At 69.6% G+C, this 697,377-nt stretch carries 630 protein-coding genes, 31 pseudogenes and 4 riboswitches (1 of these 665 cut by a window edge); of the genes and pseudogenes, 289 read left to right on the forward strand and 372 right to left on the reverse strand.

The annotated features are described in order from the left end of the window. Positions 1 to 199: the 5' portion of an alpha/beta hydrolase family protein gene (locus SALPAC4_RS0121460; RefSeq protein ID WP_019872100.1), read on the reverse strand. Its footprint begins 1,517 nt before the window's first position; 199 of the gene's 1,716 nt are visible here — the first part of the coding sequence; its start codon is at positions 197 to 199; its stop codon lies off the left edge, out of view. 256 nt (positions 200 to 455) lie between these two features. On the opposite strand from SALPAC4_RS0121460, the gene SALPAC4_RS0121465 reads away from it, so the two are divergent. After that, the gene (locus tag SALPAC4_RS0121465; protein ID WP_019872101.1) at positions 456 to 890 is read left to right on the forward strand and encodes a MauE/DoxX family redox-associated membrane protein; all 435 of its coding nucleotides are present in this window, start codon (positions 456 to 458) and stop codon (positions 888 to 890) included. A gap of 42 nt (positions 891 to 932) precedes the next feature. Here the strand turns inward: SALPAC4_RS0121465 and SALPAC4_RS0121470 are convergent, their stop codons facing one another. Further along, a complete protein-coding gene (locus tag SALPAC4_RS0121470; protein ID WP_019872102.1) occupies positions 933 to 1,622 on the reverse strand; it encodes an ElyC/SanA/YdcF family protein in 690 nt (229 codons plus the stop codon). A 158-nt stretch (positions 1,623 to 1,780) separates the two neighbouring features. On the opposite strand from SALPAC4_RS0121470, the gene murJ reads away from it, so the two are divergent. Then, a complete protein-coding gene (gene murJ, locus SALPAC4_RS0121475) occupies positions 1,781 to 3,346 on the forward strand; it encodes a murein biosynthesis integral membrane protein MurJ (RefSeq protein ID WP_019872103.1) in 1,566 nt (521 codons plus the stop codon). A gap of 143 nt (positions 3,347 to 3,489) precedes the next feature. Here murJ and SALPAC4_RS0121480 read toward each other — a convergent pair whose 3' ends face one another. The 3 genes from SALPAC4_RS0121480 to SALPAC4_RS0121490 form a co-directional block, all read right to left on the reverse strand. Continuing rightward, complete coding sequence (locus tag SALPAC4_RS0121480) at positions 3,490 to 4,851, reverse strand: alpha/beta hydrolase (RefSeq protein ID WP_019872104.1); 1,362 nt, start codon at positions 4,849 to 4,851, stop codon at positions 3,490 to 3,492. Next, positions 4,851 to 5,546 (reverse strand): TetR/AcrR family transcriptional regulator, encoded by a 696-nt coding sequence (locus SALPAC4_RS0121485; protein ID WP_019872105.1) that lies wholly within the window; start codon positions 5,544 to 5,546, stop codon positions 4,851 to 4,853. Before SALPAC4_RS0121485 ends, SALPAC4_RS0121480 begins: the two co-directional genes overlap by 1 nt. Positions 5,547 to 5,691: 145 nt before the next feature. Then, a complete protein-coding gene (locus SALPAC4_RS0121490; RefSeq protein WP_019872106.1) occupies positions 5,692 to 7,275 on the reverse strand; it encodes a DUF6194 family protein in 1,584 nt (527 codons plus the stop codon). Positions 7,276 to 7,358: 83 nt separating this feature from the next. Between SALPAC4_RS0121490 and SALPAC4_RS0121495 the strand changes: the two genes are divergently transcribed. Beyond that, positions 7,359 to 8,087: a MerR family transcriptional regulator gene (locus SALPAC4_RS0121495; RefSeq protein WP_019872107.1), complete on the forward strand. Its 729-nt coding sequence runs from the start codon at positions 7,359 to 7,361 to the stop codon at positions 8,085 to 8,087. An 8-nt stretch (positions 8,088 to 8,095) separates the two neighbouring features. Here the strand turns inward: SALPAC4_RS0121495 and SALPAC4_RS0121500 are convergent, their stop codons facing one another. Further along, on the reverse strand, positions 8,096 to 8,683 hold the full coding sequence (locus SALPAC4_RS0121500; RefSeq protein WP_019872108.1) for a GNAT family N-acetyltransferase: 588 nt from the start codon (positions 8,681 to 8,683) through the stop codon (positions 8,096 to 8,098). A 287-nt stretch (positions 8,684 to 8,970) separates the two neighbouring features. Between SALPAC4_RS0121500 and SALPAC4_RS0121505 the strand changes: the two genes are divergently transcribed. From SALPAC4_RS0121505 to SALPAC4_RS0121520, 4 genes are all read left to right on the forward strand, one after another. Then, positions 8,971 to 9,495 (forward strand): ImmA/IrrE family metallo-endopeptidase, encoded by a 525-nt coding sequence (locus tag SALPAC4_RS0121505; RefSeq protein WP_027644959.1) that lies wholly within the window; start codon positions 8,971 to 8,973, stop codon positions 9,493 to 9,495. Then, a complete protein-coding gene (locus SALPAC4_RS0121510; RefSeq protein ID WP_019872110.1) occupies positions 9,492 to 10,751 on the forward strand; it encodes an MAB_1171c family putative transporter in 1,260 nt (419 codons plus the stop codon). The genes SALPAC4_RS0121505 and SALPAC4_RS0121510 overlap by 4 nt, the downstream gene beginning before the upstream one ends. Then, on the forward strand, positions 10,748 to 11,938 hold the full coding sequence (locus SALPAC4_RS0121515) for a cytochrome P450 family protein (protein WP_019872111.1): 1,191 nt from the start codon (positions 10,748 to 10,750) through the stop codon (positions 11,936 to 11,938). Before SALPAC4_RS0121510 ends, SALPAC4_RS0121515 begins: the two co-directional genes overlap by 4 nt. Before the next feature lie 281 nt (positions 11,939 to 12,219). Beyond that, positions 12,220 to 12,702 carry a helix-turn-helix domain-containing protein gene (locus SALPAC4_RS0121520; RefSeq protein WP_019872112.1) on the forward strand — a complete coding sequence of 161 codons (483 nt, stop codon included), beginning with the start codon at positions 12,220 to 12,222 and terminating at the stop codon, positions 12,700 to 12,702. Between the two features lie 264 nt (positions 12,703 to 12,966). On the opposite strand, the gene SALPAC4_RS0121525 is transcribed toward SALPAC4_RS0121520, so the two are convergent. Together SALPAC4_RS0121525 and SALPAC4_RS0121530 are read right to left on the reverse strand one after the other, a co-directional pair. Then, complete coding sequence (locus SALPAC4_RS0121525) at positions 12,967 to 13,842, reverse strand: PIG-L family deacetylase (RefSeq protein WP_223874815.1); 876 nt, start codon at positions 13,840 to 13,842, stop codon at positions 12,967 to 12,969. 37 nt (positions 13,843 to 13,879) lie between these two features. Further along, entirely contained in the window at positions 13,880 to 14,455 is a 576-nt protein-coding gene (locus tag SALPAC4_RS0121530; protein WP_027644960.1) for a hypothetical protein, read from the reverse strand. 465 nt (positions 14,456 to 14,920) lie between these two features. On the opposite strand from SALPAC4_RS0121530, the gene SALPAC4_RS0121535 reads away from it, so the two are divergent. From SALPAC4_RS0121535 to SALPAC4_RS0121590, 14 genes and pseudogenes are all read left to right on the forward strand, one after another. Beyond that, positions 14,921 to 15,298: a VOC family protein gene (locus SALPAC4_RS0121535; RefSeq protein ID WP_019872115.1), complete on the forward strand. Its 378-nt coding sequence runs from the start codon at positions 14,921 to 14,923 to the stop codon at positions 15,296 to 15,298. 290 nt (positions 15,299 to 15,588) lie between these two features. Continuing rightward, positions 15,589 to 16,722: a hypothetical protein gene (locus SALPAC4_RS0121540; RefSeq protein WP_019872116.1), complete on the forward strand. Its 1,134-nt coding sequence runs from the start codon at positions 15,589 to 15,591 to the stop codon at positions 16,720 to 16,722. A gap of 46 nt (positions 16,723 to 16,768) precedes the next feature. Next, positions 16,769 to 17,836, forward strand: a complete 1,068-nt coding sequence (locus SALPAC4_RS0121545; RefSeq protein ID WP_019872117.1) for a glucose-1-phosphate thymidylyltransferase — start codon at positions 16,769 to 16,771, stop codon at positions 17,834 to 17,836. A gap of 472 nt (positions 17,837 to 18,308) precedes the next feature. Next, positions 18,309 to 18,690 (forward strand): annotated as a pseudogene (locus SALPAC4_RS26975) (helix-turn-helix domain-containing protein); the annotation flags it as partial. Further along, a complete protein-coding gene (locus SALPAC4_RS27820) occupies positions 18,660 to 18,821 on the forward strand; it encodes a hypothetical protein (RefSeq protein ID WP_019872118.1) in 162 nt (53 codons plus the stop codon). The pseudogene SALPAC4_RS26975 and the gene SALPAC4_RS27820, both read left to right, overlap by 31 nt. A 265-nt stretch (positions 18,822 to 19,086) precedes the next feature. Next, complete coding sequence (locus SALPAC4_RS0121555; RefSeq protein ID WP_050565000.1) at positions 19,087 to 19,905, forward strand: helix-turn-helix domain-containing protein; 819 nt, start codon at positions 19,087 to 19,089, stop codon at positions 19,903 to 19,905. A gap of 166 nt (positions 19,906 to 20,071) precedes the next feature. Further along, positions 20,072 to 21,040 carry a DUF1702 family protein gene (locus tag SALPAC4_RS0121560; RefSeq protein WP_027644961.1) on the forward strand — a complete coding sequence of 323 codons (969 nt, stop codon included), beginning with the start codon at positions 20,072 to 20,074 and terminating at the stop codon, positions 21,038 to 21,040. Positions 21,041 to 21,144: 104 nt separating this feature from the next. Next, positions 21,145 to 22,119 carry a DUF1702 family protein gene (locus SALPAC4_RS0121565; protein ID WP_027644962.1) on the forward strand — a complete coding sequence of 325 codons (975 nt, stop codon included), beginning with the start codon at positions 21,145 to 21,147 and terminating at the stop codon, positions 22,117 to 22,119. Between the two features lie 91 nt (positions 22,120 to 22,210). Then, positions 22,211 to 22,399, forward strand: a pseudogene (locus SALPAC4_RS29180) (beta-ketoacyl synthase N-terminal-like domain-containing protein); the annotation flags it as partial. 3 nt (positions 22,400 to 22,402) lie between these two features. Beyond that, positions 22,403 to 22,591: pseudogene (locus SALPAC4_RS29185) on the forward strand (flavin reductase family protein); the annotation flags it as partial. A gap of 23 nt (positions 22,592 to 22,614) precedes the next feature. Then, positions 22,615 to 23,970, forward strand: a complete 1,356-nt coding sequence (locus SALPAC4_RS0121575; protein ID WP_019872123.1) for a cytochrome P450 — start codon at positions 22,615 to 22,617, stop codon at positions 23,968 to 23,970. A gap of 236 nt (positions 23,971 to 24,206) precedes the next feature. After that, a pseudogene (locus SALPAC4_RS25540) lies at positions 24,207 to 25,046 on the forward strand (FG-GAP repeat domain-containing protein); the annotation flags it as partial. A gap of 21 nt (positions 25,047 to 25,067) precedes the next feature. Beyond that, a pseudogene (locus tag SALPAC4_RS25545) lies at positions 25,068 to 25,670 on the forward strand (enediyne biosynthesis protein); the annotation flags it as partial. 160 nt (positions 25,671 to 25,830) lie between these two features. After that, positions 25,831 to 27,186, forward strand: a complete 1,356-nt coding sequence (locus SALPAC4_RS0121590) for an alpha/beta fold hydrolase (RefSeq protein WP_188116855.1) — start codon at positions 25,831 to 25,833, stop codon at positions 27,184 to 27,186. A 45-nt stretch (positions 27,187 to 27,231) separates the two neighbouring features. Here SALPAC4_RS0121590 and SALPAC4_RS28670 read toward each other — a convergent pair whose 3' ends face one another. From SALPAC4_RS28670 to SALPAC4_RS0121605, 4 genes are read right to left on the reverse strand one after another with little or no spacing between them, the layout of a single operon-like run. Further along, on the reverse strand, positions 27,232 to 27,840 hold the full coding sequence (locus SALPAC4_RS28670; RefSeq protein ID WP_223874816.1) for a hypothetical protein: 609 nt from the start codon (positions 27,838 to 27,840) through the stop codon (positions 27,232 to 27,234). Then, positions 27,813 to 28,172, reverse strand: coding sequence for a hypothetical protein (locus tag SALPAC4_RS28675; RefSeq protein ID WP_050565001.1), 360 nt, complete (start codon positions 28,170 to 28,172; stop codon positions 27,813 to 27,815). The genes SALPAC4_RS28670 and SALPAC4_RS28675 overlap by 28 nt, the downstream gene beginning before the upstream one ends. 15 nt (positions 28,173 to 28,187) lie before the next feature. Further along, positions 28,188 to 29,828 (reverse strand): GMC family oxidoreductase, encoded by a 1,641-nt coding sequence (locus SALPAC4_RS0121600; protein WP_027644963.1) that lies wholly within the window; start codon positions 29,826 to 29,828, stop codon positions 28,188 to 28,190. Continuing rightward, entirely contained in the window at positions 29,825 to 30,403 is a 579-nt protein-coding gene (locus tag SALPAC4_RS0121605; protein WP_027644964.1) for a DUF5987 family protein, read from the reverse strand. Before SALPAC4_RS0121605 ends, SALPAC4_RS0121600 begins: the two co-directional genes overlap by 4 nt. A gap of 306 nt (positions 30,404 to 30,709) precedes the next feature. On the opposite strand from SALPAC4_RS0121605, the gene SALPAC4_RS0121610 reads away from it, so the two are divergent. Genes SALPAC4_RS0121610 through SALPAC4_RS0121620 form a run of 3 tightly spaced genes read left to right on the forward strand, consistent with a single transcriptional unit; the run spans position 30,710 to position 35,487 of the window. After that, positions 30,710 to 32,263: a class I SAM-dependent methyltransferase gene (locus SALPAC4_RS0121610; protein WP_019872127.1), complete on the forward strand. Its 1,554-nt coding sequence runs from the start codon at positions 30,710 to 30,712 to the stop codon at positions 32,261 to 32,263. 35 nt (positions 32,264 to 32,298) lie between these two features. Then, entirely contained in the window at positions 32,299 to 34,158 is a 1,860-nt protein-coding gene (locus tag SALPAC4_RS0121615) for a KedN5 family methylcobalamin-dependent radical SAM C-methyltransferase (RefSeq protein WP_223874817.1), read from the forward strand. Positions 34,159 to 34,188: 30 nt separating this feature from the next. Beyond that, on the forward strand, positions 34,189 to 35,487 hold the full coding sequence (locus SALPAC4_RS0121620; RefSeq protein ID WP_019872129.1) for an extracellular solute-binding protein: 1,299 nt from the start codon (positions 34,189 to 34,191) through the stop codon (positions 35,485 to 35,487). Here the strand turns inward: SALPAC4_RS0121620 and SALPAC4_RS0121625 are convergent. The 7 genes from SALPAC4_RS0121625 to SALPAC4_RS0121655 form a co-directional block, all read right to left on the reverse strand. Further along, positions 35,457 to 35,690, reverse strand: coding sequence for a hypothetical protein (locus SALPAC4_RS0121625; protein WP_019872130.1), 234 nt, complete (start codon positions 35,688 to 35,690; stop codon positions 35,457 to 35,459). The two genes, SALPAC4_RS0121620 and SALPAC4_RS0121625, sit on opposite strands and share 31 nt — an antisense overlap. A gap of 150 nt (positions 35,691 to 35,840) precedes the next feature. Beyond that, positions 35,841 to 37,388 (reverse strand): FAD-binding oxidoreductase, encoded by a 1,548-nt coding sequence (locus SALPAC4_RS0121630; protein WP_019872131.1) that lies wholly within the window; start codon positions 37,386 to 37,388, stop codon positions 35,841 to 35,843. A gap of 27 nt (positions 37,389 to 37,415) precedes the next feature. After that, on the reverse strand, positions 37,416 to 38,120 hold the full coding sequence (locus SALPAC4_RS0121635; protein ID WP_019872132.1) for a DUF2306 domain-containing protein: 705 nt from the start codon (positions 38,118 to 38,120) through the stop codon (positions 37,416 to 37,418). Between the two features lie 63 nt (positions 38,121 to 38,183). After that, positions 38,184 to 38,609 carry an SgcJ/EcaC family oxidoreductase gene (locus SALPAC4_RS0121640; protein WP_019872133.1) on the reverse strand — a complete coding sequence of 142 codons (426 nt, stop codon included), beginning with the start codon at positions 38,607 to 38,609 and terminating at the stop codon, positions 38,184 to 38,186. A gap of 31 nt (positions 38,610 to 38,640) precedes the next feature. Beyond that, complete coding sequence (locus tag SALPAC4_RS0121645; RefSeq protein WP_027644966.1) at positions 38,641 to 39,822, reverse strand: acyl-CoA dehydrogenase family protein; 1,182 nt, start codon at positions 39,820 to 39,822, stop codon at positions 38,641 to 38,643. Positions 39,823 to 39,851: 29 nt separating this feature from the next. Next, positions 39,852 to 40,754, reverse strand: coding sequence for a TIGR03560 family F420-dependent LLM class oxidoreductase (locus SALPAC4_RS0121650; protein WP_027644967.1), 903 nt, complete (start codon positions 40,752 to 40,754; stop codon positions 39,852 to 39,854). 99 nt (positions 40,755 to 40,853) lie between these two features. After that, complete coding sequence (locus tag SALPAC4_RS0121655; protein ID WP_019872136.1) at positions 40,854 to 42,098, reverse strand: cytochrome P450 family protein; 1,245 nt, start codon at positions 42,096 to 42,098, stop codon at positions 40,854 to 40,856. Positions 42,099 to 42,409: 311 nt separating this feature from the next. Between SALPAC4_RS0121655 and SALPAC4_RS0121660 the strand changes: the two genes are divergently transcribed. From SALPAC4_RS0121660 to SALPAC4_RS0121690, 7 genes are all read left to right on the forward strand, one after another. Beyond that, positions 42,410 to 42,685: a phosphopantetheine-binding protein gene (locus SALPAC4_RS0121660; RefSeq protein ID WP_019872137.1), complete on the forward strand. Its 276-nt coding sequence runs from the start codon at positions 42,410 to 42,412 to the stop codon at positions 42,683 to 42,685. Between the two features lie 41 nt (positions 42,686 to 42,726). Next, on the forward strand, positions 42,727 to 45,972 hold the full coding sequence (locus SALPAC4_RS0121665) for a non-ribosomal peptide synthetase (RefSeq protein ID WP_019872138.1): 3,246 nt from the start codon (positions 42,727 to 42,729) through the stop codon (positions 45,970 to 45,972). A gap of 3 nt (positions 45,973 to 45,975) precedes the next feature. Beyond that, the gene (gene cmdF, locus SALPAC4_RS0121670; RefSeq protein ID WP_019872139.1) at positions 45,976 to 47,580 is read left to right on the forward strand and encodes a tyrosine 2,3-aminomutase; all 1,605 of its coding nucleotides are present in this window, start codon (positions 45,976 to 45,978) and stop codon (positions 47,578 to 47,580) included. Positions 47,581 to 47,637: 57 nt separating this feature from the next. Then, the gene (locus SALPAC4_RS0121675; RefSeq protein ID WP_019872140.1) at positions 47,638 to 48,390 is read left to right on the forward strand and encodes an SDR family NAD(P)-dependent oxidoreductase; all 753 of its coding nucleotides are present in this window, start codon (positions 47,638 to 47,640) and stop codon (positions 48,388 to 48,390) included. A 95-nt stretch (positions 48,391 to 48,485) separates the two neighbouring features. Then, on the forward strand, positions 48,486 to 49,877 hold the full coding sequence (locus tag SALPAC4_RS0121680; protein WP_019872141.1) for an FAD-dependent oxidoreductase: 1,392 nt from the start codon (positions 48,486 to 48,488) through the stop codon (positions 49,875 to 49,877). Between the two features lie 18 nt (positions 49,878 to 49,895). After that, positions 49,896 to 50,975, forward strand: a complete 1,080-nt coding sequence (locus SALPAC4_RS0121685) for a DUF2855 family protein (RefSeq protein WP_019872142.1) — start codon at positions 49,896 to 49,898, stop codon at positions 50,973 to 50,975. 13 nt (positions 50,976 to 50,988) lie between these two features. Further along, a complete protein-coding gene (locus tag SALPAC4_RS0121690; protein ID WP_027644969.1) occupies positions 50,989 to 52,554 on the forward strand; it encodes a 4-hydroxyphenylacetate 3-hydroxylase family protein in 1,566 nt (521 codons plus the stop codon). Positions 52,555 to 52,602: 48 nt separating this feature from the next. Here the strand turns inward: SALPAC4_RS0121690 and SALPAC4_RS0121695 are convergent, their stop codons facing one another. Genes SALPAC4_RS0121695 through SALPAC4_RS0121705 form a run of 3 tightly spaced genes read right to left on the reverse strand, consistent with a single transcriptional unit; the run spans position 52,603 to position 56,177 of the window. Next, on the reverse strand, positions 52,603 to 53,505 hold the full coding sequence (locus SALPAC4_RS0121695; RefSeq protein ID WP_019872144.1) for a phytanoyl-CoA dioxygenase family protein: 903 nt from the start codon (positions 53,503 to 53,505) through the stop codon (positions 52,603 to 52,605). A 51-nt stretch (positions 53,506 to 53,556) separates the two neighbouring features. Next, positions 53,557 to 54,924 (reverse strand): condensation domain-containing protein, encoded by a 1,368-nt coding sequence (locus tag SALPAC4_RS0121700; protein ID WP_027644970.1) that lies wholly within the window; start codon positions 54,922 to 54,924, stop codon positions 53,557 to 53,559. 47 nt (positions 54,925 to 54,971) lie between these two features. Continuing rightward, positions 54,972 to 56,177, reverse strand: a complete 1,206-nt coding sequence (locus SALPAC4_RS0121705) for an acyl-CoA dehydrogenase family protein (RefSeq protein ID WP_019872146.1) — start codon at positions 56,175 to 56,177, stop codon at positions 54,972 to 54,974. A 222-nt stretch (positions 56,178 to 56,399) separates the two neighbouring features. Here SALPAC4_RS0121705 and SALPAC4_RS0121710 point away from each other — a divergent pair, with 222 nt between their 5' ends. From SALPAC4_RS0121710 to SALPAC4_RS0121720, 3 genes are read left to right on the forward strand one after another with little or no spacing between them, the layout of a single operon-like run. Next, entirely contained in the window at positions 56,400 to 57,608 is a 1,209-nt protein-coding gene (locus SALPAC4_RS0121710; RefSeq protein ID WP_223874818.1) for an acyltransferase family protein, read from the forward strand. Next, positions 57,605 to 58,966, forward strand: coding sequence for an FAD-binding oxidoreductase (locus tag SALPAC4_RS0121715; RefSeq protein ID WP_019872148.1), 1,362 nt, complete (start codon positions 57,605 to 57,607; stop codon positions 58,964 to 58,966). Before SALPAC4_RS0121710 ends, SALPAC4_RS0121715 begins: the two co-directional genes overlap by 4 nt. A gap of 10 nt (positions 58,967 to 58,976) precedes the next feature. Beyond that, positions 58,977 to 60,350 carry an FAD-binding oxidoreductase gene (locus SALPAC4_RS0121720; RefSeq protein WP_019872149.1) on the forward strand — a complete coding sequence of 458 codons (1,374 nt, stop codon included), beginning with the start codon at positions 58,977 to 58,979 and terminating at the stop codon, positions 60,348 to 60,350. A 151-nt stretch (positions 60,351 to 60,501) separates the two neighbouring features. On the opposite strand, the gene SALPAC4_RS0121725 is transcribed toward SALPAC4_RS0121720, so the two are convergent. The 4 genes from SALPAC4_RS0121725 to SALPAC4_RS0121740 form a co-directional block, all read right to left on the reverse strand. Further along, the gene (locus SALPAC4_RS0121725) at positions 60,502 to 62,085 is read right to left on the reverse strand and encodes an MFS transporter (protein ID WP_019872150.1); all 1,584 of its coding nucleotides are present in this window, start codon (positions 62,083 to 62,085) and stop codon (positions 60,502 to 60,504) included. A 201-nt stretch (positions 62,086 to 62,286) separates the two neighbouring features. Then, the gene (locus SALPAC4_RS0121730; protein ID WP_019872151.1) at positions 62,287 to 62,631 is read right to left on the reverse strand and encodes a YciI family protein; all 345 of its coding nucleotides are present in this window, start codon (positions 62,629 to 62,631) and stop codon (positions 62,287 to 62,289) included. A gap of 97 nt (positions 62,632 to 62,728) precedes the next feature. Continuing rightward, on the reverse strand, positions 62,729 to 63,724 hold the full coding sequence (locus SALPAC4_RS0121735; protein WP_019872152.1) for an NAD-dependent epimerase/dehydratase family protein: 996 nt from the start codon (positions 63,722 to 63,724) through the stop codon (positions 62,729 to 62,731). 5 nt (positions 63,725 to 63,729) lie between these two features. After that, positions 63,730 to 65,079: a nucleotide sugar dehydrogenase gene (locus SALPAC4_RS0121740; protein ID WP_019872153.1), complete on the reverse strand. Its 1,350-nt coding sequence runs from the start codon at positions 65,077 to 65,079 to the stop codon at positions 63,730 to 63,732. Positions 65,080 to 65,276: 197 nt separating this feature from the next. On the opposite strand from SALPAC4_RS0121740, the gene SALPAC4_RS0121745 reads away from it, so the two are divergent. Genes SALPAC4_RS0121745 through SALPAC4_RS0121755 form a run of 3 tightly spaced genes read left to right on the forward strand, consistent with a single transcriptional unit; the run spans position 65,277 to position 68,912 of the window. After that, entirely contained in the window at positions 65,277 to 66,641 is a 1,365-nt protein-coding gene (locus tag SALPAC4_RS0121745) for an NDP-hexose 2,3-dehydratase family protein (protein ID WP_019872154.1), read from the forward strand. Positions 66,642 to 66,661: 20 nt separating this feature from the next. Beyond that, positions 66,662 to 67,903 (forward strand): class I SAM-dependent methyltransferase, encoded by a 1,242-nt coding sequence (locus SALPAC4_RS0121750; protein WP_020113550.1) that lies wholly within the window; start codon positions 66,662 to 66,664, stop codon positions 67,901 to 67,903. Positions 67,904 to 67,907: 4 nt separating this feature from the next. Beyond that, positions 67,908 to 68,912, forward strand: a complete 1,005-nt coding sequence (locus SALPAC4_RS0121755) for a Gfo/Idh/MocA family protein (protein WP_019872156.1) — start codon at positions 67,908 to 67,910, stop codon at positions 68,910 to 68,912. Positions 68,913 to 68,914: 2 nt separating this feature from the next. On the opposite strand, the gene SALPAC4_RS0121760 is transcribed toward SALPAC4_RS0121755, so the two are convergent. After that, positions 68,915 to 70,102 carry a DegT/DnrJ/EryC1/StrS family aminotransferase gene (locus tag SALPAC4_RS0121760; RefSeq protein ID WP_019872157.1) on the reverse strand — a complete coding sequence of 396 codons (1,188 nt, stop codon included), beginning with the start codon at positions 70,100 to 70,102 and terminating at the stop codon, positions 68,915 to 68,917. Positions 70,103 to 70,189: 87 nt separating this feature from the next. Continuing rightward, positions 70,190 to 70,759 carry an NUDIX hydrolase gene (locus SALPAC4_RS0121765; protein WP_223874819.1) on the reverse strand — a complete coding sequence of 190 codons (570 nt, stop codon included), beginning with the start codon at positions 70,757 to 70,759 and terminating at the stop codon, positions 70,190 to 70,192. 181 nt (positions 70,760 to 70,940) lie between these two features. Between SALPAC4_RS0121765 and SALPAC4_RS0121770 the strand changes: the two genes are divergently transcribed. The 3 genes from SALPAC4_RS0121770 (at position 70,941) to SALPAC4_RS0121780 (ending at position 75,140) form a co-directional block, all read left to right on the forward strand. After that, complete coding sequence (locus SALPAC4_RS0121770) at positions 70,941 to 73,484, forward strand: class I SAM-dependent methyltransferase (RefSeq protein ID WP_019872159.1); 2,544 nt, start codon at positions 70,941 to 70,943, stop codon at positions 73,482 to 73,484. A gap of 37 nt (positions 73,485 to 73,521) precedes the next feature. Further along, positions 73,522 to 74,688, forward strand: coding sequence for an acyltransferase family protein (locus tag SALPAC4_RS0121775; RefSeq protein WP_223874820.1), 1,167 nt, complete (start codon positions 73,522 to 73,524; stop codon positions 74,686 to 74,688). A 107-nt stretch (positions 74,689 to 74,795) separates the two neighbouring features. Next, the gene (locus SALPAC4_RS0121780; RefSeq protein WP_018731888.1) at positions 74,796 to 75,140 is read left to right on the forward strand and encodes a YciI family protein; all 345 of its coding nucleotides are present in this window, start codon (positions 74,796 to 74,798) and stop codon (positions 75,138 to 75,140) included. Between the two features lie 41 nt (positions 75,141 to 75,181). Here the strand turns inward: SALPAC4_RS0121780 and SALPAC4_RS0121785 are convergent, their stop codons facing one another. Then, positions 75,182 to 76,462 (reverse strand): nucleotide disphospho-sugar-binding domain-containing protein, encoded by a 1,281-nt coding sequence (locus tag SALPAC4_RS0121785; RefSeq protein ID WP_019872161.1) that lies wholly within the window; start codon positions 76,460 to 76,462, stop codon positions 75,182 to 75,184. A 153-nt stretch (positions 76,463 to 76,615) separates the two neighbouring features. Between SALPAC4_RS0121785 and SALPAC4_RS0121790 the strand changes: the two genes are divergently transcribed. From SALPAC4_RS0121790 to SALPAC4_RS29190, 4 genes and pseudogenes are all read left to right on the forward strand, one after another. Continuing rightward, a complete protein-coding gene (locus tag SALPAC4_RS0121790) occupies positions 76,616 to 77,926 on the forward strand; it encodes an RNA polymerase sigma factor (RefSeq protein WP_019872162.1) in 1,311 nt (436 codons plus the stop codon). 224 nt (positions 77,927 to 78,150) lie between these two features. After that, positions 78,151 to 78,312 (forward strand): hypothetical protein, encoded by a 162-nt coding sequence (locus tag SALPAC4_RS28035; protein ID WP_019872163.1) that lies wholly within the window; start codon positions 78,151 to 78,153, stop codon positions 78,310 to 78,312. A 359-nt stretch (positions 78,313 to 78,671) separates the two neighbouring features. Beyond that, entirely contained in the window at positions 78,672 to 79,496 is an 825-nt protein-coding gene (locus SALPAC4_RS0121805) for an SDR family NAD(P)-dependent oxidoreductase (protein WP_109746122.1), read from the forward strand. Positions 79,497 to 79,547: 51 nt separating this feature from the next. Continuing rightward, a pseudogene (locus tag SALPAC4_RS29190) lies at positions 79,548 to 79,748 on the forward strand (IS5 family transposase); the annotation flags it as partial. 302 nt (positions 79,749 to 80,050) lie between these two features. On the opposite strand, the gene SALPAC4_RS0121815 reads toward SALPAC4_RS29190, so the two are convergent. The 3 genes and pseudogenes from SALPAC4_RS0121815 to lexA all read right to left on the reverse strand — a co-directional run. Further along, a complete protein-coding gene (locus SALPAC4_RS0121815; RefSeq protein ID WP_016814328.1) occupies positions 80,051 to 80,446 on the reverse strand; it encodes a hypothetical protein in 396 nt (131 codons plus the stop codon). Positions 80,447 to 80,477: 31 nt separating this feature from the next. Continuing rightward, entirely contained in the window at positions 80,478 to 82,487 is a 2,010-nt protein-coding gene (locus SALPAC4_RS0121820) for a hypothetical protein (protein ID WP_019872165.1), read from the reverse strand. A 298-nt stretch (positions 82,488 to 82,785) separates the two neighbouring features. Then, positions 82,786 to 83,247, reverse strand: a pseudogene (gene lexA, locus SALPAC4_RS25555) (transcriptional repressor LexA); the annotation flags it as partial. A 756-nt stretch (positions 83,248 to 84,003) separates the two neighbouring features. Between lexA and SALPAC4_RS0121830 the strand changes: the two are divergent. Beyond that, a pseudogene (locus SALPAC4_RS0121830) lies at positions 84,004 to 84,282 on the forward strand (response regulator transcription factor); the annotation flags it as partial. Positions 84,283 to 84,334: 52 nt separating this feature from the next. Here the strand turns inward: SALPAC4_RS0121830 and SALPAC4_RS28040 are convergent. The 3 genes from SALPAC4_RS28040 to SALPAC4_RS0121845 form a co-directional block, all read right to left on the reverse strand. Beyond that, on the reverse strand, positions 84,335 to 84,505 hold the full coding sequence (locus SALPAC4_RS28040) for a hypothetical protein (RefSeq protein ID WP_018733659.1): 171 nt from the start codon (positions 84,503 to 84,505) through the stop codon (positions 84,335 to 84,337). 176 nt (positions 84,506 to 84,681) lie between these two features. Next, positions 84,682 to 84,930, reverse strand: coding sequence for a hypothetical protein (locus SALPAC4_RS28680; protein WP_033665026.1), 249 nt, complete (start codon positions 84,928 to 84,930; stop codon positions 84,682 to 84,684). 312 nt (positions 84,931 to 85,242) lie between these two features. Next, positions 85,243 to 85,563: an RNA polymerase sigma factor gene (locus SALPAC4_RS0121845; RefSeq protein ID WP_019872168.1), complete on the reverse strand. Its 321-nt coding sequence runs from the start codon at positions 85,561 to 85,563 to the stop codon at positions 85,243 to 85,245. 608 nt (positions 85,564 to 86,171) lie between these two features. Here SALPAC4_RS0121845 and SALPAC4_RS0121850 point away from each other — a divergent pair. Further along, the gene (locus tag SALPAC4_RS0121850) at positions 86,172 to 86,645 is read left to right on the forward strand and encodes a hypothetical protein (protein WP_019872170.1); all 474 of its coding nucleotides are present in this window, start codon (positions 86,172 to 86,174) and stop codon (positions 86,643 to 86,645) included. 236 nt (positions 86,646 to 86,881) lie between these two features. Then, positions 86,882 to 87,523 carry a hypothetical protein gene (locus SALPAC4_RS0121855; protein WP_018732149.1) on the forward strand — a complete coding sequence of 214 codons (642 nt, stop codon included), beginning with the start codon at positions 86,882 to 86,884 and terminating at the stop codon, positions 87,521 to 87,523. A gap of 394 nt (positions 87,524 to 87,917) precedes the next feature. Here the strand turns inward: SALPAC4_RS0121855 and SALPAC4_RS0121860 are convergent, their stop codons facing one another. From SALPAC4_RS0121860 to SALPAC4_RS0121875, 4 genes are all read right to left on the reverse strand, one after another. Then, positions 87,918 to 88,739 (reverse strand): sugar nucleotide-binding protein, encoded by an 822-nt coding sequence (locus SALPAC4_RS0121860; RefSeq protein ID WP_080640942.1) that lies wholly within the window; start codon positions 88,737 to 88,739, stop codon positions 87,918 to 87,920. 71 nt (positions 88,740 to 88,810) lie between these two features. Then, on the reverse strand, positions 88,811 to 89,860 hold the full coding sequence (locus SALPAC4_RS0121865; protein WP_019872172.1) for a S66 family peptidase: 1,050 nt from the start codon (positions 89,858 to 89,860) through the stop codon (positions 88,811 to 88,813). A gap of 173 nt (positions 89,861 to 90,033) precedes the next feature. Next, entirely contained in the window at positions 90,034 to 90,579 is a 546-nt protein-coding gene (locus tag SALPAC4_RS0121870; protein ID WP_019872173.1) for a DUF7010 family protein, read from the reverse strand. Between the two features lie 28 nt (positions 90,580 to 90,607). Next, a complete protein-coding gene (locus tag SALPAC4_RS0121875; RefSeq protein WP_019872174.1) occupies positions 90,608 to 91,288 on the reverse strand; it encodes an alpha/beta fold hydrolase in 681 nt (226 codons plus the stop codon). Positions 91,289 to 91,346: 58 nt separating this feature from the next. Between SALPAC4_RS0121875 and SALPAC4_RS0121880 the strand changes: the two genes are divergently transcribed. After that, complete coding sequence (locus tag SALPAC4_RS0121880; RefSeq protein WP_019872175.1) at positions 91,347 to 93,254, forward strand: S9 family peptidase; 1,908 nt, start codon at positions 91,347 to 91,349, stop codon at positions 93,252 to 93,254. A 76-nt stretch (positions 93,255 to 93,330) separates the two neighbouring features. On the opposite strand, the gene SALPAC4_RS0121885 is transcribed toward SALPAC4_RS0121880, so the two are convergent. Continuing rightward, positions 93,331 to 93,684, reverse strand: a complete 354-nt coding sequence (locus SALPAC4_RS0121885) for a DoxX family protein (RefSeq protein WP_019872176.1) — start codon at positions 93,682 to 93,684, stop codon at positions 93,331 to 93,333. A gap of 196 nt (positions 93,685 to 93,880) precedes the next feature. On the opposite strand from SALPAC4_RS0121885, the pseudogene SALPAC4_RS29025 reads away from it, so the two are divergent. Beyond that, positions 93,881 to 94,620 (forward strand): annotated as a pseudogene (locus SALPAC4_RS29025) (aminoglycoside phosphotransferase family protein). 82 nt (positions 94,621 to 94,702) lie between these two features. On the opposite strand, the gene SALPAC4_RS0121900 reads toward SALPAC4_RS29025, so the two are convergent. Together SALPAC4_RS0121900 and SALPAC4_RS0121910 are read right to left on the reverse strand one after the other, a co-directional pair. Beyond that, a complete protein-coding gene (locus tag SALPAC4_RS0121900; RefSeq protein WP_019872179.1) occupies positions 94,703 to 95,611 on the reverse strand; it encodes an alpha/beta fold hydrolase in 909 nt (302 codons plus the stop codon). Between the two features lie 1,142 nt (positions 95,612 to 96,753). Then, positions 96,754 to 97,101 (reverse strand): annotated as a pseudogene (locus SALPAC4_RS0121910) (phosphonate ABC transporter permease); the annotation flags it as partial. Positions 97,102 to 97,119: 18 nt separating this feature from the next. Between SALPAC4_RS0121910 and SALPAC4_RS0121915 the strand changes: the two are divergent. Together SALPAC4_RS0121915 and SALPAC4_RS0121920 are read left to right on the forward strand one after the other, a co-directional pair. Continuing rightward, positions 97,120 to 97,416, forward strand: coding sequence for a hypothetical protein (locus tag SALPAC4_RS0121915; protein ID WP_019872181.1), 297 nt, complete (start codon positions 97,120 to 97,122; stop codon positions 97,414 to 97,416). Between the two features lie 115 nt (positions 97,417 to 97,531). Next, positions 97,532 to 97,789 carry a hypothetical protein gene (locus tag SALPAC4_RS0121920; protein WP_019872182.1) on the forward strand — a complete coding sequence of 86 codons (258 nt, stop codon included), beginning with the start codon at positions 97,532 to 97,534 and terminating at the stop codon, positions 97,787 to 97,789. A gap of 337 nt (positions 97,790 to 98,126) precedes the next feature. Here the strand turns inward: SALPAC4_RS0121920 and SALPAC4_RS28045 are convergent, their stop codons facing one another. From SALPAC4_RS28045 to SALPAC4_RS0121935, 3 genes are all read right to left on the reverse strand, one after another. Further along, positions 98,127 to 98,264, reverse strand: a complete 138-nt coding sequence (locus SALPAC4_RS28045; protein ID WP_019872183.1) for a nucleoside triphosphate pyrophosphohydrolase family protein — start codon at positions 98,262 to 98,264, stop codon at positions 98,127 to 98,129. Next, on the reverse strand, positions 98,240 to 98,827 hold the full coding sequence (locus SALPAC4_RS27575; protein WP_223874821.1) for a site-specific integrase: 588 nt from the start codon (positions 98,825 to 98,827) through the stop codon (positions 98,240 to 98,242). The genes SALPAC4_RS28045 and SALPAC4_RS27575 overlap by 25 nt, the downstream gene beginning before the upstream one ends. Before the next feature lie 323 nt (positions 98,828 to 99,150). Further along, positions 99,151 to 99,744 carry a TetR/AcrR family transcriptional regulator gene (locus SALPAC4_RS0121935; RefSeq protein ID WP_019872184.1) on the reverse strand — a complete coding sequence of 198 codons (594 nt, stop codon included), beginning with the start codon at positions 99,742 to 99,744 and terminating at the stop codon, positions 99,151 to 99,153. Between the two features lie 124 nt (positions 99,745 to 99,868). Between SALPAC4_RS0121935 and SALPAC4_RS0121940 the strand changes: the two genes are divergently transcribed. Then, complete coding sequence (locus SALPAC4_RS0121940; RefSeq protein WP_018732171.1) at positions 99,869 to 100,729, forward strand: SDR family NAD(P)-dependent oxidoreductase; 861 nt, start codon at positions 99,869 to 99,871, stop codon at positions 100,727 to 100,729. A 43-nt stretch (positions 100,730 to 100,772) separates the two neighbouring features. Here the strand turns inward: SALPAC4_RS0121940 and SALPAC4_RS0121945 are convergent, their stop codons facing one another. From SALPAC4_RS0121945 to SALPAC4_RS0121955, 3 genes are all read right to left on the reverse strand, one after another. Further along, the gene (locus SALPAC4_RS0121945) at positions 100,773 to 101,492 is read right to left on the reverse strand and encodes a PP2C family protein-serine/threonine phosphatase (protein WP_020113552.1); all 720 of its coding nucleotides are present in this window, start codon (positions 101,490 to 101,492) and stop codon (positions 100,773 to 100,775) included. Then, a complete protein-coding gene (locus SALPAC4_RS0121950; RefSeq protein WP_019872186.1) occupies positions 101,489 to 102,061 on the reverse strand; it encodes a UTRA domain-containing protein in 573 nt (190 codons plus the stop codon). The genes SALPAC4_RS0121945 and SALPAC4_RS0121950 overlap by 4 nt, the downstream gene beginning before the upstream one ends. 130 nt (positions 102,062 to 102,191) lie before the next feature. Then, positions 102,192 to 103,352, reverse strand: coding sequence for a pyridoxal phosphate-dependent aminotransferase (locus SALPAC4_RS0121955; protein ID WP_019872187.1), 1,161 nt, complete (start codon positions 103,350 to 103,352; stop codon positions 102,192 to 102,194). 66 nt (positions 103,353 to 103,418) lie between these two features. On the opposite strand from SALPAC4_RS0121955, the gene SALPAC4_RS0121960 reads away from it, so the two are divergent. Further along, positions 103,419 to 103,964, forward strand: a complete 546-nt coding sequence (locus SALPAC4_RS0121960; RefSeq protein WP_188116856.1) for a helix-turn-helix domain-containing protein — start codon at positions 103,419 to 103,421, stop codon at positions 103,962 to 103,964. Positions 103,965 to 104,112: 148 nt separating this feature from the next. After that, positions 104,113 to 104,751 (forward strand): MIP/aquaporin family protein, encoded by a 639-nt coding sequence (locus tag SALPAC4_RS0121965; protein ID WP_019872189.1) that lies wholly within the window; start codon positions 104,113 to 104,115, stop codon positions 104,749 to 104,751. Between the two features lie 46 nt (positions 104,752 to 104,797). Here SALPAC4_RS0121965 and SALPAC4_RS0121970 read toward each other — a convergent pair whose 3' ends face one another. From SALPAC4_RS0121970 to SALPAC4_RS0121980, 3 genes are all read right to left on the reverse strand, one after another. Continuing rightward, the gene (locus SALPAC4_RS0121970) at positions 104,798 to 105,790 is read right to left on the reverse strand and encodes a tyrosine-type recombinase/integrase (protein ID WP_027644977.1); all 993 of its coding nucleotides are present in this window, start codon (positions 105,788 to 105,790) and stop codon (positions 104,798 to 104,800) included. Positions 105,791 to 106,106: 316 nt separating this feature from the next. Then, a complete protein-coding gene (locus SALPAC4_RS0121975; protein WP_019872191.1) occupies positions 106,107 to 106,850 on the reverse strand; it encodes a cation transporter in 744 nt (247 codons plus the stop codon). Next, positions 106,850 to 107,185 (reverse strand): ArsR/SmtB family transcription factor, encoded by a 336-nt coding sequence (locus tag SALPAC4_RS0121980; RefSeq protein WP_019872192.1) that lies wholly within the window; start codon positions 107,183 to 107,185, stop codon positions 106,850 to 106,852. The genes SALPAC4_RS0121975 and SALPAC4_RS0121980 overlap by 1 nt, the downstream gene beginning before the upstream one ends. Positions 107,186 to 107,532: 347 nt before the next feature. Here SALPAC4_RS0121980 and SALPAC4_RS0121990 point away from each other — a divergent pair, with 347 nt between their 5' ends. Together SALPAC4_RS0121990 and SALPAC4_RS0121995 are read left to right on the forward strand one after the other, a co-directional pair. Beyond that, positions 107,533 to 108,177, forward strand: a complete 645-nt coding sequence (locus SALPAC4_RS0121990; RefSeq protein ID WP_019872193.1) for a DsbA family protein — start codon at positions 107,533 to 107,535, stop codon at positions 108,175 to 108,177. Next, positions 108,174 to 108,806: a vitamin K epoxide reductase family protein gene (locus SALPAC4_RS0121995; protein ID WP_019872194.1), complete on the forward strand. Its 633-nt coding sequence runs from the start codon at positions 108,174 to 108,176 to the stop codon at positions 108,804 to 108,806. Before SALPAC4_RS0121990 ends, SALPAC4_RS0121995 begins: the two co-directional genes overlap by 4 nt. Positions 108,807 to 109,043: 237 nt before the next feature. On the opposite strand, the gene SALPAC4_RS0122000 is transcribed toward SALPAC4_RS0121995, so the two are convergent. The 3 genes from SALPAC4_RS0122000 to SALPAC4_RS0122010 form a co-directional block, all read right to left on the reverse strand. Further along, positions 109,044 to 109,538 (reverse strand): DinB family protein, encoded by a 495-nt coding sequence (locus SALPAC4_RS0122000; protein ID WP_019872195.1) that lies wholly within the window; start codon positions 109,536 to 109,538, stop codon positions 109,044 to 109,046. A 351-nt stretch (positions 109,539 to 109,889) separates the two neighbouring features. After that, a complete protein-coding gene (locus tag SALPAC4_RS0122005) occupies positions 109,890 to 112,283 on the reverse strand; it encodes an ATP-binding cassette domain-containing protein (RefSeq protein ID WP_019872196.1) in 2,394 nt (797 codons plus the stop codon). A 79-nt stretch (positions 112,284 to 112,362) separates the two neighbouring features. Further along, positions 112,363 to 113,091, reverse strand: coding sequence for an SDR family NAD(P)-dependent oxidoreductase (locus tag SALPAC4_RS0122010; protein ID WP_019872197.1), 729 nt, complete (start codon positions 113,089 to 113,091; stop codon positions 112,363 to 112,365). Between the two features lie 131 nt (positions 113,092 to 113,222). Between SALPAC4_RS0122010 and SALPAC4_RS0122015 the strand changes: the two genes are divergently transcribed. After that, the gene (locus SALPAC4_RS0122015) at positions 113,223 to 113,924 is read left to right on the forward strand and encodes a hypothetical protein (protein WP_019872198.1); all 702 of its coding nucleotides are present in this window, start codon (positions 113,223 to 113,225) and stop codon (positions 113,922 to 113,924) included. 73 nt (positions 113,925 to 113,997) lie between these two features. Here SALPAC4_RS0122015 and cydB read toward each other — a convergent pair whose 3' ends face one another. Both cydB and SALPAC4_RS0122025 read right to left on the reverse strand, forming a co-directional pair. Continuing rightward, positions 113,998 to 114,996, reverse strand: a complete 999-nt coding sequence (cydB, locus tag SALPAC4_RS0122020; protein WP_019872199.1) for a cytochrome d ubiquinol oxidase subunit II — start codon at positions 114,994 to 114,996, stop codon at positions 113,998 to 114,000. A gap of 16 nt (positions 114,997 to 115,012) precedes the next feature. Next, a complete protein-coding gene (locus tag SALPAC4_RS0122025) occupies positions 115,013 to 116,425 on the reverse strand; it encodes a cytochrome ubiquinol oxidase subunit I (protein ID WP_019872200.1) in 1,413 nt (470 codons plus the stop codon). A 165-nt stretch (positions 116,426 to 116,590) separates the two neighbouring features. Here SALPAC4_RS0122025 and SALPAC4_RS0122030 point away from each other — a divergent pair, with 165 nt between their 5' ends. The 4 genes from SALPAC4_RS0122030 to SALPAC4_RS0122045 all read left to right on the forward strand — a co-directional run bounded on the left by SALPAC4_RS0122030 (position 116,591) and on the right by SALPAC4_RS0122045 (position 120,359). Beyond that, complete coding sequence (locus SALPAC4_RS0122030; protein WP_019872201.1) at positions 116,591 to 117,358, forward strand: lysophospholipid acyltransferase family protein; 768 nt, start codon at positions 116,591 to 116,593, stop codon at positions 117,356 to 117,358. A gap of 62 nt (positions 117,359 to 117,420) precedes the next feature. After that, on the forward strand, positions 117,421 to 118,191 hold the full coding sequence (locus SALPAC4_RS0122035) for a glycerophosphodiester phosphodiesterase (protein WP_019872202.1): 771 nt from the start codon (positions 117,421 to 117,423) through the stop codon (positions 118,189 to 118,191). A gap of 20 nt (positions 118,192 to 118,211) precedes the next feature. Beyond that, positions 118,212 to 119,606: an MFS transporter gene (locus tag SALPAC4_RS0122040; RefSeq protein ID WP_018732189.1), complete on the forward strand. Its 1,395-nt coding sequence runs from the start codon at positions 118,212 to 118,214 to the stop codon at positions 119,604 to 119,606. Positions 119,607 to 119,660: 54 nt separating this feature from the next. Beyond that, on the forward strand, positions 119,661 to 120,359 hold the full coding sequence (locus tag SALPAC4_RS0122045; RefSeq protein WP_027644978.1) for a thymidine kinase: 699 nt from the start codon (positions 119,661 to 119,663) through the stop codon (positions 120,357 to 120,359). 32 nt (positions 120,360 to 120,391) lie between these two features. On the opposite strand, the gene SALPAC4_RS0122050 is transcribed toward SALPAC4_RS0122045, so the two are convergent. Beyond that, positions 120,392 to 120,850, reverse strand: coding sequence for an Rv0361 family membrane protein (locus SALPAC4_RS0122050; protein ID WP_019872204.1), 459 nt, complete (start codon positions 120,848 to 120,850; stop codon positions 120,392 to 120,394). An 82-nt stretch (positions 120,851 to 120,932) separates the two neighbouring features. Between SALPAC4_RS0122050 and SALPAC4_RS0122055 the strand changes: the two genes are divergently transcribed. The 4 genes from SALPAC4_RS0122055 to SALPAC4_RS0122070 all read left to right on the forward strand — a co-directional run bounded on the left by SALPAC4_RS0122055 (position 120,933) and on the right by SALPAC4_RS0122070 (position 125,109). Continuing rightward, on the forward strand, positions 120,933 to 121,937 hold the full coding sequence (locus tag SALPAC4_RS0122055) for a Gfo/Idh/MocA family oxidoreductase (protein ID WP_018734601.1): 1,005 nt from the start codon (positions 120,933 to 120,935) through the stop codon (positions 121,935 to 121,937). Positions 121,938 to 122,027: 90 nt separating this feature from the next. Then, positions 122,028 to 123,194, forward strand: coding sequence for a 3-dehydroquinate synthase family protein (locus SALPAC4_RS0122060; protein WP_019872205.1), 1,167 nt, complete (start codon positions 122,028 to 122,030; stop codon positions 123,192 to 123,194). Then, entirely contained in the window at positions 123,191 to 124,102 is a 912-nt protein-coding gene (locus SALPAC4_RS0122065) for a sugar phosphate isomerase/epimerase family protein (RefSeq protein WP_019872206.1), read from the forward strand. Before SALPAC4_RS0122060 ends, SALPAC4_RS0122065 begins: the two co-directional genes overlap by 4 nt. Positions 124,103 to 124,176: 74 nt before the next feature. Continuing rightward, the gene (locus SALPAC4_RS0122070) at positions 124,177 to 125,109 is read left to right on the forward strand and encodes an LLM class F420-dependent oxidoreductase (protein WP_027644979.1); all 933 of its coding nucleotides are present in this window, start codon (positions 124,177 to 124,179) and stop codon (positions 125,107 to 125,109) included. A 12-nt stretch (positions 125,110 to 125,121) separates the two neighbouring features. Here SALPAC4_RS0122070 and SALPAC4_RS0122075 read toward each other — a convergent pair whose 3' ends face one another. The 4 genes from SALPAC4_RS0122075 to SALPAC4_RS0122090 all read right to left on the reverse strand — a co-directional run bounded on the left by SALPAC4_RS0122075 (position 125,122) and on the right by SALPAC4_RS0122090 (position 129,119). Beyond that, positions 125,122 to 126,120, reverse strand: coding sequence for a tyrosine-type recombinase/integrase (locus tag SALPAC4_RS0122075; RefSeq protein WP_019872208.1), 999 nt, complete (start codon positions 126,118 to 126,120; stop codon positions 125,122 to 125,124). A 13-nt stretch (positions 126,121 to 126,133) separates the two neighbouring features. Continuing rightward, positions 126,134 to 127,105 carry a hypothetical protein gene (locus SALPAC4_RS0122080; protein WP_027644980.1) on the reverse strand — a complete coding sequence of 324 codons (972 nt, stop codon included), beginning with the start codon at positions 127,103 to 127,105 and terminating at the stop codon, positions 126,134 to 126,136. 186 nt (positions 127,106 to 127,291) lie between these two features. Next, positions 127,292 to 128,464 (reverse strand): MFS transporter, encoded by a 1,173-nt coding sequence (locus tag SALPAC4_RS0122085; protein ID WP_019872210.1) that lies wholly within the window; start codon positions 128,462 to 128,464, stop codon positions 127,292 to 127,294. Positions 128,465 to 128,615: 151 nt separating this feature from the next. Then, positions 128,616 to 129,119: a MarR family winged helix-turn-helix transcriptional regulator gene (locus SALPAC4_RS0122090; protein WP_019872211.1), complete on the reverse strand. Its 504-nt coding sequence runs from the start codon at positions 129,117 to 129,119 to the stop codon at positions 128,616 to 128,618. A gap of 31 nt (positions 129,120 to 129,150) precedes the next feature. Here SALPAC4_RS0122090 and SALPAC4_RS0122095 point away from each other — a divergent pair, with 31 nt between their 5' ends. Next, complete coding sequence (locus SALPAC4_RS0122095) at positions 129,151 to 130,236, forward strand: bifunctional NAD(P)H-dependent oxidoreductase/GNAT family N-acetyltransferase (RefSeq protein WP_033665027.1); 1,086 nt, start codon at positions 129,151 to 129,153, stop codon at positions 130,234 to 130,236. Between the two features lie 91 nt (positions 130,237 to 130,327). Here the strand turns inward: SALPAC4_RS0122095 and SALPAC4_RS0122100 are convergent, their stop codons facing one another. Then, the gene (locus tag SALPAC4_RS0122100; RefSeq protein WP_018745920.1) at positions 130,328 to 130,651 is read right to left on the reverse strand and encodes a GYD domain-containing protein; all 324 of its coding nucleotides are present in this window, start codon (positions 130,649 to 130,651) and stop codon (positions 130,328 to 130,330) included. 171 nt (positions 130,652 to 130,822) lie between these two features. Between SALPAC4_RS0122100 and SALPAC4_RS0122105 the strand changes: the two genes are divergently transcribed. Then, positions 130,823 to 131,422, forward strand: coding sequence for a TetR/AcrR family transcriptional regulator (locus SALPAC4_RS0122105; RefSeq protein WP_019872213.1), 600 nt, complete (start codon positions 130,823 to 130,825; stop codon positions 131,420 to 131,422). Here SALPAC4_RS0122105 and SALPAC4_RS0122110 read toward each other — a convergent pair. Genes SALPAC4_RS0122110 through SALPAC4_RS0122125 form a run of 4 tightly spaced genes read right to left on the reverse strand, consistent with a single transcriptional unit; the run spans position 131,386 to position 135,108 of the window. Beyond that, positions 131,386 to 132,684: a glycosyltransferase 87 family protein gene (locus tag SALPAC4_RS0122110; protein ID WP_019872214.1), complete on the reverse strand. Its 1,299-nt coding sequence runs from the start codon at positions 132,682 to 132,684 to the stop codon at positions 131,386 to 131,388. The two genes, SALPAC4_RS0122105 and SALPAC4_RS0122110, sit on opposite strands and share 37 nt — an antisense overlap. After that, positions 132,681 to 133,379 carry a class I SAM-dependent methyltransferase gene (locus SALPAC4_RS0122115; RefSeq protein ID WP_019872215.1) on the reverse strand — a complete coding sequence of 233 codons (699 nt, stop codon included), beginning with the start codon at positions 133,377 to 133,379 and terminating at the stop codon, positions 132,681 to 132,683. Before SALPAC4_RS0122115 ends, SALPAC4_RS0122110 begins: the two co-directional genes overlap by 4 nt. Next, a complete protein-coding gene (locus SALPAC4_RS0122120) occupies positions 133,379 to 134,098 on the reverse strand; it encodes a polysaccharide deacetylase family protein (RefSeq protein WP_019872216.1) in 720 nt (239 codons plus the stop codon). The genes SALPAC4_RS0122115 and SALPAC4_RS0122120 overlap by 1 nt, the downstream gene beginning before the upstream one ends. After that, positions 134,095 to 135,108 carry a glycosyltransferase family 2 protein gene (locus SALPAC4_RS0122125; protein WP_019872217.1) on the reverse strand — a complete coding sequence of 338 codons (1,014 nt, stop codon included), beginning with the start codon at positions 135,106 to 135,108 and terminating at the stop codon, positions 134,095 to 134,097. The genes SALPAC4_RS0122120 and SALPAC4_RS0122125 overlap by 4 nt, the downstream gene beginning before the upstream one ends. A gap of 346 nt (positions 135,109 to 135,454) precedes the next feature. Between SALPAC4_RS0122125 and SALPAC4_RS0122130 the strand changes: the two genes are divergently transcribed. The 7 genes from SALPAC4_RS0122130 to SALPAC4_RS0122165 are packed head-to-tail and all read left to right on the forward strand — an operon-like array spanning position 135,455 to position 144,326. Further along, entirely contained in the window at positions 135,455 to 136,771 is a 1,317-nt protein-coding gene (locus SALPAC4_RS0122130; RefSeq protein ID WP_080640979.1) for an aspartate aminotransferase family protein, read from the forward strand. Beyond that, the gene (locus SALPAC4_RS0122135) at positions 136,765 to 137,808 is read left to right on the forward strand and encodes an NAD-dependent epimerase/dehydratase family protein (RefSeq protein ID WP_019872219.1); all 1,044 of its coding nucleotides are present in this window, start codon (positions 136,765 to 136,767) and stop codon (positions 137,806 to 137,808) included. Before SALPAC4_RS0122130 ends, SALPAC4_RS0122135 begins: the two co-directional genes overlap by 7 nt. Positions 137,809 to 137,823: 15 nt before the next feature. Next, positions 137,824 to 138,825: a UbiA prenyltransferase family protein gene (locus SALPAC4_RS0122140; protein WP_019872220.1), complete on the forward strand. Its 1,002-nt coding sequence runs from the start codon at positions 137,824 to 137,826 to the stop codon at positions 138,823 to 138,825. Between the two features lie 14 nt (positions 138,826 to 138,839). Next, the gene (locus SALPAC4_RS0122145; protein ID WP_019872221.1) at positions 138,840 to 139,850 is read left to right on the forward strand and encodes a glycosyltransferase family 2 protein; all 1,011 of its coding nucleotides are present in this window, start codon (positions 138,840 to 138,842) and stop codon (positions 139,848 to 139,850) included. Beyond that, positions 139,847 to 140,869 (forward strand): glycosyltransferase family A protein, encoded by a 1,023-nt coding sequence (locus SALPAC4_RS25570; RefSeq protein WP_019872222.1) that lies wholly within the window; start codon positions 139,847 to 139,849, stop codon positions 140,867 to 140,869. Before SALPAC4_RS0122145 ends, SALPAC4_RS25570 begins: the two co-directional genes overlap by 4 nt. Beyond that, a complete protein-coding gene (locus SALPAC4_RS0122160) occupies positions 140,866 to 142,125 on the forward strand; it encodes an endonuclease/exonuclease/phosphatase family protein (RefSeq protein WP_019872223.1) in 1,260 nt (419 codons plus the stop codon). The genes SALPAC4_RS25570 and SALPAC4_RS0122160 overlap by 4 nt, the downstream gene beginning before the upstream one ends. Before the next feature lie 17 nt (positions 142,126 to 142,142). Next, entirely contained in the window at positions 142,143 to 144,326 is a 2,184-nt protein-coding gene (locus SALPAC4_RS0122165; protein ID WP_019872224.1) for a glycosyltransferase, read from the forward strand. Between the two features lie 348 nt (positions 144,327 to 144,674). On the opposite strand, the gene SALPAC4_RS0122170 is transcribed toward SALPAC4_RS0122165, so the two are convergent. Further along, positions 144,675 to 145,085 (reverse strand): hypothetical protein, encoded by a 411-nt coding sequence (locus SALPAC4_RS0122170; RefSeq protein ID WP_019872225.1) that lies wholly within the window; start codon positions 145,083 to 145,085, stop codon positions 144,675 to 144,677. Between the two features lie 293 nt (positions 145,086 to 145,378). Then, positions 145,379 to 147,262 (reverse strand): AfsR/SARP family transcriptional regulator, encoded by a 1,884-nt coding sequence (locus SALPAC4_RS0122175; protein WP_027644987.1) that lies wholly within the window; start codon positions 147,260 to 147,262, stop codon positions 145,379 to 145,381. An 849-nt stretch (positions 147,263 to 148,111) separates the two neighbouring features. Between SALPAC4_RS0122175 and SALPAC4_RS0122180 the strand changes: the two genes are divergently transcribed. Further along, entirely contained in the window at positions 148,112 to 148,678 is a 567-nt protein-coding gene (locus SALPAC4_RS0122180; RefSeq protein ID WP_027644988.1) for a hypothetical protein, read from the forward strand. 26 nt (positions 148,679 to 148,704) lie between these two features. Here the strand turns inward: SALPAC4_RS0122180 and SALPAC4_RS0122185 are convergent, their stop codons facing one another. From SALPAC4_RS0122185 to SALPAC4_RS0122200, 3 genes are all read right to left on the reverse strand, one after another. Further along, on the reverse strand, positions 148,705 to 149,484 hold the full coding sequence (locus SALPAC4_RS0122185) for an endonuclease/exonuclease/phosphatase family protein (RefSeq protein WP_019872228.1): 780 nt from the start codon (positions 149,482 to 149,484) through the stop codon (positions 148,705 to 148,707). Between the two features lie 163 nt (positions 149,485 to 149,647). Continuing rightward, positions 149,648 to 150,151, reverse strand: a complete 504-nt coding sequence (gene def / locus SALPAC4_RS0122195; RefSeq protein WP_019872229.1) for a peptide deformylase — start codon at positions 150,149 to 150,151, stop codon at positions 149,648 to 149,650. A gap of 104 nt (positions 150,152 to 150,255) precedes the next feature. Then, positions 150,256 to 151,680 (reverse strand): hypothetical protein, encoded by a 1,425-nt coding sequence (locus tag SALPAC4_RS0122200; protein WP_029126521.1) that lies wholly within the window; start codon positions 151,678 to 151,680, stop codon positions 150,256 to 150,258. A 278-nt stretch (positions 151,681 to 151,958) separates the two neighbouring features. Between SALPAC4_RS0122200 and SALPAC4_RS0122205 the strand changes: the two genes are divergently transcribed. Then, on the forward strand, positions 151,959 to 152,216 hold the full coding sequence (locus SALPAC4_RS0122205) for an alpha/beta fold hydrolase (RefSeq protein WP_019872231.1): 258 nt from the start codon (positions 151,959 to 151,961) through the stop codon (positions 152,214 to 152,216). Here the strand turns inward: SALPAC4_RS0122205 and SALPAC4_RS0122210 are convergent. Continuing rightward, positions 152,199 to 153,428 carry a chorismate-binding protein gene (locus SALPAC4_RS0122210; protein ID WP_080640943.1) on the reverse strand — a complete coding sequence of 410 codons (1,230 nt, stop codon included), beginning with the start codon at positions 153,426 to 153,428 and terminating at the stop codon, positions 152,199 to 152,201. The genes SALPAC4_RS0122205 and SALPAC4_RS0122210 overlap by 18 nt on opposite strands. 97 nt (positions 153,429 to 153,525) lie before the next feature. On the opposite strand from SALPAC4_RS0122210, the gene SALPAC4_RS0122215 reads away from it, so the two are divergent. After that, positions 153,526 to 153,726 (forward strand): DUF5999 family protein, encoded by a 201-nt coding sequence (locus SALPAC4_RS0122215; RefSeq protein WP_012013604.1) that lies wholly within the window; start codon positions 153,526 to 153,528, stop codon positions 153,724 to 153,726. Positions 153,727 to 153,849: 123 nt separating this feature from the next. On the opposite strand, the gene gcvP is transcribed toward SALPAC4_RS0122215, so the two are convergent. From gcvP to SALPAC4_RS0122270, 11 genes are all read right to left on the reverse strand, one after another. After that, complete coding sequence (gcvP, locus tag SALPAC4_RS0122220; RefSeq protein ID WP_019872233.1) at positions 153,850 to 156,666, reverse strand: aminomethyl-transferring glycine dehydrogenase; 2,817 nt, start codon at positions 156,664 to 156,666, stop codon at positions 153,850 to 153,852. A gap of 71 nt (positions 156,667 to 156,737) precedes the next feature. Next, positions 156,738 to 156,837, reverse strand: a riboswitch (glycine riboswitch). Positions 156,838 to 156,923: 86 nt separating this feature from the next. Next, positions 156,924 to 157,826 (reverse strand): NAD-dependent protein deacetylase, encoded by a 903-nt coding sequence (locus SALPAC4_RS0122225; protein ID WP_019872234.1) that lies wholly within the window; start codon positions 157,824 to 157,826, stop codon positions 156,924 to 156,926. 31 nt (positions 157,827 to 157,857) lie between these two features. After that, on the reverse strand, positions 157,858 to 158,418 hold the full coding sequence (locus SALPAC4_RS0122230) for a MerR family transcriptional regulator (protein ID WP_026271098.1): 561 nt from the start codon (positions 158,416 to 158,418) through the stop codon (positions 157,858 to 157,860). 200 nt (positions 158,419 to 158,618) lie between these two features. Then, positions 158,619 to 159,083: a bifunctional nuclease family protein gene (locus SALPAC4_RS0122235; RefSeq protein ID WP_018724884.1), complete on the reverse strand. Its 465-nt coding sequence runs from the start codon at positions 159,081 to 159,083 to the stop codon at positions 158,619 to 158,621. A 181-nt stretch (positions 159,084 to 159,264) separates the two neighbouring features. Beyond that, positions 159,265 to 159,960, reverse strand: a complete 696-nt coding sequence (gene ftsR / locus SALPAC4_RS0122240; protein WP_019872236.1) for a transcriptional regulator FtsR — start codon at positions 159,958 to 159,960, stop codon at positions 159,265 to 159,267. A gap of 50 nt (positions 159,961 to 160,010) precedes the next feature. Then, the gene (gene odhI, locus SALPAC4_RS0122245; protein WP_018742457.1) at positions 160,011 to 160,463 is read right to left on the reverse strand and encodes an oxoglutarate dehydrogenase inhibitor Odhl; all 453 of its coding nucleotides are present in this window, start codon (positions 160,461 to 160,463) and stop codon (positions 160,011 to 160,013) included. A 217-nt stretch (positions 160,464 to 160,680) separates the two neighbouring features. After that, complete coding sequence (gcvH, locus tag SALPAC4_RS0122250) at positions 160,681 to 161,061, reverse strand: glycine cleavage system protein GcvH (RefSeq protein WP_018732227.1); 381 nt, start codon at positions 161,059 to 161,061, stop codon at positions 160,681 to 160,683. A 61-nt stretch (positions 161,062 to 161,122) separates the two neighbouring features. After that, the gene (locus tag SALPAC4_RS0122255; RefSeq protein ID WP_020113553.1) at positions 161,123 to 162,067 is read right to left on the reverse strand and encodes a DUF881 domain-containing protein; all 945 of its coding nucleotides are present in this window, start codon (positions 162,065 to 162,067) and stop codon (positions 161,123 to 161,125) included. 10 nt (positions 162,068 to 162,077) lie between these two features. Continuing rightward, complete coding sequence (locus SALPAC4_RS0122260; protein WP_018732229.1) at positions 162,078 to 162,410, reverse strand: small basic family protein; 333 nt, start codon at positions 162,408 to 162,410, stop codon at positions 162,078 to 162,080. Continuing rightward, positions 162,407 to 163,318, reverse strand: a complete 912-nt coding sequence (locus SALPAC4_RS0122265) for a DUF881 domain-containing protein (protein WP_019872238.1) — start codon at positions 163,316 to 163,318, stop codon at positions 162,407 to 162,409. The genes SALPAC4_RS0122260 and SALPAC4_RS0122265 overlap by 4 nt, the downstream gene beginning before the upstream one ends. Then, entirely contained in the window at positions 163,315 to 163,923 is a 609-nt protein-coding gene (locus SALPAC4_RS0122270; RefSeq protein WP_027644991.1) for a CDP-alcohol phosphatidyltransferase family protein, read from the reverse strand. The genes SALPAC4_RS0122265 and SALPAC4_RS0122270 overlap by 4 nt, the downstream gene beginning before the upstream one ends. A gap of 365 nt (positions 163,924 to 164,288) precedes the next feature. On the opposite strand from SALPAC4_RS0122270, the gene SALPAC4_RS0122275 reads away from it, so the two are divergent. The 3 genes from SALPAC4_RS0122275 to SALPAC4_RS25575 all read left to right on the forward strand — a co-directional run bounded on the left by SALPAC4_RS0122275 (position 164,289) and on the right by SALPAC4_RS25575 (position 166,798). After that, entirely contained in the window at positions 164,289 to 165,170 is an 882-nt protein-coding gene (locus SALPAC4_RS0122275) for a universal stress protein (RefSeq protein ID WP_019872240.1), read from the forward strand. 144 nt (positions 165,171 to 165,314) lie between these two features. Beyond that, positions 165,315 to 165,782: a hypothetical protein gene (locus SALPAC4_RS0122280; protein ID WP_019872241.1), complete on the forward strand. Its 468-nt coding sequence runs from the start codon at positions 165,315 to 165,317 to the stop codon at positions 165,780 to 165,782. A 323-nt stretch (positions 165,783 to 166,105) separates the two neighbouring features. Continuing rightward, positions 166,106 to 166,798: a hypothetical protein gene (locus SALPAC4_RS25575; protein WP_397538000.1), complete on the forward strand. Its 693-nt coding sequence runs from the start codon at positions 166,106 to 166,108 to the stop codon at positions 166,796 to 166,798. A 4-nt stretch (positions 166,799 to 166,802) separates the two neighbouring features. Here SALPAC4_RS25575 and SALPAC4_RS0122290 read toward each other — a convergent pair whose 3' ends face one another. Next, positions 166,803 to 166,961 carry a hypothetical protein gene (locus SALPAC4_RS0122290; RefSeq protein ID WP_018732235.1) on the reverse strand — a complete coding sequence of 53 codons (159 nt, stop codon included), beginning with the start codon at positions 166,959 to 166,961 and terminating at the stop codon, positions 166,803 to 166,805. Positions 166,962 to 167,053: 92 nt separating this feature from the next. Further along, the gene (locus SALPAC4_RS0122295) at positions 167,054 to 167,251 is read right to left on the reverse strand and encodes a hypothetical protein (protein WP_018215551.1); all 198 of its coding nucleotides are present in this window, start codon (positions 167,249 to 167,251) and stop codon (positions 167,054 to 167,056) included. On the opposite strand from SALPAC4_RS0122295, the gene SALPAC4_RS25580 reads away from it, so the two are divergent. Together SALPAC4_RS25580 and SALPAC4_RS29030 are read left to right on the forward strand one after the other, a co-directional pair. Continuing rightward, positions 167,250 to 167,510, forward strand: a complete 261-nt coding sequence (locus SALPAC4_RS25580) for a hypothetical protein (protein WP_033775435.1) — start codon at positions 167,250 to 167,252, stop codon at positions 167,508 to 167,510. The genes SALPAC4_RS0122295 and SALPAC4_RS25580 overlap by 2 nt on opposite strands. Before the next feature lie 342 nt (positions 167,511 to 167,852). Then, a pseudogene (locus SALPAC4_RS29030) lies at positions 167,853 to 170,875 on the forward strand (Tn3 family transposase). 75 nt (positions 170,876 to 170,950) lie between these two features. On the opposite strand, the gene SALPAC4_RS0122335 reads toward SALPAC4_RS29030, so the two are convergent. Together SALPAC4_RS0122335 and SALPAC4_RS28050 are read right to left on the reverse strand one after the other, a co-directional pair. Next, positions 170,951 to 171,157, reverse strand: a complete 207-nt coding sequence (locus tag SALPAC4_RS0122335) for a hypothetical protein (protein WP_223874824.1) — start codon at positions 171,155 to 171,157, stop codon at positions 170,951 to 170,953. Next, positions 171,154 to 171,309 (reverse strand): hypothetical protein, encoded by a 156-nt coding sequence (locus tag SALPAC4_RS28050; RefSeq protein WP_019872246.1) that lies wholly within the window; start codon positions 171,307 to 171,309, stop codon positions 171,154 to 171,156. The genes SALPAC4_RS0122335 and SALPAC4_RS28050 overlap by 4 nt, the downstream gene beginning before the upstream one ends. Before the next feature lie 139 nt (positions 171,310 to 171,448). Between SALPAC4_RS28050 and SALPAC4_RS0122345 the strand changes: the two genes are divergently transcribed. From SALPAC4_RS0122345 to SALPAC4_RS0122360, 5 genes are all read left to right on the forward strand, one after another. After that, the gene (locus SALPAC4_RS0122345; RefSeq protein WP_223874825.1) at positions 171,449 to 171,601 is read left to right on the forward strand and encodes a hypothetical protein; all 153 of its coding nucleotides are present in this window, start codon (positions 171,449 to 171,451) and stop codon (positions 171,599 to 171,601) included. A 403-nt stretch (positions 171,602 to 172,004) separates the two neighbouring features. Then, on the forward strand, positions 172,005 to 173,219 hold the full coding sequence (locus SALPAC4_RS0122350) for a hypothetical protein (protein ID WP_223874826.1): 1,215 nt from the start codon (positions 172,005 to 172,007) through the stop codon (positions 173,217 to 173,219). Positions 173,220 to 173,316: 97 nt separating this feature from the next. After that, a complete protein-coding gene (locus tag SALPAC4_RS0122355; RefSeq protein ID WP_223874827.1) occupies positions 173,317 to 174,030 on the forward strand; it encodes an adenylate cyclase in 714 nt (237 codons plus the stop codon). A 198-nt stretch (positions 174,031 to 174,228) separates the two neighbouring features. After that, positions 174,229 to 174,504: a transposase gene (locus tag SALPAC4_RS25590; protein WP_019872250.1), complete on the forward strand. Its 276-nt coding sequence runs from the start codon at positions 174,229 to 174,231 to the stop codon at positions 174,502 to 174,504. Between the two features lie 252 nt (positions 174,505 to 174,756). Continuing rightward, positions 174,757 to 175,704, forward strand: a complete 948-nt coding sequence (locus tag SALPAC4_RS0122360) for a tyrosine-type recombinase/integrase (protein ID WP_019872251.1) — start codon at positions 174,757 to 174,759, stop codon at positions 175,702 to 175,704. 187 nt (positions 175,705 to 175,891) lie between these two features. On the opposite strand, the gene SALPAC4_RS0122365 is transcribed toward SALPAC4_RS0122360, so the two are convergent. Next, on the reverse strand, positions 175,892 to 177,040 hold the full coding sequence (locus SALPAC4_RS0122365; protein WP_019872252.1) for a geranylgeranyl reductase family protein: 1,149 nt from the start codon (positions 177,038 to 177,040) through the stop codon (positions 175,892 to 175,894). Between the two features lie 215 nt (positions 177,041 to 177,255). Here SALPAC4_RS0122365 and SALPAC4_RS0122370 point away from each other — a divergent pair, with 215 nt between their 5' ends. From SALPAC4_RS0122370 to SALPAC4_RS0122380, 3 genes are all read left to right on the forward strand, one after another. Next, positions 177,256 to 177,492, forward strand: a complete 237-nt coding sequence (locus tag SALPAC4_RS0122370) for a hypothetical protein (protein WP_018215553.1) — start codon at positions 177,256 to 177,258, stop codon at positions 177,490 to 177,492. A gap of 39 nt (positions 177,493 to 177,531) precedes the next feature. Beyond that, on the forward strand, positions 177,532 to 178,977 hold the full coding sequence (locus SALPAC4_RS0122375; protein ID WP_027644997.1) for an MFS transporter: 1,446 nt from the start codon (positions 177,532 to 177,534) through the stop codon (positions 178,975 to 178,977). A 93-nt stretch (positions 178,978 to 179,070) separates the two neighbouring features. Next, entirely contained in the window at positions 179,071 to 180,693 is a 1,623-nt protein-coding gene (locus tag SALPAC4_RS0122380) for an alkaline phosphatase D family protein (RefSeq protein WP_019872254.1), read from the forward strand. A 25-nt stretch (positions 180,694 to 180,718) separates the two neighbouring features. Here the strand turns inward: SALPAC4_RS0122380 and SALPAC4_RS0122385 are convergent, their stop codons facing one another. From SALPAC4_RS0122385 to SALPAC4_RS0122395, 3 genes are all read right to left on the reverse strand, one after another. Continuing rightward, positions 180,719 to 181,525 carry a hypothetical protein gene (locus tag SALPAC4_RS0122385; RefSeq protein WP_019872255.1) on the reverse strand — a complete coding sequence of 269 codons (807 nt, stop codon included), beginning with the start codon at positions 181,523 to 181,525 and terminating at the stop codon, positions 180,719 to 180,721. A gap of 429 nt (positions 181,526 to 181,954) precedes the next feature. After that, positions 181,955 to 182,884 carry an SDR family NAD(P)-dependent oxidoreductase gene (locus tag SALPAC4_RS0122390; protein ID WP_027644998.1) on the reverse strand — a complete coding sequence of 310 codons (930 nt, stop codon included), beginning with the start codon at positions 182,882 to 182,884 and terminating at the stop codon, positions 181,955 to 181,957. Further along, complete coding sequence (locus tag SALPAC4_RS0122395; RefSeq protein ID WP_027644999.1) at positions 182,877 to 184,361, reverse strand: flavin-containing monooxygenase; 1,485 nt, start codon at positions 184,359 to 184,361, stop codon at positions 182,877 to 182,879. Before SALPAC4_RS0122395 ends, SALPAC4_RS0122390 begins: the two co-directional genes overlap by 8 nt. A gap of 170 nt (positions 184,362 to 184,531) precedes the next feature. Between SALPAC4_RS0122395 and SALPAC4_RS0122400 the strand changes: the two genes are divergently transcribed. Next, on the forward strand, positions 184,532 to 184,972 hold the full coding sequence (locus tag SALPAC4_RS0122400; protein ID WP_019872258.1) for an archease: 441 nt from the start codon (positions 184,532 to 184,534) through the stop codon (positions 184,970 to 184,972). Between the two features lie 41 nt (positions 184,973 to 185,013). Here SALPAC4_RS0122400 and SALPAC4_RS0122405 read toward each other — a convergent pair whose 3' ends face one another. The 15 genes and pseudogenes from SALPAC4_RS0122405 to SALPAC4_RS0122480 all read right to left on the reverse strand — a co-directional run bounded on the left by SALPAC4_RS0122405 (position 185,014) and on the right by SALPAC4_RS0122480 (position 200,476). Then, positions 185,014 to 186,432 (reverse strand): RtcB family protein, encoded by a 1,419-nt coding sequence (locus SALPAC4_RS0122405; protein WP_019872259.1) that lies wholly within the window; start codon positions 186,430 to 186,432, stop codon positions 185,014 to 185,016. A 28-nt stretch (positions 186,433 to 186,460) separates the two neighbouring features. Beyond that, on the reverse strand, positions 186,461 to 186,967 hold the full coding sequence (locus SALPAC4_RS0122410; RefSeq protein ID WP_020113554.1) for a hypothetical protein: 507 nt from the start codon (positions 186,965 to 186,967) through the stop codon (positions 186,461 to 186,463). Positions 186,968 to 187,149: 182 nt separating this feature from the next. Beyond that, positions 187,150 to 187,877: pseudogene (locus SALPAC4_RS0122415) on the reverse strand (coenzyme F420-0:L-glutamate ligase). Between the two features lie 99 nt (positions 187,878 to 187,976). Next, entirely contained in the window at positions 187,977 to 188,546 is a 570-nt protein-coding gene (locus SALPAC4_RS0122420) for a kinase (RefSeq protein WP_019872262.1), read from the reverse strand. A 15-nt stretch (positions 188,547 to 188,561) separates the two neighbouring features. Further along, positions 188,562 to 189,224: a pentapeptide repeat-containing protein gene (locus SALPAC4_RS0122425; protein WP_019872263.1), complete on the reverse strand. Its 663-nt coding sequence runs from the start codon at positions 189,222 to 189,224 to the stop codon at positions 188,562 to 188,564. A gap of 686 nt (positions 189,225 to 189,910) precedes the next feature. Then, entirely contained in the window at positions 189,911 to 190,687 is a 777-nt protein-coding gene (locus SALPAC4_RS28700; protein WP_223874828.1) for a TrmO family methyltransferase domain-containing protein, read from the reverse strand. A 165-nt stretch (positions 190,688 to 190,852) separates the two neighbouring features. Continuing rightward, positions 190,853 to 191,113 carry a hypothetical protein gene (locus SALPAC4_RS0122440; protein WP_019872266.1) on the reverse strand — a complete coding sequence of 87 codons (261 nt, stop codon included), beginning with the start codon at positions 191,111 to 191,113 and terminating at the stop codon, positions 190,853 to 190,855. A 77-nt stretch (positions 191,114 to 191,190) separates the two neighbouring features. Beyond that, positions 191,191 to 191,325 carry a hypothetical protein gene (locus SALPAC4_RS28860; RefSeq protein ID WP_263404842.1) on the reverse strand — a complete coding sequence of 45 codons (135 nt, stop codon included), beginning with the start codon at positions 191,323 to 191,325 and terminating at the stop codon, positions 191,191 to 191,193. Positions 191,326 to 191,562: 237 nt separating this feature from the next. Continuing rightward, positions 191,563 to 192,432 carry a carbohydrate ABC transporter permease gene (locus SALPAC4_RS0122450; protein ID WP_033665045.1) on the reverse strand — a complete coding sequence of 290 codons (870 nt, stop codon included), beginning with the start codon at positions 192,430 to 192,432 and terminating at the stop codon, positions 191,563 to 191,565. Positions 192,433 to 192,500: 68 nt separating this feature from the next. After that, positions 192,501 to 193,556, reverse strand: a complete 1,056-nt coding sequence (locus tag SALPAC4_RS0122455; protein ID WP_019872269.1) for an ABC transporter ATP-binding protein — start codon at positions 193,554 to 193,556, stop codon at positions 192,501 to 192,503. Beyond that, positions 193,553 to 194,878 carry an ABC transporter substrate-binding protein gene (locus SALPAC4_RS0122460; protein ID WP_019872270.1) on the reverse strand — a complete coding sequence of 442 codons (1,326 nt, stop codon included), beginning with the start codon at positions 194,876 to 194,878 and terminating at the stop codon, positions 193,553 to 193,555. The genes SALPAC4_RS0122455 and SALPAC4_RS0122460 overlap by 4 nt, the downstream gene beginning before the upstream one ends. Beyond that, entirely contained in the window at positions 194,875 to 195,735 is an 861-nt protein-coding gene (locus SALPAC4_RS0122465) for a carbohydrate ABC transporter permease (RefSeq protein WP_019872271.1), read from the reverse strand. Before SALPAC4_RS0122465 ends, SALPAC4_RS0122460 begins: the two co-directional genes overlap by 4 nt. 25 nt (positions 195,736 to 195,760) lie before the next feature. Then, on the reverse strand, positions 195,761 to 198,556 hold the full coding sequence (locus SALPAC4_RS0122470) for a WD40/YVTN/BNR-like repeat-containing protein (RefSeq protein WP_027645000.1): 2,796 nt from the start codon (positions 198,554 to 198,556) through the stop codon (positions 195,761 to 195,763). Positions 198,557 to 198,677: 121 nt separating this feature from the next. Then, complete coding sequence (locus tag SALPAC4_RS0122475) at positions 198,678 to 199,448, reverse strand: ABC transporter permease (RefSeq protein WP_019872273.1); 771 nt, start codon at positions 199,446 to 199,448, stop codon at positions 198,678 to 198,680. Next, positions 199,445 to 200,476, reverse strand: a complete 1,032-nt coding sequence (locus SALPAC4_RS0122480) for an ABC transporter ATP-binding protein (RefSeq protein ID WP_019872274.1) — start codon at positions 200,474 to 200,476, stop codon at positions 199,445 to 199,447. The genes SALPAC4_RS0122475 and SALPAC4_RS0122480 overlap by 4 nt, the downstream gene beginning before the upstream one ends. A gap of 208 nt (positions 200,477 to 200,684) precedes the next feature. Here SALPAC4_RS0122480 and SALPAC4_RS0122485 point away from each other — a divergent pair, with 208 nt between their 5' ends. Further along, entirely contained in the window at positions 200,685 to 201,554 is an 870-nt protein-coding gene (locus SALPAC4_RS0122485; RefSeq protein WP_019872275.1) for a pentapeptide repeat-containing protein, read from the forward strand. An 80-nt stretch (positions 201,555 to 201,634) separates the two neighbouring features. After that, complete coding sequence (locus SALPAC4_RS0122490; protein WP_018819276.1) at positions 201,635 to 201,862, forward strand: hypothetical protein; 228 nt, start codon at positions 201,635 to 201,637, stop codon at positions 201,860 to 201,862. A gap of 29 nt (positions 201,863 to 201,891) precedes the next feature. On the opposite strand, the gene SALPAC4_RS0122495 is transcribed toward SALPAC4_RS0122490, so the two are convergent. After that, positions 201,892 to 203,223 carry a lycopene cyclase family protein gene (locus SALPAC4_RS0122495; RefSeq protein ID WP_019872276.1) on the reverse strand — a complete coding sequence of 444 codons (1,332 nt, stop codon included), beginning with the start codon at positions 203,221 to 203,223 and terminating at the stop codon, positions 201,892 to 201,894. Between the two features lie 205 nt (positions 203,224 to 203,428). On the opposite strand from SALPAC4_RS0122495, the gene SALPAC4_RS0122500 reads away from it, so the two are divergent. Continuing rightward, a complete protein-coding gene (locus tag SALPAC4_RS0122500; protein ID WP_027645002.1) occupies positions 203,429 to 204,637 on the forward strand; it encodes an MFS transporter in 1,209 nt (402 codons plus the stop codon). A gap of 87 nt (positions 204,638 to 204,724) precedes the next feature. Here the strand turns inward: SALPAC4_RS0122500 and SALPAC4_RS0122505 are convergent, their stop codons facing one another. From SALPAC4_RS0122505 to SALPAC4_RS0122515, 3 genes are all read right to left on the reverse strand, one after another. Further along, on the reverse strand, positions 204,725 to 205,969 hold the full coding sequence (locus tag SALPAC4_RS0122505) for an MFS transporter (protein ID WP_019872280.1): 1,245 nt from the start codon (positions 205,967 to 205,969) through the stop codon (positions 204,725 to 204,727). Positions 205,970 to 206,085: 116 nt separating this feature from the next. Then, positions 206,086 to 206,943, reverse strand: coding sequence for a slipin family protein (locus tag SALPAC4_RS0122510; protein WP_018742425.1), 858 nt, complete (start codon positions 206,941 to 206,943; stop codon positions 206,086 to 206,088). A 28-nt stretch (positions 206,944 to 206,971) separates the two neighbouring features. Next, positions 206,972 to 208,810: an AMP-dependent synthetase/ligase gene (locus SALPAC4_RS0122515; RefSeq protein WP_019872281.1), complete on the reverse strand. Its 1,839-nt coding sequence runs from the start codon at positions 208,808 to 208,810 to the stop codon at positions 206,972 to 206,974. A gap of 192 nt (positions 208,811 to 209,002) precedes the next feature. Here SALPAC4_RS0122515 and SALPAC4_RS0122520 point away from each other — a divergent pair, with 192 nt between their 5' ends. Continuing rightward, the gene (locus tag SALPAC4_RS0122520) at positions 209,003 to 209,875 is read left to right on the forward strand and encodes a hypothetical protein (protein ID WP_027645003.1); all 873 of its coding nucleotides are present in this window, start codon (positions 209,003 to 209,005) and stop codon (positions 209,873 to 209,875) included. A gap of 11 nt (positions 209,876 to 209,886) precedes the next feature. Here SALPAC4_RS0122520 and SALPAC4_RS0122525 read toward each other — a convergent pair whose 3' ends face one another. The 3 genes from SALPAC4_RS0122525 to SALPAC4_RS0122535 all read right to left on the reverse strand — a co-directional run bounded on the left by SALPAC4_RS0122525 (position 209,887) and on the right by SALPAC4_RS0122535 (position 211,500). Continuing rightward, positions 209,887 to 210,177 carry a hypothetical protein gene (locus tag SALPAC4_RS0122525; protein ID WP_018819269.1) on the reverse strand — a complete coding sequence of 97 codons (291 nt, stop codon included), beginning with the start codon at positions 210,175 to 210,177 and terminating at the stop codon, positions 209,887 to 209,889. Continuing rightward, positions 210,174 to 210,584: a DUF1622 domain-containing protein gene (locus SALPAC4_RS0122530; RefSeq protein ID WP_019872283.1), complete on the reverse strand. Its 411-nt coding sequence runs from the start codon at positions 210,582 to 210,584 to the stop codon at positions 210,174 to 210,176. The genes SALPAC4_RS0122525 and SALPAC4_RS0122530 overlap by 4 nt, the downstream gene beginning before the upstream one ends. A 109-nt stretch (positions 210,585 to 210,693) precedes the next feature. Then, complete coding sequence (locus SALPAC4_RS0122535) at positions 210,694 to 211,500, reverse strand: potassium channel family protein (RefSeq protein ID WP_018732284.1); 807 nt, start codon at positions 211,498 to 211,500, stop codon at positions 210,694 to 210,696. 38 nt (positions 211,501 to 211,538) lie between these two features. Here SALPAC4_RS0122535 and SALPAC4_RS0122540 point away from each other — a divergent pair, with 38 nt between their 5' ends. The 3 genes and pseudogenes from SALPAC4_RS0122540 to SALPAC4_RS0122545 all read left to right on the forward strand — a co-directional run bounded on the left by SALPAC4_RS0122540 (position 211,539) and on the right by SALPAC4_RS0122545 (position 214,060). Beyond that, the gene (locus tag SALPAC4_RS0122540; RefSeq protein WP_019872284.1) at positions 211,539 to 212,069 is read left to right on the forward strand and encodes a MarR family winged helix-turn-helix transcriptional regulator; all 531 of its coding nucleotides are present in this window, start codon (positions 211,539 to 211,541) and stop codon (positions 212,067 to 212,069) included. Positions 212,070 to 212,136: 67 nt separating this feature from the next. Next, positions 212,137 to 212,292, forward strand: a pseudogene (locus SALPAC4_RS29195) (DUF421 domain-containing protein); the annotation flags it as partial. A gap of 61 nt (positions 212,293 to 212,353) precedes the next feature. After that, positions 212,354 to 214,060, forward strand: coding sequence for an RCC1 domain-containing protein (locus SALPAC4_RS0122545; RefSeq protein ID WP_027645004.1), 1,707 nt, complete (start codon positions 212,354 to 212,356; stop codon positions 214,058 to 214,060). A 15-nt stretch (positions 214,061 to 214,075) separates the two neighbouring features. On the opposite strand, the gene SALPAC4_RS0122550 is transcribed toward SALPAC4_RS0122545, so the two are convergent. Next, the gene (locus SALPAC4_RS0122550) at positions 214,076 to 215,356 is read right to left on the reverse strand and encodes an amidohydrolase (RefSeq protein WP_019872287.1); all 1,281 of its coding nucleotides are present in this window, start codon (positions 215,354 to 215,356) and stop codon (positions 214,076 to 214,078) included. Between the two features lie 152 nt (positions 215,357 to 215,508). Between SALPAC4_RS0122550 and SALPAC4_RS0122555 the strand changes: the two genes are divergently transcribed. Further along, positions 215,509 to 215,685: a thiazolylpeptide-type bacteriocin gene (locus tag SALPAC4_RS0122555; RefSeq protein WP_018215603.1), complete on the forward strand. Its 177-nt coding sequence runs from the start codon at positions 215,509 to 215,511 to the stop codon at positions 215,683 to 215,685. Positions 215,686 to 215,912: 227 nt separating this feature from the next. Here SALPAC4_RS0122555 and SALPAC4_RS0122560 read toward each other — a convergent pair whose 3' ends face one another. Further along, positions 215,913 to 216,653 carry a MerR family transcriptional regulator gene (locus tag SALPAC4_RS0122560; protein ID WP_019872289.1) on the reverse strand — a complete coding sequence of 247 codons (741 nt, stop codon included), beginning with the start codon at positions 216,651 to 216,653 and terminating at the stop codon, positions 215,913 to 215,915. A gap of 12 nt (positions 216,654 to 216,665) precedes the next feature. Further along, entirely contained in the window at positions 216,666 to 217,901 is a 1,236-nt protein-coding gene (locus SALPAC4_RS0122565; RefSeq protein WP_019872290.1) for an MFS transporter, read from the reverse strand. Positions 217,902 to 218,063: 162 nt separating this feature from the next. On the opposite strand from SALPAC4_RS0122565, the pseudogene SALPAC4_RS27580 reads away from it, so the two are divergent. The 3 genes and pseudogenes from SALPAC4_RS27580 to SALPAC4_RS0122580 form a co-directional block, all read left to right on the forward strand. After that, positions 218,064 to 218,614: pseudogene (locus SALPAC4_RS27580) on the forward strand (MvdC/MvdD family ATP grasp protein); the annotation flags it as partial. A gap of 54 nt (positions 218,615 to 218,668) precedes the next feature. After that, complete coding sequence (gene tgmC, locus SALPAC4_RS0122575) at positions 218,669 to 219,814, forward strand: ATP-grasp peptide maturase system methyltransferase (RefSeq protein WP_027645062.1); 1,146 nt, start codon at positions 218,669 to 218,671, stop codon at positions 219,812 to 219,814. Positions 219,815 to 219,893: 79 nt separating this feature from the next. Continuing rightward, positions 219,894 to 220,520, forward strand: coding sequence for a DUF4291 domain-containing protein (locus tag SALPAC4_RS0122580; protein ID WP_019872293.1), 627 nt, complete (start codon positions 219,894 to 219,896; stop codon positions 220,518 to 220,520). 150 nt (positions 220,521 to 220,670) lie between these two features. Here the strand turns inward: SALPAC4_RS0122580 and SALPAC4_RS0122585 are convergent, their stop codons facing one another. Then, entirely contained in the window at positions 220,671 to 220,997 is a 327-nt protein-coding gene (locus SALPAC4_RS0122585) for a winged helix-turn-helix transcriptional regulator (protein ID WP_019872294.1), read from the reverse strand. A gap of 114 nt (positions 220,998 to 221,111) precedes the next feature. Here SALPAC4_RS0122585 and SALPAC4_RS0122590 point away from each other — a divergent pair, with 114 nt between their 5' ends. Then, positions 221,112 to 221,537: a YybH family protein gene (locus SALPAC4_RS0122590; RefSeq protein ID WP_019872295.1), complete on the forward strand. Its 426-nt coding sequence runs from the start codon at positions 221,112 to 221,114 to the stop codon at positions 221,535 to 221,537. Positions 221,538 to 221,601: 64 nt separating this feature from the next. On the opposite strand, the gene SALPAC4_RS0122595 is transcribed toward SALPAC4_RS0122590, so the two are convergent. From SALPAC4_RS0122595 to SALPAC4_RS0122640, 10 genes are read right to left on the reverse strand one after another with little or no spacing between them, the layout of a single operon-like run. After that, positions 221,602 to 223,572 carry a TOMM precursor leader peptide-binding protein gene (locus tag SALPAC4_RS0122595; RefSeq protein WP_019872296.1) on the reverse strand — a complete coding sequence of 657 codons (1,971 nt, stop codon included), beginning with the start codon at positions 223,570 to 223,572 and terminating at the stop codon, positions 221,602 to 221,604. Continuing rightward, entirely contained in the window at positions 223,569 to 224,324 is a 756-nt protein-coding gene (locus tag SALPAC4_RS0122600; RefSeq protein ID WP_018730403.1) for an ABC transporter permease, read from the reverse strand. Before SALPAC4_RS0122600 ends, SALPAC4_RS0122595 begins: the two co-directional genes overlap by 4 nt. Continuing rightward, positions 224,321 to 225,247, reverse strand: coding sequence for an ABC transporter ATP-binding protein (locus tag SALPAC4_RS0122605; RefSeq protein WP_019872297.1), 927 nt, complete (start codon positions 225,245 to 225,247; stop codon positions 224,321 to 224,323). Before SALPAC4_RS0122605 ends, SALPAC4_RS0122600 begins: the two co-directional genes overlap by 4 nt. Beyond that, positions 225,244 to 226,440, reverse strand: a complete 1,197-nt coding sequence (locus SALPAC4_RS0122610; RefSeq protein WP_019872298.1) for a zinc metalloprotease — start codon at positions 226,438 to 226,440, stop codon at positions 225,244 to 225,246. The genes SALPAC4_RS0122605 and SALPAC4_RS0122610 overlap by 4 nt, the downstream gene beginning before the upstream one ends. Continuing rightward, on the reverse strand, positions 226,437 to 227,504 hold the full coding sequence (locus SALPAC4_RS0122615) for a lantibiotic dehydratase C-terminal domain-containing protein (RefSeq protein ID WP_019872299.1): 1,068 nt from the start codon (positions 227,502 to 227,504) through the stop codon (positions 226,437 to 226,439). The genes SALPAC4_RS0122610 and SALPAC4_RS0122615 overlap by 4 nt, the downstream gene beginning before the upstream one ends. Continuing rightward, entirely contained in the window at positions 227,501 to 230,305 is a 2,805-nt protein-coding gene (locus SALPAC4_RS0122620) for a lantibiotic dehydratase (RefSeq protein WP_050565003.1), read from the reverse strand. Before SALPAC4_RS0122620 ends, SALPAC4_RS0122615 begins: the two co-directional genes overlap by 4 nt. Beyond that, positions 230,302 to 231,924: a nitroreductase family protein gene (locus SALPAC4_RS0122625; RefSeq protein WP_019872301.1), complete on the reverse strand. Its 1,623-nt coding sequence runs from the start codon at positions 231,922 to 231,924 to the stop codon at positions 230,302 to 230,304. Before SALPAC4_RS0122625 ends, SALPAC4_RS0122620 begins: the two co-directional genes overlap by 4 nt. 9 nt (positions 231,925 to 231,933) lie before the next feature. Then, positions 231,934 to 233,826 carry a TOMM precursor leader peptide-binding protein gene (locus tag SALPAC4_RS0122630; protein ID WP_019872302.1) on the reverse strand — a complete coding sequence of 631 codons (1,893 nt, stop codon included), beginning with the start codon at positions 233,824 to 233,826 and terminating at the stop codon, positions 231,934 to 231,936. Next, the gene (locus SALPAC4_RS0122635; protein ID WP_027645005.1) at positions 233,823 to 236,003 is read right to left on the reverse strand and encodes a TOMM precursor leader peptide-binding protein; all 2,181 of its coding nucleotides are present in this window, start codon (positions 236,001 to 236,003) and stop codon (positions 233,823 to 233,825) included. Before SALPAC4_RS0122635 ends, SALPAC4_RS0122630 begins: the two co-directional genes overlap by 4 nt. Further along, positions 236,000 to 237,793, reverse strand: a complete 1,794-nt coding sequence (locus tag SALPAC4_RS0122640; RefSeq protein ID WP_033665028.1) for an AfsR/SARP family transcriptional regulator — start codon at positions 237,791 to 237,793, stop codon at positions 236,000 to 236,002. The genes SALPAC4_RS0122635 and SALPAC4_RS0122640 overlap by 4 nt, the downstream gene beginning before the upstream one ends. Positions 237,794 to 238,476: 683 nt before the next feature. Here SALPAC4_RS0122640 and SALPAC4_RS0122645 point away from each other — a divergent pair. From SALPAC4_RS0122645 to SALPAC4_RS0122655, 3 genes are all read left to right on the forward strand, one after another. Next, positions 238,477 to 239,397: a LuxR C-terminal-related transcriptional regulator gene (locus SALPAC4_RS0122645; RefSeq protein WP_019872306.1), complete on the forward strand. Its 921-nt coding sequence runs from the start codon at positions 238,477 to 238,479 to the stop codon at positions 239,395 to 239,397. A 139-nt stretch (positions 239,398 to 239,536) separates the two neighbouring features. Beyond that, positions 239,537 to 239,683, forward strand: coding sequence for a hypothetical protein (locus SALPAC4_RS28055; protein ID WP_019872307.1), 147 nt, complete (start codon positions 239,537 to 239,539; stop codon positions 239,681 to 239,683). A 193-nt stretch (positions 239,684 to 239,876) separates the two neighbouring features. Continuing rightward, positions 239,877 to 241,109: an RNA polymerase sigma factor gene (locus SALPAC4_RS0122655; RefSeq protein ID WP_019872308.1), complete on the forward strand. Its 1,233-nt coding sequence runs from the start codon at positions 239,877 to 239,879 to the stop codon at positions 241,107 to 241,109. Positions 241,110 to 241,165: 56 nt separating this feature from the next. Here SALPAC4_RS0122655 and SALPAC4_RS0122660 read toward each other — a convergent pair whose 3' ends face one another. After that, positions 241,166 to 242,740: an MFS transporter gene (locus SALPAC4_RS0122660; protein ID WP_019872309.1), complete on the reverse strand. Its 1,575-nt coding sequence runs from the start codon at positions 242,738 to 242,740 to the stop codon at positions 241,166 to 241,168. Positions 242,741 to 242,963: 223 nt separating this feature from the next. Between SALPAC4_RS0122660 and SALPAC4_RS0122665 the strand changes: the two genes are divergently transcribed. Then, complete coding sequence (locus SALPAC4_RS0122665) at positions 242,964 to 243,317, forward strand: YciI family protein (protein ID WP_019872310.1); 354 nt, start codon at positions 242,964 to 242,966, stop codon at positions 243,315 to 243,317. A gap of 62 nt (positions 243,318 to 243,379) precedes the next feature. Here SALPAC4_RS0122665 and SALPAC4_RS0122670 read toward each other — a convergent pair whose 3' ends face one another. After that, a complete protein-coding gene (locus SALPAC4_RS0122670) occupies positions 243,380 to 243,958 on the reverse strand; it encodes a dihydrofolate reductase family protein (protein ID WP_019872311.1) in 579 nt (192 codons plus the stop codon). Positions 243,959 to 244,129: 171 nt separating this feature from the next. Between SALPAC4_RS0122670 and SALPAC4_RS0122675 the strand changes: the two genes are divergently transcribed. Continuing rightward, entirely contained in the window at positions 244,130 to 244,342 is a 213-nt protein-coding gene (locus SALPAC4_RS0122675) for a hypothetical protein (protein ID WP_019872312.1), read from the forward strand. 108 nt (positions 244,343 to 244,450) lie between these two features. Here the strand turns inward: SALPAC4_RS0122675 and SALPAC4_RS0122680 are convergent, their stop codons facing one another. Further along, positions 244,451 to 245,014 carry a GNAT family N-acetyltransferase gene (locus SALPAC4_RS0122680; protein WP_027645008.1) on the reverse strand — a complete coding sequence of 188 codons (564 nt, stop codon included), beginning with the start codon at positions 245,012 to 245,014 and terminating at the stop codon, positions 244,451 to 244,453. 137 nt (positions 245,015 to 245,151) lie between these two features. On the opposite strand from SALPAC4_RS0122680, the gene SALPAC4_RS0122685 reads away from it, so the two are divergent. The 3 genes from SALPAC4_RS0122685 (at position 245,152) to SALPAC4_RS0122695 (ending at position 248,848) form a co-directional block, all read left to right on the forward strand. Then, on the forward strand, positions 245,152 to 245,862 hold the full coding sequence (locus tag SALPAC4_RS0122685) for a siderophore-interacting protein (protein ID WP_019872314.1): 711 nt from the start codon (positions 245,152 to 245,154) through the stop codon (positions 245,860 to 245,862). Between the two features lie 43 nt (positions 245,863 to 245,905). After that, the gene (locus SALPAC4_RS0122690) at positions 245,906 to 247,417 is read left to right on the forward strand and encodes an MFS transporter (RefSeq protein ID WP_019872315.1); all 1,512 of its coding nucleotides are present in this window, start codon (positions 245,906 to 245,908) and stop codon (positions 247,415 to 247,417) included. 165 nt (positions 247,418 to 247,582) lie between these two features. After that, positions 247,583 to 248,848 carry an MFS transporter gene (locus SALPAC4_RS0122695; protein ID WP_027645009.1) on the forward strand — a complete coding sequence of 422 codons (1,266 nt, stop codon included), beginning with the start codon at positions 247,583 to 247,585 and terminating at the stop codon, positions 248,846 to 248,848. Between the two features lie 41 nt (positions 248,849 to 248,889). On the opposite strand, the pseudogene SALPAC4_RS25605 reads toward SALPAC4_RS0122695, so the two are convergent. From SALPAC4_RS25605 to SALPAC4_RS0122710, 3 genes and pseudogenes are all read right to left on the reverse strand, one after another. Then, a pseudogene (locus tag SALPAC4_RS25605) lies at positions 248,890 to 249,071 on the reverse strand (hypothetical protein). Continuing rightward, positions 249,068 to 249,295, reverse strand: coding sequence for a type II toxin-antitoxin system Phd/YefM family antitoxin (locus tag SALPAC4_RS0122705; RefSeq protein WP_019872318.1), 228 nt, complete (start codon positions 249,293 to 249,295; stop codon positions 249,068 to 249,070). The pseudogene SALPAC4_RS25605 and the gene SALPAC4_RS0122705 overlap by 4 nt, the downstream one beginning before the upstream one ends. A 140-nt stretch (positions 249,296 to 249,435) precedes the next feature. Next, positions 249,436 to 250,707 carry an MFS transporter gene (locus tag SALPAC4_RS0122710; RefSeq protein WP_019872319.1) on the reverse strand — a complete coding sequence of 424 codons (1,272 nt, stop codon included), beginning with the start codon at positions 250,705 to 250,707 and terminating at the stop codon, positions 249,436 to 249,438. 272 nt (positions 250,708 to 250,979) lie between these two features. Here SALPAC4_RS0122710 and SALPAC4_RS0122715 point away from each other — a divergent pair, with 272 nt between their 5' ends. Further along, positions 250,980 to 254,795, forward strand: coding sequence for a carbohydrate binding domain-containing protein (locus tag SALPAC4_RS0122715; protein WP_019872320.1), 3,816 nt, complete (start codon positions 250,980 to 250,982; stop codon positions 254,793 to 254,795). Positions 254,796 to 254,932: 137 nt separating this feature from the next. Here the strand turns inward: SALPAC4_RS0122715 and SALPAC4_RS0122720 are convergent, their stop codons facing one another. Together SALPAC4_RS0122720 and SALPAC4_RS0122725 are read right to left on the reverse strand one after the other, a co-directional pair. Continuing rightward, a complete protein-coding gene (locus SALPAC4_RS0122720; RefSeq protein ID WP_019872321.1) occupies positions 254,933 to 255,121 on the reverse strand; it encodes a DUF397 domain-containing protein in 189 nt (62 codons plus the stop codon). Then, positions 255,114 to 256,001: a helix-turn-helix domain-containing protein gene (locus SALPAC4_RS0122725; RefSeq protein ID WP_027645010.1), complete on the reverse strand. Its 888-nt coding sequence runs from the start codon at positions 255,999 to 256,001 to the stop codon at positions 255,114 to 255,116. The genes SALPAC4_RS0122720 and SALPAC4_RS0122725 overlap by 8 nt, the downstream gene beginning before the upstream one ends. Before the next feature lie 318 nt (positions 256,002 to 256,319). Between SALPAC4_RS0122725 and SALPAC4_RS27005 the strand changes: the two genes are divergently transcribed. The 3 genes from SALPAC4_RS27005 to SALPAC4_RS0122740 are packed head-to-tail and all read left to right on the forward strand — an operon-like array spanning position 256,320 to position 256,971. Beyond that, complete coding sequence (locus SALPAC4_RS27005) at positions 256,320 to 256,529, forward strand: hypothetical protein (protein WP_019872323.1); 210 nt, start codon at positions 256,320 to 256,322, stop codon at positions 256,527 to 256,529. Further along, positions 256,529 to 256,723, forward strand: coding sequence for a hypothetical protein (locus SALPAC4_RS0122735; protein ID WP_019872324.1), 195 nt, complete (start codon positions 256,529 to 256,531; stop codon positions 256,721 to 256,723). The genes SALPAC4_RS27005 and SALPAC4_RS0122735 overlap by 1 nt, the downstream gene beginning before the upstream one ends. Then, entirely contained in the window at positions 256,720 to 256,971 is a 252-nt protein-coding gene (locus SALPAC4_RS0122740) for a hypothetical protein (RefSeq protein ID WP_019872325.1), read from the forward strand. Before SALPAC4_RS0122735 ends, SALPAC4_RS0122740 begins: the two co-directional genes overlap by 4 nt. Here the strand turns inward: SALPAC4_RS0122740 and SALPAC4_RS0122745 are convergent. Further along, the gene (locus SALPAC4_RS0122745; protein ID WP_018737390.1) at positions 256,968 to 257,444 is read right to left on the reverse strand and encodes an NUDIX hydrolase; all 477 of its coding nucleotides are present in this window, start codon (positions 257,442 to 257,444) and stop codon (positions 256,968 to 256,970) included. The two genes, SALPAC4_RS0122740 and SALPAC4_RS0122745, sit on opposite strands and share 4 nt — an antisense overlap. Positions 257,445 to 257,521: 77 nt before the next feature. Between SALPAC4_RS0122745 and SALPAC4_RS0122750 the strand changes: the two genes are divergently transcribed. After that, complete coding sequence (locus SALPAC4_RS0122750) at positions 257,522 to 257,920, forward strand: NUDIX hydrolase (RefSeq protein WP_027645011.1); 399 nt, start codon at positions 257,522 to 257,524, stop codon at positions 257,918 to 257,920. Positions 257,921 to 258,028: 108 nt separating this feature from the next. Here SALPAC4_RS0122750 and SALPAC4_RS0122755 read toward each other — a convergent pair whose 3' ends face one another. From SALPAC4_RS0122755 to SALPAC4_RS0122765, 3 genes and pseudogenes are all read right to left on the reverse strand, one after another. Continuing rightward, positions 258,029 to 258,742 carry an esterase/lipase family protein gene (locus SALPAC4_RS0122755; RefSeq protein ID WP_027645012.1) on the reverse strand — a complete coding sequence of 238 codons (714 nt, stop codon included), beginning with the start codon at positions 258,740 to 258,742 and terminating at the stop codon, positions 258,029 to 258,031. A 308-nt stretch (positions 258,743 to 259,050) separates the two neighbouring features. Then, positions 259,051 to 259,605, reverse strand: a pseudogene (locus tag SALPAC4_RS0122760) (IS701 family transposase); the annotation flags it as partial. Continuing rightward, positions 259,605 to 260,825 carry a DUF418 domain-containing protein gene (locus SALPAC4_RS0122765; protein ID WP_019872329.1) on the reverse strand — a complete coding sequence of 407 codons (1,221 nt, stop codon included), beginning with the start codon at positions 260,823 to 260,825 and terminating at the stop codon, positions 259,605 to 259,607. The pseudogene SALPAC4_RS0122760 and the gene SALPAC4_RS0122765, both read right to left, overlap by 1 nt. An 80-nt stretch (positions 260,826 to 260,905) precedes the next feature. Here SALPAC4_RS0122765 and SALPAC4_RS0122770 point away from each other — a divergent pair, with 80 nt between their 5' ends. Then, positions 260,906 to 261,637, forward strand: coding sequence for a TetR/AcrR family transcriptional regulator (locus tag SALPAC4_RS0122770; RefSeq protein ID WP_019872330.1), 732 nt, complete (start codon positions 260,906 to 260,908; stop codon positions 261,635 to 261,637). A gap of 864 nt (positions 261,638 to 262,501) precedes the next feature. Continuing rightward, a complete protein-coding gene (locus tag SALPAC4_RS0122775) occupies positions 262,502 to 263,296 on the forward strand; it encodes an MBL fold metallo-hydrolase (protein WP_027645013.1) in 795 nt (264 codons plus the stop codon). A 128-nt stretch (positions 263,297 to 263,424) separates the two neighbouring features. Here the strand turns inward: SALPAC4_RS0122775 and ggt are convergent, their stop codons facing one another. Both ggt and SALPAC4_RS0122785 read right to left on the reverse strand, forming a co-directional pair. Continuing rightward, entirely contained in the window at positions 263,425 to 265,257 is a 1,833-nt protein-coding gene (gene ggt / locus SALPAC4_RS0122780; RefSeq protein ID WP_027645014.1) for a gamma-glutamyltransferase, read from the reverse strand. A 295-nt stretch (positions 265,258 to 265,552) separates the two neighbouring features. After that, positions 265,553 to 266,179, reverse strand: a complete 627-nt coding sequence (locus SALPAC4_RS0122785) for an SAM-dependent methyltransferase (protein ID WP_019872333.1) — start codon at positions 266,177 to 266,179, stop codon at positions 265,553 to 265,555. Positions 266,180 to 266,268: 89 nt separating this feature from the next. On the opposite strand from SALPAC4_RS0122785, the pseudogene SALPAC4_RS28705 reads away from it, so the two are divergent. Then, a pseudogene (locus SALPAC4_RS28705) lies at positions 266,269 to 266,511 on the forward strand (helix-turn-helix domain-containing protein); the annotation flags it as partial. Positions 266,512 to 266,656: 145 nt separating this feature from the next. Here SALPAC4_RS28705 and SALPAC4_RS0122790 read toward each other — a convergent pair. From SALPAC4_RS0122790 to SALPAC4_RS0122800, 3 genes are all read right to left on the reverse strand, one after another. Beyond that, complete coding sequence (locus SALPAC4_RS0122790) at positions 266,657 to 267,448, reverse strand: class I SAM-dependent methyltransferase (protein WP_019872334.1); 792 nt, start codon at positions 267,446 to 267,448, stop codon at positions 266,657 to 266,659. 298 nt (positions 267,449 to 267,746) lie between these two features. Beyond that, positions 267,747 to 268,604, reverse strand: a complete 858-nt coding sequence (locus SALPAC4_RS0122795) for a class I SAM-dependent methyltransferase (protein WP_019872335.1) — start codon at positions 268,602 to 268,604, stop codon at positions 267,747 to 267,749. A 54-nt stretch (positions 268,605 to 268,658) separates the two neighbouring features. After that, positions 268,659 to 271,268 carry an ABC transporter permease gene (locus SALPAC4_RS0122800; RefSeq protein ID WP_027645015.1) on the reverse strand — a complete coding sequence of 870 codons (2,610 nt, stop codon included), beginning with the start codon at positions 271,266 to 271,268 and terminating at the stop codon, positions 268,659 to 268,661. Between the two features lie 605 nt (positions 271,269 to 271,873). On the opposite strand from SALPAC4_RS0122800, the gene SALPAC4_RS0122805 reads away from it, so the two are divergent. From SALPAC4_RS0122805 to SALPAC4_RS0122815, 3 genes are all read left to right on the forward strand, one after another. Beyond that, positions 271,874 to 273,511, forward strand: coding sequence for a peptide ABC transporter substrate-binding protein (locus tag SALPAC4_RS0122805; protein WP_027645016.1), 1,638 nt, complete (start codon positions 271,874 to 271,876; stop codon positions 273,509 to 273,511). 279 nt (positions 273,512 to 273,790) lie between these two features. Next, positions 273,791 to 275,428 (forward strand): peptide ABC transporter substrate-binding protein, encoded by a 1,638-nt coding sequence (locus SALPAC4_RS0122810; protein WP_027645017.1) that lies wholly within the window; start codon positions 273,791 to 273,793, stop codon positions 275,426 to 275,428. Between the two features lie 172 nt (positions 275,429 to 275,600). Next, complete coding sequence (locus tag SALPAC4_RS0122815; protein WP_019872339.1) at positions 275,601 to 276,581, forward strand: DUF817 domain-containing protein; 981 nt, start codon at positions 275,601 to 275,603, stop codon at positions 276,579 to 276,581. On the opposite strand, the gene glpK is transcribed toward SALPAC4_RS0122815, so the two are convergent. Further along, positions 276,582 to 278,099, reverse strand: a complete 1,518-nt coding sequence (gene glpK, locus SALPAC4_RS0122820; protein ID WP_019872340.1) for a glycerol kinase GlpK — start codon at positions 278,097 to 278,099, stop codon at positions 276,582 to 276,584. A 265-nt stretch (positions 278,100 to 278,364) separates the two neighbouring features. Between glpK and SALPAC4_RS0122830 the strand changes: the two genes are divergently transcribed. Both SALPAC4_RS0122830 and SALPAC4_RS0122835 read left to right on the forward strand, forming a co-directional pair. Continuing rightward, positions 278,365 to 279,579, forward strand: coding sequence for a D-alanyl-D-alanine carboxypeptidase family protein (locus SALPAC4_RS0122830; RefSeq protein ID WP_027645018.1), 1,215 nt, complete (start codon positions 278,365 to 278,367; stop codon positions 279,577 to 279,579). A 325-nt stretch (positions 279,580 to 279,904) separates the two neighbouring features. Next, positions 279,905 to 280,644 (forward strand): annotated as a pseudogene (locus tag SALPAC4_RS0122835) (DUF2306 domain-containing protein); the annotation flags it as partial. Between the two features lie 23 nt (positions 280,645 to 280,667). Here SALPAC4_RS0122835 and SALPAC4_RS0122840 read toward each other — a convergent pair. The 3 genes from SALPAC4_RS0122840 to SALPAC4_RS0122850 all read right to left on the reverse strand — a co-directional run bounded on the left by SALPAC4_RS0122840 (position 280,668) and on the right by SALPAC4_RS0122850 (position 282,677). Further along, entirely contained in the window at positions 280,668 to 281,390 is a 723-nt protein-coding gene (locus SALPAC4_RS0122840) for a GAP family protein (RefSeq protein WP_019872343.1), read from the reverse strand. Between the two features lie 154 nt (positions 281,391 to 281,544). Then, a complete protein-coding gene (locus tag SALPAC4_RS0122845; protein ID WP_019872344.1) occupies positions 281,545 to 281,748 on the reverse strand; it encodes a hypothetical protein in 204 nt (67 codons plus the stop codon). A 308-nt stretch (positions 281,749 to 282,056) separates the two neighbouring features. Next, the gene (locus SALPAC4_RS0122850) at positions 282,057 to 282,677 is read right to left on the reverse strand and encodes an L-threonylcarbamoyladenylate synthase (protein ID WP_019872345.1); all 621 of its coding nucleotides are present in this window, start codon (positions 282,675 to 282,677) and stop codon (positions 282,057 to 282,059) included. Between the two features lie 72 nt (positions 282,678 to 282,749). On the opposite strand from SALPAC4_RS0122850, the gene SALPAC4_RS0122855 reads away from it, so the two are divergent. After that, positions 282,750 to 283,520, forward strand: a complete 771-nt coding sequence (locus tag SALPAC4_RS0122855; protein ID WP_019872346.1) for an FkbM family methyltransferase — start codon at positions 282,750 to 282,752, stop codon at positions 283,518 to 283,520. Between the two features lie 62 nt (positions 283,521 to 283,582). On the opposite strand, the gene SALPAC4_RS0122860 is transcribed toward SALPAC4_RS0122855, so the two are convergent. Both SALPAC4_RS0122860 and pdxY read right to left on the reverse strand, forming a co-directional pair. After that, entirely contained in the window at positions 283,583 to 284,935 is a 1,353-nt protein-coding gene (locus tag SALPAC4_RS0122860) for a nicotinate phosphoribosyltransferase (RefSeq protein ID WP_027645019.1), read from the reverse strand. Positions 284,936 to 285,066: 131 nt separating this feature from the next. Then, positions 285,067 to 285,918 carry a pyridoxal kinase PdxY gene (gene pdxY / locus SALPAC4_RS0122865; RefSeq protein WP_019872348.1) on the reverse strand — a complete coding sequence of 284 codons (852 nt, stop codon included), beginning with the start codon at positions 285,916 to 285,918 and terminating at the stop codon, positions 285,067 to 285,069. A 120-nt stretch (positions 285,919 to 286,038) separates the two neighbouring features. On the opposite strand from pdxY, the gene SALPAC4_RS0122870 reads away from it, so the two are divergent. Then, the gene (locus SALPAC4_RS0122870) at positions 286,039 to 286,374 is read left to right on the forward strand and encodes a hypothetical protein (protein WP_027645020.1); all 336 of its coding nucleotides are present in this window, start codon (positions 286,039 to 286,041) and stop codon (positions 286,372 to 286,374) included. A gap of 83 nt (positions 286,375 to 286,457) precedes the next feature. Here the strand turns inward: SALPAC4_RS0122870 and htpG are convergent, their stop codons facing one another. The 8 genes from htpG to SALPAC4_RS0122910 form a co-directional block, all read right to left on the reverse strand. Continuing rightward, positions 286,458 to 288,368 (reverse strand): molecular chaperone HtpG, encoded by a 1,911-nt coding sequence (gene htpG, locus SALPAC4_RS0122875; protein WP_019872350.1) that lies wholly within the window; start codon positions 288,366 to 288,368, stop codon positions 286,458 to 286,460. Between the two features lie 129 nt (positions 288,369 to 288,497). Next, positions 288,498 to 289,748 (reverse strand): D-alanyl-D-alanine carboxypeptidase family protein, encoded by a 1,251-nt coding sequence (locus SALPAC4_RS0122880; RefSeq protein WP_027645021.1) that lies wholly within the window; start codon positions 289,746 to 289,748, stop codon positions 288,498 to 288,500. Between the two features lie 85 nt (positions 289,749 to 289,833). Then, a complete protein-coding gene (locus SALPAC4_RS0122885) occupies positions 289,834 to 290,094 on the reverse strand; it encodes a hypothetical protein (RefSeq protein WP_018730448.1) in 261 nt (86 codons plus the stop codon). Positions 290,095 to 290,162: 68 nt separating this feature from the next. Beyond that, the gene (locus SALPAC4_RS0122890; protein ID WP_019872352.1) at positions 290,163 to 291,530 is read right to left on the reverse strand and encodes an aminotransferase-like domain-containing protein; all 1,368 of its coding nucleotides are present in this window, start codon (positions 291,528 to 291,530) and stop codon (positions 290,163 to 290,165) included. Then, a complete protein-coding gene (locus SALPAC4_RS0122895; RefSeq protein WP_019872353.1) occupies positions 291,479 to 292,576 on the reverse strand; it encodes an alpha-hydroxy acid oxidase in 1,098 nt (365 codons plus the stop codon). Before SALPAC4_RS0122895 ends, SALPAC4_RS0122890 begins: the two co-directional genes overlap by 52 nt. Then, positions 292,569 to 293,510, reverse strand: coding sequence for an alpha/beta hydrolase (locus tag SALPAC4_RS0122900; RefSeq protein ID WP_019872354.1), 942 nt, complete (start codon positions 293,508 to 293,510; stop codon positions 292,569 to 292,571). The genes SALPAC4_RS0122895 and SALPAC4_RS0122900 overlap by 8 nt, the downstream gene beginning before the upstream one ends. A 30-nt stretch (positions 293,511 to 293,540) precedes the next feature. Beyond that, positions 293,541 to 294,767, reverse strand: a complete 1,227-nt coding sequence (locus tag SALPAC4_RS0122905; RefSeq protein ID WP_019872355.1) for a cytochrome P450 — start codon at positions 294,765 to 294,767, stop codon at positions 293,541 to 293,543. Between the two features lie 59 nt (positions 294,768 to 294,826). After that, positions 294,827 to 296,098 carry an SGNH/GDSL hydrolase family protein gene (locus SALPAC4_RS0122910; protein ID WP_018730453.1) on the reverse strand — a complete coding sequence of 424 codons (1,272 nt, stop codon included), beginning with the start codon at positions 296,096 to 296,098 and terminating at the stop codon, positions 294,827 to 294,829. A gap of 304 nt (positions 296,099 to 296,402) precedes the next feature. Between SALPAC4_RS0122910 and SALPAC4_RS0122915 the strand changes: the two genes are divergently transcribed. The 3 genes from SALPAC4_RS0122915 to SALPAC4_RS0122925 are packed head-to-tail and all read left to right on the forward strand — an operon-like array spanning position 296,403 to position 299,937. Continuing rightward, entirely contained in the window at positions 296,403 to 297,968 is a 1,566-nt protein-coding gene (locus tag SALPAC4_RS0122915) for a class I adenylate-forming enzyme family protein (RefSeq protein ID WP_019872356.1), read from the forward strand. After that, complete coding sequence (locus tag SALPAC4_RS0122920; protein ID WP_019872357.1) at positions 297,965 to 299,200, forward strand: MFS transporter; 1,236 nt, start codon at positions 297,965 to 297,967, stop codon at positions 299,198 to 299,200. The genes SALPAC4_RS0122915 and SALPAC4_RS0122920 overlap by 4 nt, the downstream gene beginning before the upstream one ends. Positions 299,201 to 299,232: 32 nt before the next feature. Continuing rightward, positions 299,233 to 299,937 carry an SGNH/GDSL hydrolase family protein gene (locus tag SALPAC4_RS0122925; RefSeq protein WP_019872358.1) on the forward strand — a complete coding sequence of 235 codons (705 nt, stop codon included), beginning with the start codon at positions 299,233 to 299,235 and terminating at the stop codon, positions 299,935 to 299,937. 75 nt (positions 299,938 to 300,012) lie between these two features. Here the strand turns inward: SALPAC4_RS0122925 and SALPAC4_RS0122930 are convergent, their stop codons facing one another. The 12 genes from SALPAC4_RS0122930 to SALPAC4_RS0122985 form a co-directional block, all read right to left on the reverse strand. Next, positions 300,013 to 301,380, reverse strand: coding sequence for an ATP-grasp domain-containing protein (locus SALPAC4_RS0122930; RefSeq protein ID WP_020113556.1), 1,368 nt, complete (start codon positions 301,378 to 301,380; stop codon positions 300,013 to 300,015). A gap of 4 nt (positions 301,381 to 301,384) precedes the next feature. Further along, positions 301,385 to 302,350 carry an alpha-ketoacid dehydrogenase subunit beta gene (locus SALPAC4_RS0122935; RefSeq protein WP_019872360.1) on the reverse strand — a complete coding sequence of 322 codons (966 nt, stop codon included), beginning with the start codon at positions 302,348 to 302,350 and terminating at the stop codon, positions 301,385 to 301,387. Continuing rightward, entirely contained in the window at positions 302,351 to 303,322 is a 972-nt protein-coding gene (locus SALPAC4_RS0122940; protein ID WP_019872361.1) for a thiamine pyrophosphate-dependent dehydrogenase E1 component subunit alpha, read from the reverse strand. Further along, entirely contained in the window at positions 303,319 to 304,131 is an 813-nt protein-coding gene (locus SALPAC4_RS0122945) for a DUF3050 domain-containing protein (protein WP_019872362.1), read from the reverse strand. The genes SALPAC4_RS0122940 and SALPAC4_RS0122945 overlap by 4 nt, the downstream gene beginning before the upstream one ends. Before the next feature lie 3 nt (positions 304,132 to 304,134). Next, entirely contained in the window at positions 304,135 to 305,067 is a 933-nt protein-coding gene (locus SALPAC4_RS0122950; RefSeq protein ID WP_019872363.1) for a phytanoyl-CoA dioxygenase family protein, read from the reverse strand. Beyond that, positions 305,064 to 306,164, reverse strand: a complete 1,101-nt coding sequence (hppD, locus tag SALPAC4_RS0122955) for a 4-hydroxyphenylpyruvate dioxygenase (RefSeq protein ID WP_019872364.1) — start codon at positions 306,162 to 306,164, stop codon at positions 305,064 to 305,066. Before hppD ends, SALPAC4_RS0122950 begins: the two co-directional genes overlap by 4 nt. Positions 306,165 to 306,231: 67 nt before the next feature. After that, positions 306,232 to 307,476: a beta-ketoacyl-[acyl-carrier-protein] synthase family protein gene (locus tag SALPAC4_RS0122960; RefSeq protein ID WP_019872365.1), complete on the reverse strand. Its 1,245-nt coding sequence runs from the start codon at positions 307,474 to 307,476 to the stop codon at positions 306,232 to 306,234. Next, positions 307,473 to 309,089, reverse strand: a complete 1,617-nt coding sequence (locus tag SALPAC4_RS0122965; RefSeq protein WP_027645023.1) for a class I adenylate-forming enzyme family protein — start codon at positions 309,087 to 309,089, stop codon at positions 307,473 to 307,475. The genes SALPAC4_RS0122960 and SALPAC4_RS0122965 overlap by 4 nt, the downstream gene beginning before the upstream one ends. Next, complete coding sequence (locus SALPAC4_RS0122970) at positions 309,086 to 309,604, reverse strand: beta-ketoacyl synthase chain length factor (protein WP_019872367.1); 519 nt, start codon at positions 309,602 to 309,604, stop codon at positions 309,086 to 309,088. The genes SALPAC4_RS0122965 and SALPAC4_RS0122970 overlap by 4 nt, the downstream gene beginning before the upstream one ends. Continuing rightward, on the reverse strand, positions 309,601 to 310,680 hold the full coding sequence (locus SALPAC4_RS0122975; RefSeq protein ID WP_019872368.1) for a beta-ketoacyl-[acyl-carrier-protein] synthase family protein: 1,080 nt from the start codon (positions 310,678 to 310,680) through the stop codon (positions 309,601 to 309,603). The genes SALPAC4_RS0122970 and SALPAC4_RS0122975 overlap by 4 nt, the downstream gene beginning before the upstream one ends. After that, complete coding sequence (locus SALPAC4_RS0122980; protein ID WP_019872369.1) at positions 310,673 to 310,912, reverse strand: hypothetical protein; 240 nt, start codon at positions 310,910 to 310,912, stop codon at positions 310,673 to 310,675. The genes SALPAC4_RS0122975 and SALPAC4_RS0122980 overlap by 8 nt, the downstream gene beginning before the upstream one ends. Further along, positions 310,912 to 311,178, reverse strand: coding sequence for an acyl carrier protein (locus tag SALPAC4_RS0122985; protein ID WP_018730468.1), 267 nt, complete (start codon positions 311,176 to 311,178; stop codon positions 310,912 to 310,914). Before SALPAC4_RS0122985 ends, SALPAC4_RS0122980 begins: the two co-directional genes overlap by 1 nt. Before the next feature lie 15 nt (positions 311,179 to 311,193). On the opposite strand from SALPAC4_RS0122985, the gene SALPAC4_RS27015 reads away from it, so the two are divergent. After that, the gene (locus SALPAC4_RS27015) at positions 311,194 to 311,922 is read left to right on the forward strand and encodes a 4'-phosphopantetheinyl transferase family protein (RefSeq protein WP_080640948.1); all 729 of its coding nucleotides are present in this window, start codon (positions 311,194 to 311,196) and stop codon (positions 311,920 to 311,922) included. On the opposite strand, the gene SALPAC4_RS0122995 is transcribed toward SALPAC4_RS27015, so the two are convergent. Next, the gene (locus SALPAC4_RS0122995; protein ID WP_027645024.1) at positions 311,817 to 313,217 is read right to left on the reverse strand and encodes a class I adenylate-forming enzyme family protein; all 1,401 of its coding nucleotides are present in this window, start codon (positions 313,215 to 313,217) and stop codon (positions 311,817 to 311,819) included. The genes SALPAC4_RS27015 and SALPAC4_RS0122995 overlap by 106 nt on opposite strands. Positions 313,218 to 313,707: 490 nt before the next feature. Between SALPAC4_RS0122995 and SALPAC4_RS0123000 the strand changes: the two genes are divergently transcribed. Then, a complete protein-coding gene (locus tag SALPAC4_RS0123000; protein WP_019872372.1) occupies positions 313,708 to 314,115 on the forward strand; it encodes a hypothetical protein in 408 nt (135 codons plus the stop codon). 265 nt (positions 314,116 to 314,380) lie between these two features. On the opposite strand, the gene SALPAC4_RS0123005 is transcribed toward SALPAC4_RS0123000, so the two are convergent. The 9 genes from SALPAC4_RS0123005 to SALPAC4_RS0123045 are packed head-to-tail and all read right to left on the reverse strand — an operon-like array spanning position 314,381 to position 322,409. Further along, positions 314,381 to 314,740 (reverse strand): antibiotic biosynthesis monooxygenase family protein, encoded by a 360-nt coding sequence (locus tag SALPAC4_RS0123005; protein ID WP_019872373.1) that lies wholly within the window; start codon positions 314,738 to 314,740, stop codon positions 314,381 to 314,383. Beyond that, positions 314,740 to 315,984 (reverse strand): beta-ketoacyl synthase N-terminal-like domain-containing protein, encoded by a 1,245-nt coding sequence (locus SALPAC4_RS0123010; protein ID WP_019872374.1) that lies wholly within the window; start codon positions 315,982 to 315,984, stop codon positions 314,740 to 314,742. Before SALPAC4_RS0123010 ends, SALPAC4_RS0123005 begins: the two co-directional genes overlap by 1 nt. Then, positions 315,981 to 317,252, reverse strand: a complete 1,272-nt coding sequence (locus tag SALPAC4_RS0123015; RefSeq protein WP_018730474.1) for a beta-ketoacyl-[acyl-carrier-protein] synthase family protein — start codon at positions 317,250 to 317,252, stop codon at positions 315,981 to 315,983. The genes SALPAC4_RS0123010 and SALPAC4_RS0123015 overlap by 4 nt, the downstream gene beginning before the upstream one ends. 22 nt (positions 317,253 to 317,274) lie before the next feature. Then, positions 317,275 to 317,679, reverse strand: coding sequence for a cupin domain-containing protein (locus SALPAC4_RS0123020; RefSeq protein WP_019872375.1), 405 nt, complete (start codon positions 317,677 to 317,679; stop codon positions 317,275 to 317,277). Next, positions 317,672 to 318,391 (reverse strand): SRPBCC family protein, encoded by a 720-nt coding sequence (locus tag SALPAC4_RS0123025; protein WP_018736551.1) that lies wholly within the window; start codon positions 318,389 to 318,391, stop codon positions 317,672 to 317,674. Before SALPAC4_RS0123025 ends, SALPAC4_RS0123020 begins: the two co-directional genes overlap by 8 nt. Then, a complete protein-coding gene (locus SALPAC4_RS0123030; RefSeq protein WP_019872376.1) occupies positions 318,388 to 319,764 on the reverse strand; it encodes an acetyl-CoA carboxylase biotin carboxylase subunit in 1,377 nt (458 codons plus the stop codon). Before SALPAC4_RS0123030 ends, SALPAC4_RS0123025 begins: the two co-directional genes overlap by 4 nt. A 13-nt stretch (positions 319,765 to 319,777) precedes the next feature. Continuing rightward, on the reverse strand, positions 319,778 to 320,383 hold the full coding sequence (gene accB, locus SALPAC4_RS0123035) for an acetyl-CoA carboxylase biotin carboxyl carrier protein (protein WP_019872377.1): 606 nt from the start codon (positions 320,381 to 320,383) through the stop codon (positions 319,778 to 319,780). Beyond that, the gene (locus SALPAC4_RS0123040) at positions 320,380 to 322,080 is read right to left on the reverse strand and encodes an acetyl-CoA carboxylase carboxyltransferase subunit alpha (protein ID WP_019872378.1); all 1,701 of its coding nucleotides are present in this window, start codon (positions 322,078 to 322,080) and stop codon (positions 320,380 to 320,382) included. Before SALPAC4_RS0123040 ends, accB begins: the two co-directional genes overlap by 4 nt. After that, on the reverse strand, positions 322,077 to 322,409 hold the full coding sequence (locus SALPAC4_RS0123045) for a TcmI family type II polyketide cyclase (RefSeq protein ID WP_018730480.1): 333 nt from the start codon (positions 322,407 to 322,409) through the stop codon (positions 322,077 to 322,079). Before SALPAC4_RS0123045 ends, SALPAC4_RS0123040 begins: the two co-directional genes overlap by 4 nt. Positions 322,410 to 322,411: 2 nt before the next feature. On the opposite strand from SALPAC4_RS0123045, the gene SALPAC4_RS28060 reads away from it, so the two are divergent. From SALPAC4_RS28060 to SALPAC4_RS0123070, 5 genes are all read left to right on the forward strand, one after another. Beyond that, a complete protein-coding gene (locus tag SALPAC4_RS28060; RefSeq protein WP_019872379.1) occupies positions 322,412 to 322,552 on the forward strand; it encodes a hypothetical protein in 141 nt (46 codons plus the stop codon). 251 nt (positions 322,553 to 322,803) lie between these two features. Then, entirely contained in the window at positions 322,804 to 323,628 is an 825-nt protein-coding gene (locus SALPAC4_RS0123055; RefSeq protein WP_019872380.1) for an AfsR/SARP family transcriptional regulator, read from the forward strand. Positions 323,629 to 323,708: 80 nt separating this feature from the next. Beyond that, positions 323,709 to 324,056 carry a TcmI family type II polyketide cyclase gene (locus SALPAC4_RS0123060; protein WP_019872381.1) on the forward strand — a complete coding sequence of 116 codons (348 nt, stop codon included), beginning with the start codon at positions 323,709 to 323,711 and terminating at the stop codon, positions 324,054 to 324,056. A gap of 7 nt (positions 324,057 to 324,063) precedes the next feature. Next, on the forward strand, positions 324,064 to 325,416 hold the full coding sequence (locus SALPAC4_RS0123065; RefSeq protein WP_019872382.1) for an FAD-dependent oxidoreductase: 1,353 nt from the start codon (positions 324,064 to 324,066) through the stop codon (positions 325,414 to 325,416). Positions 325,417 to 325,623: 207 nt separating this feature from the next. Continuing rightward, the gene (locus SALPAC4_RS0123070; RefSeq protein WP_019872383.1) at positions 325,624 to 326,373 is read left to right on the forward strand and encodes a helix-hairpin-helix domain-containing protein; all 750 of its coding nucleotides are present in this window, start codon (positions 325,624 to 325,626) and stop codon (positions 326,371 to 326,373) included. A gap of 97 nt (positions 326,374 to 326,470) precedes the next feature. Here the strand turns inward: SALPAC4_RS0123070 and SALPAC4_RS0123075 are convergent, their stop codons facing one another. Further along, on the reverse strand, positions 326,471 to 327,910 hold the full coding sequence (locus SALPAC4_RS0123075; RefSeq protein WP_019872384.1) for a right-handed parallel beta-helix repeat-containing protein: 1,440 nt from the start codon (positions 327,908 to 327,910) through the stop codon (positions 326,471 to 326,473). A 419-nt stretch (positions 327,911 to 328,329) separates the two neighbouring features. Here SALPAC4_RS0123075 and SALPAC4_RS0123080 point away from each other — a divergent pair, with 419 nt between their 5' ends. Further along, complete coding sequence (locus tag SALPAC4_RS0123080) at positions 328,330 to 329,679, forward strand: hypothetical protein (protein ID WP_027645025.1); 1,350 nt, start codon at positions 328,330 to 328,332, stop codon at positions 329,677 to 329,679. 92 nt (positions 329,680 to 329,771) lie between these two features. On the opposite strand, the gene paaI is transcribed toward SALPAC4_RS0123080, so the two are convergent. After that, entirely contained in the window at positions 329,772 to 330,275 is a 504-nt protein-coding gene (gene paaI / locus SALPAC4_RS0123085; protein ID WP_027645026.1) for a hydroxyphenylacetyl-CoA thioesterase PaaI, read from the reverse strand. A 154-nt stretch (positions 330,276 to 330,429) separates the two neighbouring features. Here paaI and SALPAC4_RS0123090 point away from each other — a divergent pair, with 154 nt between their 5' ends. Further along, complete coding sequence (locus tag SALPAC4_RS0123090) at positions 330,430 to 330,945, forward strand: fluoride efflux transporter FluC (protein ID WP_019872387.1); 516 nt, start codon at positions 330,430 to 330,432, stop codon at positions 330,943 to 330,945. Further along, positions 330,942 to 331,307 carry a fluoride efflux transporter CrcB gene (gene crcB / locus SALPAC4_RS0123095; RefSeq protein WP_019872388.1) on the forward strand — a complete coding sequence of 122 codons (366 nt, stop codon included), beginning with the start codon at positions 330,942 to 330,944 and terminating at the stop codon, positions 331,305 to 331,307. Before SALPAC4_RS0123090 ends, crcB begins: the two co-directional genes overlap by 4 nt. Before the next feature lie 76 nt (positions 331,308 to 331,383). Here the strand turns inward: crcB and cobA are convergent, their stop codons facing one another. From cobA to SALPAC4_RS0123165, 14 genes are all read right to left on the reverse strand, one after another. Beyond that, complete coding sequence (gene cobA / locus SALPAC4_RS0123100) at positions 331,384 to 333,063, reverse strand: uroporphyrinogen-III C-methyltransferase (RefSeq protein WP_019872389.1); 1,680 nt, start codon at positions 333,061 to 333,063, stop codon at positions 331,384 to 331,386. After that, positions 333,060 to 333,650 (reverse strand): precorrin-8X methylmutase, encoded by a 591-nt coding sequence (locus SALPAC4_RS0123105; protein ID WP_018730493.1) that lies wholly within the window; start codon positions 333,648 to 333,650, stop codon positions 333,060 to 333,062. Before SALPAC4_RS0123105 ends, cobA begins: the two co-directional genes overlap by 4 nt. After that, positions 333,647 to 333,901: a DUF362 domain-containing protein gene (locus tag SALPAC4_RS0123110; RefSeq protein ID WP_019872390.1), complete on the reverse strand. Its 255-nt coding sequence runs from the start codon at positions 333,899 to 333,901 to the stop codon at positions 333,647 to 333,649. The genes SALPAC4_RS0123105 and SALPAC4_RS0123110 overlap by 4 nt, the downstream gene beginning before the upstream one ends. Further along, complete coding sequence (cobJ, locus tag SALPAC4_RS0123115) at positions 333,889 to 335,613, reverse strand: precorrin-3B C(17)-methyltransferase (protein ID WP_019872391.1); 1,725 nt, start codon at positions 335,611 to 335,613, stop codon at positions 333,889 to 333,891. The genes SALPAC4_RS0123110 and cobJ overlap by 13 nt, the downstream gene beginning before the upstream one ends. After that, positions 335,610 to 336,935 (reverse strand): bifunctional cobalt-precorrin-7 (C(5))-methyltransferase/cobalt-precorrin-6B (C(15))-methyltransferase, encoded by a 1,326-nt coding sequence (locus tag SALPAC4_RS0123120; protein ID WP_019872392.1) that lies wholly within the window; start codon positions 336,933 to 336,935, stop codon positions 335,610 to 335,612. The genes cobJ and SALPAC4_RS0123120 overlap by 4 nt, the downstream gene beginning before the upstream one ends. Then, positions 336,902 to 338,044: a cobalt-precorrin-5B (C(1))-methyltransferase gene (locus SALPAC4_RS0123125; RefSeq protein ID WP_019872393.1), complete on the reverse strand. Its 1,143-nt coding sequence runs from the start codon at positions 338,042 to 338,044 to the stop codon at positions 336,902 to 336,904. The genes SALPAC4_RS0123120 and SALPAC4_RS0123125 overlap by 34 nt, the downstream gene beginning before the upstream one ends. After that, positions 338,044 to 338,865: a precorrin-4 C(11)-methyltransferase gene (gene cobM, locus SALPAC4_RS0123130; protein ID WP_019872394.1), complete on the reverse strand. Its 822-nt coding sequence runs from the start codon at positions 338,863 to 338,865 to the stop codon at positions 338,044 to 338,046. Before cobM ends, SALPAC4_RS0123125 begins: the two co-directional genes overlap by 1 nt. Next, positions 338,862 to 339,605, reverse strand: coding sequence for a precorrin-2 C(20)-methyltransferase (gene cobI / locus SALPAC4_RS0123135; protein WP_019872395.1), 744 nt, complete (start codon positions 339,603 to 339,605; stop codon positions 338,862 to 338,864). Before cobI ends, cobM begins: the two co-directional genes overlap by 4 nt. Next, on the reverse strand, positions 339,602 to 340,960 hold the full coding sequence (locus SALPAC4_RS0123140) for a cobyrinate a,c-diamide synthase (RefSeq protein ID WP_019872396.1): 1,359 nt from the start codon (positions 340,958 to 340,960) through the stop codon (positions 339,602 to 339,604). Before SALPAC4_RS0123140 ends, cobI begins: the two co-directional genes overlap by 4 nt. Further along, positions 340,954 to 341,565, reverse strand: a complete 612-nt coding sequence (cobO, locus tag SALPAC4_RS0123145; RefSeq protein ID WP_019872397.1) for a cob(I)yrinic acid a,c-diamide adenosyltransferase — start codon at positions 341,563 to 341,565, stop codon at positions 340,954 to 340,956. The genes SALPAC4_RS0123140 and cobO overlap by 7 nt, the downstream gene beginning before the upstream one ends. After that, positions 341,565 to 343,787 carry a VWA domain-containing protein gene (locus SALPAC4_RS0123150; protein WP_019872398.1) on the reverse strand — a complete coding sequence of 741 codons (2,223 nt, stop codon included), beginning with the start codon at positions 343,785 to 343,787 and terminating at the stop codon, positions 341,565 to 341,567. The genes cobO and SALPAC4_RS0123150 overlap by 1 nt, the downstream gene beginning before the upstream one ends. Then, positions 343,784 to 347,452: a cobaltochelatase subunit CobN gene (cobN, locus tag SALPAC4_RS0123155; RefSeq protein ID WP_019872399.1), complete on the reverse strand. Its 3,669-nt coding sequence runs from the start codon at positions 347,450 to 347,452 to the stop codon at positions 343,784 to 343,786. Before cobN ends, SALPAC4_RS0123150 begins: the two co-directional genes overlap by 4 nt. A 339-nt stretch (positions 347,453 to 347,791) precedes the next feature. Further along, positions 347,792 to 347,922, reverse strand: a riboswitch (cobalamin riboswitch). A gap of 109 nt (positions 347,923 to 348,031) precedes the next feature. Further along, on the reverse strand, positions 348,032 to 348,376 hold the full coding sequence (locus SALPAC4_RS0123160) for a hypothetical protein (protein ID WP_018730504.1): 345 nt from the start codon (positions 348,374 to 348,376) through the stop codon (positions 348,032 to 348,034). 136 nt (positions 348,377 to 348,512) lie between these two features. Then, positions 348,513 to 349,721 (reverse strand): PucR family transcriptional regulator, encoded by a 1,209-nt coding sequence (locus SALPAC4_RS0123165; protein ID WP_027645027.1) that lies wholly within the window; start codon positions 349,719 to 349,721, stop codon positions 348,513 to 348,515. Positions 349,722 to 349,921: 200 nt separating this feature from the next. Between SALPAC4_RS0123165 and SALPAC4_RS0123170 the strand changes: the two genes are divergently transcribed. Continuing rightward, on the forward strand, positions 349,922 to 351,577 hold the full coding sequence (locus SALPAC4_RS0123170) for an FAD-binding dehydrogenase (protein WP_018736573.1): 1,656 nt from the start codon (positions 349,922 to 349,924) through the stop codon (positions 351,575 to 351,577). 138 nt (positions 351,578 to 351,715) lie between these two features. On the opposite strand, the gene SALPAC4_RS0123175 is transcribed toward SALPAC4_RS0123170, so the two are convergent. Beyond that, positions 351,716 to 352,930, reverse strand: a complete 1,215-nt coding sequence (locus SALPAC4_RS0123175) for an MFS transporter (RefSeq protein WP_027645028.1) — start codon at positions 352,928 to 352,930, stop codon at positions 351,716 to 351,718. A gap of 162 nt (positions 352,931 to 353,092) precedes the next feature. Between SALPAC4_RS0123175 and SALPAC4_RS0123180 the strand changes: the two genes are divergently transcribed. After that, complete coding sequence (locus SALPAC4_RS0123180) at positions 353,093 to 354,079, forward strand: LacI family DNA-binding transcriptional regulator (RefSeq protein WP_019872402.1); 987 nt, start codon at positions 353,093 to 353,095, stop codon at positions 354,077 to 354,079. Positions 354,080 to 354,107: 28 nt separating this feature from the next. Continuing rightward, positions 354,108 to 354,358 (forward strand): annotated as a pseudogene (locus SALPAC4_RS28710) (antibiotic acetyltransferase); the annotation flags it as partial. 333 nt (positions 354,359 to 354,691) lie between these two features. Here the strand turns inward: SALPAC4_RS28710 and SALPAC4_RS27825 are convergent. Continuing rightward, a pseudogene (locus tag SALPAC4_RS27825) lies at positions 354,692 to 354,874 on the reverse strand (MFS transporter); the annotation flags it as partial. 419 nt (positions 354,875 to 355,293) lie between these two features. Between SALPAC4_RS27825 and SALPAC4_RS0123195 the strand changes: the two are divergent. Continuing rightward, entirely contained in the window at positions 355,294 to 356,256 is a 963-nt protein-coding gene (locus SALPAC4_RS0123195; protein ID WP_019872405.1) for a hypothetical protein, read from the forward strand. A gap of 26 nt (positions 356,257 to 356,282) precedes the next feature. On the opposite strand, the gene SALPAC4_RS0123200 is transcribed toward SALPAC4_RS0123195, so the two are convergent. Both SALPAC4_RS0123200 and SALPAC4_RS0123205 read right to left on the reverse strand, forming a co-directional pair. Then, the gene (locus SALPAC4_RS0123200) at positions 356,283 to 357,905 is read right to left on the reverse strand and encodes an ABC transporter permease (RefSeq protein ID WP_019872406.1); all 1,623 of its coding nucleotides are present in this window, start codon (positions 357,903 to 357,905) and stop codon (positions 356,283 to 356,285) included. Further along, positions 357,902 to 358,828, reverse strand: coding sequence for an ABC transporter ATP-binding protein (locus SALPAC4_RS0123205; protein WP_019872407.1), 927 nt, complete (start codon positions 358,826 to 358,828; stop codon positions 357,902 to 357,904). The genes SALPAC4_RS0123200 and SALPAC4_RS0123205 overlap by 4 nt, the downstream gene beginning before the upstream one ends. 408 nt (positions 358,829 to 359,236) lie before the next feature. Between SALPAC4_RS0123205 and SALPAC4_RS0123210 the strand changes: the two genes are divergently transcribed. Further along, positions 359,237 to 361,018, forward strand: a complete 1,782-nt coding sequence (locus SALPAC4_RS0123210; RefSeq protein WP_080640949.1) for an N-acetylglutaminylglutamine amidotransferase — start codon at positions 359,237 to 359,239, stop codon at positions 361,016 to 361,018. A gap of 64 nt (positions 361,019 to 361,082) precedes the next feature. Here the strand turns inward: SALPAC4_RS0123210 and SALPAC4_RS0123215 are convergent, their stop codons facing one another. Together SALPAC4_RS0123215 and SALPAC4_RS0123220 are read right to left on the reverse strand one after the other, a co-directional pair. Continuing rightward, positions 361,083 to 362,219 (reverse strand): carboxylate-amine ligase, encoded by a 1,137-nt coding sequence (locus tag SALPAC4_RS0123215; protein ID WP_019872409.1) that lies wholly within the window; start codon positions 362,217 to 362,219, stop codon positions 361,083 to 361,085. Positions 362,220 to 362,338: 119 nt separating this feature from the next. Further along, entirely contained in the window at positions 362,339 to 362,761 is a 423-nt protein-coding gene (locus SALPAC4_RS0123220) for a Fur family transcriptional regulator (protein WP_019872410.1), read from the reverse strand. A 254-nt stretch (positions 362,762 to 363,015) separates the two neighbouring features. On the opposite strand from SALPAC4_RS0123220, the gene SALPAC4_RS0123225 reads away from it, so the two are divergent. Genes SALPAC4_RS0123225 through SALPAC4_RS0123240 form a run of 4 tightly spaced genes read left to right on the forward strand, consistent with a single transcriptional unit; the run spans position 363,016 to position 366,108 of the window. Then, positions 363,016 to 363,441 (forward strand): TOBE domain-containing protein, encoded by a 426-nt coding sequence (locus SALPAC4_RS0123225; RefSeq protein WP_018730517.1) that lies wholly within the window; start codon positions 363,016 to 363,018, stop codon positions 363,439 to 363,441. Next, complete coding sequence (gene modA, locus SALPAC4_RS0123230) at positions 363,438 to 364,205, forward strand: molybdate ABC transporter substrate-binding protein (protein WP_027645029.1); 768 nt, start codon at positions 363,438 to 363,440, stop codon at positions 364,203 to 364,205. The genes SALPAC4_RS0123225 and modA overlap by 4 nt, the downstream gene beginning before the upstream one ends. Beyond that, on the forward strand, positions 364,202 to 365,047 hold the full coding sequence (locus tag SALPAC4_RS0123235) for an ABC transporter permease (protein ID WP_018730519.1): 846 nt from the start codon (positions 364,202 to 364,204) through the stop codon (positions 365,045 to 365,047). The genes modA and SALPAC4_RS0123235 overlap by 4 nt, the downstream gene beginning before the upstream one ends. Next, a complete protein-coding gene (locus tag SALPAC4_RS0123240; protein ID WP_019872412.1) occupies positions 365,044 to 366,108 on the forward strand; it encodes an ABC transporter ATP-binding protein in 1,065 nt (354 codons plus the stop codon). Before SALPAC4_RS0123235 ends, SALPAC4_RS0123240 begins: the two co-directional genes overlap by 4 nt. A gap of 9 nt (positions 366,109 to 366,117) precedes the next feature. Here the strand turns inward: SALPAC4_RS0123240 and SALPAC4_RS0123245 are convergent, their stop codons facing one another. From SALPAC4_RS0123245 to SALPAC4_RS0123265, 5 genes are all read right to left on the reverse strand, one after another. Then, positions 366,118 to 367,908 (reverse strand): IucA/IucC family protein, encoded by a 1,791-nt coding sequence (locus tag SALPAC4_RS0123245; RefSeq protein WP_019872413.1) that lies wholly within the window; start codon positions 367,906 to 367,908, stop codon positions 366,118 to 366,120. Beyond that, a complete protein-coding gene (locus SALPAC4_RS0123250) occupies positions 367,905 to 368,471 on the reverse strand; it encodes a GNAT family N-acetyltransferase (protein ID WP_019872414.1) in 567 nt (188 codons plus the stop codon). Before SALPAC4_RS0123250 ends, SALPAC4_RS0123245 begins: the two co-directional genes overlap by 4 nt. After that, on the reverse strand, positions 368,468 to 369,754 hold the full coding sequence (locus tag SALPAC4_RS0123255; protein WP_019872415.1) for a lysine N(6)-hydroxylase/L-ornithine N(5)-oxygenase family protein: 1,287 nt from the start codon (positions 369,752 to 369,754) through the stop codon (positions 368,468 to 368,470). The genes SALPAC4_RS0123250 and SALPAC4_RS0123255 overlap by 4 nt, the downstream gene beginning before the upstream one ends. 35 nt (positions 369,755 to 369,789) lie before the next feature. Next, the gene (locus tag SALPAC4_RS0123260; RefSeq protein WP_019872416.1) at positions 369,790 to 371,391 is read right to left on the reverse strand and encodes a pyridoxal phosphate-dependent decarboxylase family protein; all 1,602 of its coding nucleotides are present in this window, start codon (positions 371,389 to 371,391) and stop codon (positions 369,790 to 369,792) included. Between the two features lie 124 nt (positions 371,392 to 371,515). Further along, positions 371,516 to 372,547: an ABC transporter substrate-binding protein gene (locus SALPAC4_RS0123265; RefSeq protein ID WP_019872417.1), complete on the reverse strand. Its 1,032-nt coding sequence runs from the start codon at positions 372,545 to 372,547 to the stop codon at positions 371,516 to 371,518. A gap of 65 nt (positions 372,548 to 372,612) precedes the next feature. On the opposite strand from SALPAC4_RS0123265, the gene SALPAC4_RS0123270 reads away from it, so the two are divergent. Genes SALPAC4_RS0123270 through SALPAC4_RS0123290 form a run of 5 tightly spaced genes read left to right on the forward strand, consistent with a single transcriptional unit; the run spans position 372,613 to position 378,235 of the window. Further along, a complete protein-coding gene (locus tag SALPAC4_RS0123270) occupies positions 372,613 to 373,713 on the forward strand; it encodes a FecCD family ABC transporter permease (RefSeq protein WP_019872418.1) in 1,101 nt (366 codons plus the stop codon). Continuing rightward, positions 373,710 to 374,738, forward strand: coding sequence for a FecCD family ABC transporter permease (locus tag SALPAC4_RS0123275; protein WP_018736588.1), 1,029 nt, complete (start codon positions 373,710 to 373,712; stop codon positions 374,736 to 374,738). The genes SALPAC4_RS0123270 and SALPAC4_RS0123275 overlap by 4 nt, the downstream gene beginning before the upstream one ends. Positions 374,739 to 374,764: 26 nt before the next feature. Continuing rightward, positions 374,765 to 375,574, forward strand: a complete 810-nt coding sequence (locus tag SALPAC4_RS0123280; protein ID WP_027645030.1) for an ABC transporter ATP-binding protein — start codon at positions 374,765 to 374,767, stop codon at positions 375,572 to 375,574. Beyond that, a complete protein-coding gene (locus SALPAC4_RS0123285; protein ID WP_020113557.1) occupies positions 375,571 to 377,679 on the forward strand; it encodes a penicillin acylase family protein in 2,109 nt (702 codons plus the stop codon). Before SALPAC4_RS0123280 ends, SALPAC4_RS0123285 begins: the two co-directional genes overlap by 4 nt. Continuing rightward, positions 377,672 to 378,235, forward strand: coding sequence for a GNAT family N-acetyltransferase (locus SALPAC4_RS0123290; protein WP_019872421.1), 564 nt, complete (start codon positions 377,672 to 377,674; stop codon positions 378,233 to 378,235). The genes SALPAC4_RS0123285 and SALPAC4_RS0123290 overlap by 8 nt, the downstream gene beginning before the upstream one ends. 209 nt (positions 378,236 to 378,444) lie before the next feature. Here SALPAC4_RS0123290 and SALPAC4_RS0123295 read toward each other — a convergent pair whose 3' ends face one another. The 8 genes from SALPAC4_RS0123295 to SALPAC4_RS0123330 all read right to left on the reverse strand — a co-directional run bounded on the left by SALPAC4_RS0123295 (position 378,445) and on the right by SALPAC4_RS0123330 (position 385,279). Continuing rightward, positions 378,445 to 379,197 (reverse strand): SDR family NAD(P)-dependent oxidoreductase, encoded by a 753-nt coding sequence (locus SALPAC4_RS0123295; protein WP_019872422.1) that lies wholly within the window; start codon positions 379,195 to 379,197, stop codon positions 378,445 to 378,447. Positions 379,198 to 379,648: 451 nt separating this feature from the next. Continuing rightward, positions 379,649 to 380,338, reverse strand: coding sequence for a RibD family protein (locus SALPAC4_RS0123300; protein WP_019872423.1), 690 nt, complete (start codon positions 380,336 to 380,338; stop codon positions 379,649 to 379,651). Next, a complete protein-coding gene (locus SALPAC4_RS0123305) occupies positions 380,331 to 380,975 on the reverse strand; it encodes a GTP cyclohydrolase II (protein ID WP_018736593.1) in 645 nt (214 codons plus the stop codon). Before SALPAC4_RS0123305 ends, SALPAC4_RS0123300 begins: the two co-directional genes overlap by 8 nt. Positions 380,976 to 380,986: 11 nt before the next feature. Further along, positions 380,987 to 381,934, reverse strand: a complete 948-nt coding sequence (locus SALPAC4_RS0123310; protein ID WP_019872424.1) for a lysylphosphatidylglycerol synthase transmembrane domain-containing protein — start codon at positions 381,932 to 381,934, stop codon at positions 380,987 to 380,989. An 85-nt stretch (positions 381,935 to 382,019) separates the two neighbouring features. Continuing rightward, a complete protein-coding gene (locus SALPAC4_RS0123315; RefSeq protein ID WP_019872425.1) occupies positions 382,020 to 382,868 on the reverse strand; it encodes a hypothetical protein in 849 nt (282 codons plus the stop codon). Further along, the gene (locus tag SALPAC4_RS0123320) at positions 382,865 to 383,899 is read right to left on the reverse strand and encodes a glycosyltransferase family 4 protein (protein WP_019872426.1); all 1,035 of its coding nucleotides are present in this window, start codon (positions 383,897 to 383,899) and stop codon (positions 382,865 to 382,867) included. Before SALPAC4_RS0123320 ends, SALPAC4_RS0123315 begins: the two co-directional genes overlap by 4 nt. After that, entirely contained in the window at positions 383,896 to 384,294 is a 399-nt protein-coding gene (locus SALPAC4_RS0123325) for a 6-pyruvoyl trahydropterin synthase family protein (RefSeq protein WP_018730536.1), read from the reverse strand. Before SALPAC4_RS0123325 ends, SALPAC4_RS0123320 begins: the two co-directional genes overlap by 4 nt. A 4-nt stretch (positions 384,295 to 384,298) precedes the next feature. Continuing rightward, complete coding sequence (locus SALPAC4_RS0123330; protein ID WP_027645031.1) at positions 384,299 to 385,279, reverse strand: zinc-dependent alcohol dehydrogenase; 981 nt, start codon at positions 385,277 to 385,279, stop codon at positions 384,299 to 384,301. 87 nt (positions 385,280 to 385,366) lie between these two features. Here SALPAC4_RS0123330 and SALPAC4_RS0123335 point away from each other — a divergent pair, with 87 nt between their 5' ends. Further along, on the forward strand, positions 385,367 to 387,745 hold the full coding sequence (locus SALPAC4_RS0123335) for a CDP-alcohol phosphatidyltransferase family protein (protein WP_019872428.1): 2,379 nt from the start codon (positions 385,367 to 385,369) through the stop codon (positions 387,743 to 387,745). Here the strand turns inward: SALPAC4_RS0123335 and SALPAC4_RS0123340 are convergent. After that, positions 387,705 to 388,604 carry a siderophore-interacting protein gene (locus SALPAC4_RS0123340; protein WP_019872429.1) on the reverse strand — a complete coding sequence of 300 codons (900 nt, stop codon included), beginning with the start codon at positions 388,602 to 388,604 and terminating at the stop codon, positions 387,705 to 387,707. The genes SALPAC4_RS0123335 and SALPAC4_RS0123340 overlap by 41 nt on opposite strands. Positions 388,605 to 388,860: 256 nt before the next feature. Here SALPAC4_RS0123340 and SALPAC4_RS0123345 point away from each other — a divergent pair, with 256 nt between their 5' ends. Continuing rightward, on the forward strand, positions 388,861 to 390,351 hold the full coding sequence (locus SALPAC4_RS0123345) for a coiled-coil domain-containing protein (protein WP_019872430.1): 1,491 nt from the start codon (positions 388,861 to 388,863) through the stop codon (positions 390,349 to 390,351). 43 nt (positions 390,352 to 390,394) lie between these two features. On the opposite strand, the gene SALPAC4_RS0123350 is transcribed toward SALPAC4_RS0123345, so the two are convergent. The 3 genes from SALPAC4_RS0123350 to SALPAC4_RS0123360 are packed head-to-tail and all read right to left on the reverse strand — an operon-like array spanning position 390,395 to position 392,972. Then, positions 390,395 to 390,952, reverse strand: coding sequence for a GerMN domain-containing protein (locus tag SALPAC4_RS0123350; protein ID WP_019872431.1), 558 nt, complete (start codon positions 390,950 to 390,952; stop codon positions 390,395 to 390,397). Continuing rightward, the gene (locus SALPAC4_RS0123355; protein WP_027645032.1) at positions 390,949 to 392,301 is read right to left on the reverse strand and encodes a sensor histidine kinase; all 1,353 of its coding nucleotides are present in this window, start codon (positions 392,299 to 392,301) and stop codon (positions 390,949 to 390,951) included. Before SALPAC4_RS0123355 ends, SALPAC4_RS0123350 begins: the two co-directional genes overlap by 4 nt. Then, the gene (locus SALPAC4_RS0123360) at positions 392,298 to 392,972 is read right to left on the reverse strand and encodes a response regulator transcription factor (RefSeq protein WP_018730543.1); all 675 of its coding nucleotides are present in this window, start codon (positions 392,970 to 392,972) and stop codon (positions 392,298 to 392,300) included. The genes SALPAC4_RS0123355 and SALPAC4_RS0123360 overlap by 4 nt, the downstream gene beginning before the upstream one ends. Positions 392,973 to 393,145: 173 nt before the next feature. On the opposite strand from SALPAC4_RS0123360, the gene SALPAC4_RS0123365 reads away from it, so the two are divergent. The 5 genes from SALPAC4_RS0123365 (at position 393,146) to SALPAC4_RS0123390 (ending at position 395,637) form a co-directional block, all read left to right on the forward strand. Further along, positions 393,146 to 393,490: a hypothetical protein gene (locus SALPAC4_RS0123365; protein ID WP_019872433.1), complete on the forward strand. Its 345-nt coding sequence runs from the start codon at positions 393,146 to 393,148 to the stop codon at positions 393,488 to 393,490. Continuing rightward, positions 393,487 to 394,014 (forward strand): STAS domain-containing protein, encoded by a 528-nt coding sequence (locus tag SALPAC4_RS0123370; RefSeq protein ID WP_019872434.1) that lies wholly within the window; start codon positions 393,487 to 393,489, stop codon positions 394,012 to 394,014. Before SALPAC4_RS0123365 ends, SALPAC4_RS0123370 begins: the two co-directional genes overlap by 4 nt. 72 nt (positions 394,015 to 394,086) lie before the next feature. Continuing rightward, positions 394,087 to 394,386 carry a BON domain-containing protein gene (locus tag SALPAC4_RS0123375; RefSeq protein WP_018730546.1) on the forward strand — a complete coding sequence of 100 codons (300 nt, stop codon included), beginning with the start codon at positions 394,087 to 394,089 and terminating at the stop codon, positions 394,384 to 394,386. 355 nt (positions 394,387 to 394,741) lie between these two features. Beyond that, entirely contained in the window at positions 394,742 to 395,182 is a 441-nt protein-coding gene (locus SALPAC4_RS0123385) for a hypothetical protein (protein WP_018742242.1), read from the forward strand. A gap of 71 nt (positions 395,183 to 395,253) precedes the next feature. Further along, complete coding sequence (locus SALPAC4_RS0123390; RefSeq protein WP_019872436.1) at positions 395,254 to 395,637, forward strand: hypothetical protein; 384 nt, start codon at positions 395,254 to 395,256, stop codon at positions 395,635 to 395,637. Positions 395,638 to 395,705: 68 nt separating this feature from the next. Here the strand turns inward: SALPAC4_RS0123390 and SALPAC4_RS0123395 are convergent, their stop codons facing one another. Continuing rightward, positions 395,706 to 397,232, reverse strand: coding sequence for a glycerol-3-phosphate dehydrogenase/oxidase (locus SALPAC4_RS0123395; RefSeq protein WP_019872437.1), 1,527 nt, complete (start codon positions 397,230 to 397,232; stop codon positions 395,706 to 395,708). 49 nt (positions 397,233 to 397,281) lie between these two features. Between SALPAC4_RS0123395 and SALPAC4_RS0123400 the strand changes: the two genes are divergently transcribed. Continuing rightward, the gene (locus SALPAC4_RS0123400) at positions 397,282 to 398,844 is read left to right on the forward strand and encodes an FAD-binding oxidoreductase (protein ID WP_027645034.1); all 1,563 of its coding nucleotides are present in this window, start codon (positions 397,282 to 397,284) and stop codon (positions 398,842 to 398,844) included. 35 nt (positions 398,845 to 398,879) lie between these two features. Here the strand turns inward: SALPAC4_RS0123400 and SALPAC4_RS0123405 are convergent, their stop codons facing one another. Further along, positions 398,880 to 399,185: a hypothetical protein gene (locus SALPAC4_RS0123405; RefSeq protein WP_027645035.1), complete on the reverse strand. Its 306-nt coding sequence runs from the start codon at positions 399,183 to 399,185 to the stop codon at positions 398,880 to 398,882. Beyond that, the gene (gene amcA / locus SALPAC4_RS29035; protein WP_317889001.1) at positions 399,182 to 399,355 is read right to left on the reverse strand and encodes a multiple cyclophane-containing RiPP AmcA; all 174 of its coding nucleotides are present in this window, start codon (positions 399,353 to 399,355) and stop codon (positions 399,182 to 399,184) included. The genes SALPAC4_RS0123405 and amcA overlap by 4 nt, the downstream gene beginning before the upstream one ends. 146 nt (positions 399,356 to 399,501) lie before the next feature. On the opposite strand from amcA, the gene SALPAC4_RS0123410 reads away from it, so the two are divergent. Both SALPAC4_RS0123410 and SALPAC4_RS0123415 read left to right on the forward strand, forming a co-directional pair. After that, complete coding sequence (locus SALPAC4_RS0123410) at positions 399,502 to 400,839, forward strand: hypothetical protein (protein ID WP_019872440.1); 1,338 nt, start codon at positions 399,502 to 399,504, stop codon at positions 400,837 to 400,839. Beyond that, entirely contained in the window at positions 400,836 to 401,411 is a 576-nt protein-coding gene (locus tag SALPAC4_RS0123415; protein ID WP_019872441.1) for a flavoprotein, read from the forward strand. Before SALPAC4_RS0123410 ends, SALPAC4_RS0123415 begins: the two co-directional genes overlap by 4 nt. Before the next feature lie 28 nt (positions 401,412 to 401,439). Here the strand turns inward: SALPAC4_RS0123415 and SALPAC4_RS0123420 are convergent, their stop codons facing one another. The 6 genes from SALPAC4_RS0123420 to SALPAC4_RS28065 form a co-directional block, all read right to left on the reverse strand. After that, positions 401,440 to 402,033, reverse strand: a complete 594-nt coding sequence (locus SALPAC4_RS0123420) for a TetR/AcrR family transcriptional regulator (RefSeq protein ID WP_019872442.1) — start codon at positions 402,031 to 402,033, stop codon at positions 401,440 to 401,442. 25 nt (positions 402,034 to 402,058) lie between these two features. After that, positions 402,059 to 402,949 (reverse strand): bile acid:sodium symporter family protein, encoded by an 891-nt coding sequence (locus SALPAC4_RS0123425; protein WP_019872443.1) that lies wholly within the window; start codon positions 402,947 to 402,949, stop codon positions 402,059 to 402,061. A 75-nt stretch (positions 402,950 to 403,024) separates the two neighbouring features. Next, the gene (locus SALPAC4_RS0123430) at positions 403,025 to 403,909 is read right to left on the reverse strand and encodes a hypothetical protein (protein WP_019872444.1); all 885 of its coding nucleotides are present in this window, start codon (positions 403,907 to 403,909) and stop codon (positions 403,025 to 403,027) included. A gap of 131 nt (positions 403,910 to 404,040) precedes the next feature. Continuing rightward, positions 404,041 to 405,699 carry an ABC transporter permease gene (locus SALPAC4_RS0123435; RefSeq protein WP_019872445.1) on the reverse strand — a complete coding sequence of 553 codons (1,659 nt, stop codon included), beginning with the start codon at positions 405,697 to 405,699 and terminating at the stop codon, positions 404,041 to 404,043. Next, positions 405,699 to 406,607, reverse strand: a complete 909-nt coding sequence (locus tag SALPAC4_RS0123440; protein ID WP_019872446.1) for an ABC transporter ATP-binding protein — start codon at positions 406,605 to 406,607, stop codon at positions 405,699 to 405,701. Before SALPAC4_RS0123440 ends, SALPAC4_RS0123435 begins: the two co-directional genes overlap by 1 nt. Before the next feature lie 110 nt (positions 406,608 to 406,717). Next, complete coding sequence (locus tag SALPAC4_RS28065; protein ID WP_019872447.1) at positions 406,718 to 406,885, reverse strand: hypothetical protein; 168 nt, start codon at positions 406,883 to 406,885, stop codon at positions 406,718 to 406,720. A gap of 87 nt (positions 406,886 to 406,972) precedes the next feature. Here SALPAC4_RS28065 and SALPAC4_RS0123450 point away from each other — a divergent pair, with 87 nt between their 5' ends. From SALPAC4_RS0123450 to SALPAC4_RS0123475, 6 genes are all read left to right on the forward strand, one after another. Then, positions 406,973 to 408,220, forward strand: coding sequence for a MalY/PatB family protein (locus SALPAC4_RS0123450; RefSeq protein WP_019872448.1), 1,248 nt, complete (start codon positions 406,973 to 406,975; stop codon positions 408,218 to 408,220). Between the two features lie 145 nt (positions 408,221 to 408,365). After that, positions 408,366 to 408,926, forward strand: a complete 561-nt coding sequence (locus SALPAC4_RS0123455; protein WP_019872449.1) for a sigma-70 family RNA polymerase sigma factor — start codon at positions 408,366 to 408,368, stop codon at positions 408,924 to 408,926. A 55-nt stretch (positions 408,927 to 408,981) separates the two neighbouring features. After that, on the forward strand, positions 408,982 to 409,764 hold the full coding sequence (locus tag SALPAC4_RS0123460; protein WP_019872450.1) for a zf-HC2 domain-containing protein: 783 nt from the start codon (positions 408,982 to 408,984) through the stop codon (positions 409,762 to 409,764). Between the two features lie 97 nt (positions 409,765 to 409,861). Next, complete coding sequence (locus SALPAC4_RS0123465; protein ID WP_019872451.1) at positions 409,862 to 410,449, forward strand: copper chaperone PCu(A)C; 588 nt, start codon at positions 409,862 to 409,864, stop codon at positions 410,447 to 410,449. Then, positions 410,446 to 411,672, forward strand: a complete 1,227-nt coding sequence (locus tag SALPAC4_RS0123470) for a Dyp-type peroxidase (protein ID WP_027645036.1) — start codon at positions 410,446 to 410,448, stop codon at positions 411,670 to 411,672. Before SALPAC4_RS0123465 ends, SALPAC4_RS0123470 begins: the two co-directional genes overlap by 4 nt. A gap of 16 nt (positions 411,673 to 411,688) precedes the next feature. Then, a complete protein-coding gene (locus SALPAC4_RS0123475; protein WP_019872453.1) occupies positions 411,689 to 412,291 on the forward strand; it encodes a copper resistance CopC family protein in 603 nt (200 codons plus the stop codon). A gap of 79 nt (positions 412,292 to 412,370) precedes the next feature. Here the strand turns inward: SALPAC4_RS0123475 and SALPAC4_RS0123480 are convergent, their stop codons facing one another. The 7 genes from SALPAC4_RS0123480 to SALPAC4_RS0123510 all read right to left on the reverse strand — a co-directional run bounded on the left by SALPAC4_RS0123480 (position 412,371) and on the right by SALPAC4_RS0123510 (position 418,365). Continuing rightward, a complete protein-coding gene (locus SALPAC4_RS0123480) occupies positions 412,371 to 413,231 on the reverse strand; it encodes an energy-coupling factor ABC transporter ATP-binding protein (RefSeq protein WP_019872454.1) in 861 nt (286 codons plus the stop codon). Further along, positions 413,228 to 413,968, reverse strand: a complete 741-nt coding sequence (cbiQ, locus tag SALPAC4_RS0123485) for a cobalt ECF transporter T component CbiQ (protein WP_027645037.1) — start codon at positions 413,966 to 413,968, stop codon at positions 413,228 to 413,230. Before cbiQ ends, SALPAC4_RS0123480 begins: the two co-directional genes overlap by 4 nt. A 1-nt stretch (position 413,969) precedes the next feature. Then, positions 413,970 to 414,287 (reverse strand): energy-coupling factor ABC transporter substrate-binding protein, encoded by a 318-nt coding sequence (locus SALPAC4_RS0123490; protein ID WP_018730566.1) that lies wholly within the window; start codon positions 414,285 to 414,287, stop codon positions 413,970 to 413,972. After that, positions 414,284 to 414,964 carry an energy-coupling factor ABC transporter permease gene (locus SALPAC4_RS0123495; protein WP_019872456.1) on the reverse strand — a complete coding sequence of 227 codons (681 nt, stop codon included), beginning with the start codon at positions 414,962 to 414,964 and terminating at the stop codon, positions 414,284 to 414,286. Before SALPAC4_RS0123495 ends, SALPAC4_RS0123490 begins: the two co-directional genes overlap by 4 nt. Positions 414,965 to 414,993: 29 nt before the next feature. After that, positions 414,994 to 415,164: riboswitch (cobalamin riboswitch) on the reverse strand. Positions 415,165 to 415,267: 103 nt separating this feature from the next. Then, on the reverse strand, positions 415,268 to 416,080 hold the full coding sequence (locus tag SALPAC4_RS0123500) for a methyltransferase domain-containing protein (RefSeq protein ID WP_019872457.1): 813 nt from the start codon (positions 416,078 to 416,080) through the stop codon (positions 415,268 to 415,270). Beyond that, on the reverse strand, positions 416,077 to 417,669 hold the full coding sequence (locus SALPAC4_RS0123505; protein ID WP_027645038.1) for a radical SAM protein: 1,593 nt from the start codon (positions 417,667 to 417,669) through the stop codon (positions 416,077 to 416,079). Before SALPAC4_RS0123505 ends, SALPAC4_RS0123500 begins: the two co-directional genes overlap by 4 nt. A gap of 132 nt (positions 417,670 to 417,801) precedes the next feature. Next, entirely contained in the window at positions 417,802 to 418,365 is a 564-nt protein-coding gene (locus tag SALPAC4_RS0123510; protein ID WP_019872459.1) for a PadR family transcriptional regulator, read from the reverse strand. An 86-nt stretch (positions 418,366 to 418,451) separates the two neighbouring features. Here SALPAC4_RS0123510 and SALPAC4_RS27830 point away from each other — a divergent pair, with 86 nt between their 5' ends. Together SALPAC4_RS27830 and SALPAC4_RS0123515 are read left to right on the forward strand one after the other, a co-directional pair. Next, positions 418,452 to 418,622: a hypothetical protein gene (locus SALPAC4_RS27830; protein ID WP_162562159.1), complete on the forward strand. Its 171-nt coding sequence runs from the start codon at positions 418,452 to 418,454 to the stop codon at positions 418,620 to 418,622. Further along, positions 418,619 to 419,644: an LLM class F420-dependent oxidoreductase gene (locus SALPAC4_RS0123515; RefSeq protein ID WP_018730571.1), complete on the forward strand. Its 1,026-nt coding sequence runs from the start codon at positions 418,619 to 418,621 to the stop codon at positions 419,642 to 419,644. Before SALPAC4_RS27830 ends, SALPAC4_RS0123515 begins: the two co-directional genes overlap by 4 nt. A 105-nt stretch (positions 419,645 to 419,749) precedes the next feature. On the opposite strand, the gene SALPAC4_RS0123520 is transcribed toward SALPAC4_RS0123515, so the two are convergent. Continuing rightward, positions 419,750 to 420,841, reverse strand: coding sequence for a Zn-dependent alcohol dehydrogenase (locus SALPAC4_RS0123520; RefSeq protein WP_027645039.1), 1,092 nt, complete (start codon positions 420,839 to 420,841; stop codon positions 419,750 to 419,752). A 99-nt stretch (positions 420,842 to 420,940) separates the two neighbouring features. Between SALPAC4_RS0123520 and SALPAC4_RS0123525 the strand changes: the two genes are divergently transcribed. Beyond that, entirely contained in the window at positions 420,941 to 421,615 is a 675-nt protein-coding gene (locus SALPAC4_RS0123525) for a TetR/AcrR family transcriptional regulator (RefSeq protein ID WP_019872461.1), read from the forward strand. A 74-nt stretch (positions 421,616 to 421,689) separates the two neighbouring features. After that, complete coding sequence (locus SALPAC4_RS0123530) at positions 421,690 to 422,616, forward strand: SDR family NAD(P)-dependent oxidoreductase (RefSeq protein WP_019872462.1); 927 nt, start codon at positions 421,690 to 421,692, stop codon at positions 422,614 to 422,616. A gap of 113 nt (positions 422,617 to 422,729) precedes the next feature. Here the strand turns inward: SALPAC4_RS0123530 and SALPAC4_RS0123535 are convergent, their stop codons facing one another. After that, positions 422,730 to 424,238 carry an aldehyde dehydrogenase family protein gene (locus SALPAC4_RS0123535; protein ID WP_027645040.1) on the reverse strand — a complete coding sequence of 503 codons (1,509 nt, stop codon included), beginning with the start codon at positions 424,236 to 424,238 and terminating at the stop codon, positions 422,730 to 422,732. Positions 424,239 to 424,483: 245 nt separating this feature from the next. Here SALPAC4_RS0123535 and SALPAC4_RS0123540 point away from each other — a divergent pair, with 245 nt between their 5' ends. From SALPAC4_RS0123540 to SALPAC4_RS0123555, 4 genes are read left to right on the forward strand one after another with little or no spacing between them, the layout of a single operon-like run. Then, positions 424,484 to 425,230 carry an enoyl-CoA hydratase family protein gene (locus SALPAC4_RS0123540; protein WP_027645041.1) on the forward strand — a complete coding sequence of 249 codons (747 nt, stop codon included), beginning with the start codon at positions 424,484 to 424,486 and terminating at the stop codon, positions 425,228 to 425,230. Between the two features lie 29 nt (positions 425,231 to 425,259). Beyond that, positions 425,260 to 426,102, forward strand: coding sequence for a CoA transferase subunit A (locus tag SALPAC4_RS0123545; protein WP_019872465.1), 843 nt, complete (start codon positions 425,260 to 425,262; stop codon positions 426,100 to 426,102). Further along, complete coding sequence (locus SALPAC4_RS0123550) at positions 426,099 to 426,830, forward strand: CoA-transferase subunit beta (RefSeq protein WP_019872466.1); 732 nt, start codon at positions 426,099 to 426,101, stop codon at positions 426,828 to 426,830. Before SALPAC4_RS0123545 ends, SALPAC4_RS0123550 begins: the two co-directional genes overlap by 4 nt. A 25-nt stretch (positions 426,831 to 426,855) precedes the next feature. After that, positions 426,856 to 427,944 (forward strand): NAD(P)H-dependent flavin oxidoreductase, encoded by a 1,089-nt coding sequence (locus tag SALPAC4_RS0123555; protein ID WP_223874875.1) that lies wholly within the window; start codon positions 426,856 to 426,858, stop codon positions 427,942 to 427,944. Here the strand turns inward: SALPAC4_RS0123555 and SALPAC4_RS0123560 are convergent. Further along, entirely contained in the window at positions 427,928 to 429,061 is a 1,134-nt protein-coding gene (locus tag SALPAC4_RS0123560) for an acetyl-CoA C-acetyltransferase (RefSeq protein ID WP_027645042.1), read from the reverse strand. The genes SALPAC4_RS0123555 and SALPAC4_RS0123560 overlap by 17 nt on opposite strands. 58 nt (positions 429,062 to 429,119) lie before the next feature. Between SALPAC4_RS0123560 and SALPAC4_RS0123565 the strand changes: the two genes are divergently transcribed. From SALPAC4_RS0123565 to SALPAC4_RS0123580, 3 genes are all read left to right on the forward strand, one after another. Then, complete coding sequence (locus SALPAC4_RS0123565) at positions 429,120 to 430,325, forward strand: acyl-CoA dehydrogenase family protein (RefSeq protein ID WP_019872469.1); 1,206 nt, start codon at positions 429,120 to 429,122, stop codon at positions 430,323 to 430,325. Continuing rightward, complete coding sequence (locus SALPAC4_RS0123570) at positions 430,322 to 431,461, forward strand: acyl-CoA dehydrogenase family protein (protein WP_019872470.1); 1,140 nt, start codon at positions 430,322 to 430,324, stop codon at positions 431,459 to 431,461. Before SALPAC4_RS0123565 ends, SALPAC4_RS0123570 begins: the two co-directional genes overlap by 4 nt. 392 nt (positions 431,462 to 431,853) lie before the next feature. Next, the gene (locus SALPAC4_RS0123580) at positions 431,854 to 433,485 is read left to right on the forward strand and encodes a GMC oxidoreductase (RefSeq protein WP_019872472.1); all 1,632 of its coding nucleotides are present in this window, start codon (positions 431,854 to 431,856) and stop codon (positions 433,483 to 433,485) included. 37 nt (positions 433,486 to 433,522) lie between these two features. Here the strand turns inward: SALPAC4_RS0123580 and SALPAC4_RS0123585 are convergent, their stop codons facing one another. Beyond that, entirely contained in the window at positions 433,523 to 434,749 is a 1,227-nt protein-coding gene (locus SALPAC4_RS0123585; RefSeq protein ID WP_027645043.1) for a cytochrome P450, read from the reverse strand. Positions 434,750 to 434,859: 110 nt separating this feature from the next. On the opposite strand from SALPAC4_RS0123585, the gene SALPAC4_RS0123590 reads away from it, so the two are divergent. After that, positions 434,860 to 436,023 carry a steroid 3-ketoacyl-CoA thiolase gene (locus SALPAC4_RS0123590; protein ID WP_018736633.1) on the forward strand — a complete coding sequence of 388 codons (1,164 nt, stop codon included), beginning with the start codon at positions 434,860 to 434,862 and terminating at the stop codon, positions 436,021 to 436,023. A 34-nt stretch (positions 436,024 to 436,057) separates the two neighbouring features. On the opposite strand, the gene SALPAC4_RS0123595 is transcribed toward SALPAC4_RS0123590, so the two are convergent. Further along, on the reverse strand, positions 436,058 to 436,852 hold the full coding sequence (locus SALPAC4_RS0123595) for an SDR family oxidoreductase (RefSeq protein ID WP_027645044.1): 795 nt from the start codon (positions 436,850 to 436,852) through the stop codon (positions 436,058 to 436,060). Beyond that, positions 436,849 to 438,009: an acyl-CoA dehydrogenase family protein gene (locus SALPAC4_RS0123600; protein WP_026324221.1), complete on the reverse strand. Its 1,161-nt coding sequence runs from the start codon at positions 438,007 to 438,009 to the stop codon at positions 436,849 to 436,851. The genes SALPAC4_RS0123595 and SALPAC4_RS0123600 overlap by 4 nt, the downstream gene beginning before the upstream one ends. 153 nt (positions 438,010 to 438,162) lie before the next feature. Here SALPAC4_RS0123600 and SALPAC4_RS0123605 point away from each other — a divergent pair, with 153 nt between their 5' ends. The 4 genes from SALPAC4_RS0123605 to SALPAC4_RS0123620 are packed head-to-tail and all read left to right on the forward strand — an operon-like array spanning position 438,163 to position 442,365. Continuing rightward, the gene (locus SALPAC4_RS0123605; protein WP_018734332.1) at positions 438,163 to 439,008 is read left to right on the forward strand and encodes an enoyl-CoA hydratase; all 846 of its coding nucleotides are present in this window, start codon (positions 438,163 to 438,165) and stop codon (positions 439,006 to 439,008) included. Next, positions 439,005 to 440,273 (forward strand): acyl-CoA dehydrogenase family protein, encoded by a 1,269-nt coding sequence (locus SALPAC4_RS0123610; RefSeq protein ID WP_019872475.1) that lies wholly within the window; start codon positions 439,005 to 439,007, stop codon positions 440,271 to 440,273. Before SALPAC4_RS0123605 ends, SALPAC4_RS0123610 begins: the two co-directional genes overlap by 4 nt. After that, the gene (locus SALPAC4_RS0123615; protein WP_018736638.1) at positions 440,270 to 441,277 is read left to right on the forward strand and encodes an acyl-CoA dehydrogenase family protein; all 1,008 of its coding nucleotides are present in this window, start codon (positions 440,270 to 440,272) and stop codon (positions 441,275 to 441,277) included. Before SALPAC4_RS0123610 ends, SALPAC4_RS0123615 begins: the two co-directional genes overlap by 4 nt. Then, a complete protein-coding gene (locus tag SALPAC4_RS0123620) occupies positions 441,274 to 442,365 on the forward strand; it encodes an acyl-CoA dehydrogenase family protein (RefSeq protein WP_027645045.1) in 1,092 nt (363 codons plus the stop codon). Before SALPAC4_RS0123615 ends, SALPAC4_RS0123620 begins: the two co-directional genes overlap by 4 nt. Here SALPAC4_RS0123620 and pip read toward each other — a convergent pair. From pip to SALPAC4_RS0123645, 5 genes are all read right to left on the reverse strand, one after another. After that, positions 442,356 to 443,321: a prolyl aminopeptidase gene (pip, locus tag SALPAC4_RS0123625; RefSeq protein WP_019872477.1), complete on the reverse strand. Its 966-nt coding sequence runs from the start codon at positions 443,319 to 443,321 to the stop codon at positions 442,356 to 442,358. The genes SALPAC4_RS0123620 and pip overlap by 10 nt on opposite strands. A gap of 65 nt (positions 443,322 to 443,386) precedes the next feature. Beyond that, a complete protein-coding gene (locus tag SALPAC4_RS0123630; protein WP_019872478.1) occupies positions 443,387 to 444,574 on the reverse strand; it encodes a lipid-transfer protein in 1,188 nt (395 codons plus the stop codon). Beyond that, on the reverse strand, positions 444,571 to 444,960 hold the full coding sequence (locus SALPAC4_RS0123635) for a hotdog family protein (RefSeq protein WP_019872479.1): 390 nt from the start codon (positions 444,958 to 444,960) through the stop codon (positions 444,571 to 444,573). Before SALPAC4_RS0123635 ends, SALPAC4_RS0123630 begins: the two co-directional genes overlap by 4 nt. Further along, positions 444,957 to 445,955 (reverse strand): bifunctional MaoC family dehydratase N-terminal/OB-fold nucleic acid binding domain-containing protein, encoded by a 999-nt coding sequence (locus SALPAC4_RS0123640; protein ID WP_019872480.1) that lies wholly within the window; start codon positions 445,953 to 445,955, stop codon positions 444,957 to 444,959. Before SALPAC4_RS0123640 ends, SALPAC4_RS0123635 begins: the two co-directional genes overlap by 4 nt. A 41-nt stretch (positions 445,956 to 445,996) precedes the next feature. Beyond that, positions 445,997 to 448,246 (reverse strand): acyl-CoA dehydrogenase, encoded by a 2,250-nt coding sequence (locus tag SALPAC4_RS0123645; RefSeq protein WP_019872481.1) that lies wholly within the window; start codon positions 448,244 to 448,246, stop codon positions 445,997 to 445,999. A 145-nt stretch (positions 448,247 to 448,391) separates the two neighbouring features. Here SALPAC4_RS0123645 and kstR point away from each other — a divergent pair, with 145 nt between their 5' ends. The 3 genes from kstR to SALPAC4_RS0123655 all read left to right on the forward strand — a co-directional run bounded on the left by kstR (position 448,392) and on the right by SALPAC4_RS0123655 (position 450,173). After that, positions 448,392 to 449,012: a cholesterol catabolism transcriptional regulator KstR gene (gene kstR, locus SALPAC4_RS0123650; protein WP_033664490.1), complete on the forward strand. Its 621-nt coding sequence runs from the start codon at positions 448,392 to 448,394 to the stop codon at positions 449,010 to 449,012. 235 nt (positions 449,013 to 449,247) lie between these two features. Further along, the gene (locus SALPAC4_RS28865; RefSeq protein ID WP_263404843.1) at positions 449,248 to 449,370 is read left to right on the forward strand and encodes a hypothetical protein; all 123 of its coding nucleotides are present in this window, start codon (positions 449,248 to 449,250) and stop codon (positions 449,368 to 449,370) included. 62 nt (positions 449,371 to 449,432) lie between these two features. Then, positions 449,433 to 450,173: a hypothetical protein gene (locus tag SALPAC4_RS0123655; protein WP_019872483.1), complete on the forward strand. Its 741-nt coding sequence runs from the start codon at positions 449,433 to 449,435 to the stop codon at positions 450,171 to 450,173. An 81-nt stretch (positions 450,174 to 450,254) separates the two neighbouring features. Here SALPAC4_RS0123655 and SALPAC4_RS0123660 read toward each other — a convergent pair whose 3' ends face one another. Then, complete coding sequence (locus SALPAC4_RS0123660; RefSeq protein ID WP_019872484.1) at positions 450,255 to 450,938, reverse strand: PaaI family thioesterase; 684 nt, start codon at positions 450,936 to 450,938, stop codon at positions 450,255 to 450,257. A gap of 277 nt (positions 450,939 to 451,215) precedes the next feature. Between SALPAC4_RS0123660 and kstD (SALPAC4_RS0123665) the strand changes: the two genes are divergently transcribed. From kstD (SALPAC4_RS0123665) to SALPAC4_RS0123680, 4 genes are all read left to right on the forward strand, one after another. After that, positions 451,216 to 452,865 (forward strand): 3-oxosteroid 1-dehydrogenase, encoded by a 1,650-nt coding sequence (kstD, locus tag SALPAC4_RS0123665; RefSeq protein WP_019872485.1) that lies wholly within the window; start codon positions 451,216 to 451,218, stop codon positions 452,863 to 452,865. A gap of 149 nt (positions 452,866 to 453,014) precedes the next feature. Then, the gene (locus SALPAC4_RS0123670) at positions 453,015 to 454,034 is read left to right on the forward strand and encodes a synaptic vesicle VAT-1 family membrane protein (protein WP_027645047.1); all 1,020 of its coding nucleotides are present in this window, start codon (positions 453,015 to 453,017) and stop codon (positions 454,032 to 454,034) included. 135 nt (positions 454,035 to 454,169) lie between these two features. Continuing rightward, entirely contained in the window at positions 454,170 to 454,931 is a 762-nt protein-coding gene (locus tag SALPAC4_RS0123675) for a glucose 1-dehydrogenase (RefSeq protein ID WP_019872487.1), read from the forward strand. 66 nt (positions 454,932 to 454,997) lie between these two features. Further along, a complete protein-coding gene (locus tag SALPAC4_RS0123680) occupies positions 454,998 to 455,480 on the forward strand; it encodes a pyridoxamine 5'-phosphate oxidase family protein (protein WP_019872488.1) in 483 nt (160 codons plus the stop codon). A gap of 375 nt (positions 455,481 to 455,855) precedes the next feature. Here the strand turns inward: SALPAC4_RS0123680 and SALPAC4_RS0123685 are convergent, their stop codons facing one another. Next, a complete protein-coding gene (locus SALPAC4_RS0123685; protein WP_019872489.1) occupies positions 455,856 to 456,611 on the reverse strand; it encodes an SDR family oxidoreductase in 756 nt (251 codons plus the stop codon). Between the two features lie 106 nt (positions 456,612 to 456,717). Between SALPAC4_RS0123685 and SALPAC4_RS0123690 the strand changes: the two genes are divergently transcribed. After that, positions 456,718 to 457,590 (forward strand): TIGR03619 family F420-dependent LLM class oxidoreductase, encoded by an 873-nt coding sequence (locus SALPAC4_RS0123690; protein ID WP_019872490.1) that lies wholly within the window; start codon positions 456,718 to 456,720, stop codon positions 457,588 to 457,590. Here SALPAC4_RS0123690 and SALPAC4_RS0123695 read toward each other — a convergent pair. The 5 genes from SALPAC4_RS0123695 to SALPAC4_RS0123715 form a co-directional block, all read right to left on the reverse strand. Continuing rightward, a complete protein-coding gene (locus SALPAC4_RS0123695) occupies positions 457,587 to 458,711 on the reverse strand; it encodes a sulfotransferase family protein (protein ID WP_019872491.1) in 1,125 nt (374 codons plus the stop codon). The two genes, SALPAC4_RS0123690 and SALPAC4_RS0123695, sit on opposite strands and share 4 nt — an antisense overlap. Positions 458,712 to 458,725: 14 nt before the next feature. Beyond that, the gene (locus tag SALPAC4_RS0123700) at positions 458,726 to 459,502 is read right to left on the reverse strand and encodes an SDR family oxidoreductase (RefSeq protein ID WP_019872492.1); all 777 of its coding nucleotides are present in this window, start codon (positions 459,500 to 459,502) and stop codon (positions 458,726 to 458,728) included. A 3-nt stretch (positions 459,503 to 459,505) separates the two neighbouring features. Beyond that, positions 459,506 to 460,663 (reverse strand): hypothetical protein, encoded by a 1,158-nt coding sequence (locus tag SALPAC4_RS0123705; RefSeq protein WP_019872493.1) that lies wholly within the window; start codon positions 460,661 to 460,663, stop codon positions 459,506 to 459,508. 131 nt (positions 460,664 to 460,794) lie between these two features. Next, complete coding sequence (locus SALPAC4_RS0123710) at positions 460,795 to 461,889, reverse strand: NAD(P)H-dependent flavin oxidoreductase (protein WP_019872494.1); 1,095 nt, start codon at positions 461,887 to 461,889, stop codon at positions 460,795 to 460,797. Beyond that, a complete protein-coding gene (locus tag SALPAC4_RS0123715) occupies positions 461,879 to 463,498 on the reverse strand; it encodes an acyl-CoA synthetase (RefSeq protein ID WP_019872495.1) in 1,620 nt (539 codons plus the stop codon). Before SALPAC4_RS0123715 ends, SALPAC4_RS0123710 begins: the two co-directional genes overlap by 11 nt. A gap of 63 nt (positions 463,499 to 463,561) precedes the next feature. On the opposite strand from SALPAC4_RS0123715, the gene SALPAC4_RS0123720 reads away from it, so the two are divergent. Next, positions 463,562 to 464,356: a crotonase/enoyl-CoA hydratase family protein gene (locus SALPAC4_RS0123720; protein ID WP_019872496.1), complete on the forward strand. Its 795-nt coding sequence runs from the start codon at positions 463,562 to 463,564 to the stop codon at positions 464,354 to 464,356. Positions 464,357 to 464,361: 5 nt separating this feature from the next. Here the strand turns inward: SALPAC4_RS0123720 and SALPAC4_RS0123725 are convergent, their stop codons facing one another. Then, complete coding sequence (locus SALPAC4_RS0123725) at positions 464,362 to 465,912, reverse strand: acyl-CoA synthetase (protein ID WP_019872497.1); 1,551 nt, start codon at positions 465,910 to 465,912, stop codon at positions 464,362 to 464,364. 89 nt (positions 465,913 to 466,001) lie between these two features. Between SALPAC4_RS0123725 and SALPAC4_RS0123730 the strand changes: the two genes are divergently transcribed. Genes SALPAC4_RS0123730 through SALPAC4_RS28070 form a run of 4 tightly spaced genes read left to right on the forward strand, consistent with a single transcriptional unit; the run spans position 466,002 to position 469,450 of the window. Then, complete coding sequence (locus tag SALPAC4_RS0123730) at positions 466,002 to 467,027, forward strand: Zn-ribbon domain-containing OB-fold protein (protein ID WP_019872498.1); 1,026 nt, start codon at positions 466,002 to 466,004, stop codon at positions 467,025 to 467,027. Next, on the forward strand, positions 467,024 to 468,082 hold the full coding sequence (locus SALPAC4_RS0123735) for a thiolase domain-containing protein (RefSeq protein WP_019872499.1): 1,059 nt from the start codon (positions 467,024 to 467,026) through the stop codon (positions 468,080 to 468,082). The genes SALPAC4_RS0123730 and SALPAC4_RS0123735 overlap by 4 nt, the downstream gene beginning before the upstream one ends. Continuing rightward, positions 468,079 to 469,236, forward strand: coding sequence for a thiolase domain-containing protein (locus tag SALPAC4_RS0123740; RefSeq protein ID WP_026323524.1), 1,158 nt, complete (start codon positions 468,079 to 468,081; stop codon positions 469,234 to 469,236). The genes SALPAC4_RS0123735 and SALPAC4_RS0123740 overlap by 4 nt, the downstream gene beginning before the upstream one ends. A 37-nt stretch (positions 469,237 to 469,273) precedes the next feature. Next, entirely contained in the window at positions 469,274 to 469,450 is a 177-nt protein-coding gene (locus SALPAC4_RS28070) for a hypothetical protein (RefSeq protein WP_019872501.1), read from the forward strand. A 66-nt stretch (positions 469,451 to 469,516) separates the two neighbouring features. Here SALPAC4_RS28070 and SALPAC4_RS28715 read toward each other — a convergent pair. The 4 genes and pseudogenes from SALPAC4_RS28715 to SALPAC4_RS0123760 all read right to left on the reverse strand — a co-directional run. Further along, positions 469,517 to 469,724 (reverse strand): annotated as a pseudogene (locus SALPAC4_RS28715) (hypothetical protein); the annotation flags it as partial. Positions 469,725 to 470,023: 299 nt separating this feature from the next. Continuing rightward, positions 470,024 to 470,669, reverse strand: a pseudogene (locus SALPAC4_RS27025) (IS5 family transposase); the annotation flags it as partial. Positions 470,670 to 470,702: 33 nt separating this feature from the next. After that, on the reverse strand, positions 470,703 to 471,602 hold the full coding sequence (locus tag SALPAC4_RS0123755) for an SDR family NAD(P)-dependent oxidoreductase (protein WP_019872502.1): 900 nt from the start codon (positions 471,600 to 471,602) through the stop codon (positions 470,703 to 470,705). Between the two features lie 306 nt (positions 471,603 to 471,908). Continuing rightward, entirely contained in the window at positions 471,909 to 472,844 is a 936-nt protein-coding gene (locus SALPAC4_RS0123760) for an SDR family NAD(P)-dependent oxidoreductase (RefSeq protein WP_019872503.1), read from the reverse strand. 104 nt (positions 472,845 to 472,948) lie between these two features. On the opposite strand from SALPAC4_RS0123760, the gene SALPAC4_RS0123765 reads away from it, so the two are divergent. From SALPAC4_RS0123765 to SALPAC4_RS0123775, 3 genes are all read left to right on the forward strand, one after another. Next, positions 472,949 to 473,614, forward strand: a complete 666-nt coding sequence (locus tag SALPAC4_RS0123765; RefSeq protein WP_018588607.1) for a TetR/AcrR family transcriptional regulator — start codon at positions 472,949 to 472,951, stop codon at positions 473,612 to 473,614. Positions 473,615 to 473,813: 199 nt separating this feature from the next. After that, positions 473,814 to 474,074 (forward strand): hypothetical protein, encoded by a 261-nt coding sequence (locus SALPAC4_RS0123770; RefSeq protein WP_027645048.1) that lies wholly within the window; start codon positions 473,814 to 473,816, stop codon positions 474,072 to 474,074. 394 nt (positions 474,075 to 474,468) lie between these two features. Next, positions 474,469 to 475,908, forward strand: coding sequence for an MFS transporter (locus SALPAC4_RS0123775; protein WP_019872505.1), 1,440 nt, complete (start codon positions 474,469 to 474,471; stop codon positions 475,906 to 475,908). Between the two features lie 56 nt (positions 475,909 to 475,964). On the opposite strand, the gene SALPAC4_RS0123780 is transcribed toward SALPAC4_RS0123775, so the two are convergent. Further along, the gene (locus SALPAC4_RS0123780; RefSeq protein ID WP_027645049.1) at positions 475,965 to 477,002 is read right to left on the reverse strand and encodes a DUF3068 domain-containing protein; all 1,038 of its coding nucleotides are present in this window, start codon (positions 477,000 to 477,002) and stop codon (positions 475,965 to 475,967) included. Positions 477,003 to 477,167: 165 nt separating this feature from the next. On the opposite strand from SALPAC4_RS0123780, the gene SALPAC4_RS0123785 reads away from it, so the two are divergent. Beyond that, positions 477,168 to 478,682, forward strand: a complete 1,515-nt coding sequence (locus SALPAC4_RS0123785; protein ID WP_019872507.1) for a FadD3 family acyl-CoA ligase — start codon at positions 477,168 to 477,170, stop codon at positions 478,680 to 478,682. Positions 478,683 to 478,698: 16 nt separating this feature from the next. On the opposite strand, the gene hsaB is transcribed toward SALPAC4_RS0123785, so the two are convergent. From hsaB to hsaA, 4 genes are read right to left on the reverse strand one after another with little or no spacing between them, the layout of a single operon-like run. Then, a complete protein-coding gene (hsaB, locus tag SALPAC4_RS0123790; protein WP_019872508.1) occupies positions 478,699 to 479,256 on the reverse strand; it encodes a 3-hydroxy-9,10-secoandrosta-1,3,5(10)-triene-9,17-dione monooxygenase reductase subunit in 558 nt (185 codons plus the stop codon). Further along, positions 479,253 to 480,152, reverse strand: a complete 900-nt coding sequence (gene hsaC / locus SALPAC4_RS0123795) for an iron-dependent extradiol dioxygenase HsaC (protein ID WP_019872509.1) — start codon at positions 480,150 to 480,152, stop codon at positions 479,253 to 479,255. Before hsaC ends, hsaB begins: the two co-directional genes overlap by 4 nt. Further along, the gene (gene hsaD / locus SALPAC4_RS0123800) at positions 480,149 to 481,000 is read right to left on the reverse strand and encodes a 4,5:9,10-diseco-3-hydroxy-5,9,17-trioxoandrosta-1(10),2-diene-4-oate hydrolase (RefSeq protein WP_019872510.1); all 852 of its coding nucleotides are present in this window, start codon (positions 480,998 to 481,000) and stop codon (positions 480,149 to 480,151) included. Before hsaD ends, hsaC begins: the two co-directional genes overlap by 4 nt. A 7-nt stretch (positions 481,001 to 481,007) precedes the next feature. Beyond that, positions 481,008 to 482,180 (reverse strand): 3-hydroxy-9,10-secoandrosta-1,3,5(10)-triene-9,17-dione monooxygenase oxygenase subunit, encoded by a 1,173-nt coding sequence (hsaA, locus tag SALPAC4_RS0123805; RefSeq protein ID WP_019872511.1) that lies wholly within the window; start codon positions 482,178 to 482,180, stop codon positions 481,008 to 481,010. 123 nt (positions 482,181 to 482,303) lie between these two features. On the opposite strand from hsaA, the gene SALPAC4_RS0123810 reads away from it, so the two are divergent. The 3 genes from SALPAC4_RS0123810 to SALPAC4_RS0123820 are packed head-to-tail and all read left to right on the forward strand — an operon-like array spanning position 482,304 to position 484,683. Further along, complete coding sequence (locus tag SALPAC4_RS0123810) at positions 482,304 to 483,437, forward strand: Rieske 2Fe-2S domain-containing protein (RefSeq protein WP_019872512.1); 1,134 nt, start codon at positions 482,304 to 482,306, stop codon at positions 483,435 to 483,437. Then, complete coding sequence (locus tag SALPAC4_RS0123815; RefSeq protein WP_019872513.1) at positions 483,434 to 483,697, forward strand: hypothetical protein; 264 nt, start codon at positions 483,434 to 483,436, stop codon at positions 483,695 to 483,697. The genes SALPAC4_RS0123810 and SALPAC4_RS0123815 overlap by 4 nt, the downstream gene beginning before the upstream one ends. Beyond that, entirely contained in the window at positions 483,697 to 484,683 is a 987-nt protein-coding gene (locus tag SALPAC4_RS0123820; protein ID WP_019872514.1) for a ferredoxin--NADP reductase, read from the forward strand. The genes SALPAC4_RS0123815 and SALPAC4_RS0123820 overlap by 1 nt, the downstream gene beginning before the upstream one ends. A gap of 52 nt (positions 484,684 to 484,735) precedes the next feature. On the opposite strand, the gene SALPAC4_RS0123825 is transcribed toward SALPAC4_RS0123820, so the two are convergent. After that, positions 484,736 to 486,328, reverse strand: a complete 1,593-nt coding sequence (locus SALPAC4_RS0123825; RefSeq protein WP_019872515.1) for an FAD-binding protein — start codon at positions 486,326 to 486,328, stop codon at positions 484,736 to 484,738. A 109-nt stretch (positions 486,329 to 486,437) separates the two neighbouring features. Between SALPAC4_RS0123825 and kstD (SALPAC4_RS0123830) the strand changes: the two genes are divergently transcribed. Both kstD (SALPAC4_RS0123830) and SALPAC4_RS0123835 read left to right on the forward strand, forming a co-directional pair. Beyond that, positions 486,438 to 488,111 (forward strand): 3-oxosteroid 1-dehydrogenase, encoded by a 1,674-nt coding sequence (gene kstD / locus SALPAC4_RS0123830; RefSeq protein WP_019872516.1) that lies wholly within the window; start codon positions 486,438 to 486,440, stop codon positions 488,109 to 488,111. Beyond that, the gene (locus tag SALPAC4_RS0123835) at positions 488,111 to 488,941 is read left to right on the forward strand and encodes a MaoC/PaaZ C-terminal domain-containing protein (protein WP_019872517.1); all 831 of its coding nucleotides are present in this window, start codon (positions 488,111 to 488,113) and stop codon (positions 488,939 to 488,941) included. Before kstD (SALPAC4_RS0123830) ends, SALPAC4_RS0123835 begins: the two co-directional genes overlap by 1 nt. Positions 488,942 to 488,944: 3 nt before the next feature. Here the strand turns inward: SALPAC4_RS0123835 and SALPAC4_RS0123840 are convergent, their stop codons facing one another. From SALPAC4_RS0123840 to SALPAC4_RS0123855, 4 genes are all read right to left on the reverse strand, one after another. After that, complete coding sequence (locus tag SALPAC4_RS0123840) at positions 488,945 to 490,087, reverse strand: acyl-CoA dehydrogenase family protein (RefSeq protein WP_019872518.1); 1,143 nt, start codon at positions 490,085 to 490,087, stop codon at positions 488,945 to 488,947. After that, the gene (locus tag SALPAC4_RS0123845; RefSeq protein WP_019872519.1) at positions 490,068 to 491,087 is read right to left on the reverse strand and encodes an acyl-CoA dehydrogenase family protein; all 1,020 of its coding nucleotides are present in this window, start codon (positions 491,085 to 491,087) and stop codon (positions 490,068 to 490,070) included. Before SALPAC4_RS0123845 ends, SALPAC4_RS0123840 begins: the two co-directional genes overlap by 20 nt. Positions 491,088 to 491,230: 143 nt before the next feature. Further along, entirely contained in the window at positions 491,231 to 491,662 is a 432-nt protein-coding gene (locus SALPAC4_RS0123850; protein WP_018731837.1) for a type II toxin-antitoxin system Rv0910 family toxin, read from the reverse strand. 238 nt (positions 491,663 to 491,900) lie between these two features. Continuing rightward, positions 491,901 to 493,844, reverse strand: coding sequence for a cellulase family glycosylhydrolase (locus SALPAC4_RS0123855; RefSeq protein ID WP_019872520.1), 1,944 nt, complete (start codon positions 493,842 to 493,844; stop codon positions 491,901 to 491,903). Positions 493,845 to 494,062: 218 nt separating this feature from the next. Between SALPAC4_RS0123855 and SALPAC4_RS0123860 the strand changes: the two genes are divergently transcribed. Further along, entirely contained in the window at positions 494,063 to 494,614 is a 552-nt protein-coding gene (locus SALPAC4_RS0123860; protein ID WP_018731835.1) for a DUF5872 domain-containing protein, read from the forward strand. Between the two features lie 58 nt (positions 494,615 to 494,672). On the opposite strand, the gene SALPAC4_RS0123865 is transcribed toward SALPAC4_RS0123860, so the two are convergent. After that, complete coding sequence (locus SALPAC4_RS0123865; RefSeq protein WP_027645050.1) at positions 494,673 to 496,841, reverse strand: carbohydrate-binding module family 20 domain-containing protein; 2,169 nt, start codon at positions 496,839 to 496,841, stop codon at positions 494,673 to 494,675. Between the two features lie 224 nt (positions 496,842 to 497,065). On the opposite strand from SALPAC4_RS0123865, the gene SALPAC4_RS0123870 reads away from it, so the two are divergent. Further along, a complete protein-coding gene (locus SALPAC4_RS0123870) occupies positions 497,066 to 497,902 on the forward strand; it encodes a serine hydrolase domain-containing protein (protein WP_019872522.1) in 837 nt (278 codons plus the stop codon). 24 nt (positions 497,903 to 497,926) lie between these two features. Here SALPAC4_RS0123870 and SALPAC4_RS0123875 read toward each other — a convergent pair whose 3' ends face one another. Together SALPAC4_RS0123875 and SALPAC4_RS0123880 are read right to left on the reverse strand one after the other, a co-directional pair. After that, positions 497,927 to 498,598 (reverse strand): response regulator transcription factor, encoded by a 672-nt coding sequence (locus SALPAC4_RS0123875; RefSeq protein WP_019872523.1) that lies wholly within the window; start codon positions 498,596 to 498,598, stop codon positions 497,927 to 497,929. After that, positions 498,586 to 499,875, reverse strand: a complete 1,290-nt coding sequence (locus SALPAC4_RS0123880) for a sensor histidine kinase (RefSeq protein ID WP_019872524.1) — start codon at positions 499,873 to 499,875, stop codon at positions 498,586 to 498,588. Before SALPAC4_RS0123880 ends, SALPAC4_RS0123875 begins: the two co-directional genes overlap by 13 nt. A gap of 131 nt (positions 499,876 to 500,006) precedes the next feature. Here SALPAC4_RS0123880 and SALPAC4_RS0123885 point away from each other — a divergent pair, with 131 nt between their 5' ends. Together SALPAC4_RS0123885 and SALPAC4_RS0123890 are read left to right on the forward strand one after the other, a co-directional pair. Next, entirely contained in the window at positions 500,007 to 500,630 is a 624-nt protein-coding gene (locus tag SALPAC4_RS0123885) for a DUF998 domain-containing protein (RefSeq protein ID WP_019872525.1), read from the forward strand. Positions 500,631 to 500,770: 140 nt separating this feature from the next. Continuing rightward, positions 500,771 to 501,166 (forward strand): VOC family protein, encoded by a 396-nt coding sequence (locus tag SALPAC4_RS0123890; RefSeq protein ID WP_018737833.1) that lies wholly within the window; start codon positions 500,771 to 500,773, stop codon positions 501,164 to 501,166. Here the strand turns inward: SALPAC4_RS0123890 and SALPAC4_RS0123895 are convergent. The 4 genes from SALPAC4_RS0123895 to SALPAC4_RS0123910 form a co-directional block, all read right to left on the reverse strand. Then, the gene (locus SALPAC4_RS0123895; protein ID WP_019872526.1) at positions 501,155 to 501,820 is read right to left on the reverse strand and encodes a helix-turn-helix transcriptional regulator; all 666 of its coding nucleotides are present in this window, start codon (positions 501,818 to 501,820) and stop codon (positions 501,155 to 501,157) included. The genes SALPAC4_RS0123890 and SALPAC4_RS0123895 overlap by 12 nt on opposite strands. 59 nt (positions 501,821 to 501,879) lie before the next feature. Next, positions 501,880 to 502,320: a cupin domain-containing protein gene (locus SALPAC4_RS0123900; RefSeq protein ID WP_020113562.1), complete on the reverse strand. Its 441-nt coding sequence runs from the start codon at positions 502,318 to 502,320 to the stop codon at positions 501,880 to 501,882. A gap of 117 nt (positions 502,321 to 502,437) precedes the next feature. Next, complete coding sequence (locus SALPAC4_RS0123905) at positions 502,438 to 504,888, reverse strand: ABC transporter permease (RefSeq protein WP_019872528.1); 2,451 nt, start codon at positions 504,886 to 504,888, stop codon at positions 502,438 to 502,440. After that, complete coding sequence (locus tag SALPAC4_RS0123910; protein ID WP_019872529.1) at positions 504,885 to 505,628, reverse strand: ABC transporter ATP-binding protein; 744 nt, start codon at positions 505,626 to 505,628, stop codon at positions 504,885 to 504,887. Before SALPAC4_RS0123910 ends, SALPAC4_RS0123905 begins: the two co-directional genes overlap by 4 nt. 148 nt (positions 505,629 to 505,776) lie before the next feature. Here SALPAC4_RS0123910 and SALPAC4_RS0123915 point away from each other — a divergent pair, with 148 nt between their 5' ends. From SALPAC4_RS0123915 to SALPAC4_RS0123925, 3 genes are all read left to right on the forward strand, one after another. Beyond that, positions 505,777 to 506,913, forward strand: coding sequence for a sensor histidine kinase (locus SALPAC4_RS0123915; protein WP_019872530.1), 1,137 nt, complete (start codon positions 505,777 to 505,779; stop codon positions 506,911 to 506,913). Next, positions 506,910 to 507,566 (forward strand): response regulator, encoded by a 657-nt coding sequence (locus tag SALPAC4_RS0123920; protein WP_019872531.1) that lies wholly within the window; start codon positions 506,910 to 506,912, stop codon positions 507,564 to 507,566. Before SALPAC4_RS0123915 ends, SALPAC4_RS0123920 begins: the two co-directional genes overlap by 4 nt. 672 nt (positions 507,567 to 508,238) lie before the next feature. Then, positions 508,239 to 509,096 (forward strand): SDR family NAD(P)-dependent oxidoreductase, encoded by an 858-nt coding sequence (locus SALPAC4_RS0123925; protein ID WP_019872532.1) that lies wholly within the window; start codon positions 508,239 to 508,241, stop codon positions 509,094 to 509,096. Here SALPAC4_RS0123925 and SALPAC4_RS0123930 read toward each other — a convergent pair. Together SALPAC4_RS0123930 and SALPAC4_RS0123935 are read right to left on the reverse strand one after the other, a co-directional pair. Further along, positions 509,047 to 510,669 carry an MFS transporter gene (locus SALPAC4_RS0123930; protein WP_019872533.1) on the reverse strand — a complete coding sequence of 541 codons (1,623 nt, stop codon included), beginning with the start codon at positions 510,667 to 510,669 and terminating at the stop codon, positions 509,047 to 509,049. The two genes, SALPAC4_RS0123925 and SALPAC4_RS0123930, sit on opposite strands and share 50 nt — an antisense overlap. Before the next feature lie 37 nt (positions 510,670 to 510,706). Continuing rightward, positions 510,707 to 511,375 (reverse strand): DUF899 domain-containing protein, encoded by a 669-nt coding sequence (locus tag SALPAC4_RS0123935; RefSeq protein WP_019872534.1) that lies wholly within the window; start codon positions 511,373 to 511,375, stop codon positions 510,707 to 510,709. A 140-nt stretch (positions 511,376 to 511,515) separates the two neighbouring features. On the opposite strand from SALPAC4_RS0123935, the gene SALPAC4_RS0123940 reads away from it, so the two are divergent. After that, positions 511,516 to 514,824 (forward strand): ATP-binding protein, encoded by a 3,309-nt coding sequence (locus tag SALPAC4_RS0123940; RefSeq protein WP_019872535.1) that lies wholly within the window; start codon positions 511,516 to 511,518, stop codon positions 514,822 to 514,824. Between the two features lies 1 nt (position 514,825). Here SALPAC4_RS0123940 and SALPAC4_RS0123945 read toward each other — a convergent pair whose 3' ends face one another. From SALPAC4_RS0123945 to SALPAC4_RS28725, 8 genes and pseudogenes are all read right to left on the reverse strand, one after another. Then, positions 514,826 to 516,511, reverse strand: coding sequence for a M16 family metallopeptidase (locus SALPAC4_RS0123945; RefSeq protein WP_027645051.1), 1,686 nt, complete (start codon positions 516,509 to 516,511; stop codon positions 514,826 to 514,828). Next, positions 516,511 to 517,452: a hypothetical protein gene (locus SALPAC4_RS0123950; protein WP_019872537.1), complete on the reverse strand. Its 942-nt coding sequence runs from the start codon at positions 517,450 to 517,452 to the stop codon at positions 516,511 to 516,513. Before SALPAC4_RS0123950 ends, SALPAC4_RS0123945 begins: the two co-directional genes overlap by 1 nt. Positions 517,453 to 517,575: 123 nt before the next feature. Next, the gene (locus SALPAC4_RS0123955) at positions 517,576 to 518,727 is read right to left on the reverse strand and encodes a TIGR04053 family radical SAM/SPASM domain-containing protein (RefSeq protein WP_019872538.1); all 1,152 of its coding nucleotides are present in this window, start codon (positions 518,725 to 518,727) and stop codon (positions 517,576 to 517,578) included. A gap of 98 nt (positions 518,728 to 518,825) precedes the next feature. Beyond that, on the reverse strand, positions 518,826 to 519,278 hold the full coding sequence (locus SALPAC4_RS0123960; protein WP_019872539.1) for a hemerythrin domain-containing protein: 453 nt from the start codon (positions 519,276 to 519,278) through the stop codon (positions 518,826 to 518,828). 210 nt (positions 519,279 to 519,488) lie between these two features. Continuing rightward, positions 519,489 to 520,571, reverse strand: a complete 1,083-nt coding sequence (locus SALPAC4_RS0123965; RefSeq protein ID WP_019872540.1) for a hypothetical protein — start codon at positions 520,569 to 520,571, stop codon at positions 519,489 to 519,491. Next, a complete protein-coding gene (locus SALPAC4_RS0123970; RefSeq protein WP_019872541.1) occupies positions 520,568 to 522,490 on the reverse strand; it encodes a CRTAC1 family protein in 1,923 nt (640 codons plus the stop codon). Before SALPAC4_RS0123970 ends, SALPAC4_RS0123965 begins: the two co-directional genes overlap by 4 nt. Before the next feature lie 404 nt (positions 522,491 to 522,894). After that, a complete protein-coding gene (locus tag SALPAC4_RS28720) occupies positions 522,895 to 523,281 on the reverse strand; it encodes a hypothetical protein (protein WP_019872542.1) in 387 nt (128 codons plus the stop codon). Positions 523,282 to 523,362: 81 nt separating this feature from the next. Next, positions 523,363 to 523,596 (reverse strand): annotated as a pseudogene (locus SALPAC4_RS28725) (MerR family transcriptional regulator); the annotation flags it as partial. Positions 523,597 to 523,935: 339 nt separating this feature from the next. Between SALPAC4_RS28725 and SALPAC4_RS25620 the strand changes: the two are divergent. Next, positions 523,936 to 524,706, forward strand: coding sequence for a helix-turn-helix domain-containing protein (locus SALPAC4_RS25620; RefSeq protein WP_027645054.1), 771 nt, complete (start codon positions 523,936 to 523,938; stop codon positions 524,704 to 524,706). 544 nt (positions 524,707 to 525,250) lie between these two features. On the opposite strand, the pseudogene SALPAC4_RS27035 reads toward SALPAC4_RS25620, so the two are convergent. From SALPAC4_RS27035 to SALPAC4_RS25625, 6 genes and pseudogenes are all read right to left on the reverse strand, one after another. Continuing rightward, positions 525,251 to 525,687, reverse strand: a pseudogene (locus SALPAC4_RS27035) (cytochrome P450); the annotation flags it as partial. Beyond that, the gene (locus SALPAC4_RS0123995; RefSeq protein ID WP_033664449.1) at positions 525,684 to 526,241 is read right to left on the reverse strand and encodes a flavin reductase family protein; all 558 of its coding nucleotides are present in this window, start codon (positions 526,239 to 526,241) and stop codon (positions 525,684 to 525,686) included. The pseudogene SALPAC4_RS27035 and the gene SALPAC4_RS0123995, both read right to left, overlap by 4 nt. After that, positions 526,238 to 526,675 carry an acyl-CoA thioesterase gene (locus SALPAC4_RS0124000; RefSeq protein WP_018737853.1) on the reverse strand — a complete coding sequence of 146 codons (438 nt, stop codon included), beginning with the start codon at positions 526,673 to 526,675 and terminating at the stop codon, positions 526,238 to 526,240. The genes SALPAC4_RS0123995 and SALPAC4_RS0124000 overlap by 4 nt, the downstream gene beginning before the upstream one ends. Before the next feature lie 2 nt (positions 526,676 to 526,677). Continuing rightward, on the reverse strand, positions 526,678 to 532,500 hold the full coding sequence (locus SALPAC4_RS0124005; protein WP_019872546.1) for a type I polyketide synthase: 5,823 nt from the start codon (positions 532,498 to 532,500) through the stop codon (positions 526,678 to 526,680). A 93-nt stretch (positions 532,501 to 532,593) separates the two neighbouring features. Continuing rightward, a complete protein-coding gene (locus SALPAC4_RS0124010; RefSeq protein ID WP_019872547.1) occupies positions 532,594 to 533,556 on the reverse strand; it encodes a DUF1702 family protein in 963 nt (320 codons plus the stop codon). A gap of 167 nt (positions 533,557 to 533,723) precedes the next feature. Next, a pseudogene (locus SALPAC4_RS25625) lies at positions 533,724 to 534,467 on the reverse strand (DUF1702 family protein). Between the two features lie 338 nt (positions 534,468 to 534,805). Here SALPAC4_RS25625 and SALPAC4_RS0124020 point away from each other — a divergent pair. The 4 genes from SALPAC4_RS0124020 (at position 534,806) to SALPAC4_RS0124035 (ending at position 539,158) form a co-directional block, all read left to right on the forward strand. Next, positions 534,806 to 535,375: a DUF5987 family protein gene (locus SALPAC4_RS0124020; RefSeq protein ID WP_019872550.1), complete on the forward strand. Its 570-nt coding sequence runs from the start codon at positions 534,806 to 534,808 to the stop codon at positions 535,373 to 535,375. After that, positions 535,372 to 537,006 carry a GMC family oxidoreductase N-terminal domain-containing protein gene (locus SALPAC4_RS0124025; RefSeq protein WP_019872551.1) on the forward strand — a complete coding sequence of 545 codons (1,635 nt, stop codon included), beginning with the start codon at positions 535,372 to 535,374 and terminating at the stop codon, positions 537,004 to 537,006. The genes SALPAC4_RS0124020 and SALPAC4_RS0124025 overlap by 4 nt, the downstream gene beginning before the upstream one ends. Before the next feature lie 100 nt (positions 537,007 to 537,106). Continuing rightward, entirely contained in the window at positions 537,107 to 538,198 is a 1,092-nt protein-coding gene (locus SALPAC4_RS0124030) for a carboxymuconolactone decarboxylase family protein (RefSeq protein WP_019872552.1), read from the forward strand. A 168-nt stretch (positions 538,199 to 538,366) separates the two neighbouring features. Continuing rightward, positions 538,367 to 539,158, forward strand: coding sequence for a TIGR03084 family metal-binding protein (locus SALPAC4_RS0124035; protein ID WP_019872553.1), 792 nt, complete (start codon positions 538,367 to 538,369; stop codon positions 539,156 to 539,158). A 164-nt stretch (positions 539,159 to 539,322) separates the two neighbouring features. Here the strand turns inward: SALPAC4_RS0124035 and SALPAC4_RS0124040 are convergent, their stop codons facing one another. The 3 genes from SALPAC4_RS0124040 to SALPAC4_RS0124050 form a co-directional block, all read right to left on the reverse strand. Beyond that, the gene (locus SALPAC4_RS0124040; RefSeq protein ID WP_018731799.1) at positions 539,323 to 540,321 is read right to left on the reverse strand and encodes a helix-turn-helix transcriptional regulator; all 999 of its coding nucleotides are present in this window, start codon (positions 540,319 to 540,321) and stop codon (positions 539,323 to 539,325) included. Positions 540,322 to 540,643: 322 nt separating this feature from the next. Next, the gene (locus SALPAC4_RS0124045) at positions 540,644 to 541,318 is read right to left on the reverse strand and encodes a nucleoside/nucleotide kinase family protein (protein ID WP_019872555.1); all 675 of its coding nucleotides are present in this window, start codon (positions 541,316 to 541,318) and stop codon (positions 540,644 to 540,646) included. Positions 541,319 to 541,548: 230 nt separating this feature from the next. Further along, positions 541,549 to 542,469, reverse strand: coding sequence for a LysR family transcriptional regulator (locus SALPAC4_RS0124050; protein ID WP_019872556.1), 921 nt, complete (start codon positions 542,467 to 542,469; stop codon positions 541,549 to 541,551). Between the two features lie 70 nt (positions 542,470 to 542,539). On the opposite strand from SALPAC4_RS0124050, the gene SALPAC4_RS0124055 reads away from it, so the two are divergent. Further along, positions 542,540 to 543,418: a dihydrodipicolinate synthase family protein gene (locus tag SALPAC4_RS0124055; protein ID WP_019872557.1), complete on the forward strand. Its 879-nt coding sequence runs from the start codon at positions 542,540 to 542,542 to the stop codon at positions 543,416 to 543,418. 451 nt (positions 543,419 to 543,869) lie between these two features. Here SALPAC4_RS0124055 and SALPAC4_RS0124065 read toward each other — a convergent pair whose 3' ends face one another. Genes SALPAC4_RS0124065 through SALPAC4_RS0124075 form a run of 3 tightly spaced genes read right to left on the reverse strand, consistent with a single transcriptional unit; the run spans position 543,870 to position 546,411 of the window. After that, entirely contained in the window at positions 543,870 to 544,538 is a 669-nt protein-coding gene (locus SALPAC4_RS0124065; RefSeq protein ID WP_019872559.1) for a response regulator, read from the reverse strand. Next, positions 544,526 to 545,683, reverse strand: coding sequence for a sensor histidine kinase (locus SALPAC4_RS0124070; RefSeq protein WP_019872560.1), 1,158 nt, complete (start codon positions 545,681 to 545,683; stop codon positions 544,526 to 544,528). The genes SALPAC4_RS0124065 and SALPAC4_RS0124070 overlap by 13 nt, the downstream gene beginning before the upstream one ends. Continuing rightward, positions 545,680 to 546,411 carry a YqeB family protein gene (locus SALPAC4_RS0124075; RefSeq protein WP_019872561.1) on the reverse strand — a complete coding sequence of 244 codons (732 nt, stop codon included), beginning with the start codon at positions 546,409 to 546,411 and terminating at the stop codon, positions 545,680 to 545,682. Before SALPAC4_RS0124075 ends, SALPAC4_RS0124070 begins: the two co-directional genes overlap by 4 nt. A 427-nt stretch (positions 546,412 to 546,838) precedes the next feature. Between SALPAC4_RS0124075 and SALPAC4_RS0124080 the strand changes: the two genes are divergently transcribed. Beyond that, a complete protein-coding gene (locus SALPAC4_RS0124080; protein WP_019872562.1) occupies positions 546,839 to 547,459 on the forward strand; it encodes a YdeI/OmpD-associated family protein in 621 nt (206 codons plus the stop codon). On the opposite strand, the gene SALPAC4_RS0124085 is transcribed toward SALPAC4_RS0124080, so the two are convergent. Further along, complete coding sequence (locus tag SALPAC4_RS0124085; RefSeq protein ID WP_239061326.1) at positions 547,408 to 548,427, reverse strand: helix-turn-helix transcriptional regulator; 1,020 nt, start codon at positions 548,425 to 548,427, stop codon at positions 547,408 to 547,410. The genes SALPAC4_RS0124080 and SALPAC4_RS0124085 overlap by 52 nt on opposite strands. A gap of 104 nt (positions 548,428 to 548,531) precedes the next feature. Between SALPAC4_RS0124085 and SALPAC4_RS0124090 the strand changes: the two genes are divergently transcribed. The 5 genes from SALPAC4_RS0124090 (at position 548,532) to SALPAC4_RS0124110 (ending at position 552,910) form a co-directional block, all read left to right on the forward strand. Next, positions 548,532 to 549,215 carry an alpha/beta fold hydrolase gene (locus SALPAC4_RS0124090; protein ID WP_020113565.1) on the forward strand — a complete coding sequence of 228 codons (684 nt, stop codon included), beginning with the start codon at positions 548,532 to 548,534 and terminating at the stop codon, positions 549,213 to 549,215. 119 nt (positions 549,216 to 549,334) lie between these two features. Further along, entirely contained in the window at positions 549,335 to 550,186 is an 852-nt protein-coding gene (locus SALPAC4_RS0124095; protein WP_019872565.1) for an ABC transporter ATP-binding protein, read from the forward strand. Further along, a complete protein-coding gene (locus tag SALPAC4_RS0124100; RefSeq protein WP_019872566.1) occupies positions 550,183 to 551,016 on the forward strand; it encodes an ABC transporter permease in 834 nt (277 codons plus the stop codon). Before SALPAC4_RS0124095 ends, SALPAC4_RS0124100 begins: the two co-directional genes overlap by 4 nt. Then, positions 550,974 to 552,278: a sensor histidine kinase gene (locus tag SALPAC4_RS0124105; protein ID WP_019872567.1), complete on the forward strand. Its 1,305-nt coding sequence runs from the start codon at positions 550,974 to 550,976 to the stop codon at positions 552,276 to 552,278. Before SALPAC4_RS0124100 ends, SALPAC4_RS0124105 begins: the two co-directional genes overlap by 43 nt. Next, a complete protein-coding gene (locus SALPAC4_RS0124110; RefSeq protein WP_019872568.1) occupies positions 552,275 to 552,910 on the forward strand; it encodes a response regulator in 636 nt (211 codons plus the stop codon). The genes SALPAC4_RS0124105 and SALPAC4_RS0124110 overlap by 4 nt, the downstream gene beginning before the upstream one ends. 47 nt (positions 552,911 to 552,957) lie before the next feature. Here SALPAC4_RS0124110 and SALPAC4_RS0124115 read toward each other — a convergent pair whose 3' ends face one another. From SALPAC4_RS0124115 to SALPAC4_RS0124140, 6 genes are all read right to left on the reverse strand, one after another. Further along, on the reverse strand, positions 552,958 to 553,425 hold the full coding sequence (locus SALPAC4_RS0124115; protein WP_019872569.1) for an SRPBCC family protein: 468 nt from the start codon (positions 553,423 to 553,425) through the stop codon (positions 552,958 to 552,960). Beyond that, entirely contained in the window at positions 553,422 to 553,766 is a 345-nt protein-coding gene (locus tag SALPAC4_RS0124120) for an ArsR/SmtB family transcription factor (protein WP_019872570.1), read from the reverse strand. The genes SALPAC4_RS0124115 and SALPAC4_RS0124120 overlap by 4 nt, the downstream gene beginning before the upstream one ends. 88 nt (positions 553,767 to 553,854) lie before the next feature. After that, positions 553,855 to 555,108: an MFS transporter gene (locus SALPAC4_RS0124125; protein ID WP_019872571.1), complete on the reverse strand. Its 1,254-nt coding sequence runs from the start codon at positions 555,106 to 555,108 to the stop codon at positions 553,855 to 553,857. After that, entirely contained in the window at positions 555,105 to 555,713 is a 609-nt protein-coding gene (locus SALPAC4_RS0124130; protein ID WP_019872572.1) for a winged helix-turn-helix domain-containing protein, read from the reverse strand. Before SALPAC4_RS0124130 ends, SALPAC4_RS0124125 begins: the two co-directional genes overlap by 4 nt. Positions 555,714 to 555,844: 131 nt before the next feature. Further along, positions 555,845 to 558,325, reverse strand: a complete 2,481-nt coding sequence (locus tag SALPAC4_RS0124135; RefSeq protein ID WP_019872573.1) for an HAD-IC family P-type ATPase — start codon at positions 558,323 to 558,325, stop codon at positions 555,845 to 555,847. 175 nt (positions 558,326 to 558,500) lie between these two features. Then, positions 558,501 to 559,034: a DUF6817 domain-containing protein gene (locus SALPAC4_RS0124140; RefSeq protein WP_019872574.1), complete on the reverse strand. Its 534-nt coding sequence runs from the start codon at positions 559,032 to 559,034 to the stop codon at positions 558,501 to 558,503. A gap of 165 nt (positions 559,035 to 559,199) precedes the next feature. Between SALPAC4_RS0124140 and SALPAC4_RS0124145 the strand changes: the two genes are divergently transcribed. Beyond that, positions 559,200 to 559,937 carry a class I SAM-dependent methyltransferase gene (locus tag SALPAC4_RS0124145; protein WP_019872575.1) on the forward strand — a complete coding sequence of 246 codons (738 nt, stop codon included), beginning with the start codon at positions 559,200 to 559,202 and terminating at the stop codon, positions 559,935 to 559,937. 382 nt (positions 559,938 to 560,319) lie between these two features. Next, on the forward strand, positions 560,320 to 561,423 hold the full coding sequence (gene mraY, locus SALPAC4_RS0124150; RefSeq protein ID WP_018737879.1) for a phospho-N-acetylmuramoyl-pentapeptide-transferase: 1,104 nt from the start codon (positions 560,320 to 560,322) through the stop codon (positions 561,421 to 561,423). Between the two features lie 230 nt (positions 561,424 to 561,653). Here mraY and SALPAC4_RS0124160 read toward each other — a convergent pair whose 3' ends face one another. From SALPAC4_RS0124160 to SALPAC4_RS0124175, 4 genes are read right to left on the reverse strand one after another with little or no spacing between them, the layout of a single operon-like run. Further along, the gene (locus SALPAC4_RS0124160) at positions 561,654 to 564,218 is read right to left on the reverse strand and encodes an FtsX-like permease family protein (RefSeq protein WP_019872577.1); all 2,565 of its coding nucleotides are present in this window, start codon (positions 564,216 to 564,218) and stop codon (positions 561,654 to 561,656) included. Further along, positions 564,218 to 565,027, reverse strand: a complete 810-nt coding sequence (locus SALPAC4_RS0124165; protein WP_020113567.1) for an ABC transporter ATP-binding protein — start codon at positions 565,025 to 565,027, stop codon at positions 564,218 to 564,220. The genes SALPAC4_RS0124160 and SALPAC4_RS0124165 overlap by 1 nt, the downstream gene beginning before the upstream one ends. Further along, complete coding sequence (locus SALPAC4_RS0124170; RefSeq protein WP_019872579.1) at positions 565,024 to 565,803, reverse strand: thioesterase II family protein; 780 nt, start codon at positions 565,801 to 565,803, stop codon at positions 565,024 to 565,026. The genes SALPAC4_RS0124165 and SALPAC4_RS0124170 overlap by 4 nt, the downstream gene beginning before the upstream one ends. Beyond that, positions 565,803 to 567,581, reverse strand: a complete 1,779-nt coding sequence (locus SALPAC4_RS0124175; RefSeq protein WP_019872580.1) for an MFS transporter — start codon at positions 567,579 to 567,581, stop codon at positions 565,803 to 565,805. The genes SALPAC4_RS0124170 and SALPAC4_RS0124175 overlap by 1 nt, the downstream gene beginning before the upstream one ends. 82 nt (positions 567,582 to 567,663) lie before the next feature. On the opposite strand from SALPAC4_RS0124175, the gene SALPAC4_RS0124180 reads away from it, so the two are divergent. Further along, positions 567,664 to 568,251, forward strand: a complete 588-nt coding sequence (locus tag SALPAC4_RS0124180; protein WP_027645057.1) for a TetR/AcrR family transcriptional regulator — start codon at positions 567,664 to 567,666, stop codon at positions 568,249 to 568,251. 56 nt (positions 568,252 to 568,307) lie between these two features. Continuing rightward, positions 568,308 to 568,814: an NUDIX domain-containing protein gene (locus SALPAC4_RS0124185; protein WP_019872582.1), complete on the forward strand. Its 507-nt coding sequence runs from the start codon at positions 568,308 to 568,310 to the stop codon at positions 568,812 to 568,814. A 143-nt stretch (positions 568,815 to 568,957) separates the two neighbouring features. On the opposite strand, the gene SALPAC4_RS0124190 is transcribed toward SALPAC4_RS0124185, so the two are convergent. Next, entirely contained in the window at positions 568,958 to 569,956 is a 999-nt protein-coding gene (locus SALPAC4_RS0124190) for a hypothetical protein (protein ID WP_019872583.1), read from the reverse strand. 56 nt (positions 569,957 to 570,012) lie between these two features. Next, positions 570,013 to 570,363: a PadR family transcriptional regulator gene (locus SALPAC4_RS0124195; RefSeq protein ID WP_019872584.1), complete on the reverse strand. Its 351-nt coding sequence runs from the start codon at positions 570,361 to 570,363 to the stop codon at positions 570,013 to 570,015. Between the two features lie 43 nt (positions 570,364 to 570,406). Between SALPAC4_RS0124195 and SALPAC4_RS0124200 the strand changes: the two genes are divergently transcribed. Next, the gene (locus SALPAC4_RS0124200) at positions 570,407 to 570,586 is read left to right on the forward strand and encodes a hypothetical protein (RefSeq protein WP_019872585.1); all 180 of its coding nucleotides are present in this window, start codon (positions 570,407 to 570,409) and stop codon (positions 570,584 to 570,586) included. Between the two features lie 24 nt (positions 570,587 to 570,610). Here SALPAC4_RS0124200 and SALPAC4_RS0124205 read toward each other — a convergent pair whose 3' ends face one another. After that, positions 570,611 to 571,024, reverse strand: coding sequence for a nuclear transport factor 2 family protein (locus SALPAC4_RS0124205; protein ID WP_019872586.1), 414 nt, complete (start codon positions 571,022 to 571,024; stop codon positions 570,611 to 570,613). Between the two features lie 135 nt (positions 571,025 to 571,159). Between SALPAC4_RS0124205 and SALPAC4_RS0124210 the strand changes: the two genes are divergently transcribed. After that, complete coding sequence (locus SALPAC4_RS0124210; protein ID WP_027645059.1) at positions 571,160 to 571,594, forward strand: DUF4259 domain-containing protein; 435 nt, start codon at positions 571,160 to 571,162, stop codon at positions 571,592 to 571,594. Between the two features lie 164 nt (positions 571,595 to 571,758). Here SALPAC4_RS0124210 and SALPAC4_RS0124215 read toward each other — a convergent pair whose 3' ends face one another. After that, positions 571,759 to 572,169, reverse strand: a complete 411-nt coding sequence (locus SALPAC4_RS0124215) for a hypothetical protein (protein ID WP_223874833.1) — start codon at positions 572,167 to 572,169, stop codon at positions 571,759 to 571,761. A 528-nt stretch (positions 572,170 to 572,697) separates the two neighbouring features. On the opposite strand from SALPAC4_RS0124215, the gene SALPAC4_RS0124220 reads away from it, so the two are divergent. Continuing rightward, positions 572,698 to 573,498 carry a glycine betaine ABC transporter substrate-binding protein gene (locus SALPAC4_RS0124220; RefSeq protein ID WP_019872589.1) on the forward strand — a complete coding sequence of 267 codons (801 nt, stop codon included), beginning with the start codon at positions 572,698 to 572,700 and terminating at the stop codon, positions 573,496 to 573,498. 56 nt (positions 573,499 to 573,554) lie between these two features. After that, complete coding sequence (locus SALPAC4_RS0124225) at positions 573,555 to 574,034, forward strand: VOC family protein (RefSeq protein ID WP_019872590.1); 480 nt, start codon at positions 573,555 to 573,557, stop codon at positions 574,032 to 574,034. A 156-nt stretch (positions 574,035 to 574,190) separates the two neighbouring features. Here SALPAC4_RS0124225 and SALPAC4_RS0124230 read toward each other — a convergent pair whose 3' ends face one another. After that, positions 574,191 to 574,838 carry an ABC transporter permease gene (locus SALPAC4_RS0124230; protein WP_019872591.1) on the reverse strand — a complete coding sequence of 216 codons (648 nt, stop codon included), beginning with the start codon at positions 574,836 to 574,838 and terminating at the stop codon, positions 574,191 to 574,193. A gap of 85 nt (positions 574,839 to 574,923) precedes the next feature. On the opposite strand from SALPAC4_RS0124230, the gene SALPAC4_RS27045 reads away from it, so the two are divergent. The 7 genes and pseudogenes from SALPAC4_RS27045 to SALPAC4_RS0124265 all read left to right on the forward strand — a co-directional run bounded on the left by SALPAC4_RS27045 (position 574,924) and on the right by SALPAC4_RS0124265 (position 586,580). Beyond that, the gene (locus SALPAC4_RS27045) at positions 574,924 to 575,079 is read left to right on the forward strand and encodes an ATP-binding protein (protein WP_019872592.1); all 156 of its coding nucleotides are present in this window, start codon (positions 574,924 to 574,926) and stop codon (positions 575,077 to 575,079) included. Next, positions 575,076 to 575,805, forward strand: a pseudogene (locus SALPAC4_RS25630) (response regulator). The gene SALPAC4_RS27045 and the pseudogene SALPAC4_RS25630 overlap by 4 nt, the downstream one beginning before the upstream one ends. A gap of 522 nt (positions 575,806 to 576,327) precedes the next feature. Then, a complete protein-coding gene (locus SALPAC4_RS0124245; protein ID WP_019872593.1) occupies positions 576,328 to 579,978 on the forward strand; it encodes a DUF4132 domain-containing protein in 3,651 nt (1,216 codons plus the stop codon). Next, positions 579,975 to 581,111 (forward strand): ATP-binding protein, encoded by a 1,137-nt coding sequence (locus SALPAC4_RS0124250; protein WP_027645060.1) that lies wholly within the window; start codon positions 579,975 to 579,977, stop codon positions 581,109 to 581,111. The genes SALPAC4_RS0124245 and SALPAC4_RS0124250 overlap by 4 nt, the downstream gene beginning before the upstream one ends. Continuing rightward, positions 581,111 to 583,390, forward strand: coding sequence for a DUF5682 family protein (locus tag SALPAC4_RS0124255; RefSeq protein ID WP_027645061.1), 2,280 nt, complete (start codon positions 581,111 to 581,113; stop codon positions 583,388 to 583,390). The genes SALPAC4_RS0124250 and SALPAC4_RS0124255 overlap by 1 nt, the downstream gene beginning before the upstream one ends. Continuing rightward, positions 583,387 to 584,520, forward strand: coding sequence for a VWA domain-containing protein (locus SALPAC4_RS0124260; protein ID WP_019872596.1), 1,134 nt, complete (start codon positions 583,387 to 583,389; stop codon positions 584,518 to 584,520). Before SALPAC4_RS0124255 ends, SALPAC4_RS0124260 begins: the two co-directional genes overlap by 4 nt. Beyond that, on the forward strand, positions 584,517 to 586,580 hold the full coding sequence (locus SALPAC4_RS0124265) for a hypothetical protein (protein WP_019872597.1): 2,064 nt from the start codon (positions 584,517 to 584,519) through the stop codon (positions 586,578 to 586,580). Before SALPAC4_RS0124260 ends, SALPAC4_RS0124265 begins: the two co-directional genes overlap by 4 nt. Positions 586,581 to 586,700: 120 nt before the next feature. Here SALPAC4_RS0124265 and SALPAC4_RS0124270 read toward each other — a convergent pair whose 3' ends face one another. The 4 genes from SALPAC4_RS0124270 to SALPAC4_RS0124290 all read right to left on the reverse strand — a co-directional run bounded on the left by SALPAC4_RS0124270 (position 586,701) and on the right by SALPAC4_RS0124290 (position 596,171). Beyond that, positions 586,701 to 587,957: an MFS transporter gene (locus SALPAC4_RS0124270; RefSeq protein WP_019872598.1), complete on the reverse strand. Its 1,257-nt coding sequence runs from the start codon at positions 587,955 to 587,957 to the stop codon at positions 586,701 to 586,703. Next, positions 587,954 to 588,526 carry an ArsR/SmtB family transcription factor gene (locus SALPAC4_RS0124275; RefSeq protein WP_019872599.1) on the reverse strand — a complete coding sequence of 191 codons (573 nt, stop codon included), beginning with the start codon at positions 588,524 to 588,526 and terminating at the stop codon, positions 587,954 to 587,956. Before SALPAC4_RS0124275 ends, SALPAC4_RS0124270 begins: the two co-directional genes overlap by 4 nt. 562 nt (positions 588,527 to 589,088) lie before the next feature. Then, positions 589,089 to 592,664, reverse strand: a complete 3,576-nt coding sequence (gene metH / locus SALPAC4_RS0124285; protein ID WP_019872601.1) for a methionine synthase — start codon at positions 592,662 to 592,664, stop codon at positions 589,089 to 589,091. A gap of 65 nt (positions 592,665 to 592,729) precedes the next feature. Then, positions 592,730 to 592,806, reverse strand: a riboswitch (S-adenosyl-L-homocysteine riboswitch). A gap of 86 nt (positions 592,807 to 592,892) precedes the next feature. Continuing rightward, positions 592,893 to 596,171, reverse strand: coding sequence for a BTAD domain-containing putative transcriptional regulator (locus SALPAC4_RS0124290; protein ID WP_019872602.1), 3,279 nt, complete (start codon positions 596,169 to 596,171; stop codon positions 592,893 to 592,895). A gap of 227 nt (positions 596,172 to 596,398) precedes the next feature. On the opposite strand from SALPAC4_RS0124290, the gene SALPAC4_RS0124295 reads away from it, so the two are divergent. From SALPAC4_RS0124295 to SALPAC4_RS0124320, 6 genes are all read left to right on the forward strand, one after another. Beyond that, positions 596,399 to 597,289 carry an NAD(P)-dependent oxidoreductase gene (locus tag SALPAC4_RS0124295; protein ID WP_019872603.1) on the forward strand — a complete coding sequence of 297 codons (891 nt, stop codon included), beginning with the start codon at positions 596,399 to 596,401 and terminating at the stop codon, positions 597,287 to 597,289. Positions 597,290 to 597,377: 88 nt separating this feature from the next. Further along, the gene (locus SALPAC4_RS0124300; protein ID WP_019872604.1) at positions 597,378 to 598,277 is read left to right on the forward strand and encodes a YunG family protein; all 900 of its coding nucleotides are present in this window, start codon (positions 597,378 to 597,380) and stop codon (positions 598,275 to 598,277) included. Positions 598,278 to 598,451: 174 nt separating this feature from the next. Continuing rightward, on the forward strand, positions 598,452 to 598,880 hold the full coding sequence (locus SALPAC4_RS0124305) for a hypothetical protein (RefSeq protein ID WP_019872605.1): 429 nt from the start codon (positions 598,452 to 598,454) through the stop codon (positions 598,878 to 598,880). A 24-nt stretch (positions 598,881 to 598,904) separates the two neighbouring features. Beyond that, positions 598,905 to 599,195: a hypothetical protein gene (locus tag SALPAC4_RS0124310; protein WP_223874834.1), complete on the forward strand. Its 291-nt coding sequence runs from the start codon at positions 598,905 to 598,907 to the stop codon at positions 599,193 to 599,195. A 235-nt stretch (positions 599,196 to 599,430) separates the two neighbouring features. Continuing rightward, positions 599,431 to 599,580 (forward strand): hypothetical protein, encoded by a 150-nt coding sequence (locus SALPAC4_RS28730; protein WP_223874835.1) that lies wholly within the window; start codon positions 599,431 to 599,433, stop codon positions 599,578 to 599,580. Between the two features lie 621 nt (positions 599,581 to 600,201). Next, on the forward strand, positions 600,202 to 600,420 hold the full coding sequence (locus SALPAC4_RS0124320) for a hypothetical protein (protein WP_223874836.1): 219 nt from the start codon (positions 600,202 to 600,204) through the stop codon (positions 600,418 to 600,420). A gap of 33 nt (positions 600,421 to 600,453) precedes the next feature. Here SALPAC4_RS0124320 and SALPAC4_RS0124325 read toward each other — a convergent pair whose 3' ends face one another. Further along, positions 600,454 to 601,548 (reverse strand): IS630 family transposase, encoded by a 1,095-nt coding sequence (locus SALPAC4_RS0124325; protein ID WP_027644775.1) that lies wholly within the window; start codon positions 601,546 to 601,548, stop codon positions 600,454 to 600,456. A 656-nt stretch (positions 601,549 to 602,204) separates the two neighbouring features. Next, positions 602,205 to 602,750 carry a hypothetical protein gene (locus tag SALPAC4_RS0124335; protein WP_027644776.1) on the reverse strand — a complete coding sequence of 182 codons (546 nt, stop codon included), beginning with the start codon at positions 602,748 to 602,750 and terminating at the stop codon, positions 602,205 to 602,207. Positions 602,751 to 603,010: 260 nt separating this feature from the next. Between SALPAC4_RS0124335 and SALPAC4_RS0124340 the strand changes: the two genes are divergently transcribed. After that, positions 603,011 to 603,787, forward strand: coding sequence for an SIR2 family NAD-dependent protein deacylase (locus SALPAC4_RS0124340; protein WP_019872611.1), 777 nt, complete (start codon positions 603,011 to 603,013; stop codon positions 603,785 to 603,787). Between the two features lie 38 nt (positions 603,788 to 603,825). On the opposite strand, the gene SALPAC4_RS0124345 is transcribed toward SALPAC4_RS0124340, so the two are convergent. From SALPAC4_RS0124345 to SALPAC4_RS27050, 3 genes are all read right to left on the reverse strand, one after another. Beyond that, complete coding sequence (locus SALPAC4_RS0124345) at positions 603,826 to 604,473, reverse strand: DsbA family oxidoreductase (protein WP_019872612.1); 648 nt, start codon at positions 604,471 to 604,473, stop codon at positions 603,826 to 603,828. A 271-nt stretch (positions 604,474 to 604,744) separates the two neighbouring features. Then, positions 604,745 to 605,056 carry a hypothetical protein gene (locus SALPAC4_RS28735; protein ID WP_223874838.1) on the reverse strand — a complete coding sequence of 104 codons (312 nt, stop codon included), beginning with the start codon at positions 605,054 to 605,056 and terminating at the stop codon, positions 604,745 to 604,747. 177 nt (positions 605,057 to 605,233) lie between these two features. Next, complete coding sequence (locus SALPAC4_RS27050) at positions 605,234 to 605,407, reverse strand: CPBP family intramembrane glutamic endopeptidase (RefSeq protein WP_019872615.1); 174 nt, start codon at positions 605,405 to 605,407, stop codon at positions 605,234 to 605,236. Between the two features lie 472 nt (positions 605,408 to 605,879). On the opposite strand from SALPAC4_RS27050, the gene SALPAC4_RS0124370 reads away from it, so the two are divergent. Then, entirely contained in the window at positions 605,880 to 607,052 is a 1,173-nt protein-coding gene (locus SALPAC4_RS0124370; RefSeq protein WP_027644777.1) for an acyltransferase family protein, read from the forward strand. An 89-nt stretch (positions 607,053 to 607,141) separates the two neighbouring features. Here SALPAC4_RS0124370 and SALPAC4_RS0124375 read toward each other — a convergent pair whose 3' ends face one another. Both SALPAC4_RS0124375 and SALPAC4_RS0124380 read right to left on the reverse strand, forming a co-directional pair. Next, complete coding sequence (locus tag SALPAC4_RS0124375) at positions 607,142 to 608,515, reverse strand: HAMP domain-containing histidine kinase (RefSeq protein ID WP_027644778.1); 1,374 nt, start codon at positions 608,513 to 608,515, stop codon at positions 607,142 to 607,144. Positions 608,516 to 608,526: 11 nt separating this feature from the next. After that, a complete protein-coding gene (locus tag SALPAC4_RS0124380) occupies positions 608,527 to 609,243 on the reverse strand; it encodes a response regulator transcription factor (RefSeq protein ID WP_027644779.1) in 717 nt (238 codons plus the stop codon). A gap of 339 nt (positions 609,244 to 609,582) precedes the next feature. Here SALPAC4_RS0124380 and SALPAC4_RS28740 point away from each other — a divergent pair. Next, positions 609,583 to 609,726: pseudogene (locus SALPAC4_RS28740) on the forward strand (methyltransferase domain-containing protein); the annotation flags it as partial. 266 nt (positions 609,727 to 609,992) lie between these two features. On the opposite strand, the gene SALPAC4_RS0124390 reads toward SALPAC4_RS28740, so the two are convergent. From SALPAC4_RS0124390 to SALPAC4_RS0124410, 4 genes are all read right to left on the reverse strand, one after another. Beyond that, entirely contained in the window at positions 609,993 to 610,346 is a 354-nt protein-coding gene (locus SALPAC4_RS0124390) for a hypothetical protein (protein WP_019872621.1), read from the reverse strand. 245 nt (positions 610,347 to 610,591) lie between these two features. Beyond that, on the reverse strand, positions 610,592 to 610,996 hold the full coding sequence (locus SALPAC4_RS0124395) for a VOC family protein (protein WP_019872622.1): 405 nt from the start codon (positions 610,994 to 610,996) through the stop codon (positions 610,592 to 610,594). Positions 610,997 to 611,460: 464 nt separating this feature from the next. After that, positions 611,461 to 611,910, reverse strand: a complete 450-nt coding sequence (locus tag SALPAC4_RS27060; RefSeq protein ID WP_027644780.1) for a hypothetical protein — start codon at positions 611,908 to 611,910, stop codon at positions 611,461 to 611,463. Positions 611,911 to 612,306: 396 nt separating this feature from the next. Continuing rightward, positions 612,307 to 613,185 (reverse strand): LysR family transcriptional regulator, encoded by an 879-nt coding sequence (locus SALPAC4_RS0124410; RefSeq protein ID WP_020113568.1) that lies wholly within the window; start codon positions 613,183 to 613,185, stop codon positions 612,307 to 612,309. Between the two features lie 202 nt (positions 613,186 to 613,387). Between SALPAC4_RS0124410 and SALPAC4_RS0124415 the strand changes: the two genes are divergently transcribed. Both SALPAC4_RS0124415 and SALPAC4_RS0124420 read left to right on the forward strand, forming a co-directional pair. Beyond that, positions 613,388 to 614,638: an ATP-grasp domain-containing protein gene (locus SALPAC4_RS0124415; RefSeq protein WP_019872625.1), complete on the forward strand. Its 1,251-nt coding sequence runs from the start codon at positions 613,388 to 613,390 to the stop codon at positions 614,636 to 614,638. Continuing rightward, positions 614,635 to 615,861 (forward strand): MFS transporter, encoded by a 1,227-nt coding sequence (locus SALPAC4_RS0124420; RefSeq protein ID WP_019872626.1) that lies wholly within the window; start codon positions 614,635 to 614,637, stop codon positions 615,859 to 615,861. Before SALPAC4_RS0124415 ends, SALPAC4_RS0124420 begins: the two co-directional genes overlap by 4 nt. A gap of 227 nt (positions 615,862 to 616,088) precedes the next feature. On the opposite strand, the gene rpsN is transcribed toward SALPAC4_RS0124420, so the two are convergent. The 3 genes from rpsN to rpmB are packed head-to-tail and all read right to left on the reverse strand — an operon-like array spanning position 616,089 to position 616,799. Next, positions 616,089 to 616,394: a 30S ribosomal protein S14 gene (gene rpsN / locus SALPAC4_RS0124425; RefSeq protein ID WP_027644781.1), complete on the reverse strand. Its 306-nt coding sequence runs from the start codon at positions 616,392 to 616,394 to the stop codon at positions 616,089 to 616,091. Between the two features lies 1 nt (position 616,395). After that, the gene (rpmG, locus tag SALPAC4_RS0124430; protein ID WP_018223708.1) at positions 616,396 to 616,563 is read right to left on the reverse strand and encodes a 50S ribosomal protein L33; all 168 of its coding nucleotides are present in this window, start codon (positions 616,561 to 616,563) and stop codon (positions 616,396 to 616,398) included. Next, a complete protein-coding gene (rpmB, locus tag SALPAC4_RS0124435) occupies positions 616,563 to 616,799 on the reverse strand; it encodes a 50S ribosomal protein L28 (protein WP_019872628.1) in 237 nt (78 codons plus the stop codon). The genes rpmG and rpmB overlap by 1 nt, the downstream gene beginning before the upstream one ends. 203 nt (positions 616,800 to 617,002) lie before the next feature. On the opposite strand from rpmB, the gene SALPAC4_RS0124440 reads away from it, so the two are divergent. From SALPAC4_RS0124440 to SALPAC4_RS0124450, 3 genes are all read left to right on the forward strand, one after another. Continuing rightward, positions 617,003 to 618,355, forward strand: coding sequence for a CobW family GTP-binding protein (locus SALPAC4_RS0124440; protein ID WP_027644782.1), 1,353 nt, complete (start codon positions 617,003 to 617,005; stop codon positions 618,353 to 618,355). Positions 618,356 to 618,360: 5 nt separating this feature from the next. Then, positions 618,361 to 618,621, forward strand: a complete 261-nt coding sequence (locus SALPAC4_RS0124445; RefSeq protein WP_027644783.1) for a type B 50S ribosomal protein L31 — start codon at positions 618,361 to 618,363, stop codon at positions 618,619 to 618,621. A gap of 86 nt (positions 618,622 to 618,707) precedes the next feature. Then, positions 618,708 to 619,205, forward strand: a complete 498-nt coding sequence (locus SALPAC4_RS0124450; protein WP_019872631.1) for a YcxB family protein — start codon at positions 618,708 to 618,710, stop codon at positions 619,203 to 619,205. Between the two features lie 227 nt (positions 619,206 to 619,432). On the opposite strand, the gene SALPAC4_RS0124455 is transcribed toward SALPAC4_RS0124450, so the two are convergent. The 3 genes and pseudogenes from SALPAC4_RS0124455 to SALPAC4_RS0124465 form a co-directional block, all read right to left on the reverse strand. Then, a complete protein-coding gene (locus SALPAC4_RS0124455) occupies positions 619,433 to 620,806 on the reverse strand; it encodes a hypothetical protein (RefSeq protein ID WP_050565044.1) in 1,374 nt (457 codons plus the stop codon). 247 nt (positions 620,807 to 621,053) lie between these two features. After that, positions 621,054 to 621,243: pseudogene (locus SALPAC4_RS25635) on the reverse strand (ISL3 family transposase); the annotation flags it as partial. Between the two features lie 190 nt (positions 621,244 to 621,433). After that, positions 621,434 to 622,807 (reverse strand): serine hydrolase domain-containing protein, encoded by a 1,374-nt coding sequence (locus tag SALPAC4_RS0124465; RefSeq protein WP_019872634.1) that lies wholly within the window; start codon positions 622,805 to 622,807, stop codon positions 621,434 to 621,436. 186 nt (positions 622,808 to 622,993) lie between these two features. Here SALPAC4_RS0124465 and SALPAC4_RS0124470 point away from each other — a divergent pair, with 186 nt between their 5' ends. Genes SALPAC4_RS0124470 through SALPAC4_RS0124490 form a run of 5 tightly spaced genes read left to right on the forward strand, consistent with a single transcriptional unit; the run spans position 622,994 to position 625,083 of the window. Continuing rightward, positions 622,994 to 623,554 carry a DUF2087 domain-containing protein gene (locus SALPAC4_RS0124470; RefSeq protein ID WP_019872635.1) on the forward strand — a complete coding sequence of 187 codons (561 nt, stop codon included), beginning with the start codon at positions 622,994 to 622,996 and terminating at the stop codon, positions 623,552 to 623,554. After that, positions 623,535 to 623,816 (forward strand): hypothetical protein, encoded by a 282-nt coding sequence (locus SALPAC4_RS0124475; protein WP_019872636.1) that lies wholly within the window; start codon positions 623,535 to 623,537, stop codon positions 623,814 to 623,816. The genes SALPAC4_RS0124470 and SALPAC4_RS0124475 overlap by 20 nt, the downstream gene beginning before the upstream one ends. Then, the gene (locus SALPAC4_RS0124480) at positions 623,813 to 624,049 is read left to right on the forward strand and encodes a hypothetical protein (RefSeq protein WP_223874839.1); all 237 of its coding nucleotides are present in this window, start codon (positions 623,813 to 623,815) and stop codon (positions 624,047 to 624,049) included. Before SALPAC4_RS0124475 ends, SALPAC4_RS0124480 begins: the two co-directional genes overlap by 4 nt. Then, on the forward strand, positions 624,049 to 624,576 hold the full coding sequence (locus SALPAC4_RS0124485) for an MFS transporter (protein ID WP_019872638.1): 528 nt from the start codon (positions 624,049 to 624,051) through the stop codon (positions 624,574 to 624,576). Before SALPAC4_RS0124480 ends, SALPAC4_RS0124485 begins: the two co-directional genes overlap by 1 nt. A 15-nt stretch (positions 624,577 to 624,591) precedes the next feature. Beyond that, complete coding sequence (locus SALPAC4_RS0124490; protein WP_223874840.1) at positions 624,592 to 625,083, forward strand: MFS transporter; 492 nt, start codon at positions 624,592 to 624,594, stop codon at positions 625,081 to 625,083. Positions 625,084 to 625,191: 108 nt separating this feature from the next. On the opposite strand, the gene SALPAC4_RS27835 is transcribed toward SALPAC4_RS0124490, so the two are convergent. Then, complete coding sequence (locus tag SALPAC4_RS27835; protein WP_162562140.1) at positions 625,192 to 625,449, reverse strand: hypothetical protein; 258 nt, start codon at positions 625,447 to 625,449, stop codon at positions 625,192 to 625,194. A gap of 237 nt (positions 625,450 to 625,686) precedes the next feature. Between SALPAC4_RS27835 and SALPAC4_RS0124495 the strand changes: the two genes are divergently transcribed. The 3 genes from SALPAC4_RS0124495 (at position 625,687) to SALPAC4_RS0124505 (ending at position 627,915) form a co-directional block, all read left to right on the forward strand. Further along, positions 625,687 to 626,103 (forward strand): hypothetical protein, encoded by a 417-nt coding sequence (locus SALPAC4_RS0124495; protein ID WP_019872640.1) that lies wholly within the window; start codon positions 625,687 to 625,689, stop codon positions 626,101 to 626,103. Between the two features lie 395 nt (positions 626,104 to 626,498). Further along, positions 626,499 to 627,629 (forward strand): condensation domain-containing protein, encoded by a 1,131-nt coding sequence (locus SALPAC4_RS28745; RefSeq protein ID WP_019872641.1) that lies wholly within the window; start codon positions 626,499 to 626,501, stop codon positions 627,627 to 627,629. Beyond that, positions 627,529 to 627,915 carry a RidA family protein gene (locus tag SALPAC4_RS0124505; RefSeq protein WP_223874877.1) on the forward strand — a complete coding sequence of 129 codons (387 nt, stop codon included), beginning with the start codon at positions 627,529 to 627,531 and terminating at the stop codon, positions 627,913 to 627,915. Before SALPAC4_RS28745 ends, SALPAC4_RS0124505 begins: the two co-directional genes overlap by 101 nt. Before the next feature lie 158 nt (positions 627,916 to 628,073). Here SALPAC4_RS0124505 and SALPAC4_RS27070 read toward each other — a convergent pair. Beyond that, a pseudogene (locus SALPAC4_RS27070) lies at positions 628,074 to 628,523 on the reverse strand (transposase). A gap of 178 nt (positions 628,524 to 628,701) precedes the next feature. Further along, entirely contained in the window at positions 628,702 to 629,961 is a 1,260-nt protein-coding gene (locus SALPAC4_RS0124520; protein ID WP_223874841.1) for a nucleoside-diphosphate kinase, read from the reverse strand. 636 nt (positions 629,962 to 630,597) lie between these two features. On the opposite strand from SALPAC4_RS0124520, the gene SALPAC4_RS0124525 reads away from it, so the two are divergent. Beyond that, positions 630,598 to 631,314, forward strand: a complete 717-nt coding sequence (locus SALPAC4_RS0124525; RefSeq protein WP_080640956.1) for a GAP family protein — start codon at positions 630,598 to 630,600, stop codon at positions 631,312 to 631,314. Between the two features lie 282 nt (positions 631,315 to 631,596). Beyond that, positions 631,597 to 632,544, forward strand: coding sequence for a hypothetical protein (locus SALPAC4_RS0124530; protein ID WP_019872647.1), 948 nt, complete (start codon positions 631,597 to 631,599; stop codon positions 632,542 to 632,544). 206 nt (positions 632,545 to 632,750) lie between these two features. On the opposite strand, the gene SALPAC4_RS0124535 is transcribed toward SALPAC4_RS0124530, so the two are convergent. Next, the gene (locus SALPAC4_RS0124535) at positions 632,751 to 633,554 is read right to left on the reverse strand and encodes an alpha/beta fold hydrolase (protein WP_019872648.1); all 804 of its coding nucleotides are present in this window, start codon (positions 633,552 to 633,554) and stop codon (positions 632,751 to 632,753) included. A 720-nt stretch (positions 633,555 to 634,274) separates the two neighbouring features. Here SALPAC4_RS0124535 and SALPAC4_RS0124540 point away from each other — a divergent pair. Beyond that, positions 634,275 to 635,462: an MFS transporter gene (locus SALPAC4_RS0124540; RefSeq protein WP_019872650.1), complete on the forward strand. Its 1,188-nt coding sequence runs from the start codon at positions 634,275 to 634,277 to the stop codon at positions 635,460 to 635,462. Between the two features lie 257 nt (positions 635,463 to 635,719). On the opposite strand, the gene SALPAC4_RS0124550 is transcribed toward SALPAC4_RS0124540, so the two are convergent. Then, positions 635,720 to 636,424 (reverse strand): hypothetical protein, encoded by a 705-nt coding sequence (locus SALPAC4_RS0124550; protein ID WP_019872651.1) that lies wholly within the window; start codon positions 636,422 to 636,424, stop codon positions 635,720 to 635,722. Positions 636,425 to 636,662: 238 nt separating this feature from the next. Here SALPAC4_RS0124550 and SALPAC4_RS0124555 point away from each other — a divergent pair, with 238 nt between their 5' ends. Beyond that, positions 636,663 to 636,965 carry a hypothetical protein gene (locus SALPAC4_RS0124555; RefSeq protein ID WP_223874843.1) on the forward strand — a complete coding sequence of 101 codons (303 nt, stop codon included), beginning with the start codon at positions 636,663 to 636,665 and terminating at the stop codon, positions 636,963 to 636,965. A 304-nt stretch (positions 636,966 to 637,269) separates the two neighbouring features. Here SALPAC4_RS0124555 and SALPAC4_RS27840 read toward each other — a convergent pair whose 3' ends face one another. From SALPAC4_RS27840 to SALPAC4_RS0124600, 8 genes are all read right to left on the reverse strand, one after another. Continuing rightward, positions 637,270 to 637,434 carry a hypothetical protein gene (locus SALPAC4_RS27840; protein WP_162562164.1) on the reverse strand — a complete coding sequence of 55 codons (165 nt, stop codon included), beginning with the start codon at positions 637,432 to 637,434 and terminating at the stop codon, positions 637,270 to 637,272. Between the two features lie 175 nt (positions 637,435 to 637,609). Then, on the reverse strand, positions 637,610 to 638,422 hold the full coding sequence (locus tag SALPAC4_RS0124570; RefSeq protein WP_019872655.1) for an ABC transporter permease: 813 nt from the start codon (positions 638,420 to 638,422) through the stop codon (positions 637,610 to 637,612). Continuing rightward, complete coding sequence (locus SALPAC4_RS0124575; protein WP_019872656.1) at positions 638,400 to 639,248, reverse strand: 2-aminoethylphosphonate ABC transporter permease subunit; 849 nt, start codon at positions 639,246 to 639,248, stop codon at positions 638,400 to 638,402. The genes SALPAC4_RS0124570 and SALPAC4_RS0124575 overlap by 23 nt, the downstream gene beginning before the upstream one ends. After that, positions 639,245 to 640,381 (reverse strand): ABC transporter ATP-binding protein, encoded by a 1,137-nt coding sequence (locus tag SALPAC4_RS0124580; protein ID WP_019872657.1) that lies wholly within the window; start codon positions 640,379 to 640,381, stop codon positions 639,245 to 639,247. The genes SALPAC4_RS0124575 and SALPAC4_RS0124580 overlap by 4 nt, the downstream gene beginning before the upstream one ends. 80 nt (positions 640,382 to 640,461) lie before the next feature. Then, the gene (locus tag SALPAC4_RS0124585) at positions 640,462 to 641,505 is read right to left on the reverse strand and encodes a 2-aminoethylphosphonate ABC transporter substrate-binding protein (protein ID WP_019872658.1); all 1,044 of its coding nucleotides are present in this window, start codon (positions 641,503 to 641,505) and stop codon (positions 640,462 to 640,464) included. Further along, positions 641,505 to 642,206, reverse strand: coding sequence for a phosphonatase-like hydrolase (locus SALPAC4_RS0124590; protein ID WP_019872659.1), 702 nt, complete (start codon positions 642,204 to 642,206; stop codon positions 641,505 to 641,507). The genes SALPAC4_RS0124585 and SALPAC4_RS0124590 overlap by 1 nt, the downstream gene beginning before the upstream one ends. After that, the gene (locus tag SALPAC4_RS0124595; RefSeq protein WP_027644787.1) at positions 642,203 to 643,321 is read right to left on the reverse strand and encodes a TIGR03364 family FAD-dependent oxidoreductase; all 1,119 of its coding nucleotides are present in this window, start codon (positions 643,319 to 643,321) and stop codon (positions 642,203 to 642,205) included. The genes SALPAC4_RS0124590 and SALPAC4_RS0124595 overlap by 4 nt, the downstream gene beginning before the upstream one ends. Positions 643,322 to 643,467: 146 nt before the next feature. After that, positions 643,468 to 644,208, reverse strand: a complete 741-nt coding sequence (locus tag SALPAC4_RS0124600; RefSeq protein WP_027644788.1) for a GntR family transcriptional regulator — start codon at positions 644,206 to 644,208, stop codon at positions 643,468 to 643,470. 152 nt (positions 644,209 to 644,360) lie between these two features. On the opposite strand from SALPAC4_RS0124600, the gene SALPAC4_RS0124605 reads away from it, so the two are divergent. The 3 genes from SALPAC4_RS0124605 to SALPAC4_RS0124615 all read left to right on the forward strand — a co-directional run bounded on the left by SALPAC4_RS0124605 (position 644,361) and on the right by SALPAC4_RS0124615 (position 647,854). Continuing rightward, positions 644,361 to 644,897, forward strand: coding sequence for an HD domain-containing protein (locus tag SALPAC4_RS0124605; RefSeq protein ID WP_019872662.1), 537 nt, complete (start codon positions 644,361 to 644,363; stop codon positions 644,895 to 644,897). A gap of 574 nt (positions 644,898 to 645,471) precedes the next feature. Further along, positions 645,472 to 647,154: a sensor histidine kinase gene (locus SALPAC4_RS0124610; protein ID WP_019872663.1), complete on the forward strand. Its 1,683-nt coding sequence runs from the start codon at positions 645,472 to 645,474 to the stop codon at positions 647,152 to 647,154. 40 nt (positions 647,155 to 647,194) lie between these two features. Further along, positions 647,195 to 647,854, forward strand: coding sequence for a response regulator (locus SALPAC4_RS0124615; RefSeq protein ID WP_019872664.1), 660 nt, complete (start codon positions 647,195 to 647,197; stop codon positions 647,852 to 647,854). 558 nt (positions 647,855 to 648,412) lie between these two features. Here SALPAC4_RS0124615 and SALPAC4_RS0124620 read toward each other — a convergent pair. Continuing rightward, positions 648,413 to 650,563 (reverse strand): MMPL family transporter, encoded by a 2,151-nt coding sequence (locus SALPAC4_RS0124620; RefSeq protein ID WP_019872665.1) that lies wholly within the window; start codon positions 650,561 to 650,563, stop codon positions 648,413 to 648,415. A gap of 865 nt (positions 650,564 to 651,428) precedes the next feature. Here SALPAC4_RS0124620 and SALPAC4_RS0124625 point away from each other — a divergent pair. After that, positions 651,429 to 651,773, forward strand: a complete 345-nt coding sequence (locus SALPAC4_RS0124625; protein ID WP_223874845.1) for a hypothetical protein — start codon at positions 651,429 to 651,431, stop codon at positions 651,771 to 651,773. A gap of 245 nt (positions 651,774 to 652,018) precedes the next feature. Here the strand turns inward: SALPAC4_RS0124625 and SALPAC4_RS0124630 are convergent, their stop codons facing one another. The 3 genes from SALPAC4_RS0124630 to SALPAC4_RS25650 all read right to left on the reverse strand — a co-directional run bounded on the left by SALPAC4_RS0124630 (position 652,019) and on the right by SALPAC4_RS25650 (position 654,662). Continuing rightward, positions 652,019 to 652,900: a TIGR01777 family oxidoreductase gene (locus tag SALPAC4_RS0124630; RefSeq protein WP_027644789.1), complete on the reverse strand. Its 882-nt coding sequence runs from the start codon at positions 652,898 to 652,900 to the stop codon at positions 652,019 to 652,021. 267 nt (positions 652,901 to 653,167) lie between these two features. Beyond that, positions 653,168 to 653,797: a response regulator transcription factor gene (locus SALPAC4_RS0124635; protein WP_019872668.1), complete on the reverse strand. Its 630-nt coding sequence runs from the start codon at positions 653,795 to 653,797 to the stop codon at positions 653,168 to 653,170. A gap of 61 nt (positions 653,798 to 653,858) precedes the next feature. Then, positions 653,859 to 654,662, reverse strand: a complete 804-nt coding sequence (locus SALPAC4_RS25650; RefSeq protein WP_019872669.1) for an ABC transporter permease — start codon at positions 654,660 to 654,662, stop codon at positions 653,859 to 653,861. 22 nt (positions 654,663 to 654,684) lie between these two features. Here SALPAC4_RS25650 and SALPAC4_RS28750 point away from each other — a divergent pair, with 22 nt between their 5' ends. After that, positions 654,685 to 654,855, forward strand: coding sequence for a hypothetical protein (locus SALPAC4_RS28750; RefSeq protein ID WP_223874846.1), 171 nt, complete (start codon positions 654,685 to 654,687; stop codon positions 654,853 to 654,855). 315 nt (positions 654,856 to 655,170) lie between these two features. Here SALPAC4_RS28750 and SALPAC4_RS29040 read toward each other — a convergent pair. Then, positions 655,171 to 655,974, reverse strand: a pseudogene (locus SALPAC4_RS29040) (ATP-binding cassette domain-containing protein); the annotation flags it as partial. 401 nt (positions 655,975 to 656,375) lie between these two features. On the opposite strand from SALPAC4_RS29040, the gene SALPAC4_RS25665 reads away from it, so the two are divergent. Further along, on the forward strand, positions 656,376 to 657,050 hold the full coding sequence (locus tag SALPAC4_RS25665; RefSeq protein WP_019872673.1) for an MFS transporter: 675 nt from the start codon (positions 656,376 to 656,378) through the stop codon (positions 657,048 to 657,050). A gap of 517 nt (positions 657,051 to 657,567) precedes the next feature. Here SALPAC4_RS25665 and SALPAC4_RS28075 read toward each other — a convergent pair. The 11 genes from SALPAC4_RS28075 to SALPAC4_RS0124710 all read right to left on the reverse strand — a co-directional run bounded on the left by SALPAC4_RS28075 (position 657,568) and on the right by SALPAC4_RS0124710 (position 671,935). Further along, complete coding sequence (locus SALPAC4_RS28075) at positions 657,568 to 657,762, reverse strand: hypothetical protein (RefSeq protein ID WP_019872674.1); 195 nt, start codon at positions 657,760 to 657,762, stop codon at positions 657,568 to 657,570. A 99-nt stretch (positions 657,763 to 657,861) separates the two neighbouring features. Beyond that, entirely contained in the window at positions 657,862 to 659,151 is a 1,290-nt protein-coding gene (locus SALPAC4_RS0124665; RefSeq protein ID WP_019872675.1) for an MFS transporter, read from the reverse strand. Then, positions 659,148 to 660,485: an ATP-grasp domain-containing protein gene (locus tag SALPAC4_RS0124670; RefSeq protein WP_019872676.1), complete on the reverse strand. Its 1,338-nt coding sequence runs from the start codon at positions 660,483 to 660,485 to the stop codon at positions 659,148 to 659,150. Before SALPAC4_RS0124670 ends, SALPAC4_RS0124665 begins: the two co-directional genes overlap by 4 nt. Beyond that, on the reverse strand, positions 660,460 to 661,548 hold the full coding sequence (locus tag SALPAC4_RS0124675; protein WP_019872677.1) for a C45 family autoproteolytic acyltransferase/hydolase: 1,089 nt from the start codon (positions 661,546 to 661,548) through the stop codon (positions 660,460 to 660,462). Before SALPAC4_RS0124675 ends, SALPAC4_RS0124670 begins: the two co-directional genes overlap by 26 nt. Then, positions 661,545 to 662,159, reverse strand: a complete 615-nt coding sequence (locus SALPAC4_RS0124680) for a GNAT family N-acetyltransferase (protein ID WP_019872678.1) — start codon at positions 662,157 to 662,159, stop codon at positions 661,545 to 661,547. Before SALPAC4_RS0124680 ends, SALPAC4_RS0124675 begins: the two co-directional genes overlap by 4 nt. 1 nt (position 662,160) lies before the next feature. After that, positions 662,161 to 662,445, reverse strand: a complete 285-nt coding sequence (locus SALPAC4_RS0124685; RefSeq protein ID WP_019872679.1) for a phosphopantetheine-binding protein — start codon at positions 662,443 to 662,445, stop codon at positions 662,161 to 662,163. Then, positions 662,442 to 663,965 carry an AMP-binding protein gene (locus SALPAC4_RS0124690; protein WP_027644792.1) on the reverse strand — a complete coding sequence of 508 codons (1,524 nt, stop codon included), beginning with the start codon at positions 663,963 to 663,965 and terminating at the stop codon, positions 662,442 to 662,444. The genes SALPAC4_RS0124685 and SALPAC4_RS0124690 overlap by 4 nt, the downstream gene beginning before the upstream one ends. After that, a complete protein-coding gene (locus SALPAC4_RS0124695) occupies positions 663,958 to 667,266 on the reverse strand; it encodes a non-ribosomal peptide synthetase (RefSeq protein WP_019872681.1) in 3,309 nt (1,102 codons plus the stop codon). Before SALPAC4_RS0124695 ends, SALPAC4_RS0124690 begins: the two co-directional genes overlap by 8 nt. Next, on the reverse strand, positions 667,263 to 669,566 hold the full coding sequence (locus SALPAC4_RS0124700) for a class I tRNA ligase family protein (RefSeq protein WP_019872682.1): 2,304 nt from the start codon (positions 669,564 to 669,566) through the stop codon (positions 667,263 to 667,265). The genes SALPAC4_RS0124695 and SALPAC4_RS0124700 overlap by 4 nt, the downstream gene beginning before the upstream one ends. Then, the gene (locus SALPAC4_RS0124705) at positions 669,547 to 670,614 is read right to left on the reverse strand and encodes an NAD(P)/FAD-dependent oxidoreductase (RefSeq protein WP_019872683.1); all 1,068 of its coding nucleotides are present in this window, start codon (positions 670,612 to 670,614) and stop codon (positions 669,547 to 669,549) included. The genes SALPAC4_RS0124700 and SALPAC4_RS0124705 overlap by 20 nt, the downstream gene beginning before the upstream one ends. Continuing rightward, positions 670,607 to 671,935, reverse strand: coding sequence for a lysine N(6)-hydroxylase/L-ornithine N(5)-oxygenase family protein (locus SALPAC4_RS0124710; protein ID WP_050565006.1), 1,329 nt, complete (start codon positions 671,933 to 671,935; stop codon positions 670,607 to 670,609). Before SALPAC4_RS0124710 ends, SALPAC4_RS0124705 begins: the two co-directional genes overlap by 8 nt. Positions 671,936 to 672,625: 690 nt before the next feature. Here SALPAC4_RS0124710 and SALPAC4_RS0124715 point away from each other — a divergent pair. The 11 genes from SALPAC4_RS0124715 to SALPAC4_RS0124765 all read left to right on the forward strand — a co-directional run bounded on the left by SALPAC4_RS0124715 (position 672,626) and on the right by SALPAC4_RS0124765 (position 683,345). Then, a complete protein-coding gene (locus SALPAC4_RS0124715) occupies positions 672,626 to 673,408 on the forward strand; it encodes a thioesterase II family protein (RefSeq protein WP_019872685.1) in 783 nt (260 codons plus the stop codon). Between the two features lie 18 nt (positions 673,409 to 673,426). Then, positions 673,427 to 674,281 (forward strand): isocitrate lyase/PEP mutase family protein, encoded by an 855-nt coding sequence (locus SALPAC4_RS0124720; RefSeq protein WP_019872686.1) that lies wholly within the window; start codon positions 673,427 to 673,429, stop codon positions 674,279 to 674,281. Continuing rightward, the gene (locus SALPAC4_RS0124725) at positions 674,278 to 675,204 is read left to right on the forward strand and encodes a beta-ketoacyl-[acyl-carrier-protein] synthase family protein (protein WP_019872687.1); all 927 of its coding nucleotides are present in this window, start codon (positions 674,278 to 674,280) and stop codon (positions 675,202 to 675,204) included. The genes SALPAC4_RS0124720 and SALPAC4_RS0124725 overlap by 4 nt, the downstream gene beginning before the upstream one ends. A 54-nt stretch (positions 675,205 to 675,258) precedes the next feature. Further along, positions 675,259 to 677,469: an iron-containing redox enzyme family protein gene (locus SALPAC4_RS0124730; RefSeq protein ID WP_019872688.1), complete on the forward strand. Its 2,211-nt coding sequence runs from the start codon at positions 675,259 to 675,261 to the stop codon at positions 677,467 to 677,469. 26 nt (positions 677,470 to 677,495) lie between these two features. After that, positions 677,496 to 678,698 (forward strand): acyl-CoA dehydrogenase family protein, encoded by a 1,203-nt coding sequence (locus SALPAC4_RS0124735; RefSeq protein ID WP_019872689.1) that lies wholly within the window; start codon positions 677,496 to 677,498, stop codon positions 678,696 to 678,698. A 43-nt stretch (positions 678,699 to 678,741) separates the two neighbouring features. Continuing rightward, on the forward strand, positions 678,742 to 679,878 hold the full coding sequence (locus tag SALPAC4_RS0124740) for a cytochrome P450 (RefSeq protein ID WP_188116859.1): 1,137 nt from the start codon (positions 678,742 to 678,744) through the stop codon (positions 679,876 to 679,878). 81 nt (positions 679,879 to 679,959) lie between these two features. Then, positions 679,960 to 681,024: a saccharopine dehydrogenase gene (locus tag SALPAC4_RS0124745; RefSeq protein ID WP_019872691.1), complete on the forward strand. Its 1,065-nt coding sequence runs from the start codon at positions 679,960 to 679,962 to the stop codon at positions 681,022 to 681,024. Then, a complete protein-coding gene (locus SALPAC4_RS0124750; RefSeq protein WP_080640957.1) occupies positions 681,017 to 682,186 on the forward strand; it encodes a saccharopine dehydrogenase family protein in 1,170 nt (389 codons plus the stop codon). The genes SALPAC4_RS0124745 and SALPAC4_RS0124750 overlap by 8 nt, the downstream gene beginning before the upstream one ends. A 156-nt stretch (positions 682,187 to 682,342) precedes the next feature. Next, positions 682,343 to 682,534, forward strand: coding sequence for a hypothetical protein (locus SALPAC4_RS27630; RefSeq protein ID WP_019872693.1), 192 nt, complete (start codon positions 682,343 to 682,345; stop codon positions 682,532 to 682,534). Positions 682,535 to 682,715: 181 nt separating this feature from the next. Next, positions 682,716 to 682,991, forward strand: a complete 276-nt coding sequence (locus tag SALPAC4_RS27845) for a hypothetical protein (RefSeq protein ID WP_162562141.1) — start codon at positions 682,716 to 682,718, stop codon at positions 682,989 to 682,991. A gap of 69 nt (positions 682,992 to 683,060) precedes the next feature. Beyond that, on the forward strand, positions 683,061 to 683,345 hold the full coding sequence (locus SALPAC4_RS0124765) for a DDE-type integrase/transposase/recombinase (RefSeq protein WP_019872695.1): 285 nt from the start codon (positions 683,061 to 683,063) through the stop codon (positions 683,343 to 683,345). Here SALPAC4_RS0124765 and SALPAC4_RS29045 read toward each other — a convergent pair. From SALPAC4_RS29045 to SALPAC4_RS0124780, 4 genes and pseudogenes are all read right to left on the reverse strand, one after another. Continuing rightward, positions 683,271 to 683,740 (reverse strand): annotated as a pseudogene (locus tag SALPAC4_RS29045) (radical SAM protein); the annotation flags it as partial. The gene SALPAC4_RS0124765 and the pseudogene SALPAC4_RS29045 overlap by 75 nt on opposite strands. Beyond that, positions 683,741 to 684,397 carry a 4'-phosphopantetheinyl transferase family protein gene (locus SALPAC4_RS0124770; protein ID WP_019872696.1) on the reverse strand — a complete coding sequence of 219 codons (657 nt, stop codon included), beginning with the start codon at positions 684,395 to 684,397 and terminating at the stop codon, positions 683,741 to 683,743. Then, positions 684,394 to 685,236, reverse strand: a complete 843-nt coding sequence (locus SALPAC4_RS0124775) for a metallophosphoesterase family protein (RefSeq protein WP_204149430.1) — start codon at positions 685,234 to 685,236, stop codon at positions 684,394 to 684,396. Before SALPAC4_RS0124775 ends, SALPAC4_RS0124770 begins: the two co-directional genes overlap by 4 nt. Continuing rightward, positions 685,233 to 685,913, reverse strand: coding sequence for a DivIVA domain-containing protein (locus SALPAC4_RS0124780; protein ID WP_019872698.1), 681 nt, complete (start codon positions 685,911 to 685,913; stop codon positions 685,233 to 685,235). Before SALPAC4_RS0124780 ends, SALPAC4_RS0124775 begins: the two co-directional genes overlap by 4 nt. Positions 685,914 to 686,326: 413 nt before the next feature. On the opposite strand from SALPAC4_RS0124780, the gene SALPAC4_RS0124785 reads away from it, so the two are divergent. The 4 genes from SALPAC4_RS0124785 (at position 686,327) to SALPAC4_RS0124800 (ending at position 690,311) form a co-directional block, all read left to right on the forward strand. Then, entirely contained in the window at positions 686,327 to 687,097 is a 771-nt protein-coding gene (locus tag SALPAC4_RS0124785; RefSeq protein ID WP_019872699.1) for a TIGR03089 family protein, read from the forward strand. A 305-nt stretch (positions 687,098 to 687,402) separates the two neighbouring features. After that, complete coding sequence (locus tag SALPAC4_RS0124790; protein WP_019872700.1) at positions 687,403 to 688,170, forward strand: thioesterase II family protein; 768 nt, start codon at positions 687,403 to 687,405, stop codon at positions 688,168 to 688,170. 47 nt (positions 688,171 to 688,217) lie between these two features. Then, on the forward strand, positions 688,218 to 689,621 hold the full coding sequence (locus tag SALPAC4_RS0124795; RefSeq protein ID WP_019872701.1) for an FAD-dependent oxidoreductase: 1,404 nt from the start codon (positions 688,218 to 688,220) through the stop codon (positions 689,619 to 689,621). A 27-nt stretch (positions 689,622 to 689,648) separates the two neighbouring features. Then, the gene (locus SALPAC4_RS0124800) at positions 689,649 to 690,311 is read left to right on the forward strand and encodes a class I SAM-dependent methyltransferase (RefSeq protein ID WP_019872702.1); all 663 of its coding nucleotides are present in this window, start codon (positions 689,649 to 689,651) and stop codon (positions 690,309 to 690,311) included. 378 nt (positions 690,312 to 690,689) lie between these two features. On the opposite strand, the gene SALPAC4_RS0124805 is transcribed toward SALPAC4_RS0124800, so the two are convergent. From SALPAC4_RS0124805 to SALPAC4_RS25680, 5 genes are all read right to left on the reverse strand, one after another. Next, positions 690,690 to 691,766: an HAD-IIIC family phosphatase gene (locus SALPAC4_RS0124805; protein WP_019872704.1), complete on the reverse strand. Its 1,077-nt coding sequence runs from the start codon at positions 691,764 to 691,766 to the stop codon at positions 690,690 to 690,692. Then, the gene (locus SALPAC4_RS0124810) at positions 691,763 to 692,896 is read right to left on the reverse strand and encodes an acyl-CoA dehydrogenase family protein (RefSeq protein WP_019872705.1); all 1,134 of its coding nucleotides are present in this window, start codon (positions 692,894 to 692,896) and stop codon (positions 691,763 to 691,765) included. The genes SALPAC4_RS0124805 and SALPAC4_RS0124810 overlap by 4 nt, the downstream gene beginning before the upstream one ends. After that, positions 692,889 to 693,170, reverse strand: a complete 282-nt coding sequence (locus SALPAC4_RS0124815; protein WP_019872706.1) for an acyl carrier protein — start codon at positions 693,168 to 693,170, stop codon at positions 692,889 to 692,891. Before SALPAC4_RS0124815 ends, SALPAC4_RS0124810 begins: the two co-directional genes overlap by 8 nt. Next, on the reverse strand, positions 693,167 to 694,024 hold the full coding sequence (locus SALPAC4_RS0124820; protein WP_019872707.1) for a 3-hydroxyacyl-CoA dehydrogenase family protein: 858 nt from the start codon (positions 694,022 to 694,024) through the stop codon (positions 693,167 to 693,169). Before SALPAC4_RS0124820 ends, SALPAC4_RS0124815 begins: the two co-directional genes overlap by 4 nt. A gap of 46 nt (positions 694,025 to 694,070) precedes the next feature. Beyond that, positions 694,071 to 697,377: type I polyketide synthase (locus SALPAC4_RS25680; protein WP_162562169.1), on the reverse strand; the 3,307-nt coding region annotated here is incomplete at its 5' end.

Consider the following 697,377-nt stretch of genomic DNA (forward strand, 5'->3'; position numbering starts at 1 on the left):
CGGTGAGGGCGGCGGGTGGTGTCGTCGGGTCGGAAGGGGTCGGCGGGAACGGTTGCCGTCGCCAGAGCCCGATCCCCGCCGGGTTCGCGTCGAACCACCAGAAGTGCCGGCCGTCTGGTTCGATGTCGTAGGCGGTCACGCCATTCGGGGCGGTGGTGCGGACCTGCTGCTGGTCGGTGCGCCGGTCCCAGGTCAGCACCTGGGTCAGGCCTTTGTCGACGCGGACTTCGACGGATCTTTCAGGCCGCTGGGCAGCGAAGGCAGGCGCGTAAGGAATGTGCACAGTCACCCCGATCCAGGACAGGCACCTACCGGATCGTAATCTATCAATTTCTCTCGGTAAATAGTCGGTCGAGAATTGCTGCCTGGCTTTTCGGAATAGTTCACGAAGCCAGCCGACCGTTTTTTACCTTGTTTTAGGTGATAAAGCTGGATTCTGTCGTTAGCGTCGACTCATGTGGCTTCGCGCTGTCCTGGGTGCCATCCTCACGGCGATGGGAGCCGGCCAGCTTGCTTCGTGGCCGGTGCTGCCGGACATCCTCGCCGCGTACGAGATCGCGCCCGCGGCGGCGTTGCCGTGGCTGGCCGCGGTGCTGATCCTGGCGGAACTGGCCGGTGGGCTCTGGCTGCTGACCCGACCGCGGTCGTGCGCGCTGACCCCGGTCTGGATCTACACCGGGGTGGCGGCGGCCTGGGCCGGTCTGGCGGCGCAGGCGTTCGTACGGGGGCTGACGGTCGACAACTGCGGTTGCTTCGGGCGCTTCCTGCCCCAGGGACTCGGCTGGTTCGTGCTGCTGCAGGACGCTCTGCTGCTGCTCTACGCCGGGCTGTTGCTGCGTGCCACCCGCAGGGCCCGGGCACGATCGGCAGCAGCCGCGGCGACCGGCTGAGAGAAGCGGCGCAGCGGAGCCGGCGCCGCCGCCCAGACCAGCTCAGTGCACGACCCAGCCAGACCCATGGCTGCTCCACAACCAGGAGAGGTACCGCCGCAGCTCCAGCGGTGTGGCGAGCCAGCCCTTGTCCTGGTAGGTGAGGATGCGTTTCACCTCGCCGGGAATCAGGTCCTCGGAGGTGACGCCAGTCTCCGGGATCGGCGTCTGTGGGGCGACGGCCGCGGGAGCGGGAACGACGGGTATGCGGATGCCACGTCGTTCCAACTCCTTGAGAACGGTGAGATAGAACCTCGGCAGATGGTAGGGGGAGGTGGTGAGTGCGATGCTGGTGATGCCACCCTTCTGCACCTGGTCAGCGATCCAGGCGGCCTGCCGGCCGGTGTTGGGCGACGGGTCCGGCTGTAGCTGGAGCCCTTCCCGGCGGCGGAGGCCGAGACCACGTAGGTAGTCGAGGGTGACCTCGGTGTAGGTCTTCTCCGCCGGGTTCCCGCTCGTGACCAGCAGGTGGCGGAGGCGGGGGTTTGCCTCCCAAGCCCGGATCGCATCGGTGAAGCGCCACTCTTCCCCCTGGCCGGTCGCCACTGCGACGGCGTCGACGTGGCTGGTAGCCGCCGGAGGTATGGAAAGGATCATCGTGGTGGCCTTGGTCACCTCGAGGAGTTGACTGGCCGAGAAGCCATCCAGTTCTTCGTCCTGCACAAATCGGGCAATCGTTGACTCGGTGCTCATCTGGGCCTCCAATCGGGGGCTGGGCTGGGCTGGGCTGGGCTGGGCAGGGCTGGGCTGGGCTGGGCAGGGCTCCGGGGTCCGGGGCGGGGTCCGGGCGCCCGTGCGCTAGGAAGGTCGCCATGGCAGAAGGATCTTCCCTTAGCAGCGCGGGTCGGACCATGGCGGTGGCGACGTTGGTATCCCGGGCCGTCGGCTTCGTCCGGCTGGTGGTGCTGGCCTCCGCGCTGGGAATGGGGAGTCGTCTGCTGGACAGCTACAACGTGGCGAACACCCTGCCCAACGCCGTCTACGAGCTTGTCCTCGGAGGTGCGATGGCCAGCGTGGTGGTGCCACTGCTGGTGCGGGCCGCGCTGACCGAACCCGATGCCGGGGTACGCTACGCCCAGCGGCTGCTGTCGCTGCTGGTCTACGGGCTCGGGGCGGTCACGTTGGTGGCGATGATCTCGGCCCCCTGGCTGGTCGCGGTCTACGCCCCGGGGTTCTCTGCCGAGCAGCACGAGCTGGCGGTGCTGCTGTGCTGGTTCTTCCTGCCCCAGATCCTGTTCTACGGCCTCAGCGCCACCGCCGGCGCCGTGCTCAACACCCGGGGCCGGTTCGCCGCGCCGATGTGGGCGCCGGTTGTCAACAGTCTGATCGTGATCGCTGTCGGGTTGACCTACCTGGCGATCGGCGGCACCACCAGCATCCCGTTGATGTCCACCGGGCAGCTGGTGTTGCTCGCCGGGGGCACCACCGCAGGCGTCCTCGCCCAGATGGCCCTGGTGGTGTGGGCGTTGGCACGCAGCGGCTTCACCCTTCGGCCCCGGCTTGACCCACGGGGCATCGGGATCCGCCGAATCGGTCAGCTCGGCGGCTGGGTCCTCGTGTCCGTCGTCGCCGCGCAGATCCTGCTCGCGGTGGCCACCCGGGTCGCCTCAACCAGCGGACCGGGCGGGGTGAGCGCCTTCCAGAACGCGCTCGCGGTGTTCCAGATGCCGTTCGGGGTCCTCGTCATGTCGGTGCTGACCGCCATGCTGCCCCGGCTCAGTCGCCACGCCGCCAGCCGCCAGCACGCCCACATCGTTGAGGATCTCTCCCAGGCGGTACGACTGGCTGTCGTCGCTCTCGCCCCGATAGCGGTTGCCATGACGGTGCTCGGCCCGCAGATCGCCACGCTGCTGTTCGCCTACGGACGCAGTTCACCGTCGGCGATCGCGCTGCTGGGCGCGGTGGTGGCAGCCTTCGGGGTGGCCCTGGTGCCGTTCACCGGCTTCATGATTCTGCAACGCGGGTTCTACGCCCTGCAGGACACCAAGACCCCCGCGATCATCACTGTCGGAGTCACCGCCGTCGGCGTGGCCGGATGCCTCGCCGCGTCGCGGCTACTGCCCCGCGCCAACGCTGTGGTCGGTGTTCCCCTCGCGTACGCGGTCGCGTACACGGTGGGCCTCGCCGCTGCCGCCCTTCTCCTGCGCCGCCGACTGGGCCGCATCGACGGGCACCGGCTACTTGGTACGGCGGCCCGGGTGGCGGTCGCCGTCGGCCTCTCCGGTAGCTGTGGTGGCCTCACGGTCTACGCCCTCACCCCGCTGCTCGATTCCCCGAGCAGTGGAGCGCTGATCATCGTGACCACGGCGGGCATCATCGGCTGCGCCGTCTACGTTGCGGTGGCCCGCCTGGTGCACCTCACCGAGCTGCGGCAACTCGTGACAACCGCCCTGGGGCCTGTGTCGAAGTCGGTGTAGCCACTCGTTGATCGCGGCAGCGGCCGAACACCACCTACGCCGCCGACCAGGGCCCGTAGCACGCCGGCATGTCCCGTCACGGCGCACCTACCCGGGTCCGCCACCACCGGCCGGGCCGCCCCAGGAGACTCCCTGGGCTGGAATCACCCGGCAGATATATCAGGCGTCGTGCACCGAACCGTCCGGTCCAGGAACTGTCGAATCTGACTATTCTTCCATCGGGCGACCCCGATACCAGACGCGTCGCCGAGGTGTCCCAACCATCGCAGAATGGGTAGTACGACGGTAGCGTCATGGAAGTCCAGGTGCTTCGTCCCGGGTGCTGTCATCTCGTGGAACTCGGCCTGTGCGGTGTCCCGTGCGAAATCGTTGCTGCCAGAGTTCAACTCACTGTAGATCATCAGGTACGGAACACTGAGTGGGTCGTGAGGGCGTTCACTGTAGAGCCCCCCATCGATGTTGATGGCTACGGTGCACCGGTTGTCGATCTTGCTGAGCTCGCTGGCGACCGCCCCGCCCAGAGATAGCCCCATCGTGGCGATCGGCTGTCCTGACCCCAGTTCGTCGGTGGGATATCCGGGAACAGTGGCCAGGATGCTGGGAAGCCGGTCAAGCACATGCTGTGAGTCTTCGGTGCGTCGGGCAACGACGGTAGCTGCGCTTGTGCTCAATTGGTAGAGCTCCGCAGAGATTCGGGCGCGCTCGGAGCGGGTGAGGTCACCCCGCAGTGCACGGTTGATTTCCTGGGTTCGGCTGGCTGTGGCCGGGGCGACGGCCGCGTCTGCTTCCTCCAGCTCGGCGCGTTGATCGATGTGCCTAACACTCACCACGACATAGCCGTGGCTTGCCAACGATTCCATCAGGAGCGAGTTTTCCGCGGTGATGGACACGAGCCCGGGCTGGTAGAGGATTACCGGTGCGGTAGCAGCGTGTCGGCTGGCGTGGGCCCCACGAATCGCATGCGTCCGTACCTGCTTCAGGTAGCCGGCGAGCCGCCGTAGCCCGGAGGGAATCCCGGGAGCTTCGTGGAATTCGAACCACAGGGCCTCGCCTTCCGAATGTCGTTGATTCAGGTTTGCTTCCGCCGGGTACCACGTGGTGACGAAGAGTCGCCTACGTCCCATGCGTGGTGCCGTTCTGACGTCACGCTCCTCCGTTGTTGTGATCACGCCGACCGCGAACGGGCCGTCGGGCTGCGGGAGGCTGGGAATGGGAAAGCCGACTACCAGCGCGGCAGACACTGTCGACAACACCAGAGCGACCAGCCCGCCGACGATGCGTACGCCGACGGGCAGTTCTGTGCCGACGGCGACGCAGAGCCAGGCGACGGCGAGGTAGGCCGGTGCCATCTGCCACCGGGCGCTGTTGTTGACCAGGCGGAGGATGCTGAGTGCGGTCACCGCGACGATCGCCGGCAGCGTCACGCTCGTCGGAGCGGCGAAGAGGGTCAGCGTCGTGGTGAGGGCGGTAGCAGTCAGAATGGCGCGTTCGACATAGGTCCACATCATCGATTCCGCCGGTCCGACGAGCCCGGGACGAGGGCGACACCGAGGTAGCCACAGACGAAGTCGGCGAGTTCCTCGGCGAACTCGTCGGCATCGGTGGGAAGGTTCCAGCCGGACATCCCCTCTGGGTGAAGCAGGCGCCCCAGGAACATCAGGTTGAAGAAGTACGCCGTCATGCTGGCCGCTCGGGCCAGGTCCGAATGCCGTATCTCGTCGGCGTGACTCTGTAGCAGTGAGCGAAAGCCGGACACGGCGACCTCCTCCCGGCGCCGCCAGTGCTCGTCAAGCAGGTCCGGGTGCAACCGAGACTGAAGGTAGGCCGGTCGCATGACATGGCGCAGGTCCTCGGATTGACGCCATGCCGCACGGCCAACTTGGACGAGTGCCTCACGCAGCGAGGTGTGGCTGCTCGGCTCGGGGTTGTCCCGGGTGAAGTCGTCCCACCAATGCGTCACCTTGCGCAGGTACAGGGCGACGAGGATGGCGACGGCGGCGTTCTGATTGTCGAAACGCTGGTAGACCGACGCCACGGACACACCGGCCCGGTTGGCGATCTGCGCGACGCTGATCTCGTTGAAGTTCTCTTCGAGCAGCAGTTCGTCTAGTGCGGTGATGAGCTTGTCCCGGGTCTCGCGGGAGCGCCGCTGCGTGGCGGGTTTGGCGCCGGGCGACGCACCGTCCACAGAACTAAACATGACTCAGGTTTACCTTATTCTTGGAGGGATCTCAACCGACTCGCCACGCTTTCGCCCGCGCCCTGCACGACGCGTTGATCACCTACCCGGGCGCGAGCGTCGCGGTGGCCGCGCACCGGCTGGGACGCCGACTGCCACCGCAGTGCTAGCCGGCAGCAGATTCTGCTGATCCGCTGCGGGAGCGAGCCCGAGCCACCAGCCGGGTCACCTCCGCCACGGTGGCCGGGCCCGGATTGACCACGCTGACCCAGCCCTGCTCGGCGTAGACCGGATGGGGCAGCAGGCGGTCCGTCTCCGCGAAGTCGAGCCGGTCGCGGTGTGCGGCGAACTCCTCCGGGCCGTAGCCGAACAGGTTGCGGAACTCGGTGCGTCCCACCTCGACGTTCAGCCGGTACCGTCCGGGGTCGGCCAGGCGGGACCGCTCGTCGAAGCCCGGGGTGTCGTGCCCGACGATTGTGGCGAACGGTCGCGCCCGGTCCGCGCCGGTGAAGAAGAACCGGTCGCCCCAGGTGCGCGGCGGGTGCTCAGGGCCCGGCGGGGTCCGGGTCTCGGTCACCCCCATCAGGCCAGCGATCCGGGCCGCGTCGGCCGCGCCCGGTTCGGAACCGATGTGCAGGATCGCGTCGCAGGTCCCGACCGTCGCCGCTGCAAGCGACGACAGCCCGAGCAGGTTGGCCGCGCGTTCACGGAGCTCATCGCCCTTGGGCGGCGGGAAGATCCCGGTTTCGGCGCCGAGTTGGTGCTCGTAGGTGCCGGGCTCCGGCGGCCCGAGACCGAGCGGCCCGCTCGCCCCGAGACTGCCGGCCACGTACACGTACCTTCTGCCGAGCGAGGCAGACACGATCGAGCCGGCGCCGTTCCACTGGAAGGCCAGGTCCTGGCCCTCCCAGTGGCTGTCCCACCGGCTCGGGTGCCGTTGCAGGTGGGAGTTGTGGGCGGAGACCAGGACCGGCCCCCGGTCCCGTTCGCGGGTGAGGATGTCCAGCAGATTTTGCGCCATCAGCGCATCCCGGACGGCGAGCAGGCGACGGATGCGCTGCGGCTGGGTGCCCGGTACGGCCATCGCGCCGTGGTAGGTGAGCAGGCCGACAACCACGCCGGCGAGGACCGTGGCGCGGTTCCAGGACCCCAGCGATGTCTCCCGGATCAGGCGAGGCGCGTCGGCGTACAGCTGTGTACGGAAGTCCTCGGCGATCCCGCGTAGCGTCGTCGCCTCCCGTGACCGGCCGGGAGATCGCGTCGCGTCGTACATGATTTCGGGGGCGGTCCAGCGCTCCTCAGCGCCGACGAGGCCGTCCAGGTCGGAGACGGCTTCGCCGAGGTAGTCGCGCAGTTCACGCAGCATCGGCCCGGGACTGGGCGCGCCGGTGATCTCGGTTGGGGCGTCGAAGCCGTGGAAGGTGACGCGCTCGTCGGGCGGCAGCTTCTCGTTGTGGGCGCGCAGCCAGTCGACCAGTTCGCGGCTGGCGGGGTGGGTGCCCCAGCCGTGGCTGATGCCGGTGCTCAGGTCCACCTCGTCGCGGCGGCCCTGCACATAGTCGTTGACGGTGAGCCCGGCGGCCCGGTCCGATTCGATGGCGATGGACCGGAAGCCCTGCCCGACGAGGGTTTCGAGGATCCGATTGCGTAGGTGGGGGAAGGCCGGCTCACCGTGGTAGGGCTCGCCGATCGCGAGCAGCCGCGGCCGGTGGGCACGGACAAGGGCCTGCAACTCCGTATCGAAAGCCATGACCTTAACCGTATCGTTGAACCTTCGGTTTAAACTGTGGCCATCGTTTACCGGGAGAATGGCTGTTGAAGTTTCAAAAGGCGGTGTACCGTCCGGTGGATCTGGCCCGGATGCACGGGCTCTCCGCGCAGGCGGTCCGCAACTACGAGGCGGCCGGAGTGATCCCGCCGGCTTCGCGGACGGCGACCGGCTACCGCAGCTACACCGACGACCATGCGGGAGCGCTGACCGCCTACGTCGCGCTTGTTCGGGGGTACGGTTTCCAGCCGGCCGGGGAGATCATGAGGTCGGTCCTCCGGGGCGACCTCCCATCCGCCCTGGCCGTCGTGGATGCCGCCCACGTACTGCTGCACCGCGACCGGGAGACCCTGGACCAGGTCGCCGCAGCGGCCGTCGTGCTGGCGTCCGAATCGACCTCGGTCGCGCCCGATCCGGCCTCGTCGGTCTCCGTCGGTGTTCTCGCCCATCGGCTCGGTGTCACCCCAGCGACGCTGCGTAAATGGGAGCGGGCGGGCATCCTGGCCCCAGCCCGGTCCCGGACCGCGCGGGTCTACTCACCCGAGGACGTACGCGACGCCGAGCTCGCCCACCTCCTGCGACGCGGGGGCTACCTGCTGCACCACATCGCCGCGGTGATCGAGCAGGTGCGCGCCGCCGGAGGGGCCGGCCCACTGGCGGCGTCGATCGAACAGTGGCAGGAGCGGATCACCGCCCGTGGCCGGGCGATGCTCACCGGGTCCGCTCGCCTCGCGGACTACCTCTCCTATCTTGAGCTGACTCGCGGGGACGCCGCAGCCTCGCCCGACGGGTGAACCGGCGCTCAGCCAGATTCGCGGTCCGTCCGGTTGGCCAGCCATTCCTGGCGGGTGGCCGCGTACTCAACCTCACCGTGCTCGCTGCCCGGCAGCGGGTCGTCGAAGTGCCGGTGGAAGGTGCGTACGTAGTCCAGCCCGATCGCGGCCATGGTCGCCCGGGAGGGCAGGTTCACTGCCATCGTCTCGGCGAAGATGCGGCGCAGGCCCAGGTCGGCGAAGCCGTGCCGGATCAGTTCACGGGCACCCTCGCTGGCCAGACCTTGACGCCAGTACCGGCGCAGTAGTCGGTAGCCCAACTCCGCCTGCCCCTCAACCGGCCCCTGATCCGCGCGTTCCGGCGGCTCCAAAATCCACCATCCGACAAACGAGCCCGCCACCAGCCCGGCCCAGAAACCGAGCCCGGGGACTGCCGAGGCGGCGGCCACTCGCCGCCGATGCGCCTGCTCGACCTCCGCCCGGTGCCGCGGCTGGCCCAGGTAGCGCATGACTTCCGGATCCGCGTCGAGCTGGACCTCACCGTCCAAGTGATCGTCGTTCAACGGCACGAGTTGGATTCGCGCGGTCCGCAAAGTCAGCTGAGTCACGAGCGGCATCCTGTCCTGGTCGAACGGGTCACCTCAATCGATTTAACCTGCGCCGGTTGCGTCCAGGGAAGTACTGGGTCTCGGCAGCGGGCGGTTCGGGTGGGGCGCGCCCGACGGACAGCAGCTGGTGGTGTCGCCCCCTGGCAGCGTGACGTTTCCGCACTGAAGGCTCCTATACTCGGCGAAGCCATGATCCCGGGCGGTTGTGCGAGGGACTCGGAGGCTGCGGGGGATGGTCGTCGTCAAGGGCCTCTGGTATCGCAGTGACAGAAGCCAAGCAGCTGGGGAGTGTTGACATGGGCAAGACAGCCCTTCGGCGGCGGTGTGAGCGGATCCTGTCCGGTCTTGACCTACCGGATCCATTCGGCATAGACGAGCTGTGTCTACAGCTGGGTGAGCAGCGAGGGCGACCCATCCACCTCATCCCAATCGAGCTTCCGCCGGGCGGGGCATGCGGCATGTGGGCGAGCACATCGGACTTCGATGCGATCTTCTACCAGAAGAACACCAGCTCGCTGCATCAGGCGCACATCCAGGCCCATGAGATCGGGCACCTGATTTGTGATCACAGCGCCGTCTCCGTTGACGGCGCGGGCGCTGTCCTGCTGCTGCCGGGTCTCGACCCCGCTCTGGTGCGGCGCATGATGAATCGGCGCGACTACACCGGTCGGGAGGAGCGGGAGGCGGAGGTGTTCGCGTCCCTGTTGCTGGAGCGCACCAGCTCGTGGACTCCCCAGCGAGCCAATCGTCCGCCGGAGGCCGAGTCGATCACCCACCGCCTCATCCGCTCGCTTGGTAACGGAGGCCAGGCGACTCAATGACCGCTGTCGAGCAGGCCACGGAGCAGTTCAACATTCTCTACCCGGTATGCGCGGTGGCGGCCTTCGCCACCGCGGCCTATCGGCTCTGGCGCCTGCGTCAGGACCCGGAAAACGTCGCGCTTGCCGGGCTGGCGGGATATCTGGCGTGCTTCGTTCTCGCGTTCACCTTCGCTACCCCGGTGGTCTACAGCAAAGTCGGTGCGCTGACTGGGATGACGAATCTGGCGACGCTGGTGGTGTATGTCGCCGTCATCGGGACCGCTCTCGCACAGACCGCCGTTCAGGCGTGGTGGCTGTATCCGCGGAATCGGGCGGTGCCCGCGATCAGACGGCGCCTCACCTACTTCATCGCGACGCTGGTGGCGATGGCAGTGCTCTTCGCCCTCGCGCCGGTTGACGACGCCGAGCATCCGGTCGACTTCGACGCGCACTACGCCGCTACCCCGCTCGCGGCAGCGTTCCTGCTTATCTACCTGGCGGCCTTCTCCGCCATGCAGCTCGACCTGGCCATCACCTCACGTCGGTGTGCCAGGGCCGTAAAGGATCAGACGTGGCTACGTCGGGGGCTGCACACCGTCGCCGCCGGAGGGCTGGTGTCTCAGGGGTACGCCGCCATCAAGGCCGGCACGCTGATCGGCCTGTGGGCCGGACCCGATGAGACCTTGGCTCGCTGGAACATCCAGGCTGCGCCGATCGTGGCCAGCCTCGCGGCGTTGCTGATTACCGGTGGCTGGATCATGCCAGCATGGGCGCGGCAGCTCGACGGGTTGTCGGCTTGGCTACGGCTGCTCCGGACCTACCAGCGCCTGTATCCGCTCTGGGTCGACCTGTGTCGCAGCACCGACAACGAGTACGCGTTGGACAAACCCACCTCCCGGCTGGTCGACACGGCTCGCGCGGCGCGGGACGTCAAGATGCGGACCTACCGTTTGATCATTGAGATACGCGACGCGCAGCTGGCTTTGCGGCCCTATCTCGATGCCGCCGAAGTCGACCGGGCCCGCCGTAGCGGTGCACGCGCCGGACTGGCCGGAGTCGAGCTGGAAGCCGTCGTCGAGGCGGCCGCCCTCGCCGCCTCGATCGCTGGCAAGCAAGGCGGCCACTCGACCGACGAAGAGTCGATGACCGGCCACACCGAGGTCGGCGGGGATCTTGCCAGCGAGGTTGACTGGCTGACCCAGGTGGCTCGGGCATACCGGGATTCACCGATCGTCGCCGTTGCCAAGCTCCCCCCGTCGGTCCGGGAGTTGGCATGACGGCACAACCGGCTCCCGTCTTTGACCAGCGCCTGCTTCGTGACCCGCACCGACGGTACAACGCGTTGCGGGACCAGGCTCCGGTCCATCGCGTCCGCACGCCAGATGGAGCCCCCGCGTGGCTTGTCACCCGCTACGACGACGTGCGAGCGGCGTTTACCGACCCGCGCCTGTCGGTCGACAAACGTTTCAGCGGTACCGATGGTGAGCACGGTTCGTCGCTGCCTCCCGAGTTGGATGCGCATCTACTCAACCGTGACCCGCCCGACCACACGCGGCTCCGACGCCTGGCGGCTGCCGCCTTCACCCCCCGTCGCGTCGCCGACCTGCGCCCCGCGGTGGAGAAGACCGTCAGCACCCTGCTGGACGGTCTCGCCGGCAACGACCACGCGGAGCTGATCGGCTCCCTCGCATCACCGCTACCGCTGCAGGTCATGCATGAACTCCTCGGCTTGCCCACCCAGACCAGCGTCGACTTTCGGACGTGGACGAACACGCTGCTGTCCGCCGACGCCAACCAGCCCGCCCAGTCCCGATCGGCCATGGCCAACATGCGCCGCTTCCTGATCGAACAGGTGGCGCACAAGAGAGCGCAGCCCGGCGACGACCTGTTGACCGGTCTCCTCTGCGTCCGTGAGGACGACGACGGGCTCACCGACGATGAACTCGTCGCGATGCTCTTCCTGCTGATGTTCGCTGGCTACGACAACACTGCTGCGCTCATCGGCAACGCCATCCACGCGTTGCTCACCAACGTGGAGCTGGCCGAGGCGGTACGCACCGGATCGCTTGCCGTCGACGAACTTGTCGATGGCGTCCTGCGGTGGAACCCTTCCTTCCCGCTCGCGGTGCGACGATTCGCCCGGGAACCGATCACCATCGCGGGCCAGACAATTCCCGCAGGGGATCGCATCTGGCTCTGTCTGGCCAGCGCAAACCGCGACCCCGCACACTTCACTGAACCCGATGAAATCGGCATAGCCGACATGCGACGCCCGCACCTGTCCTTCGGGCACGGCATCCATTACTGTCTGGGCGCACCACTTGCGCGCCTCCAGACGACCGTGGCCGTCGCCAGCCTGTTCGATCGCTTCCCCGGGATACGACTGGCCGTGCCGGTCCAGGACATACAGTGGCGGGAATCGTTTCGACTGCGCGGACTGGTCGCCCTACCGGTGTCCCTGTAGTGCGAAGGTCTTGGGCGCCGGCGCTCCGCGTTGACGTCCACGCGGCCCTCGTCGGGGGAGGACGCTGCTCCCTCGCGTGCGCCCCGTGTCGCGCGAGGGAGCACCCTCAGGCCTGCCGCAACACTGTGGTAGGCCACATCCCTGGTTCCCGCTACCCTGGTAGTTGATCGTGAACGACTTGCAGCATAGGCTCAAACAGGCCCACGCTCAACACATAAGTAGCCTACTCGTGGCATTAGCACCACTAGAGTGGCAACGGATTGCACAGCTGGGAGGATCGCATGGCTACCGCGAATAAGCCGAGCGCCGCACCACCCACCCTTCAAGACAAGATCAACTTGCTTGTTGAGTTACCCCTCCCCGCTGAGCTCGAACCGAGCGCACCAGGCAACCTGGACCGGGTCGGTGAGCGGGTCAGAGCGATCGCCGCCGCCGCCGGGATCTCCGAGTCGCTGATCAACGCGCTACGCAACGGGCAGCGCAGCAACCCCACCATGTCGACCATGCGCAAGCTGGCCGACCTCTACAAGATTGATCCCGCCTACTTCACTGACGGTCCGCTCGGTGCCCACATATTTAAGGAGCTGCGGCTCCTACAGACGTTGGCCGAGACTAAACGGGGGCACACATCGCAGCTGAAAATCGCTTTCCGCAACCACTTTGAGCTATCCGACAAAGGCGCCGCCACGGCGCTGCACATGTTGGAACACCTGCGTGACCTTGAAGCCCAGCACCTCGCCCCCGAACGCGAGGCTGACCGGTGAATGAGCAGCAGACCCGCAGCAACCGCTGGTGCGATAGGCGTGACGCTGGCGGCATCACCCAGGTGCTCATCGCACCGGACCTGGCCGCCGCACCCGCATCTGCTGCGAGGAGAGGGTGGGCGAAATCGCATCGGGCGCCCGGGTCATATCCATCGCCAAGCGTTCGACGGCGACCTTGACTACCTGCACTCGAACCGCTCAGGCGGCTGAGGGCGCAACCAAAGTCGGAGGTGAACAGGGCCCCGGTACCGGTCAGGGTTGATTTCACCGGGGGTGGAGCCGTTCGAAGCGGTCGGTGTGCCAGTCGGCGGCGTCCATGGCGAGCCGGACAAGGACCGAATCGCCGAGTCGGTCGAGGCGTTCGGCCAGTTCATGGTGCGAGTAAGTGCCCAGCCCAGGGGTGTATGCATCGAGGGCGGCTCTGCGGCGGCCAGCGATCTCACGTGGACATGTGATGAGATTTTCGACGGCGTCGTCGTTTCTTCCCTGGACTCGGCCGGAACCTACTTGCCGGTGCGGCAGTATCGTTTTAGCTAGGGCGTGTGCCGCGAGGACGTGGCGCCTTAGGAGCAGCGCTCCCCATGCTTGCCGGGGTCGCCAGCCGGGTGTCACCAGCGCGTCGCGGACCGCGTGGTTGATGGCGATGTGGTCAGGGTGCCCGGTCAGACCTAGGCAATCGACGGTCAGGATCGTCGTTGGCCTGATGTGATCGATGCAGGCCCGAACAGCGCTGGCGAGCACTGCAGGATCCTCGTCAGCCAAAGTCTCCGGCCCACTGTCGCCGGTGTCGACCCACCGGCCGGCTTCGGTGAGGTAATCCCAGTCGGCGATTCCCAGCAGACGGCAGGACCGGTCCAGTTGCCCGGCCCGCGTGTCTCGCGCGCGTGCCGCATCACCTTGATCGGCGGCGAGCAGCCCGGCTTCACCGCCGGTGCCCACTCGGAGAGAGACCTGGCACCCCTGCTCGGCCAGTGCGATGGTCGCCGCAGCCGTTGCGAAGACCTCATCGTCCGGGTGGGCGTGAATCACGAGGACACGGCCGATCGAGGGGCCGGAGTCGATATCCATGATCTGCCTGTTCATCGATGGGTTATGCGGATGGGTGGGCGGCCTGACGGTGTTGCCAGCCAAAAGTTCCATCGGTGTCAGGCGCGGCTCTGCCCCTGTTTGGCCAGCTTCAGCTGGGGGCCGCCGTTTCGGCGGGCCGGGCATCGGTCCACAGCCATTCGAAGTGCTCCAAGAGCCGACTGAACGGCCCCTCTTTCTTACGCTGCCGGAAGTGCTGTGTCAGCGAGTCGTGCCCCAGCCCCGCGCCGATGTGCGTGGCCAGCACCGCCTCGTCGTCGAAAATCCACACCGACGTGGCGATGTGGCGGTCGCTCAACCGCACGGGCATCAAGTCCGCGGCACCCGACCGGGCGACTTCCATCCGCGTCATGTTGATGCGGGTGGCCAGTTTGAGCGGGTGGGACTCGACGTCGTCTCTCGCCCGGGTGGCCATCGAGTCCGGGTCGCCGAGCAGCCACCGGATGTCCACCCCCTCGCTAGCTTTTGCCGCCAGGTGCGTGTGGGCTTGTGGCGCATCAAGCCACAGGAAGTATGAGGTGTATCCGCCGAAGTACATCCGCTGCCGAGCAGAGGTCATCATGTCCCGCCAGAAGTGGCGGGGAAGGTCGGCCCGTCGCGGGTACGTCGCAACCAACTCCCGGTCGGTGCCGGCTAGTCGGCGACGCATCAACTCGGGCCACAGCATCTCAGGGTCCTTTCCCAGGGGCTTCGAGACGGCTTGACGCGTGGGCAGATGAGGGACCATCTCTTTTGGTCTGATCCGTCGATCAGCGAACAGTGCGCCGAATTGGTCGCAGGGCACTCTCATGTTGGGGAGAGGGAGGCGGAGTGGCTTTCCCGCGATGTGGTTTGTGTGGTTGTGCCGATTGGCTGCCCCAACACGGAATCTCCTCCCTCGGGGCATCACTCCCTGCAGGGGCGCAGAGAAGTGCTGACCGTCGATGAATCGATGAGTTGGTACAGGGTTTGGTGGTCGGTTGTTGGGTCTGGGTCAGTGACGATCAGCTCATCCGTTGACGGTACGACGATGGGCCACCTGGATGCACTGGTCCGGGTGGTCCGCAGGCCAACTGACCGTCAATCGACCGGCCCGGCTGGCGCTGGACCGTGCGAGGATGTCGACCGTGATCTGGGGAGCGCGGTGCGATCAATGACGGCCGAGCTGGAGTGTGTTGTTCTGGACTGTCCGGATCCGCGCGAGCTAGCCGAATTCTACCAGGGGCTGCTCGGTGGGAAGGTGAACCAGGTTGATCCACGGTGGAACATTGACGACGACTGGGCCACCCTGCACACCCCCGCTGGGTTCGTCCTCGCCTTCCAACGGGTCGCTACCTATCGGCGGCCGCGTTGGCCCGCTCCGGAGCATCCGCAGCAGTTCCACTTTGACTTTCGGGTAGTCGATCTTGATGTGGCGGAGCGGCAGGTGCTGACGCTCGGCGGGACCGTGCTGGACCGCGACCGGGGCTGGCGGGTCTATGCCGACCCGGCCGGACACCCGTTCTGCCTCCTGCCAAACCGATCCACCTGATGTTGCCGAACGACGTGCAGGCTTAATCGGGTAAGCGTGACGAGTTGATCGGCTGGCATCGGTGCGGACGTCAGTCACGAGCACGGTGTCGATCCGCTGAGTACCGCGCTGCTGGCCGGGAACTTCCTCGCCGTGGTCACGGTCGTTGTGCTGCTGATCCTCCCGCCGCCGCCGCGGCGGACCTCGCCGCCGGGGCCCTGACCGCCGCGCGGCCCGGCATCTCGCGGCGTGCCAGGCCGCCCGCACGCCGCGAGATGCGGTGTCCACGACGGCACTGCGAGCCTGATCGCATGCGCCGAACGTCGACCGCCGACCCGGCCGGGCGCGCTCACCTCCTGGGCCGCTGGGCCGGCACCCTCGATCACCACACGGCAGCGCTGGCGGTGTGGCTCGCCGCCAGGCGCCGGTGCTGGTGGCGGCCGTTGCTGGCCGGGACGCCGGTGCTGGCGGTCACGCCGCAGCCGGACGGCCTGGTGCGCTTCGAACACCATCCGCGGCCACCGCTGGAGGCCCTCGGGCTGGAGCTGCGCTACGCCGACGACTGGGCCACGGCCCGCGGCGCCTATCGGCGGGAACTGGCCGAGAGCGGGGCGCTGGTGATCTGCGGCGACGCGTACAACGTGCCGTGGCAGCGCGGCCACCGGCGGTGGCACGCGCCGTACTGGTTCACGGTGCTGCGGGACGGCGCTGATTGGGTGGTCGAGGATCCCCTCTCGACGGAGGCGCAGGGGAGGCCGGCCGGCCCGCTGCGGGTTCGGGTTGAACCAGGCCAGCTCCTGCGCTGGTCCCGGGCGCCGCAGCTGTACACCGCCGTCCAGCACCTGCGCGAGCTGAGCGTCGTGGGTCACGGCCCGCCCGGCCTCGGCGTGCGCTACCGGTGGCTGGCCCGGGCGCGGGCGCCACATCCCGGCCGGCCGGAGCCCACCCGGCTGGTCGGTGCGGACGCCGTCAACGGGCTCGCCATCCGGTTCCGGACGGCGCCGCCGGACGACCCGATCCACCGGCAGGTCGACGACGTGCGCCACGTGCTGCGGCAGCGCGAGCTGGTGGTCGCCGCTGGCGGGGTGGACCCCGACCTGGTGCCGCCGCACGTGCGGGAGCATTGGCGGCTTGCGGTGGCCGGCTGGCGCCGGGTCGTGGCCGCGCTGGTGCAGGTCCGGTCGGGCACGGGCGGCGGATCGCCGGTCGACTCGCGCGAACTGGCCGATACGACGGGTGCGGTCGCCCGGTTCGAGACCGTTGCGTGGCGGCTCGCGGATGCCGGCGCGTCGCCGTGGCCGCCGGACGAGGACCTGTCCCTGACCGCGACCGGCGACGAGGCCGACCGCTGGCTGGACCTCGCCCAGGCGTACCGGGGCTCGCCCGGCCCGGGCCGGCAGCCGGGCCAGTTCGCCGGCCGCGCCACTGTCCCGCCAGAGCGCTGAGCCGGGCCGGCGCGCCGGATCCGAGTCACCTGAGGAAGGGCGGATTGTGAAAGCACTCATTCTGGCGGGCGGAACCGGCATACGTTTACGGCCGTTCACCTATTCGATTCCGAAACAACTCGTCTCGATCGCGAACCGGCCCGTCCTGGACTATGTGATCCAAAGTGTGCGCGACGCCGGAATCACCGACATCGGCCTGATCGTCGGAACTCGGGAGGACGCCTTCCGGGCCGCCGTCGGCGATGGCGCGCGGCTCGCGGTCCGTCTCACCTATCTGCGGCAGGATCGGCCGCTCGGCCTGGCGCACGCGGTGCGGCTGGCCCACCCGTTCCTCGGCACCAGCGACTTCCTTATGCATCTCGGTGACAACTACCTGTCTGGCGGCGTCGCGGCGGCGGTCCGGGAGTTCCGTGACCGCCGGCCCGCAGCCCAGCTGGTGCTGCACCGGGTGACGGATCCGCGGGCCTTCGGGGTCGCCGAGGTCCGGCCGGACGGGCGCGTCACGCGGGTCGAGGAGAAGCCGGCTCGGCCGCGCAGCGATCTGGCGGTCACCGGTGCCTACCTTTTCACCGAGGCGGTGCACAAGGCGGTGGAGGCGATCGAGCCGAGCGCCCGCGGTGAACTGGAGATCACCGACGCCGTCCAGTGGCTCGTCGACAGCGGCGCCGACGTGCGCGGCCGCGAGCACCACGGCTTCTGGCGGGACGTCGGCGGGGTCGACGACCTCTTGGCGGTCAACCGCGAGGTACTGGGCGGCCTGCCACCCGCCGTACGGGGCGACGTCGACGCCGCCAGCGAGTTGCGCGGCCGGGTGGTCGTCGAGCGAGGTGCACGGGTGATCCGGTCGCGCGTTGAAGGACCGGCGATCATCGGCGCCGGCACCGTGGTCGAGGACAGCCGGATCGACCCGGCCACATCGATCGGGCGCGACTGCGTGATCCGTACCGCGCAGCTCGCCGACTCGGTGGTGTTCGACGGCGCGCGCATCGAGGCGATCGGTGCCCTGAGTGGGTCGGTGATCGGCCGGCACGCCACGATCCGGACCGCGGAGCCGGACCGGACCGGACATCGACTGATCGTCGGTGACCACACCTACGTCGGGACCACCCGCTGACCGCCCTAGACGCCCGACATTTTCCAGAATGAGCTATTGAGTGTCAACCAGTGACGACCGCCGATGTTACGGATATGGTGCGTTCGTGCTAACGACACGCGGGACGGCCCGTCCGGGGGTACCGGCACCGCGCGATGCCCGACCGGGACCGTCGCGCGTGGCACGAATCGGGGTGACCGGCGACATCGTAGGGGCGGGTGCGACAGCGCGGTGGCCGGTCCCGGGTGCCGCCCGGGCGAGCCCGCTCGCTACCTCTGCGTAGCAGCACCTGGAGTGGGCCTGAGCCGGTTTGACGGACATCCGCCCGCCACGTGGTCGGCTGGGCCGTCGCCGGCCATCTACGCACCGACCTGGCCCTGTCCAACACCGTCGTATCACGACGCCCGGCCGGCCCGGTGGTGATCCACAGCGACAGGGGCTGCCGGGGCGGATTCCAGTGGTCGTCGCAACACCCTGATCGAGGGGGTGTGTGATGGGGAGACCTATGGGCTGGACCACGATGGTGACGGGCGGACCCGGCGATGCGGTCGCCGGGTCGGCCGCTCAAAGCGCAGGGCAAAGGTGTGTGGGAGATCAGCCGGGCGGTTGGTCGTGACGCGTCCACGATCTCGCGTGAACTGCGCCGCAACGCCGCGACGCGGGGCGGTCGCATGGACTACCGCGCCGTGAATGCGCAGTGGCATGCCAAGCGTCGCAGTCGACGCCCGAAGGTCGCCAAGCTGGCCGCAAGCGATCGGCTGCGTGACTATGTGCAAGAACGACTCGCTGGGGCGATCAACGATGCCGGGGGCAGGCCGATCCCGGGGCCGAATGCGACTGCGACATGGACTTCTTCGAGCCGTACGCGGAGGCGGCCGAACGCGTCGCGCGGCAGGAACTCGATATGGTGACCTCCTACGGGCCCGGTGACGGCGCGGCGATGATGGTACGCAGCATTCTGCTCGCGGTCGCCTTCTCCGCCATGCGTGTGCTGGCCGAGCAGTAATTGATCGCGGAGCGGCCGGACGGAGGCAATCGGAAGTAAAAGCGCCGATATCCATTTCTCTACTTCGATGTTGCCGTGCGCAATGCGGCGACCGCAGGGCGTGTTGCAATTTCCACGAGGGTCGGTTAGCCTTCCTACTGCCCGGTAATGGTCGATGAGGTCGGTGCAGTCAACTGCCAGTCGTCTCTGCTCGATCATTCGCAGAAACTTATTTTAGCGCGCTCCAAGATGGCGCTTCACCGTGCCCTGCATTCGAGGAGGGAACATGAAAGAGGAGCCTGTGGAGGGTGCGGATCCGGCCGAACGAGCGGTCCTGCGGGCGATTCAGGTGATGCGAGAGCGCATGGGTGAACAGCTCACCGTCGACGATCTGGCCCGTGCTGCCATGTTCAGCAAGTTCCACTTCACCCGGGTGTTCCAGCGGGTGACCGGAGTCTCGCCGGGCCGTTTCCTCTCGGTATTGCGCCTGCAGCAGGCGAAGATGTTGCTCGTCTCAACCGGAATGAGTGTTACGGACATCAGCACGTACGTCGGTTACAACAGCGTGGGCACTTTCAGCTCGCGATTCAGTCGGAGTGTAGGGATGTCGCCGACTATGTATCGCCGGCGATCGGGCTTCGCGCCGGTGCTACCGGTGCGCGGCGGCCGGACCTGCGAGGCCACATTGTCCTGCCGGGTGCGGCTGGCCGAACCGGATGACAAAGCCGTGGTGTTCGTCGGCATCTTCCCCGACCGGATCCCGGAGGGACGGCCGGTGCGCTGCGCGGTCCTGAACGACCGAGAGCAGGTCCGCTGGGCCGCGATCCCGCCCGGGACGTGGTATCTCCTCGCGCAGTCCGCGTCGCCGGACGAGCAGCTCCTGCCGGACGGCCCCGACGACGCCGGCCGGCCGGTGGCGGTCGCGACCCACGGCCCGTTCTTGGTCCACCCGGGATGGTCGGCCAGTCTCGACCTGGTGCTGCGGCCCACCCGCCTGTTCGACCCGCCGGTCCTGCTGGCGCTCCTCGACGCCCGGGAGTACGCGATGGGCGAACTGACCTCGGCCCGGCAGGCCGGGGTGGCGCTGCTGCCCACGGTCGCCTGACGGCGGACCGGCCCGATGATCCATGCCCGGCTGGCCTCGCCGCCGCCCGGCTGATCGGCGAGCGTCTGCCGCGTCCCGGCCGGTGGCCGCCGACGGCGCACGACCGAAGTGGCCCGGCCGCCCGGTGGCCGCCCACGATGGCCGCAACGAGTCCCGGGAGAAAGCCATGCCGACTATGTCCGGTTCACTGCGCAGGCTGGCGCTGACACCGTCGCTGCGCTCCGTCAGCTTTGCCGGTCGCGGGTTCCCGGACGCGCTGGGCGACGCGGCACGACGCCTGGAGGCGATCCCGCAGTCGGTGGTGGTGGGGTTCGAGTGGGGCATAGAGGTGCGGGATCTGTGGGAAATCGAGCGCCGGTTGGAGCTGGTCGAGCCGGAGATGCGCGGGTTCGCGTACGAGGGTGCGGCGATGGCCTTCACGGTGCGCGACAGCATGGCCGGCGGGCGCGGGCACCGCACCCGCGACCTGCTGGCCGGGCCCGGCGTGCCGCACATCTTCCTTACCTACATCGGCATCGGGTTCGCGATGGCCTGGCTGCCGCGTCCGCTGTGGAAGTGGGTGCTGCCCGACCTGACCGGTACGCCTTACTACCCGACGATGAGCTGGTTGGCGGTCGACGGGTACGGGTTCGACCGCGCCTACTTCGACACGGATAGCTGGGTGACTGGGCAGCGGCGGCCGCCCGCGTACCCGTGGCGGGGCCGCCCGGACTACTTCCTTCGGGCTGTCGACCAGGGCATCGGACGGGCGCTTTGGTTCATCCACGGTGGCCGGCCCGTGGACGTCGCGGCGTCCGCCGGCGCCTTCGCCGCGCCACGTCAGCCCGACCTGTGGAGCGGAGTGGGCCTGGCTGCCGCGTTCGCCGGCGGGTGCTCCGCCGAGGCACTTCGGGAGATGACCCGCTCGGCTGCGGAGCATCGGCCGCACGTCGCCCAAGGGGCGGTGTTCGCGGCCAAGGCCCGCCACTTCTCCGGGTTCGTGCCGGAGCACACCGAGGTCGCGACCCGGGCCCTCGCCGGGATGTCGGTCGCGGCCGCCGCCGCCCTCGCCGACGACGTGGCGGTCGGCGGATTCCCGCCGACCGGCGAACCGGATTACGAGATCTGGCGGAAGCGAATCCGTGACCGCCTGTAGGAAAACAGTTTCGGCGGCCGGATCCGACCGCACAGGCCAAGAAGACAATCTCCTCCGAGCGGTACCACAATCAGCTCGAACCAGCACTCGGAAGGTGCCGAGTAATGTCTTTTATGGGAACTCTGCGGCGGCGTGTACTCACGCCGGACATCACCGAGACCACGTTCGAGAAACGCGGATTTCACACCTGCCGGCCAGAAGCGCGCCGACGGATGGAAATGGTGGGCCGGTATTTTCTGGCCGGCTATGCTGCAGCCGCCGAGGTCGCCCGACCGATCGATGCGGAAACGACCCTCGAGAACGTGCCCGCCGGTTATCGGGGCTTCGCGTACGAGGGCGCCGCGATGGGCTTCGCCGTCCGCTACGCCCTGCCCGTCGGGGGACGCCGGCACGTGATCGAATTCCTGCACGGGCGTGCCGGCAGCCACGTCTATATGGTATATGTCGGTGTCGGCTGGGCGATGGCGCGCATTCCCCGTTTCCGGTGGCCGGCTCTGCACACCGCCGATCCGTTGCTGCGCTGGCTCGTCCTCGACGGGTACGGCTTTCACCAGGCGTACTTCCACACCGCGCGGTACGTGTACGGTCCGCGTCCGCAGGACGATGCCTGTCCGTGGCCGGCTGGGGAACACGCGTGGTACGCCCGGCGGGCCATCGACCAGGGCATCGGGCGGGCCACCTGGTTCGTCGCGGGTGGCGACCCCGAGCGCGTCGCCCGCCTGTTGGGTGACTTCCCGGCAGAGCGCCGCACCGACCTGTTCAGCGGCGTCGGCCTAGCCGCCACGTACGCGGGCGGGGTCGACCGCGTGAGCCTGGAGCGGTTGTGGGAGCTGGCCGGCCGTTACCGGCCACAACTGGCGCAGGGCGCGACGTTCGGGGCGCATGCGCGGGTCCGGGCCAACCTGGTGACGTCGTACAACGAGCAGGCGGCCGAGGTGTTCTGCGGCATGTCGGCGACCGAGGCAGCGAAGTTACCCGACGAGGCGCGGACCGGACTGCCGACCACCGGGCCGGTGCCGGCGTACGCCATGTGGCGTGACCGGATCAGCGAAACGCTAGCCGCGCGTGGGCGCTGCTGACGTCTCGCCGCCCACCCGAGGTCCGAGGAGTGCCGGGGCAGGCCGCCGGGTGCCGGTCGGGGTACGTGTGCACAGGAGAGGTTGAGATGCGATGACGAGGATCGCGGTCATAGGTATGGCGTGCCGGTATCCGGACGCGACATCGCCCCGGGAACTCTGGGAGAGCGCGATCGCCGGGCGCCGTGCCTTCCGCCGGTTGCCGGATGCGCGGATGCGCCTGGATGACTACTGGGACGGCGACCCGACGGTGCCGGACAAGTTCTACGGCGGGTCAAGCGCCGCGCCGTTGTTGGCCGACGCCGCCGCCCGGCTCGAGTGCGCGCAGTGGCACACGTACGACGGCGGGGACCACAGCATCTTCATCGGCCGGCTGCTGTCCTTCGAGCGCGTGCCCGACGCGGACGTCCTGCTTTTCCTCCACGGCCGGTTCGGCCGGCTGCAGCGGGAGGCGGCCGTCGATCTGACCACCTGACACCCGCCGGGAGGGCGAACGTCATGACGACCACGAGTATCGACCGCCGGCGGCCACCCGGTCCGCCCCGTGCCGCCGCCCTCAGCATGCTGCTGACGATGAGCCGCGACCGGCTGGGCATGATGACCGCCGCGGCGCGGGCATACGGGGACGCCGCGTGGCTGCCGGTGGGCCACAAGGCGCTGTACTTCTTCAACCACCCCGACTACGCCAAGCACGTGCTCACCGACAACAGCGACAACTACACCAAGGGCATCGGCCTGGTGCACGCCCGCCGGGCGCTCGGCGACGGGCTGCTGACCAGTGAGGGCGAGCTGTGGCGCGAGCAGCGCCGGGTGATCCGGCCGTCGTTCCGGAGCGGGCGGGCGCCGGACCAGGCGTCCGTAATCGCTGAGGAGGTCGCCAGCCTGGTGGAGCGGCTGCGAGCCCGAGCCGGCGGCCCTCCGGTGAACGTGGTCACCGAGTTCACCGGACTGACCCTCGGCGTGCTGGGCCGGACGTTGCTGGACGTCGACCTGACCGCGCTGGCGACCGTGGGCGACGCGTTCGCGGCCGTTCAGGACCAGGCGATGTTCGAACTCGTCACGCTCAGCGCCGTGCCCACCTGGATCCCGCTGACGCGGCAGCGGCGGTTTCGGCGGGCCCGCGCGGAACTGGAGCGCATCGTTGACGACCTCGTCGCCCGTCGGGGCGACGTGTCTGGCCGCGACGACGTGCTGTCCCGCCTCATCCTGTCCACCGGCGCCGAACCGGACGCCCGGGTGCGCCGGCAGCGGCTCCGGGACGAACTGGTGACGCTGCTGCTGGCCGGGCACGAGACGACTGCCAGCACCCTGGGCTGGACGCTGTACCTGATCGACCGGCATCCGCCGGTACGTGAACGCCTGCGCGCCGAGGCCGCCGAGGTGCTCGGTGACCGCCTGCCGGCGTACCGGGACCTGCCGGACCTGCGGTTCACCACGATGGTGGTGCAGGAGGCGATGCGCCTGTATCCGCCGGTATGGCTGCTGCCGCGCCGGTCGAGGCGGGCCGACCGGGTCGGCCCGTACTGGGTCCCGGCCGGCTCCGATGTGGTGGTCTCGCCGTACACGATGCACCGGCATCCGGGGTTCTGGCCGGAGCCGGACCGGTTCGACCCGCTGCGGTTCGACCCTCGCAACGCCGCCGACCGCCCGCGGTACGCCTACCTGCCGTTCGGCGCCGGTCCGCGCGTCTGCGTGGGGAGCAACCTAGGCATGACGGAGGCGGTCATCGCGGTGGCCATGCTGTGCCGCGAGTTGCGCCTCGTCCGCGTGCCCACGCACGCCGCGGTACCCGAGCCGATGCTGTCGCTGCGCATCCGCGGCGGGCTGCCGATGTCTGTCCACCTCGCCGACTAGAGGGCACGAATGCCGGCCGCGGTACTCCGCGCGGGCGCGGATCGCCGCGCGCGGGCCCTGCCGCATCCGGTGAGAAGACATCGGGAGGGCACCGCACCCAGGCTGTCCTCGGTCCGCATCGTCGTCACCATCCGAAGGGGCCCAGTTGCCGACACCATCCGCCGGGCTCGCGCGCAGGGCGCTGCCGGGTGTCTTCGCCATCCTGTGGGCCGGAACGCTGTTCCTCGTCGCCCGCATGCCTGGTGAACACCCACAGCGATGCCGTCGTCGTCACCCCGGCGCCGACCGCCGCAGACCGCTATCCGCCGTTCGTGCTCGACCCGGCGCCGCTGCCGATGGGCCCGGCGATCGCGCCGATGGGCTGCGTGCCGGGCGACTTCAACCTGGACGGCCGGATGGACCTGCTCGTCTACTACTGGGCCGCACCCCGGTGCTGTTCCTGCATCGGGCGGACGCGACCAGTCTGCGCCTCGCCTCGTTCCGGCCGACCGAGTTGGTGCCCCAGGCGCCGTCACCAGACGGCACCTACCACGGCCCGCTGTGGAACACGAACGCCGTCGCGGTCGCCGACTTCGACGGCGACGGTCATCCCGACATCTCGGTGCACAACTACTTCCCGGACTCAGCGGTCCTCGACCCGACCGCGCCCGCCAACACCCGCATGAACCACTCCCTGTCGAAGGCGAAGAACGCCGGCGGCGCCCACGTGCTGCGCTGGGTCTCGGCCTCCGGCGGCACCGAGCCGGAGGCCCATTACCAGGAGGCGCGGGGGCGATCGACCCGGACGCGGCCAGCGGCTGGACCCTGGGCATCGGATCGGCCGACCTGGACGGCGATCTGCTGCCGGAGCTGTACCTGGCCAACGACTTCGGCAACGACCACCTGCTGCATAGCGTGTCCACACCCGGGCGGATCAGGTTCCGCGAGGTAGAGGGCCGCCGCGGCGCCTTCACCCCGAAGTCGATGGTCCTCGGCCGTGACTCGTTCAAGGGGATGTCAATGGACTTCGGGGACATCGACGCCGACGGCGGCTTCGACTGTTCGTCAGCAACGTCAATTCCGCCCTTGGGCTGGACGTGCCGATTCCTACGCGTGGGGTCGCGTTCGCGGTGGTCGTGGCGATCGGGCAGAAGGCGGTGCTGCGGGCCCGATCAACGGCCGGATGCGGAACTTCATGAATCCGTCCAACCTCGGCATCACTGCGGCCCTGCTGGTTTTCCCATGGGTGAACATCGCGCCGCCGTACCACTTCACAGCGGAGGTCCCGGACGTCTTCTGCCTGATGGTCCCGTTCATCGTCCTCACCGCCGGCACGGTCCTCAACGCCATGCTCACCAAGCGGCTGCTGCTGACCCTGGGCTGGCTCGGCGGCTTCGTGATCCAGGCGCTGGTGCGGCACTTCGCCTGGGACGTCGCGCTGTGGTCGGCGCTCGGCGTGATGACCGGCGTCGCGTTCGTCCTGTTCACCAACTACATGATCACCGACCCGGGACGACGACACCGTCGAGTGGTCGGGCGCAGTTCATTTCGGCGCGTCCGTCGCCGCGGTGTACGGCGTACTGCTGGCCTTCAGCGTCGTCTACACCCTGTTCTTCGCGGTCTGCATCGTCTGCCTGGCCCGCGGCGGGATGTGGTGGGTGAAGGAGCTGCGCGAGCGTGGCCGCCGCCGGGCGGAGGCGTTCGTCCCGGCGACCGCCTGACCCCCCGGCGCCCCGGCGAGGGCGGACCGGCCGTGGGCCGGTCCGCCCTCGTGCGGTCCGCGGGGGCACAGCCACGGAAAACACCGGCATTCTCCGAGATGACCGCCGGGGCGGCGCGGCGAATGCTGGAAGTCCGAACGCCGATTCCGAGGGTGGCAAGATGCGTCCGTATCGCGTGGACATTCCCCGGGCCGCCATTGACGACCTGCGCCGGTTGATCACCGGCGCCCCGGCACACCTGCGGGACCTCGCCGAGCACTGGCGGACCGGCTTTGACTGGCGGGCCGCGGAGCGGCGGATCAACACGTACCCGCAGTACGTCACTCCGATCGACGGCGTGGAGATGCACTTCCTGCACGTGCGGTCGGCCGAGCCGGCCGCCGTGCCGCTGCTCCTCACGCACGGCCGTCCAGGCGCGTGCGCCGAGTTTCTCGGCGTGATTGAGGCGCTGACCGACCCGGTGCGGCACGGGGGACAGCCGCACGACGCGTTCCACGTCGTGGTGCCGTCGCTGCCGGGAGGCGGTCTGTACGCCGCGTCCGGCGAGAACACCGCAGCGGCGTGCGCCACGCTGATGGCCCGGCTGGGCCACCACCGGTACGTGGTGCACGGCGGGGACCTCGGCGCCGCGCTCGCGCTGCGGATCGGCGAGCGGGATTCGGGCCACGTCGCCGCAGTGCACCTGTCCGCGCCTGCGGCGGCGCCTGCGGTGGACCCGTCAGTGGCGGCCAACTCCCCGGTGGGGCACCTGGCCCGGATCGCCGCAGCCGCCGTTGACCGCGACGACCTGCTCACCGTCGCCTCGCTCTCCTGGTTTACCCGCGGCACCGGACCGGACGCCGAGCCCGACCACCCGGCGCGGGAGGTGCTGCGGCGGGTGGATCCGTGGTCGCTGACGATGCCGGTCGGCGTGCTGTGCGCCGCGGACCGGGCGGACCGCGCCGCGGCGGAGCAGGTGCTGCCCACGCTGAGTCACTGGCACGAGCACGACGGGGACGCGACCCTGCCGGCCCTGACGCGGCCGCAGCTGCTCGTTGAGGACCTGCGCCGCTTCGCCGGTGCGGTCCGCACGCCCGCCGGCGTCGATCCGGCCGCCCTCGGGCCGGCGGAGTTCGCCTCGCTGGTCCGGCGCGCCTCCTCGGAGGAGTTGCTGGGCCTGATGCGAGGCGAGCGGCGCCGGGCCGTCCTGGAGCGGATCTTCCTGGACATGCCCGCTGTCTTCCGGCCCGACTTGGCCGGCCCCGACCGCAAGATCGTGCACTGGCACGTCGGAGACCGCACGGACGGCGGGGAGGACGTCTTCGAGCTGGTGCTCGCCGACGGCGTCTGTCAGGTGTCCACCTCGCCCCGGCAGGCGCCGCGGCTGGTACTGACGATCGGCGCGGTGGACTTCCTCCGAGTGGTGACCGGCGTCACCAACCCGACGACGCTGTACCTACGGGGACGGATGAAGGCGAAGGGTGACCTCGGGCTGGCCATGCGGTTCCCGAAGCTGTTCGAGGTGCCCCGGTCGTGACGGCGGGCGGCCCGCGCGTCCGGTCCGGCCGGTCCGGCGTACGCGTCAGCCAAGTGACGTTCCGGTCAGCTCGCGCCGCAGCCGGTCGCCGACGCCGCGGGCCGCCGCCATGCTGCCCCACGCGGTGACCTCGACCAGCGCCCGGTCGTCCTGGCCCCGGGCCAGGAAGTCGGTCACCAGCGTGTCGGTCACCAGGTGCGAGCCGGCCGCGGCGAGCAGAGCCAGCCGGGCGGCCGGGCGGTCGTCCTCGCCGAGCGGGTCCACGGCATCGGCCAGCCAGGCCCGGCCGCTCAGCCCCGTCCGGTCGCCGGCGGCGAGGCGCTCGCTTACCAACCGGCGTGCCTGCTCCGGGACGGATCGGGCTCCGGCCTCATCCATCGCCGCGGCGGCCCGGGCGAAGACGTCCGCGAGGGCGGGCTGGCCGCAGGCCCACGACAGGTCGGCCGGCAGTGGCGCCGCGGGCAGCATTGCCGCGTGGTCCCCGGCCGGCTGCGGCACGGCGCGCGCCAGGCGACCGAGGAGGCGCGCCGCAGCCCGCCGGACCGGTCTGCGGACCGGTCCGGGCAGCGCGGGCAGCGGCGACTCGGACAGGAAGATGTTCACCATGCGGTTGTTGTAGTGGAACGTCACGACGAGGGCGATCGCCTCGGGCACCTCGGCCGGGCCGAGGGGCGGGACGGACGGCGCGCTCGCGGACGCGGCGGCCGGTTCGCTGCGGACACCTCCACGGCCATCGCCTCCTTGGCCGCCCGGCCGAGCCGGCCCGGCACGAGCAGCGACTCGCGCAGCATCAGCCAGGTCGCGGCGAGAGCCGGCGGAGCGGCCGCATGGAGCGTCAGCGGGGGCGCGAGCATGCCGAAGTCCCGTTCCACGGCCCGGTAGACCGCGGCCACCAGGCCGGTTGCCGCACTCAGCGGAACCGGCGTGAGGTGCCGGACGTGCGTCGTGCCGACCGTACGGGTCGCCCGCGCGAACAGTGACACCATGCGACCTGTCTCCTGTCAGACGACGTTCGCGGTGGCCCGGCGTCCGGAGGTGGCGCCGTCCGGGGACGGAGCGCCGTATCGGACGGCCATGCCGCGCTCCTGCGCGGCGCGGACGATGCCCGGCACGGCGCGCTCGGCGAGCGCGGCGATGGTCAGGGCCGGATTGACGGTCAGCGCGCCAGGCACCGCCGAGCCGTCGGTGACGAAGATGCCGGGGTGGTCCCGCAACTCGTGCCGGTCGTCGAGAGCGGAGGTGGCGGGGTCGTCGCCGATTCGGCACGAGGACAGGGGGTGCACCGTGTACGCGCCGATCACGTCGTTGGTCCACGGCGCCACCCGGGCCAGCCCGTCGCGTTCCAGGATGTCCTTGACCTCCGCGTCGGCCAGCGACCAGCCGCGCAGCGTGTTCGCGGTGGGCCGGTACCGCAGCGGGCCGAAGCCGAGCATCTGCTGCGACAACCGGGTGGCGTTGCCGGTCTCCGGCGGCGGCCCGAACACGCCCTCGTTGTCGTCCTCGGACATTGTGAAGACGGTCAGCCACGACTGCCACTGTCGCAGCATCTCCTTCTTGGTCGCGCCGAACCAGCTCGCGTCCGTGCTGACCCCGGGCACCTGGGCCAGGATGGTGCCCAGCCCGGGCGGGAAGTACAGCTGCTCGAGGGAGAAGCGCTCGAACTCGGGCAGACTCCCGTCCAGCCGGTCCCATGAGGCGACGGCGGGCCCGCGGCCGATCTGGTACGCCCGGTACGCCGTGCCGTCGCCCCGGTCCAGCCCGAGCACGTCGCGGACCCGGTCCTCGTCAAAGACCGCGGTGTTCAGCCGCTCGCCGTTGCCGGAGAAGTACCGGCCGACCGCGTGCGGCATCGGTCCGAGGGCGCCCTCGGACCGGCGCAGGATCACCGGGGTCGCGCCGGTGCCGGCGGCCAGCACCACCAGCTTGGCGTCGATGGCGCCGCTCCCGTGCAGGACCCGGTAGTCCTCGCCGTCAACGACCCGGTAGTGCACCCGGTAGCCGCCGTCGTGGTTGCGGGTGAGCTCCTGCACCTCGTGCAGGGGCCGGATCTCGGCGCCGTGGGCGAGCGCGGCCGGCAGGTAGTTCAGTAGCAGCGACCGCTTGGCGTCGAAACGGCAGCCGGACATCATCCAGTTGCAGTTGGTGCACAGGCCGGTGTCGACGGCGACCGGTGTCGGGTTGGCGGTGCGGCTCGCATGGGCGCAAGCCGAGGCCCACAGACCGCCCGCGTACGGCACCTGGTCCCACGGCACCGTGGTGACCGGCAGCGCCTCGCACACCCGGTCGTACCAGGGGTCCAGGGTGTCGCGGGCGATGGACCTCGGCCACATGCGGCGGCCGATGCTGCCGCGGCGCTCGAAGACGAACCGCGGGGCGCGCGGCATGGTCGCGAAGTAGACCACGCTGCCGCCGCCGACGCAGTTGCCGCCCAGGATGCTCATGCCGTCGCCCACGACAAAGTCGAAGATCCGGGTGCTCGAGGTGCCGAGCAGGAAGTCGTGATCGAACTCGGGCGCGGTCAGCCACGGCCCCCGTTCTAGCACCACCACGCGGGCGCCGCCCGCGGCCAGATGGTAGGCCGGGATCGCCCCGCCGAACCCGCTGCCGACGACGACGATGTCGGCCTGCTCCACATCAGTCATGCCGGATCACCCGTCTGTGTGGTCCGCGGATGCGTGCCGGCCAGCTGACGGCCGTAGGAGAAACGCGGAAATCGGTACAGCCCATCTGGGCCGGGCCGGCGGAAGCCGAGGAACGTCAGCCCCGGGTGCCCGGCGGCGAACGCGTCGGCCGTGTTCCGGTGCGCGGCGCTGTCGAAGGCCATGTAGCTGAACATGGCCAGCCCCACCCACAGCTGCCTCTCCGGGTGCTCCGGAGCGGTTAGCGTCCGGACCAGGACGGTCCGGTCCTCGAACGCCAGCGCGACGAACGCGGGCAGGCCGGGGTCCAGCCGCAAGCAGCGCGCCGCGGCGTACTGCTGCGCGTGGTCGTTCAGCGCGTCGACCAGCGCGTCCAGGGTTGGCGCCAGCCCGCTGCCGGTCAGCTCCAGCAATTCGACGGCGCCGCAGACGGCGGCTCCCGGCCCGGGTGACGCGCCGGCGACCGCGACGTCCCCGGGGAAGCGTTTCTCGCCGGGGAGGATCGTGTCCGCGTACGCCTCGATCGTCATCGTCCGAATCCCGGACAGCGTTTCCCGCGCCGGAGAATCGACTTCCATGTTGATATTTCCTCCTGCTCGCACGGTCACCCTAAGTTCTCGGGCCGCATCATGGTCCGTACCGGGCGCGGCGCCGGACAACTTCAGCAATGCGTTGCCGAAATTGTCGTGCGGTGCGGGCGACAGCACTGTGGATACCATTCGGCCACGGTAGTCAAGCCGAGCATTTTCGAAGAGGAATTCCCGCGACCGGCCGTGTGAGCATCGCAGCACGGATTCCCGGAGAAGGACGATCCGGACGGTCGCCGCGACGCTTCGGTGAATCGGACTCCCTCGTTGACTGCATTCGAGAAAAGGGGCGAGATCGTGGTTGATTCCGCGGCCCATTCGGTCACCGCATCGATCGACTTATTCGCCGGCGCGCCGGCGGATCGGCTGGCGGAGGCCTACCAGCGGCTCGTCAGCGAACTCTGGCGCGACGGTCGTGCGACCGAGCACACGTTGCCGGCGGTGCCGCATCTCGTGGCCTGCTTGGACCGGGTAGACGAGGCGCGGCAGGGACGCCTGGCGATCCTGCTCGGGCTGCTGGCCGAAGTGGAGCGCCCGGCCGCGCACGGGCGGGTGCACGCCGCGGTCCGCGCCCCGCTCGACCGCTACCTCACCCTGTGGCGGCGGGCACCTCGCGGACAGGGGCTTTCGCTGGCCCTGCAGTACCTCCTCGCCCACTTCCCGGAGGACCGCCACCGCGTCCTCGCGGTCGCCGACGACCTCAGTCTCGACGCCGACTACCGGTCCCGGCTGGACCGCGCTCTGCTCCGGTTCGACGCCGACGACCCGGAGCCGCAGATCGGCCGTGCGTTCCCGTACCCGACAGCCTGGGAGATGGACGAGCGCGAGCGCGCCCACGACCGGGCGCAGGTTGCGTCGCTGTCCGCCGAGCAGAAAGCGGCACAGTGGCACAAGGACACCAGCACCGTGCTGGGCTTCATCGGCGCCCAGGCGTATTGGGCGGTGCTGCACGACGCGCCGATACCGCCGATCGAGCCCGACTCGCTTCCGCCGCGCTACCCCGACCCGCCGGAGGCGGACCCGGAGATCTTCCGCCGGCACGAGGCGGCGTTCCGCTGCCCGAAGTGCGGCGAGAGCCTGCGGTTCACCGCCGCCGCCGCCCGCTGCACTGGCTGCGCCGGGGCGTATCGGATCACCCGGGGCATGCTCGACAGCACCGCGTCCGCAGGCGGCACGGGCGGCGCGGATTTCCTGTCGCAGCTGGTGAAGATCCCCACGATGGCCCACTTCATTGAGTCGAAGGCGCGGCCCAACTTTAAGCGGCTGTGTGGCTTCACCTGGGACGGACCGGTGACGGCCGGCGTCGAGGAGAAGCTCATCGCCGAGCTGGTGCACCCGGTGGACGGGCCGGTGCTCGACGTCGCCGCCGGACCGGGCGGGTTCACCCTGGCGCTCGCCAAGGCGGTCGGGCATCAGCGGGTGATCGCACTGGACCTGATGCCGCAGATGCTCGCCTCGCTGCGGCACCGGTTGCCGCAGGTGCCGGCGGTCGTGGCGAACGCGCGGACGCTGCCGTTCGGCGACGGCACCCTGGGTGCAGCGATGTGCTGGAACGGCCCGCACGCGTTCCTGTACGAGGACACCGCCCCGATCTTCGCCGAGATCAGCCGGTGCCTGCGGCCCGGAGGCACCTTCACCACCTACAGCTTCCGCGACTCCGGGGACCCGATCTACCGGTACTTCGTCGGATCGCACCACTTCCCGCAGTCCGAGCACGGGCTGCGGATGTACGACCTGGACGAGTTCAAGGGCTGGCTGGCGGACGCCGGGCTGGTTGTGCGCGAGGAGTCGGCCGTCGGACTGGCCTTCTTCATCACCGCGGAGAAGCAGGCGCTCGGGACGCGTGGCTGAGGAGTAGGAGAGATCCGGTGTTGAAGGTCCGATTAATGCAACAGGGCGCTTGGGACATGCCGGTCGACTCCATGCCGCTCGCCGTCGGCTATCTCAAGGCGGTGATCGACGCCGATGTCGACTTCCGCGGGGAGGTCGAGGGGACGATCTCCAACTTCCGTGGCGGCGCGCAGCTGCAGGACATGGCCAAGGAACTGCTGAGCGACGAGGTCCCCGATGTGGTGGCGTTCTCGGTGCTCGGCTGGAACTACCGGAACTTCGGCGCGCTGGCCGAGACGTTCAAGCAGGTCAATCCGCGCGGATTGGTGGTGTTCGGGGGCAACCACGTCGCCTACCAGTCCGAGCGGGTCTTCCGTGACTTTCCCTGGGTCGACGTGGTGGTCAACGGCGAGGGCGAGCACACCTTCCACGAACTGCTGACCCACGTGCTCGAGCACGACACGTTCGACCCGGTGCACGTCCGGGGACTGTCCTACCGTCGCCCGGACGGCGGGCACGTCACCACGCCCGACCGGGACCGGATCGAGAACCTGGACGTGGTGCCCTCCCCGTTCCTCACCGGCGCCATCCCGATGGCCGACGCGGCCGGGAACTTCCGGTACGACGTGGCGCTGATGGAGACGAACCGCGGCTGCCCGTACAAGTGCTCGTTCTGTTACTGGGGTGGTGCGGTCGGCCAGAAGATGCGGTCGTTCTCCAAGGAGCGGCTCGCCGCCGAGCTGGACATGTTCGGCTACCACCGGGCCCCGTCCCTGGTGCTCTGCGACTCAAACTTCGGACTACTCGAGGCGGACGAGGAGTTCGTTGAGCTGGTGATCAAGACAAAGGAGAAGTACGGGTACCCGCAGGCGCTGATCACCAGCTGGGCGAAGAACAAGTCGCCGCGCTTCTACAACATCGTCCGGCAGCTCAAGCGGCACGGCCTGCACGGCATGTTCACCCTGGCGCTGCAGACCCTGAACGACGCGGCACTGACCGACATGCTCCGCAAGAACATGAAGGTCAACCAGTGGGAGAGCATGGTCGACTGGCTCCACGAGGAGGGCCTGGAGTGCTACGGCGAGCTGATCTGGGGAGCGCCGGGCGAGACCGTGGAGTCGTTCCTGCAGGGCTATGACCGGCTTGCCAAGAAGGTCTCCCGGATCGCCGTGTATCCGATGCTGCTGCTGCCCAACACCGCGTACGCGGAGAAACGGGAACTACACGGGTTCATCACCATCCGCGGCGAGGACGACGACTTCGAGTATGTGCTGGCCAACCGCACCTCCACGCTGGCCGAGAACATGGAGATGCAGCGTTTCGTCTTCTGGGCCCGGATGCTCGGCGAGCAGCAGTTCCTGCGGCACGCCTGGCGGCCCCTGCTGGACGTGATCGGGATGACGCAGTCGCAGGTCATCCAGGGAGCCAAGGCCTGGTTCGAGCGATCTGACGATCCGGCCGCCGCCGCGTTCCTGGCCAAGCCGCCGGTGATCGCGGAGTCGCCGGCAATCGCCGAGGCGCTGCGCGACCTGCACCGCCGGCCGGAACTGCGCGAGCTGATCCGGCAGTGGTGGCGCGCGAGGATCGTGCCCGCGTTCCCGGAGCCCTGGCGGGACTTCGCGGAGGCGCTGCACGAGTACGAGAGTTGGTCGCGGCAGGTCTACGTCGAGCCGGGCGAGGAACTGCCCCCCGGCTGGCACACCGTCGAACGTGACGGCGGAACCTGGTACGAGAGCGACCCGGTGTCCTTCCCGTACGACATGCCGACGGCGCTGCACGACTGGTCCGCGACGCTGGAGTCGGGGCCCCGGCTGGAGCCGACGACGCTGGTCTTCTCCGCCCGCCCCGGCTACTACGAGAACCTCGACAACTACGAGACCGCCTCGATGCACCTGGCGACCCCGCGTCGGGTCTGACCCCACGCTGACCCGAGGAGAGGGCTACGCATGACCGACAAGATCGTCGTGGACGCCTGGCTGGCGGACCTGGCGTTCCCGCACTACATGGACGAACTGTTCCGGCTCGGCCGGGAGTTCGGACAGGCGCACCCCGAATATGAGATCAGGATCCGGGGCCTGGGTTTCCGGGACGGGGCTGCCGCGGTGGCCCGGGCGGCGGCGGAGGGCTCGCCGGCGACGATCGCCGAGTACTACTACACCGAGACGCCGGACGCGCTGGACGTGCTGGACGCCGCTGGCCGTCCGCTGTTCACCTCGGTGGAGAGGGCGGTGGCGGGCCGCACCCACGTGCTGGGCGAGCCGGTCGTCCTGGACGACCTCCTGCCCGCGCTCCGCGCACAGTACAGCCGCCACGGTGAGCTGTTCTCGCTGCCTACGGTGGCGACCACGTTCCAGCTGTTCACCAACGTGACCATGCTCCGGGCGGCGGGCGTGCCGGACATCCCGGAAACCTGGCAGGACCTGCGGGCGGCGTGCGAACGGCTGGCCGCGTCGCCGGGCGGGCCGCGGTACCCGATCACGTGGCCGAACAACGGGATACCGTTCCAGCACGCGATCGCGATGCAGGGCGGCGAGCTGGCCGACCACGGCAACGGACGGCTCGGCCGGGCCCGGACCGTCGACTTCACCACGAAGGAGATGCTGGCCTGGGTTACATGGTGGCGCGACCTGCACCGGGACGATCTGTACCACTACACCGGCGAGCTGGGCGACTGGTTGGGCACCTTCGAGCTCTTCACCGAGCAGCAGGTGGCGTTCCGGCTGAGTTCGACCAACGACATCGGTACGGCTGCAGAGGCCGCCGCCGAGGCCGGGTTCGAGTTCGCGGTCTCCCGCTTTCCCTACAACGCCGACGTCCCCTATCGGGGCAACGTGGTCGCGGGGACCTCGCTGTGGCTGGCGGACGGCCTGGACGAGGCCACCCGGGACGGCGCGCTGGCGTTCATGCAGTTTCTCGGCAACCCGCGCAACGCCGCGCGATACCACAAGGCGCACAGTTTCATCCCGGTCACCCGGTCCGCCTTCGCCCTATTGGAACAGGAGGGCTGGTTCGCCGAGCACCCCTACCACCGGTCGCCCAACGACCAGCTCGACCTGGCCGCCAGCGTGGACGCCGCCCCGGGCGCGCTGATCGGGGACTTCTTCGAGATCCAGGTGGTGCTCACCCGGGCCATGCACGACGTGCTGGTGGCGGGAGCCGATCCGCTGGAGCGCTTCGCCCGGGCGACCACGGAGGCGCAGGAGATGCTGGACCGCTACCTCGCCGAGCACCCGCCCTCGCGGTAGCGCACCGGGCGGGGGTGTCCCGCTGGACTCGGTCGCGCGGGGCCGGCGAGCGCGACCAGGAAGAACGCGCGTTCGAGCTGCTTGTTGAGTGCGGTCATGACCAGCTCGGCCAGGCGTTCTCCCATGCGCGAGGCGTTCTCGGAGGCGATTTGCTTCGCCTCCGGGTCGTCGTCGAAGCCGACCGGGATTTCTCGCTCGGCCAAGCCGTGCGCATCAGCTCCCGCGACAGCAACTGCCTCGGCCGCCGGCCCGGCGACATCACCCCCGGATCGTGCCGACGACAGGGGTAGCAAGCCATACCGGGCCGAGCGACCGAGCGGTCCCCGGCCGGGGACGATCCAGAAGGTGACGTGTCAAGCGGGGAGTTCGATCGACAGCGCGTGGTGGAACTCGTTGCGGGGGTCGTAGCGCTGCTTGACGCGCTGCAGGCGCGGATAGTTGTCCTTGTAGTACAACGTGGACCAGGGAACCCCGGAGGTGTTCCACGCGGGGTCGGCAAGGTCGCGGTCGGGATAGTTGATGTACGCGCCGTCGTTGTCCTCGTCGGGCACCGGCACGCCGCCGGTCTCGGCGTAGACGTCGTGATAGAGCGCGCGCAGGTCGGCGATGCAGGCGTCGTCGTCCCGCTCGTCGGACCACGCCGAGAGATAGGCCGCCTTGAGGATGGAGTCGCGCTGCGCGATCGCGGTGCTGTCCGGTGCCACGGCGTTCACCTGCCCGCCGTACCCGATGAGGATGAGGTTCAGCGACTTCTCGCCGTCGGTGGCCAGGTGGCGGTACGCCGTCCTGCTCTGCTGTTCGGTGTAGGCCCGGCGCAGGTAGGCCGACTTCAGCTTGAACCGGCGGGTGGCGATGTCGCCGGGTTCGCCGCGGTTGGGGAAGGTAAAGAAGTACAGCCAGGGCACGACCTCGTCGGTGTTGCGGGTGACCGGCTCGATGCCCACGTTGCGGGACACCTCGTCGAAGAAGTCGTTCGTCAGCTGCTCGGCGCCGGGGACGTCATCGTCGATCATCGACCCGACGACGATCATGCCGCCGGACCGGTGGGTGGCGGCGAAGAACCCGGTGAGGTTCGCGCCGGCGCAGCCGGGCTCGCTGTTGCGCTCGAACCAGCCGCAGACGTCGCGCAGCAGCCGGACGAACGCGTCCTCGGTCATCGTGTCCCAGGACCAGCCGATCAGGCCGTTGCGCCACCGGACCGGAGCGCGGGGGAGCAACTCGCGAGGGTCGGTGGAGGTGGCGCCGGGAGTGCGCACCCAGCACCGGGTCACCACGCCGAAGTTGCCGCCGCCCCCGCCGGTGTGCGCCCACCACAGGTCGTGGTGCGGGTCGCCGGGGTCGTCGGTGGCCACGACCGCCCGCGCCCGCCCGTCGGCGTCCACGACGACGACCTCGACCGCGCACAGGTAGTCGACGATGGCACCGAGCCGGCGGGTCAGCGGGCCGAAGCCCCCGCCGGTCAGGTGGCCGCCGATGCCGACCTCCGTGCCCTCGCCGGCCGGGAGGGTGACTCCCCAGCGCTTGTAGAGCCGGCGGTAGACGTCGCCGATCGTCGCCCCGGGTTGCAGCGCGAACGCGCGCCGCTCGGGGTCGAAGGACACCTCGTTCATCTCGGACAGGTCGATCAGGACGCCGCCGTCGGTCGCGGCGGAGCCCTCGAAGCCGTGGCCGCCGCTGCGGACGGTGACCCGCTTGCCCGCCACCAACGCGTCGCCGACCGCGGCAACGACCTCCCGGGTGTCAGCCGGCACGTACACCCGGTCCACGCCGGCCACGAACCGCTGGTTGTAACCGCGCAGCATGCTGTCGAAGCGCGGATCGGCGGCGGTGATGACGCTGCCCGCGTACGACGGTGTCCGCGCCGCCGCCGGCCCGGGGGGCCGGGTCTCGGTATCGGTCACGCTGCTACCTCCTCTCTCGATCTGCGCTCATCGCGGCAGGTACTCCGGCCGCTTGTCGGTGTGGTAGAGCCACAACTGCACGAGAATCAGGTTGACCACCCAGCCGACCCACCGCGCCGCCTCAAGCAGGTAGCCCACGTCGACGGGCTCCGGCAGCCGGAGCCCCACCGACACGATCACCGTGCCCCACACGTTGTTCATGGTGAGCGCGAAGGCGTAGAGCATGTACCGGCGGTGCACCGCGTACCGGCCCTGGCGCGCCCGGATGAAGCCGACCGTGACTACGATCAGCCAGAGGATGGTTGCCATCGACACCCCGATCTGTCCGATCGGCGGCGCGAACGGGACGATGGACAGGCCCAGCACCCCGGAGATCAGCGCGGCGACCACGTAGACCCGCCCGGTGATCCGGTGCACCCGCGGGTGGGTGCGCCGCATCCAGGGCCACACCTGAATGATCACGGCGAACACCGCGACGGTGCCGAACCCCATGTGTCCGAGCAGGCTCGGCCAGTACAGCGCGTAGCCGTCGTGCGGCGGGATTGGGGCGGTCGACTCGTTCAGGTCTTGGAACGGCAGGACGGTGTAGATCCACCAGCCCAGCGTGACCAGGAACAGTGGGACGATCCAGGGGCGGCGCCACCAGACCGGTCGCGTCCGGTTCGCCGCGGCCGGGCCCCGCTCGTCGGTCCGCACGATCCCGGCGGCTTCCTTCTTGATGTCGTACGTCATGTCTTCGACCTCCTGCTCGGACAGGCGATGCCGGAGTCCGAGCGGTCCCCGGCCGTCGTCGTCTCAGTTCGCGTTTGCTGGGGTGTTCTGGTATGCGGCGAGCCGCCACTGCCCGTCGCGGCGCACCACGACCCAGGAGGCCCGGATGGCGGCGGCCGGCGACACCTCGCTCTGGCCGGCCTCGAGCACCCCGCCGTGGGTGAGCAGGATGGCGGCGTCGGTGCCGAGCATCCGGATTCCGAGCGGCTTGCCGGTCACCTGGGTGCCCTTGTACCGGCCCTGGTAGGCCTCGCGGAGGAACGCGCGGATCTCTTCCCGGCCGTTGCGGTGGACACCGGCCAGAATCATGGTGCCGTCCTCGGTGAACAGGCCGGCGAAGCCGTCGGCGTCGTGGTAGGCCCAGGCCGCGATCACCTTCTGGGTGAGAGCGGCGATGCCGGCCTGGTCGGCGTCGGAGGGTTGGGTTGCCGGGGAAGTGGTTGAGGTCATGGCTCTGGTCTTTCTCTTCGTCCGGGGGGGGTCAGATGTACTGGGTGTTGGGGTCCAGGCCGCACAGCACGCGTCCGTACAGCTCGGTGTTGGTGTTCGGGTGCATCAGGGCGTGCAGGCTGATCGCCTGCACGTCACGCGCGATCCGCTGGATCGGCACGTCGGTGTAGATCGAGGAGCCACCGCTCGCGCCGGCGAGGATGTCCACCGCCTCGCGAACCAGCTTCACCACCGCGCCCATGTCGGCCCGTGCCCGGATGCGTTCCTCAATCTTCCACGGCGCGCCCTCGGTGCCCTTGGAGTCCACCTGGGTGGCCAGGCGCCGCGCGTGGAACTCGGCCGCGTCCAGCTTCAGCGTCGCCTCGGCGACCTGCAGGTGGGTCAGCGGAGCCGCGCTCTGGCTCTCGTAGTCGGTGTAGGTGATCTTGCGGTCGCCCAGCCGCTGCAGGAACGTGTCCAGGGCCGCACGGCCGAGGCCGAGCGCCGTGCCGACCGACGAGGCCGCGGCCACCGGGAGCAGCGGAAGCCGGTAGATCCGCGAGTCGGCGCTGCGCTGCGACGCCGGCTCGCCCTGAAGCACGGCGCCCAGGGGCAGCACCCGCTGCTGCGGGACAAACAGATTCTTGGCGACAGTGCTGACGCTGCCGGTGCCGCGCAGGCCGCTGGTCTGCCAGTCGTCAACGACCAGCAGGTCGGACATCGGGACCAGGGCCATGACCGGGTACGGTTCGCCCGCGGGCGGCACCAGGACGGCGAGAATCTCCTGCCAGTGGCTGTGGTGCGCCCCGCTGGTGAACCGCCACTTGCCGTCCACCACGATCCCGCCGTCGGCGGGGGCGGCCATCCCGGACGGGCTCAGGGTGCCGCACACCCGCACGTCCGGGGTGGCGAACACCTCGTCCTGCACCTCGTCGGGGAACTGGCACGCCATCCAGCCGGGGATCGCGTACACCGAGGCCACCCACGCGGCCGAGCCGTCGCCCCGGCCCAGCTCGGTGGTCACCTCGACCAGGGTGCGGGTGTCGGCCTCGTAACCGCCGTACCGCTTGGGCCGGCGCAGCTTGAACACGCCGGCGTCGGCCAGCCCGTCGATCACCTCGTCGTGCAGCCGCCGGTTCTCCTCTGCCCAGGAGGCGTGCTTGCGCAGCAACGGCGCCAGTTCGGCCGCCTTGCGGACCAACTGCTCGCGCGACGGAGTTCCGATTTTGGACACAGCTCTCCTCCTGTACGGGACGGGTTTTCTCAGGACTCGACCGGCGCCGGTCCGGCGCCGGCGACCACGGGGAGGACCTTCTCCCCGATGATCTCGATCTGCCGCAGCGGGTCGTCCGAGGACAGCAGGATGCCGACGACCGTGTGCACGCCCTCGTCCGCGAGCTGGTGCAGCTGGGCGATCAGGTCCTCGACCCCGGCGGCGCCGGGGCCGACGTCCAGAGGCAGGGCGCAGGTCTTCTCGATCGCGTCGTAGTCGCGACCGGCGTCCGCGCAGAGCCGGCGCAGCAGGTCGAGCTTGCCGGGCAGATCCGGGCCGGGGGAGAGGTTGCAGGCGTCGGCGTACCGCGCGACCAGCCTCAGCGTCCTTGGCCCGCCCCCGCCGAGCATGATCGGCGGATGCGGCCGGCTCAGGCTCTGCGGCAGATTCAGCGGCCGCTCCACCCGGTAGTGCCGCCCCTGGAACGGACGCTCGTCGCCCTGCTCGCCGTGCCAGTAGCCGCGCAGGATCCGCAGTGTCTCCTCCAGCATCTCAAACCGGGCCGCCACCGGGGGGAACGGAATCCCGGAGCCGGTCGCCTCGTCCTCGTACCAGCCGACGCCCAGACCGAGGGTGGCCCGGCCACCGGACAGGACATCCAGGGTGGTCACCGTCTTGGCTAGCAGTGCCGGCGGGCGGAAATGGACCCCGGCCACGAACGACGCGACCCGGCACCGACGTGTGTGAGCGGCGATCGTCGCGAGCGTGGTGAAGCACTCCAGCTGCGGCGCCTGCGGACCGCCGGCGTGCGGCCCCTGCCAGAGATGGTCGCCGACACCGACCAGGGCGAACCCGGCGTCATCAGCGGTCCGGCCGATCCGCGCCACCGTCTCTCCCGTCGCGGCCGTTCCGCCCTTCCAAGCGAATGCTCCCAGTGCCACTCCGACGTGCACGTCACCCTCCTTGCCGAATACGTGAGCCGTCCCGGATCCGAGAGTCGCACCCGCCCGCGGCCGGCCACTTCCTTGAGATTGCGTCGATCGCCGGGTGCCTCAGACGGCGGTCGCGGCTGCGGGGGCGGGGACCAGCCGGACCGGCAGGGCGCGGTGGCCGTTCATGATGAACGTGGGCAGCGGCTGCAGCTCCTCCGCCGGCACCGCCAGGCGCAGGTCCGGGAACCGCTCGAACAGCCGGGACAGGCCGATGGTTGCGACCAGCCGGGCGATCCCCGCGCCGAGGCAGTAGTGCGGGCCATGGCCGAAGGAGACGTGCTCCTTGTTCTCCCGGGTGACGTCGAACTCACCGGCGGTGTCGCCGTGCAGCGCGGGGTCGCGGCCTGCGGCGGCGTAGTTGATCAGGATGGGATCGCCCTGCGGGATGGTCACGCCGTCCAGCTCGATGTCGGTCACCGCGTACCGCAGCGGCAGACTGGCCAGCGGGCACTGAACGCGCAGCACCTCGTCGATCACGTCGTCCCAGCCGGCCCGGCCGGACCGCACAAGCTCCAGCTGGCCGGGGTGGGTGACGAGCGCGGTCACCGCGTTGTCCAGGAAGTTGATGGTGGTTTCCGAGCCGGCGCCCAGGATCGCGAAGATCGTGTCGGTCAGCTCCGAGTCGGTCAGCTGGCCGCCGTTCTCGTCGTCGCGCGCGGCGATCAGGTCGCTGGCGATGTCCTTGCCGGGTTCCCGGCGCTTGGCGGCGATGAGCTCGTCCATCGCGGTGCGCCATCCAGTGAGGATGGCCTGCGCCTGCTCCGGGCTGACCGTCGTGTCCACCATCAGGTCCATCGCCTTGGCGGTCTGCGCCCGCTGCTGCTCGGTCATCCCGATCAGATCGGCGATCAGCAGGGCCGGCAGCGGATAGCAGAACTTCTCCCGCAGGTCGACCACCTCGCCGGTTTCGGCGGCCAGCCCGTCGAGCAACTCGTCGACGAGCTTCTCCACCTGGGGCCGGACCGTCTCGACGCGCTGCGCGGTGAAAGCCTTGGCGATCAGCCGGCGCAGCCGGACGAGGTGCTTGCCGTAGGCGGTCACCATGTTGTCCATCGCGACCCAGCTGATCATCTCCCAGTCGGGCGGGATCTCGTCGTTGATGAACTTCGGCCAGTGGTTGCGGGCGTTCTTGGTGACGTTGCGGTCGAGCAGCAACCGCCTGACGACGTCGTAGCTGGTGATCGACCAGGCGTGCACGCCGCCTGGCAGCTCCACCTTGACCGCCGGGGCCTGCGCGCGCAGGCGGTCGGCCTCAGCGTGGATGTCCCTGCCGCTGGGGTCCAGGACAGGGCAACGGTCGGGCATGGGTGACTCCTTGTCGGTACAAACGGGACCTCGGCGGCCAGCGCCAGTCTCGCAGCGGCCAAATCCAGGGCGCACCTCGCAGATTGCGAGCATCGCCGGGCGGGTTGGCGCCCAGCCGTACCGGTCCGCATTCACAGAGAAGACCGGGCCGCGGGGCGATGCAACGATTCCGCAGGTAAGCCCCTTCGCCGAGCGCCTTTGCCCGCCACCGGAGGGCACTCGCCCCACCGCGGGCGCTCCACCACCTCACGACCGGGCCGTTCACCGTGCCCGAAGCAACCCGGAGTCGGCTCGACAGAGAAGGACCTGACATGAACGACACCCGCCACAGCGATTTGCGACTCCAGGAGATCGAGAACCGGGTCGGGGAGATCTGGAACCGCGTCCTCAAGGTGCCGGCGGGGATGCGCGACGCCACCTTCTTCGAGCTCAACGGGGAGTCGATCGCGGCCGTCCGGATCGTCACGTGGATCGAGGAGGAGCTCGGTGTCTTCGTCGACGTCGGCGACATCTTCGAGGAGGACCCCACCCTGGCGCAGTTCACCCGGACCGTCGTGGCCAAGGCGTCCTCGCCCTCGTCGCGCTGACGCGGCGTCGTGCGACACGAGGGAGAGGTGGGGGAGCGGGCATGACAGGGTCCTCCCGTACCCGCGGCGCCGGCTGGGCCGAGACGTCCGCCGCCCAGGATGGACTGTGGTTCCTGAACGCGTTGGACCCCAGCGCGCCCGGCCCCTGCGTGTGCCGGGCCTACCGGGTGACCGGCGATCTCGACCGCGGGGCGCTGCACGCCGCGTGGCAGGCGGTGGTGCACCGGCACGACGCCCTGCGGACCACGCTAACTGAGCGGGGCGGGGTACCGATGCAGCGGATCGTCGCCGTGCGGGACGCCCCGCCGTCGTTCGCCGACTCCGGCGCGGTGCCCGCCACCGACCGGGACGCGGCGGCGGCGTGGTGGATCGCGAGCCGGGCCGCCACGCCGATGCGGCCGGCCGACGGCCCGCTCGCCCGGCTCTCGGTGGCCCGGTTAGGTGCCCGGGAGCACGTTGTCGTCCTGCTGCTGCACCGGGCGATCGCCGACGAGGCCTCGATGTCGGTGGTGGTCGACGAGCTGTCCGCGGCCTACGCGGCCGAGTCGGCCGGTACCGGGGCGCGCAGCGCGGTGGCTGGCCGCGCGCCCGGGTTCGCGCGGTACGCCTGGTGGCAGCGCAAGCAGGCGTCCACACCGGAGTTCCGGCGGATGCTGCAGTGGTGGAGGTCGGCCCTCACGCCGCTTCCGCCTCCCCTGACGCTGCCGGTGGACCGCGCCCGTCCGGCCGAGCCCTCGTCGGCCGGCGGCATCGTGGAGTTCGACTGGGGCGGCGACCTGCGGCGCCGGCTCGACCGGCTGTGCGAGGCGGAACGGGCGACGCCGTTCACGGTGCTCCTCGCCGCCCTGCAGGCCCTGCTCTTCCGCTACGGCGGCGAGCAGCGCGTTGCGGTGGGCGCCGCGGTTCCGGTTCGCCCGCCGTTCGGTTCCGCCGGCCTCGTCGGCCCGCTGGAGAACCTCGTCGTCTGCTGCGCCGATCTGTCCGGGCGGCCCACCTTCCGGGAGCTGCTGCACCGGGTGGACCGGTCCGCCGGCGACGCGCTCGACCGCCGCGAGGTGCCGTTCCCGCATCTCGTCTCCACTCTAGACATCGGCCGGGACCTGCGCCGACTCCCACTGGCGGATGTGCTGTACGCGTTCCGGGGCACGCCCGGGGCCGAGCTGAAGCTCCCCGGCGCGGAGGTCCGGCCGGAGCGGATCCACGACGGCCGGGCCCGCACCGACCTCACGCTGACGGTGGACCGGATCTGGCCCTCGGTCGCGGGCTCGCTGGAGTACCGCCGCGCCCTCTTTGACGAGGCGTCGGCGCAGCGGATCCTCGAGCAGCTGCGCACCCTGCTGGCGGCCGCCCTCGTCGAGCCCGGCACCGCTGTAGACGCGCTGCCCCTGGATGGGCCCGGGCGGATCCGCGCGGCGGTGCGCGACGCCGATCGGATCGCCGACGCCCCGTCCGGTGTGCCGCCGGTCCACGAACTCGTCCACCGGCGGGCGCGGGAAACGCCCGCGGCGGTCGCGGTGGCGTGGGACGGCGACACCCTCACCTACCGCGACCTCCGGACCCGGGCCGCACAGGTCGGCGAGGCGCTGGGCGGGGTCGCGGGCGCGGCGGTCGCCGTCCGGATGCCGGCCGGTCCCCGCCGGTGCGCAGTGCTGCTGGCCGTGCTCGACGCCGGGGCGCACATGGTCTGCCTCGGCCCGGGTGACGCTGGGGAGCGGGGCCGGGCCATGCTCTCCGGCCTACGGCCCGCTTGCCTGGTGATCGACGGCGAGGAGCCGGGCGACGACCTGTGCGAGTGGTACCGCGCGGAACCTGGCGGCCGGGTGCTCGACGTCGCGACCCTCGGCCACCTTCCGGAGACCTCTCGGGCACCGGTGCCCGTCGCGCCGGACGACCGGGCGTACGTCGCCTACACATCCGGCTCGACCGGCAGGCCCAAGGGGATCGCCCAGTCCCACGCCGGCTTCGCACAGTTCGTCACCTGGCTGGCCGGGGAGTTCGGCATCGGACCCGGCTCCCGGGTGGCGCAGTGGGCCGCGGCCGGATACGACGCCGGCCTGGTGGAGACCTTCGCGGCGCTGGCCTCCGGCGCAACGCTGTGCCCGGTGCCGGAGCGGATCCGGGCGCATCCCGAGCGGATGGTGCGGTGGATCGAGGACGAGCGCGTCACCGTCTTCCAGACGGTGCCCAGCTTCGCCCGGGAGATCCTCGAGGTGATCGGCAGGCCGACGGCGGGAAAGAACGTTCCCGGCCGGCCCCTGACCGCGCTCCAGCACCTCCTGCTGGCCGGTGAGGCGCTGTCGGCCGACCTGGCCAACGGCCTGCGCGCCGCGCTGCCCTGGGTGCGGCTGGTCAACCTGTACGGCCCGACCGAGTCCATCCTGGCGACCCGGTACGAGGTAGCCGACACCGTGCACGGGGCGACCCCGATCGGCACGTCCATCCCGGGGCGGCAGGTCCTGCTGCTGGACGACCAGGACCAGCCCTGTCCCACCGGGGTGGACGGCACCATCGTCATCCGTGGACCCTTCGTCAGCCGCGGCTACCTGGGCGGCGCGGCCGCGGACGACAAGGCCTTCGCCCCCCTCCGCGGCCCGCGGGAGCTGGGGATCTCCGGTCACTGCTACCGGACCGGAGACCTCGGGCGCCGCCGGTGGGACGGCCTCCTGGAATTCCGGGGCCGCCGGGACTTCCAGATCAAGTTCCACGGCACCCGCCTGGAACTCACCGAGATCGAGGCGGCGCTGACCACTCACCCGTCGGTGGCCGAGTGCGCCGTCGTTCCGGTCACCCGGCCAGACGGACTGGTGGCGCGCCTGGTCGCGCACGTGGTGCCCCGGTCCGCACAGTCGAGTGCCGGCGACCCGGCGGCGTTACGGGCCGTGCTGCGCAGGCGGTTCGGCACTGCGATACCGCCCGTCTCGTTCCGCGAGGCGGCCGATCTGCCGCGCAACGCTGGCGGCAAGGTCGACCGGGGCCGGCTCACGACCGGGCGGTCCGCAGCCCCCTCGGCCCGGCCGCCGGAGACGGCGGCGGAGACGGCGATGGCCGCGATCTGGTCGGACCTGCTGGCCGGCGGGTGGCGCCCGCCGGTCCGCGCGGACGACACCTTCTTCCAGGCGGGCGGGCACTCCCTGCTGGTTCTCCGGCTGCTCGATCGAATACGCGAGCGGTTCGGCGTCGCACTTTCGCTCCGAGACTACTTCGACCATTCCTCGCTGGCCGACCTCGCGCGCATCGTCGCCGTGAGATCAGCCGACGCGGCCGCCCCCACGACCACGATTGGATGAGCCATGACGCTAGCGGAGACCCGGGTCCGGGTGGACATCGACGGCGAAAGCCTCGACATCGCCGGTGTCCGACGGATTGCCGAGGACCGAGCGCCGTGCGAGGTGCTCCCGTCGGCCCTGGCCCGGGCCGGCATCAGCCGGAAGAATTTCGAGGACACCGTCCGGCAGGGCGTGCCTGTCTACGGGGTGACCACCGGTTACGGCGAGATGATCTACATGATGGTGGACCGGTCCAAAGAGGTCGAGCTGCAGACCAACCTGGTCCGTAGCCACAGCGCAGGGGTCGGCCCGCTGTTCGCCGAGGACGAGGCGCGAGCCATCCTGGTGGCCCGGCTGAACGCCCTGGCCAAGGGTCACTCCGCGGTCCGGCCGGAACTGCTGGCACGACTGGCGCTGTATCTGAACCTGGGCATCACACCGGCCATCCCGGAGATCGGCTCGCTCGGGGCCAGCGGTGACCTGGCCCCGTTGGCGCACCTCGCGAGCACAGTGATCGGTGAAGGGTACGTCCTGCGGCACGGCCGGCGGGTGCCGACCGGCGACGTCCTGCGCGAGCACGGAATCGAGCCGCTGGAGCTGCGGTTCAAGGAAGGGCTCTCGCTGATCAACGGCACGTCCGGGATGACCGGCCTGGGCTCCCTGGTCGTGGGCCGCGCCCTGCAGCAGGTGCGCCAGGCCGAGATCGTCACGGCCCTGGTGCTGGAGGTCTTGCGCGCCTCGACCAGCCCGTTCCAGGCCGAGGGACACGACATCGCCCGGCCGCACCGAGGCCAGATGGACACCGCCGCGAACATGCGCACGCTGCTGCGCGGCAGCCGCTCCTCGGTGGACCACGTCGAACTCCGGCGGCAGGCCCAGGAGCAGCAATCCGGCAACGGTGTGTCGCGTACCGAGGTCTACATGCAGAAGGCGTACTCGCTGCGCGCCATCCCGCAGGTCCTTGGCGCCGTGCGCGACACGCTCCACCACGCCTTCGGCACGCTCGAGACCGAGCTCAACTCGTCCAACGACAACCCGCTGTTCTTCGCGGGCAAGGAGGTGTTCCACGGCGCGAACTTCCACGGCCAGCCGGTCGCGTTCGCGATGGACTTCACCACCATCGCGCTCACCCAGCTCGGCGTGATCTCCGAGCGCCGGACCAACCGGCTGCTGAACCGGTATCTCAGCGACGGGCTCCCGGAGTTCCTCATTGCCAGCGATCCCGGGCTGCACAGCGGGTTCGAGGGCGCGCAGTACCCGGCGACAGCGCTGGTCGCGGAGAACCGGACCATCGGACCGGCCAGCACGCAGAGCGTCCCGTCCAACAGCGACAACCAGGATGTCGTGAGCATGGGGCTGATCTCCGCCCGCAACGCGCGCCGGGTGCTGACCAACAACCACCGCATCCTCGCCGTGGAGCTCCTGGCGGCGGCGCAGGCGGTGGACCTGCTGGCCAGGCGCGACCGGCTCAGCCCGGCCGGCCGGGCGACTTACGACGAGGTGCGGTCGCTGGTGCCCACGCTGGAGCAGGACCGGTTCATGGCCGACGACATCGAGCTGGTGGCCGGCGAGCTGGCCGAGGGTCGGTTCGTGGACGCCGTCGAGCGCGCGGGCATCGAGCTGCGCTGACCGAGATACGCACTGCGGAAGATGCTGGTGCGGTGACGTAGGAGACACGCTGAACTCATGGCCGAATTCGAGGGAAAAGTCGTACTGATCACCGGCGGCGGCAGCGGCATAGGGTTGGCGACCGCGCGGCTCCTGCTGGACTCCGGGGCCCGGGTGGTGCTGGCCGGCCGCGGCGAGGATCGGCTCAAGACTGCGACGGAGAACCTCGGCGCCGGCGACCGCGTCCTGGCCGTGCCCGCCGATGTGGCCCGCACCAGTGACCTGGAGCACCTGATGGAGCGCATCGGGGAGCGTTTCGACCACTTGGACGGCGTGTTCGCCAATGCCGGGGTCGCACCGTTCGCCCGCAGCGCGGAAGTCACCGAGGCGGACGTCGACCACATCGTCGGCGTCAACTTTAAGGGCGTGTTCTTCACCGTGCAGAAGTCGCTGCCGCTGCTCGCCGACGGCGGATCGGTCGTGCTGAACTCGTCCTGGCTGACGCACCGGGGTATGGCCTTCACCTCGGTGTACGCGGCGACCAAGGCGGCGGTCCGCAATCTCGCGCAGACCCTCGCGGCCGATCTGGCGGGGCGGGGCATCCGGGTCAACGCGGTGAGTCCCGGATACGTCGTGACCCCGATGTTCGACAGCATCGCCACCACCGAGGAGGCCCGGCAGGCGTGCCGGAGCCAGGTGGCGCTGGGACGTCTCGGGCAGCCCGCAGACATCGCCGACGGCGTGCTGTTCCTGCTGTCCCCGCGGGCGTCATACATCACCGGTCAGGAACTTCTCATCGACGGTGGACTCATCAAATCGATTCCTTTCTAGAACGTGCGGAGGGCCGGCGCGGGAGGCCGGCCGTCGGTCCGGCGGATATCAGTCAAGGGAGTGACCGAATGTCTCACGAGACTCCGACTCGTGCCGTGGTGCTCGGCGGGAGCCTCGCCGGCCTGTTCGCGGCCAGAGTGCTCGCCGACGCCTACGACGAGGTGGCGATCATCGACCGGGACACGCTGAGCGGCGTGACCGAGGCGCGCCGCGGCTGCCCCCAGGGCCGGCACATCAACGGCCTGCTGACCGGGGGTCAGCGGGCCATCGAGGAGCTGTATCCCGGCATCACCGAGGAGATGCTGGCCGACGGCGTGCCAAAGGGCGACCTGGGCGGCACCGTGCGGTGGTACATGCAGGGTCGGCAGCTGGAACAGCAGCACGCCGACATGCTCTGCATCGGCCCCAGCCGGCCCAAGCTCGAACTGCACGTCCGCGAGCGTACGCAGGCGCTGAGCAACGTGACCTTCATCGAGCGCACCGACATCCTCGGCCTGGAGACCACCGCCGACCGCAGCCGGGTCACCGGGGTGCGGGTCCAGCACCTCGCCGACGGCGGGGCGGAGGTGGTGGCCGCCGACGTCGTGGTCGACGCGACCGGCCGGGGCTCGCGTACCCCGGTCTGGCTGGCCGAACTCGACTACCCGCAGGTCCCGGAGGAGCGGAAGAGGGTCGGGCTGGGATACGTGACCCAGTACTACCGGCTCAACTCCGATCCCTACCACGGCGACCTTTCCATCAACGTGGTCGCGCACCCCAACCTGCCCCGGGGCTGCATCTTCGCGAGGACCGACGGTGGCCGCGTCGAGATGACCACGTACTCGATCCTCGGCGAGCATCCGCCGACCGACCAGGAGGGCCTGTACGCCTGGATCGACTCGCTGGGTGTCCCCGAGTACTCCGACGCGTTGCGGGACGCCGTCCCGCTCACCGAGCCGGTGGCTTTCCGGTTCCCCACCACGATGCGCCGCCGCTACGAGGATATGCCCCGGTTCCCCGACGGGCTGCTGGTCACCGGCGACGCGGTGTCGTGCTTCAACCCGGTCTACGCGGGCGGGATGACGATGGCCGCGAAGGCCGCGCTCGTGCTGCGTGGCCACCTGCACACCGGGGCCGCCCCGCAGCCGCTGGACTACTTCAAGGATCTGGCGCGCGACGTCCTCGACCCGCACTGGGAGATGACCAACGTCATCGACCTGAGCTTCCCGGGCGTCGAGGGCAAGCGGACGCTGTCGGTCCGGATGGCCCAGGCGTTCCTCAAGCGGGTGCAGATCGCCGCGACCCGGGACGGCAGGGTCACCGCCGCCTACGTACGGGCCGCCGGACAGGTCGAGCGCCCGGAGTCGCTGCAGCGCCCCGCAATGCTGCTGCGCATCCTGCTGCAGTCGCTGCGCGGGCCGAAGAGCAGACCGCCGCACGTAGTGACCCGCCCGGTCCGGACGGCCACCGGGCAGAACGTCGAGCCGAGCGCCGCCACGGCGGCCTGACCGGGACGAGGAGACGACATGGGCGCCCGCGACGAGTGGGATGTGCTGTACAAGCGTGACGATCTGACGGTGAGCGAGGTCCGGAAGGTCTCCGGGAATCCCCTGCTGCCGGGCGAGGTCAGGCTCGCGGTGGAGAGGTTCGGCCTCACCGTCAACAACGCCACCTACGCCCGGTTCGGCGACGACTCGGTGATCGCCTTCTGGCGGGTCTTCCCCGGCCCGCCGGGATACGGGCGGGTGCCGGTCTGGGGCTTCGCCCGGGTCGAGGAGTCCCGGCATCCCGGCATCGCCGTGGGCGGCCGATACTTTGGCTACCTGCCGATATCCACGCATCACGTGGTGGCGGCCGAACCCGGAGACCGCGGGTTCGTCGACATCACGGCGCAGCGTGACTTCCTGCACCCCTGGTACCGGACCTACGAACTGGTCGGGGAGCCCGGGCCGTTGGACGACCGCTGGGCCCTGCTGCACCCGGTCTACCCCGCGGCGTTCAACCTGGCCGACCTCCTCGAGCGCCAGGCCGTGCTCGGCACCCAGTCGGTCGTGATCACCAGCGCGTCGAGCAAGGTGGCCCTCGCGCTGGTCGAGGAGCTGGCCGCACGGCAGGTCCCGATCCGGGCCGTCGGTCTCACCGCCGACCGCCACACCGCGTTCGTAAGCAGCCTGGAGTTGTACGACACCGTCGTCCCATACGCGTCGCTCCCGTCGCTCAAGGTCGCCGGACCGGCCGTGTTCGTCGACCTGACCGGCGACCCATCCCGGCGGGCCGCAGTCTGCGAGCGCTTCCGCGGCGAGCTGTGCCGGACCGTGCTCGTCGGCTTCACCCACCCCACGGCGACCGTCCTTCCACCGCCAGGGCTGGCCGGTCCCGAGCCCGAGGTGTTCTTCACGCCGGCGGTCGAGGCGGAGACCATCGCCGCCAAGGGTGCGGACAGCTATCACCTCCGGTACGCGGCGTCGGAGAGCCGCTTCGTCCGGTACACGCGATCGTGGCTCGACATCCGCGGCGGCCGGGGCCCCGAGGCGATCGTCGACTCCTTCCGCACGCTGATCGCCGGGGAGCAACCACCCGGCGTGAGTAGCGTGCTGCGGCCCTGAGAGGAGGGACCCGATGGCGGAAACACAGCCGCCCGAGAGGCGCCGGACCCGGCCGATGACCGGTGCCGAATACATCGAGAGCCTGCGCGACGACCGGGAGATCTACCTCTACGGCGACCGGGTAAAGGACGTGACCAGCCATCCGGCGTTCCACAATCCCGTGCGGATGACGGCGCGGCTGTACGACGCGCTGCACGATCCGGACAAGCGCACCGTGCTCACCTCGCCCACCGACACCGGGAGCGACGGCTGGACCCACAAGTACTTCACCACGCCCCGCTCGGCCGAGGACCTGGTCGAGCACCAGCGGGCGATCGCCGCCTGGGCCCGAATGAGCTACGGCTGGATGGGACGCAGCCCCGACTACAAGGCGTCCTTCCTCGGCACGCTCGGCGCGAACGCCGACTTCTACGAGCCGTTCCAGGACAACGCACGGCGCTGGTACCGGGAGTCGCAGGAAAAGGTGCTGTACTGGAACCACGCGATCGTGCACCCGCCGGTCGACCGCAACCGCCCGCCGGATGAGGTCGGCGACGTCTTCGTGCACGTGGAGAAGGAAACCGACGCCGGCCTGGTGGTGAGCGGGGCCAAGGTGGTCGCCACCGGCTCCGCGCTCACCCACTACAACTTCATCGCGCACTACGGGGTGCCCATCAAGGACAAGAGGTTCGCGCTGGTGGCGACCGTGCCGATGGGCGCGCCGGGGCTGAAGCTGATCTGTCGGCCTTCCTACACCGCCACGGCGGCGATGATGGGCAGCCCCTTCGACTACCCGCTCTCGTCGCGGATGGACGAGAACGATACCGTCTTCGTGCTGGACAAGGTGTTCATCCCGTGGGAGAACGTCTTCATCTACGGCCATCTGGGCAAGGTCCAGCTGTTCACCGGCCGCTCCGGCTTTCCCGAACGCTTCACCTTTCACGGCTGCACCCGGCTGGCGGTGAAACTTGAGTTCATCGCCGGTCTGCTCGCCAAGGCGGTGGAGGTGACCGGGACCGGGGATTTCCGCGGCGTGCGGAGCCGTATCGGGGAGGTTCTGGCCTGGCGCAACCTGTTCTGGGCCCTCTCCGACGCCGCGGCCCGCAACCCGGTGCCCTGGCACAACGGCGCGGTGCTGCCCAATCCGCGCGACGGGCTGGCGTATCGGTGGTTCATGCAGATCGGCTACCCCCGGGTCAGGGAGATCGTCCAGCAGGACATCGCGAGCGGCCTGATCTATGTCAACTCCAGCGCCGAGGACTTCCGCAACCCGGAGATCCGGCCCTACCTGGACCGGTTTCTGCGCGGTTCCGACGGCGCCGGTGCGGTCGAGCGCATCAAGCTCATGAAGCTGCTGTGGGACGCCGTCGGCACCGAGTTCGCCGGGCGGCACGAGCTCTATGAGCGCAACTACGCGGGCAGCCACGAGAACACCCGGATCGAACTGCTCTCCGCTCAGGAGGCGAGCGGTCAGATCGACGGCTACAAGGCGTTCGTGGACGAGTGCCTGGCCGAGTACGACCTGGACGGCTGGACGGTGCCCGACCTGTCCGCCTTCGAGCAGCTGCGCGAGGTCCGCGGCCGGTCGCTGAACGGCTGACTTGCACGCAACGGCTGACTGCACGCAACCGCCGCCGGTTGCGTGCAGTCAGGGTTTCCGTACGGCGCCGGCGAGGCCGGTGGTGTCGCCGGCCGTGCGCGGGCCGACCCCGCCGGGTCCGTCGCCCTCGAGAACGACGTAGGGGTCCTGCTGCTCGAACCAGCCGACGCCCGGCGGGCAGCGGTCGTAGCCCAGCAGGCGGCGGACCTCCTTGGGGTAGGCGAGCACCTGCTCCTTCGAAACGGCCAGGTACTGGTTCTCCTCCTGCCGGAGATTGCCCAGGTCCAGGGCGATCGTCATGCCGGTCCGCGGCTCGTGGGTGCTGTTGCGGCCTCCGCCGTGGTAGACGCCGCCGAGCCAGATGAGGCCCGAGCCGGGCATCATGACGGTCGGGATCGCCTCCTTGACGTCGGGGGCACGCTCATCGTCCCAGTGATGGCTGCCCGGAATGATCATGGTGCCGCCGTTCTCCGCGGTGAATGCGCTCATCGCCAGCATGAGCTGCACCCGGCTGGTGGGGCCGGGGTGGCGGCGCAGGTGTAGCGCGTCGTCGCGGTGCAGCGGCTGCCGGCCCTGCCCGTGGTGGATCTGGATCACCTGGGTGGTGCTGATCTGGATGTTAGGGGTGAGTTCCTGCCTCGACCGGCCGATCCAAATGGTCAGCGGCTTCTGCATGATCGCCCGCGCCGCGCCCAGGTAGAGCGGATGCGTGACCACGGGAGTCAGCCGCTTGGTGCGGTTGAACAGCGACGACACCCGCCGGGTCTGCCGGCCGTCGTACCAGTTGTCGCAATAGGCCTGGGCGTCCAGGGCCGGGCCGAGGTCGGCCCAGAGGCCGTCGAGCACGGACCGGTCGACGAAGTCCTCAATGACGACCGCCCCGTCGTGCTCCAGAGCCTTGACGACCTCGTCCAAAGCGGCTCCGGAGGTGAACTGGCGCAGGTGGGTCATGGCGTCCCTTCCTTCTTCAGCTGCCGTGGTGCGATCCGGTGAGCGGGCCCATCACGGCAGCGGGGCGTCCGGGGCGGACAGCAGCTCGCCGAGCAACGCGCGGAACTCCGCCACCAGGCTCTCGATGGTGTCCGCCACAAAAAGGTTGGTGTTGTACCAGAGACTGCCGGCCATCTCCCCGGACGGCTCGATGTCCAGGGTCCACAGCCCGCCGTCTGGGATCTCCGTGGTCACCGGCTGCGACAGGCGCCGGTGCAGCTCGGAGTACTCAAGTTCGCCGATGATCTCGCGCTCTAGGACGAGCGGGAAACGGAACACCTGGAAGGACAGCACAGCGGTACGGTCACCGGCGAAGGCGGCCCCCATCTCCGGTGCCTCCTGCAGGACCTGACCGAACGGTAGGGCGTGCGCGTATGCCTCGAAGCACGTCCCGCGGGCCCGCGCGATCACGTCGCGCAGGGTCCGGCAGCCGGCGATGTCCGTGCGTAGCGGGAGCTGGTCGATGCAGGGTCCGATGGTGCCCTGGAACCGCTCCTGGTCGCGGCCGGAGGTGAAGGTCGTTACCGTGAGGTCGGTAGCGCCGGTCGACCGCCGGAGGAACACCAGGTAGGCGGAGAGCATCACGATGAACGCGGAGCTCCGCGTCGACCGGGCGAGCGCGAGCACCGCGGCGGTCGTGTCCGCGCCGAGCACGAAACGGTACGCCGCGGTCGCCTTGGGAGCGCCGGCAGACCGCGCGATATCGGTCCGCGTGGGGACGAGCCGGGCGCCGCTCAGCTTCTCGCGCCAGTACGCCCGGGACCGGTCCGCCGCCGGTGATCCGTCACGTGCCCGGTCCCAGGCGACGTACTCCCGGTACTGGTGCACCTCGGGCGGGGTGAGTCGCTCGTGGCCTGCCCGGACGGCGTACAGCATTGCCAGGTCGCGGATCGCCACCTTCATAGACCACTCGTCAACCGCCGAGTGGTGCGCGATGAGCGCGAGCACTGCGTCGTCGTCGTCGAAACGGCCCAGCACCGCCCGGATCAGCGGCAGCTCGTCGGCGCCGTGGGCGGCGGTCTCCAGCTCGATGAGCAGTTCCTCCGCCCGGCGCTGCCGGTCGTGCGGGGCCACGCCCGGCAGGTCGCGGACCCGCAACGACGCGGACGACGGCGGGAAGACCCGCTGGTGCCTGTTCCCGGGGTCGCGGATCACCCTGGTGCGCAGCGCCTCGTGCCGGACCACCAGATCGTCGAGCGCCCGCTGCAGGACGTCCGCGTCGACCGTCCCGCGGACCCACCAGCCGCACACGATGGTGTACCGCGCACCGAAGGGCCCGTCCTCGCGGCCCTTGTCGAACAGGCAGAGGAACTCCTGACTGAACGAGAGCGGTATCTCCCCGGCCGGATCCGCCGGCCGGGTGCGCACATCCTCGCGCATCCTGCTTCCACCTGCCTCACCCATGCTGCTGCCTCCCCGGCATTCCGTCATCCGACGCCGAACCGTGCCTTGGTGTACTCGCGTTTCGCGATGGTGGAGAGGAAGACCGCGACCCCCGCGTGACTGTGCAACATGGACAGATCGCGCCACACGCGTTCGATGTGTTGTCCCCGGCGCACCGAGCTGGACCCGGCCGTCGGGAACAGCCTGCCCTCGACGGCCCGCCAGCACAGCTCGACCACCTCGCGGCAGATCAGAGCTATCCGCAGCTCGCGTTCCGGGGTGAAGGCCGCGGGGCCCTCGGCGCAGGCGTCGAGCCACTGCCGGACGACGTCACGGAACGCCGCCTCGCCGGTCGCGATCAGCGCGGCCGCCTCGCCGTACCAGAGCTGATGGTCCGGGTCCTCGATCCGGGGCACGCCCGCCGAGAACGGCGCGGTCCGGGCCGCCATCAGTTCCTCGTAGGCGTCGAGCGCCCCCTGCGCCATGCCCAGCGCGAGGACCGCGTCCTCCATGATCATGACGCTGAAGGGGCCGCCGCCGTACTCCGGGTTGCCGTGCAGGCGAAGCCCGGGCGTACCGCCGGTGACGGTGAGCCGGCTCAGGTGGCCGTTGAGGGTGAGCCGATCGGGGACGAAGCCGCCGGAGATCGCGATGCTGTGCGATCCGCTGCCCCGCAGGCCGAGCGACGTGCCCCAGTCGTCCAGCCGCTTCCATGTGCTGCGCGGGGCGACGAACAACAGGGGCTCCGGCGGACCTCCGTCCGGTGTGGGAGCCAGCGTGTGCCCCATGAAGTGCGTCGCGTACGGGGCTCCCGAGCAGTAGTTCCAGACGCCGTTCAGCATCCAGCCGCCGTCGGCGCGCTCGACGGTTCCGCTGGGCACGACGGTGGCCGGGCAGATGAAGTCGCCCCCGGTGAACACCTCGTCCTGCGCCCGCTGGGGGAACAGCGTGGCGACGGCGTGCGCGTGCGCGTGCCCCAGGCAGTACATCCACCCCGTTGACGGGCACGCCCGGGTCAGTGTCAGCACGACCCGCAGGAACGTGTCCATCCCGAGTTCCAGACCGCCGTAGCGACGGGGGACCAGGATCCGGTAGAAGCCCGCCTTCCGGAACGCCTCGTGTACGTCCTCGGCGTAGTGGGTGAGGTCCTCGGTCTCGGCCCGCCGCCCGGCCAGCACCGGAGCGAGGGCCTCCGCCTCGGCGACGACCCGCGCCGATGTGGCGCTGGCCGGGAAGGGCTCCTTCGACATGGCTGGTCCTCCGGTCACAGGTGGGTGCGGTCGGCTATCGCCAGCTTGCCGCGAGCCGCAGCCGGCGGCTTCCTGTGCCGTGCCTTTTCGGCGACCGGCCCCGGCAAACGACGACGCCCTGATCTGTCGAAAATTGGAGTCGGCATTCTGAGAGATGCCCCGGATCGGGCACGCGACCGAGGATCAAGAACGCAACCGTCCCCGCCGGCAGGAGGATGAGTTTTGAGCGGGAAGCGGAACGACCGCGGCGCTGCGGCGCCGAACGCCCGTGGCCCTTCTCAGCTGCCGTCCGCGACGGGTGCGCTGATCCTCGTGGTGACGACGATGTTCCTCGCCCGCGTCATGTTCACCCCGATCTTCGAGTCCCCGCTGTTCCAGATGATCCCCGACATGGGAGCCGTGGCGGTCGTCTTCTGGCAGGGAGCCTCCGCGGCCACCAGCTATCTGTTTCTGTTCAGTGGGGTCGCCCTGGCCTGGTCGGTGCGGCCGGGCGAGCGGTTGCGCCGATTCTGGCGGCGCCGGTTTCTCGAGCTGTACCCGGCTCACCTGATCACGCTCGTGGCGGCGATCGTCCTGTTCTCCTTCGTGCCGATGTTCCCGGTCGATCCCGGGGTGGCGGTGCTCAACGGCACTCTCCTGCACGCGTGGTTCCCGCAGCTGGAGATCTGGACGAGCTTCAACTCCTCGTCGTGGGTGGTCTCGTGCGAGCTGCTGTTCGCTCTCTGCTTCCCGGTGCTGATGGCACTGATCGGTCGCATCCGGCCGGAGCGGCTGTGGGCCTGGACGGGCGGCGTGGTGGCCCTGATCTTCCTCATGCCACTCGTCGCGACCGCGCTCCCGGACCATCTCGCCGCGCCCTATCCGGGGCACGAGTTCCTCGGGGTCCCGGACTCGCAGTTCTGGTTCGTCACGAAGTTTCCTCCGGTGCGGATGCTCGAGTTCGTCCTGGGTATCTTCCTGGCGCGCATCGTTCGGACCGGTCGCCGGCTGCCGTTCGGGGTCCGTGGAGCGACGCTGCTGCTCGTCGTCTCCTACGCCGTGGCGCCGCTGTTCCCACTGACGTACCCGATGGTGGCGGTCATGGCCGTCCCGATGGGCTTGGTCATCGCCGCGCTCGCCGCCGCCGACGACGCCGGGCGCCGGAGCTGGCTGAACAGCCGCGTCATGGTATGGCTCGGCGGGCACTTCTGGGCGGTTTACCTCTGGAGTTTGCTGGTCCTGAACGCGGGCGTGGCCCTGCTGGTCGGCGGCTTCGACTGGCTTACCGGGATCGCCGTCGTCGTCCTGCTCCTCGGCATTACCCTGCTTCTGGCGTGGCTGCAGGACGTCCTGGTGCAACGGCCGATCATGCGAAGACTCGCCGAGCCGGAAGGGCGGCGAGAGGCGGGGTCCGGCCTGGTGCGGGCCGAGGCGGACGGACCGCGGGCATGACCGCGCCGGCCGACGGCTTCGCCTTCCCCGGGAGCCCTGCCTACGACGAGGCGACGCAGGTCTTCAACCTGGCCGCTCCGCTCGCACCGGCGGCGGCGGCGACAGTCTGCACCGTCGACCAGATCCGGGGTGTGCTCCGCCGTGCCGAGCGCGAGGACCTGCGGGTCGCGGTGCACACCACCGGGCACGCCTCGGCGACCGCGCCGCCCCTGGATCGGACCGTGCTGATCCGGACCCGGCTGGACGGCGGGGTCGAGCTGGACAGCGCCCGCCGCATCGCCCGCATCCCGGCGGGTACCTGCTGGGGTGCCGTCGTCCGGGCGACCGCGGGGTCCGGGCTGGCCGCGCCGCACGGCTCGGCCGCGACCGTCGGCGTCGTCGGCTATCTGCTGCGCGGCGGGCTCAGCTTCTACAGCCGGCAGGTCGGGCTCGCCGTCAACAAGGTCCGCGCCATCGAGCTGGTCACCGCCGACGGCTCGGTGGTGCGGACGGACGCCGGCCACGACCCGGAGCTGTTCTGGGCGCTGCGCGGCGGTGGGGGCGGCTTCGGCGTCGTCACCGCGGTGGAGATCGAGCTGTTCCCCGCGACCCGGGTCGTCACCGGCGCGACTTTCTGGCCGGCGGAGCACGCGCCGCGGCTCCTGTCGATTTGGCAGCGGTGGACGCTGGACGCGCCCCGGGACGTCACGACGTCGGTACGCATCCTGAACCTCCCCGACCTGCCCGAGGTGCCGCTGGCCCTGCGCGGGCATCCGGTGCTGTGCATCGACGGCGTCGTCCTCTGCCCGGCCGAGGAGGACCTGCCGACCGCGCGTGACCACGCCGAGGAACTGCTCGGCCCGCTGCGGGCGGCAGCCGTACCGATGCTCGACACCTGGCAGGTCGCCGATCCCGCGGCCGTCCTCGACATCCATCTGGACCCGGCCTCTCCGGTGCCCATCGCCGGCGACCACATGCTGCTCGACGAGATCGGCGACGAGGGCGTCGCGGAGTTCCTCCGGACGACCGGTGAGTCCGGCTCGCCGCTGATCCTGGCCGGGTTGCGCCAGCTCGGCGGTGCCTGCTCGACCGCGCCGTCGGACGCGGGCGCGCTGGGTCACCTGGCGGGCCGGTACGTCTACTCGGCCGCGGGCGCACCGGCGGACGAGGCGCACGAGGCGGCGATCGCCGACCGGTGCGCGGCCATCCGCGCCGCCCTGAGCCCGTGGGACACCGGACGGACCGCACCGACCTTCGTGGAGAACCGCCGGCAGCCGCAGCGGCATCTCGCCCCCGATCAGACGCGGGCCGTCCACCGGGTCCGCGCACGAGTCGACCCGGACGGCCGGTTCCGCAACGACGTCCTTCCCCACTGTTAGGAAGCCAGCCATGCTCTCGCCCGACAAGATCAAAGAACTGCGTCCGCAGCTGGACGCCCTGATCATCATGCCCGGCGAGGTGAGCTACGACGAGGCCCGTGCGGTGTATCCCGCTGGGGTGGACCACCGCCCGGCCGTCGTCATCCGGCCGGACCGCGCCGCACAGGTCGCCGAGGTGGTCATGCTGGCCCGGGAGACCGGCTTGCCGCTGTCCGTGCGCGGCGGCGGCCACAGCAACGCCGGCCACGGCGTGAGCGACGGCGGGATCATGCTCGATCTGGCGCTCCTGCGCGGCCTCGACATCGATGTGGCGACCCGCACCGCGTGGGCCGGGACGGGCCTGTCGGCCGGTGAGTACACCGTTGCCGCCGAGGCCCACGGCCTGGCGACGGGGTTCGGCGACACCGGCACGGTCGGGATCGGCGGCCTCACGCTCGGCGGCGGGATTGGCTATCTCGTCCGCAAGCACGGGCTCACGATCGACAATCTCCTGGCAGCCGAGATCGTCACCGCGGACGGCCGGATCCGCCGGGTGGACGAGAGCAATCATCCCGACCTGTTCTGGGCGATCCGCGGCGGCGGCGGAAACTTCGGCGTCGCGACGCGGTTCCGGTTTCGCCTGCACCCGGTGCCCTCCATCGTCGGCGGCATGCTGATCCTGCCGGCCACGGACGAGGTGATCCGCTCCTTCGTCGCCGAGGCCGAGGCCGCCCCCGACGAGCTGTCGGCCATCGCCAACGTCATGCCCGCCCCGCCCATGCCTTTCCTGCCCGCGGAGCAGCACGGGCGGCTGGTCCTCATGGCGACCCTGTGCTACGCCGGCCCGCCGGAGACCGGTGAACGGATCCTCGCACCGTTCCGCGCGCTGGCCACGCCGCTGGCCGACATGGTGACCGCGATGCCGTACAGCGGCCTCTACCCGCCCGAGGACGACGACTTCCACCCCCTGGCGGCGTCGCACACGATGTTCGCCGACGCCGTCGGGCTGGCCAAGGCGGCAACGATCCTCGACTTCCTGCGCAGCTCCACCGCGATGATGCCGGCGGCGCAGCTGCGCGTGCTGGGCGGCGCGATGGCCCGCGTGCCCGCCGACGCCACCGCGTTCGTGCACCGCCGGAGCCGGATCATGATCAACCTGGCCGCGATCTACGAGGACGCCGTCGAAGCCGCGACGCACGAGGCGTGGATCCGGCGGTTCGCGGACGCGATCCGCGGTCGAGACCACGGCGCCTACGTCAACTTCCTCGGCGATGAGGGACCGGAGCGAGTCCGTGCCGCCTACCCCGGGCGTACCTGGAATCGTCTGCGGGAGATCAAGGCGAAGTACGACCCGGACAACCTCTTCCACCTCAACCAGAACATCCCGCCCGCCGCGGTCAGCTGACCACGGCCGTGCCCGCATCCGCGGCTCTGCAGCTTCCGGCTTTGCCGCAGCTCCCGCGCTCCAGGGCTTGCTGCGGTTCGCGGGACAAACCACAAGGGGCCTCCGGCGTCCTCCCGACGCCGGAGGCCCCTTTCCGGGAGCCGAGCATGGATCAGTGCGGCGCGGTCGCCTCCGCAGCCTCCGTCTTGTCCGCGACCGGGGCCTCGGTGTCCTGGATCGGCGGCACGTGACGCAGCCACACCAGCGTGAGCACCGTGATCGCGGTAAACAGGACGGCGCCCAGCAGGCCCACCACGTTGAGCGCGGCGGTGAACGCCTCACGGGCGGAGGTGAGCAGGTCGTCGGCAAGGGAGCCGCCGAGGTTCCCGGCCGCCTCCGCGGCGGTGGCGATGTTCTCCCGGGCGGCGGCGGCCGCGTCGGCGGGCAGGTTGGCCGGCAGCGTGAGTCGGTTCTGGTAGACGGCGGTGGCGATGCTGCCCAGGACGGCGATGCCGACCGCCAGGCCGAAATGACCGTTAGCCTCGGACAGCGCCGACGCCGAGCCGGTCCGCTCCGGCGGCACCGAGCCGAGCACCATGTTGTAGCCCAGCACGACCAGCGGGGCGAGACCGATGTTGATCAGGACCAGCGCGGTCACGGTCATGGCCAGGCCGCCGGCGCTGGGCACCTGGGACAGCACGACGCAACCCACGGCGGTCACCAAGAGTCCGCCCGCCATGACGTAAGCGGGCCGGCACATCTGGCCCAACTTCGGTGTCACCGATAGGGCGACGAGCGTGGCGACGACACCGGGCACCAGCCACAGGCCCGCCGCCCGGGGCGAGAGCCCCTCGACCAGCTGCAACTGGATGTTGATCAGCAGCAGGCTGCCGCTCATCATGACCCCGACGAGCAGGGCCAGCACCACGACGCTGCGGTAGACGCGGATCCGGAACAGGCCCAGGTCGAACAGCGGGTCGTCGAGCCGGCGCTGCCGGCGGACGAACAGGACACCAAAGACCACGCCGGTGAGTATGGTCGCGACGGCTGTCACCGACCAGCCGTCGCCGACGAACTCCTTGAGGCCGTAGATGATCGGGATGATGGTCAGCAGCGAGAGCCCGACGCTGAGCAGGTCGATCCGACCGGCGTCGGGGTTGCGGTACTCGGGCAGCAAGGACGGCCCGGCCACCAGCAGCAGCACCATGACCGGGACCGCCAGCAGGAACACCGAACCCCACCAGAACCAGGACAGCATCAGCCCGCCGACGATCGGACCGAGCACGCCTCCGAACATGAAGCAGCCAGACCAGACCGCGACGGCGGTGCCGCGCTCCTTCTCGTTCTTGAACATGTTGGAGATCAGAGCCATCGTCGACGGCGCCAGGGTCGCTCCGGAGATGCCCAGCAGCGCCCGGGCGGCGATGAGCATCTCCGCGCTGGTGGCGAAGGCCGCGATCAGCGAGGCCAGACCGAAGAGGGTACCGCCGATCATCAGCAGCTTGCGCCGGCCGATCCGGTCGCCGAGGGTGCCCATCGTGACCAGGAACCCGGCGAGCATGAACCCGTAGATGTCGGCGATCCAGAGCTGCTGGACGCTGCTCGGCTGCAGATCCTGCGTCAGGTGCGGGATGGCCAGGAACAGCACGCTCATGTCTACCGACAGCAACAGTGCCGGCAGGGCGAGAACGACCAGGCCGAACCATTGCCGGCGGCCCGCGCGGGCGGGCACCTCGTTCTCCGTACGGGTATCCATCGCAGATCCTTCCTCTGTCCTTGATGCGGCCTCGTCTATCCGTCCGACGAACGACTGGAAGCGCGATCGACAACCTCGGACGTGCGATTTCACTGTCTCATCAGGGGTTCGGTGGGCCGGGGACACCGCGGCGGGGACGCGTGCCGACCCAACCGCGCCGGCACGCGTCCCCACAGGTGCGGCCGGCTCCGGCCGCCGGTCTCAGTCCTCCGGCGGGACGAACAGCGGCCGAATCTCGACACCGCCGCCGTGCTGGGTGGCCGGGTTGAGCTTGCCGACCTTCAGCGCCACGTCCAGGTTGGGCGCCTCGATGACGAAGAACCCGGAGAGCACCTCCTTGCCGCCGTGGAACGTGCTGTCGGAGACCACGTCACCGCGGACCGAGGTGGCCGTGGTGCTGGGTTGGAACGCGAACCCGGTGACCGGCGTGGCGCCCAGCTCCGCAACCTGGTCGGGGTACGTCTCCAGCGCCTTCTCGTACTCGGCCGGCAGGTCCATCGGGTCGGCCGGCGCCGGCGCGTAGACGAAGATCCCGTACTGGGCCATGAGGCTCCTCCTCGGAGTCGATGTTTTGCCCTACGCCCGTTCCGACGCGCGGGCCGGACTGGATTCGACAGCCGGTCAGAAAAAAAATCCGCGGGGGTCAGCGGCCGCGCTCCGGCTGGACGCCGGTCTCGGGCAGGGCCAGCCACCAGGGGTTCCGCCGCGCCCACCCGATCGTGCGGGCGAGCCCGTCGCGTAGATCCGTGGTGGCCCGCCAGCCGAGTAGGCTGCCGATCTTGGTGGTGTCGGGCACCCGCCGGCGCAGATCCTGGTACCGGCTGCCGAGCCGATCCCGGGTGTCCACCGGCACGCCGATCCCAGCCCCGGTCAGTTCCGTGACGAGGGCGCTCAGCCGGGTCACCGTGGTCTCGGCAGAGCTGCCGACGTTGAAGCACTCGCCGACAGCCCGGTCGTCGGTACCGACCGTGATGGTGGCGTCGACCGCGTCCTGGACGTAGGTGAAGCAGCGCGTCTGGCCGCCGCCGTCGTAAACCACCGGAGGTTGGCCGTTCAGCGCCCGGTGCACGCTGCGGCTGACAACGAAGGCGGGCCGCTGCCGCGGACCGTACACGTTGAAGTAGCGCAGCACGGCGGCGCGGAGCCCTCGCTCGCGGGCGAAGGCGAAGGCGAGATGCTCGCCCAGCGCCTTGCTGGAGGAGTAGCTCCAGCGGTCCACGGCGGTGCTGCCCAGCACCCGGTCATCGTCCTCGCGCCACGGGACCGCCGGGTTCTTCCCGAACACCTCGCTGGTGCTCGCGACGACGACCTTCGCGCCCGCCTTCGCGGCGAGTTCCAGCACGTTCCGGGTGCCGAACAGGTTAATGTCGATGACGTCCAACGGACGGTCGAGATAGCGGTCCACCCCGACGACGGCGGCGAGGTGGTAGACCGTGTCGACGCCGTCGCGCACCACCTCGACCAGCCGTGCCGCGTCCCGGATGTCACCGGTGACATGGCGGACCGCGGGGGAGGGCGTGCGGTCGGGCGGCGGCGATCCGCTGTCGAACACGGTGACCTCGTCACCTCGCCGAACCAATTCTTCGACCAGGTGGCTGCCGAGGAATCCGCACCCGCCGGTCACCACGACCCGCGCCATGGCCGTCACCTGCCGATGCCGCGGTAGCCGAAACCGTGCCGCCGGAACCGGGCGATGGTCTCCGGCGGATAGTAGGCGCGGCCGTCGATGATGACGCACGAGGGCGCCACGGTCTCCCGGAGCTCGACGATGTCGATCTCGTCGAACTGGTCGTGGCGTGCCAGCACGGCGATGCAGTCGGCGCCGTCCAGTGCTTCCTCTGCCGTCCGGGCCGGGGCCAGCCCGAAGACCTTCGTCACCTCGGCGGCGTCGGCGAGCGGGTCGAAGAGGGCGACCTCGGCTCCGCCCTCCCGCAGCCCGGTGACCACCGGGAGCACCGGGGTCGCGCGCAGGTCCCCGGTGTTGTTTTTGAACGCCACGCCGAGCACCGCGATCTTCGCCTCGCCCAGGGACCGGCCGATCCGGTCCAGCTCCTCAACGATCAGGTCGACGGTGTAGCCCGGCATGGAGTCGTTGGCCATCCGGGCGACGGGGATGGTGTCCAACTCCACACCGCGGTCGCGGGCCGCCCGCCACACCATCCACGGATCCTTGGTCAGGCACGACCCGCCGACGCCCACGCTGGGCAGCAGGATGTTGACGTTGCCGGTGCCCTTGCGGATCGTGTTGGCGGCGGCGATCACCTCCAGAACGTCGACGTGCAGTGCGCCGCACAGCTTGGCCAGCTCGTTGGCCAACGCGATGTTGTGGTCGATCCACCAGTTGGTGGCCAGCTTCACCGTCTCCGCCGACTCCAGCGACGTGCAGGGGATGATCTCGGAGCCGATCATCCGCAGCCAGAACGCGGCCGCGGCGGCCGCGCTGTCCGGACACCATCCGCTCACGGCGATCGGCAACGTCCGCAGCTCGTGCAGGGCCCGCCCCTCAGACAGCCGCTCCGGGCAGAAGGCCAGCCCGAAGTCTTCGCCCACGGTCAGACCCTGGCTCTGCAGCAGGGGAGCGACGACCGTGCCGGTGACGCCTGGCGGCACGGTGCTCTTGAGGATTACGAGCTGGCCCCGGCGCAGCCGCCCGGCCAGTTCCGTGCAGGCCTCCCGCAGGTAGACATCGACCAGCTGGGTGTCCTGGACCGGCGTGCCCACCGCGATGATCACCACGTCGGCGTCGGAGACCGGGCCGTAGTCGGTGGTGACCCGCAGCCGGCCCGAGTCCAGGCCGCCGGCCAGCAGTTCGGGCAGCCCGGGCTCGCTGAACGCGCAGCGGCGGCGGGCCAGCTGGTCGACCCGGGCCGGATCCAGATCGACCCCCACGACGTCCGCGCCCTCGCCGGCGAGGGTCGCCGCCACGACCGACCCCACATAACCCATTCCGATAACCGCGATGCGTGGATTTCCCTGATCAGGCAGGAACTTCATGTCACTTCTCTCCAGGCATCCTGTGGGAAACGTACCGACAGCGTCACCGGCGTTCTCCGGCGACGCATCTTCCGTGGTGCCATGCCTCTGCCCGCCGAGCTCCGCAGAACAAGCCGAGCTCCGCAAAACAAAAGGTGCCGCCCGGATTTCGGACGTACGACGATGCACGCAGTCATACGACCCAGGGAGAGCCGTAGATGTTGGCGCGACTCGATCAGCTCGGCGGAAACGTCCCGGTGGACTCGGCCGCCCGCCTCGCCGTCTCGGCCCGGGCGACCGAGTCGCCGGTGAGCCCGGATATTGACGGCTGGCTCGCCGGCAAACGGCGGCAGCCGTTCGAGAGCACCGTCATCGCGCTCGACGAACTAGTCGAACCGGAGGGTTGGCGATTCGCTCCGGTGACAGGAAACCTCGAGCATCACAGCGGCCGGTTCTTCACCGTCGAGGGAATACACGTCCAGCGCAACAACGGTCCCGTCCGGGAATGGTGGCAGCCAATTCTCGTCCAACGCGACATCGCCATTCTCGGCATCATCGCCAAGGAGTTCGACGGCGTCCTACACTTCCTGCTCCAGGCCAAGATGGAACCTGGCAACGCCGACTTGGTACAGCTGTCGCCCACGGTGCAGGCCACGTCCAGCAACTACACCCGGGTGCACCGCGGACGGCGCGCACACTATGTCGAGTACTTCACCGAGCCGGGCCGCGGCCGCGTCCTCGTCGACGTCCTCCAGTCGGAGCAGGGCGCCTGGTTCCACCTCAAGCGCAACCGCAACGTCGTTCTCGAGGTCAGCGGCGACGTGCCGGTCGGTGACGACTTCCGCTGGCTGACCCTCGGGCAGATCCGCCGGCTGCTCCGGCAGCGCAACGTCATCAACATGGACGCCCGGACGGTTCTGGGGTGCCTACCGCTCGCGGCGGACGACCACGGCGGCGCGCATACGATGACCGAGGTCCTCAGCTGGTTCACCGGCCGCAAGTGCGCCGAGGAGATGTCGGCCCGGCTCGTCCCGCTGAAGGCGGTGCCGGGCTACTGGCGCGACGCCGACCGGGTCTTCCCGGAACAACGGGGGACGTTCGACATCGTCGGCGTCCGGGTGCACGCCCGGACCCGCGAGGTGCACAAGTGGAAGCAGCCGCTGCTGGCGCCGCACGGTCTCGTCCTGGCGGGACTGGTGGTGCGGCGCATCGGCGGGACGCTGCACGCGCTGGTGCGTGCCGAGGTGCTGCCGGGCCATCGGGACACGGTGGAACTCGGCCCTACCGTGCGGTTCATGATGAGCGGCCACGCCGGCGCCCACGCGGACCGGCGCCCGGAGTTCCTCGACGAGCTGCTGTCGGCCCGCGCCAACGTCCGCTACGACGTTGTCCAGTCCGAGGAGGGTGGCCGCTTCCTGCACGCCGAGACGCGCTACCGCATCGTGGAGGCCGACGACGTCCCCCGGCAGGTACCGCCGGACTTCCGCTGGATCGCGGTTGGGCAGCTGATGGCGCTGCAGCGGCACAGCTACCACCTCGGCATCGAGCTCCGGACCCTGCTGCTCTGCCTGAACATCCTGTGACCCGACGTGGGGAAGGCATCATGGACATCGCTGAATGCACCGAGTGCCGCATCTGTGGCAACCGAACCCTGCTGCCCGTGCTGGACCTGGGCACCCAGGCGCTGACCGGCATCTTCCCCGGCAGCCGGGACGAGGTGGTACCGGCCTCTCCGCTGGAGCTTGTCAAGTGCTCCCCGGACGGCTGCGGGCTGGTGCAGCTGCGGCACACCAACGACCTGTCGCTGATGTACGGGGACCGCTACGGCTACCGCTCGGGCATCCGGCCGTTCATGGTCCGGCACCTCCACGACAAGGTCGCCCGACTCACCGGCATGGTCGATCTCAGCCCAGCCGACCTGGTCGTTGACATCGGCAGCAACGACTCCACCCTGCTGCAGGGCTACCCCGCTGGCGGGCCCACGCTGGTGGGCGTTGACCCGACGGGGGAGAAGTGGCGTCACTACTATCCCGACCACATCGAGCTGATCCCGGACTTTTTCTCGCGGGAGGTCTTCGCCGAGCGGTACGGCGACCGCCGGGCCAAGCTCGTCACCTCGATCGCGATGTTCTACGACCTGCCCAACCCGACCACGTTTATGGCCGAGGTCCGCGACATCCTCACCGACGACGGCGTGTGGCTGATCGAGATGAGCTACCTGGGCTCCATGCTGGAGGTGCTGGCCTACGACGCGGTATGCCACGAGCACCTGGAGTACTACGCGCTGAGCCAGATCGAGTGGATGGCCGAGCGGGTCGGCCTCACCGTGACCACGGCCGAGATCACCCAGGTGAACGGCGGCAGCCTCTGCGTCACCCTGGTCAAGGATCCGGCCCGGCACCCGGTCGACGCCGCCGGGATCGAGCGTATTCGCCGGGGGGAGGCCGCGATGCGGCTGGACACCATGACCCCGTACGAGAACTTCGCCCGTCGCGTCCGCGAGCACCGCGGCCGGCTGCGTGCGTTCCTGGACGACTCGCGTGCCGCCGGCCGGCTGACCCTGGGCTACGGGGCGTCGACCAAGGGCAACGTGGTCCTCCAGTACTGCGGGATCGGCCCGGCGGACCTACCGTGCGTCGGTGAGGTCAGCCCGGGCAAGCACGGCCACTTCACGCCCGGGACCGGCATCCCGATCGTCTCCGAGGAGGAGGCCAAGGCGCGCCGGCCCGACCAGTTGCTGGTGTTGCCGTGGGTGCACCGCGCCGGGTTCGTGGAGCGGGAGCAGGAGTTCCTGGCCCGCGGCGGGCGGATGGTCTTCCCGCTGCCGACCGTCTCCGTGGTCTGACGGGATGCGCTCCCACCCCACCGACGGGCTGCGCTTCGGAGTGATCGGCTGCTCTGCGTTCGGCGCGCGCAGCATGCTGCCCGTCATCCGGGACAACCCCGCCACGGTGCTGACCGCCGTCGCCAGCCGGTATCGCGCCCGGGCGGAGGAATTCGCCGCCCGGTTTGGTGGCGACGCCGTGGCGGGTTACCGGAACCTGCTGGCCCGCGACGATGTGGAGGCCGTCTACATCGCGCTGCCCAACGCACTGCACCACGAGATGGCCCTGGCGGCGCTGGACCGCCGCAAGCACGTCCTGGCGGAGAAACCCCTGACCACTCGGCCTGAGGACACCGCCGAGCTGATCCGGGCGGCGGCTACCCACGGCCTGGTGCTGCGGGAGAACTACGGTTTCGAGCACCACGGTCAGCACGAGCGGGTGCGCGCCCTGGTACGGGAGGGCCACATCGGCCGGCTCCGGCACGTTGAGAGCTCGTTCTGCTACCCGTCGGTGCCCCGCGACGACGTTCGGTACCGGCCCGACCTGGGCGGCGGCGCCCTGCTCGACGTCGGCGTCTACCCGGTACGGGCGATGCAGTACTTCCTCGGCGACGACCTGACCGTCGCGGGTGCCGTGCTGCGCTGCGACCCGGCCCTCGGGGTGGACGTCGCGGGCAGCTTCGTCGTGCACGCCGCGGATGGCGTGATCGCCACGGGCAGCTTCGGGTTGGAGCACGGCTTCGGCTCCCGTTACCGGTTGTGGGGCAGCTCCGGCCAGCTCGTCGTCGAGCGGGCCTTCACCCCGCCGCCCGGGCACGCCCCGACCCTGCGCATCGAGTCGCAGAACCGCGTGGAGGAGCTGACCCTGCCCGCCGAGCACCAGCTCAGCGCTGGCGTGAGCGCCTTCGCAGCGGCGGTCGGCGCGGCCCGCGCGCACGGCCGCGACCCGGGCCACGAGCAGTGGGCGGGCACTGCCGCCGGCACCGCCGCCCTGGTCGCCCGCATCCGCGAGGTCGCCGTGCGGATTTAGGGTCAGAACGCCGCCGGTGCCGGGCGGGCCGCGACGCAGGAGCGCACCTCGGTGATGACCCGGTCGACGTCGGCGTCGGAGAGCGCCTGATGGATCGGCAGCAGCAGCGTCCGATCGGCGGCGGCCTCGGCGCGGGGCAGGACCGCGCGTGATCCGTAAGCGGCCACCTGGTGCATCAGGGGGTAGCGGAAGGTGGTGTAGATGCCGCGTTCGAGCAGGTCGCGCGCCACCCGGTCGCGGATGTCGTCCTCGAACTGCACCCAGTACATGAAGTACGAGGACGTTTGGCCGGCGGGCAGGGGCGGCGGGAGGCGCAGTCCGGCCACGTCGGACAGGCCCTCGTCGTAGGCCCGGGCGACCTCGCGGCGGCGGGCGACGAACTCCGCCAGCCGGCTCAGCTGGACCAGTCCGATGGCCGAGAGGACGTCGTTCGTGGTCGACCGGCCGGTGAACGACACCACGTCGTAGTCCCACCACCGGGTCGGTGAGCGCAGCGCCTGGTCGTAGCCGCTGTGGAAGAGTCCGGTCGAGCCGGCCGCGCGCTGTTCCAGGCCGAGGTAGGCGATCTTGGATGCCTGGGCGGCCAGCTCCGGGTCGCGGACGTATAGCATGCCGCCGTCCACCGTAACCACCATCTTGGCGTGGTCGAAGCTCCACAGGCCCATGTCGCCGAACGTGCCGCAAGCGCGTCCATCCACGGTCGAGGCGATTGCCAGCGCGGCGTCCTCGACCAGCCGGATCCCGCGGTCGCGGCACAGCTCGGCGATTTCCGCGACCGCGCCGGGCCGGCCGCCGTAGTGCAGGATGATCACGGCCTTGGTGCGCTCGGTCAGCACCGCCTCGACGTCGGCCACGGTCGGGTTGAGTGTGGCCTCGTCAACATCGCAGAAGACCGGCCGCGCACCGCGCCCGGCGATCGCGTTGCCGGCCGCCACGAAACTCACCGTCGGCAGCACGACCTCGTCACCGGGGCCGACGCCGAGCAGGTCGGCCGCGACGAACGTGGCCGAACTGCACGAGTTCGTCGCCGTGACGTGCTCGGGGCCGACGCCGAGGTGCCGCGCGAACGCCTCCTCAAACGCGGCGGTCCGAGGACCGCGGCCGACCCAGTTGCTCGCGAATACCTCCCGCACCGCCGCGAGTTCGCGCTCGCCAAGCGAGGGCTGTACGACGTTGATCATCTGATCCATACGGGCTCCTCGGCGTTCGCGGCGGGACGTCGGTCCTACGCTCGCACCGGGCGCGCGGGCCGCGCATCGCGCAGATTGCGGCACCGGTCAAGCGGTCGCCCGCTCGTGCAGGAGCAGCAGCAGATAGGCGGCCGTGGTGGAGTCGTCGCGGATGCCGCCCGTGCGGATCAGCCGCTCGAACTCCGCCCGCGGCACCCAGCGGTGGCGCATGTCCTGCTCCTCGTGCTCACGTCGCGGCACTCCGGGGCTCAGGCCGGTGGCCAGGAAGACGGTGAACTGCTGGCCGCTGGCGCCGTGCCAGCCGTGGAGCTGGCCGAGCGAGGTCCACGACGTCGCGCTGATGCCGGTCTCCTCGGCCAGCTCGGCACGGCCCAATTCCTCTGCGCTGCCGGTGCGGCCGGCCGGGAAGCAGCCCTGGGGGAACTCCCAGTACCGCCCGCCGGTTGGGTACCGGTACTGCTCGACTAGGTGGAACCCGCCGTTCTCGGCGGCTATCACCACGGCGTAGTCGGGCCGGTCGACCACCGAGTAGATGCCGCAGGTGCCGTCCGGCCGTTCCACCACGTCCTCGCGCAGCGACAGCCACGGGTTGCGGTAGATCTCCCGGGAGGAGACCGCCCGGATGACGCCGGGCATGAACTCCGCAGGCTCGGTCACCTCCACCACCACCGTTCCTCGTGCCCGGACCGCCGCGTCGAGGATAGCGGCGCTGCCGGCGGGAGGCCGACTTCACCGGTGCGATGTCCGGCCTCGCAGCCGCCGCGGAGATCGGGCAACCGAGGAGATGTGCGCGCCCGCTGCCCGCTGCGACGGTGACGGGGCCGAATGAGAGGTCTCCATGTTGCCGACTGCCGCCGCGACCCACCATCTCCTCACCCGGAACGGCGCTGACCGGGAGGCGGCGCGCCGGGCCGCGTTCCTCCACCAGGACGGCGTGCTGCTCTGCTCGACGGTCCGCGCTCTCGACGCCCTGGGGCTGCTGGACCCGGCCGGCCCGGCCGACCGGCCGGAGAACGGCTACCTACGTGTCGCCTGGCGCTCCCTAGCCGCAGTCGGCTGGCTGGACGAGTCCGCCCGGACGTGGACCGACGAGGGCCGGACCGCGATGCGCCACCGCGAGCGGTACGTGGCTGCCGGGCGTTTTCTGAGCCGCTTCGCCGACAACGACCCGGAAGTTTGGTCCCGGCCCTGGAGCACCGCCACCGAGAAGGCGTTCGCCGAGGTACTGGACGCCCACGAGCACTGGCGGTCCGGAGCCGACCCGGACGGGGTGGTCACCGCGCACCTCGACGGCGCGCTGGCCGTCCCCGCCCTGCTGTCGTTGCGCGGCACCGGACGGCTGCCGCAGCCGGAGGGCGACGTCGCGCGGCTGCTGTCCCTGCTCGGCTGGCGCGACGGTGACGGCTGCTGGACCCCGTCCGGGCGTGCCGGACTCGACCTGGTCGTCCACCTCGGGATGGTGGGCTCCTACCTGCCCATGCTCGCCCGCCTCGAAGAGCTCTGCCGGGGCGACCTGCTCGTCGAGCCTGGCGACGGCGAATGGCACTGCGAGCGCCGGCTCAACGTGCAGGCCAGCGCCGCCGCGCACCGGCGTTACTTCGCCGATGCCGACCCGGTGTTGACGGAGATCTTCAGCCGCACGCCGCGCCCCACCTTCGTCGCCGACATGGGCTGCGGCGACGGCAGCTGGCTGGCGCACCTCCATGACCTGCTGGGGGACGGCATCCGCTATGTCGGCATCGACACCAGCCGAGTGGCGCTCGACCGTACCCGCGAGGTGCTGGGGGCGGCCGGATTGCATGACCCGCTGCTGCTCCAGGGCGACATCAGCGACCCCGGCGCGTTGCGCGACCAACTCGCCGCCCACGGCCTGGCGATCGAAGACGGCCTGCACATCCGGGCGTTCCTCGACCATGACCGCCGTTACCTCGGCGGCGGCCAGGAGACCGCCCTGCCCGGCTGGTCCACCGGCGCCTACGTCGCCCCTGACGGGCGTCCGCTGGAGGCCACCGAGGTGGAAGCCGACCTCGTCGAGCACTTCCGCAGATGGGTGCCATACGTGCGCAAGCACGGACTGGTCGTGATCGAGGCGCACTGCGTGGCGCCGCACGTGACGCGGCGCCACCTCGGTGCCCTGCACTCGGTGGCCTTCGACGCCTATCACGGGCTCTCGCACCAGTATCCGGTCGAGCACTCCGCCTTCATGCGGTGCTGCCGGCTCGCCGGGCTGCAGCCGGTCAGCCACATTGAGCGCCGCTACCCCTCCACCCGGCCGTTCGTCGCGGTGTCGCTCAACCGCCTCGAACCCGTACGGTCGGCGCCGCGCCGCATCGTGACCGACCGCCGTGACACGTGGCGGCCCGGCCCGGGCACCGACCGGACGGACGGCAAGCAGCTGCACCGTCTCCTCTTTACTGACGGCGACGTCGCCCATCCGCGCCTGTGGTGTTCCGGCGCCACCGGGATCGTGGTCCGTGACGCGCTGCGGGCCGTTGAGGCGCGCATCGACAGCGCCGGGCGCGGCGACGTCGTCCGGGTCCTCGACTACGGCGCCGGCACCGGGCTGGCCTCGATCGAGCTGATCAAGGCCTGCGTCGCGCACGACGTCGAAGCGCGCCTCGCCGCCCGCGGCGCCACCTTCGAGCTGCACCTGGTCGACATCCCGACGAGCTGGTTCGCCCAGGGCTACGACCTGCTGTCCGGGCAGCCCTGGACGCGGTTCCACGCGTTGCGCACCGGCACCGCGTTCCGCCCGCTGCTCGACGTGACGGCGGGCGAGCGGGTCGACGTGGTGCTCGCCAACATGGTGTTCCACCTGCTGACCGACGGTGCGATGCGGCGGGCCGCGGAGTCCCTGGCCGGCGTGCTGCGGCCCGGCGGCCTGCTCTGCTTCAGCTCACCAGACCTGGGCCCGGCCGGTCCCCACGCGCTGCTCTTCCACGACCCCAACCGGTTGCTGCGCGGCCACTGGCTGGCCGCGCTCGACGCGGCCGAGCCACTCTCCCTGGCACCGCCGCTGCGCGACGCGGTGGCGCGCGTGCGGCCGGCCGAGCGGTCGAGCGCGCAGCGGCGTGCCGACCGGCGGATCCTGCCCACCCCGCAGACCAGGACATCCGTGGCGGCTGCCCTGGCGCCGCATTTCCGCGGCGCCGTCGAGCGGCGTACCTACGAGCTCCTGGCGGAGGAGTGCCTGATGACGGCGCTCGTCCCGGCCAACCAGGCGGAATACCTCGCCGAGATCGCCGACCGGGACCTGCGGGAGGCCGTCATCCGGCACCTCATGCGAGATCGCGTTCTCCCCGAGCTGATGCACGGGCCCGCCGGCACCGCGCTCGGTCTCAACGTCGAATGGGCGCTCGGAAGCTTTGAACGGTCGCGCTGAGAGGCGCGTTGGGAAAACAACGGAAATGGGAGCCCGGATGCTGCAGGAAGCGCCACACAGAGGTGCCTCGGAAACCACGCCCGTACGTTTGAACTCGCTGGCCGGGATGCGCTTTTTCGCCGGCCTCCTGGTGTTCTTCACCCATGCCCTCGTCGGGTCGATGCTGTTCGCCTCGAACTTCCAGATGGAGTACACCGGGCTGATCATCTTCGGCGGCTGGGCCGGGCTCGTCTACTTCTTCGTACTGAGCGGTTTCGTCATGACCTGGGCACGGCGGCGGTCGGACACCGCCGGTACGTTCTGGCGGCGCCGCGCCTTCCGGGTGTTCCCGAACTACCTGTCCACTCTCCTGGTCTACATCGCCGTGCTGGGCCTGATCCTGCACGTGCCTATCCAGGGCCGGACCGTGCTGGTGCACCTGCTGGCCCTGCAGTCGTTCGTCCCGGATCTGGGTAGCCGGATCGCCTTCAACCCGCCGGCTTGGTCGCTCTCCGCCGAGCTGTTCTTCTACCTTTGCTTCCCGTTCCTCATCCGGATGGTCGATCGGATCCGGCCGGAACGGCTGTGGGCCTGGGCGGGCGGCGTGGTGGCGGCCTGCTTCGTCACGCCGCTGCTGGCCCCGAGGCTGCTGCCGCCGTCCGCGCCGATCGAGGGCCTGGGCTGGCCGGAGCTGGAGATGTGGGTGATCCAGCAGTTCCCGCCGATCCGGATGCTGGAGTTCGTCCTGGGCATGCTGCTGGCCAAGATCGTCCTGTCTGGCCGACGGATCCCGCTGACCTTCGGCGCCGCTGTGGCGATCTTCGTGGCGATCTACGCTCTGTCCCCGCTGATCCCGGAGCGTCTGAACATGGCGGCGATCCATGTCGTACCGATCGGTCTGATCATCCTGACCGCAGCCACCCGGGACCGGCAGGGGTACGGCCCTGGCTGGTTGGGCAGTCGCGTGATGGTCAAGCTGGGGGACCTGTCCTTCGCCTTCTACATCTGGCACTACCTGGTGGTTATTTACGTTCGGCAATGGCTCGGCTCGCCCGAGGGCTGGAGTACGCCGGTAGGCTTCGCCGTTCTCGCCCTGCTCTTCGCGGTCACGCTGGGTCTGGCCTGGCTCCAGTTCACATTGATCGAGAACCCGATGTACCGGCGCTTCGCCACCGCCCGGCGCCGACGGACGCCGAAACCCGTTCCGGCCGCCGAGCGTGAATGAGGGGGTTGTGTGCGGCGCCGGTGCTATTTTCTGCGGGACCGTCGTCGACTCCGGCGGACAGCGTCCGCCGGAGCGGCAGTGAGAAGCATCAATTTGGAGGGGCACTGATGGCCCAGTACGGGATCTTGGTCTACCAGCCGGCGCCGGCCGACCCGATGGACCTCCCGGCCGACTACGAGAAGGCGCTGGAGAGCTACCCCGACCAGGTGGCGGCACTGGGGGTCACCCCGGTCACCGGATTCGCGCTGCAACCCAGCACCGTGACCACCTCGGTCCGCGGCGACGTGGTCATCGACGGCCCGTTCATCGAGGCCAAGGAGGTCGTCGCCGGGTTCTTCGTCATCGAGGCACCCAGCCCGGAGATCGCGCTGGAGGTGGCCAAGCTCAACCCGGCCACCCAGTACGGCGGCGGCGTCGAGGTCCGGCCGCTGTTCGTCCCGCCGGCCGAGTGACGCACGCCGACGCCGACGCCGCGGCGTCGGCGTCGGCGTGATCAGGCGTGCGACCCCCGGTGGTCGGCGGTCAGTTTTTCCAGCGCCGGCACAACGTCGGCCGGGGTCGGCATCCCCCTCGTTTCGGTGCGCAGCCGGGCGGCGTTGTCCGCGAACGACGGGTCCTCCAGCACCCGCCTGAGGCTGTCACGAAGGATGGCGGGGGTCAGGCTGTTCGCGTTGGCGGCATAGACGCCGGCCCCGCGGCTCTCCAGCCCGTCACTCATCGCCACCGGACCCCACCACTTCTCGACCTTGGCGTCGTGCGGGACGATGACCTGCGGAACGGCGTGCTCCGACGCCGTGGCGAAGCTTCCCACCCCACCGTCGTGAACGAGCGCCGCGCACGTCGGCAGCAGCGAGGTGAACGGGACGAAGTCGACGTTGCGCACGTTGTCCGGAATCGCCGTCGCCGGCCCGAGCTGCTGGGCGTTGAAGGTCGCGATCACCTCGACGTCGAGGTCGGCCACCGCCTCGAAGAGGCCGCTCACCGAGGCCGCCTCGCCGATGCCAGCGTCCCGGTGCGAGATGCCCTGGGTGATGCAGACGCGCCTACGGGCGGGCGGCTCGAACACCCACCGCGGCGTCGTCGCCGGGCCGTTGAACGGCACACTGCGCATCGGGACGTAGTGCACGCCCTCCGGCTGCCAGATCCACGGCGGCGTCGGGGCGATCGTCCACTTGCCGAGCACCGTCGTCTCGTCGAAGTCCCGGCCGTACCGCTCCAGGATCGGCTGCAGCCAGTCCCGCAGCGGATCTCCGGCGGTGCCGAGCCCGGCCCGGCAGGCCGCGCGCACCTGCGCCATCCGGTCCACGCTGAGGATGAAGCGGGCGTGCACGGCGCCGACGACCTGCGCCGCGACCGCGCCGGGAAAGGCACTGGAGTCCCAGATCACCAGGTCGGGGAGCCACGCGCGGGCGAAGCCGACCAGGTCGTCGGTCACCGCGTCCGGGAAGAAGACCTGATGGACGCCGAGGGTGAAGTCGCGGAGCTCGACGTGCGGGTCGCCCCAGCCGTAGTCGCTCTGCACCGACCTCCCGGTGCGGTCACCCCGCGGGTCGCAGGCGCCCGCCGGCGCCTCGAAACCCGCCACCCGCTCGTGCAGCGGGGGCATGTCCGCGCCGATCGCAACACCAGGCAAGCCGCAGTGCGCGATCGCCTCACTCAGCTCCGGCGGGGCGGCGACGCACACCTCGTGCCCCGCGGCACGGAGCGCCCAGGCCAGCGGCACCTGCGCATAGAGGTGGGCCTTGAAGGGATTGGTCACGAAGAGGACGCGCATGGCGCTCAGTATGGTGCCGGCGCCCGTTCCGGGTATCTCCAGAAATGCGCGCCCGGGAAACGGTTGGTCCGGCGCGCGTGTCACTCCCCTCGACCGCGCTCTGAGACCGGAGGCTACGGTAGTGACAACCCGATCGCTCATGCCTGGACGCCCATGCGCAAGCCCTCCTCTGACGACGTGAACAGGGACGACGACGAATCTGCGGCCGGCACCCACTCGGCCGAGGTCCGGCACGCCGTGGCTCTCGCGCACCGGCGGGAGTGGGGAGCGCTCCTCGCCTCGACGGCGCGGCTGCTGCGAGATCTCGACCTGGCCGAGGAGTGCGTGCAGGACGCGTACGTCTCCGCGCTCGACGCCTGGGAACGGCACGGCGTGCCGGAGAACACCGGCGCCTGGCTGTCCACCGCGGCACGCCGCAATGCGTTGGACGCGCTGCGGCGTGCCAAGACCCTGAGATCCAAGCTGCACCTGCTCGTCGAGCCCGAGCCCGAGGCCGACACGGCGCAGGCCGGCTCGGCACCCGGTCCGCTGATGTACGACGACCGGCTCCGGCTCATCTTCATGTGCTGTCACCCGGCACTGGCCCGCGAGTCGCAGATCGCGCTCACCATGCGGCTGGTTTGCGGCGTGAGCACCATCGACATCGCCAAGACCTTCCTCGTCAGCATGCCGACGATGGCGGCCCGGATCACCCGGGCCAAGAAGAAGATCATCAGCGCTGGCATCCTGTTCGGCGTCCCCGAGGCCGACGAGCTGCCGGAGCGGCTGCACTCCGTGCTCACCGTCATCTACCTCCTGTTCACTACTGGCCACACCGCACCGTCCGGTCAGACGCTGACCCGCGCCGACCCCGCCGAGAGCGCGCTCGACCTGGTTCGCATGCTGCGTGAGCTGATGCCCGGCGAACGCGAGGTGAAGGGGCTGCTCGCGCTGCTGCTGATCACTCACGCCCGCCGGGCCACGCGGACCGACGCCGAGGGCCGGCTGCTGCTGCTGGAGGAGCAGGACCGGTCAGCCTGGGATCGGGCCGCCATCGATGAGGGTCGCCGGCTCGTTGAGGAGGCGCTGGAGGGCGCGGCTCCCGGCAGGTTCACGCTGCAGGCGGCCATCGCGTCGGTGCACGCCACGGCGCCGGCCTACGCCGACACCGACTGGGGCCGGGTGCTCGTCTTGTACGACGAGCTGCTGAAGGTGTGGCCGTCGCCGGTGGTCGCGCTGAACCGGGCGGTGGCGATGGCGATGTACGCCGGACCGGCGAGCGCGCTCGCCGAGGTGGAGAAGCTGGAACACGCCGGTGGGCTGGCCGGCTACCACTACCTGCCAGCGGTCAAGGCCGATCTGCTGCGCCGCCTGGACCGGCGCCCGGAGGCCGCGACGGCCTACCGGCAAGCGCTCGACCTCGCCGACAATGAGGCGGAGCGGGCGTTCCTGGCCTCCCGGCTCGCCGAGATCGTCGACCCCTAGCCCTGCTCTTTCATGAGGGTCGTGGCGGTGGCTGATGCCGGGCCAGACGTCGATGTTCATAGATATTAACGGATGTGGGCGTGGTGGTCCGGACGACGTCGGGGTCGGTGTCCTCCGGGGGCCTTCCGGATTGTGGTGGTCGGGCGGGTTGTCTGGTCAGGTGGCGGGTCGAGGTAAGGCGGTCAGGCGGGTGAAGGCGGTGGCGAAGAGGTACTGCGATCACCATGAACGTGGCGGAGCTCGCGCAGCGGGGCGCCGCGCTGGAGGCGAAAGTCGGAGTGCGTCGTGGGGAAGCGACCGCGGCCAGCGCCGAACGCGGCGTCGCCGACGATGGTCCTGAACTGCGCGGACACGCCGGCCCGTTGCTGTCATGTCGGCTGCGGTGACTCCGGCCCGGGAGGTTGCCCTCGAGACGGGTCACCTGGTGCTCAGACCCTGGCGGGTAGCCGAGGCTGTCGTCCAGCGAAGGTCGGGTTCACCGAGACCGAGCGGAAGGAAGTGGACGCGGTCCACGGGACCACCCTGTTCACCACGATCCGACTCTGACACACCCGAGGTTTGGCAAAACGGCGACCCATGCTGACGCGACCCGCGTGGCGATGGCGATCGGGCTGATCAGGGAACGGGGCCGGGTGAGGCCGTTGCGGCCCAGGGTCGGCATGCTGATCTCACCGGGTGAGCGGGTGCTGTCTCGTTCCGATTGTCGGGGCATCCGAACGACTGGTGCTCCTGGCATGCTGGGTGCATGATCGACCTTGCAGGACAAGTGGTCCTTGTTACCGGCGCGGGACGTGGCCTGGGCAAGTCCTACGCTCGGCTGCTGGCCGCCAGAGGCGCGGACGTCGCCGTACACGATGGGGGAGTCGATCGCGACGGTAGCGGCAACGATCCTGCTCCCGCCCATGCTGTCGCCGGTGAGATAGCCGACGGTGGAGGGCGCGCGTCCGTGCACGTGCAAAACCTGGCGACGCGTCACGGCTGTGAGGAACTGATCGCTGAAGTCCTCGCCGAGCACGGACGCATCGATGCGTTAATTCATAATGCCGGCATTGTTCGTTACCACGGCATCAGCGAAGCAACTACGGACGAGTACGACACGACCATGGCGATCAACGCCCATGCGGCATGGTGGCTTTGCTCGGCGGTGTGGCCGCTGATGCGGAATCAGCACTACGGCAGAATCGTACTGACCACCTCGGACTTCGGACTACGCACCATCGACGGCGCTGACGTGGCCGCTTACAGCGTCAGCAAGGCGTCACAGTTTGGTCTTATGAACGCACTCGCCGGCGAAGGCCGAGCACACGGGATCCTGGTAAACGCGATCTGCCCGGTGGCTGCCACCCGCATCTTCCGTCGTGCCGTGCAACCGCACGAACTCATGCCCGCGTCGGTGGCTCCAGGAGTCGCCGTGCTTGCCTCCCGCGAGTGTCCCTTCACGGGACATGTCCTCCGGGCCGCCGGCGGCGAGTGGAGGATTTACCAGGTCACCGCAGTGCGGCAGGCTGACCTCGGCTACGATGCCTCACCGGAAGCCGTGCTGGCATGGGCGGCCCACGCCACCGGTTGAGCCGGATCAGCTTGTGCCGTAAAGCCGCCGGCCGGACGGCGTGAGGATGTCCAGGACGCCAACCGGCGCAAGAAGGGGTCGAAGGGCGGCCGGCCGCCGGCCTTCGACCCCGAAACCTACAAACAGCGTCACTGCGTGGAGTGCGGCATCAACCGACTCAAACGCCACCGCGCCGTCGCGACCCGGTTCGACAAACTCGCCGTGCGCTACGAAGCCACCGTGCACATCGCCGCGATCAACGAATGGCTGTGACCGACTTCGACACAGGCTAGGGCGACGCCCGGGACTGCGCAGGCCAGATGAGAGCCACACGACCAGCGTGGGCAGCCGAAATGAGAGCGACAGCCCGGGCGCCTCGACCGAAGCCTGGCCGGGCCGCGGTCGCAGGTCAATGAAACAAGTAGCCGATGAGAGGGCGTTGCGGGTCGCTGTTGTACCGATTTAGTTCGCCGAGAAGTGGCCGTTCAGTGCCGGCCTGGCCGCACAGGTCTTGCATAGCGACCGTACTTCTCGGCGATGTGCGGGCCTGCTGGCAGACGCTGATTGTCGGCGGGCTACAGGTTGTTGATTCGGGCCAGCAGCTCTGCCTCGGTCAGGTTCTCCAGGACCGCGTCCTGCTTGCGGCCTAGGACCGCCAGCAGCTTCTCCTTCTCCAGCTTCTTGGCCGCCGCTGCCTTCGCCGCCTGGTCCTCCGCGATGCGGATGGCGATGACGTGCTTGACGACCTCCAACTTGGTCTCCAAGGTCGCCTTGGCCGGATTGGTCTCGGTGGCCACGAACGACTCGGTGTCGATGGCCTTGAGCTCGGCGTTGACGGCCCTGGCCACGTCATCGAGGCTGAAGCCGGACTTGGCGGTCAGCGGAAGCTCCCACAACTGTTCCGTGGTCAGCAGGCCCTTGGCCGACGGGTAGCGGAACTTCTCTCGCGTGGCTTTCTCGAAAATGGTCACGGTGGCCTTTCTAGGGTGTCTGGGTGACGATTCAGAACTGGATGCTGATGAGACGACGCCGGCCGCCGGTCATGGTCACCTTGGCGATCACGGAGCTGCGGACCGTGGAGCTGAAGCCGAGGCCGGACAGCTGATCCGGGGACGGCTCGCACTTGGTGCGATCCCCGAGAACCTCGAACACCTTGCGGTGCGGTTGCAGGTCGCCGCGGAGGAACTCGTTGTAGATCCCCCGCGTCGGTTGGTCGTTCACGCACCCCTTCAGGATGAAGAAGTAGTGCCGGTTGCCGACCTCGCTGTCGTCGAAGAAGTTCGGTGAGTACATGATGGTGGACACCGGCACGAACTGTTCGGTGGTGATGCCCCACAACTCCTTGCTCGCACTGCCCGGCTGCATGCCCTTACCCGGCCGGAAAGCGGTGATCACCCCGCCGGCGACCGTCATCCGGCCCACCTCGACGGTTTCCTTGTGGCCGACCGCCCGCTCGTGGCTGTAATGCTCGATCTTCCCGTTGTTCTCAGTTTCGATCACGAAGCCGACGTCGGTGCTGTCCCGCTTGCGGTACTGGTTCACCTCGATCCGGTACTCACCGTCGGGGACACGTTCGGTCCAGGTGACGTTCTCGACCGGCTCGCGGGAGAGCGTTCCGCCAGCGTTCATGTCGACGTCCAGCTTGTTGCGCTTGTCCTGGTACCAGATGTGGTCGCCGTTGGGTTCGAACACGTGCAGGTCGAGGTCGTCGTGGTTGAACCAGGACAGGCTCACCCGCAGCTTGCCGGTGACGTTACCGCCGGCCCGCTTGACCTTCTCCTTGATCGAGTCGGTGACGTTGCCGTTGTAGGACCAGCCGAAATCGTTGTCCCAGGTGAACAGCCGCGGGGCGGCAGGATGCCGGCCCGTGGTGAGACTGACGAGGTGCGATTCGTGGCTGTTGGCCACCCACAGGTCGATGGTCGCGGCAGCGGGCAGGATGTCCTTCAAGAAGGAGACCACGGGAATCTCCTCCGGCTTCGCCTCCCGAAGGCCCGCACCTGCCGACCTGGTGGTGGCTGCCTGCATGAGCAGCCCTGCGATGCCGTCCTTCATCCGCGGCTGTGTGTCGTTGTCGACCCACAGCACGTTGGTGACCGACACGTCGGAAAGCCGCGCGAACCGTCGCTGCAACGACTCCTCAATGCCCAACTCGTCGATGGTCTTCATGGCAGCCTTGACCATGGCCGGGGTGATCAACGCCCTGGGGCGCTGGTAATTCTGCGGTGCCACCTTCGTCTCGAACGACCGGACCGCCTGCTCCAGGTCGACACCCGCGGAGAGGTCCTGGACGAGGGTGCCGATCACCGTGTTGCGGAACCGGGCTGCCGGGTTCATGGCGTTGGCGAAGACGAAGGCCCGCCGGTCGGTCGCCTGCGTCCACCGGTTCTGGAGCGACCGGAACTCGGTCACCGCCCGACGATGCTCCGTGCCGCGGTAGAGAACGTTGTCGTCGATAAGGTCGACGATGGTGTCCAGAGCGTGCTGGGTCAGCTCGGCCAGGCCACGCTGGAAGACCTGCACCGCGGCGTTGAAGTTGCCCTGTGCCGCGCCGACGTCTTCGATGCGATGCCGCTTTTCCACCCGGCCGTGCAGGTGGTGCCACACCTCGACCTGGCCGTCGCGCAGCGTTCGAGTGGTCTTCGTCCCGTACTGCGCCTGAGTGGACCGGAAGATGGTGGACAACGGCAACGAAAGAACGAACTCGTCCAGAGCGGCGGCGACGACGGAGAAGACCGGGTCGGAGGCCGACACCCCGGACCAGACGGTGCGGACCCGCCCGTCGTGGATCTCAACGACGTTGCCGAAGTGCTTGATGAAACCGCGGCAGGTCGAGCAGTCGTACGCGGACCGCTCACGGAACCGCAGATTGGTGCCGGCGGGGAACGAGTCGAGAAAGGTGAGCCAGAGCGAGTCCCGGTCGAGACCGTCGCCGACGACGTACAACTCACCCCTGGACATCGTGGACAGGCGCGAAGTCGCATCCGTCACGAACTGCTGGAAATCGTCCACCGCTTCATCCCCCTTGATCGCCGGAGATCCTACGGAGCGAACGCCAACCGGAGAAACACGTTTCCGGCTGGCCGCATGGCCACCGACGGGCGCCGGTGGACGGCGGCCAGTCGACCGGAGCGGGCTACGGCGGTGGGGTGCGGCCGATGGTCAGCAGTTTTCACCTGTTGGCCGACGGCGCCGTTGGGTACACCCCGGCTCACGCTGTGGCTGCCTCACCGGGCACTGGCAGGCCTGCGTGGTCGAACAACTTCTCAGGCACGCCAGCCTCGCACTTGCGCGCTACCGGCAGACACGCTCAGCTACGACGCAGCACACAGACCACCTTGCCGAGAATCGTCGCGCGGTCACCGGGGATGACGGGGTAGCGCGGGTTGCGGGGTAGCAGGTCCACGGCGCCATCGCAGATACGCAAGACTCTGACGGTGGCCTCGTCGTCGATCATCGCGGCGATGATGTCGCCACTGTCAGCCACCGCTTGCTGCCGCACCACGACGACATCCCCGTCTGCGATGCCAGCTTCGATCATTGAATCCCCGCGGACCTGCAGCGCGAACAGCCTTCCGTGGCCGACGAGCTTTCTGGGCGAGGTCAGGACTTCCTCGACGTACTCCTCAGCCAGAATTGGAGCGCCGGCAGCGATCGAGCCCAGCAGCGGTACCTGAACGCCAGAGCGCGGGTCCGGACCGCCAGAGGCGTCTGGGCATCGCGATGGGCGGACGTCAACGGCGCGTGGCCCGCGTGCAGCCCGGCGCAGGAAGCCGCGCCTCCGAGGATGTCATCTTCGGACGATACCCCTCGTGTTAGATCAAATGTACTAACCGCTCCGCGTCGCTAGCTCGGCCTACCAGGTACGTCACCCCCGGGGTTCGGCTCACCCAGGAGCGCCGGCACCCGTTTCACTGGGTCGGGTCGCAGCTAGCCGGGCCAACGACTCCACCTTCGGCGGGAAGTCTCAGATCTACTGGGACAGGACAACACCACTGGACCCCGCGGTAGCGACTGCGGACACTGATACACCATAACGGTCATTATGATGTACCGAGGTTTTGTCCGGTTTATCACTTCCTCGGGATTGCCGGATTACCAATAACAAAAATTCGATAATTGACCCGCTGGTGGTGCCTGAAGGTGGGGGAGAGGGCGCTCGCACCGATCGACGCCAGTAGGCAGGCAGGACCACCGCATCAACCAGGTGGCGGATTTTGGATCATCCGAATCCCAGGGGCCGGTGTGGCCGGCGGATCGATTCGGACGCGGCGCCGGGCCCAGACAGCGACCTGCACATCGACAGGCGCACCCTCGACGACGCGATCGTCGCCCTGACTGGCCGGCCCCTCGACCAGCCCTGTTCCGGATCGACAAAGAAAAGGTGATTATGGGCAAGCTTGCCGTCGTCGAAGTGAAGCTGCTGGCCAGGGAGCCCGGGGCGATCTTCACGCTGCTGATCCCGCTGTTCATCCTGCTGGCGTTCGGCAGTTCCATCGAGCCCGGCGACACCGTTGTCCTACCGATGGCTGCACGTGGCGAGGCGGTGCTGTCCCCGTCCGTCGCCACCCGGCTACTCGGTCAGGTGCGCACCCCGGTCAACGCGCTCAGCGCCCGAGAGCTGGAAGTCCTGACCCTCATCGCGGAAGGCACCACCAACCGTGAGGCTGCCAGGAGGCTGTTCATCAGCGAAGCAACCGTGAAGAGCCACCTGCTACACATCTACGCCAAGCTCGACGTCAACGACCGCGCCACGGCGGTCGCTGAGGCGTTCCGCCGGGGCCTATTCGCTGTGGACAGAAGCTGAGCTCAGCCCCAGCGGCCGGTGCCCATGCCACAGCTGCCGCCGACCACCGAAGCTAACCTCCCGTGATCGCCCAGGCGGCGAGAGCACCCACAAACGCGAGGGGCAGCGCCACCGCCGCGACCCCGACGAGACGCGGCGCACGCCTTTCGCGCTGGGTATATGACAGCAGCATCGCGATGGAGATCAGCATGCCGACGAGTGCGACGGTGACGTACCAGGGCATGCGTACTCTCCGTTTCACCAACTTGCCGCGCGAAGTGTTACCTTGCGCGGAACCGTCAGCCTCATTCCGGTAGGACCGCTTCAGGTGGCTGGTCCGCGCAACCCGGACCGCGCAGCGCCCGGAGGGCAACGGTCACGTCCGGGGTGTGGTGCGGCTTGCGGGCCCGGTTTCGGTGCTTACCGATGATGGCGGCCCGATCGCACGTGGTCAACCTGCTGGAGGGCGGCGGTCAACTGGTCCAGGCCCAGCGAACCCAGCTCCAGCGCGTGCCGGTCGCCGGGGAAGGACGAGCGGCCGGCCAGCCACACCCGCTCGCCCATCTTGTAGGCCAGCGCCTGCCCGGGCCGGCCCCAGGTAACGTCCGAGCTCGGCGACGGCGTACGGTCCCTGGTGACAGCGGTCGCGTAGCAGCTCCAGGCGTCCATACCGCTCGATCACCGAACGGTATCGGTAGTCGCAGGTGTAGGCCGACGTCGAGCACCACCCGGGCCGCTCGCAGGAGCTGCATGAACCCTCGTCCATGAACCGCTCGGCGTAGAGGGCCCAGCCCTCCTGGCTCGCGGAGAGGCCACCGAGTAGGTTCAGCCGCTGCCCGAGACCGCCCTGTAGCACCTCGGGAGCCGAGGTGCAGGTGCTAGCTAGCCTAGGACGGCGCCGGCCCGCGGTTCGGGACTTTTTCATGCCAGCCGGGCGCTCGGCCTTTCGAGGGCGACCGGCCACCTCTGGAGTTTCGGTGATCACAGGTCGGCCAGCCGTCCGCGCAGGAATGCCCGCTCCCGCTCGTTCACGGTGAGTTCGAGCGCTGTCTGGTAGGCCGTTGTGGCCTCCGAGGCCCGGCCGAGCCGGCGAACAGGTCCACTCGCGCCGGCCGGGAACAGGTGATAGCCGCGCAGCGCGTCGGCGTCCAATGCGCCCAGGGCCACCAGACCAGCCTCCGGGCCGTCGCGCATGGCCACGGCCACGGCGCGGTTGAGGGCGACCACCGGCGATGGGGACACCCGCGCCAGTACGTCGTAGAGCGCCACCTGCGCCAGCAGCGCGGAGGAGGTCGCAGTCATCGACGATATTCGCGGCCAGTAGCACTTTCGGCCCCGGTGTGACGCCGGATCTTCCTCGCGCACCGAGGTGAGTCCACAGCACCGAAGAGCACCGCCATCTGAGCAGATGCACGCGGATCCCGATGACTGCCAGCAGCGCGGTCGAGGCCCGCAGGCCCCACTCGGCGAGCTCGTTGGTGCTTTCGCGCCCGAGGCGACCCCGCAGGCGCACACCAGCAGGATCGCGGTCAGCGAGTACCACCGGCCTCGCCGCGAACGCGGGTCGGGCACCGAATCCAGGTAAGGCCGCAGGTCAGCGATCCGGCCGGTGTCCAGCGGCCCCAGTTTCACCTGCATAGTAGGAATGGAGAAGCTGCAGCAGCAGGCACGAGCCACCTCAAGATCATCGGGCTTAGGCACCACAATGATCACGAAGCTCGCACCTGCTTTGCTATGCACCCCAACCGGTCACTTCCCGACCAGCCGCACGGCCCCGGGACTTGCAACCGCCCTGGACCGGCAGGGGGCGTCTCGATCATTTGATCGAGGCTCATTTATTCACCGGGTGCTAACAAAGCGTTTTTAGGCTTCGGTGAATGAGTCCAATCCCTGTAGCATCTGGAGGTTCCATGCCCCGCATCCGTCAGTCGATATCCCGACTGATCGCCGCTGCGATCCTCCTGGTCGCCGGCCTGGCCGTCGCACCTGCGGCCGCCTACGGCGCTGCCCAATCGACCGAGCCTGCCACGCAGACGAGTGCTTTCTGGTCCTGCTCGGTGCCGTCTGGATACACCTACACGGCGGTACGGCGAGAGCTCAACGTCTGTAACCCCGGCGGCTTCGCCAACTCCTACTATGTCGTTGCCCCCAGCGACCGGCTCTGGGCCTGCACTGTTCCGTCTGGATACACGTACTCCTCCGTGCGGCGACAGCTCAACGTCTGCAACCCCAGCGGCTTCGCCAACTCCTACTACCTGCGCGTGCCCCAGGCCGGAATCTGGGCCTGTACCGTCCCACCCGGCTTCTCGTACTCCTCCGTGCGGCGACAGCTCAACGTCTGCAACCCCAGCGGCTTCGCCAACTCCTACCTCCTCGTTGGCTGAACCACCGCCGGACCACTCAATCCCACATCGAAGATCGACAGCTGCACATACAACGTACTGCTGTCAGTTTGCCGGCGCGTAACTATGCATAGTGGGCATTCCTGTCATCCAGTATTTCCGATGTGAGGGATGACCAGGGCCGCGCCAGCGCTCATCTCTAGGGCTTTTTCGCCATCCGGTGCCGCTCCCGGCATCACGAAACCGGCGTCGCCGACGCCGCCAAGGAGGAACAGCACATGCCCAGAATCACTGCAGGGCTCGCCGCAGCCGTCACGGCTGGCGTCCTCGCGATCGCCGGCACGGCCGCGCCTGCGGCCGCCCGGCCGAGTGTCACCGCCGAGCTGTCCAACTTCCGTGTCGGCATCCAGATGATCGACAACGGCAGCCAGATCGGGGATGCCGAGTACACCCCGTACTCCAACTTCGGCGGCGGATGCTCACCATTCGCCGGAGACACCAACACGTTCGACCCGGACGGCGCCCGGCTTTTCCTGGAGCCGCCGCCGCGCTTCACACCTCTGACACGCGACTTCCGGATCGGCGTTCAGGCCACCGACCATAACGGCAGCCAGACCGGTGTCCTCCAGTGGTCGCCTTGGGCCAGCGATGGCGGCGGCGTGAGCGACTTCGCCTTCGACACCAACGGGTTCGACCCCGACCAGGTCAAGGTCTGCCTGGAGACCCGCGACATGCCGGCCGGCGTCGTGTTCTACGACTTCCGGTTGAGTGTCAAAGCGGTCGACCAGGGCAGCGCCGACCAGGGCGGCACCCGTCAGTTCACGCCGTGGGCGGCCGACGGCGGGGGCGCCAGCCCATGGGCGTACGACTCCAACGCCTGGGACCCTGACGGCTTCGCGGTCGGCATCGAGGTCTACTGATCGCTGCCGAGCAGGCTCAGCGGCTACTGGGCCTGCTCGGTGCCGACCGGTGGGCGTCCGTTAAGGATCCCCCAACGGTGAAACGATCATCGCTGTCGTCCATGGCGCTGCGTATGCCTCGCACCGTCCTGGCCAGCAGACCGCGATCATCCAGCACCGCCGTCTCGCGCTACTGTGCAAGCTGGTCACCGACAACACCGGCGCCCTGCGCACCCGTGTCGCCGGGCACATCCGGGTCGACCGGGGTGCCAGCACCGTGGCCGGGGCGATGACGGTGGCCGCCACTCGGCGGGGCGTTGTTCCTGGTCGCCAACATCGCTGCCCTGGCCGGCGGCGCGGCCATCCTGGTCTATCCGGGACGGCCCATTCCGACCCTGGTTTCCAGCCTTCGTGTTCAATCGCTGGAGACTGACTCCTGGACGCCACGGAGACGGGTAGCCAAGATCGAAACAGCCTTCTCGGTGTTCAACCGCACATCTGCCGCTATGCGTAGACCCGACTCCGCGATGGTGGCCGCGGGGATCCGGGCCGGGTTGAGACCCATGCGACGGGCAACCAGAACGCCAAGGTCGTAGCGGCTGATGACATCGGGGCCGGCAACATTGAGGACACCCCCGTAGCTGCTGGCGGCGAGCTCAAGCAGCGCGTCGGCAAGGTCGTTGACGTGTATCGGCTTTCGGATCATGTCGGTGAACAGCGCGCCCTGGACCCTGCCGGCAATCAGGTCACGAGTAAGAATCTCGTGTTGTCCCCGGCCGTGGCCGAGGATCAACGATGTACGCACCACCGCAGCCGTAGGATCAACAGCGGCGACCGCTGTCTCCGCCGCCGCCTTCGCGGCTCCGTACCGGTAGACCGGGTCGGGCGGTGCGGCCTCGTCGTAGTCGATCTCCCGGCCAGAGAACACCGCATCACTGGAGACGTGCACCAAGCGGCTGCCCTGATCGGCAGCGGCGGCGGCGACGTGTGCGGCGCCATCAGCCATGGCCCGCCAATTATCCCGCCCGGCAGCAGTGTGGATCACCGCATCGGGACGAACCTGTCGTACCAGGTTACGAACCGCTGCGGCGTCGCGAATGTCCAACTGCGCTCCGGCGATGTCGCTGGCGGCCCGCAGGTATGTGCCAATGACTGACCAGCCCGCATCTGTCGCACGCTCGGCTACTCGTGCTCCCAGGTGACCAGTGGCTCCTGTGATCAAGATTCGCCCAGTCATGGCTACGCACCATACGCCAGCTCATCGCGTCAGCTCCGCGGCTACGCGAAGTCGGCTCAAGGTGCCGAGAACTATCGGTAGTTGGCGCGAACTCGGCGTTCGCGGCCATCAACGGTGATAGTGCCGCCGTGTGGCAGAATCCACTGTGGTCGCGTGTGGCCGAAGGGGATGCCGACACAGATGACGGCCTGCGGGTTGTAGTGCGTCACTACGTCCACGATCGCATCGCGTTGCTGGTTGCGCAGCAGCTTTCGGTCTTCGGCTGCGGGACGGTGGGTAAAGTCCGAGACCGGAGGGCGGGCCACCAGGACCGCGTCGACCGCGCCAAGAATGCCGCGTTCGCCGAGGGTACGGACGATCCATGCAACCTTTCGGGCAGGTAGGAGCTTCTCCGAGGTCTCGATGATCAGTACCCCGCCGTCCAGGATGCCGGGCGAAGGCGGGAAGCGCCCGGCACCCAGGATCCATTCGATGACCTCGAGGCAACCGCCCCAGGCCGTGCCAGTGACTGTGCGCCGAGGCCCGTGCCAAGTCCATGGCTCGGTGGGTTCCCGCTCGCCGAAGTGTTTCAGGGCTCGCGGGTCGGCCCAGTCGATTCCGACGTCCTCGGATTCGCCGGGATCGGTGATTTCCAACGTCTCCCCGGTCAGTAGGGCCGCCCGTAGGGATCGGGCGTGAATGTCGTCCACGCCCGGACCGGGACCGAGGTGGACTTGGGTGGACCCGCCGTAGAAGCTGGCGATGCCGAGCCCCCACAGCCAGTGGTGCAGGTTGGTGTTGTCGCTGGTGCCAAGGAACGGTTTCGGGTCGGCGCGGGCGAACTCGGCGTTCAGGTGGGGGATGACCGTGATCTGGTCTTCGCCTCCGGTGACGGCGAGGATGGCGCGGACTCGGGGGTCCGCGAAGGCATCGTTGATGTCGGCGGCCCGGGCTTCCGGTGCCGCACCGACCTGTCGAGTGGTCGGGTACTCCACCGGCACCAGGCCAGTGACCTCGGTAAGCCGTCGCATGGCTTGCTCGTGAATGTCCGGATAAGCACCCGCTGCTGCGAACGACGGTGAGATGACCGCGATGTGGCTACCCGGGTAGGCCTTGCGCGGGTGGACAATGTCCCACGTCATATTGAGATCCACCTGTAGTGCTGGTCGGATGCACGGAACATTTCGTACTGCCGGATCATACGGATCTCGAGGTGTTGTCGCTGCAGCGTCGGAGCTCCCTCGCAAGCTCCCGATCCTGGCCTGTGGTGGGTGGCGATGTCGTCCGCCTGGCGTTCCCGGTGCCGCCGTCCGGGTCAGAGGGCCAGTGCGACCGCTGCCCCGCTCAGCAGGACAAGCCCGGTCGACAGGCAGGTTCGGTACGCGCCGACGGTCGGGCCAGGGCCGCCTTCGCGTTCGGCGTGGCGGCTGACGAGCGCGGCGGCGAGCGAAATGGCGCCGCCTAGCACCATGTAGAGCGGGGTTCCGAAAAGCCACGAATAGGGCGCGAAGTGCACGACCAGCAGGATAACCGCGCCCAGCGGCACCAAGGTGTACCGCCTACTCAGGACCAGAAAGATGACGACCGGAAGGCCAAGCAGCTGACCGGTGGCCAATACCACCGACAGCGATTCGAGGGCGGCATGGCTTGGCCGGGGCGGGCCGGGGACCAGGAGCGTCAGGGCCAAAGCCGCTGGTAGCGCGACCATCCCCTGGAACAGCGTGACGATGGCCGCGGTCCGCGGACTGGCCTTCGCCCACGCCACGGCGGAGACAAGCCAGGTGCTCCCGTACGCAGCCAGGAACGCCCACCCGTATCGGTTCGCCGTGGCCAGCGCTCGCGTGTACTCCTCGACATCCATGGATCAATGCCTCCGGACCTGCCGGTCGTCAGAGTGAGGTTGTGCTGTGGTGCCGCAGGAACGGCACGACCGCCTCCAGGAACCTGGCCGGCTGGTCTCGGTGCACATGATGGCCAGCGGTGATCGTGACCATCCTGGCGTTCGGCATCCGTGCCGCTGCTGCCGCCAGCAACGCCTGCCGGTCGTCGCTGCTGGCCCCGTCAACTATCAGCGTCGGTTGCCTGACCGTCTCCGTCCCCTCCCACCAGGCCGGATCCGGATCGGTCAGTTGCGCCCGGATCGCGTTGACCACCGCAATGTCACACGGTATCGGCTCATCCGGTGCGACCAGCGGCGGCCGGTACAGATCTCCGGGCCGGGGCACGGTCGCGTCCTCCAACACCAGCTGCGTAACCCGGTCCGGGGCTGCCTGCGCGACCAGCACCGCCACCACCGCGCCCATGGAATGTCCGACCAGCGCGACGCGCGTCAACCCCACCGCATCCAGGAAGCCGAGTACGTCGTCGCGCATCAACTCGAACGAGTATGTACCAGGCCGGCTACTGGTTCCGTGCCCCCGCAAGTCCAGCACGAACACCTGGAAGTGGGTAGCCAGCTCCGCCAGCACGGGCATCCAATCCGGCCCACTGTCACCGAGGCCGTGCAGGAGCACCAAGGGTCGGCCGGCCGGACTCCCGGCCAGCTGGTAGCTGACGCTGACCTCACCCACATCTATCGAATCGATCATCCGCCCACTGTAGTGAGAGCCCAGGCGGCAAGATGCTCCCATGACAGCTCTAACCGCCGAACTCGTGGTGGATGGTCGCGCCCCACAGACCCCGGCGCTCGCCCCGAACGGCCGTACCATGTCCTACGTGCTGGCTCCCACCAGCCGAGTCGGCGACCATCTCGACACCGAGTTGTGGCTGGTCGATCCCGACGGTAGCGGTGCGGCACGCCGGGTGACCACGGACACCGCGACGGAGTCCCAGCCGCGCTGGTCCACGGACTCGGGCACACTGTTCTTCCTGTCCGACCGCGTCGAGCGCGGCGTCCCGCAGTTGTACCGGTTCACCCTCGCTGACGGCACCGGGACCGGGTTGACCGGTTGGCGGGCCGGTATCACCGACCACCTGCCCCTGGCCGACCGCAACCAGGTCGCCCTGCTCGCGCAGGATGAACCCACCGAGGAGGACGAGCGCCGCGCCCGGGACCGTGACGACGCTGTCGTCGTCGGGGCGCGGGAGCCACGAACCAGGCTGCGACTGCTCGACCTCAACACCGGCCGGGTCACTACGCCGAACGTGTTCGGCGATCGGCACGTCGTCGAACTTCGCCAACGACCGGACGGCGGCCCGCTCGCCGTGCTCACCCAGGCCAGCGCCGACAACGACTACGGTCCCCGCACCGCCCGGCTGCACCTGTTCGACCACCGCACCGAGGTCGCGGAGGACCTTGGGCCGGTCGCCGCCGACGCGCGCTCGCTGGCCTGGTGGCCGGCGGGGGACGGTTGGCACCTCGGCTACCTCGCCCTCACCCCACCGGGTCTACAGGCCGGTACCGCCGTGTTCGACCTTGCCCTGGGCACTCGTGTCGTGCGGAACCGCACCGCCGGGCTGCCGATGTGCCCCACCGAACTGCGCCAAACCGACGCCGCGGCACTGGTGGTGTTCGCCGACGGACTGAACACCACCCTGGCCCGGCTCGACCCCAACGAACTCACGCCCCTGTCGCAGCACCGGGGACGTCTCGACGGTCTCACCGCCAGCCGCACCGGCGCGGAGGTCACCGCGCTGACCGGCAGCCGGTATCAACTCACCAATGTCTACTTCGGGTCACCGGACGGGCCGCTGCGGAAAATCACCGACACCCGTCCGGAGCTGGCCGGGATACCGCTGGGCACGCAGCGACCACTGACCTACCACGCCGCCGACGGGCTCGCCCTGGACGGTCTGCTCGTACTCCCGGTGGGAAGGACCACGGCCGACGGGCCGTTCCCGCTGGTCACGATCGTGCACGGGGGACCGTACGACCGGCACGCCGACCGCTGCCAGTTGTTCTGGTTCCCCAGCGGCCAATGGTTGGCCACCGCCGGCTACGCAGTGTTCCTGCCCAATCCGCGTGGTGGGCAGGGCCACGGCCACCAGTTCGCCGCCCGCGTGGCGGGCCAGGTTGGCCGGGAGGAGTGGACCGACATTCTCACCGGCATCGACCTGCTCGTCGACCAGGGCATCGCCGACCCCGATCGGCTGGGCATCGCCGGGTCGAGCCACGGCGGCTTCATGTCCGCCTGGGCCGTCGGCCAGACCGACCGGTTCCGTGCCGCACTGGTCGGCGCCGGCGTCACCGACTGGGGCATGCTCGCCGCGACCGGGGAGAACGGCCAGTTCGAAGCCGCGCTCGGCGGCAGCACCGGCTGGTCCGGCATCGGACCACACCCACATGACGCGGTCAGCCCGATCTCCTTCGCCAGCCGCATCCGTACCCCGGTGCTGATAATGCACGGTGCCGAGGACACCAACGTCCCGCTCGGCCAGGCCGTGTATCTCCACCGGGCACTCCGCCACTTCGACGTTGAGCACGAGTTCGTGATCTATCCGAGGGAGGGCCACTCCATCCGCGAGCGCGCCCACCAACTCGACGTCCTACACCGCACGCGCGCCTGGTTCGACCGCTGGCTCTGCCCAGAACGATGATGTGCGCCGCCAGTACCAGCCGGTCGGGGCAGGGTGAGCTGTTCGGACCCGGCTGGCACTGGCGGCGCTTCGGAGATCAGGCGTTCAACACGTGCAGGACGGCCAGCGCGGCGGTGGCGAGCGCGAACACGACGGGGACCAGGACGACCGGGATCGGGTCCTTCGCGCGGGCATGGTAGCCCGCTGCCCCGATCAGCAGCAGGGTCAACCCGACGGCGGCAGCGACAGCGATCGGCCACCAGAGCAGGCCCAGCAGCAGGCCGGCGACCGCGAGGACCTCAAGGCCGCCGATCATCTGGGTGCGGGCGGGGGAGACCCCCAGGTGGGCCATCCGCTCCCGCATCTGGGCCTGGCCGGCGACCTTCGGTACGGCCACGGCCAGGATCACCGCAGCGAGAAGCAGGGTTAGAACGACGACGGGGATACCCACAACCTGTCCTTCGGGTAGTGGCGGACGATTTGCCGACCGTAACAGGGCCGGCCTAGGGGTTATGGTGCCGGCGAGAGTGCGACGACAGGCGTCCACATCGGCATCGCCCACGTCGAGGATGTGCAGCCAGTCAAAACCCGGCCTGATCCCGCTGATTGTGAGCCGCATGACTATTCGACAGGACTTCCGGGGCGGAGTGAACGTGGTACGCCGCCGCGGTGATGTCGTCCACCGGCCGGCGTCACCGGCGGCGCCGGCCATCCATCGGCTCCTGCGGCATCTGCGCGACCACGGATTCCACGGCGCGCCGGAGCCACGTGGCTTCGACAGCGACAACAACGAGGTACTCACCTTCGTCGACGGCGAGGTTCCCGAGACACTTCCGCCGCACCTGCGCACGCGGACGCTTCTCACCACCGCCGCCGGGCTGCTCCGGGCCCTGCACGACGCGAGCGCCTCGTTCCGTCCGCGCCCCGACGACCTCTGGCTGCTCCCCGCCCGGCAGCCGGCCGAGGTCATGTGCCACGGCGACGCCGCCCCGTACAACTGCGTGGTCCGGGACGGCGCTGCCATGGGCTTCATTGACTTCGACGCGGCTCACCCCGGACCGCGGGTCTGGGACATCGCCTACGCCGCCTACCGGTTCGCGCCACTACAGGCACCGAGCAACCCGGAGAGCTTCGGCAACCCGACGGAGCAGGGGCGTCGAGTCGCCGACTTCTGCCGCGCGTACGGGCCGCCGGTCGGCGCCGAGGTCATCGACGTCGTTCCGGACCGGCTGCAGGCGCTCATCGACGTCATGCGCGAGCAGGCCAGCCAGGGCAACGAGGCGTTCCAGCAGCACATCGCGGACGGGCACACCGATCTCTATGCGCGGACATCAGCTACGTACGCGCCCACCGCGACACCCTGCGGGCCGCGTTCGACGTGGACTGAAGCTGCCTTCGGGATGGGCTGCCGGCACTCGTTGGCGGTGTCGAGTGTCGGCGGCGGCCCACAGCGCGAGTTCGGCGTGGCGTCAGCTCGTGTGACGGATGACCAGGTCCGCGATGCGCTCGGTGAGTCCTGGTGCGAAGAACGGGTGGTGGCCCATCCCCGGCACGATCTCCAGCTGCGCCCCCGGAATCTGCGCCGCGAGGGCCACCCCGTGGGCCTGGGGGAACAGCGGATCATCGCTGCCGTGCAGGACCAGAGTCGCCGCGGTGATGCGGGACAGCGCGGCCCGCCGGTCATCGGCCCAGCGCTGTCCGGCGAGATCGTGGTTCGAGGCGGCAGCGACGTTGGTGGCACGGGCATAGCACTCTTCGACGAACCGCCGCGCGGCCAGCTCATTGAAGGGCAGGACACCGCCGTTGAGCACCCGCCACATGTGCAGGTCCGCCTCCATGCGCTGCTGGGCAGTGCCGCGAGGAGCCTTCGCCGCTACGGGCAGGTGGCTGAGGAATTCTGCCGTCGGGGGCGGGAGCTCGTCCGCCGCTGCCGGCTGACCGGCCAGTGCCCGCGCCCACGCTGGGCCGGGATTGTTCCCCATGGGTGAAGCGGCCAACGCCGTCAACGTACGGACCCGGGCTGGCTGATGTACGGCGAGCCACTGCCCGATCGCCGCGCCCAGCGATGTTCCGACGACGTGTGCGGCCGCGACGCCGTGGCTGTCCAGAACGGCCACCGTGTCGCCGGACAGGTCCGCCAACGCGTACGGATGCCGGGTGAAGTCGACGCAGTCGGAACGACCGGTGTCACGGTGATCGAACCGGATCACCTGTCGGCCGCTGCGCACGAGGGCTTGCACGAATTCGTCAGGCCAGCCGATGGCCGGGGTGGCGGTACCCATGACCAGCAGAACAGTGGGGTCAGCAGGGTGGCCGAAACGCTCGGTCCACAGCTGGACCTGCCCAGAATGAACGAACTTTTCCTCAGCGGTAAGCATGCCGGGCACCGTAGCGGTTACCAGGACAGCCAAAAGCCACTACCCACTGTAGTTGAAATTGATGCCCATGAGATAATGGACTGGTGGCAGCCCCAGACGGGCCGCCCGACTGGCAGGGTCAGGTAATCTAACTGTCTTGTATTCGCGTTGATGCCCGCTCCAGTAATCACGGTGCGTCACGCTGAATCCTGATCCTGATCCTGATCCTGATCCTGATCCTGGTTCTGGTGGCCAGATTGTCGCCAAGATCATGATCTGACGATGCGACGGCCACCTGGATGTCGGATTGACAGCGTTGATGTCGGGACGACTGGCGCGCCATGTCCACGGCAGGTCCGGACGTCTGAGCGTTGCCTTTGGCTGAAGCGAACTTGTCCCACCCCTATGCTCTCATTCCGTCGTGCATAGGGTCGTCTGTGGCGCACTCGTGGAGAACGGCGCGGTTGGCTGGACGCCCGGAAGGTCGACATCGGTGCCGACACGCACCGGCCCGCAGCGCGCGACGAGTTCCAGCGCTGAAACCAGCGAGTGAACCCGTGGTACCTCGGGTCATGCGTCGTCGCGGCGCGGCGGCTTCCGGCATGCGCGGGACGCACCTGGCAGGGTGCGCGGTCCCCGGTCGGGCAGGAACGGACAACAAATCCTGCCGGGACATGCAAACTGTGGCCGGCGCACCTGGGGCTACCGGCAGCGGGCCTGTCCCATGAGGTGAACACCGTCGACGCCCCCTGTACCCCGTATGCATGGGCTTGACCGGTTCCGTCGGATGTGCATAGCATGATCGCCCCGTTCGGCACGGATAGCGGCGCAGTCGGAGCGGGTCGAAGGCACGACGAGCATGGCTGAGGCGGGCGGCAGTGCAGAGCGAAGGATTCGGCGCGAGGGATCATTCCCGGAGTTCCCGGAGTTCCGAGAATGAGGAAGTGCTGGAGGCGGCCCGGGTCGTGCTCCGCTACCGCAGGATCGCCGCACGACGCAACCGCATCTCGCTGGTCTGCTTGTGACTGGCAGCGGGCCTGTCCGTGTACGCGGTCGCTGTCGTGCTCTTCTGACCTCCGGTCCGGTGAGAAGCCGGAGAATCCCTTCGCGGTGGCAGGCTTCCATACGCAGACCTCGTTAACCGGGCCGGTCGAGGTGGACGGTCACGGTGAGCCACCGGCGACTGCCCGACCACGGGAGATCCGGCCGAGAGCCAGCAACGCCACCAGCGTCGAGCCGAGCAGGATCAGCGTGGCCGCCGCCGCGTCGAACGTACGGCCCCGGTCGGTCAGGGTGAAGACGGTGACCGGCAACGTGCGCCAGGCCGGCGGGTAGACCATGATCGTGGCACCGACCTCGCCCATCGACAACGCGACCGCGAGTGCCGCGGCGGCCGACATGGCCGGCAGGCGCACCCGCCAGAGCAGCCCGAGCCCGACCACCACCGACGGGATGGCGACCGGTAGGTGCAGGAGCGCGTCGGCACCTCTGCGCAGCCAGCGGGGTGCCACAACGAAGAGCCGGCCGCCGTGGTGCTGCGCCAGGCGCTCGACGACGTGGGCTTGTCGGCGGTGCAGTTCACCACCCGGGTGATCGAAACTCAGGACGAGGCCGAACGGATCGGCTTCACCGGCTCGCCCAGCGTGTCTATCGACGGCAGGGACCCGTTCGTCGAGCCTGGACAGCTGCCGGCGCTGGCGTGTCGGTTGTATCGCGATAATGACGGAGGGTCCGGGGTGCCGCCGCTGGGTCCACTGCGCGAGGCACTCAGCTGGCCGCCGACCGGCGATCCCGGGAACGCTGAGGCTGTGCCGTTTCTACGATGACGGTGTAGGCGGCCTCGAATGCCGCGTCGGTGCCTACCCGGACTGGATCAGGACCGAATAGGCCCCGATCCGCGTCTGGAGCCCACCAGGGTACGTCAATTGGTAGCGTGATCCCATGGATCCGGCGCCTGAGCAGCACGACAACTGGGTGCCGGACCTGCGTACCCTGCGGTGGGCTGCCACTCAGGTCGACGCCGAAGGACTCGCTGCGGCAATCGCGCACGACGTCCCGCTACGGACTAACATCCCAGCCGGCCTGACGCAAGAACTCTGGCGCGCGGCGGCCGACGCGGCGTACGAGGCCACCTGGTGGCCAGTCCTGCAAGCCGCACAACAACTCCGGGAAGACCCCAGCCAAACGACCAAGAGTTGAGTGTATTCACTGACCGATCGGGGTGGGCATCACCGTCGTTCCTCTGTCGGGGTAGGCACGGCCACGGTGCCGCACATTCCCGGGGGCTCACACCCGGCCGGCATCCACCACCCGGTGATCTGCGAGTCGACGTCGGCGGGTGGCGGATCAGGCCCTCCACCATCGCCGCGACCTCCGCCGACGAGCACGTCTTGAGCTGGGAGTACACGCACACGGCCCCGTACCCCAACAGCCAAGCCGGCCCCGCGAGCACGAAACAACGCTGCGCGGGGCCGAGGGTTCGCCGGGAACCGTCAGCGCTGGTACGCCGGAGACCCGGGCAGCCGAGTTTCGCCCGTCAGGGGGTGAGTACCTCGTCGAGCCAGAGGCGTTGGGTGAACCCGCCGCGCTCGGCGCGCTTGCTGGCAGCCGCCTCCGCTACTTCCACCTCCGTGAAGCCACACGCGATCGTCAGGGCGGAGAGTACTTCGCGCACGTCGGCACGTTCACCAAGTCGCGCGATCCGTTCCCGCGGCCCGGAACCCCGCGCGCCTTGCCGTGACGCACGTGCAGCTTGCCGAACCGGCCCAGAGCCCACTTGATGTCATGCAGGTCAAGGCGGCACGCCTCGTTGACCCGTAGCCCCACCTCGGCCATCAGTCGGGCCGCAGCGTAGTTGCGGGCGGTGGGCGCGAACTTCCGGCACGTCGCCAGCTCTTCCCGCCACCCCGCGAACAGCACCTCGACCTCGGCCTCAGTCGGTGGGACGCGCAGCATCGCCTCGGCGCCGCCGCGCGGCCGATTGAGCTCGTCGATCGGGCACTCGAGCACCCGCCCGGTCAGGTTGTGGATCTCGACCTTGTGACGCAGTTCCAGGAACAGGAAGTACGTCTTGAGCGCCTGCGCCCGCACCAGCCGGGTGCCCTTGGCCGTCTCCTTCAGCACCCGACCGAAGTAGGCGTCGGCGTCGGCCGGCTCCATCTCCCACAGCGGCCGGCCGAACCAGGTCCGTACCTGCTCCAGGTGCCCGACATCGCCGCGGATCGTCGCGTCCGCCAACCCGGCCGAGCGCGGGCCAGCACATCGGTCTCGAACTCGGCGATGTCCTCCGGCCCCGGCTCGGCCCGGACCGCCCGCAGATCCCGCACGACCGCTAGTCCCAACCCGAGCCTCCTCGCCTTAACGGTGACATCAATCAGTCACCGACGACAACGACTCAGAATTTCTGAAGTGCCGTCAACCCGCACACAGTCACGTGAAAGACCGCAGACTCCTGTCCCGGCCAGGGGGAAACAGGATCAGACCTCAACAACCTGCCCCAGGAACTCCCGGGTTGTTTCTTAGACTGCCCAACCGCCGACTGTCCGCCCAATTCGGTCGTGTCAAGGGCGGGGGTGAAGGCCGTTGAGGGCGGTGGTGACGACACTGTCGGCGTACTCGATGGTGAGGGGGCCGCTCCGTTGTAGCCAGCGGTTGAGTATCGGCCCCCAGATGATGTCCACCGCCACGTCGAGATCGAGGTCCGCGGCGAGTTGGCCGGCCTGCTGGGCGCTGCGCAGCCGAGTTTGTTTGGCGTGCCGCATCGGCTTGTCCAGGCGTTCGGTGTAGGCGGCGGCCAGTTCGGGATCGTGCGTGATCTCGGTGGCCAGCGCGCGCAGTGGCTGGTCGTAGCGCGGGTCGTTGAGCTCCGCGACGGTGGCGCGCAGGACCGTGGTCAGATCTGCGTGCAGGTCGCCGGTGTCAGGAAGGAGCACCGGCTCACCCGCACCGCCCTCATTGCGCATGAGGAATGCGTCGAAGATGACGACGCCCTTGGAGGGCCACCAGCGATAGATGGTTTGCTTTCCTACTCCGGCGCGCTCGGCGATGCCCTCGATGGTGAGTTTGGCGTAACCGACCTCCTGTAGCAGGTCGAACGCGGCCGTGAGAATGGCCCGCCGGGAGCTCTCCCGCCGACGGCTGGGGTTGGGTGCCATCCCGTCATCATAGCTAGCGAGACGAATCGTATCGTCTTGCAGATGGGGATCACCGCGCGTAAGCTGCTTTACGAGACGGCGCGTCTCGTCTTATGCGTCACTCGTTGGAGGCAGGAGAAGCCCCATGCGCGACCCATCCGACACCGCTGCCCGCACCTGGTTCATCACCGGCGCCAGCCGCGGCCTCGGCCACGCCTTCACCACGGCCGCGCTCGAACGAGGGGACCGGGTCGCCGCCGCCGCTCGGACCATCGCCGCCGAAGACTTCGATGAGCGGCACAGTGAACGGCTGCTTACGCTGCCGCTTGACCTGACCGACCGAACGGCGGTCTTCGCCGCGGTAGCCACCGCGATCGAACACTTCGGGCGCCTCGACATCGTCGTCAACAACGCCGGCACCCTGTCCCTGGGCATGATCGAGGAATTCACCGAGGAGCAGGCCCGGGCCCAGTTCGACGTGAACCTCTTCGGCGCGCTCTGGGTCTCCCAGGCCGTCCTGCCGCAGCTCCGCACCCAACGGGCCGGCCACATCGTGCAGATCTCCAGCATCGCCGCCCTCGGGGGCTTCCCCAGCACCGGCCTGTACAGCGCGAGCAAATTCGCGCTCGAAGGCATGAGCGAAGCCCTTGCGCTGGAGGCCGCCGCCTTCAACATCAAGGTCAGCATCGTGCAGCCCGGCGGCTACTGGACCAACCTCTACCAGGACATGACCACCACCACGGAGATGGAGCCCTACGATCCGCTCCGCGCCCAGGTGCAGGCGCAGTGGGCGCACGGGTCGGTCGACAGCGAGCCCCGCCTCGCCGCCGAAGCCCTGCTCACCCTCGTCGACAGCGACGAACCACCGCTGCGGCTGCTGCTCGGCGGCACGGTCTACGATCTGGCCTTCGACCTCTCCCGTCGCCGGATGGACACCTGGGCCAGTTGGGAACAGGTCAGCCGGGCCGCCGAGCACGCCGTCCCAGCACCCGAAGGCGTTCGATAGCGACCTCCCACACCAGCGACCTCCCACACCTGCCCCGGCGCGGCTAGCGGTCGTCCCGGACGTGCAGGACGACCGCCGACACATCGGGGCCACCGTGCGTGAGCGCGGAAGCAGTCAACCGCTCCACCGCCTGCCGCGGAGTTGCTGCGGCCGCCAGGGTCGTGTGCAGGTGCTCAGGTGACACGTAGGAGCTGAGCCCGTCCGAACAGAGCAGGATCCGATCCCCGGAGGCCAGCGCCAACACGCTGATGTCGGGGGACCGGCCATCAGGATGGCCATCCAGGAAACGCGTCAGCTTGTCGGAAAGGTGGGGCACGCCGGCGGCGCCAGCGACCAGGTTCCGGTACAGGTGATCCTCGGTGATCTGGATGGTCCGATCCCGCTGCGGGCCCGTCGCCGGCAGGAGATAGGCCCGAGAGTCACCGACATTGGCCAGGGCGGCCACCGGACCGGCACTGAGCAGGGCGACCAGGGTGGTCCCCAGGCCCGCAAGGCTCGGTGCGGCGGCAACCTGGTGCCGCAACGCACTGTTCGCCGCGTGTACCGCTTCTCCCAGCACCACCGGCAGCGCCACCGGTTCCACGTCCCGGTCATATCGCCGCACTGCCTCGATCACGGTGGTGCTGGCGACATCGCCGGCACCATGGTTGCCGAGACCATCGGCGACCGCGAACAGACAGCGCCCCACGTGAATGGCGTCCTCGTTGCGTCGTCGACCGAGCCCCACGTGACAGCTCCCGGCAACGTCGATGCGCAGGCTCACCGTTGCGGGCCATCCTCCGGGCGCGCATTGATCATTTCAGGCCACGGCTCCCGCGCCGAATCACCACGATGCAGGAGGTGGATGCTCTCCACCCGGTCACTGGCGACCACGCACTCGGTCACCTCGACCGGCTCACCGTCGTCGCCAGAGACACCCACCCGAATGATCTCCAGCACCGGAAGGCTCACCCCGATCTCCAGCAGGGCGGCCTCCCGCGTACTGGGCATCCGCGCGCGGTGGATCTCCATCCAGGTGATCGGCCAGTGACCGCCGGCCTCCAGCCGGTGTTGCCAACCATCCGGCCCGGCGGCAGGGGAGTCCCACCCCGGTCCGTTCGCTGCCCGCGGGTGGATCCAGGAGGTAGTGACCTGGAAGGGCGGCTCCGTCTCGGGGCCGGTGACCCCGAACCGGCGCATCACCCGGGTACCGGGCTCAACCTTGAGCAGCTCGGCGACGCGCCGATCGTTGAGGGACTCCACCGCCGCCACCGGCGCGATGTGGTCCCGCCACACCTCCGGACGGGTAGCCGGCGGGAAGCAGTAGCCGGTGGCCGCGAGGTTCCGCTGCACCAGATCCCCTCGGGGCCGGCGTGGGCGGGCCGTTCCGTACCGCACGATGACCCCCGCTCCGCGACCCCCAAACCTAGCCGTCCCCTACTCCTTCTACACCCAGCCGCCGGCCGAGGTGACCGAACGCGGACTATCCGATGGCCTGACGGAAGCGGTCAGCCAGGCTGGAAAGCCGGTCGACTGGTTCGTTGGCGAACACGATCCGCAGATAGTGCGCCCCGCTAGGGCCCCAGCCATCCATCGCCGTGGCCGCCACCTTCGCCCGGTCGAACAAAAGCCCCGCCAGCGCGGCAGGTGTCAGCCCCAGGGGCCGGGTATCCACGAGCAGCGACCAGCCCCCGTGTGGCCGAACGACCGGATAATCCGAAAGCTGCTGCAGGACCATCTCGCAGCGCCGCTGCCACAGTTGGGTGGCGGCGGTGACATCAGCCTCGGCGTCGGGTGCGTCGAGCGCGGCCGCCACCGCCCCCTGCGCCAGCCCGACCTGGCAGACCACATTGGCCATACCAACGAGCTTGATGTCGGCGAGAATCGCGGCCGGGGCCACGACCCACCCGACCCGCCAGCCGATCAGCCGCAGTTCCTTCGATGCCGAACCGACGGTGATGGTGCGCCCGGCGAGGCCGTCATGAGCGGCTGGATGGCTGGGGCGAAGGCCGTCGAAACGGATCCGCTCCATCGCCGCGTCGTAGATCAGCCAGGCATCGTGTCGCGCACAGGCAGCAGACAACGCGGCCCAGTGTTCCGCGTCCAGGACCAGCCCGGAGGGCATGGCCGGGCCCATCATCAGCACCGCGGCGGTGCGGGGTCCGACTGCGTCGGCGAGGTGCTCCGGATCCACCACCCAGCCGGCCGGCGTGGGCTTGGCGGGCACGAAGCGCGGCACCCCACCGGCAAGCCGGACCCGATTGACCAGACCGGCGTAGATGGGGTCAACCAGCACCACCTCCTGACCCGGCTCCACGGTCGCCAGCAGCGTGTTCAGGACGCCGTTCAGTCCACCAGCGACGCTGACGCACTCGGTGTCGGGGTCGTATCGCCGGCCAGCGATGCGCGACACGTGAGCTGCGGCGGCCGCGCGCAGGGAACGCTGCCCCTGGAAGGGGAGATAGCTGTTGGCCGCGTCGTCGTCGATCGCGGTCCGGGTCGCGGCGACCGCCACGGCCGGTGGTCTCAGATCGGTGTCCAGATTCTCCAGGCGAAGGAAGTCCGGGTCGGCTACCGCGTCCGCGGCGTCGCCGACCAGATCAACGCCGATGCCCGGAATGTCGCGTAGGCGGCTGACGGTCATGTGACCCTCCTCAACGTCCCGCTCTGTTCGCTTCCCTGGAACGAACGTAACACTAAACTGGTACGCATGGATTTGGCGCGTACGGTCGGCTCGAATGTGCACCGACTGCGAAACACCGCAGGCATGTCCCTGGCCGACCTGGCCGCAGCCGGCGACCTCAGCAAGACCACCCTGCACAGCATCGAGCAGGGGCACGGCAACCCAACCCTCAGCACCCTGTGGGCCCTGGCCGCGGCGCTGAGGGTGTCGCTCGGCGAACTACTCGAGACGCCCACCCCCAAGACCGACGTCGTACGCGCCGACGATCCCCAACCACGCGTCAGCGGGGACGCCGTCAGCGCCCGCCTACTCCACCGCATCCAACTGCGCGGCACCGTGGAGGTCTACGACATCGACGTGACCCAGAGCGTCCAGCACTCGCCCGCCCACCTGCCCGGCGTGCAGGAGTGCATCATCCTCACCCACGGAAGCGTCACCACCGGCCCCACCGACGCCCCCGCCACCCTGGCCGAACACGACTCCATCCGCTTCGACGCCAATCATCCGCACCAATACCAGGGCCACGATCGGCACAACCGGGCGGTTTTGCTCATGTTGCACCCCGAAACCTGAACCCTCCGGGTGGCGCGACCGTCCGCCAGCGCTCCAGCATGACGCCCCCAACACCCAACGATATCTCTCAATCATGTCACTACTTCGTAAGATTTGCATTAATCAATGCGAGTAGTGTCGGCGAGAGGGATCAACAAGGGAGGCGGCAATGCGTCGGTACGCGACCGAACTCATCGGAACATACTTCCTGCTCCTGACGATCGGCCTGGCCGTCACCACGATGAACGCCCTGGCGCCAGTGGCAATAGGCGGAATACTCATGGTCATGATCTACGCCGGAGGACACATATCCGGGGCCCACTTCAACCCCGCCGTAACACTGGCCGTTCTCATCCGCGGCCGCATCAAAGGAGCCGACGCCGGGGGATACATCCTGGCCCAACTCCTCGGCGGCCTAGCCGGCGCGATGACCAGCCAACTCATCCTCGACAACGCAAAGCCGACAGCGCTGTCACCGACCGGGCGCGAGATCTGGATGGCACTGGCGGTAGAAGCCCTCTTCACCTTCGCCCTCGCCTACGTGGTACTCAACGTAGCCACCAGCCGCAGCCACCCGGACAATTCCTTCTACGGCCTGGCAATCGGGAGCACCGTCCTGGTCGGAGTAATCACAGTCGGTGGAATCTCCGGCGCGGCATTCAACCCGGCAGTCGCCTTCGGTGGCGCCGCCATCGGCCTCTTCGCCTGGTCCGCAATCTGGATCCACCTCCTCGCCCAAGCCATCGGAGCGACGCTCGCCGCGACGGCCTTCCTCGCCCTCAGTGAGCAAGACCGCGAACCCGCCTGACCCCGGCGGCGGCTGGCCCTGGCAGCGCTCGGGGCCAGCCGCCGCCTCACGTCGACAGCAAATCCGCCAGCACCCGATGGGTGCGATTCGAGCGCACCGCCGCCCGCTGTTGACCCGCCGTCACCTCGATGTATGCCTGCGTTGACGCCAGTGACACATGCCCCAGTAGCCGCATGATCTCCGCCGCGCTCGCACCGTCCTCCGCCAGCCGTGTCGCGAACGTGTGCCGCAGCGCGTGCAGCCGCGCCCCCGCCGGCACCCGGTCACCAATCCCGGCCCGCCGAAAGCAGGAGTCCACCAGATACTGCAGCCCACCCCGACGCAGCGGCCCGCCCCGCCGATCCAACAACAACGGCGCGTCGGGGCGCACACTGCGGGCACCAAACCGCCGGCGACAACTGTCCAGGTAGTCCGCCAACACCTGGTCCAACTCCGGCTCCACCGGCACCACCCGCGGTCGCCCACCCTTACCGGCCACATCAAGCCGCCGCTCGCCGACCCGCCCGGCCAGGGACGCCACCCGAAGCGCCAACATCTCGGCCAGCCGCAACCCACCGCACAACGCCAGCGCCAGCACCGCCACGTCCCGCTGCGGCCAGGGGTCTCGCTGCCGGCCGTCAACCCGGGCCACGGCGGTCAACAGCTGCTCCGGGGTATCCGCTCCACGCAGTGGCTTGGGCCGGGGTAGGGGCGCCTTCGGACGCCCGACCGCTGGCATCGGGTTGCCGGCCACGATCCCGTCCGCCACCAGGAACACGAAAAAGCTGTTCCAGGTGGACCAGGCGCGATGCACCGACGCGGCGGAGCGGGCAGCGGCAAAGTGGGCAAACGCCGACCGCAGCGTGCGGGAGTGGAGCGCCGCCAACGGCAGGGCATCCAGGGGGAGGGGAGGGGCGAGCGCCTCGGCGGCGATGCTCGCCACGGTGCGCAGGTCCCGCCGGTACGCCGCCACCGTGTGCGGGGAAGGTTTGCGGGTGGCGCGATCAGTCAGGAACTCCTCGATCAGCTGCACCACCGGTTCACCCGACCTATCCTGCATAAGGAACATTATGCATGAAACTCACGTTTTGGACAGAGGGTTGGTGGGTTTCCCTGACAGAAGGGGGGTAGAAGCGTGATAGCCCGACTGGGCTCACTCGCCAGCAGGGTGCGACGACAGTGCCGGCGCAGCTGGGCACCGGAAACCGCTCAACCAGCGGTTCGGTGTGCGGCGGCCGCCCGTGCCGCCAGACCGGTTGCGGCTCCACCATCAGCACGATCCGGCGGGCCACCACCTGGGCTCATATCCGGCACGGACTCTGACCCGAACGCCAGCGCCTGCCCGGCCAGGTAGATGGTCAGAGCGGCTGCAGCCATCACTGCGCCCCGGGCTTGGTTGCGCCGCAGCAGCCGTCGCCGCAGCCACCGGCGGTCGCATCACCAGTGGTAGCGACGGCCGGGGTTGCGTGCAGGGCGGCGTTGGGCGCGCAGCAGGTGTCGCCCTTCCACGCCTCGCGGCCTTCCTTAACGGCGACGGCGGCGATAATCAGGGCGGCGATCGGATCGGCCCAGGACCAGCCGAACAGGCTGTTGACCGCCAGGCCGACGAGTAGGACCGCAGACAGGTAGGTGCACAGCAGGGTCTGCTTGGAGTCGGCCACCGCCGTGCGGGAACCGAGTTCGCGGCCGGCCCGGCGCTGCGCGTACGACAGCACCGGCATCACCAGTAGCGACATCGCGGCCAGCACCAGGCCGACGCTGGAGTGCTCAGCCTCTGCGCCACCGAGCAGCGCGCGCACCGATTCCATGGTGATGTACGCGGCGAGGACGAAGAATGATACGGCGATGATGCGCAGCGCCGTCTTCTCCCGCGCTTCGGGGTCGCGGCCGGCGAACTGCCACGCCACCGCGGCCGCGGAGGCCACCTCGATGATCGAGTCCAGGCCGAAGCCGATCAGCGCCGTCGACGAGGCGAGGGTGCCGGCGGTGATCGCCACGACCGCCTCGATCACGTTGTAGGTGATCGTCGCGGCGACGAACAGCCGCACCCGGCGGGCGAGCACCGTCTGCCGCGCTGGCGTCGGTCCGGCCGGGGTGAGCTGGATCAGGGGCAGGCTCATCAGCAGCAGCCCTTCGCGTCAGAGTCTGGGCACGCGGCCGGGTCCACGGCCAGGACCAGGCCGAGCAGGTCGCCCAGGGCGTGCGCCAGCCGCGGGTCGGCCAACTCGTAGCGGATGCGTCGGCCCTCCGGCGCGGCGACCACCAGGCCGCAGCCGCGCAGGCAGGTGAGATGGTTGGACAGGTTCTGCCGGGTCGTGCCCAGCAGTTCGGCCAGCTCCGCGGGATATCCGGGCCCGTCGCGTAGCGCCAGCAGTAGCCGCGCCCGGATCGGATCCGACAGCGCGTGGCCGAAGCGAGCCAGCACTTGCCCGTACGTCAACGTCTCCACACCCACAACAGTACATCTGATGCTGTACTAACGGCAGTGGGATGCGTGCGGCCTCACAGGGAACCCCCAGCAGCCGCTCAGCCACTGAATAAAGCCGCCGCTGTATCCTCGCCGGGGTTGTGGAAGGGGCGCCCGAGCGGACGGGCCCGCCGGATGAAGGGACGCTGATGGGGACGAACAACGCTCGTAAGCGCACGGCCAAGGGGCCCTCGAGCGCCGGCGGCGCCCGGCCCGGTCGTCCAGGAACGGGTGTGCCTCACGGCGGCACGGGGTCCGCCCGCGCGGCGGGAGCGGCCCCGTCCAAGGCTGCCCAGTCGGCGGCCAAGGCAACGCGGAAGATCCGCAAGACGGGCATGAGCACGAACCTCAAGGTGACCCTCGGCGTGCTGGCCGTCGCGCTCGCCGTGCTGGCCGGCGTGGTGCTGGTCAACCGCGGCGGCGACAGTACGCCGGTGGCCGTGGCCGAGGCGGTCGTGCGCCCCGACAGCCACCGGCTGTCCACCGCGGTGGACAGCAAGACCACCGTGGTGGAGTTCCTCGACTTCGAGTGCGAGTCCTGCCTGGCCGCTTACCCGAGCGTGGAGAAGCTACGCGCCGAGTACGGCGACCGGATCACCTACGTGGTGCGGTACTTCCCGATCGCCAGTCACCCGAACTCCTACAACGCCGCGCACGCCGCCGAGGCCGCCGCCCGGCAGGGCAAGTTCGAGGCGATGTACAAGAAGCTGTTCGACACCGCCACGGTGTGGGGTCACCAGCAACAGTCGCAGGCCGCCGTGTTCGAGGGCTACGCCCAGGAGCTGGGCCTGGACATGACCCGGTTCAAGGCCGACGTGGCCAGCACTCAGGTCGCCGACCGGGTCAAGGCTGACGCCGCCGACGGCGAAACCCTCGGCGTGCAGGGCACCCCGACGTTCTTCATCAACGGCGAGAAGTTCACCGGCCGCCCCGACTACGCCGGTCTCAAGGCCGCCGTTGACGCCTCGCTGAACTCGTGACCGCGACCCTCGCCGACACCGCCGCCAAGCATCCGGCCGGTGACCCGCCCACCCTGGGCTACCGGGTGATCGGTTGGACGCTTACCGTCGGCGGGCTGATCGGCGCCCTCGCCGCGTTCGTCCTGACCGTCGAGAAGATCGCCCTGCTCAGTGACCCTGGCTACACGCCGACCTGCTCGATCAACCCGATCCTGTCCTGCGGCTCCATCATGACCACCGGCCAGGCCGAGGTGTTCGGATTCCCGAACCCGCTCATCGGCCTGGCCACCTTCCCCGTCGTCGCCGCTACCGGCGCCGCCCTGATCGCCGGCGCCCGGCTGCCCCGCTGGTGGTGGCTCACCCTGCAGGCCGGCGCCGTGTTCGGCGTCGGGTTCGTGCACTGGCTGTCCTTTCAGAGCCTCTACCGCATCGGCGCGCTCTGCCCGTACTGCATGGTCGTCTGGGTCGTCATGATTGTGCTGTTCACCTACACCACCCTGCACAACCTTGACCGCGGCCACCTGCCCGCGCCGCGACGGCTCACGAACACGCTGCTGCAGGTGCACAGCGCCATCCCCACCGTCTGGCTGCTGATCCTCACCGCGCTGATTGGTGTGCGGTTCTGGGATTACTGGCGCACCCTGCTCTGACCCCCCCGCCCAGGGCGGAGCCTCAGCCCCGGCGGGGGATCAGGTGGCATGCCACCTGATCCGGCACGGGGGTTTCGGTCGTCGGAGGGGAGCCAGCAACCGCTTACTTGACATAATGTGCATTATCGAATCTTGGCGGATGGGTCGAGGTAGCCGAGAAGCCTCATCACGGGGTGGGCCTCGGGGCTAGCTGTTCCGGCTGACCAGTGGTTGTGGCAGCTGGTGGCCGTCACAGGATCAACGGCCGGTGACGCCGTCGATGAGTTCGCGAAGGATGTCGGCGTGTCCGGCGTGCCGGGAGGTTTCGCTGGTCATGTGAGCCAGTACCCAGCGAAGCGTACGGGGCTCCTCGTTCACGGACTGGGCCGTGCGGACGTCGAGGTCACCAGCCGCGCGGATGTGCACGTCGCTGTCGGCCATCGCGGCGCGGTAGTCGGCAATGACCTGTTCGGCAGGCTGATCCTCGGCGACCAGCATGTCCATGTTGGCGTCGGCGTACTGGGGGTCACCGGCCACTGTGTATCCGAACCAGTACCGCTCGGCGCCGGTCAGGTGCTGGACCAGCCCGAGCATTGTCGTATCGGACGCCACCAGGCGGCGTCGCAACTTCTCCTCGTCCAGCCCTTCCAGCTTTTTCAGGACGCAGGACCGGCTGAAGGACAGAAACGCCAGTGCCGTATCCGTCTCGTTGTCGTCGTTGAACGGCACGGGTTCGCGCTGTGACTCGAGCATGGGCACGACCCTACGGTCACCCGCGCCGGCAAGCACTCCCACACCAGCCGCTGAGCGTCTCCCCGAACACTGAGGTCACCCGGGCCAACGGAGACATCCCTGGGATCGAGTTCAGGGATTCATCCAGTGCGGGCACGACGCCGCCACCCCGATCGACAAGAACCAGGGGCAGTCGCGGTAGCCCCCTCCACCTCCAGGTCGACAACGTACTTTCTCACCGCGCCATGATCGCCTACTCCCCCAAAATGACCAACTCGAATTCCTCGTGCCGCCATACGACGGCTACCAGTTGGCCGGGTGCGGCGTCCCCATCAGCACCGGACGAACTGACGCCCGGGCGCCGGCGGGTGCTCAGGGGCTGACGTAGGCGGCGAGATGCTCGCCGGTGCGGGTGCTCCGGCTGGTGACCAGGTCGGCCGGCGTACCGTTGAAGACGATCTGGCCGCCGTCGTGGCCGGCTCCGGGTCCGAGGTCGATGATCCAGTCGGCGTGGGCCATCACCGCCTGGTGGTGCTCGATGACGATGACCGACCGGCCGGCGTCAACCAGCCGGTCGAGCAGGCCGAGGAGTTGTTCGACGTCGGCGAGGTGCAGACCGGAGGTCGGCTCGTCCAGGATGTAGATATCGCCCTTGTCGCCCATCTGGGTGGCGAGTTTCAGTCGCTGTCGTTCGCCACCGGAGAGGGTGGTGAGTGGTTGGCCGAGGCTGAGATAGCCCAGCCCGACATCGGCGAGTCGATCGAGTATTCGGTGGGCGGCCGGGGTGCGCGCCTCGCCCGCGCCGAAGAACTCTCGGGCCTCGGTGACCGGCATCGCGAGCACTTCGGCGATGTTCCGGCCGCCGAGTGAGTATGCCAGTACGGAGGTCTGGAAGCGTTTGCCCTGGCACTCCTCACAGGTGGACTCGACGGAGGCCATGACGCCCAGTTCGGTGTAGATGCTGCCGGCACCGTTGCAGCTGGGGCAGGCGCCTTCGGAGTTGGCGCTGAACAGGGCCGGTTTGACGCCGTTGGCCTTAGCGAACGCCTTCCGGATCGGGTCGAGTAGGCCGGTGTAGGTGGCTGGGTTGCTGCGTCGGGAGCCGCGGATGGCGCTCTGGTCGATCATGATGACGCCGTCGCGGCCGGCGACGGATCCGTGGATCAGGGAGCTCTTGCCGGAGCCGGCGACTCCGGTGAGGACGCAGAGCACGCCGAGTGGGAGGTCAACGTCGACGTTGCGGAGGTTGTGCGTGGTCGCGCCCCGGATTGGCAGGGTGCCGGTGGGTGTGCGTACCGATGGTTTGAGGGCGGCACGGTCGTCCAGGTGCCGGCCGGTGATGGTGGCGCTGTGGCGTAGGCCGTCCAGGGTGCCTTCGAAGCAGATGGTGCCGCCGGTGGTGCCGGCACCGGGGCCGAGGTCGACGATGTGGTCGGCGATGGCGATGGTTTCTGGTTTGTGTTCGACGACGAGGACGGTGTTGCCCTTGTCTCGTAGGCGTAGTAGCAGGTCGTTCATGCGGCGGATGTCGTGCGGGTGCAGGCCGATGGTGGGTTCGTCGAAGACGTAGGTGACGTCGGTGAGTGCGGAGCCGAGGTGGCGGATCATCTTGGTGCGTTGGGCCTCTCCCCCGGACAGGGTTCCGGTGGGTCGGTCGAGGGAGAGGTAGCCGAGGCCGATCTCGGTGAAGGAGTCGAGGAGGTGGCGTATTCCGGTCAGGAGTGGGGCCACGGTCGGTTCGTCGAGCTCTCGTAGCCAGCTGGCCAGGTCGCTGATCTGCATGCGACACAGGTCGGCGATGTTCCTACCGTTGATCTTGGAGGAGCGGGCTTCGATGCCCAGTCGGGTGCCGTCGCACTCGGGGCAGGTGGTGAAGGTGACGGCGCGCTGTACGAAGGCGCGTAGGTGTGGTTGGAGCGTGTCGACGTCCTTGGCGAGCATGGATTTCTGGATGCTCGGGATCAGGCCGGTGTAGGTCAGGTTGATGCCGTCGATCTTGATTTTGGTGGGTTCTCGGTGGAGGAGGTCGTGTAGCTCCTGCTGGGTGTACTTGCCGATGGGCTTGTCGGGGTCGAAGAAGCCGCAGGCGCGCAGGATGCGGCCGTACCAGCCTTCCATGCTGTAGCCGGGGATGGTCAGCGCGCCTTCGTTGAGGGTGCGGGTGTCGTCGTAGAGCGCGGCCAGGTTGAAGTCGGTGACCGCACCCCTGCCCTCGCAGCGGGGGCACATGCCGCCGACGCGGGTGAAGGCGACCTTTTCGGTTTTTGTGCGGGCTGCGCCGCGCTCGAGGGTGACCGCGCCGCTGGCGGTCACCGAGGGCACGTTGAAGGAGTACGCGTTGGGTGGGCCCAGGTGTGGTTGGCCGAGCCGGCTGAACAGGATGCGCAGCATGGCGTTGGCGTCGGTGGCGGTGCCGACGGTGGAGCGTGGGTTGGCGCCCATGCGTTCTTGGTCGACGATGATGGTGGTGGTCAGGCCTTCGAGGAGGTCGACCTCGGGTCGGGACAGCGATGGCATGAATCCCTGCACGAAGGCGCTGTAGGTTTCGTTGATCATCCGCTGAGACTCGGCGGCGATGGTGGCGAAGACCAGGGAGCTTTTGCCGGAGCCGGAGACGCCGGTGAAGACCGTGAGCCGGCGTTTGGGTATGTCGACGCTGATGTCTTTGAGGTTGTTCTCGCGGGCGCCGTGTACGCGGATCAGGTCGTGGCTGTCGGCGACGTGTGGCCCGGCGGGCTGGTGTGCCGGGCTGGTGGCCGTGCTCATCGGGTCTCCTGGGTCGGGTGTGTGTGCTGGCTGGGCCTGGGTGCTGGCTTCGGTTGCTGACGGTTGGGTTGGTGGCGGGTCAGAGGCCGCCGGCGACGCGGAGGATGGTGCCGGTGGTGTAGCTGGCTTCGGGTCCGAGGAGCCAGGCGATGGCGGCGGCGACCTCGTCGGGTTCGCCGGCGCGTCCGAGTGGGATGCGGGCGGCGGCCTGGTCGGCTCGGTCGGGCTGGCCGGATTGGATGTGGATGTCGGTGCGGATGATGCCGGGGGCGACGGCGTTGACGCGGATGCCGCGGGGGGCGAGTTCTTTGGCCAGGCCGAGGGTGAGGGTGTCGGTGCCGGCTTTGACGGCGGCGTAGTGGACGTATTCGCCGGGTGAGCCGAGGGTGGCGGCGGCGGAGGAGATGTTGACGATGGAGCCACCGGCGGGCATCCGGCGGGCGGCCTGCTGGGCGGCGAGGATGTAGCCGATGAGGTTGACGTCGACGACGTGGCGTAGGTCGGTGGGGTCGAGGTCGACGAAGGGGCCGATGGGGCTGGTGACGCCGGCGTTGTTGACCAGGCCGGTGAGGTCGCCGAGGTCGGCGGCGGCGGTGAACAGGGTGGCGAGTTGGTCGGGGTCGCGGGTGTCGGCGGGGACGGCGATGGCGGTGGTTCCGGTGGCGCGTAGCTCGGCGAGGACGGCGTTGGCGGCGGTGTGGTCGCGTTGGTAGGAGAAGGCGATGTGGTGGCCGGCGTGGGCGAGGCGGCGGGCGGTGGCGGCGCCGATTCCGCGGCTACCACCGGTGATGACGGTGACGGGGTTCAAGGGGGCCTCTCCTGGTGTGGGCGGGTGTGTGGCGAGGCTACCTCGGGGGTGTGATGGGGTGGCGCACCTTGGTGGGGCGGCGGCTGGTATCAAGTACTGCTGTCGGACAGGTGTACGGAAGAGGGGGTGTGATGTCGGGGCAGGGTTTGTCCACCGAGGAGGTGGCGGGAATCCGGGAGGCGGTTGCCGCGGGCCGGAAGCCGAAGGTGGTGTTTACCGCGTCGGCGGGGCAGATTGCGGGGCAGGTCGGTCAGGTCGTGGCGTTGACCGACCCGGCGGTTTCTGACGAGTTCGTGGTGGTGCGGTTCGGGCGGGACGAGTTGCCCTTCTCCCCCGTTGATGTGGCGGTGGCGCCGCGGGGGGCGGGGCGGAAGGTGCCGTCGGCGGAGCGGCCGGCTGGGGAGCCGGCGGCGGAGCCTGTGGTGGTGCCGGAGCCGGAGTTCGTGTTGGACACGCCGCCGCCGGCACGGACGGTCGGGGAGGATGCCTCGGCGCGGGCGGCGGAGTCGGCGAAGCCGGCGCGGCGGGCGGTGAAGCCGGCGAAGGCAGCGAAGGCGAAGGGGCCGGCGGGGCTGACGGTGACGTTGGCGTATGCCGAGGGTGAGTGGACGGTGGCGGCGCAGCAGGGGGCGAAGGTGCTCGCCAAGCCGTATGTGGTGAAGCCGGCGGAGGCCCTGCGGATGGTCGGGCTGGTGGATGTGTCGGGGGTGCAGGAGGCGGTGGAGCAGATCCTCGCCGCGGAGCGGGCCGAGGCGGAGCAGCAGGCGGAGAAGCTGCGTTCGGAGTTGGCGGAGGTGGAGGCGCGGCTGGCGGAGCTGCGGGAGGCGGGCTGAGCGCCACAACGACGGTCGCCCGCCTCCCGAAACCCGGGGAGGCGGGCGACCGTCGTTGTGGTAGGGCGTGGGGTCAGTGTTGCGGGATGTGGGCCACGCCGATGCGCTTGCGGAAGACCCAGTAGGTCCAGCCCTGGTAGGCCAGCACGATCGGGGTGAAGATCACCGCCACCCAGGTCATGATTTTCAGGGTGTAGGGGGTGGAGGCGGCGTTGGTGGCGGTCAGGGTGCCGGCGGCGTCCAGGGTGGATGGCAGCACGTTCGGGAACAGGGCGGTGAACAGGGTCGCCACGGCCAGGCCGATCGCGGCGGCGGTGCCGATGAAGGCCCATCCTTCCCGGCGGGCGTAGGCGGCGGCGAGGCCGCCGAGCAGGGCTACGGCGGCGGCGACGGCGAGGGCGATGGCGGCTGTGTTGGCGCGGATGGTCAGGCTCCAGGTGAGGAACGCGACGGCGAGTACGGCGGTGGCGACGCCGACGCGGACGGCGAGGGCGGCGGCCCGGTCCCGGATGTCGCCGACGGTTTTGAGGGCGATGAACACGGCGCCGTGGGTGAGGAACAGGGCGCCGGTGGTGAGGCCGCCGAGGAGTGCGTAGGGGTTGAGGAGGTTGAAGAAGCCGCCGGCGTATTCGTGGTCGGCGGTGAGGGGTACGCCGCGCAGGATGTTGGCGAACGCGACTCCCCAGAGGATTGCGGGGAGTAGGGATCCGAAGAAGATGGCGTGGTCCCAGCGGCGCTTCCAGGATGCTTCGGGGCGCTTGTTGCGGTATTCGAAGGCGACGCCGCGGGCGATCAGGGCGAGCAGGATGAGCAGTAGTGGTAGGTAGAAGCCGGAGAAGAGGGTGGCGTACCACTCGGGGAAGGCGGCGAACATGGCGCCGCCGGCGGTGAGTAGCCAGACCTCGTTGCCGTCCCAGACCGGGCCGATGGTGTTGATCAGGACGCGGCGTTCGCGGTCGTCGCGGCCGAGGACCGGTAGGAGCATGCCGACGCCGAAGTCGAAGCCCTCGAGGATGAAGTAGCCGGTGAACAGCACGGCGACGAGGAGAAACCAGATGGTGGTGAGTTCCATGTGGGGGCTCCGCAGCTCAGTAGGCGAAGGCGAGCGGGCGCTCGGCGTCGTCGGTGTCGTCGGGGTCGGGGGCGGGGGTCAGGTCGGGTACGCCGGCCTTGGCGTAGCGGATGAGGAGTTTGCATTCGATGACGGCGAGGGCGGCGTAGATGAGGGTGAAGGCGGTGAACGAGGTGAGGACTTCGGCCATCGACACGCTGCGGGAGACGCCGTCGCGGGTGAGCATTTCGCCGAAGACGATCCAGGGCTGGCGGCCCATCTCGGTGAAGATCCAGCCGAAGGAGTTCGCGGCGAGTGGTAGCAGGGGCATGACCAGGCCGGCGCGGAGTAGCCAGCGGCTGGTGGGGGTGCGGCCCTTGCGTTGGCTCCAGAGCACCAGGAGGGCGATCGCGGCGGCGGCCAGCCCGAAGCCGATCATGAGGCGGAAGCTCCAGTAGGTGATCGGGATGATCGGGGTGTAGCTGCCGGCGCCGTACTGGGCGGTGTACTGGGCTTGGAGGTCGTTGATGCCGCTGACGGTGCCGTTGGGGTCACCGGTGCTCAGGTAGGACAGCAGGTAGGGGATCTTCAGGGCGAAGAGTTCGCGGCTGCCGTCGAGGCTGCCGACGGTGAGTACGGAGAAGGAGGCGGGGCTCTCGGTGTCGTAGAGGCCTTCGGCGGCCGCCATCTTCATGGGCTGCACCTGGGTCATGATCTTGCCTTGGATGTCGCCGGTGATCATGACGGCGGTGGCGGAGATCAGGGTGACCCAGGATCCGAACTTGGCGGCGAACCGGTAGGCCGGGGTGTCCGTGGAGTCTGGCCTGCGGATCAGGTGCCACAGGGCGACGGCGACGAGGAGGGAGCCGGCGACGAGGAAGGCACCGGCGATGGTGTGCGGGAAGGTGATCAGGGCGACCTTGTTGGTCAGGACGGCGACGAAGTCGGTCAGTTCGGCGCGGCCGGTGTCGGGGTTGATCTGGTAGCCGACGGGGTTCTGCATGAAGGAGTTGGCGGCGAGGATGAAGTAGGCCGACAGGTTGGTGCCGATGGCGGCGGCCCAGATGGTGGCCAGGTGTAGGCGTTTGGGTAGCCGGTCCCAGCCGAAGATCCAGAGGCCGATGAAGGTGGATTCGAGGAAGAAGGCGACCAGGGCTTCGATGGCCAGGGGGGCGCCGAAGATGTCGCCGACGAAGCGGGAGTAGTCGCTCCAGTTCATGCCGAACTGGAATTCCTGCACGATGCCGGTGACCACACCCATCGCGAAGTTGATCAGGAAGAGTTTCCCGTAGAACTTGGTGAGTTTGAGGTATTTCTCGTCGCCGGTTCGGTGCCACAGCGTTTGCAGGATGGCGACCAGGATGGACAAACCGATGGTTAGCGGCACGAACAGGAAGTGGTAGACGGTGGTGACACCGAACTGCCAACGGGCGACGTCTAACGCGTCCACCTGTGACCCCCAGATCTACAGACTTACTACGAAGCGTAGTAGATACTACAGTCGGTCGTAGAAGAATTCTCAGGGGCGGGGGGCCCGAGGTCCCGGGACCAATGGCCTCGATCATGGGGGTCAACAGCCCCGCGGGGTGTGCGCCCGTGCGATCATGAAGCGCTGATGGAGACTGGGCACCCCGAATGGCGAGCGCCGCTGATCTGGCGCACCGCACAACCGTTCGCCCGCGTCGTGGTCGGCGCCCTGGCCCGGCTGGAGGTGGCCGACGAGATTCCGGAGCGTCTGCGCCCCGGCCCCCTGCTGCTGGCCGCCAACCACATCAGCCCGTTCGACCCGATCGTGCTCGCCGCCGCCTGCCACTCGGTGCGGATCGCGCCGCGGATCATGGCCACCGGCGGGCTGTTCCGCGCCCCGCTGGTGGGTGCCGCCATGCGGCACGCCGGGCACATCCGGGTCGACCGGGGTGCCAGCACCGTGGCCGGGGCGATGACGGTGGCCGCCGACGCCCTGGCCGGCGGCGCGGCCATCCTGGTCTATCCGGAAGGCCGGATCGGTCTGGATCCGGGGCTCTGGCCCGAGCGGGGCAAGACCGGCGTCGCCCGGCTCGCCCTGAGCTGCGGGGTGCCCGTGATCCCGGTCGCACAGTGGGGCGCCCACGAGGTACTCCCCTACCGGGCCCCGAAAGGGCTGGTGGGCGCGCTCGCCCGCACCGTCACCCACCGGCGGGTGGTCCGGGTACGCTTCGGCGCCCCGGTCGACCTCACCGACCTGGCGCCCGGCGCGCCCGGCGTGGCCCGCCGCGCCACCGACCGGATCACTGACGCGATCACCGACACCCTGGCGCCGCTTCGGCCCGACGAACCCGACCGGCCCCGCCACGTCGACCCTGGGCGGCCGGTCGACACCAGCCGCTCCCACCGTCGCCGCTGACACCCGCCGCTTTCGGGCTGGCCCACTACCTGACGATCGCTTTGGCCGGCATACTTCTCGGCGTGCTGACCGGCCCCTGCCCCTACCTCGACACGCCAGCGCCACTGGCATTCGCCCACCGTGGTGGCGCTGCCGAGGGCGACGAGAACACCGCTGCGGCGTTTGCCCGGGCCGTCGGCCTTGGCTACCGGTACGTCGAGACCGATGTGCACGCCACCGCCGACGGCGTCGCGGTGGTCTGCCACGACCCCACGCTGCACCGGGTGACCGGCTCCCCCGGGCGAATCGCCGAGCTGCGGTGGGCCGACCTGGCGACGGTGCGCGTCGGCGGGGCGTCCCTCGTGCCCCGCCTGGATGAGGTGCTGCACGCCTGGCCGCAGGTGCGGTTCAACGTAGACGTCAAGGCCGGCTCCGGCGTCGAGCCGGCGGTGGCCGCCGTCGAGCGCGCCGGCGCCGGTGATCGGGTGCTGTTGGCCTCCTTCAGCGACGCGCGGCTGGCCCGGATGCGGGCACTGACGCAGGGCCGGATCGCCACCAGCCTGGGCATGCGCGGGGTGGCGCGACTGCGGGTGGCGTCGTTGACCGGCCGGCGGATGCGGCTGCCGGAGTCGGTGGTCGCCGCGCAGGTGCCGGTCCGGTACGGGCGGCTGCGGGTCACCGACCGCCGGTTTCTGGCCTACTGTCACCGCCTCGGCCTGCAGGTGCATGTCTGGACCATCGACGAACCCGCCGAGATGCACGAGTTACTGGACCTCGGGGTGGATGGCATCATGACCGATCACGTGGGCGTGCTGCGCGACGTCTACCGCAGCCGCGGCCACTGGGCCGCCTGATTTCAAGGGTAGATCCGGACATGTCGGCCACCGCCGCCCCCATCGTTGACGACACTCCCCCCAGCCCGCGCAGCAGCCGCCGGGAACGCACCGGTTGGTACTTCTACGACTGGGCGAACTCGGCGTTCCAGACCACCGTCATCACCGTGTTCCTCGGTCCGTTCCTCACCAGTGTGGCGGAGCAGGCGGCCGGCTGTGAGCTCGGTGCGGACAGCTGCATCGGGTACGTGTACCCGCTGGGGATCAAGGTCGCCGTCGGGTCGTACTACCCGTATCTGATCTCGCTGTCGGTGCTGCTCACCGTCTTCGTGTTGCCGGTTGTCGGCGCGGTCGCCGACCGGACGCGGCACAAGAAGCGGCTACTCGCCGCCGCGGCCTACGTCGGTGCCGGTGCGACAGTCGCGATGGCCTTCGTCACCGGGGAGCGGTACCTGCTCGGCGGGGCGCTGTTCCTGGTCGCCAACATCGCCTTCGGCGCCGCGATCGTGGTCTACAACTCCTTCCTGCCGCAGCTGGGTGGCCCGGACGACCGGGACGGTATCTCGAGCCGGGGATGGGCGCTGGGGTACCTCGGCGGGGGGCTGCTGCTCGCGCTCAACCTGGCCGTGGTCACCGCGTTCACCGAGGAGGGCAACCCGCAGCGCACTCTGGACCTGGCCCGCTGGTCGATCGTGTCGGCGGGCGTGTGGTGGGCCGCGTTCACTCTGGTGCCGCTGCGCTGGCTCCGCGAGCATCCCACCGCCGCGGCGCTGACCGGCGGCGGCAACGTGCTCACCGACGGTTTCCGGCAGCTCGGGCGCACCCTGCGGCAGCTGCGGGCGTATCCGTTGACGCTGTTCTTCCTGCTGGCGTTCCTGGTCTACAACGACGGCATCGCGACGGTCATTACCCTGTCCTCCCAGTACGGCACCGAAGAGCTACGGCTGACGCAGAGCACCCTGATCATCACCATTTTGTTGGTGCAGTTCCTGGCCTTCGGCGGCGCGCTGCTGCTCGGCGCGCTCGCCCGGCGGATCGGCGCGTGGAAGACCGTCTTGTTGAGCCTGGTGCTGTGGATCGCGGTGGTGATCGCCGCGTTCCGGCTGCCCGCCGAGGCGCCGCTGCCGTTCATGGCGCTCGGCGCAGCCATCGGGCTGGTGCTCGGTGGTAGTCAGGCGTTGAGCCGGTCGTTGTTCAGCCAGCTCATCCCCGCCGGCAAGGAGGGTGAGTACTACGGCTTCTACGAGATCAGCGACCGGGGTACCAGCTGGCTTGGACCGCTCGCCTTCGGGCTGGTGTTTCAGCTGACCAACTCCTACCGGGTGGGCCTGGTCTCGCTGCTGATCTTCTTCGTGGTCGGGTTTGTGCTGCTGCTGGCGGTGCCGATGCGTCGGGCGATCACGGCCGCGGGGAACCGCCCGCCGCGCGTGCTGTGAGGCCACCGATTGCTGCCGCCGCCGCGGCGGGTTGATGGGCTAGGCTGCCGGACCGTGACCGACCACACCCCCGCCGATTCGCCCTGCCCGGCCCCCGCGTCCGGACCGCCCGTGCCCGCCGGCGGACACGGGCGTCCGCTGCACGCCGCGGCGCTGCGGTTCTACTGGGGTCCGATGGACTGCGGCAAGTCCACCATGGCGTTGCAGATGAACTACAACCACGCCCGGCAGGGGCGGCGGGGCCTGGTTACCACCCGCATCGACCGATCGATGGGCCCGCGGGTGACCACCCGCGTCGGGTTGGCGCACGAGGCGGTTGAGGTCACTGCCGAGTTGGACCTGCGCGCGCTGGTTCGCAGCCGGCGGGCCGAGGGGGGCCGGGTCGACTACCTGATCTGCGACGAGGCCAGTTTCTACCAGGTCGAGCAGGTCGAGCAGCTGGCCGAGTTGGTTGACGACGACGACGTGGACGTCTATGCGTTCGGTCTGGCGACCGACTTTCGGTCCCGGATGTTCCCGGCCGCGCAGCGGCTGTTCGAGTTGGCGGACTCGGTGGCCCGGATCCAGGTGGAGGTGCTCTGCTGGTGCGGGCGGGAGGGGCTGCTCAACGCCCGCGTGGTCAACGGGCGGGTGGCGCGGGAGGGCGCGCAGGTGGTTGTCGGCGACACGGCCGAGACCGCACAGGTGCGTTACCAGGTGCTCTGCCGGCGCCACCACCGCGCCGGCGATCTGGGGCCGGGCACGTCCGGCTGACCGGCTGATCGGCTCATCCTCGGGGCGGTGGATTAGTACGGGTCGCCGCAGACCCGCCAGCCGCCGTCCTCGGTGATGACGGACAGGTCCCGCTGTTCGGTGGTGCCGCTGTCGCGAGTCAACCGTACGGTGACGGTGCCCTGCGGCCGGCCGCGGCGGCTGGTGACCGCGACGTCAAGAATCTCGTAGTCCTGTACGGTCGGCGGGGTTCGTACCCAGCTACTGAAGCCGATCCTGCTCCACCGGCTGCGGGAGTCGGCGCAGAGCTTGTCGTAGGCGCCGTCGGTGTCGCCGGTGGTGAGCTGCCGCAGGAAGCCGTCGGCGGTGTGTCGTACCGGCCCGGCGGCGCGCGTCACCGCCTGCAGGTTCCATGCGGCCAGCCCGGCGACACCCACACAGCAGAACAGGGCCACGGCGCCCGCGACGACCAGGCCGGACCGGAGCGGCCGTCGCGGCTGCGACGGCCGAATCCACGGCGGCTCGGCGTTCACACCCTGCGACGGTAGCGACCTGCCGCCGGGCGATGGTGCGGAATACCGCGACGCACAGCGGAAGTATTTCCATAATTACGGTATGCGTATCGCCGTTATCGGGGTGGGTCGGATGGGCGCCATCCACGCCGCCAACCTTCGCCGCCACGCCGATGTCACCTCGTTGGTGGTCGCCGACTCGGACCGGCGGCGTGCCCAGGAGGTGGCGCACCGCCTCGATGCCAGCGCGGCGGACTCGGTCGACGAGGTGTTCACCTCCTCAACGGAGGCGGTCGTCATCGCCGCCAACACCGCCGCGCACGCCGAGTTGATCCGGCAGGCGGCACGGGCGGGTCTGCCGATGTTCTGCGAGAAGCCCGTCGCAGCGGACCTGTCCGAGTCGATACAGACCGTGCACGAGGTGCAGGCCGAGGGCGTGACTTTACAGATCGGCCTCATGCGCCGGTTCGACGCGGGCTTTCAGGCCGGCCGGGAGCTGGTACGTTCCGGGCGACTCGGCCGATTGCACACTATTCGTTCTGTTGGCGCAGAGCCCGATCCCCCACCGGCCACCTACCTGTCGGCCTCCGGCGGGATCTTCTGGGACGCGCTGATCCACGACTTCGACCTGCTGCGGTGGATCACCGGCCGGGAGGTCGCCGAGGTGTACGCGTGTGGCTCGGACGCTGGGCCGCAGATCTTCGCCGAGCTGGGGGAACTCGACACCGCGATGGCGCTGCTGACGATGGACGACGGTACGCTCGCCGCCACCACCGCGGCCCGGTGCAACGGGGCCGGCTACGACGTGCGCATGGAGGTGTGCGGGGATGCGGACACCATCGCTATCGGGCTCGACCGGCACACCCCGCTGACCTCCGTCGAGCCGGAGGCCACGTTCCCGTCGGCGGATCCCGTACAAAGTTTCCTGGAGCGCTTCGCCCCGGCTTTCGAGGCAGAGATCGACACCTTTCTCCAGGTCGCCCGTGGGGATCTGGAGAACCCGTGTGACGGGCGGGAGGCGGTGGAGGCACTTCGGGTCGCGGAGGCGTGCTGGCGGTCGCAGCGGGAGCGGCGACCGGTCCGGATGACGGAGATCACCGGTTTCTGAGCCGGTCGTGGTCCGCGTGACCTGCTGGCCCGGTGTGCCGAGGTCCGGGCGGCGGTGGCATGGTTTCCAGCCCGGCGGGAACCAGGGTTCATGCCCCGATCCTGGAAGTGGGAGGCGCAGGTTTCCCGGCCGGTCGAGTGGAGCACCGCGCTCTACGACGGGTTGCTGGAGTTCACGCCCCGCGGCGACCCGGAGCTCTTCGGCGATCTGAACCACTCCCGGCGACGCTTCGTGGCCGTTGACGAGAGTGCGTGGGGGTTGTACCAGAAGGAGATCACCTCGCTGCTGGACCGCTACCGGCTCGAGTGGAACAACCCACCCAGCCTGCTGCCGGGCGGTGAGGACGCCAAGACTCGCGACAGCGCGAACCGGATCTCCGACGAGATGAACGCCTTCGGCGTCGCCCGATTCGGCGAACCGCCGATCGCTATCGGTGGCGGCGTGCTGCACGACGTGTTCGGCCTGGTGGCCGGCGAATACCGGCGGGGCGTGTCGTGGGACTTCATCGGCACGACGCTCGTGTCCGCCATCGATTCGATGTTCGCCCTGAAGTGCGGCGTAAGCGAGGGATGGAAGAACCGGGCCGGTCTCTACCATCCCGCGCGGTCGTCAATGACCGATGCCCGATTCTTCCAGACGTTGCCGCAGCACCAGATCAGGGACGGCTTCGCGGAGATCATCAAGATCGCTGTCGCCGGAGACTGCGCCCTGTTTCGGCTACTCGAGGAGCATGGACCGCGGGTCGCCGAAGAGCGCTTCCGAAGCGCCGACGGCCCTTCCGAGGAGATCCTCAGCCGGTCGATCTCGTGGATGATGCGGGAGCTGAAACGCAACCCGTTCGAGCGCGAGACAGCCCGGGCCAGCTACCTCGGACACAACATCTCGCCCGGGCTTGAGCCCACCGTGACGCACGGCCACGCGGTGGCGTTGGACATCGCCTGGACCAGCATGATCGCCTGGCGGCGGGGGCTGATCGGGCGCTTTGCCCGCGACCGGATCCTGCGCCTGATCCGCTCGTTCGGCCTGGACGTGTGGCATCCCGCGATGGCCGAGACGGACCGGCTGGTGGCCGCCCTGTCCGACGCCGTCCGACACCGTGGTGGTCAGCAGCTCATCCCGACACCGGATCGCGTGGGTCGGGTGACCTACCTGGGGGATGTCACGACCGACGAACTGCGGCGCGCTGTGGAGGACCAGCACCAGTGGGAATCCGGCGACCTGCGGTCAGACACCGCGAAGGACGGTGGTCGGCGATGAGTCCGTCGGACGGTCTGGGCAACCGGATCCAGGTTGGTTCGTCCCCGGACTCCTGGGGGGTGTGGTATGCGAACGATCCACGGCAGGTTCCCTGGCCACGCTTCCTGGACGAGGTAGCCCGGGCCGGTTTCGAGTGGATCGAACTCGGCCCGTACGGGTATCTGCCGACCGACCCGGCCCGGCTCGCCGGCGAAACCGCTCTCCGGGGCCTGCGGGTCGCCGCGGCGACGCTCTCGACGTCCCTGCACCGGGGCCACAGCGGCTGGCAGGAGACCTGGCCCCGGGTGGCGATGACCGCGGCGCTCGTGCGGGCGGTGGGCGGGTCCTGCATCGTGATCATGCCGGGCTACTGGCGCGACCCGTGGACCGGCGAGCCGACCGAGGAAGCACAGCTCACGGCGGCGCAGTGGCGGGACCTCACCGTGTTGACCAACCGGCTCGCCCGGCAGGTCCGCGACTCCTTCGGGTTACGCGTCATGCTCCACCCGCACGCCTACACCCACATCGACAACGAACCGGCGGTCACGCGCTTCCTCGACGCGACGGACCCGGAACTGGTCTCCCTCTGCCTGGACGTCGGTCACTACGCCTACTGCGGCGAAGACAGTGTGCGGCTGCTCGACACCTGTGGCGAGCGCGTCGGCCACCTGCACCTCAAGCAGGTCGACCCCGCGGTGCTCGCCGACGTTGTCGCCAAGGACGAGCCGTTCGGTACCGCGGTGGCCCGGGGGGTGTGGTGCGAGCCGCCGAACGGGCTCCCCGCGCTGGAACCGGTGCTGGCCGCCGCGCGACGACTCGACACCGACATGTTCGCCATCGTCGAGCAGGACCTCTATCCCTGCCCCGCCGACAAACCGTTCCCGATCGCGGAACGGACCCGTCGGCTCCTGCGTACCTATGGAATGTGACCCAGCAGCCGGGGCCGGACCTGAGGTTGGTGATTGCGCCGAAAGTGGGACCGGTCCGCGGGAAAACTGGGCGCATGCAGTGCCATGTGTTCACCAACCCGCAGCAGGGGGCGAGCTACGACGAGGTCGCCGCTACCGCCAGAGCGGTGGAGGAGCTCGGGCTTGACGGCTTCTTCCGCTCGGATCACTTCCTGGCGATGGCCGGCGCCGCGGGACTGCCCGGCCCCACGGACACCTGGGTAACCCTGGGTGCGTTGGCCCGGGAAACCCGACGCATCCGACTCGGGTCGTTGATGACCTCGGCGACGTTCCGGCAGCCGGGATTGTTGGCGGTCACGGTCGCCCAGGTTGACCAGATGAGCAACGGGCGGGTCGACTTCGGGTTCGGCACCGGGTGGCACGAGCCGGAACACCGCGCCTACGGTGTCCCCTACCCCGCCCTCGGCGAACGGTTCGACCGTTTCGAGGAACAACTGGACATCGTCACCGGCCTGTGGGACACCCCGCCAGGCGAGCTGTTCACCCATCATGGGCGGCACTACCGGTTGGCCGACGCGCCGGGGTTACCGAAACCGGCCCAGCAGCGTCCTCCGATCATCATCGGCGGTACCGGACCGACGCGGACACCCCGCCTGGCGGCCCGCTACGCCGACGAGTTCAACTATGCCTTCCCAACCCTGACGGAGATCGCGGAGCAGGGCGCGCGGGTGGACGCGGCCTGCGAGAAGGCCAGTCGGGTGCCGTCGAGCCTTCGCCGCTCCGCTGTGGTCCTGCTCGTCTGCGGCCGGGACTCCGCCGAGGTGGCCCGGCGGGCGGAACCCGTCGGTGGGCTCTTCACCCGGCAGATGATGGAGCACGGGCTGGTCGGCTCCCCGACGCAGGTGGTCAACCGAATCGGAGAGCTGGCCGAGGCGGGCATCAGCCGGCTCTATCTGCAGACGCCACACCAGTTCGATGTTGATCACCTAGCGTACTTCAGCCACCACGTCCTGCCGCAGCTGGACTGACCGGGCCGGCGGTCAGCCGCGGCGCCGGGACCGGGCCGCCCAGATCGCGTACGCCGGGTCCCGGTCGAGGTTGTGCCGGTCCCGGTCATAGCGACGGGTCGTACGCGGGTCGGCGTGCCCCATCGCGTCCTGCACGTCTTCCAACGGCACGCCCTCAGCGCGGGCGGTGGTGGCGAAGGAGTGCCGCAGCGAGTGCGGTGACAGCCGCGCCCAACCCGGGATCCCGGCTTCCCGGGCCAGCCGGCGGACCAGCCGGAACACGGAGTGCCGGTCCAGCCGGGCTCCGGTCGAGGTGACCAGCAGCGCACCGGTCAAGAGGTGCACCGGCACACCCGCGGCGCTGGCGCGCAGCGCCAGGTATGCGTGCACCGCCGCCGAGGCGTTCGGGGTGAGGGCCCGCCGCCGGGCCCGGCCACCCTTACCCGTGAAGCGGACACTCTGGTGGCCGCGTTCGGTGCCCAGGTCGCCGACGTCCAACGACACCAGTTCACCAACTCGCAGCCCGAGGTCGACCAGCAGCGCCACGGCTGCCCGGTTGCGGGCAGCGGTCGGGCCGGTGGCGCGGTCGGCGACGGTGAGCAGCGCGTTGACCTCCTCCGGGGTGAGCCCGATGGTCGCCGAGTGGTCGCGGTCAACGTGCGGGCGATCCGCGCCGGTCACCGGATTGGTCTCGACCGCCCGCAGCTTGACCAGAAAGTCGTACCAGCTGGACAGGGCGGAGAGCCTACGGGCAACCGTGGCGGGCGTCAGCGGCTTGCCGCTGCGGGCGTTCGGCGTCGACTCCAACCACCGGGCGTAGGCGTTGACGTGCAGGAATGTGGCCCGCAGCGGGTCGGCGTCGGCGTCGGCGCACCAGCTGAGCCAGCTCGTGACATCCCGCCGGTAGGCGTGTCGGGTGTGTTCGCTGAGCCGGCGGTTGGCCAGCCACGCCTCGGTGAAGTCAGCCGCGCCGACGGGCAGCACCGGCGTTGGTGTCGAGCGGCGCCGCGCCGGCACCTCGAAAGAGAGCATGCGCGAAAGGTTCTCAGGATGGGGTGGGCAACGGTCGGAGGCGCGCCCGCAGGAGCGCCGCGGTCACCGCCGCGAGGGTGACCGCAGCGACCGCGGCGAGCGCGGTCAGGGTCGCCAGGTCGGGGTGCAGGACTGACTGGCCCCGGCTGGCCTGCCAACTGCACACCACGAACACCCCGGTAACGCCGACGGCGGCGGCGCCGACGAGGTCGGCGCGGGTGCGCTCGTCGCGCAGCCGGGGCCGCCGGGCCGAGAGGGTGGCCAGGGCCCCGGTGAGCAGCAGCAGCCCCTGGATGGCGTGCATTCCCACGAAGTGCGGAACCCGTAGGTCCCCACCGGTCGTGCTCCACCGGGTGACCGGCATTCCGTTTCCGTCGGGGTCGCCGATGCCGTGCGCGCCGATCAGGGACACCTGGTGGCCGTTGGCGTCGGCCACCACCCGCGACGTCTGCCCCGAGCCACTCAGCCACAGGGCCACCACCATGCTGGCGAGCGCCAGGCCCAGCCCGACGCGCAGCGCCCGGGTCAGCGCGCGGTCACCGACGCGCTGGACCAGCAGCAGGATCGCCACGAAGAAGGTGGTCAGCAGCAGCGGCATGATGCCAACGGAGAACAACGCCTGTACGGTGCGGGCCACCGGGTCGGTGTTGTCGTTGAAGTGACTGAAGGTGCCGTTGGCGGCGGCGTAGGCGACGGCCGCCACATCCAGCACCCCGGCGAACGCGAAGACCGTGCCGAGCCACCAGCCGATGCGGCGGCCCCGGCGGAGCTTGCCGAGCAGCCACGCCAACACGAGGGCGTGCACGCCCATGGCAAACCCGAACTTCAACGGCTTCAGCCAGACCGGTTCGCCGACGAGGTGCCGGTCGTCAAACAGCAGGCCACCGACGGAAAGCAGGGCAACGGTGAACATGAAGGCCGCGTTCGCGAGCAGCGGCCGGTGCCACTCGGTCTGCACACGGTGCGGTGCGGTGATCGTACTCATGCCTCGCTCCGTCCACCCGGCGCGCACCCAGCCCGATGCCGGATGCGCTTTTTGAGCGTCCTCGAACGCGAAGCGCAGCACCATCCCGCAGGCCACCGGCCGGGCCGGGGGTTAACCCCCCCTTCCGCGGGCCCGGTCCAGGCGTGGTCATCGCGGCTGGTGTGATCGGGGTCGGCGGGTGAGGTGTCAGCGACGGCGGGTACGGGTCAACACGCGGACCAGGATGAGCATCGCGGTGGCCTGCGCCGCGGCGACCGCGGCGAAGAGCCCGGCCCGAGAAGAGTCGTACAGGGCGCCGGCGGCGACACCGCCGGCGAGCGCACCGGCGGCCTGGACGGCGGCGAAGACGCCGTACGCGGTGGCCCGGTGGGTCCGGGGCACAAGGTCGGCCACGAAGGCCTTCACGGTGGAATCCTGCACCCCCAGCGCGGCGCCCCACACCAGGACCCCGCCGGCGGCCACCGCCAGGCCGGAGGTGAACGCCAACGGGGGCACCACGGCTACCAGAACGGGCAGGGCCAGTAGGACCCGGGCGCCGATGCGGTCGTAGACCGCACCGGTGGCGAGCGCGGCAACGGCCGCCGCCGCCATCGCCGCCGCGTACAGCAGCGGCACCCCCGCCGCCGGCACCAGACCGGTCTGTGCCAGGTGGAACCCGATCAACCCGAAGGTCATCAGCCCCGCGGTGCACAGGGCGCAGGCCACCGCGAACCAGCCGAAGGACGCCGGCAGCGAGGCACGCCCGGCTGGGTTATCGCGCTCGTCCCGGTTGGAGACGGCAACGTCATGCGGGTGCGCGCGGCCGGCTCTGCGGCGCAGGAGTACGAGCAGGACCATCGCCAGCGCCCCCGGCACCGCCAGCCCGGCCAGCCCCGGCCACAGAAGCCCGCCGGCGGCGGTGGTGAGTGCTGCCAACAGCAGCGGGCCGGCGAATGCCCCGACCTGGTCCAGGGCCTTGTGGACGCCCATTCCACGGCCCATTCCCACCGCGCCGGCGGCGTCCGCCAGCAGCACCGACTTGGCCGGGGAGCGCACGGCCTTACCCAGCCGTTCAACCACGATCAACACCGCGGCCGTCATCAGCCCCGCGGCACCCAACCGCGGGGTCACTGCCAACAGCGGCACACACACCGCCGTCAGCGCGTAACCGGCGGTCGTCAACGTCCAGTAGCGGCGGGTCCGATCGGCCAGCGGCCCCGACACCAGCCGCAGCGCCAGCGCGGCCGCCTCACCAGCACCGGTGATCAAACCGACGATCAGTGCGGACGCACCCAACGATGCCAGTAGCGGCCCGTACACCGACCGGGCGCCCTCGTACACCATGTCGGCGGCGAGGCTCACCACCCCGAAGCCGATCACCGTCCGCCACGGCGACCATCCCAGCGCCCGTCGATCGTCGGGTTCTTCCGGAGCGCACGGCGCCGGCGTGGAGTCAGCAGTTAGCACAGCCTAACCTAATCGGAGCTCGGGCTATGCGGTCAAACCGAGACCCACGGACGCCTGGATGGAGTTACCGACCGAATGTCACGTCGCCGGGCCGGTCTTCGCTGCCTTGGGGCTCTTCCAGCCTGCCAGCGACCTGTTCGATGGCGATGAGGTCTGCGGGGGTGAGTCGGTCGATGAAGTGACGTCGTACCGATTCGACGTGGGCCGGTGCGGCGTCTTCGAGCGCCGTCAGCCCCTGTGCGGTGAGCACCAGGAAGCAGCCCCGGCCGTCATTCGGGTCGGGTGTGCGTTTTAGGAGACCGCGCGCCGCCATCCGGGTGGCGTGCCGGGATAGCCGGCTGCGTGACCAGCCCATCTTGTCGGCCTGCTCCCCCAGGGTGCTGGTGTGGCCGGGTCGTTCCGACAGGGTGCTCAGTACTTCGTAGTCAGGTTCGGAGAGCCCGATCGCGGCCAGGTCGCGCGCCGTGCCGGCTTGGACGGCGACCGTGATGCGCAGGAACGCCCGCCAGGCGCGTTCCTGGTCCGGGTTCAGCCAGCGTGGGGTTCCGGTCGGCGGTTTAGTTGACATGTAATCAAGCTAGCATCTACACTTCGTTTCCATGTCAACTAAACCGGTTCGCGTTCTTCTGCTGATCTGCAGCACCCGCCCCGGAGCTCTCGGTCCCCAGGTGGGCCAGTGGCTGGCCGAAGCGATCTCCCCACGCGCCGCGGAGCTCGGCGTGGAGCTGATGCCGGTGGCCCTCGGCGATTTGAACCTGCCGTTTCTTGACGAGGAGGCACACCCGTCGTCGGGCAGCTACCAGCATGAGCACACACGGCGCTGGAGCTCGATCGTTGACCGGGCGGATGGGTTCATCGCGATTACCCCGGAGTACAACTACGGGATGCCGGCGACCCTGAAAAACGCGCTGGACTATCTCCGCAGCGAATGGGCGTGGAAGCCGATCGGTTTTGTCAGCTACGGCAACACGTCGGCGGGCACCCGATCGGTTCAGCACGCCAAGCAGGTGGTGACCACGCTGCGTCTGGTGCCGTTGGGTGCCACGGTCGCGATCCGTCTCACTGACGCAACGACGGATGGACGACTACTACCCGATGCGGCTCGCGACCGAGCAGGCCTCGGTCTACTGGACGAACTGGTCCGGGTCGCAAACGCCCTGCGGCCACTGCGTGAACACGCACGGGTCGACAGCCGACCCGGACCGCTGCCAGGGTCCTACGTCAGACGGCTGAGCGACGACGACGAACCTGAGGTGACGGTACTGCAGCGATGCTGCTGGGTGGACGAGGCCCTCGCCAACGAGACCATGGACGTACCCGCCTTACACGAGTCGCCGGAACAGGTACGCGAATGGCTCGCGGCGTGGCACACCACAGGTCTGTGGCGGGACGGCCGCCTCCTGGGGATGGTGCGCGCCCGCCGCCTCGATACCGACTGGCACGTAGGTCGGCTCGCCGTCGTGCCCGACCTACGTGGCCAAGGGCTGGGCCGGTGGCTGCTGCGCACCGCCGAGGCCGACGCCGCCTCCGACTGCGAGCGCATCCTCCTGGCGACCGGAGCCAAGAGCCTGCGGAACCTCGAGCTCTATCACAGCGAGGGATACCACTCGGATTCGCTCGCCAGCCCAGACGGAACCACCTTCCTCAGCAAGGACGTGACTCACCCGCGCGCACGCCGCGCCTGAATTCAGGGCGGCTCCCGCGCTGGTCAACCAGGTAGTTGCCAGCACCACCTTCGCCAGCGGAGCCGGGCGAGGCAGGGTGTGCTGGCCGGCCTCACCCCGCCCGGCCGGGCGCCTGGTAGGTGACCGGAAGCTTCACCGCCTCGTCCAGCTCCTCCGGAGTCAACAGCGGCACCATGATCGTCTCCCCACCGCCGGCCGCGCGGACGGCGATGCTGAGCGCGGCCGCGACCACGTTGTCCCGCAGATCGCACAAGACGTACACGTCGTGCTCACCGAACGAGAAGTACAGCGACTCCACCTGTCCGCCGGAGTTCTCGATGAGCGCCCGGACCACCTCGGCCCGCCGCGTCCCTCCCTCCTTGCCCAGTCCGCTGACACCCTGGGTGGTGTAGGTCGCTATCGCCAGGAACTTCACTACGCTGGCACCACCTTTCACCGTCGCTGGTGCTCCCGCTGCCTCCGCCCTGTACCCGCAATCCATCCCGCCACGCCTCGCCGATTCGCGGCGGTACCGAGCAGGGGCCGGGCGGCCCGAGCGTGGGAGTCAATAGGTGTGCACCACATCCGTGTTGTTACCGTGGTGAACATGTATGTACCCGAGGATCGCACCGCAAAGGCGATCATTCGGGATGTCGCCCTGGAGCTGTTCGGCGAGCAGTGGCCGGCGGCGGCATCACTCAAGCAGGTGGCGGAGCAGGCGCAGGTCTCCCAGTCGCTGATCATCAAACACTACGGGTCCCGTGACGGTCTGGTCGCCGCAGTGGACACACACGTGCTGGGCCTGTTGGGCAACGCGTTGGAGGCGCTCGCCGACGGCGACGGAGCCGGTCGGCCCCACCGCTTTCTCGCCTCGGCCGACGCGCTCCGGGCACCGGCCACCACCCGCTACCTCGCGCACCTGCTCATCGGCGACTCCGCACGCTCGGTCGAGGCGTACCGCAGGGTGCAGGAGTTCACCGACTCGCTGGTGCGCCGGATGACCGAGGCCGGTGCGATCGCCGAGCAGACAGACCGGGCGCAGCTCTCGGTCGTGCTCCTGGCCCACGAGCTGTCGATCATTCTGTTGCGGGATCGCATCGCTGACGTGCTCGGCGTGGACCCGGTGGGCCGCGACGGCCTTCGCCGCTGGTGGGACACGATCGACCAGCTCTACTCGGGTACGGCGATCCGGAAGCCGTCCGGCTGACCGGGGCGCGACGCCGCCCCCGTTGCGCGGTGTGCGGCGCTTCGCCGGAGCAGCCAAGCGGCGAGCAGGACCAGCCCGGCGAGCGCGATCAACACGTACAGGTTGCTGTACACCAGGCCGAGGCCGGTGAAGTGCAGGTCCCAGCCGCCCGGCGCGGCCAGCACCCAGCTAGTACTGGCCACCAGCGCGAGCCAGACCGCGCCGAGCGCGGTGATGCCGAGACGGTGACCGTGCCGGCGGCAGCGGTCGGCGAGCAGCACCAGCGCGGGCACCCACCAGACCCAGTGGTGGTGCCAGGAGACCGGGGAGACCAGCAGCCCGGTGCCGGCGCACGCCAGCACCGCGATCAGGTGGTCTGCGGTACGAGCGCACCAGACGGCGAGGGCCGTACCGGCCGCGGCGACCAACGCCGCGGTCACCGCCCACACCCAGGCCAGGTCGGGGGTGTCGGCGATGCGGGCGAGAGCGCCGGCCAGCGACTGGTTCAGGATCGTGCGGGGATCACCGGTGACCCGGGCTGTGTCGAGCAGGCCGCCGCCGAAGAACCAGGCCGAGTCTGTTGGTCGCCAGGCGAACCCGATGCCGATGGTGGCCAGGAAGACGGCCGTGGCCGTGACTGCCGCCCGAATCCGGCCGGTGAGCAGCAGCAAGCCCACGAAGATCAGCGGGGTGAGTTTGAGCCCGGCCGCCAACCCGATGCCGACCCCGCACCACCGGCTGGCGCGGCCGGGTACCAGGTCGTGGAGCACCATCCACATGAGGAAGAGGCCGACCTGTCCGGCCTGCAGATGACCGGTTACGGGGAAGAGCGGCAGCACGGCGAGCACCGCGAACAGCGTCGCAAGCGGCCGGCGGTCAGGCTTGACGCCGGTGGCGTTCAGGATCAGCCCGACGACCGCCACCAGCGCGGCCGCCGACGCGGCCGTCCAGAGCCCGACGGCCACCTCGGCGGGGACGGCGGTCAGCGGTCGCAGCAGCAGGGCGGCGAACGGCGGATAGGTGAATCCCAACTCGATGCCGTCCGCGCCCCGGTAGGAGACCTGGTACAGGTTGCCGTCCCCGGCGGCCGCCGCGGCGGCGCCGGTGCGGTAGGCGGCCAGGTCCCCCCAGAACCGGCCGGTACCGCGGTGCACCAGCGCCGCCGCCACGGCCAGTAGGGCGACGATCCCCACCAGCGTCGCCCTCGACGCCGCCGCCGCCACCGGCGGGGTGGCTGGCGGCGTCCGGGACAGCTCGGAACCGGCGGTCGACGCGTTGGTCACCGCCGCTCCCCCGCCGTGCTCGTCCCGGTGGCATTCCCTGCCGTGCTCGACCTGGCGGCCTCGCCTGCCTGCCGACCCGCCGGTGCTGGGCCGAGCACGAACGTGCCCCCGGCCGGCACACCGTCGCGGAGCTGGATCTTCTCCTCGTGCACGGTCAGCCCGCAGCCCCGGATCCGGTCGGCCAGGGCGGCGTGCACGCCGCCGCTGTCGTACAACCAGACAATCAGGACACCGCCGGGGGTGAGCGCGCGGGCCATCCGGTGGAGCAGCTCGATGGCCTGGTCGGCTGGGAAGTAGTAGAGCACCTCCCGCAGCAGGATCACGTCGTACGCCTCGGCGGCCCGGTAGGTGAGTACGTCGGCGACCTGGAAGGAGCTACGTGGGCGGCGCAGCGAACGGGCGCGACGCAGGGCGGTCCGGCTGATGTCAACGCCGTGGTAGTGCCGGTAGCCGGTGGGCGGCAGCACAAGATTCACCGTGGATCCGCAGCCGAGGTCGAGGATCCGGGGTCGCGGCACCCACCGGTGGATGAGCTGCCCGATGGTGTGGTCGCCGGCCCGGTCCAGGTAGTTCCACCGGCCCAGGGCGTACTGCGTCTCCCAGAGCAACGCGTTGAGCCGAGGGTACGGGCGGATCAGTACCGCCAACGGCCAGTGCAGTACACGGGCGACGGCCCGCACCACGGCGCCGCCCATCAGCTTCGCCCCGCGTAACTCGGATGGCCCGGACCGGATGCGGGCGGCACCGGGACGAAGCGTAACCCGCGTCGCTGCAGCCGGGGGATCACCGCCGCCAGCGCGACCACGGTCTGCCAGCGGTCGCCGCCGCCGTCGTGGCAGAGCAGGACATGGCCGGAGCGGCTACGCGTCAACGTACGGGTGATGTGCGCTACGCCCGGCTGCTTCCAGTCACTAGAGTTGACCGTCCAGTCCACGGGGGTGAGCCCAGCCCGCGCCACCGTGTCGAGGACCCGGGGCGACCATCCGCCGCTGGGCGCCCGGAACAGCCGCGGTGCCTGCCCGACGGCGTCGGTGATCTGCTGCTGGGCCCGCTGCACCTCGTCGCGCAGCCGCGCGGTGGGCAGCGCGGCGAAGGGCATCGGGTGATGCATCGAGTGGTTGCCGATCTCATGTCCGGCCTCGGCGATCCGCCGGGCCAGCCGGGGGTGCTGCGCCACCCGTGCGCCGATGAGGAAGAAGGTCGCCGGCACGGCGTACGCCTCCAGCAGGTCCAGCAGGGCCGGGGTCCAGCGGGGGTCGGGCCCGTCGTCCACGGTCAGGGCCACCGCGCCGGGCGCGACCCGGAACATCGGCCACCGCCGGCGGGCCTTCGCGCTGGTCGGCCAGAACCGGTGGTAGGTCCGCACACCGAGGAAGGCCGCTTCCCAGGCCCGACCCGGCAGCGCCGGGGTCACGAGTCGACCCGCGCTGCGGCAGGACGGGACGGGCCGAAGTCCCGATCGGTCAGGAACCGCACCCCACCCACCGCCGCCCCGGCGATGATCGCCAGCTGCACCAGCAGGTGAGTGGCGAGGAAGAAGGCGAGAAACGCCGGGCCGCGTCGGCGTAGCACGAACCGTGCCAGCCCCGGGTCGGCCACGGCGAAGCCGAGCAGCGCGGCGGCGGGCAGGGCGAACAGGGCGGGCGCGAAGAGGCCCGCCGGAAGGGTGCCGACGGCCAGCGCCGCCGCCAGTATGCCGGCGCTGCGGTTGGCCCGCAGCCCCGCCGGGCCGCGTTCCCGGACGGCCACCGGCACGAGCAGCTGGGAGCGGCCGAACTGTTTGCGCAGCATCGGCCACAGTCGACTGTCATCGTCGTGCCGACAGGTCACCTCGGCGCTGAGCCAGATGCCGTGGCGGTCGGCCATCCGGTCGCTGAGTTCCACGTCCTCGGAGGCACGCAGATTCTCGTCGAAGACACCGACGTCGTCGAAGACCGTCCGGCGTACGGCGCAGAGCGCGAAGATGGCGGTACGGACCCGACCGGTGTTGCGGATGCGCCAGTAGTGGGCGTGCAGCAGGCGGTACGCCTCCACCGGCCCGTCGTCGAACAGCGGCTCGGTCAGGTAGATGCCGTGGACGCAGTCCACATCGGGGGTCTCGGTGAGTACCCGCAGCGCGTTGGCGAGCGCGTCGGGGGCAGGCGCGCAGTCGGCGTCCACGAAGAACACCACCTCACCCCGGCTTGCCCGGATGCCCTGGTTGCGGGCAGCGGCTGGACCCCGGTTGACCGGGTTGGGCAGCAGCACAACGGCCGGGAACTCCCGGGCGATCCACTGCGTCCGATCGGTGCTGGCATCGTCGACGACGATCACCTCGTGCGGCGGGTGGGACTGCGCGAAGACCGCGGACAGGCAGGCGCGCAGGGTCCGTTCGCTGTTGTAGGCGGGAATGACGACCGAGACGTTCGCAGGCACGAACACCACCTATGTCGAATGGCCGGGCGCCCGCCGGAACTCGTACGCGAACGCGGTGACGTTTCGTGCACGGTAACGACGTGGCGAGGTTCGTACAAGCGCCCCAACGAGGTGTACAGCCGACCTGTGGTGCGGTTCCAGTCGTCGTCCAGTCGCAGTTCAGTGCCGGTCGAAATAATGTCCGGGGGCCGTCGGGTCTGGTCGGTTGTCGAGGTGACCCCAGGCCCGCGCCAGAACTGAAAGAAGAGGGGGGTGTATGACGAGGTTACTCAGCGTCGAGGAGTGCGAGCGTCTTTCGGTGAAAGACGTGCACAGTCTGTACCGACGCTTTGTCAACCGAAGTCAGGTCGGCCTGATGACGTCGTTCGGATTTGGCCGGGAGCTGGTGGACCACGCCGAGGGCGCGTACCTGTATCTGCGTGACGGCCGACGGGTGCTCGACCTCACCGGCGGAGTGGGCGTGCTCAACCACGGCCACAACCACCCGCGCCTGCTGGCGACGCGTCGCCAGTTCGCGCAGCGGCGTCGGATGGAGGTACACAAGACCTACTTCTCCCCGTACGTGGCGGCGTTGGCGCACAACCTGGCCCAGGTGCTGCCGGGCGACCTGAACATGTCCTTCCTGCCGAACTCCGGGGCGGAGGCCGTCGAGGGTGCGGTGAAGTTGGCCTACAAATACCACGGCGGCCGGCGCAACACGATCCTGCGCGCCGATATCAGCTTCCACGGCAAACTGCTCGGCTCCGGCAGCCTGACTGGCGCCGCGCAGAATCATTTCGCGTTTCCGGGGATTCCCGGCGTGGTCTCGTACACCTATGACGACCTGGAGTCGGTGCGCGCCGCCGTCGCGGCGCACCCCGATGATGTGTACGCCATTCTCGTCGAGCCGTTCAGCGCCTCCACCATGCGTTCGTGTTCCGCGGAGTTCCTGCACGGGCTGCGCACCTTGTGCACCGAGCAGGACATTGTGCTGGTGTTCGACGAGATCTATACCGGCTGGGGCAAGACCGGCAGCATGTTTTACTTCATGCGCCACGCGGGGCTGCTACCGGACGTGGTGACCACGTCAAAGTCATTCGGCGGCGGAAAGTCGTCGATCTCTGCCTATGTGGCCCGGGAGCCGGTGTTCCGGCAGGCCTACGACAACCCGGTCGACGCCCTCATGCACTCGACGTCAACCACCTACTACGGTTTCGGCGAGGAGTGCGCCACCGCCATCGAGGCGATCGCCATCGCCGTTGAGGACGACTATCCGGCCCGGGCGCGACGCATCGAGCAACTCCTCGGTCCGGGCCTGCGGCGGATCGCCAAACAGCACCCCGAGGCGGTGGCCGAGGTCACCGGTGCGGGGGCACTGTGGGGGGTCTTCCTCGACGGCGGACCGAAGGTGCTGGACCTGGCCGCGAGGATCGCGCCCGCCGGTCTGGCCCGAGATCCGCGACTACGCACCAAACTGATCACCGCGTCGGTGATCAATGCGCTCTACCGGGAGCACGACATCTACACGTACTACACCCTCAACGGCGCCAGTCCGCTGGTGGTCGGACCGCCGCTGGTCGCCACCGACGACGACATCGAACACTTTCTCAACGCCCTCGACGCGGTCCTTGACCAGGGGCTCAACCGCCTCCTGAGCCGGTTTGTCGCGCAGAAGCTCGGCTCGCTGTGGTGATCGCGGTGACCGGCGCCGCCGGGATGCTCGGCTCGACCGTGGTGCAGCGGCTGACCGGCGCCGGATCCGCGGTAACCGGCGTGGACCTACGGGCAGCCCCCGACGGCCCCCACACACCGGGCTACCGGCACCTGGTCGGGGACATCCGCGACCCGGCGGTGCTGCGGGCCGCCTTCGACGACGCCGAAGCGGTCGTGCACTGCGCCGCCGCGCTCCCCAGCTACCCGCCGGAGCAGATCCGGGCCATCGTCGTTGACGGCAGCCGGGCCGTGCTGGACGCCGCCCGGGAAGCCCGGGTGCCCCGGTTGGTCTACATCTCCTCCACCGCCGTGTACGGGCTGCCCACCCAGGTGCCGACACCGGAGCAGCACCCGTACGCTCCGGTCGACGCGTACAGCACCGCCAAAGCCGACGCGGAGCAACTCGCGGTGGGCTACCGCGAGCATGGCCTGATCCTGCCGGTACTGCGGCCGAAGACCTTCCTGGGCCCCGGCCGGATGGGACTGTTCGCGATGTTGTTCCAGTGGGCACACGAGGGGCGTAACTTCCCGGTGCTCGGCGACGGCGGAGTGCGCATCCAGATGCTGCACGTCGCGGACCTGGTAGACGCCGTCGAAACGGTGCTACGGGTGCCCGCCGAGGCCGCCAACGACACGTACAACATCGCGGCGGCGACGTTCGGCACCCTCCGCGAGGACTTCCAGGCGGTGCTCGACGCTGCCGGACACGGCAAACGGGTGATCGGTCTGCCGGCCCGTCCCGCTCGGGCCGCGCTCGGGCTGCTCGAACGCAGTGGCCTCTCGCCGGTCTACGGGCGGCTGCTGCACAAGCTCATGGCCGACTCCTACGTGGACACCGACCGGGCTCGGCGGCGCCTCGGCTTCCACCCGCGACACAGCAACCAAGACGCGGTGCTGGAGACCTTCCGGTGGTGGCGGGACCAGCAAGCCACCACCACCGCCACGACGGCCAGCGGACCGACCAGCCGTGACCCGTGGCGGCAGGGAGTACTCGCCGCCGCCCGGGTCTTCTTCTAACGCAGGAGGTCAGCCATGACCGCGGTCGAGGTGACGGCGGAATCGATGCCGGGCGGGGCCCCCGACCCCGCCGCCGGCAGGCGCGATCCGACGCAGCCGGCGACCACGGCCGAGCGACTCGACCTACGCCTGGTCCGTTCCGCCGGCGACCTGGTCCTGCTGGCCCGGCCCCGCCAATGGGCCAAGACGGTGCTGGCCGTACCGCTGGCTCTGCTCGACACTCCGGCCTGGACGCTCGGCGGGCTCGCCCGCACCGGCTGGGCGGTGCTGCTGTTCACCCTCGCCTCGTCGCTGGTGTACGTCGTCAACGACATCACCGACCGCGACCTGGACCGGAGGCACCCGACGAAACGGGCCCGGCCGGTGGCCGACGGCCGGATCTCGGTGACCACCGCCGCCGGTTTCGCCGGCGTCCTCGCCGGACTGCTGGCCCTGGCGTTCGCCGTCGGCCCCGCGCTGCCCGGGTGGCCGCTGGCCGTCTACCTGGTGCTGAACGTGGCCTACAGCCGCTGGCTCAAGCACATCCCGCTGGTGGACATCAGCGTGGTGGCGACCGGCTTCGGGCTGCGGGTGGTGCTCGGCTATGCCGCAACCGGCGCGACCGTGTCGGTCTGGCTGCTCACCGCCGTCTTCACCGCCTGTCTGGTGCTGATCCTCGGCAAGCGACGCGGGGAACTCGCCGCCCAGGGCACCGGGTACCGACCCGCGCTACGCGGCTACACCCTGAACCTGGCCGATCACCTGATCAGCGTCAACGCCACCCTCACGGTCGCGGCGTTCCTGATGTACCTGCACACCGACGCCCCGATCGGCGCGCACCGCGAGGCCATCGTGCTCGCCGCCGTTCCCCTGACCCTCCTGGCCATCTCCCGCTACCTGCAGGCCGTCCTGGTACACCACGGCGGCGGAGATCCGGTCCGCACCCTGCTGCGGGACCGGTTGATCGTCGGCTCCGCCGCCCTGCTGGCGGCGGCCGTCGGCGCCGGTCTGCTCGCCACCTCCCCGCCAACCTCCTGAAAGCGGTCCGCCTTATGCCCGAACCCCTGGTCTCGGTCGTCGTGCCGAACTACAACTACGCCCGCGCGATCGGGCTGTGCCTGTCCGCGCTGCGGGCCCAGACCCACCGGAACCTGGAGATCATCGTTGTGGACGACTGCAGCACCGACGACTCGGTCGCCGTGGCGCGCTCGTTCGGCGTGCGGGTCGTGCGCACGCCGGCCAACGGCGGCCCGTCGGTGGCCCGCAACCTGGGCGCGGCACACGCCCAGGGTGAGATCCTTTTCTTCGTCGACTCCGATGTCGCGGCCAAACCCGATGCGGTGGCGAACGCGGTGGCGCTGCTGACCGAACGACCGCAGATCGGAGCGGTGTGCGGCAACTACGACCCGCAACCGTTGATCCGCGACAGCCTGCTGGAGGAGTACCGCTGCCTGCAACAGTCCTACTGGCTGATCGCCGACGAGGGACGCATCTACACCCTGTACACCGCGCTACTGGCCATGCGCGCCGACGTGTTCGCCGAGATCGGGCCCTTCGACCCCCGGCTGCGCGAGACCGAGAACGCCGACTACGGCCTGCGGCTGGCCCGCGCGTACGAGATCTGGCTGACCCCGGCCGTCCGCGGCGTCCACGACCACGACCACGACCTGCGCGTCCTGGTCCGCAAGGTCTTCACCCGCACCATGCTGCACATGCCGATGTTCGCGCGCGCATCCCGCTTCCCCGGTGGACTACGCAGCGGTCCGCGCGCCTGGAGCAGCGTCGCCGCCCTGGTCGTGCTCCTGACCGCGGCGACGCCGGTGCTGCTCGGCGCGGTCTGGGCGGTGCTTCCCGCGCTCGGGTTCGCCGGCTACCTGCGCCTCGACTGGCCGATGTACCGGTTCGTCGCCGGCCGCCGCAGCCCCCTGTTCGTCGCCTACTTCGTCGCCATGCACTTCCTGCTCAACCTGGTGATCGCCGTCGCGGCCGGCGTCGGTGTGTTCGGCCTGCTGACCTCGAGGACATTCCGGCGGCTGTACGACAAGCCCGCGGAGGCGCTGTGAACCCCACCCCGCTGGTCTCGGTCATCGTGCCGAGCTACAACTACGCCGCCTCGCTCGACGTCTGCCTGCGGGCCGTGCTCGACCAGACGTACCCGGCCATCGAGGTGCTCGTCGTGGACGACCACAGCACCGACGACTCGGCCGCCGTGGCCCGTTCCCTCGGCGTACGCGTGATCACCCTGCCGGACAACGGTGGCTGCGGTCGGGCCCGCAACGTCGGAGTCGCCAACAGCGCCGGCGAGATCCTGTTCTTCGTTGACGCGGACGTGGCGATGGCCCCCGACGCGGTCGCCGAGGCCGTCGCCGTGCTCACCGCCGAGCCGCAGGTCGGGGCGGTGTGCGGGATCGAGGACCCGGAGCCGCTGCTGCACGACACGGCGGTCGCGCGCTACCGGGGGTTGCAGTATCACCACTGGTCGGCCAGTGGGGAGGGGGAGGTCACCTTCCTCTTCCCGGCCATGTGCGCGATCCGACGGTCCGTCTACGACCAGGTCGGCCCCTTCAACCCGGCGCTGAAACAGACCGAGGAGGTGGACTACGGCTACCGGCTGTCCCGCCGGCACCGCCTGCTGCTCACCTCCCGGGTACGCGGCCGCCACGACCACGACCACGAACTGCTGCCGCTGCTGCGCAAACTGTTCCACCGGGCCCGGTTGCGGATTCCGCTGTACGCCCGGGCCCGGCGGTTCGCCACCGGGTTCGAGACGGCCGCGCGGGCGTGGGGGTCGCTGCTGGCGGCGGCCGCCCTGCCCGCGCTGCTGCTCGCCGTGCTGGTCGGGCCGGGGTGGCTGCTCGCCCCCGCCGCCCTGTTCGGCGCCTCGATCACCGTCGACCGCGCGATGTACGCGCTGGTGCTAAGGCGGCGGGGGGTACGTTTCTTGCTGTACTTCGTGGCCGTGCACTTCCTGGTCAATGTCACCATCACCACCGGAGTGGGCGTCGGGGTCCTGCAGTGGCTGACCTCCCGCCCGTTCCGCCAGTTGTACGACAGCACCTTTCCGGCCGAGGCCCCGGCGTGACGGCACCGCCCCGCGCGTCCGCCGCGGCGGCTTCCGCCGTGTCGGTCGCGGCGGAGGCCGCGACTATTCCCGCCGTGCCGGCCGCGGCGGAGGCCGCGACTATTCCCGCCGTGTCGGTCGCAGCTTCCGCCGCGGCAGTGGCCGACGATGAGCCGGTGCGGGTGGGGCAGGTCGGGTCAACGGTCGCTGGTGCGCCCACCGATCGGTGGTGGCGGCGCTGGCCGTGCCGGGTCCTGCTCGCGGCCGCGGCGCTGTGGCTGGGCTTCACCACCGCGCACCTGTTGCTCAGCGGCCGGCTCTGGTGGTGGCGGTTGGCGGATCTGTTACCGCCGATCGTCTTTCTCGCGACCCCGGTGCTGCTCGCGGTGGTCGCGGCCGGTAGCCGGCGGGCCCGCCGGCCGGTGGCGTTGCTGTCGCTCGCGGCCCTGCTGCTCGGCGCCGGTCTGACCGGATTGAACCTGCCGGGCCCGCTGCGGCCGGCGCCGCCGGTGCCGGCGGACGCGCTGCGGGTGGTGTCCTGGAACACCGAGTACTGGCATCCGGCGGACCGGGCCACCGAGTTCTACGACCTGCTGCGCGCCCAGCGCGCGGACGTGTACCTGTTGCAGGAGTACCTCGACGAGGTTGACGGGGAGGTGGTCCGCGCCGACGAACTCGACCAGGTTCGCCAGCAGCTGCCCGAATACCACATCGCGGTGGTGGGTGAACTGCTCACCCTCTCCCGGTACCCGATTGTGGCCGCCACGCCGCTGTCCGCCACCGGCCTGCCGCCCGCGCCGACCGACTTCACCGACTTCTGGAACCACCAGGTGCTGCGCACCGACCTGCTGGTTGACGGCCAGGTGGTTTCCGCCTACAACGCGCACCTGCCGGTTCCGCTCTGGGCCGGCGGTCCGAGCCTGTTCAGCGCCGCCTTCCACGAGGCGATCCGGACCCAGCACGAACGCCGGGTGCCACAGTTTGGGGCGTTAGCCGCCGACGTGGCGGACAACCCCCACCCGATCCTGGTCGCCGGGGACCTAAACACCTCGCCGGCGATGGGCGACACCCACCGGTTCCCCCCGCAGCTGCGCGATGCCGGCTACGCCAGCCGCTCCGCGTACCCCGTCTCCTGGTCAGCCGGGGGCCCGAGCCTGCTGCTGTGGCGGCTGGACTGGGCGCTGGTCTCCGACGACATCGAGGTGCACCGCTACGAGTTCCGGGATCCCGATGGCCACTCCGACCATCGGCTCCAGTTCCTGACGATCTCGGCCTGAACCCGGGGAGGAGTGCCATGACCTCGACGACCGGCGTGGCCCGGACGGCGCCCGGAGTCGGCAGCATCCGCGACGGATCCGAGCCGCCCGCACCGACGGTGTCGGTGATCGTGCCCAACTACAACAAGGCCGCCAGCCTTGCCGACTGCCTGCGCTCCATTGAGGAGCAGACCCGCCCGCCCGTCGAGATCATCGTGGTGGATGACGCGAGCACCGACCGGTCCCGGCAGATCGCGGCCGAATTCGGCTGCCAGCTGATCGCGCTGCCCACCAACCGGGGCGTCTCGGCCGCTCGCAACGTCGGTGCCGCCGCGGCCAGCGGCGACGTGCTGTTCTTTCTCGACTCCGACATCGCCCTCGCGTCAGAGGCGATCGCCACCGCGGTGCGGACCCTGCGCACGCATTCAGACTGCGCCGTCGTCCAGGGCATCTACGATGCCCAGCCGCTGCACGACGGCGGCCCGGTGGAGGTCTACAAGACTCTGTTCGAGCACTACTGGCGCCGACGTGGCGCCGGGGTGACCGATGCCACGTTGTTCGCGTTGACGGCCATTCCGCGACCGGTGTTCGAGGAGGTCGGCGGCTTCGACGAGACGCTGCGCGACGCCGAGGACATCGAGTTCGGCACCCGGCTGCCGGCCCGCTACGAGATCCGGATGAGCGCGGACGTACTCGGCCGGCACGACGACGTGGACCGGTTCTGGCCGTACCTGTCCGAACACGTCCGCCGCGCCGTGGGCTACGGTCGGCTGCTCGCCACCACGCTGGCCGGGCACCGTCGTGCGGCCACCGGCACCGCGGGCACCCGACCGGACGGGGGTCGGGCCGGGAAGACGGTGGACCGGGCTGCCGTCGCCGCTATGCTCTGTTGCGCCGGGGTGCCACTGGCCCTGCCGCTCGTGGCGGTCGCCGTCGAACTGATCGCCGTTCCCCTGCTGCTGGCGGCCGGGTTCGCCGTGGTCGACCGGGGCCTGCTCGGCTTCGTCCGGCGCCGCAAGGGGCACCTGTTCCTGGCGTACTTCGTCGGTATGCACATGCTCATGCACGCCACCCAGCTCGTCGGGATGGCCGTCGGCGCCGCTGTCGCCACCGTGGACTTCCGCCGCCGACGCGGTGCCACGGCAGGCCGGCCGCCCCCGGACCGTTCGGAACCGTCCGCGAGCGCCGACGCGGACCGGCTGCGGTGGGGTGGGCGCACGAACCGGCCGGCGACCACCGGGGCGAGGTGGCGGCGGCTACTGCACCGGGCCGTGACCGTGCTGTTCGTGGCGCTGTTGACCGTTGGTCTGGTCACCGTGCTGCGCGGGCAGGACTGGCGCCCCGTCCGGGAGCTGGCAGCGAGCCTGGACCTGGCCACGGTCTATCTCGCATTCGGCGCGGCCTTCACCATCAACTGCGTCGGCCTGGTATTCGGGGTGCTCTCCTGGCGGGCGCTCTTTGCTGACCTCGGGGCCCGAGTGGACCCGTGGACCGCCTCCCGGATCTTCTTCGTCGGGTTCCTGGTGAAGTTCGTACCCGGCCGCTTCGTCGCCCTGCCGGTGCTCCTTCGCCTGGGCAGGGCCGTTGACGTGGGGCCGGTCCGGCTCGCCTCGGTGTTCATGGTGAGCTGGGGCATCGTGGCGTTGACCGGGGTGACCGTCGGACTCGGCGCCGGGCCGGCGGTGGCCGGCACGCAGGCGTGGTGGCTGCTCGGGCTGGCAGCGTTGCCGGTGCTCGCGCTGCTGATCCGGCCGGACCTGCTCAACCTGGGCATCCGTACCGCCGCGCGGGTCCTCCGCCGGCCCGCCCCGACGTTCGCCGCGTCCCGGTCGGGGCTGCGGCGGGCCATCGTCACCCAGTCCCTGTCCTGGATCATCTCCGGGCACCATCTCTGGCTGCTCGCCGTGGTCGCGGGTGCGCCACCAGGACGCGCCTACCTGCTCTGCGTGGCCGGGTTCGCTCTGGCCACCGTGGCCGGTCTGGTGGTGATGGTGGCCCCGGACGGGATCGGAGTCCGGGAGGGGGTGCTCGCCCTGGCGCTGGCGACCGTCCTGCCGCTGCCCCTGGCCGGCACGGTGGTGTTGGCCAGCCGAATCGTCTCGGTGCTCAGCGACGTCGTCGTCGGAGCGGGCGGGCTACTGCTCGCCGAATACCTACACCGACGTCGAAGCCGACCGGCCGGGGGACGGACGCCGGACTCGTTGCCCGCTGACCACGTTTGACGGGTGTTCTCAGCGGTGCCCTCCCCCGCAGGTGCACTGAGACAAACCCAGCGTAGGAAGTCGTTCATTTACCCCGACAATCTTCCAGTTATCGGGCTCGTGCAACTCCTCGACTCACTGCTGGCCGTTGCGGTGGCCGTTCCGGATTCGCCGCCAGTAGCGATGACGGCGCCGTCTCGCCATCATCTGACCATTGGGAATAGTGGCATCAGCGCAGCAGAGTCGGTGACCCACCGGCCCTCGGCTGACCAGGGCCGGTGGGTCACTTCAGGCGCGGACACTCAGGTTAGCGTGGGCTGACATGCCGGCCGAGCCTGAAGACAGCTCTCCCCTAACCCGAATAGGGAATTAGAAATTAGTGTCGCCGGGGCACTGAATGAACGAACCGTTATCGTTCAGCAGATCATCCCGAATCCAACCACCCACTTTGGTCTCGACGTTGACGACGTAAGTCCAGGTGTATTCACCTTCAATTTCCAAGGTGTAACAATGGTAGTCGAGAGCCTGGCCCGGATACGAGAGGCCAGCCTTTTGGCAGACGGTACTGGAGCCGACACGCATGTTAGCCGCTTCGGTCGTTTCGTGGCCACCGGAGGTGTCGAGGTCAGCCGGCGCCGCCCTTCCGCAGCTCCAGTGCATCAGGCCGGCGTCCGTTGGCTTTTCCTTCGCAAGGGTTACCTGCGGCTTCTCCGTCTGCGCCGCCTGCGCCGGAACGGCCGCCACGAAGAGGCCCGCCGCAATGCCGGCTACTGCGAGCACCCGCCCGATCTGACGATTTGCACGTCGAGACACAGATATACCTCCCAAATCACCCAACACGTGGCTAGTCACGCGAAGTAGCCACAACCTAGCACAGTGGATAGCAAAGCCGCGACTCCTTACTAACTACATCGAATGCGGTCATCTGTTGATGCCACACCGCACCACCGCGAAAGTCCCGCCTCGATCCGATCCGGCCACGAGGGGCGCGTCCGGCACAAACAGCAGGTCACAAGTGGACTCAGATTGGGCCCGCCGGTTACGGCGGTCGATCAATCAGCCGGACAGACCGATCATGGCCGGCCGGTGTGCGCGTGCTCGGTCTCCACCAGGTGGCCGGCGTAGGCCCGCAGGAGCGCATGCATGCCGTAGCGGCAACCCGGGCCGCGCTGCACGAGGTGGGCGCGGGCCAGCAGGTCCAGCAGTCGCCACGCCTCCGCGACGGTGGTGCCGAGGATTCCGGCCGCGGCTTGCGGCTCCACGTCCGGGTCGCAGTGCCGGCCGAGTAGCCGGAACGCGCGGGCGGCATCCGCCGGCAGCCGCCGGTAGGACCAGGAAAGCACTGCGCGTACGCCGGTGCGGCGGTCGCCACCGGCGTCGAGCAGGTCCAGCCGGTGGCGTTGGTCGGCCAGTTCCTGGACCAGTTGGGCCAGCGGTACGCCCGGCCGGCTGTCAGTCATCTCGGCCGCCAGTCGCAGCGCCAACGGCAGCCGGGCGCACTGGGTGGCCAGCGCCGCCGTCGCGCCCGGCTCGTCGGTGAGCCGCGGGTCGGTCAACCGCCGGATCAGTACCACGGCGTCGTCCTGCGGCAGCAGGTCCAACTCGATGCGTCGGGCACCGTGCCGCGCCACCAGGGCGGCGAGTGAGTCTCGGCTGGTCACCAGGACGAAGCAGGACGGCGAGCCCGGTAGCAGCGGACGGATCTGCTCGGCGGAGACGGCGTTGTCGAGTAGCACGAGCATCCGCCGGCCGTCCATGCGGCTGCGGTACGCCGCGGCCCGCTCCTCCGTACTGGGTGGAAGGTCGGTACCGGTGACACCGAGCCCGCGGAGGAACCCGGCGAGGGCCTGCCGGGCCGTCACCGGCGGGTCCGCGTCGTGCCCCCGCAGATCCACATAGAGCTGGCCATCGGGGAACCAGTCGCGTACCCGGTGGGCCCAGCGTACGGCCAGGGCAGTCTTGCCTACCCCGGCTGTACCGGAGACGGTGACGAGCGCGGGCCCAGCCGCACCGGCGGAGGTCGGCCCTGGCCGTGCGGGCCGTTCGGCGAGGAGTCGGTCCAGGTGATGTAGTTCGGCGCCGCGCCCGGTGAAGTCGGGAATGTCGGCGGGTAGCTGGGCTGGCACCACGAAGATGTCGCCGGTGGCTTCCGTGGACGCTGCCGGGACGGTTGCGGGGCCGGGCTCGGCTGGTGCCGCCGGTGGCGCCTCGTCGTGCAGCAGCGCGGTGTGCGCAGTGGCCAGCTGTGGTCCCGGCCCCACCCCGAGTTCTTCGGTCAGCAACCGCCGCACCTGGTGATACCGGCTGAAGGCGCGGGAGCGCCGTCCAGCAGCGTGGTAGGCCCGGATCAGGCGGGCTTGGGCTGACTCGTCCAGGGGCTGGGCCGCGGCTGCCTCCTCCAACACGGGCAGTGCCTCCCCCGCCCGGCCAGCGGCGATCATCATGTCGCCGTAGCGGTCGAGCGCGGTCTGCCGCTCCGCGGCTAGGGCGACCACCTTGGGGTGGGCGTTCAGCGCTGGGATGTCGGCCAACGGCGAACCGTTCCACAGCGCAAGCGCTTGCCCAAGCAGGTCGGCCGCACCGTTGATCTCGCCCCGGTGGGCGAGGCCGGTCGCCGAGGTGACCTGGTGTCGAAACCGCGCTACGTCGACCGCGCTGGCCGGCACGTGCAGGGCGTAGCCATCACCGACCTGGCGCAGAATCTTGCTCGGCGCCCGTCGCCGCCGGTCCGGCTCGAGGATGGAGCGCAGGTGCTTGACGTGCGTCTGGATCACATTTCGGGCGGTGGGCGGCGGTAGCCGGTCGGGCCACACCGCCGCCAGGATCTCGGCGTGTGACACCGGTTGTCCAGAGACGATCGTCAGCAGTCCCAGCATGGCCCGTTGGGCGGCGGGACCGAGATTCAGGGGTTCGTGGTCGCGCCAGGCAGAGATCGGGCCGAGGATCTGAATTCGCACAGTCGCCACCCTCGCCAGTTGTGCCGGCGTCGCCGCCCGCAACGGTTAACTGTATTTAGTGTTCGCCGTAGTTCACGCTAATCAATGTCGGTGAACACTGCAACGGGCAAGAACGTTGCACCAGCGAATGACATGGCATCCATTGCAGTACTTCCGGGCGACTAGTGGTGTTTTTCCGATACGACCCAGTGGGCATGCTAACCCCGATCTGCCGCACCACTTAACCTCGCCGAAACATTGGATCGAAAAGATACGTTCATTGCTCAATAAGTGGGAAACTGCTCTTTACCGCCAGGGCGGAGACCCTCCCAGTGCGGGGTGTGGGAGCGCTACACCTCGACAAACATTGATCTTCCTTGCCAGGAAGAAGCGGCGGCTACTTGGGCGGGGCGATGAAGCCAGTCGGGCAATGAAGCGCGTCGAACGGTTGACCCGACCGACCTCAGCCAGCGTTCATTCACGTCGATTCGGGGATCCCCCATCCATCGATTGTCGTGGAGGCAAGTAGTCGGTTTTGGCGGTCGGATTGTCTACGACTTGGCGCCTCGCGTCGTAATTCGCCGCGCCAAATACGGCCCCTCGAATGCAAGCTAGATCGACGGAGTCGGAAGCCACCCCGGAGCATAATGGTCGGTTGAGATCGGCCCTGCGGTCCACTCCGGCAGCTGCCAGATTCGCGGGCCGCCGTTCGCATTCACGCGCCAGCCATCGGGTTGTGGAGGCCCACTATGAAACCCAATCAATCGACAGGGACGAAGCTGTGCAGGTCGTGGGCGCACTCGACAAGTGTCCAGATGTTTACTAAGGTGAACGAACATGCACCAGCTTGGGTGAAGGATGGAGATGCCCATGACAGCTCCCACGCCCCTGCCGCGACGCGCCACCTTGCGGCTCAACGACCTGCTCATCGCCCCCGGTGCCACTCGAGTGGAGGTGTGGCTCAGCTACCTCACCGCGGTCGTCGGCGCCGGCGTCGCCGCGGCCATCGGCGCCGCAGCGGGCTACCCGCCCCCGATCGTGGTGGTGCTGGCGGTCCTCGGATTCGACCTTTTCGGCGGGGCCGTGGTCAACGCCACCGCGTCGGTGTCGCGCCGGTTCCACACCGGCGCGACCGCCGCTCGCCGACAGGTGCTCTTCGTGGCGGCCCACGTCCATCTGCCCGCCCTGGCGCTGATCCTGCCCGCGTACCCGTGGTCGACCGCGATCACGCTCTACATTGGCACCCTCGCCGCCGCCGTGTTGGTCGCCGCCGCCGCTCCGACAGCCAAACGCCCGTTGGCGTTCGCCGCCGCGGCCGGGCTACTGGTCGCGGCGGTCACGCTCCTGCCCGCCCCACCAGCACTCGCCTGGCTGGCGCCGCTGCTGATCCTGAAGCTGGTTCTCGGGCACCTGCTGCCCGGTCCCCGGGCGACGTGAGCCCACCTTCGAGGCAGCGCCGCCGGTCAGCCGAGGTCAACCACGAGGGGCCGGTGATCGGAGATCACCGACAGTGGGGTTCGCACAGCCGTCACCGGTGGGAGTCGATGGTGGCCCTGCCGGTCGGCGAGGACGTGGTCGAGTTGGATGCGGGGTTGCCCAGCCGGATAGGTGGGTCGACGGCCAAGAGGCCGCCATCCGGTCAGGAGTCGGGCCGCCCCGGCGGGCAGGTTGAGGTCGCCGAGCAGGATCCGGGGTGCGGGCAGGGCCCGCAACGCACGGACGGTCTGGCATAGCTGGCGCGCGTTCCAACCGGGGACGAACGACAGGTGGGTGGCGGCGACCGTCCAGGGACCGTGCGGGGTGCGTAGGACCGCCGCGAGCACGACGCGGGGTTCGTCCCGGAGCAGCACGAGGCCACCGCGGGATCCGGGTACGTAGATCGGTGCGCGGACCGGGGCCGGTTCCAGCCGGATGACCTGCCAGGAAGTGACTGGGTGGCGGCTGACCAAGCCGACGCCGTAGCGGGGTTCGTCCTGGCCATCGTCATCGTGGGTCAAGGGGCGGACCTTTCCGCCGGGCTCACCGACGACGGCGGCGGCGAAGCGGTGTTCGTCGGCGGCGAGGGCCTGGGCGGCGAGGGCGGTCTGGTCCAGGTTGCCGCTGCGGCCCTGACCCAGGTCGACCTCTTGGAGGGCGAGAACATCGGCATCAAGAGCGGCGACGGCAGCTGTGAGGCGGTGCGACTCGACCAGCCCGTCGGTGAGCGACCGCCCGTGCAGCAGGTTGAAGGTGGCCAGGCGCACCAGGTCAGCGTAGGCCGTGGCATGGTGATCCGGTGGTGAAGGTGTTCGTGTGCTCTGTGCTGGTGTTCGTGGCGATCGGGTCACTGGGCCTGTTGCTGCGGCAGCGTCGGGGGCGCTGAGGTGAGCGTGGCCAACCGGTGGGTGCCCCGGCGAGGGGCGGCAGTCACCGGCTACGCGGCGCGTAGCTGCCGGCGCGCATCTCCCGCAGGGCCCGGCGGCGGGTCTCCCCGCGCAGGGTGTCCACGTAGAGGCGACCGGCGAGGTGGTCGGTCTCGTGTTGCAGAGCGCGGGCCAGGAAGCCGGTGCCGGTGATGGTCAATGGTTGCCCGTACTGGTCCATACCGCGTGCGGTGGCGCGCATGGCTCGCGGGGTCGGGAAATACAGGCCGGGAATCGACAGGCAGCCCTCATCGTCGTCCTGGCGGTCCTCGCCGAGTTCCAGCGTGGGGTTGATCAGGTGGCCGCGGTGGCCGTCGGCGTCGTAGACGAACACCTGGGCGGAGACGCCGATCTGCGGGGCGGCCACCCCGGCGCGGCCAGGGGCACCGAGCAACGTGTCCATCAGGTCGGTGACCAGCGCGCGCAGCTCGGCGTCGAAGCTGGTGACCGGTGCGGCGGGAGTGCGAAGCACCGGGTCGCCGATGATCCGGATCGGGCGCATCGTCATGGCCAGAGACTATCGCCTCACTCCGGGCGGGGACGGCGGCCCGGCGCCAGCGCGGGCAGCGAGGTGCCCCGGCGGTTACCGCCGGGGCACCTCGAGCAGGTCGGTCAGCCGAAGCAGGTTGGTACGGGGTTGGGGCTGCCGACGCAGTTGGTGGGCCGGTTGTTGATGATGATGACCTTGCCGAAGACGTTGATCACGCCGTTGTTGTAGACGCCGCCGGGTTCGTTCTGGGCGAGGTTGTCGGTGACGCGGACGTCGGTGAGGGTGAGGACGGTGGTCGGGTCGGACGGGTCGAAGAAGATACCACCGGCGAATCCCCCGGCCTGGTTGCCGGAGACGGTGGTGCGGCGCAGGGCCACCACGGGCTCGCCGACGATCGCGATGCCGCCGCCGTCGCCGCTGGTGGCGGTGTTGTACACGATCTTGCTGCCCTCAACGGTGACACCGAGATCGGTGGTGAGGTAGAGCCCTCCACCGGAGATGGCGGTGTTCTCGGCGACCTGGACGTGCTGGAGCAGGAGGGCCTCGTCGCCGTTGTCGTAGATGCCGCCGCCGAGGCCGCTGGCGGTGTTGCGGGTGATGGTGCTGTGGATGATGTCGGAGAGGTCGCCGTCATTGTCCACGCCCCCACCGTTGGCGGCGGTGTTGTCGCTGATCAGCGTGTGGCTGATGGTGGCAGAGCCCTCGTCGTTGGAGAACCCGCCGCCGGTGGTGCCGGAGGTGTTGTGGGTCAGCTTCGACTTGCTGATCGTGAAGGTGCCGTTGTCGCTGGAGACGCCGCCGCCCTCGTCGGTGGCGGTGTTGCGGGTGATGGTGCTCTTGGTGATCGTGACCTTGCTCCGGTCACCGGAGATGCCGCCGCCGTCGCCGTTGTTGCCGAGGGTCATGTTGTCCCGGACGGTGACGCGTTCGAGGGTCAGTCGGGTGCCTTCGCCGGCGAAGATGCCGCCGCCGTCGTCGTTGCCGCCCTCGAGCTTTCCGCCGGCGACGGTGAGGTCTTTGAGGGTGAGGTCGCCGCCGGTGACGACCTCGAAGATGCGGAAGTTGTCGGCGGCGGCGGCCCGGACGATGGTGGCGCCCTGGCCATAGATCGTGATGGGTTGGAAGACCTGGGGTAGTCCGTTGTCGTCCTGGTTGACGGTGAGGGTGTAGGTGCACTTCTCGGCCAGGCGGAGCGTGCCGCCGCCGGCCTGGTTCGCCGCGGTGATCGCGGCGATCAGCGCGTTGGGGTCGCAGGGCACCGGGGTGCCCTTGGCTTTCCCATCATCATGCGCACCCCGCTTCCAACCCGAGTGGCCGGCCTTTCCCCAGTGGCCACCCCACTCGCCGTCAACCTTCGACCATTCCCGGTGTGGTTGGCCGTCAGCGACGGCGTGCTCCGGCGAGGGCTGGGATGCGGTGGCTGGTCCGGCGCCGGCCAGGCCGGCGACTCCGGTGAGGGCCGCGGCGCTGACCGCCGCGACGGCCCGGGGGACGCGGCGTCGACCGCGCCCCCGGGACGGGCGGGGGAGTCTCCTGCTCTGCAACATTGTTCATCGCTTTCTATGCGGACGGTCCGGGTGCGGTGGCAGCGGTGCTGACGCCACAGCAGGAGTTAAGAACACGAAGACCCACAAACAACCCAGAGAGCGAAAAAACGAACCAGACGTGTGAAAATACCCCATATTAGATGTTTCTTGATGGTCTCGTCACCGGTGGTAGCTGATCGCCGCCGCTCTCGCGAAGCCGACGCGGGGCCCAACGGCGGCGGCCCACCCCTCCTGCGACCGCGCGGCAGGCCTATGCACCGTGATCGAAAACTCCGGTTATGCCCGATCTTGCCGAGCAGTACCGAGTCATCGCCGTGGATCTATGTGGCGGCGGCGATTCCAGCAAGCCCCAGTCCGGCTACGACAAGAAGACGATGGCCGCCGACATCGTGGGGTTGATCACCGCACTCGGCTACACCAAGGCGCACGTCGCCGGCCACGATATCGGGCCATGGCGCTCGTGGTCCTCGCGGGCCGGGCGGCGCGGACATCCTGGGCGAGGAGCCGAGGGTTCGCCGTCAGGGCCCGGCGGCTAGCACGGCGCGAACCGGGGCCGCCTTCGCCGCCGCCTCCGCGACCTCGGCCTCCGGGTCGCTGCCCCAGGTGATCCCACCGCCGGCCCACACGTGCAGGTGATCGTCGTCAGCCGCGGCGGTGCGAATGGTCAAACCCAGGTCGATCCGGCCGGAGGTGACCCAGCCCAACGCGCCCATGCTGGCTCCACGACCGACCGGCTCCAGGGCGGCGATGTGGTCCAGGGCGGCGAGCTTCGGGGCCCCGGTGACCGACCCGCCGGGGCAGACGGCGCGGAGCAGGTCCGCCAAGCCGAGCCCCTCCCCGACCGCCGCGGAGATGGTCGACTCCGCCTGCCACAGGTCGCACCAGCGACGGACGGCGAACAGGTCATCAACAGTGACGGTGCCGGTGCGGGCGAGGCGGGCCAGATCATTGCGCTGCAGGTCAACGATCATGACGTGCTCTGCGCGTTCCTTCGCGCTGGACAGCAGCGCGGCCCGGCCAGCCGGGGTGGCCGGGCGGGTGCCCTTGATCGGCCGGGTGATCATCCGCCCGTCGGTGACCTCCACGAGGGTCTCCGGGGAGGCGCAGCCAATCGTCCACCCGGCACCGGTGAGTACGCCCCCATACCGGGCGCCGGGCAGCGAACCGAGGCGGGCAAGGGCGGGCAGCGGGTCCCCGGCGTAGCGGGCGGCGGCGTGTCCCACCAGGTTGGCCTGGTAGACATCCCCGCGGCCGATTGCCGCGCGCACGGCACGCACCGCGTCGGCGTGCTGCTGTGGGGTCCAACTCTCCGCCCAGGCGCCGAGCCACCAGGCCGACGGCCGGCGGCGGGCCGGGCGGCCGCGGGACGTGGCAGCGTGGCCGTAGACGACGACAGCTACGTCGGGCAGGGCGGGGGCCGGTGTGGCCGGGCCAGGGCCGCGGCCGACCCCCAGCGCGCCGGCCGCGGCCGAGACGTAGAGGGCGGCCCCACAGACCCGCTCTGGAGTGCGCCCCGCCGGCCGAGCGAGGTCATCCAGGGTGAGGCCGTGGGCGGCGAGGAACTCCTGGACGAGCACCATCGGGTCACCGCCGTCGCCGATGCGCCACTCCCAGCGGGCGTGTTCGACGTGGGCGCGCCGGCAGTCCGGCGGCGCCGCCGGCGGCGCAGCTGTCACCCTCGCTGGAAGCGTTTCCACGCTATCCGGTCCATTCCGCCTCAACCGTTCAGTGGATTTTCCACGCGGCACGCGCACACCCGCTCGATGCTGGTCACTTGAACTTGGTACTGTGCGTCACTGGCCATGTGAACCATCACACAGTTCCCCCACCCTCCGGAGAACCCCGATGTGCCAGCACCAACCCACCTGCCCCTCTGCCGACGCCACCGACCGGGACGCCGCCAAGGTCATCGCTTGCTTCCCTGAACAGGGCTGGAGCTTGCTCTGCAACGGAGTCATCAGTTTCGAGGACACCGGCGAAATACTCCCCGACGGACGCAGCATCGCCCCACACCGCGGCCCAGCCCGCCACGCCCTCGTCGCCTGACGACAACGCACCGTAGTCATCTGGTTCCGTCGCCCCCAGGCTAGCCGCCCGAACAGGTCACCGGCCTGGGAGTCGACACCAACCGGCCGGGCGCCAAACCCCGCCCGGCCCGCCGGCCGCGTCTCACTCCTCGAAAGCCTGCGGTGCGGGACAAGAACACACCAGGTTCCGGTCACCGTACGCGCCGTCGATCCGCCGCACCGGCGGCCAGTACTTCCCCAGCCGACTCCCCGCCGGGTAGGCCCCGACCGACCGTGGATACGGATGCGACCACTGGTCGGCCGAGACCATCGCCGCCGGGTGCGGGGCATTCACCAACGGGTTGTCCTCCGCCGGCCATTCCCCCGACCCCACCTTGTCGATCTCGGCCCGGATCGCGATCAGCGCGTCGCAGAACCGATCCAACTCGGTGAGATCCTCACTCTCCGTCGGCTCCACCATCAACGTCCCCGCCACCGGGAACGACATCGTCGGCGCGTGGAAACCGTAGTCGATCAGACGCTTGGCCACATCATCGACGCTGACGCCCGTCGCCTTCGTCAACGGCCGCAGGTCCAGAATGCACTCGTGCGCCACCAGGCCCTTGTTACCCGCGTACAACACCGGGAAAGCGCCCCGCAGCCGCGCCGCCACATAGTTGGCCGCCAGCACCGCCACCCCCGTGGCCCGGGTCAGCCCAGCCGCACCCATCATCCGCAGGTACATCCACGGAATCGGCAGGATCCCCGCCGACCCGTACCGGGCCGCCGACACCGCCGGCCGAGGCGAATCCCCCGCGAGCGGATCACCGGGCAGGAATGGCGCCAGATGCGAACGCACCGCCACCGGCCCCACACCCGGCCCGCCACCACCGTGCGGGATGCAGAACGTCTTGTGCAGATTCAGGTGCGACACGTCAGCACCGAACCGTCCCGGCTTGGCGAACCCGACCAGGGCGTTGAGATTCGCCCCATCGACATACACCTGCCCGCCCGCGTCGTGCACCTTCGCACACACCTGCGCGATACCCGTCTCATACACGCCATGCGTCGACGGATACGTCACCATGATCGCGGCGAGCGTCTCCCGATGCGCATCGATCTTGGCATCAAGATCAACCAGGTCGATGTTGCCGTCGGCGTCACAGCCGACCACCACCACCCGCATCCCCGCCATCACCGCCGACGCGGCGTTCGTGCCATGCGCCGACGACGGAATCAGGCACACGTTCCGGTGCCCCGCATCCCGCGACCGGTGATACGCGCGGATCGCCAACAGCCCCGCCAACTCCCCCTGCGAGCCGGCGTTGGGCTGCACACTGACCGCGTCGTACCCGGTCACCTCCGCCAACCAGCCCTCCAACTGGGCGATCAGCTCCCGGTAACCGGCGGTCTGCGACTCGGGCGCCAACGGATGCACCTGCGCGAACTGCGCCCAGCTCACCGGCTCCATCTCGGTGGTCGCGTTCAGCTTCATCGTGCACGACCCCAACGGAATCATGCCGCGATCCAAGGCATAGTCGAGGTCCGCCAACCGCCGCAGATACCGCAGCATCGCCGTCTCCGACCGATGGGCGCTAAACACCGGGTGGGTGAGGAAGTCCGACGTACGGGCCAGCGCCGCCGGCAACGCCGTATCCACGGTGCCGGTGAAGACCGGCACCCCGAACGCCGCCCACACCGCCGCGAGATGCGCCTCCGTCGTGGTCTCGTCACAGGAAACACCGACCCGGTCGGCGTCCACCAGCCGCAGATTCACCCCCCGCCGCGCGGCTGCCTCCACCACCTCGGCCGCCCGCCCCGGCACCACCGCCGAGACAGTGTCGAAGAACAGAACATCCGCAACATCCACCCCACCCGCACGCAACCCGGCCGCCAACCGCGCCGCCATCGCATGGGTCCGCGCCCCGATCGCCCGCAACCCGTCCGGGCCGTGGTAGACCGCGTACATCCCGGCCATCACCGCGAGCAGAACCTGCGCGGTGCAGATGTTGCTCGTCGCCTTCTCCCGACGGATGTGCTGCTCCCGAGTCTGCAACGCCAACCGGTACGCCGACTCCCCGTCCGCGTCCCGCGACACACCGACCAACCGTCCCGGCAGCATCCGCTGCAAGCCCGCGCGGACCGCCAGATAGCCAGCGTGCGGGCCACCGAAGCCCATCGGTACCCCGAACCGTTGGGTCGTGCCGACAGCGATGTCGACGCCGATCTCCCCCGGCGGACGCAGCAGCGTCAACGCCAACAGGTCGGCGGCCACGGTCACGAACGCGCCCGCGGCATGGGCGGCGTCGACCACCGCGGCGTGGTCCCGCACCGCCCCGGACGCCCCCGGATACTGCACGTGCAGGCCAAAAAACTCCGCCGGCAACTCCGCACCATCAAGGTCAACCACCTGGACGTCGATACCGAGCGGCTCGGCCCGCCCCGCGATCACCGCCACCGTCTGCGGCAACGTGTCCGCATCCACCACGTACACCTGGCTCCGGCTGCGGCTCGCCCGCCGCGCCAGCGTCATCGCCTCGGCCGCCGCGGTGCCCTCATCAAGCATCGACGCGTTCGCGGTCGCCAACCCAGTCAGATCGGTGACCACGGTCTGGAAATTCAGCAACGCCTCCAGCCGCCCCTGGCTGATCTCCGGCTGGTACGGCGTGTACGCGGTGTACCAGCCGGGATTCTCCAACACGTTGCGCCGGATCACCGCCGGCGTGTGCGTGCCGTAGTAGCCAAGACCGATCATCGACACCGCAGCGGTGTTGCGCTCGGCCAGGGCCCGCAGCTGCGCCAACGCCTCCGACTCGCTGGCCGGCTCCGGCAGGTCCAGGGTGCCCGACCAACGGATAGCTTCCGGAATCGCCGCATCCATCAGCTCGTCAACAGAGCCGTAGCCAACGACCTCCAACATTCGGCGTTCGTCCTGCGGATCCGGACCGATATGACGGGCGGCGAACTGCTCAAGGGACATGGGGCGCTCCCCGGGGATGAGGTCGACAGGTCGGCCTCCCCCTCTGTCGCGCCCGCAGACGCTCCACAGTGCCTACCCGTGAGGTCCTTTTGCCTGAGAGGTTCCGGGGAGGATTTGCCCCTTCGGCGCCGCACCGGGTGGTTTCCGGGCGGTCTCTCCCACACGGGTGCGACCGGCGCGACCAACGCTACCAGCGGCCAACTCCACCCGGGCGTCCCCACCCAGGCCGCTACCGACCGCACAACAGCCCGCCACGGTCAGCCCACCACCACCGCTCCCCCCGCGCCGTCTTGGACGGCACCCAAGTGGTCCGCGCCGTCTTGGACGGCACCCAAGTGATCGGCCAACACCGGCAACACGTGACCCAGTGGAGCATCCACCGTCACCGCCGCATACGCATCACCGCGCGTCGCGCCCTGATTAATGATCGCCACCGGAATTCCCAAACTCGCCGCCCGCACCACAAACCGCCGCCCGGACATGACCGTCAGCGACGAACCAAGCACCAACAGCATCCGCGCGGACTCCACCATGGCGAAACACCGGGCCACCCGCGCCGCCGGCACCGACTCGCCGAAGAACACCACGTCCGGTTTCAACATTCCCGTACCGCACTGGGCGCAATCGACCGTACGAAAACCCGCCACCGCCGAATCATCGAGATCCACGTCACCGTCCGGATTAACCGCCGACACCCGCGCCGCGAACCCGGGGTTCGCCTCCGCCAACCGCTGATGCAGCTCCCACCGCGACACCCCCACACCACAATCCAGGCACACCACCTCATCCAGGCGGCCATGCAACTCCACCACGCCGCTGCTACCCGCCGCCGCGTGCAACCCGTCCACGTTCTGCGTAACAACCCCGTCAACCACGCCGGCCTGCTGCAAGCGAGCTACCGCCCGATGCCCGGCGTTCGGGACCGCCCGGGCAACCGTGCGCCACCCCAGGTGACTACGCGCCCAGTACCGCCGCCGCGCCAACGGATCCCGCGTAAACACCTGGTACGTCATCGGAGAGTGCCGCCGGGCCGCACCACTGGGCCCCCGGTAGTCCGGGATCCCCGACTCCGTGGACAGGCCAGCACCGCTGAGCACCACCACCCCACCAGCCGAGACCAGCCCCGCCAGCAATTCAACCTGTTCGCTCACCAGAACCATGCTGCCACGGCCACCTGCCCACTCGCGCCGCTCAGCTCACCCGCCGCCGTGCCCGCCGCGCCGCCAACTCATCCCCCGCCACCTGCACCGGAGCCGGAACCGCCGGCTGCGGCGCCACCGACTCCGCCGGCAGATGCGACAACGACCCCTGGATCTCCTTGAACGCCCCACCGATCGCGATCCCAAACACGCCCTGACCACCCTGCAACAGGTCAACCACCTCCTCCGGCGACCGGCACTCGTACACCGTCGTCCCGTCGGAAATCAACGTGATGCCCGCCAGGTCCGCCACCCCCCGCGACCGCAACGCCTCGATCGCCTTCCGGATGTTCTGCAACGACACCCCAGCGTCCAGCAGCCGCTTGACCACCTTCAACACCACCAGGTCCCGGAACGAGTACAACCGCTGCGTCCCCGAACCCGACGCGTCCCGCACTCCCGGCACAACCAGACCAGTCCGCGCCCAGTAATCCAACTGCCGGTAACTGATACCCACCGCATGGCAGGCCGTCACCCCCCGGTAGCCGACCTCGCCGTCACCGTCGATCGCCGGCACACCCGGCCCCGAATCGGAATCCCACGGCTCCTGCATCCGGATAACCTCCCCGCCGTGCGGTACCACGTCCACCTCGAGACGAGCACCCCTCGATACGGTCACCCTAACGCCGCACCCGACGGTTACCAGGCAACAACAACACGACACGCCGCGCGCACAACACGCCCAAAGAAACCGTCACCAACCGTGACGGCAGCACAACAGCTCATGACCACCGGATCCACCGGTCAGCCGAGTCAGCCGGCAAAGTCCTCCGGACTCACCTGGTCCAAGAACTCCCGGAACTTCTCCACCTCGTCCTCCTGCTCGTCCGGAATCACAATCCCGGCCTCGCTGAGAACCTCGTCAGCACACCGAATCGGGGCCCCCACCCGCAACGCCAACGCGATGGAATCACTCGGCCGCGCCGACACCCGCACCCCGTCACCGAGCAACAGATCAGCGAAGAAGACATTCTCCTTCAACTCGGTGATCTCCACCGCCTGCAACGGCGCCTCCAACGCCGCCAACACATCCCGAAGAAGATCGTGCGTCAACGGCCGCGTCGGCTTGACCCCCTGCTGCTCGTAGGCGATCGCCGTCGCCTCAACCGCACCGATCCAAATCGGTAGATAACGGTCCCCCTCGACCTCTCGAAGCAGGACGATCGGCTGGTTGCCCGGCAGCTCCACCCGAACCCCGACCACACTCAGCTCGCGCACCGCCGCCTCCGTGTCGTTGTCACCTACGCCGCACCCCTTCTGCACCGTACACGGACCGCGACCCGGCCGTCCCACGCGCGGCACGCACCGCAAAGGGGTTACCCCGGCAAGCCTACGGCACGCATCAACAGACAGATCTTTCCGCACACACCCACCCGGCCAGACACCACCGGGTGGCGGCTCACCGCCCCAACGTCGAGCGCAACCCCACCCGCACCAACGCCGCGTGCAACCGCTGCGACAACGCCACCAACTCCCGCGCCGTCTCCGCCGCCCGCGCCCGCGCCGCCGGATCACTCTGCCGCGCCAACGGCGTCACCAACTGGGCAAACAACCCCACCTCGCGGTCCGCCGCCAACCGATACCCCCGCAGATGCCGCGGCTCCAACCCGTACGCCGCCAGACCCGCCACCGCCTGCGCGATGATCAACGCATCCCCGTCATACCAGCCCGGCGGATCCGGCACCATCACACCCAGCCGCTCCAACTCCGCCAGCGTCGCCTCATCCACACCGCTGCGGGCAACCAACTCGGCCCGATCCAACCGCATCCGCGACGACTCGGCCTCCGCCGGCTGCCCCGGCACCTCACCACCCGGTCCCACCGCCACCAACGCCGGCCGAGAACGACCCGGCTGCTCACCGGTCGCATCCCAGACCGCCAGCTGCTCACGGATCACCCGCAGCGGCAGGTACTGATCCCGCTGCGCGGTCAACACAAACCGCAACCGCGCCACATCATCCCAGCTGTACTTCCGGTACCCCGCCGCCGTCCGCTGCGGTTCCACCAAGCCTTCAGCCTCGAGGAACCGCAACTTCGACAACGTGGCATCCGGAAAGTCCACCCGCAACTGGGCCAGCACCTCACCGATGCTCATCAACGGCTGCGGCCGGGATGACCCCGGCGCAGCTGACGCCGCAGGCTCACTCACCCCCGGCCGGCCCCCTCCTCGGGCCGCGGACCCGCAAGGAACACCACCCGGAACTTGCCGATCTGCACCTCGTCACCGTTGCTCAACGTGGCCGCCTCGACCCGCTCCCGGTTCACATACGTCCCATTCAGGCTCCCCACGTCCCGCACCGTGAACGTCCCACCATCCCGGTGAAACTCCGCGTGCCGCCGCGACACCGTCACGTCATCCAGGAAAATGTCACTGTCCGGATGACGCCCACTGGTCGTCACATCGTGGTCCAGCAAGAACCGGGCACCCGCATTCGGCCCCCGCCGCACCACCAGCAGAGCCATCCCCGGCGGCAACGAACCGGACACCCGGTTCGGCATCACATCGGGATCCGGCCCCTCCAGGGCCTCTTCGAGCGAACCGAGATTGAGCGTCGAAGTGACGTCGAGTGGGGGAAACTCGTCGTCTGGGCGCGTCATGGGGACCACCTCACGGATCTATTCGGTCAGCGTCGGGTAAGAGCGGGTTTGGCCGCCGGGCATTCTCGCACCCGGCGGCTGGCTCCCCGTGCCAGGAAGGCAACTACACAACGCTCAACTATCGGATTCTCGGTCGACTGGGCGAGCCTAGCCAGCGCCGAAAAGCAGGGCAACCGGACGCGCGGAACCAACCCCCGCACCGGCATAAGGGCACCACTCAGCCCTCGGTGAGCTCACGATACGCACCCGCCGACAGCAGGCCGTCCAGCCCGCCCCGATCAGCCACGGTGACCTCGAACAGCCAACCCGCAGCATACGGATCACTGTTGATCAACTCGGGAGTGTCGCCCAGCGCCTCATTGCACGCCGACACCGTCCCGGCGACCGGAGCGTAGATCTCCGACACACTCTTCGTCGACTCGATCTCACCCACCGAATCGCCAGGGGACACCGCCGCCCCCACCTCGGGCAGTTGGACGAAGACGATGTCACCCAGCGCGTCCTGCGCGAAATGCGTGATACCAACCCGCACCACGCCGTCGCCACCACCCGCAACCCACTCGTGCTCGGCGGTATACCGTAGATCCTCAGGAATCACCAGCTGCGTCCTTCATCCAATCGTGCGCCAACCCCACATGACGGCGCAGGCGCGCCACCAGTCACGTGATCGGACGGGCGTATTCCAGCTCGATCGGGGCGTGCAGCGCCGAAACCTCGGCCACCTCACGATCCTCAACGATCACCGTACCGCCGTCACCGTCGACCGTCGCCACCACCCCGCCAGGAATGTTCAACGCCGTACGCATCGTCGCTGGATCCCCGATCACCGTGATCGTGTACGGGCCCGTCAACAACCGCCCACCCACGAACAGGGAACCATTCTCCCCATCCAGGAAATACGTCGAGGCGATGATCCGCACCGTCACCCCGTCCGCACCGGAAATCTGCATCGCCTCCGCGCCTGAGCCCCGCAACTCCTGCACCGCGTCCAGCACCCGCATCGCCGAAATCGCCCCCGCGCCACCGGGCTCGAACCGCACCACCAACCCCGGACCCCGCGCCGGCAACGTCCCCGCCAAGATCCCCAACTCGTCCGCCCGCCGCGCCGCCTCCTCCAACGCGGCCTGTTGGCCCTGCTCCCCCGACAACAGCTGACGCTGGCTGTCCTCCAACGCCGCGATGTCCTGCCGCAGCCGCTTCTCCTGAGAGTTCAGGTCGTAGAGAATCCGCACCAGATCCTCCTGCCGCGCCGCCGAGGTAATCGGGTCCGTTGACGTCGTCCGCAACTGCTCCACCAGCGTGAACCCCAGCAACGCCAGCAAAACGAAGATCATCACGGTGGCCGGACTCGTCCGTCGCCACCCCCCGACCAGGGCAAGAGCGGAGGCGAACGGACGCCCCGCCGCGCGGTCCAGCCTCGACTCACCCGCCGTGGCCGGCGGCGGCTCCGGATCCACCTCCACCTCCGGCGCCAGCGGACTCAACTCGTCCGGGTCCGGCGCGTCCGGACGCGGATCCGGCTCCCCCGCGGGCCCCGTCGGAGGCTGCGGCCCCGGCTGCTTCGGCCAGCCCGTCCCCGTCTCGGTGTGCTCGTCACCACTCATCACGACCAACCTACGCCCGGAACAGGTGCCGACGGATCGCCGCCACATTCCCGAAGATTCGAACCCCCAACACCACCACGACACCCGTGGAGAGCTGGCTACCCACCCCCAACTGGTCCCCCACATACACGATCAGCGCAGCCACCAACACGTTGGAGATAAAAGACACCACGAACTGCTTGTCATCGAAAATCCGGTCCAGCTTCGCGCGCACCCCACCGAACACCGCATCCAGCGCCGCCACCACGGCGATCGGCAGATACGGCTGCAACGCCCCCGGCACTGTTGGATCGAGCCACAGCCCGAGCAGCATGCCCGCAACCAACGCCAACGCCGCAATCATCGACCACCTCCGGAATTGGGAGCAGACGTCCCAGGACTGACCGGCCGGCCCGACGGCCTCGGACTGGCCGGTGGCTGCGCGTACTCTAGCCGTGGATCCGGCGCAGCGGGCAGTATCAGGTCGTCGGCGTCCCACACCTCGAACGCCACCCCGGTATCCGCCGCCACCTGCTGCATCGTCGCCGCGATCCGGGTCTTCGCGAACCGCTCCCGCAACGCGTCCGGGCCGATCGCCGACACCTCGTACGGTCCCTTCACCGACTGGAGATCAACCAGAATCACCTGCCCTGCCGACCGAATCGTGGACGTTGCCGTCAACCGCTGCCCGTTGATCGAGATTGCCTCCGCCCCCGACGCCCACAGCCCGTTCGCGACCCCCTGAAGGTCGATGTAGAGCACCCGCGACGGCCCCAGAGCCGGATCCGGCACCATCTGCTCGTCGGAGGGCGCATCGGCCAACCGCACCACCACACCATCCCCACTCACTCGGCCCAAACCGGTGCCCGCCTCCAACTCGTGCAGCTGCGCCGCCTCCGTCCCCAGCGCAGCGGCCCGCTGCCGGGATACCTCCGCCCGCAACTCGTCGGCCCGCTCGGACAGCTGGTCGGTCTCACCCTCCCGCTGCTCGATCTGCGCCACCAGACCCTCCCGGGCCTGCTGGCGCCCCGGTGCCGCCGCCACCGTCTGGCGGTACGCCACCGCAAACAGAAACCCGAGCACCACGATGACGACGAGGCTCACGGCCCGGACCGACCGGCCCCACCTCACCGTGGCTCCCTGCCGCCGGCGTGCCGCCGCGTCGCCGTACCCCGGATCAAGCGGATTGCGAAACAGCTCGGTGAGGAAGTCCGGCGCGTACGTCCGGCCGGTCGGCTCCCGGCTCTCTGGTCGAAGCTGCGAGCCGGTCATCGTACCCTCGCTGCCCGCACCAGCCGCCCGGCCTGCACCACGTACATCGCGCCAGCGATCCAATACAAGGCCAGGCCCCACCAGGCCAGGCTCCAACCAACCGCGCTGATAGCTGTTGCTGGCACCGCCTTCGCCAGCAACAGGACTGGAAACGCGGCCAACAACAGAAACGTCGCCGTCTTGCCGACGTAGTGCACCGGCGGCGGCCCGTATCCGTAGCGACGTAGCGTGCCGAGGGAACCCAACAGCAGCACTTCACGGGCGAGCAGCGCAACCGTGAACTGCCACGGCACCACCTCGCGGACGGTAAACGCGACGAGCGTGGCCAAGATGTAGAGGCGGTCGACGAACGGATCGAGTAGCTCGCCCAGCCGGCTCACCTGCCGGAGCCGCCGGGCGACCCAGCCATCCACCCAGTCGGTGGTGCCGCCGACCGCCAGCACCGCGATCGCGGCGACATCGGCGCGGGCCACCAGGAGGAGATAGAGGAAGACCGGCACACCGAGGAGCCGGACGAAACTGATCACATTCGGCAGCGTGAAGACCCGGTCGGTGAGATGGCCGGAGGCCTGCGGAGTGCCAACTCGAGCCGGCCGCTGCGACACCGAACCTCCTCCACTGCGCGCCTCGGCGCCCGACCCAACATCTGCCAGCCGCGCTGCCGGGTCGGCCGGCACCGACACTGCGACCCCAGCGCGGGACCGACCCGTCGGACGGCCCGCGATCATCTGGGATCGCGGGCCGGTCCAGTTTGCGCTGCCACTATATCCGCCCTGTCCTGGCGTCGATGCCCTGTGTCAGGGCGGATACGTGCAGTGTCCGGGTGTGTGATGACCCACGTGGTCTAGGGCGACCTAGGATACTAGGGCTAGTTCATCGGCGGCGCCGGTGGCAGCCCAGCTGGGGCGAACCCACTGGTTACGGCTCCCGGCCATCCCACGGCCGCGATACTGACCGCGGGGGTGAAGGGGTGAACTCGTCGAACGGTGCCGCGGTGGTAGTCGGCGTGGACGGGTCCGAGCAGGCGCTGCGGGCCGTACGCCTCGCGGCCGCCGAGGCCGCCCGCCGTAACCGAATGCTACGGATCGTCCACGGATTCATCTGGCCGCTCCTCCACGTACCGGTGGGAGCACCACCCGGCGGACCGCCCGGATCGGGCCTCCGCCACCAAGCAGAGCAGCTCGTCGCCGACGCGGTCGCCGAAGCCGAAGCGACCGCCCCCGGCCTCCGCGTCTCCGGTGAGATCATTGACGGCGAGGCCGCCGCCGTGCTGGTCGGCGAAGCACCGAATGCCGTGCTGATCGTACTGGGTGACCGGGGTATGGGCGGTTTCGCGGCCCTGGTCGTCGGCTCTGTGGCGATACAGGTCGCCACCCACGCCGACTGCCCGGTCCTGGTCGCCCGCGGCACGGACCGCACCGCAGGGCCGGTGGTCGTCGGGGTGGACGGATCCGCGGTGTCCCCTCCCGCCATCGAATTCGCCGCCGAGCAGGCGTCGCTGCGCGGCAGCGACCTCATCGCGATACACGCCTACCTACACCCGGTCGCCAGCGAACCCGGCGACATGCAGCCTCTCGTCTACGACGAGGAGAAGCTACGCCACGAGGAACGCCAGTTACTCGCCGAATCCGTCGCCGGGCTGGCCGAGAGATGGCCGGATCTGACCGTCCAGCAACGAGCCGTCCGCGGCCGGCCCGCGCCGGCCCTCACCGAAGCGTCCCAGCAGGCCCAACTACTGGTAGTCGGCGGGCACGGACGCAGTGCGCTCACCGGCCTGCTGCTGGGCTCAGTCAGCCAGTCCGCGCTGCACCACGCCGACTGCCCCGTCGCGGTTGTCCGCGCTTCCGGCTAATCCGCTCGACGCGGTTGGTTGGTCACCACCCCGGGACGGGTAGACGCCCGGCGGACAACACTGGTGAGCGGACCGAGGAGGCACCCAGATGCCAGCACCACGACCAACGAGCGACGCGTACGGTCGACCCGGCGGCGACCCGATATGAGAGCCGGAGTCCTAGCCGACGGAGCGATCGCCGGTGCGGCCGGCACCACCGCCCTCAACGTCGTCACCTATCTGGACATGACGCTACGAGCCCGGCCCGCGAGTAACACCCCAGAACGCAGCGCCGGCCGGGTCGCCGAGGTGACCCACCTCAACCTCGGCCCCGAACCCCAGGCGACCAACCGCCGCTCGGGACTCGGCCCGCTACTCGGGTACGGCATCGGGATCGCCGCCGGAGTTGGCTTCGCCCTGCTGACCCGGGGCCGACCAATGCCGCCGGCCCTGGCCAGCGGGCTGCTCGGCGGCGGGGTGATGACCGCCTCCGGCAGCTCGTACGCCGTCTTCGGAGTTAGCGACCCACGGACCTGGAGCCGTGGGGACTGGCTGTCCGACCTCATCCCGCACCTGGCTTACGGTCTGGTCGCCGCGACGACCTGGAACCGACTCCGGATGCCACCCGCCTGAGGCTCAACCACCGGGCCGCCCGCCCTCTCACACGCCGGGCGGGCGGCCCGGATCAGCTGTCGTCCTCAGCAACCGGCTCGCCCGGGGGCCCATAGCCGGAGACCTGACCCCGGGGCACCGGACGCCCCCGGTCGCCCTGCGACGAGCCACGGTTACGAGGATGACCCGCCGGACCGGGTCCCTTGGTGTCCTGCACGTTCGAGCCCCGGGCGCTACGCCGGGCCTCCTGCTGCTGCGGGTTCGTCACCGCTGTCTCCTTCCGCTGGGTGGCGCCGTACGTGGCGGTTGCCGCCACCCTCGAATACCCACGGACGTCACCGGCCATGCAGCGGGCTAACTCGGCCTACGACGGGTACCCCCCGCCGGTGGGAGACAGTCACGAAACAGCACGGGTGCTGCTGGAACGACGAGGACAGACCTACACCGAGGAGGCCGGGATCCGGCTGGCCGACCGGCCCGGGCCGCTCTATCAGCTGTTGGTGCTCGCCACCCTGCTGAGTGCACGAATCCGAGCCGGCGTCGCGGTGTCCGCGGCCCGGGAGCTCTTCGCCGCCGGCTACCGCACCCCGTCGGCGATGGAGGCGGCGACCTGGCAGGACCGGGTTGACGCGCTCGGTCGCGGGCATTACCGGCGCTACGACGAGCGGACCGCCACGCTGCTCGGCACGGGTGCACGACTCTGCCTGGACCGCTGGCAGGGTGACCTACGCCGGCTACACCACACCGCGCAGGGCCAGCCGGCGCAGCTACGCCGCCTGCTCACCGCTTTTCCGGGCATCGGGCCCGCCGGTGCGGACATCTTCCTCCGCGAGGTCCAGGCGGTCTGGCCGGACCTGCGTCCCTTCGCCGACCGGCGTGCCCTCAGCGGCGCGGAGAGGTTGGGCCTGCCGCAAACCCCGCGGCGGCTCGCCGACCTGGTGGCGGAGGCGGAGTTCGGCCGCTTCGCCTCCGCTCTGGTGCGGGTCGCGCTCGGCGAGGAATCCGCTGGTGCGGTGACGCGGGCAGCGCGCCGGTGACCGGTCACTTCGTCGCGTCACCGCGAGGCCGGGTGAGGTACCACACCAGTAGCGCAGCGAGCACGGCCAGCGCGATCAGGCCGCTGGTGACGCCCTCACCGTCCGGTTGATCCCGACCAGTCGTTCCAAAGTAGATCACTGCTAGCCCGGCCAGTACCGCCACGGCGGTACGTACTCCTCGGTCCCTCACACTCGGTGACCCTAGCCAGCGCCGCCCGCAAAGGGTGGCGAACTACTTTTTTCCCCTGAACGGGGTCAGTCGACCTCCAGGTCGTCGAGCGAAATCTTGTGGCTCATCAGCCAGCGCGCCAACGCCGACATTCCGAACAGCCACAGCGGCGCCGACTCGGTCGTCCCACTGGTAGCAAAGATCGCGAACCGGAGGTCGGGCGCGCGGTAGGCCTCAATCCGCCACCGGTGTTGCCGGTCCCGCCAGATCGCTGAAGGGTCCATGCTCAGACGCTACCGAGCTGGCCCCGCGGGTGGGGCCAGCTCCGGGACCCGGCCAGCCCAGCACGGCTTCGGCTTCGGCTTCGGCTTCGGCTTCGGCTTCGGCTTCGGCTTCGGCTTCGGCTTCGGCTTCGGCGAGAAGAGCACCGCCCCCGAAGCCTGGGCTTCGGGGGCGGTGTGGGTGCCGGTGTGCAGGTCGCCTCTCGGCGCGTGGCGCGTGGCGGCTCCAGCCGAACGGTATTCCGCGACGGCTTATTGGTGAGGCCCGGGGACACTGGACACACCGACACCCGTCTCAACAGCGTACCCGCCCCGACCCTTCCTGCTGGACCCGTGACCGCGATCACCGCCGAGCCGGCACCCGGGGCGACAGCCGGGTCAGTCGCCCTGTTCCGGGTGCCGAACAACAGGTTGGGTGCTCCCCCGCTGGTTCTCGGTGGGACCCGGCACAACCGCTAAAGCATCCTAGGATCCTGGATGGCTAGCGGCCCGCCCGTAGTTTCCAGCCCAAAACAACGCTAAGAACTGAGGGTTGATCAAGCTCTGATCTGGCCCGTAGCGTCCCGTCCCGTTCGGTGACGATCGATGCTCGGGTGGTGGGGTTGTGGCGACTCAGGACGTGTTCTCGGCGGAGGACCTGGCGCGGCTTCGGGGGTTCCCGGAGATCAACCGGGCGGAGTTGATCCGGTATTTCACGTTGACCGGTGCGGATGAGGCGTTCGTGCGCCAGTTCCGTACGGGCCGCAACGTGTTGGGTGTGGCGGTGCAGTTGTGCACGCTGCCGTGGCTGGGGTTCGTGCCTAATGAGGTTGCGGCGGCGCCGGCGGCCGTGGTGGGCCGGTTGTCGCAGCGGCTCGGGATCGCGATGGGTGAGTTGCGTGGGTACGGGGAGCGGGAGCAGACCCGGACGGGTCATCTGCGGGAGGTGGCCGGCTATGCCGGCTGGCGGTCGATGGACACCGCCGGGTGGAAGGACCTCGACGAGTTCCTGTTCGCTCGGGCGATGGAGCACGACTCGCCGAAGCTGTTGTTCCGGCTGGCCTGCGAGTATCTGTTGTCGTCGCGGGTGGTGCGGCCTGGGGTGATCCTGCTGCTGCGGCGGGTGGCTGCGGCTAGGGCCCGTGCTCGGGGTGAGACGTGGGCGCGGGTGCGGCACCTGTTGACCGACCGCGGTGCGCGGAGTTGGACCTGTTGCTGGTTCCGGACGCCTACCTGGGCCGGACTCCGCTGGTGTGGCTGGGTGTGGGGCCGACGTCGTCGAGCCCTACCGCGGTGAAGGCCGAGTTGGAGAAGCTGACCTACCTGCGCCGGTTGGACGCGCACACGCTGGATTTGTCGATGTTGCCGGCGGAGCGGCGCCGGTTCCTGGCCGGGGTGGGTCGCCGGTTGACGGGGCAGGCGTTGCAGCGGCGTGAGCCGGAGCGCCGGTATCCGATCCTGCTGACCCTGTTGGCGCAGTCGGCGGTCGACGTGCTGGATGAGACGTTGCTGCTGTTCGACCAGGCGATCAGCGGGCGGGAGGCGGCGGCGAAGCAGAAGGTGGCCGAGGCCCTGGCCGAGCGGGCGAAGGGCGGGGAGAACCGGCAGGCGCTGCTGGACGAGATCCTGACGATCGTGCTCGACACCGGGATCGGAGATGAGCAGATCGGCACGCTGCTGCGCGGCCGGATCGGGATGGATCGGATGCGCGCTGCGTGGGCCGAGCGCCGTGAGCGGCTGCCGCGTGATCACGGGCAGCTCAGCATGCTGGACGCGTCGATGTCGTACCTGCGGCAGTTCGCCCCGGCCGTGCTCGCGGCGGTGCAGTTCGCTGGCGGGCCCGGCACCGAGCAGCTGCTGCAGGCGGTGAGTGTGCTGGCTGAGTTGTACGCCACCGGTGCCCGCAAGGTCCCGGCCGGCGCGCCGGTCGGGTTCGTGCCGACGAAGTGGGCCGGCTACCTGGTCGCCGCGGAGCAGGCAGGCGACGTCACCGCGTACCGCCGGTACTGGGAGATCGCCGTGCTGGTCGGCCTTCGCGACGGGCTGCGCTCGGGTGACGTGTTCGTGCCCGGGTCGCGCCGCTACGCCGATCCGGCGTCGTTTCTGCTCACCCCGGCGGCGTGGGCGCCGCAGAAGGTGGAGTTCTGCCACCTGGTCGGCAAACCGGTCGAGGCCGCCGACGCGCTCGCGCAGGCCGACGACGAGCTGCACACCGCCCTGGCAATCTGGAGACCCAGCTCGCGAAGGGCAACCCGGGCGAGGTGCGCCTCACCGACGACGGGGAGCTGATCATCCCGCCGCTGACCGCCGAGGACGTTCCCGCCGAGGCCGACGCGTTGCGCGCGGAGTTGGCCGGGATGCTGCCGCGGGTGCCGATCGCGTCGGTGCTGGTGGAGGTCGACGCGCGGACCGGGTTCACCGACCACCTGGTGCACGCCGGCGGGAAGGTGAACCGCCCGGCCGAGCTCAAGCGCAACCTGATGTACGTGATCATCGCCGAGGCAACGAACATGGGCCTGTCCGCGATGGCCGAGTCCTGCGGCGTGCCCTACGACGTCCTGGCGTGGACCGCCGAGTGGTACTTCCGCCCCGAGACCCTGGAGGCGGCCAACGCCGCGGTGGTCAACTACCACCACCGGCTGCCGCTGACCCAGGCGTTCGGGTCCGGCACCCTGTCGAGCTCGGACGGGCAGCGGTTCCCGATCAAGGGCAAGAGCATCACCGCACGTCACCTGTCCCGGTACTTCGCCCGAGGACAGGGCGTGTCCACCTACACCCACGTCTCCGACCAGCACTCCACCTTCGACACCAAGGTCATCGTGGCCACGGCGCCGGAGTCGCACTACGTCCTTGACGGGCTGCTCGGCAACGCCACCGACCTAGCCGTATTCGAGCACGCCACCGACACCCACGGCGCGACCCTGGCCAACTTCGCCCTGTTCGACCTGGTCGGCAAGCAGCTCACCGCGCATCCGCGACCTCGGAAAGATCACCCTCTACCGGACCGGGCCGAACGCCGAGCTCCTCGCCCGCTACCCACGCGCGGGTGGCCTGCTGACCCGGCGCCTGAACACTGACCTGATCACGAGCACCTGGGACGATCTGCTGCGCGTCGCCGCGAGCGTGCAGGGCGGCCACGCTACCGCCGCACTGGTCGTCGGGAAGCTGTGCTCCTCGAAACGGCAGCAGAACACGCTGACCAGCGCGATCAAGGAGTACGGGGCGCTGCGCCGCACCGTCTACGCCGCCCGGTACCTGGCCGACGAGACCTACCGGCGGCGTATCTCCCGGCAGCTCAACAAGGGCGAAAACCTGCACGCCCTGCGCCGCTCCCTCGCCTACGCCAGCGAGGGAGCGCTCCGGCGCCGCCACCATGAGCAGCAGACCGAGCAGATGTGGTGTCTCACCCTGGCCACCAACGCGATCGTCTGCTGGTCCACCGAGTACCACGGCCTCGCCATCGGCGCGCTACGTCGCGACGACCGCCAGGTCGACGACGAGGTCCTGGCGCACATCTGGCCCACCCACCACGAGAACGTGCACTTCTACGGCACCCACTCCGTTGACATCGACGGCGAACTCTCCCAACTCGACACCGACGGCTACCGGCCACTGCGGCTCGCCGAGGTCACCCCGGCGCACTCCTGAACTCGGGCTGCGCCCGGCGGTCCTCCGCCGGGCGCAGCGGCAGCAGCATGACGACGTGCGCGGCGTTCAGCCCCCTCACCCTTCGCAGGTCGGCACGTCCGCGCCATGTCCCGGGTGCAACCGGCGCACCAGTTCCCCGCCGGCCGTGTAGCCGTGCATACACTTGGCAAGCTCGGCCAGGGTGATACCCGGGTCCGCCGGCCGGGTCGGCTTCTTCTCCTCCCACCAGTACGACCTGCTTAACCGCTTCTTCCGCGTGGATTCCGGTCCGCGGCGCTTCACCGGCCGCCCCACCGCCTTGGCATGCAACCGGTCTGATCGTCGTCGATCGCGTGGATGCCGGTCGCGGCGGGCAGGGCCAGCGGCGGCTCATCCCAGTCATCGGTGTCGTCCGGGCCCTGCATGATGGCCACCGGGTCCGTGCCAGTTACCACCGCATGAATCCGGCCAGCGTCGCGACCGCGTACGCGCGAACGGGCGTGTACGGCACGCTGGTCAAGCTCGGTGACGGAAAGGCGAGTTGCCCGCCGGATGCTGGACGGGTTTGTCGTCTCGGTGAGGATGTGGTCCTGGGTGAGATGCGGCCCCGGTGGGCGAAGCTGCCGCCAGCGGAGCGGCAGCGCCGCGCAGAGCAGAGCCGACCGCGAGCAGGCCGCGATCGAGGACGCGATTCACCGCACCTTCTACGGCGGCGACATCAACTTCATGTCCAAAGATGATTGGTGACCCTAACCACCCGGGGAGGACGTGTTTACGTGCCTTGGCGGCCCGGGTGTCGGTGGCCGGCAGGTCGCCGTTCGCGCATCTGCTGCAAACCACTAAAAGGCAGCGCTAAGCATAGTCGGATCTCTGACAATAGCATCGACATTCTTCATTGTTTCCTGAAAGGTGCTGCCCAACGGGGAGGTTCTGCGGATGCGGAGCGGGCGATACAGCTGCTTTAGCTTAGATTACTTGCCGGGTTCGTTCCCGGCGCAGCGAGAAAGAAACCCGTACGCACCGATCGCATGCAGGGCCCACCCTTTACCTCCTGGTCGCAGCACGAGCCGCATTGAGCAGAGTTCTGAACGTCTTGCCGCTGCACGTCAGGAGGTCCCAACCCAACCCCTCGTAGTAGGAAGGAATCCGCGTGGGATCCAGCCATGCTATCCACACCCGATGGTACCGCCGCACCTTCGCGGCGGCAGCCGTGCTGCTGCTGACAACAGCAGGTGCACTGACCGGGCAGCCAGCCCATGCCAAGGAACCCGACCCCGCCGATGCCGCTGGGCAGGGGCATCCAAAGGTGGTTACGCTGCCGGCGAGGGTGGGCGTCCAGGATGCGTTAACAACCGCCTTCAAGGCTGACGTCACGGTCTTGGAACTGCGGTTCTCCGGCAACGGCGTGGTGGGCGGCCTCATGCCGACGGTCGGCGCGACAGCCAAAGATCAGGCTACCTGGGTGGAGTTGGCATTTCAGCGTCGGTTCAACCGGACTCCAGCAGTGTCGGCGTTGGTTGTCCCGCCATCGACGTCGGCCGCCCAGATCAACGCCCTGCAGGCTGCGATGGCGGCGGTACCGCAGGTTGTCGTCACTTCCACGCCGGCCGCCGCATCGAAGAAGCTGCCCGCCACGCATACGGGCAGTCCCATGCAACCCCTCGATGGCTCTATCGACGAGCACTTCCCGTCGATCTGGGAGGGCGACACCTATCGGACCGTCTATCCCCCAGTGCAGGCGGAGCGTCGGGCCTATGACTACTGGTTCACGTACGAGAGCGCCTATGGCGCGCAACCTTCGTCATTCCCTAATGACTGGGGCATGGAGATCGGGATAACGACCTGGAACGATTCTCTTCCGGGATGGGTCGTCCGCCCGTTCTGCCCGCCCGGCTTCGGTGACTCGGACTGGGACTTCTGGTCTGGCACCTACGAGATGGGTGGCATCTGGGGGACGAACGTCCCGGACGCCTCCGCACCCTACGCCGATTACAACATCGCGAGCGACGGCTGCGACGAAAACGGAGTGGAAGTCGGCATCGGCTTCCCGGGCCAGCTGGTCCAGGACACGCTGTACCTAGCGTTCGTCGAACTGTATCCCGGAACGCAGAGCGCTTCGCGAATGGCCGCATCGGTGAGCATGAAGAGCAACGACTGCAACGACCTTGGGCTGTCCCCACAAACCGACTGCATGGGCCTGAACACCAATCGGAACCCTCCAGCGGGATTCGACGGCAGCGCCACGTTGATCAACGCCACCCGGAACTGGACGGCGCCGGCATGCTTCCTGATGGGAGAGGGGTTCACCGCCCCAATCCGCTACGCCCCAGGTGAAAGCGGCTGCCCAACCGTGATCTATTACTGACATCTACGCTGGTAGTGACATCCAGGCAGCCATGGAGCAAACATGCTCCGTGGTTGCCTGGAATAGCAGCCGCTGTCAGCCTCGGAGGATGATCAGGATGTCGCAGCAGCGTCCTCGACACCGGTTCAGCCCGCACCAACTATTTTTCCTGTACCTGGCCATCGTCTGTACCGGCGGAGTGGCCGGCGCGGTCACTGGTGGGGTCGGGCTGTTGGTGATGTCCGCCCTGAGCGTCGGATGTCGCCCGGCCGGCGGGGATGCGCTGCCCGGGGCAGACATGCAGTGTCCCGACGGCACCGGCAAGCTGCTTCCAGCACTCTTGCTGGTGGGCCTCGGCTGCCTTGTCGTCCTGTCGGCAGCAGCGGTGCTGATCAGCCGACGGGCCGACGCCGCGACGATTGCCCGGATAGCCCGGCATGCTTTGTGGTTGGCCACCGGGGTGGTGGCGGTCCCGGCTTTGATCTGGGTCAGCTTGGTATTTACCTCCGCTGCCACAGCGGGAGGTATTTGGGGCGTCGCGGCGAGCGTGTTCGCAGCTACCGTTTTCGTAGCTATCCCTTTGATCACGTCGTACGTGTGGCCGGCACGCACGACTACCGTGTTGGCCGCGTGTCTGGCGGTCCCCGTTGTCGTCGTGCTGGTCGGCTGGTGGCTGCCGCTACTTGTGCCCATCGGCATGCCGCTAGCCGCCATCTGGCTGATCGCACTGTGGCTGTTGCGGGCAGCCCGACGGGTGAACCCACCGGCCAGTCCGACTGAGGTTCCCTCGGTATCTCGGAGAATGAGGTTCCCTCGGTATCTCGGAGAATGAGGTTTCCCCGGTATCTCGGAGACTTTCGATCGCGGTCTTATAGGCCCTGACCAGGAGGTTTCTGTGCCCGCCCTCGTAAGTACCCGGATGAACTGCGCCAGCGTGCGGTGTGGCTGTACCGGGAGTCCGACCCTAAGCCGGTGATCAAGCGTTTGGCCGAACAAATCGGTGTTGTCGGCTCCGCCTGAAAAGTTTGGGGTGGCGTTGACAGGTGTGCATCCCGAAGCGTTGCGTAACTGGATCCGCCAGGACGAGGCGGATCATGGTGAGCGCTTCGACCGGCCCTGCCCCGGCGAGGCCGACGAACTTCGCCGGCTGCGCAAGGAGAACGCCGAGCTGCGTAGAGCCAACGAGATCCTGAAAGCCGCCTCGGCTCTTTCGCATCGAAACTGTGCGCCCTGTAGCGCTGAGAGGGGTGAGAAACCCTTCTCGCCGGGTCGTCACAGCGGCCTGGTGAGCCTGAGGGCAGCCTGATCCGCAGCAGCAGCAGCGGCGGTGCGGGTGGCAAGCGGCCCTGACGGGGGCGGGACCGTGGTGGTCGACTCCGAAGCCGTGCAGTTCCAACAGTGGGGAGGGCCGGGCTGCGGTGAAGATCTTGTGACACAGAATCCCGTATTCTCTGTCACAAAGCCATTGATCCATCCGTCGCCACCTGAGGGACACCGTCACCGCGGCGAGGGCGACTCGGCCACATTCTATGTCACATCACCGGAAGAGGTCGCTGAGGTGTCCGTGATCCCGCTACCGACCGCCCACCGCCCGATGGCGCTCGTGGTCGCCGTCGACGCGTTCCTCGACCGGTTCCGTGACGACCCCGCCACCCGCGCCACCTACACCGAGACCCTGCGTCGGCTGCGCGAGACCGCCGGGGACCAGATGCCGGTCACCGGGCTCACCCCGCAGCTCTACGAGCAGACGATGGCGCGCTGGGACCAGGGCGCGGCGAACACCTGGAACAAGCACCTGTCCGTGCTGACCTCGTTCACCGCCTACTGCCGCCGCCAGGACTGGCTAACCACCGACCCCGGCCGACGCCTGGAACGCCGCAAGGTCACCCGAACCCGCGACAAAGCCATCCCCCGCGCCCGCCTGGAGCGGCTGTTCACCGACGACCGCCACCCGCTACGCGAGCGGGTCCTCTGGCGGATGCTCTACGAGACCTGCGCCCGCGCCGAGGAAGTCCTCAGCCTCGACGTACCCGACCTCGACATGGAGTTCCGCCGCGCCCTCGTCACCGAGAAAGGCGGCGACCGCGCCTACGTGCACTGGGAAACCCCGACCGCCCGCCTGCTGCCCCGACTGCTGGCCGGCCGCACCATCGGGCCGGTGTTCCTCACCGACCGGCGTGCCGCAGCAGCGGGGCGCCGCGCCCCGGCCCTGGGCGACATCTGCCCGGAAACCGGCCGCGGCCGGCTGTCCTACCCGCGCGTCGAGTACCTGTTCAAGCAGGCGTCCAAGCTCCACGACCCGCACGACGCCGGATACACCCTCCACCAACTGCGCCACTCCGGGCTGACCCACCTCGCCGCCAAGGGCCGCAGCGCCGCCGAACTCCAAGCCAAATCCCGCCACCGGCACCTGGCCACCCTCGGCATCTACGTCCGGCTCGGCGAAGCGACCTCCGCCCGCATCACCGCCGAGAACGACGAACACCACCGCCGACACCGACGCTGACCACCTGTTCAGGCTCTAGATCACCTTTTTGATCCCTGGTCTCGCATCCGTTAAGAAGCCCCGTCTTGAGGCAGTCACCCCAGGTCCAGACCTAGATCAACTGCTTACCGTTGTTTTTGGTCTGGAAACTACGGACGGGCCTAGCGAGGCAGGTGCGGGTGTCCGCGTCTCGCGGACACCCGCAGCGTCAGCGCGGGCGGGCGATTCTCCGCCGGGGCGGCCCCGCGAGCGCTCCCAGTGCCACCCGCACCGGCACCCGAGAGAGCAGGTCATCGAAGCCGGCCCGCCCCTGACAAAAGGCGACAAAGGTCCGCCAGCCCGGCGGCGTGGCCATCAGTCCGTGGAACAATCCCGGCCGGCGAGCGAACGTCTCCAGCAGCCGCTGGCCCGCCCGCATCGACGGGACCAGCTCCCCCGCAACCGCCGACTCGTACCGGCCCAGATCGTCAGCGGCGACCGCCGCCCCCGCCAGCGCACCGGAACGCAGGGCGTAGCTGATCCCCTCCCGGCTCCACGGCTCCAGCAGCCCCGCCGCATCCCCCGCCACCAGCACCCGCCCGCGACGCAGCGGCGAGTCCTCCCGCCGGCACCGGGTCAGGTGCCCGGAATCGTGCGCTGGCTCGACCCCGGCCAGACCCAGCCGATCCACGAACGACCGCAGATAGGCCCGGGTCTGCTCCCCCGTCCCCCGCGCCGCGATCACCCCCACCGTCAGCAGGTCGTCCTTCGGAAACACCCAGGCGTACGAGCCGGGTAGCGGGCCCCAGTCCAGCAGCACCCGACCCCGCCAGCGGGCCCGTTGGGCCGGTGGCACCGGCAGCTCCAACTCCAGCCCCAGGTCGACCTGCCGGTGCCGCACCCCCACATGCCGCGCGGTCACGCCCGAGGACCCGTCGGCGCCGATCACCGCCCGCGCGGTCACCGTCGCCCCGTCGGCCAGCCGCAGGCGGACCCGGCCGGGCTCCGACTCCACCGCCCGGACCCCGACTCGCTGACGCAGCGTGGCCCCGGCGGCGACCGCGGCAGCCCGTAGCCGGTCGTCAAACTCGTCCCGGCGCACCATCGTCACCAGCGGGCCGGTCGCGCTCCGCCGGGTGAACGCCCGCCGCCCATCCAGGGTGAAGGTCACCCGCTCCGCCCGATCCTGCGCGGGCACCTCGATCCGGTCCGCCAGTGCGGCCAACGAGGAGCCGATCAGGCCGCCACCACAGGTCTTGTAACGCGGATGCACAGCCCGCTCCAGCACGAGGGTCGCCAGACCCGCCCGCGCCGCGACGTAGGCGGCGGACAGGCCAGCCGGGCCCGCACCCACCACCGCAAGATCCCAGACCGTCACCGTTGCCAGCCTAGGGCTCACGTCAACGTTCCTGGCCGAGGCGCGGGCAGTTCCCGGCACCGTCGCGCCGGGTGACCCAGGCTCGGCGCAGGTCCCGCCCCAACCGACCGCCGGGCCTGGGCGGCATACCCGATCGGGGGAGCATCTTCGGTCGCCAGCCGGGTATCCACCGCCCAGGCCGACCGCCCGCGAGGCGGTTTCCGAAGGAGGACGACATGCGGCAGGTGCAACTGTCGGAACTCGAGGAACGGGTGTACGACGCGGTCGCGGTCCTGGAGGCCCGCGGCCAGGTACCGTACCCGGACCTGATCGCCGAGGAGACCGGGTTGACCGAGGAGCAACTGATCGCTCCCCTACACCAACTCACCGAGAAGAACCTGCTGCACCGCGAGGACTCGCCGATGGCCGGCCTGGACTTCGGCCCTCGGTTCTGCGCCCAACAGCTGACGTGAGGCCGCGGCACCCCGGCGCGGGCGGGCAACCGCCGCCGGATGGATGACCACCCTTCCCGGGGGCCGCGGACCTCCCGGCCCGGTGGTGCCCGGGTCGGGCGACAGCGTCGAGGGGCGGCGCTCGGTGTTGGCCTGGTAGCAGTGTTCATGACGGTGCTCGACGTGAGCATTGTCAACGTTGCTATCCCGTCGATGGAGCGGGCACTCGATGTCGCTCCCAGTGACGTTCAGTGGGTCCTCGCCGGCTACACGTTGATGTTCGGGTTGATGCTGGTGCCCGGCGGCCGGTTCGGCGACGGGCATGGACGGCGGACCGTCTTCGTCGTCGGCGTCGCGCTCTTCACCATCACCAGCGTGGCAGCCGGGCTGGCTCCTACCGCCCCCTGGCTGATCGCTTCCCGCCTGCTCCAAGGTGCCGCCGCCGGACTGATCAACCCACAGGTCACCGGATTGATCCAGGAACTCTTTCAGAGTGTCGAGCGGGGCCGCCCGTTCGGGCTGCTGGGGGCAGCGGTCGCCATCTCCACCGCGGTCGGGCCACTGCTCGGCGGCCTCCTCATCCACATCGGCGGCGCCGAGCACGGGTGGCGGTGGGTCTTCTTCGTCAACGTGCCGATCGGTTTGTTCGCCGCCGTCCTCGGCTGGCGCCTTCTCCCACACCGCCCTCAGGGCGCCCCCGACCGGTACCGAATCGATCCGGTCGGGCTGCTGCTGCTCGGCGCGGGTGTCCTGCTTGTCCTGCTGCCCCTGGTCCAACAGCACTGGCAGGGTCCGGCAAGGTGGCTGACGCTCCCGGCCGGTCTGCTGACGCTGGCCGCCTTCGCCGGTTGGGAGCGGTGGTACGGCCGCCGCCGTGAGCCCCTGTTCGACCCGCGGCTACTCGGCATTCGCTCGTACCGGTTCGGTGTCCTGATCGCCCTGCTGTACTTCGGCGGGTTCACCTCCATCTTCTTCGTCCTCACCGTGTACCTGCAGAACGGCCTCGGGCACAGCGCACTCGCCGCCGGGCTGGCCAGCACCCCGTTCACGGCTGGCTTCGCCATCGCCTCCGTGGTGGGTGGCCGGATCGTCAGCCGAGTCGGTCGGCCGCTGGTCGCCCTTGGTCTGGCCACCGTCGCCGTCAGCCTCGTCGTCGTGGTCCTCGTCGTGAACCGGGTCCCCACGGGCGCCACCGTGTCTTGGTGGACCGCCACACCGTTGCTGGTGGCGGGGCTCGGCAGCGGCCTAGTGGTCACCCCGAACCAGGCCCTCACCCTCGCCCAGGTGCCGGTGTCGCGTGCCGGCAGCGGCGCGGGCATGCTGCAGACCGGCCAGCGCATCGGGTCTGCCGCCGGCATCGCCACGGTCGGCAGCGTCATCTTCGCGGCACAGGGGGCCACCGGGGACTGGTCGGTCGCCTTCCACCACGCGATGCTCCTGATCAGCGGAATCACCATTCTCGCGCTCTTGCTGGCGCTGACCGACATCGTCAGCGACCGCCGCTGAGCGAAAGACGCGACGACACCCAACTGAAGAAACGGCGAACACGCCCGACACGGGGCAGCGGCCGGGCCCTACCGACCGGTAGAAACAGTGTCCATGACGAACACCCTCGACCGTCGGACCCTCCTGCGAATGGCTGGCGCCTCCGCCGGCACAGCCGTCCTCGCCAGCGCCGCCCTCGCCGGCCCGGCCGGGGCCACCGGTAGCGCCTTCCGGCATGGCGTCGCCTCCGGTGACCCGTTGCCCGACGGAATCCTGCTCTGGACCCGTCTCACTCCGACCGAGGAGTCCCAGCCGGGCTCGGGTGTCGGTCCGGAGGTGACTGTGACCTGGCAGGTGGCCACCGATCCGGACTTCGCCACCCTGACCGCGCAGGGCACCGTCGCTACCGGCCCGGCTCGGGACCACACGGTCAAAGTTCCGGTCAGCGGGCTCGCGTCGGCCACCACGTACTGGTTCCGCTTCGGATATGCCGGCGCCTGGTCCCCCACGGCCCGGACGATGACCGCGCCGGAGGCAGACGCCGACATCGACCGGATCCGACTGGGTGTGGTGTCGTGCTCGAACTGGGAGGCAGGCTACTTCGCCGCCTACCGGCACCTCGCCGAGCGGGGCGATCTGAACCTGGTGGTGCACCTCGGCGACTACCTGTACGAGTACGGCACCGGCGAGTTCGCCGCCGGGGACACGGTGGTGCGGTCGGTCCAACCGGCGCACGAAACGCTGACGCTGCAGGACTACCGCGTCCGGCATGCGCTCTACAAGAGCGACCCCGACCTCCAGGCCCTGCACGCGTCGGTGCCGTGGGCGATCACCTGGGACGACCACGAGGTCGCCAACGACCAGTGGTCGGGCGGCGCGGAGAACCACACCCCCGGTGCCGAGGGCAGCTTCACCGATCGGGTGGCGGCAGCGCGCCAGGCGTACGCGGAGTGGATGCCGGTGCGCACCGGGGCGGACGGTGCGATCTATCGGCGGTTGCGCTTCGGCCGGCTCGCCGACCTGTCCATGCTGGACCTGCGGACGTACCGGTCCGAGCCGGCGTCGGGCCTGGCCATTGACGATCCGGAGCGGACGATCACCGGCGAGGCGCAGATGGCCTGGCTGAAGGCGGGTCTGGCCAACTCGGACGCCCAGTGGAAACTGGTCGGCAACCCGGTCATGATCTCCCGCCTGGACGTGGGTGCCCTCCCCTCCTGGCTGCTCGGGCCGCTGGGCACCCTGCTCGGCATCCCGCAGAACGGCGCGGTGCTCAACCCCGATCAGTGGGATGGCTACAACGCCGACCGCAACGAGCTGATCGACCACCTGTTGGCGACCGACACCCGAGACGTGGTCTTCCTGACCGGCGACATCCACACCTCGTGGGCGAACGAGCTGACCACCCAGTCGACCGGGCTGACCAACCCGGCCGCCGCCGAGTTCGTGGTGCCGTCGGTGACCAGTGACAACATCAACGACTTCCTGGGAATGCGGGAGGGCAACACGCTCAGTGATCTGGCGTCGGGCCTGATCCGCTCGACCAATCCGCACGTACGCTGGACCGAGCTGGACGGGCACGGCTACGGGGTACTGGAGGTGACACCGCAGCAGTGCCGGATGGACTGGTTCCACCTGGATGACCGGACGCAGAGCAGCACCGGTAGCCGCTTTGTGACGGGCTGGTCGGTTACCGCCGGCTCGTCGCGGCTGCACCGGGAGAGCGCGCCGCTGAGCTGACGCTGACTGGAGAGCCGGCCGTTGCTCACCAGAGCTCGGCGACGAGCTCCGCTGCCTGCTCTTCCCACTGCGCGTAGTGGAACGGGTACGCGGACACCTGCACCGTCTGCGCCGCGACGGTCAGCGGCAGCTCCTGCCAGCCGTTGACGTTCTTGAGCGCCTCGAAGAACGCCGTCGCGGCGTACTGCGGGTCGGTGATCTGCTGCGGCGTGCCCCACCCGGTCGACGGGCGCTGCTGGAACAGGCCCTGCGAGTCGTGGTCGTTGTAGTAGCCCAGGTGGCCGAGGTTGTACAGCTTCGACTCCTGCAGCGCGGTCGCCACGCCAATGACCGCACCCCGCTCGCCGACCCCGGTCGCCTTGGCGACCTCGATGATCTCCTTGGCGTTCGCGCGCTGGGCGTCGTCAACCTGGATGTAGGACTGGGCGCCCTGCACACCGTGGGGGATCAGCTCTTCCCGGGTGGGCGAGTCGGTGCTGTCGGTGTCGCTCGCCGCCGTCTCGGGGCTCCGGTCCGGGTCCGGGGTCGACTCGGTCGGATCCGGCTCGAGGTCCGGGTCCGGGGTCGTCGAGTCGGTTTGGTCCGGCTCGAGGTCCGGGTCCGGGTCACCGTCTGCGGCCTGCTTGCCGGTGGCCAGCTCAATGGCGGCTACGGCGCCCGGGTCCGGGCCACTGGTCACCGATGCCGCAGCGGCGGTTGGCGCGAGCGCGAGACCTCCGATCGCTGCTACGCCAGCCACGCTGAGGACAAGCTTGCGGTTCGGCTCGGTCGAGAGCCATTGGTACGGGGTCTTCGCGATGGCCGGGAGCCATCGGGTGAAGTCATCCTTCACGATGTGCCCTTTCGGTCAGGCGAAGCGCTCCGGGTGAGCACTCCTCGGGGAACCGCCGCGCGGGGTTTGGGATCCGGCGGCACCGGGGACACAACCCGATCACCATGTCCGGCATTCCGGGATCGCCCCGGATGGGAGTAGCTGCGGCGCAGGTCACAGGCAGATGGCGACCTCCAGCAGCAAACCGGATAGAGAACGCAAAAGCACATGCTGGGACCCCGGAACCGCCGCACCGGGCGTTCCGGGTACGGAAGGCCGGGCCAGACCGCGCTACGGCCCTCCGCGGCGGGCTCGGAGGCTGCACCGGTGTACACGGCGCGAACCGGTTGGATCGCGGTCAGCTCACCGCCAACGCCCCGCCCTCGGCTGCGGCTGCGGTGGAAGCGGCCAGGGGCAGGACCGTCGGCTGACCAGGCCAGACGTCGGCGGTCACACCAGGTCGTCCGCCGGGGGTGACGGCGACGCCGGCGGCTGGTCGGCCGGCTGCGGTGCCGGCGCGGCCCCGGTGGTCAGCCGACGAGTCGGCGCACCGGCGGTCCGGTCAAGCCCGACCCGCAGCAGCCTCCCGTACGAGGCCGGTGCGATCCGGGCGATCAGGTCGGGCAGCTTCGCCGACCAACCGATCAGCACCCGGGGCCGGCGGCGTTCCACGCCGCGCAGGATCACCTCGGCGGCCCGGGCGGGTGGGATGCGGAGCAGGCGATTGAACTGGCGCCGGCCCGCCTCGTGGTCGTCCCGGTCGACGCCGCTGCCGAACCGCGCGTTCTCGGTGATCCGGGTGGCGATTCCGCCGGGGTGCACGGCGGTGACGCCGACGCCGTCGGCGACCAGTTCGTGGCGCAGCGCCTCGGTGAAGCCACGGACGGCGAACTTGGTCGCCGAGTAGGCGGCCTGCCCAGGCGGGGCGATCAGCCCGAACAGGCTGGAGACGTTTACCAGGTGCGAGCCGGGATCCGCCTTCAGAGCCGGCAGTAACGCGTGCGTGAGCTGCACGACCGCACGGAAGTTGATGTCGACCACCCACTGGAACTCGTCCAGGGTCACCTGGTCGAACCGACCGCCCAGTGCCACGCCGGCGTTGTTGACCAGGAGCCGGATTCGGGGATGGCGGACGCGGATCTGCTCGGCTGCCCCCGCCGTGGCCGCCGCGTCGGCGAGGTCCACGACGACCGGGTCCACCCGCCGGTCGGGGTACGCGACGCGGATCGCGCTCACCACGGTGGCCAGGCGTTCGGCGTCGCGATCGAGCAGGACCAGGTCACTGCCGCGCGCCGCCAGGCCATGGGCGAGGGCGGCGCCGATCCCGCTGGCGGCACCGGTAACCACAGCGGTCGCGCGGTGGTAGTCAAACCTACGCACGCGCGGGACTCCGCTCCGGCCTGCCCGCCCGAGAGAACCGGACTCCCGCGTCGGTGAGCCGGCCGTACCGCATCAGCAGCAGGTCCCGCGGATAGTTCTGGGGCAGCCGCCAGGGAGCGCGGTCGCCCTGCCGAGGCAGGGCGGCGAGGCCGCGCAACACGTAACCGGCGGTGAGGTCAAGAAGAGGGCGCCGTGCGTCGCCGGGCGGCGGCAACGGGGTGACGACCTGCTGTCCGGTGCGGTCAAGGTGGGTGAGGAGCCGACACACGTACCGAGCGATCAGGTCGGCCCGGAGCGTCCAGGAGGCGTTGACGTAGCCGATGGTCATCGCGAAGTTCGGGACGCCCGAGAGCATCATCCCCTTGTAGGCGACCGTGTTGGCTAGGTCGATCGGCGCACCGTCCACGGTGAGCTGGGCATCGCCGAGCGCAAGCAGCTCCAGGCCGGTGGCGGTGACGACCACGTCGGCGGCCAACTCATCGCCGGAGGCCAGCCGGAGCCCGGTCTCGGTAAAGGTGTCGATGGTGTCGGTGACGACCGAGGCCCGGCCCGCCGCGATCGCCTGGAACAGGTCACCGTCGGGAACAACGCAGAGGCGCTGGTCCCACGGGTTGTAGCGGGGCGAGAAGTGCCGGTCGAGGTCGTAGCCGGCCGGAAGTCGGCCTCGCACGGCCCGCCGCAGCAGCCGCCGGACCAGGTTGGGGGCCCGCCGGCTGAGCTGGTAATTCGCGGTGAGCAGCAGGATGTTCTTCCAGCGCACAACCGGATAGACCACCCCCTTCGGCAGCACCCGGCGCAGCGCGGCGGCGGCCATGTCCCGTGCCGGCAGCGCCAGGATGTAGGTGGGTGAGCGTTGCAGCATCGTCACGTGGGCGGCTCGCTCGGCCAGCGCGGGCACCAGGGTCACCGCGGTCGCACCGCTGCCGACCACCACCACCCGCTGGCCGGTGTGCTCCAGGTCGGCGGGCCAGTGTTGCGGGTGCACGATCCGGCCGGCGAACCGTTCCGCCCCGGGCAGTTGGGGGGTGTAACCCCGGTCGTAGCGGTAGTAGCCGGCACAGGTGTGCAGAAACGAGCAGGTGACGGCGACCTCCTCGCCGGTCTCCCGGCGGGCGTACACCGTCCACCGGGCGGTACGGCTGTCCCAGTCGGCGCGGACGACCCGGTGCTGGAAGCGGATGTGCTCGGTGACGCCGTACTCGCGGGCGGTATCCCGGACGTAGTCCCGAATGGACGGGCCGTCGGCGAGAGCCGTGGGGTCGCTCCAGGGCCGGAACGAGTAGCCGAGAGTGAACATGTCCGAGTCCGACCGGACGCCCGGATAGCGAAACAGATCCCAGGTGCCGCCGATCGCGTCACGCGCCTCGAACACGGCGTACGTCTTCTCGGGACAGTGCCGGATCAGGTGGCAGGCCGCGCCGACACCGGAGAGGCCGGCACCAACAATGAGCACGTCAACGTGGTCGGTCGTCGCCATGGCCTCTCCCGTCAACGAGCCGGTGCACTCGACCCTAGCCAGCACCAGCACCGCATTCAACACATTGAACTGGTCTGATATGTCGGCTCCGCGACGACGAGCCAGCAGCGCCACCCAGGCCCCGGAAGCCAACCGCGCCGAACCGGGTCCGGAGCAGGCGATCGTAGCGGATGATCGGGGGCGTGGAATCACGACCCGAACGCGGCCACCACTGCCTGCCACACACCGCCGACGTACGGATCGAAGCGTGGGCGCCGACGCGGGCGGAGTGCGTGGCCGAGGCGGTCACCGCCCTGGTGGACACCTTCGTCGACCCGGGCCCCGCGCAACCCACCGCCGAACGGGTGTACCACGCCCCCGCCGACGAGGACGCAGACCTCCTGGTGAACATCCTCGAGGAGGTGATCTTCCGGATGGAGACCAGGGGCGAGCTGCCACTACGAACCGAGATCCGCGACGAGGGTGCCGGCGGGCTACACGTACGTTGGCAGACCACCGACGCCGACGCGGTGGAGCTGATCGGCGCCGTACCGAAGGCCATCTCCCTGCACGAGCTACGCTTCGGCCCCGAAGGTCCCCGCTGGTCCTGCGCGCTCACCGTGGACGTGTGAGCCGGCGCAACCGCCAGATCCGCGCAACCAGCCCGGGGGCATCAGCCCTTGACGACGCCGATCGGCACCAACCGGGCGACCTTGCGGCACAGCCCGGCGCCCTCGGTCGCCTCGACCACGGCGTCGATGTCCTTGTACGCCGCCGGCATCTCCTCGGCCAGACCACGCCGGGAAGCACCGCGTACGGCGATGTCCCGCGCGACGAGCTGCTCGCGCGGATCCTGGCCGCGCTCGTCCCGCACCGCCTGCTTCCGGCTGCGCACCCGCCCGGCCCCGTGACAGCTGGAGGCGAAGGCCGGGGCGCCGGAGACCCCGGTCAGTACGTAGGACGCGGTGCCCATCGACCCGGGGATGAGCACCGGCTGCCCGACCTCGGCCAGCTCCGCCGGCAGGTCCGGATGTCCCGGAGGCAGCGCTCGGGTGGCGCCCTTGCGGTGCACACAGAGCGAACGCCGCTCGCCATCCACCCCGTGGGTCTCGATCTTCGCCTGGTTGTGTGAGACGTCGTAGACCAGGTCGAGGTTCGCGCCGGTTACCCGACGAAAGACCAGCCGGCTCACGTGGGTGAGTAGCTGCCGATTCGCCCGGGCGTAGTTGGCGGCGGCGGCCATCGCGCCGAGATAGGCGTGCCCCTCCGGAGACGAGACCGGCGCACAGGCGAGCTGCCGGTCCGGCACCTCGATGCCGTAGCGGGGCATCGCCTTCTCCATCCGGCGTACGTAGTCGGCGCAGATCTGGTGCCCCAGCCCCCGAGAGCCACAATGGATCATTACGCAGACCTGGCCGGGCCGGAGCCCGAACACCTCCGCGACACGCTGGTCATACACCTCCGTGACAGCCTGCACCTCGAGGAAGTGGTTGCCCGAACCGAGACTGCCCACCTGCTTCGCGCCGCGCTCGATCGCCCGTTCCCCGACCGCCTCCGGGTCGGCGTCGCCCAGCGCACCCTGGTCCTCGCAGCGTTCCAGGTCCCGCTCGACGCCGAAGCCGCGCCGCACCGCGTACCGCGACCCGTCGCGCAGCACCCCGTCCACGTCCGCGCGGCCCGCCAGGTGCCACGCCGCGCCCCGCCCCGCCCCGCGCGGCGTCGCCTCAGCCAACCCATCCATGACCGCGTCGAGCCGGGGACGAAGCCCCGCCAGATCGAGGTCAGCCGTGAGCAGCCGCACACCGCACGAGATATCGAAGCCCACCCCGCCCGGAGACACCACCCCGCCCGCCGCCACATCGGTGGCGGCCACCCCGCCGATCGGAAAGCCGTAGCCCAGGTGCACATCCGGCATGGCGAACGAGGCATCGACGATGCCGGGCAGCGTGGCGACGGCCGCGACCTGCTCCAACGACCCATCCGCCCCGATCTCCGGCAGCAGCGCCTCGGCCGCGAAGACCACTCCGGGAACCCGCATCGGGTCCCGCCGATCGATCCGGAAACGGTACGGCGACTCCTCGACCAGCTCCACCCGCGCGACCTACCCGGTCCGGTCCGGCTTACACGCGGGCCGGCGGACGACGCATCGCCCACACCCGCGGTCCCCCGCCCGGCACGGTCACCTCCCCGGTCACCTCGAACCCACACCGTCGGTAGAACCGCAGATTCGCCGAGGCGGACGTCTCCACCGTGGCCAGCAGGAACGCCGGCTCCGCAGCCCGCAGTGGGGCACAGGCCGCCTCCGCGGCGAGCATCGCCGCATGGCGGTCCCCGGCATACTCCGCGTTCCCGGCCGCCACCTCGACCCAGACCTCGTCGGGCACCGGCCGGTCCGACCGCAGCCACACCGCCACCGCCTGCGGGTGGCCGTGGGTGTCCAGCGCCGCCCAGACATCCCCGTACGGCAGGCCAACCGTGGTCAGGGTCATCGCGAAGAGGTGTGCCAGCCGTTCCCGATGCCGATCCGCGCCGACGGTCCACGCCGTCCAGGAATAGCCGTCAAACGCCTCGGCCAACACCCCGGCCGCCGCCTCGACCAGCTCCGGCCCGATCCGCCGTACCTCCACGAACGTCCTCCTCATCCGTCCCGATCCGAACGGCGATCCTCCCAGCACCGCAGCATCCGCCGCCGGGAATATTCGCGTCTCCCGGAAGCTGGCCAGCCCCGGACCCCCGAGCCGCTCAGCCAGAGCGGGAGGTCAGGGGCCGGGGTGGCCGATGGTCCCGGTGGCTCCGGTGAGCAGCAGTGTCACGGCCGGCGTTGAAGCATTGACACCACGCCCGCGTCACTGCTCTCGTAGCCGATGCCGCGCAGGACGGCGACCGGGGCCCCACGACCCCGCTGCCCGAGGATGATCCCGGCCGCCGCGGCGATCAGGTCGGTGAAGGTCTCCTCCTGCCGCTTACCGCCGTGCTCCGTGACACGCAGCGGCCCCACACCCGCCGCGCCGATCGAGATGACGGTCGCCCCACGCCGGTCGGCACGACCGTCGGAGTCCGCGACCACCACCGCGACAGTCGCGCCCGCGTGAGCGATCAACGCATCCCGCAGGGCGCGGGCGGAGGCGTCCGGATCCACCGGCAACAGCCACGCACCCTGCGGGCCGGCCCGGTCAATCCCGGCGGAGGTGAGCTGGAAGCCGAGCCGGTGCCGCGCGATGATCGGGCCCCTGTCCGTGGCCAAGAAGTAACTGTCACTGGAATCCACGATCAGCTGCACGACCTCGGCAGGCTTGCCCGTGCGAGCGGACAACTCCAGCGCCTCCGGACCCGGGACGACACCGGCCAGATCCACGTACCGATTCTCCGCGACACTCACGGCCTTGGAAGCCACCACCACCACATCCCCGTCCTGCAACTCGGTGCCAGTACAAGCCAAAACGCCGGTGATGGCGCCCGCCAGATCCGCACCCTGCTGGAGCTCGGAAAGGGTTCCAGCGCGAAAGCGGAGAAGCCGGAGGTCGGGACAGCGGTCATCGTCGGGCTCCTGCGGGAGTGAGGACAGCGGTGCACAGGCGGGCGGGTCCGACGGCGAGCCGCGCTGGAACGGCGAAGCCCTTAGCCGGCGGGACTGGGCTACGGGAACGGAGCGTGTGAAAGCAGGTCGTCGTCGCGTCCGGTCTGGGGAAGACCGGATGCAGCCGCTATGGCCTCGACGGCATCGTTCAGTCCCGTGGTCTCGGGCAGGACGAGTTCACCGGGCCAGCCGAGCACGTCGTGGGCGGCGTACAAGCCGCTCATGTGCTCGGCGGTGAACTCGCTGGCCTGCGGACGCGTGAGATGACGGCGCAGCGTCTCGGGCAGGGACACGTCGAGATAGCAAAACAGCGACCGGCCACTGTGGCCCGCCCGTAGGGCCGTCAGCATGCTGCGGTAGCGGCTGGTGTGCATGATGCCCTCCAGCACCACGTGGTAACCATGGTCCAGGGCGAACCGAACGGTCTGCGCGATCAAGGCCGGTGCCGCTCCGCCGGGCTTGTCCCGCTCGCGTAGCAAGATCCGGCGCAGGTAGTCCTGCTCGACCAGGGCGCAGCCCCGGCCGTGCCGGCGGCGTAGCTCGCGGGCGATGCTGCTCTTACCCGAGCCGGAGTTACCCCGGATACAGACGAGGATCGTGTCCGGGCTACCCGTGGCTTCACCGAGCACGACGACTCCTCGGCTTCAGTCGATTCGGACGGTCAGATTGAGGGCGGCGATGGCCAGCCGGGTGAAGTCAGGGAGTTGATCCTCGCCAAGGGTGACCCCGCGCAGATTGTCCAACGGCGCCCTGAGCCCGTGGAGGCAGCTTCCGCGAAGATCGGCACCGTCGAGGTGGCAGGCGTCCACCTCCAGACCGGCGAGGTCACAGGAGCGCAGCGCGATACGCGGCAGCCGACAGGAAGACCACTCGCCGTTGCTGAGAGTGCAGTCGGTGAACGCGACCGAGCCGACGGCGGCGACGCGCTGGAGGGTGGCGTAGTCGAAGCGGCAGCCGTCGAACAGGACATCCTTGAGACGTACGTCGGTGAACCTGGTGCCGGTGAACCGGGAGCCGATGATCGCGCACCGTTCGATGGTGATGCCGGTCAGGGTGGCTCCGGAGAAGTCGGTACGGGTGACCTCGCAGCCGAGAAGGCTCCCCGCCTCCCAGCTGCACTCGCCCAGGTCCACACCGGTGATCAGGCTGCTGCGGATGCTCACATCCGCAAGCTGCGCACCGCGCCACGCCGCACCCTCGACCAATGCCTCGGTCAAATCGCCGTCCAGGTCCGTTGTGGCATCAAGGTCGTCCGGATCGAGGTCCGGCAGCAGGACCTGCACCTCGCCGACCGTGGTGGTACGCATATGTCCTCAACCTGTGCAGGCGCGGGATGGGCACGCCGCCCCGCGCGTCCCGTTGGGCTACTTTCTCTTGTTCCAGTTATCCCAGCCAGGGCGGCTGTCGAATCTTCCTCGGTTGTCCAGGTGGGGCGGCGCGACGCGTCGCTCATCAGACGCAGGGACCTCCGGTCGGGCAGGTAGCAGACCGGCATCACCGACGACTCTGAAGCACCCCCTTCTCCGACCGAAGGTGTGGAGCGATGATGAATTTCGGAAAGGCGAAGAGCACAACACTCCAGTACAACAAGACTCCCAGGAGTGCAGGTGCAAGAAATACAACCATGACTAATTGTGCCCGAAATGAGGTGCCGCCTGATGGCGACAGAAAAAGGGAGAGCCCCGAGATGAATAGACAAGAACCCCCAACAAAAATCGTTGGCATTGCCCTAACATGCCCTCGCCGGAAACGCTCTGATCGATACCAAAACGCAACCTGGTGGTCATAATCACGAGTCTTCCCATGCCAATGCCGATAGCAGGCCACCGGTGACACCACCAGTAGAACAATACAGGCAATCGTCGCAAACAGTTCCACTTGCACCACAATCCCTTACTCTACAGGCCAAACGCTAATCGTTGTCAGACCAGCTCCGCTTCCAGTAGAGCGCGTTCGATAATGACTGCGCGGCTGGCTCGGAATTTCTCCACCGTCAAGCTCTCGCTGAGGGCTGGAAGTACTCCGACATCAGCTGGCTGACCCATTCCGGCTGCCGGACGTCTACCGGCAGGAACTCGGTCATCGTTGGCTTCAGGTCGATGACTGGGGTACCCGTGACCGCGTCAAGGCCGACCACCGTCAGTTCGCGGCCGCGCACGGATTCGATCGCGCAGCACGTCACCCCGATGCGGTTCGGTCGGCGGGGACCGCGACCGGCGAAGATCCCGACGGGCGGGAGGTCAGCGCGGCCGCGGTACGGGCGAGGCTCGCGGTAGTCGTCGCGTTCCGGGACCTGATCGAAGATAAACAGCACATCGATGTGGGTGAATCCCTCCAACCCTTGCAGACACGCCTCGCCGAAGCGCTCGTCGATGGTGATCGTGCTGTGGACAGCACCCCAGTTGTCCGTGTGCTGGACATCTGTCCGGTCATTGCGCACCGTACCGATCGGATTGATCTCGAAGCTGAACATGGAGAGGCTGTTTCCCTTCAGTGAACGCAATCTTCGGCCGAAGCGGCGTGACGCGTGGTCACATGACGAGGAGGAGCACGCTATCACCACCATCACTAGGGCGGTGGCAGCGTGCACGCCGTACGCAACTGCCTTGGGGCCGTCGCTGCGCAACACGATCATTGCATCGCCGGCGGGCATGCCGGAGGCCACGTCCGCCCGGGTAGCTGCGCAGCACGACACCGCTGACTCCGGCACCGCGCCGCTGGCCATCCTCAAGACCAGGAGGTTGGCAACGGCCAGGACGATCGCCACCACCGCCGTACGCGAAAAGGTGACGGCCGGCGGGTGACCACTGCGCAAGTCACCCGCCGGCTCTCCCGGTCATTCGTGGGCTACGGAGGGGACCCGACGCAACGCACTGTGTTCCTTCCACGGTGCGTTACCGAGCAAGCTGCGGTCCCCGCGGCGGGAGTCTTCGGATCAGGCGTTGCTGGGGCGGTTGCGGGTAGCTGGGCGGCCGGAAGCGAACCAGAGGATGATGCCGATCCCCGGGGCCAGGACGACCAGCCAGATCCAGCGCTTGCGGGAGCCGGAACTCAGCTGCGGCCGGAAGATACTGACCAGGGTGGCGCCGAAGAGAATCACGTGGATGGCCAGAAGGGTGCCCCAGAGGGCAATGCCGCCGAAAGTCTGCGCGAGGTCGGGGGCGGCGAGCGGGGCGCTAGCGGCGAATGCGGTCACTTCTCGATCCTTCGTGTTCGTCGGAGCGAAGGGAAGCGGAGCGGTCGGGGTCTGGGGCGCCGTGCCCGGGATAGGGGTCAGGCGGTGTCCCGGCGGTGGAAGGCGATCGCGCCGGCGCCGAGGGCGAGCAGGACGTAGCCGGCGACGACGGCGACGGCGCCACCCTGGGAGAGCGTAGGGGTAGCAGCGCAACACGACACTGACTCCGGCACCCACGCCGCCGGCCACCTCAGAACCAGGATGTTGGCGACGGCCAGGACGATCCGAAGTCCAACGGCTGCCGAGCACCCACTGAGCGACCAGCACCACCGCCGTACGCGAAAAGGCCCTGACCGGCACAGAAGTGCTAGGTCAAGGCCTTACTCGTTGGTGCGCCGCCAGGGACTCGAACCCCGAACCCGCGGATTAAGAGCCCGACGGAAGCCACGGAACCGACAGGCCCTGGGTGATCACAGCCGATAGAAGGCCCGGTAGCGACGGAACAGCCGCCACTGCAGCACCACCGCCGCCACCGTCAGCAGCATCATCACCAACGTCGCGGCGGCGGCATAGCCGTAGCGCAGGTACTCGAACCCGGTGCGGTAGATGAACAACGACAGGTAGGTGGTGGCATACGGCGGTGGGCCACCGTCGGTCACCACGAACGCCGGCACAAAGGAAAAGTGCAGGCTGGCGATCAGATCCCGCACCACCAGCAGCGCCAACACCGGCGCCATCAGCGGCAGGGTGACCCGCCGGAAGACGTCCCAACCGGTCGCGTCCTCCAGGGCCGCCACCTCATAGACATCCGCTGGCAGGGCCCGCCGGGCGGCGAGCAGCACCACGAAGGTCTCCCCCATGGTGAAGACGCTCATCAGGATGATCGCGGCGCGGGCGTCAGTGGGGTCGGTAAGCCACTGCGGCGGGGTACGACCGAGCATGGTCAACCCGTTCTCGCCACCGACCCGCAACAGCTGGTTGATCGGGCCGTACAAGGGGTTGAACAGCCAGAGCCAGAGCAGGCCATAGGCGATCTCGGGTACCGCGGTCGGTAGCAACGCCGCGACCCGTGCGGGACGGCTCCCGAACGACCGGCGATGCAGCAGCAGCGCCAAGCCCAGTGCGAGCAGCACCCGAAGCGGCACGGCCACCAACGCGAACACCAGCGAGTTGGTCAGCGCGACCCGGAACACCGGGTCCGTCACCAACTCGGAGACGTTCGCCAACCCGGCCCAGCTCGGCGGATTGACCAGGTCGTACTCGGTGAAGGCCAGGGCGAGCGTGACCGCTGCGGGGAGCAACACCAGACCGACCAGGCCGACCAGATACGGCGCGAGCATCACCGCCACCTGCCGGTGCCCGCGCGCCGCCGGCCCCACCCCGGCGCGCGACCGCTCCCTGCTCGCCCTCAAGCGGCACACCGGAGCCCGGTGGTGGCGTCGAAGACGTGCGTATCGGCCCAGTGGACCCCGACTCGCACCGCGTCGCCGCGCGCCGGCCGGTGGGCGGCGGGCACCCGGGCCACCACCGGGTTGCCGGCGCGGAGGGTGAGGTAGGCGTAGGCGTCCGTGCCGACCACCTCAACCCGGTCAACGGTCGCCGCCGCGCCGTCGGGCTCCCCCAACACCACCGCCTCCGGGCGGAATCCGATCTCGCGCTCGCCGGCCATCCCCGCCGGCGGAGCACCGGACGGCTGGATCGGGCCGGAGCCGGGAAGCACGTTCATCGCCGGGGAACCGACAAAACCGGCCACGAACCGGCTCGCCGGGGTGTGCCAGATCTCGTCCGGCGTACCAACCTGCTCCACCCGGCCGTCGCGCAGCACCGCGATCCGGTCCGCCAGCACCAGCGCCTCGGTTTGATCGTGGGTGACGTGCGCCATCGTGGCGCCGAGCCGGTCGTGCAGGGCCCGCAACTCGGCCCGCATCTGCACCCGCAGCGCAAGGTCGAGGTTGGACAGCGGCTCGTCGAGGAGGAAGACGTCCGGCTCCCGCACCAACGCGCGGGCCAACGCTACGCGCTGTCGCTCGCCACCGGAGAGCTGCCCGGGTCGCCGGCCGAGCAGGTGCGCCGCGCCGACCTGCTCGGCGGCGGTCCGGGCCCGCTCCCGGGCCGCCACCTTCGGGACGTCCCGCACCACCAGGCCGAACGCGATGTTCTCGGCGACGGTCAGGTGGGGAAAGAGCGCGTACGACTGGAACACCATCGACACGTTGCGCCGGCCGGGACGGTCGGCGGTGACGTCCCGGCCGGCGATCCAGACCCGCCCGGTGGTCACCGGTTCCAGGCCGGCCACCACCCGCAACAGCGTCGACTTGCCGGCACCGGAGGGGCCGAGTACCACCAGGAGTTCTCCCCGGGCCACGGTCAGCCGCAGCTGCTGCAGAACGGTGACGCCCCGGTAGGCGGCACTCACTCCGTCCAGAGTCAGTCCGGCGTCGTGGGTCAGATCCACATCGCTCACCCGTGCTCACCACGGGCGAACAGCGGGCGGGTCTGCTCATCGAGGGCGCGGATGACCTCGTCCAACCGGTCGCCCCGGTACAGCGCGTTCTCCAGGATCCCGGCGGTCACGTCCTCGACCTCCGGCCAGGTGGAGATGGTCGGCAACGTCCGGAGAGTGGGAATCGTGTCGAGGAAGACCGTCGCGTTGCGGGGTGGCTGGGCGGAGTCGAGGAATACCGGGGACTGCGAGACACCGACATGCGACGGCACCGTCCGCCCGGTGGCGGCGATGATCTGCTGCCCCTCGGCGGAGATGGCGAACTCCAGGAACCGCCACGCCGCGTCCTTACGCTTGGCCCCCCGGGTCATGCAGTACGCGTCCGAGTGCAGCACCCCGACCTGGTCCTGGTAGACCGGCAGTGGAGCGACGTCCCACTCGAAGTCGGTGATCGAGCGAAAGGTGGTGGTGGAGCGCCGCGAGGACATCAGCATGGCGAGTCGGCCGTTGGCGAAGCGGGACTCGTCATCCTCCGCCTCGACCTCCTCGTCGGTGGGCACCACCCCGTACGCCTGGCGGAGGTCAACCAGGTTCTTCAGCGCCTCCCGGCCGATCGGGGTGTCCAGGGTGAGCCGCGTCGGTCGGTCCGGGTCGTCGACGATCTCACCGCCGGCGGACCAGGTGAACGGGGCTACCCGGATGATCGACGGCTCGATGCCGAGCCCGTGCACGGCCGGGCGGGCGGCGGCCCCCTCGCTCTCGGTGCCCTTGACCACCACCCCACGGTCGTCCCGGGTCATCGCGATGGCGGTCCCGACCATGTCGTTCCAGGTCCAGCCCGCCTTCGGCTCGGGGACCTGGTATTTGGCGAAGAGGGTGCGGTTGTAGTAGACGGCGAGACTGGAGACGTTCTGCGGCAGGCAGAGCTGCTTGCCGCCCCAGCTGAAGGCCTCCATCGCCACCGGATAGTAGTCAGCGGGATCCACCTTCTCGGAGGCGGCGATCCGCTCGTCCAAGGGCTCCACCACGTTCTTCGCGGCGAACTGGCCGTAGAAGCGGTAGTTCATCAGGAACAGGTCCGGTGGGGCTCCCCCGGCGACCGAGGTGGCGAGCCGGGCAAGTAGGTCCTTGCGGTCGCTGGCCTCGATCAGCTGCACCTCGTTCCCGGGCCGCGCCTGACCGTACGCCTCGATCAGCGTGCGGTACGCGGCCAGTTCCTCCGGGGCACCGAAGACCAGCAGCCGCACCGGCCCGTCGGCGGCGGCCCCGGACCCGGACCCGCAGCCGGACCCGAGGAGCACAGTCGCGAGCAGCGCCGCCAGCAGCGCCTTGGGTCTTCTCATGGCCGGTTCCGTCCTGTCTGGTCATCGTGGTGGAAAAATCGGCGCTGGGCTAACCCGAAGACCAGCACGGCGGGGCCGGTTGCCAGGACCGCCCCGGCCAGGAACACCGGGAAGTTCGTCGGATCCAGCACCGACAGCGAACGCAGTGCCAAGGGCAGGGTGAACAGGTCGCGGTCGTACACATAGATCAGTGGATCGAGGAAGTTCGACCAGGTGAACACGAAGGTTAGGGCGGTGATCGCGGCGGTGACCGGACGCACCATCGGGAGCGCGAACCGCCACCAGATGCCCATCGGCGTCATGTCCTCCACCAGACACGCGTCGTAGAGGTCCCGCGGCAACGCCCGGAAGGCCAGGTAGTAGACCAGGACGTAGAGCGGGGAGGTACCCAACAGCGCCGGAGCGATCAAGGGCACCAGCGTATCGGTCAGCCCGAGCACGCGGAAGATCGCGAACCGGGGTACCAGCAGTGCGGTGGCCGGCACCATCAGGGCTACCAGGGAGGCCACGACGATGAGCGCGGCCCGCCGGGGCGCGAGCCGGGCCAACGCGAAGCCGGCCAGCGCGGCGACCAACACACTCAGCGGCACGGCGACGACCGCGACCAGCAGCGAGTTCAGCGCGGCCCGCAGCACCCCGCCGACCGCCAGGGCCTGTCGGTAGCCGGCGGTGGAGACGGGATCGGGGATCACCTGCGGGGTGGGGGACGGTGGCAGGCCGGGCTCGGTGAGCGAGCCCGAAACCAGTAGCAGGAGCGGCGGGACGAAGACGAGCAGGACGAAGAGCGAGCCCAGGGCGCGCCAGATCCGACCGATCCTCCCGGACAGCGGTGGGGGGCCGCTGGCGCGGCCCCCCACCCGGTTGGTGGTGTGAATGATCGACCTACTTCAGGTTGAGCCGCCAGGCGCCGAGGCCGTGTGAGGCCGCGTAGAGGACCCGCTCGCCCGGCACGATGGTCAGCCCGGCGACCTCCACATTCGGCATGGCGCCGCCGGCCTTGGTCCAGCTGGTCCGCCCCTCGACCAGCCGCAACACACCGAAGTCGGTCGAGGCGTACAGGTCACCGGTGACATCGTCCCGGACCAGGTCGGTGATCGGCTGGTCACCGAAGTCGTACGAGCGGTCGGTCCAGGTCGCCGTCGTGCCGGCGGTCGTCACCTCGAAGGCGTGCCCGAGCGTCTCCGGCGTGTTCGAGTTGAAGCCGCTGTAGGAGACCCACGCCCGGTTCGGGTCATCCGGGTCGATGTGGACACTGGTGACGAAGCGGTTCGGAGTCTCCGAGTCGTCGATCCGGGTCCAGGTCACCTCGGCGGCCGACTCGGCGTCAACGTTGTGGCTGACGAAGACTCGGCCCGTGCTGGTGGCCGCGTAGGCGGTGGCGGAGTCGGTGTCGACCCGCTGAACCACCGAGACCGCGCCGCCGGCCCGGTCCCCCCACGCCCCGTCGGTGAGCGGCGTGGAGCCCAGCTCCTCCCAGTCCCCGCACTGTTCCTCGAAGGTGCCGGTCCAGGTGTTGCAGATCCGGTTGGCCTCCTCGATGCTGCGGTCGCCCAGACCGAAGGTCTTCGTCCGGTACACCGAGCGACCGGTGCCGGCGAACATCGTGCCGCTGACCACCGGGTCGCTGATCACCGGGGCGTAGAAGAGGGTGCCCGGCTGGCCGTAGATCGGATCCGCGGTCCAGATCCACTCTGCGATGTCACCACCGGCGAAGTTCACCTCCGGTGACGCGTCGAAGAAGGTGTGGAAGCGGAACTCGGGCTTGCCGACGTCGAAGCCGGAGGCGCCGCCGTCACCGATCATCGTGTTCGACCAGCGCCGCCGCTCGCCGTTGTTCTCCCAGGTCCCGTTGTCCTGGGTGCCGCCCTGCAGCAGGTTCACGTCGTGCGGGCTGACCGACAGGCTGATGAACTGCAGCGTGTTCATGCCCTTGTTGACGCTCTCCAGCTTGCTCGGAATCCGGGAGAGCATCTGCTTGCAGCGATCCTGCTGGGCCGCCGTGGTCAGGTTGCGGTCCGGGTTGTCACACCAGGCGGACCGATCGACGAAGTCACCGCTGGAGCGCATGATCCCGCCGTCGTTGGCCTCGAAGAACTGGTACGGGTCCCGCGGGTTGGTCACGATCGCGTGCTGGTCCGGGTGCAGACCGTTCGGGTGCAGCTCGTCGGTGCCGTCGAAGGTCATGTCGGTGCCGCTGACCCCGGCGTCGGTGGAGAGGACGACCGCCCGCTTGTGCGCGACCGTCTCACCGTAGACGTAGGAGCCACCGGTGTAGACGATGTCTGGATGCCCGGCCGGGGTGTGCACGAACATGTCGTACCAGCACTGGCCGGTGCACTGGTTGTAGGTGGCGTACCCGGGGTCTGCCGGGTTCGAGCTGCTCAGGTCGGTGAACGTGGGGGTTCCGCCGGCCACGTCGTCGCTGCGCAGCAACCGCGAGTACGGGTTGCCGAAGTTACCCTCGTAGACGTACATCCGGGTCTTGCCGTCCGGCAGGGCGGTGACGTCGATGGCGGCCCGGGTCTGGAACAGGTCCGGGTTGAGCGAAGGCTTGATCTGCGTCCAGCTGGCTCCGGCGTCCGGGGAGCGCCAGACACCGCGGGCGTACGACGAGGCGTACACGATGTCGGAGTTCTTGGGGTCGAGCTTGACGTAGCGGACGCCGCGCGGCGAGCAGACCGAGTTGTTACCGAACTCCTCGGCGTCGCCGGTGCAGTCGGTGGCGGCGGCCGAACCGTTGTGGATGAAGTTCCAGTTCTCGCCACCGTCGGTGGTCTTGTAGAGACCCCACTTCTCGGCGTCGGGCACCGGTCGGGTCACGCCCGTGCAGCAGGCGCTGGACATGCCGCGCAGCGCGGTGGTGGTGGCGACGTAGATGGTCTTGGGGTCGTCCGGCTCGATGGTGATCTCGGCGATGCCCTTGCCGGCGAGCACCTCCTTGCCGAGCGGGCCCTGCCAGGTCAGACCGCCGTTGGTGGACCGGTAGAGACCGACACCGGCGACGCATCCGGAGCCGCAGATGTTGGCCTCACCGGTACCGACGTAGATGGTGAGCCCGTGCCGGTCGTTGCGGTCGATCTTGACCGAGCCGGCCGCGTTGATGCCCAGCGGCCCGCCCAGGTAGAACCACTTCGGCTCGGCGGCGAGGATGTTGAGAGTGCCCCAGACGCCACCACCGGAGGGCGTGGCGTACGCCCGGCAGAGCCACCGGTTGCAGTCGGGGCTGATGTCGAGGGAGGTCACCCGGCCACCGGCGACGTACTCGTTGGGCACGTAGTTGAAGGCGTTGCGATACTCGGTGAACGGGTAGACCGCCTCACTCGGCCCGACATTGCTCCACCACTGGCCGCCCCGGTACCGACGCTCCGCCGCCGAGAACGCCGCCTTCGAGCGGTCGACCTCGGCGAGGCTCACCTCGTTGGCCGGGTAGGCCCGCTTGAGGAACTCCTGCTGCGCGGCACCGCCCGGACCGTCCAGCGACATGCCGTCGTTGCCCGGTATCGACCGACGCATCTGCTCCAAGTGGGCCCCGAGGGCGTTCGGTAGCTCGCCGTCCCCGGTCGCCGCGGTGGCGGCCGGCACTTCAGTGCCGGCGAGGTGGATTCCGGCAACACCCGTCGTCGCGGCGAGGGCGACGATCGCTAGTCCTGCGAGTAGCTGGCGACGTCTGCGCTTCAAAGGTTCCTCCCGAAGAAGGCCTCGCCGCAGCGCGGCCTCCGGGATTGGCAACCGTCACTGGCAGCGGTCCATCCAGGAGGATGTCAGAGGAGGCCGGCAGCGCACAATCCCCTGCCGCAACTCAGTCGATGATTCTGGGCGAACCCTGCTCCCAGCGGAAGGTGCGAACCGCCAGCCACCCTGCTACGGCCGCGGTGCCGAGCACCACCAGGATCGAGAGCCACACCGGGTGCTGGGGTGAGCCGTCCGGCATCTGGGTGAGCATGAGGTCCGCGAAGAAGGTACTCGGGAGCAGGCCCAGGGTGGTGCGGACGGCGTCCGGCACGAGTTCCATGGGGAAGGCGAGGCCGCTGAGGAAGAGGGCGGAGAGCTGGACCAGCGTGCCCACATTGGTGGCGGCGTCCGGCGAGGAAAGGCGGCCGCCGATGAGGTATCCGACGGCGCCGAACATGGCCAGGCCCAGGAGGGCGATGCCGAACAGGGCGGGCAGCCGGGCCGGTGCCACCTTACCCAGGCCGGCGGCGACCGCGAGCAGGGCGATCATCTGGACGGTCACCATGAGGACCCGCGGGAACATGTGGGTGCGGATGAGGCGGGCCCGACCCACGGGGGTGGTGCCCAGGAGGCGCAGAGTCCCGTTGGTCCGCAGGGTGGCCAGCGGGCCAGCCGTGACGGTGAGCGCGGAGCTGGTGACGGCCAGGAAGATGGCCATCGGGATGACCAGCTGGATGAAGTCCGGAGCACCGCTCTCCTGTGGGACGACCGCGCCGATGCCGAGAAAGATGGCCAGCATTCCGAAGGGAAAGAAGAGCGCGAAATAGAAATACCGGGGCTCACGGAGGAGTTCGCGGGCATGGAGCATGGCCAGTTCGCGGGTGGCAGTGGTGATCATGCCGTGGCCCCTTCCGAATCGCTGTCTACCGGTGCGGCTTCGGCGGCGCTCTGGAACGGCACGCCCGTGAGGTGGCGGAAAACCGCCGCCAAGCCCGCCTCCCTGAGCTGGATCCGGGTGGCCGCGAGGGGGCCGACGAGCCGCCTGAGGACAAGGTCGGAGTCGCGGGTGTGAACGGTGACGCGGGTGCCGTCAGCGGTGTCGTGGGACTCCACGCGGGTAACGCCCTCGGCGGCGCGCAGGGCGGTGAGGTCGGTGCCGATGGCGACGGTGAAGCGGACCTCGCGTTCGGGTGCGTGGTGGGCGATGAGCTCCCGGGGCGCTCCGCAGGCGGTGACCTTGCCCTGGTGGAGGACGGCCACCCGGTCGCAGAGAGTCTCGGCCTCCGCCATGGAGTGGGTCGAGAGCAGAACCGTGCCGCCGCCGTCGCGGTGTCCGCGGATGGCGGACCAGAGTTCCTGGCGGGCATTGGGATCCAGGCCGGTGGAAGGCTCGTCGAGAATCAGGACCTGGGGGTGGGAGATGAGGGCGGTGCCGACGAGCAGGCGTTGGCGCTGTCCGGCGGAGAGCTTAGCCACGCGGACATCGCGGGAGTCGGTGAGGCCGATGCGCCCGATGATGACCTCGGGGGTTTCGGGCGCCGGGTAGAAGGAGGCCCACACCCGTAGGAGCTCGGCGACGGTCTGCTGCGGGAAGAGCGCTGCCTGCTGGGGCTGGATGGCGACCTGGCGGCGCACTTCCTCGCGCTTGACCGCGGGGTCAAGTCCCAGAATAAGCACGGTCCCGGAGGTGGGGCGGCGCAGGCCGGCCAGCAGCTCTATCGTCGTGGTTTTTCCGGCTCCGTTGGGGCCGAGGAGGCCGAAGATCTCACCGGGGCGGACCGCCAGATCGATCCCGTCTGTCGCGGCCTTCACCATGCCGTGGGGGCCGGGGTAGTGCTTGGTGACGGCGATGAGCCGGATCGCCGCGTCCCATGGCGGGTCCTCCTCGGGAATGGGTGCGGTGGTGTCGGTGTCCAGTTCGGGCATTTTCGAGTCAGCCTCTCGTGGGTACTGCTGAGGACCCGCCGAGTTCCACATGGTTCCGTGCCATGACAATCACCCTCCAACCCCTGCCTCGACCCGATCAATAATTGCGGGCGAGGTCAATATCGCAACGCCCCATAGCGGCACACCTCCGATGCCGTGGCAAAATCGGAGTTTCGCGTCGAGCGCCACGGCAGGAGGATCGGTCAGCATGACAGCGGTCGGTCCGGAGGAGCTGCGCGCCGACTGCTCCCGCTGCGTAGGGATCTGCTGCGTGGCGCCCGCCTTCGCCACCTCGGCCGACTTCGCGATCGACAAGCGGGCCGGGCATCCCTGCCCGAACCTGCGCTCAGACCTGCGCTGCGGAATCCACACCGAGCTGCGCAGCCGCGGCTTCCCCGGCTGTACCGTCTTCGACTGCTTCGGCGCCGGTCAGCGGGTGACCCAGGTGACCTTCGGGGGGCGGGACTGGCGGGACGACCAGCCCACCGCCCAGGCGATGTTCGACACCTTCACCGTGGTGAGGCCGCTCCACGAACTGCTCTGGCATCTGACCGAGGCACTGACGATGGAGCTGCCCGCACCACTGCGGGCCACGCTGGCCGAGGCGCTCGCCACCACCGACCGGCTGGCCGGCGGCGACCCGGAGTCGCTGCGGTCGCTGGCCGTTGACACGCACCGGAGCGGAGTCGTTCCGCTGCTGGCCCAGGCCGCTGACCATGCCCGGGCCCAGGGCGGCCGGCCCGGCGTCGACCGACGCGGTGCCGCCCTGCTCGGTGCCGACCTGCGCCGAGTCGACCTGCGTCGGGCAAGTCTGCGCGGCGCCCAGCTGGTCGGTGCCGACCTGCGCGGGGTTGACCTGACCGGCGCGGACCTCACCGGCACGGACCTACGGGGGGCCGACGTGCGTGGCGCGGACCTGACGGGCGCTCTCTTCCTGCACCAGTCACAGCTGGATGCGGCCCGAGGCGACCGGGCCACCCGTCTTCCACCGCGGCGCGGCCGACCCGCGCACTGGGCAGCCCCGCCGCGCGCCCGGGGCGGCTCCCCGCGTTTCTCCGGGCGGCGTCCGGGTAGGTGAGCCCGGGTAAGCCGACTTCGGTCACCGCGGCAGGTGCGGGGGCCGGGCGGTCACCGCGAGCCGACGGGCGGGAGTGCGCCATGACCGAGCAACACCGCTTCGACCTGGCCGACACGGACGAACCGGACGGCGCCACGGCGATGGAGGCGTCGCTTCGGCCGCCGGGCGAGTCGCTGCCGCAGACCGACGACGTCGGTGACGACTTCGCGGACCTACCCGCCGAAGACCGGCGATCGGCGCGGGAGATCAGTCGGGCCGGTTACGACGTTGCGGACGTGTCCGGGGCCGTCGACCCGAACCGGGAGTGAACCGCGGCACGTGCGTCCAGCGGCGTCGGTCACCCGCCCGGCTGGGAGCGCCGCGTCGCGCCGGTGACCGGCGGCGGGATCTGCCCGGCGGCGGGACGCCGCCACGGCCGGAGCCGGTCCCGCAGCCGGGCGGCGGCGTCACCGGCGGTGGCGGTGAGCATCGGTGCCAGCGGGGTGGTGCCCATCAGCGCGACCTCCTCGGCCGGGCTGGTGGTCCCGTCCAGGAAACGCAGCACCCGCTCGGCCGGGTTGCGGTCGAAGAGCCGGTCGAAGAAGTCGGGGCCGGCCAGCGGGCCACGGTCCAACGCGCGCAGCGCGACCGCGTCCAGCCACCGGTGCCGGCGGGGGTACGCGGGTGCCGGCACCGGCGCCCGCCCCTCGGCGAGGGCATCGGCGATCTGCCCCGCCTGCCGGTGCATGGCGGCGAAGGTGAAGCCGGTGGAGGGTCGGGTGGCGCCACCCCCGGTGCCGAGGCGGACCACCCGGGGCGAGGGCCGCGGGTGGAACGGACCGTCGGTCATCGGGATCACCCCGTTCTCCACCTCCCGCACTCGTAGCCGGGCCGGGTCCAGCCCGAGCCGGTCCCGGTACCCGGCCAACGCCGCGTCGTAGCCGGCGTCGGTGAGCAGGCCGGGGGTGAACTCGGTGTACTCGACCAACGCGTACCGGTCGTTGACCGGCAGCACGTACCCGAACGAGACCCCCCGGATCGGCTGCGGGGTGCGGAAGTCCATCAGCACCGCCCGACCCGGGTCGAAGAGCGGCCGGTCAGCCTCGAGCCACCAGCCACGGAAGTGCTGCAACCAGTTGGTACGCCCGGCCCGCCGGGGTGGGCGCGGCCGGGAGTCGAGGACCCAGGATGCCCGTAGCGTCGATCCGCCGGCGTGGACGGCGACCCGGTCGCCGTCGTCCTCGACCGCCTCGGCCGGGGCGCCGACGCGGACCGCGCCGAGCCGCCGCTCGGCGCGGGCGGCCCGCTCGTAGACGGGGGCCGAGCGAAGCATCGCGTACCGCAGTGGGGCGAGGTCGAGCACGCGGTGCCGCTCGGGGGTCGTCACCTCCACCTGGGACCAGCTCGCCGTCAGCAGCGGGTCGAGCCCGTCGTCGGGTCGGCCCCAGAAGGCCCAGGTCCGGTCCGCCCCGTGCCGGTGCACCGGATCGATCACCGCCACCCGGAGGCCACGCACACGCCGTTGGTCCAGGGCGGCGAGCACGAGGGAGCCCGCGCCGCCCCCTCCGACCAGGGCGAGGTCAACGTCGACGGTGGGCACCCGTACACGCTGCCACACCCACGGTCGGGTTCGCCGGCCGGACCGGCGGCAACCACCGGCGTCGCCGGGCCAGTCGAGCGATGCTCGCATCCCCGCCGATCACTGCTATCCTGCCCGCAATCCACAGTTAGGAGTTGGCATGCGCCAGGGCAAGGTCACGGTCACCGCTTCGCCGCGAGAGCACACCGCGCGCTAGCCGGTCCCACCGACGGGCTCGCACCCCACGGTGTAGCACTCCTCGCCGCGAAGCGGTCGTTCCCACGACGACCGTTTTTCCCTTGCTCGAGGAGCTATTTTGCGTGCCCTTGTATCCGCGCGTCTCGGCGCGGATTTCACCAAACTGTGGACCGCCTCGGCCGTGTCCAACATCGGTGACGGAGTCACCATGGCGGCCGGTCCACTGCTGGTCGCCTCCATCACCACCAACCCGGCGCTCATCGGTGGCGCTGTCTTCGTCCAACAACTGCCCTGGCTGCTGTTCGCCCTGATCAGCGGCGCCTACGTGGACCGGCTGGACCGCCGCAAGCTGGTGGTGGCCGTCAACGCGCTGCGCGCCGCGGCACTCACCGCGCTGACCCTCGCCGTCGCCACCGACACCGCCACGGTCGCTCTGGTCTACGCGGTGTTCTTCCTCCTCGGCACCGGGGAGACCCTGGCCGACACCGCCGCCGGCGCGTTCCTGCCCGCCATCGTGGCACCGGACCAGCTGGCCAGCGCCAACGCCCGGCTGATGGCGACCTTCACCATCGCCAACCAGTTCGTCGCCAAGCCGCTGGGGGCGTGGCTGTTCGTCATCGCCGCCGCCGCGCCCTTCGGCGTCAACGCCCTGACCTTCGCCGTGGCCGCGGCGCTGGTGGCGACGATCCGGCCGATCCCCGCGCTCCCGCCGGTGGCACCGCGCCGGAGCCTGCGGGAGGAGATCACCGACGGTGTCCGCTGGCTGTTCGGACATCGACTGCTGCGTACGCTCGCGGTGAGTATGGGGCTGGCGAACCTCGCGTTCTGCGCCGCCTTCGCCACCCTGGTCCTCTACGCCCGGCAGCGACTGGGCCTGTCCGACCTCGGCTTCGGCTTCCTCCTGACCACCTTCGCCGTCGGCGGGTTGGTCGGCACCGTCCTCGCGCCACGGCTACAACGAATCGTCGGGGCCGGCACCCTGCTCCGCGCGGGCCTCGTCGTCGAGTTCGTCACCCACGTCACCCTGGCGATCACCACAACCCCACTCGTCGCCGCCGCCATTCTGATCGTCTTCGGGATCCACACCATGGTGTGGGGCGTCATCGTGGTAACCCTGCGCCAACGCGTCGTGCCCGCCCACCTACTCGGCCGGGTGGGCAGCGTCTACTCGCTACTCGATCTCGGCGGAGCGGCTCTCGGTTCGCTCCTCGGCGGCCTGCTCGCCGGGGCGTGGGGACTCACCACACCGTTCTGGGCCGCCGCCGTCGTGCTGGCGCTCATCGCCGTCATCGCCTGGCGACCGCTGCGTACGGCATCGGCTGTCTGACGTGTCCGGGGCGCCCCGCTCCGCCCGGGCCTCGTCCTGGTCGGAGCGGGGGCGCCCGCGCGCACGGTGTCACATCCACGGCCTGGGTCATCGGCGGACCGGTCGTACGACGGCCACCAGCAGCGCCACGACGAGGTAGGGCGCCACCGTCACCGCGAACGCGACCCGGTTGCCGACGACGGTGGCGAGCAGGCCGTACCCGGCGTAGCACGCGATGATCGTCGTGTCGGTCGCCATCCCGGCGAGCGAGGTGACGGTGGCGCGGGCCGGGCCGACGATCCGCGCCTGGAGCCGGACGTCGGCGAGCACAGTGGCCAGTTGGAAACCGCAGAAGGCGACGCCCACCAGCAGGAACCCGACCGGGTGACCGATCAGCGCGCCGGCGGCGAGCGCCCCGGCGGACCCACCGATCAGGCCGGCATACCCGCGACGGCCCAGCCGCTCCCCCGCCGGGGCGAGCAGGCCGCCGACGGCGACCCCGACCCAGGTGAGTACGAGCAGCAACGGCACGGCCGGCCCGCTCGCCCCGACGTCTCGGGCCAACAGCGGAAGGTACTCGTCGAGCGCCCCCCATCCGGCGGCGACGGCGGCGACCAGCAGCACCGCCGCGCGCACCGTCCGGTCGGCGTGCGCCTCGGCCAGGCCGCCCCGCAGGGAGACCCACCAGCCGGGTTCACCGTCGTCGGGGTCGGCGCCCGACCCGGCGGCCGGCTCGCGCTGCTCTGGTAGGCGGGTGGCGACGGCGGCGGCCCCCAGGCAGGCCAGGATGCTCGCCACGCCGAGAGCGGGGTATCCACCGAGGGCGAGTACCGGCGCCGCCAACACGAGGGAGGCCAACACGCCGAGGGTTTCCGCGGTGCGGGCCCGGCCGATGACGCGGGCGTACCGGCTGGCCGCGCCGAGCCGGTCCAGGCCCGTGTAGACCAGGGCCTCCAACGCACCGGAGGCGAGCGCGCCGCCGACTCCCCAGAGCAGGAAACCCACCGCGAAGGCCGGGTACGAGGGCACGAGTGTCCAGAGCGCGAAGCCGGCGGCGGTGACCAGCGGCGCGAGGCAGAGCAGCAGCCGCCGGGAGACGGCGTCGGCCAACGCCCCGGAGGGGACCTCCAGCACGATCGAACTGGCCGACCAGATGACGAACAGGGTCGAGATCTGCCACACCGTCAGACCGGTGTCGGTGAACAGCAGCGGGTAGACGGGGTAGAGCAGGACGAGGTCGCGCAGGAACGCGTACCCGTAGAGGGTTGCCGCGAGTGACCGGACCTGCCGGTCGGGCGGGGCGATCGGGCCCGGGTGCGGGCCACCTCGCGGTGGGGTCGGATCGGAGGTCATCGCTTCTTCCCGTGGGGTGAGTGCGGACGCCGGAGGTACGGCGACCGCGGTGGCCCACGGGAAGGGCGCTCAGCGGTGGATCAATGTCGCCAGGTCATGCGGCCGATGGTAGCCGTTCACCGGGCTGGACGCGGCCCGTCGTCGCGGCGGTGCCCGTCACCGGCCACCGCCGCTGCCTGCTCCGCCACCGTCTCGTCCTGGTCGGTCGGGGCGCCGCGCGCGTACTTGTCGAAGAAGCGCAGCAGCTCCACCGGGAACGGCATCACCAGGGTGCTGTTCTTCTCCGCCGCCACATCCGACACGGTCTGGAGCAGCCGCAGTTGGTAGGCCCCCGGGGTGTTGGCCATGGTCTGGGAGGCGTCGGCGAGCCGCCGGGACGCCTGGTACTCACCGTCGGCGGCGATGACCCGGGCCCGCCGGTCCCGCTCGGCCTCGGCCTGCCGGGACATCGACCGCTTCATCCCCTCCGGCAGCGAGACATCCTTGACCTCGACCCGCTCGATGTTCAGCCCCCACGGCCCCTCGGTCGGGTCGTCGATCACCGACTTGAGGTCGGCGTTGACCTTGTCCCGGTCGGCGAGGAGGGTGTCCAGGTCCACCTTGCCGATCACCGAGCGCAGCGCGGTCTGCGAGATCTGGAGCACCGCTGCCGGATACTTCTCCACGTTCACCAGGGCCTTCACCGGGTCCACGACCCGGAAGTAGACCACCGCGTCGACCTTGAGGGTCACGTTGTCCCGCGTGATCGCCCCCTGTGCCGGCACGTCGATCACCGTGGTCTGCATGCTCACCCGGACCATCCGGTCCACGATGGGAATGATCAGCCGCAGGCCGGGTTCCCGGACGGGCAGCACCACCCGTCCGAAGCGGAAGACCACCCCGCGTTCGTACTGCTGCACGATCCGCAGGCTCAGGGCGCCGAGCAGCGCCAGAACGACCAGCACGATCACCGCGCCGATGAAGCCGGCTGCCATGGCACCCCTTCCGGTACGCCTGCCCAGCTCAGTGGCCCTGGTACAGGGCGTTGACGTCCTCACTGAAGTGTTCCTCGACCACACTTTTCTTGATCTTCAGAATGGGGGTGAGTTCGCCATCGGCCTCGGTGAGATCCCGCGGCAGGATACGGAAGGTCTTGACCTGCTCGGCCCGGGAAACAGTGGCGTTCGCGCGGTCAACGGCTGCCTGGATCTCGCCACACAGCTCCGGGTCGTCTCGCAGCTCGGCCACGGTCTCGTCGTCCGAGCGGCCGTGCTCGGAACGCCAGCGATCCCAGGCGGACGGGTCAATGGTGATCAGCGCGACGACGTAGGGGCGACCGTCGCCGATCAACATGCACTGGCTGACCAACGGGTGCGCGCGGATCGCCTCCTCGATCGGGGCGGGCGCGAGATTCTGCCCCGAGGCGGTAACTATGATCTCCTTCTGCCGCCCGGTGATCCGCAGAAATCCGTCCGAGTCGAGCTCTCCCAGGTCACCGGTCCGCATCCACCCATCCTGGGTGAACACCGCCCGGGTTGCTTCCGCGTTGTTCCAGTACCCCGGGAAGACCGGGTCGCCCCGGGCGAGGATCTCCCCATCGTCGGCGATCTGGATCCGCACCCCCGGCAGGGGACGTCCGACCGTGCCGATCCGCTGTGTCGTCGGCGTGTTCGCCGTCAACGCCGGGGAGGCCTCGGTGAGTCCGTACCCCTCCAGCACCAGCAGGCCCGCGCCCCGAAAGAAATGTCCCAGCCATTCGCCGAGCGGCGCGCCGCCCACGATCGCCGCGGAGCACCGACCACCCAGGGCGGCGCGCAGCTTTCGGTACACCAGCAGGTCGAACCCGCCGCGGGCGAGCCGGAGCAGGGGGTTCGGTCCCCAGGAACGATCGAGGCCGTGGCTGTACCGCACCGCCACCCGCTCGGCGAGCCGGAACAACCAGCCCCGGTGGCTCTCCTCGGCCTTCTGCCGGGCCCGACTGTGCAGCTTCTCGAAGACCCGGGGCACCGCCAGAACGAACGTCGGCCGGTGCCGGCCCAGCTGCTCCAGCACACCCGCGATGTCGGCGCTGTGCACCATGGTGCTCCGGGTCTGCACCACCCCGACCTGGATCATCCGGGCGAACGCGTGGGCCAGGGGCAGGAACAACACCGTGGTCGCCCCGGCGTGGAGCAGCTGCGGCAACACCGAGACCGCGGCGCTCACGTCGCAGTGGATGGAACGGTGGGTCAGCACACAGCCCTTTGGCCGACCGGTCGTGCCGCTGGTGTAGACGATCGTGGCCATGTCGCCGCCAGTCACCCGACGGCGCCGGCCGTCCACCACCGCGGCGTCAATCGCACGGCCCTGGCCAACCAGATTGATCAGATCACCGGCATCGATCTGCCACACGTCGCGCAGCGCCGGCAGGTCCGAACGTTGGCTGGCGACCAACTCGGCCTGACCGGCGGTCTCCACCACGCAGCCCACCACGCCCGCGTCCGACAGCACCCACCCGAGCTGGTCCGCGCTGGCCGTCTCGAAGACCGGCACCGACACCGCCCCGATCGCCCAGAGGGCGTAGTCAACCAGGGTCCACTCGTACCGGGTCCGGCTGACCAGCCCGACCCGGTCACCGTGCCCCACCCCGGCCGCGAGGAAGCCACGGGCGAGGCTGAGCACGTCGTCCCGGAACTGGGCGCACGTCACCGGCACATCCCCACCGCGCACCGAGCGCCGCGCGGGCCAGGCGCGGGACACCGGTGCGGGCCGGACGAACTGCACCGCCTCCGGTTCCTCCCGGGCGTTGGTCCACACCTGCTCGGCCAGCCCCGGCAACACCCCGCCGATCTCCTCCACCGGCGAGGCCACGACCTCCTGCACCTTGCTACCCCCGGTAGCTTCACCACCGGCACCTGGCGTGCCGGCGCTCCTACCTGCCCATCGTGCGACCGGCAGCGGCACCGGCGGCGGAACTACCGGCAAACCGGCCCGGGTGCCGCGCCGACGTGGTATGACGCGGTCAACGCTGGAAAAGCGCTCGGCACCGCCGTCGGAGCGGTCTATCTTTCGCGGATGCCCTTCCCCTCTCGCCCACCATTGCCGCCGGACGTGGACCCCGAGCTGTGGTTCGACACCGAGCAGTGCGGCCGGCACTATCTCCTCGACGGCAACCCCCACACGTTCCCCGGGCGGATGTACGCCTATTGCGCCGAGCGCGGTATCCGTACCCGGGTGTCGAAGGGTGAGATCAGCGACTGCTCCGCGCAGACCCGGTACTTCGTCCGTGGGTTCCTGTCCGGCAATGAGCCGGCGCCACCAGAATCCGACAGCCCCACCGAACCGGCCCCGCTCGCCTGGAGCGACGCGGCCGCTCGCTTCCGGGACACCGGGTACTGGCACGTCGATGCGAATGCCGACGCGGCGGGTGACGTCGATACCGACCGGTCAGAGGAGACCGATCCGGATCCCGACGGTGGCACCGACGCCGAGGCGGGAGAGGTCCCGCAGTGGATCCAGAGCTGGCTGCGAGAACAGGCGACCGCACGGGTGGCGCTGGTCGTTGACGTGCCGAACAGCAACGCGGACCACGCCATTGAGGTCGCCACGACACTCGCCAACCGGGTCGGTAGCCGGACCTGTGACCGCAGCGGTCCTGCCGAGATCAGCCGACCCGTTTCATTCACCCGGGTGTACGCACTGGTCGGTGTCACCGGGCACCGCCCGTGGGTGGCGGTGCACACGGCCATGACCGCGCTTGGTAGTAGCGGCTGGGCTCCCGCGACCGCGGTCGAAGGGGAGCAGTACGTGACTGCCGAGTTCCGGGCGGAGCGTGAGCCCAACCGAGGTCTCAACGCGCTCGGGGTGAGCGCGGTCGAGATCCACGCCGCCTACGGGCTGGGGCACGACCCGTCGCGTACGCCGGGCAGTTGGCGGCAGGACGACTGACGACGGTGCGCCTAGCGGACCGAAGGGCGCTGCGACAACCCACGCTCCGCTGGCCCGGGTTGGCCCCCGCCAGCGGTCAAACCCACTCGGACCACCTGGCGGATCACCATGATCGCCACTACGTAGAGCAGGTTCTCCCCCACTGGCGCCGGGGCGAGCCGCAGCAGACTGGCGGCCAACCACAGGTCAAGGCCGACATGCAGGGCCAAGCGCCCATCCCGGGATACCAGTAGGACCACCGCGGCCGAGCCGATGCCCGCGGCGATACAGGCCAGCGTGGCGTACTCGACCAGGGTGTTCACGTGGTGGGCTCCTTACCCGCCCGCTTCGGGTCGGCGGACCGGGGCGAGCCGAACTCGGCGATCTCGTGGCGCTCCTGCTTGAGCTCACGGGCGAGGAAGAAGTTCAGGGCGGTTCGGATCGCCGCCACCGCGGCCAGCTCGGAGATGTCCACCAGGGTTGGGGCGACCGAGGTGCGCATGATGTCGGAGGCGAGCTGAAACTCCAGCCCGAGGGTCAGGAACCGGCCGAGAGTCAGCCGGATCGGCACGAACGCCCGGCTCCGCCGATGCCACAACCCCACGAGCAGGAACCGGACGAACGCCAGCATCGCCCCGACGAAGATGATGAGGATGCCGGCGGCCTCCACCACTCGCACCAGGAGGTCCACCGCTTCCAAGAACCAATGCTGGTCGGCCATGCCATCCATACCAGCGGCTCCATGGCGGCGCGAGCGCCGGACGCCCGGACAACACCCGATCGCGTCGCCATCGGCCACTCCGCCCCGCCGGACGGTGTCATCCGCCGCTGGTCCCCCGTCAGGTGTGGGTCGTGCGGGCCGGCTGCACCGGCGGGGCCACCACGTCGGCGGATCCGGCACCCGCCGACGGGTCCAGCTGCTGGCGCAGCGCCGCGATCTCCTGGCGCAGCGCCGCGACGTCCTCGGCGGTCGCTGCCGGGTGCCGGTCCCGACCGGTCACCCGGTCAACGATCCAGGTGGCCAGCGAGCCGGTCACGAAACCGATCAGCCCAATGCCACCGATCATCAGGCCGACCGCCACCAGCCGCCCCTCCGGGGTGACCGGATAGAAATCGCCGTAGCCGACGGTCGTGATAGTCACGGCCGCCCACCAGAGGGCATCGCCGTAGTTGGTGATGGACGGGTCGGGCGCCGCCCGCTCGGCATCCAGGACCGCCAGGGAGGCCACCCCCACCAGCAACACGGTGGTCGCGGCCACGTAGATGCCGAGCCGGCCGCGAACCCAGGCCTCGGTGCGCCGGCTGAGCGAGAGCACCACCGTCACCAAGCGCAGCGCCCGCAGCGGACGGAGCATCGGCAGGAGCAGGACGGCGAGGTCGAACAGGTGCTCCCGGAGGAAGCGTCGCCGCTGCGTGTGCAGGATGAATCGGACAGCCATGTCGAGCCAGAACACCAGCCACGTGGTGAACGTGGTCACCTGACAGACCGTGATCCACGCCGAGCTGAGCTGCGGATCCAGGATCGGCGCAGCGTATGCGGCCAGGAACACCAGGGAGAAAACGGTCAACGGCAGCGCAGTCAGGCGCTCCCAACTCGCGGCCCGCTGCTCCCGCCGGCTGATGGAACCGGTGTCTTCCATGATCACCCCGACCGTGGTGCGAGTGTCCGTGTAACTATGGGCCGATGCGACTCTACGTGGAGCCAACGGGGTCGTCGACGGCGGTGGACGAGCCTCAGGTAGACGAACCCCTGGTAGACGCGCTGGCAGCGCTGTGCCGCTCGCTGGTCGGCGTCACCGTCCGCACCCTCGACGCTCTCGATGTCGACCTCACGATGTCGCAGTACCGAATCCTGGTCCTCCTCGTCTCCCCGGGGCCGGTCCGGGTCGTTGACCTCGCGACCAGCCTGCACGTCCATCCCTCCACCGTCACCCGCGCCTGTGATCGTCTGGTCCGACGAGGGCTGGTGGCCCGACGGACCGGCGAGAGCGACCGCCGGGTGTCCTGGCTCAGCCTGACCGTCGCTGGTCGAGACCTGGTCGGCGAGGTCGTCCGACGCCGTAGTGCCGAGATCCGGCGGCTGGTCGCGGTGACCGGCACCGCGCCCGACGTCGGGCTGATCGGCACACTGGAGGCGTTGGTGTCCGCCGCCGGCGAACCGGATGAACGGCGGTGGCGGCAGGACTGGGAGAGGTGCGGCGGCGCAACGCGCTGAGGCGGCGAACAGCACGGCGTCGGCCGCGCTCACCGGCAGACGCAGCCGTCGTCGGGTAGCCGCTGCCGTGGTCGACTGGCGAGCGGTCTTCACGCCGGACACCCCGCTGTTGGAGATCATCGTCCGGGGCAGCGTGATCCACCGCGACTCCGGCGCCCGGCCCGGACCTCAGCCATCAGTCTTGGTCACAGTGGCTGCGGCATTTCTCCACGAACAGAATGGATAGGTGGCTGACAATAGCGCCTGTCCTGTTAGCGGCTCTTGTCCACTTGAAGGTGGAAGCGATGCGGAAACTCGGCCAGCGGTCGGTCCATGACGTCGGCGCGCGCTGGACGCGATGGGCCATCGCCGGATGGTGTCTGCTCACGACGGCGGTAGCAGGGACGCAGGCGCTCGCCGTGTCGCCCGCGATCGCCGTGTCGCCCACAGCCGCCCAGAACACACTGTCACCGTCCACCGCCGCGTCGGACACCATCCTCGCCTGGGGTGACAATCTGTACGGTCAGCTGGGGGACGGGACTCGCGCCGACCGTGGCACACCCGTTCCCGTGAGTCTTCCCCCCGGCACCACCGTCACCGGCATCGCCACTGGCGACAATCACAGCCTGGCGTTGACGTCCACCGGCACCGTCCTCGGCTGGGGCAGAAACCGCTTCGGCCAGCTGGGCGACGAGACCAAAACCAGCCGCACCGCTCCCGTGGCGGTGAGCCTCCCCCCGAGCACCACGGTTACCGCCATCGCCGCCGGCCGCTCCCACAGCCTGGCGATCACCTCCGCCGGCACCGTCCTCGCCTGGGGCGACAACTTCCGTGGTCAGCTCGGCGACGGCACCACCGACGACAGCACCAAGCCGGTGGCGGTGAAGCTGCCCCCGAGAACCACCGTCACCGCCATCGCCGCCGGCGAGGACCACAGCTTGGCGATCACCTCCGCCGGCACCGCCCTCGGCTGGGGCAGCAACAGCGTCGGCCAGCTGGGCGACGGCACCACCAACGACAGCACCACACCCGTGGCCGTGAGCCTCTCCCCGGGCACGACAGTTACCGACCTCGCCGCCGGCCGCTTCCACAGCCTGGCGATCACCTCCGCCGGCACCGCTCTCGGCTGGGGCGACAACGTCCACGGTCAGCTCGGCGACGGCACCAACACCAGCAGCAACACACCCGTGACCGTAAGTCCGCCCACTGGCACGGCGTTCACCGCCGTCGCCGCCGGCCGCTTCCACAGCCTGGCAGTCACCTCCGCCGGCACCGCCCTCGCCGCCGGTGACAACCTCTACGGTCAGCTCGGCGACGGCACCAACACCAGCAGCAACACATTCGTGACCGTCAACCTTCCCCCCGATACCACGATCACCGCCATCGCCGTTGGCCGCTCCCACAGTCTGGGGGTCACCGCCACCGGCGCCGCCCTTGGGTGGGGCATCAATGACGATGGCCAGCTGGGCGACGGGAGCACCACCAACCGCACCACTCCCCAGGCGGTTGACCTGCCGTTGAGCACCACCGTCGTCGGCGGTTTCGGCCACAGCCTGGCCCTGGCCGCGCCACCGACGTCCACCACCGCGCTGCAGGTGACGCCACCGAGCCCGACGGCGGGTCAGGAGGTCACCCTCACCGCCACCGTCACCTGCACCGGCGAGCCCCCCACCGGCACCGTCACCTTCCGCACCAACACCACCGCCCTCGCCACCGAGCCCCTGACCACCGGTGCCACCGCCACCCACACCACCACTCTGCCCGCCGGCACCCACACCCTCACCGCCGGCTACACCAGCACCAACACCTGCCCCGACAGCGAGTCCATCTCGACCAGCATCACCATCCACCCACCACCCGACGATCCCGACCTCCCCATCACCGGCCCCGACCTCCCCATCACCGGCCCCGACCTGCCCACCACCATCGGCGCCGCCAGCCTGCTCATCGGCACCGGCGCCATCCTCATCCAGCTAACCCACCGACGCCGATCCGCACCCCGCCCACGCTGACGTGGGGGCTGCTGGTCAGCCGGCGGCGAACAGCGGTCGGGCCGCAGCAACCAGGGCCGTCACCCCGGTCGGCAGCGCCAGCTCAAGGCTGGGAGCGAAGGCCGGGCTGTGATTCGTCGGCAGACTGCCCAGCTTCTCGGCCGCGGTGGCCCCGGGCGCCCTGCGCCACTGTCGTGGCCCCACCGTGCCGAGCATCCAGTAGCTACTCGGTATCGCCCCGGCGGCCAGCAGCGGAAAATCCTCCGCCGCCAGGGACGGTGGCCACCAGCCCACCCGCTCCGACCCGAACACGCCCACGTGAGCGTCCCGGACCCGGGCGGTCACCGCCGGATCCCCCACATAGGCGGGGGTACGCGAGACGACACGTACCGTCGGCTCGCGCGGGCTGCCGGCGGCCGTACAGGCGGCGCGCACGATTCGGGTCACGCTCTCCAGCACCCGGTCCAGGGTCTGCTCACGCAACGCCCGAATCGTCAGCCCGAGGACGGCCTCGTCGGCGATGACTCCCGCATGGTGGCCGGCACGAAGCGTTCCGACGGTGAGCGCCACCTGATCAGCCGGGTTGACCTGGCGGGCCACCAGCGCCTGCAACTGCACGACGATGTTCGCGGCGAGCACCACCGGGTCCACGCAGAGATGCGGGGTGGCCGCGTGCCCGCCCCGTCCGGGTACGGTGACGTCCACAGTGACACAACCGGCTGTCATCGCGCCGGCGCCGTGGGCGACCATTCCCGCCGGTAGCGGGGCGGCATGCTGGGCCAGGAGCAGGTCGGGTCGGCCGAACCGCTCGTAGAGGCCGTCGGCGATCAGGGCCGCCGCCCCGTGCAGGGTCTCCTCGGCCGGCTGCCCCAGGATCAGTAGCGTCCCCCGCCAGCCGTCCCGGCCCTGGGCCAGGTGGGCGGCGGCGCCGGCCGCCGCGGCCAGGTGCAGGTCGTGTCCGCAGGCGTGCATGACCGGTACGGTCCGGCCGTCGGCGGCGACGCCGGTAGCGGTGCTGGCGTACGGCAGGCCGGTCTCCTCGGCGACCGGAAGCGCGTCGAGCTCTGCCCGGATCAGGACGGTCGGGCCGGCCCCGTTGCGGAGGACGCCGACCACGCCATGCCCACCGACTCCGGTTGTGACCTGGTATCCCACCCCGCGTAGCGCAGCCGCAAAGCGGGCCGCGGTGCGCTCCTCCGCCCCGGAGAGCTCCGGATGCGCATGCAGGTCGCGGTAAAGGCGGGCCGCGGCGGCAACGATCTCCCGACCGACCGGCGGGCCGGCCAGATCGGCGGCATCGGCTGCTACGAATGCCATGGGGTCAGCCAAGCCGACGCCGCTGTCATTCCACTGACATCGGGCGACAGTGAGGTGTGACCGCGACACCACACGATCGGTAAGCGCCCTGGGGTGTGCTTGCGGTGGGCCGACCGGAGAAGCCGGCCGGCCGCCGACCGGGAGGAGCCATCATGGAGCACGACACCGACCTCAACGCCCTCGCCGAGGAGATCATGGAGCTGGAGTCGGAGACCTTCGCGATCTCCGACTACGCCGACGCGTCCGAGGCGATCCTCGCCTCCTGCTCCTCGTCGGCCACCACCTCGACCTGCAGCAGCACCACCTCCACCACCAGTTGCTCGGCCTGAGCAACGGCAGTACGACGTCGGGCCATCCGGAAAGGGTGGCCCGACGTCGCATGCTGGGGCGGTCTATTCCGGAGAGAAGTTCTCCGCCCAATCGAAGACCGCCTTGAGCTCATCGTCAAGGTACGGCCCGTAACCGCCGCATCCCTAAGAGAGTTTGACTCCTCGTCGTCGGGTTGGGCTGGGCCGTCTACCCTCCTGGTGTTGGGGCGGGCATGTCGCGCAGTCGTTCATGGCTGATCGACATTGGCCAGCCGGGCGAGAAGCTCACGCTGGGCGTCGTTGAAAGCCATCTCCTGGTACGACATGAGCAGCGCACGGGTCCGCGGATCCAAATCCGTCCACCCGTCAACGCTCAGCTGGCCCAGGGCGAGGTGGTAGTCGACGACCAGCCGGTCGATCTCTTCATCGCCGGTGTCCGGCCCGAGCGCGGCGAACCGGGCGGCCAGCGCGGTGGTGGCCGCCAGCACGCCCGGCTCCGTGGCCTGACGGAGCAGCCCGATCAACTCGGCCCGGCCCTTGTTGTCCAGGAGGTGGTGCAGCAACAAGATCACTTCGCGGTCGTGGTTGAGTAGCTCTGGCGGCAGGTCCGGACCGCTGCTGCTGCCGATGCTCGCAAGCAGGCCGGCCAGTTCCGACGGCGTGTCCGCGGCGGCTCCGGCGGCGCGAAGCTGGGCGATCACCTCGCGGCGGGCGGTGAGCCGATCGATCTGGTCGGCCAGTGCGCTGTCGAGCTCGTCAAGGACGGCGTGGGCCCGGCCGCCGGCCTCCAGTATCGGCGGAATTTCGTCGAGGGGGATGCCGACCTCGGCCAGCCGCCGGATGCGCAGCAGCAGCACCAGGTCGCGCACCGTGTACTCGCGATAGCCGTTCGCCCGCCGCGCCGGCTCGGGAAGGACCCCAACCTGGTGGTAGTGCCGCAGGGTGCGGACGCTGACTCCGGCCAGCCGGGCGATCTCGCCACTGTTCATCGTTCCTCCAGGTCAACCTACTAGTTCGGCCTCGGGTGCCGGCCTTGGTTCCAGGTCGCGCAGTGACCGTGCGCCGAGCGCTACGACACCGGTGATGAGCCAGATGAGGGCGAGGACTATCGCGCCGGTCCGAGCGCTGAACTCCGCGACCAGCAGCGCGGCGCCGCCCATGCCGAGTGCCGGGGCGAGGGTGAGCAGCGAGTTCTGGAGGCTCATCACCCGACCGCGCATCGCGTCTGGAATTCGCTCGACCATGAGCACGCCGATCAGGCTGCCGAACAGCCCGTTGCCGAGCCCGACCAGGGCCGCAGCGCCAAGCACGATCCACGGGCTCGCCAGCGTCGCCATCGCGCTGAAGCCGACGATCATGATCAGCAATCCGGTCAGGAACCAGGTACGCCGGCGGCCCCGGCGGCCCGCCGCGGCGTACGTCCCGCCGCCGATCAGCAGTCCGACAGCAAGCGAGCTGAGCACCAGTCCGAGCAGCTCAGGCCGCTGCTGCAGGGTGAAGTATACCGGCAGGACCAGCGCCTGGAAGCCGGCCAGAACCACCACCACACCGACACTGATCAGGGTGGTGGCCAGCAGGAACGGCGAACGGCGCAGGGTATGCCAGCCATCGCGCAGCACCACCCGCTGCGGCGCGGCCCCGTCTGCCGGGATCACCGCAGCAGGGACCACGCCGGCCTCGCGCGGGATGAGCATCGTGACCGCCGCGGCCGAGGCCGAGGTCGCCGCGGTCACCCACAGCACGGCGACTCCGTCGAACGCCGCGATCAGCACCGCCCCGGTCGCCGGCCCGATCAGCATGACCATTGCGCCGAGCGCCTCGCGCAGCCCCAGCAACCGCTCGGCGCTCGTCCGCCCGGTCCGAATGATGCCCGGGATCATCGCTTCCCGGGCGGTCAGTCCCGGCACGTCGCCGAACGAGCCAATCACTGCGAACAGCACGAACCAGCCGAGCGCGAGCCCGACGGTGGCGTCGACCAAGGGCAGCGCGGCAATCGAGAGCGCGGAGATCACATCGGTGAGCACGGCGGCCGTACGTCGGTTGATCCGGTCGATCACCACGCCCATGACCAGCCCCGCGACGGCTGCGGGCAGCGCCGAGGCAACGGCGACCGCACCGGTGGCGAGCACGCTGCCGGTGGTCTGCAGGACCAGCAACGGCAGGACCACCCCGGCAATGGAGTTGCCCAGCATGGATAGGACGTAGGAGGCCAAATAGGCCCACGACACCTTGCTCATACGACCATCGCAAACCATGACGCTGCGTCGGGGTCAACTCCACAGCGTCCATCGGGGAGGTGTGGCGCTGCCCTTGCGGGCGGCGTGCCAGCAGACCCGGGGGCGTACCTCGGACGGGCAAGAGCATGGATTCTGACACCGACCACACCGAGGACTGAACCGGTGGGCGACGAGCGCACGGTGTTGGTGCTGACCCAGCCGTACGACGTAACCGCCGACTATGTGGTGGCGGAGCTGGCAGCACGGGACGTGCCGGTGTTCCGGTGCGACCCCGGCGACTTCCCGCAGCGGTTGACGCTCGTCGCGCGGTGGGGCGAAGGCTGGCACGGCAGCCTTCGCCTCCCCGGCCGCCGCACCCCGCTGCACAACCTCGGGTGCGCCTACTACCGGCGCCCGACGGCGTTCGAGCTTCCGGCGCACCTGACCGACGAAGAACGCCGCTGGGCTGCCCGCGAGGCACGCATGGGCCTGGGCGGGGTGCTCGCCGCGCACCCAAGGTGGCTCAACCACCCAAATGACATCGCCCGCGCCGAGTACAAGCCATCCCAGCTCGCCGCCGCTGGCTCGGTCGGGCTGTCCGTGCCCCGACATTGATCACGAATGAGCCGGCGGCGGCCGAGCGATTCGTGCGCGAGCACGACGCCGCGGTCGTCAAACCGCTCGGCTCCGGTGTGCTACCCGAGGCCGGCGCTGCAAAGCTGGTCTACACCAACCACCGGGCTGCCCATTTCCGCCGCGATAGCCGATGCTCTGACCAAGGAGACACGATGACGGCCACCGCCGAACGGACGCGCAACCGGCTCGTGCACGAGCTGACCGGCCACGGCCGGCTCACCGAGGCGTGGCGGGCGGCGTTTGCCGCTGTGCCCCGCCACCTGTTCCTGCCCCGCTTCTTCCGCCAGACCCCGGACCGCAGCCGGTACGAAGCGGTCGACGCGAACGATCCAGGGGCGCTGGAGCTGATCTACTCCGACCGCGTGCTCCCCACCCAGCTCGACGGCGACGACGCCCGCTGGGACGAGTCCCGGCGCCACGGCCCGATCGACGGCGTGCCGACCTGCTCCAGCACCCAACCGGCTCTCATGGCGGTCATGCTGGACGCACTCGACGTGACCGACGGGCACCGGGTGTTGGAGGTCGGCACCGGCACCGGGTACAACGCGGCACTCCTCGCGCACCGGCTCGGCTCGCCGCTGGTCACCACCGTCGATATCGATGCCGGGCTGGTGCGACGGGCGCGGCGGTCGTTGGCCGCTGTCGGCTACGCCCCCACGGTGGCCGCCACCGACGGCGCGGCAGGTCACCCCGGCAACGCCCCGTACGACCGGATCATCGCCGCCTGTTCGGTGCCGCAGGTGCCGGCGGGCTGGCTCGCACAGACCCGCCCCGGCGGGGTAATCCTGACCGGCTTGCACCGCGAGATCGGCGGTGGACTGCTGCTGCGGCTGACCGTGGACGAGACCGGCGCGGCCAGCGGGCACCTGCTCGACGACTACGGCTCGTTCATGCCGCTGCGCTCCTGCCCCACCGTGCGAACCTCGGCGCTCGTCCGCGCCGCCTCCCAGGCCACCGGGGACCGGCACGAGACCCACCTACCCGGCCCGCTGGCCGACGACGGCGAGGCGTGGACCGCGCTGGTGGCGCTACAGCTGCCGGATGTGGCCCGCCTCGACATCGACCGCCCGGACGGCCCGGTGCAGTGGCTTGTCCACCCGGATGGTTCGTGGGCGTACCACGACATCTCCACCCGCATGGTGGAACAGGGCGGCCCACGGCGGCTGTGGACCGAGGTGGAGGACCTCTACAGTCGGTGGAGCGCATATGGCAAGCCCCACCGCGCGCACATCGGTGTGACCGTCACCCCCGTCGGGCAGCAGGTATGGCTCACTGACCCCACCGAGATCATCGGATGACACGATCCGTGAGCGGCGCCGGTCACGCGCTCGCGCATATCGGTGGAGTAGTCGAGTCCTGATCGGTAAGGATCCGGTTGTGCTCGTTCCCGCCCACCAGATCCGCGCCCGCTACTCGACCGACACCATCACCGTGTACCAGGCGTATCCCCCGCAGATTGCGCTGCCAGCAGTGACAACCGGCCGTTTCGTGGCTCCCTTCAAGCGAGAACGGATGACGTGGATCAAGCCGTCGTTCCGGTGGATGATGTACCGCTGCGGCTGGGCCACCAAGCCAGGGCAAGAGCGCGTACTGTCCATCGACATCACGCGGGAGGGGTTTGAGTGGGCGCTGGCGCGAGCCTGCCTTAGTCGCTATGACCGAGACCTGCACGGCGACAAGGCGACCTGGTCGCGGCAGCTGAAGACCAGCCCCGTACGCGTGCAGTGGGATCCAGAGCGATCGCTGCAGCTGAAGGCGCTGCCGTACCGGTCGCTGCAGGTTGGGCTCTCCGGTGACGCGGTCGACCGGTACGTCGATGACTGGACGGTGGCCATCACGGACATCACCACGACTGTTCAACGCATGCGGGAACTACTGCGCCGCGGCGACGAATCGGCGGCAGCAGCTCACCTGCCGGTCGAACGTGCCTACCCGCTGCCGGCCCAGATCGCCACCGGCCTCGACGCCAGTCCGGACATCACCGCCGACGAAGTTCCTGGGTAGCAGCATGGACAGTGACGGCCGCTGGACAGGGTGGTCCGCAGACGTTGAGATGGTCTATTACTTGTGCCGGTTGAAGATCTTTCGGCCGGGCCCGCGCGAATTCAACCGCATGGTCAACCCCACCCCTGGCCGAGGACGGACCCGGAGTGTTCACCCTCGCCCTGAAACGGACCGATTACCCCAGGCCGCCCTCTCCCGGAGGAGCGCGTCGCCAGTGCGGTACAGCTCGATCAGGAGTGGCTTGAGGGTCCGGCCAACTGGGGTGAGTTGGTAGATGACATGAGAGGGGAAGCCCTTTTGGCGCTCGCACTCGACCAGGTCGGCCCGCGCCAGCGTGGCGAGCCGCTCGCTCAAGACCTTGGCGCTCAGCCTGGGCAGTGCGACCCGAAGCTGACTGAAGGAACGGGGCCCGTGCATCAGTTCCCGTAGGAGCAGCGTCGTCCATCGGCCGGCGACGGCAGCGAGGGCCACCTCCACCGGGCAGGTCGGCTCCGGATGTCTTGTTTCACCTCGGGTGTCTAGAACGAGGTCACGATCCCAGCCGTTGCTCACCATTTGGTTACCTGCGACGGGCTCGGTTTGACTGACCGCATGCCAACTGACTCCACCAACCATCCTTTCATTGTCGCTCTCACCGACGATGCCAACCAACACCCGCTGGTCTTCGCTCGAGCCTTCAACTCCGGGGACGTCGGTGCTGTTGAGCAGGTTTACGAACCGGACGGCGTCTTTGTCGCCACGCCGGGCCAACCTGTCACCGGCGCCGCCCGGGCCGCGGCCAATCAACAATTCCTCGGCCTGGGGCTACCAATCGACGTTCGCCCACGGCATGTGTACGTAGCCGACGACATCGCCCTGTTGATCGTCGACTGGACGATAGACGGCCAGGGTCCCGACGGGAAGCATGTGCACCTGGAGGGCACGGCTACCGACGTGGCACGGCGAGGGCCGGACGGCCGCTGGCGGTACGTCATCGACAACCCGTTCGGCACCGACAGGTCGAATCACCCACAATAGTTGTGGCAGTGAAACGTCGAAAGGCCGGCACGAGCGGTCGTTTCTGACGGGTGCGCGGTGGCATTTACGGGAAGGGGTGCGGCACGAGGCGGAGGTCGGCGTCGGTCAGTTCGGCGGGGGTGAGGCCCGCCACCGCGGGTGCGGTCCGTAGCCGCGGCAGGTGCGGAGCCCGCTGCCGAAGCCAGCCGAAGTCGATCGGAAGCAGGCCGGGCACGATCGTGCAGACCGAGCGGAGTCCGACCGCCTCCTGTTCTGGTGTGGTCTGGTCCACCGTGATCGCCTCAAGCCCCCGCGCAGCCAGCAGGTCGAGCACCCGGCGCAGGTCGTCGCGGAGATCCGGCGTGCCGGGGGGCCGGTAGCCGGCGAAGAGGTGCTCGATGGGGAGCGTGCCACGGTCGTCGAGGTAGCTCACGGCGTGCCCCGCCATCCGGGGTAGGCCGAAGAGTGCCGCGTGGTCCGGCAGCCGGCGGACGAGGGTGTAGTCGTCAGCCATCCGTTCCAGCTCGGCCCGGCGCCGACGCACCGTGGTGGGCTGGTGCGGGATGTAAGTGAGCGCCTCGGCGAGCGCGCCGGTGACCGCCTGCCGCGGGTCGAGGTGGGCGGCGGCGGCGAAGGAGAGCAGGCCGGGGCCGCCGTCGTGGCGGACGGCGAGGCTGGTGACCACGGGTACGTCGAGGTCGATCCGGTTGTCGAAGGCGTAGAGCCGGTAGCCCTGCAGCTCGGCCCGGTCGACCATCGCACGCACGACCGGCGGGCAGGTGTCGAGGTCGATCCGGGGCAGGGTCAGGTTGCCGTACCAGGCGAGCAGGAACGCGTCCCGCTCGATCAGCTCCAGTAGTCCGAACAGGACGGCCTCCGCTAGGCAGCTGCCGGTGGCGCAGCCACTGGAGGAGGAGAGGACGAAGGTGTCGCCGGCGGCGGGCGAGCTGTAGAAGCACAGCCGGCGCGGCACCAGTACGGGCCTGCCGGTGTGCAGGTTCTGGCCCCACACCCAGGGGATCGGTTGTTCTGGGTCGAACCGGCGCAGGATCGGGTCGGTGTCGTACACCTCGTCGGGGTGCCGGCCGCAGCGGTCCGGGTGTAGCGCCTCCGGGCCGAGGTCGGCGTAGGCGGCGAGGACCGGGGGGACGTTGCGCCGTCGGTGGGTCCCGGCGTAGCGCTCCAGCCCTTCGAGGTGGGCGAGCGCGCGGCTCGCGTCGTAGCCGCTGGACTGGCCGCTCCAGGAGACGTCGAGCAGCCCCCCGTAGCCGCGGATGAAGACGCTGCCGGTCACCGGGGCGGTGGTCGGTGACGTGATGGTGAGCGCGGTACCCGCACCGAGTACGCCGCAGACCGGGTTGACCAGCGCAGCCGCTGGCAACGGATAGTCGTCGGGGGTACGCAGCCGGTACGTGTCGGGGCACGGCTTGGGTCGGGGTTGGTGCGCGAGCACCAGCGGGTCGGGGCGCTCAGGGCTGTCCGGTCGTTGCCGGGTGCAGCTGGGGCAGCACGGCTCGGCCAGCAGCGGGTAGGTGCGGACCCGCAGGCTGGCCAGGTCGAGCTGGCTGACCCGGGGCAGCGGGGTGCTGTGCCGGTCCCAGCTTGGTGGCGACGGAAGTGGTGGGCCGGTGTGACTGGCGCGGTAGAGCTCCCAGGCGGCGTCGAGCTGGTAGGCGGTCAGCTGTGGCCACGGGCCGACCGCGGTTGTCCGATTGCCGACCTCCAGGGCGTCGCGTTGGCTGCGGCTGCGCAGCCGCTGCCACCGGATGGCCAGGCAGTGCCCGCAGGCCCGGCCGGCCGTGCCACCGAAGGGTCCGATCAGCACGGTGGCGGCGGTGAGGTGCACGGTGGCGGCGCACCGGTCCGGGTCGGCCACGGCGGGCGCGGGGGCGTCGCCCAGCGTCACCACCCGCGGCGCAGCCGTGGATCGCCGGGCCCGCCGGTCTTCGGCGGCACCCGTCGGCTGGGCCAGCCAACGGCGGCGCAGGTGCTGTCGGAGTTGGGCCGCGGCGGCGGCGAGAGGAGTGGGGTGCGCTGCCGCCGCGGTGCCGGTCATGAGTCGTTGCTCCAGCGGAAGGTCCGGACTCCGACGACCGCGAACACGGCGGTGAAGACGACCAGTGCGGCGCACGAGATCAGGTAGTCGGTCATGGTGCCAAAGCCGGTAAAGGCGTACGTGATGCCGTCGTTGACGTAGCGCATCGGCAGCACCCGGGAGACCTCCTGTAGCCAGGTCGGCATCAGCTCGAGGGGGTAGAACGAGCCGGAGAGGAAGGCCATCGGCACCACGACGCAGTTGGCGATTGCGGCGACGGCCTCCGGGGTGTTGGCCGCAGATCCGACGATCAGGCCGAGGGCGAGGAAGGCGGTCACCGCGAGCAGCATGATCGGGATGGCGAGCGGCCAGGTCTGGTCCGGGCGCATGCCGAAGACCGGCAGCATGGCGACGCCGACGAAGAGCACGCACTGCGCCGCCCCGATGCCCAGCGCGACCACGTAGCGGGAACCGATCACCGACCAGATACTGGTTGGGGAGAGTCGGATGATCCGCAGCAGGTCGTCGTTGCGCCACTGCATCAGGGTGAAGGCCACGCCGAAGAGGGCGGCGTTGGCCAGGCCCCAGGAGAGCACGCCCGGGGCGATGTAGTCGACGTATCCGCGGCCGGTGTCGGCGACCTCCTGGTTGCGGAAGATCAGCGCGAAGATGACCAGGAAGATCAGGGGAAAGGCGAAGGTGAAGAAGACCGTCGTGGCGTCGCGGACGGCCGCCTTGTAGACGGCTCGGGAGAGTGCGGCGTATGCGCTCATGCCTGCGGCGCTCCGATCAGCTCGAGGTAGACGTCTTCCAGGGTGGCCGGCCGGGTCTCCACGTCGTCCAGGTCGGCTTCACCGTCGAGGGCAGCGAGCACCCGGGCCGTGTGCGCGGTCTGCAGCACGAGCATGCCGTCCTCAACGGCGACCCCGTTGACGCCGTCGAGGGTGCCGGCCTGTTCCGGGCTGAGCCGGCCGGCGGGGATGACCAGTCGGGTACCGATGCCGGAGCGGGCGATCAGCTCGCGGGGGCTGTCGAGCGCGAGGACGCGCCCGGCGGAGAGGATCGCGACCCGGTCGCAGAGGGTCTGCGCCTCGTCCAGGTGGTGGGTGGTGTAGACGATGGTCTTGCCGATCGCCTTCAGGTTGCGCAGCATCTGGCCGAGGTCGCGGCGGGCCTCCGGGTCCAGCGCGGCGGTGGGTTCGTCCAGGAAGACCACCTCCGGGTCGTGGACGAGGGTGGAGGCGATGGCGAGGCGCTGGCGCTGACCGCCGGAGATCTTGGTGACCCGGACGTTCCCGGAATCGGTCAGCCCGACCAGGTCCAGCGCCTTCTCGGCGGTGGCTGGCGGGAGGCCGTAGAGGGCGGCGACGGTCACCAGGTGCTCGCGGGCGGTCAGCCGGGTGAAGAAGGCCGAACGCTGGGTCTGCACGCCGATCCGGGGCAGCAGGTCGAGGTTCCGCGGCGCTGGTGCCATGCCCAGCACGTGGATGGTGCCGGTGTCGGGGAGGCGCAGCCCCTCAATCATCTCGATGAGGGTGGTCTTGCCGGCGCCGTTGGGGCCGAGGAGGCCGAAGAACTCGCCGCGGCCGATCGAGATGGAGACCTCATCGGCCGCCCGCACCTCGCCATACGATTTACTCACGGCGTCCAGCACGATCGCCGGACTGTCGATGGATGACATCGGCTCGCCTTTCACTGGTTGTTCTCACTGGTTGGTGGTGCGGGAATCCGGTCCGCCGGGCGGGGTCGACCGGGTCGGGCCAGCCAGCCGGCGACGGTCAGACCGACGATGGCGGCCGGCAGGACGTAGGCGAGCGCGCCGAGGGAAGGCCGAAGCAGGGCGCCCAGATAGACGATCACGAGACTGGCGGCGGCGGTGCTCGCCAGCAGCCACCCGGCGCCGAAGAGCCCGAGGCAGACCGCGGCCCGTCGTGGGTAGCGGCGGCCGGGCCGGCGCAGCAGGCGCCGGGAAAGGGTCGCCAGGTAGCGGCGGCTCTCCGGGGCCAGGTCCAGCTGGTCCAGCAGGTGACTGAGGACCTTGTAGCCGTCCAGTGGCGGCAGCGCGATGACGTTGACCAGCGTCTGGGCCGCGCCGACCAGCATGAACGCGCTGAGTATCCGGTCGGCGAAGGCGCCGGGCAGCAGGATGAGGGCGGCGCCGGCGAGCAGCAGGACCAGCCCGTTGGCTACCGCACCGGCCGACGCGATCAGCACCTGCTGGGACCGACGCGGTAGGTAGAGGTAGTCCTCGACCTTGCAGGTGAGGGTAACCAGGTTGATCCGGTTGACGGTGGCACCGAAGTGGACGGCCACCACCCCGTGCGCGAACTCGTGCAGGGCCGCGCTCGACCAGGCGAGCAACGCCAGCGCCACCAGGCTGACCGGGTCGGTGAAGGCCGGGCGGGCGGTCTGCCAGAGCGGGCCGAGCCGCAGCCCGACCAGCACGAGCAGCGCGACGACGAGGACGGCGACCAGCGCGAAGACCGCCGGGCGCAGCAGGAACCGCAGCCGGTGCGCCCACCATCCCAGCGCGCCGGAGCGTCCCGGATCGGCCGTCGCCCGCTCGCCGTCGCCCGACGTGGTGGCGGGCTCGACGGGGTGAACGGCCAGCAGGTCCCGCTCGTGGAGGAGCCACAGCAGCCGGGTCCAGTGCGCGGCACCGAGGCGGCGACCGTACTCGTCGGCGTACTCGGCGCCGACCTCGCCGAGGGATCGGACGCCGTCGAGGCGACGGAGCAGGAACTGCTCCTTCGGCGGGATCTCGAACGCCCGGCCGGTGCGCCGGTCCTTGAGCAGATAGACCGTGTCGGGGCCACGCCGCAAGGGCCGCGAAAAGATCAGGTCTTCGCGCAGCCGAGGGCGTTTGGCCAGCAGGCCCGGAGGCGTCACGACGACACCGCCGACTCCCGCAGCACCCGGGCGAGCAGATAGGAGAGGTACGCCTCGTCGCGGATGGTGGCGTGCAGCCGATTGTTGGTCATGTGGAGGTACGGCGAGAGCAGGAATGGGAGGGCCTCCCCCGGGTCGGTGATGACCCGGTCGTCGCCGCTCCACCCGCTGACCGTCAGCTCGCCGGAGGTGGCCAGGGCGAGCACCTTCTCGCGGAGCTGGGCCGTGTGCTCGGCCCACCCGCGTAGGAAACCGGGGAGTCGCTGTGTCTCGCCCTGCCCGACGAGGGCGAGAATCTGTCGTACGCGACGGCCGAGCTCACCGGCGACGCTGTCATACATTCGCGTGTACTCGTCGATGCCGATGAGGTTGGTGCCGGCGAAGGCCTGGTGCCAGTAGTGGTGGTACCGGTCGAGGAAGTCCACCAGCTGTTCCCGATCGGGCAGGAAGGTGCCGGCGTGCACCGTCATCAGCTGCGCGGCGGTACCCAGCAGCACCGGGCGCAGGTGCAGGTTCATTGACGAGATGGCGTGCAGCACGGTGTCGCTGGAGTGCTGGAAGTGCCACTCGGCGACCTCGATGCCCGCCGGCCCGCCGTACTTGCCGTACTCCGGTGCGTACGGCCGGTAGCTGTATGAGTTGTTGGGGCTGAGCAGCATCTGTCCGGCGGCGTCGACCAGGTCCGCCGGCCGCCCGTCGGGGAACTCCAGCGCGAAGAGGATGTCGTAGAGCTCCCGCAGGTAGCCGGTGCCCATCGCGTACAGCGCGGGGCGGGTGGTGAGGAACCGGCTGACCGCCGCCTCGGCGCGCGCACGCACCGCCGGCGCGTCCGCCGGGGTACGCGGCCGCAGCCGCAGCCGCACGTGTGGCCCCTCCAGCCAGTAGTTGATGAAGAAGTGGCCGGCGAGCAGCTCCGCTTCGGTGAGTTCCCGGATGAGCGGGGCCACGCAGTCCACCAGCAACGGTTGTGGGTTGGCCGCGTAGAAGATGTGCAGCGAGATCCACTCTCCCCGCCGGCCGGCGGTCTCCTCGGCGTTGGTGGGCGCGGCGGCGGACGCGGTCATCGGCTGCTACCTCCGGATCGTGGTGCGGCGACGGTTCGCCGCGCGGGAACGCGGAAGGTCTCCGCGTTGACCCGAGAGGTCTCCGCGTTGACCCGGAAGGTCTCCACGGCCAGCTCGCTGACGTGTCCACCGAGCGCGCTGTGGGCAGCCAGTTCACTCGCGGCGGGCAGCAACTCGCGCAGGACGACCTGGTCGTCCGGATCAGTCAACGCGGCGCGCAGGGCCTGCAGCGAGAGCGCGCTACCGAAGTCGACGTACTGCGGCTTCGGGTTGGCCGTGCGCGGACCGGACCGGGCCGGGTAGACGGTGGCGAACACCTGCTCGGGCAGGCCGTGCCGGGCCCGCCACCGACGCCAGGCCAGGAACGCCGCCGGGTCGGTGCCGGGGTCACCCGCGTCGGGAAGCCCACGGACCGGCGCCGACCAGCTTCGGCGGCTGAGCACGACGTTGCCGAGGCGCAGCCGGGGCCGGACAGTAACACCGTCGCTGGTGGCCGCCGGCACCCCACGCCACACGTCGAGCCGCACCAGCGACGCCGGCGAGAGCAGCAGCAGGGTACGCGGGATCTGCGGCAGCGCCATCGGCACCAGGTAGCCCAGGTACACGGCGACGACCTCCTTGTCGAGGCGGGTCGAGCGCAGGACCACCCGATCGGTCTCCGGATCGTGGGCCAGGTAGAGGTCGTCAAGGGTGAGCTGCCGGTCGGCCGGGACGCTGCTGGTTTCGCCGGGACACACGATCACGTGGTCGGTGAGCCGGGCGTGCAGGTTCAGGTTGGTGGTGGCCGCTCCCCCGGTCAGCTCGGCGAAGACCACGCCCGGCGGGGTGAGCTCCGCCGTCTGGGCCCGTAACCGCTCGGCGAGGGTCGGGGTGTCGGCGTCGAAGCAGTGGGTGAACCGGCTGAACGGGAAGGAGAGTCCACCGAAGGACTGGTTGAGCACCAGCAGCGGGTCGGGCTCGCGGAGGGCCAGTTGCACGAAGTGGCCCATCGGGTGGACCTGGTGGGCGGTGGCGCCGAGCAGCGCGCCCACCTCGTCGAACAGCTCGACGGGCAGGGACAGCTCGGGGCACCGGGGGTCGGCGTCGGCGAGCGCCGTCACCCGCTTGGCGAAGAGCTGTCGGGCTTGGTCGAGCGCGGTCATCTCGGGCCGGCCCAGCCAGTTCTCCTCCGGCGTGTAGCTACCGTCCGCGGCAAACGGGCGGCGCCCCGCCGTGTACGAGGAGTACTGGTCGTAGAGGTCGTCGTGGAAGTCCTCGACCAGCCGCAGCAGGTCGTCGCAGCGGCCGCCGACGCCGAACCGGGCCAGGAAGAAGCCGTGGAACATAATCCGGTGCGACAGGTTCTGGTCGAAGGCGGGCAGGATCCGTTCCACGGCGGCGAGGTCCGCGCCAACCAACCGCTGCCAGGGTGGGGCCGCGATGGCGACCGGTTCCCCGGCCACCCGGCTGTCCTCGTATAGCAGCGTCTGCGGCAGGGTCGGGTTCTCCTCGCCGAGGGAGCGCATCACCGCGCGTACCGCGTCCCGCAGTCGGTGCCGCAGGTCGCGACGCCGGCCGAGGTCGCCCTGCCGGTAGGCGTCCACCAGCCGCATGATCTCGTGGAGTTGGCTGACGAGCTGTCCGGCCCACGGCCGGTCCAGGTGTCCCAGGGTGTCGGCGAGGGCGCGGATCGGGTCGGTGGCGTGCACGTCAGTGTCGAGACCGACCAGCCGCAGCATTCCCAACTCCAGCAGCGTCGACAGATAGGTCTCGCCATCCGGCCGGTCGGCCCCGGTGTCCCGGCAGAGCCGGTCCACCAGCTCGGCACAGCGCATCGTGCCGCGCTGCTGCAACAGGGCGGTGAGCCCGTCCAGGACGCCGCTGCGGCGAAGGAAGAAGAGACCGTCGCGGACCGAGTCGAAGCTGACCGTGGCGCTGTCGTCGCCGGCGGTGACCCAGTGCCGCACGTAGCGGATCCGGTCCGCGTCGCGGCGCCACCCTGGGCTCAGCTCCACCATCAGGTCGCCACGCCGCCGCGGGTCGGCGGTGACCAGCTCGGCGAGCCGGGCGACCAGGACGACGTTGAGGCGTACGTGCTGATGCCACTGCTCATTGACGGGGAAGTCGAGCTGGGATCCGGTGTCGGTGAAGCGGCCGAGGGCGACCGCGGTGAAGGTGCTGAACGGGCTGGTCTTGCCGGCAGTGCGGTACAGGTAGGACAGCAGCGAGCGCTCGACGCGGCGGGTCCGCTTGTTCGCCGGTCGGGTCAGCTCCGGTGTGCTCCCGGCGGCCAGCTGTTCGTCGAGGGTCGGTGAGGCGAGTTGGAGCCCACCGCGCAGGCGTGGCTCGTCGGCCAGCCGCCACAGCTCCGCACGGGCCTGGGCGAGGTCGGCGGCGAGGATCGCGCTGCCCTCGTCCTGGTGTCGGGCGAGCTGCGTGCGTCGCCGGAGCCAGCGCTGGACGACCGGCAGGGCCGCCGGTCGGGTCTGCTCGACCGCGGCGAGGGCCGACCCGGGCGCGGCTGGCAGGGCGTTGTTGAAGACCTGCCGGCGCAGCGTCAGCAGCCGTCGGCGGACCGACTCGTCCTCATTGTCGTTGACCAGCTCGTACAGGAGTTGGCTGAGCTGCTCCCCGTCGGTGCGCAGCTGACGCTCCAGGGCCAGTGCCTCGTCGGCCCAGGTGCGGGCTGCCGGGGAGCGGAGCAGGTCGACCGTCGAGAGGGGAAGACCGGCGATCCGGGCGGTGAAGTACGCACCGGTACGCCAGCCGGCGGGGGCGGCCACGGCCGGTAGCGGGCCCGGCGCTGGCACGGCCTGCCTCATCGCAGCTCGTATCGGTAGTTGCCGAGCTGCCCGCGCTCCTCGCCGGCGAGCATGATGAGCAGCGGGAACTCGTCACTGCCGGTGAGTCCCAGCTCCTTGACGTAGGAGACGCCGTCGAAGCCCAGCGCAACTCCCGCGCCCAGACCCAGCGCGGCGGCGACGGTGTAGAAGGTCTGGGCCATCGCGCCGACGGTGGCGTTGGCGAGGTTGTAGCCGCGGTCGCCGGTGGCGTCGAGCACCGCGTGCGTGCGGACCGTCGCGACGAGGACGACCGCTGCCTGCTCCAGGTTGTAGTTGGCCAGGGTGTAGTTGCGTTGCAGGAACGCCCCGGGTGGGCCACTGGTGATGGCGACGAGGCTGTGCTCCTGCGGGTCGTACGCGTACCCTCCGGCGGGCACGGCGGCCACGGCGTTGACGAAGGCGTAGATCCGCGCCAGCGGAGGGTCGGCGGGACCGTCGATCTCGGCTGGCACGGTACTGGCGGCGGTGGCCTTCAGCAGCGCGGCGAGGTGCTCCGCCGCCATGGGGCGGCTCCGTAGAAACCGGCCGAAGCTACTGCGGCGGGCGGTGAGGGCGGCCGCCACGGGCAGCGTCAGCGGCGCGGCAGCGGGGAGTGGCCGGCGGGTTCCGCCCGGCGGTACCGGGTGGGCGGCGGCGGACGCCAACGCCCCGGTGGCGGGCCGGTCGACCGCCGCGGCGGTGCTGCGGCTGACCCGCCGTAGGGTGTCGAAGTGGAGTAGCGTCCGCGACCGCTCCCGGTCGTGGTGCCGTACCCGGACCGTCGGTGACTCCCCGCGACCGGTGGTGGCGAGGGGCGTGGATGCGGGGGGCGAGGGCGCGGCGGGCGTGGGCGCGGCCCAGGTCAGGGGTACGGCGGCGAAGAGCGCCTCATCCTCGGGGGTGAGCCCGAGCAGGTCGGCGACGGCCGCCTGGTCGAACCAGAGCACGGGTCGGATCTGCCGGCCGTGAGCGCCGGCCCAGAGCCGCCACGACTGCAGCAGAGCACCCAGGTCCATCGATACCACGTGGTACGAAAAGTTGTTGTACTTGAAGGCGTTCTGCCAGTACTTCACCCCGATGATCAGAAACTGGCTGGCGGGGCGGGGTGGGGCGACCGCCGCGTTCACCCGGGCGCTGACATCACCACCGAGCAGCCGCTGCATCGCGTGCCGGGTGTGCGCGTAGTAGTAGACACCCGGGGTGACTCCGGCTCCGGGCCCGGCGACCCAGTAGACGCTGCACGGGTAGAGACCTCCACCAGAGGCGGCGCCGCGGTGCCAGTTCGCGTACGCGTACGACGGCAGCACTCCCAGGTCGGAGTTGGCCTGGATGCCGAGCCGCCGTCCGAGCAGCCCGTACGAGTGGTGCAGCAGACCGGCCAGCAGCGGCAGCGTGAACGGCTCGTCGGCGTCGCCGGGGCCCCGCAGCGCGGTGTCCAGGTCGGCGTCGGCGCTCGCCGGGGCGGGCAGCCCGAAGGCGGTCGCCTGCGGGTAGTACTTGCCGCGGCGGGGTGCGTCGGCCCAGTTCGGGGCGAAGTCGGCCGGCGGCATCGGTTCACGGCTGCGATGCAGGATCGCGGTCGCGTACGCGTGGGCGAGGCCGGGGTTCTCGGACGTCATGGCGGCACCTCACGGAAACGGGTGGGGAACGGAGTGGATTTCGTCGTCGCGCAGGTCGCGGTCGAGGAGCCCGGCGGTGCGGAACGCGGTCCGCAGCCGCCGCGCGTGCGGGGCGCGCTGGCGCAGCCAGCCGAAGTCGATCGGCAGGAGTCCCGGGACCAGCACACTCACCGTCGTCAGCCCCAGCTCACGCTGCTCGGGGGTGGTCTGATCCACGGCGATCACATCAAAGCCCTGCGCGGTCACCTGCTTCAGGCAGCCTTCGAGGTCGTCGCGGAGATCGGGGGTGACCGGTGGGGCGGGACGGTCCCGCTCGTACAGCTGGGTCATCGGGACCGGTGCGGTGCCGTGGTCGAGCAGGAAGGCGGCGTGTCGCGCCATCTCCGGCAGGCCGTAGAGCAGCGGGTGGTCGTGCAGGCCCTGCACCCGGGAGAAGTCGGTCGTCATCCGACGCAACCGGGTCTCGTCGGCGCGGGCGCGAACTCGCACCATCACCGAGTCGGTGGCGATTTCGCAGAGCGCCGCGGTGATCGCGGCCTGCGGGTCGAGGCTCGCCCCGCCGCCGAAGGCGAGGGTACCGAGACCGCCGTCCTCGCGGACGGCCACCGCGGTCACCACCGGGATGTCGAAGGTTATCCGGGTGTCGAAGAATCGGGCCCGATAGCCGTACATCGCCAGCCGGTCAACCATCATCCGGGCCCGTGGTCGGTCGATGCTGGCCGGGTCGAGCTCCGGTAGGGAACGGCCGCCGTACCAGGCCAGCAGGAAGGCGTCGCGCTCGATCGCCTCCATCAGGCCGTGGTAGATCGCCTCCACCATGGATCCGCCGGAGGCGCAGCCGTTCGAGGTCTCCTGGACGAAACGCTCCTCGACACTCGCCGCGTGGTAATAGGCGAGTACCTCCGGCACCAGCAGCGGGCGCTGGTCCCGCAGGGACCAGCCCCAGACCCACGTGATCGGCCGGTCCACGTCGAACCGGTGCAGGTACGGACTGGCCTGGTAGACGGCGTCGGGGTAGAGCCCACACTCGCGTGGGTCCAGGGCGTCGTCGCCCAGCTCGCGTAGCGTCGCCGTGACCACGGTGCGCTTGCCCCGCGGGCGCAGGCCGGCGGCGCGCTCCATTCCTTCCAACACCGCGATCCGGGCGCTGCGTCGGTAGCCGTCGGCGTGCCCACCGTAGAGCGTCTCCCGGAGGAAGCGGCCAGAACGCAGGGTGAACGAGCCGACCGCCGGGGAGGTGGAGAGCGAGGTGACGTCCTGCCACAGGCCGCCGCCGAGCGCCCCGCACACCGGGTTGGCGAACGCCGCGACGTTCAGCGGGTAGGCATCCAGGTCGCGGCCACGAAACGGGTCCGCCGCCGACTTCGGGGTGGCGGGTAGCTCGATCGCCGCCAGCTCCCGGGCATCGGCGACCATGGTGCCGCAGCCCGGACACTCGGGATCGGGCAGCAGTGGCACCTGCTGCACCCGCAGGGTCGACAGGTCAACCTGAAACACCGTGCTCGGCGTCCCTGCCCCGGTGCTGGCCGGTCCGGTCCCGGCGGTACGGCCCGCCACGATCAGCGCATGCAGGAAGTCCGCGACGAGCGGGGTCGCGTACGGCCAGGGACCCACCGCGGCCGTGTCACCGCCCAGCTCCACCGCGTCGCGCAGGTCACGGTGGCGCACCGCCTGCCAGCGCCGCGCGAGGCAGGTCGAACAGGCCGCTGCCGGCGGCACCGGTGCGATCAGCGCCAGCTGCCCGTAGAGCAGCACCCGCGGTCCGCGCTCCGGGCGGATGGTCGCGCGGAGCTCGTCCCGCACCCCCAGCGCGACCACGTCCGCGGCGCAGCCCCGCTCGGCGAGCAGCCGGGTCAACCCGGCACAGACCAGGTCATCGGTCGCGGCCGCACCGTCGCTCACCGGTCGCCTCCGGCGGCCAGCAGCACCCGGACCGCCACCAGCCCCCCCGCGGCCAGGTCCGCACCACCTACGGGGGCCACCAGCACGTCGTAGCCGAGGTCCGGTAGTCGCTGGAGCACGTCGGCCCAGCGATAGCCGGCTCCGGCGGCGTCCACCTCACCGTGTACCGGCACCGTGCCGGCGTCGAAGTCCACCAGCACCGGGTCGCCGGTGTCCGGTACGACCTCGGGGTCCTGCGCCCGCAGTTGAGCCTGACCGAGCACGTCGCGTAGCGCCGCCGCGGCCGCCGTCGTCCAGTCCGGATCGGCGGTGAGTGCGTACGTCCACTGGCCACGGCCGGGGTCGAAGGAGCGGGCCAGCAGCACCGCCACCGCGGTGTCGCGCTGCCCGCCGAGGTCGAGCAGTTCCACGGTGATGCCCAGGTTCGCCGCTGACCTGGTGAGGAAGAGCAGCTCGGGGGTGACGCCGACAGTGGCTGGCCGAACCTTGTGGATGGTCTCCTGCCCGACGACGACCTGTCGTAGCCGCTGCCCGGCGAGCGCCGAGGCGAGGCCCGCCCGGACGGCCTCGGTGAGGTCCCCGCCCGCTCCCCCGCCGGCGTTGGTCGGTTCGGCGCCGTGCCGACGGTTGGCCGCCCCAAACGGCTCCAGTACGGACGTCGGCACTGCCACCGCCTCGCGGGTGAACAGTGACCGGGCGGTGGCCCAGGCGTCCGGCTCGGCGGTAGCCCAGCCCGAGGCGAGGCCGAGCCGGGTGGCATCGACCCGCGGGAGGTCGTGGGAGGCGGGGACGACGGTCGCGATCCTGCTGGTGTTGACGACGGCCGCGATCCGCAGTGCCCGTAGCCGGGCCGCCGCGACGTGGTGGACATCAAACGCGGTCACCGTACGACGCTGGCCGGCGCCGTCGGTGAGCTCGACCGCGCCGACCTTCACCGGGGTCTGGTCCCAACGCTCGTCGTCGTAGCGACGAAACACCCCCAGATGCGGCTGGAGTAAGGGCTGGTGGGCCTCGAGCCGGGCGAGCGTTTCCTGCGCCTCGGCGCCCGGGTCGGCCCCGGGGCCGGTCTCGACAGGTGCGTCGTCCAGGTCACCGGTGACCCAGGCCGGTTCCGGCGGGGCCGGCCGGCAGAAGGCGCACCGGGGGTGCGGGAGCAGTTGCTCGGTCAGCACATCGAGTGCGGCGAGGTGCTGCACGATCACGCTCCCCTCGGTTTCGGCGGGTAGCGCGCCGGTGGTCAGCCGGAACACCTCGTACGCCAGCAGGTTGCCGATCATCGCCGCGAGGGGGCCGTCCGGCTCGGCGGTGGCTGGCGCGGCCCCGGACGGCAGTGCCGCCGCCTGCCACACCCGCCCGGCTCCACCGGTCTCGTCGTTGTCGGCGAGCCGCAGCATGACGCAGCACCAGCATCCGGTCCGGCCGACACCTTGGACCGGGCCGACCAGCATCCGCCCGCCGGCGACCCAGGCGGGCAGCAGAAGCTGGCCGGGGGGAATTCCGGCCGCGAGTAGCCGCAGGGTGTCGCGGGGCGCGTCGGCCCCGCCGGCCACGATCACGATCTCCGCCGCGGCCAGCTCGGACCAGCCGACCTCGGCGCCCGCGTCGGGTAGCGGCACGGCGGTCCCGGCGCAGCCCGCGGCGCTCAGCTCAGCCAACTCCGGGGTGAGTCGTGGTAGGACCGCCGGGGAACCGCTCACTGTGGCGGCGCCGTTGCGCAGGAGCCCGGTGGCGCAGGCGGTGGCGACCGGGCCGCTGCCCAGTACCGCGACCGAGGTGTTCCGGAAGGTGGCGAAGCGTTGTGGTGCCCGATCGGTGTAATGGTCGAGATAGGCGACCTGGCTCGAGAAGTGCGCGGCCACCGCCGGGCCCAGGATCGTCGTCGGGTCGACCTCCGCCTCGGGGACGTCTCGGGCGAAGCCGCGCGCGTAGAGCGCCTGCACCAGCTCACCGATCATGGCCCGCTGCCCGGCGGGCAGGCGGGCACAGATGTCCGCGAGCTGATGCCGCCCGTTCAGATGCGGGACGAGCAACGATGCCAGCCGGTACGCGGTCGCGGAGGAGAACCGGAAGCCACTGGTGGCATTGTGGAACACCACCCCGTCCTCGGCCCGGGTGAACAGCACGTCGTGGCGCACTCGAGGTCGGGTCTGCGCCACCGTGTCGTATGCCGTACTCATCGCGGGGATCCCTTCGCTCGGTGCGGCTGTCCCGGTGGACCGGGGTGGGGGGCGTGCCGTTCGGCTACCAGCTGGGCGTGTCGCCGCAGCAGGGCGCGTATCCAGTAGTGCTCCGCGGCCTCCTCGACCAGGCTGTGGTCAACCAGCCCGTCGAGCAGGTCGCGAGCCGTGGCCGGGTCAACGTCGAGCAGCTCGGCGGCGGCCGCGGCGGTGCGGGCGGTGGGAGTCGCGGTGGCCAGCCGGACGAAGGCCGCCGCCAAGGTTTCGCCGGCTCGGGCCAGGGCCTCGTCGAAGCGGTGGCCAAGTGACATGTCCGGTTCGCCGGGCAGACTCAGCCGATTCAGCGGGTCGGCACGCAGCCACTCCACCGCCGCCACGAGTCCCGTCCGGTTGCGCAGCAAAATGCGGGTGGCGGCGATGCGCAGCGCGAGTGGCAGGTGGTCGCAGAGCGCCGCGATCTCGGCGGCACTCTGCGGGTCGGCATCGACCTGCTCGGGTCCCAGCACGGAACGGAGCAACTGAAGCGAGTCAGCGGGGTCGAGCGGCTCCACCCGGTGCAGCCAGCCGCCAAGTCGGGTAACGGGACCAGAGAGGCTCTGTCGACTGGTCAACAGCAGCGCGTCGCCGGGTGCCAGCAGGGCCGGCATTCCTCGCAGGTGGCTGCCGTTGACCACGTCGTCGGCGATCAGCAGTCGTCTGCCCACCTGGACACCGTGACCTTGGTCAACCGGGGTGCGGAGCTGCCCTTGGGCGTGGTGCAGCGATGCGGTGGCCACCCGAAGTTGGCCGCCGGGGAAGTGGGGGGCTACGAGCTGCTCAACGTGCTGCGCCAGCGCGGTTTTGCCGACGCCGGGTGGGCCGGTGAGCACCACGATCGGGCAGTCCGCGCGGAGGCGGTCGGCGATGGTCTCACCGAGCGTGTCCCGTCCGATGAGGCTGGACGCGACCGGGTGCCGGGGCACCGCGACGGCGGTGGATCGGCCCACCGGCGCGACCGGAGTGGACGTTTCGCCGCGCAGAATGGTCAGCTCCAGCGCACGCAGGGTGGGGCCTGGAGCGATACCGAGTTCGTGGCGAAGGTGTTCCCGGATCCGGCGCAGTTCGGCCAGGGCGTCCGCCTGCCGACCGGTGCGATAGAGCACCGAGGCGAGTTGCGCGGAGAAGCGCTCGTTCGCCGGATACGCGCGGTTGGCGGTCCAGAGGTCCACCAGCGCGGAGCGGTCCCGACCGAGGCTGATCTTCAGATCGCACACCCGCTCGATCGCCTGGACCCGCTCCTCACTGATCCGCGGTACGACGTCCCGATGCAGCGTCTCGGAGGGCACGTTGGCCAGCATTGGGTCATTCCACAGCGCGAGCGCCTCCTCCAGCCTCGCCAATTCGGTCTCAGGCTCCGCGGCGTCGCGGGTGTGGCCGATCAGCTCACGGAAGCGCATCAGGTCGACGGTGGCGGCGCTAGCGGTGATCCGGTAGCCACCCGGTACCGTCTTGATCACGTTGCCGGTGATGCCGTGGCGGTGGAAGAGTTGCCGCAGCCGCAGCGTGCAGGTCTGCAACGCGGCCTTGGCCGAGGCGGGCTGCGCGTCGCCCCACACCGCCTGCTGCAGCGTGCTCACCGAGATCACCTCGTCGGGGTGCAACAACAGCGCGGCGAGCAACGAAGTCACCTTCGACGGTGGCAGTACCAGCGTGTCCCCGCCGCTGGCGAGGGTCAACGGGCCGAGCACCCGGAACACCGCCGGTCGGGCTGGCCGGTCAGCAACGAATGGGCGCACTGCAACAGGCGCCATCGCACTCTCCCGTCCACACCGATGCCCGGTACTCGTTCACCCCGGTGACGGCACGATGTGCTGCGTGAGATCGCCTCCTGCTGCCCGATGTGGTCTGCGACGAACCGGCACTTACGGCGGTACTGCACAATCTGGAGCAAATTAGAAAATGCGGTTGGGTAGCGCGATGCAGTGGCCTCACGGCCTGTTCACTTAATCGGATTCGCGATTGTTTCCCCACTGATTTCACGAATGTGTCGACCATCCACATCTGCCCGGTACGCATCGGGCACCTCCCCTCAGCCGCCAGCTGGCTCCTGGCAGCGCCGCTGCGATCATGGTGCGGTCCGGCGTCGTCCGCGTCAGCACTCCGGGCGTTGCCGGAACCGGCCGTGGCCGGTTCCGGCAACGCCCGGGCAGCCAGGACCGATGGGCCGGCCCGGACGACGGCGACGCTCCGGCACGGGGAGGCGGGGATGACACCGAGCCGGGTGTCCGGAGCGACCCGGGGTACCGGAGGCCGACCGACCTGGGCACGGGTCGCACCACGAAGGTCGCCCGATACCAACCAAAGGCGGGCCTCAATATCTGAGCCTTGCGAAGGGGGCAGATTTCACTAATGTGAACACCTGGTAGGACTGGTGGAGGCAACCTTGCTCGACAGGCTAGGCATATCGGCGGGAATCGAAGCCGTCTACTGGGCGATGGTGGAGCATCCGACCTGGAACGTCGATGAACTCGCCACGAGCCTGGACGTTCCGGAGGCGGTCATCCGCGATGCCTTCTCCGCCCTGGCCGACCAGGCAATCATCCCACCGCCGCCCCACCAGGAAGGCAGTCTGCGCTCGGTGAGCCTGCGGCTCGGCCTGCTCGCCCTGCTGCACCAGGCCGAGCAGCAGACGATCACGCAGCAGGCGAAGCTCCTGGCGGCCCGGGCCTCGGTGCTCGCCCACACTGCCAGTCACGACACCCACCGCGGGCGGGAGGAGATCGTGCGGCTGGAGGGAGCCGACACCGTGTGGGAACGCCTGACCGAGCACGCCTGCACCGCATCCGAGAGCATCATGACGCTGACCACCGGCCGGGCGATGCCACCGGGAAGCATCGAGACCGCCAAGACGCTGACCCGGATCGCCCTCTCCCGCGGGGTGACGATCCGCCACATATACCAGGAAAGCACACTGGACGACGCCGGTTCCCGAGCGTACGCCGAGCTGATGGCGGAACAGGGCGAGGAGAGTCGGGTGATGACCGAAGCGCCGATTCGGATGACCCTGGTCGACCGACAGTTCGCTCTCATCCCGATCGGGCCGCAACCCCGCCGGGGCGCGTTGGAGATCCGCGGTAGCTCCCTGGTCTCCACCCTGTGCCTCCTCTTCGACCTACTCTGGGAGAAGAGCAGAGAGTTCCCGAGGTCCGCCACGGCCGACGGGGACGGCCTAACTGACCAAACCGTCGCCATCCTCCGGCTACTCCGGCAAGGGCTTACCGACGAGGCGATTGGCCGCCAACTCCAACTCTCCGAGCGGACCGTCCGTCGCACCGTCCATGACCTGATGCGACGCCTCGAGGTGAAGAGTCGATTCCAGGCCGGAGTGGAAGTGGCACTGCGCCGCTGGATCTAACCCGTCGGCGGGCCACCGCGTCGACGGATCCGGCACCGGCGAACCGGGGTGAACTGCTGGCGCCGCCATTCGAGATCCTCGCCCGCGACCACCACGCTGCGCACGCTTGGAGAGGCCAGGCCGGCCGGGATTCGAAACGATGAGGACATCAGCTGCCGGCATCGCCGAAAGCTCACTGTTCGAATCGGCGGAGGTTCACACCTGGCTGGACCGGGCTGGCCTCACCGTTCGCCACCAGGACACGCCCGGAACGTTCCTGTTCACCACCGCGGAACGCCGGTCCTGACCCGCCCTGCCGGAGTACGTGCCCGCTCGTGCGCCGTCGTCGGTCCGGGTGACGGCGCCGGGCCCGGCTTCGGCCGGCCGGACCCGCCACCCGGTATGCTGATTTGGAGATCGACTACCGTCAGGGCAGCCCCGGCCGCCGTAACGATGCGGGAGGTACGGTGCGCACGCACGCGAGGGCGGACTCGCGGGTCGTGGAAGTGTTGCGGGAGACGGCGCCACAGGTCCTCGCGACCATGGTCCGGCGTTTCCGGCAGTTCGAGGCCTGCGAGGACGCCGTGCAGGAGGCTCTGCTCGCGGCTTCTCTTCAGTGGCCCGACCAGGGAATCCCGGCGAACCCACGGGCCTGGCTCACCACCGTGGCGGCACGGCGTCTGACCGACCAGTGGCGCAGCGACCAGGCGCGACGGCGGCGTGAGGCCACCGCGGCGGTACTCGGAACGCCCACCGAGTTCGCGGCGCCCGGCCCGGACGAGGCGCCCTCGGACCGCGACGACACCCTGGTGCTGCTGTTCCTGTGCTGTCACCCCGACCTGTCCCCGCCCTCGCAGGTGGCGCTCACCCTGCGCGCCTTCGGCGGACTGACCACCGCCGAGATCGCCCGTGCCCTGCTCACGCCGGAGTCGACCGTCGCCCAGCGGATCAGCCGCGCCAAGCAGCGGATCAGGTCGGCGGGCATCCAGTACCCCCTGTCGGGCGAGATGTACACCAGCCGACTCCGGATGGTGCTGCACGTGCTCTATCTGATCTTCAACGAGGGGTATACCGCCACCTCGGGCCCGGACCTGCTGCGCACCGAGCTGACCCGGGAGGCGATCCGGCTGACCCGGACGGTGTACCGGCTCCTGCCGGACGACGGCGAGGTCGCGGGCCTGTTGGCCCTGATGCTGCTCACCGATGCCCGCAGTGGGGCCCGGACCACCCCGGACGGTGCCCTCATCCCGCTCGACGAGCAGGACCGCACCCGCTGGAGCCAGCAGATCATCCAGCAGGGCACCGAGCTCGTCACCCGTGCGCTGGCCTCCGGCGGGCCGGTGGGCCAGTATCAGTTGCAGGCCGCCATCGCCGCGGTGCACGCGGAGGCGGCACGGCCGCAGGACACCGACTGGCGTCAAATCTCCGCGCTGTACCAACTACTCGAGAAGACCTCCCCCAACCCCATGATCACCCTCAGTCGGGCCGTGGCCGAGGCGATGGTGTGCGGCCCCGAGGAGGGCCTCGCGCTGCTGGCGCCCCTCAATCGGGACAAGCGGATGCGTGATCACCATCGCTTCCACGCGGTGCGCGGGCACCTGCTGGAAATGGCCGGAGATCTCAGCGCGGCCCGGGACTGCTACGAGGCGGCCGCGCAACGTACCAACAGCGTGCCCGAACAGCGCTACCTGGCCCTCCGCCGCAACCGGCTCGGCAATTCGACCCGCCGTTAGCTCGCACCCGGCCCCGGCGAGACCCGGGGCCGGGTGCGTGCTGCCCTCGGTGGCGCCTACCGGGCCGGCGTCGGCTGGGTACCCGACCCGGCCTCCTCCGCCGCGCTCGCCTCGTCGGCGCCGTCGCCGTCGCCGCGGAAACTCATGATGAGAGCCAGGACCAGAGCCACCATCACCGCCACGGCGATCGCGGCCGCGACGTTCAGCCCACTGGTGAACGCGTCGCGCGCCAGCGCGATGAGCCCCGGATCACCGCTGGCCGTGGCACCGCCGATCGTCTGGCGTGCGCTGTCGGCCACCGCCGACGGATAGGCGCTGAGGTCCGCGTCGGCCATCTGGCCGCGATAGACCGCAGCACCGGCGCTGCCCAGCAACGCCAGGCCCAGCGACGTACCGAACAGGTTGCTGGTCTCGGAGATCGACGCGGCAGAGCCGGCGCGCTCCGGCGGGGCGGAGCCGACCACGATCCCGGTGCCGAGCGCGAACAGCGGCCCAACGCCGAAGGCCACCACGGCGATCGACGTCACCACCCCAATCAGCCACCCGTTGGTCCCTGCCTGGGTGAGCACCAGCAACGCCGCCGCGGAACCGCTCACCCCGAGAGTGATCGCGGTCTGCGGCCGCATGCTGCGCACCAGGACCGGCGCCAGCAGGCTGCCCGCCGCGATACCCAGCCCGGTGGCGGACATCCAGAGCCCCGACTCGCTGGGCGAGCGCCCGGCGACGCTCTGAATGTACTGGGCGGTGAACATGCTGGTCCCGCCGAACGCGCCGGAGCCGACGAGCATCGCGGGCAGCACCACCCGGATCTTCCGTTGCCGCAGCAGGCTCAGGTCCACCAGGGGGTTGGGCAGGCGGAGCTGCCGGCGCACGAAGAGGACCGCGACAACCAGGCCGACCATGATCGCGCCGACCGCCACCGGCAGGTCGGTCTCGTCGGCGGCAAGGTTCTTGATGCCGTAGATGATCAGCAGGACGGCCGCCAGCGACAACGCCACGCTGACCAGATCGATCCGCCCGATCGCCTCCGGGTTGCGGTACTCCGGCAGCAACGACGGTCCGGCGGCCAGCAACACCGCCATCACCGGCACCGCGATGAGGAACACCGACCCCCACCACCAGTGGTCCAGCATGACCCCGCCGACTACCGGACCGGTGGCACCGCCGGCGAACAGGCAGGTCGCCCAGATGGAGATCGCGACACCGCGCTGCCGGTCGTCCCGGAACATATTGCTGATCAGCGCCAGGGTCGAGGGGGCGATAGTGGCCCCCGCGACACCGAGCAGTGCCCGGGAGAAGATCAGCATCTCCGGGCTGTTCGAGTACGCCGTCAAGACCGAGGCGAGGGCGAACCCGACCGCACCGATCAGCAACAGCCGGCGGCGGCCGATCCGGTCCCCCAGCGTGCCCATCGTGATCACGAAGCCGGCGAGCAGGAAGGTGTAGATGTCGGTGATCCAGAGCTGCTGGCTACTGGTGGCCCCGAGGTCGGCGCTCAGGTGCGGCAACGCCAGAAAGAGAACACCGATGTCGAAGGCCACCAGCAGGGTGGCGACGGCCAGAACAGCCAGGCCGGTCCACTCACGGCGCCCAGCGCGTTGATTCGGCGCAGCTGATGTCGCGTCTCGCATGCGAGTCTTCCTTTCTGCACGAGCCCCGGTCAGGCGAGGCATTACTTCCCTTATGAGTCGGACCCGGGCCGGTGATCTCGACATCTCCCTCCCCGGCATCACGGACACGCGGCGTTCCCGCGCCGTTCGTTGCCGGCGTACTGTGTCGCACGTAGAATTCGCACTCCCTGCCCGAAATGCGTAGCGCGCTGGGAGGCTGAGAAGGAGCCCGGACTTGAAGTACATGCTGCTCATCCACAATGACCCCGCCGCCATGCAGCGCCTCTCCCAAGCCGAGCAGGAAAAGATCATGGCAGATGTCGGCGGAATCATGAAAGAACTCACCGCCAATCGCGAGCTGGTTGGCGGCGCCGCTCTGACCGATGTCTCCCAGAGTCGAACCGTGAGGGTGGTCGACGGAGCGGTAGCGACGACCGACGGTCCATTCGCGGAGGTGAAGGAGCACCTGGCGGGCTACATCACGGTGGACGTAGCGAGCCTGGAGCGGGCCATCGAGATCGCCTCCCGGTGGCCCGACGCCCGTACCGGCGCGATGGAGGTACGCCCAATCCTCGACACGATCACCGTTGACGAGTAGGTAGCCGCCGACGAGCCTGCGGCGGCGGTGACGCCCAGGAACGCCACCGCCGCCGCAGGCAGTCAGCGCGCCGACGCCTCGTGAGCTGGCTGATACTGCAAGATCACCGCCGATGAGTCGGCGGTCCGCGCATTGACCAGCTGAAGGTTCACCCGCTGCTCCGGCTCGCGGAACAGCGGATTGCCTCCGCCGAGCACGACCGGCTGCACGGCGACGTGATACTCGTCGATCAGCCCCAGCGCCGTCAGCGCGGCCGGCAGCCGGGAGCCGCCGCTGAGCAGCAGGTCCTTGCCCGGCTGCCGCTTGAGCGCGGTCACCTCGTCGTGGAGGTTGCCCCCGATCACCCGGGTGTTCCAGTCGGCCTCCTCCAGGGTCCGGGAGAAGACAACCTTCGGCGTCTCGCGCCAGATCGGCGCAAATTTCAGATCGTGCTCGTCTTCCGAGATCGACTCCGCATTTGGCCAGTAGCCGGACATCATCTCCCACACACCCCGGCCGTACAGGAAGGTGTCCGCCCGCTCGTGTAAGCGGTCGCTGTACTCCCCGATCTCCGGGCCGAGCGAAGCCCAGTCGAACTCGCCATTCGGCCCGTCGACATACCCGTCCACCGACGTCATCACCCACTGGATGATCTTCCGCATGGGTGTATCCCCCTCTGCTGTCGCGATTCCGTCCAGGACGTGACACCTGGTGCCGAGCCCTGCGGGGGTAGGTCCCTCAAGTAACTCGAACCCGTCGGGCAGTTCTCGACAGTTCACGGCACATCACCTGATCGCGGGACCGCGAGGATCGGCAGAACCGGAGGTCACCGGGTGGTCAGTGGTGGTACGGGGCGCGGCGCGCTGCTCGGCGACTTCGCCGGATTCCAGACCGTGCTGACCCGGGCCATGCACGACGTCCTGACCGCTGACGCATCCGGGGACACCCGCTTCCGGCAGGCCACCGGTGAGGCGCAGCGCCTGCTCGACAACTACGACGACCACCTCCGCGGCCGGCGACCGCGCGGGCACATCCAGATCCACTGACCAACGCACCGGCCACTGGATCTGACCCAACGCAGCTTCAGCCGAGTCCATGTCACGTGTGGACTGATTCGGCCACCGCGTGAGCTCGCCGGTGGCGCAGCGGGTGACCTAGTTGACCGGGGTCGGATGGTCGGCTTCGAACCGGGCTCGGGTCAGAAAAGCCAATTGGGCCCGCTTGTCGGGCAGGTCGATCTCCGCGGCGAAGGTGAACCCTTCGATTCGCAGCCGGCGCAGCGCGGTCTCGTTGCGCACGTCCGGCTCCACCACGATCCGCTGGGTGGTCGGATCTTGCAGCAGAAACCGGGCCAGCGCGGGACCGACGGCCGCGGTGAGACCGCGGAGGTAGCGCCGGGGCGGGTTGAGCAGCAGGTGCATCCCCATGTCCCCCGCCTGCACCGGATAACGTTCCCCCACCGGGTCGGCCGCCGGCTGGTAGCTCTGGAACAGCCCCACCGGCTCACCGTCCAGCAGAATCAGGTACGCGTGATGGGTGTCCAACCCGTAAAGGAACGCATAGGTCTCCCGCACCTGGTCGAGCCGGTGCGACCCCATGCCCCAGAACTGGTTCCGGGGTAAGGTCACCCAGTCGTGCAGCAGTTCGGCGTGCCGGTCGGGGCACACCGGCTCCAGCGTCAGTTCGCCAAGGTCGGGGATTCGCTCCTGGTAGATCACGTAGTCTCGCCCTTCGTTGGGTGCGTGGGTGAGCATCGGGCCAGCAGTTTGGTGCCCGGCGGGCAGGAAGCGGTACCATCAGGACTTCCGCTTAGGTTACCCTCTCCTAACTTAGGCTGACCTTAGCTGGAGGTCTTGTGAAACGGAACTGGGAGGGCCTGGTCCTCCGGGCCATGGGCGGTCGGGACTTCCGGCTCACCGTGTTGAGCACCGAGTCGGTGGCCGGGCGCTACCAGCGGCTACTCCTCGACGACGGTGGGCTCCTGGCAGCGTGCGGCGCACACCCGACGATGTGGATCCGGCTCTGGTTCGATATCAACGGCCGGGCACACCAGCGGGCGTACACGCTGGTCGACCCAGACCCCGCAACCGGGCGGTTCACCCTGGAATTCGCCATCCACGACGGCTGCGCCGCCCGCTGGGCCACCACCGCGCAGGTTGGCGACACCATCGACGCGACCGTGCAGGGCAGCGCCTTCCAGCTGCCCGACCCGGCGCCGAAGCACCTCTACCTGGTCGGGGACGCGGCATCGCTACCGGCGGTCAACAGCCTCCTCGACGCTGGCGCCGACATCCCCGCAACGGTATGGCTGGAGTTCGCTCATGAAGACGAGAAAGCACTGACTCCGCGCGCCCGGGCGCACCACGACGTGACGTGGGTGCCGCGCCGCGACGACGGACAGCACCTGGTCGACACCGTCTGCGCCGCGCTACCGTCCGGCGAGACCGCGCACTACTGGGTGGCGTGCGAGGCGGCCAGCACCCGCCGCATCACCCGGCACGTACGACGGACGCTCGGCGTCGGCAAACACCAGCTCACCTCGCTCGGCTACTGGCGGGTCGCCTGATGGGCCTCGGCAGCCAGACCACGAACGACGAAACCGCGGCACGATGAGCAGCGCTTCAGCGACCGCGCCGGCGCCGGTCGACCTCCCCGTCGCGGGCGGCAAGGTCCCGCACCGCTGGCTGATCCTCGCGATCCTCTGCCTGACCCAACTCGTCGTCGTGCTCGACAACACCGTGTTGACGGTGGCGGTTCCGGTACTCACGGTGGAACTAGGCGCCAGCACCGCCGACGCGCAGTGGATGATCAACGCGTACGCGTTGGTGCTCTCCGGACTGCTGCTCAGCGCTGGCAGTGCCGTAGACCGGTACGGACGGCGGCGAATGCTGCTGGTCGGGCTGGTGCTGTTCGGCGTGGGCTCGCTGGCGGCGGGCCTCGCCGGTACCTCCGAGCAGTTGATCGCCGCGCGCGCCGGAATGGGCATGGGAGGCGCGCTGCTGGTCACCGCCACCCTCGCCGTCGCCATGCAGATCTTCGACTCCGCCGAGCGGTCCCGGGCGATCGGCATCTGGGCGGCGACCAGCGCGCTGGGCTTCGCCGCCGGACCACCGATCGGTGGAATCGTCCTCGCCCACCTGCCCTGGGGCGCGATCTTCCTGATGAACATCCCGATCGTGCTGGTCTGTCTGCTCGCCGGCCGGGCGCTGATCCCGGAATCACGGAACCCTGCCAGCGGCCGCCTCGACCTGGTCGGCGTGGCGCTCTCCACCGTCGGCCTGACCGCGATCGTCTGGGCGATCATCTCCGGTCCGGAGCTCGGGTGGACCTCAACGAAGGTTATCGGCGCGGGCATCGCCGGCGTGCTGCTGCTGGTGCTCTTCGTCCGCTGGGAACAACGGGTCGCCCACCCGATGCTGGACATGCACTTCTTCCGGAACCGCCGCTTCGTCGGCGCGGTCTGCGGCGTGGTGCTGATCACGTTCGGCGCCACCGGTGCGCTCTTCCTCCTCACCCAGCACCTGCAGTTCGTCCGCGGCTACCCGGCCTGGGAGGCCGGGCTACGGATGGTGCCGTTCGCACTCTCCATCGTGGTGCTCAACGTTGGCGGTATTGCCACGCGAATAAACCGCCGGCTCGGGCTACCGGCCGCCATCGCCACCGGAATGATCCTGCTCGCCGGCGGGCTGATGTTGGTTACCCACGTTCCCACCGAGGGCTACGGCACGCTGCTGGCCGGGTTACTCATCATGGGTACGGGCTGCGCGCTGGCGAACCCGGCCATCGTTGAGGCGGTGATGAGCGCGATCCCCACAGACAAGGCGGGCGCCGGCGCCGGCGTGGACGGCACCATGACCGAGGTTGGTAGCAGTCTCGGCATCGCCGTGCTGGGTGCGGTGCTCAACGCCCGCTTCGCCGCGCTGCTGCCCGCCGCGCTGGCCGGCGCCGGCTCCTTCCCCGCGGCCCTGGCCGCGGCGGGCCCGGAGCGGGCGGCGGTCACCGCCGCCTTCGCCGACGCGTTGCGTACCGGCCAGACGGTGGGGGCGGTGGCCGTCCTGGTCGGCGGCCTCGTCGCCGCCGCGCTGCTGCACCGCGCCGACCGCATCTCCGCCCGCGGCTGAGCAATCCGCCGCCGACGTGGTCGGGCTCCGTGTTCCCGCAGGGGCTCCCGATAAATCCGCTGTGATCGACGTCGCCCGTCGTCGGTACTCGGCCGGAGCCGAGCGACCGTAGATTCAGTGAATGGTTCCCCAGGAGGTCGCTACCACCCGCACTTTTGCCGGGCCATGAGCCGCCGGCCAGGAGGCTCGCCGATCCCGCCACCCGGGCCACTGCGGACCCTGGCCTGGGCAACGCTGACCAACACCGTGGGGATGGGGCTCTGGGTTGCCGGTTCGGCACTGTTCCTCACCCGGAGCGTCGGGCTGTCCACCCGCTCGGTCGGCATGGGTCTCACGATCGCCGCGCTGCTCGGGCTGATCGCCAGCGTGCCGTTCGGCCGGCTCGCCGACCGACGCGACCCACGTACGCTGCGGGCGGTCCTGCAGCTGCTGCAGGCCGTTGTCGCCGCGTCCTACCTGCTGGTTGACTCGGTCACAGCGTTCATCGTGGTCGCGGTGCTCAGTGCGCTGCTCGCCACCGGCAACCTCGCGGTTCGCGCCGCCCTGGTCGCGGCCGTCGGCGGCCCAGCGGGACGGGTATCCGCCTTCGCGACCCTGCGCGCGGTGGCGAACCTCGGCATCGGTGTCGGCGCGGCCCTGGCGGGGCTCGCCCTGATCGCCGACACGCGGGGGGCGTACCAGCTGCTGGTGCTCGGCAACGCCGCGACGTTCGCACTCTCCGCGATGCTGATCATGCGACTGCCTCCGTTTCCGCCCGGGTCGGTGCCGGCGGCACCGAAGCGTGGTCTCGGGCCAGCACTGCGGGACGCCCCCTTCCTCGCCGTCGGTGCCACCTCAGCGGTGCTCTCGCTGCACTCCGTCGTCCTCGCCTTGATCCTTCCCCTCTGGGTGGTGTCCCACACGGCGGCACCGACCGTCATCGTGGCGGCGATCCTGGTGACCAACACCCTGTTGACGGTGCTGCTGGCCGTACGCCTGAGCCACGGCGCGCAGACCGCCACACCGGCTGCGCGAACGATGCGCCGTGCTGGTCTGGCGCTGGCCGCGGCGATGCTGCTCTTCGCCGGCACCAGCGCGCTGCCCGCCGGCCCGACGATCGCGCTACTGCTGGTCGCGACCACGGTCTACACCATCGGGGACCTGTGGCACGCGGTCGGTGAGGCCGGGCTGGCCTACGACCTGGCCACACCGGAGTTCGTCGGCGAATACCAGGGCGTCGCCGGGCTCCTCAACGGCCTCGCCGGGGCGGTGGGGCCCGCGCTGCTGACCCTGCTGATCCTTGACGGGGGGCGCCTGGGTTGGGCCGCGCTGGCGCTGCTGTTCGCGATCACCGGCCTGTTCACCCCACGGCTGACCCGATGGGCGGTATTGACCCGCCGCCCACCCGCACCAACGCCGCAGCGGCCTCCCGTTCCGGCTGGTGGCGGGTAGGCCAACTCGGCTGGGCACCGAGTTACCGAGCGGATGACGGGTCAGACGTTGAGGAGGTCCACGTCGTACCGCGCAATCGACCCGTCGCGCGAGGCCAACGTCAGGCCTTCCGTAGTTGCCTGTGCCACCAGCATCCGGTCGAAGGGATCAAGGAATGCCGGTTCCAGGTTTGCTCGCCGGTAATGGCCCAGAGCGCGACGTGGGTATCCAGTAACAGGCTCATGCGCTGATGCCGAAGTCACCGGCGATCTCGTCATTGGTGTGGGCCGAGTCCCAATCACCGGAGAGATCCACCTGCCCGCGGAGGGAGCCGATCGCGGTGCGGTTGACCCGGCGCACCAACGGCACGACTTTCGCCACGGGAGTGCCCGCCCGGTCGATGAAGACCTCCTCACCGCCTTCCACCCGCTCGATGATGCGGGACAGGTGGGTCTTGGCGTCATGCATGTTGTAGTGCGCAGCTTCGGTCAACCTAACCACCTCCCAGATTAGCTAACGCCTTAGCCGAACGCGCCGGGTTGCTTCGCTGATCGCGCAGCAGTCCAGGCAACGGCCGGCACACTGCGAGTGGGGCACCCGGGAGTCAATCACGTCGCCGCCGTCGCCGGTAGTTCGCGTGCTGCCGCCAGCGGTGACAGGAAGGCCGGCAGGAACGCGGCTGTCATCCCGACCACCCCGATGAACAGTACGGCTTGGGCGCCGAGCAGCCCGCCGAGTAGCCCGCCGAGCAGTGCACCGATCGGCATGCTGCCCCATTGGACGAAGCGGACGGTGGCACTCATCCGGCCCAACAGTCGGTCCGGTGTGGCGGCCTGTTGGAGCCCCACCTGCGAGACCAAACGGATCACACCGCCGGCGGAGACCAGGGCCAATCCGGTCGCCGCGAGCCAGAGCGACCAGCCTGGCCGGGCGAGCGGCAGTATCGCGGCGGTCGGTGCCGTGCACAGTGTCGCCAGCCAGACCGCCGGGCCGGGGCCGATTCGGTCGATCACGCGGCGGGCGAGCAGCGCACCAGTGAGTCCGCCGGACGCCATCACCGAAAGCACCAGGCCGATGCCGAACGAGCCAAGGTGCAGGTGCTGGGAGAGGAACACCAGCAGCATGGTCTGGTACGTGATGAGGAAGAGGCTGAAGATGCCGTCGGTGAACAGGATCGGGCGTAACAGCGGGTGGCCGAGCACGAACCGCAGCCCTTCCCTGACCTCGCGGATGAGATGCCGGGTGACAGCATGCTGCGGCCGTGGCTCCGGCTTGCGGATCCGGAGCACGCCCAGCGCGGACAGCAGCATCCCGGCGGAGCTGACGACCAGGGTCAGCGGTGCGCCGAACCCGGCGACCAGCGGTCCGGCCAGGCCCGGGCCGCTGATGCTCATGGCGGAGCGGGCTGCGGCGATCTTTGCATTCCCCTCGACCAGGCGCTCGCGGCCGATCAGGGCGGGGAGATAGCTGGTGTAGCCGATGTCAAACAGCACGGTCATCATGCCGTGGACGAGCGCAACCGCGAACAGCAGCCCGATCGTCAACGCATCTGCCCACCAGGCCAGGGGTACGAGCAGCAGCAGCGCCGCCCGGACCAGATCCGTGCAGATCATGACCGGGCGCTTGCGCCAACGGTCCACCCAGGCACCCGCTGGAAGCCCGATCAGCAGTGAACCGGCGGTCGTCAGAGCTGTCAGTACGCCGACTTCGAACTCATCGGCGTCCAGCCAGACGATTGCCACCAGTGGCAGCGCGAGAAATACGAACCGGTCAGCGAGCTGACCGGCCAGGGTCGCGCCATAGAAGCGGCGGAAGTCCGCTACCCGAAACAGGCCGAGACGAGGCGATCGGGAAACCTGGTCCCGGGTTACCGAGGACATGTGTCGACTTCTGTCACATCAGCTCCGGAATGGACTGGAGGGCGCGACGGAGAGTATCACCGCCAATCGGCTCTCATCAGTGCCGCCGCCCCGAACGGGCTTGCGCCAAGGCGTGGCGACGGCGAGACCGGCGGCTGCGACAGGGTGTGGGCGACGCATCCACCCCTGCCGCTCGTTACCCACCTGTTACTTCCTGAAAACGGCGCGAGCCAATATGTTGTAGCTTACAACAATCGATGGGAGCGTTCCCGACCCCATCCACAGGAGGCACCGTGCATCCAGAACCTGATCGCAGGCGGGGCGGCAGGCGTACCCGAACCGCCGCCCTGCTCACCCTCACCCTCACCGGATCCCTGCTGGTCCTGCCCGGGGCCGCGCAGGCCCTGCCCGACCCAACCCCCGCCGCCAACACCGCCGTCGCGCCAGCGCCGGCCGGTGCCGTGCAGACCGTCGAGGACTACGAGGACGGCGTACCCCCCGAAGTCCTACTCTTCGCCTCCAGCGATCCCGAGCGGCCCGAGGTGGGCACCGTCGCGAGCGACGACCGGCCCGGCGCAGGCGGCGACAACGACGCCTTCTCCGTCCGGTACGACATCGAGGGCTGGGGTGGCTTCACCCACAACTTCATCGCGCCGGACGGCCACCAGGACTGGCGGGCGTACGACGGGTTCTCGTTCTGGGTGAAGGGGGACGGCAGCGGCCGGCAGGTCCAGTTCGAAATCAAGGACGGCGGCGAGCACGGTGAGGCGTCGGAGCTGTGGGAGTCGTTCTTCATCGACGACTCCACCGGCTGGAAGCAGGTCCGGACGACCTTCCCCAACTTCGCCTGGCGCACCAGCTACCAGCCAGCGGACGGCCCGAAAGACAAGGAACTGCAGCTCGACCGAATGTGGGGGTTCGCGGTCAACCTGCCGCAGGGCGCCGGTGAACTGCACTTCGACCAGGTGGAGCTCTTCACCAACGTGGCGACGGTCGCCGACTTCGAGGCCCCGCAGCCACAGCTCAACCCGCCCGCAGGGGAGCCCGGCATCATCACCTTCAGCGGCGATGACTCCCGCATCCCGCAGCTGAGCTACGTCGACGCGTCCCGCGACGGCACGCCCGCCGACAACCAGGCCCTCTCCGTGGCCATCGACACCACCACCAGCTGGGCCGGCTTCGGGCAGAACCTGAGCTTCAACACCGAACCGCAGGACTGGAGCAGCTTCGGCGGCTTCCGGTTCTGGTACTTCAGCCCGCTGACCGTGCCACCAGCCGCGCCCGGCGCCGGGCGCCGCATCGACGTGGAGATCAAGGACGGCGGGGCGGACGCCGAACACAGCGAGCTCTGGATCACCAGCTTCACCGAGGACTGGGTCGGCTGGCGCCTGGTCGAGCTCCCGTTCTCGCAGTTCAAGTACCGCACCGACTATCAACCCATCGGCGGCATCAACCAGGAGCTGGACCTCGACCAGATGTGGGGCTACGCGATGCAGCCCCGCTCCGGGTACGCCGACACCTTCCGCATCGATGACGTTGAGGTCTACGGCGTTCCGCAGGTCGGGCCCACAGTGCGAGTGGCGGCCGACCCAGCGGTCAGCCTCCTTGACGAGGGCGAGTCGACCACCGTCACGATCCGGCTCACCAACACCGATGACGCGCCACTGGACGACGAGGTGACCCTGCGGTACGCCACCGGCGCCGGCACGGCCACCCCCGGCGAGGACTACGAGCCGGTGGAGGGAGAGTTCGTCCTCCCCGCCGGCACCGCCTCCGGAACCACCCGACAGATCACCGTCCACACCCGCTCCGACGAGCAGGCGGAAATGGCGGAGACCATCCCGCTGACCCTCTCCGGCAACGGCATCGCCGTACCCGAGAACCCACCGAACATCGTGCTCAACGCGCACGACCTGCCGTACCTGGACGCCTCCCGGCCGGTTGCCGAGCGGGTCGCCGACCTGCTCGGGCGGATGTCGGTTGAGGAGAAGGTCGGCCAGATGACCCAGGCCGAGCGGAACGCCCTCGACTCGCCGAACGACCTGGCCACCTGGCGACTCGGCTCGCTGCTCTCCGGTGGCGGCTCGACGCCCACCCCGAACACCCCCGAGGCCTGGGCGGACATGGTCGACGGCTACCAGACGTACACGTTGCAGACCCGACTGCAGATTCCGCTGCTCTACGGCGTTGACGCGGTGCACGGCCACAGCAACGTCCAGGGCACCACGATCTTCCCGCACAACATCGGGCTCGGCGCGGCTCGAGACCCGGAGCTGGTCGAACGGGTCGGGCACGTCACCGCCGAGGAGACCCGGGCGACCGGTCCGCAGTGGTCGTTCGCACCCTGCGCCTGCGTCGCTCGCGACGACCGGTGGGGGCGCACCTATGAGGCGTACGGGGAGGACCCGGCGCTGGTGATCGCCAACGAGACCGTGATCGACGGGCTCCAGGGCCACGAGCTGGCCGACCGGAAGGACGCCGACCGGGTGCTCGCCTCCGTCAAGCACTACGCCGGCGACGGCGGGACCGAGTACCGGCCGGGCGACGGGGGGTACCCGATCGACCAGGGCGTCGTTGTCATGAGCCGAGAAGAGTTCGACCGGGTCCACCTGGACCCATACATTCCGGCGGTGCGTAAGCACAACGCGGGAACGATCATGCCGTCGTACTCCAGCGTCGACTTCACCGAGGACGGGGTCGGCAACCCGGTCAAGATGCACGCCCACAAGGAGCTGCTCACCGACGTCCTGAAGGAGGAGATCGGCTTCGACGGCTTCCTGATCAGCGACTACGCCGCGATCGACCAGATCCCCGGGGACTACGACAGCGACGTACGTATTTCGATCAACGCCGGGCTAGACATGATCATGGTGCCGAACGAGTACCAGCGCTTCGAGGAGACGCTGCTCGGCGAGATCGAGGCCGGGAACATCCCGATGTCCCGCATCGACGACGCGGTCAGCCGAATCCTCACCCAGAAGTTCCACCTCGGACTCTTCGAGCAGCCGTTCACCGACCGGACCAACCTGGCCGATGTGGGCTCGCCCGAAAACCGGGCGGTGGCCCGCGAGGCCGCCGCGAAATCCCAGGTGCTGCTCCGCAACACTGATCAGGTGCTGCCGCTGGCCAACACCGGCAAGCTCTACGTCGCCGGCGCCAACGCCGACGACATCGGCGCGCAGGCCGGCGGCTGGACCATCACCTGGCAGGGCGGCAACGGCGACATCACCCCCGGCACCAGCATCCTCGACGGCATCCAACAGGTCGCGCCGGACACCGAGGTCACCTACAGCGCCGACGCCTCCGCCCCGCTGGACGGGCACGACCGGGCCATCGTCGTGGTGGGCGAGCAGCCGTACGCGGAGGGCATCGGCGACGTCGGCAACAACGGCTTCACCATGACGTTGAGCGCCGCCGAGCAGGACACCGTCAACACGGTCTGCTCAGCGGTAGACGAGTGCGTCGTACTGGTGATCTCCGGTCGTCCGCTCGTGCTCGACGACGCGCTCGCCTCCGCCGACGCCGTGGTGGCCTCCTGGCTGCCCGGCACCGAGGGGGCCGGCGTCGCCGACGTACTCTTCGGCGAGCAGCCCTTCACCGGTCAACTGCCGGTCTCCTGGCCGCGTTCGTTGGACCAGGAGCCGATCAACGTCGGTGACGCCAGCTACGACCCGCTCTACCCGTACGGCTGGGGCCTGCGCACCGACGCGACCCAGGACCGGCTGCACGAGCTGCGGGCCGAGCTGGCCGGGATCGAGCAGGACGGCTGGACCCAGGCCGCGGTGCAGGTGCTGGACCTGTCGCTGCGCAACGACAGCTCCTGGCAGGACGACGGCTCGGTCCGCGACGAGCGGCGGGTGGTCACCGAACTGACGGTGGTCTCCACCCTGCTGTCCTTCAGCAGCCGGGACATCGCGGCACAGCACGAACTGCTGGTGTCGACGCTCCGAGATGTCGCGCAGGCGGCGATCGTACGGGAGGGTGTCACCGCCCCCTCGGCGACGCGGACCTCGACCCTGACCGCGGACGCGGAGCACGCGCTCCTGACCGGCAAGCCGACCACGGCGACGTGGAAGCTCGCCGCGGCCTGGCGGATCGCGGCCGGCTGACGGCACCCCAGTTGGGCGGCGCCCGGGGTCAACCGAACCCGGACGCCGCCCAGCACCACACGAAGGCCCGGCCCCCTGAATGGGCCGGGCTTTCTGCTGCCGTCGGGTTCCCCGGAAACCGGGCTTCCTGGGGCTGGTCAGTGCTGCTTGACGTGGCGCACGAAGACCCGCCACGCCACCGGACCGAACACCAGGGCCGGCCCGGTCGAATCCTTGGAGTCCCGAACACCCACGAGGTCAGGAAGGTTGTCCGCGACCTCCACGCAGTCGCCATTCGCGCCGCTGCGGGTGGACTTGCGCCAGACAGCGCCGACTAGGTTACTCACGGTTATTCATCTCCTCGATCAGTGTGGTTACAAACTTGTCTGTCTCGTCCGGGTCAAGAGCCTTTTTCGCTAGGTCTGCCCACACTGCATCGTACGTTTCGGTCTCGCCAGGCTTGTCGAGGTAGAGCGCCCCCGTCAGTGACTCACTGTATATGGTCGACGGCTCGTGTCTACCAGCCTCGTCTGGCGGGAAGTCCAAGACAGTGAACGCCCCCGAAACCGATGCTCGATGTGGCCCGACCCCAAGGGGCAGTGCCCGCACACTGACGTGGGGTCGCTCGTTCGCCTTGAGCAGGTGCCACAACTGCTGTGCCATTGCGCCTGGAACAGCGGGGGTGCGCCGCAGCGCCCCTTCACAGATGATCACTTCCAGATGGGGTGGCGGGGGGAAGTGACGCGACAGTAGGCCCTGCCGCTCCATCTTCACCGCCATGCGTCGCTCGACATCCGCATCTTCCAGGTCAGGCCGATCCGCTCGGACCACCGATTCCATGTACGCGTGCGCCTGAAGTAGGCCGGGGATCAACGCCGGCTCGTACTTGCGTATCCGGGTGGCCGCACCTTCTAGGCCCACATACAGCTCAAACCAACCCGGGACGGCATCCCCGTACGCGTGCCACCACCCTTTGGCCTTGGTTTCTCGTGCCAGGGCGACCAAACCTGCCGTCATGTCCGCTGCGACCTCGTAAAGCTGGCAGAGGATCTTGACGTCAGTAGCACGAACCGGGACGGATCCCTTCTCAATGCGCCAGATCTTCTGCGGGCTGCACTCCAACTCATCTGCAGCCGCCTTGATCGTGATGTTGGCACTCTCCCGTTGCGACCGCAGAAACCTACCGAGCTGCCTTCGAGGCACCGTGGATCCTGCATCTGATTCCATGATCCTCCTTCCATGGCGGAACACATGCACACGCTCGATGGAATACCTTCCGGGAAACTTCCGCCACGGTCAATATTCTCCAGCAAACACCGCCAGGGAATATTGCATGACCCTCCCCAAGTCCAGCATGAAGGCATCGACGTGCCATCAGGAGGATGAGGTGTCCGTAACTGCCGCCGCGTTGACACTGGCGATTGGCCTAGCAACAGGGCTGTTGATCTCTCGAAAGTCCGGCACTTGGTGCCCGACGTGCAGCGAGACGAAGCGCTGCCTGCGGTCCCACGACCACCCCCGCTCAAGGTTCGACAGGAGGCAACGATGATCATCCCAGCGGACCTACCAAAACGGGCAGCTCGGGCGGCACCCGCTGAATTGATCAATTCCCAGCGTCCGCCCATCACCTCTGAGGAGGAGCTTGATCGTCTGCTGTCCGGCCTTCGCGCGGTCGGTCGAGCCCGCGTTGGCTACACCCAGCACCCCACCGACGATGTCCTTGAAGCTGTGCTCACCGGGCTGCGGAGGCTCTGATGGCCGACCACAACCGGCCCGAAGAGTTGCGTCCCCGCCGTGATCCGTCCGGCCCACCCCGCTTGCCGGACGGCGACCGGGTGCACCCGGAGTTTCCGCCGGACATCAACCCACCCACTGCCCGCCAGAAGCTGCTTACCGCCCTGATCGTGGTAATCGTCCTCACCGCCATCGTGATCGGGGCATTCCGGTGACCGACCGGCCGCATCTGCCGATGCGGCCCCTGTGGGGCTGCGAGACCTGTCGAGCCGCGTGGCCATGCTCCTCAGCCCGAGTCGCCCTCCTGACCGAGTATCGCGACAACCGTGTCGCGCTCCGCCTCTACCTGGCGGCACTCATGGCCGAGGCGGACGCCCAACTCGCGCAGGTCCACAAGGCGTCCGACCTCTATCAACGCTTCCTGGCGTGGACCCAGCCACAGTGGCACAGCCACCGCCGCTAGCCGCTCCGCGCCTCGCACCAGGGGCCATCCGGCTGCAACGCGCGAAGCACGGTCACCAGCTCCGGCGGCTCGACTGGATCTGGAAGCGAGGTCAGATCCGTCCACGAAACCCACGCATGCGAATGCAGTTCGACCTGCTCGTTCGGGAGAAGACCGGTCCGGGTCAGCGCTGGCCGGTCCGCAGCGAAGTGCGCCACGAAGAAGTCCTCCGGACCGACATACCGCTTGCCCTTCCAGCGCACAGTCCGCTCGACCGGCACCGACCGGTCAAGGACCGCCCCGGGATCCAGTCCGGTCTCCTCCATCAGCTCCCGTCGTGCCGCCGCCAGCGGCGTCTCGCCTGGCTCGATGCCGCCGCCGGGCGGTTCCCACAGCCATACCCCGTCAACTGGATCATGCCAACGCAGCAGAAGCACACGGCACGCGGCGTCCAGACAGATCACCCGCGCTGCCGGCCGATAGATTGCCTTCATCACCGCGACCCTAGCTCGTCTCGCCCGGGCTGTACGTGATGACGGTCATGGACAGTCAGACCACTCCGGAGTGTCAATTGATCACCATCGACAAGATCGCCTGGATCCGCCTTGAGAACGGTGCGATCCTCAGCTCCCGATCACGCGGTAAGGACGTTTACTACATCCCGGGCGGCAAACGAGAACCCGGCGAAGGCGACCTTGACACGCTCGTCCGCGAGATTCAGGAAGAACTCAGCGTGACCATCACCCCCGACACCGCCACGCATGTCGGAACCTTCCGCGCCCAGGCCCACGGACACCCAGCCGGAATCACGGTCCAGATGACCTGCTACACCGCCGACTACCAGGGCCTCCTGCAACCCAGCAGCGAAATCGAGGAGATCGTCTGGCTCACCCACGCCGACCGTCACCGGGTCTCCCCAGTCGATCAAATCATTTTCGATCATCTACACGAGATGGCCCAGCTGCGCTAGCCACGGGTGCGGATCCATTCAAGAGCCCACCCCTGGCTGGTTGCGGTAGCTCTTGGGCTGGAGATCCGCCGCTCGCCGGGCAGGACTGTGGTCGCCCGCTGGCCGCTGTCAGGCGATGAAGTCGCGGACCTTGGTGTAGTTACTGGCGTCCTCGTTCATCTCGGTATGCTCTACGCAGCCCACCGACATATTTGCCGCACCATCGAGTTTTGCGGAAATGTCAGGATCGATGACTGCGTCGCAGGTGGACCAGAGGGTGGCGTAGCTCACGCTTCCCGGCGTCTCGTCTCCCGAGTTCAGGGAACGGAGGAAGCTACTCCCCCAGAACATTTCCCTGCAGGACTTGTAGACGGGACAGAACACGGACGCCTCGGTTCCGTCACCCCCATTGACCACGGGGAGGAATACGGCCACATTGGTTCCGTGGTTCACGCCAGCTATGGAAACGAAGTCGTCCACGGTTTCCGTCCCGCCCATGTACTTGATGTACCAGCGGGAGCTGAGGGCACCCATGGAGTGGGCGACGATGTCAACCTTCGTGGCACCGGTCGCGGCGAGCACCTCCTGCACCTTGGTCTGGAGTTGCGCAGCGGTGGTCGCGTTGGACTGTTTCCAGTCGTAGGACCAGGCGTATAGCTCGGAACTCTGGTAGCCGTCCGCCCTGAACCTGTCGATCCATGCGTTCCAATCGCTGGCATCGGTGGTCATTCCATGGACGAAGACGACGGGGTTCCGAGCAGCGGCGGCGGCGGACGACGGAGTAACCAGTGATGCCGCCACTAGCAGCGCGGCGACGACGGCGGTACGGATAGAACGTCGCACAGGGTTCCTTCCCACTGTAGTTGGCGGGAGAGCCCACGCCGGGCTGAAGCCCACCGATGGTCATGTTTAGAACGCCCGCATCGTGATGAACACGGATTCGAAACGTGCACGGGTGTCCGTGCGTGACCGACGCTAGTGACGAATACCGTTCAGGCCATCAGTTGGCGACCATGAATTTTTCGTCAGGGTTCACCCCGAGGGACCCAGAAGCCCACTCGCTCTAGTACTGCAGCGGCAGTTGGTCCGGGATAGCCGTGTCGTCGTTAGTGGCAGGTTCGGGCTTGGTGTTGGCGTCGTCGGCGCCAGCACTCGCGGGGGCCGTGGGCCCCGGCGCCGGCGGACAGCCGGCACCATGCTCGGGCCGGTAGGGCGGCGATCAGCTTGTCTGCTCGGCAGGTGCCCATCGTGGTGGTGATCATGTCGTCGTTGCGGCGGGTCGCGACCGCATAACCCACATCCCGGTGTTCCAACCACACCCGCAACGACTTCGACTGCCCGTAAGCCTCGTCCATCGTCACCCAGCTGACCGGTACTGCGGCGTCCAACGCGCGGCCCAGCATGTCCCGGGCCATCTGGACCTTCGTGGCGAACCCGACCTCGTCCGGGATCCCCGCGGCTCGACAGCGGTCCCGGTCATCGGTCCACGACGTCGGGAGGTAGAGCTGCCGGTCGATCAGGGCGTGGCCCTTCACGGACCGGTAGGCCAGGAACGTCCCGACCTGGCAGTTCTCCGTCCGCCCGGCAGTGCCGGAATACTGCCGTTGCACCCCGGCCGACCGGGTGCCCTTCTTCAGAAACCCGGTGTCGTCGACAATCAGCACACCGGCCGGGTCTGCGAGGTGCTCGATCACGTAGTCCCGCACTAATAGCCGCCGGGGGTACCGGTCCGCGCCATCCCCGGCCGTTCTCCGTTCGTCACCCACCGCAGCGCCCACTCCGCCGGCCCGTACCGCTGTCGTCGCAGCCACCACGCGCTTACCGCGAGCTGCACCGCGAAGATCAGCAATGCCAGCCCGGTCGTCCCCATTGGCGACACACTCCCGGCCAAGCCAAGCCCGACACCGCTGAAGATGAGCAGCCCAAGAAGCGATTGCCCCAGGTAGTTGGTGAGCGCGATCCGCCCCGCCGGTGCCAGGGCCGGCCGCACGAACGCCAGTCGCGGGCTGTGCATCATCCGCAGCAGCGTGGCCACGTACGCAGCCGTCAGCAGCGGCGCGGTCGCCGCGCTCACCGCCACGGCCAGCGTCTCGCCGTTGCCGCCACCCAGCGTGTACACCACACCGCCCGCGATCCCTACGGGGAAGCCGATCCACTGGATCCGCCGCAGCACCGGCTCGTGACCGCGCACGCCCGCGAGGAGCCGTCGCCGGCCGGCGACCATGCCCAGCAGGAACATCGCCAGCGCCGTTGGCCCCTGGAACGTCGCGGACTGGAGCACCAGGAGGGGGAGACCGGAGAGGTTGTGGCCGATGACGTCGCCCCATCCGCCGAGCATCGCGGCCGTTGCCTGCTCGCCGTTGGCCAACGCCTCGGCCTGGGTCGGCAGGAACGCGGAGGAGTCCACGAGGAGCCCGCTGGTCAGCAGGCTCAGCAGCACGATCCCGTAGAGCAAGCCGGCGACGCGCAGCGCCGTCCGGTCGCGTACCCGCCGCATCCCGAGGAGGGCCAGGCAGACCACCGCGTAGGTCATCAGGATGTCGCCGCCGTACAGGAACACCGTGTGCAGGGCACCGAGGATGAACAGGCCGGCGATCCGGCGCAGCATCCGCGGCCCGAACGCCGCGCCCGCGCGCTCCGCCGATGCCATCTGCAGGGTGAAGCTGTACCCGAACAGGAACGAGAAGAGGACGTAGAACTTCATGTCGACGAACACTGCGGACACGTCCCGCGCCAGGTCGTCAAAGAGCGAGGAGAACGCCGGGTCCGGAACGAGGTTGCCGGGGTAACCGGAGGCCATGAAGGTGATGTTCACGACGAAGATGCCGAGCAGCGCGAAGCCTCGCACGGCGTCAACGTCGTGGAGGCGCTGCCGGGCGGGCGCCCGGTTCGCCGTGGCGCCTATCGCGCTCGCTGATCCGTCCATATGCTTCTACTTCCACTCACGCAGTTAGTGTACCGGAGATACTATCCATGGGACACAATAAACCGTCAACCGCCGGAGAGGTGCCCGCCGACTTGGCGCGGCTCTGGCGGCTCTCGGCGTCCGCACGACGCGGCCGGCCCGCCGAACTCGACGTCGACCGGGTCGTCGGCGCCGCTGTCGACCTGGCCGACCGGGAGGGCCTGGACGGGGTGACCCTCCAGAAGGTCGCGCAGGCGCTCGGCTTCACCAAGATGTCGCTGTACCGGCACGTGGGCTCGAAGGAAGAACTCGTCGAGCTGATGGCCGACCACGCCACCGGGTCCGCCCCCGGGCTCGACGCGGACAGCTGGCGCGACGGCGTGCACTGGTGGGCGGCGGCGATCCGCGCCCGGTACGCCGAGCACCCGTGGCTCGTGGAGGTTCCGGTCGTGGGCCCGCCCCGAGGGCCGAACGCCATCGGCTGGATGGACGCGTTCCTGCGGGTCCTGTGCGACACCGGCCTGGATCCGGGGACGAAGGCAGGCGTCCTCGTCGTCGTCAGCGGATACGTGCGCAACGCGATCCAGCAAGGCCGGCAGATGGCGGAGGGCCGCCGCGGCACCGGGCTTAGCCAGGCGGATAATGAACAGAACTACGGCCGGGCCCTCGCTGCGCTCGTCCACCCCGAGCGCTTCCCGGAGGCCGCACTGCTGTTCAAAGCAGGCGCCTTCGAGACGGAGCCAGGCGAAAACCCAGAGGACCAAGACTTCGTTTTCGGCCTCGACCTGATCCTCGACGGCGTCGAGGCAGCCATCGCGCGAATCAATCGATGACGGGCGTCAAGTAGCCCCCGGGGTTCTGGTCACAGCTCGCCGACCCGCATCGGACCCCGGTCCGGCGCCGGACCGGCGTGTCACCAACTCGGCAAACCTCTGTGATCAGCGCACTTGCCGTCGGCTGCCCGGCGCAAAAGGCGATTTGAGGGCCACTTCAGACGGCCAGCCTCGGTCGGATAGGCGTTGGTGGCCGAGGAATACGATCCGGTGACTACCGCGAGCTGCCTTGCCCGACACCTGTTGACACAATCTGGTGAGCCCAGATAGCCGTTAAGCTGCGAAAACTCCCCACTGAAAGTCAGCCTCAGGCATCGCGATTCCCAGAGAATCAGCGACACGTCGTGCGCATCGCTGTTGCGGATCGTCGGCAACAACGTCGAGGCCTTCTCCTTCGTCCCGGTCGAACACACACCCGCAACAAACCTCAGCCGCGCAATCCACATGCCCGGACGCGCCGACGAACGCCGAGACGCCGACTCGTGCCCGGACCGCCAAGTTCAACGCACTCCACGACTCGCCATGCTGTGCAGAACCGGCTACCTCCCAGGCTACTCGACCCGAAGCCGGCCGAACCGTTTAACGAAATCCCGTAGAAGCGCGACGGCAATTCAGCAAAGCCTCAACGCTCAGCTTCGACTTTGGATTGCGAGCCAAACCCAATACTGCAGCGGTAGTAGCCGAATCGAGTTCGGTTCGCGTTCGTCGGTCCGATTGTGCCGGCCTCGTGGTCCTGCTACCCACCGCTCCGGGTACGCCGAGGCGGATCGAGCAGCTGTTCACAGTAGTGCCGTGGCGGTTGCGACGAAGTCGAACTACCGTCAAGTCACGGACAAACAGACGTTCCTCCGTGAGGAGTTGGTCGTGGCCACAGCTCACACCACCGCCGGGCAGTTCCCCGTCCGCGTCCTCGGCGGCCCGACCGCCCTCTTCGAGTACGGCGGGTTGAAGTTCCTCACCGATCCGACCCTCGACGCTCCGGGCGACTACTACGCGGCAGGCCAAAAGATCCTCACCAAAACCGCTCCCCCTTCCGGCGGTGTCGTCGACCTCGGCCACGTCGACGTGGTCCTGCTCTCGCATGACGAACATCCCGACAACCTCGACAACTCCGGCCGAGCCCTGCTCGCAGACGTCCCCCTCACGCTCACCACGCCCGAGGGTGCGCAGCGCCTGGGCGACGGGGCCATAGGGTTGGCCGACTGGCAGCCAATCAAGCTGGATCGCCCCGGCAGTGGCACGATCACCGTGACCGGCGTGCCCGCCATCCACGGACCCGGCGCGCGCGAGGATGTTGAACAGGTCACCGGCCAGGTCGTGGGCTTCGTCTTGACCGGCGAGGACCTGCCGACCTACTACGTCAGCGGCGACAACGCCTCGCTCAACCTCGTGAAGGAGATCGCGGAACGCTTCGGACCAATAGACACAGCCATCCTCTTCGCCGGTGCCCCGTGCTTCCCTGGCCTACTCTTCGACGGTGCGCCCATCGTCCTTACCAGCGCCCAGGCCGCTGAGGCAGCCAGAATCCTCGGCGCTCGCCGGGTGGTTCCCGCCCACTACGACAGTTGGGCCCATTTCACCGAGGGTCGCAACGAACTCGTCACCGCTTTCACCACCGCCGAGCTGGCCGACCGTCTGGACCTGGAGAGTCGACGCTGAACGGGGCAGTCCACAACGACGACCTGAAGTCCGTCGTTTGGACCGCCACCGTCGAGTCGATCCTGATCAGAGTCCGAGGTGGACGCGCAACACTCCAGCAAGTGGCTAACCAAAACTGAGACAGGACACTAGCTTCGCTCGGGGGGACAGTCCGGTGCCGGTCGCAGCACGGCGGCGGACCCGCCGCCGCGACGGGTCGGCTCCGCCACAGCCACCAGCCGGTGCCGGTCTTGGAACTCGATCGCGGTCGCCGCACCCAACTCGGCGACCGGTTGGAAGGATGGCTGACCGAGCGCGACGAGTCCCGACTCATAGTCGGCAATGAATGCTGGCTCCGCCGTCGGTGCGTCGCTGTTGCGCTGCGACGCGCGGGGAGCCGCGATCGCCTCAGGCAACGACATGCCCCGATCGATACGGTTGAAGAGGATCTGAAGCACCGTTGTGATGATCGTGGAGCCACCTGGGCTACCCACCGCCAGGAACGGCTTTCCGTCGTCGAGCACGATCGTGGGCGACATGGAGCTACGGGGCCGCTTTCCCGGCGCGGGCAGATTCGGGTCCGGCGGCGCTCCGGCCTGCTGAGCGAACGAGAAGTCGGTCAGCTCGTTGTTCAGGAGGAAGCCACGATCCGCCACCACCATGGCGTTTCCGCCGGTCTGCTCGAGCGTGAAGGTGTATTCAACGACGTTGCCCCAGCGGTCAGCGACCGTCAGGTTCGTGGTGCTCTTTCCCTGCTCGCCACCGGTGGACGCCGTAGCCGGGTGGAGGCTGCCGTACGGTTCGGGTAGCTGCCCGGGTGCGGCTGGTTTCGGCAGTGCCGAATCAGGCTCGAACCCGCCCCGGGTGGCCGCGAACCGGTCGGAGAGCAGCGTGCGCAGCACCCGCCGGTCGGTGTCGTCGCCGACGTAGGCGTTCCGGTCGGCGAAGGCCAGCGCGCTGGCGTCGAGGTAGACGCTGAGCATCTCGGCCGTGGACCAATCGCCTGGGTCGAACCGCTCCATGATGTTGAGCGCTTCACCAACAGCGGTGCCTCCGCTGGATGGCGTCGACATTCCGTAGATGTCGTAGCCCCGGTAGTCGGAGTGGGTCGGTGCGGGGAAGCGCAGCTCGTAGCGGGCAAGATCCGCGGCGGTCAGCCCACCCGCACGGATCGGGTGCGGCCAGGGCCGCGTCGGAGAGTCAGCGACCGGTGGGCGCTGCACGGTCGCTGCGATGTCGGCACCGATCGGCCCTGCGTAGAACGCTTCGACGCCGCGCCGCGAGATCAGGCGGTAGGTGTCGGCGAGGTCCGGATTGCGGTGGGTGCTACCGACCTCCGGTGCCCGCCCCCCGGGCAGGTAGAGCTGTGCCGAGGAGGTGAACTGCGCGAACATCTCCGCGTTCGCCACCACGTGTTGGCGGAAGGTGGCATCGACGGCGAACCCCCGCTCGGCGACCCTGATCGCGGGAGCCAACGACTCGGCGAGACTACGAGTGCCCCACTTACGCAGCGCCGCGTCCCAGGTCAACGGGGTGCCCGGCACCCCGACGGAGAGGCCGCTGACTCTGGCCGCCCCGAATGGGAGTGGTTGGCCGGTTGCCGGGTCGACGAACGTGTCCTCCCGGATCGACGCGGGCGCGTCCTCCCGGCCGTCAATGGTGTGCACCCGCCCGGACCGGGCGTCGTAGTAGACGAAGAAGCCGCCGCCACCGATGCCCGCCGAGAAGGGCTCTGTTACTCCGAGGGTCGCGGCGGCCGCCACCGCCGCGTCGACGGCGTTACCCCCGCGACGCAGCACGTCGCGCCCGACGGCCGTCGCGGTGGCATCAACGGTTGCCACCGCTCCGCCGGAACCGACAGCCGTGGAGCTGGAACTGACCGGTGGTGGCACCGCAGGCCCGGCCGCGACCACCGGTGTCGCCGCTGTCACCAGCCCCGCGGTGACGGCCACAGCGGTCAGCCCTACTCGAAAGGCCCTCATTCTGTCCCCTCACGTCGATGACGTTCTCGGTCTTCGCCAGCCGCCGGCTCGAACTTGGGTGACGGATGTAGCACATTGACAGATGTGGAGGCGACTCGTCCAAAATCATGACCGACTCGGGTCGCTGCTGAACGCTAAGCGCAGTAGCTCTAGTGGCTCGAACGTGCTGACGGCGGTTTGACGGCTGTGACGATGGTAGATGGTAGCTAGTGCCGTGTCACCACGTATGGCCTTTCTGTCCTGCTGTGGAGCTGCCTTCTGTCGTGCGATGGGGCTGGTGATGTCCTGCTGGTTGTCAAGCCGTGCGGCGGATGATTAGCACGTGATCGGCGACCTCTGCGGTGCTCCCGTCCGGTCCCGTTGCGACCCTGCGGGAGACGTCGGCCCGTTCGACCGTCCAGGTCGACGAGTCCAGCCCGATGTCCTCGGCGACCTCCTGCGGGCTCGGGAACCGGATGCTTGGGTCCTGGTTCCAGGACCACGGCGCGATTGAGCCGTGGTCGACGACCAGCATCCGTCCCTGTGGACGCAGGGCTTGCGCGGCGGAACGCAGAATGGGCGCCCGGTCAAGGTCAAGCGGGGTGTGTAGGTACTGAACAGAAATCAGATCGAACTTCCCGTGTGGGAACGAACTACTCAGATCACACTGCACGGCAACGACCCGGTCGGCGAGGCCCCGCGCACCGGCTAGGGTAGCCAGCCGCTCGACCGCGACAGTCGAGACGTCGGTAGCAGTGACGCGCCAACCTTGGCCGGCAAGCCACAGTGCGTCGCCGCCGTTGCCACAACCGAGGTCCAGCGCATCACTAGCCGGCAGGTGCGCGGCGATCTCGGTGAGGCAGACATTGGGTTGCGGGTTGGTGGCGGCCGGTCGGGACAAATACATGTCATTCCAGAACGTGACCGTGTCGGCGGCTGGCATCGGCGAAATCCTCCCGTTGGTGTCCACCCAGTCTCGGTGGGTCCCGGCGGAGTGACACGAAATTTTGCGCTTATGGCAAGCTAGGCTCCGTGGACCGTGATGCGGACGACGCGCTCGGTGGGGCCATGCTGCGTGCCTAGCGTCGGCACCGTAGCCGCACCCTCGCTGACGTCTCGACAGCAACCGTGTACCCGACGAGGGCACCACTGTCCCGCCTGGAGGGCGGGCAGCACCAGGCGACCCTGGAGTTGCCGCTCCCCCTGGCCCGCATTTACAACGTTCCGCGTGCTCAACGGGCAACTGCGACTGGCACTCAGAGAACGCGACTCACCGGGCAGGTACAGACCCACCTCGGCGTGGGCGTGCAATCGGCGGCGCGACCAACTACCGCACCCGTGGCTTGGCACGCGGTGGCCGTGTCGCCGGTGCGGCACGCCGGTTGGCGACACCTGCCGTCGGCCCCGCCACATCGGAGCTTCAGGAACGGCAGACAATCTCGCCATGCAGAACGACGAACCAGGCATCCGCTGCCGCAGCCCACTCCCGCCAGCCATCAGCGATACGGCGCAGGTCCCCAGCCGTGGCAGCGCCCGAGGTCAGCAACTGTCGGGCCAGATCCGAACTCCGGATCCGCTCGGCCCACATCTCACCCCACCATCGCGTCTCCGCCGACGTGGCGAAACACCACGTGCTCGCCGACGCTCGTACGTCAGTGAAGCCGGCGGCGTGGGCCCAGGAAAGTAGGCGTCGGCCGGCATCCGGCTCGCCTGCATTGGCGCGGGCGGCCTGCTGGTACAGGCCAAGCCACTCATCCAACGCAGGAACCCGAGGAAACCAGGTGAACGCCGCATAGTCGCTGTCCCGCACGGCGATAATTCCGCCGGGACGGGAAACCCGGCGCATCTCACGCAGCGCCCGGATCGGATCAGCGACGTGCTGAAGCACCTGGTGGGCGTGGACGACGTCGAACGCGCTGTCGGGGAAGTCGAGTGCGTGGACGTCGGACACCGCGAAGTTGATGTTGCGTTGACCCCGTGAGTCGGCCTCCGCGCGGGCGAGTTGGAGCGCATCACCGCTGATCTCTACGGCGGTGACGGGTCCGGGTGCAACGCGGGCCGCCAGGTCGACGGTGATAGTGCCCGGCCCGCAACCGATGTCGAGCACCGACATACCCGGCACGAGGTGCGGAAGTAGGTAGGCCGCCGAGTTCTCGGCAGTACGCCACCGGTGCGAGCGCAGCACCGACTCGTGATGCCCGTGGGTGTACACGTTCGGTGCTGCTGGCATGAGCGAATCTCCTCGACCGGGTGCGCCCACCATAGCCACGCGGTCCCTCGATCCGGCGGCGAATCTCGTCATTCAGTGGTTGCGGTTGGGGACAGGTCTGCCCAACGCGCTGGGCGCGGTGAAGGTGCTCAGCCGGATCGAAGTTGGGGCGGCAAGCAGGTCAGTCACGAGCCGTCACTCGCCACCAACAGCACTGCGGCTGTGCAGCCGGCTACGGTAGCGAACGACACGGTCCCGGGGCACAGCCGACTGCTCGAATCAGACGACGTGGCATCCATTCTCACAGCGCGGCCGCAGGTGCCGGGCCGCCCGGCCGGGGCACCGCGATCGTGATGCGTCCGACGGTGGTCAACATCAGGTCGCCCCCGGGCGCGCGAACGGATTCCAGCACCCGCGCCGCGTCGGTGGTCGCCGCGTCGAGCCGATCGGCCGGCAGGTGTTGTAGCAGTGCCCGCCCACCGTGCGACCACATCCACCGCATCCAGTGGTCCACATCCTGGAACCTGCTCTCGACCCGATGCTCACTGATCGCGGTGACGTCGAGGCCGGCCGCCGCCATCGTCGCCGTGATCGTCTGTTCATCGTCGAATGGGCCGGCGGTCGGCGCGGGCGGCGGCTGCTCCGCCGGTGGTAGGTGTGCGCCCAGGGCCTCCATCGCGGCGACGAAGGCCGGGTCGTACGCGCCGGGAGTGCTCACCACCAGCCGGCCCGTCGGACGTAGCAATCGCCCGTACGCCCGCAGGGCCTGCTCCGGCTCCGGCAGCAGAAAGACGACCATCCCGGCCAGCACCACGTCGAAGCTGTGGGGTGGAAGACTCGGCTGTTGGGCATCGCCAACCCGGACCTCGACCTGGGTCAGGCCGGCCCGGGCAGCGTCCTCGGCGGTGAGCTTCACCATCGTCGGGGCGAGGTCGATACCAGTGACGTGGCCGGTCGGCCCGGTGGCCGCGGCGGCGGGAAGGAGAACAGCTCCGCGACCACAGCCAACATCGAGGACCCGCTCACCCGGCAGAATGCCGGCACAACCGACGAGAGCCGCACCGAATGGTTCGAAGTAGGACACTCCGGTGCGGTCGTAGCTGGCGGCGGCCTGCTCGAACACCTCGACGATCGAGTTCGAGTGCGTACTGCTCGTCATTGACCCTCCTCCTCACCCGGCCCGGTGGGCCACGAGGGCAGAGTAGAACACCCGTCAGCAGTTCCGTTCGCCGATCGCGTCGGCGGGTGCGGCGCGCATCGCGAACCGGGTAGCCACCGTGATCGCTCCCCAGGAGAATGCGATGGTCACCGCGATAATCGCGATCGCCCCGAGGAGGGAGAAGCTCGGGGCGGCCGACTGGGTCAGCCCGAGGCTGAGGCCCACCAGCGGTGGGATCATGGCCAGTGCACCGAACAGCAGCGCCATGACGACAACGACCCGCGCCTCGCCGCTCACCATCTTGCGGACCTGGTCGCGACTGGCACCGATGAGTCGCAGCATCGCGAACTCACGCACCCGGGCCGTCGTCGCCATCACCAGCGTGTTCACGACGGCGATCGCGATGTAACCCAGCAACAGGGTCTGGAACAGCAGGTTGAGCGCCCAGTCACCGGTACCGCCAACCCCGGGCGCGGCCAAGAACCGCTCCCGCTCACCGACCTGGACGGTCGGAAAACGCGCGACCGCGCCGCGCAGCGCCTGCTGGAACGCCTTTTGGTCAGCCCCGTCGACGGCGCTGACCAACACCGCACTGTTGACCTGCGCGGTGGTGTGCGCAACCACGAGATCGTTGGGGAGGGTGACATCGCCGAAACCCAACCCGTTCTCGTAGATCGCCACCACCCGCGGTGTGAGCAGGTGTCCGTCGCCGAGGCGCAGCTCGATCGTCTCGCCGACGGTCCCGCGGACAGTCTCCGCGGCGATCCGGCTCAACGCCACTGTCTCGCCTCGTAGCTCGGTGATGTCGCCCTGGGCCACCGCGAGATCGATGGTCTCGGAGAGCCGGTCGGGTGTGACGCCCTGGGCGGCGAAAACCCTGGTCGCGGTGCTGTCCTCGGACGGGAAAGTCAACAACGCCTGACTCCGTGCCACCGGTGTGACCACGGCTGCCCCGGGTGTCTCCCGAACCGCGTCCACGACCTCTGGCGAGATCCCGGCGGCGGACGGGGCGGTCAGCGTGTAGTCAGCCCGCAGTCCCTCCGCAAGCTGCTGTTGTGCCCCGGCGAGCGTGGTGGAAGCTCCAAAAACCTGCACGGCGGCGAGCGTCACCCCCATCGCCAGCGGAGTGGCGGCCGCGCTGAGCTGCCGCCAGTTGGCCTGCGTGTTGGACCGGGCGAGGAAGGAACTGGCGGTGGTCCGTGGGTTCACCAACCGGCCGAACAACCGGAGCGCACCGTTGAACAGCAACGGTCCAAGACAGCCGAGGGCCACGACGAACAGCAGGACGGCGCTCGCGGCGGTATCGGCGGCCGAGTCGCCCGGCGACGCCACATTCCCGAGGGTGAGCAGCAGCCCGAGGGGGATGAGCAGGACACCGATGGTCAGCCGGACTTTCCCGAGCCGCTTGGGCTCGATCGCGACGTCGCCGAGCGCCTCAACCGGGCTGACCCTAGCCACCCGGCGGACGACCAACCAGCCGGCCAGTCGAGCGCTGATCACGCAGAGCACCAGCGCGGCGAGGAGCGGCAGCAATCCCACCTGCAGCGCGAAGTCCGGGGGCATCGCGCCGACGAGCACGAACACGCCGCGCATGGCGTAGGCGAGCGCGATGCCGGGGAGGGCACCGACCAACGCGCCGGCGAACGACACCAGGGTCATCTCGGCGCTGACCATTCCGTGAATCTGTCGCGGCGTCGTGCCGATGGCGCGCAGCAGGGCCAGCTCACGCCGACGCTGCCGTACCGAGAGCGCGAGGGTGCTCGCCACCACGAACACCACGATCAGCACCATGGTGCCGCCGAACGACGCGGCGGACTCCACCACCAGGCTGCGAGCATCTCCGACATCCAGGAACTCGACATCGCCGCGGTCGGCGCCGGTATGCACCACGACTTCGGGCACGGCGGCCTGGATGCGCTCGGCCAGGTCCTCCGCGGAGACCCCGGGTGCGGCCAACACGCCGATCGCGTCCACCCGGTCAGGGCGGCCGGAGAGCCGGGTCGCCTGCTCGTCGCTGAAGAAGAGGGCGGACTGCCGGTCGAGCGCGGCTGGCGCCGCCGCTATGCCCACCACCTGGTAGGCCGCCGGGGTGGAGCCGACCACGATCTGCGCGGTCGAGTCGACCGCCAGCCCGGCCCGAGCGGCCAGGTCGGCGTCGAGCACGACCTCTCCAGGCCCGGTCGGTGCCCGCCCCCGGTCTACGGTGAAGGGTGCGAGCGCCGCCGCAGACCAGCCGTGCCCGAGCACCGGGAAGTCGTGCGGTCCGGTCACCACGCCGCCGTCGGCGGCCAAGAGACTGACCTGGATATTGACATCTCCAACGGCCGAGGCGACGCCGGGAACAGCGGCGACCGCGGTGACCGTGTCGGCGGGTAGCGTCACCCGCTCGCGGTAGCGAACCTCCGCGCTCTCATCCAACCAGAAGGACTGCGGTGCACCGATCGTCACGGCCGCGCCCGCGTACCGCTCGGGGGTGACGCCGTTGCTGAGCCCGGACTGCAGCAGAACCCCGCACGCGGCGATCACGGCGGAGCCGACGACGATCGCGACGAAGGACCCGGCGAAGCCCCCCTTGTTTCCCTTGATCGTGCTCCAGGCCAACGCCAGGTCTCGGGGAAGCGGAAGCACGATGCGGATGAGCCGCCGGACGGCGCGGATCACCACTCGCCCAACCGCGCTACCGACCCACACCCGTTAGCCGCCGCGGTAGCGCGACTCGCGTGATCGACCAAGGTGACGTGTTGGAAATCTCTGGGCATATCGGCCAGCATGCCAGCCCTGAGCAAGGCCGTACCGCAAGCCTACTGTGGCACGGAGCTTCACCCCTGTCGATCGTGTTGATGGGCGTGGTCCGTAAGCCCCTCTCCGCCGCGATCTTGCCGGCGCCTGGACCGGAACCCCCGATCCGGACCTTGTTCCCCATCTCGCCGAATTCCGTTAATTGGTCAATCACACAGATAAAGCCTACGCATAATCGTATTCACGTCGCCGATCATCCACTTGGCTGAGCCACACCGCCCGCGGCACAAACCGATCAACGAGCCGCGCCAACTGTTCGGCGATGCGGCATCACCTGGTTGGACAATGGGTAGCTCCATAACCCCAGAACACGATTGCCGAATCTGCTGGATTAGTTCCGGGACGGGTGTACGGACCGTTCCGGCAAGGTACCGGATTGATAACGCGCCTGTTCGCCATCGCAATTTCGGTGTCACAGTGGCAAACACTTCGACGCCCTCGTGAGCCGAGCGCCCTAAGGAGGCACTCCTATGCGCGGGAAATTCCTGAAAGTAGTAGTAACGGCGACCGCTACCGCCATGCTCGCCACCGCCTGCACCGGCAGCGGCGACGACCCAGCGGAAGAAAAAGATCAATCCGGCGGCACACTGCGGGTTTACGCCTCAGAGCCGGCGTTTCTACGGCCCTCCGCCGCAGATGACCAGCCAGCGATCTACGTGATTCGTCAGCTTTACCGTGGTCTGGTCAAGTACAACGCCGACACCGGTGAGCCGGAGATGGACCTGGCCGAGTCGATCGAGTCGGAGGACCAGAAGCTCTGGACGATCAAGCTGAAGGACGGCTACACCTTCGACAACGGTGAGCCGGTCAACGCCGACGCCTTCATCCGCTCGTGGAACTACGCCGCCTACGCGCCAAACGCCGAGAACAACGGCTACTTCATGAACCGGATCGCCGGTATCGACGCGGTCCTGCCCAAGGACCCCGACGGCGACGGCCCAGCGCAGCCCCCGGCGCCGACGGCCGAGACACTGTCCGGGCTGCAGAAGGTCGACGACCTGACCTTCACCGTCGAGCTCAAGGCGCCGTTCAGCGGCTTCCCGACGATTGTCGGATACTCGGGATTCTTCCCGATGGCCCAGGCCTGCATCGACGATCCGGAGGCCTGCAACGAGACCCCGATCGGCAACGGCCCCTACAAGATCGACGGTCAGTGGGAACACGAGGTCGAGATCAACCTCGTCCGGAGCGACACCTGGAAGGGGGAACCGGGCAAGCCGGACGAGATCTACTACCGGATCTTCGCCGACGTGGACAGTGCCTACGCCGCCTTCCAGGCCGGCGAGCTGGACGTGATGTACACGATTCCGTCGGCGCGCTTCAAGGACGCCCAGGCCAGCTACGGCGACCGGCTGTACGAGCAGGAGGGCGACGTCATCAACTACGTCGGTCTGCCGCTGTACGACGACAGCTTCAAGGACAAGCGGATCCGCCAGGCGTTCTCGTTGGCGATCGACCGGCAGTCGATCATCGACGCCGTCTTTGACGGCCGGAACGTTGCCGCTACCGGCTTCATCGCGCCGCTCTTCGAGGGCGCTCGCGCGGGTGTCTGCACCTACTGCGAGCAGGACGTCGAGCAGGCCAAGGAGCTACTCGCGGCAGCCGGCGGCTGGCCAGAGGGCAAGAAGCTGACCCTGTGGGCCAACGCGGGTGCCAGCCACGAGGCCTGGCTGGAGGCGGTCGGCAACCAGATCAAGAGCGCACTGGGCATCGACTACGAGCTGAGGGTCAACCTGCAGTTCCCCGCGTACCTGGACGTTGCGGATAATCGGGGCTTCAACGGCCCGTTCCGGCTCGGCTGGGGCCCGGACTACCCGTTCCTGGAGACCTTCCTGACTCCGCTCTACGGCACCAACTCCGATGGCAACAACACCACCTTCAGCAACCCCGAGTTCGACAAGCTACTGGCGCAGGGCGACTCCGCCGCGACCACGGAGGAAGCCATCGCCTTCTACCAGCAGGCCGAAGACATCCTGGCCGAGGAGATGCCGGTCATCCCGATCTACTGGCGTAAGGAGACGGCGGTCTACAGCGAGAACGTCGACACCTTCGTCTGGAACCAGGTCTCCGGCGCTGACTACGGAGCGATCTCACTGAAGCAGAGCTGAGCCTCAGCAACCTGATCCAACCCGTGGGAAGGGGTGGCAGCAGCCGCGCATCGGCCCGGACGACTTGCGGGGCCGAAACCCAGCGGCTGCTGCCACCCCGACCACCACGCCGGCGCCGCCAACGGACGCGGTTCGGACAAATCGCTCTTGACTGATGTACGCACCGTCCCGGCCGGGTATCGGCTTGATAACACGCCTTCTCGAAATCGCGTGTCTGGTGTCACAGTGACAGGCACCTCACACCCCCTCGTGAGCCAAGCGCCCTGAGGAGGCACTCCCATGCGCGGGAAATTTCTGAAGGTGGCGGTCGCAGCGACCGCCACCGCCATGTTGGCCACCGCCTGTGGTGGTGGCAGCGACGATCCGGAGGACTCTGCCGGTCAGGCCGGCGGTCAGCTGCGGGTCTACGCCTCGGAGCCGGCGTTCCTGCTGCCATCCAACGGCGACGACGAGCCGTCGATCTACGTGATCCGTCAGCTCTACCGTGGTCTGGTCAAGTACAACGCCGACACCGGTGAGCCGGAGATGGACCTGGCCGAGTCGATCGAGTCGGAGGACCAGAAGCTCTGGACGATCAAGCTGAAGGACGGCTACACCTTCGACAACGGTGAGCCGGTCAACGCCGACGCCTTCATCCGCTCGTGGAACTACGCCGCCTACGCGCCGAACGCGCAGAACAACGGCTACTTCATGAAGCGCATCGCCGGCATCGACGCGGTCCTGCCCAAGGACCCCGACGGCGACGGCCCGGCAGAGGCCCCCGAGCCGTCCGCCGAGACGATGTCCGGGCTGCAGAAGGTCGACGACCTGACCTTCACCGTGGAGCTCAAGGCGCCGTTCAGCGGCTTCCCGACGATTGTCGGATACTCGGGATTCTTCCCGATGGCCCAGGCCTGCATCGACGACATCGAGGCCTGCAACGAGACCCCGATCGGCAACGGCCCCTACAAGATCGACGGTCAGTGGGAACACGAGGTCGAGATCAACCTGGTCCGGAGCGACAGCTGGAACGGTGAGCCGGGCAAGCCGGACGAGATCTACTACCGGATCTTCGCCGACGTGGACGCCGGCTACTCCGCCTTCCAGGCCGGCGAGCTGGACGTGATGTACACGATCCCGCCGGCGCGCTTCAAGGACGCCCAGGCCAGCTACGGCGACCGGCTGCACGAGCAGGAGGGCGACAGCCTCAACTACGTCGGCCTGCCGCTGTACAACGACAGCTTCAAGGACAAGCGGATCCGCCAGGCGTTCTCGATGGCGATCGACCGGCAGTCCATCATCGACGCCGTCTTCGACGGCCGGTACACCCCCGCCACCGGCTTCGTCGCACCGATCTTCGACGGCGCTCGCCCGGGTATCTGCACCTACTGCGAGCAGGACGTCGAGAAGGCCAAGGAACTGCTCGCGGCGGCCGGCGGCTGGCCCGAGGGCAAGAAGCTGACCCTGTGGGCCAACGCGGGTAACAACCACGAGGCCTGGCTACAGGCGGTCGGCGACCAGATCAAGAACGCGCTGGGCATCGACTACGAGCTGAAGGTCAACCTGCAGTTCCCCGAGTACCTGGAAAAGGCGGACAACCGGGAGTTCACCGGCCCGTTCCGGCTCGGCTGGGGCCCGGACTACCCGTTCCTGGAGACCTACCTGACTCCGCTCTACGCCTCCGGCAACGACAGCAACAACAGCACCTTCAGCAACGCCGGGTTCGACGACCTGCTGAAGAAGGGTGACTCCGCCCCGTCCCTGGAGGAGGCCATCGCCTTCTACCAGCAGGCCGAGGACATCCTGGCCGAGGAGCTGCCGGTCATCCCGATGTTCTGGCGGAAGGAGGCGGCGCTCTACAGCGACAAGGTCGACACCTTCGTCTGGAACCAGGTCTCCGGCGCCGCCTACGGCGAGACCTCGCTGAAGCAGAACTGAGCTTCAGCAACCTGATCCGTCGGAAGGGGTGAGCAGCAGCCACGGATCGTCCCGGACGATTTCCGGACCGAGTTCCAACGGCTGCTGCCATCCCGGACTCCAGGAAGGCAACAACGGCGCTGCGGCCCTGGTCGGTCAACACCGACCAGGGCCGCAGCGATAGCGTTCACGAATGACCCCACCCCGGTCCGAGGACAATGCGGTATTCACCGGACCGGAACGCGCCCTGGACCGCCGGGTGCACGCGTGGCTCGAGCACGCTCCGCGTACCGGCTGGAGAGCCTGGGCGGTTGAACTCGCCGCCTTCACCGCCAAGCAGGCGTGGGCCTGCGTGTTCGGCGCCGCGATGCTCGCGGTGGTTGTCGCGGCCCGACTGTGGTGGCCCGACGACGCTGCGCTGGCGCGCAACGACGCGCTGACGGTCGCGGCGCTCGCGATCCAGGTCGTCATGGTCACCACGCGGCTGGAAACACTGCGCGAGCTTCGGGTGGTGGTGCTGTTCCACCTCGCGGGTACCATCATGGAAATTTTCAAGACCGAGGTCGGCTCCTGGTCCTATGCCGACGATGGCATCCTCCGGCTCGGGCAGGTGCCACTCTTCTCCGGCTTCATGTACGCCGCGGTCGGCTCCTACCTGGTGCGCGTGTATCGCCTGTTCGACCTACGGTTCGACCGCTATCCACGGCAGTGGTTGACCGCGGTGGTGGCGGCGGCGATCTACGTCAACTTCTTCACCCACCACTACCTCGCTGACCTCCGCTGGCCGATCATGGTCGGGGTGGTCGTGGTCTTTGGCCGGTGCGTCATGCATTTCCGGGTCTTCCGGCGCCACCTGCGGATGCCGGTGCTCTGCGCGTTCGGGCTCGTCGCAGTCTTCATCTGGCTCGCCGAGAACATCTCCACCTGGTCACACGCGTGGACCTACCCCAACCAGGCCGAGGGCTGGCATCCGGTGTCCGTGAGCAAACTGGGGTCGTGGTTCCTACTAATGATCATCTCGGTGGTCTTGGTGGCGTGGGTGTATCCGCCCCGACCCGTCTCCAATTCGCCCGGTGCCGCAGGGGAACGGGAAGAGCGGGAGGCGGGAGTGCCCGGCCACCCGGGCTCCCGCCCAGCCTCCCCGGAGACGTCCAGCGCGACCAGACTGGGTTGATCAGTCGAGATCAACCCAGTCGAGGGTACGCTGCACCGCCCGCTTCCAGCGGTCATAGCCGGCCTCGCGCCGCTCCGAGGACCAGGTGGGTTGCCAGCACTGGCTCTCGTTCCAGTTCTCGCGCAGCTCGTCGGTACTGCGCCAGAAGCCAACCGCCAGACCCGCAGCGTAGGCGGCGCCGAGCGCGGTGGTCTCGGCGACCGTCGGGCGGCTCACCGGGACACCGAGGATGTCGGCCTGCAACTGCATGCACAGTTCGTTCTCCGTGACACCCCCATCCACCTTGAGGCGCCCCAGCGTTACGCCGGAGTCCTTCGCCATGGCCTCTGCGACGTCTCGGCTCTGGTAACAGATCGACTCGAGGGTGGCGCGGGCGATGTGGGCGTCGGTGTTGAACCGGGACAGGCCGACGATCACGCCGCGGGCGTCGGAGCGCCAGTACGGGGCGAACAGGCCGGAGAACGCGGGCACGAAGTACACCCCGCCACTGTCGTCCACCTGGCGGGCCAGGATCTCACTCTGCGCCGCCGAGTTGATGATCTTCAACTGGTCCCGTAACCACTGCACGGCAGACCCGGTGACGGCGATCGAGCCCTCCAGCGCGTACACCGGCGGCTGGCCGCCGAACTGGTAGCAGACCGTGGTGAGCAGGCCGGCCTGGGAACGGACCAGCTCCGTACCGGTGTTGAGCAGCATGAAGTTGCCCGTACCGTAGGTGTTCTTGGCCTCCCCTGGGGCGAAACAGACCTGACCGACGGTGGCTGCCTGCTGGTCGCCGAGATCCCCGGTGAGCGGGACCGCGCCGGTGAACGGGCCATGGGCGGCGGTGACACCGTAGGAGTCCGGGTCAGACGACGGTCGGATCCGCGGCAGCATCGCCCGCGGGATGCCGAAGAAGGACAGCAGTTCGTCGTCCCAGTCCAGCGTCGCCAGATTCATCAGCATGGTGCGACTGGCGTTGGTTGGATCGGTAACGTGCACGCCGCCCGCGGTGCCGCCGGTCAGATTCCACAACAGCCAGGTGTCGGTGTTGCCGAAGATGGCCTCCCCGCGCTCGGCCGCCTCCCGCACTCCGTCCACATTCTCCAGAATCCACTGGATCTTGCCGCCGGAGAAGTATGTCGCCGGTGGCAGTCCGGCCTTTTGACGGATCACCTCCCCCTTACCTGAACGTTCCAATGCGGAGGCGATCCGGTCGGTCCGGGTGTCCTGCCACACGATGGCGTTGTGGTAGGGCCGACCGGTCCGACGATTCCACACCACGGTGGTCTCCCGCTGGTTGGTGACCCCGAGCGCGGCGAGGTCGCTGACGGTGAGGCGATGCTCGTACAGCACGGTCCGGATCACCGTCTGGGTACGCTCCCAAATCTCCACCGGGTTGTGTTCGACCCAGCCGGGTCGCGGCAGGATCTGCTGATGCTCGAGCTGGTGGCGACCCAAGTCAGTACCAACATGGTCAAAAACCATGAAACGGGTACTGGTGGTGCCCTGGTCCACCGCGGCAACGAAATCGGCCATTCGAGTGCTCTCCTTCGCAGGTCGTCCGAACGAGTCGATCAGACGCGGCGCAGGAGGGGTACCGCAAATCAGACCAAAAATGGGACGGGCAGCAGGTCTGGTTCTGGTCGAATACGCCCCGAGGCTCCCGGAGTGGAAGAACGGTACGCCCGACGTGAATGCCGAACAGGCGGGTGCCCCCGTGCCCACCCTTCTCCCCGGCGCCGATTCGCCGCGCTTCTCCTAACCACCGCGGGCTCGGCCACGCCCCACTACCGTCCCTCGTGTGACTATCCGTCGAATCACCGTGCCAGCAGTCGTCGTGGCAGTCGGGGCCATCGTCGTGTCGCCCGCCGCACCGGTCACGGCCCACAGCCGGACAGCCAGCACCGGAGCCGAGCCATGCCCCACTGTGGCGGCACCGACCCGGCCGGCTGGCACGCCCTCACCGCCTCCGGTCGGCCCCGCCGAAGCCGCCGTCGGCGGTGCCGGGCTGGCCACCACCGGGTTGGTCGTGCCGGCCGGAACCCCGACCGCGCCGGCGGTCACCGCGACCTCCTGGGTCGTCGCCGACCTCGACAGCGGCCAGGTCCTGGGGGGCTGTGGCCCGCACCAGCACCGCACTCCCGCGAGTGTCCAGAAGCTCCTGCTCGCCGCGGCCCTGATGCCCCGACTCGACCCGACGACAGTCGTCGAGGTAGCCCGCGACGACCTGCACGACCTCGACCCGGCGAGCTCCCTGATGGGGGTGGTCGCAGGCGGCCGGTACACGGTCGAGGAGCTATGGCTGGGGCTGCTCCTGCAGTCCGGTAACGATGCGGCCAACGTCCTGGCCCGGCTCGGTGGTGGTGCCGACGGCCGGGAAGGCGGGGTAAGGGTGATGAACGAGGAGGCGGCGCGGCTCCGGGCCAACCAAACCCACGCGGCGACACCATCCGGGCTGGACGGTCCCGACCAGTACACCAGCGCCTACGACCTGGCGCTGATCGCGCGGGCCGCTTTCGCACGCGAGGACTTCCGCCGGTACATCGCCACCCGTGCGGCGAGTGTGCCATCCGCACCGGGCCGCTCCGCGCTCGCCCTCACCGGTGACAACACCCTGCTGGGCAGCTACCCGGGAATGGTCGGCGGTAAGACGGGCTTCACCGACCTGGCCCGACAGACCTACGTCGGCGTGGCCGAACGCGACGGCCGGACGCTCACGGTGACCCTGCTCGGTGCGGAGACCGCCCCACTGGGCAGCTTGGGTGAGGCCACAGCGTTGCTCGACTGGGGCTTCGCCCTCGCCCCCGAGAAAGCGGTCGGCGAGCTGGTCACGCCGGATCAGGGAGGTCAGAAGGAGAACGAGCAGGTGGTCGTGGCCGGTGATGAGGGCCCCGGGACGGGCACCTACTCCCGGTCGGTGATGTCGGTCGTGATCGGCACCGTAGCCGCCCTCGGTACCGTCCTGGTTGGCGTCTTCGCCGGATGGCGGCGGGCCAGTCGACGCACGGCCGCCTGAGGGCCGCCGTACGCGCGCATCCGCCCAGCCGTTGCATCGGCAATGCCCGTCCGGCGAACTACCGGCTACGCCAGCCGCGAACGCTCCACCCGACCCGGTCCGGCTCCCTCACTCACCCGGCGTGACCCTCCGTCGCTGGCGTCAGCTCGGAGCCAGGCCCGCACCCGGTAAGAGCGTCGGTATTCCGTTGCCAGGACTGCGACCAATCCACCTCGCTTGACAGTGTACGGCGTACACCCTACCGTTGGAGCAAGGTGTACGTCGTACACCTGGATTCGTCCCCAGCCGGGCGGATCACCGCGTCACAACGAACAAGGGGCATGCCGTGCCTACATCATCCAAGCGAGAGTGGCTCGTTCCGGCCGGGCTGATCGCGCTCAGCGCCATCCCAGTAATCGCCGGCACATTTCGCATCACCGAACTGACCAGCGATACAGCAGTCACCCCGGAGAACGCCCGCTTCTTTGCCTCACCAACACCGGTGCTGGTCCACATTGTCAGCTCCGCCGTCTACTGTCTGTTCGGCGCGCTTCAGTTCGCCCGCGGCTTTCGCCGCCGCAGGCCCGACTGGCACCGCATAGCCGGACGCATCCTTATCCCACTCGGGCTCGCCTCGGCCTTGTCCGGCCTGTGGATGGCGAGTTTCTATGATCGCCCGGCCCAGGACAACGAACTCCTCACCGGCATCCGACTTATCGCCGGGGCCGCCATGGTCGGCTGTCTCATCCTCGGCTTCACCAGCATCAGACAGCGGAAGATCGTCGGTCACCGCGCCTGGATGGCGCGCGCGTACGCAATCGGCCTCGGGGCGGGCACCCAGGCCCTGACCAACGCGCCCTGGATTCTGCTGACCGGCGAATCAACCGGAACCCCCCGGGCCTTGCTGATGCTCGCCGGCTGGCTGATCAACATTGCCGTGGTGGAGTGGGCGCTCCGCAGGAGACCCAGGCAGCCACGCCGCGCCGCTGGCGGCCGGACGCCACAAACGCGAGCCGCCGGACTTTCACGACCTACAGCCAGCAGGAGCGCCCAGGGATCAGAGACAAGAGCACGGCTCGTCTCGGACAGCGGTGCAGGCTGAGCGGCCCTCAGGTCGCCCTCGACAGCGCGGCGAAGAGCTCCAGGTGGTTGGCGGCGTCGCGCGCGAGGAGAATGCCGATGATGCCCACGATCCAGCCGGTGGTCTCGGCCGCGTGGCGAACCATCCACCGGTTGACCGCCGCGAGCACCGGCTGCACCAGCCCGGCCGCGACCAGGCGTGCCGCCAGCAACACAAGTGCGGGCAGCACCATGACGACGCAGTAGCCGGCGAGCACGGCGACGCTCGCGGGTAGCGTCAGCGCGGACGCGCCGAGCAGCCCGATGGCCGCCAGATAGGGAAGCATCGTGGTGGCCTCCAACGTCACGGCAGCCAGGGCCAGCCCGACCAAAGCCGGGGTGGATTCGCGCCCGCCCATGGCCCGCTCGCGCCAGCGCAGCAGGCGACCCGGCTGCGGTTCAGCCGACCCTCGCTTCCAGCCGATGACCAGGCCGAGACCGACCAGGCCGATCCCCACCGCGAGTTGCACCACCCGGAACGGCGTAGTTTCCAGCACGGGACGCACCTCGTCGAGCAGGGCCGCCGCACCGACGAGCAACACCACGCCGAGCACGAGATAGCAGGCGGCAACCGTGGCGAGGAAGACCAGCAGCCGGCTCGGGCGCAGCCGACCCGGCGCCAGCATCATCCAGATCGGGATGAGTAATGTTCCGAAGCTGGTGCTGTCGATCAGGGCCAGGACGACCAGCGATCCGATCAGGGCCAGGTCCACGGCGCGCTCCCCCTCCGAGTCACGAGTGCGATGCTACGGCGAGATCGCAACAGGGCTGTTCATGGCCCACGCCCTTGGGCACGGCCGGTCTTACCGGCTTCACCCATGTTGCACCACGACCGGAGGGCAAATACCGGCCACGGCTTTACTGAAGTCACTTCAACAGCTTGTCAGCTTCAAGCCAGGTGAAGTTAATCAGTCGACCGTTACAGGTGAAGAGAATTCCGACTCGGATCAGATCCACATCCACGTGCTCTTCGGTGAGCAGGACCGACAGCTCCCCCACCTCAGGGTGCGTGGCAGGGATGAAGAAGTTGGACCCCTGGAACGCCGACCCGCCACTTGGGTGGTCCGCCATTACTGGCATATCCCCGTAGTAACGTGCCGCCCTTTCCGCCAACCCTGATGACCCGAGGGAGTAGCCGTCACCTTGATACGCCCTCACCTACATGAACCCTGAGTGCGTCACATAGATAATGAAACGGAGGCGACAACCAGCGTGGCGATCACTATTGCCCAGCGTCGTTGCGCAAGCACGGCGGAAGTCCATTCCCTGGGATTCCCATGGCTCGCGTTTGGGACCCTACATTGATCTACCCGGGCAGACCACCCCGGGCGAATAGCTGACCGGTCGAGCAGATCATCGCCGCCGATGCGGCAACCCAGCTACTCGAAACGGGACGGGTCCCCCGCGCCATGCCGCAACACCTCTGGCTCGTCGCCCGACAGGTCAACCACGGTGGTCGGCTCCTTGCCGCAGTCGCCGGCATCCACCACGCCGTCGAGCACGTGGTCCAGCCGTTCCTTGATCTCCCACCCCTGGGTCAACGGCTCCTCCTCCCCAGGCAGGACCAGGGTGCTGGAGACCAACGGCTCACCGAGCTCGGCCAACAATGCCTGGGCGACGGCGTGGTCGGGCACCCGCACTCCAACGGTGCGCTTCCGCGGATGCAGCATTCGGCGCGGCACCTCACGGGTGGCCGGCAGAATGAAGGTGTAGCTGCCCGGGATGCAGGACTTCACCAAACGGAACACTGCGTTGCTGATCTGCACGAACTGACCGAGCTGCGCGAAATCCCGACAGACCAGCGTGAAGTGGTGCCGCTCGTCGAGCCGGCGAATCTCCCGGATCCGGTCCAGCCCGTGACGATCACCCAGCTGAGCGCCGAACGCGAAGCAGGAGTCCGTGGGGTAGGCGATCAAGCCACCGTTCCGGACCAGCCCGACGACCTGCCGCAGGGTCCGGGGCTGCGGGTTGTCCGGATGCACGTCGTAGTACCTCGCCATGGGCCGAGCCTAGTGGCTCGCAAGTGTGCCGCCGAGGTAGCCCGGCTCCGGCCCGGCGTCTAGGGTCCGTTCGTGCCCGTCAACCTCGAGGTGGTCGATGCTCTCCGGGCCGACCCCGCCGCCAGCTCCCTACGCCCCTCGCTCGACCTCTCGTACGGTGACCCCGGTCGCACCACCGCTATGGACCGCTTCCACACCCAGTTCGTCCGCCCCGACGATCTCGTCTTCGACATCGGGGCCCACGTGGGCGACCGCACCGCCAGCTTCCGCCGGCTGGGTGCCCGGGTGATCGCCGTCGAGCCGCAACCACTCTGCGCCCGGAGCATCCGGGCCCTCTACGGCGACGACGATCAGGTAACGGTGGTGGAGGCGGCGTGCGGCATGGCGACCGGCCTCCTGGAACTCCACATCAACTCGGCCAACCCCACTGTCTCTACCGTGTCACCGCACTTCGTCCAGGCCGCCGACGGCGCCGAGAACTGGCAGGGGCAGGTCTGGGACGCACGGCTGGCCGTCCCGGCCACCACCCTCGACGTCCTCGTCGCCGAGCACGGCCTCCCCGCCTTCGTCAAAATCGATGTTGAGGGCTTCGAGGATGCCGTCCTCGCCGGATTGAGTCACCCGCTGCCGGCGTTGTCGTTCGAGTTCACTACGGTCGCGCGGGCGGTGGCCCACCGAGCGCTCGACCGCGCCGTCGCGCTCGGCTTCACCCGCTTCAACCTGGCCCTCGGGGACGCGATGGCGCTGGCCGAGCCGGCCTGGCTGACCGCCCCCGCGCTGGGTGCGCTCCTCGACTCCCTGCCGCACTCCGCCAACTCCGGTGATGTCTACTGTCGTAGGTAGGCCACTATCGACCGGCGCTATTGACGACCCGCCAACGGCCGGGGGCAGACTGACGTGGGGCACTATCCCGACTGCCTGCCGGTGCGACCCGAGCGGGCTGCCGCTGCCACCCGCTCGTGCAGGCCGGCGAGCTCCGGGCTGACCGTCACGGCCGGCGGAACCGGTTTGGTCAGCCGTCGGGCTGGCTCGGGCAGCCATGCCAGGTCCGCCTCGAATCGGTCCCGCGCGGCCCGTACCGCCTGGGCCGCGGCAGCGGTGTCGAGCCGCCGTCCGGCGCGCATGACCGGCACGAGCAGCGGCTCCCGGCCTGGCGGCGACGCTTCGGTGTGCAGCCCGAGGAGGTCGCCGTCGGTGCCGCTGGGGTCCCGGAAGACCTGCTTCGCGCCCGGCAGGGTGACCTTGCCCGACGACAGCTTCACCACTGGTCGGTCGCCGTAGCTGACCAGCTTGTACGCGCTGTCCAGGGACGGCGCGTCCGCGGAGACCCCCATCCTGGTGCCGACGCCGTACCCGTCGATCGGGGCATCGGCCGCGACCAGCCCCGCGATGGCCTCCTCGTCCAGGCCCCCACTGGCCATGATCTTGACCTCGGTCAGGCCCGCCGTGTCGAGGATCTCGCGGGCCTGCCGGGCCAGCGCGGCCAGGTCCCCGGAGTCCAGCCGGACCCCCGCCGGACCGCTCCGTCCGAGCTCCGTGAGGACATCAACAGCAGCCTGTACGCCGGCTGGCGTGTCGTAGGTGTCCACCAGGAAGATCGGGTTGACCGGGAAGTCGCTTGCAAAGGCGCGGAAGGCAGCCCGCTCGTCCGGGAACGCCTCCACGTACGAGTGAGCCATCGTGCCGGACGGTCGCAGCCCGTACCGACGGGCTGCCTCCACATGACTGGTCGCGGCGAACCCGACGATCGCAGACGCCCGGGCGACGCCGGCACCCGCCGCCAGCCCATGGGTACGGCGGAACGAGAAGTCGACCAGCTCCGCGCCACCGGCGGCGAGCCGACACCGCGCCGCCTTACTGGCGATCGTGGTCTGGAAGGTGATCAGGTTCAGCAGACCGGTCTCGACCAGCTGCGCCTCGGCGAGCGGTGCCGTGACCTCGAGCAGCGGCTCGTCGGCGAAGACGATCCGCCCCTCCGGCACCGCCCGCACGTCTCCGGTGAACCGGAGCGGGGCGAGCGCCGCCAGGGCCGACTCGTCGAATCCATGGACATCCCGCAGGTACGCCAGCTCGTCGTCAGCGAACGAGAAGGTCTCCAGAAACGTCAGCGCCTCGTCGAGCCCGGCGGCCACCAGGAAGCCGCGGCGCTCCGGCAACCGGCGGGAGAAGAGGCTGAAGGTGGCGGGTGCGGTCAGGTCGTGGCGCAGGTAGCTGGCGGCCATCCGAAGCTCGTAGAGGTCGATCTGGAGACCGGTCATGTCGCCCTCCTCCACGGGTGTCCGGACCGTCCGACGCTGGGCGGTCCGGACACCACCAACTCTGGTCGAAGCAGGGTCGCGATGTGCCGGGAACGGCACATGCGCCGCCAGAGGTGTCGAGTAGCTCTGGATCAGCGCAGTCGGCGGGCGGTGAAGCCCGACGGCGGGCTGGCGATCGACTCCTGGGCCGCGACCAGTTGGAGCTCCCGGGTACCCGCCGCCAACGTGGCCTCGAAGATCCGGAAGATGCTTGCGCTGGTGCGCTCCAGCGCGGTCGCGGGCGAATCAGTGGTCCACAGGTGCGCGAGGTAGAGCGCGGCCGTGACGTCCCCGCCCCCGTTCGGACTGATCGGCAGCATCGGTGTGGTCACCGCCCAAGCCCCCTCCTCGGAGACAGCCACCAGCTCCAGTTGCTCCTCCGGCAGGTCCCGGTGGAGCACGCTGGTGACCAGCACGTGCCGCGGCCCGGTCGCCCGCACCTTGTCGACCGCCGCGAGTAGCTCCGCCAGCGTCTCGGTCCGACCGCCGGCGAGATACTCCAGCTCGAACTGGTTGGGCGTGATGATGTCCGCGTTCGGTACGACCGCGTCACGCAGGTACTCCGGGATTCCGGGACGAGCGAACATCCCCCGCCCCACGTCGCCCATCACCGGATCGCAGCAATAGACGGCGGCGGGGTTGACGGCTTTCACCCGGCGGACCGCGTCAATGATCACCTCACCCATCGCCGGGTCGCCCTGGTATCCGGAGAGCACCGCATCGGCCTGGGCGAGCACTCCGCGGTCGGCGATGCCCGCGATGACCTCGGCGACATCCGCAGGCGCCAGCAGCGGCCCACGCCATGCGCCGTAGCCGGTGTGATTGGAGAAGTGGACCGTCAGTACCGGCCACACCTCGTGGCCGAGGCGTTGCAGCGGAAAGACGGCGGCTGAGTTACCGACGTGGCCGTAGGCAACCGACGACTGGATAGACAGGATTCGCACCCGACCATCATCGTGGTTGGGGCCGCGCCAGTTCCCACTACCCCCGCCCCGACGTGCCCGTTCAGCAGAAGCGGCGCGGAGTGGAGGTAGTATCGCAGCAGCTCAGAAGGGGGGCCCGAGATGTCCGATACTACCAACCATCGGCCCGTAACCGGCAGCGGCCGTCCGAACGAGGTGAGCGACCCACTGCTGTGGGGGCTGGCCCTCAACGTGGCGGACGCGCACCAGCCGGACGCCGCAGGCACCGAATGCGTGAACCTGCTCTGCGCCGGCCAGGTCTGGCCCTGCACCGCCTGGCAGTCCGCCCAACGCGCGCTTCGGATGGCCCAGACACCACCCGGGCAGCGGCCCGCCGAACCGTGGCGCGGGCGGACGGACGAGTGGAGCGCCTCCCACGCCGGCCCGCCGCGTCCCATCACACCGGAGCAGCAGCGCCACCGCGACATCGCCGCCTGAGCACCGGTCGCCGCACGGCGACCGGTGCGTTCAGTGCCGCTACCCGGGGGCGCCGGCGCTGCCAGCGCCCCCGGCGGCGCGGATCAGAGGGTACGAGCGAGACGCTCGGCGAGGATCCGAGTGAAGCGGGACGGGTCGGCCAGTTCGCCCCCCTCAGCGAGCAACGCCATTCCGTAGAGCAGCTCGGCGGTCTCTTTCAGTGACTCCTCAGTGACACCCTGCTCCTGAGCCTTACGCAACCCACTGACCAGCGGGTGCGTCGGGTTCAGCTCGAGAATCCGCTTTACCTGCGGCACCTCGTGCCCCATCGCGCGGTACATCTTCTCCAGCGTCGGCGTGATGTCCTGCGCGTCACCGACCACGCAGGCCGGTGAGGTGGTCAGCCGGGCGGAGAGGCGGACCTCCCGAACCTGGTCGGCGAGGGTACTGCCCAGCCAGGTGAGCAAATCGGCATACTCGGTGCGCTGGCGCTCCCGTTCGGCCTCGGCCGCCGAGCGCTCCTCCTCGGTGTCCAGGTCAACCTGGCCCTTGGCGACCGAACGCAGCGTCTTGCCCTCGTACTCGCCGACCCGCTCCACCCACACCTCGTCAACCGGATCGGTGAGCAGCAGCACCTCGAAGCCCTTGGCCCGGAACGCCTCCATGTGCGGCGAGTTCTCGATGGTGGTGCGGTTCTCGCCGGTGGCGTAGTAGATGTCAGTCTGGCCGTCCTTCATCCGCGTGACGTAGCCGGCGAGGTCGGTCGGCTCGGCCGGATCGTGGGTGGAGGCGACGGAGAGGAGCTCCAGGAGTGAGTCCCGGTTCTCCGTGTCGTCGATCAGCCCTTCCTTGACAACAGCACCGAACTCGGTCCAGAAGGTGCGGTACTTCTCCGGCTGGTTGGCCTTGAGGTCCTTGACGGTGGCGAGGATCTTCTTGACCAGACGGCGGCGGACCACCTGGATCTGCCGGTCCTGCTGGAGTAGCTCGCGGGAGATGTTGAGCGACAGGTCGTGCGCGTCAACCACGCCCTTGACGAAGCGCAGATAGCCCGGCATCAGCGCTTCGCAGTCCTCCATGATGAAGACGCGCTTGACGTAGAGCTGCACACCACGTCGTCCCTGTGGGGAGAAAAGGTCCAGCGGTGCGTGGGTGGGGAGGAAGAGCAGCGCCTCGTACTCGAAGGTGCCTTCTCCCCGCATGTGCACGACCTCGAGCGGGTCGGCCCAGTCATGGCTGACGTGCTTGTAGAACTCGTGGTACTCGGCCGGCTCCACCTCGTCGCGGGACCGCGCCCAGAGCGCCTTCATCGAGTTGAGCGTCTGCACCTCGGTGGTCGGCTCGCCCCCGTCGGTGCCGGGCTGCTCGACCGCCATCCGGATCGGGTGGGCGATGAAGTCGGAGTACCGCTTGACGATCTGCCGAATTGTCCACTCGGCGGCGTAGTCGTGCAGGTTGTCCTCGGAGTCGGCCGGCTTGAGGTGCAGCGTGACCGCCGTTCCCTGCGGAACGTCCGCGGCGGAGGCGATCGTGTACGTGCCCTCCCCGCTCGACTCCCAGCGGGTGCCGTCGGTCGCTCCCGCCTCCCGGGTGACCAGGACAACCCGGTCGGCGACCATGAACGCCGCGTAGAAACCGACGCCGAACTGGCCGATCAGCTCCTGCGACGCCTCCGCGTCGGCTGACTCGCGCAGCTTACGGAGCAGCTCCGCGGTGCCGGACTTGGCGATCGTGCCGATCACCTGAACGACCTCGTCGCGGGACATCCCGATCCCGTTGTCCCGCACGGTCAGCGTACGTGCGTCCGGGTCGACCTCGATCGCGATGTGCAGGTCGGCGGTGTCGACGTCGAGGTCCTTGTCCCGCAGCGACGCCAGGCGCAGCTTGTCCAACGCGTCGGAGGCATTCGAGATCAACTCGCGCAGGAAGACATCCTTGTTCGAGTAGATCGAGTGAACCATCAGCTGAAGCAGCTGGCGTGCCTCCGCCTGGAACTCCAACGTCTCACTACTCACGCCGTGTCCTTTCGTCCCATGTCCGGATCGTCGGCAGACGGCAAGGCCCCCGACGACGTGTCGCCCGAAAGGATACGAGCCCCCGGCGCGGGCCGGGGCGGCGACGCCCCGGCCGTGCGTCGGGCCTGTTCAGGCCCGCCGCCGCCCCCGCCCCCGACGACGCCGCCCCGGCCCGCGCCGGGGTCGACGGGCCAGGCGCACGAACAGTACCGCCAGCCCACCCACCCCGATCACGGCCGCGACCAGCAGCGGCCCGGGGCCGGTCAGCCCGTCCGGGAGCGAATCCTCAGCGGCGGCCCGAGTGTCGGCGGCCGCAGGCGGGGCGGACGGCGAGGCGATCAGCTCACCCGGCTCGACGAGGTGACCGACCGACGCGTCCCGAGGCAGCGCGAAGCCCCAGTCGAGCAGAGTGGCACCCTGCTCCCAGCCACGCAACGGCCGCGCCTCGGCGCCCAGCAACGTGACCACCAGGCGTCGTCCATCACGCTCGGCCGCGCCGACGTACGTGTGCCGGGCCAACATGGTGAAGCCGGTCTTGCCACCGAGGGCCCCCGGATAGTGGTCGATGAGAGAGTTCCCGTTCTGGATCTGGAAACCCTTCCTGCCGAGCGCCTCCTGGTCGGGGATCTGGTGGGTTTCGGTCAGCGCGTACCGCTGGAAGGCCGGCTCGGCGAAACAGGCCCGGGCGATCAACGCGAGATCGTAGGCACTCGTGAACTGACCCTCCCCGTCCAACCCGGACGGTGTGACCGCGTGCGTCTGCCGAGCTCCCAGCTGCTCGGCGAACTCGTTCATCGCCCGGATGCCCCCAGCCCGACCCTCGGCACCGCCGCCGAGGCGGGCGAGGACATTCGCCGCGTCGTTGCCGGATTGCAGCAGCAGGCCAAGCCAGAGCGTCTCCACCGGATACTGCCCGCCGACGAGCAGGCCCACCGCCGACGAGCCGGGCTCGATGTCCAGATCCTCCTTCGTCACCGTGACCACCTGCTCCGGGTCGAGGTCCGGCAGTAGGGCGGCGGTCAGCAGCAACTTCTGCACACTCGCCGGGGTGGCGTACTCGTGCGGGCCACACGCACCCAGCACCTCGCCGGTGTCAAGATCCGCAACCAGCCACGAGGTCGCGGTCACCTCCGGCGGCTGGGCGCCATCAGCCGGGACCACCAGGCCGGGGGTGGCCAACGCCTCCCCGCCGACCACCTGGTCCGCAGCCACCGCCGGCGGCGGGGAAGGCCGGGGCGGCCGGGACGGCGTTGACGCCGGCACGCTGGCCTGCGGGCATGGCACCACCGTCGGCGAGGGTGCGGCGACGGTGGGCGATGCGGGCACCACGACGGGGAGCAGCAGGACGCTTGAGGCAGCGGCCAGTAGCCGATTTCTCACGTCCGGGATCCTAGCTAATAAAGATCAGCAAACCGGGCACAGGCACCACGACCGCGATCGGAAAGCACGCCGCCCGTGCCCGGCCTCAGGTCAGGGGCCGCTTGAGGTGATAGCGGTGCACCTCGGTGCTGCCCTGGACGTTGTTCACGTCCTCGGCCGCGGCGACCAGCTCCCACCCCTCGCGCCCGACCCGGTTGAGGTGGGCGATCGCGGTGTCGCCATAACTGGTGACATCTCGGCGGGATCCGTCTGGGCCATACCAGACGAAGCTGACGTGAAAGTTGCGGCCCTGCCCTTGGTAGCGGCGGACCAGCAGTGCGTATTCCCAAGCGACCATGGACTCCATTATGAGTGTCCATCGAGGACCACACATCAGGGGGTGGTCACCCTTTGCCATGCCGCAAACGCGAAGAGTCAGAACACCCCTGGTCCCGGGTCCCGCCGCGTCACCTCCGCCGCGACGAGCGCGGCGAGCCGACCCAACCCGCGGTCGATATCGTCCCGGGTGACCGCGCTGACCGACAACCGCAGCGCGTGCACCGGCACACCGTCGCCGTAGAAGTGCGCCATCGGGGTCCACAGCACCCCGTGCTCCCGGGCGGAGCGGTGCAGCAGCGCATCGTCCACCGGAAACGGCACGGTGACCACCACGAAGAACCCACCAGCGGGCACCGTCCACCGTACCGACGAGCCGGCCGGGAACCAACGAGCCAAGCCATCAACCAGGTAACGCAGGTTCTCGGCGTAGACGGCGCGCTGTCGGACCGTTGCCGCGACCAGGCTGCAATCGTGGGCGAGCAGCACACCGCCGACCACCGCCTGGGCCACCGGCGAGGTGTTCACCGAGACCATGCTCTTGACCTTGGCCAGCTGGTCGGCGAGGAGGCCCGGCGCACCGTCGGCGTCCCCCACCGACTGGTCGGCCACCACGTAGCCAACCCGTGCGCCGGGCAGCACCGTTTTCGCGAACGATCCCAGGTATACCACCTGACGATTGGTGTCCAAGGCCTTCAACGTGGGCAGCCGCCGACTCTGCGTGGCCGGGAAAAGTCCGTACGGGTTGTCCTCGATCAGGAGCAACTCCTCCTCGGCGGCCAGGTCCAGCAGCGCCCGCCGGCCGGCCAACGAAATGCTGGTGCCCGACGGATTGGCAAAGTCCGGCATCAGATAGCAGGCGCGCGGACGCAGCCCCTCCGCCCGGGCCCGATGCACCTGGCCGCGCAGGTCCGCCAGGTCCACCCCGGAGTCCGTCGTCGCCACCGGGCGGACCGGAAAGTCCAGCAGCCGTGCTGCTCCGGTAAGCCCCACATAGGTCGGCGCCGCCGCGAGCAGGACATCCCGGGGACCGGCGCGTAGCGCCCGCAGCACCAGGAACATCGCCTCCTGGCACCCGACGGTCACCACGATCGCCTCCGGGTCGACCGTCATCCCCTCGTCCACGGCGAGGTTCCGGGCGACCAGGTGATGCACGATCCCCTTGGTCCGCCCGTACTGGAACAGGGTGCGATGCACCTGCACCGGGTCCTGGCCGAGGTCATCGACCAGGTGCTGCCGAAAGATGTCCAGGTACCGGTGCAGTGCCGAGAACTCGAAAAACTCCTCGTACGGCCGGCCAGCGGCGAGTGACACCGCGTCCGGGTAGTCCTGCGCCACCTCGTTCAGGAAGTTCATCGAGTTCAGAGCCGGATCGTCTAGCGCCGGATGCAGGTCGGCCAAGTGCAGTTCCACGATCACTGCACCGTCGTCGTCCGCAGTCGCCGGGCCGCCGCCACGTCGGTGCACCCCGCCAACGTGAGCGCGTCCCGAAGCTCCTCAGCCAGCAGCGACAGGGCGGTCTCGGCCCCGGCCCGGCCACCGGCCGCCAGCGCCCAGAGCAGCGGGCGGCCCAGCAGGACGCCCCGCGCACCGAGGGCGAGGGCCCGCAACACGTCCACTCCGCCCCGAACACCGCTGTCCAGGAACACCTCGGCACGGTCGCCCACGGCGTCAACGACCGCGGGCAGCGCGGTCGCGGTGGCCGGTGCGCCGTCGAGCTGGCGCCCCCCGTGGTTGGAGACCACCACCGCGTCCGCTCCGGCCGTCACCGCGCGAGCGGCGTCACGCGGATCGAGCACCCCTTTGACGACCAGCGGGACCGCGGTCCGCTCCCGCAGCCACTCCACGTCGTCCCAGCTCACGGCCGGCGCGAAGACCGCGCCGGTGTGTGCGGCCACCGCGGATACACCCGGGGTCGCCGCGTGGGCGAGGCTGTCCCGGCCGGTGGGTAGGTTCGCGGCGATCACCTCCGGTGGAATGACGAACGAGTTACGCAGGTCCCGCAGCCGACGGCCGAGAATTGGCACATCCACGGTGAGCACCAGCGCGGTGCAGCCCGCCGCTTCGGCCCGGTCCAGCAGGTCGGCGACGAGCCCCCGGTCCCGCAGCCAGTAGAGCTGGAACCAGACGTCGCCGCCGGCACGCGCGACCTCCTCGATCGGAATGCTGCCAAGCGTGCTGGCCACATACGGGATGCCGGCCGCGCCGGCCGCCGCGGCAAGGGCAACCTCCCCGTCGGGGTGCAGCAGCCGCTGATATGCCATCGGCGCGACCGCCACCGGCAGCGCATGGACGGCTCCCAACAGCCGGGCGTCGGTCGGCGGCGTTGACGTACCGCACAACACTCGGGGCAGCACGCCGGTCTGGTCCAGGGCCCGTCGATTCGCCGCCAGCGTCGTCTCGGCGCCGCTGCCACCGGCCACGAAGTCCCACACCTCCGGCGGTAGTACCGCGCGGGCGAGGTCGGCGAAGTCGGCCAGCGCCACCGGCGGCCCGCCGGGCAGCTCAGCCATCGTCGGCCGGCGTCCGACGGAGGCGGCGGCGCAGGAAGGTCGCCGCCGCTGCCTGAGCCTCCCGCCCGGCATCGAAGACGCCGGGCATGGTGAAGAAGCCGTGGACCATGCCCGCGTACCGGGTGAGGACGGTCTGCACGCCAGCGACGCGAAGCCGGTCGGCGTACCGTTCGCCCTCGGCACAGAGCGGGTCGTGCTCGGCGGTCACCACGAACGCCGGCGGCAGACCGGTGAGGTCGTCGGCGAGTAGCGGCGACGCGAGTGGGTGTTGGGCGTCGGTCGGGTCGGCCAGGTAGTGGGACCGGTACCAGGCGACCGAGCGGCGGTTGAACAGCAGCGGATCCTCGCCACCGGGCGGCTCGATCGTCTGGTCGGTGTTCGGGTAGACCAACAACTGCGCTACCAGCCGGGGACCGTCCTTCTGAGCCAGCAGCGTGACCGCGGCGGCCAAGTTGCCACCGGCGCTGTCCCCGCCCACCGCGAGCCGCTCCGGGTCTGCGTCGAACTCCGCTGGATGCGCCGCGATGTGGCGCAGAGCAGCGTGGCAGTCGTGCACGGCCGCCGGGAACGGGTGCTCGGGGGCCAGCCGATAGCCGACAGTGATCACCTGGCAGGGCACCGCATTGGCCAGTCGCCGACAGACCCCGTCCGCGGTATCGATGCTGCCCAGCGTCCACCCACCGCCGAAGAAGTAGAGCAGTGTCGGCAGTGGCCCCGGCCCCGCGGGGCGGTACACCCGGACCGGGAGGTCACCGGCCGGTCCGGGGAGGCACGCGTCGCGTACCTCGTGGACCGGCTCGACCGGGCCGGAGCCAGCCCGGATCGCAGCGAGGTCGGCCGCGCGGGCCTCGGTGAGGGTCTGCGTGTACAGCGGCGGCGTACCGGCCGCCGCGCGGCCCGCCCGGTACGCCTCAGCCTCAGGATGCAGGCCCACGCCACCACCCCGTGCCGATTGGTCGCTCACTCACGGATGCTCCCTTCCCCCCGGGCTGACCGAGAGTTTGTCGATTCCACGTAGGAAGAGGCTGCCGCTGTAAACCGGCTGCTCTAGGATTCGCAGCCGCGGGAAACGGGACAGCAGCCGGGGTAGCGCCAGCCGGCCCTCCAGCCGGGAGACGGCGGCGCCGAGGCAGTAGTGCAGGCCGAGGCCGAACGCCAGCGAAGGCGGACCCGACCGCCGCGGGTCGAACCGGTCCGGGTCTGGGAAGTGGGCCGGATCCCGGTTAGCGGCGGCGATCAGCAACAGAACGTTCTGGCCCTGGGGGATCGATACCCCGCCGAGCACCGTGTCCCGCGGCGCGGCGCGGGCCAACAGGTGCACCGGCGTCTGCAGCCGCAGGATCTCGTCGACAGCACCAGCGGCCAGTTCTGGGCTGCTGGTCAGCGCAGCCGCCACCTCCGGATGCGCCAGCAGCACCGGCAAGCCGTTGCTGAGCAGGTAGACGGTGGTAACGAAGCTGGCGTTGAAGAGCACGATCAGGTTGCTGATTAACTCATCCTCGGTCAGCTCGACACCGCCCGCGTCAACCGCCTCCACCAGCCCGCTGATCAGGTCTTCGCCCGGCGTCCGGCGGCGATGTGCGAGTAGTTCCCGGTAGAAGAATCGCAGTTCGGCCCCGGCGGCGTTCGCCGCTGCCAGCCGCTCTGGTGTCTTGCCGGCCACGTCCAGGAACGCGTCAACCCGGTCCACCCGCTCCCGGTACCAGGCCAGCTCGGTCGCGGGAATACCGATGAACTCGGCCATCACCCGGGCTGGCAGTGGGTACGCGAACTCGGCGACGAAGTCCACCTCACCCGGCCCGGCGTCGGCCATCCGGTCCAGTAGTTCGTCGGTCACCCGGTTGATCACCGGTTCCAGGGCACCGAGTCGACGCGGCGTGAAGGTGCCGGCGAACACGTGCCGCATCCGGCCATGATCGGGAGGATTGATGAACATCATCGATGACTGAAGGATCCGGAGGATCTCCTGGTCCCTCCAGCCCGGCGGCGGCTGCTTGAACCACTCCGGGTCCCGCAGCACCGCAGCGACCAGGTCATAGCCGACCGCCACCGCGGCGACCCGCTGCCGCTCCGGCCGCGGCTCCAGCGCGGCGATCGCCGCCTTCGCGTGGAGGTCGGCGTAGACGGGATAGGGATCCTGCCGGCCCTGTGCACTGTAGAGACGGGCTAGTAGCCCCTCGATGTCCGGCACGGCACCTCCCTACGATACGGCGGTTCGGGCGGCGGAATTCGCCGCCGCCCGAACCAAGGTCACAGACCGAGCAGGCGCAAGGAGACGGCGCCGGCCATCGCCTGGTTGCCGGCGTCGTTCGGGTGAATGTGATCCCCCGAGTCGTACGCCGGCAACAGCCGGCTGGGCTGTGCCGGGTCACGCAGCACCCGATCGAAGTCAATGACCCCGTCGAACTCCTTACTGGTGCGCAGATACTCGTTCACCGCCTGCCGGGTGGCCTCCTTCTCCGGCGTCCACACACCCGGCTCGCCGTGCCCCTCGTACGGCGTCAACGTGCCCACCAGGCTCCGCAGGCCACGTGCCTTGACCTGCTGGTTGATCTGCCGGAGCGAGGTAATGATCGCCTCGGCGGAGTCGTCGGACATCCAGATGTCGTTGATACCCAGGTGGGTAACCACGGCTCGAGCGCCGTTCTGGGCGAAGATGTCCTCGTCGAGCCGGGCGAGCGCGTTCGGCCCCAACTCGTTGTAGCCGGGGAATCCGCCTGCTCCCGGCTCCGCACCCTCGTGGTTGAGGCGGTTCCCGGCGAGACTCATGTTGAGCACGGCCGGGGTCCGGGAGTCCGGACGGGCATCGATGAACCGGTCGGCCAACAGATCCGGCCAGCGCTTGTTGGCGTTGAGCGTGCTGCCGTTGCCGTCGGCGATCGAGTCACCGAAAACCACCACTGAGCCGGGACTCTTGCGGCGCTGCACATCGACGCCGGACAGAAAGAACCAACAGCAGTCCGCAAGCCTCGAGAGGCCGGCACCGGTATCCGAGGTCAGGTCCTCATCACCGATGAAGCTCGTCTGGCGGGAGGTGCCGTGGAAGGTCACCGGCCCGGTCAGGACCGGGTAGTAGACCGTAACCACCAGGTCCTGCTGGTCACCGACCGGGAAGTCGATCGGGTCGCTGATCAACTCGGCGCCCTGGTTCATCGTCGCCGAGGTCGCCCCAGAGAAGGTCAGCTCTCGCACCGTACTGGGGTCGATGTCGGACAGATCGTCAGGAGTTGTCTCGTCCGGTCGCGCGATTGTCGCCCGACCGACCTGGACGGGCTGCTCGCCGTACATATTGCTGAGCCGGACCCGCAGCACCGAACCACCGACGGTGGTGTGCACGATGTTCCGGATAGTTTGGTCCTCAAGGCCCCTGTTGGTCAGGCCGCCCGAATTGCCCCGGGCCACCGCGGTCGCCCAACTCGCGGCCCAGGTGTTCTTGCCATGCCTTGCCACCTCGGCTGACGAATCTGCGTTCGCCACCACGCTGGGGGTGGCGACCATCAGCAGCGCGGCAGCGGCCGCCACAAAATGCCATTTTTTCGGGGTCGACATTGAACCTCCATTGTTGGCAGCCCAGCGTCCGTCCCGGCCACTGCCGGCGTTCAACTGGGCGTGCTGCGGAACGTATCCGTCGCCGCGTGGAGGCGTCAATCAACCTGACCGGCGTGATCAAGTGTCCTGCCGGCCTGGTCGAAGGCCCCCTTCGGCTCGTGTTTCGTTTCCGTTGCCTCCCCTAGGCTCAGAACTGGTGGCGCGGTCGCTCGTGGCCCGCACCGTGCCCCGGGCACCTATCCCCGGGCACATCGCTGCCGTGAATGGGGGCGTCCGGATGGCCGACCGACCGCAGCCGAGCTACGTGCACCAGGCATTGGCGCTTTTCGCCGAATTCGGGGACCGCCTGGCAATCGTTAACGGTGCACAACGGCTGACCTATACCGACATACACGCCCAGATATGCGGATTCACCACGACACTGCTCCGCCACGGAGTCCGACCCGGCGCCGCGGTGCTGTTGTCGCTCGGAAATCCAGTGGAAGGCCCACTGCTACAGCTCGCGTTACACCTAATTGGCTGCCGTACGATGTGGATCGCTCCGGTGACCTCGCACCGGGAGATCAAGGAATTTGTCGCACTCGCCCAGCCCGACGCGCTGCTCTACGATGCCCGCGACCCGGCCAACGTCGGTGCGGAACTGGCCGCGGGGCTGGGTGACCGACCGGTGCTTCGCCTCGGCGTAGACCTGGTCCCCGCACCAGCCGCCGCCGACCTGCCCATCCAGGTGCCGGCAGCGGAGTCTCTCCTGCAGACCTCCGGCACCACCGGCACCCCGAAACTGGTGCGGCACCAGGAGAGCTTCTACACCCAGGTCCTCGCGCTGGCCGCCGGCTTCCGCACCGCCGGGTTGCCGCTGCTGCGACACCTCTCCTACTCCCCCATGTGGCTGGCCAGTGGCCAGATCACCACCTTGTTCAATCTCTTCACCGGCGGGGTGCTGTTTCCCCGCGAGGGCTGGGACGCGGTGGAGTTCATTCAGACCGTGCCGGCCGAGCAGATCACCTCCACCTTCCTGACCCCGCCGATGCTCTACGAGGTGCTCGATCACCCCACCCTGCCCGGTGCCGACTTCACCTCGATGTTCATGTTCAACGTGGGCGCCGGTCCCGCCGCACCCGCCCGGCTCCGCCAGGCGATCACTCGATTCGGTCCGGTGCTACGCATCGTGTACGGGCTCAGTGAGGCGGTGGTGGTCACCGCGCAACCGGGCCTGACCGAGGACCCGGCACACCCGGAGCGCCTGTACTCCTGCGGGGAGCCGTACGGCGACGTACGAATCGAGATCCGCGGCCCAGACGGGGATGTCCTGCCACCTGATGTGGATGGTGAGGTGTGGGTACAGACCGCACTCCGCTTCGCCGGCTACCACGGCAACCCGGACCTGACGGCAGACACCCTGGTGGATGGTTGGGTACGCACCCGAGATGTCGGCCACCTCGACGTGGATGGCTACCTGTACCTGGTTGACCGGTTGCAGGACCGGATCCTCACCCGCCGGCGTAGTTGGCCGATCTACTCCCGGCCGATCGAGGACGCGCTGGCGGGGCATCCCGACGTCCGGGCGGCGGCGGTGATCGGAGTACCCGACGAGGTGGCCGGCGAACTGCCGTGGGCTTACGTGGTGCCGAGGCCCGGTGCGGCGGTGACCGCCGCGGAGCTGATCGACGTGGTGACCGCCGCGCTCAGCGACACCTGGGCGCCCGGCGGGGTGGAGTTCGTCGCCGCACTACCCCTGAACCGCGCCAACAAGGTCGACAAACGGGTCCTCCGGGCGCGGCACGCGGCCAGCCACCCGTCGGCCGTCGAGCACCCGGAGGCGTCGATCGGCCGTCGCGCGTGACCCCACGGCGAGAACTGGTCGCGCTCGTCGGCGCCGACCTGCTCTCCAACCTCGGTAGCCGAATCTCGATCCTCGCCATTCCCTGGCTGGTGCTGGAGACGACCGGCAGCCCGGCGAAGATGGGGCTGGTCGCTGCCGCCGAGACCCTGCCCTACCTACTCTCCAGCGGCCTCGGCCCTCCGCTGGCCGACCGGATCGGCCTTCGCCGCACCGCTATCCTCGCCGATCTGGGTAGCGCCGCGCTGATGGTGGCGGTGGCACTCACCCCGTGGCTCGGCTTCGGCGCGCTGCTGATCCTGGTGGCCCTGGTGGGAACGCTGCGCGGAGTCGGCGACCGGGTCAAGCACGTGATGTTCCGCCCGGCCGCGTTAGCCGCCGGGGTCCGGCTGATCCGGCTCACCTCGGTCTACGACGGGCTGTCCCGGCTGACGACCCTACTCGGGGCGAGCGTTGGTGGCCTGCTCATCTGGTGGCTCGGAGCCACCCTGGCGATTCTCGTTGACGCGGCGACCTTCGCGGTCTGCGCGCTACTGGTTTCCACCCTGGTGCGTCGCAGCACCGGTAGGCCGGCCAGTTCGACGCCGGAACCCTATGCACGGGCACTCGCCGGCGGCCTCCGGTATCTCCGGCAGGACCGGATGGTGCTCACCATGCTGCTGGTGATCTCCGCACTGAACATGGTGGTGAATGCGAGTATCGCGGTCTACATCCCACTCTGGGTGGCTGACGTGTTGGGAAGCCCGGCCGGGTTGGGGCTGGTGCTCGGCGCCTTCGCCGCCGGATCCCTGCTCGGAAACGTGCTGTTCACCAGCTTCGGCTCGCGGCTCCGCCGGGACCTGACCTTCGCGGTTGGCGCCGCGGTCAGTGGCCCACCCCGGCTGCTGGTCCTGGCCCTCAGCGACAACCTCACGGTCGTGGTCGTGGTGACCTTCGTTTCTGGGGTCGGCATCGCCGTGGTCAACCCGCTGCTCGGAGTCGCGCTCTACGAACGTCCCCCGGCCGAGCTCCAGGCCCGGGTGATCGGGCTGGCCGGCGCGCTTGCCTTCGCCGGCCTACCCCTGGGTGCCCTGCTCGGTGGCGCGTCCGTCACCACCCTCGGCCTCCAGTCCGCGCTGCTGATCGCGGCCCTGTTCATCTTCACCGCCACCGCTGTTCCCCTCGCCGCTGTCCTGCGCCGGATCCGGACAACACCGTTGGTCGACTCCTCCGACCAAGGACGGATCTCCGCTTAGCACCCCGGTGTCTCCTGCGCTAACGTCCGTACATGGCAGCGACGCAGAGCGAAGCCACCGACCCTTACTGCCTATCGGCGCAGGAGAGCCACGCCCTGCTCCAGGGGCATCCGTGGCGACGCTTCGTGGTGCTGGGCGACAGCGTCGCGGAAGGACTCTGTGAGCCGGAAGACGGCTACCCGGATGTGCAGTTGGGCGACCGGATCGCCGCCGAGCTGCGCACCCGGGCGCCGGAATTCGCCTACCGCAATCTTGGGTTGCGCGGGCTGCGGGCGTACCAGGTCCGGGCCAGCCAACTCGGTCCGGCACTGGAGTTCGAACCGGATCTCGCCCTGGTCGTCTGTGGCGGCAACGACGCGTTTCGGCCCAGCTACGACGCCGCCGCGGTGGACGCCGAGCTCGCCCAGATGGTCGAGGCACTACAGCACGCCGGGGCGACGGTCATCACGGTGGGGATGTTCGACGTCTCGCACAGCCCCGCCGTACCGAAGGCGCTCCGCGCCGGCCTCGGTCTACGCCTGCGCCGACTGGCCGAACACACCCGGGCGGTGGCCCACCGACTCGACACGGTCCACGTACACCTGACCGACCATCCGTTGACCGCCGACCCCTCCATCTACAGCAGCGACGGCCGCCACGGAAGTGCCCGCAGCGACGCCGTCGCCGCGGCGGAGACGCTCCGTCGCCTCGCCCACCATCTCGGTGCGACGGGCACTGACCGGAGCAGTCTCCGCTGACGGGTGGCCAAGGCTGGCCGGTGGTCAGCCTTGGCGGGGCCGACTCCCGGTGAGAGTCCCGCACGACCCGGGGGGTCAGGAGGGCGGCGGGTCCGTCACCAGCAGGCCGGAGATGAGCACGCCGCGGGCCAAGTTGAGCACTCCCTGGCTGCCGGGGAAGCCGATGCGAACACAGGCGCCCGCCGGTTTACGGCCGAAGAGATACGGGGCGATGCTGTACGGCACCTCCGCCGTGACCAGGTCCCCGCTTTCCAAGTGCACGAACTCCACCGGCACGTCGTCAGCGCGCACATAGCGTTGCAGAATGAACCCGCCCTGCTGGGCGAACCGGCCCACCGCCTCCCGCCAGGCGTCCGCTTCGGTTTCCCGGCCGATCAGCACGTTCACCCCGGCGGATCCACCGGATGGCTTGACTACCAGGTCATGCCGGTCCGCCACCGCCTGCTCGACCAGGTCCGGAGTGAACAGCCAGGTCTGCGGCACATACCGGTGAATCAGCTCCCGGTCGACCACCGGCAACGTATCAGCGTCTGCCCAGAGCCAGGCGAGCACCTGCTTGTTCCCAAGCAGCCACGCTGCCGCCGACACCCACATCGGGACGGTTCCCGCCCGCACCGCCGCTTCCAGGGCCTCTACCCCGGCGCTGGGCGTGACCCGGTTCGGCACGAAGAGCCGGAACAGCCCGTCAACCGGGCCGCCCCGGACGACCAGCCGCCCCTCGGTGTCCTGGGTAGCCTCCCCAACCGGTGCGACGACCAGGTCCAGGCCGGCGACGGCGGCGCGGTCAACCACGGGTGCCAACTTCCGGTAGAAGCGCTCCGGGTTCTCCAGCCCCGGATACTCGGCGTCAAAGTCGATCAACAGTGCGAGCCGCGCCCCGGCCGCCAAGCCAAGACCGTCCCGAATCGCGGCAAACCGCATGTCCACCGCCGACGGCGCCGGTTCCATCCGGACCCGATCAAGGCCACGGCGCCGATAGAGATCAACGAAACGGCGCACCGTCGTGTCCGCGTCGAGTACCCCACCGAGGCTACTGTCGATGTTGTACTCCACTACCCGCGGCACCCCGTCGCTCAACAACACATCCGGGCGGAAACCGGCGAGCAACGCCTCCGTGAGGGGCTCGGACTCGTCAAGCAACCGGTTCTGCCCCGCCGGCATCCCGAGCAGGTGACGCAGCTCCCCCGCCGTCCTGGCCCGCCGCCGACACGCTTCGAAGATCAGCTGGGCGAGCCGGTCACAGACGGAGTTGAGCACCCGCAGCGAGACCCGGTCCATCACCGGTGGTCGGGCCAGCCGCCACTGCTGGTTGTACGAAGCCCGGCCATCAAAGACCTCGCGCCAGGACTCCACCCCGGCAGAGACCAGGTCGGAGCGGAGGTCAGCGGGCAGGTCCAACCAGGCCTGCGCGGTGGACGGCCAACGGTAGTCAACATCGGTCATGTGGTCATCCATCCTTGCTGACGTGGGCGATGGCGTGCCGCAGCAGCTCACGGCCCGGTTGTACGGCTCGGTCCAGGACCGGGGCGAACGGCAACACCGCGCCGTCCGGGCGGGTGACCCGACGCGGCGGCGCCTGCAGTCGGACCTGTTCGACCACGGTGGCGATGACCTCACCGGCGATGCCGCAGGAACGGTTCGAGTCGTCCACCACCACCAGCCGCCCGGTCCGGGCCACCGAGCCGAGCAGTCCGTCCCAGTCGAACGGGTACAGGGTGCGCGGGTCGAAGACCTCCACCGAGACCTCGCCGGCCAGTTCGTCGGCGACGGCGAGCGCATCGTGCACCAGATGCCCGACGGCGACCACCGTCACATCGTCGCCGGTCCGATGCACCCGCCCCCGCCCCAACGGCACCGGCACCGGGTCACTGACCTCGGCGCGGAGTTCCATCGCCGCCGCCGGGGCGAACACCACCACCGGGTCGTCACAGCGGATCGCCGACACCAGCAGTCCGTAGGCGTCCGCCGGGGTGGCCGGCACCACAGTGGTCACCCCGGCATGGGCGAAGAGGCTATACGGATGGTCGGAGTGTTGCCCCGCCCACCCGGTACGCGACCCGGACCCGGGCACCAGGTAGGTGACCGGCACCGCGCACTGGCCGCCGGTCATCAACGGGAACTTGTGCGCGTGGTTGACAATCTGTTCGAAGACCAGAAACAGCAGTGCCGGGATCTGGAACTCCACCACCGGCCGAGCCCCGACCAGGGCCGCACCGGTGGCGAAGCTGGTGAACGCCTGCTCCGAGAGCGGGGTGTCGCGGACCCGCTCGGGGCCGAAGCGCTTCAGTAGACCGGCGGTGACCGCCGACGCGGCGACCCGGATGTCCTCCCCGAGCAGGAACACCTCCTCGTCGCGGGCCAACTCGTCGGCGAGCGCCCGGTTGAGCGCCTTGCGGTAGGACAGCCGCGGCATCTATCCACCTCCGGTGCGGGCGGTCAGCCCACTGGCATACAGGTACTCCAGCGCGGTGGCGGGGTCGGGCTCGGCGGCGGCGAGCGCCTGCGCCACCGCCGCCTCGAGCACCGCCTCCACGTCGGCGTCGATCGCCGCCCGTTCGGCGGCCGGCAGCCGGGAGCCGGCGATCCGCACCGGATCCCGGGACCGCCCCCGCGCGACCTCCTCCGGCGAGCGATAGTCGAGGCGGACAGCGTGTTCGAAGGTGTGGTGGGCGTCAAACCGGAACGTGCGGGCCTCCAGGAACTCGGGACCCCCATCGGCGCGCATCCGGGCGAGGGCGGCAGCGGTGGTGGCGTGCACCGCTGCCGGGTCCTGACCGTCCACCGTGCTTGCCCGGATGCCGAAAGCCTCTGCTCGCGCCGAGATACTGCCCGCCACCGCGTCGGCCACCGGCATGGTGGTGGCGTAGCCGTTGTTCTCGCAGACGAACAGCACCGGCACCCGCCAGAGTGCCGCCAGGTTGAACGCCTCCAGCAGCATCCCCTCATTGACCGCGCCGTCACCGAGGAAGCTGACCCCCACCAGGTCCTCGCCGCGCCGGCGTCGAGCCCAGACAGCGCCGGTCACGATCGCACCGCCCGCGCCGACGATGGCGTTGGCCCCGAGTACTCCGGCGGCGAAGTCAGCGGCGTGCATCGACCCGCCCCGGCCTCGGTTCAGGCCCGTCACCCGACCACACAGCTCCGCCATCATCTGGCCCGGGTCAGCGCCCTTCGCGAGCACGTGCCCGTGCCCACGATGGGTGCCGGCGACCACGTCGTCGGGGCGCAGCGCCGCGCACACCCCGGCCGCGATCCCCTCCTGGCCCAGGTACGGATGAATGCCGCCGACGATGTCGCCGGAGCGGACCAGTTCGATCGCCCGCTCCTCGAACCGGCGGATCAGCCGCACCGTACGGTAGAGCCAGATCGGGTCGGCTCCGCTCACCCGTGCCCCGATGCCGCTGCCGGGGCACCCTTGACCGCGGCGAGGATGTCGTCCCACAACCGGGCGCGGGCGGTGAGCGCGGTGTTGACGACATCCGCGCACTCCTGCCACCTGGTGTCGTCGTCGCCACAGAGGTCGGCGAGCATCTGCATGGCCATGGGGGTGTGCTGCTCGCCATCGACCTCGATGTGTCGCTCCAGGTAGTCAACGAACCGGGTCAGTCGTCCGGACTGGTGGTTGACGGCGACTACCTGGGTGAACATCTCCGGGATCAGATCCTCCCGCCCGAACGCGAACGCGGCGGCCTGGCAGTGCACCGGCGTGGTTTCGATGATCCGCCAGGTGGTGCTGGCGAACGCCACGGACGGGGCGGGCACCCCGGCCGCCGCCAACGATTCGGTTACCGGGCGGCCGGCGCGCAACGACTCGATCAACTCCTCCACCGGCTTGGTGTCGGCGCCGGCCTCGGTCATGCCCTGCAGGTACAGCTCGAAGTGGCTGAGGTAGCCGGACCCCAGTTCGTCGCTCTCCTCCACCATCACGATGTCGTTGATCAGGCGGCGGCTGCCGGTCGGCCCGGTCGGGATCCAGGGCACCGTCACGCAGGTGAGCTGCCGCTGCAGCGACTTGAGCAGGGACATGAAGTCCCAGACCGCGAAGACGTGGTGCTCCATGAAGGTGACCAGCGCCGAATGGTTGTCGAGGCTGGCGTACAGCGGGTGCTTGACCACCCGGTCCCGACTGTCAGCCACCGCCCTTTCCAGCCGCTCGATCCCCGGGTGCGTCTTTCCCCAGTCGTACCGTGACATGACTCAGCCTCCCTGCTTGGCGCGGTGACGCCAGATGACCGGGCAGTATTCGGGGTCCGCGTAGTCCGGCCGCCCGTCGTCGGTACGGCGAACCAGCACGTCGTGGTTGTACGCGGCGTTCTCACCGGTGGAGAGCGGATACGCCCGCCACCGGTTGTCGCCGTCCTGCAGGTGCAGCGAGATCGCCTGGCGGGGCTGTCCGCTGACGTTCGCACCGCTGCCGTGGTAGGTCCGGCAGTGGTGGAAGCTCATGTGGCCCTTCGGGATGACCATCGGGATCTTCCGGACTTCGGCGTCGTTGTGTCCGGCGTTGCGGGCCAGCATGTCGTCGAGTTGGTCGCGGTCACGGTCAGCGAAGTGCCGCACCACGGTGTCGTCGGCACCGACCTCGGCCCACCGGTGTGAGCCGTCGACCATGACAATGGTGCCCAACTCCTCCCCGCAGTCGTGGAACGGGATGAAGGCGGTCAACATCCGCTCCGACGACGAGGACGCCCAGTAGTGCTTGTCGAAGTGCCAGGGCACGATGTTCGACGGCTCCCCGTCAATGGGTGGCTTGAGGATCAACGTGGACTGGAAGATTCGGATCTCGTCGGCCTGCGCCAGCCGGGCGGCGACCGCCCCGATCAGCCGCTTGCGCAGGATCGCCCCGAGCCCGTCGTGCTCGTGGTGGACGTAGTCGTTGTGCCGCTGCACCGCACCCTTGGCCGGCTCCCAGTAGGCGAGCTTCGGGGGCCGCACCGGTAACCGGCGGTGCCGTTCACCGGCGTAGTACCGGTCGGTAGCCGCGGCGAGGGCGTCCACCTCGTCGTCGGTGAGCAGTTTCTTCGACAGATACCAGCCGTGCTCGGCATAGAATTCCACGTCCTCGTCGGACGGGAGCAGCGACCTCTCCTCATCGGTCAGGCGTGATTCGAAAAAATCGGTAATAGTCATCCCGTCACCTCCTGGGTGGCGGCCAAACCCCCGGCGGAGGCCGCCACCGCCAATTCCCGCTCCTTGGCCTCATAGAGCGCCTTGATGTTGCCGCTACCGAAGGTCCGCGCCCCACGCCGCTCGATCAGCTCCAGAAAGAGCGTGCGGCGCACGTGCATCGACTCAGTGAAGATCTGCAGTAGTTGGCCGTCGTGGTCCCGGTCAACCAGCACCCCGAATTCCCGCAACTGCTCCACGGAGCCGTCGACCTGGCCGACCCGGCTCTCCAGGTCGTCGTAGTAGGCCGCCGGCGTGCGAGCGAACCGCACCCCGCGCTGGCGCAGCGCGCCGATCGCCCCGATGATGTCGTCGGTGCGCAACCCGAGGTGCTGCACGCCCGCGCCGGAGTGCTGGGCGAGGAAGGCGTCGATCTGCCCGGCCCGCCGCCGGGTATCCGGTTCAAGCAGCACCAACGTCACCCGACCGGACCGACTCTGCACCACGGTGGAGTTCATCGCCTGGCCGTCAACCTCCACGTACTCGTGGAAGATCTCGTCGAAGCCGAAGACCTCGCGGTAGCCACGAACCGTCTCGGCGAGTTGCCCGGGCGGCACGCACACCGCCAGATGGTCGATCTCGGCGAGCAGGTTCTCGGCGGCATTTACCGGCGGCAGCTCCGCCAGGCCCGGCAGGAAGTCACCACCGCCTCGACGGCGCTCGACCAACCGGTGCCGCACATCGGCGAAACCCGCCACCTCGGCGATGACGACCTCGGCGTCCGCGCTGGTGATGGTGGTCGGCGGCAGCTCACTGACCGCGCCCCGGGCCAGCAGTTCGGCGTACGCCTCGGCGGCGTCGTCAACCGCCAGGGCGACCACAGCGATGCCGTCGCCATGCCGCCGCACATACGCCGCCGCCGGATGATCGCCGGTCAGCCCGGAGGTGAGCAGCAACCGGATGTCCGCGTGCCGGAGCAGCAGCGACCGCTGCCCGGTCAGCCCGGTCTCCGGGCCACCCTGGCCGCGCGGCCGCAGCCCCACGGCGTTGCCGAAGTAAGCGGCTGCCTCGCGGGTGTCGTCTACGTAGAGTTCGATGTGGTCTATTCCACGGATGTCCATGTCCCAGCCTTTCCCACAGATCCCCCGCGCTGGTCGTGCGGGCGTTCCGCCCGCGAAGGTCGCACCGTCAAGTCCGCGGCCGGGTGGCTCGCGCGAGTAGCAGGCTCACGTTCTGCCCCCCGAACCCGAAGGAGTTGGTCAGCGCAAAGCCGGTCTCGGTCGCCCGGGGCTCCTTACGGATGTGATCAGCCGGGCACGCCGGGTCCGGGTCGTCGAGGTTCCAGGTCGGCGGAAGCAGGCCCCGCCCAAGTGCCAGGGCGGTCGCCGCCGTCTCCAGCACTCCGGAGGCCCCGAGCAGGTGGCCGGTGAGCGCCTTGGTGGAGCTGACCGGTACCCCGTGCACGCCAAAGACCTCGGCGAGTGCCGTGGTCTCGGCGATGTCGCCGAGTTTGGTTCCGGTGCCGTGCGCGTTGACGTAGCCGACCTCGGCCGCCGGCACCGGCACGCGGCGGCCGGTGAGCGCCCGCCGGATCGACTCGGCCGCGCCGGTGCCGTCGGGCCGGGGTGCGGTCGGATGGTAGGCGTCGGTCGTCACCCCGTACCCGGCGATCTCCGCGTACCCGGTGGCGCCCCGGGCCGCGGCGTGGGCGGCGCTCTCCAGCACCAGCAGGGCCGCTCCCTCGGCGAGCACGAACCCGTTCCGGCGAAGGTCGAACGGTCGGCTGGCCTCCGTCGGGTCGGCCCATCCGCGGGCGAGAGCGCGGGCGTTGCCGAAGGTGTCGGCGAAGGTCGGGAAGAGCGGCGCCTCGCTGGCCCCGCAGAGCACCACGTCTGCCTCGCCAGCCCGGATCAACCGAACGGCGTCGGCGACCGCCTGGACACCGGAGGCGCAGGCGGTGCCGACCGAGGAGCTGTAGCCCCGGATGCCGTGCCGGATCGCGATCCGGGCCGACGGCATGTTCGGCAGTACCCCGGTGAGCAGGTACGGGCTGACTCCCGCTCGCCCCCGGGCCGCCCGGGTGAGCACCTGCGTCTCCAGGGTGGCCAGGCCGCCGACCCCGCCGACGATGACCGCCGCCCGCTCCGGGGCAACGTCCCGGCCCACCTCGAGACCAGCATCGGCGAGGGCGTCCGCGGCGGTGAGCAGGGCGAGCAGCACGATCCGGTCCAGGACCTTGGTGTCCGGCCCGGACGCTACCGACCGCGGGTCGATCGCCGGTAGCACCCCGGCGACCTCCAGGCTTCCGGCGGCGGGGTGGTCGGCCGGCGGACGGGCCAGCCCAGAGCCGCCGGTGCAGAGCGCCTCGAAGGTGGCCGCAGCCCCTCGGCCTACCGGGGTGTACAAACCCATCCCGGTGATGACCGCGGTCATCGGGACACCTCACTCAGGTAGCGTTCCCGCAGCGCCACCTTGCGAACCTTGCCCGTCACCGTGACCGGGATGTCGGCGGAGCGGACCGGAACCACCCGCCGTAGGGTCGCCCCGACCTCCCCACCCAGCGCCTCCCGAACCGCCGCGGTGCGGTCCGTGGTCTCATCCGCGTCGGTGGCCAGTTCCAGCAGCACGTCGGTGACGACACCGGCCGGCTGGCGCACCATGACCACCGTGCAGTCGGTGACCTCGGGGCAGGCGGCGAGGATTCGTTCCTCGGAGAGCGCGGTGTAGAAGCGCTTTCCGTCGACCGAGTCGACCGAGTCGACCGCGCGGTCCAGGTGGTAGTACCAGCCGTCGGCATCGGCGTAGACCAGGTCCCCGGTCAGGTACCAGCCGCGCTGGCGGTAGCGATGGGTGGTGACCGAGTCGTTCCAGTAGCCGCGGAACAACGACGGCGAGTCGATACCCAGCCAGCCAGCTTCGCCCGTGGGCACCGGCTCGCCCGCCGTGTCCAGCACGGCGGCCCTCGTGAACTGGTACGGCCGACCGATGCACCGTCCGTACCGCTCGGTCTCCTGGGTATGGGTGATGTGGAACATGGAGTGTCCCATCTCGGAGGAGCCGAGACCGTCAATGAACACCGAGCCCGGCACCCGGGTGACCCCCCTGCGGGTCATCACGTCCCGGGAGCCGACCGCCACCAGGTGCCGGATGTGTGGCTCGTGCGACGAGTCACCGGTGTTGAACCACAGCCGTACCGAGTCCAGGTCGTGTCCGGCCAGATCGCACCGGGCCAGCTCGGCCCAGGTGACGGAGAAGCCGAACACCCCGTCCGGGCGCCAGCGCTGGATGGCCTCCAGAACCCGCTCTCCACCTTGTTCGGAGAGGAGGAGCATCTCCGCGCGGTTGCCGAGCACCTGGTTGACCATGAGCACGGTGGCGGTGTGTGGGGCGGGCAAGGCACTCAGGATCCGGCTGGTGCCCTGCGCCTGCGGCATACTCAGCAGGTGCCGCGTCGCCGCGAAGAGGCTGGCGTGCGAGTGCAGCACCGCCTTCGGCACTCCGGTGGTGCCGGAGGTGTGGGTGATCACGATCGGGTCGTCCGGGTGGTGCCGGTAGTGGGCGGGCGCCGCGTCCGGGTCACCGCTGCCGGCCTCGGCCGGGGTGCCCAGCACCGGGACCCCAAGGTCGTGTTCGGCGAGCAGCGTTCGGTGTGCCTCGTCGGCGAGCACCGCGACGCCCCGCAACCGCCGGATGTACTCGGCGGCGATGGTCGGCTGTAGCTGCCCGTTCATCAGCGCCGGGATCGCGCCCAGCCGGGTCAGCGCGAGGTAGCTCAGCACCATGTCAGCGACCGCGGTGGCCCAGACCGCCACCGGGTCACGGGGACCGATTCCCCGTTCGTGCAGCCAGGCGGCCCGAGCTGCCACCCGGCGGTCGAGCTGTCCCAGCGTGAGCGCCGTCTCCGCCGGGTGCCCGTCCAGCGCGGTGTCGAACGTCAGGCAGGGCGTATCCGGGTCGGTGCCATGCGCAAGCACCCGCTCGAGCACGTTCCCGGCGCCAATGTGACTATCGGCGGCGAGCAGCCCACGAATTCCCCGTGGTCTCATGGTCGGTCTCCTCCCCCCAGCAGCACGGCGACAGCTGACTCCACATCGCCGTCGTCCGGTGCCGTGTCGATCAGGATCAGCAACACCGCGTCGGCGTCGCCGTCGTACAGCAACAGGTCGGCCTGGGCGAACCCGGCCGCCCGTGGGTCGTCGGTCGGCGCGAGGCAGACCACCGGTCCACCCAGCCCCCAGCGGGCGGCTACGTGACCGGCCACGCTGTTCGGCACCGACTGGAAAAAGAACAGCGGTCCCGGCCGACGGTCGGCGGCGACCGCGGCCCGCACGTGCGCCGCGCTGGCCTCGTCGCCGGTCGGGCTGACCAGCACGATCGCGGTACGCTCGGCGTCGGCGGCCGGGGTGGCTCGGTACGCCCGGCGCAGGCAGCGATCCGCTACCGCCGCCACCAGCGGGTTGAACGCCGAGTGGACGAATCCTGGTAGCGGCGGTACCGCGTCGTCGCCCGGCTCCGGCCAGGCCGCCTGAGCCCGAATGGTCGGTCCACTCGGGCCGGTCACGTCGCCCCCACCAGCAGTGCGGTGCTCGCGCCGCCGAAGGCGGCGTTGAGGGTGAGCGCGTAGCCGGTAGCCGCCGGTCGGGGCGCGTCCCGGATGACATCGAGCGGGCAGTCCGGGTCCGGTCCGAGCCAGCCCGCGTTCACCGGCAGCTTGCCGCGCTGCAGCGCGAGCACCGTCACCACCAGTTCCAGTAGGCCGGATGCCTCCAGGGCATGCCCGTGCAGGGCTTTGGTGGAGCTCACCGGTACCCGCTGGGCCGTCGGGCCCAACGCGGTCCGCAGCGCCGCCGCCTCGGCCGCGTCGCCCGGCCCGGACCCGGTGGCATTGGCGTTGACATAACCGATGTCCGCTGGGTCACGGCCGGCACGAACCAGCGCGGCGGTGATCGCCCGGGCCAGGCCACGGCCCTTCGGTTCCGGCTGGCACGGATGGAAGGCGTCACCGGCCCGTCCCCATCCGAGCAGGCCGGCGATCGGTTGCCGGGCGGTGTCGGCGCGTTCCAGCACCACCGCCGCCACTCCGTCGCCGAGCAGCAGGCCGGTCCGCCCGAGGCTGAACGGTCGCACCGCCGCATCGGTGGCGAGTGCCCGGCCGACGTCGAAGAGGGCGTACTGGTCGGGCTCGACCAGGTAGCCGGCGGCGACCACGGCCCGGTTGACCTCGCCGCGACGCAGCAACACCGCCGCGTCGGCGACCGCATTGGTTCCCGAGACGCACGCCGTGGTGTATGTGCGCACGGCGGGGAAACCGGTGGCCGCGGCGAGGCCAGCGCTCAACGTCGGTACGGACCTCCCGCCATGCACCGCGAGCAGCAGTGCCGCCTCAGCGCGTTGGGACGCGGTGAGCCTCGCCGAACGGCACGCCATCATCACCGCCTCGGTCAGTTCGTCGGCGAGTGGACCGGTATCCGGCAGGGTGGCCGCCGCGTTGACCCGCCGGGGGCTGGTGTTGAACCGACCGACCGGCCGGAACGCGGGGATTCCGGCAAGCACCCCGGCCACCTGCGCCGCGGCACCCCGACCGAGTGCACTGGTCGCGTGGACACCGGTGAGGAGAACATCGGCCGGCTCAGCCATCGGCGACGGCCAGGGCGGTCTGGAATACCACCAGTGCGTCGTCAATGGTGCGAATCCCGGCGAGTTGGTCATCGGTGAGGTCGAGTCGCCGGTCATAGCGCTGCTCGACCAGGTGCACGAGCCAGGCCAGCTCCATCGAGCCGATCCGCTCGGGCTGGTCGGTGGGTCGGTCGGTGAGCTGGGCGAGCATGGCCACCAGGTCGCCTCGCGCCAGGTCGGGCTGACCGGCCATCAGGAGTGGTCGCTCGGCGCCCCGGCAAGCCGGTTGGCGACCATCGTGGTGAACTCGCCCACCGTCATCAGAGCCAGCTGCTCCGACTCCTCCTCGGCGAACGTCAGCCCGTACCGGTCCTCGACCCGGACAGCCAGGTCCGCGAGGGCCAGGGACTCCAGGTCCACTCCCGCAGGCCCGAGAGTGGCGTCGTCGTCGATCCCCTCCACGTCGTAGTTCATGTCGGTAAGTTGCTCGATGACGAAGGCGCGGACCTCGGCTCTCATGGTTAACCTCTCTCCGTGAACCTGTCACCGGTGTCGGGTCGGGACACCGTCTACGTCTGGATTGGTCGGGGTTCTGGCGGTCAGCCGGTCTCAGCCGAGCGGCTGCTGCGACAGGCCGCCGCTGGGGTGCTGGACTGTCCGGCGGCGGACCTCGTGGTGACCCACCGGCCCGGCGCGGCTGCGCAGGTCACCAGGGACACGGGCCGGAGCCGGGTCACCGTGCCGGCGAGTGTGAGCCGTGGCGGCGGCGTGACGGTGGTCGCCCTCCGGACCGGCGGACCGGTGGGGGTGGACGTCGAGCAGTGCCGTCAGCTGCCCGCGCTGGGCCTGGCCCGCCGCTGGTTCGACCCGGCCGAAGTGGCCTGGCTCGCCGCCCGTCCCGAAGCCGGACGGAGTCGGGACTTCCTGCGGTTGTGGACCGCGAAGGAGGCCGTCGGCAAGGCACTCGGCCTCGGTCTGCGCGCTGGGGGTCCGGGCCGGCGGATGCCAGTCCCCGGCCCCGGAGGGATGCGCCCGGTGCCGGCTGTCGCCGATGTCTGGGTCGGCCATCCCCACTGCCCCGGGACGCTGCTCCTGGCGGTAGCGGCGGTCGGCGGCGAAGCTGAGATGGTCGTCGTCGGGGAGGCGGAGCAACCTGGTCACGATGTCCCTGCCGTCCGCAGCGTGTCCACCGAGCGCACCAGCTTGCCGGTGGTCGTGCGGGGCAGCTGGTCGAGCAGCCGCAGGGTACGGGGCCGCTTGTAGCTGGCGAGCCGCTCGGCGAGCTGTTGGTCCAGGGTCGCCTCGGTGAGGGTGCCCACCGGCTGCACGTACGCGGTGATGCCGTCGTCCCAGACGACCACCGCGGCGGCGACCCCTGGCAGCTCGGCGACCGTATTCTCCACCTCGGTGAGATCCACCTTCATCCCGCCGACGGAGACCTGGGAGTCGAGCCGGCCGTGGATGGTCACCAGGCCGCTGGCCGGGTCCACAGTGCCCGCGTCCCGGGTGTGTAGCCAACCTTCGGACCAGCGAGATGGATCGGTGCCGCCGAGGTACGGGGAGGCAGGGCAGCTCACCTGCAGCTCGCCGGCGACCTCGCGAACCTCGAGGCCGGGGACGGGGACGATCCCTGGCCGATGTCGTCCATGCAGGTCAGTGCCGATGACTCCGACCTCGGTCATCCCATACATGTTGCCCAGCGGCACGCCGAACCGATCGGTAAAGGAGCGAACCGTGGCGGCCGGCACCAGTTCCCCACCGGTGATCATCCGGGCGAACATGGGCAGTGGCCGGTCGAGCTGGGTCGCGGCCAGAAGTCCGATATGGAAGGGAACGCCGAGAACGGTGGCTGGGCTGTCGGCGGCGCCGATCGCATCGAGTACCGCCGCGCCGCTGAGTCGTTCCGGTGGGACCAGTTCGACGCCGGCGTGCAGCCCGTAGAGCAGGCCGCCGACGAGGCCGAGCACGTGCACCATGGACGGAAGCAGGATGAGTCGTTCACCGGGTAGGGCCACACCATCGAGTTGGGTGTAGCGACGCACCTCAGCGATCAGGTCGGCGGCGGTCCGACCGATCACCTTGGCGGGCCCGGTGGAGCCGGAGCTGAGTTGGACCACCGCGTGGTCGGTGGCGGCCGGGCGGTCGCCGTACGAAGTGACTCCCTCGGTGACCTCGACGAAGACTCGTAGTGCCGCGCCACCGGTGCGGACCGGCGCCACGACCACCTGTGGGGTGAGCCGTCGCAGCGCGCGGTCGGCCTCGTGGTCGGTGAGGCGATGGTCCAGCAGGATGGCCTGGGCACCGCTCCGCCAGGTGGCGAGCAGGTTCACCACGTACGCCAGGGACGGCGGCAGCCGTAGCGCGACGGCACCCCCGGGGCGCAGTCCAGCGGCGCCGAGGCGGGTCTGCGCCTCGGTGACCAGCCGGTGTAGAGTGCCGCGGTCGACCGGGGCGGGGAGCCGGAAGCAGACGTCGGCCGGTTTGCCGGTAAACAGAAAATCGTCCACCCAGTCGGGATCGGTCGAATTGGAATAGTGGGACGAGGGTTTCCCGTTCACTGCCGTTCACCGCCCAGCGCAAATAAGGGCATTCCCGCCCTTGAGGAAGTTTCACTGAGATGCTGCGGCTGACCCTACGGCAGACTTCAGATCCGCTAACAGGTGCGAAAGGATAGATCAAAAAAAGCGGCTGGCCGGATTGCCGGCAACCACTTCGCCGTGCAGGATCGCGCGCGTGCACCCACACCGAAACCAACGGGTGACCCTTCATGCGTTAGGAGGACCTTCAATACCCGAACGCATGATGCGTCTGCCCCACGACCGCCTTCCCCGCCGATCGCATCCGCGTGCGGGGATACCCCATCCTCAAATATGACATTTATTCTTCCACACCTATTGCCCAAATACGCCGGGTAATAGGCAGCCGCGCTTCGTGAACCTGCTGTCGGAGCACCCTTGTGGGTAGACACGCTGGCGCGTCGTTGCGGGGCGGCTGCTTGCGGTTCGAACATGAACGACAACCGTCAGGGGTTGCCGTAGGGTCGAGGCCATGTCGCTGCCTGCACCCGACGGTGTCCTGGCCGCTGTGCGAGACTTCGTGGCCCGGATCGACGAGCTGGATCCGGACGCGCCCCCGCTGGGGGACCTGACGATATGCCTGAGCGGGCGGGAGTCGCGGCTGGCGCTGCGCGCCCCGGTCGCCCGGGCATTGGTGGAGGCGTTGCGGGGATACCACGATCCGCGGGATCGGGGTCGCTGCGACCATTGTGGTAGCCCGCGGCTTGACGACAACTTCCTGTGTCGGGACTGCGGACAACCCAACGGGCTATTCGGGCAGATGCTCGCGGAGCGGGCAGCGCGGCACATCGAGCCGGCCGCGATTTCGACCACGCCGGTCGACGAGAGCCGGCACGCGCGGCCGGCGGGTCAGTTCGGCCGCTCGGGCAACTCCGAGTAGCACTTCACCAGGTCGTTGAAGGGAAGGCTGCCCGCCCCGCGGTGCCGGTCGGCCGGCCTCCCGGTCGAGCGACTCGCCCAGCTTGTCCAGAGCCAGGTGGAAGCCGACGGCGCTCTGCGGGGACCGCGTGGGGCAAGGGCACACGCCACGGCCACGCCGGGCGGGCCGGCATGGCCGTGGGCGCTGCGCCAGTCAGTCGTGGCAGGAGCTCGCTGTCGCGTAGCCGGAGCTGTCTCGACCAGGGTGCGGAATGGCCGCGGTGCCGTCAGGACAGGGTGGGAGTCTGGGCAAGAATGTGGAAGCGCAGGGAGCGGGCATCGGTGAAACACTCCCGCATCGGGCGAACCAGGTCACGGTGCTCCGGGCTCCGCTCCCACGCCTCGAAGTCCCCCAGACTCGCCCACTCGCTGGTGATCAACCACTGCTCCGGGTCCGCCGCCGACCGGCAGACCTGGTCAACCCGGTGTCCCGGCACCCCGTCCGCGACGAGGTGGCGCACCGCCTCGTACGCGGCTAGGAACGCCTCCGTCCGCTCGGCCGGCACCCGCACCAGGAACACCACCCGCGCCTGTGCCGCACCCACGCCAGACCGGGTCGACGCCTTCCGTTCGTCCAGTTCGGTCACTACTCACCGCCGTCACTCGGCGCCGCCCCAAGCAGGACCAGCGCACTGTTGAATCCGTCGAAGCCGCGGGCGCAGACCAACGACAACCGGTTTACCGGCCGCCGCTGCTCCCGCAGGAAATCCAGCTCGCACCCCGGCGCGACCTCCTCCGGTCCCGCGGATGCGGGCAGCGTGTCATGCGCGAAGGCGAGCAGCGCGGTCGCCACGTCCAAGGCGGCTCCCCCCTGATGGGCCCGCCCGGTCAACGACTTCTGCGTGGTGACCGGGGGCAGCCGATCCCCGAAGACAGCACGCAACGCGATCGCCTCGCTGCGGTCGTAGCGCGGCACCCCCAACGCATCCGGCACCACCACGTCGACCGCGTCCGCGCCGACCCCCGCCCGGTCCAGCGCCAGCCGCATCGCCCGGGCGTACTGCACCGGGTCGCCCGCTGTGTCCGCAGTGGTGTGCGCGCCGTCGTGGGTGGCACCCCACCCCATCACCTCGCCGTAGATCCGGGCCCCGCGGGCCAGGGCATGACTCAACTCCTCCACGACGAAGACCGCGCCCCCCTCGGCCGGCAGGTAGCCACTCGCCGACGCGTCGAAGGGTCGGTACGCCCGTTCCGGGTCCGCCCCCTCGCTGAGCATCCCGGAGGCGAGCTGACAGGCGAGCGCGTACGGGCTCAACGGGCACTCGGTCGCCCCCGCTATCACCACCGGGGTCCCCCGGCGGACCGCCCGGGCGGCGTGCGCCAAGCTGTCCAGCCCACCGGCGGTCTCGGACACCAGCACCCCGCACGGCCCCTTGAACTGGTGGTGGATCGAGAGCTGACCGACGCTGGCGGCGTAGAACCAGGCGATCGACTGATACGCCCCGACCGTCCGGTTGGACCCGCCCCACAACCGTTGCAGCTCCCGCTGCCCAAACAGGTTCCCCCCGGAGGAACTGGCCAGGGCGACCGCGTAGCCGTACGGGTCCGGGGCCCGCGGGGGCAGCCCCGCGTCGGCCAGGGCCAGCCGGGTGGCGGCGAACCCGAGATGCGTCCACCGGTCGGTCTGCACCAACCGGCGGTTGTCGGCGTAGGCGGCGGCGTCGAACCCCGACACCTCACCGCCGAAACGGGTCGGGTAACTGGATGGGTCGAACAGGGTGATCGGCCCGGTGCGGCGGGTCCCGGTACGCACCGTCTGCCAGTGCGCGTCCGCGCCGATACCACTCGGGGCGACCACCCCGATCCCGGTCACCACCGCCCGCGCGGTCACGACGTCACCGCCGACAACCGCCGGAACACCATCGCGGACTGGAAGCCGCCGAAACCGCTGCCGACCGACAATGCCACATCCACCGGCAGTTCCCGCGCCTCGTTCGGCACGTAGTCCAGGTCGCACTCCGGGTCGCGGGTCGCCCAGTTGGCCGTCGGCGGGACCACACCGAACTCGATGGCCAGCGCACAGGCGGCCATCTCGATCGACCCGATCGCACCGAGGGAGTGCCCCACCATCGACTTGATTGAACTGATCGGCACCCGGTACGCGGACTCCCCGAGCGCCCGCTTGAACGCGGCGGTCTCATGCCGGTCGTTCTGTCGGGTGCCGGAGCCATGGGCGCTGATGTAGGAGACCTGATCGGCCCGGATCCGCCCCTGGCCGAGCGCGTCGGTGATGGCGAGCCCCATCTCCAGCCCGTCCGGACGGAGCCCGGTCATGTGGTAGCCGTTGCTGCGGCTGGCGTACCCGGCGACCTCGCAGTAGATGTGCGCGCCCCGCCGCCGGGCCCGCTCCTCCTCCTCCAGCACCAGCACCGCGGCGCCCTCGGCGAGGACGAAGCCGTGCCGGTCGGCGTCGAACGGGCGGGAGGCGTGCTCCGGGTCGTCGTTGTCCGGGCTGGTCGCCTGGATGGCGTCGAACGAGGCGACGGTGACCGGGGAGATCGGCGAGTCGGCGGCGCCGCTGAGCACCACGTCCGCCTCCCCGTCGGCGATGAGTTGGTGGGCGTAGCCGATCGCGTCGATGCCGGACGTGCAGCCGGTGGAGACCACCTGAACCGGGCCGTGCAGCCCGTGCCGGCAGGCTACGTCGGCGGCGAGGCTGCTCGGTACCAACGCCTGGTACAGGTACGGGCCACCCCGGGCGGCGTCAACCAGCCAGTTCCGACCGCCGTCGCTGACCGTGACGTACTCCTTCTCCAACGCCATCGTCCCGCCGACGGCGGTGCCCAGGACCACCCCGGTGCGATCACGCAACGCGTCGGTGAATTCCAGGCCGGCGTCAACGACCGCCTCGGCCGCGCAGGCGAGCGCGAACTGCACGTACCGGTCGGCACGACGTTGTTCGGGAATGCTGAGGCCGGCGGCCACCGGCTCAAAGTCACACTCGGCGGCGATTCGCGACCGGAACGGCGACGGATCGAAGAAGGAGATCCGCCGGGTCGCCGTACGCCCCTCGGTGATCGTCTTCCAGAACCTGTCCCGAGTGGCGCCACCCGGCGCGACCACCCCGACGCCGGTCACCACCGAGCGGCGCCCGGTCACGGCGCCACTCCGATCTTCACGGTCATGACCCACCTCGTTGCGTGACGAGTTCGGTATCGACGTGGCCCAGTTCGGGACGGGGAGCGAGCGGACCGAGGTGGAACACGACCTCGGCGTCCACGGTGCCGGTGTTGCGCAGGCGATGCCGGACGTTGATCGGGACGAAGAGCGCCTCGCCGGTCGCCAGCGGGACCGGCGCGTCGTCCAGGTCAACGGTGATCGCACCCCGTGCGACGTAGAGGAACTCCTCGCTGTAGGGGTGGTAGTGCTCGGCGATCCGCTCCCCCGGTCGCAGCGTCGCCACCCCCATGAAGCCGGAGGTGCTGCCGACCGTCCGCGGACCGAGCAGTACCCGCAGCTCGCCGCCGCGGCGGGTGTCGGCGGCCACGTCCGCCGCGGCCACCACCCCGGGCTCCCGCTCACTCATGCCCGGCTCCCGTCTCTTGCGCGGCCCGCCGTTCGATCTTCTCCTTGATCACCGCGAGCTGCACCGCGCTGTTGGCGTTGATCCGATCGGTCATCTCGGCGTTGGTCAGCGGGGCGGTCGGCTTCATGGCGAAGTCCTGCGTCCAAATCATCCGGGTACCACCGGCCTCCTCGACGTAGCGCCAGTGGATCCGCATGTACTCGAACGGCCCCGGCTCCACCCGCTGCGCGTGGACCTCCCGACCATCCGGATCGGCCGTGCGCTCGCTGACCCAGCTCCACGCGACTCCGTTCTCGTCGGGGTGCATGGTGAGCCGGAACCGGACGGTGTCCCCCTCCCGGTGCAGGATCTCGGCCACCGCGTACTCGGTGAACAGGTCGGGCCAACCGGCGACGTCGTTGGTGACCTCCCAGACCAGCGGTAGGGGCGCGGCGATCACGATCTCGTTCTCCGTGTGCCCGGCCGGCTCGACGCGGCGGGCGACCAGATCCGCGACGCCGGCGATGCTGAGCTGGCCGGTCTCCTCGGGAATACGCACCTGCCACCGGTCGGCGACCACGGCGGAGAGTTCGAGCAGGGCCAGCGAGTCCATGCCCAGCTCCTCCAGCGAGGCGGCCGGGGCGCGGGTGGCGGCGTCGGCGTCGAGCCCGCAGTGGGCCACCAGGATGTCGGTAATGTCGGCGGCCAGTGGGCGGCCGTCGGTAACGGTCATGCGTTCCTCCTCGGTTGCTTGGGCAGATCGGCGAGTAGTGTCTCGACCAGACCGGTGCAGTGGCGGCCCTTACGGAACCCGGCGTCGTCGAGCACCCGCCGGACGAACGGGATGGTGGTGTGGACGCCGGGGCCAGCGACGTCGAACTCGCCGAGGGCACGTTCCAGCCGGTTGAGGGCCAGCTCCCGGTCCGGAGCCCAGACCGCCACCTTGGCCAACAGCGAGTCGTAGTGGGGCCCGACGACGTAGCCGGGATACCCGTGGGTGTCGACCCGGGTGAAGGGGCCGCCCGGGGGGACGAACCGCTCCAGCCGGCCGGGAGTCGGTGCGAAGTCCCGATCCGGGTCCTCGACGTTGACCCGGCACTCGACCGCGACTCCGTGCGTCACGATCTCCTCCTGCCGCCACCGCAGCGTTCCACCAGCGGCCAGGTGCAGTTGCTCGTGCACCAGGTCGATTCCGGTCACCATCTCGGTGACCGGGTGCTCCACCTGGATCCGACAATTGATCTCCAGGAAGTGGAACTGTTCCGCCGGATCGACCAGGAACTCCACCGTCCCCGCACCGGTGAATCCGGCCTCCAGCGCGCCGCGCAGCGCGCTGTCGGCGATCGCGTCGAGGACGGTCGCGGACAGGGCCGGGGCGGGCGCCTCCTCCACGAGCTTCTGGTGTCGGCGCTGCACCGAGCAGTCCCGGGTGCCCAGGTGCACTCCGTTGCCGTGGGCATCGCAGAGCACCTGCACCTCCACATGCCGGGCGTTGCCGAGGTACCGCTCGACGTACACCCGGTCGTCACCGAAGGCGACCTGGGCGGCGGCCCGGGTCCGCGCGTACGCGCGCGGCAGCTCGGCCGGCGCGGAGACGACGGTCATCCCCCGGCCACCGCCCCCGGCGGCGGCTTTCACGATCACCGGGTAGCCCACCTCGGCGGCCACCCGGGCGGCGTCGGCGGCGGTCGGCACCGGTGCGATGCTGCCGGGTGGCAGCGGCAGGCCGGCGCGGCTCATCAGCGCCCGAGCCGACGACTTGTCGCCCAGGACGGCCATCACCTGCGGCGGCGGCCCGACGAAGACGAGGCCGTTGTCGGCGCAGATCTCGGCGAAGTCGGCGTCCTCGGAGAGGAAGCCGTAGCCGGGGTGCACCGCCTGCGCGCCGACCAGGCGGGCGGCCTCGACGATGGCCGCCGGGTTCAGGTAGCTGCGGCGGCTCGAGGCCGGTCCGATCAGGACCGCCTCGTCGGCGAGCCGCACCGCGGCCGAGTCAGCATCCGCCGTGGAGTAAACCACCGCGGTACGGATTCCCAACTCGCGGCAGGCACGCAGCACCCGCAGCGCGATCTCGCCCCGGTTGGCGATGAGTACCTTGCCGAACATCAGCCCACCCCCCTCAGGCCGGATCCACCGCGAGCAACGGCTGGTCGTACTCCACCGGTTGGCCGTCATCGGCGAGGACCTCGGTGATGCGCCCGGCGCGGTCAGCGGTCACCTCGTTCATCAGCTTCATCGCCTCTACAATGCCGACGACCTGGCCGGGATGAATCTGGTCGCCGACGGCGACGAACGGCGCAGCGCCGGGCTCCGGCGCCCGGTAGAAGGTGCCGACTATCGGCGACCGAACGGCGTGCCGAGCGACGGGCACGGCTGCTGGTTGCGGAGGGACGACCGGCGGCGCGGCGAGGAGCGGTTGCGGGGGGACGACCGGCGGCCCGGTGAGGACCGGTTGCGGGGGCGGTTGTCCGGCGTCAGCCGCCGCGTGCCACTCCACCTCCAGGATCGCGTCGCCGCTGCCCAGCCGGATCCGCCGGATCGGCCCGGCCAGCTCGGCGAGGAGTTCCCGGGCCTGTCGGCGCAGCCCGGTCAGCGCGGCGTCCGCCGCAACGTTGGATACCGCCGCCGGAGTGGCGTCGAAGGCGCCGGCGGCCCCTGGTTCCGTGTCCGCCGTCGCGTCACCGTTGAGAGTCGTGACGCCGATCGGCGCCAGTTCGGCGGTCATCGGGCACCCGCCTTGGCTCCGAGGCCAGCGGCACCGAACCGGCGGAACCGCCGCCTTCGCTGGCGAACCAGGGTCGCGGTGGGCACGTCGAGCAAGGGCATCAGGTGCGCCAGCACCGCCTCCCGCACCGCCTGCATCGCGGCCGGCGGGTCGTGGTGCGCGGCTGGTGCCGGTTCCGGCACCACCGCGTCCACCACCCCGAGACGACAGAGGTCGCCGCTGGTCAGCCGCAGCGCGCGGGCCGCCTGCGGCGCCGCGGACCGGTCCGGCCAGAGAATCGCCGCACACCCCTCCGGGCTGATCACCGAGTAGACGGCATGTTCCAGCATCAGCACCCGGTCGGCGACCGCGAGCGCCAGCGCGCCGCCGCTGCCGCCCTCACCGGTGATCACCGCGACGACCGGGGTTGGCAGCATCGTCAGGGTCAGGATGTTCTCCGCGATCGCCGCGGCCTGGCCTTGTTCCTCCGCGCCCACTCCCGGGTCGGCACCCGGGGTGTCGACGAGGGTGACGACGGGCAGCCCCCACCGCGCCGCCAGCCGGACCAGCCGGAGCACCTTCCGGTGCCCGGCCGGACTCGCCATTCCGAAGTTACGCGCCATCAGGTCGGCGGTGGTGTGGCCCTTCTGGTGGCCGACCACCAGGACCGGGCGGCCGGCCAGCTCCGCCACACCGCCGACGACCGCGGGGCAGTCCGAGCCCAGCCGATCACCATGCAGCTCGATGAAGCCGTCGAAGGCCGTCTCCAGATAGTCCAGGGTGGTTGGTCGACCCGGGTGCCGGGCCAGCCGGACCGTCTCCCAGGCATCCCGTCCGTCGGCACCGGGGCACGGTGCCGGCGGGCTCTCCACGGGTGGGCAATCCGGTTGGGGGCCGGCGCCCGCCCGTGGCCGCCCGCCGGATGCGGCGACGAGCAGGGTGGCGAGACAACCACGGAGGGCGTGCCGGGGCACCACCAGATCAACCTGGCCGTGCCGCAGCAGAAACTCGGCGGTTTGGAACCCGTCGGGCAGCTCCCGGCCGGTGACCTGGCGAATCACCCGAGGACCGGCGAAGCCCATCCGGGCGCCACTCTCGGCCACCACCACGTCGGTGTTGGTGGCGAACGAGGCGGCAACGCCGCCGTACGTCGGGTCGGTGAGCACACTGACGCTCGGCACTCCGGCCTCGCGCAATGCCGCGACGGCCTGGCTGACCGTCGCCATCTGCATCAGCGACAGCACCCCTTCCTGCATCCGCGCTCCGCCGGAGGCGGTCACCACCACCAGCGGAACCCGGTCGGCGAGGGCTCGTTCGGCGGCCCGGGTGATCAGCTCTCCGACCGCGCAACCGAGGCTGCCGCCGAGGAAGCGGAAGTCCATCACGGCGATCACACAGGGCGCGCCGGCTACTGCGGCGGTACCGCAGACGACCGCCTCGGCCAGCCCGGTGCCGTTGCGCGCGGCGGTGAGCCGATGTGGGTAGGGAAGTACGTCGACGAAGCCGATCGGATCCACCTCCGGCGCCGGGTCAGCGAGCGCGGTGAACGATCCGGGGTCCACCAGCTGGGCCAGGCGGGCCGGCGCGTCCAGCCGGGAATGTGCGCCGCACTCCGGGCACACGTCCAGGTTCCGCCGCAGCCGCTTGCGATACAGCAGGCTGGCGCAGCCGCCGCAGCGCGACCAGAGCTGCCCGCCCCGGGGCGTGGTCGGGTTCACGGCCGGGTTCCAGGAGCGTCGAACCGGTAGACACACCGGGCCATCGCGTCTCGCGGCTCCCGCCAGGTCGGCAGGTACGGCGAGACGTACGGACGCAACCGCTCACTGACCCGGACGAACTCCGGGTGCTGCCGGGCCCCGGCGACCGCCGTCTCCCCCGGTAGCTCCGTCTCCAGGAGGTGCAGGTACAGGTCTTGTAGCCGGTAGAGCGACCGGTGCTGGACCCCGGCCAGGCGAGGCAACTCGGTCGCGTCGGACTCGGCGAAGATCTCGGCGATCCGCTCCTCCGCGCTCGGGTCGACCTTCGCGACGATCAACGAACGCTCCATCGATGAACCTCCCCCAACGGCTGCGGGCGCCGGCGGCGCCGTACGCCGAAAAGCCGGATGACTATGCGCACCATGGCGGCGTCACCGTCACCGGGGCGTCACCGGAGCCGTCCCCGGCCCAGACTTTGGTGACGGTGCGTTGACGCTGACTGTGTAGGAGCTGTGACATGCAACCTGCACATAGTGGCCTATCCCCAGTTCAGAGTGGGTTTCACAGCAATTACACACCGATCGGGGATGTTGACGGTGCGTGACTAGATTGATAATCTCCGTCACGGTTAACCCGGTGGCCGTGACCCGACGCCGTGCCGCGGGACCAGCTACCCCGACCTGTGGGGTCACGGGCAGCCGCGCCGGGGGACACAACCGAGGAACATTCCGCAGGGGGTCCGCCATGGCCGCTGGTCCGTCCATGCCGACCGCCGGGGACCGTCCGGGTACTCCGATCCGGCTGCACCTGCTGGGCGGGTTCCGGCTGTTGCACAGCAACGCCCCGGTGGTCGTACCGCGCGGGCTGCAACGCGTACTCGCGTTGGTCGGCCTGCGCCCCGGCACCACTCGCAGCCACCTCGCCGGGCTGCTCTGGCCTGACACGCCGGAGGAGCGTGCCCTCTCCTCGCTCCGCACCGCGCTGTGGCGGTTACGGCAGGACCCCTACTGCCCGCTGCACACCAGTGGGGACACCCTCCGACTAGGACCCGCGGTCCACGTTGACGTGGACGCGCTGGTCGGCATGGCCGCCCGGGTCCGGGACGGGGACGACCCGAACACCGCCGCGGCCGTACTCGCGAAGGGCCGCCACGACCTACTGCCCGGCTGGTACGACGACTGGGTGTTGGCCGAACGGGAGCGGCTACGCCAGCTGCGACTCCACATGCTCGAGGAACTGGCCGACCACTATCTGACAGCTGGCCGGCACGGTGAGGCGCTCGAAGCGGCGTTGGAAGCGCTCTCCGCCGAGCCGCTCCGGGAGACCCCCCACCGCCTGGTGGTCCGCATCCACCTCGCCGAGGGCAATGCCTTCGAGGCGGTGCACGCCTTCTACGTCTACCGAGACCTACTGCGTCGGGAGCTACGGCTCGAGCCGTCGGCCACGATGACCGCCCTGCTGGACGACACGCTCCGGCCGATCCGGCAGGCCAGCCGTGACCCCCGCGGACGCCAGCAGCCACCAACTCCCCGCGTCACCAGGACGGACATGGATGTGACGGGCAGGTGACAGGGGGTTCGGCAGCGTGGAGGACGGCATCCGCCCCGAACCGGCCGCACGGGGCACCACGGCGGAAGGAATCTCTCAAAATGAGCCGACTACTGATCGTCAGCAGAATCGTCCCCGGCGCGGAGGGACGGGTGGCCCAGATCTTCGCTGAGTCCGACGCCACCGAGTTGCCCAGCCTCACCGGCGTCCGGCACCGCTCCCTGTACTGCCTGCATGACCTGTGCATCCACCTGATGGAGACCGCCGACGTGGACCCGGACACCCTGGCCGGCGCCCGGAACCATCCGCTCTACCGGCAGGTCAACGAGCGACTCTCCGCGCACACCTCCCCGTACCTGCCGACCTGGCGCTCACCGCGCGACGCCATCGCCGGCTGCTTCTACCGTTGGGACTCCGCGGCTACCGCCGCGCCCCACGTGGCGGGCTGACGCCCACGTGTCCCGCGACCAACCGCACGTTCTGATCATCGGGGCGGGGACCGGTGGGCTCTGCCTGGCGCAGGGACTGCGCCAGGCCGGAATCGCCGTGACCGTCTATGAGCGGTACCGCACCCGAGGCGACGGCCTACTCGGCTACCGGGTGGGCATCGGACCAACCGGCAGCCGGGCACTACGCGAGTGCCTGCCGTCCGACCTTTTCCACACCTACCTGGCCACCTGCGCCAAGTCCCCCCGCTACTTCAACGTCATCACCCAACGGCTCCGGCAGACCGCGTCCTTTCCGCTACGACCGGAGACCGACGTGGTGAACACCGAGCGCTCCGTCGCCCGGATGACCCTGCGCCAGGTCCTGCTCACCGGGCTGGAGGACGTGGTCCACTTCGACAAGGCCCTCACCCACTTCGAGCAGCGCGATGACGGCAGCGTCACCGCGTACTTCGCGGACGGGGACAGCGCCACCGGCGACCTGTTGGTGGGCGCCGACGGCACCCACTCGGCGGTCCGGCGCCAGTATCTGCCGCACGCCGTCACCCGAAACGCGGGCACCATCAACATCGCCACCCGGATCCCGTTCACCGAGGAGGTGCGGGCGCTGCTGCCAGAGCGGATCGAGAAGGGCATCTCGCTCATCTTCGGCAGCGGTGGGGTGATGGGTGTCCTGCACGTCATGGAGTTTCCGTGGGACCGCTCGGGCGCCCTCAAGGACGGCCTCGATCCGGCCGACGTGGCGCTGTTAAACAGCTGGCCCGGACGGGCGCACGACAGCACCCGCGACAACGTGAACCTGGTGGTCTGGAGTACCGCCCGGCGATTCCCGCCGGACATCATGCGCCAACGCGGCGATGAGCTGATTCGGACCGCGCTCGGCCTGACCCACAACTGGCACCCGCACCTGCGCCAGCTGCTGGACCTCGCCGACCCGGCCAGCGCCCTGCCGGTCAAGGTCTCCACCAGCGAACCTGTTCCGCCCTGGAAGAGCAGCACGGTCACCCTGCTCGGCGACGCCATCCACACGATGACGCCGGGGCGCGGGGTGGGTGCGAACACCGCCCTGCGGGATGCCGCCCTGCTGACCCGGCAGCTGCGCCACACCGCCGCCGGGGAGAAGACGCTGTTGCAGGCGGTAGCCGACTACGAGGCGGCCATGCTGCCATACGGCTTCGCGCGGGTGGCGGATTCGTTGAACCGCAGCGGCACCAGCGGCGACGATCCCATGTACAAACCGGTCGTCGGGCGGCTCGCCCTGCTCGGGGCCCGGGGCTACTTCGGCGTCACCAGCCGGGTGCCGCGGCTCGCCCGTCGGTTCGTCGATGACTTCTACAGCTACCGGGGCGAGGAGGAGAACTGACCACAACGGCCGGACCCCAGCCCGGGGTCCGGCCATGCCCGCGCCGACCCTTCCGGCAACTTTGAGTTGCGCTATGACCACTGTGGGTGTGATCCGATCTGGCTACGAGCTGTGTTACCTGGCCATGCTGTCGTACCGCACCGGGAATGTGGCAAGCTGCGGCGAGCTTTCTCGACTAACTCGCTAATCGAAAAGGGGAGGTCTGCCGTGGCGTGGTCGGACTGGCCGTTGATTGTCGTGGCTCTGCTAGTGGGCGCCGCCGCCGGCTGGGTGGTCCGCGGCCGGCGTCAAGCCGCGCGGGGTGACACCACTGGGGATGGTACGCCGGCACCCGCGACGAGGATCGCCGTAGGGGAGCCCGCCCCCACCTCCACCAACCGCGACGCCAGCACCAGCACCAGCACCAGCACCAGCACCAGCACCAGCACCAGCAACAACAACAACAACAGCAACAACACCGACGGTCCTGGTGCGACCGAATCGGCTCCGGCCCCGGCTCCTGCCGCGTCAGAGCCGGCGTCGGCGGCAGAGCAGGTCGACCTGGCGCCAGCAGCCCGGGAGCACACCCCGACGGCCGACAGCGACCAGGCCGAGGAGCCGGCCGACGCCGACACGACGGCGCCCCCGGTGGTCGTCCCACACCCGGTGACGCCCGACACCGAGCCGGCGGACCCGGCCCCGGTCGCCGCCGAGTCCGGACCGGAGCCGGACACCGCTGACGACTTCCGCCGAATCCAGGGGGTCGGGCCGAAAATGGCCGCGGCGCTCCACGCCGCCGGCATCCGTACCTACCGGCAGCTCGCCGAGTTGGACGAGCCGGCGCTGCGGGAGATGATTCGCGCCGCCGGCCTGCGTGGCGCGGCGAGCCTGCCGACCTGGCCTCAGCAGGCGAAGGCGCTGGCCAAGGCGCCCGAGCCAGCGGGTGCGCTGCCGGCCGAGAGCGGCTCGGGCGCCTAACGGCGTGGGCCCGGCGACACCGGCCGACGGATACCGCACCGGGGACGGCAGTTGCCGTCCCCGGTGTGGTCGGATATCTATGTAATCGCGACTGGTGTTACCGGAAGCAGTTCAGCACCGGGCCGGTGCTACCCAGACAGTTGGTCTGCTGGTTCTCCCCGACCACAGTCTGCGAGTCCAGCGTCGCCTGCGCCTTGTCCACAAGCAGGCCGCCAGCCGGCAGCGTTGACTGATTCCCGGTCACGTGACTGCGGTAGAGCGAGATCCGGCCCATGCTGACCGCGATCCCACCGCCGGTGGACTTCGCTTCGACGGCGCGGTTGTCCCGGACCGCGCTGTTCCGGACCAACAGGTTCGACTTGGCCGCGTGGATGCCGCCGCCCGAGCCGTGCGCCGTGTTGCCCTCCACCACGCTGTCATCCAGCGGCACGAGGCCCTGGGAGGTGGAGACGCCGCCGCCGTTGCCGGTCGCGAGGTTGTCCCGGATCTCCATTCCCCGCAGGAAGATCAGCGCGTCCGAGTTCGCGATCCCGCCCCCGGTTCCCGCCTGGTTGCCGACAACGGTCGAGTCGGAGACGCGGGTACGGGCCGAGAAGCTGGCCAAGCCCCCACCCTGCGCCGCCGAGTTCTGCTCGAAGGTGCTCGTGTGTACCTCCGCCGCGGCCTGGTAGTTGCCCAGCCCGCCGCCGTAGGCGGTGGCGCTGTTGCCCGTGAAGGTCGAAGAGTGCAGGGCCAGCACCCCGTTGTTGAGCAGCCCCCCACCCTTGCCCGCCACTCCGAGGGCGTGGTTGTTGATCAGCGTGCTGTCCCGAACGACCATATTGCCGTCGTTGAACAGGGCTCCCCCGCCACCCTCCGCCGAGGACGAGGTGTTGTTCATCGCCGTCACCTGCTCGATCAACGCCGATGCGCCGTGCACCACGTGGACGGCGCCTCCCTCGGCGTCCGAGTGACCACCGACGAGCCGGACGTTACGCAGAGTCAACTCACCGGCGTCACGGACAGTGAAGAAGCGGAACACTTCGGCATCCTGCGCACGCTCGATCGTGGCCTGCTCACCCTCGATGGTGACCGGGTGGTAGATGACCGGCAGCCCCGCCTTGTCATCGGCGGGGTCACGCGGCGGCTTCTCGGCCGCGCCCGGGTTCTCGGCCGCGTCCGCCGCCTCCCGCGCGTCCCGGATCCCACCGTCGTACAGGTCGGGCTGCTGGAAGGCGTCGGTGAGCGTGTAGGTGCACCTCGGCGCGAGCCGCAGCACCCCGCCACCCTCGGCGTTGGCCCGGACCAACGCGGCGATCAGCTGGGCGCTGTCACAGGGCACCGGCGTCCCGAGGGCCTCTCCGCCGAGTTCACCGGCGGAGTCACCCTGGGCCACGGAGGCGTTCTCGCTGCCGTGCGGTCGCTCGTGCGCCGCGGCCGTGCCGGCGAACCCCGCCGCTCCGACCACCAGGCCGCTGGCTACCAGCCCGCCGGCGAGCAACCGTCGGGGCCGGCGCCGGCCCCGCGGCGGTCGCTGGCTGTCGTGATACGTGGACATCGTGCTCTCCTGCCTTCCCCTCGCACCTGAGCCGACCGGACGATTCCGGACGGTAAGGCACCGACCACGTGGTCGTCACCGAACGTCACGGTACGGACCGCAGAGAGAGCAGGCTCGACAACGTGAATAAATCACCTCTTTACCTCACATTCTGGAACACAGTGCCGACGGGTGACCGACCGGCTGGCAGTCGGCATCGTCGGGCGTTCACACCGCCGCCCCAACGGCTCGCGGGCAGCCAGAGCAACACAGCCACCCCCTTTTGGGGAGATCTACTCGCATTTGTGCCACTTTGGCGGTTATGTCGGTTTAGCTCGAGGATGGTTGCTGCCGCCTACCTGGTAGCCGAGGAACGGCACCCGGCCCCGTCCGGGTGTGCTGACTTCTCGTCCGCGACGGGGAAGGACACCAAGACCGCGATGAAACATCCGCACCACAACCACAACCACGAACCAACCCAGCCAGTTGGAGGCCGGACGAGGGGACGATGGTGGACCCTCGGGCTGGCCGGGGTAGCGGGCCTGGCCTTGACCGCCACCGCCGCCACCCCGGCCGCCGCCGCCATCGGGCGCACTCTCGCCCCCGACGACCGCCCCTCCGCCGACGGGCACCGCGAGGCGGACAAGGGCGACGGCAAGGGACGCAAGGAGGACAAGGCCAAGGGCACCCCCGTCCCCTGCAGCGCGGACAAACTCATCGCCGCGATCACCCTCGCCAACGCCCGCGGCGGCGGCATCCTCGACCTCGCCAAGGACTGCACCTACCTGCTTACCACCAACATCGAAGGCAACGGCCTTCCCGCGATCACCACCCCAATCACCCTGAATGGCAGCAAGCACACCACCATCGAACGCTCCACGGCCGCCGATCCATTCAGAATCCTCAGCGTCGACACCGGCGGCAACCTCACCCTCAACAAATTGAAGATCACTGGCGGTGTGGCCGAGGAGGACGGCGGGGGCGTCCTGGTCAACCAAGGCGGAGAGTTGACCGTCAAACACAGCACCATCACCCGCAACATCGCCGAGGACAACGGCGGAGGCATCGCCAACAACGGCACCACCAGGGTCAAGAGCTCCACTCTCACCCTCAATCGAGCACAGGCGGGTGGTGGCATCCAGAGCAACGGCCACCTCAGTGTGATCGAAACAGAGATCAACCTCAACGCCGCCGGTGATATCGGTGGCGGCATTGACGTAGGCGAGGATGGCACCGTACTGATACACAAGAGCATGGTGAACGACAACACGGCGGAAGTGGCCGGCGGACTGAACATCGATTCCGGGATCCTCCAGCTCACCCACTCGGAGGTCGTCGGCAACTCCGGCGCCGATGACGGTGGCGGAATCGTCCTCGGCGAGGCGCAGGCCACGCTACAGCAGGTGAAGATCGTAAAGAACACCTCCTTCGAGGGCGGGGGAATAGCCGCCTTCTCCGATTCCACGCTGGTGGCCGAAAAGACTCTGATCAAGAACAACATCTCTCTTGGAGAGGGCGGCGGAATCTACAACGACGGCCAGGCCGTACTGCGCAAAACCGAAATCGTCAGCAACCTCGCGGACGAGGCGGGTGGCGGGATCTTCAACGACAGCGACGGCACAATCAGCCTGTTCACCACCAAGGTCATTAAGAACATCTCCGCCGAGGACGGTGGCGGGATCTTCAACGAAGCCGGCGGCACGGTGAACCTCAACACCGCCACCGGCACCGTGGTGGCCAAGAACCGGCCGAACAACTGCTCCGGCGACGTGCCTGACTGCGCCGGATAACAGCATCCGAACACCTCGGACTCGAGGGGTTTCGTTCCCGCCGCCTGGTGGTGGGGGCGGAACCCCTCAGCCGCGCCGCCGCCCCGTGCCGCTCAGTCCCCGTTCAGGACTCGGCTACGACCACGGAACTCGGCGATCACCACACCGTCGGCTCTGGTGACCGTGACGTCGTAGATCCCGCTGCGGCCGTAGCGGAGGCGTTCGGCGGCGTGGGCAAGCAGCAGATCCCCCTCGCGGGCCGGCCGGACGAAGATGATGTCACCGCCGGCCGCTACTGTCACCGGTCCGTGGCTGTTGCCGGCCAACGCGAACGCGGTGTCGGCGAGCAGGAACAGATAGCCACCGTGGGCGATGCCGTGACCGTTGACCATCGCCCCGGTTACCCGCATCCGGGCCACCGCCGCCCCCGCCGCCGCCTCAACCAGCTCGATACCGAGCGCACGCGAGGCGACATCGGCAGCAAACATGTCGTACGCGGCGTTGCGTCGCTGCGGGTCCGGCTTTGGATGGTGACCGGGCCCGTCCGGCTCCGGTACCGTCGCGCTCTCCCGCCCGGTCGGCTCCCGCCGGTCCGGGTGGGGCGGACGATCCGACATCGCCGCTCTCCTCACTGCACGGACGAACGCTTCGACGATCTTGCCACCGTACGCCACCGCCGCGGGGTCCGGCACCACCCACGCCCCGCCGGACCCGCTACCGCGTGGCCGTGCTGCCCCGCCGTTAGGGTGGGCTCGGTCAACGGCGGGGTGGATGGGGGAACGGGTGTCCGGACCGGAGCAGCGACGCGTCGACCCCGATGTCGACCTGGCCGTGCCCGCCGATCGAGCCGAGCTGCCCGCCCACCCGGCCGCGGTGCTCGCCGCCGTCTCCGCCGGCGGTGTGCTGGGCGCGCTGGCCCGCGCCGGCCTCTCGGCTGCGCTGCCGCACGATCCCGCAGGCTTCCCGTGGCCGACGTTCGCGGTCAATCTGAGCGGATGCCTACTCATCGGCGTGCTGATGGCGGTACTCACCAAGCGGGCCGACCCACCGGTGCTGGCCCGGCCGTTCCTCGGGGTCGGGGTACTCGGCGGCTACACCACCTTCGCCACCCACGCCGTGGAGGCGCGGCAGCTGGCCGCCGACGGCGCGCCGACGACCGCCCTGGCCTACCTCGCGGCGACCCTGGCCGGTGCGCTGCTCGCCGTCTGGGTCGGCTACGCGGCCACCGACCGGCTCACCCCGTCGGTCGGCGGGACCGGGGCGGGACAACGGGCGGTGCGCAGATGACCGCGCTGCTCGTCGCGCTCGGCGCGGCCGTCGGGGCGCCGCTGCGCTACCTCGCCGACCGAGCGGTACAGGACCGCTTCGGTGCCCGCTTCCCCTGGGGAACGTTGACGGTCAACGTGGCCGGCTCGCTGCTGCTCGGGTTCCTGCTGGGACTCCCGCTCCCGCCGGCGGCCGGCGTACTGCTCGGCACCGGGCTGTGCGGCGCCCTCACCACATACTCGACAGCCAGCTACGAGACCCTGCGCCTGGCCACCGCCGGTCGGTTTCGTCCGGCGGCGGCCAACGCGGTACTCGGCGTCGCCGCCGCGGTGGCCGCGGCGGCGCTCGGCCACCTCGCGGCGACCGCCCTGCCCTGGGCGTGAGCCGGGCCCGCCACACACCTCACCAACCCGGAGTGGGTCAGGTCACCTGCGCGGCGGACACCCTCCGGGAGTCAGCTCAATGGCCCGACGTGGCCAGAACGGGCTCCGCGGCGAACGCCACGACCGGACCGACCACGAAGACCGCCGGTGGACACACCCCCGCCCGAGCCGCCACCGCGGCGATCTCGTCCAGGCGTGCCGGCAACGAACGCTGCCCCGCGTGACCGGCGTCCTGCACGGCGAGGGCCGGGGTGTCCGGGGCGCGCCCGTGCGCGATCAGCTCCGCGGCGACGGCGCCGATCGTCTCGACTCCCATCAGCACCACCAGGGTGCCCCGGGACCGGCCCAGCGCCGCCCAGTCGACCAGCGAGTCCGGATGTCCCGGCGGTAGGTGCCCGGAGACGACGGTGAACTCGTGCGCCGTCCCGCGATGGGTGACCGGCACCCCGGCCAGGGCCGCCGCGGCCACCGCGCTGGTCACCCCCGGCACCACGGTCACCGGGATCCCGGCCGCCGCGCAGGCCAACACCTCCTCGTGTCCGCGTCCGAAGACATACGGGTCGCCGCCCTTGAGCCGGACCACCCGCCGCCCAGCACGGGCGTGCCGGACCAACGCGGTGTTGATGGTGTCCTGCCCGACGGAGGGCCCCCGGGGTGACTTCGCCGCGTCTACCACCTGCACCCCCGGGCGTAGTCCGGCGAGCAGTTCCTGCGGGGCGAGCCGGTCCACCACCACCACGTCGGCGACCGCCAGCAACGCCCGGCCTCGGACGGTGATCAGGTCCGCCGGACCGGGCCCACCTCCGACGACCGCCACCGCACCCGGCCGCAACACGGGCTCGGAGTGCTGATGCTGATGCTGATGCTGATGCGGGTGCGGGTGCGGGTGACTGTGCCCGCCCACCGGGTCGTCCGGGTGGTCGTGCGGGGTCTGCGGCCGACCCACCTTGTCGACGAAGCCCGGCATCGACACCCGGTACGCGCAGGTGTCGCAGTTCATCCGGATATCGCCCCGCACCGCCTCGGCGTGGCGTTCCAGCACCAGGTCGGCGAGGGAGTCGCAGTCACCGATCAGGTCCGCCACCCGCAGGTCCAGCCCCGGGTGGGCGGCGGCGTACTCCCGGGACTGGGCCCGGATGCGATCCGGTAGCACCCCGGTGAAGAGGAAGTACGGAGCGACGACGATCCGCCGCGCCCCGAGCCGGCGCAGCCGGTCCAGGACCGCCGGCACGGACGGCTCGGCGAGCGAGATGAAGCCCGGCTCAACGCCCGCGTAGCCCCGTCCCTCCCACAACAACCGGGCCACCTTGGCAACCTCGGCGTTCGCGTCCGGATCGGTAGAGCCGCGCCCGATCAACGCCACCCAGGTGTCGGCCCGATCCGCACCGGCCAGCGCGGCATCGATCCGCTCCTCGAGCGCGGTGTGCAGCAACGGGTGCGGGCCGAGCGGTCGGCCGTAGGCGTAGGACAGGCCGGGGTGGCGCTGCTGTTCCCGGGCCAGCGCGGCCGGGATGTCACCCTTGCCGTGTCCGGCCGCGGTCAACACCAGCGGCAGCGCCACCAGTGCCCGGTGTCCCCGGCCGGCGAGCGCGCCGACCGCATCGGTCAGGGGCGGACGAGACAACTCGATGAAGCCGCCCTCGACGTCGCCGACCATACCGCCGGCACGGGTGCGGACCCGTTCGACCAGCGCGGCGAACTGCGCCACCCCCTCGGCGCTGCGGGTACCGTGCCCGACGATGACCAGTGCGGTCACTCTTCCCCCTCCACATAGAGCAGGGCGTTGAGGGCGGCGGCGGCCACCGCCGACCCGCCCTTCTCGCCCCGGTTCGAGATTCCCGGCAGGCCGCTGACGCGCAGCGCGGCCTTCGACTCCGCGGCGCCGACGAAGCCCACCGGCAGGCCGACCACCAGGGCCGGCCGGGCATCCAGGGCGAGCAGTTCGGTCAGCGCGGTGGGTGCGCAGCCCACCACCCACACCGCACCGGGCCCCACCCGGTCCAGGGCGATCCGCACCGCGGCGGCCGAGCGGGTGATCCCGGCCCGCCGGGCCAGCGCGGCGGTGCCCGCCTCGGCAACCGGGCAGACCGTTTCCCGGCCAGTGATCCCGGCGGCGACCATCGCCACATCGGCCACGACCGGCGCACCGGACCGGAGCGCGGCCAGCCCACCGGCCAGCGCGGCCTCGTCACAGACCAGATCTGTCACGTAGCTCAGGTCCGCGCTGGCGTGTACCACCCGCTCGATGACCGCGCGGGTCAGCGGCGACAGGTGCCGAAGGTCAACCCGCTCCCGCAGAATCCGGTACGACTCGACCTCGATCGGATGCACCAGCCGACTCACCCGTCCTCCCGCACCGCTGCGGCGTTGTCCGGGGTCATGATCATCGGCTCCTCCTGTCGCGGGCCGGCGGTGCGGATGGCACCAACCGGGCAGATCTCCAGACACTCCAAGCAACCGGTGCAGCGGTCGGCCCGGATGACGAGGCCGCCGGGCACCGGCCGGATGGCGTGCGTGGGGCAGGTCAGCAGGCAGGCCCCGCAGCCCTGGCAGGCGTCAACCCGCACCGGAGCGGGGCCGGTCACGTCCGCCACCGGTAGCCGCGCGGGGTGACCATCCGGCCGGCGACCCGGCGCGTCTGGCTACTGCCCACGACCACGACGCTGTACATGTCGACGATCGCCGGGTCAAGGGTCGCCAGGGTGGCCAGGTGCACCCGCTGCCCATCCCGGCTGGCGTTCCGGACCACCCCGACGGGTGTGTCCGGCGGTCGGTGCTCCGCGAGGAGCCGCAGCGCCGCCGGCAACTGCCAGTCCCGGTTGCGGCTACGCGGGTTGTAGAGCACCGCTACGAAGTCCCCCTGCGCCGCGGCGGCCACCCGACGGGCGATGACCTCCCACGGGGTGTGCAGGTCGGAGAGGCTCAGGTAGGCGTGGTCGTGCCCCAGCGGCGCCCCGAGCAGGGCCGCCGCCGCGAGGGCGGCGGTCACCCCGGGCACACCGACCACATCGACCCGGTCGTCGGCGTACTCCAGGGCCGGGCTCGCCATCGCGTACACCCCGGCGTCGCCGGATCCGACCAGGGCGACGGCCTGGCCGGCGGTGGCCTCGGCGACGGCGGACCGGGCCCGCTCCTCCTCGGCGCCGAGCCCGCTGGCGAGCACCCGGGTCCCCGGGCGCAACAGGTCGCGGATCTGGTCCAGGTACTGGTCCAAACCGACCACGACGGCGGACCGCCGTAGCTCGGTCACCGCCCGGGGGGTACGCAGTTCGGCCGCTCCGGGTCCGAGGCCGACCAGGGCGAGCCGGCCGCGCGGCGCATGCCGGGCGACCGCGACGGTCGCCATCGCGGTCGCGGTCTTGGCTACCAGCAGTTCAGCGTCCCCGCCGAGTAGGGCCGCGGCCTCCGCGACGCTCGGCGTGCCGACCGCGGCGCGAACCACCTCGCTGGGGTTGGGCACCGCAACCGCCGCCAGCTCCGCGGCGGACCAGGTCGTCAGGGGTATCCGCAGCGCGTCGGCGGTGGTGCGAATACCGTCCTCATCGGCCTTGATGTCGGCGCTGGCCAGACAGCGCAGGCTCGCCGCGCTGAGGCCCGCGGTGGCGAGCACCCGATCCAGCAGGGCACGCACCTCCGCAGCTGGCACGCCGCGGCTCGCCCCAACTCCGGCGACCAGTGCGGGGGGCCGGAGCACGGCGGTCCGCTCATCCAGGGGCACGATCCGGTCGGTGACCAGCACCCGATAGCCCGCCGCGGGGGCACCGGCGGGGACGACCTGGACGTTGGCTGGCAGTGCCGGCAGCGGCCAGGGCGCATCGGCGACCACCGTGACCGGCTCGCCGTCCAGGATCGCCCGGCTTACCGCGGCGACCGCCCCCTCGACTGGCCAACCGAGGGTGTCCAGGCCGGGCAGGTCGACCGCGTCGGTGGCGGTGGTGACCACCGGCGCCGCGTCGAGTAGCGCCCCGACCTCGGCAGCGAGGGCGTTGGCGCCCCCGGCGTGCCCACCGAGCAGGGCCACCGCGTACCGGGCCGCCTCGTCCACCGTCACCACCGCCGGATCGCTGCGCTTGTCGTCGAGCAGCGGTGCAAGGAGGCGGACCACCGCTCCGGTGGCCAGAAACGCGACGACCTGGTCGCACTCCAACCAGGCGGTCCGGAGTCCGGCGGCGGCGCTCTCCGCCTCCAGCAGCCGGGCCTGCGGCCAGGCATCGGCGAGGACACGGGCGTGCCGGCGCCCCGCCGCGGTGACCGCGACCAGACCAATCCGGCGCGACCGGGTCTCGGTGCGTTCGACGTGCTTCACAGGAGCTCCCCGGTGAGGACGACCACCGGATTGGTGGCCGCGAGACGGATCGACCCGCCGGGCAGGTCGGCGAGGCGGGCGGCGGAGAGTTGGACACCGTTGACCGTGTAGCCGGCGGCACGCAGCACGTCCCGGGCCGGGGCGACCCGGTCCAGCGCGGCGAGCGCGACGAGCACCCGCGCCGGCCGGCGGGCCGCCACCGCGGCGAGCACCCCGGTGCCGCCCCCGCCGACGAAGACCGCGTCGGCGTCGGGGAGCCCGCCCAGGGCGGCCGGGGCGGCGCCGGGAACCACCCGTACGTCCACGCCGTGCCGAGCGGCGTTGCCGTGAACCAGGTCCACGGCGGCCGGATCCCGCTCAACCGCGACGACGGCCGCACCGAGCAGGGCACACTCGATGCCCACCGAGCCGCTGCCGGCACCCACGTCCCACACCAGCCGGCCGAGCCGGGGCCGCAGCCCGGCCACGACCAGCGCCCGCACCTCCGCCTTGGTAATCATCGAGTCGCGGTGCCGGTACGCCCCCTCGGGCAGCGCCCACCCGGCGGCCGGGGCGGCGGCCGGCTGGTTGTCCACCCGGGCCGCTCCGACCGGTCCGGGGGCGAGGCTCAGCAGCACGTGCGGATCGGTCCAGCTACCGGCCGCCGCCTCCGCCGGGGTCATCCAGGTGATCCGTTCGGCGTCGGTGCCGAGGTGCTCGGCCACCACCAGCCGACGCGACCAGCCGGCCAGACCGGCACCGAGCTCCGCGGCCCCCGCGCCCGGCGCGGTGAGCACCGCGACCCGGGGCAGCGCCCGGCAGGCGTTGAGCGCCTCCCGGACATCCCGGCCATGGGCGCTGACCACGGCCGCGCCGTCCCAGGAGAGCCCGGCGCGGGCGAACGCGGCGGCGACGCTGGACACCGCCGGTAACACCCGCACCGGCAGCCCGGCCGCCCGCAGTCGCCGCACGATCCCGAAGCAGCCCGGATCACCGCTGGCGAGGACGACGGCCGGGGTGCCGGCGGCAACCGCGGTGGTGAGCCGCTCCAGGGCCGGCACCAACGGACCGAGCACGACCGTCTCCACGCCGGCCGGCACCGGCGCGGCCGCCAGGTGCCGGGCCGCACCGACCACGAGCCCCGCCCGCGCCAGCTCGGCGGCGAGGGCGGGGTGCGCCGGGTTGCCGGCGGCGTCCACACCGGCCACCGTCACCACCGTCGCTCCGACTCCGGCACCGGCACCATTGACGACGGAGTCACCGGCGCCGTCGGCACCGGTCCCCCGCCGATCCACCCCCGGCGTACCTGTCACCGGGCCCACCGCCCGCTGGCGGCCACGCATCGCCGCCCGGCGAAGTCCACCATCGCCACGTCAACGGCGACGGCGTCCCCGGCGAAGCGGCGCAGTACCGCGCGGACCCGACCGCAGAGCAGGTCACCGGCGGGGCCGAGCAGGCCGGCGGCCTCCCACAACTCGTACGCGTGCCGGCCGGTGTTAGCGGCGGTGACGGCGGCGGCCAGCTCGGCGGCGCCGCCCGCCTCGATGGTGACGGCACCGAGGAGTGACAGATCCACCTTGGAGCGGGTGTAGTGGGTCATCAGCACCCCGGCGGCGAGCTTGGCCAGCTTGCCAGCCATCCCGACAAAGGCCACTCCGGACATTCCGTGGGTGACCGCGGCGGTGACCGCCGCACCGGTGAAGTCACCCACCTCCACGAAGCACACCTCGGGCAGCTCCGGCAGCAGCGCACGGGCGGCCCGCTCGGTCCGCCCACCCGTGCACAGCACCACGGTCGACTCTCCCTGAGCGGCCGCCACCTGTACGGCCTGCACGACACTGGCCCGCCAGGACGCGGTGGAGAAGGGTCTGACGACGCCGGTCGTACCGAGGATCGAGATGCCGCCGAGGATGCCGAGCCGGCGGTTCGTGGTCTTCCGGGCCATGATCTCGCCACCCGGGACACTGATCACCACCCGGACGCCGCGGACGGCCACATCGACCAGCTCGGCGACCGCCGCGCCGATCATCTGGCGCGGGGTGTCGTTGATCGCCGGTCCGCCGACGGGCAGTCCCAACCCCGGCTTGGTCACCGTGCCCACCCCGGGCCCACCCACCAGGGCCAGCCCCGGGACCCGTCGCCAGCCGACCGTGGCGGTCAGCTCGGCGCCGTGGGTGACGTCCGGGTCATCGCCAGCATCCTTGACCACCACCGCCTCGGCGCCGCCGGCCGTACGGCCGCAGCGGGCCACCGGGAAGCACACCCGCCGCCCGGCCGGCAGTCCGATCTCGACCTGCTCCGGCGACACGCCGGTGACCAGGGCGGTCAGCGCAGCCTTCGTCGCGGCCGTCGCGCAGGCGCCGGTGGTCCAGCCGGTGCGAAGCGCCACGGGCCGGACCTTCGCGGTACGCGGCAGGTCCGGCTCACGCAACGGCGGCACCTCGTAGGCCATCAGGTCGGCCGTTCCGCCCGAGCGGTGACCCCCTGGCGAAGGGCGGCCCGCGCGGCCGGTTCCGCCCGCCGGTGACCGTGAAAGTGCCCCGGATGGTAGAGGTGCGAACGGGTACCGGCGGCCGCCAGCGCCGGCCCGACCAGGATGAGGGTGTGCTTCCAGAGCCGGTGTTCCTTGACCGTCGCCGCGAGGGTGCCGACGGTACAGGGCGCCACCAGCTCGTCCGGCCAGGTCGCCTGATACGCCACGACCGCCGGGGTGTCGGCCGAATACCCCCCGGCGAGCAGCTCGGCCTGCACCTGACCGGAGCGGGCGGCGGAGAGGAACAACGCCATCGTCGTGCCGTGCCGGGCGAACTCGCGCACCCGCTCCCCCGGCGGCATCGGCGTCTTCCCACCCTCCAGCCGGGTGAGGATGACCGACTGGGCGATCTCGGGAACGGTCAGCTCCCGACCGATCCGGGCGGCGACCGCGGTGAACGAGGAGACCCCCGGCACGATCTCCACGGCCAGCCCGAGCGCCCGACACAGGTCAAGCTGCTCCTGCACCGCGCCCCACAGCGCCGGATCGCCCGAGTGGATCCGGGCCACGGTCAACCCGTCGGCGGCGGCTCGTCGAAACAGGGGCAGCACCCCCTCCATCGGCAGCCGCGACGAGTCGACGATCTCGGCGTCCGGTCGGGCGTGCGTCAGCACGTCGGCGTGGACCAGGCTGGCCGCCCAGACCACCACGTCGGCGGCGGCGATCACCCGGGCCGCGCGCAGGGTCAGCAGATCCGCCGCGCCGGGTCCCGCACCCACGAACCAGATGGTGCCGCTCACAGTTTCCCCCCTCGGCGGTCCCGGCGGGCCGGGACCAGCAGTGTCGACAGGTACGGCGGGTCGTCGCCGGCCTCGGTGGCCGGACCGACGCGGTCGCCGGCCAGGCCCAGCCCGCTACCCAGCACCGCGTCGGTGAGTCGACCCTGCCGGCGGAGCTCGGCCAGCAACTCCGGGTGCCGCCGCCACCCCTTGTAGGCGACGACCGTGCCCGGCCCGGCGACCGCGTCGGCGAAGAGCGCCAGCCCGGCGGTGGCCGGCAGCAGGGTCAGTGGCTCTCGCCCCTCGCAGAGTGGAACTCCGCTTCTGGCGGCGAGTTCCTGCATGGCAGTTATGCCGGGGACGGTGTGCACGGCGACCGCCGGCCGCAGTTCGCGGAGGGTCTGCGCCAGATAGCCGAAGGTGGAGTAGACGTTGGGGTCGCCGATGGTGGCGAAGGCCAGAGCCCGGGCGCCATCGTCAACGGCGGTGGCGACCGCCTGCGCGGCGGCGTTCCACGCGCTCTCCCGCCGTCGGGTCACCCCACCCCGGTCGTCCAGGGCGAACGGCAGCCGGCGCAGCCGCTCCGGCGGAAGGTACGGGGCGATCGTGGTCTCGGCCCGGCCGGGAGTCACGGCGCCCGCCGGCCGGTCCAGCACGGGTACGAAGACCACGTCAGCCTCGCGCAGCACCCGTACCGCGCGCACGGTGAGTAGCTCGGGGTCGCCGGGGCCCACCCCGACCCCGGTCAGCGTCACGGTCATCGGGTCGCCGCCGCTACCAGCCGCCGGGCTGCTCGGGGCTGGCCGGCCCAGTGGGTGTGCAGGTATGAGGCGTGGATCCGGCCGGCGACGAAGCCGTGCGCGGCCCCGTCCCAGCGCCATGCCGGCTGCTCACCATGACCGGGATCGGTGCCGGTGCGGTGGAACTCGTGCCCACGAACCAGGTCACCGGCGGCGTGCGGCACCGAATCGGCGGCGGCGACCGCCGCCCGGTAGCCAAGGGTAAGCCGTCCGGTCATCCGGGCGGTCAGGTCAAGTCGGCCGCACATCGGCACCCCGTCCAGTTCGCGTCCCAGATAGAGCAGTCCGGCGCACTCGGCCACCACCGGTCCGTCGAAGGCGGCCAGATCGGCGCGCAGCCCGGTGTTGGCGGCGAGCGCCTCCACGTACATCTCGGGAAACCCGCCGCCGACAACCACGGCCCGGGTATCGGCGGGCAGCGCCTCAGCTCGCAGCGGATCGAACGGCACAACGGTGGCACCGGCGGCCGTGAGCAGCTCGGTCGTCTCGGTGTAGCCGAAGGTGAAGGCCGGGCCACCGGCGACGGCTACCACCGGCCGGTCGGTTCCGACCGGGCCGCCGACGGCGGCGGTCGGGTCCCAGGCCGGCGCGGTCAGTGGCGGCGCGCTTCGGGCCAACTCCAGCACCGCGTCGAGGTCCACCGTCGCTCCCACCAGGTCGGCCAGTGCGTCAACCACGGCGATCGACTCGGCGGCCCGCTCGGCGACCGGCACCAGGCCGAGGTGGCGGGCGGGGGCGGCGACCTCGGCGGCCCGGGTGACCGCGCCCAGCACCGGTACGCCGCCCTCGGCCAGGGCCTCGCGCAGCAACGACTCGTGCCGGGGCGAGCCGACCCGGTTGAGCACCACCCCGCCGATTCGCACCGCCGGGTCGAAGGCACCCATTCCGAGGGCCAGGGCGGCGGCGCTGCGCCCCTGACCAGTGGTGTCGAGCACCAGCAGCACGGGCGCGGCGACGAGCCGGGCGACGTGGGCGGTGGAGGCGTACCCGCGGTGGCCGACCGCACCGTCGTGCAGCCCCATCACCCCCTCGATCACCGCGATGTCGGCGGGACGGGGCATGGCTGCGCCGTACCGCAGCAGACCGGTGATCCGCTCCTCCCCCACCAGCCACGGGTCGAGGTTGCGGCCGGGTCGGCCGGCGGCGAGGGCGTGGTAGCCGGGGTCGATGTAGTCCGGACCGACCTTGTGTGGACTGACCAGGTGGCCCCGACGGCGCAGCGCGGCGAGCAGCCCGGTGGCGATCGTGGTCTTGCCGTGGCCGCTGGCCGGCGCGGCGACCACGACCCGCGGCAGGGACCAGGGGACGCTCACCACTCGATGCCCTTCTGGCCCTTCTGGCCGGCGTCCATCGGATGCTTCACCTTGGTCAGCTCGGCAACCAGGTCGGCGGCGGCCACCAGGCGCGGGTCGGCGTCCCGACCGGTGATGACGACGTGTTGAAAACCGGGTCGGGTGGTGAGGGTGTCGACCACCTCGGCGACGTCCACCCAGCCCCACTTCATCGGGTAGGTGAACTCGTCGAGCACGTAGAGGCCGTACCGCTGGGCGGCCAGGTCACGCTGGATCTGCCGCCACCCCTCGCGGGCGTCGGCGGCGTGGTCGGCCGCGCCGTCGCGCTGGATCCAGGACCAGCCCTCACCCATCTTGTGCCAGCTCACCGGGGCGCCCTGACCGGTCTGCTCGTGCACCTCGCCGAGGGCGCGGAAGGCGCTCTCCTCGCCCACCCGCCACTTGGCGCTCTTGACGAACTGGAACACCCCGATCGGCAGTCCCGCGGTCCAGGCCCGCAGCGCGAGACCGAAGGCGGCGGTGGACTTCCCCTTCATCGATCCGGTGTGGACGATCAACAATGGGCGATTTCGCCGCTGCCGGGTCGTGAGCCCGTCGGCCGGCACATGCGTCGGCTTACCCTGCGGCATCAGCGCACGCTCCGCTCGGCGGCGACACCGGCGGTCGCCAGGGCCGCCAACGGGGCGGTCGTCACGGTGGGCAGGGGGTGGTGGGCGGCGGCCAACTGGGTGGCCAGGCGGCGGGCCAGATCGAGGCGGACGGGGCCGGACTCGCAGTCCACGACGACACAGGGCGCGCCGGTCGCCCGTAGCACCGCCGCCGCCCGCGCCGCGCGGGGCAACGGGTCGGCGCCGGCGGTGGCCCGACCATCGGTCAGGACCAGGGTCAACGGTTGCCGGCGGGGGTCCCGCAGGCGCTCCACCCGCAGCAGCTCGGCGGCGGCGAGCAGGCCCTCCGCGAGCGGGGTACGCCCGCCGGTGGGCAGCTCGGCCAGCCGGGTGGAGGCGGCGAGCACCGAGGCGGTAGCGGGCAGCAGGACCTGCGCGCCAGCACCACGGAAGGCGACCACCGCCACCTTGTCGCGGCGCTGGTAGGCGTCGGTGAGCAGGGCGAGCACCGCGCCCTTGACGGCACTCATCCGCTGCCGGGCACCCATCGAACCGCTGGCGTCCACCACGAAGAGCACCAGGTTGCCCGCCCGCCCCTCCCGAACGGCCTCCCGTACGTCAACCGGGTGTATCCGCAGCGGTCCACCCGTCCGTCCCCGGGCGACCTGGTGTCCGGCGGCGGCCCGGACCGTCGCCGGCAGGTGCAGCGCACCGAGGCGGCCAGCCGGCACCCGGGCGCCGGTGGTGCGGCCACGCCCGGTCCGCGCCCGCGACCGCCGGCCCGGCACCCCCTCGCCGATGCCCGGCACGGTGAACAACCGCGCCCGGAGCCCGAGCTGCGGCGCGGCCACCGGGTGCGGGACCCCACCCGGATGGGCGTCCCCGCTCGGATGCGCGGACTGGGTGGCACCGTCCTCGGGGCCTACGGGCCGTTCCGAACCGGACGGGTCAGCCATCGAGTCGGCGCTGCCACCGGGACGGATGTCTGCCGCGGAGCCGCTGTCCGGCTCGGGCCCGGTGTCGCCAGCCGGGCCGCCCGCACCACTGGGACCGGTGTCCCCGCCCGAGCCGCCGTCGGGTGTGGTGCCGCCCCCCGGACCACCGTCGGGACCGGCGTCATCTCCCGGACCACGGTCGGGACCGGGGTCGTCGTCCGGGTCATCGGGATGCTCCTCCTGCGCCCGGTTCAGCGCCTCGTCGAGGCGTTGTTCGTCCAGTCCCGGCGGGTCGAACGGGTCCCGGCGGCGACGGTGCGGCAGAGCGAGCCGGGCGGCCACCCGGACATCTTCCGCGGTCACCCGGTCCCGGCGCTGCCAGGCGGCGTGCGCCACAGCCGTCCGGGCGGTGACGATGTCGGCCCGCATCCCGTCCACGTCGAACGCCGCACAGACCTCGGCGATCTGCCGTAGTGCCGCGTCGGTCAGCACCACCCGGTCCAGCCGGGCGCGGGCGTCGGCCACCCGCCCGGCGACCGCCGCGTCCTCCCCCGCCCAGCGGGCGGCGAAACCGGCCGGGTCCGCGTCGGCGTCGAGTCGGCGACGCACCACCTCCACCCGTACGGCCGGGTCGCGGCTGGCCGTCACCTCCACGGTCAGCCCGAACCGGTCGAGGAATTGTGGACGCAGCTCCCCCTCCTCCGGGTTCATCGTGCCGACCAGCAGAAACCGGGCCGCGTGGCGGACCGACACGCCCTCCCGCTCCACGTGGCAGCGCCCCATCGCGGCGGCGTCCAACAGCAGGTCAACCAGATGGTCGTGGAGCAGGTTCACCTCGTCGACGTAGAGCACCCCCCGGTGGGCGGCGGCGAGCAGGCCGGGCTCGTAGGCGCGGACCCCGTCGGCGAGCACCCGCTCCAGGTCGAGCGAGCCGACCACCCGGTCCTCGGCGGCGCCGACCGGCAGCTCGACCAACGCGGCCGGGCGACGTTCGGTCGCCGGCGCCGCCGGGTGGGGCCCGTCCGGGCAGCCGGGGTCGGGCGTCCGCGGATCGCAGGCGAACCGGCAGCCGGCGACCCGGACCACCGGCGGCAGCAGGGCGGCGAGGGCGCGCACCGCGGTCGACTTGGCGGTGCCCTTCTCGCCCCGCACCAGCACCCCGCCGATCGTCGGGTTGACCGCGTTCAGCAACAGCGCCAGGCGCATGTCGGCCATGCCGAGTACGGCCGAGAACGGGTAGTTCGCCCCGGGGGCCTCCGGTCGCGGCGGCCGTGGGACCCGCAGGCCCGGTTCACTCGTCGTGCTCATCCGCGGTCCTCCAGATCACCCTCGCTGGCCAGATACGTCTCCCGGAGCCGCTCCAGGGTGCTCGGCTCCGGCTTTGCCCACAGCCCCCGGTCGGCGGCCTCAAGCAGCCGTTCGGTCATGCCGCGCAGCGCCCACGGGTTGGACCGCTCCAGGAACTCCCGGGTCTCTTCGTCAAACAGGTACGCCTCGGCGAGCCGCTCGTACATCCAGTCGTCGACCACGCCCGCGGTGGCGTCGTAGCCGAACAGGTAGTCGACGGTGGCCGCCAGCTCGAAGGCGCCCTTGTAGCCGTGCCGGCGCATCGCCGCGATCCACCTCGGGTTGACCACCCGGGCCCGGAACACCCGGCGGGTCTCCTCGCTGAGGGTGCGGGTCCGCACGTCGTGCGGCATCGCCGAGTCGCCGACGTACGCGGCCGGGGCGGCACCGGTGAGGTGCCGGACCATCGCCACCATCCCGCCGTGGTACTGGAAGTAGTCGTCGGAGTCGACGATGTCGTGCTCCCGGGTGTCCTGGTTCTTCACCGCCACGGCGATCCGCGCGAAGGCGCGTTCCATGTCGGTGCGGGCCTCCCGGCCGTCCAGCCCCCGCCCGTACGCGTAGCCGCCCCACACCGCGTACACCTCGGCCAGGTCGGCGTCGCTGCGCCAGTTCCGGGCGTCGATCAGCGGAAGCAGCCCGGCCCCGTAGGCGCCCGGCTTCGACCCGAAGATCCGGGCGGTGGCCCGGCGCTCGTCGCCGTGCCCGGCGAGGTCCTCGGCCACGTGCGCCCGGAGGTGGTTGTCCGCGGCCGACTCGTCCAGCGCGGCCACCTGTCGTACCGCGTCGTCCAGGAGCGCCACCACGTGCGGAAAGGCGTCCCGGAAGAAGCCGGAGATGCGGACGGTCACATCGATGCGGGGGCGACCCAACTCGGCCAGAGGCACCACCTCGACCCCGGTCACCCGCCGGGAGCGGTCGTCCCAGGTGGGTCGACAGCCGAGCAGCGCGAGCACCTCGGCGATGTCGTCGCCCTGCGTCCGCATGGCGCTGGTGCCCCACACGGTGAGCCCGACCGAGCGCGGGTACGCCCCGGTGTCGGCGAGGTGCCGGCTCAGCAGCGAGTCGGCCAGGGCCACGCCGACATCCCAGGCGTTGCGGCTCGGGATCGCCTTCGGGTCGACCGAGTAGAAGTTGCGACCGGTGGGCAGCACGTTGACCAGGCCCCGGGTGGGGGAGCCGGACGGACCCGGGGGCACGAACCGCCCACTGAGGGCGGCGAGGGTGTGCGCCAGCTCGTCGGTGGTGCGCTCCAGCCGCGGCACCAGTTCGGTGGCGCCGAAGCGCAACACCGCGGCGGCCGCCGGAATCGCCCCACCGGTGACCTCGGAGACGACCTCCTCCGTCCGGTCGGCGGGCCAGCCGAGCGTCTCCATCCCGAGAGCGAGACGCCGGGCCAAACCCTCGATCAGATCGACGGCGTCGGCGGCGGTGCTGGCGGGCCCATCGGCCGCCTCGGTCAACGGGGCCGGCACCCGCACCCGGGCTCCGGGCGCGGCGAGCAACGCGGACTCGTCCAGGCCGTAGCCGGCGGCGAGAGCCTGCCGCAGGCCGGGCAGGGCCCGGGTCCCGCCCCACACCTGTGGGGCGCGCAGCACGGCGAGCACCAGGTTGACCCGGGCCTCGCCGACGGGTGCTTCGGCCAGCACGTGCAGGCCGTCGCGGATCTGCACGTCCTTGACCTCGCAGAGGTAACCGTCGAGGTGCAACACGAAGTCGTCGAAGTCGTCGGCGGCCGGCATCTCCGACTGGTGCAGATCGTGGTGCAGCTCCGCGGTACGCACCAGCTCCCAGATCTGTCCCCGGACGACGGGCACCTTCGCCGGGTCGAGCGCCTGCACGGTGGCGTACTCGTCGAGTAGCTGCTCCAGCTTCGCCAGGTCCCCGTAGGTCTCGGCGCGGGCCATCGGCGGCACCAGGTGGTCGACGACGACCGCGTGCGCGCGGCGCTTGGCCTGCGTCCCCTCTCCCGGGTCGTTGACGATGAACGGGTACACCAGCGGCAGGTCACCGAGGACCGCGTCCGGGGCACAGTCGGCGGCCAGTCCGAGGCCCTTGCCCGGCAGCCACTCCAGGGTGCCGTGCTTGCCCAGGTGCACCACCGCGTCCGCACCGAAACCGCCCGCCGCGGCGGGGGCGGCCAGCCACCGGTACGCGGCCAGGTAGTGGTGGCTCGGGGGCAGGTCCGGATCGTGGTAGATGGCGATGGGGTTCTCCCCGAACCCGCGGGGCGGCTGGATCAGCAGGACCACGTTGCCGAACCGCAGGCCGGCCAGGACGAGGTCGCCACCGTCGGTGTACAGCTCGCCCGGCGGCTCCCCCCAGTGGCTGACCATGTCGGCACGCAGTTGCGCCGGCACCTGGTCGAACCACCGCCGGTACGTCTCCCGCGGCACCCGCGCGCTGGCGGCGGCGAGTTGCTCGGGGGTGAGCCACTCGACGTCGTGGCCGCCGGCGGCGATGAGCGCGTGGATGAGGGCGTCCCCGTCGTCCGGGACCGGCGCCGCGCCGAGGTCGTAGCCGGCGGCGGCGAGCGCGGCGAGTAGCCGCACCGCGCTGGCCGGGGTGTCCAGGCCGACGGCGTTGCCGACCCGGGAGTGCTTCGTCGGATACGAGCTGAGCACCACCGCCACCCGTTTGTCGCCGTTCGGCAGGTGCCGCAGCCGGGCGTGCCGGACGGCGATTCCAGCTACCCGCGCAGCGCGCTCCGGCTCTGGTGCGTAGACCGACAGCCCGTCGGCGTCGAGCTGTTTGAACGAGAACGGCACGGAGATGATCCGCCCGTCGAACTCGGGGATCGCCACCTGCATCGCCGCGTCCAACGGGGACAGCCCGGCGTCGCTGTCGGCCCACTGCTCCCGCGTGCTGGTGAGGCAGAGCGCCTGGATGACCGGCAGGTCGAGGGCGGCGAGCGCACCCACGTCCCAGGCGTCCTCGTCGCCACCACCGGCCGCGTCGGCGGCCACAGTGCCCCCGGCGGCGAGCACGGTGACCAGCAGCGCGTCGCAGCGGGCGAAGAGTTCCAGTGGGCCCGCGCCGGCGGTCAGCCCGCGCAGCGAGCCGCAGAAGATCGGCACCGCGTTGCCCCCCGCGGTCTCCACGGCGTCGGCGAGCGTGTCCACGAAGGCGGTGTTGCCGGCGAGCGCGTGCGCCCGGTAGAAGACGATGCCGACGGTCGGCCGGTCAGGGCTGATCGACCGTTCCCCGTGCGTCCCGTACGCCGGGGTCGGTGCGGGGGGCGCGAACCCCTCCCCGGTGAGCAGCACCGTGTCAGAGAGGAACCGGGCCAGCTGCGCCAGGTTCTCCGGGCCCCCCTCGACCAGGTAGGACAGGGCTTGGGTGGTGACACCGGAGGGCACGGTGGAGGCGGCGGTCAGCTCGGCGTCGGGGACGCTCTCCCCGCCCAGCACCACCGTCGGCACGTCCGCGGCGAGGACCGCGGCCAATCCGTCCGGCCACGCGGCCCGACCGCCGAGCAGGCGTACGACGGCCAGGTCCACGCCGTCGAGCAGTTCCGGTACGCCGTCAGCGGCCACCCGGGTCGGGTTGGCCAGACGGTAGTCGGCCCCGCTCGCTCGCGCGGCGAGCAGGTCGGTGTCGGCGGTGGAGAGCAGCAGAATGCGCACGGCAAACTCCGGAGAGTGACGCCCGCGCGGAGGTGCGGGCGATCAGCGGAACGGGAGACGATTCGGCTTCGCGGGCGCCACCTCGGGCCACCCGACCGGGCGGCCGACTGGACCCGCGTCAGGCAGCGATCAACCGCGGGCAGCGGGGCGGAGAGCGACGGCGCCAATCACGGCAGTGGGGCCGCTCTCGACAGCGGGCCCCGTCGCGGCAGCGCCGGGCCGCGGAGCGGTCGCGGGCACACCGTCACCCGCCAGGTTGGCACGACATTTGTCGATGAATGGGATGCTACGCATCGGGTCCTCCTCGGGTATCCACGCCCTGGGGTGCACCGACGGCCGAAGTATCCTGGCTCCCGGATTGACGCTCACCCCCGGCCTTCCAACCGCGCGACGCACGGTCGTGGCTCCACAAGGAGGATCGCTCCCCGGTGACAGTGGCGGGACCGCGCCGGATTCACACCGGCTTCCTTCACTGCCGTCCGGCCGCGAACTCTGCCACACCGCTACGTCCCGGTCAACGCAACCGAGGTGAGACCAGTGGGTCAACCGGTCCCGGAGCCATGGCCCCGGGCGCGGCGACTACCGAAGGCGCCGCTCCGGGTGGGCCCGGTTCCAGGCGCGCATCCGCTCGGGATAGCCCATCTTGGCCGCTTCGTACAGCGGCAGGGCCAGCCGGCGGGCAAGCTCCGCGGCAACCCGTGGCGACCTGGTACGGCGGCGAATCCACTCACCGTCGTGCGCGATCGCCACCACCGTCGTGTCCGTCGCCGTCGTCTCCGGCTCCAGGTAGAACTCGACTCCGGTCCGGCTGGCGACGAACTGCTCCAGCGCCACCAGGTCCGCACGGGTGCCCTCCCGGTCGAGCTTGGTCGGCACCCCGTCAGATCCCCAGGTACGCGACCGCTTCCGACTGAACCAGCCCATGCCGCTCCTCCTTGCATCTCCAGTGCCGCCGGCCTCCAGTGCACCACCCTTGGCTGAGCGCCATCTGTACGCCCCCTGATGCCGGGCTGAGGGTACGTCGTGAGCGGGTGGAGCCAGGTCCACAGGGCTGGCCGGCTCAGCGCGACGGGGGCGGGAGTGAGGCGTGCGTCACCGCGAGCACGAGCCGGTCCCAGGAGTGGGTCAAGCTGCGGCCAGTGAGCTCGGTGAGCCGGCGGAGCCGATGGCGCATGGTCTGTGGGTGCAGTCCGATCGTGGCCGCGGCCTCGATCGCCGACCCGTGGGTGAGGTACGCGTGCAGCCCCTCGAGCAGGTGGGCGTTGGCGGGGGTGAGCACCGGCCCGAGGACCGCGGCGTGCAGTGCGGCACGGTCAACGGGGGGCGCGCCATGCAGTACCGCGACGGTGAGCGCGTCGCCGCGGTCGAGGAGGGTCCGGCGGGCGAACGCCGCCACGGGCGCGTGCTCGAGCGCGGCTACCGCGGCCCGGTAGTCCTGCGGCAGGGTCGCCGGGGAAGCGCCACTGATCAGACAGGCCCGCCAGCCGCCGGCGGCCACGGCCGTCGCGACCGCGGACCGATCGTGCTCGTCCGGGAGCAGCAGCACACCCGCGCCGGCCCGCACCGTGCTCAGCAGCGCTCCGGTACTCAGGTCGACCGGGCCGTGGTCCGCGCCGACGGCTGGCGACGCAACGAGCGCGGCCACGCGGGCCGGGTGGGTCTCCGGACTGGCCTGGTCGCCGACGGCGAGGAGGAGGCCGAAGCTGGCGGGAACACGGACGTTGAGCTGCTCGGTACGGTCGGCGAGGGCGCCGGGCGAGGTCTGGCGACCGGCGAGCAGATCGTGCAGAAACTCGTCGATCAGCCGGCGCCGGTCGGTGATCAACTCGGCGGCCTTGTGCTGGTAGCCGTTGGCCAGCGCCTCGGACAACTCGTCAAGCGCGGCGACGAGGGCCTGCACCAGCGCGGCGAGGTCGGCGACGGTCAGCCCGGGCGGGGCGTGCTCGGCGACAGCGTCGGTGATGATGGCCGCCGCGACCCGATAGGCACGCAGCACCGCCAGCAGTGGTCGACCGTCGGTGGCACGGGTGGCACCGATGCCCCGAAAGCGGCTGATGTCCCGGGCAGTCAGCCGAGTGCCATCCACCCACATCTCGGTGAGCCGGGTGACGGCCCACTGGGCGATGGCCGTAACCTCCCGCAGTTGGGTGTCGCTGAGTTCGCGGTAGATCGGGACCTGGTCAACGACCGCGCCGACCATCTCATCCACCAGGGGCGAGTTACGCTCGGTGAGCATCCGATGCATGACCAGGCGTTCCGCGAGGCCCACCCCGGTCACCGCCCCTCGCACTGCCAGCCGGCCCGACCTCCCCGGACCGCGCGGATTGACAATACTCATGCTCACCTGGCGCGGAAGTGGTGGCGTCGCCCGGTTGACTGCGGCACGGTGGGGCAACCCCCGGCGCCGCCTTGCCCCCGCGAGCGGCCCGGAAGCGGGTCAATGCCCGCCCGCACCGATAGGAGGCAGCCGTGGAAGCTGACGTCGTCGTGGTCGGAGCCGGCCTGGCCGGGCTGGTCGCCGCCGCTGAGGCGGCAGACCTCGGCCGGAGCGTGCTCCTCGTTGACCAGGAGGGGGAGCAGAACCTGGGCGGGCAGGCCTTCTGGAGCCTGGGCGGACTGTTCCTGGTTGACAGCCCCGAGCAGCGGCGGATGGGCGTCCGGGACTCCCTCGAGCTGGCCCGGCAGGACTGGTTCGGCAGCGCCCAGTTCGACCGGGACGAGGACCGGTGGCCGCGCGCCTGGGCCGAGGCGTACCTGGAGTTCGCCGCCGGAGAGAAGCGGTCCTGGCTACGGCAGTACGGGCATCGCGTCTTCCCGGTGGTCGGCTGGGCCGAACGCGGCGACGGCCGGCCCGGTGGGCACGGCAACTCGGTTCCACGGTTCCACATCACCTGGGGCACCGGTCCCGGCGTGGTGGAGCCGTTCGAGCGACGGGTCCGGGCGCACGTCGACACCGGGCGGATCCGGTTCGCGTTCCGCCACCAGGTTGACGGGCTACTCGTGGAAGCCGGCGCGGTGGTCGGGGTGCACGGCAGCCGGCTGGAGCCGACCACGGCCGAGCGAGGCCGGCCGAGCAGCCGCACCGTGGTCGGCGAGTTCCAGGCCCGGGCCCAGGCTGTCATCGTCACCAGCGGCGGCATCGGCGGCAACCACGACCTGATCCGCCGGGCGTGGCCGGCACGGCTCGGCAGCCCGCCGAAGCGGATGGTGGCCGGAGTGCCGGCCCACGTGGACGGCCGGATGCTCGGCATCGCCGAGGAGGCCGGCGCCAACATCATCAACCCGGACCGGATGTGGCACTACGTCGAAGGGCTACGGAACTGGGATCCGATCTGGGAGAACCACGGAATTCGCATCCTGCCCGGCCCCTCCTCGCTCTGGCTGGACGCCGCCGGCAACCGGCTGCCGGCTCCGTACTTCCCCGGCTTCGACACCCTCGGCACCCTGCGCCACCTGCGCCGCAGCGGCTACGACTACTCCTGGTTCCTACTCACCCAGAAGATCATCGAGAAGGAGTTCGCGCTCTCCGGCTCCGAGCAGAACCCGGACCTGACCGGCAAGGACCTCAAGCTGCTGCTGTCCCGGGTACGGGCCGGTGCTCCCGGACCGGTCGAGGCGTTCAAGCGGCACGGCGAGGACTTCGTCGTCGCGGACACCCTCGACGACCTCGTCACCGGGATGAACCGCATCGCCGACCCGGACGTGCCGGCGATCGAGGTAGGCCGGATCCGTACGCTCGTCACCGAGCGGGACCGACAGCTCACCAACACCTTCTGCAAGGACGCCCAGGTCAAGGCGATCCGCTCCGCCCGCAACTACCGCGGTGACCGGCTCCTGCGGGTCGCCGCGCCGCATCGCCTCCTGGATCCGAAGGCCGGGCCGTTGATCGCCGTCCGGCTCAACATCCTCTCCCGCAAGACCCTCGGTGGGCTGGAGACCGACCTGGACGGTCGCTGCCGGACCCGCGACGGCGACGTCTTTCCCGGCCTCTACGCCGCTGGCGAGGTGGCCGGGTTCGGCGGTGGCGGCATGATGGGCTACAACGCCCTGGAGGGCTCCTTCCTCGGCGGCTGCCTCTTCTCCGGCCGGGTCGCCGGCCGCGCCGCCGCCCGCCAGCTCAGCTGACCGGCTGGGCCGGGCGGGCCACCGTTCGAAGGTGTGGATCCACAGTCCGTGGGCGACGCCGACCTGCACCGCGGTCGGGCCGAGCACCGCGAACGCAGCGACCAGGCACGTCAGCAGGGTGCGGCCGGGCCGGGACGATCAGCGGGGAGGGCGGGTCACCGGCAGCAACGCCAGCGACGGCAGCAGCAGGACCGGCACGACCAGCAGGGCCTGCAGCGTCCCGACCCGGTCCCCGAGCAGGCCCAGCAGCGGCGGTCCGGCGAGGAACGCGGTGTAGCCGATCACGGCCACCACGCTGACCCGGGCCGCGGCGTGCTCCTCCGCGTTGGCCGCAGCGCTCATCCCCACCGGGAAGCTGAGGGAAATGCCGAGGCCCCACAGCGCCACCCCGGCGACCGCAACCGGTCCGGAACCGGCCAGCACCGCCACGATCACGCCGACCACGGCGAGCAGGATCGTGGTGCCGAGCACGGGCACCCGGCCCCAGCGGTCCAGGGCGAGGGTGCCGACGGTCCGTCCTACGGTCATGCCGATCACGAACACGCCGTAGACGGCGGCTCCGGCCGCCTCGGTGACCCCGTAGCCATCCACGAACGCGACCGCGACCCAATCGGTGGCGACCCCTTCACTGAACGCTGCTACCAGCACAAACAGGCCGATCAGCAGGGTCCGCGGCTCCCGCCAGGCGGCCAGCACCGCCCGGCGGCGGGCCGCCGCGGAGCCCGCGTCACCGTCCGGCGCCGGCTCGGGGACCGGCAGGAACGCCCGAGTGCCGGACACCGTGCCGAGCAGCACCACCACGCCAACGAGCGGCAGGTGGACCGCCAGCGCCAGCCCCACCTCAGCGGCCACCGCACCGAGGCCAGCCCCCGCCACCGAGCCCAGGCTCCAGGCCGCGTGGAACCGCGGCATCACCGTACGACCGAGCCGCCGCTCAACCGCGGCACCCTCAATGTTCATCGCGACGTCACAGGTACCGGTGCCGTAGCCAAGGACAACCAGACCCACCGCCACCCCGGGCAGCCAGCCCGCCGCGCTCGCGCTGACGCCGGCGATCCCCAAGCCCACAGCCACCAACAGGGTCGCCACCGCCACCGTCCGGGCGGTGCCCAGTCGCTGGGCGACCAGACCGGAGGTGGGCATCGCCAGTACCGCTCCCGCCGACATCGCGAGCAACAGCAGCCCTAGCCGGCCGGCGGTGAGGTCAAGCGCCTCCCGGACCGCCGGCACCCGGGCAAACCAGGACCCGATGGCGAGGCCGTTGAGGGCGAACACCACCGCGACACCGGTGCGGGCGGTGCGCACCAACCGGTGTGCGGCAGCAGGCGCGGCCGCGGATGTGACGCTGCTCACCACAGGTTCCTTTCGCTTGAGTATTGGTCCTGGCCGCACGAGCACACCCCTGAGAACGTTCTCAGTGCAAACCGAAAAAGTGCCCGCAGGTCAACGCCGTCGGGCCGAGCAATAATGTCCTGACGACAAGCGTCGCCCCGGCGACGGGAACGGGGGACCACGATGCCGGCACCGCAGCGCGCGCCGACCCTGGCGGATGTGGCTCGGGTGGCCGACGTCTCCCGGGCCACCGCCTCTCGAGTACTCGCCAACAACGGATACGCCGCGGCCCATACCCGCGACCGGGTCACCGCCGCCGCCGAGCAGCTCGGCTACGTGCCGGACCCGGCCGCCCGCGCCCTGGTCCGGGGCACCGGTGTGCGGCTGGTCACGGTGGTCCACGGCACCTCGCCCCGGGTGCTCGAGGACCCGTACGTCGACCAGGTTGTCGGCGCCGCCGCCCGGGTGTGCGCCCCGCACGGCGTCGGTGTGGCCCTGCACTGGCTGCCGACCCGGGACCTGGCCCAGCTGCGCCAGCTCGGCGAGCAGCGCGGGGTGAGCGGGTTGATCCTGGTCAACACCACCCCCGCGGTCCTGGCCGCCGTGCCGCCCACGCTGCGCGGCCGGGTCGCCTCGCTCGGCGTCGGTTCCTCCGTGGTGGCCTCCTTCGACATCGACAACGGTGGCGGCACCACAGCGCTGGTGGAGCACCTGTACGCGACGGGCCGCCGCCGCATCGCCATGATCAGTGGTTCTCGCTGGCTACCCTGCGCCGGCCGCTCGGTACGCGCCTACCGGGGAGTGCTCCGCGCGGCGGGGCTGCCACCCCGGCTGGTTCGGGGTGACTTCACCGCGGGCCGAGGGCGTGCCGCAGCCCGGGAGGTGCTGGCCCGCTGGCCGGACACCGACGCGATCGTCGGCGCCAGCGACGTGACCTCGTTCGGCGTGATCAACGGGCTTCTCAGCGATGGCGTCCAAGTCCCCGGGGACATCGCGGTGACCGGCTTCGACGACACTCCACTGGCCGCGATGACCAACCCCTCGCTCACCACGTCCACCCACCCGGTCGCCGGAATCGCGACAGCAGCCGTGACCGCCGTACTCAACGGCGATGCGGTCCTACCGCCAACGCTCTTTCCGTCCCGCCCGGTGCACCGGATGAGCGGCTGACGCAACGCACTACTCCGCACAAACGGCAATGCCCGGCGTGCGCATCGGCAGCGGGGCGATCGTTGCTTCTGGATCTGTCGTCGTTCACGATGTCCCCGAATACAGCCTCGTCGGCGGCAACCCGGCCCGGTTTTTGGCCGCCGCTTCCCCGAGGAAGAGGTTGCCCGCCTGATGGCGGTTGCCTGGTAGGGCCGTTTACCACTCATCACCGATCACATTCGCACGATCATGTCCGGCAGCATTGACGCCCTGGAGACCGCCGCGCCGCCCAAGGGCTGACGGGTCTTATCCATCGGAATCATCGGTTCGGGGCCGCTACGGGGGACGACTCATTTGTCGCTCCCGACGGAACCGGGGTACTTCCGGTCTACTCGCTGTCGAGCTGCCCCATCAGGAGGGGCACGACGGGCGCACGACGCTATTTCGGGTAACCGGTTCCGGCGATGCGCTGATGATCCGCATCGCCGAGCCGTCAGTCGCATTGCTGGGGCAGCTCGACAGCGGCCGGGCCAAGGCCCATCAGGCCGGGCACGCTTTGATGACCCGCCATCGGGCGTCCGCCTCAGAGTTCCTCCGCCAGCTCGGCTCCCTGCCACAGCGACGATTCGTTGATCATTCACGGAGTTCACGAGGAGGGCGGGTGGCGGGCACCAACGCGACCGACAACAACAGCAAAATCGGTACCACCAGCAGGGCGTGCGGTGTCCCGACCCGGTCGCCGATCAGGCCCAGCAAGGGCGGGTCGGCGAGGAACGCGGTGTAGCCGATCGCGGCGACCACGCTGCCCCGCGCCGGCCTCACTGAATGCCGCGACCAACACAAACAGGCCGATCAGCAGGGTCCGCGGCTCCCGCCAGGCCGCCCGGCCGCCCGGCCGCCCGGCCGCCCGGCCGCCCGGCCGCCAACAGCGAACGATGGCGGGTCGCCGGGGACACCTCACGACTGGATCCTCTCGCCCGAGCGGTGGCGCTTGGGCCGTGCCGCACGGGCACACCCCGAGAAGCATTCTCAACACACACCGAGTCTCCCCGCGTCGGCTCGCGCGCAGTCAGCCGAGCACCGACCGGCACGCCGCGCCGCTGCCGCCCCACCGGCCCGGTCCTTGTTAACGTGAGTACGCGGCGACACCGCACCTGCCGGCACTCCCCTCGTACCTGGCACCGACCGCACCACCCTTCGGCCCGGCGGACCGGTTGACGGACGAGGGAGGCGACATGGCCGACGGCCCGGCGGAGGCGCCTCCGCCGCCCGTAGCCCCCGATCCGGATCAGCACCGCCAGGCCGCGCCGGACGCCACGCGACCTGGCCGCTGGGCCCGGCCAGTGCGGGCCTGCCGACGGAGCGCGACACGGCTCGCAGCCGGAGCGCGGCGAGTCACCGCCCGGCTGACACCAGCGGCCCGTCGGTTCGCCACCCAGCTGGTCTCAGCGGCCCGGCGACTCGCCACCCGGCTGGCACCGACCACCCGGCGGCTGTGGCGGTGGCTGCTCACGGTGGCCCGTACCGTCGACACGGCCGCGAAGCAGGGACCAGCCCCACCCCCACCGCAGGACCCGATCGAGCGGCGGGAGCCGGCCGGTCCGATCACCGTCTTCGCCCGGGGCTACGTCTTCACCTTCACCATCCGCGCCGACCTCACCTGGCGTTCACAGGGACTACGACCGGATCAATTGGCCTGGTACGCCCACTACTTCCTGCCACCGGCCAGCCAACGGCTCACCAGCATCGCCGCCGATCTCGCCCGCACCGTCGCACCCCACCGGGCCGGCGAGCTGGAGGCACAGCTGCAGCGGAAGCTCGCCCAGCAGGAACCGTGGTCGTTCGAGCGCGGCGGTCAAACGGTCACCTGCCGCCCCAGGGCGTGGGTACAACTCGATGAACGAGTCCGTCAAGCCCTCCAGCCCTACTGGGAACGGGTGATCGCGCTGGACTGCCGGCACGAGGAGTTGCTACGCCGCGCCCGCTACGCCGAGCAGCTCAACCGACGCTGGTCGGCGATTCTCGCCGACCTGCCCGACGGCGATGTCCCGGAGACGGTCCGCGAGGAGCTCGCCCGCGCCCGGGAGCGGACCCTCTCCGAGCAGCGGGCCGCCGCGCGGTGGAGCAGCGAACTATTACGCCAACGCCACACCGGCCCGGAGTCCGAAACGGAGCCGGAGCCGGAGGTCTCCGGCTAACGCCCCGGACTCGAGCTGCGCGCCGCTCAGCTGGGAACGTCGCGGCGGCGGAAGCCGACCAGCCCGGCGGCGAGCAGCGCACCGGCCACGGCGGTGAGCAGCACCAGCGGCAGCACGGTCACCTCGACCGCCGGCACCGCCGGGACATGGGTGTACGGCGAGAGGTTGAGCACCGCCTGCGGCAGGTCGAGCGCCGCGCCGAGCTGCCCCAACAGCAGGAATCCGATCAGCACCGCCCAGGACAGCGACACCGACCACCGGGGAACCAACCCGAGCAGCGCGGTCACCAAGCCCGTCACCACCAGCAACGCCGGTAGCTGCAGCAGCCCGGCCCCGCCCAGGTGGAGCGCCCACCGGCCCGGATCACCGGCCGCGAGTCCGTAGCCGAGGCCGGTCGCGAGCCCGGCCAGCAGCACGAGGACCGCCGCGCCCAGGGCGGCGCCCACCACCTGGGTGGCCAGCCAGCGAACCCGGCCCACCGCGGTCGCGAGTACCGCCTCCAGGACGCCGCCCGACTCGTCGGCGCGGGTACGCAGCAACGCCTGCACCACGTACGCGCCGATGACCAACGCGAACACCCCCAGCATCGCGGCGAGGAACGCGTCAACCAGGTCGTCAACCCCGCCGCCCATCGCGGCGATCAGCTCGGCGGCGGCCGGATTCTCGGCGATCACGTCGTTGACCTCGTCCGCGGCGAAGCCCATCGAGACCCCGAGGATCACCACCGCCACCGACCAGCCGACCAGGGAGCCGCGGTGCAGCCGCCAGAGCAGTCCGCTCGGGCTGAGCAGGCCGGCGGCGGCACGGGCCGGCCCCCGCCGGTCGCTCAGCAACCCGGCGCCGAGGTCCCGCCGACGGGCGAGACCGAACGCGGCCAGGGTGGCGCCGACCAGTAACACGACCGGCAGGCCCAGAACCCACCACCGCTCGACGCCGAACGCGCGTACCTGGTTGCCCCAGCCGAGCGGGGAGAGCCAGGACGGCCAGGCGCTCACCAGTTGCAGCCCGTCCCGCTCACCCAGGACATCCCCGGCGGCGCGGAGCAGGAACGCCACCCCGATCGCGGCCGCGGCCAGCGCGTTCGCACCACGGGAGGTAACCGTGAGCTGGGCGGTGACGGCGGCGACGGCGGTGAAGGCGACGCCGACGCCGCCGACCGCCCCGGCGGCGGCGAGGGATCCGGCCAGCGGCAGGCCGGCGGCGGCGAAGGCCAGCCCGAGGAGGAGGGCGGCGGCGACGTTCGCCCCGACGACCACAAGCAACGGGGCGGTGAGCAACGCGTGCCGACCGACGACCGCCGCACCGAGCAGCTCCGCCCGGCCGGTCTCCTCGTTCTGCCGGGTGTGCCGGACGACGGCGAACGTGCTGACCAGGGCGGCAAGCAGGGTTAACGTCAGGTACGCCTCGGCGACGACGATCGAGCCCAGGTCGGCGTTGAAGATCGGCCCGTTGAAGGCGCGCGCCACCACGCTGGTGAGCGCGGTGTCGGCATAGCTGAGGCGAGCGGCCTCGTCGGGATAGAACTCGATGACGCTACCGGCGAGGGCGAACCCGAGTAGCGGCGTACCGAGCAGCCAGGCCCCGAGCTTGATCCGGTCGCGGCGCAGGACGAGCCGGGCCAGTCGGCCGGTGCCGGTGAATGCGCTCACTGGGCCGGCTCCGCGCCGCGGTCGGCGACGACCTGGCCGTCGTCGGCCCCGTCGTAGTGCCGCAGGAACAGCTCCTCCAGGGTGGGCGGTGCGCTCACCAGCGCCCGGACCTCGAAGCGGATCAGGTGGGCGAGCAACGCGTCGAGGTGCTCCGGCTCGACCTCCAACCGGACCCGGCCGTCAACGGCCCGGACCTCGTGCACGCCGGGTAGCTCCGCGACACCGGTCAACGGGCGCACCGTCTCGACGGTGACCGTGGTGCGGGCGAGGTGCCGCAGCTCACTCAGGGAGCCGGACTCGACGGTCCGGCCGGCGCGGATGATGCTGACCCGGTCGCAGAGCGCCTCCACCTCGGCGAGCACGTGACTGGAGAGCAGCACCGTGGCGCCGTTGCCGGTGAGCCGCCGCACCTCTTCCTGGAACACCGCCTCCATCAACGGATCGAGCCCGGAGGTCGGCTCGTCGAGCACGTACAGCTCGACCTCGGAGGCGAAGGCGGCGACGATCGCCACCTTCTGCCGGTTGCCCTTGGAGTAGGCCCGGCACTTCTTCGTCGGATCGAGGTCGAACCGCTCCAACAGCTCGTCGCGACGGCGCTGGTCCAAGCCACCGCGCAGGGCCCCGAACAGGTCGATCGCCTCCCCGCCGGAGAGGTTGGGCCACAGGTTCACGTCGCCCGGCACGTAGGCGAGTCGGCGGTGCAGCGTCACCGCGTCGCGCCACGGGTCACCGTCGAGGAGCCGCACCTGGCCGGCGTCACCGCGCAGCAGCCCGAGCAGGACGCGGATGGTGGTGGACTTCCCGGAGCCGTTGGGCCCGAGAAAGCCGTGCACCTCCCCCGCCTCCACCTGCAGGTTGAGCCCGTCGAGCGCCCGGACCGCGCCGAAGCTCTTCACCAGGCCGTCAATCGCGATAACGGGCATGGGATCTCCTGTCGCCGTCAGTTCGCGCCGGGTGCGCACGTCGGTACCCCACCCGGGTGAACCGGTCGCCACCACCCTAGGGGTCCCGCGCCACGCTATACCGGTCGTGGGTCCGCCTCGAAGCTCGGTCCGGACGGCGAAGCGCCACCGGTGCGCCGGTCGCCGGCTGGCCGACCACGACGCCCGATGCTGGCCGCGGGAGAACACCGCGCGGTCTGGCCGGTGCCGGGCACCGGGGCGGGTTTGAGCGACCCCGAGCCCGGGTACCCGGCGCACCCGTCCGCGGGACGGGGCCCGGGCCAGGCCCGGTGGCCAGGTGAAACGGTGCGACGGGACGGTGGCCATGGATTCGACGCTCGGCCATCGGCCCTCCCGGGCCCCCGGACAGCGGCCAGAGGGGCACTGAGCGTGTGCGGCATCAGCGGGGAAGCGCGTTTTGACGGATCGAGGCCGGACACCGAGGCGGTGATCCGGATGAGCCAGGCGATGGAGTCCCGCGGCCCGGACGACACCGGCCACTGGACGGACGGCTGGGTAGCCCTCGGACACCGCCGGCTCACCATCATCGATCTCTCCGACGCCGGTGCCCAACCGATGGTGCGCGAGGACCTCGGCTCAGCGTTGGTCTTCAATGGGTGTATCTACAACTATCCGCAGTTGCGCGAGGAGCTCCGAGCCGCCGGGCACACCTTCCGCTCCACCAGTGACACCGAAGTCATCCTGGTGGCGTACGCCGAGTGGGGGGAAGCCTTCGTCGACCACCTGGTCGGCATGTTCGCGATCGGGCTGTTCGACCGGACCCGCCAGCGGCTGCTGCTGGCCCGTGACCGGCTCGGCATCAAGCCGCTATACCTGGCGGAGTCCCCCGGTCGCCTGCGCTTCGCCTCAACTCTGCCCGCGCTACTGCACGCCGGCGAGGTGGACACCGACATCGACCCCGTTGCCCTGCACCACTACCTCTCCTGGCACTCGATTGTGCCGGCGCCGCGGACCGTACTGCGCGGCGTCCGGAAGCTGCCCCCGGCGACGCTGCGGGTGGTCGAGGCGGACGGGCGCAGCCGCGAACACGTCTACTGGCAGCCGGAGTATGCCCGCGACCCCGCCCACGCCGGTCGGGATGCCCGGGACTGGCAGGCAGCGGTCGGGGACGCCCTGCGCGCAGCGGTTCGCCGGCGGCTGGTGGCGGACGTCCCGGTCGGGGTGTTGCTCTCCGGTGGACTGGACTCCAGTCTCATCGTGGCCCTGCTGGCCGAGGCGGGCCAAGACCAGCTGCAGACGTTCAGCATCGGGTTCGACAGCCAGGGCGACGAGGTCGGCGACGAGTTCCACTACTCCGACCAGGTGGCCCGGGCCTTCGGCACCGACCACCGGCGGATCCGGCTCGCCGACAACGACCTCCTACCGGCGGTACGGGCCACGATCGCCGCGATGACCGAGCCGATGGGCAGCCACGACGTGGTGGCCTTCCACCTGCTCAGCGAGCAGGTGGCCAAGCACGTCAAGGTGGCCCAGTCGGGGCAGGGCGCGGACGAGGTGTTCGCTGGGTACGGCTACCACCAGCCGCTCGCGACGGCGCCCCGGGACGGGGCGGCGGAGGTGTTCGCCGCCTCCTTCTTCGACCGTGACCACGCCGAGCTGTCCCGGGTTGTCAGTCCGGCGTACGCCCATGACCGGGACGCCAGCCGGGAACTGCTCGTCGCCGAGTTGGCCGCGCCGGGCGCGGAGACGGCGCTGGACGCGGTGCTACGCCTGGACACGCACCGGATGCTCCCCGATGACCCGGTCAAGCGGGTGGACAGTATGTCCATGGCGTGGGGGTTGGAGGTCCGCACCCCCTTCCTGGACCAGGACCTGGTCGCGCTCGCCGCGGCCTGTCCGCCCGAGCACAAGGTGGCGCAGGGCGGCAAGGGCGTGCTCAAGGAGATCGCCCGGGAGGTGCTGCCGGCGGAGGTGATCGACCGGCCGAAGGGGTACTTTCCGGTGCCGGCGCTGCGCAACGTCTCCGGGCGGGTGCGGGAGCTGGTGCTCGACGCGCTGCGGGCACCGGCCGCCCAGGAACGGGGGCTGTTCCAGCCCGAGTACGTTGACGAACTGCTCGCCGATCCGGCGGCGACGCAGGCCGCGGCCGGCAGCAACAAGCTGTGGCAGCTGGGGCTGCTGGAGCTGTGGCTGCAGACGCACCAGCGGTAGGACGGGCGGCCGCACCACCGCTACGACGGGCGGTTCAGCCCAGCGGCAGGACGGGCGGTCCGGCTCAGGCCGGGACGGGGCGGGTCTGTGCGGCCAGGTGGGCCAGCACGGCGCGGACATCGCAGCCGGTCCGCTCCAGAATCCGACGCTGTCGTGCCGCACCGGTGCCCTCGTCCCGGAGCCGAGTTAGCTGGTCGAGCACATACCCCCGGTCACCCTGGCGCTCCAGGGCGGGCGTGACGAGGGCGACCATCTCGTCCACCAGGTCCCAGGCCGGCCGGGCGTGTCCGGTACGAAGGTCGACAAGGTCACCGTCGAGCCCGTCGTGAGCGGCTCGCCAGTGGGCGGCGGAGACCAGGCAGCCACGGATCCGGGTGGCGCGGGCACCGTCCCGGACCTCCGCCGCGAGGGTCGCGACGAGGGCTCGTACCAACGCAGCCACCAGCACCGTGTCGTCAACCGTGGGACAGACGTCGCCAACCCGAACCTCGACCGTGGGGTACGCGACGGAGGGCCGGACATACCAGTAGACCATCCCGGCGTCGAGCATGATCCCCGCCTTGATCAGATCCGCCACCGTGGCGTCGTAGTCGGCGGCCGAGTCGAAGTACGGGGTGGGGCCGATACTCGGCCAACGCTCCAGCTGCATTCCTCGCCAGCTCGCGTGCCCGGTGTCCTGGCCGTCGTGCAGCGGGGAGTTGACGGTGAGGGCCTGCACGACCGGCAACCACGGGCGCAGGTGATTGCAGACCTGGACCGCCAGTTCCCGGTCGGGCACACCGACGTGCACGTGACAGCCGCAGACCGCCGGGTCGTGCGCGACCGGTCCGAACCGCCGGGACATCGCGTGGTAGCGAGGTTCGTCCGGTACGGTCCGGTGCGCCTCGTTCACCGGAGTCGCTCCCACCGCGACGAGGCGGGCGCCCGCGGCCTCGGCCGCGTCAATGGCGGCGGTGCGCAGCGCCACCAGGTGTCGCCGCAGCTCCGTCAGGTCGGATACGACCGGCGTGACCATCTCGACCATGCTGTGTCGAAACTCCTGCCGGCTCTGCTCGTAGGCGGTGCCGGACAACCCGTCGAGTACCCGAGCGGCGACCGGCATGCTCTCCCCCGTATCGGAGTCCAGCAGCAGAAACTCCTCCTCCACCCCGAGGGTGAGGGTGTCCAGGTCGGGACGGTCGGTGGCCGGACGGTACGTCATGGCGATCGGCGTCCGTTCGTCGGGCGGCGCGCGAGACGCCGCGTTGCCGGGGTGCCGCCGTGCCGATTTCCCGGCCGGCGGGGCGGGAAACGCCCCGGCTCATGGCAGCCCGGCAGAGGTCAGGTCGCGGCGCAGGCGGCGCAGTTGCCGAAGATCTCCAGGGTGTGCCCGACCTCGGTGTAGCCGTGCTCGGCCGCCACCTGGTCGGCCCAGCGTTCGACCGCCGGGCCGGCCACCTCCACGGTCCGTCCGCAGGACCGGCAGACCAGGTGGTGGTGGTGCCGACTCTGGCTGCACTGGCGGAAGAGCTGTTCGCCGCCCGGCAGCCGGGTGGAGTCGATCTCACCGGCGTCCACCAGAAGCTGCAGGGTGCGGTAGACGGTGGTCAGGCCCACCCGGGCGTCGCGGTCGCGGAGCATCCGGTGCAGTTGCTGCGCCGTATGGAACCCGTCGACTTCCCCAAGCAGTGCGAGCACCTCGGCTCGCTGCCGGGTGTTCCGGGTTGCGTTCGGAATCGTCTGCGGCACCGTACTCCCCACCATCTCACGTGTGCTGACCGCCGGGGCAGCTCCGGCGTACCCACATTATGCGCGGTCGGGGTCGGGCCGGCCCGCGGCGTCGGCCACCCCCCGTCGATCCTGCCGCCGATGGGTCGGCTGACCACCGGGTCAGGTCGGCACGCCGGTGCCCGACCCGGCCACACCTCGTGGTTGCGAGGAACTTTAACTCTGATGCCTTGCAACCGCTGGGGAGAAGCGGGTCAACAGCTCTCGGATGCAGACGTTAGGGTGACCGGGTGACGAGGTTCCGGATCGGGGAAGCGGCCGAGCTACTCGGGGTGAGCGCCGACACCGTCCGCCGCTGGATCGACGCCGGGCGCATTCGGGCAGAACGCGACGAGCACGGACACCGCGCCGTGGACGGGGTGGATCTGGCGGCGTTCGCCCGCGCGCAGGCGGCCGAGCGCGACGAGCGGTCCGACGCCTCGTCGGCCCGCAACCGACTACGCGGCATCGTCGTCGGCGTCGTCCGGGACACCGTGATGGCTCAGGTCGACATCCAGGCCGGCCCGTTCCGCATCGTCTCCCTGATGAGCCGGGAGGCCGTTGACGAACTGGACCTGCGGGTCGGCTCGCTGGCCGTCGCCGTGATCAAGTCAACGAACGTACTGGTCGAGCGGGCTACGCCGCCGGCCGGCACCCGGGGAAGGCCGGTGCCGTGAGGCCGCGTACCGCGGTCGTGGCGGGTGCCCTCACGCTGGTCCTGGCCGGCTGTGGCGCCCCAGGCGGCGAAACCGCCGACGGTCGCGTGACCGGCACGGTGACCGTCTTCGCCGCCGCCTCCCTCACCGCGACGTTCGACCGGATCGGGCGCGACTTCGAGGCAGCCCACCCGGGCAGCACCGTCGTGTTCAACTTCGCCGGCAGCTCCGCCCTCGCCACCCAGATCACCGAAGGCGCCCCGGCGGATGTCTTCGCCTCCGCCGCCCCACACCACCTGGCCGCCGTCACCACCGCCGACGGCACGGACGGCACGCCGGCCGTCTTCGTCCGCAACCAGCTCGTCATCGCGGTCGCCGCCGGCAACCCCGAGGGGGTACGAAGCCTGGGTGACCTGACCCGGCCTGGGCTGAAGGTGGCGCTCTGTGCCGAGCAGGTGCCGTGTGGGTCGGCGGCCCGGCGGGCACTCGACGTCGCCGGAATCGCGCTGACCCCGGTCACCCTGGAGGCGGACGTTCGGGGGGCCCTGGCGAAGGTGCGGCTGGGTGAGGTGGACGCCGCCCTCGTCTACCGCACCGACACCCGGGCCGCCGCGCCGGAGGTGGCGGCGGTGGAATTCCACGAGTCCGCCCAGGCCGTCAACGACTACCCGATCGCCGTGTTGGCCGACGCGCCGAACCCGACCGCGGCCCACGCCTTCGTGACCCACGTCCGGTCCGCCGAGTCACAGGCGGTGCTCACCGAGGCCGGGTTCCAGGCGCCGTGACGCTCATCGACCAGCCGGTCCGGCCGGCGAGCTCCCGCCGGCCGCGTGGTGCCCGGCGGCCGGACAGTGGCGTTCCGGTCGCGTTGCTGCTGCCGGCGCTGCTCGGTCTGGCCTTCCTGACCCTGCCGCTGATCGGTCTGCTGGCCCGCACCCCGTGGAGCACCCTGCCGCAGCGGCTCGCCGAGCCCGGGGTACTCGCCGCACTGCGGCTGTCGCTGCTCACCGCCACCCTGGCGACCCTGCTCTGCCTGCTGCTCGGAGTACCGCTGGCGTGGCTGCTCGCCCGGGTGGAGTTCCCCGGCCGGCGGCTGGTACGCGCCCTGGTGACCGTGCCCCTGGTGCTCCCGCCGGTGGTGGGCGGGGTGGCCCTGCTGCTGGTCTTCGGTCGGCGCGGGCTGATCGGCGGCTGGCTCGACCAGACCTTCGGATTCACACTGCCGTTCACCACCGCCGGCGTGGTGTTCGCCGAGGCGTTCGTGGCGATGCCGTTCCTGGTCATCGCCGTGGAGGGGGCACTGCGAGGTGCCGACCGCCGATACGAGGAGGCCGCGGCCACCCTCGGCGCCGGCCGGTGGACCACGTTCACGCACGTCACCGTGCCACTGGTCGGCCCGGGCCTGGCCGCCGGCGCGGTACTGTGCTGGGCCCGCGCGCTGGGCGAGTTCGGTGCCACGATCACCTTCGCCGGTAACTACCCAGGCCGGACCCAGACCATGCCGCTCGCGGTCTACCTGGCGCTGGAGACCGATGTCGAGGCCGCGATCGTACTCAGCCTGATTCTGCTCGTCGTCTCGGTCGTGATCCTGGCGGGGCTACGCGACCGATGGATCAACACACCATGACCGGGCACCTACTGGACGCGCGCCTCGCGGTGGAGCGGGGTGACTTCCGGCTGGACGTACCGCTGCGGGTCGCCGCCGGTGAGGTGGTGGCGCTGCTGGGTCCAAACGGCGCCGGCAAGACGACCGCCCTACGGGCGCTTGCCGGTCTGCAGCCCCTGACCGCCGGCCACATCACGGTGGCGGGCAGCGACCTGGACCGGCCGGACCGGCGCAGGTTCGTCCCCGCCGAGCACCGTTCGGTCGGCGTGGTCTTCCAGGACTATCTGCTCTTCCCCCACCTGAACGCGCTCGACAACGTGGCCTTCGGTCCCCGCCGGCACGGCGCCAACCGGCGGACGGCCCGGCGCAGCGCCGGCGAATGGCTGGCCCGGGTGGGGCTGGTCGAGCACGCCCGCCGGCGACCCGGGCAGCTCTCCGGCGGGCAGGCCCAGCGGGTGGCGCTGGCCCGAGCGCTCGCGGTACGGCCGGCCGTGCTGCTGCTCGACGAGCCGCTGGCCGCCCTGGACGCCCGTACCCGCCTGGACACCCGCGCCGAGCTGCACCGGCACCTGGCCGCCCACCCCGGCGCCACCGTGCTGGTCACGCACGACCCGCTCGACGCGCTGGTGCTGGCCGACCGGCTGGTGATCGTGGAGGAGGGCCGGGTGGTCCAGGAGGGGGATGCGGCCGCCGTCACCACCCGGCCCCGTACCGACTACGTCGCCCAGCTGGTTGGGCTGAACCTGCACCGGGGCCAGGCCGAGAACAACTCTGTTCGGGTCGCCGACGACCTCCTGCTCACCGTCCCGGAGCACCTCGACGGGGACGCCTTCGTCGCGTTCCGCCCCTCGGCGGTGGCGCTGCACGACGACCAGCCCGCCGGTAGCCCACCCAACACCTGGCCGGCCACGATCGCCGGGGTGCAGCGCCACGGCGACAACCTGCGGGTGCAGTTGGACGGGCCACTCCGGGTCGCGGCCGACGTACCACCCGCGACCGCGGCGACCCTGCGCCTGATACCGGGCCAACGGGTGTGGGCCGCGGTCCGGGTGACGGAGACGCACGCCTACCCGGCGGGCTAGTTCGGGCTCTCAGGTGCCGGGGCGGTACGGGGCGAGCGGGTTGGCCAGGGTGCCGACGAGTTGCAGCGCCCCAGCCGGGTCGGCGAGGTCAACCATCTGCTGGTTGTCGCGCAGCTGCAGCCGGTTGAGGCAGGAGAGCGCGAACTCGGGCGCGAAGAGGTCGTACCGGCGGGCCCGCTCGGCCAGGTGCGGCACCCGGTCCAGGTATCCGGCGGCGGATTCGGCAACCGTCCGCCAGAAGGTCTCCTCCGGGCAGACCCCCGCCTCGACCAGCACGGCGTTGAGGTGCCGCAGGAAGCAGTCGATGACATCGGTGAAGATCGACAGCAGTCGCATCTCCTCCGGTACGTCGGCTCGGATCCGCTCCACCGCCGGTGGCAACGGCGCGTCGGCGCTCATCACCGCGATCTCCTCGGCGATGTCCTTGAAGATCACCCGCTCGACCACGCCCTCGTGCAGGACCAGGATGACGTTCTCGCCGTGCGGCATGAACACGAGGTCGTGCGCGTAGAAGGCGTGCAGCAACGGCACCAGGTAGGCGTCGAGGTAGCGGCGGAGCCAGGCCGCCGGGGTCAGCCCCGAGGCGGCGATCAGCGCGGCGGTGTGGGACCGACCGTCCGGGTCAACGTGCAGGAGCGAGGCCATGGTGGCCAGTCGCCGGCCCGGAGCCAACCCCTGCACCGGGCTTTCCCGCCACAGCGCCGCCAGCATCTTTCGGTACGGGGAGTAGCGATCCGTCGCCGCCTCGTACTGCCCATGCCGGTAGCCGACGGCAGCCCGCTCGCGCAGGATGGTCAGCCCGGTGCCGCGGAACACCTCGTCGCCGTCGATCAGGTCGGCGAGCCAGTCGTTGATGGCCGGGGTGGCCGCCATGTAGGCGGCCGACAGGCCCCGCATGAAGCCCATGTTCAGCACGGACAGCGCGGTCTTCACATAGTGCCGGCCGGGTTCGGTCAGGTTGAAGAAGGTCCGGATGGACTGCTGGGCCCGGTAGTCGTCCGGCCCCGCACCGAGGTAGATCAGGTGCCGGCGGGCCACCTCCCCGGCGAAGGTCACCGAGAGCTTGTGCTGCCACTGCCAGGGATGCACCGGGATCAGGTGATGGTCGGCGAGGTCCAGGCCGAGCCCGGCCAGGGTGGCGGCGAACCGGGCCCGGGTCTGCTCATCCAACTCGGCACGGATCAGGGTGTCGTAGTCCAGCTCGGCCGAGCAGCTGAAGGTCGAGTGGTCCCGGTGCGCGGCGAGCCAGATCAGCCGCACCGGCGCGGCGGCCTCCGGCGCGTACCGGTGGTAGTCGTCAGAGCTGAACCCGAGCCGGCCGTTGTTGGCCACGAAGCAGGGGTGTCCCTCGGTCATCGCCGACTCCACGGTCTGGAAGTCGGCGTTGACCAGTTCCTCCGCCGCCGGCCCACCTCGGGCGAGCTTGTACGCGGTCCCGGCGAGGGTAGCGGTGATCTCCTCCAGGTAGACCGGCAGGACCCGGTCGGAGAGACCGAGCGCGCCGCGCAGTTCCAGGCAGAAGTCGCCGGCGTCAACGGACAGCTGCCCGGACTCCCCGTGTCGGGTGATGCTGTCGGGGTCGATCTGCCAGTGGTCCAGGGCGAGCAGCCGGGCGGTGAAGCGGTACTCGATCGTGCCGTCGTCGCTGCGGACGCGGTAGCGCCCCGGCTCGGCCGGCATCGGCTCCGGGGTGAGCAGCCGTTCGTGCGCGAACTCGGCGAGGGCCTTGCGCACCAGCAGCCGGTTGGCCTGCTCCCAGCGCGCCGGGGTGAGGTGCGTGACGGCGTCGCCGGGGGTCATGCGGGCGCTCCTTCGGTCGCCGCGCGAAAGGCCGTACGGGTGCAAATGCTCAGGAGGGCGGTCTTCGCCGGTAGCGCCACCGGGCCGACGACCTGGAAACCCACGGCGGCATTGCGGGCGTGGACAGCGGTGTTTCGGATGTCCGGCTCCACCACGACCCGCTGGGTGGCGGGGTCGGCGAAGAGCCAGTCCAGCACCGTCGTGAGGACGGCATGGGTGAACCCGGGCACGGGCGCCTCGGTGGGCGCACAGAGGAAGTGCATGCCGACGTCACCGGGGTGCGCGTCGTACCGGCCCACGAGTTCCACGTGGGCCGGGTCGTAGCGTTCGGCGAGAAACACCGGTGCCCCCTGGTGCCACCCGAGGTACGCGTCGTGGTGCGGGTGGTCGGCGATGCGCCGGTACTCAGCGGCGACCTGCGCCACGTCGGCGTCCTGCATCAGCCAGAAGGCCGCCTTCGGGTGCGTTACCCAGCGGTGCAGCAGTGGGGCGTGACCCTCCGGGTCGAGAGCGCGCAGCGTGAACTCGCCCAGGAGCGGGTCTTGGCGGGTGTGCACGGTCACGAGTCCACCGCCGCCGGGGCCCCGAACTCCTGGAAGGTGACGCTCTTCTCCACCGGGTAGTACTCCCGGCCGAGCAGCTCCCGGATGAGGTACGAGTTCCGGTACGGTCCCATGCCCAGGTCGGGTGAGGTGACGCTGTGCGTGTGGGTGCCGCCGTTCTGGAGGAAGACCTCCCGTCCGGTGTGGTCGATGCTGTAGTTACGGGCGATGTCGAACCGGCCGTGGCTGTCCCAACGGAGTCGGTCCCGGATCCCGTCCACGAACGCCGGCACCTGGAACCGGTAGCCGGTGGCCAGCACCAGGCCCTCGGTGTCGAGGGTGAAGTCCCGGCCCTGCTCGTGGTGGCGCAGACCCAACGTGTACGTACCGGCGTCGTGAGCGGCGCTGACCAGCTCGGTGTTGGTGAGCAGCCGGGTACGGACCGGGCCGTCGACGCTGCGCGCGTACAACAGGTCGAAGATGCTGTTGATGAGGTCGGAGTTGATCCCCTTGAGCAGCCCGACCTGCTCGGACTCCAGCCGGTAGCGGGTCTCCTCCGGCAGCGCGTGGAAGTAGTCCACGTAGTCCGGTGACGTCATCTCCAGCGTCAGCTTCGTGTACTCAAGCGGGAAGTAGCGGGGCGACCGCGTCACCCAGTTGAGCTGGTAACCGTAGGTGTCGATGTCGGTGAGCAGTTCGTGGTAGATCTCGGCGGCGCTCTGCCCACTACCGACGATCGTGATGCTCCGCTTGCTCCGCAGTGTGTCCCGGTGCTCGAGGTAGCGGGAGTTGTGGAACACGTCCCCGCCCAGCCCCTGGCAGACGGCGGGCAGCTCGGGCGAGGTGCCGGTGCCGAGCACCAGGCGCCGGGCCCGGTGGGTGACCGGGCCGTCGGCGGTCTCCGCGTGCACCACGTACTCGCCGTTGACCTCGTCGTACTCCACCGTGGTGACGGTGTGCCCGAAGTGCAGGTTCGACAGCCGGTCTGCCGCCCACCGGCAGTACGCGTCGTACTCCGCCCGCAGCGGGAAGAAGCTCTCCCGGATGTAGAAGGGGTAGAGCCGGCCGGTCTCCTTCAGGTAGTTGACGAAGGAGAACGGCGAGGTGGGATCGGCGAAGGTCACCAGGTCGGCGAGGAACGGCGTCTGCAGTCGGGTGGACTCCAGCAGCATGCCGGGGTGCCAGGAGACATCGGCCCGGGCCTCAAGGAAGAGCCCGTCCAGCTCGGAGATCGGCTCGGTCAGGCAGGCCAAGCCCAGGTTGTAGGGGCCGAGCCCGATCGCGATGAAGTCGTGGGTGGTCATGTGCTTCTCCAGACGGGGTGTTGCGAAGTGGTTGATCAGGCGACCGAGCAGGACAGGTCGGCGGGGCGGCCGCTTCGCCCGGAGGCGTCGTCGTGCGCGTACCGGCCGGCGTGTTCGGCGATCAGGTCCAGCACGAGCGTCACGTCCGCGCTCGTGGTCGCGGGATTGAGCAGGGTGAACTTGAGGTGTGCCCGGCCGTCCACCATGGTGCCGGCCACCATGGCGACGCCGGAGGCGGCGAGTTGGGCCCGGGCGTGCCGGTTGGCCTCGTCGGCCAGTTCGGCGTCGGTGCCGGCGGGGCACCAGCGGAAGACGACGGTGCTCAGCGGCGAGCGGGCTACCACCTCGAAGCGGGGGTCGCCGTCGGCGAGGGCCCAGGCGTCAACGGCGCGGCGGCAGACCTCGTCGAAGAGGGCGCCGATCGCGTCCGGTCCCATCACCCGCAGGGTCAACCACAGCTTCAGCGCGTCGAACCGGCGGGTGGTCTGCAGACTCTTGTCCACCTGGTTCGGGATGCGCTCGGCGACCGCCCGGGCCGGGTTGAGGTAGTCGGCGTGGTAGGTGGCGTGCCGCAACACCTGGCGGTCCCGGACCAGCAGCGCGCTGGAGCTGACCGGTTGGAAGAAGGACTTGTGGTAATCGACGGTCACCGAGTTGGCCTGCTCGATGCCGTCGAGCAGGTGCCGGCGGGTCGGCGAGACCAGCAGGCCGCAGCCGTACGCGGCGTCGACGTGCAGCCAGACGCCGGCGGTGGCGCAGCGCCCGACGATCTCCGGCAGCGGGTCAATGGTGCCGAAGTCGGTGGTACCGGCGGTGGCGACCACCGCCATCACCGGCAGGTCGGCCCGCTGACAACGCTCCAGTTCCCGGTCCAGCGCCTGCGGGCACATCCGGCGGGCCGCGTCGGTCCCGACGGTGATCACCGCGTCCGGCGCCAGTCCGAGCAGCTTCGCGGCCTTCTGGACGCTGAAGTGCCCGGCGGCGGAGGTGAGGATCCGCAGCCGGGGCAGGAGCGCGGCCCGGGCGTCGGCATCGGCGGCGTGCGCGACGGCCTCCTCCCGGGCCAGCAGCAGGGCGTGCAGGTTGGACTGGGTTCCCCCGCTGGTGAAGATCCCGTCGGCGGCTGCTCCCAGGCCGATCCGGGCGGCCGTCCACTCGATCAACCGACGCTCGATGAGGGTGGCGCCAGCGCTCTGGTCCCAGGTGTCCAGCGACGGGTTGACCGCGGTGAGCATCGCCTCGCCGAGCAGCGCGGGGATCGCCACCGGGCAGTTGAGGTGGGCCAGCGAGCGGGGGTGGTGGAACCAGACCGCGTCGCGCAGCCACAGCTCGTCCAACTCGTCCAGGGCGATGGTGTGGTCGCCGAGCGGCCGGTCGAGCTCGACTCCGCCGACGAGCGGGGCCAACTCGTCCGGGATGACCCCGGTGAAGGGGCGGTCGACCGCGGCGACCCGCTGGGCCACCCGCTCCACCCCGTCGGCGAGCGCCTGTCGATAGTGGTCGACCGAGCCATTGCCGAGCAGGTACGCCTGAGCGGCCTCGACAGTGCCCGGGGACGCGGACCCCGAGTCGGTTCGGGCCGCGCTGGGCCCTTGGTCGAGCGGTACGGCGGCAACGGGGCCTGCGGACGGGTTCATGGCTGATCCTCATGTTCATGGCGCCCGGATGCGGGCAGCCGCCATCGTCCGCCGTGCGCTGACGGCGGTTGCGGTGAGTGGCTTCGGGCGGTCCCGGCCAGCGTCGCCGGCCGGGACCCGACGGTCAGCTGACCTTCTTCGCACCCTTGATCGCGGTGGCCAGGTTCTCCAGCAGCGGAGCGGCACCGGCGTACGAGAAGCGGGGCACGGAGTCCCAGGCGGTCACCTGGTTGGCCGTCACGGCCGGCAGCTGCGCCCAGGTCGGCTTGGTGGCGAGGTCGTCGGCCTGCAGCGCGATACCGCGGTTGTCGAGCAGCAGCAGGTCGGCCGGGAACTTGCCGGCGTTTTCCCAGCTGAGTGCCTCGAAGTAGTCACCCGCCTCCAGCTTGGTGGGCACCACGAGGTCAACGCCGAGCTCGGCGAAGTACATCAGGTCGGTGCTGACCTGCGGGTTGGAGACGTAGAACAGGTCGGGGCTGCCGGAGCAGGCCATCACCTTGATACCGGGGTTGGCCTTGACGGCTTCGCGGACCGACTCCGCGGCGGCGTCGAAGCGAGCCTTCGCCTTGGTCACCGCCGGCGCGGACAGGTCCGCGCCGAGGGACTCGGCGAGCTGCGCGTATCGTTCGATGGGCTGGGTCATGGGCACCCGGGCAGTGGTGATCGCCGCGACCGGGGCGAGGGAGACGATCTTGTCCTTGCTCTCGTCCGGCACGTACCAGAGCGCATCGGGGTCGTACATGTGGGTCACCAGCAGTTCGGGCCGCAGGCCGGCATACTTCTCCAGGTTGAACTCACCCCAGGTGTTGCCGAGGATCTCCACGCTCTCCACGTTCAGCTCCCCGGCCTGCGGGTCCTTGCTGCCGTCGGCGCGGGTGGTCTCGCCGAACACGCCGACGACCTGCTCGTTGACGCCGAAGTCGACCAGCGCCGCGGCCACTCCGGTGAAGGCGACCACGCGGGTCGGAGGCGCGTCGGCGGAGAGCTTCTCGCCTCGGTCGTCGGTGAAGGACCAGGGGCCGGAGTCAGTGTCGGCGGCGGGGGTGCCGCTATCCTCGCTGCCGCAGCCGGCGAGGAGGGCGGCCAGGCTGACACCGCCGGCGGCGGCGAGCAGGCCACGACGGGAAAGTCGACGGGCGGACGCGGGATGCGACATGTTAGATCTTTCGGTCGGGGTCGCGGGTGACCATGGACAGCGAGGTTAGGCTAACCTAACCAGTAATGCTGTCAAGTCCCGCCCCCGCGATTCGCACCAACTCGGAGCCCACCCTGTCCGTCACTCATTCACCGCCGTCCGCTGCACAAGCGGTTTCGGCGCACCCCACCCGACGCGGTCGCACCGCCACCCGCGCCAGCGGCCTCGCCGCCGCCGTGCTCCTGCTCGCCGTCGTCGCGGTGCTCAGCATCGCCGTCGGGGCGAAGGCCCTCCCCCTCGCCGACGTCTGGCCCGCCCTGCTCGACCCCGGCGCGGACGAGTACACCGTGGTCCACCAGATGCGACTTCCCCGCACGCTGCTCGGCCTGCTCGCCGGGGCCGCCCTCGGGGTGGCCGGGGCGGTCATGCAGGCACTCACCCGCAACCCGCTCGCCGACCCCGGGCTACTCGGCATCAACGCCGGCGCCTCCGCGGCGGTAGCCACCGGCACGGCCCTCGTCGGCGTCGCGGGACTGAACGGACAGATCTGGTTCGCGCTGATCGGCGCTGCCGCCGTCACCGCCGCCGGCTACGTCGTGGGCGGTGGGCGCGGCGCCACCCCCGCGCGACTGGCCCTCGCCGGCGCCGCGCTCAACGCCACCCTCTACTCGTATGTGAGCGCGATCATGCTGCTCGACACCGCCTCGCTGGAACGGCTGCGGTTCTGGACCGTGGGCTCGCTGGCCAGCGCCGAACTGGCCATCGTCGGCACGATGGCACCGTTCATCGCCGCGGGGCTGCTGCTCGCCCTCGCCGTGGCCCGCCCACTGAACGCCCTCGCCCTCGGCGACGACACCGCACGGGCGCTCGGCGCGCGGCCGGCGCTGATCCGGGCGGCGGTCATCGCGGCGGTCACCCTGCTCTGTGGCGCCGCCACCGCCGCCTGTGGACCGATCGTCTTCGTCGGACTGCTGGTCCCGCACCTGGTACGCGCGCTGACCGGGCCGGACCTACGGTGGCTACTGCCCTACTGCGCCGTGCTCGCACCCGTGCTCCTGCTCGGCGCCGACGTGCTCGGCCGGATCCTCAGCCGCCCCGGCGAACTCCAGGTCGGCATGGTCACCGCCGTGCTGGGCGGGCCGCTCTTCCTCTGGTTGGTACTCCGTGGGCGGGTGGGGCAGCCATGATCGTCTTGCGTACTCCTGGTGACATCTCGCTGCGCCTGCACCCGCGCGCCCTCGCCGTCGGCCTGACCTGCGCGCTACTCACCCTGGCCGTGGGTGTGCTGGCACTCGGCAGCGGCGACTACCCGATGAGCGCCGCCGACGTACTCCGCACCCTGGCCGGCGACGGCACGCCGGCCGAGGAGTTCATCGTCCACGAGCTACGGCTCCCCCGCCTCGCCACCGCGATCGCGGTGGGCGCCGCACTGGCTCTGGCCGGCGCCGTCTTCCAGACCCTGGTCCGCAACCCCCTGGGCAGTCCCGACCTGCTCGGCTTCACCCAGGGCGCGGCGACCGGCGCGCTGGTGGTGGTCGTCGTCGGCGGCACCAGCACGATGCTCTCCGGCGCCGCCGCCGTCAGCGGATTCGCCACCGGCCTCCTGGTCTACGTGATCGCCTGGCGACGCGGAGTGCACGGCTACCGACTCGTGCTGGCCGGCATCGGGGTCGCTGCGATCCTCACCGGGATCAACGGGTGGCTGCTCACCCGCGCCCCGCTGATGGACGCCGCCCGGGCCGTACTCTGGCTCACCGGCAGCCTCGACGGCCGGGGCTGGATCCACGCCCTGCCGGTCCTGATCGCCCTCGCCCTACTCGGGCCGGTGGTGCTGGCCGGCGCCGGGCCCGCCCTGCGGCTGATGGAGATGGGCGATGACTCCGCCAACGCCCTCGGCGTGCCAGTCGAACGACTACGGCTGGCCCTGCTCGGCGCGGCCGTACTGCTGGTCTCCCTCGCCTCGGCGGCTGCCGGCCCGGTCAACTTCGTGGCGCTCACCGCGCCGCACCTGGCCCGACGGCTCACCCGCGCACCCGGGCCCAACCTGCTGCCCTCGGCGCTGCTCGGGGCGCTACTACTGGTCGTTGCCGACGAGATCGCTCAGCGCGCCGTCCCCGGCCACCAACTGCCGGTAGGCGTCGTGACCGGCTTGATCGGCGGCGGATACCTGATCTGGCTACTGGCGGCCGAGCGCCGGGCGGGCCGACTGTGACAACGACGGAGAACGGAGCACCGAAGATGCGGTCCCGGTTGCGTGGTAGCGCGATGACCCTGGCGTACGAACGGCGGACCATCTCCCGCGAGTTGACCGTTGAGATTCCGGACCGGTCATTCACCGTCGTCATCGGCCCGAACGCGTGCGGCAAGTCCACCCTGCTGCGGGCCCTGTCCCGGCTGCTCCAGCCGAGCACCGGCGCGGTCCTGCTGGACGGGGCGGATATCCACCGACGCCCCGCCCGGGAGATCGCGAAGACCCTTGGCCTGCTACCCCAGTCGTCGATCGCCCCCGACGGCATCGGGGTGGCCGAACTCGTCTCCCGGGGCCGATACCCCCACCAGGGGCTGCTGCGGCAGTGGTCCCGCGAGGACGAGGCGGTGGTCGCCGAGTCGATGGCGGCCACCGGCGTCACCGACCTCGCCGACCGTCCGGTAGCCGAACTCTCCGGCGGGCAACGGCAGCGGGTCTGGCTCGCCATGGCACTCGCCCAGCAGACCCCGCTGCTACTGCTCGACGAACCCACCACGTATCTGGATATCGCCCACCAGATCGAGATCATGGACCTCTGCGCCCGGCTGCACGAGGAGGAGGGCCGTACGCTGGTCGCCGTGCTCCACGACCTGAACCAGGCCGCCCGCTACGCGACCCACCTGATCGCGATGCGCGACGGGCAGGTGGTGGCGACGGGCCCGCCCCAGACGGTGGTTACCGCCGCGCTCGTTGAGGAGGTCTTCGGCCTCCCCTGCCGGGTCATCGACGATCCGGAGACCGGCACCCCGCTGGTGGTGCCGGCGGCCCGGCGCCGGACCCCGATCGGAGTCACGACGTGAGACTCTTCCGCGACCGGTGGGGCGTGCCGCACCTGCGGGCCACCGAGCACGCCGAGCTCGCCTACGCCCAGGGCCGGGTCACCGCGTACGACCGGGCCTGGCAGATCGAGGTGGAGCGGCACCGATCGCTGGGGGCGAGCGCCGCGTTCCTCGGCCCCGAGGCGGTGCCGTGGGACCGGCTCGCCCGCCAGGCCCGCCTCGCCGACACCGCCCGCCGCTGCCACGCCCGCCTCGACCCGGCGACCGCCTCCTGGGTGGGCCGGTACGTGGCCGGGGTCAACGCCGGCCTGGCCGCGGGGGCGGCCCGCGACCCGCGCTTCGCCACCGCTGGGCTCGAGGCCGGCCGGTGGGAGCCGTGGACCCCGCTGGCGATCTGGCTGGCCCACCACGTCCTCTTCGCCGGCTTCCCCAGCAAGCTCTGGCGCGAGCACGTCGCCCGGCGACTCGGCCCGGACGCCGTCGCGCTCTTCCAGGCGGACGCGCCGGTCAGCTCCGGCAGTAACGGCTGGCTGCTGGCCGGCGAACGTACCGCCACCGGTGCCGCCATACTCGCCGGCGACCCACACCGGTACATCGAGGACCCGGGTATCTACCAGCAGATCCGCCTCGCCTGCCCGGCGTACGACGTGGTCGGCCTGGCAGTGCCGGGGGTTCCCGGCATCGCCCACTTCGGGCACACCGGCGAGGTCGCCTGGGCGATCACCAACGCGATGGCCGACTACCAGGACCTGTACGCCGAGCGGCTACGTCGACGGGGCGGCGGCGTGGAGGCGTACGGGCCGGACGGCTGGCTACCGACGCGCACCCACACAGAGACGATCACAGTGGCCGGCGGCGAGCCGGTCGAGGTGGAGGTGGTGGAGACCGACCGGGGGCCGGTGATCGTCGGGGGCCCGGAGTCGGCCGAGGCGATCAGTCTCCGCTACCCACCCCGGGTCACCGGCGAACTGGGCTTCGCCGCGTTGCCGGCGCTGCTGCGGGCTCGCACCGTCGCCGACGTTGACGCCGCCGTGGAGCACTGGGTGGAGCCGGTCAATGTGGTGCTCGCCGCCGACACCGCCGGTGGGCTGCTACACCGGGTCGCCGGTGCGGTGCCGACCCGCCCACCCGACAACGGCCTACGGGTCGTGCCGGCGTGGGAGCCCCGGTACGCCTGGTCTGGCTGGTGCGCGATGCCGCGGGCTACCGTCACCGAGGTCGCCGTGATGGCCAACGAGAGTGCGGTCTCCGCTCCGCTGGGGGTCGAGTTCGCACCCCCGCACCGGGCCCGGCGCATCCGCGAACTACTCGACGCGACCGCCGGTTGGACGGCGGAGCGAATGGCCGACGTGCACACCGACACGTACACGGCCGCGGCCGGGCCGCTGCTGACCCTCCTGGCGGGCCTGACGGAGCTGCCGACGCCGGCCGCCGCGCTGCGGGACCGGCTGCTGCGCTGGGATCGACGGATGGCCGCCGACAGCGCCGACGCGGGTGCCTTCGCCGCCGTCCGGGCCGCCCTGGTCCGGCGGATCACCACGCATCCGGCGCTGGCGGCGCTCGCCGACCCACCGGCATACCCGGAGGTTTTCGCGCCCTGGCTGGCGCTGACCCCGCGGGTGGGGACGGCGCTGGGCGCGCTGCTCGCTCCCGACGCGCTCCCCGGGCTGGACGCGCCGGCCCTGGTCCGGGCCGCGCTGCTGGAGGTCGCGGGCAGCGACCTCGACCCCGCCGTCGGCGGCGAGGCAGCCCGGTGGGGCGCCCGGCACCGGCTCGCGCCCTGGCGGGCGGCGCCGGTCAACGTGGTTGCGGCAAACCTGGTCGCGGACAATCCGGTACCGGACTCCTCGGAGGCGGATGCCGGACCGGAACTCGGCGGGGAGCACGACTGTGTGCTCTCCACCTCCAGCGTGCCGGGGGTAACCGACCTGTGCCGGCGCGGACCGGCCGCCCGGTACGCCTGGGACCTCGCCCGGCGCGAGAACAGCCACTGGGTGGTACCCCTCGGCGCGGATGGCGTGCCGGGCTCGGCGCACGACGACGACCAGTTGGCAGCCTGGCAACGCGGGGAGCTGCTGCCGGTGGTCACCGACTGGGACAAGCTGATTGAGGAGCGAGATGGGTGACCGGGTGGTCTTCGGGCGGGTAGTCGCGGGTTTCGGCGAGGTGCAGCTGCGGCCGGTGGATCCGGAGGGCGACCTGGACCTCATCCACAGCTGGGTCAGCCAGGAGCGGGCCCGGTTCTGGGGGATGCGTGACGTCGGTCGGGATCGGGTTGCGGAGATTTACCGCTACCTGGACTCACTCCCCACTCACCAGGCCTGGCTGGCGCTACGCGACGGGGCGCCAGCGGCGCTGTTCCAGACATACCAGCCGCACGCCGATCCGGTCGGTGAGGTGTACCCGGTCCAGCCCGGCGACCACGGCATACACTTTCTGATCGGCCCGCCGCCCCGCCCCGCCCGCCCCGAGCCGGGCTTCACCGGCCACCTCTTCGGCTTCCTGGTCGACTTCGTCTTCGCCGACCCCACCCACCAGCGGATCGTCGCCGAGCCGGACGCCCGCAACGACCGAGCACAGGCTCGACTGCGCCGCACCGGCTTCGTCGATGGGCCGCTGGTCGACCTGCCGGAGAAGCAGGCCCGACTGATGTTCCTGGACCGCGCCGCCGCGGGCCGCTGACTGACCGGCAGCGGGAAGGTCCGTATACGGGACGGCTCAGCAACCGAGCGGTTCTGGACCGGCGGGCCGGTACCTCCTCCCACCGCTGTCGAGCTGCCCCACGGACGAGACCATTGCCGGCGGCTTCCTGAATCGGCAACAGCGGCGACCCGGCCCGTCCGACCGGCGGAGTCACCGCCTCAGCCGACTTCGCGATCGACGAGCCCTATTCAGTCGGCAAACGGGCCTCGGACTGTCACGCCCCCGTCAACAGCGACGCTTTGCCCGGTCACGTAGGACGAAAGCGGTGCGGCCAGGTAGACGGCAGCCGCAGCGGCATCATCCGGAGCGCCGAGTCGGCGCATCGGAATCTCGGGCACCTCGCCGGCAGGCTGCGTAGCATTCGCCACCGCCGTTGCGATGGCACCGCAGGCCACGACATTCATCCGGATACCGTCGGCGGAGTATTCGGCGGCGACGGTCCGGGCAAGACTTACGAGGCCGGCCTTGGCGGCACCATAGCCGGCCTGCGTGGGTGCGGCCATTACCCCAGTGACCGAACCGACACTTACGATGGAACCGCCCTGACCCTGGGCCAGGAAGGCTCGGATCGCGGCGCGGACCGCACGAACGACATAGCCAAGGTTCATGTCGTACGCGAGGTCCCAGTCGTCGTCGCTCATCTCGTGCAGCCGCACCGCGGGCACGAACGCGACCTGCCCGCCCACGACAGTCACGAGCGTGTCGAGCCGGCCAAACTCGGCGATGGTGGCGGCAACAAAGGCGTCCACGGTTGGTCGGGACCGTACGTCGCCGACGAGGGAAAGCGCGCGGGCGCCTGATCCGATCAACTCCTCAACGGCATCGTGCGAGCGCGCACTGTCGACGTCAGCGACGGCGACGGCAGCGCCGGCCGAGGCGAACGCCCGCGAGATCGCCCGTCCGATTCCGTCGCCTCCGCCACCGATAACCAGCGCGTTCATGCCGTCGAGTGGTTGAGCTAGATCACGCATCGCTAAATTCTTTCATGACGATGGGTGTCGTCGGTGACCCCGACGCCGCGGGCCGGTTGATCCGGGCGACCACGGTCCCCGCCCAGCCGCTGCCGGGTCCGGCGAGCCAGCCGCTGCCGAGCCAAACTCCCGGAAGCTGGACGCGCCGCGCGCGGGGTGGGTGATGGTCCCCGCCGCCGTCACCGACGAGTGGCACCCCCTCCGGGCCGCCGGGCTGCCCCGTTCTCGAGGGCAGCTCGACAGTCCGCAGGGAGACCTACAGGGAGACCTCCGGGCCGACCGTGGCCCACACCCCGCCGCACGGCACCGCCCAAACCCGTCACCACCCAGACCCGGCACCGCCTGCCCCCAAACCACCGCCCCACCGCGGGGGCTAGGGCGGGACAGCACGGCGTTGGCACATCCACACCAGCTGCTGCCGTCAGCCGGGACAGCGGTCGGAGAGGGCATAGCGGACCAACGCGACATCGCCGATCTGCCGCACCTCGGCGATCTGGGCTCGGCGACCGGCGTGCCACGGAAAAGAGCCGTCTCGCACGAAGCGGGGTGCCCGGCCGTCCCCGACGAAGAACGGGGCGACCACCAGGTGCAGCTCGTCAACGAGCCCACTGGAGAGGAACTGGGTGTGCATGCTCGCGCCCCCCTCCACCAACAGCCGGCCGATCCCCCGCGCGGCCAGATCGGCAAGCACCGGCGCCAGATTGACCGGTTCCCCGGCGTCAACCACGGTGGCGACCTGGCCAAGGCGCTCCCGGGCCTTCTCCATCCCCGAGGTGGCACAGTAGATCAACCGTACGGTCGCACCGGTGGTGAATACCCGGGCCCCTGGGTCAAGGTCGCCACAGCCGGTGACGGTCACCCGGGCAGGCGAGGCAGCCCGGCCACGGGCAACCCGCTCGGCCCGTCGCGCCGCGGACCGCACCAGCAGCCGCGGATCGTCTCGCCGGATGGTGCCCGCACCGACCAGGATCGCGTCGCAGCCAGCCCGCACCTCGTCGATCCGGTCCAGATCAGCGTCGTTGGAGAGCACCAGTCGCTGACCGGTCGCGTCGTCGATGTAGCCGTCCAACGACGCGGCACAACTGAGCAGGACGTACGGGCGCTCAGTCATGTACGAAGGGCAGGTCGAGGGCGTGCTCGCCACGAGTCGCCTTGACCGCCAGATAGTCGGCGTTGGCCGCGGAGAGGAAGACCCCGGTGGTCACCCGTTCGCTGACGGCGATGCCGTGCCGGCTCAGCTGTGCGCACTTGTCCGGGTTATTGCTGAGCAGCGCGACCCGGTCCACGCCGAGGGCGGTGAGCATCTGCGCGGCGACGGTGTAGTCCCGCTCGTCCGCCCGGTGGCCGAGGGCGACGTTCGCCTCGTACGTGTCCAACCCGGCGTCCTGCAACGCGTACGCCGCCAACTTCGCGTACAGGCCGATGCCCCGGCCCTCCTGGCGCAGGTAAAGCAGGTAGCCACCGCGCTCGGCGATCCGTTCGACCGCCTCGCGCAGTTGCGGGCCGCAGTCGCAGCGCTGACTGCCGAACACGTCCCCGGTAAGGCACTCACTGTGCGGTCGTACCAGCGGCACCGAGGGCTCCGTCGGCACAGCCGCCGGGTCAGTCCGGTCGCCGAGCCCGAAAGCCAGGTGCTCGCGACCGTCAACCAGACCAGCGAAGGAGTAGACCCGGGCCGTGGTGGCGTACCCGTCTGGAAATCGTATCGGGACGATGACCTGGGTGCGGATCGTGGCAATGGGATGCATCGGACTCCTCGTCAGCGGGTGCCAGCCGGCACGCGGACACGACGGGCCGCCAGGACGGCGGCCCCGGGAAGACTGGCGACGAGCACCAGAGCTCCATAGACGATGGCGGTAGAGACGCCCTCAGCGGCGGAGAGACCGGCTGCGCCGAAGGCCCACGCGGCCACGCCCTCGCGGGGCCCGAAGCCAGCGATGTTCGCCGGAACTCCCATCGCGAGCAGGGCCAGTAGGGTCAACGGCAACAGCAGCGACAGCGGCGCCGTCGAGCCGGCGGTTCGGGCGGCGAGCACAAAGGTCGCCAGGTGCCCCGCCACCGCCAGGGTCGAGGCGAGCAGCACCCCGAGCCAGGTGCGGCGGGCCAGTAGGCCGACGCGGATGTCGGCGATGGCGACGCGGACCGCCCGCGCCCACCGAGACTGACCGGCGGGACGCAGCCACGCCAGGAGCGCTGCGCCGAGGCCGACCGCGGCCAGCATAACGGTCACCACCGGCAGATACGGCCGGACCGGGGACGGGAACGTGGCCAGCACCACCACCGCGACCACCGCGAGGACCGCCTGGCCGGCGGTCCGCTCCCAGAGGACGGCCCGGACACCCCGGCCGAGGTCCCCCGCGGCCTGCCCGTGGCGGACCGCCCGGTGTACGTCGCCCAGGATCCCGCCAGGCAGGGTCGCGTTGAGAAAGACCGCCCGGTAGCAGTGGGCGACGGCGGTTCGCAGCGGCAGCCGGACCCCCAGTCCCCGGGCCACCAGGCTCCAGCGCCATGCGCCGCAGACCGTGGTGATCCCGCCGATCGCCAGCGCCGCCGCCAAAGCTGGAGCGGTGATCAGACGCAGCCCATCGAGAAACGGGCCGGTGCCCACCAGCCAGAGCAACAGCGCCAGCAGACCGAGACCGCCCAGTGCCCGGGCCCACGCCCAGAGCCGGCCGTCGGCCGCCGCTGTGCGCGACACCATCACCATCCGGTCCCCCCGCGCGAGTCGCCGACCCGGGGGTCCGCCGGCTCTACCCGCTTTACTTCCGTGCCGTGGGCACCCTCCACAGCGGTCACAGGTGCACCGTCGGCAGGGCCAACAGGTCCTGGTGGTCTACCAGCACGGACAACCGGCCGGCAGCAAGTTCATCCCGGCGACGACGCGCGTACCCGGTCAGCGGGCCGGCCAGCTGGGGGCGCTGCTCCCGGGCCGCGTCGATCCAGCCGGCAAACCACTCCCCCAACAGGCCCGCGTCGGCGGGACCGAGCCGCCACGGGCTGGACCGCAGCGTGACCGCAGCGCCCTGCCCGGCGAAGGCCGCGGCGGTGCGGGCCACCGCGTCCGGACCGAGTAGCCGCCGTCCCCGAACAGTACGGCGCTGGTGGTCGTTGAAGGCCGCGGCGACCTCCGCGTCGAGCGGGTCCACGGGGTCGAGCCGGACGTGGCCGACCACCGAGAGCGTAACGAGAGCCGGCCGCCCGGCGCAGGCCGCCGCCACCCGTCCGACCTCCTCGGCGGTGAGCATGTCCAGCAACGCGGAGGCGGTGATCAGGTCGGCCTCGGCCAGCTCGGTGGCGGTAAGCCGGGTCAGGTCTCCCCGCCGGGTCTCGACGGTGACCGGGGTCCCGTCGGCGGCGACCGGTGGCGGGTCGGCGGCGGCCCGGGCCAGCAGGCCGGCGTCCCCGTCGTGCAGAACCCAGTGTTGGGGCCCGGGTAGGCGCGGAGCGAGCCACCGGCCCATCGCACCGGTGCCGCTGCCAAGGTCGTGGACCACCACCGGGCGGGTGCCGGTGAGCCGGGCCCGCAGCCGGTCGGCGAGGTCGACGACGCGGGCGGCGGCGTCGGCCGGCTCACGCCGGATGAGCCAGTCCGCGAAGGCCGCCGGCAGGCCCAGCTCGAGGTCACAGCCCCGCTTCGTCATCTCGCTCCTTCCAGCGCCGCCGCGAGCGACATGGTGGTGGTGGTCCAACAGGTGAGAGTCTCCCGGCGGGCACGCGCGGCGCAACGCAGCCGGTCCCGCAAGGCCGGGTCGGCGAGCCAGCGGCGGAGCGCGCCGGCGAGGGCCGCCGGGTCATCTGGGGGCACCAACATTCCGGGCACCGCCCCGTCGGGGGCGCGGCCGAGGGTGTCGGGCAACCCACCGGCGGTGGTAGCCAGCACCGGTACGCCCCGCGCCAGCGCCTCCGTCACCACCATTCCGTACGTCTCGACCCGGGAGGCCAGCACCAGCAGGTCGGCAGTGGCGTACCCGCTGGCCAGGGCGGAACCGGTGCGGGGTCCGGCGAGGTGCACCCGCCGGGCGAGGTGCAGGTCGTCGATCCGTCGCCGGAGCCGCTGAACGAAACCCGGGTCCTGGGTGAGCGGCCCGAGGCAGTCACAGCGCCAGGCTAGCTCTCTGACGATGGCGAGGGCGTCAACCAGCGTGTCGTGTCCCTTGTGTGGGGTGAGGGCGGCGACGCAGAGCAGCCGCTGGCCCGCTGCCGAGCCAGGTACGACGGCGGCCCGGTCAACTCCGGGCACCGCGACGTGCACCCGCTCGGCGGGCAGTTGGTACCGGTCGAGCAGCCACCGGCGGGTCCAGGTGCTGGTCGCCACGATCACCGCCGCGTGCCGCAGGGCGACCCGTTCCGCCGCGCTGGCCAGCGGCAGGTGCACCAGCACCGCCAGGCGCAGCCGCCCGGCATTCGGGGCCAGGAGCTCCGGCACCGCGCTGGCGACGAGCCCGTCGAAGAGGACGAGTGACCCGGACGGCAGTGCGTTGAGCACCCCGGCGAGGGCAGAGCGCTCCGCGCTCGCCGGGTACGGCCAGGCACCGGGCACCGGGTGCTCGTGGATCGGCCAGCCGGCGGCCGCCAGCCCGTCAAGGACCCGCCGGTCGTACCGGTTGCCGCCACTCGGCGTGGTCGGATCGTCCACGTCGCCCGGCAGCACCGCGTGCAGGACGCGGGTCACAACGACCGTTCGTAGCTGGCCCAGGCGACGTGCGACTCGTGCAAGGTGACGCTGATGCCGGTCAGGCCACCGGCGCCCGCGCCCAGCTCCCCCGCCCGCACCCGAGCCGCGAGCCGGTCGGCGACAGTGCGGGCCAGTACCTCGGTGGTGGTGTTCACCCCGGCGAACTCGGGCTCGTCGTCCAGGTTGCGGTAGGTCAGCTCGGCGAGGACCGCGCGCAGCTGCGCGGTGGCCCGACCGATGTCGACCACGATTCCGTCAGCGTCCAGGTCACCGCGGCGGAAGGTCGCGTCCACCACGAACGTCGCCCCGTGTAGTCGCTGGGCGGGACCGAACACCTCGCCCTGAAAGCTGTGGGCGATCATCATGTGGTCCCGGACGGTCACGCTGAACACAGTGTCACTCTCCGTCGTAGGTAATGAGGTGGCAGAGGGCCGGCAACCGCCGGTCGGCGAGCTGGGGCAGCACGTCGGGCAGGTCCGCGAACCGAGACTCCCCGGTCAGCAAAGTGTCGAAGACCGGGTCGGCGAGGAGATCCAGCGCCAGGGTGAGCCGGTCGGCGGGGCTTCGCCGGCTCCGCCGGGCCGGGGCGACCCGTCCCACCTGGCTGCTACGCAGGGTGAGCCGGCCGGTGTGAAACTGCGCGCCGAGCGGCAGCGCCACCTCGCGGTCGCCGTACCAGCTCAGCTCAAGCACCGTGCCCTCCGGCGCCACCAGTTCCAGGCAGCGACGCAGGCCGGCGGCGGTCGCGCTGGCGTGCACCACCAGGTCCTGTCCGGTCGCCGCGGCGGCCGGTGCGGCGTATTCGACGCCGAGCGTCCCGGCGAGCGCGGCCCGCGTCGGGTCCACGTCAACGAGCTGTACCCGCACGCCGGGGAACCGGGTCAGTAGGGCCGCGACGGCCGCGCCGACCATCCCGGCACCGACCACGGTGACCCGATCACCGACCAGGGGTGGCTCGTCCCAGAGCGCGTTCACCGCGGTCTCGACCGTGCCAGCCAGCACCGCACGCGCCGCTGGCACCTGCTCGGGCACCACCACCACGGCCTCGGCCGGGACCACGTACGCCGTCTGGTGCGGGTACAGGCAGAAGACGGTTCGCCCGCGCAGTCCGGGCGGACCCTGTTCGACCACGCCGACGCTCAGGTAGCCATACTTGACCGGGGCCGGGAAGTCACCCTCCTGGAACGGGGCACGCATCGCCGAATACTGTCCGCTCGGGACACCACCGGTGAACACCAGCGTCTCGGTGCCGCGGCTCACACCGGAGTAGCGGGTCCGGACGAGCACCTCGCCGGCGTCCGGGGTGGCCACCGGCACCGAGCGGATCTCACCCCGCCCGGGCGTGGCCAGCCAGAAGGCGCGGGCGGTCTGGTTCACCGGTTGCTCCTCTCCGTCGCTCCGGCGAACCGGAGCGACGCGCCGCCCGTAGGCCCTGTCAGAGTTGTCGATCATAGACGCGGAGGCGTGGTGGCCACGATTCGGAGCGGTCCGCTGACCGGACTGTCCGTTCAGATTCTCCTGTTGGTCGGGCTGGCCGGGACGGTGGGGCTCGGCGCCGTCGGCTGGTTCGCCGGCCTCGCGTACGGGCTGGTGCTGTGCCGGGCGCTCAGTCACGGCCTGCACCGGGCGGCGAGGGGCCTCGGGCCGGCCGACCGGGTGACGCTGACCCGGGCGGTGCTCATCGGAGCGGTCGTCGCGCTGGTGGCTGACGGGCTCACCGGCCGCCCGACGCCGGTCGGGCTGCTCACCGCTCTCGCCGCGGTGGCGCTGTCGCTGGACGCGGTCGACGGGTACGTGGCCCGGCGCACCGGCACCGAGAGCGCGTTCGGCGCCCGGTTCGACATGGAGATCGACAGCATCCTGGTGGCCGTGCTCAGTCTGCACGTGGCACCCGTGGTGGGGCCCTGGGTGCTCGTCCTCGGTGCGATGCGGTACCTCTTCCTCGTCGCCGGCTGGGCCCTGCCCTGGCTGCGCGGTCCGCTACCGCCGCGCTACTGGCGGAAGGTTGTCGCCGCGGCCCTCGGCGTGGTGTTGCTGGTGGTGACGTCCCGACTGTTGCCGAGCACGGTCGGCGGGCTGCTCTCGCTGGCGGTGTTGGTGCTGCAGCTGGAGTCGTTTGGCCGGGACGTGGCCTGGCGGTGGCGGCACCGGGACCGCACGCCGGCGACCCCGCTGGCGACGGCACCCACCAAGGCAGCGGGACTGCGCTGGCCGGCATGGTGGCGGCGGGTACCCGCCACGCTGGCGGTGCTGCTGGCGTTGGTCGCCCTCACCGTGCCGCGGCAGCCCAGTCAGCTGGTACCCGCCGTGCTACTGCGGATCCCGCTGGAAGGTCTCGCGTTGGCGGCTGTCCTGCTCGCCGTTCCCACCCGGTTACGGCGGCCGGTGGCCGCACTGGCGGGGACGCTGCTCGGGCTGCTGGTGGTGGTCAAGGCCGCCGACCTGGGCTTCCACAGCGCCCTCGGGCGGCCGGTCGACCTGGCCCTGGACTGGCGCCTCCTCGACGAGACGTTCACCTTCGTCAGCACCTCGGTTGGCCGAGGGAGCGCGATCGCGGCGTCCGTCGGCGCCGGCCTGCTGGTGGTGGCGCTGCTGACGGTCACCACCTGGGCGGTCCTGCGGCTGAGTCGGCTGCTGACCGGGCACCCGGACAGCGCGCGGCGGGTACTCGCGGGCCTGGCGGCGCTCTGGCTGGTGGCGGCCGCCACCGGGGTACGGATCGTCCCTGCTCTCCCGGTGGCCGACGCGGCTACAACCGACCTGGTCCGGGCACACGCCGCACAGGTGCAGGCACGCCTTCGGGACCGCGCGAGCTTCGCCGACCGGGTGAACATCGACCCGTACCGCCTGGTCCCCGACGATCAGCTGCTGACCGCGCTGGAGGGCAAGGATGTCCTGGTCGCCTTCGTGGAGAGCTACGGGCGGGACGTGGTGCAGGAGCCGGAGTTCGGCGCTGTTGAGGCGGTGCTCGACGAGGGGCAGCGGCGGCTCTCCGCCGCTGGCTTCGGTACCCGGAGCGCCTTCCTCACCTCGCCCACCGCCGGAGGGGGCAGCTGGCTGGCCCACGCGACGCTACTCTCCGGGCTCTGGATCGACAACAACCAGCGGCACCGTACGCTGCTGGCCAGCGATCGCACCCCCCTCGGTGCGGCGTTCCAGCGGGCTGGCTGGCGGACGGTGGGGGTGATGCCGGCGGTCAACCAGCCTTGGCCGGAGGGGGCCTTCTACGGCTACGAACGGTTCTATGACGAGTACCACCTCGGCTACCAGGGCCCCCGGTTCGGCTTCGCCCCGATGCCCGACCAGTACACCCTCTCCGCCTTCCACCAGCGGGAGTTGGCCGGCACCGACCGGCGGCCGGTGATGGCCGAACTGGCCCTGGTCTCCAGCCACTCGCCCTGGACCCAGATCCCGAGGCTGGTTGACTGGGACACCCTCGGCGACGGCCGGGTCTTCCACGACGCCAGCGAACGCAGCTCGTCAACGCAGCCCCGCATCGGGTACCGCCGCTCCATCGAGTACACCCTGGGCGCGCTCATCTCCTACGTGCAGCGGTACGGCGACGACAACCTGGTGCTGATCGTGGTCGGTGACCACCAGCCGGCACCGGTGATCACCGGTCCGGGCGCCAGCCGGGACGTACCGGTCCACCTCGTCGCCCGCGATCCGGGCGTGTTGGCACGGGTCGACGGATGGGGCTGGCCGGACGGGCTCCGTCCCGCACCGGAGGCTCCGGTGTGGCGGATGGACGAATTCCGGGACCGCTTCCTGGCCGCCTTCTCCCCCGCCCTCGCCGCATCGGTCAGGCCGGGTCGGGGCGACCGAGGCGCCAATAGCCCATGAAGGCCACCGCCCGACGATCCAAGCCGCGTTCGGTGACAAGATGACGACGGAGGGTACGGATGACGCCCGCCTCACCCGCCAACCAGGTGTAGAGCGGGACCGGGAGAACGGCGCTGGGCACCTCCCAGAGGAGCTCCGCGTCCAGGTTGATCTCCGCGACCGGCGCCCCGACCGACGGGCCGGACATCAGCTCCGCGGCCGCGGCCGACACGGCCGGCACGAGTCGGGCGCCATGCGGGTGCCCGCCCCGGGCCAGCCAGCGCACCGCCACCCCGGGTGGCGCCGCCACCGGCTGCACGTCGTCGACCTCGGGCACCTCCAGCAGCACCCGACCACGGGCGGTGACCGGGAGCCGCTCCAGGATGGAACAGATCGCCGGCACCGCCGTCTCGTCGCCGGCGAGCAGAAGCTTCGCGGCGGCCGGTGGCCGGAACTCGACACCGCCGTGTTCACCGTCGTAGCCCGCATCCGGGCCGACAATCACGATCTGGTCCCCGGGCCGCACCCGGCGCGCCCAGCGGGTCGCCGGCCCGCCGTCACCGTGCAGAACGAGGTCAACATCGACCTCGGAGAGCTCGGGGCGCGCGGCGCGGACGGTGTAGGTGCGGATCGGATTGCGCTGGCACTCCGGCAGTGCACGCCAGCGGGCATACCAGTCCGGCCCCTCCGGCAACCCGGCTCCCCGTTCACCCGGCAGCGGGAATGCGAGCTTGACGCGCTGGTCGTAGCCGTTGTCGGCGAACCGGTCCAGGTCCGGGCCGGTGAAGGTAACCCGCACAAACGACGGGCTGAGCCGGCGCACGGCGCGAACCTCGACGGTGAACAGCCGCCAGGGCGCAACGGGCAGGGTCTGAGTCATGATGCCTTCCGGGTCGGACGTGGGAACCGGTCCCGCGCCGCACTCGACCCAGTTAGGTTAGCCTTACCTTGACCGCTGTCAAGTGGAGATCGACGCAGTCGAACGGCTCGACCGGCCGACAGTTCGCCATCACTGCCCCAAGGGCGGGGCAGGTCTTCAGCCCACACCACGACGGCGGTAGCGTGTCGCCACACCGTTGCCCGTGGGGTGGCCCCTGCCCCGGCGTGGCGCTAGCGATCGTACGGAGGATGCAGCCATGTCCCACGGCGACGAGTCGTTCGCGGCCAGCGACTACAAGGTGTCGCGGCCGGCTTTCGACGTCACCATGCGCGGCTTCGACAAACGGCAGGTGGAGCGGCACCTTGACCAGCTCGACGGCGAGCTGCTCCGGGCCGTGACCGACCGCAACCAGGCACACGCCCGAGCCGAGGCACTGACGGCCCAGCTCGCCGGCCTGGAGACGGAGGTCGCCGAACTACGCGAGCGGCCGGCCCGGGTCGACCGCGCCGCGTTCCGCGATCTGGGACCGATGGTCGAAGAAATCCTGGCGCTGGCCGAACGGCAGGCCGACGTGATCGGTGAGGCGGCCGGACAGCGGGCAGCCGAGCTCACGGCGGAGGCGGAGCGGACGCTCACTGACGCCCAGGAACAGGCGGCCAGCACGATGCGCGACTTCGAAACGGAGTTGACTGCCCGGCGCACCGAACAGGAGCAGGTGGACGAGGAGCGGCGGGCCGCCGCCCAGGCCGAGTTGGCCGAGATCCGCGCCGCCGCCGACCAACTGCGGGAGGCGGGCGAGGCCGCCCACGAGCGGGCCCGGCAGGAGGCGATCCAGGTTGACGAGCAGAGTGCCCAGCGGATCGAGCAGGCCCGGGCCGAGGCCGAGGCGTTCCTCAGCTCCGCCCGCACCCAGATCCAGCAGGAGGTGCAGGCGGCCCGGACCCGAACCCAGGAGGAGCTGACCCGCTGGCAGTCCACTGTGGAAAGGGAGCTGACCGACAAGCGTTCCGGCGCCGAGCAGGAGCTGACCGAGCAGCGAGCCACCGCCGAACGGGAACTCGCGGCCCAACGCACCGCCGCCGAGCAGGAGATCACCGCGCTCATCGCCGAGGCGCAGGAGTACGCCGCGAAGGTACGCCAGCGAATCGACGAACAGGCCGCCAGCCACCAGCAGCAGCTCGCCGCGGTGCAGCAGGACATCCGAGACCGCCGGGAGGGGCTCGGCCGGCTCCAGTCCGAGCTGGAGGCCGGCCAGCAGCAACTCGCGCAGGTCCGCCAGGACGGCAACGCCATCGACCAGGAGCTGATCAAGCAGCAGCAACGACTCAGCACGACCCGCCGGGAGCTCGCCGACGAGCTGCACCGGCTGGAGGAGGCGCGGCGCGCGGCCGACTACGCCGACCAACACGCCAAGGAGGTCAGGTCGCGGGTCAAGCGTGAGGCGAAGCGGGTGGCCGACCTGGCCGCGGCGGCGGTCATGGCAGCCGCGACGGGCGGTGCCGCGACCGCGGAGTACCCGCAGGTAGTCGCCCGCAACGTCCCCGCCGGCGGCGACGCACCAACACCAGCACCCAGTCAGCCGCACAACTCGGCCGACGGCCAGCAGCCAGAACAGCCGGACGAGGACACTGGTGGCGCGGCCGGCGACGTCGGGCACAACGGCGAGACATCGGAGCTGCCCGGCGCCGCCTCGGTACACCGCGACGAGCCGACCCTGCCCGGCGAGACGGTACCGGTCGCCGGCTGATCGCCACCGCTACGTCGGTGCCGGACAGCTCGACCGCCACCGCTCAATCCGAGTCGGACAGCTCGGCGTAGTCGGCAGCGGTGAGCGGCCCCTCCGACAACGACCCATCCGCCCGGGGGACGCCCAGCGGCTCGCCGTCGCGCAGGAACGACACCGCGTCAACCTCCGGACGAGCGGTGAGGGTGCAGACGATCTGGCCGAAGGCGAAGACCTCGTCGCTCCGACCGGCGCCGTCCGCCACCGGCGGTACGTGCACCTCGGCCCGCGTCCCGGTGATGCGGATGCCGGCCACGGTGACCGCGCCGAAGAGCGCGGTGGCCAGCCCCTCGGCCCGCTCGGCCTCGTTCGGACCGGCCAGCAGGTGCTGCAAGTGCTGGTTGACCGTGGGCAACAGGTCGAGGCGACGGCGGACCAGGACCAGGCGGTCGTCACGGACGAAGTAGAGCGCCTCGGTGAACCGCCCGGCCGGGTCGGAGACCGCCGTACCCGGGGTCGGGAACGGCCCGTACGGCGCCTCTACCGCCCGCGGCCCGTCGTCGGTGGGTACGCCGCAACCCGCCAGCAGCACCAGCAGCGCGGCCACCGCCAGGCGGGCGTTCATTCCATGCTCCCGGGCAGCTCCACCCGAAACCGCGCCCCGCCCCCGGGTCGGTCGGCGACCGTCGCGTCTCCGCCGTGGGCGGTGGCGTGCTGCGCGACGATCGCCAAGCCGAGCCCGGTGCCATCGGTGCCCCCGCGGGCGCGGGCGGCACGGCTGCGAACGAAACGATCGAAGATCACTGCCCGGTCGGCCACCGGTACGCCCGGACCGGCGTCGTCCACCTCAACGACGCCGGTGGTGCCGACGGCCGACAGCCGGATGGCGACCGGGCCACCGCCGTAGCGGACCGCGTTCTCGAGCAGGTTGACCAGCAGCTGCTCGGTACGCCGCCGGTCCACCCGCCACTCCGTCGGCGTGCCGGGTTCGGGCCGCACCAGGGTCTCCGGCCATCCCCGGCTCTGGCACACCTCACCGGCGAGCGCGACGATGTCCACCGACTCCCGCTGGGCGGGCTGGTCGGTACGGGCCAGCTCCAGGAGATCGTTGACCAGTTGCTGGAACCGGCCGATCTCGTCGGCCACCAGCCCCGCCGCGGTCGCGGTCCGTTCGTCGTGGTGTCCCCGCCGACGGGTCAGCACGCTCGCGGCGGCGTAGAGGGTCTGCAACGGCGAGCGCAGCTCGTGGCTCACGTCGGCAGCGAAGCGCCGGTCTCGCTCGATCCGTCTGGCCAGCTGGTCAACCATATCGTTGAAGGAGGTCGACAGGCGGGTCAGATCCGGGTCCGTCGCCGGCGCCAGCCGGGTCGTGAAGTCGCCGGCGGAGATCCGCTCGGCGGCGTCCGCGACGGCGGTCAACGGACGCAGACTGTGCCGGGTCGCATACCAGCCGAAGGCGGCGCCGGAGCCGGCCACCATGATCGCCACGGCGGTCAACGCCAGCGCGAGAACCTGAAAGGTCTCCTCCAACTCCCGTAGGGAGGTCAGCTCGTAGTAGCTGGCGCCGTCGGGCAGGGGTACCCCGACCAGCAGTGTCGCCTGCCCGGCCAACCGGACCCGCTGCACCCCGGGCTGTCCGGCCCGGACCTGCCGCTGCAGGGCCGCCGGCACACTCGTCGCCGCCGTCTCGGCGGTACGCCCGTACCAGGAGCCGTCGAGGTGGAGCAGGGGTCGCCGGGAGCTGCCGGTGTCCAACGAGCGAAGCACTTCGACGACATCGGGCTCGTCAGTGTTCAACCCGATGCGTACGACGCCCGCGTCGAAGTAGGCGGCCCGTACGGCCGTGCGTTCCCGCTCATCGAGCAGACTGCGCCGGGTCAGGTCATAGGAGATCAACGCCATCGAGGCGGCCAGCAACGCGGCGCCGACGGCGAACCCGGCCGTCACTCGCGCGCGGAGCCCAAGATGTCTCATCGCTGCAGCTTGTAGCCGAGGCCACGGAGCGTAACCAGGTGTCGCGGGTTACCCGGTTCCGCCTCGATCTTCTGGCGCAGGCGCCCGACGTGCACGTCCACCAGGCGCTCGTCGCCACTGTCGTATCCCCATACCCGCTGCAGCAACTGCTGCCGGGACAGCACCCGCCCGGCGTGCTCGGCCAGCTCGCAGAGGAGCCGGAACTCGGTGCGGGTCAACGGCACCGGCTCGCCGGCACGACGCACCTCCCCCGCCTCCGCGCTGATTTCCAGGTCGCCGATAACCTGCACCGCGAGCGGGGTAGCCACCGCCCGGGCGCGCCGTCGCAGCGCCCGCAGCCGGGCGGACAACTCCTTGATCGCGACCGGTTTGACCACGTAGTCGTCGGCACCGGCCTCCAACGCGGCGACGATGTCGTGGGTGTCGTCCCGGGCGCTGACGACCACGATCGGGACATCGTCGTCGCGGCGCAGCTGGCGGATCCCCTCAAACCCATCGATACCGGGCAGCATCAGGTCGAACAGTACGTTGTCGGCCGGATCGGACCGCTGCATCCGCAGCCCCTCCTCGGCGGTCGCCGCCCCCCGCGCGGTGTAGCCCTCCTCCTCCAGAGCGAGCAGCAGCGCCAACCGGATCCGGTCGTCGTCCTCGATCACCAGTACCGCGGTCATTACGGCATCATCCCCGGCGTCCCGGCGACCACCCACTCCGGGGCAGCCGACAGATTTGTCATCTGACTGTCATCCAACTGCACCGGCCGCTACACGACCCGCTTAGAGGGTGAGAGGCGTGTCGGGCCGTTCGTCGCGCCAACTGGCCCCCGTCCCACCGAGAGGAGGCAGCAGTGACCGGCAACGCCCTCATCCACGCCCTCGTCATCGGCGCCTCCGTCGGCTTGCTCGGACGGTTCGTTCTCCCGGGCCGGGACGCCGCCCCGGCGTGGCTGGCCATCGCCGTAGGTCTCGGCGCCGCCCTGCTCGGCACCATCATCGCCCGAGTCGCTGGCGTCGATGTCGCCGCTCCCTCCGTGCTGCGGCTGGCCGTGCAGGCCGGCTTCGCCGGCGCCGCGGTTACCCTCGCGGTCGTGACGGCGCGACACACGCCAGGGCCGACCAGGCGGTCCAGCCGCCGGTTGCGGGCCACCGGCGACCCCTCGACGCCAGCGGACCAGGAAGGGAACCGACCATGACCGTCGTGCCAGACGACAACATGATGACCCTGATCTGCGATGGTTGCGGAGAGACCGCCGCCAGCACGGCCGTCGTACTACCCGACGACGAAGTGGTCTGGACACTCGTATCCGAGCATGGCTGGAGCGGGTCTCCGTTCGCCACCGGTCCCCACCGATGCGCCGGATGCACCCCACCCCCACCCGGCCGAGGCGTCCCCGTCCAGCCGCTCGGGGATCCCGACCACGACGAGGTCACCGAGGCCGCCACGACGGCGGATCCGCTCCGCACCGCGCTGAGCGATGCCACCGAGCACGAGGGGCGCGTCATCGTTGACCTCTCCGCCGTTGAGCAGATCGACTCCGTCGGCCTCGGTTTGCTCGTCCGAGCCCGACAGGAGGCTCGTCAGCGCGGCGCGGAGCTGTGCCTCCACGCGCCCTCCCGGTTCGTGTTGACCGTGCTACACACGATGCGCCTGGACACCGCCTTCCCCGTCGTCACCGACCAACCAGACACAGCGAACGAACCCAAGGTGCTGGTGTGAACAGCGGACGGTCGCCCCGCGACCCGCGACCGGCCGCGCCCCGCTGCCAGCTCCCGCGATGAGGACTGCCATATGGTCATGCCCTGGCCCTCGCCCGAAGACGACCCATTCCACCCGGCCTGGGACCCGCCAGCCCACCCCAACGAGGACGCTCGGCTCGCCGCGATAGCCGCCCAACGGCTCAGCACCGATTGGACGACGCGCCGCCAGCAGATCACCGTGACCGTCCAGAATCGGGTGATTATCCTGGCCGGTATGACCGCCGACCTCGAAACCCGGCAGGTCGCGGGCGAGCTCGCATGGGACATCCCCGGGGTGGTTGACGTGTGCAACACCCTGCGGGTAGCGCAGCGTGGACGCCGGCAGCGCTGAGCGTGAGCGACGAGGGCGAGCTGACCGTGGACGAACTGAAGCCGCTCTCAGGGTTTCCTGCCGTTGGCGAGGTACGGCCGGTCGGGCAAACCGGGCCGGTCGCCGCCTAGAGTGATATCGAGGGAACCATCCAGCACGTGTTCAGGGTGGACGTGTGCGGTCTAGCGAGTCGCCACTACACCCCTCCTGACCTGCAGTTTTGTCGGATCTCAGCATCTTTTGGGCGACAGCTTTGCCGGGTGATATGACTGAGCTATCGGCAATCAATGACGCTCGTCGTCATCCCCTCCTCGCGCAGCGCCGGTCCGAGCGTGTCCCTGAGACCGGCTCGGCGAGTGACCTTTGAGGAGCTGCGGTGCGGAAAAAGCTGATCTGGCGGAATCGACGGCCCTTCGAGAACGCTGTCGTCTTCACCTCGCCCATGTGCGGCACGGTGATGCTCGTCCTGGGAGCGCCACCCTCGTTGGGGGTCGCCATGCCGCAGCCGATCCGCATCGGCTGGCAGCTGGGGCTGATCGTCGCCGGCCTGATCGGCATCGCCGGGCTGTTGTGGCCAGGCCGGTACGCCACCGGGCTCGGGCTGGAGCTGGCATCCATGCTGATGCTCGGCACTGTCACCAGCATGTACGCGATCACCATGGGGGTGGGTGGCGGTCTGGCGGCCGTCACCTCCGTCGGCTTCCTCACCGCGGTGGCGCTCGCTTCATGGTGGCGGGGCGGGGAGCTCTTACACGATCTGTACCGGCTGGTCGAGCCGCAACGCCCAGCCCCGGACCTGGCTGGTGAGTTCCCATGACACCCCCGCCCCCGCCCCCACCTCCACCCGCGACCGACGCGGCAGCTGCCGCCCCACAGTGGCTCCAGGTCGTGCTGTCGGTACTCGGCGTCCTGGGCGGCGCTGGCGGATTCGCGACCATCGCCGCGGTGGTGGTGAAGCGGGGAAAGTTCCGCGCCGAGGCGGCTGGCGTGATCACCGATACAGCGCTGACCCTGGTGCAGCCGATGCGGATCCGGATGGCCGAGTTGGAGGCCGAGGCGCAGACGATCCGGGAGCAGCTACGCGCCTCGAACGAGCGAAGCCGCCGACTCCAGGCCAGCATCGCCCACCTCCGCACCACACTGGACAGCTGGTACGCACTGATCTTCGCGCCGGACGCCTCCCTCCAGTCGATCCGGCACGCAGTCCGCGAGGACCGCCGACGCACCCAAACGTCGGGCGAGGTCCGGGCCGAGCCGACCGGGGACCGGTAGCCGTACCGGCCGGGTTGGTCCCCGGGGTTTCGCGCTCGCCACCGCGGGGGTCGGCGACGCGACGCCGTTCACCGGGTCGCGGCGAGCTCAAGGACCTCACCCGCCACCGGTAGCGCCGCGTCCCGGTAGGCAGGAACGAGACCGAGGCGGGTTCGCCGGTCCAACAGATCATCAACGGTACGGGCGAGTTCGTGCCGGGCGGCCCAGAGTAACTCGGCGCCGGTGACCGGAATCTCTTCGCCGATCGGCCGATGGAGATGCGCTGGCGCCTCGGCCAGGACGTGGACCGCCTCGACACCGTAGCGGGCGACCAGACGCCGAGGGGCCGGGACCCGGGCCAGGTGCGCGGGGCTCGCGGCGCCCGGAAGCGGGAGACGGCGGGTACGGCAGGCGCCGGCGACCAGGTTCCGACGACGCACCGCGGTGTCCACGGCGTCCTCGGCCATCCGTCGATAGGTGGTGAGCTTTCCGCCGACAACACTGATGATCCCGTCCGGATCGTCGATGACGGCGTGCTGTCGGGAAAGATCGGCGGTACGGTCGGCGGCGTCGGCGAGCAACGGCCGGAGTCCGGCGTAGGCACCGAGGACGTCGCTGCGTCGCAGGGGCCGGTCGAGGACACCGTTGAGCACGTCGAGCAAGAACGCGATGTCGGACTCGGTGGGCTCCGGTACCTCCGGGATGGGTCCGGCCAGCGGCTCGTCGGTCAGCCCGACGTAGACCAGGCCGTCGGTCTGGGGCAGCACGAGGACGTAGCGGGTGAACTCGCCGGGGACCGGGATGGTCAGACCGGCCCAGAGCCCATCCAGCGCAGCGGCGGGCAGCACGAGGTGGGTGCCGCGGGAGGGCCGCAGGCGCACGTGTGGGGTCAGGCCGCTTGCCCAGACACCGGTCGCGTTGATCACGGCGCGGGCGGCGATGCGCACGGTCTCCCCGGTACGGGTGTCCTCGACGGTGGCGCCGTCGCCGTGCAGGTCGACCACGCGCGCACGGGACAGGATGCGGGCGGAGCGCGCCGCCGCCGCACGGGCCAGACCGACCACGAGCCGGGCGTCGTCGCAGAGCTGACCGTCCCAGGACAGCCGGGCACCGCGGAGGCCGACTCGGCGCAACGCCGGCGCCATCGCGCCCGCCTCGGCCGGACCGAGCCGTCGCGTGCCCGGCAGGGTCCGACGGGTGGTCCCCACGCCGACCCGTAGCAGGTCGCCGACGCGGAGCCCAACCGCCGCGGCCCGGTCCCGCCAACCAGCGGTGTAGTCGGTGGTGGGTAGCAGCATCGGCAGCGCCCGGATCAGGTGCGGGGCGGTGCGGGTCATCAGGACGTGCCGTTCGACCGCGCTCTCGTGGGCGATGCGAACCTGACCGTGGGCGAGATAGCGCAGTCCACCGTGGACCAGCTTGGAACTCCAGCGGGACGTGCCGTGGGCCAGGTCCTGGGCTTCGACGGCGGCCACGGAGAGGCCACGGCTGGCGGCGTCCAGCGCCACGCCCGCGCCGGTGACGCCCAGCCCGACGACGAGGAGGTCAACGGCGGCACCATCGGCCAGTTCGGCGAGTTCCCGGTCCCGGCGCGGCCCGGTCAGCTTGGCGTCCATGCCCACACCCCCTTGCAAAGAAGTGACACTGGATGTCACTGTGTCACACATGAATGGAGCTGGGGAAGACGCCGACCGATGGACCCGCTGGGGGTCGGCCTCAAGAGCACAACCCCTGCCGGACTCCGCGTCGGAGCTCCTGGCGCAGCTGCTGAAGTTGACCCCCGCGCCCCCAGCCGTACCCCTGCCCGACGTCGCGATGCCCGCGGCCGAACCCGGCGGAGCGGTCCTGGCCGCACTCCGGGAGACCGTCGGCACCGAACACGTGCTGACCTCCCAGCCGATCCGGGCCCGCCACGCAACCGGTCTGTCCACACCCGATTTACTACGGCGGCGCCGGGGCCGGCTCCACCAAGCCCCACAGGCGGTGGTCCGCCCGGCCGACCACGCCGAGGTCCTCGCCCTACTCGAACTCTGTTCCCAGCACCGGGTGGCCGTGGTCCCCTTCGGTGGTGGCACCTCGGTCGTCGGCGGCCTGACACCTACCGCGCCGACCCACGTCACCATCGACCTGAGCCGGCTGGACCGGGTCCTCGCCGTGGACGCCATCTCCCGCACCGCGACCCTCCAGGCGGGACTTCCCACCCCCCGCGCCGCGGAGTTGCTCGCCGAGCACGGGCTCACCCTCGGCCACGTTCCCCAGTCCTACGAATACGCCACCATCGGTGGCTTCGCCGCCACCCGCTCCTGCGGGCAGGCGTCAACCGGGTACGGCCGCTTCGACGACCTGGTGACCGCCCTGACCGTCGCCACCCCCCGCGGCACCATCCGGGCGGGACGCGCGCCCGCCTCCGCCGCCGGCCCCGACCTGCGCCAGCTCTTCCTGGGCAGTGAAGGAACCCTGGGCGTCATCACCGACGTCACCGTGCGGGTGCGACCGATCCCGGCGCAGACCCACTACGAGGGCTGGCGCTTCGACTCCTTCCCCGCCGGGCTGCACGCCATCCGAAAACTGGCACAGGACGGGCCGCAGGCCACGGTGCTGCGGCTCTCCGACGAGGTCGAGACCCTGGTCGGGGCGAGCGGTCAGGGCCAGTCCGACGGGGGCTGCCTACTGGTCATCGGGTACGAGGGCGAGCAGGTTCACGGCACCGCCGAGACGGCCGCCGCGGTGCTGGCGGCGCAGGGCGGCCAGCCGCTGGGCGCCGAGCCGGGACGGCAGTGGCTACGGCACCGCTTCGACGCTCCGTACCTGCGCGACGCGCTGCTGGACGCGGGGGCCTTCGCGGAGACCCTGGAGACCGCGGCGTACTGGTCTCGGCTGCCCGAGGTGCACGAGCGGGTCCGGGCGGCGATCCTGGAGGCGCTGCCGGAGGGCGCGCTGGTGCTGGCGCACGTCTCCCACGTCTACGAGACCGGCGCCTCGCTGTACTTCACCGTGATCTGCTCCCCCGGCTCCGATCCGATCGACCGGTGGCACACCGCGAAGGCGGCGGCCAGCGACGCGATCGCCCGCGCCGGGGGCACCATCACCCACCATCACGGAGTCGGCACCGATCACCGCGACTGGTACGCGGCGGAGATCGGGGAGCTCGCCGTTGACCTGCTCCGCACGGTCAAGCGGCAGCTGGATCCGGCCGGCATCCTCAACCCCGGCATCCTGGTGCCGTAGCCGTACCAGCTCGGTGCTGGGCCACACCGAGCCGGCTAGGCGCGGGGTGGGCACGCCACCCGGGCAGGCCAGCCAAGGAACCGGTCGAACAGATCGGCGGCGCTGCCCGTGACGCTCGGGTTGAGCCGGTGCAGGTCGTCGATCGCGTCGTGCAGGCAGCCAGCCAGGTAGAGGAACAGGCTCACCCGCACTTCTCGAGACTCAGCCAGGAGCGCAAGCTTCGCCGCACCGCAGGGCCACGGCTGCCCGCACCGGCGGCACAGCCAGAACGGACGCAGCGGCAGATGCTCCGACGACATCTTCGGCCCGGCCGCAACCGGAGGCACGCCATGCCTGCTCATCGACGCTCGCTGTCCCGCGCCTGACGCTCAAACACGATCCGCCACACGTGCGTCAGCAGTGGCGGATCAGCCGAGCACGGCCGCATCGATGCCGGGATCGGCGCTATGCGGTCTGCTGTCAGTTCGCCGGTCGCAGCGTACCGAGACACATACGTCGTCATCGCCGGCATCCGAACAACGCGGGTGCGCGGTGGGCTTGCCGGCACGCCGGCAAGCCCACCGCCGTCGGCCGGCGGCTGGGAGCAGACCGCCAGTCACCCACCCACGCAGCCCTGCTGGCGGTACGCGAATGGGGAATCACCCGGAAGGACGTGCGATGGCGACGGTGACGACCTGGACCGGCCGGGACGCCAACGCGCTGCGACATGCGTTACGGATGAGCATGACCGGGTTCGCCGAGCACCTCGGCGCGGCGCGGCGGACCGTGGCCAAGTGGAGCAGCCAGGGCGACAAGGTGCTTCCCCGCGCCGACATGCAGGCCGCGCTCGACACCGTGCTGTCCCGAGCCACACCTGAGGCACGGGAGCGCTTCGAGACCCTGCGTACGGTGGGCACCAGCGGTACAGCTGCGGGTGCCGCACGGCCGGGTGCCGGCGGGCATGCGGATACTGGCGATGGCGGAGACCGCGACTCGGATTCGGGGGGTGACGTGCGACGGAGAGCCCTCCTACGCGGAGTAGCGATCGGCGTCGCTGCCACGCCCAAGGTCGCTCCGTTGCTCGACGCGTTCTTCTCGCCCGCTCCCGCAGCGGATGCGGCTCTCACCTTTCCGCAGTTCTCCCGATCCGTCGCCGCCGCCAAGGTCGACTATCAGGCCTGCCGGTACGAACGGGTACTCGACCGACTCGTGATGCTATTGCCCTGCCTCGAAGCGGTGCGGTCAGGCACGACGGGTGAGCAACGGCAACGCGTCGAGGTCCTAGCAGCTGACCTGTACCACGTCGTCGGCAGCGTCCTGCTGAAAGTGGGCGACCGCGGGCCGGCCCTGGTAGCAGCCGAACGGAGCACCCGCGCCGCTGCCCTGAGCCAGGACCCGGTGGCGATTGCCGCGAGCGCCCGGATCATGACCCATGCGCTGATGGGCAACGGCCACGACGACCAGGCAGTCACCCTCGCCGCGAAAGCGGCCGACTCACTCGACCGGGACACCCGCCTCGCGTCGACCGATGCGGTGGCCGTCTACGGTGCCCTCGTCCTTCGCGGGGCCATCGCCGCCGCCCGCCGAGACGACCGGGACACCGCCTACGCGATGCTCGATGGAGCGACCCGCGCCGCGACCCGCCTCGGCTACGACGGCAACGATCGGTGGACCGGATTCGGCGCCGCCAACGTCCTGCTGCACCAGGTCAACATCGCGCTGGCCCTCGGCGATGCCGGCACCGCCATCGCGGTCGCCCGCACCGTTCCTCTCGACAAGTTGACGCTGGTCGAACGCCGGGCATCGCTGTACGTGGACGTGGCACGCGCCTACACCCAGTGGGGCCGCTACGAACACGGCCTCAACGCGCTGCGCAACGCGTACGAGGTGGCACCCGAGGAGATCCGCTGCCGGCCGAACGTCCACCGCGTCGCCCGCGACCTCGCCATTCTCGCCACCGGCTCCACCCGCACCGCCGCTGTCGACTTCGCCCAGAGCGCCGGGATCGCGCTGTGATCGGCGGTCACCTCCAGATCGTCGTCTGCGGCGCCGGCCCGGCGGCCAATGCAGCCCAGCTGGTCAAGGCCGCACAGGGCCGATCCTGGACAGCCACGGTCACCGCCACACCGAGCGCGATGAACTTCATCGAATCGCAGCCACTCGAAAGCCTCACCGGCCATCCGGTCCGGTCGACCTACCAATCGTCACCCGGCACCCGCCGGTCGCTTCCCGCCACCGACGCCCTGGTCATCGCCCCCGCGACCTACAACTCGATCAACAAGATCGCCCTCGGTCTAGCGGACAACTACGCCATGACCTCAGTCGCCGAGCTGATCGGCAGGCAGGTACCGACCATCGTCGTCCCGTTCGTCAACGCCGCCCTCGCCGCCCGGGCGCCGTTCCGGCACGCTGTGGCCAGCCTCCGCGACGAGGGGGTACACGTCCTACTCGGCCCCGACGACCAATGGGAACCGCACCCGCCCGGCAGCGGCAACGAGCGGCAGCGAGCCTTCCCCTGGACCACAGCGTTCACGACAGCGGTCCGGCTCGCCCATGAACCTCGACCGCCTGCTACCGGCCACCTCTGACCATGCAGGAGGTCGGCTGGGAGGAGTTCTAGTCCGGCCGCAGGTAGCCGTCCACCAACCGGGCCAGTTCCCGGTCCAGGCCGTCGGCGGGAAGGCCGTCGGCGACGATCCGAGCGGAGAGCACGAACGACTGCGTGGTCAGCAGGACAACCCGGGCCATGGTCTCGGCCTCGCCGGACCGGACCGAGCCATCGGCCCGGCCGTGGGCGACGGCGTCCACCAGGAAGCGCAGCATCTCCTCCTGGCCCGCGCCGCGGCGGTCGAGGAGGTACGGGATCAGCACCTCCGGATCGACATCGCGGATCTTGCACAGCAACGGGTGCTCCCGCATCACCCGCGCTCCCGCCACCACCCGCTCGACCAGGCGGGCTCGGGCGTGTCCGGTGCCCTCGTCGGTCGTCGTGGCCAGCAGCACCCGCTGCCACTCCCGGGTCATCAGATCGCCGATCAGCGACTGCGCGTCCGGCCAGCGCCGGTAGACGGTCATCCGGGAGACCCCGGCGCGACGCGCCACGTCGGTCACGGTCGTGCGGCGTACGCCGTAGGCGAGGACGCAGTCATGCGCGGCGTCCAGAACCGCGTCCTCGATGCCACGCTCGCCAGTCCTACTCCGCTCCACCACGCCGAATGTCTACCATCCCCCGCCGCTACGGATTCTGGCCAACCGGCCCCTCCGACCGGGCTCCGGTACGGGTCACCAGAAAGCCGAAGGCCGCGGCGGTGAAGAACATGACGATGCCGTAGACCGCACCGGGGATGGCCATCCGGGTGTTGTCGAGCAACGCCGGGCTGAGCGCGACGGTGATCGCCAGGGTGCTGTTGTGGATGCCGATCTCGAACCCGGACGCGGTCGCGGCGCCCCGATCAACCCCGGCCAGCCGGGGCACCCCGTAGCCGACCGCGAGGCTGAGCACGTTGAACGCCAACACCACCAGGCCGACCGAGACGAAGTAGTCGGCGAGGTTCTCCCGTTCGTTCAGCACCGCGCCGACGACCACCGCGACGAGCACCACGACCGACAAGACCCGGACCGGCCGGTCCAGGCGTACGGCGGCGTGGGGCGCCCGGGCCCGGATCAGCATGCCGATCACGACCGGGATGAGCACGATGGCGAAGACCTGCAGCACCTTGTCGAACTGCAGACCCAGGCCCCCGCTGTCGGCGAGGAAGTACGCCGCCGAGAGGTTGACCACGATCGGCAGGGTGACCACGGCCAGCACCGAGTTGATGGCGGTCAGGGTGATGTTGAGGGCGACGTGCCCGCCGAACAGGTGGCTGAAGAGGTTGGCGGTGGTGCCCCCGGGAGATGCGGCCAGCAGCATCATCCCGAGGGCAAGCTCCGGGGCCAGGCCGAAGGCGAGCACCAGCCCGAAGCAGAGCGCCGGCAGCACCAGCACCTGACACACCAGGGCGATGAGGGCGGCTTTCGGATAGCGGGCCACCCGGCGAAAGTCCGCCACGGTCAGCCCGAGGCCCAGGCCGAGCATGATGATGCCGAGTGCGACGGGCAGTCCGATCAGGGTCAATGCCGAGTCCATGGCAGCACATGATCAACCCTCACGTTCGCCGCCGCAATCCCCCGGGCGGCTCGCGCTGCCCGGCCTGGGCCCGCGTCAGCCGTTAGCCACGAGGTCCCCGCAGCTCGTCTCGTTCGGCAACAGCGGTCGCAGCTGCACCGTCCAGCTCTCGCCGTCCGAGGTCCATGGCATCGCCGTGGTCTCCCCCGCCGCGGCCGCGATCAACGTTTGCAGCGCATCTCCGGTGACGGTCACACAGCCCGGCCCGTTGCCGGAGCCGAGGGGCTCACCGGGCAGCGTCGGCCCGGGCCAGGGGTTATTGATGTCGAAAACCAATTCGCTTGTCGAGTCACCCCTACCCGCTGAGCCCTCGGCAGACCGGGACGTGATGCCCGCGACCGCGGTGGGCACGTAGGGCTTCGCACTGTCCCCCTTGGCCGGTGCCAGCAGACCCGACTCGCCGGTGAGCGACGCGACGAACACCCGCAGCCGCGTCTGGGCCGCCCGCTGGTCGGCGGTGAAGCCGGGCCAGTCGGTGAGATCCGGGACGTCGATCTGCTCGGTGTCGTTCGCGCCGCGGACCGTGAATCGGGCGGTCGGTGCGTCGGCGACCGCCGGAGTGCCGAAGTCCACCGCACCGTCCAAGCCGGCGGCCCGCGCCGAATCCAGCAGCGTCGACACGTCCTCGGGGGCGATCGAGTGGACCTGGAGTTTGGGCAGCGCGGGCCAAGGAAGGGTCATGGGGCCCTCGCTGATCACCCGTCCGTCTCCATAGACGCTGATGGCCGGGATTCTGACCAGTGGCGGACTCCCGAACTCACCGGTGGGGGTCATCTGGAACACCACCGCGTCAGCGGGGTAGGGCCCCTCCGGCTGGCCGGGACCGTCAGGGTTGGCCGTCTCGCCCTGCGGGTCGCAGGCGGTGACGAGCAGGAGCAGGAACACGGCGAGCGCCGCCCAGCGAATTCGAATATCGGTCATGCCGGATCAGACGTGGCCGGACGCTGGGAAGGTTCCGAGCAGGCCGCCGGGAGGCGGGTCGTGCCGGTCACCCGGCGGCTGCTCGCCGTCCCGTGGGGCGACGATCCCTCGCCGCCCCACCGGCCACCCGGTCAGGTTCGACCGACCACGTCCCGCCGGAACACCAGGCGAGCCACCTGGGCGGTCACCGCGGCAAGCCCGGTGAGTACCAGGACCGCGACCACGCTGACGTCCTCCAACGGATGTTCGCCGACGTGCGCGAAGGGTGACAGCCACCCGGCGCTGGTGGGAATCTCGAGGATGGGGGCGAAGTACCCGACGATCAGCCCGTAGCCGAGCACCACCCAGATCAGCGGCAGCATCCGCGGCACCACCGCATAGAGCAGCGCGGCGGCGGCGAGGAGCAGCCAGACCGCCGGGGTGTGCGCCACGTGCCCGAGCAGCAGACCACCGAAGGACCCGGCGTCGCCGGTGCTCACCGCCGCCCCGACGCCCATACCGGCGCCCGCCACCAGCAACAGCCACGGTACGCCGACTGCCGTCACCACGAGGTGGCTGCCGATCCAGGCCGAACGGCTGACCGCCGTCGCGAGGACCGACTCGGCGCGCCCCTCGCTCTCTTCGGCGCGCAGGGTCTGCATGGCGAGCACCGCGTAGACCCCGACGGCCAGGGCCATGGTCAGGCCCATCGTGCCGAGGTAGCCGTCCAGTAGGTTCTCCGCCCCGCCCATGATGGCGACCATGTCCTCGGGCGCATCGGTGAACCCGTCGAGCAGTGGCTGGGTGAACGAGCCGTAGGCGAGGCCGGCGGCGAGCAGTCCCACGCTCCACCCGATCAGGCTGGCCCGGTGCAGCCGGAACGCGAGCGCGAGCGGCCCGTCCAGCCAGGCCGCCGCCCGGGCCGGGCCCGGGCGGGGCGGCACGAGCCCGGCACCGAAGTCCCGGCGGGCGGAGAGCGCGTACCCGGCGGCCGCCGCGGTCACCGTGACTGCCAGCGAGATCACCAGTGGCCACCAGCGGTCGTGCACGTACGGCGCGGTCTGCTGGGACCAACCGACCGGTGACAACCAGGACAACCAGGACGCGCCGCTGCCCTGCACCGCCGCCATGTCACCCAGCCCGCGCAGCACGAACGCGGCTCCGAGTAGAGCGCCCGCGGTGCCGGAGGCGGCCCGCGGATACTCCGACAGTTGGGCGGTGACCGCCGCGACTCCGGCGAATACCAGCGCCACCGCACCAACCGAGGCACCGAACAGCAATGACCCTCCGAGGTCGTAGCCCCGGCTGGCCATCAGGCCACCGATCAGGATGGCGACGACCGCGGCCATCGTGGCGGCGAGCACCAGCACGGCGGTGAGCTGGGCGTGCCGGCCGACCACGCTGGCGCGGATCAACTCGGCCCGACCGGAGCGCTCCTCGGCCCGGGTGTGCCGGACAACGGTCAAGAGCCCCATCAGGCCCGCGCCGATGGCCACGTAGAGGCCGTACTGCCCGGCGAGGAAACGCTCGATGGTCAGGTCGTCGAAGCCGAATCCCGGGCCGCCGAAGAGCGCACCGGCCGGGCTGCCGGAGAAGGCGGTCAGCCCCTCCAGGTCCGCCGGGCTCTCGACGAAGGTCTCCAGCGCGGTGGCGAAGTAGCCCATCAGCAGTGCCAGGCCGAGGGTCCAGGCCGGGAAGCGGATCCGGTCGCGGCGCAACATGAACCGCAGCAGGGTACCGGTCCCGGTGACCCGGCCGCCGCCCCGGCCGGGCGTCGCGACCACCGGTCGGTGCACCGTCACGGTGGCCATCACGCCACCGCCCCGTGGCGGGCCGGCTCATCGCCGTAGTGCCGCAGCAACAGCTGTTCCAGGGTCGGTGGCCGGACGGTCAGCCCGCGTACGCCGAGGTCGCCGAGCCGCCGGATGACGACGGCCAGGTGATCGCCGTCAACCTCGAAGCGGACGTGTCCGTTGGTGTCCTGCAGCCCGTGTACGCCGGCCAGGGTGGCGAGCGAGGCGGCCGGACTGTCGACGATCGCGTCCACGGAGGTCCGGGTCAGGTGACGCAGTTCGGTCAGGGAGCCGGTCTCGACGATCCGCCCCTGCCGGATGATCGAGATCTGGTCGGCCAGCACCTCGACCTGGGCGAGGACGTGGCTGGAGAGCAGTACGGTCCGGCCGGCGGCACAGGCCTCCCGGATGCACTCCTGAAACACCGCCTCCATCAGCGGGTCCAGCCCGGCGGTCGGCTCGTCGAGCAGCAGCAGGTCCACGTCGCTGGCCAGCGCCGCGATCAGGGCGACCTTCTGCCGGTTGCCCTTCGAGTAGGTCCGCCCCTTCTTACGCGGATCGAGGTCGAAGCGTTGGCACAGCTCGTCGCGGCGAACCGGGTCGGTCCCGCCGCGCAGGCGGGCGAAGAGGTCGATCGCTTCGCCGCCGGTCAGGTTGGGCCACAGCTCCACGTCGCCGGGGACGTAGGCGAGTCGGCGGTGCAGTCGCACCGCGTCGGCCCACGGATCACCGCCGAGTAGCCGGACCCGGCCGCGGTCGGCGCGGAGCAGCCCCAGCAGGATCCGGATGGTGGTGGATTTGCCGGCACCGTTGGGGCCGAGGAAGCCGTGCACGGTACCGGTCTCGACCTGCAGGTCGAGACCGTCCAGGGCCTTGGTGCGGCCAAAGTGCTTGTCGATGTGCTGAATGTCGATCGCCGTGGTCATGGTGGTAGACCTCGTTCGTGGGAGGACCCGGGCAGGGTGAGGCGCGGGTTGGTCCGATGTCGTCGATCACGCGGAGCCCACGAGGAGTCGGTGAGCCGTCGCGGAGAAATTCACGCCGGGGGGCGTGACAGCCGGTACGCAGTTCCCTCTGCGTCGCCCGCCGCGGGCGGATCCGGGACGTACATCAGATAGTCGTCGAGCATCGAGCGGTCGACGTGCAGCCCTTGGGTGAAACGCCCGAGGGCCGGCGTCTCGAAACCCCCGCCAACCGATGCCACTCCGCCAGATTAAACAGTCGTTCAATGGTTGGGCAAGCGCATAGCGGCCGAGAGTCCACCCGCTGCCGGACGCCCTAGGGTGAGCTGATGTCCCGCCCCACGCCCTCCGACGACCACCCCGCCGCCGCACCGAACCCGCTCACCCAGCTCACCCTGGACCAGCTCCGGCGACGCACCAGCGTGAAGTGGGGCAGATACGCCCCAGACGTACTTCCGCTCTGGGTGGCGGAGATGGACGTCCCCCTCGCCCCCGCCGTCGCCGACGCGCTCCAGCGCGCCATCGCGCTCGGCGACACCGGCTACGCCCACCCGACGGGGTACGCGGAGGCGTTCGGCGAATTCGCCGCCGAACGCTGGGGCTGGACCGACTTCTCCCCCGGCCGAACCGCAGTGGTACCCGACGTGATGCTGGGCATCGTCGAGGTGCTCCGGCTGGTGACCGACCCCGGCGACACCGTGGTCGTCTGTTCCCCCGTCTACCCGCCCTTCTACGCGTTCGCCCAGCACGCCGGACGGCAGGTGGCCGAGGCCCCGCTCGGAGCCGACCTACGGATCGATCTCGCGGCCCTCGAGGAGGCCTTCCGGCGTGCCCGTACCCGCGGTAGGCGGCCAGCCTTCCTGCTGTGTAACCCGCACAACCCCACCGGGGTGGTACATCGCCGCACGGAACTCGAGGCCGTCGCCGAGCTGGCCAGCCGGCACGGCGTACGGGTGATCTCCGACGAGATCCACGCTCCGCTGGCGCTGCCGGGGGCAGACGTCACCCCGTACCTGACCGTCACCGGCGCTCAGGATGCCTTCGCGGTCACCTCCGGCTCCAAGGCGTGGAACCTCGCCGGCCTGAAGGCGGCACTCGCGATCGCGGGACCGCACGCCGCGGCCGAGCTGGCCCGGATGCCGGAAGAGGTCAGCCACGGACCGAGCCACCTGGGTGTGGTCGCGCAGACGGCCGCCCTCCGGGACGGCGGGGAGTGGCTCGACCACCTCCTCAACGGACTCCACGCCAACCGCACCCGGCTGGAGACGCTGCTGGCCGAGCACCTGCCCACCGTCGGCTACCACCGCCCCGAAGGCACCTACCTGGCCTGGCTGGACTGCCGGCGCCTCGGCCCGCATAGTGCTCAACCCGACAGCGCGCCCGGCGACGTCAGCCTCGATCCGGCCCAGCTGTTCCTGGAACGCGCACGGGTAGCCCTCAGCTCCGGGAACGCCTTCGGCACCGGTGGAGCGGGCTGGGTCCGGCTGAACTTCGCCACCTCCCCCGCCATCCTCACCGACGCCGTCACCCGGATGGGTCGGGCCGCCCAGGAGGCGGGAGCCGCCGCCGCGAAGTGATCCACAACAGTTGGCAGCCCGAACGGCGAGAGACTGACGTGCCGGGAAGGTCGTACGCTACCGTTCAGCACGATGCTCAGCCGTCCCGTACGGGCATTTTTGTGCCCGTCGTTCGCTCCGAACGGCGACCCCGGAGGTACCCACCGTGACCGACGACACCGATGTCACCTCGTGGGCTCTCCAGGCGGGACGCGGCGACCAGGCGGCTGCCGCCGCCTTCATCCGGGCGACCCAGCAACAGGTTCGGCGCTTCCTGGCCGCCCTGATCTCCCCGGCCGAGGCGGATGACCTGGCGCAGGAGACCTACCTGCGCGCGCTGCGGTCGCTTCCCTCGTTCGCCGGCCGCTCCTCAGCGCGTACCTGGTTGTTCAGCATCGCCCGGCGGGTCGCCGTGGACCACGTGCGAACCGCCACGTCCCGCCCGCGGACGGTCCCGATGACCAGCTCACACGACGTCGCCGACGCCGACGAGAGCGGCTTCGACCAGCAGGTCGCCCTGGAGCAGATCATCGCGGCGCTCCCGACCGACCGCCGGGAGGCCTTCGTCGTCACCCAGGTCCTCGGCCTCTCCTACGCCGAGGCCGCACAGGTATGCGGCTGCCCGGTCGGCACGATCAGGTCGCGGGTGTCCCGGGCTCGGGAAGAGCTCGTTGTCGCGCTACAGGCCCGCTCCGGCGGATCGGACCGCCACCCCGCAGCCGGCTGAAGACCTTCCCGTCCCGGGCGGGAACCAGCGCCGGCACCGGTCCGACTACCGGTACATGGGGTGTGAGCAGTGGCGCGAGGTGTTGTCGGCGCAGTTGGACGGGGAGGAGACCCCGGCTGAGCGGGCGGCAGCCGACTCCCACCTGGCCAGTTGCGGTGCGTGCCGGACGTGGTTCGACCAGGCGGCGGCGATCACCAGACGGGCCCGGCTGTCGGTCAGCGTGATCGGCCCCGACCTCACCGATGCGGTCCTGGCCGCACTCCCCGTAACGACCCCGGCGGCGGCCCCGACGGGGTTGACGACGCGGCCGCCGTGGCGACAGCGGCTGGTCATCGCCCTGCGGGCAGCGCTCGGGCTGACCGGGGCGCTGCAGGTCACACTGGGTCTGACGCAGGTCGGCCAGGCGGCGGCGGGCCCGCACATCCACGCCGGCGGGCCACTGGCCTCGGGCCACCTCTGGCATGAGGCAGCGGCGTGGAACATCGCCGTCGGTGCCGGGTTCCTGTTCGTGGCCGCCCGCCGTACCCCGCCGACCGGGCTGCTACCCATGTTGAGCGCCTTCGTCGGCACCCTGGTGCTCTTGTCGGTCAACGACCTGATGACCGGCCGGGTGGAGACCGCCCGGCTGGTCAGTCACGGATTCCTCTTCGTTGGCTACGCGATCGTCGTGGCCATGTCCCGGCCCGGCCTACACCCCGGCGGCCCGCCCACCGACCTTCGCCCTGATCGGCCCCGCTGGCGTATCCCGGCCGAGGATGAGCCGCCCCCGCCGGGTCTGCGGCTCGTACCCCCGCCGCTTCCGGGCTCGGCGTGCCATCGGGACAACGCCGCGGCCTGAGCGTCGCGATACCGGTGAAGTTGCTAACCGAATCACCGGGAACTTTCCCGCCCCGCCAAACCGACCAACAGTCAACACCGTACTCAGAGAGGTCTACATGCCAATTAACGTCAACGGTCGGCGGCTACGCCCGGCCGCCCTGGTCGCCGCTGCCCTGCTGACCGCCGCCATGGCCGGTTGTGGCTCGTCCGGCGACTCGTCGGCGACCAACCCCACCCCGTCGGAGTCGGCCGTTCCGGCGGCGGATGCCCCCGCCGACGTGATCGGGATCAACGACCCGTGGGTGAAGGCCGCCGACAAGGGGATGACCGCGGCGTTCGCTACCCTGGTGAACGAGAACGACGCCGACGTGACCCTGACCGGCGTCAGCACCGAGGTGTCGCCGATGGAACTGCATGAGATGGCCATGAAGGATGGGGAGATGGTCATGCAGGCCAAGGAGGGCGGCATCGTGATCAAGGCGAAGAGCAGCCACCTGCTCGAGCCCGGCGGCGACCACCTCATGATGCTGGATCTGAAGCGACCGGTACAGGCCGGGGATGAGCTGACCTTCACCCTCACCTTCGCCGACGGGCGGACCCAATCGTTCACGGCGGTGGCGAAGCCGTTCACCGGCGCGGAGGAAAGCTACAACCCCGAGCACGGTATGCCGGACATGTCCATGAGCCCCAGCGCCGCGTCATGACTGGGAGCGACCCCCGCGTGGTGAGCCGACGCGGTCTGCTCGCGGGCGGTGCCCTGGCTGCCGGTGGCGCGCTCGGCGCCACGGTGGCCGTCACCGCCGTTGGCTCCGACGACCCCGCGACCCGCCCCGCCGAGATGACGCCGGTGGCGGAGATCGGGCTCGCCGTCGAACCGTTCCACGGCACCCGCCAGGCGGGGGTCGCCACCGAACCGCAGGCGCATGCGGCGTTCGTCGCGCTCGCGCTCCGGCCGGAGACGGACCGGGAGGCGCTGGGACGGATGCTGCGACTGCTCTCCGACGACGCCGCCCGCCTCACCCAGGGCCGTCCCGCCCTGGCCGACACCGAGCCGGAGCTCGGGCTACTGCCAGCCCGGCTGACCGTGACCTTCGGCTTCGGCCCCGGTTTCTACCAGGCGGCCAACCTCGACGAGCGGCGACCACCATCGGTCGCCGCCCTCCCGGCACTCCGCATCGACCGACTCTCCCCCCACTGGTCTGGCGGGGACCTGCTGCTACAGATCTGCGCCGACGACCCGCTGACCGTCGCGCACGCCCAGCGGGTGCTGGTCAAGGACAGCCGCCCCTTCGCCACCGTCGCCTGGGTACAGCAAGGCTTCCGGCGCGCGGCCGGAGCCGAGCCGGGGCGCACCCAGCGCAACCTCTTCGGCCAGCTCGACGGCACCGCCAACCCGAAGCCGGGCGCGCCCCTGGAGACCGCGGTGTGGGTACCGGACGGGCCGTCGTGGCTGCGCGACAGCACCACCCTGGTCATCCGGCGGATCAGCATGAACCTGGAGACGTGGGACCTCCTCGGCCGCACCGACCGAGAGTTGTCCGTCGGCCGCCGGCTCGACACCGGCGCGCCGCTGACCGGTACGGACGAACACGACGAGCCCGACTTCGACGCCCTCGGGTCAGGCGGGCTCACCGTCATCCCGGACTTCTCGCACCTGACCCGCTCCCACGTCACCGAGGACCGGCTCCGGATTCTGCGCCGCCCCTACAATTACGACGGCGTGCCCGGTGCCGACGGCACTGCGGACAGCGGCCTGATCTTCGCCTCGTACCAAGCCGACATCACCCGTCAGTTCCTACCCATCCAACGACGCCTGGCCGAACGGGACCTACTCAACGAGTGGACCACCCCGATCGGCTCCGCCGTCTTCGCGATCCCACCCGGCTGCCCCGAAGGCGGCTGGATCGGCCAGCAACTGCTCGGCTGACCTCGACAGGAGAACCATGCGGACCAACACCCGCCCGGGACCCGCCGGCTTCCTCGCCGCCGTCCTCGCCACCGCCGCGCTGCTGCTCGTACCGGCTTCCCCGGCCGTCGCGCACAATTCCCTGAAGACCACCACCCCGGCCAAGAACGCCGAGCTGGACAAGGCGCCGACCGAGATCACCCTGGAGTTCCTCCAGAGGCTGGATCCGGCGTTCACCACCATCGTCCTCTCCGACGCCGCAGAGCAGAAGGTCCCCACCGGTGAACCCGTGGTCACCGGGGCAGAAGGCACGATAAGCATCGATGAGACCCTGGCGAACGGCACCTACACCGTCGCGTACCGGGTGGTCTCCGCCGACGGGCACCCGGTCCAGGGCTCCTACGCGTTCACCGTCGCCGATCCCGCTGGCGCCGAGGCGCCGGTTCCGACGCCGGCAGAGTCGTCCCCCGCGGCCGAGGCCACCACACCGCCAACGGAGCCCGCGGCGGCCAGCCCGGTGGCGGCGACCGACGGCGGCGGCAGCGGGACCGGCACGGCGGCGGTGATCGGCGGCGGAATCCTGTTGGTGCTGGTAGCCGGCGGCCTGGTGCTACTACGCCGCCGACGCGGCACGGCCTGACCAACGGGATCAGCACCGTTGCCATGGCCGGGGCGGCGTGACCGCTGCCCCGGCCACGCCGCGCGTCGGGTTGCGGCGATCACCGGTCGTCCGACGCGGCATCGTTGAGTGGCGCGGCATCGTTGAGTAGCGCGGCGAGTTCGGCCACCGCGCGCGGGCGGGCCCCCGCCAGCGCCGGAATCCGGTCCAGGAGCCGGTGCACCAGCGGCGCCCACGCCGGCGCCAGGTGTGCCGCCGCGAGCAGCGCCGGGTCGGCCAGGCCGTCCACCGTTGCTACGGTGCGCACCCCGCCGCCAGAGACCACCGCCACCGCGTCCGCCCAGCGGAAGGCGAGGTCGACATCGTGGGTGGAGAGCACCACCGTCGTACCCGCGGTGTGCAGGTCGTCCAGGGTACGCAGCAGTGCTTCCACCCCGGCTGGGTCGAGCCCGGCGGTCGGTTCGTCGAGAATGAGCAGCCGTGGGTGCATCGCTACCGCACCGGCGATGGCCACCCGTTTGCGCTGGCCGTAGGAGAGCAGATGGGTGGGTCGCTCGGCGATCGCCGACACACCGAGCGCCGCCAGCGCCGCGTCGCAGCGCCGCCGAACCTGCTCGGCCGGGAGCCCCAGGTTGACCGGCCCGAAGGAGACATCCTGCCGGACGTTGGCGGAGAAGAGCTGGTCGTCCGGGTCCTGCACCACCAGTTGCACCTGCTGCCGCAGCTCCCTTAGGCCGGCCCGGGTGTACCGGACCGGAATGCCGCCGACAGCGACCTGGCCCCCGGCGGGCCGCAGCGCGCCGGCCGCCAGCCGGAACAGCGTGGTCTTGCCGCCACCGTTCGGGCCCAGCACGGCCAGCCGCTGCCCCGGGTCGACCCGAAGATCGACCCGGGCCAGGATCGGCCGACGCGGCTGGTAGGCGAAGCTAACGTCGTCGAACTCCAGCAGCGGGGCGCTCACCAAGGGGACACCAACCCGGCACTGAAAGCGACGATCGCGCCGAGCAACGTCGTGGTCGCCGCGACGAACGGCACCGACACCCGATGGGCCGCCACCTGCACGGCGAGTGAACCGGTGTAGCCCCGCACCGCCAGTCCCTCCTCCAGTCGCCGCGCCCGGTGCATCGCCCGGACGAACACCGCCCCCGCCTGACCGGCCAGGGAGCGGTAGGTGATCCGCCAGGTACGGAAGCCAAGCCGGGCCGCCTGCGCCTGCCGGACCGCACGCACGCTCTCCACCAGCAGGAAGAGCATCCGGTACGTCAGCGCGGCAACCTCGGTCACCGCCGGAGGAATTCCCAGCCGGTGCAGTCGTGGCAGGACATCCGACAACGGTGTGGTGGCGGTGAACAGCAACAAACAGGTCAGCGCCGCCACGGAACGGCCCGCGGTCTGCGCCGCCACCGGCAGGCTGGCGGGGTCGATGGCCAGTCGAGCTGGAGCCGGCATCGACACCAGCAACGGGACCGTCGACGTGACCACGAAAAGCAGCGGCACCCGGGCCGCCCGCAGCACCACGACCAGTGGTACCCGTGCGGCGGCCAGCAGCACCGCCGCCGCACCACCGGACAGGAGCGCGCCGGGCCAGGCGGGCAGGGCCACCGCGCAGATCAGCAGCCCGAGCGCGAGCAGCGCCTTCTCGGCAGGGTGCCGATTTCGCCAGGGGCCGGTGTGCGCGGCGATGTCGAGGGCGAACACGCTAGCCGCGCTGCCGGCCGGCAGCGTCGCGCAGCCGCTGCCGGGTCCGGGCGACACCGAAGCAGTAGCCGAGCAGACCGGCCCCGAGCGCGGCCTGGAGGGCGAAGAACGCCGACTCCAGCTCGGCCGACGGCGGCTCGTAGATCGGTGAGAACCATGGCTGGTAGTCGGGGTGGTCGTCCACGATGGCCTGCTCGGCAAGGGCGTCCGCCCCGGAGAAGGGTTCCTCCCCCGACCCGAGGCCGAACGCCAGCGGCACCACCGCCAGGAGCAGCACCGCGAGCAGCAGTAGCAGGTTGACCCAGGAGAAGCGCCTCATGCCCGTACCTCCGCCGCCGGCCGCAGCAGGCCGAGCCGACGCAGGTCATCCCCGCTGGTCCGACTCAGCAGGCGGACCACCAGCACGGTCAGCAGTCCCTCGCTGATCGCCAGTGGGATCTGGGTCACGGCGAAGATCCCGCCGAACTTCGCCAACGCACCGACGATGCCGGACATCGGGTCGGGGAACGCCAGGGCCAACTGGGCGACGGTGACCCCGTACGTCGCCAGGCTGCCCAGGGCCGCAGCGGCGAACACCGCCGGGCCCAGTCCGCCGCCAGCGCGACGGACCATTCTGTAGCTCCCGTACGCCACCCACGGGCCGACGATCGCCATCGAGAAGATGTTCGCGCCGAGGGTACTCAGCCCGCCGTGGGCCAGCAGCAGCGCCTGGAACAGCAGCACGATGCCGCCCAGCACGCTCATCACCGGCGGTCGGAACAGCACCGCCCCCAGCCCGGTGCCGGTCGGGTGGGAGCTCGACCCGGTCACCGACGGAATTTTCAATGCGGACAGCGCGAAGGTGAAGGCACCGGCCGCCCCGAGCAGTAGTTTCGATTCTGGATCTGCACGGACCTGCCGGACCAGGGCCCGGCTCCCGTGGACGACGAATGGCGCGGACACGACGAACCACGCCGCCGCCTGTTCCGGAGGGAGATACCCCTCGGCGATATGCATCGATTGACCTTCCCTTCCAGCACCTCGTGGATGAGATCCGTGTCAAGGCCGGTCTCCTGGCTTCCGGATCGACGTTCACTCCAGCCTTCCCAGGCCTGGTTGGCCCAGTGGCATAGTCAGAGATCACTACCCGGTCACAGTGGCGAGGGCCGCGCCGGTCTTCCACCGGCTTCCCGTGCACCTTGACGGCGAGAGGTTATCGGGCGCTCGCCCCGACGGCAAGCTGTCGGCTCGCGCCGATCGGTACCCGCCTGCGCCGGTCACCGCGAACCGAACGCCATGCTCCGGCCCGAGCCGAGAGGTTCAGCCCGGGCCAGAGCCCGGCTTCCTGGCGGTCAGGATGGCGTAGCCGAGCACACCGTCGGCGACCGCGGCCCGGGCCGCGGCCAGGACCGCCGGGGCCCGGGCGAAGTCCAGGCCAAGCGCCACCGCCTGATCCGCAGCGGTCAGCCGCAGCACGGTCAGGCGCGCCTCGATCTGGTCGATCATCGTGGTGACCGCGGGGTCGTGCCGTTCGGTGTGGGTTGTCGTCAGCCCCGCGCCGGCCAGCAGGGCGACATACTCGTCGAGCGGGCGCGCATCGGCAACGCAGGCGATCCACGCTCCCAACCCGGTCAGTTCGGGGGGCAACCGGTCGGGGACGGCGACGACGTCGGCCATCCCCAGTCGACCGCCCGGGGCCAGCACCCGGGCCAGCTCCCCCGCCGCGGTGGGCTTGTCGGGGAAGGTGCAGAAGGCGCATTCGCAGACCACCACGTCAACCGAGTGTGAGTCGACCCCCAGCCGCTCGGCGTCTCCCTGTCGGAACCGCACCTGGTCGGCGAGCCCAACGGACCGGGCCCCCCGGGTGGCCGCCGCGACGTTGGGACCGGCGAGGTCCACACCGGTCACCGTGCAGCCGTACTCGGACGCCAGCAGCAGCGCGCTGGTACCCCGCCCGCTGGCCACATCGAGCACGCGTTCACCGCTGGTCAGCGCCAGTCGGGCGGCGAGTCGGCGGGTCAGCGACGAGCCACCGGGATGGTACGCCTCGCCGAGGAGCAGGGCGACCAGGTCCGAACCGTAGACCGCGGCGCAGCAACCCTTCGGGTACGCCGCGGGCTCACCCATCGTCACCGGATCCGCCGCCCGACGTTGGTGGCGTCCGGTGCCACCCGCCGCCCGCCGGCGGGGCCATCGGAACGCTGGGCGACCTTCGACCCGTACGGGGAATCGGTGATCATTGAGCGCAACGCGAGTGCGTTGGGCACCACGTCGGCGACCGGCACCCCGGACATCTGCTCGCGGACCTGTTCCCGGTAGCCGACCGAATTGTAGGCGCAGAACGGGATCAGTCTGCCGTCCGGAGTGATCTCCTCGACGCAGCACTTCATCAGCTGCCGCACGTTGAGGGTGTACGGGTCCTGGAAGTCCTGGATCACGATCATGAAGGCCCGTTCGGTCAGGTTCGCCACCGCCTCGGGTAGGTTGACGCCGCAGGCGTCGGCGCAGTCCAGCGCCGCGGCAGTCTGGGCGAGGCGTTCGCTGGTCGTGTCGGTGCCCATGAATGCCGATGCCGACCAGAGCTTCTCCAGCGCTTCCCGGACAGCGGGGTCCGGCACCACTCGGTTGGCGACGTAGTCGAGGTGTTCCGCAACATCGAGCAGCCGGGGAATCGGCACCACCGCGAAGTCCTCGGCGCCGGGCGTGCCCGAGGTGAGCAGGTAGGTGATCGACCGGCAGGTCGGGAAGCAGCACGGCACCGGGAAGAAGTCCTCGGCCCGGAACCAGTCGGGTCGCTGCCGCGCGACGAGGTGAATGATGTCGGAGTTGGTCAGCCGGGTCAGCGGGTCGAAGGGCGTGTGTCGGCCGGAGTGGGTGACCGGCTGGAACGAGACGCTGCGCACCGCCGGGTGCGCGAGGCCGTGGCTGATGATGGCACCGAGTTCGTGCTCGTTGAGGCCCCGTTCGACCGCGGCCACCAGGGTGACGGTCAGGCCGACCTCGGCGCAGTTGTCCAACGCTCGCTGCTTGATCTCGCGCAGGTCCCGACCGCGAATCTCCCGGTGTGTTCGCTCGTCGAACCCGTCGAACTGCAGATAGATGTTGACCGCCCGACCGGGACGGTTCCGCTCGCCGAGCGCTGCCACGAACGCCCGGTCACTGGCGAGCCGGATTCCGTTGGTGTTCAGATTGACCGCCCGAATCGGGCGGGCCTGTGCGGCGTCAACGAAATCCAGGATCTGCCGATGGATGGTGGGCTCTCCGCCGGAGAACATCACCACCTCGGCCTCGCCCTCACTCGCCACGAAGACGTCGAGCATCCGCTCACACTGGGCGAGGCTGATGGCGTACCCGTCGGGCTGGTGACCAGAGTCGGCGAAGCAGATCGGGCAGTCGAGGTTGCAGCCGGTGTTGACCTCGATAATGCCCAGGCAGGCGTGCTGCTTGTGTTCCGGGCAGAGTCCGCAGTCCGCCGGGCAGCCGTCGCGCACCTCGGTCTGGAAGGTCAGCGGGATCGTGCCGGGCTTGTTGAATCGGGCGCTGTCGAGGTACATCCGCGCGTCGCCGTACACCAACGCCTCGAACTGGCCGTGCTCCGGACAGCGCTTACGGAGATAGACCTTGTCGTCGCGGAGGTTGACCTGCCCGTCAACGACGACCTTGCAGACCGGGCAGATCGACTTTGTGTACTCGACGAACACCTCATCCCGGTCCCGCTTCATGGCTCTCACCATTCCACGCCGCGCCGCCCCGGCGCCCCGGCTTGGTCGAATACTGCCCGGCGTGGGCCGACCGGATCGGCCACAGCTGGCTCGCGCTGGAGGCCGGGTGGAGGGCCACCCGGCGCTGGCGGGTCAGCGCGACACTGGCGCACGTGCGCGGAGCAGGGCCGCCACCCGCTCACACCACTCGCGATTCTCCTGCTCGAAGCCACGCCCCCGCAGGCAGGTGAGGTACGGCCCGATCCGGTCGCTCTCGCGCAGGAACGTCTCCTCGGTCAGGTCACCGCGCAGCTGCCGGAGCATCCGGTCGAAGAGTTCCACCTTGGCGGCGGCGATGACCGCCCGCTCCTCGAGCTGGGCGATGACCGGTGCCGGGTCGAGCCGGTCCACGGCCTGGACCATGACGAGCAGGTCCTCCCGGATCGACGACGGCTTCGACGGCACGGCGGCGAAGGCGGCCAGTTCGGCGAGGCCGGCGGGGGTGACCGTGAACAGCCGCTTGTTGGGGCGGTCATGCTGGATGACCTGGCGACCGGCGATCAGCCCCGCCCGTTCCAGCTTGGTCAACTCGGCGTAGAGCTGCTGGGGTACCGCGTACCAGAAGTTGGAGCAGGAAACATCGAAGATTTTGGCTAGCTGGTAGCCGCTGTACTCCCCATCGAGCAACACCGCCAACACCGCGTGCCGCAGCGCCATGGCCACACCTCCCGCTCCGGGTGAGGACGGAGTTCGGCGGGCCGGCACCGGGTCGCCGGCCCTTCCCCCGAACCATACTCAATGATATGACTATTCCTGTTGAGGAATACCGGCGGCAGTCCTCCCGAACGTCGATCCTGCACACCGGCGCCCTGCCCACCGTCACCCTGCCCACCGTCACCACGCGGAACGAGGCGGCCGCCACCGGCTTCTCCCGCGCCCGGGACCCCCGGGGACCTGGAAGGACACCCCAATGAAGCTTGGCTACACGACCGGCTACTGGTCCTCCGGGCCGCCGGAGGGCGTCACGGCGGCGATCGCCGAGGCCGACCGACTCGGCTTCGACTCCGTCTGGGCCGCCGAGGCATACGGATCGGACTGCCTTACCCCACTCGCGTGGTGGGGAGCGAGCACCTCCACCGTCCGCCTGGGCACCAACATCATGCAGATGTCGGCCCGCACTCCGACCGCGGCGGCGATGGCCGCGCTCACCCTCGACCACCTCTCCGGCGGCCGGTTCATCCTCGGGCTCGGCGTCTCCGGCCCACAGGTCGTGGAGGGGTGGTACGGCCAGCCGTATCCGCGCCCGCTGGCCCGCACCCGGGAGTACATCGACATCATCCGCGCCGTCCTCGCCCGGTCCGAGCCGGTCACGTACGACGGCGACTTCTTCCAACTACCGCATCGCGGCGGCACCGGCCTGGGTAAGCCGCTGAAGTCCACCGTCCACCCACTGCGCGCCGACATCCCCATCTTCCTCGGCGCCGAGGGGCCGAAGAACGTCGCCCTGGCCGCCGAGATCGCCGACGGCTGGCTACCGATCTTCTTCTCCCCCAAGGCGGACAGCTTCTATCGGGCCGCGCTGGCCGAGGGCTTCGCCCGCCCTGGCGCCCGCCGGGACCTGGACACATTCGAGGTCGCCGCGACCGTACCGATCGTCGTCCACGACGACATCGAGCGGGCGGCGGACCGGCTTCGACCCTTCGTCGCGCTCTACGTGGGCGGCATGGGAGCCAAGTCAGTCAACTTCCACCGGGATGTCTTCGCCCGTCTCGGCTACGAGAAGGAGTGCGACGTCATCACCGAGGCATACCTGGCGGGCGACAAGAAGCGGGCCACCGCCGCCGTGCCGACCGCGCTGGTGGAGGACATCGCACTGATCGGCCCGGTCGCCAAGGTCCGCGATGAGCTGCAGCGGTGGCGCGAGACGGTGGTCACCACGCTGCTCGTCCAGGGCAACGCCCAGCAGCTACGACAGATCGCCGAGGTGGTGGGCTGAACACCCGTCCAGCCGCTCGGCGTCCCCGGTTGGCCCACCTGACGGCTGCCCCCGCCGTCGCACGGTGGGCCAACCGGGGTCGCCGAGTCGATCCACACCGGCGGGTCAGCTGGCGCCGTCGGAACAGATGACCTGCCGGATCACGTCGCCACGACCGAGAGCGGCGAGGGCGTCCCCAACCTCCTCCAGCCGCAGCCGGTGCGTGATCATCTCACTCAGGTCGAGTCGGCCGGCCCGCCAGAGGTCAAACATCCGGTCAAAGTCTCGCGGCGCCTGCGACGCGCCGTAGAGCGAGGACGTGATGCTCTTCCCCTCGAACAACAGCTCGAAGGGGCTGAAGGTGACCTGCTGGTCAGAGCGACCGGCACCCACGACCACCACCGTCCCACCCCGACGTGCCGCAGTCCACGCCGCACGCAGCGTCTGCGGCACCGCCACCACGTCGAAGACGGTATCGAAGCCCTCACCGTCGGTGAGTTCAGCCGACAGCTCCCCCAACGCCTCCGGGCCGCAGCTGTGGGTCGCCCCGAAGCGCAGCGCGGTCTGCTGCTTGGCCTCGACCGTGTCGACCGCGACGATGACGGCGGCGCCCGCGAGCCGCGCTCCCTGGATCGCGGCGATACCCACGCCGCCGCAGCCGATCACCGCGACCGCGGCACCCGGCTCCACCCGGGCCGTGTTGATCACGGCACCGACGCCGGTCATCACGCCACAGCCGACCAGCGCCGCCACCTCGTACGGCACATCGGGGGCCACCTTCACGGCGCCGGCCCGGGGAACCACGATCTCTTCGGCGAACGCGCCACACCCGGCCATCGCGAAGACCGGGGTCTCGCCAACCAGGAAGCGCGGCTGGGCGTAGCCCGCCAGCACGTTGGCCAAGCACAGGTAGGACTCTCCCCGCGCGCAGGAGGGACAGGACCCACACGCGGGAAGCCAGTTGACCACGACCCGGTCCCCCTCGGCCAGGTCGTCCACCCCATCGCCGACCGCGACGACATCGCCGGATGCCTCGTGCCCCAGCACCACGGGCATCGGGTGTGGCAGCACCCCATCGCGCGTCGAGCGGTCGGAGTGACACACCCCGGCCGCTCGAACCCGGATCCGCACCTCCCCCGCACCCGGCCCGATCACCGTCACGTCATCGCGAATCTCGACCTTGTCGTCACCCACTGTGTGAAAGATCGCCGCCCGCACGAGATCACCTCCGAAAATGAAACCTGTTCTAGCCTAGGGGTCGACAAGGGCCCGGGCAAGCGGCTGGGGCGCAGCCGGGGCGACCGGCATAATTCGACCGTGACCACAAAGAAAGCCAGCAGCGCGGGCCTGCCGTCGGACCGTCGCGCCCACCTCGTCCGCCTCGCCGGTGAGCTGTTCGCCGAGAAGGGCTTCCGCGCCACCACCGTGCGGGAGATCGCCGACGCGGCCGGCATCCTCTCCGGCAGCCTCTACCACCACTTCGACTCCAAGGAGTCGATCGGGGACGAGCTCCTCTCCGGATTCCTCAACGAGGTGCTCACCGGATACCGGGAGGCGGTCGCCGACACGGACGACCCACGCCGCACGATCGAGCAGTTCGTACGCTCCAGCGCGGCGACGCTGGCCCGGCATCGCGCCGCCCTGACCATGCTGCAGAACGACTGGAACCACTTCCGCGCCGTGCCCCGCTTCGACTACCTGCGTACCGCCACCCGGGAAATCGAACACCTCTGGGTTGACCAGCTGGAGCGGGGGAAACAGAGCGGACTTTTCCGCTCCGACTTGGACGCCAAGCTGACCTACCGACTGCTGCGGGATGTGTTGTGGATACCGACGCGGTGGGGGCAGAGCGGCAGTAACGGCTGGGATGCCGACCAGATCGCCGACGCGGTCATTCGCCTGATCTTCGACGGCATTCTCGCCCCGAGGAGCAGTTCGGCTGGGGGGTCACGGGCGGATCACTCTCCTCGGGCGAAGCCAACGCGAAGCTGATACGCTCCCAAGCAAGCGATTGGTCACCACTGTGCCCGGCGGAGCTACGACTGCCCGCGGACGAGGGAGCACCAATGACAGATCATCAGTTCACACTGGACGGCACGGTCGCGATCGTGACCGGGGCCGGTAACGGTTTGGGGCGCGCAGAAGCCCTCGAGCTGGCGGCAGGCGGAGCCCGGCTCATCCTCAACGACCTTCCCGGCGATGCCGTCACGGCGGTGGCCGCCGAGATCACCGCGGCGGGTGGCGAGGCGACGGTGTGCACCGGTGACATCGGTGACTGGTCCACCGGTGAGTCTCTCCTGAAAACCGCCCTCGACACGTACGGCCGGCTGGACATCCTGGTCAACAACGCCGGCGTCCTCCGCGACCGGATGGTCTTCACGATGTCGGCGCAGGAGTGGGACCTCGTCCTGCGGGTGCACCTGCGGGGCCACTTCGTCACCACCCGCTTCGCCACCGCCTACTGGCGCGACCGCAGCAAGGCTTCCGGCACCCCGGTGTACGGCCGGATCATCAACACCTCCTCGGAGGCATTTCTGCTCGGTTCGCCCGGCCAGCCAAACTACGCCGCCGCGAAGGCTGGCGTGGTGGCGCTGACCGTCGCGACCGCGCGGAGCTGCGCCCGGTACGGCGTCCGGGCCAACGCCATCTGCCCACGGGCGCGCACGGCGATGACCACCGAGCTCATGGGACCCTCCCCCGAGGAGGCGACCGATCCGTTGTCCCCCACACACGTCGCACCGCTCGTGCGGTACCTCGCCAGTCCGGCCGGAGCTCCGATCAACGGCGAGGTCTTCGTCATCCACGGTGGCGTGGCCGCGGTGCTGGCCCCACCCACCGTCCGGGCAAGTTTCCACGCCAATGGCGAGTCCTGGTCGCCTACCGCCCTTCATGACGCCCTGGGACCGCTCTTCGGCGAGCAGGGCTCCGGGGCGGGCTACGCCTGCGAGGCGACCCTGCCGCTGGCGGAGACCACGTTCGGCGAGAGCCGGTAGCCAACCCGGATGCGGTAGGGCGGCGGCGGACCGGCGGTCGCCGCCGCCGGCCCCAGCAACCGCCGCCAATCGCCGACCAGGACAATCCGCCGGTCGGCGACGACGGCCGCCACCTACATGAGCTCATCCGTGGTGGGCAGGAGGACGGCCTTCACCTCGGTGAATGACTCCGCCGAGCCACGTCCGCCCTCCCGCCCGAGACCGGACTGGCCGAATCCGCCGAAGGCCGCATGGGGCTCCACCTGGTAGCCATTGACGCCGACGGTTCCCGCCCGCACGGCTCGGGTCAGGCGCATGGCCCGCTTCACATCGCTGGTCCACACCGTGGCGGCGAGTCCATACTCGGTGTCGTTCGCCAGGCGCACCGCCTCCTGCTCGTCGGTGAACGGCGTCACCCCGAGCACCGGGCCGAAGATCTCCTCCCGGGCGATGGTCATGTCGCTGGCCACGTCGGCGAAGAGCGCCGGCGTCACGAAGTTGCCGGCAGCCAGCTCTCCACCAACCCGTTCACCACCGCAGACCAGGCGGGCCCCCTCCGCCTGCCCCTTCCCGACATAGCCGAGCACGCGGTCCAGCTGCCGTGTGTTGATCAGCGGAGAGGCGGTGGTCTCGGCGTCGAAGGGATCTCCGTAGTTCACCAGGGCGGTCGCACCGGCGGCGATTGAGAGGAAGTCGTCGTAGGCCTCCCGCTGGACCAGCGCCCGAGTGTGGGCCACGCAGACCTGGCCCGACAGTCCCACCGTGACTGTTCCCATCGTCAGTGCCGCCGCAGCGTAGATGTCGGCATCGGCGAAGACAATCGATGGGCTCTTTCCCCCGAGCTCCAGACTCACCCTGGTGATTCTGTCCGCCGCAGCGTGCAGGATGCGCCGGCCCACGCCCCGGCTACCGGTGAAGGTGATCTTGTCAACCAGTGGATGGGTGACCAGCGCCTCGCCGGTCGTCTCCCCGGGCCCGGTCACCACGTTGAGCACACCCGGCGGTACGCCCGCCTCCTCGAGAATCCGCACCAGTCGCAGTACGGCGAAGGTGGCGTACTCCGACGGCTTCAGCACCACGGTGCACCCGGTGGCCAACGCCGGCGCGAGCTTCTGCGCCGCCAGCAGGAGGGGCGCGTTCCACGGGATGACCGCCGCCACCACCCCGATCGGCTCGCGCAGGGTGAACACCATGTGGTCACCCCCTTGGTAGGGCGACAGCGTCTCGCCACCGAGCTTGTCGACCCAGCCAGCGTGATGATCGAAAATGTCGGCCGCGCACTCGGCTGACACCGCGTACGCGTCACCAAAGCTCAACGGCACACTGTTGTCGAGCGCCTGAAGCGCAAGCAGTTCGTCGGCGTGCTCCCGGATGAGGTCAGCGGTCCGCCGCAGCACCCGGATGCGCTCCTTCGCGCGGCTGTGGGGCCAGGGCCCCTCGTCGAACGCGGTTCGGGCGGCTCGGACGGCGGTGTCCACGTCGGCGGCGTCCGCGACCGCGAACTGCCCCACCTCCTCACCTGTCGCCGGATGCAGGTGCACCCACGTCCGGTCGTCCCGCGACGGCCGCCAGTCACCCGCGAGGAGCAGTTCCCCCCGGGTCAGTCCCACCGCGTCCCGTCGTGACTTGATCGAGAGAACCATGCCCACCTCCACGGCCGACCAGGTATAACCTGTTCTATTTCTCGGCAGGATACGCCGAACCCGAGGGCACTGCCAGGCCCCAGGCGAGGCATCGATACATCGCTGTACTTCATGATAGATTCAGGCCAAGCAAGCGCTAGGTTCCTGCGTGGGCGACATTCGGTCTGGCCATGCGTGTCGCTATCCGTTGCGGAGCATTCGGTGAATTCGCTGCGGAGCATCCGGTCGAGCTGGAGGCATCAACGATGGGCATCGACATTCGCGGCGACGGACGGATCAGCGAGGTGGTCATCGCCATCCCCCCGGTCAACGCCCTGGCGAGCGACGACTGGTTCGCGCTGGCCGATGCCATCCACACCGCTGCTGCCAGCCCCACCGTGGCGGCCGTGATCCTCACCGCCGAGGGGCGAGGTTTCTGTGCCGGGGTGGACCTCAAGGAGCTCCAGCACAGCACCGACCACGCGGCGCTGATCGGCGTCAACCGAGGCTGCTACGCCGCCTTCGCCGCCGTCTACGAGTGTCCGGTGCCGGTCGTGGCAGCCGTCCACGGCTTCTGCCTCGGCGGCGGTGTCGGCCTCGCCGGCACCGCCGACATCGTCGTGGCCGCCGACGATGCCACCTTCGGCCTACCGGAGGTGGACCGGGGCGCGTTGGGCGCCGCGACGCACCTGTCCCGGCTGGTCCCGCAGCAACTCATGCGGGCGATGGTCTACACCTGCCGCCAGATCACCGCGCCGGAGCTGCGGGACTTCGGGTCGGTGCTCGACGTGGTGCCACGGGAACGACTGGCGGCCACGGCTCGCCGGGTGGCCGAGGAGATCGCGGCCAAGGACCCGGTCATCATCCGCCGGGCGAAGGAGTCACTCAACGGAATCGACCCCATCGACCTCCGCCGGTCCTACCGCTACGAGCAGGGCTTCACCTACGAGCTGAACCTCGCGGGCGTCTCCGACCGGGCCAGACAGGGCTTCTTCGACCGAGGCAGGCACTGACCGATCGACGAGGGAGGGTGGCCTGGCCCATGGCCGACAAGGTGATGAGCATCGCGGAGGTGGTCGGCGAGCTGCGCTCGGGTATGACCATCGGCATCGGAGGTTGGGGGTCACGACGGAAGCCGATGGCGCTGGTCCGGGCCATCGCCCGATCCGCCCTCACCGATCTCACCGTCGTGTCCTACGGCGGACCTGATGTCGGCCTGTTGGTGGCGGCGGGGCGGGTACGACGAGTGGTGACCGGGTTCGTCTCCCTCGACAGCATCCCCCTCGAGCCCCACTTTCGACGAGCCCGGCAGCTGGGTGCCGTCGAGCTGACCGAGCTGGACGAGGGGATGCTGCACTGGGGACTACTCGCCGCCGCGCGGCGACTCCCCTACCTGCCGATCCGCGCCGGACTGGGCTCCGATGTCCTGCGGGTAAACCCCGAACTCCGTACGGTGCGGTCTCCCTACTCCGACGGCGAGGAGCTGGTGGCGGTGCCGGCCCTCACCCTGGATGTCGCACTCGTACACCTGAACCGGGCCGACCGCCAGGGCAATGGGCAGTACCTGGGCCCGGACCCGTACTTCGACGATCTCTTCTGCCTCGCCGCTACCCGGAGCTTCATCTCCTGCGAGAGGTTGGTCGACCCGGCCGAGCTGCGCTCCGGCGGCCCGGCGCAGAGCCTCCTGATCAGCCGAATGATGGTCAGCGGCGTCCTCGAGACCCCGCATGGCGCACACTTCACCAGCTGCGTGCCGGACTACGACCGCGACGAGGCGTTCCAGCGTGAGTACGCGGAATCCGCTGCCAGCCCGCAGGCATGGGACCGATTCCGGGCTCGCTACCTCGATGCGGATGAGGCCCACTACCAGCGAGCCGTGTCGTGACCGGGGCCAGCCGCGTCGAGGTCTGCATCGTCGCCTGTGCCGAGGCATGGCGGGGCGACGGCGAGATCCTGGCCAGCTCCATCGGACTGATCCCCCGTCTGGCCTCCCAGTTGGCCAGCCGGACCTTCGCTCCCGACCTGGTGCTCAGCGACGGCGAGGCCGGGCTGGTCGGCGACGACGGAGCCGAGGGGTGGCTTCCCTACCGCGCGGTGCTCGGCATCGCCGCTGCCGGTCGTCGCCACATGATGATGGGCGCCAGCCAGCTGGACCGGTACGGCAACCAGAACATCTCCTGCATCGGTTCCTGGGCACAGCCCACCGCCCAGCTGCTCGGAGTGCGCGGCGCCCCGGGGAACACCATCAACCATCCCACCAGCTACTGGGTGCCCCGCCACACCCGACGGGTCTTCGTGGAGCGGGTCGACGTAGTCTCCGGCATCGGCTACGACCGGGCCGCCGCCCTCGGTCCCCCGGGCAACCGGTTCCACGAGATCCGGCTCGTGGTGACGGACAAGGCGGTCCTCGACTTCCAGTCACCAGATCGGGGGATGCGGTTGCGTTCGGTACACCCCGGCGTCAGCGTGGACGAGGTCGTGGCCGCGACCGGCTTCCCGTTGCAGCTGCCGGATCACGTACCGGAGACCAGGAGCCCCAGCGATCGCGAGCTGCGGCTCATCCGCGATCAACTGGATCCGGCTGGGTTACGAGATCACGAACTGGGTCGGTGAATCCCCGACGCCCGTCCGGCTGTTCCTGCCCGGTAACGACAGGGAGACCGCCATGCACCCGGCACTGCGCACCCAGCTGACCGAGCTGGTCGGCGTCCGCTACCCCATCGTGCAGACCGGCATGGGCTATGTCTCCGGTGCCCGGTTGACCGCGGCGACAGCCCAGGCTGGCGGCCTCGGCATCATCGCCTCGGCCACGATGAACCTCGACGAGTTACGCTCCGCGATCCACGAGGTGCGTCGGTGTACCTCCGCGCCGTTCGGGGTCAACCTACGCGCAGACGCAACGGACGTGCGGGAGCGGGTCGAGCTGGTCATCGCGGAGTCGGTCCGGGTCGTCTCGTTCGCGCTCGCGCCGCGCCGCGACCTCATCAGCCGGCTCCGCGACGCCGGGGTGATCACCATTCCGTCCGTCGGCGCCCTCCGGCACGCGGAGAAGGTGGCCGGTTGGGGGGCGGACGCCGTCCTGGTCCAGGGGGGCGAGGGTGGTGGGCACACGGGGCCGGTGCCCACCAGCCTGCTCCTGCCCCAGGTGGTGGACGCGATCGACATACCGGTGGTCGCGGCGGGTGGCTTCTTCGACGGCCGCGGCCTGGTCTCCGCCCTCGCCTACGGCGCGGCGGGAATCGCCATGGGTACCCGGTTCCTGTTGACCAGCGACAGCCCGGTCGGGTCCGCGGTGAAACAGACCTATCTCGACAGCGGCCCCACCGACACGGTGGTCACCACGCGGGTTGACGGCGTACCGCACCGGGTTCTCCGAACCCGGTTCGTGGACCGGCTCGAACGATCGGGCCGGCTCAGCACCCTGGCCAGCGCACTCGGCCGGGCCCTCGCGCTGCGCCGACACACCGCGATGCCGTGGTCGACGCTGATTCGGGACGGCCTCGCCACCCGACGCAGCCGCGAACTCTCCTGGTCCCAGACCCTGATGGCCGCCAACACCCCGGTCCTCCTCCGGGCGGCGATGGTGGACGGCCGGGCCGACCTCGGGGTGATGGCTGCCGGGCAGGTGGTGGGGCTCATTGACGACCTGCCCTCGTGCGCGGAGCTCATCGACCGGATCATGGTCGAGGCAGATGGCTGCCTCTCCCGGCTTACAACCGCTCAATGACGGTTACGTTCGCCTGGCCACCCCCCTCGCACATCGTCTGCAACCCGTACCGGCCGCCGGAGCGATCCAGCTCGTGCAGCAGGGTGGTCATCAGCCGCGCGCCGGTCGCACCGAGCGGGTGCCCAAGGGCGATCGCCCCACCGTTGACATTGACCCGATTCAGGTCCGCACCGGTTTCACGTAGCCAGGCGAGCACCACACTGGCGAACGCCTCGTTGATTTCGATCAGGTCGATCTGGTCGAGCGTCATCCCCGCCCGCCGCAACGCGACCTCGGTTGCCCGGATCGGCGCGGTCAGCATCAGCACTGGGTCGTCGCCTCGAGCGCTGAGATGGTGGACGCGGGCCCGGGGCGACAGCCCGTGCACCCGAAGTCCCCGCTCGGAGGCGACCAGCACGACGCTGGCCGCGTCGGCGAGTTGGCTGGCGAGAGCCGCGGTGGTCGTCCCGTCGGGACGTAGTGGGGCAAGGGCGGCCATCGCCGCCAGCGAGGTTTCCGGTCGCGGGCACTCGTCAACCGTGCAGCCGGCACAGGGCACGATCTCAGCGGCGAACCGTCCCGACTCCCGGGCGCGGACCGCCCGCTCGTGACTGAGCAACGCGTACCGTTCCAGTTCGGGACGAGTGATCCCCCACCGGGCGGCGATGAGGTCCGCGCTGCGGAACTGGGAGACTTCTTCCTCGCCATAGCGAGCCGCCCACCCGACGGAGCCGGCGTACGGGCCGTGTGGGGCCATCGCACTCGCGATCGGCACCTGACTCATGCTCTGGACCCCACCGGCGACCACCAGGTCTGCGGTGCCGGCCAGAACAGCCTGGGCGGCGAAGTGCACCGCCTGTTGGGACGAGCCACATTGTCGGTCGACGGTCACCCCGGGCACCTCCTCCGGCAGGCCCGCCGCCAGCCAAGCCGTCCGGGCGATGTCACCGGACTGGGGCCCGAGGGTGTCCACGCACCCAAGGACGACATCATCAACCGCGGCCGGGTCGACCCCCACTCGGTCCAGCAGGGACGCGATGACCTGACCGCCGAGGTCTGCGGGGTGCACCCCGGCCAGCCCACCACCGCGCCGCCCCACCGGGCTACGCACCGCGTCGACAAGGTAAGCCTCGCTCATCGTCGCCTCCTCAGTTATGCTAGAACGCGTTCTAAATCTAGCCGAATGGGGCAGCGCTATGCACCTCTCCTACTCGGTCGAACAACAACAACTCCGTTCCCGACTGCGCGCGTACTTCGCTGAGCTGATGAGCCCCGAGGTCCGCGAGGCACTCGCCATGACCGATGGCGAGTACGGAGACGGCAAGGTCTACCGCGACATCGTGCGACGCCTGGGCCAGGATGGCTGGCTGACGCTCGGCTGGCCCCGGGAGTACGGCGGTGGCGACCGGTCCATGCTGGATCAACTCATCTTCACCGACGAGGCGGCGGTCGCGGGGGTGCCGGTTCCGTTCCTGACGATCAACACCATCGGACCGACGCTGATGCGCTTCGGCACCGAGCGACAACGCGCCGAGTACCTGCCCCGGATCGCCGCCGGCGAGCTGCACTTCTCGATCGGCTACTCCGAACCGGAGGCGGGCACCGACCTGGCCGCCCTGCGCACCACTGCGGTCCGCGACGGTGAGACCTATCTGGTCAACGGCCAGAAGATGTGGACCAGCCTCGTCCAGTACGCGGACTACATCTGGCTGGCCTGCCGCACGGCACCGGAGGCCGCCCCGCACGAGGGCCTGTCAATCCTCGTCGTGCCAACCGACTCGCCGGGCTTCTCGTGGACGCCGGTGCGCACCGTGGCCGGGCCGACCACCAGCGCCACCTACTACACCGATGTCCGGGTACCGCGCGCCGCGCTGGTGGGCGTGGAGAACCAGGGCTGGCCGCTGATCACCAACCAGCTCAACCACGAGCGGGTCGCGCTCACCTCGGCCGCCCCGATCCGACACGCGTTACGGGAGGTGCGGGACTGGGCCCTCGCCACCACCCTGCCGGGCGGGAGACGGGTCATCGACCAGGAGTGGGTCCAGCTGCACCTGGCCCGGGTGCACGCCAAGGCCGAGTTCCTCAAGGTCTACAACTGGCGACTCGCCGCCGAGTCAGCCAGCGGTCTCGACCCGGCCGCCGCCTCGGCTACCAAGGTCTACGGGACCGAATTCGCCATCGAAGCGTACCGGCTGCTCATGGAGGTGCTCGGCACGAACGCGGCGGTACGGCAGGGGTCCCGCGGTGCCTTGCTGCGCGGGCGGGTGGAGGGGCTGCATCGCTCGGCCCTGATCCTCACCTTCGGCGGCGGCACCAACGAGGTACAGCGAGACATCATCGCCACCGTCGGCCTAGGTCTGCCAGCGGCCCGTCGGCGCACCCAACGGCAGGAGTGGTCATGAGATTCGCCCCAAGCGAGAGCCACCGCGACCTCGCGCGGCTGACCCGGCAGATCCTCACCGACCAGGTCACCACGGACCGACTCCGGGACCTCGAGGCGAAGGACATCTGCCTGGACCGACCACTCTGGCGGGAGCTCGCCACCGCCGGGGTCCTCGCCGCCGCACTGCCCCACCGGGCGGGCGGCGACGGGCTCGGCCTGATGGAGCAGTGCGGCGTTCTGGTCGAGGTGGGTCGGAGCGTCGCCCCCGTGCCCTACCTGTCCAGCATCGTGACGGCGGCGGCCGGACTGGCCGCCTTCGGTGACGACCAACAGGTAGCTCGGTGGGTCGCTCCAGCCCTTGAAGGAACCATCGTCCTGACCGCCGCCCTCGCGGAGGGCGAGGTGGGTGCCGAACGCGTCGCCGGCCACTGGGTGTTGACCGGGACGAAGACGACCGTGCCAGCCGCACCGGAGGCCGATCTGGTGCTGGTCCCGGCCAAGTTCGGCCGCAGGACCGCGGTCTTCCTCGTCTGTCCCGACGACCCCGGGGTCAAGGTGGAGCCGCAGCAGGTGGCGGGGGGCGAGGGGGCCGGCTGGCTGGACCTGGCCCGGGTGACCCTTCCCGACGACCGGCTGCTCGGCACGGTCGCGGACGGCGACGCCATCGCCGCCTGGCTCACCACCCGGGCCACCATCGGATCCTGCGCCGTCCAACTCGGGGTGACCGAGCGGGCGCTGGAGTTGACCGCGGAGTACGTCCGCAACCGGGTCCAGTTCGGTCGCCCGATCGGCACCTTCCAGGCGGTGGCGCAGCGGCTCGCCGACACCTACATCGATGTCGAGGCGATCCGGCTCACGCTCTGGCAGGCGGCTTGGCGGCTCACCGAAGGACTCCCCTGCCCAACGGAGGTGGCGACGGCCAAGTTCTGGGCTGCCGACGCCGGACACCGGGTCGCGCACACCGCCGTTCACCTCCACGGCGGCGTAGGAATCGACCTTGACCACCAACTGCACCGCTACTTTCTCGCCGCGAAGCACCACGAGTTCCGGTTGGGCGGAGCCACCACCCAACTTCGGGCGCTCGGGACCGCCCTCACCTCGACCGAGCTGGAAGACCAAAACGGCTTGGCCGGCGAGACACTCCCCGCCGCCTGAACCCAGCGGGTGCCGCGGCGGCCCCATCCAACCGCCGCACGGGTCTGAACCCGAGGCGTTGACGGCGCGGAGGGTACACCATAGATTGACATACATGGATTTAATGGGGAGTTGGCGCACGGGGCCTTCGACGCAAGCCCAAGAACCACTCCCCCTCCGACCTAATTGGCGGCGACCACCACGACCGGGTTAACCCCGGCGCCGGTCGCCACGAGCGTGGTCGGCCGCCAGCCACCGGCGACTCTGTCACCCACCTGGTGGTCGATCGCGATCGACACCACGAGCCGGTCACCACCAGGCGGGAGACCTGAGCCGAGGGACGGTCGGCGCGCGCCCGACGCAACCGATGGGCATCAGACACCGATCACGACCAACGATTGAAGGGGCCGAGCATGACAGGTACAAACCTTTCCCGACGTGGCCTACTCCGGGCCACCACGCTCGGCGCCGGCGCCGCCGTCGCCGGGGCCGCCTTGGGCCAGCAGGTAGCCCAGGCGGGTGGTCCGGTACCCGCGTTGGCGGGAAAGACCGCCGTGGTCATTGGTAGTGGCTTCGGCGGGGCGGTCGCCGCCTACCGACTCGGCCAGGCCGGAGTGGCCACCACCGTGCTGGAGCGGGGTCGCCGCTGGGATGTGGACGGCTCCGGCAGCACGTTCTGCAGCATCAATAGCCCGGACTGGCGGTGTGGCTGGTTCCTGGACCGCCCACCACTGGGCATCAACCTCGGCTCGGCGATCGAGAAGCGTGCAGGGTTGATCGCCCGCCACGACGGAGATGGAATCTCGGTGCTGAGCGGAACCGGAGTAGGCGGCGGCTCCCTCGCCATCGGGATGTTCCTGCCGCAGCCGCGGCGCAGCGAGTGGGAGCAGGCGTACCCGTCCGAGATCGGCTTCGACGAGATGAACGATGTCTACTGGCCCCGCGCTCGGCAACGCCTCGGCGCCGCGCCGATCCCCGAGGACGTGCAGAGCACCGGTCCCTACCGGGGAGCCCGCGCCTGGCTCGACTACCTGTCGGAGTTCAAGCAAACCCCCCTGCCCATCCCGTTCGCCGTGGACTGGGACGTGGTCCGCGCCGAACTCGCCGGCGACGCCGTGCCCTGCCACACGATCGGCGAGGGCCCGTACGGCAGCAACTCCGGGGCGAAGAACAGCGTGGACCGCAACTACCTCGCCTGGGCCGCCGCGACCGGCAACGTGACCACACTGGCGTTACACGAGGTCACCGAAATCCACGAGGTGTCCGGGCAGGACAAGTTCGAGATCAGGTGCCGCCAGATCGACGAGCACGGCACGGTCCTCTCCACCAAGACCTTCGTCTGCGACTACCTGTTCATGGCGGCCGGCTCCGTCTACACCACCTCGCTGCTGCTCACCTCCCGAGCCAAGGGCGGGCTCCCCCGCCTGGTCAACCAGGAGGTGGGTAAGGGCTGGGGCAACAACGGCGACTTCCTGGTGACCCGGATCAACCTACGAAAGGACGTCGGCCACGCCCAGGGCGGTCCGGGTAACGTCAAGTACATCGACGAGGACAACCCATACGCACCCACCTCGATGGCGTGGGAGGCGGCACCGGTTCCCCGTTGGATGCCGCGTACCACGGCGCACCTGGTGACCAGTATGGCTCCGGAACGAGGCGAGATTCGCTACGACCCGGATACCGGGACCGGCAAGGTGCACTGGCCGTACGGGGTGCTGGAGACCACCTCCGAGAAGGCGGCGATTGACCTGGTTACCCGGTTGTGGTGGGAGACCGAGGGCCGCAAGGGATACCTCCTGCACGGGCTGCCGACCTACGCCCGGGGCATCGGCACCGGGCTCGGCGCGGCGAACACCTGGCACCCGTTGGGCGGCATGGTCATGGGCAAGGCGACCGACTTCGGCGGTCGTTGCCTCGACTACCCCAACCTCTTCTGCGTCGACGGATCGATCCTGCCGGGTACGGCCTGCCTGGCCAACCCTTCCCTGACCATCACCGCGAACGCCGAACGCTGCATGGACCGGTTCCTCGCCACGCACTCCTGAACCGTACGGGGGCCCGGCCGCGAGCCGGGCCCCCCGTTCAGTGGTACTGCACCGGCAGCTCTCGGATCCCGTTGATCCAGCCCGACCGCAGCCGCTGCGGATCGGCCACCTTGCGGATGTCCGGCATGTGATCGGCGATCGAGTTGAAGATCAGTTCGATCTCCAGGCGGGCGAGGTTCGCACCCAGACAGAAGTGCACACCACTACCGCCGAACCCCAGGTGCGGATTGGGGCTACGGGTGATGTCGAACCGTTCCGGCTCCTCGAACACCGACTCGTCGAAGTTGGCCGACCCATAGAAGAGCGCTACCCGTTGGCCGGCGGAGATCGCCTGTCCGGCCAGGGTGGTGTCGACCAACGCGGTGCGTTGGAAGACGTTCACCGGGGTCGCCCAACGGATGATCTCCTCGACCGCGCTCCGGGGGCGCTCGGCCTTGAACAGTTCCCACTGTTCTGGGTTCTCGAGGAAGGCCAACATGCCGTGGGTGATCGCGTTCCGGGTCGTCTCGTTGCCCGCCACCGCCAAGAGCATCACGAAGAAGCCGAACTCGTCGGCGGTCAGGTGCTCCCCGTCGATCTGCGCGTTGACCAGCTTGGTCACCAGATCGTCGCTCGGGTTGCGCTGTCGCTCGTGGGCCATCTCCATCGCGTACGCGAGCAGCTCGGCTGAGGCGGCCAACGGATCTACGCCGTACGCCGGATCGTCGTAGCCGATCAGCTGGTTCGACCAGTCGAAGACCTTGCGACGGTGATGCTGCGGCACCCCGATCAGCTCTGCGATCGCCTGCAGCGGCAGTTCGCAGGCGACATCGGTGACGAAGTCGCCCGCGCCACGCCCGGCCGCGTCCCGCACGATGCGCTCGGCCCGCTCCCCCAGCGACCCACGCAACGCGTTGATCGCTCTGGGAGTGAAGCCACGGGACACGATGGCCCGTAGCTTCGTGTGCTCCGGCGGGTCAACGTTGATCATGATGACCCGCTGCATCTCTCGATCCGCCTGGGTGGTGCCCGGCTGGAAACGGGCGATCGCGGTGTTCTCCCGGGTCGAGTACGTTTCGCTGTCCCGGGAAACCGCCATGACATCGGCGTACCGGGTGACCACCCAGTACCCGTCGTCGTCGAAACCGGCCGAGCCCTTCGGTTGGGCGTTCCACCAGACCGGGGCCGTCCGGCGCAACTCGGCGAACTCCTCCCGAGGCACACGGCGCTCCAGGACGGCCGGGTCGGTGAAGTCAAATCCCACTGGAATACGCGGCTCAGTCATCGAACCTCCTACTGTAACCTGTTCTAATATTGAAACAGATCAAATGTTGTTTCGACAACGCAGCGTGAGCTCCGGCGCGGAGCACGTTCGCTCTCCGAAGGGAAGGTGCCATGGGCACTCCGGTGATCGTTGACGCGGTTCGCACCCCGATCGGCAAGCGGGGCGGCTGGCTGGCGGGGCTGCACGCCGCCGAGCTGCTCGGCGCGGCACAACGCGCCCTCGTCACCCATGCAGACCTCGACCCGGACACCGTCGAGCAGGTCATCGGCGGGTGCGTCACCCAGGGCGGCGAGCAGTCCAACAACATCACCCGCACCGCCTGGCTACACGCCGGCCTGCCGTATCGGACGGGCTGTCTCACCATCGACGCCCAGTGCGGCTCCTCCCAGCACGCCGCGCATCTGGTCGCCGGTCTCATCGCCACCGACGCCATCGAGGTCGGCATCGCCTGTGGTGTCGAGGCGATGAGCCGGGTACCGCTCCGGGCGAATCTCGGCGTTGACGCCGGCACACCCCGGCCGGCCTCGTGGGAGATCGACCTACCCAACCAGTACGTCGCCGCCGAACGAATCGCCGTCCGGCGAGGACTGTCCCGCACGGCGGTGGACGAGTTCGGTGTCCGCTCGCAGGCCAACGCCGCTCGGGCCTGGGCGCAGCGGCACTACGACCGCGAGGTCGTACCGGTGACCGCGCCGGTCCTCGACAGTGAGGGACAGCCGACCGGAGAAACTCACACGGTGGAGCGGGACCAGGGCCTGCGGGACACCACGCTGGCGGCGCTGAACCGACTGCGACCGGTGGTCGAGGGCGGGCTGCACACCGCCGGCACCTCGTCGCAGATCTCCGACGGCGCCGCGTCGGTGCTGCTGATGGAGGCGGATCGGGCCCGCGCGCTCGGTCTCCGTCCTCGGGCCAGGATCGTCGCCCAGTGCCTGGTCGGCGCCGAGCCCTTCTACCACCTGGACGGCCCCGTGCAGGCGACCGAACGCGTGCTGACCCGCGCCGGCATGAAGATCGAGGATATCGATCGGTTCGAGGTAAACGAGGCGTTCGCCGCCGTCGTGCTGTCCTGGCTGTCGGCCCACCGCGCCGACCCGGAGAAGGTGAACGTCAACGGAGGCGCGATCGCCCTCGGACATCCGGTTGGCAGCACCGGGGCCCGACTTCTCACCACCGCCCTACACGAGTTGGAGCGAACCGCCACCCGCACCGCGTTGATCACGATGTGCGCCGGTGGCGCCATGTCCACCGCGACCATCATCGAACGCCTCTGACCCTCCGGCGGCGACGCCCACCGTCGGGATGCACTTAGGGATGCTGGCTACTTACCGACACCACCTCACCGGTGAGATAGGAGGCGTAGTCGCTGGCGAGGAAGGCCATGACGGCCGCGACCTCCCAGGGCTGCGCCGCCCGGCCGAACGCCTCCTGGCCGGTGAGCTCGGCGAGCAGGTCCGCACTGGTCACCTTCGACAGGTTGGGGTGCATGGCGAGGCTGGGCGCCACGGCGTTGACGCGGATGCCGTGGGGCGCCGCGTCCAGCGCCGCGCACCGGGTGAACGCCATCACCCCCGCCTTGGCCGCCGCATAGTGCGCCTGACCGGCCTGGGCCCGCCAGCCCAGCACCGACGCGTTGTTGACCACGACACCACCGTGGCCCTGCGCCAGCATCTGCCGTACCGCCGCCCGCGTACAGCGAAAGGTGCCGGTCAGAGTCACGTCCAGCACCCGCGACCACTCGTCGTCGGTCATCTCCATGACCGACGCGGTGCCGCCGAGCCCGGCATTGTTGATCATCACGTCCAGCCGTCCATAACCTGTCACGGCGGCGTTGACCAACTCCTCAACCGCCTGCTCGTCGGTCACGTCGCAGGGCACCGACCGGACCCGGCCCGGGTGTGCCGCCGAGAGCCGTTCATGGCTCTCGGCGAGCCGCCGGAGATGCCGGTCGCTGATCACGACGAGCGCCCCCTCGTCCAGGCAGCGCTCCACCACGGCCGTCCCGATCCCGGAGCCCGCCGCCGCGGTCACCGCCACCACTTTCCCCGCGAGCAGTTCCCGACCGGCCGGGCGAAGCGGCGGCATCGGGCCCGGGGGCCTCATCCGCGGGCCTGCCGCGGTAGACCGAGAACCCGCTCGGCGATGATGCCCCGTTGGATCTCGTCCGACCCGCCGTAGATCGTTTCCGCGCGACCGAACAGGAAGAGGCGCTGCCAGTCGTCCAGGTCATAGGGAGCATCCTGGGCAACCGTTCCCGCCGCACCGCGCACCTGCATCGCCAACTCGCCGAGCTGCTGATGCCAGCGCGACCAGAGCAGTTTCACCGCGGATGCTCCCTGCGCGGAGCCCGACTGCTCCGCCTCGACCATCGTCCGTAGGGTGTGCGCGCGCAGCGCCCAGAGTCCGACAGCGGCGCGGGCAAGCCGGTCGCGCAGCTCGGGCTCGCCGGCCACGCCGGTGTGCCGGGCGAGCGCCACCAGACGGTCCAGCTCCCGCTGGAACCCGACCTGTTGGCCGAGCGTCGCCGCGCCCCGCTCGAACGCGAGGGTGCCCATCGCCACCCGCCACCCCTGGCCCACCTCGCCGACAACCATGTCCCGCGCGGTGCGCGCGCCGTCGAAGAAGACCTCGTTGAACTCCGAGGTACCGGTCAGCTGGCGGATGGGCCGCACCGTAACGCCGGGTTGCCGCATCGGCACCAGTAGATAGGAGAGCCCGGCCTGGCGTGGCCCGGTGCCGGCGGGCTCGGTCCGGGCCAGGAGGAAGCACCAGTGCGCCACGTGCGCCAGCGAGGTCCACACCTTCTGCCCATCGATAATCCACTCGTCACCGACGAGTCGGGCTCGGGTCGCGACGGCGGCGAGATCAGACCCCGCCCCCGGTTCGGAGTACCCCTGGCACCACAGCTGATCGACAGCGCGGATCCCGGGCAGGAAGCGCCGGCGTTGCTCCGGCGTGCCGTAGGCGATCAACGTCGGGCCGAGCAACTCCTCACCCAGGTGGCCGACGCGCGCCGGGGCACCGGCCCGGGCGTACTCCTCGTGGAAGGCGACCTGTTGGGCGAGCGTCGCGCCCCGACCGCCGTGCTCCACCGGCCAGCCGAGACACGTCCAACCGGCGGCGGCCAGCCGGCGGTTGAAAGCCAGCCGTTCGCGGTATGCCTCGTGCTCCCGGCCCGGTCCACCCGCCCCCCGCAGCTCAGCGCTGACATTCTCCGCCAGCCAGGCGCGCACCGCCCGCCGGAACTCGTCGTCGTGCACTGGTGTCACCTCCCGAAGCGCGCGTAGGCTCACCCTACCAAGCACTTGCTTGCGTGAGGAGGTGTCGATGGAACGCCGAGCAGAGCAGGAAGCCACGCCACCCGACCCGACCGACAAACCACTCGAGCAGGCGCTTCGGCAGGAGGCAGCCCAGTGACAGAGGACGAGTTGGTACGACTCGAACGCCAGGGCGCAACCGCGGTGATCACGATGAACCGACCCCGCTACCGGAACGCCCAGAACTCGGCGATGACCTACGCCCTCGACTCCGCCTTCGCCGCGGCCGTGAATGACGACGCGGTCGCGGTCATCGTGCTCGCCGGCGCCGGTGAGCACTTCTCCGCGGGCCACGACATCGGCTCACCCGGCCGAGACGTCGAGAAGAGCTTCGAGCGCCGGGCGGTGCTCTGGTGGGACCACGTCGGCCGGTCCGGCGCCGACCAGCGGTACGCCCGGGAGATGGAGGTCTACCTTGGCATGTGCCGGCGCTGGCGGGAGCTTCCGAAGCCCACCATCGCAATGGTGCAGGGGGCCTGCCTCGCCGGCGGGCTCATGCTCGCCTGGGTCTGCGACCTGATCATCGCGGCCGAGGACGCGTACTTCGCCGACCCCGTGGTCCGGATGGGTATCCCCGGCGTGGAGTACTTCGCCCATCCATGGACGTTGGGCCCCCGCTTCGCCAAGGAGATCCTCTTCACCGGGGACCGGTTCGATGCCCGGCGCGCGTACGAGGTCGGCATGGTCAACCGGGTCGTCCCCCGGGCGGAGCTGCACTCCCACACCCTCGGTCTCGCGCAACGAATCGCCGAGATGCCCCGCTTCGGACTGGCCCTGACCAAACGGGCAGTCAACCAGGCAGAGGATCTGATGGGAATGCGCTCGGCGATGGACGCGGCCTTCGGTCTGCACCACCTCGCACACGCGCACAACGCGGAGGTGGCCGGCGACTCGCTGGCCGGAATGGACGCCGCAAGCATGAAGGCGAGGTCCAGTTCGTGAGCCCGGTCGGCACGATGAACCTCGAGCTCGACCACGAGACCCGTGCGTTCCGGGCGGAGGTCCGGTCGTGGCTGGCCACGAACGTGCCCACCACGCCGTTGCCGCCCGTGGACACCCCCGAGGGGGACCGGGCCCACCGGGCGTGGGAGCGACGCCTCGCCGCTGCCGGGCTGTCGGTGGTGTCCTGGCCCAGCACCTACGGTGGACGGGACGTCTCACCCCTGCAGTGGCTGATCTTCGAGGAGGAGTACCACCGCGCGCGGGCTCCGGTCCGGATCAACCAGAACGGCCTCTTCCTCCTGGCCCCAACGCTGTTCACCCACGGTACGGCCGAGCAGCGGGCTCGCCTGCTGCCCCGAATGGCGCGGGCCGACGACGTGTGGGCGCAGGCCTGGTCGGAGCCGGAAGCCGGCAGCGACCTGGCCGGGATCCGCTCCCGTGCGGTACGCACCGACGGCGGGTGGCTCCTGTCCGGGCAGAAGACCTGGAGCACCCGGGCGGCACAGGCCGATCACGCGTTCGGGCTCTTCCGCACCGGAGCGGACCGCCACCGCGGCCTGACGTACCTGATGTTCGACCTCCGCGCCGCGGGCGTCACGGTCCGGCCGATCCAACAGGTAGGCGGTGCGGCCGGCTTCGCCGAGATCTTCCTCGACCAGGTGTTCGTGCCCGACGCCGACGTGCTCGGCGAGGTAGACCAGGGTTGGAGCGTCGCGATGAGCACCGCGGGCCACGAGCGCGGGCTGTCGCTGCGCAGTCCGGGACGCTTCACCGCCGCCGCCGAACGGCTCGTGCGGCTGTGGTGCCGAGCCGGTGCGCACGCCGACCCGGCGCTGTCCGACCGCGTCGTCGCCGGCTGGATCGCCGCCCGGGCGTACCAGCTGCACAGCTACGGCACGGCTACCCGGGAGACCGCCGACCCGATGCCAGAGCCGCCGCCATCCCCCGGCCGGGCCGATCGACCAGCGCAGGCCGGTTCGACGGCGTTGCGGGACAGTGGCCACGCCGCCAGCATGACCAAGGTCTTCTGGTCCGAACTGGACGTCGCCCTGCACGAGGTGGCGCTCGACCTGCTCGGGCCGTACGCCGAAACGGGCGGCCCCCGGCCGGATTCGGCGGGCCGGGCGGGCGATGCCGGCGGCGCGGACGCCTGGCTGGACGGCTACCTGTTCTCCCTGGCCGGTCCGATCTATGCCGGCACCAACGAGATCCAGCGCACGGTGATCGCCGAACGAGTACTCGGCCTGCCCCGGGATCGACGATGAAGCTGACCCCCTCCGCGGAGCAGGAGCAGTTCGCCGCCGCCATACACGCGATGTTGACCGAAGCGGACATTCCCGCCGTCGCCCGGAAGTGGACCGCCGGTGACCCGGCTGCCGGGCAGGCGCTCTGGCGCCGGCTGGCGGAGCTCGGCGTGACCGGTCTGGCGGTGCCGGCACGGTGGGGCGGCTTGGCCGCGCACCCGGCGGACCTCGTCGTCGCATGCGAGGAGCTCGGGCACCACGCCCTGCCCGGTCCGGCCGCCGAGTCCATCGCCGCCCTGCCCATGTTGCTCACGACGCTTGGCGACGACGCGCTCTGCGAGACCTGGCTGCCCCGGCTCGCCACCGGTGAGGTGATCGGGACGCTCGCCGTGCCGCCGCACGTGCCGTACGCGACGGACGCTGATGTGGTGTCCCTGGTTCTCCGGGCGGATGAGCAGACGCTGCGCCTCGGGGTGCCGGGGCCGCGACGGCGCTCGGTGGACGGCACCCGACGACTGGTCGAGGTAGCCGACGGAGCGCTGTTGGCGACCGGTCCGGCCGTCGGCCCGGCCGTCGCCCACGCCCTCGACGCCGGCGCGCTGGCCTGCGCGGCGCAGCTTCTCGGAGCGGGCCACGCCCTGCTCGAGACGACCCTGCGGTACGCCGGCCAGCGCACCCAGTTCGGCCACCCGATCGGGCAGTTCCAGGCGGTCAAGCACCAGCTCGCCGACGTGGCGATCGGCCTCGAGTTCGCCCGGCCGCTGCTGTACGCCGCCGCCGTCGCCCTCGCCGACCACCCACCCACGGCTGCCCGCGACGTCTCCGCCGCGAAGGTGGCCTGCACCGACGCCGCCCAACGGGCGGCCCGCACCGCACTACAGGTGCACGGGGCGATCGGGTACGCCCGGGAGTCCGGCCTCGACTCCTGGCTGACCAGAATCTGGGCGCTGGCTCGGACCTGGGGCACCCAGTCCTGGCACCGCGATCGGATCCGGACCGCACTAGCCACTGGAGCTCTGACATGACAGCGGAGCAGCAAGCCCTTCGGATGAGCGTCCGCGGTGTGCTGTCCCGGCACACCGTCGACCGGTCCATCGCCGAGCTGACCGAGTCAACCGCGGGAGACGACGCCAAGCTCTGGCAGATGCTGTGTGGCCAGATCGGCGTGGCGGGGCTCGCCGTACCCGAACGGTTCGGTGGGCTCGGTGCCGGGCTGGGCGAGGCCCACATCGTGCTGGACGAGTTGGGCCGTACCCTCACCCCCGCGCCGATGCTCGGCTGCGCGGTCCTCGCCAGCCAGGCCCTGCTGCACAGCGGGGACGAGGCGGCCTGCCGCCGGATCCTGCCCGACCTGGTCGGCGGAGAACGGCTGGCCGCGCTCGCCTGGACCGACCAGCACGGTGACTGGGATCCACACCGGCCCGCGTTCACCGCGACGAACGGCGGCCGGCTCACCGGCGAGGCGCACTACGTGCTCGACGCCCCCTTGGCCGACGTGCTGCTGGTCGCCGCGAGCACCCCCGTGGGGGTCCGACTCTTCGAGGTGGATCCACACGCTGCCGGCGTTCGACGACGCCCGGTCACCACCGTGGACCTGACTCGCCGGCTGGGGGTGGTCGTGCTCGACGGGGCAACCGGTCGTCAGCTGGGCGAGGTGAACCCGCTGGAGCGGGTCCGGGACATCGCCTGCGTCGCGCTCAGCGCCGAGCAGGTCGGTGCGGCTACCCGGGCGGTGGAGCTGACCGTGGCGTACGCGCTGAGCCGGGTGCAGTTCGGCCGGCCGATCGGCGCCTTCCAGGCGATCGCGCACCGGTTGGCCGACCTGCACGTCGCGGTGGAGAGCGCTCGCTCCCTGTCGTACGCGGCGGTGTCGAGCCTCGACTCCGACGCACCCGACGCCCCCCTGCTCGCCGCCGGAGCCGCGGTCCACTGCGCCGAGGCGCTGGAGCAGGCCGCCGCGCAGATGATCCAGCTACACGGCGGCATCGGTATCACCTGGGAGCACGACGCGCACCGCTACTTCAAACGGGCCCACGGGGCAGCTCACCTCTTCGGGCACCCGCGGGCACATCTCGCCCGGCTCGCGGAGGCGGTTATCGGCACTCAGTCGTGACCGGAGGCGCCGAAGCGGTCCAAGGCGCTGAGGACCGCGTCTCCGACACCGTGTCCGGCGCCGTGACCGGCCTCGTCAACCAACTTTAACCGCGCCGCGGGCCAGGCCCTGGACAGTTGCCACGGGACATCCACCGGGCTGCCCAGGTCGAGTCGGCCGTGAACCAGCACACCGGGAATTCCGGCGAGCCGGTGCGCACCTGCCAGCAACTCGCCGTCGGCGAACCAACCGTCGTGTGCCCAGTAGTGGGTGACGAGGCGGGCGAAGGTCATCCGGAACGCCGGGTCCTCGAACCGGGGGTCGGGTCCACTGCCGGGTAGGTTCGAGACGAGGGCGTCCTCCCAGGCGCACCAGGCGCGGGCGGCACGGTCGCGTACCGTCTCGTCCGGATCGGCCAACAGCCGGGCGTAGGCGGCGGGCAGGTTGCCGTCGCGTTCGGCGGCCGGTACCGCATCCAAGAACCTGTCCCACTGTTCGGGGAAGATCCGTCCGAGGTCGCGGGTGAGCCACCGATGCTCGGCCGGGGTGCTGGTGACGACGCTGAACAACACCATCTCGGTGACTCGGTCGGGGTGCCGCTGGGCGTAGCCAAGGCCGAGCGCGCTGCCCCACGATCCGCCGAGCAGCAGCCACCGGTCGATGTTCAGGTGTTCGCGCAGCTTTTCGATGTCGGCCAGCAGGTGCGGCATGGTGTTGGTGGACAGGTCGGTTCGCGCGTCGCCCGCGTCCGGTGTGCTGCGCCCGCACCCCCGCTGGTCGAACAGGACTATCCGGTAGACGGCCGGATCGAAGAACCGCCGCCAGCCGGCGCTGGCGCCGGAACCGGGGCCACCGTGCAACACCAGCGCCGGCTTCCCGAGTGGGTTGCCGCAGCTCTCCCAATAGACGAGGTGGCCGTCCCCGACATCGAGCAAGCCGGCCGCGAAGGGTTCGATCTCGGGATACAAACGCGTCATCCGCGTGATTCAACCAGTTGAGCTCCGACCGCGCTCGGGCCCAACCGCAGCCGGAGCCGGAGGGGTCAGGGCCCGACAGCGCCGGGGTCCGCCGGCCCGAGCAGGAGGCCGCTGGTCGGTACGCCGGTGCCGGCGGTCACCAACACCGGGCCAGCCCCGGCGACCTGGTTGACCGAACTTCCCCGGACCTGCCGGACCGCCTCCACGATGCCGTTCATCCCATGGATGTAGGCCTCCCCGAGCTGCCCACCGTGCGGGTTGACCGGGAGCCGACCGCCCAGTTCGATCGCGCCGTCGGCGATGAAGTGCCGTGCCTCGCCCGGCGGGCAGAACCCCAATTCCTCCAACTGCATCAGGACGTACGGGGTGAAGTGGTCATACAGCACCGCGACCCGCACCTCCTCGGGGACGAGACCGGACTGCTCCCAGAGTTGCCGCCCAACCACGCCGAGCTCCGGTAGCCCGGTCAGGTTGTCGCGGTAGTAGCTGGTCATGATGTACTGATCCGCGCCACTGCCCTGCGCGGCAGCGGTAATCACCGCGGGGGGCTGCCGTAGGTCGGCGGCCTGCTCGACGCCGGCCACCACCACGGCGACCGCTCCATCGCTCTCCTGGCAGCAGTCCAGGAGCCGAAGCGGTTCGGCGATCCACCGGGACGCCTGGTGGTCGGCGAGGGTGATCGGTCGTTCGAAGAACCAGGCTCGCGGGTTGGTCGCGGCATGCCGGCGCGCGGCCACCGCCACCCGGCCGAAGTCCTCCCCGGTGGCCCCGAAGACGTGCTGGTAGCGCCGGGCGACCATGGCCACGGTAGCGGCCGGGGTACCCAACCCCATCGGGTAGTGCCAGCCATTGTCGACGCCGGAGCTGGTCGGTGCGCTCGAGACGTCCCGAGACACCCGGCCGAAACGGCGGCCGGAGCGCTCGTTGAGCGCGCGGTAACACACCACGACCCGCGCCACCCCGGCGCTGATCGCCAGGGCCGCCTGCTGCACCGTGGCGCAGGCGGCGCCGCCGCCGTAGCCGACCTGACTGAAGAAGCGGAGCTCCCCGGCACCGATCTCCCGGGCCAGGGCGATCTCGGCGGTGCTGTCCATGGAGAAGGTCACCAGACCGTCGACATCGGCCGGCGCCAGCCCGGCGTCAGCGAGTGCGGCACGGACCGCCTCCACCGCCAGTTGGAGCTCGCTGCGGCCGGAGTTCTTCGAAAACTCCGTCTCACCGACCCCGACGATCGCCGCTCTTCCCGAGATCACGGAAGCCTCCCGACCTCAACCTGCCCGGTGACGTGATCGCCCCCGGTAACCCGCCCCACCACGGCCACCACACACCCCGCTGCCGACACCTGCGTCACCTGACCGGTCAGGACGAGCGTGTCGTACGCGTAGCAAGGCGCCCCGAGCCGGATTGCGACGCGGTGCACCATCGCGGTCGCTCCCGCCCAGTCGGTCACGTACCGCTGCACCAGTCCGGTCGTGGTCAGAATGTTGAGGAAAATGTCCTTCGAGCCCCGCCGAACGGCCTGGTCCCGATCATGGTGCACATCCTGGAAGTCCCGGGTGGCCACGGCGGTGCTGACCACGAAGGTCGGGGTGACCGGGATCCGCAGTTCCGGCAGGACGACGCCGACCGCCACGTTCATGGCAGCAGCCGCCATGCCGGCAGGGTCAGCTCGGCGTCCACCGGTACGAAGTCGACCCGGACCGCGGCGCCGATCCGCACCTGCGCCGGATCTGCGCCGAGCAACTCGCCCACCATCCGTACCCCTTCGGTCAACTCCACCAGAACAACCACGATCGGCAACCGCCGCCCCGGCACCGGCGGGTGGCGGTGCACCACGAAGCTGAAGATCTCACCCGTACCGCGGGCGACCAGGTGGTCCTGGCGGTCGGCGCCGCACTGTCGGCAGGCCGGCCCCGGCGGATGTCGCAGCTGACCACAACCGCCGCACCGCTGGATGCGCAGCTCGCCGGCGGCGGTGCCGGCCCAGAAGAAGGCGGTGTCCCGGGTGACGACCGGCCGGAGCACGTCAGCCGCCGCCGGGGCGGGCGGCTGCTCGGACGTCGCCGCCGGAGCCGGCTCGGACACGGCCGCCCGAGCCGGGGCCCGCTCGGGGGTCGCCGCCGGAGCCGGCTCGGATGCCGGAGTGGCCGCGGTGGAGTCCGGCGGCCGGAACTTGAGCACCCGGAAGGTCATCGACGCCACGGCCTCCGCACCGACATACCAGGTGCTGTCGGTGGTGACAAACCAGCCCTCGCCGAGCGCCGTACGTTTCGGTCCGCTCACGTCTACCAGCCGGCTGCGCACCTCAACCCGTTCGCCGTCGCGCAGATACCGGTGGTACGTCTGCTCGCAGTTCGTCGCCACCACCGAGGTGAACCCGGCCTGGTCGAGTACGGCGGACATGGCCGACAGCGGATCGGCGGGATCCGCGACCGGATGCAGGCCGCGCATCGTCCACACCTGCGTCATCGCTGGTGGTGCCAGACCGTCCTGCTCGTAGCGGGGATTGCGGTCGCCGATCGCCTCCAGCCAGTTCCGGATCATCGGTAGGTTGACCGGGTCGCGTGCCGGCCGGGCCGGCCCCGCACCGGCGGCCCGGATCCGCTCCACGGCGGCGTTGACAGTGTCCTCCATCGGTTCCTCCCTCCTCCCCCGGCGACCGACCTGATCCACAGTCAGCCCGTGGTTGCCCGGGGCAGACCGAGAACCCGTTCGGCCACCAGGGAGAGCAGGATCTGGGTGGTTCCACCGGCGATACTGAGGCATCGGGTGAGGAGGAAGTGGTGGACTGGCTCCGCACTCGCGCCATCGGCCGCCGCACCGTCCGGACCGCAGAGCGTCAGCGCCGTCTCGGCCACCGCCTGTCGATGGCTGACCCCAATCAACTTGGCCACCGCGGACTCTGGCCCACCTCCTCCAGCACTGAGCTGCCGTAGCGTGGCCCGGCACTCCACCAGGGAGACCGCGAGACCGTCCGCGATGTGGCCACCCAGGCGCTCCCGCATCCCCGGCTCACTGGCGACTCCACCCGCCCCCACCATCCGGACCAGTCGGTCCACGTCGGCACCGAATCCGGGGCCACGCCCCATCGCGACCCGCTCGTAGGAGAGCGTCGCCCGGGCCAGCCGCCAGCCCTGTCCTGGTTCGCCCACCACACCCTCGTCGGGGACGAAGACGTCGTCCAGGAAGACCTCATTGAAGACCGACCGCCCGGTGATCTCGCGCAGCGGGCGAATCTTGATGCCGGGGCTGCGCATGTCGACCAGGAAGTAGGTCAGCCCACGATGCTTGCTCGCCGTGGGATCGGTACGGGCCAGGCAGATCGCCCAGTCCGCCTCGGCCGCCAGCGACGTCCAGACCTTTTGGCCGGACAACCGCCAACCACCCGGCACCCGGTTCGCCCGGGTGCGCAGCGAGGCCAGGTCCGAACCGGCCTCCGGCTCGCTGAAGAGCTGACACCAGGTGAGCTCGCCACGCAGGGACGGGCCGGCGAATCGATCCCGCTGGGCGGCACTGCCGTAGCGCAGAATCGTGGGGACGGCCCAGCCGGCGATCGCCAGGTCTGGGCGGATGATGCCGACCCGGTCCAGTTCCTCGTCGATGAGGAGTTGCCGGGCGGGTGCGGCGTCGAGCCCGTACGGCGCGGGCCAGTGTGGTGCGAGGTATCCGCCGTCCGCCAGCCGGGCCCGGCGCTCGGCCTCGGGAAGCTGTGCGATCGCCCGGAGCTCGGCTCGTACCGCCAACCGGTCGGCGGAGTCGGCGTCACTCTCCGCTCCGGACGGCGGCAGTGCCGCTTCCGTCACGGCCCGGTACTCGTCGCCGACCGCCCACACGTGCCGACGCGCCCCGGCCAACGTCAGCTCCGCGCAACGCTGCCGCCATCGGGCACCGCCGCCGAGCAACTGCCGTAGGGCTAGTGCTCGACGAAGGTAGAGGTGGGCGTCGTGCTCCCAGGTGAACCCGATCCCGCCAAGCACCTGAATACAGTCTTTGGCGTTGTCCACCGCCGCGTCCAGGGCGATCGCGGCGGCGGTGGCGGCGGCCAGGGGGAGCTCCTCCGGCGCCTGGTCGTAGGCGCGGGCCGCGTCCCAGGCCACCGCGTTGGCCCGCTCCGCCCGGCAGAGCATCCCGGCGCAGAGGTGCCCGACCGCCTGGAACGACCCGATCGCCTGGTCGAACTGGCGCCGTACCTTGGCATGCTCGGTGGCGGTCCGCAGGCACCAGGAGGCCACCGCTGCCGCCTCGACCGCGGCCAGCAGCGCCGCGCAGTCGCGGAGTCGGTCCGGCCCGGGTGTGGGCAGGAGCTGATCGGGCTCAACGAGCACTTCCGCCAACCGCACGTCGGCCAGAGGCCGGGAGAAGTCCACCGGCGTACGTGCGGTGAGGTGGACCCCCGGGTGCTCCGGATCGAGCACGAACGACAATGTTTCGGTTTCGGTGCCAGCGGTCAACATCAGGTGGGTGGCGCTCCCCGCACCGAGTACGGCGTTGACCTGCCCGGTCACCCGGTAGGCTCCCCCGGCGACCGGCACGGCCGTCAACGCTCCTGGAGCGAGCGCCACCCCGACCGAGATCTTGCCGGCCGCAAGGTCCGGCAGCAGGCTCTTCGCGACGGGTGCCGGCCCGGTGGACGCGAGTGTCAGGGCCGCGAGCAGGGTGGGCATGACCGGGCCGGGGACCAGGGCGACGGTGAGCTGTTCCAGCACGGCGGCCAGCTCGCCGGCCCGGCCACCATCACCACCGAGCTGCTCCGGCACGGCCAGGGCGAAGCAGCCAAGGCCGGTGAGGCCGGCCCAGTGCCGATCGGCCTCTGCGGACGGGCCGTTCTCCAGCGCCCGTACGGTGGCCAGGACATTGGCTCGGGCAGCCCACTGCCGGATCGCGTCCTGGAGCGCCAACTGGTCGGTGGTCATCGCGATCGGCATCGACCCTCCCTACTCCACACATCTCACGCCAGTAGAACATGTTCTACCGCCTGCCGCTAGCCACCCCGAGCGCACGGCACCCGCCCGTTGCTAGACTTGGGATGGCATGGCCGCTGCCGATTCGACCAAGATCACGGAAGGCAAGATGGTGGCGTCGAGAACACATACCAGAAGCCCGGGCGCGGGCAGCCTCACCGACGCCGAGCAGGGGTCGGCGGCGCAGCGGGAACGCCGACGGCGCATCCTGGACGCCACCCTCGTCCTGGCCTCCAGGGGTGGATACGACGCGGTGCAGATGCGCACCGTCGCCGAGCACGCGAACGTCGCCCTCGGCACGTTGTACCGCTACTTCCCCTCCAAAATCCACCTACTGGTTTCCGCCCTGGCCCGAGAGTTCGAGCGGACGCAGGACCGGCTCCGTCGCACGGCCATTCCGGGCGAGACGGCACACGAGCGGACCGCGTTCGTCCTCGGCCGGGTCACTCGCGCCATGCAGCGCGACCCGATGCTCACCGAAGCGATGACCCGGGCGTTCATGTTCGCCGACCCGACCGCCGCCACCGAGGTCAACGCCGTCGCCCGACTCATGGAAGACATGTTCATCCTGGCGATGCGGGACGGCAAGCCATCAGCGGACGACCGGGCCAAGGCCCGCGTCATCGGTGATGTCTGGCTCTCCAGCCTGGTCGCCTGGGTCACCCGGCGTGCCTCGGCAAACGACGTGCACGAGCACCTCGAACTCGCCGCCCGCCTGTTGTTGCGCTGACGGACAGGGCGACACAGCTGGGGCGGCCCGCCGCCACCGGGCTGCGAACGACACCGGCCCCCGGTCCACCAGACGACCGGGGGCTGATTCTTAGCAATCGATAGATACTCACCTTAGGTGGTGGCGCAGTCACCCAGCTTGTCCTACGGTGCTGGGGCGAAGGTCGGCGGCGCACCACGGGGCTCCACGGGGCCAGAATCCCGGCTGGGTCAACGATGTGGCGTAGGAGGGAACCATGACGCGATCGTTGCCCACGACGGCGATCCCGTTGTTCTCGTCCGCGACGCCGCCGTTGACCGGAGCGCCGGGCGGGCTGAGCTCTCCGCTGGTGGGCCTGCCGCGTCGGATCCGCTGGTAGGAAGCCGGTCTTGGCGTTGCCGATGCAGGGTATCCGCCGGGAAGGACAGGAGAGCACCCACGATGACCTATCAGCACGACCGGGACCTGCATCTCACCCACAGCCCGGAGCGGGGCTACTGGCACTTCATGCTCTACATCGAACCGCCGGCCTACACCGGCGGCGCCATCAACGCCGGCCGGCAGCTCGACACCTACGCCAGCCGATACGCGGCCGAGTGGCGGGATCGACTCACGCCCTGCACCCCAGACGCCCTTCACGTCACCCTCGTCGCCCCGGACGAGGCACCCCAGCTCTGGCACCCCTGCGTCTACGACGACCCCGACTCTCCCTCCGCGGTCGCCGGTGACGGCTGCCTCTGCTGGCGCGCCTTCCGTGATCCGATCACCTGGCTGCCCGTCGCCGTGCACCACTATCGGACCGTCACCGGCAACCACGAGCACTGGGAACATCACACCTACGCCCCCCTCGCCCTTCCCGACGGGGAGCAGCTGGCCGCCCTGATCATCGACCGCGAGGCCGACATGGTCTGGGCCCGCACCGACCGCGGCACCCTGCACATCCTGCCCGAGAAGCAGACCGCCGGCTACAGCACCGGCTACCCGGGCAGCGGGCCGGCCGAACTCGCCAGGATGATCGAGAAGATCGTCGCCTCCGACGGCTACGACGTGACCCCGGGCACGCCCAACCAACAACCGGCCGAGACCGTTTTCGGCTGGGCCAGCAGCCACGCTGCCGCCCACACTCAGGAGCTCACCCTTCAGCAGCTCATGCTCCTCTGCCGCACCGGCGTCGTGGCCTAGCCAGCACGCCGAGGCTGGCTCCGCCAGCGGCTCCACCGGCCACGACGGCTCCACCGGCTACGACAGCTCCGCGGCGACGGATCAGTCGTACTCGACGGAGGGATTGCCGGCCTCCCAGTACGGGGCCTCGCCGAAGAGCCGCCAGGACTGTTCCGGTCGGGGCGCGACGAACACCCCGGTCGCCTCGACCAAGAGGTCGTCGGGGTGGGCAGCGGTCGCGATGCCGCCGTGGGCGGTGGTCTTCCGGCCGTTCACCGCGGTAACCCGGGCCGTCAGGCGCAGCGGCGTGCGCAACGGGATGGGTGCGCGATAGCGGGTGTCGAGCCGGACGGTCATCCCCGCGTTGCCCCTGGCGCTCGCCACATAGCCGAGTAGCTGGTCCAGCAGTTGGGCACTGACTCCGCCGTGGGCGTACCGGGGCGGCCCCTCGAAGGCGGGCCCAAGGGTGCAGGCGCCGACGGCGACCCCGTCAACCAGGTCGATACGCAGTGGCGGAGCCAGGGCACTGCCGACGCCGGTTACCGGGTTGTACATCCGGACTCCACCCAACAGGTCGTCGGCGCTCGGTATCCGCGTCACCTCCCGCTCGTCCGTGGTCAACGGGCGCGCCGCTCGGCGCAGGTCGGCCGTGACCTGACGGAGTTGGGCTGCCGGAACCTCCGTGGTAACCGCCTGCTCGACCAGGTCGCGTAAGGCGTCTCCCAACTCCGCGATGGCCTCCCGCCGGTCCAGCAGAGCGGGGCTGGCGTCCCGCTGCTCCCGCATGGGGTGGTGGCTACGCCAACGCTCGTGATTCGACCTACTCATCGTCACCGTCGTGCACCTCGTTTTCGACCGGTTAACGGCCATCATGACACCGTCCGGTGCCGCCTCGATCGCGTCCGCGTCGCTCGCGGCGGTCCGGGCCGGGCATCGTCACGACCGCCGGTTGGCACAATCAAGATCAATATTTTGATTCAAGTATGTGCATGCGATACCTCCCGGCGCCGATCTGAATACAGTAACGTGTTCCACCATCTGTTTCCGCTGGGCTGGGGGTCCGATGACGACCGTGGTCGAGTACGACGTAGTGGTGGTGGGTGCCGGCGCGGCCGGCATGGTGGGTGCGCTTACCGCGGCGAAACGCGGCCTGCAGGCCGTTGTGGTGGAGAAAGCCGATGTCTACGGCGGCACCACCGCCCGCTCCGGGGCAGGAATCTGGATACCCAACAACGAGGTGCTCCTCGATGCCGGAGTGCCGGACACTCCGACCAAGGCCGCCGAGTACCTGGCCGCGGTCGTCGGCGACGAGGTCCCCGCCGCCCGCCTGCAGGCGTACCTGTCGGCCGGGCCCGCCATGATCTCCTTCCTGTTGGAACACACACCGCTGCGGTTCGCCTGGATGGAGGGCTACCCCGACTACTACCCCGAGCTGCCCGGTGGCCTGCCCAGTGGTCGGTCGATCGAGCCGCAACCGCTCGACGCCAATGTCCTCGGCGCCGAGTACGCCGCCCTGAACGCCCCCTACATGGCCACTCCGCCCGGCACCGTCGTCATGGATGTCGACTACAAGTGGCTGGCCCTCATCGCCCGCCACCCCCGCGGGCTGACGACGGCCACCGAGATTGTCCAGCGCTACCTGGCGGCGTGGGTCAAGGGGGAGAAGCCAATCACCATGGGCCAGGCGCTCGCGGGCGGCCTGCGCGCCGGACTGCTCGCCGCCGACGTACCGGTCTGGCTGAACACCCCCCTGACCGAGTTGGTCGTCAGCGAGGGGCGAGTCACCGGGGTACGGGTGGTCCGGGACGGCGAGGAGGTCCTCCTCACCGCCCGGCGCGGAGTCATCGTCGGGTCCGGCGGTTTCGAGCACAACGAGGCGATGCGCAAGCAGTACCAGGAAGCTCCCACCGGCACTGACTGGACCGTCGGCGCATCGTCGAACACCGGGGACGGCATCCGGGCCTGCGCCGAGGCGGGCGCCGCTCTGGACCTCATGGACAGTGCCTGGTGGGGGCCGATGATCCCGCTGCCGACCGGCCCCTACTTCTGTCTCTCCGAACGCACGCTGCCGGGAAACATCTTCGTCAACCCGGCCGGGGAGCGGTTCGTCAACGAGGCCGCCCCTTACGGCGACGTGGTCCGCACCATGTACGCGCAGGACGCCTTCCCAGCCTGGATGATCACGGATCAGCGGTACCGCAACCGCTACCTGTTCCGTGACCTCCCACCGCTGCTGCCCTATCCCAGCGAGTGGTATGACTCCGGCGCCCTGGTCCGGGACTGGACCATCAAGGGCCTGGCCGACAAGATCGGCGTCCCCTCGGCAACCCTGAGCGCCACCGTCACCCGCTTCAACACCCTCGCGAAGGCCGGTCGCGACACCGATTTCCATCGGGGCGAGAGTAGCTACGACCACTACTACGCCGATCCCACCAACGAGCCGAACCCCTGCCTGGCCGCGCTGGTGCTGCCACCGTTCTACGCGATGCGGATCGTCCCCGGCGACCTCGGCACCAACGGCGGCGTCCGCACCGACGAGCGGGGCCGGGCGTTGCGGGAGGACGGCACGGTCATTCCCGGCCTCTACGCCGCCGGCAACGCGAGCGCGGCCGTCATGGGGAAGGGTTACGCCGGAGCAGGGTCAACGCTCGGTCCAGCGATGACCTTCGGGTACCTGGCCGCGTTGGACATCGCCGAATCATCCCACGGCTGACGGCAACCGTCTCGGGCCCACCAGCACCCCTTACGCTGGCCGTTGGTGGTCACCGCCTCGCCCGGGTAGCCCTTGTGGCCAACACCCGGGCGAGCGGACGACCGTCGGCGGAGTAGTCGGCGTAAACAACGTTGGAGGTCGAGGAATCGATGCGCGCTGTCTGGATCACCAAGGCGGGTGGGCCCGAGGTCCTTGCGGTACGGGAAACCCCCGATCCGCAACCGGGTCCCGGTGAGGTGCGCATCGCGGTCCGTGCCTGCGGGTTGAACTTCGCCGAGGTCATGGCCCGGCAGGGGCTGTATCCGGACGCCCCGAAACCGCCCTCCGTGGTGGGCTACGAGGTGGCCGGGGTCGTGGACGCCGTTGACGCCGAGGTCACCGGCCTCGAGGTGGGGCAACGGGTGCTGGCCCTGGTGCGCTTCGGTGGCCACGCCGACACCGTTTGCGTGCCCGCCGTGCGGGTGCTGCCGATGCCCGACGACCTCGACTTCATCGAGGGAGCCGCGATCCCGGTCAACTACCTGACCGCCTACCACATGCTCTTTCGGGTGGCGAACCTCCGCCCCGAGGCCCGCGTCCTGGTGCACATGGCCGCGGGTGGGGTCGGCACCGCGGTGCTGCAGCTGTGCCGCACCGTACCGGGAGTGGTCACCTTCGGTACCGCCTCGGCGGCCAAGCACGCCGTGCTCCGCGAGGAGGGCTGCACCCATCCCATCGACTACCGCACCGAGGACTACGTCGCCCGGGTACGGGAGCTCACCGGCGGCGAGGGACTCGACCTGGTGCTGGACTCCCTGGGCGGGCGCGACTGGAAGCGCGGAATAAGCCTCCTCCGGCCGGTTGGGCAGCTCATCGCGTACGGCTTCGCCAACCTGTCCACCGGTGAGCGGCGCAGCCTTCGCCGGCTCGTCGGTCAGCTCACCGGCGTGCCGCTGCTGACGCCGTACGGGATGATGGACCGTAACCACACGGTCAGTGGCGTCAATCTGGGACACCTGTGGGAGCGCACCGACCTGCTGCGTGAGGAGCTGACCGCGCTGCTGGACCTGTGGCGCGAGGGTGCGATCAAGCCCCGGATCGACCAGGTGTTTCCGTTCGAGGAGGCCGCGGCGGCGCACCGCCGGATCGGCGAGCGTCGCAACATCGGCAAGGTGGTCCTCGTACCCTGACGAATCCTCGGGAGGTCGGGCGACCAGCCGATTGTCCACGGCCGCCGCGGCTGCAGCCCGCGGCGGCCGTTTTCGTTGCGGCACTGGTGACTCGCCGATGCTATCCTACCAAGCAAGCGCTTGGCAGGAGGGCTTATGGGGCGACTGGACGGCAAGGTGGCGCTCATTACCGGTGGCGCGCGCGGCATGGGCAAGGCACATGCCCGGCAGTTCGTCGCCGAGGGGGCCCGGGTGGTCATCGGCGACATCCTCGATGACCGCGGCACAGCCCTCGCCGACAGCCTCGGTGCTGATCGTTGCCGCTACGCGCACCACGACGTCACCAGCGAAGGCGAGTGGGCGGCCGCGGTCGCCACCACGCTGGCGGCGTTCGACCGAATCGACGTTCTGGTCAACAACGCCGGCGTCTTCCGGCACGCGGCGATCGCCACGATGGATCCGGCCGAGTTCCGCCACGTGATCGACGTCAACCTCACCGGCTGTTGGCTCGGCATCCACACCGTGGCGCCGGCGATGACGAGGGCCGGCGGCGGATCGATTGTGAACGTGTCGTCGATCGAAGGCTTCGTCGGCGCGGCCGGCCTCTCGGCCTACAGCGCCAGCAAGTTCGGGATCCGCGGCATCACCCGGTCCGCGGCCCAGGAGCTCGGGCCGGCCGGCATCCGGGTCAACTCGGTCCACCCCGGTGGCGTGCTGACCCCGATGGCGCTGGCCGCCGCCGAGACCATGCCCGCCCTTGACTCGGACGCGTTTCTCACCTCGCTGCCGATCGCCCGACTCGCCGAGCCGGTGGAGATCTCCCGGCTGGTGGCGTTCCTCGCCTCCGACGAATCGTCATACACCACGGGCGCCGAGTTCGTGGCCGACGGCGGGCTACTGTCCGGACCGGGATACTGAGATGACCTCGCTGGATCGAGCGATGGCCGCACCCGGTTCGGGTGGCGGCGCGGAGGGCGAGGAGTCGTGAACCAGCGTGCCATGGTGGCGATGCCACCCGCGGACGTCGAGAAACACCTGGCCCAGGGCCGGAAGCTCCAGCTCGCGACCGTCAACCGGGACGGCACACCGCACCTGGTCAGTATGTTCTACGCGATGCACGGCGGACGTATCGCCTTCTGGACCTACCGCATTTCGCAGAAGGCCCGGAACCTGGCCCGAGACCCACGGGTGACCTGCCTGGTCGAGGAGGGCGACGGCTACTTCGAGCTGCGCGGCGTCCAGGTGACCGGCGAGGTCACCCGGATCGACGATCTGGCGGGGGTCACCGTGGTCGGCCGCCTGATCGCCGCGCGGATGCCCAGCCCGCTGGCGGCAGGCGATATGCCGCCCGATGAGGTGGCAGCGGCGCTCGACGGCTATGTCGCGCACGCGGCGGCCAAGCGGGCGGCCTATCTGGTGGAGCCGCGGCGGGTGGTCAGCTGGGACCACCGCCGACTGGCGACCTGAGGGCCGCCCCGGCGCCGGTCATCCCCCGGTGCCAAAGTTGCCCGGCCAGCCGGTTCACCCCGCCTCCTCGCGTATCGTCGGCACGGCGGCGTGGTGACTCACCTGAACACCAACGGTCTAGATTCATCGCGATAAAAGGGCCTGAGCAGGCACGTTGCGGTGCGTCGATACCTCAAATAGGACAAATCTGCAAATATTGCGGCAATTAACCAAGACGCACTGCCCAGCACCGGCGCCGTGCTGCCGACCGACCCTTGCCAGCATTCCCCGCCGCCCACCCGCAGCCCGACCCACCCGGACCGAGCTGATCCGCGAACGGCCATCCCGATCGTCCAGGCCACCCTCATCCCGGAGGCCGCCGAGAAAGCTCTCTACCTACGAAGACTGATCAGCAGTAGGGCCGCGCAGGTCCTCGAGATAGCCCGGCCACTCGCCACCGCCGTGCACCGCCACCGCCGCCCCGGTCACATAGGAGGCCAGCGGGGAGGCCAACAGCAGACAGACGCCGGCGACCTCGGCCGGCGTGGCGGGTCGCCCCAGGGGCACCGTGCGCGCCACCGCCGCCGGATCCAGCCGGAGGCTCCCATCGCCGGCCACCGGACCGGGGACGACACTGTTCACCCGCACCGCCGGCGCCCACTCGGCGGCCAGACTCGTCGCCAGATGATGCAGTCCGGCCTTGGCGGCGCCGTAGGCGGCGGAGCCAGGGGATGGACGCGTGCCGCTGACACTTCCCACCATGATGATGGCCCCGCCACCGGGCTGCTGTTGCATGACCGCATTGGCCGCCTGCGCGACATGCAACGGCGCAACCAGGTTGAGCTCCACAATCTTGGCGTGCAGCCGGGGTGAGGCGCTGGCCGCCACCGCCGAGGGCGCCCCACCGGCGTTGTTCACCACCACGTCGAGGCGACCGAACCGGTCAACCGCCGCCGCCACCAGGGCGGCCGCCTGCGCGGGGTCACGGACGTCAGCCGGCACGAAGTCGGGCACCACCGAGGACGGTGGGGTCCGGCCACAGACCAGCACCCGGGCACCCGCCGCGAGGAAGGCCGCGGCGATCGCGGCACCGATCCCCCGCGTCCCCCCGGTGACGACCACACCGCGACCGGTGAAATCGAGATGCTCCATCGATTGATGTTAACCCTCTGACATTCACCGGTCGACCCCGAAACCAGCCCAACAAGGCCCATCCAAAGCCCTGCCGCGATCCGGTAGAACACGTTACAGTCCATAGATGAAGTTCAGCCTCGGGATCGCACTCAGCCCGCTCGACCAACTCACCGATCTGGCACAAACCGCCGAGGAATGCGGCTTCTCGGCCATCGCCCTCCCCGACTCGCTCTTCTACTCCGAAGAGGTCAGCGCCAAGTACCCGTACACGCCGGATGGCAGCCGGTTCTGGGATGCCCAGACGCCCTGGGTCGACCCGCTGGTGGCCGCCGCCGCGCTCGGCGCCGCCACCACCCGGATCCGGTTCTACACCCAGGTGCTCAAACTCGGTCCCCGCAACCCGGTCCTGTTGGCGCGGCAGGTCGGGTCGGTGGCAAACCTGACCGGTAATCGGTTCGGGCTCGGCGTCGGGCTGGGCTGGTCGCCGGAGGAGTCACTCTGGTGCGGCTCGCCGTTCGCCGCCCGGGGCGCCCGGGGCGACGAGGCGATTGAGGTGCTGCGGCTGATCCTGGGCGGTGGCATGGTGGAGCACCACGGCAAGCACTTCGACTTCGGCCGGCTACAGATGAGCCCGGCCCCGACCGCGCAGGTCCCGATCTACGTGGGTGGTCACACCGATGCGGCGTTGCGCCGTGCGGCCCGGCTGGGCGACGGCTGGTCCTCCGCCATGATGCGCTTCGACGAGCTGCGCGCGACGATCGACCAGCTTGCCCGGCTACGCGTCGAGTACGACCGGGCCGACCAGCCGTTCGAAATCCAGGCGGTCTGCATTGACCGATTCAGCCTGGCGGGCTTCCAGCAACAGGCCGAGGCTGGCGTCACCGACGCGATCGTGATGCCCTGGCGCTTCTACGGCGTCGGCTTCGACGGCGACCTCGCCGCCAAGCGGGACGGCATCCGCCGCTTCGCCGACGAGGTGATCAGCAAGATCCACTAGGCGAAGGTGGCGTCCACCGCAGCCGGGGTCAGTCCGAAATCAGCGAGATCGTAGCGGTGTGCGGGGCGCGTTCGCCGCTGGTGCAGCGAGCTCATCGCGGCTCGCGCGGCAGCGGTCAACCGGGCCCCCAACCGGTCGTAGATCGCCTCCACCACCCGGAGCGGGTCGGCGACGAAGTCGTCGTAGGAGACGTCGATGAAGTGTGCCGGATCGTGTCGCTCGCGGTCGGCCATGAACCGCCGCAGCCCACGCGACCAGAGCTGCGCCTGCGCCCCACCGAGCACTTCCCCGCGGAACAGCTCCGACCAGCCCTCGCACGCCTGTGCGTTGAGGCTGCAGACCGAGGCGACCACCTCCCGCGGCGCGCGATGCGTCTGGATCACCACGGCGTCGGGGTAGACAGCGAGTAGCGCGTCGAGGGCGAACAGGTGGCTCGGGTTCTTCAACACCCAGCGACGATCTCGGTCGTGCAGGCCGATGAGCTGAAGGTTGCGCCGGTGCCGCCGATAGGCAGCGGTCCAGTCCTGCGCACTCAACCACCGCGAGTAGCTCGGCAGGTAGGCCAGGCACTCGAAGGACACCGACATCATTGACTGCCGCAGCAAGCGCCAGCACTCCTCCACCTGGTCGGCCGCGGTGTAGTGCGCACCCCGCAGGCTCGGGTTGGTCTCGTGGTACTGCTCGTAGCCGGCCTGCAGACCGGCGTAGACGGGATTTGACTCCCAGGTGTTGCGCGGCGGGCGGGGTTGGGGAACCTCGGTCAGCCACAGTTCGAGGCCCTGGTGTGCGGGGTCGGCGGTGAGCAACCGATGCAGGGCGGTGGTGCCGGTTCGGGGCAGGCCGGTCACGAAGACCGGCCGGGCCACCGGGACCTCGGCGTACTCCGGGAACTGCCGCCATGCGGCCTCGCTGAGCAGTCGGGACACCAGTGCCGCGCGGAGAAACGCCCGGGAGACCTTGCTCCCGGTGGGCGTGAGGGCCGCCTCATTCCGGTACGCGGCGAGCAGTTCGCCCATCCCCTCGCGGTAGTCGTCGTCGCCGAAGTCGTCGAGCCCGGTGAACCGGGTCGCCGAGGCGTGGAGGTCCTCGATCGTGCCGACGTCCGTACGGGTGCTGCTCATGCTCGCTCCCGGGTTCAGTGATGGAACTCGCCACAGTTGACATCAAGGCACTGGCCGGTGATGCCCCGAGCCAGGCCGGAGCCGAGGAACAGCACGGCGTCGGCGACCTCGTCCGGCACCGGCAGCCGGCGCAGGTCGGTGGTGGCGGCGACCTCGTCGTAGAGCTGCTGGGGCGGCACCCCCCGCTGGTTCGCCTGGTAGTCGAACCAGAGGCGCAGGCTGTCGGCCCAGATCCAGCCGGGTGCCACCGAGTTGACCCGCACGCCCTTCGGCCCGAGCTCACTGGCCAAATTCTGCGCGGCGGCGAGAAGCGCGGCCTTGGCCAGCTTGTAGGGGCCGAAACCCCGCCGGGAGTGGCGCAGCACGGCAGAGTTGACCATGACCACGGCGCCGCCGGACTCCACCAACGCGGGTGTCAGCAGCCGAGTCAGGCGCAGCGCCGCCAGCACGTTGACCTCGAAGCTCGACCGCAGGTCGGCCAACTCGACCTTCCCGAGACCGCGCATCGGCGGCATCTCGAAGGCGTTACTGACCAACACGTCAACGCGGCCGAACTCGGCGAGGGCGGCCCGCACGAGTGCGGCGCTCGACTCACCGTCGGTGAGGTCGGTGGGTACCGTCAGGGCCCGCTGACCCGCCGCCCGTACCTTGCCGGCGACCTCGGTGAGGAAGGACTCGGTGCGGGCGGCGAGCACCACGTCCGCGCCGGCCTGCGCGGCACGCACCGCGATGGCCTGGCCCAGCCCGGGGCCGACCCCGGCCACCACAACGATCTTCTCCGCGAGCAACACGGCTCAGCCCAGCATCCGGGCCGCGGTCGCGGCCTGCCGGGCGGCGATGCGTTCCTGCCACGCCGCCTGCCCGATCCGCTCGTAATACGGCACCTGTTTGGGTAGGTCGTCCACCGCGACCACCTCCACCTGCGGCCCGTCCGCAGCGGTTAACGCGTGCGAGAGCCGCTGCCAACGCAGCTGCACGTAGCCGCGATCGTGGCCGGTGCACTCCAGCCAGTTCGCCACCCCTGGGTCGCGTTCGCTGATCACGTATCGGATCATGCCGTCCGGGTCGATCCGGGCTTGGGGCACGGTGAGGCTCGTCTGGTGGTTGCTGTAATCGAGCGAGATGTACCACATGCTGCCCAGCTGGATGCCCTGGTAGGGCGCGTCGGAGACCGGCACGGTGATCACCATGGCCTGGTCCTCGGCGAGTTGGTAGTGCCCCACCGAGGAGTATTGGGTCGCCAGCCCGCCGGGGGTGAGCCGGGGCGGGGTCAGGGTGTTCACCGGCAGGTTCAGGTAGAAGCGCTCGGCGAACGCGAGGAAGGTGTGAATCCGACCGGTGAGGATCTTGCCGGCCACCGCGTAGCGTTTGGCCAGGGTCTCCTCGGTCAGCGGCGGCGGTGTCCCGCCGATGGTGTCGGGGCGGTGAATGCGCAGCATCCCGGGGCGTTCGGCCGCCCAGTCGCTGAACACCTCGCGCACCACGAGCATGGCCGAGCCGGGGGCGAGCGGGAACGCGTTCGGGCCGGAGAGCCCCGGCCCGAACCGAATCTCAAAGGTGCCGTCGGCAGCGATCTCGATCTCACGGTCGTCGAAGGCGGTGAGGCTGCCCGGGACGTTGACCGGGGAGTAGGAGCCGTCGAGGATCTGGAAGCTCAGGTCGGCGGTGCTGCCCCGGCGGCCGGTCACCACGTACTCCGCGTCGTCGTGGAGCCACGCGTGAAAGTAGAGGGTGTCCGGATTGTCGAGGCCCATCTTCGTGTACGGGCCGGTGGAGCGGACGAAGTAGGGGAATTCGCGGTCGTAGGACCAGGCCATCTGGATCGAGCTCCGGATGCCACCAGCCAGGTAGTCGTAGCCCTCGAGCAGGTCCTGTTGGCCGCGGACGTGGGCCGCCTCGGCGATGACCCGCTCGGCTTCCGCGATGGCCTGGGAAAACGGCTGAGTAAGCACGAAACAATGATAGAACGTGTTCTACTTCTTGGTCAATGTGGTGCCGGGAACGGAACGTCCTCGGCACCACACGGTGCAGTTTTCACGACCACTTCCCCAGCCCCGCCTGACCAATCCCATAGGGACCACCCCTAGCGCAGCCCTCCGAGGTGGACCAACCTCTCCTCCGCCTCGGCGACCAGATCCGCCACCACGTCGGCGACGGGGCGCACCGCATTCATCCGGCCCACGATCTGCCCCACCGGCATCGGAACGATTGTCGGGTCATCAGAATCCATCAGCCGGCTATGCGCCGACGCCACCAGCAGGTTCTGGAGTGGCATCGGCAGTGGCCGGGGCGCCCCCTCCTCGCTCCAGGCCTCGGTCCACCGATTGCGCAGCAGCCGGGCCGGCTTGCCGGTGTAGATCCGGCTGCGGACCGTGTCCGCCGACCCGGCCCGGAGCAGCGCCGTACGCAGCGCGGAGCTGCTCTGGTATTCGGCCGTGCCGAGCCAGACCGAGCCCATCCAGACACCACCCGCGCCGAGCGCGAGCGCCGCCGCGATCTGGCGGCCACTCCCGATGCCGCCGGCCGCCAACACCGGTACCTGCTCACCGACCGCGTCCACCACCTCCGGCACCAGCACCATGCTGGCGATCTCACCGGTGTGGCCGCCGGCCTCGTACCCCTGCGCGACCACCAGATCGACCCCGCTCGCCGCGTGCCGGCGGGCATGATCGGCCTGGCCGGCCAACGCGGCCACCAGCACCCCCCGCCCGTGCGCCTGGGCGATCACGTCGGGCGGCGGCGAACCGAGAGCGTTCGCGATCAGTCGGACCGGGTGCGTCAACGCCACCTCGACATGACTGCGGGCCACCGAGTGCAGCCAACCGAGCACGCCGGCCTGGTGCTCGCCGTTGCCGCCGAGCGGCGGCACCCCGAGGCGCAGCAGCGTGCGCTCCACAAAGTCGCGATGCCCCGCCGGAATCAGCTGGTCCAGATCAGCCGCAGCACCCTCGGTCGGCTCGGTGCTGGGCATCACCACATCCACCCCGTACGGCCGGCCTTCGGTCTCCTCGTCGAGCCAGGTGAGGACCGCGTCGAGCTCCTCCGGGTCGTTGAATCGCACGCAGCCCAACACGCCCAGCCCGCCGGCCCGGCTGATCGCCGCGACCACCTGCTCGGAGGGGCTGAAGCCGACGATCGGATGCGCGATGCCGAGCCGGTCACACAGCTCAGTCCGCATGGCTGACCTCCTCGGGCGGGTGTTGTTCCGCATGCCGCTGCGCCCACTTGTAGTCAGCCTTGCCGCTGATCGTGCGCGAGATCTCGGGCACCAGCCAGATCGACCGCGGCACCTTGTAGCCGGCGATCCGCTCCCGTAGGTGCGTTCGCACCGCCGCCAGGTCCAGCGTGCCGCCGGCCCGGGGCTGGATCACCGCCGCCACCCGCTGTCCGAGCCGCTCGTCGGGCACCCCGACGACCAGCGCGTCGAAGATGTCGGGGTGCGTCTTCAACGCCCCCTCGACCTCCTCCGGGAAGACCTTCTCGCCGCCGGTGTTGACACAGGTGCTACCCCGACCGAGCAACGTGATGGTGCCGTCAACCTCGAGCCGGGCGAGGTCACCGGGGAGCGCGTACCGCACGCCCTCCACCTCGATCAGCAGGGCGGCGGTCTTGACCGGGTCCTTGTAGTAGCCGAGGGGGAGGAAGCCGCTCTTCGCCAGCCGTCCCTCCCCGCCCGGCGGCACCGGCCGCCCGTCCGGGCCGAGCACCACCGTGTTCGGCCCGGGTGTGACCCGCGGGTCCTGCACGGCGCCGCCGGGCACCTCGGCGACCACGCCCAGCCCGATGAAACCGGTCTCCGACGCCCCGATCGCGTCGGTGACCAGCACGTCGGGCAGCAACTCCAGGTACTGCCGCTTGACCCCCGGGGAGAAGAGAGCACCACTGGACGAGACCGCGGCCACCGACGAGCCGTCGTAGCCACCGGCGGCGTACGCCTCGATGATCGGACGGGCCATCGCGTCGCCGATCAGCACCAGCACGTTCACCTGGCGCCGCTCGATCGTCCGCCAGACCTCCTCCGGGTTGAAGCGCGACAGCAGCACCACAGTGTCACCGGCGAAGAGCGCGGCGAGCACGGCCCACTGCGCGTTGCCGTGAATCAGGGGGGCCATGCAGAGGCGCACCATCGGGGTGCCGCTGGCGCCGCGGGCGGACTGGGCCCACTCGTCCTCGAGCGGAATGCCGGTCATGAAGTCGACACCACCGCCGAGCGCGCGCCACACGTCCTCCTGCCGCCAGAGCACCCCCTTCGGGTAGCCGGTGGTGCCGCCGGTGTAGAGCAGGTAGAGGTCGTCCGCCGAGCGCTCGCCGAAATCCCGGGCCGGGTCGCCGGCGGCGAGCGCGTCCGCGTACGGCACGCCGCCGTACCCGCCGATCTCCTCGGCCGAGCCGTCAGGTAGAGCCACCACGGTGTGCGGACCGGCGGCGCCGGCCAGCACTGTAGCGACGCGGGGTGCGAAGCGACGGTCGTGGATCAACGCCGCCAATTCCGCGTCGGCGAAGAGGAAACGCAGCTCGTTCTCGACGTACCGGTAGTTGATGTTGACGACCGCGGCGCGCACCTTGAAGACGGCGATCATGGCCACCACGGCCTCGATCGAGTTTCCAGCGTAGAGGCCGACATGGTCACCGGGGCGCACGCCACGGTCACGTAGGAAGTGGGCCAGCCGGTTGGCGCGCTCCTCCAGCTCCGGGTAGCTGATCGCCTGCTCGCCGAGGAACACGGCGGGACGGTCACCGAAGGCGTCAACCGCATGTTCAAACAGGTCTGCGATATTTGCCACCATCACTCAAAAGTAGAACCTGTTATCGTCGCTGACAAGCCTTGGAAATCGTCGAAGGAGGCGCCCGTGGAATCGGCAGCCGACCAGCCCCACGCACTCGTGGAGCAACGTGGACAAATACTGATCGTGACGATGAACCGGCCACGGGTCCGCAACGCGCTCTCCCCCGAGATGCTCGCGATCATGCGGGACGCGTGGGACCGCGCGGACAACGATCCGGAGATCCGAGCCTGCATACTCACCGGGGCCGGGGGTGCCTTCTGCGCGGGCGCGGACCTCCGCGCGATGACCCAGTCCCACCCCGGAGACCGGTTCAACGGCGCCGACCTCTCCCGGATCGACGCGCTACTCAAGGGTCGGCGGCTGACCAAACCGCTCATCGCCGCGGTGGAGGGGCCGGCGGTGGCGGGCGGCACCGAGATCCTCCAGGCAACGGATCTCCGCGTGGCCGGGGCGAGTGCCCGCTTCGCGGTCTCCGAGGTTTGCTGGGGCCTGTTCCCCCTCGGCGGCTCCGCCGTCCGGCTGGTCCGACAGATCCCGTACGCCGTCGCCGCGGAGCTGCTGCTGACCGGACGCCAGTTGGGTGCCGACGAGGCCCGGGACGTGGGCCTGATCGGACACGTGGTGCCGGACGGGCAGGCCCTGAACAAGGCCCTCGAGCTGGCCGAGATGATCGCGGCGAACGGCCCGCTGGCGGTGCGGGCGATCCTGCGCACGATGCGGGAGACTGAGGGCCTGGCCGAGAACGAGGCGTTTGCTCTAGAGGCCCCGATCGGCACGGCGGTGTTCCGCACCACCGACGCCAAGGAGGGCCCGCGCGCCTTCGTCGAGAAGCGCACTCCCCAGTTCCACGGGAAGTAGCCAGGTCAGATCGCGCGTTGCTGCGCGGCCCAGTACGGGTCGCGCAGTACTCGCTTGTAGAGCTTGCCGTTCGGGTCGCGGGGCAGCTCCTCGACGTAGTCCACGCTTCGGGGCAGCTTGAAGCGGGCCAGCCGGCCGGTCAGGAACGCCAGCAGCTCACCGGTCAGCTCCGGACCGGCCGTTACCCCCAGCTCCGGCTGCACCACGGCCTTGATCTCCTCACCCCACTCGTCGTGTGGGATGCCGAAGACCGCGACATCCGCTACCGCCGGATGAGCGGCGAGCTCCCCCTCGATCTCGGCCGGATAGACGTTCACCCCGCCGGTAATGATCATGTCGCTCTTCCGGTCACACAGGTAGAGGTAACCGTCGTCGTCCAGGTAGCCGATGTCGCCGACGGTGAACATGCGGCCGCGCCAGGACTGCCGGGTCTTCTCGGCGTCGCCGAGGTATTCGAAGGTCGTCTCGCCCATCTGCAGATACACCGTCCCGGGCTCGCCGGTTGGCGCGTCGTTGCCGTCCGGGTCGAGCACCCGCACCTGCGAGCCCGGCCAGGCCTGCCCGACCGAGCCGGGCCGGGCCAGCCAGTCCTGGGCGGTGATCAGGGTGCCGCCGCCCTCACTGGCGGCGTAGTACTCCACCACCACCGGCCCCCACCAGTCGAGCATCCGCCGTTTGACCTCGTGCGGACACGGCGCCGCACCGTGGATCATCACGCGCATTGACGACAGGTCGTACGCCGTCCGAACCTTCTCCGGCAGGGCGAGCAGGCGACGGAACTGGGTCGGCACCATGTGGCTGTGGGTGACCCGGTGCCGTTCGATCAGCCGCAGCATCTCGTGCGGGTCCCACCGGTCCATCAGCACCACCGGATGGCCGAGCTGCAGCGAGATGACCGCGAAGTTCATCACCGCGGTGTGGTAGAGCGGCGAACAGCACAGGTGCACATGGGAGTCGAAGGGCTCGAGGCCGAACAGCCCGAAGAACCATTGTGACACCGGCGGAACGGTGTCCGGGTCGGCGCCGGTCAGCGGTCGACGTACGCCCTTGGGCCGCCCGGACGTTCCGGAGGTGTAGACCATCAAGGCACCGAGGGTGCGCGGCGTGGGGCGGTCGGAGGCACCGGCGCCGAGGTCGGCGAGTGGCCGGAACCCGGGAACCGCATCGGCCGCGGCGAAGCATCCGTCGGCCGGGATGCCGGCCTCAACGGCGGCGGCCGCGGCCACCTCGGCGAATCGGCTGTGCGCGACGAACGCGCGGGCACCGCTGTCCCGCAGAATGTAGGCGATCTCGGCGGCGGTCAGATGCCAGTTCAGCGGCACCGAGTACAGCCCCGTCTCCAGGGTGGCGAACTCGGCGGCGAGCAGGTCGGCACTGTTGGGCAGCAGCATCGCCACGGTGTCCCCGGGTGCCAGCCCGAGCGCCTGGAGGCCGCGCCCGATCCGGTCGGCCTCGGCGGCCAACTCGCCATACGTGACGACCCGGCCATCCGGGTCAACGACGGCGATCCCATCCGGATCCTGACTCGCGATGTTCCACAGCCCGATGCCAGTCATGAACCAGACTCTATAACGTGTTTCACTTCCTGAACAGCCGACAGGGAGTGACCTTGATTCGCCTCGATAGAACATGTTTCACTGACCTCGTGGATACCGCTTCGGCGCCCCCGCTCGCCGCCCCGCTGGACATCGCCTTCGACTACACCCGCTCCCTCGGTCCGGTCCTGGGGCGATTCATGACCGGCCTGCGCGACCGTCGAGTGCTCGGCGCCCGCACCGCCGACGGCCGCGTCCACGTTCCCCCCCTCGAATACGATCCGGTGACCCACACCCCGGTCACCGAGCTCGTTCCCGTCTCGCCCACCGGCACCGTGACCAGCTGGACCTGGACCGACCGGCCGCTTGCCGGGCAGCCCCTCGACCGACCGTTCGGCTGGGCACTGATCCGGCTCGACGGAGCCGACACGGCGCTACTGCACGCCGTCGATGCCGGCACCCGGGAGTCGATGCGGACCGGCATGCGGGTCCGCGTCCGCTGGGCCGCGAAGCGATCCGGAGACATCCGCGACATCGCCTGCTTCGAGCCCGACCCGGGTCCACCCCGCGCGCCCGACGACACCACCAGCGGCGATCCCGGCAGCGCGCCCGGCACCAGCAGCGCATCCGGCGCCGGCAGTGATCCCGCCACCAGCGGCGATCCCGTGACCGGCATCGTGACTCCAATCCGGCTCTCCTACACGCACACCACCTCCGCCGAGGAGAGCCGATACCTGCACGCACTCTCCGAAGGACGACTGCTCGGCCAGCGCTGCCCGGCCTGCCACAAGGTCTACGTACCGCCCCGGGTCTGCCCGGCCGACGGGGTGCCGACCGAGGAGGAGGTGCCGGTCCGCGATCACGGCACGGTCACCACCTTCTGCGTGGTCAACGTTCCCTTCCCCGGGCAGCGACTGGAGCCGCCGTACGTGGTCGCCCAGGTCCTCCTCGACGGTGCCGACATCCCGATCCCCCACCTGATCATCGGCCAGGCCGGCGACGTCCGGATGGGCATGCGGGTGGCCGCGGTCTGGCGGGACCGGGCGACCTGGACCACCACCCCGGAGAACATCGCGCATTTCCGCCCCACCGGCGAACCGGATGCGCCGTACGAGTCCTACCAGGAGCACCTGTGAATCCTGCCGTCGCCGTCATCGGCTTCGCCCAGGCACCCTGCCGACCCTCCGCGGGGACCACCAGTGGCGTCGAAACCCTCGTCCCGCTCTTCCACCAGGCCCTGTCGGCGGCCCACCTCGACCGCCGGGAGGTGGACTTCTGGTGCTCCGGCTCGTCGGACTACCTCGCCGGCCGGGCGTTCTCCTTCGTCAACGCGATCGACGCGATCGGGGCGTACCCGCCGATCTGTGAGTCGCACGTGGAAATGGACGCGGCCTGGGCGTTCTACGAGGCGTACGTCAAGATTCTGGCCGGCGAGGCGGAGACCGCACTCGTCTATGGCTTCGGCAAGTCCTCGGCCGGCCTGCTGCGCCGGGTGCTGGCGCTCCAACTCGACCCGTACGTGACCGCGCCGCTCTGGCCCGACTCGGTGAGTGTCGCCGCGCTCCAGGCCCGGCTCGCCATCGACGCCGGGGTGGTCACCGAGCAGGCAATGGCCGAGGTGGCGGCCCGCAGCCGGGCCGACGCCACCACCAACCCCTACGCCCAGGTGTCCGGCCAGCCCACCGTGGACGAGCTGGCCGCCACCCCCTACCTCGCCGATCCGCTCCGGGCGCACGACTGCGCACCCGTCTCCGACGGCGCCGCCGCGCTGGTGCTGGCCGCCGGCGAGCGCGCCCGCCGGCACCGGAAGCAGCCGGCCTGGATCAGCGGCGTGGCGCACCGGGTCGACCCACAGGGCCTCGGCGAGCGGGACCTGACCACGGTGCCGTCCGCGACCGCCGCGGCCGAGGCGGTGGCCCTACCGGCGGACCTCGACATGGCCGAGCTGCACGCCCCCTTCACCCACCAGGAGCTACTGCTCCGCAACGCACTCGGCCTCGGCGAACGGGTCCGGATCAACCCGTCCGGGGGTGCGCTCTGCGGCAACCCCATGTTCTCGGCCGGGCTGGCTCGCATCGGCGCCGCCGCCGAACAGGTCATGACCGGCCGGGCCCGGCAGGCGGCCGGACACGCCACTAGCGGGCCGGCGTTGCAGCAAAACCTCATCTGTGTGCTGGAGGCGAGGTCATGAGACGAGCAGCCGTGCTGGGTACCGGGCAGACGCAGCACCAGACGCGCCGTACCGACGTGTCAATGGCCGGGCTGTGCCGGGAGGCGATCGACCGCGCACTGGCCGACGCGGGCGTCGACTGGCCGCAGATCGACGCGGTCGTGCTGGGCAAGGCGCCGGACCTGTTCGAGGGCGTGATGATGCCGGAGCTGTTCCTCGCCGACGCGCTGGGAGCCGCCGGGCGCCCGTTGCTGCGGGTGCACACGGCGGGCTCGGTCGGCGGTGCCACCGGCGTCGTGGCGACCAGCCTGGTCCGGGCCGGTGTGCACCAACGCGTACTCGCGGTCGCGTTCGAGAAGCAGTCGGAGTCCAACGCGATGTGGGCGCTCTCCATCCAGCCGCCCTTCACCGCACCGATCGGGGCCGGGGCCGGTGGCTACTTCGCACCACACGTCCGAGCCTACATTCGACGCTCGAACGCACCCGAGCACGTCGGGGCGATGGTCGCGGTGAAGGACCGGCGCAACGGTGCGCTCAACCCCTACGCGCACCTGCGCCAGCCGGAGATCACCCTGGAGTCGGTGCGGGCCTCGCCGATGCTGTGGGACCCGATCCGGTACGACGAGACCTGCCCCTCCTCCGACGGCGCCTGCGCGATCGTGATCGGCGACCAGGCGGCAGCCGAGGCGAGCGAGCGGCCGGTGGCCTGGATCCGGGCGACGGCGATGCGTACCGAGCCGACCTACTTCGCCGGCAAGGACCACGTGAACCCGAGGGCCGGCGCCGAGGCCGCCCAGGCGCTGTGGCAGGCGGCCGGGATCACCGACCCCCTCGCCGAGGTCGACGTGGCGGAGATCTACGTGCCGTTCTCCTGGTTCGAGCCGATGTGGCTGGAAAACCTGGGCTTTACCGAAGCCGGGCACGGCTGGAAGCTCACCGAGTCGGGCGAGACCCGGATCGGTGGCCGCCTGCCCGTCAACCCGTCCGGCGGGGTGCTCTGTTCCAACCCGATCGGCGCCTCCGGCATGCTGCGCTTCGCCGAGGCGGCCAAGCAGGTGATGGGACGGGCCGGCGAGCACCAGGTGGCCGGAGCGAAAACGGCGCTGGGTCACGCGTACGGCGGCGGGTCGCAGTTCTTCTCGATGTGGGTCGTCGGCGAGACCCCGGGTCGGTGAAGTAGGTACAGGTTCCAATTCCGATGGGGAGGTCCAGATGAACACCTTCAAAACCCTGTTCCTCAGTGCGGCGATCGGTGTGGCGCTCGCCGCCCTCGGCATCGCGGCCGCCATGGCAGCCCTCAGCCCGACCGCCGCCGAGGTCGCGCGGGAGATGGCCAGCGAGGAAGACTCCGACCCCGCCGCCCCACCCGCCTTCTACGGCACTCGCTGACAGCTGCCCGCCACCGTCAACCGGCAGCGGCAATCCGCCGGCCACCCAGCAGCACAGCGGAGCCGCCTACGCCTGCGGCCGGATGGGCCAGCCGAGGAACCGGTCGAAAGGCCTGGGACATCACCGGTAGTACTCGGGTGGAGTCGGTGCACGTCTTCTATGGCCTCATGGAAAGGCCGGCCAGGTAGAGAAAGAGACTGACCCGGCTGTCGCGGTATTCGGAACCCAGAGCAAGCCGCGCCGGCCCGCAGGGCCAGGGCTGACCGCAAGCCCGAGAAGGCCCTTGCGGCGTTGCAGAATGCCCGGAAGTTCAGCCAAGTTCAGCGGAAATCCACCGCAGTAATTCTCGGAAACCTGGCCCTGGCCAGCGTCCTCTGCCGGGACGTCGAGGCCGCGACCTCGTATCTGCATAGGCCATCGATATAATCGAATTGAATCGATCGGGTGGTGGCCTCAAGCTTGCCTTCACCGCCACCCGGGCGCTGCGTCCCTGGCGCGCCAAACCGGCCGTTCAAGACGTCAAGGATCGACTTCTCACCCTTATAACCAGCTAAGACGTGTCTCATAAGCCAGTCAGAGCCACTCGCAGATGATGGTGATGGTCAGGACGGCCTGGAACCGGACGGCCAACTTGTCGTAGCGGGTGGCTACGCCGCGGTGGCGCTTGAGTCGGGCGATGTCGTTCTCGACGGCGTGTCGCATCCGGTAGAGGTCGGGGTCGAACTTCGGTGGGCGTCCGCCGCGGCTGCCCTTGGCTTTGCGGTGGGCGTCTTGGTCTTTCTTGCTGGGGATGCACGCCTTGATGCCGCGTTTGCGCAGGTAGGCGCGGTTACCGTGGCTGGTGTAGGCCTTGCCGGCCAGGACGAGGTCGGGGCTGGTGCGGGGCCGGCCCACCACGGGTCACCTTGATGCGGCGTAGGACCGGGATGAACTATGGACTGTCACGACGATGCCCGGCGGCCACGGCCATCGACAGGACATTCTGTCCCTGCTCACAGGCCAGATGTGTCTTGGTGGTCAGGCCGCCGCGAGATCGTCCGAGGGCGTGATCGGCGGGTTCGTCGTGCACGCCGCCGGGTGGCTCTTTCTGCAGATGGCCATCCCTGCGAGTGCCGGCGGCGTGCTGGTGTGCGCGGCTGGTCATCGAGTCCATGCTGACCGTCCAGCCGATCCGCCCTTGCGCATCGCCGGCGGACTGCGAGGCGGCCAGGATCTTGTCCACTTCGGGGCCATTGTGCGGGCTCGGATCGCATCATCGCGTCCTGTTGAGTCCGACGAGATCGTAGCTGAGGTTGACGAGCTGCTTCGCGATGTCCATGTCGCGTGCGTGTGGGTTGGGTGATTGCATGGGCCAGCCTCCCTTGCGGCATTCGCGGTCGCGGTAGAGCACGCTCTGCTGGCTGAAGTAGGCGCCGGAGTGCTTCGGGGCGTCGTCGGAGAGCAGGCAGTGCAGGCTGGTCTGGGCAGATTCCTCGTTGCTGTTGGATACGAAGCGGATGAGCGGCCTCATCAGGCTCATGGCTATCCGCATGCCGAGGCCGCCACCGGAGCCGAAGTTGGAGCGGGCCCACCCGGGGTGCACCGACGCGGTGCTCACTCCGGTGTCTTCCAGGCGTCTAGCGAGTTCGGCCATGTAAAGGATGTTGGCGACCTTGGCCTCGGCGTAGGCGGCGAAGTTGCTGAAACTGCGGCTTCTGTAGGTCAGGTCGTCCAGGTGCACTCTGGGTCGGCTGCGCCGGCTGCCTGCGTGCACGACCGAGGACAGCAGGACGATCCGGGAGCCGGGGGTGGCCTTGAGGATTTCCAGGAGTAGTTCGGTGAGCAGGAAGTGGCCAAAGTAGCTGATGCCGATGGTCTGCTCGAAGCCGTCCTTGGTAAGCACGAGGTCACCTTGCATGTTAACCATGCCGGCGTTGCCGGCCAAGCCGTCGAGCCGGTCATAATTGCGCAGGAACGCCGCGACGAACTCGCGAACGGAGGCGAGGTCGGCCAGGTCGAGCCGGATGATGTCATGACTGCCGGCCAAACCGGCGAAACCATTAGCGACGGTCTGGGCGACGTCGACGCGGCGGCAACCCATGACCACGTGACCGCCCTGTTTGATGATCTGACGGGTCGTCTCCAGACCGACGCCGGAGTTGGCGCCGGTCACAATGTAAACTCTCCCGGCCAGATTTTTGTTTCGGGTCTGCTGGTCGAGCCATCTGACGTTTTTTGGCATGGTTCTACCCTTTCTCTGGGTACACTTCGGTCGTGGTGTTCCATGTATGCGGCCTGACCGCTGTCATGGTCGGATCACGCCGAACTGTCCGCTGGTGTGACTACCGGCCGGTGACGTGCGTCATCTCCCGCCGAGGACGTGAGGCTGGGGCTATCGGTGGATCACCGGACGGGCCACAGTGGCGGATGGCGCCTGTCGAGGCTTCCAGCCAGGGAGTAGGGCCGGGTCACTGCGCGATCATTGACGTGACGGGGGCAAGTTCCGCTCGAATCCGACAACCGGGAACGTCACCCCGGTCAGGTTCTCGGAAACATCCCACAGCCGCTGCTGCACGGCCAGGTCGTACGACGCTGGACTGGAGGTGACCAGCCGGGGGTGGCCCATAACCTCGTTGCGCCCGCCGGGACCGTAGTACTGGCCGCCGAGCACAGCCGGGTCGGTGGCGGCGCGCAGGGTAGGCAACGCGCCCATCGCCGCCGACTGGGCCAACAGCGGCGCGAGCAGAGCGAACGGGAGCCGCAGTGCCGCAGGCAGGTTACGGCCGAGCTCGGTGTTGGACCCGCCGGGATGCGCGGCCAGCGCGACGGTCGTGCCGTGCGCTGCGAGCCGGCGCTGCAGCTCGTAGGTAAACATCAAGTTGGCCAGCTTGGACTGGCCGTAGGCGCCGACCCGGCTGTACGATCGCTCCCACTGCAGGTCATCGAAGTGGATCGCGGCCCGGATGCGGTGGCCGACGCTGCTGACAGTCACCACACGCGAGCCAGGCACCGGCAGTATCAGGTCCAGCAGCAGCCCAGTGAACGCGAAGTGTCCAAGATGGTTGGTGCCAAACTGCATCTCGAAGCCGTCGCGGGTGGTCTGCTTCGGGGTGTACATCACACCGGCGTTGTTGATCAGCAGGTCGAGGCGGTCGAGCCGGGACCGCAGCGCCACCGCGGCGGTACGGACCGAGTCGAGCGAGGTCAGGTCCAGCGCCAGCACACTGACGTCGCCGGTCATACAGGCCGCGGCCTGCTCGCCCTTCGCGACGTCGCGCACCGCGAGCACCACCGACGCCCCACGCTCGGCCAGTGCCTTGGCGGTCTCGAATCCCAGACCGGTGTTCGCCCCGGTCACCACGGCCACCCGCCCGCGCTGATCCGGAATGTTCGCCGTCGTCCATTTCTCGGTCACGACCGGACTCCAAATAAAATACCGAAGGTATCTTGTCTTCTCAAAGTTAAGCTACCAACGGTACGTTGTCAACCCGGCAGGCACTTCGAGAAAGGCTGACAGCCGTGACCTTCCAGCGAGCACGAACCGCAGAGCAACGCGAGATCCGCCGCCGCGCGATCCTCGACACGACGACGGCCATGCTCAACGAGATGCCGCTGGCCGAGATCACCCTCAACGAGCTCAGCCGCCGGGTAGGCCTGGCAAAGCCGAACGTGCTGCGCTACTTCGAGTCCCGCGAGGCCGTCCTGCTGGAACTGCTGGACCACTTCCTGCAGGAATGGCTGACCGCCCTGGACCGCGACCTGGCCCTCGGCGTCGATGAGAATCAACCGATGACCGGGCGGGCTGCCGCGGTGGCCGAGATCCTCAGCGACTCACTCGCCACACGGGTGGTCATGTGTGGCCTGTTCGGCGCACAGGGCAGCGTGCTGGAACACAACGTCTCGGTCGAGGTCGTGACCCGGTACAAGCACGCCGCCCTAGCGCGGATGACCACCATGACCACACTGCTCCAAAAGCACCTGCCCGAGCTCGGCGAGAACGCAACACTGTTCTGTCTGCAGACCATGGTGATGGCCGGCGCACTGACGGCCTACAGCACGCCCCCACCCAGCCTGCAGGCGGCATACCTAGCCGAACCCGATCTAGCCCATTTCCACCTGGACCTGAAAGACTCCCTCAAACTGAGCCTGACCGCCACACTGCTGGGCACACTCCCCCGCAGCTGACACCAGTGGCCCGACCCGTCCGGCCGCCTTCCGGCCGGACACTCGGCGGTGGCACCGTGTGACAAGTCGCCGGTGCCGGCCACCACCGCCCGAACAGGTGACGCGCCGGGCGTGACCCCTGGCGGTTTGCCGATTCCGGTTGCCGGCCCGCAGCCGGTGTTCGACACTTTCCTCACGTATCCTATTTGAGGGGTTTGATATGGCTAGGTGTGATGTCTGCGGTAACGACTACAAGATGCCATTTCAGGTGCACATGGCGAACGGCGACGTGCACACCTTCGACAGCCTCGAGTGCGCCAACCACAAGCTCGCCATGAACTGCGAGCACTGCCAGGTCAGGATCGTGGGCCATGGCATCGAGGTCTCCGGCCGCTTCTACTGCGGCACCCACTGCGCCCGAACCGAGGAAGGGTCCCTGGCCGCCGACCTGCGCGGCACGTTGACCGCCCAGCCGGCCTGAGTGGGGCGGAAGGGGGCGGCAGGTCCGGCCGCTGACGGTGGCCCTCGGGCCACCGTCAGCCTGACCGATCCGCAACGCACGGACGAACGTCCTGGCGCCAACCACAGACGGCAGCATCGGTAGCGAATCCGCGCGTGCCGCCGCCCCCGCCGCCGCCCCCGCCGCCGCCGCCGACGACGACGACGACCGCCAACCTTGCCCCGACCCCGCCGGACGCGAGGCCCGAGTCCCAAATGACACCCCGGCTGGCGAACACCGCGTCGGTGTCGGCCGGACAGCGGGACACCGCTACCCAGTAATCCCCGGTCGGAACAGTCGATCTTGTATCAGGTGACTGGACAACATCGGCGGGCTCGTACCCAGCACACCGCTGCCCCAGGACCAGGCGGTAAGGATGTCACGGTGGGAAGCGCCGGTAGGGATCGCGCACACCCGACCCTGGCGAGTCCTCAACATCGCGCTGGTCGTCTCGTTCATCAGCTGGATCGACATCGGTGCCATCACCGTGATGTTGCCCTCCATCGACGAGGCGCTCGGCACCGACGACAACGTTCTCCAGTGGGTTGTCTCCGGCTACTCACTGATGTTCGCGCTCGCCCTCGTCCCCGCTGGGAGACTCGGCGACGCCAAAGGCCGGCGTCAGGCCATGCTCATCGGCCTGGCCATGTTCGTCGGAGCCAGCACGTTGGCAGGACTGGCCAACTCCGGCACGGTGCTGGTGATCGCCCGGCTCCTCCAGGGCGCGGCGGCGGGCGTCCTCGCACCCCAGATCACCGCCCTCGTGGAGCGACTATTCCCCCCCGCGGAGCGCGGACGCCCCTTCGGCGCGGTCGGTGCCACCTCCAACGCGGCCACCGCCGTCGGTCCACTGATCGGCGGCCTGGTCATCGCCGGGGGCGGAACGGACCATGGCTGGCGGCTCGTCTTTCTGATCAACGTCCCGATCGGGATCATGGCGGCAATACTCATCTGGCGCTTCTTTCCGAAAAGGCCGCTTCGCCCCCAGGCCGACCGTCGCCACGACCTGGTCGGGACGCTGCTGCTCGCCCTCGGGATCATGTTGGTGATCCTGCCCGCGCTGCAATGGCAACAGTGGATGGGGTGGCTACCGTGGCTGCTGGTGCCAGCCGGGCTCGGTGTCCTCGTCGCCTTCCGGTCCTGGGAAACCTCCACCATCCGGCGCCACCCGCCGGTCTTTGACTTTCGCCTGTTCACCCACCGGCCGTACCGCCTGGGGCTGCTGCTCGGGTTCCTCTTCTACGCCGGCTTCGTCTCCCTACCGCTGATCTTCAGCTTCCACCTGCAGTACGGGCTCGGCACCAGTCCACTGAACACCGGCCTGACGCTCGCACCGCTCGCGGTGGGCTCCACCCTCGGCGCCGTGCTCGGCGGACGCTACGTTGGCCGGCTTGGCCGTGCCCTGCTGGTCATCGGACTCATCATCGTCCTGGTGAGCCTCGCCATCATGACCGCTCTCACCGGCTTGCAGGGGGGCGCCTTCTCGGCCGCGACGGTGTTCCCGCTCTTCCTCGCCGGAATCGGCAGCGGCCTCGTCATCACACCGAACAACACCCTGGCGCTGGCCCCGGTACCCAAGCCCGACGCCGGCAGCGCCGCCGGCATGTATCGGACCACGCGACAAATGGGAGCCGCGGTGGGGCTGGCGATGATCACCGCGACCCTGCTCGCGGCGGTGGCCGCCAACGACGGACGCTGGTCGATCGCACTTCGATACGCACTCGCCGTGGAGATCGGCATCATCGTCGCCGCCCTCCTCGTCTGCCTCGTCGACATCATCGGCGAGCGCCGCGACGATCGGAAGCGCGCAGCGTAGACCAGCCGGTAGCGCAGAGCGTGGTGAACTTCGTTCAGCTGCTGCCGTCGCGGAGCTCAGGAGTCCACGTGCGGGGCCGTTGCTGGTCCGGGCCCCCAGGGCCGTCGCCGACGCGCGAGCACGAATCCGGCCCCGGCGGCGAGGAACCCCACCACCAGGATGCCGATCGGCAGGTAGCGACCGAACAGAAGCAACTGCGCCCGACCATCTTTGGCCTGTTCGATCACCGCGTCGGCGGTGGCGTCGTCGTACTGGAAGGTGGCGTTGAAGATGACCACCGGTGGCCCGACGTCTGGGACCAACTCGTGGTGCTGCTGGTCGCGGTAGCCCAGAATGCCACCGGTCATCGGCTCCACCCAGAGCGTGCGGGAGGCGCGGTAGCTCATCGTTGCGGTTGTCGCCTCCGGTGCCAGGAAGCCAAGCAGCTGGGTCAACGTCTCCTCGTCCATGTCGAGGCCCCGCTGCGGGATGGTCTGCTCGAAGCGGTACGTCTCCAGGCCAGCGATCTCCTCCACACCCTGGTACGGCATCGGCAACGACTGCTGCAGGGTGCTGTCGAAGTACTGGTAGGTCTGCTTCTTCGTATCGAAGGGGAACAGGTACAACTGCCCGGTGTACGCGATGTTCCCCGCCTTACACCCGGTGGTACCCAGTTCCTCGGCCGCTACGTCGTTGTAGCACTGGCCTTCCCACTCGGCGGCGGCGCCGGAGACCCGGTCGAGGGCGATACGGCTCTCGGACCGTTCGACCGGCAGGTCACGATCAACCCAGTCAGTGGCTTGATACACGTTCCAGATCAGGGTTTCATCCGCAAGGCTGCCGGTGAGCTCTGCGGCGGTCTCGTTGTCTGGCTTGATGCCGGTGGCCGAACGCAGAGTGCCGGTCTCGACGGTCACCGCCGGGTCACCACCGGACAGCGTCCGGGCGCTGACGAAGGTGGCTGATGGCGCGACAACCACGATGTCCGGCGGCGTCACATCGTAGGGCACCTGCTTGAGCGCCGGCACGATCAGCCATACCAGGCCCACGGCTGCGACAACACAGAGTAGCCCCAGACCGAAAAGAGCCGCGCCGATTTTCTGTCGCATCAGCACACCCTCCCTTGAGGTGAAACTTGTTCTAATCTACTGCCACTGACCCAGCAAGGAAACCCCTCGGCAACACGTCTTTCGCCGTACCGTCATCTACTGGCGCCGATATCCACCCCCACGTAGGCTAACCAAGCACTTGCTTGGTCTACGTCGTGCCGGGAGGTCCCGATGATGCCGTCAATCCCAGCGGCCCTGCGCCGGGCGGCGCGTGAGTTCAGCTCGGCGCCGGCCCTGGTGGAGCCCGGCGTAGCGCAGCTGAGCTACGCGGAGCTCCTCGCCGAGGTGCGGCGCGCGGCACAGGCCCTGATCGCCGCGGGGCTACGCCCGGGCGACCGGCTCGCACTCTGGGCACCGAATTCGACGCAGTGGGTGCTGGCCGCCCTCGGCGCGAGCTTCGCGGGCCTCACCCTGGTGCCGGTCAACACCCGGTTCACCGGGATCGAGGCGCTCGACGTGATCCATCGAAGCGGTGCCAGCGGACTCGTCGTGGTGGACCCGTTCCTCGGCACCGACCGACTCGCCGCGCTGCGAGCCGCCGCGAGGGCGGAGGGCAAACAGCTCCCCCGCCTGGTCGTGCGGGTGCCCTCCGGTTGGGAGGAGTTCGTATCCCGGGGCGGGTCGATTCCCGCGCTGGAGGCCGACGCGCGCGCCGCCGCGGTCAATTCCGACGACCTGAGCGACATCCTGTTCACCTCGGGCACCACCGGTCGCAGCAAGGGCGTGATGAGCGCGCACCGGCAGTCGGTGGCCGTCGCTGCCGCCTGGGCCGACATTGCGGGGCTGACTCCCGACGACCGCTACCTCGTGATCAACCCTTTCTTTCACAGCTTCGGCCTGAAGGCCGGCATCCTCGCCTGTCTGGTCAGCGGAACCGCGATCGTGCCGCAGGCGGTCTTCGACGTACCCCAGGCGATGGCCCTGATCGCAGACCAGCGGATCACCGTCCTACCCGGGCCACCCACCCTCTACACCAGCCTGATCGGTCATCCCGACGCTCGGCGCTTCGACCTGTCCAGCCTGCGCCTGGCCGTGACCGGAGCGGCCACCGTGCCACCGGCCCTCGTCGATCAGATCCGCACGGAGCTCGGCGCGGACGTGCTCACCGCGTACGGGCTGACCGAGGCGGTGGTCGCCACGATGTGCCGGCCGGGCGACGACGCGCAGACCGTGGCGCAGACCTCCGGACGCGCAGCGGCCGGATTTGAGGTCCGCATCGCCGACCCGGGCGGCGAGGTGTTGCTGCGGGGACCGAACACGATGCTCGGCTACCTCGACGACCCGGCCGCCACCGCGGCCGCGATCGACGCCGAGGGGTGGCTGCACACCGGCGACATCGGCCACCTCGACGAGCGCGGCTACCTGACCATCACCGACCGGCTCAAGGACATGTACGTCTGTGGTGGCTTCAATGTGTATCCGGCTGAGGTCGAACGGGCGCTCGCGCAGCTTCCGGGAGTAGCCGAGTCCGCGGTGATCGGCGTGCCGGACCCACGGCTCGGCGAGGTCGGCAAGGCCTACCTGATCTGCCGCCCGGGTCACTCGGTCAGCGCGGCTGAGGTGATCGAGTTCTGCCGGAGCCGACTCGCCAACTACAAGGTGCCGCGATCGGTGGAGATCCGGTCCGAGCTGCCGCACAACGCCTCGGGCAAGATTCTCAAGTATCTGCTCCGCGCGGAGAGTTGACGGCTGCCGAGGGGCACTAGATCCAGTCGGTGTGCCGGGGCCATGCCAGTAGCGTGTCGACCACCTCGGGCGGCTCACCGGAGGGCATCGGCGCGACGGCGCAGTAGCGGCCCTTGAAAAACAGCAGTGGGCCGTCGTCGCGGCACTCGCCGAGCGCGGTTACCCGGCCCACCACGATCGCGTGGTCGCCGCCCGGGTGCACGGCCTCCACCCGGCAGTCGGCCCAGGTCAACGCTCCGGTAAGGATCGGCATCCCGGTCGGGGAGGGAGCCCAGGCGACGTCGGCGAACTTGTCCGCCCCCGATGCCCCGAAGACCCGGGACATCGGCCCGTGCGCCTCCGCCAACACGTTGACACCGAACACCCCGGTGGCACGGATCCGACGCCAGGTGGTGGAGCCCGCCTGCGGGCAGAACAACAGGAGCGGTGGGTCCAGCGACAGTGGGGCGAAGGCCTGGCAGGCGAACCCCGCCGGGCCTTCGTCGTCGAGCGTCGTGATGACAGTCACGCCGGTACAGAAGTGGCCGAACACCCGCCGAAACTGCTGGGTGTCCACCACGGCTGCGGTCGTCACCCGACTCGCTGGAACTGGTGACCCCACACGCTGTGTGCGGTCGTCTGACGAGCGATCCAGGTGCGATCGTCCACGGTGTCGCCGTCGGTGCCGTACTCGATGTCGAACCCACTCGGTGTGCGCAGATAGAACGAGATCATGCCGTCGTTGGCGTGCCGGCCCAGGGTCGCGACCATCGGGGTCTGGCTTCGGGTGCCACGGTCCAGGGCCCGGCCGACGTCATCGATCGTCTCGGTCTCGATCATCAGGTGGACCAGGCCGCTGGGGGCTGGGATCGGGGCCAGGGCGACGCTGTGGTGTCGCGGGTTGCAGCCGAGGAAGCGCATCCAGAGTGGCTTGTCGCTGGGCGGCAGGCCGATGGCCTCCGGATGCAGTCGCATCGAGTCGCGCAGCCGGAAGCCGAGCACCTCAGTCCAGAAACGTAGCCCGGCGGCGTCGTCGAAGGTCGGCAGCACCACATGCCCCATGCCCTGCGCGCCGGTGACGAAGCGGGTGCCGTACGGGCTGTGTGCTGGGCGGCTGTCGAGCTCGGCCCCGCAGTAGAACTCCAGGCGGTTGCCGGAGGGGTCGTCAACGCTGATCATCTGCGCCACCCGCCGGTTGGCCAGTTCGTCCGCCTCGGCCGTCTTGATCACGGTGCCGGCCCCCTCGAGGACGCCGGTCAACTGATCGAGCGCGGCGGGATCAGCCAGCTCCCAACCGCTGGCGGCCAACCGGTCCCGCTCGCCGGGTACCACCACGATCCGAGCGGGTAGGTCGTCCATACGAAGATAGGCGGCCTCCGGGTCGGGGCCACGGCCCTCGGTCATGCCGAGCACCTTGACGCCGAACTCCCGCCAGGCGGGAACGTCGGTGGCTTCGACCCGGAGATAGCCGAGGGATCGAATGATACTCACGGGCGGTTCCCTTCCAGGAAATCGAAGGCGAGGCGATTGAACTCGTCGAACTTCTCCAGGTGTGCCCAGTGTCCGCAGCCACCGAAGACGTGCAGCCGGCAGCGGCGGATCAGCTTGAGCGCGACCAGCGCCCCGTCGAGCGGGTTGACCCGGTCCTCCCGACCCCAGACCAGCAGGACCTCGTTGCGCAGCCGGTGGGCGTCGCGCCAGAGCAGACCCTCCTCGTAGAGACCCGGGTCGGTGAACGAGGCGCCCAGCGCACGCATGCCGCGCAGGGTGTCCGGGTCGGTCGCGGCGCGCATCCGTTCATCGATCAGCTCGTCGGTGACGAAGGACTGGTCGAAGACGAGCGTGCGCAGGAACTCCGCCAGCTTCTCCCGACTGGGGCCGGGTGGGGCGCCGAACGCGGTCAGCCGCTTGACCCCCTCGGTCGGGTCGGAGGCGAAGACGTTGAGGCTGAGCCCGCCGGGCCCCATCAGCAGCAGCCGGCCGGCCCGCTCCGGGTAGCGCAGGGCGAACCGGACCGCGGTGCCACCGCCGAGCGAGTTGCCGATGAAGTCGACCCGGTCCAGGCCCACCTCGTCGAGCAGGGCCGCGAGCCGGTCAGCCGAGTGCGTGAAGTACTGCCGGCCACTCGGGCAACTCTCGGACCCGCCGTATCCCGGTTGGTCAACGGCGAGGGTGTCGAATCGCTCGGCGAAGACCGGGACCGTCCGCCTGAAGTTACTCCATGCCGAGGCGCCGGGCCCGCCGCCGTGCAGCAGCACGACCGGGCGTACGCCCGCCGGTCCGGCCCGGTGGTAATGCAGCCCGGCGGCGGTGGCCTCGATGATTGTGCTGGTCGTCATGGCGTCCTCACACCATCGCGTCCGCGATGGACAGCCCGAACTCGCCGCTGCCGTACATGGACAGGGCACGTTCGGGGTCGTTGATGGCGTGCACCCGGCCGGCGTGCGCGTCGCGCCAGAAGCGCTGGATCGGGTGGCTCGTGTAGATCGCCCGACCACCGGAGTTCTCGAAGAGCCGGTCCGCGGCCTGGATCGCCAGCTCGGTGCCCCGAACCTGGTTGCGACGCGCCCGCAGGCGCAGCCGCATCGGCAGCTTCTCCCCCGCCGTGACCAGTCCCATCAGCTCGCTCATGTCGGCGGTGAGGGTGAGCCAGGCCGCGTCCACGTCGGCAGCCGCCCGGGCGACCCGCACCTGCGAGTAGGGGTCCTCGGCGGCCCGTACCCCGGCGTAGGCGGCGCGGACCCGCTCCCGCATGTGGTTCACGTGGGCCTCGTACATCCCAGTCGCCATCCCGATGATTGGGGCAGTGATCGTGTACGGAAAGATCGAGCCGTACGGGATGCGGTAGAGCGGTCCGGAGTTGCGCTCCTGGCCGGGGCAGACGCACCGAGCGGTATCGCCGAAGCTGAGCGACCGATAGGCCGGGACGAACGCGTCGGAGACGACGATGTCGTTGCTACCGGTGCCCCGCAGACCGATCGTGTGCCAGACATCCTCGATCGTGTAGTCGGTCGCGGGGAGCAGGAACGTGCGGAAGTCGGCGGGGCTGTCGTCCTGCCCGGGCACGATGCCACCGAGCAGGACCCAGTTGGCGTGGTCGCATCCGGACGAGAAGCTCCACCGTCCACTCACCCGGTAGCCCCCGTCGACTTCTTGGATCTTGCCGGTGGGGGCGTAGGAGGAGGACATCAGGGTGCTGGGGTCAGCGCCCCAGACGTCCTGCTGGGCCCGTTCCGGGAAAAGGGCCAGCTGCCAGTTGTGCACCCCGATCACCGATGCGACCCAGCCGGTCGACCCGCAGGCACTGGCGATGTCGCGAACGCAGCTGAAGAAGGCCGTCGGGTCGGCCTCGAGCCCGCCGCACCAGGCCGGCTGCAGCAGCCGGAAGAAGCCGGTGGAGGCCAGTGATTTGAGGTGCTCGGCGGAGAGCGTTCGGCGGTCCTCTGTCTCCTGGGCCGCCTCCCGCAGGACGGGTAACAGCTCCCGCACCCCCCGTGCGACCAGTTCGGCGCCCTCCATGAGATCCCCTCCGGTGGCTTGGCTGACGAACGTGACGATCCCTATAATAGAACACGTTCTACTTGACGGCTACTATGCGAGCAGTAGGACCTGTAACACGTTCCATCACAACTGAGGAGCGACATGACCAACGTCGAGGCAGTACGCACGATCGACAGCGGGGTTCTGCCCACCAGGTTTGCCCGCGGCTGGCACTGCCTGGGACTGGCCGACTCGTTCCGCGACGGCAAACCGCACGCCGTGGAGGCGTTCGGCACCAAACTCGTGGTTTTCGCCGACTCGACCGGCACCCTGCACGTGCTCGACGGGTACTGCCGCCACATGGGCGGCGATCTGACGATGGGCGCTATCAAGGGCGACGAGATCGCCTGCCCGTTCCACGACTGGCGCTGGCGCGGGGACGGTCGCTGCACCGCGGTGCCGTACGCCCATCGAGTTCCGCCCCGCGCCCGTACCCGCTCCTGGCCCACCTGCGAGGAGAACCGCCAGCTGTTCATCTGGAACGACCCGCAGGGTGCCCCGCCGCCGCCGTCCGCGGCGATCCCCCGCATCGACGCCGCCTTCTCCCCCGAGTGGACCAGCTGGACCTGGGACTCCATTCGGATCGACGGCGCCAACTGCCGCGAGGTCATCGACAACGTGGTCGACATGGCGCACTTCTTCTACATCCACTTCGCGTTCCCGACGTTCTTCAAGAACGTGTTCGAGGGCCAGGTCGCCGCGCAGTACCTGCAAACTCGACCCCGGCCGGACGTACCGACCGCCACGCGGCAGTCCGGGGATGCGACCCTCCGCTCGGAGGCCGCCTACTACGGCCCCTCCTACATGATCGACTACCTCTTCAACGACTACCACGGCATCGAGGTGGAGTCCGTACTGATCAACTGCCACTACCCCATCTCGGCCAACTCGTTCATGTTGCAGTGGGGCATCATCGTCAAACAGCTACCTGGCCTCACCGCCGCGCAGGCCGACAAGGCGGCAGCGAAGTTCGCAGCCGGGATCGGGGTCGGCTTCCAGCAGGACGTCGAGATCTGGAAGCACAAGAGCCGGGTTGACAATCCGCTCCTCTGCGCCGAAGACGGCCCGGTGTACCAGCTCCGCCGCTGGTACGAGCAGTTCTACGTGGACGTGGAAGAGGTCACCGAAGACATGGTGGCCCGCTACGAGTTCGAGGTCGACACCAGCAGGGCTGTCGAGACTTGGACCGCCGAGGTTGCTGCCAACCTCGACCGACAAGCCGATTCCGCGTCATGAACCGCACCGACCCGCCGACCGAGCGGCAGGAGTATCTGGTCGGGGGCTATGTGGAGCTCTCCTGCGCCCGCTGCGCCGCCCAGGTCCGGGTCCGCAAATCGAGCCCGCAGCAGACCAGCGTGCAGTGGAGCACCCGCGCCGCCCGCCAATGTCCCGCGCTGACCAGCGACGAACAACGACCCGCACCGGTGCCGACCTGCCCCGACCTGCGCACGAGCATTCAGCACGCGGTGCGTACCGGAAGCCTGGGGGTGGCGTGATGTACCACCGGCTGCGCGTCACCGATGTGATCGAAGAGACGCCCGATGCCCACTCCCTGGTCCTGCGGGTGCCACCGGAGCTGGCCACCGAGTTCGCCTACCGCCCCGGCCAGTACCTCACGGTCCGCGTGCCGCACGGCCAGGGAACCGTGGCCCGCTGCTACTCGCTGTCCAGCTCTCCGCAGACCGAGACCGACCTGAAGATCACCGTCAAACGCGTACCCGGCGGGCCGGCATCGAACTGGATCTGCGACGACATCCGCGCCGGAGCCAACCTGGAGCTCATGCCGCCGGCCGGCTCGTTCACCCCCGACTCGCTCGACGACAACCTACTTCTGCTCGCCGGAGGCAGCGGCATCACCCCGGTGATGTCCATCATCAAGTCCGTACTCGCGGCCGGCCGTGGCCGGCTTGCCCTGGTGTACGCGAACCGCGACCAGCACTCGATCATCTTCGCCACCGAGCTGGCCACGCTGAGCGAGCTACACGGTGACCGACTGAGCGTGACCCACTGGCTGGACAGCGAACGCGGCACCCCAGATCCCGCCACGCTGGCGACCCTGATCAGCCCTTATGCCGGCTGGGAGAGCTACGTCTGCGGTCCGGCGCCCTTCGTCGTGGTAGCCCAGGAGACGCTACGGTGCGCTGGCGTGCCGGCGGACCGCATCAGGGTCGAACGCTTCGAGGTCGAACGGCGCTCGGCCGACGACCGCGACGCCACCCTCGAGGTTGAACTCGACGGTCAGACCCACCGACTACCCTGGCCGGCCGGCGCCCGCCTGCTGGACGTGCTGATCGCGGCCGGGCTGAACGCACCGTTCTCCTGCCGCCAGGGCCAATGCGGCGCCTGCGCCTGCCGACTGCTGGACGGTCAGGTCGACCTCGCGCACAACGAGATCCTGGATGAGGAAGACTTCGCCGCGGGCTACATCCTCACCTGCCAGGCCGTCGCCCGGAGCGACGAGGTGTCGGTGACCTACTACTGACCGGTGGCCAACCGCCGCCGTGGTCCCGCGCGGCGGTTGGCGTGCCCGGCCGTCAGCCGCCGCTCTCCTGGCCCCGGATCGCGGCACTTCGGCCCGCCCGCCGGCCCGAGAAGACACAGTCTGCTAACGACAGCCCACTGACGTAGCTACGGGAGCAGATACCGACCGCGGTACGGCCGGCGGCGTACAGGCCGGGTACACCCGCGCCGTCAGCGCCCAGGGCCTGCCCGGTCTCCTCGTCCACCCGGAGGCCACCGAGGGTGAGCATCGGTGCGGGCGCGAAGAGCCGGGCCCGCACCGAGAAATCGACCAGCGAGTACGGCGGAACGGCCAGGGGCCGAACCTGGTCGGCGGGTTTGCCGGCCGGATCGGGGCCAGCCGACTGATAGGCCGTGAGGGTGTCGACGAGCTGCTCGGGATTCACTCCGGCGCGGCGGGCGACCGCCGCTGGCGTCGCCGCGGTGACCTGGCCGAACGTCAGCAGCCACCGCGCCTGCACGCGCTGGAACCACAGCGTCTGGGCCCGCAGCTGCCGGCGGCACTCAGCGCGCAGGGCGCCGTCGAGCAGCAGCCAGGCCCGCGCACCCGGCGCGCGCACGATCGCCTCGCCGATGGCCGCGCCATAGCGGGACTCGTCGCAGATCCGTCGCCCATCCCGGTCAACAAGCAGGCCGCCGAGCATCGCCGCGGGCGGGGCCAGGAATCGCCAGATGCTCATCCGGTTGAGGTGGGCGGTGGCCGCGCCGGCCGCCACGCCGAGCCGGATCCCGGAGCCGTCGTCACCGGGCGTGCCCAGCCGCAGCCCACCGCGGTACTCCGGCGCGTGGGCCCGAAGCATGTCGCGGTCAAAGACGAACCCGCCGGCACATAGCACGACACCGCCGGCCGCCCGGACCCGCAACCGACGGCCGTACCGCCGCTCCAGCCAGGCGACGGGCCGGTGCAGCGCGCGTCCCAGGGCCGGCAGGTAGACACCCGGCCGGACCGAGTATCGGTGCAGGAGACGATGGGCGAGCCGGACCCATCGGGGGGCACCGCGCAGGGTCCGGCACTCGACCCCGGCTATTCGGCCGTCGGCGCCGGTGACGAGCTGCTCGGCCCGGGTCTGCGCGAGCAGCTCGACACCGTGGTCGCGGGTGGCAGCGGCGAGCCGGGCCGCGAACAGCCGGCCGGAGGTGCCGCGGGCGTGCACTCGGTGGCCGCGTGGCGCTGGTGGCGCCCGGTGCGCGAGGGACTGCTCACTTCCGGAGTAGTACAGGTAGTGGCGATCGGTCGGGTAGGAGGTCTTGTATGGACAGAGACTCGCCTCGAAGGGCACGCCGAGGCCGGCCAACCAGTCGATCGTGTCGGCGCTCTGCTCGCAGAACCGGCGCAGGGTCGCGGGAGAGACGGTGTCGCCGACCTCCTCGCGCAGGTAGTCCAGCATCGCCTGGGGGGTGTCGGTGACTCCGGCCGCGCGCTGCTGCCGGGTGCCGCCGCCGGCATAGATCACCCCACCGGACAACGCGGTGGTGCCGCCGCCGGAGAACCGGTCGAGCACCAGGACGCGCGCTCCCGCGTCGGCCGCCTCGACCGCGGCACAGGCCCCGGCCGCGCCGAAGCCGACCACCACGACGTCGGCCGTCTGGTCCCACTCCTCGGTCACCGCGCCTCCGTAGTGTTCCGCAGGTCAATGTGGTGGGCTGCGCCGATCACGAGGCGGACACCGTCCCCGACCGGTGGTGGCGAGCCGGATAAAACTATAACCTGTTCTCGTGTCGATACCGGAGCGAGAATTCGATGTAGTCGTCGTCGGCAGCGGCGGCGCCGGCATGGTCGCGGCACTCACTGCGGCGCACCGGGGGCTGAGCGTGGTCGTGCTGGAGAAGGCCGAGACATACGGCGGTTCCACCGCCCGCTCTGGCGGCGGGCTCTGGCTTCCCGGCAACGAGGTCCTGGCCCGGGCCGGGGTCGCCGACCGAGCCGAAGATGCACGCACCTACCTGGCGTACGTCGCCGGACCAGACGCCACCACGGCCCGACAGAACGCGTTCCTCGCCGCCGCACCGGAGGTGGTCAGCTTCGTCCGCGACCACACCCCACTCGACTTCGCCTGGGTGCCCGGCTATCCGGACTACTACCCGGAGGCTCCCGGTGGGCTTCCGGGCGGGCGCAGCATCGAGCCGCTCCTGCTCGACACCCGGTTGGTCCGAGCTGATCTCGCGACACTGGCCGCGCCTTACCAGGCAGTGCCGGAGGGGGTGGCGGTCACCCAGGTCGACTACCGATGGCTGTCGCTGGGCCTCCGACATCCGCGGGCGATCCGAACCGGGGTCCGGCTCGCCGCCCGCGGCCTGGCCGCCCGGATCCGGCGGCGGCAGCTGCTCACCATGGGCCAGGCGCTCGCCGCCGGGCTCCGCGCCGGCCTACGCAACGCCGGCGTCCCGGTCCGGCTCAACACGCCGATGACCGACCTGCTCCTCGAACGGGGCCGGGTCACCGGGGTTACTGCCCAGCAGGCCGGCGCCCCGGTGCTGTTCCACGCCCGACGAGGTGTGGTGCTGGCAAGCGGCGGGTTTGAGCGCAACCAGTCGATGCGCCAGAAGTACCAGGCGGGAATCGGCACGGAGTGGACCACTGGCGCGGCCGGCAACACGGGTGACGGCATCGAGGCGGGCGGACGGCTCGGGGCCGCCCTCGACCTGATGGACGAGGCCTGGTGGGGGCCGTCGATTCCGCTCCCCGGCGGGCCCTTTTTCTGCCTCGCCGAGCGCAACCAGCCCGGCTGCCTCATGGTTGATGCCAACGGCCGGCGCTTCGTCAACGAAGCGGCCCCCTACGTGGACGCCGTGCACGCCATGCTCAGTCCGGGGGTCGACCAACCGGCGTGGCTGGTGGCCGACCAAACCTACCGGGACCGCTACCTGTTCGGTGGCCGGGCACCACGCTCCCCCCTACCACGGCGCTGGTTCACCTCGGGGGCGGCTTACCGCGCCGACAGCCTGGACGACCTGGCCAACCAGATCGGAGTGCCCGCCGCCGCGTTGACCGGTACCGTGCGCCGGTTCAACGAGTTCGCGCAGCGCGGTCGGGACGACGACTTCCACCGCGGGGACTCGGCCTACGACCGCTACTACGGCGACCCGCGGCACCGGCCCAACCCGTGCCTGGGCGCCGTCGCCCGGCCCCCGTTCTACGCGTTCCGCATGGTCCCCGGTGACCTGGGCACCAAGGGCGGCCTGCGGACCGATGAACGGGCCCGGGTGCTGCGCCCGGACGGCACGGTCGTGCCCGCGCTGTACGCAGCGGGCAACGTCAGCGCCTCGGTGATGGGGCGCAGCTACGCCGGTGCCGGTGCGACCCTCGGCCCGGCCCTCGTCTTCGGCTACCTGGCCGCGCTCGACCTGGCCACGACGGCCACCACCCCCACCCCCCTCCTGGAGGACTGATGCCCATCGACCCCGCTGTCGCCGTCGGCGCCGAACTTCCCGGCCGCGACCTGAGCTGGGACAGCACCGACGTGCTGCTGTACCACCTGGCCGTCGGTGCTGGCCCCGACGAGTTGTCCTACGTCTACGAGGGCGCGCTGCGTGGGGTCCTGCCCACCTTCGCCACGGTGGCCACCACCCTGCGGGACACCGAGCCGCCCACGTTGACCATGCCCGGCATCGACATCGATCTGGCCCAGGTTGTTCACGGTCGGCAGGAGCTCGAACTACACCAGCCGATCCCGGCGAAGGGCAGCTGCGCGGCCCGCTCGCGGATCGCCGCCGTGTATGACAAGGGCAGCGCGGCGGTCATCGTGACCGAGACCAGCACCGAGCTGTTCACCAGTCGGATCAGCATCTTCGTCAAGGGCGCGGGTGGATTCGGCGGGGAACGGGGGCCGACCACGCGGGTTCCGGTGCCCGACCGGGCACCCGACGCGGTGGTGCTCTCCCCCACCGATGCGCGGCAGGCCCTCTGGTACCGGCTCTGCGGCGACCGCAACCCGCTACACGTCGACCCGACGTTCGCCGCCCACGCCGGGTTCCCGCGGCCGATCCTGCACGGGCTCTGCACGTACGGAATCGTGGCGAAGGCGGCGATCGACACCCTGCTCGACGGCGACCCGGATCGGGTGGCCGGCTACCAGGCCCGCTTCGCAGGCGTTGTCTTCCCTGGCGAAACCCTGCGCACCGAAGTCTGGCGGGAAGACGGTCAGCTGGTGCTGTGCGCCTCGGTCGCTGACCGGGACAACGCCCCGGCCCTCTCCGACGTGAGCATCACTCTCCGCTGAGGACTACCGCGGCACGCGAGGCAACCCGAGCCCTGCCGACGCGATCAGTTCCCGCTGGATCTCGTTGACCCCACCGCCGAACGTCAGCACGAGGTTCCGCTTGGTCTGGACGTCAAGCCAGGTCAACAGCTCTGCCGTCGCCGGGTCCCCGGGGTCGCCACGGCGCCACACGACCTCCTCCAGCTCCTGGCTGAGCCGCAGCAGCCACTCCGACGAGAAGACCTTGGTGACCGAGGCGTCCGCCGCGTTGGGTTCGTCCCCGGTCACCGACCAGTTCAGCAGTTCGTTGATGCGCCGGCAGGCGGCGACGCGAGCGAGGACGCGTCGCACATCCGGGGCTTCGAGCAGGCCCCTCGCGTACGCCCAGTCGTGTACCCGTTCGCCGAGGGCACCGAGCCGCCCGGCCGGGCCCAGCATCACCCGCTCGTGATTGAGCTGTGTGGTCAGCAGTTGCCAGCCGTCGTTCTCGGCACCCACTCGCCGGGCCACCGGCACCCGGACATCAGTCAGGTAGACCGCGTTGACGTGGTGCGCCCCATCGCACGTCATAATCGGCGTCCACGAATAGCCGGGGTGGGTCGTATCCACGATGAGGATGGAGAGGCCGTGGTGCCGGGACGCGCCCGGGTCGGTGCGACAGGCGAGCCAGAGGTAGTCCGCCTCGTGCGCCCCGGTGGTGAAGGTCTTCTGACCGTTCACGACGTACGTGTCCCCGTCGCGTACCGCCCGGGTGCGCAGCGCGGCGAGGTCGGTGCCGGCCTCAGGCTCGGTGTAGCCGATCGCGAAGTGCAGCTCCCCGGCCAGAATGCGGGGCAGGAAGAACTCCTGCTGTTCGGGCGAGCCGTGGGCGAGCAGCGTCGGCGCCACGGTCTGCAGGGTGACCGCGGGCAGTGGAACGTCGGCGCGGGCTGCTTCGTTGACAAAGATCTGCTGTTCCACCGGGCCGAGCCCACCGCCGCCGAACCGGGTCGGGAAACCCAGGCCCAGCCAGCCGTCCCGGCCGAGTCGACGGATCAGTTCGCGGTAGACCACCCCGTGCCGCTCGCGCAGCAGGATGGCGCGCTCCGCTGGTGGCAACACCTCGGCGAGGTACATGCGCAGCCGCGCGCGCAGCGCGTGCTGCTCCTCAGTCAAGTCGATGAACACCTTGGGCTCCCAGTTGGTGCAGGCAGTACTCGGTGCCGCCAAGGTGCCGGACCAGGTCCCGGACCAGGGCGGTATGTCGGTGTAGCGGGTAGTCGACGACCAGCCCCATCCCCCCGTGCAGGTGATGGCAGGTGCGCAGCGCCGGCTGGGCGACGCTGCTCAGCCAGTACGCTCCGGTCCACCCGTCGGCGTCCTGGCCCACCTCGGCACTCCAACTGGCGGCGAGCGCGGCCAGATGCATCGTGCGAGCGGCGACGTACACATCGGCGATCTGCTGGGAGACCGCCTGGAACGTGGCCAGTGGGCGGCCGAACTGCTGCCGGTCTCGCACGTGGTCGGCGGTCAGCTGTAAGGCACCGGCCAGCGCGCCGTCGCCGAGCGCACAGGCTCCGGCGACGGCGAACCGCCGCAGCTCGACCTCGGCATCGCCCAGTGGCTCCGCCGCGGCGCCCTCGAGCCGCAACATGAACTCGTCGGTCCCGGCCGAGGTCGGGGTGCGCAGCAGCGTCACCCCCGGCGCAGCGGGATCGACCAGGGCGACTGTCGGCCCGCCCCCGCGTACTCGCACTGGGACCAGAACCCGGTAGGCCGCGTCCGCGTCCGGAACCGGACCGCAGGCCCCGGTGATCCGCCAACCGTCGGTGACCGGCAGCGGCGTCCCCAGGGCAGCCGTCAGAACCCGACCCTCGAGCACACCCGACAGCAACTCGCGTTGCTGCTCGGGACTGCCCGCGCGAGCCACCGGGAGGACGCCGAGCGACAGCGTGGACCAGGCGGGAACCCGGGCGGCGTGCCGCCCGATCTCGGTGAGGAGCACGCCAATCGCCATCGCGCCCAGTCCAGCGCCGCCCAACCGCTCCGGCACGGCGAGCCCGAGCAGGCCGGACTGGCCGAGGGCCTTCCACAAGCGCTCCGGCGTGCCCTCGCTGTCGCTCAGCACCTCGCCGGCGAGACGAACGATCGACTGCTGGGCATCGTCGAGCTCAAAGTTCGGTCCCATTTTGCTATTAGAACACGTTTCAATTCAGGTCGACAGGCACCTTCAATTGATCACCAGGGCGGGCACGAACACCAAGACCAGCCACGCCGCGATCCAGGGCCGCGGATTCGTGGAACCACAGCGTGGCCGGCCCGGAAACGACCTCAGTCCAGCAGCGCGACGAGCTTCGCCAACGCCTGCTGACACGCCGTGGTGGCCTGCTTCTGCAGCATGCCGTCCATCGCGCCTTTCAGCGCCGGGCCGGCAAACTCCATCCCGTAGGTGATGTGCGAGCCCCCACCGCTCGACTCGACCGCGATCACCATCTTGGCCTTGACCCCCATCGGGCCGTCGCCCGCCTGCTCGAGGCGCCCCGGCGCCTCCGCCTTCGTCACCCGCCAGGCCATCTCGGCCGGCATGCCCATCAGCTTCACCCGCTGCTGGTAGGTGGTCCCCTCCCCGAGAGTCTCCGGCACCTCGCCGGCGAAACCCTCGTGCATCGTGTTCCACTCGCCAACCCTCGGCAGGGCCACCACGAGCTTCCAGACCTGCGTCGGATCCGCCTTCGCGTCGGCCTCGACCGTCACTGCAGCCATCGTGACCTCCTCTTCGAGATTAATCTAGAACAGGTTATAACAGGGGCATTGATTCCACCAGGTTTGATCATTACGACGAACCAGAGCTCACCGAGCTCCAGCAAATCGGAATGCGATGGTCGCCCCCGCACGAGCAGGGACGACCTCGACCAGCTTTAATGTGGACGCCCGCGGGCTACCACGCGATCACGCAGAATAGTTACGTAGTGCTCCCTTCAGGCGAGGTAGCCGACTCCGGTCACGGCGCGGAGCAGGTCAGCCCGACCGGCGTAGCGCCCGTGCCGGTGCCGGTGAAGCCAAAGGTGGTGCTGCTCCCGGGTGCCAACTGACCGTTGTACGACTCGTTGAGCACCACATTCGCGCCATCGGTGACCGTCCACCTGCCGTTCCACAGTGAGCTGATCACCGTCCCGCCCGGGTCGGTCCAGGTGACCCGCCAGCCCGCGATCGCGGCGGCACCGGTGTTTGCCACTGTGACCTCACCCTGGAAACCTCCCGACCACGTGTTCGTCACGAGGTACGTGGCGGTACAGTCGCCGCCCCCACCACCGCCCGGTGGGGTGGTGACGGTACGGGCCGGGGAGGCGGTGGAGACGTTTCCGGCCGCGTCCCGGGCCCGCACGGTAAAGGTGTATTCGGTCTCGGCCGCGAGGTTGGTCACCTGATAGGTGGTGCCGGCGACGGTGGCGACCGTGCTCGGCGGACCGCCGTCGGTCGCGCTCCGTACCTCGTACCCGACGACTCCGACGTTGTCTGTGGACGCGTCCCAGGTCAGGTTGACCGTGGAGGAGGTCAGGTCACTGGCCACGGGACGCCCCGGTGCGGTCGGCGCGACAGTGTCGTTCCCGCCGCCGGCGTAGCGCTCGGTGAGGCTGATGCCCGTGGTTGAGGCTTCGCCACCGAGGCGTACCTGATGGTCCAGGCTGACGAACTTGCCGTTGTACTGCCAGAGCGCCGGCTTGAGCACCTGTTCGTACTTGACCTCGTCCCAGGTCTGCCAGTCGTGTTGCAGCAGGCCACCGGTGTCGCCGGAGTTCGGGTTCAGGCACCAGAAGGTGTGGTGGATCCCCTCTTCGGCCATCAGGTCCCGCAGGGCCTTGAGCCACCTGTCCTGCCGTTCATCCTGCCCGAACCGGCCACCCCACTCGCCGACCAGCAGCGGCGCGGTGTCCTCCTCGTGGAGGTAGAGCCAGTTGGGTCGCCACACGTCGTTGGTCAAGGTGGTCTTGTCGAAGTCCTTCTGGAACCACGGCTGCTCGTGCACCAGCGGCCCGTAGTCGTGCGGCGAATAGACCAACTGATCCTGGTGGGCGCCCAGGTTGATCGGGTGGTCCTTCGCCCCCCGCAGGTTGCCACCCCACCAGTTGTAGTAGTAGTTGGGGCTCTGGTCCGGGTCGGTGTTGGGTGATTCCCAGCTCTTCCCCGGGCGCGGGTAGACCTCGATGCCCTCGCAGAGAATCAACACGTTCGGGTTGATGGCGAGGATTCGATTGCCCGCCGTCTCGCAGGCGTGTTTGAAGTTGTCGATGTCGCTGGTGTCGTCCCACTTGGCTCGGGGCGGGTTGTTCGGGGTGCCGTGCGGCTCGTTCTGGATGTCCATCGCGACGATGGTGTCGTTGTGCTGGTACCGATCGGCGACCCACTCCCAGCCCTGGTAGAACAGCTCCGGGGTGATCTCCCCCTTGTACCACATCGGATAAAAGTGGCCGGAGTTGTCCGCCTCAGCACTGTGCACATCGAGCATGACCTTCAGCCCGTACTCCTCGCAGAGGGCGAGCCAGTAGTCGAAGACCTGCAGATTGTCCAGGCCGGCCAGCTCCGGGTTGACCGACAGGTTCACGTTCGGCAGCACCGTCTGACCGGCCTTCCACTCCAGCAGCAGCTCCGTGGAGATCGGCACCCGTACGATGTTGATTCCGCGCTCGGCCATCTGCCGGGTGATGGTCTCGATGTTGCCGGCCCAGAGTCCGTGGAAGACCCGTTCGGTGGCGTTGTAGCCGAACCAGTTCGCGCCGGTCAACCACACCTGGTTGCCCGCCTCGTCCACGATCTTGTTGCCGTCGGTGTGCAGCCAGTCGGCTGTCGGTGTGGTCGAGACGACCTGCGCCTCCGGCTCGGGTGCACTGGTGGCGAACGCGGCCGGGGCGGCGGCCGTCAGCCCGACAGCTACGCAGGCCGCCACCGCGGCGGCCGGCAATCTTGATTTCACAGGCACGGGAAGCTCCTAGTGGCGGTGAGGGACGGTTGGGAGCGCTTCCAGAGATAGATTAAGCTGACTGACGTCGTAACGGAAGGGTAAACTTTCCGTAATCGCCGCTTAACGGATTAAGGCGGGTATCCGGCCAGTCGCTCGACCTCGATGCGGGGCGTAGGGTATGCCGGCACCGGGTAGCCGAGGGCATGGCGCGGTACACCGACCCGAAGCTGCGAAGAAGACTCAAAGACGAGATCAAGGCATCCGACAAGGGCGCCCGGCCCGGACAGTGGTCGGCCCGAAAGTCACAACTGCTGGTCAAGGAGTACGAGAAGCAGGGCGGAGGCTACCAGGGGCCACGAGACGAACGGCAGCGATCCCTGCGACAGTGGGGCCGGGAGAAGTGGCAGACCCGAGAGGGCGACACCCGGGCACGCCAGGACGGCGAGACGAAGCGCTACCTACCCGAACGCGTCTGGAAGCAACTCCCCGAGAAGGAACGCCGCGCCACCGACGCCAAGAAGCGTAAGGCGTCGAGGAGCGGCCGGCAGTACGTGGCCAACACCGGGCCGGCCAGCCGCACCCGCCGCGACACCACGTCGGTCGACCGGCTACTCGACCTGCGGGTCCCCGACGCGGCGAAACGGCTGACCGGGCTCGATACCCGCCAGCTCCGGTCCGCGCTGCGGCGTGAACGCGCCGGCAAGAGCCGCAAGACGCTGGTCCGCCGAATCGAGGCGGAACTGGCGCGCAGATAGGGCACCCAGGACCAGGGCCCACCCACGGAGGTGATTCCGAGGGTGGGCCCGGCTGCGGCTAGCGCCAGGTGTCCGTGTTGGTGCGGGTGCCGGTGGCCGGCGTGGTGAAGCTCCGGTTCGACTGGGACTCCCAGGTCACCGAACCGTCCGGATTCTTCTTCACATACTTGTACTCGATGTGGGTGCTCGGCGGCAGGTCGACGGTCGCCCGCCAGACCGGGTAGTCGGCCGCGGAGAGCGCGATGGCGTTGTCCGGATTCCAACTGCCCAGCTCCGCGACATTACCGACCACGAAGACGTTCTGCCCGAAGTAGGTGTAGACGGTGGCGTGGAACGAGCTGGGGATCGCCGGAGCGGGGATCGAGTCGCCCCGGAAGGTCTCGGTCAGCGCGTACGTCCCGGAGGCGGGGGTGGTGAAGCTCCGGTTCTCACCGGGCTCCCAGGCCACGTCTCCCCCGCTGGTCACCTTGATGAACTTGTACTCGACCGCGGTGGACGGGGGCAGGTCGATCGTGCCGCGGTAGGTGTTCCCACCCTGCGGGGTCAGCCGCACCGCAGCGGCCGGGGACCAGGCGCCGAGCTCGGAGATGCTACCGACGGCGTAGACCTCCTGATCGGCGCTGGGGGTCGCGCTGACCGTGAAGGTCGTGGCGATCTCGTCGGTGGGGTCACCGGTGGGGCTGACCGTCGGCGACGGCGTCGCGCCGGGACGGGCGTTGACGTGGATTGCGACAGCGTTGTTCGCCGGGATACTCACGGTGGCCTGACCGCCGGTGACACTCACCGTAGCGCCGGTGCAACCGCTACCGTCCGCCGCGCCGGAGATGACGTCGCAGTAGTCACCGTCAGCGAGGCCGGTGGTGAAGGTGGCGGTGGTGGTGCCACCGGAGTCGTTGATGCCGATCCAGGCCCGGTCGCCTCGGTGAAAGCCGATCACGTTGTCGTTGACCGCGGTGAAGTCGGCGATGCTCTGGACCGAACGCGCCGCGTTGGCCCAGCCCACCATGCCCTTGATGCCGGTGCTCTGGCTCAGGCAGTTCCAGGCGCCACCACAGACCGTGTCGGTGACATACCCGTCACCGTTGTGTGGCGGGGACTGATTCCGATTCGACCAGGTGAAGCTGTCGAAGACCGACGGCTTACCGTGCGGGTAGGCCAGCGCGAAGTAGTTGGCGAGCACGTAGTCGGTGCCGTCCTTGTACGACAGCACCACCCCGTCTCGCTCCAGGTCGTGATTGGTGACCATGGAGAAGACGTTGGCACTCGGCGCGTCGAGGCTCCAGTTCGGAATGTTGCCCAACGTCGCGATCGAGCCCTGGAAGGCGGAGCGAATGCCCTTGGCGTACGCGAAGTCGAGCACGTCGCCGTTGCCGATGAACGCCCGGGCCTGGAGGGCGGGGTTGTTGGCGCCGTCGAAGATTTCCTGGGCGACGTAGGGACGCTTCCCCTCCGCGACGGTGTCGTCCAGCCGGCTGAGGATCGCCGCGAAGTCGTCCTTCCGGATGTGCTTGACCGCGTCCACCCGGAAACCGTCGACGCCGAGGCCGATCAGGTCGTTCAGGTACCCCGCGATCGTGTCGCGCACGTACTCCTTCTCGGTGTAGAGATCGGCCAGGGAGAGCAGCTCACAGCTGGTTACCTGGGCCTCGTTATCCCAGTCGTTGATGGAGCCGTCGGTCGGGCAGTTGTCGCCCGGGCGATGGAAATCGCCCCCGCCATAGGGAACCGAGGGGTAGCTGTAGCCGGAGAACTCGGTGCCGGCGTAGCCGCGTGTGCCCGGCGGGTTGTTGGTGCCGGCCATGTGGTTGACGATCGCATCAACATAGACGCGCACGCCCGCATCGTGGCAGGTGGTAACCATGCTGGCGAACTGCTCCCGGTTACCGAACCGGCTCTCCAGCTGGTACGAGACGGGCTGGTAGACCTCGTACCAGGGGTGCACCCCGTCGGCGCTGTTGGGTAGGTACACCGACTCCTGCGGCGGGGCCACCTGCACCGCGCCGTAGCCAGCGGGGCCGAGGTGGTCGGTGCAGGCGGTGGCGACCGAGTTCCAGTTCCACTGCCACAGGTTGGCGGTCACCTCGCTGTCGTTGAGGACGACAGCGGCGCGGGCGGAGCTGGCGGTGGTCGCGGCGGTGACGACCGCTGTGCCGCCCACCGCGACCAGCGCGGCGGCGAGCACCAGACGGCCGGTGCGGCCAACTGGATGTGGTCTCGCGGTTTCCATGACGGGGACCTCTCGTGCGAAGGGGCGCTCGGCAAGGGCGGACGGCCATCCGGTAGCGAACACGATGCGGCATCCATGAAAGAAGTTGCAAGAGTTTTCGGAAACATTCTCGAAACTTCACTGCCCGCCGTCCGGCGACCACCAAAGCCACGCACCCGTAGCGCGCTAGGGTGTGCGGCATGGCCCAAGTGGACATAGCAGTACAACAAGGCGACGAGGTCGTCGTGGCCGACTACACAAAGTCCCGCTTCCAGCTCGCCTCGGTCAGCAAGCAGTTCACCGCCGCTGCCCTGCTCCTGCTGGTGGAGGAGGGCACGCTACTCCTCGAGGATCCCATCAGCCGCTGGATCGACGGCTGCCCGGAACAGTGGCAGGACATCACCCTGCACCACCTGCTCAGCCACACCTCCGGCCTCGGCCACTGGGACGACTACCCCATGATCGATCTGGGGCAGCGGGTCGAGCCGAGCGAACTACTGAAAACCTTTCACTCCGTACCGCTGCAATTCCCACCCGGCGCAGGCTGGAGCTACAGCAGCCCGGCGTACGTGCTGTTGGCGCAGATCGTCCAACGATCCGCCGACACGCCCTACCGGGCCTTCCTGGCAGAGCGCATCTTCGACCGCCTCGGTCTGACCCAGACCTTCGCCGGAATGCCCACCGCACGACCGAACCTGGCACTCGGCCACGACGCGGACGGCCAGCCGTTGCCGACCTGGGAGCTGGACGTGGTCGGCATGGGAGCCGGCGACGTGTGGTCAACCGCCAACGACATGCTGACCTGGCTCGACGCCCTCCAGCACGGCCGGCTGTTGGGCGAGCCCTACCGCACGCTGATGCTGACCGAGCAGGCCCGGACCGGCAAGGGTCCGGAGGAGAGCGGCTACGGCTACGGCATCTTCCTGGGCGAACTCAACAACCGGCGGTGGTGGCACCACAGCGGCCACAACGCGGGCTACAAGACGTTCGTCGGGCACATTCCGGAACTAGACCGCCGGTTCGTGATGCTCAGCAATACCGAGGCGACCACCCCCAGCGTCCTGGAGCCGCTGCTCACCTGACGGCGGGCCGGGGAGAGACCCGCCCTACGAGGGGCGCGGCGGGCCCGTGCGTAGGTAGGTGAGGACAGCCAACACCCGGCGATTGGTGTCATCACTGGGCGGCAGCTCAAGCTTGGTCAGGATGTTGCCGACATGCTTGCCGATCGCCGCCTCGGTGATGAAGAGCTTCCCCGCGATCGCCGCGTTGGAGTGGCCTTCGGCGATCAGCGCGAGTACCTCGCGCTCGCGGGTGGACAGGGCGGCGAGCGGGTCATGGGGGCGAAGCAACAGCTGCCGTACGACGTCGGGGTCGATGGCTGTTCCGCCAGCCGCCACCCGACGCAGCGTCACAACGAAGTCGGCGACGTCGGCGACCCGGTCCTTGAGCAGATAGCCGACCCGGCGCCCGTCACCACTGCTGAGCAGGGCGGAGGCGTACTCGCTCTGCACGTACTGACTGAGCACCACGACTGCTAGATGCGGCTGTTCCGCACGCAGCGTGACGGCCGCGCGCAGGCCGTCATCCCGGTGCTGGGGCGGCATACGGATATCGGTCACGACCAGGTCCGGCTTCTGGGTGCGGACCGCGTCCAGCAGTGCCGGCACGGAGCCGACGGCAGCGACCACCTCGAAGTCGAATCTGTTCAGCAGGCCGACGAGACCCTCGCGCAGCAGAACCTCATCCTCGGCCAGCACAACCCGGGTCATCGGTGCCATGGCAGCTCCACCCGCAACACGGTGGGGCCACCGGCCGGGCTGGCGAGCAGCAACCGCCCGTTGACCGCGGCGACCCGGTCGGCGAGGCCCGTCAGGCCGGTGCCGTGGCCGGGGCTGGCACCACCGCGGCCGTTGTCTTCGACCTCCACGACGAGGTCCTGGTCGGCCTGGGTCAACCGCACCTCGGCCCGGGTCGCCTGGGCGTGCTGGGCCACGTTGCTGACGGACTCGGAGACCACGAAGTAGGCGGTGGTCTCGATCAGTTCCGGCAGGCGTTGCCGGAGGTCTGCGTGGACGGCGACCGGGACGGTGGTCGCCGCGGCCAGTTCCCGGACGGCGCCGGCGAGACCGAGCTCGGCGAGGTGCTGCGGGCGGATGCCCTGCACGATCTGCCGGAGCGTCACCATCAGGGCCTTGGCCTGTCCGTGTGCGATGGCCAGGGGCTTCGCGGCCGGGGAGTCGTCGGGCACGTCGAGCTTCGCCAGGCCGAGCTGGAGGGTGAGGCTGGTCAGCCGGGGCTGGGCCGCGTCGTGCACATCCCGCTCGATCCGGCGGCGTTCGGCCTCGTACGCGTTGACCAGCCGGGTCCGGGAGCGGGTGACCTCGCGCAGCGCCACCCCGGCCACGGGTCCCCCGAGCAACCGGCGGGCCACGACCGCCTGAACGGCAACGAGCAGCCCGAGCAGGTACCACAACACCGGAATGAACAGCAGGCCCACGACCGCGTACGGGATCGCCTGGCCCGGGGTGTCGACCGTGGTCTGGACGAGGATGACCCGGTCGCTGTCGACGGCCAACCAAGGGCTGGCGATCAGCGTGAAGTCCAGCAGAACGAGCAAAGAGAGCATCCAGTACGCGACCGGCACCGCCCCGCCCAGCCAGCAGAGGTAGGCCACTTCCCGCCACGCCGCTGGGCTCGGGTAGCGGGCAGCCAGACCCCGGATCCGCGCTCCGGCGAGCGGACGCGGGTCGACCAGGCCGAGCCGCCACCGCTCGAGCGGCGCCACCACGGCACTCACTATCGGCGCCAGGGCGAGCAGGGCCAGCCCGGCGACGGTGAGGAATATGACGACCGGAAGCTCCACCGACTGACCCCGCCGCACCGCACTGATCGTCGCCCACAGGGGTGCGACGACAGCGAGCAGCCCAACGAAGAGGGCACCGGCGATCGGGAGGGTGCAGGCGGCGTACACCAGGGCCCGCCACGGCCAAGACGAGAGCAGGTAGCCAGGCCGGCGAAGCGCCGCCGCCAGGTGTCGGGGTCGATCCAAGGTCATGCGGCAACGCTAACCAGGACAGTTAGGTCGAACCAGCTGCGTAGGTGTATTCCTCGGGTATACCCAGCCCTACCTCAGACTGACTGACCAGGCCCAGTGCGAAGCCCGCCGGGACGCGCTGGACTTGCCGAATGGGTATACACCGCCTTGGCGCGCACAGCTGGCTGCTCGCCGCCCCGCTCTTCGTCGCCGCAAACCTGATAACCGGTTTGGCCTGGCGTCAGCCCCGATTCAGCTGGAGCACCAACAACATCAGTGATCTGGGCAATGTGACCTGTGGGATGTGGGACACCACCCGCCCTCGTGAAGTGTGCTCACCCTGGCATGTCGCGATGAACAGCGCCATGGTCAGCACCGGGGTACTGCTCGCACTCGGAGTCCTTCTCACCTGGTCAGCACTGGGACCCGGAATCGCCGCACGGAGCGTGCAGTTGCTGACGCTCGCCGGTGCGGGCGGCTACCTCCTGGCCGGGGCGTACCCAGCGGATGTCAACGAGAACAAGCATTTCCTCGGGGCGATACTGATCTTCTTCCTGGCCAACGGAGGAATGCTCGTGGCCGCGCTGGCCCGCCGTTCACCGGTGCTGACCTCAATGCGCCAGCTCAGCCTCACCCTGGGCCTGGTCGGGCTCGGCGGTACGGCCCTGTTCCTGGCTCAGGTTGACCTCGGCATCGGCGTCGGCGGAATGGAACGAGTAGCCGTGTTCCCTCTGTTCATCTGGACCTCCGCGGTGGCGGTGCGGCTCGCCCGTTGAGGGCGGGCTACGGCCCGCCGCGTTGAAGCTGCGGTGCAGTGGAGCGGGGCGGCCGGGGGTGTCCGCCCCGGAGCAGGACACCCCGGCGCCCGTCCGATTCGTTCAAGACGGAGGCGCGGACCACTCGTACCGTCGAGGCCATGGCACCCACCTTCAACGCGATCGGCCTTGCGGTGGCCGACATGGCAGCATCTCTCTCCTTCTACCGCCGACTCGGCCTGCTGTTTCCGGCCGGCGCGGAGGATGAGCCGCACGTCGAGGTGACCGTCTCCGGCGGCATTCGACTCATGTGGGACACCCACGCCTCATTGCGGTCGTTCGACCCCGACTACGAACCCGGAGCGCCCTCCGGCGGTTGGGCCTTTCGCTGCGCGGACGCGGCCGAGGTGGAGAAGTTCCACGCCGACCTCGTCGCCGCCGGCTACCCGTCGGTCCAGGAGCCCTGGGACGCACCGTGGGGACAACGCTATGCACAGGTGCGTGACCCGGATGGCAACGTCGTGGACCTCTTCGCTCAGCTCACGTCACCGCAGTAGCACAGTGAGCGGCGCCCCGGCCAACGCCCGTACCTCGCGGGCGAGGTGAGCCTGGTCGGCGTAGCCCGCCGCAATCGCTACCGACGCGAAGGGCTGACCGGTCCGCGCCAGCGCGACGGCCCGCTGCATCCGCAGGATCCGGTGCAGGGTCTTCGGCCCGTAACCGAACGCGGCGTTGCTACGTCGCTGCAGCTGCCGGGAGCTGAGTCCGCAGCGCGCCGCGACCAGGCCGACGGACAATCCGGCCCGCGCGGCACCGGCCAAGGCGACCATCGCACGGTCGGTGCCGCGCCAGCGACGGCGCGCCGCGGCGGTCAAGGCGGCGAGCGGATCCGCCGCCTCGGCGATGGCGCGGACGGACGCCGCCGGCCACACCGTTTCCAACGGCACCTGCCGATCAACCACCTCGCTGGCGGGGATGCCGAGCACGCCGGGCCCGGTCCCGGCGCCGAACCGCAGCGCGGCGTAGCGACTGCCCGGCGCGGAGGGCGCCGCCCGGGCGGTCGTGTCCGGCCCGGCGACAAAGACCGCACCGTCCCGCCAGATCAGGTCGAGGCAGCCGTCGGGCAGCACCCGCGCCGAAGCGCCATCCGGTGCCGTGACGCTACGCCACGCGACGACGTACGGCAGCGGCGATGCCCGTTCTTCGTACACCCCCGCGATCCTCCTCCACAGGCATGACGACGCGGCAGCCTCCGCTCCGCCGGCGATACCTATTGCAGCTGGAAGTCAGCGAAGTCGAACCCGGGCGCCACCACACAGCTGACCAGGACCGGTTGGGCACCGGCGGGGATCGCGGCCTGCCACGTCCCGCCCGGAATCAGCACCTGCGGACGGTGACCGGCGGAGATATCCATACCGAGAGTGACGTCTCTGGATTCGTCCGCCGGCTGCTGGCCAGAACCGCCGAACCGCAGCGTCAGCGGACCGCCCGAGTGCCACAACCAGAGCTCGTCCGAGCGCACCACATGCCAACGGGAACGCTCACCGGGGTGCAGCAGGAAATAGATGGCGGTTGCCGCGCTACGGCTGCCGTCGTACCCGGTGGGACGCAGCGTCTGCGTCGAGCGCCACGTCTCTCGGTACCAGCCGCCCTCGGGGTGGGGCTCGAGGTCGAGCAGTGCAACCAGCTCTGACCGCTGCACATCCGGCACGCGAAACTCCTCTCGCTGAGGGTGTCACCCAGGGCGAAACCACCGGACCAGCACGAAGGCGACGGCCTGACGGTAACAGGGACGGCAGACAAACCATCAAGATCCGCGAGACAGAACCTAGCGCGTCCAGCTCTGCGCCGGGGTGATCCGCGTCGCCCGCCACGCCGGTAGGACGCTGGCCAGCACCCCGGTCACCACCGCTGCGACCAGTAGCAGAACCAGCTGCACCCCGGGCAGCGCAATGACCGGTGTGGCCGTCGGGGCCACGGTGGCGATCGCCCCGACCAGGCCCACCGGCACGCCGATCAGCAGGCCGGTACCGGCACCGATCCCGGTGATGATCACCGCCTCGATAGCGAGCATCGCCCATAGTCGCCCGCGCCGAGTGCCGAGCGCCCGCAACAACGCCAGCTCCGGCGTACGCTCGATGACCGACAGGCCCAGCAGGTTCGCCACGCCGAGCAACGAGATAATCACGGTTACGCCGAGCATCGCGAGTGCCAGCCCGAGCAGGAGGGCGAGCACCTCGGCGAGGTCGCCCCCCTCGGTGATGCCGCCGCCTAACTCCATCTCCAGATCACCGGTGGTGACCGCGTGCACCCGGTCGGCCAGGGCGGCCCGGTCGAAGTCGGGACCCGCCACCGCCCAGATCGTGGTGGGGACTGTCGGGACGCCCTGGGCTGCGAGCGCGTCGGCGGAGGCCACCCCGAGGAGTTGCCCCGTGGTGTCGGCCAGCCGGGAGGTGCGGGCGACAAAGCTCAGGCTCCGGTCACCGACACCGACGCTCACCGGGCTCCCCTCCGGTAGGCCGCGAGCGGTCAGGTACGCCTCGGGCACGAGGAGGACCGGCACCTCGGCGGGTGCGGCGAGTTCGGGCGCCAGCCGGTCGACCAGGCTGACGGGCAGGGCCGCGATTCGAGTCGGCGTGGCCTTGCCGGCGTCGGAGAACCGGGCGTTCACCGTACCCACGGTGGCCGCGGCAGCCAGCTCGGGTACTGCGGCGAGCGCCCGAACCGTGGCACCGTCAACGGGGCCCCCTTCGGTGTGGGCGCTGACGGCCACCGGATAGCGGGCCGCCAGGTCCGCCTCCACCGTGGCCTGTCCGGTTCTGGCCGCCACGGTCAGGCAGGCGATCAGGGCCGAGCCAACCGCCACGGCCATCGCCGCCGTGGCGGTCCGTCGGGCGTTCCGGTTCAGGCTGCTGCCGGCCAGGCCAGCGGCGACGCCGAACCGCTCCGACACCCGGGCAATCGGCTGCAGCAGCATCGCGATCAGCCAGGGTAAGACGAGCAGCAGGCCGGCCGCCAGCAACAGGCCACCGGCGAGGGCCAGCGGCAACGAGCCACCGATCCCCGCGACGGCCAGCACCACGATCGCACCGAGCGTGACCACCGCGCCGGCGACCGGGCGACGCGGAGCGCGGACCGCGGCGAATGGCACCTCGGGCAGTTCCCCGAGCGCCCGGACCGGTGCGACGCCCGCAACGCGTCGGGTTGGCAACCCGACGGCGAACAGCGTGACCAGGATTCCGACCAACACGCTGCCAGTCAGGGCCAACGGGTTCACCCGCAGGCCACCACCGCCGATGCCGAGCAGGTTGACGCCGAGGTAGCCGACCACGACTCCCGCCGCCGCACCCACGACGGCGCCGACCGCACCCACGATGGCGGCCTCAGCCAGCAGGATCCAGCTGACCTGACCTCGGTGCCCGCCGACGAGCCGCAGCAGGGCAGTTTGGCGAACCCGTTGGGCGGCCACCACCTGGAAGGTGTTGGCGATGACCAGGATGGCGGCCAGCAGGGCCACCGCGACGAGGGCGAGCATCAACACGATCAGCTGGGTACTCCCCCCGACGAGGCGTGCGGCGGCCTCGTCCGCCGCGACGGAGGCACGCACCGCCGACGCGCCCGCCGGCAGTCGGCGATCAATCAGGTCGACAGTGGCCCCGAGCCGGTTCGGGTCGTCGACCGTGACCAGGGCGGCGTGCGGCACGTCGTCGGCGAAGTAGGCCGGGTCGGCGTAGAAGCGGAACGACGCACCAGCCAACGGACGGAACCCCAAATCGGTGGAGCCGGTCACGGTGACGGTTTCCGGCTTCCCGTCACCCGGCCGGAAGGTCAACCGGTCGCCGACGCCCACCCCCAACTCGTCGAGGGTCCGCTGGTCCGCGACTACCTGCTCCGGGCCGGTAGGCCACGAGCCACGGTCCAGGTCAAACCAGCGGACCGCGACGGTGGCGGCGATGCTCTGCACAGTCGCGGAACCGCGGCGCTCGCCACTGACGACACTCACCGTTCGCGCGAACTGCGGGTCGACCGTGCGGACGTTCGAGACCTCCGCCACCGTCCGGTGCCAACCCGGGTCGGAGGTCGAGTCCGCCACGGCGACGATGTCGGCCGTGGTGAGCGGCGCCGCCGCGGTGCGACGTAGGCCCTCGCCGGCGGTGGCGACGAAGGTGGCGGTGGCGACGAGGAACCCCGTCGCCAGCAGAACCGCGACGATGATCGCCAGGAACCGGGTCGGATGGGTACGGACCTGCGCCCAGGCCAGTGCGACGATCGCCCTCATAGCGTCACCGCGGCCAGCGAGGCGAGGATGGCGTCCCGGGTGGGCTGGCGCAGTTCGTCGCGGATCCGGCCGTCGGCCATCACCAGGGCCCGATCGGCGTGCGCCGCGGCGCCGGGGTCGTGGGTCACCATGATGATCGTCTGCCCGTACCGCCGCGCCGCGTCCCGCAGGCCGGCCAGCAGGGCCCGCCCGGTGGCGATATCCAGCGCACCGGTCGGTTCGTCGGCGAACACGACCCCGGGCTGGGCCAACAGGGCCCGGGCTACCGCGACCCGTTGCTGCTCACCCCCGGACAGCTCGGCCGGGCGGTGCTCCAGCCGGTCGCCGATCCGCAACCAGTCGCTGATGATCTGCAGCCGCACCGGGTCAACCGGCCTGCCGGCGAGCCGCAGCGGAAGCGTGATGTTCTGTCGAGCGGTCAGCGTGGGCAGCAGATTGAACGCCTGGAAGATGAAGCCGATCCGATCCCGCCGCAGATCCGTCAGCGCACGGTCGTCCAGCCCCGCCAACGGCATGCCAGCCACCCGGACCGAGCCCTCGGTGGGGGTGTCCAATCCAGCCAGCAGCTGCATCAACGTGGTCTTTCCGGAGCCGGAGGGACCCATGATGGCGGTGAACTCACCGACCGCGAAATCGGCGGAGACCCCGTCCACCGCCCGAATCGCGGACTCGCCGGCACCGTACGTCTTGTAGACGTCTCGGCAGCTGACCATGTCGGCACCCGCCGTCTGCATCACCATTTCACCGACGGTAGGCAGGCTCCCGGCCGGGCACATCCGTCCGGGGCATCGCCCTTCCCCCATGGACCGATACCCTGGTATCGAGGCTTCGGTATCGTCCGGGGAAGCAGCAATTCCCCAGCAGCAGTTCCCCAAATACCCTGAACGAGTGCGGGTCGAAACGAAGCGGGCGCTGGTGGTTGACGCCGGCAGCGCGCTCGCCGCCGTGGCCGGCTGTTTGGGGCTCGGCCTCATCGGACTACCGGCCTGGTACTGGTCGGCGGCGCTGGCCTCGTTGCTGGCGATCCGCCGGGTCGCACCGCTGACCATGCTCGGGCTCGCGGCGCTCAGCTCGGGCATACAGGTGCTGGTGACGCAGAGCGTCTTCGTCCCCGGCGACCTCGTCGGCCTGGTCGCCATTCACGCAGTCGCCGCACACGCCACCGAGCGGATGCGGCACGCCGGCCTCCTACTTGGCGTGATCGGCGCCCTGGCGGTGACCGGCTACGCCCTGCACACCGTGCCGAATTGGTCGGGCGGCGCCGGGCTGCTCGGCGGCGTGATCGTGGCGACGTCGCTCGCCGCCTGGTCAACCGGGTTGCGGCACCGCCAGCAGCGCAGTGCCGTGGAGCATGCCGAGCACCGCCGGCGACTCGCCGAAGCGGAGAGCGCCGTCCGCTCCCAACTCGCGGTACACGAGGAGCGGACCCGGATCAACCGCGAGATGCACGACATCATCGCGCACTCGCTCTCCTCGATCATCGCGCAGGCCGAGGGTGGGCGGGTCGCCGCCCGCGCCGACGCCGTCGTCGCCGGTCCCCTGTTCGACCAGATCGCGGGCACCGGTCGGGAAGCACTCACCGACGTCAAGCGCCTACTCAGCACCGTCGCCGAGGCGGGCGACGAGTTGGACGCCAAGGGGCTACTCGCGCTACCCGCGCTACTGACCAGCGTCGCCGCTGCTGGTCTCCCGGTGACCCTGACCACGGAGGGAGCCGAGCAGCCCCTCGGGCCCGGGATGGACCTCGCCGTCTACCGGGTGATCCAGGAGTCGCTCACCAACGTCATCAAGCACGCACCCCGGCGACAGGCACACCTACGGCTACGCTGGCAGCCTGACCTCCTCACCGTCACCGTGACGAGCCCATTGGGGGAGCATGATGGCGGGATGCCGGTGCCGGGGCAGGGCCTTGCCGGCATCCGGCAGCGTTGCGCGCTGTTCAACGGAGGCTGCACGGTGACCACCGGGGCAGAATTCACGGTCACCACCCGGTGGCCGCTGGCCCAGGAGGGAACGCTGCCGTGAGCGAGCCGCCCATCACGGTGCTCATCGCCGACGACCAGGACCTCGTCCGTGCGGGGTTCACACTCGTCGTCAACTCCGCCGCCGACCTACGGGTGGTCGCCACCGCCGCCACCGGCGCGGAAGCGGTCTCCCTCGCCGCCGCGCACCAGCCGGACGTCATTCTGATGGATATCCGGATGCCCCACACCGACGGTATTACCGCCACCCGGGCCATCCTCGCCGTCCCCGATCCCCGCCCGAAGATCATCGCGCTGACCACGTACGACAGCGACGACTACGCGACCCGAATCCTCAACGCCGGCGCCAGTGGCTACCTGCTCAAGGATTCGACCGCCGAGGCGCTCACCGCGGCCATTCGCACCGTGCACCGGGGGGAGGTGGTCCTCGCACCCGCGACCACCCGACGCCTGGCCGCCGGTCAGGTCGAGCCGGGACAGGCTCAGCGGAGCACCGCCATTGACGACCTGACCGCGCGGGAGCGCGATGTCTTCCACCTGATCGTGGCAGGAGCGAGCAACGCCGAGATCGCCCGACGGCTACACCTCGCCGAGGTCACGGTGAAGACCCACGTCGGCCGGGTACTGGCGAAACTCGGCGTCCGGGACCGCGTCAACATCGTGATCTGGGCCTACCGTAACGACGTCGTCCACTGAGCCTTCCCGCGTAGCGGGTCGGAACGTTGGGTGATCAGGTGGCTTGTTGGTGGTCGGTGTGGGGGTGCCATGCTGCTGGCCGCCCGGGTGACGGTGGGAGCGGCTGGTGTCGACCGGCCGCCCGGCCAGCGTTGGTTTCGCTGTCGAGCTGCCCCACCGGCGGGACCGACGCCAAGGCTCGACCCGGGCTACCGCGAGCAGGTGTTATCAGCCGGAATAGACCGAGGTGTCGATCGAGGCAGGTGCGCCGCCACGAGTCGACCAACACGGACGCACCGGCTCCACTGGCGCAGACGTGGTCGGCGCGGTCCTTCAACGGTGACCAGAGGCGGCCCGCGCAGTCCTTCGGCGGCAGGCCAGGCACCGGCGGGCTGCTGGCCGGACGGGCCCGGGGTATTCCCACGCCCCAGCTATGAGGGCAGCTCGACAGCGGGCGGCACAGCACCGCCTGGTCACGGCAGGACAACGTCCGGTCGCCCGACCGGCCGCCCGGGCGGGTCAGTGAGGAGGGTGGTTCTACCAACCCGTGTCTTTGCGCCCAGGCGTCCGTCGGATCCCGCAACCCGGTGACCTCGACGAGGCCCACCGCGTACTGTCTTCCTGAACGGCTGGCCATGGCAGGCACACCGCGTTTGCCGGACGGCCGAAGCCCGTGCCGACTTGGGGTGAGCATTGAACACGAGCCCGAATCGCTGCGTCCTGATCACTGGAACGTCCTCCGGCATCGGACTGGCCACCGCCGTCGCCTGCGCCCGAGCAGGCTGGACGACCGTGGCCACGATGCGGGACACCAGAAAGGCGGAGGCGCTGAACGCCGCCGCGGCGAACGCCGGAGTGTCCCTGGACATCCGTGCCCTCGACGTCACCGGCGAGTCGGTCCGGGAGGGTATCGACTCGGTGGCGGCCGAGCACGGCCGGCTCGACGCCGTGATCAACAATGCTGGCGCCGCGTACCTCGGCACCATCGAGAACGATGACCTCGCCGACATCCGAGCCTGCCTCGAAGTGAACTTCTTCGGTGTGATCCAGGTGTCCCAGGCGGCGATGCCGCACCTGCGGGCCAACGGCGGCCGCCTCCTGACCATCAGCAGCGTCGGTGGCAGCGTCGGGCAGCCCTTCAACGAGGCGTACTGTGCCGCCAAATTCGCCGTCGAGGGCTTCATGCAATCGCTGGCGCCGGTCGCCCGGACGGTTGGCGTGCAGGTCGGTGTCGTCGAGCCGGCCGCGGTGACCAGCGAGTTCGTGGCCAACGCCAACGTGGACGTCGCGGCCATGGTGGCGGAGGCCGGGCCGTACGCACCGGCGCTGACCGCGTACGCACAACGAGTCCAGTCGATGTACGAGGCAGACACCGGCAAGCCCCAGACGTCCGACGAGGTCGCAGCTGTGGTCATGGAGGCTCTGACCGCGCCGGAGATGCCCTTCCGGACGCAGACCTCGAACGAGGCGCGTGACTTTGTGGGCCAGTCACTGTCGGACCTCAATGGTTCGGCCGTCCTGGCGGAGACCCGGAGCTGGGTCGGCCAGTAGGGACGGCACTCTCCTGATCGAAGTGGGGTGGGGCCGAGCTGGAGGAAGCCGACCGCTCCGGCGTCGGACGAACCCGGCGCAACAGCGACGCGGACAGCACGGCGAGGAGCACCGCCAGCCCGGCGCTCACCCCGCCGGCGGTGTTGAAGCCACTGGTGAACGCGGCCCGCGCCGCTTCCAGCAGCGCCGCGCCAGCCGGCTCGGGCAGCTGCTCGGCGACGACGATGGCGCCGGCGAGAGATTCCGCCGCCACCTCGCCGGCAGCTCCCGGCAGGCCCACCGGGATGGCGGTGGCGACCGCACTGCGGTAGACCGCTGTCCCGACGCTGCCCAGCAGCGCGACACCGAGCGCGACACCGAGTTCGGTGCTGGTCTCGGAGATCGACGATGCGGACCCGGCCCGCTGTGGTGGGGCGGTCCCGATGATCAGGTCGGTACCCAACACGGCCCCGGGGCCGAACCCGAAGTAGACGAGCACCAGGCCGAGCACGGCCAGGCCGAGCCCGCCGACACTGCCCACCAGGCCGATCAACGAGTAGCCGACCGCCGCGAGCGCCATGCCGCCAGCCACCACGTAGCCCGGTGTGACGCGCCGTGCGAGCAGCGGCGCCAGCATCGACCCGAGCAGCATGGCGATCGCGTACGGCAACATCCACAGGCCGGCTCGCAGCGGGGAGAGGCCCGCGACGAGTTGGGCGTACTGCGCGAAGAGCAGCGCGATGCCGCCGAGGGTGGTCCCACCGACCAGCATGATGAGCAGAGCCGCGCTGAAGGTGCGGTTGGCGAAGAGGCGGACCTCCAGCAGCGGGTGGGCGAGCCGGCGCTGCCGGCGGACGAAGACCGCACCGACCACGAGGCCGACCAGCATGGCCAACGGCGGCGCCACACCGAGGCCGTCCTTGGCCAGCTCCTTGAGGCCCCAGACGACCGGTAGGACGGTGACCAGGGAGAGCACGACGCTCACCAGGTCCAATCGGCCGGCGTCAGGGTTTCGGTACTCCGGCAACAGGACCGGCGCGGCGATCAGCAGTACGGCCATCACGGGTACGGCTAGCAGGAACACCGAGCCCCACCAGAAGGATTCGAGCAGGGCCCCGCCGACCAGTGGGCCGAGGATCGAACCGATCATGAAACAGCCCATCCAGATCCCGATGGCCATGGTGCGCTGCTGCGGATTGCTGAACATGTTGCTGATCAGCGACAGGGTGGACGGCATCAGCGTCGCGCCGGCGACCCCCAGCAGCCCCCGCGTACCGATCAGCATCTCGGCGCTGTGCGAGTACGCGGCGACGATTGAGGCCAGGCCGAAGGCAGCGGCTCCGACCATCAGCAGCCGTCGTCGACCGATCCGGTCACCGAGGGTGCCCATCGTGACCAAGAATCCGGCGATCATGAACCCGTAGCTGTCCATAATCCACAACAGTTGGGCGGCGTCCGGCGCCAGATCGGCGCTCAACTGCGGTAATGCCAGGTAGAGCACGTTGAGGTCAAGTGCCAGCAGCAGCGTGGGCAGGGCGAGCACCGCGAGTCCAACCCACTCCCGCCGGCCAGCCCGACTGTCGTTGATGTTCATCAGGGTCCTCCGTCGGGTACGCGCACCGGCCCCAGCTCTACCCGTCGTAGTCGTCATGCAGCCGCCACCAGCTGTACGGTGTGCCCTGCGGCCGCCCGTCCGGAGTGTCCTCCCAGGCCTCCTGCCGACCCAGCGGGGTCAGGTCGAGCAGGGTCCAGTTGCTACCGAGGGCCTCTACGCCGCGGCCGGTGGTGAAGTATGTGCGGTACACATCGTCGCCGTCGCGCAGGAAGACGCTCAGGCCAAAGGACTCCCCCGCCTCCGACGTCAGCCCGAAGTCGGCGTTGAAGTCGGTGCCGTAGGACGAGTACCAGGGCAACGTCCAGCCCATCTGCTCCTGGAAGGGCGTGATCTCAGCCCGGGGCGCCCGCGAGATCAACGCGAGTGTGGTGTCCCGCGCGTTGAGGTGGGCCGGGTGCCCGAGGTTGTCCACGAACATGGAGCAGCCCTCGCAGTGGTGCGACGAGCCGGGCGTGAACATGAAGTGGTAGACGACCAGCTGTCGCCGTCCCTCGAACACGTCGGCGAGCCCGACCGGGCCGGCGGGCCCCTCAAAGACGTACGGCTGCTCGATGCGCGTCATCGGCAGTCGGCGGCGCTCCGCGGCGAGCGCGTCCCGGGCTCGGGTCGCCTCCTTCTCCTTGACCAGTAGCCGCTCTTGCGCGGCCTGCCACTCCTGGGCGGACACAACCGGTGGCAGGTTCACGATCTTTCTCCGTTCCTGGGGTACGGCCGGTGGGTTCCGGCTTTCTGGTCCACCCTGTCCGGCGGCACTCTCGGTCCACTCCCAGTCCACTCCCGGCGATTTCACGGCCGTTGTCGGGGTGCTGGGTTACGGTTGCCCCCATGCGTTTCGGGCTCCTCGGTCCGCTGGACGTCTGGACGGCGGACGGCACACCGGTCACCGTGCCCGATGCGAAGGTCCGGCTCCTGCTCGCCGCTCTGCTGGCCCACGAGGGACAGCCGGTGTCAATCGACCGGCTCCTCGAACACCTGTGGGCGGACCTCCCCCCGGCCAACCCGACCGGGGCACTGCAGACGAAGGTCTGGCGACTGCGCCGTGCCCTGAACGCCGCGACCCCCGGCGCCCGCGACCGCGTGCTCTCCCACCCACCGGGTTACCTGCTCCGCACCCGCCCGGAGCCGACCGACGCCGAACGGTTCACGGCCCTGCTGGAGCGGGCCGCCAACACCGCCGCCGCGCACACCCGGGCCGCGCTCCTCGACGAGGCGCTGGGACTGTGGCGCGGCCCGGTACTGGCCGACTTCCCCGAGGCCCCGTTCGCCACGGCACTGGCCGCGCGACTGGAGGAGCAGCGGTTGACCGCCATCGAGGACCGGGCCGAGGCCCGGCTCGCCCTCGGCCAGCACCACCCGCACAGCGGGGAGCTCGCCGACCTGCTGACCCGCCACCCATACCGAGAGCGCCTGCGTGCCCTGCACCTGCGGGTCCTGTACCGCGCGGGCCGACAGGGTGAGGCGCTGGACAGCTACGACCGATTCCGCCGACAGCTCGCCGAGGAGCTGGGCGTGGATCCCGGTCCCGAGCTGGTCGCCCTCCACCGGGCGATCCTGTCGCAGGACCCGGCGCTGCTCGCCCCGCCGCCAGCGGGTAGCCCGGTTACCATCGCGCCCGCACCATCGGGCACAGCGCTCCCAGCACGGGCGCGGGGAAACCTTCCCGTGGCGCTGACCGAGCTGATCGGCCGGGAGGAGGCGGTACGCGACCTCCACCGCCTCCTTGACGCCGGGCGGATGGTAACCCTGGTGGGCTCCGGCGGGGTGGGCAAGACCCGGCTGGCGGTCGAGGCGGCCCGCCAGGTAGCCGACGTGTACCCGGACGGGGTGTGGCTGGTCGAGCTCGCGGCCCTGGAAGCCGACCCGGCGGTCCTGGCCGGGGCGATCCTCGCGGTGCTCGGCGTCCGCGAAGACGCGGAACGCCCGCCCGCAACGCCGGCCGAACGTCTGCTGGCGGCGCTGCGCGGTCGCCAACTCCTGCTGCTCCTGGACAACTGCGAACACGTCGTCGAGCCCGTCGCCGCGCTGGCCGACCGGGTGCTGCGACAGGCGCCGGGCGTCCGCCTGCTGGCCAGCAGCCAGGAGCCGCTGGGCGTCGCCGGTGAGCAGGTGTGCGCCGTGCCTCCACTGGCCCTGCCGGATCCCTCGGTCGGCGACCCGGTGCTGCTCGCCCGGGCGAGCGCGGTCCGGCTCTTCGTCACCCGGGCGACCGCCGCCGCGCCCGCGTTCGCGCTTGACGAGGCGAACGCCCGGGACGTTGGCGAGTTGTGCCACCGGCTCGATGGCATCCCGCTGGCACTGGAGCTGGCCGCCACTCGCGTCCGCGCACTGGGAGTCCGCGGTCTGCTGGCCCGGATCGACGACCGATTCCGGGTACTGACCCGGGGACACTGGGGCGCACCACCCCGCCAGCAGACCCTCCGCGCGATGATCGACTGGAGCTGGGAGCTGCTCGGCGCGCCCGAGCAGCTTGTCCTGCGGCGGCTCGCGGTGCACGCGGACGGCTGCACGCTGGAGGCCGCCGAGGTGGTGTGCGCCGACGATGATCTCCCTGCCGACCAGGTTCTCGACCTGCTGGCCCGCCTGGTCGACCGCTCGCTGGTGGTCACGGCCGAGACGCCGGTCGGGCCGCGGTACCGGCTGTTGGAGTCCGTGGCAGCCTACTGCGCCGAGCGGCTGCGGGAGGCAGACGAGGTGGCGACGGTCCGCCACCGTCACCGGCGCTACTACACCGCGCTGGCCCGCCGGGCCGACGAGGAGCTGCGCGGCCCGAAGCAACGGCAGTGGCTGGTCCGACTCGACCAGGAGACCGCCAACCTGCGGCAGGCGCTGGACGACGCGGTCACCGATAGCGACGCGGCGGGGGCGCTCGACCTGAGCACCGCGCTGGCCTGGTACGGCTACCTGCGGGGCCGGCTGCGGGAGACGCGCCGATCAATCGAGGCCGCGCTCGTCGTCGCCGGGCCGGCGCCGGAGACGCCCCGGGCCGCCGCCGCCTGCTGGCGTGCCGGGCTGGCGTTGCTGGAGTGCGGCGGCGAACACGCACCGCTGGTCGCCCCCGCACTGGCCGGCTGGCCGGCCGGAAAGGAGTTGGCGGCGCGGGCGCGGGCCGTGGCCTTCCTCGGGCTCGCCCTGCTCAACACCGGCGATGTGGCCGGCAGCACGACCCTGGTCAACGAGGTGTTGCCGGAGTTCGAGCGACTCGGCGACCGATGGGGCGTCGCCACCGCGCTGAGCCTGCGGGCGAGTCAGGCACTGGCCCGCGGCGACCTAACGGCGGTACGCCGGGACGGCGAACGTGCCGCCGCCCTCTTCCGCGAGCTGGGCGACCGGTGGGGCCAGTTGCAGGCGTCCCTCCCGCTCACCAACCGGGCCGAGGCCACCGGGGACTACCCGGAAGCGACCCGGCTGCACCGGGAGGGCCTGGAGTTGGCCGAGGAGTTGGGGTTGTGGCTGGAGGCCGCGGACCGCCTCTCCGGCCTGGGCCGCATCGCCCTCCTCGCCGGCGACTACGAACGAGCGCGCGAATTCCACGAGCGCGCGCGACGCCTGGCCGCCGAGCAGAGCTGCAAGCCAGCGGAGCTGTACGCGCAGATCGGGCTGGGCCTCGGTGCCCGCCGTGAGGGGCGCCTCGCCGATGCCGAACGGCTGTTGCGGCGCCTCCTGGACTGGACCCGGCAGCCCGGCCTCGACGCTGACGTGGTGCGGGCCCTGCTCCTGGCGGAGTTGGGTTTCATCGCCGAGCTGCGGGGGGCCGCCCCCGCCGCGGCTAACCTCCATGCCGAGTCGTTCGCTTTGGCGAGCGCCGTCGGCGACCCCCGGGCGCAGGCGCTGGCGCTGGAGGGGCTGGCCGGCGTGGCGACCATCGACGGCCGCCCCACGGCGGCGGCCCGGCTACTCGGCGCAGCGGCGATGGCGCGGGACTCGGTGGGCGCGCCGCTACCAGCCGGGGAGCAGGGAGACGTGGACCGAATCACCGCCGTCGCCCGCACCGCGCTGGGCGCCCCGGCGTTCGCCGAGGAGTTCGGCCGGGGCAGTGGGCTGTGCCCGGAGCAGGCGTACGCCTCCTCCGGCGCGGCCGGAGCCCGCACTCCGCCTAGGGCCGGCGCCACTCGGTCCCCGGCGGACGTGGGGTGACTCAGCCCGGCTCCTTCCAGACCCGGACGACCGAACCGACGAGAAAGGGGGGAAGTAACAGGCTGCCGATGATGCCAAACGCGCTCAGCTCCGCCTGGCCAACCAGCACGGCGATGAGCACCGTCACGGAGATACTGGAAACCCCTGCCGCGATGCAGCTGAGTGTGACGACCCGAACCTTCTTCCGGGTGCTGAAACTACGGAAACGGCGGAGCAAACCGGGGCGCCGGGAGACCGGCGGTGGCTGTGGGACCTCCTCCGGGTCTCGGGCCGGCAGCTCCACCCGGACCTGCGCTGGCACCGCCTGATCCACTGTGTCAGTGGTCAAGCCCCGATAGAGCGTCGGCTCGAGGCGGATCGAGATTCCGTCCTCGCCAAGGAGTTGTCGGCCACCGTCGGGCCAGGTGAGCAGCGCGGCACACTTGTCGTAGTGGACCGTGGCGAACTCGTCACTGCCCTTGCTGACCAGGCTCACCCCCTCGGTTCCGACGACGAGTCGCTGTGCCAGACCGCCCAGCGCGGGGTAGTCGGTGCCGGTGACCTTGGTGGCCGAGGAGGTCGGCGCGGCAACGAATCCGGCCCAGTCCGCAGTCCGCCCACACGGCGTCATCAGCAACGAGTCAGCGAGTACCTCGGTCGCGATCTCGTGCACCGCCTCCGGGGTAACCTCCTTCACCCGCCGTAGCAGGTCATCGCTGGCGGTAACACCCTCCCCGGTAAGCACGTCGAACGCAGCTGAGGCTAGCCGGGAACTGTCGACATCCTCGGCGGAGAGCGCCTCCGTGGCCTTGCCGATCACCGCGGCGATGTTCGCCTCGTCAGTCCGGCCGACCCGAACCTTCGCCAGTACGTCGATGAATCCACCGAGCACCGCGTCCTGCTTCTCCGGCAGGGCATCGGCGAGAGCGGTTATGGTCGCGTACCCGTCGCCGCGCGGTTCGTAGTTGGTGGCCGCGGTGTAGGACAGTCCGTCCCGTTGGCGCAGCGCCTGAAAAAGTTCCCGCTCCAGCGCCCCGGCGAAGACGCTGGCGGTGACGCTACGGGGGGCCACGGCGTTGACGGCGGTCAGGCCGCCGGAGCCGGAGAAGAACGCCGGGGTCTGGGGCAGCGCCGACGAGGGTGCTGGGACCGGCATCCGCTGGCCGGATGGAAGGTCGATTCGCAGCCCGGCCGGTAGCTCCGCCCCCGCGAGCCACAGCACCGCGTTTTCTTTGGTGAAGTAGCGCCGGGCCCAGTCCTGCAGGTCCTCCAGGGAGACCGCGTGCAGGCCCCACTCGGGATAGCTGAGCAGACCGTGGCCGCGGGCACCGTATCGCCACAGCGGCAGACCATCGAGGCCGGAGCCGCCACGGCTGTTCCACTCGGTCCGCAGAATCGCCTTTTCCGTCTCCACCCGGCTGGCCGGCAACTCGCGCAGACCTTTGCACACACCAGTCAGGAACGTGGTGATGTCGTCAACCGATCCCTGTAGGTGAAAGTGGGTGACGACGTTGCCGGTGGTGCCGTTGTAGTGATAGTCGGCGGTACCCAGCGGGTACAACACGAGATGTTCCAGCAGGTGAGTGATCCCCCGCCGGGCCAGGGTCTCGTCGGCCTGACCGACCCGAAACATCAGTCCGGCGTGGGCCGGCCCCGTAGTCGGGGCAAGTAGCGCCGGTACCCCGTCAACTTCCAGCTGCCGGATCATCACCAGCCACCCTTCGCCATCGCCTCACGGCGAAGACCGTCGAACATCTCCACCGGGTCATTGAAATACCCCCAGACGTTTTCACTGACCAGGTTGCCGATCGCAGCGAAGTACGGGGCGGCGAGGGCGTGGTCGCCGATGACGCTGTAGATCAACGCGAACCGGCTGACCGCGTCCACCCAGCCGTGTTCCGTGCCGAAAGCCGGATGCAGCACCGATCGGGCGGCAGCCTCGCGCAGCTCCTCCCGGATCCGAAGGTCTCCGCAGTAGTCGGCCCGTTCTTTGCCCTCTAGGTCGATCAGATGCTCGTAGTGGGCTTGGGCGACCAGGCTGCCCTGTGCCGCGCCCTCCGGCGCAGCCAACATCGCCGCCCAGGCGAAGGAGTGCATTTCTTCAAACGAACCACCCCACTTCGGACAGATCTGCTGCAGGTACTGCAGCTGCCCCGGAAGATGATGCGGGTCGCTCTCGACGAGCCGGTCGTAGCGACGACGTGCCTCAGCCTGGCCGAGTTGCAGACCCCGGGCGGTGAGCAGGCGGCAATACCAGATCGCCGGATCGTCCGGTCGGTACGCGGCCGCGTCAATCAACATCTGCTCCGCGCCACGCAGGATCTGGTGGAACTCGCGGAACTGGTTCTGGCTGACGTGCTGGGCCTGATAGCCGGTTCGCACCTCCCAGGCCTGCACGATCAGGCATTCGCCGAGCAGCGCGGCGGCAAGCCCGTCGGCCGGATCGGCCTCGACCTGCCGCTGGGCGAGTGGCGCGGTCGGTGGCAGCGAGCCAGCGTAAGAAATCATTTCGGTCCGGGTGGCCGGGCGCTGGCCGTCAACCAAGCGACGCAGCGCGACCCAGTCCCCGTCCAGCACAGCAGCGCGCAGGTCGGAGAGCTCGCGATAGGCGGTAGCGAGGTCGGTGGTGAGCGCGGGCGCGGCAAGCATGCGGGGATCCTAAGCCCACTGTGGCTGAGCCGACCAACCGGATTAACCGACGACCGGCCCGCGACAGAGTAGCAGTGACTCGGGTTCGCGCTGGGTCGCGGTTTCAACCGCGCCCGACGCCGGCTACCGTTCCCCGGGAAAAGACAGTTCCGTCGGGTGTGGAAATGAGTCGGGCCGATAGCTGCAGGACGGGTCTTCGGCCCAGATATCGCCGGTCACCGCGTACGCCCGGGCCCGGGATCCGCCGCAGGCGGTGCGAAACTCGCAGGCGCCGCAGCGACCGCCGAGCCGATCCGGATCACGCAGCGCGGTGAACAGCGTCGAGTCCCGGTAGATGTCACGGAGCGAACGCTGCCGTACATTGCCCGCCGATACCGGCAGGAAGCCGCTTGGATGCACGTCGCCGCGGTGGGACACGAAGGCGAACCCGTTGCCGGCACTCACCCGGAGCGGCGCACGTCGGACCCGGTCGGCGGTACCGGTCAACCCGCGCGAATCGAGGTCATCGCGCAGTTGCTGGTACAGCCGCCCGAGGCCCAGGCTGCGGACGTGGTCGTCGCCCCGCCGGGCCAGCGCCTCGCGTTGCAGGCAGACCCGGCGGAAGTGGTGCGCCTCGGTGGTCTTGACCGCGATGCTCTCACCGAGGTCGTACAGCACGTTGAGCACGTCCTCGGTCTGGGTGGCATCCAGGCTCCGCAGTCCCTGACCCCGCCCGGTCGGGACGAGGAGGAAGACGCTCCAGAGCAGGGCGCCGTAAGCGCGTACCTGGGCGGCGAGCTCTGGCAGATCATGGACGCTATTCCTGGTCACGGTGCTGTTGATCTGCACCTTGAGGCCCAGGTCGACGGCATCGCGCCAGGCCTGCATGGTCAGGTCCCACACCCCGGGGACCCCCCGGAAACCGTCATGGCCGGCGGCGGTGGCAGCGTCGAGACTCAGCGAGACCGCCCGTGCCCCGGCAGCGTGCAACGCTGCCAGCGCCGGACGGGTGAGGGTGGGTGTCCCCGATGGCGAGACCGACACGGGCAGGCCGAACTCAGTGCCACGGCGGACCAACAACTCCAGGTCGGGGCGCTGGAACGGGTCCCCGCCCGTGATCACGAACAGCGGCGCGGGCCGCCCGAACTCGGCGACCTGCGCCAGCAGAGCGGTGGCCTCGTCGGTGTTCAGCTCGGCCCGGTCCCGATCAGGGCGGGCGGAGGCCCGGCAGTGCAGGCAGGCGAGCGGGCACGCCTGGGTGGCCTCCCAGATCACGATGAAGGGACGTTCCCCCACGTCCTGTTTCGGTATCCGCACCGGCCTACCCGGGCTCCGGTGCGATGCCCTCTGCCGGCTCGTCGTCCTGGAGCGCTGCCACCCGGTCGGCGTTGGCATCACGCCTGCTGGGCCGCGGTGTCTGACTGCTGTGGGGTCAGCCGGTCCCAGGCGGATATCGGCAGCGCGATGACCGCGGCCGGGAACAGCCCGTGTTCCTCGTTGTCGATGTGCCGGTGCAGCCGGTCCAGGGCGGCCAGCACCGCCGGCCAGTCCGGTGCCGCACGGTCGACGGTGCTGAGGACGCCGTGGATGTCGTCGTGCTCGTCGCACAGCTGCTCCACCGCTTCGGTGAGGCTGCCCTCGGCACGCAGTTCGAGAAAGAGGCCGCGTTCCTCGGTTTCGGTGTGCGGCATCAGCAGCGCGAGCAGGTCGTCAAGGAGATCAACGCGGTTCTCCGCGCCGGACGTGATGGCGGTACGCAGCCGCCCGGCGGCGTTGGCAATCGCCTCGTGTTCAGCGGTCAGTCGCCCGATCAGCGGGAACTCCCGACAGCCGCAGTAGTTGCACATGACCGACCTCCCGACCGTGTTGTGGGGAATACATCAACCTTGCCCCGATAAACCCGGAGAACCTAGGGTCGTTCGGCCTGTCCTCGTCTGGAATAGGTCACCTGCCCGGCGGCCCGGATTCGACGGCCGGTCCGCCCCGGATCCGGGGCGGACCGGCCGTCGACCTACGTCACGAGACCGGGACGTACGGGTGCCGTCGCACCCGGTGGGTCACGCCGGGCGTGCACTCGCCCCCACCAGCGGAGCGGCGGCCACGGCGGCCGGCTCCTCGGCAGTGGCCCGATCCCGCAACCGGTCCCGCATCCAGATCCCCCACCAGATCAGGCCACGACCCAGGCAGACGAGGGTCACCGCGAAGAACAGGGTGTAGACGATGTTGAAGACCATCAGCACGCCGTAGACCGCGGCCACGGAAGCACCAAAGATGAACTGGGCTCGCCCCTTCATGGGGGTGGTACCCGGGTCGGTGATCATATAGTTGGTGAACAGGACGAACGCGACGCCGGTGATGGGCAGGAGGGCCGCCCAGAGCTGCACGTCCCAGATGAGGTGTCGCAGTACGGCCTGGATCACGAAGCCGCCGACCCAACCCACGATGAGTGGGATCTTCTTGGTGAGAACGCCGTTGAGGACGGTCCCGGCGGTGATAATGATCAGTGGCACGAGGATCTGCATCACGTCCGGCACATTCTCAGTGAAGTGGTACGGCGGAGCGATGTTGACCCAGGAGAAGACGAGTAGGGTCACCGTGATGCCCAGGTTGGACGGGTTCATGAAGTGCCGCATCCGGCCACGGATGGGCGCCTGGAAGATCGCCTTCTGCCCGATCGCGACCACGACCGCGAACGCAATTGGCCAGAACTGATCGTTGGCGTAGAGCAGCATGTTCGCCGCGAGCGCCGTGATGTGCGCGGGGAGCAGGAAGGTATAGACGCCCCAGGCACCGTTGCCCAGGAAAGCCGGCCGCCGACGGTGCGCCCACGCGGTGGTCAGTTCGACGATGATCTCGATGGTGTAGCCGACGGCCACAGCGAGGAGCGGCCAGGTCCACGGCTGTTCGAATCCGAGCACCGTGTAGCCGAGAATGTTGAAGACGCTCATGGAGATCGCGAAGTTCCGCAGTGCCAGGTACCGGGGATCACGGCTATCCATCCGCGGCGGGCTGCCCCGGGTGGCCGAGGCGTGGCGATCGAAGCTGGCGGCGGTAGCGGTGCGGGGCGAAGCGGGGTCGGTGGGCGGCACGGTGCCGGATGCCCCCGCATCAGCCCGGACGCTGCCTCGGACGTCGGTCATTGTGCCTTCATCTCCTGAACTTCTTCGGTGAGCAGCAGGTCGTGCCAGCCGGCCGTGAGGTCAAGGGTCTGCGTCTGCGGGTCTCCGGTGCGATCGCGCCAATGGATCTCGGCGGTCACCGGCTGGCTACCGGCTTCGCCGAGTCCGAAAAAGACGTCAAAGCTACGCTTGCCCGAGTGGCCGCTGCCACCGTCGAGCTGCGCTACCCGGGTGCGACCGTCGGCGGTGCGGACGACGACCTTGGCGCCATAGGCAGGTGTACCGGGCACGCCGGCGGGAGCTCCTGGGGCCGCCGGCCGGTAGAGCCGAAGGCCGAGGAAGTCGCCCTGGCCGGCAAGGTCGTTGCGGTAGTAGGACGGCGCACCCCACTGTCGGGCCACGGCAAAGTCCTGACCCCCGTCACCGTTGGTGTCGGCGACCGCCACGCCACGGCTCGGTGTCGTTTCGGTCATGCCGAGCTCGGCGGCGATGTCGGCAAAGCGGCCGTTGCCCTCCCGCACCCAGAAGGCGAAGGGCTGGGAACCGGCGATGTCATCCCCCGGCTCAGCGTTCGGCCACATGGCCGGGTTCCGAAGCATGAGGTCATTGCTCATCGCCAGTTCCTGAAGCAGGTTCCACCGGTTAGTCTCGCCCTTGACGAAGCCGGCGGTCTGCACAACGGACATCTCGCCGCTGTTGTTGAAGTCCGCTATCTTGGCGTCCCATCCCCACCCGGTCCAGGCCAGGTTGAGCGAGGCGGCGTTGTTGTCGAAGACCGCAATGCCCTGGCTCAGTCGCCGCCGGGCGTCAGCAGCATCGACCGCGTTGTTCTTCCAGACGAAGTTGCTCTCCTCCAGGCCCCAGGAGGTGGTGATGTTGCTGACAAACATGTCGAACCTGCCGCGACCGCTAAGATCGCCGAACTCGATCGACATTCCCTTGAATGAGTCATGTCCGATGACCAGCGATTTTGGGGTGAAGGCACCCCGCCGGCCCTCGGTCAACTCGAAACGGATCTTGCCTGGGGTGGAGACGTTGTGGAAGAAGCGATCCTTGCCGAAGTCGTTGGCCAGGTACAGCTCCGGCAGGAGATCACCATCGATATCCGCCGAGCCCGCACCGAGGGTCCAGCCCGTGGCGTACTGCGGCTTGATGGCCGGCTCCTCGACGTAGGTCGCCGTTGGCTGGTCCCCTACGGTGGCTGAGACCCAACGCAGGAGGTGCGCACCGCCGGCGTTCTCGGCGCGCGACAACGAGTGGTTCATCTCAACGTTCGGCTGGCCGGCAGGGTCGAGCACCTGACTGTCCGGGAAGTAGTTGAACACCCCGATGTCCGGGTGTCCGTCCCCGTCGAAGTCGGCGACCGCGACGGCGTTGGTGTTCCAGAGCCTGCCCTGGTAGACGCCGTCGTTGGAGTTCTGTTCGGCGATCAGCTCAGTCGGCTGGAAGGTCGCCGAACCGAGGGTCGAACCCACGTTGGAGCTGTGCATGAACAGCACCGGCGTCCGACCCCAGTAGTAGACCAACAAGTCGATCAGGCCGTCCTCGTTGAAGTCCCCGGGGACACAGCCCATCGGGGCCATCGCCGAGTGCGTGGGCAGTGGCTTCGGGTCGAGCAAAAACGGCGCGTACCGGGCCGGGCCGTCTGGCGACGGGGTGACGACGACGGTGTCGCTCCGGGTGTCCACCAGGCACAGATCGTTAGCGATACGGTCACCATCGATATCGTTGATAGCGACTGCCGCGCCGACCGATGACACCCAAGCCCGGATGTGCTCGTAGGACGGGTTGACCGGCCGGACCGTCCGTTGGGGCAGCCCCGGCGGCAACGCGATAGGCAGCTCCGTGAAGCCGTACCGGGAGGCGAGCGCCTGCCGTTCGGAGGCCGATGCGCTGGGCAGGCGGGCCACCGCGAAAAGCGCGGCCCCCAGGACGAGCACGAGGAGTGCGGGAAGCGTTCGACGGATCACACCGACAGGTTGGGGTGACAATGGTTCCCTCCAGGTAAGGGCCACTACCGATTCCGGGTACGGCAATTCAGCCCGACAGGTCGGGGCGGACCGGTGGTCACCAGTAGCCAAGGACAGATTAGTCGCGACCTATTATCGCGACATGACTACCGCACTGAGGATGTTGTAGTTCTCAGTCGATCAACGAATGGCCCGGTAATCCCTTCACGTTGTCGGCCGTTGAGATCGGCCAGAACTAGCTCCCAGCACACTTATCGTGCCGGGAGCACCGCCGGAGTTCTTCTCAAAACTTGCTCAATGACGGAACCGTTGCTCCTCTATGCTGATAGACATCAGCACAGGACGGCACTCCGCCTCTTTAGTATTGCTGGGTTTCATCGCAGTGCCAGGTGGTGTTCACGCGCCATCCGGCGCAGGGCGGCCAGGGCCACCCCGAACAGCACTCCGCGGACCATTGCCGGGCCCTTCCGGTTATGCTCGTCGGCTTCGCAGGCCAGCTCCAGCTCAGCCTTCGCCAGGTCCTCCGCCGCCCGAGCAAAGGGGGCGAAGAAGGCGCCACCTGCGTCGCAGCCGAGAAGGCGCAGGCTCGCCAGCACCTCGGTCAGCACCTCCCGGCCGTCTGCGCTGACGTGATGGCTCCAGCCCATCGACGCCACCAGCGCCTCGACCTCCTCCCGCGCGCAGGCCACGGCCAACGGCCCGAGCGAATGGGCGCCGTCCAGGGCGAGCGCTCGGTCCAGGACCTGATAAGCCTCGGCCAACGAAACTTGATCATCATCAATCGCAGCAAGTACGCCACGTACGGAGGCAAGGTCAAGACCACCAACCCCGGTGAGCGTGCGAATGAGGCGGATACGTCGCAGATGCCGCTCACCGTAGTCAGCCTGGTTCCGGCCAGTGGGATTCCCAGGCGGCAGAAGTCCTTCGCGCAGGTAAAACTTGATCGTCGGGACTGAAACGCCACTTTGCCGACATAGCTCCGAGATTCGCAAGCGTCCTCCCCTGGCAAAACGTTGCGGAGCAATCCTGCCACAGGTATCAGCAAAGGGCCATTCATCGATTTTCGTAGCCGCCATCGACCCGACGGACCTACACAAACCCACACCGACCAGGCAAAATCGACCCCCGCCGCTCACCGACCGCAGCACGCTTGGATAGTGGCGAGTTCCAAGAGACAAAACTGTCGCGTCAACATCCAGAAGTGGTTATACCACACCCGAACTAAGGGCAAGAATTGATAAGACCACCGCCATAACGCTGAGCTACCCTTCAGCAACTCTTCGCCTTGACCGCCCCCTAGAGCTAGGCTAATATCAGCCCTCTAGCGGCAATAGATTGCCGAAGATGCGTTTCCAGCAATGGCAACAACCTCAGCAATGCCGCAACCTATCCGCACTTTCTGGGGGAGATTTGAAATGCAGGACGCCGCCGAAAGAGCTGTCGTTCGCGCCATCGACAAGATGCGGAACAACCTCTCCGAACAATTAACTGTGGACGATATGGCACGCGCGGCCATGTTTAGTAAGTTTCACTTCACCCGAATCTTTCAGAGAGTTACGGGAGTATCGCCAGGTCGGTTCCTTTCGGCGATCCGACTCCAGGAGGCTAAGCGGCTCCTCATGACGACCAATCTGAACGTGACAGACATCAGCCTCCGCGTGGGCTACAACAGCGTCGGCACCTTTAGCACCCGGTTCACCAAAAGTGTGGGACTACCGCCCACGACCTACCGGCGGATGGGTGGCTACACCGGACGAATCTCCACCCAGCAGATTTCGACCGGAACTGCGACCGTGAGCGGTCGAATCACGATGGACAGCAACGACTCACCCCCCGGCCTGATCTTTATGGGGCTGTTCCAGCACCGAATCCCCGAAGGTCTGCCGATCCGCTGTGCGATCCTCGACACGCCCGGCCACTTCCGCTTCACAAATGTCCCGGACGGGACCTGGTATTTGCTGTGCCACGCCATGTCTGGTGAAGTATTTCGACTTCAACCCAAGAATGTGATGGTGGCGACCGTCGGACCACTCGTCGTCCGGGTCCGCCAGCGGTACGAGGTCGATGCGCAACTCAAACCGGTGTCCAAGCTAGACCCGCCGGTCCTGCTCGCCCTCCTCGACGCCCGGAAGGCCGCCTTCGAGCGGCAGTACGGCACCTCCTCGACCCCGGCCATCGCCGCCTGAACCGGCTTTCCCGCCGGCTCAGGCGGCGGGTAGGCACGGGACGAACCACGTACGCGACGTCACAAACCCGACGATGCCCGACCGAACCACGAACCCGACCACCCCATGTTGCGCCACCACACCGGGTGGGTGATCAGATCACATCATCGGAAGAGCTGGCGGCGAAACACCCCAACTCCAACCCCCGGACCAGGGAGCGTCCCGGAGCGGTGGAGCCGAGGGTGTTTCCGGCCTGAGCTGCCGGCGCTGCGCCTGGCGCGGCGGGCGCCATACTGGCTGACCGCGACGCCGAACGACCAGACCAGAGGTAGGAAGCGGCCCGAGCCATCGGCGGAGGCGAAGGCCGTGGGCAGGCTGGTTCGGCGCTCCTGGGCCCCACCACATCACCCCCAGCGAGACCTCGTCTGGGCTGGCCCCGCGGCCTCAGTCGGCTCGCCGCACCATCATCGGCAGGCCGGCACGCACCCGCAGGACAGCATCGGTTCAGGTACCACCGCTCGGCCCGGCAACCCCTCAAGCCGTAGGTCACACGGGAGCACCGCCCCTGCAGATGCCGACGGGCGTGCCGGAATCGCCGCTGCCGATCGCAGGGGAATCCAGGTCGGTACGGCGCTCAGCGTCTCCAGTTCGAACATCGCCTGATCCGGTACGGCCGCGAAGGACTCACCGACGCCGTGGAAGCCGGTCAGCTCCCCGTCACTGGTCAGCAGGCCATCGCCGAGGGCACGACGGGCATGTACCAACCCGATGCCCTTCGCATAGTTGGCGTGGTTGTCTGCCAGGACGTGCTTGGCGTGGTCGGGGTGATTGAAGAATACAGCCGCTTCGGGCCGACCGGCAGCCGGGCGACGTCGCCGTACTTGGTCGCCGCCGATGTCAACATGCCAAGTCGGTCCCGCCCCAGGGCCAGCAGCAGGCGCAGGCCCGCTGTGGCCGGAGGACCGGGTGGGACCGCCCACCCCGGTCCGCGATCACCGTCATGCCACGTCCCCCATCTGTCGCTCGAGCTGATGGAACCGCCCGGACATGAACAACAGGGCCTCGTCGTCTGGCTGGCGCTGTGCAGACAGCAACCGGCCGACGAAGATGGTGTGGTCGCCACCGTCGTACGCATCCCACACCTGGCACTCGAAGTGGGCCTGCGCCCCGGTAATCAGCGGCACCCCTGTCAGTGGGCCCGGCTGCCAGTCCACTCGGTCGAACTGTTCGGCACCCAACGGGCGGCGGGCATCGGCGAAGTACCGTGCCACCGACTCCTGCCGCGTCGTGAGTACGGAGACGCCGAACTCACCCGCCTCCCCCAGAATGCTGTGCATCATGGCCGTCCGGCCCACGCAGACCAAAAGCAGTGGTGGGTCCAGCGACACCGCGGTGAACGAGTTGGCGGTCATCCCGTGGGGGGTTTCACCGCCGACTGTCACCACAGTGACGCCGGTGGCGAATGCACCATATACCCTCCGCAATGCCTTTGAGTCGGTCGTAGCGGCGGCGATTGTCCGCTGTGGCTTCACATCTGGCTCCTCGTCGACGGTCACAACCTCGCCGCCGCATAGGGCTCCAGCGCCCGGATCAGCGCCTCGGGCACCCGCGCCGGCACGGTCTTGGTGTTCGGCCCCCGCATACAGGCGACCCGCTGGCTGCCGCGGGCTACCATCGCTTCCCCGCCGTTGGGTTCGAGTCGTACGTAGTCGAAGCTGAACTCCACCTGGGTCTGTGCGAGCTGGGCCAATCGCATTCGGATCGACAGCTCATCGAATGCCGTGATCTCGGCGAAGAACTCGCAGTCCACCCGGAGCGTGAACAGCTTCAAGTCGTTGCGGAGGTCAGCCAACACCTCCGGCGCTCGCTCCTTGAGGAACATTTCCCGGCAACGCCCCTGCCAGCGCAGGTAGTTGACGTAATAGACGTTGCCGACGAGGTTGGTCTCCTCGAAGCCGACGGTATGCACGTATTCGAAGTACTTGTCCATGGTCAGTGCTGTCCTTCCGTCAGGATGGCGAAGACAACCGGCTCCGTCAGTTCCCGGACGGTCGCCACCAGGGTGGCGATCCGCAGGTGGCCGGAGCCGAACAGCTGCCAGCCCGGCCGATCCGAGCGCAACAGGGTGAGCGGTGCCCGGTGGGACAGGCCCGCCTTGCGCAGGCACTCGATCGCAGCCCAGATACGGGTGGCCGAGGCGTGGTACGACTCGTCAGTGTCGGTGGCGACCAGGCGAGCCAGCTCTGAAAGCGGACCAAGTAGGCCCTGCCACACCGACTCATCACGTTCACGGACCAGCTCCATGTCGCACGCGACGGTCCGCTCCGCGACCACGGCCAGGGTCAGCCCGGAGGTGTGCGACGCTGAGAGCTGGCGACCATCGCGCAGCTCCGGCCGACCGTCAGGTCGATAGTTCACCTGCACTGGGTGGCCCAGCGAGTGACCGGCGGCGACGGCGGTGATCGCACGCCGCTCGCGCAGCCACTCATCGGCTCGGTCGGAGGTCTCCGGTTGTACAGCGGCTGAGTGCGGTACCACCGTCACCGCGACCTCGGCGCCGACCAGATCACCAACACTGCGCTCCAGGTAGGAGCCCAGTAGCGGGGCGACCCACCTGCCGCGGCCGTCCTTCTTGCGGACCGCGCGAAGTCGCAGCCCGTCCCAGCGTTCCACCACCACGCCGTCGGCGGAGCGCAAGGCGATGTCGTACACGTAGGTGTCACCGTCCCGGCTGCGTTCGACCGCGCAGTAGCGCAGCTCCTCGTCGCCGGAGAGCCGCGGCCCAGCGACGTACAGGCGATCGATGCCAGCCGGCAGCAGCGTGCCGTCCGGGACGCAGACCTGGTTGCCGTGCATCAGCGCATCGCGCACGCCCGGATCACCGAGTAGCAGGGTGGCCGGTAGATATTCGGCAAACCAGCGGGTGTCGGCCACCGCTGCCACCACCGCATCCACATGCCGGGCCGCGGCCCGGTGGTAGCGGCGCAGGCGCTGGAAGAGACCGCCCTGAAACAGGGTGTCACCGTAGAGCTCCAACGCGGGGTTCAGCGGCACCGCCGGCAGCCCGGCGGGGACCTCGTCGGGGGGGCCGGCCGGCGCCGGCAGTTCGGTGAATCGTAGGCGGACGCGGAAGTGGGCGGCGGCGAAGTCAGTTTCGGCACTGTGGATGACCGCGTCAACCACACCCTCCTCCACCACCAGGGTGGCGATCCGGATGAGGGTACGGCCCTGCGGCGGAACCACGATCGGACGGAGGAACTCCGCCTGCTCGATCACCGGGGTCTCCACGCGCCCGACGACGGCCGCGGCGGCCTGGGCCATGGCCTCCATGCCGAACACCGCCGGAAACAACAGGTTTCCGTCCAGCCGATGGTCCTCGAGGTAGCGGTCGGTCGCCGGATTCAGCTCGGTCTCCACGACCATCTCGACGCCGTCATACCAGACCAGCGGTCGGTCAACGAAGCGCAACAGTGGCAGCTCGGGTCGGGTCCTGCGAACCGTGTCGACTCCCTCGACCCGACCGCTCACCACCACCTTGGCGGGAACCTGCGGATCCGCGACCAGCCGGCGCAGCAACTGCACACCCTGATCCGGAGTAACCGGGGTGATGCCGTCGCGGGAAAGCGTCTCCACCACCGACAGCCGCTCGCCCATGCCCACCCCGGACCAGACCGACCACTCCAGGCAGAGTGCACGACACTGCGGGTGCCGTCGACCGAACTCCTCGGTCAGCTCGGCCAGCCAGTCGTTGGCGACGGCGTAGTGGGCCTCACCGCTCAGTCCGGCACGACCGATGATGCTGCCGAAGGTGACCAGCAGCTTCAGCCGGTCGCCGGCAACGGCTTCGAGCACCGACCGCAGTCCGTCGATCTTCGGAGCGAAGGTACGTCGGAGCGTCTCCATGGTGACACCGGTCAGCGCGGCGGGCTCGTTACGACCGGCACCGTGCAGCACCGCGGTCACGGACCCAACCGCGTCAACCACGTCGGCGACGGCCTGCCGGACCTGCTCGGCATCGGCGACATCGGCGCGGGCGTAGTGCACCCGGACCCCGGCATCACGCATCCGGTCCAGGTTGGCGGCCAACTCCGAGTCGTCGGCTGGGTCGGAGCGGCCCAACACCGCCAGGGCGGCCCCGCTGTCGACGGCGAGCGCCAACGCGCACTCGGCGGTGATGCCCTTGCCGCCTCCGGTGGCGAGCAGCACGTCTTCGGGGCCCAGCACGGGGACGTTCCGCTCCGCCCGCACCGGCAGCACCCGCAGTGTCGGCACCCGACGGCGGCCCGCCTCGTCGTAGTGCACCTCGCTGAAGGTGGTGGTCGCCGCAACCTCCTGGACGACCCGATCGACCGCTCCCGGTTCTGGCCGGATGTCGACGATGGTCGTACGGACCTGCGGCGCCTCGAGCCGCAGCGTCTTCGCCACGCCGGCAGCCCCGGCACCCTGCTGCACCAGGACGAACCGACCAGCAGCAGTGTTGATCGCGGCGCGGGCACCCGCCAGCGCCACCTGCAGGTCCGCCTCGGCACATCGTTCCGGAAGGCAGACGAGCACTCCCTCCCCGACTCCGCCCTCCTGCAACGCGTGCTGAAGTGGCTCGGCGAGTGGATGGCCATCGGTGGCGTACAGCTGCCACCTACCGGAAGAGACAGCGCCGGAGCGGGCCGGCATCGGCACCTCCTCCAGCTCCACCGACCAGGCGCGGCACCAGTCGGCGACACCGTTGACGAGCATCGGACCTGGCTGCTCGCCGGGGGCGCCCACGCCGGAGCGGGTGAGTTGGTCAAGCGTTTCGGCGAGCTGGCCGACGGTCGCCGTGGCGAAGTTGGTCGGGGTCTGCGCCGTCGGGATCTGGAGGTGCTGCGCGGCCTGGTTGACGAGTTGCCCGACGGTGATCGAACTCAGATGCAGGTCGTCGAGGAGCTGGCTGCTGTCGTGCACCATCTCCATCGGCAGCTCCGCGCGCTCGGCAGCCAGCCGACGCAGCAGCTCCAGGCTGGTCTCCTCGGCGCGGCCACTCTCCGACGCCGTTGGCGCGACGGCGGGGTCGGCCGGACCGTTGCCGCGTACTGCGGTGCCCTCAGGCAGGTGCAGGGTGGGTGCCGACTCACACGGACTGGCGAAGAAACGGAACTCCTGCCCCAGCTCTAACGGCCGTACCAGTCGGTCGTGAAAGAGGATCCCGTCTACTGGGGCGGCGCCCAGGACGAAGGCAGCACCAGCCACCCGGAGCAGTCCGACTATGGATTCGTCGTCGGTGTCCAGCGCTATCGCCGGGACATCGGTGGCAGCCGCGGCCAGCCCGGAGAGCACCCTGCCGGGACCAACCTCGATGAAGAGGTCAACCTCCTTGGCGGCCAGGGCGACCGCCTGGCTGAACAGCACGGGGTCGGTGATCTGCCGGTGCAGCAATTTCACCACGTCGGTGTCCGGGGCAAGCTCCTCCCCGGTGACGGTGGAGATCACCGACCCGGCCACCCGGTCGAACCGCTCCCCCGCCAGTGCCTCTCGGAGGGCGTCCGCAGCAGGTGCCACCAGGCTGGAGTGGAAGGCGTGCGACACCGACAGCGGGGTGGCCCGCAGCCCGTCGGCAGTTGCCCGCTCGCAGGCCTGCCCGACCGCCGCCACCGTACCCGCCACCACGGTGTGTTCGGAACCGTTGTGGGCAGCGATCACCACCGGCAACCCGGCGATCAACCCGGCGACCCGCTCGGCCGATGCGTTGAGGTCGGCCATCGTCCCGGACGCGCTGTGCTCCCCCATCGTCCGGCCACGAAGCCGGGCGATGCGCAGCAGCGCCTCGTCCTCGATGGCACCAGCCCAGTGCAGCGCGGCGATCTCACCGAGGCTGTGTCCGACGGCCACGCTGGCATCCAGCTTCAACAACGACAGGGCACGCAGGCCGGCCAACGCACCGGTGACGATCCGGGGTTGCGCCACCTCGGTGGCGACCATGTCACCGCCAACGGGCAGGCCGGCTCGCTCGTACACCTCGGCGACGTCGGAGAATCGGCGTCGTAGGGCACCACCGGAGGTACCCCGTCCGGAGCCCTGCCCCGGGAAGAGGTAGCCGATCCGGGCAGCAGGGCCGCGTACGTGACCGAGCAGGCACCGGCCATCGGGGCTGACCAGCCGCACCGTGTTGGCGTCCAAAGCGTCGCAGACCCGGCGTAGCTGCCGCTCGGCGTCCGCCGGGGAGGTGACCACCACGGCCGCCCGGTAGGGCAGATTCCGCAGTTCACGGTGCAGGGTCGCGGCGAGGTCGGCGAGTTGGGCGTAGGAGACGGTGGGGGCGAACTCCACCAACCGGCCGAGCCGCTCGCGCAGTTGGGTCGGGGACGCCCCGTCAACCAGAAGCAGCTCCGCGTCCTGAAGCGAGGTGGCGAGGTTGCGCGACCGGCTGTCCAGCCGGGTCGACCGGCGGGGCCGGTCGCCGGCGAGCACGATGTGGGTGTTGATGCCGCCGAAGCCCATGGCGGTGACGCCGGCGCGTAAGGGCACCTCCCGTGGCCAGGGCTCCGCCTGGCGCAGGGCCCGCAGGGCCTCGCCGTGCTCAGTGAACACCTCGTGCGGCTCTACACAGCCGACGGTCGGGGGCAGGATCTCGTGGTGCACGGCCATCGCGGCCTTGATCAGGCCAGCGACCCCGGCGGCGGCCTTGGTGTGGCCGATCATGCCCTTGATCGAGCTGATCGCGGCGGGTGGGGCGTCGGGGTCAGCGGCACGTCGGGCCAGCGACAACGCATTCAGCTCGGTGGCGTCGCCGACGGCGGTGCCGGTACCGTGGCCCTCGAAGAGTCCAACCGTCTCGATACCGAAGCCGGCCCGGTCGTAAGCCCGGCGCAACGCGAGTTGGTAGCCGCTGATCTCGGGCCGGGTGATGCCGCCCTTGCCGTCGGAGGAGATGCCCCAGCCCGCGATGGTGGCGTAGGTCCGGTGTCCGGCACGGTTGGCGTCCGACTCCCGCATCAGCACGACCATGCCGCAGCCCTCACCGGGCCAGAAGCCGTTGGAACCGCGGTCGTACACCCGCATCTCGTGTCGGGCAAGCGCGCCGGTCTTGGCGAACCCGATGATCTCGAAGGGGTCGATGGAGAGGTCCACACCCCCGGCGATCGCCACGTCGACCTCGCCGTCAACGAGGGTCTTGCAGGCGGTGGCGACGGAGAGCAGGGACGACGAGCAGGCGCCGTCCACCGTGTAACCTCCACCGTTGAAGTCGAAGTAGTTACAGATCCGGCCGGCGATGGTGTTCGACAGTCCGCCGGCGAGGGTGTCCTCGTCCACTGGTGGGAACGGGCCTTTGAAGGTCGCCTCGAAGTCAGCCAGAAAACCGCTGAGCTGGTCGTCGTCCCAGTCCTGCTCCTTGAGCGCGGCGGCGACCATGCGCCGGATGTAGGGCCAGCGCAGCCGGAGCTGGTTGGCGCGGGAGAACTCCCCGGTGAGGGTGTTTCCCACCACCACGCCGGTACGTTCCCGGGGCAACCCCTCGCCCATCGGGAACCCGGCGTCGGCCAGGGCCGACGCCGCCATGTCCAGTGCCAGCCAATGGGTCAGGTCGGTGGAGCGGTAGGTGCTCCCGGCGATCTTGTAGGCGACCCGATCGAACTCGTATCCCTCGATCACCGCAGCGTTGGGGGAATAGAACTTGTCCGGGGTCGTGGCGTCCGGGTCCCAGTAGTCGTCGAGACTCATCCGCTCCGGGGGCAGCCGGCGGAACGCGCGTCGGCCGGCGAGAGCGTTCTCCCAGAGCTCTCGTGGGTTTGTGGCGTCCGGGTACCGGCACGCCATCCCGACCACAGCGATCCTGGTCATAAGATCTCCTCTGAATTTTGCGGTAGTAGTCGGCGGTCGACAGGATGGCCACGAGGTTCGCTCTGCGGTCTGGCGAGTCCCTCGCCGCTGACCTCAGCGCCGTGCCTGGAACTCCGCGGCAATCGCCCGTCGCCACCGCTCGTAGGCGGGGACCGGGTCGGACTGGTCGCGGGGGATGGTGGCGTCGGTCACCTTGGCTGCCTCCGCCGGCGTCATGCCGCAAAACACCGCGACGGCCAACTCGGTGTGTGGGACAACCAGGCCAGCCCGGACCCGGGCACCGGCGCCAAAGGCACTACCCTGGGCCACCGCGCCACGGTGATCGCCGGAACGCTCCCAGAAGCGGACCAGTTCCGTCTCGGTGGCACCGCCGGCGTAGGTGGCCGCCAGGCCAGCGCCCGCGTACAGGTCGGCGCGGCGTTCCGCAGAAAAGCCGGCGATCATTTCCGTGACGCGGTCTGCGTCGGTGCCGCCGATGAACCACATGGCCCGACCGATGCCCTGATCGATCACCCGGCCGCCGTAGTCGGTTGGTCCAGCCGCTGGCCAGGGAAAGGTGTGGTGTCGGTGTTGACGATGCACGTACTTCTCAGTGTGGAAGTACGCCTGGTGGAACCCGTAGCCATCAAGGACCAGCCAGCGCAACAGCGGGTCCGGCGCGTAGAGCTGGCCCCAGCGAAACCGCGGTAGCCGCGCCATGGCCCAACCCACTCCGACGTACGCCATGTAGACGTGCCCGTTGCCCCGGCCGTCGAGCAGGGCTGGCACGTGCCGAGGTCGTCCCGGGCGCAGCCCGTCCCGGACTGCGAAGCCCATCGCGGCGCCCTCGTACGCGAAGCCACGAAAGCGGATAGGAATGGTCTCCAGACGGGCTTCGACGGTGGAGATGTTCGGCCCCTCGGCGGCATACCCGTAGCCGGCCAGAAAGGAGGAGCCGACGGTCTCCAGCAGCGTCCGCGATGCTTCATCCTTGACGTGGAAGCCACGGACGTCCAGCTTGGTCTGGGAAATGTTCGGCGTCAGAATCCTGCGACGCAGACCACGAAGGTTCTGCATTGGCACCTTGCCCCCAAAAAGAGTGGGCGTGACGACCCACTCACATATGGCCGTCTAATTAGATGATGACAACGGCCTTCGTCGTCATGTTCTTCAACCGTGCGGACCTAGTCGATGTCCGATCACATTCGACGCCGCCCGAGGTGCTGGGGACCCTGCGTTCCCGGTCAGGCCCGGGCCGCGTCGGCGGGCACAAGGTGGGTGCGGAGCTGGCGGCGCCACACCTCGTACGCCGGCAGGCCGGGCTCAGCGGCAACGGAGACGACGTCGCTGGCGAGTCGCGCCGCATCCGCCACCGACCGGTCGCCCAACGCCCACATGGCGACCTCGCTGTGCTCCGGCACGTACCCCGCATGGCTGCGCGCCTTGGCCGCGAACGCCGTCCCCTGGGCAAGATCACCGAGGTGCTGTCCGGCGGAGTGGCGGATCGCGGCCAGGTCGCTCGGAGTGCTACCCCCGGCAAAGGTTGCCGCGAGGCCAACCCCGCTCCACAGGTCGCCGTGCCGCTGCTCGGCGAAGGCGTGCACAGCGGCGCTGACATCGGCAGTGCGCCCTCAGTGGATGAACCACAACGCGCGGCCGACACCCTGGTCCACCGCCCGGGCGAAATAGTCTGGGCGGCCCTGCCACGGGTACGCCCGAAGGCGTTCCTGCCGGGTGACGTACCGCTCGACCTCGAAGTACGCCCGATCGAAGCCGTAGCCATCCACGGCCAGCCAGGTCATCGTCGGTGGCACACAGGTCAGGGACGTCAATGCCCCACTCGAAGCCGCAGATGACCGACTGCGGGACCACCGCCAGCCGCCGGGTAACCGGCGACGGCTCCCGGGAAAGCCGCGTCCAGCGAAGGTGACCTCAGCCAGCGACGGCGACATGAGCAGGCGGCGCACCGAACCCAGCACGCTCGACATGGCAGTCTCCCTGTCGGTACGACATCTTCCGCCGGATTCGGCGGCGTCTCTATCGTCCGGGCCGCCCCGGCGTACGTCCTCTTCTGCGTTGCGCACCCTCGGAGAAGGCCTGCCGGTACGGCGGGAAATGCGGCTTCCACACACCTGCCTCCGCAAAGAAAAAGGTGCACCTCTGACCGGCCCCATCGATGATGCAGTGATTGGGCATCGCATCCGCCGACCAATTCAAACCCCTTCATCTCTCCCTACTTCTTCATCAACGCACAAAAGGGAACGAAGCTGCCGGGAATGACCGTGGCTTCAACGGATGCACGTCAAACAGAGACGAAGGGAACGCCATGCAGACGGAAAACCCCGACTCCGAGCAGACCCGGGTCATGACGCTCGAAGCGTTTGCCGACACTATTGTTCCGGGTCGGAAACGCTCACCTGACGACCGGGCGATCGCTGGGGTCTCGACTGACGGTGGCGCCGTCGCCAGCGGGGCGCTGGCCCTGCTGGAGGATCCGGCCAGCGGATTCGCCGCGGCCCTCGCACCGCTGAGCGAGGCGCTGAACTCACACGCCGCGAGCTACGCCGAGTCGCATGGCCTGCCGCTCACCCCCGGTACGCCGCCGTTCGTGGCCCTCTCCTACGACCACCGCACCGCCCTGCTCAGCGACCTGCTGAAGCCAGGGCACCCCGAGCAGGAGATGTGGGTGGGATTGGCGCTCTTCAGCAATATGGCCTTCGACAGCGCGGCGCACATCGGCGTCCACGAGGCTCTTGCCGCCGGGCATCCGGGCCTGCTGGCGATCGGCATCGCCCGGCCCGATGACGACGGCCTCTGGCGCTTTCCCGAGCACTCCTACGGCCGTCCCCTAGCGCCCCTACACCCCGAAACCGTTCCCTCCGGGAGTCCCGCATGAGCAATACCGCCAGCACCGACGTAGTGATCATCGGCAGCGGGTTCGGTGGCGCCATACCCGCCTACCACCTGGCTGCCGGTGGCGCGAAGGTGGTGGTTCTCGAACGTGGACCGTGGCTGTCCGCCGAGGAGTTCGACCACGACTTCAAGCTCGGTTCCTCGTACACCCGCATCTTCGACTTCACTGTCGGCGACGGGATGAGCCTGCTCGGCGGCAACTGCGTCGGCGGAGGCAGCGTCGTCTACTTCGCCACCATGCCCCGCGCGCCACGGTTCGTCTTCGAGCGCCGCGGCAGCATCGGCCAGCGGATGTGGCCGGCGGCCATCACCCGGGACAGCCTGGATCCCTGGTACGACCGAGCGACCGAGGCCCTGCCAGTCACGAAGCAGAGCTGGGAGAACATCCCCTACGCTGGCGGCCTTTTCGCGGCGGCCTGTGCGCACGCCGGCCGGACCGCCAACCCGGTGCCCTCGGCGGTCGACGTAGACATGTGTACGAACTGCAACTGGATGATGGCCGGCTGTCGCTTCGACGCCAAACGCTCGCTGCTGCTGAACTACCTGCCGGCCGCTCTTGCCCACGGTGCCGAGGTCCGCCCGCTGCACGAGGTGCAGCACCTGTCGCGCACCGACGACGGTGGCTACCGGGTGCACTACCGGAACGTTGACGCCGAGGACTACCGAATCCTGCACGACAGCGGCACGATCGACGCCAAGATCGTAATCGTCGCGGCGGGTGCCGGCGCCACGCCCGTGATCCTGCAGCGCTCCGAGCCGACCCTCGGCGCCATGCCCCCCGCCGTCGGCCGCTACTTCTCCAGCAATGGTGAGCGGCTGAACACCGCCGTGTTCGACGAGGACCGGGTCCGCGAGGTGCTCGGTCTGTCCCGACCCGGTGGCAAGGCGTACGCCGCCAACCAGATCGGCCGCGGACCGACCGTGGCATCCTGGGATCGACTCGACGGAAACCTGCCCGAGTTCGAGCGCTACTCCCTGGAGCAGCTCTACTTCCCGCCCGGCCTCGGCACCATCCTCGCCCAGGTACCCGACGCGACCGGACCGAGCTGGTTCGGCCTGGAGAAGAAGGAGATGATGCGTCGCTGGCAATCCTGGTTGACCATCTTCACTATGTCCGAGGACGACAACGAGGGTGTCTTCGGGCCACCACCCACCACTGGAAACGCCGACCGCATCTCCCAGCAGATGCTCGGTCGTGGGCCACTACGCTACCGCCCCACCCCGAACACGCTGCGCGGCTGGGCCGCCTCCGACGCCGACGTCAAGGACATCCTGGAGCGCGATGGGCTGGCTCGGGTAACGCCGTGGACCAACGATGTCGTCGGCGCGTACACCGTGCATCCACTCTCCTCCTGCCGGATCGGTGACAACCCCGAGACGTCCGCCTTGGACGACCGGCACGAACTGCGGCAACACCCAGGAATCTTCGTCACCGACGGTTCCGCGGTACCCGGTGCCCTGACGGTGAACCCGGCCCTGACCATCGCCGCACTCGCCGAACGGGCCATGCCCGGCATCATCCGGGCCGCGCAGGAACGCGGCGTACGGGTCACCTACGGCGGATCCTTGCCGGAGGGTTCCAGCGGAACCGTGCCGGCGACCGCTGTCAGCTGAGGACGTGCCGTGGGCCGGCGGCGCAAGGCCACCGGCCCCAGCGTCCGGTTCGAGGAGGGAACTCATGGGCCGATGGCTGGCTCGGGCGACTAGTCGAACGATGCTGACCCACATCCGACACGTCACCCCGGTCCCGCCGAACACCGCCACCGGGGCCGTCGCCGAGGTCTACCGCCAGCTCGCCACCGACTTCGGCGTCTACGCACCGCCGGTCGTGCTGCACTCCCCCGCGCCCGAGGCGCTGCGCGCCTGCTGGGCACTACTGCGGGAGACGCTGCTGGCCGACGGGCTGGTCTCCCGGCGGGCCAAGGAGGTGGTGGCCGAGGCGGTGTCGCTCGGTAACCGCTGCCCGTACTGCGTTGACGTGCACGGGGCGGCGGCCACCGGGCTGATCGACCGTCCCGGGAGGCATCCCGTGGACCGAGATCCGGCCGCCGACCCGGAACTGGAGGCGCTGGCGGAGTGGGGACGGCGCAGCGGCGAGCCGTCCGACCGCCCGAGGCCGCCCTTTCCCCTCGCATACGGACCGGAGCTGATCGGTGTGGCAGTGGTCTTCCATTACCTCAACCGAATGGTGCATGTGTTTCTCCAGGAGTCGCCGTTGCCGGCCACCTCGGGCCCGGTCCGCAAGGTGGCCCTCCGGATCGCCAGTCGGGTGATGGGGGGACTGGCCGGGGTCGGGGCCGCGCCGGGCCGGTCGGTGGACCTGCTACCACCGGCCCCGATCCCGGCGACGCTCGGCTGGTCACTCGGGCAACCGCACATCGCCGCAGCGATGGCACGGTCAACGCGGGCCGTGTACGCCGCTGGGACGCAGGTGCTGCCGGAGCGCATCCGGGCCCTGGTGCTGGCAACGGTCGCCGACCCGCCCGCAACGACCCTAGCCGCCGGTGCGTTCTTCGACGCGGCGCTCACCGCGCTACCCCCTGACGAACGGCCCCTCGGTCGGCTGGCGCTGCTGACCGCGCTCGCCCCGTACCGCGTTACCGCCGGTGACATCACGGCCTGTCGGGTCGCCGGTGCCGATGACCGCACGCTGGTCCTGGCGGCCGCATGGGCGAGCCTGAACGCCGCCCATCTCATCGGCGCCGGGCTGGACAACGATCTGACCGCGCACATGGACGGTCTCGGAACGGAGGCGAAAGGTGAGCCCGGATCGAGCGGGGATGGCGGTCCGCACAGCGGGAGATGACGTCGCTCGTCCCGCGCGCCGATGATGAAGGCAACCGAAATGCCAAGGCAACGACTGATTTCCCCTTACCCGCCCGGACTCCGAACCCGGCGGCAGCCGTCCCTGGTATCGCCCGGTCGCGTACCGCACATCGGGCCCAGGGTGTCGCAGCAGCGAGAGGATGAGCGCGTGGCAGAGCAGGACATATTCGCTGCCCTGAAAGCCGAGGGCGAGAGTGTCGACCACCTGGTCACCGGGCTGGACAAGGACGCCTGGGAAACGCCGACGCCGGCCGAGGGTTGGACGGTGGCACACCAGATCGCACACCTGGCTGCCACCTTCCGGATGGCCGGTCTCGCAGCCGCTGCCCCGGACGAGTTCCGACGCATGATGTCCCAGATGAGTGACTCGTTCGAGTCCAACGTCCAGGCGGCGATGGCCCCATACGTGGCGCAGCCGCCGAGCCGGCTGCTGGGGGCGTGGCGCGACGAGCGGGCCACCACCCAGAAGGCCCTCGCCGCCGTCGCAGATGGCACTTTGCTGCCGTGGCTGGTCCGCCCGATCCCCGCGCCCGTGCTGGCGGCCGCCGGGATGATGGAGTTGTTCGGGCACGGCCAGGACATCGCGGACGCCCTCGGGGCAGCGCGTCAACACACCGACCGGCTTCGCTACCTGGTGGAGTTCGCCCTCCGCACCTGGGACTTCGGCTACCTGGCCCGCGGGCTTGAGGTGCCGGACACGCGGTTCCAGTTCCGCGTCACCGCGCCCTCCGGCGCGCGCTGGCAGTTCGGTCCGGTCGAGGCCGAGCAGACCATCACCGGATCCGCCACCGACCTGTGCCTGCTGGTAACCCGACGTCGCCACCGCGACGACCTGGCGCTGAAGGCCACAGGCAACGAAGCCGACCGGTGGCTGGACGTCGCGCAGGCATACCGCGGGCCGGCCGGTCCCGGCCGACGCCCCGGGCAGTTCGCCCGCTGACGTCCCCGGGTGCCCTGGCGGGAGAACCGCCAGGGCACCCGATCACATCCGCATCGACCAGGCCCTGGGCGAGCAGCGATCGTACGAGCGCGTGCCGCGAGGTAGCGGCTGTCCCGCCTGGGCTTCCAGAAACTCGGAGACCCAACCCGCCAAGGTCGACTTACTCAAGCAGCCCCTCGTTCATCGTCGGTCGTCCCCGGTCGGCCGGAGGATGCGCCACCCGCCGCGCGGCGGAATCTCGTCGCGAGGCGATCGAACGCCAGCGCGAGTTCGTCTCCGTCGATCACCTCAAGGTCGAGGTCGAGCTGTGCCATCCAGAGCGCGAGCCGGTCCGGGTGATCGGAACCCAGCACGACCTGGCAGGTGAACTCGTCAACCACCTCGATCTCGACCGGGATGCGGATCTTCGCTGCGACCTCGGCGGCGGGAGCACGTACGAGTAGCCGGGCGCGGTACGTCCAGGCCGCCCTGCTGACCCGTCCAACGACGTACTCGACGACGTTGTCCGCCGGAATCGCACGCGGGTGAAACCGCACGCCCGTCGGTGCGTGCACCACCATGCGGTCGACCCGGAAGACCCGCCAGTCGTCCCGGTCGAGATCCCAGGCGAGTAGGTACCAGAGCGACCCCCAGCTCACCAGCCGTTGCGGCTCGGCATGGCGAACCCCTTCGCTGCCGCCCGGCTTGGTGTAGCCGAAGCGAAGCCGTTCCTGGCCGCGGATCGCGGCAGCGACCGCGCCGAGGACCGACAGATCCAGCGGTGGCCGTGCCCCCGGAACAACGCTCGTCGCCTCCCGCACCGCCGCAACGCGCCGGCGGAGGCGCGCGGGCAGCACCTGCTCCAGCTTCGCGAGCGCGGTAAGCGATGTCTCCTCGACACCGAGCCGTTGGGTCGCGACCGCACCCAGCCCGACCGCGACCGCCACCGCCTCGTCGTCGTCAAGCAGCAGTGGGGGCATCGCCGTACCGGCGGCCAGCCGGTACCCACCCGCGATGCCCGGGCGCGCGACCACGGGATAGCCGAGCGACCGCAGTTTGGCGACATCGGCGCGGACCGTCCTCGTGCTCACCTCCAGCCGGCCGGCGAGCTCGGCGCTCGTCCAGTCACGCTTGAGCTGAAGCAGTGACAGCAGTTCGAGCAGGCGGGCCGAGGTCTCCAACACGTCCCCAGCATGACAGCGATTGCGGAAGCTAACCTGCCGCATCTATCCGGAGGATGTCGATGTAGGCGAGACAGCCGGGCCATCCGGCACCCGGCCCGCCACCAACCCACCGAGCGTCGGCAGCCGAGGCCCCCATGCCGTCGTTGGCGCCGCCGGCCGGTCCCGGAAGGCAACGACGACCAGCCAGGTGGCTATCAGGCACACGAGGACACCGCCTACCGATGCCACCACGCTCTTGACCACCCTGGACCTCCACAGTAGGGCCCATCGTCGATGGCGGTTGGAGCAACGCGGTTCGTGCTCGTAGCCCCGTCGAGTGCGCTCAGCGTGCTGGAGTCTCCCAGGCCGGCAACCCAGGCTCGTCGTTGTGCACAACGATATCGACGTGGTCGGTCGGACGAACCGTGGCAAAGTAAAGCTGTTGCGAGGGGATGTAACGCTCCCGCCAGCGTCGTTCGACATCGCCCCGGGCTGCCGCCCGGCATTCTCGGATCACGGCACGATCCACGGTCGTGTCAAAGGCTGTCGACACGAAGATGCGCAGGTCCCACCGATCGATCAACTCTGGGCGCATGAGGAAGACGCCGTCGAAGACCAGCACGGCGTTGGCGGGGGCGGTCATGACCGGTGGGGACAGCACGGAATCCGCGATGTGGTCGTAGACCGCGGGTTGGAAGCGTCGATCTCCGCCCGGACCAAGCGGATCGAGCAGGACTCGGGTCAGCGCGTCGTGGTCGTGGGCGTCGAAGTAGCAGCCCTCGGCCGAGTACTCGCCCCGTGGATAACGCCGCGCTCGAGGAAAGACGAAGTCGTCGATCGTGGCACGAATGACAGCGCGGCCCTGGTCACGCAAGACGACGGCCAGCTCGTCGGCGAGGGTGGTCTTGCCGGCGGCGGGTGGTCCGTCAACAGCTACCCGGGTGGGGTGCCCGAGTACGACGGATCCGACCGCCCCAGCCAGGCGGCCAAGCAACTCGTCCCGGGTTCCCTGCTCCATAGTGCGCCCCGTCCTCCTCCGCGAAGCCAGCCCGGCCCGGTCGCGCTACTACCTGGGATCACTCCGCGTGCGCGGGGAACATCATTCCTGAACCCCGGCTCCAGGAGCAATATCTTGTCTTGGACGGGCCGATATCTCCGACGTCCAAATGTTCGTCAGCAACCTCACTGGCAGTGCGTAGGTAGGTGCCGATTACGGACCAGCCCCGTCTCTGCTGCGCGCTCGCCAAATCACAGCCCGGCGCACCTGTCCTGCTCGTCGCCGTGGTCGCGGCTAGTGTGGCGAAGCGCCGCGATGCAAGCGGCGACTGCCGGGTGGTCTCCTGCGCCCCTCCGGTACGCGATCCGGGTACGTCGCCTGATAGCGAGGGGTACGAGGCGGACCCCCGCGGGCGGTTGCCCGACGGCGAGTTGAGGCACCAGCCCGACGCCTTGTCCGGCGGCCACAAGGGCCAGCATGGCGGCGAAATCGTCGGCGTGGTGGCGCACCGTCGGGCGGAAGCCGGCCAACTCGCAGGCGTGCAGGGCAACCGAGTGGCACAGCGTCCCCTGGCTACCCGCGATCCACTCGGCATCGCGCACCGAGTGCATCGGGTCACCTCGAAGATCGCACTCCATTTCGGTCGGCAGGGCGAGGAAGACCGTCTCTTCCAGCAGAGGCGTCGAGTCCAGCGCCGGATCCGAATCGACCGGCACGATGTCGTAGTCGTGATCGAGGGCCACGTCGAGGCGACGGTCGCGCAGCGCGTTGGGCACGGCGACCGGGTCCAGTTCGGTGACCATCAGGTCGAGCGCGGGATGGTCGAGGGCCAGCGCGACCAGCGCCGGCGCCAACACGGTACGGACGGCACTCGGATACGCGCCGATGCGTACCGTGCCGGAGAGCCCCCCGCGGGCGGCGGCCAGCGTGGCGTCCGCCGCTTCTAGGGCGGCAAGGACCACCTCGGCTTGTCGCACCAGCGCCTCCCCGGTGGGGGTGAGAGTGACCCGGCGGCCGGCGCGTTCCAGTAGCGCGACGCCGGCTTCCCGTTGCAGCGCGGCGAGCTGCTGGGAGACGGCGGATGGCGTGTAGGTGTGCGCCTCAGCGACGGCGGCGATGGTGCCCAGGCGGGCCAGGTCGCGCAGCAGGCGCAGGCGGCGGACGTCAAGCATCAGCCAAGCTTACGTATTCAGTCAGTAATCGGAACTGGTTCTTCACAGTCTCGACCCGGAGGCTGGAGGCATGACGCTGACCGGCCTGTACGTACCGCTGATCACACCGTTTGACGAGCGGGGCGCTGTCGCCTTCGACGCCCTGACCGCCCTCGCCAACCAGGTCCTGGAAGGTGGGGCAGCCGGCCTGGTCGCCCTCGGCACCACCGCAGAACCGCACGCTCTCACCGACGCCGAGCAGCAAGGTGTGGTCGACGTCGTCGCGGCGGTCTGCCGCGAGCGCGCGGCCCAACTTCTGGTCGGCGCGCACACCCTCGATGCACTTCGGGTGCTCGGCGGACGGCCTGAGGTCACGGCGGCGCTCTGCCTGGTGCCGCCGTTCCTGCGGCCCGGCGAGGAGGCCGTACTCGCCCACTTCGCCCGACTGGCCGAGGATTCTCCCGTGCCGCTGGTCGCCTACCATGTCCCCTACCGCACCGGGCAGCCGCTCTCCGTCGGGACCCTGCGCCGGCTGGCTGGCCTGCCCGGCGTGGTGGGAATCAAGCACACTGTCGGCGGCATTGACGCCGACACCCTCGCCTTCCTCGCTGACCTACCCCCGGGTCACTCGGTACTGTGCGGCGAAGACGCTTACGTCTCCGCGCTGCTCGCTCTTGGCGGGCACGGCGGCATCCTCGCCTCAGCGCACGTCGCCACCAACGACTACGCCTCGCTGATCAGGGCCTGGCAGGCCGGGGACGCCACCCGTGCCAGATCGCTCGGCCACCGCCTCGCCACGCTATCGACGGCGCTTCTCGCCGAACCCAACCCATCCGTCATCAAAGCGGTGCTACACGCCCAGCGACGCATCCCCACGCCGATGGTCCGCCCACCGCTGCTGCCCGCCACGCCAACGGCCACGGCACGGGGCCTGAAGCACGTAAACGAACAGATCAGGACGTCGACGTAGGACGACTATGCAACGGCGCTCCAGGTACGCGGCCGGCAGAGGGGCACGGCTTCCCGGCAACGCACCCGCCAGTCGCACTGCCGGCGTCAGGCCACATCTACTACGGACCGTGATGCACATCGGCGGCGGCAAGCAGGATGAACTCGCTTCCCACGAATACGCGAGTCTGCCGTTCTGTTCCCTCTAATCGCAGGATAAAAGCAGCCGTACTTCGGCTGGCTGTTCACCGAGCCTTTCCGCACCAGCCGAGCACGGCACAGGTGAAGACGAACTGCCCACCCGGCCGGTAGGCAGAGAGCCGTTCGGCGAGGTCGAGCCCGCCCATCATCCCCTCGCTGTGGAATAGCGCACTGGCATGACAATGGACCGCGTACGAGGATTTCCGGACCCACGCTCCACCGCACGGCCAGCCGGCCTTCTAGAACGGCCCGCAGCTAGCCACGGTGGTCGCTCACTCCCGAGCCTGGTGGACAAGGATCGCCACCTGCACGCGGTTCGCGCAGTCCAGCTTCGCCATGATCCGGGAGACGTACACCTTGACCGTCGCCACGCTCATGAACAGGTCGCCACCTATCTCCGCGTTCGACCTTCCCGCGGCCACCCCCGCGGCGACCTCCCGTTCTCGCTTGGTCAGGTGCGCCAACGCTGCCCGGGCGACGGTCACCCGGTCATGGTGCCCATCGTTGTCCGCCCCCTGAACCACGTAGTCGATCAATCGCTCGACCACGGCCGGAGAAAGCATCGACTCGCCCGCCGCCACAGCACGCACCGAATCCTGGATCTGCCGCGGTGGCATATCCTTGAGCAGGAAACCATTGGCACCCGCCCGCAGCGCCCGCAGGATGTGGTCGTCGGTGTTGAAAGTGGTCAGTACGATCACCGCTGGCGGCTCGTCGAGCGATCGCACCGCCGCGGTGGCGGACAGACCGTCCAGACCCGGCATCCGAATGTCCATAAGCACCACGTCCGGGCGTAGCCGCTGGGCGACAGCGACCGCATCGGCGCCGTCCGCCGCCTCCGCCACCACTTCGATATCCTCGGCTGCGTTGAGCACCGCCGACAGTCCGACCCGAACCAGCGCGTCGTCGTCTACCACCAGCACCTTGATCACGCCGGCCACGGTAGCCACGCCTCCAGCTGGAACACGACTCGCCCTTCCGGAACACGCCGCATGCCGTACGACAGTCGGCCACCAGCCAGCGCGACCCGCTCCGCCAGCCCGACGAGACCGAAGTGGCTACCGGGAACCGGTGTGCGGCCCCGGCTGGCCAGGGCGTTGCGCAGCCGTATCCGGACCTCCCGCGCACTGGCGCGCTCCAGCAGAATCTCAACGGGCCGGTTCGGCGCGTGCTTGCGCGCATTCGTCAAACCCTCCTGAACCAACCGGTAGATCGTCCGGCCGACAAGTTCGGATGGATCGCCGGTAGCTCGAAAATCGACCCGGATCTCGGTGCCGGCGGCCCGCGCCTCGGCGACGAGCCGGGCAAGATCGGCAATTCCCGGCTGCGGGCGCAGTCCGTCGGTGTCGGTGCCGGCACGCAGCACGCCGAGGATCTCCCGGAGATCCTCGAGCGCCCGATGCGACTGCAGCCGAATGCCCGTCACGGACTCCGCGACGCCGGGCGGCAGATCGGAACGGACCTCCAGCGCGCCGGCCTGCAGGCTCACCAGCGAGATACGGTGCGCCAGTACGTCGTGCATCTCCCCGGCAATCCGCTGCCGTTCCTGCACGCGCAACCGCTCGGCCCGCTCCTGCGCCTCGACCTCGGCCCGCTCGGCCCGCTCGTACAACCCAGCGATCGCCTCGTACCGGGCCCGCGCGGTGCTGCCCGCCGCCAGCACGAGCGACATCAACGCCACGTAGAGGATATTGGTGTTGAATGCGCTCAGCGCGGGAGCCGGAAGCAGTACCGAGTAGGGGACGTAGATCAACAGGCTGGCCCCGAACGTGGCCGCCGTGGTGGACCAGCTGCAGAGTGCGCTGACCGTGTAGACGGCGATCAGCACCGCGACGATCACCAGATCGGTGACGGTGAGCAGCAGGGCGAGCACCACCGTGACGGCGACCGGATACCGCCGCCGGAACCACAGTGCGACGGTGCCGAGCACCGCCAGGCCAAACGCCGCGTCCAGCGCATCCCCGGTGAGCTGGCCACGTTGCTCGGCCGACCCGGCGATGGCCAGCGCGCCCAGCGCCGAGACCGCCAACAGAGCAAGGTCGGCGAGGCGGTCCCGGACCGGAGTGGCCGGACGGGAGACGGTCACGACTGGACGAGCGGGCGCCAGAACTGATGCACACCCTCGTCCCGAATGACGTAACCCATCTTCTCCAGCGCCGCGCTGAGGGCGTGGATCTCGCGGTGCGCCTTGTTCTTCAGCGCCGACTGCCGGGCCGCGAGCACGTCGTTGGCCGCGGCCGGCAGTTCCGGCGTGGCGGCCGTCCAGGATCGGAAGAGGTCGGCGTACGGATCGTGGTCGTGCCAGGGGTAGCCGTGCCGGCGGAACCCCGCGGCGATTGCCGCCTGGTGCGCCTGGTGTCGGTCCCGGACCAGCTGGCACGACCGCAAGTCGAGGACCACGAGCTTCTTGCCGTCCAGGAACACCGCCGACACCCGGTCGCGGGCGAAGGTACGGGTGCCGTCGCCCTTTGTCACCCGCAGCTCGGCATCGTCGATCGTCACCCGCAGCGACTCACTCATCGCGGCGAACGCCGTCACCAACGCGAGCACCAGCCAGATGGCGAGGTTCACGGCAACCTCCCACGGCTTGTCGATCCCGCCAACGAGCCAAAAGATCGGCTTGAGCGGCAGTGCTGTCTCCCAGCTCAACATCCACCGAGCCAGCGGCGGAAGGGAGAGCCCGACCAGGAGTACCAACCCAGGCAGGCCCAGGAACAGTGCGAGCCGATCGGACAGGGCAGCGATCAGAACCGTCTGTCCACCGCCACTGTCGGGACTGGCACGAGGTCCGTCGCGGAACTTGTTGGTGGCCATTTCGCATGCCTTCCGACTCATCGGGCATCTCCGATACGGCCCGGCTCGACTCTCACGCTAATCGGCGATCGACATGCCGCACCAGTAGCCGATGGTTGAGATCGCGTCTGCTCGTCAGGACCATCGGCAGCCGCAGAGTCAGGCCCTTGACCTGCAGTTTCCGGGATGCGGCGAAACCGTGGCAGCGCCCCAGCCAGCCTGTTCACCTTCGTCTAAATTCGCCGTCTTGGGCCACGTGGTCCAGCACCCCCTGATTGAGCAGGGCCTGGATAGGGCTTGAAGACTGAGTGCAGGACAGCCAGCCGCCGCAAGGGAATGGCGAACCGTGTCGACCGTGCGGTCCGGCCTCGGGTGGTTCACCCTGCCCCGGCCGTCTGTCGAGTAGCCGGCGCGCTGGCAGCCCAGCGGGGCGGGTTAGCCTGCGGTCATGGCGAGCGCTGAACTGAACGAGTTGATCGTCGCGGATGCCGAGGCACTGCGCACGTGGTTGGCGGCACACCATGTTACGTCGCCTGGGGTCTGGCTCGCCCTGACCAGGAAAGGCGGCACCACCACCACGCTGACGTGGCAGCAGGCGGTGGATGAGGCCCTGTGTTTCGGCTGGATAGACGGACAGGGCCGGAAGCGGGATCGGGAGACATCCTGGATCCGGTTTACCCCGCGCCGGCCCCGCAGTTCCTGGTCGCAACGCAATGTCGGTCACGTGGCCCGGCTGGAGGCGCAGGGGCGAATGATGCCCGCCGGCCGAGCTGCGGTGGAAGCCGCGAAGGCGGACGGGCGGTGGGCGGCCGCCTATGCCCCGCCGTCGGAGGCCGAGGTGCCGGACGACCTACTCGCCGCCATCGCCGCCGACCCTGCGGCCCAGGCCATGTTCGACGTACTCACCAGGACCAACCGGTTCGCTCTCATCCAACGCCTTGCTGCCGTCAAGCGGACGCAGACCCGCGAGCGCAAGATCGGAGAATTCGTCACCATGCTGGCCCGCCACGAAACGATCTACCCGCAGAAGGCCACACCGCCGACCTCGCCGCAGTCGGCGGCCTCGTGATCCAGCGCACTGATCTGTTCCGCTCCCGTTAGCGCTAGCCGCGGTGGCCCTGCTTCGGGCCGCGAAGGTGAAAGCGCCCTGCTGAAGCGAGCCGCGACTGTGGCTACGGCAGCACGTAGTTCGGCGCCTTCTTCTACCGAAAAGTCAAAGGGGACAGCAGCCAGCCACTCCTGGGCGTACATCGTGGGGTTTCGGGTGCTGCCGACCAGGACGCAACGGTCGCCGTCCGGCTCGAGGCGGCCCATCGGCGGCCGGATCCACCGTGCCACCTTCTCCCGTGGCGCGTGGAACACCACGCGGGTGGGGTACCCCCAGCCCGCGCCGAGATTCTCCGCAAGCGCGGCAACCGGATCCAGGTCATCGGGCGGCATAAAGCTGTGCGGTAACTGCCGCACAGCCCGAATCCGATCGATACGGTACGTGCGGATCGCGTCCGCGCGGTGCGAATGGCACAGCAGGTACCAGCGTCCGTACCGCAGGACGACTGCCCACGGGTCGACCTCGGCGTCCCGTTCCTCGCCGCCCTCGCCGCTGTGGGTGACCAGGACGCGGCGCCGGTCGGCGACGGCGGTGACCAGGGCGCTTGTGGTGGCGGGATCCGGGCGGGCCACTCGCCGGTCCGGGGTGGCCGAGATGTACGCCCGCAGCGCCGCCGCCTGCCGTCCCACACTCTCGGGGAGAGCCCGGATGACTGTGCTGAGCGCCGAGCCGATCGGGTCGTCGGCGTCGATCGCCGCCGGCTGCCCGTCGAGCACGGCCATGACCAGGCTGAGCGCTTGTTCCTGGGTGAAGACGACCGGCGGTAGCCGGGTGCCGCGGCCCAGTCGGTAGCCGCCATGCGGCCCACGGACCGACTCGACCAGGATGCCGGCCTCACGAAGGATCCCGACGTAGCGTCGTGCGGCCCGCTCCGTCACCCCTAACCGGGAGGCGAGCTGATCGGCAGTCACGCCGGGACGTGCCTGCAGGAGCTCGAGCGTGCGGAGGGCCCGGGCGGTAGGGCTCGGACCGGTTCGCACAGCGGAAACATTACCGGAAGTAGAACGTCCGGAATCGCCGCTAGGTTGCTTCCATGGCTGCAGAACAGATCGTGCTCCTGGGGGGCCTATGGCTCGACGGGTCGGTGTGGAAAACCGTCGAGTGCGAGTTAGAAAAGGCAGGCCGCCACGCCGTACCGGTGACCCTGCCGGGACAGGGCGACGGGAACAGCTCGGCGACGCTGGCCGACCAGTTGGCCGCGGTGGTGGCCGTCGTCGACAGCGGTCCTGGCAGGTCCGTAGTGGTGGGACACTCCGCCGCCTGCACCCTGGCTTGGATGGCGGCCGACGCCCGGCCCGAACGCGTGGCCACGGTCGTGTTGATCGGCGGGTTCCCCTGCACTGATGGGCGGCCGTACGCCGACTTCTTCGAATTCAGCGACGATGCCATGCCGTTCCCGGGTTGGGAACCGTTCAACGGGGCAGACGGGGCCGACCTGGATGAGCAGGCCCGGCAGGACTTCGTGGCGGCGGCGATCCCGGTTCCCGAGGGTGTGGCCAAGGGCGTCGTACGGCTGACGGACGAGCGGCGATTCAACGTCCCGGTCGTGGTGGTGTGCCCGGAGTTCACACCCGCCGCGGTGCAGGAATCGATCGCTGCGGGAGACGTACCCGAGCTGGCCCGAGCCAAGCACGTCGACATGATCGACATCGATTCCGGACACTGGCCGATGATGACGCGCCCGACCGAGCTGGCGCGGATCCTCGCCACAATCTAGCCACGGTGGTCGTGGCGGCTTGTGGTGCCGACTGAATCCCGGTGTCCACCGATCGGTGGACACCGGGATTCAGTCGGGTGGTCGTCCCCGGCCGGGCGCGGTGGCGAGAGCCTGGACCCATGACCGAATCGCTTGCCGCACGAGTGCGGGGCCTGCGTAAACGCTATCGGAACATCCCGGCGGTCGACGGGATCGACCTCGACATCGGCACTGGGGAGATCTTCGCACTGCTCGGCCCGAACGGTGCCGGCAAGACGACGACGGTGGAGATCCTCGAAGGTTACCGCCGCCGGGATGAGGGCGAGGTGTCCGTCCTGGGCGTCGACCCGCAGCGGGCGCCACGGAGCTGGCGGTACGGCATCGGCATCGTTTTGCAGGACGTCGCCGACCTGTCCGAGCTCACCGTCGGCGAGACGGTTCGGCACTTCGCCCGGTACTACCCTGATCCCGGGGACCCCGATCAGGTGATCGATTCCGTCGGGCTGAGCGAGAAGACGCGCGCGCGGGTGCGTACGCTCTCCGGCGGCCAGCGGCGTCGGCTCGACGTCGCGGTCGGCGTCATCGGCAACCCGAAGCTGCTGTTTCTGGACGAGCCGACCACCGGCTTCGACCCCGGGGCGCGCCGGCAGTTCTGGAGCCTGATCCGCTCGCTGGCCGCGGAGCGCGGCACCACCGTCCTGCTTACCACGCACTATCTCGACGAGGCCGAGGCGCTCGCCAACCGGGTCGCGGTCGTCGCCGCTGGGAAGATCGTGGCTGAGGGGGACCCGGCGACGCTCGGTGGACGGGCCAGTGCTGAGGTTTCCGTCTCCTGGGACGAGGACGGTGTGCGTCGCACCGCGCACACGTCGGACCCCGGTCAGCTCGTGGCCGAACTCACCGGCCGCCACGGCGGCACCGTGCCGGGCCTCACCGTGACCCGGCAGAGCCTCGAAAACGCCTATCTGACCCTCATCGAGAGGGACCGATGACCACCGCAGCGATCGCCGGCGCGCGCCGTGGGCCGTCGGTCGCCTACCTCGGGGTGCACCGCGGCGCTATCGAGCTGAAGGCCTTCTTCCGGGAGCGCGACGCCGTCGTGTTCACGTTCGCCCTGCCGGCCGTTCTGCTCGCGCTGCTCGGGGCAATGATCAGCGGGGTGTACGAGGGCAGCAGCGTCACCTCGGCGCAGTATCTCGTGCCCAGCATGGTCGCCGCCGGCGTCGCCTCCACCACGTTTGTCAATCTCGGTATCAGTGTCGCCGCCGACCGGGCGGATGGCACCCTGAAGCGGCTACGTGGTGCACCGATGCCCGCCGCGGCCTACTTCCTCGGCAAGGTCATCATGGTGCTCGTAGTGACGGTCGCCGAGGTTGTCGTCCTGTTCGGAATCGGCGTGCTGATGTTCGACGTCACGATGCCGACCGACCCGTCGCGCTGGTTGACCTTCGCCTGGGTGTTCGTGCTCGGGGTCACCGGATGCGCGTTCCTCGGCATCGCGGCGAGCAGCCTGGCCAGCTCGGAGCGGAGCGCCGGCGCCGTGATGAACCTTCCGTACATCGCCCTGTCGTTGGTCTCCGGCATCTTCTACACGCCGATCAGCGCGTTGCCCGAGTCGCTGGTCACGATGGGCTCACTGTTCCCGCTGAAGTGGATGGCCCAGGGCTTCCGCTCGGCCCTCCTGCCGGACACCATCCTCGCCCAGGAGATCGTGATGTCGTGGGAGCATGGCAAAACGGCTGTGATCCTGGGCGCGTGGTGCATCGGAGGTCTCCTGCTATGCCGCACGACGTTTCGCTGGCGGGGACGCGGGGACGGGTGATCCCCGGCACCGGCGCCGCAACCGGTCCGACCGCGATGGGTCCGACCGCACCGGGTCCGACCGCACCGGGTCCGGCCAGCCACCCCGGCGAAGTGGGTGGCGGATGGTGGACCAGCGACGTGGTGTGGGAGATCTACTACGTCCTCATCGCCGTCGCCACCGCCGCCCTCGTCCTGGGGGCTGCGAATCGACCGGTCGCGGCCCGCGCCGGGGCGGTGGCCACGATCGCCGTGGCACTCATCTGGTATGCCGCGTGGCGGCGCGTGCTCTCCGACGGCGGTGGCGCCACCTGGCACGGCTACGCCTACTTCGCCGGCGCCACCGGGTTGTTCGCCGCCGGTGTAACGATGGCCAACGGTGTGTCACTGCTGCTGGCAATGCTGTGCCCGCAGGCGTACGTCATGCTGCCGCGCCGGCGCGCGCTCATCGCGGTGGTGACGGTCAACGTCAGCTACCTGGCGGCGATCTTCGCTGTTTCGCGTGACCTGGTGGCCCTGTTCGAGGCACCACTGTGGGTGGCGATGATGGTGGTGGTCGTCTCGGTGGTGTGCGGTACCTGGTTCAGCCACGTCTCGGACCAGAACGACGACCGCGCCGAGCTGATCCGCGAGCTCGAGGCCAGCCGCGCCGAGGTGGCGCGGCTCAGCCACGAGGACGGCGTGCACGCCGAACGGCAGCGGCTCGCCGCGGACATCCACGACACCATCGCGCAGGGGCTGTCCAGCGTGCTGATGCTGATGCAGGCGGCCGAGGCTGATCTCGAACAGTCACCCGGGAAGGCGCGGCGACACCTGGCCCTGGCGATGGAGACCGCTCGGGACAACCTGACCGAGGCGCGGGCGCTGGTCGGCGCGCTCACGCCGGCCGCGCTCGACGACTCCTCGCTGGCGCAGGCGCTGCGTCGACTCGTTTACCGCTTCCGGTCGGAGACCGGCCTGCACGCGGAGTTCGCCACCGACGTACACGGACCGCCGTTGCCCAAGGCGCTCGAGGTGGTGCTGCTGCGTACGGCGCAGGAGTCGCTCACGAACGTCCGCAAGCACGCCCGGGCCAACTCGGTGGTCGTACGGCTGGAGCACCACGACGTGTCGGTGGTACCGGAGACGCAGGACGACGGGTGCGGCCGGGCCGCGCCGGCGGAATCGGGAGGCTATGGGTTGGCAGCGATGCGCAGTCGCGTCGAGCAGATGTCCGGCACGGTTACGGTGAGCTCCGAAGCCGGTTCGGGCACCCTGGTCCGGGTCGAGGTGCCGGTCCGGTGATCTCGGTGCTGCTGGTGGACGACCATCCGGTCGTACGGGCCGGTGTCCGCGGCATGCTCGACGGTGAGCCGGACATCACCATCGTCGGCGAGGCCGGCTCCGGGGCCGAGGCGATCACGTCGGTGCGGACCCTGCACCCGGATGTGGTGTTGATGGACCTCCGCCTGCCCGGCCTCGACGGCGTGGGCGCCACCGGTCAGCTACGCACGGTGGCACCGGACACGCGGGTTCTGGTGCTCACGACGTACGAGTCCGACGCGGACGTGCTGCGAGCCGTCGAGGCGGGCGCCACCGGGTATCTCCTGAAGGACTCCTCGCGCACCGAAATGCTCGGTGCCATCCGGGCGGCCGCGCGGGGCGAGACGGTGCTGTCACCGACGGTCGCGACCCGGGTGCTAAACCGGGTGCGGCACCCGAAGCGGGACGTGCTGTCGCCGCGCGAAGCCGACGTTCTGCGCCTCGTGGCAGCTGGTATGTCTAATCCAGACATCGCACAGGCCCTGACCATCGCCGAGGCCACGGTCAAGACGCATCTGCTGCGCGCGTTCGCGAAACTCGACGTCTCCGACCGCACGGCCGCGGTGACGAAGGCGATGTCGCTGGGGCTCATCCCGCCCGACGCCGGAACCTGACCACCTACTTCCCTGACGGGGGTTTGTACGACGGCGGGTGGGAGAGCTCAGGCATCAGCAGGCTCGGTTCCACGCGGACGGGCCAGGAACGCCTCGATCCGGGCGAGCGCACCGTCCCACGCCTCGTTGGCGTAGAAGTCGCGGACCTCGGGAGTGGGGAAGCCGCTCTGGACGATGGTCATCAGGGTGCCGCCGTCTTTCTCTTCGAACGTAACCTCGATGCGGGTCGTCATGGTCGTGCCGTCCGGGCTGGCGCCGGTGGAGTCGGTGACGAGCCGGTGCGGGCGGTCGATCTCGACGAAGGTCTGCGTTTCCCGGAACAGCTGGTCGGGGCTGGATCCCCATACCGCGGTCTGCTGCCCACCAACCCGAAGGTCGGCCTCGATCTCGAGGATGCCGGGCTGTTCGTCGAGGATGGTGAACCAGGTCTTCTGCTTCTCGGCGTCCGTGTACGCGTCGAAGACCTCCGCGGGTGTCGCGGGTAGGTGTCGCGTTATCCGCATGTCGAGCGTCATGAGTTCTGTCCCTTCGGGTCGGGCTGGAGAGTGAGGTAGGCGTCGAGTCCGTCGAGGCGGCGGGCCCAGAGCCGTTGGTAGAAGCCGATCCAGTCCATCGCCTCGTCCAGCGGCGCAACGCCGAGGCGGCACTGTCGTGACCGGCCGACTTTCTCGGTGACCACGAGTCCGGCTTCCTCGAGCACCTGGACATGCTTTTTCATGCCGGTCAGGCTCATCCCGGTGGGCTCGGCGAGCTCGCCGATGGTGGCCGGGCCATCGCCGAGCCGGATCAGAATGCCGCGGCGGGTCGGATCAGCCAGCGACGCGAACACCCGGTCCAGGACATGTTGGCGAACCATACAGTTCACCTTACAACACTGAACTGATCTGTTCAATGAATGCGGCGCCGGTACTCGTGCGGGACTCCGCGCAAGCCTCGGGCCTGCGCTAGTCCGCGCCGGAGAGCACGGCTCGGCGCAGCGCCGGGCTCGACAGAGCCGCAAGCCCGGCAACGGCCGCGAGCGCCGTCCCACCCAAGAACGCCGCTGCCGGTCCCCATAGCCCGGCGACCACACCGGTGAGCGCGTAGCTGACCGGAATGCCACCGAAGCCGGCCAGGCTGCTCAGACTCATCACCCGACCCAGGTACTGCGGCGGTGTCTGCGCCTGCAGCAGGGCCGTCCCGAGTGTGCCGGCCAGACCGACGCTTACGCCGAGCAGTAACGACGCGGCGACCGCCCACAGCCGCGTTGGGGCAAACCCGACAGCGGCGATCGCGCCTCCGGTCAACACGGCGAGCGGGCCAACGAGCAGGCCAGCGCGGGAAAGACGGCCGAGCACCGACACCGCCACCGCTGCCGTTGCGGCACCGACACCGAAGCCGCCGACGATCATCCCGACCCCCGCAGCGCCCCAACCGCGTTCCTGCGCCAGCAGCGCGATGCCCACATTAAATGGACCGGTAAAGCCCAACTCGGCGACTGCCGAGACGAGCAGAATCGTGCGCAGCAACGGCGACCGCGCGGCCACCGCCAGCCCGGCACGGACCTCTCTCCCCATCCCCCGCGCTCGGCTGGATCCCTCGGCGGGCTCGACGACCAGGCCAGGGCGGAGGCGGACCGTGGCGAGAGCGAGCACCGAAACGGCGAAGGTGAGCGCGTTGAGCGCGAACGCCGCCGCGATCCCGGATGCGGCCACGACCGCCCCACCGAGCGGCGCACCAACAACGATCGCGCCCCGCGCCAACGTCATCCGCATGCCTTGCAGCCGGGCGAGGTGCTCCGCTGCCACCAGGTACGGTGGCAGTGCCCCGACGGCGGGCAGGAACACCGCGTCCACCGCCCCGAACACCAGCGCCACCACGATCAGCACCGCGAGGGTCGGTTCGGTGGTGGCCGTGGCCACCGCCGCAGTGGCCATCACCGCGCAGCGCAGCGCGTCGCTACCGAGCATCAGCCGCCGCGCACCCCATCGGTCCACCACCGCCCCGCCCAGCAGGAGTAGCACCAGCCGGGACACCGACGCGGTGGCCAGGACCACTCCGGCCCCACCAGCACCGGCTACCTGGGCAGCCGTCCAGGCCAACGCCACGAAATAGACTTGGTCCCCCACCAGCGACACGCCGAAACCCGCGAGCCAGCGCAGGACGTTCCCGTCCCGATGGGGAGGCAACTGTCGGACCGCGACCGCTTGCCGCGTCACGGCTGGAACGGGAAAGCGTGCATGAACATCAGAACATGCTCCTGGGCGGGCTCGTCGGGTCGATCCTCAGCGTCGGGTCGGTCCTCAACGTCGACTCGCCCGCGCTCAGCCCACTTCCGCACCACCGCCGTCAGCTCCGCGCTCAGCTCCGCCAACTCGGGCGCCGTGAGTCGGAGCAACGATTCGCTGGAGAGCGAGGCGTCGGTCCACTCCTCACCCCAGGCGTGATCCTCGTCGATCCACCGTTCGAGCCGGCTGATCTGATGGGCCAGCAGCTGGCGTTTGGCCGCGACCGCCACGCCACGGGCCTGCGGATCCCCCGCGAAGTCCGACCCCGCGAAGCTGAAACCCTCGTGGGTCTTGCGCCACCAGCGCTCCCGCCGATCGCCAGAGCGGCGCGGCACCTCCTCGATGAATCCATGCGTGGCCAGTTCCCGCAGGTGATAGCTGACCAATGAGAGCGACTCGTCAACCAACTCGGCGAGCCGGGACGCGGTCGCCTCCTCCGCTGCGGTCAGCGCGTAGAACAACCGCAGCCGCAACGGATGGGCGAACATCCGTAGCTCGGCGACGTTCTTGATTCGGCGGCTCGATCCGGGTGACATGCATCGACCGTAGTAGCTCAAATGATTTTGTGCAAATTCTTGTCCTAGTTGGTCTCTAGGCCACCGACCGCAGCACAGTGCCGCTGGCTGGGCCGCATCAGCACCCGGCGTACCGGTCAGCCAGGACCGGCCTACCGACGACGCATGACCGCCCAGGCGACCTCCATCAACAGACCCGCGGCGACCGCGATCGCGGCACCGGCCAGCGGCGCCGCAAGGCCGACCAGCCGCAGTTGGAAGAACGCCTGCAGGAACGGCAGCACCAGCACCGTCGCAAACGACAGGCCCATACCCAGCACCAGCAGAATCCGCCACCAGGTGTATGGCCGGGCGATGATGGACAGCGCCCACAGCGCGACGAGGAACAGGGTCAGCGTGGCGACCGACGTCTCCGCAGGCAGATCGCCCCCGTAGTGCGACCGCGCAAACGCGTACGACGTAGTCGTGGCGGCCGCTGCCAGCACCCCGCCCGGGATCGCGAAACGCAGCACCCGACCGACGAAATCCGGCCGGGCCCGCTCGGCGTTGGGCGCCAGCGCCAGTACGAACGCCGGAATCCCGATGGTGAGGGATCCGATCAGCGTCAGGTGCCGGGGCAGGAACGGGTACGGCACCTGCCAGCTCACCACGACGATCGCGAGCAGCACCGAGTAGACCGTCTTGGTCAGGAAGAGATTGGCGACCCGTTCGATGTTGCCGATCACCCGCCGCCCCTCGGCGACCACCGAGGGCAGCGCCGAGAAGTTGTTGTTCAGCAGCACGATCTGGGATACGCCGCGCGCCGCGGCGCTGCCGGAGCCCATGGAGATCCCGATGTCGGCGTCCTTCAACGCGAGGACGTCGTTGACGCCGTCGCCCGTCATCGCCACCGTGTGCCCGCGTGACTGCAGGGCACCCACCATCGCCCGCTTCTGCTCCGGACCGACCCGGCCGAAGACGGAGTGCGTCTCGACCGGGTCCGCCAGCGCCTCGGAGCCGGCGGGCAGAGTTCGGGCATCCACTGCTGCGGCGGCGCCGGGCAGACCGACGCCGCGGGCCACCGCACCGACGGAGACGGCGTTGTCGCCCGAGATGACCTTCGCCCGGACGCCCTGGTCGGCGAAGTAGCGCAGGGTGTCGGGCGCCTCCGGGCGGACCCGCTGTTCGAGCACGACGAGAGCGACCGGCGTGGTGGACGCCGACACCGCCGAGGGGTCCGCCAGCGCCTCCGCCAGCGGACAGGAGAACTCGGCGAGCAGCAACACGCGCCGGCCCTGGCGACCGTACGCGTCCGCCTCCGCCAGCGCCGGATGGTCCGTGAGCAGCAGTTCGGGGGCGCCGAGCAGCCAGGTCGCGGCTTGACCGGACGGTGCCACGAGCGTCGCGCCGCTCCACTTGCGCGCCGAGGAAAACGGGGCGGTCTGCTGGACCCGCCACCCCGCTGGACCGGGGTAGCGGTCAACAATGGCCTGCATGCTGGCGTTCGGCCGCTCGTCGCTGGCGCCGAGCACACCCAGCACCGCGTCCACCGGTACGCCGGGTGCCAGCGACCGGACCTCCGTAACGTCCATCGTCGCCTCGGTGAGGGTGCCCGTCTTGTCCAGGCACACCACGTCGACCCGGGCCAGACCCTCGATGGCGGGTAGCTCCTGGACCAGGCACTGCCGCTGCCCCAGCCGGATCACGCCGATCGCGAAGGCGACCGAGGTCAGCAGGACCAGGCCCTCGGGCACCATCGGCACGAGGCCGGCGACCATCCGACGCGCCGCCTCGGGCAGGTCGTCGCGGTTTACCAGCAGCTGACTGATGATCAGAGCGATGCCAGCCGGAACGATCGCCCACGTCACGAACCGCAGGATCCAGTCGATACCGTTGCGCAGCTCGGAGTTGACCAGGGTGAAGCGCTTCGCCTCCTCGGCGAGCTGAGCCGCGTACGCGTCCCGGCCGACCCGGGTGGCGGTGCAGACCCCCGTGCCGGCCACCACGAAGCTGCCGGAGAGCACATTGTCACCGGCCGCCTTGACCACCGCGTCGGCCTCGCCGGTCAACAGCGACTCGTCGATCTCCAGCCCGTCAACGGCCACGAGCCGGCCGTCCACCACGACCTTGTCACCGGGGCCCAACTCGATGACGTCGTCCAACACGAGCTCCGCGGAGGCCAACTCGACGGTGTCGCCACCGCGGCGCACCCGCGGGCGGGCGTCGCCGACGATCGCCAGGCGGTCGAGCGTACGCTTCGCGCGCACCTCCTGGATGATCCCGATCAGGGTGTTCGCGAGGATGACGCCGCCGAAGAGACCGTCCTGGACCGGCCCCACCACCATGATGATGGCGAACAGCACGCCGATGATGGCGTTGATCCGGGTGAACAGGTTCGCCCGGACGATCTGCCAGATGCTGCGGCTGGTGCTGGACGTCAAGTCGTTGACCTGGTCGGCGGCCACCCGTTCGGCGACCTCGGCCACCGAGAGGCCGGACCGGAGGCGCTCGGCGGTGACCGGTGCGACGGCTGGCGTGGAGGGTGCGTCCACCGAGTCCGCCGCGTCCGCGACCGGCGTACCCTGCACCGCACCGAACTTCTCCACGTTGCTACTCCCCCCGATGACCAGCAAGGACGCGCCCGTGCTGCGCATCGCGCCGACGCTAACCGGGGGCCGTCCGCTGCCGCCATACACGAAAGACACCAATCAACCCCTGACTTCTGTCAGGGTCGCCGGCTGTCCTTCGGCCCGTCGCGACCCGGCTCTCGGCGGGCCGACCACGAAAGAATCCGGATCTCCTGCGCCTGTGGCGAGTGCCGCGGCGGCATCAGCGGTCGAAAATACGGCGAACTTCGGCAACGAGCGGCGCCGACATGGCCGGTGCCCACGAGCGAAACAACGTGGAAAAGTACTCTCCATACTTGTCCAGAAGCGCCGGATCCTGCGCAATCACATCGAGCTCGTTGACAACGTTCAGATCGATGAACGGCGTCAGCTGTTCGGTGTCGAGCCGGATCACGTCACCGCTGAAGCGGTCGACAACCTCGCCGCTGGTCGCGAGCCCGCGCCAACTGCGCCGGCGGTCGCAGGCACCGTACCGGTAGACCAGCTGCTCCGCGGCTTCACCGACGAGCTCACGCAGCGTGGCGCGGTCCTTCCAGTCGAGCAGGGTAAGGTCGAAGCCGTCGGTGCCATAGGCAGCATGGGTCAGGCCGGCTGACTGCACGTTGGGTCCGTAACCCAGGTCCGCAAGGCGCTCCTGGACCCGGCACAGGTGAGCGTAGAGAGTTCCGCCGGGATGCTGGATCGCCTCGGTTCCGCGATGACGCAGCCACGCACGTACATCGGCAGCAGTATTCATGCCTTGCACCGTAGGGGCCCACCAGGGCCCCTGGCGGCCCCGAAGCGTACGTTGTTGTTCGCGAGCCGTCGGTCCTCCAGCTCAGCGCGGGAAAGAACAGCGTATGTGAACCATCACAATTTGTCTCCTTGCTCCACGCCCCGTTGCCACGGTTTGCTCATCGACATGGCTCGCATCGCGTACGAACAGAGGGAAGCAGGCGCGTTCGCATCGACCCGGCACCTCGGCGACCAGGAGGCCGGCGAGTGGCGGGCAGCTGTGGCCCGACACCTGGACCCGCGGCCGGGTCTGCGGCTGGTGGACCTGGGTGCCGGCACGGGTAGCTGGGCCAAGGCGTTCTCCGCCTGGTTTCCCGGCATCGAGGTGACCGCAGTCGAGCCGTCAGCGGCGATGCGCGAACGATCGGTGTACCAACCCGTCCTCGCGGGCGACGGCGCCAACATCCCGCTCACCGACGCAAGCGCCGATGCCGCCTGGGTCTCCACTGTCATCCACCACGTGCCCGACCTGCACGCCGCAGCCGGCGAGCTACGCCGCGTCCTGCGCCCCGGTGCACTCGTCCTGATCCGGTCCGCGTTCGCCGGCCGACATGAGGCGATCACCCTGTTCCGCTACTTTCCCGAGGCGGTCCGGGTTCTGGACACCTACCCGACCGTCGCCCAGGTCGAATCAGCCTTCGCCGGTGCGGGCTTTTCCATGGTCAGCCTGGAGCAGATCCCGCAGATCACCGCCCCATCGCTACACGAAGCGGCGCGCACCCTGCGCCGAGCGGCACACACCCCGCTGCAACTGATCACCGACCAGGAGTACGACACCGGCGTACGCCGCCTGCGTCAGGCAGCGCTCACCGACACCGGCCCGGTGATCGACGCCCTGGACCTGCTCGTACTGCGCAGAGAGTGATCCAGCGGCTCAACCGGTGGGGGCAAGTACCGCGGCTCAACAATGGCTGGACCGGCTTGATGCCCACGAGGACTCGCCGTCAATCCCTGCTCCCTGCTTGGTGACGACCATGGACGTCGCAGGCGTATCAGCCGCTGAGGTCCCGAGTGTTCTTCGCTCGCTGCCGGATGGCAAGCTCGTGTCCCGTGACCGATGACTTTGGGAGCGGACGGCCTGCACTGCAAGCGCCGACTGAATCAGCAGGCGCCGATGTGCAAGCTCAACGGACTGCCCGAGTACCACTCCACCCGTCGGTCCCCGGAGCCGCTGGGACGATGGCGGGAATCGGAGGGCAACGGCCTTCGGATGTCATGCGGAGCCCTGATCTCGTCGAGGCTCGCCCGTGAGGGCGGTCGTCGTCGCGGCTGCGGTCGCGTTCATCATCTCCCTGTTCGCCACGCCGGTAGCGATCCGCGTATTCACTGCGCTCAAGGCCGGACAGCCGATCCGCTCCCTCGGCCTCGCCTCGAACGAGGGCAAGAAGGGCACGCCGGCGATGGGTGGCGTCGTGTTCATCGTGGCGACCGTCATCGCCTACGTCGCCGCGCATTTGGCTCTGGTCACGCTGCCCGAGGGGCAAATCGCGCAGGTGCAACCGACCATGACGGCCCTCGTGCTGCTCGGCCTCTTCGTCTTCTGCGGCGCGCTCGGCTTCGTTGACGACTTCCTCAAGGTCCGCCAGCGCAACTCCGACGGGCTGTCCGCCCGGGGCAAACTTCTCGGCCAGGCGATCATCGGCACCGGATTTGGTATCGCCGCCCTCTACGTGGCGAGTTCCAACGGCCAGACCGTGGCCAGCGAGCACATCTCATTCGTCCGGGACATCAGCTGGCTGGACGTCGGCAAGGTTGGCTCGGTGATCGTGTTCGTATTCGTGATCACGGCCATGTCGAACGGGGTGAACCTCACGGACGGCCTCGACGGCCTAGCCACCGGCGCGTCAGCCCTGGTGCTCGGCGCGTACGCGCTGATCGGCTTCTGGCAATACCGGCACTGGTGCGCCGACGAGGCGTACGCTCAGGCGAACGACTACTGCTACCAGGTCCGCGATCCGCTGGAAGTAGCCATTATCGCGGCTGCGGCCGCCGGCGCCTGCGTGGGATTCCTGTGGTGGAACACGTCCCCGGCACGGATCTTCATGGGCGACGTCGGTGCGCTCGGGCTCGGCGCCCTGATCGGCGGACTCGCGGTGGCAACCCGCACCACCCTGCTGTCGATCCTGATCGGCGGTCTCTTCGTCATCATCACCGTCACCTGGGTGATCCAGATTGTCTCGTTCCGCACCACCGGAAAACGAGTCTTCCGGATGGTGCCGCTGCACCACCACTTCGAACTGGCCGGATGGAGCGAAGTCAACATTGTGGTCCGGTTCTGGACCGTGGCCGGCGTCTGCCTGGCGATTGGCCTAGGAGTGTTCTACTCGGACTACCTGGCGGCCGTTGGATAGAGCCACGCGACATCATCGCCACACACGCTGAAGCGGGACACTCGTATACACCCGACCGGTGATCGACGCCCTGAGCCTGCACCGTGCGCGGGGCCCGCCACTGGTCGGGGTCGTCGTGGTTGCCGGCAGTATTGGCAAGGCTCAGGTCCAGCTCGGGAAGAATGTACAGGTGTCCTCGCCGGTGGGATGAGTATGACGACCGGGGGCACCACCGGTCGTCGCGCTGCTCGCTACTCCACGGCGACGGCGGTTTCCGCCGGCCGGGCGCGCATCACCCGGCGTCCGGGCAGCAGCGTGGCGACGAAGGCGAGCACCGTGGCGGCCGCTACCACGGCCAGGTAGATCCAGAACGGCCCGGAGGGTACCGGCCGCCCCAGCACCACGATGCTGAATGGCAGCAGGGTGGCGATGGAGGCGGTGGTGCCGAGCACCACCCCGATGACCGCGACCAGGCCCGCCTCCACGCTGAGCATCAGCAGGGACTGCCGCCGGGTGGCGCCGATGAGGCGCTGCATGCCCAGTTCCCGGCGGCGACCGGCGGTCGCCACGATCAGGGTGTTCGCCACCGCGATCAAGGTGTAGCCGGCGACCAACGCGACGAGCAGATAGTTGACCCACGCCAGGGTCTTGGTGCGTTCAGCGAAGGTGGTGATCGCCTCCCGTCCCTCGACCATGGTGCCGGGGTAGCCGGCGACCTTCTCCCGCAGGCTGGTCGCCAACGCGTCCCGGTCGGTGCCGGGCGCGGCGGTGACGAGGATCTGTTGGGACAGTCCGGTGGTGCTGTGCGCGGCGAGCAGGTCGGCGGGGAGCAGGATCGTCTCGAACCCCTCCTTGGCCGGGTAGAGCGCCACCACCCGCAGATCCGCCGCCGACCGGTCGCCGAGCCGTAGGGTGATCTGGTCGCCGACACCGACGTTGAGGTTCTTCCCGGCGACCTCGGGCAGCGCCACCGTGTCGCCGGTGAGGTCACCCAGGTTCCCGGCGACGGTTCGTACGCCGGCGATGCTGGCCGCGCCGGTCCCGCTCACCCCCTGCAGGGGCCACGGCGATTCGACGTGCGACCCGTCGTACGGCTTGTTGATCCAGCCGGCGCTGGTGACGTACGCCGACGCCGCCTCGACGCCGGGCGCGGAGCGGATCGCCTCGACGGCGTCGGCGGGGAACCCACCGGTGGTGGAGGTGAGCACCATGTCGGCACGGAGGTTGTCGGAGTAGTAGCGCTCGGCGGCCTCGCTCTGGGTGGTCTGAAGGTAGAAGTTGGCCACCGCCAACCCCACCGCCAGCATGATCGGGGTGACCGCGGCGGCCACCCGGACCGCCCGCGTCCGCACGTTGATCGTGCCGAGATAGCCGGCGAGCCCGAAGACGGCCCGCACCGGTGGGCTCAGTACGGCCGCGAGGAGCCGGGTCAGCCCCGGGCTGATCAGCGCGATCGAGATCGCCCAGCACATCACCGCCGGCCCGGCGGTCGCCGAGGCCACCGCCCCCTCCATCACGATCGTCGTCACCAGGATCAACGCGAACCCACCGGCGAAGAAGAGGAGGGAGAACACCACCCGGGGCCAGCTGACCCACGTACGCCGCAGCGCGGCCTCGGCGATGCCAGCGGTCGGGCGAATCCTGGCGGGGCGCCGGCTGGCGACGTAGGCGGCCACCAGAGCGGCGAAGATCCCGATGGCGGGCGCGGCAAGGTAGGGAATGAAGCCCTGGTGGAACTCGACCACCGGCGAGATAACGCCGGCCGCCGAGACCAGGCGGTAGAGCAACGGACCCAGGAACACCGCCGGGGCGCAGCCGAGAATCGCCGCGCCGACCGCGACCACGAGCGCCTCGCGACGCACCATCGCGCGGATCTGCCGCGGCGTCGCGCCGATGGAACGCAGCAGGGCGAGTTCCTGCTGCCGCTGCTGCACCGACAGGCCCAGAGTGCTGGCGATCACGAAGATCGCCACGAAGACCGTCATCCCGCCGAAGACACCGGCGAGCGGGATGAGCTGCGCCTGCCCACCGACCGCCTCGGGGAACTCGGCCGCCCCGCGGTCGTCGCCCGTGAGGACCACCAGTTTACGGTCGGCGAGGGTCTGTTCGATCCGGCCGCGCAGATCCGCCACGTCGGTGCCGGGCCGCGCCAGCACACCGATCGCAGCAACACTGCCGGCGTGTGGGTTGAGCCGCCGCTCGTCGTCGCCGGAGAAGAAGAGCGCCGACTGGCTCACCTCGCCCGGCGGGGCGGCGATGCCGGTCACCTGGAAGGAGGCGGTGGTGCCACCCACCACGATGTCAACCAGGTCACCGACTCCGACCTGCGCCAGCCGCGCCACCCCCCGGTCCAGGACAACCTGACCGGCCGCGGTGGGTGGCCTCCCATCAAGCTGGTACGGCCCGAGCTCGGCCGACTCCCAGCTGTGGCCGAGCGACGCGGTCCCGACGGTCACCGGTACACCGTCGCGGACGACGGTGGCGGCGAAGGAGGACTCGGCGACGGCCCGTTCGACCCCGGGCACCCCCTGGATCTTGCCGACCAGCGCCGGATCGATCCAGTACCGCTCGGCCAGCGGGACCGACTTGATGTTCTCGGTGTCCTGCGGGTCCTCCTTGGGCACGCCATAGGTCTGCTTGCCGCTCACCACGATGTCGGCCGCCGCGAGCCGCTGCGGCGGAACCGCCAGCCGAACGCCGGTCTCCATCAGCCCACCACAGGCGACAATCAGCGCCACGCCGAAGAAGACCGCGATGAAGGTCGCCAGGAACGCCAGTCGGCGGTAGCGCAGGGTGCGCCACGCGAGGTGCAGCATCAGAAGCCACCCCGGCCGGTGGATTGCGGGGCGCGGGTCTGCTGCCTCGCGGTCAGGTGCGTCATCCGCTCCGCCACCACGTCGGCGGTCGGGGCCTCCAGCTCACCGACGAACTGCCCGTCGGCGAGGAACAGCACCCGGTGCGCGGCGGAGGCGGCGACCGGATCGTGGGTCACCATAATGATCGTCTGTCCGCTGGCCGCCGTCTCGCTGAGCAGTTGCAGCACGTCACTGCTGGTCTGGGTGTCCAGCGCGCCGGTCGGCTCGTCGGCGAAGATGACCGCCGGCCGCATGATGAGCGCGCGGGCGATCGCGACCCGCTGCTGTTGACCGCCGGAGAGCTCGCTCGGGAGGTGCTTGCGTCGCTCGGCCAGCCCCACCCGGCCCAGCACCTCCACCACGGCGGAGCGGTCGGGCCGGCGGCCGGCCAGCCGGAACGGCAGACCGACGTTCTGCTCGACGTTCAGTGCCGGCATCAGGTTGAACGCCTGAAAAATGAAGCCGACCCGCTCCCGGCGCAGCCGGGTGAGCTGGTTCTCGTCCATGCCGTTGAGTTCCCTGCCGTCCAGCAGCACCGAACCGGACGAGGGCACGTCGAGCCCCGCCGCACAGTGCAGGAAGGTGCTCTTGCCGGAGCCCGAGGGCCCCATCACGGCGGTGAAGCTAGCCCGCGTAAAGCTCATCGTTACGCCCCGCAGCGCCTCGACCCGGTTCCCGCCACGCCCGTACGCCTTACGCACCTCGTCCAGCCGCACCGCGTCGGTGCCGTTGACCGATGTCCGCGTGTCCTGGTTACTGTTCACCCTCATACTCCCCGTAGAAAGACGTCGCCGAACGGCTCCAGCTCGGTCCGGATCAGCCGGATCACGTCGCCGGCATGGTCGTTCAGAAAGAAGTGCCCGCCGGGGAACACCCGGACGTCGCATCCACCGGTGGTGTGCCGACACCAGTCGTGCGCCTCGTCCAGGGTGGTCAGCGGGTCGGCGTCGCCGGTGAGCACGGTGATCGGGGCGTCCAGCCGTTGATCCGGGTCGGCCCGGTAGGTCTCCACCGCCTTGTAGTCCCCCCGCACCGCGGGCAGGATCATTGGCAACAGCTCCGGGTCGCTCAGCAGCCGCGGGTCCGAGCCGCTGAGCCTGGCCAGTTCCCGCAGCACCCCGGCGTCGTCCTGGGTGTGCACGTACCGCTCGGCACGGACCCGGGACGGAGCCCGCCGGCCGGAGGCGAACAGTCGCAGCGGCGGCCGGCCCGTCCGCAGTTGCAGCCGCAGCCCCACCTCGTAGGCGAGCACGGCGCCCATGCTGTGGCCGAAGAGCGCCACCGGCCGGTCCAACCACGGTCGCAGCGCGTTGAACACCCCGTCGGCGAGGTCGGTGACCGAATCCAGCACCGGCTCCTGCTGGCGGTCCTGCCGGCCCGGATACTGGATCGCCAGCACGTCAACGGCGGGTGCGAGGGCCTTGGAGACGGGAAACAGGTAGCTGGCCGAACCGCCGGCGTGCGGCAGCGCCACCAGCCGGATCGCGCTGGCCGGCGCCGGATGGAACCGCCGCACCCAGAGGTCGCTCTCGGAGGTTGCCGTCATCACTGGTCCCTTACGGATCGGCGCTGCGGGTAGCTCCGCAGCGGGGCGTCTGGAGCGGGCTGTTCCCGTGCCGGCGCGGCCGCCGACTGCCATCCACCCTGGACGCCACCGGCAACCTGACCGCCACCAACGCCGCCGTCGGCGTCCGGCAGAGCACCCCGGCGTACCGTGGGCGAGCGCGGGGCGAGGCCGACCGGGCCGGTGCCCGCAGGCCACGGGGCGGTCGGATCGCCCGACCCGTCGAGCGGGCTCTGCCCGGACACCGACACACCCACGTCGCGCAGCAACCTGGCCGCCAGGATCGCCGTCGCCAACAGGATGCCGGCCGAGACGATCGCGGCGGCCCGCAACTCGTCGGTGAAGGCCGCTCGCGCCAACGTCACCAGGGTTTCCGCCGCAGTCGCGGAGAGCATCCGGCTCACCTCGACCGCGCCACCCAGGGTCTCCCGGGCGGCGTCCCAGGAGTCCGATGGCACCCCCTCCGGTGCTATACCGGAGAGCTCCCGCCGGTAGACGTACGCGCCGATGCTGCCGAGGATCGCGACGCCGAGCGCCGCACCGAACTGGCTGCCGGTCTCGGCGAGTCCGGCGGCGGATCCGGCCCGCTCCGGGGGCGCGGTGGAGACGATCAGCTCGGCGCTCAGCGTCAGCACCAGGGCGACACCACCCGCCAGCATTGCGTGGCCGAGCACCGCCGGGGCCAGGCCCGATTCGTCGCCGACCTGGGCGAGCACCACGCACCCGGCGGTCGCCACCAACAGGCCGCCGGCGGCGACGTTGGCGCGCCGGAAGCGCTGGGCAAGCATCGGGGCCAACACGGCCGCGCCGATGCCCGCCGCACCGGCAGCCGGCAGTGACCACAGGCCGGCGGTGAACGGGCGCAGCCCCAGCACCAACTGGAGGTACTGACTGATGAAGAACATGAACCCGACCAGCGCGAAGTTGGCGAGCACATTCATCACCACCGCAGCGCTGAACGCAGGGGCACCAAACAGCCGAACGTCGATCACCGGGTCGTCTAGGCGCTGCTGACGCAGCACGAAGACGACCAGGAAAGTCAGTCCGCCGGCCACACCGACCACCGGCGACCAGTCCATGCCCTCCTCGGCGAACTGCTTGATACCCCAGATCATGGGTAGCACCGCGACGAACGCCAGCACCGCGCTCAGCAGGTCGGGTCGCCCGGCGGCCGGGTTGCGGAACTCGGGCAGCAGTAATGGTGCCAGGATCAGCAGAAGCAGCATTATCGGCAGGTTGATCTCAAAGACGGTGCCCCAGGAGAAGTGCTGGAGCAGTGCGCCGCCGGCCACCAGGCCGAGGACCCCACCGGCGGAGAAGCCAGCCGCCCAGAGCCCGATTGCCGCACGGCGCTCGTTCTCGTCGTGAAAAATGTTGCGGATCAAAGACATGGTGGAGGGCATGAGCGTTGCACCGGCGGCGCCCATCACCGCCCGGGTGCCGATCAGCATGCCGGGACTGGTGGAGAGGGCCGTGGCCACGGACGCCACACCGAACACCGCGGCGCCGATCATCAGCAGTCGCCGGCGCCCAATCCGGTCCCCCAGCGTCCCCATCGGAATCAGCAGGCCAGCCAGCACGAAGGCGTAGACGTCGGTGATCCAGAGGAGTTGGCTGCTGGTCGGCTCGAGGTCCGCTGTTATGAACGGCAGGGCGTACGACAGCACCGTCATGTCCATGCTGATGATCAGTGTCACCAGGACGAGTACCGCGAGGCCGATCCACTCGCGGCGACCGGCCTTTGCCTGCGCACTAACCATGACCGGAAGCTACACCACATTTTATACAACCGTATACATCCGATGGATGAATCCGGGGGTGGTTCCGAGTAGGGTGACGGCCGTGGGTCATCGAGAACGCCTGCTGGTGGGGGCCAGAAACTGCCTTTACGAACGCGGCTACACGCGCACCACCACCCGCGACATCGTCGCCGCTTCGGACACCAATCTGGCGTCGATCGGCTACCACTTCGGTTCCAAGGACGCGCTGCTGACCGCAGCGCTGGTGCAGGCCTTCGAGGAGTGGGGCGCCGAGATCGACCGGGTGCTGCGCGACGGCACCCAGCCTGATCTGATGGACCGACTGGAGTCCATGTGGACCGGCCTGGTCGACTCATTCGGCACGCACCGGCCACTCTGGGTCGCCGGGATCGAGGCGTTCGCACTGGCCGAGCACCTACCGGCACTGCGAGAACAACTGGCGGAGAGCTATGCCCGCGCCCGCCCAGCCCTGGCCACCTTCGTCATCCGCGATGGCGGCGAGAACGTCGCGGGGAAGACCCGTGAGGCCGTCGGCTCGTTCCTGTTGGCACTGATGACCGGGCTGACGGTGCAACGGCTACTCGACCCCGAGGCCGCCCCGTCAGGCCACGAGATGGCCGAGGCGCTGCGGCTGATCATCGGCACGGTCAACGACTCCGCCGACGCCTGACCCCGGACCGGGTTCCGCCCCCTCCCTGGCCACGGAGCCCGAACCAAAGGATGACTATGACCGAGGACCCCGCCGACGCCCACCGAGCCGTCACCGACTACACGGCCAGCTTGCCTACCAAGCGCATGGCCGCCGCGGTCCTGTTCTTCGACGACACCGACCGGCTTCTGCTTGTCGAGCCGGCCTATCACCAAGACCACTGGGAACTGCCCGGTGGCTGCGTCGAAGCGAACGAGTCGCCCCACGCCGCCGCCGTCCGCGAGGTTAGGGAAGAGCTCGGGTTGACCGTGCAGCCCGGCCCGCTGCTCGCCATTGACTGGGTGCCACCACGCCCCGACCGTACCGAAGGCCTCATGCTCGTCTTCGACGGCGGCCGATTGTCGCCGGAACAGGTCACGGCCATCCACCTGCCGCCCGATGAGTTGCGCAGTTGGGCCTGGGCAACACCGCAGGAACAGAAACTACGGCTCTCACCGTTGCTCGCCCGCCGAGCCAACGCCGGCTGGCGAGCCCGAGTCGAGGGACGGACCGCCTATCTCGAGGATGGCCACACGGTGTCCTGAACTCTCTAGTCGCGCTGCACGCCGCCGCTCCGATCAGCGGCGCTACTTACGCTCATCCGATACCCGGCCGCCGGTAGGCCAAAAGATTTGCTCGTAGGCGGATCGTTACGGCTCGGACCAACTGATCCTCCCTACTCGAAGGACTACGCGGATGCCGAGGATGCCCCGCAGGTGGGACAAGGACCAGGCCCGAGCGGACGCCGGCCCGCGGCCAGCCGACCTCGTGCCACAAGGGCCAGCGGCAGGAGCATCGATCCGATCACAGCCACCAGCATGGACGTGGCGGCTGCGGATGACCACGTCGGATTCACGGCCCGGCCGGCACCAAAATCGTCAAAGAGCATGCTGAGCGGCTGCACCGCGAGCATCCCGATCGGCGTGAGCAGGATCAGCATCGCCCACGTGCCGCTGTAGTCGCGCCGGGCGGCCAAGCCGATCGCGATCAGCAACGCGCTGACCAGCAACGTCGCCGCAGCAGCGGGCAGGGTCTTTGCGGCGGGATAGTAGTAGCCGCTGAAGTAAAATCCAGACTCCACACCGACGGCAACCGGCAGGACCGCCGCCGCAACGGCGACCGGCATGAGCCGCACCCACCAGAGGTGCTGGACCGTCGCACCGAGCGCGACGACACCGAGCACAATCTGGGGCAACAGCACCAACAACGGCGGACGGGGCAATCCGGTCAGCGCGGCGGCCGGCACGATAGCGACAGTCACCAGTACGGCCAGACCGGCCGCCCAACGAAACCATCGGCCGCTCGCCGCTACAAACAACACGGCGGCGACTAACCAGACCGCCCACGCCACTATGGCGAGCGACAGAAACGGCCCGACGTGCGGAGACCAGGGCGGTGTGGGGGTAAACGCCTCGATAGTCGCCCACCCGGTCGCGCACGTGGTCGCCGTCGTCAGTGCGAGCAGGCCGGCGAGCCGGAAGCCGGGACCGAGGTCCCGTGCGGCGCGCAGGTGCTGGCGCAGCCCACCGGCCGCAAGGTCCGCGATGTCCGCCGGCGAGGGTCTCCCCCGGATGGGTGCGGCCAGGGACAGGTAGGTGTCCACCAGTTCGGAGCCCCGCGTGCGCCGATAGTCGGCCGGATAGAACAGCGCTATCCAGCGTGCGTAGCGCCGTTCGAGATCGGTCATTGCAGGGCGCCCTCGGTCATGCCCTTCCGGGCGGTCCGACTGGCCTTCCGGCAAGTTCATGCGAATCCTCGGTTCGGGCGGGGCGCGACCTTGGCGGCGCGCAGCTGGGCGGTCGCCGCCTGGACGTTGCGGCGCATGCGTTCGACCTCGGCGGCCAGCAGGTCGCCGCCCGGTTCGGTGAGCCGGTAGTAGCGGCGCAGCCGACCATCGACGACGTCCTCGTGGTCTACGGCCACCAGGCCCCCGTCAACCAGCCGGTCCAGCGCGCCGTAGAGCGTGCCGGGCCGGAGCGAGATGCGGCCGTCGGACAGCCGGGCCACCTCGGCGATCAGGCCGTAGCCGTGCATCGGCCTGCCGGCGAGGGCCGTGAGGATGAGGAAAGTGGGTTCACGCAGTGGGGCTTCCACGCGGCACAATATATCGGCTACGAAGGCATAAGGGAACTCCGGCATGAGCTTCTGCGCCCTCCGCTACCAGGAAGCGATCCTCGCCGCGATGGTGGAGGTTGAGGCGGCCGTGGTGGCCGAACAGGGCCTCGAGCTGCTGCGTCCGTCACACAGAGGAGACGGCCTAGCACCACAGAAGAACAGCGCAGCCCATCACCGGTCCCCGATCACCTATGACCGCTGACCATGCGGAGCAACTCGCCTGAACTCACCACCGCTCCACGAGGTGTTCCCTGCCCAGCGGCGGATCGTATGATGCGGGCCAGTAATCGACGATCTTATTGATGAGTCCATGCTCGGACACCTCGAGCCAGACGCACGCGTCCTGCTGCTCGACGTCGACCCGAACGTCCAGCCACAGAGCAGCAAGGTTGCCATCAGCGACCACCCGTCGGATGCGCAACTGCCAATGGCCCGGATACTCAATGTTGAACCGCAGGAACGCGTCCACGCCGTGGATACGCTCACGGGTCTGCGGCATCTCGTAGACGACACTGTCGGTGAGCAGGGCGGCCAGTCCGGGCCAGTCACGGCGCTCCAAATGATCGACGTAACTGTGCGCAACCTGCCGGGAGATCGCGGTGCGGTCCACGGCGTGGACCGTAGCATCCGGTAGCGACATCTCCGGCAGGCCGCCGTACGCGCGTCGGCGAACCAACCGAGTTAGCAACGATGCCCTACCGCGTGGATTCTCGTCGTGGGTTCTGTCGGTGGCCAGTGCCAGACTGCGGTCCGGTTGACTCTTGAGGAGGACAGCGTGGGAGCCTGGGACAGTGGACCGTTCGACAACGACACCGCCGCCGACTGGTGCGGTGACCTCGACGACGCCAACCCGGGCGACCGCCCGAGGCTGATCCACGCTGCCCTGAACCGCGTCGCCGACGAGGACGACTACCTCGACTCCGACTACGCCTGCGAAGCGATCGCCGCAGCCGCCACTCTTGCCGCGCAGCTGCCCGGGGGTCAACCGATCCCCTCGGCCTACGCGCCCGAGTTTCTGCGCGGCGGCAGTAGCCTGCAGGTCTCCAACGACCTGGCGGCACTTGCGGTACGCGCCATCGACCGGATCATGGCCGACGACTCCGAATGGCGCGATCTCTGGCAAGAGGCCACTGACGGAGATAGCAATTCCGCCTTCAACGCCGTCCGCGACCTTCGTACGGCCCTATCCGCGCGGCGGGATGGCAGCTGACACAATCAGCGGTCCGGACGCCGACGTCCGCATTTCCTCGCTCCAAGCAGAAGCGCACTCGATGACGGGCACAACCGTTCCGTGGTGTCACCTGGCAGCAGAAACGGCATCGGCTTGCGGTGGGAGGGGGTCACTTATTCATCAGCGCGACCTTGGTGGTTGGATCAGATCCAGGTCCACGGACGGAGGGCCCGCCACAGGCGCCCCCGCCACCGGGAGCGCCGAGGATGGAGGAAGAGCTCGATGTCCTCTAGCGCAACGACGGCGGCTCCGCCAACATTGGGGACCGACCGAACATGGCGAAGGGCGGCAACTACCCGAGTTTCATCCAACTGGCCGTAAACCCTCGCCAGGTGGCCCAAACACGTGGCGGCGAGGGCCTTCACCTGGCAACTCTCGTGATTGAGCAGCTCCAGATAGAGGTCCTGCAGCTCCTTCCAGTCCCCGTCGCCGTACAGGGCGGCACCGACCATCGCATCCAGGGCGCTGACAAGCTCGCCACCATCAACCGCCGCACGTACATCAGCGGACGTTGCCGGCGGCGGGTTGTGGAACACACGATGCGTATGCCTCATAGGTCACATCCTTGCTCACCCGCGAGCCGGGCACGGGCCAGCTCGGCGCTGGACCGCCCGGCTTGTACCAGCATGACCCCTGACTACGACCAGGCAGGCACCGACTGCCCGCCCCCAATGGCCGCGTCCATATGGGAGTCAGACATGCATGCGTGGTAGCGACGCCAATCCGGGCGACCACCCGACACCGATTCGCGCTGCCCTGGACTGCACCGCCAACAAAGACGACAACCTTGACTCCAGGTAACGGCCGTCGGCACCTGCTCCGTAAGTGGTGCGAGCTCCTGGCGACGGCTATGGCTGTGGGTGTTGAAGGGCCGGCCTTCGTCATGCGGCACGGTACCAACGTTCCGGACAGGGAAGCGCTGGCGCTGACGCAGCGTAGCCATGCACTGAGCTTATCGAGTCAAGAATATCCTGTCATTGGACGCATGGCAGGTGGTGGGTGCAAGCTGGGTTCGCACCGCGAGGAACTCCGGTCCTCCCGGTTTCTCATTGACACCCGACGCGAAGGGCAGGGAATTTCTCATGGACACGGGTATTCGCCGGCCGGCGCTCATGGTAGGGAACATCTCACTGTCGTTTCACCGCGCCGCGGCCGCGGTCACCCGCCGCGTTTTGGAGGATTCTGGGCACGAAGTACGCACCATCGAGGCACCGCACCAGCGGCTCTTCGAGTTGCAGGCCGCGGGTGAGGTCGATGTGCTCGTCTCGGCCTGGCTGCCCTCCAGTCACGGGGAATACCTGGCCCCGTACCGCGACCAGGTGCAGGTCCTGCCCGCGCACTACGAGCCGTACTGCGTCTGGGCCGTGCCCCCGTACGTCCCGGCCGACGCCGTGGGCGAGGTCGCCGACCTGACCCGCCCCGACGTGGCCGACCGGATGGCCGGGACCATTGACGGCATCAACCCCGGAGCCGGCATCAGCCGCTTCTCGGCCCAGATGGTCCGTGAATACGGTCTCGACCGGCACGGTTACGCGTTCCAACCGGGAACCGAAGCTTCCTTCATCAGCCGGGTGGAGCGCGGAATCGCCGAGCGCGAATGGTTCGTGATTCCGCTCTGGCGGCCACAGTATCTGAATCTGCTCCACGGCCTGCGGCCGCTATCCGAGCCCAAGGGCCTGCTGGGCGGAGTGGACTCGGCGAGCCCGGTCATCACCAACCGCGCCATGGACGTCATCGCCCCCGAGGCGCTGGACCGTCTACCCCACCTCCACCTCGGCAACGAGGGGGTGGAGGCGATCGACAAGCTCATCAACGTCGACGGCCTGGCACCGCTGGACGCCGCCGACCGCTACCTGGGCCGCGGGGCCGCCGCCACCGGCTGATCCCGCCCCTTGTTCCATCCCCTGCCAACGCACAAATCCCCAAGGAGAGAACCAGCATGACCGCCCCCATCTCCAACCTGGGCCTGGACCACATCGCCCTGCGCACCTACGACATCGACGCCAGCGTCCGCTTCTACACCGAGGCACTCGGCTTCCGGATCGCCCACGAGTGGAGCGCGCCCGAGGCCGGCGTCAACCGCTGCGTCTTCCTCGACGCCGGTGACGACCGGGTGATCGAGCTCTTCGACGCCGCCTCCACCCCGCCCGGCGGTTCGGCGCGGGAATTCGACGCCGAGCCCCGTCCGAGCGACGAGGAGCGGGCGCAGGCCGCCACCCTGGTGCACTTTGCGATCCGTACCGAGGATCCGGCCGTGCTCTTCCAGCGGGCCGTCGCCGCCGGCGCCCGTCCGCTGATGGCGCCCGCGCGGATCGAGACCAAGGGGGCCACCGCCATGACCCTCGAGGTCAGCTTCGTGTACGGCCCCAACGGCGAGGTCATCGAGTTCATCAAGCGGCCGCGCCCGCAGCAGTCCTGACCGCTGGGCGACGTTGATCTGGCCAGACCTGGCAGCGACGTGAAGATCTCCCGGTCCGGGGTGCCCTACCCCGGACCGGGAGTTCGTCGAGAGCGCCGATCGGAGCCGCCACCCGGCGTACCGCCGCCTCGATAGCCGAGCAAACGGTTCTCGCGCTTACAGGTCACGCCGGTTCGAGGGCAGCACGACCAGCGCGGTGGCGACGGCCGCCCAGGTGGCGAGCACCGACCAGGCACCGGTGGTCGTCCAGGGCCAGGGCCTGCCCTCGGTATCGACAAAGGTCAAACGCTGCCAGGCCGGGAGCAGCATCATGTGCATGATGGTGGCCCCCGTCTGCTGCCGGCCGTTGAGCAGCGACGGCAGCACGAAGAGCAGCGTGATGGTGGCCACGATGGTCAGCACGCTGTTCCGGATGACCGCGGCCAAACCCATTCCGACCAGGGCGGACACCGGGGCCAGGACGGCCGTCGCGGCCAGTAGCCGCAACGCTGCGGGAGCACCGAACCCGACCGCCGCGTCCCGGCCGGACAGGATCCCCTGGGTCAGCCCGAACGAGGCCAGGGCCACAACCGCGCCGAACGCCGCGGTGATCCCCGCAATCACCACGGCCTTGGCCGCCAGCACCGCCCGGCGGGCCGGAACGGCGGTGAACGTCGTCCGGATCATGCCGGTGGTGTATTCACCAAGGATGGCGATCGCACCGATCGCACCGGCACCGAGCGCCAGGACAGTGGCCGCACCCATGGGGAACGACACCCCCAGCGCCCCGAACGAGCGGAAGTACTCCTGATCCTCCGGGCTCATGCCAGGGATACGTCGGTAATTACTCAGGGCGCCGTTGACGCTGATCGCCAAAGTAATCAGGAAAACCGTCGCCAGGGCCCATAAAGTGGACCGCAACGACCACAACCCGGGCAGCGGGTTCGGGCTGACCGGGCTACGCGAGCGCGTGGCGTTGCTACGCGGCGAGTTCCGGGCCGGGCCGCGCCCGAACGGCGGGTTCCAGGTGCACGCGCGCCTGCCGGTTCCGGCGGCGGCCCGATGAGCATCCGGGTCGTCCTGGCCGACGACCAGCCGCTGGTCCGGGCTGCCGCGCTCGAGATGGTCATCACCGAAACCGACGACGTCGAGGTCGTGGGCGAGGCAGGCACCGGCGAGGAGGCCGTGCGGTTGGCCGAGGAGTTGCGTCCCGACGTCGTGGTGATGGACATCCGGATGCCCGGCATGGACGGCATCGAGGCCACCCGCCAGGTCACCACGGGTCCGTCCGGGTCGAACGTGGTCGTGCTGACCACGTTTGACGACGACGCCTACGTCTACGGCGCGCTGCGGGCCGGCGCCTCGGGTTTCCTGGTCAAGGACATGGCCCTCGACGACATCCTGTCCGCAGTACGGGTGGTCGCGGCCGGTGACGCCCTGATCGCGCCGAGCGTGACTCGGCGTCTGATCGCGGACTTCACCACGCGCCCGGGATCCGCGCGCCCAGAATCCGCGCGCCTGGGACCTCCGCTTCGGGAATCCGCGCGCGCCGGATACCACGCGGAGCCCGCACGGCCGCGGCGGTCGTGAAGGCATCACCGACCGCGAGCGGGAGCTGCTCACACTGGTCGGCCGCGGGTTGTCCAATGCCGAAATCGCCGCCGACATGTCGATCAGCACCGCCACGGTCAAGACCTACATAGCGCGGCTGCTGGCCAAGCTCGATGCCCGCGACCGGGTGCACCTCGTGATCCTTGCGTACGAGGGCGGCCTGGTGCGGACATCGGGCTGAACCGGCATGCCGTCAGCTCGTGAACGCGCGTGTCGTTGCTGGGTGTTCGTCCTCCCGTCCGAACGTCGCCACCCCGGCCGACGCGACATGGCAGGTCCCGAGGCCGTGTGCTCTCGTAGGTGTCGGCGGTGCCCGCAAACGAACTTCGCGACGGCATCGCCGAGGTTTCAGCAGGTACCACCGGTCGCCGACCCGAGTCGCCTCAGGCTCTCCCTCGCCGGCGCCGTTGGAGTAGCTTCCGCCTCGATCCCGGCAGGGTCCCTGGTAGGGGTGATGAGGACCCGTGTGGGGTCCTCATCACCCCTACCAAGGATCGTCCGTCTACTCTGCCGTTTGGCCATCAAGGACCGCGCGGCGCGTACTGCTGGGGATTCTGTCGGTGGTCACAGCTATGGTTCCGTCGCTGCCCCGCCAGAAGATGCGTTCGCTGGTGGCGTTGTCGGCCGTGCCAGCGGCTACTGCACGCTGTCACACGTCACCCGGCCCGGCGGCAACCGTCTCGTCTGAGCAGGAGGTTCGTGAGTGGGCAGCACCCGTAGCTTCGAGTTCGTAGGCGGTGGGTCCGCGAAGTTCTGGGAGGTCACTTGGGATGGCCGTGAGGTGGCCGTCCGGTATGGCCGGATCGGTACGACCGGCCAGACGACCACCAAGACCCTGAACACCGAGGACGCGGCCGCTGTCTACGTCGACAAGCTGATCGCGGAAAAGCTGCGTAAGGGGTACCTCGAATCGAGCACCGACTCACCGCAGCAATCAGCCGCCACCCCGGTCGCGTCGGCGCCGACGGTCGTCGGGGCCCACCAGGAGGGTGAGCCGGTCGCGGCGGGGGTCAACGCCTCCGTGGCGCCTGCCGTTGACGAGGACGCCTTCGTCGTGCCGCCGTCGTGGCACCGCAACCTCTTCCCCCGTCGGGGTGCGCCCGGTGCGGCAGCGCGCAAGCCCGACCTGGCCGCCCGCGCCAAGGCGGTGACGCTGCTCGACAAGCTCTCCGGGCACATCGACCGGGCCCTCCGGCACACCCAGACCGAGCCGGAGGTGGCCGCGGCCGGCCTCCAACAGCTGGCGGGTAGCCCGTCCCCGCTGGGGGCGGCTGCGGTCGCCGCTGCCATGACGAACAGATCCACCTGGCGCGAGCGGGACGAGCCGCGGGGGCTCGCTGACCTGTGGTTGGCCGACTATGGACTTTCCTTTGCCGTGGCGGCAGCGGCTGAGCTGCTGTCGCTGGGCTGGAACCACGGCGGCTACCACCAGCCAGGAACCACTCCGATTCACCATCTGCGGCCGGACGAGATTCGGTCCTGGTGGGCGCACGAGTCCGGGCTCACAGTCGCCGGACGGGTCCGCGCCGCGCTCGCCGTCGCACCGGACGACCGGTATGCCGCCGCCATGACTGTCCTCGGCCCGTTCCGGCAAGGAACTCTGCACCAGCGGGTGGCGGCGGCGTTTCTCGCGCCCACCGAGACCGACTGGCACGACGAAACCGTCGCGGCCGTCTCCGCCGCCGGAAACCGAGTGCTGGCGACGATCCTCCTGACCGTGGTGACCTCCCCAACGCACGTCGCCCAGGCGGTTGACCACGCCCACGACCACTCTGTTTTCCGGTCGACGGCGCTGCTCTACTCGTTCGTGGCGGGTGCCGGCCCGGCGACGGCGCCCACGCTCGCCGCCTGGTTCGACAACGCGTACGCCGAGGCCGACGTCAAACGCAGGCTGCTCGCGGTGTTGGCCGCGGTGCCGGGCGACGAGGCGTTCCAACTGCTGCTCGACCGGTGCGACCAGAAGTACGTGCCAGCTGCGTTGCGGGACGCCGCCGGACGGTTTCCCGTCCGTGGGCTTCGGCTGCTCGCGGGGAGCGGGCGGCGCGGTCTGGATGACCTGCTGCGGGCGCACGTGCTCGCCAACCCCGAGGTGGCGGAGCGGATGCTCCCAACGCTGCCGGACGACGCGGCTGGACGGATTCGCGCCGCCTTGGCGGCGACGGTCGCGGTTACCGAGGCATCCGCGGAGGCCCTTCCCCACCTGCTCGCCCGTCCGCCCTGGCTCATCAGGCGGCCGACCCGCCGACCGGTCGTCATTGACGGCCTGGTGTGCCGGGATGAGCCGACGATCGTGTGGGCTACTGGCGAGCACGACACGTGGCGCGACGACAGTAGCCACTACCGGCGCTGGTCCAATCGGGACGACAGCTGGGAGTCGGTGGCGGCGCGGGTGCGCGACGGCCGGGGCAACTGGTGGGAGGCGGCTGACTTCTTTGTGCGCGCGCCCGACGAGATCGCCCGCCCGCTGATCGGCGACTGGCGTCCGGAAAACCTGTGGGACGGCGGGTCGTGGATGCGCATGGTGGTGGGCCGTTTCGAACTCGACGCCCTACCCGCCGCCCTCGACGCCGCCCGGCGCAGTCCGGTGACACTGGCCGGAATGCTGCTGCCGTACGCGTCCCCGGAGATCGCGGTCTTGATGGTCGACTGGCTTGGCCGGCTCAAGTCGACCCGTGCCACGGTCCAGGCCTGGTTGACCCGGCACACCGCAGCGGCCGCCCGGGCGCTGGTCCCGCCGGCGCTGGGCCGGCCCGGGACCGAACGACGCCAGGCCGAACGGGCGCTGTGGGCGTTGGCTGGCGGCGGGCACGCCGACGAGGTCCGCCTGGCCGCAAAAGGTTATGGACCAGCGGCGGCTGAGGCGATCGACGAACTGCTGGCCGTTGACCCGCTCGACGCACTGCCGGCAAGGATCCCGAAACTGCCAGGCTGGGCAGACCCGGGCCTGCTGCCCCGCATCCAGCTGCGCGACGGATCGGGTGCCCTGCCGCTGCCGGCCGCCAGCCACGTGATCACCATGCTCGCGATGTCGCGCCCCGGCGACCCGTACGCTGGTGTCGCGGTCGTCAAGGACGCCTGCGAGCCGCGCAGCCTCGCCGACCTCGCCTGGGCACTGTTCCAGAATTGGCAGGCCGCGGGTACCCCGTCGAAGGAGAGTTGGGTACTCAACGCGCTCGGGCTCGTCGGCGACGACGACACCGTGCGCCGGCTCGCACCGGTGATCCGGGCCTGGCCCGGCGAGGGCGGTCACACCCGGGCGGTCGCCGGCCTCGATGTGCTCGCCGCGATTGGCACCGACGTGGCGCTGATGCATCTGCACGGCATCGCGCAGAAGGTGAAGTTCAAGGGTCTCAAGGAGCGGGCCAACGCCAAGATGCGCGAGGTCGCGGCCGGGTTGGGGTTGGCGCCGGATCAGCTCGCCGACCGGCTCGTACCGGACCTGGGGCTCGACGCGAAGGGCAGCCTCACCCTCGACTACGGCCCGCGGCAGTTCGTGGTGGGCTTCGACGAGCGGCTCAAACCGTATGTACGGGACGCTGACGGAAAGCGGCGCAAGGACCTACCGAAGCCCGGAGTCAAGGACGACGCTACCCTCGCGCCCGCCGCCTACCAGCGGTTCGCCGGGCTGAAGAAGGACGTCCGTACCATCGCCAGCGAGCAGATCCGCCGGCTGGAGCAGGCGATGGTGACGCAGCGACGGTGGACGGGGGCCGAGTTCCGTCAGCTCTTCGTGGGGCACCCGCTGGTGTGGCATCTGGTACGGCGGTTGGTGTGGGGGCGGTACGACGAGCGGGGTGAGCTGGTCGGTGCCCTGCGGGTGGCCGAAGACCGGACGTTCGCCGACGTCAACGACGACCCGGTGTCGCTCCCCGACGACGCCGTGGTCGGCGTCGTCCACCCGGTGCACCTGGCCGATAGCGTGGCCGCCTGGAGCGAGGTATTCGCCGACTACGAAATTCTGCAACCGTTCCCGCAGCTCGGCCGGGACGTACACACGCTGACCGGGACAGAGCTGACAGCACACCGGCTGACCCGGTTCGAGGGAATCACCGTGCACGTGGGCAAGCTGCTCGGCCTGGAGCGCCGCGGGTGGTACCGGACGTCGCCGGAGGACGGCGGCGTCCAGTGCAATGTCGAGCGCGAACTACCGGGCGGGGGCGGCGTCGTGATCGGGCTCGACCCGGGCATCGCCGTCGGCCTGGTCGACGAGTTCGTTGACCAGAAGCTGTACGAGATCTGGGTACGGCGTGCCCAGGACAGTTACTGGAGCGACAAGCAAGTGGTGTCGTTCGGTGACCTTGACCCGGTTACCGCTTCCGAGATCATTCGTGACCTTGAGGAGATCACCGCATGAGCGTGGCTAACGGGCGATCGGCCGGCGCGGTGCGCGCCGACGGCGGTGCTACGCCCCGGGTGCAGCGGCCGCCGGCCGAGGTGCGCTACGCCGACGAGTTGACGCGGCTACGCGCCGAGGACACTGCGGAGCGGCCGCCCGGCTGGGCGCTGAGCCTGCAGGCGGCCCGGCAGTTCATTCTCGGTGACGAGCGGGCCGGCATCCGTCGCAAGTTCGTCGGTGACCCGTCGCTCATCGACCGCGCCCTGGTCACCCTCGCCACCAGTCGCGGCCTCATGCTCGTCGGCGAGCCGGGCACGGCCAAGTCGCTGCTGTCGGAGCTGCTGGCCGCTGCGGTCAGTGGCAACTCCACATTGACCATTCAGGGCGGCGCGGCGACAACCGAGGATCAGATCAAGTACTCGTGGAACTACGCCCTACTCGTCGCCGAGGGTCCGTCCCGGCGCTCCCTGGTTCCGGCGCCGCTGCTGCGCGGCATGACGGAGGGCAGGGTGGTCCGGTTCGAAGAGATCACCCGCTGTCCCCTGGAGGTGCAGGACTGCCTGCTGTCACCGCTGTCCGACCGGGTGCTCGCGCTGCCGGAGCTGACCGGCGACGACGCCATGGTCTTCGCCCAGGAGGGATTCAACATCATCGCCACGGCTAACACCCGTGACCGCGGTGTCAACGACATGAGCTCTGCGCTCAAGCGGCGGTTCAACTTCGAGACGGTCTTCCCGATCGCCGACTTCGACACCGAACTGGCGCTGGTCGTCGCCGAGGCGGGCGAGCTGCTACGTCGCTCCGGGGTGACTGTCGAGCCCCGGCGCGACGTTCTCGAGGTGCTGGTCACCGCCTTCCGTGAGCTGCGCGTCGGCCAGACGTCCCGCGGCGACGCGATGGAGCGCCTGTCAGCCGTGATGAGCACCGCTGAGGCGGTGTCGGTCGCCCACGCCGTCGGGCTACGCGGCTGGTTCCTCCGGGGTGAACCGGGCACGGCCGCCGATCTCGTGTCGTGCCTCGCCGGCACGGCCGCGAAGGACAACCCGGACGACCTGGCCCGGCTGCGGCGCTACCTCGAGCAGCAGGCCAGTCGGCGCTCCGGCGGGCCGTGGAAGGAGCTGCACACCGCCCGGCACCTGCTGCCCGGCTGATGGGAGCCACTTTTATCGGCGTGCGCCACCACAGCCCGGCCTGCGCCCGGCTCGTCGCCGAGACAATCTCGGCACTACGGCCGGCGTACGTGCTGGTCGAAGGACCAGTCGACATGAACGGACGGCTCGACGAACTGCTACTCGACCACGAGCTGCCCGTCGCGGTCTTCACAAGCTACCGGGATGCGGAACGGCAGCATGTCTCCTGGGCGCCGTTCTGCGCGTACTCCCCGGAGTGGGTCGCGCTGACCACGGGCCGCGAGGTGGGTGCCCAGCTGCGCTTCATCGACCTGCCCGCCTGGCATTCCGCGTTCGCCCGACGGCGTAACCGCTACGCGGACGCCGAGCAGCGGTACGCCGACGTGATGGAGTCGCTGTGCCGCACGTTCGCGGCCGACAACGTCGACACGCTGTGGGACCACCTGTTCGAGGTCCCCCCGGCCGACGGCCTCGCCGAGCGGCTCGCCGTCTACTTCGACCTGGTTCGCGGTGAGTCGACGGCCGGTCCGGAGGACACCGAGCGGGAGGCATACATGGCCCAGTGGGTGCGGGCGGCCGTCGCCGACGCCGGGGACCGGCCGGTCGTCGTCGTCACCGGTGGGTTTCACCGGCCGGCACTCATCCAGCTCAGCGCCACCACCAACAGCGCCCCGTCCCCAGTCGACCCCACCTGGCCGCAGACTCCAGGACTCCCGGCCACAGCGGCCGGCGGCAGCTACCTGGTGCCGTACTCGTTCCGCCGGCTCGACGCCTTCGACGGTTACCAGTCCGGGATGCCGTCGCCGGACTACTACCAGCGGCTCTGGGACGCTGGTCCGGAGTCCGCCGCGGACCAGCTGATGGCCGCGGTGGTCGGGCGGCTGCGGGAACGGCGGCAGGCGGTGTCGACGGCGGACCTGATCGCGGCGCGCGTATCGGCGGAAGGGCTCGCCCGGGTACGCGGCCACCGGTTCCTCGCTCGAGTTGATGTCCTTGACGGGCTGGCCGCCGCACTGGTCAACGAGGCGCTCGACGTACCCCTGCCCTGGTCGACCCGGGGCACCCTGCGCACGGGCACCCATCCCGCGATAGTCGAGATGGTCGCCGCCCTCAGCGGCGACCGCGTCGGCCGGCTGCATCCGTCAACCCCACTGCCGCCGCTGGTGCGGAACGCCGAGGCCGATCTGGAGCGGCACGGGCTCGGTCGGCCCGACGACGTGAACCTGAAGCTGACCGACCCGACCGATCTGGAGCGCAGCCGGATCCTGCACCGGCTGCGAGTCCTGCGGATCCCCGGCTTCACCCGGCACGCCGGCCCCACCACCGGCATCGACCCGGTCCTCAACGAAGAGTGGAGCGTACGCGCCGACGACAACCGCCTGCCGGCCCTCATTGAGGGCGGCGGCTACGGCCGCACGCTCGATGAGGCAGCGACCGCGGTGCTGGCAGATCAGATCGCCGCTGCCCGAGGTGACATGGACCAGCTGGCCGCCGCCCTGTTCGACGCGGCCCTGTGCGGCAGCGGCCAGCTCTCCGACCGGGTACTGCACGATGTCACCAGGGCGGTCGCCGCCGCACCCGAGATGGGGCCGGTCGGCCGGGTGCTGGCCGTCGTACTCGCGTTGTGGCGCCACGACCACCTGCTGGGCACCGCTCGCACCGGCACGCTGGGCGCGGTCGTCAAAGCCGGTGTAGAGCGCGTCCTGTGGCTCGCCGAGGGGGTTTACGGCGGAGCGGCACCAGCCGAGTCGGCGCGGATCGACGCGCTGGTGGCAGTCCGCGACGCCCTCGTACACGCCCGGTCCGCGCTCGGGCTCGACCGTGAAGCGGCCCTGGCCGTGACGGCCCGGATCGCCAGCAACGCGGACGTGCCGCCGGACCTCCGTGGGGCGGCGTTCGGCTTCGCCTGGTCCCTCGGCGCCCAGGTCGAGCCCGTTCGCGCCGTACGCGGCGCGTTCGCCCCGGCGTCGGTCGGTGACTGGCTCGCCGGGACGTTCGCGCTGGCCCGCGAGGAGGTCCTGGCAGCCGACGGCGTCCTCGATCTGCTCGACGAACTGCTCAGCGGGATGGGCGAACAGGAGTTCCTCATCGCCCTGCCGGCGTTGCGTCAAGCGTTCGCGTACTTCCCACCCCGGGAACGCGAGACGATCGCCCGGCACGTGCTGGCCCGGCGCGGCGTCGCCGGGTCGGGTCAGGCGCTGCTGCGGCTGCCCACCGCGCCCGACGTGGTCGCGGCCGGCCGCGACCTCGACGAACGGGTCAACGCGCTTCTCGCCCGGGAAGGACTGTTGGACACGTGACCGATTCCGAACTCGAACGGTGGCGGCTCGTGCTCGGCGAGCCCGGCAACGCCGCCCTCGGCGGCCGACCGCTCGCGGCCGGGACCGCGGCCCGTGACGCCGCGCTCGAATGGCTGTACGGCCGCGACGAGGAACTCGGTCGCCGGGGCGTACGCCGCGCCGGCAGCCGGTACGGCGGGGACGGTCCCGCGACGCTGACCACGGTCGACTGGCTCGACGACATCACCCGACTCTTCCCCCGCGAAACCATCGACCGGCTGCAACGCGACGCGGTGGAGCGGTACGAGATCCACGACATCGTGACCGACCCCGCCGTCCTGGAACGTGTGGAGCCTAGCCAAAACCTGCTCAAAGCGGTGCTGCTCACGAAGCACCTGATGAACCCGCAGGTCCTGCGGCTGGCCCGGCGCATCATCGAAGCGGTCATCCGCCAACTCATGGACCAGCTGGCGACCGAGGTGCGGGTGGCGTTCACCGGCGCACGGGCCCGCCGGCCGAGCCGGTTCCGGCAGGCACGCAACTTCGACGTCCGGCGCACCATCAACGCCAACCTCGGCCACTACCGGCCCGAAGAGCAGCGGCTGTTCATCGAGACGCCGTACTTCTTCTCACGCACCCGCCAGCACATCAACCAGTGGCAGGTGATCCTGCTCGTCGACCAGTCCGGGTCGATGGCCGGCTCAGTCATCCACTCCGCGGTCACCGCCGCCTGCCTGTGGGGACTGCCCGGCGTCCGCACCCACCTGGTCGCCTTCGACACCGACGTCGTCGACCTGACCAGCGATGTTGACGACCCGGTCGAGCTGCTGATGAAAGTCCAGCTCGGCGGAGGCACCAACATCGGCCGCGCGGTGGACTACGCCGCGCAGCTCATTGAGCAGCCCCGGCGGGCCATCGTCGCGCTGATCACGGATTTCTACGAGGGCGGATCGGAGGAGCGGCTCGTGCGTGCCGTAAGCGGCCTGGTCGAGCAGGGCACCAAGGTGCTCGGGCTGGCCGCGCTCGACGAACAGGCCAACCCGGTGTACGACCGTGGGGCTGCACAACGCCTCGCCGACGTCGGCGCGTCCGTCGGCGCGATGACACCGGGCGAGCTCGCCACGTTCGTCGCCGAGCAGGTGGGCCGATGAGCGCACCCCCCGCCACCGGCCGCGGCGACCTGCTGGCGCTGACGCCCGATTCGCTGGCCGCCCTGACCAACCGAGGGCTCGTCAAGCGGGCCACCAAGGAGCTCGACCAGGCCGCGCCGGCCGTCACCGTGGACGGCGATGGCATCGTGCGCGGCGCCTTCCCCGACGGCATCGCGGCGAGCCTGCCAATCGGCGGCCTGGGCGTGGGCGTCTGTTCCTGCGACGCCACCACGGTCTGCCGCCACCTCATCGGACTCATCCTCGCCTACCAGCGGCGACACACCGCGACCAGCTCTCACGCCGACCAGCGGCGACACACTGCGACCAGCTCGCACGCCGACCCCGGCCCGCGGCCGGGTTCCCCGATCGACGGTCCGTCCGCCGCACCGCCGAGCACCGGCACCGGCCCGGCCGTGTGGTCACCGGGCTCGTTCACCGACGAGCAGCTCACCAGCCGCATCGGCGCCCGACTGATGGCCGCCGCCCGGCGGGTGGAGCGCGCCGGATACCTGGCCCGGGTACGCCGCCCCACATCCATCGATCCCGTCCCCACCGTCGAACTGGGCTCGGCCACCGTACGCTTCCTCGTCCCCCGCGACCTCGGCTTCGTACACACCGATGCCGTCGACGGGGTCCGCGACGACGTGGTAGCACTCGCCGTGTGGGCATTCCGGGTCGCCGACGAGCACGCGCCCGGCCTGACCGAGGCGCGGGTCGAGGTCGGCGGGCCGACCAACGACGACGGCAGCGGCTCGGGGCTCGAGGCGACGCTCCTGCTCGCCGACCGGGTGCTGCGCGACGGCGCCGTGCATATCGGCACCGGTATGGCGGCGGCGGTCGCCGAGCAACAACAGGCCCTGGCCGCCGTCGGGCTGCGCTGGCCGCTGCTCGCCCTTGACGACCTGGCCGACCAACTGACGGCGTACCGGGAACGCAGCGCCCGGTACCGGCCGGACACGCTGGCCGGACTGATTCTGGAGCTGCATGCCCGTCACCGGGCGGTCTGTAACGGCGGCGGCAGTCCGCCGGCTCTGGTGCTCGGCACAGACGAGGCAGCCGAAACCCCCCTTCGCCGGGTGCGGCTCGACTCCCTCGGCTGCCGGGTGTCGGCGGTTGGCGAGCAACGTACGGTGGAAATCTTCCATGCGCACGCCGAGACGGCCACGGTGCTGGTGCTACGGCGTAGCTGGGACGGGGAGGCCGATGGCGCCGCCCTGGCCCGCCGACGCATCGGTGGAGCCACCGTCGGTGCCTTGGCCGCGGGCAACGTGGTGACCGAGTCCGCCGTACGCAGCGCGAGCCGCGCTGTTCGGCTGGCCACCAGCCGGGTCGCCCAAACCACAGTCAACCCGTCGCAGGGGCATTGGGACGCACTACCCGAGGCGCTGGTCGTGCGGGACATCGACGCGCTCGGCGTCGAGCTCGACGCGCTACCACCGCGGGTGGTCCGACCCCGCATCGAGGCCGAGTTGGTACGCGTCGTGGCGGTCGCCGACGTCCTGACCGTCAACTACTCGCCCGGTCAGCAGCGCCTCGACGCCGTCATCGTTGATGCGCGCGGCACCCACGCCACAGTCACAGCCACCCACACGGGTGCCGCGCCCGGCCGACTCGACGCGGTGGCGGCGGCTCTCACCGGCAAGAACGGCCGGGTCCAACACGTCAGCGGGATCGTGCACCGCTCCGCCGGCGGAGTGGTGATCGATCCCCTGGCGTTCGCCGTGGATGGTGCGATGGTCGTACCGGACCTGGCGCCTTCGGTGGCGAGTCACCTCGGGTTCGACGGCGGCGACGAGCCCGGCCAGCTGGTCGCCGCGCTGCAAGAAAGCCGCACGCTACTCACCACCGTTGCCCACCAGGGGCTGCTGCACCTGCCGGCCACATACCCCGACCGCCTGCTCGGCGCAGCCCGCGAGCTGACGAAGGTTGGGCTGCGGCGGGTGGCCAGCGCCGTCAACGTCTTCGCCGGGACGCTCGGCGCAGACCCCGGCGAAGACGCGGTGAGAGCATGGAGGGACGCCTACTTGCGCGTAGAGGTGGCCCTCGACCTGTGTTATTGAGCCGTAGCCGCCGCGCATTCATGCCGCCGCCAGAACCAACCCGAGATCGGGAAGGCGTTGTTCGGCAAGCCAGAGGTCCGCTACGCCGCAGGGCTGATCAGCACATGTCTGGCCTTCGGATCAATCACCGGCGCTGTCTTCGGTGCCACCGCCGGTCACGCTTGCCAGGCGCTGGGCCGGCAGGGTCAGGACCAGCATGACCGCGAGCGCCGGAATCGCCGCAGCGACGAGAAAGGCCGTGCCGGCGTTGGTGTGGCTGACCAGCACGCCGCCGAGAGCGTAGCCGCCGGCGCCACCGAGACCGGTCGCGGAAGCGAGCCACGTGAACGCCTCGGTCCGGCAGCGCGCGGGCGCGAGAAGACCGCAGATCGTGGCCAGCGTGGTCGCTGCCGGTGCGATCGCGAGTCCGGCCAGGAACATCAGGGGATAGAGGGCCGCGAGGTTCTGACCACTCAACAGGGTGCAGAATCCGAGGCCGGTCAGGGCCAGTAGGACTCCGCACTGCCGCCGGATGCCTCCGGGCCAGTCCCGCGTGCCGAACGCGAGCCCTCCCGCCACGCTCCCGGCCGCCCAGACCGCCAACAACCCTCCCGCTGCGGACGTCGACCCGAGTTCGATGGCCCGGGCGATGACCCCGACCTCGATGAACCCGACCGCCGCCATCTGCATCGCCACGATGGGCAGGAGGGGAGCGAGGGCCAACAACCCGCGGTCCAACAACCCGCGGCTTCGGGTGATCGCCCGGATGTGCTCACCCTTCGACCAACCCACCATGGCGGCGAACAGCCCGGTGCCGACCAGACTCACCACGCCAGCGATCAGCAGCGCGGTCATGGGCGAAGCCACTACCACCAGTGCGGCGACGAGCGCGGGACCCCCGATGAACATGACCTCCGTGCCGATCGTGTCCAGGCTCAGGGCACTGGTCCGCTCGCTCGGCTTGCTGAAACTGCGGATGAACACGGAGCGGATAGCCGCACCCAGCGGCGGGGTCGACGCGCCAGCGACCGCTGCGAGCGGCCAGATGAACGGCGCGGGCACCACGACGAGGGCGATGATGCCCGCCGCATTGATCGCCGCCGCGATGACCAGCACGTACGGCCCCCGGCGGTCGACCATCCGGCCGAGGACGACGAAGCCGAAACTCGCGGTAACCGCATAGATGGCCACAACCGCGCCCCCGGCCCCTAACCCGCCGAGGTGCTGTTGGGCGAACAGGAGTAACGCGAGCGGGACCATGGTCTGGGTGAGGCGTGCGATCAGCGAGCCGAGGAAAGCCCACCGAACCGTCCGGTGCGAGGCCACCGCGAGGTACCGACGCACTCCGGCGGGGGTGGCCACCGGTGGTGCGGAGGTCTGGTCCGGGGCGGTGCTCACGCCTGCCTTCCCCCGGGCATGGTCTGTGGGAACCCGTAGAGGATCAGTCGGACGGGCTCCTGCGCCTCCGAGGACGCCAGTTCGGCGCGACGTACGTGCTCCCGTGTGATCGACTCCACTTCCAGCCCCCAGGCGTGCAGTTCGGCGGGCGACATCAGCGCGGTGCGGCTGTGCATCGTCACCGACGAGTTCCACCCGGCGTGACGCTCGTCGTGCCCGGCCACGAACTCCTGCAACAGGGCCTGGTCCCGGTGCAGCCGGACGCGCATGAACTGCTCCTGCGCCGTCTCCATCTCTGGGTCATCCGTCGGCATCTCCTCCAGGGGCACGTCGGTCTCCCCGGTCGCCCGGCGCCAGGGGCGCTCCCGAAGGCTGGCTCCCTCCACCACGGCCGGCTCGACCAGGCCCTGCGCGGCGAGGATACGCAGGTGATAGGAGCAGGTCTTCGGGGTGAGGCCGAGCAGCGTGGCACTTTCACTCGCCGTCAGCGTGTCCCGCACCCGAAGCAAGTCGAGGAGCGCCAGGCGGGTCGGATGTGCCAACGCCCGCAGTCCCTCAAGCGTGGTCACCGATCGAGTCGTGGAAGACATGTTCCGGAACACTACTTCCCAAGTTGCCGGCGGTCAAGGAACGGACGGGGTGACGACGATCGCGTACCGCCAGCCGATCCGCAGCGACCAGACCGCCACCCCGCTTGCCGGCCTGTTCATCAACTCGCAACCCGACGGCGCCGCCCCAAGCGGATAGTTGCGCAAAGCCCCGCCCCAGCGCCCGGCGGCACTCATCGACAGGGCCGGAGAGAGCTACGCCGACAGTTAGGCGGAGCTGCACCCGGAGCCGGGGAATCTGCGGCGATAGGCGTGAACCGGCGCCGCTCAGCCCAGGCGTCGGTGTTGAGCACCACCATCCCGCCGACGGCGACGTCAATGGTGGCGTCCTCGGTCGGCAGATTCTGTGAATCATCCGCCCGGACTCGGCCCGGTGGTCACCGAGCCGGCGAACCGTAAATCGAGAGCCCCTTCTACATCCTCAAAGCTCGAAATACACCTCTACTGAGGTCAAGCTGATCGGCACGAGGACGCGGATGCCCAACGATCGTGGCGTGGCGCCTCCGCCTTGGCGCTACACCCGTCAGGACGGTTCATAGGCGAGATTGGGTCGCAGCCACCGCTCGGCGTCAACGACACTGATGGCGCGGCGGGCGGCGTAGTCTTCGATCTGGTCCCTGCCGATGCGGCCCACGGTGAAGTATTTCGCCGCCGGGTTGGCAAAGATCAGCCCGCTGACGCTGGCTGCCGGCGTCATCGCAAAGGACTCCGTCAGACCGATGCCGAGGTCGGTGGCTTTCAGCAGGTCGAACAGGTCCCGTTTCTCGCTGTGGTCCGGGCTGGCGGGGTAGCCGAGCGCCGGTCGGATGCCCCGGAAGCGTTCGGCGTGCAGGTCCGCGAGGTCCGGCGTGGCGTCTGGTTCGAACCAGTCGCGGCGGGCCTTCAGGTGGATGTACTCGGCGAAGGCTTCGGCAAGCCTATCGGCCAGCGCCTTGACCATGATTGCGCGGTAGTCGTCGTGCTGGGCCTCGTAGTGCGCGGCCAGGGCATCCGCGCCGTGGATCGTGACGGCGAAGCCACCCAGGTGGTCACCGTCGGGGGCCACGTAGTCGGCCAGGCAGCGATTGTTCCGGCCGGCCGGCTTTACCGTCTGCTGGCGTAGCATCGGCAGGCGCACCCCGTTGCCGAGGACGATGTCGTCGCCCTCGGAGTGCGCGGGCCAGAAGCCGTAGACACCTCGGGCTTGGAAGGAGTCGTCCTTCGTGATCTGGTCCAACAGGGCGTTGGCGTCGTCGTAGAGCTCGCGGGCGACCGGCTGATCCAGGATCGCCGGGAACTTGCCCTTGAGTTCCCAGGCCAAAAAGAGGAACTGCCAGTCGATCATCTCGCGCAGCTCGGGCAGGGTGGGCTGGACCGTCCGCCAGCCGGTGAAGGCCGGGGTCGGCAGGTCGCTGAAGTCGACCTGCTCGCGGTTGGCGCGGGCCTCAGCCAAGCCGAGCATCGGCTGGGAGTGCCGGTTGGCGTGCGCCTCGCGCAGCTGCTCCTGCTCGACGCGGTTGGCGCGGTCCAGCTCGCGGGCCCGACCGTCGTCGAGCAGGTCGGAGACCACGCCGACGACCCGGGACGCGTCGAGCACGTGCACGGTTGTGCCGTCGTACGAGGGGGCGATACGCACGGCGGTGTGTTGACGCGATGTCGTGGCCCCGCCGATCAGCAGGGGCACCTTGAGGCCGCGGCGCTGCATCTCGGCGCCGACGGTGACCATCTCGTCCAGCGATGGCGTGATCAAGCCGGACAGGCCAATGGCGTCGGCGCCCTCGGCGACGGCCGTGTCCAGAATCCGGCCGGCCGGAACCATCACGCCCAGGTCGATGACCTCGTAGTTGTTGCAGCCCAGGACCACGCCGACGATGTTCTTGCCGATGTCGTGCACATCGCCCTTCACGGTTGCCAGCACGACCTTGCCCTGCCCGCGGCCCGGGTCGATCCGGCCCTCCAGGCGGGCCTGCTCCTTCTCGGCTTCCATGAACGGTTCGAGGTAGGCCACCGAGCGCTTCATGACCCGGGCGCTCTTGACCACCTGCGGCAGAAACATCTTGCCGGCGCCGAACAGGTCACCGACGATCTTCATTCCGTCCATCAGCGGACCCTCGATGACGTTGAGGGGTCGGGCGAGGCCCTGCCGGGCCTCCTCCGTGTCCTCTTCGATGAAGTCGACGATGCCGTGGACCAGCGCGTATGACAGCCGCTCGTGCACCGGCGCCTCGCGCCAGGAGAGGTCGACCGCACGCTTGGTGCCGGAACCGGTAACGGTCGACGCGAAGGTGACCAGGCGGTCGGTGGCGTCCGGGCGCCGATCGAAAATCACGTCCTCAACGAGTTCGACGAGGTCGGCGGGGAGGTCGGCGTACACGGCGAGCTGGCCGGCGTTGACGATGCCCATGTCCAACCCGGCGCGGACAGCGTGCAACAGGAACGCCGAATGCATCGCCTCGCGAACCACGTCGTTGCCCCGGAAGGAGAATGACAGGTTGGAGATGCCGCCGCTGGTGCGGGCACCCGGGCAGCGCTCCTTGATCAGCGGGAGGGCGTCGATGAACGCCTTCGCGTATCCGTTGTGCTCGGCGATGCCGGTGGCGACCGCGAGGACATTCGGGTCGAAGATGATGTCCTCCGGCGCGAATCCGACCTGCTCGACGAGCAGATCGTAGGCCCGGGCGCAGATGGACACCTTCCGTTCGGTGGTGTCGGCCTGGCCGTGCTCGTCAAAGGCCATCACCACCACGCCGGCGCCGTAATCGTGGATCCGGCGGGCCTGTGCCAGGAACGACTCCGGGCCTTCCTTGAGGCTGATGGAGTTGACCACGCCCTTGCCCTGCACGCACTTGAGGCCGGCTTCGAGCACCGTCCACTTCGAGCTGTCAATCATTACCGGGATCCGGGCGACCTCAGGCTCGGTGGCGATAAGGTTCAGGAAGGTCGTCATGGCGCGCTCGCTGTCGAGCAGGTCCGCGTCCATGTTGACGTCGAGCAGGTTGGCGCCGCCGCGGACCTGCTCCAGGGCCACGTCGACCGCGCCCTGATAGTTCTCCGACTCGATGAGTCGACGGAACTTGGCCGAGCCGGTGACGTTGGTGCGCTCACCGATCATCACGAACCCGGTGTCCGGTCCGATCGCGAAGGGCTCCAAGCCACTGAACCGGGTGGCTTCGGGCCGGGCGGCAACCGTCCGTGGCGGGGTGTCGGCCACGGCGGCGGCGATCCGGGCGATGTGCTCCGGTGAGGTGCCGCAGCAGCCACCGGCGATGTTGAGCAGGCCGGACGCGGCGAACTCGCCGAGCAGGCCGGCGGTCTCCTCCGGCGTTTGGTCGTAGCCGCCGAAAGCGTTCGGCAGACCGGCGTTGGGGTGACACGCCACGTAAGTCCCGGCGATCTTGGAAAGCTCCTCGATGTGCGGGCGCATCTCGGCCGCGCCCAGCGAGCAGTTCACGCCGACGACCAGCGGATCGGCCCGCTCGACCGAGCGCCAGAAAGCCTCCACGGTCTGCCCCGACAGCGTCCGGCCGCTGAGGTCGACGATGGTCACGGAGATCCACAGCGGCAGCTGCGGCGCGACCTCACGAGCTGCGGCGATTGCCGCTTTCGCGTTCAACGTGTCGAAGATCGTCTCGATCAGCAGGAGGTCGACACCGCCCTCGGCCAGGGCCGAGATCTGCTCCGCGTACGCCGCGCGCACCTCGTCGAAGTCGACGGCGCGATACGCCGGGTCCTCGACCCGCGGCGACAGCGACAGCGTCACGTTCAGCGGCCCGACTGAGCCGGCCACGAATCGGCTACCGAACTCGTCCGCCGCCTGCCGGGCCAGCCGCGCACCCTGAACGTTCATCTCCCGAACCAGTGACTCGAGCCCGTAGTCGGCCTGGCCAATGCTCGTCGCCGTGAAGGTATTGGTGGTGGTGATGTCGGCACCGGCGGCCAGATACTGCCGGTGTACGTCCAGAATGACGTCGGGCCGGGTGAGGTTGAGCAGGTCGGGGTCGCCGCTGACATCCTGCGGATGGTCGACGATCAGGTCGCCTCGATAGTCCGCGGCGGTGAGCTTCGCGGCCTGCAGCATCGTCCCCCAGGCGCCGTCCAGCACCAGAACCCGCTGCGACATCAGCTGTCGCAGCGACGATGCCGCGCTTTTCTGGCTCGATAACGCGCTCACGCGGCCGCCTCCAAAGCTCGGAGGCGCCCTTGTTGAAGAACTTCAGGGCCGAGCGTGGCGGGCTCCGCCCGTCGCAGCGCCTCTCGACCCAACACGCAGATAGTACCCGACCCGCTCGCCTGAGTGTCCCCCGTGAGGCGTCGGCAGCTGGCTGCTGCGGTCACGCGGCAAGCCCGATCATGACGAGCACCGCCCTTCACCGGCGATGTAGCGGCGGAGCCACATCGCCGTTACTCCGAGCACGTCGGCGGCAGATTTCCGGCTCCGAGCGGCGGACTCAGAGACCGTACGGCGGTCGATCCTCAGGCTTCCCTCCCGGACGTGCTCGGCGAAGGCGTCGCCCACAGCGTTCACGCACCGGGCGGCGAGACGGTCGACGTCAACGCGCTCCGCGGGCGGCAGCGGTGCGCCGGCGGCGGCCCGGACCGCCTGCGCGGCACCGAGCAGCACGGCCGCGCGCTCGTGGTCGCCCAGCAGGGCGTACGTGCCGGCGGTGCCCTCGATCGAGAGCGCGATGCTGCGCGGATCACCGGTCCCCCAGGCCACCTCGATGCCCTCGCGGTGCAGACGCAGCGCCGTCTCGCCATCGCCGCGCTGCTCGGCGGTGAAGCCGAGCTCGGCGAGGATCAGGGCCGCGCCGTGCTCGCCGTCGAGTTGCCCGCACCAGTCGAGCCACCGCCGCAGGTGCGTCTCAGCGGCGTCGAGCCGGCCCTGGCGGCGGGCCACCATGCCGAGGCCGACCTCGGCGAACTGCTGCCCGAAGGTGTAGCTCTGCTCGGCGGCCAGCCGCAGTGCCCGCTCGTGCAGCTCGCGCGCCTGCGCGTAGTCACCGTGCAGCAGTGCGAGGCGGCCGAGCCCCGACATCTTCGTGGACACCTCGTTCCACAGTCCCAGGGCCTCGGCCTCGCGCAGGCCGTCGCGGTGCAGCCGGGCCGCCTCGTCGTAGCGGCCGAGCACCTCGGCCCGGGAGGCCAGGGCGTCGGTCGCCTGCAGCCTGCCCCAGCCGTCGCCCAGTTCGCGGAAGAGAGTGGCGCTCTCCTCGCCGTACCGCCGGGTCGCCTCGAGATCTCCACACAGGATGCTGCGGGTGGCCAGCGCGGCCATCGCCGCCGCGGTGCCCCAGGCGTGGCCGAGGCCGCGGAACTCCAGCAGGGCCTGGTCGAGATGCTTCTCGGTGCTGTCCTGGTCGCCGAACCCGAGCCGCGCGAACCCCAGGAACCAGCGAACGACGGCCCGGTCCACCGGGTTGTCGACCTCGTTCTCCAGCTCGTCGAACTGGGCCAGCGAAAAGCTCGCGTCGCCCGCCCGCAGTCCGAAGCCCGCCCGCCAGGCGAGGGCCGTGGCGCGGGTCGAGCTGCTGCCGGGAGGTGACCCAACGAGCGCCCGGGTGAAGGCGCGTTTGGCCTCGGCCGCCCGGCCGCGCAGGAACCAGTACCACGCCAGTGCGTTCACCATGCGCAACGCGAGATCGCCAGCGCCCAGCTGCGCTGCGGCGGCCAGCGCCACCCGGAAGTTCGCCCGCTCGGCGTCCAGCCGCTCCAGGCAGCGGCGCTGACTCGGACCGCGCAGCAGCGGCAGCAGCCGTTCGGCCAGTTCCAGGTGACAGCGGAGGTGGCGCCGGCGGAGGTCGGCCTCCTCGCCGGCCTCCCGGAGCCGATCAAGGCTGTACGCGGCGACCGACTCCAGCAGGCCGTAGCGGCGCACCCCGTCGACGTCCGCCACGGTCACCAGGGAGCGGTCCACGAGGCGGGCTACCAGGTCCAGCACGTCCGCGCGGCCGATCGGCCCACCCGAGCAGACGTCCTCGGCCATCTGCAGCGGAAGGCCACCCCTGAACACCGCGAGCCGTCGCAGCACTATCCCCTCGGGCTCAGTGAGCAGATCCCAGGTCCAGTCGAGAGCCGCGCGCAACGTCCGCTGCCGGGCCGGAGCGCCACGCCTGCCTACGGTCAACAGCGCGAACCGGTCCTCCAGCCGCACAGCCAGCTCGTGCACGCCGAGGGCACGAACCCGGGTCGCCGCCAGCTCCAGCGCGAGCGGCAGGCCGTCGAGACGCCGACAGATCATCTCCACGGGCTCCACTGTGCTCTCATCCAGGATGAATCCGGTGGAGGCATCGGTGGCTCGGGCCACAAACAGCTGCACTGCGCTGGAGCGTGCCGCCTGCTCCAGCGCTCGGGGCAGGTGCAGCGGCGGCACCAGCCACAGTCGCTCACCCGCGACGCCGAGGGGCTCCTGACTCGTCGCCAGCACCCGCACCGCCGGCGCGGCCCGCAGGATCAGGTCGGCCACCCGGGCGGCCGCGGCCGCCACGTGCTCGCAGTTGTCCAGAACGAGCAGCATCTGCTTGGTGCGCACCGCGCCGGTCAATCCCTCGTCGTATGCGGCCGTACGCACGCCCAGGGCGATCGCGACCTGTTCGGCCACCGCTGAGTAAGCGTCGTCGCCGGCCGAGGCGGCGGCGACCGTCGAGAGCTCGACCAGCCAGACGCCGTCCGGGTACTGGTCGGCGACCTGACGCGCCACGGCGAACGCCAGGCTCGTCTTGCCCACTCCGGCGATCCCGTGCAGGGTGACGAGGCGGCTGGCCTCGAGCAGTGCCCGCACCTGGACGACCTCCGTGTCCCGGCCGATCAGAGCGCTAACCGGGGCGGGAAGATTGGTCAAGGAACGCGCGGTGGTGGTGATCGGGGAGGGGAACGGGTCTAGGACCGGATCCCGCTCCAGGACCGCCTGGCGCAACGCCTCCAGTTCGGCACCCGGTTCCACGCCGAGTTCGTCGGCCAGCACGACCCGCAGGTCGTCGAAGGCGGACAGCGCCTCGCTCTGCCGGCCAGCACCGTACAGGGCCCGTATCTGCGCACCTCGCAGCCGCTCGCGCAGCGGGTGGCGGACCACCAGGTCGGCCAGTTCGCTCGCCAGCAGGCGGTGCTCGCCCAGCTCCAGCATCGCGTCGGCGCGGTCCTCCAGCGCGGTCAGGCGCTGCTCCTCCAGTCGTGCCACGACCGGCCGCGCGAACTCAGCGTCGGCGAAGTCGGCCAGCGCCGGACCCCGCCACTCGGCGAGCGCATCGCCCAGGATCGACACCCGGTCACGCAGGTCAGCAGCGGCGCGGGCGCGATGTAGCCGGTACTCGAACCGGCGGGCGTCCACCTCGTGGCCGGGCACATCGAGGAGGTAGCCGGCCGGGCGTGCGGCGACCACCAGCGCGCCCGCACCGGACTCAGCCGCCTCCAGCGCCCGGCGCAGCTGCCACACCGTCGTGTGCAGGGCCCCGATCAGGTTGCCCGGCGGGTCGTCACCCCACAACACGTCTGCGATGGTGTCTGCGGGCACCGGCTGGCCCTCGTGCACGAGAAGGACCGCCAGCAGCGCTCGGGCCTTAGAGCCGGGTAGGCGTGCCGGACGGTCGGCAATGGACCACGCGGCCAAGTTCCCCAGAATGCCGAACCGCATAGGCGAACACGATACCGGTTTGAATCTGCACGCTGGGTAAATGCCGGGCAGGGCAAACATCGCGAAACAGCCACCTCGCTATTCCGTCTCGGAGCACCTCGCCGGAACGTTTTGAGAGCCGGCCGAGAGAGCCCTTAGAGAGCCGACAGCCAAGGTCGGCGGAGCGGCGAGCGCCGGATCACGCCCACCTGCCGGCGGTAGCGCACAACGAGGAGGAGAATCTCACCATGGCTGCGGACAACCGCGAACCCGTCACGGTCATCGGCCTGGGCGCGATGGGCTCAGCCCTCGCTCGGGCGTTTCTCGCGAAAGGCCATCCCACGACGGTGTGGAACCGGTCGCCCAACAAGGCGGACGATCTCGTCAGCCAGGGAGCGCTCCGGGCCACGACCGTCGCCGACGCGATGTCCGCCGGAAGGCTGATCGTGGTCTGCGTCCTCGACTACCGGGCGATGCGGGAGATCATCAACTCGACCGACGACACCGCAGCGGATCGGGTCATCGTGAACCTGACCTCCGGCACGCCGGCGGACGCCCGTGCCACCGCCGCCTGGGCCGGTGAGCGCGGCATGAGCTACCTCGACGGCGCCATCATGGCGATCCCGCCCATGATCGGCTCCGAGGAGGCACTCATCTTCTACGGCGGTCCGCAGGAGGTCTACGAAACGCACGCCGAGACGCTGCGGTCGGTGGCGGGCGGCGGGACCTATCTCGGCCCCGACGCGGGCCTGCCATCGCTGTACGACGTGGCGCTGCTCGGCCTGATGTGGACGACGTGGACCGGCTTCATGCAGGCCACAGCGCTGCTCGCGTCGGAAGAGGTGCCCGCGGAAGACTTCCTGCCGTACGCGCAGACATGGTTCGAGCACGTCATCTCGCCGGAGATACCCACCCTCGCCGGCCAGGTGGACACCGGCGCCTACCCGGACAACGAGTCGACGCTCGGAATGCAGGCGGTGGCGATCGCGCACCTGGTACACGCGAGCCGGACACAGGGCGTGGACGCGGCGCTGCCGGAGTTCCTGCACGCCCGCGCGGAGCAGGCCATCCGTCGCGGGCACGCGGACGACGGATTCGGCGCCGTGTTCGAGGTCCTGCGCAATCCCACGGCCCAGTAGCGCACCGCCACCGGGTCCGCCATGACCGGAACAGAGACGCTGTGCATCGTTGACATCAACTGTCGTACCCCTGCGACAGTGTCCCGGCATGGTGAACGTAGAGCTGCTGCGGCCCGTGTTCCAGACGGCTTGGGGACCTGACACGTGCGACCCGCATGATCTGGCTAACTGGCGGCCTGAAAACCCGGCCCGAGGCCAGTGCGGTACAACCACACTCGTAGCCCAGGAGCTGCTGGGCGGTGAGCTGGTCCTCGGCGAGGTCCACGTCGAGGGCGTGAAGACCGGCTACCACTGGTGGAACAGGCTCCCCGATGGCACAGACGTCGATCTGACGATCGGGCAGTTCCACCCCGGTGAGATCGTCACCGGCGGCGCGATCCGCCGCCGCCCACCTGGACCACCTCTCGGTCGCTGCCGCGGTCAATACGAGCTACTCCGGCACCGGGTGCTCAGCACACTGGCCGACCAACACCCGAGACTAAGTGTCGACCGTCCCGATCTCCCAGGCCAGGCACGCAGCCAAGCACCCGCCGACGACTCGCCCACTCGGCCGGGTGAACCGCCGATCCGCATCGCCGTGGTCGCGCTGACTGATCCGACCGGTGCGGTGCTGCTTCAACTCCGCGATCCGCGCGCGGCGGCCGAGCCCGGCCAGTGGGCGCTCCCTGGCGGGCACGTTGAGGCCGGCGAAGCTCCAACGCAGGCCGCCGTTCGGGAATTGGCCGAGGAAGCCGGCCTGACCGCGAGCCTTCACCCGATGTGGCAGGACCTGCGCCCGGACCTGACCGGCGCAGCCTCGGCCGTCGAACTACACGTCTTCACCGGCACCACCGAGGAGACGACGATCAGCCTCGGCGAGGGTCGCCCGACGCGGTTCGTGCCGATCGCGGAACTACCCGAGGTGGACCTGAGCCCAACGGCAGCGGCCGCACTGCACCGGCTTGTCACCGGCGTGGCCGAATCGGCATCGAACACCGATCGTTCATAACGCTCGCTTGGTGGGATGCGGCGGTATTCGAACCACGTGGTATTCGCCGTGTGCCGAGGTATTGACGACCTGCCAGCGTGGTTCTCGCTGGCGCAAGGCGGCTGCGGGGATGTGTTGGCAGGTCGTGGTGGTGGTATGGCAGAGTGATCGTCATGAGTCAGCCCCGAAAGGTCCATGGCGCGTAAGTCGCCTGGTACGCTGCGCGCGCAGTCGAAGTCGGCCGGCCGAGATGCCGGCAAGATCCGTCCCATCGATGGCCTGTCGAGCCGCGCGAACGCGGCGATCGTCAGACTTCAGCTCCGGCATCCGGAGATTGGCTCGGTAGAGACCGCGCTGATTGGCTATCGCCGTGCGATTCGGCGGTCCGGCCGGTGGCTGGACCTTCACTACTGTTCCTCTCCGACCTGCGATCCGGTGGGCCAGCGGGACGTCCTTGGAGCCGCGATGCGCCTGTTGCCGAGGGCTGCCGGCCGGGAGTTGCGGCGTGTCGTCGAGGCGTTGGACGAGGAGTTTCTCGGCAAGACGCTGCCTGATCCCCGAGCTGCCGAGCTGAGTGTCTGGCATGCCCAGGCATGGTGGCGGCAGCGGCTGAGGGAGCGGTGAACGTAGCGGGTGCCGGATCTGCAGATGTCGGGTGCTGGGAACGTCGGCTTGAATGACGTGGTGATCACGATGCAGGCGGTCGTCGAGGTGCCGATGTTCGACAGCGGGGCGGCTCCACCGTGGCCGGTGGAGCCGCTGGCACCTGGCTCGTGGCTGGTGCTCAACGCCGATTGCGCCGATGAGCGGGTCGGGTTGTTCGTTGCGGCCCTGGCGGATCGGATCGATGTGGCGCCTCCTGGCGGCCGTAATGAGGTCGTGGACGCGCTGCTGGCCGAGGAGTTGCTCATCTTTGCTGGGGGGGGTGCAGGTGGGTGACACCCGAATCGGGACTAACGTAGTGCCAGGTTGTTGCAGTGGGCTGGAGGACTGGCGGGATTGGGCACAGCTGCTCACTGGCGGTTCGCCGTGGCTGGGACATGATCCGGGCCCGGAGGTGGAGGTAGTCGGTGAGGATCTGCGGGTGTGGCAGGACGGTGGCCCGAATCGTCATCGCGGCCGTTGGGCCGTCCGCCACGTCGAGCTTCCGCGTCGTGCACTGCCGCAACTGCTGATGCGCGTGCAGCGAGACCTGGTCGGCTTCCTGGACGCCCTCGCCGGATGGGCCGCACGGTCCGGACTGGGCCAGCGAGGGACCGCCTTGGTGAAGGCAGTCGACCAGAACTTCGCCATCACGGCGCCGTTGGACTTGCCTGCTGGCTAGCCACTGGAGTTGTTGGTATTCCTGCGTGGTCATGTGGCCTCGGCGATCGTCGCTCTGCCGACGACGGGGCTACCCTGGTGCATGGTGATGACGTCGCCAGAGTTCAGGAGCCGCCAGGGCGTCGGGGCCAGGGGGCGGGCCGGCCCCACCAGTCGTGGCGGGTATCAGCTCGGACTGGTTCTGGACCTGAACGATCGCGATGCGAACTGCCGGTTCGGCAGCCGGAGTGCACTGGTGTGGGGGTTCGCTGATTTACGGCGTGCGCTCTTCCTCGGTGGGTGGTGTTGCCGGGGTTTGATCACGTATGGCGAAGTAGTGGGTCCAGTCGGTGCTGACGGCGTTGGCCCAGCGGCTTGCGGTCCGAACGGTAACGCCGAGGAGGTCGGCGAGGACGGGTGCAGGGATGTCGGCGGTGATGGAGACGATCGCGGCGTGGCGGCCGGGAGCGGGTGTGATGCCGTGGCGGCGCAGTTGTTGCGTAGCCCGCGGGCGCTGATGGGCTGATCGGGGGCTCGTCCAGGGAACAGCAGCGGTGTTCGGGCATTCGTGGCCAGCGGGCTGCGTCGGGGTTGTGATGTCGCGGTGTGCGCGAGGGCGATGGCCGCCAGCGGTGGCGGCAGGGTGAAGCGGGATGCGACCAAGTTTCAGCTGCGTGTGACCGTGGCGGCTGGTGACGGCGCCGGTGTGCAAGCGCACGAGTCTGGCGGTGGTGGTGTCGAAGAGCAGGATGAGTGCTCCGGCGAGGCGGACGTCGGGTCCAGCACCGCCCCGATGGAGACGCCAGACCAGTTCTACGGGTACGACGGCTACTCTGACAGCGCGTCGGCCGCCGCCCTCTAGTGGACCGACTAGTATCCCGTGATTCTGATGGGTTTACTTGGCGTTGTTGTCGACGAGTTTCTTGACGCTGGTCTGTACGAGTTGGACTTTGGCAAGGATCTCCTCGGCGGTGGCGGTCCATTGGAACGGGCGGGGGTTGGCGTTCCAGGTGGTGATGTAGTCGCGGATGGAGCGGATCAGGACCTGGACGGAGGAGAAGGTGCCGCGGCGGATGGCCTGGCGGGTGATGATGCCGAACCACGTCTCGATTTGGTTCATCCAGCTGGAGCCGGTCGGGGTGAAGTGGAAGTGCACGTGGGGGTTGTTCTCCAGCCAGGCGAGGACGTCGGGTGTGGTGTGGGTGGACAGGTTGTCCAGCACCACGTGGACGTCCTTGCCCTGGTGTGGCCTGACGGCCTTGCGTAGGAAGGCCAGGAACTCTTCGCCGTTGCGCGACGGGCGGCACTCGCCGATCACCTCGCCGGTGGCGATGTTCAGGGCGGCGAACAGGTTCGTGGTGCCGTGGCGGACGTAGTCGTGGGTGCGTTTCTCGGTGGCGTCGAACTCGATCGGCAGCAGCGGCTGGGTCCGGTCGAGGGCCTGGATCTGGGTCTTCTCGTCCAGGCTGAGCACGACCGCGCCGCCGGGCGGGTCCAGATATAGGCCCACGATGTCCAAGACCTTCTGCGCGAAGGCCGGGTCCCGCGACAGTTTGAACGTGCCGGACCGGTGTGGTTTGAGTCCGTGTTCACGCCACAGGTTGGCCACCCAGTGATGCGAGACCGGCACCCGCTCGGTGCGGGTGACGTAGGCGGCCATCTCCCGGCTGGACCAGTGCGACAGACCGGTCTCGGTCGGCGGGCTCATCCGGGTCAACGCAAGCACCCGCGCCCTGATCCGGGCCGGCACCTGCTCCCGTCCCCCGCCGGGCCGCTGGCTGAACAGGCCGGCGGCGCCCTCGGCGGCGTACCGGCCCAGCCACAGGTCCACCGTCGGACGCGACACCCCGGCCAACGCCGCGATGTCCTTCTTCTGGCGGCCCTCGGCATTCCACAACACGATCCGCGCCCGCGCCCCGACCGCCGCAGACACCTCACCACTGTTGATCAATGCCCGAAGCTCGGCCCGCTCGTCCGACGTCAACTCCACCCCACCAGCGAACCACACCCACATCACGTAAAGGCAACAGAATCACGGGACACTAGGCCGCTCCGGCATTTGCTACAACTCACACGGTGCCGGCACCTGGGCGTCCTGCAACTACGATATGCGCGAGGACGGCATCGTCTACTGGCAGACGTGCTACCGAGACCGGTCCGCCGGCATCCCCCGGAATTGCACCGAAGCGACGGCGGTCAAGGCCATCAACGGCGACTGGTGATCGCCGGACCGAAGCCGGCGTCGGGCTAAATTCATGGGTGGGTCCGGGTACATCCGGACCCACCCCACGACACCTCGACGCATCACACGGGAGGCCGACGCACCCGTCATTAATCAACAGTCACTGATACTGCGATGAGCCGCCTACAGCGGCCCGTGCTGACGGATACCTGCGGGGCCATCCGTACTGCCGGCTCGCTGGGTCGGCACAGGTACCTGGGATCGAAGGAAGCCAGTCCCATGTTGTTGTCTTCCACCCACCATCGCACACCCCGGACCGATGAAGTGCTCCGCAACCGCCGCGCCAGTCGACAAGGCCGACTGCGAACAGCAGACCGGCACGGCCAGTCCTGCTTGGAAAGGTGGCAGCGCCTGGTCCCAAGCAGGCACTAACTTGGCCACACCCGATAGGCGGTCGTTTGCCGCTACGTCCGCGCCGCCCCGGAGGTCTCGGACGTCAAGGAGTGAGTCGGGCTGGCCGGTTTGGCCTGCTGCACCTCGATCGCCCGGATGTGCCGGTACGCGAACCACAACGGTGGGAATGCTCCAACAGCAAAGGAAAGATCCACCATGGTCCAGAACCACGGGATCTGCCGGAGCGGCCCGCAGATCAGCGCCAGCGGTACAATCCCGGCGCAGGCGATCATGCCGAGCTGGACCACCCAGACGTTGCGGACCGGGTCGCGCAGCGGACCCCAGAACGCCACCGCAAGCACCAGATGGGCGAACGCGAGCCAATCCGTCCCGTACCGCATGAACGGATAGCGCTCCCCGGTTTCCACCAGCCCGACGTGCACCCGCTCAATCCAGCTGACCAGCGCCGGCAACTGGTCGGCGAACGGATCGACCGCCCGCAGCAGCCAACGCACCTCAAGCTCGAGCGGAAAAGCGGTCACACCGCTCAGGAACAGTCCCGCCACGACGATCCACAGCCAGCCGCGGGTCCGCCGCAGGCGCTCCTCGACATTCATTCCGGCAGGGTAGCGATGGGCTTCGAGGTGCCTGGATCCGACCGGGTAGACGCGGACCATTCCTTAGCCGACAGCGGAGCAAGCGAGTCCGTCGGCCGCCCATCCCGGCGTCCAACCGAGTTAACCGCACCTGGCCCGGCCGGTGCTGCCGTACCTCGAACAGCCCCGTCCTGCCGATTGCGGGCCAGTCGGTTGTCGCAGGCGCCTCCTGCCGCTGCCCGAAGCGGTCGCGCCGCCGCGTCGTGGCAGGATCTCCTCGCATGGACAGTGTTCTGCCGCACCGAGCTGCCCAACTCCTCGGCGCCGCCCGCCGGGTCGTCATCCTCACGGGCGCCGGCATCTCAGCGGAGAGCGGCGTCCCCACCTTCCGCGACGACCTTACCGGCCTGTGGGCGCGTTTCGACGCCCAGCAGCTCGCCACCGCGGAGGCGTTCCACGCCGAACCGGACCTGGTCTGGGGCTGGTACGAATGGCGACGCGCCCGGGTACGCCGAGCCGAGCCCAATTCAGGGCATCTGGCCATCGCCACCATCGAATCCCGAACCCCCGACACTACCGTCATCACGCAGAACGTCGACGACCTGCACGAACGCGCCGGAACCCGGGCCGCGATCCACCTGCACGGCAGCCTCTTCACACCCCACTGCGTGACAGCGGCTGCTCACCCAGCAACCTTCCCAGACCCGCCCGACGGCGAGGCCGCAGAACCGCACGAAGGCGGCCGCATCTCGCCGCCCCGGTGCGCCTCCTGCCAGGCACTCGTCCGCCCAGGCGTGGTGTGGTTCGGTGAGGCACTACCCGAGGCCGCATTGACCACAGCAGCCGAAGCCGCCACCACCTGCGACGTACTCCTGACGATCGGCACCTCCGGCGTCGTGTACCCCGCCGCCGAGATACCCCGGATCGCGGCAAGCTCAGGCGCCACCGTGATCCAGGTCAACCCCCAGCCGACCCCACTCGACCAGATCGCCGCCATCAACCTGCGCGGCACCGCCACACAGGTCCTCCCGACCCTGGTCGCAGCCGCCTGGAGGTAGCTCCGGCGTTCAGGGGCGAGTATCCACGGTCGACGCTGTCAGCGGGTGGTCGGCACCCCGGCGAGACCGGCCGTCAGCCGTCCGAGGAGCCACCCCGAGTCCCAGGTCGACACCGGTGGTCCACCGGCGATCCGGAACGACGGCACCGACCGCACGCCCACCCGACGGGCGAGCTGCTCGTCGTCGCGGACCCGATCGGCATACCCGTCGCCGGTTAGCACCGCGGTGACGGTTTCGCCGTCCATGCCCGCGGCCTCGGCCTGCTCGCGCAGCACGGCGTGGTCGGAGAGGTCGGCCGACCGGGCGTGGTACGCATCGAAGAGACGGTCAAGTAGCGGCTCGACCCGGCCGGCGTGCTGTGCCAGTTGCACCATCCGGTGCATGTCGAAGGTGTTGACCGGCCGCACGATCTCCGGGCGCAGTACCGCCCCGTAGGGCGCGCCGGTGGTATGGATTCGGTCGAAGACGTCCTCGATCTCGGCCGGCGACATCTCCCAGTCGTCGGTCATGATGTCTACGAGCCGACGCCCCTGGCCCGGCGGCAGTTGGGGCCGCAGCTCGAAGGCGCGGTGGACGGTCCGGACGTCCGCGGCGGCCGGAAGCCGGGACAGTGCGGCCTGCCAGCTCAGCCGGCCCAGATAGCACCACGGGCACATCACGTCGGACCAGATCTCCACGGTTAGCACGCTGCTGTTCCTTTCGTCGGATGTCGCGATCGACATCGGTCAGTCCCGGCCGCGCAGGCGCAGGGCGAGCACCACGGAGACCGCAAGCAGGCCGCTCACCATCAGGAAGGCCGTGCTCAGCGAGGACGAGCGGCTCGCGAGGACCGGCTCGGCCAACCGACCATCGATGCGGTCGAGGAACGAGGTGTCGTTAAGGGCACGGAGCCGGTCGTCTCCAGCTGTCGGACCACGTCTGCGTTAGCCGGATCAGCGAGCACACCCGGGTCGCCGGTCACCGACCGCAACGCGCCCTCCTTCGCCGCCCGGTAATGGGCACCGACCTGGTCGGTGGCCAGGGCGAACACGAGCGAGACGAACACCGCGGTTCCGGCGATGCCGTCACCGGAAAGCCGGAGCCGCCCTGGCGTAGGACGGTGTCGAACGGCTGGACACCGGTGGCGCGTACCCGGAACCGGATCTGGCCCGGGCCGGGCTCGGGCACGGGCAGATCCGCCACGCGCAGTGCCTCGGGCGGGCCGTGCTGGTCGAAGACCACCGCCCGCATCGTCCGGCCCACCGCCTTACCCATTCGGGAGTCAGTCACCGGACCAAGCTAAAAACTCAACCCTGCTTGAGGTCAAGCCAACCAATCTCGTCTTCGATGGTCGGTCGTGGCCAGGTATGACACCACCAGCGCTTCCACACCGGGCGGTACCGAGGCCGACCGGTGCCGGGTGACGCCGAGCATCGCGCCTCACACCATGGACAGCCCGATCCCGGTTCACCCGGACGGGAAGCCGTCCCAGTGTGCGATGCCGAACGCCGCCGCCTGAAGGATGATTGCCGGCGCGGCGCCGAGCGCCCTGGTCAGCTCAGTCGGTACGACACCCCGGTAGAAAAACTCCTCGGTGACGGCGTTGACCGCCGAGAAGGCGAGGACCCCGGCCAGGAACACGACCAGCGGTCACTCGCCCAGGCTGGTCACAAACGGTGGCGCCGGCGGATCGAACAGCATTGTCCACAGGGTCAGCGCGAGCACGCTCACGGCGATCACCGCCAGCGCCGACCACAGCAGTTCGGGCGTGCGGAGACCCTGGCGGAGCCATGGCGCTGCGGGTCGCAAGCTCTGGCCAAGTCCGGGTGACCCCGTAGCCGGCGGCCAGCGCCACCAGCACGGTGATCGGCCAGGCAAGCAGGCCCGCCGGAACAGGTGCCCGGCTATGCCAGCTGGCTCGTCGTGCCCGTACTGATCGGTGACGCTCGCCAGGGGTTCGCTGGCCGGTTCTTGACTGCTTCTTGCCCTTTTCCAGACGTGCTTTCACCTTGCGCTGCCATCGTGGGGCCTGCCGAAGCTGCGCACCTCCAACCCACCGTGTCCGGCGGTGCGTCATCACCTTTGTGGATTCACCGAGTGAGGAAGGCGTCTGTTGCTCAACACCAGGAGAAACGCTGTTCCGTCGACCGGCGATGAGGGGGCGAACGGTGCCACCTCATCGACCCTGCCAGCGGTGGGACGAGACCGCTACCTCGACTTCCTGCGGTCCGTCGCCATCGTTCGCGTGGTGGTGCTACACACCGCCGGGGCACCTTGGATGACGCTGGCCTTTCCATCTATGGGCATCATGTTCACGCTCGGTGGAGCGATGATGGCTGCGTCCCTCGATCGCCGGAAGGGAGTCACGGCCGTCGTTCGGGGCAGGATGCGTCGGCTACTACCCCCGCTGTGGATGGTGGCGGCGGTCGCCCTGCCATTGATGTGGTGGGAGGCACACGGGTCGGATGAGCCGTTCCGCCCAACGTGGCAGTACCTCTTCTGGCTCCTGCCGGTGGGTGACCCGCCCGTCGGCGAGTCCGAGCTGGGTGGCGGTTTCACCGGCGTGCTGTGGTACCTGCGCGCGTACCTGTGGTTCGTGCTGCTCTCGCCCCTGCTGCTGCGCATCTTCCGCCTGAGTCCCTGGGCGGTGCTGGCGGTGGCGGTGTGTGGGGTGGTTGCCCTCGACCTGTCAGCCGTCGGGGGTGAGGGGATCCTGAGCTCGATGCTGACGGGCTCGGAAGGGCTGTTGAGCAGCTTCGTCGTCTACCTGGCCTGCTGGCTTTTGGGATTCGCCCACCACGACGGTCTGTTGTCCCGCATCAGCGGCTGGGCCACCATGCTCTTGGCCGCCGGGCTGGCAGCCGTAGGCTTGTGGTGGACCTACCGGGCCGAGCAAGAGATCGAATTCAGCTCGCTCAGCCTCTATGACAGCCTGGTGTTGAATACACTGCTGTCACTGGCGTTCGCCTTGGTGTTGCTGCGCTTCCGGCCGGGTTCCGGGCTGATCGACCGGGTCGCCCCGCTCCGGGTGCTGACCGAACGGATGAACTCCCGGGCGGTGACCATCTACCTCTGGCACTACCCGTTGCTGCCTCTGGTGTGGTGGCTGAGTGAGGACGGCCTGCTCGCCGGATGGCCCGTGCCGGAGGTGGTGGCCATGATCTGCGTGGAGTTCTCGCTGGTCCTGGTCGCGGCGTGTGCGTTCGGTTGGGTTGAGGATCTGGCTGCCCGCAGACGTCCCTCGCTGCTGGGCGGGGGCAGGAAACCGCCCCCGGCGCGTGCGTGAAGGTTCGCAGGCCGACGGCACAACGGGGCCACCGGGCAGCCACGCATCATCAGGGCCGAGGTTGGGCTGGTGAGCGCCAGGTGATCGGTTCAGCGCCGCGGCAGTTCGAAGCCGATCGTGGCGCCCCCGCCGTCGCGGTTGCGCGCGAACACCGTCCCGCCGTGCGCGGTGACCACATCCCGGACGATCGCCAGGCCCAGCCCCGAGCCTCGCATGCCCTGGGCCTCGGGAGCCCGGTAGAACCGGTCGAAGAGCCGCCCTTCGGGTAGGTCTGGTATCCCGGGTCCGCGGTCCCGCACCTCAACCCGGCCCCGGTGGATCACGATCTCCACCGGGGCCCCGGAGGGATCGAACTTGGTGGCGTTCTCGACCAGGTTGGTAAGGGCTCGTTCCAGGGCCTGTGGCCGGCCGGTGACGACGGTAGCGTCGGCCTGCGTCGTGATCTCCCGGCTGGATCGGGTCCGGAAACGCTGGGCAACCCTTCCCGCGACCTCCACGAGCTCAACGGGCTCGGTCGCCTCCAGTTCTCGGGTGTCCGTCGCAAGCTCCACCAGCTCGTTGACCAGCTTGATCAACTCCCGGGACTCCATCGTGAGGTCGGTCAGCAGTGGACCGCGGGCGGCCAGGGGCAGTTCGTCGAACCGGTGCAGCAGGGCGATGTTGGTCCGCATGCTGGTCAGTGGAGTGCGTAGCTCATGGCCTGCCTCCTGCACCAGTCGTTGCTGGGCGTCCCTGGACCGGGCGAGCTGACCCAGCATCCGGTCGAAGGCCCTGCCGAGGCGGCCGACCTCGTCTCGCCCGCCCACAGGCACGGGCAGATCCAGCCGTCCGGTGACGGTTACCTCCTCCGCCACCCTGGTCAGTCGGACAAGGCCGCGGGTCACCCGAGTCGTCACGAACCAGCCACACACTCCGGCCGCCAGCGAGATCGCGATGCCGACCGCCGTGATTCTGGTCCTGAGGCTCGTGAGTAGCGAGTCCACCTCGCTGAGCTGTTGTGCCACCTGGATAGCTCCGCGCCCTCCGCCGAGCGCGACCGTGATGATTCGTACCCGGGTGTGATCCAGCTGGGCTTCGCTGCTTCGGGTGTACCCCGGATCCCCGGCCGCGGCCACCGCCCGATCCGCGCCCGACACCGGAAGCGGCTGGGGGTGGCCCTCGTCAACGACCTGTCCTCCGGGTCCGAGGATCTGACCGATGAGCGTGTCGGATCCAGCGAGGACGTCACCGAGATCAACGCCGAGGTCGTCGTCCAGCTCGACCAGGTCCTCCGGCGTCAGGTCACCGGCGTCGATCGTCAGCTCCGCCACGGCCTCCGCCGCCCGGTCGAAGTCGTCGTCGGTCTCCTGCCAGATCAACCCGGACGCCTGACCATAGCTCAGCGCGCCGACACCGACGGCGACCAGCGCCGCGACCGTGGCGAACAGCAGGGAGAAGGTCAGCCGCAAGCTGGGTCGGGTCATGTCACGCAGAGTCATGATTCGCGGAGCGTGTACCCGACTCCCCGGACCGTGTGAATGATCTCGGGTGCGCCCGGGCGGGCCAGCTTGCGCCGCAGGTAGCTGATGAAGACGCTCAGGTTCTTCGAACCAGTGCCGAAGTCGTAGCCCCAGATGCGGTCGTGAATCGTGGCGCGGTCCAGCACCACCCCGCAGTTACGTATCAGTAGTTCGAGCAGGTCGAACTCTGTCCGCGACAGGACAATCTCCGCACCACCCCGCCATGCTCGGCGCGCTGCCAGGTCGAGCCGTACCCCGGCTGCTGCCAGTTCGTCGCTGGCAGGGCTGTCCGGGCCGATGCTCGGGGCCGCCCGGCGCAGCAGGGCGCGCAGCCTGGCCAGGAGTTCCTCCGGCTCGAAGGGCTTGACGAGGTAGTCGTCCGCGCCGGCGTCGAGCCCAGCAACCCGGTCGGAGACCTGGGTTCGTGCGGTGAGCACGAGGATCGGGGTTCGGTCGCCCTGTGCCCGCAGGACCCGGCAGACCGTGAGGCCGTCCAGGCCGGGCATCAGCACATCCAGGACGAGTAAGTCCGGGTTGTCCCGGCGGACCGCGGCAATCGCCTCGAGGCCGTCACCCGTGGCGATGACGTGGTAGCCCTCGAGCAGCAGGGATTGCTCGACGGCGCGGCGGATGGCGGGATCATCCTCGGCGAGGAGGATGGTGGGCACGGACACCACCGGACTGTGCCACATCTCGTCCGACCGGAGCCACCGCACCGGACCTCCCCACATTCCGCCGGGTCCGCGTCCTGGACACCGTACGAGCCCGGCGTGGCGGGACACCGCTCCCCCGGCCGTCGCGACACCTCGCTCCCCGCCGTGACGGCGGAGCGTCCCGGCCTTCATGTAGCCGTGCGACGATGCGATCGTGCAGGACGCGAGCTACGACGCACACGCCGACTGGTACGCGGAGTACGTGCGTGGTCGGGCCGCCCGCTACACCTTGGACACTGGAGCCGCCCTCGCCGACCTGGTCGGCCCGGGACCCGGGCGCTGCCTGGACATTGGGTGCGGAACCGGCGTGCAGGCCCCATGCTGGAGACGCTCGGCTGGACGGTGGCGGGCGTCGACCTGTCCCTGGGCCAGCTACGCCATGCCCGCGCCAAACTGCCAGTGGTGGCGGGCAACGGTGCCACGCTGCCGATCGCCGGTGAGAGCGTCGACGTGGCGGTCGCCACCCTCATCCACACCGACGTGGGCGACTGGGCCGCCGTCGTGGCCGAGGCCCGCCGGGCATCGTCGGCGGGCGTCGCTCATCACGCCGACGTTGAACAGCTGGACGCAGCAGAGCTTCATCACCTCCGTGTCGCCGTAACCCTAGCTCTGCCGCTCAGCCTCGGCCTGGGCCGTGACCAGGTCGCGGATCTGATTGGGTGTTCCGCGACTGATGCAGACCATAGCGGTGCAAGATCTCATCTTCTTTCACCGTCGCCAAGTCTCCTTCAGCCGCCTGGCCGAAACTCGTGGACCACCTCAATCAGCCCAACAATGTGCCGGTTGAACTCGTCGAGTTCCTCGGCCGGCACCCACAGCTCGAGGATGTCCCGGCCACCGACCTGCCGGACCGGGTAGCGGGAGGCGAACGCGCGGGCGACCTCGAACCGGGTCACGTAACCGACGCCGGAGACGGGCACGTTCCAGTCCCGGGCGATCATGATCGCGTACTGCTCGTTAAGGACCGGGTAGAAGATCGGCTGGTCGGGCAGCCGCGGCGGCCACGCTTTCCAGCCGGAAGCGCGTACGAGGTCCAACTCCTCGGGGCCGGTCGGCCGCCACAGAGTCGTCGTCCCGGCCATCGCGGCACTCCTTCCTGGCCGGCGAACAGTACCGGCTGGCCCACGGCGTGGACCAGTCGGTTTCGCCTTCGTTGTCGTACCGGTCAGTCGCAGCGAACGCCGGGGCCTCAGCGCTGCCGCCGGCCAGCCACTGCTGACAGCGCAGGTCAGCCTGGCGAACCAGGACCGGGCCCTCGGCCTCCTCGCGGACCGCGTTTGAGCCTTCAGGACCCGGTGTGGCCCGGGAGGGGCCCGGTGCGTGGGTCTCAGCCCTCGAACTCACCGGGGGCAAGCGAGCGCAGAACGCAGAACTCGTTGCCTTCGGGGTCGGCCAGGACCTCCCAGCCGCGGTCCGGGCCCTGACCCACATCAACCCTGCCGGCGCCCAGGGCGATCAGCCGCTGGACCTCGTCCTTGGTGCTCGTGTCGATCGGGCTGACATCGAGGTGGAGACGGTTCTTCACGGTCTTGCCCTCGGGCACCCGGGCGAAGACCAGGGTGACCGGCATCTGACGGGCCCGCACGTCCTCGACGTTCGGCTCCCAGGAACCGATCTCGATAGTGTCCTCGTCGCGGTCGAGAACCGTGAAGCCGAAGACCTCGCACCAGAAGGCGGCGAGCCGTTCCGGGTTGTAGCAGTCGATGCTCAGCTCGGTAAACCTGCTTGTCATGTAGCTCCCAGGGAGAGTGCGGACGGGGCCCAGAGTACGGGCTCACGCCGACAGACTCACTAGCCCGAAACCTCCTGACCACCCACACACACGCCACAACAACCGGCTTACCAGCACGTCCGATCAGTCCCCAATCGATCGGTCGCTGTTTTCCGCGACGGCGAGCAGCAGCTTTTCGAGCTTGTCTAGCCAGGAGGCGGCCTCCCCCGGCGCGAAGCGGTCAGCGTAGTGGTCCACAATTTCACCAGCACCTCGCCGTTGGTGAAGGCAGCACCAGCGCGTGGTGGCGCACCCGCGCGCAGGTGCTCGCCCCGACGGCTACCGAGGCCGGACCCCACGCAGACGGTGGTGCGACCGCGTGCCGCGTACGCACAACCTGCACGAGGCTGCCCCTGCCAGGCGGGCCGGACGCCGGACACGCACACCAGACCCACGGCCGCACCGTCACTGGGACGAGAGGGTCGTTAGACGTTCGCAACCTTCACAGCTACGCTCCGTTTCGGAGTCAGGTACGTGATGGTCCGCACTCTGTCGTCGACATACAGATGCCACTGCCTCCCCGAGGGATCTCTGACGGTGAAGTGCTTGAAAGCTTTCCTCCCTCCACCCCGCGCCTCGGCGGTGACTTCCTGGTGAATTCCCCACACCACCTCAATAGCGGGGCCCTCGCCTCTGGAGTCGGCAGCTTTCAGCAAAGCAGCTGCCATAGCTTTATACCTGTCAGCTCTCGCTGGATCAGGGTCGTCGAATTCGAGAACTCGCCTCTTGAGGCTGTTGTTCGTCTGGTCAATGATCCCTTGCAGCTGTTCTTTGCTTACGTCATCGAAGAACCCATCACCCTGGACTTCCACCCCTGGGTGCGCTTGCCGGAACGGGCCCACCTTTCGGTAGTTTTTGTGAAATACGAGCGGCATTGATCCTCCCCACCACGGAGACCTTTGTGTTTGCCGGACTACTGGCCATCGTACGACTTGAATACGTAGTTGCCGACAATCGCCAACGTCATGAATCCGACTGAATTTCATGTATCAAATGCGTGGGCTACCCCTCCGGGCCGAACCACACCGAGCAAGCCACACCACTTCAGCCATGTGACTGCGGTGCATGGAGGGTGCTGCCGTCAAACAGGCGGCATCTGCAGGAATCCGACCCGGACCGGCCTTGATCAACTACCCGAGAGCTGGCCACCTGAGCCAGCGAAGGCAGCCTGACCACGCCTCACGGAACTGTCGACGCTCGGCCCGTCGCCCCCGCCGTGGCGGCACCCGTCAAAGCCATCGGCGGATGCCGTTGCGCGAGGTCCGGAACGGTCACCGCTGGGTCGGGCGCAGCGTCCGGATGGCGGCGACGATCTCCGCGACGGTGGGGTGGACGAGTGGGCGACGCCAGGCGAGGGCGGCGGTGCAGCGCAGGTTGCCGGCGAGCGGCACGATCACCACCCCGGCCCGGGCGTAGTGCTGTTCGGTGCTCTCGGACAGCAGTGCGATGCCGGCTCCGGCGGCCACGAGTTCCAGGGTCTCCTCGACCGAGCCGGACTCGACCAGTGTGCCGACCTCCGTCGTCCCGATGCTGCGCGGGTGGCGGAAGGCGGTCCAGGTCGGGTCCGGTGAGCGGGGCACGACCCAGTCCCGGCCGAGGAGCTCGTCCGGAGCTACCTCGGGCCGGCTGGCCAGCGGGTCGGAGACCGGCAGGGCGACCGCCCGTCGGTCACTGGTGATGACCACCTGGTCGAGGTAGTCGGCCGACAGGGGCGGCCAGATGATCGCCATGTGGCTCTCCCCCGAGGCGAGGCCACCGGTCGGGTCGTCGAAGTCGTACCGCCGCAGCCGCACCGGACCGTCCAGCTTCTCCTGGGCTGTCCTGACCACCTGGCCGGTGACTGTCGAGGCCGCCTCGCCCATGAAGCCCAGGACCAGGCTGTGCTTGTTGTCGCCGGCGATCGCCTGCTCCAGTTCGTCGGCCGCGGCGGCGAGGCGCAGGGCGTGGGGCAGGATCCGTTGCCCCTCGGGGGTGAGGACGGCACCGCCACGCTCCCGACGGAACAGGCGGTTCCCGGTGTGCGTCTCGAAGCGGGCCACGGCTGCGCTCACCGTGGGCTGGCTGACCTTCAGCAACTCCGCCGCGCCGGCGAAGGACCCCTGCTGGGCCACGGCGGCGAAGGCCCGGATTGACTGGATGCTCAGGGCCATCGGACCACGGTAGCGCGACGCTACGTCCATAGCAGATGACTATTCTCATTGCATAACGCTATGCGAATGAACCGATGCGCTGTGCCATGCTGTCGAGCGCTGCGGGACACCGGCCCGGCTACCCGGCCCCGGTACCCAGCGGGCAGAGCAAGAGACGACCTGTCCCGCCGACATCATCGGCTCGTGGTGAGGGGATCATCTGATGGCGCGCCCTACTGGTGTTCTGGTTGATGCCTACAGCACCGGAAACTTCCTCCCGGCGGCCTTCGACCGGCTCGGCGTGGACGTGGTGCACCTGCGGAGCACCCCCGAGCTGATGCCGAGCATGCTGCCGCCGGCCAGGGCGAGCTACCGCGACTTCCTCGTCTATGACACCGAGGAGAGCACGGTCCAGGAGCTCTCCAAGCTGTCACCGCGTTTCGTCGTGGCCGGCCAGGAGCCGGGTGTGCCCCTGGCCGACCGGCTGAGTGAGGCGCTGCGGCTGCGCACCAACGGCTCCGCCAAGTCCGCGGCCCGCCGGGACAAGCACGAGATGATCGAGACGGTCCGGGCGGCCGGCCTGGCCACCGCCGACCAGGTGCTCACCAGCGACGCCGAGACCGCCCTACGCTGGGCGACGGAGCGGGGCCACTGGCCCTGTGTGGCGAAGCCGATCTCCTCGGCGTCGACCGACGGGGTCTTCGTCTGCCGGGACCAGGACGACCTGCGTCACGCCTTCGACTCGATCATCGGGTCGGCTGACATCTTCGACATCGTCAACCAGCAGGTGCTGGTCCAGAGCTACCTCGATGGCACCGAGTACATCGTCGACACGGTGAGCGCGGACGGCCACGCCTACGTCTGTGGGGTGTGGCGCTACGACAAGCGCCTGCTCCCCAACGGCAAGCCCATCTACAACCGGGACATCCTGGTCGATGCCGACGACCCCGTGCACGGTCCGCTGATCGCCTACACCCGCGAGGTGCTCGACGCGCTCGGTGTGCACAACGGGCCGGCGCACTCCGAGGTGATCGTCGGGCCGGACGGTCCGGTGGTGGTGGAGGTCGGAGCCCGGCTCAACGGCAACATGCACCCCGCCTTCCACGACCTCTGCCTCGGGCACGACCAGGCCGCGCTGACCGCCCTGGCCTACGTCGACACCGAGCGCTTCCTGTCGGCGTACGGCGACCGGGTGTGCCAGCGCCGGCAACCGGCGCTCGTGTTCAACACGCCGACCGAGCTCTGCGGGCAGGTGGTCTCGGTCGACGAGGACGTGGTCCAGCGGATCAGGCAGTTGCCGTCGGTGGTGGACCTCACCGTCAAGCGCAAGCCGGGCGACCTCATCGTGCCGACCCGGGACCTGTTGACCAGCCCCATCCGGGTCTTCCTGACCGCGCCCGACGAGGAAGCCCTGGAGCGCGACTACCAGCTCATCGACGGGATGCGGGAATCAGTCTACGGCGTTCGGTCATGAGACCCACCCTCCGCCAGAACCTGGCCAGCCTGCGCCCCATCCGGGGTCTGCTGCTCTCGGTCGCGGTGGCCCGTAGCTCGGTGCTGCTCTTTCCGTTCTACGGGGCCTACCTGACCATCACGAAACATGGTCTGCCACCGGCCGGAATCGGTCTGATCATCGGGGCCTTCGGGGTGGGCGCGCTCCTCGCCGACATCGTGGTCAGCCAGCTCGCCCGGCACCTGTCGAAACGGACCGTCGCCGTCGTCGGGCTGTTCGGCGTCGCGGCGACGGTGGTGGTGGTCCCGGCGATCTCGGGCATCTGGCCGCTGGCTCTGCTCACCGCGGTCTGGGGCTTCTGCTACGAACTGGTGAACCCCCTCTCCTACACCCTCGTCGCGCGGGCGATGCCGGAGTCGGCACGACGGTTCGCCTTCGCCGCCGTACGACTCGCCGTCAACGCAGGCATGGGGATCGGGCCGGTCCTGGCCGGAGTGCTCTTCAAGATCGAGCCCGGCCTCCTGGTCTGGGGCACCGCGATCGGATTCCTGGTCGCGGCCGGCATCCTGGCCCGGGTGCACCTCGGGCACGGCCCGCCGGGTGCGGAGTCGGTGGGCGAGACGACAGAAGGCGCATCACCGGTGGGGGCGGAGTGGCGCTTCTGGTCCTTCTTCACCGCGATTTTGCCGGTGCACGTCGCCTACGCGCTGCCACCCACGGTGATCAGCGTATACGTCATCCAGAAGCTCGGCCATCCGCCGATCTGGGTGAGCGCGGTCTTCGCGGTCAACGCGCTGATGGTGATCTCCCTCGAGATCAGCATCAACCACCTGATGAACCACTGGAGACGCCGCAGCACCCTGCTGGTCGGATACGCCTGTGCGGTGGTCGGGTTCGGCCTGATGGGATTCGGCGCGACTCCCTGGATGCTGATCGTGGCCACCGCCTTCTGGACCTTCGGCGAGATGATCGTGTTCCCGGCGATGCTGGACCATGTCGCCGCGATCTCCCCGGCCGCGCTCAAGGCCCGCAATATCGGGTTCTACGGCGCCGGCGTGAACATCGGCGTGCTGGTGGCGCCGTTGGCCTTCCTGCCGATCGCCGCGAAGACCGACGCGGTGAGCGTCTGGGCGCTGGTGGCCGGAACGGTGGCCCTCGGCATGGCGGGAGTGGCCGCACTGAGCACCCACAGGCGACTGTGGACCCGCGACCCGGTAGCGGTCCCGGTCGGCGCGGAAGGGTGACCCGATCCCCGTCCGGGGCTCTGTTCCAAATCCCTTACGGGTGACCGGCCGGCGCACGGCCCGGGTGGGCGGTGAGCTCGTGCGCCGGCCGGGTCCGCCGCTTGCACCCCGGCGGAAGTCTGCGTTCAGCCGCTGGCGCCGAAAGCGGTGTCAGGGACAGACGTCGAAGGTCCAGGTATTGACGCCGGCAGAGCGGGTGGCTCGCGCCGGACCGGTGCGGGCAACCGTCACCAGGACGCCTTGCGGATGCCTGGTAGCTCGCCGCGCAACGCCATCTCCCGGAACCGCACGCGGGACAACCCGAAGCGGGTCAGCACACCGCGTGGGCGACCGTCGACCACGTCCCGGTTGCGCAGCCGAACCCGGCTCGAATCTCGGGACAGGCGGGCCAGCTGACGCACGGCGTCGGGGCGTACGGCCGGGTCGGTGTCCGGGTGGGCGATCAGCCGCTTCAGCTCCGCCCGGCGGTCGGCGTGCCGGGCGACCAGTTCCTCCCGGCGGGCCTGCCGGTTACGCAAGCTCCTGCGGGCCACGTCAGCGCGCCTCGCGGAACTCGACGTGCCGGCGGACGATCGGGTCGTACTTGCGCAGCACCAGCCGGTCCGGGTCGTTGCGGCGGTTCTTGCGGGTGACGTACGTGTAGCCGGTGTCGGCGGTGCTCTTCAGCCGCACGATGGGACGGATGTCGGTCTGGCGGGCCATCAGAGCTTCACTCCCTGGGCGCGCAGCTCGGCGACCACCTTCTCGATGCCCTTGCGGTCCACGGTCTTGAGTGCCTTTGCGGTCAGGGTGAGGTTGACCCACCGCCGCTCCGACGGCAGCCAGTAGCGATGGTTCTGCAGGTTCGGGTTCCAGCGGCGTCGGGTACGCCGGTGGGAATGGGACACGGCGTTGCCAAAGCTCGGCTTCGCGCCGGTGACGTCACAACGTCGGGACACAGTGCTCGCTCCTCGATGAGACTCAAACGGTAACGACAACGGTTTTCAGTTTGACATCCACCGTCGAGCAAATCCAACCCGGGGCCATCGGCGACCTCCACCCGAACGGGGCGCCGGGTGCGGACAGTCGGACCACGCTGACTTCGGGAGCCTCCCGTATGTTTATAATGACAATCGTTTTCAGTAAGTCGAGAGGAAATTCCATGTCGTCGTCACCACAGGCCCCGACCCATGCCGTGACAGCCGACGCCGATACCCGCCCGTCTTTGACCGTGCTGTCCGGGTTCTGGCCGGCCGCGACGTTCGCTGCCGCCCGCGCGCTGCTCGCCGCGGACACCTCGCTGCTGCTGATCCGGCACGATCTGGCCGGGATCCGGGACGGCGTCGTGCGGCGGGTGATCCGCACCGGCACCGGCATCGTCGAGGACGAGCAGGTCGAACTGCGGCACGGCTGTGTCTCCTGCACCCTGCGCGAGGACGTACTGCCCACCCTCGTCCGGCTCACCCGCACGCACCCTGGCCGGGACCTGGTGTTGATGCTGCCGGAGACGGTGGAGCCGGAGGCGGTGGCCGCTACCGCCGCGCACTGCCTCGTCAACGGTGCTCCAATCACCGACCTCATCCGGGTGGACTCCTACGTCACCGTCCTCGACGCCGAGCACCTGCTCGACGGCCTGGCCAGCACCGACGACCTCATCGCACTCGGCATCCAGACCGCCGACAACGATCACCGCGCGCTCGCCGACGTCGTCGTCCGGCAGATCGAGTACGCCGACACCCTGGTGCTGTGGGGGCAGTCCCGCGACGGCGAGTTCGATACCAGCCGAATGTCTGTCCTGCTACAGCGGATGGCGCCCTGGGCAACCCACCTACGGGTCGACGGCGACCTCGTTGATGCCGGCATGCTGACCCGTCAGTTGCGCCACACCCACCGGCACCGGCCGGAGACCCCTGGGGTACTCGCCCGCGGCCTGCAGGGCTATCTCCTCGGCACACACGCACCGGAGCCCGACAGCGGGGTCGTCTCCGCCGTTTTCCGCGCCCGCCGCCCGTTTCACCCGCAGCGTCTGCACGACGTCCTCGAAGAGGTCAACGCCGAGGTCATCCGCTCCCGCGGTCACCTCTGGTTGGCCAGCCAAGCCGACACCGTCATCGCCTGGGAATTCGCCGGCGGCGGCTTGGCCATGGGGTCCCTCGGGCATTGGCTGGTCAGCCTGCCCGAGGATCGCTGGGAGCATGTCGAAGACCAACGCCGGCTCGCCGCAGCGATGGACTGGGACCCCTACTACGGCGATCGACACCAGCACCTGGTCTTTGTCGGCCTCGGCATCGACCCCGTCGAGCTGCAACAGACCCTCGCCGGATGCCTGCTCACCGACGCCGAACTCGCCGACGGCGAGGACACCTGGCGCACCTACCCCGACCCGTTCGCCGGCTACTTTCCCCTCGCCGTAGCGGAGCGGGCCGACACCGACACCGACACCGACACCGACACCGACACCGACACCGACACCGACACCGACACCGACACCGACACCGACACCGAAGGAGCATGATCCAGATGAAGCCCGGCATCCACCCCGAGTACCGGCCCGTCGTCTACCGTGACAAGGGCGCTGACTTCGCCTTCCTCACCCGCTCCACCGCCACCAGCGACCAGACGATCGAGTGGACCGACGGCAACACCTACCCGGTTATCGACGTCCAGATCTCCTCGGCCAGCCACCCCTTCTGGACCGGCAAGCAGCGCCTGCTCGACACCGCCGGCCGGGTCGAGAAGTTCCGCCAGAAATACGCCCACCGCGGGCCCCGGCGTGGATGAGCACCACACCCAGGTCGACTGGGCGGAGCTGGCGCCACAGCTGGTCAGTGCTGCCCGTCGGGCCTTGGGGGCACTATCGTTCTGGCGTGCACATCCGTTTTGACGTCCCGGCCGATCCCGCCTACCCGAGCCGCGTGGCCGCTGCGCTCACCATTGATCAGCTACGCAAGTACTTGTACGTCGGCGCGGCGCTGGCAGCGGCGGGGGCGGCCGGCCTCGCCGTATCGCGCGGCCTCGGGTGGGGCGACCAGATCCAGCCGCTGTGGCTGACGATGCTCATGGGTGGCCTGCTGGCGATGCTGTACTGGCCATGGGTCCGGCTGCGCGCCCGGCGTCGGTCCAGTGACTACGCTGTCGAGGGTGCCTATGAGATTACTGACGACAACATTCTGATGCGCAGCGGCTCGCAGTCCAGCGGCATCGCCTGGGACGGGGTCGATCAGGTTAAGGCCACCCCCGAGTTCTGGGTCCTGTACGTCGGTCAGATGCCGGCGACCGTAATCCCCCGTCGGTTGCTGTCTGCCGAGGACGCCGAGACGCTCCGCGCCTACCTGGCCGAACGCGGGCTGCTTCAGGTCCGATGAGATCGCATTCGGGGACGAAGCCGTAGAGCCGATCGAGTCACACCGGCATTGGTGGGCACGTCCGGCCGCCCTCGACGCTGGCGCAGACCCGGCGCCAGTTATGTCGGCGCCAGCCGCCTGGAGCAGCTCCACGACCGCAGCCCCCGACCCTAACCAGGGAGGGCCCCGCCCCCTGCCGGCCCGTAGGCGGTAGGGGTGGGGCCCCTCGTGGTACCTGGACGGCGGGGTCAGTCCGGGCAGCCGGTGACATCGACGCAGTTGTTCGGCCGGTTCTTTGCCACGACGGTGCCGGTGGCGGCGTTCAGCTCGACTGCGCCGCCGTTGTTGAAGATGCCCCCACCATCAACGGCTGCGGTGTTCTTGATCACTGTCCCGTCGAAGACGGTGACGATGCTGGTGTTGTAGATGCCGCCGCCCTGGAGGTTGGCCGTGTTGCCGGCGACCTTCGTGTCTCGCAGCACCAAGTCGCCATTGTTGGCGATCCCACCACCGTCAGTCGCAGCGGCGTTGTTTTCGATCACGCCGTCTTCGATGACCATGGTCATACCGATATCCAGGAACAGCCCGCCGGAGACGCCGGTTGTCGCGGTGTTGTCGGCGATGACGACGGACCGAAACGTGTACGCCCCTCCTCCGACCGCGGTGACACCGCCGCCGGCGGTAGCAGTGTTGCTCATGATGTGAGTGTTGGTGACGGTGCCCGTACCCGTGCCTATGACGAGCCCGCCGCCGGACGGAGCATGATTGCCGGTAATCGTGCTGTAGTCGACCCGGGTGGTGCCCGCGCTGGCGATGCCACCGCCGAACAGCAGGGCGGTGTTGGCGTCGACACGGGACTTGCTGACTGTGAGCAGGCCGCTGCTGACGTTGATCCCACCGCCGCCGCTGTTGGCGGTGTTGTAGCTGACGGTGGAGTGCCGCAGGCGGACGGTGCCGTTGGCATCGATGCCGCCTCCCGCGACGTTGGCGATGTTGCGGGAGATGGTGCTGTGGTTGGCGGTGAGTGCTCCGCCGGCGTTGACGAGAATGCCCCCGCCGCTGTCGTCGGTTTGGCCGCCGGTGATCTTCAGATGGTGAAGGGTGAGGTCGCCACCGGCCTCGACGGTGAGGATCCTGAACAGGGGTGCGGCGGCGGCGCGTCCGATAGTGGTGTTCGTGCCGCCGTTGAGGGTGATGGGGGCGGTGATGGCGGGCAGGCCGGCATCGTCGATGGCGGCGGTGAGCAGGTAGGTGCACTTCTTTGCGAGGTCGAGCACGGCACCGCCGCGGGCGTTGGCCAGGGTGATCGCGGCGATGAGCTTGTCCGCGTCGCAGGGGACCGGGATGCCCTTCGGCCTCACCCCCTTCTTTCCCCTTATGTCGTCCTTGCCCCTGCCCCGGTTGTCGTGCTCGCCGCCGTCGCGGTGGTCGTCGGCGGACGCCCGGTCGTCCGTGGCATTGGTGGGGTGTTCGGAGGCGTCGGCGGCAGGGGTGGCGGTGACGCCGCCGACGGTGGCCAGGGCCAGGCCGGTCATACCGGCCAGTCCGACGGCCCACCATCGTGACCTCGCCCGGCGTACACCTGGTCGGTCCGGTTTGTGTTCGTGGCGCTGATAGTTCATCGCGGTGTTGGTGTCCTTCCCCGTCACGGACGAGGAACCACCAACCCCGGAGGGCAGGACCGGAGTGGTGTTCCTCGGCTACCAGCAGGCGGCAGCAACCACTCCGAGCTAAACCGACACCAACCCCATCAAGACATGAACCCGAAAAACATGCCTAACCGAGACATTCATCCGCAGACACGCCCTCCGGGGGCTGTCTCGCTAGTGGCTTGGTCTCACATTCGGTGGTGACGGAGGGTGCTGGTTGGCCGAGAAGGATGCGGTGTCGTAGGAGGGTGAAGCCGCGCGTCCGTACAGCTGTCGCTTGATCAGTTTGGTTTGGTGTTGACGCCTTGGGTGCCGCCGTTGTGGAACGGGTAGGTCAGGGCGGCGTTGACCGCGTTGCGGTTGAGGCCGAGGCCGCGGGTGAACGTGTGTAGGTGGGGCAGGTCCGTGGCCGCTCGCGCGTCCAACACCTCAAGACCGATCAGGCGACCGCTTGCTCGAAGTCCAGATTGATCATCTCGTTCAGCGTCGGCCGGGACCCACCGCCAGTGCACTCACATGTCGCGAGTTGCTCGTCACCCAGGGTTACCTACGCCGGTGCGTCGGCCTTCCGGCCGTGCCGAGGTCGGTGCGTTCGTTGGGTCAGCCGGCCTGCCAGCCGGCCGGGTCGACGCCGCCGGGGACTGGCGCCGCGGGGTCGTAGGGCTGTCGGGTAAAGATGAAGGTGCCGAGGTCGAGGTGGCTGACGGCACCTGTCGGGTCGCGTTGCACCCGCAGCCGTTCGCCGGCGAAGTAGCCGTTGGTCCCTTCCCAGTCGCCGTCGTCGGTGGGGCGTAGCCGGGTGCCGTGTCCGCCGGGAACTGGGGTCAGTTCCAGGCAGCCATCTGCCTGTGGACGGAGCACGTACGGGGCTGCTCCCCAGTACCAGTGGCCGGCGAGATCCAGTAGCTGCGGGTCGAGCGAGGGCAGCGGGCGCCACGGCGGCGGGATCCGCGGCTCCCGCTCGGCGACCGTCTGCAGCAGGTCCGCGGCGAGAGCACCGACGGACAGGCCGGTGGTCACGTTAGCCAGCACGACCGCGCCCAGAGCATCGTCGGGGCTGACCCACACGGTCGCGACAAAGCCCGGCATCGAGCCGGTGTGCCCGGCCAACAGCCGCCCGTCGCGGCGCAGCAGCTGCATGCCGAGCCCATAGCCGATGCTCCAGTCCGTCGCCTCCGGCGGGCTCGCCGGGTTGCGCATCTGCGCAACGGTGTCCGGTTGCAGCACCCTGTCGTCGCCGTCAATGAGGAACGCGGCGAACCTGGCCAGGTCCGTGGCGGTCGACCACAGCTGCCCGGCAGGCGCCATCAGGCCGGTGTCCACGGCGGGCTCCGCCAGCAGCACATCGGCCCAGGGATGCACCGCCCAACCAGTGGCGTGCGGCGCGACCGGCAGCAGGGTGGTACGGGTCATCGCGAGCGGCTCCAGCACCTCGCGCCGCAGCACCTCGCCCCACGCCTGGCCGCGAACCCGCTGCACGAGCGCGCCGAGCAGCGCATAGCCGGGGTTGGAGTAGTGGTGGCGCTGTCCGGCCGGATGCACCTGCGGATCGCTACCCAGCACGTCGGCCAGGTCGGGTCGCAGTGCACCCGGGGTTCGTTCCCACCACGGGCCGGGCGTCTCAGCGATCAGCCCGGCGGTGTGCGCCAGCAGGGCACCGATCGTGGCCTCACCCGCCACCGTGCCGGGCAGGTGCTCGGCCAGCGGGTCGGTAAGCGCGAGCCGCCCCTCGTCGCGCAGGCGTAGCACCAGCACCGCCAGGAACGTCTTCGTGATCGAGCCGATCCGGTACTGAATATCGCCGTCCGGCGCCCTACCGTCCACCGTGCCCCACCCGTCCTCCCACACAGGACGGCCGTCACGCACCACGGCAGCGACGACCGACGGTGCCCGGCCCGCCACCTGACCCGTGGCCAACCGGTGGACCAGCGCACGTCGGGTCTCAGGCAGCAACGGCGACGAAATCATCGACATGCGCGCAAACCTACCGCCCTGCCCCTCAACGATGCCACGCGTTCGGATCTCAGTGATCGTGGCAGTCCCTTGTATGGACAGACCTTCGTGCATGGCGATCGTCTGGTCAGGTCGGAGACCACGCCGCGCCCGAACCCCGGCCGGCTGGTGGGCGATGCCGATGTCCGATCTGCCTATGATCGCCGGATGGAAGCGACCGATGTGATCAAGGCTCTGGCCGATCCGCAGCGATTCCGGGTGCTCGCGGCAGTGGCGCTCGGAGCCTCCAGCCGGGACGAGATCAGGTCCCGGGCGAGCGTGGACGCCCGCGGCGTGCAAGCCGCGATCGGACGGCTGGAGTCCATCGGGCTCCTCGGCAACGACGACGGCACCCTTCGCGTCAACCACGAGAGACTGCGGGGTCTCCTGCAGACCGAGGCCGCACCCGGCCCCCGGGACGACGTCAGCCGGTTCGTGCAGGACGGTCGCCTGACCAGCCTGCCGTCGAAACGCACCCGGCGGCACACCGTGCTCGCCCACATCGTGGAGCAGTCGTTCGACGAGGAGAACACGTTCGACGAGAAGGCAGTGAACGCCGTTCTCGAGCGTTGGTGCGAGGGCAGCGGCGTCGACCACGTTGCGATCCGGCGCTACCTGATCGACCATCAGCTCATGTTCCGCGTCCAGGGTGTCTATGCCCGTACGCCGGACGTTCTCCCGGCGACCGGCGAAGCCGAGAAATACATGGATGCAATCGGTCTCGGCTGACCCGCACTCCGCCGCCCGGCGCCGCCTCTGGTTCCTGCACCGCGCAGACCTGGCCGACATCGCGTTCCACGTTCCGATCGCCGTCCGGCTCCGGGGCCGGCTGGACGAGTCCGCCTGGGCCGGGGCGATCACCGCAGTCGTCGAGCGGCACGCGGTGCTGCGCACCCTCGTCAGTGACCAGGGTCAGCGAGTGCTGCCGGCCGGCGACCACCGCTACCCCGGGCTGCGCCGGCACCCGGGTGGCACCGGCGAGCCCGCATGAGGTTCCCCATGCTGACCGTGCTGCACCATCGGGAGTTCCGCCTCCTGATCTCGGCCCGGTTCGCCTCCCAGCTGGGCAACCAGGCGACCACCGTGGCGCTGGGTTTCGCGGTGCTCGCACTCACCGGGCGTGCCGGTGACGTCGGCCTCGTCCTGGCCGTGGAAGGGTTCGCGATCGGCGGCTTCCTGCTGCTCGGTGGCATGCTGGGTGACCGGTTCTCCCCCGGCGACTGATGATCTCCGCTGACCTGGTCCGTTTGGTTTCGCAGGGCAGCATGGCGGTGCTGCTGATCTCCGGGGTGGCTCAGGTGTGGCATCTCGTCATCCTCCAGATCGTCTCGGGCGCGGCCTCGGCGTGCTACATCCCCGCCGTGACCGGTATCCAGGCCGAGACGGTGCCGGGCGAGCGGCTGCGTGACGCCAACGCCATGCGCGGCATGGTCATCGCCGTGACCGGCGTGCTGGGACCGGCACTCGGCGGGACCTTGGCCACCCTGATAGACCCGGCGTACGTGCTGGGCCTGGACGCCTTCACCTTCGCCGCCAGCGCCCTGCTGGTGTGGCGGATGCGTACCGGCTGGAAGCCGGCCGTCGGGCGCCGGGGCGTCCAGCGCGACCTGCGGGAGGGCTGGACCCACTTCTCCTCCCGGCGGTGGCTCTGGACGGTGACCGCGCAGAGCGCCGTGGTCCGGGCCTTCGCCATCGCCCCGATAGCGGTTCTCGGCCCGGTCATCGCCGAGAAATTCCTCGACGGGCCGTAGAACTGGGCCATCACGATGGGGGCCGTGGGTGTAGGCGCCCTCATCGGCGGGCTGGCCGTCTCGTTGTTACACCCGTCGCGGCCGCTGGTCCTGGTCGTCGCCGGGGCGGCGTTGTTCGTGCCACTACTGCTCGCCCTCGCCGGCCGGGCCCCGTTGATCGTACTGATCGGCACCGGCTTCCTCGTCGGCTTGGAGCAGTCTGTGTACTGGACCTTCTGGCAGACCGCGGTGCAGGAGAACGTGCCGTCCTCGGCGCTCTCCCGGATGTCGTCCTACGACTGGCTCGCCACCTACGCCATGGGTCCCGTCGGATACCTGGTCGCCGGGTGGCTCGCCGTCCTGTTCGGCGCTCCGGCGGCCCTGGTCGTTTCCGCCACGGTCCTGCTGGCCGGCACCGCGGCCGTGCTCGCCGTACCTGACATCTGGCGCATGCGCACCTCGGCCGACGATGAGGCGAAGACCTCGCCGGCGAGGACCCCGGCCCCGAGCGGCCGCGACATCCGCTGATTTCCGGGCCGACGCGCGACCCCGACGCCGGGCGTCACGGTGAGCCACTGGTACCTAAGCCACTACCTCGCCGCCGCGGGCGAGCGGTTCGCCTCGCTTCAGGGTTGATCACCTAAAAATTGTCGGCACAGTTATCCCGACCCTTACAGCCTCCTCCGGCACGTCGGCCGAGACGACTATCTCCGTCACGCCCGCAGGAACTCGGAGTCGGTGCACAAAGTCATCACCGACTAGATCGCCGATCTCGGGCACACCGTCAGGAACCGCTAGTACTCCTGCGAAGACCACCGACTCGCCAGGAGGCGGGCCCTCGGATGAAACCCTGATCTCAACCTCAAACCTCAACTTCCGCTGGCGCAACAGCAAACGTAAGCCACCTTCCATTGAAGGCAAGAAACTATTCAGAGAAGTCGATCTCAGGGACTCCCCCAGACGTCACCTACCGGGTAAAGTCGGCGGTGGCCGCCAACGGCAGGAGGAACGACTGCGTCAGCTCACCGATTCGTTGCGGAAGCGGTGGCCGGTCGAGGTGAACGAGGCCCGGGTCGCCGGCATCATCAAGGCCGAGGAGTCGTCATCAATGTCGCTGCCATTGTCGGCGGAGTGCTCGCGCTGTTCGTCATCGTGGCGGCACTGCTCTACCTGAGCCGACGGCGGGGCGCCCCGCCGGCCCTCGGCCGGCCACTGCGGCTGGTCGCCCTGGGGTTGACCCTGGGAATCGTCGTCGCCCTGCTGCCCGACACCGTGTCCGACAACGGCGCCGCCACCGGCTACCTGCTGGGCGTACCGGTGGTCGCGGCCCTGCTGCCCCTCGCCGCCGACCTGACCGGCCGCGCCGTCGGCGCCACGACGGCGCTGTGCGCGCTGGTGATGCTGGCCTGGGGCCTGCTCCTGGGTCTCGGCGACGGGGTCTACGTCGTGGTCCCGGCGCTCGTCCTCGGCGCGGCGGCGATCGCATCGATCACCCCGCGGCGTGGGCTACCCGTCCGCGAGCGCGGCGATCGTCCGGTCGACGCCTGACGGTCCCGACGACACGTGTCCCAGTCCAGCCCCAGACCGCCAAGGAGACCGACGGCGGCCGCGTCGAGATCGGGCACGCCATTCCAGCGTCGATCGCGGACACGGAACTCGGGCAGATTCACGATCTGACCGTGCGCCCCTCGATGCGGTCGGGCTGACCGACGGGCCACGCACGCCGAGCTGATCCTCACGGCCGACGGGCCACGCATCGTCGAATCACACACCCGACGGTCGAGCCCGGAGCCACTGTGTCGGAGCTCAGGTGTTCCGACGACCGCCGTGGATAGGGATCGTTCACGCCGCGGACCTCGATACGGCTCTCGACCCGTACCGCGTTTCAGGCGACCCGCGGGGACTCGGCCCAGTCCGCCTATCACGACGTCTTCGCGTACTCCGTGTCACTGCCGCTCGACGAGCCGGTGCTTCGTGCCCAACTGCGGCGTATGATCGACTCCTGCGTAACGATGCGTACCGCGTTCCACCTGGAGGCGTCACCCGTTCCGATGCAACTAGTCCACGCCTCAGTCGAGCCCTCCCTCACCGTCCTGGACGCGGTCGGAAACGCCGAGACAGCTAACGAATGGTTCGAGCGCGAGCGTGGTTCCGGGTTCGACTGGGACCGGCCGGGGCTTATCAGATCCGCTGCCCACCGGACCGCTGCCGAGCGGATCGTCCTGTCCCTCAGCTTCCACCACGCCATCATCGACGGGTGGAGCCTGTCGCTGCTCGTACGGGATCTGCTGCTCTCGTACGCGGCGGCGTTGAACGGCGACGCGCCGGCGGAAGCCGCTGGCGTCGAGAGGCTGTCCGACGCGTTCCGGGACTATGTCACGGCGGAGGTGGCAGCACGCGCATCGACGGAATCTCGACGCTTCTGGCGTGGCCCCCTCGCGGATCACCCCGGAACAACTCTGCCCTGCTCCCGCTCCGACGGTAGCGACGCACGCTGGGCGGAGACGACCCTGGCCGTCCCTGAGGCCCGGGTGGCGCAGCTACGAGAAGTGCCGCACCGCGTCGGTTTTCCGCTCAAGCAAGTACTACTGGCGGCCCACCTGCGCGTGCTGGCGCTACTCACCGGCGACTCGGACGTCGTGAGCGGCGTGTTCACCCACAGCCGCCCGGAAAGCGAAGACGCCGAAGCGCTGGTCGGGATGATCCTTCAGTTCCAACCTCCCCGAGTACGGATCGGCACGCAGACGTGGCTGGAGATCACCGAGGAGGTGTCCGCGTCCGTAATGCGTACGGGTGCCCATCGCGTATGCGCCACCTCGGCGGCGGCGGCCGGTGAGCTTTCGCTACGCCGCGCTGTCCACGTACACCGAATTTCCCGCCTACGCGGAGGTTTCCACAGGAAACGTACCGAACGCCTCCGCGCCCGACTATCTGAGATGGAGCACCATGAAAGCCTTCCGCAACCCCTCGCAGATCGCAGCGCCGCTCGCCGCCTACTCTCATCAGGCGGAGATCACGGGGTCGGTCAGATGGCTCGTGCTCTCCGGCCAGGTCGGGATGACGCCCGCCGGTGAGCTTCCCGACGATCCGATCGAGCAGTTCGGCCTGGCTTTGGAGAACGTAGCGGCCAACCTGGCGGCTGCCGGCATGCGTCCGGAGGACCTGGTCAAGCTGACGATCTACCTCGTCGGCGAGATTGACCTGCACCGTCGGAGGCAACGACTGAGCGCATGGCTGAACGACCTGCGGCCCTGCATGACTGTCCTGACCGTCGCCGGTCTGGCCACGCCTGACCTGCGCGTCGAGATCGAAGCCATCGCCTGTGCCGAAGAAACTTCGACCATCGGGAGCCAACAGTGATCATCGACTCCATGACCCACGGCGTCCAGACCTTCCCCCGTTACCTAAAGAATCCCGAACGGCCCGGTATGACTTACCGCCCCTGTCGTACGGCTGATCCGGGGGTGTTGTCGCCGGGCCGGGTCGCCTCAACGGACCGCTGATAGCGCCTCTGTCTGTCAAGCGGCCGTTGGGTGTGCTTGTTTCTGATCTTTGAGGATTCGTCGGTAGATGACGTTGGCGAGGCGGCGTTTCAGGGCGCGTCGGGCTTCGGCTGGTGTCTTGCCTTCGCCGAGTTTGCGCTGGTAGTAGGCCCGTCCGAGGTCTGAGTGGTGGGCTTGGACGACGGCGATGATATGCAGGGCGGAGTTGAGTTGACGGTTGCCGCCGGTGTTGAGGCGGTGGCGCCTGCGGGGTCCGCTGGAGGCGTCGATGGGTGCCGCGCCGGTTTAGCTGGCGAAGTGGTCGGCGTTGGGAAACCGGGTGACGTTGCCGACGTGGCCGAGAATCTTCGCCGCCATGATCACGCCGACGCCGGGTAGTTCAGTCAGGCTGCTTCCCGCTGCGGTAACTGCCTGACTGAGCTCGGTCTCGTTGGCGTCCCATACCTGCCAGCGCTTGCTGTCCACGATGCCGTCGCATCGACGACCACGCGGGTCGTGAGCTGCTCGCCATCGGACAGCCGACCACGAGAACGTCGGAGGGGGGCGGGTCGCTCGGTGTTGCCGCGCTTCTCCATCTCCACGCTGAAGACCGGCCGTCCTCAACGAGCGCCACAGTCGCGGGTCACCTTGATCCCACAGATGATCAAAGCGGCGCCTTCAGATCGGCCAGCGACATCACCGCGTCGTCCGTGGTGGGCGCGAGCCGGGTCATCACCATGTCGTGGAACCCCAGGCCCGTCTCCAGGCTCACCTCGGCCCACAGGTCGATGTCGTGCCCCAACTCGCGGAGCCGGTCGATGACCCGGTCGGTGAGCGCCGCCCAGGTGCCCTCCAGCCGCGCCGACCAGGCGAGGAAGGCCTCGGCCTCGTCATCGGGGTCGAGGACCGCCAGCACGTCGTGCCCCTCGGTGCTCCACCACTCATGCAGTGCCGCCGTACGACGGCCATAGTCGAGATCCGAGAGCGGCCCGGCAGCGAGCTGCTCCAGGGACGCCGCCCGATCGGAGGTGGGGCCGGCGCTCCGCCGGACGATCCGGGCCTGCAGGCCAGCCAAGACCTGGTGGAAGTTGGGCAGCCGTACGGCCCGGGTGGGTACACCGCCGGCAACCAGCCGATCGACCACCTCGGCCGGCGCCAGGTCACGGCGGGTGCCGCCGTCGGCGCCGCGCAGGACGGACTCCACCGCGTCGCTGCCGAGAAAGAGGCAGGACTCCCGCACCGCCGTCTCCGGCAGGTCGGACGTGTGGACGACGCACATCACCATGTTCTGCGAGCCGAATTCGTACCGCAGCAGGCCGGGCTCCGACAGACCCGGGTTGGAAGGACCCTTGAGCTCGGAGAGCCGCTCGGCCGCCGGGACGTCGCCGGGACGGTCGAGGAGGAGCGCCACCGCCGGGCCGAGTCGGTAGTAGCGCGGCATATACCACCACAACGGGCGGCTGCCGGCGTCCATCAGCCTCACCTGGGTATAGCGGTATAGCTCCTCAAGCCGGCGGTGGTGCGGGCGCACCACCCTAAGGGCGGTCACGCCGAAGCCCCGCTCGCCCAGCCACGCGACGATGTCCGGAACCTGGCCCTGACGGACCGCTTCGGGCCGCACAAGCATGAAAGCTGTCCGTCGCGCCGCCGCCGGGTACGCGCCGAGCAAGCGCCGAGGCTCGGCCCAATCGTCCACCGGCAACGCCGCCAACAGCCCCGCCATCGACTCGTCCCCCATGATCCTGCCCTTCCGGTGCCCGCCGGCGCCACCGCCGCGTCGGGCACCCCCCACACACACGCCCTGGCCGTCCCGTCCTCGCCACGCGTCGTGGCCGGAGCCGGTACTCACCACGGAAGCCGGGGCGCCGGCCACGCGGCCGACGCGATCGAGGAAGACCCCGAGCCGACCACTCTCGTCGGACATCACGACCACCCCGTACCACCCATCCCCATGGGTCGCTGCAATCCCGCGTCCGCATCGAAACACTGACTGCGACGGACGAACCCTGGCGATCACCCATCGGCTCACTACGCGCTACACGGGACCATGGGTGACCGCCGTCAGTGCGGTCCGCCCCCCTGCGAGCTGTCGATCTACTGTAAGCATTCGCATCCTGCAGGCCGGCGGACGGGGCCACGCGTCGGCGCCGGCATTGAACAAGTTCCGGCTACCGCTCGTACGCCGCGATCGCCGAGTGGGTCGCCGGCGTGCCGGCGGCAACGGCTCTCACCCGGGGCGTGGCTCCCGATCGGCGGAGGCCGGTTCTGCCATCGGCCATGCCGTCCATCACCTTGGTGCCGTGACCACGCTCAATCGGCCGAGGGCACGAACCCTCCAACCGGCGCCGGTTCGCGTCACGACCTCCGCATCGCTTGACAGATACCTGCCCGACACCAGCATGGTGAACTCCCACCGCCCCAGGACCGCGATGACTTCACGTAACCGGGGTAGCCGACGACCCAGCAGCGCTTGTCACGCTTTGGCAAATTTCGGGGACCTGACCCGGACTCTCGAGCTGATACGTTGAGCAACCCCGAGAGGTCGACGGGAGGTTGATGGATGGTTATTACTCTGGCAACGATTTTCGGCCTGGCACTCGTCGACAGTCTGAGTCCATCAATGCTCGCCGTCAGCCTGTACTTCGTGTTGAAGACCGAGCGCTACGTCTCCCGGGTGGCCATCTACGTGGCGACGGTACTGACGGTCTACCTCGGGCTCGGCATCGCCCTGATGCTCGGATTCGGCTCCCTGGCGGACATCATGAGCAACGACGTCGGGCGAACGATCGTTCACATACTGCAGGTCGTCGTCGGCGTTTCACTGCTCACCTACAGTATTGCCGGAGGCTGGTCCAAGAAGCCGGCGGCGCCGGTGCGACGACCCACCTCCCAGCGCATTCCGACCGTCATCGGGCTCGCCCTCAGTGTGACCCTGGCCGAATTCCTCACCGCCCTGCCCTACTTCGGTGCCGTCGGCATCCTCGCGGGTGGTGACTTCACGACGCCGCAGTGGCTGTCCCTGCTGGTCGCCTACAACATCGTCGCCGTCCTGCCCACAGTCGCGATCGTCCTCGTCGCGATCATCCTCCGCGAACGGCAACGTGAGCGTTTTCAACGCTGGCTCGACAAGCTGTCGAATTCCCGCGGGTCATGGCTGACACTGGTCGGTATCGCCGGATTCCTGCTGGCGCGAAACGGCGTCGCATATCTGGTGGTGGACTTCGGCCTGGTGGACGGCCTAGTGGACATCGGCGATGCCGGCACACCGCCGAAGTGACATGGCGACGGTCCGGTCCAGCCGGCCCTGACCGGCGGCAACCGCCACGACGTCCGGTAAGGCACCGCCGCCGACTTCGGCACCGGCCTTGGTAGCGCTATCCCTGATCCGCAGACTGTACGAGAAGGCTGCCATGAGCTCCCCGTGCCGCGGGACGACGGGAGGGGCGTCGAAATTTCCTGGCTACGCACGCCCGGGAACCGTACGGTGACGACCGGCGCATTCTCGTCGCCATGTCCGATCTGTATGTGGCCTCAGCCACCAATGAACACTGGAGGCGGCATGCGTATCCGAACAGTTACAGCGGCTGAGGCCGGCTCGGTCGCCAGCTTCATCGTGGACGAGTCGGTCAGCTGGATTACGAGGGAACGGTTCGACAAAGAATACTCCGAGCGGCGCTTTCGCCCGGAGTGGACCTGGATCGCCGAAGACAACGAGGGGCGGATCGTCGCGCGCGCCCTGTGGTGGGGCCGCTCCGACTCCGAGCACCCGGTCGCCCTGGACTGCCTGCACGTTCTCGGCTCTGTCGAGGACCGGGGCGGGCTCGCCACGGAGCTACTCGCGGCCGGACACGCGGCGTTCGAGCGGGCCGGCGCCAGGGGACGGCCCCAATACAACATCTCGCTGGACAACGGCTGGCGCGACCGACCCGAGGTGGCGGCGGCAGTGGCCTGGCGCAGCGAGGCGGCCCGCCGCGCTGGACTAATCGAGGAAGTCGAGCGGCTGCAGTACGAGTGGACCCCCGAGGCTGGTCTCCCCACACCCGCCACCCAGCTCGAATTCCGCCCCGACAGCGACGACGAGACCTTCGTCGAGGCCTTCAAGCAGATCGCCGTCGGCAGCCTCGACATCGCGACGCTGCGCGAACTGCCGGTGCTCGGCGCGGAACGGCAGGCCCGCGAGGACGTGGAGTTCTACCTGAGCTGCCCCGGTAAACGGGAGTGGTGGCGCCTGGCGTACACGTCGGAGGGTGAGCTGGCCGGGCTGGCCATCCCGTCGGCGACACCGTACAACCGCAACGTCGGCTACCTCGGCGTGGTGCCCGCGATGCGCGGACGCGGCTACATCGACGAGATACTCGGCGAGATCACCCGGCTACACGCCGCTGACGCAGCGGAGCTGATCACGGCGACGACAGACACCACGAACACACCGACGGCCGCGGCCTTGGAGCGGGCTGGGTACATCAACACCGAGATCCGGCTGATCTTCGAGGCCCCCGCGAGCTGACGGGCTTGCCCGAAGGGGAGCCACGAAATTCGAATCCCTTCGGGGACGCAGAACAGCGGCCCTGATCAGCGGAAATCCTGGTCAGGGCCGTTGGCGTATTTGAACTGTCCCCCGAACCCCCGACAACGCCGGTGGGCGGTCAGGTTCGGTGATCTGCTGCGGCGCGCTGTGCGGGGCTGGTTCACGCGGCTTGGCGCCGCCCGTCATCAGCGGAGGTCGCGCAACCAGGAGCGGAGTTCGCGCTCCACGACCTCGGGACGCTCCAGGGTGAGCGCGTGCGCGGTGTCCGGCACCCGAAGGAGGCTGGTCTTCGGGCTGGCGTTCTCAAGCGCGGCCGCCATCGCCTTCGTCCCGGCGGTGTCGGCCTCACCCACGAGCACCCGTACCGGGCAGGTGACGTCGGACAGCCGGGTGGCCGCCGCCGGCTCGACGGAGGTGAAGCCCGGGGTGTCCTTCTGCTGCTCGTAGTTCACCCGGGACATCTCGATCACGCTTGTACGGACCGCCTGGCGCCCCTCGGCCTGGTCACGGGTCGGGCCGTCGACCAGTAGCCGGACCTCGTTGGCGATGATGTCCTCGACCTCCCACGCGTCCTCGGCCGCGCCGATCGCCTCGACCAGTTCCCGCTCGTCGTCGGCCACCGGCGCGTCGTACCCGCCAATGTCCGGTGCCAGGAGGAAGAGGCCGCGCACCCGCTGTGGCTGGGTGAGCGCGAAGTCGACGGCCAGCCTGGCCCCACGCGACTCTCCCACCAGGACGGCGCTGTTCAGGCCGTACGCGTCGAGAACGGCGGCTAGGTCGGCCATGTCCGAGTAGGTGCCGTCCAGCGACGTGGTGGATCGACCGAAACAACGACAGTCGTAGGAGACGGTGAAGAACTCGTCTCCGATCGCCCGCATCAGGGGAAACCACATCTGCGAGTGCGCGATACCGGAGTGCACTAGGAGGGCGGCGGGCCGAGTCGGGTCGCCGCCGCTGCTGGTGAAGAGCGAACCACCAGGAACGGTCACATGACGAGATTCCATCAGGAAAGATCAGCCCTTCATCGATTCTTCGTGGCGTGCTGAGACAAACTCGGCGAGCTCACGGATACACCTGCGCAGGAACGGGTGGTCGCCCTTCCAGAGCCGGGACTCTACAATCGGCCCCTGATCGAAGCAACGCGATATAACTACGCTCGCCGCCTGCCGACCCGCCTACCGCGCTGAGGTCGATGCCGACCGCATGACCCTCGCCAATCACGACGTCATCCATGGTTCCCAGGCTGCCGGTGGACGAGGACAGTTCCAATCCCTCCGTATCATGACCTGACCGTGTCGTACGCATCGGTCAGCCATGCGTCGCGCACAACTGATGCGCCTGGTGGCACCGGGCGGGTACAGCCGCATGCCCTCCAGCACCGTGGCCCGGATGATCAGCTCCACGTCCTCACCCGCGACCACAACCGGACCGCTGCATCAGGTCATGCCGGTCCACCGTGCGTCCGTCCAGGCCGGCGCGTTCGATGGCCCGCTCCGCCCCGGCCTTGATCAGCTCGGCGAGGCCGGCGGGGGCGCGGCCCAGTTGAACAGCGGGACAACTGGGTTGCCTAACTGGTGTCCGAATCTGACAATGTCCTTCGTGATCTACTGTGGAAAATTTTCGAGATCGCATACGGCGGTGATCTCTTCATGCTCGCCTCAAGCTGACAGCGGAGCCGACGAGCGCATCGCGGGCCTGGTTGTCCTGCAGTGCTGAGAAAGTCGCCCGGTGGGCGGAGGCCCACCGCGCGGATTCGTCAGCTCGCCGTCCTAACCGGTACACACATCGTCAACGACTTCTACCAAGGGGCGACGAGCGCGATCATCGCGCTGCTCGCGGTACGCCACGGCTACAGCTACGTCGGGGTGACCGGGCTCCTGCTGGCGGTCACCGCGTCGTCTTCGATCGTGCAGCCCATCCTGGGGCTTCTCGCGGACCGCCATCGGACACCGTGGATGATGTCCGCTGGTGTACTGACCTCCGGTGTGGGATGTGCCCTGCTCGGCATCACGGAGGGTTACTGGCTGTCGTGTGCCGCCGCCGTCGTCGCCGGTCTCGGCATCGCCGCCTACCACCCGGAAAGCGCGCGGGCCGTCCGGGAGGTGGGGGGCGGCTCCGCGACGGCGATGAGTTGGTTCGCCCTTGGCGGCAATGTCGGCTACACGCTCGGCCCTGTCGCGGCCTCGCCATTTCTCCTCTGGCTCGGTCTCGGCGCGAGCCCCTGGCTGGTCATACCAGCGGTCCTGGCGGCGATCGCGGGCGGCCTGGCGATGCGTCGTCGATCGGAGTGGGCGGACCGTGAGCGGGCCCGGTCCAACGCGGCGTCCGCCCGGGACAACTGGCGCGCCTTCGGCTGGTTGACGTTGTCGATCTCGGCACGCTCCGCGGTGATCGTCGGAGTCGCCTCGTTCCTCCCGCTGCTATTCATCCGGGAGTTCGGGGTCACCCAGCAGATGGGCAGCAACTCGCTCGCGTTGTTCTTCGCAGCGGGCCTCATCGGCACGCTCGTCGGCGGCCACGTCGCTGACCGATGGGGGGAAACCCTGCCCCTCTGGTTCGGGTACGCCGCCACCTCTACAGCCCTGGTGGTACTGGCACTGACACCGCTTCCGTGGATCGCGTGGATGGCGGTCGCCATACTCGGTGTCGGTAGCTACCTGCCCTTCGGGGTGAACGTCACACTCGGCCAGCGCTACCTACCGGGGCGGGCAGCCACCGCCTCCGGCGTCACACTCGGACTCGCGGTGTCCGTGGGAGGCTTTCTCGCCCCGGTGTTCGGGCTGATCGCCGACGGTGCGGGCCTCCACGCGGCACTGCTCACGTTGGCCGTCATGCCAATCATCGCGATGGTCGCGGTCCATCGTCTCCCCGCAGTGTCGAACGAAGCCGAAAAATAGCCGCCAGCACGCCCGCGACTATCCGCCGGTACGGTCGCAGGCGCGGACCACCGTGCAAACACATCAGGTCGGCAGGGGAACCAGCAGCTCCCGCTCCATGATTCCACCCAGCCGGCGCCCGGCGGGTGCTGGTGGCCCGGCCCGACTACGACGGCACGCCGGCTGCGGCGGTGGCCCGGCTGGCCTCTGGTGGTCAACCGGCCTATTGATCCAACCGGCCTCCGCTCTGCACGCTCGGCGGTCAATGAGGATGCCGCTCACGCGTCCAGCACGGTGAGCCACTCGGCGGTCCGGGGGCGGTAGCCATGTCGGTCCGCGAGTCCCCGCACGATCGATGGCACATGACCGGCACCGTAGACGACCCCGACGTCGATCCGTTCCGACGACCGTGTACGCACCAGCTCGGACAGCACGGCAAGCAACCGGTCATCCCGATCGCCGCCGAACGTGCGCTCGAAATGCTCAGCGAACTCATCGTCTGCGTACCTCTCGTCCTTCGCGCTGGGCAGGTCGTTCAACTCGACCTCAGGCGAGAGCAGCCGCCGCGTGCCGCCGAAGAACTGGGTGACGGCCACGATCGGGATGGCACACCACATCAGAAGCCGGTATCGCTGCGGCATGGCCCGCCAGCCCTGGGCGAACTCCGCCGTCGTCACGTCCGGGTTGATCAGCTCGACGCCGAGCGACCGGTACGCGATGTTGTCGACCACAAGTCCGGAACGCCTGTTGGCCGGTATGACCCGGTAGGTGAGCGTGATGGCCCACGCAAGTACCGAGCGTCCGCTGACGCCTTCAACGACGAGCAGGTCACACTGCCGGAGCCGCTGCGCCACCGCCGCGTAGAACTCCGGGCTCGCCACATGAAGCATGGGGAACAGCACGAACTGCAACTGGCTGCCGGGGCGCCGAAGGCGCAGCACCGCAGAGCGGGTCCCGATGATGCTGTGCTCGATGATCTGCATGCCCGCCCACCTAGCGTCTGCCGGCACTGAGCTTCACCTCACAAGGTAGGTACGGAGCGCAAGCCGGACGCGCGCACATCGCCAGATCCGTGCGCCTGATCTTGGACGACGCGCGGCCCGACCTTCGCTAGCGCCTGAAGGTCGGACCTGCCGCAGCACCCAAGAGATGAGGGGCTCGACGAACGAACGTGGATGGTGCGGCGCCGCAAAGTCGTGGGAGCCTGGCTGGGTGAGCTGGGTGGCGAATCTGATGATTCAGGCTGACATGGCGGACCACGGCAATGTGCGGTCATTGAACGACTGGCTGGAGCGCGAGGCGCCACGGAGAGCCGAAGCCAGCCGGGACGTGTACGGCAACCAGGCTCGGGGAGTCGGCACGCTACCGACTCTGACCGACCCAGAGGCAAACCACTGGGGTGGTGGGAAGAACCCGGAGTGCGAGGTCTGGGCCGCCGCCCTGAATCACGCGGACCTCGACGCGCTACTCACCCAGATTCGGGCAGTGCCCTGGCGCTACCCCAGCGGGTGCAGGTGTTCCTGATGGACCAGGAGGAGTCCTACTTCCGGCTGTACATGTACCGCGATGGCACCTGGAAGCAGTACACCCCGCCGCAACCCCCAGACCCCGATGATCAGCATGCCTGGTAGTAAGCCCGCAGAGTACTGTGGTATGTGCGACGCGAAGGCAGCGCTCGTTCGGCGACAGATGAGCGCGTGGTCGCGCCAAGAGCGGTACGTCGTGTGGATCGATGTGGCAAGGTTGCCGGATCTCCTCGAGTCCTCACCCGCCGTCGAGTCGCGACCAAATCGAGGCAAGACTCCTGGCGCTCCTGGGTGGAAGCCAGTCACGCGACGAGGTCGACCGATGGGCTGCTCAGTGGGTCACCGATCCGGATGGCGGCGGTGTAGAAGACGAGGATGTCTGGTGGGCGCTGACTCAGCTGTACGGAATCGACCTGCGCCACGCTAAGGACGGCCCGCACCTGCACGACGATGAGCAGATACGACACTGGCTTCATGCCTTCCGCGCGCGCCGTCCCGGGGCGTCCTGACCACGGACACGCCCGGCATGCGGCGTGCACCGCCGGATAAGGTCGTCGCCGAGTAGGCGGTGCCGCCGGACGATGCTGAGGTAGGTGTTCCTGAGCTGTTAGACCGAGCGGTCACGATGGTTCCCGCGGACGATCACGGTGAGACACCGGTGGTCGTCCGGCCGCGGGATACTCGGCCGAGAATCAGCAACGCCACCAGGGTCGCGCCGAGCAGGATCAGCGTGGCCGCCGCTGCGTCGAACGTCCGACCCCGGTCTGTCAATGTAAAAACGGTGACCGGCAACGTCCGCCAATCCGGCGGATACACCATGATCGTGGCACCGACCTCGCCCATCGACAACGCGACCGCGAGTGCGGCGGCCGCCGACATTGCCGGCAGCAGCATCGGCAGGCGGACCCGCCAAAGCACCAGCGCGGGCCGCGCCCCCAGCGACGCGGCCACCTGGGCGTACGAGTCGTCGATGCGGGCCAGCGCGCTGGACACGGTGGCGTAGGAAAAGGACAGGACGAGAACCAGGTGGGCGATCAACACGATCCAGCGCGTGCCGTTGAGCAGCAGCGGCGGTCGACTGTACGCGACCAGGAGCCCGAGCCCAACCACCACCGATGGAATGGCAACCGGTAGGTGCAGGAGCCCGTCGGCGCCTTTACGCAGCCAGCGGGGTGCCGCGGCGAGCGCGAGCGCCGCCCAGGTGCCGACGGCCACTGCGGCCAGCCCGGCGACAGCCGCGGTCTGCAGGCTGACGAGGAGGCTGCCCTGGTTCTCGCCGGTCAGGGCGGAACCCAGGTGGGCGACGGTAAAGCCGCCGGGCAGGACATCGTTCCACTCCGTAGCCAGTGCGGCAGCCACCAACACCGCCAGCGGTGCTGCCACGATCACCAGGAAGACGGCGGCGAACAGCGCCCAGATGGGCCAGCGGGCGCTACGGGACCAGATCAGCACCACGGGCTCCCTTACGTCTGAAGATGCGGCGGTAGAGCAGGTAGAGCAGGGCGGACAGGGCGACCTCGACGACGGCAACCACGCAGGCGCTCGGATAGTCGAACGTGACCACGCCCTTGGAGTGCACCAACATCGGCAACGTGATGACGTCCTTGGCGCCGATGAAGAGCACGATGCCAAACTCGTTGAGGGTCAACAGCAGGGTCAGCGCACCACCGGCGGCAACCGCCGGGGCTATCTCCGGCAGCACGACGCGGCGCAGGACCTGGCCTGGCCGAGCACCGAGGGAGGCGGCGACCGCGAGGCGTTCCGCCGGCAGGTGGGTGAGGGCGGCGAGGGCCGGCCGCATCACGAACGGCGTGTAGAAGGTGATCTCCGCGAGGATGACGCACCACCGTGAGTAGAGGAAGTCGCCGAGTTGAAGCACACCGGCGGCACCGTAGAGAAACGTGAAACTGAGCGCGATCAAGAAGGAGGGGAAAGCGAGTAGGGTGTCGACCGCCCGGGCAGCGGCACCGGAACCAGGGAACGGGACCAGCGCCAGTACCACAGCGAAGAAGGTGCCGAGCATGATGCAACCAGCGGTAGCGGCGCCCGCGATAAGCACGGTGTTGCCGATCGCCCGGTGAAACTCACCTGCGGCCAGCACGGAGCGCCATGTCTCCAATGTTCTTACACCGTCCTCGTTGGTCACGGACTGGACGCCGACGAGCACGAGCGGGTAGATCAGGAAACCGGCGAGCACCACCAGCGGGGGAAGCGCCCAGAGCAGCGGCGAGACCCGGGTGGCGCGAGCGGGCCTTTCAACGGCGAGGGCCGCGGTGGTCACGCCACACCTGCCAAATTCTGCGGAAAGCTCTCGCCGGCGTCTCCGGCGGTTGACGCGGCACCCGCCCTGGCTACCACTGCGGCACCATGCTCCGGCAACCGAACCCGTACCGGGGAGCCGACCCGCGGTAGCCCGTCGACGCTGGGCACATCGGCATGCACGCTGACTCCGCCCGGCTCGTCGAGCCCGGCGATAAGACAGGTCAAGCGATAGTTCGCACCCCGCCACTGCAGGCCGGTGAGGACAGCTGCCAGGCCAGACCCATCACGACGTACCCCGATAGTGTGTGGCCTTACCGCAAGCCGCACGTGGGCACCGGGAACGAGCGGTCCAGGCGCCATAGCGTTGACGGTGACCGCGCCCACGTCGACCGTGCCGTTGGCATCGCGAACCGTGGCTGGCAAGAGGTTAGCCCCGCCCAGGAAGGCAGCCGTGAACTCGCTGGGTGGCTGTCGGTAGAGGCCCTGGGCGGTATCCAGATCGAGTAGCTCGGCGTCGCGCATGACGGCGATCCGGTGTGCCAGAGTGAGCGCCTCGGTCTGATCGTGGGTGACATAGAGGATCGCGATGTCCGGGAGTTCGTCCCGAAGCTGACGCAGCTCGTCGAGCATGTCAGCGCGCAGCTGCGCGTCGAGGGCGGAGAGCGGTTCGTCGAGCAGTAGCACCGGCGGCCGGATCGCCAACGCGCGGGCGATCGCCACCCGCTGCTGCTGTCCGCCGGAAAGCTCTCGCGGGTAGCGGCGGCCATAGCGCTCCATACCGACGAGCTCCAGCATCTCCTCGACCCGTCGGGCTGACTCAGCGCGCCGCATCCGCCGAGCACGCAAGCCGAACCCGATGTTGTCGGCGACGGTGAGGTGCGGAAAGAGGGCATACTGCTGCACCACGACGCCGAGGCCACGCTTGTGTGGTGGCACCCCGGTGACGTCTTGGCCGGCGAGCAGGACCCGACCGGAGGTCGGCCGGACGAATCCGGCCAGCGCTTTCAGGGCGGTTGACTTGCCCGACCCGGAGGGGCCGAGCAAGGCCACCGTCTCGCCGGTGGCTACGTCGAGCGAGAAATCCCGCAGCGCCGTGACCTGCCCGTAGCGGACGCTGACGCGGTCAAACTGGACCGCCGACGACTCGGTCATACCGTGTTCCTCCTTGGATCCGCGTTCTCCGGCCCGCACTGGCGAGGACCGGAGACAGCGGCGGGACTGGGTGCGGTCGGTCAGGCCAGACCGAGGGCCGTGTTGTAGGCAGCGATGTCCGCGTCCATTTCCGTCAGGATCTTGGCCCAGTCGGCTGGCCAGATCTCCACGCCCTGCAGCACCTGCTCGACCTGCTGGAATTGGGCGTCGGTGGGCTTGACATCGGCGCGCACCGGAACCCCGTACGCCTGCTGGGACACCTGCTCCTGGGCGGACGCGGAGAGCAGGAAGTCGGCCAGCTCTCGGCCAGCATCGGCGTGTGGGGCATCGGCCGCTAGGCCCATGGTGTAGGGGATGGACAAGGTAGAGGCTTTGCCGTCCGGACCGGTCGGAAAGAAGATCTCGAAGTTGGACCTGTCGTTGTTGATCGACGCGAGATTCATCTGGACGTCACCGTTGGCCACGTAGATCTCGCCCTTGCTGACTTTGGGCTGCAACTTGCCCGTAGACGACGACGGCCCGACGTTGTTGTCCTCGAGCTTCGCCAGGAACTCCAGGGCCTTGTCCTTACCGAGGAGGTGCTGCAGGTGCAGCAGCACGGCGGTACCGTCGCCGGCCTGGCCGGGCGTCGAGTACTGCAACTTTTGGGCGAAGGTGGGGCTGAGTAGCTCGTCGAACGTCTTCGGGGCGGCGTCAAGCTTGTCCGGGTTGTAAATGAAGCAAAGGTAGTTGTTTACCAACGGCACGTAGGTGTCGGTCACGCCGGTCACCTGGTCGGCGCCGGCCGGCGTGTAGGGCTGCAGCAGACCGTCGGCGTCGGCCTTCTGGATGTACGGCGGCAGCGTGACGACGAGGTCCGCCTGGACGTTCGCCTTCTCCTTCTGCAGCCGGGAGACGACCTCACCGGAACCGGCCTCGATCATCTGCACCGTGATGCCGGTCTGCTTTTCGAACTCGACGAACTGCTTGCTGTACCAGTCGCCGAGGCCATCAGCGGAGTAGACGGTTACGGTGGTGTCACTGTCGGCCCCACCGGAGTCGGAGGTGCCTGATCCACATGCGGCGAGGGCGAGTGAGGCCGCCGCGGCGGTAGCGAGGGCTAGCGGGAGGCGTCGCATGGCCATTACTCCTCAGGGGTGTCGGTGGGAAGAAGCAGGGTCTCGAGATCGCCGACGGAGTGGAGAACGTGGGTAGCCCCGGCAGCACGCAGTGTGGCGGTATCGTGCGCGCCGGTGCGTACTCCGGCGACGATGGCGGCACCGGCGCGACGGCCGGCGAGCACGTCCGAGGCGGTGTCACCGACGGTGGCAACCTGCCGGACGTCATCGACCCCCAGCCGCAACAGAGCGGTGAGTACCAGGTCGGGATAGGGACGCCCGCGGCCGGCCTCGGCCGGCACCAGGGTCAGATCAGTTAGGTCCTGCCAGCCCAGGGCGGAGAGGATGCGGTCGGCGGTAGCCCGGGAGAAGCCGGTGGTGAGCGCGGTACGCACCCCAGCAGCACGGAGCTTGGTGATCAATTGCTCGGCCCCGGCGATCGGTGCGCAGAGCCCGGCGTCCACGAGTAGCTCGTATGCCCGCTCAAACGCACCATTGAGACTCCGGGCCGCCGCCTCATCGCCCCCGCTGAGATGCCGGAATACAGTGATTTTTGATTCACCCATGGTGTCGCGCACGTAGCGCAACGCAGTGTCCCGGCCGATGGCGATCGAGTCGACCTCATCCAGTGCACGAGTGAATGCCTGCTCGACGAGGCCGTCGTCGGCGACCGTGGTGCCGGCCATGTCGAAACAGACGAGTCGCGTCGTACCCACCAGGGCGCTCACCAGTTCAGCTCTTTCGCGGTCTGCTCGGCAATCGCCGGCGCGCAGGTCATACCCCGTCCGCCCGGCCCGGTGACCACGACGCCGTTGTCGCTGACCCGTTGGCGTTGCACGATCTCGTTCGGGTCGAGGCACTGGGCGTAGACGCCGTGCCAACGGCGCCGGATCGCCGGCAGCGGCCGGCCAAGCAACGCCGAGGCGACCTCGACGAGGTGTTCGTAGGGCTCCTCGACCTGGTCAAAGGCGAACGGCTCGGCGTAGGCGTGGGTGTCGCCGATGGTCAGGCCACCGTCTAGGCGTTGCACCATCAACAGCTGCATGGCGTGTTCGGCGGCGACCGGCGGTTGCGGCTGGACGGAGTTCATCTCGTCGAGCTGCGGCCCCCGGTAACCGGGGTAGTAGCGGAAGGTGTCCCCGTCGGCGACCGAGGTGGTTAGCGGTACATCGAGCGGCGCGGTCTGGGCCATCTGCAACCAGACTCGGCGCACCGGCAGGTTGGGGGCGAGTTCGCGGACCAGCCCGGTGAGTACCGCGCCGGTGGCCAGGATGACCTGGTCACCAACGTGCACGTCGCCGTGGTCGTCCCGGACTCCGCGATCGTTGAGGTCACGCACCTCCCGGCCAGGCAACCACTGGTAGCGGTGGCTGGCGGCGAGCGCCGCACGCAGTGCCGGCAACGCCACCCGGGATTCCACGGCGGCGTCGCGCTCGCACCAGAGGGCGGCGGCGAAGTCGCCGCCAAGGGCCGGGTTGACCACCCGCGTCTCGTCCCGGTCGAGCAGCTTGAATCCACGGGCCGGGGCATCGGGAGCCGCCGCGGCGGCTTCGGCGACGGCGACTTCCTCGGGGGTTCGACAGACGGCGAGTGACCCGTTGGCTCGGAAGCCAATGCCGGCCACCTCGGTGCCGATCTCCTCCCAGAGTTCGCGAGCCCGCAGGGCGGTCGCCAACTCGGCACCGCTGGCGCGTCCAGAAACCCAGACCAGGCCGAAGTTGCGGACGGTCGCGCCGCGCGCTTCCTTTTCCCGTTCCAGATGCAGCACCTCGTGGCCGCGTCGGATGGCCTGCCAGGCGTGCATGGTGCCGAGCACTCCGCCGCCCACGATGATCATTCGCATGTTCTCTCCCTTGCTCAGCGAGCAGCTTTGGGGAGAGCCTTGACCTCCAGATGCAGGGAGGATGACGCGCCGGTGAATGAGCCCGAAAGGTTCGTACCTTTAGCAGCAATCGGTGCGCGTGCCCGGTCGGTCGAACGAAACCCAGGTCAGCCGAGCAGTCGGGTGGCGAACCCGATCCGGTCACCGCGATACAGGGAACGGACTCGTTCAATCGGCACCCGGTCCTGGTCCGCCGAGACCCGCTGCATGAGCAGCATCGGCTGGGCCGGGTTCGTGCCGAGCAGCATCGCCTCTCGCGGGTTGGCCAGCACGGTCTCGATGCGCTCGGTAGCCTCGGCATAGCGAATGCCGTACCGGTCGATCATGTGCTGGTAGAGCGAGCCGGTCCCGTCGAAATCAGTCATCAGGTCGGCGAACCGGCGCACCGGCAGGTAGGTGCTCTCCAGCCCCAACGGCTCGCCATCAGCAAGCAGCACCCGCTCCAGGTGCACCACCTCGTCAGTGGCAGCTACGCCCAGATCCGCCGCGAGCGAGTCACCGGCGGGCTGACGGTCGATCATGACCACACGACGGCTCGGCTGGTGGCCCATCGTGTGTAGCGCCTCGGTGTAGCTGTGCAGGCCAAGCGGCTGGAACAGCTTGGGAGCGGCGACGAACGTGCCGCGTCCACGGTACGCGCGCAGGCGTCCCTCCATGGTCAGCTCGGAGATCGCCTGCCGTAACGTGGAGCGAGCCACCCCGTATGTCGCAGCGAGCTGGCGTTCCGGCGGCAGCAGGGCGCCCTCCCCCAGTTCGGCCAGGAGATCAACCAGTCGGCTTTTGACCACAAAATACTTGGGAACCCGACCATGCTCGGGCACTCCCTCACGAACCGCCTCGACAAACACCGGCTGACCCTAACCCGCAGGGGCGCACCGCCCACCCTGGAAGCCGGCCGGGTAGCGCAGGCCCGCACGACCCGGTTCGCCATCATCGCCGGCACCTTGGGCACCCGTCCCACGGCGCCTCAGAGCGGCGGACCACCGGTAGGGTGCCGGCCATGCATGCCGTGGTTGACGCCGAAAGTCTGCTGGCCTTCCTCGCCGGGCTCGACGGGGTGTACGACGCGCCCCCACCGCTGGGAGACCCGGTGGACCTGCTGGCACACGGGCTGCAGTGCGCGGCCGTCCTGCGCAACGACAGACCAGACGACCTCGGGCTCCAACTGGCGGGACTGGTTCACGACATAGGCCACGCCGTTGGCGACGACCCCGACCATGCCCGGGTCGGCGCTGACGTCGTCCGCCCGGTCCTTGGCCCACGGGTCGCCGACCTCGTCGCCCTGCACGTCCCGGCGAAGCGCTACCTCGCCTCGACCGAGTCCGACTACGAGCTGTCGGAGGCGAGCCGGCTGAGCTTGCTGCGGCAAGGCTCCGTGATGACCAGCGAGGAGCAGGAGAAATTTCTCGCCCATCCGGCAGCGGCCGACGCGGTGACGTTGCGTCGCGCCGACGAAGCAGCCAAGATCGTCGGGCATCAGGTTCCCGGTCTCGACGTGTGGGCACCGCACCTACTCACGTACGCCAGTGGTGTGTGACGGCCACCGACCCGGCCCGTAGACAGACGCCGCGTGAGCGGCTCGCTGATCCGCTCGGCTCACTGGCAGCGTTCGTGGTGGCTAGGAATGTGGCGGCCAAGGGCTTGGCCACATGCACAGTCGGTGTCATAGAGCATCGCCCGGAGCGCCGCCCGTTCTGCCGCGGCCCATTCGACCCTCCTGGACCTCGTACTCCTCCGGTTCCGCCCAGAGGAACGCCCGCCACCACGTCCGGAAGAAGGACCCACGCATTGCGGGGTCCGTACCGCCAGGTGGAGATGCCCCTGTGGTTCGTCCTCGAAGCCCGGCGCACGGACCCGGTGCGGCCGGTGAGAATTCCGCTCGGTGCGCTCGTACGGCCTCAGCATCAGATTTCCGCGATCCCGCCTCGGCCCCGCCCAATCTCGTAGCCAGGAGGGCAGACCCAGAAAGGGTGACCGTCGGTGGCGGTGACTTGCCCGTCGGGGGATGCGCCCGTCGGTTGGCTCAATCCGCAGGTCACGGCGGCATCCGTGCGCCGTAACCGGATTGCGCGCTTTGAACACGTTCGATCGGCCTCTGTAGCATCGCTGCCGTGGACAAGCCACGCCCGCGCCGCACCCGAGCGCCGAGTCGGATCCGCACGGTCGCGCATCGTCTCCGCAGCAGTCCACGGCTCGTCGACACCGTGCTCTACGTATGCCTGCTCGGTGTGCTGGCCACCGACGCGGAGAGCCTGGCCTCCCGCCCCTGGGAGTACGCGACGGCGCCGGTCCTCATCGTCGGCGCGGTCGCCCTCTCCCGGGTCCGGCCGGCCTGCTCGCTTACCCTCGCCGCCCTGTCCGGTACGTCGTACCTCGTGAACGCCGGCGGCTCGCCGGAGTGGCCGATCGCCCTCATGATCATCATCGGCTACCTGGCCGGACGCCGGTCGGCCGACCATCGCAGTGCCCTGGTCGGGCTGAGCGGCACACTGGCCGTCGGTCTGCTGATCGCTCCCCTGACCGGGACACCGAGCCGCTGGCTGAGCATGGCGCTCACCGTGCTCGGCGCCGCCGCCGTGCCGTGGCTGGCTGGGCGCTACCGGCGGTTGCGGGCCGACCTCGCGTACGCCGGTTGGGAACGCGCCTGCCAGCTGCGCCGTGAGCAGCGGACCCGCACGTCCGAGGCGCGTACCCGCGAGCGGGCCCGGATCGCCAGGGAGATGCACGACTCGCTCGGCCACGAGCTGAGTCTCATCGCGCTGCGAGCGGGCGCGTTCGAACTTGACGACGGCTTGGACGAGAGGCAACGCCGTGCCGCCGGCGAGCTGCGGGCCACGGCCGTGGCCGCCACCGAGCACCTGCAGGAGATCACCACCATGCTTCGTGACGGGGACGGGGTGGCCATCGACGCCGCCGTCGCCGACCTCGTCGCCCGAGCGCGTGACCTCGGAGTCCCGATCTCGCTCAGCGAATTCGACGAGACCGCGGGCGCGGTCGGCGATGCCACCTTCCCCATCGCGAGCGACCCGAGAGCCTCCGGCCTCACGCCGATGGCCGCGCACGCACTGCACCGCGTCGTGCAGGAGGGGGTCACGAACGCTACCCGCCACGCAGCCGGGCTCCCGGTGTCCGTCCGGCTCCACCGCACGGCCGACGAGTTAACGGTAGCGGTCACCAATCCACTGCCGGCGACCTCGGCACGGGTCGCCGGTCCGCATTCCGGCCAGGGTCTGCTTGGCCTGCACGAGCGGCTACGCCTGGCTGGCGGTACGGTGAGCGCCGGGCCCCGCGACGGCGTCTTCGAGATCAGCGCCCAGCTGCCGATCGGAGCACGGTCCGCGCCGGCCCGCCGGATCGCACCCGAGCCGACCGGCGACGGGATACTTCCGGACCAGGCGGACCCGCCCGCCGGACCCCCGCTCGGGCTGCCCCAGGCGGAGCGGCGGATGCGGCGAAGGCTGATGGCCGCCGCCGGGCTGCCCGTCGCCGCGTTCGGTGCGCTCGGGGCCGTCCTGCTCGGCTACCACCTGCTCACGGTCGTCAACACCGCGCTCAGCCCAGCGGACTTCGACCGACTTCGGGTGGGGCAGCACCGCGACGAGTTCGCCGGATCACTCCCCCGGCGCAGCATCAGCAGCGCCCCACCGGTGCTGATCGAGCCACCGGCGCCGGCCGACGCGCACTGTGAGTACTATCTGACCAACCGCAATCCCCTAGTCATCTCTACTGACATGTTCCGGCTCTGCTACACAGGCGACACCCTGGTGACCCTGGACCGGCTCACCCGGCCGTGACTCCGGTGGTGGATCCTCGGGAGACGAGCGAGGCGCCGCTGTGATCACCGTCCTGCTGGCCGACGACGAGTTGATGCTCCGGTCCGGCGTCAAGGCGATCCTGTCCACGCAGGATGACATCCAGGTCGTGGCCGAAGCGCAGAACGGGCAGGACGCCGTCGAACTCGCCCGTTTCCACCGCCCCACAGTGGCCCTGCTGGACATCCGGATGCCCTGTCTCGACGGGCTGGCCGCCGCTGCCCTGCTGCGTGATGAAGTGCCGGAGACCAGGGTGGGCCTGCTGACCACGTTCTCCGAGGACGACCTCGTCGCCCGGGCGTTGGACGAGGATGTCCCGGGCTTCCTGCTCAAGGCCGCCGACCCCCGTGACCTCATCGCCGGCGTCCGCGCGCTGGCCAAGGGCCAGACGCACCTCGCCCCGAAGGTCGTGGAACGGCTGATCACCGAGGTCTCCGGCGGGCGGATGGCCCGCGGGATCGCCGCCCGCAAGCGAATCGGCAGCCTCACCCAGCGCGAGGCCCAGATCCTCACCCTGCTCGTCAAGGGGTTGTCCAACAGCGAGATTGCCGACCGGATCCGGCTCGCCGAGGGCACGGTCAAGACCTACGTCAGCACGATCCTGCTCCGCCTGAACGCCAAGAACCGCGTGCAGGCGGCGATTCTCGCCTACGAGGCGGGGTTGGTCGACAACGAGGACTGATCCGCGCAGGACCCGAACGGGGCCGTGAGTGGATCAACCGGCGGCGTTTCGGATGGTGAGCCTAGCCCACCCGATGCGCCAGGTACGACGCGCCGCGGCCCCTTGAAGCTGCCGACCGGGTTGACCGTCTCCACCTTGATACCGCCTCCCGCCCGATCGCGGCGCACAGGCGCTCGTCGACGAACTGCGGGGAGTCACGGAACACTTGATCGACGGCCCGGGTCGCCCTCGGCGACGCGGCCCAGGTCCAGGTCGCTCATCGCAGACGGACCGAGGTCGGCAGGGCCGCGAACCCACGGGCCTCGGCCATCACGACAAGCTGCGCGCCGCCCCAGCATCCGAAGGCGTCGTCGACAGCAAGGTTTCTGGGATGGCCACCCACCTACCCAGTACCTGGCTACCGACGGCAGGGAGGGCCACGGGTACGACGGTTTCCCATCGCTGCTGCTCACCACGACGGGCCGGCGCAGCGCGATCAGCGTGCCGCACCGGACCGACACCACCGCCCGCGCCAGGCCCTAAAGACCGATCGGCCGCGACCCCGACCGACCACGACAGCTATTCAGACTCACTGGCAACAGGGACGGACTTGCCTGGCTGGACCCTGCGGGCGACTTGCCGTGTGTGGCCGTCACCATCGGAGTCACTGATGCCGATCCTGCGGTGCAGAGCACGCAAGGGTCCGGGGGCCCACCAGTTGAACCGACCGGCCAGTCGCATGAAGGCGGGCACGAGTGCCCCCCGGACCAGGAACGCATCCATGAGGATCGCCAACGCCAGACCGACACCGATGGCCTTCAGATAGACGATGCCGGAGATAATGAACCCGAGGAAGACCACGGCCATGAGGATCGCGGCTGCGGTCACCAGACGGCCACTCCGTTCCAGTCCACGAGCCACGGCGAGGGTGTTGTCGCCGGTGCGGTCGTACTCCTCCTTGATCCTGGAAAGAATGAATACCTCGTAGTCCATGGACAGGCCGAACGCGATGCAGAAGAGCAGGATCGGCACCGTCCAGGTGATGGCGCCCGTGGCCTCGAACTCGCCGACGATCCCCTCGAGGTGACCGTCCTGAAAACCCCAGACGAGCGCGCCGAAGGTAGCACTGAGACTGAGGCAGTTGAGCACAATGGCCTTGAGCGGAATCACCACGCTGCCGGTGAAGAGGTAGAGCACCACGAGCGAGCTGGCCGCGATGAGCGCCAGTGCCAGCGGCATCCGGGAATACAGGGAGTCGAGCGAGTCGACCAGTTCGGCCGCTGGTCCGCTCACTTGCGCCTCGTACGGCGCGGACAGTGACCGGATTTGTTTGACCAGTTGCTCACCCTCGGTCGACCTGCTGTCCACCGACGGCGTGACGGCCAGGTATACGCTGCTGTCGGTCGCGAAGCGCGTCGCCCGGACGGTCGCCTCGGTCATCCGCGTACCGTCCACGAAGCTCCCGGTCATCGTGTCGACACGGGCCACGTCAGGCAGCTGCGACACGCTCGTGGCATAGCTGGTCACTGCGGAGGCGCGATTGGCACTCGCTGGAGCGTCGGGCAGCACCACGTTGAGTGGCTGCGAATCCATCGACGAGAAGTCCTCGCGCAGGGTTGCCCCGACCTGGCTCGCGCTGGCGTCCTGGGGCAGAACCCGCTCGTCGGCCAATCCCATCCGCAGCCCGAGGAACGGGGCACCGAGGAAGAGCATCACGACGATGACAACGGCGGCCACCGGGATAGGAAACCGCATTACCGACGTAGCCAGTCGATGCCAGAAGCCCTGCTCGGGATCCGGTTCGCTGCGACGCGGGAAGATCTGGAACTTGTCCACGCGGGGGCCCAGCACGGCCAGCAACGCCGGCAGGGTCGTGATGGTGATCAGCGCTGCGATCAATGCCGTCGGGATGCCGGCGTAGGCGAAGGAGCGTAGGAAGGCGAACGGGAAGATCAGCAGTGCGCTCAGCGAAAGGGCGACGGTGATGGCGGAGAACACCACGGTGCGTCCCGCACTGGCCAGCGTCGCCGAAATGGCCCGGTCCATCGCCGCACCCTGACGTAGCTCCTCGCGGTAGCGGGTGAGGATGAACAGGCTGTAGTCGATCGCTAGCCCCAGGCCCAGGCCGGTCGCGACGTTGGTGGCCAGCACCGAGACATCGGTGAACGTGGTCAACAGTCGGATCACCAGAAGCACCGACACGATGGTCAGGCCGCTCACCAGCAGTGGAAGGAAAGCCGCTACGAGGCCCCGGAACACGAAGATGAGAATGACAAAGACGATCGGGAAGGTGATTGCTTCAATTTTGATCAGGTCGCGCTCGGTGTTCTCGATGATCTCACGGTTCGCCTCGGCGGCGCCGCCGAGTTGCACCCGAAGCCCGTCCACCTCGCCGCTGTAGCGCTCGCCGAGCGCCTCCATCCGACTGTCAACCTCGTCCTCGTCGCCCTCGATCCGGGCCAGGACGAGGGCTTGGTCGCCGTCCTTACTGCGCAGGGCGGCAGGGCGTTGCTGCGTCCAGTAGGACGTCGCCTCGGCGACGCCCGGCTCAGCCGCCAACCGGCTGGTCAGCTCCGTGCCGGCCCGCGTCGCAGCGGAATCGTCCACGCCCTGGTCGGCAACAACGAGCAGGATCAGGTTGGGTGCGCCGGTGCCGAACTCCCGCTGGATGAACTCGCTCGCGCGCGCAGACTCCGTCCGGGAGTCGGTGAAGCCGCCGGCGGAAAGCATCGGAATTACTCCGCCACCGACGGCACCAGCAACTACGAACAAAGCGGCCGATATGTAGAGAATGGCCTTCCTCTTGCTGTAAGCGAGTGCGGCCAGCGTTCTCATCCTCGCCACCTTCCAGGTCTTACGTGAAGTTCCCGCGAATATCGAGCCCCGCACCAGGCAGCGCGTATCACATCGGCCGTCGAGCCATCGGCAGCATATGATGTCCGACATCTGCGGGACAACGCGACACCCGTCGCCGCGGCGGCCCTCGCGACGCCGCGCAGGCGGCCGGCGTCCAGCGACTGGCGGCTACCGGAAGAGCACATACCACAAATCCACGTTCTCCGATCAATATTGGACATTTTGTGGCCCGGTTGCGGCGACTGATCGACCGACTCGCCCACCGCGGCCGAGGGCTGGTGGTCGCCGACCTTCCCGCCTCGATCTGGCCATGTCTCGGCGTGCCAGCTCGGATGCCCTCCTGGGTACGCATGAAGTGCTCGGGCACCCGTCAGCGATAGGCCGGCAACGGTCGGCCCGGCCGTTTGCACGGCTGGTGCCCGCCGGCACCTGCAGGCTGACTCCGCGCAGCGATTCCGCTGTCGCCGCCGTCCCACCGCCTCCACAGGCACCCACGCCGGCCACTGCCCCGTGGCGTCGGCCGTGAAGGAACCGGACGGTGAGCGGGAACCTGCCCAAGAGAAGCAAACATCGATAGCATCGGGAAGTCGGCAGCACGTTGCACGGCGGCACCGCCGGAGCCAGGACGACAACGACAGCGGAGAAGACGCGGATGTCTCAGCAAGCCGTTACGCGCAACCGCAGATGGTCGCTCACCGTCTCGGACAATCGCTGGTTGTTCGCAGCCTTCCTACTCACGATGACGGTGAGCGCCGCGCTGCTGTTCCTACCGCTGGTCGAGGGCGCCGAGAGCACCGTCGTCGGCACGCCCATGGAGGCAGGCCAGCCCGCCGGGACGGTGGAAACCACGGACCGAGAGAGCTTGCTAGAGGTCGCCGATTGGGATGCGGCCGCCCTGCTTCTGATCCCGGTGGCGGTGGCCGCCGCCCCGCTGGTCACGCCAAGGCGCGCGCGGCGGCCGGTGGCGATCGCCTCGGCCTCGGTGCTCGGCATCAGCGTCATCCTCGGTGCGGCCTCGGTGGGCCTTTTCTATCTGCCCAGCGCGATCTTGTTGGTGGTTGGTGCGATTCGACAGCGCGCCTGAGCCATCATGTCGGCGCTATCGGACTCTTCCCTTCACCAACCTCGTTGAGCGCTGGCGCGCGCGGGCCGATATCACCTGCTGCGACCTACGGCGCGCGGCGCCACGCCGTGGAGGACCCGCCGGCCGAACGGGCCGCGGCGCGTCAGCGCCGCGCTGGGGGTTCGCGTATCGAAGTCCTTAACCTCGGTCCCCGTACGGTCGCGACCGCCGGTAGCCTCTCAGCCGGAAGGGGTGTCGTGGCCTAGTCACAGCAGCGCTCGCAGGCAGCCGTCGAGGGTCGGGTAGCGGAATTGAAACCCCGCCGACAGCAATCGCCGTGGCAGGACCTTCGCGCTCTGCAGCAGCAGCTCGTCGGCCACACCGGGCAGCGCGATCCGCGGCAACAGCGGGGGTACGGGAATGACCGGGCGCCGCATGATCCGCCCCAACGTCGCCGCGTACGCCGCATTCGTGATCGGGTTGGGGCTGGTGACGTTGAGCGGGCCGGCTAGCGCTGGAGTAGCGAGCGCGAACGTGATGGCGCGCGTGACGTCCTCGAGTGCCACCCAGCTTTGGTGACGCCGCCCGTGCCCGAAGCGGACCACCGGCCCGACGAGCGCGGAGCGCCGCATGGCCACCAACATGCCGGCGTCGCGGGCCTGGATGACCCCGAGCCGGGTCTGCACCACCCGACAACCGTGCTCGGTGGCCCGCGCCGCAGCGGCCTCCCAGTCTTGGCAGAGCCGGGCCAGGAATCCGTCCCCCGGCCGACTCTCCTCGGTCAACTCTTCGTCCCCGCGATCGCCGTAGTAGCCGATCGCCGACGCGGTGACCAGGACCGGTGCCGACCGCGCCCCGGCGAGAGCCGCCACCAACAGGTTGGTGCCGTCGATGCGGGAGCGATAGATCCGGTCCCGGTTCTTGGCGGTCCACAGCGTACCGATATTCGCTCCGGCCAGATGCACCACCGCGTCGAGGTCGGCGAGGTCGGCCCGGGCCAGCCGTCCCTCGGCCGGATCCCACTGGATTTCGCTGGGCTGCGTCGGCAGCCGCCGCGAGACGCGCCGGACCTCGTGGCCTTCGGCGCGGAGGTGCTGAACGAGTGCCGTGCCGACCATACCGCTGGCACCAGTGACCGCTACCCGCAACGAGCCCCCTCTCGGGTGACAGTCCCGCCATCATATCGGCCACTCCCGACAGTTTGAGGGGGCGGACTACGAACTTGATCTTTAACCTGTGTGGTTTTCCCCCGCCGCCAGACAGCAGTGACGCACCTGACCGGTATCTCCCTGTCGCTACCGCAGTTTTGCGCTCGTTGTCGTCTACCTTGCCGGCGCAGGCCGAGTAGGCCCCCCGCCGGTCGACAGTAGGACCTGGTGGCGGTGCGGTCGGGTCTCCGGGTTGCCGGCCCAGGATCAAAGCCACCCGTTGTCTCGCGCCGTACGGAAAGCCTCCGCCCGGTTGGCCACCTTGAGCTTGCTGACTGCCGCGGAGAGGTGGTTGCGGACTGAGCCGATCGACAGATTGGTACGACGCGACACCTCGGAGACCGGCGTGGCCAACTCAGCCAGCCGCAGGACGTCCAGCTCGCGAGGGGTCAGCGGGCACTCGGGGGCGGTCAGCGCGTCGGCCGCGAGCGCCGGGTCGACGTAGCGCCCGCCGCCGTGCACGCGGCGGATCACCTCCGCCAGTGTGCCGCCCGGAGCGCCCTTGGGCAGGAAGCCCTTGGCACCCGCGGTCAGCGCCCGATGCAGATGCGGCGGACGGCCGTGTCCGGTGAGGATCACCACCTTGCAACCCGGCAGGACGCGGGCCAGCTCAGCGCACACCTCCATGCCGTTCAGGGCCGGCATCTGCAGGTCGATCACGGCGACGTCCGGCCGGTGGGCGCGGGCCGCGGTCAGCGCGCCACGCCCGTCGAATGCCTCAGCCACCACCTCGATGTCGGGCTCCAAACCGAGCAGGGCGGCGAGCCCCGCCCGGATCAGATCCTCGTCGTCGGCCAGCAGCACCCGGATCATCGGCCCGACGCCGTCGTCACTCATATCATCCGCACCTTCACCTCGTCTGGGCCTCTCCCATGGTGCACCATGGGCCGGCGGCGTATCAGACGTGCCGGGGCTCCCACCGGAAGAACCGGCGGGTCAGCCAGGCACCGATGACCAGCCACACCAGCAGCACACCGGCCGAGGGCAGCGCGTTCAGGTGACTGTCCCAGAAGCCGAGCGCCCGGCCCCCGTCGGTCTGTCCCAGCCACCCGACGCGCAGCATTTCGGTGATCGGGCCGGTCGGCAGGAACCACAGCACCCGCTCAATCGGCGCCGGTAGCGCGCCCAGCGGCAGCAGGGCACCCGGGGTGGCCAGGAAGATCACCATGGACGGCAGGGTGGTCAGCATCGCGGCCTCGGAGCTGCGGGTGACCGCGGACAGTACCGCGGCGAAGACGGCCATCACGGCGGCTCCCAGCAGCAGTGCAAGCAGGATCACCAGCGGGTGCCGCGGTACCGGCAGGTCGAGCACCAGGATGGCATAGAGCACCAGTACGGCGGTCTGCGCCAAGAAGGTGAGCACGGTGCTGCTGGCGGTGCCGAGCAGGATGGTGCTGTCGGACGGCAGACCCACACGCATCCGCTTGAGCACGTTCTCCTGCCGGCGCGAGGCGTAAACGGTGGTCAAGTGATGGTGCACCACGAAGACCACGATCAGCGCGGTCACGCTGACCGCCCGGCGCACCCCGGAGACCGCTTGGCCGCCGTATCCGCTGGTCAATAGCAGCCCGATGAGCAGCGGAGTGACCACGGAGAGGGTAGTGGCGGTCCAGTTGCGCCGCAGCGCCAGCAGCTCCATGCGCAGCAAGGCGAGCATCTGCCAGGACGGCCGCGCCGCCCGATCTGTCGTGACGGTGGTCATCGGACTTCCCACGTTCCAGTCGGTGACCGGCGTGAGCGTGCTCGTCGGCGATGTCCAGGAAGACGTCCTCGAGGGTGGCCGGGCGCGCGGAGAGCCCGTACAGCCGCACTCCGGCGGCTTTGGCCCAGTCCAGCAGCCGAGAGAGGTCGCCCTGCAGGTCGCGGGTCTCGTAGGCGACGCGATCGCCGTCTAGCGAGAGCGTGCCGTGCGGCAGGTCGGGCAGGTCGGACCGCTCCGGTATGCGGAACGTGATCCGCGCCGGCAGCGTGTGCACCACCTCCTCGGGCGTCCCGTGAGACACGATGTGCCCGCCCTGCATGATCGCCACTCGGTCGGCGAGCACCTCCGCCTCTTCGAGGTAGTGCGTGGTGAGCAGGATGGTGGTCCCGCCCGCCTGCAGCTCGCGGATGACATCCCACGTGCGGCGCCGCGACGCCGGGTCCATGCCGGCGGTCGGCTCGTCGAGGAAGAGCACCTCCGGCCGGCCCATCACGGCCAGCGCCAGCTCCAGCCGCCGGCCCTCGCCGCCGGAGAGCTGCTCGACGGCGACGTCGGCCCGGTCGGCCAGCTCCACCGTCTCGAGCATGTCGCGGGTGGTGCGCGGACGGACGATGAGCGCACGCCAGGACTCGATGGTCTCGCGTACGGTCAGGGCGCCGGTGAAACCGCCGTGCTGGAGCATCACGCCGGTCCGCGGACGCACCGCGGAGCGGTCGGCGATCGGGTCCAGGCCGAGCACCCGCACCTCGCCGGAGGTCGGCCGCTGCAACCCCTCGAGCGCCTCGACCGTGGTCGTCTTGCCGGCGCCATTGGTGCCCAGCAGCGCGAACAGCTCGCCGCGACGGATGGCCAAAGACACCCCCCGGACCGCCTCGAACCGCCCATAGCTGCGACGCAGCTGGTTCACCTCAATGACGACGTCTTTCATGACATCAGCCTGTCCATCCGGGAACCCAATGCCAATCCCCGTGTTGTCATGATTCGACTGTGTCGTTTGCACGGTTGACCCCTGCACTGAACCCGCCCCGGACGTGATCCTTTCCCGCGCGGTCATTCGGGCCCGGACCGGCCCGTCCGGTCGGCGATGGCGAACAGGCGTCGGCGGACATCGCGCAGCAGGCGGTTGCGAACACCGTGGTGTCCAGCATGGTGCGGGCGACGTCGTCGGGGTGGAAGGCGCCGACCGCGGTGAACCCGACTCTCCGCGGCCGGCGCGGACCAAAGCGGTAAGCGACGCAGTCGCCGTACTCGGCGCGAAGGTGCGCTCCAGGGTGCCGAGCATGTCGGCTTCGAAGGCCGGCACCACCCCCATCAGTGGGTGGCCTGCAGGGCCGGGGCGGCGGGGTCACGCCGGCACCCGGAACGGTGCGACGCCCACCGGAAGGTCGGGCAGCATCGAGACCAGCGCCTCCAACTTCGACCAGGTCATCGTCATCTGATCGAGGTTGGTGTCGCTCACCGTCAGCCCTTGCCGGGCGAACGTGCCGGACAGCCAGGCACGTTGCTCCGGATCCGCGTCGCCGCGGGAATTCCGACGGGTGCGGCCACCATTCCCTCCAGCCAGGGAGACTTCTTCCAGCGAAATTAGCCCGGCCGCGCACACTTGGGCAATCGCGTCCGGCGCCGATTCGACCGATTCATTCCGCACAATTACCGGTCGATTGGCAAATCATTCTCAGCGTCCTCGCGCTCATCATCGCCGCCCTCATCGCCGTGCTGCTGCCGACCACCCGACCGGAGGAGAGCCACGCCGCGTACGGCTCGGCCCCGGACCGCCGGCACTTCTTCGTGGTGCTATTCACCACGGCGGTGGCGATGACCGGTCTGTACACCGGCTTCACCTACATCGGCGAGTTCATCACCCAGAACGCCGGCTTCCCGGAAAGCATGGTGGGTCCACTCCTGTTCGTCTACGGCGGCGCGGGAATCATCGGCGTCGCGCTATTGGGCCACCTGCTCGACCGACACCCGCGCAATTGCCTGGTGATCGCGGTCGGCGTGCAGACAGCCGCGATGCTGGTGCTGTTCCAGTACGCGGGCAACCAGGCCGTGGTCATCGCCGCCCTCGCTCTGCTCGGGCTTTCCGCCGCACCCATCTTCACGGCCACCCAGGCGCGCATCCTGCACGTGAGTCCCGGGCGTACGGAGTTCGGGTTCACCGCGAATTCGGCCGCCTTCAACGTCGGCGTCGCAGCCGGCGCATTCGTCGGCGGTGCCGTGCTGTCGGCATTCGAGGTCCGCGGTGCGTTCCTCGTGGGCGCATTGCTGACCCTCGCCACCGTGGCCCTCCTGCTGAGCGAGCCGTTGCTGAGCACGAAACGGCACCGCGGTCGCGCCGGACGGGAGTCCGCCGACGTCGCACGACCCTGCACCGCGCCCCGACCGTAGGCAGCCGCGGGACGGCGGGCGACCCGTTGACCTGGGGCCACCCCCCGGATGTGGGACTCCCCCGCTCCGCCGACCCACCGACGGTGAGCGGCAAGCATGCGCTGCGGCATGGTGCGGATGGTCTTTGGCCGGTGGCCGATCCGCTTTCTCCGGCGTAGGGTCGGTGACCGCGTACTCTCCGCGGCGCGCTGCCCGAACCATGCCGAGGCAGGACCACCGTTCTGCCGCCAGCGAACCCGTTTGTCTCGCTGCGGGGCGCTGTTCATCGAACCTCGCCGCCATAGCTCGGACTACACCTGTCGTACACCCCGGACACGCAAACGGTGTGGGCAAGTGTTGACCTTACCGCGCACCGTTGGGATTCGGTTCGTGTCCGAGGGGCCACACGAACCGCTACCCCACCCCCGATGACGATCGTCAGAACCTTGAACCTAACGCGAGAATAGGCGCGCTCGGGTGACCGCTTCGAACCCTGACCGTCGGTTGCTGGACGCCGGCGCCCGCGCTGAAGCAGGACCTACTCCAACGACTGGAACTGGCCCGGGCGTGGCACCTCGCCCGCACCAGCGACGACCTCGCCGTCGACCAGCACGACCTCGACCTCTGGCTCTCCGACAACCTCGACGCGCCCGACCACGAGATCGGCCTCGTCGTCCGGCGCGCGCTGCCGGCAGACGAAAACGACGCTGTCGAGTTGATCGATGTGCGCCAACGGCTCGACACGACCTCGAGTTGGGAAGACGCTACCCGCATGGTTCTGACCGTTAGGGTCGCCTGCCTCTCATCCCGAGGGGTCATCGACCGACTCCACTCACTGACCGGCTCGCGCTACAGGAGGCTCTTCTCGGTCCGCCGCCGCGTCGGCAATGGTCTCGATGGCCGGTTGCTCGCCTCGTGGTTGGCGTACGGCCGTCACAGCTAGCAGTGTGGCCAGCACGGAGCTTAGTGCGATGACCAGCCACACGCTGTGACCTAGCTGAACGAAGAGCCAACCTCCCGCCATCGGCCCGACCGCCGTTCCAAGCCCGAACATAAACTGAAAGCTACCGATATAGCGAGACTTGAGGGACGCGGGTCCGGCTACGGCGGGATACGCGAACGCCGCCGGTCCACCGATGATCTCACCAAGAGACCAAATCAGCGTGCCGCCGATGATGATCGCTGGCCCCAGCGGGAGCGCATAGAACGCAACACCTGCGCCGAGTAGACCAAAGGCCAAGCCTATCGTGACCTTGAAGGGCCAGTTCTGAGTGACCTTGGTGAGCAGAAGCTCGAAGGCGATGACGATGAACCCGTTGAGCGAGACCGCCGCCGTGTACCAGAATATGGGCGTCCCCTCGGCCGTCATGTCAAGTGGCAGGGTGGAAAGGTATTGCACGTAGACGGCGGAATGCAGGAACGTCGCTACGAGATAGCTAAGGAACCGCCGATCCCGCAGCAGGTCGGAGTAGCTACCTTGGTTTGAGTCCTCCGCCGGGTCGACGGTCGGCCGGACGCGGCTGCGGGCGGGCAAAGCGACCCATGCAAGTCCCGCGTACAGCAGCGCAATCGCCGCCTCGCCCCAGAACAAGAGTTCATACTGTTGGCGCCCCAGGTTGTAGAGGGCAAATCCGAGTAACGGGGCGGCCATTGCACCTAGATTCAGGCCGAACCGGTACATAGCGAAGATCATGACCTGCTGATCGTGTGGGGTGAGTTCGGACAGCAGGGTCGCCGATGCCGGTCGGTAGAGCTGCCCGCCGAGACCGACCAGGGCTACCGCGAGGAGCACCATCGGGTAGTTCGGCAGAAATAGCAGCGAGGCGATCAGCACACTGGAGCTGGCCATGCTGATCACAGTCGCATTTCGGGCACCGAGCCGATCGGCCAAACCGCCGCCGATCAGCACGCCGACGACTGCACCGCCACCGTAGACACCGAGCGCCAGCGCGGCCTGCTCGGTGCTGTATCCCTCGGCTAACAGGTACAGGACAAGAAAGATGTTGAGGAAGCCGCTGAGCCGGTTAATGAAGACGCCCGCGAGGATAGTCTTCACCGCCAGCGGCGCCTGCCGAAACGTGGAAGTGATGGCGGGGCCCTTGGCACCCTGGCCGTACGTCATTGCGCAGAGTCCGAAACGTGCACGGTAATGGCCGCACGCACTCGCCGTTCGAGCTCGTCGAGTTCCGTCTCCACCGGTGCGTCGATGAAGAAGGTCACCACCCGGTCGTCGGACTCGCGCAGCTCACCCAGTCGACTGCCGCGGTCCTTCAGCACGAAGACCGCGCGCAGGGTAGGCGGTTCGTCGGAAGCACCCGGGGGCACCACCGGCCAGACGCCGGAACCGCTCAGCCAGAGCGGTCGAACCTCGGGCCAGTCCACGGCCACGTCGTTCAAGGTCCCAACCGGGTGCTCGAGGTAGACCTGTCGGGTGAAACGCCGCGGTGAGGGGTACGAGGCGGGCTCCCCCAACGAGATCCGCATGATCACCGGCTCCAGCGCGGCGCCCGTGGCCAGTTGGTACAGCGCGAGCAGACCGTCGCCGGGGGTGCGGGCGGCGACCTCCATTAGGTACACGCGACCACGCGCGTCCACTCGCCACTCCGAGTGGGCAATGCCGCTACCGAAGTCCAGCCGTTCCAATAGCTGCTGGTTCGCATCGAGGAGCATCGCCTGCACGTCAACATGGCCCTCGGGAACACTATGCGAAATCTCCACGAAGGTGTTCGCGTGTGACTCGGTGGTTTCCTTGCGGGTCACCGAGGCGAAAATGGTCTTGCCTTCCTGTACTAGACACTCGACCGAGTATTCCTGCCCAACCACCTTTTCCTCAACCAACAAATGTTCGTGTTCCGGGTAGCTGGCCACAGCCTCAGCTAGTTGAGCCGGGGTTTCGACGGTGATGACGCCCGAGCTGGAGTGCCGGCTCGCTGGCTTAAGCACCGCCGGAAATGGCGCCGCGTACGGGTCGAACGCGGCGCGCTGCCCGCCTGGAACAGTCACTGAGACAGGGCTGAGCTCACTCAGGTACCACCGCTGCAGGTACTTACTGCGACAGACCCGGCTCGCCCGAAGGCCCGGACCGGGCAGCCCGAGAGCGTCGGCGACGATGCCCGTGGGCTCCACCAGCGTCTCGCCCACCGCGTAGACGCCCCGGATCGTATACCGGTCGCGCCAGTTTTGTGCCTGGGCGATAGCGCCGGCAGTGAACGACCCCTCGACGTCAAAGGATCCCTCCACGAAGGCAATCTCGTCAATCATCTGGGCGACGTGCTCCGGATCCTGCTGAGCCGCCGTCGCACGCTTCCGCCAGCTCTCAGCGGTCAGTACCAGGATCTTGAGGCCGCGCCTCCGTAGCTCCGTGAGATACAGGGGGTTACGACAAACGACGGCGAACGCGCCAGTCAGAATGAACGCCGGGGGGCACCTATCAGCCGGGTTGGTCTGTTGCGTCATCTATGTACCTCTCGGAGTTGTCGGGCTGCGGCCGGAAGACTCTGGTGGTGGCACGGGACGGGTCGCCAGGGCGGAGGTGTAGCTCGCCTTCGGCGGGCAGCATCACGACAGCAGCGACGCTTCGTTCACGCCGGATGTCCCCGCTGTCCGGCACGCAGACCGGCGGCTGGGACAGCAGCCCGAAGTGCTGCTCCGGTTCGGCGTCGCCGGTCAGCCGGGCCAAGCCCGTGCGGATGGCCGCAAGCCGGTTGAGGGACGAATTGCGCGCGAAAATGTTCAGCTCGTCGCTGCTAACGAAATCGGGGTGCAGAAAGTGGTTGGTATGCGTGAGTTCAGCACCAGAGGTCACCCGGATCTCCTCGCCGAGGATCTCGACATAGGCAGCCAATCGAGTGTCACAGAGCATGATGGATCGGGAGCTGGCCAGCGGTAACTTCCCGAGGATCTCAACAGCCTGCTCGACGGTATCAGCGGTATCGAGGAGGTGCCGGATGGCCAGGTAGGGCGGGATCCCGGGTCGCCAGACACCGCCGAGTACGAGATTGAGCCCGACAGCCAGCCCGGCGCTGTTGACGCCGAGGTAGCCGAGGAGGCCGGCGAAGCTCAACACTATGGCCGACCGATGCGGACGTACGACATGCAGCACGGCGATCTGGTCATCGAGGTTCCCGTTGAGGTCGACGGTCTGCGCGAGCACCGGCTGCCCAGCCGAGCCGGTGCGCGCATAGGTGGTGCAGTCACCGATGGTCGGAACCCGGTGGTAGCCGAGGATTTCTCGACGCAGCTGCAGCAGGTGCGCGAGGTCGTCGTCCAGTCCCGCACCGCGCCCCAGGCCGACTATCTCCTCGGCCAGGGCGGGCGTTGCGGCGGCGATCACCGAGCGGTAGGCCGCCACCGTCGGCCGCAACTGCGCGAGGGTGACCGGTTCCGGCAATAGCCGGTTCAGCCGGCAGAGGGCATCCTCAACGAAGGCGTGCAGTGCGACTCGCTGGGCTTCGCCGTGCAACAGGCCGACGGTGAAGGCGTCGCCCTCGGCCCTGACCCGTGTGATCGCCGGACTCATTCCGCCCTGCCGACGCGCAAAGCCTTCGGACTGGTAGCCAACTGTTCCTTTACGTCGGGCCACTCGGAGCGGACGATGCTGTAGAAGACAGCGTCCCGCCGCCGGCCGCCGGGCATGTAGTTGTAGCTGCGGAGTATGCCTTCCTCGCGAGCGCCGATGTTCCGCAGACCGCGACGTGCCTGCTCGTTGCGCATGTCCGTCTTGAACTCCACTCGCTCGGCCTGCATCCGCTCGAAGGCGTGTTCCAACAGCAGGTACTTGGCCCAACGGTTGACGCCCTTGCCTTGGAACTCGACACCAAGCCAGGACCACCCAATCTCCAACCGTCGATCGGTCTCGGCCAGGTTACCAAAGCTCATGCTACCGGCAGCGAGGCCAGCACTCTTATCCGTGATGTGGTAGACGGCTCTGCGTCCGGCCTCGTGGTCGGCAAGAGTGCAGTCGAAAAACCGCTCGAAGTCTTCCTCTGACTCGACGAGCGACACGAACCATCGCCAGATCTGCCGATCCATCGCAATCGCGCGGATCGCCTCGCGATCCGCCGCGGTGATCGGGCGCAGCAGGACGTGCTCGTTTTCGAGGGTTGTCGCCGCGATGTCAGACCAGCCCATCTCAGGCCTCCTGCTGCCGACCGACAATGCCGCTCAGCGCGTCAACCACGTCCCGCAAAGTGTGCATCCGCGCCACGTCCTCTTCGGTGAGATGGCTCAGGCTCACCCCGACGTCCTCGCACAGTGCGGTCAAAAAGAGTACTTTGTTGAGCGACGTCAGCCCATAGTCCGCGGCGAGGTCGGCGTCCGGAGCGAAATCGGCCGGCGCAACTGCCCCGTCCAACGCGCTGGAGAGGCTGTCGCGCGCCGCCCCGTTCAAATCAACAGATGCCACTTCCGAGCTCATGAAAGTCCTCCGTTAGGGTCAGTTATCTCGTTTCGGTACCGGTCAAAAATGAGCCGACGTCGGGGCTTGTACTGCGAGGTAAGCAGGTCGTTCTCGATGGTGAATGGCTCGCTCACCACTACCTTGCGGATCTGCTCGTCGGGGCCGGATGCGGCGTTCGTCCGAGCCAACTGGGCGTCGATCTCCGCCAGGTCGGCTGGTTCCGTCATCGGAGAGATCACGGCGACCAGGTAAGTCTGACTCGGGCAAAAGAGAATGCAGTGCGCCACTGCGGGGCTGCGTCGCATGTGCTCCTCGATCGGCTGGACGACGACCTTGCGCCCGTTGTCGAGCACGATAACGTCGTCGGCTCGCCCGGAAATGTGCAGGAAGCCGTCCTGGTCGAGGTAGCCCACATCGCCCGTGCGAACGGTCCGCGGCGCGACAAAGACACGCTCGGAATCGCCCGGGGCGGAGTGCTCGTATCGCTCGCTGACCGGGTAGTCGCTGCGGACACTGATTACACCATCCGAATCGAACAGCACTTCCTTACCGGGCAGCACCTTCCCGACACTCCCTGCTCGATGTGCACCGGGATAGTTTTTGGCGACGATGCAGGTTTCGTTGAGGCCGTACCCCTCGTAGATCGACAGTCCCAGCTCGCTAAAAAAGCGCAGCGTATGGTCGCTGGCCGGCGCTGACCCGGTCCACAGGTAACGGATCTGCGGACCAAACAGACGTACGGCCGCGTCGCGGCGAGCGTCCTTGCCTCGACCGCTCGCGGGCGTCACTCGGGCCGCCCGGGCTTCGATGTGCGCCCGGGCCGTCTCGAAAAAGCCGGGCACCCCCATCACGACAGTGGGTCGGACCGTGCTCAGGGCGGCGAACGCGGACTCATACGTCGAAATGGTGATGTCGTGCCCGTACCGAAGCGCTGAGTAGATCCAGTACCGCTGCTGGAGTAGCGAGAGGGGTAGGAAGACGAACAGATCGTCGCCCGGTCCGTGCTCGAACATGTGCTGCACGGCCCGCAGCGAGGAGTCGATGCTGCCCACCGTGGCGGCTAGGCCCTTCGGCTCTCCGGTGCTTCCGGAGGTGAACTTCAGGGTGGTCACCTCCCCCGAGGCGTACGCCACCGGCGGCAGCACGACGTCTGGACCATCAGCGAGGTTACGCACCAACTCGACGGGGTGGACGCCGTCGCCGTCGGTCCGCTGGTCGGTGAAGAGCAGGCGCAGACCGTAGCGCGCCCGCAGTCGCGCGTCGGCGGTGAACTTACCCGGTTCCAGGCCGGCGGTAACGACCTTCAGACGCAGTGCAGCTAGGTCCAGCAGTACCCACTCCAGCCGGTTGCTTGCCAGGATGCCGATGCGGTCGCCGGGGCCTACCCCCATCCGACGAAGCCCAGCTGCCACCCGGCCGGCACGCTCGTAGAGCTCGCGAAGGTCCATCGATTCGCGGGCACCAAGCCGTACGAAAGAGATCCGGTTGCCGGCGGCGGGCGGATGGGCCACCACGTGATTCATGATCGACTCAGTCATCCCGGAGCCTCTCCAGAGTAAGCAGGTGAGCCGCCATCGCTCGGACGGTTTCCATCTCCGGCAGTCGGGCTAGTGGAATCGACACCCCGTACCGTTTCCGTACCGCGGTAAGGATGCGGGCGGCGGCTATCGAGTCGCCGCCGAGTTCGTAGATAGTGGCCCCCAAATCGACCATGGCAACACCGAGGATCTGCATCCAGAGGTCGGCCAGCTGCGCCTCGACGTCGGCGGCCCGTCCCCGGGCAACGGTGGCCGGGCCGGTCGGGGTCTCCTTTACTACGGTGGCGCTGAGCCGGGAACGGTCTACTTTGCCGTTACGGGTCAAGGGCAGCTCGTCGTGCCACACCATCAGCGACGGCACCATGTACTCCGGCAACTGCACGCGCAGCGCCCGCCGCAGCTGATCCTCGTCCGGGCGCTGGATGCCGTCGGAGACCAGGTGGGCCACCAGCCGTACTCCCCCGACACCATCCTGGCGGACCACTACCGATTGACGTACACCGTCGAGGTCGACGAGCCGGGTCTCCACCTCCCCCGCTTCGATTCGGTAGCCATTGATTTTGATCTGGAAGTCGGACCGCCCGAGAATGGCGATGCTGCCGTCGGGCAGGTATCGACCCAGGTCACCAGTACGGTAGATGCGGTCGGCGCGTTGTTCGTCGTACCAGAAACGTTCAGCGGTACGGGTCTCGTCGCGCCAGTAGCCCCGAGCCAGCCCGACCCCGGCAGCGCAGATCTCGCCGGTGACCCAGTCCGGGACGTCGAGGCCGTTCCGGTCCAGCACATAGGCCCGGTTGTTGGCGTTCGGCCAGCCGTACGGAATGCTATGGCCCTCACCACCGTCCGGCTCAATCGGGTAGAGGATGTTCCAGATGGTCGTCTCGGTCGGCCCGCCCAGCGAGACAACTTCCAGGCCGGGCCGCAGCTTGCGCAGCGCCGGCGGTAGTGCCGGCGGGATCCGGTCCCCGCTCATCATCACCAGTCGCAGACGGGCCAGCGGCTCGGCGCCGTCTGCGACTGCCTGTTCGTGCACGAGGGACACGATGGCCGGCACGGAGTTCCAGAGCGTTACCCCGGCCGTGGCGCAGAGGTGCAACCAATGGGCCGGGTCCGCCGCCCGGTCAGCGTCCGGCTGCACCAGGGCGGCGCCGGCGGAGAGCGCGCCGAACACGTCGTACACGGACAGGTCGAAGTTGAAGGCACTAATGGCAAAGAAGCGGTCGGCGGGGCCCACCCGGAACCGGCGGTTACAGTCAGTAATCACGTTGAGCAAACTGCGGCGGCTGACCATGACGCCCTTCGGCTGCCCAGTCGTCCCCGAGGTGTAGAGAACGTACGCTAGATCATCGAGATCGGCATCCGGCAGCGGCTCAACCGGGGGCGGGTCGCCCGTTACCTCGCGGGTCAGGTCGAGGACGTCAGTGTCGGGCTCATCGGCCGCGTAGCCGACGTTGGTCAGCACCATCCGAACCTGGCCGTCGCGTAGCAGGTACGCACGCCGCTCGGCTGGAAGCCCTGCATCAACCGGCAGGTAGGCGCCACCGGCCAGCACGGTGGCCAGGATGCCGACTACCTGCTCCGGCCCACGGGTCATGACCAGGCCGACCAACTCGTCCCGATGTAGTCTGCGGGCACGCAACCAGGAGGCGGCGTGGCGGACCCGGCGGTAGAGCTCGCCGTAGCTGACGGTCTCGGCCCCACTGATTACCGCCGGTGCCTCCGGGTTCGCCGTGGCGTGGGCGATGAACGCGTCGGTCAGCGTCTCGTCCAGCAGTTGAGCGGCGGTGTCATTGGCCTGCTGCCGGCGGCGCCGCTGGTCGGCCGGGAGCAGGTCGAAGGAGTGGTTGTTCCAACGGGACTCGTCGCGCAGTTGTTCCAGCAGTGAGCGGTAGCCGTCGGCCAGCGCGTCGAGCAGCCCTTCGTCGTAGAGCGCATCAACGCCGTCGAGTTGCACGACCAAGCCGCCGTGCTGTTCCATCGCGAAGGCATTCAGCCAGACCTGCGGTGTCTGGCTGACCGAATACACCTCTTTGCCGAACAGTTCCAGGGTGGAGCCATCCACATCCGGTTGGGGATGGCCGATGGCGCTATTGAAGGTGTACTGCGCTCGGGACTCGCCACGGCGGCCCAACTCCCGCAGCACCTCCACCCCGGAGAAGTGGCGGTTGTCCAGGTCCTGGTGTAGTCGGGCCTGCACGGTACGGGCACGTTCCCGGAAGGTGGTGCTCCGATCCACCGACAGCTCGACCAGGATCGTGTCGGAGAACTGACCGATCGCGTCGAAGATGCGGGGATGAATTGGCGGCCGGTGGGCCACGGTGGTGTTTACGGTGAACCGTTCACCCGCCCCCCAGGTGGACAGCGTTTCCGCGTACGCGGTCAGCAGCAGGGCCGACGGGGTCAGCCCCGCGGCCGCCGCATGGGCGCGGACCGCCACCCAGCCGGCAGCGTCCAGCCGTACCTCGCGTTGACGGAACCGGGGGTAGGTAATCTCCGCTGGGTTAGTGCGCAATGGTAGATCCGGCCGGGGAGCGAAGTCGTCGAGCCGCGACATCCAATACGCCTTGGACCGGGCAACCGGCGGCTGGCCGGCGGATCGCTTCCGAGCGTCGACGTACTCATGGAACGGCAGCTCGCCCGGGTCCTCCCCAGCGTTGCCCTGATAGGCCTGCCACCAGGCACGAAAGAACAGGAACATGCTGATCCCGTCCATAATCAGCCCATCGTGGCTGACGTGCATAACCATGCGATCAGAAGTGAGCACGGTGACCGCGACGTCGAGTAGGGGCGCGCGGTCGGCGGGCAAAACCAGGTGTGATCGTTGCTCGCGTAGCTTCGCCAGGCGCTGTTCCTGGACGGCCGGCGACTCGCCCCGAAGGTCCTGTTGCGCGATGGTCACGGCGAGCGGTGACTGCTGCTCGACTTGGACATCCTCGGCGGGAAAGCGGCTACGCAAGCCGGGGTGACGGTTCACGACGGCCGCCAGCGCAATTTCCAGCCGGTTGATGTCCCACACACCCTCTATCTCGTGGTAGACCTGACTAGCCACATTGCCCAGATCGAAGACGTCGCTGCGGCCAATCAAATAGCTGCGCTGCAGCGGGGTGAGCGGGAACCGGGCCGCCTGGTCCCCCGCCTGGCCGCGGAGGTGGGCAATCAGCTCGGGCTTACGCTGCCGGATCCGGGACACCAGGTCGGCATCGATCCGCTCCCGCGGCCCCTGCAGGCGCAGATCGGCGTCGGCGAGGCTGATTGTCAGACCGCGGGCGGTGATGTCCTTCAACAGTTGCGCGACGCTCATGCCGGCCTCCCGGCCGAGACCGCCCGCTGCCGGGACAGCAGGCGGGCGAGGCCTGCGAGGTCATCTACGCGGGTGAGGTCCTCGATCGGCACGTCCTGCTCGAAGCGCTCAAGGATCTGGTATTGCAGCGTCATGATCTGCAACGAGGTCATACCTAGGGCGGACAGGGAGCGTCCGGCGAGCGGGGCGTCGGCGGGAAGTCGCAGCAGCTGCCGTACCTGCTCGTCCAGCCAGCCGACGGCCTGCCCCATGCCCTTCAAGGACTCTTCTGCTGGCTCCGTTGCCGTGCTTGCCCCGGTCGCGGAAATGGTCGGCGAAGCCAGCAGCGGTTCGGTGAAAAAGACCCGTCCCGCAAGGTCAATCTTGTTGCCGGCAGGCACCAGTTCGATCGTCTGGGGCCACTCACGCGGCGTCTCAAGACCGAGTGCTTCAGCCAGCTTTGCCGCAAAGCGGGGCATCACCGGTGCTGCTGCGTGTGCCAGCAGCCGGGCAGCGGCCAGTTCCAGGGCAAGCGTGGTGCGGCTCTCGTCACACCAGCGCGCGATACCGGCGATGGGACCGTCCATCCTGGTGAGGCGCAGGGCATCGGCGACAATGCCGTCAAGTTCCTCCGCAGCCTGATTGAGGGAAAAGCCGTCTTGCCCGAGGCATCCGGTCAGCGCGGTGCGGCGCCCGTCGAGCCGAGCCAGAAAGGCGATCTGCTCTGGGGTCCAGGTGCCTGCGTCCGGCGCGGCTCCGTTAAACCGCTCCGCCACCCGGCGGCCCACGTCGTCAAGCCAGCGCTGCCAGGTCCCAATCAGAGTACGCCGCACCTCGTTCTGGTACGCGGCTCGCTCGAAGTTGGTCCGGCGCCCCTCCGGACGGGTACGGCAGAGATAGAAGCGTACGGCGTCAACGGTATCCGGGCCGAGGATCTCCTTTCCCCAGATACCATGCCGCCGACTGGTTGAAAACTTGCCCTCGTCAAGCAGGTAGAACTCATTGAGATGGTAATCGATGTCCGGCTTCCACTGGGGGAAGGCCAATTGGTATAGCACCGGGTAAAGCATGGCGTGGTAGAAGCTGTTGTCATAGCCGAAGAAGTGGACGATCTTCCAGTCCGGTGCGGGGTGGTCCGCGCGCCATGGCTGGTTCAACCGCTGACCAAGGACTTCGATGCCGTGCAGGAAGCCGTAAGACATCTCCGGCCACACCCAGATCACCTGGTCGGTGACGTCGTTCTCCGCCGGCGGGACGCCCCAGCTCGACGGATGAGTGATCGATAGATCAAACGGCCTCCGGGTGAAGACTCGCTCGGCGAGTTCGCGCAGGCGGGCCGGCACGCGGCCGAGGCGGTGATGCGCAGCCACGTCGTCGCGGAACTCGTGCAGCGGCAGCGAGTACCGGGTCACCTCGCCGAATCGCGGGGCTCGGCCCTCCGGTTGTGAGACCGGGTTGACCAGGTCCACGCAGGTGTTCGGCTCGCCGCACTCCTCACAGATGTTACCGCTGGTGCCCTCACCGCAGCCCGGACACCCGCCGGCGACATCGACCTCGTACAGGTATGCACCAGTGTCCGGATGGAACAGCGCGGGCGCGCGCAGCGGGGCGACCCACCCGGAATCGACCAGCCGGCTGAAGAAGGACCGAAGCCCGTCGCGGTAGGTCGGGTCCTGATCGGTTACCGTATACTGATCTAGCTCGATATCCATTAGGCTGAGAGTGGCGGCGATCTCCGCACTGAAGCGTGCCGCAGTCTGCGCGGGTTGGCAGTTGTCCCGGCGGGCGGCTCCCACGACGTAGCTCTGGTAGTCGTCGCTGCCGGTCAGATGCCATGCTTGGACGCCGTTCATTCGCTGGAACCGGACGTAGGCGTCGGCTCCGAGGTACGGGCCGGACAGGTGACCGAGATGGAGGTCCCCGTTCGGAGTGGGAGGCGTCGAGAAGACAAAGACCGGCCGCTCGTCGAACCGGCGCCGCGGCGAACGGCCCGCCGCCTGGATGGCGAAGCCGGCGGCGCGCCAGTAGAAGGTGGCGAAGACAACATCCTCGCCCCCGACGTTCTCGAGCACGTGGGTCTCGAAGGGGTCGAACTTGGCGACGGCCCCCGGTCCAACCGGGTGCCGCGCACCGTCAACGATCAGTTCGCCCTGGCCGGCGACGATGACGAAGACCTCGATCTCGTCATGCTGGTGGGCGTCGGAGCGGCAACCTGGCGCCACCCGCCCCCACCCCGCGCCGACTCCGATATCCGATATCTCGCTCATATCGATGCCGAAAGCTTTGTGCAGCGCCGTGTCGTCATAGGTGCTGATGATCACGAAAAGCTCCTTGTCGTGTGGACACGTCGAGTAGGCCACAGGCGGCTCGGGCGATGGCCGGGGCTAACCGGTAGCCGGAGCCGTTCGCCGCTCCGGCAAAAACCAGCCGCCGATCCGGGTCGAGATACCGGACCCGAGGCTCGCCGTCCCCGCTGTAGGCGTCGCAGAACACCCGGCCTCCGACGCAGCGCCCAGCCAGTGCGGGCGCATGTCGACGCAGGTAAGTAAGGGCCTCATCGAGGTTCCGGGCGGAAAGCCCGGTGGTGAGTTCGTCGGGTCGTACGTCCCATTCCCGGCAGGTGTAGCTGAACAGCCAGTGGCCGCGCTCAAACAGGGGGAGCAGGAAGGCGTCCTGGTCCTCGAAGACCACGACGTCGTCGTCGATGCTTGGGGCCTGCTCGATGTGCAGGGCCACCACCTTCTTGACCCGCGCCCCGAGCGGTGCCGTCAGATAGCTCCAGGCCGGGTCGGCCAGCCATGGCCCGGGCGCCAGGAGGACCTGGCCAGCGCGCAAGTCCGCCCCCGTGCCCAAGGATACGGTGACGCCATCCGGGTCGGGGGTGAGCTGAGTCACCCTGGTGCCCTCGTAGAACTGCACGGATCCTCGCAGCTTGGCGGCGAGTTGCTGGGTCAATGCCGCGACGTCGGCGTACTGGCAGCCGTCGCCGCGCCACGCCTCGATGCCATCGGAGAGGCGTACGAAGGATGGCAAGGCGGTGCGGCGGAGCCCGGCCTCGGCGAGATAGGACTCGTGCAGCCGGACCGGGTCGGCGGTGAGCACGACCATTGGCACCGGGTGGATCGGCATGCCTGTCCAAGACCGCGCCAGCCGTTCGTAGTATTGCTGACTGTAGGCGGACATCCGGCGTACCTGCTCGCTGCCACCACGCGGAAAGTGCAGCCCCGCGGAACGGCGGGTTGCTCCGCTGGCGATGATGTCTCGATCGAGTACGACAACCCGACTCCCAGGCACGCGGGCAACCAACTGCCAAGCGGTGACGCAGCCGATGATTCCCGCCCCGACGATGGCGACGTCGATGTCAGCCAATTCTGATCTCCGAGTCGAGCTCATCAGCGGGGGCCTTGGCCCACCACTCGATAAAGGAGGGAAGCTGCTCGGTGCTACGCACCCCCCGTATCCGGTCTACGATGCGCTGGCTGCGCCAGGCGACAAGGCTGAGATTAGGGTCGGCAAGTCCGCGCTGCTGCCGCGCGCCGTTCTGGACGAAAATGTTGCGGTCCGGCGGGCCGTCCCAACGGACCGCGAAGGAATCGTCGACGGCGAGCTCTAGGCCCTCATGCTGCAGGCGGTGGGCGATGGGTGCCAGGAAATCGGTGCTCGCTGGCCGAAACCCGGTGGCCCATACGATGAGGTCGACCTCCACCTGCTCGACGACGTTCGGATCATCATTGTGTCGCGTGGTGATCGTCCACCCTGACCCGCCGGTTGGGGTCACGTTGGTGAGGGCCCGGTTCGGATACAGCGCGATCAGGTCTTGGCGGCCCTGCACGAACCGGTGAATGTAGCTGACCTGATAGATCTCGCGAAGCGTGCTCTCCGAAATGCCGTCACTCGTCAGCACGTGCCGGACATTGAAGGCTTCGCGGTTCGGTAGCGGCAGATTGGCGAAATGGTCCGAGTGGCATGGCATATAGTAGTCGTTGGTAAACGGAGAGTCATCAATGGGGAAGAAGTTGCTCCTGCGGGAAATCCAGGAAACGCGACGCGGCAACCCGGCACCGCTACGACTGATGAGATCAAGAAACGCCTCCGCGCCGGATTGCCCGCCGCCAACGACACCGACCCGGAGACCCGCCAGATTCTTTGCCTTCGTGATGAAGTCACTAACATGGAACTGCGTGTCGTCGCCGAGACTAGCCTGCGGCGGGACCCATGGTTGACTCCCTACCCCGATCACGACATTCTCCGCGGTTACAGTCCGCTTCGACGTGGTCACGACGAAGGATCCGTCGAAGTCGACAGAGGTCACCTTCTCGCCGAGGAGAACGTTCGGATTGCGCTGGCAGACCCACTCCAGGTAGTTGCGGAACTCTTGCCGGGGCACGGCCTCGAACTGAGCGTTGATGAAGTGATAGATGCGCCCCTGCGAGTGCAGATAGGATAGAAAGGAAAAGGCGCTAGTCGGATCCGCGAGGCTGACCAAGTCTTTGAGGATGGACACCTGCAGCGAGGATCCGGGGATTTGTTGACCATCATGCCAGCCGAATTCCCGGGACTTCTCAAAAAAGACATTGGGCACATCATGTCGGCCATGGAGCAGCGAAGCCAGGCTCAAATTAGACGGGCCGACTCCGACGCCGACGCACCGATAGTCCGGAGGCCTTCCGGGTTGCGCATCCAAGGCCATATGCATCCAACCTTCCGTGCTTCCTCTTAGGCGACTGAAACGTCGCGAATCCTTTACGACGAGCGTCTCGAGAGCAGCATGATGGGGACTGCCCCTCAGCCTATAATGTGGGGCAGACAGAATTCTTCGGCACGGTCTTTCTGCTGCGCCGCGATGAAAAACACGGTCGGGGCCACTTACGGAGCCCGCGCTCTACGCAGGCTGCCATTAGCACGGGGCAGCGTATTCCGAATTATGGTCGCCGCAGCAAAGACTTTACGTGCTGCAGGCTCGGCAAATACCTCGGAGAAAAACCGGAGGCTATCCGGCTACACGGTATGAAACAAGCACTGAACACCCCCGTACGAGCTGCTCTTACCATTCAGATGCTGCGCCTCTATCCCCTACTCGGCGCGTCGCACCGCCGTAAATCTACCCACAGCATTGCTGGCCGTCAACCCCCAAAAATCACCGGCAACACTCGGAGCTGTAGCTACAATCGCAGCAGAGAAAAGTCCGTTTCGCCCCGGCGGCGACTTCAGGCTAAGCCCCGCCCGACCACTCGGGATCTCAACAATGTAGCCAACCTTGAAACGATATATGAACAGATTGACTGACCGACTGATGAACGATCACCGGCACTCGATGGTCGTGACGGTGCGCTAATCTCTCCTGGGAGCGGGAGCTATCCATGTTCGGCGAAGGAATCGAATGTCCGACCTAAACTGGTTTGCCTACCATCCGACCAACTCCGCGGCGCCGGCCCGCGTTTTTTGCTTCGCGCACGCTGGCGGCAATCCCCGGGCGTACTTGGACTGGCAACGATTGCTCGAGCACGACGCGCAGGTCGTGGCGGTCTGTCCGCCCGGTCCTCGCCGGGACGACCAGCCCGCGCTGACCAGCGTCGCCGACCTGGCAGCGGCCGCAGCGGTCGCCCTGTCGACGGCCATGGACCGTCCCAGCTACCTGTTCGGTCACAGCCTGGGCGCTCTGGTGGCCTTCGAGGTCGCCCGTCGGCTCCGCGACCACCCGCAGCTCTATCGGCTCATCGCCTCCGGGTGTGCCGCGCCGAGTCTCCTGCCGTCGGAGCGGGTGCGCCGCATCGCCCACTTGCAGGGCCGGGAGTTCGCCGAGGCCGTGGCGTTCTTCGGAGGTCTCCCGAACGAGGTACTCGCCGACGACGACCTTCGGGAGCTGCTGCTGCCGGCGGTGGCGGCAGATTTCCGCCTGGTCGCCCACTACCGTTACCGGCCCGCCGCTCCCCTCTCCCTGCCGGTCAGCCTGGTGAACGGCCGCGACGACCCGCATATTGACGCGTCAACACTCGACCCATGGCGTCGGGAAAGCCAGGAGGAGCCGGACCGCCACTGGGCCGAGGGCGGCCACTTCTACCTTGTGCAACAGCCGTCCGCGCCAGTAAAGCTGATCCGGTCGTTCTTGCGAGACGACGCCCTCGGCGCGATGAGCGCCGGGACCCATACCGAACTTATCTGACCGAGAAGGGTTCACCACATGCCGCTCAACGCTGCTGACCAGCACCGTCGCGCCGTCGAGTTCCGTGACCTGCACGCGGCCTCCGATCCATTTGTGATCCCGAACCCATGGGATGCGGGCACGGCTCGAATCCTCACCAGTCTCGGCTTCGCCGCCCTAGCGACTACAAGCGCGGGACTGGCCTTCACGCTCGGTCGCCGGGATGGCGCTAATCTCGTCAGCCGCGCGGAAACACTGGCCAACGCGGCCGCAGTGGCCGAGGCCACGCACCTTCCCGTCTCCGCGGACCTCGAAAACGGCTTCGCCGCCGACCCCGACCAGATCGGTGAAACGATCCGGCTCGCCGCCGATGCGGGCCTGGTCGGCGGATCGATCGAAGACGCCACGGGGCGACCAGAGTCACCGGTGTTTCCGTTCGACGTAGCAATGGAGCGCGTGGTCGCGGCGGTGGAGGCGGCCAAGGCCCTGCCGTTCCCGTTCACCCTTACGGCACGCGCGGAGAACTTCCTCTATGGCATTCCGGACCTCGAGGACACAATCCGTCGTCTGCAGGCGTATGAAGCGGCAGGAGCGGACGTCCTGTACGCGCCTGGGCTGCCCGACCTCGCTGCGGTGCGGGCGGTGTGCGCAGCGGTCGGCCGACCGGTCAATGTGCTCGCTGGCGGCATGGGCTCGACTTGGACGGCGGCGGAACTCGCTGCTTGCGGGGTGCGCCGCATCAGCATCGGCTCCGCGTTACCACGTGCCGCGCTGGCCACCGTGCTCGCCGCGGTCACCGAGATCAAGGAGCAGGGTAGCTTTGGGTTCGTCCACGACGCGTTGCCCTACAAGCAGGCCAATGCGTTGATGGCAGCTCATGGGGAGCACTCATGACCACCGACCCCACGCTGCTATGCGCTCCGCGGTACATCCTCGGTGAGTTCACCGAAGACCACAGCCTTGTCCGGCACCTCTATCGGCGGGCCGAGGAACTTCGCATGCCACTCAAGCCCGAGCTGTGGGGATGGGGCTCGATCCACCGGAGCGAGCGCGGCCTCGACGACCTCGCAGTGGAGAGCGCGGCTACAACGCTGGCAGCCGCCGCAGTGGTACCGTCTACCGTGGATGCCATTGTGCTGGCCTGCACCCGGTTCCCAGGTGGGCCCGAGACACACGGTGGTTTGGTTCGTTCGATTCTCACTCGGCTGCGACTCGACCACGCGGCCTTCTTTGGCGTGACACTGAACCGATGCACCAACATGCTCGCTGCCCTTCAGCTCGCCGACGCGCTGGTACGCGCGGGAGCGTACCGCAGGGTGCTGGTGGTGACTACTGACCGGGTAGCTGACGAAGCCACCCGGATGGAGAGCTTCGCGCTGTTCAGCGACGGCGCGGCAAGTTGTCTGGTCGCCTCCACCCCGGTCGGGAACGAATGCTATGCAATGCTCGGTTGCGCCACCGCCCAGGATGCCGAGAGCCTGGACTGGGGCAACGAGATCAACGCCGGACTGGCCCGCGAAGTCAACCACGCACTCCTCACGCCGCATGGCCTAACGGCCAATGATCTTCACGGTTTGTTCCATACAAACGTGTACAAGCCGATCGCTGTCCTAAAGGAAGCCCAGGCAGGCTTCCGGCTGGATCAACTATGGACGGACAATATCGCCAGGGTCGGCCACTGCTTTGCCGCCGACCCACTGATCAACCTCTCCGACCGGGCCGCCGCCGGCGGTCTGGTCGACGGCGGGCTCTATCAACTAGCTGCCAGCGTACCCGGATCACGCATCGGCGTCCTGATTCAGAAGCTGACCGCCTGACGGACCGCATCGTCAACGACGTGCGCTATTGATCTAGACCAACAGGGGGATCTCATGATCCGCACCACCCTACCGCCCGACACATTCGCCGCCTCGTCGCTCACCCAGTGGGAGTTCTCTCCCACTGCGGCGGACGGGGCGACGAACCTCCTCACCGCACCCGCCGACGCTCTCTTCCTCGGCCTGCTGCGTAACCAGGAATCCGAACCGGCCCTCCTGGCCGCGCGGCGTGTCCTGGCCGCTTTTCTCGAAGGTGAGCGCCAGTCAGCCGAGCCACCCATTGCCGTCAGCGCCGACGCCATTGCCGAGCAGGTAGCGGCCGTCCGCACCCGCATCACGACCAGCATCGACGCGTTCGCCTCCGCTGAGCCGCAGGCGCGTACGGCGGTTCTACGACAACGTGCCCCGCTGGCCCTGCTCTCCGGGTGTTGGCTGGACAACGTCTCGCAGCCGGCCACCCAGCCTGCGCTGATTGTAAACCGCCTATTCGTACACCACTTTGCCCTTCGGGGGCAGGGAGTCCCAGCTCGGTCATTGCCACACACTCGCCGGCGGATGCTCGAGTCGCACGGGATCTACCTGCCCAACCTAGCTGCGACGGACCTATCCCAGCAGACCGGCATGCGTCGACTGACTGCCCTACATGCTGCCTTCTACCTGGCACTGTCGCGCTTTCCCGCAAGCTTCCTACCCGAGGTGGTGGGGGTGCACTTCGCGTTTTTTGCCCTCGGTGTCGACGACCGTTTGCTCCATACGGAGCCGGCGCTCGACGAGTCCGAGCTACGGGCCGTGCTGGCGGAGTACCTACACCTCACCGAGGGTCACGAGGACGGCGCGATGCTGCGCCAACGTGTGCTCTCGGCCGTCCGGTTGGTGCTGACACTCGAGATTGAGCACGTCGAGATGCTGGGCGAGCTGGCCGCGCGGCAGGCCGGCCTGTCACTGGAAGGTCGGGTCGCCGAGATCGTGGAACGCCATGCGCGGTACGCCGGTCGTCAACACGGGCGGGTACGCCTCGGCGACCGGCTGCTCAGCGACGTCCTGGATGATCCTGATTTTGACCTCGCCGCGTTCGTGTCCGAGCTCCGTGGCTCCCGGCACTTCCAACCGCTGCGTGCCGGCGGCTGTCGATTCCTCCGCGCGATCAAGTTCGGCGGCCCAATGTTTGGCGTATTCGACGAGAGCGAGGCCGCCGTCTTCAGGACTTGGGCCGCAGCGATCGAAGCCGGCGAGCCCGCTGGTCAGCTCACCCCGAACCACGTCGGTGACGACCGTGCCGCGCTCTGGACGCAGCGACTGCGCGAGGCTAAAACGGACGCGACCGTGCTCACCGAGCCCGTGGTACCCAATGACCGAGTGTTGTTCTACCGGCTTGTGAACATCGAACACTTCGCCAACACACTGCCACAGGCCCGGCAGCGAGCCGAGCGGGGTCTCGACGCCGCCGAGGTGCTGTTCGAGCACGGTGCTGGGGGCCGGTACACCGACGCAAGCTGGTTCGACTACCACCCGGACGCGCTGCGCGACCGCGTCGATCGGATCTACTGGCAGAAACTAGTGGAGCCGTTTCGGCCACTGACCGAGATTCCGGACCGGGACGCTGTGGTGTTCGGGCAAAAGGTGTTCGGGCTGGGCAGCCTCATTGACGGCACCTGGGCGTACCGTATCGGCAACCTCGGTCGTTATGAGCGCCCCAGCGATGGCATGCTATTCTCGATCTACGCCGATGAAATGGGTCGTGGTGACCTGGAAAAGAACCACATCACCCTGATTCACCGGGTCCTGCGTAGCATGTCGATCGAGCTGCCACACATCCGCGATGAGGCATTCCTAGACCAGGACGAGCTTCCTGACCACCTCTACGGCTTCGCGGTGCATCAGATCTGCCTGGCGTTGTTCCCGGATAGCCTCTACGAGGAAATTCTCGGCTACAACCTTGGCATCGAGATGTTCGGGCTCGGTGAGATGCGCCTCCAGGAGATGCAAAAACTACGTCGCTACGGCTTTGATGTCGGCTACGAGGAAGCGCACTTGTCGATAGACAACTACTCGGCCGGCCACGCCCGGCAGTCCATAGATTTGATCGTGTCCTACCTTGACGACGTCGAGCGGCAGCTAGGCACCGTGGTCCGTGATCAGCAGTGGCGGCGGATCTGGCGGGGCTACGCCTCCTTCGCATACTTCGTGGAACACGAACTGGTTGAGCGCCTGCCAGCGCAGCTTGCCCCTTCCTTGCCAACCAACGATACCGACCTGCTGATCTGACCACCCTGCGCTCCCGGAGGCCCCCTGTGAGGCAACTGCCCGGACGGCACGACGAGGCCCTACTAGCACTCCCGTTCTTCGAACCGCGTCACGTCGACCTGGCACACACCGTCGACCGCTGGTGCGACGCGCACATCGACCTGTGGAGCGACTGCCGAGCCGACACCGACCCGGACAAGATCGGCCGGCGTGTCCTCAAGGCGCTCGGATCCGACGGCAGGCTGGAGTTCCTGCGGCCGGACGCGTCAGACAGCATCGCCGCCGATGGCGACCTTCGGTCGCTCTGCCTGGCCCGCGAGGCCCTGGCCTACGCCGACGACCTGGCAGACTTCACCTTCTCCATCCAGGCGCTGGCTGCGACACCGGTCCTGAGGCATGGCACTGACGAGCAACGCCGCCGCTGGCTGCCGGACATGGCCACCGGAGACCTGGCCGGTTGCTTCGCCGTGTCCGAGGAGGATGCCGGGTCGGACCTCGCCGCCATTAGCTTGTGTGCACAACGAGTCGATGCCGGGTACCGCCTCGACGGCAGGAAGGCGTGGATCGCCAACGGCACGATCGCCGGGTTGTACTGCGTGATTGCGCGAACTGGTGATGGGCCGGGGGCACTGGGACTGACGGCCTTCCTGGTGCCGGCCACGACGCCTGGCGTTAGGGTCGAGCCGGTCGCCGCAATCGCCGCTCGCTCTTTCTGTCACCTGGTATTCGACGGCTGCGTCATACCCGAGAACGCGGTCCTAGGCCGGGTGGGGGGCGGCTTTGCCATCGCGATGGAGCTGCTGGAACGGTTCCGGATGACCGTAGGTGCCGCCGCAGTAGGGTTCGCGCGACGAGCCCTCGACACCGCTTTGGCGAGGGCCCGCAGCCGCAAGGTCTCCAGTGGGCAGTTGTTCGACCTGCCGACGGTGCGGGCGACGTTCGCCGACATGGAGGTGCAACTAAACGCCGCAGCACTGCTCGTCGGGCGAGCGGCGTGGGAAGCCGACCGCGGCAACCGGAACTTTGGCCGACATTCGAGCATAGCGAAGCTGTATGCCACCGAGGCGGCACAGGAAATCGTGGATGCGGCAGTGCAGCTGCACGGTGCCGCCGGGCTGGTCGCCGACAGCGTGCCGGAACGGTTATACCGGCAGATCCGTTCGCTCCGAATCTACGAAGGGACCTCAGAGGTCCAAAAGGTCATCATCGCGAATACGATCGACGCGCAACGCGCAGAACGCATCAGCTGACTAGGTCGTCGTGAATCCGTTCCAGGAGATCTCGGGAGTGTACATGCCATCGCCCGTCGGGGCCGTCGTCCACCCGAACCCGTACCCGTACTACGCCGCCATGGTGGCGGAGCGCCCGTTTCACTTCGACGAGCAACTCGATACCTGGGTGGCGGCATCGGCTGCGGCGGCGCAGGCCGTACTGGCCGCCCCAGGTTGCCGGGTTCGTCCGCCTCACGAACCGGTACCGCAAGGTATCACCGGCACACCGGCCGGCGACGTGTTCGGCAACCTGGTGCGGATGACCGACGGCGAGCCACAGCACCGGCTCAAGGCGATCGTCACCCAGACCCTCGGAGCCATCGATCGGTCAGCTGTCGCCGCGACGGCGATGCAGCGCGCCCGCCAGGTCCTCAACGACTCAGTCCGCACACCGTACGAGCAGTTGATGTTCGAACTGCCAGCCCAGGTCGTGGCAACACTGTGCGGCCTCGACCCAGCTGCCGGTGGTGAGGCCACCCGGCTGGTGGGCCACTTCGTGCAGTGCATTCCCGCCACCGCCTCCCCTGAGCAACAGCAGCGGGCAGCCCAGGCAGCCGCAGGCCTGCAGGAGCTACTCGGCCCGAAGCTCGATGACACACAGCACGGTCTCCTCGGCGAATTGGTGCGGATGGCAACACACGTCGGCTGGACGGACCGAGCACCCCTGCTGGCCAACGGAATCGGCTTCCTGTCCCAAACCTATGACGCCACCGCCGCTCTGATGGGCAACACCCTGCTGGCGCTGTCCCAGCAGGAATGTGAGCTGCCCACCAGCGAGATGGCCCTACAGCGATTCGTGCGGGAGGTCATCCGCCACGACGCCCCGATCCAGAACACCCGTCGCTTCACCGCGACGCCGATCCGGCACGGCGACGTCGAGGTGCCGGCCGGGCAGGCCGTCCTCGTGCTGCTCGCCGCCGCCAATCGCGATCCGGCTGCCAACCCCGACCCCCACATGTTCCGCGCCGACCGAACCACCCCCAACGTGTTTACCTTCAGCGCAGGAGCACACCATTGCCCCGGCGAAACGCTGGCTGTGACCATCGTGACGACAGTCGTCGAGCAGCTACTGAGGGTTGGCTTCGATCCGGCGAAATTGTCCACACGGGTGACCTACCGGCCGTCGCCGAACGCGCGCATCCCCGTACTCACCGAATAGTCCGGCATTTGATCGGCTGAGCCGGGCACGGCTCTGAAAGACCGTATCCGCGACAGCCCTTTCGGCAAGAGAGGACACCACATGGCAGATCAGGTGACCTTATGGGTGCGTCATGAGAATCGTCCGACCGAGCAACGCACGCCGATCACGCCGCAGGACGCGGGCGCGCTGATCACGGACGGTCTACGGATCTACGTCGAGCCCTCTGCACAGCGGATCTTTCCGGCGTCGATGTATGCCGAGGTAGGCTGCCACGTCGCGCCTGCGGGCAGCTGGGTGGACGCGCCGGTCGACGCGTACATCCTCGGGCTAAAGGAGCTGCCGGCTCAGCCGGCCGCGCTGAGGCACCGGCACATCTTCTTCGGTCACGCGTTCAAGGGACAACGCGATAGCAAGAAGCTGCTCCGCCGCTTCGCGCTCGGCGGCGGTACGCTGCTGGACCTGGAACACCTCGTAGACGAATCTGGACGTCGGCTCGTCGCCTTCGGATACTGGGCCGGGTACGTCGGCGCCGCCTTGGCCTTACTCCATGCGCGAGGACGGCTGCCCCGCCCACTCTCACCCACGACGAAAGCGGCCCTCGACGCCGCGCTCCGCTCGCCCGACGACGCGGAGATCCAGCGGGTACTCGTGCTCGGTGCACGGGGCCGCTGCGGCAGCGGTGCCTGCGCCGCCGCAGCCGTGGCCGACGCGAAGGTCACCGCGTGGGACGTAGCGGAGACGCAGGCCCTTGATCGGACAACGCTGCTGCGTCACGACATGCTAGTCAACACGATCTTCACCACCGCACCGATTGATTCATTCGTCCGCGTCGAGGACGTGGCAAATCCAGCTCGGCGGCTACACACCATCAGTGACGTCACATGCGACATCACCTCTCCGTGCAACGCGTTGCCAGTCATCCAGTCCGCGACCAGTTGGTCCGACCCGGTCCAGCGCCTGCACGCCGACCCTCCGCTCGACGTCATTGCTATCGACAACCTGCCGTCGTTGCTGCCGGCCGAGTCCAGCATTGCCTTCTCCGCTGCCTTATCGCCGCTCTTGGCCCAGCTTGCCGAACTCGGTCCAATGTGGCGACGCTGCCGGGGGGCGTTTGAACGAGCACTCGCCCAGAATAATGAAAATGGGGAATTTGCCGATGTCTAAAACGATTCGAGCAAGCGGTACTCTGCACTGGGTCGGTGTAGGCCTGTCCACCGGCAGTGGGCTGCGCGTCTTGGCCAACCGGGCGAACCGCGTGATGTTGTGGGGTCGCCGACCAGATCGGGTTCAGGCCTGCATCGAGCGACTGGGATTACGCGGGCAGGTGCATCCCAACGCCCTCTCCGCTGACGCTCTGGAATCCGCCGTCGGTCCGGGGGACGTGGTGGTGTCAATGCTGCCGACCACCGAGCATGTCAGCCTGCTGCAGCTGTGCCTGCGCCGCGGAGCGCACTTTGCCTGCTCCAGCTACGTTTCTGAGAGCATCGCCCACCTCGCCAAGCAGGCGGCGGAGCGCGGGCTCACGGTCCTGACCGAAGCCGGCCTCGACCCGGGCATCGATCACCTCTTCGCCCATGACCTGATGGCACTGTCTCTCACCGAAACAGGTGACGACTCGGCGGACGCCGTCTTCACCTCGTACTGTGGTGGCATCCCCGAGAAGCCAAACGGGTTCCGGTACCGGTTCAGTTGGGCGCCGCACGGCGTTCTGGCCGCGTTGCGCACCCCAGCGCGCTACATCGAAGGCGGTGCCGAGCGCGTCGTCGATCGACCCTGGGAGGCCGTTCAACGGCATATCGTTGCAGGCGAAGCGTTCGAGGTGTACCCGAACCGTGACAGCCTGCCGTTCGTCACCCAGTACCACATTCCGCCGAGTTGGCGGCTTCGCCAGTTCGTGCGCGGCACTCTTCGCCTCGCCGGCTGGCATCAGGCCTGGTCCGAGGTGTTCGACGTGCTTGCCGACGAGGACGCGGAAAAAATCCGGGAACTCGCTAACACTCTTGCCGCCCGTTATCCCACGACCAGCATGGATCGGGACCGAGTGGTGCTCACCGTGGCGCTCACCCTCAGCGGCGCGACCGGGCGCTCTTGGCACGGAGAATACCTGCTCGACATGGTTGGCAGTGACGCAGAGAGTGCGATGGCCACATGCGTTTCGGTTTCCCTGGCCGTCGGCGTCTGCGAGGTGCTGGACGGACGAACCGGGACTGGTCTGCGCCGCGCCGGCGGCGACACCGCCGAGACCAGCCGCTGGTTGGCGGGCCTGCGTGAGCACGGAATATCTTTCACCCGCCGGATCGGAAGTGACAGAGGCTCCTCCCGGTAGCCCTATCTGTCAGGCTGAGATGAGACAGCCTTCCCGAGTGAGCGAGGCTCGACGGGTAGCAGGAAGAGGATCATCGTAACGCTACCCAGCAAGCCCGGTGAGCAGGGCGGACGGCCGAAGCGTCGGACGTTCACCGCGGAGTACAAGCTGCGGATCGTGGCGGAGTACGACGCGGCGAAGGCCTCGGGTGAGGGGTCGGCGATCCTGCGCCGGGAAGGCCTCTACCACTCACACATTCTGGAGTGGCGGGCCGCCCGAGACGCTGGCGCGTTGACTGCTCTGGGCACCCGCAAGAGCCCGGTGCCCGAGGGCCGGCGCCGCAGCGCCAAGGCCGCCGAGTTGGAATGATTGCGGCGGCGTAACGAGCGTCTGGAAGCGGACTTGGCGCCGACGAAGACCGCGTTGGAGATCATGGAAAGGCGCACGCGCTCTTGGAGACGTTGTCCGAGAGCGCGGACGACACGCTGCGGCCGCGCAGGCGCTGACCGCCGCGTTCGGCGAGTTGGCGCCGGTGGGGGGTGGCCGGGGCGTGTCGGTTGACCGGCCGCTCCCGCGCCACGCACTACCGGCGCCAGCAGCCACCTTTGGTGTCGCGTCCGCTGCGGCCAAAGACGCCTCCGCCGTCGAACTTTCCGCCGCTGAGTGCCGCGCGGCGCTGGAGGTGCTGCACCGCGACGAGTACGCGGACATGTCCGTGGCGCAGGTGTGGGCGAGAGATCTCGACAGCGGCCGCTACTGGTGTTCGCAGTCCACGATGTACCGCGTCCTGCGCGAAGCCGGGCAGAGCCGGGAACGCCGCCGGTAGGCCACCCATCCCGCCCGGACGATCCCGCAGTTGGCCACGACCGGGCCGTCGCAGGTCTGGTCATGGGGCATGATCCGCCTGAAAGCCACAGAGCGGGGCGTGTTCTACCACCTATATATGATCATTGACATGTACTCCCGATACGTCGTCGGCTGGCACGTCGCCACCGGCGAGGACTCCATGCTCGCCCGCGAGGTGATCGATGACGCCATCGCCCGCAACGGCGTACGGCCTGGGTTCTTACCCGTCGATCGTGGCTCCTTGATGACCTCGAAACCCGTGCGCGGCGACGAACGTCTCATCGCGGACTCCGTCCACGATTGTTTCGACCGGAAGGTGGGGCAGCGGCCGTAGGAGGAGGTCGGTGCGGGCCTGGAACGCGTGGCTCTCGGCCAGTTCGTCGCGGGTCATGAGCGGGTCGAAGGTGATATAGGTGAACCGGGTTGGTACCCCCAGTGCGGTCAGGGTCCGGATAGCCAGAGCGTTCTGCTCGGCTGTGGTCTCCTTGTTGAATCGCTCAAGGATCGACGTGACCCGGACTCGACCCCGAACAGCATGCGACGTAGTCCCCGCTGCAGCAGTCCGTGCCACATGTGGGCACGGTCGAGGTGCCACTGTCGGTCGCGGTGCCGGTCCACTACCTGGTCAACCCGGCATGACGACTCCCAGCGAAAGCCCGCCGAATGAAGAGTGTCGGCGACGGCCAAGGCCCGGGACGCGGTATCCGGGTCGCCGCCGATGAACTCTTCCTACGGCACGGTGACCGCAGTCAGCACCATCCCCCGGGCCGTCAGGAACCGCCCGGCGAAGCCGGTCAGCGGCGGCCCACCGTCGGTGCGGCGCCCGTCCACGAGCAGTCGCGCTCGGAACGTGCGGGCCGCCGGGTCGATGGTCAGCTCCGCCTCGACGAAGTCGAGCATACGGCCGGTCAGCGGGTACCAGGCCTTGAACACTGACTCCTTGGCGCTGAACAGCAGACGCCCCCAGTGAATCGACGGGTAGGCCCGGCTCAGCGCGGCGAGCATGGCCGGCTCCCCGGCGACGGTCACCGCTTCGGACACGCCTTCCGGCAACGGCGCGTCCGGCTCGGCGTCGATGCCCAGGGCGGTCAGCTCCCCGTTCCGGGCCACCGCGGCAGCGCGGTAGCCGGCACAGTGGGTAATCGCGCCGACCACCCCGGCCGGCCAGATCGGTTCGCGCCGCGGTCCCGGCAGGATCGGCGCGGGCGGGATGCCGAGCTTGGCGAGCGCTTCGCGGGCACACCGCCGAGCGGTGACAAACTCCCGGCGGCGGCTGTCCACCGCCCGCGCCACCACCTGCTCCTCGCCGGGGAACACCGGCTCGCCGGCGATGTCGTCGAACGCTTCCGCCGAGACCACCGACGGCAGCAGCAGCTGTTCGATCATGTGCCGGGCCCGAGGATCCGCCGCATCGGCCGGGGCGCCGCACCTCGTCGCTTCCACTCCCGGGGGTAGCCCAGCGAGACCTCCTCGAAACGGACGCCGTCGTAGGTCGTCGTGCGCGGGATGTGCAGGTGGCCGTAGACGGCTATGGCGGCCCGGAACCGGGTGTGCCAGCTCTGGGTGAGGACGGTGCCGCACCACTGGGCAAACTCCGGGTACCACAGCTGGTAGGTCGGCCGGCGATCCAGCGGCCAGTGGGTCACGAGCACGGTGGGGATCTGTGGGTCGAGCGCGGCCAGCCGCCGCTCGGTCTCGGCGACGCGGGCGCGGCACCACAACGCCCGATCGGGGTACGGGTCCGCGTGCAGAAGCATCTCGTCGGTGCAGACCACGCCCGCGTCGTACGCCTTCTTCAGCGACTCCTCCGCTGTACGGGTGCCCGGCGCGCGGAACGTGTAGTCGTAGAGCAGGAAGAGGGGCGCGACCGTGACCGGACCGCTGGCGCCCTCCCACCGTGCGTACTCGTCTTCCGGCGTCAAGACGTCGATCTCGCGGCACATCCGGACGAGCGCGCGGTAGCGTTCCTCGCCGCGCAACGCCACCGGGTCGGAGGGGTGGGTCCAGAGCTCGTGGTTGCCGGGCGTCCAGATCACCTTGCGGAAGCGGGCGCGCAACTGCCGCAAGGTGCGCTCGACATCGGCGAACAGCTCTCCGACGTCGCCCGCGACGATCAGCCAGTCCTCGTCCGACTCCGGCTTCAGGCCGTCGGCGATGCGCCGGTTCTCGGCGTACGACACGTGCAGGTCGCTGACTGCAAAAAGGGAAGCTTCGGAGCGCACTATGCGGGATGGACGAACGGTCGGGGCGGCTCGGGCATCAGCAGATTTCCGAGTTCCGGCATGCGTCGCTCGATGTCCTCCCGCAGCAGGCCGCAGTATTGCTGTCCGAAACTTGTCAACTCGCTGATTGCCCGCCGAAGGGAAAGCCGCTCGCTCTCGAGGGTGGCCATTCTGGAATCGTGTTCCCGCTGGGCGGACTGGATTTTCTGCATAGCCTTCTCGCCGGATTTCTCGATGAGCTCGGCCGCCCGCATGATGGCGTCGCTGATCAGGGCTTCGGCATCGCGCCGGGCGTCGGTCACATGCTCGCCCGCGGTGCGCTGGGCCATCTGCAGCACGGCCGCCGCCTTGTCGTCGGTGCGGCCCGGTCGCGGGTCGGGTCGGCGCGCCAAAGCTTCGTCCAACTCAGCGCGCAGGTCACGGGCCAGCCGCTCGGCTCTGGCCTGCTCCTCCCGCAACCACTGGAGGCGGGCGGCGAGGTCCCTGGCCTCGCTCGCGGCGGACGACGGGCTCGCACCGTCGGCCCGGCTACGCAACCGCTGGTTGGTGTCGAGCAGCCGCCTCAGCTCATCCTCAATCTCGGCGAGGAAGGCGTCGACCTCGTTCTCGTCGTAGCCCCGCTTACCGATCGGCGGCTTATTGAAGGCGATGTTGCGAACGTCCTCCGGCGTGAGTGGCATTACTACTCCGCTACCCTTCGCTGATGCGACAAACTGGGGCATCAGACTACTGGGGCGGCCAGTTCGATGCCGTCAGCGTTGTCAGGAACGCCAATGAGTCTTCATTGTGGCCGCGCCTGCCCGGTTGGCCAACTTCGCCGAGGTGTGAACTGGCGAGATCAACAGGAAACCGGCCATAATGGCGATGAGCCTATCGCCGGCGCGCCCGCTAATCAAGCCGCGCAGCCAAACACCGTGGTCAACGCGTTGCCTGCCCGGCGCCGCCGCGGCTCGCATCACGGTCGGATTCAGCGATCGCTCCCACTTACGATACAGTGGACACCCTGACTGGGCGACTTGCCGACCCGGCGATCGGCGACCCCGACATAGCCTCGCCCGAGTCCGACTCGTGCCCGCGGCCAGGGAGATGTTGAATGCCACACGTGGACGCCTCTTCGGCGCCGGCCCTCACGAGCGACCTCGCGGCCGGCGGCGATCGCCCGGTGCTCACGTACTGTTCCGACGTCACGGGGGAACGCATCGATTTCACCGCGCACGCGCTCGGCAGCTGGGTCGCGCGGACCGCGAACATGCTGCGCGACGGGTACGGGTGTGAAGCCGGCGACCACGCGGCGGTGCTCCTGCCGTCGCACTGGCAGACCGCCTCCGTGCTGCTGGGCGCCTGGTCACTCGGCATGACCTTGTCGATACGCCCCTGGGCGACGGCGGGCCTGCCCATCCAGGACGGTGAGCTCGACTGGCCCCTGCAGACGCTGTTCGTCTCGACGCGCCGGCTCGGCAGCTGGCTGGAGGACATCCCGGACGCCCGGCACCGGTTCGCGCTCGACCTCGAACCGGACGCGGGGCTCGGACGGCGTGTGCCCGCGGACTACCTCGACTACCTTGCCGAGGCGCTGAAACATCCGGACGTCGCGCCGGAGCAGCAACCCGCATGGCAGGCCGAGCTGGCGACCGCCGACGGCACGTCCTTCCAGGAATGGATGGACCTCGCGACTGATCTAGCCCGGTCGATGGAGTTGCGCGCTGGAGACCGCCTCCTGGTCGACGCCGACCGCAATGAGCAGCCGGTCAAGTGGCTGCTCGCGCCGCTCGCCGTGGGCGCCTCGATCGTGTTGTGCGCCGGCCTGGGCGAGGGGGGCCTCCAGCAGCGGGCCGCCCGCGAAGGCGCCACTCATGTGATGTAGATCGCTGCGCACCACCAAAGCGGAATCACGCTAATCAAGGTGGACGCCTTGCGTCACGCTGAGGCATCCGGTAGAAAGAGGGAGACTTATCCGGGTATGGGGCACCCAGAATAGTGGGCCGGACAGATTAACCGTTACGGCGAATTGCGCCGGCGGGTTCCGAAATTTAGACGACTGGATGCGCTAAACTCGCCAGTTCCGCGCATCCTTCCTTTCTGATGCGACGGATTCTCTCTCCTAGGAGAAGGCATGCATGGTGGCTGTCCGAGCAACGCGCTGAACATCTGCGCCGCCGGGGTCGGGCGATGAGCGACCGGAATCAGTGGCTGCAGCAGCTGCACGGTGACGCGGCTCGTCCCGCACCCGTGGCCCTGGTGTGCTTCCCGCACGCGGGCGGCGCGGCGAGCTACTTCTTCCGCTTCGGCCGCAGTGCTCCGGCATGGCTGGATGTCTGGGCCGTGCAGTACCCGGGCCGTCAGGACCGGCGCACCGAGCCGATGATCGACGACGAGCCGGAGCTGACCGAGCATATCTTCCGCGCACTGACCCCGTGGCGCGGCGGAGCGCTGGCCTTCTTCGGCCACAGCATGGGCGCGGTGCTGGCCTTCGAGACCGCCCGCCGCCTGGGCAAGGCCACCGGCACCAGGGTGGTCCGGCTGTTCGCCTCCGGACGTCGTGCCCCCTCGCGCTACCAGCCGGGAACCGTGCATCTGAGCGGCGACCAGGCACTGCTGGCCGAGCTGCGCTCGCTCGGCGGCACAAACGCCATGGTTCTGGAGGACCCGGAGCTGCGGGACATGATCCTGCCCGCCGTCCGCAACGACTACCGGCTGATCGAGCGGTACCGCGGCAGCCCGGCGGCGCGGGTGGACTGCCCGATCACTGTGCTGGTCGGCGATGACGATCCGATGACCTCGGTCGAGGAGGCCGAGGCGTGGGCCACGCACACCACGTCGACCGCCGAGACCATCCTCTTCCCCGGCGGTCACTTCTATCTGGAGAATAGTTCGGCCCGGCTGGCCAAGGAGGTGTTCAGCCGCCTGGAGCCGTACGCGGCGGCGTCCACCGGGTAAACGATGTCCGCCATCAACGCATTCAGGTCAGACGATAGGGTTCGCCAGTGCACGAGATCACCCGTGGGGTAGTCCTAGGAACCAGTATCGCCGGAATGCTTGCGGCTTCCGCCCTCGCCCGGCACGTCGACGAAGTCATTGTCGTCGAGCGCGACGAGGCGCCGACCGGCCCGTTTTCCCGCAAAGGCCTGCCTCAATCCTGGCACGTTCACCAGCTGTGGTCGAGTGGCGCCAAGCTCATCGACAAGCTGCTACCAGGTACGATCAATCGCCTCTACCAGGCCGGCGCGAACCGCATCGGAGTTCCGCAGCAGCACATCACGCTCACCGCATTCGGCTGGCAGCACCGATTCACCGAAAGCCAGTACATGGTGTGCTGCAGCCGGCCGTTGATCGACTGGACGATTCTGCAGCAGATCCAGGCCGAACCGCGGATCACGGTGTTGTGGGAGCACGACGCCACAGGGCTGCTCGGCACGGCCGACCATGTCACCGGGGTGATCGTGCGAGACATGGCGACCGGCGCGCATCGCGAGATGCAGGCGGACCTGGTGGTCGACGCGACCGGCCGGGCGTCACAGCTGGCGAACTGGCTGACCGGCATGGGGCTGCCTCCAGTCGAGACGGACGTCGTGGACAGTGGCATCACGTACGCCACGCGGCTGTTCCGCGCGCCTCCCGGCGCCGGCCAGGGCTTCCCCATCGTCACCGTCTACGCCGACTACCGAGTGCCTCGGCCGGGACAGAACGGCACGATCTTTCCGATCGAGAACGGGAACTGGCTCGTCACCGTCTCCGGCACCCGCGGTGGTGAGCCGCCCGCGGACGACAACGCCTTCACCGAGTTCGCCCGCGGCCTGCGCCATCCCATCGTGGCCGACTTCCTGGCCGGCGCCGAGCCACTCACGTCCGTGCGACGCACGCGGAGCACGTCGAACCGGCGCCTGCACTTCGACAAGCTGCCACAGTGGCCGCGCGGGCTCGCGGCCATCGGCGATGCCGTGGCCGCGTTCAACCCGATTTTCGGGCACGGCATCATCGCCGCCGCCATGGACGCGACCGCGCTCAGCGAGGCGCTTGAGCGTGTGAGCTCGGTGGGCGACGTGGGCGCGTTGCTGGTACGCAAGGTGGCCCGGATCGTCGACGAGCCGTGGCTGATCGCCACCTCGCAGGACACCTGCTACCCCGATTGCCGCATTCAGGCGAAAGACCCGCGGCTCACCGAGAAACCGGACCCACGGCAGCAGCAGCTGACCGACTTCGTGAGCGAAGTGGCCACCCGGCAACCGGTGGTCAACAACGCTCTGCTGAGGATCACCTCGTTGTCGGCGCCCTCCTCGTGCATGCAGGAGCCCGAAGTCCTCGCCGCCCTGCAGGCCGGGCCGACACATCCGCGGCTCACCGAGCCGCCGTTGACCACGAGTGAACGCATGCTGCTCCAGCGGGCGTGAGCCGCACACGACGAACGGGAGAACCCCATGGCGACTCAGATCGCACTCACGTCCGAACTCGACGCCTACGTCCGCGACGCCTCCCTGCGGGACGACCCGATCCTTCGCGAGCTGCGCGAGGTGACCGCCGAGCTGCCCGCCGGGCGCGCCATGCAGGTCTCCGCCGAGGAGGGCCAGCTCCTGGCGCTGCTCGTTAGCCTCACCGGCGCGACCTCGGTTCTGGAAGTCGGCACCTACACCGGTTACAGCACCCTGTGCATGACACGGGCGCTGCCCGCCGACGGCGAGATGATTACCTGTGACATCACCCGGAAGTGGCTCTCGATCGGCGAGGAGTACTGGCGGCGGGCCGGGGTGAGCGATCGGATCAGCGTACGGATCGGTGATGCGGCCGAGACCCTCGCCGGCCTGGTCGCCGAACGCGGCGCTGAGAGCTTCGACCTGGTTTTCATCGACGCCGACAAGACCGGTTACCGGGACTACTACGAGCGCGCCCTCACTCTCGTACGGTCCGGGGGTTTGATCATCATCGACAACACGCTGTTCTTCGGACGCGTGGTGGACCCGGCCGCCCAGGACCCGGACACCGTCGCGATCCGGGCGCTCAACACGGCGCTGAGCGACGACCCTCGCGTTGACATCACGCTGCTCACCATGGCGGACGGCATCACGCTGGCCCGCAAGAGATGAGCCACGGCCGAGATGGCGTCAGGCCGACCGGTGGACCTGGCTGATTGCGGTCGCCTTGGCCCAGCTCCGTCTGGCCCGCCGTCTGATCGGCGACCACCGGCTGCCCTGGCAGAAACGCAGCCGGTCGCCAAGCTCACCCCGGGCCGGGTCCGGCGAGGTTTCGGTCATCCGCTGCCCCGCATTGGCAGCCCGGCCAGCGCACCGAAACCCACCCGACCCGGCCCCGGACGCCCCAAAGGATCCCCGATCCACGCCCACACAACGCCACCCCGCCACAAGGAAAACCCAGGTCAAGACCTTAGAGCGGCGAAACCGACGATAAACGCGAAGCTGAGGGCGCGGCCGTTCGGGCGGCGTCCTCAGCCGTGGCACGCCTGGTCAGGTCAGGGCTAGCCGCGGCGCGTCGATGCGCATGGTGGTGGGCAGCGGACGGACGTCCGGCAGCAAGTGCAGGCGTTGCGTGTCCGCGTGCGCCGCCGCCGGCACAGCCGCGAGACACTCGCAGGGCTCGTCGGTGAACCCGGCGAACCGGTACGCGATCTCCATGATCCGATTGCGTGAGGTCGGCCGAAAGTCCGCCACGAGGTGGGCGCCGGTCGCCGCGGCCTTGCCGATCAGCCAGTTCAGCACGGCCGCGCCGGCACCGAAGGACACGACGCGGCACGACGTCGCCAGCAGTTTGAGATGCCATGGATCCGCATCGCGGCGCAGGAGCAGCACTCCCACCGCGCCGTGCGGTCCGAATCGGTCCTCCATCGTCACGGTGAGCACCTCGTGACTCGGGTCGGCCAGCAGCGCGCGCAGATCCGCGTCGGAATAGTGCACGCCGGTGGCGTTCATCTGGCTCGTCCGCAGCGTGAGCTCCTCCACCCGGGCGAGATCCTCCTCCGACGCCCGGTCGATCCGCATCACGAGGTCCAGCGAGCGCAGGAACTCCTCGGACGGGCCGTCGAACGACGTCTGTTCGGCCTCACGTCGCAGATTGGCCTGGTACATCTCACGGCGCCGGCGCGAGTCGGCCGTCACCGTCGCGGGGGTGAACTCGGGGAGTCCGGTCAGTTCCGCGATCTGCTCCGCCCAGTAGCAGCGCACCTCGGGACGGTGGAACGCGACCTCGGCACGCTCCGCCGGCTGGTCGTCGACGAAGGCGATCATGTCGTACGCGAAGTTCAGCCGGTCGGCGATCTCCTGGACCGACGCGGACTTGGGACCCCAGCCGATCTTGGCTAGCACGAAGTACTCGGCGATGCCGAGTGCCTCAAGCCGCGCCCACGCCAGGTCGTGGTCGTTCTTGCTGGACACCGCATGCAGGATGCCCCGCGCATCCAGCTCAGCCAGGGTGGCCCGCGCATGGTCAACGAGAATCACCTCGTCGCGCTCCAGCAGCGTGCCCTTCCACAGCGTGTTGTCCAGATCCCACACGACGCACTTGACGGTTTTGACCTTATCGTTCACGGTGCCTCCTGCAGGTCGGCGCAGTCCGCGTTGGCGAGGACGTGCTGGGCGAGGATGAGCTGGCATATCTCGCTGCTGCCTTCGATGATTTCCATGAGCTTCGCGTCCCGGTACGCACGCGCCACCACGTGGCCGTCGGATGCGCCCGCGGACGCCAGTATCTGTACGGCCGAGGCGGCGCCCTGGGCGGCCTGCGTCGCGCTCACGTGCTTCGCGAGCACGGTGGCGACGACCTGGTCGGGCGATCCGGATTCCCAGCATTGGCTGGCGTTGCGGCACGAGTTCGCCGCCGTCTGCTCCGCGACGAACAGCTCCGCTATCCGCCGCGCGACGAGTTGGTGCTCCCCGATCGGCTTGCCGAACTGCACCCGCGACCCCGCATGGCGGGACACCGCGGTCAGGCAAGCCCGCAGGATGCCCACGCAGCCCCACGCCACCGACATCCGCCCGTACACCAGCGCCGAGGTGATCAGGAACGCCATCGGCATGCCGGCGCCGCCCAGCATGTTGGTGACCGGTACGCGTACGCCGTCGAGCCGGATGTGCGCGTGCCCGGCGGCACGGCAGCCGAGCGGGTGCGGAACCTTCTCGATCGAGACGCCGGGCGTGTCGGCCGGCACGACCACCGCCGCGCCGTCGCCGCCCGCCCGGCCGAAGACGACCAGAAGATCGGCGTACGCGGCCGCGGTGATCCACGACTTGCGGCCCTCGAGCACCACCGAGTCACCGGTGACGCGGATCGTCGTCTCCATCTCACCCAGATCGCTGCCCGCGTCCGGCTCGCTGAAGGCGACCGCCGCGAGCCGGCCTGCGGTCAGCTCGGGCAGGAACGCCGCCCGCTGCGTACGGTCGCCGAGGCGCTGCACGCTCCAGGCCGCCATGCCCTGCGACGTCATCACGCTGCGCAACGAACTGCACAAACTTCCGACGTACGCGGTGAGCTCGCCGTTGTCGCGGCTGCTCACGCCAAGTCCACCGTGTTCCTTCGGCACCTGGGCGCAGAGCACGCCGGCGGCGCCGAGCTCACGCAGGACGCCGACCGGGATGGCACCGGTGACGTCCCAGACACCCGCCTGGTCGGCGACCAGGCGGGCGACGGCCGCGTACTCGTCCGTCAGCAGGTCAGGCATCGCCGGTCACGGCCGTCTCGCCGCGCAGCCGCCGTACGAGGGCGGCCATGGCCTCGACCGTACGGAAGTTGACCAGCTGGAGGTCCTTTCCGACGATCTCGACGGCGAAGGTCTGCTCCAGGAACACCACCAGTTGCATCGCGAACATCGACGTGGCGAGGCCGGTCGCGAAGAGATCCTGGTCCACGTCCGGCGCCACCTTGGTCTTGGCCGTCACGAACCGGATAATCTCGTCCTCGATGGATTCCGTCCTGGCTTGCTGTTCTGCGGTCACTCCGCTGTCTCCTTGTAGTCGTAGAACCCACGGCCGGTCTTGCGGCCGAGTTCACCTCGCCGGACCTTATCGAGAAGCAGCTCGCTGGGGCGGTACCGCTCGTCCCCGATCCGGGCGTGCAGCACGTTCAGCGAGTCGACGAGGTTGTCGATGCCGATCAGGTCCGCGGTGCGCAGCGGACCGGTCGGGTGCCCGAGGCAGCCATGCATCAGCGCGTCCACATCTTCGGCGGAGGCCGTGCTGGCCGCGACCACCCGGGCCGCGTCATTGATCATCGGATGCAGCAGGCGGCTGGTCACGAACCCCGGTGCGTCGCGTACCACCACCGCGCGCCGCCCCAGGCGCGTCAGGAGAGAGAGCACCGACGCGACGGTCTCATCCGAGGTCCGGGGCCCGCGGATCACCTCCACCATGGGGATCAGGTAGGAGGGGTTCATGAAGTGGGTGCCGATCAGGGCGCCCGGGTTCGGCAGGCTGTCCGCCAGTTCGTCGATGGGTATCCCCGAGGTGTTGGAGATCAGTGGGGTACCGGGATCGACGATGGCGGCCGTCTCGGCGAGCACCTTCGCCTTCAGATCCGGCAGTTCCGTGATCGCCTCGATCACCGCTGTCGCTTTCCTGATGTCACTCAGCGACAGCGTCGTGTGCAGCGCGCCGGGATCACGGTCCGCCGGGACCGCACCCATGAGCTGCGCGTGCCGCAGGCCGTTGCGGATCTCGCGGCGGGCGAGGTCCAACGCCGCCGCGTCGACGTCCACCAGTGTGACCGGCAGGCCCTGCCCGGCCACGAGCGTCGAGATCCCGGTGCCCATGACTCCGGCGCCGAGCACCGCGACGCTCTCGTTCTCCGTCATGTCTTCTCCCCGCACATGTCGTTGCTTGTCTTCAGACAGGTCGTCGCTAACGGGTCTGGAGGACACCTCCTCCCAGCCGTGCGGAGATCCATTCGTCCACCGCTTTCGCGGTCGAATCGGCATGCTCGCCCATCATGTTCCAGTGATCGCCAGGCACGTCGATGATGACGTCCGCCGATTCCCATGAGGGAGCCATGTCCGCGTCGAGCGGCTGCCCGGTGCGGTCCAGCGCGGACGTCGCGCGGACGAACAGCAGCGGCGCCCGCAACGGTTCGGGACGCCAGTCCTTCATCAGGTCGAAGTAGCGGCCCATGGCGGTCAGCCGGGTGTCGTCCGGCGCTCCGACGAGCTCCTCGCCGTCGAAGAACATGGCGTTGAACTTGTCGGCGTGCACCTCGAACGCGGGGTTGTCGGACAGGTACGTGTCGAGGAGCACGACCGCGGCCGGGAAGGTTCCGGACCGTTCCAGCGCGGTGGCGACGGCGTGGGCCAGCGATCCGCCGGACGAGTGGCCGACGAGAACGACCGGTTCGCCGGCCGCGGCCTGCCGGGCCGATTCGCACAACAGGTCCACCACGACGTCGTAGTTCGCCGGCAGGGGCTCGGATCCGGTGAAGCCCGGGGGGACCAGAACCGAGACATCGCGGCGATCGCGGAACGTCGCGGCGAACCGGGAGTACTGGTGAGCGCTCGACATCGCCATCGGGGCGGAGAAACACAGGATCTTCGGCGTGGCCGGGCCCCGGGAGAGCGGGACCGCAGTGAGCGGGCGGCCGAGCGCGGACCCGGTCTCGAAGGCCGGCCGGAGGCGTGCCGCTAGGGCGAGCAGGTCGATGCCCACCCGGTACTTCTTCTGTTGCCGCGCTTCCAGGTAGAGCGAGATCAGCCCGTTGTCTTTGGGCGTGCCGGCCGTGGGTGTGGTTTGTTCGCGGTCCAGTTCGGTGCGCAGCTCCCGCAGGAGGAAGCCGGCGATGTGGTTGGCGGTCGGGTAATCGAAGATGAGGGTCGCGGGCAGTTGCAGACCCGTCAGCGTGGTCAAGCGGTTGCGCAGTTCGAGCGAGGCGAGCGAGTCGAAGCCCATCTCGGTGAGCGGGCGGTCCTCCCCTACCGCGTCCGGGTCGGTGTGCCCGAGGACTTGGGCGATCTGCTGGCGCACCAACGCCAGGAGAACGGATCCGCGGTTCTCGGCGGCGGTCGCGGTCAGACGGCGGCGCAAGGCCTCCGGGTCGGTCGTCCGTTCCGGGGTGCGCGCCGGCGTGCGTATCAGGGCGCGCAGCATGGCCGGCACCTCCCCGGCCGCACTCGCCTGGGCCCGGACGGCCGCGGTGTCGATACGCACCGGCAGCAACACCGGCTCTACAGCGGCCACCGCCACATCCAGCAGCCGCAACCCCTGCTCCGCCGGCATCGCCCGCAACCCGGCCCGATCCATCCGCGACAAATCAGTAAGACCCAAATGCCCGGTCATCCCGGAGCGCTGTTCCCACATCCCCCACGCCAGCGACACCCCGGGCAAACCCAACTCCCGCCGGTGCACCGCCAACGCGTCCAGAAACGCGTTCGCCGCCGCATAGTTGGCCTGCCCCGGAGCCCCCAACACCCCCGCCACCGAGGAGAACAACACAAACGCCGACAGCTCCCGATCCGCAGTCAACTCGTGCAGATGCCACGCCGACTCCGCCTTCGCCGCCAACACCGCCGCCACCCGCGATCGCGACAACGACTCCACCGTGCCGTCATCCAACACCCCCGCCGCATGCACCACCGCCCGCAAATCGCCGATCGACGCCAGCACCTCCGCCAACGCAGCCCGATCGGCCACATCACACGCCACCACCGACACCTCGGCACCAGCCACCTGCAACTCGGCCACCAACTCCGACGCACCGTCGGCGGCCATCCCCCGCCGACTGACCAGCAGCAGACGCTCCACCCCATGCGCCACGACCAGATGCCGTGCCACCAACGAGCCCAACCCACCCGTACCACCAGTGATCAACACGGTGCCCTCACCCGACCACACCGGCTCCCCCACCGGCACCCGGGCCCGCACCAACCGCGGCACCGACACCACACCACCACGCACCATCAACTGCGGCTCACCCACACCAACCAGCCGCGACACCTCAAGATCGTCGGTATCCACCAGCACGAACCGGCCCGGATGCTCCGACTGCGCCGACCGCACCAACCCCCACAACGCCGCCCCCGCCGGCACGTGCTGCGGCGCCAACACCGCCAGCACACCCTCACCCTCAACCAGCCACCGCTGCACCACCTCCAACCCCTCGCCCACCACGTCAGCCACCGGCCGACCGGAAACCTGCGGCCCGTACGTCTCCAAACCCTCGACCGGCTCACCCGGCACCACCGGCTGCCACTCCACGGCGTACAGCGAGTCGGCCGACGGCCCGATGACAACCGGCCGCGATACCAGGGAACGCGCGGCGGCCACCGGGGCGCCGGTTTCGTCTGTCAGGAGCACGGACGTTGCCTCATCCTCTGTGGGGCGCAGCCGCACGCGTACGGTGGACGCGCTTCCCCACAGCGATACGCCGTTCCAGGCGAACGGCAGCGCGACTTCGGAACCGTCGCCGGCGACCGTCAGCGATGTGTGCAAGGCCGCGTCGAGCAGGGCGGGGTGAACGCCGAAGCCCGTGGCCTGGCCGTTCAGCGATTCGGGAAGTTCCACCTCGGCCAGCAGGTCGTCGCCGTGACGCCATACTTTCCGCAGGCCCTGGAACGCCGGGCCGTACTGGTAGCCGTGCTCGGCGAGTCTCTCGTACAGGCCGTCCAGCGGCACCGCGTCGGAGCCCGGCGGCGGCCATGCGCCGTCCAGAGGTTCGGGGTTGTACGCGGCATCGGCGCCGGCCAGTATCCCAGTGGCGTGGTGTGTCCAGTCGGAGGTGTCGTCGGGGCGTGAGAAAACCTTCATCTCGCGCCGGCCGGTGTCGTCGGGTCCGCTGACCGACACCTGGATCTGCACCGGTTTGTGGTCGGGCAGCACCAGCGGTGTCTGCAACACCAATTCCTGGACCACCGGCAGGCCGATCTCGGCGCCGACATGTGCCGCTACTTCGACGAGTGCGGCGCCGGGGACCATGACGACATCCAGCACCATGTGATCGGCGAGCCACGGTATCGTCTCCGTCGACCAGCGGCCGGTCCACACCCAACCGTTGCCTTCGGCGAGGCTGACCGCCGCGCCGAGCAAGGGATGCCCGGAGACGCCGAGCCCGGCCCGGGACACATCCCCCACGGGGGAGACGGGTGCCAGCCAGTAGCGTTGCCGCTGGAATGCGTAGGTGGGCAGATCCACGCGGGTGGCCGGCACGGCGTCGAACAACGCCGTC

The organism is Salinispora oceanensis (assembly GCF_000383575.1).
GTDB lineage: Bacteria > Actinomycetota > Actinomycetes > Mycobacteriales > Micromonosporaceae > Micromonospora > Micromonospora oceanensis.

What these genes read in the sequence shown, in the direction of transcription:
- SALPAC4_RS0121665 (WP_019872138.1), top strand. Translation starts at nt 42,727, where the DNA reads ATGACAGGGTCCTCCCGTACCCGCGGCGCCGGCTGGGCCGAGACGTCC.
- SALPAC4_RS0124465 (WP_019872634.1), bottom strand. Translation starts at nt 622,807, where the DNA reads ATGTCGATGATTTCGTCGCCGTTGCTGCCTGAGACCCGACGTGCGCTG.
- SALPAC4_RS0124585 (WP_019872658.1), bottom strand. Translation starts at nt 641,505, where the DNA reads ATGGCCATGCGACGCCTCCCGCTAGCCCTCGCTACCGCCGCGGCGGCC.
- SALPAC4_RS27060 (WP_027644780.1), bottom strand. Translation starts at nt 611,910, where the DNA reads ATGCCGCTCGTATTTCACAAAAACTACCGAAAGGTGGGCCCGTTCCGG.
- SALPAC4_RS0123045 (WP_018730480.1), bottom strand. Translation starts at nt 322,409, where the DNA reads ATGGAGCGTTCGTTGATCGTCGCGAAGGTCGACCCGAGCGCGGAGGAG.
- SALPAC4_RS0122635 (WP_027645005.1), bottom strand. Translation starts at nt 236,003, where the DNA reads ATGAGTACGGCATACGACACGGTGGCGCAGACCCGACCTCGAGTGCGC.
- SALPAC4_RS0123450 (WP_019872448.1), top strand. Translation starts at nt 406,973, where the DNA reads ATGTCCCGCCCCACGCCCTCCGACGACCACCCCGCCGCCGCACCGAAC.
- SALPAC4_RS0124390 (WP_019872621.1), bottom strand. Translation starts at nt 610,346, where the DNA reads ATGGCCGGGACGACGACTCTGTGGCGGCCGACCGGCCCCGAGGAGTTG.
- SALPAC4_RS0122545 (WP_027645004.1), top strand. Translation starts at nt 212,354, where the DNA reads ATGCGGAAACTCGGCCAGCGGTCGGTCCATGACGTCGGCGCGCGCTGG.
- SALPAC4_RS0122505 (WP_019872280.1), bottom strand. Translation starts at nt 205,969, where the DNA reads ATGACCTCCGATCCGACCCCACCGCGAGGTGGCCCGCACCCGGGCCCG.
- SALPAC4_RS0122640 (WP_033665028.1), bottom strand. Translation starts at nt 237,793, where the DNA reads ATGGCGCCTGTTGCAGTGCGCCCATTCGTTGCTGACCGGCCAGCCCGA.
- SALPAC4_RS0122600 (WP_018730403.1), bottom strand. Translation starts at nt 224,324, where the DNA reads ATGAGCGCATACGCCGCACTCTCCCGAGCCGTCTACAAGGCGGCCGTC.
- SALPAC4_RS0121805 (WP_109746122.1), top strand. Translation starts at nt 78,672, where the DNA reads ATGATCGACCTTGCAGGACAAGTGGTCCTTGTTACCGGCGCGGGACGT.
- SALPAC4_RS0122090 (WP_019872211.1), bottom strand. Translation starts at nt 129,119, where the DNA reads ATGTCAACTAAACCGCCGACCGGAACCCCACGCTGGCTGAACCCGGAC.
- SALPAC4_RS0122670 (WP_019872311.1), bottom strand. Translation starts at nt 243,958, where the DNA reads ATGCGGAAGATCATCCAGTGGGTGATGACGTCGGTGGACGGGTATGTC.
- SALPAC4_RS0124470 (WP_019872635.1), top strand. Translation starts at nt 622,994, where the DNA reads ATGGAAGCGACCGATGTGATCAAGGCTCTGGCCGATCCGCAGCGATTC.
- SALPAC4_RS0122355 (WP_223874827.1), top strand. Translation starts at nt 173,317, where the DNA reads ATGTCGCAGCAGCGTCCTCGACACCGGTTCAGCCCGCACCAACTATTT.
- SALPAC4_RS0122845 (WP_019872344.1), bottom strand. Translation starts at nt 281,748, where the DNA reads ATGGCGGACCACCCAAGTGGCGGGTCGGCGTTCCAGGGGTCCAACTTC.
- SALPAC4_RS0124205 (WP_019872586.1), bottom strand. Translation starts at nt 571,024, where the DNA reads ATGTCGCTACCGGATGCTACGGTCCACGCCGTGGACCGCACCGCGATC.
- SALPAC4_RS0123770 (WP_027645048.1), top strand. Translation starts at nt 473,814, where the DNA reads ATGGCTAGGTGTGATGTCTGCGGTAACGACTACAAGATGCCATTTCAG.
- SALPAC4_RS0124525 (WP_080640956.1), top strand. Translation starts at nt 630,598, where the DNA reads ATGGTTATTACTCTGGCAACGATTTTCGGCCTGGCACTCGTCGACAGT.
- SALPAC4_RS25580 (WP_033775435.1), top strand. Translation starts at nt 167,250, where the DNA reads ATGCTCAGACGCTACCGAGCTGGCCCCGCGGGTGGGGCCAGCTCCGGG.
- SALPAC4_RS0123030 (WP_019872376.1), bottom strand. Translation starts at nt 319,764, where the DNA reads ATGTTCGGCAAGGTACTCATCGCCAACCGGGGCGAGATCGCGCTGCGG.
- SALPAC4_RS0123810 (WP_019872512.1), top strand. Translation starts at nt 482,304, where the DNA reads ATGACCAACGTCGAGGCAGTACGCACGATCGACAGCGGGGTTCTGCCC.
- SALPAC4_RS0122115 (WP_019872215.1), bottom strand. Translation starts at nt 133,379, where the DNA reads ATGGGCGGCGCCGTGGTGCGGGCCGTCGCCCGTGTACTGCACTGGCCG.
- SALPAC4_RS0124185 (WP_019872582.1), top strand. Translation starts at nt 568,308, where the DNA reads ATGACCGAGGACCCCGCCGACGCCCACCGAGCCGTCACCGACTACACG.
- SALPAC4_RS0122030 (WP_019872201.1), top strand. Translation starts at nt 116,591, where the DNA reads ATGGAGACTGGGCACCCCGAATGGCGAGCGCCGCTGATCTGGCGCACC.
- SALPAC4_RS0121540 (WP_019872116.1), top strand. Translation starts at nt 15,589, where the DNA reads ATGCGCCGAACGTCGACCGCCGACCCGGCCGGGCGCGCTCACCTCCTG.
- SALPAC4_RS0122075 (WP_019872208.1), bottom strand. Translation starts at nt 126,120, where the DNA reads ATGCTCTCTTTCGAGGTGCCGGCGCGGCGCCGCTCGACACCAACGCCG.
- SALPAC4_RS0124810 (WP_019872705.1), bottom strand. Translation starts at nt 692,896, where the DNA reads ATGCCTGACCTGCTGACGGACGAGTACGCGGCCGTCGCCCGCCTGGTC.
- SALPAC4_RS0123260 (WP_019872416.1), bottom strand. Translation starts at nt 371,391, where the DNA reads ATGAACCCGTCCGCAGGCCCCGTTGCCGCCGTACCGCTCGACCAAGGG.
- SALPAC4_RS0122735 (WP_019872324.1), top strand. Translation starts at nt 256,529, where the DNA reads ATGGCCGACCACAACCGGCCCGAAGAGTTGCGTCCCCGCCGTGATCCG.
- SALPAC4_RS0121480 (WP_019872104.1), bottom strand. Translation starts at nt 4,851, where the DNA reads ATGTGGACCTATGTCGAACGCGCCATTCTGACTGCTACCGCCCTCACC.
- SALPAC4_RS0122475 (WP_019872273.1), bottom strand. Translation starts at nt 199,448, where the DNA reads ATGATCACCACTGCCACCCGCGAACTGGCCATGCTCCATGCCCGCGAA.
- SALPAC4_RS0122950 (WP_019872363.1), bottom strand. Translation starts at nt 305,067, where the DNA reads ATGACTATTACCGATTTTTTCGAATCACGCCTGACCGATGAGGAGAGG.
- ggt (WP_027645014.1), bottom strand. Translation starts at nt 265,257, where the DNA reads ATGAGGGCCTTTCGAGTAGGGCTGACCGCTGTGGCCGTCACCGCGGGG.
- SALPAC4_RS0123360 (WP_018730543.1), bottom strand. Translation starts at nt 392,972, where the DNA reads ATGACCGCGGTACTGGTGATCGAGGACGACGACCGGATCCGGTTGGCG.
- SALPAC4_RS0121940 (WP_018732171.1), top strand. Translation starts at nt 99,869, where the DNA reads ATGCGCGACCCATCCGACACCGCTGCCCGCACCTGGTTCATCACCGGC.
- SALPAC4_RS0121695 (WP_019872144.1), bottom strand. Translation starts at nt 53,505, where the DNA reads ATGACCCACCTGCGCCAGTTCACCTCCGGAGCCGCTTTGGACGAGGTC.
- SALPAC4_RS0124490 (WP_223874840.1), top strand. Translation starts at nt 624,592, where the DNA reads ATGGGGGCCGTGGGTGTAGGCGCCCTCATCGGCGGGCTGGCCGTCTCG.
- SALPAC4_RS0123570 (WP_019872470.1), top strand. Translation starts at nt 430,322, where the DNA reads ATGAGATTCGCCCCAAGCGAGAGCCACCGCGACCTCGCGCGGCTGACC.
- SALPAC4_RS0123775 (WP_019872505.1), top strand. Translation starts at nt 474,469, where the DNA reads ATGTCACGGTGGGAAGCGCCGGTAGGGATCGCGCACACCCGACCCTGG.
- SALPAC4_RS0122550 (WP_019872287.1), bottom strand. Translation starts at nt 215,356, where the DNA reads ATGGCATTCGTAGCAGCCGATGCCGCCGATCTGGCCGGCCCGCCGGTC.
- cobI (WP_019872395.1), bottom strand. Translation starts at nt 339,605, where the DNA reads ATGACCGTGACGCTGACCGGGGTCGGGGTGGGCCCCGGCGACCCCGAG.
- tgmC (WP_027645062.1), top strand. Translation starts at nt 218,669, where the DNA reads ATGACGGCCACCGCCGAACGGACGCGCAACCGGCTCGTGCACGAGCTG.
- SALPAC4_RS0124380 (WP_027644779.1), bottom strand. Translation starts at nt 609,243, where the DNA reads ATGTGGCACAGTCCGGTGGTGTCCGTGCCCACCATCCTCCTCGCCGAG.
- SALPAC4_RS0124030 (WP_019872552.1), top strand. Translation starts at nt 537,107, where the DNA reads ATGCTGACCCACATCCGACACGTCACCCCGGTCCCGCCGAACACCGCC.
- SALPAC4_RS0123865 (WP_027645050.1), bottom strand. Translation starts at nt 496,841, where the DNA reads ATGGAAACCGCGAGACCACATCCAGTTGGCCGCACCGGCCGTCTGGTG.
- SALPAC4_RS0123220 (WP_019872410.1), bottom strand. Translation starts at nt 362,761, where the DNA reads ATGGTGGGGAGTACGGTGCCGCAGACGATTCCGAACGCAACCCGGAAC.
- SALPAC4_RS0121850 (WP_019872170.1), top strand. Translation starts at nt 86,172, where the DNA reads ATGCCCCGCATCCGTCAGTCGATATCCCGACTGATCGCCGCTGCGATC.
- SALPAC4_RS0122370 (WP_018215553.1), top strand. Translation starts at nt 177,256, where the DNA reads ATGCGGCAGGTGCAACTGTCGGAACTCGAGGAACGGGTGTACGACGCG.
- SALPAC4_RS0121865 (WP_019872172.1), bottom strand. Translation starts at nt 89,860, where the DNA reads ATGACGTGGGACATTGTCCACCCGCGCAAGGCCTACCCGGGTAGCCAC.
- SALPAC4_RS0121745 (WP_019872154.1), top strand. Translation starts at nt 65,277, where the DNA reads ATGTTGGCGCGACTCGATCAGCTCGGCGGAAACGTCCCGGTGGACTCG.
- SALPAC4_RS0124375 (WP_027644778.1), bottom strand. Translation starts at nt 608,515, where the DNA reads ATGACCCGACCCAGCTTGCGGCTGACCTTCTCCCTGCTGTTCGCCACG.
- SALPAC4_RS0121505 (WP_027644959.1), top strand. Translation starts at nt 8,971, where the DNA reads ATGGGCAAGACAGCCCTTCGGCGGCGGTGTGAGCGGATCCTGTCCGGT.
- SALPAC4_RS0121715 (WP_019872148.1), top strand. Translation starts at nt 57,605, where the DNA reads ATGACCGCGCCGGCCGACGGCTTCGCCTTCCCCGGGAGCCCTGCCTAC.
- SALPAC4_RS0121960 (WP_188116856.1), top strand. Translation starts at nt 103,419, where the DNA reads ATGGATTTGGCGCGTACGGTCGGCTCGAATGTGCACCGACTGCGAAAC.
- SALPAC4_RS0122925 (WP_019872358.1), top strand. Translation starts at nt 299,233, where the DNA reads ATGGCAGCGACGCAGAGCGAAGCCACCGACCCTTACTGCCTATCGGCG.
- SALPAC4_RS0123495 (WP_019872456.1), bottom strand. Translation starts at nt 414,964, where the DNA reads ATGCATATCGCCGAGGGGTATCTCCCTCCGGAACAGGCGGCGGCGTGG.
- SALPAC4_RS0123290 (WP_019872421.1), top strand. Translation starts at nt 377,672, where the DNA reads ATGGGTGACCGGGTGGTCTTCGGGCGGGTAGTCGCGGGTTTCGGCGAG.
- SALPAC4_RS0124115 (WP_019872569.1), bottom strand. Translation starts at nt 553,425, where the DNA reads ATGACGCTCGACATGCGGATAACGCGACACCTACCCGCGACACCCGCG.
- SALPAC4_RS0123315 (WP_019872425.1), bottom strand. Translation starts at nt 382,868, where the DNA reads ATGACGAAGCGGGGCTGTGACCTCGAGCTGGGCCTGCCGGCGGCCTTC.
- SALPAC4_RS0122260 (WP_018732229.1), bottom strand. Translation starts at nt 162,410, where the DNA reads ATGATTGCGGCGTTGGCGTTGGTTGCGGGCATGCTGCTCGGGCTGTGG.
- SALPAC4_RS0122870 (WP_027645020.1), top strand. Translation starts at nt 286,039, where the DNA reads ATGTCCGATACTACCAACCATCGGCCCGTAACCGGCAGCGGCCGTCCG.
- SALPAC4_RS0123215 (WP_019872409.1), bottom strand. Translation starts at nt 362,219, where the DNA reads ATGACGTACCGTCCGGCCACCGACCGTCCCGACCTGGACACCCTCACC.
- SALPAC4_RS0123255 (WP_019872415.1), bottom strand. Translation starts at nt 369,754, where the DNA reads ATGACCACCCACGACTTCATCGCGATCGGGCTCGGCCCCTACAACCTG.
- SALPAC4_RS0123375 (WP_018730546.1), top strand. Translation starts at nt 394,087, where the DNA reads ATGGTCATGCCCTGGCCCTCGCCCGAAGACGACCCATTCCACCCGGCC.
- SALPAC4_RS0121640 (WP_019872133.1), bottom strand. Translation starts at nt 38,609, where the DNA reads ATGACCTCAACCACTTCCCCGGCAACCCAACCCTCCGACGCCGACCAG.
- SALPAC4_RS0122660 (WP_019872309.1), bottom strand. Translation starts at nt 242,740, where the DNA reads ATGCGAGACGCGACATCAGCTGCGCCGAATCAACGCGCTGGGCGCCGT.
- SALPAC4_RS0123740 (WP_026323524.1), top strand. Translation starts at nt 468,079, where the DNA reads ATGAGACGAGCAGCCGTGCTGGGTACCGGGCAGACGCAGCACCAGACG.
- SALPAC4_RS0124420 (WP_019872626.1), top strand. Translation starts at nt 614,635, where the DNA reads ATGAGACCCACCCTCCGCCAGAACCTGGCCAGCCTGCGCCCCATCCGG.
- SALPAC4_RS0123635 (WP_019872479.1), bottom strand. Translation starts at nt 444,960, where the DNA reads ATGAACGTGGCGGTCGGCGTCGTCCTGCCGGAACTGCGGATCCCGGTC.
- SALPAC4_RS0124780 (WP_019872698.1), bottom strand. Translation starts at nt 685,913, where the DNA reads ATGCCACTCACGCCGGAGGACGTTCGCAACATCGCCTTCAATAAGCCG.
- SALPAC4_RS0123195 (WP_019872405.1), top strand. Translation starts at nt 355,294, where the DNA reads ATGGCCGACGGCCCGGCGGAGGCGCCTCCGCCGCCCGTAGCCCCCGAT.
- SALPAC4_RS0124305 (WP_019872605.1), top strand. Translation starts at nt 598,452, where the DNA reads ATGGCGCGTAAGTCGCCTGGTACGCTGCGCGCGCAGTCGAAGTCGGCC.
- SALPAC4_RS0123565 (WP_019872469.1), top strand. Translation starts at nt 429,120, where the DNA reads ATGCACCTCTCCTACTCGGTCGAACAACAACAACTCCGTTCCCGACTG.
- SALPAC4_RS0124745 (WP_019872691.1), top strand. Translation starts at nt 679,960, where the DNA reads ATGGCAGATCAGGTGACCTTATGGGTGCGTCATGAGAATCGTCCGACC.
- odhI (WP_018742457.1), bottom strand. Translation starts at nt 160,463, where the DNA reads ATGACGCGCCCAGACGACGAGTTTCCCCCACTCGACGTCACTTCGACG.
- SALPAC4_RS0121520 (WP_019872112.1), top strand. Translation starts at nt 12,220, where the DNA reads ATGGCTACCGCGAATAAGCCGAGCGCCGCACCACCCACCCTTCAAGAC.
- SALPAC4_RS0121605 (WP_027644964.1), bottom strand. Translation starts at nt 30,403, where the DNA reads ATGGAAGTCGATTCTCCGGCGCGGGAAACGCTGTCCGGGATTCGGACG.
- SALPAC4_RS0121975 (WP_019872191.1), bottom strand. Translation starts at nt 106,850, where the DNA reads ATGAGCCTGCCCCTGATCCAGCTCACCCCGGCCGGACCGACGCCAGCG.
- SALPAC4_RS0121750 (WP_020113550.1), top strand. Translation starts at nt 66,662, where the DNA reads ATGGACATCGCTGAATGCACCGAGTGCCGCATCTGTGGCAACCGAACC.
- SALPAC4_RS0123685 (WP_019872489.1), bottom strand. Translation starts at nt 456,611, where the DNA reads ATGGAGCATCTCGATTTCACCGGTCGCGGTGTGGTCGTCACCGGGGGG.
- SALPAC4_RS0122560 (WP_019872289.1), bottom strand. Translation starts at nt 216,653, where the DNA reads ATGAACAGTGGCGAGATCGCCCGGCTGGCCGGAGTCAGCGTCCGCACC.
- SALPAC4_RS0122485 (WP_019872275.1), top strand. Translation starts at nt 200,685, where the DNA reads ATGACAGCGGTCGGTCCGGAGGAGCTGCGCGCCGACTGCTCCCGCTGC.
- SALPAC4_RS0123075 (WP_019872384.1), bottom strand. Translation starts at nt 327,910, where the DNA reads ATGTCCACGTATCACGACAGCCAGCGACCGCCGCGGGGCCGGCGCCGG.
- SALPAC4_RS0123580 (WP_019872472.1), top strand. Translation starts at nt 431,854, where the DNA reads ATGACAGGTACAAACCTTTCCCGACGTGGCCTACTCCGGGCCACCACG.
- SALPAC4_RS0123655 (WP_019872483.1), top strand. Translation starts at nt 449,433, where the DNA reads ATGACCTATCAGCACGACCGGGACCTGCATCTCACCCACAGCCCGGAG.
- pip (WP_019872477.1), bottom strand. Translation starts at nt 443,321, where the DNA reads ATGACGCGTTTGTATCCCGAGATCGAACCCTTCGCGGCCGGCTTGCTC.
- SALPAC4_RS0123055 (WP_019872380.1), top strand. Translation starts at nt 322,804, where the DNA reads ATGGCCGCTGGTCCGTCCATGCCGACCGCCGGGGACCGTCCGGGTACT.
- SALPAC4_RS0122375 (WP_027644997.1), top strand. Translation starts at nt 177,532, where the DNA reads ATGGATGACCACCCTTCCCGGGGGCCGCGGACCTCCCGGCCCGGTGGT.
- SALPAC4_RS0123850 (WP_018731837.1), bottom strand. Translation starts at nt 491,662, where the DNA reads ATGGCTGCAGTGACGGTCGAGGCCGACGCGAAGGCGGATCCGACGCAG.
- SALPAC4_RS0123710 (WP_019872494.1), bottom strand. Translation starts at nt 461,889, where the DNA reads ATGCGGACTGAGCTGTGTGACCGGCTCGGCATCGCGCATCCGATCGTC.
- SALPAC4_RS0122565 (WP_019872290.1), bottom strand. Translation starts at nt 217,901, where the DNA reads ATGAGCAAGGTGTCGTGGGCCTATTTGGCCTCCTACGTCCTATCCATG.
- SALPAC4_RS0124010 (WP_019872547.1), bottom strand. Translation starts at nt 533,556, where the DNA reads ATGCAGAACCTTCGTGGTCTGCGTCGCAGGATTCTGACGCCGAACATT.
- SALPAC4_RS0123410 (WP_019872440.1), top strand. Translation starts at nt 399,502, where the DNA reads ATGGCGACGGTGACGACCTGGACCGGCCGGGACGCCAACGCGCTGCGA.
- SALPAC4_RS27820 (WP_019872118.1), top strand. Translation starts at nt 18,660, where the DNA reads ATGGACTTCTTCGAGCCGTACGCGGAGGCGGCCGAACGCGTCGCGCGG.
- SALPAC4_RS0123510 (WP_019872459.1), bottom strand. Translation starts at nt 418,365, where the DNA reads ATGGCGCTGCGGCACGCGGTGTTGGCGGTGTTGCTCGATGGGGAGTAC.
- SALPAC4_RS0122105 (WP_019872213.1), top strand. Translation starts at nt 130,823, where the DNA reads ATGTATGTACCCGAGGATCGCACCGCAAAGGCGATCATTCGGGATGTC.
- SALPAC4_RS0121500 (WP_019872108.1), bottom strand. Translation starts at nt 8,683, where the DNA reads ATGCCGCTCGTGACTCAGCTGACTTTGCGGACCGCGCGAATCCAACTC.
- SALPAC4_RS0122690 (WP_019872315.1), top strand. Translation starts at nt 245,906, where the DNA reads ATGAGCAGCGCTTCAGCGACCGCGCCGGCGCCGGTCGACCTCCCCGTC.
- SALPAC4_RS0123930 (WP_019872533.1), bottom strand. Translation starts at nt 510,669, where the DNA reads ATGAACATCAACGACAGTCGGGCTGGCCGGCGGGAGTGGGTTGGACTC.
- SALPAC4_RS0122265 (WP_019872238.1), bottom strand. Translation starts at nt 163,318, where the DNA reads ATGACCGGCTCGCAGCTTCGACCAGAGAGCCGGGAGCCGACCGGCCGG.
- SALPAC4_RS0121785 (WP_019872161.1), bottom strand. Translation starts at nt 76,462, where the DNA reads ATGCGCGTCCTCTTCGTGACCAATCCCTTCAAGGCCCACCTCTATGCG.
- gcvP (WP_019872233.1), bottom strand. Translation starts at nt 156,666, where the DNA reads ATGTCCCTTGAGCAGTTCGCCGCCCGTCATATCGGTCCGGATCCGCAG.
- SALPAC4_RS0124200 (WP_019872585.1), top strand. Translation starts at nt 570,407, where the DNA reads ATGAGCTTCTGCGCCCTCCGCTACCAGGAAGCGATCCTCGCCGCGATG.
- SALPAC4_RS0121485 (WP_019872105.1), bottom strand. Translation starts at nt 5,546, where the DNA reads ATGTTTAGTTCTGTGGACGGTGCGTCGCCCGGCGCCAAACCCGCCACG.
- SALPAC4_RS0123505 (WP_027645038.1), bottom strand. Translation starts at nt 417,669, where the DNA reads ATGAAGCGGGACCGGGATGAGGTGTTCGTCGAGTACACAAAGTCGATC.
- SALPAC4_RS0122295 (WP_018215551.1), bottom strand. Translation starts at nt 167,251, where the DNA reads ATGGACCCTTCAGCGATCTGGCGGGACCGGCAACACCGGTGGCGGATT.
- SALPAC4_RS0124800 (WP_019872702.1), top strand. Translation starts at nt 689,649, where the DNA reads ATGGCGACTCAGATCGCACTCACGTCCGAACTCGACGCCTACGTCCGC.
- SALPAC4_RS0121490 (WP_019872106.1), bottom strand. Translation starts at nt 7,275, where the DNA reads ATGGCTTTCGATACGGAGTTGCAGGCCCTTGTCCGTGCCCACCGGCCG.
- SALPAC4_RS0124665 (WP_019872675.1), bottom strand. Translation starts at nt 659,151, where the DNA reads ATGACGTACGGCCAGGGTGCCAAGGGCCCCGCCATCACTTCCACGTTT.
- SALPAC4_RS0122490 (WP_018819276.1), top strand. Translation starts at nt 201,635, where the DNA reads ATGACCGAGCAACACCGCTTCGACCTGGCCGACACGGACGAACCGGAC.
- SALPAC4_RS0122975 (WP_019872368.1), bottom strand. Translation starts at nt 310,680, where the DNA reads ATGGCTGAGCCGGCCGATGTTCTCCTCACCGGTGTCCACGCGACCAGT.
- SALPAC4_RS0123785 (WP_019872507.1), top strand. Translation starts at nt 477,168, where the DNA reads ATGATGCCGTCAATCCCAGCGGCCCTGCGCCGGGCGGCGCGTGAGTTC.
- SALPAC4_RS0123475 (WP_019872453.1), top strand. Translation starts at nt 411,689, where the DNA reads ATGCGGACCAACACCCGCCCGGGACCCGCCGGCTTCCTCGCCGCCGTC.
- rpmG (WP_018223708.1), bottom strand. Translation starts at nt 616,563, where the DNA reads ATGGCCCGCCAGACCGACATCCGTCCCATCGTGCGGCTGAAGAGCACC.
- SALPAC4_RS0124675 (WP_019872677.1), bottom strand. Translation starts at nt 661,548, where the DNA reads ATGAGTCCGGCGATCACACGGGTCAGGGCCGAGGGCGACGCCTTCACC.
- SALPAC4_RS0123395 (WP_019872437.1), bottom strand. Translation starts at nt 397,232, where the DNA reads ATGGACGCCAAGCTGACCGGGCCGCGCCGGGACCGGGAACTCGCCGAA.
- SALPAC4_RS0122785 (WP_019872333.1), bottom strand. Translation starts at nt 266,179, where the DNA reads ATGCCAGCCGCCGACACGGTCACGTTCTGGAATGACATGTATTTGTCC.
- SALPAC4_RS0123545 (WP_019872465.1), top strand. Translation starts at nt 425,260, where the DNA reads ATGGCCGACAAGGTGATGAGCATCGCGGAGGTGGTCGGCGAGCTGCGC.
- SALPAC4_RS0123535 (WP_027645040.1), bottom strand. Translation starts at nt 424,238, where the DNA reads ATGGTTCTCTCGATCAAGTCACGACGGGACGCGGTGGGACTGACCCGG.
- SALPAC4_RS0123300 (WP_019872423.1), bottom strand. Translation starts at nt 380,338, where the DNA reads ATGACTGAGCGCCCGTACGTCCTGCTCAGTTGTGCCGCGTCGTTGGAC.
- SALPAC4_RS28040 (WP_018733659.1), bottom strand. Translation starts at nt 84,505, where the DNA reads ATGCCCTGGTACGTCACCGTCGCACTCGTCGGCATGCTGATCTCCATC.
- hppD (WP_019872364.1), bottom strand. Translation starts at nt 306,164, where the DNA reads ATGGACATCCGTGGAATAGACCACATCGAACTCTACGTAGACGACACC.
- SALPAC4_RS0123205 (WP_019872407.1), bottom strand. Translation starts at nt 358,828, where the DNA reads ATGCCCGTTATCGCGATTGACGGCCTGGTGAAGAGCTTCGGCGCGGTC.
- SALPAC4_RS0124750 (WP_080640957.1), top strand. Translation starts at nt 681,017, where the DNA reads ATGTCTAAAACGATTCGAGCAAGCGGTACTCTGCACTGGGTCGGTGTA.
- SALPAC4_RS0123695 (WP_019872491.1), bottom strand. Translation starts at nt 458,711, where the DNA reads ATGAGCAGCACCCGTACGGACGTCGGCACGATCGAGGACCTCCACGCC.
- SALPAC4_RS0124550 (WP_019872651.1), bottom strand. Translation starts at nt 636,424, where the DNA reads ATGCAGATCATCGAGCACAGCATCATCGGGACCCGCTCTGCGGTGCTG.
- glpK (WP_019872340.1), bottom strand. Translation starts at nt 278,099, where the DNA reads ATGGCCGATTTCGTTGCCGCGGTGGACCAGGGCACCACCAGTACCCGT.
- SALPAC4_RS0123490 (WP_018730566.1), bottom strand. Translation starts at nt 414,287, where the DNA reads ATGAGGCGCTTCTCCTGGGTCAACCTGCTACTGCTGCTCGCGGTGCTG.
- SALPAC4_RS0123645 (WP_019872481.1), bottom strand. Translation starts at nt 448,246, where the DNA reads ATGCCGATCGCGATGACCACCGACCAGTTGGCGCTCCAGGACGCGATC.
- SALPAC4_RS0124135 (WP_019872573.1), bottom strand. Translation starts at nt 558,325, where the DNA reads ATGCGCAGCACGGGCGCGTCCTTGCTGGTCATCGGGGGGAGTAGCAAC.
- SALPAC4_RS0122450 (WP_033665045.1), bottom strand. Translation starts at nt 192,432, where the DNA reads ATGCTCGCGCCGTATCTGGTCGGCCTGGTCGGTCTGGTGTTGCTCCCC.
- SALPAC4_RS0124175 (WP_019872580.1), bottom strand. Translation starts at nt 567,581, where the DNA reads ATGGTTAGTGCGCAGGCAAAGGCCGGTCGCCGCGAGTGGATCGGCCTC.
- SALPAC4_RS0123060 (WP_019872381.1), top strand. Translation starts at nt 323,709, where the DNA reads ATGAGCCGACTACTGATCGTCAGCAGAATCGTCCCCGGCGCGGAGGGA.
- crcB (WP_019872388.1), top strand. Translation starts at nt 330,942, where the DNA reads ATGACCGCGCTGCTCGTCGCGCTCGGCGCGGCCGTCGGGGCGCCGCTG.
- SALPAC4_RS0122060 (WP_019872205.1), top strand. Translation starts at nt 122,028, where the DNA reads ATGCCCCGATCCTGGAAGTGGGAGGCGCAGGTTTCCCGGCCGGTCGAG.
- SALPAC4_RS0121870 (WP_019872173.1), bottom strand. Translation starts at nt 90,579, where the DNA reads ATGGATGTCGAGGAGTACACGCGAGCGCTGGCCACGGCGAACCGATAC.
- SALPAC4_RS0124680 (WP_019872678.1), bottom strand. Translation starts at nt 662,159, where the DNA reads ATGGGCTGGTCTGACATCGCGGCGACAACCCTCGAAAACGAGCACGTC.
- SALPAC4_RS0122145 (WP_019872221.1), top strand. Translation starts at nt 138,840, where the DNA reads ATGCCCGAACCCCTGGTCTCGGTCGTCGTGCCGAACTACAACTACGCC.
- SALPAC4_RS0121615 (WP_223874817.1), top strand. Translation starts at nt 32,299, where the DNA reads ATGCAACAGGGCGCTTGGGACATGCCGGTCGACTCCATGCCGCTCGCC.
- amcA (WP_317889001.1), bottom strand. Translation starts at nt 399,355, where the DNA reads ATGCCGGCGATGACGACGTATGTGTCTCGGTACGCTGCGACCGGCGAA.
- SALPAC4_RS0124290 (WP_019872602.1), bottom strand. Translation starts at nt 596,171, where the DNA reads ATGCGGTTCGGCATTCTGGGGAACTTGGCCGCGTGGTCCATTGCCGAC.
- SALPAC4_RS0124440 (WP_027644782.1), top strand. Translation starts at nt 617,003, where the DNA reads ATGTCGTCGTCACCACAGGCCCCGACCCATGCCGTGACAGCCGACGCC.
- SALPAC4_RS0124025 (WP_019872551.1), top strand. Translation starts at nt 535,372, where the DNA reads ATGAGCAATACCGCCAGCACCGACGTAGTGATCATCGGCAGCGGGTTC.
- SALPAC4_RS0122645 (WP_019872306.1), top strand. Translation starts at nt 238,477, where the DNA reads ATGGTGGAGCATCCGACCTGGAACGTCGATGAACTCGCCACGAGCCTG.
- SALPAC4_RS0122965 (WP_027645023.1), bottom strand. Translation starts at nt 309,089, where the DNA reads ATGAGACCACGGGGAATTCGTGGGCTGCTCGCCGCCGATAGTCACATT.
- SALPAC4_RS0124625 (WP_223874845.1), top strand. Translation starts at nt 651,429, where the DNA reads ATGACGGTGAGCGCCGCGCTGCTGTTCCTACCGCTGGTCGAGGGCGCC.
- SALPAC4_RS0124075 (WP_019872561.1), bottom strand. Translation starts at nt 546,411, where the DNA reads ATGGCCACCAACAAGTTCCGCGACGGACCTCGTGCCAGTCCCGACAGT.
- SALPAC4_RS0123965 (WP_019872540.1), bottom strand. Translation starts at nt 520,571, where the DNA reads ATGACCGACGTCCGAGGCAGCGTCCGGGCTGATGCGGGGGCATCCGGC.
- SALPAC4_RS0124715 (WP_019872685.1), top strand. Translation starts at nt 672,626, where the DNA reads ATGTCCGACCTAAACTGGTTTGCCTACCATCCGACCAACTCCGCGGCG.
- SALPAC4_RS0121735 (WP_019872152.1), bottom strand. Translation starts at nt 63,724, where the DNA reads ATGGCGCGGGTCGTGGTGACCGGCGGGTGCGGATTCCTCGGCAGCCAC.
- SALPAC4_RS0123305 (WP_018736593.1), bottom strand. Translation starts at nt 380,975, where the DNA reads ATGCATCCCATTGCCACGATCCGCACCCAGGTCATCGTCCCGATACGA.
- SALPAC4_RS0124310 (WP_223874834.1), top strand. Translation starts at nt 598,905, where the DNA reads ATGTCGGGTGCTGGGAACGTCGGCTTGAATGACGTGGTGATCACGATG.
- SALPAC4_RS25575 (WP_397538000.1), top strand. Translation starts at nt 166,106, where the DNA reads ATGCAGCGGGCTAACTCGGCCTACGACGGGTACCCCCCGCCGGTGGGA.
- SALPAC4_RS0123960 (WP_019872539.1), bottom strand. Translation starts at nt 519,278, where the DNA reads ATGTGCAACTACTGCGGCTGTCGGGAGTTCCCGCTGATCGGGCGACTG.
- SALPAC4_RS0122980 (WP_019872369.1), bottom strand. Translation starts at nt 310,912, where the DNA reads ATGGCCGGTCAGCCCGACCTGGCGCGAGGCGACCTGGTGGCCATGCTC.
- SALPAC4_RS0124055 (WP_019872557.1), top strand. Translation starts at nt 542,540, where the DNA reads ATGACGCTGACCGGCCTGTACGTACCGCTGATCACACCGTTTGACGAG.
- SALPAC4_RS0121660 (WP_019872137.1), top strand. Translation starts at nt 42,410, where the DNA reads ATGAACGACACCCGCCACAGCGATTTGCGACTCCAGGAGATCGAGAAC.
- SALPAC4_RS0122065 (WP_019872206.1), top strand. Translation starts at nt 123,191, where the DNA reads ATGAGTCCGTCGGACGGTCTGGGCAACCGGATCCAGGTTGGTTCGTCC.
- SALPAC4_RS0123340 (WP_019872429.1), bottom strand. Translation starts at nt 388,604, where the DNA reads ATGACTCAGACCCTGCCCGTTGCGCCCTGGCGGCTGTTCACCGTCGAG.
- SALPAC4_RS0123405 (WP_027645035.1), bottom strand. Translation starts at nt 399,185, where the DNA reads ATGAGCAGGCATGGCGTGCCTCCGGTTGCGGCCGGGCCGAAGATGTCG.
- SALPAC4_RS0122140 (WP_019872220.1), top strand. Translation starts at nt 137,824, where the DNA reads ATGACCGCGGTCGAGGTGACGGCGGAATCGATGCCGGGCGGGGCCCCC.
- SALPAC4_RS0124445 (WP_027644783.1), top strand. Translation starts at nt 618,361, where the DNA reads ATGAAGCCCGGCATCCACCCCGAGTACCGGCCCGTCGTCTACCGTGAC.
- SALPAC4_RS0124635 (WP_019872668.1), bottom strand. Translation starts at nt 653,797, where the DNA reads ATGAGTGACGACGGCGTCGGGCCGATGATCCGGGTGCTGCTGGCCGAC.
- SALPAC4_RS0122805 (WP_027645016.1), top strand. Translation starts at nt 271,874, where the DNA reads ATGCGCGGGAAATTCCTGAAAGTAGTAGTAACGGCGACCGCTACCGCC.
- SALPAC4_RS0123440 (WP_019872446.1), bottom strand. Translation starts at nt 406,607, where the DNA reads ATGACCACGGCGATCGACATTCAGCACATCGACAAGCACTTTGGCCGC.
- SALPAC4_RS0124300 (WP_019872604.1), top strand. Translation starts at nt 597,378, where the DNA reads ATGGTGAACGTAGAGCTGCTGCGGCCCGTGTTCCAGACGGCTTGGGGA.
- SALPAC4_RS0122695 (WP_027645009.1), top strand. Translation starts at nt 247,583, where the DNA reads ATGAGCCGCCGGCCAGGAGGCTCGCCGATCCCGCCACCCGGGCCACTG.
- SALPAC4_RS0121690 (WP_027644969.1), top strand. Translation starts at nt 50,989, where the DNA reads ATGGCGGAAACACAGCCGCCCGAGAGGCGCCGGACCCGGCCGATGACC.
- SALPAC4_RS0121700 (WP_027644970.1), bottom strand. Translation starts at nt 54,924, where the DNA reads ATGCGCGAGGATGTGCGCACCCGGCCGGCGGATCCGGCCGGGGAGATA.
- SALPAC4_RS0122815 (WP_019872339.1), top strand. Translation starts at nt 275,601, where the DNA reads ATGACCCCACCCCGGTCCGAGGACAATGCGGTATTCACCGGACCGGAA.
- SALPAC4_RS0121600 (WP_027644963.1), bottom strand. Translation starts at nt 29,828, where the DNA reads ATGACTGATGTGGAGCAGGCCGACATCGTCGTCGTCGGCAGCGGGTTC.
- SALPAC4_RS0122000 (WP_019872195.1), bottom strand. Translation starts at nt 109,538, where the DNA reads ATGCTCGAGTCACAGCGCGAACCCGTGCCGTTCAACGACGACAACGAG.
- SALPAC4_RS0124170 (WP_019872579.1), bottom strand. Translation starts at nt 565,803, where the DNA reads ATGACGGCAACCTCCGAGAGCGACCTCTGGGTGCGGCGGTTCCATCCG.
- SALPAC4_RS0123940 (WP_019872535.1), top strand. Translation starts at nt 511,516, where the DNA reads ATGCGTTTCGGGCTCCTCGGTCCGCTGGACGTCTGGACGGCGGACGGC.
- SALPAC4_RS0124225 (WP_019872590.1), top strand. Translation starts at nt 573,555, where the DNA reads ATGACCGCCCCCATCTCCAACCTGGGCCTGGACCACATCGCCCTGCGC.
- SALPAC4_RS0122040 (WP_018732189.1), top strand. Translation starts at nt 118,212, where the DNA reads ATGTCGGCCACCGCCGCCCCCATCGTTGACGACACTCCCCCCAGCCCG.
- SALPAC4_RS0124605 (WP_019872662.1), top strand. Translation starts at nt 644,361, where the DNA reads ATGCATGCCGTGGTTGACGCCGAAAGTCTGCTGGCCTTCCTCGCCGGG.
- SALPAC4_RS0121845 (WP_019872168.1), bottom strand. Translation starts at nt 85,563, where the DNA reads ATGACTGCGACCTCCTCCGCGCTGCTGGCGCAGGTGGCGCTCTACGAC.
- SALPAC4_RS0122530 (WP_019872283.1), bottom strand. Translation starts at nt 210,584, where the DNA reads ATGGATGGCATGGCCGACCAGCATTGGTTCTTGGAAGCGGTGGACCTC.
- SALPAC4_RS0123275 (WP_018736588.1), top strand. Translation starts at nt 373,710, where the DNA reads ATGATCGTCTTGCGTACTCCTGGTGACATCTCGCTGCGCCTGCACCCG.
- cobO (WP_019872397.1), bottom strand. Translation starts at nt 341,565, where the DNA reads ATGCCGCAGGGTAAGCCGACGCATGTGCCGGCCGACGGGCTCACGACC.
- SALPAC4_RS0122520 (WP_027645003.1), top strand. Translation starts at nt 209,003, where the DNA reads ATGCCCTTCCCCTCTCGCCCACCATTGCCGCCGGACGTGGACCCCGAG.
- SALPAC4_RS0123640 (WP_019872480.1), bottom strand. Translation starts at nt 445,955, where the DNA reads ATGGAGGACACTGTCAACGCCGCCGTGGAGCGGATCCGGGCCGCCGGT.
- SALPAC4_RS0124730 (WP_019872688.1), top strand. Translation starts at nt 675,259, where the DNA reads ATGATCCGCACCACCCTACCGCCCGACACATTCGCCGCCTCGTCGCTC.
- SALPAC4_RS0124190 (WP_019872583.1), bottom strand. Translation starts at nt 569,956, where the DNA reads ATGACCGATCTCGAACGGCGCTACGCACGCTGGATAGCGCTGTTCTAT.
- SALPAC4_RS0121920 (WP_019872182.1), top strand. Translation starts at nt 97,532, where the DNA reads ATGGATCCGGCGCCTGAGCAGCACGACAACTGGGTGCCGGACCTGCGT.
- SALPAC4_RS0121575 (WP_019872123.1), top strand. Translation starts at nt 22,615, where the DNA reads ATGACGACCACGAGTATCGACCGCCGGCGGCCACCCGGTCCGCCCCGT.
- SALPAC4_RS0123905 (WP_019872528.1), bottom strand. Translation starts at nt 504,888, where the DNA reads ATGAGGGCGATCGTCGCACTGGCCTGGGCGCAGGTCCGTACCCATCCG.
- SALPAC4_RS0124005 (WP_019872546.1), bottom strand. Translation starts at nt 532,500, where the DNA reads ATGACCAGGATCGCTGTGGTCGGGATGGCGTGCCGGTACCCGGACGCC.
- SALPAC4_RS0124595 (WP_027644787.1), bottom strand. Translation starts at nt 643,321, where the DNA reads ATGCGAATGATCATCGTGGGCGGCGGAGTGCTCGGCACCATGCACGCC.
- SALPAC4_RS0122130 (WP_080640979.1), top strand. Translation starts at nt 135,455, where the DNA reads ATGACGTCGTTCGGATTTGGCCGGGAGCTGGTGGACCACGCCGAGGGC.
- SALPAC4_RS0121635 (WP_019872132.1), bottom strand. Translation starts at nt 38,120, where the DNA reads ATGACGTACGACATCAAGAAGGAAGCCGCCGGGATCGTGCGGACCGAC.
- SALPAC4_RS0123000 (WP_019872372.1), top strand. Translation starts at nt 313,708, where the DNA reads ATGTCGCTGCCTGCACCCGACGGTGTCCTGGCCGCTGTGCGAGACTTC.
- SALPAC4_RS0123310 (WP_019872424.1), bottom strand. Translation starts at nt 381,934, where the DNA reads ATGGTGATGGTGTCGCGCACAGCGGCGGCCGACGGCCGGCTCTGGGCG.
- SALPAC4_RS0122080 (WP_027644980.1), bottom strand. Translation starts at nt 127,105, where the DNA reads ATGAGTACGATCACCGCACCGCACCGTGTGCAGACCGAGTGGCACCGG.
- SALPAC4_RS0122930 (WP_020113556.1), bottom strand. Translation starts at nt 301,380, where the DNA reads ATGACCGATGTTGACTACCGTTGGCCGTCCACCGCGCAGGCCTGGTTG.
- SALPAC4_RS0124265 (WP_019872597.1), top strand. Translation starts at nt 584,517, where the DNA reads ATGAGCGCACCCCCCGCCACCGGCCGCGGCGACCTGCTGGCGCTGACG.
- SALPAC4_RS0123595 (WP_027645044.1), bottom strand. Translation starts at nt 436,852, where the DNA reads ATGAGGCCCCCGGGCCCGATGCCGCCGCTTCGCCCGGCCGGTCGGGAA.
- SALPAC4_RS0121990 (WP_019872193.1), top strand. Translation starts at nt 107,533, where the DNA reads ATGAGCACGAACCTCAAGGTGACCCTCGGCGTGCTGGCCGTCGCGCTC.
- SALPAC4_RS0121965 (WP_019872189.1), top strand. Translation starts at nt 104,113, where the DNA reads ATGCGTCGGTACGCGACCGAACTCATCGGAACATACTTCCTGCTCCTG.
- SALPAC4_RS0122615 (WP_019872299.1), bottom strand. Translation starts at nt 227,504, where the DNA reads ATGACCGCGTCCGCCGCCGCGCCCACCAACGCCGAGGAGACCGCCGGC.
- SALPAC4_RS0123160 (WP_018730504.1), bottom strand. Translation starts at nt 348,376, where the DNA reads ATGGGCTGGTTCAGTCGGAAGCGGTCGCGTACCTGGGGATCTGACGGG.
- SALPAC4_RS0123590 (WP_018736633.1), top strand. Translation starts at nt 434,860, where the DNA reads ATGGGCACTCCGGTGATCGTTGACGCGGTTCGCACCCCGATCGGCAAG.
- SALPAC4_RS0123615 (WP_018736638.1), top strand. Translation starts at nt 440,270, where the DNA reads ATGAAGCTGACCCCCTCCGCGGAGCAGGAGCAGTTCGCCGCCGCCATA.
- SALPAC4_RS0121775 (WP_223874820.1), top strand. Translation starts at nt 73,522, where the DNA reads ATGCTGCAGGAAGCGCCACACAGAGGTGCCTCGGAAACCACGCCCGTA.
- SALPAC4_RS0123090 (WP_019872387.1), top strand. Translation starts at nt 330,430, where the DNA reads ATGGGGGAACGGGTGTCCGGACCGGAGCAGCGACGCGTCGACCCCGAT.
- SALPAC4_RS0122725 (WP_027645010.1), bottom strand. Translation starts at nt 256,001, where the DNA reads ATGGAATCAGATGCAGGATCCACGGTGCCTCGAAGGCAGCTCGGTAGG.
- accB (WP_019872377.1), bottom strand. Translation starts at nt 320,383, where the DNA reads ATGACCGCCGAACTGGCGCCGATCGGCGTCACGACTCTCAACGGTGAC.
- SALPAC4_RS0122885 (WP_018730448.1), bottom strand. Translation starts at nt 290,094, where the DNA reads ATGGAGTCCATGGTCGCTTGGGAATACGCACTGCTGGTCCGCCGCTAC.
- SALPAC4_RS0124105 (WP_019872567.1), top strand. Translation starts at nt 550,974, where the DNA reads ATGCCGCACGACGTTTCGCTGGCGGGGACGCGGGGACGGGTGATCCCC.
- SALPAC4_RS28730 (WP_223874835.1), top strand. Translation starts at nt 599,431, where the DNA reads ATGCGCGTGCAGCGAGACCTGGTCGGCTTCCTGGACGCCCTCGCCGGA.
- SALPAC4_RS0121760 (WP_019872157.1), bottom strand. Translation starts at nt 70,102, where the DNA reads ATGGATCAGATGATCAACGTCGTACAGCCCTCGCTTGGCGAGCGCGAA.
- SALPAC4_RS0123725 (WP_019872497.1), bottom strand. Translation starts at nt 465,912, where the DNA reads ATGACTGGCATCGGGCTGTGGAACATCGCGAGTCAGGATCCGGATGGG.
- SALPAC4_RS0122705 (WP_019872318.1), bottom strand. Translation starts at nt 249,295, where the DNA reads ATGCATGACGCCAAGACCCACCTGTCCCGCATCATCGAGCGGGTGGAA.
- SALPAC4_RS0121730 (WP_019872151.1), bottom strand. Translation starts at nt 62,631, where the DNA reads ATGGCCCAGTACGGGATCTTCGTCTACGCGCCGGCGCCGGCCGACCCG.
- SALPAC4_RS0123430 (WP_019872444.1), bottom strand. Translation starts at nt 403,909, where the DNA reads ATGACCGATATTCGAATTCGCTGGGCGGCGCTCGCCGTGTTCCTGCTC.
- SALPAC4_RS0123025 (WP_018736551.1), bottom strand. Translation starts at nt 318,391, where the DNA reads ATGACCGTTACCGACGGCCGCCCACTGGCCGCCGACATTACCGACATC.
- SALPAC4_RS0123120 (WP_019872392.1), bottom strand. Translation starts at nt 336,935, where the DNA reads ATGCGTGGCCGCCAGCGGGCGGTGGGCCCGGTGACAGGTACGCCGGGG.
- SALPAC4_RS0122710 (WP_019872319.1), bottom strand. Translation starts at nt 250,707, where the DNA reads ATGTCCTCGGTAACCCGGGACCAGGTTTCCCGATCGCCTCGTCTCGGC.
- SALPAC4_RS0124140 (WP_019872574.1), bottom strand. Translation starts at nt 559,034, where the DNA reads ATGAATACTGCTGCCGATGTACGTGCGTGGCTGCGTCATCGCGGAACC.
- SALPAC4_RS0123125 (WP_019872393.1), bottom strand. Translation starts at nt 338,044, where the DNA reads ATGGCCTACGAGGTGCCGCCGTTGCGTGAGCCGGACCTGCCGCGTACC.
- SALPAC4_RS0124765 (WP_019872695.1), top strand. Translation starts at nt 683,061, where the DNA reads ATGATCCGCCTGAAAGCCACAGAGCGGGGCGTGTTCTACCACCTATAT.
- SALPAC4_RS0121590 (WP_188116855.1), top strand. Translation starts at nt 25,831, where the DNA reads ATGCGTCCGTATCGCGTGGACATTCCCCGGGCCGCCATTGACGACCTG.
- SALPAC4_RS0122625 (WP_019872301.1), bottom strand. Translation starts at nt 231,924, where the DNA reads ATGACGTCCGAGAACCCCGGCCTCGCCCACGCGTACGCGACCGCGATC.
- SALPAC4_RS0124335 (WP_027644776.1), bottom strand. Translation starts at nt 602,750, where the DNA reads ATGAATGTCGAGGAGCGCCTGCGGCGGACCCGCGGCTGGCTGTGGATC.
- SALPAC4_RS0124095 (WP_019872565.1), top strand. Translation starts at nt 549,335, where the DNA reads ATGACCGAATCGCTTGCCGCACGAGTGCGGGGCCTGCGTAAACGCTAT.
- SALPAC4_RS0124530 (WP_019872647.1), top strand. Translation starts at nt 631,597, where the DNA reads ATGCGTATCCGAACAGTTACAGCGGCTGAGGCCGGCTCGGTCGCCAGC.
- SALPAC4_RS0124050 (WP_019872556.1), bottom strand. Translation starts at nt 542,469, where the DNA reads ATGCTTGACGTCCGCCGCCTGCGCCTGCTGCGCGACCTGGCCCGCCTG.
- SALPAC4_RS0124480 (WP_223874839.1), top strand. Translation starts at nt 623,813, where the DNA reads ATGAGGTTCCCCATGCTGACCGTGCTGCACCATCGGGAGTTCCGCCTC.
- SALPAC4_RS0122055 (WP_018734601.1), top strand. Translation starts at nt 120,933, where the DNA reads ATGCGTATCGCCGTTATCGGGGTGGGTCGGATGGGCGCCATCCACGCC.
- SALPAC4_RS0123355 (WP_027645032.1), bottom strand. Translation starts at nt 392,301, where the DNA reads ATGAGACATCTTGGGCTCCGCGCGCGAGTGACGGCCGGGTTCGCCGTC.
- SALPAC4_RS0124580 (WP_019872657.1), bottom strand. Translation starts at nt 640,381, where the DNA reads ATGACCGAGTCGTCGGCGGTCCAGTTTGACCGCGTCAGCGTCCGCTAC.
- kstD (WP_019872485.1), top strand. Translation starts at nt 451,216, where the DNA reads ATGACGACCGTGGTCGAGTACGACGTAGTGGTGGTGGGTGCCGGCGCG.
- SALPAC4_RS0124485 (WP_019872638.1), top strand. Translation starts at nt 624,049, where the DNA reads ATGATCTCCGCTGACCTGGTCCGTTTGGTTTCGCAGGGCAGCATGGCG.
- SALPAC4_RS0121535 (WP_019872115.1), top strand. Translation starts at nt 14,921, where the DNA reads ATGACGGCCGAGCTGGAGTGTGTTGTTCTGGACTGTCCGGATCCGCGC.
- SALPAC4_RS0123835 (WP_019872517.1), top strand. Translation starts at nt 488,111, where the DNA reads ATGCCCATCGACCCCGCTGTCGCCGTCGGCGCCGAACTTCCCGGCCGC.
- SALPAC4_RS0121955 (WP_019872187.1), bottom strand. Translation starts at nt 103,352, where the DNA reads ATGACCGTCAGCCGCCTACGCGACATTCCGGGCATCGGCGTTGATCTG.
- SALPAC4_RS0124000 (WP_018737853.1), bottom strand. Translation starts at nt 526,675, where the DNA reads ATGGACAAGTACTTCGAATACGTGCATACCGTCGGCTTCGAGGAGACC.
- SALPAC4_RS0123345 (WP_019872430.1), top strand. Translation starts at nt 388,861, where the DNA reads ATGTCCCACGGCGACGAGTCGTTCGCGGCCAGCGACTACAAGGTGTCG.
- SALPAC4_RS0122495 (WP_019872276.1), bottom strand. Translation starts at nt 203,223, where the DNA reads ATGCGAGCATCGCTCGACTGGCCCGGCGACGCCGGTGGTTGCCGCCGG.
- SALPAC4_RS0124220 (WP_019872589.1), top strand. Translation starts at nt 572,698, where the DNA reads ATGGACACGGGTATTCGCCGGCCGGCGCTCATGGTAGGGAACATCTCA.
- SALPAC4_RS0123295 (WP_019872422.1), bottom strand. Translation starts at nt 379,197, where the DNA reads ATGAACGCGCTGGTTATCGGTGGCGGAGGCGACGGAATCGGACGGGCG.
- SALPAC4_RS0124785 (WP_019872699.1), top strand. Translation starts at nt 686,327, where the DNA reads ATGCCACACGTGGACGCCTCTTCGGCGCCGGCCCTCACGAGCGACCTC.
- SALPAC4_RS0124790 (WP_019872700.1), top strand. Translation starts at nt 687,403, where the DNA reads ATGAGCGACCGGAATCAGTGGCTGCAGCAGCTGCACGGTGACGCGGCT.
- SALPAC4_RS0122935 (WP_019872360.1), bottom strand. Translation starts at nt 302,350, where the DNA reads ATGCCGCGGCTGTCCTACCGCAAGGCGCTCAACCGGGCGCTCGCCGAC.
- SALPAC4_RS0124255 (WP_027645061.1), top strand. Translation starts at nt 581,111, where the DNA reads ATGGGAGCCACTTTTATCGGCGTGCGCCACCACAGCCCGGCCTGCGCC.
- SALPAC4_RS0122425 (WP_019872263.1), bottom strand. Translation starts at nt 189,224, where the DNA reads ATGCGTACCACCACGGTCGGCGAGGTGCAGGTCCTGCTGCCGGACCTC.
- SALPAC4_RS0122895 (WP_019872353.1), bottom strand. Translation starts at nt 292,576, where the DNA reads ATGGCTGAGCTGCCCGGCGGGCCGCCGGTGGCGCTGGCCGACTTCGCC.
- SALPAC4_RS0122915 (WP_019872356.1), top strand. Translation starts at nt 296,403, where the DNA reads ATGGCCGACCGACCGCAGCCGAGCTACGTGCACCAGGCATTGGCGCTT.
- SALPAC4_RS0123435 (WP_019872445.1), bottom strand. Translation starts at nt 405,699, where the DNA reads ATGGCCACCGTGACGGTGCACCGACCGGTGGTCGCGACGCCCGGCCGG.
- SALPAC4_RS0124120 (WP_019872570.1), bottom strand. Translation starts at nt 553,766, where the DNA reads ATGGTTCGCCAACATGTCCTGGACCGGGTGTTCGCGTCGCTGGCTGAT.
- SALPAC4_RS0123620 (WP_027645045.1), top strand. Translation starts at nt 441,274, where the DNA reads ATGACAGCGGAGCAGCAAGCCCTTCGGATGAGCGTCCGCGGTGTGCTG.
- SALPAC4_RS0121770 (WP_019872159.1), top strand. Translation starts at nt 70,941, where the DNA reads ATGTTGCCGACTGCCGCCGCGACCCACCATCTCCTCACCCGGAACGGC.
- SALPAC4_RS0124725 (WP_019872687.1), top strand. Translation starts at nt 674,278, where the DNA reads ATGACCACCGACCCCACGCTGCTATGCGCTCCGCGGTACATCCTCGGT.
- SALPAC4_RS0124710 (WP_050565006.1), bottom strand. Translation starts at nt 671,935, where the DNA reads ATGGCCTTGGATGCGCAACCCGGAAGGCCTCCGGACTATCGGTGCGTC.
- SALPAC4_RS0123820 (WP_019872514.1), top strand. Translation starts at nt 483,697, where the DNA reads ATGTACCACCGGCTGCGCGTCACCGATGTGATCGAAGAGACGCCCGAT.
- SALPAC4_RS0122665 (WP_019872310.1), top strand. Translation starts at nt 242,964, where the DNA reads ATGCTGCTCATCCACAATGACCCCGCCGCCATGCAGCGCCTCTCCCAA.
- SALPAC4_RS0124165 (WP_020113567.1), bottom strand. Translation starts at nt 565,027, where the DNA reads ATGAGGGTGAACAGTAACCAGGACACGCGGACATCGGTCAACGGCACC.
- SALPAC4_RS0123370 (WP_019872434.1), top strand. Translation starts at nt 393,487, where the DNA reads ATGACCGTCGTGCCAGACGACAACATGATGACCCTGATCTGCGATGGT.
- SALPAC4_RS0123460 (WP_019872450.1), top strand. Translation starts at nt 408,982, where the DNA reads ATGGGGTGTGAGCAGTGGCGCGAGGTGTTGTCGGCGCAGTTGGACGGG.
- cmdF (WP_019872139.1), top strand. Translation starts at nt 45,976, where the DNA reads ATGACGCTAGCGGAGACCCGGGTCCGGGTGGACATCGACGGCGAAAGC.
- SALPAC4_RS0122070 (WP_027644979.1), top strand. Translation starts at nt 124,177, where the DNA reads ATGCAGTGCCATGTGTTCACCAACCCGCAGCAGGGGGCGAGCTACGAC.
- SALPAC4_RS0124670 (WP_019872676.1), bottom strand. Translation starts at nt 660,485, where the DNA reads ATGACGCAACAGACCAACCCGGCTGATAGGTGCCCCCCGGCGTTCATT.
- murJ (WP_019872103.1), top strand. Translation starts at nt 1,781, where the DNA reads ATGGCGGTGGCGACGTTGGTATCCCGGGCCGTCGGCTTCGTCCGGCTG.
- SALPAC4_RS0123150 (WP_019872398.1), bottom strand. Translation starts at nt 343,787, where the DNA reads ATGAGCACGACGAGTGAACCGGGCCTGCGGGTCCCACGGCCGCCGCGA.
- SALPAC4_RS0123465 (WP_019872451.1), top strand. Translation starts at nt 409,862, where the DNA reads ATGCCAATTAACGTCAACGGTCGGCGGCTACGCCCGGCCGCCCTGGTC.
- SALPAC4_RS0123515 (WP_018730571.1), top strand. Translation starts at nt 418,619, where the DNA reads ATGAAGCTTGGCTACACGACCGGCTACTGGTCCTCCGGGCCGCCGGAG.
- SALPAC4_RS0123350 (WP_019872431.1), bottom strand. Translation starts at nt 390,952, where the DNA reads ATGAACGCCCGCCTGGCGGTGGCCGCGCTGCTGGTGCTGCTGGCGGGT.
- SALPAC4_RS0123080 (WP_027645025.1), top strand. Translation starts at nt 328,330, where the DNA reads ATGAAACATCCGCACCACAACCACAACCACGAACCAACCCAGCCAGTT.
- SALPAC4_RS0124695 (WP_019872681.1), bottom strand. Translation starts at nt 667,266, where the DNA reads ATGAGCGTCGCGCAACTGTTGAAGGACATCACCGCCCGCGGTCTGACA.
- SALPAC4_RS0122540 (WP_019872284.1), top strand. Translation starts at nt 211,539, where the DNA reads ATGCGACTCTACGTGGAGCCAACGGGGTCGTCGACGGCGGTGGACGAG.
- SALPAC4_RS25620 (WP_027645054.1), top strand. Translation starts at nt 523,936, where the DNA reads ATGCAGGACGCCGCCGAAAGAGCTGTCGTTCGCGCCATCGACAAGATG.
- SALPAC4_RS0123265 (WP_019872417.1), bottom strand. Translation starts at nt 372,547, where the DNA reads ATGTCGCATCCCGCGTCCGCCCGTCGACTTTCCCGTCGTGGCCTGCTC.
- SALPAC4_RS27005 (WP_019872323.1), top strand. Translation starts at nt 256,320, where the DNA reads ATGATCATCCCAGCGGACCTACCAAAACGGGCAGCTCGGGCGGCACCC.
- SALPAC4_RS0122205 (WP_019872231.1), top strand. Translation starts at nt 151,959, where the DNA reads ATGCCCGATCTTGCCGAGCAGTACCGAGTCATCGCCGTGGATCTATGT.
- SALPAC4_RS0124090 (WP_020113565.1), top strand. Translation starts at nt 548,532, where the DNA reads ATGGCTGCAGAACAGATCGTGCTCCTGGGGGGCCTATGGCTCGACGGG.
- SALPAC4_RS0122745 (WP_018737390.1), bottom strand. Translation starts at nt 257,444, where the DNA reads ATGAAGGCAATCTATCGGCCGGCAGCGCGGGTGATCTGTCTGGACGCC.
- SALPAC4_RS0123950 (WP_019872537.1), bottom strand. Translation starts at nt 517,452, where the DNA reads ATGCTTGCCGCGCCCGCGCTCACCACCGACCTCGCTACCGCCTATCGC.
- SALPAC4_RS0123180 (WP_019872402.1), top strand. Translation starts at nt 353,093, where the DNA reads ATGCCGGCACCGCAGCGCGCGCCGACCCTGGCGGATGTGGCTCGGGTG.
- SALPAC4_RS0122015 (WP_019872198.1), top strand. Translation starts at nt 113,223, where the DNA reads ATGTCGGGGCAGGGTTTGTCCACCGAGGAGGTGGCGGGAATCCGGGAG.
- SALPAC4_RS0121970 (WP_027644977.1), bottom strand. Translation starts at nt 105,790, where the DNA reads ATGCAGGATAGGTCGGGTGAACCGGTGGTGCAGCTGATCGAGGAGTTC.
- SALPAC4_RS0123400 (WP_027645034.1), top strand. Translation starts at nt 397,282, where the DNA reads ATGAATGGAGCTGGGGAAGACGCCGACCGATGGACCCGCTGGGGGTCG.
- SALPAC4_RS0123860 (WP_018731835.1), top strand. Translation starts at nt 494,063, where the DNA reads ATGGCGCGGTACACCGACCCGAAGCTGCGAAGAAGACTCAAAGACGAG.
- SALPAC4_RS0124685 (WP_019872679.1), bottom strand. Translation starts at nt 662,445, where the DNA reads ATGAGCTCGGAAGTGGCATCTGTTGATTTGAACGGGGCGGCGCGCGAC.
- SALPAC4_RS0124455 (WP_050565044.1), bottom strand. Translation starts at nt 620,806, where the DNA reads ATGAACTATCAGCGCCACGAACACAAACCGGACCGACCAGGTGTACGC.
- SALPAC4_RS0121755 (WP_019872156.1), top strand. Translation starts at nt 67,908, where the DNA reads ATGCGCTCCCACCCCACCGACGGGCTGCGCTTCGGAGTGATCGGCTGC.
- SALPAC4_RS0124295 (WP_019872603.1), top strand. Translation starts at nt 596,399, where the DNA reads ATGGCTGCGGACAACCGCGAACCCGTCACGGTCATCGGCCTGGGCGCG.
- SALPAC4_RS0123945 (WP_027645051.1), bottom strand. Translation starts at nt 516,511, where the DNA reads ATGATCCGGCAGCTGGAAGTTGACGGGGTACCGGCGCTACTTGCCCCG.
- SALPAC4_RS0121685 (WP_019872142.1), top strand. Translation starts at nt 49,896, where the DNA reads ATGGGCGCCCGCGACGAGTGGGATGTGCTGTACAAGCGTGACGATCTG.
- SALPAC4_RS0121855 (WP_018732149.1), top strand. Translation starts at nt 86,882, where the DNA reads ATGCCCAGAATCACTGCAGGGCTCGCCGCAGCCGTCACGGCTGGCGTC.
- SALPAC4_RS0124080 (WP_019872562.1), top strand. Translation starts at nt 546,839, where the DNA reads ATGGCGAGCGCTGAACTGAACGAGTTGATCGTCGCGGATGCCGAGGCA.
- SALPAC4_RS0121935 (WP_019872184.1), bottom strand. Translation starts at nt 99,744, where the DNA reads ATGGCACCCAACCCCAGCCGTCGGCGGGAGAGCTCCCGGCGGGCCATT.
- SALPAC4_RS0123530 (WP_019872462.1), top strand. Translation starts at nt 421,690, where the DNA reads ATGACAGATCATCAGTTCACACTGGACGGCACGGTCGCGATCGTGACC.
- SALPAC4_RS0121530 (WP_027644960.1), bottom strand. Translation starts at nt 14,455, where the DNA reads ATGCTGTGGCCCGAGTTGATGCGTCGCCGACTAGCCGGCACCGACCGG.
- SALPAC4_RS0122860 (WP_027645019.1), bottom strand. Translation starts at nt 284,935, where the DNA reads ATGACCGGTCTCCAGATCGACCTCTACGAGCTTCGGATGGCCGCCAGC.
- SALPAC4_RS0123815 (WP_019872513.1), top strand. Translation starts at nt 483,434, where the DNA reads ATGAACCGCACCGACCCGCCGACCGAGCGGCAGGAGTATCTGGTCGGG.
- SALPAC4_RS28865 (WP_263404843.1), top strand. Translation starts at nt 449,248, where the DNA reads ATGACGCGATCGTTGCCCACGACGGCGATCCCGTTGTTCTCGTCCGCG.
- SALPAC4_RS0123270 (WP_019872418.1), top strand. Translation starts at nt 372,613, where the DNA reads ATGCTGTCAAGTCCCGCCCCCGCGATTCGCACCAACTCGGAGCCCACC.
- SALPAC4_RS0124740 (WP_188116859.1), top strand. Translation starts at nt 678,742, where the DNA reads ATGCCATCGCCCGTCGGGGCCGTCGTCCACCCGAACCCGTACCCGTAC.
- SALPAC4_RS0121465 (WP_019872101.1), top strand. Translation starts at nt 456, where the DNA reads ATGTGGCTTCGCGCTGTCCTGGGTGCCATCCTCACGGCGATGGGAGCC.
- SALPAC4_RS0124100 (WP_019872566.1), top strand. Translation starts at nt 550,183, where the DNA reads ATGACCACCGCAGCGATCGCCGGCGCGCGCCGTGGGCCGTCGGTCGCC.
- SALPAC4_RS0122765 (WP_019872329.1), bottom strand. Translation starts at nt 260,825, where the DNA reads ATGGACGGATCAGCGAGCGCGATAGGCGCCACGGCGAACCGGGCGCCC.
- SALPAC4_RS0121880 (WP_019872175.1), top strand. Translation starts at nt 91,347, where the DNA reads ATGACAGCTCTAACCGCCGAACTCGTGGTGGATGGTCGCGCCCCACAG.
- SALPAC4_RS0122180 (WP_027644988.1), top strand. Translation starts at nt 148,112, where the DNA reads ATGACAGCTCCCACGCCCCTGCCGCGACGCGCCACCTTGCGGCTCAAC.
- SALPAC4_RS0123910 (WP_019872529.1), bottom strand. Translation starts at nt 505,628, where the DNA reads ATGGTGATGCAGACGGCGGGTGCCGACATGGTCAGCTGCCGAGACGTC.
- SALPAC4_RS0122850 (WP_019872345.1), bottom strand. Translation starts at nt 282,677, where the DNA reads ATGGCGAGGTACTACGACGTGCATCCGGACAACCCGCAGCCCCGGACC.
- SALPAC4_RS0122555 (WP_018215603.1), top strand. Translation starts at nt 215,509, where the DNA reads ATGGAGCACGACACCGACCTCAACGCCCTCGCCGAGGAGATCATGGAG.
- SALPAC4_RS0122795 (WP_019872335.1), bottom strand. Translation starts at nt 268,604, where the DNA reads ATGACGAGCAGTACGCACTCGAACTCGATCGTCGAGGTGTTCGAGCAG.
- SALPAC4_RS0122230 (WP_026271098.1), bottom strand. Translation starts at nt 158,418, where the DNA reads ATGCAGGAGCCGTGGGATTCCGATTCGGGGCCGGGTGTGCCGGCGATC.
- SALPAC4_RS0123675 (WP_019872487.1), top strand. Translation starts at nt 454,170, where the DNA reads ATGGGGCGACTGGACGGCAAGGTGGCGCTCATTACCGGTGGCGCGCGC.
- SALPAC4_RS0123470 (WP_027645036.1), top strand. Translation starts at nt 410,446, where the DNA reads ATGACTGGGAGCGACCCCCGCGTGGTGAGCCGACGCGGTCTGCTCGCG.
- SALPAC4_RS0124475 (WP_019872636.1), top strand. Translation starts at nt 623,535, where the DNA reads ATGCAATCGGTCTCGGCTGACCCGCACTCCGCCGCCCGGCGCCGCCTC.
- SALPAC4_RS0123715 (WP_019872495.1), bottom strand. Translation starts at nt 463,498, where the DNA reads ATGGTGGCAAATATCGCAGACCTGTTTGAACATGCGGTTGACGCCTTC.
- SALPAC4_RS0121525 (WP_223874815.1), bottom strand. Translation starts at nt 13,842, where the DNA reads ATGGAACTTTTGGCTGGCAACACCGTCAGGCCGCCCACCCATCCGCAT.
- SALPAC4_RS0121510 (WP_019872110.1), top strand. Translation starts at nt 9,492, where the DNA reads ATGACCGCTGTCGAGCAGGCCACGGAGCAGTTCAACATTCTCTACCCG.
- SALPAC4_RS0121790 (WP_019872162.1), top strand. Translation starts at nt 76,616, where the DNA reads ATGCGCAAGCCCTCCTCTGACGACGTGAACAGGGACGACGACGAATCT.
- SALPAC4_RS0122005 (WP_019872196.1), bottom strand. Translation starts at nt 112,283, where the DNA reads ATGAGCACGGCCACCAGCCCGGCACACCAGCCCGCCGGGCCACACGTC.
- SALPAC4_RS0124415 (WP_019872625.1), top strand. Translation starts at nt 613,388, where the DNA reads ATGGCGCGCCCTACTGGTGTTCTGGTTGATGCCTACAGCACCGGAAAC.
- SALPAC4_RS0124230 (WP_019872591.1), bottom strand. Translation starts at nt 574,838, where the DNA reads ATGAGCCCGGAGGATCAGGAGTACTTCCGCTCGTTCGGGGCGCTGGGG.
- SALPAC4_RS0121675 (WP_019872140.1), top strand. Translation starts at nt 47,638, where the DNA reads ATGGCCGAATTCGAGGGAAAAGTCGTACTGATCACCGGCGGCGGCAGC.
- SALPAC4_RS28035 (WP_019872163.1), top strand. Translation starts at nt 78,151, where the DNA reads ATGAACGTGGCGGAGCTCGCGCAGCGGGGCGCCGCGCTGGAGGCGAAA.
- SALPAC4_RS0124340 (WP_019872611.1), top strand. Translation starts at nt 603,011, where the DNA reads ATGGACAGTGTTCTGCCGCACCGAGCTGCCCAACTCCTCGGCGCCGCC.
- cydB (WP_019872199.1), bottom strand. Translation starts at nt 114,996, where the DNA reads ATGGAACTCACCACCATCTGGTTTCTCCTCGTCGCCGTGCTGTTCACC.
- SALPAC4_RS0124720 (WP_019872686.1), top strand. Translation starts at nt 673,427, where the DNA reads ATGCCGCTCAACGCTGCTGACCAGCACCGTCGCGCCGTCGAGTTCCGT.
- hsaD (WP_019872510.1), bottom strand. Translation starts at nt 481,000, where the DNA reads ATGACGACCAGCACAATCATCGAGGCCACCGCCGCCGGGCTGCATTAC.
- SALPAC4_RS0124130 (WP_019872572.1), bottom strand. Translation starts at nt 555,713, where the DNA reads ATGTCACCCGGATCGAGCCGCCGAATCAAGAACGTCGCCGAGCTACGG.
- SALPAC4_RS0124620 (WP_019872665.1), bottom strand. Translation starts at nt 650,563, where the DNA reads ATGCTTTCCGCCGGCGGCTTCACCGACTCCCGGACGGAGTCTGCGCGC.
- metH (WP_019872601.1), bottom strand. Translation starts at nt 592,664, where the DNA reads ATGTCGCAGCGGGTTCTGGTGCTGGACGGCGCCTGGGGGACGATGCTG.
- SALPAC4_RS0122380 (WP_019872254.1), top strand. Translation starts at nt 179,071, where the DNA reads ATGACGAACACCCTCGACCGTCGGACCCTCCTGCGAATGGCTGGCGCC.
- SALPAC4_RS0121655 (WP_019872136.1), bottom strand. Translation starts at nt 42,098, where the DNA reads ATGCCCGACCGTTGCCCTGTCCTGGACCCCAGCGGCAGGGACATCCAC.
- SALPAC4_RS0121565 (WP_027644962.1), top strand. Translation starts at nt 21,145, where the DNA reads ATGTCTTTTATGGGAACTCTGCGGCGGCGTGTACTCACGCCGGACATC.
- SALPAC4_RS0122225 (WP_019872234.1), bottom strand. Translation starts at nt 157,826, where the DNA reads ATGGTTCTGGTGAGCGAACAGGTTGAATTGCTGGCGGGGCTGGTCTCG.
- ftsR (WP_019872236.1), bottom strand. Translation starts at nt 159,960, where the DNA reads ATGAGCATCGGTGAGGTGCTGGCCCAGTTGCGGGTGGACTTTCCGGAT.
- SALPAC4_RS0122480 (WP_019872274.1), bottom strand. Translation starts at nt 200,476, where the DNA reads ATGCCCGAACTGGACACCGACACCACCGCACCCATTCCCGAGGAGGAC.
- SALPAC4_RS0121560 (WP_027644961.1), top strand. Translation starts at nt 20,072, where the DNA reads ATGCCGACTATGTCCGGTTCACTGCGCAGGCTGGCGCTGACACCGTCG.
- SALPAC4_RS0122945 (WP_019872362.1), bottom strand. Translation starts at nt 304,131, where the DNA reads ATGTCACGGTACGACTGGGGAAAGACGCACCCGGGGATCGAGCGGCTG.
- SALPAC4_RS27830 (WP_162562159.1), top strand. Translation starts at nt 418,452, where the DNA reads ATGACTATTCCTGTTGAGGAATACCGGCGGCAGTCCTCCCGAACGTCG.
- SALPAC4_RS0122095 (WP_033665027.1), top strand. Translation starts at nt 129,151, where the DNA reads ATGTCAACTAAACCGGTTCGCGTTCTTCTGCTGATCTGCAGCACCCGC.
- SALPAC4_RS0121860 (WP_080640942.1), bottom strand. Translation starts at nt 88,739, where the DNA reads ATGACTGGGCGAATCTTGATCACAGGAGCCACTGGTCACCTGGGAGCA.
- SALPAC4_RS0124215 (WP_223874833.1), bottom strand. Translation starts at nt 572,169, where the DNA reads ATGAGGCATACGCATCGTGTGTTCCACAACCCGCCGCCGGCAACGTCC.
- SALPAC4_RS0124145 (WP_019872575.1), top strand. Translation starts at nt 559,200, where the DNA reads ATGGCTCGCATCGCGTACGAACAGAGGGAAGCAGGCGCGTTCGCATCG.
- SALPAC4_RS0124520 (WP_223874841.1), bottom strand. Translation starts at nt 629,961, where the DNA reads ATGTCCGACGAGAGTGGTCGGCTCGGGGTCTTCCTCGATCGCGTCGGC.
- SALPAC4_RS0124770 (WP_019872696.1), bottom strand. Translation starts at nt 684,397, where the DNA reads ATGATCGAACAGCTGCTGCTGCCGTCGGTGGTCTCGGCGGAAGCGTTC.
- SALPAC4_RS0123690 (WP_019872490.1), top strand. Translation starts at nt 456,718, where the DNA reads ATGAAGTTCAGCCTCGGGATCGCACTCAGCCCGCTCGACCAACTCACC.
- SALPAC4_RS0124395 (WP_019872622.1), bottom strand. Translation starts at nt 610,996, where the DNA reads ATGACAAGCAGGTTTACCGAGCTGAGCATCGACTGCTACAACCCGGAA.
- SALPAC4_RS0122400 (WP_019872258.1), top strand. Translation starts at nt 184,532, where the DNA reads ATGATCGGGGGCGTGGAATCACGACCCGAACGCGGCCACCACTGCCTG.
- SALPAC4_RS0124690 (WP_027644792.1), bottom strand. Translation starts at nt 663,965, where the DNA reads ATGACTGAGTCGATCATGAATCACGTGGTGGCCCATCCGCCCGCCGCC.
- SALPAC4_RS0123020 (WP_019872375.1), bottom strand. Translation starts at nt 317,679, where the DNA reads ATGAGTGAGCGGGAGCCCGGGGTGGTGGCCGCGGCGGACGTGGCCGCC.
- SALPAC4_RS28675 (WP_050565001.1), bottom strand. Translation starts at nt 28,172, where the DNA reads ATGGTGTCACTGTTCGCGCGGGCGACCCGTACGGTCGGCACGACGCAC.
- SALPAC4_RS0124045 (WP_019872555.1), bottom strand. Translation starts at nt 541,318, where the DNA reads ATGGAGCAGGGAACCCGGGACGAGTTGCTTGGCCGCCTGGCTGGGGCG.
- SALPAC4_RS0121900 (WP_019872179.1), bottom strand. Translation starts at nt 95,611, where the DNA reads ATGCTTACCGCTGAGGAAAAGTTCGTTCATTCTGGGCAGGTCCAGCTG.
- SALPAC4_RS28070 (WP_019872501.1), top strand. Translation starts at nt 469,274, where the DNA reads ATGAACACCTTCAAAACCCTGTTCCTCAGTGCGGCGATCGGTGTGGCG.
- SALPAC4_RS0122590 (WP_019872295.1), top strand. Translation starts at nt 221,112, where the DNA reads ATGCCAACTGACTCCACCAACCATCCTTTCATTGTCGCTCTCACCGAC.
- SALPAC4_RS0121780 (WP_018731888.1), top strand. Translation starts at nt 74,796, where the DNA reads ATGGCCCAGTACGGGATCTTGGTCTACCAGCCGGCGCCGGCCGACCCG.
- SALPAC4_RS0121470 (WP_019872102.1), bottom strand. Translation starts at nt 1,622, where the DNA reads ATGAGCACCGAGTCAACGATTGCCCGATTTGTGCAGGACGAAGAACTG.
- SALPAC4_RS0122280 (WP_019872241.1), top strand. Translation starts at nt 165,315, where the DNA reads ATGAGAGCCGGAGTCCTAGCCGACGGAGCGATCGCCGGTGCGGCCGGC.
- SALPAC4_RS0124250 (WP_027645060.1), top strand. Translation starts at nt 579,975, where the DNA reads ATGAGCGTGGCTAACGGGCGATCGGCCGGCGCGGTGCGCGCCGACGGC.
- SALPAC4_RS0122960 (WP_019872365.1), bottom strand. Translation starts at nt 307,476, where the DNA reads ATGACCGCGGTCATCACCGGGATGGGTTTGTACACCCCGGTAGGCCGA.
- SALPAC4_RS0123660 (WP_019872484.1), bottom strand. Translation starts at nt 450,938, where the DNA reads ATGCGGGAGCAGCGGGACGCCAGCCCCGCTCTGCTGGACCGGCGGGAG.
- SALPAC4_RS0121620 (WP_019872129.1), top strand. Translation starts at nt 34,189, where the DNA reads ATGACCGACAAGATCGTCGTGGACGCCTGGCTGGCGGACCTGGCGTTC.
- SALPAC4_RS0121725 (WP_019872150.1), bottom strand. Translation starts at nt 62,085, where the DNA reads ATGGATACCCGTACGGAGAACGAGGTGCCCGCCCGCGCGGGCCGCCGG.
- SALPAC4_RS0123425 (WP_019872443.1), bottom strand. Translation starts at nt 402,949, where the DNA reads ATGGACTCGGCATTGACCCTGATCGGACTGCCCGTCGCACTCGGCATC.
- SALPAC4_RS28060 (WP_019872379.1), top strand. Translation starts at nt 322,412, where the DNA reads ATGAACCTCCCCCAACGGCTGCGGGCGCCGGCGGCGCCGTACGCCGAA.
- SALPAC4_RS0123845 (WP_019872519.1), bottom strand. Translation starts at nt 491,087, where the DNA reads ATGGGACCGAACTTTGAGCTCGACGATGCCCAGCAGTCGATCGTTCGT.
- SALPAC4_RS0124160 (WP_019872577.1), bottom strand. Translation starts at nt 564,218, where the DNA reads ATGCTGCACCTCGCGTGGCGCACCCTGCGCTACCGCCGACTGGCGTTC.
- paaI (WP_027645026.1), bottom strand. Translation starts at nt 330,275, where the DNA reads ATGTCGGATCGTCCGCCCCACCCGGACCGGCGGGAGCCGACCGGGCGG.
- SALPAC4_RS28680 (WP_033665026.1), bottom strand. Translation starts at nt 84,930, where the DNA reads ATGGACGCCTGGAGCTGCTACGCGACCGCTGTCACCAGGGACCGTACG.
- SALPAC4_RS0121720 (WP_019872149.1), top strand. Translation starts at nt 58,977, where the DNA reads ATGCTCTCGCCCGACAAGATCAAAGAACTGCGTCCGCAGCTGGACGCC.
- SALPAC4_RS0123670 (WP_027645047.1), top strand. Translation starts at nt 453,015, where the DNA reads ATGCGCGCTGTCTGGATCACCAAGGCGGGTGGGCCCGAGGTCCTTGCG.
- SALPAC4_RS0122460 (WP_019872270.1), bottom strand. Translation starts at nt 194,878, where the DNA reads ATGAGAAGACCCAAGGCGCTGCTGGCGGCGCTGCTCGCGACTGTGCTC.
- SALPAC4_RS0122810 (WP_027645017.1), top strand. Translation starts at nt 273,791, where the DNA reads ATGCGCGGGAAATTTCTGAAGGTGGCGGTCGCAGCGACCGCCACCGCC.
- SALPAC4_RS0123585 (WP_027645043.1), bottom strand. Translation starts at nt 434,749, where the DNA reads ATGACTGAGCCGCGTATTCCAGTGGGATTTGACTTCACCGACCCGGCC.
- SALPAC4_RS0123875 (WP_019872523.1), bottom strand. Translation starts at nt 498,598, where the DNA reads ATGGCACCGATGACCCGGGTTGTGCTGGCCGAGGATGAGGTTCTGCTG.
- SALPAC4_RS0122215 (WP_012013604.1), top strand. Translation starts at nt 153,526, where the DNA reads ATGTGCCAGCACCAACCCACCTGCCCCTCTGCCGACGCCACCGACCGG.
- SALPAC4_RS0122595 (WP_019872296.1), bottom strand. Translation starts at nt 223,572, where the DNA reads ATGACCGGCACCGCGGCGGCAGCGCACCCCACTCCTCTCGCCGCCGCC.
- SALPAC4_RS0124410 (WP_020113568.1), bottom strand. Translation starts at nt 613,185, where the DNA reads ATGGCCCTGAGCATCCAGTCAATCCGGGCCTTCGCCGCCGTGGCCCAG.
- SALPAC4_RS28055 (WP_019872307.1), top strand. Translation starts at nt 239,537, where the DNA reads ATGAGGACATCAGCTGCCGGCATCGCCGAAAGCTCACTGTTCGAATCG.
- SALPAC4_RS0123240 (WP_019872412.1), top strand. Translation starts at nt 365,044, where the DNA reads ATGACCGGGCACCTACTGGACGCGCGCCTCGCGGTGGAGCGGGGTGAC.
- SALPAC4_RS0124020 (WP_019872550.1), top strand. Translation starts at nt 534,806, where the DNA reads ATGCAGACGGAAAACCCCGACTCCGAGCAGACCCGGGTCATGACGCTC.
- SALPAC4_RS0123540 (WP_027645041.1), top strand. Translation starts at nt 424,484, where the DNA reads ATGGGCATCGACATTCGCGGCGACGGACGGATCAGCGAGGTGGTCATC.
- SALPAC4_RS25650 (WP_019872669.1), bottom strand. Translation starts at nt 654,662, where the DNA reads ATGACCACCGTCACGACAGATCGGGCGGCGCGGCCGTCCTGGCAGATG.
- hsaA (WP_019872511.1), bottom strand. Translation starts at nt 482,180, where the DNA reads ATGGAGGGCGCCGAACTGGTCGCACGGGGGGTGCGGGAGCTGTTACCC.
- SALPAC4_RS0122620 (WP_050565003.1), bottom strand. Translation starts at nt 230,305, where the DNA reads ATGAGGCAGGCCGTGCCAGCGCCGGGCCCGCTACCGGCCGTGGCCGCC.
- SALPAC4_RS0123280 (WP_027645030.1), top strand. Translation starts at nt 374,765, where the DNA reads ATGCGGTCCCGGTTGCGTGGTAGCGCGATGACCCTGGCGTACGAACGG.
- SALPAC4_RS0123885 (WP_019872525.1), top strand. Translation starts at nt 500,007, where the DNA reads ATGGGTATACACCGCCTTGGCGCGCACAGCTGGCTGCTCGCCGCCCCG.
- SALPAC4_RS0122200 (WP_029126521.1), bottom strand. Translation starts at nt 151,680, where the DNA reads ATGTTGCAGAGCAGGAGACTCCCCCGCCCGTCCCGGGGGCGCGGTCGA.
- SALPAC4_RS0123890 (WP_018737833.1), top strand. Translation starts at nt 500,771, where the DNA reads ATGGCACCCACCTTCAACGCGATCGGCCTTGCGGTGGCCGACATGGCA.
- SALPAC4_RS0122395 (WP_027644999.1), bottom strand. Translation starts at nt 184,361, where the DNA reads ATGGCGACGACCGACCACGTTGACGTGCTCATTGTTGGTGCCGGCCTC.
- SALPAC4_RS0121515 (WP_019872111.1), top strand. Translation starts at nt 10,748, where the DNA reads ATGACGGCACAACCGGCTCCCGTCTTTGACCAGCGCCTGCTTCGTGAC.
- SALPAC4_RS0122985 (WP_018730468.1), bottom strand. Translation starts at nt 311,178, where the DNA reads ATGAGAGCCGAGGTCCGCGCCTTCGTCATCGAGCAACTTACCGACATG.
- SALPAC4_RS0123560 (WP_027645042.1), bottom strand. Translation starts at nt 429,061, where the DNA reads ATGAGCGAGGCTTACCTTGTCGACGCGGTGCGTAGCCCGGTGGGGCGG.
- SALPAC4_RS0122255 (WP_020113553.1), bottom strand. Translation starts at nt 162,067, where the DNA reads ATGAGTGGTGACGAGCACACCGAGACGGGGACGGGCTGGCCGAAGCAG.
- SALPAC4_RS0123880 (WP_019872524.1), bottom strand. Translation starts at nt 499,875, where the DNA reads ATGACCTTGGATCGACCCCGACACCTGGCGGCGGCGCTTCGCCGGCCT.
- SALPAC4_RS0121705 (WP_019872146.1), bottom strand. Translation starts at nt 56,177, where the DNA reads ATGTCGAAGGAGCCCTTCCCGGCCAGCGCCACATCGGCGCGGGTCGTC.
- SALPAC4_RS0121740 (WP_019872153.1), bottom strand. Translation starts at nt 65,079, where the DNA reads ATGAAGTTCCTGCCTGATCAGGGAAATCCACGCATCGCGGTTATCGGA.
- SALPAC4_RS0123245 (WP_019872413.1), bottom strand. Translation starts at nt 367,908, where the DNA reads ATGACCCCCGGCGACGCCGTCACGCACCTCACCCCGGCGCGCTGGGAG.
- def (WP_019872229.1), bottom strand. Translation starts at nt 150,151, where the DNA reads ATGACGATGCGCCCGATCCGGATCATCGGCGACCCGGTGCTTCGCACT.
- SALPAC4_RS0122510 (WP_018742425.1), bottom strand. Translation starts at nt 206,943, where the DNA reads ATGGCAGCCGGCTTCATCGGCGCGGTGATCGTGCTGGTCGTTCTGGCG.
- SALPAC4_RS0122165 (WP_019872224.1), top strand. Translation starts at nt 142,143, where the DNA reads ATGACCTCGACGACCGGCGTGGCCCGGACGGCGCCCGGAGTCGGCAGC.
- kstR (WP_033664490.1), top strand. Translation starts at nt 448,392, where the DNA reads ATGGTGGCGTCGAGAACACATACCAGAAGCCCGGGCGCGGGCAGCCTC.
- SALPAC4_RS0121555 (WP_050565000.1), top strand. Translation starts at nt 19,087, where the DNA reads ATGAAAGAGGAGCCTGTGGAGGGTGCGGATCCGGCCGAACGAGCGGTC.
- SALPAC4_RS0124820 (WP_019872707.1), bottom strand. Translation starts at nt 694,024, where the DNA reads ATGACGGAGAACGAGAGCGTCGCGGTGCTCGGCGCCGGAGTCATGGGC.